Genomic DNA, 922,746 nt, shown 5'->3' on the forward strand with positions numbered 1-922,746 from the left:
GTGGATCTTGGGCTTGCCGTACTTGGTCAGGGCGATGCTGTTCATCAGATCCGGGTTGGTGTCGAGCTGGAACTCGATCTCCTCGATGATGGTATCGAGGTGCCCCTGGTGCGGAGCCGCGATGAGGCCCTGGCCGCCTCGGGTGGTGAAGGCGTAATGGAGCGCGTCGGTCGAGAGCACGATGGACTTGCCCACGTCCCGGCCGTCGAGGTGGATGATGTTCTTGGCAGGGCAACGCAGGTCCTCCACCTGGTGCGGCCAGTAGTCGCGGCCTGAGCCATCCCGGTTGTAGAGGTAGGCTTGCCCCCACAACACGGGATCGCTAAGGGTCGCCGCGAGTTTGCGCTCCTTGTCGGTTACCGCCATCAGTGCATTCCTGTCCTCAAGGCGTTGCCGAGGATGGTGCCCACCAGTTCCGTCAGGATCTGCTGCACGGCCAGGGTGTTCTTCCGGTCGTGGACAGCTTCCTGAATGTCGATGATGGCCTGGTCCAACTCCGCCCAGGCCAGGTACTGCTGCTGGGCCGCTTCCAGACGGCCGAGGGCGTTCTCTATCCGTCCCGCCGCCAGCTCGGTGCCGATTTCGACCAGGGCCTCACCGGCCTGGCGGACGGCATCGCTGTTCTCCTGAAGAATCTCTTTCATTGGTCTGCCTCCTGGTTCGCGCCGTTGGCCCACTGGTCAAGGGCGTCTACGGCGGTCTGCAGGCGCAGACCGACTCCGGTCAGGCGCTCGGCGTCCGGGTGGCCGACTTCGCGCAGCGCCTTGTTGGCCTCGGTCACGTACTCGGGTGTGTGGCGGTTGACGGTGGCCACCGCCGACTGGATCTGAGCCGGTGGCCGGTAGGTGGCGCAGCCGGTCATGATTCCGGCCAGGGCCAGTGGGATGGTCCATTCGAGGGTCTTCTTCAACATGTTGATCTCCTTTGGGTTATGGGTTTGGGGCACATGCAGAAAGATCTCTGCAAACACTTGATTTCCAACGAAATAGAAGCGTCATTGGATGTGACGCGGGATGGTCCCGCATCCACGAAAACCGGAACCGGAGACAGGCCATGACCTACGACAGAAACCGCCAGCAGGCACTCAAGGCGTACCGAGAAAAGCAGGAGAACATCACCCGGCTGATAGAGGGCATTCGCGGCAAGCTCGAAGTGGACGCGAAGCAGCCGGACATCACCTGGGCGAGCGTCGGCTCCCTCGGTCACGTCGAGGAACTGCTGCGGGAGCTGGACGAGTTCCTGTCCTGAACACACCGGGCCACCGACAAAGGAGACATCGACATGACCGAATGCACCGTGCATCAAGCCGCCGAGGCTTTCATCGGCCACCTGCGAGAATCCGGAAAGAAGGAGCGGACCCTCTACACCTACCGGAAGGACCTCGACGCGGTGGAGGCCTTCTTCGGCGCGGATCGCCAGCTCGCCGAGATCCGGCTCCCCCAGGTCGGAAAGTTCTACAAGTCCGACCTGCTGCTCAAACTCCCTGACGGCAAGGAGCGGGCCGAACGCACCGTCGCCAAGACCGTCCGGGTGTTCCGCATGATGATGGTCTGGGCCAGAGAGTCGGGGCGCATCGAGGAGCTGCCTTTGCCCAAGAGCACGCCCATGGGTCACAGCCGGGTGAAGGAGTCCAGCGATGAGCATCCGAACGGCTGACCTCGACCTGACGGGCGCGACAGAGGCGTTCTGTGCCCGCCTGTCGGCCGAAGGACGCTCCCCTGCGACCATAGCCGCATACCGCCGGGACCTCGCCCTGGTGGCCCGCGTGACCGGGGAGCTGGCCCCGGGGATCGTCTGCAGGGAGGTCACGGTCGGGCTCCTCGACCAGGTGTTTTCCGCCGGGGCGGTCACCGAGAGTGAGCGAGGCCCACGCTCGGCGGCCTCGCTCCATCGGATGAAGGCGGCGGTGAGGGCCTTTTTCGCCTGGGCCGCCGAGACGGGCGTGGTTGGTGACAACCCGGCCCGGTCCATCCGCATGCATCGGCTGCCGAGAAAGCTGCCGGTCTTCCTGACCACCGCCGAAAAGAAACGTCTGCTCAAGGAGCTCAAGGGGCGGACCGATTTCTCCACGCTGCGCGACCGCGCCATGATCGAGGTGTTGCTGGGCACGGGGATCAGGCTTGGCGAGCTGGCCGCGCTCGACATGGATGACATCGACCTCGACGCCAAGCATCTGCGGGTGCGGGCCAAGGGGAATGTGCCGCAGGTCAAGTTCATCAAGACCGACCTCCGCACATTGCTGCGCCGTTTCCTGGCCGAGCGTCGTCGACACGGCCGCCCAGAAATGGAAGCCCTGTTCCTGTCGAACCGGGACGGCAGACTCTGCCAGCGGCAGATAGCCAACCGGCTCGCCCACTGGCTGCGGAAGGCCGGGATCGAAAAGGAACTGACGCCGCACGGGCTGCGGCATACCTTCGCCACCCACCTCTACGGCGCGACCAATGACCTGCTCGTGGTGCAGCGGGCCTTGGGGCACCGGGACGTGTCCACCACCCAGATCTACACCCACCTCGTGGACGGTCAGCTCGAGGAAGCCCTCGAACGCCTTTGATCCTTCCGGACCCGACGATGGGAGCGGCCTCGGCTGCTCCTGTTTTCGTTGGGCGAGACAGTGTCGAAGACAGTGAATGACAGTGCCCGCAGAAGAACACATCCGCCGATGATGAATGATCATGACGGAGGGTCTCTACCTCCCGGGCGGATCGGGAAATTTCGATTGACCGGAATTTCTCCTTCGCTGTCTGTCGGCCGCACATGGCAATATCTGCTTGGCTTATGCGGCTCGGCTTGTGCGCACACATGCCAAGCGGATATCGGGAGCTGCAGGAGGAAGTCGAGGAGTGGAAATGATGATCGACGGCCGGTGAATGCCGATTCCGAAAGTGCAAGGAACACGTCTTATCCGCAATTCCTGGTGAAGCAGTCTGCCGTAAGTCGCCGTGTGCCGGGGTCATCGGAAAAGCCCTCCATGGTGTTATCCGCAATTCTTTCCACGTTTTTTACGGCTGGAGGTCTTACCGGACGGAGCAGCGGCGGCCTCGGCCACCTTCTCGAGCAGCGCCGCCGCCCATTCCGCCGGAGAGGTCTGGGGGCCTTGCGGCTCCTCACCCTCGCGGGCGATCTTGGTGGTCTTGAGATCCTTCATGTGGCAGCGGATCATGCGGTCGAGCTTCTCGGCGGCGTCCGTGTTCCCCTCGATCTGGGCGCGGACCAGCTTCACCGAATAGACGCCCACCAGCTCCACCTGCAGGAAGTCGCTGGACTTGTTGAACTCGAAGTCCTGGTTGAGGCGGTCGATGATCGCGTCGAACATGACCTTCTCTTCCGGCGTCAGGCAGCGGTCGGCGAAGATGCCGTGACGCAGCCGGTTCTGGTTGCCCTCGGGCGCACCAGGCCCGCGCCGGGGCGGTTCGGTCTTGCCCTCGTTGCGATGCCAGCGGTCCAGCGTCTCTTTGTCCGGTTTGTTCAGTGCCACGTGGAAATCCTGCCGAATATTGTTTTCCCAAGCCGGGATGCGGGGCGGGAGGCCGATTTAGCCTCCAAACGCGCTCCCGCTGGTTCAGGGGTTACTTACCGGAAGCGGCGGCCAACTGTCGGTCCCGGTCCTGCTTTCGTTCGGCGGCGATGATCTGGTTGACGCGGCGGGTAGTCACTCCGGCGAGGTTGGAGATCTCCTGGCTGCTGATCCCCTGCAGATGAAGGGCAAGCACCAGGTCGCGGCGTTCCTGGTAGAAGCGGCTCGGTGCCGGGACCCAGAGAATTCCGGTGTAATGCTTCTGGATCTGATCGAAGAGTTCCTCGGGCAGGACATCCTTGGCGTTGGCGTAGCGTTTCTTTTTTTTCACGTCTCAATCCTCCATTTTCTTCATCCACGGCTGCGGCACCTCCGGGTTGTAGAATCGCAGCGTGCTGGGACGCCCGGACTTCGGCCCGTGGATAATTTCAATAAAACGCTCGGTGACCTCGCCAATCTCCTGATCGCCATCGACGAAACAGACCAGGCCGTAGTCCTCGCCGCAGGGAAACCGAAACCGGCCCTGGTTCTGATAGAGGCGTGCCTCGGACCAGCCCTTGGGCAGGGCCTCCTCACGGATGGCATCGACCTTGGCGACTGCCTGGGAAGTCACCGGCTGCTTACATTTCCAAGCTTGGTTCCCGGGATAAATCCAGTCCTTTGTGGCAACTACGACAGGTTTCTCCTGGGCCTCGGGACGAAGCGCGGGTGGCCGATAGTTCTTCGTGGAAAAGGAATGCAGTACCCCCTGCAGGTTTTCCTTGCCGAACTCCCGGATGGCCAGCTCCTGCAGGGCGTTGAATCGCTGCCGCAGCGTATTCCAGGCATCCTCGGGGAGCTTTCCGGCCTTGTGCGCGGCTTGGGCGGTGACCATGCGGGAACGTAGCCAGGCAAAGTATTCAGGCGACAGACGGCGACACAGCGTGCCGTTGATCTCCCTGTCTTCAGGCCAGTCGCGGGCGTCCTCGATCTTGTGAACGTCGAGCCCGGTGGAGACATAGATGGCGGGCTGCGGTGGTTGCGGTGGTAATGATGGGGTTTCACATCCAGCCGAGGCGTCCTGCCCTCCGGCGGTGTGCTTGATCATGGTTTTCAGAAGGCTCATGGCTTCAGGCTCCAGAAATACGGGTTAATCGCTTTTTCTGTTACTTACCGGAGCAGCCCTGAAACCGTCGGTGACCATCTGCTGCGGTGGATACGTGCGGTGGCTGCGGTGGTCGTGCGGTGGAAGGTTTTCTCGTCCCACCGCAGGGGATGGTTCTTTGTTTGTTATTTGTTTTTAGATAGTTATGAAGAAAGAGAAGATAGAGTGCGGTGGTTGCGGTGGTATTTGGGGAATGTCTCTCTCGCTGGGTCGGAATTTCTCTAGCGGGGGACGCCGGGTTGGTAGGAAGAAAAAAAATTTCAGCCCATAGGGGGTGAGACCTCTGGATTGACCACCGCAACCACCGCAAAGGCCATGAAAGCTCTGTCTGGTAAGGGTTTGGCGTGCGGTGGTCATCCACCGCAAGGGACAGCGGTGTTCACCGCACCACCGCAAAAGAAAAGGACGCCCGAGAGCGTCCTGGATGATTGGGTCAGTATGGCGTGGAATCAGAGGTTGGCGTTCTTGACGATCCGGTATTCGAAGTTCTTGGTGTGGGCGTTGCGCTGCCGGTCGATGTCAAACCCGGCGTCCCGTATGACGTCCAGGTCGTTGCTGATGCGCCGACCGAGCTGGGCGGGCTTCTTGTATTCGAACTCGAGGTTGAATTCCCGGCCGACCCTGCGTAGCGCCGCGAGCAGCCGTCCCGCCGACACCGGTTCCATAGTGTTCTCGTTCTCGAACCTCACCTGATAGCGTTCGATGAACCCCACCACGTGGTTTGCCCGGTCGTCCTCGCCGTAGCGGGCCTTCTCGTCCAGTTCCACCGCGTTCCGGTAGGCATGGAAGAGCGACGCCAGCGCCGTGGCAATGGGGTTCGACTCCCGCGCCATCTCCTGGCTGGTGTCGTTGATGGAATGAATCTGCTCGATGAACAGCGGGCTTAGATCCTCGAGTCCGGTGGTCACCTCGTGTTCCTCGGACCCGGCCAGCATCATCAGGTACATCAGGCTCAGATAATCGTTGCAACGGCGCTTGCCATGGGTCGGCATGGTTCGGTGCAGCAGACGCATGACCTGTTTCTGGGCTCCGTCCCGGATCATCGCCAGAACATGACTGGTTCGCTTCATAATGGCCGAGATGATCAGGTCCCGGTTCTGCTGGATGGCGGAAATGACCTCCGATTCCAGAAAGCAGTCGCTTGCCTGGTTGGCGAGGTCGAAGTTGATGACGAAGGACCTCGACAGTATCTCCGAAAGCTCCCCGCACAGCGGCTCGATGCCGGTGGTGTTCAGCAGGCATTTGGTCCGCTCGGTGATGGTCTCGCTGTCGGTGCCGCTCTTGCGCTTCTCTTTGGCGATGCCGGTGATGCTGGTCAGCATGAAGGTGGTCAGATCCTCGGTCATCTGCTTGACCTCGATGTTGTCGAGGACGATGAGCGGGTTCTGCGAGCCATCGGTGTAGTTCGCCGCGTCGGTGGCCTTCTTGTGCTGGGGCTCGCCGTAAAGCAGCGTTGAAGTGATCTTGCTGGCGGTGGTCTTTCCCGATCCGGCCGAGCCCTCGAATCGGGTCATGGGCCGTGTCCCGGCGAAGTCGATCAGCAGGAAACAGGAGAGCCAGGAAAGGATGAGAAAGCGATCCCCCTGCGGGCAGGTCATGTTGCTCACGAGCAGATCGACCAGGAGCCGGTCCGCCTCTTCGAGGTCGGCGTCGGGCAGGAATTTCAGCGGCTTCATCTTGCGCGAGCCGTCCAGGATGATGCCGTCCTCGTTGCCGCCGTTCTTCATGATCTGAATCTCGTCCGGGGTGATCTTGGCGATCTCGTGCTCCGGATTGTTCAGGTTGAAATAGACGGTGTAGGAGGCCACATCGGTGTGCAGCCAGGAAAAATGGTCGCGCACCTGGCCACGGATCATCGCCAGGCTGGGTAGTACCTCGAAAAATGTCCGTCCGCCGTTGGAGGTCGGCACCATGCCCGTATGCTTATAGAGCATGGCCGCGTAATGGCGCTTGCGGCCCCGGTCCGGTGAATCCATCCAATAGATGGCGTTGTCGAAATACATGAACGGCTCGCCCGGCAGGGTGTGAAAGAACTGGGCACCGTTGGAGGTGAACCAGTCGTAGGCGGCCTCGGCGGCCAGGGTGTAGTCGGGAGCGCCGTTCTCCAGTTCCGTGTCGATCAACACCTCGTCAACCCGGGCGCGGCATGATCCGGGCATCGCGCCGGACATCCGCTTGGCCTTTTTCTTTTCGTTGCGGAACTCGACCTTTCGGTCCTTCTGGATGGCGCGGATTTGTTCCTTCAGGGTGGCCATGGAGACGCCACCACCGATGCGCTCCTGCACCAGCTTCAGCAGACGGGCCTGTTCCAGCGGAGACTGCTCGGAAATCTCCCCCAGGATCGGCTCGAGCAGGCGGTTGCGTTCCTCCTCTTCAGCGCCCTCGGGCAGCGAGCGCACGCCGAACTCGATGGGCGTGCTGGCCTCGGCGAGCAGACGTTCGAAATCCTCCCGGGTATGCCCGGCGGCAATGTAATCGTTGACGTCGATCTTGGCAGTGGCGAGAAGCGCCTCGACCGCCTGGACTTCCTCGGCGGGACGTCCCGCCAGCAGCTTGGCCAGCTCCTTCGCCCCCACGCTCGCCGTCAGGCCGAAGCGTTCGGTCAGCTCCTGCCGGGCCGAGTTCTGTGTCTCCGACAAGGGCAGCGTCACCAGCCGGGTGTCGATCTTGTGTTCGGCCAGGGTACGGGCGGTTTGCAGCGCCCCCTTGAGACCGGCTTGGGAGAGTTCGTTGTCCTGACAGATGTAGACGGTTTCGACGCCGCGCAGCTTGGGGATCAGGCGCTCCCAATCGGCGGCCCGGATGCGGACGGTGACCGGAGATACGGTGGGCAGGCCCAGTTGCATCAGCGCCAGGCAATCGGTCACCCCCTCGGTGATGATCACCTTGCCGGGCCTCGCCAGCAGGCAGTCCTCGTTGAACAGCAGCGCGTTGTTGATGAAGTCGGCGACGTAAGGCCGTTGGTGTTCGTCGTGAACCGGCAGTTTCTTGTATTTCCCTTGCTCCCAGCCCACGTCCGGGGTCCACGGCGTCTTGCGGCCGATCATGAACACCACCCGGCCACGGCTCCAGTAGGGAAAGACGATCCGGCGCTCGAAAAATGGCGTCAGGCCGTCCTGGCTGGTGGGACGGAAAGCGCCGGTGGCGGCGAGCTCCCGCTTGGAGAAACCGTCCTCACCCCCGGTCAGTTGGGCGACCGCGCCGGACGCGTTGTCCGCGTAGCCGATCAGGAGATCGTCGATGGTCTCCTCGCTCAGGGCGTATTTGGATTTCAGCCAGTCGAGGACCTCCGGCGACTCTTTGAGTCTGGCGTGGTAAAGCCTGGCCAGCGAGGTCAGCGCGTCCTTGACCCGCAGTTCGAAGGCGCGGTCGGCCTCCGTCTGGGCGAGACGCTCCTGGCTGAGGCCATAGCGCGACAGCGGCGGCAAGCCCGCCTTCTTGGCGAGATAGTCCCGGGCCTGACGGTGGCTGTCGGGCATCGGACCGGATTGCCCGGCGGTGACCGAGCCCGTCTGAATGAACTCAACGAGCTGCAGCACATCACCGCCGACTCCGCAGCCGAAGCAGTACCAGCCCTGCTTGTCGAGCATCACGTGCAGCGACAGACGCGACTGGCTCTGATGGTTGGGGCAGTCGCACATCAAGCGCTGGCCGGTCTCTTGGGTGATCCGTCCCGGCAGGAGTTCCCGGGCCACGTCACCGATGTCCATCTCGGTGACGAGCCGGTAATACTCCCTGACGTTATCCGTTCCGCCCATACTCATTCGGCCTCCGCGACACGGGCGAAATCGGCCTCCGCGTGCTGGGCGGCGTCCAGAAACAGGGGCAGAAAGGTCCGACGGTCATCCACCTGGCAACGCTTGGCGCAATTCTGGATGCCCCAATGGTCGCCCAGGACAATGGCGGTGCGCCGGGCGCGGGTCACCCCGGTGTAGAGCAGATTGCGGTGGTGCATGAAGGAATGCGCCTTGTGGACCACCACCACGGCGCAGGGGAATTCGGACCCCTGGGTTTTGTGGATGGTGAGCGCATAGGCGAGCTGCAGGTCCTGAAGGTCGGGCGAACCCTTTTCCATCTCCACCGGCATGCCGTCGAAGTCGATGACCAGGGTGCCGTTCGCGAGGACATCGACCACATAGCCGATGGCACCATTCATCACGTTCAGGTCGTAGTTGTTCCGGGTCTGGATGACCTTGTCGTGATTGAGAAACGGGGCGCGGCGGCCCATAGCGACCGGCGGTACCTCGGCGTTCCAGAGCTTGCGCTGGATGAGCCGCTGCAGTTCCTCGTTCAGTTCCTTGGTGCCGAGCGGCCCCTTGTGGGTCGGCGTCAGCACCTGCACGTCCTTGATGATGTCGAACCCCAGGGCGTCGAGCCGCTCCTGAAACAGCTCCAGCAGGAACGAGCGTGCCGCCATCGGATCGGTGAACTGATCCACCAGGTACCAATCCCGGCATCCGGTCACCGATGCCTCGCTGGTCTTGCGCACCTCGCCCTTGAGAACGGCGGTGCAGTTCTCCTTAAGGACGCCAGCCTGGCGAACGACCTTGTCGAGGATGACCGTGGGGATGGCGCGTGTCTGGATCAGATCTCGAAGGATGTTTCCGGGTCCCACCGGCGGAAGCTGGTTGTGGTCACCGACCAGCAGCACCGTGGTCCGTGACAGGTCGACCGCCTCGAACAGGTGCCAGGCCAGCGGCACGTCGACCATCGAAAACTCGTCGACCACCAAGACGTCGGCATCGATGGGATTCTCCTTGCTGCGCGAGAAACCCTTGCCGTCATAGCCGAGCAGACGGTGAATGGTGGTGCCGCTGCGACCGCTGACTTCCTCCAGGCGCTTGGCGGCCTTGCCGGTCGGCGCGGCGAGCACGACCTCCAGGTCGCTCTCCTCGCAGATGGTGTTGATGACCGAAATGGTGTAGCTCTTGCCCGAACCGGCTCCACCCGAAATCAGGCTGATGCTGTGCTGGAGGGCCGAGCGGACCGCGTCGAGCTGCTTCTCGTTCAGCGTTGATGCGCAGCGCCGAATCAGGGCATCGAGTTTCTTGACGGACTGGAAATGAGGATTCGGTGTTTCGGCCTGGCCGAACAACAAGGCCAGCTCCCGCTCCATGCGGACGATCTCCGGCAGAGCGACCACGAAACGTCCGCCGTGGGAATCGCAGGCAAGCGCCTGTTCTTCGATGAGCGCGTCGAGGGCGCTCTCGATGCGGACCCGGCTGTCCAGGGCATCCATGACCAGCAGCAGATTGGCCTGATCCACCAGATCCTCGTATTCGATCCAGCAGTGGCCATTGTCCAGGGCATCACGGACGCAAAACAGCATTCCGGCCCGGATACGGGGAACGTGGTCCTTTGGGGTTCCCAGCTTGCGGGCGATCTTGTCGACCTTCTTGAAGCCGAATCCCCGGATCTCCCGAATGAGGATGTACGGGTCTTCTTTCAGAATATCGAGGCAATTGCCGCCGAGTCTTTCGACCAGGGTGGTGACCTGATGATGGGTCAGGCCGAATGCCGAAAGCCAGGCCATGACGGTGTTGACGCTGCGGTTCTTCAACCATTCGTCACGCAGCCGCTTGGCTGCATCCAGGGGCAGCCGGGCTTTGAGGGCGATGCGCTCAGGGTCACTCAAAAGGGTTTCTTCAAAGGCGTCGCCGAAACTCTCGACGATCAATCTGGCCTTGGCCGGACCAATGCCCTTGATCTCCGGATGGTTGGCCAGATAGTGGATCAGCCCTTCCGGATCGAGTTCGAGGTCGTGCTCCATCCCGTCGACCTTGAACTGACGGCCGTATTTGGGATGGGTGGACCACGACCCGAGCAGGACCACAGGCTGATTTTCCCGGGCGAACAAATTGCCCGCGAACTGGACTTCCTCACCGGTCGGGGTGAGCAGTCGGCCTGCGGAGAACTTGGGTCCGGCATAGTAAACGCGCTCTATTCTTCCCCGGAGTCGCGCCGGGTTACTCTCATTTCTTTTTGGCATCTCGCGATCCTCCGGTGAAAACGTGTCAGGTACTCCTCGACAAAACGGCAGGCGGCCTGCCGGTCCGAGCAGAAGTAGACGGGGACACCGAAGTCGACGACGATGGAGGCGACCGTTCCGATCAGCGCGTGCGGGTGGGCATCGCTGCGGTAGCGGCCATCGACCAGATCGCGAAAGTTGCATTCGACAACCACACAGGCGGATTCGTAGGCGGAGAGCTTTTCCAGTTCGCGGTGGAACCGCTTTCGCCCCCGGATGACGGTGGAGACGAAATCCGTCAGGGATTTACGCTCCACCGCCACCCGTTCCTCGAGGCCAACCAGCGAGTAATCACCGGCGGGCAGCGCCTTGCGAACCGCCGAAACCTTGTCGCTATCGAAGCTGTAGGGCTCCTGTTCGCGGGTGTCGACGACAACGGTGATCCGGTCCATCATCAGAACGGGATCATGTCGTCCATCGCCGCGCCGGGAGCCCCGGCATCGTCGGCCATGACAATGCGACGGTTGAAGTAGATGTTCTCGTTTTCACCGCGAGTGCGTTTGGTCACCTCCAGCTTGATATTGAGAAGCTGCTCGAGGTGGCCCGGCAGGTCGGAGAGCTTCTGAAGCTGCAGCCCGCAGGTGTAGAGGTCCTGCTTGAGCCACTTGATGTTCTCGTTGCTGGCCATGACGTTGTTGCGCCAGAGCAGACGGCCCTTGTAGGTCGGAGCGAGAATGCGCAGGGTCCACTTGAGCATGGGGTTGCCCGAGGTCTGGGCGCGGGTCAGTTCGACCCGGTCGACATTGACCTGGTACTTGCCGTCGGGGACGGCCTCGAACTCGCGTTCCTCGACTTCGGCGGTTTCAAAGGCGTCGTCGAACTGCGCCAGGTCGAGGTTGCTGCTGGATTGGTTTTCGTAGTGTTCCATGGTCGGCTCTCCTTACTGTTGAGGTTTCGCCGCCGCACTCGCGGTCGGCTCCGGCTTCGGCCGGGCGGCACTCGCCGCAGCTCCGGTTGCCGTGTTGTTGAACGCTTTCACGAAGCTCGAAAAATCGAGGGGGATGACTTCGGGGAGTCGGCCGGTGCGGTCACCGGCGTCGTAGTTGGGACTGGGCTTGGTGCGCATCACGCGCTGCCATACCGGCTTGCCGTCCTCGCCGGTTTTCATGTCCAGGTCGCAGAACAGGATCAGGTCCACCAGACCGGTGACCAGCTTCCGCGCCTTTTCCGGCAGCGTCGGCACGATGCGGGTGTGTTTGCCGGTCCGGGTCTCAATGTCCCGCTCCTGGGAGTGGGAGATCAGGATTAGCCCGTAGGGCAGGAAGGCGAGCTTGTTGATGACGCGCTGGAACTCGTTGTTGATCAGCGCGTAGCCCTTGCCGTAGCCCAGGTCGGATTCGTGCTCGATCTTGAATTTCTTGCAGACGTAGTCCGAGCACATCTTGTAGGCGTTATCCACCGTGTCGACGACGATGGTCTTGAACTCGTGCTTGCCCTCGGCGATTTCGGCGCAAGCCTGCAAGAGGTCGTCCCAGCAGGTGATCGGGGTCTGGAACACCTCCAGGGCGTTCAGACCCGGCTCGGTCGCCAGGAACAGTGCGTCATCGGCCTTGGAGCACCAGGTGCTCTTGCCGATCTTGCTCGGGCCGTACACCAGGGCGGTGAGATCCGAGAGCGTGTGTTTGGGTTTGCTTTTGGTCTTGGGAAGCATGGCTTCGTCTCCTTATGGTTGGGATTTCAGAACACCGGAGCGGCGTCTTCACCGGCTCCGTCCCGCAGCTCTTCGTGCGGGGCGATCCGTTGGAAATGGTTTTCGATGACGTTGGGGTTGCCGCCCGAGCGGCAGAGCTGGAAGTAGGCGCAGGGCCTTCCGTACTGGAAGCAGTAGCTGGTGTTGCGGTAGAAGATGTCGCGCCGACGGGCGTCGAGCATGGCCTTGGAGAGTTCCCACAGCTCCGCCCGCAGTTCCTCGAACTGGTCGTGGGAGATGTAGAGCACCTCGCGATGAAACATGCCCGGCTCGAGGTACTTCTCCTGGAGCCGTTGCTGGAAGGTTTCGTCGTCCTCCGGCAGCTTGCGCTTGGCGCTGCTCTTGCCGGTTTTCGACTTGGCGATCAGCTCCGCCCGGCGGGTCTCGAATTCGGCTTCGGTCTCACCCTTGCCCTGACGCAACTTGGCCTTGACCAGGACGTTGTAGATGATGCCGCTGACCGTGATGCCGAGGGTCTGCTCCAGGTACCAGGCGTAGAGGATGATCTGGAAATCGGTCCACAGCCGCTCCAGGTAGCTGGCGTCGATCTGCGAGGCGGTTTTGTGTTCCAGTAGGAAATACTGGCCATCCTGACGGACGATGCCGTCCACCTTCCCGGCGAGAATGAAACTGCGCGAGGTCGCCCCGGTCGCCGGGTTGACGATGGGACCTTCGAAGGTTTTCTCGAGCGCGACGACCTCGAACTCTTCGGCCGGGTAGTGTTCCGCATAGGCGCTCATCATGGCCCGGGCGAGATGCCAGTCGGCCTGTTGATGGTCGTCCTGCGCCCGGTTCGGATAGGTCCGGTCGATGTGGTCGAGGACCTTGGCCAGATTCCGCTCGCCGTGCCAGCACTCCAGGCAGTCGTGGATGACCGAGCCGAAGGCCAGATTGGGGTCGCGCTCGAGCGGCACCAGCTCGTCGATGTAGCGCCACTTGCAGGCCATGCGGCAGTTGCGGAACAGCCGCCACATGGAATAGGTGGTGGTCATCAGCTCGCTCATACCGCCACCCCCGCTTCGGCGGCGGGCGCTGCGCGATGCTTGGAGGCACAGGCGCAACCCGACGGCTGGGTACGTTCGATCAGGACCGAGCGTTCGCCGTATTCCTTGGTGGCGAAGCCGGTGAAAATGCGGGCGAGGTCGCTGCCGACATCGGTGGAGGCGTCGATCACGCAGGTGCGTCGGGCCTTGTCCAGATTGAACCGGCTCTCCATCCGCACACGGGAACGGCCATGCAGGCTTTCGACGGCCAGCATCGCCAGCATGAAAGTGTCTTCCAGTTCCTGGGCCGGGACCGACTCGTCAAAACGGTACTTGTAGGTGTCGTGAGTCATGGTTGAACTCCTCTTTTGTTCAGGTTCTGATTTCCGAGGCCCCGGATAGCCGCACCATGCGGCACGGTGCTTACTTACCGGAGGCGGAGCCGATGCGTCGGAGATCACAGGTAGTCCGTCAGGCCAGCCTCGATGAACGCCTCCCGCAGCTTGCTCAGCCGGTCGTAGAGGGTGGTTCTAGGAATGCCCATTTCCCGGGCGATTTCGGCCATGGTGCTGTCGTGTAGGCGCACGCACAGATCCCGGAGATCCTCCGGTAGCGAGGCGATGGCCCGGTCGAGATCCATGCGGATCTCATGGGTGAGACGCTCCCTTGTCTCGCGGGGGCCGCTTCCCAGAGAGCCTTCGCTGTCCAGGAAGTCGATCCGCTCGGTGGTGTCGCCTTCGCCGTTGTCGAGGGGTTCGTTGAGTGAGGTTTGGCAGAGCCGCCAGTCCCGGCATTGGGCGAACCGGGCCTCCAAAATAGTGGAGATGTGACGTTCGACGATCCGGGCCATGAAGGTGGTCTTCTTGGCCTTGGCGGGATTGAAATGCCGCATCCGCTGCAGCAGATCGATCATCAGTTCCTGTTCGAGGTCGGGTCTGTCGTCCTCGGTGAATCCGGCCTTGCCTACGAGTTGACGTGCTTTGTGCCGAATGAGGTCGGCGGCATACTTGTCGATGCCGTCGTAAGAATTTTGTGAAACCATCGGGGCCTCCTCGGAGCGAGGAGGAGGTCCGCGTGGGTGTCGGCACGGGCCAGATCACAGGACAAAGCTGTCGCGTGGGCGAAGGGGTCGCAGGTACGCCGCCAATTGCCGTATTCGGCTCGGCGACACCCACAACAGCCTCCGCCATGCGTCCAGCTTGTTGTCCAGTGTCTAAGGGTTCAGGTCGTTACATGTTCAGGCTGCCCGTTCCTCGATGCGCATCAGAAACGGGAGACCGTGCTTGATCTCGAGCAGGCAGACTTTTCCGCTGCCCATCTGCGCGAGGTGCTCCAGTAGCGCCACGACCTCTTGCTTGAGGATGAAGTCATCTTGGTCGCGCTCGGGCCGGGGACCGCTCTGTCCAGCCAGCTTGATCTCGCGCTCGATGACCGTGTCAGGGGTGAGTTCCGGCTCGCCGTCGCGGACCGGAATGTTGGTGATGCGGCCGAAGTTGATGTCCTGCATCAACTCGATGAGTCGCCGCTTCGGTGGGGTGAGGTGTGCTTTGTTGACTTGTGCCACTGCCAGTCTCCTTGTTCGGAAGTTCTGGCACGCCCGGTGGCCAACCCTGTGCTGACCAATAAAAAACGCCGGATCGCGCCTTCATTGGGGAAGGCGCTACATCCGGCGTCGCAATGGCTACATTTGGCGTAGCGGAAATATTTTTTAGTTTTTTCTTCCTGGGTGGCCCCGGGTCACTCGTTGACTATCGGGCGGACCTCCCAAACGATCTCCTCTTCGGTCCGGTAGACCGGTTCGTTGCCGCACTTGATGGACTCCTTCAGGTGGGCGGCCAGCGGCTTGTCATACTTTTCCAGATACGTGATGGCCCGGTTCACGGCACTCCGGAAGGCGTCGCGGATGTTCTTCCGCTTGTCGTTGGATTTCCGGAGTTTGCCACCCAGACCAACCGCCTCGTTGATTGCGGCGGTGATCTGGGTCATTTCGTTCTCGAGCCGCTGGATTTCGGCATCGTTGTTTTCTGCCCGGGCTTCTTCAATTTCCCGAAGAAGCTCGTGAGCCGTCTCCCGGTATTGCTCGACGGCCTTGCGGTCGGCAACGAAGCCGGTATCACCCAACGGAACCCCCTGGGTGACCTGAAAACCTTCATCGGTCTCATTGGAGTTCAGGACCGCGTTGCAGCTATCGATGGCGAACCCGCAGACGATCTCGTAGACCGAGGTTTCCTTGTTCGGCCTTGCCAGGAGGAAATTGATGTACTCGGCCCCTTTATCAACACCCGTCACAAGCACTTCGGCGTTGCCGTTAAAGCGTGCCGCCCAGACACCCCCGCGCTTCCTGAAGTAGTTGTCCGGCTGCTTCTGCTCAACCGGAATGGCGGGGACGGAGATTACCGATCCCGATTCATAGACCGTCCTGAGTAGGCAGTCTCCCGGCAAGGTGCGTTGGCGGATGGCGGTGATGTTGCGGCCAACCATTGTGTCCATTGCATCGCAGACCTCCTTGGCGTGGCGCTTGTAAAGGTCATAGACCTTCTGGGCCACTTTTCCGGAGTTCCCATTAAGGTAGCGGAAGACCCGACTGACCTCGCTGAATCGGGCGATAAACTGGGTGATGTCGTCCTGCTCGCGTACCTGATTGGCACGCTCCAGGTACGCGGCTGTCATGATCTTGTCCTCGTCCTTGCTTCGGCTTTGGGTGAAGATGTCGGCTTTATAGGCTTCCACTGGGTCATATTGATCGGCTTTTGCCGCAATCATGGCAAAACGCCTGTCGATACACTGGGAACACGTTCCGCAATGCGTATGTTGATTGGTCATCTCCCAGGTATGGGTGCAGGTGGTCGATGCCGCGATCATGTCCTGGCATCCTGCCTTGGTGATCACCTCGATGACACCGGCCTTGGTTTTCCAGATGTAGGGATTCTCAATCGTGAACGGTTCGCCAGCCACCAGGCTGATGATTTCCTGAAAACCTCGGATCACCCTGGGGTGGGTGGTGCGTGTTGCCCGGCCGCCGACTACCTGAGCGCAGACCGGCAGATTCAAACTGATGACCCCGTTTTCGTAAAAACGGACGCTTTTCAGATTGAGCATTTTTGCGATGGTCGCCCCGATAGACACATAGAGGAAGGATCGGCTGCGCTGGGTGTACTCGTAGTTCAGCCCCTTGTTCTTGTTGACCCGGACGCCGATGTGTAGCGGGGCGTTTTCCCCAGCCTTGTCGGCAATCATCTTTTCCAGTCGCCGGTGGCGCGTGTTGAGCTTCGGTGTCGACTTGTGGGTAACAAGGACGACCTTGTGTTTTTCATTCAGAACTTCATCGATGGCTCCCGCCAGCGAGTCCAGCCCACCTGAAAACATCACTACCTGTTCCGGATAGCCGAAGAGCCGTCCGTCATCATCAAATTTCAGATATCCCTGGAATGCCTGAGCCTCTTTCAGTTTGACGAACTCGAAGTGATAGTTGTCGTCAGACAAGAAACCAAGCGTGGAGCGCAGCGCCTGGTGGATATCGTCTCCGTTCCAAAAATCTGGCTTCCGCACCGGGATGATGAAGTGCAGATCCCTGCGCCAGCCATGGCCAAAAGAATCGACGTCGTCGGCCCCTCGTGGGATGGCCTGATCGGCACTGTAAACGTAGGTGGCGATTTCGAGCAGGTCCTGGAAAGAATCAGGCACGTCCTTGCTCATCTTTTTGTGGATGTCTTCAATGCGTAGGGTGATCTTGTCCGGCCCATCCTTGCCCCAAAGGCGCAGGCGCAGATCACGGTCAGGATTTTCTTCAATCCCATCGGTCGGTGCGTTCCCACAGATGATATATCGTTTATCTTGCATCGGCTCGCGCTCCTTCTTTTAGCTCGTCCTTCATCTTTTTCAGCGCGTAAGAGGCGAAGCCATTGGAAGACTCCCTGGAGATGTCACCACCTTCTTCGTACCTGTGCTTCGAAAACCAATCTGCTGAAAACTGCTCGACGATCAGGGACGCCTCTTTACAGTGCGTGTTCAGAGCCTTCTCGAATTGTCCCATTTCATTCATGGTGGCAAAGCGCTGGCCCTCGCCCAGATGGGTAGCCAGCGTTTTTGAGAGGAAGTAGTTCATGCTCTCGTTGGTCAGCTTGGCGAAGAAAGTCCGCGACAGCTCTCCGAACTCCCGCTTTTTCCCGAGCGCTGCCAGTGCGGCCCGAACATCATCTGGCCCGGGGGCGAAGAGAGACGGCAGTTTTGGTGAGATGTGCTCTACCAGGGCTCCGACCAATGCACGCTGAGACATTTCACCGAGGTCGGATCGGCCACCGTTGGACTCCAATTTGTTATCCAGGGCCTCGGAGACTGCGGCTGCAAGATCGGGAAGAGATGTATCCTGCGGCAGGTTGACGCCGAGGGATTGGAGATGCTCGCCGAGGTTCTCCTTTTTTGCGGCAATGGCGAGTTGCGTCATCAACCAGACCGCCTCGGTGAACCCCTTATCGTTGAGCACGAAGGTGAATGCTTTATCGGCTGCCCGGATTGTTGCGTTTGCGATTTGGGACACGTCGGCACCGGCCGTGATCAGGCCGACCACCTCTTTCCATGCCCTCGACCTCGGAAGGCTTCCAAGTCTGACGTGCCCCATGTCGATCTCCTTATTTTTCGCGACCCAGCATCGTTATTCGGGCCTCCTGATGACGACGATGCTTCGGGCCTTACGAGCTTCTTTCTTCAGATAGCCTTTCCGTACCAGTTGAGCGATCTGCTCGTGGGCGCTCGCGTGGCTGATACCAAGGACTTCCGACAATTCTTTCACCGTTGGCGGCAACCCCTTTTCATCGATGATTTGGCAAATGACCCTCAGCGTGTTTGCTTGTGGGTCGGTTATTTCCGATACCTTTTTCTTTCCCATGGCGATTGCTCCGTGTCGTAGCCACTGAGCGGATTAAGCCCAATTTATGACCACAAAATATACGACCTGATGAACATCAGGTCAATCAAAAAAACAGGACTTGTCGTCTGATTCCGTCATCTTGCACGTCCCTCCGGTAGGTAACGAACGCAAGTCCGGTTCAAGCCGGATGTAACCAGATAACCGACCAGAGGCGGAGCTGAGGCGGTTGTGGGTGCCATAGAACGCGCATCCCGACCGCCGCCGTTTTCTGGCATCCACGCCATCCAGCCCCCCGGTCCAACCGGAGGTGTTCGATGTTGGATGTACAGGAAATGAATGATGGGCCAGGGACGGATGACCTTGGCAAAAACGGCAAACCCGGCCGCCTGTCGGGTGAGGCGAGGCTCCAGTCAGCCGCCTCCATTCTGGCCACGGCGATCCTGCGCCGAATGGCAAAAAACGCCTGTGTGGGCAATGAGTTAGAGGTTTTCGAAGATTCTTCCCCTGTGCTCGGAGAAGGACTTGATTCATTGCCGGAACAGAGCATTCATTCATGACAACTCGTCCGGAAACCAAAATAAGGAGTTGAAAATGAATGAGTTACAGAACGCCGCCACCGGCGGCAAGATCCAGGACCGAACCCGAAACTCAGTCCTTCGGCAGATGGCCCTGCTGCAATCCATGTCCCTGGAGCAGCTCCGGGAAAAATGGCTCGACCTCTACGGCGAAGAGCCGCCCCAGTACAAAAAGCAATTCCTCATCAAGCGGCTGGCTTATCGCATCCAGGAGCTTTTCTACGGCGGGCTGTCCGAGCAGGCCAAGGTCCATCTCCAGCAGGCCGCCAAGGAGGACCCGGTCGCCACTGTCAATCGACGCATCCCAGAAGAGCGGAAATCGAACGAGGCGATCCTGCCCGGGACCAGACTGGTGCGGGTCTGGAACGACCGTCGCTATGAGGTGATCGTCCTTGCCGATTGCTACGAATTCGAAGGTCGCACCTTCCGGTCGCTCAGCGCGGTGGCCAGGGAGATCACTGGAACGCGCTGGAACGGCAAAGTCTTTTTCGGACTGAAGAAGGTTTACGGCAGAAAAGCCGAGGGAGGTTCGGATGCTTGATAACAGCAATGTCGCGCCGGGCAAAGACAAGACCCTGCGCTGTGCCATCTACACCCGCAAGAGCCACGAGGAAGGGCTCGAACAGGAGTTCAACTCGTTGGATGCGCAACGGGAATCGGCGGAACACTATATCGAAGCCCAGAGGATGCGTGGCTGGACGGCTCTGCCGGATCGCTATGACGATGGTGGTTTCTCGGGCGGGAACATGGAGCGTCCGGGGCTACGCCGCCTGCTGGCGGATATCGACGCCGGGAAGATTGACGTGATCGTGGTCTACAAGGTCGACCGCCTGTCCCGCTCGCTGCTGGACTTCATGAAGATGATTGACCTCTTCAACGAGAAGGGTGTCAGCTTCGTCTCGGTCACCCAGCACTTCAGCACCACCGACCCCACCGGCCGGATGTTTCTCGGCATCCTGATTACCTTCGCCCAGTACGAGCGGGAGGTCATCGCCGAACGTATCCGGGACAAGGTGGCGGCAGCCAAGCGCCGGGGGAAATACTGCGGCGGCGTGCCCATCATCGGATACGACGTCGACCGGGAAAATAAGAAGCTGCTGATCAACCCCGATGAAGCCAGAACGGTGCAGTACATCTTCCGCCGATTCATCCAGATCGGCTCGGCCAAGAAGCTGGGCCAAGAGCTGAACGAACAGGGTTACCGCACCAAGGCCTGGACCACCAAGAAAGGCAAAGTGCGCGAGGGCTCCGAATGGAACACCGCCCATATCTACCGGCTGCTGAACAACCGGATCTATATCGGCGAGATCGCCCACAAGGATCGCAGCTACCCTGGTGAGCACGAAGGGATCATCGACCGGGCGACATGGGACAAGGTTAAGGCCATTCTGGAGGACAACAAACCGGTCAAGGTTTCCATGGCCAGAACCAAAATGGTCGCCCCGCTGAAAGGCGTCATCCGCTGCGGCCACTGCGGCTGCTCGATGGGACCGACCTACGCCCGCAAGAACGGCCGCCACTACACCTATTACATCTGCCAGAAAGACAGCAAGCGGACCGTGAGCCGATGCCCGCTCAAGCGGATTCCCGCCGGGGACATCGAGCAGGCGGTAATCGAGCAGTTGAGCGCCGTGTTCCGCACGCCGACGCTGGTGGCCAAGACCTACTTCGCGGCCCGGGACATCGAGCAGGTAGAGCGGGAGAGATTGTTCAAGCAGAAAGCCCAACTCGAGATGGAGCTGTCGCAGGCGCGGGAGCAGGCACTCGAACTGATGAAACCCGGCAGCGATCAGCCGGGCAAGACCGAGATGCTGACGACGGTCAATCGCCAGGCGGTCGAGCTCTCGAAACAACTGACGCACGTGAGCGAGCGCTGCAGAGCCTACCAGGGGAACAGCATCACGGAACAGGATGTGTCGGAGGCCTTCCAGAATGTCGAGGGCTTCTGGGAAGACCTTTTCCCGGTGGAGCGAAACCGGCTGATTCGCCTCCTGGTGGATAAGGTCGAGATCCGCGAGACCGGAATCGATATGGAGCTGCGCACCAACGGGCTGACAACACTCATCGCCGAGCTGGCTGGTCTGGCATGCGAAGTCACCGAACGGAGGGTAAGCCGATGAAAATGAAGCCGACCATTACTGTTGCCGACAACGGCAACCTGCAGATCCACATCCCGATGCTGATCCGGCGCATGCGCGGCCGCAAGACGGTCATCGCTCCCCAGGCCCTGGATGGAGAAATCACCGGAGCGCAGGAACCGGTGCAGTCCGCCATCCTCCAGGCATTGGGAAGGGCCTTTTCCTGGGCCGACATCCTCGAATCCGGCCAGATCAAGTCCATCAGCGAGCTTGCCCGTACCCTCGACGTCGATGGCTCGTATGTGGCCCGCATCCTCAAGCTGACGACTCTGGCCCCCGACATCGTCGAAGCCCTGATCAACGGCGAGGAACCCAATGGGCTCTCGCTGGCCAAGCTGACCCAGACCTTCCCCGAGGACTGGACCGAGCAGCGCCGCCAGTTCGGCTTCGCCACCGACTGACGACCGGACCGGAGACCACCACAGAGAGCCGACCATCAGCGTCGGCTTTTTTACTTTAGGGGGCAGGAAACCGGAGTTGACCACGCTTCTTTTCATGGCCGAAGCGGGCGATTTCGAAAAAAACGTCCGGTTGCGGCATCGAGCGATGACCTAAGACAACCGCCAAAAACGGCAACCAGCCGCAAACCCATATCAATCAAGGATGTAGCTTTCCGGACGAGCTTCGGACTTGGTCCGGAGAAAACAGAGAATTAGGGGCCAAACAGAGAAAGAAAGGCTGGAAGATGGGGAGAATCGATGGTGCGGAGAGGTGCTTTGGAAAGATGTGAAACGGGCGCAAACCCTTTAGAAACAAGGGGAAAAAGAAAACCCGTCACCCCGGAGAATGACACCAGAGAGACGGGTTTGTCTTTTGTAAATGGTGGAGGCGGCGGGAGTCGAACCCGCGTCCGAAAAGTGCCTGTTCAGACATGGTAGATTCCGGTTCCGGCTGACCACTATCGTGAAATCAGGTTCTGGTAGCCCTCCAAAACCTCGTTCCACCGGCGCACATTTCCCTCATCCTCGGAGCCCCTTACCCCGTTTTTCGTAAAGAAGGCGATGGCATTGTCGTAGTTGGCCTTGGAGATGGACTCCTTGAGCCGGATTTCGCCCTGGCGGTGCATGCGGTTGCCGATGGCCAGCATCTTTTTGAGCATTTTGGGCTTGTCGTGGTGGTTGCGGCGGTTCTTGGCAAAATAGACCAGTGCCGTGCGGTAGGATTCCAGGAAGGGTTCGACATACCCGGCAAAGAAAACCAGCTTGCGAAAGCCTTCCGAAGAGAGGTTGTAGGTGTCCGGCATGACCGGGTGGGGAACCAGGATGGCATTGTCGATTAAGGCTTTGACGGTTTTGCGGACGATATAGGCCGGGGGATGGTCCGGGTCGGGATTGAATTCCTCGCCGAACAGGTCCTGGAGGCGCCGATAGGTGTCGTGCAGGTCCGCCGCCGAAAATTGAAAGGCGTCCTTTTCCAGTATGGCCAGGGCCGTGAAGGCCGGCGGGATGAAGTGGCAGATGCTGATGTTCTTGTAGTAGTCCAGCGCATTGCGACGGTTCTCAACGATGCGGTAGGCATCCTGGCGAACCTGGCCTTTGGTTTTGTCATCCACCCGCTGGATGAATTTGCGCCGCTGGTAATGAAACAGGGCACCCTGCACGGCGGGCGGGTGACCGTCGGCAAGGGTGCCGGCGATGCACGATCCCTGGGCACAGAACAGGTTCATGGCGGCCTCGACGCGAAAGTTCAATTCCTTGCGGGAAACCAGCTCCCTTCCGCCCGACAGCAGTGCGCCGGCGACCAGGGACTGGGGCGTGACCACGGTCTGCCGGTCGATGGCGTTCATCACCCGGGCGCCGATATCCCGGCACAGACTGTTTTGCTGCTTCGAGGACAGCACGGCGCCGGTCAGCGCCTGTTCGGCCAATACGTCGCTCAGGGGCAGCGGCCGTCCGAAATTCAGGTGCACCTTGCCGTAGCGGTTTTTGAGCAGGCGTTTGGCCTTGAGCATCTGCCGGAAGTTCTCAGGCGATTTCTTGCCCCCGCTGATTTCATGCAGATAGGATCCTTCATCCGGGATGCGGTCGTAGGCGATGAACACCGGCACAAAGATCAGGTCCCGGCAGGCCCCGGCAAAATAGGCGTGCAGCAGGATGGAGAGCATGCCCAGCTGGGGATGTAGCAGCTTGCCGCTGCGGCTGCGTGTGCCTTCGATGTAGACGGCGAGGTTGAAGCCTTCCTTGAGCACCTGGAAGATATAGGCGGAAAACACCTTGGCGTAGAACACGGCGCCCTTGAAGCTCCGGCGGACAAAAAAGGCCCCCACCCGCCGGAACAGCGGCGCCATGGGCCAGAAGGCCAGGTTCTTTCCGGCAAACACATGGGGGCAGGGCATGTGGTTGTCGTAAAGGGTAAAGGAGAGCAGCAGCGAGTCCATATGGCTTTTATGGGCGGGCATGAAAACGATCGGGCCTTTACGGGCGCTTCGCTTGATGTCCGACAGCGCCTCGCTGCTGAAGCTGACCGACTCGAACAGGGTCGCCAGCAATCGCTGGGTGACCCGGTGGATGATATTGATGAAAGCGGGGCTGTAGTTGGCGGCAATCTCGTCCACATAGCCCATGGCCTCGCGATGGGCCCGGAAGGTCGTCATCTTGCGGCGTCTGGCATAGCTGCCCATGAACTGGCGCAACTCCTCAGCGGTGAGGATTTCCTGCTTGATCTCCTCCGGCGGTTTGATGGAGGGGCCGGTGATGCTTTTTCTGTGGGCGTTGATCTGGCTGAGCAGATCCCGTCGCAGCTTCAGGGCCAGGTACTCGGAGCTGCGCTCCCGGTTGTCCCTCGAGTCCAGGAACTGTTTGAGGTTGATCGGGTCGGACACCTCGATAAAGATGTTGCCCGGTTTCCTGAACAGGGTGGCCAGGCGCCGTAATTTCCCCGGTTTTTGCGGTGAACCGAAAAAAATGTCCGTCAGGGTGGGCCAGGTGGACGCCGGGTGGTTGCTGAAAAACATCAACTGCGGGATGATGCAGATGGGCCGGTCCAGGGTCCGCTGGAGGTCGACCAGGTGGCGGATGGGGTCGGTCTTGGACTTGATGAACCGGCGGTAGAAATCGCGTTTTTCCACCAGCGGCAGAAACGCCGTGGTGCCCCTGTCGATTTCGTCCCGGATGAACCCGCTGCGGTAAGGATCCCGGAACGAAAAATGGCGCAGGAAGAATCGCATCTGGGCGATGGCGATGCGCAGCATCCGGCCCACGGGCTGCCAGACCCTGACGCTGCAGTCCAGGCCCAGCCGGGGGCAGGGCAGTCCGGCCTGCATGTAACGGGTGTAATAGCACAGGAATTCGAAGTAGCTTTTGGTTTTGGAGGCGTAGACGATGACGGCGTTGTCGGGAAGCCCGCCGAGGGTCGTTTTCAGTTCCGGGTTCAGACCGATGCCTGAGAAGAGGCGGCGCAGAATGAACATGGAGAAAATGCCGGTCCGCGGGGGCAGCCAGCAGGTGAAAAGGTTTTCCGTTCCTGATGACACGTGGTGTATGAATCTGCTGAGGCGGGATGATTTATTCATGGGCGCGGTTATATCAAATCTACAGAAAAAGGCCACTGTCTAAGTGCGGGTGAAAAATGATTACTTTCGGGAACAATGATCATCCCCCTGCAGGTGCCGCCCTGAGACCCTGTATCGCGCCTGAAAACCGGGTTTTTGGGGCCAGGTCTCGGGCAGTACCGGTGGCTGCAGGCATTACCAAAGAATCCGGGAGCCGGAATTCAGCATCCGGAAGCGGGGGGCATCGGATCATTTCTTCTCATATTCTCAGGCGCAGCAGGGACATCCTGATGCTTCCGGCTTCTCATATGAAACGTCCTCGCTTTCAAGTTGCCGGGTAACGCCTGGAGCGCAACTTTGCTGACAGCGCGTTTCATCGGTGTTTAAACCGGCCGACGGCCGGGGGGCACTGAATCCGGCCTTCTGCTGCCTGGGCGATCATCGATCAGGCGGCTGCCGCCCTTTGCTTGGGCAAAACAGCGCCCGGCCCCTGGGTCAGGATCCGTTACGTTCTCCGGGCACCGGCCGCAAGAACGGTTCCAGGGGCATGCGCAGGTCCGTGTTGTCGCGAACCGGGTTGGATGTATCCGGGTGGGCCCCGTACAGGTAGCGCACGGAAAAGTTTTGTGGCACCTCGTCTTCCAGCCGGATATGGATGGTGCGGCCATCGCCGCGGGATACGGCGGCAATGGGCAGCCGCCGGCCGCCGGCGTAAACGTCGAAGCCGGTGATGTCCGACCAGGGCGTGAAGTCGGTGCCGCCGCGGTGCCGGATGGCGACCCGGATGGTCCGGTCCGACGCCCTGGTGACATCCGCCACGGCAGGGCCGCGGTGGAAGGCGGCTTTGTCCAGCAGGTAGAGGATGGTCCGGGCCGTCCGGGCACCCAGGACGGCGTAGGATGCCGGCGCCAGATGCTGGCGTCCGCGGTTCTCCAGGTCGATGGACAGGGCTGCCAGGTGGCATTCCTCGATGGTCTCCAGGGCATCCATCTGGGCATCCCGGATCCATTGGCAGGTGACGTCCCTGCCGGTGGGCCGCCTGACCAGAGGGATCATCAGAAAGGGAAGCTGGGGGCGGGACGACCCGTTTTCGATGTCGGCGCGGACCTGATCGTCCACCAGGCGTTCAAGGGCCGTCCGGTACTCCTCCCGTGACACGGTTCCCCGGGCCGCATCGGCTTCGCCCTGCATCCACACCACGTATTCCACCGCCCCGCCGGTGGTGTTGACCCCGTCTACGAACTGCCGGTAAATGCTGCCGGGCCCGGTGTCCAGCCAGAAGCCGCTGCCCCATTCCGCCTTGGCGGTCAGGCCGGTGCCGTTGACCGAATAGTCCAGCAGCCCCACGGGGATCCTCAACGCCGAGGCCAGTCGATTGCCGGCTGCAAGTGCGCCGTTGCCCGCGTTCTCGGGCGTGACCCACCGGCCGTTGCGGTGAAGCATGACCAGGGGGGAGGGGCGGTGGTCGCGCCCCGTATGGAACCACTCGCGCATGTTGGACTGGCCGATGCAGGCGACCAGCATGCCGACCCCCCATGGGTTGCGGCCTTTTTTGACCACCCACGGGGTGATGCCGCTGCGAACCTGCAGCCGGTACCATCCCCCCTGGGGGACCTGGTGCAGAATGCCGGTAAAGAGCCCGTTTTCCGGTGAACCGTCCACCACGGTCCAAGGCACCACCACCCTGTCGCTGCCGGCATCGACCACCCGGGCCTGGACCGGACCCGTTACGCCGGCATAGGTCCCGCTGACAACGATGTCCGCCTCTTTTCCCCGGCGCTGAAAGATGCGGCCCGCTTCGATATCGGTCAGGGCGAGGTCGGGCATTTCCTCGGTGGGATGGGACACGGTGCGGGCCTCCGCGTCGAAAGCCGGAACGGCGGCCGGTGGTGCCTCCGTCACTATTTCCATCCCGCTGTAGATATCCCCGCTGATCACCGTTTCTTCCGGAACCGCCGGTGCTGGCGGCGGGTGTTTGCCGTAAAAACTCAACAATTCGGCTTTTTCCAGGGTGAACACGCCCGGGTGCCGGCTGGGGTTGATCTGCAATTCCACCGAATCGTCGAACGGCAGGGGAACGATCAGGTGGCGGGTCTCCCGGTTCAACGCCCTATGGGTCCATCCGGCCCGGTCCGGCAGGGTCCTGACGGTAATCGTGCCCTGGTGGGTGGGCGGAAACGTCAGTTTGACCATCCTGAATACACCAGGGGTCGACCCGTCCACCGACGGCAGCCTGAAAAAAGCAGCCTCGCCCGAGGATCGGATCTGGAGCCCGCCGGGGGTGACGTCCAGTGCACACTGGGTCACCGGCGAGGCCTGGTCCATGGCCAGGTCCCGCGCGACCACGCCGCGCATCCGCGGGGATGCCGCGGCATAAAGGGCCTCCAGGTCCAGGTGAAGCCGATCGAGCCCGGTTTCACCGCTTTCCAGAACGACCAGGTCACTGTTGCCGGCCATGACATTCTGCCCGAAGGTGGGTTCCCGGGTCGCATCGATGATCGTCATGGCGTTAAAGGCGTGGGTGATAAACGGCAGCAGTCGATTCAGACAGTGGTCGCCGTAGACCACGGCCACCGGACCGGTGACGGCGTGGGGGCCGGCGGCAGGGCCCGCCAGCGGCGCTTTCTCGCGGGGCTGTTGGCCCAGGAGAAGGCGGTAGAGGTCATCGTCCGCAGGCGGACAGGGTGTCGTCGGGCGCGCGGCCGATGCCGGTTTGGCCGAATCCAGGGCGGCCAGGAGCTGTTCGGCGGCCGCCGCGGCGCCACCGCAGGTCCACAGCAGGGAGTGCCTGCCATAGACCTCGATGCCGCTGAGTTTGGCCTTTTTCAAGGCCGGTCCCAGCCTGACCAGCCCCGTCATGGGGTGACGCCCATGGGCGTCGAGCAGGGCCCGGTAAAACGGGTCGGGTATCCCCGGGTCCCCGGCGGCCAGATACTCCGGGTAGATGGCGGCCTTGCCGGGAACCACGGTGAACAGGAAGCGGCGTCCCGTGGCGGTGATCATTTTTTCGACGGCGTGAAGCTTCAGCAATTGCCCGTTGGCCGCCTGTCGGGCGTCTCCGGGCGGCGACGCCGCCGGGATGGGTCTACCGGGGTAGAGCCAGCCGTGAATGCCGATGTGCACGGCCGTTTCGGTGGCGGAGAACAGGTGGTAGTTCAGCCAGTTGTGAAATATTTTAAGTGATTTTCCGGCGGGAATGGACTCCCGGAACCACCCTTCGACCGCCTGGTAATAGTCCCGGTCGGCCCACATGGCGGACTCGGGGCGGGGAAAGCCCTGGCGGACGGTATTGTCCCCATTGGCGTGGAGGCGGTCCACCAGCCAGAGGCCCACCGGTGCCGTCAGCAGGATGACAAAGCATATGGAGAAAAGTTTTTTCACCGTATCGATCAAAACCGGTAGTAAATGAAAGGATTCTGGCTGCCCGAGGCCATAATGGCCATGCACCAGGGCAACAGCACCATGAACAGGACAATGCCGACCGTGGCGGCCACAAAGGGGCGCGTGTCCAGCAATGGCCCGTCATCCTGGCCTGATGACGGCAGGATCAGGGTCGTGGCCGCGAAGAGCATGAGCAGCGTGTTCTTCAGGTCCATCAGGCCGGCCACCGCGGCGGGCATGTCACGGGCGGTCAGGGTGAACATGGCCGTGAAGAACCGGGCGGCCTGGCCGGGGTCGTCGCATCGGAAAATGACCCAGCCGCAGACCACCACCAGCAGCGTCGCCAGGCGCCGCAATCCGCGCAGCCGGTTTTCGGGAATCCGGCGCAGTCCCATGATCCGTTCGATCACGAGAAACAGGCCGTGGTAGGCGCCCCAGATCACAAAGGTCCAGTTGGCGCCGTGCCAGAAACCGCACAGGAGGAAGACGACGGTCAGGTTGAGGTAGGTGCGGGCCGCCCCCTTGCGGTTGCCCCCCATCGGGATGTACAGGTAGTCCCGGAACCATCGGCTCAGGGAGATGTGCCACCGGCGCCAGAAATCAGTCAGGCTGACGGCACTGTATGGGCGGTTGAAATTTTCCAGGAAACGGAAACCGAAAAGCATGCCCAGGCCGATGGCCATGTCCGAATAGGCCGAGAAATCCAGATAGATCTGAAGGGTGTAGGCCAGGGCGCCCATCCATGCGACGGCGGTGTCCAGTTCACCGGGGGACAGGCTGAAAATGACGTCGGCGAAGCGTCCGCAGGTGTCGGCCAGGATCACCTTCTTGCACAGGCCCCAGCAGAAACGGACGGCGCCTGCATAAAACAGCGTCCAGGATTCCACCCGGCTTCCGATCTGGCCGTAAATATCCCGAAAGCGCACAATGGGGCCGGCCACCAGCTGGGGGAACAGGGCCACATACATGGAAAAATCGATCAGGCTGGCAATGGGCCGGCATCGTCCCCGGTAGACATCGATGGTGTAGCTCAGCTTCTGGAAGGTGAAAAAGGAGATGCCCACCGGCAGGGCCACCGCTTCCCACCCGGACAGGTCGATGCCCATCCGGGCCAGATATCCGGCGGTTTCGGCCACCATGAAGTTGGCATATTTAAACCAGGCCAGCAGGCCCAGGTTGACCAGCAGGGACAGGATCAGCCACCATCGTTTCCGCCGTTCACACCGGTCCATCAGGCGGCCCATGGCGTAGTCGAACACGGTGGAACCGGCCAGGAACAGGATGAATCCGGGGGCCCCGAAAAGATAGAACAGGTAGGACAGGATCAGCAGGGCCAGGTTGCGCAGGCGGTTGCCGAGCAGCACGTACTGGCCGTAGTAACCCAGGATGGCCAGCGGCAGAAAGGCGAAAAGAAAAAAAATACTCGAAAAGACCATGCGGCGATTCAGACTTCAGGGGGACTCGGGTTAAGGCGGACGGGCCGGCATGAATGCCTCGGCCGGGCGCTCAGGGCGCATCGGCGGCAGTCACCCCGCCACCGTTACGCGTCTTCGGTCGGCGCCAGCGACAGGGGGGCCTGGGCGGGCGCTTCGCTTTCCAGGCGGTCCACGTTCTGGAAGCCCCTGGGCAGTTTTTTTCCACGGCGGCCGCGCTCACCCATATACTGGGAAAGGTTGCCGCAGGTCAGTTTAAAAAACCGTTTCCCGGCAAAAATGGTCAGGGCGCCTTCTTGCGGGACCAGGCACAGATGGGCCAGCAGTTCCTTGCGTTCCCGGGCCCGCTTGGCGGGAATCTGGATGATCTTGTTGCCTTTCCCCTTGGCAATGGCCGGAAGCTTGTCCAGGGGGAAGACCAGCATGCGCCCTTCGTTGGTGACGGCCGCCAGCAGGCTGTCGGCAGTGCCCTCCAGCAGGATGGGCAGCAGCGGCCGGGCCCCCTTGGGCAGCGTAAGGATGGCCTTGCCTTTGGTGTTGCGGGTCACCAGATCTTCAAAACGGGTGATGAACCCGTAGCCGGCATCGCTGGCCATCAGCAATTGCTGATGGGGCGGGGCCATGATCACGGCGGTGAAGGTGGCGCCGGGCGGCAGGACAAAGCGGCCGGTAAGCGGCTCGCCGTACCCGCGGGCCGAAGGCAGGGTATGGGCGGACAGGCTGTAGCTCCGTCCGGTTTCGTCAACAAAAACAGCCGGCTGGTTGCTTTTGCCCCGGGCGGCGTCCAGGTAGCGGTCCCCGGGGCGGTAGACCGCCTCACGGGGATCGATCTCGTGGCCTTTGGCCGCGCGCACCCAGCCGTTGGCGGACAGGATGACGGTTACCGGTTCGACCGGGGCCAGCTGCTCTTCGGAAATGGCCTGGGCGCCTTCGCGCCGGACGATCGCCGTGCGCCGGTCGTCCCCATAGGCTTTGGCGTCCGCCCGAAGCTCTTTTTTGATCAGGGTTTTGAGCCGGGCCGGGGACCCCAGCGTTTTTTCCAGGAACTGACGCTCTTTGTCCAGTTCCTCCTGCTCGGACCGGATTTTCATCTCCTCGAGGCGGGCCAGGTGGCGCAGGCGCAATTGAAGGATGGCCTCGGCCTGGGCATCGGAAAGATTGAAGCGGTCCATCAGCACCGGCTTGGGTTTGTCCTCGCTGCGGATGATGCGGATCACTTCGTCCAGATTCAGGTAGGCCAGCAGCAATCCGTCCAGGATATGCAGGCGCTCTCTGACTTTTTCAAGTCGAAATTCCAAACGATCCCGGACGGTTTTAGTGCGAAAGGTGATCCACTCCGACAGCAGTTCGACAAGGCCTTTGACACCGGGCTTCCGGTCCAGGCCGATGATGTTCATGTTGACCCGGAAGGTTTTTTCCATTTCCGTGGTGGCGAACAGGTGGGCCATGAGCGCATCCCTGTCGACCCGGTTGGAGCGGGGAACGATCACGAGGCGGATGGGGTCTTCGTGGTCCGATTCGTCCCGAAGATCCGCCACCATGGGCAGCTTTTTCTTGTTCATCTGGCCGGCGATCTGCTCCAGCACCTTGGCCGGCGACACATGGTGGGGCAGGGCGTTGATGACGATGTCGCCGTTTTCCAGTTCATAGGTGGCCCGCATGCGGATGACGCCTTTGCCGGATCGATAGAGTGCTGCGATTTCCGATTTTGGCGTGATGATCTCGGCGCCGGAAGGGAAGTCCGGGCCCTGGATGTGGTTGCACAGGTCCTCGGTGCCGGCACCCGGATGGTCGATCAGGTGAATGCAGGCGTCGACGACTTCCCTGATGTTGTGGGGCGGTATGTCCGTGGCCATGCCCACGGCGATGCCGGTGGTGCCGTTGAGCAGGATGTTGGGAAGGCGGGCCGGCAGCACCCGCGGTTCCCTGAGCGTGCCGTCGAAGTTGGGCATCCATTGGACCGTTCCCATGCCGGTCTCGGCCAGCAGCACCTCGGAGTAGGCGGAGAGCCGGGCCTCGGTGTAGCGCATGGCGGCAAAGGATTTGGGGTCGTCGGGTGCCCCCCAGTTCCCCTGGCCGTCTACCAGCGGGTAGCGGTAGGAGAAGGGCTGGGCCATGAGCACCATGGCCTCGTAGCAGGCGGTGTCGCCGTGGGGGTGAAACTTGCCGAGTACGTCGCCCACGGTGCGGGCGGATTTTTTGTGCTTGGACGATGCCTTCAGGCCCAGTTCGCTCATGGCGTAGACGATGCGCCGCTGAACGGGTTTCAGACCGTCGCCGATGTGGGGCAGGGCCCGGTCCATGATGACGTACATGGCGTAGTCCAGATAGGCCTGCCGGGAAAACTGCTGCAGGGGCATCTGTTCGTTGCCCTCGATGTGCGGGGAGGCATGATTGCTCATATTAATTATACTTTCAATACCTTATGTATTTTTGTTTCATTGCTGCATTAAAAAAGGGGGCTGGCCGGGAAAAGCGAACCGCAGAATGCCCACTATCCAACTACGAATGTCCAATGCGGTTATCGTCTTGCGTTTTCCCTTGAATCCCTGACCCCTTCTTTAATCCACTTCGGCCAGGTCGCCGCTGTCTTCGATCCACTGGCGGCGGTCGGCGGCCCGCTTTTTGGCCAGGAGCATGTCCAGCGTTGAAAAGGCCGCCTCGTCTTCGTCCACCGTCAGTTGGACCAGACGTCGGGTGTCCGGTGCCATGGTGGTCTCCCGCAGCTGCATGGGGTTCATTTCACCCAATCCCTTGAATCGCTGGACGTTGATCCTGCCATTGGGCTTTTTCTTTTCCATGCGGCGGATAATGGCGCTTTTCTCCGCTTCGTCCAGGGCGTAATGCACCGTCTTGGCCATGTCGATGCGGTAGAGCGGGGGCATGGCCACGAACACATGGCCGGTTTTGACCAGCGGGGTGAAGTGTTGCAGAAAGAGCGCGCACAGCAGGGTGGCAATGTGCAGGCCGTCTGAATCCGCGTCGGCCAGGATGCAGATCTTGCCGTAGCGCAGCCCGTTGAGGTGCTGGGACCCCGGATCCACACCGATGGCCACGGCAATGTCGTGCACTTCTTTGGACCCCAGAATCTGGGCCGAATCGACTTCCCAGGTGTTGAGGATTTTGCCGCGAAGCGGCATCACCGCCTGGGTCTGCCGGTCCCTGGCCTGCTTGGCCGATCCGCCGGCCGAATCCCCTTCCACGAGAAACAATTCGCTTTGCCGCGCGTCCTGGCTGACGCAGTCGGCCAGTTTGCCGGGCAGGGCCGGCCCGGCGGTGACTTTTTTGCGCACGATTTTCTTTCCGGCTTTGAGCCGGTTGCGGGCACTTTCGATGGCCATTTCCGCCAGGCGCTCACCGGCTTCGGTGTGGTGGTTCAGCCACAGGCTGAATGCGTCCTTGACCACCCCGTTGACAAAGGAGGCGCACTGCCGGGAAGAGAGCCGCTCCTTGGTCTGTCCGGAAAATTGAGGGTCGGTCATCTTGGCCGACAATACATAGGCGCAGCGGTCCCAGATATCATCGGGGGCCAGTTTGATGCCCCGGGGGATCAGTTTGCGAAACTCGCAGAATTCCCGGATGGCTGCCAATAGCCCGGAACGGAAACCGTTGACGTGGGTGCCGCCCTGGGGGGTGGGGATGAGGTTGACGTAACTTTCGGTGATGGTTTCGCCGCCTTCGGGCTGCCACACCACGGCCCATGAAACCGCTTCACCGTCGCCATCCAGTTTGCCCACGAAGGGCTCGTCGGGGATCAGGTCGCAACCCTGCAGGCCATCGGCCAGGTATGCCTTCAGGCCGTCCGCGTAATGCCACTGGTCTTTTTCGCCGCTTTTTTCATCGGTAAAGGTAACCGTCAGCCCAGGACAGAGCACCGCCTTGGCCCGCAGGGTGTGGCGCAGCCTGCGGACGGAGAAACGGACCGTGTCGAAATAGGCCGGATCGGGCCAGAAACGGATGAAGGTACCGGTGTTGCGCTGGCCAACGGATCCGGTGATTTCCAGGTCCTGCTGCTTCCGGCCGTCGGCAAAGCTGATGAAATGCTTGTTGCCGTCGCGCTTGATTTCCACTTCCAGGCGGGATGAGAGGGCATTGACGACGGAGACGCCCACACCGTGAAGGCCGCCGGAGAACTGGTAGTCCTTGTTGGAAAACTTGGCCCCGGCGTGCAGCTTGAGCAGGATCACCTCCACGCCGCTGATGCCTTCTTCCGGGTGGATGTCCGTGGGCATGCCGCGGCCGTCATCGGCCGCGCTCAATGAGCCGTCGGCATGCAAAATGACGTCGATACGGCTGGCATAACCGGCAATGGCCTCGTCCACGCCATTGTCGATCACCTCCTGGGCGAGGTGGTTGGGCCGTCCGGTGTCGGTATACATGCCCGGCCGTCGGCGGACCGGGTCAAGCCCCCTGAGGACCTCCAGGGAAGCGGCGTTGTAATCCCGCTGATGGGAGCCGTTGGTGTTGAACAGATGGTCGCTTTTGATGGGAATACCTCCGGGCAACGATCGGATTGCAAAGCGACCCCATGTTTTCCCGGCGGATCAGAAAATGCCGGATGGGGCCGCTGATTGATTCATTTTCATTTCGACAGGGTCGCCCCAGGGGGAGCGCCGCCGCCAACTCTAAAATTAATTGATCCCTTTATCATGTATATCAACTAAAAAATCAATACTGTATGTGGTGGTAAAATGCGAATTCAACCGCTACGGCGGTATTGCTTCTCAACGGCCGGGAACGGCTGCCGGAGCCTTTTGCCGGGTACGGGAGACCGGATACCCCTTCAAGGGTGGGAAATATCGTCAGAGGCCGCCGAAGCTGCATCTGACGGGTCTTCAACGTCGGGCGCTTCAGCTTCGGGCGGCTTTCCCGCTTCAGGCGGCTCGCCGGCGCCTGGAGGCGCTTCCATGTCAGGCTGTTCTTCGAGTCGCGACCGGCTGAGCTCTTCGATTTCCCGGGGGGTGGGCAGGTCCTTGAGGTCTTTGAGTTCAAAGACTTCCAGGAAATGTTTGGTGGTGGCATAAATCAAGGGACGCCCGGGGATTTCCTTGCGTCCCAGCACCCGGATCAGTTTGCGCTCCATGAGCATGCGGAGGACACCGCCGCTGTCCACGCCCCGGATATGTTCGATGTCGCTGCGGATGATGGGCTGGTTGTAAGCGATGATGGCCAGGGTCTCCAACGCCGCCTTGCTCAGTCGCGGGGCGTTGGGGCGGATCAGGCGCTTGATCCATTCGTTGTAACGGCCCTGGGTGCGGAACTGATACCCGCCGGCCACCTGCTTGAGGACGAAGCCGCCATCGCGCTGTTCAAACTCGGCCATCAATGCCTCAACGGCGGCCCTGATCGAAGCGGTGTCCTCACCGTCGAGAATACCCTTCAACTGTTCCATCGTCAGCGGTGTTTCCGAGACGAAGAGCAGGCTTTCAATGATGTCTTTGAGGCGTTGAGGCATGCTTCGCTGTTCTGTGTCCATCCCTAACCATCATCCTGCGGACCGGTTGCGCGCGTTCCCGGTTTTTATCCCCGCCACCATCTGCCCGCCTACTGATAGAAAACCCGGATAATCCCCGTGGGCACGTGCTGGGCGATGCGGAGGAGGTTGAGTTTGGCCATTTCCAGGATCGCCAGGAAGGTGACGATGATGTCGGACCGTTCACGACCCTCGGCAAACAGCTCGTCGAAGGTCATGGAGGTTCTGGCTTCCAGCAGTTCCGTTAATTGGGTTATCCGTTCCTGGACCGATACACGGTTTCGTGTCAGATCGACCCGGTGTCCCGGGGTCACCTTGTCCAGAATATTCTGAAACGCGTCAATCAGCTCGAACAGGCCGATACGGATCACCTGGTCGTCTTCGACGCCGTCCAGGATATCGGTGTCCGGTTTTCGGGTAAATGTCTTTTCTCCCAGCAGGTTGCGTTCCGCCAGCTGTTCGGCCGCCGATTTGATCCGCAGGTATTCGAGCAGCGGCCTGGTAATCTCCAGGCGGGGGTCCTCTTCTTCCTCTTCACCGATCTGTGCCGGCAGGAGCATCCTGGATTTGATATGGGTAAGTGTGGATGCCATCAGGACAAAGTCACCGGCAAAGTCGATGTTCATCTGTTGCATCCATTCCAGGTATGCCAGGTATTGCTCCGTGATCCGTGAAATGGGGATGTCGTAAATGTCAACTTCCGCTTTCTTGATCAGGTGGACCAGAAGGTCCATGGGGCCTTCGAAAACATCCTGGAGTTTGACCCGATACCGATCGTCCTCCGAAGGGCCGGGCACCGCTTCCGTCACGTTGTCCATCATTTCCTGATCCTGACTGCACGGGGATCTTCATCGTCGCTGCCCAGGGCGCCGCACCGGTTGCCCGAGTGAAGCGGACCCGTGGGGCGCATGCCGCTTACAATCCATTTCCTGGGACGCATTGGAACCTCTCTTGATCGGTGCGCCGGCCGCCGCCGGGAACCGATGGTTTCGGCTACGGGTTCGTAATTTTAAACCCGTAATATTATCCATAAGAAATCATGCAATCAAGAAAAAAAGGGGCTCACGGCTGGCGGGACTGCTGGGTTTGCCTTTTTGCCAAAACGGTCCGGATGCAGCAGGCATCAGCCAGGGGGGGGATGAACCCCTTATGCCGCGCTGTTGCCGCCCGTTTTCCGATCGACTGAAATTTCAGGTTGTTTCGTCCGGATCCGTGCGACGCGCTCCCTGGCGAAGTTGAACTCATCCTCCCGGGTTCTGAGCACGCCATTGAGCTTGGCCTCCAGCACCGCCTGCAGGATTTTACTGTATATCGGGCCCGGCTTGATATCCATCTTCAGCAGGTCTTTTCCGGAAATGGTGATGGTGACATTTCGCAGCTGGGTGTGGTAATGCGAAATTCTTTTTTTGGCCATCCTGGACGTGGTGCATACCATCATATACAATATCATTTCCGTTTTGAACCCTTTGAGCAGGTTGTAGACGTCTGCATGGGTCATGCGTTTACGCCGCTCCAGCAGGGAGAGTTGTTTTTCCGTGCTGAGGCGGTTTTCACCGAACATTTTGGCATACCGCGGCGCGATGGTCAGGTGGGTGCAGATTTCGCGGGTGGCTTTCAGGCCGCAATGGCGGATCAGGGTCATGAAATGCACGGCCCAGCGCTCGTAGGTTTCATCGATAAAGAGCAGGTCGTGCCAGTCGGTCACCTTTTTTGCGGTGTCGAGCAGGGTTTTAAAATCGGTTTCAATTATCAAGTCCGGATGAATGACCCGCAAAAGGTCATAGTCCAGAAGCCTCAAAATCGTCGGTGCCGGGTTTTCTTCCTTTAGAATCAGCTTGAGTTCCGCGTAGACCCGTTTGCCGGCAAGGCGCTTGAAAAAATTCATTTTCACGGCATTGTCGATAAGGCTGGATGTGAGTTTGCCGATGGTGAAACCGAACCGTTGCTCGAATCGCAGGGCCCGGAATACCCGCGTGGGGTCTTCCACGAAACTCATGTTGTGCAGCACCCGCAACACCTTGTCCTTGATGTCCTTCTGACTGGAGAAAAAATCGATGAGTCTGCCGAAATTACCCGGGTTGAGTTGGATGGCAAGGGTGTTGATGGTGAAATCCCTGCGAAACATGTCCATTTTGATGGAGCTCATTTCAACCACCGGCAGGGATGCCGGAAACTGGTAGTATTCCATCCGCGCAGAGGCCACGTCTATTTTAAAACCATCGGGAAATATGATGACGGCCGTTCCGAATTTTTCATGGGTGTGGATCCTGGCCCCGGATTCACGGGCAAATGTCCTGGCGAATTCGATCCCGTTTCCTTCGATGACGATATCGATATCCTCATTGGAGCGATAGAGGAACAGGTCCCGGACAAATCCGCCCACGACGTAAGCATTGCAGTCAAGGCGGCTGGCCGCTTCCCCCAGCTGGCAGAGGGTGTCCAGGATGGATTTGGGGAGGCGTTCACGCATGAAATTGACCACCACCCGTGATCGTTTGTTGCTGGCGTTGCCGTTCAGCCGCGGAAATTCATGATTGGAGGGCCTGCTTTGCTGAACCAGCGTATTGAGCAGGTCCGTGCGGGTGATGACCCCCAGCACCCTTTCGTTTTCCATGACCGGCAGTATCCGCTGCTTGTTGCCGATAATCTTGTCCTGGATCTCCACGATATCGGCGTCCGGATGCACGTGGGAGATTTCCATACTCATGTATTCGCGAATCGGAATGGTATCGAGATCGTGAAACAGGGCCTTTTCGATGACCTGCCGGGTGATGTAACCGGTAAAACCGCTGTTGCCGGATCGATCCCGGCCAACGAGCAGGGCATTGATGTTGTATCGGGTCAGCAGGGCCTTGGCCTCCTTGCAGGTGGTGTCTCCCGCAGCCATGATGGCCGGCGAAGACATCAGATCCCGGGCCAGACGCCGGGGATTGATTTTTGCGTGCAGGGCCTCGAAAAGCAGTTGCTCGGTCTGGGCGATGGTTTTGCCCTTCACCGTCGCGGCGGCGGCTGACGGGTGCCCCCCTCCGCCGATCTGTCCCAGGATTTCACCTACGTCCACATCATCCGTCCGGCTTCTGGCGACCACGTACACCTTGTTCTCCATCAGCGCCAGGGCGAAAACGGCATCGATGTTTTCCATTTTTGCCATTTTCTGGACCAGGAAAGAAAAATCAGGGAAATAATTGTCCGTCGTCACGCCGGTCAGCGCGATGTCAACGCCGTTGATGGTATAGTGTCGCGACGCCTGGATCATGTCGTTGAGCAGCCCGATCTGTTCGGGATTGAATTCCCGGGTGATCATCGTGGAAATGACATTCAGATTGGCGCCCCGGGACAGCAGATAGGCTGCCGCCTTGAAATCACGTTCCGTCGTCGAGGGAAAAGAGAAAGAACCGGTGTCCTCATAGATCCCCAGGCACATGATGGTGGCTTCCTCGGCGGTGATGGGGATATTTTTTTCCCGGAGAATACCCGTCAGGATGGTGACCGTGGCCCCGGTCAACATATGACACTCCCGGTCCGCGGGAATATCGTCGTCTTTTTTCGGGTGGTGATCGTAAATATGGATTTCCAGCCCGGGATTGTCCAGAATCCGGCGCAGATCGCCGATCCGGTTTCGACGCTTGGTGTCAACCAGAACCAGTCTGGTGACCGCTGAGAAATCGAGTTCTCCCAGTTCGGCGATGTTGAACAGATACACCATGGACTGGATGAAGAAATTTCTCAGGTTTTTTTCCTGGGACCCCGGAAATACCACCCGTGCTTCGGGGTAGAGCTTCTGGGCGGCAAGCATCGACGCCATGGCATCGAAATCTGCGTTCACGTGGCTGGTGATAATGGTCAGGGGCCTATTCTCTTTTTCGTTTTTACCCGTCATCGCTTTGTATCTGTCCGAGCCTGTTTAAGAGGTGGTATCGGCTGCGCCGCCGAAGAGGGGCATTTTTCCCGGCATTGGAGATTCACCCGAAAATGAATCCCCGGCGGGCTGCCCTTTTCCCGGGGAGGAAATTTATGCCTGCATTGATCCGGCCCCCCAATCTTCCGATTGTCGACCGGCACGTTTTTTGGTGCACAGCAGAAAACAACTGAATATTACGCCGTTGGTTTCGTTTTTGCAAGCTAAGTGGGCCGGGGGTTTTCATTTTCAGCGCCGGGGGGCAGGGTCACCAATACCCCGATATTAATAAAGTTATTGTTGTAACAGGCAGTTTGTGGTAGCAAGATGACGACAAATTCAATGAATAAGACGATGAAGAAAGAGTGCACTTTAAAATACAAGACCCTCTTCGGGCCTGTTCCGTCAAGGCGCCTGGGCATCTCCCTCGGGGTGGATCTCATGCGCCACAAAACCTGCAGCCTGGATTGTGTATATTGTGAATGCGGTGCGACCACCCGCCTGACCCTGAAAAGAAGCGAATACGTTTCCGTGGATCGGGTCAAAGAGGAACTGGCGGACTACCTCTCCCGGAATAAAAAGATAGACCACATCACCTTTTCAGGCTCCGGTGAACCGACTTTGAATGAGGGCATCGGTGACGTCATTCGCTTTCTCAAATCGGACTATCCCCAGTATAAAGTGGCCCTGCTGACCAACAGCACGCTCTTCGGACGGCTTGATGTAAGGCGCCAGGTAAAGGACGCCGATGTGGTCATGGCGTCCCTGGACGCGGCGACAGAGGCCCTTTTCAAGCGGGTGAACCGCCCTCATCCCGAACTGGATCTCCACGGAATGATCAATGGCATTTCAGCATTCAGGAAAATGTATCATGGCCGGTTGCTGATGGAGATTTTCATCGTTCAGGGAAGCAATGATTCTGCCGAAGAACTGACGGCGCTGAAACGGATTCTGGGATGCATTCGCGCCGATGGGGTTCTTTTGAACACCCTTGACCGGCCGGGTACGGAAACCTGGGTTGCGCCGGTCGGGGCGAATCGGCTGAAAGATATTTCAGATTTTCTTGAAGGTGCCGAAATTGTCAGATATAAAGCTGGTCCAACTGAAATCACGGCACGGCATGACGACTTGATGGCCCGCCTGGTTTCAACGGTTCGAAGACGGCCCTATACTGCCCGGGATGTTTCACAGATCATCGGGCTTGATGTTGAAACGGTGCAGCCGGTTCTGGATCAATTGGTCGCTTCCAATCAACTGGTCACAAGACAGATGGATCGCGGTTGCTTTTACACCGTTTCTTGAGCCAGACGACGCTATCGAAATATCCGTTCATCACTTTTGTACGCCAGCGGCAACTGTTCATTCAGGGACACAGGGGGATGTTATGCCGATTTATCTGTGGGAAGGAAAAAACAGAAACAATATCGCTCAGAAAGGCGAGATGGAGGCGTCCAGTGAGGACCTGGTGCGCTCCAATCTCAACAGGCTGCGGATAACGCCGACCAAAATCAAGAAAAAACCCAAAGACCTTTTTGAAAATATCGCCTTTCTTCAGCCGAGTGTAACCCAGCGGGACGTGATATTGTTCTGTCGACAATTCTCGACAATGATCGATGCGGGGCTGCCCATCATTCAATGCATGGATATTCTGCACGCCCAGCAGGAAAATGCCACCTTCAAAAAGATGCTGAAAAGTATCAAGGAACAGGTGGAAAGCGGCTCCACGCTGGCCGACGCCCTGAAAAAATATCCCAAACAATTTGATGATCTGTTCGTGAATATGGTTGCCGCCGGCGAGGCGGGAGGTATTCTGGATACCATTTTAAGGCGGCTGTCCGCATACATGGAAAAGGCGGCCAAATTGAAAAGCCAGGTCAAAGGGGCCATGACCTACCCGATCGTAACCATGATCATCGCAGTTGCCGTCGTTGCGATCATTCTGGTGTTTGTCATCCCCGTATTCCAGGAAATGTTTGCCGACATGGGCGGCACCCTTCCGACCCCCACGCTCATCGTCGTTGCCATGAGTGAATTTGTAAAATCCAAAATCCATTGGATCATTATCGGTATTGTTATTTTTATTTTTGCATTCAAAAAATATTACAATACCGAGAAAGGCCGGAAATTCGTCGATGCCGCCGTGCTTAAACTGCCGGTATTCGGCCTGTTGATCCGCAAAGTGGCGGTCTCCAAATTTACCCGCACCATGGGAACCATGCTCTCCAGCGGCGTCGCCATCCTGGAAGCCCTGGACATCGTCGCCAAAACATCAGGCAACAAGAGCGTCGAGCGGGCCATCTACAATGTCCGCAGCGGTATTGCCGAAGGCCGTACCATGGCTGACCCGCTGGCCGAAAGCGGCGTGTTTCCCGCCATGGTGTGCCAGATGATTTCAGTTGGTGAATCCACCGGCGCCCTTGATGCCATGCTCCAGAAAATTGCGGATTTCTACGAAGAAGAGGTCGACCAGGCGGTAGAAAATTTAACGTCGCTGATCGAACCGTTCATGCTTGTTTTCTTGGGCGTGGTCATCGGCGGGCTCGTCATTTCCATGTATCTGCCTGTTTTTAAAATGGCCGGGAATCTTTAATTTTTTGGTGGTTTTTAAGGATAATCGCAAGCCATCGCAAGAAGAACCGATCGCGGAGAGGATCAGCGGCGCTTTTGACTAAGAGCACGCCGGTATATGCGTTTCACTCATAAATGTTGACATCCTGCCTTGTCTGACGTCTTGCCCAATTACCCGATCGATAGGGATACGGTTAACCGTAAGCTCAAATGGCTGATGTCCATTCGTCTGCTTTTTGCCCTGCTGCTGATGGGGTCGACGATTGCCTACCAGATCGGGAATCAGGTCTATACCTTTGAAGCACCGGTGACCTTCCTGTATGGCCTGTCGGGAACCATTCTGTTCCTGTCCGCCGTATACGGGGTTCTGCAGCCAACCGTCAAACGACACCAGCTCCTTTTCATATATGGGCAGATTACCATCGATGCATTGTGCATCAGCCTGATCGTTTTTGTGACCGGTGGATACGCCAGCGTATTCTCATTTTTATACATCGTGGTGGTCATCTATTCCAGCGTGTTTGTTTTCAGGCGCGGCAGCCTCCTGGTGGCACTGTTCTGCAGTGTTCAGTTTGCCGTACTGCTGATTTTAGAGTTAAACGGAACCATTGATCCCGCCGGTTTTGGCGGTACCATAGCCGGTGCCACCCCAACGGGCATCCAGGTGTTTCAAAAAAGTGCCATTCTGACTGCCGCATGTTTTTCCGTTGCATTTTTAAGCGGTTATCTTTCTGATCAGGAACGACGGTCCAAGGTTGAACTGGCAGCCATGGAGGCACATCTCGACCGGGTACAAAACCTGGCACAGATTGGCGAAATGGCCGCCGGACTGGCCCACGAAATCAAAAACCCGCTGGCCTCATTATCGGGCGCCATCCAGATCCTCAAAGGTGAAATGGAAAATGACAGGGACAATATGCGGTTGATGCACATTGTCCTCAGGGAAACGGACCGATTGAGCAGCCTGGTCAATAATTTTCTCACGTTTGCCAGGCCGGTTGCCGGCCAATCCCAATTTGTGAATCTGGGAGACGCCTTGAATGAGATTGTCACCCTTTTTGAGAAAGATGATTCTGTCGACCAGCGGGTCAAGACGGATCTGGACATTGCCTCGGATGCGATTATAGAAATCGACCCCCTGCAGCTTCATCAGGTGGTATGGAATCTGCTGCTCAATGCAGCGGAGTCGATTAGCGGCGAAGGCACCATTAGGATTTCCATACAAAAACATAATAATGATCGCGTCAAGGTTGAAATTGCCGACGATGGGTATGGCATGGATGCGCAAACCATCAAATCTATTTTCAATCCATTTTTTACTACCAAACCGAAAGGCTCCGGTCTTGGCCTTTCAATCGTTTACCGTATCCTGGAAACATATGATTGCCGCATGGACGTGCAGAGCAAGCCCGGCGCAGGCAGTATATTCAGCATGTATTTCAAGATGATCGATCCCGCCACCATCGCATGACAGGCCAGACCCTTCTGTTGGCTGTCTACATTAGTGTACGTTCTCGTCTGCCTGAGTTGTGCATTTTTCAATACATTTCCCCGATCGGATAGCGGATGTCCTTTCCTTTGTCATTCCCATAAATGAAGGGGTTGGCGTTTTCTCCAGCATCTCCGGTGTTCTCTCCGATAAATATTAATAATGGTACAGACGATGCATATCTGTTGCTGACATTGTTTGAAAAGACAGTGGCTCGAAAAAGGCAAAGCACCTGAAAGGGTGTGACGCAAAGCCAACGGCCTGAAACCGGAAAGAATGGAAATGGCGGCAGGGCTGCCGAGCGAACACAGCATCTTTCCAATCCGCTGTTGATCGCAAGGCGAAAAAAAATTGGGAGATGCCGAAATGAAACCTACCACGCGCTCTTTTCTGAAAGTTCTTTTTGCTTCCCTCGTATGCATTGCTGGCAGTGCAACCGTGGTGCTCAGCGCAAATGTCACCCTGCGCTGGGATGCCAATGTGCCGGCACCCGAGGGGTACCGGGTCTTCGCACGGGAAAGCAGCCAGGCCTTCAATTACTCGAATCCGATCTGGGAAGAAAACAGCACCACCTGCACGCTTATCGGTCTCACCGAAGGGGTGACCTACCATTTTGTTGTTCGCGCATTTGACGGCGACCTGGAAAGCGCCGACTCTGCGGAAGTTACCTACACGCCTGCCGTGGATGTCCCCAATCAGGCGCCCAGTGCTGACGCCGGATCGAATCAGACGGTGTATGAAAACGAACCGGTCATCCTCGATGGCTCCGCTTCAAGCGATACGGACGGAAGCGTAACCGGTTACCACTGGGTGCAGACCGCCGGTGCCGGGGTCGACATCCAGAATGACGCTGCTGCACGGACATCCTTTACTGCACCGGTCGTCGGCCTCGACGGTGACATCCTGTCCTTCAGGCTGACCGTAAGCGACAATGACGGCATGTCGTCCACCGCCAATACCCTCATCACCGTACTCAAGTCCGCAAGTACCGATATCGACGGCGACAATGTGCCTGATGTCCTGGACGTGTTCCCCAACGATCCCGCAGAATGGGCGGACAACGACGGCGACGGAACCGGTGACAACCAGGACCCGGACGATGATGATGACGGAATGACCGATGAATGGGAAATCGCCTATGGTCTGGATCCGCTCAATGATGACTCCGCGCTGGATTCGGATGGCGATGGTGTATCCAATTTCATGGAGTTCACGTCCGATACGAATCCAACGGCTGCGCCGACCAATGCCGCGCCGGATGCACCGGTGGTCGACGCCGCCATGCAGGTTGAACGGGTCGGGCTCACGCCGGTACTTGTCTCCGGGACCTATTTTGATGCTGACCACGATGATCATTTCCGGTCCCAATGGCAGATCAGCACAGAGTCCGATTTTGAGACGCTGATTCTGGATGAAACCAGCGAGACCCAACTGACCGCATACACCGTCGGCGACCTGGTGCTGGATGGTGAAACGGTCTATTACTGGCGGGTCAGGTTTGTCGACGCGCGCAACGGGTTGTCGGACTGGTCAGACACCTCCATCTTCACGACGGTCGACAGTACCGATGACGCCAATACCAATGGGATCCCGGACACTCAGGAAGTCGATGCCTCGGTCGATGTGAACGAAAACGGAATTTTCGATTACCTTGAAGACAACATCATGGCCGTCAATACGGTAGAGGGGCAATCCATAGTCGGCGTCGAGGTCGTTACCGAAAAGGTTTCCCTGATTTCGGTTAAATCGCTTCCCACCGACACGTTGGCGGACCAGTCCGTGAAAATGGGGTTCGGCCTGGTTGGTTTCAAACTGTATCTGCAACAGGGGCTCGACACCGCTACCGTCAGAATCTATTTTTCAACACCTGTGCCCGGAGATGCCAGGCTTTACAAGTATATCGCTGATACCGGATGGCAGGAATACGCCAATGCCGTTTTCGCGCCTGACGGAAAGAGTGTTGCCCTGGTCCTTGAAGATGGTGGCACGGGCGACGAGGATGGCGTAAAAAATGGTGTGATTGTCGATCCTTCAGGGATTTCCTACACGGATCCCGTATCATCCGACTCGGCATCCGTCTCGACAGGCTCGGCCTCCTCTGACGGCGGTGGCGGTGGGGGGTGTTTTATCTCTGCCGGCACCAGCGATAGGAACATGTTCGGCGCCATCGCTTCGAACGCTGCCTTGCCGGTGGTGCTGATGATATTGGCGACGGGGGGTGTTCTTGCTGCAGCATGCCGCCGGACCCCCGGCAACCTGTAGATCACCCGGCAGGTGCGCGAATGCATCTGCATGGCAACCCGCCTGAAAAATGGAATACCCTTGACGACGAAGGCCGCGTCAGGGGTGTTTCATTTTAGCCAGCCATATTCATCCGGTCAGATCAGATCCAATGCGATGGCTGCGACACGGTCGGACGCGCCGGCCCCTCCCAGCTTGTCTTTCATGCTCAGCAGCTGCTTTTTTATCTGTTCCAGCCGGGCCGGGTCGGCAACCATATCGTTTACTGTTTCCGCGATGGTTTGGGGCGAGGCGTCGTCCTGGATGAGTTCGGGCAGCACTTCTTTTCTGGCAATGAGGTTGACGATGCCGATGTGCTTGACTTTGATGAGACGTTTTCCCAGCCAGTAACTCAACGGCGAGACCTTATACACAATCACCGTTGGGACACCATAGAGGGCCGCCTCCAGAGTGACCGTTCCGGATGCCGCCACCAGTAACTGACTCTGGGTGAATACCTGAACCACTGAGCCTTTGACAATACTGATTTCATGCGGCCCGGCATATTGGCGGACAACACCCTGCAGCAGCTGTTCGTCTATGGATTCGGCGCATGAAACCACGAACCTTGCCGCCGGCAGGTCGCGTTTAATGATTCCGGCTGCTTTGAGCATGACGGGAAGCAGCGTCGTGACTTCTTTTTCCCTGGATCCGGGAATCAATCCAATGACCGGTCCTCCTGAAGGCGTTTCCGGCGGCCGGGGGGCCGTTTCCGGGACAATTCTATCCAGCAGGGGATGCCCGACAAAGGTGACGGGTACCCGGTGCTTTCGATAAAACGGTGCTTCGAACGGCAGAATCACTGCCATGTGATCGACCAGTCGTTTGATTTTTTTGACCCGGTTTTGGCGCCACGCCCATATTTGGGGGCTGATATAGTATAAAACCGGAATGTTAAGTTTTTTGGCCGCCGCGGCAACATGAAAGTTGAAGTCCGGATAATCGATCAGGATCAGCAGGTCCGGTCTGATTGTTCTCAGGGCCTTTTTTACGATGGCCATCGCTCGATAGACCGTTCCCAGTTTGGCAATTACCTCCGTGATGCCCACCACGGAAAGTGTGTTGGCGTCGACAATGAGCCGGACGCCTTTCTCGCGCATGGCGCTGCCGCCGACGCCGAAAAGCAGGGCGTCTCCGGCCCGGCGCTTGATGGCCTGGGCCAGTTTGGCACCGTGCATATCGCCCGAGGCTTCACCGGCGATGATCATGATTCGTTCGGGTGTCGTCATTTTAGATTGGATGATGGGGGTCAACACACAAGGTGCTGGCTGGTTTCCTGAATCTGCTCCATGATGGACAAGGCCGTTTTAAGTGCATCCCGGCCCATCTGCCCGGTGACATCCGGCTGCCGGCGGTTTTTGACGGCTTGCACAAACGACTTCAGTTCATCATCCAGCGCATCGCCCTTGTCAAAAGTCATTTCTTCAATGCCCATTCCGGGGATGATGCCGCCGGACTGGCTGCTGTCTGGCTGCACAATGGTAATTTTATGGTTGGCAAAGTCAATGGAAATGTAGGCATCTTTTTGGAAAAGCCTGAGTTTTCGCTCATTTTTGGCAGAAATCCGGCTGGCCGTAACATTGGCCACGGCCCCGTTGGCAAACTCCAGGCGGGCATTTGCAATATCGATATTCCCGGATATTACGGAAATGCCGGCCGCGTGGACTGATTTGATATTGGAGCGGACCAGGTTTAAGATCAGATCGATATCATGGATCATCAGATCGAGAACCACGCTCACATCGGTACAGCGTCCCTGAAAGAGGCTGAGTCGATGGGATTCGATGAACCGGGGCCGGGTGATTTTTCCTGCAAGAGCGACGACAGCCGGGTTGAACCGTTCCAGATGGCCGACCTGAATGATCAGCCCTCTGGATTCGGCAATCTCGATCAGTTCATCCGCATCTTCAAGAACGCTGGTGATCGGCTTTTCGATGAGGACATCAACGTCCTGCAGCAGAAAATCTTTGGCGATTTTAAAATGCGCCGGCGTCGGCGCCGCAATACTGATGGCATCCACTTTTCCGAAGAGTGCCTGGTGATCGTGATAATGGGCGGTCCCATTGTCACGGGCGACCTGACGCGCATGATCCCGGTCGATGTCGACGACGCCCACCAGTTCAACATCCGGCATATGGTGATATTTTTGGGCGTGGAATTTGCCCAGATAGCCAACCCCCACCACACCGATTCGTAATTTTTCCATTTGAGATTCCGTTTTTTCCCCAATAGGTTTAATCCGGCTCAGGCCACAGGCGCCCTTATTCACATACAATCGCAATCCCGTTGGCGTTGGCAAGGCCGATCATCTCCGAACGGTCAAAGACAACGGTCCTTTCGGCCTCGATGGCCAGTGCACGGACATCGCACCGGATCATTGTTTCAATGGTTTTTACGCCCACCGAGGGGACATCGAAACGAAAATCCTGATTCGGCTTGCAGACTTTGACAAGTACCGCTTCACCTTTGCCCAGCTTGCCGCCCCTCCGGATGGTTTCATCGGTGCCTTCAATGGCCTCGACGGCGAGAACGGACCCGCCCCCGACGATCACACTCTGCCCGATGTCCAGGCGGCCAATTTCACGTGCAATGGAAAACCCCAGGCGGATGTCTTTTTTTTCTGCCCGTGACGGTTTTCTTTTCGTCCAGACACCCCGACCGGCGAGCAATTCAGGCAGGAGGAGGGTCGAGGGTTCAATCTTGATGCCTTCTTTCTCAAGCCCGTCCGCAAAGGCGCGCATAATGGCATCATCGTGCGTGTGCCGCATCCCTGCTATAATCGATATGGCTTTCATATCCGGTTTTACATCGGTAAAAATCCGTGTCTTGCGGACGGCTCCCAACATGACTGCCCGGTTGACATGGTTCTGCTTAAAGAACTTGATGAGGCGTTTGACCTGCCCCAGGTGCAGCCACTGAATTTTTTCCGACAACAGGGCGAGTTCTTTGTCGGCTTCGTTGACGTAGGCCGCGGTGTATACACTGAGACCTTTTCTTTTGGCGGCTTCAGAAAAAAGCCTGGGGAACTGGCCGCTCCCCGCTATGAGTCCTATCTTTTCACCCATTGCGTTGGCATCCCCTGATGTTCTCGTCCGGCCGGGCCTGCTGGCGTCTAACGGGTCACCCCTCTGGAGGATGCTTTGATAAAGCCGATAAAGGTTTCGACTTCAGGCACCATTTCCACCTCGGCATGCACACGTTCGATGGCTTCGTTGAGGGTCAGCCCGTAACGGAAAAGTATCCGGTAGGTTTTCTTCAGTGCGGAGAGCGCCTGGTTGGAAAAACCATGGCGTTTCAGGCCAACGCGGTTAAGACCATGCAGTACGGCCCGATCTCCGGCGGCAATCACATAAGGCGGTACATCCTTGACCACGGCGGATTTGCCGCCGACAAAGGCGTAGTCGCCGACCCGGACGAACTGATGGATGGCCACCAGACCACCGACAGTGGCGTGATCGCCGATGACGATATGGCCGGCCAATGTGGTGTTGTTGGCAAGCACCACCATCTTTCCGACGCGGCAGTCGTGGGCAATATGCGTATAGGCCATCAAAAAGGATTTCTCACCCACTTCCGTGATTCCACCCCCCGTTTCGGTTCCCCGGTGAATCGTGACAAACTCCCTGATGGTAACTTCCGGCCCGATTTTTACAACGCTTTTCTCACCCCCGAACTTGAGGTCCTGGGGAATGGCACCGATGGCTGCATATTGAAAAATGCGGCATCCGGGACCGATGGTGACATGGGGGTCAATCACCACATGGGGGCCGATCCACGTTCCTTTGCCGATGGTAACATCGTCACCGATGATTGAGTAGGCGCCGATTTCAACGCCGTCGGCGACGTTTGCGCCTGGACTGAGGATTGCAGTTGGGTGTATCATTTTAGTCTCCATAAGCGGCCATCAGCTGTGCTTCGGCCACGATTTTCCCATCGACCTTGGCGACACCGGCCATTTTTACGACTTTGGATCTCAGTTTCAGCATTTCCAGCTCCAGAATCAGCTGATCTCCCGGCACGACCGGCTTCCTGAAGCGTACCTTGTCAAAGCCCATAAAGTAGATGAGCTTGCCCTGGTTTTCCGGTGGCAGGGACCGGATGACAAGCACGCCGCCGGCCTGTCCCATGGCTTCGACGATGAGGACGCCCGGCATGATGGGGGTGTCGGGAAAATGCCCCTGAAAAAAAGGCTCATTGACCGTTACATTTTTCAGGGCGGTGATTCTCTCGTTTATGACCAACTCAACCACCCGGTCCACCAGTAAAAATGGGTAGCGGTGGGGAAGGTCCTTCAAAATTGACTTGACGTCGATGATGTTTTCCATTGGGGGGGCTCCGTTTGGCTCAGCGCGACTCTGCCTTCTTTTCGAGGTCGGCGATTTTTTTCTCCAGATCGGAAATTTTTTTCTTCATTTCGGGCAGTGATGGAATGACACGTTGTACCCTCAGCCAGGTCCTGTGGGGCATGGAGGGAGTGCCTGACGAAACCACGTTTCCATCTGAAATGGGTTTTCCGACGCCGGTCATCGGTCCGACGGTAACATGATTGCCGATGCGCAAATGACCGGAAATGCCTGCCTGGCCGGCTAAAATACAATGATGCCCGATGGCGGTGCTGCCGGCGATTCCCACTTGGGCGATAATGAGACTGTCTTCCCCGATCACCACATTGTGGGCAATATGGACCAGATTGTCCGTTTTCACCCCGCGCTGAATCCAGGTTTTCCCGAAGGTCGCCCGATCGATGGCATTGCATGCGCCGATCTCGACATCATCGTCAATTTGCACAATGCCGATCTGGGGCACTTTGCAGTAGCTTCCGTCATCCGGTACAAACCCGTATCCATCACTGCCGATGACGGTTCCCGGGTGAAGGGTCACGCGGTTTCCAATCCGGCACCCGTTCATGATGGTCACATTGGGATGGATGAGGACCTGGTCGCCGATCACCACATCGTCCCCGATGAATACGCCGTTTTGAATGATCGCGTCGTCACCGATGGTCACGCGGCTGCCAATGGTTGCAAACGCACCGATAAACGCCCTTGCACCGGTGTGGACCCCGTCACCCAATGACGCCCTCGGGTCAATGCCGGGAGAAGGGGAGATCGCCGGGTGATACAACGCCACCACTTTGGCGAATGCCCGCGGCGGGTTGGCCACCCGGATCAGGTTTTTCCCCGGGACTTCGAACCCTTCGGGAACGAAAATGGCCCCGGCCTTGGTGTCGGCGATTCTATTTAGATATTTTTTGCCACCCGCAAGGGTGATCTGGTCATCATCCGCCGTCTCAAAAGAATCGACGCCCCGGATTTTTTTGCTTTTGTCGCCGATGGCCTCACCATTGGTCGCCTCGGCGAGGTCCTCGAGAGAATATTGTGTCGGCACGGTCCTTACCTGGTTTTATTGCTTCTTGGTTTTGGTGTACTGGGCATTGTATTTTTTTATCACTTGATCGGTTATATCGATGGTGCCGGGTGAGTAGAGAACCCCCCGCTTGTCCATGATCAGCAGATAGCCTCCCGATTTTCCGATCTCATCTATGATTTTAAGTGTCTCGGATTGAAGTCCGGCCATCAGTTTTTTCTGAATGCCCTGTAACTCCACCTCGTATTTCTTCTGCAGCGTCTTGATATCATTGACCTTGATCCTGAATTCACGTTCTTTCTCTTCACGCATTTCTTTGCTCATCACCAGGGCCTCACGCTCGAGGCGCTTCTTGAGCTCCTCAATTTCCGCCCCTTTCCCCTTGAGTTCGGTTTCCATTTTTTTACCCTGCTGGGTGATCTGGGCCTTTATTTCCTTTCCGGCATCTGAGTTCTCAAACAACCGTTGGAACTCGACAACGCCAATTTTGGCCACATCCGCACAAAAGCCGGAGCCGGCTGCGAAAAAGACAGCGAAAACTGTCAGGGTGATCCATTTTTTAACAGCTTGCATACATTCCCCTTTCTGCACCTTCAATTTTTTAATAATTTTGGCCGCACATTTAACATTTTATGGCGCGTTTGATCAAACGATAAAGTTCATGCGCCTCAGAAGGCCCCCCCCATGGAAAACTCCCAGTTGACCCCTGAATCTTCTCCATTGTCTTTCTCGGGATCCAGGATATGACCCCCTTCAATACGAATCGGACCGATGGGTGAATACCATCGAATGCCATATCCGGCGGCTTGGCGGAGGTTTCCGAAGTCAATCGGATCATCGGGCCCGAAAACATTTCCGGTATCGTAGAAAACGACACCGACGATGCCCAGGTCCTTGAACAGGGGGTAGGTGAGTTCAAAATTGAACTGGACGTATTTTTCGCCGCCCTCCTCCGTTTCTTCACCGTCGCTGTTGGTCCCTTTGATGTTGATGTCCTGAAAACCAAACCCCCGGACGGAATTCAATCCGCCCAGATAAAATTTTTCATAATCGGGCAATGTGTACCCCGAAATTTCACGCACATAACCCGACTCTCCGTGGAAAAAGGTTACCAACCCTTTGTAAACCGGAATATACCACCCCAGTTGGCCCACGACCTTGTGAAAGCCGATATCTCCACCGATTCCTGCATACGAGTAAGAGATGCTGTGGTCCTGTCCCTGCGTGGTGTTGAACGCGCGGTCACGTGAATCATAATTCACCCCCGTCGTGACGGCACTGGTCGCGAGGGTCCCTTCCAGTTCCCTGATATTGTCCGAGGCGTCTTCCGTGATCTCGGAAATGTCCGTGTTGTCATATCGGTAGGAGATGGATGCGCGGGTATAATCAAATATGGGGTAACTGATTCCAACGGCCCCCCCCATGCTGGTTTTGTCGTAGGTGTCATAATCCCTTTGGGTCCGATAGATGTTGATGGTGCCGGACAGCGGAATGTCGAACATCCAGGGCTCGGTGAAGCTCAGGTTGTATAAATCCGATGACCCGCCCACCTGGCCACTGAGCTTGAGAATCTGCCCGCGCCCGAAAAGGTTGCGCTGGGATATGGAACCGGTCATAAAAACGTCGTCCACCGTACTGTAACCGGCGCCGAATGTGAATGTCCCGGTGGGTTTTTCCACGACTTCGACGTTCACATTCATCTTGTCGTCGGCACTGCCTTTGGGCGTATCCACCTTGACATCCTCAAAAAAATCCAGGCGATGGAGATTCCGTACGCTTCGTTTGAGCCGGCTGCCGCTGTAAACGCCCTGCTCATGGATGCGCAGTTCTCTGCGTATGACTTTGTCACGGGTACGGGTGTTGCCGGAGATGTCGATGTTCCCAAAATAGACCTTGTCGCGCTTGGTTATGGTGTAGGTGATGTCCACCAGGTGTGTTTCCGGATGCTCACGGGTCAACGGGGATATGTCCGCATAGGCGAAGCCTGCATCGGCGTAGAGGTCGGTCAGGGCGACGATATCTTTCCTGACCGTTTCCCGGTTGAAGAAGGGCTCTTTCGCAATCTTAAGCCTCGGCATCAGGCTCGTTTTTGGCAGGATCAGTTCTCCATCCATATCGATGGTGCCCACTTTGAACCGTTCGCCCTCTTCAATCTTGAATGTGATATAGATCCACTGGTCCTCGAATTCCACCACCGGGTCGGCAACTTTGGCGTGGATAAAGCCATTGATCTGGTAGTAAGCCATGAGGCGGGCGGCGTCCTGGTTCAGATCTTCCCGGTTCAACTCCCCGGAAGACGTGATCCAGGAGAAAAACCCCTTTTCCGATGTACTGATGGTCTTCTTCAGCTTCTTGTCGGTAAAGGTGGTATTGCCCTGAAAGGCGATTCCTTTGATTTTTACTTTCTCGCCTTCTTCGATGGAAAATTCGATGTCCGCCTGGTTGTTGTCCCGTTCGTGGACGATATGGTCAATTTTTATATTGTGGTAGTTTTTCTCCTTATACATGGCCTGAAGTTGGTCAATATTGGACTTGACGGTAAAAATGTTCAGGATGGAACCTGTGCTGATACTCAAATTCTCCCGAAGCTTTTCATCATCGAAAACACGATTGCCGGTGAAGGATATTTTTCGGATGGTGGGCTTTTCCTTGACATGAAAAACGATGGCTTTGCCGCCTTCACCGGCTTCGGCCTCGACGCGGATATCCTCGAAATAGCCCATTTTATAGATATTTTTCATGTCTTTGGACACTTCGCCGGCACGCAGCACATCGCCCGCTTTTATGCGGATGACCCTTTCGATGGCATCCGCTTCGATACGCTTGTTTCCGGTGACCCGCACCTGGGTAACCAACTCGCGGCGAAACAGCTGCCTGGCCAGTTTCTCAGCCGCCTTTTGGGTGATGGTGCGCAGGTTCTGCATGCCGGTGCCCGCCTCATAAAGTGAGAACGCGGGCGTGGCGCCCACCGTTGCCACCATGCTGATATCGAGGCTGATGTTATCCCCGATGCGGGTCATACTTCCCCAGATGACATTGTCGGCGCCGGCATTGAGGCCCGTTTCCTTCAGGGCTTCGGCATCGGATGTCATGGCCGGTAACGCGGAGAGGGGCCCGTTATCGATTGCCACCGACACGGCCCCCTCTTTCTCCAGGTGTGCGATGATGGCCTTCGGTATGTCCTGTTTCAGGTAGGACAGGTCCTGGCTGGCATGAATCTCAAAGGGCAACACCAGCACACGAACCGATTCCACGGCAGCCGCAGACCGGGGCATCAGGAAAAGGGGAAAAAACAGCACCGCCAGATATCGCCTCAACATCAAACCTCCCTATCCAATAGTAGTCGCATCAAAATTTTATCCATCCTTCAATGGAATTCCCGGAGCGCCCCGTTGGCGATGGTTACCCGCCGGGATACCAGGGCGGCCAGTTCCAGGTTGTGGGTGACAACGATCAGGGACATCCCCATTTCCTGGTTCAGTTCCATCAGGAGCGTGTGGACCTGATCACTGTTTTTTCGGTCCAGGTTGCCCGTCGGTTCATCCGCCAGCAGAATGGAAGGCTTCAGCACCAGGGCCCGGGCAAGGGCCACCCGCTGCTGTTCACCCCCGGAGAGTTGACTGGCCCGATGGGAAAGGCGCTCTTTCAGGCCGACCCGGACCAGAATCGCTTCGGCGGCCTCCGCGGCCGTTTTTTTGGCCACACCCCCGATCATCGCCGGCATCATGGTGTTCTCCAAAGCGGAGAATTCGGGCAGCAGGTGGTGAAACTGGAACACGAAACCGATCGTCCGGTTTCGAAAACGGGCCAGGCGGCTGTCATCGAGCCTCAGCACATCATTTCCCGAGTATTCAAGTTTGCCGGTATCCGGGCGGTCCAGGGTCCCGAGAACATGAAGGAGGGTGGACTTGCCGATACCCGACGCCCCCACGATGCCGATGGTTTCTCCGAGGTCAAGTGTAAACGAGAGCCGGTCGAGCACCACGATGCGGTCGCCGCTGTGATTATACTTTTTGCTGATGTCAGACGCCTTGATCAGCGGTTTCTTGGGGCGCCGTTGAACACGGGGCGCCGCCGTTGCCGCCTGAGCGGTATCATTATCCATGGCGGATGGCCTCCACCGGATCAATGCCCGCTGCCTGGCGGGCCGGGTAGATGGTTGCGGCAACGCAGATAAACAGTGCGCTGAATGCGATCAACAGGACGTCCGATGGCTTCAGGTTTACCGGCAGTGCACTGATATAGTAAACGTCGGCCGGGAGTTGAATGAAAGAATACCGTTTGAGCAGGGTGCAGCCCACCACCCCTGCCGAGGTGCCCAGGGCCGTCCCCACCAGACCGATCATCAGCCCCTTGATCACAAAAATACGGCTGATGGACCGGGCCGTTGCCCCCATGGTTTTGAGAATGGCGATGTCTTTTCGTTTTTCCATGACCATCATGACCAGGGAGCCGGCAATATTGAATGCGGCCACCAGGACGATCAGGGCCAGGATGATGAACATGACGGTCTTTTCCAGCCGAAGGGCCGAAAAAAGGTTGCGGTTCATCTGTTTCCAGTCCTCGATGGTGTAACCGTTGCCCAGGATCGGTGCCAGTGCCGTGGAAATCTTTTTGGCCCGATCCATATCCTCGAGACGGATCTCTATTCCGCTGACCGACGCAGGCATTCGCAGCATTTTCTGAGCCTGTTCCAGGTCGACGAACGAAAGGGTGCCATCAAATTCATACATTCCGGATTCAAACCGGTCGACAACCTGAAATTTGACCATGGCGGGGATATGGCCGGCCGGAGAAAGCATTCCCCGCGGTGAGATGATGTAGACCGTGTCACCGCGAATCACGCCCAGATTGGCTGCCAGTTCCTTGCCCAGAATGATTCCGGGCAGGGGCTTGCTTCCCCGCGGTGCATCCTTTGCGGCAGACGGCCTTGCCAGAAGGCCGGCATCCACTCCGGCGATGCCGATATCTCCGCGGGCGGCATGGATGCCTTTCAGGATGGCGCCCGCAGTCCGGGCCGACGTTCTCAGGACCACCTGGGTGGTGATATAGGCCGATGCCCGTTCTATGCCTCCGACGGATTCCAGTTTTTTCAACACCTGGTCGTAATCGGTGAAACGGCCCTGTTTCGGTGTGACCACCAGGTGCGGCCGGATGCCCATGATCCGTGATTTGAGATCGGTCTCAAATCCGGCCATGACGGCAATGACGACGATCAGTGCCATCACCCCGACGGTGACACCGGCAATGGAAAGCGCCGTGATCAGCGAGATAAATGCCCGCTTCTGGCGGGTTCTGAGGTAACGCCCGGATACAAATGTCACAAATGACATGGCATTAGCCGTGCTGATGGTGGTTGGTTCTTATCGGCGATAACCCTGGCCTGCCTTTGTTGAAAGTGGATCTTCGATTCTCGATTAAACCCCTGCCCTGGGCTTCATGTGAGGAAAAAGGATGACCTCTCTGATAGAGGGGGCATCCGTCAGCAGCATCACCAGACGGTCTATCCCAATTCCCTGGCCTGCCGTAGGCGGCATCCCGTATTCCAGGGCTTCGATGTAATCGTCATCCATGAAGTGCGCTTCACTGTCACCGGCGTTTCGATCTTCCACCTGCTGCATGAACCTTCCGCGCTGGTCGTCCGGGTCATTGAGTTCGGAGAACCCGTTGGCGATTTCCCGCCCGGCGATGAACAGTTCAAACCGTTCGGTCAGGTCCGGGTGGGTGTCACTTCTTCTGGACAGGGGCGACACTTCCGCAGGGTAGCCGGTGATAAAGGTGGGCTGGATCAGCTTGGGTTCCACAAGGGCATCGAACAGCTTGGTCAGCACTTTTCCCAGGCGGCCGGTTTTCGTGACGGTGATGCCCTGTGCGGCTGCAAATTCAAGCAGCCGGTCTTTTTCGGAAAACAAGGCCGGGTCGACGCCGCCGATCTGTTCCAGTGCATCGAACAGCGAAATTCGTTTCCATGCGCCTCCCAGCTCAATTTCATTGCCCTGGTAGGTGACGGCCGTGCCGCCGGTCACCGTTTCGGCAATTTGGGCAAACATCTTTTCGGTGAGGTCCATCAGGTCTTCATGAGTGGCGTAGGCCTGGTAAAATTCCACCATGGTAAATTCCGGGTTGTGCTGGGTGGAAACGCCTTCGTTTCTGAAATTGCGGTTGATTTCAAACACCCTTTCAAACCCGCCCACCACCAGACGTTTGAGATACAGTTCCGGTGCAATGCGCAGATACAGGTCCATGTCCAGCGCATTGTGGTGAGTCTTAAAGGGGGTGGCCTCGGCCCCGCCCGGAATCGGCTGCATCATGGGCGTCTCCACTTCCAGAAAGTCCCGGGACAGGAAAAACGTCCGCATGGCCTGAATGATCCGGCTGCGTTTGATGAAAATATCCTGAACGTCCGGGTTCATGATCAAGTCGATGTATCGCTGCCGGTATCGTTTTTCAGGATCCTTGAGCCCGTGAAATTTTTCAGGAAGGGGCCTGGTGGACTTGCAGACGAGCTCAATGGTGGTCGCCAGAATGGTCCATTCGCCGGTCTTGGTCCGGAACAGCGCGCCTTCAATTTTTACGAAATCACCGAGGTCGAGGCGTTTGAACAGGTCATAGGCCGGTTCCCCCACTTTGTCTTTGCGCACATAGGCCTGGACAACGCCGGTTCGGTCCTTGAATCGGATAAAAGCGGATTTGCCGAAACGATTGATGGCCATCATTCGTCCCGCCACGGTGAAACGGGCGGCGTCCTCTTGCTGCTCCTCCGGCAGGCGTTGAATATGTTCGATGATATCCCTGATGGTATGGCCGACGTCGATGCCGTTGGGGAACAGATTGATTCCGTCCGCCTTCAGTCCGTCGGCCTTTTCTTTTCGCTTGCTCAGCAAGTCTTTTGCATTGTCCATGGTCACTCCGATAGATGGTCGCTTCTTGTCAATTTTCGTATTGGAACGCTGTCGTCCGCTGTTGGTCGATCATCACTTCAAAAAAAGGCTGATATTGCCCCCATTTTCATCCGGCACGGGCTGACGTGTGCCATCGAAAATGGTAAACCACTTTTGCTATCTTATTTGCAGGGTTGTGTCAAGGATTGCGACCGGCACTGAACCCCCGCCGGTCGGTTTGTGAAAAGGATTGGAGGGCAATCTTCACTCCATCGTGAGGTCCATCACCCGGAAGGCATACGAGATGGCTGGAAAAAGGTAAAGACAGGGGCGGGGTTTCCCACTGTAAAACAGACGGAGACCGGCGGACCGCGCCGGAAAAGCGTCGGCAGGTCACCCCCACCCGACCGTCCTGGTGGCTGCTGAACGCCCCTGCGGATGGAATCGGGCAGGCGGCGGTGGACGACCCCCGGCCGAGGCAGGGGATCGATGGTGGATGATCGGGTGTCAGCAGCAGCCGCCCGAGTCGTCGCAGCCACACCCGCCGCTGGAACAGTGGGATCCGCATCCTGCCTGCTGCTGCGTGGCGGTCTCGCTGATGGCCACCACTTCAACTTTAAAGGTTAAAGACTGGCCGGCCAGGGGGTGGTTCAGGTCAAAGGTCACTTTTTCGTCGTCAATGCTGTCGACCCGGGCCGGTATCTGCTGTCCCTGAGGGGTGCGCAACATCAGGGTTTGTCCCACTTCGGGCTGCATCCCGTCGGGTATATCGGATTTGGGAAAATCGTGCATCTGGTCTTCATCCCGGTGTCCATAGGCTTCTTCCGGAGAAAGGGTGAAGGTTTTGGTTTCGTTGAGGGACATGCCCATGAGAGCGGACTCGAAGCCGGGGATCACATTGCCCGATCCCATCTGAACCTCCAGGGGCTGGCGGCCTTCGCTGGTATCGAATACCTCGCCATTGCTCAGCGTCCCCTTGTAATCGACGCTCACGAATAGATTGTTTTCGACTTTTTCCATTTGTTGCTCCTTTGAATGCGATAGTTAATTGAGCCCCAAGATTGCGATGAATCCGCTAAAGTCAAGGAATTATTCAGCCGCCGGACCTTACGCCCCCGTGGTTCGCGGGTTTGTACGTGGACGGTCGGGACGTTCGAGACGGGCCGTGACTTCTTGACAGTCAGCACAGTTGCTGTAAATTCAGATACCGACTCTTTTATTGCCGGAGGTGCAGCATGCGTATCGAAAAGGACTCCATGGGAGAGAAACAGATTCCCGAAGACGCCTGGTATGGCATTCATACATCCCGTTCCATGGAAAATTTCAACGTTGCCGGAGAAGTACTGCCCCTGGAAATCATTTACGCCATCGTCCGCTTGAAAGCGGCCTGTGCCACTGCCAACCAGCGGCTCGGGCTACTCGACCAGGACCGGTCCCGGGCCATTCGCAGGGCCTGCGACGCAATTCTTCTCGGGATGCACGACGACCAGTTCCCCATCGATATTTTCCAGGCCGGATCGGGCACCTCCTCCCAGATGAATGTCAACGAAGTGATTGCCAATCTGGCCGTGGTCGAACTGGGGGGGAAACCCGGGGACCGGCAGACGGTTCACCCCAACGACCATGTGAACAAAGGGCAGTCCACCAACAATGTATTTCCTTCGGCCATCCGGGTTGCCTGTCTGCTGCTGACCCAACGGCTGGATGCGGCACTGGACCGGACGATCGCATCATTGGGGGGCAAGGCGCACGAATTTGCCCATGTCCCCAAAAGCGGTCGTACCCACCTGCAGGATGCGGTGCCCATCACTCTGGGACAGACGTTTTCCGGTTACGCCCGGGCGCTGGAAAAGGCGAAACGGCGAATCACCGCTGCCGGCGCGAGCCTTCTGGAAATTGGCATCGGCGGCAACGCGGTGGGCACCGGGATCAATACCAAGCCGGCTTTTCGATCCCATATTGTGGCGGCGTTGAGCGATGCCACCGGGTTGCCCTTCGAGGTGCCGGGCAATGGCGTCGAGATCACCCAGTTCATGACCGACATGGGGCAGGTGTCTGCGGCCCTCAAGCTTCTGTCCTTGGATCTTTTAAAGATCGCCAACGACCTGCGGCTGCTGTCATCCGGACCCAACACCGGCATTGGCGAGATTCGGCTGCCGGCAGTGGAACCGGGTTCCTCCATTATGCCGGGCAAGGTCAACCCCAGCATCTGCGAGGCGGCCAACATGGCCTGTATCCAGGTGGTGGGATACGATTCCGGCGTCGCCATGGCATGCGGGCTGGGCCAGCTGGAACTCAATACCCATATGCCGCTGATCGGTGCGAACCTGGTCAAGTCCTTCAATATCCTGATTCGGACCTGCACCATGCTGGATGAACGGTGCATCCGGGGAATCGAGGCGGATGAAACGCGGTGCCGGAAAAATTTTGAAGCCAGCGCCGGCCTGGCCACCATCCTCAACCCGACATTGGGATATGATCGGGTGGCCGCGCTGGTCAAGGAAGGTCTTGCCGGCGGGAAATCATTGAAGGCCCTGGTGCTGGAAAAGAAACTGATGTCCGAACAGGATCTGGAACGTCTGCTGGCCGGAGCGTTTGGACCCGTTCCCTGATCGGTCTGGGTGCTATCCCCGAAATTTCAGGCTGACCGGCTGAATTCCATCCGGTTTTTCTGATCTACGATCTACGAGCGAAAATGGCCATATTCTTTTCCAGCATGGCGCCGGCCATGAGATCTGCCATGGCGGACCGGTAGTGGTCCAGGTCGATGCCGGGAATCATCCGGCGCTGTTGGATGTTTGCCAGAACGGCCATGTTCTGCATGCGGATGTCGGGCAGGTCTGCCCGGAAAACCGATGTGAGCGCAACGTCACGCCTGCGGCAAAGCGCTTCGATTTCCTTTTCGGTTACTTCAGCCGCTTCATTCAGCCGCACGGGAAGCGGCTGCCATGCGGTGTTGTAATAGATTAACTGGCCCCTGGTTTTCAGCATGGTGGCCGTCGCCCGAAGCGCTTCATGCCGCTCCAGCGAGATCACCAGATCCGCCCGCCCGGCAGGAATCAGCGGCGAGAACAAATTATCGCCGATGCGTATATGGGAGACAACGATACCGCCGCGCTGGGCCAGCCCGTGGGTGTCCACACTCTTCACCGCATGGCCGGCGTGATCGGCTGCCCGCAGGATGATTTCACTGATCAGGCCGATGCCCTGGCCGCCAACGCCGGTCAGATAAATGTTGAACGCCTTCATGCCGCACCCCCTTTCCCTTTTTTGCCCGCAGGGACAATGGCCCCTGACGGGCAGGTCTGGATGCAGGAGCCGTCGCCGATGCAAAGGTCGGTGTTGACGGTGACACGGCCATCGGCGTCCCGGGTGAATGTCGGGCAGCCAAAGGTTTGGACACAGGTATGGATCCGTTCGCAGACCGCTTGGTCGATCTCTACATGCTTTTGCTGAAAACCGGGCTTTCTTCTTTGCTCACGGGTGAATTTCAGCATGCAGGGATGGCGGGCGATCACCACGCTGAATTCCTCGATCCCCGTCGCCTCGGTCACCCGTTCAATCAGTTTGGCCTGCTGGTAGGTGTCCACTTCAAAAATATGTTTGACGCCCAGGCCTTCCAGTACCTGACGGACGGGAATCTTGTCGGTCGCCCGGTTGATGTTTTTCCCGCTGGCCGGATGGTCCTGGTGGCCGGTCATGGCGGTCGTTCCGTTTTCCATGAGAATCAGCGTGATGGGGTGCCGGTTGAAAATGGCATTGGTGATCCCGGGCAGGGCGGCATGGAAGAACGTCGAGTCGCCCATGAAGGCCACCACCTTGCGGCTGGTGTTGAACAGGCGCAGTCCGCTGCCCATGGCCGGCGATGCGCCCATGCACATGAGCAGTTGCCCCATTTCGTACGGCGGCAGGAACCCCAGGGTATGGCAGCCGATATCCGCCACGGTGATATCGGTTGGCGAGAGCGCTTGCTTGATGGCATGAAAGGCGCTGCGATGGCCGCACCCCGGGCACATCTGGGCCGGCCGGTGGGGCGCCGGGTCGGCTGCCGCCGCCGCAGGCTGCGGTGCCGTCATGTCCGGCCAGACGGACGACAGCACCTGTTGCACCTTGTCCGGGGTGTACTCGCCGATCCAATCCTGTGGTTCGGCCTTTCCAGAGATTATGACCTGCAGCCCTTCGTCAAAGGCGATGGCCTTGATCTGGTTCTCAAGCACGTCATCCAGCTCTTCGAGAATTTTGATCTCCTGGTGGCTGGAGAGGAACCGAATGATTTGCCGTCGGGGCAGGGGGTGGACGTAGGCCAGTTTCAGGATGTCGGGTTTCTCATCCGCCCCTTCCAGCACTTCCATCAGCGAGAGAAAGGGAAGCCCCATGGTGATGACCCCGCGTTTTGGGTTGCCGGCGTCTACCAAACGGGTCAATCCCGTGCTTTCGGCATGTTCGCGGACCCGGGCCAGTCTGGCCAGGGCCGTGCGTTTTTGTTCGATGGCCAGGGCCGTGATGGGAATGTAGGGACCATTGGCCGGATCGAACCGTGGCGTGTCGTCCGGCTTGCCCGGGTTCCAGGGGCCGAATGCCACCTTTTCTTTGGCGTGGCAGACATGGGTGGTAAGCCGCAGGATGACCGGCATGCGATGCCGTTGGGACAGGCGGGCCGCTTCGAGGTAAAATCGGTAGACCTCGGACGGATCGGCCGGCTCGAGTACCGGAGTATAGCTCATGAGCGCATAGTGGCGGTTGTCCTGCTCGTTCTGGGAGGAGTTGGCCCCAGGATCGTCCCCCAGAATGACGACCATGCCCCCGATGATGTTCATCAGGCTCAGCTGCACAAACGTATCCGCGGCCACATTCAAGCCGACACTTTTGAAAAAAACCGTGGAGAGGTGCCCGTTGACCGCGGCCCCGTAGGCCAGTTCCGTGGCCACCTTTTCGTTGGTGGAAAATTCAAAGTAAAAGGGACGATCAGGGACGGGGATGGCCTGGATGGCCGTCGCGATTTCCGGGGTGGGGGATCCCGGGTAGGCGCTGACTACCCGCGTGCCCGCCTCAACCATGGCCCGGACGATGGCCGTGTTGCCCATTACAATTTCAGAGAAAGCGTCGCGCCTGAGCAGCATGTCCCCCATTTTTTTCATGGTGCCTCTCCTGTTTTCCTGATGGATACCGGTAGCCGTTTCAAAAAAAGGGAAAGACTTTCCGGTGGATGGATGGTGAGCAGACCCGTATGAAATCTATGGCGAAGCGGCCGGTTTGTCAAACCGTGGCCGACACCCGGATTCAGCCGGTTACCGGTCTGCGGCGGACGGGCATGGTCATGCAGCGCGCGCCGCCCCCCCCGCGGGGCAGTTCCGAACCGTCCAGGGTGATGGCACACCGTCCCAGATCCTTCAACTGCCGCCTTCCCGAGATGATTTCGTCGGCCGGCAGGACGTCGAATCCGTTGTTGTTCATCTCCTCCATGGTGTGTACATTGCGGGCGTAGCCGACGACCTTGCCCGGGGCCAGGGCAAAGAAATTGGCCCCGGAATGCCACTGCTCCCGCTCCTGGATCCACAGATCGTCGACCCCGCCGCAGCATACCGGTGTCAGATCCATGCCTACCCCCCGCAGGGCCTCGATGAGGCTTTTCTCTTCCCGGATACGGGTCACGCGGCCGTTTTCAACTGTGATATGAATGGCCTGATACTTGCTGGGCTGGAGCATGAGCGGGCCGAACACCATGCAGTGGCACTGGTCCAGCAGGGTGAACACCATATCCAGATGAATGAAGGATTCCGGGCTGTGGGGCAGTTCCTGTACAAGGAGATGGCGTTCCCGGTCCCTCTGGGCCTTGAGCCTTTCGATGATAAAATCAATGCCCTGGGTCGAGGTGCGGCTGCCGTTGCCGATCACCAGGACGTCGTCCCGGGCCACGAGCACGTCACCGCCTTCGATGGTGGCGGCCGGGTCCGGATGCTTTTGCGCAAGGGGATTGACCGTGCGGGCGCTGAGCCGGGGGCAGTGATTGAAGATGGCCTCCATGATGATGGATTCACGGGACCGCACCGGCTTGGCCATCCGGCCAATGAGGATTTCGTCCGTTATCGCCATGGCGGCATCACGGGTGAAGAAAAAATTGTGAAGCGGTGGCAGGGAGTACCGTTCTCTGGAAAGAAATCGGGTCAGGTTGTCCCGCGGCTGAACCACGCCTTCGATGAACTGCCTGGCAAGCGTTTTTTCCGTAAGCGCCAGCAGGTCGTCGCAAAGGTCCAGGCATCCCTCCGCCTCACAGATGGTCATCACCAGGGACGATTTGACCGCCGGCTCCGCCAGAACCGATTCGAGCAGATCCCGGACCTGGTAAGTTTCGGTTACGGTGTCCAGCAGGTCCGCCAACTGGGCATATTCTTTCTGTGCCACCGACAGATTGAGGATGTCGCTGTACAGGGCCCGCTCCGCATTCCGGGGGGTCATATTTTCCACTTCCGGACCGGGCGTGTGCAGGACGACCCCTTCAAGTCCGCCGATTTCAGAATTGACGCCGATTTTCATATTATTCAACCCTCGCATGACGAATGGGGAGGATGTCGCATGACGAATTCCAGTAAGGGATACCTAACAGAAAAAAAGAGAAAAGAAAATGCGTGTGCCCGCTATTGGCAATGATGCGGTTTCACCGCCTTGACATCCATCGCCCCGGGAAATATTCTGACGGTTGAATCCAACAAGCTACAGACGCGTAGGAGGATCCCATGGAAAAAAAAGCCAGGGCGCACCTGATTGTCCACGGGCGGGTTCAGGGTGTCTGCTTCAGGATGGAAACCCGGAAGGCGGCAGCGGTCTTCGATGTCTGCGGATGGGTCAGAAACCAGCCTGACGGTACCGTCGAAACCGTCGTCGAAGGCGACCGAGCCGATGTGACCTCCCTGATCAACTGGTGCAGAAGCGGGCCGCCCGCCTCCAGCGTGGAAAAGGTGGACATCACCTGGCAGGAGTACCGGGGCGAGTTTGGAGAGTTCAGTATTCGATACTAACGTGACGACAATTTCCGGAGGGAGACATGGCCGTGATCACGACGCTTCAAAAAGCCGACAAATTTGAAATTGAGAAATATAAGCCGCCCAAGGATATCCGTTCCCTTTCCAAGACGCATGTGCCCTACAGCGGGTCCCCGCAAAAACATCCGCTGGAGCCGGACCAGATCATCTTGATTCCCGATCCGTATAACCCCAAAAGCCCTTACCTGGAATTCAGTAAAAACGATATCACCCATGTGGAAAAGCTGGCCAATGTGGTAAACATGGCCGGCGAGACGGTAACCATGGCCAGAATCTGGGTGAAAAAGGGCAGCCTTGCCATTCACTGCACCCCGTTTCAGGTGACGTCACTGTAGACCATTCGACGTTCGTGCTTCACCTCGGCTGAAGGCGGAATGCGCATGCTTCGGGCGTTGCAGACTCTTGGCTGCCGGATATTCCACGGATTCATCACCGCGGCGGCGGCAAGATGGTCTCCACTCTGCTGATGCGGTCGTCATTTGATGGTGTTCTGCCGGTGGCCTGATTTGCAAAAAACGGCTTGATAGGGCATTATGGCCTTTGCGGAACCGGTTTCCCGGTTCGCTTTTCGCCCAATCCACGATTTTTATCTTCGTCCGTTTCGAAGCCCTCATGGCAGGCTCGACACCCGATTGCCGGTTCAAAGGAGGTCACGTGATCGTCGTTGTTGGTGAGATTCTGATCGACATGTTCCGGGACTATCAGCGGATCGGCGGTGCCCCGTTCAACTTTGCCTTTCATCTCAAACGCCTCGGGTTTCCGGTGCGGTTTCTCACCCGTGTGGGGGATGATCGGCACGGGAGACGGATTTTGGGCATGCTGAGACAAAACGGCTTCAGCGAAGCCGACATCCAGATAGACCCGCGGCATCCCACGGGAACGGTTCACGTGGACCTGGATGAACACCGTGTTCCCCGTTTCGATATTTGTGAGAACGTTGCCTACGACCATCTGGATCTGGACATCGCCGGCCTGTCGGATGCGCACGGTGTCGAGATGATTTATTTCGGTACCCTGATCCAGCGAACCGATCACGGTTGCCGGCAGGTCCAACGGTTTCTTGACCGCCGGGAACCCGGTACCGGCTGTTTTTGCGACATCAACATGCGGCCGCCTCACGTCAATGCCCGCGCCGTGTCCGGATCCCTTTACCACGCGGATCTGCTCAAATTAAACGCGTCGGAACTGACTGCGGTTCAACAGGCCTTTGATGGCCCCGTCGCCACCGGCGAACTGATTCCCTGGCTGATGGAAAGGTTTTCGATCAGTACGCTGGCGCTCACTCGAGGCAGTCATGGCAGCAGCCTGTATCACCGCCACATGGAAATCAGCCGTCCCGCCGAGTCGACAAAAGTCATTCTTGATACGGTCGGTGCCGGTGACGGGTATGCCGCACTGCTTGCTGCCGGCCGACTCCTCGGCCGTCCCTGGGACCTGACCGTCGAGCAAGCCACCCGATTCGCCGGGCGCATATGCGGCATCCGCGGTGCGATTCCCGATGACGAGGCTTTCTACGACGATTTCCGACAGCCAATGAAGACGGATTCGTAAAAAATCCGATATCTGCGTTACGCTTCATCCCTCGTCACTGCCGAGTACGGTAAGGACGCCTCATTCCACGGGATTCGCAATCTTTGATCTCGGTTTTCCACGAACCCGCCGGGTAAATGATTTTTTTACGAGGGCATCAATGAAAGGACGTCCCCATGACCGATAAAGGACTCTGCATCCACTTGTTCAGCCTGCATGGACTGATTCGATCCAAAAACCTGGAAATGGGAAGAGATGCGGATACGGGGGGGCAGGTCAAGTATGTTATGGAACTGGGCACCAGCCTGAGCCGCAGGGCGGATGTCAGACGGGTGGACCTGTTCACGCGCCTGATTGCCGACAAACGCGTCAGTTCGGATTACAGCGAGTCCATCGAGGCCGTCAGCGACAAGTTCCGCATTGTTCGCATTCAGTGCGGGGGGCGAAAATATATGCGCAAGGAACTGCTCTGGCCCTACCTCGAAGAGTATGTGGACAAGACAATCAAGTTTATCAAGCGTCACCGGGCCATGCCGGATATCGTTCATGGGCATTATCCTGACGGGGGGTACGTCGGCATGCAACTGGCCGATATACTGGGGTTGCCATTCGTTTATACCGGCCACTCCCTTGGCCGTGCCAAGCTGGCCAGGCTCATGGACCAGGGAATGACAGAGGCGGAAATAATCCGAAAATTCAAAATCGATCGCCGAATCGATGCGGAAGAGCAAATCCTGGCGCGGGCAGACCTGGTGGTCACCAGCACCCACCATGAAATCCGGGAGCAATACGGGCTGTACCGGAATAAGGATGTTCCCCGATATCGGGTCGTGCCGCCCGGCATCGACATCGACACCTTCTACCCCTATTACCATGACAACCCCGATGATGCGCAGCAGTCAGAGAATGCGCGCTATGCCCAGGCTTCCATGCTCAAGGAATTAAACCGCTTTTTCATGAGCCCGGAAAAACCACTGATCCTGGCCTTGAGCCGGCCGGATAAACGCAAAAATATTTCCGGGCTGGTCAAGGCCTACGGCATGGACCTCGAGCTGCAGAGCATGGCCAACCTTGCCGTGTTCGCCGGCTTGCGAAAGGACATCGATGCCATGGCGGACAACGAGCGCGGGGTCCTCACCGAAATGCTGCTGGGCATGGACAAATACGACCTGTACGGGAAAATGGCCATTCCCAAAAAACACGATTTCGAGTACGAAGTGCCGGCCCTGTATCGGATCGCCGCCGAAAGAAGCGGGGTGTTCATCAACCCGGCCCTGACGGAACCGTTCGGCCTCACCCTGCTCGAGGCCTCCGCGACCGGCCTGCCCATCGTGGCCACTGACGACGGCGGCCCCAACGACATTATCCGCAACTGCGAAAACGGCCTCCTCGTGAATGTCGCCGACACGGGACAGATGTCTTCGGCCTTGCGCAAGATTATCGCGGATACGGATTTGTGGGAGCGCTATTCGAAAAACGGGGTCATGAACGTGCGCAAGCACTATACCTGGCAAAGCCATACCCGCGACTACACCGCCGCCATTAAAAAGCTGACCACCGGAAATCAGGGATCCAACCTGGCGACCGCAAAGCCCAAAAATTCCGTCGGGCGCCGCCTGATGAAGCTCAGTCATGTCCTGATTACCGATATCGACAATACGCTGATCGGTTCGGATAACACCCGGTTGGAAAAGCTGGTGCGGCTGTTGAATCGGCACCAGGACCGCATCGGCTTCGGGGTGGCCACCGGGCGGACTTCCGACTCAGCCCGGACTATTCTCGAAAAATACGGGATCCCCCATCCGGATCTCATTATCTGTTCGGTGGGCAGCGCCCTTTTCTACGGCAGGAGCCAGCAGCCCAGCCTCGGATGGGCCAGCCATATTGCCAGTCGATGGAACCGGGGAAAAATCGTCGACCTGCTCAAGGATATCGATTTCCTGGAATACCAGGAAGAAGAGACCCAGCGCAGATTCAAGGTCAGTTACTACATGGAACCGGCCAAAGACCGCCTGGCGGTCATCCATAACCGCCTGCTCCATCACCGTTGCCGGTACAACCTGATTTATTCCCATGATCGCTACCTGGATATCCTGCCCTACCGGGCTTCCAAGGGGAAGGCCATCCGCTACCTGAGCTACAAATGGGATATCCCGTTGAGGAATTTTCTGGTCTGCGGCGATTCCGGAAACGATGAAGAGATGCTGCGCGGCGAACCCCGTGCCGTGGTGGTGGCCAACTTCAGCCATGAACTGAAGGAGTTGAAGGGCAGCCGGAATGTCTATTTCGCCGACCGCGCCTGTGCCGGTGGCATCATAGAAGGATTGCAGCACTACCGTTTCATTGACGAGGCGATAGGAGGTTAAGCGATGACCCTTAAAAACAGCGTACAATTGATCGTGTATCCCGACAGTCTCGGCGGCGATCTTGCCGAGTTGCACTTCGTGCTGCGCCGCTACCTGCGTCGGGCGATCGGCGGCATTCACCTGTTGCCGTTCTACCCGTCTTCGGCGGATCGTGGATTTGCCCCGTTAACCTATGACGAGGTGGATCCGGCATTCGGTACCTGGAGGGATATCGAACTGATCGGGCGCGAATTCGACCTGATCATCGATTTCATGGTCAATCATATTTCCAGGCAATCCGCCTATTTTCAGGATTATTTCGAAAAAGGATCCGACTCGGAGTATGCCGATATGTTCCTGAGCTTCAACAAGCTGGCCCCGAACGGTGAAATCGATGCTGCGGATCTGGCCAGGGTCTATACCCGAAAACCCCGCCCGCCGTATACCATTGTGCAGCGCGCCGACGGCTCCAAGGAGAAGGTCTGGTGCACCTTTGACTATGAGCAGATCGATCTAGACTGGGATTCGCCCAAAACCCATGAAGTGATGCGCCGTTTCCTGATCCAGCTGTCGCGGACCCGCGCGAAAATGATCCGTATGGATGCCTTTGCCTATTGTACCATAAAAATCGGCACCAACTGCTTTTTTCTGGAGCCCCAGGTATGGCAGCTGCTCGAGTGGCTTCAGGATTACGTCTCTCCCTTTGACGTGGAAATTCTTCCCGAAGTTCATGAGCACTACAGTTATCACCAGAGAATTTCCGAACACGGATACTGGACCTATGATTTCTCGCTGCCCATGCTGGTGCTGCATACCCTTTATCATCACACCAGCCGGGTGCTCAAACAATGGCTGGCGATCTGCCCGAGAAGACAGGTAACCACCCTGGACACCCACGACGGGATTGGCGTGGTGGACGTGCAGGACCTGCTTTCACCTGAAGAACTCGAGCGGACCCTCGACGGCCTGGATGAAAAGGGTGCCAACACCCGCAAGATTTTTTCCGGACCCGAATTCCAGAACCTGGACATCTATCAGGTGAACTGCACCTATTATTCCGCCCTGGAATGCAACGACGATTCCTATATCGCGGCACGGGCCATTCAATTTTTCACGCCGGGGATTCCGCAGGTCTACTACGTGGGCCTGCTGGCCGGGGAAAATGACATCGAACTGGTGCAGCAGACCAAAAACGGCCGGGACATCAACCGGCATAACTTCACGTTGGACGAAATTGCCCGGGACATACAAAAACCGGTGGTGCAGCGCCTGCTGCGGCTCATGGAATTCAGGAGCCGCTACCCGGCTTTTGAGGGCCGGTTTGCCATCGAAGACGCGCCCGACGATCAGCTCCGACTCTCCTGGACGCAGCTCCCTTGCCGGGCGGTGCTTCAGATCAGTTTGCGAACCTATGCAACACGGATCACTTACTTCGATGAGGAAAAAGAATCGATGGCCGAGTTCGTGGCGTGAAATGATGCAGGCCGCGGCTTGGCAGCGGGCATCACGGGCATGTCCGGTTGCCGGCCGAAAAACCCCTCAGGCGCCGGTCGCCTTATCGCCCGTATCCGGACAGGCGCAGGCGTTCGCGTCCGGCACCTTGCGGTCTCCGGTCTTCCCCGGTTCAACGGCATCGTCGAAATCCATGTGCATGGTGACATCGCTGCCGCCGCTGACGGTCGTTTGGGCGTTGGGATAGCGTTTTTTAAAGACGTGGAGCATGGCGGTGTTTTCGCGCAGGACCGTTGCGGAAAAGGATTTGAAATGATTCTCTTTGGCGATGCGTTCCAGGTCGGCCAGCAGGTGGGATGCGATGCCCATACCCTGAAAATCCTCACGAACGACAAAGGCGACTTCTGCCTGGGTTTCGCTTTCATCCGCATAGGATCCGATGGCGATGATTTCCTGGTGGCCGCCCCTGCGCACCAGGCCGATCATGGACATGTTTTTGCGGTAGTCCACGCTGGCCCATTGCTTCTGCACCACCTCGTGGGAGAAGAGCTTCATTTTATAGAAAAAGCGGAAATAAATCGTTTTTTCCTGGAGCGAGTAAAAGAAGTTGCGGTAGGCAAATTCGTCCGACGGCAACAGCGGACGGAACTCGACCGCTTTTCCGTTTTTCAGGGTCAGGCGGTTTTTGTAGCCCTCGATGAAAATCAGGTCGTCCTGGGAGGGGGGCAGCTGATCCGAAAAGATGTAGTGCCGGGTTTTGGCGACGTCGATGAGTTCTTCCCTGAATTTGGGGTGGGCGATCTGGGCCAGCTCCATGACCCGCTGATAGATGCTCCTGCCCTGAAGCTCGGCGATGCCGTATTCGGTGACCACGAAGTTCACATCCCCCCTGGTGGTGGCCACTCCGGCCCCTTCACTCAAATGGGGAACGATCCGGGACACCTTGCCGTTTTGTGCCGTGGAGGGCATGGCGATGATTGAAAAGCCGCCTTTGGACATGGCGCTGCCCCTCAGAAAATCCACCTGGTCGCCGATACCGCTGTAGAACAGATGGCCCATGGAGTCGGAGCACACCTGTCCGGTGAGATCCACCTCCAGTGCGGAGCTGATGGAGATCAGGTTGTCGTTTCGGGCAATGACGGTGGGGTCGTTGACGAAGGCCGATGAACGGAAGTAAAACATGGGGTTGTTGTCCACATATCGGTAGAGCTTTTCCGATCCCATGCACAGCGATGCCACCACCCGGCCGGGGAGCAGGGTCTTTTTGCGGTTGGTGATCACTTTTTTCTCTAAAAGCGGCAGGACACCGTCGGTGATCAGCTGTGTGTGGATGCCCAGATCGTTCTTGTTGGTCAGTTGCTGCAGGATGGCATAGGGAAGGTGGCCGAACCCGATCTGAAGGGTCGCGCCGTCTTCCACCAGCTGGTTGACATAAAAACCGATGCGGCTGGCGATCTCAGAATTCTTGATGCTGGGCAGGGCTTCGACCAGCGGTTCCTCATACTCGACCAGGTAATCGATGTCATCGATATGGACGACACTGTCGCCCCAGGTCCTCGGCATGCGGGGGTTGACCTGGGCGATGACCATTCTGGCATTCTGCATGCCGGCGAGCGTGATGTCGATGGACACCCCGAGGCTGCAGTAGCCGTGCCTGTCAGGCGGACTGACCTGTATCAGGGCCACGTCCAGGCCGATACGCTGGTTGGCAAAGTATCGGGGGATCTGGGACAGATAGGTGGGGATGTAGTCGATCTTGCCTTCGAATGCCGCTTTTCTCATGGAGCTGCTGATGAAAAACAGCTTCAGGGAGAATCGTTTCAGAAACCGGGGATTGTCCACATAGTCGGAAAATGTCCAGGACAGCATCTGGTAAACCATGATGTCCTGCATGCTCAGATCTTCAACCATGGTCCGGATCAGGTGCTGGGGTTCACCGCATCCGGTGCCGATGAACACCCGACTCCCATTTTTTATTTTGGCGATGGCGGTTTCAGCATCCATCAGCTTGTCCGGACATACGGTTTTCAGATCCATCCTTTTCCTCCCCGATTTTTCTCAACCCATTAAACGGTAAGCGGAACCGATTTTCCACAACCCTGATAAACGGAACGCTAAAGCATGCTATTCCATCGTAAAATCCTCCCATAGTCAAGCAGACAGTTCGGGCAGTGGAATTGCCGCTGAAGTCACCCGCAACTGTGTTTCGATGGCATAGGGCCAGCCACGGCGGTACGGCCCTTCTTTCCGGTTTTCCACGGCCCGGATCCCGGGCACGGTTTCCATAAAACTGTTGACAGGATCGGGGCGGGTTCATAATTTCAGACCTCTGATGTTTGAACCCATCGTTTTTCCATGGAAAGGCAGGAAGCGAATCGTGAAAGTCATACAATATCGTCAGGAACCGGAAACCCGTTTTGACAACCAGATGGTCAAGGGCGTTGCCGGCCGGGTGGTCATCGGCAAGGCGGACGGCGCTCCCAACTTTTGCATGCGTGTCTTTGAACTGGACAAGGGCGGTTATACCCCGAAGCACCAGCATGACTGGGAACATGAGATTTTTTTCCATGCCGGTCAGGGGGAATTGTGGCAAAATGGCAGCTGGGTTCCGGTGACGCCGGGCAGTGTGGCCTTTATACCCGGCAATGAGGAACACCAGATCAGGAATTCCGGTGACGACCGGCTGACTTTTGTCTGCCTGGTGCCATCCGGTGCGCCGGAATTGTAGCATGGCCGAACCTTACCGGAACCCCTTGTCCACGGTGGACATCATTATCGAGGTGGAAGGCGGCATCGTTCTTATTCAGCGAAAGAATCCGCCTTTCGGGTGGGCCATCCCCGGCGGTTTTCTGGACTGGGGGGAAACCGTGGAGGCCTGCGCTGTCCGTGAGGCACGAGAGGAGACGGGGCTTGCGGTCCGGCTCGAGGATCTTTTATACGTTTATTCGAACCCGGATCGGGACCCGAGGCACCACACGATTACCACGGTGTTTGTGGCATCGGCCGACGGCCGGCCGGTGGCCGCGGACGATGCCAAAGATGCCGGCGTATTCACCGTCGGCCGTCTGCCTGCACCCCTGGCTTTCGACCACGGTCAGATCCTGAAAGACTATTTTCGCTATCGACGCGGCGAGGCGAAAAGGGATATCTTTCGCAGCCATTTCCGGCAGCCCGGCAGAGGTTGACCGGGCGTTCCCTGACTTGCGGCCGTTTGCGGTTCTTCTCATGCGGGAGGTGCCATGAAACCACGCCCTGCATCCATCGGAAACCGACCTTTTGCCTCCCTGGGCAAGCGCCTGGACCTGATGAAGGTTCGCCTGCCCCAAGTCCATCTCCCCGAACCGCCATCACGGCCGCTGACCCCCGCTGAAGAAAAGGCCATGTTCAAAGCTGCCATGGCCGATGTCGCGCCCCTGGACCGAAGGGGACGGACCGCACCCCGGGTGCCGGCAGCCAAAGCGCCGACGCTTCCCGCTGAAGATCCCGATGCCGACGCGAAACGTCGGCTCAAGCTGCTCGTGGAGACCGGTGAGGGCTTTGTGCTTACCCATACCGCTGAATATGTGCAAGGCGCCTGTTCGTGGGTTGCCCCCGAGGTGTTTCGCCGGTTGCATGGCGGGCATTTTTCCATCCAGGGCCATGTGGATCTGCACGGCATGGGGGTCGAAACCGCCAGGGCGGACTTTGATCGGTTCATGAAACGCTCGGTGGCATTGGGACGGCGGGCCGTGCTGGTCGTTCATGGCCGGGGGCGCTGCTCTCCGGGTCCGCCGGTACTCAAGCGAAACCTCTTCGATTGGCTGACACGGGGACACTGGAAACGCTGGGTCATTGCCTTTACCAGCGCCAGAGCCTGTGACGGGGGAACCGGGGCCACTTACGTGTTGCTGAGAAGTCACCCCCGATCCGGCAAGCGGGCTTGACGCCGATGGGGTCCGGCCGACCGACACCGGTCGTCGTGGCCTGCCGTTCCATGTCGTCTGGTGGTGAAAAGGGCTTGACTCGTATTGGCCAAAAACATACATAGTGTCCTGGCTGAACTTGACAATATAAAAATTACAATGAGTTATATGTATTTTAGGGCAACCTGAACGCCGTTGTCCCGAGGCCTGCGATGAACTTTCCCGTTTTTCCCGAAACCGTTGACTCCCTGTGGCTGGATATGCGGCTGGCCACCATGGCCGGCCATACCCCATACGGTTTGATGGCCGACAGTGCCATGGCCGTGGACGCCGGGCGCATCGTCTGGCTGGGGCCACAGGCCAGGCTTCCCGCGGATGCGGCGGCGAAAGCCCGGGCGGTGCACCACCTTGAAGGTGCCTGCGTCACGCCCGGGCTGATCGACTGCCACACTCACCTCGTTTATGCCGGCAGCCGGGCCGGGGAATTTGAAATGCGGCTGAACGGTGCCTCCTATGAAGAAATCGCCCGTGCCGGCGGCGGTATTCTCAGCACGGTCAATGCGGTGCGAAACGCTTCGGAGGCGGACCTCTTCGATCAGTCCGCCCTGCGGTTGGCGGCCATGCAGGCGGAAGGCGTCACCACCGTGGAGATCAAGTCGGGCTACGGCCTGAATACGCCAACCGAATTGAAGATGCTCCGGGTGGCCCGGCGACTGGACCAGGCATTCCCGACTTCCGTTACGGCGACTTTTCTGGGTGCCCATGCCCTTCCGCCGGAATACACGGGGCGGCCGGATGCCTATATCGATCTGGTGGTTGACGAGATGATGCCTGCTGTGGCCGCCGATGGCCTGGCCCAGGCGGTGGATGTCTTCTGCGAGCGGATTGCTTTCACCCCGGCCCAGACCGAACGGGTCCTGTCCGCGGCCCGACGGCTCAACCTCGGGGTTAAACTGCATGCCGAACAACTCAGTGACAGCAAGGGGGCCGCCATGGCTGCCCGTTTCGGTGCCCTGAGCGCAGACCACCTTGAGTATTTAGACGCGGCCGGCGCAAAGGCCATGGCCGCGGCCGGCACCGTGGCGGTGCTGTTGCCCGGTGCTTTTTATTTTCTCAAGGAGACCCGGACGCCGCCGGTGGACCTGCTGCGCCGGCAAGGCGTCGCCATGGCCCTTGCCACGGATTGCAACCCCGGCACCAGTCCCACCACGTCACCATTGCTCATGATGAATATGGGCTGTGTCTGTTTTGGCCTTACACCGGCCGAGTCCCTGGCCGGCTTTACCCGCCACGCTGCCCGTGCCCTGGGCCTCCGGGACCGGGGAACCCTCGAGGTCGGCAAACAGGCCGATTTTGTCGTCTGGAATGTCGATGAACCGGCTGAACTGGCTTACCGCATGGGCGGCAATCCTTGCCGCATGACCGTCAAGGAGGGAGCGATTGTCCGTGTGTCGTCCGACGCCACGGCGGCCGGGCGGTGAGAAGAGCGCCAACGGCCACCCGGTGCACCCCGGGGGCACGGGACAGGCATGCCGGTGATGGCATGACGGTCCCATGTGTGTTCGACCATGGGCGAGAGCACGATCGCAGGACCGGTTTACACCGTTCAGCCCGCCGGCAGGGTGCAACGCCGCCCGGGTATCCTTTTCCATCAACCTGTACCACGGGACAGACATCAACATGCGGGAACTGATTTCGATATACCTCACATTTACCGCCGTTCTGGTTGTTTACGGCGCGCAGGTCTGACCGTTTTTGGACGGCCTCGGGTATACAAAGGCCGTATTGATCTCATACGGACCCATTCTTGCCGTACTGCCGGTACGACTTTGGTTTTTCCACCGGTCGGATGCCCTGCTGTCGGAGGCCACACCGTCGCTCCAGCGGGTATTCCGTCAACCGTGGCTGGCATTTGCAGCCGATCTCACGGCCTGGACCGCAGCCGGAATCGTGATGGTTTTTATCTATTACGTTTTCTTCATCCCATACGCATCGACCGGTATCAAGGTGTTGGCCGCCTGCCTGGCCTTCGGGATGTTCAGCGGCATGCTCGGCTACCTTTCCGTCGAACGCCGCATTGTCAATCAACTCAAGGGGCAGAAAACCTTTTCACTGCCCTCGGGAAAGCTGCTGACGGTAAGCAAGAAGATTTTTGTCCTGATCGTAACGGTGGTGGGAATGATGGCCCTTTCCATTTTACTGATGGTCCTCCTGGATGTTTACTACCTGATCGGCCAGGATCTTTCCCGCCCCGACATTTACTGGGGAATCTTCAAGGAGATCGCATTCGCCCTGTTTGTTCTGCTGGGGATTTCCCTTGTCATCGTCCGCCGCTACGCCGCCAACCTGACCGAAATCCTGGATGCCCAGCTGGCTGCCATGGACGAAATCAGCCGGGGCAATCTCGAAAAACAGGTGCCGATCCTTTCCAGTGACGAATTTGCCCGGGTGGCCGAAAAAACCAACCAGATGATGGTGGGCCTGCAGGAAAGGGATTTCTGCCGATCCAGCTTCGACCAGTATGTCTCTCCTGAAATCAGCCGTAAAATCCTCAACGACGCCATCGCCCCGTCAGGGGAAATGGTCGATGTGACCATCCTGTTCTGCGATATGCGCAATTTTACCGGGTTTGCGGAACAGCGGAGCCCGCATTCGGTCGTTGAACTGATGAATCGCTATTTTACCGAGATGGAGGGGGTCATCAGCAAACATGGCGGCGTGGTGCTCCAGTTCATCGGTGACGAAATTGAGGCCGTATTCGGCGCGCCCGAATCCGACGACCGCCATCCCGACCATGCCGTATCTGCCGCATGTGCCATGCGTGCAGCGCTTCGGTCACTCAATGCGGAACGCCGGGGCAGGGGAGAACCGGAGATTCGTCACGGTATCGGGATTCACAGTGGGCATGTTCTGGCCGGCAACGTGGGCAGTTCGAAGCGCAAGACCTACAGCATGCTTGGCGATACCGTCAACCTGGCCTCAAGGCTCCAGGACCTCAACAAGAAACTGGAGACGGAAATCCTGATCAGCGGGGAGACCCGCAAACGGCTGATCGAATCGAATGCGCGGCTGAAACCGATGGGACGGCATGCGGTCAAGGGGAAAATCGAAACCGTGGATGTTTTCGCGGTGGATTAACCCCTATTTATCCTCCCATTTCAAAAGAAAAATCAAAACCGTCATTTGAACCGCTGTTTTCTCGGCAGGAAAAAACGAACCGTTGCGGCCCGGGTAAAAGGCACTTCGGACTTAAAAAGGAGACGTTGCATGACCATTCAGGCCCAAGTGAAATGGATCGATAATCTGCAATTCGTGGCCCGGGCGGGCAAGGGGCCGTCGGTGGTGATCGACACACCGGAAAGCGGTGGCGGCGCCAGTCCCATGGCGCTTATGCTCATGGGCATTGCCGGCTGCACGGCCGTCGACGTAATGACGATCTTAAAGAAAAAACGTCAGAAGGTTAACGGTTTCGAGGTCGATATCTCCGGGGAGCGCAGCGATGAATACCCGAGGCGCTACACCGCTATCGACATCACTTACGTGATTCATGGAACGGATATCAGCCCTGCCGGCGTGAGACAGGCAATCGACTTGTCGGAGAAAAAATACTGCGGCGCCATGGCCTCGATCAATGCCCGGATAACCCATTCGTACAGGATCGAACCGCCGGAATAAATCCATGCGGAAACGGCCTTGTCTTTTCGTGCCCCTTTCTGCGGCGCTCCGGACGGTGGTGAATTGGAAAAATCTATTGTCTGGCGGCCATTTGTCGTGTAATGGTGCTGGCCTTGTCCAAGAAACCCATTAACCGAAGAGGAATGCAATGATTACCCTGCTGGACTATGGGGCTGGAAATGTGCGCAGTGTGATTAACGCCGTCGAAAAGCTGGGCGAACGGGTCGTGGTCGCCGGAACCGGGCGGGACATCCTGAACGCAGAAAAGCTGCTTTTTCCAGGTGTTGGCAACTTCGGCAGCATGATGCAGATTTTGCGGCACAAGCGATTTGTCGACCCCTTGCTGGCATTTTTGAAGTCCGGACGGCCGTTTCTCGGCATCTGCGTGGGCATGCAGGCGCTGTTCGAGGGCAGTGAGGAATCTCCCGGAGAGAAGGGGCTGGGTTTTTTCCCCGGCCGGGTGAAACGCTTCGACGTTGATCGGGCTGTGCCGCATATCGGCTGGAACGGCATCAGCGTCAAGCAGCCCACCGACCTGTTTTTCGGTTTGGACGGTGACGAGAAATTCTACTTTGTCCACTCGTATCACGTGGTGGCCGATGATCCGGGTGTGGTGCTCACCACCACCGATTACGGGTACCCGTTTGTGAGCGCCGTCCAGAAGGGAAACCTGCAGGGGACCCAGTTTCATCCCGAGAAAAGTGGCGCTTCCGGATTGACGTTGCTGGAAAATTTCATCCGCAAGGATCGGGAGCTTGCCATTCCCGGCAAAAGCCCGTCGCAAACCCGCCTGGCCAAGCGCATCATCGCCTGCCTGGATGTTCGTGCCAACGAACAGGGGGATCTGGTGGTCACCAAGGGGGACCAGTACGATGTCCGGGAGGGGGGCAACGTACGCAACCTGGGCAAGCCCGTTGAGTTGGCCGGTCGCTACTTTGAAGAGGGCGCCGACGAGGTGACCTTCCTCAATATCACCGGGTTCCGGGATTTTCCATTGGAGGACATGCCCATGATGCGGGTGCTGGAAGAAACGTCCAGGAACGTTTTCGTACCGCTGACCATCGGCGGCGGCATCCGGGATTTTACCGACAAAAACGGCCGGACCTACACGGCACTGGAGGTGGCCGCCGCCTACTTCCGATCCGGAGCGGACAAGATCTCCGTCGGCAGCGATGCGGTGACCATTGCCGAAGCGTACCTGAGAGGTGGCCAAAAGACCGGTCAGAGCGCCATCGAACAGATCTCCTGCGTGTACGGCAATCAGGCCGTCGTTATTTCCATCGATCCCCGGCGCGTGTATGTCGATTCGCCGGACCAGACCACGCATCCCACCGTCGAAACGACCATCCCCGGGCCCGGGGGGCAGCGATATTGCTGGTTTCAGTGCACTGTGAAAGGGGGGCGGGAAGGGCGGGATATGGATGCCGTGACGCTGGCACGAACCTGTGAGGAACTGGGCGCCGGTGAGATCCTGCTCAATTGCATCGACCGTGACGGTACCAACACAGGCTTTGACATTGAACTGATCAACGCCGTGAAAGGGGCGGTCAGCATCCCTGTGATCGCTTCCAGCGGTGCCGGGTGCGAGGCCCATTTTGCCGAGGTGTTCGAACGGACCGATGCCGAATCCGCACTGGCCGCCGGCATCTTTCACCGGCGCGAAGTGCCCATCGCCGCCGTCAAGGCATACCTGAAGGGGAAGGTGGAGGTTCGGCTGTAGCTGATTGGCCGGGGCCACCGCTTAACCGCATTTGGAACGATCACCTGTTTTTCGCGGGCGTGGCCTGCTGCTGCAATTGCCGGGAGATGGCCGGATGCCGGTTGATGTGGGCGCGCGGGCCATGTCTGAACAATCCATCCCCATCAGGGCTGCCAGATGCGGTGACCCTGGTCGGGTGAATTGGATGGGTCACGGGACCGGTTGACAGGGCCAATGCTATCCGCCCTTTTTTTCCTGACGGATAAATACCAGCCCATCCTTGGTCCGCAACCCGCAACCCGCTATACCCTGCCCGTGTAACACCCCTCGTAATCCAGCGTGGTCAGGGGACCCCTCTTCCCATTGAAAACCGCGGCCACCACCTCTCCAATAAACAGGGAATGGTTGCCGGGCGCCAGGTGTCGGACGATGCGGCATTCCAGGCAGCCAATGCAATCGGACAGGATCGGACAACCGGTTACGCCATCGCTCCAGGCGATGGACTTGAATTTTTCCACGGGATCCGGTCCCTTGAAGCGACCCAGAAGACCCTTTTGCTCCCGGGCGAGAATGTGCAGGGCAAACCGGCCGCTTTTTTCCAGCAGTTCGTGGGAATAGCGGTTGGGGTGGACGGCCGCCATGATTAACGGCGGATCAAACGACACCTGGCTGACCCAGGAAGCGATCATGCCGTTGATGGCCTCCTCAAACCGGGTGGTCAGGACGTAAATCCCGTAGGTCATGTGGGCCATGTCATTCATGAGATGCTCTCTCATCGTTCCCCGCTTTCATTTATTGGTACAACAATTGCTTAAGAATTGTGGCTGCCTGTCGGGCCATTACGGGCTGGATCGCTTTAAAAAAAGCGAATCATGCCTCGTGGATCCAACACAATGGTCCGCTTGGGCATCTGATCGATCGGGTAATCATCATGAACGGGCATCGGCCCGAAACAGAACGGAGGTCCCAGTTATGGTAAAGCGAATTCCCCTAATCATGTTGCTGGCACTGGCAGTTTTTCTGGCCGGCGTGACATCCCTTTATGCCCAGCAGGAAATCAGATTTGGCGTGCTTGCCAAGCGGGGGGTGCCCAAGGCCTTTGAGCAATGGGGACCCACCGCCGACTACCTGTCCAAAAAACTGTCTGTCAACTGCCAGCTGGTGCCGCTGAAGTTCGTGGAAATAGAGCCCGCGCTGAAAAATGGGGAGATTCATTTTCTACTGGCCAATTCCGCGTTTTATGCCCGGTTCGAGAAAAAATACAACCTCAAAGCCGTCTGCACCATGATCAACCGTAAAAAAGGCACCGCCCTGGAAGAGTTCGGCGGCGTGTTGTTCTCCCGAAGCGGCAGTTCGATCCGGAATATTCAGGATATTAAGGGCAAGAAACTGATGTGTGTCAAATACTCGTCTTTTGGCGGCGCCCAAATGGCCTGGAGGCTCCTTCTTGAATCGGGGGTGGACCCGAAAAAAGATTGTACCGCCTTCCTTCAGGGCGGGACCCATGACAATGTTGTGCTTGCTGTAAAAAACAGGAAGGCAGACGTGGGAACCGTCCGGTCGGACACCCTGGAGCGCATGGAGGCCGAGGGCAAGATCAAGATGAGTGATTTCAGGATCATCAACCAGATAAAAGACAGCTATCCCTTTGTCCACAGCACCCGCCTCTACCCCGAGTGGCCCGTTGCAGCGTGTTCCATAACGGATCGAAAACTGGCCAAAAAAGTCGCCAAGGCGCTGATCCTCTTGAACTTTTCCCATGAGGCCATGGTCGCATCAAAGGTCTATAAATGGACCTACCCGGCAAATTATGCGGATGTGACCGAATGTCTCCGCGTCATTGATGCCAATTAACGGGTGCTGGCCGCCATTTTTTTCGATCGCGTCCGCGCGGAAACGATGCATTCGGGTTGACGTGCTGTGGCGGCGATGGGCGAACCGATCTCCTGTCGTGGTGTGCCCGATACCCTTTGAACCGGGCCTGCGCAAGCAGGCCCGGTTCCTTTCATTAAAAAGCCCATCCGGCAGGTCCGCCCCGTCCGCCCCGGGTGTCCTCCGTTGCGGCCCTCATTTTGAAGCAAAGTATAAAAAATTGCCAAATTTTGTCTCGACGCTGACAAAATTTTGTACCGGTACCGCCCTTTGGCGCCTGATGGGGGCGGGTCGTGAAATCCGAACCGACCTTTTCTTCAGGAAAATGGTCTCGGTTTTTTAGACCCAACGTCCATCGCGGGCGATCGCGGGGTCACCTGCGGCATTGTTTCCTGAATCGTTTTCGTGGCGGTGTCCGCATGGGGATGTCCGGCAGGACCTCCTGGAATTCCTCGGCAATAACAGCGTATCCGATGTCGTTGGCATGAATATTCTGGAATGCGCACATCCACGTCCACGCACAAACCAGATCCACGCTGTCCGGGATTCCATTGGGCGAACCGCCAGGACCGGATAGATCGGTATCCAGATCATAAGACATGAAAGCGCCGGCCACATCGGCGACCGGTATGCCGTAGGCGGCATAAACGGCCTCCAGTGTCAGATTAACAGCCAGCTGAAACCCTATGGTGGATTCGGCGAATTCCGGATCCACGAAGAAAGCGGCCAGGAGCGGATTGTAATAATTCATCCCCACAATCGGTACCCCGGGGGCCGCATCACGCAGTGTTTCGATGATATGGGCCAAATCCAGCGACAACTGGTCCAGGGTGTCCTGCAGGCATACTGGATCAACAACGGCTCCATCCACACACTGCAGCACATCGTTCGCCCCGATATCGATGGTGATCAGACCCGTGAACTTGCCATGGGCATGAAGGAACCTTACTGCCTGGTCAAGCTGTGATCCTTGCGGGTAATCACAACGCCCGCCGTATATGAGGGTCCCGGCGGTCTCTCCGGGACAACCCAGATTGACGTGGCGAATTTTGGCGAGGTCCATTTCCCGCCGGAGGATGCCGGCCAGTTCACTCGGGTAGCTGACATCGGATATGATGCTCTCTCCTGTCAGTGGGTCGGCCTGTACGCCGGCCGCAAGGGACGTCCCTATGGACAGGTAGTAAACCGGCGTGTTCTTGCGGGCATTTTTGGATTTTGCCAATGCCGGAAAGTTCCAGGCGCCAATCAGGAAAACCGATGAGAAAATGACAGCGGTCAATTTTCTGAACATGATCTCCTCCTTTGGTTTTTCATAAATTTATCCTGCCAGCCACCATGGTGCTGATGGAGATTTTATTGAATCGTTGCTGAGTGTTGCCATGCAAAGAAAACGGAGGGTATAAGCGGAATATATCTTTGATTGTTCAAATTGTCAAGAATCACAAAGCGTTGACAGTCCGTGTGATCTTGGCGGACTTGTTGCCGAGCAGCCGGCCTTGCAGAAAAAGAGAATAATAAATTTTTCGGGACCGTTACCGTATTCCTGGTTGGGGGGCGGCAGATGTTCACGAGGTGCCAATGAAAGACATCGTCCAGGAGTGATATTCCAACGGCGAGGTCTGCAGCAAATAGCATCCGCGACGATTAACATCGCATGCGACGGCATCAGCCGAAACACCATCAGCGTCGTCTGTGCCCTTTTTGAGGATGCTTGAAAACTGAAAAACAGGATGCGGCCCCGTGCGGCTCCTTTACTGCCGGCAACTATAATCTTGCGGTGGAGCCGTAGTCGATGGAAAGGGTCGCACCGGTTATGGGGCGAGCCTGATCAGAAGCCAGGTAGAGGATCAGGGAGGCCACCTCTTCAGGGATGATGAAACGGGCTTTTTCTCCCTGGGGGTACCGCGCGAGAAGATCCTTGAAATATCCTTCGGGGTCCCCGCCGCCATACGTATCTGCCTGGTATTGCAGCATGGGAGACATAATGTCGGAAGGGCAGACGGCATTGACGCGCACCTGATCGGGGGCCAGTTCAATGGCCAGGGCTTTGGTCAGCAAATTCACCCCGCCCTTGCTGGCACAGTAGATGGCTGCCCCCTTGTCACCGAGCACGCCGGCATCGGAGCTCAGATTGACGATGCAGCCGGTCGTTTTCTTGAGTTCCGGAATTGCACGGGAACACATGAAATACGTGCCCTTGAGGTTGACATCCATCACCCGGTCCCACTCTTTTTCAGTACTCAGGTGGCTGTCTCCCTCCACCCACACCCCTGCGGTGTTGACCAGCACATCCAGGCGGCCGAACTGCTGGACGGTTCGTGTAACCGATTTTTCGCAGTCAGACACTCGGGTTACGTCGCTGACCAAAGTCGCTATGGTGCCGGTTGTCCCTTCACGGGCCGATAATCGTTTGCGGGTTTCTTCAAGCCCCCGGACATTGATGTCCGTGAGCATGACGTGTGCCCCTTCAGACAGAAAACGCGTTGCCGTGGCCGCGCCGACACCGCCGCCGCCACCAGTAATCAGGACGACCTTCCCTTGATATGCCGGAGTTTCCATAGCATTTTCCTCTTCAATAGTACTTGTCACTGGGGCCCTTGTACTCCTGGATCGTGTTGCCGCCGTCGATTACGAACATCTGGCCGGTAATGTAGGTGGCTTCGTCTGAGGCCAGAAAGGCGATCAAATCGGCTACTTCATCCGGTGTGCCGGCGCGTCGCATGGGCGTATTTTCGGCGGCGATTTTCTCCTTTTCCGTGGACGATTCCGTAGCGATCCATCCTGGCGCGACGCTGTTGACCGTTATTCCGCAGCCGGCAACCTCGATGGCCAGCGCCCGGCTCATTCCCACCATGGCAGCCTTTGCTGCGCCGTAGGCCCCTTCACCGGGATTGCTGACCAGGGGGCCGGTGACCGAAGCGACATTGACGATACGGCCGTAGTTGTGTTTGATCATCCCCGGCAGCGCGCTATGGGTGACGTTGAAACAGGTGTTCAGGTTGCGATCGATAGTCTTGTCCCAGTCTGCCGGGCTCAGGCCACTTATTTCTGCAATCGTCTCGGGATCGCCGACCTGGGCCATGCCGGCGTTGTTCACCAGGATATCCAGACGCCCAAAGCGAGACCGAATGCGTTCGACCAGACGTTCGACCTGAGAACGGTCGGTGAGGTCGGCCACGTAGGCCCGGACCCGCTGGTTGGCCGGTTCAATGGCAGCCTGCCGCTGGTTGATGCGGTCGGTGGTGGCGGTGATGGCCACACCTGCACCGCAGGCGAACAGCAGTCGGGCGGTCGCAAAGCCGATGCCCGTTTCACTGCCGCAGCCGGTGACAAGGGCCACGCGTCCTTTAAAGCGTTTGGTGTTTACCTTCACGAAGAACTCCCCGTTGTTGGATTGATTTTTTTTCTCAATGAGAACGATTCCTGCCGGAAAGTACCGACAGTTCCTGCATACAGGCATCCCACCCCTTCACCAGACAATCGATATCCTCTTCTGTGGCCATGGGCGGAACCAGCATCATGTTGTGGAAGGGGGTAATAAGGAGCCCCCGGTTGGCCAGGAAAAGATGGGTGTAGTAAATCATGGGCCAGTCGAACGCGGCTTTGGCCTCGCTTCCGCAGGTGGGCAGCCGGGGCACGAACTGGAGCTCGGCACGGGCCCCGCAGCGGGTGACACTCCAGGGCAGATCGTACTTTTCGATTGAGGCCTCCAGGCCGTCTGCCATGCGGTTGGCACCGGCAATCATTTTTTCAAAAGCCGTTTGTGTGGCGGCGTGCTTCAGGGTGGCCCGCAGGGCATTTATCGCAAGGGCGTTGCCTGAAAGCGTTCCGCCGATGCCCATAGGATCGGACAGACCCTTGTGCCCGAATGAGGCATTGATTTTTTCGGAAATGGCAGCGGTGAAGCCATAAACCGCCACCGGGACGCCTCCTGCAATGCATTTGCCCAAGGTGACGAAATCGGGTTCAAGTCCGTGGGCGGCCGTATACCCGCCGGGTCCCGAGGACAATGTATGGGTCTCGTCAATGATCAGATAGGTACCGGTGCGGGTGCACAGCTCACGCAGTTTTGCATGGTAGCCCGGAGCGGGTAAAACCATCCCGCAGTTGGTCATGACCGGCTCGGCCAGAACACAGGCGACATCTTCGTGTGCAAGGGCCTCCTCGAGGGCATCGGGATCATTGAACTCCACGACGCGGGTCAGGGCTTCCTTGGGGATGCCCGGATTGATGTCGTATTCCGAACGGAGAGCCAGGCGGCCGTCCGGCCCAAAGTGAACCAGGGCTTCGTCGATGCTGCCATGGTAGCATTCGTTGAAAACCAGGATTTTGGGTCTGTGGGTCAGGGTCCGGCAGATGCGGATCACGTATCGGTTGGCCTCGGTGGCGGTCATGGCCACCTGCCAGTAAGGCAGGCCGAAGCGGGATTTGAGTTCACGCCCCACCCACACGGCGTCTTTCGTGGGCAGCATGGTGGTGATTCCCCGATGTATCTGCCGGGTGACCGCCTCCGCCGTCGGTGCCGGGGAGTGGCCGAACATGGCACCCGTGTCCCCGAGGCAGAAGTCGATATAGGTGTTGCCGTCCACGTCTTTTATGCGGTTTTCCGATGCATGGTCAATGAAAAGAGGGTAGGCGGTCCCCCAGTCGCCCATCCAGGGCATGGGAACGCCGTTGAGCAGAACTTCTCCGGCTTGGCGGAAAGCCGCTTTCGATCCCGGCGTGCGCTTTTCGAATCGGGCCGCTTCCCGTTGCATGAGTTCTTCCAGCTGTTGATCGCTGATGATTCTTTGAAATGTCATTTGATCCTCATCTTTGGCTATACGAAAGTTCAGTCAATATGTGTTGGTTATACGTCCGTTCAGTGGTATGTGTCAAGACAAAACCAATGTGCATGCCATCCATAGACAAGGTGTTTTGACGGGAGAAGCCATGGCCGGCAATGAAAAACGAACCCGCCTGACGCGGGTCGAGCAGAAAAAAGCGACCCGCAGGAAACTGATCCGTACCACCATCGCGATAATTGCCGCAGAGGGGCTTTCGCGCGTGACCCTCCCCAAAGTGGCCAAACAGGCCGGGCTATCGCGGGGAATATGCAATTTTCATTTCAAAACCAAGGATCAGTTGCTGCTGGAAACGTTTCAGACGGTTTACCGGGAACACGAACGTGCCTGGAAGGATGCACTGTCCGATCAGCACGTGCCCCCGGTTCGTCGGCTGAAACGTTTTATCCGGGTGCTGCTGCTTCCGCCGGTGGCCGATTTTGAGAAAGTCGCCGTCTGGCTGGCCTTCTGGGGCGAAGCGGCCAACAGGCAGACCTACCTGGATTTGTGCACGGCCATGGACAAGGCTTTTGAGAATGGCGTCGCCGCCGTCCTGGGTGAAATCGGGCCGCCTCTTGCGGGGGGAAGCGGCATGGATATGGGTGCCATTGCTGTGGCGCTTACCGGGATGATTGACGGTTTCTGGGTCCAATATCTCATCGCTCCGGGCAGACTGAGTCCCGAGCATGCCATCTCCGCCTGTTTTGCCTATCTGTCGCGTTTTTATCCGGAGTTCGGCAAGGCCGATCGTGCATAACCGTTGGATCGCGAAGGTTTTGAGGCTTCAATGGGTTACTTCGGCAGTCATGTCACGTCACGATGTAAAAAACCAATCCAGTAAAATCTCGCGCGTTTTTTCTATCAGCATGGCGGAAAACCGCTCCAGGCGTGAGGACTTGAGATTCCAGCTGTGCCAGTAGAGCTTCAGCTTGACGTAATGAGGCGGCGCGAGGTCGATGAGGGTGCCTTCTGTCAACGCTTCGTCGGCCGTGATGTCGCACATGCCGCAGGCCAGGCCTGAAACGATAAAATCGGTAAAGCGTTCCACCGCCGGGAAGTAATGGACCGTCAGTTGCTCCGGACATTGACCCAGCACGATCTCGATCAGCCTTTTATGGCTGGCATCCTTACGGTTGTATACCAATATCGGCGCCTGGCCGATGTTTTCCAGACTCAATCCTCCCGGTAGCCATTCACGGGCGAATTGGGGAGTGCCCAACAGATGGTAATTGATCGAACCGAGGTAGGCGACGCGGTGCCGAACGTCGTCGAGGTGGAATGGTCTGCACGGGAAACGGCGCGACACCGGCATGGCGGGGTAGGAATCCCAGATTGTTGTGCGGAATGGAAACCTTGCTGAAAACGTGGTCGCAATCAGCGGAATGGGGGGGCACGTTGCGGGGAAATACGCAGTAACCCCGTCCAGACTGATTAATCACCCAATGGGATCACAACGACCTTATTGTTTATTTTTTCTGCTCCATAGTCTCTCAAATCAACCACATTTGATGGGTCTGTTGCGTCATATGAACGGACAATACCGTATCTTGAGCAAATGACATTATGAAAAATTCGTTTTCATTGTCGCCACCATCATCTGTGATGACAAAATGAATTTTCAGGAATTGACGTTGTTATAGGTCTGCGTGCCGATTTTGGCACCGCTGACCACTTCCTTGCCGACCGCCATCCTATAAATAACCCGGCCTTCCCAAATATCGCCGACACCTTGTCTAAAGCTCCAGTTACCAATTGGTATTTTCATATATGGGTTGGTAATTTTATCAGAATCCGGCCCAAATTCATATGCGAAAGCAGGAAATATCAAAAGAAAACAGCTTGTAACCATAGCAATAAGTGTCTTCATTTCTCCTTCCTTCATTGGATATTATCATCATAAATTTTATTCCATAGACCGAACTTGGTTGTTCTGAAAGCCGACATGGGGGTATTCCTGATTGGGTGATGTCTTTTCAGAAGGTTTAGAAACATTCCCGTCCGCTTGCCATCGTGGGGCGGGAATTGGACGCGTCATCTCAAATGGTTGACGAAAGCCTCTTTTATAAAGGGAAAGTTTTCTTCAGGCACGCCCCAGCGCAGATAAACCTCCTCCCACCCGGAAAGGAACACTTCTTTCAAGCGTTCAATCACCTGCCGGCCGTCCGCCGTTGCAAGGCCAAAGACCGGACTGACGGACAAAGCGTTTTCCAGGGTCGCCAGCCGGCTGCCATCCTTGCCCACGCCGAGCGTCAAATTGCGCGGCATTTTCGGCCCCATGTCGGGCTGAGGAACGACATCATAAGCCGGGGACAGTCGCCACCCGAGGCCGGGCAGATAAATGAATCCGTGATTGCGTATATGGTCATCGGCGTTGTTACACAGGATGTTGAACACCATCCGCATGAAAAACTGCCTCAGATCGTCCTGGACGGCTGGGGCGGCAATGTGTTTTCGCATCTGAGCGGCGATTTCCTGGTAACTGCCAGTGGCGAGATCGTCGGTTGCCAACAAGGTTGCAGCCGAGATGAAGGGGATCGGATTGCCGGCCGAGTCACGATCAAACCGCTCGATCAGAAACACGTCCCGATTTCCCACCATCAGGGTTTTGGAATTCGGCACATCGATACCGCAGCGTGCGGCAAGCCGAAGCGTGGCGTGTTCGATCCGGCAGGTGTTCCACGCTTCACGCTCCCGTCCGAATTTGGCGATCCATCGGCGGCCTTGATGCACGGTCGGCGCTTTGGGTTGAGCGCCCCCCAATGAAGATCCCCGCAATAGAAAACGGCGATGCCGGGGCGGAAGATTCTCCCCCTTGTCAATCCGGTCCACCGCAGCGATCATGTCGCCCAGATCGAGTGTCGCGCCCTGGGGCGGATAGTTGGGCCATCCCGGATTGATGGGCGCGGGGCCTTCCTCCAGGGAGCGTCCGAAGCCAAGCGCACCGGTTCTGTCTTCGACCGGCAGGGCCGTGAGGTATTGGAATTCGCCTGGTGACTGAGGCTCGGCTGCCCTGGCAAGCAGGTGCCGCCCCCACCCATCGGGGGCCGTATCACGAATCGCTCCGAAAAGTGGTGAGGCGGGCCTGGACCGGAAGAGATTCTCTCCTAAGGGAAGCTGGACCGGGTCAATGGCGATGGCATCCCGGCGCTGCAGGTATCTTTTGCCGTACTGGAACGTGGCGTGAACTTCCCGGCGGTCTTCGATGATGGTCAAGTAGCCACAGGGCACCCACTGGCCGCCCAGATGGATAAACACATAAGCGCTGTTTTCATTTGCCATGATTGATTATCCCACAATCAGAAATCCAGATCGACTTTGCCGCGGCCAGGGCGGATACGCTGTTTTTTTTCATGGCCTTGACGGTCGATAAGATTTCCCACCGCATCGGATTCGGGGCTGGCCAGGTGATCCAGGTCGTTTTCCAGCCCGAGGGCTAAAAGCGCTGCCGCCAGAACGCCGAGACTTACCCCGGGGTCGCCGGATTCGAGCCTGCCCATCGTCTTGCGGGTCACGAACATGCGCCCGGCCATTTCCTTCATGGTCATCCCGCGCCGCTTGCGAGCCAGCTTGATCTGTTGCCCCACCTCGACCAGTTTCTGCCTCAACGACAGGGGCAATCCGTCTTTTCCAAGCGATTTATGTGTCATATAATACCCTGAAAATTGTTTAATGAGTATTAAATAACGCTTTAAGTCTATTGTCAAGCGGTCAGTCAACCATCAGATTTGGCCTGCTTCGATGATTTACCCGCCGGTGTTTTCCTGCGAGTGTGGTTAATCGGCGCAGGCAGGTTAATTTTTAGCCCGTTTCTCTTGATAAGAACGATTTCATGCCTTAGAGTGAATTATGAAATTGCCGGGCTTCAACAAACATAGAATGCCATGACTTGGTTTTGACCAGTCGACGGCCATATTTAACAATGGGGGCTCCGAGCAATTCATCAAAGGCTTCTGGGGGTATTGGCTCCATTCTTAGCCCTGGGAGCCTTTGTAATGCATTTCCAATATGGTCAGTACGTTACCACGAAAAAGGCAGAGCCCCGTTAGAGGCTCTGCCGTGAACCGCCATGTCAGCGAATTCAATTTTTACTGCCTGCTTTTCGAAGCTCTGCCGTTAAGCCAGTTCACACCGGACATTGAGGGGGATTCTATGAATTAACCATTCCGCAGTCCTGAGCCATTTCTTCTTTTCAACCATTTTCATGCTGAAACGGTAGACACTGCAGTAAATTTTGTCAGGAACAACGTTAATCGGTCCCAATTCAGACATTTTCAGACCCGCCCGATAATAAAGCTTATTGCGATTGAGACGGTATGCGAGGTTGCGTATAAGCATCAAAACGGCCTTCCTCAGACGTTTCATCTTGTTCAACCCATCACATCAATTCCCAAATCACATCCCAGGTGAGGGTCTTTGTTTTCACACTCAAAGTTGGCTTCACGGGTATCGACATGTCCTTCGCTATTGTCTTCAAAGTAATCCTGAGTTCTATTTTCGGCCATGGTGTCACCTCATTGGCTGATTGTTGTATTGGTGTTTCGTTTTGCTTAGACCCATTGTACTGCATGCAACGGTTTCGGCAATGTGAGCCGGTTGGCTGTTGGATGGTAGGTGGAATCTATCATCCCTTTGAATCAGTGTCCATCCGGAAACGTAACTTTCCGTTATCAACGATATGGCCTGGTAATTCTCGATAGTACGGTCACATCAAATCACATTCATCTGCTTGCGGCAGATGATGGAGGCCGCAGGCAAACCGGATCTCATCTGGTCGTCCAGATCCATCAGATGGCCATGTAACCAAAAACTTCCCGATCAGCCAGAGCATCAATGGTGCCACGGAACAGGCAGTACACCATAGGGTGACCTACTACACCTCCAATCGATTCCCACAAATAGACGAGGCCCACAATTGGGCCTCGCCTTCCCATGAAATTTACCTGAAATAAAGTTAGTGTACCTTCAGCAGAGTATAAAGCATTGCCCATGCCAACATCCTTGGTCGACTCTTAGCACTTGTAAATATGAGAGATATTTTCAAATGAACGCAATGCGGCACATCTGGTATGTGCCTTTTTGTTTACGCAGGATTGATACGGGTGTGTAATTTATTCGATGATTTCAAGAACAGCACGTTTTTTCATCTTGGAGGATACCGCACTTAAAATAGTCCGCATAGCCATAGCTGTTCTGCCTTGCTTGCCGATGACCTTCCCTAAATCTTCTTTGGCCACAGTGAGTTCCAAAACAATAGTATGGTCGCCTGGCACTTCCGCAACACCTACCTGCTCGGGCCTGTTTACCAATGACTTCGCAATAAGGGTAATCAGCTCTTTCATCGCCTGCTCCTTCCATTGGATATCGCAGCTACGTAATGTATGCTGCTTATGGGCATTCAACATGGCTATGCTATCTGTTGGTAATAGCATGCTGGCATAAATATTCGGGATGTCCAAATTATTAGCAGGTTCCATACCAGTATTGGAGTGGGTGTTGTGATGAAGAAAGCCCCAGCAGAAGACGGTTGTTGATTCCCGCAATCAACGGAAGACAATTTTCGGATTAAATTGAAGAGTTTTCGAAGTTTTCAAATTTACTGGAACTTTGTTTATATCCACCGGTTTTCAACGACTTTCCACCGTTGGTCGGACCTCTATTAGGGTGCGCTACGCGCTCCAATCTTATGGGTTTTTCAAGGCATGGGCAGGAAGGCTTGAATAAAATGAGGGGAGCAGCATTTCTGATTTGCTACTCCCCTCTGGGCATTTTATTCAATGCCTCCTGCACCCGGCTATCCCTTGACAGGTTGCTCCCCAGCAGAGCCTGTCTCCGTTTCACCGGGCAAACCGTATCGAATCGGATTAAAATTTCATCTTTTTCTGCTGGCTTACCACAGACAACTCATCCGTTAATCGGTTGAGCACATTTAAGATGGCGGCCAATACAAGCGCCTCCAGTTTTTGGCGGATATCTTCGGCGGTCGGATGGGATGGCATATCGACTCCTTTCCTAAAATATTTCGGATGCGGCAAGCCGCACATGTTCCGCGTTGACAGTTTTTTCATGACCCATTGCCGCGGCAACCAGGGCACCGCGAGCCAGGTGGTTGGCTTTCCTGAAGATGCCGCCCGATCCTTGGTGGATGGCCGTGATAGCATCACCTTCGAACAGCATCCGGTCGATTCCGGCAATGGTCAGATGATGCTGAAGATAGGTTTGCATCTGTTCTTTTTTGGAACCGATGAAATGGCTTTTGGCCACCACCCGCGATGCCAGGGGAAGACAACCCGGATATCGCAGGTTGTCGATCAAATGAGTTTGTCCGGCCAGTACCATGGGCAGGTAGGGTTTTGAGTCCATCTCGAACTGACACAGCGTATGCAGCTCCACGAAGACTTCCAGACGGAGCAAAGAGGCTTCATCGATGACCAGAACGACATTTTGTTTTTTCCCGTGGATCAATTCCAATACTTCTCGTTTGATTCCATCGGTCATGGCCGCACGGGAGGTCCCGGCAGGTTTCATTCCCAGTTCTCCCATGATCAGGCGGTACAGTTCCAGGATGGAACCGGACGTGGCTGTGACGTAGACCAGCTTGTACTCGGAAGGATGCAGACCGTTTACCAGATAACGGATGGCTGTGGATTTACCGGAGCCGATCTCACCGGTGATCAGATAAATCGCCCCTAACCCCAAACTGTAATCGAAACGGTTCTTCGCTGCCGCCAGTTGATCCGTTTCAAGTATATCCGTCACCGCGATATCCGCCGTGAAGGGCTCTTTCTCAAAACCGAAGAACGGCAGATACGGCGTATTCATTTCCATAGACCGCCTCCCTGATAATCCGTCTTGTGGGCCGGTTCGAGTTGGGTATTGATGTTCTTGTCCCGCTTTACCCGGCAGTTAACATGCAGATCCACGGGAACCAACAATCCGTGGGACTTCCGATTGAAAAACACCTCAGCCGTTTTCGGTTCGCTTTCGTGATACAAAATCAGCACCCGCTTGCCGATCAATACCACCGGGGCTTCGAACAGGTTGCCGTTGAGTGTGACGGTTCGATCCTTTGCGACGGTTCGGTATACGGCGGTGCGAAAGTGATCGTTCAGGTTCTTCGGTGCCGTTCGGATGCAGGCAAGGTTTTTGCTGAACCGGTTAAAGGGCGTCATGCCGGTGGCGCTGTGAATGCGTTGGTGATAGGCTGTATCGAGCCAATGGGCAAACGACTGATTCAATCGTTCCAGGGAGGAAAGATCGGCTGCAGGTAAAAATCCACCGCGAACGGTTTTGAAGAATCTCTCAATTTTGCCCTTGCCCTGGGGCTTGTACGGCCTTGCATGAATGAGGGCGATGGCCAGTGAGGCACAGGTAAATTCGAGTTTGCGGCTGCGATAGGCAGCGCCGTTGTCCACGTACAGTTTTCGCGGCAATCCTCGTTTGGAAAGTGCTTTTTCAAAAGCATCCATGAAACTGGCCAGGTTCTCCGACAGGTAGAACCCGCCGTAAACGATCAATCGGGAATGATCGTCGATAAAAGCGATCAAATAGCTTTTTCGCATTTTCTGATCGACCACCACCTTGGGTCCGTGCATCACATCGCTTTGCCAGATGTCGTTGACCAGCTCGGCTTCGTACTTTCTTCGATCCTCCGGTTTGGGGGATTGATCCATCAACCCGTGTCGGTGAAACAGCCGATAGAGGGTGGAAAGACCAAAGCTTGCAGGAACAATTGTCTGGCGTTTGAGACTTTCCAAAAGCATCGGGACTGGCGTTGCCATCTGGCTTTGTCTAGTGGCAAGGACGATGTTGACTGTTTCTTCGTCCAAGTTTCGGGATCTACCCTGATCGCCTCTTTTCCCGGGATACAGCGATTCGATACGGCCGTTGCTTTTTTGGTAACGTCGAATCCAGCGATAGATCGTATTTTCGCTGATCCGTGTTCGGCTGGAATAGGGAATGACCCATTTGCGCTCGCACTTCTCCCTCAACAGTCGCCGTTTCTCGCTTCTGGTCAGGTTCGTCGTGCCGACAAACTCGTGAATGACCCCGAACCGGAAAACAGCGACGGTCTCATCCTTTTCTTGTGTCATACAAACCTCCTTTTTTGTGTTTCCCCTAGCTTTAAACCATTTCTCACGGTACGGGGAGCGCACTGTTCGGTAGGTTTGTCGATGACGGAAAGAACTCCGGATTAGATGGTCCGACTGACAGGTGTCCGGCCCATATTCAGGAATAGGGAAAAGGCGGCAAGCAAATCGGTTCCGATCCCGAAACAGGCCAGGGCTTTTCGTTTCAGTGCGGCCAGCCAATGGCGCTGCCGGGATGTAGACAACTTCGAGTTCCATCTGCCGCTGGATAGGCGTTGCTTCAAACAATCGGAAATTGTTAAAATCGGCACCTGGAAACGATTAAAATAACCTTCGGGCTTCATTTTGATAATGCAATTACAGTCCGGGCAACGGTATCTTCGAAGCCATACGCCAAAAGCAAATCCATCAAAATAGGCGAGTACGAAACCGTGTCCCCATATTCGGGTTGAACCACACCTGGGGCATCCGCGAGGTGTTGGCCAACAAAAATTGCGTCCCTGTTCATCAATATCCTTGAGTTTTACACAAACGGAAAGTATCATCGGACCATTCTTTGTTGGGGTCGATAATACGACCCGGTTTTCTGGGGTGCTCCGGTCTGCCAACCGTCACCCCTTTTCTTTATCCATAAAAAAAGCCCCCTTGCCGGAGGCTCATCTAATTCGAAAATTCTTTTCCGTTTGTCAACGATTGTGATTATCTTGCCGGTTACTCCACCCTCGATCCCGCTAACCTACACGGTCTGCTGGGGCTTCGGAGGATTGTGCGGGTGGAATGGAGGTAGATGGTAATTCCACTGACCCTGTAGACCCTGTCTAACCCAATTGGTTACAGAGGATTTTTTAACAGTGGGTGCCCTGGTACACGGCTGTAAAGCTTGTATACTTTTCCAAACTGAGGAAGCATTATCATTGGGTGCCACAGCAGAAGAGATTCTTGAAGCCTGCGCTGTAGCGATTTCCTTAGGAGGCACTATGGGGGCCGGAGAGACCACACGAGTCGTCCAACTTTTAGAGGAGAAAGGACTCCTGGAGGAGCTAAAAAAGGATAGTTAATTTTCGTGCAGGTTACTCCAATGAATTAAAGGATTGGGTAAGGTCGGCCTAGTAGGTATGGCATAAAACAAGCCGAATATGATCAGCATAATAAGATTGAAAAAAATGAAACAGTTTTGATTTGTTACATAAATGACACTCCTGTTTCCAGTGGGTGCTTCAAAAAAGTTGATGAAGACACCATAGAAATCAAACGAATGTATGTCGATCCATCACATAGAAGAAAAGGAATTTCTTCTAAACTTCTGTCAGAACTTGAGTCTTGGGCTAAGGAGTTAAACTTTGCTATATCACTTCTTGAAACCGGGAAAGGCCAACCAGAGGCAATAGGTTTATATACAAAAGCAGGGTATAAAATTACAGAGAATTATGGGTCTTATATAGGCATTGAAAACAGTATTTGCATGAAAAAAGGTATGTATTCACGGGGTAATTTGATCGTCGAGTTATCTTCGTAACTCTCCGAAAATACAACACAAATCCAATTCCTTACAACTGCCTGAAATAATTAAAAAAATCTAGATTTTTCTTTTTGGTTGTGGTAAAGTGTTTTTCATGGCACTCAAAAGACCCTTTTCTGAACTCGATTGGCAACTGACACCGGAGCCGGTACGGCATTACATTGTCCCTAAAGCGAGCCGATTGGTGACGCAGCCACACGCATCGTACACCGCTGGGGGGAAATAAAAACCCCGCGCTTACGCAGTTCGTTGCTGGCACGGACCTGCCCATGAGCTGGCTGCTCAACGGCATAGGCCACGACAGCAGCCTCGGTCGTTTCGTCTGTGCGGTTCTTGATACTGGGTTTGCGGCGCTTTCGATCGACGAGGGCATCGATGCCGCCAGCTTCAACAGCGTTCTGGTAGCGGTTAAAGGTGTCACGGGAAAGCCCCATGATCCGGCAGGCTTTGGATTCGTTGCCAAGCTCCTCGGCCAGTTCAACAATCCGATCTTGTGTTTGATAACGGTTTTGGTACCATTCAGCATAGGAGGGTTACCTCCTATGGTTTTGATGGTTTTGGTTGGCACCTTCATCAAAACCGGTAACCCTCACTTTTTCAAGTGCGGTGTCAGATCAAATCGAAACTAATCCAGCTTACTGATAAACCTCTTGAGCTTGACTTGTTCAACCTTATCATATCCAAACCAATCCAAGGCGCCATTGTCATCATTATCGACAACCCTCACCGTGAAATTCCCTCTCGTATTTACGGAGGCGAACACCTCTGCAACCTGTTTGATGATTGGGTCTTTGATCAGGATTACCATTCGGACATCCCTGTCTATGGATCTTTCCCTTTCAAGTTCTGACAGCCGCAAAAGACCTTCAACAGTAAGCTTGCTGACATCTTCAGTACGTCGTAAATCCAGAATCTCTCTTACGTATTCCAATCCTTTCGTTTCGATTTGAAACGCCAGAACCAGTAAATGGAGTTCCTTGTCATCCAGCGAGCCTGTGACTTGTGTATACGAAAAATTGAGTTCACTGAGAATGTTCATCGTGTATGCCATCGGAATTACCCATGCCTGTGAGATTGAAGGGTCAGTGAGTACCGAAAATATCTCCAGTAAGAATGTGGAAATTTAAGCACAGCAGTTTATGCCGTGTCAATCTGGTTTGGGTGGAGGTAATTGGGCGGGGGTGCTGCTGGATTGCGTATTCCGCTCAAACTGACCAGTCATTCCGGAGGAAAGTGACCACCCGTTCCGCTTTATTGTGACCAGTTGTTCCGCTGCAAACTGTCCACCTCATCGGAGCGAAGCGACCCCGGTTTTTCCCTATCTTCCAGACTTGGTGGATTTCGTCAAGGATGTCGTATCATTCAGGATCCATCAGAAAGGAAGGTTTAAGCTATAGTGACAAGGGGTAAGAAGGGTGAAGGAGGAGAGGGAGGATAAAACAAAACGGGGTGCTGCGATTCGCAACACCCCGTTTTTAAATATTATTTGTGGTGCCGAGGGCGGGACTTGAACCCGCACGGCCGTGGGCCACTACCCCCTCAAGATAGCGTGTCTACCAGATTCCACCACCTCGGCAAGTTTACCATTTTTATTCTGACTTCGAACCGCCGTCAGACGCGCTGTCATCCGTTTGCGACGGTTGCTCAATGGGCGCCTCGACATCCGAGACCACCGATTTGGTGATCTTGCCGCCGGATATGTAGGCCAGGGTCAGGGATGTCAGCATGAATACGATGGCCGCGGCCGTCGTTGCTTTGCTTAAAAAAGTGGACGCCCCGGTGCTTCCAAATAAGGTCTGGCTGGAACCGCCGCCAAAAGCGGCTCCCATGTCCGCACCTTTTCCGGTTTGGAGCAGTACGATCATGATCAGGGCGATGCAAACGACCACATGAGTAACTATCAACAAGATGGACATTGGTTATCGTCTTTTTTTGAGTCCGTTATTCGTTGTAAAAAACCAGCTTGCTGAACGTTTCGGGGTCCAGGCTGGCTCCACCGACCAGGGCGCCATCCACATCCGGCATCTCCATGAGTGCCCGGACGTTATCCGGCTTGACACTTCCTCCGTAAAGGATGCGAACGGTGTCGGCAAACGGTTTTCCAAACAGCGTTTCGAGCAGCGACCGGATGAACTGGTGCGCCTCCTGGGCTTGTTCCCGGGTGGCGGTCTTTCCGGTACCGATGGCCCATACCGGTTCGTAGGCGATAACGATACGGGTCAGGGCTTCAGAAACAAAATCTTTTAGACCAACTCGAACCTGTTTGTCAAGCACAGAAAATGTGTCGCCGGCTTCTCGCTGCGCCTCTGATTCGCCGATACAGAAGACCGGGATGAGGTCCGCCGAAAGCGCGGCCTGGATTTTCCGATTGACGGTTTCATCGGTCTCGCCAAAAAACTGCCGCCGTTCCGAGTGACCGATGATCACATGGCTGCATCCGGCGTCCACCAGCATTTCCGATGATATCTTGCCGGTGAAGGCGCCCTGCTTTTCATAGAAAAGATCCTGCGCGCCGACTGCGATGGCACTTCCCTTGAGGGTTTGGGCCACCTGGTAAAGGGCCGTATAGGTGGGGGCGATCATGATCTCGACATCTCTGGCCGCGTCGACAAGGCGTTTCAGCTTTCCGGCGGCTTCCACGGCCTGGGTGCCGGTCTTATGCATTTTCCAATTGCCTGCAATCAATGGCGTTCGACTGCTCATCGCAATTATTCTCCTTCTGTTAGAGCTGTTTGCCGATCATGGCGGCCAAATCGACCATGCGGTTGGAGTAGCCGCTTTCGTTGTCGTACCAGGAGAGCACCTTGACCATGTCATCAACCACATAAGTGGTGGGCGCATCAACAACCGATGACAACGGGCAGCCATTGAAATCAGTGGAGACCAGCGGCAACTCACTGTAACCCAAGATGCCTTTGAGGGAACCGTCGGCCGCTTCCCGGATGGCTTCATTGACGTCCGACTTGGTGACACCCGTTTTTTCCACGTTGATCACCACATCGACAATGGAAACATTTGGGGTCGGTACACGGATGGCCAGGCCGTTGAGTTTACCCTCCAGTTCGGGGAGCACCAGGGCGACGGCTTTGGCGGCCCCGGTGGTCGTGGGAATCATGGACAGGGCCGCGGCTCTGGCCCGGCGAAGGTCTTTGTGGGGAAAGTCCAGCAGCCGCTGATCACCCGTGTAGGAATGGATGGTTGTCATGAGGCCGCTTTTGACGCCGAAGTTTTCCAGCATGACCTTGGCAACCGGTGCCAGGCAGTTGGTGGTGCACGACGCATTGGAGATGATGTGGTGCTGCTTCGGATCGTACTTGTTGGCGTTGACGCCCATGACGACGGTGATGTCCGGATCCTGGGCGGGGGCCGAGATGATCACTTTGCGGGCGCCTGCATTCAGGTGCTTGGCCGCACCGTCGCGGTCTCTGAAGAGGCCGGTACATTCGCAGACAATGTCCACCCCGAAATCGTTCCAGGCCAGTTTTTCAGGATCTTTGACGGCCGTGTAGGCGATGGATTTGCCGTCGACTTCGATGGCCCCGTTTCTGGCCTCGATATCCACATCCAGTTTGGTGTGCACCGAGTCATATTTCAGCAGGTGGGCCATGGTCGCCGCATCGGTCAGGTCATTGATGGCCACCACCTCGATCTCAGGATGGTTCATGGCGGCCCGAAATACCACGCGGCCGATCCTGCCAAAACCGTTGATGCCGATTTTTATGCTCATCTTTCCTCCTTTATGGTTGGTGCGAACCTTGAGTGGTTAGGTGTTCAAGAAACGTGTGGCGGTCTGCCCATTGGACTCCGTCAGGTGATTCGGATGGTTTTGGGGGGGCGTTGGGCGTTGGGGAAAACTCGCACAGCCGGCAATCGCCGGCCCTGGTCATCGGAAACCCGGAAAATGATCGCTGACAATCCGCTTGCCTGCATCGGGTCGCCTACCCCCTCTTGTTGCCTTTCAATATCGCGCTGGCCAGGGAGATGCTTTTTTTTCCGAACGCTTCAAGATTGGCTGCCAGTTCCGAAAGGGATTGATTTTTTCGTGCGCTTGCCGCCCGGATAAGAATGGGCAGGTTGACTCCGGATATCACCTCGATACGACCCTCCTCGAGAAACGAGTAGCTCAGGTTGGACGGCGTCCCGCCGAACATGTCCGTCAGGATGAGAACCCCGTCGTCGCTTTTCAATTGTTTCATGCTGTCGGCAATTTTTTTGCGCAACTTGTCTGCGTTTTCGTTCAGGTCGATGGACACGGCGATCATGGCCTCGGGCCGTTCGCCAAGAATGAAATCCGCCGCCTCGAGCAGTGCATCTCCGAGCCGGCAATGAGTTACCACTAAAACGCCAATCATATCTGCCTGTCTTTCATTGGTTAAATTGGGTAACGGAACCGCCTGCCGCTTTCACTTTGAAAGGGACTTGTCAATGTCGCGATGGGTCAGTTCCGTTGTTCGACCCGATGCCTGAATGTGCTCATGCAGTTGTCCGGCGATCACAACGGACCTGTGGCGCCCTCCTGTGCAACCGATGGCAATGGTGAGGTATGATTTTCCTTCGTTTTCATATTGGGGAATCAAAATATCCAGTAGATCGAAATATTTGTGTAAAAATAAACAGGTTTGGTCATTATTCAAGACAAAAGATCGAATTTTTTCCGTTTCTCCGCTCAAGGGGCGCAGTGATTCCACAAAATACGGGTTTTTTAAAAAACGGACATCCATGACGAGGTCGGCATGAACCGGCAGGCCGAATTTAAACCCAAAAGAAAGGACCTGGACCTGCATCGGTCCGTGTTGCGTGCCGGCGTCTGCTATTTTCCGGATGATCGATTTGAGTTCGTGGACATTCAGATCCGACGTGTCGATGATGTGATCCGCCTGGCGGCGCAAGGCTGCCAGCAAGGTTTTTTCTGCTTGGATCGCATCGTAAACCCCGGTTACCCCTGCCATCGGATGGCGGCGGCGGGTCTGGCTGTAACGTCTCAGCAGGGTTTTTTCATCGGCTTCGACAAAGATGATGCGAACATGAAATCCGTGGGCTTTCAATTGGTGGAGGACGGTTTCGTACCGGCGGATAAAATTGTTTTCCCGCAGATCCATGCCGAAAACCAGGCCGAGAACATGGGCAAACTTGTCCTTGGACAAATTCAGGAATTCGGGCAGCAGGGCAACCGGCATGTTGTCCACGCAGTAATGGCCGGAATCCTCGAAGGCTGCCAGGGCCGTGCTCTTTCCGGCGCCGGATCGTCCGGTGATGATGGTGATGGGTGTCGATTTCACAGCGCGGCCCTCATGTGGCTAAAGGGAGCACCGATGATGGCGGGTGAGCGGCAGCCGGCTAAAAATCGTCATCATCTTCACCGATGATGGCAATGATTTCATCGGCGCTGGTGGCCTTCATCATCATTTCCTTTAACGGCTCTTTCTTCAGCAGTCGGGAGACCCGAGCCAGCAGCTTGAGGTGAAGGTCGGTTGAATGTTCGGGGGTGATAAGCAAGAAAAAAAGATAGGTGGGGCGGCCGTCCATGGACTCGAAGTCAACGCCCTGACGGCTCAAACCAAATCCGAGGACCAGTTTCTCCAGATTTTTCAACTTGCCGTGCGGTATGCCGATGCCGCCGCCGATGCCGGTACTGCCCAGTCGTTCCCGTTCCATGAGCACCCGGACCATATCGTTGTGGTCGATGCCGGTGATGCGGGCTGCCGGGGCCACCAATTCATTCAATATGCCGATTTTATCCCTTGACTTCAGGTTTACCAGTATCGCTTCTTTTTCAAGGACATCCAATATTTTCATCGCTGCACCACCCGGTCGGGCATTTCCCCGTTGTCTGGTTCGTTGGTTATCGAGCTGTTTCCAATGGCTTCAAATCAATCTCACGCTGGGGCTCGTGGCGACCAGGCATCGGTGGGCCCGACATCACTGCAACCCGCCCTGCCCGGACATACCGGTGTCCATGCCGTCTGTTCCCTCCTATGCGCGGGGTTGGATCAATCCGTAGTTGCCGTCTTTTTGCCGGTACAAAACGTTGACCGTTTCCGTCCGTGCATTGGTGAACACCAGGAAGCTGTTATTGATCAGGTCCATCTGCATTACCGCTTCATCCACATCCATGGGTTTGTATTCGATATGCTGGACCCGTACCCGGGGCTGGCCGGACACCTCATCTCCCCCTTGATCGGATGCCCGGGAACCGGTTTTCCCTTTGGACCGGAAGGCCCGGCTTTTCTGCTTGTTCTTTTTTATCTGGACTTCAAGTTTGTCGAGCACCATGTCGATGGCTGAATACATCTCCTCGGTTTCCTCCTTGCCGTTGATGGTCAGCCTGTCTCCCATGATATTGATTTCGGCGCTATGGCGAAATTTTTCTATGGAAAGGACCACGCTGGCTTCCGCAGGACCGTTGAAATATTTTTCCATTCGGTCCAGTTTTTCTCTGACATAGGATTTGAGGGCGTCGGAGGGTTCGAGGTTTTTGAACCTGACGGATGTGTTCATGCGGGGTGCCTCCTTTTGTGAATGTCCTATCGACGGGGGCCAGCGCCCGGACTCAAGGGCGCCGCCTGCCGGTTTTTAAAAACAGGGGAGGTGAGGAACTGGGGACCGGGTACCGACGCAGCCATTAAAACTGCTTTCGCTTGCTGGAGGACAAAATGCCCATCATCTCCCGGTATTTGGCTACCGTACGACGGGCGATGTCAATGTTGTCAGCCTTGAGCATCTCGGCCATTTTACTGTCGCTGAATGGCTTTTTGGGGTTTTCCCCTTCGATGAGTTTTTTTATTTTGGCCTGTACGCTGGCTGAGGCGATATCCTCGCCATGCACCCGTTTGATTGAACTGTTGAAAAAATATTTTAGTTCATAAATGCCCTGGGGGGTGTGGGCGTATTTGTTGGTCGTGACCCGGCTTATGGTGGATTCGTGCATGCCGATATCTTCGGCAACGTCCCTGAGGACCATCGGCTTTAGATGAACCACCCCTTTTTCGAAAAAATCCCGTTGGAACTTGAGGATGCTTTCCATAACCTTGTAAATGGTTTTCTGGCGCTGGTGGATGCTGCGGATCAGCCAGGCCGCAGATCGCATTTTGTCCCGGATGTAATCCTTGGCATTGGTGCTGACTTCATTTTTGCGGGTGATGGCCTGCTTGTAAAACGGATTGACCCGAAGTTTGGGCATGCCGTCATCATTCAGAACGATGACAAAATTACCCTCGCTTTTGTACACATAAATGTCAGGGATGATATAGTGCGGGGTTTCTTCGTTGAACTGTCGTCCGGGTTTGGGCTCCAGCGCCCGGATAACACTGACGGCCGCAACGACCTCCTTGATTTTGACTTTCAGGGCCTTGCAGATGGCCTTGTAGTTTTTGTTCTCCAGATTTTTCAGGTGATCGGAGATGATATCGGTGACCAGGCTGTTTTCCAGCTTCAGCAACTGGGCCTGGAGAAGGAGGCACTCCCGCAGGTCCCTGGCGCAAATCCCCACCGGGTCAAAGGACTGCATGGTTTCCAGGACGTCCTCCACCATCTCGATGGAAATGCCGCTCTGTTCGCTGAGGGTCTCCACGGACGCCTGTAGATAGCCATCCCGGTTCAGGTTGCCGATAATCAGGCTGCCCACCTGCTTTTCGATATCGGTTGGCGAGAGCATCAACAACTGCCACAGCAGGTGATCGCTGAGCGATTCTTTGGAAGAGACGAAGGCTTCGTATTGCGGGGCTTCCCGGCTCTCGGATTCGAAATTGACTTTTCCCGGCGAGTTGTACTCGTCGATGTAATTGCTCCAGTCGATCTCATCGTTGATTTTCTCATCGATGGTGACTTCGCGGGCCTCTTCGACGGCGGGTGCAGGCGTCTCTTCAGGTTCACCTTCCTTGGACCGGTCGGGTGTTTCCTGAATTTCCTCCAGGGTGGGATTCTCTTCCAGCTCCTGCCGGATCGTGTCCACCAGTTCAAGCCGGGACAACTGCAGCAGCTTGATCGCCATCTGAAGCTGTGGCGTCATGATGAGCTGCTGAGTCAGTTTGAGTTGTTGTCTGAGTTCAATTGCCATCTTAGAGTCTGAATTCTTCTCCTAAGTAAATTCGCCGGGCGATCGTGCTTGAAGCGATCTGTTCCGGCGATCCGGATTCAATCACTCTGCCTTCGCTCAAAATAAATGCCATGTCGCATGCGCCCAGGGTTTCCCGGACATTGTGATCGGAGATCAGGATGCCGATCTTCCGGTCTTTCAAATGAGCGATGATTTTTTTAATGTCGATCACGGCCAGGGGATCGATGCCTGCAAAGGGCTCGTCCAGCAACATGAACGCCGGCTCCGTGGCCAGTGCCCGGGTAATCTCCAGGCGACGCCGTTCGCCACCGGAGAGCACCGCCGCTTTGGATTCCGCCACGTGTGCGATTCCCAACTCCGCCATGAGGCTGTCTGTGCGCTCGTGGCGTTGCCGGCGGGTCAGGGGCAGCGTTTCCAGAATCGCCAGGATATTCTGACGGACGGTCAACTTCCTGAAAATGGAAGCTTCCTGGGGCAGATACCCGACCCCTGTTCTCGCCCGGATGTGCATGGGGTATTCGGTAATGTCCATGTCATCGAGAAAGACCTGGCCGCCGTCCGGTTTGACCAACCCAACGGTCATGTAAAACGTGGTGGTTTTTCCTGCGCCGTTGGGCCCCAGCAGGCCGATGACCTGACCGCTTTCCACGTCCAGGCTGACCCGATCCACCACTTTACGGCCCCGGTAAACCTTGACCAACTCGCGAACGGAAAGGATAGCCATCAACTGTTTCCCACGGGGCAAATGGTCACGGGGCTACTCCAATCCGGATTCTTCCGGGAGGATGACGGCTTTGACGCGACCGTTGGTTCCTCCCTCTACGGTAAACCGGCCATCGTTCCGGTAGAAGGTGATGGTTTCACCGGTGATGGTATTGTCGCCGCTGGTTACCGAGGCTCCCGGTCCGGTCAGGGTCAGCATGCGCTGTGCTGTTATATATACTGCCTGCCGGGCAACGGCAAGCCTATTGTCGAATTTAATTTCCACGTTTCCGGTGGCGACCAGCTTCTCCAATGACTGGTCGGGGGAGGCATCTGCGGATTCGGATTCGCCTCCAAAAAATATTTTAAGGCTGTCGGCGTTGATCCGCGTTTCTCCCTGGCGGGCCTGGACATTCCCAATGAATTCGGCGTTGTTGTTGGCACTGTCCGATATGAGCCGGTCGGCGGTGATGTGGATCTTTTTGTCTTCCGGGGCAGCCGCTGCCTTATTGGGGGCATTGGTGCCGGCCATGACGATGCCGGGCATGGGATAAAGCAGCGCCAGGCCAAGCAGGATCGCCGGCATCATTGCGAACGGGTTTTTAAAACTGAAGATCTTCACTGATGGTTCCCTCCACACCGCCTTCAAAACGGGTGACGCTGGTATCAAGGTTCATGACCATGGTATCCGCACGCAGGGTGAACGACTCTCCGGATAAGGTCACCGGGGTTTCGGAGCGCAGATCCCTTGATTCGGGGTCGTAGTCGAGTGTTTGGCTTCGGAACCGGTACCGGCTGGTACTGGCCGATACGGCACCCGTCACTTGAATGCGGCTGGAATCCGTATGGATGGTGCCCCGATCAGCGGTCAGGTGGACGTTGTCTCCGTCCTCCATAAAAAACTCCACATCGGGACCGGCCAGCAGCATGGTTTTCTCTTTTTCGACCAGGGTTGCCGATTCCGCATCCAGGCGCCACTCCCGGATGCCGTTTTTCATGGCGGTCTGATGGATTTTACTCAACTGCATGTCTGCTTCTTTTTTCACCCGATCCAACAGCAGGTCGGGATTCCGGGTTATTCGGCGATACCCGATAAACACGATTGCAACGGCCACCAGGGTCAGCACGACGATGCTCAGCAGGGCGCGCTTGATCAGGCGTCGGTGCCTCATGGAAACAGCCTGCTGAGCAACGGTTCCCAATCTCCCCTGGCTTTGAGAATCCGTTCGCTGACTTCACGCACCGCACCCTGGCCGCCTTTTGCCCGGGTGGTTATCACGGCCGCCTGTTTTACCAGATCGTGGGCGTCACCGACGGCAATGGGCACGCCCACCCGGCGCATGATGGGCAGGTCCGGCAAATCATCTCCCACAAATGCCGTTGCTGCCGCCGCGATACCGGTTTCTTCCAAGATGTCCGCCAGTGCCGCCGCTTTGTCGCGAATGCCGTCCCGGACCAGAGTCAGCCCCAGGTTGCGGCAGCGGTGCACCAGCGCCATGGATCGCCGGCCGGTGACGATGCCCACCTGGATGCCTGCCTCCAGGAGCATGCGGATGCCCAGACCGTCCCGCACATGAAACGCCTTGGTCTCCTGGCCGGCATCGTTGTAGATTACCTCCCCCTGAGTGAGGACGCCGTCCACATCCAGAAGGATCAGTGCAATGGGTTTCAATCGGGTATCAGTCATGGGATGTTGTCGAGTCAAGTTGCTAGGGCGGCTTTAATGGCCTTCAACTGTGCCAGCAGGTCGGGCAGTTGGTCTAATCGGAGTGAGTTGGGCCCGTCGCAAAGGGCGTTGTCCGGATCTTCGTGAACTTCCAGGAAAACGCCGTCGGCGCCGGCCGCAATGGCTGCTCTTGCCAGGACCGGGGCAAACTCGCGCTGGCCGCCGGAACGGGTTCCCGCACCGCCGGGCAACTGTACACTGTGGGTGGCGTCAAAGACGACCGGACACCCCGTCTGCTGCATGATCTGGATGCCCCTGAAGTCAACCACCAGATTGTTGTATCCGAACATGACACCGCGTTCGGTGATCATGGGCCGGACCCCGGACACCGAACGAATTTTTTCGATGATGTTGGCCATGTCCCACGGGGCCAGGAACTGGCCTTTTTTCACATTCACCGGTTTGCCGGTTTTTGCCACGGCAAGGATCAGGTCGGTCTGGCGGCAGAGAAATGCCGGAATCTGGATGACATCAAGGACCTGGGCCGCCGCCTCGACTTCGTTGATCCGGTGGACATCCGACAGGACCGGGACACCCAGCGTCTCTTTGACTTTGGCCAGCACGCGCAAGCCGTCGGTTATGCCCGGCCCCCTGAATGATGTGATGGCCGTTCGGTTGGCCTTGTCGTAGGACGCCTTGAAAGTGAAGTCAATGCCGAGGCTGTCCGTGATGGATTTAAGGCGTTCGGCGATTCGAAGGGTGACGGCCTCGTCCTCGATAACGCAAGGGCCGCTGACCAGGAAAAAGGAGCTGTCAGGTTTCATTCAATCTCTTCTTTAAGGGTTTTTGGAAACATGTTTTCTTATGTATCCTCAGGTGGTTAAAAAGTCAAGGTGCGAAAAAGTTTGCCTTGATTACCGGTGGCTTAACTGGTATTGTCCTCCATTTATAAGATAGCTGAAGAACTAAAAAACAATCAATCCTGAAAGGGACGCGTCGTTGAATAAAAAAGGAAGATCGCTAAAGCCGGTCCTGTTGATCATTGTAATGCTGCTGGTCAGTATTCCTGCCGTATGGCTGGCCATTATCCGCATGGAAGGAACGCCACCCGCCCTTGATATCGAACTCAAGTCGCCTTTTATCGGCGCTTCGCGTGACGTCAGTGTTTCCGTTGAGGATGCGGGCAGCGGCGTCCGAAAAGTATGGATGAGCCTGCTGGTGGATGGCCGGGAAGTGGAAATCCTTCAGCGGACGTTTCCATCTGCCGGTTTTTTCGCCGGCGGCAAGGAAAAATCAGTGCAGGTGAAAGCAACGGTTTCCCCACAGGTCCTGGGACTTGCAGACGGGAAGGGGGTTCTGCGTGTGGTGGCCTGGGATTTTTCGTTGCGCAAATGGGGAAAGGGCAACCAAATCTACCTGGAAAAAGAGATTCAAATTGACACCAGGCCGCCGACCGTCGATCTGATCAGCCGGGCCCACAACCTCTCCCAGGGCGGCAGCGGTGTGGCGCTCTACCGGCTTTCGGAAGATTGCCCGGTCAGCGGGGTCACGGTAGGCGATCATTTTTTCCCCGGATATGGCGGTCATTTCAGCGACCCATCCCTCCACATGGCCTTTTTTGCCCTGGATTACCAGCAGGGCAGGGGAACCCGGCTGGCGGTTACGGCAGAGGATTTTGCCGGCAACCGTTCCACGACCGGACTTGTCCATCACATTAATGCCCGGTCGTTCAGAAAAGACACCATCAATTTGTCAGATAATTTTTTCAATGCCAAAATGCCTGATTTCGAGCGCTATTTTCCCGAATCAGCCAGCGGCAGCCGCGTGGACCTTTTTCTCAAAGTCAACCGGGAACTGCGGCTCAGGGACAGTGAGGCCATCTATCGGATTACATCCCGGACGGAGAAAGAGATTCTGTGGGACGGCCCCTTTCTGCGGCTGCCCCGGTCCGCCAACCGTGCCCGTTTTGCCGATCACCGGACCTATTTTTACGGCGGCAAGGTGATCGACCGGCAGGTACACATGGGGATCGACCTGGCTGCCACGGCCCAATCCCCGGTGCCGGCGGCCAACCGCGGGAAAGTGGCATTCGCCGGGGACCAGGGCATCTATGGCAACACGGTAATCCTCGACCACGGATTCGGACTGTTCACGCTGTACGCGCACCTGAGCCAGATCAATGTGGCCGAGGGGCAGATGGTCGAAAAAGCGGAAATCCTCGGCAAGACCGGCAAGACGGGACTTGCCGGTGGTGACCACCTGCACTACAGCACGCTGGTCCAGCAGACTTATGTCAACCCGGTGGAGTGGTGGGACGCCGCATGGATTCAAAACAACATCAGCGCCAAGATCAATGACGCGGGACCCCAATAGGAGCAGGCTACGGCATGGGAACCTTCAAAGTCCGGAAATCCTACCGGCAGATCAACGATAAAATCAGGTCCGGCGATGTGGTTGTCGTCACCGCCGAAGAGATGATCGATATTGTTGCCGACAACGGCCCTGAAGAGGCTGCCCGGCAGGTGGATGTTGTCACCACGGGCACCTTTGCACCCATGTGTTCGTCGGGTGCGTTCATCAATTTCGGTCACTCGACGCCGGGAACCAAGGCCAGCAAGGTCTGGATCAACAATGTGCCGGCATACGGCGGAATCGCCGCGGTGGATTGTTATATCGGGGCCACCGAACCTTGCGAGGACGACCCGTTGAACAAGGTCTATCCCGGGGAGTTTATCTACGGCGGCGGTCATGTCATCCAGGATCTGGTCGCCGGGAAAAAGATGCATTTCAAGGCCATCGGCTATGGCACGGACTGCTATCCCAACCGGGAATATGAAAAGGTCGTCGACCTTGAATCGTTGCCTCAAGCCACCTTGTGCAACCCCAGAAACGCCTACCAGAACTACAATTGTGCGGTCAATTTGACCAACAAGACGGTTTATACCTACATGGGGGCGCTGAAACCCAAAGGGGGAAACGCCAATTACTGCTCGGCCGGACAGTTGAGCCCGCTGTTCAACGATCCCTTTTACCGGACGATCGGACTGGGTACGCGGATTTTCCTTGGGGGCGGTGTCGGTTACGTGACCTGGCACGGTACCCAGCATCGGGCCGGGGTGAACCGGGCCGAAAACGGCACTCCGCTGACCCCGGCAGGTACCCTGTGGGTCATGGGGGACATGAAACAGATGCGCCCGGACTGGCTCGTCGGCGTCAGCATCCAGGGGTACGGATGCTCACTGGCGGTGGGGCTGGGCGTCCCCATCCCCATTCTCAATGAAGAAATGGCTGCATTCACAGCGGTTTCGGACGCAGAACTGTATACCCAGATCGTGGATTACGGCAGCGATTATCCCCAGGGACGGCCCAGCCAGTTGGGACAGGTCAGCTATGCGGAATTGAAAAGCGGGGTCATCACCCTGAAGGGCAGGCAGGTGCCCACCGTCCCGCTTTCCAGTATGGTCAAGGCCCGACAGATTGCCGAGACGTTGAAACAATGGATTGCATCGGGAACATTTGAATTGGGGGAACCACAATTTACCCTCCCTGCGTCCTGATGCCCGGGCGGACCCCGGCTGTAACAAGGGAACCGTGATGGCCAGGCCCCTTCGCGTTTTTATTGCCGTTCCGATTCCAGGTATGTTGGCAGCTTTTTTACAGCATATCCAGCGGCAGCTTCGGTCTCCGGAAATGGATGTCCGATGGCTGGCGGTAAAAAACATTCACCTGACCTTGAAATTCCTCGGGGATATCGACGCCCGGAGGATTCCGGCGGTGGCCGCCCGGATGGACGCGGCCGTCGGGCAGGTTCCACCGTTTCACCTGAGGGCCAGGGGGGCCGGTGTGTTTCCGAACCGGCGCCATGCGCGCGTGTTGTGGGTGGGGGTGGACGGTGATCTTGACCGCCTGGATAAGACGCAGGCGGCACTTGAATCCAGTCTGGAGGGCATTGGATTCAAGAGAGAGCCCCGGCGATTTCACCCTCACCTGACCATCGGCCGGACCCGGCGGCGGATTGACGCCCCAACCCTCGGTGCATCGCTGGCGCTTCTGGAAGATGCCGCCTCCGATTCGTTCCTGGTGGACCGACTGGGGCTGTTCAGAAGCGATCTCAAACCTGCCGGGGCCGAGTATACCCTGCTGCATTCATCGCCGCTGGCGGTTTAACAGCCGCCGGACGGTGCACGGCCACCGGCCGCCGGACAACGGTCCCGCGAGCCGAACCGTTACGACAATACCTGCCCTTCTGGCGGATACGGCCGGAGGGCACTCACTATGATTTTACACCGTTCCATCTATAGGGGAGGATTTGCATGACCATTTCACCGGACAAAGCCAAGGCCGTGGACTCTGCCATGGGACAGATCGAGCGCCAGTTCGGCAAGGGCGCCATCATGAAGCTGGGGGCACGCCCCATCGAAAACATTCCCGTGATTTCCACCGGATCCATTGAACTGGACCGGGCGCTGGGCATCGGCGGGCTTCCCCGCGGACGCGTGATCGAAATTTTCGGTCCCGAGTCGTCGGGAAAGACGACCCTGGCGCTTCACGCCGTGGCCAATGCCCAGAAACAGGGCGGCATTGCGGCGTTCATCGATGCCGAACATGCCCTGGACACGGTTTATGCCCGCAAACTGGGGGTCAATTGTGACGAACTGCTGGTCTCTCAACCCGATACCGGTGAACAGGCTCTCGAAATCGCCGACATGCTGGTGCGCAGCGGCGCCATTGACGTGATGGTCGTCGACAGTGTGGCGGCACTGGTTCCCCGGGCGGAGATCGAAGGTGAAATGGGTGACTCCCACATGGGGCTCCAGGCCCGCCTCATGTCCCAGGCGCTGAGAAAACTGACCGGAACGATCGGCAAGACCATGACCTCGGTGATTTTCATCAACCAGATCCGCATGAAGATCGGTGTCATGTTCGGCAACCCGGAGACCACCACCGGCGGTAACGCCCTGAAGTTTTATTCTTCCGTTCGGCTGGATATCCGGCGCATCGGTGCCATCAAGGACGGGCAGGACGTGGTGGGGAACCGGACCCGGGTCAAGGTGGTCAAAAATAAAATGGCTCCGCCTTTCAAGGAAGCGGAATTTGACATCATGTACGGTGAGGGCATCTCCCGGGCCGGGGACCTGCTGGACGTTGGTGTCAGTGCCGGGATTATCGATAAAAGCGGTTCCTGGTACGCATACAGCGGCGAGCGTATCGGCCAGGGGCGTGAAAATGTGAAAAAATTCTTCCAGGACAATCCCGACCTCTTCGGCACGGTGGAGGCAAAGGTGCGCGAGGCGGTGGGCCTGCTGCCGCCCGAAGCGGGCGCGGAAGTGAAAACGGAAAAGAAAGGCAAAAAATAGCCACTGACGCCACATCGGGCCAGAAGCTGGCCCGGAACCGACGACTCAGTTTCTAGGAGATGGACATGACCGGTAACGAGATCCGACAGCGATACCTCGACTATTTTCAAAAACACGGCCACCGGGTGGTCCGCAGCTCGTCCCTGATTCCCCAGGACGATCCGACGCTGCTGTTCACCAATGCGGGCATGGTACAGTTCAAACGCACGTTTCTGGGAGAGGAGAAGCGGGACTATCTTCGCGCCACCACCTCCCAGAAGTGTGTGAGGGCCGGCGGTAAGCACAACGATCTGGAGAATGTGGGCTATACGGCACGCCATCACACGTTTTTCGAGATGCTGGGCAATTTTTCGTTCGGCGACTACTTCAAGGAAAAAGCCGTGGATTTTGCGTGGGACCTGCTGACCAACGGTTACGGACTTCCGGCCGACAAATTGTGGGCATCGGTCTACCTGGACGACGACGATGCATACGACCTGTGGCACAAGCGCATCGGAATACCCGAATCACGGATGATCCGGCTGGGGGAGGAGGAGAATTTCTGGGCCATGGGCGACACCGGCCCCTGCGGCCCTTGCAGCGAGATCCATCTGGATCGGGGGGCCGAGCACGGCTGCGGCCGGCCTGATTGTGATGTGGCCTGCGACTGCGACCGGTTTCTGGAGATCTGGAACCTGGTTTTCATGCAGTTCAACCGCGATGCGTCGGGAACCATGACGCCCCTTCCCAAACCCAGCATCGATACCGGTTTGGGACTCGAGCGGATGGCCTCGATCATTCAGGATGTCAACACCAACTTCGAGACCGACCTGATCTACCCCATCATCCAGCGGGCCGAGGCGCTGGCCGAGAAACCCTACGGCCAGAGCGAGTCCGACGATGTGGCCATGAAAGTCATCGCCGACCACAGCCGGGCGGCCGCCTTTCTCATCGGCGACGGGGTGCTGCCGTCCAACGAAGGCCGGGGGTATGTGCTGCGCCGGATCATGCGGCGGGCCATCCGTTACGGGCGCAACATCGGTTTGACCAAGCCCTTTCTCCATGAAACCGCACGGGTGGTGTTTGACATCATGGCGCCGGCCTACCCCGATCTCAAAGCGGCCGCGGCCTTTATCACCAACGTCATCGAGAACGAAGAGGTTCGCTTTTCGGAAACCCTGGACAACGGGCTGCGGGTGCTCAACGACACCCTGGACGAGATTCGGGCCACGGGGGCGACCCAGGTTCCGGGAGACCTGATCTTCAAACTGTACGATACCTTCGGATTTCCCGTGGACATCGTGCGCGACGTGGTGCGGGACGAGGGCCTGACCCTGGATACCGAGGGGTTCGACACCTGCATGGACCGCCAGCGCAGGCAGTCACGCTCCAAAATCACCTTCACCGGCATCTCCGACGCGTACCGCCAATTGAGTGCGGCCGGCGAGAAACCCGAATTTGTGGGGTACGGCACCCTGGCCTGTGAAGCCCGGGTGGTGCTGGTCGTGCGGGACGGCGAGGGGGTCGATTCCGCCGATGCGGGGCAAACGGTAGAGGTGGTGACCACGGCCACGCCGTTTTATGGGGAGGCTGGCGGGCAGGTGGGCGACCACGGGACCATCACGGCGCCGGGCATGGAACTGACCGTCACCGATACCGTTAAAGATCCCACCGGCATCATCATCCACAAGGGGATTGTAGAAACCGGCCGGCTGGAAAACGGGCAGACGGTCATGCTTGCCGTGGATGGCGACCACCGTGCCGCCGTTGCCCTCAATCACACGGCCACCCATATTCTCCATGCGGCCCTCCGGCATGAACTGGGGGATCATGTCAAACAGGCCGGATCCATGGTGGCATCGGAACGGCTGCGGTTCGACTTCACCCACTTCTCCCAGATCGCCCCTGACGCCCTGGAGCGTATCGAGAACTTTGTCAACCGGCGAATCCGACAAAATGTTCCCGTGGCGGTCGAGGAGATGGACATGGACCAGGCCATGGAATCCGGTGCCACGGCCCTGTTCGAGGAAAAATACGGAGACCGGGTTCGCGTCGTCAACCTGGACACCTTCAGCCGTGAGCTTTGTGGCGGCACCCATACCAGCCGAACCGGCAATATCGGGCTGTTTAAAATCCTTTCGGAATCCAGCGTGGCTTCCGGGGTCCGGCGGATCGAAGCCCTTACGGGGACTGCCGCACTGGACCATGTTCAGGAGACCAGTCGAATTGTTCACCAGCTGGGCCACCTGGTGAAAGACAAACCCGACAGCGTGGTCAAGCGGGTCGAGTCGCTGATGACATCACTGAAAAGTCTTGAAAAAGAGACCGAGCGGTTAAAAACCCAATTGGCCGAAATTCAGGCTGACGGCAGCGGCGAAGAAGTGGTCGACATCAACGGGGTTTCCGCGATTATCCGGCAGGTCTCCGTTGAAAAACCGTCTGCCATGCGGGAACTGGCCGATCGATTCAAGGACCGCATCGGTTCGGGCATCGTGGTTTTAGGGTGCGAAACCGGCGGCAAGGCCCTGCTGATTGTCGTGGTGACCAAGGATCTCAGCCACCGTTTCCATGCGGGCAACATGATCAAAACGATCGCCAAGGTGGTGGGTGGCGGTGGCGGCGGGCGGCCCGACATGGCCCAGGCCGGCGGCACACAGCCCCAGAACCTGACGCAGGCCCTCGAAGCCGCCCGTGAACTGATCCAGAAGGGATAGACGCTGAACCTTTTTACGGGGCACCGATAAACGACACCCGCACCGGCTATTGGGCCAGGCGGGTGTTTCTTTTGGGATTGCTTGGGGGGCGGTCCAGACGGGGACTTTTGTGGCGTCGGGGCTATCCGTTTTCCTTGAGGGCCACTTCGATGACCAGTTCCCCTTTGTCAGTGATGCAGGGAATGGAAATGATGGGCAGACCCGAGGGGTAGGACACCTTGTGCTTGCCGATCACCACGCTGGGCACGCTGATGGAGGTGCCCTCGGATGGAAAATCGGTTTTGGCGTTTCCGGCGATCATATTGGCGATTTCACCGATGGCGTCCGTGCAGTCGTCGTCCAGTTCGGTCACTTCGTCGCCAATGAGTGCCGACACGAGCTGCAGGGCAATATCCTTGGACAGGTTGATGACCACGCAACCGGTCACGGTCCCCGAAAGGCCGATGATGCCGCTGATTTCATACTGCGGGACGTTGTCTTTCTTCAGGCTGGGTTTGCCCAGCTTGAAGGGAACCTCGATCATGGTGTTGAAAATTTTTTTGACCGCATTGACAAAGGGGTTGATGTATTTGACGTCCATTTTTTCCCCATAAGATGGTTGATTGGCATCGGCGCGCGATCGGTCCGGCGCCTGCTGCCGTTGGCTGATCGGCCGTACAGAGCTTTTATCGGCCGCTTTTTTCCTGACTTTACCCCGGATTGAAAAAAAAAGGCAGGCAGACGACGGGGCTGCCCGGAGCGACGATCATGCCTCGAGCACGTCGATCATGCTGAAGACCCGGCCCTGCTGGCCCGATTCGAGTTTTCCCTGCAGGTAACAGACCGCATCCAGGGTCCCTTCCGCGTATATGTCGCGGCCGTTGACGTTGTGCTGGAATTCAAACACAACGGTTTTGTCCGGCGATGTCAGCCGATACGTGTGCCATCCATGACCCGAAAGGTAGGCCTCCGGAATGTTCCACCGGTCGCGTTGAACCGTCGGGTCCCTTTCCATGGCGATGGCTTCCGTCGAAAAATCGACTCCCATGCGGTTGAAATAGGAGACCATGGCCTTGGCCGTACCGCTGGTGTCGGCCTTGCCGGCCTGGTGGCTTTCCCGGACGGAAAGGGTGTAGCCCTTGAAAAGGCCGGGGAAGGTCTCGGCGGCATGGGCCATCATGGCCTGAAACCCAACGATCTGCTTGGCCATATTGGGCGCAATGACGGCACAGGTTTTGGATTCAGCCACTGTTTCGGCCAGCTTTTTCCGATCGCCGCCGGTGGTTCCCATGACAAACGGCAGACCGCGGCTGCAGTAGAATGCGGCGTTGTCCGTGACGGCCGATGGATGGGTGAAGTCCACGCTGATGAACCGGCCGTGCACCGCGGCAAGGTCATCGATTCTCTTCTCCCGGTCGGCCGGTTTGATCAATTCGATGGCCGTGCCGGAAATGGTATGCTGGTCTGCGTCTATTTCCGGGCCGGTGAGAGAATGGGGAAGCAGGGAGACCCGGGGGTCCGCCATGGCATGGCCGGCGATGATGGATGCGACGTTTCCCGGCAGTCCGTTGATCATTATCTTTATCGGATTCAATTGACAGCTCCTTTTCCTGCGGTTTATGAAATGGCCCCGAAAACGCTATGCCGAACTCGGCGGCCTGCATGTGCGGTTCGTATGCACGAGCCCCGGGGCAGGTTCACCCCTCAACGGAAACGCGCCATTTCCAGTTATCTTAAACGGAGCGTTTTGGCAATGCGGGTCAAGCGGGGAAACCTGCTTCCATCGGCCCCACGGATGTGGTCCGCCAGCATGGCCGCGGCCGCGGGGATCCATCGTTCAAAGGCCTGTTTTTGTTTGACCCGGGACAGGAATCCGAAAGCCCCCAGCATTTGAAGGTTCCGCGTGACCGTGCAGTAGCGGTAGCCGCGAATGAAAGGGTCCGGGTCGCATTTCAATCGCCTGGCCGCCCGACCGGCGGCATAGTTCAGCAGCCGCTGCTGGAGTTCGGGATCCAGACCCGCATAGGGATCGATCAGCAGGGAGGCCAGGTCATACTGGACGGGACCGGTCCGCGCGCCCTGAAAGTCGATCAGATAGCAGCGGTCATCCCGGACCATGATGTTGCGGGATTGAAAATCCCGATGAATCAGTCCGGCGACGCCGTGGTTGACGGTGCATCGGGCCAGGCGTGCAAATTCCGCCGCCAGATCATCATAATCGACCCCCATCCCCAGGTAGCCGTTTAAGAATGCCTCCACAAAATAGCGGCACTCCTTGTCCAGGATCAGTTCGCTATCGTAGGACTCGCTCTGGCAGGTCCAGGCCGGGTCAAAGCCCCGGGCCCCTTTTTCAGTCAGGTCGAGCAGGATGTCGATGACCTTGCGGTAAACCGTCTCGATGCAACCCGTGTCCGATGCCTGCCGCACCACCTGCTGAAGGTGAACGTCGCCCAGATCTTCCAGGAAGACCAGTCCGCTGAATCCGTCGTGGACATGTATACGGGGGACGGGCAGGCCGCAGTCCCGGAGGTGCCGGCCAATTCTGACAAAGGCGTTCACCTCGCTGCCCGGCAGCGTGGGGGTGATGCCGTGGTCTGCCAGGATCATCCGGCGTCTGCCGCGGGTCAGGCGAAACCAGACCCGGTCGGACCCGTCGCCGGTCAGTCGCCGGCATTTCACGTCTGCAGACGGATCCGGATCGTCGGGGAAGGCCGATTGAAAGGCGCCGGGCGCCATGGCATCGACCACGGCCTCCCGGTAGCGCTCCGGGTTTCCCATGTCCTGCCAGTAATGACCGCAGACCACATGGGCCCGGATAGGAACGCCTTCGTCGAGCATCTGCCGGTAAACGGAAATGATATCACAGAACGTGCCATCGGGTATTTGTTCAACGACTGCGGGGTTCAGGACGTGAATACCGGTAAACGCCAGTTTGCGCTGCCCGGTATGGTCGGCCGGCGCGGCGTAGCGTTCAAACCCGGCTATACGGCTTCGGCCGTCCACCCACACCTGGTTGAAGGGCGCACGGTCATGCATGACCAGGGTCACCGGTGCACCGTGCATGCAATGGCTGCGATAAATCTTGGCCATATCGATGTCAGTGACGATATCCGCGTTGACCACCATGAACGCCTCGTCGTCCCAATAGTCGGCCAGGTGACGAATGGCACCCCCGGTACCTAAAATTTCCGGTTCCCGGCTCAAGGTCACCGGCACGCCGAAGTCGTTTTCCGCCAGATAGGATTGGATCCGATGGGCCAGGTGGTGGGCGTTGACCGCGATGCCCCGACAACCGGCCCGCTTCAGGCGGGCGATCATTCGTCCCAGCACCGGGATGCCGCCAACCGGAAACAGGGCTTTGGGTGTCGCAAGGGTGTGGGGCGCCAGCCGGGTGCCGAATCCGGCGGCCAGGATCAGCGCTTTCATGCGTTCAACAGGTTCAGGTAGGTTTGAATCACCGATTCAAAATGGGTGATGCGTTCCTCGTTTTCATGATTTTTGATGCCATTGGTGGAAAAATAGCTGATGCCGTTGGCATAGTTGACCTTGGACACCGATTCGACAAGGTCGATTTCCTTGTTTTTTACCATCTGGAGGCCCAGGTTTTGTATTTTTTTAAGTTTGTCCTTGGTGTCCAGTTTCTCCTTGCGGTTGGTCCGCAAAAAATGGAGTACCACCGCATAGGACTGGAAATAGGGCTTCAAGAAGGCAGCGAACAGCTTCAGTTTACGGTAGCCCGAGGAGGTGATCTGGTAACTGTCCGGGATGGTCGGGTGGGGCATGAGTATGGCGTCATCGATAAAGGATTTGATGGTTTTTCTCACATAATGGACCGCTGGCCGGTCCAGGTCAAAGGCGAACTCATATTTGAAGAAATCCTGAAAAAATTGATATTCATGGTGCAGATCGGCGGCGTTGAACTGGAACGCGTCTTTTTTCAGGATGGCCAGTGCGGTAAAGGCCGCGGGTACAAAATAGGATATGCAGTTGTTCTTGTAATACTCCAGGAGGGTCCTTTTGGCCGGGTTGACGGCGAAGTCGGCCTGATCGTCCGGCAGATCCTTGTCCCCCGGCGCTTTTTCCAGCAGTTTGCGAGACAGGTAGCGGTCGATGGCATATTCTATGGCCCCGTCCGGGTTGAGAATAATCGTATCCGCCAACTTGGCGTCCTGTGACGAGGCGAAGGTCAGGTAGGTGTTGACCGCCTCTATCAGTTCCTTCTGGGTGAAGCGGGTTCGGGAAATATTCAATGTGGCGGCGGCCACCAGCCCATGGGGGGTAGCCACGGTCTGCTTGTCGATGGCATTGATGATCCGCCAGCCCAGATTTCTGCAAAGGGCGTTCACCTCTTTGGTCGGCATCCGGTCCAGGGGCACAGGGCTGTCGGCCAGCAGGTCGCGGATGGAAATGGGGGTATGAAAGTTGATATAGATTTTGCCGTACCGTTTTTTCAGGAAGCGCCGGGCACGAATGACCTGGCTGAGGTTTTCAGCCTCCTTTTTTCCGCCTTCCACTTCGTGAACGTAGGCGTGCTCTTCGATAATCCGGTCGTAGCCGATGTAAACAGGAACGAATGTCATGTTCTCGCAGGCCCCGTTGCGGTAAGCATTCAGCAGGATGGAAATCAATCCCAGCTTGGGCATGAGCAGTTTGCCGGTCCGGCTTCTCCCGCCCTCGATGAAGAGCTCGATGTTGAAGCCCTCTTCCAGCAGTTTGTGGATGTACGCGGAAAAAATGCGGGAATAAAGGACCGCGCCCCTGAATGTGCGGCGCAGGAAAAAAGCCCCTCCGCCACGAAAAATCGGTCCCAGGGGCCAGAAAGAGAGGTTTTTGCCGGCGGCGATATGGGGGCAGGGCATGTTGTTATGATAGAGGATATAGGACAGGATCAGGTAGTCGATATGGCTTTTGTGGCAGGGAATCAGAACCAGCGGCCCGTTCATGGACATGGCCTTGACCTTGGCCAGCCCGGCTTTGTCGATGACCGCTCCGTCGAACATGGAGTTGATGATCCATCCCACCACCGATGACATGATGCGGATTACAGCCGGGCTGTAGCGCGCAGCAATCTCATCCAGATAGCCGTCGGCTTTTTTCCTGATCTTGGAAATAGGCTCCTGACGGGCAGCGGCATGTTTTTTGATAAACGTCTGCACCCGGTCGCTGGTAAGAATGGATTCTTTCAGTTCTTCTCCGGATTTCAGCACCGGACCGGTGATGCTCTGGCGATGGCGATTGTGCTGAAGCAGGAGCTGACGGCGCAACTGAAGGGCCTGGTGGCCGGTGGTCCTCTCGGCATGAACCGGTTGGCTGAGCCATTGCCTCAGGTTCAGGGGCTGAGAAAGCTCAACAAAAATTCTGCCCGGATAACGGATCAGGGTGACAATTTTCCTCAGTTTGCCCGGACGCTGGGACGTGCCGAAAAAGGTGTCCAGCAGGCTGGGCACTGCAGGCAGCGGTTTTTTCCCGAAGAACATCAGCTGCGGAACGAGGTAAACGGGCCGGTCGATTTTTTTTTGCATCTCGATCAGGTAGACCAGCGGGTCCGTTCTCTCTTTGACGAATCGGCGATAAAATCCCTTTTTCTCGACCAGGGTGAGCATGGCACATCCTGAATCGAGAAGGGCGCGGTGGTAGTAATCACTGCGGTAGGGATCCTTGATCCGGCGACGCTGAACCAGTTCATCCAGATAGGATAGGCAGATGCGGAATATTCGCGACAGGGGCTGCCAGAAATAAATGTCGGAATCGAAGGCCAGTTGCGGCTGCGGCAGTCGCAGTTGACGGTACCGGGTATGCGAAAAGAGAAATTCAAACCGGCTTTTGTATTTGGCCGTGTAAACGATGATCGCGTCATCGGGAATGTTTCTGACAATGTCCGACTGCTCTCCGCCCATAAAAACGCCGGTAAACAGGCGGTCGAGAAAAAATGCGGAGAGGACCCCGGTGGCGGAAGGCAAAAAACAGAAATAATGGTCGTGTGAATTTTTTAGCAGTCGGCTGATCCAATGTCTAATCTTCAGCACAATCGAAGAAATGGGGTGTTTTTTTTGATTGTTCATAATTTTAGAGCGTTAGATTCCAGAAGGGTATAAGTTGATGATAATTTGAAAAAATAACAGAAGCATGGAGCCTTTGCAACGCCATATTCGTCGGAGAAAAATATACTTGCGCTGGTCCGGCTTCTATGTTATTGCCATAGAACTTGATAGCGTCACCATTAAGTAGCTATCTAATTGAAATTCCATTAATATCCCAAGCCGAAAATCAACCGGCAAATGTCGGAGAAAACAAAGAAAAGCGTCAAGCACGCCGGACCATTGCGGCAATGCGCACATGGATCGGCCGATAAAGCCATTTTAATCGGATTAACTATAAAAAAGGTTACGAAGGAGGACGATTCTCTATGAAAACGTTAATTGGTGGAGCAGTGGCAGCAGTTCTCGGCCTGATCGGCCTGTCGGTATGGTTTGGTGAATTCCTTCAGCTTCTGGCAGGCGCGATTCCGGTGATGCTCCTGCTGGGCGGCGGGCTTGCCCTCTATCTGGGATTTGATGAACTCAAAGACACCTGGAAAAAAGATGACACTGTCGCCGACGCCGCCGATGACGACTCCGAAAAGTACAAAAAAGAGATCGATGAACTCAAAAAAGAGATCGAAACGCTGAAAACCGAAAAGTAATCCTGCCTGACCCTGAATTAGAAAACTCTGCCCCGATTGGTCGCCGACCGGTCGGGGCTTTTGTTTTGCATCCGTTTTCAGCCCACTCCCCTGCAGTCAATTCATACCGGATCCCTGTTTGACAACAATGGCTTTGCGCGCTAGCTTGAAACTGGTCCGGGCGCTTGCAGGACGGCCGGCAGCCCCGGAAGCATTACGACTGACGTCACGGTGAAACCGAATCCTCTGGTCCTGTGCGGGGGAGGCGGTAAGCATACAGGAATTAAAAAACGCGACTGTCCATCCTTCAGGGGCGGATTCGCTGAAAGCGGGATTCCATGTTTCCCAAAATAGTTGACATAGAACTGCCCATAACCATTGACGACGCAGTAACCATGCTTCTGGACGACTTGCCGCTGCTGGACCGGACGCGTCTGTCGTCAATGACTCCGGACGAGCTGGACTTGATCAATCGACTGGTCGGGCTTCATATTGCCCGGGATTTTCTTTTGTGGAGCGGCAATCACGAGTTGCTGCACGCCTGCCTGGAAGCCGCCCGCAATTCGGGTGAAGAGGCGGATCCGACGCTGGTGATCATTCGTGCCATGTGGGAAAAGCTGCAACAGACCCACGTGTTGCGATTGGTCCGATAGAAGACGATTGCCGCCACCCCGGCTGACGGCAGTTTCAATCGTAAAGACGCACGGCCCTGAAGCGATCCCGGTAGTCGGACAGCGGCTCCTCCCATCCTGCAACGATATCCGAAAGGGGGACGCCGGCTTCGATCTGGGAACGGATCTGCCGGTCTCCCAGTATCAAGTCCATGGGAAGGCGTTCGTATTCGTATTCATAAGGCGGCTGTTTGTATGCAAATCGGTCGGTGTAGGCAAGGTATATGGCCTGATAGAGGCACAGGGAAAGGGCGTAGGGCAAATAGGCCCCCGGATCGGTGACATGGATTTGAAATCCCCTGCACCGATGCCCGGCCCATTTGTTGGCGGTGGGCTCAAACTCGACGGGCCGGAGTACGGCCCCGCTTAAAAATGTCCGATCGATGGTTTTCATCAGGCGCCCGGGTTCGATGAACGGTGCACCGAAAAGTTCGAACGGCTGGGTGGTTCCCCGGCCTTCGGAAATGTTGGTCCCTTCCCATATCACCTGTCCCGGGTAGACCATGGCCGACTCCGGCGTGGGCAGGTTGGGCGAGGGAGCCACCCACGGCAGGCCGGTCCGCCTGAAGTTCATTTCTCTGGCCCATCCCTGCATACAGATTACCTCGAGATCGCAGTCGATGCCAAAATGGGTGTTGAACAACAGCCCCAACTCCCCGATGGTCAGGCCATGGCGCATGGGAATGGGGTAACGGCCGACAAATGAAGAACAGTCGGAGGCGAGCAGATTGCCTTCGACCCGAAAGCCGCCCACGGGGTTGGGGCGGTCCAGAATGATTATTTTCTTTCCGAATCGCCGTGCGGCTTCCATGCAGTGGGCCAGGGTGTAGATAAAGGTGTAAACCCGGGTGCCCACATCCTGAAGGTCAACCAGCAAGATGTCGATGGGGTCCATCATGGTTCGGGTGGGAACCCGCGTTTGTCCGTACAGGGAGAATACCGCCAGGCCGGTTGCCGGGTCCGACCGGTCAACGGATTCAATCATGTTGTCCTGCTTTTCAGCAAAAAAACCATGTTGGGGGGCATAAAGCGCCTTGAGCTGACCGGGACAATCCCGGTTTATCAGTTGGCGCGCATGAACCAGGTGGCGGTCCACCGATGCAGGATTGCACAGTAATCCCAGCCGCTGACCCTTCACCGATCGTGGACGGGCGCCTATAAAGACCTCCAACCCTGTTTTTACCGTCGCCATTCGAAAAAATCCTTATCCGAGGTTCCCCCAGCCGTACCCTGTATCTACCATATGGTGTCTTTCAGGGAAAGGTGAAAGGTCCCGAACAGCGGTAAACCCCTTGACACAACTTGAATTTAAAAATATGTAATTCCTTCCTGTTTATGTCTTTCCGATAACCGGACGCCCCATTCCGACATCTTCTGGCTTTTTTCGCCATGTGCCGGCCGGCGCTGTTCATGAACAATAAAAGGACGCATCGTCAGTTGAAACTGGAACTCAGTGGAATCGTCATCATTGTCGGCGCATACGGAAGTGGAAAAACCGAGGTGTCCATCAACCTGGCCGTTCACATGAACGCAGCGGGCACAGCGGTCCGGCTGGCGGATCTGGACCTGGTGAATCCTTATTTCAGAACCCGTGAAGCGCGCCACCTGCTGCACCGGCTGGGCATTGATCTGGTGCTGCCGCCTGCCCAATACATGCAGGCCGATCTGCCCATCCTGACCCCTGAAGTTTCCGGTATGCTTCGACATCCGTCAGGACTGACCTTGCTTGATGTGGGGGGCGATGATGTGGGCGCAACGGTTTTGGCCGCACTGGCCGATCCGCTGGCGGGCCAGTCGGTACAGGTGCTTCAGGTGATCAATCCCAATCGCCCGTATACCGATACGGTCGACGGATGCCTGAAGATCCGGCGGGAGATTGAAGCCAAGGCCAAAATGACCGTTACCGGCATCATCGGTAATGCCAACCTCATGGAAGACACCACCGAGCAGGACATCCTGGAAGGATACAATTTTTCCCGACAGGTGGCCCGGGCCGGAAACGTTCCCCTGGCGTTCATTACCTCGCCGGTGGGGCTGTTGACCCGGTTGGATAAAAAGGATATCCAGTGTCCGGTCCTGGCGCTGAAACGGCAACTGGTGCCTCCCTGGAAACAGGCAGAAACGCTGGGCGATCCGGATTAGGCCAGGTCGGCCCGGTGGGTATCGGGATCGGGCTCCGGTTGCCGCAGCCGGGTGACACGGTATTCTTGATTTTCCAGAGGAACCTAAATTTTTCGCGATAAGGAGCATCTGTCAATGGCGTATCAACACAACATCGAAAAGGATCGATGCAAGGGTTGCGGCCTGTGCATCACCGTATGCCCAAAAAATGTTCTGGAAATATCTCCCGATGTGAATGCGAAAGGCTATTTCCCTGCTTTTCAGGCGCGTCCGGAAGATTGCATCCACTGCACCATGTGCTGCATCATGTGTCCGGATGTGGCCATCACCATCACTGAAACCGAAGAACCCAGCGCCTAAGGGCGTTTAACGGAGGAGCAGCATGGCAAAGGTATTGATGAAGGGAAACGAGGCCATCGGTGAAGCAGCCATCAGGGCCGGTTGCCTGAACTACTTCGCCTACCCCATCACCCCGCAGTCCGAAGTGGCTGAATATTTAGTCCGTCGTATGCCCGAGGTGGGCGGGTCTTTTTTGCAGGGCGAGAGCGAGGTGGCCGTCGGGTATATGCTATTCGGGGCTGCCGGCGCCGGCGCCCGGGTGTTTACCACCTCGTCGAGCCCGGGCATCAGCCTCATGAGCGAAGCCATCAGCTATATTACCGCGGCCCAGTGCCCGGCCGTATTTGTGAACATCATGCGCGGCGGGCCGGGGCTGGGGGGGATACTGCCCTCCCAGGCGGACTATCTCCAGGCGACCAAGGGCATCGGTCACGGCGACTGCCGATTGCTGGTGATGGCGCCGGCCAGTGTCCAGGAAGCGGTGGAGATGGTGATGGAATCTTTTCCCCTGGCCGAGAAGTATCGCAACCCGGTGATGATCCTGGGCGACGGGCTCATCGGGCAGATGATGGAGCCGGTGGAATTTCCAGATCATCTGAAAACCGAGCCGTCCAACAAGGATGCCTGGGCGTCAAACGGCATGGACCATCGCAACAGCAGCACCCGTAACCTGGTCAAATCGCTGTTTCTGGATCCGACCCAGCTGAACGACAACAATCTTCAGCTCAAGGCCAAGTATGATCGCATGCGTGCCGAGGAAGTGCGTTACGAATCCTATAACACCGACGGCGATTACAAGGGCCTCATCGTCAGCTACGGCACCATGAGCCGGGTCTGCCGGACGGCCATCGACATGCTCAAGGCCGACGGCATCGAAGTCGCCATGCTCCGCCCCCAAACCCTTTTTCCATTTCCCGAAAAAGCCGTTGAGGATGCGGCCCTGAAACCGTCGTGTTCCCACGTGATGAGCATCGAGATGAGCATGGGGCAGATGGTGGAGGATGTAGAGCGCTGCGTCAAAGGCCGGCTGCCGGTCAGTTGGTACGGCAAATGCGGCGGCGATATTCCCACCCCGGAAGAGGTCATCGACATGGTCAAGGAACGTATCGCCTGATCGACCGGCAAACTCAGCGGATTCAGGCTTACCAGCAAGGAGTACATGTAAAATGGGAAAGACCTTTAAAAAACCAGAAGTCCTCACCGATGCCCACACCCACTACTGCCCGGGATGCACCCACGGGGTCATCCATCGCCTGGTGGCCGAGACGATCGATGAACTGGGCATCCGCGGCCGTACGGTGGGCATCGCCCCCGTGGGGTGTGCCGTTCTGGCGTACAATTACTTTGATTGCGATTTTCAGGAGGCGGCCCACGGCCGCGCACCGGCCATGGCCACCGGCATCAAGCGGGTGCGGCCCGACCTGATGGTGTTCACTTACCAGGGGGACGGCGACCTGGCCAGTATCGGGATGGGTGAGATCATCCACGCGGCCAACCGGGGCGAAAAGTTTACCACCATTTTCGTCAACAATGCCATTTACGGAATGACCGGCGGCCAGATGGCTCCGACAACCATGCCGGACCAGCGGACCTCCACCTCGCCTTTCGGCAGGAACGTCGAGGATGTGGGGATGCCCGTCAAAATGGCCGAACTTCTGGCTGCGCTGCAGACCCCGGCCTATATCACCCGCCAGACCGTCATTAAACCCAAGTATATAAATAAAGCAAAAAAGGCAATAAAACAGGCGTTTACTTATCAAATGGAGAACAAGTGCTTTAGCCTTGTCGAGGTGGTCAGCACCTGTCCCACCAATTGGGGCATGACGCCGGTAGAGGCGGTGGATTGGACTGAAAAGACCCTATTGGCATATTACCAGCCGGGGGACTACAAAGTTCCGGCATAATCGTTGACGTGCGATGCCGGATGTGACTGAAGGAGGCAGAATGCAGAGCGAAATCATGTTCGCCGGATTTGGTGGGCAGGGCATCTTGTTAATCGGGAAGGTTTTGGCCCATGCAGCCATGGAGGAAGGTTTCGAGGTGGCGTGGGTTCCTTCCTACGGGCCCGAAATGAGGGGCGGCACGGCATATTGCACCGTGGTGATCAGCGACCGTCCCATCGGTTCGCCGATCATTAAAAATCCGCTGCACCTGGTGGCCATGAACGGCCCCTCGCTTGAAAAATTTGCTCCCACGGTGAAAAAAGACGGGATTATTTTCGTCAACAGTTCGCTGATTTCCTTTGGGGCAAACCGTGAGGATGTGGATGAACTGCGGGTACCGGCAGTGGATATCGCCAAGGATCTGGGTACGGTCAAGGCCGCCAACATCGTGGCCCTTTCCGCCTTCGTGGCGCGAAGCGGCGTCGTGTCCATTGAAACCCTCAAGGATTGCATCAAAGGTGAGTTCAGCAAGAAACCCAAACTGATTCCTCTGAATATGAAGGCCGTCGACGCAGGCATAGAGGCGGCCCGGAAATAGATGCACCTTCGCCGCGGTGACGTCGCGGTGCGATGACAAACCCACACCAACGGCCGGGCCACGTGCCCGGCTGTTTCGTTCGACCAGTGGTGGACCATGAAACTGACGATTCCCGATTATATCCAATCCATTGATCCCTATGTTCCCGGCAAACCGCTGGAAGCCCTGGAACGGGAATACGGTATCAGCGATTCGGTCAAGCTGGCCTCCAATGAAAACCCCCTGGGGCCGTCTCCGAAAGCGGTGGCAGCCATCCGGGATTCCCTTGCCACGCTTCACCGCTATCCGGACGGCGCCGGTCACCGTCTGATCCGCAAGATTGCCGACGTCAACGGTGTGTCGCCGTCCAACGTGGTCATCGGCAACGGTTCGGATGACATCATCGCCCTGCTGGTGCGGGCGCTGGTCCGGCCCGGTGACCGGGTGATCGTCCCGCGTCCCTCATTTCTCATGTATGACATTACCGCCACCGCTGCCGGCGCCACGGTGGACGATGTGCCCCTGAGGGCCATGGCCATGGACCTTGACGCCATGGCCGGGCGGGTATGTGCCGACACCCGCCTGGTGTTCGTCTGCAATCCCAACAATCCCACGGGGACGGTCGTTTCCCGAAGCGATTTCCAACGTTTCATGGACCGGCTGCCCGAAGATGTGGTCGTGGTGGTGGACGAGGCCTATATCGAATTCGCCAGAAACGGCGATTGCCTGAAAACAGGGCAGCCGGCGGATCTGAACCGGCCGCTGGTGACCCTGCGGACCTTTTCAAAGGCCTATGGTCTGGCCGGCCTGCGGGTCGGGTACGGCATCATGCCGGCCGCCCTGGCGGAGGTGCTCAACCGCGTCCGGCAGCCCTTCAACGTCAATGCCGTGGCCCAGGCGGCGGCTGCTGCTGCCCTGGATGACCGTGACTTTCTCGAGCAGACGGTCAGTCTGGTTCATCGGGGACTCGACGACATGTATGCCGCATTGGACCGGCTGGGCCTTCACTATTTCAAAAGCGAGGCCAATTTTTTTCTCATCGATGTGGGGCGGTCGGCGGAAGCCGTTTTCGAGAAAATGCTGAGACAGGGTGTGATCGTCAGGTCCATGCACGCCTATGGCTTTCCTACCTTCATTCGAATCAACGTGGGCCTGGAATCCGAAAACCGGCGCTTTGTCAGGGCACTGGAATCGGTCCTTCAAGAATAGACTGTCGCTGGCGGTTTTGGACGGGAAACGGAGAATGGCGACTCAACGACTGCTGCTGATTACCATCGATGGGCCTGCCGGTGCCGGAAAGACCACGGTCAGCCGGATGCTGGCCCGGAAACTGGGATACCGCTACCTGGACACCGGGGCCCTATATCGGGCCGTCGCCTGGACCGCCCGTTCCGCCGACGTCCGGCCGGACGATGACCGGGGGCTGGGTGATGTCTGCGCCTTGCTGCACCTGCGTATCGAGGGCAGCCGGCTGGTTGCCGGCGGCGAGGATATCACCGACCGGATCCGCACGCCGGAAATCACCATGCTGGCATCGGCGGTGTCGGCCCGGCCGGTGGTGAGGCAGGCCCTGCTGGACATTCAGCGGGACATGGGGCGCGACGGCGGGCTCGTGGCCGAGGGCCGCGATATGGGAACGGTGGTGTTTCCGGATGCGGATTTCAAGTTCTTTCTCGATGCCACCGTTCGACAGCGGGCGATGCGTCGCTACCGGCAATATGGGCGTGAAAAGGGGCAGTCCCTCAGCCGGATCGAGGCGGATATCCGTCGCCGGGATGCCAACGACAGCAGCAGGGATATCGCCCCCCTGAAGGCGGCCGACGATGCGCTGACCATCGATTCGACCGCCATGACCGCCCGGCAGGTGGTCGACCTGATGATGGCGCACATGGCCGGGCGCCCTGCCTGAAAGTTCTCGCGGAATCCGCCGGTGAGGTCTGGGCGCCATGCCCCGAATGGGGGTGCGTATGGTAAAATTACTTTTTTATTGCATTTTGCCTCGCCTTTCTGTATTGTCCGTAGGCTATACTGCATGCGGTTGCATTTGCAGTAAAATAAAATGAGGCTAAGGGGGTAATCATCAGTCAATGGACAACTTTTTAGACAACGAATCAACCGAAGAAACGATCGAGAAAGACAGCGTCACCGGCGAAAGCATGGCCGAACTCATGGATCTCTATGAGGAGAGCTTCAAGCGTTTTGCCGAGGGTGAGGTGGTCAACGGAAAAATCATCTCCGTGGACAAAGACCATGTCCTGGTGGATATCGGCTACAAATCGGAAGGCCAGATCCGCATACGGGAATTCGAGGTCGATGGTGAAGTTACCGCAAAGGTGGGCGACACCGTCGAAGTCATGGTCGAATGGTGGGACGACGAGAACGAAGTGGTCGTTCTGTCCAAGGAGAAAGCAGAGAAAGTCAAGGTCTGGGACGATATCAAAACGCGTCACGAGGCCGACGACACCATCGCCGGAACGATCACCAACCGCGTCAAAGGCGGGTTTTCCGTGGACATCGGGGTTCAGGCGTTTCTGCCCGGATCCCAGGCGGATCTTCGCCCCATCCGCAACCTGGATGAAATGGTCGGCAAGGAATTCGATTTCAAAATCCTCAAATACAATCGCAAGCGCAGCAATATCGTGCTTTCCCGGCGGGTACTGCTTGAAGAAGAGCGTGAGGAAAAGCGGGCCAAAACCCTGGCCACCATCCACGAAGGAAAGGTGGTTGGCGGTATCGTCAAAAACCTCACCGAATACGGCGTGTTCGTTGACCTGGGCGGTGTGGACGGATTGTTGCACATTACCGATATCTCCTGGGGGCGGGTCAAACACCCCTCCGAACTGTTTACCGTGGGGGATGAGATCAACGTCAAGATCCTGAGCCTGGATCTCGAGCGTGAGCGTGTCTCCCTGGGCATGAAGCAGCTTACCGAAGATCCCTGGGCCAGTGCCATCGACAAGTATCCGGTGGGATCGCGCATCAGCGGGAAGGTGGTGAGCCTGACCGATTACGGTGCCTTCGTCGAACTGGAAGAGGGTATTGAAGGCTTGATTCACGTCTCTGAAATGTCCTGGACCCGCAAGGTCCGCCACCCCTCCAAGGTGGTCTCCGTGGGTGAGATCGTGGACGCACTGGTTCTGGACATCAAACCGGAAAACAGGCGCATTTCTCTGGGCATGAAGCAGGCCGCACCCAACCCCTGGGATGTGATCAGCGACAAATACCCGGTCGGCACCACCATCGAAGGGAAAATCAAGAACATCACCGATTTCGGTCTCTTCATCGGGATCGACGAAGGCATCGACGGCCTGGTCCATATCTCTGACATTTCCTGGACCAAACGAATCAAGCACCCTTCCGAGATGTTCAAGAAGGGCGATGTGATTCAGGCCATCGTTCTGGAAATCGACAAGGCGCAGGAACGCTTCTCTCTCGGCATCAAGCAGTTGCAGGCCGACCCGTGGGATACGGTTGCCGAGCGCTATGAGGTGGGCAAGGAAATCACCGGCACCGTCACCAATGTGACCGACTTCGGCGTTTTTGTCGAACTGGAAGAGGGGATCGAAGGGCTGGTGCATGTCTCCGAGATCAGCAAGGAAAAGATCAAAACCCCGGTGGGCCAGTTTGAAGTCGGCGTGGTGCTGACCGCCAAAGTCATGAATATCAACAGTGACGAGCGGCGTATCGGCCTCTCCATCAAACGGCTTGATATGGAAGATGATCAGGAACTGCTGACCGAGTACGTCAACAACATGGGACCGGTCACCTCCAGTTTCGGTGAAATCCTTCGCGAGAACCTGCAGGAAAAGCTTAACAACGACGACCAATAAAGTCGATTGTTCCATTCCATGAATGCCGGCGGTTCGCCCGAAAGGGGCCGTCGGCATTCATCGTCATGGGCCATGAGGCCTCGTTCGCACGACCGCTGCCGTCCGCAACTTCTTTTCCGATGCGCTTCTCGACGTGTTGCACCTGGTCCCGAAAAAATCCGGCCGGGGAATCCCAACTTCCCCCGGACGGCTCATGAACAAAGGAACCCGCCATGTTTTCAAGACGCCACCCCTATCTTTTCTTTTTTCTGATTTCCCTGGCGCTTTTCACCGGCCTGGTGCTTGGCGCCATGGCGCTGGCAGGATGGATGGGCAGTCGATCCGGTGATTTCAGCGGTGAAGCGGTGGGCGTCGTCGAGATTGAAGGGGCCATCGCCGATTCACGGGACATCCTCGAGCATATCCGCCAGTTCAGGGAAGATGAAGACATCAAGGCCATCGTCGTCCGGATCGATTCCCCCGGCGGGGCCGTCGGTCCATCCCAGGAGATATACCGCGAAATCCGAAAGACCGTCGACACCAAGAAGGTGGTTGCCTCCATGGGGGCCGTGGCCGCATCCGGCGGTTACTACATCGCCTGTGCGGCGGATGGCATCGTTGCGAACCCCGGAACGATCACCGGCAGTATCGGCGTGATCATGGGGTATACCAACTTCAGACAGTTGCTGGACAAGATCGGCATGGTCCCCGTGGTAATCAAGAGCGGTCCCTACAAGGACACCGGATCGCCAACCCGGGAAATGCGGGAGGACGAACGTGAACTCCTCCAGTCCATCACCAGCGGCATCCACGAACAATTCGTTACGGCCATTGCCGAAGGCAGGCGGATGGACCGCGCCCAGGTGGCCCAGGTGGCTGACGGGCGAATTTTTACCGGGGAAGATGCCAAGGCGCGGGGGCTGGTGGACCGGCTTGGTAATTTTGAAGATGCCCTTGCATGGGCCGGCCAGCTGGGCGGCATCGACGGTTCCGTCGTTCCGGTATACGCCCGTGAAGAAAAACTCTCCCTGTTGCGCTATCTGATGTCGTCATCGCTCTCGGATTTGATTTCAAAGGTGGTGCATCCCGGCATCTATGCCGAATACCGCTACCTGCCCCAAGGACGGTGACCCTGCCGGCGTGGCTGGCGGATAAAGGAATGCGTATGCGAATCATCGCTGTGGCCATGGCCAAAGGCGGCGTCGGAAAAACCACTACGGCGGTCAATCTGGCCCACGGGCTCGCCCTGGCGGGTCAGCGGGTGCTGCTGGTGGATTGCGACACCCAGGCACAGACCACCACCTTTCTCGGGGTGTCCCCCCCTTACGGGCTGTACGAGTTTATCACCGGGCATGACGGCGCCGGACAGGCGGTTTTAAAAAAAGAGGCCGTGCACGCAGCCCGCAAAAACCTGTGGGTGCTGGCCGGCGGCATCAAACTGGTGGAACTTAAAAACTGGCTGGGGGAGCAGGCCCGCGACCGGCGGCATGCCATATTGCGTCAGAGCTTGAAACCGGGAAACCAGGGGCTGGACTACCTCATTTTCGATTGCGCGCCCGGCTGGGACGTCCTCAGTGTAAACATCCTCATGGCTGCCAACGAGGTGCTGTGCCCGGTGGCCCTCCAGGGGCCGGCCCTGGAGGGGCTCAAGACCTTCTTCGGCTATCTGGTTTCCGTCCAGCAGCTGAATAAATCCCTTCGGCTCAGGTATATCCTGCCCACCATGTTTGACCGCCGCACCCGCCAGAGCCATGATATTTATCACCGGCTCAGGCGCCTGTTTCGCAAACAGATCTGCGATCCCATCTACCACAATGTGCGTTTGTGTGAGGCGCCGGTGGCCGGGCGGAGTATTTTCGAATTTGCCGGCAGCGCATCGGGCGCCCGCGATTATCGCAAACTGGCAGAAAGGTTGATCGATGACGGCATCAGACAAGAAGACCAGCCCTGATTTTTTTGACGAAACCCCTCTGGATCCGGTTTCGGTGGCAACTGGGCGCCCGGCATCCAGGTCGGTGGTTTCCAAGGCGGCGGTGCCCAAAAGAAAGGCCGGTTTCTACTTCACCGAAGCCCTGCTGGACCGGTTTACCCGAAAATTCCACCAGTTGAAGCTCGACGGCGTTCCCATCGAAAACAAATCCGATCTGGCTGAGATGGCACTTCATTTTGCACTGGACGACCTGGATCGAAAAGATGCCAGCCGGTTGCTCGAACGGTTTCTAAACCGCTGACGTCAAGGGGTCAGAACTGGCTGATATCCCCCAGTCCTTCACGGATGATTTCCGGCACGTCGTCCTCCAGGGACACCACGCTGGACGGCCTGCCCGGTACCGGTCCGCCGTCGATGACGGCATCCAGCCTCGACCCGAAATGATCGTCGATCAGGGAGGCATCCTGAAAGACCTCGCCATCCGGCATGGTGGCGCTGGTTGAAATCACGGGGTTGCCCAAAGCCTGCACCAGGGACAGGCAGATATTGTTGGCCGGTACGCGGATGCCGGCTGTTTTGCGTTTGGTGAGCATGATCTTAGGCACCAGTTTGGATCCGGGCAGAATGAACGTATACGGGCCGGGCAGCAACCGTCTCATGGTCTTGTAGGCATAGTTGGAGACCTTGGCATACTGGCTGATGTTTTTCAGGTCGGCGCAGATGAAACTGAACGGCTGGTTCTTGTGGCGCTGCTTGAGCTGGTAGATTTTTTCGATGGCCCGCTTGTTCATGATATCGCATCCGATGCCGTAATAGGTATCGGTTGGATAGGCGATCAACCCTCCTTGCTTCAATATATCCGCCACCCGGCTGATCAGCCGCTGCTGGGGATTGTCTGCGTTGATGGAAAACAGCATGGCGGTGTCAGGCTCCTGTTGATAAAAAAGAGGGCTGGGTGACGGCGGCCGGCAGCGGCCTGCAGTACCCGTTTCGACAGAACGAAGGCCTGAATCTATTACGGTCGGTCGGGGGTGTCAAGCGGACAAATAAAGATTGATAAAGCGCCCCTCATTTGTTAGTTTCACCGCTTAATCGGTTTCCGGCCCGATGCTAACGTGAGCCTCCTTTAAAGGAAATCATCGCCTGCTTGCCGAAACCTGTGCGAGGTCCGTCTATAGGGCTTTTGACGGTCCACTCACCGGACCGACCCGACTGTCGACGCATGTTACCTTAACCACCACCGCCGACCCGGCCAACTTCCACACGATGCGGAGGATCCCATGAGCAATTTGATCGCAGAGGAAGCTTTTTCCTTTGATGATGTCCTGCTGACCCCAAGCTATTCAGATATCCTTCCCAAGGATGTCGATACCCGTACCCGCCTGACCCGTGAGCTGACACTGAACATCCCCATTGTCAGTGCGGCCATGGATACGGTGACCGAAGCCCAGAGCGCCATCACCATGGCCCGCGAAGGGGGGATCGGCTTTATCCACCGCAATATGAGCGTCGAAAGCCAGGCCATGGAGGTTGACCAGGTAAAAAAATCGGAAAGCGGAATGATCGTGGACCCGCTGACCATCGGGCCCGACCGGCCCATTGAGGAGGTCATGGCATTGATGGCCCGTTACCGGATTTCCGGCGTGCCGGTCACCCGGGGCGATCAGCTGGTGGGCATCGTCACCAACCGGGACCTCCGTTTCGAGACGGACATGACCAAAAAAGTCAGCGATGTCATGACCAGCGAAAAGCTGGTGACGGTCAACGAAGGCATCAGTCTGGAAGAATCCAAGAAGATGCTTCACGCGCATCGTATCGAGAAGCTGCTGGTGGTCGACAAGACCGGGCGCCTGACCGGAATGATCACCATCAAGGATATCGAGAAAATCAAAAAATATCCCAATGCCTGCAAGGATGCCATGGGACGGCTGCGGGCGGGCGCAGCCATCGGCGTGGGCGAAGACATGATGCCCCGGGCCGAGGCCCTGGTGGCGGCCGGGGCCGATGTCATCGTGATCGATACCTCCCACGGTCATTCAGGCAACGTTATCCGGGCGGTGGAGCGCCTGAAGGGGGCGTTTCCCAGGATGCAGCTCATCGCCGGCAACGTGGGGACCGGAGAAGGCGCCCAGGCGCTTATCGATGCCGGTGTGGATGCGGTCAAGATCGGTATCGGGCCGGGTTCCATCTGCACCACGCGTATTGTGGCCGGTATCGGTGTGCCCCAGATTTCAGCGATCATGAACTGCCGCAAGGTTTCCGAGAAGACCGGAGTCCCCCTGGTTGCCGATGGCGGGATCAAGTATTCCGGGGACATCACCAAAGCCATCGGCGCCGGTGCCCACACCATCATGATCGGTGGCCTTTTCGCCGGAACGGAGGAGAGCCCCGGGGAGACGATTCTTTTCCAGGGCAGAAGCTACAAGGTCTATCGGGGCATGGGATCCCTGGAGGCGATGAAAAAAGGCAGCAAGGACCGCTACTACCAGACCGAGCAGGAGTCCGATGACAAACTGGTGCCCGAGGGCATCGTCGGCCGGGTGCCTTTTCGGGGGACCCTTTCCGCCAATATTCTCCAGCTTGTCGGCGGGCTCAAGGCCGGTATGGGGTATGTGGGGTGCCGGACAATCGAAGAACTTCGCCGGAACGCGCGCTTTGTGAGAATCAGTGCCGCCGGCATGCGTGAGAGCCATGTCCACGACGTGATCATCACCAAGGAGGCCCCCAACTACAGGGTGGACAACTAGTGACACAAGCAACTTCCAATTTCGTCCATCTCCATGTCCACACCCAGTACAGCCTGCTGGACGGGGCCATCCGGCTGGAAGACCTGCTGAAAAAAGCCAAGTCCTACGGCATGCCGGCGGTCGCCCTTACCGACCACGGCACCATGTTCGGTGCGCTGGACTTTTACCAGCAGGCCACCTCCGCCGGCATCAAGCCCATTGTGGGCTGCGAATGCTACGTGGCCCCGCGGACCCTGGCCGACAAAACCCCTCTGGACAAGCAGGGAACCCGGCACATGGTCCTGCTGGCCGAAAACCAGCAGGGATACCGCAACCTGTGCAAACTGGCCACCATCGGCCAGCTCCAGGGCTACTACTACAAGCCCCGCATCGACAAAACGGTGCTGGCAGACCATGCCGAAGGCCTCATCGCCCTGTCCGCCTGCCTCAAAGGGGACATCCCCCAGTACATACTGGCCAACCGGATGGACAAGGCCGAGGAGGCGGCCCGGTATTACCAGAGGATATTCGGTGAGGGTAATTTTTACCTGGAACTGCAGAACAACGGCATTCCGGCCCAGGAGAAAGTCAACCAGGGCCTGATCGAACTGGCCGACACGCTGTCCATCCCGCTGGTGGCCACCAACGACTGCCACTATCTCAACCGGCAGGACGCCAAGGCCCACGAGATCCTGCTGTGCATCCAGACCCAGAAGACCATCACCGATCCCGACCGGTTCATTTTCGATTCGGACCAGCTCTATTTCAAATCTTCCGAGGAGATGATCGGCTATTTCGGCGATGTTCCCGGCGCCATCGAAAATACGGTGGCCATTGCCGACCGGTGCTACATCGAGTTCGATTTCAAGACCTACCATTTTCCCCAGTTCGATGCCGAATCGGGAAAGACCGCCGACCAGCTGTTCGAGGAGCAGGTGCGCGAAGGCTATGAACGTCGCATGGCGGTGGTGCGGGAAAAGAATCCGGACCTGGACGAGGCGGTCTACCGTGAACGGCTCGACTACGAGATCAAGACCATCATCGAAATGGGATTCCCCGGGTATTTTCTCATCGTGGCCGACTTTATCGGCTACGCCAAGGAAAACGGCATTCCGGTGGGCCCCGGCCGCGGATCGGCTGCCGGCAGCCTGGTTTCCTTTGCCATGTTCATCACCGATCTGGATCCCATCGAGCATGGCCTCATCTTCGAGCGTTTTTTGAACCCGTCGCGCATCAGCATGCCTGATATCGACGTGGATTTCTGCATCCACGGCCGCGAGCGGGTCTACAATTACGTGGTCGAACGTTACGGCGGCGGCGATTACGTGGCCCAGATCATCACCTTCGGAAAAATGAAGGCCAAACTGGTGATTCGCGATGTGGGGCGTGCGCTGGGACTGCCCCTGGCGGAGGTGGACACTATCGCCAAGCTGATTCCCGACAGCCTGAAGATGACCATTGGCAAGGCCCTGAAGGAAGAGCCCAAACTGGCAGACATGGTGGCGTCGGATCCGCGCTTCGCCGAACTGATCGAAATCAGCCAGGCACTGGAAGGGCTTTCCCGGCATGCTTCCACCCATGCGGCCGGCGTGGTGATCGGTGATAAACCCCTGGTCGAGTACCTGCCCCTGTACAAGGGTAAAAAAGGGGAAGTCGTCACCCAGTTCGATGGCAAGAAGGTCGAGGATATCGGCCTGGTGAAATTCGATTTTCTGGGCCTGCGCAACCTGACCGTCATCGATCACGCGCTGAAGAGTATCGCCCACCAGGGGAAAACCGTTCCGGATCTGGCCCATCTGCCCATTGACGACCGGAAAACCTTCGACCTGCTCCAGAGCGGGGACACTACCGGGGTGTTCCAGCTGGAATCCAGCGGCATGAAAAACCTGCTGGTACGGATGCGCCCGGAGTGCTTTGACGACCTTACCGCACTGGTGGCCCTGTATCGTCCCGGTCCGCTGGACAGCGGCATGGTGGACGATTTCGTGGATCGCAAGCACGGAAAAAAGGAGGTGGCCTACCCGGTGGACGCCCTGGAACCGATCCTCAAGGAAACATACGGGGTCATCGTCTACCAGGAGCAGGTCATGCAGGTGGCAGGCGCACTGGCCGGCTATACCATGGCCGATGCGGACAGCCTGCGCAAGGCCATCGGCAAGAAGATCACAGCCCTGATGGCCAAACACCGGGAGAAGTTCATCAGCGGTGCGGTGGAAAACGGTGTGGACAAAACCATCGCCACGGAACTGTTCGACCTGATCGAAAAATTCGGCGGCTATGGATTCAATAAATCCCACAGTGCCGCCTACGCCCTGATCGCCTACCAGACGGCCTACCTCAAGGCCCATTTTCCCGTTGAATTCATGGCCGCGCTGCTGACCAGCGAAATCGACACCATCGACGGCGTCGTCAAGTTTATCAATGAGTGCCGGACCCACACCATCGAAGTGCTGCCGCCGGACATCAACGAGAGCAGCACGATGTTCACCGCCGTCGACGGCCGCATCCGTTTTGGCCTGGCGGCGGTCAAGAACGTGGGGGAAGCCGCCGTCGACCTGATTATCAAGGAGCGCGAAGAAAACGGAAAATTCACATCGCTGTTCGATTTCTGCCAGCGCGTGGACCTGACCAAGGTCAACAAACGGGTGCTGGAAAGCCTGATCCGGTGCGGTGCGCTGGATTCGACGGGGGTTTTCCGCTCCCGCCTCATGGCCGTGCTCGAAGATGCCCTGGATTTCGGCCAGCGCATTCAACGGGAAAAGAACAGTGCCCAGATGAGCCTGTTCGACACCGGCTCCGGAGACGGACCGGCCATCAATCAGCCGGTTGTGCCATCCATCGACGAATGGGACGAGCGGGAAAAGCTGCAGCAGGAAAAAGAGACGCTGGGCTTTTACGTTACCGGCCACCCGCTGGACCAGTACAAGGAAACCCTGGAAAAATTCACCAACGTCGACGCCCTGAGCCTCCGTGAAGCGGCCGACAAGAGTGCGGTCCGTATCGGCGGCACCGTCAGCAGTTCCAAGGTGATCCGCACCCGCAAGGAAGAACTCATGGGATTCGCCACGGTGGAAGACCTGAACGGCACCGTTGAAGTGGTTGTTTTCCCTTCCGTATACGCCGACTGCGCCGAGCTGCTGGCAGCGGATACGCCGGTGCTGGTGCAGGGCCAGGCCCAGGTCGAGGACAACGGCGTCAAGATTCTGGCCGATGCCATCATTCCCATGGACCAGGCCGAAGCCACCTGGACCGTGGAGGTTCGCCTGATGGTGGATCCGGCCGCTTCCGACCGGGAAACCCTGGAACGGGTTCACCGGACGTTGAAGCGGTACCCGGGGCCCTGCAAGGGGTTTGTCCACGTCTGCCTGAAGGATCAGGCCGAGGCCATCGTCTCCATGACCGAATCCCTGCGAATCCGCTACTGCGACGCCATGATTCGCGAGGTCAACGCCATTTTCGGATACGATGCCGTGCAGACCCGCTGCATCGATGCCGCCGGCGCCATGAGAAACAGTGAACTCAACGGGCGGCGGAACAATGGCCGTCACTATTCCCGAAACTGATGGGGGATTGCCGGCCCCGCTCATAATGACGATACGATTCTCTTTCCCCAAAAGGAAGAACACCGTGAAAGTACCCCTGCTGGACCTCAAAGCTCAATACCGGACCATCAAGGACCGGATCCTGGACGTCACCCACGAGATTTTCGAAAGCCAGTATTTCATCCTTGGTCCCCAGGTGGCGGCCCTGGAAAAAAAGATCGCCGGTTATTGCCACGTCGACCATGCCGTGGGGGTTTCCTCCGGGACCGACGCCCTGATCCTGTCGCTGATGGCCGCCGGCATCGGACCCGGGGATCGGGTGATCTCCACGCCGTATACTTTTTTTGCCACCGCCGGTGCCATTGCCCGGGTGGGGGCTACGCCGGTCTTTGTGGACATCGATCCGGACAGCTACAACCTTTCCTGCGACAGGCTCCAGGAGGCCGTTGGTGCCATGACCGCCCACCAGCTGAAAACGGTCAAGGCCATTATTCCCGTGCATCTGTATGGCCAGTGCGCCGACATGGACCCCATCCTGGAACTGGCCGCGGCCCACGGCTGGGTGGTCATCGAAGACGCCGCCCAGGCCATCGGCGCCGAATACAAGGGGCGACGGGCGGGCAGTATGGGAGACTACGGCTGCTTCTCGTTCTTTCCTTCCAAGAACCTGGGGGCTTTCGGTGACGGCGGCATCGTGACGGCCAGCGACCCGAAGGTCTGGGAGCAGCTTGAAATCATGAGGGTTCACGGCGCCAGCCCCAAATATTATCACCGGGTGGTGGGCGGCAATTTCCGTCTGGACGCCCTTCAGGCCGCCATCGTGGCGGTCAAACTGGAATTCCTGGACGGCTGGACGGCTGGACGGCAGGACAATGCCGCCCGCTATCGGGAGTTGTTCGCATCGGCCGGTCTGGCGGATCGGGTCGGCCTGCCGGTGGAAAGAGAGAACCGGCACATCTACAACCAATTTGTTATCCGGGTTGACACCGGTCGGGACGACCTGAAGGCCTATCTCGGCGAGCAGGGGATCGGGACCGAAGTGTACTATCCGGTGCCCCTGCATCTTCAGGCCTGTTTTTCGGGGCTGGGCCATGCCGCCGGCGATTTCCCGGTTTCCGAACGGGCGGCCAGCCAGACCCTGGCCCTTCCGATCTATCCCGAACTGACCGGCGCCCAGCAAGCCTACGTGGTGGAACAGATCGTTGCTTTTTTTAACCGTTAGGATGGTCCCGTGGCGGATGAACTCAGATTAGGCTATTCCCCCTGTCCCAACGATACCTTCATGTTCAACGCCATTGCCGGCGGTGATGTGGGGGTCGCCGGATACCGGATGACACCGGTGCTCCACGATGTGGAGACACTCAACGAAATGGCGCGAAGGGACACCCTGGAAGTCACCAAGCTTTCCTTTTACGCCTGGCTCAAGGTCAAGGAGCGCTACCGTCTGCTTGACAGCGGGGCCGCCATGGGGTTCGGCTGCGGTCCGGTGCTGATTGCCAAAAAAAACGTCAGCCGGTCGGACATCCATCGCTGCCGGGTGGTGCTGCCCGGGCAGTGGACGACGGCGCACCTGTTATTCCGGCTGTGGGCGCCGGACGCCCGCCAGCGGATGTTTACCACCTACGATCGGATTTTTGAGACCGTTGCCTCCGGGCAGGCCGACTGCGGGGTGGTCATTCACGAAAGCCGGTTCACCTTCCAGTCGGCCGGGTTTTCCCTGGTGGCGGATCTGGGAAACTGGTGGCAGGAACGGACGGGGTTGCCCATTCCGCTGGGCGGCATCGCCGCCCGGAAAAACCTGGGGGAACCGCTGATCGCCGAGGTCGACGCGGCGGTGGCCAAAAGCATCCAGCGGGCCATGGACCACCCCGCCAAGGCGCTGCCTTACATTCGGCAGCATGCCCGGGAAATGGATGAGGGCGTGCTTCAGGCGCATATCCGTACCTTCGTGAATGATTTCAGCCTCCGGCTGCCGGCCCAGGGCCATCGGGCGGTTGAGACGCTGGAATCCATGGCCCGCGATGCCGGTGCAATCTGATGGTGGGCGTCGTTTATGCCACCCGGCGCGAGGCCGGCCCCCTGCTGTCCGTGATGTCAGCCGTGCCGCATGCCCGCCGTCCGTTTCTTACGTTTCAGGGCGCCGCTGACCGTGGGACGCCATGCATCGTGGTGGTCAGCGGCATGGGCAAGGTGGCGGCAACCGCGGCGGCAGCGCATCTGGTGACGGTCCACGGGGTGGCGATGCTGGTCAGCGCCGGTCTGTGCGGCCGGTTGACCCCGGACCTGCGCTGGTCCGTCGGCGATCTCTTTCGAATCAGTACCGCCGTTGAAGGCGACTGCGATCGGTTCGGCCGGGCAGAGCCGCCCGTAAGCTGCGATGCCGGCTGGTTTGGCCGATTGGCGCCCGCCCGGCTGGTGACCTGCGACCGGCCCGTATTCGACGCCGCCCAGCGCAGCCGCTTGTCCGGAATCGGGGACCTGGTGGACATGGAGGGCGCCGCCGTGGCCCGTGTGGCCGGGCTTTACGGCATCGGGTGTGCAATGGTAAAAGGCATCAGTGACGCTGCCGATGAAAAGGGGAGGCGGGAACTGGGCCGCAACATCGATCGGGTATCGGAACGTATTGCCCGTTTCCTGGCGCCTGAATTGTCGACAACCCGAAACAGTGAATCTCATGAAATCTGAATCCACACTGCAAAATGTCCTGAACTTCACCAAAATCGAGCACACGGCGTTCAGCCTGCCGCTTATCCTTACCGGTGCCTGGATGGGCGCGGGGAACCGGTTCCCGTCCACCACCGTGATGGTGCTGGTCGTTGTTGCCGCCGTGGGCGCCCGTGTTTTCGGCATGGCCATGAACCGCGTCTTCGATCGGCATATCGACCGGTTGAATCCTCGCACCGCCGGCCGGGAACTGCCCTCGGGCAAAATGACCGTGTCCATGGCCATGGCCATCGCCTTCGGCGGACTGATGGTCTATATGTCGGCCTGCTGGATTCTCGGCGGGTGGTGCCTGATGCTGTCACCGATCCCGCTGGTGCCGCTGCTGGCCTATTCACTGCTCAAGCGGTTCACCCCCCTTTGTCATTTCGGCATCGGGCTTTGCCTGGCGCTGGCCCCGCTGGGCGCTTATGTGGCTGCCGCCGGTCACCCCGGGTTTTCCGCAGCCGTGGTTCTTTTTTCCGGGTTTGTTTTTTTCTGGCTGAGCGGCGCGGATATCGTCTATGCGCTCATGGACGTCGACAATGACCGGCTAAACGATATTCACAGCCTGCCGGCATGGCTGGGCGTCAGCGGCGCCCTGCGGGTGGCGGCGGGCATTCACCTGCTGGCCTGGTTCATTCTGGCAGGGGTCGTTCGGATCATGGGCGGCGGACCGGCCGCCTGGATGGCCCTGGCCACCGCGGCCGTCTTTCTCGGGCTGATGTACGTTCCCGCCATCCCGCTGCCCAAACGATTTTTTCCCATTTCCACCATTGCCGGCATTGCCGGTTCGGTGGCCCCCATGATCGCCTGACCGGGGAAACGAAAGGATGAGCAACATGGCCGCATCACCGGGTGCACATTTGATTCTTGGGGTCACCGGGGCTTCGGGCATGCACGCCTCGCGTCTGCTGGTGGAAAAATCCAGCTGGCCCATAGACCTGGTCACCAGTCGGTGGGGCCGGGAGGTTGCCGGCACCGAGATCGGCGGTATCGACGCCATTGAAGCGAAAGCGGCCCGGGTATTTGCACCGGACGACCTATACGCACCGCTGTCGTCCGGGTCGGTGCCGTCCGCCGGGATGGTGGTGCTGCCCTGTTCGGCGCACACCCTGGCCCAGATGGCGGCCGGTCTGGGGGACAGCCTGATCACCCGGGCGGCCCACTGCCAGATGAAAGAACGCCGGCCCCTGATCGTCTGCCTGCGCGAAGCACCGCTGACCCTGATCGACCTGGAAAATGCCCGGCGGATCGCCGCGGCCGGTGCCGTGATCATGCCCATGTGCCCACCCTTTTTCATGTTTGCCGGATCCGATCCCCAATCGGTGTCCATGGATGCCCTCCTGGAGGCCTTCGTTGATCGGGTGCTGGCCCTGGTGGGCCAGCAAGCGGCCCGCACCTGGGAGGACGTCCGTTGAGTTTTATCGACCTGCGCGACTTTCTGGCCCATCTGGAGAAAGCAGGGGACCTGGCCCGCATCCGGGTGCCCGTGGACGCCGACCAGGAGATGACCATCATCCAGCACCGGGCCATGGCGGCCGGGGGGCCGGCGCTTCTTTTTGAAAATGTGGTCGGCTCCCCTTATCGCGTGGTCACCAGTCTGTTCGGCACCCGCCGACGGACCGACCTGGCTTTCGGCGGCGATCCGGCCGCACTGGGTCAGCGGGTGCTGCGCCTCTCCAGAACCCTGATGCCGCCGAGCGTCAAAGGCATGGTCAGGGCCCGGCGCGATCTGCTGGCCCTTTCAACCGCACGCATGCGCAAGGTGGGCAACGGTCCGATCATGGACACCGTGGCCGACCCGCCCGATTTGAATCGGCTGCCGGTGCTTACCTGCTGGCCCGATGACGGCGGGCCCTTTTTCACCCTTCCGCTGGTGCACACCACCGATCCGGACAACGGGTCGGGCAATCTGGGCATCTATCGGCTGCAGCGATTCGATGGCCGCAGTACCGGCATGCACTGGCAGATCGAAAAAGGCGGCGGCTTCCACTTTCACCGGGCCTCGTCCATGAACCGGCCCCTGCCGGTGAGCGTGATTCTCGGCGGTCCGCCGTCGCTGATCGCCGCGGCCGTGACCGCGCTGCCCGAAGGGATTGACGAACGGCTGCTGGCGGCCTACATGATGAACCGGCCCCTGGACGTCATCCACCGCAGTGCCACCGGCCACCGGGTGCCTGCCCGGGCCGAATTCATTCTCGAAGGCACCGTGACCCCCGGCGACATGCAATGGGAGGGGCCTTTCGGCGATCACTTCGGCCACTACTCCCATGCGGCGGACTACCCGGTGTTCCGGGTCCGTCGGGTACTGGCACGCAAGGACGCCATTTTTCCGGCCACGGTGGTCGGCAAACCGGTTCAGGAGGATTTCTACATGGGGGAGGCCATCCAGGAGATGACCCTGCCCCTGCTGAAAATCATCCGACCGGCGGTTGCCGACCTGTGGGCTTACCCGGAAACGGGTTTTCACGCCCTGGCGGTGATGTCGGTGGACGAACGGTATCCCCGAGAGGCGCTCAAGCACACCCTGGGGATGCTGGGAGAGGGCCAGGTATCGTTGACCAAGGTGATGATCACCGTAGACCGCCGGGTGAATGTGCGGGACATGGCGGCGGTGAGCCACGCCTTGTGGCGGCACCTGGATGCACGGTCCGGTATTCACCTGCTGGCGCCCACGGCCCAGGATACCCTGGACTTCACCGGACCGGCCATGAACACCGGCAGCCGCCTGATTCTCATGGCCACCGGGGGGGATGGCCGACCCCTTCGGGGCGAACCGCCCCGGCATGTTCCCGCGCCGGCCGACCTGCATCCGCACGTGCGCGACACGGCCGCCCTCGGCCCCGCCTTTCTGATGGTTCAGGTGAAGGCGGCCTGCCGGGACATCGCGCCTCTTCGCCGGCAGCTGCGGCACCACCGGTCAGCCAGGGATTACCTGTTTCATATCATCGTCTCCGACGATGTCCCCCTGACGGATCGAACCCTCATGCTGTGGGGCTGGTTTACCCGTTTCGACCCGCTGGCGGATCTTTATCCGGCCGGTCGGACCGTTGTCGGCAACCGGCTGATTTTCGATTTTCCCATTACCATTGACGCCCGCTGGAAAACAGGGTATCCCAAGCCCGTTGAATTTGATCCGGACGTTGAAAAGCGGGTGGACCGGATGTGGAAGACGCTCGGCCTGCCTGATTGCTGAACCAGAAAAGCCCGGCCGTTCAAGGGGCGGTTGGACCGATAGGAACCCTCTGCCATGGGCAACCTGATATTTGAGCAGGCGCTGGAAAAAGGATCCCGCTGTGAGCGGCTCACGCGCGCAGAGGCTTACCGCCTGGCCGATGCGATCACTCCGGACCGGCTTCACCGGTTGGGAGCGGCGGCGCTGGAAAACCGTCAACGACGGTTTGGACGGCGGGCCACATATGTGTTCAACCTGCAGATCAACCCCTCGAACATCTGCGGCAGCGGATGCACCTTCTGCAATTACGCCGCCTCAAAAAACGCCCCCCATGCCTATGTGCTGGAAGAACCGGAAATTTTCGAGAAGGTGCAGCGCCTCGGGCCCACCGAAGCCCACATTGTCGGCGGGTTGAACCAGATCTGGAACTACCGGCGCAACCTGGAACTGGTGCGGTCCCTGCGTTCCCGGTTTGCGGGATTGCATATCAAGGCGTACACGGCCGTGGAGATCGACTATTTTGCCCAAACCGCCGGCTTGTCCACATCGACGGTGCTGGACCAGCTCAAGGAGGCCGGCATGGACGCCATGCCCGGCGGCGGCGCGGAGATCTTTTCCGATCGGCTCTACCGGCAGCACTGGAAAAACAAGACCAGCCCCGAAGGCTGGGTCCGCATTCACCAGCTGGCCCACGGCAAGGGAATCCCCACCAACGCCACCATGCTGTTCGGGTTTGGCGATACCTGGGACGAGCGCATCGAGCACCTGCTGATTCTCAGGCGGGCCCAGGACGTGTCCGGCGGTTTTGCCTGTTTTATTCCCCTGCCTTTTCAGCCGGGCAGCGGTCACTTCATCGAAGACGGCCCCACGCCGCTGGAAACCCTCGCGGTGCTGGCCATCTCGCGGCTGGTGCTGGACAATATCCCCCATTTGAAATCCTACTGGCCCATGACCGGTCTTGAAACCGGGGCGGCCGGATTGAGCTGGGGGGCCGACGACATGGACGGCACCATCAGCGAAGAGAGAATTGCCCATCTGGCCGGTGCCGCCACGCCGGTAGGCCTGGCACGGAACAAGATGGTGGACACCATCAGTACGGCCGGATTCGTCCCCGTTGAGCGGGACGGGTTGTTCTCCCCTAAAGGAGAAGGGCAATGACCGTCCCGGTGGCCATGATACCCTATACCAACATGGCCCCTTACCGGCAGCTGGGTGAACCCGAGGGGTGCCGGTTTGTGCCGATGGTTCCCAGGGCGAGCATTGCGGCGCTGCTTTCGGGGGACGTGGCCGCGGCCGCCGTGCCGGTCGGCGGACTGAACGCCCTGGACGGCGTGGTGGAAACGGTGGGACGCTTCGGCATTGCCGCCGATGGCGACGTCATGAGCGTGCTCCTTTTCTCACGCCTTCCCTTTGACGCGATGCATCGTCCACAGACCATCCGTATCACCGGAGAGACGGCCTCCAGCGTCCGGCTGCTGTATCTGCTGCTGGGGCAATGCCACGGGTTCGACAGGCTCCCTTACCTGGCCGCCGACGGCCAGGTGCCGGACGGTGAACTTCTGATCGGTGACCGGGCGCTGGTCAGGGGCCAGGCGGCCGGCGGCGCAGGATCGATTTACATCACTGATCTTTCCCGCCGGTGGCGAGACATCCACGGGCTTCCCTTTGTCTTTGCCCGCTGGGTGGTGAGAAAAGATGCCCCCGGGCCGGTCAAATCGGCCATCGCCCGCTGGCTTGACGAATTCATGGATCGCGAGGCATCCCTCGTGGAACAGGCCGTACCGGCGGCCGCCGCCGCACTCGACCTCGCTCCCGACATCGTCCGGCGCTACTTTTCCGTCATCCGCCGGTGCCTCGGCGACCGGGACATCCAAGGGCAGGAACTGTTTTTCAGGACCATCGGGCGGCTTGGCCGGTCACCCCTTTTCCGAACCGCTCCATGAGATGAACGATGCGAGAATACGACCATGACAACAGCCATGACATTGCCGGAGACATCTGAACGATACGATCGCAGGCAGGCACTGGAACTGCTTGCCGATCTGCCCATGGGAGAGTTGATGGCCCTGGCGCACCGGGAGCGGGTTCGCCGTTTTCCAGGGAAAACGGTGACCTTTGTTGTGGACACCAATCCCAATTACACCAACGTCTGTGCCACCGGATGTGCCTTTTGTGCGTTTTTCCGGCAGCCCGGGGATGCGGACGCCTATCTGCTCGACCCCCGTGAGGTGGCCCAAAGGGTGAAAATCGCCGCCGATAAAGGGGCCACCACCGTACTGCTGCAAGGCGGCCATCATCCCCGGGTCGGCCTGAAAGACTGGCAGGCCTACATCGAAGCCATTCACAGCGCCTGTCCGCAGGTGCATATCCATCCGTTCAGCCCGGCGGAAATCGCCTTCATGGCAGAGAAGACGCACTGCCCGGTTTCCGAGGTGCTTCAGGCACTCTGGGACGCCGGCATTCGCACCATCCCCGGCGGAGGGGCAGAAATTCTCACCGAATCGGTCCGCAGGGTCATCGCTCCCCGGAAAGCCGGCACGGAGCAATGGCTCGACGTTTGTGAACAGGCCCATCGTATCGGATTCAAAACCACCGCCACCATGATGTACGGTCATGTGGAGACCGACGGCGACATCATCGCGCATCTCCTCCGGTTGCGGGAACTCCAGGACCGTACCCAAGGATTCACCAGTTTTATCCCCTGGTCCTTCAAGCCGGGCCAAAGCCCCCTGGCCAGGCGGGTGAAACACCCCGTGCACCCGGCCAGATACGTGCGGATCATCGCCGTGGCCCGCCTGGTGCTGGACAATTTCCCCCACATCCAGAGTTCCTGGTTTTCAGAGAATATTCCGGCCGGGCAACTCGGGCTTCTGGCAGGCGCCGATGACTTCGGGGGCGTGCTGGTGGAAGAGCATGTGCACAGGGAGGCCGGGCACGACCGCCAGGCCACGGTGGCGAATGTGGTGACCATCATTCGCCGGGCCGGTTTCATCCCTGCAAGAAGGGACTCCCATTATCGGATTCGGGAAACCTTCGACCCGCCGGTGACGGTCGGCACCGGCGGCGGGGCCTGATTGCAGCAAATCAAACCTCGGGTTATGTGCGAGCGGCACGAAGCGGTCCGGACCGATCCGGCGAGACATTCAATCCGCGAACGATTTTTCGAACAGCGAACATCGAACGTCCAATGCCGAAGGATGTGATCGCTTCGCTCCGTCGTTTGATAAAAAACGAGTTCATTGGCTGCCGCTAGTGAAGGGTGGTTTGAACACAGATTTTTGGGCCGGCGAGAAATTTTTCCCGAGCCGCCATCTATACTGGTGGAAGGGTTCCCGGCCGGTTGCGCCTATCCGCGGAATGCTTCTTCCGCTTCCATTTCCAACATCTCCGGACAGTCCGAATAGCGCGGGGAATAGTGAAACAGGCTGTATTGCTTCACCCGGCAGGCCCGGGCCAGTCGGCCGGCCTGGCGGGCCGTGAGGTGATTTTTCCGGCGGGCGATATCCCGGTCGTTGTCGGAAAAGGCCGCCTCCACGAACAGATGGTCCGCGCCTTGGGCCAGCGCGACCATTTTTTTCATGTTTTCGGGGGTTCCTGCCGCATCGGCAATGTACGCCAGGCGCTGCCCCGGTGAAACGCGGGCGATGGCCGCTTTCAGCGCTCCCAGGGACATGCCTTCCAGAGACGGCCCGGCCGTTGCCGGTATCCTGACGATCGTGTCCGGATTGGCGCCTTCGTACAGCAGGGCCTTGAATCGGTTCAGCCAGGGGCCCGGTGGCACCCGCAGGCGATCCAGCGCCGACTTGATGATATTGATGCGAAAACGTTCGTCCAGACGGAACGCGAGGACGGGCGTTCCGTGGTCAAGGTGAACGGCCCGCACGGTCAGGGCCGGTTCCCTTAACGCAATGCCGTCAAAGGGGGACTCCCGGATGCCGCCATCGGCCAGAAAACCGGTCTGGCAGGGGTATTGGCACGAGAGGGCGCGGTCCGGATGAATTTCGGTGGCATGCAGGGTGAATCGGTTGGCGTAGCCTTCAACAAGGTTCCAGCAGTAACCGGCCAGTTTGCCCGACAGGTTGGCCAGAAATCCCCGGGGCCCGTAAAGGAAGAGATCCTTGTCCCGGCCCAGCAGTATGCGCAGCACGCGGTCAAAGCCTGCAAAATGGTCCATATGCGTGTGGGTAATGAAAATATGGCTGATTTTGAGGATGTCGCGGGGGGCCAGGGCAGTGATATCTCCCAGATCGAACAGCAGGGCCCGATGCTGGTGGCGGAAGGGGACAAACAGGGCCGGATCGTCAAAGGGGCCGTTGACCAGACGCGGAAGGAAACTCGGGCCCATGCAGCGGCTCAGGGCAGGATCTGGGCCACCTGCTTATGAATACACAGGTAGATATCCGCATCCGAGCCGAAAATGTCCACAACGGATTTATGGTTGATGAGCTTTTCTATAACGAATGCGGTGAGGTACAGGCTGACCACATTGGGTTGCTGGACCAGGTTCCGGAAAGGCGCAATCTGATAGTCCACGTCGAACTCGTCAGCATGGGAGAGGGTTTCCAGACACTGGACGAGCTGCTCTTCCAGCGCATTTTTATTGTTGGTCTCCACAAGGTGTTCTTCCACCAGCTTCATGGCAATGGGACTGGCAAACCGGGCCGGGTCCTCCCTGACCATATTGATGGCAAGCCGCCGAGCATGTTCTTTGGAAGACTCGATTCTGGACAGAATGCTGGATTCGCGGTTGCTGGGTCTAAACACTTTTGCCATGGCTGGTCACCTGTTGTTAATGGATTGGTTACGCGCTTTCTCAGTAATCTTTATAAATAAGATATTCAGGGCAATGCAAGTAAAAAAGGGGCATGTCGATTTAAAAAATCGACGCCCGCGGGGGACGGGCAGCACCGGCTGCACGCCACCGAACCGGCGTCAGGATTCCGGGGCGAGATCTTCGACCATCAGCTGGAGGCGTTTTCTCCCCTTCCAGTAATTCCACTGTGGGCGATAGGCAATTTTTTCCAACCGGTTGGATGGCATCGGGCCGCCGGTAATATTGAACTGGATGGCCGGAAGCGTGTCTCCGGTGCCGGTTCCGCACTCCAGGACCATACGGCGATGGCGGTCACCGACCGGTTTGCAGGCGTGAACCCGAACCCCGGTATCCATAAACAGGGGGTAGGGGTTGCCCTGGCCGAATGGACCGAGCCGCTCCAGGCTGGCCATCAGCGCCGGGGTGACCTGCCCGAGGGGGACCCGGGCGTCTATCGACAGCTTCGGTTCGACATCCTGATCGGTCATCATCCGGCCTACAATCGTTTCCAGCCGGTCCTTGAATGCCTTCGTGTTGGCGGATTTGAGGGACAGCCCGGCGGCCAGGGGATGCCCGCCGAAACGATCCAGGAGATCCCTGCACTGCTCGAGCGCCGCGGACAGATCGATACCGTCAATGCTGCGGCCCGATCCCTTGCTCGTGCCGTTTCGGGAACTGATGACCACGGCGGGGCGATTGAATTGCCGGACGAGCCGGGCCGCGACGATGCCCAGAATGCCCTCGTGCCAGCGGTCGCCATCGACCACCAGAACCGACCGGTCCAACCGGCCGGGAAAGGACGTCAGCCGGTCCATGATGGACTCCAGCAGTTGGTTTTCCATGGTTTGCCGCCGGCTGTTGAGCCGGCAAAGGGCTCTGGCCAGGCGGGCGGCTTTTGGCCGGCTGTCGGCCAGCAGCAGTTCGCAGGCCATCCGCGCGTGGGCCAGACGGCCGGCCGCATTGAGACGGGGCGCCAGCTTGAAGGCGATGGATTCGGCGTCGACCGGTGTGCCCGGCGAACCGCTCATGCGCATCAATGCGTCGATACCGGGCCGTGCGTGCCGGTTGATCTGTTGAAGGCCGGCTGCGGTCAGGGTCCGGTTTTCACCGATCAGGGGGACGACATCGGCGACGGTGCCCAGCGCCACCAGATCACACAGCCTTTTCAGGTTCGGCTCCCTGCGGTGTTTCCAGAAACCCGCTGTCCTCAAATGGGTTCGCAGGGCGATGACCAGGTAAAAAGCGACCCCCACACCGGCCAGGGGCGCCAGATTCGACCGGCTGTCTTCCCGTTGGGGATTGACGACGGCGAGGGCCGCATCGGGCAGTTGGATGACGGGATGATGATCGGTGACGATGGTATGGATGCCGGCTTTGCGGGCCAGGGTGATGGCCTCGCCGCTGCCGGACCCGCAGTCGGCGGTAATGATCAGGTCCGTGCCGGTGGCCATGGCCCGGGTCCTGATGAAATCGGCTCCCAGACCATAGCCGTCGGCAATCCGATGGGGGATGTAATAGCTGACCCGTGCACCGCAGCGTCTGAGAAAGGCGACCAGCAGGGCGGTGGCGGTAATGCCGTCCGCATCGTAATCGCCGTACACGAGGATTTTCTGGCCCGCTGCCAGCCCCCGGTGGATTCGACGGACGGCGGCCTCCATACCGGGCAGTTCCTGTGGCGGCGTCAGGCTGCTCAGGGACGGATTCATAAAACGGCTGGCCTCTTCACCGGATCCCACGCCGCGAATGGCCAGAAGCCTTGCAATCAATGGGCTGCAGCCGAGCTGGCGAGACAGGGTGCGAACGGTTTCCGGGCGTGGATTGTGAATCTGCCATTGTTTTTTCATAGATGGGGCATATCTTATTAATCTTGCGTGAACAAGAACGAAAGCGCGTGGCTTGTTTCGAAGCCGGCCGGCTGGCCCCACGGCAAGAACAGACCTTGTGATGGAGGTGACGCCGGCCCCTGATGAAGACCGGCATCCTGCCGGCCAGATTCGGGTTGTCAACGGGAAAGTACAGGTGATAGAGGACATTGGAAACCACGAAGCGATGCTTCCGTGTGGACCGGCGGCAGATCAGCTATGTCAAATTCATTCTGGAGGCCTATGACAACGTGGCCGTCATGTCCACCCTGGATTCCCGTGAGGCCGTGATTCAGGTCACGATCGCTCCGGGCTGCGAAACCATGGTGGACGGCATCATTCAGGGCCTGGCCGGCGAAATCGGCGTGATGCCGGTAGAAGGTGCACCGGCGGCCGGCATGTCTGGTAAACAGGCAATCCGGATGCCGGACAAAATGAAACAGGTGGAAATTGAACCGAAGGGGTCGCTATTCCAAATGAAGGAGAAACTGCTTTATATCAGTACCATCGGCTGTCAGATGAACGTTTACGACGCCAATCAGATCGCCGGTGTACTGGCACCGATGGGATATACCGGAACCGACACCATCGAATCGGCGGACATGGTGATTGTCAACACCTGCACGATTCGTGAAAAAGCCGAGCAGAAAGCCTTCAGTTTTCTCGGGCGGCTGGCCAAAATCAAATCCGCCAACCCGTCGCTGATCGTTGCGGTGGGGGGGTGCGTGGCCCAGCAGGAAGGCGATGCCATTTTAAAACGTATGCCTCACGTGGATCTGGTGTTCGGGACCCATGCCATCTTCCGGCTGCCGGAGATGGTCCGGCGTATCGAGTCGTCCCGGTGCCGCATCGTCGACGTGCGCATGTCGGACACCATTGAATTCGATGCCCCGGTGGACGGCCCGCTGACCGACGGTCAGATTTCCGCATTCGTCACCATCATGCGCGGCTGCGACAACTACTGCACCTATTGTGTGGTGCCCCACGTTCGCGGACGGGAGGCCAGCCGCCATCCGGACCGCATCCTCGAAGAGATCCGGATGCGGGTGGACCGGGGCGTGCGTGAAGTGACCCTGCTGGGGCAAAATGTCAACAGCTACGGTAACAAGGAAGGTTTATGCAGCTTTTCCGAATTGCTGGCGCGGGTGAACGGCATCGAGGACCTGGGCCGTATCCGTTTTACCACCTCGCACCCCAAGGACCTTTCCGATGAGCTGATTGACGCGTTCGGCCGTCTGGAGAAGCTTTGCCACCACATGCACCTGCCGGTTCAGTCCGGCGACGATGAAATATTGAAACGCATGAACCGCAGATACACCCGCAGCGCTTACCTCGAGAAGATCGACCGGCTCAGGGCGGTATGCCCCGACATTGCCGTGACTTCGGATTTCATCGTGGGGTTTCCCGGTGAAACGGACCGCCAGTTTCAGGCCACCCTGGACCTGATCGAAACCGTCCGCTATGACGGGGTCTTCGCCTTTATGTACTCGGATCGACCCAATGCCCCGGCCACCGCCTTTTCCGGCAAAATCGACGAACCCACCAAAAAGCGGCGCCTGCAGGCGCTCCTGGATCTTCAGGGACGCATCACACGGGAGAAGCACCAGGCCATGGTCGGGCAGATCCGCCGTATTCTGGTGGAGGGGCCCGGCCGGGAGATGGAATCCGGGGACGCGGACATGGCATCCTCCCGGGTGCAATGGACCGGCCGCTCCTCATCGAACCACATCATTCATTTTGCCGTGCCGGAGGCCCAGCGGGATAAGAAAGAACTGTTGACAGGGGCATTTGCGGATATCATGATAGAAGGTGCTTACGCCCACTCGCTGAGGGGGCGCTTGATAGACGGTCCGATAATGGCCACACCGGGAAAAGGAGAAACCAGCGTTGCTGCATAAGGTAAATATTGCGGGTCTGGCCATGGATCCGGCTTCCAACACGCCCATCATTCTTCTGAAAACCGAGGACGGGGACAAGACCCTGCCCATCTGGATCGGACTGCTGGAGGCAACCTCCATTGCCTCCGCGCTTCAGGAAATCCAGTTTGATCGCCCCATGACCCATGACCTGTTCAAAAACCTGGCCCAGGTGCTCAATGTGCATATCAGCCGGATCGACATCTGTGACCTGAAGGACAACACCTTTTTCGCAGAAATCCATTTTGAATCCGAAGAGCGTTCGTTTACCATGGATGCCCGCCCCAGCGATGCCATTGCGCTGGCACTGCGTTACCACGCCCCCATTTTCGTCGATGAACGCGTCATGGAGAAATCTAAGGTCGGCAAATCCGGAGAGGCGCTGGACGACAGCGAAGAGGGAAAGAAGTGGGCCGACTATCTCGAAAAACTGTCCCCCGAGGATTTTGGAAAGTACAAAGTCTGACCGTCCCGTAAAAAGTCCGATATCTGCGTCAGGCTTCATCCCTCGCCACTGCGGCGTTGCCTACGCAGGCCTCTTATCATTTCTCGGAATTCGCAAGCCTTGATCTCGAACTGTTTACGAAACTGTTTGAAAACCGCTTTCCCCGACTCGCGCCGGCAGGTCCTCCCGGCGCGGAATTCAATAGGTAAAACACCCGTTCTCGTATACGGTCGTCCGCTGACCGTCCGCCAGGTGTGCCACCACCCGTTTTTTTTCCGTGTTGACCAGGTCCCAGTGTAGCGCCGAGTCGTTAAACCCCAGTCGTGTTTTTTCCGCCCTGGTGAGCGACTGCACATCTCCGCTGAAGGTGTCCGCGTAGCTGGCCCCAAGGGCCACATGACAATTCCCCCAGCGGCCGCCGAAATTTTCATCGAAAAGGGTATTGGCCATGAACCGGTTGATTTTGGAAAAACGCCGATCCGTCAATGAAAATTCGCCCAGCCGGGAGGCGCCGCGGTCCATCTTCAGCTGCTTTTTGACGAACGCGGCGCCGGATTCGGATGAGACCGCCACCGCCACCCCTTTTTCAAAAGTCAGCTTCACGCCTTTGACCAGGTTCCCGCTGCGGTACGACGGCTGATCGGCAAAATACACACCGCTGGTTCCCCGCCAGTCCGGGGAGACAAACAGTTCGAAGCTGGGGATGTTGTGCCCCGAGATCCCGATCCATTGCCGCTGCTCGCCCGGGGTGATCTTCAGGTCGACGTTGGCCGACTCCACGTGGTAGTATTTCACCGACATGCTGTTCAACCAGCGTTTTATCCGGGCGGCATTCCTGAATACTTCTTTCCAGTGCACCACGGGTTCACGGCGGTTGAGGTAACAGGCGCTGACGATCTGCTTGGCGTAGTCCTCATGGGACAGGCCGGCGTGGTGGGCCAGTTCAGGGGTGGGGAGCATACACAGGGTCCAGCCGAAGAGACCGGCCTGCTCGCGTTCTTCGAGAATATCCCGCAAAAACTTTTTGGCCAGGGTGAACCGGCTGATCTTCTTGGGGTCGATGGCGCTCAAATGGGTAAGGGACGCCGGGGCGTGGAGGAAAATGGAACCATTGAGGCTGCGGTACAGTTCCGCTTCGCCGGGCGGGTCGAAAACCAGTTGGCGGCGATTGGCCAGGCCGAAGAAATTTTTTTCCATTTCCGGGGTCGGGTTCATGCGGCGTACCGGGTTCATCCCCATTTCCAGAAGCCGGCGCTCAAGAATCTCCGCCAGGCGAATCGCATCGAGGTTAAAGCGCACCAGGATCACATCCCCTTTTTTGTAGGGCCTGCTCCTGGCGGTACGGAGCCCCCACAGCAAGACCTCGGCGTATCTTTTCAGTTGCGTATCGGTGAGCATGTGATCTCCCTCGGGTTTCAGTGGTTGTCCTTTAGAAAATAGCGGTGGTATTCCGGTTCAGAGAGGTGTTTTCGCAGCAGTCCGGAAAGCAGGTCAAAAATGGATTGTCGTTCTTCGTCGGTAAGCCGCTTTCGCAGCAGGGCCATCAACTGATCGTCGGAAAATTTCTGCAGGTAGTAGATTACGGTATCCATGTCGGATTCCCGGTTGAGGCCGAACCCGATAAAGCCTTCGAATTCCTCGATAAATCGGTGCGCATGTGCTGCCATGGTGTTTCCTGCCGGTTGTGTTGAAAGATGGGCGTACAATAGTTGAAAATACCGGAGAGGTCAACTCGGGCGGAACGCCAGGACCGGCCGGCCCACGCCCGCGGGCAGCGAATGGGCCGGGCCGCATCCCTGACGGATGGCAGCGGCAGGATCGTCAATGCATCCGGCCCCGCGCCTCAGGGGATACCGCGCCAGTCGTCCGCATGCGCGCTGCAATTGCGCCTGCCATGACAAACCGCGGAATTGGGGTTGATGTCAAATGCCCTTTTGGTTTATAGAGAGGTAAATTCATTGGGCATTTATAAACCCCTCACAATCGGATCAACGGATGCGGCGGAGGCACGGGCATGAAGTGGAAGGATGACGGCAGTGGAAAAGATGTAAATCCCGATGGGAGCGATCCCTATTACGAAGATGACGGCTACGCCGCTTTCAAGGAAAAAGGGATTCAAAAAAAAGGGATTTTATCTGGTAATCCGGTTCGTTACCTCTACTGGGGATTGGGTATCGCCGTCGTTGCCGGCGTCGTACTGCTGGTGATGCTGCTGTTTTCCAACATCAACGAACCCGCAGACCTGGCACGAATCAACGAACTTGAACAGAAAATCGAGAGCCTGGAGAAGCGTCTGGAAAAAATTGACGGGGTGGATGAGAAAGTGACCCGGATCTGGGAGCAGGCCAAGTCTTTTGAGAAGTTCAAAACCCGGTTCGATCGATCGGAAGCGTCCATGTCGCTGAGAATGGACCACCTGGCCATGAGCCTGGATGCCCTGCAAAAGAAAACCGATGAAACCTTGAAGAGGGTCGACCTCATCGAAAAGGCGCCCGCACCGGTCAGCCCGCCGCCGGTCAAGCAAACAGCGGTCAAAAAACCTTCGTCGCCAAAAGTCCATACCGTGGCGGCCGGCGATACCCTTTACAACATCAGCCGGCGCTATGATCTTTCTGTGGAAGAACTGAGAGCCATCAACAAATTGAAAAAAGGGGCGGTGCTTCATGTGGGACAGACGCTCATGGTGAGTCGCCCGGGAGATTGAGAGACCTGGCCGGTTTGGCCGGTTGTCCTGCGGCGCCCTTAAACCCAGACGGAGAAACAGAACCTTCCATGAATGACTATTTTGCCCGTTTCAGCGAATCCCCCGCCAGCTTCAAGAAAAGTTTTTACATGTTGGTCGTGGCCTGGATCTGCCATCCGGTTTTCATCTATTCCATATTCTGGGCCAGGGACGCGGTTGCCGGATCGGATAAAGATATCATGAAGATGGCCATTGTCAGCATCTGCCTGTGCTTTCTGCTTTTCCTGATCAAGAAATGGGCCCGTGCCCTTGTGGTCGTTGGGAACGCCTTTATCCTCATCAACGACTTTTTTTATTTTTTTATTACTTCGCAGCATACGATTTCAACCATCCTTTGCGTGACGGTGGTGTTGTTTACCATTATGGGGACCTATTGGCTTTTCGTGAAAGACTCCCGTGATTATTTCACCCGCGTCAATCCGAAACAGGAACCGCCTGAAACCCCGGGGACGGGGACCGGGCCATCGCACCGCCGTCCATCGAAATGACAAGACATTGCCGATTGTTCCCGCCTGGCAGAGAATCGGTTTCGCCGTGCTGCGCCCGACTGCCAGTGCCGTCCGGTGGCTGATCCGAAGGCAGCCGGGAGAATTGGCTTGACAATGGAGGGCGGAAAGATTAACAGCTCATAATCGAGCATATGCTATATTGGAGGGCTCATGGGAAGACCCAGAAAAGACAGACTCGTCGCATTCAATCCTAAAATCAGCTTTTTCAAGCCACGGGGCATCCCCATGGTTGACCTTGCCGAGGTGTGCATTACTGTGGATGAACGGGAAGCACTCCGGCTTGCCGACCTGGACGGGTTGTCCCATGAAGATTCCGGGCAATGCATGGGTGTGTCGCGGGCGACTTTCGGTCGAATTCTCCACAAGGCGAGACAGACCGTCGCCGATGCGCTGATTAACGGAAAAGCCATTAAAGTCGATGGCGGTAACTACAAAATGGTTGATGAAAAACGCCAGTTCTTATGCCGAAAATGCCACCATCAGTGGGATGAACCACTGGGTACCGGTCGGCCGGAATCCTGCCCGGAGTGCGGACAGGATGACTTCCACCGTTTTCTGGGACAGTAGACGACCGAACCGGTTCGACAGCAGTTTTGGGTCGGCCGCATTCCTGAAGCATCCGGCGGGTGCCGGGGCAAGAAGCGGCTGTCAATGGGCTGGCCTGACTTGGAGATGAAACATGGTAGAAATTCAAAGCAGCATGGAAACCGCGAAACAGCAGGCCAACCCGCAGGCTCAGCGAGACGCCGAGGTCAAGGGAACGCTGGGCCGCATCAAGCATAAATTCATTATCATGAGCGGGAAGGGCGGTGTCGGTAAAACCAGCACCTCCGTAAACCTTTCCCTGGCCCTGGCCGCATTGGGCCACCAGGTGGGAATCATGGATGTGGATCTTCATGGTCCCGATGTTCCCCGGATGCTGGGACTGGCGGGCATGCTCGACCTGGGACCCAACCGGAAACTCAACCCCATGCGGTATTCGGAAAACCTGGGTGCCGTTTCCATCGAGTCCCTGACGCCAACCAAGGACGAGGCCATCATCTGGCGCGGGCCGGTCAAATTTTCCGCCATCCAGCAGTTTATCGGCGACGTGGAATGGGGGAATCTGGACTTTCTGCTCATCGACGCCCCTCCGGGAACCGGCGATGAACCATTGACGGTTGCCCAGACCATTCCCGATGCCAAAGCCATCATTGTCACCACGCCTCAGGAGGTTTCCCTGGCAGATGTCAGGAAATCCATTAATTTCTGCAAGGTTGTCAAGATGGAGATATTCGGGCTCATCGAGAACATGAGCGGATTTGCCTGTCCCCACTGTCAGTCGGTTATTGACCTGTTTGGCTCCGGGGGCGGTGAAAAAACGGCTGTTTCAGCAGGCATTCCTTTTCTGGGAAGGATTCCCTTCGACCAGAAAATGGTGGAATGCGGAGACGCCGGGGTCTCCTATCAGAAACAGCACAAAGACACCCCGGTGTCCGATGCATTCAGGGACGTGGCCCAGAAAATGGCCCTTCTGCTGAGCTAAGGCCCCCATCGATTCAACTGGCCATTCCGGCTTTTTGCACCTGTCCGGCCGCAACGCCGGCCGGACGGTCCTGCACCCCCTGTCGAGGGGGTGCTGCAACCCGCATTCGACATGGAATCCGGTGCCATCTGAACCCGAACGGTTGATGGTGCCGGAATGGCATCTTCGGTCAATCGCTTCGTTCCTTCTCCCTTCCCTTCAGTCTCCCGGATGGCCGGGACATTTTCCTCACGGCCTTGCGCCACTGCCGTTACAACGGACGGTGGCCGCTGACCACGGTGCCGGACCGGGGTCGCCAGGTGGCCCCGGAGTTGTATAACATACTTGAATAAAATGATATCACGGTCAGCCGGAAGTTGACATGGACGCGTGTTGATGCTTTAATTACCCATGTTTTCGACCGGTGATCCAAGACGTGGTCCTTGTAAACAACCGCACCCGCACATTCCGGAACCCTTTACCTTTTCCCAAAGGAATGACCCCAATGAAGACGAACATCCTTCGCTTTCTTTCGGCCATGCCGCATTTCTCATTTCTCACAAAGGATGAGCTGGACATTGTGGTGTCCAGGGCCGTCGTGGTTCGTCTGTCCAAAGGGCAGCAGGTTGCCGTCCAGGGAGAGACGCGGATCGAAAGGGTGCTGGTGGTCATGAAGGGACAGCTTTCCCTTTACCGGGACGAACAGGGGCAGCAGAAACTGACCGGATACATAAAAAAAGGAGAAGTGTTCGGAGGCATCACGGTGATGCTCAATGCGGGCATCAGCCTGCGGACGACGAAAGCGGACACCGATGTGGATGCCATCAGCATCCCGGATACCGTGATCATGGAGGCGTGCACCCGAAACAAGGCCTTTTACGAATACTTTCTGGACAATTTCAGTCACAACATATTTGATAAATCACTGGAGTCGATTACCAGGGCCGGGCAATCGCGTCTTTTTCTGTCCGGCATCGATCCGTTCACTTTTCTGCCGGAAGAAGAAATTGCCCATGCCGCCGGATCGCTCTCCCGCGTTTCGTACCCGAAGGGAACCGTCCTGTTCGTTCAGGGAAAGACCCGCGTGGGCTACCTCTACATGCTCCAATCCGGAGCTGCTGAACGCTATTACGAAGAAAACGGCGAAAAAAAGATGCGGGGGATCTTGTCCGAAGGGGATATTTACGGCGGAATTTCCATGCTCTTGAATGACGGCCTGTCCGTTCGAACCATGGAAGTGATCGAAGATTCCACCTTTTGTGTTCTGCCCAGCCAGGTGTTTTATGATATTTGCCGGAAACACAGTTCGTTTTCCGATTTTTTTTCAGACACTTTTGGAAAACGGATGCTCAGCCGATCCTATGCGGCGATCATTGCAAAAACCCTTCACCCCAAAGAAGACAGCCTCCAGTTTTTCAATCAGCCCCTGTCCCAGATCTACTCACGGAATCCGGTGTTCTGCGATGCCGATGCGAGCATCCGGGAGACCGCCATCATCATGTCGCGCCAGAAGAGCAGTTATGCATTCATCCGATCGGCAAACCCGGCGAAGGTCGGGATCGTCACCGAAAAAGATTTTTCCCGCAAGGTGATTGCTCGCGGCTATCCCATTGACAATCCGGTGGCGGATATCATGTCGGCGCCCCTGCGGTCGATATCGGAAAAAGCCCTGGTGTTCGAGGCAATGATGACCATGATGGAGGAAGATTTTCAGCATGTGGGCGTCGTGGATGGCGGCGATAACATCATTGGCATGCTGTCCACCAAGGATATACTGGCATACCAGGGACAGAGCCCGCTGTTTCTGCTTCGGGAGATTCAGATCGCATCCGGGATGGATAAAATTATCGAAAAACACGACCAGTTGGCCGGCCTGGTGCGCAGTCTGATCCACAACGGCGCCACCGCCAGAAACGTCACCCGTTTTATCACCACCGTGTCCGATTCCATTCTGAACAAGCTCATGTCCATGACCCTCGATGAAATGGGGCCGCCGCCGGTTCCGTTTGTGTTTATGATCATGGGCAGCGAAGGCCGGCAGGAGCAGACCCTGAAGACCGACCAGGACAATGCCATCGTCTATCGGGATCCTGAACCGGCCGTCGCCGAGGCGGTGGGCCGCTATTTCCGGAAATTCGGTGACATCGCCTGCACCCTTTTGAACCAGGCCGGTTATGATTTCTGCACGGGGGATGTCATGGCCAAAAACCCGCATTGGTGCCAGCCGCTGTCCAGATGGAAGACCTACTTCAGCGAATGGATTCACGCCGCCGAAGCCGAGGACCTGCTTCAGGCCAGTATCTTCTTCGATTTCCGACGGGGGTTCGGTGAAGGCTCGTTAATCGAGGAATTGCGAACGCATCTGTTCGCATCCCTCGACGGGTGGTCCGGATTTTTCCGGCACCTGACTGAAAATGCCCTTAATTTCAAACCGCCCCTCGGTTTTTTCCGCAACTTTGTGGTGGAGTCCAAGGGCCGGCATCGCAATGCCTTCGACATCAAAAGCGCCATGACCCCGATTGTCGACTTTGCCCGGGTGTTTGCACTTAAAAACGGTATTGAAGAAACCAACACACTGGAACGGCTTGACCAGCTCAGGATCAGGAAAATTATTTCTGTGAAGGAATATGAGGAAATGGAAAAAGCATACAGCTTTCTCATGCAGCTGCGGTTTGTACGGCAGATCACGGCGGTGATGGACGATAATTCAAAGCCGGACAACTACATCAATCCAAAAAAACTCACCCACATCGAACAGACCATGTTAAAGGAGATCTTCAAGCGGGTGGAGAAATTTCAGGCCAAAATGAATTTTGAATTTATCGGCATCGCCTGACCGGCGATGCCGGATTGGCGAGATCGTGCAGATCGGTGAAGACATGGCAACGGAAAAGAAAATGAGTCGAGACGAACTGGTGGCGCGGATACAAAAGCTGGAAGCCAAGAACCGGGAACTTGCCCGGGTGCTGTCCAGGCGAAACGAAGATTACGACGCCTTGTGTAAAATGACGCAGCTTGTTGCCGATAACGCTCCGGACATGATCTGGGCCAAGGATATGGACAACTGCTTCCTGTTTGCCAACCGGGCCCTGTGCGACCGGTTGCTCATGTGCAAGAGCACCGAAGCCGTGGTCGGTAAAAATGACGTATATTTTGCCGATCTTGAACGGGCCAACGGCCAGCACCACACGTTTGGTGAGGTCTGTGTAAATTCGGACGAGATCGTAAAAAAAAAGAAAAAAGCCATGCGGTTTGTGGAAGATGGCCAGGTCCGGGGGCAGTATCTTGTTCTGGACGTCCACAAGGCGCCGCTGCTGGACGAATCCGGCCGGATGGTCGGTACCGTCGGCTGCGGGCGCGACATCACGCACGAGCGGCAGATCCGCAAAGACCTGAAAAAAAGCCGGGCCAGCCAGAAACTGCTAATGGAGACCGCCTCCGACTTCGCGGTTTTTCGCCTTATGGTGAACACGTCCCGCCCACGGGGCCTGAAAGTCGTTTTTGTCAGCCCTTCGGCAAAAGATATCGCCGGCATTACCCGGCCCATGCAAACCGAACGATGGTTTCAGATTCACGCGGACGACCGCAAAGCCACGCGCTACGCCTATGTCAGGGGATTCCGCGAATTCAAATTCAATCACCGGTTCCGGATCTTCCATCCCGTTCTTGCCAGTTGGCGCTGGATGCATGTCATCGCCACCGGTGTCCGGCAGGCCCGGGAATGCTATATCAACGGCATCTTTTTCGATATCACCGAACAGATGGAAAGCAACGCGGCGCTGGCCGCCAAAGGCCGTGAACTGGAGACCCGGACGGACAACCTTTCCGAGGTGAACACGGCCCTCAAGGTGCTGCTGAAAAAACGGGATGAAGACCGCAAGGCTCTTGAGGAAAAGGTGCTGTACAACGTTAAATCCCTCATCCGCCCCTACCTGAACAAAATGAAACGCAGCGGGCTGGACGCCAAGCAGAAGGCCTATCTCGAGATAATGGAATCCAACCTCAACGAGATCGTTTCGCCGCTGAGCCGTAAGCTTTCCTACGACTACCTGGGGTTCACGCCCACCGAAATCAAGGTCGCCACCATGGTCAAACAGGGGAAAAAGGCCCGGGAGATCGCTCGCCTGCTCGGAATTTCCACCCGGACGGTTGAAGGGTATCGCTATGCCATCCGCGATCGTCTCGGCATCAAAGGTAAAAAGGTGAATCTGCGGACCTACCTGCTCACCATCCGATAGCCGGCGGGAATTGGAATGAAGACGGTGCCGGCGGCTGATGACCGGGCTCGGAGGACCGCCGGGTCCGGGGGGCGGGAATTCGAAAAAGCGGTTTTGCCGCGGCGTCTGCCCGGCCTGTGAATGGATGGCCCCTAACGAAGCATATGGAGATACCAGTAGATGAGGTCCCGGCCGAAAAACAGGTAAATGGTTGCCCCCGTTGCCAGAAAGGGGCCGAAGGGAATGGCCAGCCGCATGCCCTTTCCGGACTGGATCATGGCCCATACGCCAACGATGGTGCCGATGGCCGACGCGGCGAAAAGGGTGAACAGAATACCCTGCCAACCGACCATGGCGCCGATCATGGCCAGCAGTTTGATATCCCCGCCCCCCATGCCCTCTCTCCCGGTGATCAGCTGGTACCCCCAGGCCACGGCCAGCAGGCTTCCGCCACCGGCCAGGATGCCGATTGCGCTGGAACGCCAGGTCATGGTGGGGACAAGCAGGGCGGCCAGAAAAAAAATCGGAATCCCCGGCAGTGAAATCGAGTCCGGAATAATGCGGTGGTCAAGGTCGATAAAGGTGACCGTGATCAGCGTGGCGATAAAAGCGAAGGCCACCAGCGCATGCAGCGTGGCCCCGAATGACAGCACGCAGGCCATGGCGAAGCATCCGCCCAGAAATTCGACAAACGGGTAACGGATCGCAATGGGTGTTTTACAGTTGCGGCATTTTCCCATGAGCAGCAGATAGCTGAGGATCGGGATGTTGTCGTAAAAAGGAATCATCGTTTTGCAGCGCGGGCAGCTAGACCCCGGATGAACGATGGACAAGCCGGCAGGAATGCGGTAGATGCACACGTTCAAGAAACTGCCGATACAGGCACCAAGGATAAAAGCCACGATGTTTACGGGTAGGGAGGGTGTCATGTCAGTCCGGTTTTTGTGTTGGGCGGCAGGACCCGAGCCTGGCCGAAACCATGGGTAAAACGATGGTCGGAACTCGGTGCCCCCGCCGAAGAAACCCACTCGGGTTTTATCATCTACGGCTTCTTAAAAGAACCGGCGGGCCATTGTCAAAGAAAAATTAAGTCTTATTTTAGATCACATTTTGCTCCACGACGCTTTCAGACGGGGTCGTGGATTAACACGGTATCGATATTTCAGGAGTGATGATGGGTGAAACGGACAAGGATGACCTGATCAGCATTATCGAGGAGGAGGAGCCGGAAGCGGTTATTCCAACGATTCTTCCCATGATGCCGGTAAGGGACGTGGTTATTTTTACGGATATGCTGCTGCCGCTGTTTGTGGGGCGTGAAAAGTCGGTCAACGCCATTGAAGAATCGATCGCAAAGGACCGGTATCTGTTTGTGGCCACGCAGATCGACCCGGGAATTGAAAAGCCCAAAACCGATGAGATCTACCGGATTGGAACGGTCAGCCGGATTCTGAGAATGCTCAAGCTGCCCGACGGTCGCGTCAAAGCACTGGTCCAGGGCATCGCCAAGGCCAGGATTGTCAAGTACGTACGCAAGCGGTCCCTTTTCCGCGTGAAGATCGAAATCATCGAGGATTCGGAAGCCGGCGAGGTCGATCTGGAAGCCGAGGCGCTGATGCGCAACGTGCGGGAATACAGTGAGAAGATCCTTACCCTGCGCGGGGAGTATACCAATGAGGTGGGATCAATTCTTACCAGCATCGAGGATCCCGGCCGCCTGGCGGATCTGGTGGCTTCCAACCTCCGGCTGAAGATTGATGAGGCCCAGGCGATCATCGAAATTATCGATCCCTGCGAGCGGCTGAAAAAAGTCAACGACCTGCTGTTTCGTGAAGTTGAACTCTCTTCGATGCAGGCGAAAATTCAGTCCGAGGTGAAGGATGAAATATCCAAAAGCCAGAAAGACTATTTCCTGCGCGAGCAGGTTCGGGCCATTCATAAGGAACTGGGCGAACTGGACGAGCGCACCCAGGAAATAGAGGCGTACAAGCGCAAGATCAAGCGCGCGCGGATGAGCCGGCAAGCCAAAGACGAGGCGGAGAAACAGCTTCGCCGCCTGGAGCAGATGCATCCCGATTCGGCCGAATCATCGGTGGTCCGGACCTATCTGGACTGGATGGTGGAACTGCCCTGGAGCAAGTCGACGACCGATGTCATTGATATCAAAAAGGCCAAATCGGTCCTGGATCAGGATCACTATGGCCTGAACCGGATCAAAGACCGCATCCTTGAATATCTGAGCGTGCGCAAGCTCAATCCCAAGACCAAGGGGCCCATCCTCTGCTTCGTGGGGCCTCCGGGTGTCGGCAAAACCTCGCTGGGCCGGGCCATCGCCAACGCCATGAAACGGAAATTCGTCCGCATTTCGCTGGGGGGGATCCGGGACGAAGCCGAGATCCGCGGGCATCGCCGCACTTACATCGGTGCGCTGCCCGGTCGAATCATCCAGGGACTGAAGCAGGCCGGTTCCAACAACCCGGTGTTCATGATGGATGAAATCGACAAGCTGGGGGCCGATTTTCGGGGAGACCCCTCTTCGGCGCTCCTGGAAGCGCTGGACCCCGAGCAGAATTCCGAATTCAGCGACCACTACCTCAACCTGCACTTTGACCTGTCCCGGGTCATGTTCATCCTGACCGCCAACATCTCCGATACGATTCCCTCGGCGCTGCTGGACCGCATGGAAGTGATCAACCTGTCCGGTTATACCGAAGACGAAAAGAAAATCATCGCCAAGACCCACCTGATCCCCAGGCAGGTCAAGGAGAACGGGATCAAGCCGCGCCAGATCCGTTTCAGCGATTCGGCGATCGTCCAGGTGATCGGCGAATATACTTCCGAGGCGGGACTGCGCAACCTCGAACGTGAACTGGGAACCCTTTGCCGCAAGGTGGCCCGGCGCATTGCAGAGGGGGAAAAAGGGCCGTTTCAGGTGACCCGCCTGTCCCTGGAAAAGTATCTGGGCCCGCCCAAATATTATCCGGAGCTGGACAAGGAGCACAGCCAGGTGGGGCTTTCCACCGGCCTTGCGTGGACCCAGGTCGGGGGTGAGGTGCTCTACGTGGAAGCTTCGCTGATCAACGGCAAGGGGGATATGATTCTTACCGGACAGCTGGGCGAGATCATGCAGGAGTCGGCCAGGGCGGCATTGAGCTATGCCCGGGCCAACATCGATCTGTTCAAGGTCAAGGATGCGATCTTCGACAACCGGGACATCCACATCCACGTACCGGCGGGGGCCATCCCCAAGGACGGGCCGTCGGCCGGCATTGCCATGGCCACCGCCTTGATCTCGGCCCTCACCGAACGGCCGGTCAGCAAGGATGTGGCCATGACCGGTGAGATTACCCTGCGGGGACGGGTGCTTCCCATCGGCGGGCTGAAGGAAAAAGCCCTTGGCGCCCTCCGTGCCGGCATCCAGACGGTGATCATTCCGGAAAAAAACAAGAAGGATCTGGTCGAAATCCCGAAAAACGTCAAGCGCAAGCTCAAATTCGTTCCCGTCCAGAACATGGACGAGGTGCTGGCGATCGCCCTGGAGCCCGCAGCGAAGAGAAAAGCCCCCAAGGGCAAAAAAATGCCTGCGGGTCAGCGACGACGATGATCCTGCTGGCCATCGATACGTCCACCACCAGCTGCAGTGTGGCCCTGTTCAGCGGCGACCGGCTGCTTGCGGAATCCGTTTTCACGGCAGGGAAAACCCACTCCCGGCACCTGCTGTCCATGGTTGACCGGATTCTTCACGAGGGGGGATGCAGGGTCTCGGATGTCGATGGCATTGCCGTCACCCGGGGCCCGGGAACCTTCACCGGATTAAGGATCGGGCTGGGCACGGTAAAAGGACTCGCGGCCGCCACCCGCGCACCGGTGGTGGGGGTCAGCAGCCTGGCGGCCCTGGCCTTTCCCCTTCGACTGGTCGATGGCCCCGTGATTGCCATGATCGATGCGAGACGCGGAGAAATATACCATGCCTGCTACGATGGCGGCACTGGCAAGGCCCGGCCGGCAGCACCGGCGATATCGGTGTGTGCACCCGAAACAGCGGCTGCGGCGCTTCCCGACAATGCCGTCCTGGTCGGTTCCGGAGCCGCACTGTACCGGGATGTGTTTGAATCCCGTTGCCCGCGCATCCGCTTCGCCGATCCTGCACAGCACATTATCCGGGCCGCATCGGTGGGTTTTCTGGCCATGGCGCGCTTCAACGAACAGGATGTGGATGCCATCGAGGCCCTGGTGCCCGACTATATCCGCAAGTCCGATGCCCAGATTCAAATGCCCTCGCCGGTATGACGGATGGTCCTGCCGTCAAAGGGAAAACGGGCAAATGCAGCCCGGTCAATCGGATGTCGGGTAGCTGTTGACATGGTTGCCGGCATTGGATATAGATAACCCTTTAAAAGGGTTGAATAATGCCTTTATCCGGCTGGAGTTGGTGCCGGGGAGAATGTTATGACACAATTGAACTGGTCTGATCCGCCAAGTCAGACTGCATTTCCAGTGGCAAAGGCCGGATATCCGTTTATCTTCGCATCCGCTTTTGCCACAGCTGTTTTTGCGCTGCTCGGCGTCGGATTCATGGCCGTTCTCGGGCTTTTCGCCACCGGTTTCATCTGTTTTTTCTTCCGCGACCCGGACCGGCTGGTGCCGGCCGGCGACGGGGTGATCGTTTCGCCGGCTGACGGCAAGGTGATCAAAGTGGAACCGGTGGACCAGACGGCCTATTTCGAAGGCGCCTGCACCCGGGTCAGCGTTTTCATGTCCGTCTTTAACGTCCACGTCAACCGGGTTCCCCACGAGGGGACGATCCGGAAGGTGACCTATTACCCGGGGAAGTTTTTTTCCGCCAACCTGGACAAGGCGTCGAAAGACAATGAGCACAACGCCCTGCTGCTGGAAAGCCCTGAGGGCAGGCCGGTGGGATTCGTCCAGATTGCCGGATTGATCGCCCGCCGCATTATCTGTGCGGTCCAGCCCGGTGACGTGCTGAAGCGCGGGCAGCGATTCGGCATGATCTGTTTCGGCTCACGGCTGGACATTTACCTGCCCCCCGAGGCGGAGATTCAGGTGGCTGTCGGCGACAAGGTTCAGGCCGGCAGCAGCATTCTTGGAAAATGGTAAATGGTCGGCAGGGCTCAATGCCGCCGTCTCGAGCGTGTCGCGTCGTTCCGGTCCATGACGTTCAACCTTTCGGTGACGGAAATGATCATACAGGCCCGTTCAAAGCGGTCGCGAAAGAGGGAAACGAGCCTGTAAAACCACTATAACCGATTACCGCCGAAAACACTCAATTCCCCAATGGCATGTGCCATGGGGATCTGTTTTTCTGTCACCGGACGAAAAATAAAACCGAAACCGAGAATCGTTTAGGAGTTGCCCATTGGATAGAATACCCATGACGAGAATAGGGTACGAAAAGCTCAAAAAAGAGCTGGAAAACCTTAAATCCATCGAACGGCCCGCTGTCATCAGGGCCATTGAAGAGGCCCGTTCCCATGGCGACCTGAGTGAAAATGCCGAGTATGATGCCGCCAAAGAACGCCAGGCCTTTATCGAGGGGCGGCTCAGCGAACTGGGATACAAACTGGGAAACGCGGAAATCATCGATGTGGACAACCAGCCCAAGGACCGGGCGGTTTTTGCCTGCACGGTGGTGCTTGAAAATGTGGATACCGGAGCGGAAGTCGAATACCAGCTGGTCGGCCCCGAGGAATCCGATATCGAAAAGGGCCGTATTTCGGTTACTTCACCACTGGGCAAGGCCATTATCGGCAAAAAACCCGGAGAAGAGATCGTTCTCAACGCACCGGCCGGCAAACGCGTCTATGAACTGGTGGAAATATTGTAATCAGGAGGAATATCGTGGCACGAATCACCGTTGAAGATTGTCTGGAAAAAGTACCGAATCGCTTTAAGCTGGTTCATATGGCTGCGGCACGGGTCCGTCAGATCCGTGAGGGGTCTGAATACCTGGTCAGTTCTCCGAAAAACGAGGATATTGTCGTCGCCCTTCGTGAGATCGCCGCCGGAAAGGTGGTGACCAAAGAAGACGCCGATAACTAGTGCCATCCACAAATGGCCAATGGGTCCGATACATGCGTCGCGCTCAATATTTTATCCCGGTGAGATCAACCCTATGCCTGCGGTAAAATTTTTCGCGCGTCCTGCTCTCGACCCAATTTGCCTGCTTCCGGACAGACACTGACTAACCCCGCGAACCCCGATTGGCCGACTTGCCCAAGTACAGCTATTCATACAAAGCACTGAACAGCCTGGTCGGAAAGGCGATCCACCGTTATGGCATGATCGAGGCGGGGGACCGGATCGCGGTGGGGGTATCCGGCGGGCAGGACAGCCTGATGCTGCTGTGGTCCCTGGGGGAGCGCCGAAAGCGGGTTCCGGTAGAATACGACCTGTTTCCCATTTATGTGGATCCCGGTTTCGACGGCGGTTTTGGTGAGGCCCTGGCCAGCACCTGCCGGGAATTTGGTTTCCCACTGACCGTCGACCGGACCGACCATGGCATCGTCGCCCACAGTGCCTCCAACCGTGAGAACCCCTGTTTTCTCTGTTCACGGCTTCGGCGAAAGCGGCTTTTCGAAATTGCCGACCGCCTGGGATGCACCAAGCTGGCCCTGGGACACAACAAAGACGATGTTATTGAAACGTTCTTTTTAAATGTTTGTTATGCCGGGGAAATCAGCACCATGGTACCCCGGCAGGAGCTGTTCGACGGTCGGTTCACCGTCATTCGTCCGCTGGCGATGGTTGATGAAAAGGCCATTCGCCGCCTGGCCGGGACGCTTGCCTTTCCCCTTTTCAATAATCCCTGTCCCTCGGCCGGCACGACCAAGCGATCGGAAATCAAGGCGATGCTCGAACGGCTCTACCGGTCCAACCGCAAGATCAAGGGCAACATCTACCGGGCCATGAGTCACGTAAAAATGGAGTACCTGTTGAAATAGAAATCGTTTGCCCTGCCGCTGCCATACCGGAAGATGCCCCGGCGCCGGGGTGTCAAGGAAGACGCCGCAGCAGGCCTTCAACCCTCTGATAATGCCGGGTAGCGTGCCCTGCGGGTATTGCAGCGCATGACCCCCGCCGTCAGGTAGGCAGATCATGAAAGATGTACAGAGCGAGCGCGATCACCGCAACATCCCGATCGACAAGGTAGGTATCAAGAACCTGCGCTATCCCATTCGCGTCAAAGACCGTCGCGATGGCTCCCAGAGCACCATTGCCTCCATCAACATGTACGTGGACCTGCCCCAGGAGTACAAGGGGACTCACATGAGCCGGTTCGTGGAGATGCTTCACCTGCTGAATCCGGAAATTTCGCTGAAGAAATTTTCCGTGCTGCTGGAAACCATGAAACATAACCTGGACGCCGCATCGGCCCATATCGAGGTGCGTTTTCCGTATTTTATCGAAAAACAGGCCCCGGTCAGCCATGCCCCGGGATTGATGGACTATAACTGCCGGATCATCGGATCCAGCAATTCCAAGGACGATGTCGATCTCATTTCCGAGGTCAACGTGCCCATTACCTCGGTCTGCCCCTGTTCCAAGGAGATTTCGGACTTCGGCGCCCACAATCAGCGCGGCATCGTCCAGCTTCAGACCCGGTTTAAAAAATTCATCTGGCTGGAGGACATGATCGAACTGATCGAATCCTGCGCCTCCTGCGATGTTTTTTCGGTGCTGAAGCGCGTGGATGAGAAAAACGTCACCGAGCGGGGCTTTTCCAACCCCAAATTCGTCGAGGATGTGGTCCGGGACATATCCGAACGGCTCAATGCCGACGACAACATCACCTGGTTTTCCGTCAGCGCCGAAAACTTCGAATCCATCCACAACCACAGTGCCTATGCCCAGATCACCAAAGGGCTCGCTCCGGACAGCTGAGGACTGAGGGCTGAGGCCAGGGGACATAGGTCGGAGGTCGGAGATCTGAACTCAGAACCCGGTCATCCGACCTCCGGGCCGTCTACCTGACGCTGGTTTCTATCTTCAGCTGGTACTTGTCTATCTTGGCATGCAGGGTGGGTCTGGACATGCCCAGCAGCCGGGCCGCCTGGGACCGGTTCCCGCCGGTCAGGTTCAACGCTTCCCCCACCAGTACCCCGCCGAAATGATCCATGCAGTTCTCGAACAGGTTTTCCTGCTCCCCTTTGGACAACAGGGTGCGAATCCAGGCACGAACCTGGTCGTCGCAGGCATCCTCGCTGAGATGATGGTTTTTGGCGTCATCGACGGTTGCCTGGGTAATGTCGGCCAGGCTCAACGGGGCGCCCCGGTTGAAAATCAGCGCTTTTTGAAGGGTGTTGGACAATTCCCGGATATTGCCCGGCCAGGGGCTGGAGACCAGCATGGACATGGCCTCCCGGGTGATTCCGGGGTTCTCGATGCCCAGTTCCGAGGCATAGCGGCTCAGGAAGTAGTCCGCCAGCAGGGGGATGTCACCGGTACGTTCACGCAGCGGAGGCAGCCAGATGGTGATGACCTTGAGGCGGTAGTAGAGATCCTCCCGGAACTGGCCGTCGGCGATCAGCCGTTCCAGGTTGCGGTTGGTCGCCGCGATGATGCGCACATCCACGGGAATGGTTTCACGGCCGCCCAGCCGTTCGATGCTTTTTTCCTGGAGGAGGCGCAGCATTTTGGCCTGCAGGTTCAAGGGCATATCGCCGATTTCGTCCAGGAATACCGTCCCTCCGGTGGCCTGCTCGATCTTGCCCACCCGGCGGTGGGTGGCACCGGTGAAGGCGCCTTTTTCATAACCGAACAGTTCGCTTTCCAGGAGGGTGTCGGGGATGGCCACGCAGTTGATCACCAGGAAGGGCTTGTCCGAGCGGACGCTGTGGTGGTACAGGGCCCGCGCCACGAGTTCCTTGCCTGAACCCGATTCCCCCCGGACCAGCACGGTGGCGTCGGTGGCCGATACCCGGCCGATGGCCTTGTATACTTCCTGCATGGCCGGACTTTTGCCGATAATGACCTCTCCCTTGATCTTATCCGGAGATGCGTCCATGTCCACGGGTGACCGCATGAACCGGCCGGCCTCCAGGGCCTGGCGAATGGTGGACAGTATCTGGGGGATGTCAAAGGGTTTGATGACATAGTCGAAGGCGCCCATCTTGGTGGCTTCGATGGCCGTCTCTGTGGTGCCGAAGGCGGTCATGATGATCACCGGCAGTTTGGGTTCGATGCGGTGAATCTGTCTGTAGGCTTCCAGGCCGTTCATCCCCGGCAGGCGAACGTCCAGCAGCACCAGATCGGGAATCGCCTCGGTGATCATGCGAATGCCCGATTCTCCCGATGGGGCGGTGCGGACCCCGTACCCTTCCTCTTTCAGCAGGCGCTCGAAACTGATGCGCAGCTGGTCGTCATCATCGATAATCATTATAGTGCTCACAGGTTTCCTCCTATGATGGGAAGTACGATGGAAAAGGTCGTCCCCCGGCCTTCCACCGAGGTGAGATCGACATGCCCGCCATGCTCCCGGATGATCCGGGCCACAATGCTCAACCCCAGCCCCGTGCCTTCTTCCTTGGTGGTGTAAAATGGATCGAATACTTTTTTGACGGCGGCCGGAGGGATTCCCGGCCCGTCGTCGGTGATACTGATTTCCGCCAGCTGACGGTTCGGCGGCGAGCCCAGCACCCGTTCATGGATGTCGATGGCACCGCCGCCGGTCATGGCTTCACAGGCGTTGACCACCAGGTTGACCAGCACTTCCTTGAACTGGTCCGGGTCGGCATTGATGGCCGGCAGTTCGCTGTTCCGGTGGATGGTTGCCTTGACGTTGTATGATTGCAGCCGGTAGCAGAGCAGCTTGACGGCGGTGTCCACAACGGTTGACGGGCTCACCGCCTGCATCTTCAGCCGGGGAGGGCGTGAGAATTCCAGGAAGTTCTGTACGATGGTGTCGATGTGGTCGATCTCCTCGGAGATGACATCGAAATCCTCCTTCTGGGTGCCGGACAGCTTTAGGGAGCGGTTCAGGGAAAACAGGCGCATCTTGACCGAGGTGAACGGGTTGCGAACGCTGTGGGCCATGCCGGCCGCCAGCTTGCCCACCATGGCCATCTTTTCGGAATGCAGCAGATTCTCCCGGCTTTTCTCCAGCTCCACCTGGGTTTGGCCGACGTCCTCAATGAGCCCCCTTACGCTCTGGCTGAGCGTCTGGACCACATCACCGGAAATTTCGACCGGGTTGCTGCCGCCGGTTTCCAGAAGCAGGGCGCGCAGCGGGTTGAGAATCTGATAGACCAGCAGGTAGGCCAGCAGAATCACCAGCAGGACGTGGGTGACGATGATCGCCATGGCGATGTCACGCAGGCGGGCCGCCTCGTCCAGGGCCTCCTGTTTGGCGGTCATGATGGAATGGGTGTGTTCCCGCTTGTATTCTTCACAGGACTGGAGGATGGCGAAAAAGCGGTTGCGTACATCCTGATGAAGCTTGGTGCCGAATTTGACCTGACCGGTCTTGTAGTACTCGATGACCTTGTCTTTTTCCCGGATGTAATCGTCGTACTGGGCGGCAATCCGGGCGATGGCCTGCACCTGTGCGGGGGACTTGGTCAGGGCGCGTGCCCGAACCAGCTGTTCCCGGAACACCCGACGATAGTCCTCCAGCTGGACCAGCCAGTCCGGGTTGCCGTCCTGAAAATAATAGGAGACAAACCCCTTCTGGTTGACCAGGGCGATTTCAAGGGATTCGGCACTCTGGAACGCCACCAGGTTTTCATCGGTGATGGTGGTCAGCACGCCTTCGATACTGTAGGAATACCACACCATCACCGTCGCCCCGGATAGGGTTACCAGAAAAATGGCGGCCAGCAGCAAATAGCCGCGGTTTTTAAGACTGATTCGAGCCCACATGCCTGTTCCTTTCCTCCGGGTGCGCGGACGGCGCGTTCAACATCGTTTCAATGCGTTCCAGAAGCAGCGTTCGATAGTGATCCACCATGGCCGGATTGGCCGCGATCATGTCCAGCTGGCGCGTGTGGATTGTCAGATATCCAAGAATTTTCAATTTGTCCACCATGATGTCGGCGCCGTGCTGGTCGATGCGCGCACGAAGGGCATCCTTGGTGATGTCGGTCCGAAACCCGTGGATGTCCAGAATGGTTTTGACCAGCCGCACCCGCTTCAGCCGCCGGCTGAAATCGGCAGCGCCCCCCTTGAACTGAAAACTGACGTAGTTTTCCGTGGAACGGTCTCCCACAAGCGCCTCGGTGATGGCAAAGTGGAACCCCAGACGGGACTGCAGGCTGCAGAAGTTCTTCGATATCATAAAATAATTGCGGTTGGCCATGGTTGTTCGCACCGTGGGCAGCAGGGCCTGGTTTCGCGTGGCCTGGAACATGACCGACGCGAACCCCTTGCCGTCCACCGGCGGCGGACCTTCCCAGGGGAAAGCGGTGATACCGTCCCACAGGGCACGCATGGGAATCGAGACCACATCCGAGAGGTTCACGCAACGGTCCATGGCCGCATCCGACCTGAAGCCGTCATCCAGGTTGAGTACCCACCACTGCATGGGAATATGGGCGCGCAGCTGTTTGGACGAACGTTCGGGAAACCGGTGGGCCTTGCCGAAGCGGAACATCTCGTGGACGCTTTTTTCGTGGCAGAACCGGGTGATGTCGTGAAGGGTCCGGCAATTGGAGGCCTTGAATGCCGGGCTGTCCGGGTCCAGCAGGTTCAGGGGGGTGATCAGCCCCGCGGCCCTTTCGAGGGCGGCGAACACCGGTGTGCCCGTCATCAGCGGTGTCGCGGTCCGGCGATGGTCCATGGCCAGCAGGGATTGCACCGTTCCTGCATAGATGCGGCATCCGTCGGCGTCTACGGTGAGGCGATCCTGGCCGTCTATCCGGTCCATGGCGCCGACGGCACCGAAAAGGGCAGGGACCTTGAATTCCCGGGCCACATTGGCCAGATGGCCGGTGAGGCTGCCTTTTTCACTGACCACGGCCGCGGCCCGTGGCAGCAGGGCGGCCCACCGGGCCAGGGCGCGGTCGGTGACCAGGATGGCCCCGTCCGGGAAGGCCAGGGCATCCACCTCTTTGGTGACCCGGAATGCCGGGCCAGATGCCACCCCGGGCGAGGCGGTCATGCCGCCGTTAAACAGTGACGGCGGCAGCGCACCCGGTCTGTCGCCGGCCGCGGGCGCTGCCGGTGACCCGGCCAAGACCTGAAGGGGACGGCTCTGCAGCAAAACGATATCCCCGGCCGAATCGATGGCCCATTCCATGTCCTGGGGGGTTCCGGCATACGCTTCGACCCGAAGGGCAAGGGCGGCCAGGTCGAGGGCCTGGGCATCGGTCAGGGAGGGGGTTTCCCGATCGGATCCGGTGTCGTCCAGGCGGCACACGCCTTCTTCCGGACGACAGACGTACTTCTGCTCCTTGACGGCGATGTCCCGTCCGGTCACCGTCAGGGCCGGGGAGCGGCTCACCCGGAAACGGTCCGCTGCCCCCGTGCCGTCGACCACCGCCGTGGGCAGGCCCCAGACGGCATTGATGGTGACCGCCTGATCCCGGATATCCAGGGGGTTGACCGAATAGAGGACGCCGCCGCAGACGGCATCGACCATCTCCATGACCCCCACGCACATTTCCGTATCCTCATGGGGAAGCCCGCGGCTGAAACGATAGGCCATCACCGCCGGTGAATAGGCAGCGGCCACGATCTGTTTATAGGCTTCGACCAGGTGCTCCGGGGAAATGTTGAGCGCGCTGTGATACAGGCCGGCGAAAGATGCCCCCTGACGGTCTTCATCGAGGGCGCTGCTGCGGACGGCCAGGTGAAGCGGCGCCCCCCGGCGGGCGGACAGTTGCCGGCAGGCTTCCATGATGGCCGATTCCAGATCGCCGGGAACCGCTGCGTCCTGGATCAGCTGGCGGATTTCCGCGCTGACGGTGTAAAGGTGATGGTGCCCCTTCTCCTCTGTTCGCTGGATACGTCGCTGGATCTCGATGCCCAGATCGCTGTGATCGAGAAAATGGCGGAACGCCCGGGCGGTGACCACAAAACCGTCCGGTACCCGAATGTGCAGGCGGTTGGCCATCTCGCCAAGGGTGGCCATCTTCATGCCTGCCTCGTCGGCACGGGTTTTGTCCAGTGTCGAAAGATCGACAACCAGGGGGCCCGACCCGCCGGTCTCCCGGTGGGTACCGGTCAGGGGGGCCAGTGCCTGACGGATCTGCGCCAGGCACGGCGAAAGGGCCTTGTATTTTCCAGGCGCCAGCCTGTGCAGGTGGTTGACCATCTGATAGACCCGGGTAAAGACCCCCATGGTGCGGGAGCGAATGAATTTCATGCCGAAGGGAAGGGTGCCCTCCAGGGCCTTTTCCAGTTCGGTCATGATTTCAAGGGCCTGGTTATTGGCATTTAACAGCAGTTTGAACGCGTGGTAGCGGGATTGGAATTCAAGCTGCAGGGACCGGGCATCGTCCGGTGCCGGGTGCCTCCCGTGGGGGTTAAACCAGTTGAGAAATTGTCGCCATCGGGCCATGGTGCCTTACCGTGTATGGATGATGAGCCCTGAAAATGGGATTCCCGCGTCCTCGTGCTTATAAGATGGCACGCCGGCCTTTCCTCTCAGGGAAAGAGGCCGGCGTGGGGGGTGATGAGGATCAACGGATGGTTTCGACCATCAATGTTCCAGCTGCAGGCCCGCGCCTTCGAACAGGTACATGATGCCGAAGCCATACCACAGGGTGTAGACCACGTAGAAAATCAGCGAGAAGAGCACCACGCCAAAGCGCTCGGAAATCTTCTGACCTTCAATACCATAATAATTGTAGGCCGTCTCCACCGCCTTTTTGTTGACCATTTCGGCGATCCTGGCGGCATTGAACTTCTTTTGCTGTTTCAGGTCGAAATCCATGGCCTTGAGGGCGCTCCACCAGTTGTAGAGCACCGCCTTTTCGGCATACCCGTATTTCGAGGACACCGATGCCCCATCGTTGTCGTACATGAACTGGGCATCGTCCAGGCAGTGGCCGAGGACCCGGACCATATTGCCGGTTACCGTAAGATGGGCGCCGTCCCGGCCGACCTGCGCGCCGGCTTTCATGAACAGGGGCACCGTCTGCTGGGCCTGAACCTCGCTTTTCATGGTCAGGGTGACGGTCATCTCCGGAGACTGGATGGTCTCAACCTCCGTGCGCACCGCATCGACATAGTAGGCCGATCCCTTGGAGATGGAATTGTAAAGGTTGTCGAGGTATTCCAATCCGTTCTTGCCGTCGAACAGGGGCATGAAGATGCAGATGAAGACGGCGGTGAACAGGATCATCAGGATGATGCCGGTATAAAATTTGGATTTGATGGCAATCATGCGTGTTCTCCCTCCCCCCTGAGTTGTCCGATGTTTTTGAAAAAGGTCCCGATCACCCAGATGCCGAAGCCGGCGATAACGATGAAAAAGGCCCAGATCCCAATGGTTTCCAGGGTGGCCCCCATCCCCTTGGAGATGCTGATCACCCCCATTTCTCCCAGCTTGGCCGGCAGGGCGAAAAACCGGTTGACGAACCCCGCCAGCACAGCCATGGCGTAAAAGCCGCGGATGGTGATCTCCGGGACCACCTTGGTGACCATGGCGCCGATCTGGATGCCCAGCAGGGACCCCAGCAGCATCCCCATGGCCAGGGTGTAGAAGATGAACCCGTAGATGGCGTACTGGCTGATGGAGGCGTAGCCGGCGGTGAACACGATCTGGAAGATGTCGGTGCCCACCGTGGTCATGGAAGAGACGCCCAGCATGTAGACGAAAATCGGGAAGGTGAGAAAACCGCCGCCCACGCCCATGATGCCGGCCGCCAGGCCCACCAGACCGCCGGAAAGGACCAGGAAGACCCAGGAGATGCGCCGGCCGCCGGGGGTGAAGTCGAAGTCGAATTTGACCATCGGGGGAATGACCACCGCCTGGAGTTTTTTAGGAAGGCCGCCCAGTTCGGCCACTTCTCCCCCGCCGCCGTGGCCGCCGACGGACGCTTCACCGGCGGCGGTGGCCCGGCGGGCCTTGAGAAAATCGAGCATGGCGTAACAGCCCAGAAAACCCAGCATGAGCGCATAAATCGTGGTGATGAAGGCATCGGAAAGCACCGGGTTCAACTCGTAGAGCACCCGGTTGACCAGCCCGCCGGCCGTGGCCCCGCCGATGGCTCCGATCAGGAAGACCACGGCCAGCGGCACGGATACATTGCCCAGTTTGCGGTGGATGATGCTGCCCATGATTGCCTTGGCAAAAATGTGGAACAGGTCCGTTCCCACGGCCAGGATGCCCTTGATGCCGGCGCTCATCAGGGCCGGTGCGATGATGAACCCGCCGCCGGCGCCGATGCACCCGGTGATCAGGCCGGCGCCCAGTCCGATGAGAATGGAAACGATGAAAATTCCGTTTGAGTAAAAGGCCGGGCTGTATGCTTTCTTGCCGCCGAGGATGTCGGGGATCGTGCTGCCCAATTGGTCGGCGAACACGAGTCCCCCCATGACGATCGGCACCGTCAGCAGCAGAAGCACCAGCACCCGTTTGCGGCTGCCGAGAAGATTGCCGGCCATCTTGATTTCCCAGCGTGCATGGGCCCTGGCCCCTGCCATCATGAATCTGCCCCATTGTCTAAAGAAGTTCATATCCTCCCTCACTTTTCCGGTTGAAGTTGTGTGCAAACCCCGGCAATCGGCCAGAACGAGGCCGAAGGGTCATGGTGGTCACGCGGCGTTACCCGAGTTCCCTGGACCGCTGACGGATCCTGCCTTCGTGGATCGTTTTCTTCTTGAAGGCGTCTTCGGCCTTGTAAAGCAGTTCGTCCATGTCCATGGGTTTCATCAGGTAGTCGAAAGCCCCCATCTCCATTCCTTCAATGGCCACCTCCATGCTGGCGTGGCCGGTAAGCATGATCACTTCCATCAGCGGGTGGCGTTTTTTGATCGCCCGGAGGGTTTCGACCCCGTCCATGCCGGGCATGCGCACATCCAGGATCACGACATCGGTGTCGTGGGTCTCCAGCCAGGCCAGCGCCGCCTCCCCGCTGCCGACCCCATGAACATCCACCTGGCGGCGCTTCATGCGCTTGAGCAGGGTGCCCAGAAAATCCGATTCGTCATCCACCAGAAGCAGTTTCATTTCTGTCATCCGTGTTCTCCTGTACGGTGAACCGCCTCGTTGATTTTTTCCACCAGTTCAGACAGTTCGTGTGGTTTGGTCAAATAATCGAACGCCCCGTAACGCATACCCTCGATGGATGCCTTCTTCGAACCGTGCCCGGTGAGCATGATCACCGGCATGTCCGGGTCCATTTTTTTGAAGATCTTCAGGATTTCGATGCCGTCCATGTCCTCCAGCTTCAGGTCCAGCACGGCCACATCAAAATCGGACCGCCTGAGCAGGCGGATGCCGTCGGATCCTGAAAAGGCCTGGGTGGCGTGGATGTTCCGCTTGGCCAGCCGTTTGGACAGCACCTCGACGAACCCCTTCTCGTCGTCCACCAGGAGCAGACGAATGGGGGGCTGGCTGATGTTGTCGCGGCGGCCTGGATTCATTTTCTCCATCGTGTCCGTCCAGCATGGGTGATTGGGTCCGGAATCAATGTCCGGCAATATCAGGCGCGTCTGGCCGTGATCTCCTTGATCCGGGCATTGATAATTTTCTCTTCCTGTTGGCGTTTCCTGGCGGCGGCCTCGGACACCTTGGTGATCAGGTGGTCCATGTCGCACGGCTTCAGCAGGTAGTCGAAGGCGCCCATTTTCATGCCTTCGATGGCCGATTCCACGGTTGCATGGCCGGTGAGCATGATCACTTCCACCAGCGGCACCTTGCGTTTGATTTCCTGGAGGGCTTCGATACCGTCCATGCCAGGCATCTTCACGTCCAGGATCACCACTTCCGCCTTGCTGCCGTCCATCAGCTGCTCGAGCGCATCCCGGCCGCTGAAGGCCTGTTCCACCACAAGATCCCGTCGTGTCAGGCGCTTGGTCATCGCCTCCACAAACGGAATCTCGTCGTCCACGAGCATAATGGTTGCAATTGCCATGGTTTGTTCTCCTTTGGTTGGTGTTGATGTCTAATTGAAGGTGTCGGATGTCGCCGTTTCTTCGTTTTCAGACGTCTCGTCCGCTTTCACCGGGATGCGGATCTCGAAGGTGGTGCCCGCATCCACGGCGCTCTGGACACTGATGGCCCCTCCCATTTTGTGGATGATGCCGTAGCAGATGGAAAGCCCCAGGCCGGTGCCGCTGCCCACCGGTTTGGTCGTAAAAAAAGGATCGAAAATTCGGGCCAGAATGGCCTTGGGAATACCGGGACCATTGTCCGAAACGCCGATCAGGATCTGCCCCCCCTCCTGACGGGCGCTGATCTTAAGGATCCCGCCGGTCTTGTCCATGGCATCCAGGGCGTTGTTGATCAGGTTGAGAAATACCTGCTGAAGCTCGGAGTGGGAGGCCGAGATGGCCGGCAGCCTGGGCTCGAGGTGGGAGACCAGTTCAACGTTGCTGTATTTGGCGCGCTGGGCCGACAGGGAGATCACCTCTTCGATGAGGGGCCCGATCTCGAAATCCTCGATGCGCGAGTCGGTCTTGCGTGCGAAACTGAGCAGCTTGTGGGTAATTTCCTTGCAGCGCCTGCCCTGGGTGCGGATCTGGTCCAGGGCGCGTGCGAACTCCTGAAGGTCCGATTCGGTTTCATAGGCCCCGTCTTCCATCAGGTCCTGCAGCCAGCCGGCCTCTTCCACCATGATGGCCACCGGGTTGTTGATCTCATGGGCGATGCCGGCGGCCAGTTCGCCGACCGAAGCCAGTTTCCCGGTCTCGATCACCTGGCGGTTCATGATCTCCTTTTCCTTGTCCGAGGTGGCGATGCGGCGCACCATCTTGCCGGACATGGAGACGGCCAGGGCCACGATGGCGATGCCGCCCAGGAAGAAAAAGACCACGGCGATGGCCTGGGCCGTGCGAAGGTCGGAATAGGCATCGCTGCTGGCCTGCTTGTAAACCAGCAGCCAGTCGCCGCCTTTGAGCAGGGCGGAGACATACAGGCTTTTTACGCCCGACCCGTCCAGGCGCTCCTGTATCTCCACTTCCTTGATCCCGCGTTCCAGGGTGGCGAAATAACGGGCGTAAATCTCCGGGTCCGGCGTAAAATCGAACAGCGGTTTGGTCTGGAACCGGCCTTTGCGGTTGAGGATATAGGCAAAGCCGGTCTCCCCGATGCGGATTTTTTCGACCAGGCGGTTGAATTCGACGAAATCGATGGTGGCCCGGATGATCCATTTTTGGCCCATGCAGGTTTTTCGGACCGAGATGATAAAATGGGGGGCCCCCCGCAGGCCCAGAAACACGTCGCTGGTGTAGTATCGGCTTTCAATGGCCTGCTTGAACCACTCCGCATCGGCGTAGCGGGCTTTCTCCAGCCGGAATGGGCCGGCGTAGGCCACCTGCTGGCCCTGTTCGTCAACCACGCCCAGATCCACGAATACGGGGCCGTATGCGCGCTGTAACCGTGCCAGGTGGCTGTCGACCAGGTTTTCCTGGCCGCAGCGGTCAAAGTCGATGCTGTCCGCAAGAAAACGGATGTTCTGCAGGCGCTCCTCCAGAAAACTGTCCATGTTCTGCTTGTGCTTGAGTACCAGTTCTCCCAGGTGGGCATAAATTTTTTCGTGATGGGAGGCACTGAACTGTTTCAGGTTGATCCCGGTGACCAGGAGCATGGGCGTCAGGGAGATGGCCATGACCAGCAGCACCATATTCCGGGTGAGCGACCGGTAGTAGGGACTCAGCGGTTTCGTATCTCGATTCATAGATCTACCTGGCGTTGAGAATTGCTCGGGAGGGAAAATCGTTCCCCCCTGCTACTTATCAAGTTCAATGCCAGTTCCGGAGAATTGAGTAAAAGTTCTAAACCGCAGGTATTGTGAGAAAAACGAGATCCTGGAAAGGATCGCTGCAGTTTGTAAAAAATATTGACTGTCAGGATATTTTACATGCTGTAAAGGGGGGTGACAGGCGGCGGATAAAACGGATCGGTGGCGCCGAGATGCTGAGGAGGTGACGCATCGGGCCGCCGGTGACGGCGGCGTCGTGCCGGGGGGGGATTTGGGGGCGCTCGACAATCACTTCGCAGTTGGGATCGGTCCGGCGGGATATTCAATCGGCAGAGAAGGTCTTTTTGAGGGCAGTCAGGAAAGGGTATCCAGCGGGCTTTTGACGGCGTCGACGTCTGTTTTCATGACATGGGTGTAAATTTCGGTGGTCTTGACATCCGCGTGGCCCATGAGTTCTTGAACCACCCGGATATTGGTGCCGCTTTCAAGCAGATGGGTTGCAAAACTGTGGCGCAGGGTGTGGCAGCCGGCTTTCTTGTGGATTTTTGCGAGCGTCAGTGCCCGTTTGACCGCCTTTTGAAGGCCGGATTCCAGAACGTGATGCCGCCTTGTTTCTCCTGAGCGGGGATCCCGGGACATCTGCTTTGCGGGAAAAACATACTGCCAGGCCGTCTCTTTGGCCGCATTCGGGTATTTGCGGCCAATCGCCGCCGGAAGGTACACCCCACCAAACCCTCGTCCGAGGTCGGCCTTGTGCAAGGCAACCACCGACGACACCTGCTCCTGCAATTCCCTTTTAATGGTTTCCGGCAGAATGACCGTACGGTCCCTGCCGCCTTTGGGACTGCGAATAAAAATTCGTCCCTGCCCGAAATCCACATCTTTGATCCTGAGGCGCACACACTCCATGAGCCGGAGGCCGCAGCCATACAGCAGTTTGGCCATCAGTGCATGCTTGCCTTTCATCTGGCCAAGCAGCCCCTCGACCTCCTTCCGGGTCAGCACGGTGGGCAGGTTCCTGCGGCGTTTCGTGCGGGTAGGGGCGATTCCCGGTCCCAGGTCGATGTCGAGGACTTTCCGGTATAGAAAGACAAGGGCATTCAGGGCCTGCTTCTGGGTGGCTGCCGCCACATTCCGTTTTTCCGCCAGGAAGCTCAAAAAGCGTTCAACTTCGGTTTTTCCCATATCCCGTGGATGGGTTTTCCCACCGTAGAACTTTACGTATTGAAGAACCCAGGATGTATAGGACTGCTCGGTTTTGTATGCATAATGGTAATACCGCAGCACCTCACGCACCTGATCCATCAGGCGGGATTCCGGGTTGGGTTTGAATTTTGGCTTGCTTTCCATTGTTGCGGAACATTATAAGGTTAGGCGGAATGTTTAAGCAAAGCATAAAAATCGTTGCAATACAAGCTGTTATTTTCCGTATTTTATACAAGATAGGGTAATATGTGGACTGCGTTTCCATATATATGCACCCATAGCGCGGAAAAGATTTCCATCTATCAACACTGATAAGCTGGACCGCTCCGCGCTCCAGCTTATCGTCGCCGGCTGCTTCGCCATGGGCCTGAACGTGTCGCGCTGCGCGCTCCACTTATCAGGCCCATGGAGCCGACTGCGATTCTCGCCTCCGGCCCGAAATAAAAACCATTTCGTCCCGGAGCCTGCGAGTCTCGCGCCTCATCCGGCGACGTTGGGCTTGTATTGAATGTAAAATTATGAAGTACCCTTCAGGAGAAGAAATAAAGCTATGGGATCGTGTCCAGATGTGGGACGGTTGCAAGGCTATTGTGGTTTTTTCAAATGACTCTAAGGAATATAGCCCTGCTTTCCCTGAGAAAGAATGGTCCTATCTTGGTAGCGGCGTTATGTTCGCAACTGATAAAGCTGGCTTGATATTTTCCTCGGAGGTCGATTCATGTACAGAACTTATAGGCAGGGGTAATCCTCCAAGTGATATAGAGTGGGCTCCATTCAAAGACTCCTGTTCTGCTCAAGGAGGTGCAAAACCACCTTCAGCGGAAGAATTGAATAAATGAAATGGCCCAACAAGCCTGTTCACTCCGACCGGAAGGGGCGTGCGCCTTTGCCATTGGCCATTGCAGGAGCTTTTCAGGCTTTTTACCATTTACATCATCTGTGTTCCCCTTCCGGCAGGTGACAGGCGGCGATAAGCTGGACCGCTCCGCGCTCCAGCTTATCGTCGCCGGCTGCTTCGCCATGGGCCTGAACGTGTCGCGCTGCGCGCTCCACTTATCAGGCCCATGGAGCCGACTGCGATTCTCGCCTCCGGCCCGAAATAAAAACCATTTCGTCCCGGAGCCTGCGAGTCTCGCGCCTCATCCGGCGACGTTATACGTCAAGTAAATAGGCTATATCGGAATGTAAAAAACAATTAGGAAAAAATCATGGTAGAGATTTCATTTCTTCACTTCACCGACTTACATTGGGGTCAACATGGCCTCGGACATTTTTGGCCTACCTACAAGACCAAACTTAAAGAAGACTTAAAGAAAATGCGAGAAAAGGTTGGAAGGAACTGGGATTTTGTCTTGTTCACTGGCGACTTGGCCTTCTCTGGGCAGAGCAACGAGTATGAGACCCTAACAGAAGTTTTGCAGGAGGTTTGGGAATGGTTTAAAGAAGACGGCTCTGAGCCATTTTTCATTCCTGTTCCGGGAAACCATGATCTCAGGCGATTAGATGATGCCAATCCAGTGGCCATTAGCTTAAGCTACTGGGAGGACAAGCCCAATCTGCGGGAAGAGTTTTGGAGCAACCCAAACTCCGAGTACCGAAAAACCCTGAGAGAAGCCTTCCATGGATATACAGAGTGGTTAGGCTCAAAGCCAGTACCCATGCCGGATAACTTCCAATCCGGCATTTTACCTGGTGATTTTTCGCTATCTATCTCTTTAAACGATTTCAAGCTTGGAATCATTGGCTTAAATTCCGCTTTTCTCCAGCTCACTCAAGAGGATTTTAGAGAAAAAATAGTACTCTCTGCTAAACAAATTATTCCTATTATGGATTCTTCTCCTGATGACTGGTGTAAAAAGCATCACTTTAACATTTTTATGACCCATCATAACCCTTCATGGCTTTCGGAGTCATCCTTGCGTGAGTTCAGGGCCGAAATCTATCCTCCAGACCGATTCAACCTTCACATTTTTGGTCATCTCCATGAGGCAATGGGCATTGAACTTTCGGAGGGTGGATCCACTTCAAGGAAATTTCGGCAAGGGCCTTCACTTTTAGGGCTTGAAAAATATGGTACCAGGGACGAAATTCGAACTCATGGCTACATTGCCAACAAGATTGAAATTCAAGGCCCCTCCGGCACGGAGCGATATTGGCCGCGCATCTTGGTTAAAAAGGCCGGGGGGTACCACGGATTTGATCCAGATACAAAATTCGAAAGAGATTCTGACGATTCGGTTTCCTCAGTTTTCAAGCTTACCCAGGATGAAGAAGCCGATTTAATAGAGAATGCTATAGAGAACAATCAAAATGAGTTTCAAAACATAGCCTCCGAGGATGAAGGAATTCACTCGATTGAAGAAAATGACGATTCTTTAGAGCAGGACCTCACCGCGAAAGACGAGGAAAAATCTACTACGCTCCCACGTTTTATTTGGAAGCTACATTCCCACCATCAGGCAATCCGTCAGGCTGAGCAAGCATCTCTTGAGAAAACCTTGCTTGAGAAACGATGTGGGATAATAGTTTCAGACTGGGGTCTTGGAAAAATTGGCTTCATTGGAACTGTATTGGCGCGACTTGAAAAATCTGATCCTGTTGAGGTTTTCAAAGTCTCATGCAGCGAAACAGAAACATTGGAGCAAATGGACACTATTTTTAGGCAGCAGCTCGGTTTCTCGTTTCAAGAAACAATGAATCTCCTATCAAATTTACCGAGACCTGTTCTTTTTATGGATGATTTTTCTCCTAATTTACTTGAAGAAATTAGAGGGAAAGAGCAACCAGGGGAAACATTTTTGCAGCCCCTTCTCGATTTTTGTCCAACTCTCTTGATAATTATAGCGATGCGACAAGCTCCAAAAAATCCCCTCTATGATGTAATTCACCTACGGGCTCTAGAAATTCCAGACACAAAACTTTATGCCCAAAAGCACGACATAACAGTGGAAGAATTAAAAGATCCCAACATAATCGAAGCTTTACATATGAAATCCGATGGTCTTCCAATGCATTTGGATATGATTATTGAGCAACTTCAAGTTAGTTCTCTAAATGAGATCCTGACATTAGACGATGGGGTTTCATCATTAGACAAAGAATCAGAGCCAGTACCTATCGCGCTCCAAAAGGCTGTGAGAAGCTTGGCCGAATCTAATGACAAGTATAAAAAACGAAGTGCCAAACTCCTTCAAGTCCTAAGTTTCCTCCCCGCAGGAGAAAGCCTTTCTGCGTTGAAGCGTGTATTTCCAACACAGCCATTTTATCCACAAAATGCTGTAGACCTATTTAAATTCGATTTAGTTCAAGCTGAAAATCCCATGGAATTTACAAAAACCGAAGACCATGCATCCGACCTCTTTCGTAGCGGAATCACAGGAGAAGAGAAAAGGCTTGTTGTTCCCAGACAAGTCCGCGATTATGTTAAATCGATAACGCCAGAGGCAGATTTAATTGATATCACAAGGGCGACGCTGTTTTTAATGTTCGGTGATAATTGGCTTAGTGGGAATGCGTTACTTCAGCCCAAAAGAAAACGGACTCTTCGAGGGGTAAGAGGTCTGGGGCCAGGAAATGAGCATGCAGTTGCAGTCAGTTATCTTAGGCAGTCGATTAAAGAAAATGAACCTGCAAAAATTAGAAAATCAATTAAGCTTGCAATCAGCTTAGCATCAGCCTATGCCGATGCTTCAAAATATCGTGATTGCGCTATTGTTGCGGACGAATATTTATCAATTACCACAGGGTTGTTAACAGAAGAGGAAAATAAGCACCTCTCCATTCTATTGGCGAGGGGGCTCAGAATGACAGGAAAAAGAAATAAGGCATTGGCATTACTTGATTCAGTAATTGAGAATAATGACGAATCGATAACTAAGGATGAAAGAGCAGAAATAGAGTTATTGCGAGCTTTAATTTTAGAAAAAAATCGAGACAAGGATGGTGCCCTTGAAGCAGCTAATCGCGTACTGAATCTTGCCTCAAAAGGCTCTGGGCGACATGACCATGCACTTAGTGTGATCATTGATATAGAAACTTGTGGCAAGGAAAGGATAGAAAATCTCGCAAGACACGAAAAAGCAGCCAGGGGTAGAGGCAACTTAGTTGTTGCGAACAATATCGCATTAGACATTTATTCGGAACTAACTGATGAGGATGCCAAGAGTGCAGCTCTTGAGAGCGTTATAAAGTGTAAAAAAGATCCTTACAACAAGATCAGGGCTTTGGTAAATAAGGCAAATTTAGCAAATAAGAATGGTTCTTCCATCTCTTTGAGTATTGCGGAGAAGGCGATGCTGAGGCAAGCGTACTCTTTTCTTTTTACTCAAAGATTAGGCAACCTTTTTGATGAATGCCACAAAGTATTGTGGAAATTATTTAAAATCGAGGATAATCTGAATTATCTCTTATTAATGTTCCGTTTAAGTTCTTTTGTATGGAGACTGCAAGGAAATATCGAGACAGAGAAGACATACGCAATTCAGATACGTGAAACCGCAGAAAAGGGTCTAATTCCAAAAGCCCAAAGGAAAGTTGTGATGGCTTTTGAGTATTTTAAAAAGAGATTGGGCTTTTTCATTTCTGATGTTAATTAAATAGTCGGTCGTCTTTACGTATAACATCTATATGGCCTCCGGTTGTCAAGGAAAAAACTTCTCCCATGGATCGGAATAATCAATTTCTAAGCGAACCTCTTCCGTCTCTTTTCTCGGATCCCTTGACAAGCAATTCGTTGGTTCCGGCTTGCGTCTTCGGTCGCGAGCGTCAGCGCGTTTGGATAACGCGTCTGCACCAAACATCTATCAGGATTGACTGATTTGCCAGATGGTTCTTTGACAATCAGCGTGCCACCTTAAGGCGGCTTCAGAATATATTTCGATTCCCTTATTCCGGCGCAGTCAAAGGTATCGGCTCGTCCGACGGGCGGACGTCCAGTTAGGGTGTCACTCGGATAAGGGGCAGAACACGATCACCACCGGTCAAGCTATCCGTATGCGTGGATGGAACCGAAAGGTGCCGCCAATCAAAGCATTGAGCTTCGGGCATCGGGTCCACTCTTTTTTCGCAGTCGGGCTGCATGTCTTAAATCGAGAGACTCAGATCCGCCCGTTTGATCTCAGTTATGCGATAAGTTGACACCTTCCGGTTCCACATCTATTGATCGAAGAATCGTTTCATGTTGAACGCCTCCTTGTTTTTGAGCATAAAGTAAATGGCCCGGCCCAGCTTGTGGGTGAAGATTCCCAGAGCCTTGCCTTTATTGTATTTGTGTTCCAGTTTGGAAACGAAATACTTTGCCTGGGATGAATCCCTGAGCATGAGGATCGCGGCTTCCTTGATCGCCCATTTGAGATGGTGGTTGCCGATCTTCTTGTTGCTGTGCCCGGCCCACTTGCCGTCGGACTCTTTTACCGGCCGGATCAGCCTGGCATAGGATGAGAAATCCTGTACCCTGGGAAACCGCCTGACATCATGGACCTCGTACAGGATTACCAGGGCCAGGATCTGCCCGACACCGGGGATTGAGCGCAGCAGATATAAAGTGTGGTAATCATGCTGGCGGGCGGTTTTTTCGATATGCCATTCAAGCTTTTTAAGAATCTGATTCATGGCATCGATCATGGCCAAGTCGACTTCGATGCTCTTTCTGACAGCCGGGTCTTCAAACCTTTCGGCGACACCGCCATGGTTGTATTTGCGTGACAATTTTTTCCTGAACGCCGGCAGGTTGTACTGGGTATTGGTGTTGTTAATATGGGCTACCAGTTCGCTGCATCGTCTCGACAGATACATGCGCCGGCGCAGCAGATCCCGTGTTGCCCGCCACTTGGCCGGATAGGGATAAGCGGTGGGAAAATTGCCGCCTTTGAGTAACATGGCGAGTTTGTAAGAATCGATTTTATCGTTTTTGGTTTTGCCGCCGTGGATGGCTTTCATGTATAATGCGTGTCCAAGGACGAAATCGATTTTGTGATCGGCGCACAGATCGGCCAGCCAGTACCAGCAGAAGACACATTCAACACCGACAACAACGTCTTCGATAAACGGGAACACCAGTTCGAAAAAGAGTTCCGGGTCGGTTTTGATATTCAGGTGAACAACAATTTTTCCTTTATGGTCGAGGATGCAGACATACATTTTCCTGGCATGCAGATCGACACCGCAGTAATACTTGTGCTGTCGGTTGTAAAATTTCATGATGTGCCTCCTTTTGCTTGGGTAAGTATTTGTTAGGGGTAACAAAAGTTTACCGTTGCAAGTGAAAGGGGGCAACCCATCATCATGTTTTCTGTTCGAGAATGGGGTATTAAAAAGCTCGTCGGAGAACAGGAAATATGATGATGGGTTTACACGACAGCCCCGTTTCTTTGGGAGGCCATAACTAGTATCAATGCAATTGACGCTGACTTTGAAAAAGCTGAAAATTTTTAGTAATGCAGTAAAATTGCATTGTAAAGTAAATATTATCATGTAGCGACTCGCAACTTTTTCAAAGCAGGTCATTGCAGACGTTGATCAGGCTGCGCTACGCCCGATAACCACGGAGTCGACCGGCAATTTTGCCCCAATAACCAATCACTACGTGCCTGTTATCAAGGCAAAATCGCCGGTCACCCCGGCCCGTTAAATGCCTCAAGGTATTCCCGTGGAAATTTTGAATAATAGAGAGTTGGCCATTGCTTTTTGGTTGATTGTCATCTTTGTCTATATGCTTATCTCTAAAAAAATGGGAGAGGTAAGAAAGTCGTTTAAGAGCCTTTTATCGGCTTTTTTTGCAAGGCAGATAGTATCAGTATTATTTTTGATGCTTATCTACATGGGCTTAATTGTTTATGTGTTGTCAAAATTTGGATTGTGGAACGTTGAACAGATAAAAAACACAGTTTTTTGGTGTGTTTCAGTAGGATTTTTATCTCTTTTTAAGCTGGAGACCATTAAAAAAGATAAAAGCTTTTTTATTAATTCCGTTATCAATAATCTAAAGTTGCTCGCTGTTATTCAGTTTATCATAGGTATATACACATTTCCGCTATTGATCGAGATTACAATTACACCAGTAATAGCGGGAATCGTAGCAATGACAGCTATTACAGATTCAGATCATAAGTATATTAAGGTCAAAAGACTGCTTGATACTTTATTATCAGCTTTTGGTTTTATTGTTATTTGCTACACAATTTTCATGTTGGCTACGCATTTTGGAGAAATCGCTAAAGAGAAAACGCTATTCGATTTTGTAATTCCTCCATTGTTAACTCTTTTATACCTCCCATTCATTGGTTGAAATGGGGTCGGGCCGCGCTAACATATTATAATCAAAAGGAATGAACCTAAAACACGCTATGAAAACCGGCCTATATTGCACTTTTTGGGTGCCAAAAAGAACATTTTAGCCATGGCAAGGGCAAAACGACACTATATCCCAGGACAAATTTGGCACATTACGCACCGGTGCCACAAACGGGAATTCCTGCTCAAGTTTGCTAAAGACAAGCGACGATGGCTGCAGTGGCTTTATGAAGCAAAAAAGCGATATGGGTTAGTGATCCTTAACTATACGGTTACATCGAATCATATTCATCTTCTCGTAGCTGATGATACGGACCGCAAGACAATACCCAATTCCATCAAACTGATTGCCGGCAGAACCGGGCAGGAATACAATCAACGGAAAAATCGAAAGGGGGCGTTTTGGGAAGACCGCTATCATGCAACGGCAATCGAAAACGGTGAACACCTGCTGAAGTGTATTGTATATATCGATTTGAATATGGTTCGGGCAGGGGTTGTGAACCACCCTTCCGAATGGCCTTACAGTGGCTATAATGAAATACAAAAGCCACGAAGGAAATTTGTCCTGATTCATTACGACAGGCTCAGACAACTCATGGGTTTCGATAGTTACCAGGAAGTACGGATCAACCAAAAAAAGTGGGTTGAAGCCTGCTTGAAAGAGAAAGGGGTCGGGCTAAGCTAACTATTAAAAATTATTTGCAATTCATATAATTCTTGACCAAAAAAACGGCCCTATATTGCATTTTTTAGGGGTAAAAAAGACGATATAGACGGATGGCCAGAGCAAAACGACATTATATTCCCGGGCAAGTTTGGCATATAACCCACCGATGCCATAAGAGAGAGTTTTTGCTCAAATTCTCAAGGGATCGTAACCGGTGGCTGCAGTTGCTTTATGAAGCGAGAAATCGTTTTGGGCTGTCAGTATTGAATTATGCCGTGACGTCGAACCATATTCATCTGCTGGTATCGGATGACGCGGGGCGGAAAGTCATACCCGATTCAATCAAAATGATAGCCGGTAGAACCGCTCAGGAATACAATCGACGAAAAAAGCGAAAAGGCGCGTTTTGGGAGGACCGGTATCACGCCACTGCTGTCGAGGGCGGTGAGCATCTATTGAGGTGCCTGGTATACATTGATCTCAACATGGTTCGTGCCGGTATCGTGGGACACCCTTCAGAGTGGGGTTATTCTGGTTACAACGAAATACAGAATCCAAAACGGAAACAAGTGCTGATAAATTATCAGAAGCTCAGGGAGTTGCTTGGATTCGGAACTTATGAAGAGGTCAAGTCCGCTCATGAAAAGTGGGTTGAAAGCAGCCTGGCTAACGGTGACACTGGTCGCGAAGAAAAATGGAGCCGAAGCATAGCCGTAGGAAGTAAAGATTTTATTGACAGAATAAAGACCAAGATGGGGATTATGGCTACGGGGCGCCAGAGAAGTGAAATCGGGGGATCCTATCAACTAAGGGAGGGGCAAACTGTCTATGGTGACCATTTTGGTGCCCAAAAGAGCAATATAGGCCCTGAAAATGCCTATTTTTGGAGCTAAAACATAAAAAATACTGTAGGTTAACTTGGCCCGACCCCATTTCGCCATTTCGCACGCCCATTTCGACCCATTTCGACATTACCAGACTGGGTTTAACCAGGGCTTCCAGTGTATCGCGAGGACCATGCGCCCACTGAAGCCCGCCGTAACGGCAATAAAAATGGAAATAATACGCACCAACAGCTCAAATCAAGACTTTAAAAAAATTTGCAACCAACTTGATAAGGAACTTAATGCAAGGTATGGGCATGAACAGGCAATTTACGACGAGCATAATATAATTGAAGAAAACAAAACAGTAATCGTTGGTTATATAAATGAAATTCCAATGGCCATTGGTTGCTTCAAACAATTAGATAAAGACATTATAGAAATCAAAAGAATGTATGTTTCTACTTTACAAAGAAAAAAAGGTTTTGCATTAAAAATTCTATCAGAGCTTGAAAAGTGGGCAAAGGAACTTGGGTATTCAACAGCAGTCTTGGAAACAGGCAAAAAACAACCTGAAGCAATAAGCCTGTATAAAAAAGCCAATTATGAAGTAACTGACAATTATGGCCCTTACGTTGGTATTGAGAATAGCGTATGTATGAAGAAAATCATGTTATAACATCTATATGGCCTCCGGTTGTCAAGGAAAAAACTTCTCCCATGGATCGGAATAATCAATTTCTAAGCGAACCTCTTCCGTCTCTTTTCTCGGATTCCTTGACAAGCAATTCGTTGGTTCCGGCTTGCGTCTTCGGTCGCGAGCGTCAGCGCGTTTGGATAACGCGTCTGCACCAAACATCTATCAGGATTGACTGATTTGCCAGATGGTTCTTTGACAATCAGCGTGCCACCTTAAGGCGGCTTCAGAATATATTTCGATTCCCTTATTCCGGCGCAGTCAAAGGTATCGGCTCGTCCGACGGGCGGACGTCCAGTTAGGGTGTCACTCGGATAAGGGGCAGAACACGATCACCACCGGTCAAGCTATCCGTATGCGTGGATGGAACCGAAAGGTGCCGCCAATCAAAGCATTGAGCTTCGGGCATCGGGTCCACTCTTTTTTCGCAGTCGGGCTGCATGTCTTAAATCGAGAGACTCAGATCCGCCCGTTTGATCTCAGTTATGCGATAAGTTGACACCTTCCGGTTCCACATCTATTGATCGAAGAATCGTTTCATGTTGAACGCCTCCTTGTTTTTGAGCATAAAGTAAATGGCCCGGCCCAGCTTGTGGGTGAAGATTCCCAGAGCCTTGCCTTTATTGTATTTGTGTTCCAGTTTGGAAACGAAATACTTTGCCTGGGATGAATCCCTGAGCATGAGGATCGCGGCTTCCTTGATCGCCCATTTGAGATGGTGGTTGCCGATCTTCTTGTTGCTGTGCCCGGCCCACTTGCCGTCGGACTCTTTTACCGGCCGGATCAGCCTGGCATAGGATGAGAAATCCTGTACCCTGGGAAACCGCCTGACATCATGGACCTCGTACAGGATTACCAGGGCCAGGATCTGCCCGACACCGGGGATTGAGCGCAGCAGATATAAAGTGTGGTAATCATGCTGGCGGGCGGTTTTTTCGATATGCCATTCAAGCTTTTTAAGAATCTGATTCATGGCATCGATCATGGCCAAGTCGACTTCGATGCTCTTTCTGACAGCCGGGTCTTCAAACCTTTCGGCGACACCGCCATGGTTGTATTTGCGTGACAATTTTTTCCTGAACGCCGGCAGGTTGTACTGGGTATTGGTGTTGTTAATATGGGCTACCAGTTCGCTGCATCGTCTCGACAGATACATGCGCCGGCGCAGCAGATCCCGTGTTGCCCGCCACTTGGCCGGATAGGGATAAGCGGTGGGAAAATTGCCGCCTTTGAGTAACATGGCGAGTTTGTAAGAATCGATTTTATCGTTTTTGGTTTTGCCGCCGTGGATGGCTTTCATGTATAATGCGTGTCCAAGGACGAAATCGATTTTGTGATCGGCGCACAGATCGGCCAGCCAGTACCAGCAGAAGACACATTCAACACCGACAACAACGTCTTCGATAAACGGGAACACCAGTTCGAAAAAGAGTTCCGGGTCGGTTTTGATATTCAGGTGAACAACAATTTTTCCTTTATGGTCGAGGATGCAGACATACATTTTCCTGGCATGCAGATCGACACCGCAGTAATACTTGTGCTGTCGGTTGTAAAATTTCATGATGTGCCTCCTTTTGCTTGGGTAAGTATTTGTTAGGGGTAACAAAAGTTTACCGTTGCAAGTGAAAGGGGGCAACCCATCATCATGTTTTCTGTTCGAGAATGGGGTATTAAAAAGCTCGTCGGAGAACAGGAAATATGATGATGGGTTTACACGACAGCCCCGTTTCTTTGGGAGGCCATAACTAGTATCAAATCGCTCCACCTGACCAGATTTACCGCCTAAAATCGGCGGTAAATCTGGCAGGTGAGCTCCAATGATAAGCTGGACCGCTCCGCGCTCCAGCTTATCGTCGCCGGCTGCTTCGCCATGGGCCTGAACGTGTCGCGCTGCGCGCTCCACTTATCAGGCCCATGGAGCCGACTGCGATTCTCGCCTCCGGCCCGAAATAAAAACCATTTCGTCCCGGAGCCTGCGAGTCTCGCGGCTCATCCGGCGACGTTAGCTGAATAGAGATTGGAGGCACACCTATATGATTATACGATTAGAAAGAAAAGACGATTACACCCAAGTTGAAGAACTTACAAGAGAAGCCTTTTGGAATTTATATTTTCCTGGATGTAATGAACACTATTTATGTCACATATTACGTGGGCATAAAGATTTTATCAGTGAACTTGATTATGTAGTAGAACTTGATGGTAAAATAGTTGCTTCCATTATGTATACACACTCTTATTTGATCAATAATGATGAAGAAACAGTTCAAACTGTATCTTTTGGCCCTCTCTGTGTTCATCCCGATTATCAACGAAAAGGTATTGGCTCGGCATTAATTGAAAAGACAAAATCATTGTACGCGTTCACGGGATATTCCCGTATGAATCAAATCCAGGAAAGGTCAGGCATTATATTACGAAAGTAGGAAGCAATACATTCCACGAGAAATGGGAACGTGGGCTTTTCATTTAAACGGCAGGTCTCTTTCAGTGACAAGATCCGCTCGACCCACCGATTACCCTTTTCGCTTTGGGTTCCCAGACTGCGTTTTCGCCACAGCACACCAAAACGTAAGGCCCGCTCAGCGCGATTATTTGTAGGTTCGACGCCATGGTGATCGAGAAAGGTCCACAGACTGTCCATTTCCCGTACGATCTGACGGGCAAGTCTACCAGCATCGGTCTTGTCCTCCTCCCAAAGGGAGACGGTGAACAAGAAGAACGTATAAAAATCCGACCACTGTTTTGAGTCGGGAGGTTCTTTGGCAAACGATACCAGTTGCCTCAGCCAGGCGGCGACGATTTCTCCGAAGCGGCGAAGGTCGGGTTTCTTTCTTTCCGTCAGGGCATCGGCCTTGCGGATCAGGTGAGCCAGGCAGGTTTGGCGGTGCACCCATTTTTGGTATAGGCCGTATCCATCACTGACCAGAATGCCGTTCCAATCCTGGATTAAGTTTTCGAAGGCCTCCTTAGACCGGTGTGGGTCGATACGATAAAATGCCACCCGTTCATTTACCATGGCCCACAGCCAGTGCAGATCATTTTGCTTAAACCAGGATGTTTCGTCGATGTAGTTACACCAAAAGCGTCGGGCGATCTGGCCGATGCGTTCGTAGACTGGCAATAGCGCATTTGAGGTGCGGTCGACAATTTTCTGGATGGTTCCGGTGGCAATGGGAATGTCTAATACAGATTCGCACAACTTTTTGACATCGTTTCGGCTCATGCCCTTGATGCCGCTCAGTTCACCGATAAAGGCGGTAAAACGAGGACCGTAACCGGTGGACATCTCAGGTGGCAGCATGGCTTTGACCACGTTACCGCAGTTAGGGCAATCGCATTGCTGGAGAAGATAGTGATTGACTTGCATTTCGATTTCGGGAAGCTCAATATGTTGATGTACGTAAAACGTTTTCATCTTTTCCTGATCGAAAGCCGAATGCCCGCATGAGCAACGTTGCGGGGTCAACCAATAGCTCTCGGTCGGGTCCAGCACTTGCTGCTGGTGCGGCTTATGGCCTTTCTGACCGCCTTTAGCCTTTTTGCTCTTTTTTTGCTTTCTCTTCTTCCTCGCAAAAGGTGGATCGGAAGACGGTGGCTTGCTGGAGTTGTGAGAATTTTTCCGGGTCCGAACCTCGAGCTTCTCGAGCCGTTTTTCGTGGAGTGCAATCCGCTGTTCCATATCGAAAAGCGTCCGTTCCAGAGCCATGATGTAATGACGCACCGGCTCTGGCGTCAGTTGCCAATCGAGTTCCGAAAAAGGTCTTTTGAGTGCCATGAAAAGCACCCTATCATAGCCAAAAAGAAAAATCTAGATTTATTTTGAATTATTCCAGATGGTTAGGAACCTTGCTTTTGTGTATTGATTTCGGGGACTTGCGAAGCCAATCGGACCATCAAAGTACCCCGTGAATGCTTACAAATCATTAGTTGCAAATATGGGAGTCCCAGCAATTATTATTTACGGCGATCCACACAATTATTGTAAGCATGGCTTTAAAAACGGTATTGACTATCAAGTAAGTAATATGGATGGGGAATATCCGTTTGGATTACTCGTTCTTGAACTTCAGCCAGGATTCTTTGGAAATAAAAAGTGGAAAATTAAGCAAAGTGATGCGTTTAATTTAGATCAAGACGAGGCAAATAAATTTGATAAAAAATTTCAAAAAAAAGAAAAGAAATATCAATATAGCCAAGAACTATTTAAAATGACCATAAGAGCTTACTTAAAAAATAACAGCTAACAAAACGTTTCACCATCGCTCCACTACGTTACGCTGGACGCGCGTGATCGCGCGCCGGTGAACTTACCGATAAGCTGGACCGCTCCGCGCTCCAGCTTATCGTCGCCGGCTGCTTCGCCATGGGCCTGAACGTGTCGCGCTGCGCGCTCCACTTATCAGGCCCATGGAGCCGACTGCGATTCTCGCCTCCGGCCCGAAATTAAAACCATTTCGTTCCGGAGGCTGCGAGTCTCGCGGCTCATCCGGCGACGTTAACTGATAATCGAAATAATATGGATAAGTCGGAAGTTTTAGAAACATTTAAGATGTCGTCATCTATGAGAGGCCTAATCATTGTGGGGCTATTACTATTTGGGATAGGCCTCGTTGCCAGCATCGTCATTCCAATATTTGACAAGCGAATATTTAATATTTTGTGGATTTGGATACCAATTATAATTGGATACGTTTTCTTTTTAAAATTATTCATTACAGCCTGGAAACAACGCAATAATTACATTGCAACAAATAATGATGGTATCTCTCTTTGTTCTCCTGAATCACAATTAGAATTTATAAGATGGTCTGATATTGATCGTTTTAAAGAAAATAACATTTTTGAGAGGCTAACAGTTATTGATAGGTTTGAAAAACATATAAATGTAGAATATGAGCTTGAGAATTTGAATAAATTTTTATCCATTCTGATTGCCAATATAGCTCACCTTAAAGAAAAATACTCGTCTTTGAAAATTTTTCATAGAACAATTCATCATCATACATTCTATATTGCTTTTACCCTGTTTCTGATTCCTTTTATTGTCTACAGCATTTATTCAGGTTTATACTTACCTTTTATATTTTTTACTGGTTTATTTGTCTTTTTTGTTTACCTTGCTCTTGCAGAGTTTATTAAAATCGAAATTAAAGATGATAGAATATTGATAGTCTATCCTATTTGGAAAAAAATCATAAATATATCAGACTTAGAGAGAGTCACAATTGAGAATTTTCGGGTTGGCGGTGGCAAAGCATCCCAATGCGTTTTTTTGAAAGTATCTGATGGAAAAAAAATAAAATTGAATTCTATTAAAGAAGGAACTATTCCTTTATATCTATCGATAAATAGAGAAGTGGTACAGGGAATCAGTTAACCTATCACTTAAGCGGGACCGGGAAAAGCGGCGGCATTTTGAAAGGTCATATTTTATTTAAAATCTGAAGTCTATTGAAAATATGTCAGGGCTTGTTTCCCGGCCCCTTAGTTCAAACGATAAGCTGGACCGCTCCGCGCTCCAGCTTATCGTCGCCGGCTGCTTCGCCATGGGCCTGAACGTGTCGCGCTGCGCGCTCCACTTATCAGGCCCATGGAGCCGACTGCGATTCTCGCCTCCGGCCCGAAATAAAAACCATTTCGTCCCGGAGCCTGCGAGTCTCGCGGCTCATCCGGCGACGTTAGCACCTCATAATTACCAATGGAGGCACAAAGAATGACATCAACAGATTCTACAAAAATAAAGCCGAAAGTCCATGATCTTAGTACATTTAAACAAATCATGGAAAGTCGTTCCCATCCTCTTGACATGCTTCGAGAAGCAATAAGCAATATGATGGCTCCAGAGGTAAAGGCATCTGAACTTAAAATTCAGCATTACAGTCATCCAGAACATAATGCATCATTTATATTAAAAGATGATGGCATAGGTATGACTTATACCGAAGATACCGATAACCCTGGCAGGTTGGATCGTTTTATTGGCTTGGCATTTTCCCGTGCTGCTGGACTTGAAGCTGACTATTGGGGCTGGAAGGGACTTGGTTCAAAATTGATGCTGAATTGTAACAAATTGGTTCTCGAAACATGGACAGGAAATAATAAAGACAAGTTCATTATTCTAAATATCATCAACCCAAGAAATTCTCTACTTTCAGAACCTCCTTTGGCACCTGATTATTATCTGACACAACGTGAATCTTTACCATCAGATACAAAAGGCACAAAAATAGAAGTCTTAGGATATGATGGCGGTCAAAAAATGTACTCTATTGACGAAATAGAAAGATATTTATATTGGAATACTGCTGTTGGAATAACAAAAGAAATCAATCACAAACCAAGAATATCACTCAAGGTGAATTCAGAAGAAAAAGAATTAGAAATTGGATACAAATTCATAACACCACAATTTTTGCTGGATGGCAAAAATGATTGGCGTACTGTTGTTATTGGAGAACCAATTTCTAAATCTAATAAAGTGGTTATTGACGGTAACGACAAAGAAATAAATGTCACTTTGAAAGGAGGATTCACTCTTGATACAGGGAAGTTTGGTTTATCTCCCCATCGTTACAACACTGGTTTAAGGTTATCTGTGAAGGGAATACCGTACTTTCAATTCCCTTTCTACGAATACAAGGGAAAGAAATTCCAACAATACAAAGACTTATGTAGTTTTGTGGTTGAGTGTGACGAAATTGAGTCTAAGCTAAATCTTGACAGAAGTAATATAAGCAATCAGATGGGTGATGATCCCGCTGTAAAGGCTTTCAGGAAATTAACATCAAAATGCTTCGATGAATTTACAGAATCATCATCATATAAAGAATTTGAGAAAAATAGAAAAAAAGAAGACGAAAGGAATAAAGCTGCTGCTGTCAGGAAACGTCAATCTGCTTTAAGTAAGCCAGACCAAGAGTACGCATGTATTGAATCTAATGGAGAAATTAAGCTAATCCATAGGGTTCCAGACAAATCAGAGATGCACACATTATGTATATTCTGGAAACTTGAAGCTTTAGGTAAATTGCCATTTGAGAATTTTATTACATGGGAACATACAAAAAAGGATGGCATAGATGTAATTGCATCATTCCAAATAGATGATGAATCATCATTAGAAAATTTTGTTCCTGTTGAGTTTGAGGCAACATTTGAAAATTACATCAATCATGGACACAACCCAAAGCAAACTAAATGCATAATATGTTGGGAAATAAATAATAAAGCTGTATTGCGTAAAATCAAAGATTATCTGTTCTATTATGATGTTGATGATACTTCAATTCCAGTATACGAAATCAAGTCTTTTCCTGAAATTCGAATACATAAATATTCAGAAGTGAGCTAAGTGCTAACAAAGCAAATGCACTCGGACTGCCAAAAGCTGCGCCGCTTCGCTCTGCACCTTTTGGCAGCCGGTGATTTGCGGGTTGGGCGGGTTAAATTTTGACCTACTCACATGATACAGCGAAGAGCCAATTATAATGTAAGATCTGAAGCGCTAATCGGTGCTCGAAAGGAGTACATCTGTGTATATTTCGAAAATTAAGCTGAAAAACTTCCGAAATTTCAGTGAAAGCGAACTTGTATTTAACGATGGCGTTAATGTTATCATAGGACACAACAATTCGGGTAAAACAAACCTGTTAAAAGCTTTATCCTTGATATTTGATAATAACACTTCAAAAAAGCTAACTGTCGATGATTTTAACCAATCGATTAGCGATTTTCAAAACCCACCGCGGATAGATATTTCAGCCATTATGAAACAGTCAGAAAAGCCTGAAAACGAAAACAAAGAAGATCAGAATACTGTTTCAACCTGGCTGTTAGACATCACCCCTCCTTATGAAGCGATGCTTACTTACTCATTCTTCCTTCCTGATCAGGAATTAGAAGAATACGAAAAAGAGCTTGAAAAGTTATCCAAATCAAACCCGACTGTCAAAGACTATTGGAGGATGATCAAAAGAAAGTTTATAAGAAAATATATTTCGAGAATATACGGAGGGAGGCTTGAATTAAACAATAGAGCTGAATCGGAAAAATTGGACAGATTTGATTTTCAATTTTTAGGTCCTGTAAGGGATGTGGAAAAGACCATGTTTACAGGCAGAAATCCTATGTTGAAAGAAATTTTGGATTACTTCCTCGACGATGATATAGCAAAAAATGACAAGTTGGATGAAGATCATAAACGAGAGGAAATCGATAAAAGGGAAAACCAATTTTATAATGATTCAAAAGCAGTCATCGATTTATTAAAAAGAAGGGTGGAAGTTAATTCGATTTTAGAATATTCGAGCGACACAGGCGCTTCATTGGGAGGGAAACCAAAGTTTGAAGGCGAAATTAGTGAATCAGAATTGCTTTCCGCCCTAAAGCTCTTGATTGAAAATAAGACAGGAATAACCATCCCAGCAACCCACAATGGGCTTGGGTACAATAACTTGATTTATGTCGCCTTAGTTTTAGCAAAAATGCAGATGGATTGTTCGAGCTATGTTGGAGTTGAAAATGCAAAAGTTTTTCCTATGCTAATCATTGAAGAACCGGAAGCGCATTTACATCCTGCAATGCAATTCAAGCTTTTAAAATTCCTGAAAGAGAATATTAATCAAGAGAAGCAAGTGCGACAGCTTTTCATCACAACCCACTCAACCCATATTACGGCAGCTGTTGCCCTTGATGAGATTATATGCATGTATGTTGATGATTCTGATACCCTATGCGTTTCTTATCCGGGAAATGTTTTTGATCTGACAAAAGATGAAGATAGAAAGTCAAAAGCATATGTGGAGCGTTTTTTAGATGCAACAAAATCCGATATGCTTTTTTCAGATAAAGTAATTTTAGTTGAAGGATTGGCTGAACAGATCTTGCTTGACTGCCTTAGCGAATATGAAAACAAACCTTTGGTTGACAGGCATATTTCCGTTGTGAACATTGGCGGCAGGTATTTTGAGCATTTTTTAAAGCTTTTCAATTTTGATAAAAAAGATGTTTTCAAAAAGCATGCAATTAATAGAATGGTCGCGTGCATTGTTGATTCCGACCCCACTCGCTTAGAAGATACAAAATGGAAAAAGTGCTTTCCTTTTGAAATTAAAGAAGATGAAAAACATAAAGGAATCGCAGATAATGTTAGTTCCTTAGAGAGTGATAAATCATCCAATATCAGTATCTTCTGCAATGAAACAGGGAAAGGTAAAACATTGGAATACGATATTGCTTTTGAAAATCCAGATTGCAAACTTCTTATTACAGACAGCGTCATTCCTATGCATAGAAAAATTATAGAGCAAATAATGGATAACTATTCAACTGCAAGTTTTAAATCCTTAAAAGAGACCCCAAATGTTGATGCTGATGTTTGCAATTTGCTTGAGGAAACTGGTTGGGATGAGGATGATAAGAAAAAAGGAATTGTCGCTTATCATTACTTTAAGGCTGTATCTAATGCAAAGGGCGAACATGCAATGCAGCTTGAATATAATTTAAGGAAAAATCTGGAAAGTGATAAGCCCGTATCATTCAATATTCCAACTAATTTTAATGAAGCAATAACCTGGATAAATGGATTATCACATGATTGACTGGGATAAATGCGAAACAATTGATTCTGATTCTGAGATACCAGATATAGAAAGACATTTCCGTGTTTTTGCCGGACCAGGTGCTGGAAAAACTCATTGGCTTATAAAACATATCAAGAATGTTGTAAAACTGAAATGGGGTCGGGCCGCGCTAACATATTATAATCAAAAGGAATGAACCTAAAACACGCTATGAAAACCGGCCTATATTGCACTTTTTGGGTGCCAAAAAGAACATTTTAGCCATGGCAAGGGCAAAACGACACTATATCCCAGGACAAATTTGGCACATTACGCACCGGTGCCACAAACGGGAATTCCTGCTCAAGTTTGCTAAAGACAAGCGACGATGGCTGCAGTGGCTTTATGAAGCAAAAAAGCGATATGGGTTAGTGATCCTTAACTATACGGTTACATTGTGAAATGGGGTCGGGCCGCGCTAACATATTATAATCAAAAGGAATGAACCTAAAACACGCTATGAAAACCGGCCTATATTGCACTTTTTGGGTGCCAAAAAGAACATTTTAGCCATGGCAAGGGCAAAACGACACTATATCCCAGGACAAATTTGGCACATTACGCACCGGTGCCACAAACGGGAATTCCTGCTCAAGTTTGCTAAAGACAAGCGACGATGGCTGCAGTGGCTTTATGAAGCAAAAAAGCGATATGGGTTAGTGATCCTTAACTATACGGTTACATCGAATCATATTCATCTTCTCGTAGCTGATGATACGGACCGCAAGACAATACCCAATTCCATCAAACTGATTGCCGGCAGAACCGGGCAGGAATACAATCAACGGAAAAATCGAAAGGGGGCGTTTTGGGAAGACCGCTTGGAGAAAGGGGTCGGGCCAAGCTAACTATTAAAAAATATTTGCAATTCATATAATTCTTGACCAAAAAACGGCCCTATATTGCATTTTTTAGGGGTAAAAAAGACGATATAGACGGATGGCCAGAGCAAAACGACATTATATTCCCGGGCAAGTTTGGCATATAACCCACCGATGCCATAAGAGAGAGTTTTTGCTCAAATTCTCAAGGGATCGTAACCGGTGGCTGCAGTTGCTTTATGAAGCGAGAAATCGTTTTGGGCTGTCAGTATTGAATTATGCCGTGACGTCGAACCATATTCATCTGCTGGTATCGGATGACGCGGGGCGGAAAGTCATACCCGATTCAATCAAAATGATAGCCGGTAGAACCGCTCAGGAATACAATCGACGAAAAAAGCGAAAAGGCGCGTTTTGGGAGGACCGGTATCACGCCACTGCTGTCGAGGGCGGTGAGCATCTATTGAGGTGCCTGGTATACATTGATCTCAACATGGTTCGTGCCGGTATCGTGGGACACCCTTCAGAGTGGGGTTATTCTGGTTACAACGAAATACAGAATCCAAAACGGAAACAAGTGCTGATAAATTATCAGAAGCTCAGGGAGTTGCTTGGATTCGGAACTTATGAAGAGGTCAAGTCCGCTCATGAAAAGTGGGTTGAAAGCAGCCTGGCTAACGGTGACACTGGTCGCGAAGAAAAATGGAGCCGAAGCATAGCCGTAGGAAGTAAAGATTTTATTGACAGAATAAAGACCAAGATGGGGATTATGGCTACGGGGCGCCAGAGAAGTGAAATCGGGGGATCCTATCAACTAAGGGAGGGGCAAACTGTCTATGGTGACCATTTTGGTGCCCAAAAGAGCAATATAGGCCCTGAAAATGCCTATTTTTGGAGCTAAAACATAAAAAATACTGTAGGTTAACTTGGCCCGACCCCATTTCGACCATTTCGATGATAATACGTTCGACGTTTCGATGGCACTACTGACCATCCATCACTGGTCAGATATCAGCAGGGGATTAAGCGAAATGCTTCGAGTCACAACAGAAAAAGTCATCCTTTTTACATGGATAGGATACGGTAATGATTTCTGGCTTGAGGAATATATTCCCGAAATTTGTGGCATTGATAAAGCACTTTTCCCTACTTTAATGGAAATGGAAAAAATGATTGGACCCATTACCGTGGAAACTGTTGAGATTCCGTATAATTGTACCGATGGATTTATGTGTGCTTATTGGCGAAGACCAAAATCATATCTGGATTCAGATGTTAGGAAAGCCATATCGACATTCTCTCGGGTAAACGAATTACAAAAGAGCTTACAGAACCTTGATGCTGATCTATCTAATGGAATCTGGGATAAAAAATATGGCCATTTACTTATGAAAGAGAGCATGGACTTCGGCTATCGTGTTGTCGTTCGAAATAAGGAAATCGCCCAACAACCGAATTAACGGCGGACTGGTAAAAGCCGCTCCGCTTCGCTATGCGCCTTCCGCCAACCGGTTATGCGAAGCGTTAGATGGAGAATATAATGCAAAAACTGACAATTCAGTGGCAAAGGCTACTTAACGATAAAAACCAAACCTGTCCACGGTGTAGTGAAACCGGAGAAACAGTGAATACTGGAGTTTTAAAACTCAAAAATGCGTTGGCCGAGTTGGGTATCGAAGTTGAATTGATACAAAAAGCTATAGATTTTTCAGTATTTGAAAACAATCCTCTCCAGTCAAACAGCATATTGATCAACGGCAAACTTCTTGAGGATTGGATAGGCGGTGAAACAGGCAAAAGCAAATGCTGTGATGTTTGCGGAGACTCCGAGTGCCGGACAATATCTTTCGGTGAAAATACATTTGAATCTATCCCGGAGAATTTAATCATCAAAGCAGGTCTACTGGCAGCAGCGGAACTTATTGAAAATTGAAAAAACCATATAGCAACCGCATTAACTCGGACTGGCCATTCCGCTTCGCTCCATTGCCAGCCGTTTATGCGGAGCGTTCAGCAGCAAAACAAGAACAATTGTTAATGAACATTTTGAAGATATGCAAAATGCTTTACAGGACTATTTAAAAGATTACAAATCGAGATTTATGCATTTTTTTAAACCTGATGAGTTTATTACAGGTGAATAATATGAATATGATTTTACGGTGTTTGATTTTAATAGCCCCTTTATTATTAGTCACGGGGCATACAGCTTCTGCTTCTGAAATAACTTTTTTAACTCATGGAGTTGAGGGTGCTACTTTTCTAGATGACAACGGGTTGCTTAGAGGAAAATATAAGAATGGTAAACGGGCGTTTACAATAGAATTAGTACTAAAAATGATGTCCATGCTCAATCATCCACCGTTATTTGAAATTGTCCCATTCAAAAGGGGTTTTATGTATGTGCAGAAAAAACCTGATTATGCCCTATTCAATGTTTCCAGAAAACCCGATCGTGAAAAAATGGTACAGTGGGTTGGCCCTCTACTAGACGAAGTCACTTTCCTTTATGAACTGGCAGACACGCCAACACCGGTTCTGTCACGTGATGATGCAAGAAAAGTCGATAAAATCTGCGTTCGAATGGGGACTGCTGACTATGAGGTTTTGGTTGAAGAAAATTTTAAAAATATTTATCAAAATTCTATCGGGGCAAACTGCTTTAAGATGTTGGTTATTGGGAGGGTTAATCTCGTTTCCAGTGATAAGCATTCTTTGAATAACAAACTGAAACAGGCTGGCATCCCTGAAGATAAAATTCGCCAGACACCTGTAATTGTACATAAATCCCAAGGGTATATTGCCTTTTCAAATAATATTCCCAAAGCTGTGATAGCGCAGTGGCAAAATGCCTTGGATTCCCTGAAGCAATCAGGAGAGTATGTCCAACTGGTAGAAAAATATCTTCTTACCGAGTGACCTGTCCAACGAATAAGGATAGGTCGTGAGAGCGCGAGCGAGCCACGATCTTATCCGGTGGTTGAACAAGCCCGATATTGAATGAGGATCTATTTATAAAGGAAATAGCTTTTCCGGAAGGATGTGGGCATCACAGTTCTTTGAAAATCGAAAAAGTGTATGGACGTACTTGTGCGGCTGCCTGGAACAGGCGTAAAAATCATCGAATTTTTTCATAAAGTCGGTGATTCCTCCTGTATTTCTCGTGAACAGCAGCCCACCGATGTTGTCGGTTATCCCGGTTTTAATCGAAAACCAATAATCACCATCGGTGATTTGCAACAAGGGCACGTAAAGGCCGGACGATCGCGAAGCGGAATTTCATAAATCGCCACATGCAAAACCAATTGGACCAGAGATAGGAGCTTTTTGGCATTGGCGTGTAAAAAGCCGTAGTCTCTCACTCTGCGAAAGCCCTTGGGGAGTACATGCTGCACGAGCAGGTAAATGAAATCCTCGCCGGGTAGTTTGCGGTATTTTATGGTTTCGGTTTCACTGTCGACATACCGAAAGGTAACTTTACCACTCCTGTTGGCGGTGATGTTCCTTTCGCTGATTACCCCTTTGTACAAGTATTTGGAAAGGTATTTGATGGACAACAGTGAGTTTGTCCGGGCAGCAACCAAAATGATCCCGCAAGCGCCGGATGGCCCTTGCGTATGCGTCCCGGGTCTTTTCACTCTTGCCCTGGAGCTTGAGCATTCGTAAATGGCGCTGATACAGTTTTTCGAATCGTTTGGTTTCTTTTGGGCCCATTGTATACTCCCTTCTTGTGATAACCGTCCGGAATTGGACGATTATGGAGAGTATACAGGTTTTGAATATTTTTTTCCGCCGCGTTAGCGGCTTCGTTCAACCAATCATTCCACTGGATTTCGCAAACAGCGCGAAACCAGTGAATTCAACGTTATAACGCAGAAAAAAGAGAAACGAAATTAGGATAGATTCCTATAAATATCTTTTCGGTGTCCGATTTTTACTATCAGAATTAGGAGAACGTCTTCTTGGACCTCGTAAATGATTCGGTAATCACCAACACGAACTTTGTGAAAAGGGTTGTTCCCCTTCATTTTAGTAATATCTGGACTTGGAAGACTTTTAGCCAGAAAATTAATTTTATCGATGATGCGTTTTCGTTCTGCCTTCGGTACCTTTTTAAGTGCTTTTGCCGCAGACCTTTTGACCTCTATCCGGTGACTCAAGACTCAAGTTCCTTTTTCAACTCTTCCCAGGGGATCGGTTCACCAGGTTCAGCCTTCGCCTTCCACGCATCCTCAATATCTATCTGGTCTTCTAATTCTTGCAAGAGCTTAAGTTCCTTCATTGAAACAAGAGCGGCGATTGGCTCTCCACGGCGTGTAAGAACAAAGGACTCGTTACCGAATGCTACCCTATTGATGATATTTGAAAATTTCTTTCTGGCATCGGCGGTTGTAATTTTGTTGAGCATAATAATCACCTCAAATGTACAAAATATTTAATATGTACAAAATGTATATATGATAATCCAAAATGTCAACAACAATAATTTATAATAATATCGATCACGACTGGTTGCTGCGGATGGTCCGGGAGCGGATCGACGATGCCGCCTTTCTGAACCTGATCCGCAAGTGGTTGAAGGCAGGCATCCTGGACACGGATGGGAAGATCATCCATCCGGAATCGGGAACGCCGCAAGGCGGAATCGTCTCCCCCGTGCTGGCCAACGTCTACCTTCACTTCGGTCTGGACCTGTGGTTCGAAAAACGGGTTAAAATCAACTGTAAGGGCAATGTATTTCTCCTCCGGTACGCTGACGACTTCATTTGCGCGTTTCAATATCGAGATGATGCCGAGCGGTTTTACCACGAACTACCCAAGAGGTTGGCCGAGTTCAATCTTACAGTGGCCCCGGAAAAGACCGCAATGTTACGCTTCAGCCGCTTCCACCCGGGAATGGAAAGGCGAATCGTCTTTCTGGGATTTGAAACCTACTGGATGGAGGACAGCAGCGGTGCTGTGAAAGTAAAACAGCGAACGGCACGCAAAAAGTTCCAAAGTGCCTGCAGGCGTATCAAGGAATGGATCAAGGAGAATCGGCATCTGAAAGGGCGCGAGTTTATAAAGGCGCTGAACCGCAGGTTGCAGGGGCATTACAATTATTACAACATCCCTGGTAATCTGGGTTCGATATGGCGCTTCTATTTCTGGGCATTGGAATGTGCATTCAAATGGCTGAATCGCCGGGGAGGCAAACGCAAGAGCTTCACCTGGAAGGTATTTAACAGGGCCATTGAACTATTAGGCATCGCCAAACCGAAGATGCGGATTGTCAACCGACAACATCGCGTGTTTGCCTGAACTTACGTCTTACGCGAAAGCGAGTACAACCGAGGAACCGGATGCGGGAAAACCGCACGTCCGGGTCTGTGCGGGGGGGGGCCGGGTAACTATCGTTCCTATCGTGAGATACATAAAAAATGAATAAAAATACAATAACTACAATCTTAATTCTTGCTATTATAGTTTTTACATTCACTACTATTAAATCACAAAGCCAAAGCTTAAATATGTCCCCGGAAATAAGGTATAAAATCAAAAAGAATGCTTTTAACGCTTATTTCAAGAAAATGAATCTTAATGTGCTAGCCGAAGAAGGTGTACGTGATATTAATATAATTAAATTAAAATCTTCGATAAAAGGTTTTGCTTCTAAAAACGAAGAAGTATATGAAGTAAGAATTAAAACCATTGGCAATGAACTTAGAGCAATATTGTATGTTAACTCAAAAGATAAAGTGCATTTTGTTTCTGGTCAATGGGATTAAAATAATTTAAAAATGTATAACAAATCGATTCAGGGGATTTTTATTTACGGCTGAAAAGCGCCGTAAATAAAAACCCCTGATCTCAAACGTTATCGCGTACAATAAATGAGGAGTATATGAAAAAATACCAAATTGCTCTGTCATTTGCAGGTGAAGATCGTGACTATGTTGAGAAAGTTGCAACCATTCTTCGTGAAAAAGGTGTTAATGTTTTTTACGACAAATTTGAAGAAACGAAACTATGGGGGAAAAATCTATACACTTATCTTAGTGATATTTATCAAAACAAGGCCCTTTTTACGGTCATTTTTGTTTCGAAAGCTTACAGGGACAAAATGTGGACCAACCATGAAAGAGAAAGTGCCCAAGCAAGAGCATTTACAGAAAGTAAAGAATATATTCTTCCGGCCATGTTTGATAATACGATCGAAATCCCGGGTTTATTGAAAACGACAGGGTATATAGATTTAAATGACTTATCACCGAACGACTTTGCTATCAAAATCATTGGCAAGTTGAAAAACGAAGGGTCTATGTCAACATCTGAGACATCAAAACCGAAAACAAATTCACCAGGCTTTATCCATCCCGAAAAAGACTTAAAAAAAATAATCGCTGAAGATGAGCTGTTTGATCGATACTTTTCAACAGATGACGAAACAAAGGGATTGATAAAGAATTTCGGTATTCAATACCACCAATACAGCAAGAAAAGTGTCCAAGAAGAAATTACCCTCCACTATTCTTTTCCTTTGATGACCAGAGCTTTAACAATGCCTTCATGTCTGTATTTTTTAAAAAATGGTTTTGAGCGTTGGAGCCAGTCTTATCGATTTTTTAAGGTTAAACCCGATGATGGTATAAAAATAGGAAAAGGATATCAAATACTGGAGGAGTTCAATAAAACTCCTTGGATACTGGTTCATTACAAATATTCTGGGGCCAGCTACCCATATTTAAAATTATTTTTTCTCAGAAAACATGAAAACTATAATACTAGTAACGCTCAGTATTTAACCATACATGCTAGGCCATTTGAAAGAAATAGTACAAAAATAACTTTAGAGTATCGGCATTGTTTCAAACCCAGTATTTTGAATTATTTGTTTGATCAGCTGGATAAAATCTTTGATAAGCAAAAAACCTTTGAGAATATAAATGGCCCAAACCTTAGTCGAAATTTAAAAACGATGGCAAAAGCCATCGACAAATTTGCTTACAATATTTTTCATTTTAAAAAGCTACTGATATACGAAAGTGAGGATACCCCTTATTGGCAGGAGTACATAGGCGGAGGAGACGGCTTTATTTATTATTATCGTAAGCATTCACGGGGTACTTTGATGGTCCGATTGGCTTCGCAAGTCCCCGAAATCAATACACAAAAGCAAGGTTCCTAACCATCTGGAATAATTCAAAATAAATCTAGATTTTTCTTTTTGGCTATGATAGGGTGCTTTTCATGGCACTCAAAAGACCTTTTTCGGAACTCGATTGGCAACTGACGCCAGAGCCGGTGCGTCATTACATCATGGCTCTGGAACGGACGCTTTTCGATATGGAACAGCGGATTGCACTCCACGAAAAACGGCTCGAGAAGCTCGAGGTTCGGACCCGGAAAAATTCTCACAACTCCAGCAAGCCACCGTCTTCCGATCCACCTTTTGCGAGGAAGAAGAGAAAGCAAAAAAAGAGCAAAAAGGCTAAAGGCGGTCAGAAAGGCCATAAGCCGCACCAGCAGCAAGTGCTGGACCCGACCGAGAGCTATTGGTTGACCCCGCAACGTTGCTCATGCGGGCATTCGGCTTTCGATCAGGAAAAGATGAAAACGTTTTACGTACATCAACATATTGAGCTTCCCGAAATCGAAATGCAAGTCAATCACTATCTTCTCCAGCAATGCGATTGCCCTAACTGCGGTAACGTGGTCAAAGCCATGCTGCCACCTGAGATGTCCACCGGTTACGGTCCTCGTTTTACCGCCTTTATCGGTGAACTGAGCGGCATCAAGGGCATGAGCCGAAACGATGTCAAAAAGTTGTGCGAATCTGTATTAGACATTCCCATTGCCACCGGAACCATCCAGAAAATTGTCGACCGCACCTCAAATGCGCTATTGCCAGTCTACGAACGCATCGGCCAGATCGCCCGACGCTTTTGGTGTAACTACATCGACGAAACATCCTGGTTTAAGCAAAATGATCTGCACTGGCTGTGGGCCATGGTAAATGAACGGGTGGCATTTTATCGTATCGACCCACACCGGTCTAAGGAGGCCTTCGAAAACTTAATCCAGGATTGGAACGGCATTCTGGTCAGTGATGGATACGGCCTATACCAAAAATGGGTGCACCGCCAAACCTGCCTGGCTCACCTGATCCGCAAGGCCGATGCCCTGACGGAAAGAAAGAAACCCGACCTTCGCCGCTTCGGAGAAATCGTCGCCGCCTGGCTGAGGCAACTGGTATCGTTTGCCAAAGAACCTCCCGACTCAAAACAGTGGTCGGATTTTTATACGTTCTTCTTGTTCACCGTCTCCCTTTGGGAGGAGGACAAGACCGATGCTGGTAGACTTGCCCGTCAGATCGTACGGGAAATGGACAGTCTGTGGACCTTTCTCGATCACCATGGCGTCGAACCTACAAATAATCGCGCTGAGCGGGCCTTACGTTTTGGTGTGCTGTGGCGAAAACGCAGTCTGGGAACCCAAAGCGAAAAGGGTAATCGGTGGGTCGAGCGGATCTTGTCACTGAAAGAGACCTGCCGTTTAAATGAAAAGCCCACGTTCCCATTTCTCGTGGAATGTATTGCTTCCTACTTTCGTAATATAATGCCTGACCTTTCCTGGATTTGATTCATACGGGAATATCCCGTGAACGCGTACTTATTATCCTGATTTGGACGGGAAAATAACGCCATATATAGGGCAGAAAGTTGAAGAGAGTGAAAGGGTTGGGTATGTGCATATTCCAGAGTCACATTCTACAAAGGAAGAGGCGAAAGAGGACAATTATATTCAAGTTGAAAAAGAAGGGTACATTTCTCATATAAAAAAAATTGATGGAGATAGGATAAATGGCGGAGATCATGTTTTCATTATTTGTAAAAGCCTTGAAGATGTTGACGCGTTTCAGAAAAAATATGGTTCTCACCAAAGATGATTAAAATAGCCATAGTAGCTAACCTTCCGTTTCACTGGACAAGCTGAAGCTTGCCTGTGAACTCAGCGTTAGGGTGAAATATCATGGATAAATATACTAAACATATTATCATTGGAGTTGTAGGCAATTATTTAATCATGACTATTGCATGCATTATTTTTAGCAAACCAGGGACATCAATTATTGCAAGCAGATTTGATGCCTGTATGCTGTGTATATTTGTAGGTTGGTTTTCAGTTATCCTCAATTTGATTTTTCCAGTAGTTCTCATAACAGTTTTTTTTGGAATAGCACGTTTAAAAAAATATAAATTATCTCCTTTTTTTATATCATCTTCTATGATCTTGTATCCGATATGGATGATTATATTTCAAAAAATGTTTGGATTTTATGAAAAATCTGGAGGATTGTGGCAGCCAGTTATTATCGGTGCAGTTAGTTTTTCATTAAGCTTTTTTCTTGATAGAAAATTGATAGTAAATAATAGAAATTAATGTATATATATACTATTCTTTGCAGTTTGCATTTCAATTGGGATTGGTGCACAATTAAACTGATGATATCTTATACGAGCCAAATAAATAGTTATGCAAATCTTATGTATCGTCATCAGTTTTTTTATAGTATGTCATTTGTCATGAAAGAGGTGCTTTATGACAGGACCACCCGAGAAAAATTGTAAGCTACTCGAAGAGAACTCATTTTTAAAACAAAAAATTCAAAATTTGGAGCAATCTTTATCCGAACGCAGGGGGGTAGAGGAATTGCTTCAGCTTGAACGCGAATTGTATATAGATTTGCTCAAATATCAACCTGCTGGGATATATCGTCTTCGCGTATTTACTAGTAAGAAACTCCCCAAGAGTGCATGGAGCAGTTCGGATAACCCTCCATATATTTTAGAGTTGGTTAATGATCGCTTCTGCGAAATTTTGAGGATTAACAGAGAAATATTTAAAAACAACCCCGGTATAATAATCGATTTGATTCATCCAGAAGACAAAGCAGAATTCATACGTGAAAACGAAGAATCAAATGCCAACATGAAGCCATTTATGTGGGAGGGGCGTTTATCTATTGGGGGAAAAATCCATTGGATACATTTCGAATCACTGCCACGATTAGTCGCAAACAAAGATGTTCTCTGGACAGGAATCCTCTATGATATCACAGAACGTAAAATACAAGATCAGGAGATGAAAGAGCTTGTTTTCAAACTTCAAAAAGCCTTAGAGGAAATCAAGACATTAAGAGGTATTGTCCCCATTTGCGCCAACTGTAAAAAGATACGAGACGATAAAGGATTCTGGGATCATGTTGAGATCTATGTGGCAAAACACACCGATGCTCAATTTTCCCACGGTATTTGTCCTAGTTGCGTGAAGAGCCTCTACCCTGAATTCTCTGAAAATGAAAATGCAGAGTTATGAATAGGATTCATTCGTGTTCAATCCACACTTTATTAAGAGTATACCAATAAAAAAGCACCCTTCATAAAATAAGTACCCAAAAATTAGATTTTATGGCAGCAATTTTTTACAAGTGAACTCTTCATGGTGCATCTCCATTGGTTTTGTTTGTGAATAACGTATAGAAGGTAAAAAGGTTACAGTTTATTTTTTTGAAGGGGATCTGCAAAACCATCGACAACTTTAGTTAAATCAGTAAAGGGGGCGCCCATTTGAACCCCATTTGCCCATTTGACGGAATGAAATAAATGAAAAATTTTTTGATTAGCTTTTTTGTTCTATTTGCGTTCGTCACACCGTGTTGTGCGCAAAACCAGACTGCTGACAATTTGAAAAGCTTTGATATGGTCTGGAAAACGGTGAACGAAAGCCATTTCGACCCGACCTTTGGCGGTATTGACTGGAAGGCCATGCGCGACCGCTATCATCCCCAAATAGTATCATCCAGCGGCATTGAAGATTTCAACCGGATAACCAATAACATGCTGTTTGAACTTAGATTGTCTCATCTTCTTGTCGCCACAGAAAAAATGCTAAAGACATACATGCCGACTCTGTTTTCAGAAGGCACCGTTGGCATCGATGTGCGATGGATGCAAAACAAGGTTGTCATCACTAAAATCAACCCCGGATGTCCAGCCCAAAAGGCCGGCTTGAAAACGGGGTATGAAATTAAGGAAATCGATGGCCGGGATGTCAATGAGATAATCCAGATCGCTGAAGTACTGCCACCATACAATGTCCGTAACCGCAGAGGCGGAATTTCAAACTTCATTATCGGTCATCTCAACGGCCCGCCGAATACCTTGGTTTCCATTCGCTATGTGGATGAAAATTCTTTGTTAAAGGAAGCAGCGATTTTGCGCCAGTCAAGAGGAACAGGCAAGATCATCAGTGATGCCATGCCGCCTGTTTTTATCGAATTCGAGGCCAAAAGGTTGGAGCGCAATATAGGGTACATCTGGTTCAACCATTTTGCAGACCCTGTGGATAAAGATTTTGTTCAAGCGCTTGAGATCATGCGGGATACGTGCGGGCTCATTTTCGATTTGCGTAGCAACCCTGGAGGAAATTTTCGTGTAGTGGATACTATTATTGAACAGTTGATTACCGCAAAAACACCACTATACCGATTCCGATTCAGAGAAAAAACTGTCGAAAGAAGTTTAAATCCTTCGAAACACCCGTATGAAAAACCAGTTGTCGTGCTGATTGATGTGACCAGCATGTCATCCAGCGAACATTTTGCGGCCTGCCTGAAGGCGATTGGACGTGCAGCTATTGTCGGAGAACGAAGTCCTGGCTATCTTTTGGGGTCCAAATGGATAAAACTGCCAAATGGCCTATCGTTTATGCATTCATTTCTACAACCAATTCCCTTCGATGGACAGATTGTTGAAGGCCATGGAATAAAGCCTGATCTTGAAATCGGACTCAACCGAAATGATTTGCTGAAGGGAAGAGATAATCAGCTGGAAGCCGCCATAGAGTATATTTTGGAAGAGAACCTACAATGAGGGTTAAATCCTTCGCGACGATCTATGAATGATCTTCAACCACAACCATCAGCTTCACAAGGATTCGGGCCACTTCGTGACCCTCACCTGTGAGCTGGCGCGTTATACAAAGGAATTGAAACAGATAATTGATGACTGGTTTAGGCTGGGAAGAAAATAAGCGTATTGGTATTTATGGAAATAAAGGGCCAACTGCAATTGTTTTGCATGGAGGACCGGGGGCATCAGGGAGCGCAGCACCTGTTGCTATAGGGCTTTCTTATCACTTCAGGGTATTGGAGCCTTGGCAGCGCCGCAGCAGTGACATCCCACTAACTGTTGCTGTTCATATTTCTGATATTTACGATTTAATAAAATCTTGCTGTAGTGATGAAAAACCAATCCTTGTGGGTGAATCCTGGGGCGCAATGCTTGCGTTGGCTTATGCCGCTGAATATCCTGAAACTGTTGGGCCTATTGCACTCATCGGTTGTGGTACTTTTGACAAAAAGGCTCGCGCAGAAGGAATTAAAATACGCCAAAATAGAATTAAAGATTATATAAAAAATCACCCGGAGCATCGTTCCGATCTGAAACTTTCGATTTCCGAACAAATAATGAAATGGCACGAAATGACAGATTCATACGAGTTGGATCCAATCAAAACCGAATATCCATTAACAGAGCCATTTGATATGAAAGCGCATACTGAGACATGGAGCGATATGTTACGTTCCCAGGATGAAGGGAAATATCCTCAGGCATTTACATCAATTAAATCCCCAGTAATTATGTTGCATGGTGCTTATGACCCGCATCCTGGAAAGCTCATAAGAAATAACCTGAGACAATATATACCTCAATTAGAATATTTTGAATTTGAAAAATGTGGTCACGCCCCCTCGGTTGAAAAATATGCAAAAGATGATTTTTTCAAAGTAATGCAAAACTGGTTGATGAATATGCCTGAATAACCGAGTACCGCGGTTGTTTCAACCCCGTGAACAGGTACAAAAAAATAGGAATTGAAAAATGGGCAGAGAATGCGGCAGGATGCTATTGAAGGCCTCGGTGATAGGAATGACGGAACATCTTAGAAAGACAAACCGGCGTTCATAACGGATGTGCCCGCCGGAGACGCAAAGCACATTTCGGCAGCGCAAAGGGGAAAAATGCAGCAGATCGTCAACGTTCCGGTTGTGGCCCTCGCCAACGCCATTCGTAATCGGGAGATTTCCTCGAACGGGACATATTTTCCCTTTTGGCGGGGTGCTGGATTCTTTTCAACAAATGGGGCCAATGGCCCGCTCCGTTGATGACCTCTCTTTGCTTCTGCCTCTTATCGCCGGTCCAGACCACATCGATCCCGGTTTGGTGCCAATGCCCCTGGATGATCCCAAAGCGGTGGCATTGACCGATCTCCGCGTTGCTTTCCATTCGGACAACGGAATCATCACTCCATCACCGGAAACAGCGAAAGTGGTACGTGATGCAGCGGCAATCCTTGATGATCGGGGTTTGATCATCAACGCGGTCCGCCCGCATGGCATCGAGCAGTCCTATGATCTGATGATCGGGCTGTTATCGGCGGACGGGGGGGCGTCGATCCGAAGATTGCTGCAGGACGCCGGCACAAAGGCGCATACCCTCCCGTGGCTGGGGCTCGCAGAGCCCGCCGATGCGACCCGGTTCGATGCACTGATGTTGAAATGGTCCCGATTTCGCAGCATTATGCTGTCATTTTTTAAAGACTACGATCTGATCCTGAGCCCCGTAAATGCCTTTCCGGCCATGCTGCCTGGATCATCGGGCGCTGATTTGGAGGCGTTCAGTTATACCATGGCCTACAATATGACCGGCTGGCCGGCTGCCGTTGTACGAGGCGGCACCTCCCCGGACGGGCTTCCCGTTGGCGTGCAAATAGTTGCCCATCCGTGGCGGGAAGACGTTGCCCTGGCCGTTGCCGGATATCTTGAAAAAGCGCTTGGTGGGTTTAACCCGCCCCCGATATAGTAAAAAATCGCGGGATCACTTTCCGGGGGGGCGCACGTCGACCGAAAACTGAACAGGGGCTGCCCGGACGCCGGCCAAATGGGGCGCGATCAGGCCGCGCGACCAGTTTTACCTTGGATTTAACCGCAGGCATATGGCTGATATTCCGAGGATAAAATTTTTCGCATAACGCAGATAGGGGGTCAAATACCCTTTTATGGATAAACACTGACGACACTTCATGGTATCATGGCACCGGAAGTTGATGCCGGCACCCCGGTAACGGCATACCATTTGGCTATCGCTTCAAGGGAAGCCACTTGAAGTGCCCGGCGTCAAGCGTTCCGACAGGAAAACGGGATCCTGTGATCCTGATGACAGATGAATTTTTTGAAAACACCGTTGACAGCGATCTTTATTTCCTCCTTTGAAAAGAAAGTTGTCCATACTGCATGCGCCATGGTGAAAACGACCGATACCGGTGTGTTCACCGCTGAGGAAAACATATGTGTCACCCGACGGCACGGATCGAGCGGTCGGTGACAAGGGCCGTCGTGCCGTCGGCGAAAGGGGGCGAATGCTGGCCACCAACTGGAGCACGTGGGTTGAAATGTTTCTGGGCCTGGCGGAAATCGGGCTGCTCGTAGCCGCCGTATACCTTATCATCGCCCAGTTCACGAGAAGCCGGGCGTCCATGTACATCGAGCGCTTCAACAGCAGTGATGCGATGGAGAGTCGCGTCGCCGTGGACCGCTGGCTGGAGGCCCATGTCACGGCCAAGGCCCGCCTGGAGGAACTGGAACGGGACCCCGCGCTCCGCACCCATCTCCGGCGGTTCACGAACCTGTTCCAGGAACTCGGTGCGGCTTACCAGTTCGGTGTCGCCCATCGGAAGACGGTTCGGGTGCTGTTCGATGCACTCGTCGTCATGTACTGGGAGCGATTGCGGTTCTGGGTCGAGGATTACCGGGCCAATTCCGACCCCACGCTTTATTCGAGATTCGAATATCTCTACAACGAGATCAGGACTCGCGAACGGAAGACGCGACCCCGGCTGGACTATGTCGTCGCGTACGGTTCGCTGATGAATCCGGCCAGTCTCAGTGCCGGGCTGGGCAGGGATGCCTCGATCGATGAACTCATCCCTATAGAGGTCGTGGATTGGGAACGACGATGGACCGTGGGAGAAACCGTCAGATTGTCGGGTGCGGGCCAGACGACCACCGCCGCATTCCTCAATCTCGAGCCCTCGCCCGGCCAGCGTACGGCGGCTGCAATGATCAGGGTGTCCCGCTCCGAACTGGCGCGGCTGACCGTTCGGGAGAAGAACTACGACGCGAGGGACCTCAGGGATGCCGTCCGGCTGATTGGTGGACGGCGCGTTGGTCCGGGCGCGGCCGTATGGTGCTTTGTCGGTCGAAGGCGGCATCGCGTGATCGCCGGGGACGATGACGTCGTTGTCCTGGAAGAATACGTCAGCAAGGTCGAACAGGCGGCGGAACGGATAGACCCGACGATGATTGCCGAGCTTCGCGCCTCTGTTGCCGCAGCCGGGTTCGAGCCGGCATCAGGGCCCTACCAGTTTGCCGATCCGGACCAGCGGTCGCTGGTTTGATCAACAGGGGGTATTGAAATGAACCACCACAAGGGCGTCACCGTGCCGGAGGGCAAAAAAACCGATCGGGCTGTCAAGGAAATATCCGACAGATACGAATGGTTGCTAAACTATATTCCCGGAATGGTTTTCGTTCTCGTACGGCATTCCGACGGGACCTATATGTTTTCCTACGTCAGCGATTCATCTTTCAAACTGTTTGATTTGGACCCCCAGGCGTTAACGCGTGACTGGACCCTTTTTTTTCGTCTCATTCATCCGGATGATCAAACAAGATTTCTCGAATCGGCCAGAATATCTGCTCAGACGATTCAACCCTGCAAAGAAAAATTACGTTTTATCGTTAACGGGGAAGCGCGCTGGTATGACTACCTGTCCCGTCCGCAACGTCAGCCCAACGGTGATACGTTCTGGGATGGCATTGTTCTGGAAGGGACGGATCCTGAAGGGACAGAAGCGGTCCTGCATGAAAAGGAGGAAATGTTTCCAGGCACCTCGAAACAGGATGCCGTGGGCATTGGCCATGTCGGGCTCGACGGTTCATGGCTTCACGTCAACCAACGATTATGCGATATGTTGGGCTATTCACGAGAAGAACTGATGAACCTCACCCTTCAGGATGTCACCCATGCCGATGGCCTGACAACGGATATCGACCACGTCCGGAAGATGCTCAAGGGAGAAATACAGACCTACGCAATTGAAAAACGCTGTGTCCACAAAAAGGGAACCCCGGTCTGGACCAATCTCACGGTTTCACTGGCAGGGCATAGGAAAGGGGACGCCAGCCATTTTCTTCTGTTAGTGGAGGATATTTCAGCCCGTAAGAATTCGGAAAAGATACAAAAAAACCATCTTTACCTGCTGACCAATCTGGAACGGATCAACCGGGTTGTCAGTTCCGCGATCAATCTTGAACAAATGATGCGGGATGTGCTCGAAGCCGTATTGTCAATATTCGACTGTGACAGGGCATTTCTCCTTTTTCCTTGCGACCCGGATTCTTCCTTCTGGCGGGTGCCCATGGAACGAACCGTACCGGGATATCCGGGTGCCGAGGCTTTAAACCGGGACTTTCCCATGCAGCCATGGGTTGTTGAAATCCTCCGGGTGTTGCTCGAAACTGACGGTGTTGCGGTATTTGGCCCGCAGGAGGGAGAACCCCTTCCTCCGGAGGGATGGGACCAGTTCCACATCCAGTCCGCTATGGCAATGGCTGTGTACCCCAAGGGGGATAAACCATGGATGTTCGGGATGCACCAGTGCGCTTTCCCGCGCATCTGGTCGGAGGATGAAAAGACATTATTCCGGGAAATCGGTCGCCGGATTTCCGATTCCCTGACCACACTCCAGGCGTTTCGTAAGCTGCAGAAAAGTGAAGACCGATTCCGTACGCTGGTGGAAAACCTTCCCGGTTGCGTTTATCGCTCTGAACTCAAAAACCCCTGGCGGCTGGAGTATGTCAGCGAGTCGGTTCTTGAACTTACCGGCTATTCCCCCAGTCAGTTTACAGAGACGAACGAGATCAATTTCGGCGACCTGATCCTGGATGAAGACCTGCAGGAGGTGGGCCGTCTTGTCGAGGAAGGGGTATCGAATCGAAGCCATTACGAAAGTGAATACCGGATCCGGCATGCCTCAGGCGATGTCCGGTGGGTTTTCGAGAAGGGGCGGGCCAGTTACGATGAGGGGGACAATCCCCGCTGGCTCGACGGTGTGATTGTTGATATCACGGAGAGAAAAAATATTGAAAACCGACTGCGAAACAGCGAGGCTCGACTGAAAGAAGCGCAGAAAATGGCTAAGCTTGGCCATTGGAAATTGGATGTCAAGACCGGCGATTGCGAATGGTCGGATGAAACTTACCGAATTTTCCGGCTTGACCCTGAAACATTCAAACCACAAATAGATTCGATTATGGCACTGTCTCCCTGGCCAGGCGACCATGAACGTGACCAGGAAATTATCAAAAGAGTGACAGAGAACCGCGAGCAGGGGTCGTTTGAACAGCGGTTCCTCCGCCCTGATGGCAGCATCGGCTATTACGTCTCGATTTTTCGCGGCGTTTTCGATGACCATGACAACCTTGTCCGAATTATGGGAACCATACAGGATGTCACCGAACAAAAACGAACCAATGAGGCATTGAAGAAAAGCGAGGCCACGCTCCGCAGCATCTTTGAAAGCTCTCCGATGCTGATGGGAATCGTCGAATTAACCGCGGATGACAAAATCGTTCATATCTACGACAATCCGGCAACCGCCCGGTTTTTTAATGTTGAATCCCAAGGTGCTGGAGAAATAGCTGCCGATGAGTTAGGGGCGCCTTCAGAAGCAATCAGCGAGTGGTTGGTACACTACCGCCAGAGCCAGAACGAGGGCAAACCGGTGCGCTTCGAATACATCCATCCCGCGCCGGACGGCCCGCTCTGGCTGTCGGCAACAGTCTCGACAATCGGCCCGGGCCGCAATGGACGCACACGGTTCAGTTACGTGGCCGAGGATATCACCGAGCGTAAGCAGGGAGAGGTGAAACTGCAGGAATATGCCGAAACCCAAGAGGTGCTGCTGCGGGAGGTCAATCATCGTGTCAAGAATAATCTGGCCGTGATCATCAGTATGCTGCACAAGGAGGAGGACCTTGCAAAACTCAAGGGCCAGACCGCCCCGCTCTCTCTCCTGCACGATCTGGAGGGGCGTATCAGAGGGCTGCTTACGGTTCACAGTATGTTTTCAGCAAGTAACTGGCAGCCGTTGTTTTTGAGCCAGCTTTGCAGACAGATCATTAAAGGGAATATTGACTCGAATACCGCAGCCATAAAACTATCTGTTTCAGCGTCGGACGTGCTGGTCGACAGCAACCAGGCCCACCATCTGAGTATGGTGATCAATGAGCTGACGACAAATACCCTAAAATATGCCATCCGTAAAGGAAACCGGTCCCGTATCGATGTTGATATTAAAGATGACGCCGGCAAGGTCTTTCTGACTTTCCGGGACAATGGCCCGGGGTATCCCGAAAATATCATTAAGGGAAACTATGCCGGCGCAAGTATTGGTTTTGAGCTTGTAACCGGAATCGTGAAAAAAAGCCTGCGCGGGACCATTTCGTTCAAAAATGAAAACGGCGCTGTTATTGAAATAGGATTTGACACGATCGGAAAATAAAAGGATGCCCTATGCCCATCGATAAAACCATTAAAATCCTTGTTGCGGAGGACGACTACCTTATCAGCGAGGACATCATCCGCGGGCTGAAGATGCAGGGGTATGCCAATATCATAGAGGCGGTTGACGGTGAAGATGCCTATGAAAAGACCTGCTCTGTGCACCCCGACATTGTTCTGATGGACATAATGATGCCGAGGCTTGACGGTATCGCGGCCGCGCAGAAAATCCAGGCGTGCTGCCCCACACCCATCGTCATTCTCACCGCATACGAATCGTCGGATTTCGTTATCAAAGCCCGTGCTGCGGGCGTGTCCGCATTTTTAACCAAACCTCCCCGGCAGGATGACCTTGAACGGGCTATCGTCATCGCCATGGCCCGTCACGCGGACCTGATGGAACTGCGCAGGCTGAACCAGGCGCTTGAACTGGCATTGGTGGAAATAAAAAGATTGCAAGGGATCCTGCCGATCTGTGCCAAATGCAAAAAAATAAGGGATGACAAGGGGTATTGGCAGCAGATTGAAGCCTATATCAGCGATCATTCCGAAGCCGAGTTCAGCCATAGCATATGTCCGGATTGTGCCAGGCAGCTCTATCCTGAATTGTGTGACCAGGATCAGCGTCCAACCGACGGATCCGGTTGACATTAAAAACCGTACCACCGATTTAAACGTTGGGAATAAGCAGCATGGCGCCGGTCAACCGTTATGCCCCTGCATTGAAGATGTGAAAATCGTATTTGAAGCCCAACCAGGGGAAAACGAGATCGCTTTCCCGGAGCAGAAATTATTCAGGTTCAACTGTTCACGCGTCGTCCCTTATTCATATGAGAATTTTATGATCAAAGCCATCTTCCATGAAATTGAAGGCCACGTATGAAAGCCGTTGTGTATGAACGATATGGACCGCCCGATGTCCTTGAAGTGAGGGAGGTGGCGAAACCGGTCCCCGGGGACCATGAGGTTCTGATCAAAACCTGTGCGACAACGGTGACCTCAGGGGACTGGCGGGCGCGCAGTCTCGATGTCCCTGTCGGCTTCGGGTTCATCTCGCGTTTGGTCTTTGGCGTATCCGGACCGAGGAACCCCGTTCTTGGAACGGAGCTTGCCGGTGTCGTTGAATCAGTCGGCAAAAGGGTAAGCCAATTCAAAGCCGGTGATCCGGTTTTTGCCTTCAGCGATGCCGGTATGGGCTGTCATGCCGAGTACAAATGCATGCCTGAAGACGGGGCGGTGGCGCCAAAACCCGCCACGCTGAGCTTCGATGAAGCCGCCGCTCTGTCTTTTGGCGGCACCACGGCGTTGGATTTCTTTAAAAGAGGAAAACTCCAAAGCGGCGAAACGGTGCTCGTCAATGGCGCTTCCGGAGGGGTGGGCACCGCCGCGGTGCAGCTGGCCAGGTATTTTGGCGCCCGCGTAACCGGGGTGTGCAGTACCGCGAACCTGGCGCTGGTGAAATCGCTGGGGGCCCATCGGGTGATCGATTACACCCGGGCGGATATCACCCAGCGCGACGAAACCTATGACGTCATTATGGATACCGCCGGCACGCTGCCGTTTCCCCGGGCCAGGGGGCTGTTGCGGGAACATGGCCGCCTTCTTCTGGTTCTCGGACGTCTGCCGGACATGCTTCGAATCCCCTGGGTGTCGATGACCAGCGGCAAAAAAATCATCGCCGGGCCGGCATCCGGGCGCCGGGCGGACCTGCTCGTCCTCGCCCGGCTGGCTGAGGCGGGAAAATATAAACCGGTGGTTGACCGGCGTTATCCGTTCGAGCAGATCGTGGACGCGCACCGCTACGTCGACACCGGGCACAAGCGGGGAAATGTGATCATCACCCTGGCGCATGACGGCTGAATGACGGTGCGACGATGACCCGGAGTGATCCTCACCATCCTGACCCCTGCGAAAGGAGACCTGCCTTGTCGATCCCCCTGACCCCGATGCCCGCCTGGCTGACCGGGTGGATGGCACTTCAGGGAATTCCCCGGTGGGGTGCCGCCGGACTGCGATATTTTTCCACCCCGCTGGATTGCACAGCAAAAGGCTTTCCCCTTGCCCTTGCCTGGGTGGTCCCCATGAATCCCCGAATCATGACCCGCATCCAGAACGGGCCGGACCGGGCCTACGCCGATGAATATGCCAGGGTGAATGGCCGCATCAATGACCTGTCTGGCGCCCGGTGGCCGAAATCAAAAAAAGAGGTCGTCGATCCATTGATATGGCCTTCGGTTGACAGGGCCGTCCCGTCGGGAGAAAATCCTGATGGACGGAGACCAAAGAACTATGAAAACGACACCATAAGGAGGGATTGGAATGAATACCATGGATGCGGATCTGGTTTCCCCATGCGGGTTGTACTGCGGCGTCTGCGCCATTCATATTGCCCATCGCGACAATAATGCAAAATTGAAGCAGCGCCTGGTGGGCCTATACAAGGGCGGCGTTGCCGGCAAAGGGGTGCTGCCCAACAGTGAAACGCTTACCGTGGATGGCATCCGATGCCGAGGCTGCCTGTCGGATGACCGGTTTATGCACTGTGAGCAGTGTGCGATCAGGGACTGCACGCAGGCCAGGGGCTACACGGGATGCCATCAATGCGATGACTTTCCCTGTCCGCACGTTGAAAATTTTCCCATGGCGATCGGAAAAAAAGTCATTTTACGGGCGGTCCCTCACCGGCGGAAAGTCGGAACGGAGAAATGGGTGCGCGATGAAAAGGCCCGCTACGTGTGTCCCGACTGCGGGCATACGGTTTTCCGGGGCGCAGTACGGTGCAATCGTTGCAGCGCAGCGTTGGATCTGGACTGATTGCCTCCGGCGGAAGTACCGTTTTCTTGTCAATCATGGCCTCGACGGACGCCTGCCGGTGTGGCAGGCACGGCACGACCGACACCCGATAATCATTACCGGCCGTCAACTCCCAATGGAAAGCGAGATCACCAGTGAGCCAAAAAACACATCTGTACGTCCTGTGGACCACCGACAATCCCATTACCGCAGAAAAAATGGTGTTCATGTACACGGTCAACTCCCTGGTTCACGGGTGGTGGGAAGCCGTCACCCTGATCATCTGGGGCGCCCCCGCGAAATTGGTGGGTGAGGATGAAACCGTTCAGAAAATGGTGGCCGATGCCCTGGACGCAGGCGTTCATGTATCGGCCTGCAAGGCTTGCGCGGATCAACTGGGGGTAACGGAAAGGCTGGAAAAGCTCAACATCGAGGTCAAGTATTGGGGCATTCCGCTGACTGACATCCTGAAAAGTGACCAGGCGCTGATAACCCTGTAAACCGGCATCGTTGACGCAGCCCCCCACACGCCCCGCTGGTTCCAAAAAATCAGTGGGGAGTGGCTACAGAGAAGCGGTACCATTTCGGCGTCGCTTCACAAAGGAAGAAGGACTGACCGTCAGTTCAGTCCTTCGTATCCCATGACGGGCCTGCAGCGAGGTCCTGTTCTCATCCCCCGATGGGCCGGATCCCCGCGGCCTTGCGTATATCGGACAGGAAAGGGACGCTGTGTTCCCTGGCCCGCCGGGCTCCCTTTTGAAGGACCGACTCGATGTACGCCGGGTCAGCGATCAGTTTTTCGTATTGTCGGCGGGGTGCTTCCAAAACCGCGTTGACGGTTTCAAAAAGAATCTGTTTCATTTCACCCCACGATATCCCTTCGGCGTAGCGGCGGCGCATGGCCGCTGTGGCGTTATCATCGGCAAAGGCCCGGTAGATGCCGAACAGGCTGCTGGTGTCCGTATCCTTCGGGGCTTCCGGCGGCGAGGTGTCGGTCTTGATTTTCATGATCAGCTTGCGCAGTTTTTTTTCGGGGAGGAACAGGGGAATGGTATTGTTGTAGCTCTTGCTCATTTTTCGGCCGTCCAGACCGGTCAGCACCGCTGTATTATCGTCAACCACCGCCTCGGGCGGGACAAGCAGTTCTCCGAAGTGATGGTTGAAACGCAGGGCGATGTCCCTGGCCATTTCAAGGTGCTGGATCTGGTCGCGGCCCACCGGTACCTTGGTCGCTTTAAACATCAGGATGTCAGCCGCCATGAGGATGGGATAACTGAACAGGCCCATGGTGACCCCTTTGTCCGGGTCCCGTGTGCCCGCGGTTTCATTCTCAGCGACGACGGCCTTGTAGGCGTGGGCCCGGTTCATCAGCCCCTTGGCGGTCATACAGGTCAGAATCCATGTCAATTCGGGGATTTCGGGGATGTCGCTCTGCCGGTAAAAGATGGCGTTGTCCGTATCCAGACCCAGGGCGATCCAGGCGGCCGCCACTTCCAGGCTGCTCTGGTTGACCCGTTCCGGGTCGTGGCATTTGATCAGGCTGTGGTAATCGGCCAGGAAATAAAAGCTTCTGACTTGCCTGTCCCGGCTGGCCTCGATGGCCGGCCGGATGGCGCCCACATAATTTCCCAGGTGCGGTGTGCCGGTGGTGGTGATGCCGGTCAGTATGGTTGTTTTGGACATGAACTTTCCCCGTTCTATTGGTAAATGGTTGGTTGATTCGGCCCGGCTCGGAATCGGATTCGATTGCCGGGCAAGGGACAAAGGGGTTTATACGGCAAATATCCTCGGGAAATCAAGGGGCGGTGTTTACTTTGGAGGCGTTCGGGCCTGCCAGGAACCCCGTGCGGGAGCGCGACCGCGCGTCCACAAGCCCCCCTAAGGCGCCATGGCCTTCGCAGGACGGTCTGCTGGACGGTGAGGGGCTATTAAGAGACAACCCGCGCAGGCGCTGGCAGGATGGTCGCACTCACCGGTTGTTGTTCAGCGGACGCCGTCCACCGTGGCCGTCCCCATAGGGTGTCGGAGGTGATACCATGCGCAGAGTCACATTGCTTGCCGTCGACGCGGCGATCAACCTGATCCTGGGGGTGGTGCTGATGGCCTTTCCCGACCGGCTGGTCGCGCTGCTGGGGGTTCCGCCGGCGCCCGGCCGATTTTATCCCAGCCTGCTGGGCGGGGTTTTGTTCGGAATCGGCATTGCCCTCCTGATCGAGCGGCGCCATGGGGCAGGAAACGGCAACGGCCTGGGGCTTGCCGGAGCGGTGGCCATCAACCTTTGCGGCGGCCTGGTGCTGGGTTTTTGGCTCGTATCCGGCGCTGTGTCACTGCCCATGCGCGGGGTGCTTTTTCTGGGGGCGATCGTTCTGCTCCTGCTCGGACTCAGCATGGCGGAACTCGCAAGGGGGGGATGGCGCCGGTGATACCGGTCCGGATCGATCCAGCCGGTATTTTTCCCGATCATAAATCCCGTCACCGTTCTCCCGATTTTTTCCCGCCTGAATGCCGGTACCGGCGGAATGAACCGTTTGTCGGCATGGCGGAAATCCTTGGTGGTCAGACCGTTTATTGCCGCTGCAGCCTGGTGATCGCCTCCGTCGCCTCCGCCTCCATCGCCGGCAATTGCTCCGCCGGCAGATTTTCAGCAATTCGGGCCAGAAGTTCCGGTGCCGTCGGCTCGTTGCCCATGGCCGCCGCCATGGCCCAGAAATAGGCCTCCTGATAGTCATGCGGATCCCGTGCCAGCCGGTAGCGTAATCGGGCAAGCTTGATCTGTGCCTCCACGCTGTTGCGCTCGGCCGCACGGCGATAAGACGCGATGGCCATATCCACCTCCTGGTCGGTGCTGTTTTCGCGGGCGCACCGGTCACCCAGTTGGATCAAGTCGGTCAGTCGGCCACTTTCAACGGCGCTTGCATAAAGAAGCGCCAATTTTTTCTTTTTCTCTTCGATCTGCGGATCGAGGGCGTTGATCCGGGCCAGCCGGGTTTCAATGTCCTTCCGGGTGATCGCCTTCAAGCCAATTTCATAGGGTTGGAAGACAACGGCCTGATCCGGGGGCAGCCCCTGCAGCAGCCGGGTGTACCAGTCGGATGCCCGGGCGATGCATTGCCTGAGGTCGGCGCCTTCACTGTTTCGTTGCCTTTCATAGTGGCCGGCCAGTTTGAATTGTGCGATCCGATCTCCGGCCGCGGCCATTTTCTGGGCGAGCAGCACCCATTTTTCCGGCCACGACGCCTTTTCCTCCCCATAGAAACCATCATAGATGTCCAGCAGAGCAAGCGCGGATGGCCGGTGCCCGTTACTCGCCGCCTGCTCATACCAATGGACCGCCTTTTCCAGGATCCGCATGTCGGGTTCAAAAAGATCTTCGGCTTCGGCCTCGTCTTTGTAGACCTGGGCCAGCCTGAACTGCGCCTCTGTATCGCCGGCGACGGCGGACTCCAGGAGCGACAGCTTTTCATCGCGGTCCACCGCCCCGGCCGCTGCCGCCCAGAAAAACAGGATCGAGAAAAACACCACGACAGGCTTCATGCCAACTCCTTTTTTTTCCGTTTTCCGCTGATCCGGATCCGGCCCGTTCAGCGGGTTCCGGCAGCCGGATCAGACCCAGCAGGGTTCGTTTATGGCGCCGAGAATATCCTCGGCGAAATAACGCAGGCTGCTGTAAAATGAAAATACCTGAACGAGCTTTTTTGAGTCGAACCTGCGTACCAACCCTTCTTTTCGAAGATTGAGAAGCCTGGCATCCAGTTCCGAAATGGCGCGCTGGAGGTCCTTTTTTCCGCTCAGGGGATCGTTTTTTGCCAGCAGAACAAGGGCATTCCCGCTTTTCCGGGCCAGTTTTTTCAGCTCCGGGGACATGATGATGTCATACCCGTGATCGTCAAGGGCGTTCAATGCACGGACCATATTGCGCAGATGCTCGACCGACCGGCTGATGACGGAGACTTTCAGGGCAAAATTTTCCCTGAATTTCTTATGGTAGATCAGCGATTCATGCCGCCGGGTTTTCTGCAGCAGGGCATGGTTGTTCCAGACATCGTTGACCAGTTCCGTTACCGCGGATTCGCCAACCTGCTGCTGCCTGGAAACAAAGGCCTCCACCAGTACGCCGCATTGATGCGCACACGTTTTGGCCTGGGTTACCAGTTTGATCCTGAGCACATCCACTTTTCTTTTCGGGAAAATCAATACCGAGACGGAAAAGGCACACAGAATGCCGATGCCGATTTCCAACACCCGTGATAGTCCGAAAATAAATACATCCTGGGTCTCCAGCCCCGTCATGACCACAATGACAACCGTGATGCCGGCCATCCGGTAACGCGTTTTATAGCGTGTGAGAAAACTGCATATGCCGATGGTCACGAATAGAGCGATGCCGACAAAAACCGGCGTTTTGGGAATCACCAGGATCACCAGGACACCCAGCATGGCTCCGATAAGGGTGCCGGTGAACCGGTACAGACACATTTCCACTGAATCGGCCACATAAACCTGCATCACGATGACGGTGGAGATGACCGCCCAGTATCCGAATTCAAGCGCCAGGACCGTCGTTATCCCATAGGCCAGCAGGGCTGCCAGCGCGGTCTTGAATCCATGTGTCACATGTGTTGACGAAATGTCCATGGTGCACCTTTGAATTTAAAAGCCGGCTTTCATACTGTATCTGTGGATGGAAGGCAAGCCATGTGATAAAATAAGATCCGATGCCGAAGCGGCACCAGGGGAGCGACAACCGCCACGCCCTTTTCAGACATCCGGACAGCCAGATATGACAGAAAACAACAGGATCCGCCTCAACATCTACCTGACCGTTTTCATCGGCCTTCTTTCCCTCGGTATCGCCGGCTTCATGCTCGTCGAACGGTTTTCGCTGACGGACGCGATCTATTTTTCCATTGTAACCATGGCCACGGTGGGTTACGGGGACATCCACCCCCAGAGCGATGTGGGGAAACTTCTGGCGCTGATTCTCATCGTGGGGGGCGTGGGCACCTTTCTGGGCGTGATCGCCAGCATTACCGACCTGTTTGTCAACCGGCGGGAAGAGGCATTCAGGCGACAGAAACGCAATATGGTGACCGGACTGTTCTTCAGTGAAATGGGCAGCGAGCTGCTGAAGCGGTTCAACCGCCTGGACCCGGAAACCAAAATCCTGCAGGACATCCTCCATATTTCGCAAAAATGGCACGACGGCGATTTTGAGCGGGCCCAACGGGCAATTCAGCAGCAGCCGCTGGTCATCGACCTGAGCAGGTGTGATTTGGGTACACTGCGGGACGGTCTGGAAAAAAAAGGCGACCTGCTGTTGCGGCTGATCGAAAATCCCGTGGTCCAGGAAGATGGGAACTTTACCGAGCTGCTGCGCGCCGTCTTTCACCTTCGCGACGAACTGTTGAACCGTCCCGATCTGGTCGGATTGCCCGCATCCGACCGAAAGCATCTGGAAAATGACATGGTTCGCATCTATGGCCTGTTGATCGTTGAATGGCTGCACTACATGCGCCATCTGAAAAAACGGTACGGGTATCTTTTCTCCCTGGCCGTGCGCACCAATCCATTTGACCCGACGGCGGATGTCGTTGTCCGGGAATAAGCGTCAGGCGGCCGGGCCGCAATTCAACAGGGGACTTCATCACCGGCAGTTTTGCTGCGGGCACGGACGGCAGGGGAGATGGTAATGACCAACGGCGGTAAACCGGCGCCAAAACGGCCCCCGCGGCAGGGGAAATTCACCGAGGGCCTGCTGGACAATGCGCGCATCCTCGACGCACTGGGCATCAGGGCCGGCCAGACCATCCTGGATGCCGGCTGCGGCAACGGCTATATGGCCAAACGGTTCTGGCATGCCGTCAGCCCATCCGGAAAGGTGATTGCCCTGGACCCGGACGAATCCCTGATCAGCATTCTGAAAAAAGAAACGCAAGGGACCCAGATTGATGCCATTACCGGCGATATCACCCGGCCCACCCGGATCGATTCATCATCGATAGACCTGGTCTACCTCTCGACGGTGGTACACGTCTTTTCCAAACGGCAGATGGGGGGATTCATAACGGAAGTTGAACGCCTTTTAAAACCCGACGGGGTGCTGGCCGTCGTGAATATAGAAAAGAAAGCGACCCCATTCGGACCGCCACTGGCGTCAAGGCTGTCGCCTGAGGCGTTAAAGAAAATAATTCCCCTGTCCGCCGGCGACACCATCACGGTGGGCCGGCATTTTTACATGCAGATTTTTCATAATGGGACCCCGAACGGGAAACGATGAACGGCAGCGCCCGGTTGGGGGATGATCGACGCAGAAGGTAAGATGAACGCTGCCGGATGACCCGGCGACAGAGAGACGAAATGCCCGAACTGCCCGAAGTTCAGACCATTGTTGATATCCTCAATCATCAGGAAGTCCCCGGCAACCCGATTTCCCGTGCGTCCGTCTACTGGGCCAAAACCATTGCCGGCCGCTCCCCGGAGGATTTTTGCGAGAAGATAACGGGGTGTACCATCCGGCCCATTCGCCGGCGGGGCAAATATATCGTATTGCCTTTATCCGGGGGCCTGACCCTGCTGGTTCACCTGCGCATGACCGGACGGCTGAACTGGGTGCCGGCGGACAGCGCCCGCAACCGGCATGAGCATGTGGTCCTGGACGTGGGCCCGATGCACAGCCTGCGATTTCAGGATACCCGCAAGTTCGGACGGATGGTGCTGACCCGGTCGCCGGAGACGCTCCTGAACCGGCTGGGTCCTGAACCACTGGATCGCCGTTTTACGGCCGGATGGTTCGCCGGCACGCTGCAGACCCGGCAGCGGCAGATCAAACCGCTGCTGCTGGACCAGGGATTCCTGGCCGGTCTGGGCAACATTTATGTCGATGAAGCCCTCTGGGAGGCCGGCATTCACCCCCAGCGCATCAGCCGGTCGCTGACCCGACGGGAGGTCGGCGCCCTGCATCGGGCCATCCCCCATGTCCTGCAAAAAGGCCTCAGGAACCTGGGCACTTCCCTGGGATCGGGGCGGGCCAACTTTTATTTTCCGGGAAACGGGACCGGGCGCAACGCCGAGGAACTCAATGTCTTCCGGCGCACCGGCGCGGCCTGCCCGCGCTGCGGCAGTGTTATCGTGCGCATTCGTGTGGCCCAGCGCAGCAGCCATATCTGCCCCCGGTGCCAGAAACGGCACGTCTGACGGCCATATGGCCGTGATGGGCACTTTTTTCACGTCAGTCCAGATACTTCAACCCGACCCCATATCGGCTGGCGGTGTCGCTTTTTATTTCTTTGCGCCATTTGACTTCCGCAAGAAAAATGGATCGAAATCCGCCCTCGGCAGCCTCCGGGAACCGGACATGGGGATATCGGGTGGTACGGACCACGAGGAAACTTCCCGGTTCGAATGCCCTGCGCGTGACGACATAGGACCCGTTTTCAGAGACATTTAACATGACGCCCCTGGAATCAGCGGTGCCGCGAATGCTGGAATAGGGCCTGCATTTCACCTCGGCCTCGGTGGGAAGGCGCATCCCGCGCCGAATGCGAGTCGGCTTTCCGGCAGGTGTGGTCATCATTCCTTGAAGACCTCGCTGAATCGTCCGGTCACCTCGATATCGGCAGTCCGGTGGTTTAAGCGGTTCATCCGGGGGATGAAGACGTCCAGGCCGAAGGCGTTGACGGTCCGCAGGCCATCCGTGTCGATGGCTATTTTTCTGGAGTTGCCGGCCGCCTTGTCGAGCCTGCAGATCAGTTCACAGGCTGCGGAGGCATCGAAATCGCCTGACAACAGCAACGATAGTGACCGGATATCTTTTCTCTTCGTACAGACCCGAAAATTTTTTGCCATAATCGTTCCTCCTTTCCAGCCGGAATCACCCCACACCCTGCCGGCGGTGAAACCTCCACACCGTAGGGAGAGAAGGGCGGTCGCTGGGGGCGGCCCGCTTTCGCCGGTTCCGGGTCTACTCTTTCTCGAACACCCGGCTGGGATAGCGGATCAGCTCCTGGATCTTGGCGTCCCGGATTTTTTTGTCGTGGGCGGACTTTTTCTCGAAGGCCTGGGCCATCTTGGAGAGCAGGTCGTCGAATTTCATGGGCTTGAGCAGGTAGTCGAAGGCGCCCTGTTTCATCCCCTCGATGCTGGTCTCGACGGACGCATGGCCGGTCAGCAGCAGCACTTCCACCAGGGGCTGGATGCGTTTGATTTCCCGAAGGGTCTCGATGCCGTCCATGCCGCCGGGCATCTTGATGTCCAGCAGCACCACGTCGTACAGCTCCTCTTTTAAAACGTCGAGGGCCGCTTCACCGCTGGCCACGCCCCTGGCGTCCAGTTTGCGCTTGTTGAGCCGGTTGACGATGGTTTCCAGAAAGTCGGTCTCATCATCCACCACCAGGATCCTGAAGGTATACATGTCGGTTTCTCCTTATTTTTTCTCGGGCAGAACCACCGGAAGGTGGACGATGAATTCGGTCCCCGCCCCATCGTTGTTTTTCACGGTGATCCGGCCACCCAGTTTTTCTATGATACTGTAGCTGATGGACAATCCCAGTCCGGTCCCCCTGCCGTCGTGCTTCGTCGTGAAAAACGGATCGAAAATCTTTTTCAGGATCGCCGGGTCGATACCGGGGCCGTCGTCCTGAATGATAATCCTGATCACATCCTTGTTCAATTGGGTGGTAATGTCGATGGTGCCGTCGCTGCCGATGGCGTCGACGGCATTGTTGATCAGGTTCATGAACACCTGCTGCAACTGGGACTGGTCGCTGGCGATGACCGGCAGCCGGTCGGCAAAGTGCTTGCGGATTTCGATGTCGTTGATGCGGGCATGGTTGGCCAGGATGTCGATGGTCTGGTCCAGAACCCGGTTGACCTCCACATCGTCGAGCCGAGGCTCCATGCGGCGGGCGAATCCCAGCATGGAATGGGTGATTTTTCTGGCCCGGTCCACATGCTCCTCGATCTTGGTGATCGAGGCGGCAAACTCCCTGTAGTTGTCGCTTTGCCGGAATTCCTCTTCGGCCAGCAGGTCTTCCATCCATCCGGCTTTTTCGCCGATCACCGCCAGCGGGTTGTTGATTTCGTGGGCGATGCCCGCGGCCATCTTGCCCAGGGCCGCCAGCTTGTCCTGTTGAATCAGCTGGCTGTTCAGTTCGTTCATCTCCCGGTCGGTGGCTTCCAGGTGGCCGACCAGGGTGTGGGAAATCAGCACGATGGCCAGGAAGATGACCAGGCAGCCCGTGGCGATAATGAGAATTTCCGTATTGCGGGCCTTGACCAGCCATCCGCGCTCCTGACCCGCAATCTGGCTGATGACCAGCATCCAGTCATTGTCCTTGAGCCAGGCGCCGCCAATGTAGCGGGTGTCGGCACCGGCCTGTTTGATTTCAATGACCGTGGTCCCCTCTCCGAACCGCTGCGTATCGATCCCCGACGGTCCGAGAATGGCCCCGTCGAACCGGGGGCTGGTCTGGAAGACGCCTTCCCGGTTCACGATATAGGCATCCCCGCTGGTGCCCACCTGGGCATTTCTCACCAGCCGGTTGAAAATTTCCGAATCGATGGTTGCCCGCAGGATCCAGCAATCGTTGTTGCAGGCCCCTTTGACGGCAATGATCACGTGGGGGACCTGCCGGAAGCCCATAAACACGTTGCTGATAAATTTCCCCTGGCGCAGGACCTCGTCGAACCAGGGCTGCTGGTAGTAGTTGAGCCCCTTGAGATTGTACGGTCCCGAGTAGGCCAGCTGGTTGCCTTTGTTGTCGATGACCCCCAGATCAACCAGCCCGAGCCCATCGGCGCGCTGGTTGATCTGCCAGAACAGGCGGCTGAGGTTTTCCTGATTGCTGAGTTCATCGAAGGACTGGGTCGCCACGATCATGGCCAGGATGGTGGTCCGCTCCCGGAGGAAGACCTCCACGGCGTTGCTCTGAGAGCGGGACAGGTGATGGATCTGATCCTCGATTCGCTCGGCGTAAAGCTTGCCGAACTGATAGTAGATGGCCATGCCCAGCAGAATCAGCGGGCCAATGGACACCGCCAGCGTGATGCTGATCAGCTTCAGTCGCAGATTTTTATAAAGCAGTCGTTTCATGTCGCTTCCATGGCCAGGACCCGGTTGCGGTGCAATGAACGCAGTCCCCTACCAGGCGATGAACCGCCAGTACCCCAACACTCCCCAGATCCAAAGCACCAGCCAGGCCAGAATGGTGACAGGCAGCCCGTATTTGACGAAATCCATCACATCCAGCAGGCGTTCGCCGGTCTCCGGGTCCTTGCCCATGCCGAAGCAGATGGCGTTGTTGGGGGTGCCGACCACCAGGAAATTGGCAAAAGAGGAGGAAAATGAGGTGATCAGCCCCACTTTCCACACACTCACATTGGCCAGGGTGGCCATGGGCAGGACGATGGGGCCCAGGGCCGCCACCGTGGCGCCGTCGCTCATGAAGTTGGTCATGGTGCCGGTGAGCAGGCTGACGCCGATGACCAGGCCGTCCCCGTGGGTGAGAAAATCGGGAAGCATGCCGACGAATGTACTGGCCAGCCACAGGGCGCCGCCGGTGAATTTGAGGGCCACGCCCATGGCGCAGGCGGCGGCGTACAGACCCACCACGTCAAAAGCCACACCGTTCTGGATGTCCTCCCAGCGAAGGATGCGGCACAGAAACATGGCCATGACCGCATACAGCGTGGGGCCGCCAAGTCCTGCGTGTTCGCCGAGCAGAATCCACGCGAGGATCAGCAGCACCAGGATGACCGCCATCATGGCTTCGCGTCCGCCGAACCGCGGCATGTTCTTCACCTCGGACTTGACCACCTTGGCGGGGTTGACGTCCTTGACCATGAATTTGGGTTTGCAGCGCAGGTACATGTACAGCCCGATCACCCAGGACATGACCGGCACGAAAGGCATGCCGGTTTTCATCCATTCCAGGAAACTGATGGGCATGCCGTACTCCGCCAGGTAGCCCACCATGATGGCGTTGCGACCGCCGGCCGCCGGTGAGCCGGGACCGCCGTGGTTGGCGGCAAAACAGACCCCCAGCAGCAGGAAAATGGCCAGGGCGCGGTCTTTCTTGACACCGTACATCTTGCAGGTAACCTTGTAAACACCCATCAGTACGGGAATCAGCAGGGCCACCAGGGCATGCTCGGACAGAAACCCGGCACTCATCGCCAGCATGGGCAAAAAAACAAATGCGAAGGCTTTGGTGCTTTTTATCCGGCTGAGCAGGATCAGGCCGATGCGCTTGTCAAGCCCTGTTTTGGCCACCCCCACGGCCACGGCGAGAATGCCGAAAATGAAAAATACGGCATCCTTCATGTACGCCTTGGAGATTTCATTGACCGGCAGGATGGCGAACAGGTAGAGCATGACGCCAACCATGATGTCGGTCGCTCCCAGCGGGAGGGACTCCGTCCCCCACAGAAACGCCGCCAGGAACAGGATGCAGACCGTGATTTTGGCCATCTGGGCGACCTCATAGTCGGTCAGCAGGGGGGAGACCTGGCCGTGGGCGTCGGCCTGGGTGGGCTCCGTCCCGTCCTGTGCCGCCTGAAAGGCAGCCGGGTGCAGCTTTTTATTCACCGTATCGGCGATGGTTTTGCAGCCACGGGCGAGGGTATACCCGTTGGGATTTTCCCGTTTGACCATGTCGATCATGCCATGGGGCGGCGGCAGCAGGACCAGGGCGGTGAACACCAGTGCGGCCAGAATCAACATGACGGGCTTATATCCCGGCTGGCTTTTCCAGGTCCAGTTCCGATCCCCCACTTCATCCATGAGCATCGGGTCGTATCCGTGCTCCACTGCGGTCTGATGTGACATTCCTCCTCCTTTTGGGCAAACACGGGCATGTGCGTTGTCATCGCGCCCAACACCAGTTGAGCGCCCAGTCGGGCGCACCGGGGCGGTCAGCCTTTACGTGAGCAATGGGTGTGCCATCGTGGAAAAGATGGGGGGGGAGAATAAAATGTATAAAATTACTATAGGATACAACCTTTGTTAAATCTGCGGGGGGGCATGGCGGGCTGGGCTTTTTGTCAGCATGTTTTACAGTGTGTAAAAGGGGCGGGCTGATCGGTGCGGCGAGGGGAGGCGGAACCGGTCCGGCCGGTTCGTCCAATGCCGCTTTGTTCTGTCATTTTTTAAGATCAATCGCCGAGACTTCGACATAGATGGTTTCATTTTTTTTCAATCCCCAGTGGCTTTTATACAGGTCGGCAAACCAGGTGAAAAACTCGGCCGAATAGGCGCCTTCGACGCCGATAACCCACCACCATCCTTCTTTTAACGCCGATGAGCTTTTCCCTACCGCCGGATGACGCCGGAATCCGGAAATGTTTCGACGCTCCATGATAAGCTCTCCAAATAATTTATTTTTTTCTGAAATGTTATTCTCTTTTTCATTATGGATCTGCCACGCATATTTCTCTTTTTTATTGGGAAACCGCTGAAGGTAGGGCGCCATACCCGCTTTGGTGCTGACCGAGGGGGTCCAGAATCCAAAACAAAATTTATTCCGTTTTACGATGGAATCCGTTCCGATCTGGATATTTCCCGTGAAAAGCCCCAGCGTCTTCAGGTTTTCCGGACGCGATTCCACAAGCACAATGTATGAAATCACAATAAACGCCGCACTCAGGATCAGAACCACGAACACCCCCTGCCACCGCCGGGGATAACTTAACTTTTGTCCAAGCAGTTCAATATCCGGGTTTCGGCGTATGATTTTTTCATTTTCATTCATGCCGACTCCTGCGCCGGGCGTTTCGACGGATGGCTGCCGGGATTATGGAACTCATAATGGAAACAGCATCCGAGACCTCAGTACTCGCATGAAAGGCCACTTTCATTGGGTTTTCCATTTTCTTCAGTTGGTCTCTATGGTTTTTTCTATCTGGGCCCATAGTCGATCGCTGAGTGACATCCCTTCCCGGGCAATAAAATCCTTGAGAAATACTACAGAATTGTTTTTTGCTCTCTTTTTAAACCCTTTTTTGCCGATACGTTCTTTTTGATGGTTTTTTTGCGTATAGCCTTCCTCGGATGGTGTTCTCATGGCCCTGTCCTCCGTGGCGTTGTCGGGCGGGTGGTATCGACTGCTGAAAAAACGGTGCTTTTCAGGGTTGAAGGCAGAAGAATTTGCGTGTCGCATCCGACACGGGCAGGAAAGCGCGTGTCACTATAGAATAAGGGACAATCGGTCAGGATCAGACTAAAGCACTGAAAAATAACAACGCAGGAATTGCGCCAAACGATCAATTCAGGTCCAACGTCTTAACATTTATGTGAATGCACGAATTTGATCTCTGTCGCTGAAGGGGAACTTTTCAGGCGGGAATGATATGTTGTAATAATGATGAAATACAATGAATCGGGTGTCGATAATTCGTAACGTCCGGATTGCCGGACATCTCAGGTTTTTCCTTAAATCACCGTCCGCCTGCAGCGGGCAGTTGGTTCAAGCCCCCTTTACAGGGGGCCGAACCACATCACCATGACTGTCGAACGATGAGCGTCCGGCATCGCATGCCGATGACGCCGGCTGCGTCCTTCAATCCATATTGAGCATCTTTTTCCCCATCCGGACTCGGTTTTCCAGGTCCGCATCCTCCAGTTCGTCGGCCACCTTTTCCAGGAAGTCCGGGATTTCAATCTCTTGCGGACATTTTTCCAGGCATTCGCCGCATTGAACGCATTGGGAGGCATATCCGGGCGTTTGGCCGATGATGCCGCTCATGCGTATGGCGTACATGAATTTGGCTTCTTCCGCATTGCCGAACATATGCATCTTGTTGTACACCTCGAAACAGGATGGAATGGAGACATCCGAAGGGCAGGGCATGCAATAACCGCATCCGGTGCAGCCCACTTTCATCAGTGTTTTGTACTTCCGGCTGGCCTCGTCAACCCGTTTTATTTCATCTTCCGTCAGAGAATTCGGCAGGGCCCGGGCTGCAATGGCCATATTTTCTTCGATGTGGGCTTCCTCGTTCATTCCGGAAAGCACGACGGTGACCTCGGGGTGGTTCCACACCCAGCGAAGCGCCCATTCCACCGGTGTCCGCGTTACCGGTGCCTGTTTCCAGACGGCGTCCACATCGGGAGGCGGTGCGGGCAGCCCCAGATTGCCGCCGCGCAGCGGCTCCATGATCACCACCCCCAGATCCCTGGCCGCGGCGTATTGCAGCCCTTGCCTGCCGGCCTGGTTTTCCTCATCGAGATAATTATACTGGATCTGGCAGAATTCCCAGGGGTAGCCATCCACGATCCTTTTGAAATCGTCAAGCCTGCCGTGAAAGGAAAATCCGGCATTGACAATCCGGCCGTCGGCCTTGGCCCGGTCAAGGAAATCAGCCACGCCGAGGGTGTTCAGCCGATCCCAGGGGGCACCGGCCAGCGCGTGAAGCAGGTAATAATCGATGCGATCGGTCTGGAGTTTTTCCAGCTGGGCGTTGAGGAATGTGTCCATATCCTCCCGGCTGTGGATCATCCAGGACGGCAGTTTGGTGGCAACCCTGACCCGGTCGCGGTAGCCGTCGGCCAGGGCGCGTCCGAGGACGGTCTCGCTCTCTCCGGCATGATAGGGCCAGGCCGTGTCCAGGTAATTGACCCCCCGATCGATGGCGCTGCGGATCTGGCGAATTGCCCGGGGTTCATCAATCTGTCCTGCCTTCGTCACGGGAAGGCGCATGCAGCCGAACCCCAGAATGGAGAGTTCGTCTCCGTTTTTGGGCATTTTTCGATAAAGCATGTGACTCTCCTTTTTAATCCATTTGGGTAAAACCGTAAGTCCCGGACGTTTCCATTTCCCGGCCCCGGGCCTGGATGTCTTTACGTCCGGACCGCGCCCGGTAGACAACCATCCACCATGGCCCGGATGTCTCTGTTTTCTAAAATGGGCGTGTCATGCACAGCGGTTCCGTGCAGTCCGGCATGCACAATGGCGGCTGCCAGATCCTCGGAGGGGATGCCGATATTGGGATAGATGTGCCGCAGCACCGGGTAAAGCATACGGCTGGCGGCATACATGAGATTGGGTTCCCGGCGCGGGGTGACGGGGTAGATGTATCCGGGCCGGAAGATGTGTACGCGTGGAAATCCGACGGCCAGCAGCCCGTTTTCGGCCATTCCCTTGTAGCGTGCAAAGGCCACCCGGCTTCGCTCGGCCGGGTCGGCCCCCTGCCCGCTGAGAAAACAGAAGGCGGCCCGGGGGCTTTGTCGATACAGTTCCGAGGCAAACGCCAGCGTATAGTCGACCGTGATCCGACGGAACGTTTCGTCGGGGACCGCACCGGTGTAAGCACCCAGACAATAGAAGGCCGCATCCTGACCGATGAACGCAGCGGCAATGGCGGCAAAATCCATGAAGTCTTCATGGAACAGTTCGTGAAGCCTGGGGTGCTGGATACCGACAGTCCGGCGTCCGATGACCGTCACCCTTGCAACCACCGAATTTTCCAGACACATACGAAGGGCGCATCCACCGACCATTCCGGTGGCGCCGGTGATGATGACACGTTTTGAACGCATTGCGTTTCTCCTGTAAAGCGACTGATGCCGGGCCCGGCTCCATTGCACGTTCATCTGTATCGCGGGATTCGTACAGGGTCGAATCGGCCGCCGAATGCCCTTTTTCAGATTGCGATTCTGACCTGCTGGCCGGCGATATTGTTGATGTCCCACAAATGCCCTGGCATGTAAAATACTCCTTAATTCTCTGAAATCCAGTCCATCTGCGCCGCCATTGCCTGCCGCCACCATCTGGCGGCGGGAATGGCGCTGTTGTAAATGGTGGTTTCACCGACTACCGGCGTCGCGATGCTGACATTCATGGCGTCTGCGGCGGCGGTTACGCGTTCCATGGGTTCGTACCAGGGGTGCAGGGCCAGGTTGAAGGTGCCCCAGTGGATGGGGTGCAGGATGCTGCCGCCCAGGTCCAGATGGGCCAGGACGGTCTGCTCGGGAAACATGTGCACCTGCGACCACGACCGGTTGTACGCCCCGCATTCGATGAAGGTCATGTCAAAGGGAGCGTATTTTCTGCCGATTTGTTTGAAACCGTCGAAATAGCCGGAGTCGCCGCTGTAAAAGAGGTTGTGATAAGGCGTTCTCACCACCCAGGAGACCCAGAGCGTCCGGTTGCGGTCGGTCAGCCCGCGCCCTGAAAAATGCTGGGCCGGCGTTGCCGTAATCGTGAGGGCCTCATCGATGGAGTATGTTTTCCACCAGTCGAGTTCGACGATTTTTTCTTCCGGTACGCCCCATTTGACCAGCCGGGCGCCCACTCGCAACGGAACGATGAATCGATTCGTCCTGCCCGTTAATTGCTGCACGGAATATTTGTTGAGATGGTCGTAGTGGTCATGGGATATAATGACCGCATCCACGGTTGACACCCGGTGGATGTCCAGCGGGACGGCGCCATTGAATCGCGACGGACCGATCACCGAGACCCGTTTTTCAAACACCGGATCGGTCAGCACCCGGTACCCGTCGATATTGACCATCAGGGATGAGTGACCCAGCCAGGTGACATTCAGATGTCCGCTGCCCGGACGGGCAAAGTGGGACAGGTCCACCGGCTGTGAGGGCAATTGGAATCCCGGTGTTCCGGCATTGGCATTGGAAAAATAATCCCAGGCGCCCGACACGAAATCGGATGCGGACATCTTCATCTCCACGGACCGGCTGTTGAATGGCCTTTCGTTGGTTTGAGATGATGGTAATGCCCTGCCTGAGACCAAATTTTTTGACTGCGTTGTCGTCGGCGACATACTATGAAGCACCAGCATGATAAAAACTCCCGTGATAATCGTTATGGTGACAGTGATGGGTCTCATCGGATACCTTCTTTTGATTTGGCCTGCGAATAAACGAATGATCGATTATAATCTGGCCAAAAAAATTACAATTTGATCGCGTCCCAGGCCATGGTAAAGGCGGTTTCAAGATCGTCGCTGTTCAGGGTCCAGCCATGGCACAGTCGTGGATTGGCAAGATAGGAAAGCGGATGAAACAGGAACGCCCCCAAAAGATTGCGATCGACATTTTTGATGATCTTCTGTTCGATTCCCCGCTGAAGGACGTCGATGAGGGGAATGAAATGCTTTTCCAGGGCCTCCCTGTCCACCAGTTCACTGTAGGGGGAGTTGGAAAATTGTTCGATAAATTGATAATACGGTTTGTTGTTGGAGAGCACCTTACATTCCGCACCCGTGAGAATCGATTTTAGGAAATTTTTTATCGTTCAAAAATAACCACATAGGCGATTTAACATATTGTATTTACTGTAAAATAAAAATACCTAGACATTTCAACTAGTTGCTGGTACGTTACCCCCAATCTTGACAACAACAGTTCAAAGGAGGGGACATGCCACCGCTTGACACTGAAAGTTTGACCATCACCGAGGTCAGGCATCTGCCGATCGTCAAGGCTTATGCACAAAAAATCGGTCTGGTGGAGACCATCGACCGGATGGTCGGTTCTCAAATGGAATTGAGCCCCGGCATGGCTGTATTCGGCATGGTGCTCGACACCCTTTCGGGACGGACACCGCTTTACCGTCTGACCGAATTTTTTGAAGAAAAGGATACGGAGCTTCTCCTGGGCACCGCTATCGAACCGGAACGCTTTTGCGATACCAACTTGGGCCGGTCCATGGATCAGATTTTCGAGACCGGTACCCAGAAGGTGTTTTCTCAGATCGCGCAGAATGCATTGACAGTTTTTGCCGTCGATCCGCGACGACTGCATTTCGATACGACCTCCGTGAGTGTATTCGGCGATTACCATCTGGTTGATCCACCGTTTGAGATCACCTATGGTTACAGCAAGGACAAACGACCGGACCTCAAACAGTTTCTGGTATCGATGCTGTGTGTCGACCGCAACATCCCCATTTTGGGGACCACGACGGACGGCAACGCTTCGGACAAGACCTTGAACAACGAACTGCTGACCAATATCTCCGCATACATGGCCAGACACGGGCTTGAACCGGGCGCGTACGTCTATGTGGCCGACTCTGCATTTGTCACCGAGGACAATCTGAAGAAAGCCGACAGGCGTCAGACCTGGTTTCTGACCCGCCTGCCGGCGACCTACAAAGAGTGCGGCCGGATCATTCGTGAAGCCGTGGCCGCCGATGACTGGATCGACATCGGCCGCCTGGCCGAAGAACGCGACCGCCCCAATCGCTCAGTTGCCCGCTATCGGGCCTATGACGGCACCGTCGAGCTTTACGGAAAAACCTACCGGGCGATCGTCGTGCATTCCAGCGCGCATGACAAGCGGCGTCATAAACGCATCGATCGCATGTTGAAACAGGACCGCAAGCAGCTTGAAAAAGACTGCAAAAAGCTCGCGGACACCGTGTACTATTGTCAGGCCGATGCGCAGGTCGCGTTAGACAAACTGATTCGTCAATCCGCGTCCAGCTACCACCGGCTTCAAGCTGGTGTTGAAAAAATCCCCAAATACGGTCGCGGCCGGCCTGCGGCCGGTAAGCCCCGAAAGGTTTTGCGCTACGAATATCGCGTAACGGCGACGGTTGTGGAAGCCCCGCAAAAAGTGCAACCGCTCAGGGAAGAAGCCGGTTGCTTTGTCCTGTTGACGAATCTTTTGGACCAACAAGGCGACTGGTCCGCCCCGGAACTGCTCTCCCTTTACAAGAGCCAGATCGGCATCGAGAAGAACTTCAGCTTCCTGAAGGACCCGGCCATCGTAAACAGCATTTTTCTGAAAAAGGCCCAGCGGATCGAAGTGTTGGGCCTGGTATTGCTGATCTCCCTTTTGATCTGGCGTTTGATGGAGCGTTCCATGCGCCAGTATGTCGAGACCAATGACTGTGAGTTGCCCGGTTGGGTGCGACGCAAAACCAGAAAGCCGACCAGCTTTATGATGACGACCAAGTTCTCTTCAATCATGGTCGTTTCCATCGGGAACCACAGACAGTTGGCAAAACCATTGAAAGCTGTTCAGCTTGAGTATTTGAAAGCGCTTGGCGTCACAACTGACACATTCACAGCCCCATAAAGCGATGAAAAATAGTCGAATCGTTGCTGCTTGGGGTGCGGAATGTACGGAGCACCAGAATTTTTGCAACCCTTTTTTTAGCTCATTTTTCAGACAACACTCCCCTGTGCCGATTTTAACCGGTTTTTTTTAAGACTATGAACCGGTATGCCGATCAAAAATAAATATCTACAGCTCAGCAAAACAGGTGGTTCACCCCGTCCACTAATGTCCGATTGTGGCAATCTGGTATGACGAGATCTCCTGTTGTTTTTGGGATCAGAGCACCTTGGAGCCATTAAATTTCGGACGGAACGGGTGGGCACTCTCCAACAAGCCGTCAGTCGATCCTATTCATCAAATCGCCTGCGGCAGCTATCTGGAGCCATCCCGTCGCCGAAGCTGAGAGCATCATCTTTTTACCGCCATTGCCGGCATCCGTCCGTGATTACATTTTTAGTTTTATCCCATATACCTCCTGTATGATATATCGCCATTGACCCAAAGGTTTGTCCCTGGCAAACGCTACATTAAGTCCGCCGGCTTTACTCCACTTGTCTCGAAGATATGACCACATGGCCAGGTAATAATCAGCACGACGCTCAGGCTTGATGTGAGTACTTCTCATATCTGGCGGCAGGTAAACCTGGGATGTGCGCATCATGCACATGGCCATGCGTACAAAGCGACGGGCTATCCCGAAGTCGGCATGCTGACCGGCAGCCTCGCGGCGACTGTAATCGTCTTTTAAATCCTTGGGACCATAACGGCCAATATGGAATGCCGATTGTACGACGTAGTCTTTGAGAATATGGTTGCTCCGTTTGCTGACGTGGCTCGTTATCGAAGGTCCCTGACTGCCGCCGGATTGTTTGACTGTGGGAACGATACCCGCATACGACGCCACTTGATCCGTCGACCGTTGAACCAGAGGGTCGCCGATCTCAGCAGCAACGCCTGCAGCCAGAACGATGCCGATACCTTTAATGCTGGTTAAAAAGGCACCCTGGGTCTGGGCCAACAGCTGCGCCATCTCATTCACCAATTGATGAGCACCTTCGAACAGACAGCGGTAATGCGTCACGTGGCTGGCCAAGGAGACCTGAAGCGCGGCGGTATATTCGTCTGGTGTCTTCAGGACCTGGGATGCGTAGTTCTGAAGCCTGGCTGCAACCTGTTCGGCTTTTTTAGTTCCCCGCTTTTCTAAGTTACGGATCAGGGCACCCCGCTGACGGCGACGGATCTGCGGTGCGCTGAAACGCTCCTGCATCAGGTATAACGAGCTGTTGGAAAAAGGACGGATCCCACTTTTCTTTTCATTCAGAAAGCCGGGGAAAAGCCGGTCGACAAGGGTGTGGATCCGGTTGCGGACTTCGGTCTTCATCTTGACCAGCTTCTTGCGATGGCGCACCAGGGTTCGCAGGTTGCGATACACCCCGGTCTGTGCCGGGCAACAGTTGGCCCTGCGGTTGAGCAGCATGGTGGCGATGCCCATCAGATCCAGCCGATCAGTGCTGGCCTGCAGGTTCTCGCGCTGCTTTTTGGCATCGTGGGCATTGACGTTGGCCACCAGCCACCCTTTGGACCGAATGGTGTTGGCAAAATTCTCAGCATACGAATTGACATCTTCTCCACCGAAAAAGACATGGTCGGACTGAATGTGACGATGCCGGCAAGAACGGTTGACCTGGCCGAGCAGATACTTGACCCCGTCGACGGAATTCTTGACTGAAAATGGCTTTCGGAGCACTTCGCCGTTTCCGTTACAGAACATGACCAGGTGATCCTTTTTGGCGTAATCGATGGGCACGCATATCAGTTTTGACAGGTTGCCTGCCTTTTCGAACAGGGCAGCCAGTTCTTGACTTCGATTCGGATAGATGCTTGACTTTTTCATGGTGGGGCTCCTTTCGTGTATGTGTTTCAGCTGCCTAACGGCAGACTGATAAACCACATTACCACCGGATCACTCCGGATGGTCCTTTACACAAAGGAGCTTCACCACTTTAAATTTGAAGAATGGGCAGAAGGCGGGGGGCAGAATTTCCAATGACGGCCCGAGTTACAAAGCAGTGCAGGCTCCGCGAGCTATCCCCTGCGGGCTCGCTCGCCTCCCCTCCATCTGTCACTCGGAAACGTACCAGCTATCTGTAACGTCGTTTCTCACCAGTGGAGGCCGATTTTTGCCAGAATATGGTGCAGAAGCTGGTTATGTTTCAGTTCTTCTTTTTATTTCTTCAATATTATCTAATGCCTTAAGATATATTTTCTTCCATGCTGTATGAATTTCTGAATCGACTAAGTGGACTATAGATTTATCTAAGTATAATAGAAATAATTCAGTGCGTTTTATACGGTCATTAATATTATACACCTCTTTAATTATATCTCTTGTGTTTTCATCCAATATCGGTGTGTCAACTATTGTAGCATCAATGTATTGAAAAACAGATATTAATTCAAAAATATGGAAACGGCCGAGCGAAGATATTTTAATGATATCTTCATCAGATAGTTCGCCTTTGCTAATAGTATTTATATAACGTCTATTGATCAATGCCTGAATTGAGTCCTTTGATATGCTATAAGAAAAACCCAAGGAGGCTAAATACGACATTAAATCAGCAGCTTTTGAATATGTATTAGTTAGGCCAACGTTAGGCGTTTTAGCCAGATAACGCAATATTGACATCTTTATAAAATGTTCAGACGGGTCTTCATATTGAATATCAAATAGATTGATGAAAGGAGATCTTGTAGGATCAAATTGCATATAGTCACCAAATAAGAGCGTCGTTACTCCTTCATAATCAGGAATATAATAATTCCCTGTTCTTTGAATTTTAATAAGTATTTTTTTAGTATCGAGATGGCCACTACATAGAATCCTTTTTGTAAAATCAAGCAACCTCCTGATATTCCCATTCGATATAGCTTCTAACATTGGAATAATGCCATGATTTTTCCATGCAGCGAATTCGCATGACTCGAATATTTTAGCAACACAGGCTAAATCTAAAGTGACATTTCTACCTGATACACTCAGGGAATTCGTCAAATTAAGAGATTCCCCTTTTGCTATCTGTTTTGCATATGAGAATCGTCGCTTTAAGACAAGGGATAGGTCAGGATTCCCAACTGTAAATGTTGTTGGGGCAATGGCATCTAAAACACCACTCTCCTGAGACTTATAGTATGTGATTGGTCTAAGGCATATAAAAACTAAACTTGCCCAGTCTCGAGCAATAGCTGATGCTTTCAGAAATGCTTCTTCTTGAATTTTCCAATACCGTCTGTCTAAGTTGTCAAAGAATAGAGCTAATGATATTCTTCTACCCCTTTTTAAATGATGAAATACTTTTGTTAGAAATATGTGTCTATTCGTAGTAAATTTTTCAATATTCTCAATTTCAAACTCAGCATATTTTTGTTGATTATTAGCTAAAAATTTTCCACGAGTTGTCTTTTTCAATCGTATTAAGTCTAAATTCAATACACCTCTGACAAAATTATCATCATGAATGTCAATGTCATAATGTTCCAATAATTGTCTTTCGACTTCATCATAAACAAAATCATAAATTTCTTCGTGGGAATCTGGTCTATCAAGAAAATTAAGCTCGATTTGTATGTAGTTTTCCAGATTGTTTTTTGCTGCTACGAAACGTAAATATTTCAAAAAAGACGATTTCCCTCTGCCAACTTCTCCTAAAATAATAAATGGTTTTTCTGCTGGTAAGTTTGCGAGTTCTTGAGGCAACTTTTCAATCGTTTCAATATTATATTCCGAGATTATATCGTCTTCTCTCTTTCGCTTTTCTATTAATTCTTTCGCAAGTGTTAATATATCATTATGCGAATGTGGATTTACGTAACATGTTTCTACAAAATCTTTTGAATTCTCTGATTGCGATAGTACCTGCCACACATAATCAAGTATGTAAGATAGTTCATTCTTAAATACATTACGATCTGACACTTGAGGATAGCCTGGAATCTGAGACGATAATTTTGCAGGAGCAGGAAGTTTTAGGTTGTCAAGCAATTCTCTACTGATTGTGTTGGACGATAGCCCTTCCCTGTTAAAACATTTACAAAATCTTGAAAATTTATTCTGAATGGCTTCAAAAGACTCAAAGACAAAAACTAAACGGTTCTCTAAGGGTTGGTTCGGTACAAAAGAAAGGGTAAACAACCATTGATGTCCATTTGAAATTGCAATATATTTTGAGCCCAATGTAGCAGCATAACCGCTTGCTTGCTCTAATGCTGCTGCGGCCTCCTTACATTCCTTTGCCAATAAACCAAACTGGTAAGGCCGATCCTTATATATTCTGTTAGGTAAAAGGAAATTAACCCCAGTTTTTTTTGCCTCTATTATTAACACCGGTTTGCCTGAAATATGAAAGACATAATCTGCAAATCCAGTAGTTCGGCAATATTTTTCAGTATCAACGTCATTTTTGTCCCATTGCAGAATATCAAACAGAACTTTATCAATAATGCGAAGCCTGGTTGAAGATTCATTTTGATCTCTGATTTGCTGATTTAATTCATCAAGAACTGCTGCATATTCTGTATATGCTATATCGATAGGGAAATCAGAAATCATAATTCGTATCCTTTGTTGATAAAAATTATTTATTCAGTAGAAATCTGTCTTTCTGCAAAAATGCTATTTCCCGAAAAGAATGAAATTCTTCTTCAGATAATTGATATTTTGGCCATTCTATCATGAACCTTTGTTTAGTCAATATAATAAGATCGATTGATTTGAAGCCGCATTTTGTACCTACTATATTCCGCTTTAGCGAATTTATTAGTGAATTATTAAGTTTTCCACATAAGCACAGCCTGTCTGTTATTAATGTCGGTTAGCCCTGTCAAATGCTGTGATAAACGGGATTGTGTAATCTCTTAGGAAATTGATCGCTGATAAAGATATGTACAGGATATCCTGAAAAAATGGAGACCTTCAATTACTGTGATTACATATAAAACTTACTGATCTTTTTTCGTATCATCGAAAAGAAATGCCTTCGCAATTTTTTTAAAACCGATTACATTTCCTTTATCATCCCGCGCAATCACGCTGATTTCATAACGGTTTCATATCGGAGAAAGGGGGAACAGGGCCGTTATAGCTTCCCTTTACGGCACCACGGGTGATGATGCCGGAATTGTCATTGTCCGCGTACCGGCTTCCGTGATCGAACCCTTTTAGGTTAAGGTCGTCCAGGATGACAAGAAAGCGTTTGGCGCCTTCTGGCATACCGGTCATCCGGATCTCCGGATTCGCCTGGGAACCTTTATCGATTTGCTGCCATTAGAAACCCTTCGGGATTGCCGATCTGAACGCATCTGCTGCGTCAACTGTCATCGCGAATAAGGCACTATCGCGCAATGACATCTTCATTTTACCTGCAGGAAGTTCAATAAAGATGAACAAATGCTGACATCAATACGTTTCAGAAATGATTTTTGAGCGTATGAAAAATAAGTATCGCCAACAGGTAGTGATGTCAATTTTAATTTCCATTGGAGGTGCGCTGTGGCTGACCGATCCCCTGAGGCCACAACGATCTTTTTTTAACGATCGACGGTTGGTGATCGATGTCGCCGCCGGCCAAATACTGACGGGTATTGACGTTTCAATCAAGTCCGGGAAGGGACCCGGAAACGGCACAGGAGCCAGGGGAAGCCGTTTCCGGGCAGGGGTGGGCTGGGGTGATCAGGGCAACAGCCGTTCCAATTCAAAGAAAAGATCCTGCTCGCGGATGACGCCGGCCACCTGGCCGTCGCGAAAAACGACCATGCGGCGGCAGCGGTTGTGGACCATCGCGTAAGCGGCCTCCATGAGGTTGGCCTGTGCGTCGATGCTCGGCGGGGCAGGCGACATGAGGTCACCCACGGGTGTGGATGCCAGTTGCCGGACCTCGCGGGTGAACATGCCCGTCCAGAACATGGGGGAGTATTGCAGGCTGTCCGCCGTGGAGGGCTTGGCGGCCGACAGATAGCCGGGCATGATGCCTTCGAGAAGATCCATGATGGACAGGATGCCCTTCAGGTTGCCGGCCGTGTCGAACACCAGCAAACTGCGGTGCCCGGTTTCCATGATCCGGCTGGTGTGCATCCGGGGGGTGAACGAGCGTTTAAGTTCGGCAACCCCCTCGGCAACGGTCCGGTTCTCGTTGAGCTGGGTATATTCCGCAAGGGGAATCATGACATCCTCGACCTTTCTTTCCTCGTCCCGGTCGATGGCCATGTCCTTCTGGGCGCTGGCATCCATGATGCGCGACGCCAGCAGATCGATGTCGCAGGGTTTGGACAGGTAGTCGAAGGCCCCATGAACCAGGGCTTTCTTCGCGCTCCGGTCGGCACCGTGGCCGGTGAGCATGATCACCGGCAAGCCCGGCGAGTGTTTCTGAATTTCCTCCAGGGTCTCGTTGCCGTCCATGTCCGGCATGCGGATGTCCAGGACCACCACGTCCGGGTGCTTGTCCATCTGAGACAGGGCCTCCCGGCCGTTGGCGGCCATGAGCGTTTCGAATCCTTTCTTCTCCAGTAATTTCCGGGTGGTCTCCCGGAATTGGGCTTCATCGTCAACCATCAGTACTCTGGTTTTTTTTGTCATCTTACCTGCCTCCTTTAAGGCGAAATCACAACGGCGGTCGTTGACCGACATCGGCGTCGGTGGCCGCTTTTTCCGGATTGACCAGCCGGTTACATGGGGAGTCCTCTCGCCAGGTTGACCAGCGGTATCATCGAATAAATTACCATCACCGTGGCCCCGAAGGTGAGCCCGACGATGATGGCGGCCCTGGCCCTGGTCATTCCCAATCCGTTGACCAGACCGGTTCCGATCAGCCACCACTTCCACGGTTCGGTAAAGATAAAGGCCGACGGGATCCACGCCAGGAGCAAAACGGCACCCGAACTCAATGAAAAGACATTCCACAGGCGCGAGAACGGGTAACGCCGGCCGGTCGATGCAACCACGGCCAGATAGCCGATGCCGGCGGCAATACCCACCATCCCGATGGCGTTGATGAACAGGATGGCTCCCCGGGTCAGCGTTGCCGTGCCGGGGGCCAGCAGGGTGCCGGTGGCGGAAAACAGGAGACCCGAAATGGCCAGGATGCCTACGGCCTGCCAACTGGAAATCTGCTCGAACCGGGTCGAAAAAAAAGTGCCCGGACGAATCAGCAGGGCCGTCAGCGTATGCGCATAAAATCTGGCAGAGAGGTGTTCCATTTACCATATTCCCGTTTTGTAGAGAATGCCGATGACCAGCATGATCATCGTCAGGATGAAGTAAAACCGCCTTTCCGCCTCTTTTGAAAACCACAGCCGGCTTCCCCGTAGGATCCGTTTCGGTTCGGGAGACCGTGGTTCAACCGTTTCATTTTTCATTTGATGCCTCCTGACCGTCAGCGTTTAAAACCCGGGCAGTTCGCTGAATCCCCTGAAAATCCAGTAGGCGCCGGTCATGACCAGCAGGGTGACATTGGCCATCAACCAGACGGGCAATCCGACTCGCAGATAATCTTTGGGCTCCAGATAACCACTGGCATAGACGATGGCATTGGGCGGCGTCCCGATGATCAGGCAGTAGGCGAATGACGAGGCCATGGCGGTGGCCATGGCCATAAATGGCAGGAAGGTGGTGCCCGGGTGCACCAGGCCGGCCATGTTCAGGGCGATGGGGCCCACCGCAGCGGCGGCCGGGCCATCGGCCATGAGGTTGGTGAGGATGGCCGTCAACCCGTTGCTGGTTGCCATCAGCGGCAGGCCGGCATCCATTCCCAGCGGCGCCAGTGCGTCGATGGCGCTGCGGGCCAGCCAGTACGCCGCCCCGGTGCTGTCCAGGGTCCGGCCGAAGATGATCGCCCCGGCATAGAGCCAGACGACTCCCCAGTCCACCTTCTCCTGGTAGTCGCGCCAGTTGACGATGCCGGCCAGCAGATAGGCCACCGCGCCGGCCACGGCGATCACACCGATCCCCAGGCGTACCGGGTAGATCCCCATATTATAGAACTCTTTTTCCGTGAACCAGCCGAAAACCATGATCAGGAATATCACCAGGGCGACGATCTGCTTTCGATTCCAGGGGCCCATGCGTCCGATTTCCTTCTGAAGGTGGTTCATGGCCGGCGCCAGGGAGGTGATGGTGGGCTTGAACCGCCAGTTGACCGTCAGCCAGGTCACCGGGATCATGATGAACAGGAAGGGGAAGCAATAGGTGATCCACTGAAAATAGCCGATGTCCATGCCGAACATGTCGGCCAGATAGGTCATCATGATCACGTTTCGGGCGCCGCCCGAAGGGGCGCCGGGTCCGCCGATATTGCAGGCCATGGCGATGGCGATCATCATCATTTTACCCAGTTCGGGGTCTTCGGGGACCTCTTTGGTCAGGCTGTTCTGATAAAGGAGCATCCCGATGGGCAGGAACATGGCCGCCAGGGCATGGTCGGAAATAAAGGCCGCCAGCGGGGAGATGATGATGAAAAAAATAAGCGTGATCCATCGCACGTTGGGAACCGCCAGTTTCCTGAACATCATCAGGCACACGCGCTTGTCCACGCCGGTTTTGACGAAGGCGGCGGCAAACATGAGGCTGCCCATGATGAACCAGCAGGCGTCATCCCAGTAGAGCATGGCCACCTGTTTGCGCGACGTCACCCCGGTGAAAACCAGAATCAGTCCGATACAGAACGACACGCCGGGCAGCGGGATGCATTCGGTGAGAAAGCACAGCACCACGAACACGCCCATGGCAATAGCCACCTTGATGTGCCAGGCGCCTTTGTCGGCCCTGGCCCTGTCCGCCGCGGAGAGATTTTCATACTTCAGCCCCTCCTTGCGGAGGGTCAGGGCTGCCTGCATCAGGGACAGGTAGGCCTCGTCGCTGATCCGGGTGTCGATGAATTCGTGAGCCTGCTTAAAATTGGCCGGGTCGGCGTCAATTTTGTTCTGACCGCACCATTTGATGTCCCGCTTGAGGTAGCGGCCACGGGACAGGGCGCCCTTGTTGAGGTTGTTCTCCATAATCTGTGCCGTCAGCAGCTGCCACTGCAGGGCATCCTCACTGGAGGTGTCGAAAAGCGCCCGGGTAATGTGTTCGACCACGGCCTTCGGGCCGACGTTGTATTCGGTGCCCACATCTTTCATCCCGTAGGGCGTGGGCATCAGAAGCAGCAAAAAGAAGAGCACGACGGGGATGCTGAACATCTTCCAGTCAACGTATTTGTCGTATCCGGTGACTTTTTTTACCTTTTTAGCCATTGGAAAACCCCTTGTTAATCGCCTGCCGCCGGGCAGGCGGTTGAAAATCGCCTGAGCATGTCATCGCCTTGATCGACGAGGGGTCGACGTTAAGGGTTACGGCTTCACCCACGCCGCCGCGGCGTTGTGTCGCCGGGTCGGTTGCAACCCTGGGGTAAACATGTCGACCGCCCGTCCATCAGGCATTTTTGAGCATTTCGCGGGGAGACTTCATCAGACCGCGCATGCGCGCCACGCGGATTTTTTCTTCGATATCCACCCGCCGGTTGAAGGCGTCGGTGGCTTTTTCGATGATATCCTCCAGGTTCGCCGGTTTCATCAGGTAGTCCACTGCGCCCGATTTCAGGCCTTCAATCGCCGATTCCACCGTGGCGTGGCCCGTGAGCATGATGACCTCCACCATGGGAAACTGCCGCTTGATTTCACGCAGGGTGGCGACACCATCCATGCCCGGCATCTTGACATCCAGAATCACCACGTGCACCGGATGCGTCCGCAGCATCTCGAGGGCTTGCGCGCCGCTGGACGCCGTCAATACGTCAAAGGCTTTTCTTTCAAGCAGTTTCCGGGTCGTGGAGAGGAACCGTTCCTCATCGTCCACCAGCATCATTTTTGGTTTTTCCATGTTTGTTAACTCCTGTTAGGCCGATGTGTTGCTCTCAACCGGTTGAAATGGGCACTCAATCATGCACCAGCGTCCGACGTCGGCAGCACGATGGAAAATGTGGCGCCTTTGTCCGCGGTACTTTCCACCGCCATTTGTCCACCCATCTGCTGGACAATGCCGTAACAGACGGAAAGTCCGAGCCCTGTCCCCTTGCCCACCGGTTTGGTGGTGAAGAACGGGGAAAAAATCTTCTTTATGTTCTCCGGCGAGATACCGGTGCCGTTATCGCTCACATCGATGGTTGCCGAGCCGTTGTTTCCGGTGAAAAGGTCCAGGGTGATGGCGCCTCCGGTGCTTCCCCGCTGCTCGATAATGGCATCAATGGCGTTGTTCAGCAGGTTCAGCAATACCTGCTGGAGACGGGATGCATCGGCGAGCACCCTGATCGGCCCTTCGGGCAGACGGCCTTCCATCCGGATGCCATGCACCTCGGCCTTTTTGTGCACCATCTCCATGATTTCAGGGATGACGGTCGTAAGGTCCAGCTCCTCGGGCCGGGATTCGTTTTGACGTCCGAATTTGAGGATGGCGGCGGTGATCCTGGCGCAACGGTCGATCTGCAGTTTGATCTGGTCGATGCTGTCGGAGACCTCGTCGTCCGGCTCGCCGGGTTGGAGTTGGCCGGATTCGAGCATTTCTGCGCGAAGGGTGCGGATCAATGACAATTCCGTGCTGATGATCTGAAGCGGATTGTTGATTTCATGGGCGAACCCGGCAGCCATCTCACCTAGTTCAGCCAAACGGGATGCGCCGATGAGCTGCTGGTTCAAAAGGGCTTTTTCTGCATCGGTCTGTTCCATTTTTCGGACGATGGCCCCGGTGAGGGTAAAGGCGGCTGCAATGATGCAGCCGCCGCCGATCATACAGATGAACAGGATCGGCATGCGGGCATTTTGCAGGGCCATGAACGCGTCTGTTTCTTCCTGCCGGACCACCAGCATCCAGTTCTGGTCTTTCAGCCAGGTGGTGGCATACAGGAAGGGCTCCTGGTCTCCCTGTTGGTGGATGAACGTGTGGATTTCCTGTCCGTTCAACGGACTGGGAATCTGTTCGCGGGGCGTCTCCATCAGGTCCCCGCCGCTGCGTCGATCGGTTTGAAGGACGCCGTTCCGGTTGAGCAGGTAGGCTTCGCCGGTTTTCCCGATGCGGATCTGGCGCACCAGGGTGTTGAAACGCAGGGAATCCACCGTGGCCCGGATCACCCAGGGGTTGTCATTTTTCCGCTTGGCGACGGCGATGATAAAGTGAGGAATGTTGCGATAGCCTAAAAAGACATCGCTGATGTAGATGCCCTTTTCAATGGTCTGCCGGAACCAGGCGGTGTCCCGGTACAGTTTGCCGGTGAGATTGTAAGGGCCGTGATAGGCCACGTGGACACCGGCGGCATCGAAAATGCCCAGATCGACAAATGCGCTGGATGTGAGCTGAAGCTGCCGGAATATGGACGACAGCCGTTCCGGCTTGACCAGTTCGTCGAAACTGTTGGTGTTGACGATCAGTTCCAGATCGTTTGTACGTTCACTCAAAAAAGACTCGATCATCTGGCGGTGATCCGCTGCGATCCGCTTCATGGCGGAAATGGTGCTGTCTTCGATGGAACGGGAAAACGAATGGTTCCCAATTCCCAGGGCCAGCAGGAAAGGGATGATCGGAACCAGGATCATGATGGCCAGGATGAATCGCCTGACACTGGTATATGGAGATTTCTCCATCCGGGAATACTTTCTGTTGAGGTTGTTTTGTATAGAGCAAGGCGGATGCCAAGGTCACCTTCATTGGGCATCGCAATGAAACAGAGTATAAACGAGGTGTTACAGGTGCCCGGAGGCGCCGTTGCCTGATCCGGTCTGTCGGCATTTTTTACAGGATGTAAATGCACGCCGATACGCGCACAAAAGGGTCCTTTTTATACCTACGGGAACGCCCGGGCGCGGCATCGCCTTCGTTTCCGGGGGCTATCCGTAAAAACCTCGGCCTCCCCCTGCTGCCGCGGCGCTGAAGCCCTCAGGCGTTTGCAGCGCCCGGGCTGCCCGGGGCACCTGAAAGGATGGTTTGTATGGTTTTTTTGAGGACCTCGATGCTTTGGCCGTTTTTTTCTACCAGGCGGACATTGCCCCCGGTGAAGTCACCGATGTTCTCGGTTCCGCGAACACAGTAGAGCACCACCGGCAACTGGGGAACCCGGTCCAGAATTTTTCTGAAGATGTCGATGGGCTCCATGCCTGGAATATCCGGATCGAAAATCAGCAAATCGACCCGCTTTTGACTGTAAACCTGTTCCAGCAGCTCTTTGCCGTTTTCGACCAGTCGGACCGTGCATCCGAAAGCGTCCAGTTCACGCCTGAGGAATTCCCTGATGTGCGGATTCCGGTCGGCGATGAGGATTATATAGGCTTTGTCCATGCCGGTTCTCCCATTATTGGGACCCAATCGTTCTTCAGTTTTCCAGCGGTGCGGAAAAAATCAAAGTCATCTTTGCAGGCCGGCATCAGTTGGCGGTTACATCCAGCGTATCACTGACCCCGCTTGAGACGACCATGCCTTCGTCAACGATGAAAAAACGAAACGCAAATGCCGCATCGGACGGCATATTGAGTTTGTAGGTCCGTTTTTCCAGACCATCCTCCGTCTTCTGGATGTCTACGGGCTCACCCCACGTGGTCTCCACGGCTTCAAGCGACATGGGGTGACGCTGATAGTACCGATGGCTGATTTCATTGATTTCAACCCTATTGACCGCGCTTTGCCCGGATTCGGCTTCAAATCCGGGTTCGGGGCTGATACGGCTGGCGACGACCAAGCCGTCCCTGACGATGAATTTACGGAACCTGAAGTCCGAGTATGGGTCATGGATTTCATAAACCCGGTACTGGGTGCCGTCATCCGCGTCCTGCACGCGCATCGGCTTGCCCCATGTCTGTTCCAGGTGGGCGACCGGTGTCTGATGCCGTTCGTAAAAAGCTTTGCTCAGGTCGCTGGCGACAAAGGCGACGGTTTTCCGGTGGATCCCCGGAGGAACGGTCTTGCCGGTATCCGTGATGCCGCTGGCCAGCACCCGGCCGTCCCGGATCAGAAAATAGCGGTATTTGAGATCGAAATCGGTACTTTGAATCAGGTAGGTGCGCTTTTCGATGCCGTCGTCCAGCCGGGTAATGTCAACCGGTGCCCCCCAAACCGATTCCACGTCCTGAACCGATCGGGGATGATGCGTGTAAAAGGACCGGCTCAAGGTGTCCGAGCACCCGACAAGGGCCAAAAGAAGAACCAGGCCCGTCACTGCCATCGCATAGGATTTTTTTCTTCTCATTATCTTACCTTTCGTCTACGTGATTGAGTTTGAGGAATATATGCCACCTCACTGCTGCCGGTTGTTGACACAGTGAGGACAAGCATTCCTTCCGGCGCTTCCGGTCAGGCGATAGAAGATCCTGCCGGCGGTGACCGGGTCATGTCCAGGTACAGGTCGAACTCTCCGGCTGAATCGGAGCGCTTGATGGTAAAGCCGAGCTTTCGTCCCAATGCCAGCATGCCTTTGTTCTCTGACAGCACCGTTCCCCATATGGACCTGATCCCGCGTTCTCTGGCGATGTCGAGGCAGGTGGTGAGAAGATGGGCGCCAATCCCCCGGCCGTGCCAAGGGTCCCCCACCAGGACGGCAAATTCCGCATCCCTGAGGTTATGCTGCAGGATGACGCGGGCTGCCCCCAGCATTCTTTCAGAGTCCCCGGATTCCTGGATGGCCACGAGGGCGATCTCCCGGTCGTAGTCGATCTGGGTAAATCGGGCCAGCATGGTGTGGGAAAGCTGTTTCATAGGAGAAAAGAAGCGGTAGTAGACACTCTGGGGGGACAGCGTGTCGAACAGTCCCTGGAGTAACGGCGCGTCTTCAGGGCGGGTGGGGCGGATCAGCAGTTCTCCGGTGTCCGGAAGTTGCACCCGGGATTCATACTGTGCCGGATAGGGACTGACGGCCAGATGCAGCGGGGCAGGGCAGGATGAGGGGGTGAGAACGAACCGGGCATCCACGGCGATCGGCTGCCCCCCGTGGATCACCATCGGGTTGATGTCCAGCTCGGCAATCTGGGGAAAATCGGTGACCAGCTGAGCCAGGCGGATCAGGATTTCTTCCATCCGTTCCCGATCGGCCGGCGGAAGGTTCCGGTATCCCCTGAGCAGCCGGTCGACACGGGTGCCCTCCATGAGCCGGGAGGCCAGCAGGCGATTCAAGGGGGGCAGGGCGATGGCGCTGTCGTCGAGCAGTTCGGCCAGGACGCCTCCCATACCGAACAGAATCACCGGGCCGAAGTCCGGATCGGTTTTGGCCCCAAGGATCAATTCGCAATCCGGTTTGGCGATCATGGGTTGGACGGTCACCCCGTCAACGGCCGCGTCGGGGAAGGCCCTGCGGATGTTGTCCATCAGGTCGGCCCAGGCCGTTTCAACGGCATCACGGGTGGTAAGGTCCAGTCGCACGCCGCCGGCGTCGCTTTTGTGGGAAATGTCCCTGGAAAGAATTTTCATGGCCACGGGATACCCGAATTGCTCTGCCAGAGCGGTGGCTTCATCTGGTGAAACCGCGACCGCTGTGGGATTGACGGGGATACCATAAGTGGCCAGCAGGAATTTGGACTCCGTTTCGGAGAGCAGGTTGCGGGGCGAGGTCGTGTGGTCGTCGATAAACCGCCCGGCGGCGGCCCGATCCACCCGGATGCGGGTGGACAGGCGCGGCGGGATCTGCTGGAGGATTTCGATCCCACGGGCATGGCGGTGCAGGTTCATGAATGCGCGCACGGCCCTTTCGGGCGTATCGAAAGTGGCGATGCCGGCCTGGTTCAGGATTTCCCGGCCGATATCCACATCCATGCCGCCCAGCCACGAGGTGATGATCGGCTTGGTGGTATCGTCGCGCAGGTCGCAAAGGGTACGGGCCACGGCGGCGGGATCGGTAATCGCCTGGGGCGCCAGCATGACCAGCAGGGCCTGTACCTCCCTGGCCCGGGAGAGGATCGACACGGCTGCCGCGTATCGTTCGGAAGTGGCATCGCCCAGCATATCCACGGGGTTCCCGTGGCTCCAATGGTCGGGCAGCACAGCATCGAGCGCTTCCATGGTTTCCGGTGACAGGGCTGCCGGCTCGACCCCGTAGTCGGAAAGCGCGTCCGCAGCCATGACGCCGGGCCCTCCGGCATTGGTCACAATGGCCAGGCCCGCTCCCCGGTAGCGGCCCTTGCGAGAAAGGATTTCTGCCGCATCGAAAAGTTCCTCGAAGGTTTTCACCCGGACGATACCGGCCCGCTGGAAGGCCGCATCGTATACCGCATCTTCACCGGCCATGGCGCCGGTATGGGACGCCGCTGCCGATGCGCCGGCTCCGGTTCTGCCTGCCTTGAGGGCAATGATGGGTTTAACCCGCCCCACCGCCCGGGCCGCACTCATGAAATTGCGGTGGCGGATCAGGCTTTCCACGTACATGACAATGCTGCCCACCTTCGGGTCCGCGCCCAGAAAATCGATGATATCGCCAAAATCCACGTCCAGCATGGAGCCCAGGCTGATGAAATAACTGAAGCCGATGCGCTCTTTTACGGAAGAATCCAGGATGGCCGTGCAGATGGCACCGCTTTGCGAAACAAACGCCAGCTTGCCGTCCAGGGGCATGCGGGCGGCAAAACTGGCATTCAGTCGGGACGCGCCGCACATGATGCCCAGGCAATTGGGGCCGATAATCCGCAAACCGGTCCCTGCGGCCCGATCCCGGATTTTCGCCTCCAGCTGCCGGCCCGCATGTCCGGTTTCTTTGCCGCCGGAGGAGATGATCACGGCACCGGCCGCCCCGGCCCGGATGGCGTCGGAGATGATCGGCGGTACGGTCTGCATGGGGGTGGCGACCACGACCAGATCCACCGGTTCCCCGATACGGTTCAACGCGGGGAAGGTTTTTTTCCCCATGACCGCCGGATAGCTGGGGTTGACCGGATAGATCCGGCCTTCATAGCCGGCTTCGATCAGATTGTTCATCACCGCACGCCCCACGGATCCCGGTCGCTCGGACGCCCCCACAACAGCAATGGATTCGGGATGAAAGAGGTTGTCCAGACGGTCAATACCCATGGTTTTCCTTAATCTTTTAAAATTGACAGCGTGTATGGGGTTTTTTTTTATTCGTGAACCGCGAACCGTGAACGATCAGGTCACAATCCACACCGTATCCATGCGGCCGGCATGAACCACCTTGTTGCTGACCCGGCCCATGAAAAAATCACCGACGCTGGACAATCCCCGCCGGCCCACCACAATCGTGCCCCAGTCACCCTGCTCGCCGGCTTTGACGATGGCACCGGCACGGCTCATCACCCCGGAAATGGTTTTGGTCGAGATGTTTTGGCTATCGAATCCGGCGGCGGTCAGCACCTTGATGGCCTCTGAGAAGACGGCTGCGCTGCCGGGGATGCCGTTTTCTTTGAACAGGTCCAGGTCCGTAGACGCGCTGCCGCGAACCACGTGAACCAGCCGTGCCGTGTAGTCACCGGCGGGTCCCAGGATATCGGCTACGAATCGCACCGCCCGGGCGGCACACGGAGAACCATCCACCGCAATCAGCACCTTTTTGTTGACCGGCTTTCTGCCGGCGATGAGCACCGGAATGAAGGAGAGCTTCTCGAGCAGTTTGTTGGTCACACTGCCCACGATGATGTTTTTCAGGGCGGTGGCGCCACGGCGGCGGATCAGCACGGCATCATAGCCTTTTTGAGCCTCGATGATGATATCCCGGGCCACGCCTTTTTTGCGGTTCTGGATTTTAACCTCCACCGCCGGTTCGGCATGGCCGGCATCCACCAGCATCTGGCTGGCCCTGTCCATATACGCACGTATGTCTTTTTTCTGCTGCGCTTCCCAACTGCGCACGTGGCGGACCACCTTGACGCTTTTGGGTTCCTTTTCGAGGTCGTAATACGCGTCCGGAATACTGTTGAACACGTGAAACAGAACGATTTTCATGCCGCTGAAGGCCGCTTCTTCACCCGCATAGCGAACGGTCTGCAGGGCCCGTTCGGATCCGTCCACAGCCAGTAGAAGCCGTTTTTGCCTGGGTGCCATAGATTTTCCTCCCGTGGTCGATCGCTCGACCGTATCAATAGTTGTCGAAAAGGGTGCGCCGGTTTTCGCGGTGGTCCACCAGGTACCGCAGTTTGGCCTTTTCCCTCAGTATTTTGAGCATTTCATCGATCCGATCCCTGGAAACGTCGTAGAATCGAAGGTAGACATTCCGGTATCCCTTGGGGGCCCGTTCGTAGGTGGAAAGAATGCTGGCCATCCGGCCGCCGAATTGTCGCACCACATTGACGATTTCCATGATCGATCCGGGCGTGTCCTCCAGGACAAAGGCCAGGTGGAACCCTCTTTTTTTCAAGCCGGTAATGTACAAGGTGGCCTTGAACATGTCTGTCTGGGTGACGACCCCGCAGAGGCGATCGTCATCATCTACCACGGGGACCCCGGAAATTTTCCGTTCGAGCATGACGTCCGCCGCCTCTTCCACGGTCCAGTTCTGGTGCACCGTAATGACATTTTTTGTCATTATTTCAGATATTTTTATCTTTGAAAGCAGATATAGCAGTTCGTGTACATCCAGGCTGGTGGCATCCGAAGCGGATGCCCGCTTCAAGTCGCGGTCACTGACAATCCCGCACAGGGTATCCTTGTCGACCACAGGCAGTCGCCTGATGTGGTTTTCCTTCATCAGGCGGCTGGCCCGATGCATGGAATCATTTTTTTCAATGGAAATAACCGGTTTGCTCATCCAGTGTCTGATCAGCATGTCTTTCCTCCTTTTTTCTTCCCCGGAAATACCAGGAGCGCGGAAAAATGAATGCCTTCTTGTTGCCGCCTCAGGGCAGTTCCTTGTATGTTGACGGGATGGTGACCAGCGGTATGGGGATCCGGCGGTACAGTTTGCGTGCCGTTGAACCCACAACCACATCGGCCAGATTGCTTCGACCCTTGGTGCCGACCACCATCAACTGCGGTTTTTCAGTTTCGATGACCGCGAGCAGTTCCCGGTAGGGGATGCCGGTCTGAACCAGATACTTGCAGTTGATCGTCCCGTTGGAAATTCCTTCGAAGAGGTCTTTCATCCGCGTTTTGCGTTCCTGCTCCAGTTCGGTGATGTAATCGGGGAAAGAAAACGATTCGTAACCGGCCATGGCACGCCCAACCATGTCGATGTCCCGCTGGTTGACCACATTGACCATCACCAGTTCCGCGTCCAGCCGCGCGGCCAGCCAGCAACTGTAGCGGATGATCGATGTTGAATAGTCGGATAAATCGACAGCGGCCATGATTTTCATCGTCTGCGTCATGGGGTGCTCCTTTCTATGTCGTTGCCCAGGGCTTGGGTTGATGCATTCCCTCCATAAGAAACCGTTGAGCAATGCCTATGCCATGTTGAAACGAGGGTGGAATTGTTTAAAAAACAATAAAAAAACAAAATGTTAAGGTGTGGTTAAGCGGCGGCTGAACACCCGCTTTTACTGGTGGCTGTCGGATCTTTTACCAAGGTGTAAAAGGGGGTTGGGCTTCCGGCGGGAAGGGAGGTCGGCACGGGGTCATCTTCTGTTTATCCAAGGATGCCCGCACACCAGAATATCTGTTTTCTTGTTTTCGTGTCTATCAGTTACAGACACCGTGGGCCTCGAGCAGTGCCAGCACTCCAGGGAAATCAATGCCTAAACGTTTGACGGTGGCCAGCGTGGGAATGCCGTCGGGCGTCCAGCCTCGGCGCTTGTACACCGCGTCCTTGAGTTTCTCGTACTTCTCTTCCCGGAACTTGCGCAGCAGGGCCACCTTGTCGGCCGTTCGCATGCCGGCGATATCCACCTTGTGGATCTCGACCAACTGGGTATCGTAGCGCTCCCGGCGGGAAAGGTATTCGTCTTCGGTGACCGGCCCCACGGCCCGGTAGGGGATGTCATCGTGTTTGCGCCGGCCGAAACCCATCTTGAGGTTGAAGATCCGCTGAAAGTTGTAGACCGCCTCGCTCATGGTGATCAGGTCCTCGGGGGCTGCCTGGCGGCCGGTGACCGCCGTGAAGTAGTCGGCGTACCAGACCACGTGCTTCATGACCTTGGCCGGCTCCATGGTGTCCTTGTTGTCTTCGGGAACGATGTCGTTCCAGGGCAGTTTGCACAAGCCGCACAGGCCGAACCAGGTGCGGAACATGGGGAACCAGTGCAGCGCTTCGGCTTTTTGTTCGAAGCTGGGCATGAAGTTGTGGACCATGTCCAGAAAGATCAGCCACGCCTCGTCGTGCTGGGGCCCCTTGAGGGTCAGGCCGTAGCCGCCCTGCTGGGCCAGGGATTCCTTGGTCATGTATTCGGAGAATTCCAGCCCTTTGGCTTCCATGCCGATGTCCTGAAGCATGGCGGCATCGGCGCCGAATTGTTCGGCGAAGATGCGCTTCATGCGTCGGATGCCCTGGCCGACGATTCGGCCGAAGCCTTCTCCGCGGGCCATCTGGTGAACCAGTTCCAGGGCGTTGATCCGGTTGCCGAAGCAAAGGTCCAGGCCGCCGGTGTGGTCGGCAGTGATCAGCCCCAGTTCGAAGCACTCCATGACGAAGGCAATGCCGGTGCCCACGCTGATGGTGTCCAGCCCGTAGGCGTCGCAATAGAAATTGATTTCCAGGATGGTGAAGGGGTCGAAAATGCCCAGGTTGGATCCGCAGCCGGCAATGGTTTCGTATTCCGGTCCGTCCACGAAGACCCGGCGGCCCTGGTAGGGGCCGGTGAAGGGAATGAAATTTTTGACCCCGTGTGCGCAGGCCACGGTGCAGCCCATCCAGCAGCCGTCATAGCCCGGATCGAACAGATGCTGATAGACCTCCCGGCCGATGAGGTTGGCCCGCGGATCCTGCCCGTAGCGGTAGTTGCACACCGGCAGGCAGTCGTGGTCGTTCATGATCGGCACCAGGTGGGTGGTGCCGATGCGGGCCATCTCGTTCTGCTTGGGGTCCAGGGCCTTGATCTCCTTGGCATGGGCCCGGGCCACGGTTTTCAGGGCGGCCTTGTCCGCCGGTTTGTTGGAATCCATGGAGACCGGTCCGCAGCGGGCCACGATGGCCTTGAGGCCCTTGTCGGCGAATACCGTACCGATGCCCCCGCGCCCGGCCTGCTTGTAGCGGCTTAACCGGCGGCCGGCATCGTACCAGGAAAAATTCAGGCACCCGAGGAGGGTGTGCCGGGCGCCGGGGCCGCTGCTAACCACGGAGATGCTGCGCGGGTTGCCCTGTCCGAAATGGTCGGTCAGGGCCGCCGTCAGCGCATAACCGTCGGATGGCAGCCCCTCGGCGGCGTAGATTTCGATCCTGCCGTCGATGCCGTCGATGAAAATTACCAGATCGCCGGCCGCCTTGCCCTGGACCGACAGGGCGTCGAAACCGGAGAACTTCAGATAGGGTCCGAAATATCCGCCCACATTGGCGTCCATCACTGAGCCGGTGGTCGGGGAGATGGATGTCACGATGCTTTTGCCGGAACCCGGATAGGCCGGGGTGCCGCCCATGGGGCCGGAGGCGATGCAGACGGCGTTTTCGGGATCGTTCCAGCGGGTTTTTCCGCTGACCGCCTGCCAGAGCAGCCAGAGGTCGAAGCCTTTGCCGCCGATGAACACCTGTTTCATTTTTTCGGTTACCGGTCGGATGCCGATGGTTGGTTTCGAAAGGTCGATATGCAGGGTATGATTGGTGTAGCCTTTTTCTGGGACCGGCGGTTTATAATCGATGCCGGTGAGACGCTGCAAATTGAAGGACGTCATTATTTCCTCCTTTGAAGGGCTCGGTGTGTCGTGAGTCTCGCTCAGACGGCCGGCTACTTCAGGGCTTCGTCGCCACCGAAATCCCGGTAGGGTGAAAATCCCGCCAGAATCACATGGTCATCGTCCGTCGTCTCATGGGAGACCATGCGGGCCACGACTTCGCCGACCCCCGGCCCCAGCATGAAGCCCTGGCCGCACATGCCGGTGGCGTGCAAAAGCCCTTTGACGGCCCGATTCCAGCCAACGATGGGCGATCCGTCCGGCGTCATGGGATAGAGCCCCCGCCAGACCCTTCGCACCCGCAGGTTTTTCAGCCGCGGCAGCAGGTTGACCATCCGGGAACAGACCTGGGGAAGAAATACCGATGTTTCGCGCATGTCCGTGCCCACGATGGGCGGGTCCGGCGTGATGCAGAACACCACCTGGCCGTGCCTGTTCTGGTAAAAGTAGTAGTTCTTCGATCCCGGCGCGGGCCGCAGATCCACCACCATGGTGGTAAAAAACGGCTGCACCGGTTCGGTGATGGCCCCTTCATGGCTGTCGGGATATACGGGAATCTCCACATCGACGCTGGTGCAAAGTTCCCGGGAACGGGGCCCGGCGGCGTCCACCACCACCGGGGCGGTGTACTGGGTGTGTTCCGTGGCCACCCCGATCACCTGACCGCCGGCGGCCATGATGCGCGCTGCCTTTTCCTTGAAAAGGAAGGTCACGCCCAGGGACAGGGCCCGCCGGTAAAAGGCGTTGATGGCCAACAGCGGCGAGGCCGAGCCGTCATCCGGGGAGTCGGTGCCGCCCAGCAGGCAGTCGGGGTTGATGCCGGGCACGACGGCCATGATTTTTTCCGGGCCGTGGAAGTCGACGTTCATGCCGTATTTTTGCTGGATCGGCAAAATTTTTTTCAACGCATCGGCTTCGGTTTCGCGGTAGGCCGGAAAGGTGTATCCCCCCTTGAGCCATTCGATATTGTCCCCGTAGCGCTCCTGCCAGGTGGAGAAAACCTCGAGGGACCGGAGGCTGGTCAGGATTTTGGCCGGGTCGGAGTGGGTTGCCCGGATACCGCCGATGGCGTGCTTGTTCTGGCCCTGGCCCGGCGACGGCCGCCAGTCCAGTACCGCGGTGCGGATGCCTTTTTCTCCCAGGGCCATGGCCACCGGAACACCGATGGAGCCGGCTCCGACAACGATGACGTCGTAATCATTCATGGCTTTCCTCCCCCTCTGTTCCTCCGGCCAGGCAGCCGATGGGCACTTCCACGAACAGCGGCCGATCGACGCGGTCGGTCACTTCCTCCAGATCGATGCCCTCTTCCTGGAAGATTCGCCAGATCATGGGCCGGCAGGTCTTGGAGCCGCAGGCGCCCATCCCGGCGCGGGTAATGGCCTTCAACTGGTTCATGTCGCGCAGGCCGCCGCTGATTTTCTCGCGGATCTCACCGGCCGTCACCCGTTCGCAGCGGCAGATCACGGCTTCATCCGGCAGCGGCTCCTTTTCGTAGATGTCCGAAGGTTCGATCTGTTTTTCCTGCACCCAGATCCCCACCGCCTGCTTGGCCACGGCCTTGTCCATCTCCACCTGGACCAGCAGGGTGCGGGGGTACTTTTTCTTGACCCGCACCTTTTTGACCTGGAAGTAGCCCAGAACGGCCCCGTCTTCGTCGGTTACCGGCACCCGCTGGCCGACTTCGACCTTTTCCCGCCAGACCTCGTAGGGCAGGGTTACCGTTGGATGGTTCGGATCTTTGCGGTAATCGACAAGGGTGATCGCCAGCCCGGGGCAGACCGCCACGCAGCTGCCGCATCCCGTGCAGGCGGAGCGGTCGGTGACATAGGGCAACCCGGTGATCCTGTCGTCCACCGTTCGGACGATGCCGGCCTTGCAAACCGAGGTGCAGGGGTTGCAGGGCACTTCCTGGAAGCAGTGGAATACCGGGAAGATGCCTTCTTCCTCCGTCGGTTTTTCCCGCGCGACGGGCGGGCCCGGCTTGGCCTTCAGGATGGCGGCTTTCTCGTCCCATTCCGTGGGAATTTCCCCCACGTCAAGGCCCAGTGCGCGGGCGATTCTGAGGCCTTCGATCTTGCCGGTGAACATGGCCGCCGATGCTTCGGCGATCTCCTGGGCGTCGCCGGCGGCATACACGTCCATGCCCCACTGTGCGGCCTTGTTGTAGAATTCGTTGACCTCGGCCAGGCCCACGGCGATGAGTACCGTATCCACCTCGAAGGTCTTGTGGGTCCCGGGCGTGATCTTCCAGTCCTTGTCCAACTGGGCGATGGTCACCGATTCGACCCGGTCGCCGCCGTGGGCCGCCACCACCGTGTGGCCGGTGAAGATCGGCACGCCCAGGCGCTTGAGTTTGTCGGCATGGACCTTGTAACCGCCGACCTGGGGCAGGGCCTCCACCAGGCAGGCCACCTCGATGCCGGCCTGGATGGCGTGGTAGCCGGCGATCAGGCCCACGTTGCCCCCGCCAACGATCAACACCTTTTCCGAAGCCTTGACCAGATCCCGGTTGACCAGGGTCTGAAAGGCACCGGCACCATAGACGCCGGGCAGGGTATTGCCCGGAAAAGAGAGCATTTTTTCCCTTGCCCCTGTGGCCACCAGAAGTTTTTCAGGCTTGATCAGGCGATAGGTGCGGCCCTGTACCGCACCGACGATGCCGTCCGCGAAGATGCCCACCACCGTCGTGTCCAGCCAGACTTTTACCGAACGGTGCCGGTCGATCTGTTCGGCCAGGATCCGGCCGATCTGGAATCCGCGCGTGCCGGCATAGGAGTCGGCCACCGATCCGAAAAACTTGTGGGTCTGCAGGACCAGTTTGCCTCCCAGCCGATGTTTGTCGTCAACGATCAAGGTGTCGACCCCATGCCGGCCCAGTTCGTTGGCGGCTGCCAATCCGGCCGGTCCCCCGCCGATGACGAGAACCGCCACCGATTCGACGGCAACGTCCTTGAGCGGCGGCACCCGGTCGTCAGCCGGAAGGGTAGGCAGGCCTTCCACACTCTCCACGGTCATGCCCGGTTTGAGCGGCGTCATGCATGATTTGACCGGTGTGCCGTCGGCAAGGACCAGACACTGGGAGCATTGCCCGTTGGCGCAAAAAATGCCCTGGGGGCTGTTGTCCTTGTGGTGATGGCCGAAAATGTGGACCCCGTTGGCAATCAGGGCCGAGGAGATCATTTCGCCTTCTAAGCCTTTGAGGGGCCGACCGTTCCAGGTAAACGAGATTTCCTGCTTGGTGGGGATTTCCAGAATTGGATGCCGGGTGATGCGATGTGTTTCCATGGCGGTTGTTCCATTTTTTATTGATTGCGTTAACGGTGCGCAGGCGCGTTGGTTTGCTTGAGGGCCGCGCCACCGAGATAGGCGGCCTGCACCTTCTCGTTGCCGCTGAGTTCGGACGCCGGGCCACTGATGGTGATGGTGCCGGTTTCTATGACATAACCGCGATCGGCCACCCGCAGCGCTTTGCGTGCGTTTTGCTCGACTAGGAGGATCGAAACGCCCTGGGCATTGATTTCCTCGATAATATCGAAAATCAGTTTAACGAAAATCGGGGACAGCCCCAGAGAAGGCTCGTCCAGCAAAAGTATGCTCGGCTCGCTCATCAGGGCGCGGCCGATGGCCAGCATTTGCTGTTCACCGCCGGAAAGGGTGCCGGAGAGTTGTCTGCGACGTTTGACCAGAATCGGAAACAACTCGAAAATGCGTTCTTTGGATTTTCGGATTCTCTCCTTCTGACGTCGATGCAGATAGGCCCCCAGGTTCAGATTTTCTTCGACCGTCAGCGTTGCGAATACCCGCCGTCCCTCGGGAGAATGAGAAATGCCGCGCATCATGATCTCATGGGCCGGCATGCCGTTGAGCAGCATGGCGCCATGGTTGATCCGGCCGGATTTGGGTATATTGAGTCCGGAAATAGCCCGCAGAAGTGTGCTTTTACCGGCGCCGTTGGCGCCCAGCACGGTGACGATTTCACCTTCGTTCAAACAGAGAGAAATTCCCTTGATTGCCTCTACGGACCCGTAGGCAATCCGCAGATCTTCAATTTGCAGTAAGGCTGTCGTCATTTCTCATTTCCCGTGTGAGTGACCGTTTCGTCTTCTTCCTTGCCCAGGTAGGCTTCAATGACCAGCGGATCATTGTAGATCGCTTCCGGACGGCCTTCGGCGATCTTTCTGCCTTCGTCCACCACGGTCACCCAATCGGATATGTCCATGACCACTTTCATGTCGTGTTCGATGATCAGCAGGGTCAAATCCTCTGCAATCAGGCTTTTGAGAAAGGCGATCAGGTCATCCGTCTCCTTGTGGTTCAGGCCGCTGCTGGGCTCGTCCAGAACCAGCAGCCTCGGGTTGCTCGCCAAAGCCCGCGCGATTTCCAGCAGGCGCTGGTTACCATAAGCCACATTTTTGGCCAGTTCGTTCTTGAAGGGCGCCATGCCCACCTGGCGAAGGCGGTCTTCACTCACCGCCAGGATGCGTTCTTCCTCCTGCCGCTGGCAACGGGTTTTGAATATGGACGCCCACATACCGGATGAAGCGCGGCAATGCTGCCCGGCCATGATATTTTCCAGACAGGTCATGTCCGGAAACAGCCGGATGTTCTGAAACGTCCTGGCGATTCCCAGGGCCACGATTTCATGAGGCTTCTTTCCGTCGATGATCCGGCCATTAAAATACACGTTCCCGCCGTCCGGACGGTATATACCGGTGACCACATTGAAGACGGTTGTCTTTCCGGCACCGTTCGGGCCGATGAGGCTGCTGATTTCACCCTTATGGACCTTGATGTCCAGTTCTCCGACAGCCGTCAGCCCGCCGAATTTTTTGGTGACCTGCCTGGTTTCCAGTACAATGTCAGCTTTGTCTTTTTTCATCGCTTCCGCTCGATTCAAAGGTTACCCGTGTGAATGCGGGGCTGCCTTTTGCGATAATTTCATACCCTGCACGGCATGACCCCGGCGGGCTTTCTGAATGGCGCCTCGTTTGCGTGGCCAGATGCCCCCCGGTCGAAAGATCATCATCAGGATCATCGCCAGGCCGAATATCAGCATTCGATACATGGCAAAGGGTCGAAAAATTTCCGGGAACAGGCTGATGGCCGCCGCTCCGATCAGGACTCCCGGAATGGACCCCATGCCGCCGATGAGAACAATGCAGAAAAGCAGGCACGATTCCATGAAACTGAAACTTTCCGGTGAAACAATCATGAGTTTGGCCGCATAGATGTTGCCGGCCGCACCGGCCAGTGCCGCTCCGATCACAAACGCCAGCAATTTATAGGCACGGACATTGACGCCGGAGGCCTCGGCGGCGATTTCATCTTCTCTGATATAATTCCAGGCGCGGCCGATCCGCGAGTGCTGAAGCTGGGTCAGCCCGACGATGGTGAGCAAGACAATGATCCAGACCAGAAAGTAAAATTTCAGGGAGGTGTCGATCACCAAGAGGGGGCCGACGGCCGGAAAGTCAATGCCGAAGACGCCATTGGGGCCCCCGGTCAGATCGAATGGGTTGTTGAGCAGCGAAATTCTGATGATTTCTCCCATTCCAATGGTCACGATGCACAGATAATCCCCCTTGAGGTGAATAATCGGCGAGCAGACCAGGTAGGCGAACAAGGCGGCGGCCAGTGCACTGACCGGCAGAAGAATCAGCACGGGAACCCCGTACACGGTGTTCAGGATGGCGGTTGTATAGGCCCCGATGGCGTAAAATCCGGCGTGCCCCAGGTCGAACAGCCCGACTTCACCTAAAACCACGTTCAGGCTCAGTCCCAGCAACGCATAAATTCCGAAGAAAAAGGCGGCGTCGATGTAGTAGTCGCTGACCAAAAAGGGGTACGCCAGGAAGGCGGCGCCAAGAACCATGAAGATCTGTTTCTTTGAATACCAAGACTTTTCTGACCACTCCGGTATGTTTGATTCCATGGGTATGCCTTTGAGATGGGATTATACCTTTTCAGCGATCTTCTCTCCGAAAATACCGGTCGGACGAAAAATGAGTACAAGAATGAGAATGAGAAAGACAAATACGTCTTTCCATGCAGTGGAAATGTAAGCACTGCCCATCATTTCCAGAATGCCGAGAATCAATCCGCCGAACATGGCTCCCGGCAAATTGCCGATGCCGCCGAGGATGGTGGCTGTAAAGGCTTTGAGACCGTAATTCCATCCCATGGTGAAGTTGATCTGGCGATAGAACATCCCGACCATCACACCGGTAACGGCGCCCAGTGCGGGGCCCAGTGTAAAAACAAAGAATATCACCTTGTTGAAATTGATTCCCATGAGCGATGCCGTATCCCGGTCCATTGCCGATGCGCGCACGGCGGCGCCGAAAGTCGTTTTCTGGATGAGGAAATACAGGATTCCCATCAAGATGAAGGCACTGGTGAGAATGACCAGCTGCAGGAGGGTGATGTGGATCCCCAACAGGTGAAGGTGAAGATTGGGGACCAGACGGGCCGGATAGGCCTGGAACCGTGGCCCCCAGATGAGCATAATGGCGTTTTGGATGACGATGGAGGCCCCCAGGGCGGATACCACCGCCGGCAGGCGCCCGGATGCGTAAATGGGACGGTAGGCGACCCGTTCGACCGCCATGCCGACCAGGGCCAGGCTGAGGGCGGCCACCACGGTGGCGACGGCGATACCCCCCCACAGCCCGAACATGGAACTGATCAGGGCGGAAGCCGTCACCAGCATGGTGTACCCCAGGTAGGAGCCCAGTGCAAAAAAATCGCCGTGGGCGAAATTGATCAGCTTGAGGACCCCGTAAACCATGGAATAGCCCAGTGCGATCAACCCGTAAAAGGCGCCGATGGTCAATCCGTTGATCAATTGTTCGACAATCACTTGCATGGGTTCTCTTCTTCCGTTTGGGTTGCGGTCACGGGTCGCGTGTCTTTAATTGGTGATATAATCAAACAGCCACCGTGCCCGTCATTCCGGCGTCGGCCGGAATCCACGTTGTTGGCGGGTGCCCCCGGCTTACTGCCTGCCGGGGCAGGCTTATCGCGTCCGGCATGACGCGGCCTTGCCGGTTGCCCATTTATGAATGGGCATCATTCGTCAATCACGATCCGGCCTTTGGCATCCACCACATAGAGGTAGAAGGGCACGCCTTCACGATCCCCCTGGGCCGTGAAACCGATTTTTCCGGTAACACCCGGTACCGCATCGACCTTGTCGCGCAGGTAGTTTGCCAGTATCTTCGAATCGGTGGATCCCGAATTGTCCACGGCATGGGCGATGATATTCAGGGCATCCGCGGCGTATACCGGCCAGGGGCTGGACGGGATTTCACCGTATTTGTCCCTGTATGCCTTCAAAAATTCCTTGGCCTCGGTGGAGGGCAGATCCTGGGGCAGGGGCTCGTTGGTCATGAAGCAGCCTTTTGCGATATCCAGGCCGGCAATTTTCACGAACTCATCGTTGATGGCCGCATTGCCGCCTACAAAGGGACAGGTGACACCTATTTCACGGGCCTGGGTGACCAGCAGCGCCGCCTCGGCATAGTAGCCGGTAAAATACCACAGGTCCGGATGGACTTCCCGCAACTGGGTCAGGGGGACATGAAAATCCTTTTCGCCGGGGGTGATGGCATCGAAATAGACCACCTCGGCCTTGCCGGTCTCCAGGAGGGGGGCCAGTCCTTTGCGGGCATCTTCGGCCAGGCCCTTCCCGAACGCCGTGTTGTCGTGCATGATGGCGATTTTCCTGGCATTGAACCGCTCCCCGGCCACTTTGGCAAAAAAATTACCCTGGGCATCGTCGCGGCCACAGGTTCTGAAAAAGAAGTTGAACCCCTTCTGGGTCAGCCTCACCGCTGTTACCCCATATCCGATATTGACTTTTTTTCTCTTCTCATAGATGGACATGGCTGCTTCACAGATGGACGAACCGTAGGTCGACACCGATGCGACCACGTCCCGCTGGCCGCAGAGCTTGGTGGCCGCCATGGCACCGCTTTTTGGCTGTCCTTCGTCGTCCATCACGCGGACTTCCACCTTCCGTCCTCCCAGGATGCCGCCTTTTTCATTAATGAGGGCGGCGGCAATTTCACAAGATTGCCTGGCCATCTGACCTTCGTAGGCCCACGGTCCCGTAATCGGCCCCTGGAGGCCGATGACGACCGGTTGGGATGCCGCCAGGGCTCCCGGTGCCATCATCAACAGGAAAAAAGACAGCGCCAATCCCAGGGGTTTCATGCATTCCAAAAATTTCATTTTTCCCTCCTTCTGTTGGGGTGTCAGGGCTGCGTCATTTTTTTGTTCTCAACAATATCTGAGCAATGTCGATCGATGTACGGCAAGCACCTCCGGTACTTTCTTCCCGGTCCGATGCTGCCGGGGGCTTCACCCTTTCACGATTGTCAGTTTTCTCATCCGTGATTGCCGGTGCCCCAATCGGGAAATGGTTTAAACGATCCCGTATCAGGCACGGCAAAACTTATACCATGTCCAAAAAAATGGGTGTATGTTAGGTAATGTATCGATTTGGTGAGGTATTTTCCGGTTTGAAAAGGTCCAGAAACCAGGGGGCGGGGCCACAGGGTGTCAGGCAAGTTTACAGTCTGTAAACACAGAACGTGATGAAGGCAAGGGAGAATTGATGGCTGAGGGAAGGGAAGCCGTTACGGGGGCGGATGCCGGCCGCGAGAAAAAAAGCGTGGATGACGGATCCTCATCCACGCTTTCAAGATGTCGTCCCGCCGGGGTGAACCGCCGATGGCAGGTGGTGTCAGTCGTCGATATTACAGCGCAGCAGAGCTGTTCTGACCACTTCGAAGATATCGCCGAACCGCAGGACGCCGGTAACGGCTTCACCGCGTTTGACAATCAGTGGCTGGTGGACGCCCATGACGTAGAGATTCAGCGCCTTTTCCAGCGTGTCGTCCTCGTGGAGGAATTCCACGCTTTGGGGGGCATGCATGACCTCGGCGACGGTTTTTTTGCTGCCGCGCTGGCAGATGGTCTGCTCCGGTTCCATCCACAGGTTGAACTCCTTGACCGCTTTCATGACGAATGCGTTGGTCAGGGTGCCGGCACCACTGCCGCCAGTCATTTTCTTGTAGTTGGGTTCCAGGGCTCTGAAAATGTCGATCATGGTGACTTTGCCCAAAAATGTACCGTCCTCATCTACGACGATGGCATCCCGATGGGCATGCTGGTCGGCCTGCCGGGACGATTCCAGGGCTTGGAGGACATCGACCAGCGTGTCGGTTTTTTTTACGGCCACATAATTGGAGATGGGAATCATCAAGTCCTTTACAAAAATTTTTTTCATTGGCTTACCTCCCTCTTATCGGTAACGCGCCAGACCGGGCCGCGGGCGTCAATGGAACGCAGCCCTGCCGGCAATGGCGGCAGGGCTGGTCGGATTGATTCTTGGTGACGGTCATTCCTGTCAGCCGCCGGTCGAAATAGGCATGCCCATGATGGGCCAGAGCACTTTGACGGCAAATGCGGTGACCACCATCAGAATAATACTGGCCGGTATTCCCCAAAGGAAAAATTCTCCGGTGGTGAACTGCTTGGAGTCGTAGGCGATGGCATTGGGGGCGGCGCCCACCAGCAGGAGGAAGGGCATGCCGGCCACCACCAGGGAGGCAAACAGAATGACCTCGCCGGATACGCCCAAGTAGGGGGCAATCACCAGGGCCACCGGCAGCGAGATGGCGATGGCTGCCACGTTCATGATGAAGTTGGTCATCATCATGACGAAAAAGGCGATGCTCATCACGAAGACGAATCCGGTGGATTCCTTGAACATGGTCAGCCAGTTCACGGCCATCCATTCGGCCGCGCCGGTCTGCCAGAGACAGAAACCGATGCTCATGGCGCCGGCAAACAACAGGATGATGTTCCAGGGAATCTCTTCCAGGTCATTGATATCCAAAAGACCGGTGGCAAAGAAGAGAACGGTTGATGTGAGCAATACGGCGGTCTTATGGGGCGGTGTGAAATCGGGCATGGTGGATTTCATCACGGCCGATACGCCCAGTACCAGAATGGCGGTCCCCACGATGACCGCGGCAATTACTTCACTTCTGGAGATGCGTCCCATCTCCTCGCTCAGCCGTTTGGCCTTTTCTCTCAGCCCGGGGATGGTCTTTTTTTCCGGTTTCATGACCACCATGAAAAAGCCCCACAGGAGGAAGGTCATCAGCCAGCCGATGGGCGCCATGTAGTAGGACAGTTCGAAGAAGCCCACGGTCTTTCCGGCGACCTCGTTGAAAAAGCCCAGGGCCACGGCGCCGCGGGCCGCGCCCAGCAGGGTGACGATGGAACCGGCGCCGGCAATGTAGGCCATACCGATAAAAAGGCCCTTGCCGAATTTGGTCGGCTTGTCCCCTTCACCGTACATGGCGTAGATGGCTACCAGCAGCGGATAGATGGTGGCCGCCACTGCCGTATGCGCCATGATGTGGGTCAGGGCAGCGGTGAGGACGAAACAGCCCAGATAGATCATGCTGGTTTTTTCACCCACGATGCCCAGCATCTTGTAGGCGATCCGGCGGGTCAGTCCGGTTTTGGTAAACACCAGGCCGACCACGATGGAACCGAAGATAAACAGCACGCTCGGGTCCATGAAATCCTTGAACGCATCCTTGGCCGGGCGGATAAAGAAAAGCACCTGCAGAATGCCGATGGTCAGGCTGGTCACGCCGATGGGCACCACCTCGAAGACCCACCAGGTGGCGGCCAGCAGAAACACCGCCAACGCGCCCTTTCCTTCCGGTGAGAGGGCAAAGGCTTTTCCTTCGGGGTCGAGGGCGGCCGGCCAGGGCGGCGAATAGTAAACAATGACGAACAGAATGATACCGATGGCCATAAACAGATATTTTTTCCAGCCAAGCCCGAGTGCCGGGGTCGCTGCTGCGTCGCTACTCATTTATACTCTCCTCTATTACAGACATAATTCTTGCAGGACTCAAGTCGTTTCCAGTTATAACGCACAGGCAATAATGGCATCGCAGACAACCTCAACCGCATCGGTGAGCCTCAACACACCGACTACGTGGTCATCTTTGGTCACCAGCAGGGACTGATGGTGGCCCAGGACGAGTTGATGAATGGCCTGGCCCAGGGGGGCATCCGGTTCGATCATCTGGCTCTCTTTGGGCGTGGCCATAAAGGTCTTGACTTTAATCTGTGCTGCTTTCTGGCATATCTGATCCATCGGGTCCTGCCACAGCTTCATGGATTCGAAGATGGCTTTCTGGTATTTGCGGGTGAATCCCATGTGCATGGGCCCCGTGTCGGAGAACATGTCATCATATTTGGGTTCGAGCGCTTTCAAAATGGCGTGCATATTGACTTTGCCGACGACATGCTGGTCAGCATCAATGATCAAAATCGCCCGGTGTCGAAATTTTTCCTGGTCAAAGTCCGCATGGGACCTTTTCAAGGCTGCCACAGCATCGCTGAGGGTGGCGTCTTCCGATACCGTCGCGTATTCCGACAACGGCACCATCAGGTCTTTTACCAGTTTTGTTTTCAATATGGTCCTCCTCTCTTCGTTATTATTCGATCGGGAATCGATACCCGTTTTAATCGCCTTGAATGGGGCGGAAGGAAGTAAAATTAGGAACGCCAGCGGTTGTCTACCATAGGGGCGGGGCAAGATCAAGAGATTGGTGCCGCCGGTAATTGGTCTGCCTGCTACGCCAGGGATCTATTGCTGTGAAGGCGGATCGGCGCGCACCATTGCCCTTCCGCAAACCAGAGCAGAAAAAGGTGGTCAACAGGGAACTGGAGCGGACCAACCTGACCGATCAGATGAACAAAAGGTTGCGATTGATTTGATGTTTCATTTATGGTAGTTAGCCGATATTCCAACGAAGATAGGCTTGCCTGCCAGACGATATTTCGTCAGGTGGGCCGAACCTTCCGGCATTTCGGAGGATTGATCGAACCGTCCGTTTTTCGGTTGGTATCACAAAAATAACAACAGGGAGGCGTTCAGTGAAAAACTTCTTCGTCAAGGACTTGATGGTTCCGATTTCGGAATACGCCACCGTTCCGGAAGGGGCCACCCTCTATGAGGCGGTGCTTGCATTGGAAAAAGCGCAGGAAAAGTATCAGCAAAGCCGCTACTCCCATCGTGCCGTTTTGATTCTGGACAGCAAAAAGCGGGTTATCGGAAAACTCAGCCAGATGGACTTTCTCTGTGCCCTCGAACCCAGTGATGCCAATCTGGAACAGATCAGAAAATTCAACCAGTTCGGGTTCACCCGCAAAGCCATCGCCCTTCAGCAGGAAGAATACTTGAAAAACTCTCCTCCGATCCTGGATGTGTATTCCGCGGCGGCGAAGTTGAACGTCACGGAACTCATGCAGCAGCCCACCGAGGGGGAGTACGTGGATGAAAACACATCCGTTGACATGGCGCTGCATCAGCTGACTGCTGGCTCAAACCTGTCGTTGCTGGTGACCCGGGGCGAGGATATCGTGGGTGTATTGCGGCTGGCGGATGTGTTTGCCGCGGTCTTCCATGCCATGAAGGATTCAGAAAATAAACTATCAGACGGGGCAACAGCATGAAAGAACTTGAAAAACTTTTCGATCGGATAATCCAGCGGGTGAACATCAACCTCCGGGAGCTTGAATTTGATGTCAATCCCGTGGTGAGCCAATTGGTTCCAACCGGACAGATGACCAAGTTTTATGCCTTTTACGGGATCACCCCGCACCATCCCCTGAACCTGATCTTCAAACATTCCAACCTCTCCGGCAGTTATTTTCTGGGGCGATGCCGGGTGACCAACTCCCTGCTTTACAAAAGCGACATCCGCGGCGACGAGTTGAAAAAAAAGGGCGACCTGTTTCAATACCAGGAGTTCAATATCCCGGTGGACCAGGATGAAGAGATCCGGATCGATGACAGTTTTCTGATCAAGACCCTGGTCCACAACTTTTCCCATGATCCGGAGACCCTGGAACGATTTTTTATCCGCGATACCGTTTCCACGCACTATGCCAACATCCACGGATCGCCTTCCGACGGCTGTTACCTGGGACCGTTTTCGACGGTGGACCTGACCACCATGAGAGACTGTGTCATCGGTGCTTACGCCTATGTGCAGGCCGGTGAAATCAGCCATCTGAATGTCGATCCGGGTACCGTATGGGTGCGTAAGCCGGGCGATTTCAACTTCATGTACCGCTATCCCCTGAGCCAGCTGAACAATTACATCTACTTTGCGGCCGGCAGTCCGCCCCAGGGCATTTTCATGGATTTTGTCGAAGATCGCAAGGAAGCCTTTCAACGGGTGTTCAATGTCGTCAATATCGAAAGCCCGGTGTCGGTTCCGGCCACGGCATCACTGGACCGCTTCGCCGTGATCAAACCCAAAACGAATATAGGGGATAACGTGCTGGTGGCCCAGCGTGCTTTTCTTCAGAACTCCACCCTCGGTAAAGGGGCCAACGCCCAGGAGAACTGCTACATTATCAATTCCACGCTGGAGGGAGAAAATGTGACGGCCCACGGGGCCAAGATTATCGACGCGGATATGGGCAACCATGTTTTTGTGGGATTCAACAGCTTTTTGCGGGGACGCCCGGATGCAAGGCTGACCATTGGAAAAGAGAGCGTTGTGATGCCCCACACCATCGTCGATATCAGAAAACCGTTGACGGTGCCGCCCGGCAGCCTGGTGTGGGGGTTGGTGAGAAACCAGGACGAACTCGAAGCCAACAGCATGTCACTGAAGGACTTTTCCAAAATAAAAACCCGTTTGAGCAAAGGCAACATGCTCTTCGAGGGCAGCGGGACCAGTTTCGTCACTGCCTTCCAGGAGCGGATTCACCACATTCTGGAAGCCAACGGCGCTTTTTACGATGGCAATCTGAATCGCGGGCACGCCCAGCGAAACCAGAATATTTCCTTCAATACCATCCAGCCCTACCCGGAAGGGGACAAGGAAGGGATGTACCCGACCATCATTATCCAGCCATAAAACAGCAGGGTCCTGTCTTTCAGGACAGGACCCTGCTGTTTTTATCCGTTTTCTTCTTGATGAAATCGTTAAAAGCGTTTCCAGGCCACACCTGGCCATATATCCGAAAGGAACCGAAAAGGCGTTGGAGCGGCTTCCAGCCGCGATGCAAAGGGATGATCGCGGCTGGAAGCCGCTCCAAGTGCGCCCGTGAGCGCACGATGTCAAAGAGGTGCAAGTTCTCTTCAGGCCTATCGCTCTCCGGGCCTGTAACCGAAGGTAACTGCGTCGCCGTGAGGCGGGGTGGGAAGCAACCGGAGGTGAACGACCAGTCCGTAGGATGACGAACTCGATTCGGCCGGGCGTTGCCGGCGAGCCTGCTTGGAGAATGGCGAAGCCTCTACCCGAAGAAAGGGGACCTGCCGAGCTAAGGGGTAGCGTGTTAAAGCTGGGACAGGGGGACGTCAGGTGGTTGGAGATGGAATGGTCGGAAGGCGTCGTGGGTAAAGCGGGGAGACCTGTCTGTGGGGTGATGTGGACAGGAGTCAGAGCCTTCATAGTACTGCAGCGGCGACTGTCGTGAGAAGCGCGGAGAGCAAACCCGTGCCGAGGGAAGGGAGGCAGGAAGGTGGATGTGTGAAATCCAGTAACAGGCAATGCACAAGCTACGTGTCGCCAGTGTCCCGTCGCGGCGGGACTAAACAAGGCACAGAAACCCGAAGTTGGGTGGAAGCCTCGATCTGGACAGAGCGCATGTTGGCGGCGCTGGAAAACGGCGTCAAAGGAGGCACATGGTTCAGCCTGATCGACAAGGTTGCCCGTCAGCGAACCCTTGAAATCGCGTGGCAGAAGGTCGCCGCAAACAAGGGGTCGGCAGGTGTGGACGGCCAGAGTATCGAACGGTTTGGGTACAAGGCGTCGGCTTACCTTGAGGAATTGTCGGAGTCGTTGAAATCGGGAACCTATCGCCCCCAGCCGGTCAAGCGCGTGGAGATTCCCAAGGGACCGGGTAAGACCCGCCCACTGGGAATTCCGGTGGTCAAGGACCGCATCGTGCAGACGGCGTTGAAGTTGGTGATAGAACCGATTTTCGAAAAGGAATTCGAGGAGACGAGCTTTGGCTTCCGACCGGGGCGCGGTTGCAAGAGCGCCCTTCGAGAGGTGGACCGCCTGATTAAGAATGGCTGCACCCATGTCGTGGATGCGGACCTGGCGAGCTACTTCGACACCATTGCCCATGACCGGTTGATGGCGCTGGTGGAAACGCGCATCAGCGACGGGCGGGTTCTCGACCTGATTCACGGGTATCTCAAACAGGATATCATCAGCGAGCTCAAGCGATGGACGCCGATTGGTGGCACGCCGCAAGGTGCGGTTATCAGCCCGCTGTTGGCGAACCTGTACCTGCATCCGCTGGACCGTCTGATGCGGTCCAAAGGGTACCGCATGGTGCGTTATGCCGATGACTTTGTCGTGATGTGCCCGAGCCCGGAGACGGCTCAATCGGCGCTGGCCGTTATAAACGCCTGGGTAGCGGCAAACGGTCTGACCTTGCATCCGGACAAAACCCACGTGGGGGATTGCACGGTACCGGGGCAAGGCTTCGAGTTTCTGGGATATCGGTTCGAGGCTGGAAGACGATGGGTCCGCCGCAAAAGTTTGAACGCCTTGCGGGATCGCATTCGGACCAAGACCCGGCGCACGCGAGGAAACAGCCTCAAACACATTATTGAGGACCTGAACCCGATGCTGCGTGGGTGGTTTGGTTATTTCAAACATGCGAATTCCAATGAGTTCAAATCGGTCGATGGATTTATCCGTCGTCGGCTTCGATCGGTGCTACGGAAACAGCAGAAGCGTCCTGGAATGGGTCAATGCCGTAAAGACCATACCCGCTGGCCGAATGCTTTCTTTGCTGAGCGTGGGCTTTTCACCATGACCGAAGCCCATGCACTGGCAAGCCAATCACGATGTTGAAACCACCGACTGGAGAGCCGTGTGCGGGAGAACCGCACGCACGGTTCGGAGGGCGGGGAGGGCGACGGCCCTTCCCGACCCCTATCGAAAAACGACCCAGTTCTGATAAGTTCCTTAAACGTAACCCTTGCAAAAACTTCCCGCTTTTTCCCTAAATTTCCTTGGTGTCCGTCCAGAAAGGGTAGATTTCGGTTCCCCGATAAACGGGATCTGCGACACGCCAGGGCCGCAGCGAGTTCGACACCGGAGGCGCAGCAGCGCTACGTCTATGATTTCAAAGGACGAGAACGCCGGCTTGGGGCAAAAGAGGCCTTTTCTATTTGAAAAAATTCAACAATGCATGCAAATTGGTCATCGGGTGAGGCGGGCAGCCGGGGATGAACAGATCCACCGGCAGCAGGCTATCCAGTCCTTCGGTGATTTCCTTGCTGCCCCGGAAGGGACCGCCGGAAAGGGTGCAGCTGCCGACGGCGATCACGACCCGGGGTTCGGGGGTGGCCTCATAGGTCTGCAGCAGGGCGGTTTTCATGTTGCGTGATATGGGGCCGGTCACAACAATGCCGTCGGCATGGCGCGGTGAGGCCACGAAGTTGATGCCGAATCGGGCCAGGTCGAAAAACGGGGTGGCCAGCACGTTCAGATCCGCCTCACAGGCATTGCAGCCGGCAGCCGACACCTGGCGAAGCTGGAGGGAGCGGCCAAACAGCTTTTTAAAATGCCCCCGGGAATGGTCGGCAAGTGCAGGGATGCTGCCCGTGGTGACGAGGTGCTCCTTTTCGGCAACGGCGATGGCAAAATCCTGGGTAAAGGTGATGAACCGGCCCTTGGCGACGCGTTCGCAGGTTCCGCAGAATACGCAGCGCCCCATGTCGATGGTCATGGCCGACGGATCGATGGCCGCCTGGGGGCAGGCTGCAGCGCAGGCGGCGGCCACGTCCGGCGGCGCATGGGGATCGATTTCCGGCCGACCCCGGTAGCGGGGCAGCAGCTTGACGGTTTCCTTGGGGTAGCGGGACGTTTTGCATCCCTGTTCGAACCTGTTTTTCAGCACGTTTAACATAATGGATTTGCTCTGCCGTTAGCGATGTTATCGAAATACAGCCGTTTTGATTTAAAGATCGAACCCGCAATAGGACAGGTTGTAACTTTTGTTGTTCAGGGGGAAATCGGAAATGCCCGTGTTTCTCAGGGACATGGAAAGGCCATTCCAGTTGTGGAATGAGGGATCCTTGATTTTGTACCGGCAGATCCCGCCGGCGTCATCGGTGAGCACGCAGTGGGACAGTTCTCCACGCCAGGCTTCGTTGATGGTGACCACCAGTGAACCGGGTGCCAGCGTGGAAACGCCGGGCACGTCGATGACTTCGGTTTCCACCGGGTCGGACAGCAGGGACTCGATGATTGCCATGGACTGCATCACCTCGTCCGCCCTGACCCTGGCCCGGGCATAGACATCTCCTGAGGATTCCGCATTCTCGGGGATATCGAGCCGGTCGTAATGCTCGGTGGGAAAGCACCGCCGCCCATCGTAGGGGTTGCCGCAGGCACGCCCCGCCGGGCCCACCAGCCCCAGTTTGTCAGCATCGGACCGGCTCACGGTGCCGCAGCCTTCAAAACGGGAGCGGACGCTGGAGGTGGAGAAGAGCAGGTCGATGGTGTGCTCGACCTGGGGCTTGAGTTCACTGATGCGGTCGGTCAGGTCGCGGCGGTTGGTGTCGTCCATGGGGAAGCGGACGCCGCCCGGTCGAACCAGGCCTTTGCCGAACCGGTTGCCGCACAGCAGCAGGGACATGTTGAGAAAATCGCCGCGCATGCGGCCGCAGTAATTGGCCGGCGGCAGAAAGGCCACGTCACCGCTCAGGGCGCCCAGGTCGCCCACATGGTTGGCGATGCGCTCCAGTTCCAACCCGATGGTACGGATGAGTTTAGCACCGTCATCGGTGCGGATGCCGGAAAGGGCCTCCATGGCCTGGGCATGGCAGAGGCTGTGGCCGACCGAGGTGTCCCCGGCAATATTTTCGGCGATGAACGGCAGCCGCCCGGCATCGGCCGACAGCAGCAGATCTTCAACACCCCGGTGCTGGTAGCCCAGCTGGATCTCCAGGTTCAGCACCCGTTCGCCGATACAGTTGAAGCGAAAATGGCCCGGCTCGATCACCCCGGCATGCACCGGCCCCACGGCCACCTCGTGGATCTCATCCCCCGCCACCGAATAGTAGTCATATCTTCCGGGGATATCTTCCGCATAGTCGTTGCCGAACACATCGCCGACGCCGCGGCAATTGGCGTGGTAACGAACCATTTTCAACCACGGATGGCCTTCGGGCCGGATCCCGTACTGCTCGGCAATTTCACGTTCGAACATGTGAAAGGGGGCACACCGGGCCGTCAACGACGGGTAGACCTCCGGGGCGTCACAGGTGGCGGCCATCAGCGCGTCGGTGCGCAGTACGGCAAGGAGCCGGAGGCTGTCTCCGGTCTGGAAGCCGAAAAACTGGACCACCTTGCCGCCGCCCGCGACGATGTTTACCGCCTGGGTGGAAAAGTCGTCAAAGGAGAGGTGGGGGATGCGTTCGATGGAGACGGCTTCCCCGTTGGATATGGTTTTGAAAGTCATGGTCATTAAAATCCTCCACCGATGGCATTCACCGCATGGATTATTGTCTGGTACAAGGTGTCCGGCATCCAGAAACAGAGCACCAGGGAGGTCAGCAGCAGTGCATATTGAGGCCAGACCAGGCTGGCTTCTTCTCTGATCCGGATGGTGGCGTCAGAGGTGTCGAAGGAAATTTTCATGATGTTGTTGGCAAAACCGGCAAAGATCACGCACAGGCTGAGGATGAAAAAAGCGGCTCCCACGTGGTTGCCGGTTCGAAAGGCCCCGATGATGATCAGCAGTTCCCCGATAAAGATCCCGAAGGGGGGGAATCCTGAAATACCGGCGAACCCGCCGAAAAAGGCCACGAAGGTTTTGGGCATGCGGCCCGCAAGGTTGCCGGTCCGGGCGATGAAACGGCTGCCGAATCCCAGAAGGATGTTGCCGGAGGTGAGAAAAAGGCTGGACTTGATCAGGCTGTGGTGGATCAGGCAGATCATGGCGCCATAGGCCCCCAGTCCGCCGATGCCGGTACCGAAGGCGATGATGCCCATGTTCTCGATGCTGGAATAGGCCAGCATCCGCTTGTATTCGGTCTGCTTGAGAATAAAGGTGGCTGCCGCCATGATCGATACCAGGCCGAAAACGATCAGGATGGGGCCTGAGAAATCGGCCAGGCCGGCGGCATGCATGACCTTGTTGGTTTTGAAAATACCCAGGTAGGCGCAGTTGAGCAATACGCCGGACAGCAGCGCCGAGGCCGGGCTGGGGGCCTCGCTGTGGGCGTCGGGCAGCCAGGTGTGCATGGGTGCCAGCCCCATTTTGGTGCCGTATCCGACCAGGATGAATACAAAACCGGCCTTGAGCCACACGGGGTCCATTTTCCGGGCCACCCCGGTCATGGCGGAGAACGAGATGGGTGCGTCCACCCGGCCCACATCCATGGCCACGGTGACCAGCACCGACCCCAGAAGCGCCATGGCGATGCCCACCGAGCAGATGAGCACATATTTCCAGGTGGCTTCCAGGGAGGCCGCCGACCGGTGCGTGTAGATCAACGGTGCACTGGCCAGGGTGGTGGCCTCGATGGCGATCCACATGACCATGATATGGTCGGAAAGGGTCACCATGGTCATGGTGGATAAAAACAGCAGCATCGACCCGGTGAAAATGTTCTCCGCCCGGATGTCGGAGGCCTTGAGATACGCGATGGTGTATATGGATATCAGGAAAAAGAGCAGGGAGATCACCAGCAGGGACAGCAGGCCTTCCGGCGTAACCGCAAAATAGTCGGGATACAGGGGGGGCAGCCGCCCGGCCCAGACGATGATGGACAGGATCAGGTGAACGCTGCCGGTGAGCACCAGCAGGCGCCTTCCGATTTTAGCCGGCAGAAAAAACGCGGCGGAGCCGGTAATAAACGGTATCAGAAAAACGATTTCAAGCATGAAGAGATCACCTATTCCTTTAAGGTTCGCAAGCGTGCCGTGTCCACGTCGTCAAAGGTCTGTTTGATATTCTGCAGGATGACGGCCATGATCATGACACCGGCCAGCACATCCAGCAGGATGCCGAACTCGACAATGTGGCGGGCCCGCATGGAAAAGCTGGTGCCCACCAGGTAGATGCCGTTTTCCATCATGATGTAGCCCAGAACCATGGCAATGGCGTTGCGGCGGGCCATGAGGAGAAACATGCCGGCCCCCAGAAGGGAGATGGCTGTGGGCAGGAGAAGGGCGCTGAGGCCGCTGTAGGGGACAATGATGCGATGGCTGGCAAAGGTGGCCCCGACGACCAGCAGCAGGCCGGCCAGGATGGAGGCATGGTAGCCGACGATGGGTTCCACCTCGCGTCCGATGGCGACGCGCTTGATGGCCAGGTAGATGCATCCGGGAATGACGATGCCGCGGATGGTCAGCGTCACGATGGTGAAGACAATGCCGCCCGTGGACATCTGGTGGCCGATGAAAAGGGGCACGATGCACACCACCACGCCCTGAAATGCCATGACTTTGATCAGGCCCGGAAGGCGGCTGGACCCGAATGAAAAGAGGATCGACAGCAGTGCCAGGGACAAAATGGTATCGACCGGATGAATCATTTTAAAAACTCCAGGGTGATAACGGTTGCAAAAAAGGCCAGGGCAAAGGAGGTGAGTACAAACTTGGGCACCAGGTCCATGCGGTAGCGGGCCATGATCGATTCAACGATCCCCACCGCGACGTATACCCCCAGCACCCCTGCTGAAAATACGGCCAGATTGGCTGCCGGGTGGCCCAGTTCAAAAGGGAAGGTCAGCCGGGCGACGATGGCGGCGTAGAAGAACATTTTGAGAAAGGCGCCCATTTCGATGAAACCGAAATCCGGACCGCTGTGATCGAGTACCATGACTTCGTGGATCATGGTCAGTTCCAGATGCGTGGCCGGGTCGTCCACCGGCACGCGGGCATTTTCGGTGAGCAGGATGATGAACAAAGCGATGATGATAAACAGCATGGGGGAGCCGGCCGCCTGCCAGAAACCGAAGGGCTGGTCGCCCGAAAAGTAGGCGGCCAGGTTCAGTTCGCCGGTGAGGCGGTAAAACAGGATCAGGATCATGAACATGCTGGCCTCGCAGATAATCGGGAAATAGGCCTCCCGGGCCGCCCCCATGCCTTCGAACGGGGAGGCGGTGTCCATGGCTGCGGCGATGGTGAAAAAACGGGCCAGGCCCAGCAGGTAGAGGATGAAGATCACGTCCCCGTGGAAGGACAGCACCGGGGGGTGGCCGGCGATGGGCAGGAAAAGCAGCGCCGTGGCGGCAGCGGCTAAGGAGATCATCGGGCCCAGCTTGAAAATAAAGGTCGTGCTGGTGCTGTATACCGAGCCCTTCCGGAACAGTTTGGCGAGCGTGTAGTAGTTGATCAGCACCGGGGAGCCCTTGCGGCCGCCGAAGAACGCTTTCACCTTGAAAATGACACCGGCAAAAAACGGTGCGGTCAGCAGGGCAAAGGCCCAGAGAAGAATGGATTTAGTCATAGGTTCTTTCCATAGCAATTATGAAACATCATTGTACCTGCTCGCGGAAATTGGAAACTGGAAATTTGGTCTTCATACTCTGGCGACTTTTCTGCAAATTTCTAATTTTCCATTTCAAGTTTCCACATCCTCAAACGAAAAACAGAAGGATAACGATGGCCAGCAGGATGTAGCCGATATACAGGTGAATATCGCCATGCTGAATCCAGCGCAATTTATCGAACAGCCAAAGCACCGGCTTCACGACCATGCGGTCCAGGTGACGTTCGACAATGTCATGGACGCGGCTGTGATAGTGGGTCGCCTCCGGAAACAGGCCGCTCACCGGCGGGTGGTTTTCTTCCAGCGGGGCTGCCGGTTTGAAAAATTCCAGTATGGATGCGGCATAGGACGTCCCGGTGTACTGCATGCGCGTGGTGGGCCGGGTAAACCCGCAGCCCCAGGTACCGCTTCGTCCGATGGCCTTTCCCTGATACAGGAATCGGCGAAGTGCCAGCAGAAGCAGCAACACGGCAAGGAAGAGCGTCGCCCCCAGGGTGATGTTGGCCGACATGCGGGCAAAGGGCTCAATGGGAATGCGTCCGTACTCAAGGCCGATTGCCGCCACGGCCTTCAGGGCCATGAACATGAAGGCGCCGGGGTAAATGCCGATGACCGCACAGGCGCCGGCCAGGATGGCCATGGGCAGCAGCATGGCCAGGCCTTTTTCATCAACTTCCTGCGCTGCAGGGCTTCTGGGTTCGCCCTGAAACACAACGCCCACGACTTTGGTAAAGCAGGCCAGGGCCAACCCGCCGATAACGGCCAGGCTGACAATGGCCAGCAGGCTGAGCACGAATACGGGCGCGTCGACGGCGATGCCCCTGAAGCCTCCCAGGTAGATGAAAAACTCACTGACGAACCCGTTGAATGGCGGCAGGCCGGCAATGGCCAGGGACCCGATCAGAAAGGTCACCCCGGTTACTTTCATGTGTTTGAGCAGGCCGCCCAGCGCGTCGATGGAACGCGTGCCGGTTTTGTGCAGCACCATGCCGGCGCCCATGAAGAGCAGAGATTTGAATATGGCATGGTTGAGTACATGCAGCAGGCCGCCGGAAAATCCCAATACCGCCATGATGGGATTCTTGGTCGCCACACCGATCATGCCGATACCGATGCCGATGAGAATAATGCCGATGTTTTCGACGCTGTGGTAGGCCAGGAGGCGCTTGAGATCATGCTGGCCCAGGGCGTAAACCACCCCCAGGATGCCCGAGACCATGCCGAAAACCAGAACCATGGTTCCCAGGGCCGGTGTCTGCAGGTTCAGGATCCCGTACATTCTCAGGATCCCGTAAATGCCGGTTTTAATCATCACGCCGGACATGACGGCGGAGATGTGAGAGGGGGCCGCCGGGTGGGCGTGGGGCAGCCATACATGAAAGGGGAAGACGCCGGCTTTGGAGCCGAATCCGATAAATGCCAGAACGAAAGCCAGCAGCCCGGCGTCATGGGAGAGACCGGCCGCATCGAACCCGAAGCTGCCGGTGTGGCCATACAGGACCCCGAAGGCGGCAAATATGAACATGGCCCCCACGTGGGAAAAGACAAAATAGAGATAGCCGGCTTTCCTGTTCTCCGGCGTCTGATGATCGAAGATCACCAGGAAGAACGAGGACAGGGACATGATTTCCCAGGCCAGCAGGAAGGTGATCATGTTGGCGGCGGCCACCACCAGGGCCATGGAGGCGACCAGAAGACTGAAAAAAAAGTAGTTGGCGGCGGTGCCCAGGGCCTTTTCCGGCTGGCTCATGTAGTGGAAGCTGTATACGGCCGCCAGCAGGCAGACGGCAAAGATGGCCAGCAGGAAGAATGCGCTCAGGCCGTCAATCCGGAACGAAAGGAAGAGCGTATTGAGATAGGCAAAAGAAGCGACGGCGGCAGTTCCGTCATGCGTCAGCCGGGACAGAGCGTCGAGCATGCCCAGACAGCAGCCGATGCTGATGCCCAGGACGCCGATGGTTTTCATCAGGGTGAATTGCCGGAACGATAAAAGAGGGAGTGCGCCGCCTGCAGCAATGATCAGAATTGACAGAAAAAATAGGTTCATATGTTCTCTTTGAGTCCTCCTGACCTTGCTGCCGGGCGGTATCATGGTGCTCACGGCACCCGATAAACGGGAATCAAGGCCTTTTTTCGCAGGGTATGGAGTGGGTACGGCTAGGGTGACGATCTCAGGATAATTTTGAGAACTTATTTCAAAACCATAGGCCGAGTCAATATCGGAATTAAAGAAATTTGTATGCCGGCGGTCTGGATGTCCCTGCACGGCGGGTTTGTCCGTATTTGCCATTTGTGATAGCGTTGATGTGCTTATTGCGTTTCCTTTTCATCAAGGGGGAGACAACATGCCGGAAAAAGAAAGCCTCTTTCTCACCCTGGACGACGCCCTGGATGCCCTTTGCAATGCGCTTTTGCAATACCCCTTTCAGTTGAATCTGATTTCAGCGTTATGGCCCATGATATTTGGCGACGGGACCTATGTCATGCCGGGCGCCGGCAGTCGATCGGTCTGGGCCAAAATTCCCGGATCGCGCAAACTGATCCTATGCCGTGACGATGAAATGACCCAGCGCATCGTGGGCCGGTTGAAGCGACTGCCACCGGAACCGGAACGGCTGGCCCGCCTCTGTGCACTGGTGTTCGGGGCCAGGGTCTGCGCCGACGTCGGAACGGACCCGGATCGACCCCCGGGGCTCCGGGTGGTCACCGATATGGCGGGCTTTGTCTGCCTTCAATGCGGTCACTGCTGCCGGACGTTGAGCTTCCATGACGGGTGCACCCGTTCCGACTATTACCGATGGCTGGAACTCGGGAGAACGGATATCCTCGACTGGGTGGGTACCGTGCGACGCCACGGACACGTCGCCGCCTGCCGGATCTGGATCGTCCCGGGAACCAACCGGTATGCCCGGAAGTGTCCCTGGCTGAAAAAATTGCCCGTGCGGGATCAGTATGCCTGCACCATTCATGAGGTCAGACCCGCGATCTGCAGGCAGTATCCCGGCAGCCGCAAGCATGCGCGCATGACCGGGTGCAGGGGGGTCTGAACCGGTCGGCGATACCCCGTTGCATGACCTTGAAAAATGTCGTATGAAAACGGCGCGACCCCTAACGGATATGGAGACCGCTGACAATGACCCCAGGCGCCTTTTCGACCGCACATGTTGACCCGTCCTTTAAAACCTGCAGCAATTGCGGAAAACACTGGGGACGTTTAAAGGATTTTATTCAGGATCCGGGTATCGAACTGACCGGATACATGCCGACGTTTGACGACTTGTCGACGGGACTGTTTTTGTTCAACCATCGTTGCGGAACCACGCTGGCATGCCAGGTCGCCCTGTTTGAGCATCTTTATGACGGGCCGGTCTATCGGACCCGAAAAAAAGGCACGACCGAGTGCCCGGGTTTTTGCCAGAACCAGACCGATTTCACTCCCTGTCCGACCGAATGCAACTGTGCATTTGTCAGGGACATTCTTCTCATGCTTAAACACTGGCCCAAATTCGAGCCGCCTGAAACCCCGACGGCCGGTGCTTCCCCCGACAGTGGAGATAATCAATGACAGACGGCACCTTTGAACGCGTCCAGCACTCCGACGACCGGATGTACGGTCCCACCAAATTGCTGCTTTGCGGCTTTTCCGGCGCCGCCCAGCCCAAATTCAAGGCCGTTCTTAAAATGGCCGGCCTCGGGGATACAGAGATCCTCTGGGCCAACGAATCTCACGAGAAGACACCCCTCACCGACCTGCTGGCCCTGCCGGATGGGAACGGGGCCGGCAAGGCATCGGAGCTTCCCCGTGCCATCATCGTTTCGGGCATTACGCAAAACCAGCTTCACGGCCTGATGAACCTGTGCCGTAAAACCGGCATGCAGCAATCCTTGTGGGCGGCCTTGACGCCGACTTCAGAAACGTGGGCCCTGGCCCGATTGCTGACTGAATTGCAGGCCGAGCGAAAAGCCCTGTCCGGGCGAAGGAAAAAAAAGTAACCCGGTAACTGGCCCCCAATTAGAAATTCCCATGACTCCGCGCGGGCGGCGCACCATCGATGCGGCATACGGGTTCGCGACGTTCTCCGGCCATCATGCCCGCACGCGGCAGCCCAATCTCCGCCATCCGTTTGGTTTGACTTGTGGCCCGGGGCACCGCTGCTTATTTTTACACTTTGAACCGTAACGAAAGGATCCCGTGATGATCTCAGGTCATGCGACACCTGAAGGCACGCAAATACGTGCCGGACAGTTTGCCGGTCTGGCATTCAACCCGCTGGGGGAAACGGGGCTGCGGGTCAGCGCTGCCGGATTCGGCTGCTATCGGGTCAATGCCGGGGTGACTGCCCATGCCGAAGCGCTCGAAAAAGCCCTGACCAGCGGCATCAACATTATCGATACCAGTGCCAATTACGCCGACGGCGGCTCGGAGCGGTTGATCGGCTCGGTACTCGCCGACCTGATCGACGCGGGACGGATCGCCCGCCAACAGGTGGTGGTGGTATCCAAGGGTGGCTATCTCCAGGGGCAAAACTATGTCATGAGCCAGCAGCGCAAACAGGACGGGAATCCGTTCGAGGACCTCGTGGAATACGCAGACGGCCTGGAGCACTGCATTCACCCGGATTTTCTCGACGACCAGATTGGCCGGACCCTGGACCGGCTGGGCCTTGGCACCCTTGACGGTTACCTGCTGCACAACCCGGAGTATTACCTGGGATGGGCACACAAGAACGGAATCGACCCTGATCGGGCAAGGCGGGAATACGGCCGGCGGATCGACCGGGCGTTCAGACACCTGGAGCGGGAAGTGCACCGGGGACGGATACGGTTTTACGGCATCAGTTCCAACACCTTTCCCGCACCTGGGGATGATCCGGAATTCACGGCGCTGGATCGTGTCTGGGAGACGGCTGCCGGCATCGGCGGGGGGCATCATTTTCGAATCGTTCAACTGCCCTTCAATCTGCTGGAAGCGGGGGCGGTCCTGGAGAAGAATCAGCAGGACCACCGGTCCGTTCTGGAAATGGCCATCGAAAAGCGGCTCGGGGTGATGGTCAACCGGCCCCTGAACGCATTTACAGGCAGGCGGATGGTGCGGCTGGCCAGCGTTGATGTGCGTGCCCGGATGGACTACAAAGAGATCATTCAATGCATCAAAGACCTGGCCCTGAGTGAAACCCGGCTGTGGCGGCGCATCCTCCCCGGCCTGGCCTCCGTGCCCCCCGGACTGCGAGCCCGGATCAAGCAGCAGGGCTGCTTTGCGGAAACGCTGAAACATAACTGGCGAAGTTTCGGCGCTTACGAGCGCTGGCGTGAAGCCAGGGACGGAATTTTCCTGCCCCGCATCCAGGGGGTCATGGATTTTTTGCTTCCCCTCGCCGACAACCAGCCTGACCTTGCCGACTGGATGACATCCCACGAAAAAATCCTCGACCGTGCGCTGCGTGCCGTGGCGTCCATCTATGCCGACGACGCGGTCGCCCTGGAGAAGAAAATTTTGAATATGATCGGGACGGCCGACGCTGCATGGGCCCGCCCCGGCACCTTGAGCCAGCGCGCCATCCGGGCGCTGCTATCGACTGCCGGCGTTTCCACCGTCCTGGTCGGGATGCGCAGGCCAGCCTATGTGGCTGACGTGCTGGCCGAACTCGGGAATCCGACCGGGCAGATCGATCGAAACGCCGCATGGGAGCACCTGAGGCAAGGCGCCGAGGGGCTGTTCACCACCTGATGCAGCGCACCCGCCGGATCGGGCCGACGGGCATTATTGGTGGCGCTGCTTACAATTTGCCCTGATTCTCGCTTTTTGATACAACACCGGCACTTCCGTCAGGCGCTGACATTCTTTCAACCCGTGCGCTGGAGATTTTTCATGGATACCGAAAAACACACGATTACCATGCTGGTGGAGAATGAACCCGGAGTAACGGCCCGTGTGTCCGGCCTGTTTGCCAGCCGCGGGTATAACATTGAAACCATCTGCGGCGCACCGACCGCCAACCCGGACATGTCCCGAATTACGATCACCACCAATACGACGCCGGACCAGATGGAACAGATCATGAAGCAGGTGCGGCGGCTGGTCAATGTGATCAAGGTCAGGGATATGACCGGAGACGACGCCGTCAGACGTGAAATGGCGCTGATCTGCGTCAAGGCAATGGCCTCGCATCGATCTGAGATTCAACGTATCGTGGAAAATTTCAGGGCGCGCATCGTCGATACGGGGTTGAACCACTATATCATCGAGGTCACGGGCAGATTGGAGAAGATCGAGGCCTTGATGAGGCTGCTGGAGCCCATGGGGATTAAAAAAGTGGCCCGTTCCGGTATGCTGGCCCTCTACCGGGAACCCGGATGAACAGGGAAAGGACGCATATGCTGCCGGGTATTCCGGATTACCGTTGTATCGTTCGCGAAAGGAAGCGCCTGTAAATGGGGACCGGTGAGTTCAGAAGACGGTATGAACGCAAAAACTATAACACCGATGTCGTTTTTTCCCTGCAGGGAAAGGCCTATGCCGGCACACTCAAGGATATCAGCATGGGTGGTGCATTCGTGATGACGCTGTCGGTAAACCAGGTATACAAAGGTGATGTGATCGTCATCAGTATTCCCTATACCAGTGGCCAGAAAAATATCAAACGCCGGGCAAAGGTGCTGTGGACCAGCGGGGAAGGGTTTGCCATTGAGTTCTTCTAACTGGCGGCCATTCGTGAACGGTTTCGTTCCCTGGCGTTCGCGTTATGTTCAAGCGGCCCGGCGACCGGCAGGAGCGTTTCACGGATCTGGTTCAGCAGGCGCTTGTTTTTCTCGATGATATCCCGCGCGCTGTCCAGCGCACTGGTGACGGTCTGGTGTTTCACGTGGGGACGGTAAATGGTCAGAAACATCCCGTCGTATCCGATTTCATCGATGGCCGATGTCAATCCCTTGACACGCAGGGTCAGGTAGTCCCTCATCATTTCCGGCCGGACGTAGTGCAGCACGGAAAGCTGTTCCCACTGATGGTGGATCCTGACGGAAGCGTCCTGAATATACAGTGCGGCCTTCTGGATGGTGCCCAATTGCCGGTCATCCGGGTCGAATAAAAAGGCGCGTTCAAGGTATTTGATGTCCTTGTAGGCCTGATCCAATTCGTGCCAGGCAAGATAGAGCGTCTCGATGTCCGGGGTCAAGTCTGCCAGTATCCTGTGCCCATCGAGCGTTCCCGGTTCCGGAGGGGCGGCCGCCGGACCCGTTGTGCAGCCGGTAAATACGGCAGCCAGCAGGAGAACGCCAATCCAACCGTTTGTCCAATGGTGCCTGGGAATCATGATCCACCTTTCCAGTCTCCACGCCAACGAATACGCCAGGCGCTGGGTTATCCCCATAGCGCGGGGAGTGTGCTGCCGGATGACTCATCGGACGCCTGGGACGACATCATCCAGCCGAGCTTAAGGTAAATACGAAAATGGATAAGGCAATCGATGGGTCATCCGGTGCTTTGCCGGCACCGCCTGCGCCCGGGGACATCGCCGGGAAAGGTTTCCACGGACCCCGGCCTGTTTCTGACAGTCCGGCCGTCAGGATTTCGGCTCCGGCCGATTTCGGCAGGGGAGAGGCAGATGATCCTGCGATCGAAGGCGGGGCGTTCCCGGGTGGCATCCCGGCGGCCGGTTCATGTTGCCGTTACAGGAAAACCGACCATTGGGGGCGACCGACGGCCGTCGAAAAACGATGACGGCGCCGGTGTCCGGTTCGGCTCAGCGGTCATTGATCACCCGGCTGAGTTTGGCGCTGAATTCAACCATTTCATAGGGTTTGGCCACTACTTCACGAAAGCCATAGTGCCCGTAGTCGGCGATTACCGGGTTGTCGGTGTAGCCGCTGGAAACGATGGCTTTCACGGCCGGGTCGATCGCTATCAGGCGTTTGATGGCCGCTTCCCCGCCCATGCCGCCTTTGACCGTCAGATCAAGGATCACCGCATCGTAAGGCGTTGACCGTTCGCGGGCGGCCTGGTATTTCCTGACCGCTTCCTGGCCCGTTTCGGCAAAATCGGCTTCGTACCCCAGGTGGCGAAGCATATTGCCGGTCAGTTCACGAATCATGGCCTCATCGTCCATCACCAGGATTCGGCCCTGACCCGAAACCGGTTGTTCCTTTTTTTCCGGCATTCGATTGACGCTGTCCGGCTGGACAGTTTTGGCGGCAGCCGATGAAGCGGGAAGCAGGATGTGAAAGGTGGTGCCGCTGCCGACCCGCGAGCAGACCGTGATGTCGCCGCCATGCCTGGCAATGATGGAGTGGGAGACGGAAAGCCCAAGGCCGGCTCTTTTATCGGGGCCTTCTCCCCTGGTGGAAAAATAGGGGTCGAAGATTTTATCGATGTGCCCGGCGGGAATGCCTGTTCCCTGATCCCTGATGGCGATATCGATGTATCTGCCGTGGGAGAGGGTGCTGTTGGGACTGTCGAGGATCATGTTTTCGAAGCTGATGAAAATAGTGCCCGACGACGGCATGGATTCTGCAGCATTGACGATCAGGTTGTGGATGGCCTGGCTGATCTGTCCGCGATCGATCAGTGCGGACCAAATGCCGTTGGACGGTCCCAATTCGCAGCGGATGGGGGTTCCGCTGAGAGAAAAGGCGGCCGTATTCCTGACCACCTCGACCATGTCCGTGGGCTGTTTGGCCGGTTGACCGCCCTTTGAAAACGTGATCAACCGCCGGGTCAGGGTTTTGGCCGCCCGTGACGCCGTCAGCGCCTGCTCCAGCAGACCGGTCAATTCCGAATCGGCCGCGACCTGCTCCAGGGCCAGGGAAATGTTGCCCATGATGGCGGTCAGCAGGTTGTTGTAGTCATGAGCGACGCCACCGGAGAAGGCTGCGATGGATTCCAGGTGGCGAATTTGCATTTTCAGGTTCTGTTGGTCCGTTGGACGGTTGTCAGGGGCATTCATTGGGGAGTCCAGTTCAGGCAAAAGGTTGTTATCGTTTGGCGGAAACCGCCATCCAGTATCTGTTCAGGGCTCAAGATCGCGGCGGCCCGGGGGGTGTTCCGCAGACAAATGGATTTGCGGCGCAGGCGTGAATGCCCGATCCGGGAAAGACCGGGCCGGAAGCCAGTCTTGATAGCCGTTAACGATAATTATCGGTCAGGTGACGGGCAACTTGAGGCAACCTGGAACGCGGCGGCATCCGCTGGCCGTAAGTATTCCGGGTTCCCTGAACGCATTGTGGCCGCAGGAAATATACCAGGGAAATTAATCGGGTGACGCTGCCAGGTGATTCGCGCGGCCTGAATCGGCAAGGTCGATTCAGGCTTTCCATGACAACCCATTGCTTTTAGGAGACCTTCAGATGGACCATATACGAAAACGTGTTCTGGTTACCGGCGGTGCAGGATTCCTGGGCTCCCACTTGTGTCAGGCGCTGGTCGATGCGGGTGACGATGTCCTTTGTGTGGACAATTATTTTACCGGGCAGAAAAAGAATATTGAAAGCCTGCTTGGCCGGCCGAATTTTGAATTGCTTCGGCACGACATTACATTCCCGTTATACGTTGAAGTGGATGAAATATACAACCTGGCCTGTCCGGCGTCCCCCATTCATTATCAGTTCGATCCGGTGCAAACCACGAAAACCAGTGTCCATGGGGCCATCAATGTCCTGGGGTTGGCCAAACGCACCAAGGCCAAGATTTTTCAAGCCTCGACCAGCGAGGTGTATGGCGATCCGAAAATTCATCCTCAAACCGAGGCTTACTGGGGGCACGTCAACCCCATCGGTTTCCGGGCCTGCTATGACGAAGGCAAACGGTGCGCCGAAACCCTGTTTTTCGATTATCACCGACAGCATCGGTTGACGATCAAGGTGGCTCGGATCTTTAACACCTATGGCCCGCGGATGCATCCCAATGACGGACGGGTGGTGTCCAATTTTATCGTCCAGGCCCTCAAGGGCGAGCCGATCACCATCTACGGCGACGGCACGCAAACACGTTCGTTTTGCTTTGTCGACGACATGATCGATGCCTTTATGGCATTCATGGCCACGGCCAAAGCCGTTACCGGTCCGATGAATCTGGGCAATCCCTCCGAATTCAGCATTCTGGAGTTGGCCGAAAAAATATTGGCGCTGACCCGATCCCGGTCGAAGATCATACACGAAGCGCTTCCCAAAGATGACCCCGTCCAGCGCAAACCCGATATCTCCCTGGCGCAACGGGAGATCGACTGGCAGCCCACGGTCGGTCTGGAAGAAGGGTTGGAAAGAACCATTTTTTACTTCAAAGGATTCTTATAAAACCAAAAATGGGGGAGTCGTGAAAATTTTGGTAACTGGCAGCGCCGGATATATTGGCTCACACGCCTGTATAAAGCTTCTTGAAGATGGCCACCGAGTTGTCGGCCTCGATAATTACAGTCGTGGAAATCCCGGTGCCACCACCGCCCTGGAACGGTTTCCCGGCTTTTCATTTGTTCAGGTTGACATCAGAGACCGATCTAAGCTTTTGAATGTTTTGAAAAAAAATGAAATCGAAGCAGTTATGCACTTTGCAGCCTATGCCTACGTTGGAGAGAGTTGTCACACGCCTTTGGCATATTACAACACTAACTTGGTCGGAAGTATTTCGCTTTTGTCTGCAATTGCTGAAGCTGGAGTCACCAGAATTGTTTTTTCAAGTACTTGTGCAACCTATGGGGAGCCTCCCGCCGACTTGATCCCAATCAGTGAGACTTGTGAGCAACGCCCGATCAATCCATACGGCCGTTCTAAACTGGCATTCGAGCAGGTCCTCAAAGATTTGGCTGAATCAGATGAAGCTCCGCATGGTTTTTGTTTTGCCATCCTCAGATATTTCAACATTGCAGGTGCGGACCCTCGCGGCCGGGTAGGTGAAGACCACCAACCCGAGACACATCTGATCCCCAGATGTTTGCAGGCGGCTTTAGACGATCACCAAGTGATCACCATTTTTGGAACGGATTATCCGACAGACGATGGCACCTGCATTCGTGACTATGTCCACGTCGATGATTTGGTTGATGCACATGTGAAAGTGCTTGAATCCTTGAAACCCGGTGACGGAAAAATATTCAATATCGGTACCGGCCGCGGTTATTCGGTATTAGACGTGATCCGTGCGTGTAAAAAAATTACCGGCGTTAATTTTAGAACCAATAATGGAATCCGTCGGAAGGGGGATCCGCCGGTCTTGTATGCAGATCCAACTTGCATTCAAAAAGAAATGGGATGGAGATCCAAATATACAGGGATTGAAACGATGATAGCGGACGCCTGGAAATGGATGCTGAAAAATCCGCATGGTTATAAAGAGGATGATTAGTTTAGGCTAAAGGATTGGTATTCTGTTGCCGATATTACGAACAATACCAATTGGCCGTATTCGCACCTTAAAGGAACCCAACGATGGAAGACGTCGGTATTATCGGGGCTGAAAACCTGTTTGTCAGTTCACTGGCCCAGCAAAGCCAACTGGATGCCATATCCAGCCAGGCGTTGAGCAAAGGGATCGATTTCTACCAGAAGAAAGAATACGAAAAAGCGGCCAGGGAATTCGAAAAATCGATTAACCTGTCCCCCACTTCGTCATTTACCGCCGATACCACCAAATACCTGTCCCAGGCCTATCTCAAACTGGAAAAACCGGACAAGGCCATCGAGGCCTATAACCGGGGCATTGAACTCAACCGGGACGACGATAATCTTCGATCCGCACTGGGCAATCTATTATATGCCGAAGAGCGGTACGACGACGCCGTGGTCCAGTATCGGGAGGCCGTGCGCATCAACCCCGGATTGTCCTCCAACCACTATTCGCTGGGGCAGGGGCTGATGAAGGCGGACAAGCTTGACCAGGCGGAAACCGAATTCCGTACGGTGTTGAGATTGGAACCCCACAGTCCGCACGGGAATTTCGGGTTGGGACTGACCTTCGCCAGGCAGGGGGAATTCGACGATGCCATCGAGCAGTTCGAAACCGTTATAAAAAAACAGGGCGACTATTATGACGCCTATGCCGAAATGGGCTATGTGTATGCGGATAAGGGGGAGATCGATGAGGCGGAGGAGATCGCAGAATTTCTCGAAGACACCGATGAAGATCTGGCGGAAACCCTGAGGATGTATATCAACAAGGTCGAACCGCCGAAGATCATGTTTTCCTGGGGGTCGGCCACATTCCGTTCCAAAATGCCGATGAACACCCCATTGTCGGCCCTGGATTCCTACCTGGAAACTCCGGGGGCCTCCAAATCGTTCACCATGAAATTTCAGTTCAACAAGGAAATGGATCGCTCGTCCATCCAGAATCCGCTGAACTGGTCCATCTCCCGTGCCCAGAGCGGCAACCTGGCCAAAACCTATAATTTTGGCAATGCGATAGCCGATACGGAGATCGCGCCGCCTGCTTTTCCCGATTACGTGATTTACGATGCCAAAACGCGTTCGGCGACCATCGGCTTTACCCTCACGCAGAATGAGGCGGGCGATGGCTCCATCGATCCGCAGCATATCGTGTTTGCCTTTGCCGGAAAAGACGCCGAAGGGATGAAAATCGATCCCGACCATGATGAATATACCGGATTCAGTGGGGTGGCCTGATCATGAATACCACATTGAGGTTGACTTATTATTTCTATATTGCTAATTTTCCATCGGATTAACTATCCACTCATTGAATGGACGTTTGTTTAAACAGGGTCTTTCTATCCAAACAGCTCTCGTAAAACCGCTGCACTCGGAAACCACACCTGCTCGGCCAACAAACTTCCGCGTTGATGCCACCCCTATCCGGGAATGTCGAAGATCGTGATAGAGCCGTTCGTATCCATGTTTCTCTCACCGACCAAAGCCTTCAGGCGCTTTTCCGTCCTGCTCGCGATTTACCATTCACCGGAGGTCAGCCAACAGCAGATCGGCAAGCGAACCCACCTGAGCAGTTCCATGGTGAACAATTATATCAAACAGCTCAAAAAGGAAGGGCATGTTTGTGTGCACGGAACCAACAACCGCAACCAGAGTTATTATCTGACCGCGTCCGGTCATCGTGAACTGGTTGAATCCCTGGTTCAGTATTCGGGAGAAGTCATCCGTTTGTACGCCAATGCCAAACAGGAATTTGCCAAGCTTCTCGGCGGTTTTTACCGGGAAGGGATTCGTACGGCGGTGCTTTTCGGGGCGGCGGAGACCGCCGAAGTGGTATATGCGGCCATGAAACGGACGCCTATCAGGGTCACCGGCATCGTGGACAGCGATCCGGGAAAACAGGGGCAGGCTTTTGACCGGCACATCATCAAGCCGCCTTCCAGTTTAATCCATCTGAGTCCCGATGCGGTGATCGTGACCTCCTTCGGTCAGCAGGAAGAGATATGTCAAACCATCAAGGCGCTGGTCGGTGATTCGATACCCATAAAACGATTGTCGATGATCGGTGCTGAAGAGGAAACCAATTAGGTGCATTCAAAAAAAACATCATTGGGAACAGAACTGCCGATAGTGCCCGGCGAACCTCTTCCGTCGGGGAAACGCATGGCATCCCTTCAAATCGGAGACAGCCGCATCGGCAGGGGCAGCCCGGTCTATGTCGTCGCGGAAATAGGGATCAACCACAACGGTGATGTGAACATTGCCAAGCAGCTCATCGATGCTGCCGTTGATGCGGGATGCAATGCGGTTAAATTTCAAAAAAGGACCCCCGATGCCTGCGTCCCCCAGAAACAGAAAATGCAGCGGCGCGATACGCCGTGGGGGCGGATGACCTATATCGATTACCGGCACCGGATGGAATTCGGTACACGGGCCTACACGGAAATCGACCGTTATTGCCGGAAAAAAAAGATGGCCTGGTTTGCCTCCTGCTGGGACATGGAGTCCCTGGCGTTCATGGACCAGTTCGAAACACCCTGCTACAAGGTGGCCTCTGCCTGCCTGACGGACGATACCCTGCTCGAGGGGATGTGCAGAAAGAACAAGCCGGTGGTCCTGTCGACCGGGATGTCGACGATGGAACAGATCCGCCGGGCCGTCAACCTCCTCGATGAAAACAATCTGCTCATGGTGCATACCACCAGCAGCTACCAGTTCAATCCGGATGAGGTCAACCTCAGGGTCATCGACAGTTTCCGGCGTGAATTCGGCTGCCCCGTGGGATACTCCGGCCATGAAATCGGGTATGCACCCACCCTGGCGGCGGTGGCCATCGGCGCCGTTTTTGTCGAACGGCATATCACCCTGGATCGATCCATGTGGGGCAGCGACCACCCGATCTCACTGGACCCCGATCAGTTAAAAAACATGGTGGCGGACATCCGGATTATTGAACGGGCGATGGGCAGCGGTGTCAAGCAGGTGTATGACAGCGAGCGCATTGCTTCCGAGAAACTCAGGAATTGCCGGGTGGTGTCGGGATAAAAACCACCGCACGGTTGTATCGGCACAAACGATGAAATCACAGGGGCGCCCGGGGAGCCGGGTGCGCCCCGTCGTGAAGAAAACGGAACCATCGCGGCGCAACCGTCGGTAGGGAACCGACCCGGCGGAGCTATGCCCACACCACTATGAAAATATTGATGATCGCCATCAACGACCCGGCGGGGACGGCCATCGAATTCACCAGGGCCATCAACAGCCACACCGAGCATTCCTGCCGGTTGATCACCAAGGAGATCCGCTACAACTTCATGTTCGAAAAGGATCTGCATTTGCCCTGGCTGGACCGGGAAGGGTGGGGGGAAGTGGAACATCTTCTCAAGACGAGTGATGTTTTTCATTTCCACATGACGGCGGATGAGTATATCGAACTGGGTGATTTCCGGCCGGTGGACTTCCTGAAAGGGAAAGCGATCCTCCACCATCATCACGGCCATCCGGATTTTCGGGGCCATCCGGATAAATATCGGGGAAAATACATTCGATTGAAGCGTCGGGCTATTGTCAGTACCCCGGATCTTCTCAAGCTGCTGCCCGAAGCCTCCTGGCAGCCGAACCTTGTTCCGATAAATGACCCCGATTATCTGCCGGTCCGGGAACCCGAGGGGGGTGAAATTCAAGTCTGCCACGCACCCACCCGGAAGGATCTGAAAAACACGGCTGAATTCCTGAGCGTGATGGAAGGCCTGAAAAGAAAAAATCCGAACATCTCCTGCCGCCTCATCGAAAACACTCCCCACCGCGAGTGTTTGCGCATCAAACAGGAGTGTCAGATTCATTTTGATCATATGCAGGGGTATTACGGGGTCTCCTCATTGGAATCCCTGAGCCAGGGTAAACCGGTCATCGCGGGGTTGGATGAATGGAATCAGTCGCATATCCGGGAGGTGACGGGCGGCTCAACGCTGCCCTGGGTTATCGCCCGAGACTCTGTAGAACTCGAGCAGTCGCTGGAGCGGCTTGTTGCCGAACCGAGTCTGAGGGCGCAGGCCGGAGAGCAGAGCCGGGCCTTCATGGTTTCGTGCTGGAATGAACGGATCATGGTAAAGAGATTGGCGAATGTTTACGAAAAGATCTGATGGCCCGGACCCACCAGGAGATGTCTGATTTGAGCGTGAAACCGGAAAATATTAGCGTCGTGGCGGTTATTCCCGCCCGGGGCGGATCCAAAGGTATCCCCCGAAAGAATATCGTCGATCTTTGCGGCAAACCGTTGATCGCGTATAGCATAGAGGTGGCTCTCAAGGCGAAGACCATAGACCGGGTGGTGGTATCCACTGACGATCAGGAGATCGCATCTGTTTCAAGAGCCTGGGGCGCCGAGGTGCCATTTATACGCCCTGAAAGCCTTTCCGGAGATTGTTCGGACATGGAAGCGGTTTTCAATCATGCCCTTTCTGTTCTGGCCGAGGAGGGGTACAACCCTGATATTTTGGTCCAATTATTTCCTACGCATCCATTTCGCACCCCTCGATTGGTTGATTTTCTGGTTAATAAAACCGCTCAAGGTTATGGGACGGTGAGGACCGTGAGAGCCAGAACTGTCAGTCCTGACAGTCATTATATTATCGAAGAGAACAAAACGAAACGTTTGTTGCCAATGGTAAGTGACCAACAAACGCACTACAACGAAATCCAATTTCGGGCTTATGGTGTTTTCATCTCAACAAACCTTCGGAATCCAAATTTGCACGGATTTTATCTCCACGTGCTGACGGATCCGGTTACCTTTGTTGATATCGACGAGCCCGAGGATCTTGAATTGGCAAGAGAAATCATCAACTCCAATTATTTTGATTTCGGCCTTCCATGATAATCATTATTCCTGTTTTTCCTGAAACTGAGGTCGAACGAAACCTGTGCCTATCCCGCGCAGGGGAGAAGAGTGCCCTTTCTGATTTCATTGAGCATTTGCGCATAGGGTGTCAATCCGCTGTCGTTCTTTTCAGCGATCGGGAAGAGTATCTGTGCCCCATGTCGTTCTCGACGGTTCAAATGCATATCGTTCCCGATGCCTCCCGTTCGAACGCCAACCCTTTTCTGCCCCCGGGAAGTGTTTTCTGTTTGGAATATATCGTTCAATATCACCCTGAACTTCTATCGCATGATTTGGCCGTTGTCGATTATCGTTATCCAGGGTTGAGCGTGGACGTGATAAAACATGCCCATGAAAATTTACGTCACTCATCTGCCTCCATTCTGGCCAGCCTTTGTACGGCGGTGGATCATCCGGCCCAGTTTGATGCCTATTACCGAATTGTCGAATTCGATTACCTGGCCATATTTGATTCTGACGCCCCGCCGGACAATCGATTCGCGGCTGACGATGCCGGGGACATCGGTGATGTCGGGATTTCCCTTGATGGAGACTTCTGTTGGTCAAAACCGCTGTTTTTTGACTGGTCGGCCCGTGGAATCGAAGCTGGCGTGATCGGTTCCCGAATCTTTGTTCGATTACAGGACACGGTTCAATCGCGCTTTTTCCCAAGAGACACACTTGCCGACACGAATCTGTCCGAGGATGTTCACTTCGGTGGATGGTTCTGGTTTGAAGGACCCTGTCGCGCCCGTCGTATACTCCGCCATGAGGAGTTTAAAAACCACGCAGTGCGTAATCTGCGGGGGGCATCCTTTTTAAAAAAAATCGATCATTCTCCCGTGATATTGTTTCGAGGCGAGGCAGATACTGTAGTGGAAATTTTCGTCAGATCCGACTTGGTTACTGCTGGGACGTTGATACGGATTTGGCCGTTGAACCAAGAGCCGGCAATACCACATGCCGAAAGTCAAGAAATTCACTGGAAGGGCTTATCCGACAGGCAAGAAACGTTTCGCCTGAAAGACTCAAAATACCTGGGCGGTATGGGAAGCATCAAACTTGAAGAAAAATGCCATGCGATGCTTATCGCTTTACTTCAGCCGGTGGATCAAGGAACCGCCGATGTCGTGGAGCCTTTGGAACTTGACTTGCAATTGTGGCAGGTGGATCGGGTTACGAAGAGAAGACGAAATGCTCTTTCCGGTAAGCCCATCATGGGGAGACAAGATTTCCCCGACGTCTATCATGCTTGTAGTGCCCTGACGATTTTTAAGAATGGTAATATTCCGGAAAAGAAATCTGGATTTTCCGGCGAAAGTCTTGAACCCTTTGTTTTACATGGAGGGGCGAGTATGAAAATTGTTTCTGAATTTGATCTGATCCGGTTTCAAGCCGCTAAAATGTATGGGCAACACGACTAATGGATACAGCGGACACCGAAATTCGAAATATAACGGAACAGATGGAACGCATTCTTGATGAACTGCTCAATGAATCAACATGGGTTGAATGCGATCATTCGTTCGGGAAAATTCAATCCCAATTCATGCAATTTGTCAGCAAGGTTGACAGCGAAATCGAAATCGCCAGTGTCGTTCGAGAAATTTTCAGTGCCCCCGGGAAAACCAATGGAAATGACCGATATGTTGAAGATATTGCAAGGCAAGTTTGTCACCAGGGATATTATCGTCAGACCCGGCTATATGATCTGGCTTTTCGATTTCAGGAAATGCGGCGTCAGTACTTGCTGAAAAAGTCGGACAAGCGAATTGCCGAGGGAAATGTGCAAGGGGCCCTTGATGTTTTGGAGATGCTTTTATCGCAGAATCCGTGTGACGATGATTTTATACAACGAGTCGAAAGCCTCCACTTGCAGAGTGTTTCTAAAAGCGGAAGTCGAAAGGATCTCAACACTATAAAATGTCACGTGGATGGTCTTCGCCAACGTTTTTACATAAAGCAAAAAGCGAAAATAGATGTCACACAGCTTTTTCGACCGCATCGGCACGATGGGGTCACCTTCATTTCAAACGCTCCGAACGGGATGTGGATCGCTGCCGGATGCAATTATGTGCTGCGCTGTAGTTTCAATGGACTTGCCATTGATCGCGTTGATTTTGGCCTAAACGAGAATTGCTGCATCTGGCAGGCCCATTTTTGTCCTCGAACCGGTTGCAACTACCTGTTGGCGAGACGCGGCAAGAGTGACGCTGAAACTATAAGGTTGTTTTTGAAGGTCATTCCACCCAAGGGGTTGAAGCTTTCGCACCCGCCAGATTGGCGTTTCTTGAAAAATCCGAGAGGGCTGTCCATTTCATCTGATGGGCGAATGGCCGTCGGTGATTTGGAAAACCGGCAGGTCCATCTGTTTTCAGCGGACCATAAGCGTGTTTTTACTATCGGCTTAAATGGCGATATGCCTTTGATGCTCAGGACTCCCACAGCCACTGGTTTTGTTGGCAGGGACTGTTTGCTGATTGGTGACCAGCAGATGGCATGTGTTTACAAAATCGATCTTGTCCGCAAGAAAGTGATTTGGACTTCAGCGATACCGAACGTCAGATACCTGAAACCTTTTGTAAATATAGATAGCCAAGGTGCTATCTATGTGGCAGGAGTTCTGGAAAATCGGCTCATCAAGATCTCCCCGGATGGAGAAATCCGATACCAACTCCCCCTGCCGACATTGGCCGCCAACGGTGTCTTTGCACATGACGACAAAATCTTCGTCCATGACAGTAAATGCTACGAAATCATCTCTTATGAGGTCGCCTAGCGCGCTTGAAGGGTGGGGCGATGATTTTCGGGCAGAAAATCCCACTGCGCGACTTATCGATGACGGTGGGTAGACGGATCGAACGGGCGATTACGGGCGCTGTCGCCACATCGTAAGTATTCTACGTTGGTTCAACTTGTGCAGTTGAAAGTTTCCTGTGGGGTGAGGCCATGACCATCGTTGAGTTGCTCGCTCGTCGTATTGATTTGACCAAAAGGCAGTTGGCGGGAAAGCGAATCGGTATACAGCCGGGTGAATTCGGACGGTTCAACCGAAATCTGAAAGGCCTGCTTTCGGGATTAGATATTGTAGGCATTCATGCTGAGCAAGGGGTGTTCGACCAGGGGTTCAAACGTTTTCCTAAGTTAGCTTCACTCGCGGAAAAGATCGATGTTCTTCTCAGTTTCGAATTTCACTCGGAGACTTTCTCTGAAACAGCAATAAATGGGATCGAAAAGATTTGCCTGTTGGATGAAAAGGATCCGAAAGGGTGGGTTGCACCCGATGTACCATACCAATTTGAAGTGTTTTCCTTTCCGGAGGTGCTTGGATCAGTGGCGCCACAAACCGTTTTGCATGAATTCCATGAAGAGAAATCACCGATTCCCGTCAAAAGAGAGATTGTCGGAAAATGTTTTGCTGATTGGAAACGAATCCAATGTTCAGATTTTGTTCGTGAAGAAAAAGAATCGGCAACTGTCGATCGTGCTGTATCCACACCCAGAGCCAGCGCGATTGGCAGAGAACCGAATTGGGTCTCCTGTGTGGACCGGTCGGGGTATTTTGCCTGGCAGTGTCCACATTGCGGAGATCTGTTGAAGAGTGACAAGAGCTATCCATTACTGGATGGCCGACAGGCTCCCGAGCTTCCGGTCTTTGTTGAGTTTACCTGCTGTGTCAACTCCTTTTATGTCATTTTAGGCGGAACCCCTGTAGAAGCGCTCGGGCTTTTCTGGCCAGACGAAAATCTGATTTTCGGCAGTAACGCTGGATTGGAATTGGTTTGCAAGACAACGGTGGAGAAAGATAAGTACACCGGCTGGATCAATACCCTCAAGCGATATTGCATATTTAAATGGGATGAGGCAAGAGTGTTTGAACGAAGTGATAATAAAAAAGACCTTGCCTTGGCCATTGGGTTTGGAGATCGACCGGAACGCGGATTGCCCTATCAACTGGCTGCAATTGAATGTAGTTGCAATGACAAAAAAAACCAAAACAATCCGTTGTGGTTAACCGGCCCCTATGATGTTCTTTGTGCCTATCCGCGTTTGATCGAAGGCTTTGTGCATAGAAAATTCGCTTCACGTTCCCTGGCACGTGCCAGCACCGACCTGTTTGGTCACGTGATGCAACAGAACTTGTTTTGTTTGCGTCCACATGCGTCGACCTCTGTGAGTTCGGCGATGCAAAAAAGGATCTATCAGGCCATAAAGGCAGAGTGCTCCACCGTTCTGCAAGAACGGCTGGATAAAATATTATCTTGTTTCCCTGTAATATGGATATGGACAGATGTTACCTCTCATGACTGGTTTCACCGTGTAAAACAAATCGCACATCACATCGATGGGTTGTTGGCGCGATATCATGATGCCCATATTTTGCTTTCAGGCCCCGGCTTGTCAACTCGCCATGCGGAGAAAATTAGAGGCTTAATTGCATCGCGGCATCGGGTGACGGATACTACCACTTGGGGTTTTCCCGAACTGTTTCTTGGCTGCCACTGGTGTGATTTTTTCATCGAAGACCCCGATGGGGCCTCTCTGTGGGATATCCATGTCAATTCGATCGGCTTGGCATCGTCAGATGGCAGTTTCCTGGAAACCGGGTCGGAGAACGCTACGGATGATCGAGCCTGTAGAGCTGAATCGCATCCGGCTGTGACGGACAGGCTCGCAATGATTGATCACGGGACGGCCTTACCCCTTTGTCCCTTTCCTCCCAGAGATAAGAAGCCTTTAGCGCTGGATTATCCTTTTGACATTTTGGAAGATCACCACAGCCTGCCGTGTACGGTGGAACATCTGGATTTTCGAACGCCGATCCGGCTTTTTTGCCGGTTTGCGTTTTCGGGGCGGCATAAGCCGGATGGGGTGAGTGGCCACCATGTCCATGGCAAAAATAGCCCTAAAGATGCCATTTTTCTGGATCGTATGGATACTTTGGGCGTGGGACCGACCAGCCGATGCAATGTGGCCTGTGCGTACTGTGCTTATCCACATAGCGGCCCCAATACAAGTCATATGCCGCAGTCGATAGTTGATAAGCTTGTTACTTTGGATGGATTCGGATTGAAACGGGTCTATTTTTGTGGACATGGCGAGCCTTCATTGCATCCGAGTTTTTGGGAATTCGTTTCCGCCTACAGCCAACAAGGTGTGATAACAGAGCTCAATACCAACGGGTATGTGTTGACTCATGATATCGATCGACTGGCGGTGTCCGGCCTCAATCATATACATCTTTCCATGCATGGTGGCACCGCATCGGTATATAATCGACTTATGCGTGGTAATAATTTCGACAGGATCATTCGGGGGCTCGGCGAGCTAAAGCAGATGCAGGGCAAGTCGTCCTGTGCTCCCCCCCGGGTATCTCGGCTTATTGCCATCGGTAGCACGGATTGTATGGAAACATTGCCGGATGTGTGCCGCATTGCCAGCAGGTTTGGAATCCCCACTGTTTTTTTGCACTCCTTAGCGGAGACGACTGCCTTTGCAAAAAACAAAAGTATTTTGCATGATTTTACCCCTCACCGTCAATTTTTACTTCGATCCATTCGGTCCGCGGCGAAAAATGGAGTCGACCTTATCCCCGATTTTGCCATTTCCCATGCCCTGAAGCATGACAACGATAGCGTCGACCGTGAAGGATGCTTTACCTCCCCCGGAGCCGGTGAGACCCTGGATTGTATCGACCCTTGGACCCGAATGGAAATTCTTCAAAACGGCAAGGCGAGGACCTGCGGTTATCCCGACCCTGCCAATTTCTTCAATATTTCTGATGAGCAATTTTTATGGCAGATCTGGAACCATGACTATCTGGTCAATATTCGTCGGATGCTACTATCCGGTGACCTCGCAGCGCCATGCAGCACGTGCAATTGCCGAGGACCAATTAAAGTAAGCGAATTCCGCAAGAAAGTGGAGCGGCTTTTGCGGTTATTATAGATATCGTCTGCTAGGTTATGGCGGTTCAACCCATTGCGCATCGATGCGAGTTGATATGACATTTTCCCGGGCACTCAAGGTCAAACTCATCGGATGGTATGGATTCAATGCCACCGGAGATGATTTGATGGCCGATTGTATTCGTAGGTTGTTTCAGGATTGCGCTGATCAGCTATCGCTTCGTCTCGAGTTTGACACCGATACAAAATGCCACCTGGCGATTGTTGGGGGAGGGACTATCATCGGCTGCGATTCCGCCGACATATGGCCTCAAATTGACGCCACCCCTGCTCCGCTTGCGGTGTTTGGCCCGGGATTTCGCGATATGGGCCCGGAGGCTTGCCGTCAATGGCAGGGTACCATGAAAACGATTTTTGAGAGGGCTGTCGTTGCAGGTGTGAGAGGGCCATTAACCGTAGCAGCGTTGAGGAAGTGGGACATTACATCTTCGGCTTCGGTCATCGGGGACCCGGCAATCGGATTCAGGCCGCTTGATACGAATCGGGTTAAATACCAAGAACTGGAATCGGGTACAGGTCGTCCCCTCCTCGGAATTTGTATCCGTCATCTGAAACAACCCGGTTTTGAAGAAAGATATCTGGATGCCCCAGAAACCTATGCCCGGTTCGCCAGTTTGATACCGGAGGTGTTGAGATATTACGATGCCTGCCCCGTGTTTTTTTCATTTTGTGAAAACGAATACGATTCCGACACAATGGGTGCGCGATACCTGAGAGATTTGCTGCCGGTTAAGTATCAGCATGCTCCCATTGTTGATTTTCATGCGGATCCAATGCGAGTTGCCTCATTGATTGCCAGACTGGACTATCTCGTATGTGAACGCATGCACCCGGCTATTTTGATGTGGACCTTGGGTAAACCCTGCCTGATGATTGATTATCAATACAGCAAGGCAGCAGATTTCCTGGCCGGTATCGGCATGTCCGAATTCTGTCTTCGCAGCGACCAATTGAATGTGGATGGATACATGGCGCGGTTGGCACGGCTGGAAAGCGTTCGTCAGAAGGTGGTCAGAGAAGCCAGGGTAACATTTTCCCGACAACAATCCTTACAGCGATCCCTGGCCATGAAGGCGATTGTCGAGGCGGTCGCATATGAACGAGCAGCATATGGAAAATCCATGTAAGATCATCTGCTTTGGTGATAGCATCACCCAGGCGTGGGCCCCGCTGTTTGCCGTTAGAATGGCAGAGCGGCATCCGGATTCATCCATCGAAACCATCAATATGGGCGTCGTCAGTGATACTACCGTACAAGGATTGAAACGGTTGGATCGGGTGATTTCCGAAAGTCCCCAGGTTGTTCTGATGGCCTTTGGAATGAACGACTGGCGAAAAGGTATAGATTTGCATCGGTTCAAAGAGAATTTGTCCCGCATGGCCAAACAGCTGCTACGCAATGACATTCGCCTGCTTTTGTTGACGATCACTCCCGATAACAATCTTGAGACCGGAATCAGCGGGGCCATACCCCTTTATAACCGTGAAATTGAGAATGTCGCCAATCGTAATGGATGTCGTGTGGTGGATCTGTTTTCTGCGTTCCGTGAAAAAATCAATCCGATTTCAGAAGCGCTTTACGATGAAATTCATCCCAATTCTCTGGGGGAACAGGTTATCGTCGACGAGTTGATGGATATCGTCCCCCTGAGTCAGACAGTCATTGTCTGGACTTACAACGGTGAATATTGTTTTTGCAATTATAATTGTCCCTATTGCTATGTTACATCGGAAGTAAACACCGGACATGCTTACGATGGACAAATCAGTCGTTGGCATGATGGCTTTCGAAGGCGTTTCGGATCAAGTCCCCTGGTTTTCTATCTCGCCTTTGGGGAACCTATGGCCGGAAAAGGGTTCTATGAAATACTGGACATGATCGCGTCTGAACCCACCTGGCAGGCACACATCACCACCAATCTTTCCATGCCATTAGAACGTTTTGTGAAAACCCGGATAGTGCGAGAAGGCCGGATGCAAGTTAACGCCTCCTTCCATCCCTCGCAGACCGATGGCGATGATTTTATCAAAAAGTTGACCTTTTTAAGAGCACATGGTGTCGAACCATCAGTGATTTATGTCATGTACCCGCCTCAAATGAAGAAATTTAAGGATTTTTTTGCTATCTGCGATGCTTTGGGCTTCTTCGTTCATGTTCGCCGATTTCGGGGGGATTGGCGGGGAAACGTCTATCCCCAGAGCTATACCGAGGAAGAAAGACGATTTGTCGCCCGCTTTTGTGATCGTCTCACAGTGCGGTACATGCTCAATGACTTCGAAGATCATTCAGCCAAAACGGCCAGTCAACTTTCCTATGCTGGAGTCAACTATATGATGGTAGACGATCGAGGAGATGTCTGGCGGTCTCCCGACTTCAAGGGGGACAAGCCTATGGGGAACCTATTTGAAGAAAACTTCAAGCCCTTGTACCGCCCGGCGGCTTATGGCGGCAGCTTTTTGGGGTCGGTCAACATTGTGGCTTCCATGAGGGAAACCGGCATCTATCAGTTGGAAGGCAACCATACATGGTGTTTTGCCAAAAATGGGGGCGTTTATCGAGATGCAAAAGGCCGGATTCACTATCCGTTGATGGTGTCCGATTTTGATGACTCGAGTTTGCGAAGGCAGCTCAATTGGCCGTTCATTGACAATAACCGAGGAGGGATCCGATGAATCGTCACTCTTCTCTCCACTACGATGTGCATCTTATATGGGATGTGATCAGCGCATGCAATTACCGATGTGATTATTGTTTGGCATCCCCATCAGGGATCAGTGAGCCGCCGGAGGCGGTGGACGCCAAGCGGGTGAAACAGGTGCTGGACGCCACCGGCCGGGTGTATGAGATTAACCTGGTGGGCGGGGAACCGACACTTTTAACCAATTTCGTTGACTTGCTTCGTTTGCTAACCCGGAATCATTATCTGTTCCTCTCCACCAACCTCTCTCGTTCTAAGGTTATTGCGAGGATGATCGAGGAGGTGGATCCATCACGGATTACAGGCATTGATGCTTCGTTTCATGTCGAGGAAAGAGAAAGGAGATCGTCTTTCGAACAGTTCGCACGATCTTTTCGCATGTTACGTGAGGCCGGTTTTCCCATTACGGCGAACTACGTGGCACACCCCCGTCTCCTGAACAGAATCGAATCGGATTTTGAGCGGATTCGGGATATGGGGGTAGAACTGAAGGCAACGCCGTTTATCGGGCATTGGGAGGGAAGGGCCTATCCTGAAGGATATTCCGAAGCCCACCGGCGGATGCTGTTCGACGAAGAAGTCTACGCCGGAAAGTGGGAAGCTTCCGTGGCAACCGGGGTCAGAAACCATTACTGCAATGCCGGTTATAACGTGTTCTGGGTGGCCAGGGACGGAACGATTTCCAAATGCACATCCTTTTTAAACCATACCTATGGAAATATCTATAAGGAGATGCATCCGCCGGATACAATGATGAAGATCTGCAACGCCGTTTCCTGCAGCTGTCCGTATTATTCGGTGCTCAGTCATTATTTCGAGAAAGCAAAAAAAGAGTGCGGGTTATCATAAGGTCCTATAAACGATAATATGGCAACCTGGTAGGTGTATTTGGGGGATGCGATGAATGTAATAATTTTATGCGGGGGGATGGGGACACGTCTGAGAGAAGAAACAGAGACGAAGCCCAAACCCATGATAAACGTTGGCGGTAAACCGATCCTGTGGCATATCATGAAAATCTATAGTCATTATGGATTTAAAGACTTCGTTTTGTGCCTCGGTTACAGAGGGGAAGTTATAAAAGACTATTTTTTAAACTACGAGGCGATGAATACGGATTTCACGATCGAGCTGGACAGTGGGGTTGTGACCTCCCACAACAATCACGAAGAGACAGGCTGGCAGGTCACTCTGGCCGATACCGGAGAAAAAGCCATGACCGGTGCCAGAATAAAAAAAATTGAAAAGTATATTGACGGAGACCTGTTCATGGTCACCTACGGGGATGGTCTTGCCGATATCGATATTCAAGATTTGGTGAAATTCCACAAGTCCCACGGCAGAATCGTAACCGTTACCGGCGTGAGGCCCGCCTCGAGGTTCGGAGAATTGGAGACCAATGGAGATGAGGTTTCAAAGTTTGGTGAAAAGCCCCAGACCAAAGAAGGTCTTGTCAATGGAGGTTTTTTTATTCTCGATACAAGGGTGTTCAGCTACCTTACTGAAGAAGATGATTGCATCTTTGAAGGCAAACCCCTCGAAAGGTTGGCGGCGGATGGTGAGCTGATGGTTTACCGGCACCCGGGTTTCTGGCAATGCATGGATACCTATCGGGATCTCCAGTTATTGAACAATCTGTGGGCAGGCCGGGCAGATGACAAGGAACTCTACTTTGACCGGATATCCAAAGGTCGCGGCGCGCCATGGAAGGTCTGGGGATGAAAACGCTTTTCGGCGGCATATATGACAAAAAGAGAGTTCTTGTAACCGGACATACAGGTTTCAAGGGGTCTTGGTTATCGCTCTGGTTGAATGAGTTGGGCGCGGAAGTTACAGGCTATGCACTGCCCCCCGATACGTCCCCAAGTCATTATGAATTGCTCGGACTCCCCGTCGAATCCCTTATCGGTGATGTGCGTGATCCGGAGGCATTTGCCGGCGTTATGGAAAGACGGCAGCCCGAGATTGTTTTCCACCTGGCCGCCCAGCCATTGGTTCGAAGGTCCTATAAAATTCCAAGAGAAACCTTCGAAACAAATATTATGGGTACGGTCAATGTGCTGGAGGCATGCCGCAAGACAGCTTCTGTGACGGCCATTATCAATGTCACGAGCGACAAGTGCTATGAAAACCGGGAGTGGGCCCGGGGTTACAAAGAGAATGACGCCATGGGCGGATTTGACCCTTACAGCGCGTCTAAGGGATGTTCGGAGCTGATTACCGGGGCTTATCGCAAGTCTTTTTTTACTTCCGACTGCCCGGACGACCGACGTATTCTCCTTGCCAGTGCACGGGCCGGAAATGTGATCGGCGGTGGTGACTGGGCCGAGGATCGTTTGGTGCCGGATTTAATCAGAGCCCTGGCAAACCGGGAAAAGGCCATTATCCGCAATCCGAATGCCACCAGACCTTGGCAGCATATCCTGGAACCGCTCAGCGGTTATCTTCAACTCGGGCAGATGTTGCTGCAGGGAAACGCAGTGTACGCAGATTCCTGGAATTTAGGGCCGAAGGATGAAACCGAAGTTACCGTGGGAGAGCTTGCGGAGCGATGCAGGAATTGCTGCCCGGGCATGGACTACGAGGTACGTCAGTGCGAGAAGGCCCTTCATGAAGCGGATTCACTGAAGCTTGACTGCTCGAAAGCGAACACCAAACTTCGCTGGAAGGGCGTCTGGGATAGTTCTACAGCTGTTGATAAAACAGTGAAATGGTATGGCGATTACTACGATAAAGGCATCGTCAACAGCATGAATGATATCGCCCAGTATGTGGCCGATGCAGAAAAAGACGGCATCGAATGGGTGAAAAATTGAAATTTACGGAATGCGGCATACCGGGTGTGGTTTTCATTGAGAATAGAATTCTGGAGGATCGCCGGGGGGCTTTTGTGAAGATATTCCATCAGGAGGCTTTTCACGGGGCCGGCATTGAGGATCAATTCCAGGAGTCCTATTATTCCATTTCCCGGAAGGGCGTCATCCGGGGGATGCATTTCCAGGCGCCGCCTGCGGACCATGCAAAGCTTGTTTACGTCATTTCGGGCGCTATTGTTGATGTGGTATTGGACATCAGAAGAGGAACTCCGACATACGGACGATTCGTCGCGTTTGACATCAATGAAGACAACCGGTGCGCCGTCTATGTGCCGCGCGGATGTGCGCACGGGTTTTGCGCACTGTCCGACCATGCCGTCGTAACTTATCTGCAGACCACTATGCACGCTCCCGAACACGACTCCGGGATCCATTTTGATTCTTTCGGCATGGATTGGCCGGAAAAGGATCCGACACTTTCCGATCGCGACAGCCAATTTCCCATGTTCAAAGATTTTATATCACCTTTCGCTGATTGATCTGATCATATGAAGATACTGATTACCGGCGCCACCGGGTTTGTCGGCAAGCATCTGATACCTGAACTGCTGAAAAAGGGGTATGAGTGTGCACTGCTGGGGCGGAAAATGGGCAGACTGGTTTCGTCTTATGGCCTGAACGCCACATTGATAGAATATGAACCACAATCTTTTGCTTACGTGAAAGATGTTCGTGATTTCAACCCCCGGGCGGCAATTCACCTTGCGGGATATCTGACCAGCAATGATGACAGGGAAACGGTTGAAGGACTTTTGGAGGCGAATATCGCTTTTTCAGCCCGGTTGTGCGGTGCCCTGGAGCAAACAGACGTAGGCCTGATCATCAATACGGGGAGTTTTTCCGAGTACAGTCATGGGGATGGCTCCCTTGAACCTGCCTATTTTTACTCCGCCACCAAAACGGCGGCAAGACATCTTGTCGAATATTTTGGCGGGAAGAATGGCTGGCGGGTTGTACATGTGGTTCCCTATACGATCTACGGGCCCGGCGGCACGGGGAAAAAGGTAATGGACTACCTGATTGATTCGACCCTGTCCGAAAAACCTGTAGACATGACGGATGGGGAGCAAATTCTTGATTTTATCTACATTGATGATCTGGTCGATTTTTACTGCAAACTGCTGGAAAACCGTCATGTCATCAGGCCCGGCGTTTCCGAATACCATATCGGCACCGGAAAGGGGACCCGTATAAGGAAACTGGCTGAAATCATACAGAATGTTTCAGGTAAAAAAGCGAATGTGTCTTGGGGCAAACGGGCCTACCGCCCAAGGGATATTTTTCATGCGGTGGCGCCCATTGAAAGCGCCGTGAAGGACATTGGGTGGTTTCCGAGGGTCGATCTCAAAGAGGGTGTCGAGCGGTTGATAGATTCATTGGGTCGGGATCAAAATGGATGAGACGTTAAAACTCAGAGAAGAGATACAGGAGAAGACCCGGCGCTATTTTGAATGTGCCTTTGGCCAGGACGCGGCGCCATTCAAGCCGGGGGAGACCCGCATAAATTATGCGGGGCGGGTGTTTGATGAGGATGAACTGGTTGCCCTGGTGGACTCAGCCCTGGAGTTCTGGCTTACCCATGGCCGCTATGCCGTTCAGTTTGAAAAGGCCTTATCCGACTATTTGGGAACGCGGTGGAGCCTGCTGGTAAATTCCGGTTCGTCAGCGAACCTGCTGGCGTTCATGGCCCTGACCTCACCGCTTCTGGGGGACAGACGCATCAAACGGGGGGATGAGGTCATCACCGTGGCGGCCGGTTTTCCCACAACGATATCGCCCATTGTTCAGTTTGGCGCGGTTCCGGTGTTCATCGACATTGAGGTCGAGACGGCGAATGTCAGGGTGAACGACCTCGATCAGGCGCTCTCCCCGAAGACAAAGGCGGTGATGCTTGCCCATACCCTGGGCAATCCGTTTGACCTGAGGGCTGTCAAGGACTTCTGCGACCGCAATGGCCTGTGGCTGATTGAAGACAATTGCGATGCCCTCGGCAGCCTGTACGACGGCAGACTCACCGGGACCTGGGGGGATATCGGCACCAGCAGTTTTTATCCGGCGCACCACATAACGACGGGCGAAGGCGGCGCCGTTTATACTGACAACCCCGATCTTAAAAAAATAATGCTTTCCCTGCGCGACTGGGGCCGGGATTGCTGCTGCGGGAGCGGAGTGGACAACACGTGCGGTAGACGTTTCTCGGGACAACATGGGACGCTTCCCTACGGATACGACCATAAATATGTCTACAGTCATTTCGGCTTCAACCTCAAGGCGACGGATCTTCAGGCGTCCATTGGATGCGCACAGCTTTCCAAGCTGCCGGGCTTCATTGAGAAACGGAGGGCAAACTTTAAAATTCTTTTTGCCGGGTTGAGGGATCTCGACCCGTTCTTCATTCTGCCGGTTGCAACGAAGGAGAGCGACCCATCGTGGTTCGGGTTTTTGATGACCCTGCGGGAAGATTGCCAATTCAGCCGGAATGATATCGTTTTATTCCTTGAAAAGCATCGAATTCAGACGCGGAATCTATTTGGGGGGAATATGGTCCGTCAGCCCGCTTTCTCCGATTTGTCCGAAGGCCGCGATTACCGTGTCGTGGAAAAACTCACAAACACGGACCGTGTCATGAATGACAGCTTCTGGATCGGCCTGTATCCCGGGATGGGCCGGGAATCACTCGATTACATGATCCGTGTGATCCGGGATTTCGTACACCGGCATGGTGGAAACGGATGATTGTCGTACTGGGCGCAGGCATTGCGGGCCTTTCAGCGGCCTACCATCTCGGATTGGCCGGCCGGGAAGCGGTTGTATATGAGAAAAGCGCCCGGTGGGGCGGGCTTTGCGACAGCTTCGAAGTGGATGGATTCAGGTTTGATCACGGTATCCATCTCTCCTTTACAAAGGACGATTATGTCCGGGAATTGTTCGGCAAGAGCTCAACTTTCCATTCCCATGCCCCCCGCATCGGCAACCTCTATAAACACATCTGGATCAAACATCCTGCGCAGAACAACCTGTGCCCGCTGAGTGTCTCCGAGAAGGTCAGGGTGATTAAAGATTTCGTGGAGAACGACAACCCGCGGGATAATATCCGGGATTACGAGATGTGGCTCCGCGCCCAGTACGGCAATTATTTCGCGGAGCATTTCCCAATGGCGTATACCCGGAAATACTGGACCGTGGACGCCCGCGATCTTGAACCGTCCTGGGTCGGGGAGAAAATGTACCGTCCGGAGCTCGAAGAAGTCCTTGCCGGGGCAATGACGCCGGAAACGCCCAATACCTATTATGCGGATGAAATGCGCTATCCCGTTAAGGGCGGGTACCGGTCGTTTTTGTCGCGGATGGCAAATGGCTGCGAGATCGGACTAGACAGCAGGGCGGTTTGCATTGATCTTCGGAACAGGAAAGTACTGTTTGAGGACGGTCGGGAGGTCCATTATGAATCCTTGATATCGAGCATCCCTTTGCCGGAGCTGATCGGGTTGATTGAAGATGCCCCCGCATCCGTTGCCGAAGCCGGCGCCAAGCTGACGGCAACGTCAAGCGCCCTCGTATCATTGGGGTTGAAAGGCAACACGATTCCGCCTTATTTGTGGTTTTATATCTACGACGAGGATTTTTTACCGGCACGCTGCTCATCACCCGGGCTCAAATCTCCCCAAAATGTGCCAGCCGGATGCAGTTCTTTGCAATTTGAAATTCATTTTTCAAAACACAGGAAGTTGGACCTTACCGGGGATGACCTTGTCGATCATGTCGTTGCAAAAGGGTCGGAACTCAACATACTGGATCGGAATGCCGTAATTGCCTCGGATTGTCGATGTATCCGCTATGCGAATGTTCTGTTCGAACACTCGAGGACGAATGCGTTGAGGACAATCCATTCCTATCTCGACGAAGTGGGAATAATATATTGCGGGCGGTTTGGAAAATGGGATTATTTGTGGAGCGATCAAAGTTTGATGAGCGGTAAACAGGCAGCTTTGAATAGAGATTTTTTAGAGAGGAAGTAAAAAAAGATGCTGCTGGCAAAGGCATTGACACACTCTCTTCCGGATGTGCCAGGTTGGGATTTAAACGCTGAGGGTGCCCTGGATCTTGATTCCCTGTCGGCTCTTGGATTTCCCGGCAAGTTGGCGGTCGGCGGCGTTCACCAGCCGGGAACAACACAATGCGTCTGCATCGGTCCCGGAGGTGGGGAAAGTGGTTACCCGGGGGATCTTCTGATCGCATTCGATGATTATGAACGGTTTGCTGATTCAAGGGAAATACCTTCGGAGAAAGAGATTCTCTCTCCCGTATTGCCGGCAGAGCAATCGCTGGCGCCTTTTCGGATTGCTGCCTACCCTGAGGAAAGATACCTGTTCACCCGGGGAAATTTACCCCTGCCCTGCCCGAAATGCGGTCGGATCGTCCATGCCGTCGGCAGGGGGCCCGTATCGAGCATGTCGGAATACTTCGAGTACGAATGCTGTCACCCGTTCTATTATTTCCGGCCCTTTCGGGAGTGGGCATTTGACAAGGCCGTGTATGACCCCGCGACAAACACCCTTTTCCACCACGGGCACCGGTATGCACGGCAGGAATTTCTGGTTCGCATGTTTGAGGATTTCAGGCGGAATCTGGCGGTATGCCTTCGGGGGATTTTTCAGGGGCGTGAGACCAGAAAACAGCAACTCCCCAACGATACGATACCGGTTCTTTTCGGACGCGGCGAATTCAACCCCGGGCACATCATTTTTGAAGACCTTGCCGGTGCTTTTTTACTGTGTGAGGCCATGGATGCATCCGGCGTCGATGGGAGGCTGGATATTCTTGTCAGTGAAAAGGCCAGATGGTATGAGCCGCTTTTAAAAATTCTTCCCGGCCATCGTGTCGCGAGGGTGACAAGGACCCCATCCGATTCGGCTGATATTACGTCCTGGCTTTGTGGAAGGGGGCTTCCATTGGTAAATCCCAAGGTCCATCCCTGCTGGCCTCATACCATCAATGGATGCCGGTATCTGGAAAAAATGTGCGCACGCATCACAGGACTTTCGGGGCGAAAGATATCTGACAGCGGCAGCAACGCCATGCGGGTGGTTTTTGTGATACGAACCCACAACCGGTGCTGGGAACCCCTGTTTGAAAATGTGCAGCAGGTCATCGGGTATATCGAGAGACATTACATCCCAGCCCATTTTGTTTTGCATGCCGTGGGTACAAATGACTCAGCCTGCGAGCCTTTTCGGAATTTGGCCGCACGGCGGAAAAACGTAACACTGCTCTTCGATGCGCCACTTCTGGACGTCCTGTCCCAGTACGGTGCGGCCGACCTCTGCGTAGGCCCCATTGGGAGTGGTTTCTGGTGGGCGGGGTTGTTTGGAGTGCCGAGTGTGACGATCCATCCGGAGAACAGGCCCGATACCGTAGAACAAGGGGAATGGATTTTGCCGCCACCGAAAGGACGCTGTTCTCCCTTCCTGGCCGTGGAACTGGGCCAGAGGTGTGTTGCTGTTGAAGAAAAAAATGCGAATCGCGAAACATACGGTGCGCTTCGAGCTCCGGTGGACAAGGTGCTCCGCGCTGTGGATGAAATTTTGAGGCCTACGCTTAAGCGGACGACGCCTAACCATAACCATAATGCAGCATTGTCTGGAACTGCTATAAATTAGGGTAGGCCGATAGGCGCGGGGGCCTTTTTATAATGTTTATCAGTAATTATATATTCAATAAAATTGTTGAAAAAGGCGAGGCGATTGAAAAAGTACAAATTTGCGAAAAAGAAAAAGTACTTTGCTATTCAAAAAAAGATACCAATGAGAACGCTTTGGAACTGTATCGGAACGTAAGAGACAGAATTTCGAGTAAGTTCGGTTTCGATGAATTTAGTGAACTGTTGCCGCCTTCATTGCCGCTGATACCATGCTTTGACCTTTCAAAAGACCATAATATCCGGCCTTGGGAAATAGAAATGCTTAACCAATATCTGAGGCAGCCCAGGGTGAAACAGTTTGAAGCCGTAGAGTGTACGGCCGGGACCTATGGTGAAAGTGGAAATGGTTTGGGAGGGGCTCAGTTGTGGGGAAACCGTGGGACTGATAGTTTAAAAACGATTAGTGCTCAGGAAGACGGCAAAACAGGGCTTTTACCGTCCCCCTTACTGCGGGATCCGGTGCAAAAGCAATATCTGAATACAGGAAAACTGCTTCTGCCTTGTCCAAAATGTGGGAAAGAAACAAATTTTCTCAGTAGAGGAATTCTTACAGGAGAATATGAATTTTACGAATATTTATGTTGTGGGTTCTTCTATTATATCCAACCATACAGAAAAATAAATGAGCCCTTAAGTTCTCTGGTGGATATGGATGGGCAGCGGATCTTTATAATAAGCAAATGCTTAAAACGCAGGCCAAAAAAATTCAATCATTTGTTGAGGGCCCATTTGTACATGGAAAACCAAATTATCCATGAGCTGAATTTGAAGGTGCTGGATTGTGGAAATAAGAAAAATGCAGAGCCCGTTGAAACGGATTCCAATTATGCCGTAAAAGATACAACAACAATTGTTTTTGGGAGATACAACAATAATCCAGGACATGTAATATTTGAGGATTTGGCTGGAATCATAGAATTCTGTGAACTGCTGAAAAGGAACCAAATTGCCAGAAAAATAAGAGTGTATATGGCTAGAGATTTCTTGTGGTTTAGAAAGCTGATCTCTCTTATCCCTATGGAATTTCTTGAAAAAGTTGTCGAGTTTCCTGGTGAAATTGATTCGATGGTGAAATTTTTAAATCGTTCCAATATCAATTTCGATAATTTACTGATGCCCGAGCCCTGGGCGAAAGACAGGAATACCAGAATCAGCACCCAAAAGATACTGAATGGGCTGGCTGATTTGTCAAATGGGAGCCTGCAGGCCAGATCTGATAAAAACAGGTCTGTTATTCTTCTGCACAGGTTTAATAATCGAAAATGGGGCCCAGTCGTCGAAAATACAATAGAATACGCCAAAAAGATCAGAAGAATTCTCCCTGACATCGAAATAGTTATCCATGGAGTATTTGTGACTGCGACGGAGGAGACCAGAAGGTTGGAGGAGACAGCTGGCACATCTGAAGGGCTTAGGGTGCTGTTCAATCCGGAACTGACAGTGCTACTGGACGAAATAGCAAACTCTTCCCTGTGCGTCGGGCCCATAGGTTCAGGGTTCTGGTGGCCGAGCATTTTTAATAAGCCCTGCGTTACATTGCATCCCAGGGGAGATTATTCAAACATTCACGCATACAACTGGATTGCGTCTCCCCCAAAAGGGGTGAAACCCGGATTTTTGTATTTACTTGATCATGAAAAATTTATTTGCATTGAAGAGGAGCGCAGCATTCCGAGGAACGTGTATGATGACTTGAATGTCGATGTGGAAAGGGTTCTGGAAAGCTCATTGAATTTGTTGAAGTAAAATTGATCTGGTGGCCTCCCAAGAATGCCAAGACGTTATGAAATTTCGCTATTTCGTTTTTTTCAATTATTTTGGCCGGGAAATACTGTTATGTATCATCGAGTAGAACGTTCATTGCCCATTACCGGTGATAGGTGGGCATCTCGCAGCATATAATCATATGGTTATGGATGGCACTCTTTTGCAAAATGTAATTATGGAGAAAGAGTATGGGCAAATTCTTAAATACGATACATGATATACAGGAAAATGCCAATTTAGCGATTTTTGGCGCAGGAAGCGCCGGAATCGAATTTAAAGAATATCTTCACCAGAAAAGAAAAGATGTATCGGTATCTTTTTTCATCGATTCATACAAACACGGAGTTGTTGACGATATTGAAGTCGTTAATCCAAGAATGATCAAAACGTATCAGGAGGAATACAATTGCAGTTTGATCATCATTGCTTCATGCTTTTCCCAAGAAATTGAAAAAATTCTGAAGGATTTGGGGATTGAAAATTATCGCATTGCCAATGCAACCCTTTTAGAACTTGACGATATCCTTCCCATGTTTCCCTTCGAATCTGATCGTGAGTTGTTGTTATCCTGTTTTGCCGGCTACTTAAATCGAGATGCACAGGTTTTTGAATCGTACTACCAAAATAAGGAAAGTGGTCATAATTTAAAACAATATGAAGAGTTTATAGATTTTTCTCAAATCAACACCGCTATCGATGCAGGAACTCATTGGGGCTATCATTTGAAGAAATTCTCAAAACGGATGCCGCCGGGAAGCCGATTGTTCGGTTTTGAGCCTGATTGGCAAATCATCAAGGGAGGACCACACTGGGAATATTTGCAATCGCAACAAAATATTTCGTTGTTTCCCCTCGCCTTATGGTCGAAGCCGGAAAAGTTGGACATATACGTTGATCCAGAGCATATGGGCAGATCAATTTGCCAAAGTTCATCCGAAAAACCGACGAATGCGGAGATGGCATCATGGAAACGAATAAGTATAGATGCGACTTCCGTCGACGCTTTCGCTCAAGAGCGCAATATCGAAGGTCTTGATTTCATCAAGATGGATATCGAAGGTGCGGAAATGCAGGCATTAAAGGGAGCGCAAGAGACTATCGACCGCTACCGGCCTTCCATGGCCGTTTGTATCTATCACAAGCTTTCAGATTTTTATGACATTCCCAAATTCATCCATCAATTTGGTGGATACCACTTCAGAATCGGCCATTATCATCCAGAATTCGCAGAAACAGTTTTATATGCCATTCCGGAACGGCACAAAACAATTTAAATCCTTCCAGAGCGTCCTCAATCAATTGGATTGTGGAGAATAGTGAATAATTGTCAAATGAATTTCCCGAAGCACGAAAAAGAACACCCCAATCCATATCCGCTGGTTGCGCCCCTTCCGGATGATCTCCAGTTCGGCCTTTCGAACGTCTGCAACCTGACCTGCGTGTTCTGCGGGGAGCACCGGATCGGCCATCCCGTGAAGGTGCGCCGGTTTTCTGCGGCCATGCGGCGGATGATGATGGGGCTGATTCCCCATGTCCGGGAGGCGGCCTTTCACGAAAACTCGGAGTTCTTTCTGGACCGGGATTTCGTACCGATTCTGGAACTGTGCAGCCGCCACGGCGTTACCCTCTCCCTGAACACCAATGCCAGCCGTCTGACCGCAGGGCAGATCGACGCCCTGGAAGACTACAAGGCCCATCTCAACATCGCCATCTCCCTGGACGCGGCCCGGCCTGCCACCTACGCGAAGCTGAGGGGAGGGCGTTTCGAAAAGGTATGGGACCATGCGCAGACCCTGGTGGATATTGTGAGGCGAAAACCGGCGTATCGATCCCGGGTCTGGTGCCCCACCCACACCACCGCCGCCTTCATCATCATGGGGGAGAACCGGTCCGAGGCCATGGAATTTTTAGAGATGGTGGACGCGGCGGGGTTCGACCGGGTTTCTTTCTACAGGCTCCACGACTCGGGGGACTGGCAATGCCGCCGGGGGGAGTTCGCGTTCGATTACCAGGCCCAGGGCTCCTGGAATTTCAAGGCGGAATATAATGAACTCGTCCGTGACTTAGAAACGGAAGCCCGGAAACGTGGCATTCTCTGCTGGCTTCCGGAGCCCTATCCCCTGGTGGAGGGGAAAGCGGACGACGGACCGACGGAAATACATGCCTCCCACCATCCCGAGGCTGTTCCGGTTTTGGGAAAGGAGCCGATCTGTCTGAAACCATGGACCGGCCGTTCGGTTATCCTGGCATCCGGGGCCCTGTATCCCTGTTGCCACGCCTGGGGACCCGAGGCGGAACTGGGGAACGTTTCGGACGGCGACTTTAATGCGGCATGGAATTCCGCCAAGGCCCAGGCACTTCGAAAGGCGCTTTGGGAGCATCGTTTTCCCAGAATGTGCCGCAATGGATCCTGCCCTGTCTACCGATCTTGGCTGCTGAGGAAGGGCGGTTGAGGATACTCGGCATCCTGGATAACCGGTTCTATCTGTCGGGGGTGAATGCCTACTGGGGCAGTATGGCCCGGGCGCTGGAGAATTTGGGGCACCGGGTTCACACCCTTGTGCTGGATGACGGTTCCTGCCCTTGGAATGCCCGGTTTTTTGATGCCCTGGCCGGCCAAATCCATCGCCTCCAGACGGAGCAGGCCCTTATGCGGACGCGAGCGGAAAGCCTGTTCCAGGAGATTCAGCCCGACATCGTGATTCACCACTACTCCGATCTCGGTATGGATTTAAGCGGGCGAGCCCGCAGCAATGCCCATGGTTCCGGTTGGAAAGATGTGTATATCTGCCACAGCGACGACCCCGATCATTACAACCGGGTTGAAAACCGCAAGGCAGACCTTTCCCATGTGATCTGTGTCAGCGAGGCCTGCCGGGAGCATGTTGTAGGGACTATCGGTGTTCATCCCGAAAACACCTCCCTGGCGCGGTATTCGTTTATGCCCCCCCGTGGGGACGGCGATGTCCTGGGGCGCAAGATCTGTGTTGCGAAGGCTTCCGGAAGGATCGGAATTCTGTACGCGGGCAGGCTGGAATCATATCAGAAAAGGGCCGGGGATCTGGCGCCCTTTGCCGAATCCCTGAAGCGGCTGGGGGTTCCTTTCAGGCTTCATATCGCCGGGTCGGGATCCCTTTCGGAAGGGCTCCGCAAGCGGCTTTCTTCCCTGGTTTCCGATGAGACGGTGATATTTCACGGATACCTGGCTCCGGATCGGCTGTTTCGGCTCATGGAAAATACGGACGTGTACCTGAGCTTCTCCGAATTCGAGGGCCTTTCCACCTCCCTTGTCCAGGCGATGCATTACGGGCTGGTGCCCCTGGTGACACGCACCAACAGCGGGAGCGATTTTCTGGCGCCCGGAAAAGAGGCGCTGTTTTTCGAAGCCGGTGATACCGAAGCGGCGGCCGGCCTTCTGAAAGATCTGTTTTCTGATTGCCAACGGCGGCGGCTGATGGCGTGCCGGGCGGCGGAGAAGATCGTCCGCCATTGCAGCCCGGAAAATACCGTCCTGCAGTTTTCCGCTTTCCTCGACAGGATGGGCGGGCTTTGCCCATGACGAATCGCATCCGGCTCGGTATTGTTCGAACCCGTTATGGGCACTGGTCCTCCCGAAGCGGGTACGGACTGCTTGGTGAGTATCTTCGGAAAACCGGCTGCTTCGACATTGTGGAGTTCGTGACGGAGGATTCGCCGGCGCACCGGAGACCCGGCGCGGAGCATGCCGTCTATTCGCAGATTCCGCCCTGGTATTCTTCCGGGGACCAGGAGACCGAATGCCGGGTTCAGGCCGCGGTTTCCGAAGGCCGCCTGGATATTGTCCATTTTCTAGACGGGGAGCATGGCTATTATTTTTCGGACCGTCTTGGCCAAAGCGGCAGCTGCCGGATTGTGGCAACCTATCATCAGCCGGAGCGGATCCTTCGGCGGGGGCGTTTCCTGGGTGACGGCAGGCAGCTGGAGGCCCTGGACCGCCTGGTGATTCTCTCCGAATCCCAGCGCCCCTTTTTTCAGACATTACTCCCCGACGCCCATATCGCCTGCATTCCCCATGGGGTCGACACCGATTTCTACATCCCCCCCGGAAAACGCCCGCATGCATCGCGTCCCCTGCAATGCCTGACGGTGGGGTTCTGGCTCCGGGATTTCGAAGTGATCTCCGGTGTCGCCTCCGCTTTTTACGGTCGGGATGACATCCAGTTTACACTCGTGGGGCTGGCAGCCGGCCGGGACAACGGCGCCATCGATCCCGGCGCTTTTAACCGCCTGCTGAAACTCCCGAATACCCGACTTCTCGACCGGATCAGCGACGACGAGCTTTTAAGGCAGTATCAGGATGCCGATCTCCTGTTTCTGCCCCTCCGGGACTGCACCGCCAACAACGTCCTGCTGGAGGGCATCGCCTCCGGTCTCCCGGTCGTCACATCGGATATTCCCGGGACGCGCTATTACCTGACCGATGGGTGCGCAAGCTTCTGCCCCGCCGGGGATGTGGACGCCTTCGCTCAGGCATTGCAGGATCTGAAACAGGATGACATTAAAAGAACCCAAATGGGAGCCGCCGCCCGGGCGCTTGCCGAATCGCGCTTCCGATGGGAGAAGATCGCGGGACACTACAACGAACTTTATATGTCGATGATGGACGGAACCCCCATGGCTTCACCGGAAAGGCGCGGCCGAAAGGAAAACGGAAAACGGGCCGTGTGCACGGTGATATCCTCGGACTATCTTCACCTGGCCCTGGCCCTCTATTATTCAATCCGGGAGCACACCGTATGCGACTTCTACGCCCTGGTGGCGGACAACCACTGGTCTCCCCGCCTTGTGGAAGGCCTGGCGGACCGGCTTCCTTCAGGGTTCCATCTGCTGACCCGGCAGGACATCGCCAGTGGCGCGTTTCACCTTGCGGATGAAGACAGCCTTCGGTGGGCGTTGAAACCGACCCTCATGCGGAATCTGCTCGAAGAGAAAAACCATGATGCCGTTATCTTTGCCGACAGCGATGTCTGCTTTTTCGATGATATCGGATTCCTGTTCGATGCACTTCGAACCCGTGCCATCCTGCTGGCGCCCCATTGGCGCCCCATCGATCCGGGCCTGAATGAGGTTCAGTTCCAGTGCAACCTGCAGCACGGGCTCTACAACGGCGGCTTTGTCGGCGCCGCCAAAAGGGGTGTCGAGGCGCTTCGGTGGTGGGAGGGCGTTTGCCGCTACCGCTGTGAAAAACGGGTGGCGGAGGGTTTTTTCGTCGACCAGAAATACCTCGATTTTCTTCCCGTTTACTTCGAGGGCGTTGAGGTGTTGAAGCACAAGGGCTGCAACGTGGCCGAGTGGAATGCCGAGCAGTTGCCCCGTGTGTCCCTGGACGGCATGGCCTTTGTGGATAACTGGCCGGTGGTGTTCATCCATTTTACGGGGCTTACGATCCGGAAAATCGAACAGGGTGATGACGCGGCGCTGCTGCCCTATCTGGAGCGGTACCGCATGTATCTCGAGCGGGCGGACCGGGAGATGGCCGAAAACCGGTGGCATCTGCTCGAAGAGGAAGCCCCGGAAGGCTTACGGGAGGATTCTCCTCGTATCCTTCTCAAGGCATCCGAAGATGCTTTCGCATGGTGCGCGGTGGTCAATTTCCTTGAGCTTCCCCATTTTCTGATCCAGTGGGAGTCCCTGAAGGCGCACACCAAAACACAGCCCCGGATCCTTGTGGGCTGCGCCGATCGTGAGAGCCGAAACTTTCTGGAGGGATTGGCCGTTCCCAATTTTCACATCCTTTCCTGGGAATCGCTCCAATGCCGTCGCCTGGCCAAGCAGCGGCAGCGGCACGAGGGAGACGATACCGGATTCCGGAAAATCGCCGTCCCCTTCTTCATCCGCCACTGCTGCACCCGTTTCGCCGGGAAAAAACTTCTCTACCTCGCCAACAACGTCGTCTTCACAGCTTCCCCCGGGGCCTGGTTCTCCGCGTTGGATGCCCGGCAGGGGAACGCGGTGCTTTTTACCCGGACGGCTTCTTCCTCCGATATCGCCGGGGCGGAGCCCACGCCGATTTTCCTGTGGTTGCAGGGAGAGGACCGGCTGAAACAGATTGACCGCTGGCAGACGCGGATGATCCGAAACACGAAGAAAAATCCCTTTTCCGCGGCCGGTTTGGGGGAAGAGACGGGGCGTGGCGGAGCGGCCCTGGGGAATTCGGGTCCGGAGCAGGGCATCGTTTTCGATCCGCTTCCCGCCGTTCGTCCGCCGTCAGCCGGCGTTTCCGAACCTGTTGCCGTCTGCTACGACGAGGCTGCCTTTCTGCTCCACGACTGGGACGTTTTTCACGGCCCGGCGGCGTCCGGGACCCAATCCCCGTCGCCGATGCAAAAGCGGCTGGCCGGTCTTATGGAAACGCTCCGGCAGTGTTACCATCTTTCCCGGTCCGGGGATCTGGATCCCTTTCTGGATGAGATTTCGAAACGGGACATGGCGATGCTGGCCAGCCGGCGGGGCATTTACCTGGAGGATTTCGGGAGGCGGATCCGTGAGCCCTGGTCCGGGGCGCTGTCCAGCACCATGAACGCATACCTGCTCTACCTCATGGCGGTCCACGACCGGGAGTCGGGACGTCTGGGCAGGGCACTCAGGCTTTTTCAAGGGGTGGCCGAAACCGCCACCCTCATGCCGGATCTATACCGGAGCAAGGCCCACCACCATCTGGGCCAGATGGCCGAGGAACGCGGCGAGGCCGGTCCGGCCCTTCACCATTATGGGGAATGCCTCAATCGGATGCCGCACCACGCGGAAGCGAAACAGCGGATAATGGCCCTTACGGAAAAACATGAAATCAATTCGTGACTGCCGGCGGATACGGCCGGCCCGCAGGACCGGTGATCCGTCATGCTGAATGTATGCACGGTCAGCACGCCGGATTATGTGGACCATACACTGGCCCTCCTTTACTCCATGGCGGCCTTTCGTCCTGTCAGGCTGCACTGCCTCGTGTCGGAGCGGCGCCGGGACCTGGAAGACATCGGCCGGTCGCTTCCGGTTGAAAACGGCGAACTTGTTTTTTATGCCCTTGACGATATCTACCGGGAGACGGATTTTGAAAAACTGCCAGGGGACAGGGACCGGCTCCGGTGGACTTCGAAATCTCGCCTCATGGCGCACCTGCTCCAATCGGGCGACATCCGCTCCCTGCTGTACCTCGACAACGACATGTGCTTTTTCGATGATTTCCAGTTCCTCTTCGATGAACTGGAATCCCATTCCCTGCTGCTGACGCCCCACTGGCGGCCCCTCGATCCGGAGGTCAACGAAACGCAGTTTTTCTGCAATTTCAGGGACGGCCTTTATAATGCCGGTTTTCTGGGGGCCAGTGTAGAGGGCCTGGACGCCCTGAACTGGTGGCACCGGGCCTGCCTGCATCGCTGCGAATTCGATTATGGGAACGGCTTTTTCGTGGACCAGCGGTATCTGGACGCCTTTCCCGTTTATTTCGAAGGCGTGAAGATTCTCAAGCATTTGGGGTGCAACGTGGCCCAGTGGAACGCTGATTTTCTCTGGCGGGAGGATAAGGATGGCCGGATATGGATCAACGGGGAGTGGCCCTTGGTCTTTATCCATTTCGCAGGCGTCACCATCGATAATATCGAGAACGGCACGGACGCTGCTTTGAAACCACAGCTTGCCGCCCATCGATTCTGGATCGAAAAGGCGGTTCGACAGATTTCGGATCATCGGCGGGCATGACGCCGCTGCTCATCAACACCTATGATACGCTGGGAGGGGCAGCCATCGCGGCCTTCCGGCTTCTCAAGGGCCTGAACCGGAACGGCGTTGCTGCGAAGATGCTGGTCCAGGAGAAACTGGGGGAATATCCGAACGTCGTGACCCCGCCCCGGGGGCGTTTTCGGAACGCGATGGTGGGCCTTCGCTCCCTGATCGACCAGCAGGCGTTGCGTACCCTCTATCCAAGGCGGCGGCAGGTTCCCTACTCCATCAACTGGCTCCCCGGGAGGCATGGGCGTGTTCTCCGGAAACTGGCCCCGCAGGTGATCAACCTGCACTGGATCAACGCCGGGTTTTTGAACCTCGGGATGATAGGCCGTATAAGGCAGCCCGTTGTCTGGACGCTTCACGATATGTGGCCCTTTACCGGTGTGTGTCACTACAGCGACGGCTGCCGGAAATTCCGGGATACCTGCGGCGCATGCCCCATGTTGGAGAGCGACAGGGCGTCGGACCTGAGCCGATGGAACTGGCGCCGGAAGCGTGACAGCATCGGGAAGATGGACCTGACCATCGTGACGCCGAGTCGGTGGCTTGCCGGTCTGGCGGGGGAGAGCAGGATTCTGGGACCTGTTCCCGTCGAGGTCATTCCCAATGGCGTTGACCTTGACGTTTTCAGGCCAGCGCCCAAAACCGCCGTCAGAAAACTGCTGGGACTCGACAGGGACAAAAAGGTGGTTCTTTTCGGCGGCGCCCATGCATTGACGGATCCGAGGAAGGGGGCCCGGTTCTTGAGCCATGCCCTCGAAATCATAAAAAACCGGGCACCGGAAACGCCGCTGCAGGTGCTGGTGTTCGGTGCGGAGATCCCCGAGACAGGACTGACCTTTCATTTCGAGACCCGGTACCTGGGATTTATCCGGGACGAACGGCTGCTGGCCCAGATGTATGCCGCAGCTGATGTTTATGTGACCCCCCCCACCGAAGAAAATCTGGCCAACACCGTTATCGAGGCGCTTGCCTGCGGAACACCGACGGTAGCCTTCGACGTCGGCGGCATGGCGGAGATGGTTCTCCACGGCAAAAACGGGTATCTGGCCCGGGCTTCGGATGCAACGGACCTGGCCCGGGGAATACAATGGGCCCTTGAAAGTACGGGCCGGCTGAAAAGGCTTTCCAGGGAAGCCCGGGAAACGGCCATCCGGAATTTTGACATTCTTGAAAGCGCCAGACGCTACCACCTGCTTTTTGAAAAGTTGGCATTTGAACGGAAACGGTAAGCGTATGAGAGAGGAAACAACTAACGTGGACAACCCGAAAGTATCTGTGATCATACCGACATACAACCAGGGAAAGTACCTGGCCGCATGCCTCGATTCGGTTTTTTTTCAGGACTATGCCAATATCGAAATCATTGTCGTGAACGATGCCTCCACCGACGGGACCCGGGATATTCTGGACGCCTACCGGGCGGCCGTAATCCATGAAACCGCTTCATACGCATCCTTCTGGAATGAAGGGAGCAACGAGATCGAACGAACCGTTCATCACCGCTACCCCCAGAAGGGGCGGGAACTCAAGGTTTTTCACAACGAAACCAACCTGGGTTCCACACGCACCTACAACCGGGGGTTTGACATGTGCACGGGAGCGTACTGCACCTATGTCGCCTCGGATGATCTTCTTCACCCCGGCATGGTTTCCACCCTCGTCGAGGTGTTGGAAACGGGGAATGTCGATTTCGCCTACTCGGATATGGTGGTTTTCGACGACGCGGGGCGCATTCTGAGGGAATTCAGACTCCCGGCGTACAGTTTTAAAAAATCCTTTTGCGACTGGTACCTTTGCGGTGTTTCGAAGATTTACCGGAAAAGTCTGCACGACCGGTTCGGCTATTATGATGAAGCATTTCTGGCGAATGATCACGAATGCTACCTCCGTTTTGCCATGGGCGGGGCAAGATTCCGGCATGTCCCGAAAGTGCTCTATTCGGTTCGGGACCATCGGCAGCGGTCCGTGGACGTTCATGCGCCGTCAAGCTGGAACAGGCTTCTGGACGAATCCCGCTCCCTGGTGAAGAAGGCCCGTGATCATTTCGCCGGCAGGAGGAAGGGGTAAGACGATATGGATATTTGTCTCGTGACGGGTTCCGCGGGGCTTGTGGGGTCGGAATGCGTCCGTTTTTTTTCGGCCAAAGGAATGCAGACCGTCGGCATCGACAACAATATGCGGGCCGTTTTTTTCGGGGATGATGCCTCCGTTTCATGGAATGTGAAACGGATAGGAGAAGAAATTCCCTCCCATGTGCATCACGAAGAGGACATTCGGGACGTTTCCGCCCTGGAAAGAATTTTAGGAGAATACCAGAACGACATCAGACTGGTGATTCACGCTGCGGCGCAGCCCTCCCATGACTGGGCCGCCGGGGATCCTTCCATGGATTTTACGATCAATGCGAACGGCACCCTGAACCTGCTGGAAGCGACCCGGAAATTCTGCCCGGATGCCGTATTCATTTATACGTCCACGAACAAGGTCTATGGGGATCTGCCCAACCACCTGCCCCTGGTGGAAAAGGAAAGCCGTTTCGAGATCGATGCCGGCCATCCGTATGCGGAATACGGGATCGATGAGTCCATGGGGATCGACCAGAACAAACACAGTGTTTTCGGCGCCTCCAAACTGGCGGCCGACATCATGGTCCAGGAGTATGGCCGGTATTTCAATATGAAAACGGGCTGCTTTCGTGGAGGATGCCTGACGGGACCGGCTCACAGCGGCACCCGGCTCCACGGTTTCCTGGCATATCTCATGAAATGCGCTGTCACTGGTGCGCACTACACCATTTATGGATATAAGGGTAAGCAGGTCCGGGACAATGTTCACAGCTTCGACCTGGCCAATATGTTCTGGCACTTTTACCGGTCCCCCCGGCCGGGAGAAGTATACAATGCCGGGGGAGGGCGCCACGCGAACTGTTCGATTCTCGAAGCCATCAGGCTTTGTGAGGCGATCACCGGCCAAAAAATCCGATTTTCCTATGAGGATCAGCATCGTAACGGAGATCATATCTGGTGGATCAGCGATGTCAGGAAATTTCAAAAGGATTTCCCTGGATGGGATTACAGCTATACTTTAGAGGACATTTTGACCGATTTGTACCGGCAGTTTCGGGAACGGTATTGATTCAAACCGCGTCAAACAGGAAAACAGCGGCTGTCTCGACGGGTATGAAAATCCCCGGGCTTCCGGCAGGAAGATGGGATCAATGAAAACTGTCATGATCGTCGGAGGTGCCGGATACATAGGCTTGCATATTTCTGCGGCCGGCTGATCGCTGATGGCCATGACGTTCTGTGCGTCGACAATTTCTATAAAGGCGCCAAGGAGAACATCCGAGACCTTCTCGGACATCCGTGCTTCGAACTGATGCGGCATGATGTCACCGTTCCATTAGACAGCCCTGCATCGGACTGGCAAAGAACAAATTACAATGGGAGCCAAGTGTGTCGCTGGAAACAGGCCTGATGAAAACCATCGAATACTTTCAACGCGTTTGTTGTTAGGATATCGGGGAGCATGTTTCATCGCCAAATAATCATAGCACAAAAAAATCATGCTTTTTACCATGTACCCTCCCTGGTGGTCGCCCCCGATGGCAGTGTCCTGGCCTTTTGCGAAGAACGCTGGCGGTCGCCGTGCGACGACACCGGCGAGTGCCACATCGTCATGAAAAAAAGCCGGGATCATGGGCAGACATGGGGGGACCTGGTCCATCTGAGACGGAAGCCGGGGGCCAAATATCACATGGGATCGGCTGTGGTCGACCCGCATGATGGCCGGGTGCTGCTGATGTGCGGGGGCGGGTGGCTGCAAAGTGCCGACCATGGCGATACATGGCAGGACTGGTCGCCGGTCGTTCACGATGTGGCCGGCGCCGAAAGGGGCGCTACCCATGGCTCCGCCCCCGGCATGGTCAAAGGATATGGTGCGCACCGGGGCCGCATCCTGTGGCCGGCACGCACCATCGTATCCACGGACGGGTACAATGACCTGTCCATTCCGGACCGCCGGCAAAAATGTTACAGCATGGTGCTGTACAGCGACGACCACGGGGCCACCATCCGCAGCTCCAATTACTTTTTGCAGGGGACCGGCGAGGCCTGTCTGGCGGAACGCATGAACGGAGATCTGTATGTCAATGCCAGGGCCTACTGGGGGGACCATCAGCGCAAAACCGCCGTCAGCCATGACGGCGGCGCCCGTTTCATGGAAACGCCGCCGGACAGCCGGTTGCGGGAAATGGACCAGGGCTGCAATGCCAGCCTGCTGCGCTACCCGCCGGCGTTGTGCGGAGGGCGCGATATACTCCTGTTCGCCAACCCGGATACCACCGGTGAATACCGCGAGCATGGGGTGGTGCATGCGAGTCTGGACGGGGGCAGAACATGGCCCGTGAAAAAAGAGGTCACCCCATGGGGTGCCTGGTTTGACTACTCAGCCATGACCGTGGGCCGGGACGGGACTGTTTTACTGATGTATAAAACCACGCCCGGCATGGCCGGCATCCCTTCATCTGCGGATGGATGCTGTTCGATGGCCCTGGCCCGGTTCGATCTGGATTGGATCGGCATCATGTAGTGCCGATAACGAGCAGACAGGTATTCCGGAAAGGCCGTGCATTCATGCATGGCCTTTTTTGGTATGGCCATTGCTTAAAATAACGGCGGCCTCTGTTTATTCGGTTCCGAAAAAGGTCGTATATTGGACAGGGACAACGAAAACCACTTGGAATAATATGAATTATTGTGGTTGCGGATTCTCCGGAACAGTTTTTTCTGCCATTTTCCCGGCAACGCAATGCCGGTATGGTGACGGAAATGGTGCATTGCGGCCGGGTAAAGCCATGAACCCAATACGGGTTGAGAACAGGTTGCCATGATGGATCGACATCAGGACCGCGGGGCGGCAGTGTTGGCACGTGCCGAAACCTTGCTGCAAAATGGCAATGCGGACGCTGCCGGAGCGCTATGCAGCAGCGTGCTGAGCGAAAATCCGAAACACATCGATGCCATTCATCTGTCCGCGCGCCTGGCATATGCCGGCGGCCGCATTAAAACGGCTGTCCGGCTGCTGCGAAACGCCATTCATCTGGCTCCGCAAAACAGCACCTACGCCTGTGACCTGGGGATTGCGCTGCAGGCGGAGGGCGACATGCGAGCGGCGCTGGCCTGTTTCCGCAGGGCCATCGACAATGACCCGGACCACTGGGAAGCCCATTTCAGGTGCGGGGTGATCGAACAGGAACACGGCAATCTCGACGCCGCCGCGTCCGACTACCGGCGGGTTGTCGACATCAACCCCGGGGTGGCCGAGGCCCACAATAACCTGGGGGCCATTTACAAGGCCCGTGGTGATTGGCCGGCGGCCATCGCCTGTTTTAACGCCGCGCTGAAAATTCTCCCCGATTTCATCGAGGCGTATCACAACCTGGCGGAGGTCCATGCAAAAAAAGGCGATTGGGAGGCAGCGGCCGGACACCTGGAGAAAATCCGGGCGCTGAAGCCCGACCGTCCGGACATCCTTATCCGGATCGGTGACCTGTTCAGGGACGCCGGCAAGCTGCCGGCCGCCATGGCGCAGTATCGGCAGGCATTGACGATGGCACCGGATCTGGCGGTGGCCCATTTCAAGCTCGGTTTCTGTCTCGGTGAACGGGAGCAATACGCCCAGGCCATGGACCACTATCGGCAGGCCATTCAATTCAAGCCCGATTCTCCCGAACCGTATATCAACCTGGGGAACCTTTTCGCCAAACTGGATCAGCCGGCCGAGGCCGCCCCGTGTTATCGCAAGGCGATCCGGCTGAAGCCGCAGGCCGTCAAACCCTATTATTTTCTGGGCTGTGTGCTCAGGGATAAGGGCGATCTGCAGCAATCCCTGACGGTCACCCAAAAGGCACTGGAAATCGATCCGTCCTATGCCGAGGCACGGTTCAGCCTGGCCCTGTCGCTTCTCCTGCGCGGCGACTATGCCAGCGGATGGCGCGCCTATGAGGCGCGCATGAAATTGAAAACGAGTCACGGCGATTACCCTTATCTGGGGAAGCGGCCCTTATGGGATGGCGGCGCGTTCAGGGGAAAAACCCTGCTGGTGCAGAGCGAGCAGGGATTCGGCGATATCCTGCAATTCGTTCGTTTCCTGCCTCTGGTGAAGCGGTCGGGCGGGCGGGTCATTTTTGAAACCTACGCGCCGTTGCGCGACCTGCTGCGGTCGTTTCCGGGGGTGGACCGGCTGACCTGCACTTCAGACGGCCTGATTCCCGGCGAGGCATTCGATCTTTATGTTCCCCTGATGAGTGTTCCGGCCCGACTGGGCACCCTTGTGGATACCATTCCGGCCGACGTGCCCTACCTTTTTGCCGACCGAGAAAAAGAACGGCTGTGGCGGTCACGTATCGATCCCCATGGCCTCCGGGTCGGAATCGTGTGGACCGGAAACCCCGATTACGACAAAGACAGGGCGCGTTCCTGCCGGCTGGCCGACTTCGAAAGCGTTTCCCGTCTTCAGGGGGTTCGGCTCTTCGGACTCCAGAAAGAGGTGTCCGAGGCGGACCGGTCCCTGGCCGATACCATGGGTATGTGTCTGCTGGGAGATTCGTTCCAGGACTTTTCAGACACCGCTGCAGCGATTCACCAGCTGGACCTGGTGATTTCGGTGGACACCGCCGTGGCCCATCTGGCCGGTGCCATGGGAAAGCCCACATGGATCCTATTGCCCAAAAGCCCGGACTTTCGATGGCTGACCCAACGTACGGACAGCCCATGGTATCCCACGGCCCGGCTCTATCGACAGGACAGACAAGGTGACTGGACCGCTCTGCTGGCAAGGGTCTGCCGGGATGTTGGCCTGCTGGCGACCGCCCGTCGATAGTCACCGGTCTTTTTCAATCCCTCCATTTTCCCACCCTCGATCGGCTTGCCGGTTCCCTCCTGTTCCACCCATTCCGGTATGGTGATTGCTTTATCCGCTGGTGGAGCCGTTTGCGGGCGATACCGGGTCAATTTCGTCAATAATATGGCCAATGACGTCGGAATGATGACTTCCGGATCATTGGATCACGCACTTTTTAACCTTGATCGACAGGGGTCGGGCGTCATGCAGGGATGTGACATTCAGCATAACCTCAAACGGGCGGTCGCCTTTCATCAGGGCGGAGAGATCGAAGCGGCCAGTCAGCTCTATCTGCGGATACTGGCGATCGAACCGGACAATGCACAGGCGCTTCACCTGATGGGCGTGGCGGCGTACCAGCAGGGCCGTTGCGATGCGGCCATCAACTTGATCGAGAAGGCCATCGAACGTGACGATACCTGTGCGGATTACCACAACAACCTGGGCAACGCCTGCCTGGAGGCCGGCAGGGCAGGAGAGGCGGCCGGCCATTACCGACACGCCATCCGCCTGCAGCCCGATTATGGCGAAGCCCATTTCGGACTCGGCAATGCCTGCTATCAAAACGGGGATCACCAGGAGGCCCTCAGCAGCTACGCGACCGCCGTTGCCCTGTCTCCCGGGTTCGCCGAAGCCCACAACAACATGGGAATCGTCCTGGGCGCCTCCGGACAGACGGGCCGGGCAATATCCGCCTTCCAAAATGCCCTCTTGGCCAATCCGGTATATATGGACGCCCTGCATAACCTGGCCGATGCCCTGACGCGTTCGGGGGATTATGGGCAAGCGGTCGCCGCATACGAAAAGATATTGCAAATGGCACCGGAGTCGGCCCGGATCCATGCGGCCATGGGGAATGCCAGGCATGCTCAGAAAAATTTTTCGGAAGCCATACGCTGCTATCGCCGGGCGTTGGCCATCGCGCCCGATCTCCCATCGGCACACAACGACCTGGGAACCGTGCACATGGACCTGGGCCAGCTTGACGCCGCCCGGCGCTGCTACCGGCAATGTCTTCGGCTGCAGCCGGACCACGCCGGTGCCTGCAACAACCTCGGGATTCTCTGCAAGCTGTCGGGAAAATACGATGAGGCCGTTCGATGGTACCGGCAGGCCATCCGGCTCAAACCGGATTTTGCAGACGCCTACTACAACCTCGGCCATGTTTTCGGCCGGCAAAAACAGATTCTCCCGGCCATCTCGTGTTACCGCAAGACCCTTTCGCTCAGGCCCGACCACATCCGCGCCCATGCGTACCTCATCCGGCAGCTTCAACACGGATGTATGTGGGCGGATCTGGCCGATGCCGTGCGGCAATTGCGGTCACTGACGGACGAACCGATCGGCAAGGGGGTCAATGCCGGGGTGATGCCGTTTCTGGCCTTTTCCATCTCCGATGATCCGCGTTATAATCTGGCCGTATCCCGGTCCTGGTGCCGTCGCGCCTTCAGCCACTTTCAACCGGTCCGGGGCCCTGAACAGGACCGGACTGACGCCGGAGGGCATTCGGACGACCGGATCTGCATCGGCTACCTCTCCGGTGATTTCAAAAACCATGCAACCGCCCATCTCATGGCCAGCCTGTTCCAAACCCACGACCGGTCCGGTTTTAAAATACATGCCTATTCATACGGTATCGATGATCGCAGTGATTACCGCAGGCGGATCGAAACCGGCTGCGACCGCTTCGTCGACATCCGGGCGTTGACCCATCGGGATGCCGCGCTGAGAATCGCCCGGGACGGCGTGGACATCCTGGTGGAACTGAAAGGCCACACCGAAGGCAACCGCATGGAGATCTGCGCGTATCGGCCCGCACCGATCCAGGTGGCCTATCTGGGGTTTCCGGGATCCTCCGGTGCGGACTTCATGGACTACATGATCAGCGATGCCGTCGTGACCCCCCCCGGCCATGCCGCCTGGTTTACCGAAAAGCTGGTAATGCTTCCGCACTCCTATCAGGTCAACGACCGGCTCCAAAAAATTTCTGCGGCGCCCGTCAGCCGGCGGGATGCAGGATTGCCGGATGCCGGGTGTGTGTTTTGTTCATTCAACGAACCCTATAAGATAGAGCCGGCGCTTTTCGACGTGTGGATGTCCATCCTGCGTCAGGTTCCTGACAGTGTCATGTGGCTGCTGGAGACCGCTGATGTCACCGGCGGGGAACTCAGGGAGCGGGCCCGGAAATGCGGCATTGCATCGAATCGCCTGGTGTTTGCCCGGAAAATATCGAAAAAGCGGCACCTGGCAAGGCTCAGGCTTGCCGATCTGGCGCTCGATACGCGAACCGTCAATGGGCACACCACCACCAGCGATGCCTTGTGGGCAGGTGTACCGGTGATATCGATGCTTGGTACGCATTTTGCTTCGAGAGTGTCTGCAAGCCTGTTGCATGCGGTCGGACTTGGCGATCTGGTTGCCGAATCAACGGCCGCATACGAAACGCTGGCGGTCACCCTGGCAGCCGATCCTGAAAAATTGGGGCGGCTCAAGGGGCGTCTCGAGAAGAACCGCTTACGCATGCCGCTGTTCGATACCGGTCGCTTCACCAGAAACCTTGAACGTGCATACCGTTTCATCTGGCGCCGGCACATGTGCGGGCAGCCGCCAATCTCGTTCAATGCCGGGGATGCCGGCAGGCCCGATTGAAAACTGTGCGCCAATAATCCAAAGGAGATGCAGCCTATGAAAACCGCAGAACGCATGATCGATGAAATCCAGCCGCTGGTGGAAAATGGATGGGACGACGCCGCCATGTCGGCATACGAAAAGCTGATCGAATCTTTTCCCGGACACGCCCAGGCGCATTTTGATCTGGCGATGCTGTACCTGAAGCACCAGCACGATGACCGGGCCTTGAGCCACCTGCAGGAATCGGTGGCACTGGCGCCTGACCAGGCGGACTACCTCAAAATGCTGGCCGATTTCTACTTTACCCGAAGCGAAGAGACTGAAAAGGCTTTACAGATTTATCGGCGCCTGGTCAAAATGGATCCGCAGAATCCGGAACTGCATACCATTGCCGGGAACCTGGCGGTGGCCCTGCACCAGTTTGATTTCGCCGTTGAGTGCTATCAGTCGGTTCTCGACATGGATCCCGAAAACGCCAATGCCCGCGACAATCTCGAAAAACTGAAGGCCCATCTGCAGCAGGGGGCGCCGGTCAGGACCGCAACGGCCGAGGAAATGTATGCGCAGGCCCGCGAACTGGCCGGATCCGGTGAGCGGGATCGTGCGGTCGAGGTGCTGGAACAATTGGTTCAGGCCCATTCCGATTTTGCCCTCGGACACAATGATCTGGGTGTCCTGTACAACCAGGCCGGAGATACGGAAAAAGCGCTGTATCATTACGAGCAGGCCCGGCAGGGCGATCCCGACAACCTGACCATCAAAAAGAATCTGGCCGAGTTCTACTTTATCCAGGCCGGCGACTTCCCGGCAGCCCTTGGCATCGGGCTGGACATCCTGAAACAGGATCCGGAAGACACGGAGACCCTGATGATGGCCGGGCACATCAACTTTGCCCTTGATCGTCCCCAGGACGCCAGGTTGTTTTACTCCCGGGTCCTGGAAATCGAACCCTGGCACTTCGAAGCCAGTGAATGCATGTCCAAAATGGACGACCATCACCAATCACCGGGAACGGCAGCCGTGCTTTGACCGGATGTGAACATCCAAGGAAACCGAAACCGATTAAACCAGATGGTGGACTGCTGATGGCCATACCATTCACAAATGAAGAACAGGCCGCTCCGATATTGGCCATGGCCGTTGCATGCCATCGAAACGGTGAGTTGGGCAAGGCTGCGCAACACTATTCAGAGATCCTTGACCGCTGGCCAGACCACCCCGATGCGCTTCATCTGCTCGGGGTGGTGTCTTTTCAGCGTGGAGATGCGGATCACGCGATTTCGCTGCTCGAGCGGGCCGTGGAGATGGACGCGTCTTCCCCCGCCTTTTACAACAACCTGGGAAATGCATACCGGCAGGCCGGGCGATACGAAAAGGCCCACAGGAGCTACCTTGAAGCGCTTAAAAGGGATCGGGGTTTTATGGAAGCCTATTTCGGTCTGGGACATACCCTGATGGAAGCCGGCCAGACCGAGCAGGCCCTTCGTGCTTACGAAATGGTCGTCGACCTGAAACCCGGATTTGCGCAAGGCCATTTCTTTATGGGCAACGCGCTCAAAGCCCTGGGCGGAGTCCACCTGGAGCGCGCCGCCTCGTGTTATCGCCAGGCGATTCAGTTAAACCCGGATGATCTGCCATCCCGACGTGAACTCGGCAGTCTTTATCTCGACCAATCGCAATGGCATCGCGCCATCGCGGTTTTCGGCGAGCTGCTGGAGATCCATCCAGGTTTACCGGAAATTCTGCTGGGGATGGGACATGCTTATCTGGGTGCGGGGAAAACCGGTGAGGCCATCGCTGCCTACCGTGAAGTGATTCGGTTGCATCCGCAGGAGGCTGATGCATGGAACAACCTCGGCCTCGCCTGCCAGGAAACAGGTGATTACCAAGCGGCGGAGTCAAGCTTTTTAAAATTGATCGAAATAAACCCCGAACAGGCCGGTGCCTATGTTCATCTGGGAAACCTGTATGACCGGCTCGGCCGCTTCGAACAGGCCATTTCAGCATATGACAGCGCCCTTGCCCTTGATCCTGAAAATCACAGGATCTACAACAACAAAGGACATGTGCTTGATCGATCCGGCCGGATAAGGCAGGCGATCGACTGCTATCAGCGTGCGCTTTCGCTTAGACCGGTTTACCCGGAGTGCCTGCATAATCTGGGGATTGCCGTTTTGAGGGATGGCCATCCGGGTGACGCCATGCGTTACTTTTCGCAGGCACTGGATGCGGATCCTGAAATGCTGCGGGTGCACAACAGCATCGGAAACGCATACAAGGCGCTGGGAAAAACGGAAGACGCGATCGGCCAGTATCGCCGAGCCATAGACAAGGCGCCCGATTTTTTGGAGGCCTGGCAAAACCTGGGATGCATTTACGCGGAATCGGGACAACCGGACAAGGCGGCGGCGTGCTATGATGAAGTTCTGAAAAAGAAAGGGGATTTCGGGCTTGAAGTCAAACGTGCCATGTTGCTGCCGCTGTTTTATGAATCAAACGATGACATCATTCGTTCACGAACCGATTTTATCCGGCGGGTAGACCGGCTGCTGGAAGGTCCTCCCAATCGGCTCGAGGATCCTTACCTTCAAATCCGCAATACCAACCACAACCTTGCCTTGCATGGCTTGAACGACCGCAGCATTCGTGAGAAAATTGCCCGGTTCTACCTCAAGAGCAGCCCCGGGCTGGCTTGGAGCTCCCCGACCCTCAAAAATACCCGCCAGGCCGGGGAAAAAATAAAAATAGGGTTTTTATCCAGATACTTATATAACCACACCATTGGAAACCTATATGAGGGCGTGATTGAACATCTGCCAAGGGATAAATTTCAAGTCATCGTATTTCGAATTCCAGAGAAGCAGGATCATGTTTCCACGGCGATTGACAGAAGTGTCGACGAGGTGGTGATTCTTCCGCAGGACCTGGTCCACGCACGGGAACAAGTTGCATCCCGCATGCTGGACATTCTGTTTTTTCCGGAAATAGGGATGGATGCCTTCACCTATTTTCTGGCTTTTTCACGACTTGCGCCGATTCAGATCAAACGCGGGTTTCCGGTTACATCGGGCATCCCCAATGTAGATTATTTTATTTCATGCGCTTTTTTCGAACCCCCGGAAGCTCAGGATCACTATTCGGAGGCGCTGATTCGATTGAAGCGATCCGGGTATTGCTATCGCCGGCCGAGGATTGACACCCCCCAGGTGAACCGGGAAACCTACGGGTTGCCAAGGCGAGGCCGTCTTTACGCCTGCCTCCAGAGTATCTTCAAATTCCATCCGGAATTCGACGCCCTGCTGGGAAAGATCCTGAAAAAAGACCCCGATGGCCATCTGGTACTGCTGGGCGGGCTCCACCACAACTGGCGCAATCGCTGGCTCGGGCGTTTCAAAAAACATCACGCCGACGTTTCCGACCGTATCGTGTTTTTACCCCAGCTGGGGCGCGAGGAGTTCATCTCCATGTTCACGATCGTCGATGCCGTGCTCGATACCATTCACTTCAGCGGCGGAAACACCTCTCTGGAGTGCTTTGCCAACAACGTTCCGGTGGTCACGTGGCCCAGCCCGTTCATGCGTGGCCGGCTGACCGCCGGATTTTACGGGATGATGGGGATCGAAGACTGTATCGCCGACGATTACGACCATTACGTTGATCTGGCACTTCGGCTTGCCAATGACAAACCCTGGAAAGAAAAGATATCGCAGCTTCTTGAAACGAAATCTGCCGTGTTGTTCGACGATTTTGAATCGGTCCGGGAACTGGAGGGCCTTTTTGAGAAGCTGGTGAAACAGCACCTGGTCGGCTAAAGCGCCATTAAGGGCCGTCAGACTGCCTCTGGTCCCGGGCGGGTCATGTTATTTTTTCCAGTAATGTCCGTGCCATTCGTTCCCAGGTGAATTTTTCAAGATCCCTTCCTGCCCGGCGGCCTTTTCTACCGGCAATTTCTCTGTGATGGTAGGCGACTTCGATGGTTTCGATCAGCTCTTCAAGAGATGGCTCCTCCCATCTGGCGATCCGTTGCTGTTTGGAATTGACGACGTTGAGGGGGCGCATGCGTTGGAGTAAGAACGAATTGTTTTCGTTGATGACATCCATGTGACCACTGGTATTGGACGCGATCACCGGTTTGGCGCATGCCATGTATTCCATCATGACGAGATTGGTGCCGCCTTCGCAACGATTCGGAAATACGCCGATATCGGTCTGGGCATACAGGTTTCTCAATTGATGGTTGGGAGCGATGTCGAGGGTGATGATCCGCGTCGCATCCAGGCCGTTGTCCGTGTATAGGCGTTTCATATTCTCCTGCCAGGATGCCGTCGAGGAATAGTTGAATCGGATATGGGAAGACAGCTGCATCATACGCATCGACTCGGGCCACAGGTTGAACCAGCAGTTTACCAGAAGAATATCCCGATATTTTTCCATCAACACCTTAATCGCCTTCAGCACCAGGTCCTGGCCTTTGCGGTACTCGAATTTGCCGCCTGAGAAAATAACGTACGATTCCTTAGGTTTGAGGTCTGTGATGGGGAAAAAACGCTGAGGGTCGATGCCTTGGAGAAGGACATCGGCATTGGCGATGCCGGCTTCGGTCATCCGGTCCCGGCACCAGGTCGAACCGCCAAATACCATGTCGTATCGCTCTGAATTTGTTTTGGAATCGGCGGTGAGTTCATTTTCAAAAAACGTGTAAGCGAAATTTGAGGTGCCACGTGCTTTTTCGTAAAGGGGGTATAGATTGACATCCGTCAATGCCTGGAAAACCTTCCCCTCGAGATTGGAATTTCCGGCCGATCCGTCCGACTCGGAAAGGATGTGGATATCTCTGAGTTTGGAGAGCTCTGAAATAAGGTACTCGCTGCAAACGCCCCACCCGAAATTTTTTCCTGATTTAAGGCCCAGATACAGTTTTTCTTTCCGCTTTGAAGGGCTGATCGACATGAAGGGCTTTCTCCATTGAATTGAGCAACGCGTATGCCTCCGTCTGGAAACCGAACAGTTGAGAACTCATTTCGATGAATCCGGTTGCGCATCAAAAGGGCGACAAGCATCGCTGAATTATCGTCCGGGAAATTTAAAATCGCCAAACAATTGACAGCGAAAGTCAGGTGTAAAAACTTGCGAATCGGCGAAGATCCGCTGCTTCCAAGGGAATTTATAAAATTAAGCGTCGGGCACGAATTTTGCTGAAATAGCTGCAGTAAAAATCTCCAGGTGCCGTGGACGAACATGTATCCGAATAATAGCACAGCCATTTTCCAACACAATAACGAAATGCTGAAACGTCGGTTTCCCGATGTTTATGCCGAGATTCTCAAGGCCGGCCGGCTGCCCTTCGAAACCACCATTTTCAAGACGGCCAAAGGGCATGTCAACATCGATTGTTCAGGAACCTTCGGGCGTCTGCCGTGGTACAACACGGATGACATCCCGGGCCAAACCAGGGCGTCGATGGCGGAATGGCGCCTTGCTGGAAACGACTACCTCATCTGCCTCGGCCTGGGACTCGGCTACCAGGCGCTTATGGCGGTGGACGCCTTCCAGAAGCAACCGTCCCACGGGCGGCCCGGAATCGTGGTGTTTGAGCGGTCCCCGGCGATGTTCAGGATAGTGATGCATCTGATGGATTTACGGCGCCTTCTCTCCTACGACGGTCTTCAATTGCATGTGGGTGATGGTTTTCGCGTGGACGATGTGATCGATCGCATGGCGATGGCTCTTTTTCTGGGCAAACAGCGCGTTGTCAGTGATGCCGCCTCCCGTAAAATATTTGGCGCGCCATTTCTAAGGCTTGAGAGGGATGTCCTCCAGTGCCTCGGCGCGACCCGGGATCTATGGCATACCGTAAAAGAGCTGGGACCTGAAATTTTCACCAACACCGTACAAAATCTGCCGACCCTATTTACCGGCCAGACGCTGGGCAGCGTGAGGGGGGCACTGCGTGGTCTGCCCGCCGTATGCGTAGCCGCCGGCCCCTCTCTGGATGCAGCCATACCATGGTTAAAAGCGATTGGGAACCGGGCCGTCATCATGGCCGTCGATTCGGCCATCCCCGCACTGGTTTCAGCCGGCATCCGGCCGCACATGGTCGTTACTGCGGACGTCAGAGATATCAATATCAGAAAATTTCGCGCCTACCTGGATGACCTGCGGGATGCGATCCTGGTCTACGCCGTAGAATCGAATCCGGACAATGTCCGAATGTTTCTGGGCGCTCGAAAACTGGCCGTATCCATCAATAATCCCATCCTGAACAGATGGCTGGGGCTCAGGTGGGATCTGCAGTGCGCACTGCCCGCCATGGCTACCGTTACCCATGCCGCCGTCTTTTCCGCAATGGAACTGGGCGCCGACCCAATCGTATTTGTCGGCATGGATATGGCTTTCCCCGATGGTCAATCCCACGCCGTCGATGCCATGCATCACTACCAGCTTTCACCCGAGGCCTTTATCCCCGTGGCGGGTGTTTCGGGGCGCCCGGTCCAAACCGACCGCCCTTTGAACAATTACCGGGTGCAACTCGAACGCGTGATTACCCGTCGACATGAACAATTCATCAATACCTCATTTACAGGTGCCCGGATTGCAGGAACCACGTCAAAAAGCCTTCAAGAGGTCTGCCAAACCCTGCTGCCATGCTCCCTGGACGTCTCCTCACGATTGAACCGGATCGACTGGAAACCGGTGCGGGATTGGGGGGAAATCGCCAGGGAACTGCACCATATGCGCGACGCGCTGGAAGACTTCATCATGGCATGCGGGCAGGGGAGGGGCTTGATCAATGGTGCGGCCGGTCATGGCGATGCGGCCCCTGTTGGCCGAAGCGATACCATCGACGCGTTTATCAACCGCTTTAACGGTAAATACCGGGACATGCTGGATCTGCTTTGGGGGACGCAATTGAAGGGTTTTCGAAGGGCCGAGAGACGCAGGACCCAGGATTCTCCTCCGGTCAGCGGAACCGCTTCCCTGTGGGTCGATGGAAAACCCCTATCCGTCTGGCGCGCCTTTTTCGATTCCCATGAGAACTCGGCAGTCGCCTTTCAAACGCATCTCAAATCGATTTGCCCATTTTTTGAATATATGGATCACCATTCAAGAGAAATGTCCGCAAACTTTTCTTCACGGCCCGGGTCAACGATGAACGCATTGGATACCGCCGGATTCCTGGCCGGAATGAAAGAAGTCCAGAAGGCGGAAGCCTGCTATCTGCAACACGTTCGCAGGTGGCCGGCAGATGTAACCGCCTGGAGGGGGTTGATCGGTATGTATGTCCGTTTCAACCTGTGGAAACCGGCAGCAAAAGCCATCGATCGGGCGATGTCAACAGGGGGGGGGAAGACCGAAATCGATTCCCTGAACAGAACGGTAACCAGGCGGATCGATGCCTTGCGGGAGCAGGCCGCCGATGCGCTGTCCAAAGATGATATTGAAACGGCGCGTATGTCCCTGCTCGAGTATCTGGCTGTATTTCCCGGCGATGAGAAGGCGCTGTCTCTCAGATCGGCGATTTACAAAAAGAGCCGACGATCACGGGATTCAAGGGCATCCAACGATACCGGGATGAATTGATGTTGATGCACACTGCCGACGTGTTCGTGTCGAAGGATGAACATGAGCGGCGATCTGAATGGTGCCGGGACTGGCTGGAGGAAATGCTTTCCACCGCCCCGATTAGGCAGAGCGACCGGCCGCCCTGCGTTGCCAACAAAAAGACGGTTGCAGTGCTGCCTGGCATTACCCGCAGTCTTGGCCGTGAAACCGGACAACCGGCGACTGAAGAAAGAAAAGGATGCTCTCAACCCTATCCTGCTGCCGGCGGTTAAGCTTAAGGGGATAAATCCATATGGGTCGGAACCTTTCAAAAAAAGTCCTGATCATTCAAGAAAACGGGCACCACGCGCGCAATCGTGACTTCCGTGAGTGCTTTTCACTGAAGCGTGCCATGGAAACATTTCATGTGGGGGCCGATGTCTGGGGAAAAGGCCATGCACGTTTTTCCATTCCCTTCGAACGTATCGTCGAGGATTATGATGCCGTCATCTCACTGGAAAACTACGATGACGGCTGGCACCCGGACCTGTCCCGTGTCAGGGTGCCCACGGTCTTCTGGTGCATTGACGCCCACATGGGACCGGAGCGATATGTTGCCTTTGCAAAAAAGAACCGCTTCGATTGGGTCTTCAATGCGACAAGCTGCTTCGTGGAAGATTTCAAGGCCGCTGCGGGTGAGAGCCTGTGGCTGCCCAATGCATACGACAGTTTTTTGATTGATAGATTGGTCAGCGTCCCGAAAACCATTCCACTCGGGTTTTGTGGAAATGTCGTCAACCGCGGGGAGTGGATCGACTACCTGAAAAAGCGATACGGTCTTCGCCATGATCGCATGGTCATCGGTGCCGACATGGTCAGGGCAGTGAATTCCTATCAAACCCATTGGAATCTGAATGTATCGATCGATATCAACTACCGAACTTTTGAGACCATGGGGTGCCGTACGCTCCTGCTGACCAATTATTCCCCGGACCTGCCCCATCTATTCGATTTGGACCGGCATCTCTTGTGCTATCGAAACAAAGCCGATTTGGACCATCTCATCGGTCAGGTCGTCTCGAATCCTGAGCATTTCGAAACAATAGCAGGAAATGGATACGATCATGTCAAAGCTCATCATACCTACGTCAACCGGGCCAGGACCATACTTGAGAAGATTGAGTTGATTTCATCGACCCATAACGATGATGGCGTCAATGTTCGACAATATAAAAAAAACGATTTGCCGGCCAGGATTTTCACTGCACAATATGGAGAAGAGGTTGTCCTCTGGAGATACTTTAAAAACAAGAAAAGAGGCTTTCTGGTGGATATCGGGGCTGCTGATGGCGTTCGATATTCAAATTCGAGGTACCTCATCAAATATTATGACTGGCGTGGCATTCTGGTGGAACCTCACCCTGAATTTGTCAAAAGATTGGCCCTTTTATACGATGATCAACCGGACATCTCCATCTGTCCCTATGCGATTGCAGAGAAGGAGGAAATCCGGCCATTTTTCATGTATGGCAAAGATAAACACGCACAGGTATCTACGCTGTCTGAAAATTTCAGAGACAGGGCCATTGCCAGGCATGGCGATAAATATCTTCCGCCGATAAAAATCCAGACGAAACCAATCCGAAATGTTCTCCAGGAATTAAATTCTCCCCGAGAGATCGATTTTATGTCCGTGGACTGTGAGGGAACAGATATGCAAGTGCTTCGTTCAATGGATTGGGAAAACTATCGGGTGAAATTGGTTTGTGTGGAACACTCGATGGAGAGAGACGGCTTGACGCAGTTCATGCAGCAAAAAGGGTTCGCTTTTTTTGATGCCACGGAGGGGAACAGTTTTTTTTTCAGGACAGGTTAATCCCGTATCGGTTCACGGAGGATGGGGTGCCGGAGAAGCGTGAAGGGCGTTACAATTTCTATCGGTAGCAGGACGGAGACCGCAATTTTATCTTGCTGTGATTTAATCTCTCAATCCTGTAAAAATTACAATGACCCAAGGAGACTCGGCCTTGAAAGTCCGAATAGACCACTACCCGCACGGGGACCTGATCATCTTTCATCATTTACTCGAAACCCGTTCGTTTGATCCCCGGGAACGGCTCTATCGTTTTATCGAGCCTTTGGAAAAATGCCAGATCCCTTTTGTGCTTGGCGTTTCTCCAGCTTTGATCAATCGCACATCCGACATTCATTTTTTAAGATCACTGAAATATTGTGAGATCGCCATGATGGGATTCAGTCATGGATGGCATGATTTCTCCGCGAATTGGTATGCGATTCAAGACCATCAATCCGCTGGTGGTGAATTTGCACAGGACGATCAAACCACGGTGTTCGAAAAACTGTCTCGAGGGGTGGATATCCTTTCCGAATTCAAGGTGGATACATTTATCGCACCGTTCAATGTGTACAATCAGTTTGTGCTGGATGCGTTGAACAGGCTGGGGTTCAAGACCGTTATGGGCGGGGCGGAAACTGTTAAGTATAACATGGACAAACTGGATCATGGAGACCTGGCACTGGATTTATGCCAGCCTCCTTTTTTTAATTCCAGTAAAAACCTTCTGGCTCATGTACACGATGCGCACAAAATGAAAAAAACCATTGGTCTTCAGTGGATTTATGAAGCCTCCGCAGACCTCGATCACTGGCGGAAGATCGCAGAAACGATCCGTCAACTGAATGCCGATGCCGATGTTTTCCATGGGAAGACCAAAAATCCTGAATCGACCCGGCGCACAGAGGCTGCAGTCGGTCAAAAAATACTTCAGCCCGTAAACCTGCCCATCGCCATCGTTACCGAAACCCTGAATTATGTATCGGGGGGCGTGCGGTGTATCGTTGAAGTCCTGAACCGCCTTTCAAGAAGAGGTTACCAGGCATCCTGCTATGTCACCAACCCCGACCTGAGATGTGAATGGCTGGACACCGATTTTCCGATCCTGCCGGTATCGGAATTCCATAAATTCGATGGGATTGCCATCAGCCCCTATTCGCCGACGGCCGAGATCGTGTCGCGTTCCAATGCCGCCGGTAAATTTTACTGGGTTCATTCGTATGAACCGAAGTTTCCCGAACTGACCGGACGCGCGGACGAATGGCGCATCATGTCCGAGGCATCCTACCGGTATGACAATCTCCAGTATTTTGCCGTATCCACCTACGTCAAAATGATCCTCGATCTGATATACAGAAGAAAGGTGTTGACGCCACTGGTGCCGGGGGGGGTGGATACGTCCCTGTTCAAGCCTGATGACAAGGAAGGTGGGCAGTTGAAGGTCATGTTTCTCAGCCGTGAACACCGGTTCCGGGGTGGTCACGAGATCATTGAGGCCCTGCAGACCGTTCATGACAATGGCATAAACGTGAATGCCTATGTAATGGGTGCACCGGTTGATATGGGGGGCATCCCCCATGAATACCATCCGCCTTTGCCCCAGAAAGAATTTGCGGCCCTTTTGGGGAAGATGGATGTTTTCGTTCATGCCAGCCACTTTGAAGGACTTCCCCTGCCTCCGCTGGAAGCCATGGCGTGCGGTTGCGCCGTGATTTCCACGAACGTCGGCGCCAGCGACTACCTGCTGGATGGATTCAATGCCATCGTGGTGCCTCCCGGACGCGCGAACAGGATCGCCGATGCCGTCAAATTGCTTGCACACGACCCTGACCTGCGCAGGCGTATCCAGAAACAGGGACTTGAAACCGTCAGAAGCAGTTATACCTGGGAACACACTACCGATCGACTGCTGGAAGCGTTGACGGAAGGCATTTCGCTGAGAAATTCCAGACCTGCCCCCCCCAGGCCGGAAGCGCCCTCCGGGCCTGTCCGTCGCAGGCGAAGCACGGCAGGCGGACGCAAGCCTTGCCGGGTCAGCGCCATCGTATCGGCGTACAACTCGGAAAAATTCATTCGCGGATGCCTTGACGATCTGGAATCACAGACGATCTCGGATCAATTGGAAATTGTGGTCGTCAATAGCGGCTCGCAGCAAAATGAGGAAGACATTGTCAGGGCGTACCAGGAACGATACCCAAACATAACCTATCTGAAGACCGGGCATCGGGAACCGGTATACCAGGCGTGGAACAGGGCCATCCGGGTTGCCAAAGGCAAGTACATCACCAATGCCAACACCGATGACCGCCATCGCAGGGATGCTTTTGAAGTCATGGCAAACGTGATGGACGCCCTGCCTGAAATTGCATTGGTCTACGCAGATGTGATCATTACGGAACAGGAGAATGAGACCTTCGACCAATGCACGCCTTCAGGCAGCTACCACTGGCGGGATTTCGACAGGCAATCCCTGCTGGAAGGCAGATGTTTTATCGGTCCGCAGCCCATGTGGCGCAAATCCGTTCATGATGAGTATGGGTTCTTCGATGAATCTTACATAACCTCCGGAGACTTTGAATTCTGGTTGCGGATATCCCAGAGTCACCGGTTCCTTCACTTGCCGGTGCAGCTGGGATTGTATTTGAACTCCCCGCAGAGCATCGAACATCGCAACCGCGAATTACAGCAAAAGGAAAACCGGCGTTTATTGGCCCTTTACCGGCAGGCACACGAAGACGCGCAAATTATACGGCGTCGGTTCGGCATGTCCGCCTCCCTGGTTGAACACAGGCCCGCTGGTAATTCCATGGGCGCGGATCCGGATGAACCAATGCCGGAAAAACTCATCCAACGGGTGCAATGCCATCGGCGAAAAGAGGAGTACGACCTGGCCACGACCATATTATCCAGGGCGATTAAACAAAACCCGGGCGCCAGGATCCTGTATGATCTACTTTGTGATATTTTGCTCGACACGGAGCAGTACGATGAGGTCCTCACGGTGGTGAAGCAAAACCGGGCGGGAAAGTGGGATCGTCGTGCCTTGGAATTGAGTGCCACCGCGCTTGAAAGAGCCGGGCGATATGCGGAGGCCCGAAACGTGCTGGACAAGGCATTTTTAAACGGCCATCGATCCGCCTGCCTTTTAACGCTCAAGGGGCTCGTCGCTCACCGGGATGGCGATCCGGACGCTGCCATGGCGTGCTTCAGACAGGCCATCCATCAGGACGCGGCCTATGGTCCGGCGTATGCGAACAGTGGATTGATGCACATCGAAAACGGGGATGCCGCCCGCGGCCTGATTCTGTTGGAAAAGGCATTTTTGAAAACGCCATGCGATCTCCAGGTCCTGACCGACTATCACACGGCGGTTTCCGCGTCAGGGGACTGCCAGGCTGCGGAACCCCATTTCCGAAAGGCGTTGGGGCAGAATCCGGATCATAAGAAATTGAACTATTTTTATATCGACATCCTTATCCAACAGCAAAAATTCCAAGACGCGATGGCGCAAATTGAACGTGCGATTGCCACATTCGGTGTCGGAGACGGTATTTTGGGGCCCGCAGTTAACATCAGAAACAAGATCGGCAAATCGGACTTGAACAGGGCCCCCGAGCACCAACGTATTTCGTTGTGCATGATTGTCAAAGATGAAGAAAACAATCTGGCCGGCGCCCTTTTGAGTGCAAAAGGGATCGCTGACGAAATGATTGTCGTGGACACGGGGTCCGGCGATCATACCCGGGACATCGCGCGAATTTTCGGGGCCACCGTCTATGATTTCGTTTGGAACGGCAATTTCGCTGATGCCAGGAACCGGGCGCTTTCCATGGCCTGCGGTGATTGGATTTTCGTTCTGGATGCAGACGAACAGGTTTCGCCCAGAGACCATGAAGCGATCAAGCGGTTGGTGGGCGCCAAGGACAACCGCATGCGTTCCTTTTCATTTGCCACCCGCAACTATGTGAACGACGTGGGGGTCGAAGGGTGGCAGGCGAATGACGGCGCGTACACCGAAGAGGCGGGCACCGGGTGGTATCCCAGCACCAAGGTCAGGCTGTTTCCCAACCTGCCATCCGTTCGTTTCGAGAATGCCGTCCATGAAAAAGTGGACGAGAGCCTGGAACGTTCGGCGATAGCGGTCTTGCCGTCGGAAATACCGATCCACCACTTCGGCGACCTGGATGCCGACCGCACCGCACGAAAAAAACGGGCCTATTATCAACTCGGGAAGACGAAACTGCTAACAGAGGGAAGTCAGGATGCGTTGGTCGAACATGCTATCCAGGCGGGCGAAACCGGAGATTTTGAAAACGCCATTGCCCTGTGGTCAAAAGTATTGGCAGCCGATCCCGGGTATGCCAAAGCCTACTTTAATCTGGGATACGCTTATATCCAGCTGGGCCAGTACAGAAACGCAAGGGCTGCATCGCTGAAGGCCCTTGAAATCGATCCGGACTTGAAAGAAGCCTCCCTGAACCTGTCACTTTGCGAATTGCGGACCGGCGATGTTGAACAATCAATTCAAATTCTGGAAAGGTTCCTCCAGCGGTTTCCTGACCACCCCATGGCAATGGGCAATCTCGGGGTGGCCTATTGTACGGGCGGCCAGAAAGAAAAGGGCAAGGACTATCTTAATCGGGTGGCGCGCATGGGGTTCGACAGCCGGGAATTTGTGGCCCGGCACGCAGCGGAGATGAGGACGGCCGGAAGGTCGGATCGGGAGGCGGCGCTGCTTGCGGCTGTCGCCTGACGCTCGACCGGCAGCGGTGTTATGACGCCGGCGTGACCTGGGTGAGGCGTTGATCCGGCGCCGGCTGTCTTCCGCTTATGGGGAGGCCAGCTGGGATCTGAAGGGCCAAAATAGGATACAATCGCTCTGTCATGCATCCGTTGAAGATGTAATCGAAGCAGGGCGGGGGACGGATAAAAAACAAAAAAGGGGGCCGGCAGGCTCCCTTTTTTTGATGGAAAAAATTTTGCCGCAGCAGTTATACGGCGCGAATATTTTGAACGGCTGCTGCCGGTTGGGCGCCGGTGCCGGGAGTGCTGCGCAGGCCGGCGGCAATGTTGAGATTGATGTTGATGACAATGGCCAGCTTGTCAGGCTCAGGATAGGCCATGATATTGAAGATGCGCTTGTCGATAAAGGCACTCAGACTCAAGAGACTTTCCCGAAGTTCCTTCGGCAGTTGGTTTTTTTCATCCAGGAGTTCACCCTGAATGATGCTCCACACCCGTTGATTGTAATTCAAGGCTTCATCCAGCCTGTCTTTCCGGTCAACGTCATCCCAGTGCTCCCGACAATAGTTCAACTTCAAGGCGGCTTCGGTGAGCACACGGGCCTCGGTTTCCCGCCCGGATATGGTCTCTTTCTCGATGCTCTGATAGGCTTGCAACGGGTTAGGATACACGTGAGATAACCTCCTGTTCATAGTCAATCAAGCTTTTGGCTGTTTTGAGCGCCGCATAATACTGGCACTTCAGGATCTGATCATTCATCTGGTCAACAATCGTGAGTGAACTGGGCGCCGCCTTGATAAATTCATTCACGAATTTCCAGTAATTCTTGTGGTGCAGGGTCAGATGGTTCTCATCGATGTACATCAGCTGGACGACGAAGTATATGCGGCGGGCCGGGGAATAGGCGTCCGATTCGTTCATGATGTCCTTGTCCCTGAGGATGGGGACCTTGTTTTCAAAGAATAACTCGGTTTTGGAGGAGCCATTGGTGACGACGGCGCCGCCGATGACGATGCGTTCGCCGGGTTTCAGAGAAATTTTAAGTGCCATTTTGAAAACCGTATGTGTTTTGTGGCGTCAGCGCCTATTGCATCTGCGTGATGCGGTTGGCATCCTGGGTCAACAGGTCGCGTTTGCGGTCCAGAATCGTCTGGGCGCCATTGAGCAAGTCCAAGGTGTTGCTAATCTGCTCATCGGTGGCATCTGCCGGCAGATCCGGAATGTCGAGCCCGTCCGGGCCCGGGTCGATCGGGAGCCGGTGAACATTGATTTCCATAAGGGTAAAACCAAGATTCACCTTCTGCAGCGGATGCTCATCATTTCCCGAAGCGGACAATATGCGTTGGGCCCCGCTGTCCTCCGGCGGGAATGAGAGCCTGTCGATCTGATGTCGCAATGCGGAAAAGCTTTTCAGTATGGCCACCCGTTCTTCGCTTCCCGGGGGAAAGGGCGGGTACTGTTTCATGATTTCCGAAAGCGACGATTTCATCTGTGCAATTCGTGCACCAATGTTTTTCATCGCCTCATCGGCGGTGCGGATGCTTTTAGCCGCACTGTTCATTACCGAGTCTACCGTTTTGAGTTTCCGGAGCGCATAACCGGCAGATGCGGTTTTCAGGTTGATGCCGTCATCCTTGAAACGGTCGGCGTCGACCGTTTTGCCAGGCTTCCGGTCGGCTGCCGCGTCATGGAGGTCATGTCGAATCGGATCTTTCGATAGCGCCTGCGGTTGGCTGTTTGTTATGCCCGCTATTTTCATCATGCGCCTTCCAGTATGAAAGTAAAATCAAAAGACACGTAAACGGAAACGCCGCATAGCCTGTTCACTGCAAGGTAAACGAGGGAGAGGTTACCCCCTCCCTCGCGTTGACTATCGGTGCGTTGTTGTAAAGTCAGGATTAGAACAACCTCAAAACCGCCTGCGCTGCCTGGGATGACATGGACAGGGAGGTGGTACCCAGCTGCTGACGCGTCTGGAGCATCAGCATGTTGGCGCCTTCTTCGTTCATGTCGGCCAGGGTCAGCTGGTCGGCACCGGTGTTCAGGGTGTTGATCATGTTGTTGGTAAAATCTTCACGGATGGAGATGGTGGAGAGGCTCGATGCCAGCTTCTGCGCTTCGGTTCTAAGGGTCTTGACCGCAGAGTCGATCTCCACGATGGCGCTTTCCATACCGCCTGATGTGTCAAAGTTCGCGGCGGCGATGGTCTTGGTGGTGCTGGCCGTTCTGATTTCACCGAGCTGTGACTTGGCGTCAATACCCTGAACGGACAGTTTGTTGCTGCCATTTTCGTCAAATTCCACCTGCAGCGCATCGTTGCCGAGCAGGTTCTTGCCGCCGTATTTGGAGTCTTCAGCCAAATTTTGAACCTGACCGCGGATGGCGTCGAACTGGGTTTTCAGATCGCTGGTGTTGTCGGAGGTCTTGGCCGCAGAGGCCAGTGACTTCATCTGGTCCAGCATGTCGTACATGGACTCGATACCCGTGTTGGCCGCTTCGATGGTTTTGATGGCTTCCTTCATGCCGTCTTTTTTGGCGGACAGGTCGCGGGCCCGGTCATTGTGGTCCTTGGCTTTGAAGAAGTTGACCGGATCGTCCAGGGCCGTGTTGACTTTCTTGCCGCTGGACAATTTCTTCTGGGTGTTCTCCATCAATGACGTGGTGTTCTGCAGACTGGTCAGGTTTGCTCTCATTCCTGCGGTTAATGCGATAGCCATGGTGTTTCTCCTTTTCTAGGGTTGGGTCCGGCATTCTTGCCGTTATGTGGTTTCGCAGGCGCATCTTTTAATAAGGTATGCTCAGACCTCCCTTCAACTTTATTTGCGCCTTACAACCCTATTATCGTTCTGTATTGGTTTTACTTTAGGAAAAAAAACGAAGGATCCAGCCATGCAGATTGGGGATCGAAGTGGTTGCTTGCAAAATGCAAAAAATTGCAAAATGCAAAAAAGGCGATCGACCTGGATTTTTCTGTATTCGAACCCGATGTGTCAGGGGGGGGCAAGGGGAAAAAACGTTTGACCGGGCAGTGGTTCGCTTTGATCCGGAAATGGTAATTTTTCAGAAGGGGGCATGAAGGGGGAAAATTTATACAATCGTTAGTATTTGCAATATGCAAAATAAAGGCATGGCAAAATCCGGCTGGTGCAAAAACAGGCGGAATCGATCCGGCAGGCAACCTTGCGTCGTGATTTTTTTTTGTTTCCGGTCATACAACCGGTAAGATGGTAACCCTGCCGGCGGTCAAGATATGGTGTAATCAATCGATGGGCAGCATACATTGATCGCTGGATTTCAAGAAAGATGACTGAATCGGCCGATTCCGGCAACATAATTGCTATAAGGAAAGCATCCGATAATTCCTTTAAAATAAAAATTTCAGAAGCAGGAGGTTTCTAAGTGCAAAACTCAGCAATGATCGATGGTAACGGTTTGGCTGGTGCTGTTGAGGATTCTGCTCCATCATCAAACGGGAATGAGGCCTTTAAAGGAATTGTTGGTGAAAGCAGTCAGATGCAGGAAATTTTTAGACTGGTCGAACGGGTCGCGGACAGCGACAGCACGATACTGATAAATGGTGAGACCGGGACGGGCAAGGGCTTGATTGCCCATGCCATCCACAAGCGGTCATACCGACGCGAAGAGCCCTTCGTGTCGATCAATTGCGGTGCCATTCCGGAAAACCTGCTGGAAAGCGAACTGTTCGGCCACATCAAGGGGGCGTTTACCGGCGCCACGGCCAACAAAGTCGGCAAATTCGAGGCCGCCGACGGCGGAACCATTTTTCTTGATGAGATCGGTGATATGAGCCAGGACCTTCAGGTGAAGATTTTGAAGGTACTTGAAGAACGCTGCTTCGAGCCGGTCGGCGGCTGCAAGACAATAAAGGTCAATGTCCGGATTGTCGCCGCCACGCACCGGGATCTGGAAGAGGAAGTGCAGAAGGGCAATTTCAGGGAGGACCTGTTTTACCGCCTTTTTGTCATTCCCATCAAACTCCCGGCACTCAGAGACCGGCGGTCGGATATTCCCCATTTTGTCGCCCATTTTATGAATGGCCTCAATCGAGGGAAAAAAACACGGGTGAATGGGATCTCCGACGAAGCACTGGATGTCATGATGCGGCATGCATGGCCCGGAAATGTTAGGGAACTGGCAAATCTGATGGAACGCCTGGTGGTCATCAAAGGTGACGGGGAGATCGATATCCATGACCTGCCTCCAAAAATGAGACAGGAAACACACAATGCCTGCTTTGCGGCCCCGGAAATTACCAGCGATGGCCTCTGCCTGAATACGGCCGTCAGTGAATTCGAAAAACGCCTGATTTACCAGTCCCTGGAAAAAACCAAATGGGTGAAGAACAGAGCCGCCAAGCTGCTTCATGTCAAACGGACCACCCTCGTTGAAAAAATTAAGCGATACGAACTGCAAAAATGTGCCTGATCGGTGTCATGGGCATGAACCGGTTATTACCTGTTCATCCGGCATCATCCGGACGCCCCCTCCAGCGATCTGGAAATCGACAACTGCCCCAATCGTGAAGCGACGCGTCTGGTTCGACTGCACGAACCGGACATCCCTTTCCCGCTGAGCCACCGTTCCCGGTGATGGCAGCGCATCGCGCAATCATTGCCCAATCTGCTCTGCATCCTGATGTCAAACGGGTGACGCCGTTCCATTGGTTTGACATTTTTTCTTTCCCACCACAGTCAGCCATTAGTCTGTCCCTCACTTTATAATACGCGTATTTTTAAAAAATATAAGTAGTTATTGTTGACGTAAGTTTGTTTGCAACTGCGTTAATTCTCATGGCAACCAATTTGCAGACTCGAGAGACGTCATGGTCGAGCGAGACAGTCTATGCCGCTCCCGGTTCCCTTTTGGTTGGATGCAAAGAAACGCGATGAAAACGATTTCCGCCCTGCTGGTTGTCAACGATTCGGATCTGTGCCGACGGTTATGCGGTGTGCTCGAGAAAAACACCCGTCTGCAGTTCGAATCCTGCTCGTCTGCAAAAAAGGCGTTAGAAATTCTCCATCGTCGGCATTTTCAGATTCTGTATGCCGATTTGCATCTGGACGATATCTCCGGAGTGGAACTGACCGAACAGGTGAAGGGCCACTTTCCCGCCATGGACATCCTGGTCGGCTCGGCCGCAGGCACCGCGCAGGATGTGATTGATGCGATGCGTGCCGGCGCCTCAGAATTTATCATCGATCCTTTTGAACCGGAACTGATTGAGAACGCCTTCGGAAAGTCGGTCCGCAAATGTCTCGCGTCCTGTGATCGCGGCCCTGTCAGGCGGCACGCATCCAAAGCAATCATTACCCGGGACAAGGCGTTTCTCAATTTGCTCGGGATGGCCAGAAAAGTCGCTCCCAGCACGGCCACCATCATGGTTACGGGGGAAAGCGGAACGGGCAAGGAAATGCTGGCTGCATTCATCCACGCCAACAGCAGCCGCCGGAATGAACCTTATATGGCCATCAATTGTGCGGCTTTGCCTGAACACCTGGCGGAAAGTGAATTGTTCGGACATGAAAAAGGGGCGTTCACCGGCGCCATATCAAGAAAAATCGGCAAATTTGAAAGCGCCGGCAATGGAACGCTGGTCCTGGATGAAGTCACTGAAATGGCACTGCCGCTTCAGGCCAAGCTGCTGCGGGCCATTCAGGAACGGGAGATTATGAGGATCGGCGGCAACCGGAGTATCGAAATTGAAGCCCGGGTTGTTGCCATCAGCAACCAGAATATGAAAAAGGCGGTTTCATCCGGCAGTTTCCGGGAAGATCTTTTTTACCGGCTGAACGTCATTCCTTTGACGATTCCACCGCTTCGGGAACGGAAAAACGACATTCCCCTGCTTGCCGACTATTTTCTCAAACGCTTTTGCAGCCAGAATCAGAAGGCGATGGAAGGTATCTCCGACCGGGCCATGAGCCGGTTGGTGGCGCAACCCTGGCCGGGAAATGTTCGCGAGTTGGAAAACACCATAGAGCGCGGTGTGTTAATCGGCAGCGGGAAAGAACTCATGCCGGAGGACCTGATCCTGGATGAAACCGTTCTTCCTGCGTCCAGTCCGCCTTCTTTGGCGGCAGGTATGACCGTTCGGGAAATGGAAAAAGAGTTGATTTTCAACACGTTGGATGCCGTTAAGGAAAACCGGACCCACGCGGCGAAAATGCTGGGCATCAGTATCCGGACCCTTCGAAATAAGTTGAATGAGTATCGCGGGGAGATGGATCCGCCCGGAGCATGACAATGCCTTCATCGCCTGATTCTTCCCCATCGCCGTGCGGACCCGCGCTCCTGATGGCACACAAGGCCAACCGATGCCTCTGTGATGAAAGAAAGGCAATCGGCATCATGTGATGGTATATAAATTGCTCAGCTTGAAAATGAGACGATGAAGAGGAGCTTATCATGGACAACCATCCAGTCAATTTATTCAGCGGTACGATCGATACCTTATCCCGGTCACTGGACCTGAGGGCCCGTAAACATGAATTGATCCTCAACAATGTGGCCAATGCAGACACGCCCAATTACAAGCCGTTTGCCTTGAACGTTGAAGAAGCGCTTCAAAAGGATTCAACAGCGGCGCCTTATTCCCCCATGAAACGCACCGACGAACTGCACCTGCCGGGACGCAAGGAAGCTGATGCCTCCCCGGATGCGGTGCTGTCCGGTGCCGATGACCCGCTGCTTTTCCGCGGAGACCACAATGGCGTTGATATCGATGCCGAGATGACGGCGCTGGCCAAAAACAGCCTGCTGTACAAAGCGTCCGCCCAACTGGTTGCATCCAAACTCAGGGGATTGAAATCCGTCATTACAGGAGGACCCAAATAAAATGAATTTTCTCGACAGTCTGGCTATCAGTGCGACCGGTTTGAGCGCCCAGCGACTCAGAATGAATCTGATCTCGAGCAACATGGCCAATGTAAACACGACACGGACGGAAACCGGGGAACCCTATAAGCGCAGGGATGCCATTTTTGAAGCGGTCCAGGAAGGCGGCTTCCAGGCCGTGCTCGATGAGCAGGTCGATGAAGCGGGAGGCGGCGTCAAAGTGTCACGTATCGTCGAAGACAATAAACCCTTCGTGCAAAAATATGATCCCGGCCACCCGGATGCCGATGAAAACGGGTACATCCAGCTGCCCAATGTCAACATCGTTGAGGAGATGGTCAACATGATTTCGGCCAGCAGAAGCTTCGAGGCCAATGCAACGGCGGTTCGTGCCACCAAGGACATGGCCAGTCTCGCCCTGGAGATAGGGAAAAGCTCATGAACGATCTGACGATTTCAAAACTGCAGACTGTCCTGCCGTCGGCCAATGCTCCCGATAACAAGTCCGCCGAGGCATCGACCGCACCGTTCAGCGACTTCGTTCAACGATCCCTTGCTGACGTGAACCGGCAGATGCTGGATGCGGATGAATCCGTCGGCGATCTGGCCACCGGCAGGAATCAGGATATTCACAACACCATGATCGCCATGCAAAAAGCCGAAATCTCTTTCGAACTGGTGATGCAGGTCCGCAACAAACTGATTTCCGCTTACGATGAAATCCGGCGAATGTCCATTTAGTCAACGATTTGAGGAGCAGCGATGGCCTTTTCATTATCCACTTTGCCTCAGCAGTTAAAACTGGCTTTCAGGGGAATTTCGACCGGCAAACTGGTCGCCATGGCCATCCTGGTCGGCGGCACCATCGCCGGACTTGCATTTTTGCTCACCTGGTCCGAAACCGGTGACATGCACCCGTTGTACAGTAACCTGGCGCCCGAAGATGCTGCAGAAATCGTCGGTATGCTGAAAGACAAACAAATCCCTTACCAGCTCACCATGGATGGCACCGGGGTGCGCATCCCTTATGAAAAAATATATGAAACACGGCTGGAACTGGCCTCACAGGGATTGCCGCGCGGCACCGGGATCGGGTTCGAGGTTTTTGACGATACCAAGCTGGGCATGACCGAGTTTGTCCAGAATGTGAATTATCAGCGGGCCATTCAGGGAGAACTGAGTCGGACCATCAACACCCTGATGGAAGTGGAAAGCTCCCGGGTGCACATCGTCATGCCCGCCAGATCCCTGTTTATCGAAGAAGAAGAGGCGGCCACCGCATCCGTAATCCTCAAGTTGAGGCGCGGCAAGTATCTGAGCAAGGAGCAGATTCAGGGAATCGTCCATCTGATTTCTTCCAGTGTCTCCCGGTTGAAGCCGGAGGATGTCACCATTATAGACAACAGCGGTAAAATGCTGGCCGGATTCAAGGAGAAATCAACGGTCAGCCAGATTACGTCGAACCAGCTGGCTTTTCAGGAAAAAAAGGAGCGCCTCCTGGAAAATCGGGTCAAGACCATGCTGGAGAGTGTTCTCGGCCTGGATAAGGCCATTGTGCGCGTATCCTGCCTGCTCAACTTCACCCAGCAGGAGAAAACGGAAGAACTGTTCCTTCCGGACAACTCGGTGATCCGAAGCGAACAGGCATCCAGTTCGGTTTCAAACGATTCGGCGGCAGGCGCCGCCGGCATCCCCGGCCTCCAGGCCAACGTCGTTCCCGGCAATGCGGCCACGGCGGCAGCCGGCGGCCCCCGGAACAATCAGAAGCAGCAGTTTACCAAAAACTACGAAGTCGGGAAACTGACCAATCGACAGATCATGCCCATCGGCAGCATCCAGCGGCTGTCGGTGGCAGTGGTCGTCGATGGCACGTACCAGGAGCCTGAAGAGGGCGCCGAAGGGGAGCAGGCCCAATACGTTTCCAGAAGCACGGAAGAGATGGCCAAGCTTGAGAATATCGTCAAAAGCGCCGTTGATTTCGATGCATCGAGAGGCGATAAAATCGAAGTGGTCAATATCCCCTTTGAAGTGGCGGTGCCCTCCGAAATGCCATCTGAACCGGCGCCGGCCGGATGGATGGACGCCATCAAGACCCATCAGACATTGATCAAATATGCCGCGGCGGCGCTCTTTTTCCTCATGTCCTTCCTGATGATCATCAAGCCCCTGGCCCGATGGCTGACGTCCACGCCCATCGAGGAAATCCAGATGCTGGAGCAACTTCCGCAGACGCTCAAGGAGCTGGAGCGGCGATATGCGGAATCTGAAAAAGAGAACAGCTACACGCGTCAGATCGAAAACCTGATCAACGAAAATCGATCCGGCTCCACCCAGCTGATGAAAGCGTGGCTCAAAGAGACGTAGTGAAGGCATGCAGCGATAAGCGCCAAGCCTGAAAATTTAGGTTGCGAACCCGGAATCCAGAACCCAGAACCCGGAACCCAGACCATGGACCCCAGAAATCTCATCGGATCATTAAAAGCGGCCATTCTTGTCCATGCTTTGGGCTGGGACGTCATCTCACCGGTGATCGATCAGCTCAGCAAAGCCGAACGAAATTTGATTTTCAAACTCCAAACCAAGCTGCATTCCGTTTCTCCCGCGCTGGTTGAAAGTGTGGCCAAGGAATTCCTCGAAAAAGCGGCGCCGCCCAAACAGATCGAGAACAAGGACAAGGATCAAGGGGACGAATCCGCTGGCGACGACATCGATAACCGGCGGGAAAACAACCTCAAGGCCATACAGGCCATTCCTCCGGATTTGCTGATCCAGCTGATTCAAAATGAACATCCCCAAACCATATCCCTGATCATCGCCCATCTGCAGCCCCACATTGCCAGTGAAGTGATGGGACTTTTGCCTGATGAGTTGAAACCCGATGTGGCCTATCGTATTGCCAATCTGGATAAGGTGGCCTCCGGCATGCTGGAAGAGATTGACCACGCGTTTGAAGAAATTCTTTCCAACAAAGAGACGTCCACGACTCAAAAAGCCGGTGGCGTGCCGCGTCTGGCTGAAATCCTGAATATGATCGATGGCACTTCTGCGGAACAGATTATCGAGGACATCGAGGAAAACGATCCCGATATGGCTGAAGAGATCCGGCAGAACATGTTCATTTTCGACGACATCATTCTCGTGGATGACCGGGGGCTGCAAAAGGTGCTTCGTTCTGTAGAATCCCAGGAACTGGCGGTTGCACTTAAAGCGGCGGCAGACGAAGTCAAAGAGAAAATCTTTCGCAATATGTCCGAACGGGCGGCCGAAATACTCAAAGAGGAAATGGAAGTGTCCGGCGCTGTAAGGATCAAGGAAGTCACCGATGCGCAGCAGAAAATAACCAAAATCGTCCAGGACATGGAACGAAAGGGCGAGCTGGTCATCAGCGGACGGGGAGGGGAGGAGTTTGTTGGCTAACGCACCCAAGGACACGCAAGTCTCATCGGTTGATACGTGCGGATTATACTATTTTCCTGAAATTCCATGCGACTCGGAAAAAGGGGCTGCAGCCCCACCGGCCACCGGGCATTTCGTAAGCGGGACGCACGGCCCCGACAATGACCGCCCATCGCCGCATGAGGAGGTTCAGGATCCGGAGCAGATTCAGCATCTGGTCGAAGAAGCGTTCAACAACGGTCTCGATCAGGGCAAGGCGGCGGCGATTGCCGCCAACCGGGAAAACGTCGATCGTGCAACGGCTGCGCTCAAAGAAGCGGTGGCTGCTCTGGTGCGGGCACGGCAGCAGGACGTGGAACGCATGGAAACGGAAACGGTCCGGCTTGCCCTTGCGATTGCCAGGAGAATCATCGGTCACGAAAGCGACCAGGGTGCGGTGATCGCCCATGTGGTGAAAACGGCAATGGAGAAGGTGTCCGATCCACGTTATTTAACCTTGAAACTGAACCCTGAAGATATCGATGCCGTCAAGGCCTTTCAGCACGAATTACTGCCGGATGACGACGTCAGCGCCGATCTCCGCCTCGACGCCGATGAAAACATTCGCCGGGGAGGCTGCATTATTGAAACCAAGCTCGGCGATGTGGATGCCAGAATCGATCAACAGATAAAGATCATTGACGCATTGCTGACCGAAAACCTTCCCAAACGCCCTGCAGAAGGCTGAGACAGACACCATGTTCCTTCCATTTTCCACCGCCAAATATCATGACCTGGTCAATGGGGTGATGCCCATAAAAGCCAACGGACGCGTACAGAAGATCGTCGGGCTGGTCATCGAAGCCAGCGGTCCGGCCTCCCAGATCGGATGTGTGTGCGATATTACCACCGAAGGCGGCGTCGGCACGGTGAGTGCCGAGGTGCTGGGCTTCAAAGAAGACTCGGTGCTGCTGATGCCCCTGGAAGATATCCGCAGCCTTGGCCCCGGATGCAAGGTTACGGCGCGCAAAGAAACGGCGCATGTGGGGGTGGGAAAGGCCCTGCTTGGGCGGGTGATCGACGGATTGGGCAATCCAATCGACGGCAAAGGCCCGATCGAGGTCGATGATGCGTATCCGATATATGCCAATCCGGTGAACCCCCTGCTGAGAAACCGTATTCAGCAACCGCTGGACCTGGGGATCCGTGCCATTAACGGCCTGCTGACGGTGGGTTGCGGCCAGCGGATGGGTATTTTTGCCGGTTCCGGTGTCGGTAAAAGCGTATTGCTGGGAATGATCGCCCGCCGCACTTCCGCCGAGGTGAATGTCATCGCCCTGATCGGTGAGCGGGGCAGGGAACTCAATGAATTTATCCAGAAGGACCTTGGAGAGGAAGGGCTGAAAAAATCCGTTGTCGTTGTCGCCACCTCGGACCATCTGCCCCTGGTACGGCTGCGCGGGGGATTTATCGCCACCGCCATTGCCGAATATTTCAGGGACCAGGGCAGCCATGTCAACCTGATGATGGATTCGGTGACCCGACTGGCCATGGCCCAGCGCGAGATCGGCCTGTCTCTGGGTGAACCCCCCACGACCAAGGGGTACACCCCCTCCGTGTTTTCCATGCTTCCCAAACTGCTGGAGCGGGCCGGCACCTCATCGCACCGGGGAACCATTACCGGACTGTACACCGTCCTGGTGGAGGGCGATGACATGAACGAGCCCATCGCCGATGCGGCACGCTCCATTCTTGACGGTCACATTGTGCTTACCCGGGATCTGGCCAACCAGAACCACTACCCGGCTATCGATATCCTCAAAAGCATCAGCCGCGTGATGGAAGACATCACCGATCTGGAACACAAACATCATGCCGGCCGGATCAAGGAAGTGCTGGCCACCTTCCGCAAGGCCGAAGACCTCATCAACATCGGTGCCTATGCGGCCGGCAGCAACCCAAAGATCGACGAGGCCATCAGGATGATCGACCCGATCAATCGCTATCTCCGACAGGGAATCCACGAAGAGATGAACTTTGAGGAAAGTATCGATGTGATGAAATCCATGATGGGGTAATGACGGTCCGGTCAAACACAGCGCCCGGTTGGCCGATGGCGGAAGAGGCTGCAGGGATCGTCCCCGCCATCGACGGCAGCGCCTCCTCCCGGACCAGGAAAAAATCGCCAGCGGCGGTAAATCCTGCCGGCTCAAGGTGGCGTCAGGCAAACTGGAAATCAGCCGGATTTGGAAAAATTAAATGTCATAACGAATAGATAGGCTGGTTCGCGGCAATTGGCATTACGATTGCATTTTTTGGATCCCAACGCCGGTCCGGTCTTCCAGGACGCGACCAGGAAATACAGGGGCACATGTACACGTTCAAACTGCAAACGGTTTTAGATCATCGACAGTTTATCGAAGACAATCTGAAAAAGGAACATGCCCGGATCAGGCAGCAGGTCGTGACGGAACAGCAAAAACTGGAGTCGCTGAAGAGAAAAGAGATGGAGACACACGCCGCATTGAAGCTGGAACAGGAAAAGGGGCTTTCCAGTGCTCAGGTGGTCGCTTACCATGCTTATCTCAAACGGCTTTCAGACCATATGCGCACCCAGAAGACCGTCGTTTGCGAGAGCAGGAAAACGGAAGCCAAAAAGCAGGATGAATTGCTCGAAGCCATGAAGAAACGCCAGATTCTTGAAAAGCTGAAGGATCAGGAACACGACAGGTTCAACCAGATGGTTCTGGAAAAAGAAATGAAATTCATCGATGAAATTGCGGTCAATCAGTTTGTCCGTAAACAAATAGAAGAAAATGGAGGCGGCCAGTGATTCCATTCAGCGGGCTTTTGCAGGCCAACCCCTTTTCCGCACCCTCGGTTGGAGGAAAACCCGGCACCCCCATCGCCGCCGCAAAAGGGGGTGCCGACCATCAGGATCCGTTCGCCAGTTCCCAAGACGCTTCCGGCGCTTTTCCGCAATGGGTAAAAAAACTGGTGGATGACAATACCCTGGCAGCCCCGGATGGCGATGGCGCAGTGGATCTTGAGATGGAAAACGCGGAAGCCGATCTGTCCGCGCCCGATTCCTTGCCGGCTCCCTTTGCCGAATTAACGGAACAGCCGCCGGCTCCTGAGCATGAGTCCCGGTCCCTCGACGGGAACGGGTTGCAAGAGGGGCAGGCCATGATGCCAGCTGCCGTATCAGATGGCAACAATGGGGGGCAGGATGGCAGCCAGTCCGAAGATGAGCGTTCCCGCCAAGTCTGGCCGGCGCCTCGAGTGGACCAGGTCCTGAAAAAAGAAATACATGCCGGCGGCCACAATCAATCGGTTGTGGACCCGTCCAGAAAGCAAATGGACACCATCGGCAAACGCTCTCAACATGAAAAGGGCATGGAATCGCCGGCCAGAGACCCTTTCTCAAGTCTGGAAATGAAGGGCCAGGGGCCCATGGAAAAGGGCGCCCGGCAGGACATGCCGGTTGAAAAGACGGACCCGCAAGACGTCCTCACGGCAAGGGCGGGCAAGGAGGACGATCCATCTTCATTCAAACCGGTCGGACCGGCCCGGGAAATCGAAAAGACCAGCACTGGACAGGCGCGGCAACAGCGACCGTCAGAAAACGTCAGCCCCGGCCAGGTTGTTTCGCAGCGCCCGTCCGCCGGATTGGGAGTCGCTGAAAAAACCCTCGAGCCCGGCCCCGCACCCGGGCAGCCCCATGGGGGCAACACCCGGGCGTCTGAATCCATCTCCGGGATCGTCGCGGATGAAAAAACGGCTTCATCCGAGGATGATACGGCCAATTTTCAGGGCCGCGGGGAACGCAGGCAGACGCGGAAAATGGCCTTTGCCGAGGTCAGAGATGCCGAACTGCAAAAAAGTCCCTCCCTGGATTCCGTGAAAGGATCCGGCGCTGAACCCATCAAAACGGACACCGCTTTTCAGGACACTGCCAGGGCCGTGACCGTGGAGGCATCGACCACTGCGGGATCAACAGCCAGAAGCGGCCAGGCATCCCCATTGTCACGGCCGGAAGCATCGGGGGCCGGAACGTTTCAGAGTTCGGTGATGGATCAAATTGTCGAGAAAGCATCCCTGCATTCCATTCACGGGCGTTCCGAGGTCCGGATTCGATTAAAGCCTGATTTTTTAGGTAACGTACAGATGAATATCGCCACGGACAAAGAACAGGTGGTGGTGCGTATCACAACGGATCAGCCGGTGGTCAAGGACATCATCGAATCCCACCTGCATCACCTGAAGGCGGAACTTCAACACCAGGGGCTGACCATCGACAAATTCGAAGTGATGGTCAACTCGGATGCGGATCAGCAGCCCGGCCGCGATCCGTTTTCCCAGATGTCCAGGAACAATTCCTTCAACGATGGCCGGCGACAGGAACAGGACCAGAACCCGGAAAAGGGGAGACCCCGGGGCGGCAACGACGCCGACGATGATCCGGATGACCGGCCCGAAGGCGACGGGGTGAATTATTTCGCCTGAACCCAGGTAATGGAAGCATCGCAGTTATACCAAACGTATTCGGAGGTGACGGACAATGACGGTCATGAGTGTATCCGATGTATACAGCCAGGCCAGCACACCACAGACACAGGACAACAGCGTGATGGGAAAAGAGGATTTTCTCACCCTGCTGGTGGCCCAGTTGCAGCACCAGGACCCTTTGAATCCATCGGAGAGCACCGAATTCACGGCCCAGCTTGCCCAGTTCAGTTCCCTGGAGCAATTACAAAACATCGATGCCACGCTGAATGGATTTGAAGTCTATCAATCCACTTTGAACAACATCGAGTCATCCGGGTTCATCGGCAAGACGGTCACCGCCGCAGGCAGCATGATCGCCGTCAATGACGGCACCCCGGATCCCATCCGGTTTGATCTGGCCAATGGCGCAGAAAGTGTTTATGTCCAGGTCTACGACGGCTACGGGGATTTCGTGACCGATATCCAGGCGGGCGCCCTGCCGGCCGGTGAACAGCAGATGGCCTGGGATGGAGAGGATTCAACCGGTGCCGTCGTTGAGGATGGCATCTATACCTTTACGGTGATGGCGATGAACACCAATGGCGATGTCGTCCATTCAACCAGCTATACGACCGGTACCGTCACCGGTATCGATTACAAATCAGGTGCCACGAAACTGCTGATGAATGACCGGGAAATTCCCATCTCCTCGGTGATTCGCATCGAAGAAACGCCCAGTGAAGAAAACAGCCAAAGCTAATACCGTCAGAAAAGGAGAACAACCATGATCGGTTCATTGTATTCAGGAATTTCAGGATTGAAGGCCAACACCAGCGCCATGGCGGTCATCGGTGACAACATTGCCAATGTCGACACCACCGGATTCAAATCGTCCCGGGTCTCTTTCGCCAACATTTTCAGCTCCTCGCTCAGCCAGACCAACGTTCAGATCGGACGGGGCGTCTTCATGAACAGTGTCAACCCCCAGTGGGAATCCGGCTCCCTGGAAAACACCAACAGCGCTACGGATTTATCCGTCAATGGGTCCGGCATGTTTATCGTCGCCGACCCGAACAGTGGAACGCCCTACTATACCCGGGCCGGCAAATTCGACTGGAACAGCGAAGGGAATCTGGTCACGCCCGATGGATTCCTGGTCCAGGGGATCCCCATCGACCCTGACGGGGTGCGCGGCAGTATCGGAGACATCGTCCTTCCCAACGGCACCAGCGACCCCAACCCGACCAGCAATATCGCCTTCGGCTTGAACCTGAGCAATGATGCAGCAGTTGGCGACACCTTTACCAGTTCCATCACCACCTACGACTCATTGGGGTCGGAAGTCATCCTGGATATCGTTTTTACTCGTAATTCTCCTGGTTGGGATTGGGTTGTGAACCCCGACGTGGGCGCCTCGGCGACAACCGGTCATATCGAGTTTGATTCGGATGGGAATCTGGATCCGGCGGCCTCTTTCTACGATCCCGGCACCGGTGCCGTTTATGCCGACCCGGTCATCGACGTGACGGGCCTGGGCGGTGCGAATGATCTGGGGATCACCTGGACCTACCTGGATGCAGGCGCATCCGACGGCAGCATCACCGGTTACAGCGGCGAATCGACAAAGACCGCCCAGAGCCAGGACGGATACCCCTCGGGCAGTCTTCAGACCGTGGCCGTGGATGAGGACGGCTATTTTACCGGAATATACTCCAACGGGTCCATGATTCCGTTCGCCCAGCTCTCCCTGGCGGACTTTGCCAGCTATGCCGGCCTGGCCAAACAGGGCAGCAACCTGTATGCGGAGTCTCTGTCTTCGGGCCAGCCGCTGGTGGGACCGCCCAATACCGCCGGGCTGGGGTCGGTCGCCCCCAGCACCCTGGAAATGTCCAACGTGGACCTGGGCACGGAGTTTGTCGAGATGATCACCACCCAGCGGGCCTTCCAGGCCAATTCCAAAGTCATTACCACCAGTGACGAGATTCTGTCCGAGTTGCTGAATATCAAACGGTAGGTGACCCCCTGTTTTCCCGGTGGCTGTGGACAAAGGGCCTTTGAAGGCATTGGTTCACAGCCGCCGGACCTTTCTGAACTGTCCCGCCGGAAAATGCGGATCGGCTGTCTCTCCGGCAGCGCTCCGGCTGTCAAAGCCTTGACTCTTATCCGCCGATATTGACGCCCGGTTCGGATACCTTCCTGTGCCTTGTCCTCCAGCGCGATGCGCGCCGGTCACCCCATACGGTCCCCATGGGGCCGCTATTCCGCGATTCTGGAAATTCACCGAAGATAAAAAGCCGAGTGGCATGCAACATGCTTTCTACTCATGCAACTGAGCTGTTCAACAGGTAGTCTCGGGATTGAATAAACGATTCGGCGGAGGGTGAAGGATGTCGAAAACAGTGTTGATTGTCATCATTTCGGTAGCGGTCCTGTTCATGGGCATGGTGGGCGCAGGCTTTTTCATTCTCTGGAACAAGATTTCGCAGGTGCCGCCGGATCCGTCGACCATCGAGGAGATGCCCGTCGAGGAAGAGGAGAATACCATCGGCCCCCTGTATTCCCTGGATACCATGATTGTGAACCTGTCGGATCACGGAGGGAAACGGTATCTTCGCGTGACGATGGCCCTCGAGCTCAGCGACCCGGATGCCGTGGTCACCATCGAAAGCCGGTTGCCCCAGGTGCGGGATGCGATTCTGACGATTCTGCCCACCAAGACCTATGACGAGATCAGCACCACCGACGGTAAAATAGCCCTGCGAAACCAGGTCATCGAAAAGATCAACAGCCTGATTACCAAGGGGCGTGTGGACAACATCTATTTCACTGAATTCGTGGTTCAATAGGCAGCGATCATGGCCGACCAGATACTTTCACAGGAAGAGATCGATGCCCTGCTCACTGCAATGGACAGTGGCGAGATCGACGTTGTCGAAGAGAAGCAGGAGGTGGCGGTTGAAGTCCGCCCCTATGATCTGACCACCCAAAACATCATGCAGCGCGGTCAGTTCGATGCGCTCGAAGAGGTCTACGATAAATTCGTCAACCTGTTTCAGGCTTCCCTGTCCGGCCTTTTTCAGCGAACCATTTCGGTCAAGGTCATCTCGCGGGAAACCGTCAAATTCGGAGAGTTCATCAAGGCATTCTCGAATCCCACCGGTTTTATCATCTATGGCATGGAACCACTGATCGGATCGGCCCTCATGGCCTTCGAACCGAACCTGGTTTTCTCGCTGATCGATTGCATGTTCGGCGGTGAAGGCAAGCCCATGGAGAAAATCCGCGAGTTCACCATGCTCGAAAGACGGATGCTCAAGCGAATGGCCATGGCCGTTTTAAAGGACCTGGAAACGGCCTGGGAGTCGGCCTACAGGCTTCGGCTGGCACTGCGGAAAATTGAAACCAAACCGGAGTTCGTGTATCTGGTCAATCCCAGCGATCAGCTGATCATCGTTGTTTTTGCCATCAGCACCGAATCGTTTTCCGGAAACATTCACCTGTGCATGCCTTACCTCATGCTCGAACCGATCAAGGATCAGCTCAGTTCCAGCTTTCTGCGTGAAAAAGACCGGGCCAGTTCTTTTGGTGCTGAAATCCGAAGCCTGCTCGGACGTACCGAAGTCAATCTGGTGGCTGAGCTGGGCAGAACCGTCTATTCGGTGGAGGAAATTCTTAATTTTGAAGTGGACGACGTTCTTCGACTGAACACCGGGCCCCAGAACAACGTGGTCGTGAACATCGAACGCGTTCCCAAATACCTGGGAATGCCCGGCGTCGTGAAAGGCAGCAAGGCCGTTCAGATCACCGAAACCATCGACCCGGACCGGGGAAGGGGATGATCGATGGCCAACGCAATAAATCCTGCATCATCCGATTCCGGCGCCGGTCATCGACCGCTGAAACTGCCTACAGAACCTATGGGAGCCATTGATATGCCCGATACGACCAACAATCAACAGGCGGAAGCCACCGAGAACCTGGACCTGTTGCTGGATATCCCCCTGGAAATCACCATCGAATTGGGGCGAACGAAAATGTTGATCAATGACTTGCTTAAACTGGGCCAGGGCGCCGTCATCGAATTGCCCAAAGAAGCCGGTGATACGCTTGAAATTCTGGCCAACAACCGTCTGATTGCCAAAGGTGACGTCGTCGTGGTGAATAAAAAATACGGTGTCCGCCTCACCGAGGTGATCAGCCCCGTTGAACGACTGGAGAAACTGGGATGAATGGCATGCCGGATATGATGTCGGCCGGATTGAAAATGATTGCCTCGCTGGGCGTGGTGCTGGCCATGATCCTTTGTCTCCTGTACGGGGCCAGGAAACTCACCCGGCAGCGGACGGGGGGCGGCGGCGGACGCCGGATTGAGGTGCTGGAGAGCCATTACATGGGTGTGAAAAAGACGATCTCCCTGGTACGTGTGCCCGGAAAAGTACTGGTCTTGGGAATTACCGGGGACCGGATCAACCTGCTGGATACCCTTGATGACGACATCGTCCAGCAGCAGATCCCGGAAGACGAACCGAAATCCTTCGGACCGATCCTGTCCGACCGTCTGAAACGTATCGGCAGCGGCTTCAGGGGAAAGGGGAACGCGTGAGAACCGCACCCGACGTCCAGCCGGCGGCCCCCCGCGGCCGGAGGAATGCAGCCCTCAAGGTGGGCGTGCTGGTGCTCATCGTGATGGGTGTGGCCTTGGCGGCCGGCAGTGCATGGGGGCAGGCACCGGCACCGCTGATCAGCATCGGACTGGATCAGGAGGGAGAACAGGGTCAGGTCGCCGTCGTAATGCAGTTGTTCCTGCTCATGACGGTACTCTCCCTGGCACCGTCGATCCTGATCATGCTCACCTCCTTTACCCGCATCGCCATTGTTTTCTCACTGCTTCGGCAGGCCATGGGAACCAATCAACTGCCGCCCAACCAGGTGGTGATCGGTCTCTCGCTTTTTTTGACCTTTTACGTGATGGCCCCGGTGTGGCAGCAAGTGAATCAGGACGCCCTTCAACCGCTGATCGCCAAGGAAATCAACCAGACGCAGGCCCTGAAAAAGGCGCTGGAACCGATCCGCAACTTCATGATTTCCCAGACCCGGGAAAAGGATCTGGCACTGCTGGTAAGCATTGCCAAGATGAAGCGCCCCGCCAACGTTGGCGACGTTCCCACCACGGTGCTGATCCCGTCATTTATCATCAGCGAATTGAAGACGGCCTTTCAGATCGGATTCATGCTTTACGTGCCGTTTTTGATCATTGACATGGTGGTGGCCAGCGTTCTTTTGTCCATGGGGATGATGATGCTGCCGCCAATCATGGTATCACTGCCATTCAAACTGATGATTTTTGTGCTTGCCGACGGTTGGTTCCTGATTGTCGGATCCCTGGTAAAAAGTTTTGCCTGAAGGAGTATTTTCCCATGACCCCCGAATTCATCACCGGATTTTTCATGCAGGCTATCAAAACAGCCATCCTTCTCGCCGCCCCCATGCTCGCGGTGGGACTCATTACCGGCGTGCTGGTCAGCATGTTTCAGGCCGCCACGCAAATCAATGAAATGACCCTGGTGTTTGTGCCCAAGATGCTTGGCGTCGCTTTGGCGCTGCTATTTTTTTTCCCGTGGATGATGAAACTGATCATCGGGTTTACCCAGGATCTGTTGATCAACCTGCCCACTTACATTCGATGACCCGCGACATCCGAAAACGTGAAACGTTACGAAAATCACCGGCATAATGGATATGGCAGACGACTGGAGACCGAGGTGCCGGAAGGTTCCGGCAGTCGGCCCCTTTGCTGCCCGAACCCGCATGACCCCATGAGGCGGTAAGGATGGCGACGCTCAATATTCCCCTGGATGCATTCTACGGGGTCCTGCTGGTTTTTCTGCGGGTTGCCGCCATCGTTTTCAGTGCACCGATTCTGGATGCAGCCACGATTCCGGTTGTTTTCAAGGCCGGCCTGGCTTTTGCCGTCAGCGTCCTGATGCTGCCCGTGGTGGATGTGTTCGTTTCCACGGCGGATCTGAGCCTGATGACGTTTGTCATCGGGATTTTTTCAGAGGTGGCCATCGGTGTGACCATTGGGCTGTCGGTGAAGCTGCTTTTTACAGGCATCCAGATGGCCGGCCAGATCGTCGGTTTTCAGATGGGGGTTGCCATGGCCAATGTGGTCGATCCGGCCTCCAGCTCGCAGATTCCGATTCTGGCCCAGTTTTACAATCTGACGGCCATGCTGGTATTTCTGGCCATCAACGCCCACCACATGTTCTTTACCGCCCTGGTGGACAGTTATCGCGTCCTGCCGCCGCTGTCCCTGCACATGAATCCCCAGTTGGTGGATATGATGATGCGCCTGGCCGCCAACACGTTTGTCGTGGCCATCAAGGTGGGGGCGCCGCTGATAGCGGTGATGCTGGTGGTCAGTGTCGGCCTCGGCCTGGTGGCCAGGACCGTTCCCCAGATGCACATTTTCATCGTTGCCATGCCCTTGAAAATTTTGATCGGGCTGGTTTTCATGATGATCGTTGCCCCTTATCTGACCGCTTTTCTGATAGACCTGTTCTCATCTTATCGGGTGACTTTGTTCGACCTGATAAAAATAATGGCATTGGGAAGGTGACCGATGGCAGGTGGCTCCAGCCAGGACAAAACCGAACAGCCAACCGGGAAGAAGCTCTCGGATGCCCGCCAAAAAGGCAATGTGGCCCAGAGCCGCGAGGTCCCTTCGGTTTTGATTCTTTCGGGCAGTGTCGGTGTGCTGTTTTTTGCCGGGTCCTGGATGCTCGGCCGGCTGACCAATACCATGCGTGGTATGTATCAACAGGCCGGGACCCTGGATATGGTTCCCGAAACCATGCATACCCTGTTCTGGGATATTTTTATCAATACCGTTGTCATACTGGTTCCGCTGATGCTGGTGGTGATGACGGCGGGTGTCGTCGGCAATGTCGCCCAGTTCGGATTTCTCTTTACCGGAGAAAAACTGACTCCCAGTCTGGCCAAACTGAACCCCATCAGCGGGCTAAAGAAGTTGTTTTCCCTGCGGTCTCTGGTGGAGCTGGGAAAATCCATTATCAAACTGGTCATTATCAGCGGGGTTGCCTTCATCGTCCTCAGGCGCTACCTGGATCAGATCCCCGGCCTCATGCAGTTGAGCATCGGCAATATCCTGTCGTTTATCGGTCAGGTATCCTTCCAGATGTGTCTCTACACCTGCATGGTTCTCTTTCTCATGGCTGTTCTTGATTTTGCGTACACCAAATGGCAGCACCAGCAGGATCTGAAAATGACCAAACAGGAGGTCAAGGATGAATTCAAGCAGCGAGAGGGCGATCCGGCCGTAAAGGCCCGAATCCGGTCCGTTCAGCGTGAAATGGCACGCAAGCGGATGATGGAGGCGGTCCCCGAAGCCACCGTGGTGATTACCAACCCCACCCATCTGGCCATTGCCCTGAAATACGAAGAAGGCATGTCGGCGCCCGTCGTGGTGGCCAAGGGCGCCGGCTTTGTTGCCCGGAAAATCAAGGACATCGCCGCCGCAAACGATATCCCGCTGGTCGAAAACAAACCCCTGGCCAGGGCGATGTTCAAATCAACCGAGATCGGTGATTTCATCCCGGCGGACCTGTACCGGGCCGTCGCTGAAATTCTTGCCTATGTCTATCGGCTCAAGGGGCTCGTCAATGCATGACGCCACCGAACTCGGGATCCGACCCTGCCTGCAACTCGCCGTCGATTGGACGGCGCTCCCATCTTTTCGGGCCTTTATGCTTCCCGGGACAATAATTTGACGCTTATCCGCCACGAAGGCCTGTCCGGACCGTCAATCGGATGGGGCCAGGCGAATACAAAAAAACACAGAAATTAAAATTAGCCGTATTGTCAGGTAGTTCATTCCTATTATGCAGTTGTGTCCGATGGAACGCCCCGATAGGCATGGAATATGCTAATTTTGATTTCATCGTTTCCGCAATCAAGGAGTGGGCACACGCATCATGGAAATGGCCGAACGCAAACAATACCTCGACCGGTTCGCATTTGTTACCAACAATACCGATGTGTTGATGGGCTTTGCCGCCATGTCCATTCTTATGGTCATGGTCATTCCCATTCCGGCAATGATGCTGGATCTGTTTCTTTCTTTCAATATCACCCTGGCCCTGATCATCCTTCTGGTGGGAATGTATATCCTGAAGCCGCTGGACCTGTCCTCTTTTCCCTCGCTGCTGCTGCTGTCCACGCTGTTCCGGCTTTCCTTGAACGTGGCATCCACCCGGATGATCCTGCTTCACGGAAACGAGGGCACCCACGCCGCCGGCAAAGTGATCATGGCTTTCGGGAATTTTGTGGTCGGCGGCAACTATATCGTCGGATTTATCGTCTTTATCATCCTCGTGGTGATCAATTTCATGGTGATCACAAAGGGTGCCGGCAGGATTGCCGAAGTGGCCGCCCGTTTTACCCTGGACGCCATGCCGGGGAAACAGATGAGCATCGACGCCGACCTGAACGCCGGTCTCATCGATGAAACCCAGGCCCGGCAGCGGCGTCGGCAGATCAGCCGTGAGGCGGAGTATTACGGGGCCATGGATGGCGCCAATAAATTCGTGCGCGGTGACGCCGTTGCCGGCATCATCATTACCTTTGTCAATATCCTGGCCGGGCTGGCCATCGGTGTGTTTCAAAAGAATATGAATTTTGCCGACGCCGCTCAGACCTATACGCTGCTGACCGTGGGCGACGGGCTGGTCAGCCAGATTCCGGCGCTGATCATTTCCACGGCGGCGGGCATTGTCGTCACCCGTGCCGGTGCCGAAAAAAGCCTGGGCCTGGAAATCGGAAGCCAGCTGCTGGTTCAACCCCGTGCGTTCGTGGTCGCCGCCGTGATGCTTTTCGGTTTCGGGCTGGTTCCCGGACTGCCGACCATCCCTTTTCTCATTTTATCGGCGACATCCGGTTTGGTGGCCTACCTGATATTCCAGATCGAACGGGCCAAGCTGGAAGCGGATCGGGATCTCGCCCTTCAGCAGGAACAGAAGGCCGAAGAGAAGCCCACGGAATCGTTCAAACCCTTGCCGCCCATTGATGTACTTGCCCTTGAGGTGGGGTATGGATTGATTCCGCTGGTGGATGTGGACCAGGATGGCGAACTGCTCGAGCGCATTAAATCCATCAGGCGGCAGATTGCCCAGGAGGTCGGCATTGTGGTGCCCTCCATTCACATTCAGGACAACATGAAACTCAAGCCGGGCGCCTATTCGATTCTGTTGAAGGGAATCGAAGTGGCCAGCGGTGATTTGATGATCAATCACCTCATGGCCATGAACCCGGGGGCCGCCGATGCAAGCATCAACGGTGTCGCCACCCGGGAGCCCACCTATGGCCTGGAGGCATTCTGGATCAAACCCTCGGCCCGTGAAGATGCCAGTGCCAAGGGGTATACCGTGGTGGACCTGGCAACCATCTTGACCACGCATCTTTCCGATGTCATTCGCCGCCATGCGCATGAACTGGTGGGCCGGCAGGAAGTCCAGAAGATGCTGGATACCCTGAAGGCCAGCCATCCCAAGGTGGTGGAAGAACTGGTCCCCAATCTTATTTCGCTGGGTGGCGTGGTGCGGGTGACGCAGAATCTTCTGCTTGAACAGGTGCCGGTGCGCGACCTGCTCACCATCATGGAGACCCTTGCCGACTGGGCTCCCACCACCAAGAAGCTCGACATCCTGACCGAGCACGTGCGCCAGGCTCTGGCCCGGACAATCACCAGCTTTTACCAGGCGCCTGACGGCAATCTGCATGTGCTCACGCTGGATCAGCGGGCAGAAAAGAAAATTGCCGAATCTCTCCAGCAGACCGACCAGGGGACCTTTCTGGCCATCGACCCGGCCTATGCCAAGTCGATCATGGACGACCTGTCGGTCAAGATGGAAGATTATAAATCCCTGGGCGTTCAGCCGTTGCTGGTTTGTTCCGCCCAGATCCGGAGCCATTTCAAAAAACTGGCCGACCGGTTCATTCCCGGTTTGTCGGTCCTTTCCTATGATGAGATCGTCAGCAGCGCCAAGATACAAATAGTCGGAACCGTGGAGGCATCAGATGCAGATTAAGCGCTTTGAAGCAGGGGATATGACCGAAGCCCTTCGCATGGTCAAACGCGAATTCGGCGACGAGGCCGTGATTCTGTCGGCCAAAGAAGTCCGACCCGGCGGCTTTTTCAGTGCGTTGAGAAAAAAGAGTGTCGAAATCACGGCCGCCACGGACTATCCGGCGGAGGATGCCAGCGGCAATGATTTCTCCGGGGTGCTGTCCCGGCATCTGGATGACGAGGCGCAGACCGACCGTGTTTCCCTGTCGTCGGTACCTCGCATGTTTACCCCGTTTGCTCCGGAAGCGTCACCATCGGTTCAGGAGGCGCCGGCGGCAACGGAACCGCCCCCCGCCCGGAGCGATCGAAGCGAAACCGCCCCGGAATCGGGTATGCCTGCTAACGGATTGGCCCCCAGACCGGCAGCAGCGACCTGCTTTTCAGACGAGGGCGAGGCGTCAACGGCCCCATGGGTCCGGTCTCTGGCGCTCAGCAATCTGGTCGCGGCCCCCTTTTACCGAAACGGCACCCAGCCGACAACCATCGCGATGGTCGGACCCTCGGGTGCGGGGAAAAGTACCATGGCGGCCAAACTGGCATGGCGTTGCCGGACCGTCGAGAAAAAACGGATCGGCCTGCTCAGCCTGGATCGATTCCGGTTCGGTGCCAACGCGATGCTCGAGCGGGTTGCACGGATCATGAAGCTGCCGTTCACGGTCATCTACGACGCCGGACAGTTGCAGTCGACGCTGGACGATCTGGCCGGCGTTGACGTGGTATTGATCGACACACCCGGAATCAGCGGCATGGACGCATCCATGATGGACGATATGGGCGCCTTGATCCGGTCGGTGGGTCCCGATGAAACCCATCTGGTGGCCAGTGCAACCGTCCGGGACGAGGTATTTTTGGCCGCTGTCGATGCCTTTTCTCAGCTGGGCGTGAATCGGCTGCTCCCAACGCGCATGGACGAGGTCATCGACGACCGATCCATGTTGACGCTGCTCGAGAAAGCCCGCCTGCCGGTATCTTTTTATGCCGACGGGCCCGATCTGTTCGATGGGCTGAAGGAAACCGCAACCGGCCGGATCGCCGCCGCCCCCCGGATCAAACCGTCACATGTGTCGGTGGCCCCCTTCGGGTCCAGAAAATACGAGGCCACCTCCCGACCGGCCGCCGGCGCCGGCAACCGGGAGGCCGGCCCTTACGTGGCCAACCGGAATTCCGAACTGTTTCACCATCCGGACTGCAAGTCGGTAAAACGGATCAACGCGCAGAATATCACCGCATTCAACAGCATTGAAGAAGCCATGGACGAAGGGTTCAGGCCGTGCCGGGCATGCTGCAACATCAGCATGGTCTCAAAACCGGTGATGCCCGCCTTTGGAAACACGCGCGCAAGCGCAATCTAACTCTGGAGAACAGACGGCAATGCCTAAAATCGACAAAACCGGACAGATCATCAGCCTGAACCTGAAAAGAAAACAGAAACATGCGACCATGAAAAAGAGTGCCCCCGGTCGGTCGCCGGCCAGGGTCATCGCCATCACCAGCGGAAAGGGCGGTGTTGGAAAAACCAACATTGTCGCCAACTTGGGCTATGCCCTGTGCAAGGCGGGCAACCGGGTGCTCATCTTCGATGCCGACCTCGGCCTCGGAAACCTGGATGTGTTGCTCGGATTGACCCCCCGTTACAATCTTTCCCACGTGATCGAAGGGAAGAAAGAACTGTCGGAGATCATTGTCAGCGGACCGGGGAACCTGAAAATTCTTCCGGCATCGTCGGGAATTCAGGAACTGACCAAGCTGACCGCCGTCCAGAAATTAGAGATTTACAACAAGCTCAACGCGTTGCTTATGAATTACGATATCGTTTTAATCGATACGGCCGCCGGAATTTCATCCAACGTCCTGTATTTCAATGTGTCGGCCAACGAAATCATGGTGGTGGTCACGCCGGAGCCCACTTCCATTACCGATGCCTACGCATTGATGAAAATCCTTTCGGTCAGATATCAGGAAAAGCGTTTCCGGTTGCTCGTCAACCTGGCCAAAAACGAAAAAGAGGCGGATGAAGTGAGCCGCCAGCTCTGTCTGGTGGCTGATCGTTTTCTCGATGTGTCCATCGACTATTTCGGGCACGTGCCCGTCGACGACAATGTCAAAGCCGGGGTCCGCAAACAAAAGGTGGTTTGTGAAATGGCCCCGATGACGCGGGCCAGTCGCAATTTTGCCGAACTGGCCCACAGGCTGGCCCGATCCGAGCCCATGATCTCCAGGTCTGAAAACCGGCCCCTGATCTGGCAGGATATCATTTGAACCCAGGCTTCCCGACAACCCGGCCCATGCCTGGAAGCCTATGGTTCACAAGGGACAGGCCAGAACAGCCTGCTGAAAAATTACCATTCACCCCGTGGCCGGTGAGTGGCCCCACAGCATAACGGAAGAATTCCTAAACGCGGAGTAAAAAAACATGGATCTGGCGCAATCGCGAGAAGAAAACTTTGGAAAAGACAGCCATTTGCTGCGAAATCAAATTGTCAACGAATACCTTCCCTACGTGAAGCGTATCGTGAACCGGATTGCGGTCCATCTGCCGGCGACCATTGAAGTGGATGACCTGATCAATGTCGGAATCATCGGATTGATTCAGGCCATCGAACGATACGATCCCACCCGGGACAATAAATTTATCACCTACGCGGTATTTCGCATCAAAGGGGCTGTGTTGAGCGAACTGCGGTCACGCGATTTTCTGGGGCGGACCACACGCAGAAAGATCCGGGATCTTGAAAAGGCCTATCTGAAGCTGGAACAGAAGCTGGGGCGTGAAGTGTCGGACGAGGAACTGGCCGAAGAGATGGATATGGATCTGGAGCAGTTATACAAAGTCAAGCGGATGTCCAGCATCTCTTTTGTCAGTTTCGAAGAGATCGGCTGTACGTCGCAGCATGATACGGCGCTTGCGACCGGTTCTCTGGCCTACGGCGATGCTGATGACGCCCTGTCCCTGACCACCATGAAGGAGATCAAGTCCACCATCGCCAAAAATATCGACCTGCTGCCGGAAAAGGAAAGACTCGTCGTCTCTCTTTACTATTCTGACGAATTGACCATGAAGGAGATCGGAAAGGTCATGAACATTACCGAATCCCGTGTGTCTCAGATCCATGCCCAGGCCATCATTCACCTGAGAGGCAAGCTGCGTCGGGAAGGGTTGCTCGAGGATTGACCGCTGCCGTCGAACCCCATCGCCCATTGCCAGAATGAACCGATAAGAAAGGGGTACCATGTTAAATGCCAGTTACGAAGTGTGCGGTATCGCCGTGGTCGTATTGCTGATCGGATACTGGACCATCAAATTCCGTGCTTTCCGGAAAAAAAACAAGATCGCCGGCGTGCCGGATCCTTCGGAATCCCAATCACCGCTCAATGAACACGATATCCATCATCGGGCGCTCATGTTTCTCATGACCCAGAAAACCGACTCCATGCTGGCCGCCTTGGCCGCCACCATCGAACAGGAACGACAAAAACTGGGCGTTGCCGTCAGGAATCCGTCGGTGGACGAAGCAATCGACGCTGTTCAACCCGAGGCCATGCCTGCTCCGGCCCAACGCCAGACGCCTTATGATCAAATCCTACCGATGGTACGAAACGGAATGACCGTATCGACCATCGCCCGGCAGCTGGCCCTGCCCGAAGCCGAGATTTCCATGGTCATGCGTTTGAACGCCGCCTGACGCCGTATCGCCTGTCCTTCCCCCGACAGGAAAAAAAGACCGGTCGGGCACATGTTGCCTACCGGTTTTTTGGGTTCAATCCGTTTCAATGATGGTTTCTCTTTTATTGGGGCCTGAAAACAGGGAGATTGGAAAACCCTTGTTGTGGCACTTAGGTTGCATAAAATCCTTTTCGATATGAATTCACCCGATCCCAAAGCTCCGGAGGAAACCCCATGAGTGGTGGCATGTACCTTGCGGCAGCCGGCGCCCTGGTTCAGCAGCTGCGTTTGGAAGTCCTTTCCAACAACCTGGCCAATATCAATACCGTCGGATACAAAAGCGAGCGTTCCCTGTTTCAGATTCCGGAAGAGCCCGACCCCCAGGTTTTCGAGACCCCCATTGAGGCGGTTCAGTCCCTGTCTCCCTATGCACCGCCTTTTACGACCGAAATAGATTTCAGCCAGGGGGGGATTCGCCAGACCGGCAACGCGCTGGATCTCGCCATCAACGGCGACGGTTTTTTCTCCATTCAAACCCCCGACGGTGTCCAGTACACCCGCCAGGGAAGTTTTACGCTGGATGGAGAGGGGGTGCTGGTTACATCCGACGGGTATCCGGTTCTGGGTGAGGGCGGTGAAATCACCCTGGAAGAAGGAACGGTGGAAATCGATACGGAAGGCGCCGTGTATGTGAATGGTGATGAAGTCGGCCGCCTGCAGATCACCGACTTTCTCGATCGGGGAGGTCTGAAAAAAGCGGGTAACGGCCGGTTTATCGCTTCGGAGACGGCGGTCCCGGCAGAGCGACCGGAGCGCACCACGGTTAGCCAGGGGGTCCTGGAAGGCGCCAACGTCAACCCGGTGCGCGCCATGACCGAGATGATTGAAACATCACGGGCTTTTGAAGCTTATCAGAAAGTCATCCAGACCGCCGATGAAGCCACAGCCAAGAGCATCAACGATGTGGGTAAAACCGCATAGAATCAATTTCCTATACGCCTGTGTGTGGTCCGATTCCCTTCGCAGGCCCCATGCAATGTATCGACATCACAGGAGGCACCCATGATCAGAAGCCTATGGTCCGCAGCCACCGGAATGCAGGCCCAGACCTTGAACATCGATGTGATTTCCAACAACCTGGCCAATGTCGGCACCTCCGGGTTCAAGAAAAGCCGGGCTGATTTCCAGGATCTGCTTTACCAGACCCTCCGATCGCCGGGTGTGTCATCCTCCGCCGATACGCAGGTGCCCACAGGCATTCAGGTGGGCCACGGCGTGCGTCCCGCCGCTACCCAGAAAATGTTCACCCAGGGGGAATTCAACCACACCCAGAATCAACTGGACATGGCCATTGAAGGCGGCGGGTTTTTCCAGGTGATCCAACCCAACGGAGAAACCGGGTACACCCGGGCGGGAACCTTCAAACTGGACAGCGACGGCCGGATGGTGACCTCGGACGGGTTTCCCATGGAACCGGAAATTACCATTCCGGCCGATGCCGTATCCGTTTCCATCGGGACCGACGGAACGGTATCCGTTTTGCTGGCGGGGGACAGCCAGGCGTCGGATGTGGGCAATATCGAACTGGCCAGTTTTGTGAACCCGGCCGGACTGAAAAGCATCGGCAGGAACCTGTTCATGCCTTCGGGCGCCTCGGGAGATGCCACCACCGGGACACCGGGCGAGGACAATTTCGGTACCATTGCCCAGGGATACCTGGAAATGTCCAATGTGAGCGTGGTGGATGAAATGGTCAACATGATTGTGGCCCAGCGGGCCTATGAAACCAACAGCAAAACCATTCAGGCTTCGGATGATATGCTTCAGACCGCAACCAACCTGAGAAGATAAAAAAGATGATGACTGACGATATCCAGGGATTTCAACCCATGGACACGCTGCGCCGCTACCTGTTCTTCATCCTTGCCGCATTGCTGTCCGCGCCGGCTGCGGTATACGCCGGCACGACCGGACTTACGCTGAAAGCCGCGGTCGTTGTCGATCGCGAGGCGGTTCGCCTGTCGGATATCGCGGCCGTCACCGATGGCCCCACTACGCCGTTGAAAACGGTGGGCGACATCGTCGTGGCCAAATCCCCCCCACCCGGACAGACCCGGTTCGTGGGCGTCGACTATATTCGTATCCGTCTCAAACAGGCCGGTGTCGATACGGCCGCGATGGTTTTCAATGGTCCCCGGGATGTACGCATTACCCGGGAGGCGGCGGCATTGCCCGTCGGCCGTATCGCACGGGCGGTGGAAGCAGCGATTCGCAGCCGGATGCCCTGGAAGGATGAAGATGTCGCCATCAGCGGCATCCGCTTTGATGAAAGCATTCAACTGCCCACCGGAAAGCTTGCCTATCGACTGGTTCCCGACCGTGACGAGGATTATATGGGGCGTACGACCCTGGACCTGCATCTTTTCGTGGACGGGGAGCCGGTGCGCAGAATCAAGGTGCAGGCGACCATCGCCGTGATGGCCGACGTGGTGTCGGTGGTCCGCCCACTGGGCAAACACCAGCATATCCGGCGGGCTGATCTGGCCGTGGAACGCCGTGATCTCGCGGGGCTGCCGGCGACGGTCGTCACCCGCATCGACGATGCGCTGGGGAATCGGGTGACACGAATGGTCTATCCGAATACCGTGCTTCAATCCACCATGATTGCCCGGCCGCCGCTGGTCAAACGGGGTGATGTCGTCAAGATTGTTGCCAGAACCGGTCTCATGACCATTACCGCCACGGGCATGGTCAAACAGAAGGGCTGCAGGGGCGAGATGATTCGGGTGATGAATACGGACTCCAATCGCATCGTCATGGCCCGGGTCACCGGGCCGGGCGCCGTTGAAGTCGACTTTTAACGAGGTGTAAGATGATTCCACGATTCACCACAGATCTTTCCGGCAGCGTCCTGAAACCCCTGGCGGTCATGCTGTTATTGGGCCTCGGGCTGTCCGGATGCGCCGGGTTTCCCGGAACGGGCAGCCCCGTTCAGTCCAAGGCCCCGAGTTTCGATACGGCCGAGCAGGCGGCACGGGTGCCGGTTCCAGACAGCGCGGCATCGCCTCCATCCGATGGCTCCCTGTGGCAGGACGGTGCGCCGCTGGTCTGCCTGTTCTCCGACCAGAAAGCCAGAACCGTTGGGGATATCGTCACCATTAAAATTTCTGAATCGTCGGCCGCCACCAACAAGGCCAGCACGGCGACCGATCGCAGTTCTTCCCTGAGCGCCAGTGTGGACGCGTTCTTTAACGCCGAAAAACGGTTTCCGGCCGATCAGCCGTTCTTCAATCCCTTTTCCAAAGTGGCCGGCGGCGTGGAGAGTGAATTTCAAGGCACCGGAACCACCAGGCGCAGTGGCGATCTGGATGCCTATATCACCGCGCTGGTGACGCAGGTGCTGCCCAACGGGAATCTAATGGTCACCGGCTCGCGCGAAGTGCTGATCAACAACGAAAATCAGATCATCCAGCTCACCGGCGTGGTCAGGCCGCGTGATATCAATGCCAAGAACCAGGTGCTTTCCACCTATATTGCCGACGCCCGGATCTCCTACAGCGGATCCGGCGTGGTCAACGACCGGCAGAAACCCGGCTGGCTGACCAATATCGTGAATACGGTGTGGCCTTTTTAATCGTGAGGATCGGCGCATATATGAAAACGAGACGAACCGTATTTTGGGCGCTGTTGGCCGTTGCCGGGATGGGATGGCATAGTATGGCCGGTGCCGCCAGGCTCAAGGACATCGCCGAAATCAACGGTGTCCGCAAGAACCAGCTGGTGGGATACGGCCTTGTGGTGGGACTGGATGGGTCCGGTGACGGGAAAAAGGCCACCTTTACGGTACAATCCATGGCCTCCATGCTGGAAAAAATGGGGGTGACCGTCGACCAGAAGGATATCCAGGTGAAAAATGTCGCCGCTGTCATGGTCACGGCCACGCTGCAGCCCTTTGCCAGGCGGGGAAACCGGATGGATGTGCTGGTCAGCTCCATTGGCGACGCCAAAAACCTTCAGGGCGGAACGCTCATGATGACGCCCCTGAAGGGCGTTGACGGCCGGATATACGCCGTGGCCCAGGGGCCTGTGAACACCGGTGGATTTGGCGCCGGCGGGGCCGCATCCTCGGTGGTGAAGAACTTTCCCACCGTGGGCCGGGTGCTGTCAGGAGCCATCATCGAACGGGAGGTCCCCAATAATTTCGGCGACCGTGATCGCCTGATGTTCAGCCTGCACAACCCTGACTTTACCACCGCCGACCGGGTGGTCAACGTCATCAACGCCCAATTCCCCGAACCCCTGGCACGGGCACAGGACGCCGGGACGATCGAGATCAGGGTCCCGGATCGATACATGGGCAACACGGTTTCCCTGCTGGCCTCGCTAGGTGCGCTGGAGGTGGAGACCGACAATGACGCCAAGGTGGTGATCAATGAGCGCACCGGAACGGTCGTCATGGGTGACCAAGTCCGGATTTCAACCATTGCCATCGCGCACGGCAATTTAAGCATTGTGGTTCAGGAAAATGTCAATGTCTCCCAGCCGCTGCCTTTTTCCGAAGGACAGACGGTGGCCTCGCCGAACACCCGGATCAATGTTCAGGAAGATGGCAACCAGCTGGTGGTGGTTCCCAGAGGCGTAAGTATCGGGCAGGTGGTCAATGCGCTCAATGCCCTGGGGGTTACCCCCCGGGACCTGATTGCCATTTTCCAGGCCATCAAGGCGGCCGGCGCACTCCAGGCCGATCTGGAGGTGATCTGATGTCTGATTTAAAACCCATGGGAGCGGCGTCCACAATTTTTCAACTGCAGGCCTCCAGGGCCGACCGAACCCTTTCAACCGCCACTTCGGCCGCCCGCCGCACCGCTGATTCAGATGCCGACCTAAAAGCGGCCAGCCGGCAGTTCGAATCTCTACTGCTCAATTTTATGCTCAAGGAAATGCGGGCCACCGTTCCTGAATCCGCCTTGTTTCCCCAATCGATGGCCGATGAGATCTTTACGGGCATGCTGGATGAGCAGATCGCGGGGGAAATGGCGCAAAACGGCGGCATCGGAATTTCACGAATGATTTTCAACCAGCTCAAAGGAGAAAAATAAGGCGCCGGGGGGCACCATCCAAGGACGTTGAATCGGGGGATTAAAGCCATCGCCGCAAATGGCCGATAACACAGGCAGTGCCACCATGATCGGCGATCGTGGCGAATAAGATCAATCGGAACCAGGAGATCTTTAATGATAATTCCCCAAAAGGGCCCGCTGCAATTTCTGCCCGACCGCAGGCGGCCGGCCCATTTATCGGTGCCATGCCATCTCCGAAGGGACAATTTGCCGGCAAGTCCGCCTGGACGGGACACCGTCACTCTGACGGAAAAAGGACGCGACACCGGAAGCGCCGTGCAACAGGCGAAAATGCCCGGTGAAAATCGTGAAGACCGGGTCGCGTTTTTAAGACGCCAGATTGAAGCAGGTGCCTACCGGGTGAGCGGGAGTCGGATTGCGGCCAGCATGGTCGACGAGACCCTGGAAAATAACATGGTTCTGAAACAGATTGAAACCAATGGATGACGACAACCCAAAGGATGCCCCATGAATGTGATGATATCCACCCTGCTATCCATTTTGGACGAAGAGACGTCTTGTTACCGGGAAATGGAAAACCTGTTGGCCGATGAAGAAGAATCGATTTCTTTTTCCAGAAAGGACCGTTTCGATACGGTCCAGCTGAAAAAAGATGCCCTGCTGTTCAAACTCCAGCAGTTTGAGCAAAAAAGAAAACCCATGATTGACCGCTTGGCCGACGGATACGGAACCGGCGGACAGCCGCTTACCATAAGCCGGCTGGCCAGATATGTGGCGCCGCCATATGATGAAAGGCTGCTTGAACGTGCCGATCGCCTGCGATCGGTCATCGGCGCGGTTCAAGAGAAAAACAGGCGCAACCAGTTGCTGATCAATCACTACCTGGACCTGATAAAGGGATCGCTGAACCTCCTGACCCGCCACCTCGAAGACAACCCGGTCTATCAAAAACCGGGGACCCGTCAACCGTCGGCAGGCTACCCGTGTGGCGGCGGGCGCCTGATCTGTGGAACCGTTTGAAGTTGGATAACTAACCGGAGGGATACCCGCCATGGCCAACATGATATACGGCATGCTCAACGTTGCCCAGACCGCGCTGCTGACGCAGCAGAAAGCGTTGGACATCACGGCCAACAACATTGCCAATGTGAATACCGAAGGCTACTCCAGGCAGCGGCTCAACATGGAGCAAAACGAACCCGTTCGTTATGAGGGCGGAACCCTGAGCACCGGCGTGCGTGCCAACCGGACCATCCAGCGGATATACGACCGCTTCCTGGCCGCCCAGATGGAAGCGGCGGCGTCACAGGAGGGGCGGTGGCAGGCCCAGCAGGAGACCCTGGAAAAAGCCGAACTGATGTTCGACGATGCTTCGGGCTATGGGTTGAACGGCGCCATGAATGAATTCTGGAATTCCTGGCAGGAACTGGCCAACAATCCGTCAGGATATACGGAGCGGGCAGCGCTGCTGGCCAATTCCGAAAACCTGACCCTGGTATTCAATAAATTGTCCAGGGACCTGACCCAGGTCCAGTCGGACAGCGATGCCAGTATCAAAGGGGCGGTGGATGATATCAACACCCTGACCGGCGAAATTGCGGAACTGAACCTGAAAATTGCCGAAGTTGAAGCCGGAAACGAACACAGTGCCAACGATTTCAGGGATCAGCGCGATATGAAGCTCAAGACGCTTTCCGGTTTGATCGATGTAAACAGTTTCGAGGATGCCGACGGGTTTTTGACCGTTGTCAGCACCAACGGGCACACGCTTGTGGACCGGACCAGTTCGTGGGACCTGACCACCGGAACGAATGCCGACGGGTTTGAGGATGTTTTCTGGGAGAGCAGCAGCGGGACCCTGGACAATATCACCGATGATATTTCAACCGGAAAACTCAAGGGCTGGATAGAATCCAGGGATACGATTATTCCGGATTATCTGACCCGTCTGGACGATATGGCCGTTGCCATGGCCACCGCGGTAAACAGCCAGCACAACAGCGGCCTTGACCTCAACGGGGATGCCGGTCTGGATTTTTTCTCGCCCTTTACCGGTGCGGCGGACATTACGGTCAATGGTGCGATTGCCGGCGATACCAACCTGATTGCTGCGGCGATGAACGGTCCGACGGTTTTTGAGAACCCCCCCGGCGGCAACAGCAATGCCATTGCCATGGCAGAAATCCAGAACCAGTTGCTGATGAGCGGGAACAGTGCCACCATCGATGATTCCTACAGCGGCCTGGTCAGTGACGTGGGCCGGCTGGTTTCACAGGCCAGTGTCAATGCGGACCATCAATCCACGGTGTCGCTGCAGTTGGCCACCTACCGGGAAGAGGTGTCCGGTGTCTCCATGGATGAAGAAATGGTCAACATGGTCCAGTTCCAAAGCGCCTACACGGCGGCCGCCAAACTGGTGTCCGCCGTCGACGAAATGCTCCAGACGCTTGTCGCCATGGTATAACAATCGAATGGGAGTCCAGGATGAGAATCAGTAACCGGATTATGGCAGACCACATAAAGGCCAACCTGTCCAAACAGAGCAGCCAACTCATGAAAACGCAACTGAAGCTGGCTTCCGGAAAAGAGATCAACAAACCTTCCGACGATCCCGTAGGGATGGGCAAGGTGCTCGATTATCGAACGACATTGTCGACCATCGATCAGTACCGCGACAATATTCTGGATGCTAAAACCAGAGTGGAATTCACCGAAGCCATTCTCGATCAGGCCCAGGATATGATCCGCCAGGCCAAGAATATTGCCTCCAACCCGGATACGGAAAGCAAGGTCGCATTGGCCCAGGAAATCGATAATATCCGCGAGCAGGTGCTGGGGCTGGCCAACTCCAAATATGGAACCAATTATATCTTTTCAGGCCATGTGACCGATACGGCCCCGTTTGATACGGCTGCACCCTATGCCTACAATGGAGACAACGGCAGCCACCAGGTCATCGTGGGGGAGGGGATCACGATTCCGATCGAAACCGACGGTGAACAGATATTCATCGAGGGGGCGGACAATCTTTTCGCGGTGCTCGACAGCCTGGAATCGACCTTGCTCGCCGACCCGTTCGACCGGACGGCGGTCCAGGCCCATGTGGATCCGTTAACCCGCATTGACGATCAGATTCAGCTGGTGCGCAGCAACCTGTCTTTCGACTACCTGCGCCTGGAGAGAACCGAGACGTTCTGGTACAATATGAGCAATTCCGTCGAAACCATGCGCGCCGACGTCGAAGACGTTGATATCACCAAAACCGCTATCGACATGCAGGTCCAGCAGACGGCCTACGAAGTTCTTCTGGCGACTTCAGCAAGCGTCATTCAACCCACCCTGGTGGATTTTCTCGGATAGATCATTTCGAACGGGACATGTCAGGGCGGCGGGGAAGGGTGCCGACGACGATTTCCACGCGCCGGTTCTTGCGCCGGCCCTCCGCCGTGAGATTGTCAGCGATGGGGCGGAATTCGCCAAACCCCATGGTGGCGACCCGTTTGGGGTCGATGGCAGACTGGTCCAGCAGGAACTGTGCGACGGTGGCGGCGCGGGCGATGGACAGCTTGAGATTGGATTGGAACGGGCCGCCCCTGACGGGAACGTCGTCCGTGTGGCCGGCAATGACGATATCGCCAGCGGTTTCGCTCGTTAAAATCTGGCCGATCCGGAGGATCAAGGGCTTGAGTTCGGTCTTGATTTCGGCTTTTCCCGAGTCGAATGTGCTCTCTCCCATCATGCGGATGACGACCCGATTGTTTCCGGCTTCGATTTCGATGTCGTTTTCTATCCGTCCGTAGAGTTCATCGAAGTTTTCTTCCAGTTCCCTGCCGATAAACTCCTTTACCCGTGTGGCGATGGCTTCCTGATCAAAGTCCTTGGCGATCATTTTCAGGCCATGGCGGGGTGATTCAGAAACATTTTTTTTGCGTTGCATGCCGAACGCTTTTTCCATGGAGCCGGCCACCTGTTTATATTTCTGACGATCGATTTCGGAGAAAGAGAGCAGCAGCACGAAGAAACAGAGCAGCAGGCTCATCAGGTCGCCGAAGGTGCACATCCACATGGGGGCGCCTTTTACACATGGGGGACATTCCTGTACATCGTTACTCATCGGTCACCTGCCAGTTACTCGGGATTGCCGTTTTCAGCCTCAGCCTGCTGCCGTTCCTTGGGCGAGAGGAAAATTTTGAGGGACTCTTCCAGTACCATGGGGGACACGCCACGGTTGATGGCAATGGCGGCCTCCACGATGATGCTTTTGTTCAGGCGTTCCTGCTCGCTTCTCAATGCCAGCTTGTCGGCAATGGGCAGGGCGATCAGGTTGGCGATGACCGCACCGTAAAGGGTGGTCAGCAGGGCCACCGCCATGGACGGTCCGATGCTGGCCGGATCCGACATGGAGGAAAGCATCTGGACCAGGCCGATCAGGGTGCCGACCATGCCGAATGCCGGAGCGGAATCGCCCATCCCTTTAAAAACATTCTGGCCGGTGGCATGCCGCTGCCCCATCAGGCGAATATCCTTTTGGAGCATGTCGGCGATGAGTCCTTCGTCATAACCGTCGGACAGATATCGCAGGGCCTTGACGGAAAAGGGATCGGTCGGTGTCTCCTTCTCCAGGGCGATGAGCCCCTCTTTTTTGGCAATGCGCGTGAATTCAACCATCTCGCTGATGATGTTTTCCGGTGATTCCATTTTTGCCAGAAAGGCCTTCATGGCCACACCGATGGAGCCGATGACATCAGCCATGGTGAATTTGATGAAGGTGGCCGCCAGGGTCCCGCCGACAACGATCAACAGGCCGGGGATGTTGATGAAAACCAGCGCGCTGCCGCCGATGACAATGGAGACCAGAATCAGTGCGCTGCCGCTGACCAGGCCTATGATCGTTGCAAGATCCATTTATTCCCTCACGGACGATTTGCGTATCAGCACTTTGTCGGTGATGGTGCCGATGGTATGGTACTGTCTGAGTTTCTCGATACCGTAGTCGTCGAGTGCCGTGCCGGCCGCCATGACAAAGGCACCGGTCTTCATGCGGACGTTGGCCGCCAGCACCATGCCGGCCGTCAATTCATCCAGCGATCGTTCCTCATCCGTCTGCCTGGCAAGGTCATGCTGCCGGGCCACATTGACCTCCAGCAGCAGCGCCACCACCTGGGGTGACAGCAGGTACCCGTTGATTCGCTGCAGCCGTTCAGGGATGTCATCAAGGGCGATCTTTCCCCTGTGGATCATGTTGTCGTAAATGGATGCCGCCGATATCAGCTGCGCCCCGACGGGAATGTCATCGCCGGCCAAGCCGTCGGGAAATCCTTTGCCATTGATCTGTTCGTGGTGCATCCCCACCAGGAGGGCTGCCGGTTTCATGATTTCTATTTCACCGAGAATGCGTGCCCCCATGGCGGCGTGGGATTGGTACAGCTGCCGTTCGTCATTGATCATTTCCGTGCGGCTTTTGTTCAGGATGCCCTTGGGGATGCCTACCATGCCGATATCGTGGAGGAGGGCGGCCGTTTCGATGACCGGGATTTCGGCATCACCGACGCCGGGGTGCCGACGGGCCAGTTCGACGGCCAGTTGTGCCGTGCGCCGGCAGTGTCCGCCCAGGTCATCGTCAACCACTTCCATCAGCTGTGAGAACATGCGGATGGTCTGGACGTGGTTGGCGGTGATGATCTCGATTTTTCGGTTGAGCATCCGTTCCAGGTTGACGATGCGGACACCGATTTCGATTCTGGCGCGAAGGGCGTCCAGGTCGATGGGCTTGGTGATGTAGTCATCCACACCGCTTTCCAGGCCGCGGACGATATCCGCCTGCGAATCCTGGGCACTGATCAATATCAGATAGATGTATCCGGAATCCTGCCGGTCTCGAATTCGGCGGCACAGTTCAAGGCCGTCCAGTTCCGGCATCATCCAGTCGCTGACCACCACATCGATGGGGGTGCTGCAGATGGTTTTCCAGGCGGATTGGCCATCGGCCGCCCGATGAATCGTATGGCCCCATGCACCTGCCCGTTCACACAGAAGTTTCAGGGTTACTGGATCGTCGTCGGCTATCAGGATGTTCATGGTATGGCCGTTTCAGTTAACACGTTCGCTCTGGATGATCGTTGAAAGTTCTCTCGATCACCTGTGAATTGCCGTGCCGGTGGGGTCCCCGGCGGCATTGCCGGCAATTCCCTTTGATGTAAGTTCATATCGGCAGACCCATTTAAAACTTAAATAATGAATTTCCAGTATTTTAATCCCTTCGGGAGCACGGCGGCGAACCTTGGTCGGGACGAATCCCCGGTGGGAATTGTCTTCTTGACAAGGATGTCGCCGAACCGGTAGGAACAGACGATTCCGAAACGATTTGCCAGCCATCCGATTCCGTCCATCCGCATGCCATGAAACGCGTTGGAGAACACACAGGAGAGCCTGCCATGGAAATAGATTGCCTTTTCTGCAAAATTGCCAACGGCCAGACGGCTACCGATTTTCTTTTCGAGAACGACAAGCTGGTGGTTTTCAGGGACATCAATCCCCACGCCCCCGTGCACCTGCTGATCGTTCCCAAACGGCATATCCGCAGCATCAACGATCTGACCGAGGGGGACAATGCCATTTTGGCGGAAATGATCACCACCGCCAGACGAATGGCGAAAAAGGAGCGTGTCGACGCTTCCGGATACAAGCTGCTTTTTAATGTGGAAAAAGGGGGGGGGCAGGTGATTTTTCATCTGCACCTGCACCTGATCGGTGGATGGAAAAAATGAGGCTTTGTTCAAGGTAAGCGAAAAAGGAAATTCCGATGCAAGTTGTGGTGATCATTCCATCGCGATACGGGTCCAGTCGATTTGATGGCAAACCCCTGGCGACCATTTGCGGAAAACCGATGATCCAGTGGGTGTATCAACAGGCCACGAAGGCCGATTGTGTCGCTTCCGTACATGTGGCTACCGATGACCCAAGAATCCGGGACGCGGTCCGCGGCTTCGGCGGAAACGTCGTCATGACGTCGTCGCAGTGCCGTTCCGGTACGGATCGGGTGGCTGAAGCGGCCCAGCGGCTACGCCTGGAGATGACGGATGTCGTGGTCAACATCCAGGGTGACCAGCCGATGGTGGATCCGAGATGCTTTGACGCCGTGGTCAAGCCTTTTTACGAGGACCCGTCGATCAAGATGAGCACGCTGGCCTTTGCCATTGTGGACGAACGCGAGATTACCGATCCCAAGGATGTAAAGGTTACCTTCGACAACAACAGTGACGCCCTTTACTTCTCCAGGGCGACCATTCCTTTCGGACGGGACGGGGGGGGCGGATACGACGTCTACAAGCACCTGGGGGTCTATGCCTATACCCATGAATTCCTGAACTGCTTCCGGTCTCTTGCGCCCGGGAGGCTCGAGGAGATCGAAAAACTCGAGCAGCTTCGCGCCATGGAGCACGGGCATCGCATCCGGGTGGTTGTCACGCCCTATGATTCTCCCGAGGTTGACCTGCCCATCGATATTGCCCGTGTCGAGGAAAAGATGAGGGCCATGGGAGCGTGCGGGAAATCCGATCGAAACGCTTGAAAAAAATTAAAATATGAGGCAGTCGCGGTGCCTTCTGCTACTCAATCGTCTGCTCTTCGATGCCTGTAGAACCGGTATTGCCGGCCGGCGGGGGGGGGGAGACCGATGCAGTTGGCACGGGGGATGACGCCTGACCCGCCTGATCATTCAGTCGCTGATTCAATGCGTCAACCTGCTTGCGCATGGCGGTCAGTTTTTTCTCCACCTCGCGGATTTTCTCCTTGACCATCTCCTGAAGGCCCAGCCGCTCCAACCCCAAAGCCAGATTCATGGATTCCCGGCTCATTTTTTCCGACTCCAGCTGCCGGGATTTTTTTTCGATCGCCGCCAGTCGGCCCTGGTCCTTTTTCAAACCATCCGCCATGAGTTGAACCTGGGTCGCCAGTTCATCGTCGAACTTGTCGAAGGCGGTGTTCAGGTCCGCCATGTCCTTTTGCAGGGCGGCAATGGCGGCATCCGTTTTTTGGGTCACCGCCTTAATGGCGGACCGGTCCGCCTTGTCATCGGCGATCCGGTTGAACGCGGCGGTCGATTTCTGCAGGTTGACCTGCAGGGCGGCGGTGGCCTTTTTCAGCTCGTTGGTATTCTCCGCAAGCCGGGCGTCGAGTTTCGCCTGTTTGAGAGAAAGGTTGGAAAAACGGGACTCCAGGTCCTTGGAGAGGTTCTGGACTCCCATGGACCCGGTGTTTTGGGTGTTGATGACCCGGTTCTTGATATCCAGGTACGCCACGGCCAGGACAATCACCAGCAGGCAGGGGATCAAAACCGCCACGAGTGTAATCCGGGTGCTCAATTTCTCGATACGCAAATTTTCCGCATCCGCCATGTACATGGATTCCGGCTCCGCGTCCCCGCTGCGTATCGTGAACCGGGAGTTATCGTCTTTTTCGATCATCGTCTGCCTATTCCCATTCAATGGTGCTTGGCGGCTTGGAACTGATATCGTATACGACGCGGTTGACACCCCGCACTTCGTTGATGATCCGGTTGGAAATGTTTCCCAGAAGCTTGTGGGGAAGCCTGGCCCAGTCTGCGGTCATGGCGTCCTTGCTCGTCACCGCCCGAATGGCGACGATGTTTTCATAGGTCCTGCCGTCTCCCATGATGCCCACGCTCTTGATAGGCAGCAAAACAGCAAAAGACTGCCAGAGTTTACGGTAGTAACCGGAGGCGCGAATCTCTTCCTGAAGCACTGCATCCACTTCACGCAGCACTTCCAGACGTTTTTTGGTGATTTCGCCGATGACCCGTATGGCCAGACCCGGCCCCGGAAATGGCTGCCGCCACACCAGATCATCGTCGAGGCCCAATGTCCTGCCCAGCTTTCGCACCTCATCCTTAAACAGATACTTTAAGGGTTCCACCAGCTTGAGCTTCATTTTTTTAGGCAGGCCGCCGACATTGTGATGGGATTTAATGACCGACGTGGGGCCCCCGAAGGCTGATTGGGATTCAATGATATCCGGATAGAGGGTTCCCTGGGCCAGAAAATCGGCGTCTTTTATTTTCAGTGCTTCGGCCTCGAAAACGTCCATGAATTCCTTGCCGATGATTTTGCGTTTGCGCTCCGGGTCGGACACCTTGGACAGGGCCTTGATGAATCGCGTGGCGGACTTGACAAAACGGATATTGATTTTCAGGTGGCTTTTGAGCTTCCGCTTCAGCTGGTCGGCCTCGTTTTTTCGCAGCAGGCCGTTGTCCACGAAGATACAGGTGAGGTTTGTGCCGATGGCCCGGTGGATCAGAAGTGCGGTCACCGATGAGTCCACCCCGCCGGAGAGGCCCAGGATCACTTTCTTGTCCCCCACGGTCTCGCGGATCTGTTCGACGGTATCCCGGGCAAAGGATTTCATGGTCCACGACGGTTTACAGCCGCAGATGTCAAAGAGATAATTACGGATTATTTTGCGCCCTTTGGCGGTGTGTTCCACTTCCGGATGAAATTGAACCCCAAAGAATTTTTTACGGGTGCTGGCCATGGCGGCCACTTTGGTATTGGCGGTTGAGGCACTGATGGTAAACCCTTTGGGGAGGGTCTCGATGGAATCCCCATGGCTCATCCAGGTGACCGTTTCTTTACCGATACCGGCAAAAAGGCCTTTTTGCTGCCTGGCGGTCAGCGCGGCAAACCCGTACTCGCGTTTGCTGGCCTGTTTGACTTTGCCGCCCAGGGTATCCACCATGAAGTGCATTCCGTAACAGATGCCCAGTATCGGAATGCCCAGCTTGAAGATGCCGGCATCTACCCGGGGGCTGTTTTTTTCATAGATACTCGACGGCCCCCCGGACAGGATGATGCCTTCGGGCGACCAGGCGCGGATCTGCTCAGCCGTAACGGTCGGGGGTTCTATCTGACAGTATACGCGGCACTCGCGCACCCGACGGGCGATTAGCTGATTGAACTGGGAGCCGAAATCAATGATGACAATCATGGGTATTCTCCAGGGTAAAACGTCGCAAATATTCTATAATTCAACAATTTAAACAATTTTCGGGGTCATAACACTATCGGGTGAAAAAGGCAACCGGACGAAACGCCGGCCGTGACCCGGGATCGGGAGAAGAAATCAAGGAGGACTCCCGGGAACTGACCGGCATCCGGTCCAGGCTGTGGATAAAGGGGTGTCGGGTTGAAAAATATTGCATCAGCGACTATAACCGTTGCCGGCTCGATTTCAATGGGTTTCCCGGTGTGACGACAGGAACGCCTGACCCGGGGGCAACATGGCGGCAACAGGACCTGAATCCGGTTTCTCTGACTATGCACGAAGGCAAGTTCGACATAAGGTGGTTATTCGCGATCGTGGTGGGCGTTTTCCTGGTGCTGTCCGGCTGCGACGGGCAACTGACCCAAAACGACCTGGAAGCGCTTCAATCCCGGGGCGAATTGGTGCTGATCACCCGCAATAACTCGGCCTGCTATTACGAAGGGCCCCATGGTCCCGCCGGTTTTGAGCATGATCTGGCCAAGGCATTTGCCGATCAACTCGGTGTAACCCTTCGCATACGGATAATCGAAGAGGAAGCGGACATGATTGCCGCCCTCAGGTCCGGAGTGGGGGATATCATTGCCGCCGGCATCCCCTTTGGCGGGCAGACGGCCTCGCTGCTGTCATTGGGGCCGGGATACCTGGAGGTCGAACAACTGGTGGTCGGACGTCGCGGCGGACCGGACATCTCCAGCGAGAAAGCCCTTGAAGCCTATACCCTCTGGATGACCGGCAGCAGTGCCCGTATTGAATTCCTGGAATCATTACGCCGGACATTGCCAGGGGTGAGCTGGAAAATCCTGAACGAATACAGCGCTGAAGACTTACTCCAGATGGTCTGGAACCGATCACTGCCCCTGACGCTGGTGGACTCCAACATCATGTCCATGAACCATCATTATTATCCCGAACTGACCGTTCTGTTGTCCCTGGGATCCCCCCGGCAGCTGAAATGGGCCGCGGACCCTCGAAATCGCCAGCTCAGGCAGGCCATCAATGGGTGGTTTGACCGTCAATCCACCCGGCAAACGATCAAGGGACTGGTCAATCACTACTACAGCCATCTGGAATCCTTTGATTACGTCGATTTGGCCAGGTACCGCCGGCGGATCAAATCCCGGCTGCCCAAATACCGGGCCTACTTCGAAGCGGCGGCCGGCAAATACGACCTGGACTGGCGTCTGTTGGCGTCGCTGGCCTATCAGGAGTCCCATTGGAACCCCCGGGCAGAGAGCTATACCGGTGTGCGGGGCATCATGATGCTTACCCGCGAAACGGCGGCGGCCATGGGGGTGGAAGACCGGGTGGATGTGGAGAGCGCCATTTTTGCCGGCGCCCGTTACCTGGGGCGTCTGCATCGACAGGTCGGCGAGACGGTTCCCGAGCCAGACCGAACCCTCATGGCACTGGCAGCCTACAACATCGGATTCGGGCACCTCCAGGATGCCAGGATCCTTGCCGGTCGGCTGGGAAAGCCGGAAAACAGCTGGCATGGCGTCCGCTCGGTGCTCCCGCTGCTTCAGCAGAAAAAATATTACCGGACGCTGGCGCATCGATACGCCCGGGGTAACGAAGCCGTCATTTACGTGGATCGCATCCGGACCTACCATAAAATGCTTCAGCCGGCTCTGGACGCCATGGCGCCCGATGTGGCCGGGGAGAGCGAATCCATACTTTTTCCGGGGCTATAGGTGTCCTCCCGGGATGGGCGCCCGGCGATACGATTTGCACAACCGCAATGAATGTGGTAGTGACGGCCACCGGTTGGAGGCGGAACGGTGTTTTTAACCATTGAGGAATGTTCAGGATAATGCCAGGAACCATCGTCCAGATCTATGAGATCCAGACCCCGGATGAAGCCCGCGCCATGATCGGGCTGGGGGTGGATCACATTGGCAGCGTGGTCACGTCGCAACACCGCCGCCACGACCCGGTTCTCCGAGAAACCGTTTCGGTGGTTCGCCAGATGGGCGCTGTCAGCAGCCTGATTCCGCTGTACAAGGACCCGGAGGCCATTTTCGACACCCTGGATTATTACCGGCCGCATATCGTTCATTTTTGTGACGCGCTGAACGACAACGGCGATCATTCGGTCGACGCCGCGCTCGAACTGCAGGCGGCGGTGAGGACCCGTTTCCCGGATATTCGCATCATGCGCTCCATTCCAATCGGGCAAACGGGGGCGGCCATCGGAGAGGCGGTATTGTCGCTTGCCGGCAGGCTGGAACCGCTAAGCGATTTCTTTCTGACCGATACGGTAATCACGGGTGCGCCGGGCGCCGCCGATGCCGATCAGCCGGTAGCCGGTTTCGTCGGGATTACCGGTCTTACATGTGACTGGTCAGTGGCCGCCCGGTTGGTGGAAGTAAGCCGCATTCCGGTGGTTCTTGCCGGAGGCGTGTCACCGGAGAATGTGGCCGACGGCATCCGGCAGGTTCGTCCCTTCGGCGTGGACAGCTGCACGTGCACCAATGCCGTCGATCAGCAATGCCGCCCCATTCGTTTTCAAAAAGACCCGGCACGGGTCGGTGCATTGGTATCGGCGGCGCGCAAGGCCGACGACATCAACCAGGGCTGATTTGCCGATAGTCACATCAGCGGCCATCTCTTGACCGGGATGGCATTGCCGGCTGGATGGAAGCATACTCAGATAAAATGTAACATTCCCAAGGGAGGGGTAAACCCTATGTACGAGAGCAGTGATTTGCGAAAAGGGCTGAAAATAGAGATCGACGGCGATCCCTATGTGGTCGTCCAGTTCGAGTTTGTCAAACCGGGAAAAGGGCAGGCATTGTACAAATGCCGCCTGAAGAACATGATCAGCGGATCGCAGTTCGACAAGACCTACCGGTCCGGTGAGAAATTCAAGGAGGCCAACCTGGAAGAGGTGGAGATGGAATATCTCTACTTCGACGGGAGCGCTTACTGCTTCATGAATTCGGCCAACTATGAACAGGAGTTCCTGTCCGAAGATCAGGTGGGCGACGCCAAACCCCTGCTCAAGGAAAACACCGTCTGCAACGTCCTCATGTTCGAAAAAAAAGCCCTGGCCGTCTCTTTGCCCAATTTCGTCGAACTGACCATCACCGATGCGGAACCCTGGGCAAAAGGGGATACCGCCGCCGGTTCCACCAAGCCGGCCACCCTTGAAACCGGCCACGTGGTCCAGGTCCCCCCCTTTGTCAACGAGGGGGAGAAGATCCGCATCGATACACGAACCGGACAGTATGTGGAGCGGGTAAAGTAAGACCGGAGGTCGGAGAACCGGGAACCAATACACCGATGCTTTTTTATCGGACTTCGGGCATCAGTCCGCCATCTTCCGATGTAATACGATATCCCCATACCAGGCGGTGGCCGATTCCCCCGTATTGTCGGTGTCGCTCATCACGGCGATCCCGGAAATGCGCGGCGGGTCGGTGCCGAAGGCGCGCTCAAAGTCATCGGCAATGTTCCTCCGGGCCGTTCGCCAGCGGTCCAGGTGATCCGGTCCGCTTTCCACCACGATCAATTGCAGGCGGTCGGTATAGGGACTCGGGTGGACCGATCCGACCTCGGCCCGGTTGCCCCACACATAGGCCAGCGCCGCCTCCGGCGGCGTCTGTCCATAGAGCATTTTAATCGCCCCCGTTCTGGCCCGCTGGAAAAAGGAAAGGTGGCCCGGGTCCCGGGCAAACGTGATATATATCCGGGCTGCATAATCATCCCCCGATTTCTGTTTCACATTTCCCTTTGAAATCGTATTGCTGATTTTCCATTCCCAGGTGAGCACCGGACAGTCCGCAGGATCGAGATCCACTTTTTTCACCATGCCGGAAGCGGACGCCCTGCTGTCTGCCCGCAACACCGTTCGGCCGTTGTCTTCGACCAGCGCATAGCGGGTGTGGGAGGTTATTTTGCTGAAGGTCATCGGTTCCCAGCCTGTCAACGGGGCTCCCGGCGCCATCTGTGAAAACCGGCCCACATGGATCGCATGGTCGTCGGCCCCGCCGGCGATCCCCGCGGCCAGGACCATCGTCATCCATAGGAGCCATCGGTTCAACGCGCTATCCTCCATCATATTCCTGGTAAATGACGTGCCCGCAGGCTTTGCAATGGGATGCGTCATCTTTCCGGGCAGAGTGGTGCAGTCGATCAGGTAGAACTGGAGGGCGGCTCTGAAACCCACGTGCCCTGGCGGGTGCTGGACGGGGGGCTTCGGGTGGCGCATCTATCCATCGGCCTGGGCGGCGAGAGCCTGCACCAGGTAACGTTTGATCCGGTTGCCGTCCATCTCTTTGACCACGACCTTGTGGCCGTCGATGGTGAAGGCTTCGTCCTCCTCAGGAATTCTTCCGATTCGGTCAAGTATGTATCCGGAAAAGGTGTCATATTCCTTGGATTCGGGGATATGCATGCCGGTCTTTTCGTTGACTTCATCGATGTCAGATTTGCCGAGCACCATCCATTCTTTCGCTTTTTTGCTGATGATGTGCGGCTCCTCTTTGTCGGTCTCATCACGGATTTCGCCCACCAGTTCCTCGAGGGCGTCTTCAAGGGTGATCAGGCCGGAGACGCCGCCATATTCGTCGACGATGATGGCCATGTGGTTTTTGCGGGCCTTGAACTGGTGGAGCATGCGGTCCAGTTTTTTGTTCTCGGGAACAAAATAGGGCCGGCGCATGATGGTGCGGACATTCACCGGCGTTTCCGACGTGGCCTGGTGCATGAAGATGTCCTTGATGTTTAAAATGCCCACCACGTGGTCGATGTCGCCTTCGATCACCGGAATGCGGGTAAACCCCGATTCGGCGATGGCCTTGAAATCAAGCGGGAGGTCCGCATCCACGACGAACATGTCGGCACGGGGGGTCATGATCTCCGACGTACTGGTGTCGTCCAGTTCAAAAACGTTATGAATCATCTCCCGCTCTTCTTCCTTGATCTCCCCCTGCTCTTCCACCACCTCTACGAACGTGATCAGCTCCTCCTCGGTGGCCGAGGGCGTTTTGCTCATTTTTCCGGTGATGCGGGGAATGAAATTGAGGAACAGGATGATCGGCAAAAAAAGGACGGACATCCAGTAAATGGGGAAAATGGTCAGCTTGGCAATGATGATGTTGTTGCGGGTGGCAAAGGATTTGGGTATCACCTCGCCGAAAACCAGTATGAGGAACGTCATGACCCCGGTGGACAGACCCACGGCGTAATTGGCGGACATGCCGATGGTCAGCGACGTGGCGATGGCCGATGCCGCCACATTGACCACGTTGTTGCCGATCAGGATGGTGGTCAGCAGTTTATGGGGATCGTCCTTCATCCGTTTGATCAACTGATGGGAACGGATGTTGTCTTTGGCCAGATGCCTGGCGCGGGTCTGGCTGATGGAAAACAGGGCCGTCTCTGCGGATGAAAAAAAACCGGAAAGCAGCAGCAGGACAAAAAGCAGGAATAATTGATTCGCCATCATCCGCTGACTCCTGCCCCCGAGATGGGGTCGATCGGAGAATGGCAATGCCGGTGGTTTGAATAAGCGATACTGAAAAAGCGACTAAACGTGCAGTTGCCTGATAACCCGGAATCCGGGCCGGCTAAAAAGGGGTCGTCCAACGTTGCTGCCTTCCTCTTGAAATGGGAATTGATGTCATGCGATAGTGGCCCTTCCCCGGCAAGGGGAGGGGCGCATTTTCGGTGAGAAATCGTCAATTCTTGCCTTAAGGTTAACCGATGCGTACCACAATGGCCGAATGAGCCTAACTATAGCGTATTTTTTCAGTTTTTCAAGAAAATATGCGCATTAAATGTCATCTGCGGCAGATCACGGGTACCCGACCATGAAAAACGGCCATCCGGTCCATGATTACGTCACTGCACTCAAAAACGCCAGAAGTTTCGACGGGCAGGTGGTCTACCACCGGGAATTTGATCCCGCGGCACCGACATTCGGCAAACCGGAGAAAACCTGGCCGGTTTCGATCGGCGATCTTCTCGGATCGATGGGGATTGACCGGCTGTATGCCCACCAGGTCCAGACCATCGACCGGGTACGGGCCGGCATCCACACCGTCGCGGCCACCCGCACGGCATCCGGAAAGACCCTGACGTACGCATTGCCGGTTTTCGAAGCCGTGGTTGATGATGCATCGACCTGCGCGTTGTTCATCTACCCATTGAAGGCCCTTGCCCAGGACCAGCTCAAAGCGATCAACGGCATGTCCGCCCACCTTCCCGGCACCCTTTTCCGGGCGGACATTTACGATGGCGACACCTCGGCCTACCGGCGCAAGAAAATTCGCGACAACCCGCCCCATGTGCTGATGACCAATCCGGAGATGATTCACCTCTCCGTTTTGCCCCATCACGAACGCTGGGCCGACCTGCTCGGACGGTTGCGGTTTGTGGTGGTGGACGAAGTACACACGTACCGGGGCATGTTGGGTTCCCACATGGCCCAGGTCTTCCGCCGTCTGCAACGCATGTGCCGTCATTATGGTCAGTCGCCCACATTCGTTTTCACCTCGGCCACCGTGGCCAACCCTGAAGAACTGGCCGGACAGCTGACCGGATTGCCTGTCGAAACAGTAACGGAGAGCACCGCAGGCGCCGGACGGCGGCATTTAATCCTGATTGAGCCGGTGGACGGTCCGCTGGCGGCGACCATGACCCTGCTCAAATCGGCCCTGAATCGCGGACTTCGTACCATCGTTTACACCCAGTCCCGCAAGCTGGCAGAGCTTCTGGCCATCTGGGCAAAAAACCGGTCCGGACCGTTTGCCGATCGGATCAGTGCCTATCGGGCCGGGTTTCTCCCCGAAGAACGGCGTGAAATCGAATCCAGACTGGCCTCAGGTGAGTTGCTGGCGGTCATCACCACCAGTGCGCTGGAACTGGGGATCGACATCGGCAGCCTGGATCTCTGCCTGCTGGTGGGATATCCCGGATCGATTGTGGCCACCTGGCAGCGCGGCGGCCGGGTGGGGCGCAGCGGGCAGGAGTCGGCGGTCGTGATGGTGGCCGGAGAGGATGCCCTGGATCAGTTTTTTGTCAACAATCCGGAACAGCTGGTGATGCGGCCACCGGAAGCGGCCGTGATCAATCCCTACAACCCCGATGTCCTGTCCCGCCATCTGACCTGCGCCGCAGCCGAACTGCCCCTTGCCGTGGACGATCCCCTGCTGCAGCCGGAAGCGGTGCACGGCTGCCTCCGGCAGCTGTTGGCCGACGGCGCGCTCTATCTGAGCGCCGACGGCACCACTTGCTACTCGCCCATGAAAAATCCGCATCGGCATGTGAATCTGCGGGGGGCGGGTTCCCGTTATACCATCGTCAATGCGTCCGACAACACGCGGCTGGGTGAAATCGACGGGTTCCGGGTATTCCGTGAAACCCATCCCGGCGCCATCTATCTGCACCGGGGAAAATCTTTTCTGGTGGACGCCCTGGAGCCGGAAACCAAAAAGATCCATGTCAGACGCACCCGGGTGAATTTTCACACCCGGGTGCGGTCACACAAAGATACATTGATTCTTGATATAATGGATCAGAAGGCGGTCTACGGCACGAACATGGCGGTCGGCAGACTCCGTGTCACCGAGCAGGTCACCGGCTATGACCGCATTGAGACAAGAACCGGCAAGGTGCTTGAACGGATTCCCCTCGATCTGCCGCCCATGGTATTTGAAACCCAGGGACTCTGGTTCATCGTCCCGGCTGGGTTGACCGCCATGGCGCAGACCGCCCGCGTTCATGTCATGGGCGGGCTGCATGCCCTTGAGCATGCGGCCATCGGTGTTTTTCCACTGCTGGTGCTGGCGGACCGCAACGATCTGGGGGGCATTTCCACACCGTTTCATCCCCAGCTGGAAAGCGCCGGAATTTTTATCTACGACGGATTGCCCGGCGGCGCCGGGATATGCGCCCAGGCCTTTTCCGATGGCCCCGGGCTGCTTGATGCCACCCTGGCGGCCATATCGGGCTGTCCGTGCAAAACCGGCTGTCCCAGTTGCGTCCATTCGCCCAAATGCGGCTCGGGAAACCGACCCATCGACAAGGCGGCGGCCATGTTCTTACTCAGGGCCCTGATTTCCGGCACGACGCCACCGGCGAGACAGGTCATCCACCTGCCGATGGTTGAGGGGAACGCCGACGATGGTGATGAACCTGTTCCTGTTACCGATTCGCCCCGTGAACCCGGCAGCTACGGCGTCCTCGACATCGAGACCCAGCGGTCTGCCCGGGAGGTGGGCGGGTGGCATCACGCCGAACGGATGCGGGTGAGCTGCGTCGTTCTTTATGATTCACGCACGGACGACTATTACGAGTTCGTCGAAGGCCAGGTGCCTGCCCTGCTGGAACACATCCGGCAACTGGACAAGGTGGTCGGTTTCAACATCAAACGTTTCGATTACCGGGTGCTCTCCGCTTACACCGACCTTGATTTCAGGCGGATTCCCACCCTGGACATCCTGGAGAAGGTCAAGGCGCAACTGGGATACCGGCTATCGCTGGACCACCTGGCATCGGTCACCCTCAATACCGGCAAAACCGCAGACGGACTGGATGCTCTGAAGTGGTGGCGGGAGGGGAAGATGGCCAGAATTCTCGAATACTGCCGCTCGGACGTTGCCATTACCCGGGATTTATACCGGTTCGGTCTGGCGCATCGATACCTGCTGTTTAAAAACAAGGCCAAGCAAACCGTGAGGTTACCGGTCGACTGGTAGAAATGGCTCCATAGCGCCGTCTAAGCTTCGCCGACTGCGTTACAGGCCTCCTTAGCCTGCTTACATACTTTTGATTGGCTCCGCTTTTGCGTCGGCCGGTGCCTTGCCGGCGAAGCTGATCCAGCGTTCAGAATCCACTTTTTCCGAAATGCGTTCCGTTCACCCGGGAATCCAGGCGGCGGAAAAGGCCAGCAGAAACTGGGCGGCGTAGTACAGGGGCAGCCCCGCCGCCCGATTCAGGTGGGCGCTGACCACGAATCGCTGGCGGGCCACGAAAAGATCCGACAGGTAGAACAGGATGGCACCGGCAAAAACGGTGCCCCGTGCCGCCCACGGCAGGGTCGATACGCCGAGCATGCCGCATGCCCCGCAGACCATGATGCTGATAATCACGATATAGGCCAGCACGGGAACCGTCATGTCGCCCAGATGGGGCGCCAACCATCGCCAGGTGAAGATGGCCGACAGGAACAACAGGACCATCCCCACCGCCATGGGCGGCCCGGTGGTGCCGACCAGAAAAAAGGCGATGGCGTACATGATGTGCCCCAGAAGGAAGCTGACCAGTCCGGAAAGAAAGGCTTTCCGGGATCCGATGGCCAGGAGGACGTCGCCGCCCAGACAAAACAGCAACGCGAAGAGGACCATGCGGCCAAAGCCCGGGTGCTGAACCGGCTGGATGGTCCAGGCAACGATAAACAACAGCGACAGCGGTGTCTTGAACAGCAGGATCCTTACCGGGTTTTCCGTTTTCTCCGCCTCGATCAGCCCGAACAAAAGCGCCACTGCCAGTGCCAGAATCAAACCGACTGTCATTTTTTTCTCCTCAATGCCTTGGTAAAAAGCTTTTTCAGGCCACACATGCCCATATATCCGAAAGGAACCGAAATGGCGTAAGAGCGGCTTCCAGCCGCGGTCATTCCATTGCATCGCGGATGGAAGCCGCTCTTACGAAAAACGACCCTGTTTGGATTAACGGTTCTTCAGGCGCCAATGGAATGTGGTTTTTGCGGCCCTGTAGATAAAAATAACTTTGTTGTCATATCAGGATGTTAGCGTTTCGCTTGGTGTACATCGCATTTCCGACGGGTCTGTAAAAAAGCCGGGCCCCAGCTGAACACCAGACCGGACTGGAAGCTTGCCCTGATGGCATCGGCAGGTCATGGGGCCGCATAGGGGGTCGGGTCGGGCACCCCGGCAGCGGCAAATCCGTTTTTGCGCAGGATGCACGAATCGCATCTGGCACAGGCCAGTCCCTCTGCCGTCGGGTCATAGCAGCTGTGGGTCATGCCGTAATCCACGCCCAGGTCGGTCCCGGCCCGAATGATCTGGGCTTTGGTCATTTCGATCAGCGGCGCGTGAATGTGAAACCGCCCCTTGCCTTCCACCGCCGTTTTGGTAGCCAGGTTGGCCATGGTTTCGAAGGCCCGGATATATTCCGGACGGCAGTCGGGGTAGCCGCTGTAGTCGACGGCGTTGACACCGATGAAGATGTCCCAGGCCTCCAGCACCTCAGCCCAGGCCAGCGCATAGGAGAGGAAGATCGTGTTTCGCGCCGGTACATAGGTGACGGGGATGGCGTCGGCCATATCCGCTTCCGCCCGGGACTTGGGTACGGCGATGTCGTCGGTCAGGGCCGAGCCGCCGATCGGTTTCAGATCCACCCGGGAGACCAGATGCCGTTTGACTCCCATTGCCGCAGCCACCTTTTCGGCGGCCTGAAGCTCGAAATCATGGCGCTGGCCATAAAAAAAACTGAGGCTGTAGAGCGTGTATCCACGGTTGCGGGCCATGGCCAGCACCGTGGTGGAGTCCAGGCCCCCGCTGGACAGGACGACGGCTTTTTTATTGGGATTCATCGTTGGGGTTCCTCGGGTTGACATGTTGGGTTCACCTGGCGGTATATGAAGGCGATTCAATCGCTTACACCCCGCGTTCCCGGTCGGGCCAGATCAACCGGTGCAATTGAACCTGAAGCCTGGCCCCCAGCCGGGCGTCCAGTATCCATCGGGCCAGTCGATCCGCGGGCAAACGACCGGATACGGGCGAAAACAGAACCCGTTCCGGAGGCAGCGATGCCGGCAGGCGGGATACCATGTGTCGGGCGAAAAGGAAATCCTTTCGGTCGCCGATGACGAACTTTACCTGGTCGTTTGGGGTCAGCCGCTTCAGGTTGGCCGGATCGTTGCTGGCTTCTTCACCGCTGGAGGGGCACTTGATGTCCATGATCCGGCTGCATCGGCGGTCCACCCGGTCGATGTCCAGGGATCCGTTGGTTTCCACCAGCAAGGTGTATCCGGCTTCAAGCAGCGCACCGGCCAGGGCCGGTGTTCCCGACTGGTTCAGGGGTTCCCCGCCGGTGATTTCCACCAGGCTGCAGCCGTATTGCCGCACCCGCTCGACGACAGATGCACGGGACATGGTGCGGCCGTCGTGGAAGGCGTACCGGGTGTCGCAATAGCTGCAGCGCAGGTTGCATCCGGTCAGGCGGACGAACACGCAGGGAAGACCGGCATGTACGGATTCCCCCTGAATGCTGTAAAAGATCTCATTTACCTTGAGGTTCATGGTCGTAACGCCTATATTTATTTATACATGGCCCGCAATTCAGCGGACCATGTATACCAAGAGGCCACCGGTTAGTAAACCTCCCTTTGACGGGAAGATTCAGGATTGATCATGCCCATTTACCGTCTCGAAAATGTTATCCAGCCCTATGCCTGGGGATCGACAACCGCCATTGCCGATCTGCTCGGGCTGCCCGCCCCCTCACTTGAGCCCCAGGCGGAACTGTGGATGGGCACGCATCCCAAAGGCCCGTCTTCCGTGGTTTCGAATGCCGGCCGGATTTCGGTGCAGCAGTTGATCGAGCGAAACCCCCACGACATCCTGGGCCCCGAAACCGCCGTGCGCTTCGGCAATGCCCTGCCGTATCTGTTCAAGGTGCTGGCGGCCGCCCGGCCGCTTTCCATCCAGGCCCATCCCAGCAAGGCCCAGGCAAAAGCGGGGTTCTCAAGGGAGAATCGGGAGGGGAAGCCCCTGGATGCACCGGACCGCAACTATCGGGACGGGAACCACAAGCCGGAAATCATCTGCGCCCTGACCCCATTCTGGGGCCTGAACGGGTTCCGGAGCGCGTCGGCCGCCGTCAAGCTGCTGGCTCCCGTATGTCCCGGGGTTCTCGAGGCAGGGCTTCAGGGGATGACCGCTTCTCGGGAGCAGGGGCTGAAGCCATTTTTCACGGCCATGATGACGCTGTCTGACGGTCAGCGGCGGGCGGCTGCCCTGGAGGTGCTGGACCGGGCAGCGCCCCGGGCGGATTCATCTCCGGTTTACCGGTGGATGCTTGACCTGGCACACGCCTATCCGGCCGATATGGGCATTTTGGGTCCGGCATTGATGAACCTGGTCTGCCTGTCGCCGGGGCAGGCCATGTATCTGCCCGCCGGCCAGCTTCATGCCTACCTGGGTGGTGTGGGGATCGAGCTGATGGCCAATTCGGACAATGTGCTCAGGGGAGGCCTGACTCCCAAGCATGTGGATGTGCCCGAACTGCTCAGGGTGGTCCGTTTTGCAGAAACCCCCGTCAGGATTCTCGAGCCGGTTTCCCTGGGGCCTTGCGAATCCGGCTTCGATTGTCCGGCGGAGGAATTTTCTCTGGGGCGCATTGAGACCACCCGCGACAAGGAATACGTCTCACCTTCAACGAGAAGTGTGGAAATTCTCCTTTGCACCGCCGGCCAGGGCCGGCTCGTCCACGGCGGCCGTGGAGAAAGCCTTTCCGTGAAAAAAGGGGACAGCTTCCTGGTGCCGGCCAGCCTCGGATCCTATTCGGTTCGCGGCAGCGTTACCCTTTACCGGGCAGCGGTGCCCCTGACATCCGGGCATCAATAATTGTCAAGGTTGCGGGCAAATTCGTCGAAACCGGTTTCCAGAAGAAATTTCGAGATCAGGTCCGACAGCGAATCGGCCGTGTCCACCCGATACCGGCCGCGTTCATCTGCACCGGCTTTCTTTTTTGCGTTGGCGACCACCGCTTGGAGGGATGTCGCAGACAGTTCAATATTGACGTGAACCCTGACCATCGGGCTGTTTTCCGGCATGGTTGCACCTCGTCGATTAACGGCTGATTCTATTTAGGCGTTTCAATTTTTACGATTCGGGTAACGGGCAGGCCGCCCATATCATCTTGTTTCGACTGACTGATGCCGGCCTTCGATGAAAGATCTGAAAGCCGGGTGAAAAAGTTCTGGAAAAACTGCCCCTGGCGGTCGACGCCCATCACCATCTGGTCGATGAGTGATTTGGGCAGTTGACCGACGGCATCTTTGGTGATCCAGATTTCCCCCTTTGCGGCGACGGCGGAAAGAAGGGACGATTGGTCGGAAGCACCGCCGGGAATCATGAGTTCCATTGAGCCGGCCGGTTCCGGTGCCGACAGGTCATCCGTTCCGTGGCTGATGCCGACGTTCATGCAGATTTCGTAAGCCCACCCCATTTCCGGCTTTGATTTTTCCTGCAGGGATTGCATACGGTCGTTTAACCGCGTGGCACAGCAGATGGCGCTGAAGATCGGATTCCTTCCGGCATTTTTGGTAAACATATAGAGGAGTTCAGCCCCCTGACCGCCTGCCCGGACGCCGCCGAGGGATTTTGCCGCGCCATCGGCTTCCTCCCCGATCCGATTCATCAATTTGAAAAACACATCGGGGAGCATGCTCTCGGCGATGCGGTGAGACGCGTTCAGCCGTGCTGACAATATGCAGATGGCTTTTTTCTCGTCAGTGGATTCAACAGTCCCGGCGATGGCGTCAGGCTTCCTGTCGCCGGTCGCCATGGGATGCCAGAGATCCTTGCGGATCAGGAAGAGGGTGCCTTCTCCGGAAGCGATGCCAAAAATACGCAGGGGCGGTTCGGTGCCGGCTTCATTTCCCATGAGCATGCAGCTGTCAATCTGAAACGGGTGAACCGCTTCGGTGTCGGATGACCGGATGTCCATGTGGGCGGTGTGTTCTCCAGAGAGAAAAACGGTTCCCGAATCAAAGGTGTCCCGGGGCGTCAGGCGGCGCAGCAGAACGTATACGAATGAAAAAAAGGTCTGCCAGTCACACAGTGCGTCCCTGATGGCAGGCTTGATCAGCAGGCTGAACACATTGGCGGTGGAACCGGATTCACGTTCCCGTGCCAGGGCCCGCGAAAAGGCGTCTGCACCGCCCGGGGCGATCCAGCGAAGGCATAATTCTCTGTCTACGAAGAAAGCGGGTTCGCCGATCTGATCCGATGAAAAGGAGATCGGCCCGAAAGCCGACCCGGTTTTCAGGGACGGACGGTGCCCGGACGCGTCGGGGCCGGCGGGCGTGGATGACGCTGAAGGCGGAGCCGCTCCGGAATCCGGCTGGTCCTCAGAAATAGGCCCGGTGTGCATGTTGAATCGTTGGGCGATTTCGTCCATCGGGTGGCTGGCGGGCGCGTTTTCCTCTGACATGGTGGCTCGTTTCTGTGTGGTGATGGCCGCGTGCAGTCGGGCCCTGTTTTCCGGGTTTTTGGGAAACGAGGCCCTCGGGATCAGGTCAGATGGCACGGTGATTCAGGGAGTCCGCCACCATGCAATCTGACACCCGTTTATCGGGGAAATGGGAAAAATCGTCAAGGAAAAAAGATCCCTCCGGCGGGCCCATTTTTTCAGCGGCATTCGGCATTCCATTGACAATCAACGGCTTATCTCCTAAACCCGGACAGCGACGCATTGCCGTAAATGAAAAACCTCAACGTGCGGTCCTCGAAATGAACGAATACCAGCAGGAGCAGCTCGACGCATTGAAAATGGTCAGGCACGGACTGATGCAGCTCGGCGAGGCCCGGAGAAAAAAACTCATCGAAACGGTGGGTGACTACATGCAGTTCAGGCGGTTGGTGGATGATTTCCTGAACCGCTACTTCAATGAGATCTGTACCCGGACCTGCTACCAGAGCCGGACCAGTGCCTGTTGCGCCAGGGACAGTATCATTACCTTTTTTGCCGATACGGTGATCGACGCCCTGCACGCGACGCCGGCGCAGCTGGATCGACTGGAGACGAAACTGTGCCGGGTGAACGCGGGGCATCGTTGCGTCTATCTGGGAAGCGAAGGCTGTGTCTGGACGGTTCGGCCTGTGGTCTGCGCCATGTTTCTGTGCGACCGTGCCATGGACACCGTATTCAGACGCGCCCCCGAGGCGAAAGGTCTGTGGGCGTCCCTGCGCCGGCAGGAAAAAAAGTTCAAATGGCCGGACCGTCCGGTGCTTTTTGACGACCTGGAAAAGGTGTTCCTCGATATGGGCTGCCAGTCCACGCTCATGCACCTGAATCTGAGTCCGGGACTGCTGCGGGTCAAGAAAAATGCCGGGTTGATGTAATCCGTCCTATTGCGTCATCATCTTGCGAATCACCGCGGGCAGGATCCCGCCGTTTTCGAAATATTCCACATCCACTTCCGTATCCAGGCGGGAAATGGCCGTAAAATTGATTTCACTGCCGTCCGGTTTGACGGCCTTGACCGCCAGTTCCTTTCTGGGCGTCATGCCGGCAATCCCGGAAATGGAAAAGGTTTCCGACCCGTCCAGCCCAAGGCTCTGGGCGTTTTCCCCGTCGGCAAACACCAGCGGAAGCACGCCCATCCCCACCAGGTTGTTGCGGTGGATGCGCTCGTAAGACTGGGCGATGACCGCCCTGATGCCCAGCAGGGCGGTACCTTTGGCGGCCCAGTCCCGAGAGGACCCCGTGCCGTATTCCTTGCCTCCCAGTACAACCAACGGGGTTCCTTCGGCCTTGTAGGCCATGGCCGCGTCGTAGTTGAACATCTCCTCGCCCTCTGGAAATTTCAGGGTGAAACTGCCCTGTTTGGGCGCCACCAGCTGGTTGTTGATACGGATGTTGCCGAAAGTGCCGCGCATCATCACCTCGTGATTGCCCCGGCGGGAGCCGTATGAGTTGAAGTCCTCCTTTGGGACGCCGTTTTCAATCAGGTAGCGCCCGGCCGGATAGTCTTCGGGAATGGCGCCGGCCGGTGATATATGGTCCGTCGTGACCGTGTCCCCGAGGAGCAGAAAAGCTCGCGCACCGCTGATATCCTCCGGTTGCCGGGCGGTCAGTGAGAATCCGTCGAAGTAGGGCGGGTTCTTGATGTAGGTGGAGGCACCGTTCCAGGCGAAGGTCGTGCTCTCGGCGATGTCGAGGGCTTCCCAGAAACGGTCGCCGTCGAAGATGCGTGCATATTCTTTTTCGAAAAATGCCTGTTTGACGTGGGTCCTGACCAGTTCGTCGATCTGGTCCTGTGACGGCCACAGGTCCTCCAGGTAAATGGGCTGCCCGTTGGGGTCGATGCCCACCGGCTCCAGGGTCAGGTCGATGTCCACCCGGCCGGCCAGTGCAAAAATGACCACCAGCATGGGCGATGCCAGGAAATTGGACTTGATGTTCTGGTGGATGCGGGCTTCAAAATTGCGGTTGCCCGACAGCACGGCGGCGACATTCAGGTCGTTTTCCTTGATGGTCTTCTCGATATCGGGGTGCAGCGGGCCGCTGTTGCCGATGCAGGTGGTGCAGCCAAAGGCCGCCAGATGAAACCCCAGGGCATCGAAGTAGGGCACCAGACCGGCAGCTTCCAGATAATCCATGACCACTTTGGACCCCGGGGCCAGGGAGGTTTTTACGAAGGACGGGACTTTAAGGCCCCTTGAAACGGCATTCTTGGCGATCAGGCCGGCTCCCATGAGCACGTGGGGGTTGGAGGTGTTGGTACAGGAGGTGATGGCGGCGATCACGATGTTACCGTCGCCGATTTTCATCGGGCGGCCGTTGAATTCCATGTCGAACTGGCGCCGGGCCACCGGACGGCAACGCCTGGCACGCACTGTCTGACAACCGGATTCATCATGAAATTCAGATATATGCTTGACTTCGGCATCGCGGTCGTATTCGCATCCCAGGATGTCGGCGAAGGATTTTTTGAGTCCGGGCAGGGAGATGCGGTCCTGGGGCCTTGCCGGGCCGGCCAGGGACGGCTGCACGGTCGACAGGTCCAGTTCCACCATCTGGGAAAACTCGGGGTCCGAATCACCGGTGTAAAACATGCCGGTGGCTCTGGTATACGCCTCCACCACCCGGGCACGGTCGGTTCGGCCGGTCAGACGGAGATAGTCGATCGTTTTCTCATCGACCGGGAAAAAACCCAGTGTGGCCCCGTACTCCGGTGTCATGTTGGCGATGGTGGCCCGATCGGTGACCGACAGGCCTTTCATGCCTGAACCGAAGTACTCCACGAATTTTTCGACCACGTTGATCCGGCGCAGCATCTCGGTGATGGTGAGCACCAGGTCGGTGGCGGTGACGCCCTCTTTCAGTCTGCCGGTGAGTTTGACGCCCACCACCTCGGGGATTGACATGTAATAAGGCTGGCCCAGCATGACGGCCTCGGCTTCGATGCCGCCCACGCCCCACCCCATGACGCCGATGCCGTTGATCATGGGGGTATGGGAGTCCGTGCCCACCACGGTGTCCGGGCAGGCGACGGCATTGCCGTTTTCATCCCGGGTGATCACCACCCGGCCGAGGTTTTCCAGGTTGACCTGGTGGCAGATGCCCGAATTGGGGGGGACCACTTTGAAATTGGCAAAACTTTTCTGGGCCCACTTGAGCAGTTCGTAGCGTTCGCCGTTGCGGCTGTATTCCAGGGCCACATTTTTTTCCAGGGCGTCGTCGGTGCCGAAGCAATCCACCTGGATGGAGTGATCCACCACCAGTTCCGTGGGAACCAGAGGGTTGACCCGCGCGGGGTCTTTGCCCAGGGCGGCCACCGCATCGCGCATGGCGGCCAGGTCCACCACCGCCGGCACGCCGGTAAAGTCCTGCATGAGCACCCGTGCCGGGTGGTAGGGGATTTCCACCGGTTCCTCGTAGCGTTTTTGCCAGCGGACGATATTTGCAAGATCTTCTTCCGTGACCACGCGGCCGTCAAACTTGCGCAGCAGGTTCTCCACCAGGATCTTGATGGAGCAGGGCAATCGTTCGATGGATACCCCGGTGTCGGCGGCAAACCGGTTGAAGTCATAAAAGGTATAAGTCTTTCCATCGACGGGCAGTGACTTCGAATAATCGGTGTTTTTCATGGCAAGGTCCTTTTCGGGTTGCTTGGAACTTGAACGTGGTCGAAAGAAAAATGTGACGAATGGCCTGAAACACTTGTCTGCGAAACGGGGATCTGCTGGGAAATGATCAGATTGCCCTAAATCTAAAGAAAATCGCCGGGCAGGGCAAGAAAAAAAGGGAAGAAAAAATGGCCGTCTGAACAACCGGGCAGGAAAATGGCCGCCTTGTGGACGACGGTTTCCACCGGTAGTTGGTTTGACGCTTGACAAAAAAACTGCCATGGACCATGTGGGGGGGGCTGCGAAAGCAGCACAGGAAGGCCGATTCTAATAATCAACAGGGGGAAAAGGTTACGGATGGCCGTGAAAAAGAAACAGATTATCGAATGCGAGGTCATCGATGTGGCCTTCGGCGGCAAGGGACTGGCCAAGATCGACGGTTTTGCCGTCTTCATCGATCAGACCGTTACCGGGGATCGGGTCGCCGCCCGCATCATCCGGAAAAAACGCAACTACGCCGAGGCCGTGGTCCAGGAACTGCTGACGCCCTCGCCCCTGCGCGTGGCGCCGCCGTGTCCCTACAGCGGATTTTGCGGGGGATGCAAATGGCAGTTTATCGATTACCCGCACCAGCTGGATTTGAAACGCCGCCATGTGGCCGAATCACTGGAACACATCGCAATGCTGGGCGGAACCGCCGTTCATCCGACCCTGCCGTCGGATCATGTATTCGGCTACCGCAATAAAATGGAGTTTTCCTGCTCGGACCGCCGCTGGCTGATGCCCCACGAAATGGGAACGGACGCGGATATCAGCTTTGCCCTCGGACTGCATGTGCCCGGCACCTTCCACAAGGTGCTGGACACCCGGGCCTGTCTGTTGCAGCCGGAGGCGGGAAACCGGATACTCGATGCCGTGCGCACTTACATGCGTGCCTCTGACCGGCCGGTATACGGGCTGCGCACCCACGAAGGCTTCTGGCGGTTTCTCATGCTCCGGCATTCGGCGGCCCATGACCGGTGGATGGTCAACGTCGTCACCGCCGCGGAGGATCGTGAGGCGGTCCAGCCCCTGGCCGATCTCGTCCGGGATCAATTTCCCGAAGTGGTTTCCGTGGTCAACAACATTACCGCCAGACGCTCGGGCGTGGCCATCGGCGAGCGGGAAATCCACCTGGCCGGCGAGCCGGTCCTAACGGACCGGATCGGTGATTTTGATTTCGATATTTCGGCCAATTCTTTTTTTCAGACCAACACCCGTGGTGCACAGAGACTCTACGAAACGGTGGGGCGCTACGCTGCCCTGGAGGGTCATGAAACGGTTCTGGATCTGTACTGCGGCACCGGCACCATTGCCATCTGGCTGGCCCGTATGGCCGGTGAGGTGATCGGGCTGGAGCTGGTAGCCAGTGCCGTGGCCGATGCCCGCAAGAACTGCCGCACCAACGGCATCGACAACTGCCGGTTTATCCTCGGGGATATCAAGGATACCCTGGCGTCCATCGAAACGGTTCCGGACCTGCTGGTTATCGATCCTCCCCGCGCCGGAATGCACAAAGATGTGGTCGGGCAGGTGGTTAAAATGGCACCGGAGAAAATTGTCTATGTCTCCTGCAATCCGGCCACCCTGGCCAGGGATGTACTGGCACTCAAGGAGATCTACGACGTGGAAGCGGTGCAGCCGGTGGACATGTTCCCCCACACCTTTCATATCGAATCCGTGGCCCGGCTGGTGAAAAAAAAGGGATGAAATCGATCTTAAAAACGTCCATGGGGAAATATCGGAAGCCATCGACGATGAGTGGCGGCGAGGGGGCTGTGGATGAAATTCGGGAGGGTTGTCTGACGGCGGCGGACGGTTTGTCAGAATCGATACCTCTGGAAAAGAGTTGTTAATTTAAGTTAACTGCGTTAATGATTCTACCCGTAGCAACGGCATCCCGGAACGGATGGTGGCATTGAGGCCATTTAACTGAACCTGCAGGAGCGCACCCATGTCGACATTTCAGAAATTACGTAAAGAAGAGCGTGAAACGCGAAAAAGCCTGATCATCGATGCTGCCATGGACCTGTTCAGTCAAAAAGATTTTCACAATATCGGCATGCGGGATATTGCCAAACGGGCCGGCATATCGGCCGCCGCCATTTATCGCTATTTTCCCAGCCGTGACGACGTCTTCGTTGAGGCCCTGGTCCGCCACATGAAAGTGGTGGAGGAACTGTTTGAAAAAAGGGTTAAAGAGGGCCGCACCTCACTGGAAGAACTGGCCATGGGAAGTGTGGACTATCTGCTGGAAAATGAATCCGTATTCCAGATGATGGGCCATTTTATGATTTCCGGTCAAATCCAGCCCAAGGCGCTGGAGCGATATAACACCATGCAGCGCAATTTTCTCGACATTTTGGAAAAGGTGAACAATCAGACCGATATCGGCATGAACAACCGCCTGGTCACGCACGCCATCTATGCGTCCGTGACCGGCGTGGTCATGTCTTTCAGAAATTATCCAGGCCGATCGCCCGAGGAGATCAAACGCCACATTCATCGCCTTGTCCGTATCCTCAGCAGCGTTTTTACGACGGGCAGCATTCCCGAAAACCTCAGTCGATAGGATCGGACCGGATTTTTCCCCTCCCGCCGAAAGCTGAATCCCGGAATGATCGACATGCAGCCGGGCTCTCAGATTCGAGCTGTTTGCCAGGCAGGTGTAAATTATGCTGATCGCAAGATATGTGCTGCTGGTGTGCATGACCGCGGCAGTGATCGCCTGTTCGCCAAAAACGATCATGGTCGGTCAAATGACCGATCTGGTGGACGACGGCATGATCGCTTTCGAGCGTGACGACGATCTGCAGCTGTTAGAAAACGCCATCCCGGCCAACATCAAACTGCTGGAGGCCCTGCTGGCGAACAGCCCCGATAATCGCCGGCTGATCACCCTGCTGTCCCGGTTTTACGGAAGCTATGCATTCGGGTTTGTGGAAACCCGGCTGGAGGAGCGGTTATTCGCTGGCCCTGCCGGCAGATCACGGGGGCCGGAGACCGATCGGCTGAAAGATCAGCTGAACCGCTGCTACCTGAAGGGTGCCGGCTATGCCCTGATGGCCCTGGAAAAAAGTGTGCCGGGTGCGGCGGACGCATTCCGCCAGGTCGATACCATCGGGCCCTATCTGGAACGGCTGGGAGACCGCCAGGTGGCAGCGCTTTTCTGGTACGGATTCAACCTCGGGGCCTGGGTCAACCGCAACCTCGATTCCGTGCGGGCCGTATCCCGGGCACACCTGGCCCGTCAGGTCATGGAGCGGGTGGCAGAAATAAATCCCGTCTATCACCACGCAGGTGCCCATCTTTTCCTGATGGCCTATTTCGGTTCCCGGCCGCCCATGATGGGCGGCAGCCAGGAGAAAGCCCGCGGGCACTATCGGCGATTGAAACAGATTGCCGGCGACGCATACCTGCTGGCGGACCTTTTTTATGGCCGCTACTGTCTGCCACAGCAGCAGGCCAGGGACGCCTTTGTCGATCTGATGCAGCGGATCGTCGACCATCCAACCGGTGAGTGTGATGTTTCCCTTTACAATGCCATTGCCGGTCGCCGGGCCGCCATTTATCTTTCCGCCGTGGATTTGCTGTTTGAATGAACATCGAAATATGAGATAGATAAGACTGCGATGGGGATCTGAAGTGAATTTTCCCGACTATCCCTGAAGCACCAGCCCTTCTCCCGCTTCCGGTCCATCCATCCCCCATAGCTCGGTCATCGGAGGGGTTGCATGAAACGCGTCCTTGTTTTTTTCAGCATGATCGTCTGGCTGCTCCTGTCCTGCAGCGCATCGGTGCTTGCCGGTCCCGTTGAAATCAAAATTGCCGTGGTAATGCCCGAGGGCAGTACCTGGACCAACACCCTGCATGCCTTTGCCGATTCGGTAAAAAAAGAAACCCGTGGCGATGCGGCCATTAAAATCTATGCCGGCGGTGTCAGCGGCGACGAGGTGGATGTGCTCAGGAAGATGCGCGCCAATCGCCTCCATGCCGGCGGGTTTTCCGGGGTGGGCCTGGGGCTTGTCCTGCCGGAGATACGTGTTCTCGAAGCACCCCTGCTTTTCGACACGCCCGAAGAGATCGATTTCGTCAAAGAAGCGCTGTTCGATGATTTTTCCGCCCGATTTGACGAGAAGGGATATGTCCTGCTGGGATTTGCCGAAGCCGGCTTCGTCTACCTGTTTTCCAAACAGCGCATCGACAGCCTGGACAACCTTCAACAAACCAAAATGTGGGTGTGGAAAGGGGACCGGGTCGCAGAAAATTTCCTGGATGCCTTCGGCGTCCCGGCCTATCCTCTTCAACTGGCCGACGTCAATACCGGACTTGAGACGGGGATGATTGATTCATTTTATTCTCCGCCACTTGCATCGGTCGCCTTCCAGTGGTACGCGAGGGTCAGATACATGCTCGATTTTCCCATGGTCAACAGTACCGGTGCCCTGTTGATGACTAAACGCGCCTTCCTGCGCCTGAGCCCCGAAAATCGGGAAATCGTGCGCCGCCTGGCCAGAACCTACTGCGACAGACTGGTCGCGCTGACCCGCAGGGACAACGCCGAGGCGCTTCAGGTGCTAGGTGAGGCCGGAATTGAACTGATCCCGCCGACCCGTGAGCAGGTTGCATCGTTCAGAAAAAGCGCTGAAAAGAATTACCGGACCAGTATCCCGTCCCTATATTCGGAGGAATTGTTCGACCGGGTCCGCGGATTGATTGACGACCATCGGAAGACGGAAAAATGATCAACACCATCCGACGGCTGGACGACGCCATGGCGTCGATCGAAAAAAGCGCTGTCCTGCTGTGCTTTTCAATCCTGGTCCTTTTTATCGTCATCACCATCCTCTCCCGTAATGTTTGGCATCTCCCCTCCCATCAGCTTTTCGAAGCAGGACCCCGCCTGGTCCTCTGGCTGGCATTACTGGGCGCCTCCCTGGCGTTGAAACGGCAGCGGCATATCCGGCTGGAACTGGCGCTGCGCCACTGCAGCCCGCGCGTCCGCACGGGTGCTGGGGTTGTGTCCGGCCTTTTCGGGGCTTTGGTGATGGGCGTCCTTTTTGCCGCTTCGCTGGCCTTCGTCCAAAATGAAATCGCCATGTTCGGTGCCTGGGGGCGGCTCTCGGTTATTTTCCCGATTTTCTTCGGGATGGCGGCGTTTCGCTACCTGGCCGGCATCCTTTACCGATTGGCGCCCGAACCCACCCGGCAGGCCAGACCGATCCGATGAGCTGGCTCGGCGTCGCCATTGTTGTCATTCTGGCCATGGCCCTTCTGGAAACCCCGGTATTTACGGTGATTGCCGCGCTGTCCATCGCCTGCCTCTACCTTGTGGACCACGACTGGCTCTCGCTTCAGATGATTTTGATCGAAATGAACCGATTGGGGGCCATGCCGGTTCTGGTTGCCCTTCCGCTGTTTACCCTTGTGGGCTGCCTGCTCACCGAAACCCGCGCACCCCGGCGCATCATGAATTTCATTGAAGCGCTCCTGGGGTGGCTGCCCGGCGGACTGGCCATGGCGGCACTTTGTTCCTGCGCCTTTTTTACCGCACTGACCGGAGCCAGCGGGGTTACCATTGTGGCCATGGGCGGCCTGCTTTATCCGGTGATGCGCGGTAAAGGATACGCCGATCGATTCACCCTGGGGCTGCTGACCACCTCGGGCAGCCTGGGATTGCTCTTCCCGCCCAGCCTGGCCGTGATTTTGTATGGTGTGGTGGCCCAGACGGATATCGGGCTGATCTTCAAGGCCGCCCTGGTCCCCGGGGCCTTTCTTGTCGTGGTGCTTTGCGGCTATGCGTTTTTTATAAAGTGGCCGGACGGCCGGCCGGGCCCCCGTCCACGGATCTCTTTCAAGCGGTTGAATTCCGTTTTTTGGGAAGCCGCCTGGGACTGGCCCTTGATCGGCATTATTCTGGCCGGGGTGTATGGTGGCTTCGTCACCATTGCCGAGGTCTCCGCCGTCGTGTTGATTTACGTGGTCGTGGTGGAGTGCTTTGTTCTGAAAGAGGTTTCCTTTTTCAAGGAACTGCCGGCGATCATCGTCGAAAGTGCGGTGCTGTCCGGTGCCATTATCGTGATCCTGGGTGTCGCCCTGGGATTTACCGGTTTTCTGGTAGACCAACAGATTCCCGGCCGGATCCTTGAATCCCTGACCGCTTTCAGTGACAGCAAACTGTTTTTCCTGGCCGGATTGAACCTGTTCCTGCTGGGCGTTGGCTGCATCATGGATATTTTTTCAGCGATTGTGATCGTGGTGCCCATTATCGTGCCCATTGCCATGTCATACGGGGTGGACCCCATCCACCTGTGCATCATCTTCCTGGTGAATCTGGAAATTGGGTATTCCACCCCACCGGTGGGCATCAACCTGTTCATTTCAAGCCTGAAATTCGAAAAACCCGTGACGCTGATTTACCGGGCCTCATTTCCGTACCTGATGCTTTTGCTCGGGGTGCTTGTCGTTATTACTTATGTGCCGTGGCTGAGTTTGTTTCTGGTGCGTTAGCCCCTGATGGCATCTGCCGGATATGGGTGACATTGCCGGTATTTGCTGATATGAAGTCCATGATCGACTCCCGGCCGGGTCAGGGGTCAGGCTTCCGTCGGGGGATGCACCCGGCTGGCCTTAACATGGATGAACTCGAACATGACGGATTTCGGCCTGCACCATCATGAGCCCGCTGAGCATGGACACAGACGAAAAAATTGGTAAAAGCCGGACGCAGTTGAAAAGAGAGGCCGCCGCCCTCCAGAAACTGGGTGAAAAGCTGGTTACGCTTTCGGAGGAGCAGTTAAGCCGGATGGCGCTGCCCGATGCGTTGATGGCAGCCATCACGGTGATACGGCCCATGACATCCCGAGGCGCCCGGCGGCGTCAGCTGCAGTATATCGGCACCATCATGCGAAGCGTGGATACGGAACCCATCGAAAAGGCGCTCCTGGAAATAGAACAGGGCGACTATCGGCGGGCCAAAGCATTCCATCGTATCGAAAGCTGGCGGGACCGGCTGGTGGCCGGAGAGGATGCTGTGTTGGAAAAGATTCTGGAAACCTTCCCCGATGCGGATCGCCAGCGTCTGGGCCAGCTGGTGCGCAGTGCCCGCAGGGAGAAGAAAAAAAGCGCCCCGCCGAAATCGGCCCGCAACCTGTTTCGTTATCTGAAAGACCTGGATGCCGGCGGGTAACCATTTTTCCGCAGGGGCTAAAACGCACCCAGCTGGCAGTTGCAGATTTTGATTCCCAGGGCCTCACAGGCGTTGGACACCTCTATTTTGGCCAGGTTGAGTCGTTTGGCCACCCCCCAGGCCGCTTCACAGCTGATCCGATCCCCATCCATGGCGGCGCCGATGGCTTTTTCGAGCTCCTTCCCCACCGGTGTTGAGGCATCGACGGCTTTCCCTTTTTTGGACCCGTATCCATACAGCCCCAACTGGCACTTGCAGATCCGTTTTTCGAGCAGGTCGATGTTCATGCCCACCATTTTCGGCGGGCAGGCGTGCCTTTTGGCGATCATGTGGGCGGCCGCACAGGTGATGCGCCCATCCTTTTCCTTTTCGAGGATCTCGTCGGCAATGGCGGTATCTATTTTTCCGTCCGGATGTTTGGCTCCGTAGTGGCCGGCATCTTCATGTGCCATGTTGCACCTCGCTTGGGTTCGCGTTTCGTTAACGGTTCGGACGACGATCGGGTTGCCCCCTTGGCGGGGCCAACGGGTTATGGTTTGTTTTTCATCCCGGCCAGCACCCAGTGGGCACACCACCCGACGACAACCGGTCCGAGACCGATAACGGCGAAGGGGATGGCGGCCTGCTGCCAGGGCTGGAAATAGGCGGCACAGGCCAGCGGCCAGAGGACCGACACCACGATGGCCAGGCGAAGCGTCCAGGAAAATCTGAGGCCCGGTCGACGCAGAAGCACCCTTGGCGGTGACGGACGCGGTTTGATCATCCGGGGAACCAGAAATATTCCCAGCACGACCAGTACGATAAGCAGAATTTCCTGTATCCCTGAAAACATGGGGTCCTTTACCGGGCTGTCTTAACGGGTTGCTGGCAAGGGCAACTTCTGTAGCATAAACCCAATGGTTAGGCAATCATTGGTCAATGCCGGCGTCCAGGGAATCGTTGCCGGAAAGACCTTCGCGTTTCACGGCGGCGGGGATAAGCCAATGTCCGGTGAATGGGTTTCGCCGGTTCTTGAAGTTTTCCTGCATCGGTTCGATAGTAGTATACAGACAGGGTCCTTTTTGGAGCCCTGCCATATAAAATAAAAACGGATCAAAGGATTGGGGACATGGACATCCGGTGTACGCTGAATCTGCCCCAGCGGATCAATGAATCTGGGCGGGCCGCGACGGTGCCCCTGGCGTTGCGCGCCGGCGATGTCCTGTCGGCATCGGTACTGGATGTGGAAAAAGGCAACGATGCCCTGCTGTCTTTCGATGGGTTCAAGGCCTATGCACGTATGCCCCTGCCCATGGTCGCCGGCCAGGACGTGCAGATCCGGGTGGATCCCACAGCGGACCGCCTGCGCATGGTCATGATACCCGAAAGCGGCATGCCGACCAACGCTGAGGACGTCGACCGTCTGGAAATTCGATGGTTCGAACCGGTATCAGACACCCCCTCTCTTTTCGCCCATTCCCGTTTCCTGCTCCCCGGGAGGTCTTTCCAGGCGCGCATCACGGGGTTTGAAAAAAACGGCCGGACGCTGGTGGATTTCGGACAATTCAAAGCTTTGGCAAAAATCGACGTCCCGGTCAGCCGGGGGCAGACCATCACCCTTAAGGTGGTGAACAGTGAACATGGCGGCACCTTCACCGTGGCGCCCGACGGGCGATCGTCAGGCATCAACCCCGCGGCACCGTCAATGGCGGGCCTGGTCAGCGTCCGGGGAGAGGAGGGAGGGGCGCCTGCCAAAACCGTCGGCCCGACAGCGCCGCCAACGGTTGCCGATGCGGCGGTCGTGCGTGAACAGATTCAGTACTTGCGTCATCGGGCGGTACAACCGGAGAAGGCGGTTTCGGTACCCTTTCCGTCCGGGCTGAAAGCCGCCCTGACCCATCTCGATCAGGCCCTCCAACCGGCAAATGCGACAGGGAACCCGACGACGCTGGCGGCCAGGGTCCGGGAGTTTGTCGAAAATTCAGGCCTTTATTTTGAAAAACGACTGGAGTCGGTCATCCGCGGCCTTCAGGACGGGCCGGCGTCGAGGACGACAGGCGAATTGGCCGCGCAACCGGCCATCCGTGACGTGATGCTGAAGGATCTAAAGCCCAACCTGTTGATCCTGAAACAGTTTCTTGATTTGCAGCCCATGGACACGCCGGGGGCGGATCGGCACCTGCTGGAGACGCTGAAACAGGTGGTTCAACGGGCGGTTACCAACATCGAGCATCAACAAACCATGGCCACCGAAAAGCCTGTCGACCCGGACCTTTTTCAGGCCTTCTCCCACCTGCTGTTCCTGAGCGACACCCCCCGCAATGCCCGTCTCAAGGTGTTTTACGCCAAGAAAGCACGGGACGACGCCCAAAAGCCCCCCCGGGTTGCCCTGCTGCTGGAAATGGACACCCTTGGCACGGTTCGCAGCGATTTATGGATGGTCGGAAAGGACCTGAACATCACTTTTTTCGTTCAGGACACCGGTGCCAAGACGGCCATTGAGACCGGGTGTCACTGTATCGGTCAGAAGCTGGACAATATCTTCCATACCGTTGCCGTCAGGGTGGTGGTCAACAAGAAAAAAATTGATGAATTTGAAGACGACGATCCGGCCCCCTGCGATGGACGACTGGTGGACCTGAACATATGAACGAACAACGGAGCAAAAGGGCGGCTGCGTTAAAATATGACCAGGCCGGGAAAATGGCCCCCCGGGTGGTGGCCAAGGGCAAGGGACGCATTGCCGAGCAGATCATCCAGGTGGCAAGGGAAAACAACGTTCCCCTTCATGAGGACCCCAATCTGGCCAATGTGCTCGAAGCCATGGAACTGGAGTCTGAAATTCCAGCCGAATTATACCGCGCCGTGGCCGAAGTGCTGGTGTTTATCTATCGGCTGAACGGCAAACTCCGATCGTGAACGGTGACCGGGTATTAGTCGGGTGTCCATCCAGAAATGAGGGATTTGGGTCCAGATCAAGGCATGCGAAAAATTTAACCGCCCCGTATGGATCACGGGATGCCCCACAGGCATATCTTTGATATTCCGAGGATTAAATTTTTCGCATAACGCAGATACCGGGCAAAAAAACCATTTATGGATAGGCACTAGTCGAACAACGGCAGTTGACCGGTTGGCTCTGATGGGGATGCTTTCGGTACAGATGCCGGTTGACCGCCGGCCGGCACCTCAGGCCGGTCGTAGGTGACCGAGAACCGGCCTGGCTGTGTTTGCTCAACGGTCGCGGGCAGCGGGATCATCAGTTCGCTTTCCTGGCGGGTGATCACCGGAAATCCGTAGACCCGGTTGATGTGTTTGACCGCTTTGCCTGCCGTTTCCCGGTCTCCGATAAATTGCCGATGATTTTCGAATCGCTGGCCGATGCGCTGACGCCCCTGTTCGATGGCCCCTTTGCATTGTTCTTCTATCAGCGGCCTGAAGGCGTCGTCCGTCTCGTAGCCCACGCTGTTTCGGCCGGCGGTGGCCGCGGCGAACAGGGTGGTTCCGGTGCCCAGGAAGGGATCGAGCACCGTATCGCCCATGACGGAAAACATGGATATCAGGCGGTAGGGCAGTTCAAAGGGAAAGGCTCCGCTGCGCTGCCGCAATTGCCTGTCGCCGGTTTTCTGCCGGGTGCCCTTCAGATCCATCCATACGTCCGAGAACCACTGGTTGCGTTCCTCCCAGAAGTAGGCGCTTTGCCGGCGGTTGGCCTTCTCCGCCCGGGTATTGAACAGTCGTTTGCCGCCCTTTCGAAATATCAGGATGTGCTCGTGCTCCAGGGTCACATAGGCCCCCGGGGGCATCATGCCCGACCCCATGAATTTGTTGGGGGCATTGGTCTGCTTGCGCCACAGGATATTCGGCAGGTTGGAAAACCCAAGATCCAGCATCCGTGAAAGGATGCGGCTGTGATTGGGGTAGATGGAAAACTGGCCACCCATGGTCCGGGTGGCGTCACCGATGTTGATGCAGGCGATGCCACCGGGAACCAGCACCCGATATAGTTCCTCCCACACCCGGTCCAACTGCCGGTGCATCAGTTCAAATGCCCGCATACCGGCCTGGTTGTCCATGGCCTCCCGGGTAGCGGCCTGCCGGCAGAACAGGGGGTCCCACATCTCGATCATGGGATAGGGAGGAGAGGTCACCACCAGGTGAACGCTCCGGGTGGCGACGTCGTTCATTTTTTCAGCATCGTCAAAGTGGGTGAGATGATGGGTTACCATGGGCGTGCGTTTCCTTTTGTGGGCAGTGTCATCGCATAAACGGCGGCTTCTTTCAATCCTGACATACCATCCTGAAGATGGGGGAGCGGAAAACCGCTTTTCTCCGATCAGGGCGGCTAATTGTTCGTCCACGGCATCGCACCGTTTACCGGTTGACCATCCATGCCCTGACGGGTGGGAGAAAAAAGCTTATGAAATCATCAAAATTTTATAAAAAAGGTGTAAAAAACAGAACAAATAAGGTTTTAACCACTTGTAAACATATTTAAATTGGTTTTGATGAAATAAGCACGAATTTGCCTTGCACCTTGACTTTCCTTTTAAAATCGAAGAAATATACCCTTCGTGCCGGACTCAGGCGGCAGTGACCTATCCAGTTCGTCATTATCAGACGGTTTCCCTTAAATAAATACATGTATGGCATTTGAATGGAATCGATCCGGGGAAAGGCCGGGTGGCGGCATTATCAGAATAATTAAAGCGCAGGTCAGTTGTTTTCAGCGGAAACAGACAGCAGTTCACTTACATGCAGACCATGGAGGAAACGGAAAAATGATCAAGGTGCTTGTCAGCGATGCCCTCGGTGACGCGGGAATTCAGATCTTCGAAGAGACAGAAGGCATCGATGTGGATGTCAACACAGGGCTTTCTCCCCGGGAACTGATTGGAACCATAGGCGACTACGATGCGCTGGTCATCCGCAGCGCCACACGGGTAACCGAGGAGGTGCTCGACGCGGGGAAAAAACTGAAAGTGGTGGGGCGCGCCGGCATCGGCCTGGACAATGTGGATATCGCCGCGGCCACCAAGCGGGGCGTGGTTGTCATGAACACCCCCACGGGCAACGTGGTGACCACCGCCGAGCATGCCATTGCCATGATGATGGCCCTGACCCGCAACATTCCCCAGGGCACCCTGTCGTTGAAAGCCGGTCGCTGGGACAAGAAGAAGCTGCAGGGCAGGGAAGTGTACAATAAAATCCTGGGGGTTATCGGTTTCGGAAAAATCGGATCCATTGTGGCGGACCGGGCCAAGGGGCTTCGCATGCAGGTGGTGATCTACGATCCATTTGTCGCACCCGAACAGATTGAAAAGGCCGGTTTCGAAAGTGTGACCCTGGATGAGCTGTACCGGCGGGCCGACTATATTTCAGTTCACGTTCCCAAGCTCAAGGAGACCACCGGCCTGCTGAACAAAGCCGCCTTCGACAAGATGAAAGACGGTGTGATGATCATGAACTGCGCCCGTGGCGGCATCGTCGACGAAGATGATCTTCACGAGGCCATGAAATCCGGTCGGGTGGCCGGAGCGGCGCTGGATGTGTTCGAAGCCGAACCTCCCGGCGAGTGCCGCCTGTTCGAACTGGACCGGATCATCTGTACCCCCCACCTGGGTGCATCCACGCGGGAAGCCCAGACCAATGTTGCCGTGGCCGTGGCCCGGCAGATTATCAGCTACCTGACCAGCGGCACCGTCATCAATGCCGTCAATGTGCCCTCCGTGGCCGGGGACCTGCTGAAAAAAATCGGCCCCTATATGGAAGTGGGCGACCGGATGGGCTGCCTGCAGGCCCAGTTGGCCGATGGTCCGGTAAAGGCCCTGACCATTGAATATACCGGTGATTTCAAAGGGATGGACATGGCTCCGGTATCCACGGCGATTTTGAAGGGCCTGCTCACCCCCATGGTCAAATATGCGGTCAACTTTGTCAACGCACCGCTGGTGGCCAAGGAAATGGGCATCAAGGTCACCGAGTCCACCACCTCGGAAGCCGAAGACTACACGCATCTGATCACCCTGAAGGTAGGCACCGATGCCGGTGAAAACGTCGTGGCCGGAACGATCATCGGCCGGAGCGACATCAAAGTGGTCAAGATCAACAATTTCCGCCTGGAACTGGTGCCGGAAGGCCACATCCTGCTGATTTTCAACCATGACCGGCCCGGCGCCATCGGCGGTATCGGAACCACCCTGGGACGCCACAACATCAATATCGGCCGGATGCACGTGGGGCAGGAAAAGGACGGCGACCACAATATCATTTTCCTGCAGACCGATACGCCGGTCCCCTCCGATGTGATCGAAGAATTGCGTTCGGCGCAGATGGTCAACTCGGTGACGCCGTTGGAACTGTAATCTCTGTTTTGGCTTCGGTTACTAACCAGACGGTTTCCGGGCGCAAGATGAATAAATTTTCCTGCCGTAAGCGACGGGGGTGATACCCCCCCGTCGCTCACCCATCCCTGCCTTGTTTCGTTTTTCAGAAGATATTGCAAAAAAACAATCCGTTTAAAAAACATCAACGTTTGATGATTATTGGTGTGTCCGGTAGAATTGCATCAGATATTTTTGTAGTGGGCTATCAGTCGGTATTGCATAACAGGAAACCGGGGAAAAAGATGCCGCTCCTTTTAGAGAACCTGATCGCCATCGACCGCATGCAAACGCTTTTCGATGCTTTTTATAACGCCACAAACATCGGGGCCGCGATTATCTCGCTGGACGGCAAAATTCTGGTCAGTTCGGGGTGGCAGATCATCTGTAGAGAATTTCATCGCCGGAATCCTGAATCAGAAAAAATGTGTGTCCAGAGCGATACCCGTGTCTATAAAAAAATGATGTGCGGCAGGGGGCAGGCGGTTTATCGCTGCCCCCACGGTCTTATCGACGCAGCCATTCCGATCGTTATCAACGATCGTCACATGGGCAGCCTCTTCACCGGTCAATTCCTCTTCGAAGCCCCCGATGCAGAAACGCTTGAACGGTTTAAAAGACAGGCCTCCAAATGGGGATTTGATCGAGATGCGTACATGGCCGCCTTGTCGGCGGTTCCAATTGTTCCGGAAGATCGGGTTGAGTCAATTCTCCATTATCTGAAGCAACTTTCAGAATTGATAGGAGAAATGGGACTGGCCCATATTGAGCTCGAAGTGCGTAAGAATACCATTCTTGATACCAACGCCGCGCTTAAACGTGAAACCCGGCGGAGGTTGAGAGAAACCCAAAAATATGCCCAGATTCTTGAGGGAAATCCCATCCCCACCTTTGTCATCGATGCCGACAGCAAGATCACCCACTGGAACCGGGCCTGCGAAATGCTGACCGGCATCCCGGCAGCCGATATGATCGGCACCGGCAACCATCGTGAAGCCTTTTATGTCCGACGGCGCGAATTGATGGCCGACCTGATTGTCAGGAGGGCGGGCACCTATGATTTTTCCATGCTTTACGGAGGGAAATTTAAAGGTTCCCAATTGATAAAAAATGGTTACGAAGGTGAGGAATTCTTTCCCAAACTTGGAGAGAACGGGAAATGGCTGTTTTTTACCGCGGCCCCACTTAAAGATGACCACGGCAATGTCATCGGTGCCATCGAAACGATTCAGGACATTACCGACCGAAGACTGGCAGATCAGGCGTTGCGCACCAGCGAGGCGCGCTACCACCAGCTTTTTGAATTTGCCAATGATGCCATTTTTATTCTCAAGAACGAGTCGATTGTCGATTGCAACCGCAAAGCCCTGGACCTGTTCAAGAGTTCCCGACAGGAAATGCTTGGCTTGTCACCCCTCGATCTTTCGACCAGGACCCAGACCGACGGCGTGTTGTCAAAAGATGAAGCCAGTCGAAAATTGGAATTGCTGCTTCACGATGTTCCCCAATTTTTCGAATGGCGATTAAAGAGAAAGGATGGGTCGCAATTTGATGCGGAGGTCAGCCTGACTCGATTTTACATCACCGGCACCCCCCATGGACTGGCCATCATTCGTGATATCACCGGTCGCAAAAAAATGATCCAAGCGCTGGAGGACCGCCAACGCGCATTGGATGATAAGACAAGCTATCTTGAAAAGGTCAACCAGGCCCTGAAAGCCTCGCTTGATCATCGAGAGGTTGAAAAACGAGCGGTGGAAGAAAGTATGCTGGTTATTTTGAAACGTTTCGTCTTTCCGTATATCGAAGAACTGGGTGGATGCCAACTCAGCACGGATGCCAAAGCCTACGTGAATATCATCGAGACGAACCTGAAAGACATTGTTTCTCGATTTTCCCAAACCGTTTTTTCCAAATACCTCAATTTTACCCCCACTGAAGTTCGCATTGCCGATTTTATCCGTGGTGGCAAGAACTCCAAAGAAATTGCCCAACTGCTGGGACTGTCCCCCAGTTCAGTTCAATGGCATCGTAAAAACATCAGGGAAAAACTGGGTTTGACCAACAAAAAGGTGAACCTGTATACCTATCTGATTTCATTGGCTGAATAATTTTTCGAACCCGTCGGAAATGCGACTCTTTACGAGTGCATCCATATTAATTATCCTCGCCCTTTAAACAAAAAGGGTGTTTTTACCCCCCAATACCCCCCTTATTATTCATCGTTAAGGATTCATCTCAGGCGTCGATACCACCAACTGAATACAAAAATGAAGAATTCTGCAGCGTTTTCAAATCATTTAATCCGATCCCCAAGGAGCCTGACAAATGAAAATCAATTTACAATCCATATCTTCAAAGCTGATTCTGGGCGGCGTGACCGTTGTCCTGATTCCTTTAATCATCGTGGGTTATCTTTCCTTCTCTAAATCTGAGACAGCGCTTCAGGCGGTGTCGATGAATCAGGCCCAGGGCATTGCATCGGACCTTGCACGATTGACACAAAACATCCTTGAATCTGAAAAAAATACCGCGGCGGCCATGGCCGGTCAAAAACAGATCATGGATCTGGCCGAGTCGGTCCATGTGTCGGGACTGGAGGTCTCCAACAATCAATCCGCAACTTTTTTCAAGTCGCTGAAGCGGCAGTTTTCAAAAATGGGAAATCATTACCAAGGCGTTTATATCACTGATGCCAAAGGCCAGATTTTTACAGGTGTTCTCGAAAGTGGCGACGTTTATGAGGGCATCAACATTGCCAACCGTGATTTTTTCCAGAAGGCAAAAAACAGCAGCCAGGCAATAATCAGCGAGATGACCATCAGCAAAGCCACGGGAAAACCGATCGTGATGGCATGTTCGCCGATCAAGTCCGGTGGTGGTGCGTTTTTAGGGGTATTGGGGACGGTGATCAAAGCGGATTATTTCACCAGCCTGGTCGCCAAACGTAAAATTGGGCAGACCGGTTATGGATACATGATTGACCAGAAAGGTCTCATTCTGGCACATCCAAAAACCGAGCATGTTCTCAAACTTGATGTTTCCGGCATCGGTGAGATGGCCGAGATCAACAAAAACATGATGGCCGGTGATACCGGCGTCGAAGAATACACCTTCAAGGGAGTCAGTAAAATCGCGGGGTTCGCCCCGGTAGGTGTCAACGGCTGGTCCATCGGCGCCACCCAGGATCAGGCTGAATTCCTCGCCGCATCGTTTTCCATCCGCAATTCCAACATCGTGGTCGCCCTCCTTGCCGGCTTGATTACCGGCATCGTTGTCCTGTTTGCCGCCCGCTCCATCGTCCGCCCAGTCAATGCTGCCGTGGCCGGTCTCAAGGACATCGCCCAGGGTGAAGGTGACCTGACCATGCGACTTGAAGCTGTCAGCCGGGACGAGGTCGGCGAACTGGCCCGCTGGTTCAACGTCTTCATCGAAAAACTGCAGGGCATCATCAGGGATATTGCCGGCGGTGTGGAAACCCTCTCGTCATCCTCTACGGAGCTTTCCGCCATATCCGAACAGATGACCCAGGGCATTGAAAATGTGTCCGACAAGTCCAACACCGTATCCGCCGCATCCGAAGAGATGAGCGCCAACATGAATAATGTGGCCGCAGCCATGGAGCAAAGTACCACCAACACCAACATGGTGGCCACGGCATCCGAAGAGATGTCCGCCACCATCGACGAGATTGCCCGGAATGCAGAAAAAGCACGGGGCATCTCCGATGAGGCGGCGAACAAGGCATCCACCGCATCGACGAACATGGATCAACTGGGAACCGCGGCCAAATCCATCGGCAAGGTCATCGAGACCATCACCGATATTTCCGAACAGGTCAACCTGCTGGCCCTCAATGCCACCATTGAGGCGGCCCGTGCGGGTGAAGCCGGAAAGGGCTTTGCGGTCGTGGCCAACGAGATCAAGGAACTGGCCAAACAGACCGCCGCCGCCACCCAGGACATCAAGGGTAAGATCGAAAGCATTCAGGGGACCACGTCAACCACAGTCGCTCAGATCGCTGAAATTACCGGGGTTATTACCGATGTCAACGACGTGGTGGGCACCATCGCCACCGCGGTCGAACAGCAATCGGCAGCCACCAAAGAGATCGTCACCAATGTGGCCCAGGCGTCACAGGGGATCCAGGAGGTCAACGAAAACGTTAACCAGAGCTCTTCGGTATCCGTTGAAATTTCAAAAGATATTGCCGGTGTGAGCGTGTCCATGAATGAGATGTCCACCAGTAGCAGCCAGGTCAACCTCAGCGCCAGGGAGTTGTCCCAGCTTTCGGAGAACCTCAAACAGTTGGTAGACCAGTTCAAGATATGATTTGCTGCGAAGGCAGCGGGAACCTTGCCCGGTTCCCGCTGCCTGTTATTTTGTCCTCCACGGGGGTGTTGTCGGCCTGGCGGTCCCTGCACTACGGGGAACAAACTCCCCGGTCCCACATGTCATCTGCCCAAGTTGCCACCCAAAAGAGCGTCATCTGTCCCCAAAAAATTTATCGGTTGCTCAAGCGGAGGAACCGGGCAGCTCATTTTCATCGATGACGCTGTTTTTCAACACCCCGATCCCTTCGATTTCCACTTCAACCGTGTCGCCGTGAGTGATGGGCCCCACGCCGGAAGGGGTGCCGGTGAGGATGATGTCGCCGGGCATCAGGGTGAAATTTTTGGAAACGAAGGCGATGATCTCGGGTATTTTGAATATCATCTGGCGGGTATTGCCTTCCTGGACCGTCTTTCCGTTCAGCCGGCAGCAGATGTCCAGGTTATGCGGGTCCGGCATGTCAGCGGCCAGAACCACCCGGGGGCCGATCGGACCGAAGGTGTCGAAGGATTTACCGCGGGACCAACCGGTGCGGTCCCCGTTCTGGATGTTTCGCTGGCTGATATCGTTCATGCAGGTGTAGCCCAGAACAACGTCCATGGCCGCTTCGACGGCGACATTTTTGCAGCGGTCCCTGATGATCAGCGCCAGTTCCGCCTCGTAGTCGGTGCGCAGGGTCTTGAATCCGTATTCCCTGATGAATTTTGGGATGACGATGGGGTCTTCCGGGCCGACAAGGACATTGGGCGTCTTGGGAAAAAGCAGGGGCTCGCTGGGCACCTCATCGGTAAACCCCTTTACCTTGACCGAAACGCTTTCGGCAATGTGGGCCCGATAGTTCAGTCCCAAAGCAATCAGCTTGGTTGGGTTGATGGAGACGGTGTCACGGCTGTTTTTAATGGGTAGATTGATCATTGTTTGTGTCTTTAATAACAGATGGTAATACGTTGTTTTGAAAGGCATGGATGAGGGTTTCATCGATGGTGGCTTCGTAGCCGGTCAGGGTGGCCACCACCTGCTGGTCATCATCGAGGAAGGTGAAATCGGCAATCATCTTGCGGTGACTGAGCGTGGTTACGGTCATCACTGCCGTTACCCCCGTTGACGGGAACGACGGGCGATACTGGCGGTAGGCCCGGGCATAACTGGGCAGGCATACCTTGCCGGTCTGCTCGAAGCTCCAGAGGATGGCCATCTGAAAGGCCCCGTCCAACACCATGGGGTCCGCCATCCAGCGATCCCGGATGGGATCCTGCATCCACGCCTCGGGTTTGGGCGCGTTGGCCAGCCGGGCCGTCAGGCCGTGGTCGCTATAGTCGTCAATGGCCTTGATGGCACGCAGGTGGTCACCGTGAAAGAGGATATTCGTATAGACGCTGTCCAGATCCTTTGGATAGGCCCGGTTGCCGTTTTTGCCGTTGCCCGTGTAAACCGGCGCATCGGGCAGCCGGTCCACCAGAAGCGCCCGTGCCCGGGAATGGATTACATCCTTACCGTTTTTCACACCGTTTCTCAGTTCGACATCCACCTGCCAGGCATGGTCGGTTTTTTTGGCTTTACCGGCCATGAGGCGGACCAACTTGTGCTCCTGTTCGATACGGATGCCGCTCAGCAACCGGAAATCGTCGATGCCGTGCAACAAAAACCCGGGATTTTCCTTCAGGGCGCCGTGGCCGATCCATTCGGAGATCAGGGCAAAAGGCACCACCGGCTTGCCGCCGATGATATGGGAGGCCAGCACCGGATAGCGATGAAGGTCAAGTTCCCGGCGTTCCAGCAAGGCCAGGGGGGGGGCGGCGGGCAGGTCCGGCCGCTCGTCGGCCTCGGTGGTCAGCATGCTGCCGATGAGCACTTCCACGGGGCTGGGATCACCGTTTTGCATTTCCGCGACCATCATACGGGCGCCGGTTTCGATCGGAATCAGGCCGATCTCCATGTTATCAAAGGCTTTTTTAAGGGCCGGGGTCACCATGCCGCCGTCCCACGGCCCCCAGTTGATGGCCGTGACGCGGCATCCGGGGCGCTGCATGGATTCCACCCGGGCCATCTTGTTGAGCGCTTCGTTGGCCATGGCATAGTCGCACTGGCCAGTGTTTCCCGTGCGCGCGCTGACCGATGAAAACAGGATCATGTGGCGAAGGGATGTCGCGCCAAAGACCGCCAGCAGGTTTTTCAGGCCGTCAACCTTGGTGGCATACACCTGGCGGAACTGCTCGACGGTTTTGTCCACAATCAATCGGTCGTGAAGCACGCCGGCGCCGTGAACCAGGCCGGTGGTGGGGCCCATCTGGCTGTGAATGGCGTCAACGGCCGCCTTCAGGCTGTCCCGATCGGTCACGTCGGCGCAGTAATAAATGGCGTTGACACCGGATGCCTTGAGCGCTTCCATCGTCCGGGTGATGGCCAGGTTGGCCGTTTGCCTGCGGTATTCCGCTTCCAGCGCTCTGGGTGTCGGCGTGGTCTCGGTAAAGGCATGCCGGACGATGGCTTTTTTCATGGCCGCTTCACCGTCTGCCTCCCGAAGCCAGGCGGGTATGGCAAACGGGGGGGCCGAGCGACCGATCAGGGCCACTGATGCACCGCTGGTGCGAGCCAGGGCCAGGGCACAAGCAGCCGTTACCCCGCGTGCACCGCCGGTAACCACGACCACATCGGTATGGTCCAGCCGGATCGGTCCGTCGACGGTCTGGGTTGGAACCGGCTTCAGCGTCACGCGGCGATCCGGGTTCAACCCGATTTCCACCGGATCGTGATCGCAGACGGTCAGCAGTTCGGCAACAACCTGCCGGCAAGCCTCGTCGGGGGCCGAAAAGTCAGGCGCCAGGTCTATGGCCCGGCAGACCACCGAATCCCATTCCAGGGAGGCGGTTTTGGCCAGGCCGGCAAGGGCCCCCTGTTCCGGATCGGTAAAGGCGTTTCCCGTGAACCCGAAGGCGCCGTCCATGCCGGTGATTACGGCAAACAGCGCATCGCCGCCGGTCGATGCCTTGCGCAGTTCCGGTGCGGCATGTTTGGCCGCCAGAAACGCGCTTTCCGGATCGGTGGGGCCCCATATGATCAAGCCAGCCATACCCTCATATTGCGATGGGGTGTCCACCGCGGTGGAAGAAAGCAGGCGCGCTGCAATGCGGTTTTCCGCCAACCGGCTGACCGTGGTTTGCCCAATGGCGCGGTCGTCTGCCATGACGCCGATCCAGCGGTGCGGATCGATGTGCACGGCACGGCCGCTAGATTTGGGCGAGGCAATCATATCGATGATCTGGCGAGGGACGGTGTCTGAAGGATCGGTCTGCGGATGAGGGTCGGATGCCGGCGAATGGCCGGCGGTATCCTGCGACGGCTTCGGGGTGCCGGCGCACAGGAACGCTCCGATCTGTCCGAGGGTTTTCAGTGTGCCGACCATGTCCGGGGTGACCTGGGGCAGGTGGGGCATGCGTTCTTCCATGGCGGACAGAATCTCGACCCGCTTGATGGAATCGATGCCCAGGTCCGCCTCGATGTCCATGTCCATGCCCAGCATCTCTTCGGGATACCCGGTCAGCTCGGAAACGATGGACACCAGGGTGCGTTGAACCGTTTGTGAATCGTCGGCGGACGGTTCACCTGCCGCGGCCTGCGGGGCAGCGGCCGTGGCGCCGGCGCACAGGAACGCTCCGATCTGTCCGAGGGTTTTCAGTGTGCCGACCATGTCCGGGGTGACCTGGGGCAGGTGGGGCATGCGTTCTTCCATGGCGGACAGAATCTCGACCCGCTTGATGGAATCGATGCCCAGGTCCGCCTCGATGTCCATGTCCATGCCCAGCATCTCTTCGGGATACCCGGTCAGCTCGGAAACGATGGACACCAGGGTGCGTTGAACCGTTTGTGAATCGTCGGCGGACGGTTCACCTGCCGCGGCCTGCGGGGCAGCGGCCGTGGCGCCGGCGCTCAGGAACGCTCCGATCTGTCCGAGGGTTTTCAGTGTGCCGACCATGTCCGGGGTGACCTGGGGCAGGTGGGGCATGCGTTCTTCCATGGCGGACAGAATCTCGACCCGCTTGATGGAATCGATGCCCAGGTCCGCCTCGATGTCCATGTCCATGCCCAGCATCTCTTCGGGATACCCGGTCAGTTCGGAAACGATGGACACCAGGGTGTTGGTGATGGCCTCCGGGGCAGTGGCCGGTGTCCCATTGGGGAAGACCGGTGCCGGTGGTTGCCGGGTTTCGGGCGAATCGTCTGCTTCAGAGGCCGGAGCAGCAGGGACCGGGGCAACCGGGGGAGGGGCAACGGCGGTTGAAGGGGAGTGGCTCGCACCCTGCGCCGGTGGGGTGGCTGTCGGTTCCGTAGTCACCGCCGGCGGTTGGGCGTCCGTGGCAGCCGGTAGAGGATGACCCGGCGCGATGCCCACGAGCATCCGGGTGCTGGCCATCATTTCCTGCAGGGTTCTGCTGGCCTGTGCCTGGGTTTCCAGAAATGTCTGATGGGCACGGGCCGTCTGCTGCTGAAGGGACTGGATCGATTCCAGGCCCTTTTGGACGATGGCCAATGCCTCGTTCATATGGGTTCCGGCAGCCGGCTTGATGGGACGCTGCGGGGCAACCGTGTTGGCCGGGGGTGTTGCCGGTCTGTTTCCGTTCATGGGTTTTCGTGTGTCCGCGGTCGAGGGGGATTGAGGCCTGGCTGGTGTTGATACAGCCTTGGAGGCACGATCCACGGTCGGGGGCATGACCGTCGGCCCGGCGATGGGGGACCGCTTCTTTTTCCGGGGCGTCCGGTAGTTGGCCCCGGACAGCGGAACCACCATTTTCTGAGGCCGCGGCGCCGGAAGCGCATTTTCCCAGCGGTTGAGGTCCACGTCAACACCCAGGGCAGCCAGGTGGCCGATGGCATGGGCAAGATCCATGATGCCGGAATTTTTGCCGCAAGACCGGTCAAGGGCGATAACCGTGGCATCCCTGTCTTTGAGGATTGCCCGAACGAGCCCGGACAGCACCGCTTTGGGCCCCACCTCGACGAATGTGCGCACACCGGCGTCGTACAGGTGCTCGACGATCGGTTGAAACTGAACGGACGATGTCAGCTGCCGGCCGAGCAGCTTGGCGGCCTGTGACGGGTCGGACGGGTAGGGCACGCCCGTCACGTTGGCGTAAACCGGCGTTTTGGTGGGGGTGAACGTCGCCCCACCCACGATTCGGGAAAACGGTTTTTTAGCCCCTTCCACCAATGGGCTGTGAAACGCGGCCGCCACCGGCAGCCGGATGGCCCGGTATCCTTTTTGTGCGCATGCTGCCTCAGCCGACTCGATGGCCTCGGTCGTTCCGGACAATACCCCCTGCTCGGGGCTGTTGATGTTGGCCAGGACCACGCCGGGAATCGCTTCGACCATTGCCGCCAACCGGTCAACGGGCGCTTTTACCGCCAGCATGGAGCCCGCATCGCCGTCCTTTCCGGCATCGGCCATCATGCGGCCGCGGGTGACGCTCAGGTTCAGGAGGGTGTTCCGGTCGATCCACCCGGCAGCGTAAAGTGCCGGCAGTTCTCCGTAGCTGTGCCCGCAGGTGGCGTCCGGCCGCAGGTTGAACTCATCGAGCACCGAAAGCATGGCCAGGCTGATCGCGCCGATGGCGGGCTGGGCCACATCGGTGCGGCGAAGGTCGTCCGCCTGTTTCGAGTCGTCGGAAAACGCCGGGCGCGGAAAAATGATTTCTCCCAGGGACGGTGTCCGGTCAAACTGGCTGCTGGCCGTTTCAACGGCCTCCATGGCGCCTGGAAAGCAGCAGGCCAGGTCCCTGCCCATATGCGGATACTGGCTTCCCTGGCCGGGAAACATGAATGCGATTTTTCCGGTCGTCCGCTGTTTTGCACTATAGTAGATGCCCTGAGCGGTTAACACCGTCGATTCGCCCCCGCCGACCAGATCAATGGCCGATTGAAAGCGCTCCTGCAGGATTTTGCGGTCAAGGGTGGTGTCCACGACCATGATCAGCCGGCATGGATGGCTGGCGGAAAAACGGGTTCGCGTCTCCCTTGCGGTGCGGGAGAACTGCAGCGGGTCGACGGCCTCTTCGAAACGGGCCCCCATTTGCCGAATGCTGTCTGTGACGGTCCGGGCATCCGGACCCGAGAATGCCAGGATCTCTATCGATCCATCCCAGGCGATCTCTTTTTTATCGCTCTGGTATTCTTCGAGCACCACGTGGAAATTGCTGCCGCCAAAACCAAAGGAACTGACACCGCCGCGCCGCGGGTGGTCCTTGGTCGACAACCAGGGGCGGGGGGAGGTGTTCAGGTAAAAGGGACTGGATTCAATACCCAGTTTCGGATCGGGGTTGTCCGCCTTGATGGTGGGGGGCAGTACCTTGTTGTATAGGGAGAGTGCCGATTTGATCAGCCCGGCGGAACCGGCCGCCGCTTTGGTATGGCCGATCATCGATTTGACCGACCCCAGGGCACAGCGGTTGCCGTTGGGGTTTACCGCGCCGAACACCGTTTTCAGGGCGGTGAATTCCATTTCGTCTCCCACCCGGGTACCGGTGCCGTGGGCTTCAACCAGTTCCACCGTATCCGGTCGAATACCGGCATTGCGGTAAGCTTCCAGCAGGGCACGGGCCTGCCCCTCCGGGCGCGGCGCATAGATGCTTTGCGATTTGCCGTCGCTGGAGGAACCGATGCCGCGAATGAGGGCATAGATGCGGTCGCCGTCACGCTCGGCATCGTCGAGCCGTTTCAACACCAGAATACCGATGCCTTCCCCCAGCACCGTGCCGTCCGCATCTGCGGAAAAGGGGCGGGCGTCCCCGCTGTGGGACAACACACCGGTTTTGGAGAAGCACATGTGCATGAAAATATCATTGATCGTATCGACACCGCCGGTGACCACCATATTGCTTTTGCCGGTATGCAGTTCCATCAGTCCCAGGTGAAGGGCGCTCAGGCTGCTGGCACAGGCGGCATCCACCACGCAGTTGGTGCCGCCCAGATTCAGGCGGTTGCAGATGCGACCGGCGACCACGTTACCCAGCAGACCGGGGAAGGAATTTTCCTGCCAGGGGACATAACTGTCCGAAATGTCATCGACGATAGCCGATTTTTGCTGGTCGCTGAGGCCTTTGTCTTCGAGGGCTTTACGCCACAGGGGATGCCCCAGACGGGATCCCAGGGAAATGACCAGTTCCTGGGTGCCGGTAACGCCGAGAATCACCGAGGTGTGCTCGCGGTCAAAGTCCCGTTCGTCGCCGTAACCGGCATCGGACAACGCCATTTTGGTGGCCACCAGGCCCAGCAGCTGGGAGGTGTCCGTGGCTTCCAGGGCTGCGGGTGGAATGCCGAATTCGGTGGGGTCGAAGGACACGCTGGGAAGAAAGCCGCCACGGTTGCAATAAATGTGGTCCGGGCGTTTGGGATCGGCATCGTAATAGTCGTTCAACTGGCAGTGGGTTTCCGGCGGGGCACTGATGCAGTCGATTCCATTGAGCAGGGTCCGCCAGTAATCCTTGAGGTTTCTCGATCCGGCAAACATGCCGCCCATGCCGATGATGGCTACCGGTTGCTGGTCATATCTTTTTTCTGTGGTCATTTTTTATGTCTGGATAGGGGTTGGTGTTGTCTTTGTGGCCGTGGACGGAGCAAACAGCGATCCGCGGTCCTTTGGGGCCGTTTCAGCCAAGTAAAAAACCGAAAGCAGAATATAATTCATCATTGCATAAAATACAAGGGATTGACACGACGGGTTTGGGTTGTTAGGTAGGTATAACAACTTATTAAGGTAACCCGTTATGATTCATTACTATACCAATCGGGAATTGTCCGAGAAACTTGAGATTAATCTGGCACGCTGGAAAAGGTGGTCAAGATCTTTTCTGCCACCGGATCCGCTGGGCGGGATGCAATCGGGCTATGCCCGGCAGTATACCTTCAAAGACTTGTTAAAGGTTTTTCTGGGCGGGCATCTGATCTCTCATTTGAGATTATCTGTGCAGGACAGCCGGAAGGTGCTGGCCGATTTGGCCCCGTGGCTGAAAAAAGCGGGCTTTTTCGACATGAATGGATCGCTCGGGGCGGAATCGCAAAAAACGGAGCCCCCCCAACCCTATCGTATCTATTTTTGTCCATTACCCCGGGCAGAGACCCGAAACGGTTCGAATTTCGGCTATCTTATCCGGAGATCCGTCAGTGTTGACTCCGATGAGTCGGCGCCCGGCCACCGGGTCACGGAAAGGGTTGCAGAGACCCTGATCCATTCCGGGGCGCCGGACGGCCGGACCTTTTTAACGGATCCGAACGTGCGCATCATCAACATTTCGGCTCTGGTGGACCTGCTGGTGGACAGGCTCCACAGGAAAAACCAGTGATATCGGCTTGCGATGATGTCAGGGACCGAATCTGCGCTTCGGTGAGAGGGGTAAGGGTGTCTTTCACCGCAGACAGGTCGACGCCCTGATTTTTCAACATCCCCAGTCGGGCGATCACGGCGGCACCGTATAACAGGTTCATGGCAACGCTGACCGTTTTCCGGTTTTCCGGCCGTTCCAGAATGGATCCCCTGGCCCATTCGTTGAACGCGCCCATGGCCGGTCCACACCAGATCTGGTAATCGATGACCCGGTCCGGTTCACCGCTTTTGGCCCACAACGACGCCCGCCCCAGGTAAGAGCGGAATACGAGCGCCATTTTGTGTTTGGGATCTTTTTCGGCCCGATCCACCTGGTCCGGGTCCCGCTGGCTGAAAAACGCCCGGGTGTTTTCCCACTCATGGTCGAAGGAACATTTCAGGAACGTGTCTTCCACCAGTTTTCGCTGGCTCTCGGGCACATCATCGAAACGGTCGTAAGTCCGGTAGATATCGTACAGCTTGGATCCCCGCATGGAAAACATGGTGCCCCGCTTGAGCACCTGAACCTTGACGCCCATCTCGAACATGTCGGCCGCCGGGGCCATGATGATATCCGCCTGGCGGGATTCGGCCAGCATCTTTTTGACCATCGGGGAGGTGTCCGCTTCCACACAGGACTGATTGACGGAACCGGTAAGAATGTATGCCGCACCCATGGCAAATGCGGCGGCTGCCGATTCGGGCGTGGCGATGCCGCCGGCTAACCCCACCCGAAGGTCCATGGCATAATCGTGCGCCCGGCTCATTTCATCCCGCAGGGCTTTCATAGTGGGAAACAGGCACAGGGCGGGGCGGTTATCGGTGTGGCCGCCCGAGTCGGCTTCGGCGGTCAGGTCCTGGGCCATTGGAATCCGGCGGGCCAGTTCAGCCTGGTCGGCGGTGATGCTGCCCTGTTCCATGAGGCGTTGAAGATGTTTTTCCGCCGGCGGGGAAAAGAATTTCCGGGCGACCTCTTCGCGGGATACCTTGGCGATGATCCGGTTGGGGCAGATGATTTCGCCCTGGTCATTCCGGTGAATGCCATGGATGCGGTACTGGACCAGCGGCGTCGTCAGGTCCAGATAGGCGGATGCGGAGACCAGGCGGACGCCCCTGGCCAGGTACAGGTCCACGGTTTTTTGCTCCAGGGCCATATCATTGGGGCTATGAATCAGGTTGAATCCATAGGGGAGGCGGCCAAGGCTGGATTGAAGCCTGTCGATGGCCGATTCTATCTGTTCGATGGACAGTCCGCCGGCACCGAAAAAACCGATCATGCCGTTCTGGCCGGCAGCTTCCACCATGGCTGCCGACGTGATGCCGTTGGCCATGGCCCCGCATACATAGGCAAACCGCAACCCGTGGTCCGATTTGAAACCCGGGTCACCGAGGGATTCCAGGGCAAGGGGAGGGGCCCATCCCAGCAGTCGGCGGCTGTCGGCAGCCGGTCGTTCGATCGTTCCGAGGGTGGCGATGCCATCCTGGGCCACACCGATACGGCCGTCCATCTCCAGTACGTAAACAGGCCGTTCAAGATGGTAAACCGCTTTACAGACCGCCTGGTGGCCGGTGGCGGGCGACAGCCGGTCCGGTTTCCAGCAGCCGTGGGCGATTATCGATGGTTCCGTTTGGTTCACGAGGTATCCCCTTTTGGCCGGTCGTTTCTAATAAACTGTAATTGTTGTTGAATGCGCCTTTTAAACCAGGCCCAATTATCCGACCTGTCGGCATCTGTCAACCCGTTCGAAAAATGAACCCCGGCATCCATACGCGCATCGATCATAACAGATTGGAAAAGCTTATCTTTTTACATCGCCGGCGGCCATCTGTTCCAGTTGGTCCATCACACCGGCAACGGCAAGGCCAATGGCACGGTTGTCGGGCAGCGACCTGGCGATGGCGTCCAGGTCGCCTCTTTTTTGGGCTTGTACGAATGTTTCTTGGAAATGGAGGTCGAAAACCCAGCTGAGTTGGAGCAATTTGAAATCATTCAGGTTTTTCATGTGTTGAAATCCGGCCATCTGTTTTCGGGCAATCGCTTTGACGATGGCTTCATCCCATGCAGGGGTGTCGGGCAGATGCTGGACGATGGCCGGTTCGGGGTGCTGATCGAAACGGTAGTAGTCGGCGAACACTTTCCAGATATCCAGCTTGTCGGCATCGCGGATTAAACGCATGAAAACCAGGGATTCGGGGGGCCGGTTCCGGGGCAGGGCAGGCGCGTTGTGAAAGCGGACCGCATCGATGATCGTGTCCGTATCATCGGCAGACAGGTCCTTCAGAACGCCCGCAGCCTTCAATACATCAATGCCCAATGCCGCGTGGTTGGCCGATTGCCGGTCATTGAAGGTTCCATAACGGGTGTACTGCGCAAAGCGCCCGACATCGTGAAGCAGCCCAATGGCCTCGGCAATACGCATTTGGCCGCGGGTCAGATGGATGGCGCGGCCCAGTTGGCAGATGTTTTCACAAACCCGTGCCGTGTGGTCGATTTTCAACACCAGCGGGCTGTCTGCAGCCGCTTCGCCGGTGAGAAAGGAGCGGGCGTAGTCGGCGAACCACGATTTCAGGTGAGTCAGTTGATCGTTTCGCATAACGGAATGGCGTTATCCTCTGGGGTGGTATTTCTTATGGGCTTCGACCAACTGCCGCTGGGCCACATGGGTGTAAATCTGGGTGGTGGCGATATCCGCATGGCCCAGCATCATCTGGACGGCACGAAGGTCGGCACCGCCTTCGAGCAAATGGGTGGCAAAAGAGTGCCTTAAGCTATGGGGGGTTACCTTTTTATTTAACCCGGCCAGGCGGCCGTAGCGGCCGATCAGGTGCCAGAAACTCTGCCGGGTCATGGGGCCTCCACGGCGGGTGACAAACAGGTAAGCGCTGGAACGGTTTTTAAGCAGCAACGGCCGTGACTGGTCCACATACTTGCGGATGGCGGCCAGGGCCACCCGGCCCACGGGAACCACCCGTTCCCTGGCGCCTTTTCCGAAAACACGGACGAACCCGGCCTCCTGATTGACGCCGGTCATTTCCAGAAGGATCAGTTCGGACACCCGCAGCCCGGCCCCGTAAAGCAGTTCCAGCATGGCGGCATCCCGAAGGCCTTCGGGCCGGCCCAGGTCCGGTGTCGCCATCAACGCCTCCACATCGGCCACGGTCAGTACATCGGGCAGGTGCATGCCGGTTTTGGGCAGGTCGACCTGTAGCGTCGGATTGTTTTCGATAATCTTTTCATGGGTCAAAAACTTGAAAAAGCCCCGCAGGCTGACCAGGTGGCGCGCCCGTGAACGGGCGCTCAGTCCCCGTGCCCTCAGATGGATCAGGTAGGACAGGATCAATCCCGTGTCGATCCCGGAAACCGTGCTCGCTTTCTGTTTTTTCAAAAAACGGCCGAATTCGATCAGATCCCTGCGGTATGCGTTGATGGTTTTTTCACTCAGGCCTTTTTCCACCACCAGAAACGTCTGGTACTGCTCCATGCGCTGCCGGTAGTCCGGGTTGCAGTCCATGGTCTACACCCTGATCCGGGGGGTGAAGGGTGCGGGATCGTTGAGCACCTGGGCGCCATCGGGGCGGACCACGATCTGGTTTTCCATGCGGATTCCTCCCCAGCCGGGAATGTAGATGCCCGGTTCGACGGTAACGATCATCCCGGCTTCCAGCCGGTCGTTCTTGATCGGGCTCAGCCGGGGACGTTCATGGACCGCCAGTCCGGTACCGTGGCCCAGGCTGTGGCCGAATTTGCCGGCAAATCCGTTTCGGCTGATATGGTCCCTGGCAACCTTGTCTATCCCTGTGCCGCCGGCACCGGCCCTGATGGCGGCAATGGCCAGGTCGCGGGCCTCGACCACCGTATCGTAGACCTTCAAAAAATGGTCGTCCGGTGGGCCCATCACCACCGTTCGGGTCGTGTCCGAGCAGTATTCATCCACACGGGCGCCCCAGTCGATGAGGATGGGTTCTCCCGGTGCCAGCCTGCGGTCCGTGGGAACGGCGTGGGGCAGGGCACTGTTGGGGCCGGACGCCACGATAACGGGAAACGACAGCCCCTGGGCGCCGGCTTCGCGCATGGTTTTTTCCATGGACCAGGCCACCTGCTTTTCGGTCATGCCCGGCCGGAGGGCATCGATGGTCCGAGCGAACGCGTTTTCAGCCAGCCGCAGGGCCGCGACAGTCCGCTGGATCTCCTCCTCGGATTTGATTTGCCGCAGCGACTCCACCATGTTTTCCGTGGGCGTCAGCGCCACCTTCGGATTCATTTTGGCGAGCGCATCGGCGTAGGCTGTGTAATTTTTCTGGGAAATCCGGACGCTCTCGACGCCGAGACGCCGAATGCCCAGGCTGGCGGCGATTTCCGGCAATTCTTTTTCGAGGCCTTTGGGGTAGCAGACAACGTCGAATCCGGGCGCCTGGCTTTGGGCCTGCAATTCGTAACGGCTGTCGGTGGCCAGCACCAGATGGCGGTCGGAGATGATCAACACGCCCGCGGATTCGTCGAACTGGGTGTCCTCTCCGGTAAAACCGCTCAGGTAATAACGGTTTTCCTGGATCGATACCATCAGTGCGTCCAGTTCCTTTTCGACCAGCATCTGCCTGATCGCTGCAATGCGTTTTTCGATTGTCGAATTCAAGGATGATCCTTTCGTCAGGTGGTGACCCTGCGCAATGGATTGACAGCGTTGCCCCCTTTTTATTATGATTGAATTCTCTTTTCAACCCACGCCGTCATCTTTAATTGTGTTGGATTCGGGTGCTTTTTTACCCGAAGCGCCCCTGGAGGTCAGGATGAAGATCGATACCCATCGTCATATCGACCAGACGCTGTGCGGCCGCCCGCTGTCCGTAGAAGACGGAAGCAGTCTGGTCGAGCTGGTCACCACGGACCGGATGGCTGCCGACGACCGCGGACTGGTTCACGGCGGATTTATTTTCGGTGCCGCCGACTATGCCGCCATGATCGCTGTCAATCATCCCCATGTGGTCCTCGGGGCATCGGATGTGAAGTTTCTCAAACCGGTGCGCACGGGGGAGACGGTGGTCGCACGCGCCCGGGTCCGGGAGGTCAAAGGGAAAAAATATTGGGTCTCCGTGAGTGTGAGCAAGGATGACGAAGAGGTCTTTCAGGGAATGTTCACCTGTTTTGTATTGGACACGCATGTACTGGAATGAGGACTGAGACAACCCTATCTTCAACAGGCATTGAAAGGATTCCTGATGGCAAAGAAAATTGGTGTGCTATTGTCCGGATGCGGTGTTTTTGATGGTGCCGAAATCCACGAAGCGGTATTGACCCTTTTGTTTCTGGATCGGGCGGGGGCATCCATACGGTGCATGGCTCCGGATACGGATCAGCTGCACGTCATCAATCACTTGACCCAGCAGACCTCCGATGAACGGCGAAATGTGCTTGTGGAATCGGCCCGCATCGCCCGTGGGGAAATCGTGGACCTGAGCACGGTGGCCGCCGACGACATCGATGCGCTGATCATCCCCGGCGGGTTCGGAGCGGCCAAGAACCTGAGTGATTTTGCGGTCAACGGGCCCGGGGCCCAGGTTCATCCCCAGGTGCAGCGGCTGCTGGGCGAAATGGTGGACCGGTCCAAACCCATTGGCGCCATCTGCATCGCTCCGGCAACGGTCGTGTGCGCCCTGTCCGGGCGATCTCCCCGCGTAACCATCGGAAACGACGTCGGAACGGCTGCGGCCATCGCCTCCATGGGCGGTGAGCATGCCGACTGCGGCGTTGCGGATATCTGTGTCGATGAAAGCAACCGGATCGTTACGACACCGGCCTACATGCTCGGACCCGGCATCAAGGACGTGGCCACGGGTATTGAAAAACTGGTCGACAAGGTGCTGTCCCTGTGCTGACCCTTCCATTTTAACCGGCCAAAGAACGGGCCCCGGATTCCTTACAGATCCGGGGCCTGTCCGTGATTCGCGTGAAGATGCCTGCGGTTTTTTCAACCGTTGCGGCCAGGCCCGGGATCGCTGCCGACCGTCTCGGGATGATCGCTGACCGGGACGTCGCCGCTCCTTCCATCCGGAATGATTCACGCATTCAGATGGGTGCGGCTATCGTGAACATGGTCTTCTCACCGGCGTTATTAATCCATAGTAGATCATAATTACAACCGCCGGGCACCTGGCCCTGACCGTTGCCCTGACCGGGAAAATGAGGTAGGGTTCGAATCTGATTCAAAATCAGAATCTTGTTTGATTCAGTTCGCGGGTGCACGGCGGAAGCGACAACATATGGGGAACCTTACATGAAGACCATCATCGGAACCAGCAATCGGATTATCGAGGTGAACCTGTCAACCGGGAAGACCACCGAGTTTCAAGTGGACGACAATGACCGGCGGCGTTTTCTGGGAGGCAAGGGACTGGGCCTCAAACTGCTTTATGACCGAATGGCGCCGGGAATCGACCCGTTGGGGGAGGAAAACTACCTGGCCTTCATGATGGGTGTGCTGATGGGCACCGGCGCCCCCTGCACGGGGCGTTTCTCAGCCGTTACCAAATCCCCCCTGACCGGCATCATGGTGCATTCGTCCTGTGGCGGTCCGTTCGGGATGGCCCTGAAAACCGCCGGGTTCGACGGGTTGCTGGTCACCGGCAGGGCGCCGTCACCGGTGGTCCTTGACATTGATGAACACGGGGCACGGATCGTGGACGGGGCCCATTGCTGGGGGATGGATACCCGCGACGCCCAGGAACAGTTGAACCCGGATGGAAACGCCGGGGTTCTGGCGATCGGACCGGCCGGTGAAAACCGGGTCCCCATCGCCAACGTGACCTCCGGGCATCGTTATCTCGGGCGCGGCGGCCTGGGCGCGGTGATGGGGTCCAAGAATCTGAAAGGCGTCGTTGCCCGGGGAAAAGCGGTAAAAATCGTCCCCGCGAACATGAAACTGTTCAGCCGCGCCAAAAAACGGGCGGGCAGCTATATCAACAACAACCCGGTGACCGCCGACGATTACCGCCATTACGGCACCAGCAGCCACGTAAACTGGTGCAATGACAACGGCATTCTGCCGGTCAACAATTTCCAGGGAGGCAGCCATCCCCGGGCCGGGCAGGTGTCCGGGGAGGCCATGCGGCAGCGTTACAACGCCAGGCCCAGCACCTGTAAACCCTGTTCCATCATGTGCGGGCACAAGGGTACCCATGCGGACGGGAGCGTTCATCAGATTCCCGAATATGAAACCGTCGGCCTGCTGGGCCCCAATCTGGGTATTTTCGATCCGGATACGATCACCGGATTCAGTGACCGCTGCAATCTGTTGGGACTCGACACCATCTCCGCCGGGGCCGTTTTGGCCTGGTGCATGGAAGCCGGTCAAAAAGGCCTGATCAGTACCGGGTTGGCATTCGGATCCGATCAGGGGATCCTCCAGGCCCTGGATGACATGGCCCATCGCCGGGGGTTCGGCGACGAGATGGCCAACGGTACCCGGCGATTGTCCCAACGATACGGCGGTGCAGATTTCGCTATCCAGATCAAGGGGCTGGAGATGCCTGCCTACGACCCAAGGGGATCCTGGGGCCAGGGGCTGGCCTATGCGGTGGCCAACCGGGGCGCCTGTCATCTGTCGGCCACCACCTTTGCCCTCGAAGTGACCTTTGGTTTTCTCAATCCCTATACCGTCCGCGCCAAAGCCCGCTTCGTCAAGTTTTTTGAGAACCTGTACGCGGCGGTCAACTCCCTGCACACCTGCCAGTTTACCGCCTACGCCTATGTGCTGGAGCCCCCCATCGTGAAATACACCCCCAAATGGTTGCTCGGCCTGACGATGCAGTACCTGCCGGGAGTGGCCATCATGCTCATGGACGTCAGCATTTTTTCCAAACTCTGGCGATCGGTGACGGGACTCCGGCTGAACCAGTGGCAGATGCTCAGGGCCGGCGCGCGGATCCATGTGCTCGAGCGCATCATGAACACCGGAGAGGGCATTTCCCGGAAAGACGATATCCTGCCCAGGCGCTTTCTGGTCGAAGGGCGGGGATGCGACACCCGAAAACGAACGGTTCCCCTGCAGCCGATGCTCGATGCCTATTACCGGGTGCGGGGATATGATGCCCAGGGCATTCCCACCCCGAAAACATGCCGTGGCCTGGGTATCGACGCCAAAAGCCAAATCGCCACGGACCCGCGCATGGGCCATTTCAGGATGGTGTCACCCGGCGGCAAGCCTTTCAAACGGGCCTACCTGGCCATCATGCTCCTGGCCGTCGGGCGCGCCATCCAGGCTGCCTCCCGGGTGGATCGGGAGGTTCGGCGCGCCTTCGACACCATTCCGGACGGATTTACCTTCGCCCTGGCCGTTGCACCACAGGGCCCGGCCATGGTGGTGGGCAAAAACCGGGCAGGCCAGGTGAAATACCTGGGCGGCGACCCGGGAGAACGCTTCGTCGACCTGAGGCTGACCATTAAGAACATCGAGGCGGCGATCCTGCTTTTCACCTTTCAGGAATCCACGGTTACGGCCGTGGCCAGGGACCGGATGATCGTGGATGGGGATATCCCCGCCGCCTGCACGGTGGTTCGCATTCTGGATATGGTGGAGGTGTTTCTTCTGCCCCGGTTGCTGGCTTCACTGGCGGTAAGGCGATACCCCCGATGGCCGCCCCTGCGCAAATATGGGGGTCGGCTTCTGATATACCTGCGGACGGTTGCAGGCTTTTAAGCCATGGCCGTGAATCGCGGCGCTGTTTTTATCAAGGAGAATACGATGCAGCTACCCGGTGAATTTTCCTTTTCCTGCCCATTGAAAATCAACTGTGGCCGCCATTCACTGGCCCACCTGCCCGTCGAACTGTCCGCGGTCGGCGCCAGCGCACCACTGATACTGGCCAACCGTGACCGGGTTGGTAAAAAACGGGTCAAAACGGTGGTCGATGCATTCAAAACATCCGGATTGACGCTGGGCGTTTACGACCGGTTGAGCGGCGAACCGGACCCGGAGATGATATCCTTACTGGCGCGGATGTACCGTGACGGCGGCTGTGACAGCGTCGTTGCCGTGGGCAGCGGTTCGGTGGTGGATACGGCCAAATGCCTGAACCTGATCGTTTCGGCGGGGGACGGCGGGGATGCCGCTGGCCAGGAGAGAAACGATGCGGACCCGGGGCCGCTGCGGCCGTTGATGATGGTTGCCACGCCCGGCGGAAACGGCGACGAAGCGACAGGCTATGCCAGCGACGGCAGCCGCCGTCTGTGTTCCCGGCGGCTGATTCCAGCCGCGGCGTTTATCGACCCGGCGATGATGGACGGGCAAGACAGCCGGGAGGTCGCCGATGGGGCGCTGATTGCGCTGGTCCACGCCGTGGAGGCCTTTCTGGATGACGCTGCCGGACCGATGTGCCGCGCATATGCCCACACGGCTATCGGCCTGATAACCCAATACCTGCCCCCGGCCCTGGGAAAAACCGAGCGTAAAAAAAGCCTCTGTGCGGTGGTCAACGGACAGGTGGCCGCAGGTTGCGCGTTTTCTGCCGTATCGCCGGGGATTTGCCACACCCTGGCTCTCGGGCTGAACGAACCGGGGGGACCTCCCCGGGGATTTTTGATGGCCATGCTGCTGCCGTATCTGTTGGCAGAGGCCGGAAACACCGGTTCGGATCAAGTGGGCCAGCTGCTCTACCCCATGGTGGGCACGGACCTTTTCGCGATGACAGCGCCCGACTTGAAAACGCCGCGCACCATTGCCCTGCTGTGGGAGTTTTTCGATGGCCTCAACGCCCGTCTGGATTCGAAGATTCCAGCGTCCCTGGATCAGGCCGGATTGACGGAAGAACAGATCCAGCGTGCCCGCTCCCGGGGCGAACGCGGCCGCATCGATGATTGCCTGGAACGCATTATCGAAACCGCCCGGGCGGGTGAGGGCGTCATGACCGGATGACGCGGCCGGCCGCAGGCTGAATTTAACGACTCTCTTTCACAGGAGCTGACCATGCATTTCCCGGGCTACTACGAATTTTTCTGCCCCGTTAACACCGTCGCCGGCCACCAGGCCTTGGAAAAGATACCCCGACTGGTTCAACGGCTGGGTGCCAGGCGCCCCATGATCATCACGGACAAGGGGGTTGCTGCGGCCGGGCTGGTGGATATCGTTTCGGACGCCATCACCCCGGGCATCCACATCGGAGCCGTGGAAGACGACGTTCCCCCGGATTCCGACCTGAAAGCCGTTCACCGCCTTGCCGCTGTGTACCGGGAAAAGGGCTGTGATGCCATTGTGGCCGTGGGAGGCGGTTCGGTGATGGATACGGCCAAAGGTGTGAATATCATCGTATCTGAAGATGCCGATGACCTGATGCAGTTTTCCGGTGCCGGCAGGCTGACGCGGCCGCTGAAACCGCTGGTGGCTGTTCCGACCACCGCCGGCACCGGCTCCGAGGTTACGCTGGTGGCGGTGATTGCCGACCATGAGCGAAATTTGAAAATGCTTTTCACTTCCTATTTCCTGCTGCCCGATGCGGCCGTCCTGGATCCGCGCATGACCCTGACGCTGCCGCCGGCTGTTACGGCGGCCACGGCCATGGATGCACTGACCCATGCCATCGAGGCCTACACCTGCCTGGCCAAGAATCCGGTAAGCGATGCCCACGCCCTGATGGCCGTTGAATTGATTGGTCAAAATTTAATGAGTGTGATAAAGGAGCCGGACGATGCCGATGGCCGACTGGCGCTGGCCGTGGGGGCCAACCTTGCCGGGGTGGCTTTCTCCAATGCCATGGTCGGCATGGTCCACACGCTGGGCCATTCGGTGGGAGCGGTATGCGGTGTGCCACATGGCGCCTGCATGGCCATTTTGCTGCCCTATGGTCTGGAGTACAACATGCATAAAAACAGCCATCTGGCCGCTCAGCTGTTGCTTCCCCTGGCCGGGGTGCAGACTTATGCGCGCACCCCGGCCCATCTTCGTGCGCAGCAGCTCGTTGCTGTCATACGGCAGTTGAACCAGCGCCTTCATCAGCAGACCGGCGGGCGGCACGCCCGTTTTTTCAAGGAAATTACGGGGCCGGACGGCAACGCCAGCGTGCCGGTGGAAAAGTTGAACGACATTGCGGATAAAGCCATGGGGGACGGCTCCATTTTTTACAATCCCGAGGAAATAGACCGTGACGATCTGATCATGGTCATGTCACACGCGTGGGAGGGAACCCCGCTCGATCGAAATCTCGTCAGAAGAGGCAGCCTTCAGATCCGATGACCACCACCAACAAAGACACGTATAATCGAACCTATCCCATTTCGTGGGAACAACTGCAACGGGACGCAAGGGCGCTCTCATGGCGCCTGATTGAACTGGGTCCCTGGCAGGGCATCATTGCCATTACCCGTGGCGGGCTGGTTCCGGCCGCCATCATTGCCAGGGAACTGGATATCCGCCTGGTTGACACCGTCTGCATTGCCAGTTACGCTGGGCGGCGTCGGGGACAGATCCAGGTGCTCAAAGCCACCTCCGGGGACGGGGACGGCTGGCTGCTGATCGATGATCTGGTGGATACCGGCAAGACGGCCAGGCTGGTCCGCGAAATGATTCCCAAGGCTCATTTTGCCACCGTATACGCCAAGCCGGCCGGACGCCCCCTGGTGGACACCTTTATGACCGAGGTCAGCCAGGATACCTGGATCCTGTTCCCCTGGGATTCCGAAATTCAGTTTGCAAAACCCATTGCAGGACGAAAACAGCAGGACGTGTAGCCATGATGCCCGCTTTATGGACCAAGGAGACCGTTGCAATGCGAATCAGGGTGATCGTTTTCATCGCAGCCGTTGTGATGACGGGCTGTGTCCATCTGGACATTCAAAAAAATATCGACGCGCTGGGTCGGATAGAGCCGGGCGACACCCAGGCGGCCGTTTTTGAAACCATGGGCCCCCCCGATCTCAGAAACGATATCAACGACCGCCGCTTCGTGGTCTTTTACCAGACCAAAACCGGCAAGGCCGACGGGACAACGCCCTTGACCGCGCTGTGCACACCGATCGCTTTCGAGAACGGGAAGGTGGTCGAGGTCGGAAATGATTTGACCGATCAGTGGACCCGGGAGGAAGAAGAACGCCAACGACAGGCAGAGATTGCAGAAAAAGCCCGGCGGGAAGCGAAAATGGCCGAATTGGCCCGGCAACGGGCGGAAACCGAACGCCGGGATAAAATCGCCGCCCTCGAAAAAAAAGTGAAACCCGTACCCGTCTCCAATGCCGCGTTGAACCTGAAGTTATATCGCCAGTTAAGGGATCTGGATCCGGATAATTCCCGATACCAGAAAAAAGTGGCCTTTTACGAAGAACGGCTGGTCCGGCAAAAAAAAGCGCGGCAGGATCGCGCCGCCCGCAAGGCCAAAGAAAGGCAGCGGCGTGAATGGGAACAGGCCCGGGATACACGCAATAAGCAGCTGCGGCATTATACCGGCAACGGCACTGCCGAGATGGCCGTGCACGACATGGGCAGCGGATCCCTCTACGTATGGGTGAAAAACGTGAGCCAGCAGATTATCACCACCCACCCCGACTATTTCACCCTTTTGGACAGTGACCGCAACCCGGCCAGGTGTGAGATCAGCGACAGCCTGGACAGCGTCCTGGAGCCCGGCGGCATTTCCCACGGCAAGATTGATTTCAGCAGGGAGGTCCAGCCCGGCGAGTTGATCTTCCAGAACCGGGAATCGGGACGGATCAGCAAACTGTTTCAATAAACAGTTCCAGTCAACAGACCCTTTCCGAAAAGAAAACCGCACGGCCCCTCCACGGGATGTGCGGTTTTTACGTTTCAACGGGGCTTTATCTGTAAGCGTTTGCGGGGTTGAAGCGATCAACGTGTTGAAAACACCAAACGGCAGGCGTTTACACGGTGCCGCAGATGCAAGGCGGCGGGCATGCAGGCGCGCTGCTTGTACTTCAAAAGCCCGGCAACGGAGCAGATGCGGTACCCTGTGAACGCTTGCCGTTATTTCATCAACCCGGGCAGGAACAGGGCGATCTGGGGAAAGGGGATCATCAGCGCCACCCCCGCAACCAGAGCGACCAGCAAGGGTATGACCCCTTTGAAAATGACCTCCAGGGGGACGGTCCGCGCCACGCCGGAGACCACATAGACATTGACGCCCACCGGCGGGGTGATGACCCCGATCTGGGTGACCAGAACGATAATGACGCCGAACCACATGGGGTCGTAACCCATTGAGATGATGACCGGATAAAAGATGGGCACGGTCAGCATGATAAAGGCCAGGGCATCGATAAAACAGCCTCCCACCAGGTAGACGCCGATAATCAGGGCCATGATGAGATAAGGCGGCAGGTTGAAGCCGGTCACCCAGCTGGCCACATCGAAAGGGATCCGGGTGATGGCCAGAAAATGGCCGAAAATGGTGGCGCCGGCCACGATCACCAGGACCATGCAGGATATACGGGTGGTTTCAAAAAGTGCCTGGATGAAGCCTTTTACGGTGATGTTTCTACGCGCAGTGGCGATGATCAGGGTCCCCATGGCACCAATGGCGCCGGCTTCCGTCGGCGTGAAGATGCCGAAGAAGAGACCGCCCATGACAAGGGCAAACAGGATCAGGGTTTCCACCAGACCGGCCAGGGATGCCAGCTTCTCCTTCAAGGTGGTACGGGGTCCCCGGGGGGCTACTTCCGGCCGCAGGGTGGCCCAGACGACCACGGCCAGGATAAACAGCCCGGTGAGCATGACGCCGGGCACGATGCCGGCCATGAACAGCTTGCCGATGGACTGCTCGGTCATGATGCCGTAAATGATGAAAATGACGCTGGGCGGGATCAGGATGCCCAGGCTGCCACCGGCGGCCACGACGCCGGTGGCCAGACTGTCCTGGTAGTTGTATTTTTTCATTTCCGGCAGAGTGACGGCGGCCATGGTGGCGGCGGTGGCGTTGGTGGACCCGCAGATGGCCGAAAAACCCGTGCAGGCACCCAGCGTGGCCACGGCCATGCCGCCGGGCCAGTGGCCGATGAACGTGTAGGCCACCTTGAACAGCCGGCTGCTGATCCCCGAATGAAAGGCGATCTGGCCCATCAGGATAAACAGCGGAATGACGGTCAGGTTATAAGAACCGAAGACATCGAACAGATCTTTGGCCATTAGGTTGAGGGCCGCGTCCACGGTGACGATATAACCAAAACCGGCCACGCCCAGAAGGGCCATTAGAAAACCAACGGGCATTTTGGTAAAGATCAGGACAAACAACAAAATGAGGCCGGCGATGCCGGCCATAGTGGGACTCATCGACAATTCCTTACTGTGTTATGGCTTTGGGTATCCCTCAACGTTGGTCTAAACGGGCGTCCTGAAAGTTTTCAGCGACCATGACGCACAATGGACGTATAGCACCACACTCAGCATGGCACATCCGATGGCGATGCCGAGAACGAACGGGTGGATAGGCATCTGCAGTGTCATGGACACCTCGCCGCTGGCCTTCAGATCGCGCGAGTACAGCAGGCACTGGCGACCCAGAACGGTGAACAGCAGTGCGCAGATGCCGGCATTGATGGCTTCAACGGCATGCTGCAGCCGTTTGGGGAAACGCTGTACCAAAAAATCGACGGCGATGTGCCCGTGGTCGACGGAAGTGCGGGCCAGGGAAAAAGAAACGAAGACGGCGCCCAGCATACCCACGATTTCGTAAGTGCCGGGAATGGGGTGACGAAAAAAGCGCAATACCACATCCAGGCAGGTCAGCGCCATCATCCCCACCACAGCGGCGGCGGCAATGCCGTTGAAAAACGAGGCCAGTCGGCCAACCAGGCGTTCAATCCGATTCAATGCATCGCTCCCGATTATTTTAGGCCGTCGATAGCGCCGGTGAGCATCTGGACCGTTTTCCGTCCATCCAGATTTTTGGCGTCCGCCCCTGAAATGTAGGCGTCAATGATGGGGCGCACTTTTTCTTTCCAGCGGAGGGTTTCATCGTTGTCCATCTGCAGGATCTCGTTGCCCAGGCTGGTGGCATACGTGCGCCCTTCCTGGTCGCCCTGGTCCCATCGCTTCCCGTGAACATCGATCCACTTGCGGCTGGTCGCTTCGAAGATGTCCCGGACTTCCGGGCTCAGCTGATTCCATTTGGCCTTGTTCATCACCACAAACATGGCCGTCGTGTATCCCACACCGTTACAGTCCGTGGTGTATTTGACCACTTCTGCCTGGCGCCACCCCTTGAGCACCTCGATCGGGCCGAAGGTGCCTTCTACCACGCCCTTTTGCAGGGATTCATAAGTATCGCCCTGGGGCATGGCCACGGGAACGGCGCCCAGGGCCTCGACCACTTTGGCGCTGAGCCCGGTGGACCTGATCTTCATGTTCTGCAGGTCGGCCAGGGTGCTGACCGGTTTGCGGGTGTGCAGCAGCCCGGGGCCGTGGGCGTGCAGGTAAAGCACTTTGACGTCATCCAGTTCAGCCGGTTTGAATGTTTCGTAAAAGGCATTGGCGGTCCGGGTGGCGGCCAGGCCGCTGGGGTAGCCCAGGGGAAGGTCGAGGGCCTCCATGACCGGGAAACGCCCCCGGGTGTAGGCGAAGCAGGACATGCCGATATCCGAAATGCCCTTGACGACGCCGTCGTAGCACTGGTTGGCCTTGGTGAGGGTCCCGCCCGGAAATACGGTGATTTTGACCTTGCCGTCCGTCAGGCGTTCGATTTCCCTGGCCCATTCCATGCCTGCCAGGCACTGGCCATGGGTGGGGGGAAAAAATATGCTGTATGTCAGATGGATCGGTTTTGCCACGACGACAGCAGGAAACATGGCGGTTGTTCCAATCACGATGACGACCAGGCTCAAAACGAACAGGCGAACAGATTTCATCGGCGCTCCTTTGTATTCTGCCATAACATGACAAATTGACATTGAACATCGGGGAAATAATCGCGTATATTCATAGATCCGATGCAGAAAAGCTTAAGATCACCAGCCGGTGCACCAGCCTATGAAAATAGATAGCAACTTGATATAAAAGGCCATCGGTGTCAACCGGTTTTTGGATAAATGGCAGCCGGACCCCGTCCTGATAAAAAATCCGGCATGCCTGGAAAGGATCGTGTCCGTGGCCAAGCTCAGATTCCCCGTTACCCGGGCCGTTCGGTTTTTGCGGTCGAAACAGGTCGATTTCAAACCCTTTCTTTACAGCTATGCCGATCATGGCGGGGCCCGGCAGGCCGCTTCGGAACTGCAGGTTCCCGAAGGGCGTGTCGTCAAGACGCTGGTGATGGAAACCGGCGGTGGGGCGCCCCTGCTCGCCCTCATGCATGGTGACCGGGCGGTTTCCACGAGGCGGCTGGCCCGGTTCATCGGGTCGAAAAAGGTGGTTCCGGTAACGCCGCAAAGCGCCTTGCGGTGCACCGGCTACCAGGTGGGGGGCATCAGTCCCTTCGGCACCCGCCAGGCGTTGCCCGTCTATGTCCAGGCCACCGTGCTGAAGATGAAAACGATTTTTATCAACGGCGGAAAACGGGGCTTTCTGGTCGAGGTCGAACCGGGGGTCCTGCTGAAAACCCTTTCCGCAACTCCCGTTGACATGTCGACAACGCTGCAATGACGGCCCGGGGCAATTTTGCCATTGCATGCTGAAATCCCAAACGGGGTGACCCTGTCCATACGGGCCGTTATTCTCACGGCCCTTGCCATAAGGTCGTGGGTTGATTTATAATTGATCGAAAAACGAGGAAACGGCACCCGTCAAGGCGACTGAACCCCGTCAGGAGTACCTTCCCTTGGCCACCATCCTGCACAGAAAAGGAAACCCATGCCACGCACTGACCTGGACGATCTGGAAACCATCTGCCAACGCATCAGCCTCAATATTCCTGAAGACTGCCCGTGGCGGTGGGACAAGGAGTTCAACCTGGCGCTGACGGTGATTGACCGGAAAGATGAAATCATGGTCGAACTCCCGTTGACGCTTGAATTTTCACACAAATGGGATTTTGCCACCATCAACGATGCCGAGGCCCCCATCCGTGATTTTTTTCAGGCTGGATTCGGTGTCGTACCGGGCCAGAAAGTGTTCACCATGGATCCTTTTCAAGGCGTGGTGCTTTACGCCGCCTGGTGGCCCTGGGGTGACGATGAGCGGATTTCCCTTCGCCTGGGGCTGGTTTCGGTCTCGGGTGAAAAGATGGATAAATCCGAGGTGAAAAGCCTGATCTGCAGTTGGTTGAATCTGGAATGACGACCGGTCCCGGGTCATTTCACCCGTGAAAGGGAGGCGAGTGGCGGCAGCCGGTGCTTTTTGATCTTGTTTCGCAAGGTGGTGTGGGAAACGCCCAGGCGACCGGCGGCCTGGCGGATGCTTCTGGCCGTTTTGAGCGCATTGACGACAATCCGCCGTTCCAGTGCGTCCAGTTGGAGGGTGAGCGGACCTCCATCGTTTGCCGGTTTGGCGGTTCTGTTCCCGGAAGGTGCCGGGGCGGCCAGGTCGAAACTGAACAGGATCGATTCAACACCGATTTTCTTGGTGTCGCACAAAATGGCGGCCCGTTCGATTACGTTTTTCAGCTCGCGGACATTCCCCGGCCAGCTGTGGTGAACCAGCTTTTCCAGTGCACCGGATGAGAGGTGTTGCAGATCGCTGCCCAGCCTGCAGTTGATCTGAAAGAGAAAATGGTCCGCCAACGCCCGGATGTCTTCGGTCCGGGCATTCAAGGGCGGCAAGTGGATGGGCAGCACATTGATGCGGTAATACAGATCCTGCCTGAAGTCTCCGGATTCCACCAGCCGTTCCAGATTCCGGTTGGTGGCGGTGATAATGCGTGCATCCACTTCGATTTCCGATCGCCCCCCGATTCGCCTGACGCGCTTTTCCTGGATGGCCCGCAGGATTTTGGCCTGTGGACCCGGCGGAAGATCGGCGATTTCGTCAAGGAAAAGCGTTCCGCCGCCGGCCTGCTCGAACAGGCCGGCGCGGCCGCTTTTTTGTGCACCGGTAAAGGCGCCGCTCTCGTAGCCGAACAATTCGCTTTCCAGGAGTGCGTCGGGGATGGCAGCGCAATTGACGGGAATAAACGCACCGGTCCGGCCGCTTTCGGCATGGATTGCCCTGGCGAAAAGTTCCTTGCCGGTGCCACTTTGGCCGCGAATGGATACGATGGAGGGGGTCGGCGCGATTTTACGGGCAAAAGAAATGGCCTGTATAACCGACGGTGTGTTTCCCACAAACGCATCGAAGGAGACGTTTTCCGGCTGGGAGACTTCTTCAACCAGGGCTTTGATCTCTTTCATGTCTTTCATGATCTCAACGGCACCGATGATTCGTCCGGTCGAATCGGCAATCGGTCGGGCACTGGTGAAAAACTCGAACTGCCCGTTGTTCGTGGACACGCTGCGCCGGATGCGCGAATAGGATTTGCCCTCAAGGCAGGAAAGCAGGTGGGCGTCCATGGCCGCCAGCTGATCGATCCGCCGTCCGATCAGATCGCGATGGTGGCAGTTGAGAATGGTACGTGCCAACTGGTTGATGGTGGTAATTTTTCCTTTGGCATCGATGGAAACGATGCCGTCGCTGACATTGTCCAGCACCGTATGAAACGTATTCTGGCGGTTTTCGTTGGGCATGGTCTTGATAAAACGAATGGACTGAAGCCCGTCGAGGCCGGACAGGGTTTCGAGGATTTCCCCGGCGGTCATTTCCTGCAGCACCGGGGCGACCGCCAGGTATACATCGGCCAGTTGCTGCCTGCGTTCAACTTCCATGGAAAGGATGTTCATGGACCGGTCGGCGAGGCGTCTGGAGATATCGGCCACAATGCCGATGCGATCCAGAAACAGCAGGTTCAGCTTATACGATTGGCTTTCCATGGCGGCTCCGGTCTTCGGGGGGCTTTCACGAATTCGTCATCCGTTGGTGGACTATAGAAACTCATGGGCCCGTATGCAAGTGACAAATCGGCCACACTGATTATGGTAGGGACTGGTTCAGTGTCTATTGGTCGGGGTAACCATCGGTCTTCGTGGCTGCACAAAACCCGTGACGAAACCTTACAGGCGATGATATTCATGCGGTTTGTTATTTTTTTGCTGCTCTCGCTTTCCGGATCAGCGCTTTGTGCCGGAATCACCGCTGCTCATGATCGTGCAGACGGGCTGCTCGGTGCACTGGTGCTGGAATCACCGGTTCGGCTGTGTGGGGAGCCGGTACCCGTTGAAGACCCCCTGGTGGTGGAACGGTTCGAAAAGGAGATGCTGGTATCCATGGGCAATCGCCCCCAGGTGATCCTCTGGCTCAAGAGAACCCGGCGATACTTTCCCTTTATCGAGCAAATGATAGAAAAAAACGGTCTTCCTGGCGATATCAAGTATCTGGCTGTTGCCGAAAGCGCACTGAGGATGCATGCCGGTTCCCCGAAAGGGGCCATGGGTGTATGGCAATTGATGCCCCAGACCGCCAGGAAATACGGGCTGGTGGTTGATTCGGATTTCGACGAGCGCCGCAATCTCTATCTCAGTACGCCGGCGGCGATGGCCTACCTCAAGGATCTTTTCGAGCGCTTCGGTTCATGGAGCCTTTCCCTGGCTGCCTACAATATGGGTGAAGAAGGCCTTGAAGCGGAGATCCTGGAGCAGGGCACCACCGATTACTACCGGCTTTACCTTCCCCTGGAAACCCAGCGTTTCGTTTTTCGGATCCTGGCCATCAAACGAATTATCGAAGCCCCGCAGAAACATGGATTCACGCTTGCCAGAAGTGATTTCTATTCCCCGATACCTTCTACAGCCGTATCCATCGATGCCTTCAAGGATCTGCCCCTGCGCCTGGTCGCCGACGCGGCGGGAACCGATTTCAAAACGATCAAGGACCTGAACCCGGAACTGCGGGGACACTACCTGGCAGCCGGGACCCGTATGGTCCATATTCCCGTCGATGGGGAAAACGGATTTCAGGCTCGGCTGGCAGCCGGTATCCAGGCGGACACCACCCTGCGCAGCCAGCGTATCTACGTGGTCCAAAAAGGTGACAGCCTTTCCGGTATCGCCCAAAAATTCGATGTGCCCCTCGCCGCGCTGCTCATCTGGAATCGTATCGGAATCAAACGGGTGATCCATCCCGGCCAGCGGCTGGTTGTTTTTCCTTCGGCAGCGAAAAATGGAAACGGATTCGACACGGCGGATGGAGACGCTGACGGATGATAGAAAAAATTATAGCCAGTGGGCAGACCGGTGTTGCGGCCGCCGCCCTGGACATCGCCATCAAGCTGGGGTTGGCTTATGGCGGATGGTGCCGGGAAGGTGAACCGGCGGCGGAAAAGTATCGGCTGAAGCGGCTGCCCGGGGCCTGCGTTTCCGATGTCGTCGAAAAAGCGGTCGGCGCCGGTCACGGAACCCTGTATTTTGCCGAGGGAGAAAAGATATCCCTGCGACTGGAAGCCACCAAAAAAATCATTTTTCGCATGAACAAGCCACTGCTGGTTTTAAACCTTGCCCGTGAAATGGGTTTCACCGCGTCCCGGCGGGCGGCCGAGTGGATCACCGAAAACCGGATCAAGGTGTTGCACGTGGACGGGGAAGCGGATTCCAGGCCGGAAAGGGTGGCCAGCATACTGGAGGCGACTTTTTTTCTTGGTATGATGGAACCCGGGATAACCACGCCGTTGCAGGCGAAGAACCAACGGAATCGAAAGGTTGAGCGGGGTGTCGCCGTGGAAAGCATTGCCGAGGCGGTCGATCATCTGGAGAAGGCAATGTCTCTCAAGGACCGGGCCACCATCGCCAATATGGCTGCAGGAGAACTGGTTTCCCTGCACGGTTCGCTGGGTGAATACATCAATCGCCATTTTGATCTGTTCGCTGCCGGCAGTGTGCTTTTAACCGACTGCCGCCGGCGTTCCGGCCGGTGGGAACTGCCGGCCACCGACGCGGCCGCCGTAATTATCCGCGACCTCTGGGATCGGTTGCGAACCACTTACCGGCTGCGGGTCGTGAAATGAGCGCGAACACCGACACAACACGGGCCATGCCCTTGATTCCCCGGTCTCCCGAGACATTTCTCCGCCTCGTTCAGCAACGGCTTCATCGCCAGTCTCCGGAAGCCCTCGCGTTCAATACCAATGGCGACCTGCGGCGAATCTCCGCGGTGCTTTTCCTGCTGACCCAGGGGGCCACCGGTGAACCGTACCTGATTCTGAACAAACGCTCCCAGCAGGTTACCCAACCCGGCGACCTTTGCTGCCCGGGCGGCGGCATCTCGCCGGCACTGGATTTTTGGCTGGCCAGAGGGCTCAATCTTCCGGCAACACCGCTGGCCCGCTGGCCCCACAGAAAATGGTGGCGGCGTTACCGAAGGTCTGATTTCCGCAAGCTGGCGCTCCTGCTGGCGGCCGGTTTGCGGGAAGGGGTGGAAGAGATGCGGCTCAATCCGTTTGGGGTCCGTTTTCTGGGGCCCATGGCCGCCCAGCACCTGGTCATGTTCAAGCGTGCCATTTACCCGCTGGCCGGATGGGTGAACCGCCAGCACCGGTTTTTCCCCAACTGGGAGGTGGCCAAGATCGTCCGCATCCCTTTGTCGACGTTCTTCGAACCGGCCAATTATGCACGCTATCGCCTGTCGTTCAGGTCACCTGCGCCCGGTGAGCCGGACATGCCCTATCGGGACATGCCCTGTTTTGTCCACCGTCACCACGGCCGGGATGAGCTGCTGTGGGGGGCGACCTATCGGATCACCGAAGGGTTTTTAAAAACCATTTTCGATTTTGCCCCCCCCCCGATGGCATCGTTGCCGGTAATCCACCGCCGGTTGGACAGCCGCTACCTGAAGGGCCGGTCCCCGTCTTGATCGAGGGCCGGTCCGTTTGCACGGATCGTGGGGGCGGTTGATTTTTAAGCGGCGGTGGTGTAGAGGATCCGTTTTGAAATCCGCCAGTGCAGAAGAGGTATTGAGATGACCGCCAAAAAAGTTAACGTTCAGACCATTGGCAGATCCCGGGAGGAATCAGTGGTGCTGGTCCTGAAGCGATATGCGGACGGCTGGTCCTATGAGGTCCAGGATTTAGGCTCGGGACCGCTTCCGTTGCCCTGGCGGACAGAAACGCCGGACGGGGCCGAAGAGAAACTCAACGCCAGTTATGATCCTGAGGTCTGGACGTTAACCGTGCTCGAAGAAGGCTGAACTGCCGCCGGCTACCCGCGTCATGAATGAAAACGCCCGATGTTGAGGAAAACCAGCCATGTCCGTACGACCATTCGAACCGTTTTTCCCTAACCACGTCCTGGCCGACATTTTCCCGCCGGATCGTGCCGATCGATTTTTCGAAGCCCTCCTGGGCGACGCGTCCGAAGGCGCCTATGATATCTCTCTTGCCTTTGTCGACGGAACCGATGACCGCATCGATTTCGAATTTCAACTCAAAAAACGCCCCGGGAGATGCCTGGCCTGCAACCTGACCCACGGCCTGCCCGACGTATTCCTACGGCATCCGGTCATCGATATTGCCGGTGTCGTCAGGCGGATCGACGAACGGATATCCAACGGGAAACGATGCGGTGGGTGGGTCCTCGGCCGCACCCGGGATATCTCCAGTGCCATGCATGTAATCCCCCTGACCGTGAACCTGGTCCATGAGGCGCCGGCAGACCCCGTGTGACGCCGGTTGACGGGGTACACAGGCGGCCCCGGCGCCCGGGTCAGGCGATATCCGGCCGGACACGGCCGTTCAGAACGGCTTCCAGGGTGGCCGCCAGTTGATCAATCTGATACGGTTTCTGGATAAATCCGTCCCCGGCCATTCCCAGTGCGTCTTCTCCCAGGCCATTGAGGCTGTATCCGCTGGACAGGATCACCTTGATGTCCGGGCGGATCTTTTTCAATTGCTCCAGCACCTGGCGACCGCTCAGGTCGGGCATGATCATATCCAGCAGCACCCCTTCAATCCGGTTTTTCTCCTCTTCGAACCGGGCAATGGCCTGGTGGCCGTCAATAGCGGTGATCACCTGGTAGCCCAGATCCTGAAGAATGTCCGTCAGGGCCTTCAGGATATAGGGTTCGTCATCCACCACCAGCAGCATGCCCGAGCCGTTTCGCGGCCTGGAAGGGGCCGCAGGGGATAACCGTTCAGGCTGGCGGGATTCCGCCGGCAGGTAAATCGTGAACGTCGACCCCCGGCCCGGCTGGCTTTTTACATCGATGATGCCGCCGTGGTTTTTGATGATGCCGAATGCCGAGGCCAGGCCCAGGCCGGTTCCGCGGCCCATTTTCTTTGTGGTGAAAAAAGGCTCGAAAATCCGCTTCATGACGTCCGGTTCGATGCCCTTGCCATGATCCTGGACCATGACGGAGACAAAGGGTCCGGGCTTGATCCCGAAGGGGGTGGTGAAGTCAGCATCCAACACAACGTTGCTCGTCGACAGGATCATGGTCATCTCATCGGTCATGGCCTGCCAGGCGTTCACGTAAAGGTTGACCAGCACCTGGTCGATCTGTCCCTGATCGGCATCCACCGTCCAGATATCATTCTGATAGCGGGCCCGGATCTTGATTTCTTTTTTGGTGCGGCCGAACATGTCGGCGGTCCGCTGGACCGTATCATTCAGATTGACGGCCGTAACCTGGTACTTGCCCCCGCGGGCATATCCGAGCAGCTGGCGGGTCAGGGTGGCCCCGCTCTCCACACATTGTTCGATGGCGCGCAGGTAGTCCGACAGGGGGCTGACCGCGTCGATCTTGGCGGTGAGCAGGGAGACATTTCCCGTAATGCCCATGAGCAGGTTGTTGAAATCGTGAGCGATGCCTCCAGCCAGTGTGCCGACCGCCTCCATGCGCTGGGCATGGTTGAGTTGTCCCTGAAGGGTTTCCTTCTCCTTTTGTGCGGCGATTTTCGCCGTTACATCCCTGGCCAGCCCGCGAAAACCGGTGACGGCACCCGAGGGATGCCGCATGAGCGTCGCACTCAGTTCCAGCACTTTGGTGCGTCCCTTTCGGGTGATCACGGGATAGGTGAGGACCCTCACCGGAACGCCGGACCGTACCATTTTTTTGAAGGCCTGGATGATTTCCCTTGTGGACTGGTGTGCAGAAAAATGCCTGAAATGCATGCCGGAGAGGTCGTCGACGGCATAGCCCATGATCCGGCATGCGGCATCGTTGACAAAAACCAGGGTGCCGGTGTGGTCCATCTCAAAATAGGCCTCTTCGATGGTGTCCAGAATCGTTCGGTATTTTTCCTCGCTGACCCGAAGCTGTTTTTCAGTCGCTCTGCGCCGCTCGACCTGGGCAATCAGGCCGTCGTTGGCTTTTTGCAGTTCAAGGGTGCGCTCCTTGACCAGGGCTTCCAGCTGATTTTTGTATCGCAACAGTTCCTGTTCAGCCGTTTTCCGGTCGTGGATGTCACGCAGGGATCCGATGATGCGATAGGGTTTCCCCGACCGGGTATACAGCATCATGGCGTTCAGGGCGCAATGTCTCAACCGGCTGTCCTTATCCTGGAAGACCACTTCATGGTCGTTGATGCGCCGCTGGTCCTTGAGCGTTTTAACCATGTTCTGTCTCATTCCGGGATCGGAATTTATCTGGAGCAGCTTTTTCCCAACCAGTTCATGTCGATGGTACTGAGAGATCTTTTCAATGGACGGGCTGATTTCGATCAGGACGCCATTGAGCGAAGCTTCGTAGTAGACGTCCTGTATGTTGTTGAAAATGCCTTGATATTTTTTTTGGCTGCGCTCCACGGCCGTCTTCATCTCCGAAAACGCCTTGGCGGTTTCCTGAATCTCCTTATAGGCCGAGTGCAACTGCGGCAGGGGCGCGGACTGGCCTTTTTTCATCTGCCTGGCAGTGCGACCCAGCAGCGCAATGGGCCGGATGACCCCCCGGGCCAGGAGAAACCCCATGAAGGTGGCAAACAGGGAGATGACCATGGTGACCAGGATATTGTAAAGGCGGTTGGATTTGATGTCGCCCAGGTAATCGTCCTCCGGGAGATAAACACCGATAATCCAGGGCCACTGGGAGTCTGAAAATGGCGAGAACATGGCGTGGTACACATGGCCCTCGTGGTCGAACCGTGAAAATCGCGACCCGTCCATGACCAGCATCCCCGATGGGTCCGTCTGAATTTGTGCGGCTTCGAAGGCTTTCTGGCTGTGCGGGTCGTCCAGTTCATGGATTTTTACCAGACGGGCGATGCCGTCTGGTGACGCTTCCCTGATGCTCAATTTGTCCAGATCACCGAAGGCCACGACGTCGGCATTGCGGTTGAGCATAAATGCCTTGCCGTGCTTGCCGATCTTCAAGTTGGCAATGAATACCGACAGCTGGTCGATTTCGATATCCACTCCGACAACCCCCATGAGTTCCCCGGACGGACCGAAAAAGGGCCCGGCGATGGTGATGCCGGGCTTCTGGGAGGTGAAAAAAATATAGGGATCCGTCCAGACGATGCGGTTTTCTGCAACCGCTTTCTGATACCAGGGCCGCTTCCTCGGATCGTAGGTGTCGGAATCGCTGGTTTCCGTTTCAATCATGTTGAAAAGGGGGTCGCGGTAAACCAGTCGGACCGATTTGTCCCGGTCGGTATTCAGGATCACTTTGGTGCGAAAGCCCCCTTTGGCCCTGGCATCAAAATGGCGGACGTCATAAAAATTTCCCTGTGGCGTCCCCACATAAATGCCGGCAAAATGGGGGTTGACGGAGAGTTGCTCATGGAGATAGCGTTCCAGCGCGTGGGCCTTGCCGGACTGGCTGCCGACCACGTTGGATGCCAGCAACTGCCTGGTCAGGGCGGCAGCACCATGGGCATGGAGCAGATGGCGCTGGGACTGTTCCATGGCCAGTTCGGCGATATTCTGCATGATATCCCGGGCATGCTGGCGCAGGACGTCCTGGGATGTGAGGTAGGAAGAGGTCGTGGTGATCAGATGGGTTCCCCAGATCAGGCCCAGAAAACCGGCGATAAGCGCCCAGCGAATAGAAATTTTAATCTGCATATTGGAATTGACCGTATCGCTTCAGAAGGTTAGGGCATTTGGACAGAATTTTAGACCCCTGTTCGTCATTGTACCAGCATGGGGTTGTGTTTCAGTTTCCCTGCAATGAGAGCCTGTCCAGGATAATTTATGCGGGGCGCCTTCAGGTTTCAAGCGAAAAATCACAAAGCCGGCTTCAGGGGAGGAATAACCGTTGAAAAGCGTTTAAAAAAGAACTACATATGAACGAGGCGGTCCGTTAAAGGGAGCGCCGCTCATCGTTCGTTGAAGGGGCAGGACCGTCCCGTCTTTAAGGCACTCGATTTCGTGTTGTGGGGGAATAATGAGAAAAACGACCTTCTGTCTGCTGGTGATAGCGGTGGCTGCCGTGTGCGGCTGTTCCGGGCATCCGGCCGGAAACACCGCCGGCGTTGCGGTATTGTTCGCGGATGATCCGCATGTCTTTGACCCGGCCGTGCTGTATCGGGGAACGGTCGTCGGCCGGCTGCTCTCACGGCAATGGGGCAACGGCGTCACCCGGCTGTATATCGCCCCGGAAACCCCCTATGCAGACCTGATAGCAACCAACATGGCGATCGTGGTAAAGGCCGGCCGCATGCACCTGGTCACCCTGGGCGGGGTCGGCGAACCGGTGCCCGCTGACGCAGGCATCTGTGGATTCGTAAATACATTTTCATATCGGTGGTTTAAATTCAAACACCTGATCAATAGCGTCACGATGGCTGCCAACCGGCGGGCCATGCGCCTGCAGCATCGATCCGGTCTGGCAGGATGACCGGCGGCAACAAGGCCTGCGCTTCAGCGGGCTTCAGGGGACGGGTCCTTCTGGTTTCCGCTCCCTGGCCCCTGTTTAACCGTCCATCCCTGCCTCTGGGCGCCTTGAAAGCCTACCTGGCCGCAACCCTGCCCGGTCTGCAAATCCAGGCCAGCCACCTTTTTCTTCAGGTGGCCAACGAATTGGGATACGAGCGATACCAGGACGTCTCCCGCCGGGTCTGGCGTGCAGAAGCCGTCTTTTCGGCCCTGCAGTATCCGGATCGGGCCCACCGGGCCGAATCCCTGTACACCAGCACCCTGAAGCGCGGGCATCGTGCCCCCCGGGATTTTCAGCAGCTGGTGACGCAGGTAAAGGTGATCATCGACAGCTGGCTCAGCCGGGTCGCGTGGTCCGAACTGGACCTGGCCGGTTTTTCGATCTCTTTTTGCCAGGTCACCGCGTCGCTTTACCTGATTTCGCGAATAAAGGCGATCTGTCCGTCCCTGCCGGTGGTGGTGGGCGGGTCTTCCTTTTCGGGTGAACGCTCGGCCGATCTGCTGACCCTGTTTCCTTCCATCGATTACCTGGTGGTAGGGGAGGGGGAACGCCCTCTGGCCGGACTCTTGCGCCACCTGCTGGATCCCGGACGCCGGCCCGTGGCGGCCCTTCCGCAAGGGGTTTTCTCGTTAAAGGAAAGGGCCGGCGGGAAAGATGGATTTTCCCAGCTCAGCCGTCTGGACCGGTTGCCCGTGCCGGACTACGACGACTACTTCAGCCTGCTGAACGGTTTTGCCGCCCGGCAGCGCTTCTTTCCCACACTTCCCCTCGAGGCCTCCAGGGGATGCTGGTGGCACCGTCCGGATGTCCGGTCCCGTTTCAGGGGATGTGCGTTTTGCAACCTGAACCTTCAGTGGCAGGGATATCGCACCAAACGGCCGGACCAGGTGGTTCGGGAGGTGGACGTCCTGGTCCGGCGGCATCAGGTGCTCTCCCTGGCCTTTGCCGACAACGCCTTTCCGCCCCAGCATGCCGGAGCCGTATTCGACGGCATCCGGGACCTGGGCCGGGACCTGTCCATCTTTACCGAATTGCGGGCCAACACCCCGCCGGCGCTGCTCCACAAGATGCAGCAGGCCGGTGTGGATACGGTACAGGTGGGCATCGAGGCCCTGTCCACCTCGCTTCTGGCCAAGATGAACAAGGGGCTTCGTGCCATCGACAACCTGTGCCTGATGAAGCAGTGCGAAGCCCTGGGCATCGTCAACGCCTCCAACCTGATGCTTCACTTTCCTGGCAGCGATGACACCGAGGTCAGCCAGACCCTTCGTGCGCTTGAATTCGCGCGCTGGTACCGCCCCCTGAAACCCGTCGGCTTCTGGCTGGGCCTGGAAAGTCCGGTCTACCGGTTTGCCCGGCGGTTCCATATCCGGGCCGTGTTCAATCATCCGCATTTAAAAAAGCTTTTCCCGGAATCGGTGGCTGCACGGGTCCGGTTCATGATCCAGGGATACCGCGGCGACAAGAAACGGCAGCAGGTCCGATGGCGGTCTGTGGAAGCCGAAATGCGCCGGTGGAATAACGACTACGCCGTCATGCAGCAACAGACCGGCGGCAGACCGGCGCTGTCCCTGCGGGAGGGCCGCCGGTTTTTACTGGTCGATCAGCATTTCCCGGATCGACCCACCGCCAGGCACCGGCTCACGGGAATCTCAGCCGATCTCTACCGATACTGCCATATCCCGCGATCCCTCACCCAGGTGGCCGGAACCTTTCCCGCCCACAGCCGGGAACAGATCCGCGTGTTTTTTGAAAGTATGGTGGCCAAGCGGCTGATGTTTGCGGAAAACGATTGCTACCTCAGCCTGGCTGCACCCGCTTCGTGGAGGACGGAATCATGAAACAACTGATTCTGGCCCCCCTGCGCGGCTTTACCGATGCGGCATTCAGAAACACCTTCCAGCACCATTTCAAGGGTGTGGCCGAGGCGGTGGCGCCCTTTGTTACATCGATAAGAGGACGTCGCATCAAGGCTTCCCACCTGCTGGATCTGGTGCCAGAGGACAATCGGATCATGCCGGTGGTGCCCCAGATCCTGAGCAATCAGCCGGACGAATTCATCTGCCTGGCCAACACCCTGTTTCGACGGGGCTATCGTGAAATCAACTGGAATTTGGGGTGTCCATACCCCATGGTCGCTAAAAAAATGCGCGGTTCCGGCCTGCTGCCCCATCCGGACGAAATTGACCGCATGCTCGAAAAAACGATAGGTCAAATTGACGCCCGCCTATCTGTCAAGACCCGTCTGGGACGTTTTTCAGCGGACGAAATGGACCAATTGATCCCCGTGTTCAATCGATATCCCCTTTCGCGGGTGATCGTCCATCCGCGCACAGGTGTCCAGATGTATACGGGAGGGGTCGATCTGAAGGCTTTCGAAACCTGCCTGAACCATATCAATCATCCCGTGGTCTACAACGGGGACATCAACAGCCTTGACTTCTTTCAGGCACTGGAAGCCCGATTCCCCGACGTGTCCGGCTGGATGCTGGGCAGGGGCCTTATCGCCAACCCGTTTTTAGCGGAGATGATCCAGGGCGGATTCCGGCAGGGCCATCGCGAAATCTCCCGTTTTGCCCGGTTTCACGACGACCTGCTGGCGGAATATGGCCGGCGGTTTTCCGGCCCCGCCCATGTTCTGGACCGCATGAAGGGATTTTGGCGCTATTTTGCAGATGGGTTTGCTGATGGTCGTAAGATACTGAAACGTATACGCAAAGCAGGTTCTCTGGTGCGGTATCGCCAGGTCGTGGCCAGCGTGGTGAACGATCAGGCGCCCGTGGCGTGACAGGGGTCCGCCTCAGACGCCGTGTTCGGCGCAAATTCCGAATCGGCAGGCCCTTTTTACAAGCGATTGTGAAACGGCCCAAAATAAACTATACTGGCACATATTCCACCGGACCGCATTATACGATCATCAATTGACCTTCCGAACTGGTATGAACATGGCCGGAACCTTTTATCCGTTTCTGGAGGCCGCCGCATGGATCGAAAGAAAATCCTGATTATCGATGACGAATTGAGTATTCTGGTTCCGCTGCAATTTCTCATGGAAAAGGAAGGCTATGAGACCAAACTGGCCCAAAGCGGCAAGGAAGCCATCGAAAAAATTTCCGTGATCCGGCCCGACCTGATTCTTCTGGACATCATGCTTCCCGACCTTGACGGATATGAGATCTACCAGATGATCCGGCAGCGCGCCGAATGGGAATCCATCCGGGTCATTTTCCTGACGGCCAAAAACCGGGACGCCGACATGGCCAAGGGCCTCGCCATGGGAGCCGACGCCTACATTACCAAACCGTTTTCCAATATCGAGCTGGTCGAAAAAATCCGGGAACTGATCGGCCCGGGAAGATGATGACCCGCGGCCGTAAATGGCGTCGCCGGCGGCCATCCATGGCAGGCATTCGTTTAATGTCGGGAAAAACAACGGATCGCAAGTGATCGGATCGGGTGGGGCATGTCTTAAGCCCCATATGGAACATTCGGGTTTGCGGACGCCGGCAGAGGCCTCACACCAGGGTCATCAGGTAGTCGCGAAGCTGGATCCGCTGGTTGGTCAGTCCCAGTTTTTTACGCAGGCGGTTTCGGTGGGCCTCTATGGTTTTTGCCGATGCGTTCAGGATCTGGGCGATCTCTTTGGTCGTTTTATCTTTGCGAACCAAGTCGGCGATCTGGATTTCCGTGGGCGTCAGATCGAAAAATTTCATGGGAAGCTGTCTGAGAAAAGGGGATACGATGTTGGCAATGTTGGATTGAATGATATTCACGTAAGTGGCCTGTTTTTCATCCAGTTTGCTGTGGCTCAGTTTTTCCAGAAACGGCACTACCAGGTCCTTGACATTGGCCACGATGATATCTTCCATGTGAACCTGGTCTTCCTCTCTGTTTTTCAAGAGCACATTCAATGCAGTGTTGACCTCCTTCAATGCGGTGCTCTTGTCCTTTAATTCCTTCTCGTTTTTTTTGAGCTTTCTTTGCGCTCGTTTTCGTTCGACAATTTCACGATTGGCCCGCTCGAAGAGCTGGGCGTTCTCAATGGCTGTGGCCGACGCATCGGCCAATGCTTCAAGCAGGGTCCCGTGGGATTCATCAAAACGGCCCACCTGCTTGTCCACCAACTGTAGGGCGCCGATGACCGCACCTTTTACCCGCATGGGCACACTGATGATGGAACGCAGTTCCACCTTCATCTTGTCGGCCACCTCCCGGAAATGTCGCATATCTTCCCGTGTGTCCGGCAAAACCACGCTTTCACCATAGGAGCTGACCCATCCGGCAATGCCTTCACCCGGTTCCAGCCGCCAGTTTTTGACGATGTTGCGCTGGAAACCGGCTGCCTGCCGGCAGACGACCTCATCGGTCTCCGGGTCCTTGATCCAGATGGAACTGCCGACGACGCCGAACAGGCTGCGGATGGCCTCCAGGATGGTTGACAGCACACGATCCAGTTCAAGGCTGGAATTGATGGATAAGAACGCCCGGTTGATCAGTTCCAGCTCATCGTTTTTTTGCTTCAATTCCTCATTTTTTTGTCGCAGTTTCCGGTTTTCGGACTCCAGGCGCTTGGCATTCAACGTCTTTGTGCCTGAAGCCGGAGGAGATACGTGTTTTTTGGGTTTAGGCATACGGACCTGTGGGGTTCAATCGGAGATGCGATTGGTGACGAGTAGAAACGTAATGCTGCCGACACCTGCAAGTAGGACCATCATCGACTGGAAAAGTCAATTAAAAATCTCACCGTGGCCACTTTTTGAGCACCCTGCCCGGCAGCCGGACATCTGGTTGTGTTTGCAACCGGATTGGGTTAAGGTAACTCCGCTCAAAGATGCTTCAGACAGTGGTCAGTCGTTCTCACGTGGTAAACTTCTCACCCGACACAGGATCGAAAGGAGCAGACAGACATGAAAAAGACGTTACTGGCGGCGTTGGTGGCACTCTTGTCCACAGCAATTCTTTCATGCGGCGGAAAATACGATGACGTTGACAGGACGCTGAGCGACTATGCCGATGCCATGGAAGATTATGTCTCCCGGATGGATAAGGCGGACAACGCCGATGCCGTTGTCAAAGCCATGAACGATTATACCCGGAAAATGAAATCTCTGGCTCCCCGGCTCAAGGAAATGAACGAGAAGTTTCCCGAACTTGCCTCGGGCAAGGACTTCCCCAAAGAACTGGAAAAGATTTCCAAACGAATGGAGGACCTGAGCCAGAAAGTCCAGACGACCATGATGAAAACCATGAAATTCATGATGGACCCCGACGTGCAGAAAGCCATGACCGATCAAGCCCATGCCATGGCGCAGGTCTCCCAGTAGGATGGCACGCCCGGGCGATGGCCTGGTGGCCGGCCACCAGGCCATCGCCGACCGGCTGGTGGCCGGTCTCAGCCGGTTGACGTTCGCAGCACCCGTGACCCACACGTATAATCCGCTGATTTACGCCCGCAGTGGATATGATCGCTATGTGGCCTGTTTCGGCGGCACTGTCAGGCCCGTGGTGCTGGTGGGGATGAACCCCGGACCCTTTGGCATGGCCCAGACCGGCGTGCCCTTTGGCGACGTGGAGATGGTGACGGGCTGGATGGGCATTGAGGCCCGTGTGGCCGCACCGGCATCGCCCCACCCCAAACGGCCGATATCAGGATTCTCCTGTACGCGCCGGGAGGTCAGCGGCAGTCGGCTGTGGGGATGGGCCCGACAGCGATTCGGGACCCCGGCCGCTTTTTTTGAGCGGTTTTTTGTCGTCAATTACTGCCCGCTGGTGTTCATGGAGGCCAGCGGGCGAAACCGGACCCCGGACAAACTGCCGGCGGTTGAAAAAAAACGCCTGTTCCGGGTTTGCGACCGGGCGCTTGCGGAATCAATCGACATATTAAAACCGCAATGGGTGGTGGGAATCGGCGCCTTTGCCGAAAAACGGATTCACGCCGCCTTGAAGGGATCGAATCTGACGATCGGCAGGATGACCCACCCCAGCCCGGCCAACCCCAGGGCCAATCGGGGCTGGGCGCCGCTGGTCGAGTCCGAACTGTCGGCCATGGGAATCGATCTGCCCGGGCAGGAAGAAACAGGCGCCGGATGAATGCGGGCCTTATATTGAATTCAGGTGACGTTTCCGAACCGGAAACACGGGATTAAATCCCTCAGCCACCGGCCGACGGCTTGCAGGGCGGGGGCGCGAATCCTCCGGAACCGGAGGGTATCCCGTTGGGCCGGACGGCGCCGGCGGACATCAGTTTTTCCACATCATGGCAGTTGCACGCCGGGCAGACCGGCGGTTCGGTATCCGAGGCGAAAACCAGTTGCTCGAACTGATGGCAACATGCCTTGCATTGGTACTCGAAGATCGGCATTTTCCTGCTCCTTGTTGGTAAGGCCATTACAATAATCGTCGCACCACGCAAGTCAAGTCGAATTTCTCATCCGCTGACCAAAAAACAACATCGCGCCATGGCGGCCGTTGATCCACCATCGGAAAAAGCGGTTGACAACAAGGGTGATGGATGCCATATCCAAAGCATCCGTTCAGGCAGTAAGCAACAGGAAACGCAGAATAAGATGGATTTAACGATGATAGGGAAACGTTGGTTCTGGTGGTGGCGCACAACAGTCGGCTGTGCCTGCCGGATCCCTGTTGCATAAGACGCATCTGGCGTCAATGACAAGCAAACGGACCAACGGGCCACCATCCGGCGGTCCGTTTCTGGTTTAAATGGGCCGCGGGGAAAACCCGGGCCTTTTTTTTTCCGGCCAGGACGCGTGGTTCGGTCCCCAATCCAAAGGAGTCCAAACATGCTGGTCGTGATGGATAAAACAGCGACATCGGAACAGATCGAAAAGGTGGTCAAGGTCATTGAATCCCGTGGATGCACGGCCCGACCCATTCCCGGTGGTGATCGCGTCTCCATCGGCGTGCTGAACAACCAGGGGCCCGTGGATGCCGCCCTGTTTATCGGTTTGGCGGGGGTCAAGGATGCGGTGCCAATTACCAAGCCCTACAAACTGGTGAGCCGGGAGACGAAAACCGAGGATACCCTGATACCGGTGGGTGAGACGATCATCGGCAACGGGCACATGACGCTCATCGCCGGTCCCTGCGCCATCGAAAGTGAGGTCCAGGCCCTGGCCATTGCCGCCCATGTTAAAAAGGCCGGTGCCCACCTGTTCCGGGGCGGCGCCTTCAAGCCGCGAACCTCCCCCTATTCCTTCCAGGGACTCGGGGAGGAGGGGCTCAGGATCCTGGCCAGGGTGCGGGAGACCACCGGCCTGCCGGTGGTGACCGAGGTGATGGATTTCCAGACCTTCGACCTGGTCGAACACTATGCCGATGTGGTCCAGATCGGCACCCGCAACATGCAGAATTTCAGCCTGCTCAAACGGGCAGGGGAGTCCTACCGGCCCATTCTGCTCAAGCGGGGCATGGCCGCCACCATCGAAGAGTGGCTCATGGCCGCAGAATACATCATGGCCCGGGGCAACCACCAGGTGATCCTGTGTGAACGGGGGGTGCGTACCTTTGTTCACCACAGCCGCAACACCCTGGACCTGTCCGCCATTCCGGTGGTCAAAAAAGAGAGCCACCTGCCCATCGTGGTGGATCCCAGCCATGCCGCCGGCCGGCGGGACCAGGTGCTGCCCCTTTCCCGGGCCTCGGTGGCCGCCAACGCCCACGGCCTTATGGTAGAAGTTCACCATCAGCCGGACCAGGCCTTAAGTGATGGGGCACAGAGCCTCTATCCCGAACAATTCGCGACCCTTTGCCGGCAAGTCAAGGCCATCTTCAAGGTCTGCGGAGGAAACGAATCCTTTTAGGCCGGCGATGGCCATGGCGCTGCGCCACCGACGCGAGCGGCGTTGCATGTGGCGGATCAGGAAGCGGAACAGGAATAACGAAGTCTTTTCCAGACCCGGGGAGGTCCTTATGAAAATATGGAAAACCATCTTTTTGCTGGCTGCCGTGCTGGCGGTATCGGCATGCACCCAGGAGTCGCAGAACAAGATCGGCCGATCCATACAGAACTGGACCGGCACGGACGGTGTGCTGGAGGTCTACGCCGGCGAAAAACTGGTTCGCCGCTTCATCAACGTGGACAAGTTGTCCACGGCTTTCGGGACCTCGGACGATGAACCGCGCCCCTACCGCTTCGGCTACGGGTACATGGATGCCAACCTGAACATGGTCAAGGATCCGGGCGAGCGAAAGGTCTATTTCGAGTTCTCCGATTATGCGACCAGTTACGTCTTTTTCGAAAACCCGCGCTGATCGATCTATTTCCTGGATCCGCGCTGAACGTAGCGGGCCTTGACGCCCAGGGTGACCTTGCGCAGGCGGATGGATTTGGGTGTGATCTCCACCCGTTCGTCGTCCCGGATGAAATTGATGGCCTGCTCCAGGGTCATGGGCTTGATGGGAGCCAGGATCACGTTGTCATCCTTGCCGGACGCCCGCATGTTGGTCAATTTCTTTTCTTTGGTGGGATTGACGTTGATGTCCCGCTCCCGGTTGTGCTCGCCAATCACCATCCCCTCGTAAACCGGCTCGCCGGGCAGGACGAACAGCCGGCCCCGGGGTTCCAGGTTGTACAGGGCATAGGGCACGGCATGCCCCTGCCGGTCCGATACGATGGATCCGGTAAAGCGGCTGGGGAAATCGCCCCGGTGGGGTTCGTACCCCATGAAGTAGGAGTTCATGATGCCGGTTCCCCGGGTGTCGGTCAGGAATTCGTCACGGTAGCCGATCAGGGCACGGGAGGGGATTGAAAATTCGATGCGCACCCGGCCCGTGCCGGTGTTGGCAAGGTTCATCATTTTGCCTTTACGGACGGACAGCTTTTCGGTCACCACGCCCATGAAGGCCTCACCGCAGTCGATGAAGAGCCGTTCGATGGGCTCCTTGACGACCCCGTCCTCCTGTTTCAGGATCACTTCAGGCCGGCCGACACAAAATTCGTAGCCTTCCCGGCGCATGGTCTCGATGAGGATGGCCAGCTGAAATTCGCCGCGGCCTTTGACCACCATGGAGTCCCGGTCCCCGTTGGTCTCCACCTGGATGGCCACGTTGAGCAGGGTCTCCTTGAGCAGGCGTTCCCGGATTTTTGCCGACTGTACATATTGCCCCTCCCTGCCGCCAAGGGGGCCGTTGTTGATGGTGAACAGCATGGACACCGTGGGCGGGTCCACGGTGATGCGGGGCAGGGCGAAAGGCGCATCCTCGGTACAGATGGTGTCGCCGATGGTCACTTCGTCGATGCCGGACAGGATGGCGATTTCACCGGCGCTCACGGCAGATACCGGCGTGATGTCCATGCCTTCGTAAATTTGCAGGCGGGTGACCTTCAAGGGGCGCTGGTTGCCCCCGGCATCGATGCAGATCAGCCGATGCCGGGATTCGGCGCTGCCTCCCACCACCCGGCCCACCGCCAGCCGTCCCAGGTAATCCGAATACCCCAGGTCGGATACCAGCATCTGGAAGGGCGCTTCCGGTGAAAAACGGGGCGGCGGGATTTCCCCCACAATAGCGTCAAGCAGCAGGTGGAGATCCTCTTCCAGGTCGTCCGGTGACGTCCCGGCCACGCCGTCCCTGCCGATGGCGTATAACAGCGGGAACTCCAGCTGGTCCTCGCTGGCATCGAGATCGATGAGCAGATCATACACCTGATCCAGCACCGCCTCCGATCGGGCGTCCTTGCGGTCCACCTTGTTGATCACCACGATAATTTTCAGTTTGGACTGCAGGGCTTTCTGCAGCACGAAACGGGTCTGAGGCAACGGGCCTTCGGAGGCGTCCACCAGCAGGATGGCGCCGTCCACCATGGACAGGGCACGCTCCACTTCACCGCCGAAATCGGCATGGCCCGGCGTGTCCACGATGTTGATTTTGACGCCCCGATAAACGACGGAGCAATTTTTGGCGGCAATGGTGATGCCGCGTTCGCGTTCCAGGTCCATGCTGTCCATGACCCGTTCGTCCACCTTCTGGCCCTGGCGAAACAGGCCGCTCTGGCGGAACATGGCATCCACCAGGGTCGTTTTACCGTGGTCGACGTGGGCGATGATGGCAATGTTGCGAAGTTTTTCGTTTGATACCAAAGAAGGCATATCTGCTCGTTTCGTGAAATTGAGGTTTGCGCCCGGTTTTTTGGGACAAACGCCAATATAGCCATCCGGCCGTTCAATACAAGGCGGCCACACCGCTTTTTTTAACATTCCGTGGGGTCTTCCTGCGCAGGATCACCGACCTGCAGGTTTGTCCTGAACAGGCTGCATGGCAGGGTTACAGGGGGCTGGATGCTGATTCTGCGGAAGTCACGGCATAAAATAGCTTTATTGTAGTCACAAAATAGCCTTGACCATGCGATGCAAGGGTGAGATAAAAGAAGACGACTTCCCCAGACCGGTTCTCACCCGATTCATAAGCAACAAATTTAATAAATTAATTTCAGCGATCACCACCATGTCGACGCAAGGAAAAAGGAGGAGAGATGGCGAAGATTGAAACCGTAGGCATCGTAGGCTTCGGCGTTATGGGAGCGGCCATTGGGCTCAACGCAGCATCGTCCGGATACCGGGTCATCTACAAGGAACTGAACGAAGAACTGGTCCGCTCCATGTACGACCGATGGGTCACGGGTTCGCTTGAAAAACGGGTCGCCAAAGGAAAGATGACCCGCCAGGAGATGGACCAGATCGCCGGAATGATCTCGGGAACGGCCAGCTATGCGGACCTGGCACCCTGTGATCTGGTCATCGAGGCGGCAGTGGAAAAAATGGACCTGAAGATCCAGGTTTTTAAGGAACTGGACGCGGTGTGCCGTCCGGACGCCATACTGGTCAGCAACACCTCCACCTTTTTAATCGAACGGCTGATGGCATCGGTTTCCAATCCATCGCGCACCGCCGGTCTGCATTATTTCTTCCCTGCCAACATCAACCGGCTGGTGGAGGTGATCCGCCAGAAAGCAACCAGTGACGAGACCTTCGACCTGCTGATGGCCTTTGCGGAAAAAAACCGCAAGGTCCCCATTGCCGTGAAGGATTTTCCCGGTTTTGCCATCAATCCGGTATTCATTTCCAGCTACATGATGCTGGATTCTTTTTACGGGGATACATACAACGCCGCCACATTAGAGCATATTTCACAACGGGCGCTGGGTGTTCGTTTCGGCATCATGTGGGTTCAGAACGGATCCGGCCTGGGAACCTGCTACCACGCCGCGGTTTCTATGAACGACTACCTTGCCGACACGGATGTGGGCTATCCGGCGGTGCCGGATCAGCTCAAGGCCCAGTTCGAAAGCGGCAATCCCTGGAATCTTGAAGACGGACCGGTGGCCGGCCAAGACCTGCACGCTGACGTCAAGGATCGTCTGCTGGGATCCATTTTTACCATTTCAACCCATCTCATCGAAAAAAACGTCGTTTCCATGAAAGACCTGGAACTGGGGATCTGCACTGCACTGGCCTGGCCCAAAGGGCCTTTTGCCATGATGAACGCCATGGGTATGGAAGAAACGTCCCGTCTGGTCCGGCTCACGGTTGAAAGCGGTGAATTCAGGATGCCCGACACTTTTGCCGGCGGGACGCCGTCTCCCTGGCAACTATAGACCAGCAAGAAGCTTGGCGGCCCGCACGGGTCGATTATACAAAGGGCCCGGAAATGTTTTTCCGGGCCCTTTTTCCATCAGCATCGACAGCCGTCGTCATCCGCGCGGGAAACCGATGGTCGCTGTGGCCCGGTTTACCGGAATGAAACAGGGGGGGACAGACGGTGGCCGATCAATGCCGTTTCAACCGGCAGACCCCTTTGGGGGAATGGCTGGGAAGGGGCCTGCCGGTCTCTTCCAGGACGGTTCTGCTCACAACCGGTCGCGGACCGGAGGGCTTTTCAGATCGTATCTGCTCGCGCTGTTCAGCCATCAACAAGGGGGGATCGATGGTGCAGTGAAGGCTGATGCAGGTCCGGTTGGCCTCTTCACGAACCACCACACCGTTTATCGGAGCCGTTCGGCCACTGTCGAAGATGATTTCGCCCTGGACCGTCTGGCCGAGCGAATATATGCCCGTGCAACCCAGACCGATACCGGCTTCCGAGATATCCCTGACGGCACAGGTGACTGCGGGCCCCGGCTGGCTCTCACTGATTTTCTCGATGAAAACGGGATGTGACAGCCGGTCAAACTGCATGCGGTAATGGTCGCGTTTCTGGCCGGACGGCATTTTGGCAGTAGACGTGGATGATACCGGCGGCTTGCGGAGCGATCGGGTCAACCGATACAGGGTGATCACCGTGAGGATGGCGCTGATGGTCAGGATAACCGCCAGATAATAGCGGGCGTGGGGGGTGGCACCTGAAAACCGTGTCAGGCGAACCCACAGCGTGACCGCGAATATGGCCGGGCTGATGACCAGTGTGACGAGATTCAATTTCACCGTTAAGATCCTGTCAGAATCAATACCACGGGGATTGCCGCTGTCATACCGGGCGATCTTTTTCCAACGCCCGAGATAACCTTATGATCGGCCTTTTTTCAAAATTCTTGAGCGGATCTTATTCCCTTGCGTCGCAATTGCTGCCGGCCGGTTTTTTCAGACAGACTGATTTTGGACATCGCCAACGGGCAATTCATGACTATATTAGGCTTAACACGCACCGGGGTGTTCACATTATTCAAAAACAGGAAAACAGGGGCGCATGGCACAACAGGATTACTACGAGGTACTGGGGATCGATCGCGAAGCGGATGCCAGGACAATCAAGGAGGCCTATCGGGAACTGGCCTTTAAATACCACCCGGATCGCAATGATAAGAATCCGGAAACTGCTGAGATGATGAAACGGGTCAATGAGGCCTACGCGGTGCTCTCCAATGTTGAAAAAAGACGAGATTACGACAGCATGCGAAATCGTTTCGGCGACAATGCATACGGTCAGTTCCGAAACGCCTATACCGAGCAGGATATCTTCAACGGTTCTGACGTTCACCAGATATTCGAGGAAATGGCCCGCTCGTTCGGCCTTCGGGGTGTGGATTCCATATTCAGCGACTTTTACGGTTCAGGGTACAAGCAATTTGAATTCAAGCAGCATGGCCTTCACGGCAAAGGATTCATATACCGCGGCGGATTCGGTAAGCGACGGGGTAAAGCAATGGCGGGAGGGGCGCCTCCCGGTGTTGGCAAACTGGCCACGTATCTGCTGCAAAAGGTTACCGGGGTCAGCCTGCCGCAAGCGGGGACGGACATTCACGACACCATCCGGCTGGGCAGGGAGTTTGCCCGGACCGGCGGGCCCTATCCCTACCACCACCACCGGCGGTCAAAAAAGCTGGTGGTCAACATCCCCTCCGGGACCAGGGAGGGCCAGCAGATCCGGCTCTCCGGCATGGGGGCACCCGGCAAGAACGGCGGGCCGACCGGCGACCTCTACCTGAAGGTAAAAATAAAACAGCCGATTTTGAAAAAAGCAAAGGATTTTATTGTCTCGGTTATCGGCCGATGATAGACTGAAGGTCAGAAGCGGTCAGTGCATCGGCTGATCTCCCGTGGATGTAAAAAAAGACAGTCGTTACCATTTCCAAAGCGAAATAACGACACCTATCACTCCCCGTCGGTCCAGCATGACAAGGGGATTGCACAACGGTGGTGAACGGACCGGACAACCGCGAAAGGAGGACGTATTATGCAAATTTTGGTCACCTTTAAAAACGTAGACTCCTCTGGCTACCTGAAAACCTACCTCGAAGAAAAGCTCACGCGACTTGAAAAAATCATGCCCCATCCCGGAACTGCCGATGTGGTTTTCCAGGAAGAGAAACTGAGAAAAATCGTGGACGTCAACCTCAACGGGAAGGGATTTGAAGTCCACGCCAAGGAAGAGAGCGGCGCCTGGAATGAAGCCATTGACCTGGTGGTGGACAAAGCCAAGAAACAGTTGATCAGAAACAAGGAGAAAATCCAGTCGCATCGGGTAGACACGAGTCTTATCGGTGAACCAACCGCCTGATCCGCATATCAGGACCGCCTGATAAATTGATCCGGACTTCAGAAAGCCTCCCTGTGATACCATTCGGGGAGGCTTTTTCAGGTCAGGTGCCCGTTGCCGCCGAAAACCGTTGGCAGGCATATCCCGCAGAACCGGCTTAAACCGGTTCCCCGTGGTCAACCGCGTTTCGGCCTCAGGCGAGGGGAAGGAACCGGCGTGAACCCGATGACGAAGAATCTAACGTTCGGATTCAAGGCGCATCGACGGCTGCATACGGGTGGTCTGTGGGCGTTGTTGGCGTCAGCTTCTGATCAGGTGTTTGAGCTCGGAACGCTCGAGGTTGGCGGCATCCACCATGGTGTTGCCGCCGGCATCGATGCAGCCGGAGAGCCGGCCGGCTGCGATCCACCGGCGAACCCCTTTTTCGGTAAGATAGGTCATCCGGGCAAACGTTTTTACATCGTATGTTTGGCCGGCCGCAGCGGGTGTGTCAAAAATCGGACCGAGGTCCCCGGGTGCGTCGGCACGGGATTTCCTGGCCAGAACCGCGGGATTTTTGATTTCCTCCGGTTCGATGGCCCATTTCCCGCCGCGTTTCTCACCGCGGAGGAATCCCTTGCGCAGCATATTGGTGATGGTGGAAACCGCGATTCCCGTCATTTCAGAAAATTCACCGGTGGTCAGGGTTTTTCCATTTTCGGTCATGCAACCAACTCCTTTTGAGGTTTTACAGCCCTTTCATGTCCCAATCGCTCAGGCCATGCTTTCGGTAATCTGGCTGACCGCTTCACGGGTTGCTTCGGTATATTGCTCCAAATCTTCTTCATCCAGGGAGAGAAATGTCAGTGCCTCCGGATCCAGTTCATACCGGGCCGCATCCATGCTGCTGCCGATGCCGCTTTGCTGGGCGATGAAATTGGCGGTGTGAACGATATAGGCCAGCTGGTTGTCCCCGGAAGCACCGGGATCGTGGTGAAACCGCATGGCGCTGACATGGTTTTCCGGAAGTTTCCATTTGGTGCACAGGTCGGAGGCCAGCTCCGTGTGGTCGAATCCGAGGACCTGCTTTTCCACTTCCAGAAACGTGACGCCGGCGTTGAGTGCCTGATCCACCTGGGGCTTGCGTTCCAGGATATATTTATCCAGGGCCAGTTTGCCTGCGTCGTGGATCAGGCCGACGGAAAAGGCGTCGTTTTCCAGCGCCGGCGCGCGGTCCTTGGCGATCAGCCGTGAACACAGGGCCACGGCCAGGGAGTGCTGCCACAGGGTGCCGGATCCCATGCGATACCCTTTGAGGTGGCTTCCCAGCAGGCTGGTGGCCGATACCATGGTGATGAGCTGTTCCAGGGTCTTGTGGCCCAGAACGACGGTGGCCTGGTGGATGGAGGAAACCATTCCGGACAACCCGTAATAGGCGGAGTTGGCCACCTGCAGGACCTTGGCTGCAATGGCCTGATCCGTTTCGATCACCTCGGCGATATCCTTAAAGCCGGATCGTTCGTCGGCCATGACCTCGCGGGCCTTGTAGATGATTTTGGGCATGGGCGGCAGGTCTTTGATGCTGTTCAGGATTTTTCTTTTCAGGTCGCTGCCGTCCAGTTCGTCGGAAGATTTTTCGGCAATGGGGGTATACACCACCTTCCCCTCGGATGCATCGGGCGCAGCAGCCGGTTGCTCGGTGACGGGTTCCGGTTTTTCTCTCAGGTCCAGCGTGATTTTTGATTTGCAGCCGGGGCAGGGGAAAGAGACCTTTTTGCCGGTAGGCAGGCGGTCGTCGGGAAGCTCGAAGGCTTTATCGCAATTTTCACATTCGACTTTCATGGAACACCTTTCTCGGACACTTCAGGGGGTCTGTCAGTTCAGTGGATCAAATTTGAGTATACCGGTTTCGATTGATTTTGACCAGAATCAAATGTCGGATTGCCACAAGGCGACGGAGCAATGCCCCGTTGGTTTCTTCATCGGCAACGCCTTCAAAAACTTAATGCCGGCCCGGAAAACTTCTCCCAGGAAACCTGAAAAAACGGGCCGGAATGGCGTGGTTTTTTCGTCCGTGTTTAAAACGGCGGGCTTTTATGCTATGAGGCGTCCAGTATTTTCCCATCCTGAAACCCATTTCAAACCGGAGACGATACCGCCATGCATGTCAGCCTGATGGTTGCCATTACCGTAGACGGAAAGATCGCGCGGGACGTCGATCATTTTCCCGACTGGACCGGAAAAGCCGACAAGCGGCTTTACGTCCAGGTTACCAAAAAAGCCGGCGTGATGATCATGGGGTCGACCACCTTCGACACCATCGGGCGGGTGCTTCCCGGACGTAAAACCGTGGTCATGACGCGCAACGCCGATCGCCGGTCCGACCGGGAGGATCTGGTCTTCACCCAGGATCCTGCCGAGAAGGTTCTTGATCGCCTGGCCGGCCAGGGCTACACGGAAGCCGTGGTGGTGGGCGGCGCCAAGATCAACCATCTGTTTGCCGCCAAAGGCCTGATCGATGAACTGATCCTGACCGTTTCCCCATTGGCGTTCGGCACCGGGCTCAGCGTCTTTTCGGATGCCGTGGACCTGAAGCTTAACCTGAAAGAATTCCGGCAGCTGGACGAAAACACCCTGTGCCTGCGCTATCTGGTTGACCGCTGACACCGGATGTCCGAAGTCTGATGTCCGAGGGCCGAACTCCGACTTCCGTATTCTGACCTCAGATTCCTGGCTGCCGGTTCATGGCGTCCAGCACCCGATAAAGCCCCTGGGTGCCCAGGTTTTCCCATCCCATGGCCATGGCCGACACATAAAACTGGTGCACCAGGGCCAACCCGGGCAGCGACAGGCGCATGCGGCGGGCCTCCTCCAGTGCGATGCCCATGTCCTTGACAAAGTGTTTGACATAGAAGCCGGGGGCGAAATCCCCATCGGCAATTCTGCGCCCCAGGTTGTTGATGGACCACGAGCTGGCCGCCCCTTGTCCGATCACATCGATGACCCGGTGGGCATCCATACCGGCCCGCCGGCAGTACAGGAGCGATTCCACCACGCCGATCATGGTGCCGGCAATAAGGATCTGATTGGTCATTTTGGTATGCTGTCCGGCACCGGCCCCGCCCATCAGGCTGATGGTTTTTCCCAGGACCTCGAAAAGGGGCCTGACCGCATCGAACACCGGACGGTCGCCGCCAACCATGATCGCCAGGGTGGCTTCACGGGCCCCCACGTCCCCGCCGGAAACCGGTGCGTCCAGGGTGTTGACCCCTTTTGAGGCCCCCTCCTGGAAGATGGTCCGGGCCAGGTCAGGGCTGGAGGTGGTCATGTCCACCAGGGTATCGCCCGGCCTGGTTCCCGCCAGCACACCGTCATCCCCCAGGATCACTTCCCGGACGTCATCCGGGAAGCCGACCATGGTGAATACGATGTCACTGTCCCGGGCCACGGCCCCGGGCGTGTCGGCCCAGACGGCGCCCTTGTCCAAAAGCGTTGAGGCCTTGTCGCGGGTCCGGTTAAAAACGGTCAGGCCGTGTCCGGCCTCCAGCAGGTGGCTGCACATGGATAGGCCCATTACGCCGGTTCCGATCCATCCGATGCGTTGGCTGGTCATGAGGGTCTCCTTATGGAAAAAAGGTCATTGGATGTTGAAAATAAAAAAAGGGGCACGATTGGCAATCGTAACCCCTTTGGATCGAATTGGTCGGGACAGCAGGATTTGAACCTGCGACCCCAGCGTCCCGAACGCTGTGCTCTACCAGACTGAGCCATGTCCCGATGGATGGTGCTTGTATGTCAAGGCATGTAAAAAGTCAATAGGTTGAATATCGTTTAGGATGCCTTTTTTTTTCCGTTGAAGGGGTTGTTCAAAATGATGGTTTCATCTCTTCCCGGGCCCACGGAAACAATCTGGATCGGCACCCCGGTCAGGGACTCGATGCGCGCCAGGTATTGTCGGGCCAGATCGGGCAGGTCCTCGAATCGCCGCACCCCGCGAATATCCTCACGCCAGCCGGGCAGGGTTTCGTACACCGGCGCGCAGGCGGCCAGGTGGTTGAGGTTGGCCGGTACGTCGTCGATCTGACGGCCGTCCAGGGTATAGGCCGTGCAGACCTTCAGTTCATCCAGTTCACTGAGCACATCCAGTTTGGTGATGGCCAGGCCGGTGAGGCCGTTGAGCCGTACCGCATTGTTAAGGATGACCGTATCCAGCCAGCCGCAGCGCCGCCGCCGCCCGGTGGTGGCACCGAATTCGTCACCGGTTTTTTGAATCCGGTCCCCGATGTCGTCGAAAAGCTCGGACGGAAATGGTCCGGCGCCCACGCGGGTGGTGTAGGCCTTGACGATGCCGACCACGCCGTTGATGTCCTTGGGGCCCACGCCGCTGCCGCAGCAGGCATTGCCCGAGGCGGTGTTGGAGGAGGTGACAAAGGGGTAGGTGCCGTGATCGATGTCCAGGTGGGTGCCCTGGGCGCCTTCGAACAGGATCTGCCGGCCGGCCTTGCCGGCCTCCTGCAAGGCCACGGAAACGTTCTTGACATAGGGCCGAAGCCGGTCGGCGAATCGGGCGTACTGGCTGTAGATGGATTCGAGATCGACGGTGTCGGTCTCGAGAAATTTGTCAAGGTAAAAATTCTTTTCGGGAACGATGGATTCCAGCCGCTCCCGGAAGGCGTCCGGATCGATCAGGTCCACGAAACGGACACCGCGGCGGGTGGCCTTGTCTTCGTAGCAGGGGCCGATGCCCCGGCCGGTGGTGCCGATCTTTTTGTCGCCTTTCATTTTCTCACGGCCATGGTCCACCAGCTTGTGATAGGGCATGATGACATGGGCCCTGTCGCTGATCATGAGCATCTCCGGTCCGGCGGCAATGCCTTTGGCGGCCAGGTAATCGATTTCGCTGATCAGGACCTCCGGATCCACGACAACGCCGTTGCCGATCCCGCAGATTTTTTTCTGCAGGATGCCCGAGGGGATCAGGTGGCTGATGAATTGTTCTCCCTCAACCACCATGGTGTGGCCGGCATTGTTGCCGCCCTGAAAACGCACCACCACGTCGGCGTCGGCGGCCAGCAGATCCACGATCTTCCCTTTTCCTTCATCGCCCCATTGGGTTCCAACAATTGCGATATTTGCCACTTGATGCTCCTTCGTTGATAATGTGGACCGGAAGAGAGGGGGCACCGACGCTCCCGGCCTGTCTCACCTGCGCTTGCGCCGGTCGCGAAAAAAAGACTGCATCAACGCCCGGCAGCGGTCCCGGTAAATTCCCTGTATGATTTCGACTTGATGGTTCAACCGGATGTCCTGCCCTAAGTCGTAAAGGCTTCCAGCGGCCCCCCATTTGGGATCGAAGGCCCCGAAAACCACCGTTTTCACCCGGGCGTGGACGATAGCGCCCATACACATGGCACAAGGTTCAACCGTAACATACAAGGTTGTGCTTAACAAACGATAATTTTGTATCCGGCGGCCGGCGGCGCGCAGCACGTTGATCTCGGCGTGGGCCGTCGGATCGCAGCTGCTGACGGTCCGGTTGTGATCCCGGGCGATCACCTGGCCGTCGGCATCCACGATCACCGCGCCCACCGGGACTTCTTCCATCCGGGCGCCGGCAAGGGCCTGATCGATGGCCATCTGCATGAAGTGTTCGTGAGTCTGGTCCATGGCAGCACAGTGTATCGTTTTTTGGGCTTTGATCAATAGCTATTTGGCGGCCAACCGGGAACCATTGTTAAGGTGAAGTTCCCAAAGCCTGGATGAAACCGTAAGGGTGTGGGTCTGGTTGAAATCCCGAGATCAGGGATTGTTAGTGCCGGAAAGAAAAGGGGTACGAATGTTGTCATGCCGCAACGGGGTATGAAGCGGAACACAGATATCGGATTTTCAGGTGACCGTCCGGTTAAAGAATGTATTGACATGCTTCTCCGTTTGGCTTAAGAAGCAGTCCAACTTTGAGCGCCTGTAGCTCAGCTGGATAGAGTGCCGGACTACGAATCCGTAGGTCGCAGGTTCGAATCCTGCCAGGCGCGCCAGAATCGCAAAGGATCATAAATCCTTCAAGCCTCCAAGACACAATCTTGGGGGCTTTTTTTATGGGAGCAACATAGCGTCAATTTTGTGATCTGGCACTTGGTTTGAAACCAGGCGGGATTGGCTGGGATCGGGTGGGATGTGCCATGAAGTCGTTGGGTTGTGCGGGATTGTGTGGCGTGGAGGTGCGGATCTGTGTGATGGTCACCATGGAAAAAAAGTCCGGAAACGCGGGGAAATGGGTGCAAAAAGGTGTGAAAATAAAAATATCCAATCAAATCAATAAAAAAGGGTTTTATCGTGGAAACCGAAAGTGGGAAATGAAATCTGGGGATTTTGCTTCATGAATTTCATTCTTGCGCCTTCCTGACGTCTGATCAAGTTTGCCTGCCAAGAGAATCTTTTCCAGAACAACTGACCTGCGATTTAAAAAAATGGAAAAGACCCAGGGTAGGACGTCTTGTCCAAAGTTGAGAAGTCGGAAGAGCACCGTTAAGATTTCTTATTATCCGTCCACAATGGTGGAAGCCAGAAAAAAATCAATACAATTGACCAGGGTATTGTGTCCCTCTACTATGGGGCTATATCGGCAAAAACAGTTCAGGTTTTTTTGATATCACATTGGAAGAGTGGCACTTGCCAAAAGTCATGATGTCTAAAAGAAGTCTGATATGATCATATAATTGCAATGTGTTGGAGAGCACCAGAATTTTTGCAACCCTTTTTTTGACCCATTTTTCAGACAACACTCCCCCTGTGCCGATTTTAACCGGTTTTTTTAAAGACCATAAACCGGGATGTCGATAAAAAAACAAACCTCTCCAACTCAGCAAAACAGGTGGTTCACCCCGTCCACTAATGTCCGATTGTGGCAATCTGGTATGACGAGATCTCCTTTTGGTAATGGGATCAGAGCACCTTGGAGCCATTTAAGGTCGTACGGAACGGGTGGGCACTCTCCAACAAGCCGTCAGTCGATCCTGTTAATCAAATCGCATGCGGCAGTTATCAGGAACCATCCCGTCATGAAATCAGCCAAAAGCATGGAAATGGCGATTGATGGAATACAGAAAGATGAAAAAAAGCTCGTTGATTTATTATCAAGAGTCAATGGTGGTGTGGTAGAGATTCCTCAGCTTGACATTTCCAAAAAAAATAGGGATAGGCGCATTGATAAAATTTGCCTCTCCATATCCATTTTGAAACAAAAGTATCCATATCTTGAGATGGTTCCTTGGGCTTTATTACGTTTCATAGCGATTAGCAAATTTCGTTACGGAGTGCGCAGTATAGTGCACTTTCTGGATTTCATTCCGGGCAACCTTGATATCGAAGAGAAGCTTGAAATAGATGATTTCTTTTTGCGTACGCGTTCACGGGATATTCCCGTATGAATCAAATCCAGGAAAGGTCAGGCATTATATTACGAAAGTAGGAAGCAATACATTCCACGAGAAATGGGAACGTGGGCTTTTCATTTAAACGGCAGGTCTCTTTCAGTGACAAGATCCGCTCGACCCACCGATTACCCTTTTCGCTTTGGGTTCCCAGACTGCGTTTTCGCCACAGCACACCAAAACGTAAGGCCCGCTCAGCGCGATTATTTGTAGGTTCGACGCCATGGTGATCGAGAAAGGTCCACAGACTGTCCATTTCCCGTACGATCTGACGGGCAAGTCTACCAGCATCGGTCTTGTCCTCTTCCCAAAGGGAGACGGTGAACAAGAAGAACGTATAAAAATCCGACCACTGTTTTGAGTCGGGAGGTTCTTTGGCAAACGATACCAGTTGCCTCAGCCAGGCGGCGACGATTTCTCCGAAGCGGCGAAGGTCGGGTTTCTTTCTTTCCGTCAGGGCATCGGCCTTGCGGATCAGGTGAGCCAGGCAGGTTTGGCGGTGCACCCATTTTTGGTATAGGCCGTATCCATCACTGACCAGAATGCCGTTCCAATCCTGGATTAAGTTTTCGAAGGCCTCCTTAGACCGGTGTGGGTCGATACGATAAAATGCCACCCGTTCATTTACCATGGCCCACAGCCAGTGCAGATCATTTTGCTTAAACCAGGATGTTTCGTCGATGTAGTTACACCAAAAGCGTCGGGCGATCTGGCCGATGCGTTCGTAGACTGGCAATAGCGCATTTGAGGTGCGGTCGACAATTTTCTGGATGGTTCCGGTGGCAATGGGAATGTCTAATACAGATTCGCACAACTTTTTGACATCGTTTCGGCTCATGCCCTTGATGCCGCTCAGTTCACCGATAAAGGCGGTAAAACGAGGACCGTAACCGGTGGACATCTCAGGTGGCAGCATGGCTTTGACCACGTTACCGCAGTTAGGGCAATCGCATTGCTGGAGAAGATAGTGATTGACTTGCATTTCGATTTCGGGAAGCTCAATATGTTGATGTACGTAAAACGTTTTCATCTTTTCCTGATCGAAAGCCGAATGCCCGCATGAGCAACGTTGCGGGGTCAACCAATAGCTCTCGGTCGGGTCCAGCACTTGCTGCTGGTGCGGCTTATGGCCTTTCTGACCGCCTTTAGCCTTTTTGCTCTTTTTTTGCTTTCTCTTCTTCCTCGCAAAAGGTGGATCGGAAGACGGTGGCTTGCTGGAGTTGTGAGAATTTTTCCGGGTCCGAACCTCGAGCTTCTCGAGCCGTTTTTCGTGAAGTGCAATCCGCTGTTCCATATCGAAAAGCGTCCGTTCCAGAGCCATGATGTAATGACGCACCGGCTCTGGCGTCAGTTGCCAATCGAGTTCCGAAAAAGGTCTTTTGAGTGCCATGAAAAGCACCCTATCATAGCCAAAAAGAAAAATCTAGATTTATTTTGAATTATTCCAGATGGTTAGGGACCTTACTTTTGTGTATTGATTTCGGGGACTTGCGAAGCCAATCGGACCATCAAAGTACCCCGTGAATGCTTACCTTTTTGCCATTAAATACTGTCAATGATTTGAAGAAATCAAGTTTGTCATATCATCTAATTTCAGAGGAAGATCCAGAAGATATAGTAAAGGTATGGAATGATATTGTAGAATGCCAGACATTAATACGTTTTGAACAGGATGAGAAAGATTACTGAACGGCTATGATATAACATCTCTAATTCAGCCGACGCAAAAAGCTGCGCGGCTGATTAGCCCGTTACCACCACAAATTGTCAAAGAGCGAAGAAAGCCGGGTCAATCTCGGCTTTTTTTATTTCCAGAGGGTATTAAGCCCTTAGGACTAAGTTACTCCAATCCGATTGACTGTGGTCCAGATTTCTGGCCCTCGCGTTTGACATAGTGCCCGTTACCGGGCATGCCCCCAAGCCTTAACTATCTGAAATGGTATGATTGTGTCGATTATTCTTGACATTATCCCAAATGCCTGCTGAGTTATGCAGCATTGCTGGCCTTTTTTGATGATCTCACACGCTCATTTCTCTATACATAATTGACTCTCTGAATGGTCACCCAGAAAATTTGGGAGACACTTACCCTTCCGATACCTGCGTTGGATTTCATGTGTTTATTGGCCAGAATGTGCAGTGATTATCTATGTTATAATTGAAACTATATCAATGTATCGAAGGTTTTGCATTGTAGATTTATTAGCGTCGTTAAGTTTTGGATTATTTTTATCGACCACAACATATGGTATCAGTGATTTTGCATATTTGGCGAATAATGTGTCTGTAATTGATCCTTTTCCTGTTTTTGAGTTTGACGCAAGTTCTGTGGTAGGTTGAACTTCTCTAACTTTTTTGATTATTTGGTGCACTAAAAAGACATCAATATAACATTTCCGTATGGTACAGAAATAAGAGTTGGTATAAATGGCAAAAGGATATAGACATCTATGAACGACTCCAGCATAATATTCGATCAAACAGAGTTGGATTATTTTTTTGATCAGCTTGAGCGTGACAATCACGAGTTTGAGCAAAGAATTGGCTACAGTGATTACAAGGGAAAGACCGTTCTGGATATTGGATGCGGACACGGTGCTCTTTCTGTTTATATTGCCAGTCTGGGTGCAAAACGGGTTGTGGGAGTTGATATCAATAGGTCCCGTATAGAATTCGCCAAGAGAATTATAGAATTCAAGTATCCTGAATACAGTTCTGTAATAAATTTTGAGTGCTGTCCCCTTGTAGAAATTAGCGGGAAATTCGACATAGCAATTTCAAAGGATTCATTCGAGCATATTGAAGACCTTCCGGCAATGATGCGTGACATTGCCGCACGACTTCACGAAGGCGGCTTGTTGATAACCGGTTTCAGCCCACTATATTTCAGTCCCTTCGGCGATCATGGACGCTATACAGGGAGAAAGGGTAGAAGAATAATTCCATGGCTTCCAGCAATGCTTCCAGAGCCTCTGCTATTTCTATTATCATCGCATTTACGGAAGGTTCAGGTCCGATCAGCTGCAGACGTTTGGCTTAACAAACTTACGCCCAAGCAGTTTCGAAAAATAGTGTCTGACCAAGGCTGGGTGCCGGACATGATTGAATACAACAAAGGCGAACGGCTGGGAATGCCTCTGATGAGGTTATTGCGTCAAATACCTATTCTTGAGAAGTTCTTTACAGTAAGCATATATGCCCAGTTGCGAACTCCTCATAACCGCCAGATATAGGAATCTTGTGCATTCTTAGCATTCTGTCGAGAATAAGATTGTCATAGGAACACATAAAAGCGCAAAACAAAGGCAGCCAAGGATTCTCAAGTGGGTCGTTTCGTCAAAAGTGTATAGAGCAATCTGCAAAGTATACCGCCCAAGAATGCCTTCCCATTGACAGCTTGGATGTTACCGCGCCGATCGGCGAGATGGGCAAGGAGAAGATCGGGTTTCAGGTGTGCGGCATGCCTGGTTTTGTGCCCGATGTATAGGAACAGCAGCAGGGACCGGGGGTAAATAGGTCGGTAGCCCTAAGGGGGTCGTACCCTTTTGAAATAAAAAAGTCAGGATTGATTCGGTTTTCATCGCTTTTTGAAAAATTGTGTTGGCAACGCTGTAAATCACCGGCAGAAAAAAGCAGAGCAACGAGGTATGAGGACCGGCGCTTTTTTTACTCAGAGTGCATTTTTCTTGTCGGGCGATCCATTATCGCTGATTATATGCAGATCTCAACACGCGTAGCGCTTTTACGCTTGCTGTCCTTTTGGCTACTGCCAAAGGTGTGCCATTACGATTTTTGCTTCTCCCATCGATATCTGCACCCTTTTCAAGCAAAAGCAAGACGACTTTCGCTTGGTCTCTTGCTGCAGCCAGGTAAAGTGGTGTGCGTCCATTCTTATCGATAGGATCAACGTTTGCCCCAGATTCAAGGAGCAAGCGAGCAATTTCGGTACTGCCTAAAGCAGCTGCTATGTGAAGTGGTGTACGAGAGTCATCCCCGTTCACGGCGTTAACGTCGGCATGATGATCGAGAAGGATGCGGACGCAATCAATATGATCTTTCCACACTGCGGAGTGGAGAGGCGTATTTGCATTTTTACCCCGTTTGTTGACGTCGGCACCTTGGTCGATTGCTTCACGAAGCTTTTCAGCCATTCCCAGTTCGGCCGCAGTATTGATATCGGGGCCACCAAAGCCAAAAAGTGTAAGGCTCAAGCAAATGGTGAGGGCGGCTAATTGCCAGGATATTTTGCGCATGGGCTATTCCTTTGTTTTTAGGTTATGCACGATTCAAAACTGTCTAATCAACACAATTTTTCAATGAAGGTCAATACAATTTGATATCAATGCAGACGTTTATAGATGCAAAGCTGCGAGTATCGGTCGAAAGTTTTAACACTTTAGCGATAGTGTTGAATTATGCTTCCGTAACGAATCTCATTAAATTAAGCTTATGATGTAATGACATAAAAATTACCATATTTTGTTGTTTGTTTGATATATCGCTCTCCTCCTCCTCAAAGATCTAATTAAATCCAACCTACCAAAGTCGATATTCTGTTACAATACATCACCTTAAACCTATTCGACTTGTTGGCACGATCTCTGCTCATATAAAATTACCAAAGCCTGTTTTATCACGTTTGTTTTAAGCAGAGAGTTCGTATTTTTTACATCTAATCAAAGAGAGGTTGATATGTCTGAGAGAACAGATTCAACCAAACTTAAATTCTACTTTTTGGGTGCTGCCGTTATCATTTTTATCATAGCAGTCTTTGCCTTTATCATCTCAAAACAGCAGCGGGCAGGATCTCTCACAATTAAAATTGGTGATAACGAAGCGACGATGAATATTGATGAAAACAGGATTGATTTTATTGCTCTTATAAAAAATATGATGGAAAATGAAGAAAATAAAAGCGGCACTTTGGCAATTCTCAGAGATTCGTATGGCCTTTACAGGAAAGACAGCCTCTTGTTGTTGGATGACATAAGAAAACGAACAGGAAAAGACGATTTTTCCAAAGGCCTCAGGGAGCTGCTTTTCAATTTGACGGGCCCATTTAAACGAGAATATCATCGCTATTACAATATAGAACTGCGTGAAGTTGTAGAGGCCATAAACAAGCTGGATTATGAACATGTTGTATCAAAAAAATTCAGAGAGCTGAGTGACAATGAAGAGGGTATTTTTGAAAAGCGTCCTATTGACATTCAAATAGTATTTTCCAATTCCTATAGTATCCCCGAGGGAGAGGCTGCAATAATTAGAGGAAGAGGTTGTGATATTTTTGGAAGAGAGTGGCTGTTGCTTAACAAAGACAACCCTCTTCTTTCTCCACTTTCGGTTATCGTTGTCCACGAATTTCCTAATATCTATCCAGGCGAACAGCCTTGTATTATTATAAATACAAGTGACGCTAAAACTTTTTTAGGTGAGAATGCCGTTTGTGAAAAAAGATACAATGCCAAATTATTTCCGGTTAAAAAGGGTTACGTGGTTTCTCCAGTCAGACCACAGGCGGTTGTCAATGCTTCCGGTAAAAAGGCTTCTAAGAAAATGGTCAGTATAAAACAACATTCAATTTATTGACTGACTACATGCATGGGGCAAAAAGTGTTCGACGCTTTTTATGAAAGGAGAAAAAAATGAAATATTTTATAGTGGCATTATTTGTATTTCTCGTTTCTTCAACCGCATACGGAAATTGTACATACAACGGTGTTTCTTATCCTACAGGAACTGTTCTTGGACCGTTGGTGTGTTCGCCTGACGGCACGTGGCGGCAACGTTAAATGCCATCTCTGACTATAAACAGACAGCAAGCAGTATCAACTGCTTACTGTTGATGCGGTCCTGTGATTTCTGAAAGACGCCTACCTCATTTTTATTCAAGCAGGTTTGCCGGGGACGCCATCGCTGGTCCCAGCCTGCTGCGCAGCCACGCAATAACTGGATACGGACATGAATCGCAAGTGTGTCCGCTGCCTGGAAGAAAAGCCACGGACCAGTTGCCGGTGATCGACCGGACTATGGCGGCGGCATCCTCCCACGCGCCGCCCCTGTCTGGAGCAGGGGCGGTGTCCCTTTAACCCAGGGCTTTCCGACGGTGACCCCTCGGGCCGGTGGCTTTACCTCAAATAAATTCGACACCGAACCCGGCATTGTTCAGCCATTGAATGCTCCCTCTGCGTTTGACATTTTTCTGGCCGGAGGAAAAAGGGATGCTGAGGGTGACAATATCTTTAAGGGAAAATTGATTGACGCAGTAAGTTTCAACATAGGCACCGCCAAGGCTGACATCTTTCAGGCTGCCTGCGTACAACCGGTTCGCATGGTGAAAAACGATCTCTGCCGGATACTTTTTCCTTTCGTGAAATCGTCGGTAATCGTTGTGGGCAAGCGCGAAATCTTTTTCCATTTTTTTCCTTGTTCACTGATATGTTGGAATCAGGAAGTGTCGATCGTCGATGATTCTGTCTGCCTGACTGGAGACCCGGTTCCTTCCGTTTGATATCTCCGCCATCCGGAAATCTGGCTGCGATTCTGGTCAGCAATACGTATGCCAGAATCGATATAGCAAGTAAATCCGTTTGGTTATAATTTGGTGGAGACGTGTGCTCGATGAAATATCAGCATCTTGGGAGGATTACGCGGCCAATCATAACCTTTTTTACACAAATGTTGAGAAAAGAGAGAGAAATGAGGAAAAAGAAGGTGGCCAGAGCAGCTTTGGATGGTGACACAGAAGGGGGAATTGGCACCGGTTTTTTACGGATCCGTCCATGTTACATTCGGCACTCCCGCCAGGGCTGGACCACCAGGATCAGACCCGCCGCCAGAAAGTACATCATGCCGAGCAGGGAAAAGACCAGGGTGTAGTTGCCTCCGGTGGCATCCAGGATCTGCCCGCTCAGCCATGGGCCAAGGGGCCCGGCCACGAACCCGTATGCGGTAAAGATCAGGCCGAAGACCGCACCGAAGTGCCCCATGCCGAAACAATCGACGGCAAGCGGGCCGGAGACGGCAAACAGGGTCCCGAACGCAAAACCGATGACTGCTGCCAGCGCAGCCCACAGCCAAAGGCCCGTTGGATACGGCATGACCAGATAGGCCAGACCCGCGCAGAGAAAACTGATCGCCATGGTTCTGGATCGCCCGATCCGGTCCGAAAAATAACCACTGATCAACCGGCCGAAGCCATTCGTCAGGTTGAACGCCGTGAGCAGGACAACGGCCCTGGACAGGCTCAAGCCCCGGGCCAGGCCGAACCCGCTGGCCAGCACCAGCATGCTGGCCCCGGCGGCGCCGGCGAAGACCCAGGTGAACCAGAGGCACCAGAACTCCCGGGTTCTCAGGGCCTCCTTCACCGACCGGCTGGCATTGTCCGTCGATGCCGCGGATGCCGCTGTGGGTTGGTCGGCCGCCGGAAAACGGATCAGGGCGGAGGCGACCAGGCCGATGGAAAGCGCTGCACAACCTGCCCCCAGGGTCAACCGTTCATAGCCCCATTTGGACAAAAGGAGAGTAAAAACCGGTGAGATGGCGGCCGCCGAAAGCCCGAACGACATATTGAAAAATCCCGCGACCAGGCCCCGCCTTTCCGGATACCAGCGTTGCACCACCGTCAACCCCGGCAGGTATACAAAGGCCGACGAGGCGCCGATGGAAAAGGCCCAGATGTATACCTCGGTCATATTTCCGGCCTGGCTCAGCCAGAGGGTGCTGCCGCCTCCGGTCACGGCGCCGAAAGCAGCCAGTTTTCCCGGTCCGTATGTCTCCTGCCAGCGCCCGCACAGGTACATGAAGCAGGTCGCGCCGGCGAGAATGAAGAACACCGTTCCGCCCACCGCGCCTCCGTCGGCATTGAATGCCTGCTGCCAGTGCTGGCGAAGCATGCCGGGGAATCCGAAAATGAACGAACCCGGCCAGAAAACAGCACAGGCGCTTGCAATCAGGACGTATGATCGGGCGATTTTGGGTGGCATGCAAACTCCTGTGTCCTTGACGAATCAGCACATCCCTGCCAGGACATCTACCATCTTTCCGGGATGCTTCGCAAACCTGCCCGGCAACCCCTGTTCTAAATTGCTTTTCCTGCTTGACGCGATGACAGATCGGTAAGGTGCCATGCTGTCCTTTAAAATCAACGAATCGAGGCGCATTCGACTTTGCAGTGCACCTTGTGAAGATCTTTCTGTAAATTTTCGCTAAAACGGTTTTTCAGCCACCCGGTGGACCGCTCACTGGGCATGACTGCTGGCTTCTACTGCAAATTGATAGGTTTTAACTACCACCTGCCGATCAAACGGCTCACATTGCCCGAATTTACAGAAGTCGTATTTTGACTGTCAGGAATTCTTGGCAGCAACGACCAACCCAACGAGGTGATGTCATGGCCGAAAAAAATATACATGATTACTCTGATGACGGGAGCGACGGACACGTGGATACGCGTGAAGCCAATTTTAGTTGTGAAAATCCGGACAAGCATCTGGGATGCGACCCGGGTGTCGATGTGATGGGGTAGCCGATATGAAACGCCTTAAAAAAGTCATACTGCTGCCGCTGAGGAGTCTTGCCTATCGCCGGAACCACCTGAAACTGTACTACTGGTCTGATCAAGCCCTGTACGAACTGCGAAATGTGCACCTCATGCCCGACTTCTACTACCGCTGGCTCTTCCGATTCTCCATGCGGATGGTTCATATTGCCAGGTTCCGGCGGTTCGCCGACAAGGCGATCCATACCATTCCCTACCGCGTTCGCTTCGATGTGGCCTGATCCGACAATCTCAGTGCGCCGGAAACGCAGCAGATCATGTTTCAAGATAAAGCAGGGGCCTGCAATGGTCCCTGTTTCTTTTCAGGGTCAGCGGATGCGTTTTTACGTTGCAGGTACTTCGGATGGATAAGAATCGCCAACCCGCCGTCATTCCCGCTTCAAACCCCCGTCCCCGTTTATTTCCCCGGTTACCCTTTAATGTCCGTGCGCCGCTTCCTGACGGATAAAGGCACCTCCTGTATGGTTTTTCCGCTGTGGGCTCAAGACCCGGATTGAAACGGCCGATATCGGTTCAACCCGGACCGGCCTGGGAACCTCCGTCTTGTGCAGCATGCGGCAGCGCACGGAAGGCCGTCCGGGGGGAAAAACCCCATTGTTGACGACAACAACCGGAACAGGGAATCTCAATTTGAAGCCAATCAGCAGAGCCATTGTCCTGGCAGGCCTCATGGCCTGCTTCAGCACATTGTTTTTTTCGTCTGACGGCCTTGCGCAAGCGGTCACACCGGAAAAAACCGAAACGATCGCACAGGCCCGGTCGACCGTCCTGTTGGAAGGACGCGTGTCAGCAGCCCACCTGACCGGGGAAGCCCGGGAATACGTATACGATGCGTCATGGGAGGGAGAAAAGGGAAGCGAGCTGATATGGCAGATAAAAAATGTCTATATGGTCGGCCTCGGGCTCACCGTTCAACCCTTCAAACGCCTGGCATTCAACGCTGACGGGTGGTTCAACGTGAACGACGGCACGGGCGAAATGGACGATTACGACTGGTTCATCCGCCACGAGGACTGGACGCACTGGTCGCACAGTGCCCAGGTCGAACTCGACAAGGGCCGCATCCTGGATGTCAATGCGCAAATCACCCTCGCCGAACCGGGGGGATTCACCCTGGCCGCCATTGTCGGCTACCGGTATGACAACTGGAAATGGACGGATTATGGCGACGGGGTCTTTATCTATTCAGTCAACGGTTTTCGGGATACCGTCGGCTATCTTCCGGGCGACGAACCGGGCATTTCCTACGAGCAGACGTACCAGACGCCTTACCTCGGCATCGGCATCAGCGGGCATTTCAACCGATTGACGCTGCAGGCCAGACTGACCGGAAGCACCCTGGTCAAAAATGAAGCCGTGGATCATCACTATCACCGGGATATGGTTTTTTACGACAGTTTTGAAAACGGCGATATGATCGCCCTGGACATCAGCGGCGCCTGCCAGTTGACGGACCATTGGGGGATCCGGCTGGGATATGCCTACCAGCGGTACTGCGAGACGACGGGCGACACCCGGGTCGTTTATGGTGATGGAACCACGGAGAGATATCTCAATGAGGCGGGGGCCGAACTCGAATACCACAATGTCTCGGTGTCTTTCCTCTATTCGTTTTAATCCGCAGGGTCGTTGAACACCAGGGACGCCTCCGGGACGCGACCCTGACCGCCGTCATGCCGGGGATGTGCGGTTGACCCTTCATACCGGCCGGTTATCCATCGTTGTGCGAACCCGTTTTCATTTCCAGAATGCGGTGGAAATCTTTGTACTCGCCGACCGCCTGCTGCTGGGCCGATTCCCGAATGGTGTTGAACCGGTCGAAATGTCTGAAAACCCTGGCGACCAGGGTTGCGTCCAGCTCGTCCCTGTCGCTCATGGACTGCAGGACCGCCATGGTGCCTTTCGTGTCCATCCCCTTGCGATAGGGCCTGTCTTCCGTCAGTGCCGTGAACACGTCGGCAACGGCCATGATCCTGGCGCCGAGGGGCAGATCGTCGCCGCCGAGTCCGAAAGGATATCCGGTGCCGTTGAGCCGTTCCTGGTGCAGCGAGCCCCATTGGTTGACCGGGCGCAGCGCTTCGAAGGGTTCCAGGGCCTGGTAGGTATGATACACGTGGGCGCGCATGATGAATTGTTCATTCTCGGTCAGCCGGCCGCGTTTTTCGATGATTTCCGACGGAATGGCCAGTTTGCCGAGGTCATGAAGATAACCGGCGATTTCGATCAGCCTGCGTTCACTTCTTGAAAATCCGGTCACCCTGGCCAGTTCGACGGCCACGGCGGCGACGCCACTGGAGTGCGTGGCCGTAAACTCACTTTTGAAATCGATCAGGCGGCACAGTAGTTTTGAAAATTCTACCAGATCCTGTGCTGACAATTCCCTTGCCGGGAAGGGGACCGTTCTCTTGAGGACGGTCTCCATGGGGTCGGATGCCGCATCCAGCCAGACGTACGCCCGGTGTTTCATGGCCATCAGGGCGTCGACATGCTCGGGGACGAAGACCTCGCCGCTTCGTCTGGAAATGGACGCGCAGATGTCGCCAACCTGGGCCAGGACCGGTTCACGCCCGGAAATCAGGACCGCCACGCGATCCGCCAGGTGGAGAAGGTGGCTGCCGGCGGGCACCTGCACACCATCCTGGAAGGCGCCGCCGCCGTTTTTCCACGGGAGGTGATGAAATTTGATCAGCCCGGCGATGGATGCAAACGGCTCGAACGGCTCGAGGATAAGACAGCCGGCCATGGCGTGCTCTCCGGGCCGGGCATCCTCGAACGCCAGCAGGTCCAGCCGTTCCTGTAACGAAAAGGCGCCGATATCATGAAGCAATCCGGCAATACAGATATCGAATTTGTCTTCATCCGGCAATGCCAGCGCATCCGCCAGCCGATAGGCCCAATAGGCAACCTGCATATGGTGCTGGCCAACGGCTGCATTCATCAAATCAACGACCTTGGCGATGGACATCGCCAGATCGGCAAGGTTCACGCGAAGTCTCTGGTTAAACATGGGCCCTCAATCCGGAATCATCCGTTTCCCAAAAAGTATAGAAATGTTCCCCGGTTCCGTCAACACAAGAACCGGTGATGCCCTTCGGCGACGAGAATCTTTGCCGGAATTTTCAGTCACTATCCTGGCGACACCCTCGACCCGGCGATCCGGCATCCCGGGCGCCGGCATCAGTCAGGATGGGCAGTCCGGATATTCCATCCACTGGTAGCTTCTGCCTGCCATCAGCCGATCAACCGCCTCTCATTGCACCCATCCGCAGATGCTGTATGTTCCGTACAGATAAACGAAACAATCAATCAGCATCAAACCGGCCCGGAGGCGATGCCATGGCCGAAAATAAAACCCAGGATTACTTTGACGGCAACAGTGATGGGCACGTTGACACCCGCGAAGCCAATTTTCAGTGCGAGAACCCGGACAGGCATCTGGGCTGCGACCCGGGCATCGATGTGATGGGTTAATCGAAAGAAAGGTGCCCCCATGACAGAAGTTCTGCTGACCCTTTTCATACTTGGCTGTTACATCAACAGTTGCACCGCTGGACGGCCATCACCGGCTGCCTGTAAAAATCCAGGGCATGATCGACGGCAGCGCTTCGAATAAATGGCCAGTCGATTGATCTAAAGAGCAGGGTATCAGGCAGAGCCGCTAACGGGGCTCTGCCTTTTTGGGTTGTGGCGGACGGGTCTGCCATCCGGTGCATGTCCATGCCCCGGAGTTCGTTTCCGGGGTTCGTTTCCGGGGTGACGGAGCTTGCAAAAAGGGGCCGACGCACCCAAACCTGAGTCGCGCGCTTCCCGTTTTCACAGATGACCCAAACCTCCTGTTCTCATGGAACCGTGTCTGAACTCGATGACAAAAATCTGACCCCCTTACCGGTAAAGGAGCCCGTATGATTGACCTATTGGAAAAAATCGACAGTTTTGTCTGGGGACTCCCGACGATTGTTCTGCTGGTGGGTACGGGGGTTTTTATCACCGGGTTGCTGAAAGTGATCCAGTTCCGCCACTTTGCCTATGCCTGGAAACTGATATCCGGCAAATACGACAACCCGGAGGATGAAGGGGAGGTCACCCATTTCCAGGCCCTGTCAACGGCCCTTTCCGCCACCATCGGCACCGGTAATATTGCCGGGGTCGGAACGGCCGTGGCCATCGGGGGCCCGGGGGCCATTTTCTGGATGTGGGTCACCGCCATTTTCGGTATGGGACTCAAGTACGCGGAATGCCTTTTATCGCTGAACTTCAGAAAAGTTCATTCCGACGGCACCACCGGCGGCGGCCCCATGTACTACCTGGAACATGGCCTGGGTCAAAAATGGCTGGGGGTGACCTTTGCCGTGTTTGCCGCCATTGCTTCGTTTGGCATCGGCAACATGGTTCAGGCCAACTCCGTGGCCGAACCCCTGCTGGACACCTTCGGCGTGCCCAAACTCGTTACCGGGCTCGTCATTGCGGTGCTGTGCTTTGCCGTTATCGTGGGCGGCGTCAAACGCATTGGTGCCGTTTCAAGCAAAGTGGTTCCGGCCATGGCGGTATTTTATATCGTCGGCGCCCTGCTGGTCATTTTCTCTCACCTGGGCCAAGTGCCGGCCGCCTTTGCCCGGATCTTCCACGATGCCTTTTCCGGAACCGCTGCCACCGGCGGATTTGTCGGCGCCGGCGTGGCCCAGGCCATCCGCTTCGGTGTGGCCCGGGGGGTCTTTTCCAACGAAGCCGGCCTGGGGTCGGCACCGATTGCCCATGGGGCGGCCCAGACCCAGGAACCGGTCCGGGAAGGGCTGGTCGCCATGCTGGGGCCGTTTATCGACACCCTGGTCATCTGTACCATGACCGGCCTGGTGATCATTCTGACCGGTGCCTTCACGCTGACCGGTGCCGACGGCACCGGCCTGACCGGCGCGGTACTGACCAAAACCGCTTTTCAGAACGGAATGCCCTTTGCGGGCGGCCAGTATATCGTCACCATCGGCATCATCTTTTTTGCTTTTTCGACGGTCATCGGCTGGTCTTACTACGGGGATCGCTGTATCGACTACCTGTTCGGCCAGAAAGCGGTGCTGCCCTACCGCATCATCTACTGCCTGATCATACCGGTGGGCGCCACCATCAAGCTGTCCCTGGTCTGGACCATATCGGATATTTTCAACGCCCTCATGGCCTGGCCCAACCTGGTCGGCCTGATCTTCCTGAGTCCGGTGGTCGTTAAAATGACCAGAGAATATTTTGCCGACCCCAAACGCGTGAACCCGTTCGGCAACCACTGACATATAACAGAGCGTCCGTCCAGAAACAGGCAAACCGGCCATTTATGGATGGACACGACCGGGGATGGAAAAGTCCTGCTGTCCCACGGCGGCAGGTGGGCTTTGAAGGGGACTCCCGTTCCAACCGCTACAACGGCTACCGGGGATTTCCCGAACGGTTGACCGGCATACCGGCACCCCCCTCCGTATCCTGGAAAGATGCCGGCCTGCCCATGAAAACCCGCATCGATCCTGTTCCATAATGACGAATACTGCAGCTTCCTGAAAACAATAAGGCGCCGGGAGAGGTGAACGGGTGGCAAACACCGGCCACCCCAGTTGAATACATATTAGAAAAAAGGCAGCGCCGCCGACGGGGCGATGCCTTTTTAAGGCGGCGTCGCGGTGCATCGGGCCACCCGCGCGCCGTCAGCATCCGGTTGGTCTTCACAGGCCGGGCATCCCTGCAAGGGGCAGGGCAGCCCCAAATTTGACACCGTGATCCGGCCTGAAGTACCTTCGGGGTATGGGGGAACCGGCCGTGGGGACTGCCCACGCAGGCCGTGTCCGGGATGACCGGCGCATCGGGATGCGCCCCATTTTTTAACGTTATCCTTCCGGGAGGTGAATGTCGGCATGGGAGGCGAGCTGATGACCGGGTGGTGCGGAACCGTTCTGGATGTCAACCTGACAACCGGGTGCATCACCCGTTGCCGGCTGGACAGGGACCTGGCGCGTCTTTTTCTGGGAGGGCGCGGGCTGAATGCCTGGACCCTGTTTGACCGGGTGCCGCCGGGTGCCGATCCCCTGGGGCCTGAAAACGTGCTCTGCCTGGCCCCCGGAACCCTGACGGCAACCTTGCTGTGCCTGTCCAGCCGCCTGCATGTCTCCACCCTGTCACCCTACAGCGGCATTCTGGGGGACGGCAACGCGGGAGGGGCATTTGCCCATACCCTGAAACGGGCAGGGTACGACCAGATCGTCGTCAGCGGTCGGGCCGAGGCACCGGTTTACCTGTGGATCGAGGACGACCGGGCGGCACTGCTGCCGGCCGACGACCTGTGGGGCACCAGTGTGTGGGACGCCACGGACCGTCTGACCGATCGCCACGGCAACCGCACCAGTGTGGCCTGCATCGGCCAGGCCGGGGAAAATTTGGTGCGCCAGGCCTCCACCATGGTGGACAAATACGCCTCGGCGGCCCGCGGCAGCGGCGCCGTCTGGGGCAGCAAACGGCTGAAAGCCATCGTGGTGCACGGCAGCCGGCCGGTAACCCTTCATGACCGGGACCGGTTTGTGTCCCTTGCCCGGGCCGACCGCAAATACCTGGCCACCGATTCGGTGCAGCAGGAGGTGGCCGCCGTATACGGCTCCCATTACGGAATGACCCACTGGTTTCCGGGCTACCGCCATTTCCAATCGGAACTGCCGGCCGACGCCGTCCCCCGTGCCCTGCGTCCCGAGGCGTGGAAACAATACGAGGTGGGCCGCTCGGGCTGCCGGAGCTGTCACATCAAATGCAAGAACATCTATGAAATCCCCGGGGGACGCAGAAAAGGGGAACGCGGCGAGGCCCTCGAATACGAGGCCATTTACTGCCTGGGCACCAACTGCGGCATCGAAGATCCCGTGGCCATCATGGAAATGGAAAACCTGGCGGACCTTTACGGCATCGATGTCATCGCGCTGGGCAACACCATCGCCCTGGCCAAGGACCTGTACCACCGGGGGATCATTACCGATGCCCTCACCGACGGCCTGCCGCTGGCCTGGGAAAATGCAGACGCCCAGGTTGAATTGATACACAAAACGGTGTTGCGCCAGGGATTCGGCAACCTGATCGCCGAGGGACTCTACAGCCTGGCCAGGCACATCGGCCGCGGCGCCATGGACTATTGCTATCACGTCAAAGGGCTCAGCCGCGGCCCCCACCCGCCCGGGTTCTATGCCCTGGCCCACGCCGTTTCCAGCCGCGGGGCGGATCACCTGCGGGGACGGAGCTGGAGTGTGGGCGACAACTCGCCGGAGGAAATCCTCACCACCCTGGTCGATCGGCGCATCCTGACGGACGATCCGGTGCATTCCATCACGGCCGGCCAGCGGGCCACCGCGATCGCCGACGCCATCGGCCGGTGCAAGGGGGCCGTCAACTCGTGGGTCTGCGCGGTGCCCCTGATCTGGAAATCAGCGCTTTGGGACGGGCTGGCGGAACTGCTTGAGGCGGCCACCGGCATCGATTTCAAGCGGGAGGACATCGTCGACACGGCCGATCGCATCCAGGCCGTGGAGCGGGCCTTCAACGTCCGGCAGGGCATCACCATCGCGCACGACGGGCTGCCCCAGAAACCCGAGGTAAAAGAGAGCCCCGAAGGTGAAAAACAGCGCGAGGCCCATTTCCGCATGCTGCGTCGCTACTACCGGCGGCATGGCTATGACCCCGATACCGGCATTCCCCTGACGGAAACCCTGGAGAGACTGAAGATTCCCGATGTCGGCACCCGAATCGCCGCCGACGGTCCCTACCCACCGTGGGATGGCCCGCCGCTTTGGGATCTGGACGCCTATCCCCGTGGGGGAACGCGGGTGTAGGGCGTTGACGATGCCCCATGCACCTTATTGGTAGTTTTCACCTGCCACCATCCGATCAACCGGCTCACATTGCCTGATTCCGGCCCTGCTTTATCTTATACTCAGGTCAGACAGAACGCTGGCCCATTCAAATAAAACAATCAGAGAGGTGATATCATGAGCGAAAATAAAGTGCAGGACTACAGCGACGACAGAAACGAAGGCCACGTGGACACCCGCGAAGCCAATTTCGAGTGTGAAAACAAAGACAAGCACCTGGGTTGCGATCCGGGAATCGATGTTGCAGGCTAACTGAAAGGACGGTGCCCCATGATAGGAATTTTGTTGACGCTTTTCATCCTTGGCTACTTCATCAACAGCTGCATAGCCGGTTGGTCGTCATCAGATGCTTCCTGCAAAATTTAGGGCATGATTGACGGCAGAGCTTCGAATTAACAGGCATATATATTTGTCCGCCTGACCGGGCGGCAGTCAGGGCAGAGCCTCTAACGGGGCTCTGCCTTTTTTGGTGCGCCGGGCTCAAGTGCCCATCCCCGGAAAGTCTGATGTAGCCCTCCGGTTGCGCATTTCACCGCCCCTGTGCGCCAGGCCGTAAAGGCCCTTCGGGCCGGTTTTTTTTGCCACCAGACGCTGTCGTCCCGGAAGCGGCGAAGCGGATATGGGGGATCCGGAAAACCGGTTTCAGGTATAGCGCGCGCCAGCAGCAGCGTTTCCGCATCCTCTCAAACGGTCTTGTAGATCCCGCGCTGCACGTTCTTGATCTTGCCCTGGTTTTTCAGCCTGAAGGTGACGTTGTGAACCTTGCGCTGGTCATAACCGGTCGCCTTCATCAGGGCGGAGGTATCCATTCCCCGCGCCGATTTCAGGAGGATGTCGTAAATAATCCGTGTGGACGGGATCCGCTTGATCTGCTTCACCACGCCATCCACCACCAGTACTTTTTTCCTGGCCGGTGATCGTCTGGCCTTGATGACGGTTGACGGCGCCTCCCGGGCGGGCATTTCCATCCCGGTTGCGATGCGGTCGAGATTGCTGGAAATCTGCTGGATGCTTTTGGCGATGGACCGGAGTGATTCATTTATACCAGTTGTGTTATCTGTGGTTTCCATTTTCTGTATATGCTTTCTCGCTCTGGCGTGCAAAGCGTTATGGTGTCGTTGGGATCCTTCAGGGACCGAACCGCTTCCGGGCGCGTTCATCGGGTCAACGTGACCGGGCTGGGCCGATCGGTTTCAGGGCAGTGCCGATACCATGAAAACCGGTTGTCCGTGAATGGGCGTTATCATGTATAAATTAAGCAGCAGGACGGCACATGTCAAAGATTAAGCCTTTACAATGATTGTAGATCGGAGAAAACGACCCGATCCGGTGGGGGCCGGCCGGGATTGCCGGAAGGACGGGCGGAACTGCCTGACGCCCCAAGGCCCTGGTTCAGGTTCCGGTCGGCGGGATGGGGATGCTTTTGCCAGATCTCGGCCTTGTCATTGATCTGTTCGGACAGTTGATATATAAATATCCGTCCGTGTATGGGGTGCCTGTTGCAACCCGCGCTGCCTGCAGCGTGGATCAGCGGGCGCACCGGCGTTTAACCCGCAGCAACGATCAGGTGACATAGTGCTTGAAGAAGTCGGAAAAATTCTCAGTACACGATGGTTCGATTTCGTGGCCAACTCGATTTCTTCCATCGTGCTGCTCAGGGACCCGGTCGGCGATTGGAACTTTGCCGATTTCAAGGTCGTGTATGCCAATATAACGGCCAGGGCAATGATGCCCCGTGAGGTCGACAACAGCCTGATGGTCGGGGGTGCCGCCCGGATGAATGCCGTCACCAGCCACTGGAAGACCATTCAGCGGCGTGTCGAGGCGGGCGAGACCAGCTTCATCGGCCCGTTTCCCTACACCACGGAAAACGCGGACGGCATCACGGTCCATCTTGAATTCAACGTCATGTACGTGGGCGTGGTTCAGGGCCAGCGTGTTTTCTGGGTCACCACCCTGGACAAAACGGCCGAGGAGTACCGGCGCCGAATGGAAATCGCCGGCCACGCACCGGTAAAGACGCCCCTGGAGCGGCTGTCCGACCGGGAGCGGTCGGTCGCGGAACTCATCATCCGGGGGTTGTCCACCAAACAGATCGCGGCCGAACTGGGCGTATCCGATCGAACCGTCGACAACCATCGCGCCAACATCCGCAGGAAATTGAACCTCACCGACAGAAGCGTCTCGATCTATAACTACCTAAGCAATCCGTCCAATACCTGAGTATTTTTTGAGCATTGCCGGCAAGCCCCCAATTTAGTAGCTAAAATCATTTAAAATCTGATTCGAAATAAAACCGGCCCCGGGATGACCGGGACCGTCACCCGCGCGCTGCGCAGGGCGATGTTGGCCAGGTGCCCAAAAATGAATGACCCATGCACTGAGTCGGGGGACGGGTGAACAGGAAACAATCCATTTTCAAGACGGCCGCCCACCTGTTTGCCACCCAGGGCTACGATGCCACCTCCACCTTGCAGATTGCCAGGCAGGTCGGCGTCACCGAACCCGACGTATTCGATTGCTATGATGGCAAGGACACTCTCTTTGTCGCCATTTTCCAGGAGGCGGCCTCCAGGTATCTGGCGCGCATTGAGTCGATCGACCGATCCGGCCGGACCGCCATCCAATGCCTGGGGGCGCTGATCAGGGCCCACTTTTCCATCGTGGCCGAAGAGCCCGAACTGATGCGCATCTACCTGCGCTCCTGTCCGGCCCGGCTGGACTATCCGGGAAGTTCATGCACCATGACCCTTCGCCACACCCGGTACAAGCTCAAAGAAACGACGGAAGCCATCCTCAGAAAAGGGGCCGCTTCCGGCGAATTCGTCAAGCTGGACCTGGAGGCCGGTGCGAAGTTGCTTGTGGCCCTGTTGGACGGTCTGATGCATCAACAGGTGGAAGGGACCGATAACTCCAATCGGGTGGAACGCGCGGCGCTCGCGTTTTGCCGCAAGGCGCTGGTGTCGCGGGGATGAACTGGAAACCATGGCGTGGTGGCCTTGCCCGGGTGCCGGAAGGCCGGACGCGGTAAAGCCCCTGACAACCCGAAAGCCCCGATGCGGTTCGGACCGGCCCGGCGAGACATTCAGTCCGCGAACGATTTTATGAACATCGGACAGTGAACATCCAACATCCAACGTCCAACGTCGAATGATGTGATCGCTTCGCTCCGCCGTTTGATAAAAAAACAATCTCCCGCAGAGGCGCAGCGACCACAGAGAGCAAAGATGGATCAGGTTGATTCGTTTGATTAGTTGGTTAGTCGTATGGGTTCACTTGATATCCCCATGCAGACCGCGTCAGGGTTTTTGCTGTCTGGGGATCAGGTTTTCCCCGGCCAGATGCGCATGAATCTTCTGGGGAGTGAAGTTGATCATATTTTTAGACAGTTTGTGGAGTCGGAATCCATGCCGGGCCTGGTCATCCAGCTCCGGATACAAAAACCTGCGCATCCTGACAGAAGCCGCCAGGATCACTGTACCCGCTCCTTCAGATTTTCTTTGCTTGTGGATGCGTTTGAGGACCCGGGTTGCAAAACGGCGTCGCAACTCATCCAGATGCTGATCCCGTTTGTCATCATAGCCATGGACACCGCCACCCTGGGGAGCCGCGCCACGCCCGGTTTTGGAATCCGCGAAATTATCCCTGGCCGATTGGATATCGGCGTTTACGAGTTCTGCATGTGGTTTTAATCGGGGTCCGGACTCGATTTTGGGAAACTTCGCCGGCTCGAGTGTAAAAAAACGTGCCGACGCACGGTTCACCACTACAATCAGATTGTCGCTCATCGGGTCCCTCCTTTTTTAAGGGTACATGGGCAGGCAAATGATCGAATAACGGATCAGTGCATCCCAAACTGAGCGTTTCAAATTTTTACAGATTGAATAACCGGTTTTTACAGTTTGCCATTGTGGCTTGCTGCACTTGAAAAAATTGAAACCCGTTGGGATTGCCGATCTCACCGCATAACCGGTGTCAGCTGGCATCCCGCACAGGCGACTGCAGATAAATGCCGGCTTCCCCGGTTTTGCGGCAAGCTTGACAATCGCTCAGTTTGGAGCCTGGCAGGATGCATCAGCATTGGGATGAAATATCACCGTAACATTAATGGGCAAATGGGGATTCAGGTGTAAAATGGGTGAATGTGAATCAGCATCGACGGCAAGGCAAGCGTATACCAGTATTTCCCACCACTGTTTCAAGTTTAGTTTTAACTGATTTACACTGTCAATATCATTAAATCACGTTTTTATGGAAGCCATAACAACCGGCCTTATTAACCGGCCTGTTTTGGCCTGAAAGATTAAGATTCAGAACCACGGAACACAGCGGATACACGGAAAAATAAATTAATTGCAGTGAATTATGGCCACTCAATCCGTGAACGACTTTTCGAACCGTGAACATCGAACGTCGAATGATGTGATCGCTTCGCTCCGTCTTTGATAAAAAAATCTCTCGCAGAGCCGCAGCGCCCACAGAGAGGAACACCGGTAATGGTTGGGCTGATGCCCAAAAAATAAACGATAAAAAAAGAACCAAACATTATCCCTACAACGTTACTTATGAATTTTTAATTTGTAATTTCTCCCAAGGTCTGCCATACTACGCAACAACCCTTTAATAAAGGAGGCAGACCATGCTACCAGTCACGCGGTGCGACGAACACCTTTACCCGGTTCCAAAATTCGATCTTGGGAAAGGCGATGTTAAAGATTTTATGAATGAACTCAAAGGATTTCACGAACAGTTCTACGATTGTTTTCAACGCAGCGAATCCAGAGAGCACTTTCTAAAATTTATGGCCGGACAATTCAGCCCGCTTGAGCGTAAATCCATCGAGCCTATCGCGCTGGCCGTGAAAGATGGCAATGTCAGGGCGATGCAACGTTTTGTCAGCGATGCGCCATGGGCCGACGATAAAATATTAACCAAGTATCGTAGTTTTGTTAACGATGACCTTGGTAGTCCTGACGGTGCCTTGATCTTCGACGAAAGCAGCTTTGTTAAAAAGGGCCAGGACTCTATCGGCGTGGCCAAACAATACTGCGGAACCATCGGAAAAGTCGAAAACTGCCAGGTTGGCGTCTTCGCCGCCTACGTATCGGAAAACGGATATGCAATGGTCGACAAGCGGCTATTTCTCCCCGAAAAATGGTTCACCGACGATTACATCGAGCGCCGGAAAAAGTGCAATCTGCCTGAAGATACGGTTTTCCTGACTAAACCCCAACTGGCTGTTGAGATGCTCAGCGCTGTCAATCAAGAAAACGTCCTGCCTTTCAAGTATGTGCTTGGCGATTCCATATACGGGATCAGCCCTGATTTTATCGCCGCGGTTGAGTCCTTGCCGGACAAAACCTACCTCGTATCGGTTCCCAAAGATACACGATGCTGGCTGAAACGACCGATGACCATTACCCGATCGTATCGCTGGGGTGGGAAAACCAGGACCAAGACGCTTTTGGTCGATCCTGATAGCAAACCGTTGACCGTGGAAGAACTGGCCCGGAACATCAACGATTATTTTTGGTATCGTCGGCAGGTGTCCGAAGGCACCAAAGGACCCATCGTTTATGAGTTTACCCGTCGCCGGGTCATCCTGTCCGCTGAAGGGCTTCCTCAGAAAACCGTATGGCTGCTAATCCGACGTAGCCTTGGCGATGATCCGCAATACAGTTATTTCATCAGCAATGCGTCATCGAGCACGAGGCTGAAAACACTCGTATGGCTCAGCGGCCTGCGTTGGGCAATCGAGCAGTGTTTTGAGGAGGCCAAAACCGAGTTGGGCATGGATCACTACGAGGTGCGCAAGTTTCCTGGATGGCAGCACCACATGCTAACGTGCATGCTGGCCCATTTTTTCCTCTGGCACCTGAAAATCAGGATGGGAAAAAAAAGCGCCATCTATTACGCTGTCGCAGCTTAAGATCCTTATCAAACTCATTTTGCCAATGAAACGGCACACGCTTGAAAGCCTACTCGAACAGGTTGCTTGGATACAGGCCCGGAACCATCAGGCCTACTTGTCACATCGAAAAAGACGCATGCGTGAAATTTTCAAAGAACACTAAGTTACGTTGTAGGGTTATAATGGTTCGATTTTATAATTTTATGGTGCGTGCTGGTGTCTTGGCCAGGACTTGACCGTGGGGTCGTTCAAGGAATCGGTAAAATCTTCTCACTTCTAAGGAATTAATCAGAACTGGGTCGTTTTTCGTAGGAGCGGCTTCCAGCCGCGATGCAATGGGATGATCGCGGCTGGAAGCCGCTCCTAGTGCGCCCGTGAGCGCACGATGTCAAAGAGGTGCAAGTCCTCTTCAGGCCTATCGCTCTCCGGGCCTGTAACCGAAGGTAACTGCGTCGCCGTGAGGCGGGGTGGGAAGCAACCGGAGGTGAACGACCAGTCCGTAGGATGACGAACTCGATTCGGCCGGGCGTTGCCGGCGAGCCTGCTTGGAGAATGGCGAAGCCTCTACCCGAAGAAAGGGGACCTGCCGAGCTAAGGGGTAGCGTGTTAAAGCTGGGACAGGGGGACGTCAGGTGGTTGGAGATGGAATGGTCGGAAGGCGTCGTGGGTAAAGCGGGGAGACCTGTCTGTGGGGTGATGTGGACAGGAGTCAGAGCCTTCATAGTACTGCAGCGGCGACTGTCGTGAGAAGCGCGGAGAGCAAACCCGTGCCGAGGGAAGGGAGGCAGGAAGGTGGATGTGTGAAATCCAGTAACAGGCAATGCACAAGCTACGTGTCGCCAGTGTCCCGTCGCGGCGGGAGTAAAGATCCACACCCAGAGGGTGTGGCTTTGAAAAATCCCCCCATAGGGGGGACAAAGCCCTGCCCCCCAATAGGGGGCGGGCCGTGGGAGTTGCGCCGCCGTTATGATCCCTAATCGATCAGCTGCAACTGTTCCATTAACTGCTCTTTCTTTTCCTGGTAGCGGACATACTTGCGTATCATGTCCGCATCCAAGCCCACTGTGTCAACACAGTAACCCTTGGACCAGAAATGATTGCCCCAGTATACCTGCTTGCGTAGATGCCGGAACTGCCGGAATATCCGCATCGAGCTTTGCCCTTTCAACCGCCCCATCAATGTGGATATCGCAAGCTTGGGCGGAACCATCACAATCAAATGAACATGGTCTGGCTGCACGTTCAGTTCCACAACTTCGCAACTGGAAAACCCGCATATTGCATGAATACTGGCTTCACAGGATTCCTTTATTGCGCCGGTCAATACCCGATAGCGGTACTTCGGAACCCATACAATATGATACTGGCAATGCCATATCGTGTGTGATAACTTACGGAATCTGCTCACTGCTCCCTCCTTACGTGTCGATGTTGCGGCAACAACTCGATGTAAGGATAGCAGTGAGCGGCCTTTTCGGCCATTCCCATCCGGGACCGGCATAGCCAGTCCCCTATACCCCACCCAAAGGGCGGGGGTTTCTACAGCGATCTAATGTTGATTCCCGCAATCAACGGAAGACAATTTTCGGATTAAATTGAAGAGTTTTCGAAGTTTTCAAATTTACTGGAACTTTGTTTATATCCACCGGTTTTCAACGACTTTCCACCGTTGGTCGGACCTCTATTAGGGTGCGCTACGCGCTCCAATCTTATGGGTTTTTCAAGGCATGGGCAGGAAGGCTTGAATAAAATGAGGGGAGCAGCATTTCTGATTTGCTACTCCCCTCTGGGCATTTTATTCAATGCCTCCTGCACCCGGCTATCCCTTGACAGGTTGCTCCCCAGCAGAGCCTGTCTCCGTTTCACCGGGCAAACCGTATCGAATCGGATTAAAATTTCATCTTTTTCTGCTGGCTTACCACAGACAACTCATCCGTTAATCGGTTGAGCACATTTAAGATGGCGGCCAATACAAGCGCCTCCAGTTTTTGGCGGATATCTTCGGCGGTCGGATGGGATGGCATATCGACTCCTTTCCTAAAATATTTCGGATGCGGCAAGCCGCACATGTTCCGCGTTGACAGTTTTTTCATGACCCATTGCCGCGGCAACCAGGGCACCGCGAGCCAGGTGGTTGGCTTTCCTGAAGATGCCGCCCGATCCTTGGTGGATGGCCGTGATAGCATCACCTTCGAACAGCATCCGGTCGATTCCGGCAATGGTCAGATGATGCTGAAGATAGGTTTGCATCTGTTCTTTTTTGGAACCGATGAAATGGCTTTTGGCCACCACCCGCGATGCCAGGGGAAGACAACCCGGATATCGCAGGTTGTCGATCAAATGAGTTTGTCCGGCCAGTACCATGGGCAGGTAGGGTTTTGAGTCCATCTCGAACTGACACAGCGTATGCAGCTCCACGAAGACTTCCAGACGGAGCAAAGAGGCTTCATCGATGACCAGAACGACATTTTGTTTTTTCCCGTGGATCAATTCCAATACTTCTCGTTTGATTCCATCGGTCATGGCCGCACGGGAGGTCCCGGCAGGTTTCATTCCCAGTTCTCCCATGATCAGGCGGTACAGTTCCAGGATGGAACCGGACGTGGCTGTGACGTAGACCAGCTTGTACTCGGAAGGATGCAGACCGTTTACCAGATAACGGATGGCTGTGGATTTACCGGAGCCGATCTCACCGGTGATCAGATAAATCGCCCCTAACCCCAAACTGTAATCGAAACGGTTCTTCGCTGCCGCCAGTTGATCCGTTTCAAGTATATCCGTCACCGCGATATCCGCCGTGAAGGGCTCTTTCTCAAAACCGAAGAACGGCAGATACGGCGTATTCATTTCCATAGACCGCCTCCCTGATAATCCGTCTTGTGGGCCGGTTCGAGTTGGGTATTGATGTTCTTGTCCCGCTTTACCCGGCAGTTAACATGCAGATCCACGGGAACCAACAATCCGTGGGACTTCCGATTGAAAAACACCTCAGCCGTTTTCGGTTCGCTTTCGTGATACAAAATCAGCACCCGCTTGCCGATCAATACCACCGGGGCTTCGAACAGGTTGCCGTTGAGTGTGACGGTTCGATCCTTTGCGACGGTTCGGTATACGGCGGTGCGAAAGTGATCGTTCAGGTTCTTCGGTGCCGTTCGGATGCAGGCAAGGTTTTTGCTGAACCGGTTAAAGGGCGTCATGCCGGTGGCGCTGTGAATGCGTTGGTGATAGGCTGTATCGAGCCAATGGGCAAACGACTGATTCAATCGTTCCAGGGAGGAAAGATCGGCTGCAGGTAAAAATCCACCGCGAACGGTTTTGAAGAATCTCTCAATTTTGCCCTTGCCCTGGGGCTTGTACGGCCTTGCATGAATGAGGGCGATGGCCAGTGAGGCACAGGTAAATTCGAGTTTGCGGCTGCGATAGGCAGCGCCGTTGTCCACGTACAGTTTTCGCGGCAATCCTCGTTTGGAAAGTGCTTTTTCAAAAGCATCCATGAAACTGGCCAGGTTCTCCGACAGGTAGAACCCGCCGTAAACGATCAATCGGGAATGATCGTCGATAAAAGCGATCAAATAGCTTTTTCGCATTTTCTGATCGACCACCACCTTGGGTCCGTGCATCACATCGCTTTGCCAGATGTCGTTGACCAGCTCGGCTTCGTACTTTCTTCGATCCTCCGGTTTGGGGGATTGATCCATCAACCCGTGTCGGTGAAACAGCCGATAGAGGGTGGAAAGACCAAAGCTTGCAGGAACAATTGTCTGGCGTTTGAGACTTTCCAAAAGCATCGGGACTGGCGTTGCCATCTGGCTTTGTCTAGTGGCAAGGACGATGTTGACTGTTTCTTCGTCCAAGTTTCGGGATCTACCCTGATCGCCTCTTTTCCCGGGATACAGCGATTCGATACGGCCGTTGCTTTTTTGGTAACGTCGAATCCAGCGATAGATCGTATTTTCGCTGATCCGTGTTCGGCTGGAATAGGGAATGACCCATTTGCGCTCGCACTTCTCCCTCAACAGTCGCCGTTTCTCGCTTCTGGTCAGGTTCGTCGTGCCGACAAACTCGTGAATGACCCCGAACCGGAAAACAGCGACGGTCTCATCCTTTTCTTGTGTCATACAAACCTCCTTTTTTGTGTTTCCCCTAGCTTTAAACCATTTCTCACGGTACGGGGAGCGCACTGTTCGGTAGGTTTGTCGATGACGGAAAGAACTCCGGATTAGATGGTCCGACTGACAGGTGTCCGGCCCATATTCAGGAATAGGGAAAAGGCGGCAAGCAAATCGGTTCCGATCCCGAAACAGGCCAGGGCTTTTCGTTTCAGTGCGGCCAGCCAATGGCGCTGCCGGGATGTAGACAACTTCGAGTTCCATCTGCCGCTGGATAGGCGTTGCTTCAAACAATCGGAAATTGTTAAAATCGGCACCTGGAAACGATTAAAATAACCTTCGGGCTTCATTTTGATAATGCAATTACAGTCCGGGCAACGGTATCTTCGAAGCCATACGCCAAAAGCAAATCCATCAAAATAGGCGAGTACGAAACCGTGTCCCCATATTCGGGTTGAACCACACCTGGGGCATCCGCGAGGTGTTGGCCAACAAAAATTGCGTCCCTGTTCATCAATATCCTTGAGTTTTACACAAACGGAAAGTATCATCGGACCATTCTTTGTTGGGGTCGATAATACGACCCGGTTTTCTGGGGTGCTCCGGTCTGCCAACCGTCACCCCTTTTCTTTATCCATAAAAAAAGCCCCCTTGCCGGAGGCTCATCTAATTCGAAAATTCTTTTCCGTTTGTCAACGATTGTGATTATCTTGCCGGTTACTCCACCCTCGATCCCGCTAACCTACACTAAACAAGGCACAGAAACCCGAAGTTGGGTGGAAGCCTCGATCTGGACAGAGCGCATGTTGGCGGCGCTGGAAAACGGCGTCAAAGGAGGCACATGGTTCAGCCTGATCGACAAGGTTGCCCGTCAGCGAACCCTTGAAATCGCGTGGCAGAAGGTCGCCGCAAACAAGGGGTCGGCAGGTGTGGACGGCCAGAGTATCGAACGGTTTGGGTACAAGGCGTCGGCTTACCTTGAGGAATTGTCGGAGTCGTTGAAATCGGGAACCTATCGCCCCCAGCCGGTCAAGCGCGTGGAGATCCCCAAGGGACCGGGTAAGACCCGCCCACTGGGAATTCCGGTGGTCAAGGACCGCATCGTGCAGACGGCGTTGAAGTTGGTGATAGAACCGATTTTCGAAAAGGAATTCGAGGAGACGAGCTTTGGCTTCCGACCGGGGTGCGGTTGCAAGAGCGCCCTTCGAGAGGTGGACCGCCTGATTAAGAATGGCTGCACCCATGTCGTGGATGCGGACCTGGCGAGCTACTTCGACACCATTGCCCATGACCGGTTGATGGCGCTGGTGGAAACGCGCATCAGCGACGGGCGGGTTCTCGACCTGATTCACGGGTATCTCAAACAGGATATCATCAGCGAGCTCAAGCGATGGACGCCGATTGGTGGCACGCCGCAAGGTGCGGTTATCAGCCCGCTGTTGGCGAACCTGTACCTGCATCCGCTGGACCGTCTGATGCGGTCCAAAGGGTACCGCATGGTGCGTTATGCCGATGACTTTGTCGTGATGTGCCCGAGCCCGGAGACGGCTCAATCGGCGCTGGCCGTTATAAACGCCTGGGTAGCGGCAAACGGTCTGACCTTGCATCCGGACAAAACCCACGTGGGGGATTGCACGGTACCGGGGCAAGGCTTCGAGTTTCTGGGATATCGGTTCGAGGCTGGAAGACGATGGGTCCGCCGCAAAAGTTTGAACGCCTTGCGGGATCGCATTCGGACCAAGACCCGGCGCACGCGAGGAAACAGCCTCAAACACATTATTGAGGACCTGAACCCGATGCTGCGTGGGTGGTTTGGTTATTTCAAACATGCGAATTCCAATGAGTTCAAATCGGTCGATGGATTTATCCGTCGTCGGCTTCGATCGGTGCTACGGAAACAGCAGAAGCGTCCTGGAATGGGTCAATGCCGTAAAGACCATACCCGCTGGCCGAATGCTTTCTTTGCTGAGCGTGGGCTTTTCACCATGACCGAAGCCCATGCACTGGCAAGCCAATCACGATGTTGAAACCACCGACTGGAGAGCCGTGTGCGGGAGAACCGCACGCACGGTTCGGAGGGCGGGGAGGGCGACGGCCCTTCCCGACCCCTATCGCCTTTTCGGTTCCTTCCGGACATATGGCCATGCGTGGCCTGGAAAAGCTTTTTACCCTTACGGGAACGCTGGGGTTCAGAATGGATGGAGGAAAGGTCAAACGGAGACTTGCCCCCACTTCTTGTTCAACCGTAATCCAGCGATCAGTGTTGTGCCTCCATGCTTTTCGTTGCCGGAGGTGCCGTGGAAAGCGGCTGGATGGCATCCCGGGCCGCCGACTCGGATAGTATGGCAAAATAGAAATCCCGGCGCAACTGAACGTTCATCCAGGAATCCGATGAAACCCCGAATGCCTTGGCGAGCCGGAACGCAGTGCCTGACCTTATACCGTGCTTGCCGTTGATGATCTCATTGATGCGCTGATACCGTGGTTAAAAGATTATGCCTTTTCCCTGATCCAATTCGGCATGACCATGCGGACATTTCCTGCGAGCCGGTCAGCATCAAGACGGTAGACGACCTGTTCGATGCACCATTTCCCCAAACAACCATCGCGCCAATATCCCCTCAACGTCTCAATACCTATGCAATTCGACCAATACTTAGGCAATAATTGAGCATTGCCAGGTATGCAGGGATTTTGTAGATTGGTCCGAGCCATAAATGGTCAATTTCCGGACGGATACTTTAGAAAAACATTAAAAATCTGATTTCAGAAAAAGCCAACCCCACAAGGTCGAGGGGGCGGAAAGCCACGAGTCATGGGTCCATGGCAGTCGGGTTGCCTGATAACGCATTGGATAATTGCAGCCGGGCTTCCTGTGAAAAGGGGTTCGGCTTTTTTGGTCTGCGGCATCGTAAAAGAAAATTGGTTAAATCCATAATTTTAATCCATTAGCTTCGAGGCGGTTGACTCCCGGATTAGCATCCACTAAATTGCACTTGGCTGTTTTGTTCCACAATTCAGAACCTGAATCACGCATGCACTGAATTTGGGGTAGGGTGAACAAAAGAGAAACCATCTTCAAGACGGGCATCCGCCTGTTTGCCGCCCAGGGCTACGAAGCGCCCACCACCCTGCAGATCGCCAGGGACGTGGGGGGCACCGAACCGGCCGTATTTTACCCTTTCAAGAGCAAGACCGCTTTTTTTCTCCACCATTCTCGAACAGGCCATCAGCGTCAGTGATGAAAAATACTTGACAATGGACCGCCTTTTAATCATTCTTTATTCGCGAATCGCGAACATAGAATGGAGGTGCAATGGTACTTAAACCCCAGGATGTGTTGGTTTTGGCAAAACTTTTCGTAATCGGTGGGGATAAGTGGTCCTACGGGCGGATGGCAACCACATTGTGGATGAGTCCGTCCGAAGTCCATGCAGGTGTCAAGCGGCTCATCAAAGCGCGCTTGGCATCGGACCAGCAAAACCGCATTACCCCCAATGTACGCAACCTGGAGTCGTTTCTGCTCCATGGGCTAACTTATGTTTTTGTCCCTGATCTTGGAGAAATAACCAGAGGCATGCCGACGGGCTATGCGGGGCCGGTGTTGTCGCCATTTTTCCAGGCTGGCGAGGATTTGCCCCCGGTATGGCCGGACCCGGATGGTGAGGTTCGGGGCCAGTCATTCTCACCGCTATATAAATCTGTACCCAAAGCGGCGCGTGAAGACGAGCGGTTGTATGAACTGCTGAGCCTGATCGATGCCATCCGTGGTGGACGGGCACGGGAGTGGCAGATGGCGTATGGTGAAATTAAAAAACGGATGGGTGTGGAAGTTTGAAGTGTGAAGGGAAAAGTGTGAAGTTAAAAGTTCGAAAAACATGCCATTTTTCAAACTTCGAACTTTACCCTTCAAACTTTATCACCGCGGGCGAGATCGAAAAATACGGCACCGGTTTTATCCGTATTCGGCAATGGCTGAAAGCTTATCCGGATGTTGGGTATGAGATCAGCGAAATGGGGGACTTTTTTAGAATCGAGGTGGTTCAGGCGACCGAAAAGGACCTAAAAAATAGAGTGGGGTTGCCTGAAAAGTTGCCTGGAAAGTTGCCTGGAAAGTTGCCTGAAAAGCTGTCTGATCTGCAAAGGAGCATTGTGGCGCAGATGCAAAGCAATCCCAAAATTGCCTACGACCAGCTGGCCAAAGCAACCCAAAAATCAAGAGAGGCCATTCGAAAAAACATCGGCCGATTGAAGACGTTGGGCATTGTTAAACGCATCGGGCCGGACAAAGGTGGCCATTGGAAGGTGTTGTTGCCGGAATAGTGAAGAGGGAAGGGCGAACTGCGGGACTCACGGTAAGGCGCGAAGAACGCAAAGAAGGGCTTTTAAAATTTTATCTTAGCGGCTTGGCGTCTTTGCGTGAGATAAAAAAACGTTTTTGCGTGAGAACAACAACCAGACGATCTTTGACCCCATCTGACAAAATGCCGTGGTAGCCTCCGGGAAAAATCAAAATGGAGGGTACACCATGGAGTCAGTTGTTTCTTTTTTACAGGATGGTCGTCCGGTTAAAAAACAGGTCTTTAGAAATTTGAGTATATTCCCGATATTGTTTCCGGGAATCATCGAACCATATTACCTGACGCTGGAACAGGCCATCGACAATGAGACACTGGTGGTCACAGAAGTGGATGCGTCGGGTAATGTAAACCGGTTGAAGATCAGGAACTAATGCCGTGGGATAAAGTGCGACTTTGACGTTAATGTCTATACAATGGATTAAGAGCGGATTTGATATCTTTTATGATGTGGAACTTTGAATCGGGTGGAATGAAGTTTAAAAAGCAAGGGCGTTTCACAGTCCATCGAGAAATAAACGCAATCATTTTGACTTGGTGATAAAATGAAAATCGATCTAAAAAAAATGGACGAGTTTCTTGAAACGCACATACGGCCGCTCTGGAACGATAAAGGTATGGATTACCCTTACCGGGTAGGTGGAGGTGAAGTTTATCTGCACGATGAAGTTTTGGCCAAAGCCCAACCGTTGATGGTCCTGGAGAGAATTAAAAAGTACCCGAAGGACAGTCTGCACGGTGCGCTTAAAGCCCATGACAATTTGCTGTCTCAATTCGAGTGGAGCCGGGCCAAAGATTTCATCCTTAACACCCCGGAACAAGAGTTGAGCGAGAACGTTCTTCGACTTTTCGACGACTCCACAGATTTCCAGGAACGGCTGGACCATTTTCTGGAATGGAGCATGGTCAGCCCTTCGCCGGACAGCGAGAATAAAATGGGAATCAATCCGACTGTTTGCAGCTTTTTTTTAGCGATGCATGATCCCGTGCAATATGCTTTCTGCAAACCGATGACCTACCAGGCCTTGGCAAAACTGCTATTGGTTGACGAAGATCCGCTAAACGAACCGGTTCAGCGAATTGTTCAATGCACCGCTTTTTATAAAACGGTCCTCCGTGAACTGGAAGAAAGGTATGGGCTGAAAAATGGCAACCTTCTGGATGTCCATTCATTGGCCTATACCTTAAAAGACCTTCAATCAAATGCAGTATCCAGTCCTGATGCGAGCACCAAAGAAAAACAACTGATCGAACAAATCCGCCAAACGGACGATTACAAAGATTTCAAAAAGGTTCAGCTTGAGCCGAAAATTGATCGGGAACGCCGGGCATGGGAACTGCTCGAGAAATACCGTGGTGCCTACACGCAGGAGGCATTGAACGAAATATTCGACACTGTGGACTTAAATCCCAACAATGTCCGATGGTTTGGCTCACTGCTGGCCCACCCGAACCGGAATCTTATTTTTGGCACACCCACAGATGATTTGAATGGCTGGATCGAAAAACTTCTTTTTTCAGAATTGCCAGTTGAAAAAGCCCTGGACGATTGCCTGGGGAAGGGGAAATTCAAAGGCGCCGGAAATGGCTTGGCGACATTGCTTCTCTATTTAAAAAACCCCGATGAAAATGTTGTCTGGGTGCCCGCTACCGAGAAGGGACTTGCCTATTTGGGGCGCATTAAACCGGGTAAAGCCGTGTCGGTCGGTAAGAAGTATCTATCATTTCGTAAAGAGGCAATCGATTTTCGAAAACAGCATCAGATCGAGGATCGCGAACTGGATTGGTATCTTTCTTATATTTCCAAGCATTTTGGGGATGCGAATACACAAGATGACACTGGCACAATTCGCTATTGGACTTACGCACCGGGAAGGGATGCAACGTTCTGGGAAAGCCATTATTCCAATGGGATTATGACCATCGGTTGGGATTTCCTTGGCGATTTAACCAATATCGATGACAAAGAAACAATCCGCTCCAAGATGCAGGCCGAATACGGCGACAAAAGTTCCCACATGAATAGTGTACTGGCGTGTTATGACTTCGGTAACACAATTAAGCCGGGTGATTTTGTTTTCGCAAAAAAGGGGAAAAGCCAACTCCTTGGATACGGCATTGTTCAGTCGGATTATTATTTTGACGAGCACAGACCTGAACACAAACATGTGCGGAAGGTGAAATGGATTAAAAAGGGCGTCTGGGATACTTCCGGCAATCAGATGGCCCTTAAGACACTGACCGACATCACCAATTATCCTGATTTCGTTGACTATCTCAAGGGTGTAATCGGTCCCGTTGATCGGAATTCTGGATCTGATCGCTACGATAAAGAAAATGAACTGCAATCCATTTTTCTCAGCGACAAGAATTTTGACCGAATCCTGAGTTTGCTGGAATACAAAAAGAATGTCATCCTTCAAGGGCCTCCGGGAGTCGGCAAGACATTTATCGCCAGGCATTTAGCCTGGGCAATGCTTGGGGCTAAGGATGAGTCTCGAACCGGGATGGTTCAATTTCACCAGTCCTATGCCTATGAAGACTTCATCCAGGGTTTCCGACCAGATGAAAACGGAAATTTCATTCTGAAAAACGGTGTGTTCTTCGATTTTTGTCGTAAAGCCGGCCGTGATCGGGATAACCCATACTTTTTTGTCATCGACGAAATCAACCGTGGTAATCTGAGCAAGATCTTCGGTGAATTGATGATGCTCATCGAAGCGGACAAGCGTGACGGATACGCCCTTCCGCTAACATACGCACAGGACAGCGGCGAAACCTTTACCGTACCCTCCAATGTTCACTTGATCGGAACAATGAACACCGCCGACCGGTCCCTGGCCATGGTCGATTATGCACTCAGGCGCCGGTTTTGTTTTGTGGATCTGCAACCGGCCTTCAACTCCGATAAGTTCAATACCTTCCTTAAAGACCGGATCGGTATTCCACCGGCATTGATTGCGCGTATCAATGCCAGAATTGGAGCGTTGAATACAATCATCAGTGATGAAACCAAGAATCTGGGGCCCGGTTTCTGCATCGGGCACAGTTATTTCTGTTCCGAAAATGGAACAGGGGACCTCGATGACAACTGGTACCGGCGCATCATCGAGTATGAAATCGCTCCCTTGCTCAAGGAATACTGGTTTGACAATCCATCAAACGCGGACAAACAGATTGACCTCTTGCTGGAATAGCTGACAAGTGGAAATACCGATAAAAAATCTATATTTTCTCTTGTGCTATGCATGGGACCGGCTTGAAGAGCGTGACCTCGTAGACGTTTCCAGTGAGGATGCCAGCAGCCTGCTGAACCTTTTTTCAAGGGTGTTGACCGGTGGTTCCCTATACCTTCTTCATCGCGGCTTGGATCGCGGCTACCTTGCCATTGAGGAGGATCTTGCTGGGATTCGTGGAAAAATCGATTTTTCTACGACAATGAAACGGCAGTTGATCAGAAACGCCAAGTTGAATTGCCAGTTCGACGAGTTGAGTCATGATGTGGTTCATAACCGAATATTGAAGACCACCGTTGCGCGACTGGCCTCAAGTTCAGATGTCGACAAGACGTATCGCTCAGATCTGGCGGATATTCATCGGCGGATGTCCAATATCAAAGAGACACATCTTCGCGCAGACCTCTTCGCGCGTGTTCAGCTTCACCGCAACAATGCGCTTTATGGGTTCCTGATGAATGTGTGTGAAATGGTTTACAACTATTATCTGGCGTCTCAACGGGAGGGCGACGCCAGCTTCCGTGATTTTTTCCGGGATGAAGATAAGATGGCCATCGTGTTTGAGAATTTTGTCTGCAATTTTCTACGGACTGAATTACAGGGCAAATACCCGGGGTACCGCGTCAAGGGGGCGGAGTACATCGATTGGGATGCACAGGCGATGGGCAGCAAGGCCGCTGCGCTGCTCCCCAAGATGAAGACCGATATATCCATGGTTACCCCGAACGGCTATCTGATTATCGACACCAAATATTACCGCAACGCCTTCACAGGGCAGTTTAACGATAAGCTGCATTCGTCTAATCTGTACCAATTGTTTTCCTATTTGCGGAATACCGCCGCGAAAGGCCCGGAGTATGAAAATTGCGGGGGTATGCTTCTGTATCCGACAGTCCAGAAGGAACTCTGCCTGCGATATGAAATCCAAGGCCATCGGGTTGCAGTCAATACCATTGACCTGTCCATGGATTGGCGGAAGATCCACGATAGTCTGATTGGGATGGTGTTGGCTTTTGGTGATTTTGATTGTGAGGCGGCATGATATGGCGAAATACAATAAGTGTTTGGTACAAAAAGAAAAGTAGTAAATAGTGCAAACCATTCTGTCCAATTTTTAAGACTTTATGAAAAGATCATACTACTCAAATTCAGTCGAAGCATTTTTAAAAGATTCTGAGAGTGCTATTTTAGGGGAGTTGGCTATACGCCATGACTTTACTCTCGAGGACTTGCAGAAAAATGCTTGGATTGCCCAAATACGAATTCTGAAAAAGATTCTCAAGCCATATAATGGAGATGCTCATATCTATTTTGAATATTCGATTCCCCGGATGGGGAAGCGTGCTGATGTCATTCTCCTCATCAATGGTCTCATATTTGTCATAGAGTTCAAGGTCGGAGATATTAGCTATTCCAATCACGCCATCGAACAAGTGTTAGACTATTCTTTAGACCTGAAAAATTTCCATGAGCAGAGTCATCATAGGCGCATCATTCCTGTCGTTGTGGCAACGGAAGCTAATGCAACCAAAAATAGACATCGTGTATATGATGATCTTGTTTCTTTTCCGCTTAAAGCGAACAAGGATAACCTATTGTCGGTTCTCCTTGAGGTCACTTCTACATCAAATGAAAGCAAAATCGATGTGGCAACCTGGGAGTCATCTCTATACAAACCAACACCGACCATTATCGAAGCTGCACAGGCATTATACAAAGGTCACAGTGTTCAAGAAATATCACGTTCGGACTCTGGAGCAATTAATTTAAGCAAGACATCGGATGCCATCGATAAAATCATCAACCAGTCAAAGAAAGAAAATAAAAAATCGATTTGCTTTATAACCGGGGTGCCAGGTGCTGGAAAAACTTTGGCTGGTTTGAATATTGCCAACAAAAGGCACAAATTTGATGAAGGAGAACACGCTGTTTTCCTTTCTGGAAATGGCCCTTTAGTCCAGGTTTTACAAGAAGCGCTAGCTCGAAACGAGGTCAAGGACTCAAAAGGCAGTCAATCTCGAATAACAAAAAAGGCAGCTTTATCCAAAACAAAAGCATTTATCCAGAACATTCACCATTTCCGAGACGATGCGATTCAAAATCAAGAGCCTTCAATTGAAGCGGTCGTAATTTTCGATGAAGCCCAAAGAGCCTGGACTCTGGAACAGACCCATTCGTTTATGAGCCGGAAAAAAGGGATTCATGATTTTACAATGTCTGAGCCAGATTTTTTAATTAGCGTTCTGGATCGTCATACGGATTGGGCCGTTGTTATATGCTTGATTGGTGGCGGTCAAGAGATCAATACAGGCGAGGCCGGGTTACCAGAATGGTTTTCTGCCATTGAAAAGAAATACCGATATTGGAATGTTTTCGTATCTGACATGCTTGTTGATGAAGAATACACTGGCAATGAAGAACTCTATTCAAGAATTGAGAATTCCAAACTGAATATTCAGAAGGAACTGCATCTTTCTGTTTCGGTGCGATCGTATAGATCCGAACGGGTTTCTGAACTGGTAAAAAAAGTTTTGGACAACAAAAAAGATGATGCCAGGAGGCTGTGGGCGGAAATCCAAGAAAAATATCCGATTTGCCTTACTCGGGACATCGCAAAGGCAAAACGGTGGTTAAGAAAAAAGGCTAGGGGAAGTGAACGTATCGGAATCACAGCTTCTTCCGGGGCCTACCGTTTGAGACCCTTTGGAATTAATGTCAAAAACAGCATTGACCCTAAATATTGGTTTTTAAATGACAAGAACGATGTACGGTCTTCCTATTATCTCGAGGAAGCTGCTACTGAGTTTGATATCCAGGGTCTTGAACTGGAATGGAGTTGCGTTGCCTGGGACGCTGACTTTCGAATAAAGGGGGACCATTGGGAGTATAAAAACTTCAGGGGGACTGCTTGGCAAAATGTGAACGATGTTACCCGAAGACAATATCTCAAAAACGCCTATCGGGTATTACTAACAAGGGCCAGGCAAGGAATGATACTTTTTGTCCCAGAAGGGGATGATAGTGATAGGACAAGACCTTGTGAATACTATGATCCTACCTTTTATTATTTCAAAGAAATTGGTTTCCATGTTGTGTAAGTGCTTTGAGCCTTGCTCCGATTGTGAATAGTGTCTGAGAATCGGACCAAACTGGATTGCCGATTATCAAGTCTTAAGGAAAAAAGTAGGGGGTTTTTTGCGATTAAACCGATGCGTTCGGGGGAAAGAAGGAAAAAATCGATATGACCGGCGGAATATTCTTAATCAACAAAGACGAAACATTGGTCGAGATGACCGAGCAGGCCTATGACTCGGAAGATGTGCTTCAGGCAATGCTTGAAAAACACCCCAACCTCCTGGCCGGTGAGCAGGTCGACAGTGACAATCCCAGACGTTGGTTGCTAATATCGCGGGAAATGCACGTGCCAGGTTCCGAAGATACGCTGGGCCGCTTTTCGCTTGACCATTTGTTCCTGGATCAGGACGGTATTCCCACGCTGGTCGAGGTTAAACGCAGCAGCGATACCCGCATCCGACGGGAAGTCGTCGGACAGATGCTGGATTACGCGGCCAATGCGGTCGTCTATTGGCCGATTGAACTGGTGATGTCCAAATTTGAACAGACCTGTGAGCATAGATCAACATTGCCCGCCGATCTGTTAGCAACCTGCCTGGACCCTGCTTGCGATGAAGAAACCTTCTGGCAAAAGGTTAAAGACAACCTCAGGAATGGCAAAATCCGGTTGGTGTTTGTTGCCGACGAAATCCCTGCCGAACTCAAACGCATCATCGAGTTTTTAAACGAACAAATGGACCCGGCTGAAGTCTTGGGTATCGAGATCCGTCAGTTCACCGGAGAGGGCCTTAAGACCTTGGTACCGCGTGTCATCGGCCAGACCCAATCCGCAATTCAGAAAAAACAGGGACAATCTTACAAGAGAATCATCAACCAGCATGAATTTCTCAATAACCTGAACGACGGCGGTCTCAAAGCCTTCAATCTGATATTCGAAACCGCGAAAGAAAAGAAACTGACTGTAAAATGGGGTACTGTTGGATTTTCTTTGAATGTAAGAAAGGAGGGACTCACTATCCCTGTCCTTTACGGATACGGCCCGAATGCAGTGCATGGGCAATCCGTGATTACCAGCTTCTATGGTCAGGGGAGTATTCTGAAGAAATTGGATTGCGATGAGTCCGTGATATCGAATAAGGTTACCAACGACTTTTCTGACCTGTTTGCCATCCAAAGTGGCAATGATTTTAAATTGTCCATCGGCGACCATTTTTCTGACGATCAAGCCAGTCAACTGGCCTTATGGCTGGAGGGAATGACTGATTTCATCAGCAAAACGCCCTTGCGGTAACGGTGAATTGAACCGTGGTCGGACCAAGCAGCATGACTCATCATCGAGGTTTCAGGACAAAAATAGGCCTATAATTTGGTCTTAAAACGATGTTTTCGGGGGCGAGAAGGGCGGTTTAAGGGGATATGGACTTGTTTGAAGAACAACTTTCACCGGTTTGGAGATGACCGACAGATGACACACAATTCAATCAAAACCTGCCCCGAGTGCGGCCAGCAATTGCGGTTCCCAAAGGACGTCGGCGGGGTCCTGATGGAATGCCCGAATTGCGGAGCCCGGTTCAAACCAGACTTCAAGCTTGGCAAGCAGGTGCGTCCCAGCTCCAAAAGCGTTTTTGTCCAGATTTTTGAATTGCCGTCTACGCTCTTGCGATACCTTGGTAGATGGATCGGGATGTAGCGCCCTCCGAAGTGTGAAGTGTGAACTGCAGGTTTCACGCGAAGGCGCTAAGGCGCAAAAAACGCTGAGTCCAACAGGGTTCAGCTAAGACCTGTTCCCATAATTTAACGCTCCATAAAAATTGAACGATGGATCTTAGAAAACGATTCAACGACATCACCGTCTGGGAAAAGGGCGGCCAGCGGGCACCGCACAAACCGTTGCTGGCGTTGTATGCGCTTGGCCGGTGTTTGCGCGGGGAGGGCGGCTGGTCGCATTAGCGGATGTCGACCGGGATCTGCGCAAACTGCTTGAGGGGTTCGGGCCGACGCGAAAAAGCCATCATCCCGAATATCCCTTCTGGCGGCTGCGCCACGACGGATTGTGGGAACTGACCAACGCCGGGAAAGTGGTGTCTCGCAGGGGAAACACCGATGCCCGCAAAAGCGAATTGCTCAAGCACGATGTCCATGGCGGATTCCCGCAGGAAGTTTACGATGCCCTTCGTCGGGACTCCCGACAGAAATCGGGTCGGGCCGCGCTATGTAATTGATAATTAGCAAATTTCAGCAAAAATCAGGCCTTTTTTAGGTCTTAAACGAACACTTTTGGTGGTAAAAAAGGCGCTTTAACAAATTCCAATTGAAGAATGGATTCCTATGGCAAACGGTTCAGACGCTAACTCATCCCTTGCAGTTCTGATCGATGCAGACAATGCAAACCCCTCAATCATTGAGGGGCTGCTGGCCGAGGTCGCTAAGCTTGGACTGGCAAGTGTGAAACGAATATATGGAGATTGGACAACCCCGGATTTAGGGTCCTGGAAAGCCTCACTTTTAGAATTTTCGATTCAGCCGATACAACAATTCAGATACACAACGGGAAAGAATGCGACCGATAGTGCAATGATCATCGATGCGATGGATCTGCTGTACACAGGCAATTTTTCAGGATTCTGTCTGGTTTCCAGTGATAGCGATTTTACCCGGTTGGCATCTCGAATCCGCGAGACTGGCAGGTGGGTATACGGCTTTGGGGAGCGAAAAACGCCGCGTGCGTTTGTGACTGCCTGTGATCGATTCATATATACCGAAGTATTTGTTAACTCTAAAGATGATGTCACCGCCAAGGTTTTGAAACCACATTCAGACAAAGAACTCCGCAGCGACACCAAGCTTGTAAATCTGGTGCGCTCGGCAATCGAAGCGGCATCGGATGAGGCGGGATGGGCACAGTTGTCTCCGGTCGGGAGCTATATCAACAAAACTGCCAACGATTTCGACCCGCGAAATTACGGCTTTTCCAAGCTCAGTGAAATGATCACCGCAATAGGACTGTTTGATATTGAGCGAAGAGAGAATTGCGTCTATGTGAAGGATGCCCGCAGGAAAGCCAAGTCATGCGCCTAGTTTTTTCTTCAACTGAGACCCTTTCACCATCGAATCAAATGCAACCGAGCGATACCCGCACCTGGCATGAGGTTGTCGGCCAGATGCTCGAATGGAAATAGTTCATTTCAGGAGTTCAGAATTAGCGACTCTATGGAGATACGAATAAAAGCGGGGTCGGGCCAAGCTGAATTAGCGATTATTAATGATTCAGGACAAAAAAGAGGGTCCTGTTTTGGGATTAAACCGATTTTTTTAGGAAAAAAAAGGCCGATTTAAAAGGTACTTGACAATTCGGTTGTCAGCGATTGAAGATCGCGCCGGGGATGTCGACCAGCGGCGGGTATCGGCGCTGCGAGTTATTAGCGTCCAGATATACCCATCCGCATTACGGCGCCAGAACACTGGCCGCCGTCGGCGTTAGAAATGCGTCTGAAATCGGTGGTAAATCGTAAAAACTGAGGGCATCTGCGAGGCTTAACCCTCCAGGAGAAAGGAATCAGTAAAGGAAAGCGGGTTTTTGGTGAATATGCGAGGACAGGCGCGTGCGTTGCTCAAACAGACACTGGACGATCCAAATGCGGATTTCAGAGATGGTCAGTGGGAATGCATCGCAGCTTTGCTGGAGCGACGACGCTTGTTGGTGGTCCAGCGCACCGGCTGGGGAAAGAGCATGGTCTACTTCCTGGCCGCCCATATGCTTCGTGATCAAGGTGCCGGTGCGGCCCTGCTGATTTCCCCGCTGCTTTCCCTAATGCGCAACCAGATTCTCGCAGCCGAACGCATCGGCATTCGAGCGGCCACCATCAACTCATCCAATCGTGATGATTGGGAACAGGTCAGGCAGCAGTTGCACGACGGTCTTGTGGATATTCTGCTAATTTCCCCTGAAAGACTGGCCAACGATGATTTCCGGGAGAAAGTCCTGCTGCCGGTGGCGGATAAAGTCGGGCTGTTCGTGGTGGACGAGGCCCATTGTATCTCCGATTGGGGGCACGACTTCCGGCCGGACTACCGCCGCATCGTACGGGTGCTGCAAGCCTTGCCATCAACTATTCCAGTATTGGCCACCACGGCAACGGCCAACAATCGCGTAGTCCGTGATGTGGCCAATCAACTCGGCAACCTGCAGATCGAACGCGGACCGCTTGTACGTGAATCGTTGCGCCTTCAGAACATCTGGCTTCCCAGCCCGGTGGCCCGTATGGCCTGGCTGGCCGAGCAACTGTCGCGCATACCGGGAACTGGTATCATATACACTCTTACCATTCGGGATGCGGAACGGGTGGCCCAATGGCTCCGGCAAAACCACATTGATGCCTGGGCCTACCACTCCAACGTGGAGAGTCGTGAGGAACTGGAAACCCGTCTTCTGAACAATCAAATCAAGGCCCTTGTGGCTACTGTGGCCCTTGGGATGGGCTTCGACAAACCGGACCTGGGGTTCGTGATCCATTTTCAAAGGCCGGGTTCCGTGGTGCACTACTACCAGCAGGTGGGCCGAGCCGGACGCGCATTGGATTCAGCATTCGGGGTGCTGCTTGGCGGCTACGAGGATAAGGATATCACCGATTTTTTTATCAGGAAAGCATTCCCGCCCCAGATGCACGTCGAACGGATCCTGTCGGCCCTCAACGCGGCGGATGATGGCCTTTCCATCCCCATGCTCGAACAGCAGCTGAATCTTAAAAGAGGGGATATCTCCAAGACACTCAAATATCTTTCCGTGGAATCGCCGGCACCGGTCGTCAAACAAGGACCCCGATGGTACGCCACCCCCGTAGACTATGACATGAATATAGAGGCCATCGATCAACTGTGCAGCTTGCGTCGGGCCGAACAACAGGAAATGCTCGACTACATGCAGACCGGTGATTGTCTGATGCAATTTCTGGCCAGGGCGTTGGACGATCCCCATGCCGAGCCATGCGGCAGGTGCGTCAATTGTGTGGGAAATCCGCTATTACCCGCCGATGTTGACACCGCTCTTGCCAATGCGGCGGCCCAATTCCTGCGCCGCAGCTACCAGACCATTGAACCACGCAAACAATGGCCCGGCGGTACAGCATTTCCGGCATACGGATTTTCAGGTAGAATAGCCCGGGATCAGCTCGCCGAGGAAGGGCGGACCTTATGCCTGTGGGGTGATGCCGGCTGGGGCGAGATGGTCAAGCAGGGCAAATTTCGTGATGAGCGATTAGGTGATGATCTGGTAGAGGCTTGTGCCAAAATGATAGAAATGTGGCAGCCGCAACCTTCCCCCCAATGGCTGACCTGTGTGCCGTCATTGAGACGGGCCGGTTTGGTGCCTGATTTTGCCAGGCGTTTAGCTGGCCGATTGGGCATTCCCTTTCTGGATGTGGTGAGAAAAATCAGGGACAATCATCCCCAGAAGGAGATGCAGAACAGTTACCTCCAGGCTAACAACCTGGATGGGGTTTTTGAAATCGATGATTTGCCGCTGCCCGATGGGGCGGTATTGTTAATCGACGATCTGGTGGATTCACGCTGGACGTTTACGGTCATCGCCGCGCTGCTTAAACGCGCTGGCTGTCCGTCCGTGTTCCCCATGGCCGTGGCCATGAGTTCACCAAGGGGTTCGTAAAATATGGTTACCGACATGCAACACCTTACGGAAGACGCAAAAGCGATCCTTCTCTTATGCGGTCGTTTCAACAGCGATAAAAACACCAAGGCGGAAAAGCCGCTGAGTTTGGGAGAGTACAATCGATTGGCCGACTGGATGGTGAAGGGCAAGCTGCGGCCGGCCGATTTGCTGAAATCGCCTCCCGATACGGAGACATTGGGCGCAACAGTAAAAATCGACGCTTTGCGAATTCAGGGGCTTCTCTCACGGGGGGCTGCCATGGCCCTGGCCGTTGAAAAATGGAGCCACAGCGGCATCTGGATCGTTTGTCGCAGCGATGCACAGTATCCTTCGCGCCTGAAAAAACATTTAAAGCGCCAGGCGCCGCCGGTTTTGTTCGGCGTGGGAGATATCGGTTTGCTGAGCCCGGGTGGTCTTGCGATTGTCGGGTCGCGCAACGTGGACGACGAGGGTGAGGCCTTTACCCGCAAGGTAGCCCGAGCTTGTGTGGACGCTGACATGGCAGTGGTTTCCGGAGGTGCCCGGGGGGTGGACCAGGTGGCCATGTTATCCGCCTTGGCAGCCGGTGGCAAGGCCGTTGGCATTTTGGCGGACAGCCTGCAGAAAGCCGCACTGGCGGGAAAATACCGGCAAGCCATTCGGGAGAAACGATTGGTGTTGGTGTCTCCATTTCATCCCGGTTCCCGTTTCAATGTGGGCAACGCCATGGGGCGCAATAAGTATATTTATGCGCTTGCCGATTTTGCGCTGATCATCAGTGCGGAAATCAAAAAGGGCGGTACCTGGGCCGGCGCCACGGAAGAATTGAAACGCGAGGAACGCCGACCGGTATTTGTGCGCACAGGCAAAGGCGTGCCGCCAGGCAATCCAGCACTGCTTGAGATGGGGGCTCAACCCTTTCCCGAGCCTCCATGGAAGGGCGATGTAAAAAATTTGCTCGCGGAAGCCGAGCCACCTGTTCCAGGTGTCCGAAAACCATCGCAGCGATCTCTTTTTGGCGGTGAAAGACGATCGGCAGCGGTAGCCATGGTCAAAGAGGAACCGGCTGCCTTTAAAGAGGCCCCTGAAAAAACAGGGATATCGCCGATCGCTGCTGCAGCCGATGGCGAGTCTGAGCCAAGGCTTAGCATTTACGATGCGGCTCTGCCGGTTTTGCTGGCTGCCATGGAAAACTGGATATCCTCGGCGGATCTGGCCGGGAAACTGGATGTGCGTAAGGGACAATTGGATGACTGGCTGAAACGGGCCGTGGAAGAGGGTGTTATTGAAAAAAAGACGCGTCCGGTTCGTTTTCGTAGAAAACAGGAAACGCAATGAAGATACAAAACTATTTTTGAAGTGGGGACGCCGCACCAACACTAAGAAATGAAAAAAAAGGCCTAAAAAGAGGGGCCATATCGGGAATAGTGGTCTCACGCAAAGCCGCGAAGAATGCTAAGAAAAAGAAAATGGATACCCATCCTATAGGTTTCTTTTGTTGGATAGCCACGATGAGGTAATTGCAGGAGAATATAACATGGATTTGAATGCCGAACAGAAACGCATCGCAACATTGGAACCCAAAGGACACCAGCTACTGAAAGGTGTTGCGGGATCGGGGAAAACGTCCGTGGGGCTTTACCGGGTCCATTTTCTGTTGAACAACTATTGTTTTGGCAAAGATGACGCTATCCTCCTGGCGACTTACAATCGCACACTGATCAAATACATGGCTTATCTCTACGGGAAGATGGCGGAATCCGAGCAAGGTGAGTTGTCGACGCTTTTTGACACACCAAACAGAAAAGTCGACATCAAGACCGTTGATAGTCTGATGGTAAACCATTTCGATGCGCACGCAGCTGAACATAAAGAAAAGTTTCAACTGGGTCTGCCTCAAAACAAGAGCTATCAGATTATCAGCGAGGGGATTACAAAGCTCAAAAAAAATTTCCCGGACGTCGGTATCCTGAATCAGAAAAATACCGGGTTTCTGTTGCAGGAGATCAACTGGATAAAAGACTGCCTGTACCTTGAAGAAGAGGAATATCAAGGGGCTGATCGAAAAGGAATGGTTAAATCCCAAGCCGAAAACAAGCCGCAACGCCTTCAAAAGAATTCCCCTACCCGAAAAGCCATCTTTGAACTGATGCGGTTTTATGACCAGGCACTTCGCAAGATGGGCAAAATTTCCTTCAGCGGCATGCGCATCAGGGCGCTGGAGCAGGCACGAAAAGCGCCACAGGTCCGATACACGCATGTCATCATCGATGAGAGCCAGGACCTCACGCGCAGCCAGTTGCTGTTTTTAAAGGCAATATGCAATCAAAAAGAGTATTCGAGTTTTGTGTTTATTGCGGATACGGCCCAGAATATTTACCCGCAATCCTGGTTGGGAAGCGGTAACAGTTTTGCCAGCATCGGCTTCAGCATGCAGGGCCGAAGCCATTCACTGAGCAAAAATTATCGCACCACCACGCAAATATCGAAGGCGGCCTACAGCCTGATCGAGCATTGCGCTGAAATCGTCGAGGATGAGAATTACGTCAAACCGGCACTGATCGATAAACACGGCGTTTACCCGGTCTGCAAACAGTTTTCCGATGAGCGCTCTCAAGCCGATTATCTTGCCGCAGAGATCAAACGGTTGACTGCGGAACACGATCGAAGCGACATGGTGATTCTGGGCCGTTTTAAACGGCAGCTCGACCAGATCAAAACGATGCTGGCCCAAAAAGGAATCGCGTGCAGTGATTTTAACGACAAAGATCTGGGGTTCGACTCCGGCGATGTAAAGCTGATTACCCTGCACTCCATCAAGGGGCTCGAATTCCCCATTGTCTTTATGGTCGGGCTAAACGAGGGCGTTATCCCGTACCTGCCGGATGCCGATGAAGAAGGCCGGCATGACGATGAGGTAAAGGAAAGAAAGCTGTTTTATGTGGGAATGACACGCGCCACGGAAAAACTCTATATGCTCAGTAGCGGCAAGGGGTCACCCTTTCTCATGGATATTGCCCCTCGTTTGACGAGGATCGACAGTGGGGTAAAAATGCGGCGGTTTTACAATGTCGCCGTGGATGATTTCCGGTTCAAAGGTCGGATCACCAACATTCATGGCGCCGAAGAGAAGGTCCGGCAGTGGATCCTTGCTGAACTGGTTGAAACCTATAAATACCCGCTTGCAAACATCGCCATAGAATATCCGGTCAAGGCATTTTCCAAAACCGGGTATGTGGACATCGCCGTCCATGTGAACCGTTCGGGAAGTGACGAACCCTTTCTTTTTGTCGAGACAAAACGACGAGGCCACAGCCTGGAGGATGCGTGTGAGCAAGTTAGAAGCTATATGAACCATTGTCCCCCCTGTGAATATGCGGCCGTCACGGACGGCATGAGCCTGCGGGTGATGGGCCGTCAGGGCAATCCGGTAAATGATTTGCCCGAATTCCGTGAAATGTGGGCCCTTTCGAACAGCGTCCAGGTTTTCTTTCATCACCTGAAAAGAAGGCAGAAAGCGCAGCTCTGCTTCGATCCCAATGACCCCACCACCGTTGAAGTCGACGTCAATGGAATGTCGAAACTGTTGAAGGCCGATCAACTCGAAAAAATCCCTCTGTATGGAAGCATCGCGGCGGGGCAGCCCATTCACATGAATTCCGAGCTCGATGAAACCTTCTACCTGCCTAAAGCGTGGGTTCGGGGGGCCGACTATTTCGCGCTGAAGGTGCGGGGGGACAGCATGGTCGGCGCCGGCATCGACAATGGGGATACGGTACTGGTGAGATCGCAGCCGTCTGCGGATAATCTCGATATTGTGGTGGCCGCATTGAATGAGGACGCAACCCTCAAGCGGTTCAGTAAAATGGGGGACAATGCCATTCTTCAGGCTGAAAACCCGAATTACGACCCAATTCTGTTATCCCTTGATCAGCTCCAGATCCTTGGGATTGCAGTGGGCGTGGTCAAAAATGGTATTCACAAATGAGGATTTCTTCAAAACGTGTTCAGTCGTTTGAGAACAATAGAAATGCCAGTCGATGAATACCTGAAAAAATTTTCGCACCTCAACACCGATAAGAGCCGTCGGCGCTGGTCGGAAGCGACCTGCCATCGCGCGCCCCACAAGCCTTTTCTCCTGCTGTCTATCATGGACCTGATCGCCCAGGGACAGATCATCGAAAATTTTTTCGAGCCGTCGTTTGAACTGGTCGACACTTGGAATGGGTATTGGCAAGCCATCATGCCGATCAACAAGCATTCGACCATGGCCTATCCGTTTCCGCGCCTGCAGTCCGATGGATTCTGGCACCGTGTCGCCAATCCCGGCTATGACGCAGATGCCGATTACAACGTCAGTTCCATGGCCAGACTTCGTGAGATCTATGTCGGGGCCCGGCTGGACGATCGCCTCTTTGCCCTTTTGATGGACCCGGTAACCAGGGAACTGCTTCGATCCACCCTGATCCAGACCTATTTTTCTGCGGAGGTCCAGCCGTTTCTGGAAGACCAGGCGTTCGTCAACCTGGCCGCGTTCACCTACGCCAAGGATGTGATTGCCGGCATCAAAGAGAGCACCGAGAGCTTTGCCCAGGGGGCGCCCGAAATCCATCGGGTGCGTGACCAGGGGTTCCGGCGGGCCATCGTCAGCCTCTACGACCACCGCTGCGCATTATGCGGCATCCGTATGCGCACGCCCGAAGGGCACACCGTGGTGGAGGCCGCCCACATTGTACCCTGGAGCGAGAGCCACGACGATCTGCCCGCCAACGGCCTGTGCCTGTGCCGGTTGTGCCACTGGTCCTTCGACGAAGGCCTGATGAGTGTCGGCAGGAAATACGAGGTGCTGGTTTCCGAACGGGTGCGTATCGACAGCAATATGCCGGGGCACGTTCTTACGCTCAGGGACCGACCCATTTTCAAACCGGAGGCCGAACGCTTCTGGCCGGGACAGGAAAACCTGACCCGGCATCGGACGTCCTGTTTTGTTTAACACGTCTCACGCAAAGGCGCGAATGCGCAAAGAAGGGCGAACTGCAGGGCTCACGCGAAGCCGCAAAGGGAAGAAAGTTTGAAGTTTGAAGAGAGAAGTTTGAAATGCAGGCGGATTTACCGAGTTTGACACGTACCGTAAATTCTTGTGAGGTGCTTATGGCCAAATCAAAACCACACAAATGGACGTTTGCGGCACGGTTCCGGACGAACGCCTTCGGATGGCGGGGGTCCCGTCTGGCTTGCCAACGCATCAAGGAGGCCGTTTCCGAAATCAGGAAGGTTGTTCGAAAAGATCCGCTGCTGGGGGCTGAAGGTGCCGTCAGGTTGATGGAAAAGCTCTGGCCGGCGCTCCAGCATGTTGATTCTTCGTCCGGTGCCCTGGGTTCCGCCGTATACAAAGCGGCAGAGGAACTGGTCGACTGGGTGACCAAAGCCCCTGCTGACGAAAAGACCAGGGCGAAGTGGCTGGATCGGCTCTGGGATGCGTTCAACGATGACGGCGTCGGCTTTCTCGATGTCCTGGGTGAACGCTGGGGCGAGGTATGCGTTTCCCCTGCAGTTGCCTCCCAGTGGGCGGATGAACTGCTGCCGATCGTCAGGCGAACCTGGGAAGAATCGAAGCAGGGAAGCGCTTCCTATTTCAATGGAACGCCGGCCTGCCTTTCCTGCCTGCTGGCGGCCGGTAGATACCAGGAGCTTCTGGATTTCATCGAACGGGCCCCGCGCGTTTCATGGAGCAATCGCAAGTACGGTGTCGATGCGCTTGTCGCCATGGGAAAAAAGGGCGAATCCATCAAATATGCCAAAGCGTCATGCGGGTTCATGGACGATCCTTTCACCATCGATCGGGTGTGTGAAGATATTCTGATTTCATCGGGGCTATATGAAGAGGCATACCGGCAATACGGTCTGCGAACGAATCGGGGCGGTACGAACCTGGCGACGTTTCGAAACATCGCCAAAAAATATCCGATGATGGAAAAGACGAAAATTCTCGAGGACCTGATCGAAACGACACCCGGTGAGGAGGGCAAGTGGTTTGCAACGGCCAAATCACTGGGCATGCTGCCGCTGGCCATGGAGCTTTGCTACCGCAGCCCATGCGATCCCAGGACGCTGAATCGGGCGGCCAGGGATTTCCAGGAAAAAGAACCGAAGTTCGCACTGGGTGCGGCTTTGGCCTCGTTGCAATGGATGTCGCAGGGTTATGGATATGAAATCACCGCATCCGATGTCCTGTCAGCATACGAGTATGCCATGAAGGCCGCGGAAACGCTCGGTCGGAAAGAGCAGGTGGTCGTGGATATCAAGGAAATCATCGGCCGGGACCGATCGTCGGATAGGTTTGTCCAGGATGTGCTCGGCCGGTTTATCCGATGAATAGACCTTATTTCGAGCTTCTGGGTCGGACCGAGCTGGATAAACGCGTACCGGATTATCGTTCAAAGAACCGATCCGGACCTTCTCGAGAGCCACCCATGCCAGATTTGAAATGCATTTGAAATTTGAATATTGGGATTTGTTTGTATTTTGGTGCTTGTCATTTGGGATTTTTTTATTGCGTTTCAACTCGAATGAAAACGTACAAGTTTCATCCGTGTTCAAACCTCGTTCAACGGGGCGGCGGTGCTGACTTCGGCGTCTTGACGGATAATCTATTAGGTTATAACATGTGTGGTAACAAATAACTGTGAGGTGAAGCGATGATTGAATTGAAAGTCAGAAAAATCGGAAACTCCCTTGGGATTGTCTTGCCCAAGGAGGTACTGGCCCGGTTGAAGGTCTCTCAAGGTGAGTCTGTATATTTAACGGATTCGGAGAACGGCGGGTACCGTGTGACAGCGCTGAACAAGAATTTTGCCGACCAGATGGCCGAGGCGGAGCGGATCATGCACGAGGACCGCGACCTGCTGCATGAATTGGCCAAACGATGAACATCCGCTGGATCGAATCGGGTGTGGTACTGGCTGTGCATGATGTCCAAATCGCCGAACACGGCGGTGTTGCCGGCATCCGGGACTTCGGTTTGCTTGAAAGTGCCCTGGCACGACCGAAAAATCGTTTTGGATACACGAATGCCGATCTGTTCGATCTTGCCGCCTCCTATGGCTTTGGCATTGCCCGCAATCATCCATTTATAGACGGCAACAAGCGCACGGCCTATGTCGTCACACGACTTTTTCTTCGATTGAATGGCCTCGACTTAACTGCACCCCCAGCCGAGAGAGTCTTGATTTTTGAGCGGGTCGGGCATGGCTCGGTATCCGAGAAGGACTTGGGCGCCTGGATCAGAGCCAATGGAATTTAGACCGATGGATGAAATCAAATGATTGTCGATCAATAGCTGCAAAAAATTTTCCCGCCTCAACACCGACCGAAACCGAAAACGCTGGTCGTTGACCACCTGCCATCGCGCGCCCATGGCCCCGATTTGTTCGTATCGGCCTTCTGCGTTCAAATTCATTTACCCAATTAAAACGCGAGTTATTTAAACCTAATACAAAATTAGTCGCTAGTTTTTTGCCCAAAGGATTAAAACATGGAGTATTTGCACGGTTGTTTAGAGAGGAACGTCGAACCAGGCCTTGAGAAAAGAGGAGGGTGATCGGGGTCGGATCAAGCGGAACAAGCGATTGACAAAGATTCTGGAGAAAAATAGGTCCCTATTTTTGTTAAAACGATGTTTTCGGGTTCGAAAAGGGCGGTTTAAGGAAATATTAGGGATTGCAAACCATGAAGGCATGTTATTATGGTTAAAATCCAGAAAACTTTAAGATCCTTGATAGCTTTTTTGATCGGTTTATTGAGGAGGCAAACATTTAGCTGAATTATATATTCCGTATGTTTAGAATTCTGCTGGTATGTTAACCGGTCCATGAAAAAGAGCGGGGAATAGGATAGATGCCGGATATTGAGAATAACGAGAGAGACGTCGAACTGATAGAAGCGCACAGCTTCGATGAAGCCCTGTCAGAATGCATGGCATTGAGGAAACAAAAATATTGGTCCTTCAGGGGACAGCGCAACCGTAAATGGTTTGCCGAACCTCACAGCGGCGATATGACAACTGCAGATCTTGCTAAAAATATACGCAATTTCAAAGCCCGCAGCATGGAATTTCCCCGACCCGATTATATCGAAGACACCAACAGCAAGGAAATCAAAGAATGGCGTTGGCTTTTCTACGCGCAGCATCATCGGCTTAAAACGCAGCTTCTTGACTGGACGTCCAATCCGCTGGTGGCGCTTTACTTTGCTGTTGAAGAGATTCTCTCTCGGCCTGAAAAAGATATTAGCGGTGCCGTCTGGGCGATTCATGTGAAAGATCCCAAGAAGTTTAAATGGGAACCAGATCTGGAATCCATCAGCCCTCATAATTTAGACGACTGGATTATGATCCGGCCACCGGTCGTCACTCATCGGATCGCCAGACAGTCCGGGCTTTTTACATTTCATCCTGAAAGACAGCTTCAAGGAATGGAACCATTTTGCACCGGTGACGATGAAAAAAAATTCAAAAAAATCGAGATCGTTTCTCCGCAAAACCGCAATGACCTTGACCTTTGCAAAGCGATCAGAAAAGAGTTGGGGTTTATGAACATTCACCATGCGTCCCTGTTTCCCCATCCAGATGGCGTGGCCAATTTCATCAATGACGAGCTGCCTGCGCTTTCCCCTCCGTCTGACAGATAGGCAGTGCCAATAGTGAGGTGCGGGTATGGCCGGAAGACCGATTGATTCTGAAACGCTGGCGGCGGTGGTTGCCGGCTGCCCGAAAAACATGTTGCGGCCCAAGGCTTTTTTTGTATCATGGCATGGCGTGATGACCCTTGCTTACGAGGGGTTCAGTCAATGCGTCCTGGACTTGAAAGCCAGCTTAGAAGCCCCGTTCCCATCGATGCCGACGGAAAATGAGGGTTCTAAATGGCCGAAAACGACGCTGGGAGCGTTGAATGAGGGGCGCGTGTTGACCCTGGAGGAGCTGGAGCAGCTAAATGCCTTGTGTGCCAGGCACAACGACTGGTTTACAACAACCCAACCCATGCGTCTCACCATCGAAGCCTTAAATTATGTCCACTACGACTGTCGAAGCCTGGAGCGCATATCAACAGACGAGACAATGGCCTTGAGACAAAACACACCGCCAGAGTATGAACCGCCGGATGTTCATAGACATGCTGTTGATTCTGTCCTCAATCAGTTTACCAGGGAAAATCTGGCCAACTATATCGACAAGGTCCAGGAAGATGGGCATCGGGAGCATCACTACCGATCGGATAACCGGGGCGCATCCTTGATTTATCAATTGCCATCCGAGAGCCAATTAATCGATCGAATAAACAGGTTCACCACCGATATCGATGTTCTATTGCCAGGCTACTATGCATGGTTTCATCCCCAGAGCTACCATGTTACCATCCGGTCGCTGCAAGAAGAATGAGAATGGACGTTATCCATATTTTCGACCAATCCACTTTTCATCTTTTTGATCTCTGTTAACGAGATCAGTCGGTCACCCTGAAAGGTTATTGTCCTCAGGTCAGCCGGCGCTGCCGTGGTATCGAATCAAAAGCGGTTGAAGGGCAGGGCGGGCGAAATTGATACGCCTCACGCAAAGCCGCGAAGGACGCTAAGGAAAAGAAAATGGATACCGATGGGTGAAATAAAATGTCTGTTGATGAATACCTGGCGTTACGTTGACGGATGAATTTGCAACAAGGAAAAACTGAGATGAGCGACACCCAAGGGATAGATCAATATCTGGAACCCACCTATTTTGTGGACAGCCATTCACCGGCGGTCATCTCCTATGCCCGCGAGCGTTGCCTCGGCAAACGGACGGATGTGGAAAAGGCCATTGCCCTTTACTACGGCGTTCGGGACGACATTCGCTATGATCCCTACAGTATGGAGGACAAACCGGAGGCAGTCACAGCCAGCGCGGTGCTGAAAAGACGCGCCGGCTTCTGCGTTCCCAAAGCGGTGCTGTTGACTGCGGTGCTTCGCTCCCGGAACATTCCGGCCCGCCTTGGGTTTGCCGACGTGCGCAACCATCTGGTGACCCAACGTCTGAAAGCAATGATGGAGACCGACCTGTTCGTCTATCATGGCTATGTTGAAATCTTCCTGAACGGTCAGTGGGTGAAAGCAACCCCGGCCTTCAACCTCACGCTGTGCCTGAATTTCAACGTCAAGCCCCTGGAGTTCGACGGTGTTCACGATTCCCTGTTTCATGAATTTGACACCCGGGGCCAGCGCCACATGGAATACGTCAATGACCACGGCACATTCGCCGACTTGCCGTACGACCAGATTTATGGGGCCTTTCGACGCCATTATCCGAAAATCCTGACCCGGAATGCAGACCGCAATGCGGACGCATTCGGCCGCGAAGCCCTGGACGAGCGTTCCCGGGGAGGTGGTCGTTTTAATAACTGATTCCGGCACCGTGAAAAATGTCATTAAAAATTACGGGTTGCAGGCCAAGAAACAAACAGAACTGACGCGTTTGCCTGCCCGATCCGATGAAACGCCTGCCCGCCATGGCGACAGGTCTGCCTGGGAACGGACTTTGCATTGGTTGTTGGCCGCGGTCGATATTGCCAGGCGCCACTGCACGAACCCGTCGGCCGTCAGGTGCGCAGCACGCCAGGGGACAGACATGGCAGGGCAGAATGAACAGGTCCTGCTGAAAAGACATACGACCATAGACATCCCTGAGTGTGCGCATATTTTGTAATTTTCGGGCAGGCTTGGTATATTTTATCAGACGATCCAGTTCCACTGAATTGTGAAATCTATTTTTTTTCATTAAAGATCAAGGCGCTGTGATCCTCATGCGAACACTTGAACCGTCCCCCCTGGCCAACCGGTTTTTTCTTGCGATTGTGCTGACGGCCATCCTCTTTGCGACGGGCTGTGCCGATATGCGCGGACGTCTGGCCCGGTCGCTCCCGCTGCACGGAACCCCGGATGACGCGATTGAACGGAATGATTTTGTGGTCGCCGGCGACGGGGACGTCATTGGCCGCCTGGCGACGATGGGGCTTGAAAGGGGCGATACCCTGCCGGATATTGCGCGGCACTTCAGCCTGGGCATCAACGACATCAGCGCCGCCAATCCGGGCGTCGATATGTGGGTGCCCGGGGCCCGGGAGCGAATCCTGCTGCCCCTGAATTTCATCCTGCCCGACACCCGGCGCAACGGGATCGTGATCAACCTGGCCACCATGCGGCTCTTTTATTATCACAAAAATGGCAACCGGCTGGCCGTGTCGACCTACCCGGTCGGCGTCGGCACCGAAGAGCGGCCCACCCCCATGGGTGAAATGGTCATCACGCGCAAAAAACACCGGCCGACCTGGTATGTCCCCGCCTCGATTGCCGCAGACCATCGGAAAAAGGGCGATCCCCTGCCGTCCGAGGTGCCCCCGGGGCCGTTGAATCCATTGGGTGAATATGCGCTCTACCTGAGCGAGCCCAGTTATCTGATCCACGGTACCAATAAACCGGCCAGTATCGGTCTCAGGGCAACCAACGGCTGCATCAGGCTCTATCCGGAAGATATCGAGCGCCTTTTCGAAAAAGCCCCGGTGAAAACAGCGGTCCTTATTGTCAACCAGCCCTATCTGGTCGGCCGGCGTGACGGCGTCGTCTACCTGGAAGCGAATATGCCGTTCCAGGAATCAGGCACTGCCAACTGGAAGACGGCCTATGCAAAACTGAAACGGTTCGAGACGCAGTCGGGAATCCAGCTGGACTGGAAAAAGGTCAAGGCGGTCGTGATCGAGGCCCGCGGGATCCCCGTGCCCGTATCCGTGGATCGGGGTGGCGCTGTTACGGCTGCTGCGCAGCCCGTCAGACTCAGGCACCCGGGCCGTCTGGTCGGCCAACCGGAAATACCGGCATTCGATACGGATGCGTGGTATGTTCTGGCGGCCAGCTTGCGTGACAGGACCGATGCCCGGAGGCTGGCGGCCATTATCAACCACCAGGGGCCGCCCATTCCTGCCAGAGTGCTGTCCGAGGGCGATCGGCACCGTGTACTGGCAGGCCCCTTCGATAGCCGGCGTGCGGCCAGGGACGCCGCCAGACGCCTGAAAATCGATCTGGAACTGGACGCGGTTCCGTTTGAAAGCTGAAAACGGGTCATGTTTTTTAAAGCGCAGTGTATCATCGCGCCGACGGTTGCCTGCGCGATGATGCGCAGAACACAGGTAGACGCAAACGAGAGGAGATTTCTGATTATGAAGAAGATGATTGCAGGGCTTTGCATGATGTCTGTACTCGCGATGGGTCTCGGGGGGTGTGCGACGCAAAAAGACCTCCAGGCCGTTCAGGCCCGGGAAAAGGCGATTGCCGCGAAAGCCGATCAGGCGGCCCAGGATGCGGAGCAGGCCAGGATGGCCGCTGACGAGGCCATCGCCAAGGCGAACGCAGCCATCGAGCGTGCCGAAGCGGCTGAACAGCGAGCCATCGAAAGAGAGCGACTCGCGGCGGAAAAGGAAAAAATGGCTGAGGAAAAGGCCAGGGAAGCCGATGCGATGTTCAAGAAATCAATGAAGAAGTAAGTCGCCAGGACCCGAGGAAGCGGCCGGTCAGTACAGCCCGGCCACTTCCTTCGTATCCATCCGCAAACAGCATCTTTCGGCCCCGGCGGCGTTCCTGTTCGTCTGCCATCCTCGACATAGCGCCGCTATGCCTGCGGTGTCTTCCTCGCTCGGTCCTTGCCGGGAACCAGAATCTGCCATTTGTGGATAGATACTTTTTTAATCTGTGTGTATCGGATTTACCGGAAAGAGAACTGACGTTGCGACCCTCACGACCATCATCGACACGCGCCCGAACGCTTCGGCATGCAAGGCCGAGAGGCGCAGGCGGGGTTCTGCGCCGCGTTGCCGTCGGTATCATGCTCATCCCGATGCTTGCCGGCGGATGCAGCCACATGGATGAACGCGTCCTTTCCCGGGAGGCCAATCACCTGTTCAACCAGGGGGATTACGCGGCCGCTTTAGGTAAATACGCGCAAATCATGGAAACGCATCCCGAGGCGGCGGACCGCGTTCTCTTCGAGATGGGGGTGGTCCATGCCTATCCCCATAACGCGCACAAGGACTACCGGCAATCCCTCGAATGCTTTCAGAAAGTCGTCCGCGATTACCCGGACAGCGACTACCGGCACGACAGCCAGATGATGATCCTTCAAATTCATAACGTCGTCATCAAGGATGAAAAAATCGCTGCCCGGCAGGCCGCGCTGGACCGTTCCCGGCAGGCGCTGGAAAGCAAAACGGATGAGGTCGCCGAACTCAAGGAAACGGTTGCCGCGCTCGAAGCGAAGGTTTTCGCCGTCAGGATGGAACCGGCCGATAAGGTACTGATCGAAAAGCAGGCGCGGCAATTGACGTTGATCGCAAAGGGCGAAGTGATCAAAACATACACCATTGCCCTGGGAGGCAACCCGGTTGGCCCCAAAGAACGGGAGGGCGACAACAAGACCCCGGAGGGGATCTACTTTATCGACTCGCGAAACGGCAACAGCGGTTATCACCTGTCGCTGCATATTTCCTACCCCAACGAGCTGGACAGCATGCGGGCCAGGGACCGTGGTGTCCGTCCGGGCGGCGATATCATGATCCACGGCATTAAAAACGGTTTCTCGCCGGTCGGCACCTCCCATGCCGAAAGCGATTGGACCCAGGGGTGCATCGCGGTGACCAATCAGGAAATGGAGGAGATCTATAAGCTGGTGCCAGACGGCACGCTGGTCGAGATTACACCATAGACACTGCTGTTTTTTCCATGGGACTCACGCTAAGCCGCGAAGGCGCGAAGGTTTAGAGAAATGATGAATCGGGGTGTGCTGAATTCAGCGTCTTCTGTCAGACCAATAATTTCAGTCGTTCAGGCGAGGGCATGAACAGGACCTTTTTTTTCTTTGCGGCTTGGCGTCTTTGCGTGAGCCAAAAACAAGCGTCTTTGCGTGAAATAACATCAGCGTGAGGTGTAAATTGAAAGACATCGAGGCCATCCCATGAAAAATCCCGTGCCGCGCACCGCCGCCATCCACGATCTGTCCGGCTTTGGCCGGGCCTCCCTGACCGTCGTCATCCCCATCCTGTCCTGCATGGGCGTCCAGGTCTGCCCCCTGCCCACGGCCGTGCTGTCCACGCACACGGGCGGTTTCGAAGATTTCAGCTTCAGGGACCTGACCGCCACCATGGAAGACATTGTCGCCCACTGGCGGCAACTGGATGTGGATTTCGACGCGATTTACAGCGGTTTTCTGGGCTCGCCGCAGCAGGAGGCCATTGTGGCCGGCTTCATCGACACCTTTTCCCGCCCGGATCAGCTTGTGGTGGTCGATCCGGTCATGGGGGACAACGGCAAGCCATACAAGACCATGACGCCCGAGATAATCAGGGGCATGCGCAGCCTGATCGCCAAGGCAGATGTCATCACGCCCAATTTTACCGAGGCGGCGTTTTTGCTCGATGAACCCGTACCCCGGACCATTTCCCCGGAACGCATCAAGTCATGGATGCTGCGCCTTTCGGACAAGGGGCCCGGCAAAGTCATCATTACCAGCCTGCCGGTGCCCGAAAAGCAGAAGACCTCGGCCGTCATCGCCTGCGACCGCGAAGACGGGCGCTTCTGGAAAATCGACTGCCATTACATCCCGGCGTACTACCCGGGCACCGGCGATGCCTTCGCCAGCGTCATCGTCGGCAGCCTGCTGCAGGGCGACAGCCTGCCCATCGCGCTGGATCGGGCCGTGCAGTTCGTTTCCACGGCCATCCGCACGACCTTCGGCTACTCCTACCCCGCCCGCAACGGGGTCATCCTGGAACGCGTTCTGCCCAGCCTGAATGCGCCCGTGACCGCCAGCAGCTACGAAATCGTCGAATAGCCCCCCCCGAAGCACGGCCGGCGTGAAGAAGGGCGACCTGCGGGGCTCACGCAAAGCCGCAAAGAAGACCGTCGTGGATACAAAGCATAATTGTCCCTGATGTGATCAGCCGTTGTGCGGTCATCGATGCATGGCTGTGTCGATGTTTTAAACGCTTCGCGGCTTTGCGCCTTTGCGTGAGATAATAGAAGATCAAGGGCTCATCCGAAGCCGCAACGAAGGCCCTCTTTATCCGAACGATGCCTACGAATTGTTTTCGATCACCGAGTCGCTTACCGTGATCGGCGTGTCGCTGTGCATGGAGATGCCGTCGTAAACCGGGTACCAGGAACCGCCGATATTGTCCGTTATGCTGGAATCGTCGATGACGATGTCGCCCGTGTGGTCATTGGAGACAAAGAAGATGGCCGAGCCGTGGGCATTGACGTCGTTGTAGGCGATGCGCGAGCCGAGAACGGTCAGGGTCATCGTGTTGCCGTCATTGTAGATGGCGCCGCCGCTGCCGCCGCCCGGCGTTCCGGATTGGGCCGGATTGGCGCCGTAGCCGACGGCGCTGTTGTAGGAAAACAGGCTGTTGATGAGGGTCCATGAGACGCCGATGCTGCTGATGGCGCCGCCGTTGGATCCCAGGTTGCCGTATCCTTCGGCACCGCCGAAGGTGCAATTGACGATATAGACGGGCAGGCCTTCGTACTGGCTGAACACCCGGATGGCGCCGCCGCCCACATCGGGGCCCTCGTCGGCGCAGACATTGTTGAAAAAGCGGCAGTTGACGGCCTTGAACCGTCCCCCGCGCACCCAGATGGCCCCGCCGCCGTCATATTCGGTTTCAGCGGTGGCATTGCCGTTTACAAAGGTGAGGTTCTGCACCGTCAGTCGCGGATGGTCCTGGTTCTGGCAATGATCGGTGGTCCAGACCTGATCCTCATCGCAGGTGTTCATGTACAACAGGCGGGTCAGCCCCCCGCCGCTGAGCGACACCAGGCCGCCGCCATCGATGACGATGTCGGGGTCGGCATCGTTGAACACCCTGGCCGGTTCCGGGAGCGTTATGGTGACCGGATCGGGACCGCAGTCGAACACAATGGTTCCCCCCCGGGCCACGGCATCGATAAAGGCCTCGGCGCTGCAGCTCTCCGGCGTCCCGTCGCCGACAATCCGGTCGGGGGCGGTCACGTCTTCGAGGTTCGCTTCGGCGGGTATCGGTGCGGTCCCGTCCGGATTGCCGGCAGGCGGGCCGCCGTCCGGATTGACGGTCGGAAAATCGCCGGTCTGAGCGGAGGGCGCCTCCGTTCCGCCGCCGCCGGAGCCGCAGGCGGACATGAATATCAAAATCGCAGCCATGCACAGGGTGCCGAGGGGATGCCGTCTCAATCGTCTCAAAATGTTCTCCCGGGGGTCGGTCGTTGTCATGCGGTGCTTTCCGGTCCCTATCCCCAGCAAAGGTCAGGCCAAGGTGAACCGGAAATGCCAACGGGCGGTTTTTCTATAAGTTTCATGGTGTTCGGGATCTGACCGGTAACGGAACCAGGCGGGAAAAAGAGGCCATGGCAGACGAATGAACCGGTTTCGTAATCGGCGGATGCACTTTTTGTCACAGGCCCTGCCGGAGGCCAATGGGTTTTCCTGTCAACAGGCAGGATCGTGAACGATTCTCCCCGGGAGAAGAGATACTGGCCGGCACCGGTAAAATCGTCTTGACAGGTTACGGGCTGCCGGACGGTTAAACCAACAGAACTGACTTGTTTTCTTGACAAAAAAGGGCATCAAAGATACCTTTGACACCTTTTTTCCTGCGCTCGATCATGGACCTTCCGCCGCGATTGAAAAAGCGGCGTCGATGACAAGGAAAAAATTAATCAGGTTTCCACATCCCAAAATCAAAGCCCCCTGAAAGGAGGCGTCCTTGCTGACCGAAGAAGCCAACATTGCCGTGGTTGGGGCCGGTGCCATCGGCGGGGTAACGGCCGCATTTATCGAACAGGCCGGCTATGGCCTGGAACTCGTCTGTAAACACGCCGCCCTGGTCGATAAAATCACCGGGGAGGGCCTGAAGATCACCGGCATCCGGGGTGACCATTCGGTAAAGATGCGTGCGGTCGCGACCATCCGGGAACTGTCCGGACCCAAGGACCTGGTTTTTCTGGCCACCAAAGCCAACGATTGTGTCGCGGCGGCACAGGCCCTGATTCCCTTTTTAAAGCCCGAATCCGCGGTCGTTTCCCTTCAGAACGGCATCAGCGAACACGCCCTGGCCGACGTACTCGGAAAAGATCGGGTCATCGGCTGCGTGGTGGGGTGGGGCGCCAGCCACGATACCCCGGGCCAGCTTGAAGTGACGTCGGAAGGGGAGTTCGTCATCGGAAACCCGGACGGCCGGCCCGATGACCGCCTTGCATTCGTTCAGCAGGTGCTGAACCGGGTCAATCCGACGCGCATTTCGATCAACATCATGGGCGAGCTGTATGCCAAACTGATCATCAACGCCTGCATCAACTCCCTCGGCGTCATCGGCGGAGCCAGGCTGGGGCGCCTGTTGGCCGACAAAAGGGCCCGAACGATCTTCATCCGGCTCATCGCCGAGGACATGGCCGTTGCCCGGGCGATGAACATCCAGGTCGAACCGGCTGCCGGCGGCAAGCTGGACTACCACAGGTTCCTGCGCGACGGCATGTGTGCCGGCATCAGGCGGCACCTGATCCTTCGCCTGATCGGCTTCAAGTACCGCCGAATCAAATCCTCGAGCCTGCAGTCCATCGAAAGGGGCCGCCGGTCGGAGATCGATTTTCTCAACGGCTACGTCTGCGAGAACGGCAGAACCCATGGTGTGCCGACGCCGGTCAACGACGCCGTCAGACAAATGGTGCACGAGATCGAGGCCGGCCGCACGACGATGTCCATGGACAACCTCGACAGGCTGATGGCTGTGAAAGGCCCCTCGACAACCCCATGATAAGGCGCTCTCCCCCCACATGATCAAGAAACGATTCGACGGCTGGCTGGTACTGATCTTTATCGCCCGCATCGCCCTTTATGCGAACTTCATGGTGTACGCCGCCTGTGTGCCGGTCCTTCTGGGCAAATGGGATATGTCGGCCACCCAGGCCGGCAGCATATCGTCCGCTTTCATGTTCGGCTACGCGGCGTCCCTGTTTGTGTTTGCCTGGCTCTCGGATCGATACGGGGCCAGGCGGCTATTCCTTTTTTCCGCAGTCCTGAGCGCCCTGTCGGCAATGGGATTCGGTTTTTTCGCCCAGTCCTACCTCACCGGCCTGGTCTTGTACGGCCTTGCCGCATCGACCCAGGGCGGCCTCTACACACCGGCAATCATACTTTTCTCGGAGCGCTATGATGCCTCGAAACGCGGCGGGGCGATGGGATACCTGATTGCCAGCACCTCCATCGGATACGCGTTTTCGCTGGTCGTCTCCGGGCTGTGCCTGGCCTGGGGCGGGTACCGCGTTGCGTTCATGGTGACCGGGTGCCTGCCCGTGGTCGGTATGCTCTTCTGCTGGCTGGCCCTGAGAACGACCCCCAACCGCACCCATGCGGGTGGCAGGCGCCCGGGCGTACCGGCTATTTTCCGGCGCAATCGCAACGTGGGCCTTTTGATCGCCGGTTATACCTTCCATGGCTGGGAATTGCTGGGCATGTGGACATGGACGCCGGCTTTCTTTGCCGCAGTCATCGCCGTCTCCGGCGATGGGTTCGGTGAAACGGCCCGTTTCGGGGCCTATCTCGTGGCGTCGATGCACCTCGTGGGCGCACTGGCATCGGTGTCGATGGGCCGGCTGGCGGACCTGCTGGGCCGGCGGATCGTTCTCGTCCAGGTGGCGACGGTCGGTGCCGGATTGTCGCTGGTGATCGGTTGGTTGACCTTTTTACCCGCGGGACTGCTGGTCTTTATCGGGCTGGTTTATTATTTTTTCGCCCTCGGCGATTCACCGGTACTGTCTACCGCACTGACCGAGGCCGTGGAACCGAACTGCCTCGGATCTGTTCTGGCCATCCGGGCGCTGCTGGGTTTCGGCGCCGGCGGAATCGCTCCAATCGCATTCGGTGCGGTGCTGGATCTGACCAATGCACCGGGTACCACGCCCGATACCTGGGGGTGGGCATTCATGGTTTTAGGGTGCGGCGGCGTTGCCGCCGCCCTCTGTGCCTCTTTTTACCGTGAATCCGGCAAAATGAGGCGGCCGATCAGAAGCCAATGAACCCGCCGGGGCAATGCAGACGGTGGCCACGCTGCCGCCGGAAGCGCAGGGAAGGGAGATTTTCCGAGCCACGGTGATCCGGACCTGTTTCCCCCGGAAGCGTCCCCGATGGAAAACGCCGCAAGGATTTCCGATCCCATTAACTGGTTGACAGGTCACTAAGATTATTTATAAAATTTGTTATATTCGGTTTCCGGCAAATCCAGGGCGCTCATGGGCTAAACCATCTGCCGCTCCGCTTCCGGGGCGTGTTGCCACGACCCGCGCACAGCAAAGAGGCGAAAAAGAGACAACCTGCCCCGCTGACCTGCCACCTGCCCGCAGATCCTGCTCCTTCAGCCACCATGGCCCCAGTGCCGCCCTCACCGGCGATTCACGCGACCTTTTCATTCGACAGATCGTGTCTGCCGTCAGCAGGCCGGTCCCACGACGCATCGGTCCAACCCACCCATCGGGGCGACATGAACGACTACACCATCATTCTTGCCGACGATCATGCCATGATGCGCGAAGGCATCAGGCAGCTGATCGACACCGTTGACGGGATCAAGGTCATCGGTGAAGCCGGAGACGGGCTCAGCCTGCTGAAGCTGCTGAAAAGGAAACGACCGGACATGGTGATTCTGGATGTCAGCATGCCGGAACTGCGCGGCATTGAAGCCACCCGTGAAATCCGTTCCCTGTATCCCGACATCGATGTGCTCATTCTGAGCATGCACAAACGGGAGGCGTTTCTTTCCAATGCGCTGGCTGCCGGTGCCAGAGGCTATCTGCTGAAAGAGGATTCGGGCAATGAACTGCTTCAGGCCATCGACCGGATCCGAAAAGGCCAGACCTACCTGTCAAGAAAACTGGCCAATGAATTTCCCTCGGCGATCATCTCCATCTGCCGGGGAGAGCACCAGCCCGATGCCGAACCCCTCACCCACCGTGAACGCCAGGTGCTGAAACTGATCGCCGAAGGGAACACCGACCGTCAGATCAGCGACCGCCTGTGCATCAGCGTTCGTACGGCCCATCGACACCATGCCAACATCCGGGCCAAACTCAATCTTAAACGCACCGCGGATCTGGTGCGATATGCCATCGCACAGGGATATATCGTCAGCCATCCCTGATCCGCCCGAGGCACCGCCGCCGTGGGTAAATTTACCCATGCACGACGGAATAATTGGTCAGTTTTGCGAATTGTCCCCCCGACGCCATCTGCCGTATACGGTATCCCAGTCATCACGCCTCTCTCGAAATGTTGCGCCCTCTGAACGCACCTGTAGAAAAAAAGAGTTCTTTTCAGGGACTGAAGACGTTGCCGGACGTTCAACCAGCGGCAACCCATGCAGACAACCCGAACCGCCTGATGGGGCCATTGGGATGGCGAGCCCGATTCTTACCGACGATCATCAGGCCCTGGCACAGCGATGACGGCAGGAAACCCCCGGGAAAGCCTAACGGCCCCGGAATGCGAACCCGGCGCCAAAGGAGGAGTCCAATGCCAGCGGCTCAATCCCGATCACCGCTTATCCCCGAAACCGTTCAGACCGGTCCCGCCGGCCACCCCGACATCCCCATGGGCTGGCCGGCGATGAACAGCGTCGCCCATCGAATCCTGATCGTGGACGACGATCCCTGCATCCTGCAGGTCGTGGAAAAAATGGTGCAGCACCTGGGGTGTCGTACCACCGCCGTGGCCACGGCGAAAAAGGCCCTGCGCGTGTTAAGCGAAAGCTTCCACGATGTGGTCCTGACCGACTACGGCATGCCGTGGATGGACGGCTGCCAGCTGGCGGCACGGGTAAAAACCGCACATCCCGGCATCCGGGTCATCATCATGACCGGCCATTGTGAAGCCGAAATCACCGACCGCCTGGAACGCCCCGGCCTCGTGGACGGCCTGCTGTTGAAACCCTTCAACCTGGACGCCCTTAGAAAAAAAATAGAAACCGCCATTACGATGGAATCAAGGAGCGTAAAAATGGGTATTCGCAGGAGGTCTCTGAAAAACAAACCGGTGGGCAAGGCCACCTTGGCGGCATCATGAACACACGGGGGGGAAAGGAACTCATCCGGCGGATCGAACCGCGTATACCCACTGCGGTGCCGGTCAACTGCCGGCCATTTGCAAGCAGCCATACCGGCCGGTCATCACATGGCGTCATGCGGAACTTTTCAGGCGGCGGACTGTATATCGAAACCTGCAGAGCGGTCAGGGCGGGGACCACCCTTATCGTCCGCATCATTCACTTTCCCTGCGGATGGACAGACAGCCTTCCCGAACACGGGCCGCGGACCATCTGCCTTGCGGAAGTCAAATGGCAGAAACAACTTCCCGGCGGACCTGTCCCCCGATACGGCATCGGGCTGCGGCATTGGTGAAATGAAATGGGGGCGGGAAGCGCCGGCCGCGATGGCCGTTGACGGCCTGCCGGGGCGATTCATGCCAGCCGCCGGGGGAGGGGAGGACTGGATCAGGTCCGTTGTCGTCCGGCGCATGGCGTCCTTCCGGGGGGCCGGCCTCCGTTCCCTCCAGGGCAGCCGATTGTGATCCGGGCGAAGATGTGTTATTTTTTTCACATTGCATCGCTTCCCGCCCCTGACAGCGCGCACCGGCTTCCAACCGGACCCGCAGCCATCTCTGCCTGTTTCTGAACGTCCGTTCGCAACCCGGGAACCGTCGATCCGGCAGCCTCGGCGCCGGAGGACACCGCATATCCGCCATAACAGATACTGCCTGCAGGGCCGCTTTTCAGGACGGGGCAATCGACGAGGGTTTCAATGAGCACGCATCTACCCGATAACAGATGGCCGCAGCCGTCCCCATCGCCTGCCGGTAAATTGCAGGCCCGCATCAACAGGTTGACGCGGGAAATCGATCGGCTGAAACAATCCGAGCAGGATCTGAGGGAGAAAAGCGATTTCTTGAACACCCTTCTGGAAACCATATCCAACCCGGTTTTCTACAAGGATGTGAACGGCAGGTACACGGGCTGCAACCGGGCATTCGAAGACTTTATCGGCCGTCCGCGCACTGACATCATCGGCAAGACCGTCTACGACCTGGCACCGGAAGACAACGCCAACCGGTACCATGAAAAAGACGCGGAACTGTTCCAACGACCCGGCACGCAGCGTTACGAATGGCGGGTCAGAAGGTACGACGGGGATTTGAGAGACGTCATTTTTGAAAAGGCCGCCATCATGGATGCCGGTGACAATGTGATCGGTCTGGTGGGCGTCATTTCGGACATCACCGAACACAAAAGGGCGGAAGAGGCGCTTCAGGAACGTGAAGCGACCCTGCAGGCCATTCTCTCCGCGTCTCCGGTGGGCATCTTTCTGGCGCACAACCGCATATTGGGCTGGACCAACCAGGCCATGAACCGGATCTGGGGATATGAGGACGGTTCCCTGCTCGGCAAAAGCACCCGCATCCTCTATCCGGATGACGATGAATATGAACGTGTCGGCCATCGGTTCTATTCCGAGATCGAAAACTTTGGGCTCGCCAGCATTGAAACCCGCTGGGTGACGCGGCAAAACGAGCAGATTCACTGCTACCTTCAAGGATGCCCCCTGGATCCGGCGGACCCGACCAGGGGCGTGATCGTCGTGGCGATCGACATTACCGAGCGGAAGCGGATCGAGGAGCAGGTCAAGCAGCTCAAAGAAAAGTACGAAGACCTCTACCACAATGCACCGACGATGTACCTGTCCCTGGACCCCCGGGGAATCATTGTCGAGTGCAACAATACCATCCTGGACACCCTCGGATACGCCAGAGACGCGTTTATGGGAAGGCCCATGGCCGAGTTTCTGACCGAAACGTCCGTGGCCAAAATGAAGGAAGACTTTCGGATCCTGCTCGATAGAGGAAAACTGATGGGTGTCGATCGTCAGCTGGTTGCCAGGGACGGGCTCATCATTGATGTCATCCTGAGCGTTACCATGGAATACGATGGGCGGGGCAACCCCAAAAAATCGCGTGCGGTCTTTGAGGATATTTCCAAACGCAAACGGGCCGAGGGGCTCGTTCACAATCTGACCCAGATGCTGATGCAGGCCCAGGAGCATGAACGCAAAATGATTTCATATGAGCTTCACGACTGCATCGCACAGAACCTTTCCCTTCTGAAGATCAATTATGATACGATTTTCAGCCATCAGCCGGCCATATCAGGCCCCATGAAATCGAAAATGGAAACCCATTCCAGGCTGATCGAACAGACCATTCAAACGGTCCGCGACCTGTCCTACGGGCTGAGTCCTCCCGGTATCGATGAAATCGGAATCGTCAGCACCCTGTCCCATTACTGCGAGGAGTTTTCCAGGAAATCAGGGCTGGCCATCCAATTTTTTCCGGTGGATATGGAGGGGGTCAAACCGGATCAGAAGACAACGATCAATTTATATCGCATTGTCCAGGAGAGCCTCAACAATGCCTGGAAACATGCAGGCGCCCGTCATATCACGGTTCAACTGACTGCCGCCGCCCCCGATATCCGGTTGCAGATCGAAGACGATGGGCACGGTTTCGACGTGCCGTCACGGGAGCACGCGCTGGCGGGAGAACAGCGAATGGGGCTTCGAATCATGCGGGAGCGGACCAGCCTCCTCAACGGCAGATTAGAGATTCGGTCTGATCCGGCCCGAGGCACCCGGATTTCGGTGACATGCCCCCTGGTTGAAACCCGCGGCAGGCGCGGAAAAAGCGGGCACGAGTGCCGATGACCGCCCGGCGGCGGATCGCCGGGAATTTCATCAGGCCGCCGCATTCCAACCCAATTCCGGGCGTTTCCGGCCGGGTCAGAAAAACCTTGATAATCCCGGGAAAAAGAGGTTTCCTGACGCCTGTGATTCCTGTCTGTCACCTGTCCGGGCCAGCCAACGGAACCTGTTCAAATGACCAAAGGGCTTATCTATTCCATCGCCGCGATACTCTACGTGCTTTTCCCGCGCGATCTGGTGCCGGACTTTCTGGCCGGATGGGGCTGGATCGATGATCTGATCGTGCTGTTCCTGCTCTGGCGGTTTTACCGGGGGCAGAGGCAGTTGCGGCCGTCCGGGAGCCGCTTTGATCCAGGCCGGAAAACGGCCGACGGGCGGCAATCCCGGGCCGCCGGAACAGAGGAGCGCGGCAGCCGGGATCCCTACAGGGTGCTGGAGATCGCGCCGGGCGCCTCCAGGGAAGCGATCCGGGCCGCCTACCGCCGTCTCGCCGCCCAATACCACCCGGACAAGGTCCAGCACCTGGGCAAAGAACTCCGGGCCCTGGCCGAAAAACGATTCAGGGAAATCCAGCAGGCGTATGATCAACTGACGGGACGGTGACGCCCCCCCCGGGGAAAACGGGCGGCCGGCGTAAGTTGGCCCGGCCCAGGAAGGGAGCGGTGAACAGGGTGCCAGGATGAAAATTATCGATTCAACCGTTGTCGTCAAAAGCAAATTCGTCACCATGGTTGCGGTGGATTACGAAGACCGAAAGGGCAATCGCAAGCGCTGGCACATGGTCAGCCGGGAGGCGTCGCCCAAATGCATTACCGGCAGGATCGAGCGCCCCGATGCGGCCGTCATCGTACCGTACCACCGGCAGGCGGACAGGCTGGTGGTGATCAGGGAGTTCCGTGTCCCCGTGGGCGGCTACCAGTACGGTTTTCCTGCCGGGCTTCTGGATCCGGGCGAAGCCCTGGCTGACGCCGCCGGCAGGGAGCTGCACGAGGAGACCGGGCTGGACCTGGTGCGCGTCTACCGCCACAGCCCTGCCATTTTTTCCTCAGCGGGAATTACCGACGAGGCCGTTGCGGTGATCTATGCCGAAGTCGCGGGAACCCCGAGCGTCCACGGCAACGGGGATTCGGAGGACATCCGGGTCTTCATGATGGACCGGGACCTGTTGCGTGGCCTGCTGACGCGCACGGACATTGTTTTCGGCGCACGGGCCTGGCTGGTCATGGACGCCTACGTGCGCCTGGGCAGCGGCTATCTGACCGACAGCTGAACCCTGTAGCGCGTCCGACGCGCTGACGCTGCCGGGGCGGCAGCCGTGTCAGCGCCGCGGCCATGATCGGACGCACGGCGCCAATCCAGAGGCAATCAGGAGCCAGACGCCATGATGCTTGCCGTCGACGTCCACTACCGGAAGGACCACGCCCATGTTGCCGGCATCCTGTATGGCAGCTGGTCTTCGCCGCATCCTGTCAGGATCTGCTGCAGCGAGGTGAAAAGGGTTCGGGAATACGTGCCGGGGCAATTCTACAGGCGGGAGCTTCCCTGCATTCTCACGCTTGTCCGCGACCACGGGTTGTCGCCCGGCACGATCGTCATCGACGGGTATGTTTACCTCGACGGCGTGGCAACGCCCGGGCTGGGCAAACACCTCTACGATGCCCTGAAGGGTGCGGCCGTGGTGGTGGGCGTCGCCAAAAACAGGCTGCCCGGTGTCGGCCGCGGCCATGAAATCCTGCGCGGCGGCAGTTCCCGGCCGCTTTACGTCACGGCCGCCGGCATGAAACTGGCGCGTGCCCGGGCACACATCGTGTCCATGCACGGCAGCCACCGGATTCCAACCCTGCTCAAAGCGGCCGACCGGGCCTGCCGGCGGCGGTGACCGGCGGTCCCGGCAATCACCGCCGGCCCGCGGCGAATGCGGCCCGGGGCCGCGGGCGAAAGGCTGATGAGCGGCGGCTGTGCTTAAATGAAGCCGGGCTGGGACCGGGCTGGCTTCAAACCGCAGGCCGGGCGTTATGGACAACGGCGGGCCGGTCTCGATCACCCTCGCCAAACGGGGTTGGCTGGATGGTCGACGGCAACGGCCGATATGAAATGGAGGCGATTTCGATGCTCGAATCGACGCAACCATCGCTCCTGATCGTAGAGACACGCTCACGTTCCGACATCGTTGTGGGGGCGCCCCATCACGCCCCGGCCGGCACACCCGGTCTGCCCTGTCCCGAGCACAGCGACTCGGACGAAAATACCGGATTCATCGGCCGCCGACTGGCCGAACAGCTCGACTGCTGCGGCGTCATCGCCTGCAATGCCACCATCGACCCGAATAAACACCGGTCCAGCGACTACAGCCTGCAGATTGCGACATGGCGCCCCCGGGTGCTGGTTGAAATCCACGGTCACGGTAAGATCAGGTCGCCCTACGACGTCGAGATCTCCTGCGGCTCAGCCGAATTCACCACCTGGTCCGAGCGGCTGGCCGCCGGTATCCGCCGGAGAATCTCAGCGGACCCCGAACTGGCCGATCTGACCGTCTGCGGCCGTTTCAGCGACATCTATTTCAGGGCGACCAGGACGCTGACGATTACCGATACCCGATGGCTGGCCTACCACATCGAGCTGTCGTCACGGCTGAGAAAGCCCGTCACCGGGCGCACCGGACCGCCCACCGGGCCGGCCTACCGGTTCATCGGGTACCTGGCCGCCGCTCTGTCTGAAGAACACGGATAGATGAAAACGACCTCAAGGGGGGCTGAAGACCTTCCGTGCGAAACGCATGACGGATACGGTTCTTCGCACCCATACAGGCACCGCAAGCGTGTAATTTCAACCTCTTGAACCTTCCGATGTTCCGCGACGCGGGTGTGCACACCGGACCGTACTGTCCGTCCGGCATGCTGCATATTCCCGGCTGGCATCAAAGCACTCAGCGCAGGCCAGTTCCCATGCCGTCTGCATATCAAACGCATCGAGCCAGGGTAAAATGCGAAACGAGAGCCCAAAAGCAAACCGGGATCCCAGGGGGGCGCAGAACCTTGCGTGTTACTATGTAAGCCGAACATCCGGCGGCGTCCCCGGAAGGCGTCGCACCAGACATCCCGAAAACTGTCACAGTGGTTCCCCGGCTTTCAATATACGGGAGCGACTCGAAAGGTTTTCCTGATCGTGAATCGATTTTTTTCACTTGCTTGAATTTCGCTGATTCGGTCCATAGGTTAACCCATGGAGAGACGCCCATCGAATCAACCTTATCCAAACAGGAGGAGGGCAGATGAAAGCGGAAAAGGATCTTTTCGATATTTTTGAAAAGGACAGGAGTTATCAGTACATCATGAAACGGCTGCTGGAAGCGTCCATGGAAGAGTCCTACAACTCGATCATGATCACCGAAGCCGGGCCGGGGTATCCGATCATCTACGTCAACCCGGCATTCAGCGAACTGACCGGGTACGCTCCCCGCGAGGTGATGGGGAAATCGCCGTCGATCCTGCAGGGACCGAAAACAGACAAGGCGGTCATCGATCGGCTGGACACGGATCTTGCCCGGGGGAAGGTATTTCACGGACAGGCCATCAACTACCGCAAGGACGGGTCGGAGTTCATGATGCAGTGGAAAATCGCTCCCATCCGCAACGAAAAGGATGAGACCACCCACTACCTGGCCATCCAGAAACTCGTTTTCAAATAGGACCGGGGCCGCCCGGTGTTCCGTTTTTTCCGGTTCTCCGTTCCTGTTCCGCAACCGTTCTCCATTCGTTCTCATGGGGCAGATGGCCTGTCCCGAACCACGGACCGGCGGGATTCAGCCCGTCTCCGGGGCCAGGGCCTGTGCAAAGGTCATCCCGGCCGAGATGGCCCGGCCCTGGCGGTCCGCGTCCGGGTCGCAGGCCGCGATGGCGGCGGCCTGGATGGTGAAGGTCTCCCCGATGGCCTGCAGCGCCGCGACGACCTGCGCCACGGTCAACCCGCCGTCCGGGGCAAAGGCTTTGCTGCGGGCTTCGCCCGGTTCGACAATATCCATGTCCACGTGCACGTAGACCCGGTCCGTGTGCCGCCGGAGACGCCGGAGCGCCGGCTCGAGTCCCCGGCGAACGCCCAGTGCCTGCAGCGCGGCCGGATCCACCAGCGACGCCCCGCAGTCGGAGAAACGCGCGACCTCCCGGGCATCCAGATCCCGTGCGCCGATGTGCACCATCCGGTTTCCGGCCACCGGGATGAAACCGGGGATGGTGTCGAGCAATCCCTGCCAGCAGTCCCCGGCGGTCAGCGCCAGCGCCATGCCGTCCAGGTAGCCGCTGGTGGAGGTCTCGGGTGTGTTGAAATTCCCGTGCGCATCGAACCAGACAACGCCCAGGTCCGCCCGTTGGATGCCGGCGATGGTGCCGACGCAGTGGTTGCAGTTACCGGCAAGGACCAGCGGAAATTTTTCATCGTCAAGCGCTGCCCGGACCTGCCGGGCCAGCAGGCGATTCACGTCAAAGGCCGTTTTTACGGGGTTCATGGGGTCGGCCTCCGTCTGGAGGCACACCACTTCGACCCCGTGTCCCCCCTTCTGCAGAAGGCCGGCCATCCCCTGGTCGACGAATCGCAGCGGCCCCTTTCAGAGGCGGACGCCCCGGTGTCCCGAATCGTATGGCACCTGGATGAGTTGAATAGACATCGGTTGCCCCTCCTTTGTTATCAGGCCGGCAGCGTAAGATTGGAATTGATTCCCGGGAGCCCCATCGGTTATCCTGTTGGCGCTCCAGGCTGTCATAGCATAAAACGGCCGCGGCTGCCGGGTCGGAATTGCGTCCTTCAATCGGAGGGCAGGGCAGCCTGCCGACAGGGCCAGTGGGGCCCAAACTCAGACCGGGACACCTTTGCAAGGGGGAAACGCATCTGATGTCATCGAAGCGGGACGCGCGGCATGGCAACGGGCTGAAACGGTGCGGCATCGTTACGGGGATGCCTTCCCGGCGTTCGCGCACGGTCGGGTGCCTGCTGGGTGGCGCGGTGGGCGATGCCCTGGGCGCCCCGGTCGAATTTCTGGCCATAGAGGAGATCCGCAGGCGCTATGGCCCTGCCGGCGTGACCCGGTTCGAACCGGCCTACGGCCGCAGGGGCGCGATCACCGACGACACCCAGATGACCCTGTTTACCGCCGAAGGGTTGATCCTCTCCCGGGTGAGATCGGAATATGCCCACGGCGGTCTGGCCACACAGGCCGTCTACCACGCCTGCCTGAGGTGGCTCTTCACCCAGGACCTGCAGGGCCAGTCCGGGCTGATCAGGACCCATGGCAGCTGCGCGGTCGTCGACGGCATGCTCACCGGCCACCGGGAGCTGTTCGCACGGCGGGCGCCCGGCCAGTCCTGCCTGTCCGTCCTGCGGTCCGGCAGGATGGGCACCCTGGACCAGCCCGTCAACGACAGCAAAGGCGGCGGCGGGGTCATGCGGGTGGCGCCCGTGGGCCTGGTGTTTGCGGATGCGCAAAAAGCATTCCGGTTGGGCTGTGACGCCGCCGCCATTACCCACGGCCACCCGACCGGCTATCTGGCCGCCGGGTTTCTGTGCGCCCTGGTTTCACGCCTGACCGCCGGCGATCCGATCGATGCGGCCGTCTCCGAAGCACGCCGCATCCTGGTCACATACGAGGGCCATGACGAATGCCGCCAGGCGGTTGACCTGGCGGTTGCCCTGTCCGGCCACGGGAAGCCGTCACCGCAGGCCGTGGAAACCCTGGGGGCCGGCCGGACCGCCGGGGAGGCGCTGGCCATCGGCCTGTATGCGGCGCTGGCTGCGGGCCGGGATTTCAGGCAGGGGGTGCTGCTGGCGGTCAACCATTCCGGTGACAGCGATTCGACCGGGTCGATCGCCGGCCAGATCATGGCGACGCGATATGGCGTTGAGGTGATCCCCGATGACTGGCTGGCCGGGCTGGAGCTCAAGAATGTGATCGTTGAGGTCGCCACGGATCTGCTGGATCAGTTCACCGGACGGTAGCAGGCCGCCACCCCGTTGGAGCGGCTGCTCCGTTCAGGGGTCCATGGGGTTTTGGGCGGCAGGAAAACTGGAAGTCGGAAGCGGCAGCGGGAAGGCGCGGCGTCGGAGCGGAACTGCGGGAACATGCCCCGGTCAGGGATGGTTCCGGTCCAGGCGGCATTCCTTGAGCAGGTATTTGGATATTTTCAGATTTTTCAGGGGGACGCTGGACCACTTGCTGACCCGGACCCAGTTTTTGCGGTTTTCGTCGCCGGACCTTCTTTCCGGCGCGCAGCGCCGGTCGCGTTGCCTGAAAAAGAGCCCCTTGATGGAAAAACGCCGCCTTCGGTCCTTGCCCGTCCGTCTTTCAATGAATGATCGATTGCTTTTTGGCATTGGGGACTCCTCCGTTCATCGGATCATCGAACAGTCACACCCTGGCCGCCGTGATAATTGACGGTCCTGTTGAAATAAAATAAGCACCCCTGCCTGATTTCAAGCCGTCTCCGGCCTGAACGGGGTCGTACGCTTCATTCATGGGCCGGGGCTACCTGCCCTTGTTTTTTCGCCGATCTCCCTTCCTTTTGTCAACATCGGGGTCGAGCATGGTAGGGATCCTGCGCCTGTCTTTTCCGCTTCGCTGATCATATTCATCATAGTTGGTTGGCGTCGGGTGGTGGTCTATCCTGTCGATCATGGTGCTGTATCCTTGCTGATCCGTCCGGATTCGTTCGAATGCATTCAGAGATTCCGCTGCGCTGTTTTACCGCCGAAGGCCAACGGCCCCTAGCGGCGGCCGGCCGTCGGGCCATCATGCCCAATTGATCCAGCAAACGTCATGCCATGTTAAATAAAGGCCGGAACAGGTCTCCGGACCAGGGTGGACGGCCCCATCACCCCCCCCACCTTGTGTGTTTGCCACACGGGGGGCAATGCTTGCCGAAACGACCATATCAGCCATAACTATTGAATAGTAATCGCTAATTAAGCGAATGGCAATAATCATCGAAAGCGCATTCGTCCGTTTTTCGAGCCTGGGGGGCAGCCGAAATCGGATCGAATTGCCCACGACGTCGGGCAGGAAAGTAGGAAGAAAAGTTCTTAACTTATGGGAGAAAAAATTCAGAATCCCGTCCCGGTGGACCCGGGACGGGCCGCCATCAGGCCTCGGCAACGATCGCTTCGATCTTTTCCCAGATGAACTGGGCCACCTCCTCGGCCGAATTCGTTTCGATCACGGCCAGATCGTCGCACAGGGACGCGATTTCCGCTTCGGGGAGGTCGGTCATCTTGTTGACCAGGAAAGCGTCCACCTCTCCGCCGACCGGCAGGAGTCCGCAGGCGCCGACGGCGCCGATGAATTCGCCGTCCACGACAATGGGCACCACGATTTTCATCAGACCGGCATCGCACTCCTCGATGACCGGCCGATGCTCCTCCCTGGCCTGGTTGGCCAGGTTCATGTGGGCCACGGCACAGATGAAGGACTGGCCTTTGTCCGTTGCCTTGATGGCCGGGCACAGCCGGTTGACCCAGATTTTGTTGTCGGTGATACGGATGCCGTCGGTGTTGAAGACATTGGACTCCAGTCCCGAACGTTCGTGAATTTCGTTTTCCAGCTGGGCCCATTTTTCCAGGGGCAGAAGATCAGTCAGTTCCACGGTCACACTCCTTGGTTGGCATTCGCAGGTCAGGCATGTTGCTTAGCATTTTTTTATGCGGATTGGGAAGTGCTTTCCGCCAGCCAGGCCTCCAGCCGCCGCATTCCTTCGTCGATGGAAATCCCGGCCGTATACCCCAGGTCCCTTTTGGCCGCCGAGATGTCGAACCAGTGGGCGGTGGCCAGCTCCCGGGCCACGAAGCGGGTCATCCGGGGTTCACCGGACAGGCCGAAGGTGCGGTAGGCCCACTCCAGCAGGGCACCGATGCAATAGGCCGCCCGGGGTGAAATCGTCCGGGTCAGGGCGGGCTTGCCCCCGGCAGCCAGAATCCGGTCGACCATTTCCCACAGGCGGATGGGCGCGTCGTCGCTGATAAAGTAGACCTTTCCGGAAACGGCCGGGTTTCGGTCCATCGCCTCCATGGCCAGGACGTGGGCCCGGGCGGCGTTGTCCACGTAGATCGTGTCCACGCGGTTTTGCCCGTCACCGACCCGGCGCAGGCTGGCGGCGCGGGCGATGATCCGCGGCACCAGGTGGTTGTCCTCGGGCCCCCAGATCAGGTGGGGCCGCAGGGCGACGGTCTTCAGCTCCCGGTCGGCGGCGGCCATCACGGCCTGCTCGGCCAGGGCCTTGGTCTGCGGGTAAGGCGCATGGAACCGGGACGGGTAGGGGGCCGACTCGTCCACCCCCTGCATGTCCGAGCCGTCGAACACCACGCTGGGGCTGCTGGTGTGCACCAGCATGGGCACCCGGCAGGATCGGCAGGCGGTGATGACATGTTGGGTGCCGGTCACGTTGGTGCGGAAAAAATCGTCGGCCCGGCCCCACACCCCGGTCTTGGCGGCCACGTGAAAAACGACGTCCCGGCCCCGGGCGGCATCTTTGACGGCACCGGCATTGCCGATGTCGCCGCGCAGCTGGTCGACGCCCAGGGCCTCCAGTTCCGGGTAGGACCTCCTGGAAAGGCTGGCCACCCGGTGGCCACCGGCCACCAGCTGCCGGACGATGGCCTTGCCCAGAAAGCCGCCACCGCCGGTGACGAGGATGGATTTGGGGGGCGTGCGGGTTGTTGCATTCATAATGGGTTCTTCCGGAGTCATTATAATATCAAAAAGTTAGGGACTCACATGTTAAGTGTTAAGCAAAGGAACCAACAAGAAAAAATTTCGACTGTTTACGGACCCGTCACATTTTCTTTTCCGCCCATACGGCCAGCTTCTCCCTGAAAATCTTGGAGTTGTGGCGGATATCCACGGGAAAGGCCCGCTTGAACAGAATGGTCTCGATATCTTCGGTGATCGGGCTGGCCTTGGCCAGTGCCAGCAGTTCCTGCTGCAGTCCTTTTTTATTCCTGCCGCTGTCGCCGGGCTCCAGTTCGATACAGATCACCGGCCGCTGGCGTCCCTGGGGCCCCACGCCCACCAGGGCACTGCGGAACACCCGGGAGTGGTTGTTGAAAATGGCTTCGCAGGGAATGGTGAACATGGTTTTGTTTCCGGCGACCACCCGGTGGTTTTTTCGGCCGCAGAACCAGATGCGGTTTTTCTTGTCCATCCATCCCAGGTCGCCCATGCGGTGCCAGAAGGTGTCGCCGTCGCCAATCTTGGCCCGGGCATCGTCGTCGGGACGCTCGAAATAGCCGCGGGTGACCTGGTCTCCGCGCACGGTGATCTCCCCGATCTCGCCGTCCGCCAGGGCCAGGTCATCGGTCCAGCGGGCGATGGGCCCGTCGGTGATGCGAATGATGCGCACGTCGATGCCGGAAATCGGCCGGCCCACACACATGCCGAAACCCTGCTCGCTGAGCGACCGGGTTTCGTTGAGAATCCGCTCGCTGCCGAAGGAGCTGACCGGCATGGCCTCGGTGGCGCCGTACCCGGTATGGATCTGGGCGTCATCGGTCAGCATGGTGCAGAATTGCTCGATGTTGGCCGGCGTGGCCGGCGCGCCTGCCGAGATGACCCGCTTCAGCGTTGGCAGCCGGATGCCGTTTTCCTTGCCGTGGCGGCCCACGCGGTTGAGCAGGGCAGGGGAGGCGAACATATTGGTGACCCCGTGGTTGACGATGGCTTCGATGATCTTGTCCGGGTTGACCCGGGCCGGTTTGGTGGGGTCCATGTCCGGGATGATGGCCGTCATCCCCAGGGCCGGATCGAACAGGGCGAACAGCGGGAAGGTGGGCAGGTCGATCTCCCCCGGGGTGATGCCGAACTGGGCGCGGATGTTGCGGACCTGGGCATCGAAGACCCCGTGGGTGTAAAACACGCCCTTGGCCGGACCGGTGCTGCCGGTGGTGAAGAGGATGGCGGCGATTTCATTGGCCTGGGTGTCGGCCATGGGGTAGGGCTCCCAGTGGCTGCTGCGCACCTGCCGGAGGGTGCGCCCCCCCCAGAACCAGCGGCTGCCCACGGTGATGAAGGTGTTGACGCTTTTGAAATAGGCGGGCGCCAGGGTGCGCAGTACGTGGGCCGCGGGGATGCCGATCAGGGCGCGGGCCCGGCTCTCCTTCAGGCAGTTCAGCATGCGGGACACGCCCATGCCCGGATCCACCACCACGGGCACAGCCCCCACCTTGAACAGGGCAAACACCAGGGCAAAAAAATCCAGGCTGGGTTTGACCATCAGGATGGTGCGCACGCCGCGGCTGACGCCCGCATCGTCAAGCCCGCGGGCCAGGCAGTCCGACTCGATATCCAGCTGGCGGAAGGTGAGGTGGGTGTAGGCCGCCCGGCCTTCGGCATCCCTGCCGCACGGGCAGACCACGGCCCGCTGGTAAGGCTGGCTGCGGGCCATCCGGCGCAGGTAGGTGGCCACGTTGACGATGCTGCGGGCGGGTTTCTCCGGTTTCAATGCCATACGACGATCCCTTTTTTCCTCAATCCCTGACCGGATGGCGATCCAGAAAATCCCGGACCAGCCCGATGATCCGGTCGGGCACATCCTCCATCAGGTAGTGGCCGGCGTCGTCGAACAGGTGGTGTTCCGCTTCGGGAAAACGACGGCGCCATTCGTTGTAATAGTCCACGTCGAAGACGAAATCATGACGCCCCCACAGGATCAGCATGGGGATGCGGGCCAGGGTGGACAGCTGCCGGTCCACCCGGTCCACGATGTCGAATCCGGGGTCTCCGGGCGACAGGGGAATATCCTGTACGAAGCGCAGGGTGGCCAGGCGGTGCCGGGGGCAGTTGTAAGGCGCCAGCAGCCCCCTTCTGGCGTGCGCCGCCAGTCGTTTGCGCGGCGCCATGACGATGGCGCCGCGGGCAAACAGGTTGCCGTGGAGCACAGCGGGGCGGGCAAAGGCGCTCAGGTTGCGGACGATCCACAACCTCAGGGGAATCCGTTTGCGGCCCGGCGGGAAAAACGCGGCGGTGTTGGTGACGATGATCCGCGCCACCCGGCCGGGGTTGGCCACGGCCCAGGCCATGGCGATCATGCCGCCCCAGTCGTGGACCAGAAGGGTGACCCGTTCCAGGTGGAGATGGTCCATCAGAGCCGAAAAATCGGCCACCCGGCTGCGCAGGCGGTAATCGTACCGGTCCTCACCGGGTTTGTCCGACAGGCCGCATCCCATGTGATCCGGCGCGATGGTACGGCAGTCGGGGGAGAGGGCGCCGATGATGCGGCGAAAGAAAAACGACCAGGTCGGATTGCCGTGCACCATGACCACCGGGTCGCCCGTCCCCTGGTCGACGAAGTGATAGCGCAGCCCGTCACGGTCCAGGACATGGGACTGGAACGGGTAGTGGGGACAGTAGTCGCCGGGGTCGATCGGTCGGGTGGTATCGGGCATGGTCACGGGTTCCCTGCTGTTTCAATATCCGTAAGGGGGGTGTCGGCCGCTGGTACCAGCGACAGTTCAAAATTTTCCATTTTATAGATCGGCAGGCCGTCCACACTCAGCAGGCCGTCGGCCCGGAGGGTCGGCGAGGGCCCGTCGGTGATGCCCGTAATCAGTGCCTGGACGACCACGGTTCGGTTTTTCGGGACGATCTGACCGCGATAGGACCAGCTGTGGCGGCTGCCGGTGGCCATGCGGAACCGGTGGGACGCCGCCAGATGCGGCCAGCGCTGCAAGGCCGCCGTTTTGATCAGCTGCAGAAAGGATTCCAGGCCCAGGCTTCCCGGGCAGACCGGGTCCTGGTAGAAATGGGCCCGGAAGAACCACTCGTCCGGGTCCACCTGCTTGGTGCCGCGAATATACCCCAGGCCGTCGGGCCCGCCGTCCGGAAGGCAGGCCTCGATGCCGTCGACCATCATCAGGGCCTTGGCGGGAAGCTGCAGTCCGTCGACGGTTACGGGCGCGCCGGCCGCCGCATCCGGCGTTCGGGGGGCATCCATGGCCAGGCGGATGGCCCCGCCCGAGCGATTCGCCCAGGCCGCCATGGCCGCGACCATGGGATCGGCCTCCCCCAGGCCCTTTTGCTGATCGAGGGCCGCGGCGGAAAAGAAACCGAAGTAGGTGTCGCCGGTGTAGACCGGAAGATCGCCGGCCAGGACCTGGAAATCGAAGTTTTCGATGATCATGTCCGCCGCCTCGCTGACCTTGGTCAACCGGCAGCGCATGGTCAGGGTGCCGGTGTCGGGCGTTACCTGACGATGCAGGACCGCGCTGCCCCCCAGATTGCGAAATTTCAGGTCGCGATCGCTGCGCAGGGCCGATCCGGCATAGGCCGCCAGCCACCCGCAGGGCTGCAGGGCGATTTCCAGCAGCACGCAAAAAGGCATGACGCCGGAGCGGTCGGCGGCAAAATACCATTCATCGACCGGGATGTCGTATTGGGCGGTCACCCAGCCGCCGGCGGCCAGCACCCACGGTTCCGGTTCCGTGTGCACGACCCGGTCCATGAAGCAGTAGGGCGGGCCCGGCAGGCGGGCGATCCGTCGGTCCGCGTCGAAGATGCGGTAGCGATCCCCGAATGCGTCGGAGGGATTGCCCACGGCAAAGGCCAGGATGGACGCCCGGTCGTAAAGGGGGGCGGCCGGTGGTGCCGGCAGGCGCTCCGGGCTCTGCCAGCGGGCCTCGATCCCGTCGCGGTCGATCCCGGTCATCTGCAGGGACATGTCCTTGAAAAAGACGATGGGGCGGCCGTCGGCGAACATGTGCGCGTCGGCCACGACAAAGGGTTCCGGGCCGTAACCGATCCGGCTGATCTGGATTTCGTAGTGCACGTGGCGGGTGGCTGGTGTGACCGGGCCGCGGCACTTGAGCCGGGCGGCGTTGCCGATCACCGGCTCGTAGCAGACGCCGGGCCGGTCGGTCACCCAGCCCATGCGCTGGAGAAAGACCCGCAGGGTGTGGGCGCAGCACTCGTACATGAGGGTGCCGGGCATGACCATGTCGTCCACGAAATGACAGACCAGGAACCAGTCGTCGGGACGGATGTCCGCTTCGGCCCGGATCAGGCCCAGACCATAGCGGCCGCCCGTCGGGTCAAGATCGAGGATGCGGTGGATCAGGCGCATGCGGCCGCCGGGAAGACGCAGGGACTCGGCCAGCTCCACACCGGCGAAGGCCTCTCCGAAACAGCCGGCCAGGTCACCGCGGCGAAGGGCGTCCACCTGGTCGTCCGAATAGGATTCCCTGGCCATGGACACCGGCGGCTGCCAATTCGGGGGACACGTGCCGGCTGCCGGCTGCCTTTCGGCATCGGTCAGAATGATGCCGCCGGAATTGGCCACCTCGGCCTCGGTAAAAAAGCCGGCGCAGCCGTCGTGCATGGTGATCAGGTGTTCGCTGCCGACGTAGCCTTCGAAGCGGAAGAAAAACATCCAGGTCTCACCCTGGCGCACGAAACGGTCGATGGCGATCTCGTAGCGGATGACATCCCCGGGCCGCGGCAACCCCCGGTGGAAGACCACCACGGCGTCCAGCAGGCGGTAGGCCCGCTCTCCCTTCACCTGGTGATCGATTCCCAGGTACGAACTCAAAAACAGGTCCGCCTGGCCGGCCTCCACGCTGATGCACACCGGTACGCGGTCACCGTCCAGGTACCAGGCGCCGGGACGCACGTCGTGCTCGGTGACCACCCGGCCCGAGCCCATGGAGAGCATCTCCCCCTGAACCGAGACGATGCGGTCCACCAGCATCAGCGGTTCGTCGGGCAGGCGGACCCGCACCCGGTGGGTGTCCACCACGTCAAAGGCCGGCCCCAATACCTGGCCCACGCGACCGACGGCAAAGGCCATGCACATGTCACGGTCATAGGCGGGGGGGGCGGCCGGGGGCGCCGGCACCGGTCCGGGCGGCAGATCGCCCTGCACACGGGCGCCCGCGCCAAGCAGCCGGTTCTGAAGGTCGAAGGTGTCGGCGAAGGCCCCGGTCAGTTCCCGGGACAGCTCGAGAAACCGCTGGTGGGCGTCGGCCGTGAGTTCCATGTTCTCCCGGGCCGTCTCCAGCAAGGCTTCCATGGGCGTCGCCGCCGGTCTATGCGGCGCATGCTCCGGCGACGGCGGCCCCTGATCCGCATCCGGCGCGGCCGGCCGGTCGTCGGTTCGGCCAGGGGCGTCCGGCAAGGATTCAGCCGGAACGGGCCCGGCGGCCGTTTCCGGAAGCGCCGGACAGGGCATATGGCCGCCCACGGACACCTGCACCGCCTCTGCCTCCCGGAGGACCGGTGCGGCGCCGTCCGGCTCGACGTCCGCATACAGTGCGCCCAGGTCCATGGGCACCCGTTCGGCCGCCAGTCGGGCCAGGCATCGCAGCAGCGAGGTGATTTCATCCGCATTGCCCTGATTGGCGGCCACGGCCAGGTGGGGCTGCCCGACCAGGATGCGGTCGATCATGCGGGTGCAGGACCCCCGGGGACCGGCCTCGATGAACACGTCGATGCCATCCCTGTGGGCACGCTTAATCGTCCGCGTGAAGTCGAAACCATCAACCGCCTGTTTTTCTATTGAATCCGCAACTCGATCAGCGGTTGCCGCATAGGGGGCGGCCCAGCTGCAGCTGTACACCGTCAGCCCCGGTCTGGCCGTGGTCGGGAACCGATGCAGGCGGCGGTAGGCCTCGGCCACCGGGCGGGCGGCATCGCAGTGAACGGTCACCACGCCGTCCAGGTAAACCGCCTGGCAGCCCATGGCCGCGATGGCCCGGGCCACCGCCGTCGCCAGCCCGCCGATGACGCATTCGTCGGGCGAATTGACGATCAGCAGGCGCGCCCGGTCAATGTCGGCCAGGACCTTTCTTACCCGGTCGGCCGGTCGGTTGACCACCGCCACCCGCCAGTCCACCGGTTCATGCGCACCCAGCTTCCATGCCCGGCGCAGGGAGCGGCACGGGCCGGCAAGCCCGGTGGTGAACAGGTCGGTCTCCTGCATGCGTGCCAGCATGTCCCCCCGGTCGGCCCACACCCCCTGGGCGAACAGGCCCGCCGATTCCCCCAGGCTGTAGCCGATGACGGCATCCGCACGGATACGAAAGCGATCGAGCACACGGGTCATCAGGTCGCCGAACACCACCTGCCCGAAAATCATGTTCAGGGGATCGTCCTTGAGCCGGGAGACGGCCTCGGCCTCCCATCCCGGTTGCCACGAGTGCCGCCAGGGCATCAGGTGCCAGGGACGGAACTGGGTCTTCAATCGGGTGGTGGCCTCGTCCATGGCGTCCACGACGCCGGGAAATCCCAGGGCCAGTCCGCGGCCCATGCCCAGGTAATGGTTGCCCGATCCCGGGTAGACCATGGCGACCCGGGCGTCAGCGCCCAGGGGGCGGCCGCGGTGATACACCCGCCTGGACAGCGGATCGGCATCGCCGGCGTCGATGGCCCGCCGGGCCTCATCGAGCAATGCAGCGGGATCCTCCCCCGTCTTCAGGATCAGGGCCACGGCCAGGCGATGGGCCGACCGGGGCGGATGGGCGTGCATCCATCCGGCGGCGGCGGCCGCCGCCGGCATGTCGCCAACGGCCCGGGACAGGTAGGGGCCCAGTGCCGACAGGCGATGTGACAATTGTTGTCCATCGTTTCCGGTGACCACGACCAAACCGGCGCGACCGTCGAGGGCCGGCGTGGCCGCCGGACGCCGGGCACCCGACCGGTCACCTTCATGGGCCTGGAGCAGCACATGGCTGCAGGTGCCGTCCATGGTGATCGCGGCGCAGCAGGCCGTGCGGGGGCCCCGGTTCCGGTCCCGATACCAGGGCAGCGCCCGATCCGGCACGTGAAAGCGGTCCGGAAAACCGGAAGGGTCGGCCGGCCGGCGAAAACCGACCAGGGGCGGCAAGGTGCGATGGTGCAGGCACAAGGCGGTTTTGGCCAGGGATGCCAGGCCGTCGGCAGCACCGGTGTACCCGATGACAGGCTTGGTGGATCCCAGGGCGATGCCCCGGGACGGGTCATGGGGGCCGGGTTCGGAAAAATAGCCGCCCAGGGCGTTCAGCTCCATCGCATCCCGATGGGGAATCCCCGCGCCGTGGGCCTCCACGTAGGACACGGAACCGGCGGGAACATCGGTGCGGCGGAAACAGCGGTCCAGGCTGCGGCGGTAGGTCTCCTTGCTCACCCGCCCCCCTGACGGGTCATCCCCACCGGCGCTGCCGATGCCGCGGATCACGGCATAGATCCGGTCCCCGTCTGCGCGGGCACGGTCCAGGGGCTTGAGCACCATGGCCACCGCCCCGTCGCCGGGCAGGGTGCCGTCGGCGTCCCTGTCGAAGGGCCTGACCGCCCGGGTCCGGGAAAAGGGCGCCAGCCGGTCGATGCGCACCACATTGCGCCCTTCTGCGGCCAGGTCGACCGCGCCGACCAGCATGGTGTCCACCGCCTTTTGCTGCAGCAGGTCAACGGCAGCCCTGAGCGCCTTGATCCCCGAAGCGGAATCGCCGGCGACCACGAAACCGGGGCCGCCCAGGCGAAATTCACGGGCCATGCGGCTGGCGACGATGCCTCCCAGGGCCCCCACGACGCGCGGCGGGGTGAGGGGCGGCCCGCACGCGTCCCGCAGGCGCGCCAGCCATCGGTCCATGGCGGCCGTGTCCAGTTCCAGCCCGTGGGTCCGGTTCCAGCGGCGCACCTCGTTGAAAAGCTGCCAGCGCAGGTGGTAGTTGGTGGCTTCGAAATCGAACCCGATACCGACCACCACCCCCATGCGTTCCCGGCTCTCCCGCAGGGGCAGGCCGGCATCGGTCAGGGCACCGGCGCCTACCTTGAGGGCCAGCAGCTGCTGGGGCAAAATGGCGTTGATTTCATTGGGCGGGATCTGAAACTCCCCGATGCCGATGGAAAGGCGGTCGATATACGCCCCGCGGGGATCCAAGCCGTCGAGAAGGTCGATGTAGGCCGCATCCATCCCCTTCCAGCGGCCGGAGGGGCGGGCGGCGATGGCACTTCGACCTTGAAAAACAGCTTTTTCATATGATTTCAAATCGCCCAGCGAGCCCAGGGTCACATCCATGCCCACGACGGCCACCGGACAGGGGGGCGCTTTTACGGACAGCGCATGGCCGGAGACAGGGGGGGCCTGCACGGGCCGACGGGAGGCCTCCTGCAGGGGCCACGCTTCAAACAGGATATGGGCGTTGATGCCGCCAAAGCCGAAGGCGCTGACCGCGGCCCGCCGCGGCCGTCCGGTCGAGCGGGCCTGCCAGGGGGCCGGCCGGGTCTGCACCCGGAATGGACTGTCCGCCAATGGACTGGTTTCAGGGGGATTTTCAAAATTGATGGCCGGGGGCAGGGTCCGGTGCCGCATGGCCAGCAGGGTTTTGATCATGCCCGCCGCACCGGCGGCGGTCAGCAGGTGCCCGATCATGGATTTGACGGAACCGATGGCACAGGTTCCCGCACCTGCAGGGGCTTCCTGCCAGAGTTCTATCAGGCTTTCGATTTCCGTGGTGTCGCCGGCACGGGTGCCGGTGCCGTGGCATTCGATGTGGTCCACATCCCCAGGCTGCCAGCCGGCCGACCGGTAGGCCGCCTGCATGGCGCGGACCTGCCCCCTGCGTTCCGGGGCCAGCAGGTTGCCGCGCATGTCATTGGACAGCCCGATGCCGTGGATCACGCCGTGAACGGCGTCCCCGTGCTCGATGGCGTCGGCCAGGCGCTTCAATACCAGGATGCCCACCCCTTCGCCCACGACCAGGCCGTCCGCCCGACGGTCGAAGGGCGCGCAGCGTCCCGACGGAGACAGGGCCTGGAGCTGGCTGAACCCGGTCTGGGTGTAGAGGCATTCGGGTCGCGACACCCCTCCGGTGACGACCATGTCCGCCCGGTTGCCTGCCAGGGCGTCGCAGGCCAGCTTGACCGCATAGATGGACGACGCACAGGCCGCATCCAGGGTAAAGCTGTCCCCCCCGAACCCCAGTTCGGCGGCCAGGAGCGCCGCCGGCAGGCCGTCCACCCGGCTGGCCAGGGCCGCGATGGGCGACACGGCGGTCGAAGAGGTGCCGCCAGGGGCAAACAGGCGGTCTTCAATGGCCCTGCCCAGGGTCTGCCGGGAAAACGCCGAGGCGCCGTCCGTGGGCAGGGCGATGGCTGCCAGGATGGTGTCGACCCGCCGGGGATCCACCGCTGCGGCGGCACAGCCGCTGACAGCCCGTTTTCCGGCGGTGAGGGTCAGCTGATACAGGGGGTCCAGGCCACGGGTTATCTCCGGGTCCAGTGAGAAGGCATCCGGATCGAAGGAAAAACCGTTGATCAGGCAGGCGTGGCGCGAATAGGGACGATCCGGTGTCAGGCCGGTCCGCAGGCGGTCGGCGGGAGGGGCGATCCAGCGGCTCTCCGGCACCGGTGCCGACTGGTCGATCCCGTTGACGATGTTGTGCCAGAACGCGTCGAGGTTCAGCGCGCCGGGAAAGATCCCGTCCATTCCGACGACGGCGATAAGGGACTGTCTATGCATACCTGCAACATTTGCGATTATGGGTGAAAAGGGCTGTCCTAAGACGCGACAACCATACGATTGACTGCCTTTTTCACTTAGTTGTCAAAACATGCAAACATACAGGCTTGTCGATCATAACGCAAGAATCAGTTGTGTCGGGCCGCCTCGAAAAAGGCCACCGGAGGGCCGGGAATTGCTTTGACAGCAGCATCGGCTGCCGTTATGGTATATTCAAGGAGGTGAACCATGAAAGTCAATTTTCAGCGTATCCTCTGCGCCACCGACCTTTCCACCTATTCCAATTCAGCTGTCATTCAAGCCATCGACATGGCCAGGGAGTTTGGAGCGACCCTTTTCATCTGCCACGTGATCGACCTGCCCCTGGTCACCATGCACGGCGCGGCCTTCGTCTACCCTGAGGAGCAGATCGAGGAGATGAAGACCGGTGCCCTGGATCAGATCAAGGAGCTGGTGGCGGACAGTGCATTGAAATGGGAAGCGGTGGTGGAAACCGGCCCGGTCTCCAGCACCCTGTGCCGTCTGGCCGCCGAAAAACTGGCCGATCTGACCATCGTCTCCACCCACGGACGCACCGGAATCAAACGGCTGTTTCTCGGCTCCGTCACCGAAAGGGTGCTGCGAACCATCGGATGCCCGCTGCTGGTGGTCACGCCGCCCGAAAAAGCGGACATACCGGTGAAACAGTTCAAGGGATTCGGCTTCAAGCAGATCCTGGTGGGGTGCGATTTCTCGGCCGACTCGGGGCGGGCGGTGGAATACGGGTTCAGCCTGGCCCAGGAGTTCGAAGCCGTCATCCACCTGGTGCATGTGGTCGAGCCGTTTGTCTATCGGGATACCATGCTGCCGGATGCCACGAAAACGGAGGCGCTCACCGAGGTGGCCACCGGTTGCCGGCAGCGCCTGGAGGCCCTGGTCCCGGCCGAGGCCCACAACTGGTGCCGGATCGAAATTTCCTGCGAAGCGGGCAAACCCTTTCAGACGCTTAAAACCTACGCCGGGAGCCACGGGGTGGACCTGATCGTACTTGGCGTCAGGGGCCATTCCCTGGTGGAGACCATGCTGCTGGGGTCGACCACTGACCGGGTGATCCGGGGCGTGGCCTGCCCGGTGCTGTCCGTCTGCCCCCCCTGAGCCGGCTGGCTTACGACTGGCTTTTCTTTTTAAGCCATCGATGAACGGGTCCGTTCTGGTTTTGCCGGGCGGAGGATTCCGTCTGCCTGGCGTGGATCAGGGCCAGCATGGCCGCATGTGCGGTTTGTCTCAGTTTTTCATCCCGGATGGCCAGCAGGACCGCTTTTCGCCAATGGATCAGGGCCCCCAGCAGGATCATGATACCCAACCCGCCGATCAGCAGGACATAAAGGGCGCTCTGCAGCGATATGATACTGGCGATGGAAAAAAAGAGAACCGTGGCCGATGCGGCCCAGACGTAAGACCGTATCCGTCCGGCGAGGAAATCGTGGTGGGTGAGGGTCCAGATACAGACCCGGGCGAGGATGAATCGGGGTTTGGGTGGCTTGATTGGTTTCATGGCAGACCTCCTTTGCTTATGTCATCGTTGACGGTCCTCCTTTCTTCAAAGCCTTTTAAACAGCATTTCAAATCGGTAACGATCAAGGCGCCCTCATTTCCGGTCGGACGCTGGGCAGTGTCCGTCCGGAAACAGGCAGATTGGCCATTTATGGATGGGCACTAAGTAAATAATAGAGTCGGGGACACCGGCTGTCAATTCACAAGAGGGCACCGGTCCGTGGGCGATCAACCGGCGATGCCCTGAAATCACAACCGCCTATTTCCGGCCGGCGGGCAATCTGAAGACAAAGGGCAGTCCGATGAAGCCGGCGACGGAAAAAATAACGAAGGCCGCTTTCAGGCCGATCAAATCCCCTGCCATTCCGACGACCACCACCACGGCCGATCGGGAAAGAAACGAAATCATCATGAAGAGCCCATTGGCGGCCGAGGGGCTCGTGACGGCGTTTTCCTGAACCAGGGCCAGCATTACCGGCGTGGTAGACAACAAGGTGAACCCGTTGAGCAGCAAAAGGGCATAGGCGGCCCAGCCATCCACCCAGACGAAACCCAGCAGGGAAACCGGTGCACCGATCAGGCTCATGGCCAGCATCCGGCGCCGGCCGAACCGATCGCTCAGGCTTCCGGCCACCACGACGCCGGCGACCCCGGCGGTTTCAAAAATGGTCAGACCCGCTCCCGCCAGCCAAATATTGCCGGTATTCATGGCGATAAAGGTGGGCAGGAAGGATGCCATGCAGGCGTACATGAAGCCGCTGGTCACCAGAATCCCGGATATGGGTATGAGAATATGGCGCATGCTGCGCCAGGTCTGCATCAACGGAACCGGTGCGGCAGCGGTTTGGGTGAGCGGCATATCCCGGGTGGCCACGAAAAGCAGGCCGGAGCAGACGAAACTGACCCCCATAACCGGGTAAAACCCGTCCAGGCCCATCAGGGCAACGATTCCCACCGCCACCATCGGCCCCACCGCACGGGCCGTCTCCCCGCCGACCATGAAAAAAGACATCCCCAACCCTTTTCGGCTGCCCGACATGCGGGCCACCACCACCGGTGCCGGCACATGAAAGACGGAGGCGCTGATGCCGGCAAACACCATCAGGACCAGCAGCATGGCGTAGGTGGGCGCCACGCCGATCAGGCTCATGGGAACGGCGGTCAGCGCCGGCGCCAGGACCAGAAACCAGCGTACGCTGATGCGGTCGGCCAGTGAACCGATCCACGGATTGATCAGCGCCGGCACCTGCATGGCCGTGGAAAGCAGACCGGCCTGCGTAAGGCTCAGGGACAGTTTTTCGATCAGCAGCGGCAGCAGCGGGGCCAGGAAACCGGAATAGACATCGTGGATGAAATGGCCGACGGAAACGGCGATGACGCCCGGCAAGTTGAACCGGCCGGTCGTTGTCGGTGCCGGTTTGGCGGAGGGGGTGTCGTTCATTGGGCCTTTTGCATCATAGGGTTGACAGGGCCATGCATCGACGCAATCGATCGGCATGGTGACGGGATTGTCCCTTGCGGACCGGAAGCGGGCATGGCATCGCACAGGACCTATACCGGTTTAACGCGTTGCGGTCAACGGGACATCAAGCGGTTGCGATTTACCGGCCGGTGCGGTATTGGATATGGCCTTGCGTCACCACCACACCACTGAAAAGGAGTATGGAACCGTATGAGGGTCATTAAGATCGGCGGCGGATGCCTGAACGGGAATGGCACCATCGAAACCATCATGGCACTTCTGGCCGAGCGTGGAAAGGGCAATGTCATCGTCGTGAGCGCCCTCAAGGGCATAACCGATTTTCTTGTCGAGGGCATGAAATCGGCCCTTTCGGACGAGGCCGCCATCCCGGGCGTCATGTCCCGCTACCGGTCCCGTCACACGGACGTGGCGCGCCACCTGATCGGCAACCGGCAGGCATTGAGCCGGACCGCCAAGGTCCTGTCCCACTCCTTCAGCCAGTTGGAGCGGCTGTTCTACGGCCTCAGTTTCACCCGGGAAAGCACCCCGCGCCTGTACGACACCATCGTCAGTTTTGGCGAGCGAACCTGTGCCCAGCTGCTGGCCGCGGCCATGCAAAGCCGCGGCGTGAATGCAGTGAGCGCCATGCCCCACCGGATCGGATTGGTCACCGACGGCAAATTCGGGGATGCGACCGCCGACCTCAAGGCCAGCGCCGCCAATTTCGACGAACACCTGCGCCCGCTGGCCACAGAAGATGCCGTCGTTTTCATGCCCGGTTTTTACGGGGTGGGCCCCCGGGGCGACATCACCACTTTCGGCCGGGGCGGCAGCGATTACTCGGCGGCCGTGGCGGCCGCGGCACTGGGCGCCGAAGCGCTTGAAATATGGAAAGATGTGGACGGGTTCATGAGTGCGGACCCGCGATTTGTCCCCGAATCCCGGCTGATTCCCGAACTGTCCTACGAAGAAGCGGCCGAACTGGCCTATTTCGGTGCCACGATTCTGCACCCCCGGACCATGGAACCGGTGCGATTGAGAAAAATTCCGGTGACGATCCGCAATACCGTCAACCCGGATGCCGAGGGCACCCGCATCAGGGGCAAAAGCCCCCAGCCCGGCAGCGTGATCAAAAGCGTGGCCTTCGATACCGGCATCGGCCTGCTCAACATCTATGCCTCCGGTGTGGGCGCGCGCATGGGCATCCTGGCCCAGGTGGCCACCGCCATGACCGATGGGGGCATCAATATCCGGTCCGTGGTCACCTCCCAGACCTGCATCAGTCTGCTGCTGTCCCGCGGCGACCTGGACGCGGGGCGCCAGGCCCTCATGTCCCTGCGCCCCCGGCCATTCCGGCGCATCGAAAAGGTGACGGATGTGGCCCTGATCAGTATCGTGGGCGAGGGCCTGTCCCGCAAAAAAGGCATCGCGGCCCAATGCTTTACGGCGGTGGCCGGGTGCAGTGTGAACGTGAATATGATTGCCTTTGGTCCGTCTCGGGCAGCGCTTTACTTCCTGGTGCGCGAAAAGAACCTGAGGCGGGCCGTGGTTTCCATACACAGCACTTTTTTTTCGACGCCCCGCTGCAGTTGAACGGCTGCGCCCGCCGGCCTTCCCGACCGGTTAACCGTCCCCCTGACCGGCTTATGAGCCGTCAAGTCAGGTGAGGACAGCGTTGTTTTTGCCCGGAAAACGGTTATCTTCTTATTGTTGCACGTACCTGTCACCATGTGGTGCGGCGCAATGCAATCTGGGCCTGGCCTGGGCGCCGGACGCAAAAAACGGTCCGGACAGGCCCCCACCCATGAACGTCGACGAGGACGCAACCCGAATGTACCTTGCCCGGTTGCCGGATAAGTCCCGCGGCTGGCGATACATGGTCCGGCAGTCCTATTTCACCGGCCACTGCTATCGGAGCCGGGATCTGCTTGACCTGGGAGATGACCCCTCGCGGTTTATCGTCTATCCGGGGGGAAACGGTTTTTACATCGATACGGCGGTGGAAGAGGCCATTGCCGAGATGGGGGTGGCGGTCTCGCAGGAGGACCTGGAACCGATTTTCATGCCGTTTCTGCCTCCGCACATCCGGCGGGTAATCGACGGATTCGACCGGAAATCGCGCTCGGCGGCGCCTGCCGGCGGCTGCACCCCGGCGGACGACCTGCATCGTTTCGACCGCTACCGGCTCCATTTTTTAAAGCAGGGCCGGGTGGATTCGAGGAGCCTGGGATGCACGCCGGATCGATTCTACGCCAGCCTTCAGCACAAATCGCGGGACGAGATCGAGCACGATTTTATGGCGGCGGAACGAATTCTCGACGCCGGGGAACTGGCCAGCTATACGTACCAGATTTTCGACCTGCAGCAATACTTCACCGAACGGTTTGCGCGCAGCCACCCCGAGGGCCTCGATCAGGACCGCCTGGACCGCTGTTTCATGGACGCCCTGTGCCGCCTCAACGGCGATGAATCGTTCTGGAAGGGCAGCGACGCGGAATCCGGCCTCAGGGAACACCTGGTGCGCTACGCGGTCATGTTTTTCGACCATCCCTTTCCCTCCCGCGATCCCTTTCACGATTTTTTGCGCGATTTCATGAACCGGCATCGTATTCATCGGCCGCCTGAGAGTGTTCAGGTCAGCCTGGCTGAATCCGCCCGGCTGCTGGGGGTCAGCGTGGATGTGCTCAAGAAAATGGGTTGCCGGGCCCTGACGCGGCAGTACCGCAAACTGGCCCTGAGGCATCATCCCGACAAGGGGGGAGACCCGGAAACATTCGTCCGCCTCAGCGCGGCATATGACAAATTATTGAAAGCCAAACAAAAGAGGCGCCGGTAAGCCCACCGGCGCCTCCGGGGTGACAGGGATCCAGACGGGTCAGGGTTGCGGGGGTGCCGGAGGAGGGGTGATGCTGATTTTCTCCTCGTATGTGGACAGCAGAAACAGGGTCGCCAGGGGTTGGGTAAACAGCACGCCGATAAATACCGTTCCGCCGATCATGGTAATGGCCATGAAGATCACCACCACCACCACATGGTCGACCAGGTCTCCCCGCCGCCCCATGGCATAGCTTTCCTTTACGGCATCGACAATCCCCATGTTCCTGTCGGTCATCAGCGGCATCATGTAGATACAGCAGAAGGTGACGGCCACGACGATGAAAATGCCGGGCAGAAACAGCAGCATGAAGCCGATGGAGGTGGCCACGAATACCGCGAAACCAAATCCCAGCAAGGGCAGAAACAGGTTCATGTGGGCGAACAGGTCCTGAACCCTGGGCTCACGGCCGTTGCGCACGAGTTGCAGCAGGCTCTGGGTATAACCGGCCAGGGTAACCGGTGCCAGAATTCCCAGGGTTAAGGAACTCACGGCCACCATGACCAGGGTCATGAGAATCAGTGAGACGACGTTGCCGAGGGTCAGATTCCAGGCAGTTTCGATGTGGCGCTTAAAATCCATGGGCTCTCCTGAATGGGTAAAGGTTAACCTTACAGTTAATTAAAACAATCTTAACCATAAATAATAATTAGAAAAACGTAATTTTTGAATTGCAATTTTCCGGCTGGAAAGGCTGGTGGGATATACCGGTTTTGCACGGGTGTTGTCAACCATCAACAGGGGCCGCCCCCGGCGTGGGCCGGCGGGGCGGTGCCTGCCCCCCCCTATCGGTCCAGACGGCCGTCCAGTATGCGCCTCATCGCTTCCCGTTCGGCTTTTGCCCGGGCCAGTCTGCGCTTCAGCGGGTCCCGTTGGGCAGGCAGGGCGCCTGACAATTCCTTTTCCAGGCGATCCACCTCCTGCTGGCGACGGTACAGATCCCTGGCAATGAGTCGTAAGGACATGGCGCGCGTCCCTTTTCCATTGCGGTTGAACCGGGTTTGAAGGCAACCCTGTCACCTCTTGTCATCGGAAAAAGACAGGGTTTTGAGTACGGCAAACGGGTTGGCTTCGTCCCGGGAGGGGCAACGGCAGGGTGCCTGGTTGAGATTGGCGCCGCATTGGCTGCACAACCCCTCGCAGGTGTCACGGCAGACCGGTTTGAAGGGCAGGGCCATGATGACCTGCTGGGCAACCTCATCGGCAAGATCGACGCTGTCCCCGCTGTAGCCGATCACGTCCATCTCATCGGCCGACAGTTCGATGTCCTCCCCCGCACCGGTATCGTTCATGGATGGCTGCTGCGGTGCGGCTGTGGCGGAGAAATCGGCCGACAGGGGCAGGTCGAACCGCTCGAGGCAGCGACTGCACGGCATGCGCACCGCGGTGGTGACGGTACCGTCGATCCGGATGGTTTCACCGGCCAGCATCGCGTGAAGGCGCAGCCGGACCGGCCGGGTAAAACGGATATCCCCCTCGCTGGAAACGGCATGAAGCAGGGGAAGCAGGGCTGCCTCCACCGTTTCATCCATATCCAGTCCCCGTTCAGTGATACTGCCGATCGGAATCCGCAACATATTTTAAGACAACACGGTTAAAGCAGGTTGACGGGACGTCCCCGGCAGCGCTCCAACGCATGAAACGGCCAGGGACGTGTTTCTGTCTTCGACGATTACAACTTTTTCGCATTGGCTGCAAGATAATCGGCAACCCCCTGGGTGTCGGGGGTCATGCCGTCGTCACCCCGGTTCCAGCCGGCGGGGCAGACCTCACCGTTTTCTTCGGTGAACTGGAGGGCGTCGACCATGCGCAGCATTTCGTCCACATTCCGGCCCAGCGGCAGGTTGTTGACCACCTGGTGCTGTACCATGCCATCCCGGTCAACGAGAAAGGACGCTCTCATGGCCACGCCGACATCGGGGTGTTCGATACCATAGGCGCGGGTAATTTCGTGCTTCACGTCGGCCACCATGGGAAACCGGACCGCTCCGATACCGCCTTCGTCCACCGCCGTGGTCCGCCAGGCGAAATGGGTGAACTGGGAATCGATGGACACCCCCACCACCTCAACGCCTCGTTTTTTAAACGCCTCCATGCGCCGGTCATGGGCCAGGATTTCGGTTGGGCAGACAAAGGTAAAATCCAGGGGCCAGAAAAAAAGGACCGCATACCGACCTTTGAGGTCGGAAAATTTGAACGCCTCGACAATTTCACCGCTGGGCAATACCGCCGGGGCGGTAAAATCCGGGGCGGGCTTTCCTACAAGAACACTCATTGTTGATCTCCTTTTCGTGTAACCCGATGAGATTCATCGGTGGCGTGTTGAACTGGAACTATTCAGATAATGATTCCATATGCCTGCATGTCAAGCCGATCAACACCGGGTTCGCGTCCATCCGGAAACCGGCGGACGGGTACTCAAGGAGGGGCCATCCCGGGCGGGGCAGGCCGGAGGATAGCGCCTACGGCGGGGGCTCCCGTCGGATTCTGCCTTCTATCCGGTCGGTTATCACCTTTTGATGCCCGATGGTGTCCACCACTAACTCCCGCAGCGTCAGGCCGGTCCGGACTGCCGGCCGGTCCCGGAAAACCATGTATCCGTCTCCGCCGGCGTACAGGAAATCGGTGATGGCCACGCGATAGGTGGCCTCGGGATCAAGCGGACGGCGGTCGGGTGACAGCATGATGCGCTGCGCCCGGCCATCGGCAATCGTGAAGTGGACGCCGGAAACATGGAGAAACCCACCGTCTTCTTCCAGTCGCCGCCCCCGGGCAGACCGGTCGAGGGCCGCCTGCAGAGCCTTGCCGGGCAGGTCGATGGTGACCAGCTCGTTGGCGTAGGGCATGGCCCTGTACACGTCGGCTACGGTGATGTCACCCCTGTCGATGCTGGCCCTCAGGCTGCCGGCGTTGACCAGGGCGACCTGGGCACCGGTATGACGGCGCATGACGTCGGTGACGAAATTGCCCAGGTTGGTTTCTTCCCAGCGAATCCGCTCCCGTTCTCCGTCAAGAAAGACCGCCGCCCGGCCGATGATCCGGTTGAACCGCGCATCCATCCGGCCGGCGTAGTGATCGACGATCGCCGCGACCTCCCTGTCTGCAGGAATGTCGGCGGTCACGGGGATATAGCTGGATCGGATCAACCGGGCCTGGCCGGTGTCCGTATCCACCTGAAAGTCCAGGCGGCCGAGATAGCGCCCTTTTTCAAACGCCTGGAATATCGGAACGTTTCCTGACCTCTGGTGGGGCGACAGCAGGATCTGGTCGTGCCCGCCGATGATGGCGGCCAGCCGGGGCATGGCCCCGGCCGTGTGTCGATCGGTCTGGTGTCGGCAGTGGGAAAGCAGGATAACCGGTTCTCCGGGTGACAGCCGTCCGAGCGCATCGACGGCCGACCGGGTGGGGTCCAGTACGGCCAGACCGGCGATATTGCCGGGACTCGTGCTGGTGGTCAGGTCGCGGGTGGTGACACCGATCACCGCCAGGCGGACCCCCTGGGAAATGGGAATCCAGACATGAGGCCGTGCCAGCAGCCGGCCGGTTTCCCGGTAAACGATGTTGGCGCTGAGGAAGGGAAAGGACGCCTGTTCCTGCAATCGCAGGAAATTGTCCAGTCCGAAGTCGAATTCATGATTGCCGATGACGGCGGCGTCCACACCCATGCGGTTGAAACAGGCAAGGTCCGCTTCGCCTTTGAAGGTCGTGGACATGGGGGTGCCCTGGAGGATGTCCCCGGCGATGAGCAAAATCGTTTTGGCGCCGGCCTGTGCATTTTCCGCCCGGATGGTGTTGACCAGTGTTGCCAGACGGGCGATCCCGCCGACTTCGGTTTTTCCCCGGTCGGTGTTCACGGAAAACGGACGCAGATGTCCGTGAAGGTCATTAAAAAAAAGCACGGTAAACGCCGGGGGCGCCGCTTCATGAACAACGGGGAGGGCGGTGCAGGAAACGAGGGTCAGTATGAGCAGGGCGGCGGCGGCACGCACTGACGGTTTCATGGATGGTTCCCCTGATGTGGTGTGGCGGCTGTCAGCAGGTGGGCAGGCCGGTTGCGTCCGGTTCGGCGATGAGGGTGGGGGCCGGGCAAGGGTCTGATTTGAAACAGGTCAACTGCCATTTGTCCTGCCGGGGATCGTGACGAATGATATACATGCCCCTGTCGTCGCCGATAACCTTGAAATAACGGTGATCCGGCGCCAGCCAACGGTCCTGAACCGCGACAACCGCGATGCGGCGTTCTCCCATCGTCAGTTGCCGCGGCGTCTCTTCGCCACGGTAGCCGGCATGGCAATCGACCCGGATTTCCATCTATCTGCCGGGAACGATGATGCGGGAGTCGTCGCGTTGTTTTTTCTGCTGTTCCTCCTCCTGCATCTTCCTGATCTGCTGAACCATCTGAGCCATTTCCTGCTCCATGGCTTTAGGGAAGGCCTCGATGGCTTCGCCCAGGTTGTTGGCCGCCAGCTTGGCCTGCAGGGGAAGCGGTCCCTGGGGGGTCATGATTTGTGTGTGGCCGTAAAATACTGGCGCCCGGCCGGGATCGTCCTTCCCGTCCGCCCCCACCGGTATCATTCGCCGAATGGATGCCACCTTGAGATCGGTGATCGCGTCCTCTCTGTAAAGATTGTCAGTATCTACCTTAAAATCAAATTGTTCGTTCTGCGCCATGAATGTTCTCCATTAATTGGGGTAAATTTACTTCGGGCAAACAGCGGGACAACCGTATCTGATTTTCAAGCGGGTGTCACGGTGTTTATCAAAACATTCGCTGCGGTTGAAGTTTCAGCCCCCCCGTCCTATATTGAGTCTCGGTATGCAAATCGAAACAGACACATCGCCCCCCGGCGGAAACAACCTGAAAACCCGAATGACCGCCATTTGCGTCTCGCTGCTGGTTTCGGTGGCGTTGATGGCCGCCAAGTTTTACACCTTTCACCTGACCCAGTCCTCGGCGGTGCTGTCCGACGCCCTCGAGTCCATCATCAATGTGGTGGCGGCCGCCTTTGCCGTCGTGAGCATCTGGATGGCCGCCCAGCCGCCGGATGCCGACCATCCCTACGGGCACGGGAAAATCGAGTATTTTTCCGCCGGCTTTGAGGGGGCGCTGATCATTTTTGCCGCCATCGGGATATTCAAAACCGGGATATCGCACCTGCTCACGCCCACGCCCCTTGCCAACCTGAATGCGGGCCTGGCCATTCTTGCAGGCGCGGCCGTGATCAACCTGATGCTTGGCGTCGGGCTGGTTCGGGTGGGAAAAAGGGTTCAGTCCCTGACCCTGGTCGCCGATGGCAGGCACGTGCTCACCGACGTGTACACGTCCGGGGGGGTGGTTCTCGGCCTGCTGCTGGTTCAATGGACCGGCTGGCTCTGGCTGGATGGCGGCATTGCCTGTCTGGTGGGCATCCATATTCTGCTGACCGGGACCCGGCTGGTCCGCCAGAGTTTTTCCGGACTGATGGACGCATCCGATCCGGAACTGCTGGACACGATTTCCAGGCTGCTGGAAACCCACCGCCAGCCCTTCTGGATCGATGTGCACCAACTGAGGGCATGGCGCAGCGGCAGCTTTGTCCACATTGATCTTCACCTGGTGCTTCCGAGGGACTGTCTGCTGGACGCCGCCCATGGCGAAGCCAAGGCCCTGGAACAGCTTTTGATCCGCCACTTCGAAGGCAATGCCGGGGTGTTGGTGCACATGGACCCCTGCGACGACGCCGAATGCCCGGCATGCCGCCAGCATCGATGCGATCTGCGAACCCGGGAGCCGGTCGCGGCGCCTGCGTGGAACCGGCAAACGCTTACCGCGAACAAATCCGGCCGACCGGTCAAAGGATGACGGCCGCGGGTCAGGCACCCGCATCCATCGGCGGTGGCGGTTCCAGCGGCAGGGTAAAATAAAAGGTGGCCCCTTTTCCCGGAGCGCTTTTCACCTCCAGTTCACCGTGGTGGTACTGGATGATCTGGCGTGTGATCGAAAGCCCCAGCCCGGTCCCGGGCGGGCGGCCGCGGGCTGGATCCACAACCTGCAGAAATTTATCGAATATCTGGATCTGGTCAGCCTCGCTGATGCCGATTCCGTTATCCGTAACGGAAACAATCAGTCGGTCGTCGCCGTATTCCAGCCGGATATCGATTTCTCCCCGTTCCGGGTCACAGAATTTAACGGCATTGGAAATCAGGTTCACCATGGCCTGAATCAGCTGGTCACGATCTCCCTGGATGGGGTGCGACGTCTCCGGCAGATGGACCTGCATTCGGATCTGCCGGTCATCGACCAGCTGGCCCGTTGCGCTGACCGCCTCCTGGACCACATCCTTCAGATCCAACCGGTTAATATTCCACGGCGTTCGTCCCGATTCCAGTTTCTGAAAGTCGAGCACCTGGGTGATCAATCGGGTCAGCCGCCGGGTTTCTCGGATGATGATGCCCGAAAATTCCCGCTGGCGATCCGGGGACGTGTCCGGATAATCATGCAGGATTTCCGCCAGGGAACGGATGGCCGTCAACGGGGTCCGCAGTTCGTGGGAGACCGTTGAAATAAAATCGTCCTTCATCCGATCCAGTTCCTGGAGCCGCTGGTTGGCCGCCCGCAGTTCCGCCGTGGCCCGTTCCAGTTCATGGCTGTATACGATGGCCTGGCGGGTTTCATCCAGAATGCCCATCACCTCTTCGATTCCAAGCGGCTCCTCCTTGACCATGGACGCGACCATTACCCGGGCAGATGCCGACCCGATGGCCCCGGCCAGCATTTTCTCAATATGGTTGACCAGACCGGGGTCCCGGGTGAGGGACTGATCCCAGTCGATGCCATAGTCCATGGCGTAATTGTCCAGGGCCGCCTCGGTCCGTTCCTTCCCCAGAAACCGTTCGAGCATGGAGACCAGGTCCGGCAGGTAGGCGGTGCCCCGCCAGACGGAAGAATCATGAACCCGTCCCATGTATCGGTATACATCCACAAACATGGCCGCCTGGGTATGCTCCCTGGCCGAAGGCCGGCTGAACAGGGAGCCGGCCAGGTAACACCCCACGTTGGCCAGCATGCTCCAGAACACGGCATGGGTGATGCGGTCGAACACGTCCAGGCCGAACAGTTCGAAGGGTTTGAGAAAAGCGATGCCCAGCGGCCCGTACTCCAGAAAATCCTGGGGCATCAGCCCCGCACCGGCCAGGGAGGGGAGGAACAGGGTATAAAACCAGACCAGAAAGCCGGCCACCAGTCCCAGCAGGGCACCGGTGCGGGTGCCGCCCTTCCAGAAGATGCCGATGAGCAGGGCCGGGGCAAACTGGGCGACGGCGGCGAAAGAGACCAGGCCGATGGAAACCAGCGTGTAGTATTCTCCGGCAAAGTGGAAATAGGTATAGCCCAGAAGCAGCACCAGGATAATGCTCAATCGCCGGATGGTCAGCAGAATGCTGCTCAAGTCCTCCCGCTGGGCCAGTTTGAGCGACGGCATGTGGAGCAGAACGGGCATGACCAGATCGTTGCAGATCATGGTGGAAAGGGCCACGGTTTCCACGATGACCATTCCCGTCGCCGCCGACATCCCGCCGATGAACACAAGCAGGGTCAGGTATACCTGATGGTGGGCCATGGGCAGGGTCAGAACGAACATGTCTGCGTCATGCCCGCCGATGCCGAAGGTTAACATGCCGGCGAAGGCCACCGGCAGCACGAAAATGTTAATGGCCACCAGGTATAGCGGGAAAAGCCAGATGGCTTTGTTCAGGTGGGCTTCGTTGACATTTTCCACGACCATGACCTGGAACTGGCGCGGAAGGAAGACAATCGCCATCATGGAGAGGAAAATGTGGGCCAGCCAGCTGGAAAAGGCACCGGCGTCCGTGGGCAGGGTCATCAGCAGCCGAAGCGCCGGGGAGGCCAGGGCTTTTTGGCCAAGGTCGCCAAATCCGTTGAACATGAAAAAGGTCACAAAGGTCCCCACGGCCAGAAACGCCACCAGTTTGACAATCGATTCCAGGGCAATGGCCGCAACCAGCCCTTCATGGCGCTCGGTGGCCTCGAGATTCCGCGTGCCGAACAGCGTGGCGAATACCGCCAGAAAGAGGGCCACGTAGAAGGTGGTGTCGCTCCAGATCGAGAAACCGCCGGAATAGGACAACGGTTTTATCGATGGATATTGATGAATCATGATGAAGCTGGTGGATATGGCCTTCAGCTGCAGGGAAATATAGGGAATGATCCCCAGCACGGCGATCACCGTGACCACGCCGGCCAGCGTCATGCTTTTTCCGTAGCGTGATCCGATAAAGTCGGCGATGGAGGTAATGCGGTGGATTTTGGAAATGCGGACGATTTTTTTCAATACCAGCCACCCCAGCGTGGCCATCAGGGTGGGCCCCAGGTAGATGGTCAAAAAGGCCGGTCCCGCCGAGGCGGCTCGCCCCACGCTGCCGTAGAAGGTCCACGCGGTGCAATAGACGGCCAGCGAGAGGGCGTAAATATATGGGTTGCTGATGATGCTCCGACCGATATCGGCCCGCTTGTCACCATAATAGGCAATGCCGAACAGGACCCCGATGTAACAGAGGGACACAAAGATGACGGTTTCCGTTTCCAGCATGCAGATCCCTTTTACCAGCGATGGTCCGGAAGCTGAGTGTCCGGTTTGGCCTGGCTGATGATCAGTGTCAGAAAGATGATGGTTGACCAGGCGGCAAACAGGTATAGATAAAGCACGGGAAAACCAAGGAGTATGTCAGGCCGGTTGAACAGGGAGAGCAGGGGAAAATTGAACAGCAGCATGCCCAGCAAAAACAGCCCCACCAGACGCCTGCCGTTGATGTTTTCACGGGTCATGGCACAGTTCCTTTCGACCGAGGGGCCGCTCAATGGGAAACGTGGTTCGGGGAATGGCTTGCGTTTACCGGTAACGGTGAGGATCCATCGTATCACCGGAGGCTTATAATGTCCAGCCGGTCTGCGATGGGGAGAAACTGCGAATGGGGACGCACGGAGGCCGGGCAGACAGGGATCCGCCGCCCCCACCCGACCGCGGCGTGCTTCAGGGTCTCATCTGTCTTCCATGACGAGGCCGGCAGGCAGGGATTCGCCGAAAATGGTGTTCCGTTCTTTTTGTTTTCTGGCGGATTGCCGGGTGATGCGCGCCACCTGATCGGGAAAATCACCTGCGGCGTCCATCCACCCGGCGGCCTGACCGCTGATCGTCACAGGGATATCGCGCAGGGGGTCACCGGTTTTCCGGCACAACTGGGAGAGCATCTCCGCCACCGGCTTGGGGTTTTTCCAGGTCCGGCCGAGAATCGTTTCGACCCAGCCGCCGACTTCGGCGGGCGGGGCCACCCGGTCGATGGAGCCGTAGAGCAGGTCGCGGGCGCCGATTCGAGCCAGGGCCCACAGCAGTTGCGGCTGCGGTTTCTTGGCTTTGAACTGCCGGATCAACTGGCGCCCCAGGGTGATTTTATCATTGACGTGCAGGCGCTCCATGCTGGCCGTGGCCATCCAGATTTCAGTGAATTCCTGACGGGAGACGCGGGATCCTTTTTTTACCACCAGCGCAGGGTACAGATCCTGGAAAAACTGGCGCTGCTGGCCGGGGGTGAGACCGGCGGCCACCCGCCGCCACATGATCCACCATTCGGCGCGGACTTGAGGGGCATTGGCGTGGACGGGCCCTTTTTTGTATATTTTCCATAGCCGTTTGACCCGATGGGGGTCAAAGCCCTCTCCCATTCCCGGCCGCAGGCAAAATCCGAGCAGGTTCATCCACCGGCTTTCCGCAACCGGGGACAGGGTTCTGGCCGCCATGTCATCGAGCAGGGTGTCGGCCAGGTCCCGCAGCAGGCCGAGCGGCCAACGGTCCCGGGGGCAGTGGATCGCTTCGGCAATGTCCGATATCAGGCGGGGCAGCCGGGAGGGATCGCCATCCGGTGAAAATGCCGACAGCACCACCTGTCTGGCCGCATCGATCCGGCCGGCTTCGAACACATCGGTTTCGGCCACCGCATCGGGCGTTTCGGCGCCCCGCAACTGGAATCGCAGCTGCCATCGGTGAGAGGTGGCCCGGGACCGGCACCAGACCTCCAGGGTGCCCGCCTCGGTGTAGGTCGCCTCCAGGCCCACGGCGATTTCCGAACGGACCCCCTTGTCCCCGAACTGGATCACGGTATTCAGAGCGGGCAGGGCGGTGAGGGTGTCGTCGACGTCCACCAGGTCACCGCTGCGGTCACCGGACCGGAAACTGGAACTGAACAGGTCGATGGACACCGGCTGGTTGGCAAGAACCTTGAAGGCCCGGTCCGGCAATGCGATGGCGCTGCCTTCCTCGAGACCCCGCTCCACCAGGCACACGGCTTTCTTTTTTCCGTCCTGACCCTGATCGTTCCCGGCGGCCACCCCGATATAAAAACTGCGGGGACTGCCGCTGCCGACCCGGACGCCGATGCCGGATTTGACCATCCCGTAATAGGCGGCACCCAGGGATACGGCCAGGTCCATTTCGCGGTTATGCAGGACTGTCGCTTTCGAATCACTGGAAAACCACCGGCCCACCGCTTCCCGGACACGGTTTTGAACCACACGAGATTTCAGCGCCCCCCCGTTGAAAAGAATCAGGTCGGGGCAGGGCACGGGCTTGCCGACGGCGGCGGACACGTCCGCCCGATGGCGGTCGAGGAAACGGACCAGGTGACCGGTGACGGCGGTGTCCGCTTCATAGGGAAGGCCCCATGAGGCATTGCCGTCCGGCGTTTCCGTGTCGCTGCAGGTTCCGGAGAGCGGGAAAAACTGGTCCAGGACGATCGCTTCAATCTCACGGCGGTCGACCCGGGCGGTCAGGGTGCCGGCAATCAGGCTGGAACCGCTGCCCATCAGGGTGATCCGGCCGCTGTCGGTGATTCCGTCCAGAATTTTTTCTTTGGCCTGCCGGCATTGGTGACAAAGCGTTTTCCAGGCATCCCGGCCCATGGCTGCCGGCGATTTCCCCAAGCGGCGGGCAACGCTGCGGGCGATGGCGAAATCCATGTTATCGCCGCCCAGAATCAGGTGGTCGCCCACGGCAATGCGCTCGAAACGGGGGCTGCCGTCCACGTCCCGCAGGGAGATAAGGGTAAAGTCCGTGGTGCCGCCGCCCACGTCGCAAACCAGGATCAGCTGGCCGGGCGCGACATGATCGGGCCAGTCCGTTTCGTGCCGGATCAGCCAGCTGTAAAATGCAGCCAGGGGTTCCTCCAGCAGGATGACATCGGGGAGACCGGCCAGCCGTGCGGCTTCCAGCGTCAGGTCCCGGGCCACCTCGTCAAAGGAGGCGGGAATGGTGACGATCACCGCCTGGCGCTCCAGGTAGTCTTCCTCGGCGTCCCCCATGGCCACGTTCCAGGCTTTTCTGACATGCTTGAGGAAGGCTGCCGATGCGTGAACCGGCGACACCTTGACGACCTCCTCCCCGGCCCCCCAGGGCAGGATTCGGGCCCGGGTGTCCACCTGTTTGTTGCACAACCAGCTTTTGGCCGAAGAAACCAGGCGTGCCGGAACCTTGGCCCCGTGATCCCGGGCAAAGGCCCCCGCAAAATTTTGATCATCCCGGCTGCGCTGATCGATCGTCCACGGGGCGGCCCGGTCCTGGTCGGCGATGTCGTATTCACCGGGAATATACAAAAATGAGGGCAGGACAGGAAGCGCGGCGAATTCACCGGGACCGGTCAGTTGATGAACCGGAAATTTCCGGATGACCGGCCTGCCGCCATCGGACGCCGTCAGGTCCACAAAGGATACGGCGCTGTTGGTGGTGCCCAGATCGATGCCGACGACAAAGCGATGTTCTGAGGTCAAAAATGGACTCCTTGGTTCGTGCCCATCCATAAATGGCCAATTTGTCCGATACCTGCGTTGCGCTCAGAATTTTACCCTCGGAATATCCGCCATATGCCTGTGGGACATCCCGTGTTCCATACGGGGCGGTAAAATTTTTCCCGCGCGTTCCTGTCCCGCCTGATTTCCAGCGGGAGATCTCGGCCCTATTTGCCCATTTATGGACGAACACCAGTTCACTGGATTTCAACTTCTGCCGGCGCAATGATATTCGGGTTTTCCGTGTCGGACAACTTGGGCAGTCGAATGGCGTGCAATTGCCATCCCCGGTGGCGCAAAATGCCCGTAAAAGGGGGGTGCCCGACCACATTGCCGACCAGTTTGACGGCCTGCTGGTCGAATCCGGGGGCGATCTCGACGGTTTCGCCTTCGGACGATTTCATCACCGGTTCCGGCGACAGGTAGCGGTCCACGGTTTTTCGGCAGTTTTCATGAATGCTGCGCACGGCGGCGCCAATCTGGTCGTCTTCGTAACGGGAAAGGTCTTCCTGCAAGAAATCCATCAGCCGGCCCTGGCGTTGAAGCACGGCAAACAAATGCACGAACATGCGTTTTTCTTTGTTTTTGCGGTTTTTCGCATCCGCTTCGGATTCCCTGGTTGCGGAAGGCTCTTTCTTTTCAACCGCCGGCAAAACCGATTGGCCGGCCAGGAGTTGCGACAGGGTATTTTTCTGGAACATCCACTGCAACAGTCCGTAAAAAAAAAGAAAAACGAACATGGCGCCGTAATCGAAGAGATTCGGGGGGGTGCCCGCGCCTTCCAGTTGCCAGTAAAAGGCGGCAACGACGGCAAACAGAACCGTGGAAAAAAAACAGGACTGGACCAGGGTTCGCCCGTAAAAGGACTTGTACAGCTTAGGATGTTTCATCTTTTTCCTGCCTGTCATCGTCATGGGGTTGGGGGATCCGCCCGCAGCGCAGAGACGAACCGGGAACCGGGCGAAGCGGATCCACAGCCTGGTTTGGCCTTGTGCGGACCGACAGGTTATGGTAATCATAAAGGCAGAAATATCAAGAGACGCGATCCGGATTGACTGGTCCAGAAAAGGGCGCCGCCGGCATATGATCCACGCAATCATATCGTTAACAGCAATGGCAAACAACTACAGACATCGTTTTGATTTTGATATCGGGCACCTGGTCAAGAGTCCGTGCCGGGAGTGCATCGACCGCCATCTGTTCCCCGGCTGCATGGACAACTGTCTGCCGCTGGACAAGATCCGTACGGTACTGGCCAACAGCATTGCCTGTTCGCGGTCTTACCCGTCCACGGAATCCTACGCGATCTTTCAGGAATCCGGCGAAAAAAAATAGAACCACCTTCGCATCAAAGCAGCCCGCCTGAACCATTCTTCATAAGCAATAATATCTATAATACTAATAAGTTAAAAACTTTTACCTCAGGTTCTCGGTTAGGCCTGAACAGGGGGACGCCATGGGAGATTACCGCTTTTTTCATCAACGACAGCACCGGCGTCTGGTCGAACGCGCCCTTTATCTGGATCGCGAGGATTGTCATCTGAGACACCTGATTCGCGGCGACCGCCGAATGGCCGATTTCAGCGCTGCCGGCGGGGGCATTTTTTACGACTACTCCCGCCAGCGCGTTGACGAGGCCACCATGGCGCTTTTATTTGAACTGGCCGAGGCCGCCGCCGCCACGGATCGGTTTGCCGACATGGCCCATGGCAAAAAAGTCAACGTCACAGAAAACCGCGCCGCCCTTCACATGGCCGCCAGAAGCTTCAGCGACCATCCGGTCCGTGTGGACGGCCATGACATCAAGCCGGATCTGAAGGCGGTTCGGAATCAGATAAAAACGTTCTGCGACGCGGTGCACGGGGGCGAGATCACCGGCAGCACCGGCCGGTCCTTCCGTCATGTCGTGGTGGTGGGGATCGGCGGCAGTTACCTGGGAACGGAGTTCGTGGCCAGGGCGCTCGAAGCGTTCGCCGACCGGGACGTGTCATTGGAATTTCTGTCCAATGTGGATATTCATAACTTTGCATCGATCTGGTCGCGGGTGGACGCGGAACGGACATTGTGGGTCGTCATCTCCAAAAGTTACACCACCGCCGAAACCATGGCCAACGAAGACCTGATCCGCCGAACCATGCAAGAGCGCCGTCTGGACCCGTCCAAACACCTGGTCACCGTCACCAGCAAGGGCAGTCCGGGGGACGGGGACGCCGGCCGGGGCCTGGCGTCCTTCCACATGTTCGATTTCATCGGCGGGCGCTACAGTGTCACCTCCGCGGTCGGCGGGGTGCCGCTCGGCCTGTACCTGGGGTATGATCGATTCGAACGGTTCCTGAAAGGCGCCGAAGCGATGGACCGCCACGCCCTGGAAGCCCCTCCGGAGCAGAACCTTCCCCTGATTGCCGCCCTGCTGACCGTATGGAACACCAGTTTCCTGGGCTATCCCCAGACTGCTATCATTCCTTACGCGTCTCCCCTGTCAAGGCTGACCCCGCATGTCCAGCAGCTGAACATGGAAAGCAACGGGAAATCGGTGGATGCGCTGGGCCGGCCCCTGGCCCAACCGGCCGGTACGGTGGTCTTCGGTGAACCGGGCACCAATGCCCAGCACTCGTTCTTCCAGCTCGCCCATCAGGGGAAGGCCTTTCCCATCGACTTTATCGGCGTGCTGAACCCGCAATACCGGATGGATGAAGGCGCATTCAAGGGCGTCGGGCACCAGCAGGAGTTGTGGGCCAACCTGCTGGCCCAGGCCACGGCCCTGGCCATGGGGCAGGCCAGCGGGGATCCGGCCAGGTCCTTTTCCGGGAACCGGCCATCCTCCATCATCGTTCTGGAAAACCTGGATCCGGAAGATGTGGGCCGGCTGCTGGCATTTTACGAGGCCAGGACCATCTTCGAGGCCTTCATCTGGGGAATCAACCCCTTCGACCAGTTCGGCGTGGAACTGGGCAAGGTGACGGCCGGCGTGATTCGTGGGGAAATGGCGGCCCGCAACCAGAATCCGGAACATGACTTCGACGCGGTCGATGCCATCAACCGCCGTTATCTTCGAATGATCTTCAGCGGCAGGCTTCCCGGATGACCGTGCTCCGGTGCCGCTGTTTCCGGAACGGAAGACAGGGGACGGAGGTGTCCGCCCCCTTCGTATTAACCGGTAAACCGATAAAGCACCGATCCCCAGGTAACCCCGGCGCCGAGCCCCAGGAACATCACCGTGCTGCCGGCGCCCAGCAGGCCTTTTTCGATGGCTTCGTCCAGTGCCAGCGGAATGCTGGCCGCCGTCGTGTTTCCGTATCGCTGAATATTGTTGTAAACCCTTGAATCCGGAAGGTCCAGGGCCTTGGCGAAGGCCTGGTTGATCCTCAGGTTGGCCTGGTGCGGAATGAACAGATCCACCGCGTCCAGGTCGATTTCCGCTTTTTTCAGCGCCTCGCCGGCCACCTCGGGAAGCCGCCGGACGGCATTTTTAAAAATATTCCTGCCGTCCATGGCTGGAAAATGCAGTCCCGCTTCAAGCATCTTTTCATCCAGCCGGGGGTTTTCCCGGGATGCCGGTGCGAAGGTCATGAGACTTTCGGCCAGCGACCCGTCGGTGTGCAGGCATGACGCCAGAACCCCCGCCTTGACATCCGTTTCCATGCGCTCCAGGCAGACCGCCGCCGCCCCGTCTCCGAAAATCACGGCCACGTCGCGTCCCCGGGTTGAAATGTCCAGGCCCGTGCTGTGCACCTCGGCGCCCACCAGGAGAACGCGCTTGGCCATACTGCTTCGAATATAGGCATCGGCGGTGGCCATACCGTACAGAAAACCGGTGCACTGCTGGCGGATGTCCAGCGTGGGTGTGGCGTTGAGCCCCAGTTTATTGGCAAGCAGACATCCGGATCCGGGGAAAAATAGGTCCGGGCTCAGTGTGGCAAATATGATCAGATCAATATCTTCAGGCCCCCATCCGGCGCGATCCATGGCAATCCGTGACGCTTCCAGACCCAGGTCGGAGGCACCGACGCCACCCGATTCGGGGACCCAGTACCGCTGTTCAATACCGGTCCGCTGAAGAATCCACTCATTGGAGGTGTCCATCACCCTGGCCAGGTCGTCGTTGGTTACCAGGCGGGGCGGAACATAACGGCCGGTCCCTTTGATAACGGTTTTTTTCATGGTTGTGCTCTCCTTGGTCCAGTATTTCCCGTTTTGCGGCTGTGCGCCCAGCTGATTGACTTGCCCCGAAACATACCTTTTGATCGCAAAATGATCAAGAAATTTATCACGTTATGCTCGCACCTCGTTTCTTTCGATCTCCGTGCGCCGATAGGGAAGGGGGGCTTTCGGCCCCCCTTGGGGGCGTCGTTCCTTTTCTCCCTCAAGACAAATGAAATGTCCGGCGGCATCATGAACCGGGCAAAGATGTCCTGCGTCCGAAAATATCAGGAAACAGATAAAATCCTTAAGTTTGGTCGGCATATCGACGATAACGTAACTGAAAATTATCAGCCGCTGCGATACCCGACGACAATTGCGAGCGACTCTCCGGCGCGTCATGCAATGGGGCAGAAAAATTCAGAGTCTATTCCAACGTTGCTGCCTATGAAGGAAAAACCTAAAAATCCGTCTCCGGAAACCAAGGCACCGACCACCGCACCAAAGGCGGGGGGGGCGGGCGGAAATGGCCCCGTCGACAGTCCGGAAAGCATGAGCGCCGAAGAAATGGCGACCTTCGAGAATATCATGGGGGAAATAGAAGGCCAGGAGGCGGACAAGCTGTCCGCCGGTGCCGAAGACGATGCGGGCCTCGACGAGGATCAGCAGAAAGCCTTCGAAAGCATCATGGCCCAGATCGAGGGGGAGGCGGCCGGTGATGGCGATGCTGCAGCGCCCGCTGCCTCCCGGGAGGAACCGGAACGACCGGAAGCGACGGATGAGGATGATTTTGCCGCCGAACTGGAAAAGGTGGCCAAAGCGGCGGACACGGCCGAAGCGACCCCCTCCGCCGGCGCCGAAGACGATGCGGGCCTCGACGAGGATCAGCAGAAAGCCTTCGAAAGCATCATGGCCCAGATCGAGGGAGGGGCGGCCGGTGATGGCGATACTGCAGCGCCCGCTGCCTCCCGGGAGGAACCGGAACGACCGGAAGCGACGGATGAGGATGATTTTGCCGCCGAACTGGAAAAGGTGGCCAAAGCGGCGGACACGGCCGAAGCGACCCCCTCCGCCGGCGCCGAAGACGATGCGGGCCTCGACGAGGATCAGCAGAAAGCCTTCGAAAGCATCATGGCCCAGATCGAGGGAGGGGCGGCCGGTGATGGCGATGCTGCAGCGCCCGCTGCCTCCCGGGAGGAACCGGAACGACCGGAAGCGACGGATGAGGATGATTTTGCCGCCGAACTGGAAAAGGTGGCCAAAGCGGCGGACACGGCCGAAGCGACCCCCTCCGCCGGTGCCGCCGGTGGCGAGGGGCGTCTTGACGGGGATTTGCAGCAACCTGTTGAAGGCCAGACGGGATCCGGCGACGCCGACGACACTGACCCAGGGGCGCCGGATACGGATCCATCCGCTTCCGCTGACCTGATCGCGGGGCAGGCGACCGACGATAAGGATCCGACCGCAGCCGGCCTGGCAGATAAAGATGAAGATGAAGAATCACAGGATATCTCATCTGAAATTAAAGACATACTGAAAGAGATCACCTCGAGTGACGAGGAATCCGACCGCGGGGAAGCACCTGGCGAAGATATCGCCGTCCACCCCAAAAAAACCGCCCCCGCGGGTCAGGAGACGGCTTCTGCGATTTCCTCGTCCCCAATCAAGGAAGCGCCGGCGGGGCCATCCGAACCGGAGCCGGCAACCAAAGCCGCCTCGGCCCACCAGGGGCCGGCAAAAACACCCCCCGCACCGCGGGGAACCCGCCAGCAAAAAACCGCGCCCCTGCGGGAAGCCCCGGCATCGCACGCAGGCAGGAAAAAGAAAACCATCGCTGTTTCGGCCGCCATCCTGCTGGCGATCGCATTGGCAGGATATTATTATGGAGTCCCCAGCCGGCTGGTCGATGCAACGGATCCGTTACCGGCCCGGACTGCCGGTTCAATTTCAACAGCCGAAAACGCCGGGACAGCGCCGCCCGCTGCGCATCAGGGTCCGGCGCCCGTTGACGGCGGTCGGTCCGATGTGTCACGCCTTGAAGCCGCTGCCGGCAACATCGACCGCCTTCGCAGCGAGGTGCTCGACAAACGGGCTGAAATCGAGGAACTGCGCGCCTATTACCAGTCAGGTATCGATGCGGAAAAACAAGGTGTCGTCGATGCGGTTCGCAACACCGGCAGCCGCAAACGCACTTTAAAGGAAGCGCTGGCCGAACCGCGCATCGGTCTGGGTCTCGCGGCCATTCAGCGGCGCGAGACCTATATCCGGCGGCTGGCGGTTCCGGTCAGGGACCTTCTTCTTAACAGCGAATCACTGCTGTATCTGTCCCGCAAGGCCGGCCTGCTGGCCATGATGGCCGACAGAGCCAGCGATATCGACATCGATGGGTTTATCGCACAGGCCGATGAAATCATTGAGACACAACGCCGTGCATTGTCACAATTGAACATTGACGACGTTCCGGCGACACCGCCGTCCCTGGAAACGATCTGGCAGGATATCGCCAGACAGATACCGGCCGGCCCGGTCGCGCCCGGTAACGATCGCAGCGCCGCCGATACAGACAATGCGGCCGTCTGGAAACGAATCTGCGAAGGGGATTATTCCGAAAAACACCGGTTGACCGCGTTGTCCCCCCAGGCAGCCCGCTGCATGGCCAGATGGAAAGGCAAGGATTTGTTTCTCAATGGGGTGACCGACCTGTCGGCGGAAGCGGCCCGCGGCCTGGCCTCATGGGAAGGGGACTGGCTGGGGCTGAACGGGCTCAAGGAATTGCGGCCGGAAGCGGCGGTGCACCTGGCGCAGTGGAAAGGCAAAGGGCTCTCCCTCAATGGCCTTTCCCGTCTTTCTCCCCGGGTCGTGGCCATCTTGTCGGAATGGCAGGGAGAACAGATCGAGCTGGTCAATGTGAAGCACATGGCCCACTGGGAAAACCCCGGCACCCGGCTGTTTCTTTCCGAACAATTGACGCGCAGGCAAACCGGCTCAAGGAAGTAGACCGTGAAACTATCGCATCGATCAATCATTTGGGTCATCATTTTGCTGGTGGCGACCCTGCCCTCGACGGTGGCGGCCAAGGCCAAAGCGGAACAGCTCCGCCGGACCATGGCGGACATCGCCCTGCTCAACAGCCAGATGGCCCACCGAAAGGCGGAAGCTGCCGGCATCCGGGACGCACTGGCGGTTCGACTGGATGAAATCAAAACGGAAGCCTTGCGCGAAGTTCGGGAAAAAGGGCTCAAAACCGAAGCGGATGTATTGGCAAACCCGCGCGTCAGGTTCGATCTGATGCTGATGGCCGACGTCCAGGCCTATACCGGGCGGTATGGGCAAAAGATAGGCTACTACCGGGTGGCCTGCGACCGGCTCAGTTATCTGTACCAGCAGGCTGACGATGACCTCAAAATCATCAATACGCTTTCGGACCTGAAGATCGATGCGCTGATTTCCCAGGTGGAAAAGGTCCTCGACAGCTACCTTCCCGATGCCCAGACCATTGTCCTGAACCCGGGCACATTGAAAATCGATCCCCCTGAAAAAATCTGGAAGGCCCTTAAAAAGGGAAAATAACCGCTGGGGCCGGGCTTCAGCCGATGGACGGCATCAGGGCCCAGCGGATCACCGGGTGATCGACATCCGCAACCCGGTCGATGCAGAGGATGCCGCTGTTTTGCAGTTTAAACACCGTCCGGTCCGGATTGCCGGTGATCAGCAGGCCGGCCAACCGCTCCAGAAAGGGCAGATGCCCCACCAGCATGATGTCCTGATCCAGTCGAAGATGGTCCGCAAAACCACGGACATCATCCAGCGGTTTCATGCCGCCGGCCGGTGCCACCCCATCTTTGGGCGACAGTGCATGGGACAGGATCTCCGCCGTTTCCCGTGCCCGTTTTTTCCCGCTGTGAAGAATACGCGACACAGGCACCCGATAACCGGCCGCCACGTCGGCAATCCGCTGGGCTTCCATCTTTCCTTCGCCCGACAGGCCCTTTTCAGGATCCTCGGATGCTGCCAGGCATTTTCCGTGTTGAACGAGATAAACAGCCATATTTGTCTGCACCTTGCCTTTTTGGGGTATCTGATTTTACCAGCCGGCAGACCGGTTAAACCGCAATGCCTAAACCATCAGGTTCATCAGTTTATCGTGCAGGACCTCGTATGAGAAAAATTTTTCCCCGAGCATGTAGTTGTTGTCTACCATTTTTTTCCTGAGCGGTTCGTTCCGGAGAAGCTCCCGGGTCTGTTCGACCGCTTCATCGGTGACATAGCCGTCTATTTCAACGGCCTTGAAACCTTTGGGCTTGATATCGAAGGTGTAGATCGAATAGCGGTTGACCAGGATCGGCTTGCGAAAGTAGACGGCTTCCAGAAAGGCATTGCCGAACCCCTCGATGGTCGAGGGATACGTTATGAAATCGGCGTGATGGTATATGTCGTAAAGGGTGTAGATTTTACGGCCGTTCCGGGTTGTCCCGCGTTTGTCGTTGATGATCTTGGAGACGAACAGGGTGTTGACCTGCATGCGTTTGGAATAATCGATGATGCGCTGTTCGTAGTCGTGTCCTTCGTCTCCGGAGGCATGGGAGATGACCAGCCGGGCTTTCATTCCCAGCCGGCTGACCAGTTCGATGGCGTTTTCGATCCCCTTTCTTTTGACCACCCGGGTCGGCTGGAGAATCAGGCGTTCATCAGGCTCGAGTCCCAGCGCCTGACGGACATCGCCGGCATAGTCATCCGGCGGTAGCGGCGGATGTTTGAAGTCCATGACGTTGGGAATGATGGTGGCAGAGATACCGGTCCTGAGGGAAAGCTGATTGTCTGCCGAAGAACTGATGACCACATGGCGGATAGGCGGCAGATGCGGGGGGAAGGACATGTTTAAATAGTCCCAGACCGAATTGGTTTTGAACTGCTGGCGTTCCCAGAAAAAATCGTGGTGGTGCGCGATGGTCGGCAGCCCGGTTTCGGCGATGACTTCGGTAATGGCCAGGCCCAGGGGAATGTTAAGCGGGATGGTAAGCGAATTTTCAGGGATCAGCAGATCGATGTTGAATTTGGAAATAAAATCGTATAGCTGATTCTTAAGAAGCTCCTTTATCTCATGAATCTGCGTCGTCAGTTGACGATCCCGCACCCCGTTGGCCGAAGAACCGAAGGCCGTGTTGAAAATCGTCCGGATTTCCGGTTCCATGAAATGGGCCTTGGGGGCCAGAAAGGACTGTGACGGGTTCCGGTCCAGCTCCCCGGCGAAATAGAAACAATGAAACCGCTGATGCTCGAACACGTTGGCCCATTTTTCCGTTTCCAGCGACACCCCGTCGGTTCCGGCGAACCGGGTGGAGATGAACCCAATGTTATGAACATGGTTGAAGGGAATATACATGGCAGCACCTGCAGGGTTGAAAAAAAGAGGATTATAGAGGCAAAACGCTCAGGCAACACCTTGCCGTTAATTTAAAAAGACATCAAAAACATGAATCTGTCAACGGCTTAATACGGCATGATATCGATTCTACACCGGCTGTATGGACGGCAGGGGGGGGATGCCGCCCGGGAGCGGCTCGCCGCCGTGATGGATGCCTTTGCGCCTGAACGGCACCCCGGAGAAAAAGACCTTTTCGCCCCCACGGATGCCATCCTGATTACCTACGGCGACACCCTTTTTCGAAGCGGGGAGCGGCCCCTGAAAACCCTGAATCGCTTTTCCAGCGACTATTTCAGGGACGTGTTTTCAGGTATTCATATTCTGCCATTTTTCCCCTATTCATCAGACGATGGATTTTCGGTAACGGATTTTCATTCCGTCAGGCCCGACCTGGGCAGCTGGGCGGACATTCGGGCCATCGGCAAACGATTCAGGCTGATGGTCGATCTGGTGGCCAACCATGTGTCAGCCAAAAGCCGCTGGTTCCAGGCCTATCTGGCCGACAAAAAGGGATTTGACGACCTGGCCATCGAGGTCGATCCGTCGGCAGACCTGTCGGCGGTGATCCGACCCCGGGCCCTTCCGCTGCTGACGGCGTATACCAAAGGGTCGGGGCGCACGGTACACCTGTGGACGACCTTCAGCGCCGACCAGATCGACCTCAATTACCGCAGCATCGACGTGCTGGAAAACATGGTGCGGACGCTGCTCTTCTACGTATCCCAGGGCGCACGGATGATCCGGCTGGACGCCATTGCATACCTGTGGAAACAGATCGGAACGCCCTGCATCCACCTGCACCAGACCCACGACCTGGTCCGCCTGTTCCGCAGGGTTTTAAACCGGAAGGCTCCCGGGGTGGTTGTGGTCACCGAGACCAATGTGCCCCACGATGAAAATATCAGTTATTTCGGCGATGGTTCCGACCAGGCCCAGATGGTCTACAATTTCACCCTGCCGCCGCTCCTGCTTTATTCCCTGGCCACCGGCAAGGCCCGCGTGTTTTCCGATTGGGCGCAAACCCTGGTGACGCCATCGACCACAACGGCCTTTCTCAACTTCAGCGCTTCCCACGACGGCATCGGGGTGCGTCCCCTGGAAGGCATCCTGCCCTCGCCTGAGATTGCATGGCTGGCGGATCGAACTCGGAAAAACGGTGGCCGCGTTTCCGAAAAGCGCAACCCTGACGGCTCCAACAGCCCTTATGAGCTGAACATCACCTATCTGGATGCACTCAAAGATCCTTCCGGTGCAACCGATCCGCACCACATCCCCCGTTTCCTGGCCTCCCAGGCCGTGGTACTGGTGCTTCCCGGTGTTCCCGCGGTTTACATCCACAGCCTGCTGGGGTCAACCAACTGGACGGAGGGCATGCGGGCGACCGGGCAGGCCCGGACGATCAATCGGGCAAGGCTGCCGGTCGACGCCCTCGTTGCCGAACTGGACGATCCGCACAGCGTCCGGTCGCGAATTTTTTTCCCTTACCTGGAGATGATCCGTATCCGCTGCCGCCAGCCCGCTTTCCATCCCGGGGCGGACATGCAGATTCTGCATCTGGACGACCGGGTGTTCGCGGTCCAGCGCACGTGCCGGGAGCAGGTGCTGGTTGCGGTGACCAATTTTTCCGCCGCGTCCCTGACGGTCGGGTTGCCGACCGGTCATGGTGGCCATCGGTTCAGGGATCTTCTGAGCGGCCAACGGGTTGAGGGCCCATCGGTAACGCTCCGGGCATACCAGAGCGTGTGGCTGGCACCGTGACGGGCCATGGCGTCTTAACGGACGGGTGAAACACCGATCTGCAGGGTCACCGGCGTCATGCCCGACCCGACCCGGTTGACAAACCGCCCGGCGGATTCAACAATTAGACTGCACACCATCGTTGTTCCGACACATTTAATTTTCCATGGGGCAGTTGCAGGGGCACCATGAAGGTTGCGTTGGTCCACTACCATCTCAAAACCGGGGGCGTCACCACGGTGCTGTCGAGCCAGATCGCGGCACTTCGGAATGCATGCGAACTGATCGTCCTGACGGGAGACCGGGCGGCCGCCGGGCTGCCCTGCGAGGTGGCGGAGATCCCCGGACTGGGCTATGACAGGCCCGGCCGTTCCCAGCCGTCTCCGGACAGCGTTGCAGCGCGGATGATAAAGGTGCTGTCTGAAAAGTGGCCGGGCGGATGCGATGTGCTGCATATCCACAACCCGACACTGGCCAAAAACCGGTCATTCCTTCAGATCATAAAACGGCTGCAACAGTCCGGGATTACCCTTTTCCTTCAGATTCACGACTTCGCCGAAGACGGCCGGCCCGGCGTCTATTTCAGGGACGCCTATCCGGCGGATTGCCACTACGGCGTCATCAACGCCCGGGATGCCGGCATCCTGAAGGGGGCGGGGCTGAAGCCCCGGGGCGTCCATCTTCTTCCCAACGCGGTGGCCGGCCTGACCGCCGGCATGGACCGATCTCCGGAGCCACGGATTCTCTACCCGGTCCGCGCCATCCGTCGCAAGAACCTGGGCGAGGCCATCCTGCTGTCCATGTTTTTCAACGGCACGCAGCGCCTGGCCGTCACCCAGCCGCCCAACAGCCCGGCGGACGCGGCCAGCTACCGGGACTGGGTGGCCTGGGTGGAGAAAAACCGCCTGCACGTCGATTTCGAGGTCGGGAAAAACACCGACTTCGGCGCTCTCATGAACTCCGCCCGCTCGGTGGTCACCACCAGCATCACGGAAGGGTTCGGGCTTACCTTTCTCGAGCCCTGGACGGCGGGCAAACTGTTGTGGGGGCGGCGGATCAGGGGTATCTGTGATGATTTCGAGGCCCGCGGAATCCGGCTGGAAACCCTTTATGACCGGCTCGACGTTCCCCTGGCCTGGATCGACGGCGACGCCTTCTGCCGGGACTGGCACCAGGCCGTCGCCGGAGCGGCGGCCTGCTACGGCCACCGCATGGCTGCCGATACGGCGGATGCGGCCTTTGCCCGGATGACCCGCAACGGCCGGGTCGATTTCGGTTTGCTGAGTGAGACGTTCCAGCGCCAGGTGCTGGGCCGCCTGATCCGCGCCCCATCCGCCAGGGACGAACTGGTGGACCTAAATCCCTGCCTGGCCTGTCCCGGCGAGGTGCCCCACCCGTCAGCGATGGTTGAAGCCAACCGCCGGTTGATCCTGGCGCACTACGGCATGGAACAATACAGGCGTCGCCTCCTCTCCGTGTACGACCAGGTGGCCGGCCACAGGGTGGAACACCGCATAGACAAAGCCGTCCTGCGCGATGCGTTTTTCGATCTGGACCGCTTTTCCCTGCTCAAATGGGGCACCTATGTCCATTGAACCGGGGCGCCTGAACGCGCATATCCGCCCCTTGGCCCCGATTCCGACCGGGGTGGCCCCGGATCTGTCCGGCATGCAGCCGTTTTCAGCCGTTCTTTTTGACGTCTACGGCACTCTGATCATCAGCGGGGCAGGGGAACCCGGAGGCCATCGGAAAGCCACCGACGGTGTCGGCGACCTGCGGCCCCTGCTCAAACGCCACGGCATCGACCAGTCCCCTGAACAGCTGGTCGGCGCGCTTTATCGCACCATCCACCGGGATCATGATAATTCCCGCCGCAAGGGGATGGCGTTCCCGGAGGTGGACATTGTGCAGGTCTGGCGACGGGTGCTCGGTTCCAACGACCTGCCCCGGCTGAAAGATTTCGCCCTGGAATACGAGTTGATCGTCAACCCGGTCTACCCCATGCCGGGGTTAAGGGATCTGCTCGATGCCTGCCAGACCGGAAAGGTGCCCATGGGACTCATATCCAATGCCCAGTTTTACACGGTGTTGCTCCTCCGGCACATCCTCGGTGGCCCTCTCGAAAAACGAGGGTTTGATCCGCGACTGCTTTTTTTTTCCTGGCAGGAGGGGCATGCCAAACCGTCGGCGGTGATGTTCATGCGGGCCCGAAAAACCCTGTCGGACATGGGCATTGCCCCATCTTCTGTCCTGTACGTGGGCAACGACATGCAAAAGGACATCATTCCGGCCGGGAATGTCGGATTCAAGACCGGCCTTTTTGCCGGAGATCGACGATCCTGGCGCCCCATGGAAACGGCTGACGCCGGCAGGGGCCGTCAGCCGGACCTGGTGGTCACCGATCTCCGGCAATTGGTCCCCGGAGCCGCCAATCCTTAGACAGGAGGCCCTTATGGAAAAATATTTAAATCGGCTGCCCGCATTCGTGGACCGGATTCGCAAGATTCGCGAGATCATCATCAGCAATATCCTGCTGGTCGGGCAAATCCCCGCACCCACCTTCTCCGAGGGACGGCGGGCCAGGTGCCTGGTGGACCGCCTGGCCGATTTTCAGGTGGATGAATGCAGTATCGATGATTTCGGCAACCCCATCGGCGTGATCCGCGGCGGCTCTGCCGAAAACAGGTCCATTTTTGTCGTCGCCCATCTGGACACGTTTGCAAGCATAAAGGACGACCAGCATTACAAGGTAACCGATAGAATCATCGCCGGCAATGGCGTTTCGGACAACTCGGCCGCCGTCGGCGTCCTGGCATCCCTGCCGGAAGTTTTCAGACGCCTGGGACTGTCCTTTGAATCGGATATCGTCCTGGTGGCCCCCACGCAATCCCTGGGACGGGGAAACCTGCGGGGCATCCGCCGGTTGCTCCAGACATGGCCCACGCCGATTCGCGGCGCCATATGCCTGGAAAGCGTGGAACTGGGACGGCTCAATTACTATTCCGACGGTATGATCCGAGGCGAGATCAATTGCAGTATCGCCTCTGAAAAGCAATGGGGCCGGCACCACCAGCCCAACGCGATCATCGTCATCAACGAGGTCATCAATGCGATCCTGTCCCTGCGCCTGCCCCAGAAACCGCGGACCCAGATCGTCATCGGCAAGATCGCCGGCGGATTCAACCATGGCAAGATCGCCTATGACGCCACGCTGGGGTTCGAGATCCGAAGCGATTGCGACGAGATGGTCAAAGCCCTCTACGGCGATATCAGGGATATCGTCGATGACGTCAACAAGGCCTTCGCGGTCCATCTGAAGCTCAACCGCATCAGCAATCTGAATGCCACCCACCTGCCGTACAATCACCCGCTGGTCAAATGCGCGTCCCGCATCCTGAATCGCCTGGGCGTGGAAGCCGTGAGCGAGCCCAGTGAGACCGCCTTGTCGATTTTTCTGCACCGCAGGATTCCGGCAATCACACTGGGGCTGACCCGGGGGGACAATTTTCATCAGGACGGCGCCATGATCGAAATCGAACCCATGTTCAAGGGAATCTCACAGATACCGGCGCTGATCATGGCCATGGACAATGGGGTGTATGATGAATAAAACCTGGATCGAATCCAACACCTTTCACCATTCTGAATTTAAGGACCTCGAACGCCTGACGTCCGCCAAGCAAAGGAAAGGATTGTCCATTTCCCTTTGCCTGCCGACCCTGAACGAGGAAACGACCATCGCCAAGGAAATCGTCATCATGAAATCGGAACTCATGACGCGGTACCCGCTGATCGATGAAATTGTGGTCATCGATTCCGGTTCGACGGACCAGACCCGCCGGATTGCCCGGTCCTATGACGTGACGGTCTACAAGGCCGATGACATCCTGCCGCATCTCGAGAAGTTCAAGGGAAAAGGGGAGAACCTCTGGAAAGCCTTGTATGTGACCCGGGGCGATATCATCATTTACATCGATGCGGACATTAAAAACATTCACCATCGTTTTGCCTACGGGCTGCTGGGTCCGCTGCTGCTGTCGGACCATATTCGTTTTACCAAGGCCTTTTACGACCGGCCGATTTCCGTGGGGCGGAACAAGTGGCGCCCCACCGGAGGCGGCCGGGTGACGGAACTGGTGACCCGCCCGCTCTTTTCCATGTTCATGCCGGATCTGACCCAGTTCCTGCAGCCGCTTTCCGGCGAGTATGCCGGGTATCGCAGCATTTTCGAGGATATTCCCTTTCACATCGGCTACGGGGTGGAAACCGGCATGTTGATCGATATTCACGAGAGATGGGGCCTCGATGTGATGGCCCAGGTCGATCTTGACCGCCGGGTGCACAAAAATCAGGATACGAAGGCGCTCGGGCGCATGGCCTTCGTGATTATCAAGACGTTCATGAATCGCGTTGAAAAGCTTCAACGGCTGGACATCAAACAGGACGTCTTCGATGAGATGATCCAGTACAGCCTGGTCCGGGAAAAACTCCGTCCCGAAACCCATGTGCTGGCCCAGTACGAACGCCCGCCCATGATTCAGGTCCCTGAATACCTGGAAAAATTCCCGTCCGTCGGGGCCGGACCGTCGGGTATTCAGACGGGGGATAGGGACAAAAAATAGAACCGCCCTGATGCGTAAATCGGAAATCGTGCTTATTAATGAGCTTCTCAACGGGTTTCCGATGGTGCCGCCAGGAATCGGCATTGGCAGACGCACCTGGGCTGACATGACAGTCCGGCACCGGAACCGTCAACCATCACGCCCCTTTAACGGGCGTTTTTTATGATTGGAAAGGATGGATATGGCCGACAAGAAACCAGCCGGTTATGTCAAATCGGAAAAAGTCATCTGGTTTGTCGTGGCGTCTCTTCTGATCGGGTTTTTAAGCGGTGTGGCCTTCGGTGTCTACAAAAGCGGGTCCATCGCCGATCCCCATCAATCGGCACCCCCGGAAGGCATGGCGGATGCGCAGCGGCAGCAGACGATTGACGCGCTCAAGGCGAAGACCGAGCAGGATCCCGGGGATATCGAGGCCTGGATCGGTCTTGGCCATCAATATTTTGATGCCAACCGTCCGGACGATGCCATTGCGGCCTATGACCGGGCACTGGCCATCGACCCCCGCAATGCCAACGTCTGGACGGATCTGGGGGTCATGCACCGCAGAAACGGAAATCCGGAAAAGGCGGTGGAGGCCTTTGACCGGGCCATGGACATCGATGCCGCCCATGAAATTTCCCGATTCAACAAAGGGATCGTGCTTTTCCATGATCTCAAGGATGAAGCCGGTGCGCTGGAAGCGTGGGAATCGCTCCTGGCGATCAACCCGGATGCCACCTCGCCCGGCGGCCAGACCGTTCGCCAGCTGGTCGACCACATCAAAACGGATCACCAGGAGTAAAAATGGACAAAGCGGTCTGCAATCATTCGACCCTCGTCAGAAAGGGCAGGGTGTTTGACCTGTACGCCGAGAACATCACCCTGCCCAACGGCGTCACCACGGAGATGGAAATCATCAGGCATCCGGGCGCCGCGGCCATTGTAGCGCTCCTGGACGACCGCACGGTACTGCTCGTCCATCAATACCGGCATGCGGTCGGTGGCCCCATCTGGGAAATCCCCGCCGGGACATTGAATCCCGGAGAAGATCCGCGCCGGTGCGCCCAGCGGGAACTGGCCGAGGAGACCGGCTATTCGGCCAGCCACTTTGAACCGCTGGCGCAGATCACCCCGCTTCCTGCCTATTCTGACGAACGCATCCACCTGTTTCTGGCCACCGGCCTCGTCCGGGCGACCCAGAACCTGGATGAGGACGAACTGCTCTCGGTCCATGGCGTGCGTGTCAGCCGGGCGATCCAGATGATCTCGGACGGTAAGATACAGGATGCCAAATCCATTGCCGGGCTGCAGCTGGCCGCAGCCCGATTCCCGGGCGAGAAGGTCTGACAACGCCAGATGGAGAGACCTGCACGGCGGCGGCAGAAAATTGAAGTCCGCCTTCAAATCCGGACCGGTTGGCATGGCGGCAGCCGGACGCGGGGCCGATTGAAGGCCATCAGCGGCGGGGTCGGTCCCACCCCTTGAGCCCGCGCAGCAGGCAGAGCAGTCCCAGAAAGGACAGCCCCCCTGACACACAGCCCGTGGCAAGGATTCCGCCTTCCTGCCACACCGCGCCTCCTGTGAGCGCGCCCTGCACCCGCCCGAGGCCTGCCGTGGCAAAAAAAGCGGACATCATCGTTGCCCGCAGCCCCGGGAGCATCTCCGTGCACAGGGAGAGGCTGGTGACCAGGGTGAATTCATATATGAAAAAAAGAATGGCCAGGCCGGTCATGGCCGCCGTCAGGGATGTGTCCAGAAAAGGCAGCAGCAGATAGCTCACCACGGAAAGGGTCAGCCCGGCGATGACGGCGCGTTTTAATCCGAAACGATCGGAAAGTGCCGCGGTAACGCCTTCTCCCAACAGTTCCGCCACGCCGATGAGGCTGGTGCCCAGGCCCAGGGCAACGAGTCCCAGGCCGAAGCTTTCTTCCAGCCACGCCCCGTAAATGACAAAGAGGTTGTCGTTGGCCGCGCTGACAAAAAATGCGTATCCCAGGGCTCCCAGGGCGGGTCTGCTGGCCAACAGAACCGAATAGGCGCCCAGATAATCCATTGACGATGCTTTTTCGGCGCTGCTCTCATTCTCGTCGGGAATGATAAAAAACAGGGCCGTGGCGCCGATGCACCCCAGCGCCCCCATCACCAGGAACGGTGATCGCCACCCATACCGTTCCATGAGAAGGGCCACCACGGGAATGCCGATCAGAGTGCTGGCCGACCAGGATGTCTCCAGTATGCCGATCACCATGGCCCGCCGGTGAAAAGGAACCCGCCTGCCGGCCCAAGCCTGAACGGCAGGATCAAAAATGCTCTTGCCCAGTCCTGCCAGAAACAGGGCCACCAGAACGACGGCGTAGATGGGAAAACAGGCCGCCGCCAGCATGCCGAGTCCCAGCATGGCCATGCCGGCAACCATCATCTTGCGGTATCCCATGCGGTCGGACAGGGGGCCGACGAGAAGTCCCAGCAGGGAGGTGACCTGGTTGATGGCGATCAGGGATGTGATGGCGGCCAGGGAAACACCCAGTCCCCGGCTCAGCACCGGCGCGAAGGGGTAGGCAAACCGCCTGGCGGTATTGAGGACCAGGCGGAAAAAAGTGGTGCCGACGATGGGCAGCACCATGGATGGCGGCCGGCTGCCAGTTATCGCGCCCGTAACCGGTTTGGCGCGGGGCGTTTTCAATTCTCTGAAAACCGGGCGGCCACGATCAGGTCGATATGCTGCCGGTCGAACGCGTAGCGGGTATTGCAGTGGTGGCAGCAGATCTCGATGGGAAAGGGTCCTTTTTCCCGGATGTCCTTCAATTCGTCAATGGGCAGCAGGGTGAGCACATTCCGGATCTGATCCCGGCTGCAGTGGCAGACGAAACCGACTTCACGCCGGTCGATGAATCGTGGCGAATGGTCGCCCAGATGGTTTCGTATGAATTGTTCCGGTGCCGTTCCCCGGGCCAGGATATCGCCGATGGAGGGCAGGCCCACGACCTGTTCTTCGATCCGGCGGACCACGTCCTCATCGGCATCGGGCATGGCCTGCAGGAACAAGCCGCCCGCGGCGTCCATATTTCCCTGATTGTCGAACTTGACGCTGAGGCTGAACGACGTGGGGATCTGCTCGGAGGTAAGATAATAGTGGGCCAGGTCCTTGGCCAGACTGCCATGGGCCATCATGACCTTTCCGGTAAAGGGCTGTTTGGCATCGGCCAGCGTCCGTGTCACCGACAGGAACCCGGCGCCGAAAAAAGGTGACAGGTTGAAATCCTGCAGGGGTTTTTCAACGGGGATGGGCACCTGTTTCAAAAACCCGCGCACCTCACCCGCTGCATTGGCTTCCACGACCAGGCCCTTGACAGGGCCGGAGCAGTCCACCTGCAGGCTCAGTCGATCCCTGCCTTTCAGACCGGCACTCATCAGGCAGGCCCCCAGGTAGGCGTGTCCAAGCACCAGCGTTTCCAGAATGCCCAGCCGATGGCGTCGCCGCATTCGGTTGACCATCCGGGTGCCGTTGAGGATCGCCCCGCGGATGGTGTCGCCGGCCATCAAAAATGCGTGCAGCCGATCCGTTTCAACGTCCTTCAGGGACGACCGGCTGTTTTCAGGTTGTGTCTTTTTCATCGCTATGCGGATGGTTCTCCACGGGTCCGGGCCGGCATGGTTAACCGGGGGTCCCGGACCGGATTGATGGTTATCGGTGTTCCCGGGCCTTCGGGAACGACAACGACGTAAACAACGGCACCTTATTGCCGCCTGATTGCCTTTCGCGCGCTGTCGATACGCGTCTTCACCGTTTCCGTGTCCCGGATGCGGGACAGGTTGGCCAGCAGGCCGGACGCCTTGTCCGGTGATTCGCTGCGGCTGTCCAGCAGAAGACGGTACCAGTAGGGAATGTCGGAACCGTAACAGGACACCAGGTCCATGGCGTGCTTCCGGGCCTTGCGAAGCGTATCGCCTTTTTTCGACGGTGCGTTCCGGTTTTCCGGACCGCCGGCCGTCGCCATCGCCGCCTGGTACCGGACCAGTTCACGATCGAGCTTTCGCCGGGTAGCGATGTAGCGGGCGACAGGCTTGATCCAGAGCCTGGCGATGATATACCCAAGCAGACCGGCGAGGAAACTGGCGCCGGCGGCCACCAGCAGCGATGTGTCCATGGGTTTCCCTTTTAACCGGCGTGCCGTGATCGATAGCGATGGTATTCGACCATTCGCGCCACCGCCTTCACCGCACGTTCCGGTGTTTCGTAAAAAACGCCCTTGAGCTCGTGGCCCTTTACCCGGTAGACCGTGGCGTCTTTTTCATCGGTAAGCAGGCTCACCCCGAAAACCGGTTTGCCGTAGGTTTCCATCAGCCCGACAATCTGTTCGATATAGCTGCTTTCGAAATCGGAAAATGCGTCCACGGCATCGTCCAGGAATTCCCGTGTATAGGACGGGTCGGCGGCGCCCACCGAGTCGGCCAGGCGCTTGAGGAAAATTCGACGCCCCAGGATTCCCAGGTTGATGACCGCATCGCAGCCCTCCCATTGAAGCAGCGCCTCCATGACAGTCAAAGGGATGGACAGGTCGTTTTCCCCCACCAGGTCGATCGGGTTGGACCGGCTCCAGTAAGGCGGCAGAATCCGGTCGATGCGGGCGATCAGCTCCGGAGACAGTTCAGGCACCTCCAGATCGAACTGGCTGCACAGGTCGGCAGTAACCACCCCCCATCCGCCACCCAGTGTCATGATGGCCATGCGGTTTCCCCGGGGAAGGGGCAGGGAAGAAAAGGCGGCGGACAGGTCCAGCAGCTCCATGGGCTGGTCGACCTTGACGATGCCCGCCTGCCGGCAGACCGCATCGAACAGGCGGGCGTCGGATGCCATGGCGCCGGTATGGCTGGCGGCAGCCCGGTTTCCCGCCCGGGTCTGCCCGCCCTTGAGCAGGACAATGGGTTTTTTATGGCTCACGCGTCGGGCGCTCTCGAAAAAGCGGCGGCCCTGCTTGACGCTTTCGATGTAAAGCATCACGGTTCGGGTGAGCGCGTCCACTTCAAAACCTTCCAAGTAATCTTCGATGGTGATCATGGCTTCGTTGCCGGAGCCGGAAAAGGCACGGATGCCGAGGCCCTGCACTTCGGCAAAGGCGAGCAGCTGCGTCCCCATGTTTCCGGACTGGGCCACCACGGCGGTGGATCCGGCCAGCGGGTGGACGGACGTGCCCGTGCAGAAAAAATTGATGTGGGGGTTGCAGATCCCCATGGTGTTCGGTCCAAGGACGAGAATGCCGGCCGCCCGGGCCTCTGCGACCAGTTGTTTCTCCAGGGCCTTGCCCGCCGCACCGGTCTCCCCGAAACCCGATGTGATCAGCACCATGTTGGCGACCCCCTTGTTCTTGAGCTGGGGGATCAGGTCCATGATGCCGGCGGCAGGCACGGTAACCACCGCCAGATCCACCTCGCCGGGAATGTCGGCGACCGTCCTGAAAACCGGTTTTCCGGCGATGACGCCGCCCTTTGGGTTGACGGCATGGACCTCGCCCTTGAAACCGCCGCTGATGGCATTGCAGATCAGCATGTGCCCCCATTTGCCCATTTGGGCGGAAGCGCCGATGAAGGCCACCGACCGGGGGTAAAACAGGGCGTGGATCGCCGGTGGCGGAACCGGCGTGCCCGCCGTTGCCACGGGATCGGCCTCGGCCAGGGTAATCAGGGCGTCCACCGCCTTGAGCCGGCCAGAGGCCGTGGCGATGAGCGGATTGATGTCGATCTCGGCAATTTCGGGGAAATCCAATGCAATGGCGGAAAGTCCCATCAGCGTCTGGATCAGGCCGTCGCGATCCACGGGCTGATCCCCCCGGAAAGGCCCGATCAGCGATCGGGATCGAATGGATTCGAGCATGTCCGTCGCATCCTGGCGGGTGAGGGGGGCCAGTCGAAAAACGACATCCGACAGGGCCTCGGTAAGGATTCCGCCCAATCCGAAAAGAATCGCCGGGCCAAAGTGGGGATCACGGAAAAGTCCGGCCACGAACTCCCGTTTGCCTTGAATTTGTGGCTGGACGAGAAGCTTCGCTGCCGGGGCGGCCTGAAGGATCTGCGCCGCGGCTGCCGCGACGCCCTTTTCATCCGTCAGGTTCAGATGGACCAGCCCCCTTTCGGTTTTGTGCAGCAAATCGTCGCCGATTCCCTTGATAACCACGGGAAAGCCGAAACCGGCGGCTGCTGCGACCGCCTCGGCGGTGGTGGCAACAATGGTTTCGGCAACCACCGGCACGCCGTACTGTCCCAGGACCGACTTTGACGCTGCTTCCGTCAGAGCGGTTTTCCCGGACTGTAGGGTCTTTTTCAGTAATTCATGCAGATCCACGATGTCATCTCCTGACCGTCACCGGTTGGAAGTCCCGTATCCAGAATCGGCCCCTGAAGGGATTTGCAAAGGCCGGTACCCTTTCTACTTGAGGCTGCCGGACAAGGTCAAGGTTTAGTTCGTGCCCATCCACAAATGGTTATTCTGCCCGGGATCAAGGCGTGCGACACCTTGGAGAATGACGCCTGCTGACGGTATGCCGCAGTGACGGGGGATGAAGCGCAACACGGATATCGGTGTTTTTACGAATCCGTCAATATTGAATGGGCTGGCTGATGGCCACCGGCTGGTCGACGAAGGACTGATAGCCGAAATCATCGAAATAGACGTTCAAAGATCCGTTCCCGAAGGTGTGAAGACCCAGCGTGGCGCCCAATCCGGTCAGGGAGGGTTCGGTACTGCGAATGACGGTGTTTTCTGCCGCTGCCGAGGAGATGACGGAAACCGTTGGCAGATCGTCATTGACTGCATCCCATTGGATCAGGGTGAAATTGTCATTTTCCGCTGTCCAGGGCATCCCCTCGTCAGGCGGCCAGTTCAATTCCCCTGCGATGGGGTTGGCGCCTTTGTCACTGTCCAGCGGGTTGTCCGTCCGGGTGCCACACCCGGAATCAGTGCCATAATACGCTTTTATGAAATGATAGGCATCCTCGTAGGAACCGGTCACCGTGGCGACATCGGTTTTTCCGATCACCGAGATGTTCCCGATTTCAAAATTTCCGTTAACCTGGTCCAGCAACAGCGTTCCGCTATCCGGGTTATTGGTATTCATCAACGGATCGCCATAAACGCTGGCGGACGCACCGTTGGGTTGAAAGATACGGTCACCCGGTTCAATCGCCTCAAGGCCATTGTATTCAAATGTAAGCGACTTGGACGCCTTGAACCGGGAGAGCAGGGTAGCGTTTTGAATGTCAAAATCATCGGCCAGGATGTCTAATGTAAGGTCTATTTGCGGTGCAGGAACCGGCAGGGCAGGGGTGACGATTTGAAATGAAAGGACATAGGGCTGTCCTTGACTGCCCGTCACGTCATGTTCCATCGGGTTGGCGATATCAACAGGCGTCCAATTCACGCTACTGCCGAAAGCGACCGATAGAGAACTGCAATCTCCGGATGTGCATTCGACCACCAGTTCCAATTTCATTGTTTTGAAGTCACAGGGCAGCATCGGCAGTGACTCGATTGTGATCGAGGCGAACAGGTTAACCGGTCCACCGCTCCAATCGGCGTCGGACAAGGTGTCCGTTATTTGGGGAATTATGGTGATGTCTGAGATCTGTTTGACCGCCATCCATTGTTTGGCATCGCTGCCGGTGGACTGCCAAAGAACAATGGCTGTTTTTTTATCGTCTTCCAAAGGCTTCAATCTGTCGTATATGTTGTCGGATGGATCCCCTTTTCCGCTGCTCCGCTGAAATGACAGCCCATAGGTTTTATCGCCTCCCTCGGTCAGCCGGAAGCTGATGCCCGCATGATAGTATTCCGGCAACTCGGGCTCATACCCGATTTTGACCTGGGTGTCGAAGCGGTCGGGGTCGAATTGCACCGCATCGGTTGTCAGGGCGATCAGGCTGGCGCTGGGGATGTCTCCACCGGACGGGGTGACCCCGGTCACCCTGAGCACGTTGTTCCCTTCGAGGTCGGCAAGGTCATGGGCGCCAAGCAGGGATGGATTCCACTCGTCCAGGTCGTCGAAGGTTTCTTCAAAAACGATTCGCCGGGATTCTTTCTCTTCGGGGATCTGGACGTGGTAGACAATGTCGCGCGAGGCCCGGGTATCGCCACTGCCAACGACACCGTTGGATGTAATTTGGACAAACTTTTTCAGCCGGATCGCTTGACTGGCAGCCAGTGACAAATCGGCAAAATCCACACCGTCCGTCCGTCTGATGCCCACAAGGGTGTCCGGTTCGGCGGTTCGTTCACGGTAGGTATACGTATTTTCCAGCAATACAAAAGAACCGTTGCGCTCCGGGAACAGGTCTCCGGTACCCGCTGAGAGGCGGAGATCGCCGCCGTTTGAAAGCGTCTGGCCGGCGCTGGTTCGGGCCACCGGATACACCGGCGTATCGGCGCTGACCGTCAGCGGCAAGGACAGGCCGTTAAAGGAAATCTGCTGCCCGAGAATGGAAGCGCCGGAAAAGGTATACACGGTGCCCGCGATACTCAGGCTGCCGCCTGCCAGGGGAAATGAAACCCCGGGACTGCCGTAGATTCGTGTTTCCAGTGTGGTCGCGGCGGTGTGGTCCATGGCGGTGACAAAATAAAACGGATTGACGGAGACGGTAAAGTCCCCCCGGTTGTCCTGCAGGCGGTGGGTGACCCCGTGAAGGTTGTCGAGGGCTTCAAACTGGGCCGCTTCACCGGTTGCGTTGAGATATTGGCTGGCTGCGAACCGCAGGCCCGATTCCGCCAGATAATAGGCCTGGGCGGACCGCCCGGCGGTCGTGCGATGCAGTTGGGAAGAACTGATCATGGGGACGATGGCCGCACCCAGGGCGGCAAAGACCAGCATCGTGATGATAATGCCGATCAGCGCACTGCCGCGCGCCTGGGGATATGATCCGGAATCCGGCAGGGACGGGAATGCCGCGGCGTCTCCCATCTCACGGCAATGACGCCCCATCGGCGTGGACGGAAGCTGCCGGCCGCCTGCTTTGAAGAGACCGCAGCCCGCCCCCGCAAGAAGTATCCAGCCGATCAGCATTGCGGTCCGCTTCGGGTTGCACAGCCCGGCCAGGCTGCCCGCACCGGATCCGGCGGTTGCGATAAAACAGGAATATCGCCCACCGCTGGGCGGGGCGGCAGGCACGCTGGCGGCGCTGCCGCCGTAATTGTCGTTGTTTCTGAGGAACACCCGTGTCGTCAGGTTCATCGTCGTTCCGGCAGCCTCGGACCGGGCCAGTTTCAACGAGAATTCGATGGTTGACAGCTCGCGGATGTCCTCTCCCGCCCAATTGCTGTCGCCCTGGAAATAATTGAACGCCAATGAATCGACATGGTCGGTCAGGATGTCACCGTTGTTGTCCAGATAGGCGTCCGAGATTTCGCCGGGATCGTTGTACAGCCGGACGGTATCGCCGGCCCTGGCGATGGCCTGGCGCCGGCCGGTCGCGGAATAATAGACGATATAGGGCCTTGTGGCATTCCAGTCGTCGATATCCGTCAATTCGAGCAGTTCCCGCTGGATCCGGGTTCCCGCCAGCTGGATTTTCTCGGACAGGTCCACATTTTCACGCACGACGGCGTATCCGCTGATGGCCGACACAATTCCCATACCGGCTACCGATGCGAGTATGCCGGCAATCACCAGCGAAACGATGATCTCGATCAGCGTAAAACCGGCGTCCCGTCGAAGCGGGAGGGGAATGGAGGTTGCTGTTGCGGCTGCTTTCATCGAAATCCTCAGCGCATCATCGGGCAAACAGGGATGTCAGTGAATGGTCGCCCATGGATATCGTCACTTTCAGCAGTTTGCAATCCGTGTCGCAGGCGGCCTCTGAATTATCTTCAAATTTTATGTAGTCGTTTGCTACGACCGCGCAGGTGCCGTAAGACCCGGCCGCCACCCTGGCTTTAAAGGTGTCGAGAGGCGAGGTGGCGGTGAGCAGCAACTGCTTGTAGTCCGCATTCATGTTTTCCATGATGGCCTGCAGGGCCATGCCTTCCTGCATGGATAAGGCGGGCTCCGTGCTCCTCGATATGCTGGTTCCCATGAACTGCACCAGCATGACCGACAGGATGGCGGCAACGGTCAGGGTGATGATGATTTCGATCAGGGTGAAACCCGAGTCGTCAGGTCGAAGGGAATTCATGGGACAAACCCCGTGTTCCGGGTAATGACGATGGTTGTGGTTGCACCGGCACCGGCAGACAGCGTCAGGATCAAATCACCGGTCAGCAATTCCTTCCCCTCCGCGTCGGAGCAGGGGCGCCCGCGATCGTCAAAGGAAAGTGTTGTCGGTGTCAGCGCCAGCTGGTACCGGCTCAGGTCAACCGTCTCGGATGCTTCCCCGGGAAGTTTTCGTTTATGGCTCTCATTGTCGGGGTCGCCGTCGACAAAAAGCCAGTAGGCCTGCCCGTCGTCATCACAGTGTATCCCCCATGTTCGATCGGCGTTCATTGATCTGGACTGGGTATAGCGGATGTGAGATTTAATGACTTCGGTCTGGGCCGGAAGGTCGGTCAGGCCCACATCCCCGCGGCCGATAACCATTACGCTGATGATGCCGATGATGATCAGCACGACCAGCACCTCCAGGGTGGTGAATCCCCGCCGATCCCGAAGTTGGTATCCGCCCGGACATGAGGAAGGTTGCCCGGGATCGAGAGGTGTGAAATATTTTACCGGACGCATATCGTTGGTATTCCGAGGATAAAATTTTTCACCCAACAAGGATGGGCATTGATTGAGAAAATAAGCGCATGCCGTCTGAATATCAGATGTCAAGGCCGAATAAAACCTCAAATGAACCCCGCCGCCGGCACGCGAGGACTTTGAAACGAGGACCGGCAGGATGGACGGATCGCGCTTTTTCGCGACCCCTTAACGGCGGCAGCGATGACCGCCGGCGGGTTTTCCCCCGGGGAGACAATGGCCTGAAATGGCATCAGCCTGCCATAACATCCGCAACAAGGCGCTGATATCCTGATCTATATTGTTTTTCGTACCGTTTTGCCGTAATAGCCCTTCAGGGCCGACCGATCAATCCGTTGCCATGAGCGCCTAAAAAAAACAAGGATAAGGGCCGGATGTGAACCCATACCTTTCCGCAGCTTCTGCCAGACCGGATAACACCGTCAGCGTATCCGGCGATATGCATTTTCTTCAGGTCCGCCGTTCAACGGGACAGGCCCTGTCGGCGGTCCTGTTTTTCCTCCTCGTCCTTCTCATTGTTTACGCCCCTGGCTTTTCAGGCACCTGGATATACGATGATGCAGCCAACATTCTTGAGAATAAAAATGTTCATATGGCGCAAATCAACGCCGCATCCCTGAAAAAGACCTTTTTTCTGGAGTCGGAAAACCCGGAAAAGGCTCACAAGATCAGGCGCCCACTGGCCTATCTCAGCTTTGCACTGAACTGGTATTGGGGGAAGAACCAGGTGGTCGGATACCATGTGGTCAACTTCCTGATCCATCTGACGGCGACAACCTTTCTGTACCTTTTCATAAAAAAATCCCTGATGGTAATGCCCGGTTCCGACAACCGCCACCGTGACCGGGCCCACCTGACCGCTTTTTTATCCGCCCTCATCTGGGCAATTCATCCCGTCCAGGTGACGGCGGTGACCTATATTGTCCAGCGGATGGCCTCCATGGCCGGCATGTTCACCATCATGGGGATGTACGGGTATCTCCAGGCGCGAACCGCCGTGACACGGGCGGGCATGGCCGCAGGGTTCCTTGCATGCGGCTTCTGCGCCCTGTGTGCATTTGCATCCAAAGAAAACAGCGCCATGCTGCCGGCCTCCCTGTTTTTCTATGAGATCCTGATCCTTCGGGGGATGCCGCGTGCCGGTTTCAAAGAAATGCTGAAATGGGGCTTGCCGGCCCTGGCCATGGTGATCGTTGTCGGAATGCTGTACATCTCCCCCGGCAGCCTGTTGGACGGCTATGTGAATCGACCCTACACGCCTCTGGAAAGGGTGATGACCCAATCGCGGGTGATGTGGATCTACCTGAAGCTGCTGTTTTATCCGCTGCTTTCTGAAATGACCCTCGTTCATGATATTGACGTGTCGACCTCGTTCTGGTCGCCGTGGACAACCCCCCTGTCCATCATTCTGGTGTTCCTGGTTCTTTTTTTCTCCCTGTTCCGGCTTGCCGATCGCCATCCGTTTGCCGGGTTCGCGATCCTTTTCTTCTTCCTCAACCATGCCATCGAGGCATCCTTTATCGGACTTGAACTGATTTTCGAACACCGCAACTATATCCCTTCGATGATGCTGTTCTCCCTGCCGGTGATGCTGTTTGTCCACAGCCTGCGATATTTTGCCTACCATCGGAAACTCCAATTGCTGCTGCTCCTCGGCGGATCAGTGGTTCTGGCATCCATGGGGCATTCGACCCATGCCTACAACGGCCTGTTCCGCCACGGGCTGGTCTACTGGAAGGATAACGCCCGGAAATCGCCTGGATTGGGGGTTGTGCAAAACAACTACGCCGTTGAACTGATGAAGCGGGGCGAGTATGGCGAGGCCTTTGAACGGTTACAGCGCGCAAAGGCCTCGGGCCGGTATTTCAACCTTTCCCAGGAAGGGGTGACCGATTACAATCTGGGCCTGTATTACCAGTCGATCGAACAGGATCATGCGCGGGCCCTGGCCTGTTTTCAAAGGGCCGTTACCACTACCTTGAATTCAAAAAAAATGTGGGGGGCACTATGCAGGAGCTACCTGATCAACAACCACGTGGAAGCGGCCGTGGCGACCGTCCGGAAGGCCCTTGAAAAATGGCCGCAAGACGCCGTTTTTCTCACGATGATGAGTGAACTCCAATTGATGATGGGAAAGACCGGCACGGCGTTCGCGTACGCCCGGGAAGCCAGACGCCAACATCCCGGTTTTGAGGAACCACTGGCGATATTCGGTGAACTGTATCGTTTGAGGGGCAATTTACCGAAAGCGCGCTTTTTCTGGCAGGCCTATCACAAAAAACGCCCGGACAGTATGATCGCCGCATTGGTTCTGGTCGGATTGTACGATCAAACCGGAGACGACCGAAGGCTGGACCGTGTCGTTGCCGGTCTGATGGCGAAGAAAGGCGGTAAGCGGCTGGACCTCTGGCTGCAGGACCGTCTGGATGAGGAGAAACACCTGGACAGGGTGATCGCTATCCCGGCCCCGGACCATCTTTTTTCAGTGATTTCGTTTTCGCTGAAGCGGGCGGCCCAAAACGCGGAACACGGCCGCTGAACGGCAGCGACCGTATCCCCGCATCGAATTTTCAATGGCGATAAAAGGAATCAGGGGGACCCCGGGCGTGGAATCGTCCGCGTCTTTGATTGCCCGTCAAGCTGGGTCCCCGAATTTCCCGTTACCGTCAGCGTGATATTGTTTCCGCTGGAGACCGTGTCCAGGGTGAAATCACCGAGATTGGTCCCGATGGAATCATCAGCGTTGCTGTAGACGATCTGGCCCGGCGTATTGCCCTGAAGCAATTGTTTGGCAAAATGTTGATTCACCCGTCCGACGCCTTCACCCAGGGCCGCATCCAGGGCTTTGTCACGGGCTTCGCTTTGAAGATCAAAATATTTGGGAATGGCCACGGCGGCCAGTATTCCCAAGATGACCAGGACGGCAATTATTTCGACCAGGGTAAAACCCTTCTGGTTTCGGAGGATGTTTTCGTTTTTTCGTTCAGCAGCCATAGAACCTCGCCTCAGCAGGAGAAAAATTATAGTTTACGGAATCCGGAGCACAGTCGATGCCAAAAATATTGAAAAAGGCCTCATTGGCACTTAACTAACAGGAAAAACGGTAGATCAATATTTTTCAAACTATCCGCATCAATTTAATTTCAATAGATGACTTTGTGAAAAAAAGCAACTCCTACAATTATTGAAGGACGATGCTACAATAATTGAAGATCTTTTTTGTCTGTTCAGGTCTTGAAATCGGCAATATCGATCTGATGTTTCTTGATCCTGTGCCACAAGCTTCGCTCCTTGATGCCCAGGAGGGCAGCCGCCTTGACCTGCACCCCTCCTGATTGCCGAAGCGCATCTGCGATCATCCTGCGTTCATAATCTTTGATACGGCGATCTAAATCCACTTTTTCACCGGCGGCATCGGACAGGGTTTCATTCGTGTTAATGGTGGTGCCGGATATGGCTCCATTCCGTTTCAATGAAAAGGGCAGATGGACCGGAAGAATTTTGTCATCTGCCAGAACGGCGGCAGACTCCAGGGCATTTTTCAATTCCCTCACATTTCCAGGCCAGTCATTGGTCATCAGCAACTGCAGCGCTTCCGAAGAAATGGAAAGATCTTTTTTTCTTTGATTCAAAAATTTTTCGGCCAGCAGGGGAATGTCTTCGCGACGGTGTCTCAATGGCGGCAGCAGGATGGAGAAAACGTTAAGGCGATAAAACAGATCCTGGCGGAAAAGGCCGTTTTCGGCCATTTTTTCCAGATTGCGATTCGTTGCTGCAATGAAGCGGACGTCGACGGTAATCGGCTTGATGGCACCCACCCGTTCAATGGTGTTTTCCTCGATGGCGCGAAGGACCTTTGCCTGGGTTTCCAGCGGCATATCCCCGATTTCATCCAAAAAAAGCGTGCCCCCGTCAGCCAGTTCCAATTTCCCGGGTTTTCTTGTGTTTGCACCGGTAAAGGCGCCTTTTTCGTGGCCGAACAGCTCGCTTTCCAGCAACCCTTCCGGAATGGCCGCACAATTGATGGCGATGAAAGGATGGTCCTGCCGTTTGCTGTGCTGGTGAATACTGCGGGCGATCAGTTCCTTTCCGGTGCCGGTTTCCCCGGTCAGCAGTACCGTCGATTCCCTGGGGGCGACTTTGACAATCTGATTGAACACCCCGCGCATCACCTTGCTCTGGCCGACGATGTCCGGAAACAGCTGCCGGGCTTCCACCTTGCCGAGCAGTTCCGTAACCTGGTCGAACACCATGGCGAACCTGCCCATGTCATCGTCGGCGGAAGCGATGCGCGCCGTCGTGTGGACATTTTTAACCACGCCTAAATCTTTGGTTCTTATGACGAACCGTTTTACCGGATCGATCATGAATTTTACGATCAGGAGGCCGCAGATCAAGGTGAATGCGATCAACAGCACCCCCCACCCGAACACAGGCCATTGCGGGTCCATGGATTTGGAAAGATAAAAGGTCGTCGTATTGTAGGTGACGATGATCGACAATATGGCGATGCCGGCAAAAATGACCGGTATGAGGACGTACAGGCTGATGTTGAAACGAATATCTTTCATTACTTAACCATTTTCACAAGGTCCCACATGGGCAGATAAATGGCCAGTGCGAAGAAAAGAACCACCGCGGCCAGGCATACGGTCAATATCGGGCCAATGGAATCGGAGATCCGCTTCATGGCAAATTCGAGTTCGGCATCGTAATGGCCTGCCGCCTCGTGAAGCATTTCATCGAGGTTCCCCGATTCTTCACCGATGGCGACCATGTTGATGATGATCGGCGTAAAATACGGTGATGTGGCCAGCGGCCCTGCGATCCCGCGGCCCTCTTCCAGCCGTTCGGTGATGGTCGCGAAGGCTTTTGACAAAGCGGCATTGTTGATGGTCTGGGACAAAATAGACATGGTTTCCAGAACGGAGATGCCGCTGCTTTGCAGGATGGCAAAAATACTTGCAAACCGTGCCATGGCGGCCTTTCGCACCATCTCCCCCACCAGTGGCAGATGAAGGATCAGCCGATCCCGCCTGAATTTGCCGTTATCCGTGTTGAGGTAAATTTTGATTAAGGCCGCCATTGCGGCGACCAACAGGATCACCACCGGCCAGTAGGCGGCCAGAATCGCGTAAAATCTGATACAAATCAAGGTTGGAAGGGGCAACTGAAGACCGGACTTGAGAAAAATAGCGGCAAACTTGGGAATCACCATGGTCAGCAGGATCAGGAAGGCAACCACCAGGGAGACCATCACGATCACCGGGTATTGGAGGGCTGAACGGATATCGGAACGAATTTTATGGTCATGATCGAGGATGTAGATCAGGCGGTCCAGGACCTCGGGCAAGGCACCGCTGGTTTCGCCGGCATGGAGCATGCTGCAGTACAGGGGCGAAAAAACGGCGGGGTATTTCCTGAATCCGTCATACAGACTGCCGCCTTCACGGATATCCTGGGAAATGGATACGATGATTCGCTTCAGTTTGATGTTTTCGGTCTGGTTCTCGAGCACCTGGAGAAGCTTCAGCATGGGGACACCGGCACGGATCAGCGTCCTGAGCTGTTTCGTAAACAGGATCAGCTCGGGGATCCTGACCGGTGTGAGTTTCTCCCGCAGCTCGTTCATGAACGCCCCCATCCCCGACCGGGAGGCATCGCTAATTTTCTGGGGAATATACCCCCGGGCCACGAGGGCGCTGCTGGCACCTTCCGTGGATTCGGCGTCGATGGATCCGGAAACGGAGCTGCCGTTTTCGGTAATTGCCTGGTAATAGTATTTGGTCATGATCGTCGATCGGCCATCGTTTACATCATTACCGCAGAAACGGCTTCGTCGAGGGTGGTTTCCCCTTCGAGCACTTTCTGCATGGCATCGTCTTTCAGGGTGCGCAGGCTGCCCGATTCCCTGGCAGACCGCATGATTTCCTGGGCCGACGCCCGGCGCAGGATCATCTCCTGAACCATCTCGTCGATGACCAGGATTTCAAATATTCCGGTACGTCCTTTATACCCCTTGTCCATGCAGTTGAAGCAGCCTTTTCCCTGGACGAAATCAGCCCCCTGGACGTTGTCCAGCCCCCAGTATGAGAGCGCGGCGCGGGGCGGCTTCCAGGATCTTTTGCAATAGGGGCAGACCTTTCGCACCAATCGCTGGGCAATGGAAACCAGCATCACCGATGACACCAAAAACGGCTCGATGCCCATGTCGATAAAACGGGTAATGGCACCGGCCGCATCGTTGGTGTGGACCGTGCTGAGCACCCGGTGGCCGGTGAGGGCACTCTGAACGGCAATACCGGCGGTTTCCGAATCGCGGATCTCCCCGACCATGATGACATCCGGGTCCTGGCGCATGATGGATCGCAGCCCGCTGGCAAATGTCATCCCGGCCTTGCGGTTGAGCTGGATCTGACGGATCTTGTTGATCCGGTATTCGACCGGGTCCTCGATGGTGATGATGTTGATATCCGGCTGATTGATTTTTTTGAGTATGGAATACAAGGTGGTGCTCTTGCCGCTTCCCGTCGGCCCCGTGCTCAGGATCATGCCGTAGGGTTTGGTGATAATGGGCGCCAGTTTGCGGATATCCGCCTGGCTCATGCCCAGGTGTTCCAGCGAATAAACGCCGGCGCTGGTATCCAGCAGCCGCAGCACCATGTTTTCCCCGTATATGGTGGGGATGGTCGACGCCCGGATGTTGATCTCCTTGTTGTCCATGCGGATCGTAAAACGGCCGTCCTGGGGGATCCGGGAGAGGGAAATGTCCATGTTGGACAATATCTTCAGCCGTGAAATGATAAGAAGAATCAGTGATTTTGGGGGAGCGGGCACTTCATGCAGCTTGCCGTCCACCCGAAACCGGACCTGGACGAAGTCCTTTTCCGGCGAGATGTGGACGTCGCTGGCGCCCTCCCGGACCGCCTGGGATAAAATTGAGTTCACCAGGCGAATGACCGGCGCCTCCTCGGCCATATCGTGCAGGGAATTGACTTCCACATCCTCCGTCATGGCGGCGGATTCGGTGTCCTGGGCGCTTTCGATCTGCATTTCGCTCATGCCGTCCAGCACCCCGCCGATAGAGGAATAGGTGCCGAAAAGGCTGGATATCATGTGGTTGAGCTCCTGGTACGTGCAGATGACCGCCTCCACCTCGATGTTCGTGTACACCTCAATGGCGTCCAGCGCATTGATGTCCATGGGGTCGGTCATGGCGATTTTCAGCAGGTGGCTGGTCCTTTCAATGGGAACCAGTTGATGTTTCTGGCACATTTCCAGGGGGATGACATTGGCCAGGGTGATGTCAATGGGATAGGTCTCCGGCCGGTATTTTTCGATGACCAGCTGCCGGGAGACCAGGTTCACGATTTCCGAACTGCTGACAATCCCCTCCCGCACCAGGTATTCACCCAGTTTGATCCCACTGCGTTTGTGTTCGACAACCGCCTGCTTGAGCTCTTCTTCAGTCAGGAGGCCGCCGTCGATCAGCATTTCTCCGAGTTTCTTCTTTTCTTTCACGCATTCACCCGCTTCAATATCCTTTGCCCAGAACAGGGTCGCTAAAAAGAATGCTTTCCGATGGCCATCCGGATACGATTTCGGCGGAAACGGAAGGTTCGGCTGACAATTCCGCTTTCATGGCTTCGGCCGCGGAACGATTGAAAAAATAGCCGGAAACATAAATTCCATGTTCCATTCCGGCCTGAGGGGACCATGTCGAAATCATCCGCATCACCGGGCTTTCCTTTTTTTCAGCGGCCCTGACCCATCGGAAAGCAGCTTCCAGAGATTCGCTTTTTCCCAGCCTGATCCACCACAACGGGTATGGCCGCGGCTTATAGGGGATTTGAAATGCCGGGAAGGCGATGGTGTCTCCTGGACGAATGGCATCCGCATTACCGATGTGGGGGTTGGCTTGCAGCACGGCATTGAAATAGCGGCTGCGCAAATCCCCGTAAACCGTTTGAACCATCGATCCCAGCGTGTCGTTCTTTTTGACGCGCAATGCGCCGAGCAGTGAGGGGGGGGGCGGTAAGGGGATATCCGCCGTCCACTCCCGGACCGCCGATAAAGCGGCCTCCCCGACATTCCCCGGTGCCATTGACGCCTCGTGGCCGGCAGCCGATTCCTGAGGTGCGGGCGAAGGGATGCGGGTGCCGGCAACAACCCGCTTTTCATCGACGGGCGAAAGGGATACGTCCGGCTTTCCCGCTGTCATTGGCTGCGCGGTGTCAGCCGGCATGCCGGACGTTGAAGGGTGCTTTTCCCCCGTTTTTGCAGACGGCGGGTTGCCCTCCGGCAAGGAGAGCGACGGCAGCCAGCCCGGCGAAAACAGATGAACCGCACCCATGGCCACCGCAACGGCCAGTGCCAGCGTGACCGGGGCCCATGCCTTTCGACCCGCCCGCCTGTGCCGGACCAGTGAGCGCCCCATGCACGATCGGACCAGCCCCCAGCCGACACGGGTTCGGTTCTGGACGATCAGGGCCAGCATGCATTGGTGGCACAAGTTTATGATTTTACGGGGGAATCCGCCCGTCGCACGATAAATGGCCCGCAGGGCCAGCCAGGTGAACAACCGGGGGGGGCGGGGCTGGCCGCTGGCGCACCTGATCCGGAAATTGATCATCTCAGCGGTGTCGGCAAAACCCATCGGACCCAGAAAATGGATCAGGTTCACCCGGTCTGCCAGGTTGGCGCGACGGTCCAGGATGTCCTGAAATTCCTCCTGGGCGAACAAAACGATCTGAAGCAGTTTGTGGTCGTTGGTTTCATAGTTAAGAAATTCTCTGAGCACTTCCAGACAGAATTCCGGGAGTTTTTGACCTTCATCGATGATCAGGACGACCGTTTTGTCTTCGTGGACCCCTTTTTGAAAAAGGTGATGTTTGATCCGCTCTTTGCAATGATGCGCATCATCGCCTGAGACCTTCCTGCCGGCGATCATGGTGCAGATGCTTTCCAGAAAGGCCGCCGGGGAGGGGAATGACGGATCCAGGATCAGGTGGGATTCGATCGACCGATCCCGGGCCAACTTTTTCAGCAGCGTCCGGCACAGGGTGGTTTTCCCTGCGCCAACGGCACCGATGACGACGTTGAGCCCCCGCTTCAGCCGAAGGGCCAGTTCGAGCTTCTGCAGGCAGTCCACATGTTGCCGGGACTGGAAAAAAAAATTCGGGTCAGGGGAGTTGGCGAAGGGTTCCCGATCCAGATTGAGAATGGTGAAATAGTCCATAGCTGATGTTACCGGTAAAACCGATCTTCCTGTTTTCGTGCGGCTGTCACCGGACGAATGGGGTGCTATTGAACCGGAGCCGGCGTGCCCGCTGTCACCGGCGGCCGTCTTTTCAGGATGTGGGGCGTAATGAAGATTAAAAGCTCCTGCATCTGACGGTTACTGGATTCTCCCTTGAACAGGTATCCCAGACCGGGGACATGGCGAAGCCAGGGAAGACCGTAATCCAGGTCCCGGTCGGTCTGTTTGTTCAGCCCGCCGATGACTGTTGTCTGGCCATCAAAAAGAACCACATTGGTTTCGGCTTTTTTGGTGATCACCGTGGGGTTGCCCGAGACGGTGCGGGTAAAATCCAGCTCATCCTTGTTGGTGATGATATCCATTTTCAAGGTGTCGCCTTCGATGACATGGGGCGTCACCTCCAGCCGCAGAACGGCTTTTTTGTACTCGATCTGGACTTTGTTGTCGTCCACGGTCTGGAAGGGGACCTCGTCACCGCTTTCTATGATGGCGGTCTGGTTGTCCAGTGTGGTAATCGACGGTTTTGACAGGATATTGAGCTTGCCCTCCTCTTCGAGGGCATTGAGCTGGGCGGAAAGCAGCAGGTCGCCGGACTGAACGATCATGCCCAGCGCAAACCCGGCACCCTCCACCGAGGCACCCGATACGTCCGCGGGAAAATTCGACGCCCAGCCGGACGACGGGTCTACCGCCTCGCCGGCAGTCAGGCCGATGGCATCGCCGGCATTGGGAGTCACCCAATAATCATTGCCGGTATACAGCCCGCCCCATTGCACACCCAGTTCCCTGGCGGTTTCACTGGTGGCTTCGATGATATGCGCTTCAATCAGAACCTGGGCCGTGGGCTGGTCCAGTTCGGTGATCAATGCGATCATGCGTTCGAGATCGTTCCGGGTGGCCTGAATAATGAGCGCGTTGTTGTGTTCGTCCAGCAGCACCGATCCGAGTGGCTTCCCGTCGCCCACTTGGCTCAAAAACTTCTCCAGGTTGGTTTTTAATTTGGCGGCATCGGCGTAGTCGACGTGGATGATCTTGGTCAGCATCGGCTCCGACAGTTCCATTTCCCGTCGCTTGGACAGAATTTTCTGGTCGGCCTCCAGGCCGCGCACAATCGTTGCCTTGTCCTCCAGGGTCACGATGCGAAGCAGGTTGCCTTCCCAGGCGTAGGACAGGCCGTGCGTCTTCAGGATGCCTTCGAAAACCTGATTCCATGGAATCTTATCGACATTCAGGCTGGTGCCGCCCTTGACCGTGTCGTTGACAATGATGCTGATGCCCACGGAGCGCGCCAGCGCCCGCAGAAGCACGGCAATGTCCGCCTGGTGGATTTTGAGGGTCACCGGCTTGTCGGGCAGGGGCTTCACGGTTTCTGTTCCTACCGACCCGGCCGGGACGGATGGGGTCATGGCCTGGGGCATATCGATGATACGATGCTGCTCCGGCGGAGAAAACCCTTTCGATTCGGCAGCCCGGGCCCGCCACTGGTCGAAAACCGTCTCTTTCTGTTGAGCCTTTTGCTGAGCGCATCCGCTGAAACCGATCAACATGAATATGGATGCCAGCGCTACCGATACCCATTGGCTGCGAAAATTGGATAACATGGGGCTCCCTGGTGGTCTATCGTTTTTGTACCCGTCCGAACACTACTTTCCCATACCGGCTTCAAATTCCGTCAGTTTCAAGATAATCGTATCCGCTGCATTTCGTTTGCCGATTTCAACCTGATGCGGCTGGATGCGGCGAACGTAGTACCCCCGGCCGTCAATGGTCTCTCCCGATGCGTACTCCATACCGCCGATAATCGCCAGACGCCGGTTGCCCACCTCGAGAAATCCGGTGTATGCCAGGTCCGGCCGGCTGGCGGCCCCGGCAGGCGCACGGTCAGGATCGTTCGCCCGGCGGGTATCCGACAAAAGGGCCTCACCTTTTAAGAACGGGTCTTTTCCCCATTCTCGTTCGGCCCTGCGGATGGCAAACAATTCCCTGGCAAGTTTCGTATCCTCCTTGAAGGTTTTCACCACCTGCTGGACAAAATCACGCGTCCAGGCGTCAGATCGTATTTCGACGCCCCGTCTGCCGACCAACGCCCCGGGGTCGAAATACAGATACGCACCCAACAGCATGGTGACGGCCATCGCAGACAAAATGATTTTTTCCCTTTTAGACATGGCTATGGGCACCCGTCATTGAGAATCCGTATGCGCTGAATTGTGCAACAGTGAAACGGACAGCTTGATCCATTTGCCGTCATCGCTGTTTTTTACTTGAATGCGCTGAATCCGCTCCACGAAAGGCTGCTCGACGATGGTGTTGATCAGGGTCTGAAGGGGTGCGAACGGGCCACGAAAAATCACGTCGACAGTGAGCCGGCCGTCTCCCCTCTCATAGGCCCGGGCATCGGGGATCACCCCCTCGAGCACCACGCCGGCTGTAAGAGCCACCCTCTGAAAAAGGCTGGTCAGCCGACCGCCGTTTTTAATATCCAGCGTCTTTTTTTTCGGGGTTTTTAACCGGGTCGACGGTGCAAGGCGCACCCGTTCGATCAACTGCCCGTATACCGGTGCCAGTGTCTGCCGCAGGGCAATTTCTTCGTTCAGCAACGCGATCCGGCGGTCGTACTCCTTTATGCTGCGATGGTTCGGGTATATCACCATGAGCAGAAAGGCGAACACGCCCAGGGCACAGAGAATCACCAATATGGGGCTGCTTTGGTTTTTGGAGTCGGCCATGGCGTTCTCTTGTCGGTCCTTATTTCATCAACCCGGTCATGCCAGTTCAAAACGTATGGAGAACCGCAGCACTTGCCGGTCATCGAGGAACTGAAGGCGTTTGCTTTTTACAGCGGGTTTTTTGAACAGCGGAGACGCCTCCATGGTCAGCAGGTAACTCGCCAGGTCTGTTTCAAATCGGAGCCGGTCTCCCGTGACGATACCTTCCAGCTCCAATGTACGCGCGGGTTTCTTATTCGAATGCGTCGATGATGCATCCATATCGGCACGCAGGGCGATCAGCTGAATGTTGTCCGGAACCAGCGTGCTGACTTCTGAAATGACGGCGGAGCCATAGTAGCGACGGCTGAGTGTGGTGATGCGGTTTCGTTTCTGGTTCACCTTGGCATAAAGCGCCATGACCAGGTCCCGGGTCAGCGGAACATTGAACGCATCCCTTTTCTGGATCAACCGCTCCACTTCGGCGGCCTTGGCGGTGATGCGGTTTTCCTGCCACAGGAACCCGCATAACAAAAGGACAAGAACGCCGATACAGGCGGCGGAAATGCCGATCCTGATCTTGCGGGCCCGGTCCCTTTTTTCGCGATGACGATAGGTAAAGAGAAAGTTCGGCGTCAGGTCGTTTGAGGAAAGGGCGATGCCGATGGCAGGCACGAAGCTCTCTTTTATCGACGGGTTGGCCGGTATGGCCACTTCCCGGGTGAACGGATGCGGGTGCGGAAACGGGTTCAGAACATGGACCGGCACACCCAATTGTTCGCCGATGTGGGAAATGATGGCCGGGCTGCCTGTCACTCGGCCGGAAATGAGAAGTTCTCCCACACCCGAACGTTTGAAATGCATGCAGAAATGAGAGATCGTACGCTCCACCTGTTTGACCAGCCGTTCGACGGCCGGAAGAATGGCCTGAAAGATATCAACCGGTTTTTTCCCTTCCCCCGCCGGAGTCGCCTCAGTGGCGCCGTCGGTTTCCAGGTACCGATGGAAATCCTCATAGGCGGCGGCATCGTGTGCATCCATGTCGCCGTGGGGCAGGCTGTCCGTGTGGTCCCTGTCCGGCATCACCGGGATGTCGTCGGCCGACGGAGGCCGATAGTGGCTGGAGAGCGCGTCGATCATGCTGTGCATGCCGGCCTTGATTCCCCGTGACAGGATAAGGTCGCCGTCCGCGTAAATGGTGATGCGCGACCAGTCCCTTCCGATGAAAAGACAGCAGGTATTGTGCCCGCGGTATGGAACAACGCCGGTTCTCAGAAGGTTCTGAATGGCAAAGGGAACAATCGAAATGCCGGTAAGCGGGTAACCGGCCCTGGCAAAGAGCCGTTTCAGGGCCTGGGTTTCGGCGATGGGAATCGTAAATGTCATCACCTGGGTTTTGGTCATGCCGTTCTCGTGCACATCCCCCAGGATCCTGAAATCGAGCAGCATCTCCTTGTCGTTGAATTCGACCTCCTTGGAGAAGGTCCAGAAAACGGCATTGGGAATCTGTTTCTTGGGAAGCTTGGGAATGCGGATGTAACGGGTTTCCACTTTTGCCGACGCCACGCAGCACCAGATTTCATACCGTTTCAGTCCGGTGCAGGTCCGGGACAATATCTCCGAGAGCGATCTGGCCAGACCCGGGTTGTCGAATGCTGTGACCGGTTCGACGGAAGTGGCGGTGTAGTCTGTAAGCGTGTAGGCTTTATCCGAAATCCGGTTGATTTTGGCGATTTTGATGTCGCCGGTGCCGATTTCAACGCCGATGCCAATCGGTTTCTGGAAGGTCAGGGCGTCAAACAGTCCGGGCTTCGGAGACGCTTGGGCAGGAGGGGGGGCATTGCCTGACGGCGGCGGAGAGGGGGTATCACGGATCAGATCCAGCAGCTTTTCGGTGGAAGAGATCTCGTCCTTTCGTGCCAATGCAGTGCTCCGTATCGATTTGGCGGTTCCCGGATGAAGCGCGCGTTGCCGCCATCATCTGCCCGTCGGGCCTTTCCGGCAGAGAAGGGCAACGCGGTAGCACATTTAAAACGACCCGATGTTGAACTATTTCAACGGCATTTGTCAAGACTTAAAAACCGATGGCAATGGACTTATCATTTTTTTATTATTGGATATTTACCCGGCTGACGGGCTGTCGTGCCACTGGCGCCGGGTCAACATTCCACCGCTCGATTGATGTATTCCGATCATAAAACCATCTCCCCGGGCGCATTTGCTCTTGAAAAAAAAATCTCAGGCTTCTATTTTCATTGCTTCGGTCAGTCCCGTGCAGCCGTGCAGGTCAGTTGCAGCACCATTCAGCCGGCGAACCGGGTCCGACGAGAAACTTGTGTAATCCTTTTCCAGCAGAGCCACCGATGAAAACGCCCAACCGTTCTGTTCGACTGACCGACCACATGATGGTGATCGGGTTCACCCTGGCGGTAATCTACTGGATTCTCGACTCCTTCCTGTCCATTTTTACCACCTATGACAACTTGTTCGAACAACTGCTCGGGGTCAACCTGGACGAAGTGTGGACACGGCTGATCGTGCTGTGCCTCTTCGCCATTTTCGGGTCCCATGCCCAGTACACGATCAATGAACGCAAAAAGGCGGAAGCCACATTGGAGCGTGACGCCGCCACCCGCGAACGTTTTCAGCGGTTACTTTCACCGGATCTGGCCGAACGCGTGGTGTCGGGAGAACTGAAGGTGGAAAAAGGGGGCAAGGACCGGGTGGCAACGGTCCTTTTCGTGGACATCCGCGGGTTCACCACCATGAGTGAGAACAATAAGGCGTCGGAGGTGCTCCGCCTGCTCAACGAGTACTACGAAGTGCTGGTCGAAGTGGTATTCCGTCATGAAGGCACCGTGGATAAATTCATCGGCGATGAAATGATGGTCATCTGGGGAGCCCCCGTCGAGCACGACAACGACCCCCACCGGGCGGTGATGGCCGCCCTGGACATGCAAACGGCACTGGCCGGATTCAATCGAAAAAACATGGCCGAGGGAGGGCCGGAAATCAAAGTCGGCATCGGCATCAACACCGGCAACCTCATGGCAGGATATATCGGGTCCTCCCACACCATGAGCTATTCGGTTATCGGCGACACCGTCAACACCGCCTCCCGCCTCTGTTCTTCGGCGCTGCCGGGTCAGATTCTGGTCTCGGAAGAAACATGGGGCTTGGTTCAAGACCGGTTCGAGGCCGTACCTCTGGGAAAGGTCCGGGCCAGGGGCAAATTTAGACCGGTGAAGGCCTTTTCCGTTGTCGGCCCCAAGCCGCCTTCCGAATGATTGAGAGGCGCTTTTTCCAATCCCGAGGGGCGATGTGTCAACGTCGGGTGCAGCTTTACGCTTTGCGCCAGGTGTGCTATATATCAGCGTTTAACGGCAGTGCCGAATGAGAATAAACAGCTTATGACACGCATCGGTCTGGGATATGACATTCATCGGTTGGAACCGGGCAGAGAATTAGTGCTGGGTGGGGAAACGATCCCCTTTGACAAGGGCCTCGAGGGTCATTCCGACGCCGATGTCCTGGTGCATGCAGCCTGCGACGCCCTTCTGGGTGCAGCGGGAATGGGCGACATCGGCGACCATTTCCCCGATACCGACCCCCGCTATCGGGGCATCTACAGCATTGAACTGCTGACGTCCGTCTACCGCCGGATAAAAGCCCGCGGCTTTGCCCTGGTCAATATGGACGCCACCGTTTTTGCCCAGGCGCCCCGGCTGTCTCCCCATAAAGCACGGATGGCCCTGCGAATGGCCGACTGCATGTCCGTGGATCCCGGGACCATTAATATCAAGGCCACCACCACCGAAGGTCTCGGCGTCATTGGACGGGGTGATGGAATCGCCGCCATGTGCGTGGCCCTGCTTCAGACCACAACGCCGGCAGCCGGCAGATAACCCGTCGCGCGAGGTTTTTCAAAGATGGCCATGCGAATTTACAACACCCTGACAAAAACCAAGGAAACCTTTGAGCCGATGGTGCCCGGCCAGGTCAAGATGTATGTCTGCGGCCCCACCGTCTATGATTACTGCCACGTGGGACATGCCCGTTCGGTCGTGGTGTTTGACGTGGTCGTGCGCTACCTGCGGGCCATGGGGTATCAGGTGACCTATGTCCGCAACTTCACGGACGTGGATGACAAAATTATCAACCGGGCCGGGGAGGTGGGCATGGATGCTCGCCGGTTGGCCGAAAAGTATATCGCCGAGTTCTACCGTGATATGGACGCGCTGAATGTGATCCGCGCCGACCGGGAACCCAGGGTCACCGAGCATATCGACGACATTATCGGCATCGTGAAGACCCTGATTGACAAAAAGGCTGCCTATACCGCTGACGGCGACGTCTTTTACGCGGTGGAGACCTTTGGTGAATACGGCAAGCTGTCCGGTCGTAAACTGGCGGACATGGTGGCCGGGAGCCGCATAGAAATCAATGAAAACAAGCGCAATCCATTCGACTTCGTCCTGTGGAAAGCAGCCAAGCCGGGCGAACCGTCGTGGCCGAGTCCCTGGGGGAAAGGCCGGCCGGGATGGCATATCGAGTGTTCGGCAATGAGTTGCCGGTTTCTGGGTGAGACCTTCGATATCCACGGCGGCGGAAAGGATCTGATCTTTCCCCACCATGAAAATGAGATCGCCCAGTCCGAGGCCGCCCACGGCAAACCCTTCGCCCGCTATTGGATGCACAACGGGTTCGTGAACATCGACAACGAGAAAATGAGCAAGTCCTTGAACAATTTTCTGATGATCAGGGACATTCTGAACACCTACCATCCCGAAACCGTCCGCCTGTTCCTGCTTTCCAGCCATTACCGCAGCCCCATCGATTTTTCCGACCGCAATCTGAAAGAGTCGGAAAAGGCGCTGGACAAGGTTTACGGCCTGGTCAAACGCATCGACGAGGAAGCCGGCATCGCCGCCGGCACGTCGCCCGGCGGCGCCTACTGGCAAACCTTTTGCGAATCCATGAACGACGATTTCAACACCGCCAAAGGCGTCGGGATTCTCTTTAACCTGGTGAAGGAAGCCAATCGGATCGTGGACGGCGGCAAAGCCACCACGCCGGCCGATGGATCGCTCGCGACCCTGTCGGCCGACCTGGTCCGGATGGGCCAGGCACTCGGCATCCTCCAGCAGTCCTGGCAATCCTATTTCGAGCAGCGGAGCCGGACGCGGCTTCGGGACATGGCCATTTCAGCGGACGCCATCGACGCGCTGGTTGCCGAACGGACGGTGGCTCGCAGCGAAAAGAACTGGAAGCGGGCCGACGAGATCAGGCAGCAGCTGGAAAAAGACGGAATCATTCTCGAGGACAAGGCGGACGGGACCCGTTGGAAAGTCGCCACCTGATCGACCATGTCATCGTTTAAGCTGGTTTCCGAACATACGCCCTGCGGCGATCAACCCCAAGCCATCGATACCATTGCGGCCAGGATCCAGGAAGGCGCCCGGAGCCAGGTACTGCTGGGGGTCACCGGTTCCGGCAAAACCTTCACCATGGCCAACATCATCGCCCGGGTCAACCGGCCGGCGCTGATCCTGGCGCCCAACAAAACCCTGGCCGCCCAACTCTACAACGAATTCCGCCAGCTCTTTCCAGACAATGCGGTCGAATATTTTGTCAGCTACTACGACTACTACCAGCCCGAAGCCTACCTGCCGACCACCGACACGTATATCCAGAAAGACTCGTCCATCAATGAGTTGATCGATAAAATGCGTCATTCTGCCACGCGCAATGTGCTGTCGCGAACCGACGTGGTGGTCGTGGCCAGCGTGTCGTGCATTTTCGGCCTGGGGGCGCCGGAAGATTACCTTTCCATGCGCATCGACATCGAGGCCGGCATGGATCTGCCGCGGGAACGATTGCTCTACCAGCTGGTGTCGATCCATTACCAGCGAAACGATATGGATTTCCACCGCGGGGTTTTCCGGGTGCGTGGCGACCGCGTTGAAATCTTTCCCGCCTACGAGGAGGACAAGGCGATCCGGATCGATTATTTTGGTGATGAGATCGAGAATATCTTCGAATTCGATCCGCTCAAAGGGACCACGATGGGACACCTGGACAAGGTGACCCTGTTCCCGGCCAGCCACTACGTCACCCGCCGGGCGACCCTGGAGCGCGCCACCCGGACCATCGTCGAGGAACTCAAGGGCCGTGTCGATTTCTTTCGCGATGAAAACAAACTGATCGAAGCCCAGCGCATTGAAGAACGCACCCGCTTCGATCTGGAAATGATTCAGGAGATCGGCTACTGCAACGGTATTGAGAACTATTCCCGGCATCTGACCGGACGCTTGCCTGGCCAGCCGCCGCCGACACTGCTGGATTATTTCCCCAAGGATTTTCTCGTCTTCGTGGATGAGAGTCATATCGCCGTATCTCAGATTCGGGCCATGTACAAAGGGGACCGGTCCCGCAAGACAACCCTGGTCAACTATGGATTCCGGTTGCCGTCGGCCCTGGACAACCGGCCGCTGAAATTCGACGAATGGTCCCGGCGAATCCACCAGATCGTCTATGTGTCGGCCACACCGGCTGACTATGAACTGGCGGCCGCCGAAGGACAGGTGGTGGAGCAGATCGTTCGGCCCACCGGTCTCATCGACCCGAAAATACATGTGCGCCCTGCGCGTCACCAGGTGGATGACCTGTATGGGGAGATTCGTGACCGGCAGCAGCGCGGGGAACGGATTCTGGTGACCACCCTGACCAAACGGATGGCCGAAGACCTCACCGAGTATTATACGGATCTGGGGCTGGCCGTGCGATACCTGCATTCCGATATTTCCACCATGGAACGCATGGACATTATCCGGGACCTGCGGGTGGGCAAATTCGACGCCCTGATCGGCATCAATCTGCTGCGCGAAGGGCTGGATATTCCCGAGGTGTCCCTGGCGGCGATCCTCGATGCGGACAAGGAAGGCTTTCTGAGGTCCGCGCGCTCTCTGATCCAGACGTGCGGCCGTGCAGCCAGAAACGTCAACGGCACGGTCATCCTTTATGCCGACCGGATAACCGCTTCCATGCGGCAGGCCATCGAAGAAACCAGCCGGCGGCGGACCATTCAGCAGCGGTATAATCGAAAACACCACATCACCCCGAAAACCGTCCATAAAGCCATCACGGACATTTTCGACATGGCCTACGAACCGGCCGAGACCGAACCGGCACAGGTCGCCGAAGCGCCGGCTGCCTATGGCCCCGTCGACAATATCGAGTCCGCGATTCTTGATCTGGAAGCACAAATGCAGGCGGCGGCCAAGGAACTGGCCTTTGAACAGGCGGCCCGGATCCGGGACCGGATCAAGGCGCTGAGGAAACGGATGTTGTTTGAGTCGTAACCGTTGACAGTTCCGTAAAAAGTCCGATATCTGCCTTACGCTTGATCCCTGGTCACTGCGGCGTACCATAAGTACGCCTCATTTTTCGGGATTCGCAAACCTTGATCTCGAACTTTTTACAAAACTGCCTGAAATGTGACTTTTTACGAAGCCGTCAACCGTTGGTGACCGCCCATGGAAAAACCCTCAACCCAGCCGGATTCATCGACCCGGTTTGTCGAACTCATCAAGGGCGCCAGCGAAAGCCCCGGCGTCTATTTGATGAAGGACAGCCGCGGGAAAATCATATATGTGGGCAAAGCCATCAATCTTAAAAAACGGCTGTCGTCCTATTTCCAGCGACAGGACCAGCACAGTGCCAAGACGGCCCTGATGGTTGCGCGGGTGGCCGACATTGAAACCGTGGTGACGGCTTCCGAAAAAGAGGCCCTGATTCTTGAATCCAACCTGATCAAACGACACCGGCCACGATTCAATGTGGTCCTCAAGGACGATAAACGCTACCCCTCCATCCGCATCAACGTCAAAACCACCTATCCGAAAATCGAAATCGTCCGCCGGACACCCCGGGACGGCGCCGTGTATTTCGGACCGTTTTCTTCGGCCCTCGCCGTGCGGCAGACCGTCAAATTGATCAACAAAACCTTCCCCTTGAGAAAATGCAGCGATCGAACCCTGAGCCACCGGTCGCGACCGTGCATCCACCACCAGATGGGCCACTGTCTGGCGCCCTGCTGCCTGTCCGTGGATCCCGCCGCGTACCGCGCCATCGTCAAAGAAGTGATCCTGTTTTTAAAGGGGCGTACCCCCGAATTGATCAAGCGGGTGCGCCGGCATATGTTCAAGGCGTCCGCTGCACAGGATTTCGAAACGGCGGCGGTGCTGCGCGACCGCATGGTCGCCCTGGAAAAAACCCTGGAACGTCAGGTTACCGTAACCACCGACTTTCTGGACCGGGATGTGATCGGCACCAGTGGCAGCAGCGATTTCAGCATCCTGACGGTGATGACCCTTCGCCGCGGTTTTCTCCAGGGGGTCCGGCATTTTGAACTGACCCATGCGGCCGCCGAAAAGGGCGAACTGGTGGCCCAGTTTCTGGTGCAGTATTACCACCAGGCCCACAACATTCCCGTCGAGGTGCTGGTGCCCCGATTGCCGGAAAATTCCTCCCTGCTCGAAGAAACCTTGTCCGGATGGAAGAAACGGCGCGTGAGGATCCGACATCCCAGGCGGGGGGAAAAACGGCGCCTCCTTGAAATGGCCGAAGCCAATGCGAAAAATACGCTTCGTGAACGGATTCAGAAATCCACGGGCGAAGCCGCCGTACTCGACGCCTTGAAACGGCGCCTTCGTATGGACCGCAAGCCGTTGCGAATCGAGTGTTTTGACAATTCCAACCTGGCCGGTACGAATCCGGTGTCCGCCATGGTGGTTTTTGTCAACGGCCGCCCCCACAAAGCCGGCTACCGCAGGTACGCGATCCGAACGGTCGCTTCTCCGGATGACTACGCCAGCATGTCCGAAGTCCTGGCCAGACGATACGGAAAGATCGGCCCGGCCAACCCCGAACCCGACCTGCTGCTGGTGGACGGCGGGAAGGGGCAGGTGAACATCGCCATGGCCGTGCTGGCGCAACTGGGTTTGAGCGGGCGATTTGCCGTGGCCGGGATTGCCAAGAAAGATGCGGAGAAAAAAGAAACCGCGGATAAAATCTATCTGCCCAACCGGTCCAATCCCGTTGGTCTGGGTTCAGATGGCCGGCTGCTGCTGATGCTTCAGCAAATTCGTGACGAAGCCCATCGCTTTGCGATCACCTTTCAACGCAAACAACGCACCCGGGCGACGGTGCGATCCGCCCTGGACGCGGTTCCCGGGGTGGGCCCCAAACGGAAAGCCACGCTGCTCAAACATTTTGGAAGCATAAAAAAAATCCGGGCAGCCACTGTCCATGAACTCAGTGAACTGCCCGGTATCAATAAAAATCTGGCCGAAGCCATCAAAAGATCGTTATCTTGCGACTGATGAATTCGCCCGGTTTTTTCCCCGAGCCATCAATGCGTGTCATGTTCTTTCAGACATTCAGGCTGGGCGTTCCGATCGAGGCCGCAGCGTTTTGGAAACCGCTGGCGTAGCAACGCTGCGTCGAGGATTTTCAAAAATGCGAGAACGAAGATCCGGGCCGCAAGATGCTGTTTCCGGATGGACATCAGCCCAGTTTGGCCAGATCGTCTTTCAGCCCCTGGACGGCATCGGCCGATTTCATCAGCGCCGCCTTTTCATCATCGGTCAGGGTAATTTCGATAACCTGCTCCATACCGTTTTTCCCCAGTTTGACCGGTACGCCGATAAAGAGGTCGTTGATGCCGTATTCACCCTGGAGATAGGCGGCACAGGGCAGCACTTTTTTCTTGTCTTTCAGGATGGATTCCGCCATCTCAACGGCCGCGGAAGCCGGCGCGTAATAGGCACTGCCGGTTTTCAGCAGGCTGACAATCTCGGCGCCGCCATTGGCGGTGCGTTTCACCAGTTCATCGATGCGTTCCTTGGTCATCAGTTCGGTAATGGGAATTCCGGCCACGGTGGAGTAGCGGGGCAGGGGAACCATGGTATCGCCATGGCCGCCCAGGACGAAGGCGTGGGTATTTTCGACGGACACGTCGAGTTCCATGGCAATGAAGGCCCGGAAACGGGCGGAATCGAGCACACCAGCCATACCCAGAACCCGGTTCTTGGGAAATCCGGATGCCTCATAGGCCACGTGGCACATGGCATCCAGCGGGTTGCTGACAATAATCAGAACCGCCTCCGGAGAATGTTTGGCGATCTCCCGGGTGACGCTTTTGATGATGCCCGCGTTGGTGCTGATCAGGTCGTCCCGGCTCATCCCCGGTTTGCGGGGGATACCGGCGGTAATGATAACGATGTCGGAACCCGCCGTTTCTTCATAACCGTTGGTTCCGGTCAGTTTGGCATCATGTTTCTCGACGGGAGCGGCCTCTGTCAGGTCCAGTGCCTTGCCTTGGGGGACACCTTCGACAATGTCCACGAGCACTACATCGCAAAGCTCTTTTTCAGCCAGCCGCTGGGCAGCCGTGGCACCAACGTTTCCGGCGCCGACAACCGTAACTTTTTTGTCCATAACGTGCTCCTTTTGCAATTAAGGGGTTAGTATGCGGATTTTTTCAAACAGGGAAAAGGAGTAAGAGGAAACTTGATAGCACACCCCCGGCCAATGTCAATATGTTTGTTTTATAAATAGTTAGTTCTCAAATGTTGACAATAAAAGGGCAAACAGGATAAAACACCATTGGTGACAAAATGTTAGGTTCATTGGGAATCATTTCACGCCCAAGGGGGTGAAAAAAGAAAACGGAGTGAGCGATCCCTCCTTTTTTTCAGCAAAACGTCAACTCCGACACGCGATGGTCCGCACCACTTCTGATAGACTGTCAGCGAAGTACAGGATCGTGAATGGATATCAGCCTGCAAATTAAATCCCTGTTGAGTGAAGCCGAACTCTACCGCTCCCAGGGACTCTTTCCCGAAGCAAAAGAAAAATACATCGCAGCCTCGGCCATGATTCAGAAAATCCACCGGCTCAAAAACAAGGAAAGCCTGCTGAAGGCCATTTCGCTCAAGGTTCGATCTTTGGAAAAGAAGACCGAAAAAGTGGAAACCGGCCCCGCTTCACCGGAACTGTCTGAAAAAGGCCAGAACCTGATCAAGAACCTATTCGGTGAAAACGATCTTCAGAAGGCGGTCGCCCTGGCCCGGTTCGGGCAGTTTGAGCGGGCCATCGTCGAACTGACGGCCCTGTTGAAAGATGACGTCTACCGGGTGGATGCGGGAAAAAACATCATCCGGTGCAAGATGGCCATCGCTTCTGTGGAGGATGCCATCGACCAGTACAACCAGTGGTTTGCCGGGGACCTGTTCAGCGCCAACCAGTTGGAAGCCATCCGGACCTATCTTCAATCGGTTCTGGACCAGAAAGGCATCGACACGCCCCTGCCCATTCCGGTCGGCGAAAGGGACGAAATCGATGGCCAGGCCGATTCCGGCGGTATTGAGTTCAGCATGCCCGAACCCGAAGAGGAAATACTGGATATCACGTCCATCGGCATTACGTTTACCAATGGCGTCCAGAAAGGAAAGATGGTCGAATTCGATGTCAATTTCCAATCCGGCGACATGCTGAGCCTGATCATCTCAAAAAAGGACAGGGGCTTGATCGAAGATCTCGAAAACGGTGAAAAACTGGAGGACATCCAGTTTTACTCTCCCATTGCCATGTTCAAAGGGACGGCCACCATCGCCAACAAAACCCAAATCGATGCCGGCCCGAAACAGGGTGATTTTTGCCTCGATCTAAAAGTGACCAGCACTTGACAAGTTATGAATGCAGCGGTCTTTGACGGTGGACACCGTATTGCGGCTTAACAAGGGCTCCAGCGCTTTCTTCATTTTAACAGCTAAGGAAATTCTTTATGGCCATTTTCAACCTGAAAAAAAGGGAAATCGAATGTAAGGTCGTGTACTATGGGCCAGGTCGATGCGGAAAAACAACGAATCTCGAATATGTCTTCAAATCATACAAAAAACAGGTGACCGGAGAGATGGTCTCCATCAACACCGAGGGGGACCGGACCCTGTTTTTTGATTTTTTACCCATGGGCCTCGGGAAAATAAAGGGCTGCGACATACGGGTGCAACTCTACACCGTACCCGGCCAGGTGAAGTACAGCTCGACCCGGAAACTGGTATTGCGTGGTGTGGACGGAATCGTTTTTGTGGCGGATTCGCTGGAAGTCCGGCGGGAAAAAAATATGATCTCACTGAAAGACCTTCAGACGAACCTCAAAGAATATGGCAAAAGTATTTTCAAGGTGCCCCTGATCATCCAGTACAACAAAAGGGACCTTGCGGACGAAGGCATTCCGCTCATGTCCGTCGAACAGATGGAACGGGACCTGAACCGTCAGTTGAAGGTACCGTCTTTTCCGGGCAGTGCCGTCAAAGGCACCGGGGTGGGGGTGACACTGAAGGCGTGCCTGATGGAAACACTGAAATCGCTGCAAAAAGAATTCAAATGGGCAAAATAGAGGCCGGTCCTGGAGATGAATGAAAGCGTGGTGTTATCGGGAAGCCTGGGTTTCCTTTCGCTGGGAGATATCATCCAGCTGCTCGGTTCAAGCGGAAGTACGGGTGTTCTCCGGCTGATCAGCCGCTATGCGCCGGATCCCGGGTTTATCTATTTTATCGAGGGAAATCCGGTCAATGCCCAAAACGGGGATGCCGACGGACTCGATGCCCTCTACTCCCTTTTCGGCTGGGCGGACGGATCCTTTGAATTCACCCGGGAGGCCATACTGGCCGAAAAACGAATCACCAAAAGCCGCATGGGAATCATTTTGGAAGGGATGAAACTTCTGGATGACGGTCACACCAAAAAAGTCGGGCCGGCCGCCACTGCGGACAGGAACGCCGATATGAAGCACACCCTCCCGGCAACGGCAATTGTCAAAGGTCCCCTCGTGGATTACATGTACGTCGTCGATGAAGAGGACTTCTTCGATGGTGAGCATATCGTTGAAGAGGGAAAACACGGCAGCTGGATCTGGGTCATCCTGGAGGGCGTTGTCGACATCGTCAAGGAGGTGGCGTCGGGCACCATTCCCATTATCCGCATCGGCGACGGTTCCTTTATCGGCAGCATGGCCTCATTTCTGCTGCAGGGGCACATTCGCACCGCCACTGCCGTAGCGGTCGGCAATGTTCAGCTCGGCGTTCTGGATTCCCAGCGCCTGGCTCAGGAGTATGCCGGCATGTCACTGGAATTCAGGACCTTTCTCACCAGCCTGGACAAACGACTGAAACAGCTGACCGACCGCATCGTGGAGTATCATGATGGAAAGGTTCAGACGAACGAGATCCTGAAAGATAAAAAAGTGCTTATCCGGCAGGGAAAATCCGATGAGCAGCAGCTATACGTGGTCAAGCAGGGGCGGGCATCCGTGGTGCGGAACACCGAAAACGGTCCGGTCGTGCTGTGCCATCTTTACAAGGGCGATTTTTTTGGCAATGTACCTTTCCTGCATCTGGGACAGGAACCGGAAGGGGCCGCCATTTACAGCTCGGAAAATATCAAGATCGCCAAAATCGAAGCCGTGTCCCTGCAAAATGAATACAACCGGCTTTCGGCGACATTCAAAAATATTGTGGACAATATGGCGACCTGCATGACCGTCACCGCGGACATGGTCTGCAACGCCCGGACGGCAAAAATAGCGGCACCCAGGGATTCAAAGGTCCAGCAAGGCGGTTGAATGGCCCTATCCGTCATCGGCAACACCTGATGGAGGCGCAGTAAGCTACATTTTTGACGGGTTCGTAAAAAAGCCGGGATCTCTCCCGCTAAACGCCAAGCGGGACGGGAAGGCTCGGGAATCCCGAGGAATGCGGCCTACTGACGTGACGGTAAGCCGAAGTGACGAGGGAGGAAGCGCGACGCAGATATCGGCTTTTTTACGAATTCGGCAACACTTAGCATCGGGAGACCCCCAATGAACGAAAAAAGAAAACATTCCAGAGTGGACTCCATTTACCTGCTCAACTATGTGCATCTGGATAAAAACGATAAACAGTTGATGCAGGGAATGGGGCGCACGATCAACGTCTCCGAATCGGGGATCATGCTGGAAACCCACGTCGCATTCGGCGAGAACGATACCGTTGACGTCGTCGTGGGGCTCAAGGAAGACATGGTGACCATTCGTGGCAAGGTTATTTTTACCCGGACCGCCGAATCCGGCCGATACCAGTCCGGCATTCAGTTTCTGGTGATTGAAGACGCTTCCCTGGCTACCCTGCGCCGCTACATCGATGCCTTCAACGCCCTGTCCGCCAACGCATGATCCACAACCCCTCCGGCCGAAAAGGGCGCGCGCCCGAAGCTTTGCGGCCTGGATGAGAAAAGGAAAACAGGACATGACACATGTTGTTCGCGAAACGGATTTCCCCACTCTGAAACTGCTCCAGCGAGGCAAGGTCAGAGACATGTATGACATCGGCGATGCCTATCTGATGGTGGCCACGGACCGGATGTCCGCTTTTGATGTGGTTCTGCCCGATCCGATTCCGGACAAGGGCATCGTACTCACCCAGATATCTCTTTTCTGGTTCAACATCATGGCCCCGCTGGTGGACAACCATGTGATCACCGCTGACGTTTCCCGGTATCCCGCGTCCTGCCAACCCTATGCGGCGGATCTCGAGGGGCGCAGCATCCTCGTCAAAAAAGCCCGGCCCCTTCCGGTAGAGTGCGTGGTCCGCGGCTATATCACCGGATCCGGCTGGAAATCCTACCTCAAGGACGGCACGGTATGCGGAATCCGCCTGCCGGAAGGGCTGGTCGAATCCGACCGGCTGCCGGAACCGATCTTTACCCCCTCGACCAAAGAAGAGCTGGGTAAACATGACATCAATATTGATTTCGACGAGATGGTCAGGCGCATCGGCGCACCGCTGGCAGAACAGGTCCGCGACCTGTCACTGGCCATATATAAAAAAGGTGCCGGCATTGCGGCTGAAAAGGGGATCCTCATTGCTGACACCAAATTCGAATTCGGTATGGTAGACGATCGGTTGATCCTGATCGATGAGGTGTTGACCCCGGATTCCTCCCGGTTCTGGCCGGATGCCACCTATGCTCCGGGAGGATCTCAGAAAAGCTTCGACAAACAATATCTGCGTGACTACCTGCTGTCACTGGATTGGGATAAAACCCCCCCCGGTCCCCCGCTTCCCCAGGCGGTCATAGACAATACGCGTGCCAAATACGTTGAAGCCCTGACGCTTATTTCCGACGACCGACATGGACTATGAGATCAGCCCCGTTTCGGTCGATCAGATCGAAACGGGTGACCACACCTATAAAATCACCACCACCGCCGACGAAACCGGACTGGCGCTGTCAATCGGCGCCATTGGGCTGCTGCAGCCGCCGATACTCCTGAAAAAGGGTTGCGGCCACGTGGTGGTCGGCGGATTCCGACGGATTGCCGCGTGTGCCGCCTTGAACATGTCCGCTATTCCGGCCCGGATACTCCGGTCCGACGCGTCACCCCTCACATGCGCCCGGATCGCCATCAGCGATAATTCCTGGCAACGACCGCTGAACATCGTCGAACAATCCCGTGCCTATGCATTGGTCCGACGGTGTGCCGAAGGGTCATCAGACGGGCAGGAAATTATTGCGTCTGCCGGATTGCCCAGCAGCCATACCGCCATGGACCGGATCATGCCGGTTGCCGACATGCCGGCATCCATGCAGAACGCACTGCTCGAAGGCAGTATCGCGCTTCCCGTTGCCCTCCAGCTCATCCAATTGAACGAAGACGATGCCGGGGCACTCTGCAGCCTGTTCCGGACGCTTACCACCGGACTGAATGTCCAGCGGGAACTGGTGGACCTGATTTCCGAAATTTCTCTCCGGGACGATATTCCCATTGTCCGGTTGATGGCGCAGGATGATATTGCAGCGATCACCGGCAACGAAAACATGCCGGCGCCACAAAAGGTCGGCGAATTGAGAGGGTTGCTTAAAACCAGGCGTTATCCCGAGTTAAGCGAGGCTGAAGCGCTGTACCACCGGAATCTGAAATCCCTCAGGCTGGATCCCCGCATCCAGCTGCAGCCGCCGCGTTTTTTTGAAGGGAATACCTATCGCCTGTCATTACGCATCGATTCCCGGCAGCAGTTGAAAAGCCTGCAACCTGAATTGGATAAAATAGTCCGGCATCCCGCCCTGCTTCCCGAATAGCTATGGTGACGCCAGGGGGCACCGTTCAGTGCTCCCGGAAACGAAGTGGTGATCCGGCACGATGGCCGTTTGTCGTCTCTTCGCTTAATATACCCCCTTCCCGCGCATGCGCACGGCCTTTCCCGGTGCAGCCATCTTCTCTTCCCGCGGCAGGCCGTGGCCGGTCCGCATCATCGCCAAAGGTGAATAACCTACCGTTATAATATAATTTTATATCTGATTTGATGGACGTTCCCAAAGAACTGCACGGCGGTTAATAAAAACAGATAAAAAATATGGTTCTAAATTGATAAATTGAACAATTAATACTTGACAAATATCATGCAAGATATGTAACCTCGTATAAGAAATAAATGGAATTCATTAAATATGGGGATTAGAGAAAGAAAAGAAAGGGAACGGGAACGTCGCAGACAACAGATCATGGTTGCCGCCAAACGGGTGTTTACCGACAAAGGCTTCAGCAAGGCAACGATGGAAGACATCGCCAAAGAAGCGGAGTTGAGCCCCGGAACCCTTTATCTCTACTTCAAGAACAAGGATGAGCTCTACGCCTCCCTCTCCCTTCGAATCCTTCAATATCTCATGATCCGCCTGGAGCACGTCAATGCCGAACCGTTTACCGATGCGGCCCAGCGCCTCAACGCCCTGAAGGAGGCCATGTACGATGTCTACGAATTCGACCCGCTCATCCTTATCAACATGTTTCATATGCAATCCAGTGAAACGCTGAAAAATCTTTCTGCCGATCTCCTCAAACAGATTGAATCCCTTAGCCGGAATTCCCTGAAAGTCATGGCCAATATATTCGAAGACGGCATCCGCAGGAATATTTTTGTCGACAAGCATCCGACGGCCATTGCCGACATCCTCTGGTCACTTTTTTCAGGCATCGTGCTTTGGGAAACCAGCAAAAAAATCATCAATGGCCAGAAGGATTACTTAAAGGAAACCTTCGACACGGCCTTTGAAATTTTTTCCCGTGGAATTCTGCGTAATTAAACGGCGCACCAGCCTTTTGCTCAATCGATGACAACATTTAACGGAATCGTGAAAGGGGGGATCAAACCGGGGGAGGGAACTTCTTTCGAATGCCTTCAGCCGCACCAATCGATCACCACGCCTGGGGCGCAGGGGAAACTAGGTACCAGAAAGGCATTGAAAAGAAGCCGAGCAAAAAGCAATCCGACTGAAACTTCAACTTTAATTGGAGGAAAGTGACCCATGGCAGAAAAAGAAGTTGTCGAAACATCAGAGGCTCAAATTGCCGTACACTGGCAGGAAGAAGGATACTATTATCCGTCGACGGATTTTATCGCCCAGGCTAACATGTCGGACAAAGGCATCTACGATCGGTTCAGCCTGGACAATTTCCCCAACTGTTTCAAGGAATACGCCGATCTGCTGGATTGGTACGAATACTGGGATGAGATCCTGGATACCAGCGACGCGCCCTGCTTCAAATGGTTCAAGGGCGGCAAGATCAACGCCAGCTACAACTGTGTTGACCGTCACCTGAAAGATAACAAAAACAAGACCGCCATTCACTTCGTTCCCGAACCGCTTGAAGAAAAATACGAACACATCACCTACCAGGAACTCTATGTCCGCGTGAACGAATTCGCCGCCCTGCTCAGGGATTTTGCCGGATTGAAGCGCGGCGACCGCGTCACCCTGCATATGCCCATGGTCCCTGAACTGCCCATCACCATGCTGGCCTGCGCCCGGCTGGGCGTGATCCACTCCCAGGTGTTCGGCGGATTCAGCGGCACCGCCTGCGCCGACCGGATCGTCGACTCGGGCAGCAACGTCCTCATCACAATGGATGCCTACTACCGCAGCGGTACGCTCCTCGACCACAAGCAGAATGCCGATGTGGCAGTCGAACATGCCGCCAAGGACGGCCAGAAAGTGGACAAGGTGCTGGTCTGGCAGCGGTACGCCGGCAAGTACTCCGCTGATACACCGATGGTTGACGGGCGCGATTTCTTCGTCAATGACCTGCTCAAAAACTACTACGGCGCGCGGGTCGAACCGGAGCGCATGAACTCCGAGGATCCGCTCTTCCTCATGTACACCAGCGGGACCACCGGCAAACCCAAGGGCTGCCAGCACGGCACCGGCGGCTATCTCTCCTACGTCACCGGAACGTCCAAATACGTTCAGGATATCCATCCCGAAGACGTTTACTGGTGCATGGCCGACATCGGCTGGATCACCGGCCACTCCTATATCGTCTACGGTCCCCTGGCCAACTGCGCCTCGACGGTCATGTACGAAGGGGTGCCCACCTATCCGGATGCCGGACGCTCCTGGCGCATCGCCCAGGACCTGGATGTGAACATCTTCCACACGGCCCCCACGGCCATCCGCGCCCTGAGGAAAATCGGCCCGGACGAACCGGCCAAATACAACTACCATTTCAAGCACATGACCACCGTGGGCGAACCCATCGAGCCGGAAGTGTGGAAGTGGTACCACAAGGAAGTGGGCAAAGGTGAAGCCATCATCGTGGACACCTGGTGGCAGACGGAAACCGGCGGATTCCTGTGCAGCACCCTGCCGGCCATCACCCCCATGAAACCGGGCAGCGCCGGACCGGGCATGCCGGGAATCCATCCCATCATCTACGATGATGACGGCAATGTCGTTGCCCGGGGTGCCGGAAAAGCCGGCAACATCTGCATCCAGAACCCCTGGCCGGGCATGTTCATGACCATCTGGGGCGACCGGGAACGCTTCGTCGACACTTATTTCGCCCGCTACTGCAAGGATCCCAAAAGCACCGACTGGCGGGACTGGCCCTACCTGACCGGCGATGCCGCCGTTGAGGCCGAAGACGGCTACTTCCGGATCCTGGGCCGCATCGACGACGTCATCAACGTGTCCGGGCACCGCCTGGGAACCAAGGAGATCGAGTCGGCGGCCCTGGTCGTCCAGGAAGTCGCCGAAGCTGCCGTGGTGCCGGTCAATCACGAGATCAAGGGGAAAGAACCGGATCTGTACATAGCCCTCAAACCGGGCTTCGATGCCAGCGACGAAATGGCCAAGAAAATCTCCGACGCGATTTGCAACGAGATCGGAAAAATCGCCAAGCCGCGCAAGGTCTGGATCGTCAAGGACATGCCCAAAACCCGTTCCGGCAAAATCATGCGGCGCGTGCTGGGGGCCCTGTCCAACAACCGCGACGTGGGTGACGTCATGACCCTGGCCAACCCCGAAATCGTCGAAGAGATCAAGGAAATGGTCAAAAAATAACTTTCAAACCAAACGGTCCGGGTCGGAGGTCTCCTTCGCCCCGGACCGAAGGGGCCATGAAAGGAGGTGATGGGAGACCCTGAACGATCGGGGGAATCGATAACCTTTTTGGCGGCCGGTCAACTTCATTGACGAAAAGGCACAGGAGGAACTATTATGGGTGGAACCACGTGGGTTTATATCATGTTGGGTCTTTACATCATCTACTGTTTTTATTGGGGGCTTAAAGGGTATTTTACGGAAAAGACATCTTCCGGCTACGCCATCGCCGGACGGTCCATTCCCTTTTTCGCCTTCCTGCTGGCGGCAACGGCGGCGTCGTTTTCGGGATGGACCTTCATCGGCCATCCGGGCCTGATCTGGCGGGACGGCCTGGCCTATGCGTTTGCATCGTTTTACGTACTCACCATTCCCATCACCGGCACCTTCTTCTCCAAACGGACCTGGCTGATGGGCAAGCGCTACGGCTTCATCACGCCGGGCGACATGTACGCCTATTACTACAACTCTGAACCGCTGCGGTTCCTGGTCGTACTCACCGCGGTTCTCTACTCCATTTTTTACTCGGCCGTCCAGTTGATGGCCTCTGCGGCCCTGTTCAACGTCATCGCCGGGGTACCGGTGACCTTCGGTGCCATCTTCATGGCATTCATCGTCTGGTTCTATGTATGCACCGGCGGGTTGAAGGCCTCCACCTGGGTCGGCGTTATTCAGTTTGTACTGCTGGTGGGTGGTATCATCATCCTCGGCTTTTTCGTCATCACCGCACCGGAATTCGGCGGCTGGACCGGTTTCTCGAAAGCGGTGCATGCACTGGATGCCAAGCTTCTGGAAGTGCCCCGCGTGATCAACACGGTGGACTACCTGGGCGGCGCACCGGGTGAATCCGCATGGACGGCGGTCATGGTCCTGACGTACATGTTCGCACTGATGGGCATTCAAAGTTCGCCCGCTTTCACCATGTGGACCTTCGGCATCAAATCCCCCAAACCGCTGGCCTGGCAGCAAGCCTTCATGTCCACTTTCGTGGTCGGCTTTGCCCTGTTCTTTTTCACCGCATTCCAGGGAATGGGCGCCAAGGTGCTCGAACTGGCCGGAAACCCGGCCTTTGCCGACATCAACCAGGCGACGGTTGTACCCACACTGATGAAAAACTTTTTGCCCCCCTTCATGCTGGGCGTTGTTTTCATGGGTGCCATCGCGGCCATTCACTCCACGGCGGCCCCGTACATCGGCACCGGTGGATCCATCCTGCTGCGCGACGTTTACTGGCGCTACATCCGCAACCAGCAGGCCAGCCATGCGGAACAGATCTGGATGAACCGCGTGTTCGCCACCGTCCTCACCATCCTGGCACTGACCGTGGGCATGACATCCAAGGCGGCGCTGGTTATTCTCGGGGCGCTGGCCACGGCCTTCGGATTCGTCATGTACGTCCTGTTGCTGGGCGTGATCTGGGGCTTCAAGTTCCCGAGGGTTGGTGCCGTCCTGGGGGTACTGACCGGCATGATCGCCGTGTTCCTCACCTACAAAATCTGGCCCAACCCCCTTTCCATGCACTGCGCCTTCTGGGGTACCGCCAGTGGGCTCGTGGTTGCGTATCTCTGCAAAGGCTTCGGTATCAAGGATGACGAAGAAACGGCCAAGCGCCAGGCAGAAGTGCGCACCTTCCTCGACGATATCGATGAGCCCAGTGCATCGGGCAAGCAGTGGCGCAGCGTCATGAAGATTGCCACGCCCATCTGGTATTTCTTCGCCATCGGCCCCGCCTGCATCCTGGGCAACAAAGCCTTCTCCTTTGCCGGTTTTACACCATTGTGGTCCTGGCAGATCGCCTGGTGGATCCTGGGTATCGTGATGATGTGGGCCCTTTGCTTCAAGGCGGAAATGGCCACCACCAACGAGGTCCAGATCGAACGGGCTGAAAAGGAAACCAACATCGTCGTTAAAGAAGCCTGATGAGATCTTAATTCGAAAAGGAGGCATCAACCATGAAAAGAGAAGATCTGTGGATGATTATACTGGTCGCATTCTCCATCCTGTGGACGGCATCCTTCGGATGGGGACTGTTCGGATAGGCACAGGCAGCGGGTGACAGGTCCGGGCACCGGATGACGGTGCCCGGACACCCGGAATTGACCGGCGGCACAAGGGGGTCCGCCTCCTTGCGCCGCCATTGAAAAGCCGAAGCTTCACCTCAAAAGGACAAAGGACGGCACCATGTCACTAAAACCCAAACAGGTTACCTGCCAGTGCGGCCACACCTTCACTTCAAGCCGTGACCGCGCCTGGTGTGAGCACTGTGCCAGCGCGGTTTATTACCATGCGAAGGACAAAAACAAACACAAGCTGAACCACATTTACGTAACCGGCGTTATTGTCGCTGTCATCTCCTTTTTAACCTACGTTTTTATGGAACTCATCGCATCACCGCTGCTGTCATTGTAACGTGTCGGATTGACGGCGATGCGTTGCGGTATGGTCGGCAGCTTCGTGACCTGGCGGTCTATTTCTGCCGCGGTACCGCAACGGCCGCAATCACCTTCTGCATTCAAACATCCATCGGATGCTCCGTTCGGAGAATAACCGTCGCAAACCATTGTGTTCTTGAAATCCTGTCAAATCGTGGATATGGATTACTATGGCCAACAAAATTCTCATTGTCGATGACGAGCCGAGTATCACCGTTCCGTTGAAGTTCCTGATGGAACAGAATCAGTTCGAGGTCATGGTCGTCCACAGCGGTGAAGATGCACTGGCCGTGATTGACGAGTTCGAACCCGATCTGGTTTTACTGGATGTCATGCTGCCTGCCGTTGACGGTTTTCAGGTCTGCCAGAACGTGAAAGCGGACCCCCGCCGAAAAACCATCAAAGTGGTATTTCTTTCCGCCATGACGCGTGATCTGGATATCGCCAAGGGCAATACGCTGGGGGCGGACGCCTACATCACCAAACCTTTTTCCAATGCCGACGTGGTCAGGCAGGTCAAAGACCTTCTTTCCGGATGAGACTGAACAATAAATTCTGGCTGTTCGCGATTGTCTGCATGGCGTTCACCACCGCGATTGCACTGACCCTGGCGGTGCTTTTCTGGCGGCAGCTCAACCCGTCGGAGCAGGTCTTGCTGATACGCCTTTTCAAAGAGCAATTCTGGTACTTCTTCAGCACCGGTGTATTCCTGTTCGCGGCATTCGGGTTTACCCTGGACTGGTTTTTCCGTTTCTACATCATTCCCCTGAATCAGCTCATCGAAGAAACCCGGGTAATGAGCACCGTCAACCCCGCCCATCGCCTGAAAATTGACGGCAGCCGCGAGGTGACGGCCATTGCCGAGCTGATCAACGCCTATGGGGACCGGCATGAAGCCGCCAGGCACCTGGTTGACCAGACCGTGGAATCGGCAAAGGCAAAAACCGAAGCGGAAAAAAACATTCTGGCGACGATCATGTCCGAGCTGACCCAGGGCGTGCTGATATGTGACACGGTCGGTCGCATCTTGTTGTACAACCGCCAGGCACAGCGGGTGCTGAACAAAGTTCAACGGCCGGACGTCCCGGACCGGGACGATGACGCGGCCGGCGAGGTGCCCGATGGCTTCATCGGCTTGCACCGAAGCATCTATTCGCTGATTGACAGAAACCTGATCCAGTTTGCGCTCAAAGATATTCAACGCAAACTGGATCAGGATAAAGCAAACAAATCATCACACTTTGTCGTGGTGACCCGGAACCGGCGGCAACTCCGTGTGGAAACCCTCCCCATCATGGACGAGGATAAACGTTTTGCCGGTTTCGTTCTCATATTTTCAGACATCACCCATCAATTGGAGAATGCCGGCCGGCTGAACCAGCACTTGAAGAACATGGCCAAATCCCTTCGTTCTTCCATTGCCGCCATCCACTCCACCGTTGATCTGATGATTCGATTCCCCGATATGGCGGCCGACGAAAAAAAAGCGTTCCTCGGCATCATCTCCGATGAAACCCAGTCATTGAGCCGTCTGCTGAGAACGGAACTGACGGGGACCAGCAACTATGCCAAATCCCGCTGGCCCCTTTCTCCGATCCTGGCCACCGATTTCATTTCCACCCTCAAGGACGAGGCGCTGGCCATTGCCGATCTCACGGTCGAGGTGGCTGAATGCGATGCACGGTGCATGATCCGGGTGGACCATTTTTCCCTGGTTCTGGCCATGGAATTCGTCCTCGAATGCCTGAAAAAAGAATGCCAGGCAGATTGTGATCGTATTCGGTTGACCGCACCGGGGAATCTGGTACAGGTAGATTTGATCTGGCAGGGGAAGCCGGTAAAGATTGAAACCCTGCGCCAGTGGAATGAATGTCCGCTGGCCGGATCACAGGGCGGGTATCCGCTGACCTTGAAGGAGGTGCTGGAACATCATCATGCAGAAATCTGGCCGCATACGGAAGATCCTTCCGGAACGGAAACCTGCCTCCGGCTGTTTATCCCCATGGTGCATTCGGAAGGGGCCCCGGAAGATATCCGCAAAGTCACCCTGCTGCCCAAAGGCCGTCCGGAATTTTACGATTTTGACCTGTTCAACCAGGCCGGTCAAACCCCGGAAATGGAAAACCGGATGCTCGGTGAACTGACCTATACCGTGTTCGACACGGAAACCACGGGACTGGATCCGCGGGGTGGCGATGAAATCATCTCCATCGGCGCCATCCGCCTGGTCAACGGCCGGTTGCTGCATACGGAAACCATCAATCAGCTGGTCGATCCCCGCCGGGCGGTTCCCGCCGAATCCTTCAAATATCACGGTATCGATGACGCGATGCTCGCTGGAAAACCGCCAATCGAAAAAGCACTCTCTTTTTTGCACCGATTTGCCCAGAATACCGTCCTGGTGGCTCACAATGCCGCCTTTGACATGCGAATGCTGCAGATGAAGGAAAAAACGACCGGAATTCGATTTGAAAACCCGGTACTCGACACCATGCATCTGTCGGCGTTCCTCCACGCCTCGCACAATGATCATACCCTGGATACCATTGCCGGGCGGCTTGGCGTGGCCCTGACCCAGCGGCACGATGCCCTTGGAGATGCCATCGCCACCGGCGAGGTGTTCCTCAAAATGATCCCCCTCCTCAACGAAAAAGGGATTTATACACTTAAAGACGCCCTGACCGCCTCGCAACGGACCTACTATGCCAGACTCAAATATTAATCGATCAATTTCTAAAAAATGGTGAGAAAAACCGCCGTGATACTGAAAAAACTGTTTGTCGACGCCCATATCGCCTCGCATCCCGACACCCGACGGATGTGCCGGCGGATCGGCCTGCCCGCCGAACCTGTCGAGGACCCGGTTTCGCTGTATCAATGGATCAACAGCGCAGCCGATCCGGTCGCCCGGGGCAAGCAGGTGCTCTTCCTGACCCGCAACAAAGGCGGCTTTTTGAAACCCTGTCCGGGTACCCGTGAATACACCTGCTGCGACTACCAGATCCTCCACGTGGCCTCCTTTTGCACCATGGACTGCTCCTATTGCATTCTACAGAGCTATTTCCATCCGCCGCTGCTTCAGTTTTTCGTAAACCGTGAAGATCTGGACAGGGAACTGACCGATCTTTTCGCCCAGAAAAAGACGGTCAGCCGCGTGGGAACCGGGGAGTTTACCGACAGCCTCATATGGGAGCCCTGGACGGACCTGACCGATTACCTGGTCTCCCGTTTTGCCGCCCAGGACAAGGCGGTGCTTGAACTGAAAACCAAGACGGTCAACATTGAAGGTCTCGAGGGACTGCATCACCGCCGAAAAACCATTTTGTCCTGGTCCTTGAACACACCGGCCGTCATGAAAGTTGAAGAACGACGCACCGCCTCGCTGGAGGCACGCCTGAACGCAGCGGAACAATGCCAGAAATGGGGATATCCCCTGGCCTTTCATTTCGACCCGATGGTGATCTACAAAAATTGTGAGGACGATTACCGCCAGGTGGTCAAACAATTGTTCGCGCGCATCCGTGCTGAAAATATTGTCTGGATCAGCCTGGGAACCTTTCGCTTCATGCCAACGCTCAAACCGATGATTGCCCGGCGGTTTCCGGCGTCCAAAATTGTCTATGGTGAATTCATAACCGGTCTGGACAATAAAATGCGCTACTTCAAACCGCTTCGCATCGCCCTGTACCAGCAGATGGCGTCCTGGATTCGGGATGCGGCACCGGAAGTCACCCTCTATTTCTGCATGGAAGACCGGGACGTGTGGGAAAAAACAATGGGATTCGTGCCGCCACCGGACGGTGGCCTGGGGCGAATGCTCGACCGAAGCGCCGTTAACGTCTGTGATCTGACCCCATGAACGACCGGACCGGCCCGTTAAAAAAGGCCATCCCATACGGCGTTTGCCTGATCGTGCTGACGCTTGCCGTCCCGGTTGCCTTTTGTGAAACGGCCACCTGGGTCACTGTCCGGTGGGTGGCCGACGGGGATACCATCATTTTGCAGGACGGCCGCCATGTCCGCTACATCGGCATCGACACGCCCGAAACCGACCATGGCCACCAAGGGGCCGAACCCATGGGGGGCGAAGCCCGTTGCCTGAATCGCCGGCTGGTCCAGGGACACCAGCTCCGGCTGGTTTACGACCGTGACAAAAAGGATCGTTACGGCAGGACCCTGGCTTATGTGTATCGACGTGACGGTCGGTTCGTGAATGCCGAACTGCTGAAACGCGGATTGGCCCACGTTCTGGTCCGTTCACCGAATACCGCTAAAATGAAAGCGCTGATCGATGCCCAGCGCACGGCCATGGAAGAGGGCAGGGGAATATGGCGTTTTCTGGATAGAAGTGAGACCCCGCCCCGCCCCTGTCCGGCGAACCGGCGTTCCATGCGATTCCACGCCCCTGAGTGTCCCATGGGTAAAAAAATTTCGCCAAAAAACCGGGTATGGTTTTCCAGCCCATGGGAGGCATTCTGGTCCGGCTTCGCACCGGCGAAGGAATGCATCCCATTCCCGCCGCCGCAAGGCCCCTGAACGGCATAATCGGTCAACGGAAAAGGACGGGGGCAGCGCCGGGCCCACCCGGGCCCAAATCCTGACGTACCGGCATGCCAACCAGAAAGGGGGAGGGCCGCAGCCCTCCCCCTGTAAACAAAAATGTCTGTTTTTAAATTTTTGACGAAGCCGGCTACTCTTCCTGCTCGGCCTTGATCTGTTCGATCACTTTGTTGGCGATCTGGGCCGGCACCTCGTCGTACCGCAGGAACTCCATGGCGTACATACCGCGGCCGCCGGTCATGGACCGCAGGTCCGGTGCATAGGTCTGGAATTCGGCCAGCGGCACTTCCGCATTGATGACCTGGTTTTTCCCGGCGGAATCCATGCCGAGAACCCGTCCGCGCCGGCTGTTCATGTCACCCATAATGTCGCCCATGTATTCGTCCGGGGTGGTCACGGTAACCTTCATGATCGGTTCCAGCAGAACCGGTTTGGCCTCTTCGCAGGCTTTCTTGTAGGCCAGGGAACCGGCGACCTTGAAGGCCATTTCAGAGGAATCCACGGCGTGATAGCTGCCGAAATCCACGGTGGCGCGAAAATCCACGCAGGGGGCGCCGATGAGCGGCCCTTTCTGGCAGGCCTCCACGATGCCCTTTTCAACGGCCGGAATGTAGTTTTTGGGGATCACCCCGCCGACGATCGCATCCACGAATTCAAATCCGGAACCGCGGGGGAGGGGCTCCATGACAATCCAGCAGTCGCCGTACTGGCCGTGCCCCCCGGATTGTTTTTTATGTTTGCCCTGGACGCGGACCTTTTTCTTGATGGTTTCCCGGTAAGGAATTTTGGGCGTTTTCAGCAGGACGTCGACATTGAACTTCCGTTTGAGCTTTTCAATGGTGCTCTCGATGTGAACCTGGCCCAGCCCGGAAAGCAGGATCTCCTTGGTTTCCGCGTTTCGCTCCAGCTTCAGGGCGGTGTCCTCTTCCAGAAGCTTGGTCAGGGAAATGTATATTTTGTCCTCATCGCCGGTGGCCTTGGATTCCAGGGCAAAGGAGATCAGGGTCGGCATGGGGTCGGCGCAGGTATATCGGATCTTGTTGCCGTCGTCGCACAGCGTGTCACCGGTTTTGGTCTCCTTGAGCTTGGCCACGGCCACAATGGATCCGGGTCCGGCTTCCGTCGCCGGCTTCTGTTCTTTGCCGGCAATGGTGAGCAGCTGATTGAACCGCTCCTTGTTTTCCTTGGTCGAATTGTAAAAATTGCCGTCGCTGCCCAGCTTTCCGGAAACCACCTTGAAAATGGTCAGCCGGCCGGCATAGGGATCGGCCACGGTCTTGATCACAAATGCGGAAAAAGGCGCATCCGGATCCGCGGCCCGTTCGGTAGCCTCGTCGTTGGCCGGGTTCACCCCTTGTCTGGGTGGGCTTTCCAGGGGTGAGGGCAGACAGGTGACCATGAAATCCATGAGCAGGTCGATGCCGATGTTACCGGTGGCTGAGCCACAAAGCACGGGGGCGAAGGTGCGGGACAGGATCCCTTCCTTCAATGTGTCCCGGAGTTCCTGGTTGGTAATGGTCTCCCCTTCCAGGTAGCGTTCGATGAGTGCGTCGTCAGCCTCGGCCACATTTTCGATCAGGGTTTCCCGCTCGGTTTCCACCATGTCCTGCATGTCGGCCGGGATGTCAATCTGGGTGGCGTTGCCGCTGTCGTCGTAGCGGTATGCTTTCATCCCGACCAGGTCCACGATGCCGTTAAAATCCGCTTCGGTACCGATGGGAAGCTGAAGAATAATCGGCTTGGGCGACAGACACTGGACCGCATCCTCGACGGTGCGGCTGAAATCGGCACGCTCACGGTCCAGTTTGTTGATGAAAATGGCACAGGGCAGTCCGTATTCGGATGCGAAATCATTAACCTGCTCGGTCTGCACCTTGACGCCGTCAACGGCATCCACAAGAATGAGGGCGGTATCGGCCGCCTGCATGCACAGCTTGGCGTCCGAGATGAAGTTCTGGTCGCCGGGCGTGTCGATCAGACTGATGGTGTGTTTTTTCCAGGGCAGTTGAAAAAAGCCGCTGGAAAGACTGGCCTGCCGCTTGAGTTCTTCCGGTTCGAAATCCATCACTGTGTTGCCGTCTTCCACGCGTCCGACGCGGGTGGTCATGCCGGCCTTGTTTATCATGATTTCAGCAAGGGAGGTTTTCCCCGACCCCCCATGGGCAACCAGGGCAACATTTCTTAAGGTTTCATTCATTTGGCCCACTCAAGCTCCTCTCTCCATTGAATTTTCTGCACGGTCGGCAGATTTTGGTTTAAGCCAGCAATATTAGATCGGAGGCCGGAAAAAATCAAGTTCAAAAACCTGATTACCGGCCATGGGAATAAAATAAATTCCAGCAAATTGCGCCGGATCGGGGGCAGACGAAGGGGTTGCCGTGGAAAGCGGAATTCTCTCCGATATGCCCGGCAGGCGGGTTGTCTATTTTTCGTCCCTGTCCCCGGTGGATGGGTCACCCGATGGTTGCAGCAGGATGATGAACTCCCGGTTTCCCTTGGGACCCAGGACAGGGGAGGGGATTACCGGTCCGCAGACCATGGCCTGGCGGGAAAAGAAACGTCGCAGGTCGTCGATGATTTCAGCATGAAGGGCCGGGTCTCTGACCACGCCCCCCTTGCCGACCCGGCCTTTGCCGGCTTCGAACTGGGGTTTGATCAGGGCAAGGATGCGTCCGCCGGGCTTCAGAAACCGCACGATGGCCGGGACGACGATCTTGAGCGAAATAAACGAGGTGTCGATGGTGACCAGATCAACGGGCTCGGTGATGGTTTCCGGATTTATCTTACGGATGTTGGTCCGTTCGATGACGATCACCCGGTCATCCTGCCTCAGCGGCCAGGCCAGCTGGCCATATCCCACATCCACGGCAAATACTTTGGCGGCACCATGCTGCAGCAGGCAATCGGTAAAACCGCCGGTCGATGCGCCCACGTCGAGGCAGACCATTGCGGTGCAGTCGATATGATTGGCCGTCAAGGCCGCTTCGAGCTTCAATCCTCCGCGGCTCACGTAAGGCATGTCGTCGCCCTTCAGCGTGACCCCGGCGTCCTCGGAAAACCGGGAGCCGGGCTTGTCACAGGGCAGGTGGTTCACCAGGACCCGGCCGGCCATGATCAGGGCTTTGGCACGTTCCCGGCTCTGGCAGAGCCCCTTTTCAACGAGCAGCGCATCGATGCGTTTTTTAATGGCCATCGATTCTTCCCCCGCCATTCAGCCGACGCTGGCCCCCTTGAATTCCAGGCCCGGTGAATCTTTCATCTCGAGGGCGGCGTTGATAATGGCCGATGCATCCACCTGGTATTTACCGCGCAGCAGATCCTGGGGCCCGTGCTCGACAAATTGATCATTTATCCCCAGGCGTCTGACGGCGACGTCCTTGATGCCGGCGTCGTTGAGCAATTCGAGAATCGCGCTGCCGAAACCACCCTGAACCGTATTTTCTTCAACAGTGAGGACATACCGATGGCGGCGTGCCTGGGCGCCAATCAGTTCACGGTCCAGCGGTTTGATGAACCGGGCATTGACCACGGTGGCCTGAACATGGTGGTTTTCCGCCAGGAGGGCCGCGGCGCACACCGCTTCGCTCACCATGCTGCCCACGGCCAGGATCAACAGGTCGTCGCCATGGCTCAAGATTTCAGCCCGGCCGATGGGAATGGGGCTGAAGGCGTCGTCCAGTTCCGCCCCGGTCCCCCGTCCCCGTGGGTAGCGCAGGGCAATCGGGCCGTCGTGGGCCACGGCGGTGGCCAGCATGTGGCGCAGCTCATTTTCGTCTTTGGGGGCCATGACCACCATGTTGGGAATGGTTCGCAAAAACGAGATGTCAAACAACCCGTGATGGGTGGGGCCGTCTTCGCCGACGATCCCCCCCCGGTCAAGGGCGAAAACCACCGGCAGGTTTTCGATGCAGACGTCATGGATGATCTGATCGTAGGCGCGCTGCAAAAACGTGGAATAAATGGCCACCACCGGACGGAACCCCTCGCTGGCCATTCCGGCGGCGAAAGTGACACCGTGCTGTTCGGCAATACCGACATCGAAAAAACGGTCCGGGTAGGCCTTGGAAAAGGGCACCAGTCCGGTTCCTTCGGGCATGGCGGCGGTAACGGCGATGACCTTTTCGTTCTCTTTGGCCAGGTCAACCATCGTTTTCCCGAAAATATCGGTGTAGCTGGGAACGGTTGAGGATGATTTCCGGCAGATCCCCGTATCCACGTCAAAAGATCCCACGCCGTGAAAATAAACGGGATTCTGCTCCGCCTTTCGGTATCCCTTGCCTTTTTTGGTAATCACGTGAAGGAGGACGGGTTCATCCATTTTTTTGATATTATTGAGAATGTCAATCAAGTGGTCCAGGTTGTGCCCGTCGATGGGGCCGAAATACTCGAAATTGAAGGCCTCAAACAGCATTCCCGGCGTCACGAAGGTTTTAAAGGACTCTTCACTTCGTTTGGCCAGCTGGTACATGTTCTCGCCGATTCGGGGCAGGGATTTAAGGAATTCGCCGAACTCCTTGCGCATCACCTGGAGCCTGGAGGCGGAAAATGTCCGGCTGAGCAGGGAAGAAAGGGCGCCCACATTTTGTGAAATGGACATTTCATTGTCGTTCAGGATGACAATCAGGTCTTTGTCCTTGTGCGTGTCTCCCGTCTGGTTCAGCCCCTCGTAAGCCAGGCCTGCAGTCAGCGACCCGTCCCCGATCACCGCCACCACTTTGGACGTGTCTTTTTTCAGCCGTTTCGCACAGGCAATACCCAGACCGGCCGAAATGGATGTGCTGCTGTGCCCGGTGGTAAAGGCATCGTAAGGGCTTTCACTGCGCTTGGTAAAACCGGAAAGGCCGCCGTGGCGCCGCAGCGTGGGGAACCGGTCGCGCCGGCCGGTAAGCAGTTTATGGGCGTAGGTCTGATGGCCCACGTCCCACAGGATTTTATCCGTCGGCGTGTCGAACACATAGTGCAGGGCGATACCCAGTTCAACGGCACCCAGGCTGGACGCCAGATGCCCGCCGGAGGTGGATACGACATCGACGATGGTTTTTCGGATTTCTTTCGCCAGATCAGGCAGTTCTGATCGGCCCAATCTTTTCAGATCAGCGGGCGAGTCTATTTTTTTCAGCAGTTTTGAGGATGGGTGCAAGGTTCCGGCTCCCTGAATTTATCGGTTCCGTTCAATGACATAATGCGCGATGGCGCGAAGGGAATCCGCTTTGTTATCAAAAGTGTCCAGCGCCTTCAAGGCATTGTCGACCAGTTGCGCGGCCAGCGTCCGGGCGCCGTCAAGCCCCATCAGCGACGGGTAGGTGTTTTTCCCCCGGATCCGGTCGGTGCCGACAGCCTTGCCCAGGCGCTGCGGATCTCCGGTCACGTTGAGAAGATCATCGGCGACCTGAAAGGCCAGGCCGATATTTTGTGCATAAACGTGCAGGGCGTTCTGATGGCGACTGGAGGCGCCGCCCACCAGCGCGCCGACCCCCACTGCGGCTTCGATCAACCGTCCGGTTTTGAGGCGGTGAAGGCGTTCCAGTTCAGGTTCGGAAACCAGGGTGCCCTCAAAGGCCATATCCTGCATCTGCCCTTCAATCATGCCTCTGAAACCGACTGCCGAAGCGACACGGGCAATGGCCGTCATCCATTTGAGCCCTTCGTGCGGGGTGCGTTGGCCGCCCGTGGTCGCCAGAATTTCGAAAGCCAGGGTCAGCAGGGCATCGCCTGCCAGAATCGCCGTCGCTTCATCGAACCGGACGTGGCAGGTGGGTTTGCCGCGTCTTTTTTCATCGTCGTCCATTGCCGGCAGGTCGTCATGGATCAGCGAATAGGTGTGGATCAGCTCCAGGGCGCAGGCAAGCGGAAGGACGGACGACCGGCTGCCGCCGACGGTTTCGGCCGCCGCCACGCACAATACGGGCCGAAGCCGCTTTCCGCCGGCCATTACGGAGTAGGCCATGGCCTGTGAAATTCGCGTGGGGGGCGATAGGTCGACCAGAAAACGGCGCAGCCTTTCATCCACCTCCTGACGAACCGCCTCCAGATAGGATTTCAGATCGAACATAGGGCCGACACCTAATCCCGGGGGGCAAACGGTTGTTCTTCGGGCTGGCCCGAATCGTCAGCCATCAGCACCGTTACCCGCTTTTCGGCTTCATCCAGCGTCTCCGCGCAATACCGGGACAGCTTGATACCGGCTTCGAATTTTTCAAGGGCTTTTTCCAATGGCAGGTCCCCGGATTCGAGCGCCTTGACGATTTTTTCCAGGTCTTTGATCGATTTTTCGAAACTCGGTTTTGCCTTGGGTGACATGGGAATCCGTTTATCCTTTGTAGGGTGTTGATATTTTCCGAAGCGGCCGGATGGGGCGCCGTCTCTTATCAGTGGCCATCGGCCGCTCTGCCTTTTACGTCGACCGTCAGTCGACCCTGGCCGAGCATGATTTCGAGGCGCTGGTCCATTTTTACCTGCCTGGCACTGCGAACGATGGATTGACCGGGCAGCGTTCGGGTGATGCTGTAACCGCGCTGCAGTATGGCCATGGGGTTGAGCGCTTCGAGCATGGCTGCATTTCCTTCCGTCGCTGCCCGCCCGTCCCGAATGATCTGAATCATCCGGGCGCACATGGATACCCGGCACTGGCGGACCCGATCTTTCATCGTGGCCGCCGTTTTTCCCGGCGACAGGTTGATCAGCATATGGTGGCCGAAAGCGGCATGATCCCGTTTGCGCGCCAAAATGTCCGTGACCGTTGCCACAAGACGCATGGAATAGTCATCCAGCCGCAAGCGCATATCCTGCAGACGGCGCTGGGGATGCACGATCCGGTTCGTAAATTCTAGAACCAGTTTCTCTAATAATTCCAATTTAAAACTGATCGTTTTATAAAGTTTTTGATTAATTTCATCGAGCCCTTTTTTAAGCTTTTCTTTTGATGGCACAATGATTTCTGCAGCTGCGGACGGCGTCGGCGCCCGAAGATCGGCGACAAAATCGGCGATGGTAAAATCGGTTTCGTGACCGACGGCCGAAACGACCGGGATGCGGGAGGAAAATATGGCGCGGGCGACGCGCTCGTCGTTAAATGCGCACAGGTCTTCAATGGAACCGCCGCCACGGGCCAGAACGATGACATCCGTCTTCCCGATGGTATTGACAAGGTCAAGGGCACGAACGATCTCCTCGGGTGAACGCTCACCCTGAACGCTGGCCGGAACCACTTCCAGGGCCATATTGGGAAAACGTCTTTGTGCCACATTGATGAAATCCCGAACGGCGGCGCCGGTCGGCGATGTCACGATGGATATTTTTTTGGGCACCAGCGGCAGCGCCTGTTTATGCCCTTCGTCGAACAGCCCCTCATCCGACAGCTGTTGTTTCAATTTTTCAAAAGCGATCTGAAGGCCGCCGATGCCCTTGGGCTCCAGGTATTCCAGGATGACCTGGTAGGCCCCCCGGGGTTCGTAGACGCTGATGCGTCCCAGGCCGATGACGGACAAACCGTCTTCGGGCTTGAACTTGAGAGCGCGGGCCTGTGTACGAAACATCACGGCGCCGATCTGCGAGCGTGCGTCCTTCAAGGTGAAGTAACAATGCCCTGAAGAAGGGGTTCTGAAATTTGATATTTCTCCTGTTATCCATATGAAAGGAAACGAACCTTCAAGTAATTTCTTGATTTTTTGATTCAGCTCGGTGACTTCGTAGACATGTCGCTGGGAATTCGTGGGCGCTGGACTGATTGGCGTCATAGGGGCATTCTGAAGTTGAGGTCTGAGATTGCGTTGGAAAGGACAGTCGCTTAACGTCCGATAAGATATATTATGTAAAATTAAAGCTGGCGATCATGACCGTCCGGGGTTGTCGCCTTCACGCCGATCGAATTTTTTCAGTATGTCCCGAACAGCCGGTACCACGAAAAGATTTTCATGGGGCAACCCGGCGAGTGCCCGTGCCAGCACCATGGTCTTTTTGTGCAGGGTGATGTTTTTATCGATAATACAGTGCATTTTCCCTCTGATCAGGCAGAATCCGCTTTTGACGGGTATGCCGCTGCCGCGGAAACTCTGTTCGGAAACCGTTACGCCGAGTTTTTCCGATAAATCCTTCAGCTCCTGGTAGATCTGTTCAGGTTTCATGGCAACGATGGACTTTTAGATTGATACCCTGGTAAAAAGTCGCATTTCCGACGGGTCCGGATAGTTTTTAAAGTACCGTTCATATCAGCTTTATGCTTGAAAATAAAGCAGCCTGTGTTATATTCCACTGGTACGCAGCAAGGAATGAAAACAATTAAATTCATTAAGATACGGAGGTTTTCAATGCAGTCGATTCCAATGGAAAGAACCCAGGCACAAGTTCAGGTGAACGCCTTTGTGCGCAGCGTCTACAACTGGATGGCGATCGGTCTGGCCCTGACCGGCGCGGTGGCGTGGTTTGTGGCCCATAACGAACCGGTGCTCCGCTTTGTTTACCAGGCGCGCTGGATCTTCTTTATCGGCGAACTGGCCCTGGTTTTCATGCTGGCCGGCCGGGTGCACAAGATGAAGGCATCCACCGCCACGGGTATGTTCATGTTTTACGCAGCGCTGAACGGGGCAACCATGGCGTTCATTTTTCTGGCGTACACCATGTCATCCATCGCCTCCACATTTATGATCTGCGCCGGGACGTTTGCCGTCTGCAGTGTTTTCGGGTGGGTCACCAAACGTGACCTCACCGGTCTCGGCAGCTTCATGTTCATGGGGCTGATCGGTATCATCATCGCGTCCGTCATCAACATTTTCCTGAAAAGTCCGGCCATGCAGATGGTCATCAGTTACATCGGCGTGCTGGTCTTTACCGGCCTGACCGCCTATGACACCCAGAAACTGAAAGCCATGGCCATGTCCCAGCCGGCCGGCCTGGACGGGGCCGTGGTCAGAAAAGGCGCCATCATCGGAGCCTTGACCCTCTACCTTGATTTCATCCTGATGTTCCAGTACCTCCTGATGATTTTCGGCGGAAACCGCGATTAAAAAAAAATCCCCTGATTCAGGCCAGATGCCTGGACCAGGGGATTTTTAGGTTTCAACGCCGCTATCGGATTTTTAAGGAAGCCTTCTACCTTCTACCTTCTACCTTCTACCTTCTACCTTCTACCTTCTACCTTCTACCTTCTACCTTCTACCTTCTACCTTTTACCTTCAACCGACCTCGTCACCCGTTGCCCAGCTCCTGTTCGACCACCCTTGCAATCTGCCGGCACAAGGCGTTGGTTTCCTGCTCGGTGGGGCCTTCCACCATCACACGACATTGCGGTTGGGTGCCCGAATAGCGCACCAGCACCCGCCCCTGTTCACCGAGTTGGTTTTCAACGGTTTCGATGACCTGCATGACCGGACCGATCGTACCGATTTCCGGTTTGGCGCGCACATCCACGTTGATCAATCGCTGGGGAAACACGGTCATGACCGTGGAAAGCTCGGAAAGCGGTCTGCCCGAGGATTGCATGGCTTCCACGAGTTTCAGGGCCGCCAGCATCCCGTCACCCGTTGTATGGTGGTTTAAAAAAATCATGTGTCCGGAATCTTCACCCCCCAGGACGGCATCCGCCGCGACCATTTCCTGCATGACGTAGCGGTCGCCGACCCTGGCCTGGATGTGATCGATGCCCATTTTTTTCAGAGCGGCACCGAAACCCAGGTTGCTCATCACCGTGGTGACGACCACCGGATTGGCCAGCTGCCCCTTTTCTTTCATGTCCCGGGCACAGATCGCCATGACCTGGTCACCGGAAAGCACCGTCCCTTTTTCATCCACGGCAATCAGCCGGTCGGCGTCGCCATCGAAGGCCAGTCCCAGGGCGGCACCGTCCTTCACAACCCTCTCGGCCAGCGCCTCCGGATGCTGGGACCCGCAACCGTCGTTGATGTTGATTCCGTCCGGGCTGCAGCCCATGGTTTTCACTGAGGCGCCCAGTTCCCGGAAAAGCACCGGCGCGATATCACTGGCGGCACCATTGGAGCCGTCGACCACCAGCTTCATGCCGGCCAGTGAGATCCCGTCGGAAAGGCAGCCCCCGACAAACCGGCGATATTGGCCGCGGGCATCGTCGAGGTGATGGACGGTGCCCACCTGTCGGATGGCCGCGCTTTCAGCCAGCAGCGGCCCCGGGTTTCGGATCAGCGCCTCAATGCCGGCTTCGGCCTCGTCGGACAGTTTATACCCGTCACGCCTGAACAGTTTTATCCCATTGTCGTAATAGGGATTGTGGGAGGCGGAAATCACGATGCCGGCGTCAAATCCACGGGCCGCGGCGAGGAAGGCCACCGCCGGCGTGGGTATGACACCGGCCAGGTAGACGTCTTTTCCCATGGAACAGATACCGGCCGCCAGGGCACTGACCAGCATGTTGCCGGAGATGCGGGTATCCTGGCCGATGACGAAACGGTTGGATCCGCCCGTGGCCGTGTTTTCAAAAAATGCGGCAATGGCCCTTCCGGCTGTCAACGCGGTCTCACAATCCAGCGGGTACTGATTGGCCATGCCCCTGATGCCGTCGGTTCCGAATAAGTCTCCCACTGATGTGTCCTCTGTATTCTTTGACAGTTCCGTAAAAAGTCCGATATCTGCGTTACGCTTCATCCCTCGTCACTGCGGCGTACCATAAGTACGCCTCATTCATCGGGATTCGCAAGCCTTGATCTCGAACTTTTTACAAAACTATCTGAAATGTGACTTTTTACGAATCCGTATTCTTTAAGTGTCCGCTATCTTCTCGTGTGGACCTAACGGATCGACGGAAACAGGTCCAGCAATTTTTCGGTGACCCGGTCGACAATCTGTTGCAGCCAGTCCGTCCCCGCCCCGGTTTCATCCCCATCCAGGCTGCGGATCACCGCGATGTAATTGCCGCCAGCCGGGTCGGCCTTCTTCTGGAGGCAGGACAGAAACGGCCGGTTCACATAGGCGTCCATGCGGTCCATGCAGCTGCCGATCAGTTCCCCTGCCTGAATGCAGTTCCCGGCCAGTTCCTCTTTCTGCCGGACGAGGGAAGCGGCGGCGCTGGCGCCCATCTGCCGGAGGTACAGGTCCCTGGATGCGGCCAACTTTTCACAAAAGCCGACAAACCGCCGGACGCGTTCGGACACGGCAAGCCGCAGGGTGTCGGTCAGGCCGTCGTAAAGGGGTTGGGGAAAACGGTCTCCGACGAACAGCCGACGGACATGGGTGTACCAGGCCATCAGGGCCACCAGGTTGGCCATGTAGACGATGTTGCTGACGGCCTGCCGTTTTACGGAACGGTATATCCCGGTGGAATAGGGAACGCTCCCTCCCCTGCCCCCGCCTTCGAATACCAGACGGTCCGGTTTGAGCTGGTCCTTGCGGTACACCGATCCGGCAGCGATCACGGTGCCGTAGGCAATTCGGCAGGGCCCCACCAACCCCCCCTGCCCGCCCAGAAAAATAGGGTTCTGATTGAGCATCACCCCCCTGGGCACATCCCCCATCAGGGATGCCGTGGCCTTGTCCTGGTTGGGTGTATAATTGAAATGAATGTAGGAACTGCCCACCTCGCTGTGATTCTTCCGGCTGGTCCCGCCGGCCATGAAACAGTCGCAGAAATTGATCAGGCTGCCCAGGGTCACAAATGGAAACAGGATGGTCTGCTTCAATCCCACGGTATGGGCAATGCTGGCCTGTTCTTCGAAAATGGTGCCCTCACGGACATGGGCGCCGGAACCGGCTTGGGCGCCTTCCAGGAATACCGCTTTTTGAAAAAAGCCCCCCTTCAGCCTGACCCGGGGGCCGACCTGGCAGTCATCGATGGTAACGGGCGCCTCGCGGCCCAGTTCAGCGCCTGCACAGACCAGCGTGTTGCCGCCGAAGAGTTTGCATCCGGCGTGGATGACCACGCCGTCGCCGGAAATCCTGTCGATATCGACATCGTCGCCGATCTCCACGCTTTCAGGGGCAGGCAGTTGAACGCCTTTTTCGATCAGGGCTTGTGTGCGCATGCTTTTTTACCATAAAATTATTATAGTTATTCAAATTTCAGACAAACTGGAGGATGCCATCTTTATTTTAGATATCGTTCTGAATAGGAAATTATTTTTTCGACACTATTTAGCAATGGGGGTGTCAATTCCAACACGCTTTCAAAGATCGAATAAATGGTGTCTGATTTATATTCATGCGCAATTTCGTTCCTCAACAATCGGATATGAATAAAATCTTCTGCGCTTTCAATAATCCCTTTTTTTTCAGCACGATTTATTCTGTCCCTGACGGTTCCGGAATTTTCCAGATCCAGTACATCAAAATATCTAAACACTTTTTGTATTATGATATCGCTGAGTCTGGCAAACCTTCCGGTTAAGGCCTCAAAACTCTCCAGTTCTTCTTCTGACAAATCCGCCGATACTCCAATCTTGGCGCATTTGGTATATGAATAAGTCAACACGTCGGTTGCTTTGTTTAATTCGTCCAACTCCTTTTGCATTGATTCTTTTACATTTTTCAATTCAAGCGAACTCCCTTTTTCAATGCAACCCTGACAAACGGGTCCTTGCTATCCTTTGCAATGATCAGATCAACCTTCTGCTCTTCTATTTTTTCAAATAAAACAGCCTTGATCTTCAGTTTATCCCTGAACGTCAACCGACTGGAAAAAATCAGGAGGTCGATATCCCCGCCTTTTTGGCGGTCATCAACCCTCGATCCAAACAGGTAAATCCTGGCTTCAGGATCGAAGCGAAGAACCGCGTCAACCACAGCCGATTTTTCCTCAGGCGACAATCTCATGATTCATTTTAACAGAATTTCAATGGTTTACCAGCCAATTTTCGACAGGCTCCAATTGTATGGAAAATTTCCTGAGAAACAGTCCATTTTGACGACAATACCGGACGGCCGCATCGAAAGCCTTTTCATTTTCATCGGCCGTGCTGTTAAACGAGAGCAGAACTCCCCGGACCGGATGCTTTTTTCTCAGCTCCGATAATTGATCAAAACTGCCCCAGATGGGATACCCTTGAATTTTTTTGCCGATTTTCAGCGGGTTGTCGTCGATGAACCCCACCGGATTGATATTCAGCGCTTTGTTGTTCAGGATTTCCCGCAATAACAGTTCCCCGCCCTGCCCGGCCCCGTAAATGACCACATGATCCCCGGCCAGTGTTTTCCGTTTCATGGTTTCCGTAAACAGCCGGAACGATCCCCGGGTGCCCAGCAAAAATGCGGTCGTAAGGATCCAGTCCAGCACGAAGACGCCTTTGGAGAAATCCTGGAAGCGGAATAAAACGGTGACACCGGATATCGCGATCACCGTCGCCAGAAAGGAACTGCGGCCATACTGAAACACATCGCGGGTGCTGATGTATTGCCAGAACCCGCTATAGATTCCTGACATGTAAAAAATAATCAGCTTGACGGCGATGATTACGGGCAGCGATTTCAGGAACACCTGGAAATAATAATTGAAATCCTGACCACTGAAACGGAGCCGGTAAGCCAGATAGTATGAAAAGGCGACCAGGCCGAAGTCAAGGATGACCATCATTATCTGACGCTTGTAGGTCAACTCGAGCAGAACCGGTGTGAATTTGCGCCCGCGCAAAACGGAAAATTCCTTCTCCGGATAAACGCGCAACTGGGCCAGGTAGATTCCCATGAGGATGATGGCCAATACGACGGGGATAATCACTGCCGGGGAGGTCATGGTATCGCTGCGACTGACAAAAATTCCGGCGATGCCGGAAACCGCGCCAATCCCGTAAAGGAAAAGAACGGCGCTTTTTTCACTGAGCCCCATCAGAACCAGGCGATGGGAGGTGTGGTCCCTCCCCCCGGTGGAGGCCTTGCGGCCGCTCAGCAACCGGATCACCGTCACCAGCGTGGTGTCCAGCAGGGGCACCATCAAAATTAAAAGGGGCACCGCAAAAGCGGAAAGACGGCTTCCTGCGGCAAACCCGCCATGATGCAGGCTCAGCACCGCCATGGCAAAACCGATGACCAGGCTGCCGCAGTCTCCCATGAAGATGGACGCCGGGTTGAAATTATAAACCAGAAAGGCGCCACAGGAACCGGCGATGACCACGGCCACGAAAAAAGCAGCCGGGTCGAAACCGGCATATAATCCCGCCATGGACAAGGCGGCGACCATGGCCACACCGGCACACAGCCCGTCCATGTTATCGAGCAGGTTAAAGGCGTTGGTAATGCCCACAATCCAGACAAGGGTCACCATGGTATCCAGGGTCAGGGATACAAACCAGCCCAGCCGGAAACCCAGAAACACCACCATGCTGGCGACAATAATCTGACCGATCAGCTTGTTCTGGGGCTTGAGGCTGATAAAATCGTCGGCCAGCCCCAATAAAAAAAGAATTGCCGCCCCCATCCCGATCACGGCGGCGATGGATGGAAGGGGCGCGCCGCGTCCCGGTAGAGCGATTGCCGTCCAGAGGGTGTAAAAATCTGCGACGATGAACAGCGGCACGGCCAGTCCGATAAAAATGGCGATACCGCCGAAAAGGGCGGTGGTTTTTTTGTGCCAGCGGTCTTCCCTGGGCCTGGCCACCCACCCTTTTTTAATGGCCACAAAGCGCACGACGGGCGTCATTGCAAGGCTGATGAGAAATGCGGTCAGACCGAGGAGTAAGGAGGTTTCCATGATGAAGCATCGAGCCAATTATGAATTTTTAATTTTATATCTTTTATTGCGCCTGAAAAACAGGGTCCTTTGGGCCAGGTCAAGGGCAGTGGGCGATACCTGAAGGCAGTGAAAAAGAATCCAGGAGCCAGAATTCAGAACCCGGAAGAAGGTTTCGCGATTGGCTCATTCCTTCATTCAGAATTCATCATTAAAAATTGACAGTCTCGTTAAAAGTCGAAAATCCCTTTTTGCTGTCGTCCCCGCGAAGCCTTCCAGCCGTGTCATTCACGCGCAACCGGATTCACTTTGATTTGATGTACGCAATCACCTGAGACAGGATAAAATCCAGACTCTTGTCCGGCGCAAAGCCGGTCAGCCGCTCCAGTTTTTCCGTGCTGGGCACCCGTCGCTGCATGTCCTCGAAGTCTTTTCCAAAGGCCTCGTCATAGGGAATCAGCTGGATCGTGGATGTCGAGCCGGTCATGTCGATGATCTTGCGGGCCAGGTCCAGGATGGAAATCTCCTCGATGCCGCCGACGTTGGTCACCTGGCCGGTGGCCTTTTCGGACGCCATCAGTTTCATCAGCGCGGAGACCACATCCTTGACGTAGGTAAAGGTTCGCGTCTGGGTGCCGTCGCCGAACACGGTGATGGGCTCATTTTTTAACGCCTGGGTGACGAACCGGGGGATTACCATTCCATAGGCGCCTGTCTGCCGCGGGCCCACCGTGTTGAACAGGCGGGTAATGACCACCTCGAGCCCGTTGGTCCGGTGATGGGCCAGCGCCGTGAATTCATCCATCAATTTGGACGCGGCATAGCTCCATCGAAATTTGCTCGAGGGGCCGTAGATGATGTTGTCCGTCTCCACCAGGGGGGCGTGCAGGTGCTTTCCGTAAACTTCGGAGGTAGAGGCAATCAACACCCGCTTTTTAAATTTGTTGCACATCTCGAGGATTTTTTCAGTCCCCTGGATGTTGGTAACGATGGATTCCAGCGGTTTGTCCAGAATCGTCTGCACCCCGACGGCGGCGGCCATGTGGTAGACGACATCGCAGATACCGGTCAGTTCCAGCATCATGTCATGGTTTAATATCGTATTGATGTGGACGAAAATCCTGTTTTTATAGGCCGGATTGTCCTGAAGAAAGCGGATGTTGTCCATGGACCCGGTGGAAAGGTCGTCAATGATATAGACATCGTCACCGCGTTCAAGGTGGCTTTCCGCAAGATGGGACCCGATGAATCCGGCTCCGCCGGTAATTAAAACACGCATTTAAATCTCCCTTATTGATAAGTCCAACAACTTTCGAAACAGAAGTTTATCTCTAATATCTGAAAATATTTATGATGGCAATTTTTTATGGGCAAATTGGCAAGGACATCATATCTGATACAGCCCTTAATTAGTGTCGATCGATAAATGATGGATTTTCATAGCCGAGAAGAAGTAAAAATATTGACAGAGCTTTCAGCGGAACACTTTTTCCTGATCAATCCATTGAATTACTGTTATTTTACCAAAATCGGCTTAATCCAAGCGCACTTGTTCTGCCAGTCTGCAAAATGATGCCAAGCCGGGCCAGTTCTCAAGTGGCTGGCTTGGCCCTGGCGATGGTCAGCAAGTTCGCGGCCACAATCGACGACCAGACATAGGATTTAAACGAGTCCCATCCTTTCCAGGTACATCGGGAAAGGCCAAGACAACGCTTCAGCTTTATTACGGGTAGTTATTCCCGTGGATGAGCACTAATTAGCGAATTGATTCTTACTTTAACCATCGTTCCCGCCACATTTCCCACATTAGTAATGTCCACAGCCGGTGCTGATGATTATATAATCCGAGTTGATGTTCGCTTAAAAACCGTTGAACTAATTGGCAATCCAGCAATCCTTCGACTTTCAGGCGATCGAATGACAGATAATCATTTAAGAGTTCCTTCAACTCTTTCCTGAACCATTGGGCGATGGGGACTCCAAATCCCATTTTAGGCCGGTCAACCAGCTGTCGCGGAACATACTTGCACAACAATTCCGTTAATAGATATTTCCCTTTCCCATCTCTAATCTTTAACGACATCGGCAATTGGGAAGTGAATTCAACCACCCTGTGATCCAGCAGCGGCACTCGTACCTCAAGACTGGCAGCCATACTCGCACGGTCCACTTTGGTCAACATATCATCGGGCAAGTATGTCTGTTGATCCACCATCATTAATCGCTGGATTGTATCTATCTGTGTATACGATGAAAAAATATTTTCATAGTTACCTTGCGGCACACAGCATCCGGTTAAACTAAAAATATCGTCCTTAGACCAGATGGAAACTGTCGCCCGGTATAAATCGGGCAGCTCAGAATGACTAAGCTGATTAACCAGTTTTTGCCATTTATCAGAAAAATTCTCCACTCTCATTCGCTGCGGCAGAATGTTCCAGACCTTCTTATAAAAAGAGTGAAGTTTCGAAATGGGAATCTTTCCTATGTGATTGCCTATCCGTTTGCGGATGCTTCTTGGTAAGCAGTTTATATAACGCGCCACGGCCGCCGTCATCCAATAACGGACATAACCGGCGAATTGTTCATCCCCACCATCCCCAGACAGCGCCACCGTTACCTGTCTGCGTGTAAGCATACTGACCAAATATGTTGGGATCGATGAAGAATCGCCAAATGGCTCGTCATAAATTTCTGGTAATTGCGGAATGACCTGTAAGGCATCTTGCGATGAGGCATAAAGCTCCGTGTGGTCAGTGCCAAGATGATTGGCTATCTCTCGGGCCCAAGGCGCTTCATTGTAACCTTTTTCTTCAAAGCCGATACTAAAGGTTTTTACCGGAGACCGGTTCACTTTCTGCATCAACGCGACGACTATGGACGAATCAACGCCTCCACTGAGCAAAGCACCCAATGGGACGTCGCTAATCAGTCGGTCGGAAACCGCCTGCGTTAACAGGCGGTCAAGCCTTGAAATTGCATCATTTTCTGACATTCGATTTGAGGTTAGGACTTCACTTTCACTTCCGGGGATTTTCCACCACTGCCTTTTGGTTAACGCCTTTCCATCAAAGATAAGAAAATGTCCTGGTTCCAGCTTAAATGTATTTTCAAAAATGGTTTTTGGAGCTGGGACATATTGATAATGAAGGTATAAGTGAAACGCGTCTGGATCTGCCTGACGTTGAAATACGGGAAATGCCATTAACGATTTCAACTCCGACCCGAATATGAAAGTTCCCTCTTTAAAATAGTAATAAAGCGGTTTGATTCCCAATCGGTCACGGGCGATAAAAAACTTTTGACTGGTTTTATCCCAAATGGCAAAGGCAAACATGCCAATGAACCGATCCAAACATGCTGGGCCCCATTGTCGATAAGAATTCAGCACAACCTCAGTGTCGCTATTGCTTCTGAAAAAAAAACCTAATGTTTGTAGTTCTTTTCTTAAATCCTTAAAATTATATATTTCGCCATTAAAAACAATTGTGAAACAATGATCTGCGCTTTCCATGGGCTGATGTCCAGCAAATGAAAGATCAATAATGGAAAGTCTTCGATGACCTATGCCAATGCCATCTGATTGGCTGACCGCAACCCCGAAATCATCGGGTCCCCGACGGGACAATGATTGAACCGCAGCAGGCAGGTAATTCGACAACAATTCAAAATTTTCTTGTGAAAAAAAACCGACGATACCGCACATATTTATTCTTGTGTACTTTCAATTTTGTAAATTTCGTTATGATTTATTGTATGAGTGAAATTTTAAAGCCGCTTTTTGTATTGCAAAAAGAAATATTAAAATCGATATCAAGACGGGTGAATAGAAATATGTCTCTGTCATATTAATCGCTAACAAAGAAATTATAGCAACAAATGTTCCGCGTTCATATCCATAGCCTTCAATTATAATTAACCTTTTGAAAATAACACAAAAATATTTATAAAAGACAATAACAAATATAACCATTCCAAATAGACCGAAGTCCCCAAAAAGTGATATATAAAAATTATGTGAAGTAAGCCATGTTCCATAACTGGTAGTTGTAGAACTTCCATGGAAACCGGAACCAAATAATTTGGTCAAAAAATGACAATCATTTAATGATTCTATTCCTTGTTGCCAAAATTCTGAACGATTACTCGTAAGACGTTTTGAGAACCCATCACCTCCAATACCAAAACATTCAGCAACCGACTTTATGGTGCTGTCCGGAGAAAGAACGTATGAAGATAAAAAATAAAGGCATCCGATAAAAAAGGGGATGCATAAAAGCTTGATTAAACTTTTTAATTTAAATTTCCCCGCTAATAAATAACGAAAAAAATCAATTAGCCAAATGACAAAAATTCCAATAATAAGGCCAATAATTGCAGCACGAGACACTGTTAATGCCAGTCCGACTATCACAACAACTTTTACGACGATAGACCATTTCTGTTTCAAACCGAACAACAAAAGGGCAGAAAACACAGACAATATTGCACCGGCCATATTCGGCCCTTCGCTAAATCCCGTTCCCCGTGTTACATTAAAGCCTGGGCAATTTCGATGGTACCAAAGGACTTGATGAGGATATATCGGACCAGTCCATACCGATATGACAACACCAATTGAATAAATTAAACCAAAAGTAATCAATATGGTTGACAATGTACTGAGTTGCCCGAAGTCCATAATTCTTTGCATATAGTTGCATAACAATAGTCCACCCAAGAAGCAATAAATCAATAATTGAGAGGCATAAGCAATGCTTGAAATTTTCATTGAAGCGATTGAAATTAAAAACGTGTAAATTGCAAAGCAACATAGAATTTTAACTCCTGAAGGAAACACAGAAATATGGAAACAGTTTTTATATACCAAGATGAGCCATAAAAAAAGTCCAAAAATTCCAAGTCCCAAACTAGACTTTTCAGGAAGAAAGCTTAAAAAAGAAATAGGAATTTTAGGAAAAAAAAGCATCATTATAAAAAAAACCACAAAACCTATATGGTATAATTTCATCATTGATGGACCAGTAAAAATGTGGTCTGATTTGTGATGATTTAATCCGACTTCGGTTGGTTTTAATGCAATGGTAATAAGGGACGGCAACAAAACAGGCGCTATTTTCAAAATGATGACAATGTTTCTGATAGCCTTAAAACGGCCGTTTCTGAATAATTTCGAATGCTTTTCATTTTTTCATACAATTTGTTTTTACACGCCTGCTCATCTTGGATCAATTTTTTAAAGGTTTTCCACAAAGAGGTATCATTAGTTTCCTGTGAGTCCAGTACATAATTGAGATGACCAAATAGGTCTTTGTTTATACCTTTGGCTTTTACGCTATAAGCAATTGAAATTGTAGGGATACAACTTGACATAGCTGCAATTGTCGAATGAGTTCGGGCACCGATCATAAATCGGCATTTACCAATTACATATTTGATTTGAGATGCATTTAAAGAATCATCCATCATCTCTATACGTTTATGATAGTGTTTCAAATTTTTAAATATTGGATTCATGAAGACAGCATCATTATTATTGCTATCGTTGTCTGTAATAACATGCGGAATTAGCAGAACCGAAAAATTTGTTTCTTTAAAAATCTGATTAATAAAATGGCTCAAATCCTTTCGCAAATCGTTCCCTGCTTTTCGATATCTATTAATAACTGAACTTATATTGATTCCCAATACGCCATCACCTGGTTCTCCTGGCCAGAAATTTTCTATATCCACGGGTTCTTCCTTAAGAAGAAATGCAGGATCTGGAACCCGAATAACGTTGGTCAAACCAAATGCACTGCAAAGATACGATTCAGAAACCGATTCCCTTACCGCAATCAAACGCATCCTTTTCAAATGATCTTTTATAATTGGTACAAAATAAGGTTCAGCATCAAAGGGGCCAACCGACGCACCCCACAAAACTACCGGCTTTCCCATGTCCATTGCATGGCCATCCATTGCTAACAACGGTGTTGGCAGGCGATAATCTAAAGAATAGTTATCCCCTCCAACCGAAAAGACAGCATCAACCCCTGAAAGCATATCTCTATAAGCTCGCGGCAGTGGAAACGGCCACCCCGCTTTTTTTAATGATGGGATTGGCAATCGCTGCAGATTGACCCAGTAACGGGCAAAAGATGGAAAACCGGAAGGAACGAATCGCACACCGTCTTCATTTGCATCCGGCCACTGACCTTCGTCATAGGAAAGGCTATCACTTGGGACCAGGATCTCGACATTTTTAAACGCTCTATTTAGAAGTCCGGCGGTACTGCGAACAATGGCTTCACATCCTCGGTTGTGGAAAGATCTCTGGCCGGTCAAAAAAATTTTTTTCATCTTCTCATCTTTTAAAAAGCAAAAATAGTTTTGATGGATGTTTCAGCACGCGAAAAACCCTTGCGGACAAACGTGAAAATATCAGCGGAATGCTCAATAACAAAAATGAACGTTGGAACTCAACCATGTTTTTCCCCTTCGTCCTTTGCCAGTTTGTCTTGCTGGATCGCTGAATCTTATACCGTGTTTCGATTTGCCATCTAAATTTTTTAAAAATATTGCCGTCTGGATCGATACGCTTGTGCGGCACCCGGATGGATTTGATCTTTGCTCGAAAAAGTCTTCCTGCCAATACTGTTCGCTTATTGTGAACCCCTCCCTTCTGGCTTTGAAGAATTTTTTGTTTTGGGATTGAAAAAAGGTGACACGTATTTCTCTTTTTCCCTTTAAGTAGTATCTCCGCCAAATCCGGATGTCTAACCACCATCATCGAATAACCCTTGGGATCACGCTCATATTCAGGCAACCAGGCATCCATGAAGGAAATATCGCCAAGTTCAGCAAAAATATCGTCACAATAATTGCAAGCATTAATTTGGAAATAACCGTCAATCCATATATTGCTGATGCGGGAAAATGGGATATCCTTTCCCACGCGCCCATCGTCTGTAATTGCGCGAAATTGATAGTTACCTGCCCGGTTTGTGTTAACCTTACGCCTGTAATCGGTCAAGCATACATCCTCCGGATCCAACCCCGAGAGACGGATAAGATATTCCGTATAAAAACGGTTTGGGAGGTGACCGCAAGTCAAGCCCATAGTATAGATGACCCTGCGGCGCAAACGAGGCATTAATTCCATGGCCAAGTGCAGTCCTTTTAGAAAGCAGGGAAGACCAACGACACAATAACGTCGTTCATCTTCGCGTGAATTCATTCTGGCAACTACCTCAGACATGTCTACCGGATAATAGCGTGAACCTGCCGCATTTCTGATATCTGTCGTTTTATCAAGAATATCATATTGAAACAATCGTTCTTGATGGCCGGTTGGCCTGACGCAAATAGCCGCATCGATTATATTTTCTTTTAAAAGTGTCTCAAGCATCCACGTCGCCATTCCCCCAGATGTGCCATTATCTCGTTGACCATCGATACAGGAATATCCGACAAATGTATCGAGATACCAGCCTATTTTCTGGCATTGATATATTTCAACGGCTTTACCGAACCGCAATTTTGCCAAACGCTCCTCGCTGTTGCTTTGAGGGCCAAAAGGACAAACCTCCAAGCATACCCGGCAATGGGAGGGGCAGTCCCTAATTTGCAGAGGTACCAGATCACCATTTTCTTCCCAACCCATGTGCAGGTTCTTTGAAGGACAACAGCCAGCACAAATACCGCAACCTACACATAGCCCATTATCAACCACCTCAGATATCACCTGCTTACCCATCATTACCAATTTTCCTATATCGCAGTGTCCAACCCCGCCAGGCCTCATTGCCAAACACCCTTTTTTTTACGGCAAGGAGGTAAGCACAAAGAATAACGGTTTCACTGGCAACAGTAGCTGCCGCTGCACCATAATAAGAAAAAAGGGGGATTAGAATAATGTTGAGAAGAATGTTAACAGCCGCTGCAACGCCCATGTAACAAACTTTATGCCGCATGTGATCTTGGGTCACAAGTGTCCCCCCTACACTGGTAGCTAAAAATCTTAGAGGAACACAAACAGCAAGTACTAAAACGATTCTACCGGCTTCAGAATACACCTTGCCGAACAGAAGAGGAACTGCCCATGGAGCCAACATCAAAACAACAACCATGACAATCAAGCCAGTCGTAAGCATAACACCGCAGCCAAATCGAAAAACAGCCAAAAATTGTTGGCGATCATGCTCTGCCCAGCGATGCTGTTTGTGTAGAAGGTACTTTTGATAAACGACCCCTGGTAACATATAAACCGCCGCCATAGTTGCATAAGCCACATTATACAATCCCGCAATTTCTGGTCCGCGCATCCATTTTAATAGCAATATGTCGCTTTGGAAATAGATGAGATAAAAAATACCGGCAATAGCAAACGGCCATGCACCGGCAAAAACATCCCGAACCCGCGGCGAAGGCAGTCCTATTTGAATTTCTTTGTTGTGTCCAACGAGGTTGAAATTCGCTTTAAACATGCCCGCGATCAAAGGAGCACCGATAGCCATAATGGTTATTGCCACTCCCAAAAAACCGCCCCCAACAATATAAAGGGCGCCGCCTGAAAACATAGCCATAAGGGCCACAATTAGCCGCCCGGCCTGAGGCAACATCAACCATAGGGTTAGAGTGACATAGCGTTCTTCAAGCTGAAGTCTGGCACTGACTAGATCGACAACAGCAAACATACCAATCATAGGCGTAAGCCACCAGATCAGAGAGAAACCATTTCCGGAACGATCTATCGAAGAGTAGGTAAAAAGTAGACCACACGCAGTCAGACAAGAAATTACCACAATACGCAATGATGACTTCAACCACTCTTTCCCTGACCATCCTTTTTCCCCAAAGATTTTCAACCAAAAAGGGCCGATTCCAAAACTGGCTATGGCCCCAAGCATGGTCACAGCAACTAAAGAAGATGCCAAAATACCGTAATCAAAAGGGGTCAAGGCTCGTGCAAAAATTACTTGGGCAATAAACACAAATCCTGCACCACTGATGGTTCCAATCCAAAGAAAGGAAATACTTTTAATAGCGTTCAGAAGGACCTCTTTTTAATCTCAGGTTATCTGGAGTCAGAATAAACGGTATTTCTGTGGGCGTTTCAATTAGAGCCTCCCTACCTTAATCGAGAGCGCTGGAGTACCAACTTGTAAAAAAGAAACCTTTTAATAAATTTCATTAAGGACAATACAATCAGTCCGTTGAGCATCAGGATAGTGATGAATCCCTTTTGGTATAATTTAATATAAGTGTCAATTTCACCCTTTTCCATCTTCCACAAATTCCCGCTAAGCCCCCCATCACCATAAAGCGCTTTAAAGGCAAAGGCTAAGGGTAAGGAAATAAAAACGCCTTTATTCCCATTAAAGATGGTTTCCAGCCACAACAAATAGTCTTCCGAATGTCTTTTTTCAGGATCAAATCGCAACCCAATGGTTCTGCGAAGCATAACTGTTGAAGTCTTAAACTGGTTAGCAATCAAATTTTTTAATGGGCGTATTTTCCTGACATGCCACCCTTCATTTATTACAGGCGTCCGAATTGAAGAAAAAGTTTCTACGATCTGATGGCCGGAAATAGCAATATCCGAGTTTTTCGTCATCCATTGATATTGGATTTCAAGTTTTCGGGGGTGCCATGCATCATCCGCATCCAAAAAAGCAATGTAATCTTGCGTTGCCGCGTTCCACCCTTCATTTCTTGCAGCACTAGGCCCTTTCTGGCAGGGAAAATGGATTGTAACTATTTTCCCAGACAAAGCACTATCCATGCAAACTTTAGATAGTTTTTTTGTTTCATCAAGTGTATTGCCGTCATTTATAATTATAATTTCTGTAGGTTGAACTGTTTGATGTTCAATGGATAATAACGCTCTTCGCAATGTATATTGGCATCGAAAGCATGGGATTATAACTGAAACAGGTGCGGAATAAATTTTCATTGAATAGATTTAATCCTTCATTCAGGAATCAAAATTATTTTTCATAAAGGATTCGATGGTCTTTTACCGTTATTCATAAAAACAAAATGGGGAAAGCACTGAAGCCGTCCCCATGGTGTATGGCACCAAGTCATGAACCCGCTGATTTTAGTTTCGGTATGGTGTCCTGCCGATCATCAATTTTTCATATAACAAATCGATATCATATATTAAACGTTCGATCGAATAGTTTTTGATAACGAAATCTCTGGCTGTTGTCAATCTACAATTATCGGACAAGTAGTCACTATCAGTTATATATTTCAATGCATTTGAAAACGCAATCGAATCGTCTTTGGGACAAAGAACTCCTCGCTCACAGATTTTAAAACCAGAACCATCAGGCTGGTCCGATTCGATCCGCCCCAGCAGATCCTTTATCCCCCCCACCCCGGTGGTGACGACAGGCACCGAAGCGGCCATCGCTTCGATGATTGAAACCGGTGTCCCTTCATTCAACGAGGTCAGTGCCAGAACGTTCAAATCGGCGTATATCATGGGAATATTCTTTTCCCACCCATAAAACACCACATGATCCTTCAAACCCATCTCAAGCGAATAAAGCTCCAAAGGTCGCCTGAGTTCACCATCCCCGACAATTATAAACTTAACCTTTTTGTCCTTCGCGTTCTTTAAATAGTTCTTTGCCGCGTCGAGAAACATCTTATGATTTTTTATCGGCACCAAACGTCCTATGAGTCCGATCAGTAACGTGTCATCCGAGACTCCGATTTGATGGCGCAAAGTCCCCTTTAGCTTATTCGCTTGAACAAACGGATTCAAATCAAATCCCAAATTGATCAGAAAAATCTTGGATGAATCCGCCACCTTATATTTTTTGGAAAGCTCCCATTTCTGTGTACTGCTGATAGCGACGATTCCATCGGACACTTTTGCAAGCAACCTTTCAATGATTAAAAAAATATAGGTCTTTATCGGTGTGAAGTAGGAATCCAGCACATGCCCGTGAAATGTATGCACCATTATAATTTTCTTTTTTAAAAACATGTTGCAGATAAAGACAGCAAATCGTGAAATGGTACCCGCTTTCGACAAGTGTGAATGCACAACATCGGGTTTAAAACGGTTGATGGTAGACATGATTTTCAATAATGCCATTAAATCCTTTAACGGATTCAACTCGCGTTGAAGTTCCGGTATGGCGATTATATCGGCCATGTAAGATTGAATGATATAGCTCATATCCCCTTCGTTTGCCGAAAGGGAACCTGCAATTAACTTCGTTTCGTATTTTGTGTTACTCAAGCCTTCGGTTAAGTTTTTAACATGTATGGATGGACCACCGACATTGAGGCGTGAGATAATTCGTAGCACTCTAATTTTTTGATTATTAGGCTTTGACACTGTTTTTTTCTTCTACAGTCTGTTGGAACACATAAAAACCTATGCACTCCGTATTTGATGAAATGGCGTTATTCATTGTGCTGATTCACGCGGAAACCCGCCCGTTGGCATAGTTCGTCCCGCTTGGATTCCTCCAGATCGGCCTGGATCATCTCCTGCACGAGGCTTTCAAAGGAAATCTCCGGTTCCCATCCCAGTTTCTCTTTGGCCTTTGTCGGGTCGCCATGCAGGGTTTCGACTTCAGTGGGTCTGAAATATGTCGGATCAACGAAAACGATGGTTTTCCCGTTGGCCATGTTGATCCCCTTCTCATGGATGCCCTCCCCTTCCCATCGAATGGCAAGCCCCAACGCCTTGCCGGCCAGTTCGATAAACTCGCGAACCGAATGTTGCTCACCGGTGGCGATAACAAAATCCTCCGGGCGTTCCTGCTGGAGCATGAGCCATTGCATTTTGACGTAATCCCGGGCATGTCCCCAGTCACGAAGCGCGTTCAGGTTCCCGATATAAAGACATTCCTGAAGCCCCAGAAAAATGCGTGAAAGCGCTCTAGTAATTTTTCGGGTAACGAAGGTCTCTCCCCGTATGGGGGACTCGTGGTTGAACAGGATTCCGTTGCACGCATAGATGTTGTAGGCCTCCCGATAGTTTACGGTGATCCAGTAGGCGTAAAGCTTTGCACATGCGTATGGTGATCGGGGGTAAAAAGGCGTTTTTTCGGTCTGGGGCGTCTCCTGGACCTTCCCATATAACTCCGAGGTGGATGCCTGGTAAAACCGGGTTTTCTTTTCGAGTCCCAGCAGGCGGATTCCTTCAAGAAGACGCATCGCGCCGAGGCCATCGACATCGGCCGTGTATTCCGGCGTCTCGAAAGACACCTGGACATGGCTTTGGGCGGCAAGGTTGTATACTTCATCCGGCTGGGTCTGCTGCAAAACACGGATAAGGTTGGTGCCGTCAGTAAGATCCCCGTAATGCAGGATCATCTTTCGTCCTTTTTTGTGGGGATCTTCGTAGAGGTGGTCGATTCGGTCAGTATTGAACGACGATGCCCGGCGCTTGAGGCCGTGGACCTCGTAACCCTTTTCGAGAAGTAGTTCTGCCAGATAGGCCCCATCCTGCCCGGTAATTCCTGTGATGAGCGCGGTTTTATTTTTCATATGAGTTTTTATCCTCAATCAAGAAGTAAAAGATTTACAGCTGGTGCGCCAGCTTTTCTCATAATGTAAACATCATCAAAACATACGGTGCAGATTCCATTGCCGCTCTGGCTTCGTATTCCAATTCCTTTAAATATGTCGTCAGGAGGCTCCAAGGCGACAGGAAAATAGAATTGCAGTCCTCCTTGCCCCTCTACCTCATAATTGGCTTGTTTTAGGGATAAAACCATCGACATTGTGAACGATTGGCCCAGTATCGGGATCTCTCTTTCCAAACTCCCCCAGAAAAAATCAGATCTGAGTTCATACTCCGGAGGGGGGTCTAAAATAGCCAGCGATGAAGATATAAAATCTCGGTCCCCTCTTATTTCATAGCTGTCCAATAATAATCACCGAGGTACTTTCCGAGAAAGCTTGTTAAACGGACACTGACATCGCCATTAATGGATTGAACAGAGATAGTTGCCTTAATACCGATAATCACACTTGTCCAAAAACAGATTTGAATGGAAATAGTTCGATGAGCACTTGAAGAAAAACCTCCCAGTAAGGCATGGTTTAATCGCCAAAAGAAACCGTTAGCCAAACAAATGAGGCAAACAGATGGTACGCCATGCAAGCTTATTCAGTCAACTGGTTGCTTTGTTTCATCGAGGTCACTTTTTCAATCTGGTTTTCCGCCATCAAGCCGAGCGGTACGCCAAAGGCTTCGGCAACTGGGATCATTATGTAGCCATGCTTTTCTGTCAACTCGCTCAAGCAAAGAGTCTACGTGAAATCTGTGGCGGATTGTCCTGTTGCCTTGGAAAACTTCGTCACCTGGGGGTGAAAAAGGCCCCTAACAATTCCACGCTGTCCTATGCCAATGCCCATCGTCCCTGGCAGATGTATCGCGATCTGTTTTATCAGACGCTTGCCGTGTGCAAGATGGCTGGTCCGGGCAAACACCGGTTCCGGTTCAAAAACAAACTGCTGTCGCTGGACAGTTCGACTATCTCACTGTGTCTTTCACTTTTTCCCTGGGCCAAGTTCCGCCGGGCCAAAGAAGCCGTCAAGCTTCACCTGCCATTGGATCATGACGGGTATCTGCCGACCTATGCCTATATTTCCAACGGCAAAAAGCATGATGTCACCATCGCCCGTAAATCGCTCTGGCACCGTATTCAATCGTTGCCATGGATCGGGGATACAACGATTATCGACTATATGCGTACTGGACAGAAAATCGGATCTACTTTGCCACCCGCCTAAAGAACAACGCCGATTACACCGTGCTTGAAGAACGATAGACCCCTTTCAATCGAAATATCCTGGCCGACGAACTGATCCGGCAAATAGAGTCGTTCTTCAAGGCACTCAAACAGCACCTGAATGTGAAAACCTTTGTCGGAACCAGCGAGAACGCGCTGTATATCCAAATTTGTACAGCATTGATCGCCATGCTGCTAATCAAGTACCTGAAGTTTAAGTCCCGATTCAATTGGTCGTTGTCAAATCTGGTGGCTTTTCTCAGATGGAATCTTTTTACTTACAGGAATTTATGGGAGTGGATTGATAGACCCTTTGATGTCCTCCCCGTAAAGGCTGAGCCTGTCCAATATCTGCTTCCGTTTAAGGGAATTGGACAGCACCAATTGAAAACGGAAACCTGATCCTGAAATTTGGGTCCTTGGTAACTTAAACGATTGAAATATCAAAGAGTGATTTCAGAAATCTGATTATCTTGGACAGCTTTGACCGATAATATTCGAAGGCTTTTTAGGCTCCTCGCCGTTTCATGTGGGTAAGTCAAAATTCAACTTGCCTGAAATGAGATAAATCATAGTAATGAGGTTTCGTTTTGTTCGATAGCCTCGGGCTCTGGCCTTGGCAGCCTGGATCAGGCTATTAATTCCTTCCAGGATGCCGTTATTGATTTTAGAAGTAAACCATCGCAAGACGCCGTCCCAGTGGTTCTTGATGGTTTTAGCGGCATTGATGATCGGCTCCAAACGGCTGTGAGTCGCCCAGAAGTACCATTTCTTTAAGAAGGCTTCAGCAAACTCGAAAGGTTGTTGGTACATCTCCTGGAAATTGAGTTTGATGTGGTAAGCCCGGCTGGTTTTGAGGTTAAGTTTTTTGATCGTTAATTGTTCAAGCAGGTCGCTCTGTGACGCCTTGAGATTGGGTTGATTCTTTAACCAGATATAACGACTGCCTTTAAGCTCAGGACGGTCCTTGATCTCTTCTCGTCGAACTTGGTCAACGGCATCGTTTAGGATCTTTATTACGTGGAACTTTTCGAAGGTCAGGTGTGCTTCTGGAAACTGTTTTTCAACACCGCTGATAAATGCCAGGGACATGTCGCAACACATCTCCTCAATGGCGCCAGGATCGCCACCGTGTTCGATTAGGTCTTGTTTAAACCGTTGCACCGTTGAAGCATCCTTGCCATCAGTAGCGAACAGAACTCTGGATTCATCAAGGTCCACAAACAGGCTCACATAGTTGTGGCCGCGCCGACGGGAGGTTTCATCCACACCCAATTGCTTGACCTGGCTTTGATCAGCGTCTTTTCGGGCCTTGTCAACATAGTGGTGTAGGATACGCCATAACCGAGTATCGTGCTCGTTAACGAAGGTGGCGATGGTTTTTACCGGCATGGCTTTGGCCAGCACCATGATCATCGCTTCAAACAACAGCGTGAAGCCGCTGCCGGGTCTGGCCCAGGGGACATCGACAAGGTGGGTGCCACACTTGTCACAATCGATCCTGGCAACTCTGACGGTCAAATACGCCTCGTGCTGGAAAAAGTTCAGGTGCCGCCAGGTTTTCTCAGTGGGGTCGTAAGCCTTAAGAGCAATCTGCCCACAGGTGGGACAGGTGAAGGTGCTCCCTTTGGGGAAATCAAGGCAGATGTCCAGACGCTCCTTATCGGAGTCAAATTCCGCTGCGGACACCTGCCAGGGTGGTGCCAGACCAAGAGCAATTTGAAGGAGTTCTGTGTCTTTCATAGTGTAAATCAAATATCACTTGTACGGTAAGTCAATCAACCGGCTACCCATACGAAACAGCGAGAAACCTAAATAGTCTTCCGTTCGTCTAAGGGTTACTGTTGGACACGATTTAACCCTACAACGTAACTTAGTGTTCTTTGAAAATTTCACGCATGCGTCTTTTTCGATGTGACAAGTAGGCCCGATGGTTCCGGGCCTGTATCCAAGCAACCTGTTCGAGTAGGCTTTCAAGCGTGTGCCGTTTCATTGGCAAAATGAGTTTGATAAGGATCTTAAGCTGCGACAGCGTAATAGATGGCGCTTTTTTTTCCCATCCTGATTTTCAGGTGCCAGAGGAAAAAATGGGCCAGCATGCACGTTAGCATGTGGTGCTGCCATCCAGGAAACTTGCGCACCTCGTAGTGATCCATGCCCAACTCGGTTTTGGCCTCCTCAAAACACTGCTCGATTGCCCAACGCAGGCCGCTGAGCCATACGAGTGTTTTCAGCCTCGTGCTCGATGACGCATTGCTGATGAAATAACTGTATTGCGGATCATCGCCAAGGCTACGTCGGATTAGCAGCCATACGGTTTTCTGAGGAAGCCCTTCAGCGGACAGGATGACCCGGCGACGGGTAAACTCATAAACGATGGGTCCTTTGGTGCCTTCGGACACCTGCCGACGATACCAAAAATAATCGTTGATGTTCCGGGCCAGTTCTTCCACGGTCAACGGTTTGCTATCAGGATCGACCAAAAGCGTCTTTGTCCGGGTTTTCCCACCCCAGCGATACGATCGGGTAATGGTCATCGGTCGTTTCAGCCAGCATCGTGTATCTTTGGGAACCGATACGAGGTAGGTTTTGTCCGGCAAGGACTCAACCGCGGCGATAAAATCAGGGCTGATCCCGTATATGGAATCGCCAAGCACATACTTGAAAGGCAGGACGTTTTCTTGATTGACAGCGCTGAGCATCTCAACAGCCAGTTGGGGTTTAGTCAGGAAAACCGTATCTTCAGGCAGATTGCACTTTTTCCGGCGCTCGATGTAATCGTCGGTGAACCATTTTTCGGGGAGAAATAGCCGCTTGTCGACCATTGCATATCCGTTTTCCGATACGTAGGCGGCGAAGACGCCAACCTGGCAGTTTTCGACTTTTCCGATGGTTCCGCAGTATTGTTTGGCCACGCCGATAGAGTCCTGGCCCTTTTTAACAAAGCTGCTTTCGTCGAAGATCAAGGCACCGTCAGGACTACCAAGGTCATCGTTAACAAAACTACGATACTTGGTTAATATTTTATCGTCGGCCCATGGCGCATCGCTGACAAAACGTTGCATCGCCCTGACATTGCCATCTTTCACGGCCAGCGCGATAGGCTCGATGGATTTATGCTCAAGCGGGCTGAATTGTCCGGCCATAAATTTTAGAAAGTGCTCTCTGGATTCGCTGCGTTGAAAACAATCGTAGAACTGTTCGTGAAATCCTTTGAGTTCATTCATAAAATCTTTAACATCGCCTTTCCCAAGATCGAATTTTGGAACCGGGTAAAGGTGTTCGTCGCACCGCGTGACTGGTAGCATGGTCTGCCTCCTTTATTAAAGGGTTGTTGCGTAGTATGGCAGACCTTGGGAGAAATTACAAATTAAAAATTCATAAGTAACGTTGTAGGGTTAATATATAGAGAAGCCAGCATTGATCGAACAGGGCCATCAGTGGTCATTTAGCTTTAGAACGTCTTTGTATAATTCCAGTGTCTTTCGAACCATTTTTTCTGCCGAAAACATTTCTTTCACTCTTGTGCAGCCACAAGAACCTAAGCGAACGCGCATTTCAGGATTATTGACAAGATAGTTAATGGCGTCAGACAATGCAGTTACATTATCGGGCTGGATTGTTATTCCCGTCTGTTGGTTAATATTAACAAAGCTCGTCCCTGTTCCTAATTCAGCACAGATTACCGGTTTACCGCAACACATGGCTTCAACCTGCACCATTCCGAACGCCTCACTCCTGAGATGAGAGGGCAATACAAAAACATCACAGGCCTTGTAGTATGCATTGACCGCTTCGTCTGTCAGTTCACCCAAAAAATGGATTTTGTCGTCTAAATGATGGGTTGCAACAAGGCTTCGCAGGCGCTGTTCTTCAGGTCCGACGCCGATCAAAAGAAGTCTTGCCTTCACCTTTTCCATCGCAGGAATCAGGTAATGCAGGCCTTTGTAATGACGAAACCGGCCGACAAATAAAATCAGGGGAATGTTCCCATTTTCATTTTTAATCTTTTCTATCCTCGGGCCATCACTATTGGCTGAAAATCGCTTTACATCGATCCCCAAAGGAATGACGGTACACTTATCTTTAAAAGCGTTGAGGACCTTCGATGTTTGAATATAGTCTGGTGATGTTGCAATGATCCTGTCCGCCGCCTCCAGAAAGCGTTTTCTGAACGGCGAATAGAGCTTGCCCAGTTTATCCTGCCGGATGATGTCGCTGTGATACGTGACAACCAGCTTCTTTTTTAAATTGCTGAAAAAATATGAAAATTCAGCGGTTGGGTTAGGATGGTGGAAATGGATGATGTCCGCAGCCTGGCCTAACCGATTCAAATGGCAATAAAATGTCGGCGTCAGCGGGGCGGAGTAAAATCGTCCCAACTGAGGCGCCTTGGAGACGGTGATGCCATTATGTTTTTCTACCTGGCTACGGTGACTGGTGTTTGCCACCAGCACTTGAACATCCACCCCTTTGCCTTTCAAACCGTTTAACAGGAGATTCAGGTGACATTCGATCCCACCTTTTACAGGAGGATAATAGTCTTTATAAACATGTAGAATTTTCAAAAAGATACACCTTATGGATTATCACATTTGTCCAAAAACAGATTTGAATGGAAGTAGTTCGATGAGCACTTGAAGAAAAACCTCCCAGTAAGGCATGGTTTAATCGCCAAAAGAAACCGTTAGCCAAACAAAGGAGGCAAACAGATGGTACGCCATGCAAGCTTGTTCAGTCAACTGGTTGCTTTGTTTCATCGAGGTCACTTTTTCAATCTGGTTTTCCGCCATCAAGCCGAGCGGTACGCCAAAGGCTTCGGCAACTGGGATCATTATGTAGCCATGCTTTTCTGTCAACTCGCTCAAGCAAAGAGTCTACGTGAAATCTGTGGCGGATTGTCCTGTTGCCTTGGAAAACTTCGTCACCTGGGGGTGAAAAAGGCCCCTAACAATTCCACGCTGTCCTATGCCAATGCCCATCGTCCCTGGCAGATGTATCGCGATCTGTTTTATCAGACGCTTGCCGTGTGCAAGATGGCTGGTCCGGGCAAACACCGGTTCCGGTTCAAAAACAAACTGCTGTCGCTGGACAGTTCGACTATCTCACTGTGTCTTTCACTTTTTCCCTGGGCCAAGTTCCGCCGGGCCAAAGAAGCCGTCAAGCTTCACCTGCCATTGGATCATGACGGGTATCTGCCGACCTATGCCTATATTTCCAACGGCAAAAAGCATGATGTCACCATCGCCCGTAAATCGCTCTGGCACCGTATTCAATCGTTGCCATGGATCGGGGATACAACGATTATCGACTATATGCGTACTGGACAGAAAATCGGATCTACTTTGTCACCCGCCTAAAGAACAACGCCGATTACACCGTGCTTGAAGAACGATAGACCCCTTTCAATCGAAATATCCTGGCCGACGAACTGATCCGGCAAATAGAGTCGTTCTTCAAGGCACTCAAACAGCACCTGAATGTGAAAACCTTTGTCGGAACCAGCGAGAACGCGCTGTATATCCAAATTTGTACAGCATTGATCGCCATGCTGCTAATCAAGTACCTGAAGTTTAAGTCCCGATTCAATTGGTCGTTGTCAAATCTGGTGGCTTTTCTCAGATGGAATCTTTTTACTTACAGGAATTTATGGGAGTGGATTGATAGACCCTTTGATGTCCTCCCCGTAAAGGCTGAGCCTGTCCAATATCTGCTTCCGTTTAAGGGAATTGGACAGCACCAATTGAAAACGGAAACCTGATCCTGAAATTTGGGTCCTTGGTAACTTAAACGATTGAAATATCAAAGAGTGATTTCAGAAATCTGATTATCTTGGACAGCTTTGATGGATTATATCGAATCAAATGATTTTTCTCAAAATTAGTCAATGAACTACCCCGCCGCAAGCAACGGGGTATCGGGAGTCAGAAAAGCTCCAGTTGTTTATGCACCAATTTTTGTTTGTGTAATTGCTTATAGGGGCCGTGTTTACCATGCCTTTGGATATATTGACGGATTACATCTTCATCAGCATGTTCACCAACTGTCGATACAAAATAGCCGTCTGTCCAAAACTCGCCACCCCATAATTGCTCTTTCACAAATGAAACGGCTGAAATATCTCCCAGGCGATAATTCTTTTGATCTTCGTCACTATTTTCGTCGGACTATAGGTTGGTACAGATTGGATTAAAAAATGGACGTGATCCCCTTCTGTGCCAATTCCCAGAAACCGTATTTCAAACCGCTTGGAAATTTCTATGCAAACGTCCTTCAGGACCGCATCTACTTCATCGGTGATTACCAAACGTGGAACTATTCTATCATCAGCACGATTCAGCCAACTCAATCAGAATCCCGGCCTTTGTTCCTGATAATTATTTTACCCGAACCACGCACATTGACATCGTTTATCCCGTTTTTCTCCTTATGGATCGAAGAACCAAAAAATGTGGATGAGGTTGGTCAAATCGGTAAGACCGCTTTAACAGGATGTTGAAAAACTATTGCACTTGTCAATACGGTGTTAAAATTCATCTCAAAATGCTCACTTATCACTACCTAAACGAGGCGATTTTGGTTTTGAACAGAAGTATCCTGGTAAAACACGGTAGAAAAAGCGGAATCGGCTGAGAATTTGAGACTATTTCTCCGGACAAGCCGTCCTGACCGAGTTTATTTCAGGCATATGTTCACATTTCTCTGCTTTTACGCGCACCCCTCCGCCGGTTTTACTCCGAATTTTGTTTTCCTGCCGGTTATGCGATAACCGGCGCTGTGCGGCACCGTTCGAACAGGTCCGGCAAGCGGAGGCTTGCCGCACAGGCCTTGGATACCTTCAAAATCGTTTCTCCACTGTGGGATACAATCTTGCCGGCGATATCGATCAGCCGTCTGCGCACCGTGGAGGCATAGGAACCGATCGATAATACCGGCGCACTGACATCTTGTTTAAACGATTCGAGCAGAAAATGACCGACCAGCATCATATAGTACCAGGCTGCATTGGGAGCGAATCGTTTGAAAGGCAGTTGTTCGTGACCGAAATCCTTCAACGCCCGGTTGGCCAATTCGTCGCTGCCGCGTTCATGATAGCAGGCGACGAGCCCATTGGTGGTCAGATATTCCACCGCCCCAGCTTTTTCCAGCATACCGTCGATCGCCTGGCCTTGACCGATGTTGGTGATAATGACGGTATCAGGGCGAAAGCCGGGAAGGTAAAGCTGTTTGCTGTCATCGTGCATCAACCGACAAAAAATCGCGCGGCGGAACCGTTTCCAGTTGCCTTGCCGGCAACCGAACTCGGCATATTGCCAGGCTTTCTTCTTGCCGGATTCGAACCGTTTCCACTTGGACGAATCCCAGTTGTCCGCCATATGCTTGATGTCTTTATACACCTTGCCGCCGCAGGCATAACCGACATGAAGCGTTTCGCAAATCTCGAAGATTTTCTGGTCGAAAAACCCGCTGTCCATGCGGATGATAATCGGCACATCCCCACGGTATTCGCATCTGATTTTAAGAACCATGTGCCGGATCATATTCAGGACCGTATCGCCGTGATTGGAATGTTTGTCCCCACTACGAAACACCGCATCGACAATGAAGCGCCCCCAATTCATCTGCAGGGGTTGAAAGCCCTTTTTCTTCTTGTATGTGGGCTTCACGCCGTGCCGGCATTTTGCATCGTCATTGTCCATGACCATCGTATCGATACCCAATTCGATCACATCGGGTTGCGTAATCCGCAGACGCCAGATGAAAAGGGTCTGCAAAAGGCGGCGGAACAAAAAGACGCGCGTCCAGGCGAATGCTTTGAAAAAGCGTTTGATTTGATGAGAAGAGGCCATGTCTTCGATTGGCGTCTCAATGCTGCCGGCATAGCCTTCATCACGGGAAATCTGGTCGAAGTATGCCAGGCGCCGACTGGTTCCATCGGCAAAAAAGCAGAGAACTTGTTTGAAAAGCTCTGTAATCTCAATTCCTTTTCGGTTTTTTCGGATGGATCCGAACCAGCGGTCGAACCAGCCAAAAACTTGAATGCCGTGCATATACGCCACGAACAGGGCCAGCCCGGCTCTTCCGGTCAACCGGTCGGAAGTCGTTTCGATGCGTCGAATTTTGAGTTCATTTTGTCGGTAGTTTTTGCTATGCTTGCTCATAGAGTCCTTTACCTATTGGGTGTGTTTACGCTTGTTGTAAACTTGGCGGTTTTTAACAAGCATTATAACACGTTATCCAATTTTAAAGGACTCTTTTTTTATGAAAATCGCGTATTTTAGGCACTAATAAACTGCGCTTTCTCGCCGACTTTTTCCTTGTCTGCCCTGCGCTCATGACATTTTTCAACATCCTGTTGATGCAGAGAAATTTATGGGTTTTTTCGCGGGGAGGGGGGTGGTAGAGGTGGTCGATGTATTCAACGTTGAAAGGCACTTAGCTTTATCTATTAATCCTGCATGGACAATTCAGCATCCACCATCATCCGCGCAACATCGCACATGTCATAACTCGCCCGCCAACCAAGAAAACTATCTACCTTTGACGGTTTTGCCCGGCTTATGAGGATATCAGTAGGTCGTAGAAGTTTGTTATCATTTGAAGTATACCGTTCCCAGTCAAGGTTGAGATGCTCAAAAACTGCCTGCACAAATTCACGCAGGGCATACGTTTTGCCGGTGGCCACGATATAGTCTTCCGGTTCATCCCGTTGCAGCATCAGCCACATGGCCTTCACATATTCCGGCGCCCAGCCCCAATCTCTTGCGATATCGATATTCCCGAGTTTGAGTTCAGAACAGCGCCCGGCGGCGATGTCAACGGCAGCTTTAACAATCTTTTGGGTGACGAATCGCTTCGGCCGCAAGGGAGATTCATGGTTAAAGAGGATCCCCGAACAGGTAAAGATCCCATACGCCTCCCGGTAATTAGCCGTCTGCCAGAATGCAGCGGCTTTGGCCGCCGCATAAGGGCTGCGGGGTCGAAAAGGCGTGGTTTCCGTTGCCGCATCGCCATTGGTATTGCCGAAACATTCACTGGACGATGCATTATACAGCTTGGCCGGCAATTTCAGGAATCGCAATGCCTCCAAGAGGTTCAAGGTCCCGATGGTAATGCTTTCAAATGTTTCCATCGGTTGTTCAAATGACAGGCCCACGGATGTCTGGCCGGCCAGATTATATATCTCTTCAGGCGATATTCTGCTTAAGACCTGGATTACACTTCTGAAATCATTCAGCGTCATGGACGCTACGCTAACTTGGTCTCGAATCCCCAATTGATGAAGGTTATGGAAGGATGAGATTTGTGCGTCACGTGAAGTGCCCCAGACCTCATACCCTTTTTCTAATAACAATTTGGCCAGATACGATCCATCTTGGCCGGAAACACCTATGATCATAGCCTTTTTGTTGGAATATGCTTTTTTTTCAGTTTCCATATGGCATTTCAATCTTTTCCCTTTTTTATCATTGATAGTGCATTAAGCTCCTTTTACACATCGCTTTGAACCATACCGCATAGGGTTGGGCCAACCACCACTTTATTGGCACGCGACCATAATGCTTGCGCACCACCTGTATTGCCTCCTGATAGTGCTGTCGTCGATGGTTTTTGGTCTTGGTAAAAATATGGTCGCGATTGACCGCAACATAATCATCGAAAAACTGCAATTTTCCCAACCGCTTGTACAGCCTCCACCACAAGTCGTAATCCATCGCCATAAACAGGTCTTCGTCAAGCCCCCCCACATCTTCCCACGCTGACCGTCGAATCAGTGTTGCCGGCTGGGAAACGATGCAGCGTAAGGCCAGACGATGTTCATTGAAAGGCTCTACCCATACAGGATAGCGCTTCTCACTTTTTTTTCGGACGTTCCATGAACGACCGTAAACTGCAGGTGCCTCAGCGTGCCTTTCCAACTCTTTCACCAATTTGGATAAGCCGTTCGGCAACAGCCAATCATCACTATTCAACCAGCACACGTAACGCGCATGGCCCCTAGCGATGCCTTCATTAATTGCCGCAGCCTGCCCGTTATCGATATGGCTGCGCCAGCCATGCAGTCGATGCTCCCATTTTCGAATTACCTTTATGGAGTCATCAGACGACCCACCGTCTATCACAAATACTTCAACAGGTACGTTCTGCTTAAATATCGAGGCCAGCGCATCATCCAAGAATTCTCCTTGGTTAAAAGAAGGTACCGCGATCGTCACCAGCGAGTTCGGCATGGCTAACCAACCTCCTTGCTGAGGAAATCGGCATAGGCCATCGCGATGCCATTGCGAAGAGACGTTTGCGGTTTCCAACCCAACGCCCGCATTCTGTCAATGTTTAAAAGTTTGCGTGGCGTGCCATCCGGCTTATCTGTATCAAAAGCGACATCACCATTGAAACCTACGACATCAATTACGGACTGTGCCAATTCACCGATGGTTATATCTTCACCCGTTCCGATATTGTAGATCCCGTCAGAAATATCCAATTCCATGAGAAAAATGCAGGCATTTGCCATATCGTCAACGTATAAAAACTCACGCATCGGTTTACCGGATCCCCAAACAACCACTTCTTTATCACCTCTGATCTTGGCTTCATGCGCTTTGCGAATCAGCGCCGGTAGAACATGGCTGTTCTCCAGGTCATAATTGTCATCAGGGCCGAATAGATTGGTCGGCATAACCGAAACGTACTGGGTACCGTACTGGCGATTATAACTTTCACACATTTTAATTCCGGCAATTTTAGCGATGGCGTATGGTTCGTTAGTTTGCTCCAGCGGACCGGTCAGCAAATATTCCTCTTTGATCGGTTGGGGACAATCACGGGGATAAATGCAACTGGAACCGAGAAACAAAATTCTTTTAACGCCCGCCTGCCATGCGGCGTGAATAAGGTTCAACTCAATCATTAAATTTTGATAAATAAACTCAGCCCGATAGGTATTGTTAGCATGGATGCCGCCAACTTTGGCGGCGGAGAGAAAAATGTATCCCGGTTTTTCTGTTTTTAAGAATTCGTTAACCGCACTTTGGTCAGTAAGATCTAATTCTGCGTGAGTTCGTGTCAGCAGATTCGAATAACCTGCGGAAGACAGTTGACGACATATCGCTGACCCGACCATGCCCCGATGCCCGGCAATATATATTTTGGTTTTCTTGTCAATCATGTTTTCCCTTCTTGTCAATCCGAGTAATCCGTTTGGGAGAAGCAACGGCCTCCTCATAAAGTGCCAGAAGCGATCCAGCGCTGTGTTTCCAGTCAAACAGTGCCGACCGTTCTCGAGAAGCAGTTCGCATTCCACAACACGTTTCCGTTTGGGCAGACAAATTCAACATCGCCTGAATCCATGCGTCTGTATTTTCCGGATCGAGCAAAATGGCCGCGTTACCGGCCACCTCAGGAATGGAAGATGTGTTTGATGCAATTGTTGCTGCGCCAAACTGCATTCCCTCAAGGACAGGAAGGCCAAATCCTTCAAAAAGTGATGGGTAAAGGTTGGCGTAACAATTACGATACAACCAGATCAATTCCTCGTCCGATATATAACCCGTCATTATTACATGATCTGAAATACCCAGGTATTGAAGATGTTGTTGAAAATCTTCCATCAACCAGCCTTTTCCCCCTGCCAGCACTAATGGATAAGTTTTGCCACCACGTGTGAGATAGCGCGCGTAGGCTTCGGTCAGGAATCGCTGGTTTTTTCGGGGTTCTATAGTGCCGACATTGAGCCAAAAACCGCCCGAAACAACATTATCGAGTGCCTTTGGGCGTTTTCCTTTAGCATTGGAATCCGCAAAGCGTGAACATGGGTAAATCACACGAATGCGTTCCTTCGGAAAGTGTGGGAACAGTTTTAGATAATGCGCTCGCGTAGCCTCCGAAATAGCTACTACCCAATCGGCAGCAATCGCCGAGCGGAAGACGCCATCGAAACAACCCAACCGATTGGCCTCGGTTGTCCAAGATGAATTTATAATAAAACCCATGTCATAGAAAGTGTATATTAAACGACTTGATGTTAGCTGAACGGGGCACCAAAAGTTGTTGGAATGAATTATATCCGGTTTTCCTATAGCGGCCTCTGTGTCAAATCCCGTCCAGAATACACGCGCGGTTTCTCGCGAAAAATGCCTGGGCCCGTATCGTACGCCCCTACCCTTATAAGGTTTAAGGATAGGCATAAATATATCAAAATAAAAATCACCAAAGCTTGGAAAAAGCGAATAACGATGCTCCGGAAAAAGTTCGAGCATGGCTTTTAACAACGCATGGGCAAAATATCCGCAACCGGCTTTGGTGGGGCCTGTTTGGGAAATGTCAAAACCAATATGCATGTGCCGAATCACAGCCAATCTATGATAACCAGTTGTGCCTTTTGCATTGCTGATGATAAAGATGGGCATTGTCTATAAGAAACACTGAGACTATGGCCATAATTTAGCTTTGTCACTTAGAAACCAGATCAATCCTTTTAAGCATTATGCCCAATGTTCGCCAATCTCGTGAACCTGATAGTTTATAAGGTGATGTAGCATTTGGAACCGAGATGGAAATCTCTTGGGTCAACAACTCATTATTTAGCGGTACAGATACTTTATGGGTGCCGAAAGAATTTGCCACAATCGTTTTATTCCAACTACCGCTTAATTCAATGCTACTAAATTTGATGGATACTGGTCGGTTTTTGCTGGCACCGAAGACATTAAACTTGATTAATGCATTGCAATTTTTGGTCTCACAATCTTTAGGGATAGGTAGCGTTACCTTTGAATCTGCTTTAGACCAAACGTGATTAGTCTCTAAACCGTGCCATCCTTTTCGAAGGAGTAATGAACTCTCTTTATGAACGGAATTAAAAACTATCGGATAACAAATCTTGTCAAATAAGGTGTCTAAAACAGCCTTACGCGTCGAGTCTTCTGCGTATTCCGAACTCAGCCGGATCAATGTGAATAAATTCGAATCATCCACACTAAAATAGGGTGAATTTTTTACAGCATCGATGACACCAGATAGTTTTTCTTTCTGTTTTGTTAAACAGTCTGTCCCTAAATGACAAGGCCAGTGGTGGGAAGCCCAAAGCATGTCAAAATAAGGAAAGACAACAACATCAGTAGTCCTCTCAAGTAGCATTTTTAGTATCGTAGGGATTTTATCAGTATCGATTTCACCCCTCACCGCTATCATATCCTGTGGCCAATTCTTTTGTGCTTCTAGTAGATTCTTATCACCACCGATATTGAACGTAAAGAATCCTGTTCTTGGAGCCAGATAGTTTGCGATAAAATCATTGCCCCAAGGTAAAAAAACAACTGTTTCATCTTTTTTTATGTGTTGTCGAAGTTTCGAAACAAGATCCCTGTCAATTTCATGAAACATATTTCTCATAGAAATTCCATGTTGCCAGCTATACGATAAATTCGGTATGTTTAGTACGATCAGAACTACCAAGGTCGACAACCATAAGCCAACTCCATGTTTCCTCCGTGCGCTATCGGCCATTCGGAGCATAACCAAGAGCCAGAGAGCAAAAACGCCTAGCGCGGACCAACGGTAGGATGCTCGCATTACATTAAAACCCGGTAATCTTTTAGAAATCCATTCATTTCCGGTGGGCATGACAGCATGTTCGGCCGACATTAAAACACTTTTCTCTTTAGGATGCGTTAGTTGAAGAGACTCTGGTTTGGTAGAATTTATTTTTAACGAAGGCCCGAGTGCCATGTAGAAGCCAAACAGCGCGACCAGTAGGATACCTGTGGCAGTTTTAGTCTGCCTTCTGACGCTCTTCCAAGCGATAAGCCCAGCCAGTATTACAGGGAGTGAAAAAGTAGTGATCCATACTGTCGAATCACCAAAATAAACCGTATTGCTGCGTTTTATGCTCATGCCAATGATATCCGGCAACCAGTGAATGCCTTTGGTCGGAATTGCAAGAAAGGACAAGTCAAGGCCCCATCCCCTGAAAATATCAATTGATTGTGGATAAAAATTTGATTTGCCGATATATGAACTATAAAGAAAATACGCTATCGTAAAACTGACAATGTGAACCAAAAATGCAACTCGCAAAATGGTTTTTTGCTTTTCTGGATAAGTTATCACCGCGTATACAAATAGAATGCTCACGCCCGCTGCAAACATCATGAACGTGTAACCATCCATGAAGACCGCGATCAAGGCCGCAATAAAATAGATTGCAATTGTTGGAGGTGAAAGTTCTTCTTCAGAGTCGTTAAAAAATAATTTCAAGGCGGCTAAAAAATAGAACGGCAACAAAGCAACACCGATTGAAAACATGGTAAGATTGGCACTTCCCCAGACAATTGGCATACTCATCCAAGCTACGGCTCCGAGTAAAGAGGCCAATCTTGAAGACCCATATCGCCTGGCAATTCGATAAGCAGAGAAGAAAGCCAACAATAACCAGAGGTCGGCCATTCCAGCATAAGCATCACTGGGATGTAAGCCCATTCGAATCAGCAAACTAACCGGCCAGGCACCTGCTAATCCGAATGCCATGGCCGCGGGCTTGGGAAGCCCAAAGTCATGAGCATGAATGGAGAATACGGAGTCGTTTGCAAACGACTGTGAAAATCCCGTCGCCCACACAACATGGCCAAGAGTTGGAAGTTTTAAAAAAGGAATTGCCCCATATAAGGATAGTGCAAAAGAAAATGCGGCGATCGCAAAGAGTATCTCACAAGTATTCCAATTCTTATCTTTATTCATAAATTTTATAGACTCTTGAATTCAGCGCAATGCTTGTTTGTAAATGAAAAAAAGGGAAGGTATATTCAAGAATACGATTCTCTATTAAGCTCAAGTGACAACAAGGTACTCAGATATGGGGACCATATCCCATTTGATTGTGTTCCAAACGATCCTTGAAGATTGAACCACCTGCTGGACGATACGCATGAATTTTTTACCGATGTTTCTTGATTTGCGGCGATTGAATCGAAAGACATACTCATCCAGATAATTCTGAAGGTGTTTCGGTTCAAAACATCCCTGAAAGGTTCCTCTGATCAGTCATTTGACCAAGGTTATCACCAAGTGAACACCGCACTAGTTTTCGTGATCGTTGCTCTTGCTCTGGTTTGTTGTTTCGCGGCGGTACTGCTCTTTATCAATGATGTTATAGCTTGGCCATTTATCTGTGGCGATGGTTGCACCGGGCTCGATATTGTCGAGAATGAAGGTCTACAACGAATACCCTGAACAGTCCAAGGCGACATGTAAACGAATGCGACCCATTCGTTTTTCGATGCTTCACCGTTCAACGGCAATAGCGACAATGGTTTTGCCTTCAGCCCCGCGGCCCCGTTTACCGGATTGTTTACCGCCGAGGACAAATTCGTCAACTTCAACGCGCCCGGATAGCTTTTCACGCTCATGACGGATGTCACAACGACGGAGCTTTTGAAGCCAGGTCCAAGCGGATTGATAACTGCCAAAGCCTATCAGTTCCTTGAGGTTCACCGCGTTGATGCCGGATTTCCGGGTGGTGAACCACCACATGGCTTTGAACCAATAAATGATTGGTGTTTTGGAACTGTCCATCATGGTTCCGGCCGTTAACGAATGCTGGAGCTCGCATTGCGTGCAAATATACAGAGTGCTTGAACTCAGCCAGTACTGCTTATCGCCACATTTTTTACACACAAAGCCATCTGGCCATTTTTGCTTGAACAGATAACCGAAACAGGCTTCCGGTTTTGAAAAACGTTGATCGAATTCGATCTCAGATTTTGGGAAATCCCCGGTAATGGTAAAGTCTGTCATGGCGGCCTCTTTCTGTTGGTTATGAGGCCAGCATAACACCGGCTTGTGACAGATACGGTCACAACTGGCTTACTGGAACTTTATAGAGAGCGAAATCAAGAATTCCGGTTTGTCGACAAAGCTATCAAAAAAAAGACGAAATCCCCCGTCACCGTCATCACCCGCCCCAATATCACCGCAAGTAATAAATCTGCCTCGCCTACGATCCCCTTAAGTAAAAACAGAAGCACCAATTCCCTAACCCCCACGCCTGCGGGCGCACCAGGGGTTATCAGACCCACCAGCCATGCCAACACATAAGCCCCGCACAAAGAAAACCAAGGAGCATCGCTAATTCCAGGGCTTACGACCATCAGTTGAATTATCCCTAAAAACAACAATCCCGAGATAGCCAAAAAAACCACATATAAGCCAAACGCACGAGTAAATTGTGGCCCGATGAAACGCCAAAAAAGAGCGGCTGCGATCCCCATCACCGCTGGAAAACCAAGGGCGCCTACTTTCGTTGGGAAGTTTGTATGGATCAGCGGCAGGGTCAGTACGATGAATAGTACAGCAGTGGAGGAGATTAAAACCAGTTCCCATACAGCAGATTTTATTAGAGGGCTGGCGCGGACCCCATCCTTCATTCCAATGGCCTGTCGGCCTGCAAGATGAAAAATATTTCCGGGTACATATTTGGCGATTTGAGAAAGGCCGTACGTCCTAATCGCCCAGAGGCGAGAAGTGCCGGCGCCGAACTGTCCCAACAAATTCCGCCAGGCCAATGCGAGCATCAAGTTGGAAAGGCCATAGATTATGGCAAATCCGCCCAGCACAGACCACGCAGTTAAATTAAAACGGGCGAAATCAATATCGGTGCCGTAGTCACATAACTGAAGGGCAACGAAGATAAGTCCCAGAACAGCCAGGATACTGCCGCCCCAGTCTATACAACGTTTCAGGATTGGGTGCATGACTATTATGTCAGTGATTTGAGCGACACAGCAACATGGTCCATGGTATTGGGTTTCTCACTTCTATTACCTCGAAGTATTTCGCTACCAGTCGCACAAATCCATCCTTTGACCAGTGCTGAATATGCCCTGGTGTATTCCCCCAATCCCATAGGTATTTCCCTCGTGCTATATTGAGTCCGCGCCAGAGTGGTTCACGAGGCACACTCACAATCAGATGCCGATCAACCACTCGCTGGAGTGCCTGTAGACCGGCCTCAGGTTGTTCTAAGTGTTCGATAACTTCGCAACAGACAACAAGATCAGAGCTGTCTCTCCCTGACTCCAAATCATAAATGCTACGAATATTAAACAACGAAGCGGACAAACCACGTTTCGTTGCATTTGTACGGGCAATTTTAATGACATGGGAAGAGAAATCACATCCCCGTGTGACCAAGCCCTGCTCTCTCCAACGCAGCACCCAATAGCCCTCACCGCAACCGATTTCATGTATTTCGGTGGGGGAGACCTTGGCGACAAGTTCGGATAATGCCGATTCAAATCCTTCCATAATCATTTTTACGATCGGATTCTTCGAGCTGTATTTGTCATACGTATTACCGACGATGATCCCGTTTTCTTTGGTTCCGCCTGAAATTTTCAAATTCATGAGTGGTCCTTTAAGAAGTGAGATTTGATTCGCTCCTCTCAATACCACCGATCGATAATCGTAGAAAGTCACATTTACGATTCTCAGAATCAAGATTGTTGTTGTGAAATCGTACTGCCGTCTTGACTCGAACATCCTCGATCAATTTGCGATTCGCCGCTAATAAATCAGCAACAAAGGCGATCAATATAGTCTGGAAGCCCATTCCCATCAATAAAGCAGCCAGGATAAGCGACTGTATATGCCCCTCGCCTTCACCACCAAAGTATTTCCACAAAAAACGTAATCCGATCAGGAAACCCGCACTTGAAAGCACGGCACCGATAGTACCGAAAAAACGAAACGGTCGGTAGATGATAAAAATTCGGATGATGGTGACAATACTCCGTTTGATATATGATGGTATACTTTTCATCAACCGGGATGGGCGCAAGTCTTCATTGACCCTGATAGGGACAGAGGTGATCGCCATGTTTTTCTGTCCTGCTTGTATTATTGTTTCCAATGTATAAGTGTAGTCGTTGAAAACCATGATCCTCTGTGCAGCGGAACGGCTGATAGCTCTAAAACCGCTGGTTGCATCTGGTGTGTTTGTCTTGCTTGCCAACCGAACGACCAAACTCCCGAGCTTTTGCAGCAGTTTCTTGATCGATGAGAAATGTTCGATGGTTTCGATAGGCCTGGCACCAACAACGATGTCTGCGCTCTGCGCGAGGATGGGTGTGACCAGTGATGGAATATCGTCGGCGTTGTACTGATTATCGGCGTCTGTATTAACAATCACATCAGCTCCGAGGCACAAGCATGTATCCAATCCGGTCATAAAAGCATGCGCCAAGCCCCGGTTGTGAGTGTGACGCACCACATGGTCCACACCATTTTCCTGTGCAATGCGCACGGTGTCATCTATGCTACCGTCATCGATAACGAGCCATTCGACGATATCGAAAGGGGGAATTTTCCGCGGTAAAGCAGCCAATGCGATCGATAAAGTCCCCGCTTCATTGTAACAAGGAATCTGAATGATTAGTTTCAACATATACTCCTAATTGTCTTCTTTTTAGAAAATATCCGCATGCACACTTGTTCAAAAACAGATTTGAATGGAAGTAGTTCGATGAGCACTTGAAAAAAAGCCTCCCAGCAAGGCATGGTTTAATCGCCAAAAGAAACCGTTAGCCAAACAAAGGAGGCAAAAAGATGGTACGCTATGCAAGCTTGTTCAGTCAACTGGTTGCTTTGTTTCATCGAGGTCACTTTTTCAATCTGGTTTTCCGCCATCAAGCCGAGCGGTACGCCAAAGGCTTCGGCAGTTGGGATCATTTTGTAGCCATGCTTTTCTGTCAACTCGCTCAAGCAAAGAGATCTTTGCACAACCTATGGAAATTTAGGCATCAGATCTATCCGCCGCACCCACCGGTTGTGCCTCTAGTTCATTTTAACTCAATATATCAGTGTGTTATCGTATTTTACGCTTGCTTTTTATTGTAGCCTGTGATACATATCTTTCAATATTACAAATACTTGGAGGATATTCATGGGCTACAAATAAATGAGCAACTCCCTCGGATTCGCTGACCTGGCACTCGCAAGCTCACTCAAACATAACCGCAGCCTAAAACTGATGCACACGCTCAATGACCCCATCGAGTGGAAGCGCGTTGAACAGATCCTTATAGCTCATTATACCGTGGGCACCAGCGGTGAAGGTGCTGACGCCTATCCCCCGCTGCTTCTATTCAAATGCATGCTCCTTCAAAAATGGCTCCGGATCAACTCCGATCCCGAACTCGAAAACCAGATCAATGACCGGCTGTCGTTTAAAAAGTTTCTGGGGCTCTCCTTTGATCGGCCCTCCCCCGATCATTCCACCTTTTCCCGATTCAGATCCCGGCTGTCAAAAAATGCCATGGATCAGATCAACTCTGAAATCCTGCGCCAGTTCGAAACCAAGGGACTGACCATCAATGAAGGCATCGCCGTCAACGCCAGACTCGTAAAATCCGCCAGCAGGCCCATCAGCAAAAAAGAAATTGATGAACTCAAGAAAAAACGGGCCACACCACAAGGTAAACTCGATAAAAACGGCAAACCCAAAAAATTCTGCAGGGACCTAGATTCAAACTGGGTCATCTAAAACGATATTCCCCACTATATCCTCAAAGAACATGCCTCCGTGGACACCAACCACGGCTTCATTCTGGCAACCACCCTGTCCGAGGCTTCGGTCAACGACACCAACTATCTCGATTACTGCACCGTGTTCAACAAACATAACAAAACGCCCATCAAAAAGGTCTATGCCGATAAGGGATATGCCGGGAAACCCAACCGTGACTTTCTGGCCGGAAACAAAATTGCCGATGGCATCATGCGAAAGGACTCAACCACGGCAAAGCTCACGGATCTTGAAATCCAACGCAACAAGAAGATCTCCAAGGTTCGCTACATTGTCGAACAATACTTCGGAATCAGTCATCTGAAGGATAACGCCCAACGGGCCCGGTTCCCGTAAATCGATAAAAACCGACTGGATGGCTGGTATCGACAGGCGGCCTACAATATTCAAAAGGGGCTTAAAATCCTGAAACTGGCCACCGTGTAGGTGGATCGGTGCGCCCGGAAGATCATTTCTGGGTTAAGCACCTTGAGATCAGCCCTCAAAAGGGCTCAATGGGCGGCCTGATAGTGACATATCTCCTGATTTTGATCGTTGCGGTTGCTATCTTCTCCTCGCCGCTTTCGAAAAAATTAATCGGCCATATAAAATGAGAGGGGGATCCTGATCTTCAAACCTCTCGCGCTGTATATCCAGATTTGTACAGCATTGATCGCCATGCTGCTAATCAAGTACCTGAAGTTTAAGTCCCGATTCAATTGGTCGTTGTCAAATCTGGTGGCTTTTCTCAGATGGAATCTTTTTACTTACAGGAATTTATGGGAGTGGATTGATAGACCCTTTGATGTCCTCCCCGTAAAGGCTGAGCCTGTCCAATATCTGCTTCCGTTTAAGGGAATTGGACAGCACCAATTGAAAACGGAAACCTGATCCTGAAATTTGGGTCCTTGGTAACTTAAACGATTGAAATATCAAAGAGTGATTTCGGAAATCTGATTATCTTGGACAGCTTTGATCCGCATGAAACAATTGGATCATGAAAGCTTCCTGCCAAAATACTGCCCACCAAACAAAGAAAAAATAAAATACGAATCCAGTTTGAGCTTTCGCAACAGCTATAAAAATTTACCCAAGAATAAGGTCATGGTTCGAAAACTATAAAAAATATCGTTCCTGTCTGGAAATGCATTTTTTGTATTCATCGATAGTGACCCTATTTCAGCATTTGACTTAACAATTTTATGGATATATTATGATTCCAAAAGAATGAAGCCCACATGGTTAAAAAACCCAAAAGAATAGTCTTTTGAATCAAGCGTTGTTTAGGGAAATACTCTTGTACCACCACATGTGCATAATTAATCAACCATCGATTCGGCACCCTGCCAAACAACAACTTAAACATATCGTTTATTTCCTTGTGCACCTTCAAACACGAACCCAATGTTTTATTATCAGCGTATAGTCTGGAGCCAGCAAGTTTTTCTGAGAGATAGCCAAAATGCACACCAGCATTACCAAGTCGCAACCAATATTCATAATCCATACAATAGGTTAACGACTCATTAAACAACCCGTTTGTTTCCAGTACGCGACGACGTAAGAACAGGGCCGGCTGGCAAATGTAGCAGGTTTCTTTCAGACGCTCAAAGTCCCAAGGTTCTGTCGGATAGTTTTCGAAGGCGTTGTCATCAAGGTCGATATGGTCGGCCATGCCATAGACCACGTCAATTCTTGGGTGGGCGCTAAAGTAGGCAGCTACTGCAGCTATAGCACCGGGGTAGTAGATATCATCAGAATTCAGCCAGCCAATAATCTCCCCTTCAGTCGCGCAGATCCCTTTATTGACCGCATTAGTTTGGCCCTCATCTTTTTCTGATACCCAGCGTACCGCTGGAATAAACTGCTTAAGAATTTCAATGGTTCCATCTGTGCTACCGCCATCGTATACCACATGTTCAATTTCAGCGCCTGTTTGGCTTGCCACGCTTTGCAACGTACGCTCGATGAACTTTCCCTGATTATACGAAGGAGTAATGATGCTGAACTTCATTAACATTTTCCATCAATGCATGCAATATAAAGCTTTTTAACGCAATAAATGGCCAAAACTATTTTGAAGTTATTCAAGGTCAGGTGTTGAGATTACCGGATAGCACCGATATGAAAACACCCCAGTAATCAGAAGCCATAAGTTCAGTGTCGGAAAACAACTCTGATTGCCGGTAGCCATCCTCGACAAGTTGGTTCCGTAGTGCCTTATCGTTTACCAAGGCAATCAATGCTTGGGCGATATCCAGCGGTCTTTTTGGGTCAAAAAATACGGCCGCACTACCTGCCACCTCAGGCAACGAAGTTACGTTGCTGCATGCCACAGGCACTCCAACTGCCATAGCCTCAATGACCGGCAGACCGAAGCCTTCATATAATGAAGGAAATATCAATCCGCCGGCATTATTTAGCAATATCGAAAATTCAAAGTTGTTTAAATAGCCAGCAAAGGCAACCCTATGTGCAAGGCTGAATGCCCCAACTGCATTCTGAATAAAATCTTTTCGTGCATTTGGTGCTCCGGTAAAAACCAATTTTATATCTTGCGGCAACCCTTGGGCACATGCCATCCCGAACGCCGTAATTAACATTTCATGGTTCTTGTGCTTCCAAAAATTTGCCGGATAGAGCAAATAGCGCTGTGGAGAAACCTCCAGTCTTTTTAAAATCTCGGTATCAGCAGTTTCGGTTGAAGAAATACGCTGGGCCATTTTTGAGTGTATGGTTCTGATTTTGTTAGAAGCTAAATTACAATAGGCTATTGCGGAATTCCTCGAATAATCTGAAACCGCAACAAGCATGGTGGCTTTGCGGCATGCATTCAAGAAAGTGCTTTTTCGATAAGCTACATCTTCTGGTTCAAAAAACTGGGGGTAGCCAGCGAATTGAAGATCATGTATGGTGCAAACTGTTGGAACATTTCGATCGAAAAACGTTGGCGCCGTGAAAGGGCAAAAAAGTAGATCCGCGCCTATTTGCTGTAAAATTCGCCGCCTGCCAGCACGCTTGAGAAACCCGCTTACGATATAGGCACCTTGAGCCAATCGTCGCCTGAAAAAGCCTGGAAGCCGAGGCTTCAAGTTTGAATAAAAACCCTTGACATGGGTATGGCTGACTGCCGACCCGGGCGTCCCGAAGACCATCATTCGCCGTACGTTCTCGATGTCAAGATTAGCAAGTTCGTCGTGCGATGCCGCCTGGGTAAGCAGGATGAATTCAGCCTGAGGGGCGAGTCGGGCAAGACCGCGTATCAATTCAACCGCGAAGACTTTCGCCCCCCCATTCTCACCACCTGGGAGGATGGGGGTTATGTCGATGACGACGGTTGGCGAAGCCAAATTCGTTCCAGATTTATAATCCAGGTTATCTTTCAATGCTTGTAAAGTAATACTGACAAACCTTTGGTCATTAGTTCATCTCTTGACAGTCCAGTTTTTTTAACAGCGGCAATTAATTGTTCCTCGTTTCGAACCTCGTCCAACAATGGAGCAATCCACTCGACTTGCATTGGACAATCATATAGAGTTTTTTGTATTTCTTTGATGCCTTTTCGGTTAAGGACGTTGTCTTCGTATATCCATTCACAGGCTTCGTGAACACTAAGCGGCGCACCTTGAGGCCAGCAAGAGTTCAAGTATTCCATCATTTCGTTTTTTGACCACAATAAGTGGGCCCAATCAGGCACAAGCTTAGAAATCTTCCCTAAGTGGTGGAGATGATGCCCATAGGAACATGTCCATATTGGTTCAAAACTGATAAGCGCAACCCCTTCTCGCCTGAGTACACGATGAAATTCAGATAAGGCAATGCCAAGATTACCAATATGCTCAAACGTCGACATTGTGACAATTGCATCAAACTCATTGTCATTAAAAGACAATGATTCGGCATTCATATATGTCAACCTGCCATGACCCGTCTTTGTTTTTATTGCAAGGTCTTCACTAATATCCAGGCCGATGCCAACATAGTCTAAAACACCTAAAGCTAACGATTTTTCTAATGCATACCCATGGGGAGAAGCGCCAACATCAAGAACTCTGAGCCCTGACAAAGGTCGAATACTATTTAATGAATTGATTATTGAATGATTGTATTGGCGTATCGCGTCAAGCATCTCAGAATTCGGTTGAGTTGCATTATAGGCATCAACGGTTTTAATATAAGCAACCAATTCAGGACAGTTCTCCGAGTTTGTGGTGCGGAGGAATAAATTACGAAGTTTTGAGGTCCAAGTAATTGCTCTTGAGGATGTGTTATTCATAAGAGTACCATTAATTTTTATCGATCTCCACGCTGCCTAACCGCAGTGACAGTTTGCGTTCGTCCTCCCCTCCGAATAAATCGAAAGGCACGAAACAGGAATTGGTTCTAAGTTCCAACGATATCATTTGGCCCCGGTAGGGCGCCACATCGGCAGATAGAGAAAAGTCGGCCGCTTCAGTGATCCTCTTTGATTCAGCCAGTGTGCCGTTTATGAATAGTTGAACTTTTATTTTTCGATGGGTTGGTTGAGGGTAATGTGTGGCAGTAACCACTACCCTTTTCCCATCTTCTAAAACTGAAATCTGTTCGCGATATATCGGTCCGATCCAGTCGTCAGCATAGCGACCGGAAAAGCCTTCATCGATCACTGCAAGCCGTTCGAATAACCTTACTCCCTTTGCTGTTAACCAGCCATAGAAAAGTCGATCCCGCGCCATCCGTGGCGAGGCGATGAGGGTCGCAGAAAACTGAGCAGCAGCGGCAAGGTATCGCCGGTTGGTGAATGCGGTTTCCGCGCGACGGGCATGATGGCGAGCACGCTCGTGCAGTTGTCGATTGTGCAGCCAGTATGAAAACTCACAGCGCCATCGCAATGGCGACAACCATGTCCCCCAGTGTTTCCGACTGACCTTGATCGAAAGTTCGAGCACCTCAGCCTCGGTCCGTTGCGATGATTTGGAGTTATCGTGCATGCGATAGGTGCTGAATACCTCATCAACACAGTGAAAGGAGTAGTGCCGGCTGAAGCGGCAGAACAAATCGTAATCAAGGGCATGATGTTCATCGACATCAAGACCACCGCAACGTTCCCATACAGCGCGGTGCCAAAAAACCGACGGCTGAGGAATGGTATTGTAACCACGTTTCCAGATTGCCAAAAGGTCGAAATGGCTCACATATTCGGCGGGATGTTCGATGCCAACGTAACGCGAGCCTTCGCCGGTAAACACACACCGCCCCATAATCACATGGCAACCTCTGGCCGCATCAATCTCTACGGCAACACGATGAAGAATTCGCGGGAAATACGTATCGTCAGAATTCAGAAAAGCCATTATTTCGCCGCTGGCTCGCACAAACCCCCGATTCAGGGCATCGGCCTGGCCTGAATCCTTTTCTACAAACAATTGAAAAATCGCCGGAAATCGGCGAACAAAGTTTTCTGCTATGACTATCGAACCGTCAGTGGAGCCACCATCCTGGATGATCACCTCCAAGGATGGGTAATCCTGATCGACAATGCTCTGAAGAGTTTCTGTCAGGTATTGGGCTTGGTTAAACGAAGGTACAACAATCGATATGGTGGGCAATGGCTTCATAATTTAGCAATTGTAACATTCATTGTACACACGCTGGTAAATCGACATGGTCTGGATAGCACTGCGACGTGCAGAAAACACTGGGCGACGGCGGACCGCCGCCTCGGAAAGCGCCAATCGCAGTTCTGACTTGGTGGCGACATCAAACAAACTGGTTGCGATCTGGTCGACGTTAGTCGGATCGAAGGTGAGTGCCGCCTCTCCTGCCAGTTCCGGAAGTGAAGTCACATCAGAACACAATACAGGCTTACCAGCAATGATAGCTTCTGCCACGGGCATGCCATAACCTTCAAACAGGGACGGGAACACTAATGCCAGGCACCCTTGAAAGAGGGCCCGTATTTCAAGCGGCGAGCGAAAGCCAAGGTGCATCACCCGAGAGGATAGATTGTTGTCGCGAATCATTAACGCGGCAGGATGGTCGGCCGAAAAGGGGCGTCCTGACATCACCAATTTGATGTCAGCCGGCAGTTCTGACACGATACGCGAAAATGCATCGACCAGCCTTGCATGGTTCTTGTGCAGCCAGCAATGCGCGGGGAAAAAAAAGAATGGGGAGGACAGGTTCATCCTTTTAAGCAAATCGACCCTTGCCGACGAACTTAAAGGCTGCCATACATTGCGACTTGGAATAATCCAAACAGTGCTCATTTTCTCAAGCGGAATACCATATTGGCGATGTACATCCTGACGGGTAAATTCCGAAATACAAATGATGTGCATGGCGCGCTCAGCCGATTCGCGGTACAAACGTTCCCTTTCCGCGTATTCATCCTGAGTGAAAAACTGTGGATAGTGCAAGTGTTGCAGATCATTAATCGTCAGTACACCTGGAAAACCGATCATGTCCGGATGGGTGTAACCGGCCAATGAATGAACGATGTCGAAATCCAGTTTATTGTAGGCTGCCAGTGAACGCATCGGCGGCGTCAATACTGGGTACATGCCGAAACCTTCGGCCAGTTTATTGACCACAAATGAACGGGCAACCTCGAACTGCCTCGACAGGGGGTCGGAGTAGTGTCGCTTTATCTGAAAGCCTGAAGGTAGGTCCCATTCGGTGCAGGCGCTGCGGGGAGCGAAAATACGATAGGCATTTTTTCTGTCCAATTGGCCTATGGCAGCCACCAATTCGTAGGTGGCCTGTTCTATACCACCGGCCTTGCCTAGCTCCATCCATCGAAGATCATACAACAGTTTATACGGGCGTTGTTTTTTTATCTGTATGGCCCGTTCGACCAATGCCTGGAATTTTGGCGCCGCAGAAGCAATGGAGTTGTAGCTTTCCACCTGGTTTTTTGCGGCTTGCGCTACAGATGCTTCTTTCGGCGACTGGAGTACTGCTGTGACCCGCCGGGCAAAATCAGCAGGTGTGTCCTCAAGCCAGCAGTGCGTTCCGTTTTTTGCGCCTGTTCCTTCTGCTGCCATCGTGGTACATACAACAGGAACACGCATTGACCAGGCTTCAAAGAATTTTTGCCTCACCCCACCGCCATAGCGCATCGGTACCACATACACTGCAGCGTCCCAGAAATACGGGCGGATATCCGGTACATTCTCATGGAGTTCACACTGGGGATTCGACTGAATCGCCTCCACTATCAGTTTTGCTGGAATCATGCCCACTACCTGAAAAATTGCTTGTGGGCATTGCTGATGCACCAGCGGCCAAATTTCCTGTAAAAAAAAAAGTACCGCATCAACATTGGGTGGGTGCGATAAATGGCCGGTAAAAAGCACCACCAGTCCCGGTTTATGCTTCCAATCATTCGGCCGCGGGATATAGTAATTTGTGTCTACCGGGATGGGCGCGACATATGCTTCTGCCTTCATTCGAAAAATTCGTTGCGCGCGTTGACAGTCCAGTTCCGACACAAAGCCAACCACATCGACGTGTTCCGCTATTCTTTGCTCCTGATTAAAAACCGCCTTTATTTCTTTGGGTGCCGTGGGAGTTTCCCCTGGCAAGGGAATGACACGCTCAAGGTAATCCGAGCGTACATCATGAAAGTATACCAATCTGGCTCCACAAGCCGGCAAATAATCCAACCATGGCTCAATACCGGTTTGGATCAAAACCATGGCACCCCATTGACCATGGCTAAGGGCGCATAATAGTTGTGGGGCACAATTGGCAAGAATCGATAGTTTATCAAAAGCATCATGCGGCTGAGCTTCGATTTTAAGTAATTTTTTTAGCACCCACCAGCGCAATCGACCTGGCATGCGCCTAAACCATGGCCTAAGCTTTCCCTGAAAAGCAGAAGAAACCAGAAGCGGTACTTCAGCGGCATGGCGGGGCCAGAAATACGAACGGAAAAGAAATGCCTCGAGGTTAGCCACACCTTGTTCAGGAAAAGTGCTGTAGCAAGGGGCCAATACCGCAACATCATGATCACCGGCAAGGTAACGAAGATTGAAAAAATCAACTCCCATTTTCCCGGGGAAATAAGGCAGGTCGGTTGTGAGGACGAGAATTTTGGCCATTGTTATTTGCGATTCATCGGAACAAGTCCAGCTTTAATGCCTGTTCTGACCAACCAATTCGCACCAAGGCTGGCACGATCCGCCTCGCTGGCTTCCAGTTGGGATACCAGCTGCGCTTTATCGGCTTCAAGCTGAACAATCCGCTCCAGCTGTTTGCCCTGGGTTTCGATCACTTCAAGCCGTGCAGCGCGATCCGCCTCGCTGGCTTCCAGTTGGGATACCAGCTGCGCTTTATCGGCTTCAAGTTGAGCAATCCGCTCCAGCTGTTTGCCCTGGGTTTCGATCACTTCAAGCCGCGCAGCACGATCCGCCTCGCTGGCTTCCAGTTGGGAAATCAGCTGGGCTTTATCGGCTTCAAGTTGAGCAATCCGCTCCAGCTGTTTGCCCTGGGTTTCGATCACTTCAAGCCGCGCAGCGCGATCCACCTCGCTGGATTCCAGTTGGGATACCAGCTGCGCTTTATCGGCTTCAAGCTGAACAATCCGCTCCAGCTGTTTGCCCTGGGTTTCGATCACTTCAAACTGTGCAGCGCGATCCACCTCGCTGGCTTCCAGTTGGGAAATCAGCTGGGCTTTATCGGCTTCAAGTTGAGCAATCCGTTCCAGCTGTTTGCCCTGGGTTTCGATCACTTCAAGCCGCGCAGCGCGATCCACCTCGCTGGATTCCAGTTGGGATACCAGCTGCGCTTTATCGGCCTTTAACTGCGCCAAGGTCACTGATTCACGGGCATAAATATCCAATAGGGCAAGCGCCAACCGACCGTTGGAGCTACTTGTCAAGGCAGCTTCAATCTCTTTTGTTGAATGAGTCGAAAACGGCAATTGGCTTACCACAAAAAACATATCGTAATGGCCGAAAATCGCGTCTTCAAACTGGATATTTTCGGCACCTAACTGCTGGAACAGTCGGGTGGCCGAAAGATCGCTGAATAAATAGAGGTGTTCATCAGCTTTTAACTGCTCAAGAAAGGCGGCATCTGTTTCAATCAAATCCGTGTATTCCGTCCCTCTCTTGAACTGCGGGGTTTGGATGAGCAACAATCCTTCCGGCTTTAGTAGACGCAGGCAGTGGGACATAGTTGCAACCGGGTCGTGCAAGTGTTCCATCACATCCATCATGGCGATGACATCTAAACTGCCTGCTGGAATTTTGAGGGTTTCTACAGGGCCTACAGAAATTGGCACGTCAAAGGTTCTTTGGCCGAATTCAACAACCCAGGGACTCAATTCAATACCGGATGCATCATATCCGGCCTGCCGAAGCAGGGCGACAAAACTGCCGTGCGTACAACCAATTTCCAACGCCCTGCCAGGTGGCAAGCGATATTTTAGCAGCGTTTTTAGCCAGTGCAGGTTTCGTTCGATGAGATCTTTCCGGGCACGGACATGAATGTCATCGTAGCCATACGCCGCCTGCTGGTGCTCAAGCCAGTATTTTTTTCCATAGAAGCCTCTCTCGTCGTCGCTGACCATCAAGTGTTCAGCCGGCATGTCGTTGAGATTCACTAGTGTTTCGCAATTGTGGCATTGGCCATACATCGGGCCAAAGGGGGTAAGGTCTTCATTGCCACACCAGCAAACACGCATGATTACCACCTTGGTTTACGGATTAGGAATACCGCACCACTGCAATCTTGCCAGTCAGTTTCCATTTCCAGTAATCCGGCAAATATCTTGCGGAACGCCCCCGGGAAATTGGCGCTGTCCGACAGGAAAGAAAAAATCACATCACCTAATTCACCCCCGCCCGCCTGTTTGACGTGCCAGAGACTATCCATCAGCAGAAATATACCGCTGTTGTGTTTCGGCAGAATGGGATAGTGTTCCTCGGCCAATAGGCCGGCCCGGTTGAACTTTTTCTCCCACTCCTCCACAGATAATGGGTTCGCCAAGTGGTGGTAATCGAGAAAATCTTTTTGAAGCGTTATCCCCGCGTCGTCAAAGCCTGCCATGGAAACAAGCTTGGGCAACAGCGACCACTGGATGAAACGGTCCGTCACCACGCTGCACAACAAGGTGCCACCCGGCTTTAGGCATCGATGAATTTCGGCCAGCACTGCATTTAAACGATCCATGTGTTCTAGAGAACAGTTTGCGAAAACATGGTCGAAACTGGCATCTGGCTCGGGAACATTGTGTGCTAACACGGTGTGGACATTTCGATACACTCCACTCTTTCGCCCCAGTTCAACAATACCTGGGTTATTGTCCACACCGACCACGTCCGTGGCCTGCGGCCATATTAACCTAAAATAGCGGCCATCGCCACAGCCAAGATCAAGGATGCGACCATCGAGTTGATGATGCTGGTAAGCCGCGTATTCCCATGAGCGCCAGTGGCTCATGGAAGGAATGTGTGGATAAAGAGTGCTGACAACATCGTAGCCACTCAATATTTCCGAGGAAACCATTGTTTTTATCTGCATGTTAGTCCGAAGAATTGGTTTCAAATTCAAAATCGAACTTACCAGGCAGATCTGCTACCCCATGGTGTGTTAATTGAGAGCCTTCCCGTGCAGACCTCCACCCGATAGTGATCACGCCAGCCCTTGGTAGATGACAAATTCGTATGACGCGTGCAAACAACTCCTCATGACTTAACCTGGACATTTTTTTATAGCTTTCGGGGTCAATAGAAGCCAGGCCCAGTTCATAAGAATAGTCGCCGAGTTCCAATTTGAGTTCAACATGTTGACGACACCGAATGATTGAGCCTGCAGGCAAAAAGTCTGGAGCATTACCACCATATTCCAATGACCCTTTGCCATGCACGTTGATGCCTCGTTCATTCTGAAGAACGAGCCCGCCGAGAGGCACCGCGATGGACTTGGATAACAGAAATTCATAATAAAAAACAGCCACCTCACCTTGAGCAAAACTACTGCATGAAACGCCGGTTTCATCACAAACCGTGTAGCGAAGGCACTTGCCAGATCCATTGCCAACCTGAGGGCGTTCTAACCCACTTTGAAATGATGCGTCTTTCGGCCAAAACGTTGGTGAGCTATCCGGCGAGCAGGAATCTTGCATAGAAAGAACTGATTCCTCAACAGAACCTTTCCTATTCTCACATCCTGCAGGTTGGTGGAGCAAGTAATAATATTTGGTGGCCTCCGATGCCGGGCCTGTAAACAACTGCTTGCCTTGATCAAGAAGAATGGCACGGTCACAAAATTGTTCGACTTCCGTCATCGCATGAGAAACCAAAAATATTGCCGCTCCGGAATTTCTAAGTCGTTCAAGGACAGAATAACACTTTTGCCGGAAAAACACATCCCCCACTGCCAGAGCCTCATCAATGATGACAATCGAGGCATTGATGTGCGCCTGAACCGCAAAGGCAAGGCGCAAAAACATACCGCTGGAGAATGTTTTTACAGGTTGGTCGATGAACTCGCCAATGTCGGCGAAGTCAACGATCTGATCATACCGGGCTTCGATTTCTTTTTTGGAGAGTCCCAGAATGCGCCCATTCAAAAAAACGTTATCGCGCCCAGAAAAATCAGGATTAAAGCCACTTCCAAGTTCCAGCAGTGCGGCGATGCGGCCATTTACCGTCACGTTACCACTTGTTCGCGCCAAAGTTCCTGCTATGATTTGGAGAAGGGTACTTTTGCCGCTTCCATTACGGCCAATGATGCCGAATGTTTCGCCAAACCGCACGCCAAAAGAGACATCGTTAAGTGCCCAAAAGTCCCTGAAATATTGCCTGGGCGGCTTGCCGACCTTACTTTGCAGGCGCGGCAGGATAAATTGTTTGAGCCGGTCACGGGGTGTGTCGTAAATCTCGTATCGTTTGCTGAGATTGGAAACCTGAACAGCAAAATCTTCAGAGGACATCAGCAAATCCCTTACGTGTTTTTTGGAACCACCAGTACCCTATCCATCCCACCATAAAACTCGCGGTTATATAAATGCCCAAGCCATTCCAATCGGGAAACTGCCCGTAAAGAAGAACTTTCCTCGCCTGTTCGATAATAAAAGTGAGTGGATTTAAAAGAATAAACATATGATATTTTTGTGGTAATGCAGACATCGGATAAAACACAGGCGCCAAAAACAGCATCATTGTGGTGATGATACTGATAGTCTGGCCAACATCGCGTAAAAAAACCCCCAATGACGCAAGCAACCAGGCAAATCCCAAAGAAACCAAAATTAAAGGGGAAAAAACTATCGGGACAAAAAGGATCGTCCAGTGGAGAAAACCGTTGAGTAGAATGAACGCGCCTAAAAGAACGATTAAACTAACCATTGTATTAAACAACGCCGAACACATAGCAACTACAGGCAGTATCTCCAGTGGGAAAACAACCTTCTTTACATAGTTGACATTGCTCAGCATAAGATTGGGTGCACGATTTAGCACTTCCGAAAAAAGGGCATGGACAATAAGTCCTACAAAAAGCACCACGGCGAATTCGGTTTTGCTTTCTTCATTGCCAATCCCCCAACGCGCTTTAAAAACGACTGAAAAAACGAAAGTGTAGATGGCCAGCATGAGTATAGGATTAAACAATGACCAACTCATGCCAAGGAATGACCCCTTGTACCTTCCCACAATTTCGCGTTTAACCATTTGACTGATGAGGCCCCTGTTTTTCCAAATATCTCGAATTAGGGCTATCGGCGAGTTCGGGTTTCCTGAATGAGGAGTCATTTAAAAATCTCTAATTCATGAATTCGAAAGACCAGAATTTTTTATAGCGAAGAGGTCGATACTATTTTGGCTACTAAAAATAATATCAAGTACCGACTCATTGTAGCTTTCAAAAAAAACCCTGTGGTCGCCGAATAAAGTCGGTTCGATGATGAGGACATCCGGTATGTGGTAGGAATGGTTTTCATGGATAACCGCGTAATTGGTTACTCACCAGCTTCGCTCGAAAACACAGCGGCGAAAAGTGAAATGGCTTGGTTAATTGCCGGCACTTTCATAGAAAACTTTGCCGACCCGTATAATATGGTCAATCAAATTCGGTTGTTTGATATGGTATAAATGGAAAGATCAACGGTGTAGGGAAGCAGTAAATCATCCAACTCAAGGCTAATTTTGTTTAATAGATGTAGATTCAATCTATTTACTTTTAGCGTTAAATCAATATCAGATCCCGGTTTAAAATTTCCTTTTGCCCTCGAGCCATACAATATGACCGTTTCAATCTCTTGGGGTTGAATTCCCCGAAGCTTTGCTTCGAATAGTCAAATGATACAGTTAGAGCTGTTTTGATACCCCGTCAACTCTGCTGCGGGGTAGTTCATTTTCATCTTAGTGAGAAAATATTCGGGCTATCTTTTCAACAACTTCTTTTTTTAGTCCATGTGCATAAAAGGTCGAACTCAATCCGTGCCGGTTTTCAAAATATCCAGCCGCGTTTCCAATTGTTGAAAAAGTGAAAAATAGTCGTCCTTAACGGCCTTGCAGATTTCTTCGGCAGATTCTTTGTTAGAGGTATGCGTTGAATCCAGTGAATAATTTTTTGGTTCAACCATACCTGATACCCTAACGTTCAATTGATCATTGGCGCTAAAAGTGAAACGACCGCCCTGCCCTACTCACCGGCGCTGCCCCCCAGCAAACTCTGATTTTCGAGGAAACCTTTTCCCATACTTTCATGAGGCCCTGATTTATTTTTCAAAATTTTCAACAGGTATTGCCCATACCCGTTTTTGCCCATGGGCTTGCCGATCGTTTCGAGCTGCTCGTCGGCAATATAGCCAGACCGCCAAGCAATCTCCTCAGGACACGCAATTTTCAGTCCCTGCCGGCGCTCAAGGATTTCCGCGAACCGGGAGGCTTCCAGCAGCGAGGCGTGGGTGCCCGTATCCAGCCAGGCGTAGCCCCTTCCCATGAGTGAAACCTCGAGTTTTCCCATTTCGAGATAGCGCTGGTTGACATCGGTAATTTCCAGTTCGCCGCATGCCGATGGCTTGATGTCACGGGCGATCTCAACCACCTGATCGTCGTAAAAGTAGAGACCGGTGACGGCAAAATCCGATTTCGGGTGTTTCGGTTTTTCCTTGATACCGGTCACCGTCCCGTTTTCGTCAAAGGAAACCACGCCGTATCGTTGGGAGTCGGCCACCTGGTAGGCAAAAACCGTCGACCGGTCGATTTTATGATTGGCTGCGGTCAGATCATTGGAAAGGTCATGTCCGTGAAAAATGCTGTCCCCCAGAACCAGTGCACTGGGTTTGGAGCCGATAAAATCACTGCCAATGATAAATGCCTGGGCCAATCCCTCGGGCCGGGGGTGCACCGCATAGGAAATGTTGAGCCCCCACTAGCTGCCATCTTTCAATAACTGCTCAAACCGGAGAGTATCCTGGGTAGTCGAGATGACGAGAATGTCCCGGATGCCGGCTATTATGAGTGTGGTCAAGGGGTAATATAGATCATTGGTTTATCAAAATCGGCAGCAACTGTTTGGAAATGGCAATGGTGATGGGATACAGCCGGGTACCGCTGCCGCCAGCGAGAATGATGCCTTTGCGTTGCATGGTCTTCCTTTGTGTTCGTCCGAAAACGAGATTTCTGGAGCCAAATCAGGGCTTGTGAAAAAAACTATCGTAGACGAAATGATCAAACTGGATATCGGGCAAAATTTCCATTTCTGATCGGGGCGCCCCTATGGTCGTTGCCCGTAGCTCGTTTCAATCCAGTTCTGATAGGCAACGCTGGTGACGTTTTTCACCCATTGTGCGTTGTCCAGGTACCACTGAACAGTTTTTCGGATCCCGGTTTCAAATGTTTCCTCGGGCGCCCATCCGATCTCGTCGGTAATCTTCGATGCGTCGATGGCGTATCGCTGATCGTGCCCGGGCCGGTCCTTGACAAAGGTGATCAGGGTGTCATGGCGCCGTAGATCAGCAAAGGGCAATATGTCGTCCAGAATGGCGCACACGGTAAGGATTACCTCCAGATTGGTTTTTTCGCTGTTTCCGCCGACGTTGTATACCGCACCGGGTCGCCCCTTATCCATGACGGCCATGATCGCCCGGCAATGATCGGTCACAAAAAGCCAGTCGCGGATGTTGAGGCCGTCGCCGTATACCGGAATCGGCTTTCCCTGCAATGCATGGTGAACGACCAGGGGGATGAGTTTTTCCGGAAATTGCCAGGGCCCATAGTTGTTGGAGCAATTGGTGGTCAGCGTCGGCAGTCCGTAGGTATGATGATACGACCGAACCAGATGGTTCGACGACGCTTTGGATGCCGAATAGGGGCTGTTGGGCGAATATGGCGTCGTCTCTGAAAATGCGGGGTCATCATTTCTCAGAGAACCATAGACCTCGTCGGTGGACACATGCAGGAATCGAAATGCGGATCGTTCTTCATCAGGCAATCCCTCCCAATAGCTGCGCACCGCCTGCAATAAATTAAAAGTGCCGACCACATTGGTCTGGATAAAATCATCCGGTGTTGAAATGGATCGATCGACATGACTTTCAGCGGCAAAGTTGACAACTGCCCACGGGCGATAATCGTCGAGAAGCGCGTCAACCCGCTGCCGATCGCCGATGTCGCCCTGTATAAAAACATGACGGGGGTCTTTCGCCAATGCCTCCAGATTCTCAAGATTGCCGGCATAAGTCAATTTATCCAGGTTGACGACGATACCCTCGCCTGTCTCTAACCAGGTGTGAACGAAATTGGCACCGATGAAGCCGGCGCCACCGGTGACGAGGATGGTTGAATTGGGGTTCATGTTGGTTTAGGGTTATCCTCAATCAAAAAAAGCGGCTTGTTAAACAACCTCTGAGTTAACCGTTAATCTCCCATCGATGACCGCTTTTATTATTCAATGGTCGATCGGTTCAGTTCAGAAAACGAATTTTATCCATGGATACACCAGCGGACTGGATTGTTTTGATTGCCTCATCATAATTTCCGGAAACGGTGATGACAACGATATCATAATCCATTTGTTTGAGCCGGGTTGCTGTTTTTACAGCCAAATGAGAAAACCGTTCACCCGCCATGGACGGGTCGACAACATCAATCAGATCTAATTGGGTCCCTTCCATCGAATGGTGTGCAAGTTCACATAGCTCACCCGTACCATAAAAAATAACCCGACGGGCCCCTTCCCCCTCAAGCATGGTGAAAAACTTTTGCAGCCTGTTTTTCGCCGTCTTGTAAATCTGAAAAGAACTCAGAATATACTCGTAAGTTAACCGTGTTTTTTCCATTGCTCCGGACGGCGTCAGAATATATTTAATCCGATTACCGGGAAGTGTGGTTACCTTGCAATAGCCTTTTTTTACCAACCGCTTAATAAATGAATTCACCAACCCTAAAGAGATGTTAAGAGTGTCCGAGAAATAACGCTGGGAAGTTTCCTTTTCTTCAGCGATTATTTCTAGTAAAAGCAGTGTATTAGAACTTTTTAAATTCATTTTCCGTGGTTTTGAACATAGCTCCGCCGGGTGAATTACGAGATGGTCCCGTAAATCCCGGAGAACTCTGATGGAATAATTTGTCGGGTAGGCTTTTTGAAGCGATAATGGTTGAAGCGTTCAAATATTGAACACAAAAAAGGGAGAAGGTCAACCGTTAATCGATTTGATGGCAGGGCGATCTCATGTAACATTGGCACCGGACATGCTGTCCTTTTGAAAGTGGTGATAGATCGCCTTTCTTATAATTTCAACTACCCGTAAATACGCATTATATGAATGGTAAAAATAACTTTCTGAAATGATAAGATAAATATAGACTTTTTTTTCCGCCTTTGTGACAACTACCTAAATAAATGCCCCCCGCAGCAAGCAGCAGGGGATTACAGTGTGTGTGGATTTTTTTTGATAACAATTCCGTGGCGTTAAGCCCCGGTTTTCTTTCTATTGTCATATTTTAAGCAGTTTTGCAAAAAACCTCATTTTTCCAGTATGTTACATTCAAAAAGGATTTTTTCTACCAGTTTTGATAGATAGTCAGGAATCTAATTCGGGTCGCACTTTAAGTGGCCCGTTTTTTTATTGTGTCTCTAATAATACCTCGGTAGCTTAGTGGTTTATGATAGCTATCCCATGCTTATAAGGATTCAAAGCCGTATGGTTCGATTAGAGTGGCACATAGCCAATGGTTTTATCATTTGGCGAATGAATACATTGACCCGCAGTTTGCTAAAGGCTATACCAGATCAGTAATTTCCGAATAGGCACTTGCACGTAACCATCCGAATATATTTTGCAAAGATTTCATTATTAACTTGACAACATAAGGCCAATATGCGGCGCGACTTTGTATAACTCATCATTACAGGAGGTTATACATGCCGCGCTCGTTTCACCCATGTAATAAGCCCAGTTCCATTTCTTTTGGTTCTTCCGGTTTAAGCGTATTTTCGAACAACTGGCAGAAATTCAGGTAGAATAGGAATTCATCCAACTAAATCGTACTTTCAAGTTGAAAAAATGTGGACAATCAGGTTTCCAAAAGGTGTTCGCCAAAACATCCAGAAAAAGGAGACCTTCATGTCCACAAGCCTTTTGTAGCATGGATTCGGCCTTCGTGGCTATCGTTACATTCGTACTGAATACATTAATGGTCATGTCTACTTCACCGTGGAAATGAAACCTGAATCTCCCCCGAAAACAAAGACCTAAAAGAAAAGGGAAACCGGGGCGGAGAACGACCCCGTATCCATTCGAATTTCGGCTCAAAGTCGTGAAGCTGTTTTTGGAAGACGGCTACCCCGTTGTATTGATTGCCCAGCAGTTCGGTATCAGCCATCACAGCATTCGACGTTGGAGTAAACGTTATCGGGAGAACGGCGAGCAAGGGCTTATTGCCAAGAATCGGAAGCCCTGCGGGTTGTTACCCAAAGCATCGTTACGCTTAAAAAAGAAAATCCTGGCTATGGGGGCAGACGCATTGCCGATGTCCAGAAACGGTTTTTCCTGATCCGCACCACCCCCTCGACCGTTCAGCGGACGCTGGTTGATAAAGGGTTGAACACCCAGGTAAAAAAGAAGCCCGGAAAGAATCCCGCCAAACCGCGTTTTTTCGAACGGGCCAGACCCAACCAGATGTGGCAGAGCGACATCCTGACGTTTCGCCTGGCCGGAAAGAATGCTTACCTGATCGGTTATCTGGATGATTACAGCCGCTATGTCACCGGCCTGGGGTTTTACCGCAGCCAGACCGCCGAGAACGTGATCGAAACCTATCGTCGTGCTGTGGGCGAGTACGGTGTTCCCTAAAAGATGCTCACCGACAACGGCCGTCAGTATTCCAACTGGCGGTGCATCACCCGGTTCGAAAAAGAACTATCCACATTGAAAGAAATATATAGGTGTTGTGAAATTATTTACTCATTCTATAGCATATTACATACCACTTTGTAGCAACGCAACTTTGCAGTTTATTTAACAAATTAATATCATACAGAATATTAATACGACACCGCAACATGAAAGTGGCATTAAATTTGCTTTTTAATCCTAAATCCTTCTATTGGATATTTATTTAAAACAAAATCTTTTTTACTTTTTTAAGAGGAGAAGTTATGTAAAAAAAATTTACGCTTCTCTATATAGCTCAAGTGGCAACAAAGTAGTCAAAAATGGGGACCATATCCCATTTGATTGTGTTCCAAACGATCCTTGAAGATTGAACCACCTACTGGACGATACGCATGAATTTTTTACCGATGTTTCTTGATTTGCGGCGATTGAATCGAAAGACATACTCATCCAGATAATTCTGAAGGTGTTTCGGTTCAAAACATCCCTGAAAGGTTCCTCTGATCAGTCATTTGACCAAGGTTATCACCAAGTGAACACCGCACTAGTTTTCGTGATCGTTGCTCTTGCTCTGGTTTGTTGTTTCGCGGCGGTACTGCTCTTTATCAATGATGTTATAGCTTGGCCATTTATCTGTGGCGATGGTTGCACCGGGCTCGATATTGTCGAGAATGAAGGTCTACAACGAATACCCTGAACAGTCCAAGGCGACATGTAAACGAATGCGACCCATTCGTTTTTCGATGCTTCACCGTTCAACGGCAATAGCGACAATGGTTTTGCCTTCAGCCCCGCGGCCCCGTTTACCGGATTGTTTACCGCCGAGGACAAATTCGTCAACTTCAACGCGCCCGGATAGCTTTTCACGCTCATGACGGATGTCACAACGACGGAGCTTTTGAAGCCAGGTCCAAGCGGATTGATAACTGCCAAAGCCTATCAGTTCCTTGAGGTTCACCGCGTTGATGCCGGATTTCCGGGTGGTGAACCACCACATGGCTTTGAACCAATAAATGATTGGTGTTTTGGAACTGTCCATCATGGTTCCGGCCGTTAACGAATGCTGGAGCTCGCATTGCGTGCAAATATACAGAGTGCTTGAACTCAGCCAGTACTGCTTATCGCCACATTTTTTACACACAAAGCCATCTGGCCATTTTTGCTTGAACAGATAACCGAAACAGGCTTCCGGTTTTGAAAAACGTTGATCGAATTCGATCTCAGATTTTGGGAAATCCCCGGTAATGGTAAAGTCTGTCATGGCGGCCTCTTTCTGTTGGTTATGAGGCCAGCATAACACCGGCTTGTGACAGATACGGTCACAACTGGCTTACTGGAACTTCATAGAGAAGCTCAAATTTTTTTACATTATTAATAAACTTGGTTCAAGGCATTTTTAACGTTAAGACCAAAACATGAACAGAGAAGAAAAAAAATGAAGAGCTACAAGAAATTTCTGGTGTTTGCGCTAATCACAGATGAGCCTAAATTGCTGATATCTGTTAAATCTCGCAGGTTTTAAGACCAAGGAAAACGTTGACTTTTTACAAAAAGTATGTGTAGGTTTAAAAATGAAGGATGTTGGAAATAAATATTTTACTTTTGGGGGAAGTGTCTTTTCCGAGGCATAAAAATGATTCACAAGACGATTTCCATATTGGTTTTTTTGACCTTGGTGATGATGCTCACGACTGCAATAAATACTTCTCAAAGCTGGGGAACTGCAGATAGTTCTGACGCACCTACTCTTACATTGAATATCAAAGATGAGCCATTAAAGACTGTCTTTGAGAAATTTTCCAGGGCGACCGGTTACCAAATTTCTATTGACGAGGAATGGACGGACTTGATTGTTTCAGCATCTTTAAAAAATGCCTCACTTTATGAGAGCACAAGGAGGATTCTTACCAATCAAAATCATGCTATCATCATCAACGATATTGAAAAAAAACTTACTGTTACTATATACGACAAGCGTGTACTATCGAAAATTCAGAAGAAAGTAGGCTCAGATTTTCAACAGATTGTTGATTTTAGAGACTTGGAGGTTATACCGCCTGATAAGCCAGGAGGTCGAGGGATTACACAAAGAGAATTGGATGTCATACTGGCCCGTGAGAACAATATCGACCCGCTGGATGTGGAGGTGATACCACCCAAAAATCCAGGAGAAATAGGGGTTACGCAAAGAGAACTGGATGTCATACTGGCCCGTGAGAACAATATCGACCCGCTGGATGTGGAGGTGATACCACCCAAAAATCCAGGAGAGCGAGGTGTTACGCAGAGAGAATTGGATGCCATACTTGATAGTGGAAAGACAATCGACCCGTTGGATGTGGAGGTGATACCACCCAAAATTCCAGGAGAAAAAGGGATTACGCAAAGAGAATTAAATGCCATTTTGGCACGTGAAAACAAGATCAATCCGCTGGATCTGGAGGTAATACCACCCAAAAATCCAGGAGAGAGAGGTGTTACGCAGAGAGAATTGGACGCCATGAGGGCAAATGATAATCAGAAATGACTTTGTTCAAAGCAGAAAGGAGGCTTTGCGGTAGCTGAAAAACAGTTATCAAGTTATATTATACCTAACAATACTTATTTCGATATATCAATGTAGAAAGACCGGTGAAAAATTTAAATTTCTAACAATGGAGGACACTATCATGAGTTCAAAGAAAGTTATTGTAATTGGCCTTATCGTTTGTAGCGTAATTCTTTTTTCATCAATCAATGTCATGGCAGCAGCTAACTGGTTCTCTGCCACAGTAGATTCGTCAACTGCAGGAACAACTTTTCAATGTGAACTAACAGGTACTGAGGAAGGCGGAGGTACTAGAACGTTTACAAAAAAAACCTTTTTATTATATTCGCCGTTAAAAAATTCTATGCTTGCTGTCCTCCTTTCGGCTCAATCCATTGGATCATCTGTTAGAGTTTATGTTGATCCTGAAGTTGGTACATTCCCTACGATTTATGGTATTGGATTGCAAAGCCAGTAATGAATGTTTTCATACATTTCGATGATCCGTTGTTGCGGATTGAATCAATAAAAAAATAGAAAGAAAAATGATGGTACCGTAAAAAGTCGTTTCCATAAAAAAGAAGTGCAACACATAGCAATGGGAACATTCTTACTTCTATCACATAATGTGGTTACAAACTATTCTTCTGACTTTTTACGGTTCCATGAAAGATTGAATAAATCATCGCTGGTTCTTAATAGGGCACTTTTTGTTCTTTTGTAATGCTGTTTTACGTGTATTCGGAAAAGGTTGCCATAATTCAAAGGCAGAGTCAAATTCTGACTCTGCCTTTGACAGGGCGATCGCACGTAACATTGGCACCGGACATGCTATCCATTTGCAAGTCAATGTCATTAACTTAACCGATCGGCTTGTATTGGAGAAAATATCTTCTTGGCTTGGCTTTATGATTTCGCGGATATTTTCTTCCCGGTCTGACCGGTTCTATGGTTCTTTGAAAAACTCAACTTTCGGGGTTACGCTGAGGCTGTCACCCTGTCGCTCTTTGACAAGCCGACATATTGCAGAGCGCTTTCAATGATGGCATCAAATATGTCTGATGCAGTTTTCTCACAATAACTGCCGATTTTTCTCAACCGCTCACCTGCAAGTGTTAATATCCGGTAGAGGGCTTCAATAAAGGAAATGTCTGCCATTTCATCGCAGCAGGCATAAAACAGATCGCCAAATGTGCGATGGTCTGTCTCCATGCGGCACTGATATGCCAGGAACATGTACCGCATGAACACGATGCTGGTATGGGCAATCAATGCATCGAAGTCCCGACATTGGATCTCTTTGGCCAGTTTCAGATGCTGCTTGGCCATTTTGAAGAACACTTCGATGTCCCAGCGCTTCCCGTAAATGCGGATGATCTCTTCGTTCGCCAGTTCAATGTCTGTAGACATCAAGGCCAGCCAGTCTTTCTTACGCCGGTCTTGAACGAAGACCAGTTTGACGTCGGGTCCATCTTTCAGCGTTACGATGGCGCTGGCCTTTATCCTGGCGCGACCCCGACGCTTTTTGAGCTTCCGGTAAATGGCCATCAGGTCCATTTGATGCCCGCCGTAGCTGTAATGAATTTTTGGCGTCTTTTTCACCATACCGATGACATCGATATGATCGCATAACGTAGCGACTGTGGCCGGCATGGTAAACCAACTGTCCATGAGCAGGTATTTCGCCTGGATGCCTGCAGCCAGGATACGTTTGACCATGGTTTCCAAGTGATCGGTTGCCTTAATCGTCGCTTCTTTTCGCCGCTGCCAGGCACAGCAGCGTTTGTCCATGGATTTATAGCTTTCACAAAGTCGGTTTTTAACATCACGTGACGAAAGCAAGGCAAAATCCATCGGCAGACAACTGACACCATCGGACCAGCAGACCGTGAGCATGCGAAACCCTTTCAGGAAACGTCCGCTGCTATGGTCCCAAACCCGAGACAAGAGTTCGACCATCTTCGATCGGGAACGATCATATGGGCTGTCATCCACTATCAGCACGGACTCCCGAGATTCATTGGTCAGCCGATTGAAAAACCGTTGAAGTCGGGTACCCAAAAGCAACAACAGCCGCCTCCAGTTGGACGTACGTCCTTTGAGAAGTTCGTAGGCAGCATCTTTACCAAAGGCGAGTTCATCGTTGATCACAATGCCTCGGAAAAAGTTCTTGCCCACAAAAGGCAATGTGAAAATGGCCATTATCAAAGAACGAACACTGTGCCCGCGACGTTTTCGGATACCGCACCGATGCAAAGTGGAAGTAATCTTGAATCGGTTGAAAAAGTCGTCGATTTTACCAAGAATGCGGATGTCGGCTTGTGTTTGTGGATCAATGCTGCTATGAATCATTTGAGCCCTTTCCTTTTGATATTATTGTGTTTATTCGCAAATTCACTATAAATCAAAAGACTGGGCTCTTCAACTCTTTTCTTAAATTAATTCATAACTTTACCCTGTTTTAAATGCTTCTGCCAGCCAACCCCGAAAGTTGAGTGAAAAATATGTTGCAGATCAGCGACCAAGCGACTGATTTGCTTGGCGGTATCATGGAACAACAATGCAATCACCCCTTTGCTCTTTGAAAACGCCTGGGTGAAATTGATCTGGTATCGATACTTTGTAAAGATCCACACCCGGAGGGTGTGGCTTTGAAAAATCCCCCCATAGGGGGGACAAAGCCCTGCCCCCCAATAGAGGGCGGGCTGTGGGAGTTGCGCCGCCGGTATGGTCCCTAATCAATCAGCTGCAACTGTTCCATTAACTGCTCTTTCTTTTCCTGGTAGCGGACATACTTGCGTATCATGTCCGCATCCAAGCCAACTGTGTCAACACAGTAGCCCTTGAACCAAAAATGATTGCCCCAGTAAATCTGCTTGCGTAGATGCCGGAACTGCCGGAAAATCCGCATCGAACACTGACCTTTCAATCGCCCCATTAATGTGGATATCGCAATTTTGGGCGGAACCATCACAATCAGATGAACATGGTCCGGCTGCACGTTCAGTTCCACCACTTCGCAACTGGAAAACCCGCTTATTGCATGAATGCTGGCTTCACAGGATTCCTTTATTGCGCCGGTCAATACCCGGTAACGGTACTTCGGAACCCATACAATATGATACTGACAATGCCATATCGTGTGTGATAACTTACGGAATCTGCTCACTGCTCCCTCCTTACGTGTCGATGTTGCGGCAACAACTCGATGTAAGGATAGCAGTGAGCGGCCTTTTCGGCCATTCCCATCCGGGACCGGCGTAGCCAGTCCCCTTTACCCCACCCAAAGGGCGGGGGTTTCTACAGCGATCTAAAGCTGTTGTTTTTATCCAAACGGTCTTGGACCGGAAAGGCCATCATCCAGACCAGATTTTTGGCGAAAACTTTCGCATGAAAATCCTGATACACGGAAAGGGCTGATTTCCCGGAAAAGTTTTCCAGTTCCATCCGACACTTGATGGTCTTGTAGTCCTCTTCGATCGGCCATCTTTGATGATACAGACCATTGAATATGTCGATGGAATACTGATGCGTGTCCGTCAGCGAAGTGATCAGAACGGCGACGTTTCCATCGTTTTCAATGCGAATCAGGCGCAGCTTCAGTGGCGTCATGCCCAGTCCCATTTGTTTGCATCGAGCCACCGATGTGGCAGGAACGGCCAGGTCGATGATTTTCTCGGACAAACCGGAACGGAAAAACTTTCGCACTGCTTTCCATTTGGTGCAGGATACGCGGGCACAGAAATTGGCGTTCATGGAAAGGATTGAATTGAACAGCCACCAGGCTGGATAGCCCCTGTCGAGCAGAATCAGATCGTTTGGCATGACGTTGAGCAGATGCTGGGCTGCCAACTCGCGTTCACCGATGCTTTTGGGTTTGATGATGGCATCGACGGTGATCTTGTTAAGGACATCGAAAAGCTGTGAAACCCTGGCCATAGGAGAAGGCGCTCCCTGGCGACCGTTCCATACGCCGAAGTGCTGAGTTATATCGTCTGTCATCGGCACACGGGAGGTCGAACCATCAATGGCCAACAATCGAAAGCCAAACCATGTCCGGGGATTGAAGTGTATTTCAAAATGGTTGACCAGATGCCGGTTGAGTTCGACAAAGGCACCGAACTTGAGCTTCATTCGCGCTTTGGCCAAAGCAACTTTTGACACGACCCGCTTGGCCACATCGAAACGCCAAATGGTCTTGAAGAACTTATCGAGTTCATCCTGGTATGAGCCACGGACAAAATTGATGAGAAACACGATCAGAATGTGGAAGGGTAGTTTTCTCTGTCGAGAAAAATCTTTAGGATGCTGTCGATGACGGGCCAAAAAATCAGGCGAAGTGATAATTTGGTTAATAAATTCAATTACCTTGGCACATGTATTGGAAATCAGGTTCTGTGCCAACTTCACCAAAATTGTTGATAATTTTCGGCATGGTATGCTCCTTTCATAGAGATAACTGGCTGTTATTATTGAAAGTGAGTATACCATGTCGAGTCACCGATATCAATTATTTTTGCAATATATTTAATAAGTTAAATGCTAATTAGACGTCTTAAGTTAATTAGTGTCCATCCATAAATGGTGATTCTCAGAGCCGAGTCGCAAAAAATATGGAGCAGTAGAATCCTCGGCAGGATATTTCTCACCATCGTTACATTGAGTTGTGACTAATCAATCAAAATCGGCTTAATCCAAGCGCACTTGTTCAACCAGTTTTTAAGATGCGGAAGCGGTTAAGCTCTCAAGTGGCTGGCTTGGCCCTGGCGATGGTCAGCAAGTTCGCGGCCACAATCGACGACCAGACATAGGATTTAAACGAGTCCCATCCTTTCCAGGTACATCGGGAAAGGCCAAGACAACGCTTCAGCCAGGAAATGCCAGCTTCAATTCCGGCTCGAAAACGGCGTAACCTGCGATAAACATACTGGCTGCGGCACATGTCGGTTTCTGATAGACCTCGCTTTTTGGCAAAACAGACGTCTTTGATCTTACGCGATTTGGCCTGTTTCAAGTTCTCCTTGGATGCAAAACCGCCATCGAAGCTGGCCTTGAGGGGATAACGGCCATAGATCTGTTTTTGCCGGTCCAGCATGGGTATGGTCAGATCCGTGTCGGCTGGATTACCTTCGGTGACTACACAGTCCAGAATCAGGTTCGAAGCGCCGCCGGTCAGACAGATTTTGTGGCCAAACAGCGTATCGCGTCGATCCTTGACGATGATGTCGGTATGTGGCTCGAACACCGATACCACCTTGTCTTTGGCATCGACAGTTTCTCCATGAAGAACCCGGCGTTCGGTCTGGTGGATCACCCTACGGGTCAAGTCAACAAAATGTTCGATCTGGAAGCCAAGTGCCATGGCCAGAGGGTCTATGGTCCCACCGGTGTTGATCGCAGCGACAGCCCTGTGGGCGTACCCGACCACTTTGCGACTGGTTTTGAGCAGATCCACATAGGCGGCCTTACGCGTGATCTTGCGTTTGGCATTCATCACCGCCAGCATCCGACGTTTGGCAACACGGGTATGGTTATGGAAACCAGGAACGTTAACCCAAAAATCTTCCCGGCAGCGGTCGACCAGCCTTGTCAGCACCCGAACACCATCCCACAACAGGTTGGAGTCGGTGGGGTGATGGATGTGGGTTTCAACGCATGTGCAATCCACACGGACTTGACGACCCTTTTCAATGCTCTTTTGTTTCGCATATCCCAAAAGGTCCGTGTTGATCAGTTCCCAGGTGATGTCCGATATGGCTTTGATGTTCTTGTTCAGCGCAGATTTCTTGTATCCCTTGTCGGCGATGCCGATACGGCAAAACCAGCTCAATGCCTGCGAATCGACGATATGAAAGGCCAAGTCTTCATACGTAAAACCGAAAAGGACTTTCACAATGGCACAACGAAGCGCCTGGTCAGCACTCATGCCACCGGCACCTTTTCGATAGGCGACCAACTTGCCCTTGTTCAAATCTTGAAGAACGCGATCGCAGATGATAGGGTGCCCATCAATGATGTCACTGATGGCTGTGAGTTCTTTTGCTTGGGCGTGGTCTTTTATCTGAGGCATCAGCGGCATCTGTTTTTGCCATTTTTCGCGCATTTTGTGTTTCGCCTTTTTCTTTCTTTTGTAATGATATTGGTTGTTTGGAGACTTTCAATATACTACAACGAGAAAAATAAAGCTACAACAAAATGCGCGTTTCTTATTTATTACGGGTAGTTATTCCCGTGGATGGACACTAGGCTAATGCCCAAAGATCAAAAGATAAAAAACGGAACCAAAACAATTGCGGGTGTTGGGTGATTTTATGTGGATCATCTGGTGGTGCTGCAGGGGGTTCGGTGTTGCCCGGCGTTCCCTCTTTCAAAGCAACGCCGGGCAGCACTCAGTTAAACAACAATCCGGTTTTTGTTCGCCTCCCAGGTTTTCTTGCCGATCCCTTTGACCTTCATGATATCTTCGGCTTTTTCAAATTTACCGTTGGCTTCCCGGTACTGGACGATCCGCTCGGCGAATTTGGCACCGACCCGGTCCAGCTGCATCAGCTGTTCAACCGGAGCGGTGTTGATATTGATCTTCTCCATAGCGGATACGCAACAGGTACCGGTGAAGATGATCGCGAGTGAAATCAGAACGGTGAGAAAAAACTTTTTCTTGAACCTGGTCATTAGACCCTCCTGTGAATAAAAGATTGATGATATTGCCATGCCAGTCATGGACAAACGTGTTTGGTGATAATCACAGAGGTGAAACGGGAACAGGAGGTCAGATCTGATCAGGAGCGAAAATCCAACGAAGGTGAACCGCAGGACCGGTTGAACGTATGTTGAACGTGACGGATGGTAAAGCAGGTTCGATACCAAAAAATTAGGAGGGAACCATGCGGCCGCCTTGACTTTTTTCCGCAGATCGTGACATATAGGCAACCATTAAATTTTCTTACTAAAAATAAGGTCCGGCATTCTTTTCTGGATGGTCCCGGGGCGTGATGCCCCGCCCTTGTGTCCGGGAGTGACTGTATACAATTTTGCCCTTTTCACGAAAACGTTTATGGAAAAGTATAAAATTCTTTTTGTTGACGATGACCGGCAGATCCTTTCCATTGTTGAAGAGTATCTGGGGCGATGGGGATTCAATGTCGCCACTGAATCGAGCGGCCGGAGGGCCATCGAGATGGTTCAGAAGAACCATTTCAGTGTGGTTTTTACGGATCTGATCATGCCCGACATCAGCGGCCTGGACCTGCTGAAACAAATCAAAAGCATCGCTCCCGAAACGGAAGTCATCGTTGTTTCCGGCTATGGTACCATCGAAGCCGCCATTGAGGCGGTGAAGCTGGGAAGTTACGACTTTCTCCAGAAACCGATCAACTTCGACCGCTTTAAAATCCTGATCGATCGCATCCTGGAAAAACAGAAGCTGAAAGAAGAGAACGAACGCATTCGCACCCGGCTGAAGGAAAGATACAAATATGATGAACTGGTGGGCATGTCCCCCAAAATGCAGGACCTCTACCAGATCATCGATAAAATCAGTTTCAGCAGCCCGACCGTCCTGATCGAGGGAGAAAGCGGTACCGGAAAAGAGTTGACCGCCAACGTCATCCACAATAACAGTGATCGCAGGCAGGGCCCGTTCATCCCCTTGAATTGCGGCGCCATATCGGAAAGCCTGCTGGAAAGAGAACTTTTCGGCCATGTAAAAGGCGCTTTTACGGGTGCATCCAAAGATTCCATCGGTTTGTTCAAAGCCGCCGATGGCGGGACGATCTTTCTGGACGAGATCGGTGAGGTCTCGCCGTCGGTCCAGGTCAGCCTGCTGCGTGTACTGCAGGAAAAAAAGGTCCGCCCGGTCGGAGATACGCGGGAAACCGAAGTCGATGTGCGCGTCATTGCCGCCACCAATAAAAAACTGGATGAGGCCATCAAGCGAAAAACCTTCAGAGAAGACCTGTATTACCGGCTCAACGTCATTTCCATCACGATGCCGCCCCTGCGGGACATTCGGGAAGACATTCCCCTGCTGGTCGGCCACCTGATCAAAAAACACAACCGTGAGGGGGCCGGAACCGCGCCTGAAGTCACCCCCGATGCCATGGCCATGCTGATGGGTTACCGATGGCCGGGAAACGTCAGGCAGCTTGAAAACGTGATTGAAAGGGCCTTTGCGCTAGGCATTACCGATGTCCTTGACGTGGCTGATTTACCGGCTGATATCACTCGTCAATCAGACAAGAAGGTGGCCTCGGGTGTCGAATACAATTTAAAAACCCTGGAGATGAAAACCATCCGGCTGGCCCTTGAAAAAGCAGGCGGGAACAAGGCAGAGGCGGCCAAACTGCTGGGCATAAACACCACAACGGTCTATCGTAAAATGGCCAAATACGATATGCTGGAAACTTAGTACCCCTATTCATAAATACGATGGCATTCAATTGCCGCTGCATCCCGACTCGCTGTGTTGCTCGGCGCCCCAATAGCGCTGCTATTGTCGCTTCTCCCGCCTTGCGATCCGGGCGCCTCGGCAATCTCGGTGCGTCACCGTATTTACGAACATGGGTACTTGGACAGCCTTGACGGGTTCGTAAAAAACGTTTTCAGGCCATCCACGGCCACATAACCGGAAGAAACCGAAAGGCCGCAGGAGCGGCGTCAATCCGCGATTATCCCGGTTCATCGCGGCTGGAAGCCGCTCCTGCGAAAAAAGACCCTGTTTGGATTCACAGGTCCTTGGACCCCGAAATCGGTTTTTTTGCGAACGCGTTAATTTTTGCTGTTTCTGGACGGACATCTAATGGAAAGGGATACCTGAAATGTCTGACGGACTCGATGTAATCGTCGTTGATGACGACCCGGATGTGTGCGAGCTGGTTTCAGCGACAATCAAGCGTTTTTACACGTGGGGGAAGGTGCTTTCATTTACGGACGCCAAAGCGGCCACGTCCTATTGCCATGGCAGGGATATCGGGGTGGCCATTTTCGTGGTCGATGTCTTTCTCGGCGGTGCCAGCGGTTTTTATTTTCTGGACGCCATCGAAAAAAAATTCCCCACCGCCCATTCGGATGCCATTATTATCACCGGAAACGCCAGTGACGACATCGTCAATATGTGTGTGGCGTCGGATGTGAATCATCTCCTGGAAAAGCCGATCAGGCCCTACGCGCTGCAGCTTGCCGTTCGTGCCATTGCCGAAAAATACCTGAAGTTTGCCAAAAAGCTGTTCCAGGATCCGGACTTCGCCAAAAGCATTCCCCGGTTTTAACCGTTTCGAAGCCATCGCGCCCGGTGAGTGCCGGACGGTCACGGGTCAACCATTGTTATAGTGACCACCATTGAATTTGGCGATCTCCATCGATGACAGCATCAACGACTGGTTGACGATGGTTCGCAGGCTTTCCTGCCCCTCTAAAGAAGTGGAAATCCCACTGAGGGCGTCCTTTTCCGATGCCATCCGGTCGACCAGCGGCTGGATGTCTTTCAAGGTGGCCCCCTTTTCAATCAATTGTTGCTGATAGGCCTCCATCGTATCGATCAGGCGCTGGACCCGGTCAACGACCTGGCCCGCTGACGGCGGCGGCGCCGTTGTAAATCGCGCCGGACGAAGCTCTGAAACCGGTTGCGCTGACACCGCGCCGGCACCCCCGGTTGACGTGGAATCAACCGCCTTTCGGAAGATTGAATCAAATTCGCCTTTTTTTACGTTTGAGCGCCTGGCTGACGGGTTGCCTTCGGTGATGTTCAAAATCGTTTTGTCTGGGTCGATGCTTACCATGGGAGTCTCCCGAAAATAGATCATGTTCATTGCGCTGAAAAAAAAATTGTCGCCTGCTGCGGTCCCGACCGAGCCGACCGCTTGCGGACGGCAACATCGTTGACAGCAATAATCATGCAAACAAGAAAAAATTTGTGTCCTGCCCCCGCTTTTTTTCCCTCCAGGGCGTATACAGATGGTCACAGCTGTGTTGGTTTTTTGCAATCCCCTGCCATGTCTAAATTCAACCGACTGTAATAACAGTGTATATTTTTTATCGTGCCCGTCCTTTTCACAAACCGGCCATTGGCCGATGGGGCTTTGAGATAGGAAATTCAATCGGATCCGATTTCAACACCGCCGCGTGTCAACCCGCCATATGAGCCGCACCCTGTCCCGGCAGGGAAGGTTTTAACATCTGCATCGGCAGATTTTTCCTCCCGCGGCCAAATGCACGAAGACCATCCAATGGGAGGCGCCATCGTGCCAATCTTTGTCATCATGCAGTCAAAGGATTCGGATTAAATATTTCATCCTTTTGATTATATTATATATATAAACATCAATGAAACCGGCACAGCATTTGCTGATCAGTAGTGTCCGCCCTGAAACGAAAAAGGGTCGGAATCAGGACCCGCGACCACTTTTACCCCCCGTATGAATCACGGGAGGTCCCACAGGCATATCGTTGTATGCAGCGGATATGACGTTTGCCAAATCCGGATCAGGGCAACGGGTTCCCTTGGGGGCGGGCAGGAACAGACGCGATACCCATTACCAATCAAAGGATTGAAGGACGAATATGATGTCACCATTGAATTCGGCCATTTCGGCAATCTCGGCATTTTCGGTTAAAATGAAAGTGACCGCCAACAACGTCGCCAATGTGAATTCAGACGGCTTTAAAAAAAGCCGCACGACATTTACGGAAGGCCTGTCCGGTGGCGTCGAAGCGGAGGTCGATATCGTCGATACGCCCGGCACCGTCAAGCGGGTCGAAGAAAATGGCGGGACCCGAGACGTTGAACCATCGAACGTCGATCTTGCACAGGAATTGACCGATTCGATAGCGACCCGTTCAGGATACAAAGCCAATCTCAAGACCATCCAGACCGATGATGAAATGCGTGGCACCCTTTTGGACACGATTGGATAGCCCGGGGTCAAAAAATGTGCTTCCCGCCTTGATGAAATCCTGATCATGCCGATAACCGGTTTGAGCACAATCGACAACAGTGCGCCACACCGAAACGATTTCAGCCACCGATGAACCGCTGGCCGAGAAAGGATGATCAGGAATTTGACTTCCGAATCACGCCCCTCCTTCACAGGATTCTGGATTGCGCTGGTCCTCTTGACAAGTGCGGTGGTCTGGAACCATTCAGCCCTGGCCGCCGCCGAGCCGGATCGATTCAACGCGTTGTACGTCCCCCCCCATAAAATCACCCGGCGGACCTTCGATGAGATTGTCCATTACGCCGCCCTGACGCCGGTCAATGCCGTCGTATTGCATGTCAAAACCCCCAGGGGCAAGCTGCTGTGGCCGTCCGGCAATGCCATGGCCGTCCAGATGGGTGTCGCCGCCGGGCATTCGGGCCTTTCAAGGCATGTGGCCCGGTTAAAAAAAGACAACATCCGCACCATTGCCAAACTGGATGTGTTTGCCGATCACCAACTGGCTGCAACGATGCCGTCGCTGAGCGTCATGGATGCGTCTACGGGTTCTCCGTGGACCGACGCCAATGGCCTTCACTGGTCCAATCCAAGCGACCGCCGGGTCTGGGCGTACAACATTGCCCTGTGCAGAGAACTGGCGCGCATGGGCGTTGATGAAATCCAGTTCGACTACGTCCGTTTTCCCAGTGACGGCGATCTCTCAAGGATCCACTACCCCGGCACCCTGCCCGGTTTTTCGAAATCGGAATGCATCGCGTCCTTTCTCGAAGAAGCCTACCGTGAATTGAAACCGCTGGGGGTGAGCGTCTCCGCAGACATCTTCGGATTGACCGCCTGGAAAACCGATGACTTCGGTGTCGGGCAGGTCCTGGAGAAAATGGCCCCCCACCTGGATGTCATCTGCCCCATGTTCTATCCGTCCCACTTCCCGGCCGGATTCCTGGGCAAAAAAACACCGGGAGAATTCCCGGCAGTGATCATGGAAGCCAGCATGCGCAGCATGATGAACCGGACGGGCAAGCCGATCCGGCCCTGGATCCAAGGCTTCTGGTACCCGCCCCGGCAAATCGGCGCCCAGATCGAGGGCATTGAAAAGGCATCGGGCCAAAGCTGGTCAATCTGGAACCCGAGCGGCCGCTACGGTTTGTCCTACCAGGCCATGGCGGAGCGGTCCGGCGTGTGTCTGTCACGGCCGACCTTTTATCCGTCGGTGGCGGATCTGTTGTCAAAAGACGACCGGTCCATACGCGGGCAACGTACCGTGGTCAACTTTACCAGTTTTAAAATGGGCTACTCCATTCTCTCACTCGAAGCGTCCGAAAACGGGATCCGTTCGCGCTATTCCTCACCGGCGGCCATCGTGGCGACGATCGAAGAGAGCATCATGGATCACATTCTGAAAAAACGGGAAATCCCCTTCAGGCCCGATGCCGATCCGTATGTCAAACGCAGACTGGTCAGCGACCTGCTGTGCGCCGATCTGGGCAAAGATGCACGCCGGATGCGGCCGGAACCCATCTATATCGACTGGGCAAACGATTGTCTGTTTTCCACCTCGGGCATCCCGCAGCCCCGCCTGGACGTGTATGCGCAGGTCGCCCGCCAGCCCGTTCTCGATGACACCGCCGGCATGACCCCCCAGGAGGCCCTCGAACTCGCATCGGCCGCCGACACTATTTTCGGCGCGGCGGAAAGCGCCTTTCCATTCCAACGCTGATCCGTTGAGGGGGAGTGCCGGTGGGTTGACAAAGGGCCACGTTTCTCCTATTAAGTTAACCTTGACGTAAAGGTTAACTATTGGCGGACTCGTAAAAAGTCGAAATCACCGACCACCCGCAAAGCGGGTGGTTTGATGAAGCCCCCTCGAAGGGGGCTGAAAACCAGATCAGTAAACGTCGAGTACCGAACGTCATACATTGAGCAATGTTGTTTCTCTCGCCCGCTTCGCTCGAGGGCGCAGAGACGCAGAGGTGTAGGATTTTTGAAAAGAAACCAAATGAAGGGCAAATGTTTGGGTCCCGTTTTTTATCTTTTCTGCTGTTTCTCTCTGTGTGCTCTGCGACTCTGCGAGAGATTGTTTTTATCAAACGACCAAGCGAAGCGATCGCCGCATTCGACGTTCGATGTTCATAAAATTACCGATTGAACGTCTCGCCGGACCGGTCCGAACCGCTTCGAGTCGCTCGGGCATAGCCCGAGGTTTAATTTACTGCAATCAGTTGGTGCCCATCCGGAAATGGCCGACTTACCGGCCGACGGATGGACGCGACCTCACCCGTCAGGGTAGCCGTGAAAAAAACGACCTACGCCATATCCGACCTCTCCGCCGAACTTTCCATAACCAGCCGGGCGATCCGATTTTACGAAGAAAAAGGGCTGATCCAGCCCCTTCGCACGACGGGCAACCAGCGCAGGTATACCCGGAAAGACCGGACCCGCCTGAAACTGATCCTGAGGGGAAAACGGTTCGGTTACACCCTCGACGAGATCGCCAGAATGATCGGCCTGGCGGACGTGGACATCAACGAGATCGACCAAATCAGAAACGCATTGGCCTACGGTGACAAAAAACTGGCCGAAATCAGGCATCGCAGGAAGGAGTTGGAAGACATGGAAGCGGATATGATCAGGGTGAGGCAACGCCTGACGACCCGGCTGAAAGAGCTTGAAAAGGAAAAGAACCATGTTTGAGCATCTGCTGTCCGACCCGGCAAAGGCCTTCCGCGAGGAAGTCAGGGATCTGGTCAAATGGGTACCCCGCCAGATGATCCTGGACATGGACCAGGACCGCATCCAGTTCCCCCGGGCGTTTCTTGAGGAAGCCGGAAGGCGCAACCTCATGGGGTGCCGGTATCCGAAACAATGGGGCGGCCGGGACATGGACTGGGTAACGACGGCCATGGCCATGGAAGAGGTCGGAACCCTGGGGTATATCTTTGCCTGCGTATTCGGCGTCGGCGCCGAACTGGTCTGCGATGCCATCATCCGCCATGGCACGGACGATCAGAAGGAAAGGTACGTCAAACCCCTGCTCCGGGGGGAATTGTTTGCCGCCGAATGCCTCACCGAACCGCGGGGCGGGTCCGACTTTTTCGGCACGACCACGACGGCCGTGGAGGACGGCGACCATTTTCTGCTGAACGGACAGAAACGGTTTATCGTGGGGGCCCAGGGCGCTGATTTTTTCCTGGTGTATGCCAAAACGGCGTCCGACCGCAAACCCCATGAATCCCTCACCTGCTTTATTGTCGATCGGGATACGGGGGTGCAGACCGAATACCTCTACGGACTCATGGGCTGCCGCGGCGGCGGGGCCGGCCGGATCGTGTTCAGGGACGTTCGGGTGCCCCGGGCCAACGTGGTGGGAACCGTCAACGGCGCCTATGCGGTTTTCAATACGATGATGATCCCCGAACGACTGGGAACGGCCGCCATGACCATCGGCGCGGCCAGACCGGCACTGGATGTGGCCACGCGCTATTCCAGCCGGCGAAAAGCGTTCGGCGCCACCATCAACACCTTCCAGGGGGTCAGTTTCCAGGTCGCCGAAGCCGCCATGCTGCTGGACGCGGCACGGGCGATGGTCTACGCCACCTGCACGGCGGTGGACCGTGGCGAGCCGCCCGGGACGACCCGCCGACTGATTTCCGAGACCAAAAAGTTCGTCACCGAATCGTGCCAGCAGGTGGCCCACAATGCCATGCAGGTCATGGGCGGCATTGGCTACACCAACGTCTTTCCGGTGGAACGCATCGTGCGCGACCTCCGGCTGGCGTCCATCTGGACCGGCACCAATGAAGTGATGTCCATGATTATCGCCAACGAATGGTACCGCACCCATGCCGGGCAGGCATCGGATACCGGCGCCAGGAATTGGGAAATGGATGCGGACCAGGCGGAGGCGGTGGATGAAAAGATTTACGAATAACCCGGTGCCCATCCACAACCGGTCGGGCCGGCCATGCAGGGAGACGCGCACCTGAGATGAATATCGTCAAACTTCATCGTTTCAATGCCGGGGTGACGGCATTGGAAATGGGTTACGGCATGGTGGGGCGGCCGCTGATGAACGTGCACTGCTATCTGGTGGGCGACACGCTCATCGACAGCGGCCAGACCCGGATGGCCCGGACCGTGAAGACATTCATACGGGGCCATCGAATCCGTCGGCTTCTGCTGACCCACCATCACGAAGACCACAGCGGCAACGCGGCCCTGGTGGCCGGGGCATGCGGTGCGACCGTCCTGGGACACCCCCTGACCGCCCGCAAGATGGTCCATATCCATCCCATTTTGCCCTACCAGCACTTCATATGGGGACGGGCCCGGCGGGTGGACGTGTCCCCCCTGCCCGCGGTTGTGGAATCCGACGGGTACCGCTTTATCCCCATTCACACGCCGGGCCACAGCAGGGATCACACGGTTTACCTGGAGCCAGGCAACGGGTGGCTTTTCTGCGGCGATCTGTATCTGGGAGACCGGATCAAATTTTTCCGATCCGATGAAAAAATCGATCTGCAGATCCGCTCGCTCCGGGCTGTCCTGCGATACGATTTCGAAGCGCTCTTTTGCGGCCACAACCCGGTGCTGAACAACGGCAGGCGCCGGCTGCGCGCCAAACTGGCCTACCTCGAGGACATTGCCGGCACGGTGCGCTCGCTGATGGCGCGGGGTCTGCCGGAAAGGGAAATCATCCGGCGGCTGGATCGAAAGCAGGACCGGCTGGTGAAAACCATCACCATGGGCAACGTCAGCTTTGCCAACATGGTTCGATCCGCCATCCATGCCGCTTGACCGGGACGAAGAGGCTCTATTTGCAGTAAAAAAAATTCGGGCTCTGCCCGAGCGACCCGAAGCGCGTCGGACCGTGCCGGCGAGATATTCAACCAGCAGAAGCTTTTGTTGAACATTGAACGTCGAATGCGGAGAACACTCCACTTGGTCGTTTGATAAAAAAAACAATCTCTCGCAGAGCCGCAGAGACCACAGAGAGAGCGTTTTATATGGGCTGCGCCCAAAAAACCAAAACAGGGTTTCAATCCATTCCTCTTGATTTCGTTCCTCAAAAATCAACCCCTCTGCGTCTCTGCGTCCTCTAACGAAGTGGGCGAGAGAAAAAAACTAAAATTTGCGTTTCCGCGTCTCTGCACCCTCGAGCGAAGCCCCGCAATGCACGACAGGCTGGGCGAGAGAAAAAACATCGGTCAATGTCGGAGGGCCGGTGTTCGACGCTTATTGATCTGGTTTTCAGCCCCCTTCGAGGGGGCTTCATCCAATCACCCGTTTGCGGGTGATTGGGTGATTGACAACCGTTGTGACAAGGGGTGATGCCCAGGTCAGAAGGCGGGCGGGCGGAACAGCGGCGGCTACTTGATCCCCCGGCTGTCCTTGATCTGCTCCCACGCGTCCTGGATTTCACGAAATTTATCATGGGCGAAACGGGTGAATTCATCGGGCAGCCCCTTGGCGGCGATCTTGTCCGGGTGGTACTCCTGAACGCGCCGGCGATAGCAGCGTTTCACCTGGTCATCGGAATCATTCGGGCTGCATCCCAGCACGGCGTAGGCCTTGTCCGCTGTCGGCACATATTGCGATTTCAGCTGCTCGTAGCGCAGGGTATTGAAATTGAAAGTTTTCACGGCGGAAAGGATCAGCATTTCCTCCCCACGGGTCATCCGCCCGTCCGACACCGCCACCCGCAGCAGGATGTCGATCATGAGTTCCAGCATCTGGGGCTGATGGTGAAACTGGCCATAAAACTGACCGGCAAAATCGTCAAACGTCCCCGGGGCGTTCAGGGCCGTCCGGAAAATATTCACGGCCGCATTCCGGCTTTCCCCATCCAGCCGCAAATCGTTTTCCATGAACGCCTGAATGGAATCAACCTCCTCTTTTTTCACCCGGCCATCCGCCTGGGCCAGTTTGGCCAGCATGGAGAACGCCGCCACGAAAAAGGTCAGCTGATGATGCTCGACGGTTGACAGCCGCTGGCGGCTGCCGGCGGCGGCATCGAGTTCGGCTCCCGTATCGAAAGCGTGTCCGAATGCGGCCCCGAATATGGCCCCCAAAGGCCCGCCAAAGGCAAATCCGATGGTTCCGCCGACCAGTTTTCCCATCCATCCCATGGGCTGTTTCTCCTGTTTCGTTTCGCTGAAAGGCATCCATCCGGCGGAGGTCGATCCGCCTGGCGGCTGCGTTCTGCTCGAGGGCCTCAAATACCACAAAAGGCAAGGGTTGCCAACCACGGGATCATTTGATCCGCATGCCCGCAGGCGCCAGAAAGAGCTTGAATTGCATCCAATTAGTTTGTATTGTCAACAGTTGCTGCGTTCCAGCCAACATCTCCAATACTGTTCCACGAAAGGTTATCGCCTATGTTGACATGGTGGACCAATATGGAATCCGTCGCCGCCCTGAGCAACTGGATGCTGATGTCAACGGTTGTTTTTGCGGTGCTGACGGGAATCCTGGCGTTTCTGACCATCGGAAAATCCAAACGTCTCGTCAACCGCCTCTCAGAAGACATTCTATCCTCCCGGAAACAAATCAAATCCCTGGAAAAGACGGCTGAAGAAATCCGCAGGGAACTGCTGAAAACCCAGCAGCATCAGGACATCAATCAACTCAAACTGAAAACCAGCAACTCATCCGCCCAGGAATTGCGCCAGGAATTGCTGGATGCCAGAAAGCGCCTGGAGATCGCCGAAGCGGCCATCAAAGAGCACCAGGCCCGGGAATCAGAGGATGGTGACGGAAGCGAAACCATGCTGACCCTCGACCTGGAGCTGGAGCCCGAGGGCAGCCTTTCGGACAACCAGCGCGAACAGCTGATCGCGCTGCTCGACCCGGGGCCCAAGGGGAATGTCGACATCTTTTGCGTCATGGATGACGACGGCTCGGAACTGACGGCCAAACAGCTGGATGAAGTCCTGACGGCTGACGGCTGGAAAACCAATGGCGTTGCCCGGAGTGCCTTTTCCAATCCGCCGAAAGGCCTCCTTCTGGCGGTAAACAGCAAGGAGACGGCGCCCTCGTATGCCTCGTTCCTGCAGCGGGTGTTTTCCACCATCGGCATGGATGTTTCCGCCAGGATTGATAAAAAATACCGTGAATGGTCCCTGACCGTGATCGTGGGCTCCACTGACGGCTGATCCCCGCGCGGCAATCATCGACCGGACTGTTGACCCATCGTCGACACGACCATTAACTCCATTTTCGGGAAAGCGCCCATGACGGCTGATATCGCAACCGAGAAAAAACCCGCCGGCACGAATGCCCTCTTGTCGACCCTGACCCTGGCGTGTGCCGCGTTCACACTTTGTTTTGCCCTGCTTTCAATGATCGTCGGCAACCGGTTCGCCGCCCTCCATGAGGATTGGATGGAGACGGAAAAAGCCGCCGTCACATCAGAAGCCGCATCGATGGGGGAGATGACGCTTGCGCTGAAAACCGCCGCGAGCGAACTTGAAACCGCACGCCTGGCGCTGGACAAAGAGAAGGCAGCCGGCGGCCGACTCCGAAAGCAGCTCGCCGTTGCCATGAAGGATCTCGAATCGGCCAGGGCCAATCTGGCCAAGGCCAACCAGACCATCGACAACCTCCAGTCCGTGAAACCGGTAGAATCGACACCGCCCGCGGAAAGCGACGCGGCCGCCCCCCTGCCCGCCGCCGCCGCTTCCCCGGAAAACGCACCACCGCAAGCCCCCCCGGCTCAGCCGGCATCGCCGCCTGCCGGCGATCCCGCCGGGCTGCCGGACTCGCCCCAATCACCTGAAAACGCACCCGCTGCCACCGAACCGGAAGGCGTGGCGGCACCGCAGCCCCAGGCCGGCCTTGCCGCACCTGCTGCGGATGCACCCGTCGCTTCCGATGTCTCCAGCCCCATCACCGAAGAGGCCCTTCCGGACGTGTCCCGGGAATCGCCGGCGGCTTCACCGGCCGCGGATTGATCACCCCGGGAGGACGATCGGACAGGCAGCGGGAAGGATGGGTTCATGCACCGAAAGTGGATAACGGCAATACTGTTCATCTGCCTGCCGGCGATGCAGCCACCATCGATCGGGGCCATGACCGCGGCACAGATTGTGGCCGCCAGTTTCAATTACATGCGCGGCGATGCATCCGTCTCCACGGTGGCCATGACCATCGTTCGTCCCGGCTGGCAGCGAGAGATGGTCATGGATGCATGGACGCAGGGCCAGTCGGACAGCCTCATCCGCATTCAGCGCCCGGCCAAAGACAGGGGGAACGGCACGCTGAAAAAAGGTGCCGGGATGTGGACGTACAATCCCAAGGTGAACCGCACCATCAAACTGCCGCCGTCCATGATGTCCCAGTCCTGGATGGGATCGGATTTTTCCAACAATGATCTGGCCAAATCCGACAGCCTCCTTCACGATTACACCCACACGCTGAAAGAGACGATCGAGAAGGACGGGCACCGCGTCCACCTGATCGAATCGACACCCAAACCCGAGGCGCCTGTGGTGTGGGGCCTCCAGCGGCTGGCCATCCGCGGCGATTTCATCCTCCTGTCGCAAACCTTCTTCGACGAAGACCGCCTGCCGGTAAAAACCATGACCTGCCATGACATCCGTGAAATGAGCGACCGGCTTTTCCCCTCCCGCTGGCGGATGCAGAAAACCGGGGCCAAAGATGAATACACAGAACTGGTGTATCGTCGCCTGACCTTCAAAGCGCGCCTGTCGCCGACCATCTTCACCCTTTCATCACTGAAAACCGGGCGGAAGTAGACCGGCCATGGGAATGATGCAACACATGGCCTGGCGCAATGTGTGGCGCAACCCCCGGCGTTCCCTTTTGACCATGGGTGCCATCGCCTTTGCCTGTGTGCTCCTGATTTTCATGCTTTCCCTGCAGTTCGGCGCCTACGAAACGATGATCAACGCGTCCCTTCGCATCCGCACCGGACACCTGCAGATCCAGGCCGCCGGTTATCACGAAAAGCGGCAGATGCGCGACACGGTTGACCGCCCGGGCGAAATCAACGCCCTTTTAAACGATATCTCCGGCATCCGCGCCACCACCATGCGGGGCAACGGCTTTGCCCTGGTCTCTTCCAACGACCGCAGCGTCGGCATTTTTATTTCGGGGGTAGACCCCCTCAACGAACCCCGGGTGACGGCGATGGCCGACTGGATCCGTTCGGGCGACTGGTTCTCCGCCGCAGCCGGCCTGGAAGCCGTCCTGGGCCATCTTCTGGCCAGGCGCCTGAACGTAACCGTCGGCGATGAACTGACATTACTGGGTCAGGGCCGGGACGGATCCATCGCCGCCGGGATGGTCACGGTCCGGGGAATCTTTTCCTCGGGCATCGACGCGGTGGATCGCGACACCATGGTCATGCCGCTGACCGCGTTTCAGGACCTGTTCGCAATGGGGGAAAGCGTTCACGAAATCGTGGTCGTCGCCGCGCTTCTGGAAGACGCGGCGCCCATCCAGCAAAAGGTCCGGGCGCGACTGCCGTCCCGCGCATCCGGAGGACCGCTGCGGGTGCTGGACTGGAAGACACTCAATCCGGGCCTGATGGACAGCATCGCCATGGACCTGTCCATGGGCGTCATCATGTATGGGGTGCTGATCATCGTGGTGGCCTTCAGCATCTTCAACACCTTCCTGATGGTCATTTTTGAACGCACCCGCGAGTTCGGGGTACTCATGGCCCTGGGAACCACACCGGGCCGCCTGGTCCGGCTGGTGCTGGGTGAATCCCTGTGGATCGCACTGGTGGGGGTCGCCGCCGGGGTGGCCGCCGGAACCCTGCTCACCGGCTATTTCCAGGCGCACGGCATTGACCTGACCGGCGGGAGCGACCTGCTCGCCCAATATGGCATGTCCGGCATGATGTATCCGCGGCTCTCCATGATATCGGTATCGGCAGGCCCCCTGACGGTACTCCTGATCACCTTCCTGGCGGCCCTTTTCCCGGCCTTCAGGGTCAGCCGCCTCAAACCGGTGGCTGCAATCGCCCACGGTTGAGGGCGGAAGGAAAAACCATGCTGGCTCAGATGGCCTGGAGGAATATCTGGCGCAACCCCCGACGGACGCTGGTGGTGCTGGCGGCCATCGTCGTCGGCATCTGGAGCATGGTCGTTCTCGGTGCCCTGATGCGGGGCATGGAAACCGGCATGCTGGAAAACGGCATCCGCACCTTGACCGGCAACATTAAAATCCAGCACCGGGCCTACCGCCAGGACCCGTCGATTGCCAACAGCATCACCGCCCTGCCCCCCATCGAGGCGGTACTCTCCCGAACCCTGCCCGACGGCACGGCCTGGAGCCCGCGCATCCGCCTCGCCGCCATGGCAGCCAACGCCCGGCATGCCAAGGGGGTGACCCTGGTCGGCGTGGACCCGCAGAGGGAAAAGCGGGTGTCGTTCATCGGCACGGCGGTCGCCCGGGGACACTATCTTTCATCGACGGACACCAATCGGATTCTGATCGGTCAGGCGCTGGCCGATGACATGCAGACCCGGGTCGGCAAACGGTTGATCATCACCACGCGGGACGCAGCGGGGCAGCTGGCATCCAAGGCCTTCACCATCAAGGGAATTTTTCAGTCGGAAATGCAGGCCACGGAAAAAGCATTCGTATTTGCCCCCCTGGCGGTTATCGACCCCTTTCTGGCCATGCAGGGGCGCATCAGTGAAATATCCATCAGCCTGCCCGGCCGCCTGACCGGCAGCCGCGCCGAATCGGACCTGGCCGGGTCAATTGCCGACCGGCTGTCTGACCGGCCGCTTTCCGTCGACACCTGGGACCGTCTGCTGCCCATGCTCAAGGCATACCTCGAACTGTCGGACCAGTTCATCTGGATCTGGTTTCTGGTGACCTTCGTGGCCATGGGGTTCGGCATTGTCAACACCACCCTCATGGCCGTTTTCGAACGGATCAGGGAATTCGGGCTGCTCAAGGCCCTGGGCGTCAGGCCGGCCGGCATTCTCGCGGGGATCCTCTGCGAAACGGCCATCCTGATCGCCGCCGGCCTGATCGCCGGGAACCTGCTGGGGGCCGCCACCGTCCTGTTTCTGCAGGACGGCATCGATTTGTCGCGGTTTGCATCGGGAACTGAAATGTGGGGCATCTCCCGCATGATATTCCCGGACGTGCGGGCCCTCGACGTGGCCGTCGCCAACCTGGTGGTGTTCGTGTTGGGATTGGCGGTGAGCCTTTACCCGGCCGCCAAGGCATGCCGCATTACCCCGGTTCAGGCCCTGGCTCACCATTGAGCGACGGTGGCAGGCCCGGAAAACCACCCCATGACGGGGTGAAGGGAAAAAAGTATGGTCCGCTGCAGCAACATACGCAAATCCTACGTCCAGGGCAAAGTGACGGTGAGCGCCCTGAAAGCGGTGAACCTGACGGTCGAGGCCGGTGAATTTCTCGCCCTGGCCGGGCCCAGCGGATCGGGCAAGACCACCCTGCTCAATCTCATCGGAGGGCTGGACCTGCCCGACGCCGGAACCATCCGGGTGGACGGGACCGCCCTGAACCGCCTGACACCCGCCGGGCTGGCCCGACTGCGCCTGACGCGCATCGGTTTCATCTTTCAGGCATTCAATCTCATACCGGTGCTGACCGCGGCGGAAAATGTGGCCTATGTCATGCACCTTCAAGGAGTTGACGCCGGAACACGCCGCCGGCGGGCACTGGCCATTCTGGATGAAGTCGGACTGGGCGATATGGGAGACCGGCGACCGGCCGAACTTTCCGGCGGCCAGCAGCAGCGGGTGGCCGTGGCGCGGGCCATTGTTTCCGGTCCGGCCATTGTGCTGGCTGACGAACCCACGGCCAACCTCGATTCGGCGACCGGCGAGGCCCTGTTGACCCTGATGGAAAGGATGAACCGGGAAAAAGGGGCGACCTTTATTTTTTCCACCCATGATCAAATGGTGATGGATCACGCCCATCGGCTCGTCCATATCCGCGATGGACGGATTGAAGATGACACCAGACGACAGACCTGACGATCCGGAAACCCAATGACCCCCTTCCGGACCTTACGCAATTTTCTGCTGTCCGCCATGCTGGCGGTTGTCCTGACCCCCTGCCCGCTGGCGGCATTCGATGCCGGCATGCAGTGGGGCGGGCATCTCAAGGCCCTTGGCGACCTGCGCTGGCCTGAAGCGCATGCCTTTCCGGACGTGGATCCCCCGGCGCCCCTGACCGACGGGACCCTGGAGTTCCGGCTCACCCAATTGACATCGCTGCCGTGGGCGATCGACCTGGAAACGCACTACGAAGCCATCTGTCACGGCGGCGATGGGGTCCGCAACGCGCGTATGGTTGACCTGGCAATGCCCGGCACCCCCCTGCCCCTCCCGCTGCCGGACCCCGACCGCCTTGACCGCCGGCGGCTGATGGATCTGACCGCGACCCTGGACACGGGCAGCAGCCATATCTGTTACCACCGCCTGGACCGGCTCAACCTGACCGTGCTGCCCGATTGGGGAATGGTTCGCGTCGGCCGGCAGGCCGTTACCTGGGGCGATGGGTTTGTGTTCAATCCAATGGACCTGTTCAATCCGTTTGCGCCCACCGACATCGAACGGGACTACAAAACCGGCGACGACATGGCCCTCACCCAGGTTCTGTTCGAAAACGGCGACGACCTTCAGGCGCTGGTGGCTCCACGGCGGGATCCGGAGACCGGCGATGTCAGCAGCGACCACCAGTCCCTGGCCGTCAAGGCCCATATCCGCATCGGCGGACGCGACCTCGACCTGATGGCATCCCGGCACTACCGGGATGTTGTCGGCGGGTGGGGGCTTTCCGGTTATGCCGGCGACGCCGCCTGGCGCATCAATGCCACCTGGACCGATCTCGACCACCCTGCCGCCCGCAGGGATGACTACCTCTCGCTGGTGGCCAATGTGGATTTCTCATGGGTCTGGTGGCAGCACAACTTCTACGGCTTTGTGGAATATTATTTCAACGGCCTGGGAGACACGGACTACCCCGCCGCGCTGGCGGATCCTGCCGTCGTCGAACGGATCGATCGCGGAGAACTGTTCGTTTTAGGAAAAAACTACCTCACCGGCCAGCTCCAGGCGGAAGTGCACCCCCTGTTCAACCTGTTTTTCAATGTGATCCTCAATGCCGCCGATCCGTCGGCGGTGATGCAGGCTTGGGGCCAGTGGGACGCCGCCGAGAACCTGAGGGTTGTGGTGGGCGCCAAGCTCGCCGCGGGTGCAGACGGAACGGAATTCGGCGGGTTCGACCTGCCTGAAACCGGCATCCGCATCGGCGTCGCCGATACCGTGTATTCCAGAATTACCTTGTTCTTCTGAGCATTTACATCCATATTCGCCCATGCTATAGAAAATCGGCGGCATGGTTTGGTTCATGTTTTTAAATTCACGGCCGATAATCGAGGCAACGCCACGTTTTCAACACGGAACAGGAGAATCTGCCCATGAAAGCTGACAACCGGATATTTCTTGAAAATCTGGAATGGTTTGATGAAAGCGGCCGGGAACTGGTCCACCGCCTGCCCGAAAAAGGGTCCGGCGAAATCAAATGGGGGGCCCAGCTCACCGTAAGGGAAAGTCAGGCCGGCGTCTTTTACTACAAGGGAAAAGCCGTCGAAGCCTTTGGCCCCGGTCGCCACACCCTGAAAACCGGCAATATCCCCATCCTCACCAAGATCGCCAGCCTGCCCTGGGGAATGACCAGCCCGTTGAGGGCGGAGATGTATTTCGTCAACATGAAGGTCTTCACCAACCTGAAATGGGGAACCCGGGACCCGGTGGCCTTCAAGGATGACGAACTGGGACTGATCCGGCTGCGGGCCTTCGGGGTCTTCAACCTGCGGGTGGTCCAGCCGGTGCTGTTCATCAACACCATGGTGGGCACCCAGGGAATGTTTACGACGGAAGAGATAGAGGAATACCTCAATCGGGTAATCGTCTCCCGCTTCAACGACTACATGGGCGAAACCATCGACTCGATCCTCAACCTGCCGGCCAAATACGACGAGCTGTCCGAAGGCCTGGCCAAGCGCCTCGAAGGGGATTTCAGGCACTTCGGTCTGGGCCTGACCCACCTGTACATGAATGCCATCACGCCGCCACCGGATGTGCAGAAGGCCATCGACGACCGCAGCCGCATGGGCGTCTTCGAAGACATGAACAAGCTCATGCAGATGAAATCGGCCATGGCCATGGAAAAGGCGTCGGAAGCCGACGGCGATGGCAGTATGGGCATGGGGACCAGCCTGGGGCTGATGATGCCGGCCATGTTTGCCCAGTATTTCAATGGCGCCGGAAAAGGCCCGCAGGGCGGCGCCCCGCCCGCCCAGCAGCAGGCCACCTGCCAGGAGTGTCAATGCAGTATCCCGCTGGCAGCCAAGTTCTGCCCCATGTGCGGCCACCAGCAGCTGGTTTTCGTCCAGTGCGGCAACTGCGGCAAAAACCTGGCGCCCAATGCAAAATTCTGCTCGCGCTGCGGTCATCCCACGGAAGAAAAACCCAAACCCGTCTTTTGCGCGAAGTGCGGCGCCGAAAACCTGGCCGGGGCCAAATTCTGCACCCGGTGCGGAGAGAAATATTAATTTTCTCATCGACCATCAGTGCCCCCAGTGCGGCGCGCCGGCAGAACTCGACGAGACGGACCGTCTTTTTCAATGTGCGTTCTGCAAGGTAAAATCCTACCTCGTGGAGCAGGGATATTTCCGCTACCTGCTGCCCCATCGGGCGCCCGAAGGCCGGGACCTGGTGTATTTCCCCTACTGGCGCTTCAAGGGCATGCTCTTTTCCTGTCTGCCCGCCGGCATCCAGAACCGGTTTCTGGATGTCAGCCAGCAGGCGGCGCCATCGCCCCTTTTTCCCGCATCGGTCGGACTTCGCAGCCAGGCCATGAAACTCCGTTTTGTCAGCCCGGAGACCAAAGGATGGTTCATCAGCCCCTCCCGGCCCTTTCGCGGCGTCATGGAGACCTTTCTTGGCCGCTTCAACCGCGACACACCCGGGCCGATCCTGCACCAGGCCCATATCGGCGAGTCCGTCAGCCTGATTTACGCCCCTTTTTACGCGGACCACCGGATCATGGACGCGGTGCTGAATCAGCCGGTGTCCGGCCCCCTGGATGAGCCCTTCGAAGCCAGCCGGCTGCCCGGGGGACCGGCGGACTGGCGCATCCGTTTCATCCCGACCCTGTGCCCGAACTGCGGCTGGGACATGCAGGGGCGCCGGGATGCCCTGGTACTGCACTGCAGCAACTGCGACGCCATGTGGCGGGCGTCCCGACAGGGCATGACCCGCGTCAACGCAGCCCATATGCCGGGGCCCGAAAACGAAAACATCATCTACCTGCCCTTCTGGCGCATCAAGGCCGATATCTCCGGCATCGGCCTTGACCATTATGCGGATCTGGTCAAGGTAGCCAACCTTCCCAAAGTGATTCAGCCCGGCTGGGACCGGGTTCCCTTCCACTTCTGGGGGCCGGCCTTCAAGGTGCGCCCCCAGAGCTTTCTGCGGTTGACCCACCATATCACCCTCGCCCAGCCCCGGGACCACCTGGCGGCCCACCTGCCCAAAGGGACGACCTACCCGGTCAACCTGCCGGTGTCCGAATCCGTCGAAACCCTCAAATTGAACCTGGCCGGCATCATCCGGCCCAAACGTGCGGTGCAGGACCGCATCGCCGACATCCAGGTCAAGCCGAACCGCTACCTGCTGGTCTACCTCCCCTTTGAAGTGCGCCACCACGACCTGGTCCAGACGACGTTCAACGTTGCCGTAAATCGGAACCAGCTGGCACTGGCGAGCAATCTGTAATACTCACCCGGATGACCGCACCCAGGTGTGCCGGATGGATTTTCCCTTGAAACCGCACCCTTTTCATGTTTGAATAGTCCTGTTTTCAGACTGCCCGATGTCGACCGGTACAGGTATACAGATGACGGGGCATGTTCTCGTCCACGAATCATCTTTTCCTGATTGCTCCGTTCATCACAACCCATTGATTTCCCATTGTCAGGACGATCGCAGTGGCGTCGACCGCTTGCACGGCGCCTTCCCATAAAATGCCGGCAGTTCATGAGCCCAACCCGGACGGGGCGCCCCAAGGGGTGTTTCCTGAAACCAAAGGAGCAGAAATGGCCACACCGCTACCCAGTCAATTGCTGCGGCGATCCTTCGTAAAAACCGTCCTGCGCCGCCTCATTGCAGCCATCACCGTGGTCGGGTTGATCTACGGCCTGATTGCCGTTGTTTATGCCACCAAGACCATCTTCAAGGTCAAGATGAACTATGCGGTTGTTCTGGAACGGTTCGGCGGGATCCGCCAGGCGGTCACGGATGTGGGCTGGCACGCCCGTCTGCCCTACTTCACGCGCATCGAGCAGGAAGTGCCGCTGATGAACCAGACCCTCCAGCTGGGCGGCACCCCGGCCCCCATGCGAATCATTTCCAAGGGCAACGTGGCCCTGTGGACGTCCGGAGTTCTCACCTATCGCATCCGCAATCTGAATACGTGGGCCATCGAGAACCTGAGCCCCCTGGATTTGCTCCAGGGAGACTACGACGGCATCGTCAAGGACATCCTCCAGGCCCAGCAGGTGGACCGGTTGATCAGCGACCGTGAATCCATCAAGGAGGCGATTTTCACGGCGTTGAAGTCACGCCCCATCAATATCGGCGGCCCCACGATTGAAAAAAAATATGGGGTCGAGGTCGTCAGTTTCGTGCTCAAGGAGACCCGTTTCGGAGACAAACTCGTGGAAGCCTCCGAAGAAAAAAAGCGCCGGGAGCTGATTGCCGAAGCCGATAATTATGCAGCGGACCAGGAGGCCAGCCGGATCCGCAAGCTCTACGCCGCCTATCTGGACGGCATCCAGAACCTGCAGCATTCGCTGGGCAGGGATGACGGATCCTCGGACACGGCACTGCTTCAGTTCCTCACGCAGCAGAAATGGGCCACCGCATATGAAAAACAACAGCTAGGCCAGAACACCGTGGTCATCCAGAATACCCGTGATGACACGCCGGCAGTCACCCTCCCCGCTTTCAATGCCCCCAACCGTTCCGAGGGAGAAGAAGATGACCAGACGGCTGACTAGAGAGATCACCTACGTCCAACTGACGGAAAGCCGGATCCGGGAGATCAAGGACCTCGTGGCCGCCTGGCCTCAGGAGACCAAAGCCTTCATGCGGGCCCGCCTCAATCAATACCGGCCGCCCATGGGATTGATCAACACGGTCCTGGAGACCTTTCTCTCCTTTTTTGTAGAAGCCCCTGAAAAAACCTTCAACGTCCTCAAAGACCCGGATATCCTCACCGACTGGCAGATGCGGTTCGAGATTTCGGGCCATACCAACCCCCAGGAGGCCTGGAACAAAATCCTCGAAAAGGAGGTATCCGCCAAAGACTATCGTTACCTGATCTCTCTTCTGGACAAAGAACTGGTCGACGTCCATATCCCCGTCGAACTCTACGACCTGTTCGAGAAAGTCTATCGCGCCCACCTCCGAAAAGAGTACATTTCGGATGCCAGCGTTCCCAAAGCGTCCCTGCTCCTGTTTGTCGGCCCGTCCGGGAGCGGAAAAACGTCCACCGTCAACCAGGCCATTGACCGGATCATTTTCGGAAACGACGTATTGCCGGAAGTGGATCTTCATCAAAAAAAAGAAGAAGTGCTCGCCGGTGAACCCTTTTGGAAAACCATTGAAGAAATCGATCCGACGCTGGCCATTGAAATGTCCCGGCGAAAGAAACTGAAGTTTTACAAGCGTCTGTCCAGGATCCCCCTGTTGCGGCGAATCCTGAAAAAAAGGATCGGGCAGGGGCTGTCCAAACTCCAGGAACAGGGTATCTGGGTGGACTATGCCATGGTCACCCCCAATGATTTCCAGACCGCGCTGGCCGGTGAACCCGGCAACTATTTTAAAAAAGCCCTGGGCGACCCCCGGAAAACGTCGATCCGGCATGTCGAAGAGGCCCACAGCGCTTTCGGGAAAGCCACCGGCCGGGATTCCGGCGTTGCCCGCCAGCAACGGACCCTCGTGGACACCTCCAATATCGTTCTGGACGAAATCATCAGCGGCAAAAGGGATTGCCTGCTCATCGCCACCACGGATCAGCCCGAACGCTTCGACGGCGCCATCTACCGCCGATTTGTGGAAAAAGGCAGCATCATCAACATTTCCGATTACTGGACCAATCCGGAGAACCTCAAGGAAGTGGTGCGGCTCGAACTGCTCAGGAACGACATCCTGGTGGCGTCCGACCAGAACGAAAACGCATGCCAGTCAGCCAAATGCCTGCTGCCGAAAGACGTATCGGAGACGGTGGACAAGCTCTACGCCATTTTCAGGGAACGCACGTTGAAAGTGATCCCCTCCTACGTGCGAAAACTGGTCCATTCCATCATCCAGATCAAGGGGGATTTCAACGCCTCCTACCTGGACGATGCCATGCTGGTGAGAAAAGCCTTTGAACTGGTGGCCCAGAACTCCTACGGCGATCTTTACAAAAAAGTGGTCGGCCGCATGGATCGGGATGTCAAATGGGAAGCCTACGTGGGAAGCATCAAGGACATCTTTTCGGAGATGACCAATAATTGCCTGTATTACAATGTCAGCGAAGAAAAAGGCGTGGTGCTCAACGGCCCGCCGGGAAGCGGCAAAACCTTTCTGGTGCGCACCTGGCTGAGCGAGAACACCGAGGTTCACGACATCGCCACCAGCGCCAGCGCCCTGCAGGACCCGGCCAACCCCGTCGACGGCGCGGTGGACAACCTGGAAAAAGTATACGACATCGCCAAAATGATCGCACCGACCGTGGTTTTCTTCGATGAAGGGGATGCCCTGGCACCCAAACGCAGCGGTACCGGCGGCAATCCGTCTGACAAACTGACCAATAAATTCCTGAATCTGATCGATGGGGAAACACCGCTGCACAAAGTGTTCACCGTGCTCACCACCAACCGCCTGGATATTCTGGATCCGGCCCTGATTCGTTCCAAGCGCCTGAAGGTACAGGAGATCAAGGGCCTGCTGAAGAAAAAGGATATCGCTCAAATCGTGGAAAACGCGTTGACGGAGATTCCCCTGGCACCGGATCTGGACACGGACCGTATCGTCGAGGCGGCCAAGGGCATCTGCAATACGCCGGCGGATTACGCCGCCTTTGTCGAAAAAGCCAGGTCCCTGCGCAATACGGAGTTCGAGGTCATCCAGCGCCTCCGTCAGATTCGCCATGACCCCATAAAAGCCCGGGAAAATTTCGTCAAATTCAACTTCAAGACGCTCATGGGAATCCTGGAAGCGGCCGATCGGGAAAGCCGGCTGAAAAAAGCCGCCCGGGGTGCGCCTGAACGGTTCCTGGACAACTATGAAGCGATTTTAAAATTGCTGAAACCGATCGAAGGGCCGCAGGACTATCCCATGGTCGCCAGCCATCTCAAGTCGGCCCGGCACGAAATCTCGGAAAGTCCGACCAAAAAGGGCAAGGTGGTGCTCGATGACTTCCTGGAGGCGGAGTTGAGCCAGGAGCCTCAAGTGGGGTTCATCATCGGCGTGGGCGCCAACGACGTGACCGGCGTTCTTTTGCCCATCGCCACCAGCCTCACCTACAGCCTGTCTTCGGAAAAGGTCATGGTCACCGGCGCGGTGTCATCATCGTCTTCGGCCGGCGCCCAGATGGAAATGGCCGTCCAGATGACCCAGCAGAGCGCCCATGAAGCCCTGACCATGGTCAAAAACTACCTGCAGGACATGGACCCCAAGGTCAGCGCCGCCCGGCTGCTCGGCGAGTTCCTGGACAAGTATACCATCCACCACCAGCTGCTTTCCGCGTCCTACAGCGTGGGCGGACCGTCTGCGGGATACGCCCTGGCCATCAACACCCTGTCGGCGCTGATGCACCTCCCCGTGTACCATGACTTCGGCATCACGGGGGCGCCCTGGACCAAAGGCGTCAAACGCGGCGAGGTGGGCGGTTCGGTCATCATCGGCGGCCAGCGTAAAAAAACGGAAAAGGTGCTCATGTACCTCCGGCGCATGTACATGCCGTTAAAAAATTACATGGATCTCGAACAGGAGTTCCTGGTCAACTATTGGGACCAGGACAAGGATATTCTCGGGGTCACCCATTTCGGCGATCTGGTGCCCGAAGTGATCTGGCTGGACCCTGAGTACGAACAGGTCATTCAGGACCTGATTGCCCTCAGGATCCGATACAAAAGGGAGAAATACCAGGGGCAGCGGCCCGATGAAGCGATCAAAGCGGAGATCCTGAAAAAGAAAGAAATTCTGAAAATCCGTGCCGAAAAAGAGATTAAAAACCGCCTGATTGCCCTGCGCCGCTACCTGAGAAGCCCGGCAAAGGATCCTCACCTGTCACTGGAAGAAATATACCGCCGGCGGGAATCGCCCCTGAACCGTATGGCCGATCCGGTCAAGCGGTTGCTCCAGAAAGTGCGTTCACGAAAGAAAAAATTGACCGCTTCGTAAAAAGCTTTTTCAGGCCACCCATGGCCATATATCCCAATATCCGAAAGGAACCGAAAAGGCGTGGGAGCGGCTTCCAGCCGCGATCATCCCATTGCATCGCGGCTGGAAGCCGCTCCCACGAAAAAAGACGCGATTCTGATTGGTTCCTCACAAATCCGGTGACTGCGTTAGGCCTCATTCCTCGACACGAAAGATCCTGGCCCAAAGAACCAGGCGTTGCTTGTCCTTTGAAAAGGGGCGGTAGCCGCCTGACGGTTAATCGGGCAACCAGAATTCAGTGCCGCCGCCCCGTTGAACGAGGTCTGAACACGGATGAAACTTGTGCGTTTTCATACACGTTGAAGAGCAGTTAAAATTCCCGAATAAAAGGCCCGTCATTGGCCAGCGGGGTCCAGGCCGATCTCTCGCCCTTCGACCACCCGGCAGACGATCTGATGGAGCGCATCCGGCACGTGCGCCACCGGCCCCTTGACCGCCATGAAATCCGCCCGCATTCCCGGGGCAAGCTTGCCTCTTTCGGGCAGGCCCATGAGCAGCGCGCCGTTCCGGCTGGCGCATCGAATGGCCCCTTCCACGCTGTATCCCGCTGAGATGAAGAGCCTGAGTTCCTCCTGTACCGACGATCCGTGATGCACGCCCGGACTGCCGGCATCGGTTCCCAGGGCAAGGGTCACCCCCATTTCCCTGGCGGCATGGATCTGCGCCAGCTGGTGCTCCAGGTTCTTTCTGGACACGTCGGCAAAAGAGGGATCGCTTCGGTGTCCCTGATTTTTCAGGTAATCGCCATAGGCCTTCATGGTCACGGCCGTCGGCACCCAGACCACGCCGGTATCGGCCAGCCGGCGCATGTTTTCCTTCCCCATGAAAAACCCGTGCTCGATGCTGCTGCACCCGGCAAGAACAGCCAGCTTGACCGGTTGGTGGCCATTGGCGTGGACCATGGTGGACAGCCCCCGTTTTCTGGCTTCCGCAACCACCGCCGCCAATTCGCTCTCATCGAACTGCGGCGCAGATTCCACACCGAACTGGGTCAGACTGTTCAGGCCCGAATTGACCAATTTCAGATGGTCCCGCCGCGTATTTTCACCGAAGGCACTCTGGACCAGGGTCTTTCCGGCTTCCACCGGAATGCCGATCAGTTTGCCATATCGGCCCGGTGCGTGGCGGGCCCGGCCCGGGGATGCGACGGTAACCGTCGTCGGAGAACGCGGGTCCGCGTCCCCCTTGTACCTCAGGGTATCGCCATTGTGGTCTCCGCCGTCGCGAACGGCCAGCACGCCGCACCTCAGGTGCTGGCGAAGGTGCTTGGCAATCGTGTCACGGCGGTCCGCGTAGGTGCTGGTCAGCTGCTTGCGGCGTAAAGCCGGCGTGGTGGTGCCGGACATCACCAGATGAACATGGCTGTCGACCAACGCCGGAAACACCGTGCACGCCGAGAGATCGACAATGGTCATTCCTTGTGGCTGCGGCGTTTCGGCGTTCGAGATTCGCTGGATCCGCCCCGCGTTGACAGTAATGATCCGATTTTCGACGGCCGGCGTTCCGGTCCCGTCAACGAGCCATCCAACCCGGTAACCGATAGTCGTTGAAGTCATAGTGAACACAGGTGCCAGGATTGATGCCGATGGGTTATGGGCGATTGGATCCCGCTCCGAATACGATCTGACCGGCCTTTCGCCCCGAAATTATCAATTCTTTCCCTATAGCCGACCCGCCTTCGGACTTCAACCCCTGCCGCAGGCCAAAAGGTCAATCAAGGGGAATGTCCCCGTTTTCCAGACGGCGGACAAAGGGCAGGTCCGCCGGGGTAAACGGATAATCGGCCAGCTGGCCGGGAAATACCCACCGGACGGCCTGATGGGAGATCAGCCTGAGCGGCCTGCCATTCCACGATACCCGATAGGCCATCAGGTCGATGGAGATATGATCGTAATGATAAACGCAGGATCCGAGGAACCGGCCGACAGCGGCATCCATGGCCAGTTCCTCACGAAGTTCCCGCTTCAGGCACTGCTCCGGGGTCTCGCCGGCTTCCATTTTACCGCCGGGGAATTCCCACATGCCTGCCAGCCGGTCGTTCGGGCGTCGCTGGGCGATCAATATGGTGCCGTCGTGAATAATGATGGCGGCGGTAACCCTCAGGATGGATGTCATGGCGTTAACGGGTCGTTGGTCCAATGCGGGCTCAAGACGGCCCGCAAATCATAACCGGCCTGCAGGTCACCGGCAACCGACGCAATCATAATGCCCCGGTGCCATTGAACACACAGGCCGGCAGACTATTCATCCAGAAAAATATAACCGTCTTTATCGCGTTCCACGCGCGTGATTCCGGGATGCCTGCTCTCCAGCGCTTTCAAAATGGCATCCCGGTTCCTGACTTTACGAATCAGCCGATCCCTTTCGGTGGCCAGATCAATGGATTCCAGCGCACGCAGGATGGTGAGCTTGAGATCCTGATCGTCCCAGGGTTTTTGAATAAATTTATAAACGCCGGCGTCGTTGATCGCCTCCATCACGATTTCCACCTTGGCCTGTCCGGTGAGCATGATGCCCAGGATATGAGGGTGATCTGCTTTCACGGCCTTGAGAAATTCGAGACCGTTCATGCCGGGCATGTTATAGTCGCTGATGATCAGGCTGACTTCCCTGGCCTCCAGAATGTTGAGCGCGTCGGCGCCGCTCTCGGCTGTAAACAGGGTATACGGCTCTTTTCTCAGCGCTCGCTGGAAAGCCTTGAGCACACTGGGTTCATCGTCAACCATGAGAATCGCGTGTTGTGACATGTCTGTTCCTTTCAATGGACCGGCCGCCGGTCGGTGCGTTCAGGTATATGTATTCGGATAGCCTCTTTTTACGCCATTCGCCCCGGCGTGACAACCTGTCCGCCGGCGAATCATGGGGCGCCAGCCGCCGCTGACAGGGTCATGATAACCCCCTGCCCCTGATACCTGCCGGTCAGGGGAATCAATTCCATTTTAAATGACCGGCCATCGTTGCTGGCTCCTGAAATGGTGCATTTTTTCAATGTTGTCAAACAATTGCCCACCTGCAACCTCACATCGGCATCGAAGAATTCGTTCACGTTGCCACCCAATTGGATGGCGTGTCCGCCCCCCAATCGCCGATGAAGGGCCTTGTTGGCCATGACCACCATCATTTCCGAACTGATGCCCATGATCGGAACCGGCAGGTCATCCAGGATGGCATGCGAAACCTGGAGGGCCCGGTTCTGAAATTCCAGGTTCCGGGTACGCTCCAGAATGATGTTTTCCAGATTCTCGTTGACCCGTTTCAGTTCCTGATTCTGCTGCAACACCTGATCGTGGAGGCGCTTGTTGTCCTGTACCAGATCATACTGCTCCATCGCCTGCCGGATTTCCAGCTTGAGGTTCTGGTCATTCCACGGCTTGAGGAAAAACTTGTACAGATGGCCCTCGTTGATCGCCTCGCTGATACTGTCCACGTCTGTGTATCCGGTAAGAATGATCCGGATGGCTTCCGGGTAGGCGTCTTTGACCTTCTTTAAGAATTCGGTGCCGTTCATCTCCGGCATGCGCTGGTCCGATACCACCACATGGACTTCATTTTCGGAAAGGATTTTCAGGCCTTCTCTCCCGCTGTTACCCGTCAACACCCTGAACGTTTCTTTGCGCAGCAGTCGTTTGAGCGCGTTGAGGATATTCTGCTCATCATCGATGCATAACAATGTACGTTCTTTTTTTTCCATCTTGCTATCCCTTGTTGAAAAAGTCACAGGCCAGGGTCATTTCCTGCCTGGCCTGGGGAAACCAGGCGGCGCTCTCTTTAAGCGTCCCGGTCACGGGTCCGCGAATACCCTCAGGAATCACTCCGGGTTCGATCCGGCAGCCCGGGATGCTGTCCATTACGTTGACCAGGGTATCGGCGACGGACACCAGGCCGGCCAGGTTGTCGTCAGCGCCCCTGGCACAGGCGCCGTGATGGTTTTTAATGGACCGTCTCAAAGGTTCCGGTAACATCCACCTCCGGGCCAGGACGCTGCCGATAAGGTGATGGGGATAGGTGTCTCCGTTTTTTTCGGCTGCGGAAAATGTCATATCCCCGGATGCGGTTGCGCCAATCAGTTCGACGAACACGTCCGGGAAATGGTTGACCAGTATAATCTTGCCGATGTCATGGACCAGTCCCGCCGTGAAGGCCTCTTCCGGAAGGGCCAGCCTGGTTCGGGACGCCAGATGCCGACTGATCACGGCCACGCTGATGGAATGGGTCCAGAAGCGGGAGATATCGAACCCGTCGAAGGTGGCGCTGGTTTTCAGGCAGTCGATGACCGAAACCGTCACAACGGCATGTTGAACCGTACTGTAGCCCATCAGCGTCACGGCATGGCGCAGGCTGGCGATCCTGCTTTTAAATCCGTAAAAGGAAGAATTCACCAGGCGCAGCATCTTAAGGGCCAGGGACTGGTCTTTCTCCAGCATGCCCACCAGGTTTTCGATTGGCGTGTTCACGTCCTGGAGCATGCGGTTGATCTCCATGGCAACCGACGGCAGGGTGGGCAGGTCAGTGATGGATTCGATTTTTTTAATCATCTGTTGTCTGTTCATGGCCGATCCTCTTTTTCCGCATTCCCGGGGGACGGCATCGTGACCGCGATGGCACCGTCGATCATCCCGCGATGGCCGATGGATTGAATGCTCTGGACAGCGCCGTCACCGAGCGTCGTTCCCCGTGTGAGCAAAAGCCGGCCGTCCTGCAGCCGCAGGTCTTCCATCAGCACCATGCCTTCTTTCAGCAGGTTAAACGCCAACTGGTAGATGTTGTTTTTTCCCGGGTCACTGCCGATGCTCGCTAAAAAGTGGCGAACGATCGTCCCGTCGTACCGTTTCCCGGCACCGGCGATGATCATCCTTTCGGCAACCTCCCGCCGCATCTCCGGTCCGTCGGCAATCTCCACCGCAGACACAGCGTCATGGCTCAGGTAGCGACGGGCGGCGTAAAGCAGACGCTTCACCCCCTTTGGCCACAGATGCAGGACGGCGCAATAATCGGCGGCCACGGCCAGGATTCTGGCACCCGTCGGCAGGTCCCCGCCCATGATCCCATTGGGAAAACCCGATCCGTCGAGGTTCTCGTGGTGGGCGCCGACGATTTCACTGATGGCCTTGAGTCCTTCAACCGACGACAGTGACAACGCGGCAATCTCCGGATGCTGTCGGTAGGCATCGAACTCCTCGGCAGACATGGACCGTTCATCTTTTTCCAGAAGCGTTTCGGGCATGCCCAGCAGGCCGATATCATGAACCAGGCCGGCCATTTCCACGCGGTTCTGCGCATCCTCATCAAGTCCGGCTTCGACGGCGATCCCCCTGGCCACGTGGGCCGTCGCCTTCATATAACTGCCCAGCCCGGGGTTGCTTGACGCCACCAGCGACACCAGGAGGCGAATGGTTCCCATGAGACTCTTTTCGAGCCCGATGTTCATGTTCTGCAGCATCTTGTTCTGGTATTTCAACGCCCAGGTCCGCTCGTTGACCGTCTCTTCCAGCCGCCTGTTCAAATCGGCCAGTTTCCGGTTCTGCCGGCCGGTCAATTGTGTCAAGCGGCGGTTTTCCAGTTTCAGTTCCACCTGGTACAGGGCCTCACGGGCAAGCAAAAGGATCTCCGCATCGTTCCAGGGCTTGGACAGATATTTGTGAATGTTGCCCTGGTTGACCGCATCCACAACCGCATCCATATCGGAATAGCCTGTCAGCAAAAACCTTATGGCCCGGGGGCAGATGTCCATGGACCGCTCCAGAAAAACGGCCCCGTTCATGGCGGGCATCCGCTGGTCAGAAATGATCAGGGATACCGCTTCCCGCTCCCGTTGAAGCAGATCCAGGGCCTGCTGGCCGCCTTCGGCCGTCAGGATCCGGTATCCTTCCCGCCGGAACAGCCGTTTCAGGGCTTTGAGGATTGAGGGTTCATCATCAACCAGCAAAAGCGTGTGATCGTATTTCAGGTCCATCGAAGCTCTCCGACAGGATGATTATCCCGAAACCGGCGACGGTTCGGATGCAATGGCTGCCGATTCCGGCGATGAAAGGACCGGCAGTTGAACGATAAAGGTCGTCCCTTTGCCGACCTCGCTCTCCACGCGGATGTCCCCATGGTGTTTCATGATGATGTTGTACGCGATATTCATACCCAGCCCCGTGCCCTTACCCACATCCTTGGTGGTAAAAAAAGGATCGAAAATCTTGTTCAGTACCGCTTTGGAGATGCCGCAGCCCGTGTCACTGATGCGGATTTCCACCCGGTCGTCCACCGGCGCCGTAGCGATTTTGATTTCCCCCGATTTCTCGATGGCCTGGGCCGCGTTGACCAGGATGTTCATGAAAACCTGGTTGAGTTGCTGGGGATAGGCATGCACGAACGGTAAATCACCGAGTTCCTTTACAATGGTGGCTTTGTATTTGAGCTCGTTGTTCACCACGTTCAAGGTGGATTCGATGCCGGCGTTAATGTCCGTCTCGGTCATCCTGTCTTCGCCCGGGTGGGCAAAATGCTTCAGGTCGTCGACAATTTTCTTGATCCTGTCCGTCCCCTCCTGGCAATCGCCGATCAGTTCCCCCACGTCCTCCTGGATGAAATCGATATCCACCTCTTCTTCAACGGTCTCTACCTGTCTGATCAGATTGACGACAGGTTCGGGCAGCTGTCCGCAAGGCAATTCCTTAAGTGCCGATTTCAGCTGCTGGTAGTCCCCGATCAGTCGGTTCATGTCGCCCTGGTAGTCTCCCAGGGTCTTCAGGTTGCTGCTCACGAAACCGGTCGGGTTGTTGATTTCGTGGGCCACGCCGGCAGCCAGCTGGCCGATGGAGGCCATCTTTTCTGATTGCAGCATCTGGGCCTGGGTATGTTCCAGCCGCTCAAGCGCATTTTCAAGGGAGTGATTCTTTTTCAGCATTTCCCGGGAAATTTTGGTCAGCTTCTGGTTCAACTTTTTAATTTCTTCATTGTGCTGGTGGGCCTCGGTGATATCTCTCGAAACGAAGGTGATCTGGCGGACCTGGCCGTCTTCCTCCTTCACCGGAAGGGCGATTCGCTCCTTGATGATCTCCTTTCCATCCTCGGTGCTGAATCGGTCCAGATAAAACTGCCGCGATCCGGTCTCGAGACACGAACCGACCAGTGATGCCAACTGCCGGTTATAAAAGTCGGAATTGCCTTTTTCGCTGAGCTTGCAGCATGACAAGGCGACATGGTCGTCAAAATTGCCCTTAATGGCGTCCAGGGCCGATTTGTTCAGGGAAACCACATTCAATTCCCGGTCTACGGTAAGAATTTCTTCCGGGAGGGCGTCGAATACGATCCGAATCTTGTTGCGGCTGCTGATTAATGTTTCCTGGAGGGTCTTGTGCGTGTCCTCCAGTTGAATCACCCGCTTTCCGGTATTGAGCCTGGCTTGAAACTCACGGATGTCGTAGGGTTTGGCCACATAGTCGTCGGCGCCGGCGGCAAAGGTTTCCAGAATATCCGCTTTGCGATCTTTGGCCGTCATGATGATCACATAGGTGTAGGTATCGCCGGGGAATTCCCGAATCCGCCGGCACAACTCCAGGCCGGTCAGTTCCGGCATCATCCAGTCACTGACTACGATTCGCGGCCGTTCCTTTTCGAACAGGTCCCAGGCCTGGGCGCCTGTGGCGGCGGTCAGAACGGACTTCTCCATCTTGGTCAACACTTTCTTGAGAAGCGCCATGGAGACGGGATCATCTTCCACAATCATGATTTTCATCGTTATCCTCCAGGTACACGAATCGAAGCGGTCCAGGTTGTTAATCCGGCAGCGTGGCGAAACATACTGTCCCCTTTCACCCCGACTCAGACACCTTGTTCCAGTCCCGGATCCATCCGGGCATCCGGATCAGTGGAGCAATCCGGCCATGACGGCTTCATCCACCTGATCGGTCTCCAGGCCATCACGGGTTGCGATGGCTTTGGCCAGGGAACCGGTTTTCAGGCTGTGACGGTATATATCCTCAACCAATTTTTCCATCATCCGAAAGGCTTCAGACCCCTTGTCGATAAGTTGAACATGATATCGGCGAGGGGACAATTAACTTTAGTCTATCAAAGTGTCTGCAGTTGCGTTCGGCTGCGTTGCGTTGTGCGACAGCCCGAATGCCTCCCCGGCAGGATGTTGCACATGGGGGTTCAAAAAAGTTTCCGGGATTGGTATGTATCTGCCGGGCGTGGGCCAGGCCGTCACCACCTGAACCCGCCCCGCGCCGATGCATGCGGGAGGAATCGGTCCGAATCAGCGCCCCATGGGACCGTGCAGACCCTATCGGACACCGATGCTGGAACAGGAATGGTGCCCGTGGGGTGGCCCGAGAAAACCCCACGATCAACCCAAGGCATGGCCAAGGTACCCATATGAGGGAATTCGGATAGACCCAGAAGCGGCACTGCAGTCCGAAACCGTGACCATTGTCTGCCGGCAGACCCTGTTTACGGTGACGGTCTCGGCCCACCCTTATGGAGAATATGTGCTGACCATCACCAAACTGTGAACGCCCCGCCACCGGTCGAATCGAGGAGGACCGTGATGCACAATAAACTCGACGAATTGAATCAAAAACTATATGAAACCCGACAGGTCCTCGAATCCATGGCAATGGAGCTGCGATTCCGCGGCTGTGACGACAACCATAAACTGATCAGGCAGGCACGTGAGCTGAGCCAATGGCTTCAGCGGCGCAATGGCCAGGATTAATCTGGAGGCCTTTTGATTCGAATGATTAGACGTATACCCGGCCGGTGCTCCTGGACGGCAATGTTGCTGTCCCTGCTGATTGCCGCCGACTCCGCAACCGCCGCCGGCCTGTCCGGCATACCGACGGCAGAGGCCGGTCCCACGAGCACCGATGTCATCCTGCTGGTGTCGTACATCCTGCTGGCACTGGTGTTTTCCTTTCTCTGCAGCGTGGCTGAAGCGGTGCTGTTGAGCATTACCCCCGCTTACATCGCCGGCCTTCGCGACGGAAAGCCCAAGCTGGCCGTGCTGTTGAAACGATTGAAACAGGACAACGTGGACCAATCCCTGGCTGCCATCCTGACTTTGAACACCATTGCCCACACGGTGGGCGCCATCGGCTCGGGATCCAAGGCGACCGTGGTGTTCGGCAGCGCATGGTTCGGCCTGTTTTCCGCCTTGATGACCCTGATGATCCTGTTCCTGTCCGAAATCATACCTAAAACCATCGGTGCGGTCTATTGGCGGGCCCTGGCCAGGCCCATGGCCAGATTCGTCCGCATTCTGATCTGGACCCTGTATCCGTTAATCTGGATATCGGAAGCCCTGACCCGGCTGATTGCCCGCGGCAAAAGCGCCCACGTGTTCAATCGCGATGAGTTTCTCGCCATGGCCGGCATCGGGGAACGCGCCGGGAAAATCGATCCTCGCGAATCACGGATCATCCGCAACCTGTTCCGGTTCGGTTCCCTCTCGGCCAAAGACATCATGACGCCGCGTACCGTGATTTCAGCCCTGCCCCGGGACCTGTCGGTCAACGAGGCATTGGAAAGCGAACCCGCCGTAACCTTCACGCGTCTGCCGCTTTATGATACGGACCTGGATCACATCGACGGTTTCATTCTCAGGGGCGACCTGCTGCTCTCCAAGGCACGGGACCAGGGCGAGGTCAAACTCGACACGTTAAAACGGGCCATCGGGACCGTACCCGTCAAGATGACCCTGTCCAACCTGCTCGAATTTTTTCTCGACCAGCACCAGCACATTGCCCTGGTTATCGATGAATATGGCGGGACCAGCGGCCTGGTGACCATCGAAGATGTGGTTGAAACCTTGCTGGGAATGGAAATTGTCGACGAACTGGACCCGGTCGCGGACATGCAGGCCCTGGCGCGCCGGCAATGGGCCAGGCGGGCCAGGGCGCTGGGCCTGAGCGTCGATGCCGATGGACGCTGGCCGGATTCGGAAGGCGAGAAAAAATAACCCGTACGCGGCGCTCATTGCGCCCGCGCCGGTTCCGGACATGGCCGGTGGCCCACCGCGATGCTGTCCGAAAGAACACGATGGAAACGGCCTTGCCGGCAACCCTCAGCAAAGGATGAAACCCATATGCTCCCGGATGTTTCCGAAATGCTCCTCCCCACGGCGATCATCGACAGTGATCACGAAAAGGTAATGGCCTTCACCCGCTCTCATGCCGGTGCTGCGGCAAGCCCCAGGGATCAGGCCGTCCGGCTCTTTTACGCCGTTCGTGACGGCATCCGCTACGCCCCCTATTCCATCGATCTGACGGTGCAGGGGATGCGGGCCAGCACGGCACTGGCCACCGGCCGGGGATGGTGCGTGCCCAAGGCGGTGCTCCTGGCCGCCTGCTGCCGGGCCCTGAAGATTCCCGCCAGGCTGGGTTTTGCGGATGTCAGGAACCACCTGACCACCCAACGGCTGCGTAAACTGATGAAAACGGATATTTTTTTCTGGCATGGATACACGTCCCTGTTTATCGGGGGCAGATGGGTCAAGGCCACACCGGCATTCAACATCGAACTGTGCGAGCGGTTCCATTTGAAACCTCTCGATTTTGACGGCCGCGCCGATTCCATCTATCACCCCTTTGACCAGCTGGGCAATGCGCATATGGCGTATATCCGTCACCGGGGCGAATTTGCAGACGTCCCCCTCGATCGCATCATCGACACGCTGCAACGCAGCTATGGCCCGCTGCTGTCCCCGGCACCCGTTGACTTTTACGACGACGTCGACAGGGAAAGGCCGGCCGGGTAACCGCCGCCGGCCGGTGCACGGCTTTTTCAGCGGTCAAGGGGGCATCCTGTTGTGTTCCTGCAATTTCAACATCAGCCGCTTTTTGTGGTTTTCATTTTCACCCCATTAATGGTATATGCTCTTTTTCGACACGATACCCCATCGGATTCACAAGAATGAGAAGGAGCGCCCCATGGAAAAAGAAGCAGCCCAGGCCATGAAACTTTTTCTGGATGAATGGCAGGACACAGCGGAAAAAACCAAAGCCGTCTTTTCGCACTTAAAAGCCTATCTGGAAAAAAAGGAAGGCACCGCCTTTGACTTTATCCCCAGGCCCGGCGTAACGTATTCCCTGAGAGCGGTGCACACCAACCAGCGCAAGAAGTCGCTTTTTGTGATGGTCGACGTGATCGAAGACGCTCCCCGCTGGCTGTCGGTCTGCTTTTACGGCGAGATGATCAGCGACCCGGAAGAAAATGGCGATTTCGTCCCCGAGGGCTTGCTGGGCGAGGATGCCGTCTGCTTCGATGTGGACGCATGGGATGACCGCCTGATCGCCTACGTGAAAGCCCGCATGGATGAAGCCTGGCAGTTTGCCCGCAACGGATAGGCCCGGAACCATCGTGGGGGCATCCCCCTGAGGAGCGATATGAACCGGCATCAGCATCGGCCGCTGAAAATCCTTCATGTACTGAGCCAGCGCCCTGACGCCACCGGAAGCGGCATCTACCTCCAGGCGATGCTGCGCGAAGCGTCAGACCGCGGCCACACCAACTTTCTGTTGGCCGGCGTCCCCTCGGGCTGGTCGCAGCGTTTGGACGGCATCGACGACGACCGCTGTCGTTTCGTCACCTTCAGCAGCGATGCCATCGCCTATCCCATCGCGGGCATGAGCGACGTCATGCCCTATGAAAGCACCCGGTTCCGCGACCTTTCCCCGGACGACCTAAAAGCCTACGAGACCGCCTTTGCCCGCGGTATCCGGGCGGCGGCAGTCACCTTTCGGCCGGATCTCATCCACAGCCATCACCTGTGGATCCTCACCGCACTGGGCCGACACCTGCTTCCGGACATCCCGATGGTGACCACTTGCCACGGCACCGACCTGCGCCAGTTCCAGACCTGTCCGCACCTTCAAGGGCAGGTACTGGCCGGGTGCCGCGGTCTGGATGCCGTCATGGCACTGAGTGCTGAACAGAAGGAAGAAATCGTGCAACGCTATGGCCTGCTTCCGGAAAAAGTACATGTGATCGGCGCGGGATACGACAGCAGACGGTTTGTGCAATCCACCAAACCGGATCCGCAGCCGGTTCAGTTGATTTATGCGGGCAAGCTCTGCCGGGCCAAAGGGGTACCCTGGCTGCTGCGGGCACTGTCGACAATTGAAGCGCCGGACTGGCACCTCAACCTGGTGGGCGGGGGCAGTGGCGAGGAGCAAGCCCGATGTCTGCGGCTGGCCGAACGCCTGGGAGACCGGGTCACGGTTTATGGCGCCGTGAGCCAGCCCCGCCTGGCCGAAATCATGGCCAGGTCGCATCTTTTCGTGCTGTCATCCTTTTTCGAGGGGTTGCCGCTGGTGATGCTGGAAGCCCTGGCCAGCGGCTGCAGGGTTGTCGCCACCCGACTGCCCGGCGTAACGGCAGTCATGGACGGCCTGGACACAGACGCGATCGATCTGGTGCGCCCCCCCCGGCTGCGCAATGTCGATCAGCCCTTGCCCGAGGACGAGGGGCGGTTCCAGGCGGACCTGAAGCAGGCCCTTGTCCGTCAGATCATCGCCGCCGGCCGGCAGCCCCAAATCGACCTGCGACCTGTGGCGGAGCGGATCGCCGCTTTTTCATGGGGCGGGATCTTTGACAGGGTTCAGGCGGTCTACGACGCGGTCGGCGGATGACCGGCCCCGGGCCCGCTCAGATGCTCTCCATATCGAATTCTTCAAAACCATACCAGAAACCGGTGTTGTTCAGATGATCCAGTTCAAACTGCACCGCTTCGACGTGGTTGTCCTCGATTTCCAGAAAACGCTCAAACATGGCACGAGAATTGTCGGGCACCCGATCGATCAGTTCCCGGTAGAACCGGCTGGTTTCGATTTCCATTTCCAGTGCCCGTGAAAGCATCTGCTGCTTCAATCCCCGGGCATCCTCGCCCAGCTTCGCTTGCAGGGCGGCCGCCGCCCTGCGGATGGCCCGCTTGTCGGGAATCGTCGACGCCAGCGTCGCGGCCGTCAATTCGCCGCGCTGTTGCCATTCATCGAGCCGGCGCTCCAGGTAATCCACGTGACGCTGCTCGTCGTCGGCCAGCGCCTTAAAAATCTTTTTACCGGCGGGGTCATCGGTGCGGGCCACCGCCTCGATGTACAAATCCCTGATTCGGTTTTCGAATTCCAATGCGGACTTGATGGCTGTTTCCAGTTTCATGACGTCTCCTTTAACGGACTGGGAATCTGGCAGATCGGAATCGGCAGCATCTTGTGCCGGTTCATCCGGTTGAACCGGTTGAAGATGGCCAGGACCTCCCGCTGCCGGGGTTCCAGGGCCTGCTCGTCGCCGTTGCCGTCCATGAATGCCATGGCCCACTCCAGTTCGTCATAGCTGGCACCGATCTGGTTTTCGTCCGACCGGTTGTCACTCCACAAACCGTCTGTGGGCGCGGCCTGAATGATTTCATCGATAATGCCCATCGCTTCTGCCAGCCGGTAAACCTCCGATTTCATCAGGTCGGCGATGGGCGACAGATCCACCCCGCCGTCACCGTACTTGGTAAAAAAACCCACGCCGAAATCCTCGACCCTGTTGCCCGTGCCCGCCACCAGCATGCGGTGGTGGGTGGAAAAACCATACAGCGTCAGCATGCGCAGCCGGCTCCGGGTGTTGGCCATGGTCAAATCGTCCTGAATCGCATCGGGAAAAACGTCCTGCATGGATTTAAATGCGGGGGTCAGGTCAACCGTCACCCCTTCTGCGTTGGTGAAGCGGTCTCGAAGCCAGAGGATGTGACGGTCCGATCGCCCCACCTGATCCGGCGCCTGGTGGATCGGCATATTCAACACCTTGACCGGATGGCCGGTCATGGCACACAAGGTGGACGTCACCGCCGAGTCGATGCCGCCGGAAACGCCGACCACAAAGCCTTTCATTCCCGACTGGTCGAGATAACGGGTGAGCCATTGGACAATATGATCGATGACAGCCTGGGTTTGCATGGACCGGTTCCTTCACTGTTAAGGTTGACGGATTCGTAAAAAAGCCGATATCTGCGATAGGCGCGATGCCCGGTCCCGGAAATATTCCGGCAGGCGTCCTCCCGCCGCCCGTCAGTCCGGCAGCAGATCGTAAAAATAAATCATGGCATCGGATCGGGTGATGATACCGATGAGTCGCCCCGCTTCGACCACGGGCAGCCGGCCGACGTCGTGCCGCACCATCGTCCGGGCCGCCTGAATGGGACTTTTTCCCGGTTCGATGGTGATGACCCGGGTGCTCATAAACGCCTTGACCGGGGCCTGCAGCTGCCCCTCTTTGCGTATTTTCTTAAAATCCCGGCGGGATATGACGCCCACCAGCCGATCCCCATCCACCACCGGAAGTCCGGTGCACCCCCGCCGACGAAGCATCCGGGCCACCTCGGCCATGGAGGTGTCCGATGGCACGGTAAAAACGGGGAAGGACATCAAATCGCTGATCTGAACCGAGGACTGCTGGTTACCCTCCAGCAGATCGATGATCATCTGCCCGGCCACATCGGGGTTCACGTCGCGCAGCATGGCACTGCCGGCGCCGGGATGGCCGCCGCCGCCCATGCTTTTCATCAACTCGCCGACATCCACCGCGTCGGTGTCACTCCGGCCGATGACCATGCATCTGCACCTGCCTTTCTTTGCCTGGCTGACGAACAGGCCGAAAGCGGCATCCACATTGACGATGTCCCGGTACATCCGCACCACCAGGGCCAGATTGCCCACGTGGCCGTCGATATGGATCCGGCTGATGCTGACGGAATGGCCGTTTATTTTCATCCGGCTGGTGTTCTTCAGCATCTCGAACAGCACGTCCTTCTGCTTTTCACCGTATGCGGGCCGCAGGAATTTAGCGACCAGGGCCAGATCCGCCTTTCGGTCCAGCAGCCAGCCGGCGGCATAGGCATCTTCAGCCGTGCAGGAGGAGAATGTCAGGTTGCCGGTATCCTCGTACAGGCCGGCTAAAAACAGCGTGGCCTGAATGGGCGTGATCAGCTTGCGCATGGCTTTGAGCTGGCGCACCATCAGGGTCACCGTGGCACCGACAGCTTCCTGGCATTTCCAGTCGGCATCGATATCGCCCCCCGTGTGGTGATCCCACACCAGCACTTCCAGGTCGGTCCGTTGCCTCAACTTGGCGATGGGGCCCAACCGCGACCAGTTGGGCGTGTCCACGACGATGAGCCGGCTGACCTTGCCGGTTTCGATGTTCCAGCGATCCACGTAGTCGAAAACCTCTTTGTGAATGGACATGAAGGCCCGCACATTGGGATTGATCGTCTTGGGAACGGCGGCGACGGCTTCGGGGTATATCAGCGTAGCGGCAACCAGGGATGCAAAGGCATCGAAGTCGCTGTTCTTATGGGTGGTGATGATTTGGGTCATGGATCAATCGTCGGTCACAAGCTGCGGTCTCTTGTTGAAAAGCGTTTATTCCGGAGGATCCCAGTCCAGGGAGGCCGGAGGGGCCGTTTCCGCGGAAGGTTCGTCCAGCTGCAGCGGCACCCCGTGGCGGGCCTTGTATTCCAGGGCCAGGCGATGCTTTTCGATTTCCATGCGGCTTTCAATGCTCTTTCGGGCCAGCAGATAGCGAAGGTAGACAATCCACAGGCCGATGCCCACCACCACCGTGCCGATACCGATGAACACCCATTTGAAACGGATGACGACATCGATTCCGGTGCGCCCGAGGTAGGTGATCATGTTGGGAATGATCCAGTAGGAAATCACACCGATAAAAATCAAAAAACCGATGATAAAGATATTCATCCGGCTGATGCGGAACAGAATCGACTCCAGGCGGGATTCATAGCCCGGTTCACAGGCCGGCCTGGCGTCATCCCCCTGCAGTTCGCTGCCGTGAAAAATGGCCACATACGCCTTCACGACGAAGCCGAAGAGCAGCATGGCCCCGACGGGGATGCCGATGGCCGCCACGAACCAGGCCCTGAAGGGGAACGGATGCTCCCGGGTTTCCAGGCGGACATCGTAGTTCTCGAAAGGCCCGAAGGTTTTCTCGAAATAGTACTTGTTGAATTCACTCAGGTTTTTGCCGCTGGTTTCGTGGATGACATGGCCATTGCCATCGATGACCTGCAGCCATGATTTCCGCCCCGATTTCATGGCCGCCAGGGCGAAGATCTCCAGTTCCAGCAGGAACAGCCCGACGATAATGATGATGAAAAGGGTCTTGTGTTCCTGGATCAAATGGCTGACTTGCTTCGTCTTCACAATCGGCTTCCCTGCAAGCCCGCTCACCGTCGCGGGCTTCCATACGGTGGTGAAATAGCTGTTTTACCCGTTGCCGCCGTAAAAATGAACCGACGGACCGTGCTCTCAGATTGGCCTGTAATCTACCACAGCGGTGCTTTTGGGCACAATCTTTTTTCAAATCAAGCCAATGGGATTATTCGGTTCCCCTGTATTGACACCCACTCCCAATTGTTCGATAAGGATGCTTCATTGTCATCCGTCAACGTATGGGGAGCCTGTTACATGAAAAAAATGATCATTTCGGTCCTGGGCAAGGACCGCCCCGGCATCATCGCCGCCGTCACCCGCATTCTGTTCGAACAGGACTGCAACATTGAAAATGTCAGCCAGACGATCCTGCAAAACGAATTTTCCGGCATTTTCATCGTCAGCGTTCCCAAAGCCCTGTCCGAAAGCGACCTGCACGGCCACCTGGACGACGGGCTCTCGCCCATGGGTCTGCATGTCTTCGAGAAACCGCTCTCGGACACGGATGCGTCAACGATGGCTGCCGACAGCGAACCCTTTGTGGTGGTCACCAAAGGCCCCGACCGGAAGGGACTGGTGGCGGCCATTACCGCCATCCTGGCCGGCCATCGCGTCAATGTAACCAACCTGCAGGCCGTCTTCAAAGGCGGCGACGATCCCAATGCCAACATCATGATCTACGAGGTCGACATTCCCACCGATACCAGCCACCAGGCCCTTCGACGGGACCTGCGTGAAAAGGCATTGGAATTGTCGCTGGACCTGTCCATCCAGCACAAACTGATCTTTGAAGCCATCAATCGCGTATAAGGAACCTATGCCATGTTCAGTGAACGAGAAATTCTCTCCGTCGTGGAGATGCTCAAAAATGAAAATCTGGATGTCCGGACCGTCACACTGGGGCTCAGCCTGCTGGATTGCGCCAGCGACGACATCGGACGATTCACGGAAAATATCCATACCCGCATCACCACCGCAGCCCGGCATCTGGTGCAGACCTGCGACGAGGTGGGAGACAAGTACGGCATCCCGGTCGTCAACAAACGCATTTCAGTGAGCCCCATCGCTGTCGCCGCGGCACCCTTCGATGCCAGCCAGATGCTGGACGTGGCCACGGCCCTCAACGAAGCCGCCATCGATGCCCGTGTGGATTTTATCGGCGGATTTACCGCCCTGGTGGAAAAAGGCATGGCCAGAGGGGACCGGGCCCTGATCGAGGCCCTGCCCCAGGCACTGACCGACACCCAGCGGGTGTGTGCGTCGATCAACGTGGCTTCCACGCGGGCGGGAATCAATATGGATGCCGTCCTGCTTATGGGGCGTAAAATCAAGGAAGCGGCCGGACTGACTGCGGACCGCGATGGCCTGGCTTGTGCCAAGCTGTGCGTGTTCGCCAACATCCCCCAGGATATTCCCTTCATGGCCGGCGCCTACCTGGGGGTCGGCGAAGCCGATGCGGTGATCAACGTGGGAGTCAGCGGGCCTGGGGTGGTCAAAAGGGCCATCGACCGTGCCGTAACCGCGAATCCGGGACTTAATTTAGGGCAACTGAGCGATATCATAAAAAATACCGCCTATAAAGTAACTCGCGTCGGAGAGCTCATCGGCCGGGAGGTGGCCCAGCGGATGGGCATCGGTTTCGGTGTCGTTGACCTCTCCCTGGCCCCCACGCCCAATGTGGGGGACAGTGTGGGGGAAATTTTCCAGAGCATGGGGCTTACGGCCATTGGCGTACCGGGGAGCACGGTAGCCCTGGCCATGTTAAACGATGCGGTCAAAAAAGGCGGTGCCTTTGCCAGTTCCCATGTAGGGGGGCTGAGCGGCGCCTTCATCCCGGTGAGCGAGGACCTGAACATCTCACAGGCAGCCTCCCAGGGACACCTCTCCATCGAAAAACTGGAGGCCATGACCTGTGTCTGTTCGGTAGGGCTTGACATGGTGGCCATTCCCGGCGACACCAGCGAAGAGACCCTGGCTGCCATCATCGCCGATGAAATGGCCATCGGCGTCATCAACAAAAAAACCACCGCCACGCGGTTGATCCCCGTACCCGGAAAAAAAGCGGGGGATCACGCCTTTTTCGGCGGCCTGCTGGGTGAATCCATCATCATGCCGGTTAACAACGCCACCGGTGGCAATCCGTTCCTGATCCGCGGGGGATTGATTCCATCGCCCATACACAGTTTAGTTAATTAGGGGATTGGGCTTGGTTTGTATTTTGGTGCTAGTTATTCGGGAATTTTAATTGTTCTTCAACCTGTATGAAAACGCACAGGTTTCATCAGTGTTCAGACCTCGTTCAACGGGGCGGCGCCCCCGACCTCTGACCTCCGTTTTATTTGTACCAGGAAAACAACGCTGCGCCGACCAGTAAAAAAGCGAGGGTCATGGCGCACAGGATGGTCATTTCCGGGGTCACCGCGAGCAGCCCGGCCCCCTCGTTCATCACTTTGCGTGCCGCAGTCAACACGTGGGTCAGGGGAAAAATCTTGGCCGCCGCCTTGAGCCACGCCGGCGCGCCTTCAATGGAAAACCAGACCTCGGACAGAAACATCATGGGCCAGCAGATAAAATTGAGGATGCCGTTGGCAAACTCTTCGCTGGTCCCGCGGGAGGCAATCACCAGACCCAGGGCGGTCATGCAGACGCTGCCCGCCAGGAACACGAGGAACAGATCCAGCAAACGCCCATAGACCTTGAAATCGAGAATCAGATCGCATCCCACCCAAACCATGACCAGGGTGAACATGAGCAGGAAAATACGGGACAGCAACTGGGCGCTGAGGTATTCGAAAGCGGTCAACGGCGTTGCTTTGAGGCGTTTGAGCACGCCGTTTTTACGATAGCGCACCACCACCCACCCCACCCCGTACAGGGCGCTGAACATCATGTTCATGCCCAGCACCCCGGGAAACAGCCAGTCGATGTAGCGGATCGGAACGCCCTGAACGTCCCTTTTTTCGAACCGGTCGCCGGCAGGCGGGACCGCCAGGGCCCCCTTGAGGAGCCGCTCCGCAATCGCCCCGGAAGGCGACGCATCACTGACCCAGTAGCGCACGGGCCGGGTTCCCGCCTCGACGAGCAGGTCTATTTTATGGTGTTTGAGTTTGTCCATCCCCTGGGCGTAGGTGTCGAACCCCACCAGGGAAATGGCCTTGAAGGCAGCAAACGAATCGGGAAGGTTGTCGATCGACCCGTTGACGGCAGCCCCATGGGGGACCGGAAACACACCCACCTTGAACGGGGAGGCGTAGTCTCCCTTGAAAATCACACCAAAACCGAGGATGATCAGGAAGGGAAAAAGGAAATTCCATCCGAACGCCTCGCGATCCCTGAAAAATTCGCGGTTCCTGGCCCTGAAAACGGCCCACAATCGTTTAAAACGCATACCGGCTCCCGATTATTCCCGCAGGCTTCGCCCGGTCAGCTTCAGGAAAACATCCTCCAGGGTCGGTGTCCTGACATTGACACCACGCATATCCACCCCGCTGGACAGCAACTGTCCGACAACCGCGTTGACGTTTTCCGTACGAATCTGAACCCGCTCTCCCCGTTCCCTGACAAACCCCTGCAGGGCCGGGATCTTTTCCGGAAACCGGTCTTTGGGAACCGACACGGTGGCCCGCCTGCAATGGGTGTGGATCATATCGTGGGGGGCACCGCGGGCAATGATTCCGCCCTTGTCCATGATGGCGATGTCGTCACAGAGCTTTTCCGCCTCCTCCATATAATGCGTGGTCAGCACGATGGTGCGGCCCTGGGATTTTACCGCTTTGATGATATCCCACAGGTTGCGCCGGGCCTGGGGGTCCAGACCGGTGGAGGGTTCGTCCAGAAACACCAGTTCGGGCCGGTTCAAAAGGGCCAGCGCCAGCAGCAGGCGCTGTTTCTGTCCGCCGGAAATCTTGTCGTTGGGCTGGTCTTTGACCTCCTCCAGGTGGCACAGCCCGATCAAATGGCCGATGGTCTCGGTGTGGTCGTAAAGCCGGCTGAAGGTTTCCAGGGTTTCGGCGACCGTCAGGTACGACAGCAGGGCCGTCTGCTGGAACATGATGCCGACCTCCTGCCGGAACTGCGCCGCCCGGCGCTTGCCTTTGTAGAGAACGGTCCCGGAAGTGGGGGCAATGATGTCCTCGACAATCTCGATGAGTGTGGTCTTGCCGGCACCGTTGGGCCCCAGCAGCCCGAAACAGCTGCCTCGCCCGATGGTCTGGCTTACGCCGTCCACAGCCACCACCTGCTTGTACTGCTTGCGGATGTCAACAATCTCCAGAAGCGGGTTCACTGATCGCATCGCTTTCACGAGTCGACTCCGAAGTCAACATCGATTTGAAAGAATCTTATTTAATAAAAAGGAGTTGCAGCCGTTTGGCAGTTGACAGGCCACAAAGGTTTTTTTATAGTCCCAAGCAGCATGCAAATCAAGACGGATTATGACATGGCCGCGGGTAAGCCTGGATTGCAGTGAAGATCAGATCACGCCGACGGACAGGAAAACAGGCGCACATGGAACGTAAAACCCATTTCACCCTCAGCATCATCCTGACCGTCGGGCTCGTTATGGCCGGTACGTGCGGCTACATGTTCATCGAGGGATGGGCGTTCGATGACGCCTTTTACATGACCATCATCACCCTGGCCACCGTCGGTTACGGGGAAGTGCACCAGATCAGCGACCTCGGCCGGATCTTCACCATCATCCTCATCGTATCGGGGGTCGGCTATTTCATGTATGTGGTCGGCCTGATCGTACAATTTCTGGTCGAAGACCGTATACGCGTCATTCTCGGGAGGCGTAAATTGGACAAGCGGATCGCCAAGCTGAAGAATCACTATATCATCTGCGGGTATGGCCGAATCGGCCGCGTTCTGTCACGTTATCTGACCGAGCGATACCTGAATGTGGTCATCATCGAAAAAAATAAGGGGCGCCAGGCGACCATGAACGAAGACGGCGTCCTCTACCTGCTCGGCGAAGCCACGGATGAAAGCCTCCTGATCCGGGCAGGCATCCGGTCGGCCAAAGGGATGATCACCGCCGTGGCCACCGATGCGGACAACGTTTTTCTGACCCTGATCGCCAGACAGCTCAACCCCGACCTGTTTATCGTCGCCCGGGCCATCCAGAACACCGCCAAGCGGACCCTACAGGCGGCAGGCGCCGCCAAGGTGATTTCACCCTACGACCTTGGGGCCCGGCGAATGGCCCATGCGATCCTGCGTCCAACGGTGATCAAATTCCTCGAACTGGCCTTTACCGATGAAAGCACTGACATTATGATGGAGGAAATCCGGGTACGGCCCACCTCGCGATTGCTGAACGTGGCACTCAAGGATTCGGGTATCCGCCAGCAGCTGGACCTGATCATTCTCACCATCAAAAAAGCCGACAACACATTGATCTTCAACCCCAAAGCCGACACCCGCATAGAGACCGACGACACCCTGGTCGTGGTTGGCCAGGCCAAAAGTGTCAATCAGCTCGAACAGATGATGCACAATTAAAAAAAACGGTTGGAGAGGTAACCATGGCACCCTTTGCCCCCGCCTATCTTGAGGCCCTGAAAACCGGGATTCTGGAACGCAGGGTCAACCAGGCACGTAAGGCGCTGACCGGCTGCACCTTGTGTCCGCGCCGCTGCGGTGTGGACCGAACGGCCGGTGAAACCGGAATCTGCGATACCGGCCTGCGGGCCGTCGTGGCCTCCTATAATGCCCATTTCGGTGAAGAGGCGCCCCTGGTGGGACGCAGCGGGTCGGGCGCCATTTTTTTCACCCATTGCAACCTGCGGTGCAACTTCTGCCAGAACTATGAGATCAGCCAGCTGGGAGCGGGCCGCAAAATGGACGACGACCAGCTGGCATCAATCATGCTCGACCTTCAGCAGGCCGGATGCCACAACATCAATCTGGTCACCCCGAGCCACGTGGTGCCACAGATTCTATCGGCCGTCCATCTGGCTGCCCAGCGGGGTCTGACGCTCCCCCTGGTCTATAATTCCAGCGGCTACGATTCCGTGGAAACCTTGAAGATGCTCGATGGTATCGTCGACATCTACATGCCGGATTTCAAATTCTGGGACCCCAAAGTGGCCCTGGACACCTGCAATGCCCCCGATTACCCTGAGGTGGCCAGACTCGCATTGGTCGAAATGCAACGCCAGGTCGGGGACCTGCACATCGACCCGACCAGCGGTCTGGCCGTCAAAGGGGTTCTGGTGCGCCATCTGGTCCTGCCCGGCGGACTGGCGGGAACGGCCAACATCATGGAGTTCCTGGCCAATTCATTGTCCCGGAATACCTATGTGAACGTGATGGCGCAATATCGTCCCTGTGGCAAGGCCAGGGAAATGCCGGCACTGGCCGTGGCCCTGAGTCCCGCAGAATACGACCAGGCCGTCAGGGACACCCGGGCGTCAGGCATCTCCCGCCTGGACAAGCCCCGCCGGGTGTTCGAACTGTGGTAGAAATGGGTAAGCATTCACAGGGCACCGCATCTGCTTCGTTACCGGGCATTTGAAGGTCAGACAGGTCGTCTGCATGCCCGAGGCCTTGCATCTGCGGGCCCCTGTAAACGCTACTGTTGGGTGGTTTCAACATATTAGTCGTTCCAACGCCTTGAAAAGTTTCAAAATAATTATGTTCGACGTTTATCAAAATTATAGGAGACCCTGATATGAAACGATGTCTTGTGACCGTACTGTTGATCCTGCTGGTTGCCACAGGGTCGGTACATGCTTCCGATGCAATGCCCCGGGTGAAGCTGATCACCAGCCAGGGTGAAATAGTGCTGGAACTGGACCGGACGGCCGCTCCACGAACCGTGGACAATTTTCTGGATTACGTTGGCGCCGGTTTTTACGACGGCACCATCTTTCATCGGGTGATCTCCGGATTTATGATCCAGGGCGGTGGATTTGATGCCCAAATGAACCGCAGGCCGACCCGCCCCCCCATTCCCAACGAAGCCGATAACCGGCTGCCGAACCGGACCGGCACCATTGCCATGGCGCGGACATCAGATCCCCATTCCGCCACGGCCCAGTTCTTCATCAACGTCAAGGACAACGGTTTTCTGGATCATCGTGGCAAAACGGCCAAGGGATGGGGGTATTGTGTATTCGGCAAGGTGGTGTCAGGGATGAACGTGGTGCGAGCCATAGAAAAGGTGCCCACCACCTCCCATTCGGGCATGCGGGACGTGCCCCGGACACCCGTGCTCATCCAGCGGATGTCGGTGGTCCCTGCCACGGCGGTCAGGGGCGGCAGCGAGTAATCCTTTCACACGGCGGCGCAAAATCACCCGCCACTCGCACAGAGGAATGGGCGTACTGACGGCGCGCCGCAGTGACGAGGGATAAAGCCTAACGCAACCGTCGGCTTTCTTCCGACCCCGTCATACTTGACAACGGCCGGGGACTATTTTAGCCTGAAGATACGCCTCGATCCTTTCTGCCGGACCGCACTTACCGGCCCGTTCGGCCGGACGCAGGCCCATCACCCCGGCACCATTGCCCGGTTATCGATTGAACGTGGTGATCGGCATCTTCCACCGGCAAACAGGCGTGGGATCGCAGAATGTTAGACCAAGCACCGGAGGCCCCTTTTCCTTTCCGGCCGCTGGCGCCGAACCGTGGCCGGAATGGGGAATCTTTCCTCCTTTTTCGGGATTGGCGGAGGAAACGCTTTGCCATCATCGCTGTGGAATCCGACGGTTTCTGTATCCCACGCTTGTTTCATCTGGCCCCTGCCCCCCCATACACCCGCTGCCGGGCCTTTGCCGCCGCTGCCAGCGGGGCCACCCGCTCGTCTATGTAGTCATAGACCCGGGCCCGGGCCTTGCCTCGGGCAGGCCGCAAAATCCGCCCGAGATACTGCATCACCCGCCCACTGAACCGGATGGGGGTGGCCATGAACAGGGTGGACAGATCCGGACAGTCGAAGCCTTCTCCGATCAGTTGGCCGGTGGCAATAAGGACCTTGACCCGCCCCTGGTTGAGACGGTCCAGCACCGTTTTCCGCGCCTCGTTGTTCAGGTCCCCGGTGAGCAGTTCCGAATGGACATCAAATTTATACCGCAGGATCCCCTGAAGGGTCTCGCAGTGTTTTTTCCGATCGGAAAGCACCAGGCAGATTCCTTTGCCGGAGCGCACCTCTTTTTCCACATCCGATGCGATCAGCCGGTTGCGATCGTCATCGGCGGTCAACTCGGAAAGCATGCGCGAGTAATCATTGACCGGGTCGAAGTAGGGTTCAAAGTCAGTCGTCCGGACAACGATGTCAGCCTTTAGAATATGGCCCTTTTCTTCCAGCCCGGCCTTGTCCACTTCGTGGTGGACATCCCCGAGATGCCAGAAAATGAGTTTGGAGAGCTTGTCCCGCCGCCATGGGGTGGCCGACAGGCCCAGCATATAGTGACAGTCAAAGGCCGTCACCGCCTCGGTGAAGGTCCGACTGGGGGCCCGGTGGCATTCATCGACGACGATGTGGCCCGTGTGGGGTGCGACCTGGTCCGTGACCCGGTAAAGGGATTGAACCAGCGCCACGGTAATCCGGTCGCCGATTTTTTTCTTTCCGGCACCGATCAGGCCCACCTGGTCAGACGGGATCCCCAGAAACTGCTCGATACGCCGGATCCACTGAAAGGCCAGATCCTTGGTGTGAACCACCACAACGGCCGGTTGACGCCGCCGGGCAATCAGATGGAGTCCCATAACGGTTTTGCCGCTTCCTGTCGGGGCACTCAATGTGCCGAAATCCTTTTTCACCATTTCGGCCACCCCCACCGACTGGAATGGCTTGAGCTGGCCGTTGAAATCAAAGTCCACGGCCGGCATCAGTCGACGCCGATCATCCAGGCGATAGTCGTAGTTTTCCCGTTTGAGCAGAAGTAGCAACTGGCGGGCGTATCCGCGGGGAAGAACAATCCCGGTTTTGCCGAATCGCCGGTAAAAGCGAAGGGTCTTTTTCGTTCCCCGGTTCCAGCGGCCCATGCGTTGATTTTCAAGCCATTTGGGATTGACCATCTGAAACCGTTCCACCAGGTTGTCCAGCAGCATGGCGGGGGTGTGGTTCAATTTCAGCGAACGGTCAATGGTGATTCGCAACCGGTCCTTTTCAGGTTTCGCAGCACACAAAACGGTTTCTCGCCATATCAATGAAAGAATCGAAGGTAAACGGGAATCATGAAGGCGACAATGATCAATATGCCTGGAATCGTAAGGTAGGGGGCGTACCACGGCTTTCCGGCCATTTTGGCCTTTCTGGCTTCGCGAAGGAACCAGTTTCCCAGAAAAAGTGCCGCGACAAGAACCGGAATCGCTTTAAGCATGGACATGTCCGAACGAATGCTCCTGATCGTCTAAATTGATGAATCGGCAAGCAGCGCCATTCTCAAGGTGATATGGCGACCATCTTTCCAGGGCCAGAATTTGGCGATAATCGCACCGTTTTCAACACTTTTTTCAAAAAGGGTCTGTTCGACACGAATACTGCCGGTTCCCTCGGTGAGTTCCAAGTCCTTGGACGTCGGCACCTTGCCGCTGGGTTTTACCGGGTCGCCAAGAAAGGCGGCCAGGATGCGCGTCCATTCGGCGATATCCCTTTCGAAAAAAACCAGCTCAAAAAGGTCATCACGATCACACCGTTTTTCATGGACTTCCAGATGAACACAACAGTCCGTAATGTCTCGAAGCTTCATCGGCAAGGCCCTTTTTCTACTGGTAAGGTCCGGCTCATTTTCATCGGAAACCCGCCAAAATGGCGTCTGCACTATAGTTCACCGGCCGACATCTGTCAAAAGCATAAATGGAATTCATGTTTCGAATGAGAATAAGATCATGATTTTTTTGATGAAACGTTTCACGTGAAAACACATTGGGTGGGGGTGGGCGCGTAAAATCGGCACAATTTGTGGGCTACCCGCCAGTGGACATCAGCCGGCTGGTGATCAAACCGTGAAAGAAATGGCCATCCGGGGCCGAGAAACGCCATCCCAGGTGAACATGGCAATTGGCACAGACCCCGATCCGCCAGACGTAACCGGCAAACCAGGTGAACTCAGGCGACGAAGGTCCCAGGTAGCCGCATCCCCAGGCCTCCCGATAACAGGCAATTTCAAAAATGATGCCTTCCGGGTTGGCGAAGCTGTGCACATGGGCACCGTTAACCTCCTTGCGCTGGTCGTGGGAAGTGATTTCGTGCAGGCATTGCCTGCAGACAATCACAGGCCGGGTTGCCGCAACGGTCCGGTCTTCAGGGTCACCGACAGGTTCGCCGCCGGTCGTTTCCGGTTTGGGGTCCGGTCGAAACAGATAGACGACGGGGTGTGGCAGGAAGGAAAGCGACCCGCGGCCGTCACCTTTTGCAATCGTGCCGTTCATGGTCATCGGCCGGCCTTGTGACTCCGGGTATAAAATTCAGGAGATGCCGTCATTCCCGGGATGATGAGATATCCGGAATTTTGGTGGATATCATCGTTGGTTCGGATGCGCCCCGGCTCAACGCCAGATCACCGGGACAGAACGCATTCAGGTTGAGCAGAAGGCCAACATCAGCGGAGGGGATGCGGATCGGATGTCCCGTGCGGGTGCTGCTGAACTGGCGTGACCGGCCGGTTTGCGTGGCGGGTCGCCTAAACCGAGTCATCCGGGCAGCCCACTGGCATCCAATGCGGTGCAGCGGGCAAGGCACTCAATGGTTGACGTTGTCCACCCTCTCCTTCAGTTCCTTGCCACATCTGAAAAAAGGCAGTCGTTTGGATTTGACCAGCACGGAATCGCCGGTTTTCGGGTTGCGTCCCTTGTAGGAACCATACCGTTTTACAAAAATGCTGCCGAATCCCCTGATCTCGACACGGTCACCGTTGACCAGCGCGTTGGTCATTTCACCGAAAAAAAGATCAATCACCCGCTCCGCCTTTTCCCGGGTAAAACCGTTTTTTCTTTTCAATGCGTCGATCAGATCCCCTTTGTTCATATGCGGCCCCCTTGGTATCATGAATTATATCAGCATCGTAAAAGTTTATTATCGCCTTGTCAACGGCCAGATACGCCTGCAGCCGTTTTTATTGGGACCGCATCGCCGAAGGAAGGGGCCATGTCATCCCCCCTGCAAATCCATGGGGGTGAACTTCACCCCCACGCCGCCGGATCCGGTCCAGGCGATGACCCCCGAGACCTCCACCGGCGGATCGAGATAATGCAACGGGAATTTCAACCGAACCGATTCACCGACACTGAATTTTTTTTGGGTTTCAACAAATGCGCCGGAGCGGTTCAGATTTCTTATGAGTGCGGAATCCACATTCCCGAAATAGCTGAACTCCGAGGCGATCAGGCATTGATTGCGTGTCTCCGATCGATCATGGGCCATGACGGCATCCGAGGTCAGCCCCAGCCACCTGCCCACAGTCACCAGCCACCGTTCGATTCCCATAGCCTGCCTTTCGTCAATTGAATTGGCGTTCAACGTTACTTAGCAAGTCATGGGCCATGTCTTATAATTTTATATATTCATATAATAAACGGTTTGTTATGCCGAATCTAAGACTATGTAATGAATTACACCCGTACATTCATATCACAATGTTTGGGAAGTTTATTACTCAAAAGGCAACCCGTTTTCCGTAATCGGTGACGGGTCTCCGGAGACCGCGCGAATTGCATTCGCCAATACCGGTTTCCCGAGGCGCTGTCACCCCGGCGTCAGTGCATCAGTCCGGATTGTCGCTGAACTTTCCGTTTCAGGGCCGTTTGGAATGCAGCCGCCGTCCCATAGACAATCAGCCGCCGGGAGGCACGTGTGGCCGCCGTGTAAATGATTTCGCGGGTCAGCAGGCGGTGCCCCGCGTCGTCGGGCAGGCACAGCAGCGTATCGTTAAATTCCGAACCCTGGCTTTTGTGGACGGTCATGGCAAAAGCAAGGTCCCAGTCGGACAGGGCAGAGGCGGGAAACCACACCACCCCGCCGGCGCGTTTGAATCCAGCCCGATAGCTGCCGTCCGCCTGACGCAGCACCACCCCCACATCACCGTTGTACAGGTCGCGGGTGTAGTCGTTGCGGGTAATCATCAGCAAGGCACCATTGAACAGCCGGCTTTCGGGTGGACGGCCTGGATCGAGGATCCGGCGCAGGCCGGCGGCAATCCGGTCGTTGATCGATCGTGCGCCGGTGCGGCCGTGACGCAGAACGGTCAATATCCGACATCGGACCGCATGGTCAAAAAGCAGGGCGAGCATCTCGTTTCGTTCTTCCGCGTGGATGGCTTCCGGTGGGTCCAGCGGCCGGCCAAGCCGGTTGACGAGGTCCACGTAACTGTCAGCGGCACCTTTTTTCTGCACATACTGGTGCATGACCCAATGGTCCAGATGACGGTTCATCACATCCCCGTCTCCGGCGGACACAAAGGCCCATTGCCCGCTCTTGAGATTTAGGGCGTGGCCCATACCCACGGGGCGCAACGGCACCGAACGGCCGCTGTTGATGGCCTGTGCCAGTTTCAGCAGTTCCCCCGAAGCGCGGTAGACATTGCGCAACACCACAAAATGCCGGACGAAGGCGCCGCCGGCGTCCGGACTCATGTCTGCCAGCACCGACCCCGCCTCTACCGAAGGCAGCTGATCCTTGTCACCGAGCAGAATCAAGCGGGTATGATCCGGATCGATGGCCTGAAAAAGCCGGTCCATCATGACCACATCCACCATGGAAACTTCGTCCAGCACGACCACCTCGGCCGGAATGGAACGCCGGGCGCCGTAAAGAAAACCGCCGTTTCGACTGCGGACGACCAGGAGCTTGTGCAGGGTCGATCCACTCAATTGCCCCAGGCGCCGGTCACCGCTGTCGGGAACGGCGATGGTGGCAAGATTGGCGACCAGTGCCTCCGTCATTCGTTGCGCGGCACGTCCCGTGGGGGCGGCCAGCTTTATCCGCGAGGGGTCGGTACCGGTTCGCACCATGGCCCTGAGCAGGTTCACCAGCAGGGAGGTTTTCCCGGTTCCCGGCCCGCCTGAAACCACAAGGATGGGGACCTTCAGGGCGGCCCGGATGGCCTCGAGCTGGCAGGGGTCCCGTACGATCGGGTCGCCACCGGCCTCTTTGCGGATAACCGCCTCGTCCCGGTATAGCGAATCGATGGCCGTCACGATGGCGTCATCGGACAGCTTCCGGCCGCCCGGATGCGACAAAAAGGAAAAAAGCCGCTGCTTGAGGCGTTGTTCGTGAAAATGAAATTTCTGAAAATACAGCAACCGGTGACCGGTGGCATCGTCCAGCACCAGGGGTTTGAAGCCGCCGCCGGCCCGGTCGATCAGGGCATCGTAATCGCCATTTTCCAGACGACGCATAAATCGGGCAACCCATGCGGTCACGGCCGGATCGGCAGCTTTCAGCAGGTGCTCCCGCAACCGGTCCATGTCCAGATCCAGGCAAAGGCTGCCCTCCCCAAGGGCCGCAAACATCAGGCCCAGCATGGCGACGAGCCCCCCATCGTCAGGTTCAGGTCCGTAGCGGGCCAGGTCCCTGATGGTCATCAGGTCCAGGTCGGAAAGATCCAGGTCCGCCAACAGGGATCGCAGGGCCGTCGCACCGGTGCTTCCCGCAGCGATGCCGAAACGTCGGAGCCTGTCGATCTGGGGGTCGCTTAACCCGTTCACCATTGAATCCCCGCGATCTGTTGGTTTATGATTTCCTGGAGGCGTTCCAGAGGCAGCAGTTGTTCCGGAGGAACATGAAAGACACCATCTGCCCCCCCTGCCCCCATGCCCCGGATAAAGAGGTAAAATACCCCGCCGAAATGGCGATGGGGGTCAAAACGGTCCCCAAGCTGGTGCTTGAGCCATCTCAGAACAGCGACGGTGTACAACTGGTACTGGAGGTCGTAGCCGGCTGCGGCCATCTCTCCGGCCATGTCGTCCTGTCCATATCCTCCCGACAGCCGGTTGGATTTCCAGTCAGCGATACAATACCGGCCCTGCCATCTAAAAACCAGATCGACAAACCCACGGATCATCATCTCCCGGCAGCGGCCGGCCGACAGGGTGCACCCGGGTACCGGCGTCCCACCGGGCTCCGATGTCGCCAGGGGAAAATAGAATTCCATTTCGTGCCTCCGCCGGGACGGGGTCAGGCGTCCAAGGACCAGGGAACGGCCATCCAGGTCAATGGGCATGCGCAGGGTGGCGGCGACCATCCGTGCGATCGGCGCCGTCCAGAGCGGTTCGATCCGGTAGAGCGCCATGGCCGATCGAATGATGTTTCGGGAAGCATCGTGAGCCAGAATGTCCGTGGGCCCCGCCACCACGGTCTGAAAATCGATGTTTTCAAAAATATGGTGAAACATGGACCCCATGCGCGCGCCCCCGGGAAGCCCGTCGGACACGTCCGGGTCCGCCGGTCCGGTCGATGGGGCTGCAGCGGGTTCGTCGTCCTCGTGCCCCATCCCGTCAACGAGGCGGAAGGAAGCCGGCTGGTGGTCATGGCCGACAGGCGACCGGCGAATCCACCGGCCGATACTGGAAAAGGATTCCAGGGAGACTTTCCGGCCCCGGAAATCGTTCGTACCGGGCAGCAGTGCGCCGGTCGGCAAATTCAGTCGGGCCTTGGTTCCGTCGTCCCCGCGGCGCGTCCGCTCATGGGGCGACGGGGCCGTGCTGCCGGCGTCGTGCCACGCACCGGAGGGCAGCGCACCGGAGGCATTTTTAAATGCCTGTTCGACACTGGTTGAGACGAACCGGCAAACCGGCCCCAGCCATCCATAGTTTCGGCCGTCGGGAAAATAAGGAATGTAAAGCTTTAGCCGTGCTCGTGTAAATGCCACATAATATAGGCGTTTATTTTCATCAATATTCTCTTTTTCCGCCTGCTCCCGGCCGGTGGCCGCCGTCAGGTCGATCACCCGCCGGCACACCCTCTCGGGGCGCCCGGCATCCAGGGCGTGATATACCTGCAATCCGCTGTCATTGCGTACGGTCAATCCGCCGGCGATAAAAACCACCGGGAATTCCAGCCCCTTGCTGACATGCATGGTCAGAATCTGGACTTTGTCGCCCTCGTCTTCGATCTGGTGTATGTCGGCGTCGGGTCCGGCGCCGACGCCGGTCAGGCGAAGGCTGTCCAGCAGGGCCACCAAGCCGCCCCCGTCCAGGTTCCGGGAATACGCCGCCTCTTCCAGAAAATCGAACAGCTGCTGAAGATTGGTTTCGGTGCGCTCCCAGCCGGCATCCGTGCAGTGACGCAGTGTCAGGCCGGAGTCTTCCATCACCGACTGGAAAAGCGGCCCCCAGCGTCTGTCCCGTGCATCGGCGTGCCAGCGCTCCAGCAGTCGCAGACTGGCATGCGCCGCCGGCAGTTCGCGCCATGCTCCCAGGCCCGCCGGAGACATGTCGAAAAAAGGAGTCAGCAGGGCCATCCGAACCGTGGCGGCATGTTGGGGCGTCCAGACCGCACGGAGCACCATGCTGAGCCAATGGGCCTGGCGGCATTGAAACAGGCCGGGCTTACGGTAATAGGCAAAGGGGATCGACGATTCAACAAGCAATGGTTCGATCAGGGCAAATTCCGACTGGCTTCTCACCAGGATCGCAATATCGCCGAAATGCAGCGCCCGGTCGCGCCCCTCGCCGTCGGCAATGCGGATGCCCCCCTGCCCCACCAGATAGCGGATCTCCCGGCAAATGGTTTCAGCCAGCAGGCGCTTGGCGCTCGCATGGCTTTTGGCCGAGGTCAGGTCGATGATATTGAACGGCGGGCGCTTCGACCGGTCGCAGCCGGTCTCGCAGGGCCCCGGTTGCGAATCCGGGGAAGCGGACGGTGCGTATCCGATGTCGAAAGGGCCCCGGTTTTCCCGGGTGCCAAACCAGTCTGCCTGGCCAAACATCCGGTTGAAGACGTCCACCAGTTCCGGGGTGCTGCGCCAGTTCACCCTCAGGTCATACAGGTTGGCCCGGCCCTTGCCGGCCAGGTTGGCCATCCGCTGTCGGGCTTCCAGGTAGGTGAATACGTCGGCGCCGCGAAAAGCGTAAATGGCCTGTTTGGGGTCACCGATCAAAAACAGCCGATTGTCCGGCGCATCGTGGCCATCATGCAGGAAAAGACGGCTGAAGATTCGCCATTGCACATCGTCGGTATCCTGGAACTCATCCACGAAAGCGACCCGGTAGCGGTTGCGAATTTTCCGGATGCCGTCGTCCGCACCGGCGCCGTCCAGGAAATCAGCCACCCGGCTGAGCATGTCCTGATAGCTGAGCCACCCGTTTCGCGTTTTGGTTTCTCTGGCGTCCTTTTGCAATCGGTCCACGGAATTCAGCATCAACACGTGGGAAAGGTCGCTGAACAGCCGGATCAAGGTGTCGAGCCGATCACGGATGGCCGCCAGGTGGGGGCATTCATGCAGGTTGTCCCCGGCCTTCAACCATTTTTCAGGGACCAGCCGGTCGATGTTGCGTCTGCCGGATGAATGGCGCGCCCCAAAGGCGGCGACCACCGCCTGGAACTCAACGAGCCGGCAGGTGCCGGGTCCAACGGTTTCCAGCGCCTGTTCGAGGGGCACCACCATATCGCGAAGGATAGCGGCCCGGGACCGTTTGTTGATGTTGAGCCGTCCGTATCCGTCAGCCAGCCGGGGCGGCGTCCCCACCAGGTCTTTGAGCGCCAGTATCGTCCTTTCAGCCGCCTGCCACAGGCTGTCCACATCCAGTGTGGCCGGATCGGGAATCACCTCTTCGCGGGAGGGATCACCGGACAGCCGCTGCGCCAATGCGGTGGCGGTTTCCACAAACGCGTCGGCACCTGCTGAATAGTTGGAAAGGGCCAGCAGCGTTTCCAGGCGGTGGCCGTATCGATGCGGCCAATCCGATCGCATCGCTTCGTGCAGGAGCTTCCCCAGCAGGGGGGCGTCGTCGACCACCTCCTGCACGAACAGGCTTCCGGTTTCAAAAGGAAATTCCTTCAACAGGGTGTGACAGAAACCGTGGATGGTATAGATGGCGGCATTGTCAAACCCATCCAGGCTCTCCCCCAGCTTTTGCCGGGCCATATCGGTCAGGTCCGGATCATGGTCCAGACTCTGCTCGATTTTCTGGCGAATGCGCACTTTCAGTTCGCTGGTGGCTTTTTCGGTAAAAGTCACCAGCAGAATATTCTCCAGTCCGACGTCGGGGTCTTCTTTCAACAGGCGGACCACCAGGTTCTCGATGGTATAGGTCTTTCCCGTCCCGGCAGATGCCTCCACCAGGGCGTGCCGGGAAAGATCCAGCCGATTGATGTCCTCGATCGGATGAAATGCCGGAGACAGTGAGTCCGTCATGGTAAAAACACCCTGAAACGCCGCCGGGCCCGATCCAGAATATCCGTGGTCAGGGTCGCCCCGGCCAGTTCGGCGTGCACATCCGCCTCCTCTTGCAGGCTTTCGGCCAGAGATTGGTAAAAGGCCCTGCGCCCGGCATCGTCGATCTCATCCTGAGCGACCAATGATCGCAGGTCCCGGTTGGCAAAAATGGTTTCGAAAGGCAGCCACACCAGCGGCGAGGGGCTGAAAAAGTCGCCGGCCAGCCCGGCCAGGTAGGCTGCGGACCGCCCCCGATCAAGCGTATATGTCAGATCCAGCACGTGCGCCCGGTAAATGATATGTACGGTCATCGGCTGGGTGTCGGACCAGGGCACCGGTCCACCGCCTGCAGAGGCGGCCAACAGGGTCAGCAGGGGGCCGATCACGTACTTGTCCGGGTTCTTGGCGGTTCTGTTGGACCCGGTGGTCACCAGGCAGTGCCAGGCCTCATCGTTGCCTTGCCAGACCCATGGCAGACTCCCGCTGATCCGGACGCGCTGCGGATACATGCGGGGATCCAGGCCGGCAAGATCGATTGAAACCGGATCCAGTCGAAGCGGGGTATCGCCGGTCTCAACGAAATCATCCATGGCCGACCCGACAATCACGGCGGAAAAAAACCGCCGGGCCGAGCGCATCTGTGCCACGAAAGGGAAAAGGCATTCGCCGAGCGCCAGAACCTCCTTTTTCAATACGGACCGGTCATGCACGGCAAAGGCGCCGGACGGGGTCCTGCTCTTGCGGGTCAAATCGGCATACGCCGATTCGAATTCCGCCGCCAGTGGTGCCGGAGAAGGCTGGCTGCATGATCCATCCAGCTGGGACCTCAGCCAGGATTGCACCGGTGCCGTGCGCAGCTGATAATCGACGGGAAACCCGGACGATAGGGGTTCGTCCTCCCTTTCAGCCAGTTCGGCGGTAGGGTCGGCCTGCTCACCGATGCCCAGGTGATAGCGCCCGACCAGCGCCACCGGGTCCAGCAGAAAGCGGCGGAGCAGGCCGATGGTCAGGTCGACGGCTTCGGGGAGGGCGTCGTCCGGCGAATCGTCCGGCAGCGAAAAATCCGGATCGTACCGGGCCGCCCGCTCCATTTCCGCGGATGTGGCCTGATGCGCAAATGCATCCCACAGTCCGCTGCGGCGATAGCAGCTGAGCCGCTGGACACTGCTGTGGTTGACCACTACATCCGACCCGTCTCCAGCGGCCGGCGGCGTCAGGTAAACCGGACTGTCCGCCTTGATGGGAACCCGGCAGACCCGGAAGGATTGACCGCCCAGGACCTCCTGCTCCACGAACCGCCGCAGCTGGTGAACCACCGAGCAGGGCGCCAGGTCACGGTCCTTTTGAAGATCACGGGACACATAGCTCAGGTAAAGTTTGTGGCGCACGGATACCAGGATTTCCAGAAACAGATAACGATTGCGCTCGGCGGGGGTAATGTCGCCGATGCGCCGTTTTCTGGCCCTTAAATCCAGCAGGCTTTCGGTCACCCGTCCGGGAAAACGGCCCTCTTCCAAACCCAGTACGTAGACCAGTTTGAAGGGAATGGGGCGCATGGGCATCAGGGCGGAAACCGTCACCCCGCCGGTAAGGTAGTCCCCCTGCCCGCCGGTGATCCCGTCCAGGTGAGATCTCACAAAGGCCCACAGCGCATCGGCGGTCAACGGTCGGCCGGGCTGCACCTGTGCCAGGGTATCGTAGCGCACAAAATCGTCAAAGGCACTGACCAGGGATTGAAACACCGCCTCCTCGCCGCGCATGTCCGCTGAAATCGCAGTAAACTGATCCAGCACACGGAAAAAGGCCTCCCGCCAGGCGTGCGCCGATGCGGATGCCATCGTGAGGGCTCCGACGGCCCCGGCCAGCGCTTCCACGAAACCGCAGAATTTCTCCACAAGCCGGTCGTCGCCCGTGTTGATATCCGCAAACGGCACCAGGCCCTTAAAATGGCGGTAGGGGTCACCGGCGACGGCATCCGGGCAGGTCATGATCCGGGAAATCCGCAGGCGCTCCAACCCCTGCCGCCAGGAAAAAAGCCCCCCCGAAGGGACCGCTTCATCCGGAGCCGCCGGCGCTTCAAAATCGTGAAAAATGCCCAGCGCGTCGGCCCAGCCGATCCATACGGCCAATGCCTCCGGCCCGTAGTCCCAGCGATGCATCACACAGGGGTTTCGCAGCAGGTCGAACACCTGTTTTCGGGTAAACCGCCCCCGGGACAAGTCCATGACCGCCAGTACGGCCTGGGCAAAAACGCTTTCCGTCCGGGCACTCGAATCCACCAGGTTATAGGCAATCCGGTCGGGCCGTCGGCTGAACACCGAGTCCACCACGGGCTTGTATCGCGCCATGTCCGAAACCATCACGGCAATATCGGTCATGCACAGCTCCGGATCCGCTTCCAGGTTGTGGAGGATGCTGTGGTAGACGGTTTCCACTTCACGCCGTATGCCCGGGCAGGCCGTGATCTGCAAAGACGTATCCTGGGCCAGCGGAAATGGGGCCGAAGCCGGCCTCTCCAGGGTGAGCAGGCTGTGGCCGATGGCACCGAGAACCGTGTCCGGTTCGGGGATTTCGGAAAAGCCGGCATGAAAATCGTAATCGGTCAGCTGGCACAGCAGGCGGGTGCTTTCCCTGCCGGGCTTGCCCCAAGCGGATAAAAGGGCATGCTCGGGTTCCGCAAAAAGATCGCCTGCGGACCATTCCGCATCACTGAGTTTCAGGCCGCTGACCTTTTGCCGTCGGATCCATTTTTTTTCAAAGGGGGTTTTGATGTCTTCCCAATATTCGCGCGACGGGTTGAGGCTGTATATGTGGATGTCAAAATAGGATCTGAGCCGGGCCAGCAGCTGCAAATGAAATGGGGATATCTGAGACAGCCCGAAAAAATGAACCCGAGCAGGCCTGGGGCCGCGATCCCGGCGCCCGGCGGCATCGGAAGCGAATACCTCCCGGGCATAGTCGGCCATGGAGCGAAGCGGACGGCCGGACAACCGGCCCAGCTGGTCTTTCAGGGAATACATCTTTCGGTAAATCCATCGCTGGCAGCCTTCCATGGCATCCTCCGGCGGGTCGCCGGCCAGCCAGCCCCGGATCATGTCCGAGCGGTGATATTCATATTCCTGGAACAATCGGGTCAGTTCCTCGGCGAGCTGCCAGCATCTGATTTCGAGATCGCTGCACATCCCGCCGCCTGCCGGACAAAGGTATTGGTTGATCGGGGCCAGTTCCGGCGCCTCCCGATCCGGTGCCATGAGAATGAAAAACAGCAGTATTTTCAGGGTATCACGGTCAAGCCGATCGGATGGGGGGGCCGAAACAGGTTCCAGGGACCGGATCATCTGCCACAATCCGGTTTCCAGGTACTGGAATTCCACATTCATGAAGATGTCTGATTGGCGGGCAAGGGTGAGCTTGATCCACTTGGACAGGTTCATATTGGGAACGACCACCACCGGTGGTTCCAGAATATCTGCACCGGTGCCGCCCGGCTTCAAGTTGTCGCGCAACTTTTCCGCCAGGGGCGCCAGTTGATTGCTGAAATACAGGTCAACACCCATGGATTGTGTTTCCGGTAAGCAGATCGCCGGTTGCCGGCGACGGGGTCCATCGGGAAAAAGATTAAAGACGAACGGCAAAATAACAGCCCGGGCCATATTTTGCAATTTCATTTAAAAAGGATTGGCAGGGGGTGAAGACACCGCGTCAGATGGAGACTCAATCCTCACGCATCTCGTTGACCACCTCTTCGACGACCGCTTTGCAAAAGTCCTCGCCGACAAGATCGACCCGTCCGTTTTCCTTGTCGTATCTGATGCGGCACCCGTATTCCTGAACCATGCTGTCCGCAATTTTCGCCACCACTTCCAGATTCCGGTTTTGTTTTTTGATTTCGAAAGGTTTCATATCGACAGGCCTCCTTCCTGGAGCCCCCGTGTTGATCGATTGCCCGAAAGGGGGGCATCATGCCTGGCAATCATCAGGACGGCGCATTCAATGGAGAAATCAGCATAAGTTATGCCAGCACTGAAGAATGAACCTTTTCTAATTGATATTAATGAAAATTTAAATTTTCCAGATTCACAGTCGGTCAAAAATGAGAAGAAAGAATTACCACATTGTGGTAAACTTTTCACATATTGCCCCCATCGTGCCAGCCCCATCCCCCGGAACGGCCTTGCTCCGGGGGATGGGCGTTACCGGCGTCAGGATCCGACCGGTTGCAGGACGGCCTTTACCTGCCGGCCACCCAAATGCGGTCCCTGGTCCAGTGACCGCGGTTGGTTTTCACCTTCATCCAGTGCCCCGGCACCCAGCGGCCTTTTCGGTTGTAGTGGCCCGGATTCCATATTTTTTCATAGGTGGGCGGCACCCAGGTCTTCTTCCATTCCCAATGGCCACATCGATGCCGGGCGCCGGCATGGGAACGCGGCCCCGGTTCTGGCGGCATATAAACCACCTGCGGCGAACGTTGCGCCTGATGGGCCTGGTAGATGGCATGACCCAGTATCGCGGCCCCCACCCCGATGGCAACCCCCTCCCAGCGGTGTCTCTGTTTGGCGCCTGCCAGGGCGGGTGACGGGAGCATGGTCATTGTGAAAACGGTGATAACCAGACCGGCAAGCAGCTTTTTCGTACCCATGGTGAATCTCCTTTCGCGTTGTTTTACTCCCTTAGACACCGTAAGGGACGAAAAGTTCACCCTGAGGCACGGGACCTGTAAAAAAAACCGGCTGCAAGAGGCACCGGCGAGTCTGCCGCGAATGGGGCCGGGATGGCCGTTGAGGTCTGTCCGCAGCCCTTAATGGCTGCTGGAAATTTTGAAGATGAGGTTGCCGTTTTTATATTTGGGACCACCGACAAAAAGGCTTCCCCGGTTGAGGAGTTGGATCTGGGTCTGAAAAACGGTCCGTTTCCGCTTCATCATCTGAAGCCCGATGTCCGCCCGCTTGCCGCTGATCTTGTGAGGGGTGATTTTAAGTCGCCGGTTCCCGGGCAGGGACACCATGCCGGACTGGCCGGATTGCAGGGTCAGGCGTTCGCTGCCCAGCAGGCGATAGGAGGTGTAATTAAACATGGATTGTAATTCACCGATGTACCGCGCCAGTTGCGGATCGACGACGGTGTCCTGGCGCGCGGCGAGAATGGTCTCAACGCTGATCCGACAGCTTTCTTTGGCCATCAGGGATCCGGGTACGCCGACCCAGGAAAGCATCAATACAGCAAACACCAGCACACAGGAGTATCTAAACCGCATTTTGATCACTTTCCACGTCCGGATCTTCATTGTACCAGAGTATGGTTTGTCGCGTTTCGGGAGTTTCGAAAATCATAACAGATGACACCGATCCTGTAAAAGAGTTTATGATTGCGCTGGGTGCCGGCGATGATTTGGCCACGAACGTGGGATAGGCGAAAAAAATCAGGATGCAGGCGGTGACGGCAGCCGGAATCGCGTATTTCAATGAGGCCCGAAACGTGGAGAAACCGCCCCGGGAACGATGCTGCCGAAGGGCTTTGGTCAGCACCTGTTTCTCGAGGGCCATAAAATCCACCGCATCGGTGGCCTGTTCAATCCGGTCGTGGAAATCCTGCGAGAAAGCGACCATGGCATCCGCCTGACGCCGACATGTCCGGCAATGCTCAAGATGGGCCGCCATGCGGGCCTTTTCTGCGGCATCCAGGTCACCGTCCAGATATCGATCCAGCAGGCCGCCATCGCAGTCGTTTCCAGGTGGCTGGGTCATTTTTCGTCCTCCATCAAGGGCTGCAGGATCTCCCTGAGCCGCTTGCGCGCATTGAACAGCCGGGATCTCACCGTTCCCAGTTTGATGCCGACGGCATCGGCAATCGCTTCGTAGGAGAGGCCCTCCAGTTCCCTGAGCACGAAAACCGTTCTGGTCTGCTCCGGCAGCTTCTTCAGGGCATCGTCGATCTGCTGACGGGTCTGGGCGCCGGCCACCCGGTTTTCGGGAGAGGGCAGATCGCTTTCGAGCGCTTTCCCCTGCTGATCGTCGGTGTCGTCCGAGGTGACGTGCAACCATCTGAACCGCCGCGCCCACCGCCGTTTCCAGTTCAGGCAGCGGTTGACCGTGATGCGGTGCAGCCAGGTGGTCAATGAGGCATCCCCTCTGAAATTACCGACACTTTGATAGACCTGCAGAAAAACTTCCTGCACAATGTCCTGGCTTTCTTCGGCATCGAGGGTGATTCCAAAGGCAATGGAAAAGAGCTTCCTGCGAAAACGGCGAACCAGCAGTTGGAACGCCCATTCATCGCCCCGCTGCAGCCTTAAGACCAGTTCCTCGTCATGCACGATTCTGTTTTGTATGGTTTTAGACACCGGTCAAAGGAAAAAGTTCAGTGTTTTTAGGTTTTAAGGCAGCGGCAGGAACCTGCGTCATCCTGATCCTCGGTAGCAAGACGCACCACCGGTGAATGACAAGGGGTCGATTGTGCGTTTTTAGCAAGCCGGAAAAGAGGTTGGATAATAGATGGATTTCCAATCCCGGTCAAATGAATTTTTGGCGTCCCGCCCAGTGCAGAAAAGCACGGGTGCGCCATCACCTCCCGTGCTTTTCCGGCCTATGCCTGCTGGATCGGGTCGATTATCCCTGGGCGTTTGGATTGATGCGGATTTCCACCCTGCGGTTCATCTGCCGCCCGACCGGTGTGGCGTTGGTCGCCACCGGCCGGCTCTCGCCGAAGCCGAGTATATTGATCCGCCGGGTCTGAACACCACGCTGCACCAGCAGGTTCCTGACGCTGTTGGCACGCCGTTCGGAAAGCTGCTGGTTGTATGTTTCAGAGCCGGTGCTGTCCGTATGGCCTTCCACAAGAATGGCGGTCTGGGGATACCTGATCATGATCTGGGCGATTCGGTCCAGTTCATTATACAGGCCGGGACGGACGACATCGGAATCCAGATCGAAGCTGACATCCCCTTTAAGGGTAATGGCAAGCAGTTCCCCCTCCCTTCTGACAGCAGCCGCTTCGGAAGCGGCCAGGGCGTCACGCATTTCCGCCTCCTGCCGGTCCATCATCTGGCCGACGCCTGCCCCCGCGGCAGCGCCCACGGCAGCACCGGCCGCCGCACCGATAAGGGTTCCCTCGGTATCCCGGCCAATCGCCTGGCCCAGCACGGCACCGGCCACCGCGCCGCCGGCGGCACCGTAGGCGGCGCCCTTGCCGGTTTTGGTCTGGGGGGCGGCACAACCGCTCAATACAAACATTCCTATCATCCCGATCAGGATCATTTTTTTCATCGCCTCGAATCTCCTCCTGCACGCTATAAAAAGAGAATTTTTATGGTGTTAACCGACGTCCTTCGCATGGCATCGGGTCGATGCCCGTCTGGCGCCTGTCAGGATAGCACCGGGTGCCAGACGGGCGTCAATATAAATCAGCCGATCGTGGATGTCTAAGCTTTTTTACCGGCCGGGGCATGGATCCCGTGGACACCCCGGCCGGCTGATCCTTTCGAGATGGGCATTACCTCCGCCGCCCGTCACGATCGCCATGATGGCGTCCCTGCCTCCCCGGCGATCCCGGGCCATGCCATTTCCAGGGTTTTGAGCCGCCACGGCCATGGCGGTTTCCATAGCGGGGGGCACCCTTGTAATGGTGTCCGCGTGACCGCCAATGGTTGTGGTGAGGCCCGTGGTGGCGCTTCCATTTACCGAAATGCCTTGGGGCATGTCGGTGACCGTCCCGGTAGTTGAAGGAAAATGCCACCGGCGGCCCACCGTGATATCCGTATGCATGGTGGTTGATGAGGGCACTGCCGACAACCGCCGCCCCGACGCCAATGGCCACCCCTTCCCATCGATGTCGCTGTTTTGACCCTGCCCAGGTTGAGGCGGCCGCCAGACAAACGCTGGCAACCGCGATGCCTGCTATAGTCAATGCCTTTCCGGTTTTCATGTTCAGCCTCCTTTGCAGTGGTTTGAAACAATAGACACCACCGCCTGGAAAAAGTTCATTTATCCGGGCGAACCGTTAAATTTTCTGGTGGCAGGAGGCTTTCCGAAGGGGGTACAAAAAAAGGAGGGCAGGCCTGGATCCGGGCCTGCCCAAGGAGGAGGGTAGATGAATAGCTTCAAAATACCCATGGTTCCATACTGCACACGATTGCCCAGCTGGGTACCGGACTAAAGCTAATACCTGCGCAACCGTTATGCAACGTCTTCACGATCCAGCCGTGAAATTCGCGACCAAAACAGTTTCCAAAGCTCCGACGCGATCGTCCGGCCGGTGTATCCAACGTCTTCAGCATTCACCCATGCACCCATTTGACGGAAGCCCCCATTTCAGCGATACTGCCCGTATAGCAGGGCGCAATGGGGGCCATTTTGAAACACCGGACCGGTCATACAACCGTCTTTTTAGCGACCATCATGGCGACGATCCTGTTCTCCGGCCATGGATCGATGTGCTCCCCCGACAAACTTCCAGCCGGTCGGCAATTACCGGAAACCGATGCGGTGAAGATAGAAAGGATTGGTCCTCAACGCCCCGGTGGACAAGGCTACCAGCTCGTTTATCGGGTCAACGTCCCCATTGCCGTTTACTGGAAATTCAAAACCGATTTCGACAACGCATTTTTAATTGAAAATAAATTCATCCGCGATCACCGCTTCATTTCCCAAGCGGGCAACACCGCGATTACCGAAAACAAGTATTCCTACGGGCCGGACGTCTTTTTCAGATGGCAGACCGAGCTTTCCCCGGCGGTCCATCGGCTTGACTTTTTGCTTCTGAACCCGGAGCAGTGCCAGCAGAGATATCATTATGGATTCATCCAACTCGCTGCTGAAGGTCAATCCACCCGTGTCACCCAGGTCGCTTTCTTTGATTTTTGGGGGGCTTCATTCTGGGCGCACTATCCGTGGCAGGGGGGCATGAGAGATTTTCTGGATTACACGGCCAGGTGGGAGCAGGCCACGGCACTGCGGTTGAAGGATCGCTACGGGGGCGCCAATGACAACCCGGAATAAGTCAGCCGGTCGATGGCTGCGGCCAGCCGTGGTTCGATCCATGGTGCCCGTGCTGCTGTGGATACTCCTTCAAGCCGGCTGTGCCGTGTGGCCCACGCCGACCCGGTCCATGCATGTCGGTGCATCCGGCCCTTTAGGCGATTGCGCCGATTTTTTTGCCGGCCTTGACCGGCAGGTTGCCATGTCCGATGCGGTGAATGCCGGGTACACCCGTGTAGATCAGTATCCCTACCTGCGGACGGACCGGTTCACCGCCTCATTCCAAAACGGGGTGGAAGACAGCCGTGCCTTTTCGGCCTGGGTCGACCGCATGCAGTCCCTCGATCAATCGGCGCGCCGGATGGAAATTGCCAGCCTGCCGGCATCGATCATCGCCGTCCTATCGCCAGTGAATGGCCGGAAGGCCCTCTTCGACAAGGTCACGACCTGCGGCAGCCTGATGAAAAACGCTGATTTGTCTAATGCCGGGAGCCGGGACTGGCTGCGACAAAATGCCGCGGCCCGGGATGAATACATCCCCCTTCGACGGATTCCTGTGATTTCGCAGATCACCGATATTTTCGTATCACGGGGTGTCGCCCAATGGCATGCGGAGGCACGTGCCCGGTTTTCCGCCAGGCCGCCCGCCGCCCGGCAAGCGGTCCGTTACGCCCCGGCAGGAAAACCCGAACCCGGGCCGGTTCATCGTATCGTTGGCCATGCCAAACGCGATGCGCTGGGTATTCCCGTCTACCCCGACGACGACCGAAGGCTGCTCTTTCGCACCTATGCCCCGCTATGGGAAGTGCCGGCCCAAGGCGATTTCGACCGTATCGGCACGCCTGAGTGGACCGCTGACGGCCGCATCCATGTGGATACCGGCGTTCCGCAAACCTACACCCGCCTGTCGTTCACCCGTTTCGACAAGACCGTTTTAACCCAGCTCAACTACGTCATCTGGTTTCCCTCCCGGCCCAAAAACGGTGTGCTCGATATCTACGGCGGGGCGATCGACGGACTCAATTACCGCGTCACGCTGGATAGGGCCGGGAAACCGATCCTCTACGAAACCATGCATAACTGCGGCTGCTACTACAAGGCCTATCCCACCAGCCGCTTACGGGCCCTTGAGGCAGCGGCCTATGCCGAGCCGCCCCTGATCTTCAACGCCAGGGAAATAGATGGTTCAAAGGAATGGATGGTCGTGGCCATGGCGCCCCGGACCCACGATGTGACCCACCTCTATCCCCTGCCCCGGGGGGGGCAATCCGAAGCCGTCGCCTACCATCTGGAGGATTATGATCAATTGAACCGTCTGCCGCAGACGAACGGCAACCGCAAAAGCATGTTCAACCGATATGGCATCGTTCCGGGAAGCGAACGGCTGGAGCGGTTTATCCTCTGGCCCACCGGGGTTCTGTCGCCGGGAGCCATGCGCCAGTGGGGAAAACATGCCGTGGCCTTTGTCGGCCGGCGGCATTTTGACGATCCGTTTTACCTGGACAACATGTTCCGTCCCAATCGTATTCCCTGATGCGGTTTTAAAGCTGCTGATGGGCGGCAAGGATGAGGGCTTCGGTTTCGTCCCAGCCGATACAGGCATCCGTGATGGAAACGAACGGGTTGAGGTCTTCTTTTCGGGTTTCACCGTATACAAAGGGCTGGCTGCCCGCCTCTATATTGCTCTCCAGCATCATGCCGCAGATGGCCCGGTTGGGCTTGATATGAACGCCGTTGGTATGGCCGACCCGCTGGATCAGCAGGTGGTTGAAGACTTCTCCCTGCTTATGGTAATCCTTGCCGCTGTTTTTATGCGAGCAGTCCACGATGACGGATTTTTGCAGGGACGGATGCCGGGACAGCATATCGCAGGCCTCGCCGATGCTCACCGGATCATAGTTGGGCCGTTTGCCGCCCCGCAACACGATATGGCAGTATCGATTGCCCCGCGAAATGACCCGTGAGGTGACCCCGAAAGGATCGTTTCCGACAAAGACCTGTGAACTGGAAGCCGCCAGGAGCGCATTGATGGCCGTATCCAGGTTCCCGTCGGTCCCGTTTTTAAACCCCACCGGCATGGAAAAGGCGCTGGCCCATTCCCGATGGTTCTGGGATTCGGTGGTCCGGGCGCCGATGCAGGCCCAGGTGATCAGGCCGGAGAGGCGTTCGGCCGCCGTCTGGCTCAAGATCTCCGTTCCTGCGGCCACCCCCATCTCATTGAGATCCATCAATATTTTCCGGGCTTTGCGCAATCCCTCATCGATGTCGAAAGATTTCCTGTCGATATGGGGGTCGGAGATGAGTCCTTTGAAGCCCACGTTGGTTCTCGGTTTTTCAAAATACACCCGCATGACCAACCTAATATTTTTTTTGACCTTCTCCTGCAGACCGGCCAGCCGCTGCCCGTATTCCAGAGCCTGTCGCCTGCTGATAATGGAGCACGGCCCGGTGATGATCAGCAGTCGGCTGTCCTTGCCGTCCAGGATGTTTTTGATATCCTGCCGGCCGTCGAGAACGGTTTGGGTCGCCTTCTCCGTCATCGGGAATTCTTCGCGAAGCTGGTCCGGGGTGATGATGGAGGTTCGTTCGAGCACATTTAAGTCGTAGGTTTTTTTCATATTCGTATGGGTCATATTAGGTTTTGGGTTAAGCTGTGCTCTCCGGGAACGGTTCGCCCCCGGCAGGGGGGACGCCGGTCAATCAGAGATGCCCTGGGCCCAGAGGTGCGTTCCTACCACAATCTCATTGGCAACTCAATCGTGCCGCCGTGTCCGACCGGGGAAACCGGCAAACTGGAAAAAGCCCGCAGACCAGGCGTTTTTCCCGGTGCCACCGGCCTGGCGGCCACCCAGCAAAACAGGTCCATGGGCAAAAAACAAACAGGAAAGGGTTTACAGATTGGGTATTCCGTAAACCCCTTTTAAAATGGTGCCTAGGGCCGGAATCGAACCGGCACGTCCTTTAAGAACGAGGGATTTTAAGTCCCTTGCGTCTACCAATTCCGCCACCCAGGCAATCGGTATTTTTTCCTGCGGAATCTTTAGCTTGTGCGGTCAAGGTCTGTGAGGCAGCTAATAACGGGTATCTGGTGAAATGTCAAGAAAATGGCTCAGCAGGGCCCTGTTAGGTGAGCCTTCTTTTCCAGGCGCATGAAGTTCACCACGCCATGACAACGACAGGCCGTTGCGATCATCATCGGCCGGTGACTGTTCCTGCAGGCCGTGTCCATTGCGGCCCTGAGGTCTGCGGGGTAAATGCCGCCCACGCCGGGCAGCAGCTGATGGCTGCGGATGACGATGGGCAGGGCCTCCTCGAAATCGAGCGTCCCCAGCAGCCGAAACAGGTCCATGGGCCTGGGTTTTCCCGTATGGGTGCATATCTTTTCCGGTTCAGGGCAGTTGTCCGGGCAGATGAAATCGGCATGACTGACATAGGCCTGACCGGCTTTCCCCCGCAAGGCATTCGGCATTCGGCAGAGCCATGATGGTAAAATCTCTACCGGCTGTATTTCAAACATTGTCTGCAGGTTAAGCGTCAACCATTCATAAACGACATGAATCGGAATGGCCGGAACGATCATATCCACCGGTGGCTGATCCGCCTTGAGCCCGTGATACAGCCACTGAATGCCCTCCTCGCGGATGACATGGATGTGGGGCCCCCTGATCGTGGACGGTTTGTCGTCCACCACGGTCAGAGAGGCACCGGGTATGTGCCGGGTGATCCGCTCTACGGCAATCCGCCCGAAACGGCCGGCACCGAGAATCCAGAAACGGCTGGGCTTTTGGGACAGGTCCCTTTGATCCTTGTTATTCTGCATGGCATTTGGTAGAAAACATTTTCATTTGCAATCGGTTTGAAAGATATGATTACAGATCCACAACTGATCCTGGCCTCCCAGTCCCCCCGTCGGCGATACCTTCTTGAACAGGCCGGGTTGACCTTCGCGGTGATCCCCGGCACCTTCGATGAGGATTCGGTCCAGTTAACAGACCCTGCCGACTATGTCAAAACCCTCGCCAAGGCCAAAGCCGATGAAATTGCCGGGCAATATCCGGACAGCTGGGTCATCGGTGCGGACACGATCGTGACCATCGACCGCTCCGTTCTGGGAAAGCCCGGAACACCGGATGACGCCAGGCATATGCTGGAAAAACTGAGCGGTCAGTCCCACTGCGTATTTACCGGCTATGCCATCGTCTGCAAAAACCAGGCGGCCTGCGTCTGTGACGCAGTCAAAACCGAAGTGCAGTTCAAGAACCTCACCCCGGACGAGATCGACTGGTACGTCCAGACCGGTGAACCCTTCGACAAGGCCGGGGCCTATGCCATCCAGGGGATGGGCACCTTCCTGGTCCGGCGGATCAACGGGTCCTACACCAACGTGGTGGGCCTGCCGGTGTGCGAGGTGATCGAGGCGCTGCTGGGGATGGGCGTCGTAACCATGAACGCAGCCAACGCGAAAGGACTCACGGTGTGAAGGAAGGTCTGGACCGGATCAGAAAACGCATCGCCGACGCAGCCGTCCGCTGCGGCCGTGAACCCGAAAGTGTCCGCCTGGTGGCGGTAAGCAAGACCAGGGGTGCCGACCTCGTGGCCCGGGCCATCGATGCCGGTGCCGCCATTTTGGGTGAAAACTACATCCAGGAAGCCCGGGACAAATTCAATGCCCTGTATGACCGCCCCGTGCAGTGGCACTTCATCGGGCACCTGCAATCCAACAAGGCCAAGTACGCCGTTCGCATGTTCGACCTGATCCATTCGGTGGACTCCCTCAAGCTGGCCAGGGCGCTGGACAAAGAAGCGCGCAAGAACGACAAGGTGCAGGAGATCCTCGTCCAGGTGAACATCAGCCGTGAGGCGTCCAAATCGGGAATCGAAGAATCCGGGGCCGTTGACCTGGTCACCCGGATCAGCGGGCTGGAAAACATCCGCGTAAAGGGCTTGATGACCATGCCCCCCTTTTTCGACGCACCCGAACAGGCCCGGCCGTTTTTTCGTGAGCTGGCCCGCCTGCGCGTCCGCATCGCCGACCAGGCGATCTCCGGCGTGAGCATGGATGAACTTTCAATGGGCATGACCGGCGATTTCGAGGTGGCGATCGACGAAGGCGCCACCCTGGTTCGCATCGGCACCGCCATTTTCGGACCCCGCCAATGAAACTGCTGATCCACATCTGTTGCGGCCCCTGCAGTATCCACCCGGTCAGGGTACTGCGCGACGACCACCATGAGGTCATGGGCTTTTTCTATCGCAACAACATCCACCCCTTTACCGAGTGCCTGCGGCGGGAGGAAACGCTGAGGACCTACGCCGATTCCATCGCCCTGAAGATGATTTATCAGCCCGGTTATGAACTGGAGGCGTTTTTGCGCAACGTGGCCTTCCGCGAGGCCGAGCGCTGTACCTATTGCTACCACGACCGGTTGACCACCACGGCCAATTTCGCCAAAAAAGGCAAATTCGACGGGTTTACCACCACCCTGCTTTACAGCCGTTTCCAGAAGCATGAGCAGATCCGCGCCATCGGCGAGGCCGTGGGAAAATCGGTGGGCGTGCCCTTCTACTACCGGGATTTTCGCGACGGCTGGAAAGCCGGCATTGACGAATCCCGCCGGCTGGGCATGTATCGTCAGCAATACTGCGGCTGCATCTACAGCGAGAAAGACCGCTACTATCGCCAACCCCAAAAAAAGGCGTCTCCATCCGGTGGCAGGAAAGGAACGACGACCCCCTGATGCCATCCCGCCAGGACCGCTGACACCATGTTCGGAAATTTCATCTATTTCATCGTTGCCCTGCTGGTCTATTCCACCTACCAACCGTCGGACCAGACCAACTTCCCGCCACTGGACACGCTGGTTTATTTCGTCATCACCGTCCTGCTCTTTTTCATCGTTTCCAGGCGACAGTTCACCCGTATAGCCGGTCTGGCCGCCAACCGGCGCCACGATGAACTGGACCGGCAGTTTTCATCTGCGGTGACCCGCCAGTCCATCATGGCCGTCGCCCTGTTCGCCGTGGATATCTACGGGCTCAACCTGTCTTCTTTCTTTACCGGTTTCCGGCTGTTCGAAGCCATCCCCACCGTAGAAGCGCTGATATTCATGGCCCTGTTCGTCGGCTACCTGGCCGTTGTCTGGTTCAACGCCCATGAAGCCTACCGGCGGATCTATCAGGCGGACCTGTCCCGCAACGCCTATGTGGCCTCCAATATCGCATTCAGCGTTCCCGTGCTGCTGCCCTGGCTGCTGCTCTCCGGTATCGCCGACCTGATTCTGGCCCTGCCCTTCAACCTGCCCCGCCGGGTGCTGACCTCCCCGGAAGGCGAAACGGCTTACTTTTTTATTTTCCTGTTTGCCGTTGCCGTTCTCGGCCCGCTGATCATCCAGAAATTCTGGCGCTGCCGGCCCCTGGAAGCCGGCTATTTCCGCCGACGCATCGAAGCCCTCTGCCGGCGGGCGGATCTGAAATATGCGGATATCCTCTACTGGCCCATTTTCGGCGGCCGCATGATCACTGCCGGGGTGATGGGACTGGTGGGCCGGTTCCGCTATATCCTCGTCACCGACGCCCTGCTGCGCATCCTGACCCCCGAGGAAGTCGACGCCGTCATCGCCCATGAAGTCGGTCACGTCAAAAAGCGGCATCTGCTTTTCTACCTGTTTTTCTTTATCGGCTATATGATCATCGCCTATGCCACCTTCGATCTCATCGTCTACCTGATCATCTTTTCCGAACCGGTCTACCGTTTCGTGTTCCTGACCGGCATCAGCCGCACCACCGTCACGACCGGACTGCTCAGCATGGCCATCATTTTCAATTTCCTGGTCTATTTCCGCTTCGTCTTCGGCTATTTCATGCGCAACTTCGAGCGCCAGGCCGATGCCTTTGTATACAGCCTTTTTGAAAATGCGGTACCGCTGATTTCAACGTTTGAAAAAATCGCTGCCGTATCCGGTCATTCGGCAGACAAGCCCAACTGGCACCACTTCAGCATCCGGCAACGGGTGGATTTTCTCGAACGTTGCGAGGCCGACCGCAGCTGGGTTCGACGCCACGACCACAAGGTGCGGGCCAGCATGGCCATCTATGTGGCCGCCATGCTGGTGGTGGGCGTTGCCGGCTACCAGCTCAACTTCGGCCAGACGGGCAAGCGGCTCAATGAAAAATTCTTTGAAACGGCCATCCAGAACGAGATTCGGCGCGACAGTGAGGGCAACGCCGGCCTTTACGGCATGCTGGGGGACCTGTATTTCGGCCGCAACAGCTACGAACAGGCCGTATCGGCCTACCGCACCGCCCTGGACCTGGACCCGTCCAGCGCCATCGTGCTGAACAACTTTGCATGGCTGCTGGCCACCTGCGAAAACCCGGTCTACCGCAACCCGCAACTGGCGTTGGAACTGGCCTCCAGGGCGGCGGCGATCGAACGGTCTCCGCACGTTTTAGACACCCTGGCCGAAAGCCTTTACATCAATGGACGCGTCGCCGAAGCCATCGAGGCCGCCGAGGCCGCACTGGAAGCGGCCACATCCAACCGCGCCTACTACAACGGGCAGCTGGAAAAATTCCAGGCTGCCCGTGACAATCCCATCATTGAATAGTTATTCAGTTTCTTTGTACAAAAGGGTTATTGAGGTTCAGATCAAGGCCGCAGGGTTTTCGAAACCGGAGGCGTAGCAGCGCTACGTCGAGGATTTCAAAATTACGAGAACGCAGTCCTGGGCCGAAAGATGCCGTTTATGGCGCTACTTGATGCAGACCTTCCGCACCTCCAGCAAATCACAATGCCCCTGAAAAATCTTGTCGATGCCGTCCTGTTTCAGGGTCCTCATGCCGTCATGGATGGCCTGACCACGAATTTTTGCCATTTCGGCCTTGGTCTGGATCAGCTTTTTCATGTCGTCGGTCCCCATGAGCAGTTCATGGATCCCCATTCGTCCCCGGTAGCCGGTATTGCCACAGAGGTCGCACCCTTCGGGCTTGTACAATTGCAGGTCGTCGTTGTATTCGATGTTGAGGGTGCTCTTGAAATCCTCCTCACCGTATTCGCGGACCAGTTCGTCGTACTCCTCCCTGCTCGGGTGATATTTGCGTTTGCAGGTTTTGCAAAGGGTCCGCACCAGCCGCTGGGCCAGGATGCACAGGATGGCATCGGCAAAATTGAACGGGTCCATCCCCATGTCCAGCAGGCGGGTGATGCTTTCCGGGGCACTGTTGGTGTGCAGGGTGGAGAAAACCAGATGACCGGTCAGGGAGGCCTCGATGCCGATGGAGGTGGTCTCCTTGTCACGCATTTCACCGACCATGATCACATCCGGGTCCGCGCGCAGGAATGCCCGCATGGCCGCCGCGAAATCGAATCCGATCTTGGGCTTGACCTGCACCTGTCGAAGCCCCCGCTGGGTGATTTCCACCGGGTCTTCCGCCGTCCAGATCTTGGTTTCGGTCTTGTTGATAAAGCTCAGGGCCGAGTGCAAGGTGGTGGTTTTACCTGAACCGGTCGGGCCACAGACAAAAATCAGCCCGTAGGGCTTGGTGACGACGCTGACGAAGTTCTTGTGGTTGCGTTTGGAAAATCCCATCTTATCCAGCGGGATGGGCTCGCCGGCGGCCAGAATACGCATGACCACGTCTTCGAGGCCGCCCTGGGTGGGAATGGTGGCCACGCGCAGCTCGATGTCCTTGCCGCCGTATTTCTTGAACTTGATCTTGCCGTCCTGGGGCAGCCGACGTTCGGCGATATCCAGGTCTGACATGATTTTGATTCTGGAGACGACCGCATTTTTGTAGGAAAAAGGAATGGTCTGGTAAATGGTGCACGAACCGTCCACCCGGATTCGGACCTGGGTGTTCATTTTACCCGGATAGGGCTCGATGTGAATATCCGAGGCATTGCGGCTGTATGCATCCAGGATGATCTTGTTGACCAGCTGGACCACCGCACTGTCCTCTTCGCCAACTCCGGTCTCGGCCTCTTCGACTTCATCGGACTCCACCTGAAGCTGGGAGAGGATGTCGTCGATTTCGGCCAGCTCTTTTTCATCCTGGGTGAATAATTTTATAAAATCAAGTATATCCTGCTTAAGGCTGACGTAAAACGTTACCGGTCGTCCCGGGAACAGGGCTTTGATCTCGTCGATTTTTTTCAGGTCGTGGGGATTGTCAACGGCGATGACGACCTTGTTGTCCTCACTTTTCAGGGGGACCCAGATGTTGTTTCTCATGAAGGGGACTTTCAAACCCGCCATGAGGTCGCCGGGGATGGGATAATTTCCGTTGTATTCGATGAAGTTGGTCTTGAAGTACTTTTCCAGGGCGCTGCCGATCTCCTTTTTGGGAATCTTGAAGTCCTTCATGAGGACGGCGGAGACCGGCTCTTTGCGCTGGCCCGCATCGGCAATGGCCTTGACCAGTTCTTTCTGGGTGAGCAGGTGGTTTTCCAGCAGATAGTCGTATTTGTTGGTACGCCCGCCCCTGGCGGCGATGCGCTTCTGGTTGTACAGCGCCACTCCCATGATTTTGGACAGTTCCTGGAGGGCCCTGGCCTCGACGCTGCCGAATTCACCGTCGCCCTTCCGGTTGATCAGTTCCAGAGTGCCCATGAGATACTTCTGGTAAACGATGGGATAGGCCAGAATCTCCTTGGTCCGATACCCGGTCCGCCGGTCCCAGCTGGAATCGAACTGGAGCTCCGGGTCGATGGCCGTCAATTCCTTCTGGTCGTAGGCGTCCTTGATGTTCACCAGGGTCTGCTTCAATGCGGCGTAACCGGCAATGCTGGTCTGGGCCACGGGTATCCGGATTTCAGCCACTTCGTTGCCGGACTTGAATCGCGACACCAGTTCCCGTTTGACGCCATCCACCACATAGACGGTGATCCGGTCTGCACCGAACAGTTCGCAGATCTCGTCTTTCAGGTTGATCAGCGCCTCTCCTAAATTGTTGGCGGCATTGAGCCGATTGCCGATAGCCTGTATCCTGGCCTGGTACTGGGCTTCAGAAATGGGGGCACTGTCCGTATCATCGAGGGTCAGGGAAATTTCTGCATTGGCCATAAATCATTACCTGCGGTTGGGTGGTTTCGTTGTCCGCAAACAGGCGGAACAACCGGTGGCGCCCTGGCGATCCATCACGGACGGCCTTTCCGGCGATACTGGTGGAACAATTTTTTGCATCCGCCCCCGATGAGAAAAATTCCGATAAAATAGAAACAGAACCGGATAAAGCCGGAGGCGGCTTCGAATCTGGGAATCTGCTCGATCGTGGGCATCACCTGGGGGATGCGATAGAAAACCCCCAGCCCGGCCAGTATCAACGCAACTGCCCAGATGATTTGGGCCTGATTCACCTGTTTATCGGCCATCGATCAACCTGATAGGAGCTGAAGCGAAGTTCTCCAAAAAGACGGGCTGTTTTTGTGAACAACGCCTAAGTGGTCGTGAATAGATGATTATATACCACATCATCCAGAAAAAAAGCACCCTATTTTTAACGTAACCCCCTATGATGGCAGCGAGTTCGACCGGCACCCGCCGCCCGCCACGGGCATGTCGGAATCAGAGGGAGTAAAGGCGCTGGCCGTCGATGACGTTGACCCCCTTGGATGCCAACAGCCGGATGGCCTCCTTTTCCTGCTCGATGCGGAAAATCATCACCGCATTATCGCCGGAAGAGCGCACGAAGGCGTACATGTACTCGACATTGAGCCCCGCATCGTGAAGCATGGTCAGAATGTCGTGAAGCCCACCGGGCCGGTCCGATACCTCCACGGCGACCACGTTGGTCTTCCCCACGGTAAACCCATGGTTCTTGAGGGTATGGCGAGCCTTTTCCGTGTCGTCCACGATCAGCCGCAATACGCCGAAATCCGACGTGTCGGCAAGGGCCAGTGCACGAATGTTGACTTCTGCTTCTGTCAAAATAGCGGTCACTTCCGAAAGCCGGCCGGATTTGTTTTCCAGAAAAACGGAAATCTGTTCAACCTGCATGCGTTCCTCCACTGTATTGTCGGTCATGGGATGGGTCTACTTGAGCCTTTAGCCTAGTTTTAAACTATCAAATCCTGCGATTGTCCACAACCCGAACCGCTTTGCCCTGACTTCTTTCAATCGCTTTGGGCTCGACCAGTTTAACCCGGGCGGACACGCCCAGCATTTCCTTGATGTTCTTTGTGATGCGCCGCTCCAGTTGCTGCAGCCCCTTCACCTCGTCGGTAAAGCTTCTTTCACCGACCTCGACCATGACGGTGAGCACATCCAGGTTGTCTTCACGGTCGACCACCAGCTGGTAATGGGGCAGCACATCGTCGGTCTCCATGAGCACACTCTCGATCTGGGAGGGAAACACATTGACCCCGCGGATAATCAACATGTCATCACTGCGGCCCGTTACGCGGTTCATGCGCACGTGGGTTCGTCCGCAGATGCACGGTTCGGGATTCAAGGAAGTGATGTCCCGCGTGCGATAGCGGATCACGGGAAAGGCCTCTTTGGTGAGCGAGGTGAACACCAGCTCGCCGGTTTCACCGTAAGGCAGGGGCTCGAGGGTGTTGGGGTCAACGATTTCCGGAATAAAATGGTCCTCGAACACATGGAGCCCTTTCTTGGCTTCGTGACATTCGATGGCCACCCCCGGCCCCATCACCTCGCTGAGTCCATAGATATCGACGGCAGTCAGGTCCAGCTTGCGTTCGATCTCCGCGCGCATTTTCTCGGACCAGGGCTCGGCTCCGAAAATGCCGAACTTGAATTTAAGCGAGTTGAAGGAAACGCCCATATCTTCGGCCACTTCGGCCAGGTGCAGGGCATAGGACGGCGTGGCGGTCATGATGGTGGGTCCGAAATCCCTCATGATCACCACCTGGCGTTTGGTGTTTCCTCCCGAAACCGGAATCACCGATGCGCCCAGGCGCTCCGCACCGTAGTGTACGCCCAGACCGCCGGTAAACAGACCGTATCCGTAGGCGTTGTGAATGATGTCGCCACGACCGGCGCCGCCGGCAGCCAATGCGCGGGCCATGAGCGTGGACCAGGTCCCCACGTCCCTGAGCGTATATCCCACCACCGTCGGCTGGCCGGTGGTGCCGGAGGAAGCATGGATACGGACCACGTTGTCCATGGGTACGGCAAACATGTTGAACGGGTAGTTGTCGCGAAGGTCCTGCTTGGTGGTGAACGGTATCCGTTTCAGATCTTCCAGGCGGCTGATGTCCGCCGGGACCATCCCGGCCTCCCTGAACTTTTTCCGGTAAAAGGGAACACTGGCGTAAACGCGTTCGAGGGTGGTTTGAAGCCGCCGGAGCTGTATCGCCTCCAAGGCCTCCCGGGGCATGGTTTCGTATTCGATGTCGTGAATCATTTGCCTGTTCTCCTTCTCACCGTGATGAGGGTAAAGGAACCGTCCGGTTCAATCATACCGTTGGGGATGGTACCCTGTTCCAATAAAAAAAGGCCGGGAGGATCACCCCACAGCCTTATATCAGCAATCGGCAATGGGAATCAGGCGGTTCGCCGTGTCCACCCATGGCCTGTTTCGATTATCTGCTAAACCGGTGTCGCCGTGCCATGGATAGACCTGCTAAAACTGAAGTCACCCACGGCACCGACGCATCGGAACCGTTCACGCGATCCGTTCATGATCCATCTGACCTCGTTGTGGCAAGGATGCGAATGGACCGGGGGCAATGCCACCGGCCTGCGTTGGATAAAATAATATGGTTTGGCGTGTCAAGAAAAAACATGCCCGCGGAGCAGCGGGGGCCATCCTCCATGGCCCCGTCGCCCCATGCGGCATCATCGACATGTCAACACCCGGTTCCAACCGGCGGGTCATTCGCCACGGATCACGGAGCTGCAGGCGTTTGGCATCTCCGTGCCCCTCTTATGCCTTGAGGGAGCCCTTGAACTGCGCCTTTCGCTTTTCGATGAACGCGCGGGTCCCCTCTTTGCCGTCTTCGCTGGCCATGCAGATGGCAAAGGCATCCGCCTCGATGTGGCAGCCGGTGGCCAGATCCACATTGAGCCCGCTGTTGACCGCCTGCTTGGCGGCTCTGAGGGAGACCTTGCCCTTGGCGGCAATTGCCCGCGCCGTCTTCAGGGCTTCCTCCATCAGCGACGACTGGGGAAAAACCCGGTTGACCATACCGATCTCCATGGCTTCGGCGGCAGAAATCATCTTTCCGGTAAAAATCATTTCCTTGGCCCGGTTGCTTCCGATGAGACGGGGCAGCCGCTGGGTGCCGCCGAATCCGGGGATAATGCCCAGCGTAATTTCGGGCAGTCCGAACATGGCGTTTTCCGAAGCGTAGATAAAATCACAGGCCAGGGCCATCTCGCTGCCGCCGCCCAGGGCAAACCCGTTGACCGCGGCAATCACCGGGATGGCCAATTCCTGAATCCGGCCGATGATCAGCTGCCCTTTGCGGGCAAACATCTTGCCCTGCAGGGTGTTGAAGGTGGCCAGTTCGGTGATGTCCGCCCCGGCCACAAAAGACTTTTCACCCGCACCGGTCAGGACCAGAACACGGATATCCTCGTCAGCCACGATTTCATCCATGGCCGCTGAGAGTTCGTCCAGCAGATCACCGTTTAATGCATTCAAGGCTTTAGGACGGTTGAACGTGATGGTGGCAATGCCTTCGGCTGCTTCAAAAATGATATTTTCGTAAGCCATGATTCCCTTCTCCTCCCTTTTTCCGGTTGACGGTTCACCTGCCGCCGGCAGGGTCATCCACGTGGCGGCGATGCTTATCCTTTCTGGTCCCTCCCGGCCGACGGATACTTGAAGGCGGTGGGACCAGTCTCTTTGATATACTTTCGAATCCCGCGAATGATGCCGTCGCAAAGTGCTTCCTGGTATTTGGCACTGGTCAGGCGCTTGCACTCCCGCGGATTGGAGATAAACGATGTTTCCACGAGCAGTGCCGGCATCTGTGCCCCCAGAAGGACATAAAAGGGCGCCTGTTTGACACCCTTGCTGCGAATGTGGCTGAAACGCTGTTTCAAATGCAGGCACATCTCAGACTGGACCATCGCTGCCAGCCGACTGGATTCATTGATTTTGGCGTTTTGCATCAAATCGTTTAAAATGGACTCCAGATCGCTGATATTTTTGGCCGACGTCGCATTTTCACGGGCAGCCACCCGGATGGCATCGTCGTCCGTGGCCAGGTTCAGGAAAAAGGTTTCAATGCCATACGCCCGCTTGTCTCTCACCGCGTTGGTGTGGATGGAAACGAAGAGGTCGGCGTTCTGGGTATTGGCGATGGCGGTCCGTTCCTCCAGGGTCAGGTACCGGTCGGTGGTGCGGGTCAGGACCGCATCGCATTTGAGATCGGTTTCCACCTTGCGGGCCAGACGCTTGGCAATCTGAAGCACGATATGCTTTTCATGCACCCCTTTGAGGTAACCCGGTGCCCCGTAATCCTTGCCCCCATGCCCCGGGTCGATGACGATACGGCTCACCCCCAGTGCCAGTTGCCGGGCGATGGCACCGGGCGGCAGTTTTCCCGTGGACGGTTTCACCGGGGAGGTGGATGGCCGGGCGGCCTGCTTGGCGGCGTCCAGTCCCCATACATCCAATACGATGCGAAACGGATTCTTGAGAGAAAATATCTTATAGTTCTTGAATGACTTGATATCCACGACGATCCGGACCGATTCGCCGGTGTACTGTCCGGCGCGCGCATCGCTGAGCAGTTCATCGTTGATGGGAACAAATTTCTGGATATTTTTGCCCAACCGGCTTCTACTCAAATCGATATAGAGCCGCTGGGGTTTTTTAATCGAGGGATCCTTTTTCAGCAACCGGTGGGAAAAACGCGTCTCGCGGTCGGCGTCGATAACGATTCGTGTGTAGCTGGGGTTGGACCAGAACCGCAGCCCCTGCACGGTGACCAGGCCGGTTCGCTGAACGTCGGCATCCGGGAAGACCGCGCTTGAATCGGAATGGCTGCCGGCAATGATATCGGCCAGGGGATCGGCAGCCTTATTTTTTTTCACCTTACCGGAGGTTGCCGTTCCGACCAGTTCGGCGCCCGCTTTACCGGCGAAAGTGCTGCCGGGAAAATCCCGTTTGACACGCCTGAAATAATCCATGGCCGCATCCCGGTCCGCCTTGCGGTGAGACACGTCTGCCAGGCCCTTGTAGAGCCGGCCGATCATATAAAGCGATTCGGCCGCATGGGGGCCCCGGGTGTCGGACCGGTAGGTTTTCTGAAAGCGGTCGATACATTTTTCCCATTGATCGCGATATTTCTGTTTGGCGGCGCTGCCCTTGAGCTGGTCGTAGGCGGCATACGCCTTTTTCAGATGACCGCCGGCAGCCGTCGATGCTGATGAGGGTGCCTTTTTTCCCAATCTGGTCAGCTGAGATCGGGATTTCGGCGTGTAGCGGCTTTTGGGAAACCGCTGGATAACCCGCCGAAAGGCGTCAACCGCTTCCTGCCGGTCAGCGGGCAGGTAGGAACGTTTGTGCAGTTCCAGATACAAAAGGCCCGAATGGTAGAGTCCGGCAGCAGCCCAGGGACCGGATGGATCGAGCCGGTATACCATCTGATATTTCTCGATACAGGCCAGCCATCGGTCCCGGTATTTCTGGTGGCGAATATTTTTCTTGAGCGCCGCGTAGGCGTTCTCAGCCCGGTAAAACTGCTGCTTGGGCGTCAGCGCCCAGGCCGAGCACACCAAAGCGGCATTGATGATCAACGAGAACGCCACCAATCGAAAGGCGGCCAAAAAGAAGGGTCTGTTTTCAGATTGATGCATATTCACTGGCGTATGGGTCAGTACACAACGGATTGTGACTTGATCTGCAATTCGTTTAGCGTGTTCAGCGCTTCCAGGGGTGTCATCCGGCTCACATCCAGCATCTGGATGGCTTCCACCAGCTTTCGCTCCGCGGGACTGAACAGCCCCAGCTGCACGTGTCCGTCTTTTTTCCCGCTTCCGGCGCCGGCCTCATCCTTTTCACCCGCCGCAAGATGTTTTCCGGCTTCGATCCTGGCAAGGATTTTTTTGGAACGCCTGATCACCGGTTCGGGAATCCCGGCCAGACGGGCGACCTGAATGCCGTAACTGCGATTGGTACCCCCTTTGACCAGTTTTCTCAAGAAAATGATCTCGTCGTTCCACTCCTTGACGGCGATGTTGTAGTTTTTCACCCGGTCAAGCTGGTTCTCCAGGTCGGTCAGTTCGTGATAGTGGGTGGCAAAAAGGGTTCGGGTACCGGTTCCGTTGAGACCGTGAAGGTACTCCGCCACCGCCCAGGCGATGCTCAACCCGTCATAGGTAGAGGTGCCGCGCCCGATTTCATCCAGGATCACCAGGCTGTCTGCCGTGGCGTTGTTCACGATATTGGCGGTCTCCTGCATTTCCACCATGAAGGTGCTCTGCCCGGCAGACAGGTTGTCCAGGGCCCCCACCCGTGTGAAAATTCGGTCGGTAATGCCAATATTGGCCTGCTGGGCCGGCACAAAAGATCCCATCTGGGCCATGATGGTCATCAGCGCCACCTGGCGCAGCACGGTGGATTTTCCCGCCATGTTGGGGCCGGTAATGATGAGGACCTGATTCTCCCGGTTGTCCATAACGATGGAATTGGGCACGAAGCGCTCGCCGGTGATCAGCTGTTCCACCACCGGATGACGCCCGTCGTGTATGTCAATGACGCCGTCGGTGTTGATGTCCGGTCGATGATAGCCGTTGTTCTGGGCGACCTCGGCGAACGTGGTCAGGCAATCCACCCGGGCAACGAAGCGGGCGATCGCCTGAATACCGCCGTGGTGGGCCTTGACCTGATCCCGGAGGGCCATAAAAATATCCTGCTCCATGGCGGCCCGCTGGTCCTCGGCGCCCAGTACCCGGGATTCGAAATGTTTCAGATCGTCGGTGATGTAGCGCTCTGCGTTGACCAGGGTCTGTTTGCGCACATAGTGATCGGGAACCCGTTGGCTGTGGGCGCGCGGGACCTCGATGTAGTAGCCGAAGACCTTGTTGAAGCGTACTTTTAAGGAATTGATTCCGGTGGCGTCCCGCTCCTTGGCCTCCAGCTCCGCCAGCCACCCTTTGCCATCCCGGCTGATACGGATCAACTCGTCCAGTTCCTGATCGTATCCCGTTCGGATCATCCCCCCTTCGGTGATCGTCGGCGGGGCATCTTCGCGGATGGCGCGATCGATCAGGCCGGCCAGTTCATCGAGCGCAGCGGTATCACCGTCGTAGGCATACAAGGGGACTGAAAAACGGGAAAGGGTGTCGAAAATGCCGGCCAGGGCCTGGATGGATCCCTTCAGAGCGGTCAGATCGCGGGCGTTGCCGTGCCCCATGGAAAGCTTGCCGCCCAGTCGCTCGAGATCCCGGACGGGCTTGAGGCGCTCCCGCAGGTCCCTGCGCGCCTGCATCTGTTCGCCGGCTTCAGCCACCGCGTCAAACCGGGACTGAATGGCTTCCGGTTCCAGCAGCGGATAACGCAGCCAGTGGGCCAGCAGCCGGCCGCCCATTGCCGTGACCGTCTGGTCCAGAATGCCCAGCAGGGTCCCATGCCGGCTGCCGGTGCGGATATTTCCCGACAGTTCAAGATTCCGGCAGCTCTGGTCGTCCACCACGAGAAACTTCCCCAGAAAGTAGGTCTGGACCGCAGACAGGTGTTCAATCTTCTGGCGCTGGGTCTCACTCACATAGTGGATCAATGCGCCGGCCGCACCCACGCCGGCCTTCATGGAAGCGCATCCGAACCCTTCCAGTGAAAGCGTGTCGAATTGCTCCAGCAGCCGTTGGCGGCTGCCGGCATACTCGAAGGACCGGTCCTGCATGACGGTAACGGCATAATCGGGGGCGGCATCGAAAAAGGATGCAAAAGCGCCATCGGCCTTCAGGGATTCGGGAATCAGGATCTCACGGGGGGCAACCCGTCTGATTTCATCGATAATTGCGGCCACATCCGCCGTTTCGGTGAGACGAAAACTTCCCGTGGAAATATCCAGGCTGGCAAGACCGGTCGTCTGCTGGTGCCTGGACACGGCCAGTATGAAATTGTTGGCTTTTTCATCCAGCAGTTCATCCTCGATGATCATCCCGGGGGTCACGACCCGAACCACCTCGCGCTTGACCAGGCCCTTTGCTGCCCTGGGGTCTTCCACCTGATCGCAGATGGCCACCTTGTAGCCTTTTTCAATCAGTCGGGCGATATACCCCTGGGCAGCCCGGTAGGGCACCCCGCACATGGGAATCGGGGCATCATCATTTTTATTGCGGGAGGTCAGGGTGATTTCCAGCTCACGCGAGGCCAGCCGGGCATCTTCAAAAAACATCTCGAAGAAGTCACCCATGCGGTAGAACAGGAGAACATCCGGGTACCGCTCCTTGATGGAGAGGTATTGCTGCATCATGGGTGTCGCTTTAACAGGGGCCATTAAATCGGAAATAATTTATATCTGTTTTGGATAATGCGGCGGCGGGTGACGGAGGCGACCACCCGGGAAGGCAGGCGGATGACGGGACACGTTTTCATATTCGCCGTGGCCGACGGCACGATCCGGATCATTTCACTTCAGCAGCCACTTCCACGGGTTGACCTTCGACGGGTGTGGCCGACAGGGACTCAGCTTCACTTTGTTGAACGGACAGCTGTTTCTCCAGGGCGGTTACGGTTTCCACAAGGCTGGATTCTTTTGCCTTGAGGGTCTTGATAATTTTTGCGTCCGTAAAATGTTTGAACAGGTTGATGAAATAGGAGATCAAAATGCCTATCAGGAAAAAAGCCACAAAGAAAACGGCATTGGCCAGAAACGGTGTCTCATAATAAAAAAAGCCAAGGTTGAACATCAGCTGGCTTTCGGACATGAAAAAACCTTTGTTTTGAAAAATGACCAGCCCGACAAAGCCGAAGACGATGATCCAGAAGGCGATTTTCACCTTTTTCATTGCGTATTTCTCCTCCACTTGGTTTCCGTTGTGGGTTTGGCTGAATGTCTCGCCGGGTCTTGCGGTCCTTGTGGCCAAGGCAATGTTCCCGTCCATGAAACCCTTTGATTATCAAGCATCTCTATACTTTTCCACCCTAAAACTCAACCTTTTTTTCCTTCCAGAGGAACCAGCTCAATCTGCCCCCATGCCCCCATTTCAGGGCCTGTTACCACCACGATTCCCGACAGATCGGCAATCCGCCTGCCAAAGGCAATGGCCGGTTTGATATCCCCGGGCGAATGTATCCGGTTGCCGATGGCCGTGGCCGCGGCGTCTGCCAGGGCACAGGAACGGGCGACCACGCAGACGGCATCGGCGCTTCCGGCGGACAGGGAATGCCCCACCGTTGCCGAGGAGGTGCACAGACCGATGCCGCGGCCTGCATCCGGCAGCCGGATGCCCACTTTCATGCTCAAGGGGGAACGCCCCGCGAACAGACCGGCCACGACCGGCAAATCGGTTTTCAGGAAGACATCCCCCCCGTTTTCCACCACCACCCGCCTGCTGAAATCGAGCAGTCTACGCCCCACGTTTTCCGCCACGGCACCGGCAACGGCCGCCATGGGCCCCACCCCGGCGGCACGACCGGCACGGATCATGTCCCGAACCACGTCAGGCGCGGCCACCGGTTCATACCAGGGCGCCAGCGTGGTCGCAAAACGCGGATATTGTTTGATGTACCCTTCAATGTGCCCCCGGCATGCCAGCGTCTGTTCACGGGCGCGTGCTTCAAGCAGCCGGTCGGCCTGGATCATCAGGTCCGTCTCCTGGCAGATCACCTGAAAGGATTGCAACCCTTCCGTACCCACGAGACGGCGATAGGTCCGCTCACGATAGCTGGCCGGTGAAGGCGGTTGGTGGCCGGTTTGCTTTTTCATCAACCCGATGCGTCCTTTTTTCAGAGCTGGGTCCTGGGTCGCAGGCGTTCCGGAAACTGGTGCAAAAAATAACGATCGGTCATTCCGGCGATATAGTCACGGACGATTTCAGGGGGACTGTGATCGGCCATGTAGGACTCAGACATGTCCGCCAGAAACCGGGTAAAGATATCTGACCCGCGGTCGCCGGTTTCCAGTTCCTCCAGACGCATCTCGAAAAGCATGGTAAAAAGCCGCCGGATGGTTGCCGAATGGATCTTGCTCCTGGGGTTCATGTAGATGCGTTCCAGATTAAATTTTTTGAGAACTTTCAATGCATCGGAAATCTCCGGGCTGAACGCCACAAACTGATTATCGTGGCTGTTCTGAATGACATCGGTCACCAGACGATAGACAATGGTGCCGTTGGTGTTGCCCAGAATCCTGACGATGGATGGGGGGATATCACCGCGGTCGAGAATGCCCAGGCGGATGGCATCCTCCAGATCCCGGCCGATGTAGGCAATGGTGTCGGCCATCCGAACAACGCAGCCTTCCGTTGTCATGGGAATGAGCCGGTATTCCGGGTCGGTCTTCTTGGCCGTGACCTCCGCTTCGAAGGTGGCAAACGATTTATCGGGATCGGGTGCCAGCAGCTGGTTATGGATCTCGCCGTCATGGCAGAGAATACCGTCCAGGGTCTGCAGGCACAGGTTCCATCCCCGGCCCTTGCGCTCCAGCCGATCCAGGAATTGAATGCTCTGGACGTTGTGCAGAAAATTGCCGATACCGGCCTGCTGACATAACTCGGACAGGTAGCGCTCGCCTTCATGGCCGAATGGCGTATGGCCGATATCGTGCCCCAGCGCGACCGCCTCGATGAGGTCTTCGTTGAGCCGCAGAAACCGGCCGATGGTGCGGGCGATCTTGGAAACCAGCTGCACATGCAGCACCCGGTGGGTGATATGGTCGTTGGAAATCAGGTAAAAGACCTGAGTTTTGTCGATGTAGCGCGTGTATGCCCGGCTGTGAAGAATCCGATCGGCATCCAGCGAAAAGGCCTGCCGATATCCGGCCTCCGTATCGACGATGGGCTGGCGCCTGACTCCCGCGACACTGAAGGTCGCAGCCGGCGAAAAGATTTCCCGCTCCCTGTCGTTCAGGGATAATTTGAGACGGTCCAATACCGGCGGAATGGTGAATACATCAGATTTGTCCATCGTCGATCATTTTCTCCATTACCTGATAATAATTGATTCCAGCCGCACGGAACCCCTCTTTCCCGTATTTCATATTGGCCTCCAGCAGGATATAACGTCCCTCGTGACAGCAGATGTCCAGCCCGACATCATCCCACCCGCAGACACCGGCAGCCCGAAGGGCCAGGGAGAGGGCCGCCTCGGGCACCGAATCCAGGCTGATGCGGCCTCCCAGCGCCACATTGGTTCGAAACTCGCCGTCTCCGGCGATGCGCCAGTACGCATGGATCACCCGGCCGCCAACCACGACGACCCTGATATCCCGGTCGATGGGAAGGTACTGCTGAATGTAGGCCACGTGGCGATCATGGGTGTAGGCCTCCAGGTCAGTGTCGTTCCGGATCAGGAAGACGCCGCGTCCCATGGCCGACCCACGAGGCTCTTTGGCAATGCACGGAAAGGTGAAGTGTTTGGAAATGCTTGATTTCTGGCGGCTGCCGTAAAACACACGGGTCCGTGGATGGGGAAGACCGGCCAGCTGAAACAGGGCGCTCTGCTTGATTTTGTCCTGGACGCATTTGTAGGTATGATAGCTGGGGAACGTCAGCTTGCCGACGGAATCAAACAAATCCGCATAAAATACAGTTGGATAATATATTTTATCGGCCTCCCGAATCCACTGCGCCTCCCTTTCGCTGTAATCCGTAAAATTGGGGCGCACCCCGATGGTTCGGACATTGCGACATGACCGCAAGCGTGCCTCCAGGGCCAGAACCTGCCGTGCCACGGCTACAATCTGCCGACAATGGCCCGAACGACATCGTCAAGAGCCGCCATGAATGGTCCCCGGTTGTCCCCTGCGGCGAGGGGCGAGCCCTCATCGCAGCTCTTGACCACCTGCGGGTCGAAGGGCAGTGTCCCCAGAAAGTTCACGCCCATGGTTTCGGCGGTGAGACGACCGCCCCGGCTTTTAAACAGCTCGACGGTTTCTCCGCAGCACGGGCAGGCAAAAGGTCCCATGTTTTCCACCAGCCCCACCAGTTCCAGATTGACGGTCCGACAGAAATTGATGGACTTGCGCACATCGGCCAGGGCCACATCCTGTGGGGTGGTAACGATCAGGGCTTTGGCGCCGGTAATGGTCTGGGCGACGCTCAAGGGCTCGTCGCCGGTGCCCGGCGGGGAATCAACGACAAGGAAATCAAGAGATCCCCAGCGAACTTCGCCGATGAACTGCCGGATGATCCCCGTCTTGGCCGGCCCCCGCCAGATGACCGCCTGATCGGGGTCCGTCATCAAAGACTGCATGGAAACCACCTTCAAATGGTCTCCCACCGATTTGGGAATCACCTGCTGGTTGTCGTTGATATCCAGCAACCCGTTGAGGCCAAGCATACCGGCAATGCTGGGACCGTGAAGGTCAACGTCCAGCAGTCCCGTCGAAAAGCCCCGCCCGGCCAGCGCCACGGCCAGGTTGGTGGAAAAACTGGATTTTCCGACACCACCTTTTCCGCTCATGACGATCAGTTTGTTTTTTATTCTGGAAAGGGCATCGCCGATGTTCCGGTCCTGCGGGTCTGCTGCCCCCTGACGCCCGCATCCGCCGGCACCACACTCACCGTTTTTCGAAAATTCAGCACTCATGTTTGTTTCTTCTTTCTATTTGAAAATAGCGTCGAGCCGCTTGCCCATCCGCTGGCGATGACTTCCGGCCCAGTATATCCGCCGGCAGCTGTCGCACCGATGAAAGGCGCGGTGGCGTTGCCATACGTAGTCGGGCACCCGCCCCCTTGCCTCATCCCTGTCCAGCGGGGCAATAGCCGTGTTGCAGGCGATGCATCGGCTGAAAGGGCGGAGATCGTTTGGTTGGACGCCCAGTTCCCGCACCACCTGCATCATCTGCCGCAGGGGATCGTTGTCCCGGATAAACAGCAGGTGACGATGCTTGAACTTCTGCCTCACCGCCATGGTGCGGGTCAAGATGATACGCTGACCGTCAATGGTATTGAAAAAATCGCCGCACCGGTTTTGGTGCTGGCACAGGGTATCGAATCCGGCTGTTCGCAAGTGCCGCCCCAGTTTTCCGAGTGTGGCATCCGTCGCAAAACGCATACATCACCTCAAGATGGCGGCGGGTCCAGCTTGAACAGGCTTTCATCGAAGCGGACATTGGCTTCATACCGTTGCAGTGCAACCGACACCCGCTGCCCGGATTCAGCAGATAAATCAATCTGGGAGGGAAGAACGAATCCGTCAATGGTCTGCCGCCCGGACACCACCAGGGATCGAATCGGATGGTGATGAACGTCGAACCACACCGCTCGAACGGGATGCAAGGCCTCATCGAGGGTAATTTCCTGTCGGGTCCGGCCCCAACGATCGATCAGGGCCAGACGGGTCCGGGTGGCCCCATCATCGGGAATCAACCGGGCGGACAGGGCCGTGTCCAGGGGAATTCGCCCCACAAGCAATTCAAGCAGGTCCCCCACGGTGACATCGACCTTTATAATCCGCCGCAGGCTGCCGTTTCCGATCCGCTTTTTATGGTAGTCACGGGATGGGTAGGCGACGAGAAACAGATGATTTCCGTCGCTGCTGACGGTACCGGCCGACCCACCAAAGGGCGCAAACATGTCTATTCTCAGATGATCGGTCAATTGGCCTGCCACGGCCGCACGAAAGGATTGTTTCGGACGGTTCGGTTCGGAAAGGGTTATTTTTGCCACGCATCTGAAACCGGTCAAACCGGTATTGGCCGTCACCAGTGCGGCCTTGACCCGTTCAGCCGGTATATCCGGCTGAATTTCCGGCGGGATAAAACGTGTGCAGGCGGACGGCAGCCATGCCGCCAGGATCAGGATAACTGCAGCCGGCCCCATGGCAAGGGAAGGAAACCGGTCGGAAGACCGCCGCCAAAACGCGAAGACCGCCCGGATCATGGTGTCAACAGCCGGATTTTCTTTTCCACGGCCGCCTTGTCGGAATGTCCGTTTGCGATGGAATGACGATAGCTCTGCAGCGCCTTTTCCGTCATGCCGAGCTTGCTGTACACATCTCCCAGATGTTCTTTGACAATGGGATCGTCTGGAACCAGGCTGGCGGCGCGCTCCAGTAACGGCAACGCCTGCTCATATTCACCCCGTTTGAAAAAAACCCAGGCAAGACTGTCGGTAATATATCCGTCTCCGGGCTTCTGTTCGAGGGCTTTTCTGATCAGTTGCTCGGCTTCATCCAGATTGATCCCCATATCGGCATAGGTGTAGCCCAGATAGTTCAGGGCATTGGCGTTGGCGGGGTCAAAACGGAGGACCTGCCGCATGGCGGCGATGGAGTCGTCCTTCCGGCCCCATTTGTCATAAACCACCCCAAGGCGGAAATAGAGCCGGGAATTTATGGGATCCAGGCCAAGACCGTCTTTCAAGGCTTTTTCAGCCTTTCCGTAGGTCTCCATCTGCTCGTAAAAAGACCCCAGGTAGAGGAAGAATTCAGGATTTTGAGGATCTTTTTCGATGGTGTCCAGAAGGAAATCGACGGCCGCCTGGAGTTTGTCCATCTCCTGGTAAAGCAGGGCCGCGTGAACGGCCGCGTTCTGGAAAAACTGCGAACCCGGCGCCACTCGCTTCAACTGGGCGATGGCGGCATTCTTTTTCCCCATGCCATCCAGGGCCACGCCCGCCAGATAGTTGAGATCCGGGTTGTCCGCCCCCCCCGTGAGCATGCCCTGAATGATCGTGTCGGCAGCGTCGAATTTACGGGCATCCAGGTAGTCTCTGACCAGGACCCTCACCACGGCCTGATCGGACAGGCTCCGGGTCCCCAGGGAGGTGAAGATCTGCCGGGCGTCCTGCTTCAGCCCCTGCCGCTCGTATGCCTGCCCCAGGGCCATTTGGGCTTGAATGTTGTCGGGATCCTGCCCCAGGATGTCTGCATATGCAGCCGCGGCCTCCTGGTAATTGTGGTCGGCTTCGTGGAGCGCTCCCAGTTCAAAACGCGATTCCACCAGGTCGGGTTCGAGGGTCAGGGTTTTTTCGAAATAGGCCCTGGCCGCTTTGCGATCACCGTCGATGGCACTGATCCGGCCGAGGAAAAAATAACCGGCATAGGCGCCTGGAAAATGTTGGACCAGTTGCCCGTAGACCTGCTTTGCCTGGGGATATTGCTCCTGATCCATGTACATGCCCCCCAGTTGCAGGTAGATATTCTGCTGGGATGGATCCAGGGCGATGACCCGGGAAAAGGCCTTTATGGCCGCTTCCGGCTGGTTGAGATTCTGGTGGATCCGACCCGCCAGAATCAGCGCGTCGACATCGTCGGGATGACTGGCCAGCACGTCGTCCAGGAGCTTGAGCGCCGATGCGGTGTCTTTTTTCAACAACCAGAATCCGGCGAGTTCCCGTTTCAAATAGGCCGACTGCGGATCCAGGGCCATTGCCCGCTGCATGTTTTCGATGGCGCGATCCACATCTCCTTTTTTCAGGCTCAAATGCGCTTCCGAAAACAGGTAATAGGCATTCACCGGCCGTTTGCGCCGGTCCACCGCGGCTGTCCGATCCGAAGACCGTGACCCCATTGTCGTCAGGGCGCACCCGGCTGTAAACATAAGCAAAAACATGATTAAAAATAGCTTAACGACCGGTAATTTCATCTTATACCCTTCAACTCGCCCCCCCCGAAAGCAATCCGGCGGGCGGTCCTTTCAACCGATGACATGCAATTGAATCAGGCGGTTTGTCGCAACAGGGGGGGGCGATCAGGAAACACCTTCCGTGTAGGTTTCAAAGTCGGGAATTTCCTTTTTGAAATAATCCCTCATCTTTTTGACCACATTTTTTTCGACCTGCCGCACCCTTTCACGGGATATGCCGTATTTATCGCCAATCTCCTGAAGGGTAACCGGCGTGTCGGAAAAAATCCGTTTGTCGAATATCTCCAATTCCCGGTCGGTCATCTGGGTCCTGAATTCGGAAATTTTCTGGTTGAGCAGAGACGACATCTCTTTTTTGGCCACGGTTTCTTCGGCCGATTCTGATTCGGTGCTCATAAATTCGATCCGCTCCGTGTCAGAATCTTCTTTCAGCGGCGCATCCAGAGAGATATCCCACCCGTCCAGTCGTTGATCCATGTCCACAATTTCTCGTTCGGAAACGCCCAACCGCTGGGAAAGCAGTTTGGGTTTGGGGTCAAACCCTTCATCGATCAGTTTCTGCTTTTCTTTTTTCAACTTGAAAAAGAGTTTGCGCTGCCCCTGAGTGGTGCCGATTTTGACCAGCCGCCAGTTGTCCATGATGAACTTCAGAATATAGGCTTTGATCCAGAAGGAAGCATAATAGGAAAACTTGACATTCTTATAGGGATCAAACTTTTTCACGGCCTGCATCAGGCCGATGTTGCCCTCCTGAATCAGGTCCAGCAGGTTCTGCATCCATACCCGTTGAAATTCCAGTGCGATTTTTACCACCAACCGAAGGTTGGACGTCACCAGGCGGTAGGCTGCGTCCTGATCTCCCTGCTCCTGAACCCGCTTCCCCAGGGAAACCTCTTCCTCCCGGGTCAACAGATTGTACCTGCTGATCTCGGAAAGATAGCGCTGAAGCGGATCGTATTTGACAACGGCTTTGTCACTGGTCCGCCCGCTTGCCCGCGGGGCGGGTTTTTTCCTGGGTGCTGCCGCTGGTTTAACTTTTTTCTTTTTCATTCCAATACCCGGATTTGTCGATTTAAGCCGGTCATATCGCTGGCATTCAGTTGTTGTCAGGCCTTTTTCGTGTAGACAATTACCAGCCAGTATGTTACGGATGCCGTCTGTTCAGGCGCCTGTAGCTCAGCTGGATAGAGCAACGGACTTCTAATCCGTAGGCCGCAGGTTCGAATCCTGCCAGGCGCGCCACCCCCGATTCACCCCAGGAGGCCATCGCGCCTCCTTTTTTGTGCCTGCGGGCAAGATACCATCCGCAGGCTGTTCCAAAGTCTTTTAATATAGCATATACAAACACAATTTGAAAAACGTTAATTCGTTCGGCAAAAATCCCGAACGTCGTTTAAGTTTGGAAATTGGCCCTGTGGCAGGAATGGAAAAAGCTGAAAAATGAGGCGACAGCCAGCTGCATAAAGTGTCAGTTCTTATTCAGATGGCATGAATCGTTGCATCCTTGTTGAACTCGCCCAAGGATGCAACCCAAAAAGCGGACGGAAAGGCAGACAATGGTGTTCAATGGATCGGGTTGATTAGCCAGGCGGGTGGCGTGGATCTATTCCACGGGCCTGAGTTTAAGGATATTTTTGGCCCGTTCGATCAACTGTTCCCCTTTGAACGGTTTGACGATGTAATCCTTGACACCCATTTTTACGATCTGCATCACGTTTTCTTTGCCTGATTCGGCAGTGAGCATAATCACCGGAATATCCTTCAAATCACCCTCGGCTTTGAGTTTTCCAAGCATTTCGATGCCCGTCATCACCGGCATGGTGATATCGAGGATGATGAGATCGGGCATTTCCTTGGCCGCTATGGCCAACCCCTCCACGCCGTTTTCACCTTCATAAAGTTCACAATTATATGGTTTAAAGGCTTTTTTGACAATCATCCGAATGGTTTTACTGTCATCAACCGTAAGGATCTTGTACGCCATCTCTGACCTCCGGAATAATTTAAAATTTTGTTTCGTTAACTTTCGAATTAATAGTATCGGTTTTGTACGTTAATTCTTTAGCCAATTATAGAAAAAAATACGGGGACACACGTTCCTGCCGGCAGATGGGGCCCCGACCTTGAGCCGCTCGGCTGCCGGGCGTCTATTGAACATCAAAAAGCGCATTGATGTGCGCCATCTTCTTGCCGAAATTGTCCATCACCCCCTGAATACCGGCATTGTCCAGCCCTAATGATCGGGCAACCCGCCCATCTCCAGGATAAAACGGATCATCCACTCCCGGGCCGATCTCCATTTTGCGGCACATGGCATCGGCCAGGTGGACGACGGATGCTTCCATGAAGCATCCCTTGGCCTCCAGGGGCGCGTGGTAGAACCTGATGATACATTGTAGCGACCCGGGAAATTGCCATTTTCTGGCCACCATGGCGCCCACCTGGACATGGTCGTAACCCAGAACCTGCCGCTCCGCCTCAGGGAACGTGAGGGGCTGGGTCTTTACCCGATGCAGGATCTTTCCGGCGGCCGAACGGATATGCTGATCCAGGACCACTTTACCGATATCCCGCAGCAAGGCACCGGTGAAAATTAAACTTTTTTGTTTCAGTCCTTTTATCTGGGCCAGGTCACTGGCCATGATGGCGCCCGATACGGCGCCCTTCCAGAGTTCTCCGGCTTTCAACCCATATCCCTCGTGAGATCCGGAAAACCGCTCCGCGCAGCTGACCAGAAGAACCAGATCGACAACCTGGGACATTCCCAGATAAACGATGGCCTGTTTGGCGTCATGGATTTTACCCGGCAGGCCGTAATAGGCCGAATTTGCCAGTTTCAGAAGGTTGGCCGTCAACGCGGGCTCGTGGCGGATGATATCGGATAAATCGGACAACCCGCAATCGGGGTCATCCAGCAGGGCAATGACTTTTCCGGCAACCCCCGTCAGCGGTTTTAATTGATCGATCGCATCAATGATAGACTCAATGGTAGGCATCGTTTATGCTTTCACTTTCCCGGGTTGGCCTTCGGCGACCCCCGCCCTGTCCATCGGCGGGGCGACATGGTGGGACAGCATTTCCCGTAGCTGGCGTTTCTGCAAAGGATCGAGTTTTTTGAACCGGACGGCGTTGGTCCTGTATTTCAGGGGCTTTTTTCTGCCTTTACCGGGAGACTTGACCGGAATGGTCGCATAGGGAAGATTGTGCAGATAGATGCCCTTTTCGGCCATTAACAGATCGAGTTCGACATTTTCGGTGTTGGCGATACCGTTATAATCACAATCAAACCCGATTCCGCCAATGCTCAATTCGGTGACCTGCCCCATGGCTTCCGACTCGGATTTGTAAAGCACCATGGCAATCTCTCCGATGCTCATCTGTTCATGATTTCGCAAGGGGTTCAATTTACTTCTTAAAATGACAAATGTGCCACGGGGCATGGGATAACGCTTGTGTTTTCGACGTTCAGCCATGGAATCTCCTGCAGGTAATGGGTTTGAATGGAACAGCGTTCGGCGTTAAATATTTATGCAAATAATTTGCCAAAAATTTACCGCAACGATTCAATGGCAGGCAGGCTTGGAATGAACGCCGGCGGCAGTGCACCGGACCGTATCTTCAAGCCTGGCAGGGATATCCGGAACAGGTGATGAACAGTTGATTTCAATTGAAGCAATGAACAAAATATTGGCGCGGCCGACGTTTTTTTGATGACGGTGCCGCCGCAGCGCGGGGTGCCTTTTCAAAATGGAATCCATTGGGGATGGCCGCGGCCAGGCCTACCAGATTCGAGAGCGTTGATCGCCCGTTGCCATTGCATCCGGATGCTCCCTGAGCTTGTCATCCTGTGTGATGGGTCGCCGCTGATCCTTGATGTGCCCGTAGCTGAAATCATCATCGGTGCGCACCACATGCACCCTGGCCACCATACCAGGTTCAGGGGTGAACTGCTTTCCCTTGTAAACGACCGGCGCCTTTTCCTCGATAACGTCAAAAACGGTGCCGTCAACCACGCCCTGGAGGGCTCCCAGGTTGAGCAGCACCTGATTGCCGGTAACTTCGACCACAAAAGCCTGGAGGGGGAATTTTTCCATGATGCGGGTCATCAGCCGGCGGTTGATCTGGCTCAGGTCCTTTTGCAGGCGGGTGCCCCCCGAAAACTGATAATCAAGGAGTTCGACGGGCCGGAGATCTTTCGAAGTTAAAATTTTCAGGTTGCACAAAGGACCGGACGGCATCTGGTAAACCGATCCCTTGATCATCAACGAGGCCTGCATGGCCTGACTGAGCCGGGAAAGGATGTCATTGTCGGCCAGGGCATCGCGGTCGAGCCCCAATTCATCCATCACACCTGAAACAATCAGGTTGTCGACCACCAGCACCCGGCCCGATGCTCCCAGCTGCCGGGCCAGATAATCCTTTAGCAGGCCTGCAAAACCTGCACGCTGGGAAAGTCCACCGGACTCGGAAAGGTCGAAAAAGGCGACCCGGGTTGGCCTGGAGGTCCATGGGTCGTCGACGGGCACCTGTTCAAAACGGTTTTGCCGGTAGCGCTCGGCCACCTTCTTGACCGCTGCAGCCAACTCCTTCTGCTTCATCTGATCTTTTTGAATCATGAGCCTGCGCATGGCATTTTCAGCCAGCGCCCGGATAAAGGGATCGTGTTTATCGACGGCCTCTGCCTGGCGGTAGGTTTCCAGGGCTTTGTCCCACCGCTCTTCCTGCTCGAACGTCTGACCTTTGTTGGAGGTGGCTTCGATGTAATACGGGTCGATGCTGACGGCCTGATCGTAGAGTTCCCGCGATTTGGCGAAATCTCCGCGCTGGGCGTACAGCCGGCCCAGCTGGTTGTAGGCGACCGCTCTCTGAAACGGCGCCCCGCCAGGTTTTCTGGTGCCTTCCCGGTAGGCCGCCTCTGCACCTTTCTTATTGTTCTGCCGGTAAAGCTGATCGCCCTTGATAACATGCACGAGAGGCCGGTCTCCGGCCTGGGCCGCCACTTCCTTGGCCAGCTGGAGCGATTTTTCCGTCTGTCCCTTGTTTTTATATACCTGGGCAAGCCCCTCTTTTCCCAGGACGGCGTTGCTGCCTTTTTCTTTACTGAGTGAATAAAAGGTCTGCTCCGCTTCGTCCAGGTTCCCCTCCTGAATGGCGGCATAACCTTTGACGGTTCGGGCCTGGGCATTCCCGGGGTCGGATTTTTCGACCGTTTCGGTAATCGCACGGGCAATTTCTGGTTTTCTGCGCTGCAGGTTGCGTTCGGCCAGTCTGACCAGCATCACCTGGGTGGTTTTCCCGCCGCCCTGAAAAATATCGAGCATCGTCAACTCCGGTCCGACAATGCAGACGGTCGGCAGGATTCGCCGGGCATCAAACATGTCGCTGACCCCGGCACTGTCCAATAAAACGGGGAAAACCGTCTGCGTACGATCCTGGAAAGCGGCGACCTTCTGTTTCGAAGACCGGGTAATGGCCCACACGGTGAGGTCGGCATCCCGGTATTTGCGGGCCAGCCCGTCCAGGCTCAACAGCCCTTCAATACTGGGCCGGGAATCGGCATCGAAAAAATACAGAATCGTCATGGCCCGGCGCTTCATGCCGGAAAGCGGATAGGCCTGTCCGTTGATATCCTTCAAGGTGAACACCGGCACCCGGCTGCCGGTCTGCAGGGCGCTGTGGCCGATCCCGGGTGTCCCGCCCACGGCGATGACGGCGGCTGCCAGCAACCCGATGACCAATGGGCTGACCTTCATGACAAACCCTCCTGATGAAAAACTAGTTGATGGATACCAGCCGCACCTGCAGCGGCGTCGGACCTTCTTCACCGATCTGAATCCGGGCTTCCCATTCATAGTAATCGGGCAGGTTCAACCGGACTTCGTAACTGCCCGGCGCCAATGGGATATCCACCGGTGTGGTGCCTTTGAATGTGGAATCAATAAAAACCTGGGCACCATCAGGACTGCTGGTGACATCGAGTATGGAAGAAGCCACCGGTACTGCCGCAGGATCGGCAATGCCGGAGTCGTCTGCAGGTTTGAGGAAAAGGGAATAGCCGACGATACCGGCTGCCAGGAACAGGCCAAGGAGCACCAGAGCCGGACCGATCCTCTTTGAGCTGCCCGCTTTTTCCTGTGGGGCGGCGGTTTCCGCAAAAGGATGGGACGCCGCATCCAGGCAGCGGTTCAGGGCCGCCGCCATCGCATCGCCGGTTTGAAAACGGCCGGCCGGATCTTTGGAGAGGCTCTTCAGGATCAGGTCGGCCAGGGCACGGTTGCCAAAATTCCCGTTTTTCATCGGGTCTTCTGGTGGTTCATGGGTGATTGACCGGAAAATAGCGGCGATATTTCCACCGCCGAAGGGCCGTTTCCCCACCACCATCTCATAGGCAATCACCCCCAGGGCATACAGATCCGTCCGGCCATCGGCCTTCTGCCCCATGACCTGCTCAGGGGCCATGTACACCGGTGTGCCGAGGATGTCACCGGCCTGGGTTTGCTGGGCCGCATCGGGGTCCTCGATCCGGGCGATGCCGAAATCGGTCAGTTTGATCCGGTTGTCCGGGGTCAGGATAATGTTGGAGGGTTTGATGTCCCGGTGGGTGATGCCCCGACCGTGGGCGTATCCCAGCGCCTCGGCAACCTGGACACACAGGGCCACCGCTTCGTCTACCGGGAGGGTCTTTCCTTTGATCACCGCGTTCAGCGGCCGCCCTTCCAGATATTCCATGGCGATGTAAATGGTGTCATGGTCCTGCCCCACGTCGTATACGGTTACGATATTGGGGTGTGATATCCGGCCGATGGCCTTGGCCTCGCGCAGAAACCGGAGAACGAAGTCCTGGCTGACCACACGGTCCGATCGAAGCACCTTCAGGGCCACCATGCGGTCGATCTGCGGGTCGTGCGCCTGGTAAACCACGCCCATGGTTCCCCGGCCCAACTCTTTGACGATTTCGTAACGTCCGTATTTCATTTGATCTTCGATCGCGTTTGAAAGGGAAAAAATCGGAATGTCCGCATCAGGCGAGGGCGGACAGGACAACGGTTACGTTGTCTTTGCCACCGGCATCCTTGGCCAGTTGAATCAGCGCATCGGAGCGCTCGCGCAGCGTCCCGTCGGCAGACAGTGCTGACAGCACCGACGATTCTTCGACCATATCGGTCAGTCCGTCGCTGCACAACAGGAACAGGTCTCCGGAATGCTGCTTCCCTTTAAGGATATCCAGGGCAACGGTATCGTTGACCCCGACGGCTCTGAGAATGACGTTCCGCATGGCGTGCCGCCGGGCTTCCTCAGGGGTAATGATCCCCTGGTCCAGCTGTTCCTGAACGAGCGAGTGGTCTTTGGTCAGTTGCTTGAGGGTGTCGTTTTTCAGCCGGTAGGTTCTGGAGTCCCCCACATGCCCGATAATAAAATGTCCCTGGGAAAAAGCCAGCAATTCGGCGGTGCACCCCATTCCCTGATCATGCGGGTGGCTTCCGACGTGCTTGAGAATTTTATCGTTGGCCAGCTTGAAGGTCGTTTGCACCCGGGCAATGGTGTTCTCTTCGGACTTTCCGTCATGGCCTGCAAATACGGCTTTGGCCGTGTCCGCAAAAATCCGGCTGGCGACTTCTCCTGCCGCGGCCCCCCCCATACCGTCGGCAACCAGGCAGTAGTGGCATGCTTCGCAGACGTAAAAGACATCTTCGTTGTTGGCACGGACATTTCCGACGTCCGTAGCACCGTGGTAAGTGATCATCGGCGAGTCCTGTGGCACCTGTGTTTCACCTTTCAGATCGAATCGAGTTTCGGAAAAGCCGTCCGGGACGTTCCCGCTGCGTGCAGGCACCACTGAGGCCCTGCTGCCGGCAACACTGCTCAGACAACGGGTTCAGGCTCCGGTTCTTCAAAGTTTCCCCGCATGAACAGCGCCAGGTCCGAAGCATCGTAGGTAATGCCCAGGTGGTTTTTGAGCTTCAACAGATCGTCGTGAAGCTCCTGGGCAGTCTGGTATCGCTTGACGGTTGATTTTTCCAGACACTTCATGACGATATCGTTCAGCCCCTGGGGAATATCCGGACGCCTGGTGATAATCGGCGGGATGGTCATCTGCGGAATGGTACGAATGGCCTCAATGTCGTTGGCGAATCGATACAGACGGCTGCCCGACAGGATTTCATAAAAAACCAGTCCGAGGGCGTAGATGTCGATCTGGTGGTTCACGTCCTGCCCCATGGCCTGTTCGGGGGACAGATAGGAAAGTTTGCCCTTGATGACACCGGCCTGGGTCAAAGACGGCTCCGACGTGGCTTTGGAGATGCCAAAGTCGCTGAGTTTGACTTCGCCGTTCAGCGAGATGAGAATATTCTGCGGGCTGATATCCCGGTGGACGATGTTCAGCGGTGTGCCGGTCTTATCGTCTTTCCGGGAGTGGGAATACTGCAGGCCATTGCTGATCTTTAATACCAGAAACACCGCCATATCCACCGGCAGGCCCTTTTTCAAAAAGCCCATTATTTCCGCCAGGTTCTTTCCGTTAACATATTCCATGGCAATGAAGTAGGCATTCTGTATTTTTCCGAAATCGGCGATCTGGACCACGTTGGGATGTTGCAGGAGCGCAGCCAGTCGGGCCTCCCGGATAAACATATCGATGAAATCGCGATTGTCCGCCAGATGGGGCAGCACCTTTTTAACCGCAACCGTCTTCCTGAAACCGTCTTCCCGCAGATAATCGGCAAGATAAAGCTCCGCCATGCCGCCCTGGGCAATTTTGCGGGTCAGCAGGTAAGGCCCGATTCGGGTCATCCCCGCCATGGCTTTTTCCATGGCCATTTTTCTTTTTTTCAGGGTTCGCTCCACCAGAATCAAGGCCGCGGCAACAGCGGCCAGGCTGGCAAGCATAAACAGCACCATGTAAAGGCGGTAGGACTCGACCGCCGATGCCAGCTTCCCCCCCCCCCAGCCAATGGCCACCTTCCCTATTTTCACCCCGGAATAGGTGACGTCGTTTCTGAAAACGATGACCGGGGTCTGATCATCGTCTTTTCCCGAAACGATTTGAACGCCATTGATCGTTTCAACGGGGGCTTCCCCTTGCACCGGTTCCATCTGCCGGTTGATCTTAACCGGGTCGGAATGGGCAAGGATTTTGTCCTGATGGTCCAGTATGGCCGTGAAAAGGATTTCCGGGTTCTCCATCATTTCACGAATGGCAACGTTCAATGAGAGAATGTCGGTCGACAGAATCGGGGAACTGCTCTTGTCCGAAAGGCCGAGGGCCAGATCGATTCCCTTGTTGTAAAACGACTTTTCCGCGGTATCGATCTTCCCCTGGTAAATGAAAAACACGATCAGATTGAGGACGATCCAGACGGCCACGCCGACGGCGATATGCCGTTTGAACGGGGATCCGGACATGAATGCCTTGAGCCTGCTGGAAACGGAGTTGATGGTTGTGGTGGACAACTGCTTCATCCACATCATGGTTGTCGACGCTTTCTCACCCACGGGCATGCTCACTCTCCTTGCCATCCGGTCGATTCATTGTCGCGGCACGTCTTAGGGCTTGCGGAAAAAAAACTTCCCATTTCCGCATATCGGATTCCGCCCCTCTCTGGCCGATGCCTTACTCACAAAATCCGCGAAAGAGTTCACTGTCCCTGTGGTTTTGCTCCCTCGGATCGGCCAGGCCTGAACCCAATCCGAGCGCCAATTCTGCGAAGTTTTTTTTCCGCAAGCCCTTAATCACCGGCCAGTTTCTTGATGATGTCTGCACATCTGTGGATCATCTGCCGCCGGAGCCAGCCGAGGTCCTCACGGCGCGAAATTTCACGCAAATTGATCCCTTTGTCAATCAGCAACTGAGCGGATCCATTCTCCTTTCGCGCCGACCGGACGACCGGATACCGGTCCAGGTTGGCCTGAAGCAAAAATGAAGGATTCAGCGGCTTGTGGCTGCCACACACCGGGCAAATCAGTTCCCGGTCATCCTGCAAGCGGCCGTCAGCGTAGGCCCAGACACGAAAGCGCTCCTGCATGGCCGCCTTCAACGGCCTGACACCATGAAAATCCACGACCAGCAGAACAAATATGATCAGCAGAAAACTAATCACCGCCGATAAAAAAAACCCCGAGGTCAATCCGGCGGAGCCACCGGCATCCATTGCCAGAAAAACCGCACCTATTTTGGTGCCGGCATAGATGATGTCGGTAGAAAAGCAGACCGCACCGGTGCCATCGTCCAGGGTATGGGGCCAGAAACTGACGCCGTCCTTCAATGGTAACGCTTTTGACGGCATCCGCAACAGCTGGTCGGGATTGCTGTAGGCGATGATTTTGTTTTTGTGATCAATGATGGATACATTGACCACGCCTTTCATTCGGTGGACGTCCTGCGTCAGCCGGGTCAGGGCCTGGACATCCCGCTCAAGCAGGGGCAGCCCGGCTTGCTGGGCGCTGTTCAGGACAGTTTGAATCCCTTTGTCCCGGACCCGCTCCACCAGATTGTTTTCCTTGGCGGCAATGAACAGGTAAAAAAAAACGGCCACGACCCACCAGATGAACAGGCAGGTAAACCATCGGGTCTTTTTAATCCGTCCGGTCTTGTTTTCAGGCTTCACGTCAGCTTACCTCGGAGCTTGGAATCAGTGGGTGGTTGCGTCGGGCACGGCGATTTCAGGATCTGGAAAGGCCGGCTCGCCAAAGGGTCTGGCGGGCCAATACGCCACGGTCTGCCGCTGCTTCGAATGGAGCTAAAAGTATTATGATACCAGTGGATTGTCAAGCGACTTCTCCAGTACAGCAGCCAATTTGCGCCCCTTGCCCCGGGTAACCATCCCCACCGGCCGGGCCATTGACCAACGGCGATGGACATGGGATCGCAGGCTTTCAGATGGATCCGGGTCGGAATTGACTGCACCGGCGTCGGCTATTGAATTGTGGAGGTGGCTATGATAGGTAAGGCAAGGATATTCTTGGAAGATAGAACAGCGTGAGTCCCTTTCCACAACGACGCTGGTTCTCGCGGTTTTTCTCAGCTGACACCGGAGTTTCAACCATGGACCCGATTGGCTCACGCCCCGCACGCCTGTATGCCGGTTTCCTCTCGCTTGTCATCGGGCTCGCCGTTTTGGCGGGTTGCGCCGGACCTCGACCAGGCGCCGCCCCCCTGTTTTCCCGGCCCGACGTGTACCGTTCCGAGGAGCGCATTCTCCATCGCCTGAAACCCGGTGAGACACCAGAAATGCTTGCCGAAAAATACCTGGGTGAAGGGCAGTTGGCCTGGATGGTGGAAGACGCCAACCCCAAAGGGGCATTTCAGCCCGAGCAATTCATTGTGGTTCCCCTGGTGATCCCCAACCGTGCCGGCATCACCGCGGAAGGGTACCAGACCGTTCCCATACTGTGCTATCACCGTTTTGCCCCGTCGTGTGATTCACCGCTGTGCATGCCTGCGGACGTCTTTGAACGGCAGCTTCGGTATCTCAAGGAAAATGGCTACCGGGTGATCGGCCCTGAAGCACTGGCGGCGTTTCTGGATTATCGCCAGCCGATCCCCAAAAATGCGGTCATGATTTCCGTGGACGATGGCTATCGCTCGGTATATAATGTGGCCTACCCGATCCTAAAGAAATACGGGTTCACGGCGACCCTGTTCATTTACCTGGATTACGTGGGGGTGTCCAGCAAGGCCATTACATGGGACCAGTTGCGGGAATTGAAGCAAAATGGATTTTACATCGGCTCCCATTCAGTGGCCCACAGCGATCTTTCCAAACAGAAAAAGAACGAGGACGGCGAGGCCTACCTGGCCCGACTGAAAAAGGAAATATTCCGGTCCAAGCAGGTCATTGATGCGAAGCTCGGCCAGGACACCTTGATATTTTCCTACCCTTTCGGCCGGCGAAACCAGACGGTGGTGTCGCTGGCCCGTCAGGCCGGGTACAAAATCGCGGTGACCGTGGACCGGGGAAGCAACCCGTTTTTCGCCGATCCTTTTTTACTGAAACGCGACCAGATATTAAAGCGGGACATGAACCGTTTTGCCTCCCGTTTGAAAACGTTTAACTACTATCCACTAAAGTGAGCATGCCATGAATCGCAAACACCTATGTATCGGGTTGGGACTGCTTCTGCTGATCATGTGGGGATGTCAAACGCCCCAGGCGCCCCGGGAGAAGGACAAACAGGCCAATGCCTATATCGAACAGGCCCACGCCTATGAGGCTCAGGGGAACCTGGTGGAGGCACTGGAGCAGTACAAGCTGGCCGGTACCATCGAGCCCGATGAAACGATCATCATCGACAGCATTGAACGGCTCGAAAAAGAACTGGACCGGTTGGCTGAAACCCATTATCAGGCCGGCCTCCGTTTCAGGGACAAAGGCAAGTGGGACCTGGCCAAAAAAGAATTTTTAAAGGCGCTCCGATACCGGCCGGACCATGAAAAGGCCGCCGCCATGCTTCAACAACGCCAACCGGCGGGTGGAAAAAAGTTCATCACCCATCAAATTGCACCGGGGGAAAGCATCTCCAAACTGGCTCTCAAGTATTACGGCGATTATAAAAAATATCACCATATCGCCAATTTCAACAACATGTCAGATGCCACCCAGGTCAGGGTCGGCCAGCGAATCATGGTTCCGGCCATCGACGGTGTAACGGTTGAAGACCTGAATCGGATCAGCGCCGGCCCTTCAACATCTCCGGCCATGGTCGAAGGCGAGTACACCCTTCACCAGATCCAGCCGGGGGAAAGCCTGTCCAAAATCGCCAAGATGTATTACGGCGATGTCAAATTGTTCCATGTCATTGCCGAATATAATGGCATTGCCGACCCCACCAGCGTCAAGGTCGGACAAAAAGTGAAAGTGCCGCGGCTGGAAAGCCCGGCGGCGGCAGCCCCGGAAAAACCTTACCTGCCCGAGGCCGCCGAACCGGTCCCGGATGTCGCTTATGCGCCTGAAACCGATGAATCTGAACCCGTTGCCCCCACATCGGAACCGGCTCCTGAATCACCTGATACCCTTCAGCAGGAGGTGTCGGAGCCGGTGGACCAGGTGTCGGAATATCGGGAAACAGGCATATCCCTGTTCAATGAACAAAAATACGATGAAACCATCGTTGAATTGCAGAAGGTTCTCAGTGCCGCCCCGGACGATGCCGTGGCGATCGATTATATTTCCCGGTCATATGTCGCCCTGGGCAGAGAGCACCTCGCGGCCAATCGGATTGATGCGGCCAAGACGGCCATCACCACGGCCCTTGACTACGACGACAACTGCCGGGACTGCAATGACCTTCTGGACGCATGCCGGACGATGGAAGCCGATGCATTGAGGGCCAAGGGGGAACAGCAGTTCAACAGCAACCAATACGACAGGGCCGTCTCAACACTTGAACGCGCTCTGGCACTCGATCCGGATGATCCTTCAACCGCAGACCTGCTCTTTCAGACGAATTATCAAAAAGCCTTGATTCTTTTCAACAAACAGGACTATCTGGCGGCCAAGGCCTCCTTTGAGAAAGCGATCGCCATCAAACCGGATTGTAATGACTGCCGGCGCTATATCGAAGAAAGCATGGAAGCCTTCAAAGAGTTCCACTATAACGAGGGCATTGTTTTTTTCGGCCAGGAAAAACTGAAGCAGGCCATTGCCTCATGGGAAAAAGTCACGTCGGTCGACCCCGACTACAAGGATGTCCGGCAGAATCTGAAGAAGGCAACCCTGTTGAACGACCGGCTGGAACGGATTAAAAAAAGTACGGCGGAATGAGTCTTGAACGGACGAAAACCCCTTGACACAGATCACATCTTTGCGGCAATAGTCGACCGAATGAAAGCTTCCATCCTTGCAAGCCGCGGGAGATCTTCACCGCAGGGGGTTGACAATACCTTTGGGTTCGCTCGCCGTCGCGGTGCGAGAACTACTGCGTCACTGCCATAACAACAACCCGATAACCGACACATGCAGGTGGGTCCATATGCCCCAGATCCCGAATATCACCGTCCAGCTGGTTCACATACAGGGCTCATTGAAAGGGCAGATTCAGGATTTCTCACAATTTCCAGTTCATATCGGCCGGCACTCCTCCTGCCAGGTCCGTTTCGAAAAGGACATGACGACCATTTCCAGGCGTCACGCCCGCATTGAACGCCAGGGGAACCGGTTTCGTATCATCGACGCCAGTACCAACGGCACCTATGTCAACGGGAAGCGAATTGCCGATGTGTATCTCAGGGACGGCGATGTGATCACCTTTTCCGAAAACGGACCCAAAGCCAGCTTCCTGACCAAAATCGAAGCCGAAAAACAGCCCGTGTCCCCTGCCCCGTCGGCTCAGCCCGCACCCGCGGCACCGGTTCCGCCGCAGACGCCCAGACCGGTCCAGGTCCCTCCGGCAGCGGCACCGCCGGTCGTACCGCCGGTGGCCCCGCCATCGAGTCCCCAAGCCCCAAGTCCTGAACCCGGGCTGACCGTGGGACCGGATCTGGAAATCCCGGTGATCAGCACCAACGCACCGCTGGTCATCCAGTACGGCCCGACCCTTCAGTCATACAACCTGCTGCCGGTTTCCATCGGCACCGATCCGGCGTGTGATTTCGTGATCGCCAACACCGCACTGGCCGGGCGGCACGTCCAGATTTTCTTCAACGAGAATGACTATTACGCCAAGGATCTGACGGGAAGAAGCATGGTGTCCATCAATGGGCGACCGGTGGGAACGCAATCGGTACTGGCCCAGGGAGCTGGCACTGACCGACCAGGGGCCCAAATTCAGGTTCCTTGGTGGTGGAAGGCTGGCGGAAATACAAGATGTGGTGTCTGAGCCGTTGGACAAAACCGACGCCGACCCCAATATTCAGGGTTCGGACGCCGGTGTGCCGACTGCCGATAAAAAAGGCAAAAAATCCAATTCCCTGTTTAAGAGTTTCTTCAAATAACACCTTTCATTCTCAAAATCCCTTCTCTACGGTGACCGTCAGCTCGTTTCCCGTCATCAGGGCACCGGCATCCATGCTGGACTGGGGCCCCCAAATCGTTTGCGGTCGAGCCACCCACCCCATCTTGTATCAAACCGAACGTTACCATACCACATGTGGTATTTAGAGACTGCGCCTGAACCGGTTGCCGATAAGGCCCGAGATGCAGCTGCGGACCTGGCCTGCAGGGATGAATCGCCCTCGCGCAGTCGCGGCAGGGCCCCTCACCGGAACTCAGTCTGGATAATGTGAAGTGATTTTTTCGACCGCCTCAAGGGGAAACGATCACTTTGGTCTGGCTGGGCGCCACCTGGGCACCCGCCGGCATATTGGCGCTCATGCCGTTGTGGGCGGACATGCAGGTAAGGTGCACACAAGGCTGTCCCTGTATTTTTACCTTGGCACTTCCCTTTTTATAGGTCACCTTTCCCATGTTCATGCCCGATTTCACCCCCTTGTTAACGCCGGCCTCGTCTCCCATGGAGCGGGATATCTCCGATTTTTTGGTCACAACCGGTTTGCCGGTGAACTTGACCTTGGTGGATGTCTTTTTGGCCTGGTTGACCATACCGGTATTGGGATAGGGAACGGGCACCGGACTGGGCGCCGGCGGGGCCGGCGTCAGGCAGACGTCCGGCATGGCAAAGGTGTTGCCGCCCTGGGTTGTGGAAGCGGGGAATATGGGGGGCATCGTCACTCTCCTGGGGTTACGTATGGTAATTTCTGTGCAGGAGCCACGTCCTGAATCTATCCAAGGTGGATTTTTTCAGCTTTGACTTTGAAATCCTGATCGGATTTCATAATCGTTTTCCGGGCCTTCATATGGCTGGTCTTTTCGATCAGCGTACGCTGGCGCCCGGCCTTCAGCTGGCTGAGCTCCGAGATGGTCCGGTATACGTTTCTGGCTCTGGCCATCACCGTGTCGGCCGCCGATTCGATCTTGCGGGCAATGAACCTGACATCCCCCACGCGACCGATCATTTTTTTCCCCGCAATCCGTGTCTCCTGAAGAAACAGCTGCGCCCGCCGGGCGGTCAGGTCCAGCACCGGTGCAGCCAGAGCCATTTTCCGGGTTTTCATGGACAAGGTCGGCCCGGCACCGCCGTTGGGATCCTGAACGCCCATGTGGAGGTCATGCCTGCCGTTCAGGGCTACGCGATGGCCGTCCATACGGATATCCCGTGCAGCGTGAAACGCAATGCCGCCCCGGTCCGCTGCGAATTCAAGATTGCCCGATGGCGCATGGATCTTGACGGTACCGGTTTGGGACCGGTAGTCGACCAGAAGTTCATTTTCTCTGGTGTAGAGTTTCAGGGATTCGTCGTCAGGAGCCCCCTCGATTCGGGCAACCGACCCATCGGAGAGCCGGATCTTATCGGCCGGCTGCGGATCTTCAGGCCTGCAGGACAGAATACCGACGATGTAGGTCTCCCCGCCGGCGTCGGTCATGGTCAATACCTCATCGCCGGGCGTCATGGCCGGCCGCGGATATAAAGCCATGCGTGCGCGGCGGTCCGCCGTGTCATCCGCCCTCCGGATCCGCAGGCAGCCTTCCGGGTCGCAGGGCGCTTTGACCACTGCCGGTTCGATGGTCGGGGATATGTGGTGCAGGGGAACGATGGTTGCGGCTCGTGGCATTCGGGTTCTCCTTTTCGGTTGCTTTACACCTGCGCCTGAATGAATGCCCAGGTCGACAAAATCACGCTATCCTTGGGGCTCCGGAGGCGCCCACAGTTCTGCTTCAGCACGGTCCTTGTCCGTCGTTTCAGCCAGCTTGCGACTGGCCCCCCGCCAATTGGCCCCCCGGTCGTCGATCATGTGAAGGGTTGCCTGCAGCAGGTTGGCGTTGGACAGGTCGGCATCCTGCAAAACGGCATAGGAAAAGTCGGCATAGGGAACGGCAGCATGTTTGAAACCGGCACGGACCAGATTGGAGCGGGTGAATTCCACCCGGTCCATGCGCGCAGCGGCAAAATCCGCATCCTCAGCCATCGCGTCGGCAAAACAGGCGCACCTTAAATCGGCGGCATGAAACACCGTTTTCGTCAACAGCGCCTTGGTAAAATTGGCCGTATGGCAGTTGGCCTGTCTCAAACTGCCGCCGGAAAGGTCGGCAGCGGCAAAATTGGCCTGCTTGCAATTGGTGCGGTCCAAGACGGTATTTTTCAGGTTGCTGCCTTCAAAATCGCAGTCGGTGAAATCGCAGCCGGACAGATTCAGGCCTTCGAAGCGGCAATTTTTCATTTCGCAGGTTTTCATGATGGTGGCCGCCAGGGTCACGCGGGTAAAATCCACCGCCTCGAAATCAGCCCTCCGGATCTTGGCGTCCGTGAGGTTCATCCCGTTAAAGTCACATTGTTCCAGGTCGCAGCCATCCATAACGGCGTCTTTGAAACTGACATTGTTCAGGCAGGCCTGGGTAAAAATGGCGTCGGTGATCAGTGCTCTGGAAAAATCGGCCCCGGTAAGATCCGCACCTGTAAAATCGGCATCGTTCAGCTGGCAGCCGACGAATTTGGCATCCTGAAGCCGGGCTCCCGCAAAATCCGTGCCGGACAAGTCCATGCCGCTGAAATCGATGCCGGTGATGCGGCAATTGGTAATGGAAATGTTTTCAAGGTTTGAGCGTGAAAAACGGGCGCCGCTCAGATCCGAGTCCGCAAATACGGCATCGCTCAGGTCGCGGTAGGAGAGATCGAGGCCGGACAGGTTCGATTCGATGAATTGGCATTGCTGCAAATTGGCCGGCAGCTGCTTGACCGGCCGCAGGTCCGTGTTCTGGAACACCACCCCTTTAAAATTGGCAGTGGCGAAATCGCATCCGGCCAGTTCACATGCGATGATTTGGCTGCCGGCCATGTGGGCGGTCGTAAATCCGGCATCGGATAAATCGGTCCGGTCGAAAAGGGTCCGAATGAGCTGAGCCTTGCCGAAATCGGCTGCCGACAGGTCGCACTGGGAAAATCGGCTGTTTTCCAGGTCGGCTTCAACGAAGGATGCCGCTTTCATCACTGTCTTTGCGAATTCGCAGCCCCGGGCCGAAGCGCCGCTGAAATCGGCCCTGCGGAAAACGGAGACACCGCGCCTGAACCCCAGGATCCCGAGGCCCTTCAACTGATCGACGGCCAGCCCCGGAAGCTTGAGGTGTTCGAAGGAAACAATCGCCTGGGAGGAGTCCTTGACCGGGATGTTGTCCGAGAAAAACATCGCCCCGGTGAGCCTGGCCCGGGCAAACCTGGCCCCGCCGGCACTGGCGTTGATGATGATGGCGCCGGTGAGATCGGAACCGGAAAAGTCCGAGTCCTGTATGTCGCAATTATTGAACAGAATATCAGAAAGATGAGCATTCAAGAGCTGGATTCGCGACAGATTGCACGCGTTGAATTTGGTGCCCGGAAGTTGTGCGTCGGCCAGATGCATCCCTGCAAGGGTCTCTTCAGAGAAAAGCGCGCCCGCTATGACCTCTCCGGCCCTCAGCTGTTCGAGTAACGTATTAAAATCAGGGATTCCTTGCATTATCACCCTGCCCGGCTTCGGTTAAGTTGGGTCATCTTGAGATTGGCCTTCTCAAAGCGCGTCTGGTCGACGGTGGCATTCAGAAATTCAGCCCCGTAAAGGTTGGCATTGCGGCAATCGCAGCGTGTCAGGTCAGCCCCTTCGAAGCTGCTCTCCAGCAGGTTGGCATAGACCAGGTCCGCATTGGAAAGATCGGCTTTCTCGAAACGGGCATTTTTCAGGTCTGCGGCGCTCAGCCTGGCGGAACGCAGCCTGGCTTTGGAAAAACTGGCGCCCGCCATTCTGGCAAAAGAGAAATCAGCGTCCCTGAGATCGGCCGATTCCCAAATGGATTCTTCTGCTTTTACCTGCCTGAACGACCCGCCGTTAAACGCGCATTTTTCCGAGGCCCTCAGTTCGGTAAGGTCGGCGCCATCCATTACCACATCGGGTCCTTGCGCCGCTTCGAGCGTGGCTTCCACCAAATTCGCACCGGACAGGTTGGATTGAGCCAGATTGGCGGCCGACAGGTCAGCACCCGCCAGATCCGTATGGACCAAACTGGCGCCGGACAGATCGGCTTCAATGAAACTGGCCCCCGTGGCATCCGCCTTTTCAATTCTGGCCCGGGTCAACCGGGCACTGTCGAATACCGCATCGGTGATGGTGGCCCCGGTCATATCGATACCCGTGCAGTTGGCCATGGAAAAATCGGCGTCAGTCAAATTGGCCTTTTTGAAGCTGGCTCCCGAAAGGTCAACGTCAGCCATCACCGCGCCGGTCAGATCGGCCCCGTCGAATACGGCCCCGGAAAGATTGGCGCGGGTCATGACGGCCTCCTGCAGCATCCCGCCACTGAAATCAAGGCCGGACAGGTCCAGATCCTCAAGATTGAGGCCGGCAATATTTCCGGTATCGTTGAACCGGGCCGCAACGCTTTCCCGGGTGAGTTCGGGCGCCGGTGGATCCAATCGATCGAGCCCCAACTCCCGGAGAACCCGTTCCTCCTCCAGTTTGTCCGCCGCACTGGGCCCCTGCGGATGGTCCGGGTCCATTCCCGCTTCCTTCATGGCTTTGCAATAGGAAGCCTCGGCTTCGGCGATCAGCGTCTCGGTATCGTCACCGATTTCGGGGGCCGGCTCCTCCGGGGGCGCCGCCTCCTCCCACAAGGCCTCTTCTTCTCTCATCCTTTGATACAGCAAATTCTCATAGTAAGAGACGGGTTCAGGCGTGTGGCCGATCTGTTCAGAAGCGATCAGAATCTGCTCAACCTCTTCGAATTCCTCGGAGAGCACCCGGGTCCAACCGCGCCACACCAGCACGACCTTCTCATTGTCCATATCCACCCACAGGGTGTCCAGGTTCATCACCACTTCCGAAAACGGCTCTTTACCCGAACGGTCCGCAGCTGTGCAGTTCACAAAACAGCGCGTTTGGAGGCCGGCAAGCCGGGACCGGTAATCTTGACGCTCCCCATGGAGATTCTCGAAATAAAGCGCTTCATCACCCCGCAAGAATTGGGTCTGGAGCCCTTGGGGCGCCGCATTGAAATATCGCCAGTCCATGTCTTCCGCAAACCAGGGCCAGCGGGTTTTCAGGTACGACCCTTTGTAGGACCCCAGTTTGGATTTGCGCTGGGCCCATTCCCGATGAATCGGCCCGAACCCCGCCGGTTCCAGCCTGGAGAGCGGCGTGGCCATTTGTTCGCCGGGTTGCATGATATTCGGCAGGTACCTTCTGGTGACGGCGCCCCGGTCCTCCGTTTTGGCGTAACCCCTGCCGGTGGGATTTTCCTTGAACCCCTTGCCGCCGTAGCTGTAATCGTAGCGCAACGCCATTTTTTGAAAGGGCTCCGGGTCGGTGGCAATCGGTCCCATCCAGTAACGGTCCCCATATACGGTCAGCGAGCGAACCACATCGCCCACCTGAAAACTGACCCTGCGGGCCGGGGTCAAGGTGCCTTGGGGAGCATGGCAGTGCCCCGCAAGGCTCAGGTCAGCCAGAGGCTTGTAACAGGCGAAGTCGGTGGCATAGCGGGGGCCGCCCTGCATCTCCTCGTCGTCTTCATAATATTCATCCCCGGTGGGCAGTTGCTGTTCGGCGGAAAGCACCACCACCCCGTCAGGAACAAGGTCGAAAGTGCCTTTGACGATCAAGGTCAGCGAATGGCCCGGAAAGGGCATTCTCCCGGCCATGTATCCAAAAGTAAACGGCGTGTCGTTAATGATATCCACGGAATAGACCTATGGTTGCCTGTTGTTTTTTTTCACGCTCGCATTGGCCGCCTGGTTCAGCAAATCCGCAAACCGGACCAGGTCCGACAGGATCGGTTCGAGGATATCCGCCGGAATATAGTGCCCGTTGCCGTAGTTCATGGAACAGGCCACGTTGTCGAAACGCGCTTCGATAAATTCGCATCTCCGCTTCCACTTCCGGCGCAAAAGGTCGGCAAATTCGATCAGTTCAGCAGAAGCGGCAATTTTCTCGCCCACATCCGGGGGGGCCGTGCGCTCGGTGAAAAACCGGTCGAACCGGGCATCACCGGTATCGAAATTGGCGGTCTTGTAGATGTTGCTCAATTTCAAGTTGGGAATGTGGCGCATAAAAACGGTAACCGAAGCGCTTTCCGGCAAAACCTTGACGAAATGCCCTTTGAACTTTCCGGAATATTCGTTGAAGCTTCTCGGCGATGATCCGGGCTTCTCCTTTAATCCAAGATTTTTTGCAACTTCGGGCAGTTTTTTTTTGGCCATGAAACGGCCGACACCAAAAAAATCCATATGGCAAAAGTCTCCGAGAATAAAGGATCCTACCAGCAATGACAGAATAATGACGCACGTTGTGATTCCAGGTTTCACCGGCCTGACCCCGATCGGTGGCAAGAAAGATTGGAACAGGATGCCGCCGGAGGCGGCTTATCCAATATCCTTGATATTTTTGGCCGTAAATTTGCCCTTGACGGCCTTTACCTCGCTGGCGTTCAGGTTGATCCGTTTACCGGCCTGGATCACGATGCCGCCCGCGGCTTTGTATTCGCTGTTGGCCTTGGAATAAAAATTGAGATCGCTTCCCTGTTTGACCGTCACCTTGGTGCCCTTGGCATCGATCAGGGCGCCCTTGGCATCCAGTTTCAGTATGCCCTCTTTCCCTTTGCCGCCGGCCATTTCAATATAATCTTTGGATCCGTAAAAAAGATGCCCGTCGGACAATCTGTCCCGGTCGGCGTAGTTTTTCGTAACTTCCTTGGATTGATTAATGGTGACTTTGCCGCCGATCAACGTTTCGTGTTTTCCGCCTGCAAAAATTTCGCTTTGCAAGGCCACCGTATGGTTCTGTTTGATCCCCCCGAAAAATTCGTATGTCGCCCCGAGAATCGTATATTTGGCCTCACCGGAAATAAGATGCCGGTTATTGCTGTCGGTCTGGTATTGGATACTTTTACCCAGTTCGATAAACGAATTGTGGCTGGGTGAGGCCAACCTCATGAAGCCTGCCGCTGCATCCAGAACCACCTCATTGCCGTATTTATCCCTGATCTGGATCCCTTCGGCCTCTCTCATGAGGATTTCATTTCCGCAGGCCTGGGTAAGTTCGATATCAGGGCCGGAGGCCTTCATATGGATTTTGTTGCCGCACTCCTGTTTAATTTCGATATCGGGGCTGCTTTCGTGCAGGTAGATTTCATTGCCGTTGGCCTGCTTGATCTTGATGAACTTGTCCCCGTCCTTGTCCTCGATAACGATATCGTTGTCGTTCCAGCTGCGGATCACGCTCCTGGTCTTTTCGTCGGGCAGGACGTCGTGGGGCTGGTTGTTTCCGTTGTAGACCCGTCCGGTGATGATCGGCCGGTCCGGATCGCCCTCCTCGAAGTCGACGATCACCTCGTGGCCGATGTGCGGAATGAACATGGCCCCCCAGCCGGCCCCGGCCCACTGCTGGCTGACCCGGATCCAGCACGAACTGTTCTCGTCGTTGGCACCTTCCCGGTCCCAGATGAACTGGACCTTCACCCGGCCGTGTTCATCCGTGTAGATCTCCTCTCCGGCAGGCCCCACGACAATGGCGGGCTGGGTACCGTCAACGACCGGCTTGGCGGTCGTACGAGCCGGTCGGAAGGGCACATCCTGGGGAATACAGGTGAAACGGTTGGAATAGGTGGCCACCGATTCGGCACCGGCCAACCCCATCGGCTCCGCGGCTTCATGGGTGACGGATACCAGCACATAGGACCTCTCGTTCATATCGGACCGGTAGTAATCCTGAAGATCGAACTTGAACCCGCTTGAAAAATCCCGGCAGCGGCTTTCTCCGGTGATGGTCGTGACCTGCGCCTCCTCCTCCTGGATCCGGAAATTGGCCAGCCGGTCGCCTTCATCCCGTTTGGTATATTTTGCGGGATAGTCATAGACCTCGCGTTCACCGGAGCCCAGGGGCTGCTGGGTGGAGACATCCGTTTTCAGGTCCGCATTGGGCGCCTTGAAATTGTAGTCATTGACCGTGTATTTGGCGACGCGGATCTCCTGCACCATCTCCAGAAGGGTGATTTTGTCCTCACCGTCCAGCCCGGAATCGTCTGCCTGGTATTTTGCCTCCGCCTGGTTCGGACAGGCGTCATTCTCATTGGCAGAATCAGCGATGATCAGGGTGTGTTTTTTCTCTTCATGCTTGAAAAAATAAAATATGCCTTCCTGTTCCATCAACCGGGAAACGAAATTGAAGTCCGTTTCATGATACTGAACGCAATAATCCTTTTTCTCATAGGATCCGGACAGCTTGAGTTCATAGTCCGTGAAGCCCTGATCGTTAAAAACCTGTTCGATGATGTCCGGAATTGATTTTTTCTGGAATATTCTCGAGTCGGCGGTCCGGGTCAACATCCAGAATGCCGGCACCATGGTCGCCGTGTAGCTGGAGAATTTGGGTTTTTCCGACCCTTTTGCGGGCAGTCCGCTTTTTTGGGAAAACCTGGAAATCATGCCGTGAAAAAAGCGCTCCGTGTCGTCGTGAAGCTTGATTCTGACGGTTACCCGCTTACCGATGATTGCCTTGAAATCGATTTCATGGTCTTCGGAAAGAAGATCCAGATCGAACTCGAAAAGGCGTGATACCGCCTCTTTCCCCGAAAAGCGGGCTAGCATCAATACGTCTTCCCCCAATGGTGTGTCGATCGAAATCAATTTATTCTCTTGGGTATAGCCCATTGCGCATCTCCTTCAATATGTTTCAACAACGGCCGATGTGCCGGGGAAATCCAAATGGTGCCAGGGAGATCTATCGTGCTGCCGGCAGCGAAAATTCGTGGTCTGATTGCAATCCGCCGGGTCCGTATTTTTAGCAATAATTATTTAACTTGTCAATTTTATTGTTGTTTTGGAGGCTATTGCCTCCCTGAAGTCCCTGGTCCCATCAGACCGTCCAGGGACCCGCCAGCGGACTGGCGGTAGCGGCGACGGATTGAAAGCGCACCAGTTGAATCCGCCCCTCGTCCCTGAAGGAAACCAATGGCATCAGACCGCAGGCGACCATCTTCTCAATGGCCCGGTCACTCAGAAAGGCCTCCCCACATGGTTTGATGCCCCGCTCCCCCCTGTCGGTGAACACATGCAGGGGCAGATCGCTCACATCGCTGACGAGCCCCCGGGACCAGTCCCGGCCGTTTCGTGCAAATGTCCGACCAAAGACCAGAACCAGGGCAAAAACGGGGTTGGCCCACAGATAGTCTTCATGGTTTACGGGATCGTTCATCTCTTCAAACGCGAAGGCCTCCAGCGGATCGGTATCAGCGCCGTAAGGCCAGCGGACGATAAAACGGGGCAGCGCCAACCCGATCCAACGGGCTTCGGGCAAGGTTCGCAACACCTGCCAGGCCTGCCGGTCCGCCGGGTCCGGTTCCAGGGTCCAGTCTGACGGGTCCGGGGCCTCGAAAAGGGAAGGACAGCCGACAAAGCCGGGATCCGCCCCGCCGATAACGGCCGCACCCAGCATCTGTCCCATGGCCCCCATTCGAGCCAGCACCACGGCATCCGTTTTTGTGGGCAAGAAATGATACATCCCGGCGAGCAGGCTCCAGGATGCCTGTCCACCCTGCCGACGGAATGGCGCGGCCAGTTTATTATGCAAGGCGGTATCCCGAAGGTCCTCGCAGGCCGTTAAATCCGATGCCAGTTCGGTTTTGGTCACGTCCAGAAGGCAGACCTCCAATTTTTCGCCGGTTTCCAGGCGCCGGAGGCAATAATCCAGTCCGCGCCAGGCCGACTCGACAGCCTGAAAGTCTGGATGGTGCAAAAGTCTGCCCATTATTTCGGAGATCGTGCGGTCCACGGCGCCGACCATGGCGTCCTGCTCTTTGGCAATGTCCGGGACCAGGTGCGGGCTGACGATATCAGCCAGAAAGCGGTCCCAGTCCGTTTGCGGCCCGGTTTTGCCCGGGCCGGCAGATGCAGGCGCACTGGCATCCAGAACCTGATCGAGCAGGCCGGCATGAGTCTCGCCAGCAAAGTCCGGCTCCCGTGGCGACGAAATGGCCCCCTCGCTGCCCGTCTGCGAAGGTGTCTTGGCCTTGCCTGAAAACCGGGAGGCGATTTCGGCAAACGTTTCCGCTTTGATCACCCCCTTGCGCAAATCTTTCATCGACTTGAATAGTTGCGAACGACGATAGATCCGGTCCGGATGAAAATCATCCATTTCCGTGAAGGACAATTCCACGGGCGGCGCGCCGGAACCGGCGGCATCAAGGTTGAGGCTCACGGCCATTTTCTCCATCACTGCGTCAAGATTGTCCCGGTCCACCCGATGAATCCTGCGCCGGCCGATGTCCGGGTCCCGGCTGTCCACGCCCCGATTGGCCCGCCCGCTGAAATCGCCCAGGATGAGAATCCTGAACGATGAATCGGGCTGCGGTTTTAGACCGGTATCCTGAAGGGTGGTGGACATGGAAACGTCGATGCTGTCAAATGTGATGGGATCAGCCATAAATCCTCCTTGCATCGGGTCCAAAAGACGATTGGAAGTCAACTTAGTATCGGAACGCCCCTCCCCAATGCGCCCGTTTTTCCAATGGCTGAACCTTCGCGATCGACATGTGGTTGCAGGTTGGGTAGCTTTCCGCGATGAAGCTCGCGAGCCAGCCCCTGAAGTCCGAGATGTTGCCCTTGTAACAGCCGTAATTCGGATCGAAAAAGTAGGAGTGGCCGCTCAACCCGTGAAACAGCCCCGACGAGCGGCCCGACCGCCAGATTCCGAGGGAGTGGCCGCCGCCGTCACTGAAATAAATGCCCATGCTGTATGCCCGGCGTTTTTCATCCAGATAATCCACGAGGGCGGCCGCATTGGGCCGCGACCGATAATTGCCCTTGAGCTTGAGTCCACGAACGGCAAAGGTCACGGCCTCGTCCTTACCGGTGTCGAATTCATTCCCCGCTTTTTCGTAAAACCGCTGAAGCTTTTGCGCCTCTTGCTTGCACATCGTCTCCAATGTCTTCGACGACGCGTTCATCTCTGCCTTTTCATCGTGCATCATCGACAGCCAATAGGCGACCAGCGTCATGCAGACGCCCTGGTTGTCTGCAGGCAGATGGGAACTTTGATCGAACGTCCATATCGTTTTCATGTAATCCTCCTCTCAACTTACAGCGACGGTAAAAAACCCTTTCAAAGAGACAGCGCGAGACGATTGGCAACCACACCGCCTACGAGTCTGGCCGTTATTAAATCCAGTGCGCTATGGCCAGGCCTTCCGGTTTACCACTGTAACCAAATGCCCGGTTACCGGTTGCCCGCCTTCCTTACGCAGAAACACCGAATCCATGGTCTGCAATGTTAACCCGGCGGCCGCCAGCGCCGACCGTACATACCGGTCGGTATGGGCGTATCGCCCGTTCGCGGTCAGCTGCCATTTTTCGGTTTTAGGTTCAGCACGTTCCAGTGTAAGTGCCAATATGCCGTCCGGTTTCAAGGCACCTGCGGCAGCTTTCATCACCGGTTCGAGATCACCGAAATAGCACAAGGTGTCCGCCGACACGATCAAGTCATACTCGTTTTTCATATTATCTAAAAATTCAGTCAACTCCGCCAGGGCAAGCTCACTATACGAATTCCCTCCCTTTGCTCGTGCCAGCATGCCGGCGGACAGATCTACACCAACCAACTTGCGGGCGTAAGGTTTTAGCAACGGTCCGCACAGGCCGGTGCCGCAGCCAGCGTCGAGTATATCCAACGACGCATCCGGTACCGGAAGCACCGCGGAAAGGGCGTCGATCAGCAGTTGCGGTGCGCGGTAGTCAAGCTTTTCCAGCAAGTGCTCGTCAAAGCGGGTGGCCATTTCATCGAACGTCTTCCGGACAAAGGCATCGGGCGCTCGCCCGGGAGCATCCAGGCCCATACAGGCGGCCTGCTGGTAAAGCGCAATAGGATTCTGGGGGTCTTTTTCAAGCCACTCGTCGAAAACGCCGGCCGCCTCATCCGTGCGCCCGGCTTTTGTCAGCGTCCGGCTGAGCGCCTGCCAGGCGCCAACGTGTGCCTGATCCAGTTCAACTGCTTTGCGATAGGCCGCCAGCGCATCATCGACCTGCCCGCATTTTCGCAGGGCGTTGCCCAGGTTGTACCTGAAATTGGCAACATCCGGTGAGAGCTCGACGGCGCGATGGTAGGCATCCAATGCCTCAGCCATCGCTTTGCGGGCTGCCAGCACCACGCCCAGGTTGTTGAGGGCCGGGGCATGGTCGGGATTCAGGGCAACCGCGTTGCGATAGCAGGCCTCGGCATCGGGTAGCCGTCCCAGGCCATCCAACACATTGCCCAGGTTGTTGTGGGCATCGGCGTTGTCGGGATCGATTGCGAGGATGCGTTCGATCAACCCGGCGGCTTCCAGACTGCGCTGCTGATGATGGCAGAGCAGCCCGTAAAAGTTCAGCGTGTTGAGGTGATCCGGGGCCACGTCAAGGATACGTCGGTAGAGCAACTCGGCCGTGTCCAGATTGCTGCTCTGGTGAAGTTTGAGGGCCACGTCGAAGGTCTCTTCAACGCTCAGGGCAATGCTGCCCGTCGATGATTCCGGATGGATTCGTTTTTCGGTGGTCATCGGGATCCTGTTTCCTGGGTCAGCACCCACCTTCAGGCTGGTGCAAGGGTCACGACCAATCCGTTTACCGGTCGCCCCATCTCCTGGCGCAGAACGGCGGGGGTAATTGCCATGGGGGTCAAACATCCTTCCCGGGCGGCAAGCCGAAGGTAGCTCTCGCTGTGGACATAGCGCCCTTGGGGCAGCATGCGGTATTCGTCATTGCCTTCCGCCGGAGACAACGCGTCGCGTTCCACGGTGAAGATGAAGCGGCCATCTTTTTTCAGGACGCCGGCCGCGGCTTTGAACACCGCCTTGAGATCACCGAAATAACACAGGGTATCCGCAGAGACGACCACATCGTATTCCCTGTTGCAGCGATTGAGATATTCTGTCAGTTCGGCTTCTTCCAGGCGGTTGTAACTGCCCGTTTCGGCAGCCTGTTTGAGCATCCCGGCGGAAAGATCAATGCCGTCAAGCCGCCGGGCATAGGGTTTGATCAGGGGGCCGCACAACCCGGTGCCGCAGCCGGCATCCAGGATATCCAGGTCGCCGGCCGGCTGTATGTAGGCCTGGGACAATGCTTCGGCAACCCGGTCCGGCGCCTGGTAGCCAAGTATATTGAGGCTTTCCTCGAAACTGTCGGCAAACCGGTTGAACAGGCTTTTCACATAGTCGTCCGAAGCCCTCTCCGGGACGGCATCATCCGAACAGGCAGCCAGCAGGTGCAGGGCTTCGGGGTTTCCCGGATCTTCTTTCAGCCACTGGCGGTAATGTTTCACAGCCTCTTCTTTGCGCCCCAGGGTCATCAAGGCGATGCCCAGCATCACTTTGGAGCCGGCCTGCTCAGGATCCAGCACCATTGCCTGAAACAGATGGTCCACCGCCTCGGAGACCCGGCCCTGCTGGTAAAGCAGATTGCCCATGTTGCAGTGCAAAGGGAAAAAATCCGAACTGACCGTCAACCCCTCCCGAAACACCGCTTCGGCTTCCTCAAAATTCCCCAGGGCACGCAGCACCGTCCCCAGATTGTTGCAGGCGCCCAGATGGCCGGGGGCCAGTTCGATGGTCCGCCGGTAGCAGGCTTCGGCTTCAGTGAACCGCTCCTGCTCCTTGTAGATATTGCCCAGGTTGTTGTGGGCGTCCACATAATCCGGTGAAATCCCGAGGGCACAGGTAATCGATTGAATGGCCTCATCGGCCCGGCCGCGCTGGTAGTGCAGCACACCTAAAAAATGCAGGGCATCCGGATGGTTGGGAGCCACAGCCAGGACGTCTCGGTAGATGCCTTCCGCCTGATCGAGCTTGGATTGTTTCTGCAGGTCCATGGCCAGCCTTATGGCCTGGTCGATGGACAGGCGTCGATCAGCTGTTCCATCGCTTTGGTTCCTTTTGTTTCCGGCAGGGTCCATGGCAGCCTCAGCGTTACAACTTTGAAATGGTCAGCGCCGCCGGATCCGCACGAACGGGATCCTGAAGCGGATAATGACGAATCGTATGCCGCCGGACAAAAGCGGAACGGCTTATGCGGTTGTCCCTGCGAACCGCAACGAAAAGGCGCTCGATGTCATTTTCACGGATCATCCGCTCGGCCTGTTCCAGCCCCTTGCAGCGATAACCGTTGCAAATGGCGGCCCGCATCCATCGCGGCAGGGCACATCCCCGGTCGGTCTGATACACGCAGGCGCCGACGGCGGATCGGGTCGGGAGATGCACCGCATAGGCATAGACGATTTCAAGCGGGTCGGTGATGCGGCTGAGCGCAATGAAACGGCCTATGGCCGCCTCATCAAGGAATGCATGCTCATTGCCCTGGTGGCAGCAGGTCCCCCGACAGACGCCACACACATTCGCAGCCAGTACCGCCGGCGGCTGCAGATCGCTGGATTCCGTTTCTTGAGCACCCGTGACGGCGACGTTGCCGGCGTCGACAACTTTCAGGCTCAGATCGTAAAGAAAATTGATGTACGCCTGTTTGCGCGGCTGGGGCAGTCGGTCGATATCGACCGGATCGTCGGGGACCACGACCACGGGATAGGATTCGGGTGAACACTCCCCGACTGCCCCTGCCGCCACGCCTCGATGGGCGACCAGCGCCTTCTCGAGCAGCGCCTTCTTGCACTGCCACTGGTCACAGATCTGCCATGAGACCTGCTGGTGAAAGGTAAGCGGCTTGCCGCAGATCCGGCAACCGGCCGGCCTTCCCATGGGACCGAAGCGTATGGTGACATCATCAAGAGATGTCGTAAACAAACCCGTCTCCATCCATGGTGACCTCGACCTGTGAGATCTGTTCTCCCCGGGCCTGGCGGCTGAGCAGTTCGCGCGACATCTCCGGCAGCAGGGTGTTGGTCATGATATTGTCCGCATTGCGCGCCCCGGAGTCCACATCGGTGCACCGGCCCGCAATGGTGTCCACGACGGCGTCTTCGTATATGAATGCCACGTTGCGGTTTTCCTGCATGCGTTTGACGATGCGGTCGAGTTTGAGCCGAACGATCAGTTTCATGTTGTCGTCGGTGATCGGATAGTAGGGAACGATTTTCATGCGCCCCAGAAATGCCGGTTTGAAATGCTTGAGCAGTTCCGGTTTGACCATCTCTCCCATTCCGGCCGGATCAGGCATGGTTTCTTCGTCGGCGCACAGGTTCATGATCAGGTCGGTTCCCAGGTTGGAGGTCAGGATGATCAGGCAGTTCTTGAAGTCGATTCGCCGCCCCTCCCCGTCTTCCATGATGCCCTTGTCGAAAACCTGGAAGAACAGTTCCATGACGTCGGGGTGGGCCTTCTCGACCTCATCCAGCAAAACCACGCTGTAGGGTTTGCGGCGCACCGCCTCGGTGAGCACGCCCCCTTCGCCGTAGCCCACGTAGCCGGGGGGAGAGCCTTTGAGGCTGGAGACCGTGTGGGCCTCCTGGTATTCGCTCATGTTGATGCTGATCATGTTCTGTTCTCCGCCGTAAAGCAGTTCGGACAGGGCCAGGGCCGTCTCGGTCTTGCCCACGCCGCTGGGCCCCACGAGCATGAACACGCCCGTGGGCTTGGAGGGATCCTCGATGCCGGCATGGGCGGTCTGGATCACCTGCTCGATGGCGTCCAGTCCGTGATCCTGGCCGATGATGCGCGCTTTGAGGCGCTCGGAAAGGTTGAGCACCGTCTTGATCTCGTCGGTGAGCATGCGTCCGGTGGGGATGCCGGTCCAGCCGGAAACCACGGCGGACACGGTTTCCGAATCCACGGCGATCTGCACCAGCGGTTCCTCTGCCTGGCGTTTTTCCAGTTCGGCCTCCAGTTCCTTGAGCTGCTCCTGTCTGGCGGCGATTTCTTCTTTGGCCTCGTCACCTTTTTCCAGAAGGGCGTGGATCTCCTGATACAGGTCGCGAACCTGACCGGCCACCTCCATTTCGTTTCGCCACTTTTCCGTCAGTCTGTCCATTTCGGCCTGGGTGGCCTCCCGTTGTGCGGCCAGTTCGCCCAGACGATCTTCGTGGTCCCTGCCGATTGCCGTCTCACGGTTGAGGATCTTGATTTCCCGATCGATGTCGCCGATCTGCCGCTGGGCCTGTTCAACGGCCGGCGGGCTGGTGGTCAGCCCGATGGCCACACGTGCGCAGGCCGTGTCCAGCACGCTGACGGCCTTGTCCGGCAGCTGCCGCCCGGAAATATAGCGGCTGGAAAGGTGCACCGTGTCCGCCAGGGCGTCGTCGGTGATCATCACGTTGTGATGCTTTTCCAGAAAGGGACCGATGGCCCGCATCATCACCATGGCTTTCTCCTCATCGGGCTCCTCCACCTTGACCACCTGAAAGCGCCGGGCCATGGCCGCATCCTTTTCGAAATACTTTTTGTACTCGGCCCAGGTGGTGGCCGCGACGGTGCGCAGCTCGCCACGCGCCAGGGCCGGCTTGAGCAGGTTGGCCGCGTCGCCGGCCCCGGCCTGGCCACCGGCGCCGATGAGGGTGTGGGCCTCGTCGATGAACAGAATGATGGGAATCGGCGACGCCTTGACCTCGTTGATCACCCCTTTCAGCCGGTTTTCGAATTCCCCTTTTACGCCGGCCCCGGCCTGCAAAAGGCCAAGATCCAGGGTATGCAGGGCCACGTTCTGCAAAATGGGCGGCACGTCTCCCTCGGCAATACGCAGGGCAAAGCCCTCCACCACGGCGGTTTTTCCGACGCCGGCCTCGCCGGTAAGGATCGGGTTGTTCTGGCGCCGGCGGATCAGGATGTCCACCATCTGACGGATTTCGAAGTCGCGGCCCAGCACCGGGTCGATTTCTCCCTTTTTGGCCCGCTCGGTGAGGTTGACGGTATACTGGTCAAGGGCCTTGGTGCCGGCCGGGCCGCCCGGTTTTCCCCCTGCTGCGGGTGCAGACCCGGCGTCGGCGGCCGTGCCCACGTCCTCGCCGGACCCTTCCGTGAGATCAACGTAGCTGTCTTTGAGGGTTTCGACGGAAATCTTCTTTAGCGTGTCGGAGCTGGCGATCAGCATGCGGGAAAATTCATCGCTGTCCAGCAGGGCGAGCAGCACGTGACCGGAGCGCACCTGGGGCATCTGATACTCCACCGAGGCAAGCAGCCAGGCTTCTTTTATCATGCGCGGAATGCGCGGCGACAAGGCCGGGGTACGGGCGTTGCCCGTCTTGAAATTCTCGATGGCGCGGGTCAGGTCGGCCACCAGGTGGGCCTCGTTGATTTCGAAATGTTTGAGGATTTTCAGAAGGTCCGTGTCCGACATTTCCAGCAGTTTGATCAGGAAATGCTCAATGTCCACCTCGTAGTGAGTCTGGGAGAGGCAGAGGCCGGCGGCGGATTCCAGGGAACTGCGGCAGGTTTCGTTGAGTTTACCGATCAGGGACTTGAGATTGGATACGGCCATGGTTTTCTCCTTTAGTAGCTGGTGAACTGGTGAGCTTAGAACTTGACCAGTTTCAAATCATACTCCTGAAATGTAAAAAAGATGTCTTTTTCATAGGCATAACCCGGTGAGGAAACCCAGGTGGTCCAGCCGAGCATGGGGGCATCCGCCCCGGTGCTGCCCAACTGGCAAAGGGGCACGTCTTCTTTGCGCAGATAAATGCGGATTTCGAACTCGTATTCGATGCCCACCATATATCTGACCAGGGAAAAGATGGGGACCAGCAAATCCCCGATGGGCATCATGCGGGTAAATTTCTCTTTACCGACCGGACCGAGGTGGATCCGGAATTTGGTCTGGCTTTCCCAGACCTGGCTCCCGCAGATGGCATCGTCGCCCAGGGTGGCATTCGCTGCACCCAACTGCGTCTGGTCGGAAGGCTCGAGATCCACGATTCGTTCGATAAACTGCTCCACCCGCACCGGGGCGTCGGCGAAATAAGCCACGGCGGACTCGATGGCCACTGCCGAGGCAATTGGCCGGGAAAGCAACCCGCTGTAAAACGTCAGCGCCTCTTCCGGCAGGCCAATCATCTCCGTCAGCCCCGGCGTGCCCAGACCGGACAGGCTCAGCAGGTATCGTGAAAGCCGGTCCCGGGCACCCAGCTGGTAATTCTCCGGGAACCGGTGTTTTTTCCAGGCCAGGTAAAACAGGGTGATCAGACGGTGATGGAACAAATCCAGGAAATCGGCCAGGGTGTGGTCCTTCTCCCGATCACGGGCCAGAATCAACTGGGTGTACCATTGAGGCAGCACCCCGGATGGTCCGGTCAGTCCCAGAAAGGCCACCTCCATCGCCGGTGGCTCATCCGTCCCGCCATACCTTAAGTCGGAAATATCGCTGGGAGGAAACGAGAACCCCTTTTTGGCGCTGAATCGAACCGGTTCCTCGGAGGGCACCAACGCCACCCCCAGTTGCTTTCTGTTTTCGGAAAAGCGTTCCAGCAGGTAGACGGCCCGGTAAAAGGAGAACTCGTAAAACCGTTCAGAAAGCTGTTGGCTTAAATCAGGATCTGGTTTCCGCTTCGTGGCGGCCATATCTTTACCGCTTCCTCCTGTTGAAGGGTCTTCATAACCAACTGGGAAAATGAGTTGACGGATACATACTGGGACAAAAAACGCTCCAGGACACAGGCAAATAGAAATATGCCCGTGCCCACGTACTTGTCTTCATCGAAAGTAATCGTCACCTGGACGCCCCGGCAAAACGATCGTTTGATGCGCTTGGTAATATGCCGGCTGTTTACGGAAACAATCCCGCTGATCACCTGTTGGGTGGAAAGGGAGTTGTTAAAATCATATAGCCTTAAAATTTCCTTGAGGGCGTGCTCTCCCTTTTCAACAAGAGACATGTAATTGAGTGAGAAATGCGAAACCAACCGCCACTGCAGCGCGCTTCCGAGAAACGGGCGCCTTGTTGGTGTAGGTTTGAGCACACAGATCACTTTGGATACCGGCGCCGCCGTTTCCATGTTGAAGTCGCCACGGGCATCCCCGAACGGAAGCCTGGAGGGCAGGTCCCGATTGGTGCATGTGGCCCGCACGGTGAGAATGTCTTCCGCGGGGTCGGATGGTTTCAGGTTCAAATCTGAAAAAGAGAGAAACACATCCGTTCCCAAATCGCCTTTCTTGCCGGAAGGGCGGCGCTGGATATGCCAGAACGTCTGGGCTTCGCTGGTCTCGTCTTCAGCCAGGTGATGGCGCATGGAGTAAAATGGCCGGTACGTTTTCTGCCCCCCGGCAGATCCGGAAAGCGTCGCCGTCACCTTGTCGACGCTGTATACTTCGGTGGCTTTCTGGCGTCGAACGTCAGGTACCACCTGGTATTCGGTCTTACGATGTTCCACACGTATGGGCTCGGCAATGCGTTGAAAAAGGTTGGCGACGGGGGAGGCATTTAGCTGGAAGGTGTCCGCATTGACCACCAGGTCGGATTTTCCCAGTCGATTGAAAAAAAAGCGCACCGTCATCCGGTCTCCGGCAGCTGCGGTCTTAAGCTGATCCAGTCCGCCAAGATCAAAAAACAGGAATTTCTCCGGGAAACAAAAATATTCGAAAAGGAGCAGGTAGCCCGGAAAGGAGCGCTTGGAATAGGGAAGCATACCCTCTTTTTCAGCAAATCCCACAGGACGGATACAATTCGGCACCAACGGAATGACGACATTTTCGCCATCAGGCTTGCGGACCTCACATTCGATATGGCAGACATGGTTGAAAAGCAGCTCATACAAGTGAAACACATGCTGGTGGGGCCCGTTCAGAAAAAAACGCAAGGACTGCCAGTCGATCTTGGACAGGCTGAGTTTGTTGAAACTCTGCATGCTGATCGCTATGACTTGAACCGCCCCCTTAACCATTTTTTTCGGTTCTTCGATCTGAGCGTCAACCACCGATACTGGCCAGATCTGAACGGCCTGAGTGGTCGAAAACCGGCAGGGGGTGCCTCTCACCGGCTTGGAAAACAAGGCCGTCCCCTTGTCAATTCGATATCCGGCTTCCTGGATATTCTGTTTAACCGGATCGAACCGGACGATGGACATGGATGGAACCGGGTTGATGTAGTGGGGGTAGATAATATTGAGAAGCGATTCGGTAATCTCGGGGAAATCGTCATCAATTTTTTTGTGGATTCTACCGCTGATGAGAGCAAAAGCCTCGATCATCCGTTCCGTGTGCGGATCTTCGCACTTGTCTCCTTCAAGCAAAAGACGACCGGCAATTTTGGGATATTTCCGGGCAAACTCAGCTCCCATTTCTCGGATGAAAGTCAATTCACGTTCGTAATAGTCAAGGAGCCTGTCTTCCATAGAGCCTTTTTCAATCCATCTGATAAGAATTCAGTTTGCGGTTATACCGGAGGCGGCCGCCAATCCCGAGGGAGACGGCAGCAATGGTCGATGGGTGCAAACGCCTGATTCAAGGCACCATCGGATGGCGCCGTGACGATCGAAAACACCAATCGCCGATTACGACGTGTCAATGCTCGGTGGAAATGACAGCGGCAACGCGTTGCGGGTTGTGCGTGGTTTATCGCTTCAAAAACCGCTGCAGTTCGTCCGTGTGTTTGCATATCAGATCGACATCGCCATGCATCTCAGGCTGACACCACGTACTCTTTCCGGATTGCGTCAAAGTAAGTATCAAATGTCACCGGTTCCCGGAACGGATCCACGACCAGCATGGCGGAAATGCGAAAATTCAGATTTCGCTCCTTGTTGCTGCCGGTTTCCAGATCCACTTTTACATTCTTGAGCCGGGGTTCAAATCGTGCGATGGCCCGTTCCACATCCTTGCGGACGTTTTGCCTCATCTTCCGGCTGTCGGTGTTTTTTGCGGTAAAATCTTTCAGTCCGTAAGTTGCCACGGAATCTTCCAACTCGCGAAATCTGGGCGGCAGCACCGTAATATTGCGGCGGCTGTTGAGCAGGCTTTCAAGATCCCTGACCACAAAAGCCTTGATCTGCCGGACATCCAGGAGACGATACTGGACAGACTCACGGGTGTTTCCGGGGTCTTCATCGATGAGCCTGTCCAGTAAGGATGCCTGGGCATTTTCCATATGGTTCAGCCCTTACTTATACTCATTCTTAGCGATATCAAATTTAAACGGCATGGGATTGCCGGCGGTTCCGTCAGGCTTCTGGTCCGTGTAGGTATATTCGACTTCCGCAAAATTCAGAGAAACGTTTTCAGTCAACCGGTCTTCGCCGCCTGATCCGCCGGTGGAAACTGACGTCACCAGGACGTTCTTCATTTTGATGGTGATGTATTCCAACGGTTTCTTGCCCGCTTTTCTCACCACCAGATCAGCGGTTGGGAGCGCTTCACCGGTCGAACAGGCCCGCAACAGTCCGTTGGAGGCTTTGTCGACGTACTTCGTCACGCTGATGTCCTGAAACGATGCTTTTCCGGAACCGCCGCCGCCGCCCATGTGAAAGGTGCCGGACTGGCTCACGCCCCAGCTCCAGGCAAGCACGTCAATCTCATCTTTGTGCTTGTGGTCTTGAGATTCTCCCTTAATATCATTCGACAATTTAAGGAACATATCAACAGCCATGATCAACCTCCTTTTTAGGGTGTAACCAAACCACGGTTAGTAATAACGGTCAAAAATACGCGAACTTGCTCCGCTCTGAACTTTCGATTCCTTCCAGCCAGCACCTCCTTTCTGAAAAAGCGTTGCGAACGAGCAGGCAGGTTTATCCGCCGGCAGGGGGCGGCAGATCGGCGACCAACCGCAGGGAAACGCTGAGTTCATCCAGCTGGTAATGGGGTTTCAGGAAGGCCACAGCTCGGTAGGCCCCTGTTTTTCCGGGTATCTCGGTAACGTCCACCCGCGCTTCGCTGAGCGGGTACTTGGCCTTCATCTCCTGCCCGGCATTGGGATCACCGAGGGTGTAGTTGCTGATCCAGCGGTTGAGGAAATCCTGGGCATCGGCGCGGGTCATGAAACTGCCGATCTTATCCCGCATCATGGATTTGAGGTAGTGGGCAAACCGCGATGTGGCCATGATGTATTGGATCTGGGAGGAGAGCCGCGCATTGGCGTTGGCATCATCGGAGTCGTACACCTTGGGTTTATTGGCCGACTGGGTGCTGAAAAATGCCGCGAAGTCAGTCCCCTTGCAGTGAACCAGGGGCACGAAACCCAGATCGGCCAGTTCTTTCTCGCGCCGGTCGGTAATGGCGATTTCGGTCGGGCATTTGAGGGCCACATCGCCTTCATCGGTCTTGAAGGTATGCACGGGCAGGCCTTCCACCAGGCCGCCGCCCTCGACACCGCGGATGGCCGCGCACCAGCCGTACTTGGCGAAGGCATCCGTCATCCGGGCACCCAGGGCGTAAGCCGCATTGCCCCACAGGTATTTGCCGTGGTCGGTGCCGTCGACCTTTTCTTCGAAATCAAAGGCCTCGACCGGGATGTTGGCTTTTCCGTACGGTTGGCGCATCAGGATGTGCGGGACGCACATGGCCACGTACCTGGAATCTTCCGATTCCCGGAAAGAACGCCATTTGGCGTATTCCACGCTTTGAAAAATTTTGGACAGGTCCCGGGGGTTGCCCAGTTCGGTAAAAGAGTCCAGGTTGAACAGGCTGGATCCGGCAGCGGTACAGAACGGGGCGTGAGCCGCCGCGGCCACCTGGGACATTTTCTCCAGCAGGGCCATGTCCTGGGGGTGGTTGCCGAATTCGTAATCGCCGATCAGCGCCCCGTAGGATGCGCCGCCGAACATACCGAACTCTTCCTCGTAAATCTTTTTGAACATGGCTGACTGGTCGAACTCGCTGGCCTTTTCCATGTCCTTCAGCAGGTCTTTTTTATTGACGTTCATCACCCGGATTTTCATGCGTTCTCCGGTCTCGCTCCTGCTCACCAGATAGTGAAGCCCTCGCCAGGACCCCTCCAGCTTCTGGAATTCCTCGGCGTGCATCACTTCGTTGAGCTGATCGGATATCAGCTTGTCGATCTGGGCGATGCGGGCATTGATCATTGCTTCGGTATCTTTGGAGATGGTCATGGTCCCTTCCATGACCTGGCCCACGAATTCGCTGATCAAATCTTTGGCATAGGCTTTCTGGTTCTCCTCACGGGCCAATCGCCCTTCGTCAATGATCTGATCGAGCAGGCCCTTCTCTTCCTGGACGTCCTGGGCCCCTTCTGGCTGGGCCTGTTGTTCCTGATCTGCCATAGTATCCTCCGTCAAATCCTGGTCGCTGTGTCAAGCAGCCATTCTATAAAACGAAATCAAGTGCCGGACGGCTTGTGATGCGCCGTCGCTATTCCGATTTCTTCTCGACCCCGGCTTCTTCACCCAATTTTTCCAGGGAATCGGTGTTGGCAAGCACGTCCTGGAGCAATTCGTCCAGCTGGTCGTTGCCATCCAGTTTGGCCAGCAGGTCCGACAGCCGTTTTCGGGCCTCCACCAGCTTTCTGACCGGCGTCACCTGTTCGGCCACCCGTTCCGGATGAAAATCGTCCAGGGACTTGAAACGCAACTCCACTGCCATTTTCGAATCATCGTCGGTCAGCTTGTTATCCACGCGATAGGCCAGCCTCGGTTTCATACCGGCCAGCACCTGGTTGAAATTGTCGCGGTCGATCTCGACAAATTTGCGGTCTTTCACTTTCGGCAGCGGCTCATCGGGTTTTCCGGACAGATCGGCCAGAACCCCCACCACAAATGGAATTTCCTTCATTTCAATGGCGTCACCGATCTCTACGTCATAGGTGATCTGGACACGCGGTGATCGGACCCTGTCCAATGTGTGTTGCAAACTTTCCGGCATGGTGTTCCTCCTTTTGAATGTGGGGGCTATACGCCGACTTAAGGGTATTTCTTTTTAATAAGGATTGGCGCCGGCCCACCGATCAACGTCGGTGCTGCAGCGCCTTGGTCAAATCGATAGTGCACATTTTCTTGAAAATCTCTTCGGCCCGGTAATGGTCGTCGCTGCCCTCTTCTTCCTGGATGAGACAGCGGTACAAGGCGCCCAGTACATCGGCCACCCACACCGGTGATTCCCAGCGCTCCAGCCCCAACTCCTCCAACAGCGTGTTCAACTCTTCGGCAATGGGGCGGGCCAGGTCGGTCCGGTTGGCCTGGAGGCAGAGCTTGGCCATGAGCAGGCGGTAGCGGTTTCGTGAGCGGACACTGGAGACGCTGCACGAGGCGGCAAAGAGTATTTCCAGGGCCTTTTTTATTCCCTCGTTCTGGAGGGACGTCAGGGCGCTGTTCCATATGGCGTCCTCGTGAGGTTCGATATCGGATATCATTCCGACGACGATCTGGCCCTGCACCGATGCAGCCTTGACGACATTCGCGGATGAACCCGAGACGGGTGCCTCCGCCGCCGTTTCGGCCGTGCCGGCATCCCCTTCGTGTGCATCCGCCTCGTCCTGCGGTTCGGGATCGGGGTCAAGCTCAATTTTCTGCTTCAGCTGCTTGGCAATGAACCGCTGACAATCCTCAAGCGCCTGTTTGAATTCAGCCGTACGCGGTGCCTCGCTGCCAAACTTCTCGTCAAGCATGTTGTCAAAACGGGTGAAGGCGACGATGCACTGCTCGATCTGGCTGTTGAGGTCCGCATAAAAGGCTTTCGATGACCGGCTGGCTGCTTTTTCAAAATCTTCGATCCCCAGTTTTCCCTCGGCCATGGCCGATTCATCGGTGCCGACCTCGACGGCCTCCTGCCACTGGATCCATGCGTATCCGGCCACGGCTTCCGGATCGGTCAACGGCACCTGCTTCACGGCGAGCCACAATTTGTCGTTCATGAACTCCAGCGGACCGATCCGGTAGTCCAGGTCGTCGTCCTCGATCTCCGGATAGACGTTGTCCCAAAAGGTCTCCATCAGACCGGAAAGCAGCTCCAGCCCCGATTCCAGCCCGGGAAACCCCTCAATTTTGATGAGCGCCTCGATCAGCCAGACGGCAATCTGGATATCCTTGGTTTTTTCGGTGAGCGATTCGATGGCGATCTGTCTGACCGCCTCCCAGTCGGCTGTCTTGACCTCACGGTCCCATTCGCCGCGATCAAGATCGTCTTCCTCACGGCGGGCTTCCTTGATGGCGTCGTAGGTGGGCGTGTAACGCAGGTTCTCCCCGGCCGGATTTTCACCCTCGATGGGCGTCAGTAGTTTTTCCAGATCGATCAATGTGCCCCCCCTTTCTCGTCACCGTCTGTACCGGGAAGCGAGAAATAAACCTCTTTGATCTCCAAAATGGCGCGGTCCGTGCCGCCGACCTCATAAACATGCTGCCCGGACGCCTTGGCGAACGCCCCCCCCAGCGGCGTCCAGTCTGTCAGCCGCCCCAGGCGGATACGGTCGTCTTCGCTGGCAAAAGAGCCTGGATACAGGACCGGCAAAAAGCAGCCCATGGTAAGCCCCTCCCAGGTGGTGATGCGTCCTTTGGCCCAGATGAGGTCGATCAGGGTTTGGGGGGGGGAAACCACCAGCTCCCGGATGTTGGCGATGGGCACCCACAGGTAACGTTCATATTCGATCGCCTCAATGAAGTAGGACAGCCGGGTGTCCGTTTCCCGGAACCCGTTGAAAGGCTGACCGTTGATCGTTCCCTGAATGTCGGGCAGGCGCGCTTCGATACCGGCAAACAGTGTGGCGGCGTCATCGGCCTTGCTGTCGGCCAACAGCTCCAGGGCCAGGAAAAAATCGTCGCTGTACTCGGGAATATCAGGGAAAAATGTGGGCCGCTGTTCCATTCTGGACACAGCGAGGCGTTCTTTTTCCGCCTGGATCAGGTTCTGGTAGACGGCGGCGTTCATATCCGGCGATGCCTGCTGGGTGGCGGCGATATCCAGTTGCCGCCGGGCCTTGTCCCATTCACCGCATAGCAGCATGACCTGGAAAAGCAGGGATCTGGCCTGGGCGTCGCCGGGCGATTTTTTGATCTGGTCGACCAGCGCCGCTCTGGCGGCGTCGATCTGTGCGTCCATGATGAGTGCTTTGGGATCCATGCGTGCAGTTTCCTCACTCGTTAACTGCGGGCTCCCTTATTTTCGGGGGAACCGTCAGCCGGGTTGATGAAAGAACAGCAGGAAAAACGAGAATACCCTGGTGTAAATCTGCAATGCGAAAAGGACAGAATCGTTGGTGCTGATATCCGGGAAAAAATGAAAACTTGTTCTCATTGCGAATATAAGGTTTTTTCCAAAGGCTTTTTTACCATTTTCAATTAGAGACGTATAGGCTTTTTTTATAATTAAATCCGATCATATCGACCACAATTCGATAAAATCGTCGGCCATCAGCGGTCGTTGAAAAAAAACAATGAAAGATTTTTCCATGCTGCCACCCATGAATACCGTGCTCGGCGTTCCTGAAAAATGTCTTTTCAACGCCTGATGCCAGGCCCCCGCCAATATCAGTGGATCCTGACGTCCGCTGTGATCCAGTGGAATAATCAGTTTCTGTTCGGTCTCAAGCGTCCTGGCTTTTGCTCCGATCTCTGCCATGATCAGCTTGTGAAGCGGCTGGGCATCCCGGGTGCCCGGATCCTGAGGAATTCCCCTGAGCGATTCTTTCCACGCGGGTGCAGGTCTCTCCAGGCGCTGAAGATCGGCCTCCATCTGGCCAATGTTCTCCATCCGCCTGGCAGCTGAGTACTCCATTTTATCCCATGCAGCTGCCAGCACAAAAGGCAGCAGGTTCCAGTGTTTCTCCCAGTGGTCCAGGTGGCCCTCACCCATCAGCATCAGGGGGTACGGCCGGCCGACACCATCTCCGCTGCTCTTGCCGAGGCCGCAGACCAGGGATCCCTTTTTCATTCCCCTTGACCAGAATCGCCATGAGTAAACCCCTTTCCGGCGAACCGATTCCGGTAATCTTCCGAACCCGTTTTCCACCCATTGGGCGAACGCCCGGGCCAGAGGGGTTTGAAGGCTGATCTGAAAATAATCCCTTGCCGATGGATGTTTACCGAAGGCAGCCCACGACCATCGGTTCCGACCGATCATTTTCCCCAGCATGATGCAATTTCCTGGGGAACCCGTCCCGGTGAGGCCCGCAGCAGTCGAATCACTTTCTGGTGGCCGCTGAACTGATAACGCGGGGTTATGTATTTTATGCCCATCCGCTTGAGGGCGGACGCTGAATCGGGGAAATCGGACGGCCTGAATGTCCGCTGGCCGGTCTGAAAATCCTTCAGGAATTTAGCAAATCCTTGATATCCGCTGTAGACCCGGGTCAGCACAAGATTGCCGATTTCAATTTTAAAAATGACATCACCACAGTTTTGGGGCGACCATCGGAAGGTCTTTTTCACCGGATAATGGAGGTTGAGCAGTTTGTTCTTCTCATCACCGCATTGCAATTCCAGGGAAGTGGCATGGGGCTTGATGGCCGCATCCTTGTTGGCGTCCGTGGGATAGGCCTTGATGCTGACGCGGTATTCCGCCGCCACCGGCTTGGTCACACTTGCGCCGCGAGTCAGAAACGTCAAGAATCCCGTATCCAGATCCAGGGCGATTCCGTTGGCTTTTTTGGAATAGTAGCCCTTGCCGCGGCTTCTGCCGACAAAGGGTTCCGCTGGCCCCTTGAGAAATTTAATGGCATAGCCGTCCGAACCCATGAGCAGCTGATTCAAATTGGTACCCCGCGGCAGGTCCTGCACTTCAAGGTAGACATCCTTCTCCCACTTGCTTTGGAGATAGCATTGGGCTTCCCGGGCGGCGTACTGATGGTAAAACAGGATGGGCCCGCTGACCAGGTTCCAGAATATCGCCGTATCCTTGTTTTTCCGGCCCAGGGTCGTCTGGAGCTTTTTCTGGGCGGCCTGGGCTTTGAAAAAGGGCGATTCCCCTTCTGCAGGATCTCCTGCATAAAGATCGGAAGCCATCCTGAAGGCAATTTTCCGAGAATCGGTCATGGGCATCAGCAGGTTCAAGGCCTCCTGGTACTCGTTGAAGGCCTTGCCCGCTGCAATACGGTCTTCAAAACTGAACGCATCGGCGGCAGCCACTCCGGCACTGCTGCCCACCCGGCCTATTTTTGATGTCACTGACTGTGTGGCTTTTTTCAGGATGCCGGCGGCCGCCTTGCCCCCCTTGCTGTCGGCTTTGGCCTGGATGCGAACCTGATTGAAGCGGAACACCAGGTCCACCCAGGCCGGCCGTTTTTCCTGCTTTGCAACACCCTCAAGTTCGCGGGCCATGCTTTGCAGAAGCGCCAGGTATGGCCCTTTTTCCGACGGCAGGAGAGATCCGGCCAGTTTCCACTGCTCCCGGTCTTTCAGACGCTGGGGAGCGGCTGGGAAATCGGCGGCGAAGGCGCTCCAGGCATTGAGATGGGCGCGGGCATACCAGTTCTGGAAGTCCAGTTTCTGTGACCCGATGGCCAGCGGTTCGAACAATGCGCGCTCTATTTCTCCGAGATAGCCGTCCATCGCCGCCTGGCCTTTTACGGTAAATGCCGGGGCAACCACGATTTCATCGGATTCGGCCTCCAGGCCTGTCCAGTAGTCGGCCAGACGTATCCCGTCCACTTCACCATTGACATTCACCCAGTCCACCAGCCAGTTGAGCCGGGCACCGTCGAGGGTGAGAATATGCTTGAGCCAGGTTTGCAGATCCTTCAGCTCGTCGTTGAGAGAGGTATCCGATTCCCGCCAGAGCAGATAATACAGATACAGGTCGGAAAGCTTGCCGGATATTTCGTCGATGGTCTGCACCTCCAGCAGGGACGACGGGTACGGAGCGGCCGGCATTGCTCTGAGCGCCTCCAGGTCCGGCCCTTCCATGCGCAGTTTCAGCAGGTTGATCCGACGCGCCAGGTGCATGGCATGGTGCCCCATCACGCCGGAGGGGGTGGCCGCGCTGAATCGGGTCATCCGTACGCTCATGCGCTGGTCGAAATCCTTCAAAAAACCGGCTTTGAAGATATCGCAGTAGCGTTGCTTCAAGCCGGCTTCCACCCGGTTGCTTTCCGTAAGCCCCAACCGGGGAATCCACCAGTTTTCGTTTTGCACCTCTACCCGGCTCACGGCCTGGCGAAAACGGTCCAGCGTCAGAACATCGGTGGTGAGTTCCCCCTGGAGAACCGGCGGTTTGGAAAACTGACCGGATACGTCCCGAAGGGTCTTCAAGTTTTTCACGAAAGAAAAGCTCAGCAGGCCGCAGACGGCGATGATGACGGCCACCCAGGCCGTCAACCCGAGGCTTCTGGTCAACCGGCTCCACTCCATCGTTTTCTGGGTGGGGGCAAACAGGCCCCGATCCGCAGGCATAATGCGCGAGAAGAAATCATGCAGAAAAAGTCCCCGGTTGGTTCCCGGCAGAACCTCCTTTTCACCGATCAGCCCCATTGCATTGAGAAAATGGGAGTAAGGCGTGCCCTCCTGCCTTCCACTGGAGAAATAGATGCCCCGCAGGATCGGTGTTTCCTGGTAGGGGTTCTCCTGAAAGGCACCGCGCATGAAGGCATTCATGCCGGGTTCGAGTTTTTCGAACTCTTCCGGAAACATCAACAGGGCCGGATCGGCTTTTCTGGTTTTGGCGCCGGCCAGGTTCAGCATCAACAGCCGAAGTTCTTTCAGGCGGTCGGCCATGGAGCGGATGGTCTGCCCGAAAAACGTGTTCATGTCGGTGGACAGGGGATGGTTCAGGCGTCCCATGGCCTGCTGCAGAACCGGATCGTCAAGCTGATCGAAAAATTTGACCGCCCCCTGGATCAGGTCACACTTGGTCACCATGATGTATACGGGAAACTTGGCTCCCAGCACACGCATCAGCTCGTCAACCCGCTGGCGGATGCTTTTGCCGTCGCTTTCCAGTTTGCCGGCATCGCTCTCCATCAGTTGGTCCGCCGCCACGGCAACAACGAGTCCGTTAAGGGGCTCGCGCTTTCGGAACCTGGCCAGCATGGAGAGAAATCGTTGCCATTCGTCACGGTCCCGCCCCTGATCCACAGGAATCGCATAGCGACCGGCGGTATCGATGAGGATGGCCTGTTCGAAAAACCACCAGTCGCAGTTCCGGGTTCCGGAAATACCGGAAGCACGGGTGATCTCAGCAAAGGGCGAAGAAAGATCCGCACCTTTTATGGCCGTGGTTTTGCCGCAGCCGCTTTCACCGATGATCATATACCACGGCAGCACATACAGCGGGTTCCCGTATTTTTTCAGATGGGATTTGCGCAGGGCGTCGATGGCTTCTTTCCAGCGGGCCTGCATTTCCCGGGAACCGGCCTGTTCACCGGACGCGAGTCCCTTTATCCGTGAATCGTCCTGGGCGATGATCTGCTGAACAAATTTCTGTTCACTTTTTCGGGCCATGAGCTTTCTGATAAAAAGGACCCCAAGCAGGATGCCAGTCAGTCCAATGGCGAAAAAGATGCCCACCCACAGGGGCCATCCGATCATCAGGACCAGTCCGAAAACCAGCAGCAGCACCAGAGCGACCAGCAGCAGGAGCAGAAAGACCTTGAGTACGTTCATTATCAGTGATTTCATTTAAGGCCCCATATTGATAAGGGATTGTCCGATATTGCCGAGAATGAACCGATACACCAGGAAAAGCACACCGAAAAGCAGAACCGGCGCACCGGCACAGATCAGGGTGAAGGCGGAAAAGCGCTTCATTTTGGGTCCTGCCGCAGGCAGCTGGGTGCTCTCCGGCGCGTAGGCATCCGGAAAAAGGGTGGCCTGCTTCAGGTCCGGAAGCCCCATGGAACTGCCGGTGAGCAGCTTCAGATTCGAAATCTTGAGCTGTTCCAGCATAAAATCGTCGCCCTCGTTGCAGTATTGCCCTGTAAATCCCATGGCCAGGCAGAGGTAGTAAATCTCGCGCACATCCAGCTGATGGGGGCCGATGGCGTTCAAACGCTCGAAAAAAAGTTTTCCGGCATCGGCGGTGTTATAGTAGCGACGCTGCAGCTGTTCCCCCAGCCAGCGGTTCTTGCCCTCCCAACCGGAAGAGAGAACGGTCTCGTCGATCCAGGCAAAAACGGCAAAGCGGGCCAGATCATAGTCGGCGGACTGGAATCCGCCCTTCTGGCAGTTGGCTTCACTTTCTGCGATCAGCCTGCGGATATCCGCATCCACCTGTTCAAAAGAAGCCTGCCCTGCGGCTTCCGGCCGGATGACCAGGGCGGTGTAGGCAATCAGTTCGATGAAACAATCACTCAGGCGCATGGTTAAGTTCTCCCGACAGCCATCAGCTCAGCCTTCAGGTCTTCAGGGGCCGAATCCCAGTAAAGCGCCAGGTTGTTGCCATTTTGCACCTGGGCCCACGGATCACCATGATGGTCGATTTGAAAATAGAGGGTGTTCGCCCGCCGCGGCAGTTCCTGTGGAGGGGTCTGCAAATAGGTGAGTTTGATCCCCGGCAGTGAGCGGGCAATCAGGATCGGCAGGTATTCACGGGAACTGAATTTGGCGATCTGCTCCACGGACGCCAGCAAGGCCTGAGGATCGGACGCGGTCTCCAGTGCCAGATAGAACCGGTTGCGGCCTTCAAATATGGCCGGCGGCAGTTCGGTGGCATAGTAGGTGCCGTCAAACAAAAGAGGCATCATGTATTCGGGGCCGGCGGTGATCTCATCCAGCAGCTGGGTGATCAGGCGCTGGGCCGAGGAGAAGCAATTCCACAGATCCTGGTGCCGGTATGCGGGGACCAGTTCGGTGCCGTCGTCCAGCGCACCGGTAACGGAAATTCTTTCGGAAAACGTGGTCATTTCCCCGATCAGCTGGCGCAGCACGCCGTAGGCCGTCCAGGGATGGACCTGTCCGGCTTCGGTCAGATGGACCAGCATGGACACATAGCGATTCAAGCTTCGAAGGGCCAGCAGAAAGACCATGTCCCGGCTGCCGAATTCGGCCGTGTGGATGCCCCGGTCGCGCTTGTAGGCCTCCAGTTGCCGGCCGCGTGCGGAAATCTGATCGCGGACCTCCTTGATCAGGCGCTCCAGCGCCGGAACGGCTGCCAGATTCAGACACGGGGGGATATACTGTTCGCTCAGCACAATCGTATCGCCCTGCCGCTCCAGTCTGGCCAGGGGAATCAGCTCGTAATCCCCCAGCTGATCCGTTTCGGTTTCCCAGAAAAACTTCAACACCAGATGCAGATGCCGTATCTCGGCATTGGGACCGCTGCCGTGCTGATCCCGGACATCCTCCACCGCTTCGGTCGCCGCGAACCGGGTGGTCACGTCTTCAATCCGGCTCAAGTCCTCGACCACGGTAACGTTTTCTCCGCCAGGGCTCAATTTCTTCAATCCCAGATACACCATAAATGGCTTGCCACCGTCCTCCCAGGCACTTTCGAAGGAACGGGACTGAACCACGGCATTGTCCGGAATCACGGCATAGGTCGTGTCCTGAAAAAGGAAGGCGCCACCCGTCAGGCCGATGGACCGGTTCCCCAGGGCGGCCGACTTCACCGCCATACCGCTGACGCCCCAGAAATGGGGCGTCATTTTCTGGTGCAGCGGTTCGATCAATGCCTGGGTGTATCGATCCTGGAGCTGGAAATGCTGGGGCTGCAGAAACAGCCCCTGGTGCCAGTAAAGGGGTTTTTCCATCGGGCTATTTTCCTTCCGGCGTGGAGGTGGAAATGGTGGTGATCTGCTGCGGCCCGAGCACCAGCTCGACGCTCAAAGGAGCCGGCTTGCGCGTCTTTGTTTTCTTTATGAATCCTTTTTTCTCCGTATATTCGGGAATTTCCACCATCTTGACCATGCGGTCTTTTTCCAGGATATAGTATCCGGCCACGATGGCGACGTAGCGGGCACCATCGGCCCGGTCCAGGGTCATGTTGATGTCCTGCCCGGGCTGGATGATCATCCGCTTGGATGCGGCCGCACCGTCTCCGAAAAGGCTGCATTCGAGCAGTTTATACAACCCGTCCTGATCATTGGACAACTGGTTGAAGGTATTGGGATCGGACAACTGGTAGGCGCACAACAACAGCGTGTGCGCTTCGCCCTCGTCGAGGTTGAGTTGATCATCCGCCTTGATGTGCATGCGGATGGCCTCTTTTTCGTATGTCCACTCGGGAGGGGGGAGCTGTTTGGCGGCACATGCGGTTAGCATCAACAGCGACCCGGCAATCAATATGGAAATAAATCGTTTCACATCAGCCTCCTTATTTTCCGAATTTAGTCTGGCAGTTCTTTTCGAATTCTCTCAAAAAATCTTCCATGAAACGACCGGAACTGAACCATTTCTGGATTTTTTCGTAACGTTGTACGTATATTTCATACATTTCGGCCTTTTTCATCGGGCCGAATTTCAGCCCCCGCCCCACCTCGGCAGCCATTTTTTCCGGGTCCAGCACACCCAGCACCTGTTTGACCTTGGCATAGGCGGCCTCTTTGAAGGACTGCTGCGAAGTTAAAAAGGCGTTGCTGATCTGCCCCAGATAGGTTTCCAGGGAACTTCCCTCCCCTTCGCCTTCCAGGCGGAATCCGATCACCTGGCGGATCGTCTGCTCCGGCGAGCCCTCTCCGGTAAAGGTCATGTTGATCACGCTGATCAACTGATTGAGTGTATTGAAAATCGTGTTGAGCGATTCGGCGAGTTTTTCCAGCAGTTCACTGGAGGAGAGGTCGTCCATGGAGACCTTGCGCCCGAGCAGCAGCGAACAGACCCGGGTCAGGACGTCCTCATCGGTCTCATCGGTCATCAACGGCCGGCAGGTGTCTTGCGATCGGTCAATCAGCGCCTGCAGGGTTTCGATGCGCCTCTGGCGGTCAAACCCGGCCATCTGTCCGTCGAGATAGGCTTCCACCGAATCCGCCGAAGCATCGCCATCGGTTTCAAACCGGCTGGCAAGCGCTGAGGACATGCGGTTTATCAGATTCACATCGGTCATAGGTCGGCCTTTAGGGGTTCAGGGTTTGCGCGGCCCCATGGCTTCCAGGGACGCGCTAATCAAAACAGGGCCGTGTTTCGCAGGACCGGCTTCCGGCCGCGATGCGATGGGATGATCGGACGATCGCGGCTGGAAGCCGCTCCTGAAACCTTTCGGCTCCTTTCGAACATACGCTGAAAAAGCTTTTTACGGGCCCATCAAGCTGTCGCAATTACTCTTTTTTTACGTCCGATCGGATAATGATCGTCTGCTCCATGATCTCATCATCGTCATTTTCACGATCCGATGACCCGCCTCCGGGAACCTCGTGGGAGCGGGACTCCGGCACCCCATGGGGTGATGGCGGCAAGCCCGGCGGCGCGGCCTCCGGCGGCGGTCCCTGGTTTCCGACAGGTGCGGCTGGGCGCGGCGTTTCGATCAGGGTTGCCGCCAGATCATCATCCGCCGGAATCTCCGGGGGCGGTTCCATGGGATTCAATGCCGCCCTCCGGTCGGCCGGATTGATGATCAGGGTCGCGTCCAGGTCGTCATCCTCCCCCGCCTGCCCGAAAGCCGGCGGTTCCGGCGCACTGGACGGCGGGGATGATGCCGGTTGTTGGCCCCCCTCCCCCTGGATCAGGGTGGCCGGTGGAGGCCCGGTATTGAGAATCAGCGTTGATTCCAGATCCCCGTCAGCACCATCGAAGGATACGGGCGGTGAACCGGCAGCCTGCTGCTGAATCATCGTGGCCGCCAGGTCCTCATCTTCCCCAGCAGGCGGAGCTCCGGACGACGGCGATGGGGGAATGGACATCACCACCGTCTGCTCCATGTCATCGATGTCCGGCGGGACCGCAGGCGGTTCGGTGGCCGGCCCGGGCCGCAGTACAACCGTCTCTTCGATGTCATCCTCCCACTGAGCTTCCTGCGGCTGACCCTCAGGCGCATTGCCGCGGTTTACGACGTCAGCCGGCGGCGCTGCAGTGGATGCTGAAAAGACCACGGTCTCTTCCATATCCGCGTCCCAGTCAGCCGCTTCCGGCACCGGCACATCGGGATGCGTCATGGCAGGCGCGGCAGCCGGGGGCGGTTCACCCGATGAAGATGCATACACCACCGTTTCGTCCGCCTCCGGAAGGTCCGGCTGACCGGCCGTTACCCGGTCCGCAGCGGGTTCACCGGCAGCGGCGGCGGCTTCGGTCTTCCATTTTTCAAGGATGAGGCGCAGCACCGCGTCGATCCTGCCGGACGGTGCCGCCTTGATTTCGGCAGCGGACGCATCCTCGGCGCCGGAGAACATCTCATTCTTGATTCGCTCGCGCAACCCGTCACACGCAGCCATGAACGACGACGCCTCCCAGGCGACGCCGGTCTTCAAACCTGCGTGAACCAGCTGGAATCCGAGTCGCACCGCATCGGCCCAATACCCCTGCCAGCTCAAAGGGAGGCTGCGTTGCTCAGGCACCCAGAAGACCTGCCCGCTGCCGAATGTTCCGGCCGTATCCAGGCCGTCTATTTCCAACGATTCCACAGGGTGATCAGAGGTCAGGCCGTCGACCAGGCGGCCCACTTGAGTGAAAACGGCATCGGCCCCCTGACGGGAATTGACCAGCAGGGTCCGGAACCAGAGGGCCCCCAAAAAATGAAGACGGGGCGCCCGGGGCATGACGGGAGCGAAGGGGCTGTCCTGAAAACTGCCGATGGCATCCATGATGCGGGCCTTGAAATTCCAATATGCGGGAAGTCCCGTTCCCGGCGGGTGGAGATCCACGCCGATGCTCTCGAGGGACAGGTCAAATTCCTGTATGCCTGCAGATCCATCGGCCGGGATGAACTGGTGGCAGACCTGGGCCAGAAACGTCAGCTTAAGGTAGAGAATTTCCAGGAATTGCCGTTCCTGATCGCCAAAGAGAAATCCAGCCGGTCCACCGGCATCAACATCCGTTCCGCCTGAGATCATCGTGAGAAAATCGGCGGCACTCACGGAAGGCGACGGAAACATCATCATGTAAAACGGAAAAAAAGATAACGGTACGATGCGCTGGAGCGCCTGTGATTCAGGACCGAAGCAGGCTCCCCTGTCCGGGCATCCCCGGCAGGGCAGGTCACTCTCCTGCGGCAAACGGGCAGGCAGGTGTTTCCACTGGGCCACCAGTGCATCGGCATCCTGGACGAATTCCGGCATCTGCGCCGTTTTTTCAGGCACGTAAAACGGGGATGTGCCGGACGGGGCCGCACAGGACCGACAGTACAGAAAACGATCCAGGGAATCGGAATAGGCGGGCAGCCCTCTTTTTTTCAAAAGGGCATCGTCCCGGCAGAGCGTCAGCGCCGCCCCGCACTGCGGGCAGACCGGATGAAACCATTGTTGGGTGGTCTGGCAATAAAACAGGGACTGAAACGGCTGCAATCGGCCGTTTGCGTCTATCTGCCCCTTGAAAAAGACCGCCGGCGTGGCCGAGTCATTTTGAGTGTGGAAAACCAAGGCATTTTGCCAGGCCGCCTCCACAGCCAGGTTGGTGACCGGCACGAGAGACCCGGGTGTTTCGTATCGATCCCGCTGGAGGATCAGATGGACATCTCGAACACGGTGGCCGGCGTCGGTTTTGATGCGGCCCCGGAAGGTTCTGGAGTAAGGACTCGACCGAAAAGGGCGCTCCCGCCCACCGGTCCCGCCCCCTGAATGGAAATCAGGATCGAGCGCGAATCCGGACACAGCCGAATCAAGGCAATCGATCAAAGAGGGATAATTCTCAATTGGTTCCACGGTGGTATCCCCCATTTTTTCTCCCCGCCCTGAAAGCAGATCGTTCCGCTTGCGGGGAAATGGTGGTTTCACGTCAGCGACGCAGAGAAAAGGTCTGTCTGCGTTGGAACAGTTAGAAAAGCCCCTTGCGGGGCGTGGTCAGTCGGCCGGGAGCTTGGGTTTCTTAATTTGATAATTTGCCTATTAATTTTAAGCTTTTACAAAGTATTCAAAAATTGCTGGATTGTCAAGGCGGATTTAAAGGAGAAAATCCATTCAATTGGATAAAAAGGTGACAGAAGTGGCCATACCGCGCGCCCCAGACGTACGGCCCGCATTCGGATTCTTTGAATTTGCCGAACCCGTTGCATGAGGGACCTGCCGCCGGCCAGCCGCTCAATTGGGCTCCTTGCAGGAATCCATGGCGGAAATCGGCCTCACGGGGAGGTAAAAAGCTTGTCATTGCATGAATATATGGTTATGAACGACGCATTGTTGATAAGCCCCTAAATCAGATACGGGAGTCATTCATTGACAATTGAAATCAAACATGGCGGCAGGGCCGGGCCATCGGGCCACGGGAATTTTTTTTTCCTGTTTCTCACATGCGTTTTGCTTCTCGGCCTATATCTCAGATTGTTTATGGTGTCCGTGACTGAAATTGAGACACCATTTCGTGCAGATGCCAGACAATACACCGCTTATGCCTACAACCTTCGACTGCATGGAATCTATTCCAAGGACTTTGAATCATTAAAAGACGCTAACCATCAACCGGAACCGGACGCGTTTCGTTCTCCCGGATATCCGATTTTTCTCTATCCGTTTACCGCAACCCGGCAATTAGACCGGTTTGCCATTACTGTCTTTTATCTTCAAGCCATTTTGAGTACGGCAACCATCGCTGTTGTCTACTGCATCGGGCGGCGGGCGATCGGGCCTGTGGGCGCATCGGCCGCCGCCGCCCTGACGGCAATCAGCCCTCACCTCATCAATCTCAATGTCTACCTGTTGACCGAAACGCTTTTCACTTTTTTTCTGACCGGAGGGATTGCGTTTCTGGTTTCATCCATCAAATCGAACAGGGCCGGCCTCTGGTTGCTGTCGGGACTCACCTTGGGTTTCGCAGCACTGATCAAACCCACGCTCCAGTACTATGTTCTTTTTCTGATCGTGTTCATTCTCATCCACTCCGGATTTCAGCGCAGGATCAGAACCAGCCTCCTGGTTGGAATACCGTTCTCGATTTTATTTTCGCTCTGGCTGCTGCGCAACCTGGCGACCCTTGGCTATCTCTCCGACCCGACGCTGACCATCAACACCCTCCACCATGGCATGTACCCGCAATTCATGTACGATGGGCTGCCCCACACGTTTGGATATCCATACCGGTTCGATCCGGAGGGTAAGGCGATTGCCGGTTCCATGCAAAATGTCATCACAGCCATCGGCAACCGTTTTTGCGACCAGCCGCTGAAATATCTGGGCTGGTATCTGTCCAAACCGTTCTATTTCTTCGGCTGGGAAATGATTCAGGGCCGGGGCACGTTTATTTACCCGGTCCTGTCCTCCCCCTATCAGGCATCGCCAATGTTTGGTTTCATAGACGGTTTCATGCGTTGGGTGCACCCATTCATGGTCGGGTCGAGCATATTGGGGGCGATTCTTGTCTGGCTTCCGAAACACCGTCTGGCCATCGACCGGGAACATTTTCTACCGGCGCGTCTTCTATCTTTGACCTATGCCTATTTTATCCTGGTACACATTGCCGGGGCCCCCTTTCCGAGATATTCGATCCCCATCCGGCCGATGACCTACCTGTTGGCAATGATACCCGTTTGCCTCACCATCGCCGTTATTGAAAAAAAACGTTCCGCAACCCCGGAAAAGGGACAACCGTGACAGAATGGATGAAGCGCATATGAAAAACGCTCCTAAAACGCCGGCAACACTTTCCGTTATCATACCCTGCTTTGATGAAGGGGAAACCCTCAGCCGTTGCGTAAACCGGGTGCTTGAAATCGAGGATGAAACGCTCTCGACAGAAATCATCATCGTCGATGATCACTCGCGTGACAACAGCCTGGCTGTGGCCAGGAAGTTGGAAAAACGTCACAACGGCATCACCGTATTGAAGCACGACAGGAACAGAGGCAAAGGCGCAGCCTTGAGAACCGGGTTTGAGCGGGCCACGGGAGACTTCGTCGCCATACAGGATGCCGACCTGGAATACAATCCCATGGAACTGAAAAAACTGCTGGTTCCGCTGATCGGCAATCAGGCTGACGTGGTTATCGGGTCTCGGTTTCTATCTTCAGGCGCGCACCGCGTGCTCTATTACTGGCACTCGATCGGCAACCGCTTCCTGACCATGCTGTCCAACATGTTTACCGACCTCAACCTGACCGATATGGAGTCGTGCTACAAGGTTTTCAAAAGAGAAATCATTCAACGCGTTGACTTGAAGGAAAACCGTTTTGGATTCGAGCCCGAAATCGTGGCCAAAGTGGCCCAAATGCGGGTTCGCATCTTTGAAATCGGCATATCCTATTCCGGCAGGACCTATGAGGAAGGGAAAAAGATCGGTGTCAGAGACGGATTCCGGGCATTGTATTGCATATTGAAGTACAATGCCCATAAAGCCCCTGTTCCCATGCAGTTTCTGCTTTACATCTTTATCGGCGGATTTGCGGCACTATTCAACCTCGCATTGTTCCTGGCCATGTTCCATGCGGGCATCAATGCAACGGTTTCGGCACCGGTTGCTTTTTCGGCAGCGGCCATTGTCAACTATATATTGTGCGTGCTCATTCTGTTTAAGCACCAGGCCAAATGGAAGGCGCCATTGGAATGGCTGGCCTACGCGGGTGTTGTCGCCGGCGTCGCCTGTGTGGACCTGATGGTGACCAATTATTTACTGGGAATTCGATTATCGCCGATGATTTCAAAACTGAGTGCCACGGGTGTCGCGTTCATTTTGAATTTTCTGGGTCGGCGATTTTTTGTTTTCCCCGAGAAGCCCAGCGGTCCCTGGCGGCCTCAACGGCAATAACCGGGATGTAAAAATGAAGGTTGCCATGCTAGGTTCTTACCCGCCGCTTCGCGGCATCAGCAGTTATTGTTTTGAACTGGCGACATCCATCGCCGGCAGCGACTGCGAGGTGGAATTTCTTTCATTCAAACAGATGTATCCCGCCTTCCTGTACCCCGGCAGGGATCTCAAAGACGACGATACGTTCCCGTCCTGCCACGATCCGCACCTGCATGTAAAACGCAAAATGGCCTGGTACAACCCACTCGGATGGATTTCAGAGGGGTTGACCACCAATGCATCCATTTTACACGCACAATGGTGGAGCCTGCCCCTGGCTCCGGCTTACCTTTGTTTGTGCTGCCTGTTCAAAATCAGGCGAAAGCCGATCGTCTTTACCGTCCACAACGTAATGCCCCATGAACGATCCCCATGGTTTTACCACCTGTCACGCCTCTTGTTTTCCATGGGAGACCATTTTATCGTTCACTCGAGTCGAAACCGGAAGCAATTGGTTGATTTTTATGGAATTTCACCAGATGCCATCAGCCAGATCCCTCACGGTCCGCTCGATTTCCAGGTCAACCCCGATGCGGACAGGGAAAAGATCAGGACCGGACTGGGGTTCAAGCCCGCACACAAGGTCGTGCTGCTCTTCGGGGCCATCCGGCCCTATAAGGGAGTCGACACTGCCGTTAAGGCCTTTGCCCGGTTAAGAACGCGTATTCCGTCGGCACGCCTTCTGATAGTCGGAAAGTTGTGGCAGTCGTGGGCACCCTATGAAGAACTGATCGCGCATTGCGGCATCCCCGATCGGGTAAAAACCAGACTGGGGTATATTCCGTCCGCTGAGGTCCACCGCTACTTTTGCGCAGCCGATCTGGTCATTCTGCCCTACCATCATTTTGACAGCCAGTCCGGCGTGGGCGGTACGGCTGTTTCTTTTCGCAAGCCACTGATCGTCAGCAAAGTGGGCGGACTACCAGATCTGGTATTGGACACGGGTGCGATCATACCACCCATGGATAGTGAAGCCCTGTCAGAGGCCATTGCGCGTTGCCTTGAAAATTCCGCACGCCTATTGAAAATGGCCAATGATGCCGATAGGGTAGCCCAGACACTTTCTTGGACGACAATTGCGAAACGAACCATCAAGGTATATGAAAAACAAATCGCAAAAAGCAGGCATCGGTCTGCGCTAATCCCGACAGGAAACGCCCGTTGAGCTATTTCAAAGAAATCTTGCCCAAAATGATTCGCTATCGGCTCGCCCGGTCAGGCATCGCCAGCGCCGGTACGCCCCTTAACCTGACGTTTTCGGTGACCAATCTGTGCCAGTCTAAATGCAGGACCTGCAGCATCTGGCAGTTGTACCGCAAGCATCCGGAACGGCTGAAAACCGAACTGACCCTGAATGAAATTGAAAAGATTTTCAAATCCATGGGCCACGTTTACGTTTTCAACATCAGCGGCGGTGAACCCTTTCTCCGGTCCGACATCGCAGAAATCATCGAGCTCGCCTGCACCTATCTGACGCCCGGTATTGTGCACATCCCCACCAATGCCATTTCACCCGGACTGATCGTCAGGCGTGTCAGCAAAATCATCCGCTATCTCAAGGCCAATGCGCCCCATGTCCGTCTTACGATCAAGCCCAGCCTCGATCATATCGGCGAAAGGCACGATGCCATCAGGGGGGTCCCCGGAAATTTCGACAAAGTGATGTGGCTGTTCAACCGACTGAAAGCCTTGCAGCCCGACTATCCTCATCTTCATGTGGAATTGGGAACGGTTATCTCCCGCTGGAATGTCAACGACATTGATGAAATATCCCAATTTGTCATGAGCCTGGAAACGGACAGCTACCGCAACGAAATTGCGGAGCAGCGATCCGAAATGTTCAACCTGGACGATCCCATCACGCCAGATCCGCAGGAGTACCGCCGTGCCATCGATTTTTTTGTCGGGCAGATCAGAAAGGACATGAAAAAACGGGTGCTGTTTCAACGCATCACCAATGCATTCCGTCTGGTCTACTACCAGCTGGCCATTCGGATAATGGAACAGAAACGGCAGGTCATCCCGTGTTACGCAGGCATTTCCAATGCCCATATGACACCCTACGGCGACATCTGGGCCTGCTGCACCCTGGGCTACGACAAGCCCATGGGCAACCTGCGTGAATTCGCATATGACTTTAAACGCCTCTGGGGCAGCCAGGAGGCTGAAACAATTCGCCGATATATCAAAAAAGGAAACTGCGCCTGTCCGCTGGCCAACCAAACCTACTCGAACATTTTGATGCACCCGCCATCGCTGATACGTGCATTAAAGGAAATACTGATCGCCTGAAAGGAACACCCCCGGCACCCGTTATTTCCCTAAAGATGGCCGCCGGGGGAAAATGGATGACACATAAAGCCGCCACAGCGAGTATCCACCGCATGTTCGCCCTGATATCTGCATGCTTCGTAATCGTTATTTTGCTTGCATTCTTCTCCGGTCCGCTCCTGACGTGTATCGGCAAGGTCCCTGTTTTGGATGAACCGCCCACCGCTGCCGATGCGGTGGTTGTCCTGTATACCGGCGTTGAATATTACCCGAGGCTCATTGAAGCCGCCCGGATTTACAATGAAGGCCATGTAAAAAAGGTAGTGATCAACGGCAACCGGAAAACCGATGTGCTCAGGGGCATTGAAAAAATGGGTTTTGCCCCCAGCTGCCACTGGGCTGAAGATTATGTTCGCATTCTTGAATTGTTTGGCGTCCCACGCTCGAACATCATCACCATCAGTGCCGAAAATGTGTTTGATACGATCAGTGAAGCCAAAGCTGTGGGAAGCGCGCTGCTCGCCAGGAATATACATGCGATCATCCTTACCACCAGCAAATTCCACACCCGCCGGGCGCGGCACATATGGCAGGCCGCCTTCAAGCATGAAATTGATGTCACTGCTGTTGCAGCCAAGTCCGACCCGTACACGCCTTCCAGGTGGTGGAAAGAAGGACGCCAGATCCGCTGGGTGATGGCTGAATATGGCGCCTGGGGCTATTACTGGTGGCAGCGCATGATCAACCATACCATTGAAATGGGCAGGTGAAGGAGAAGACCGCTTGCAGATCTTAGTCACCGGGGCGACAGGTTTTATCGGAACGCATCTTGTCAGGCGTCTGCTGAGCGACGGGCATCGGGTGCGATGCCTGTCGAGGCATGTGGATGCGTCGAAGGGCATTCACGGGCATTCCAGCATTGAACATGTGAAGGCGGATATTACTGCGCCTGAGACGCTGGTCGATGCAACCAAAGGGGTTGATGTGGCATTTCATCTGGCTGCAGCCGGACATGTGTCCGCCGTTTCCGCTGAAGCCTTTGACCGTTTTTTCGAAGTCAACGTCCGGGGGACCAAAAATATAATTTCCGCCTGTGCAAAAAACGGCGTCCATCGCTTCATCCATTTCAGCAGTACGGCCGCGATGGGGTTGCCCGGGGCCGCTTTTATCAATGAGAAAACCCCCTGCAATCCGCAATCCCCCTACCAGAAAAGCAAATATTACAGTGAAATCGAAGCGCTGGAACATGGCAGGCGAACCGGTCTGGAGGTGATCGTGCTGCGCCCCTGCCTGGTATATGGTCCTGGCGGAGGAGACGAGTTCTTAAAGCTCTGCCGAATGATCAAGCGCGGTTTCTTTCCCAGAATTGGATTGGGGCCCAATTTAACCCCCATCGTTCATGTCGCTGACGTGGTGCAGGCGTCACTCAGGGCGATTCACCACGGACAGCCGGGGAAGGTTTATCTGATCGCGTCTAAAACATCCCCCCCGCTTCAAAGACTCCACCAGTTGATCATCAGGTCGCTGGCAATCAGGCGCGTCTACTTTTACGTACCGTTCTGGATTGCCTACGCATTGGCATTCCTGCTGGAAAAGGTGTCTGCGAAACGGGGCACCCCCCCATTGGTGTCAAGAAAAAATATGGTATCGGTGGTTACCGACAGAACCTTTGACATAAGCCGGGCGGAAGAAGAAATCGGCTACCACCCCGCGGTCTCCCTTGAAGACGGAATACGGGAAACGATTGGATGGTATAAGGCGAACCACCGGATTTAACGGTTGCTCACAAATCGCGTTTCAGGCGTGTATTTTTTTAAAATGAAAAATAAAGTCATTTTTATCTCTGGTTTATCCCATGTCGGCTCAACGCTGATTGATTTTACGCTGGGAACCCATCCGCGCATCATCGGCCTGGGTGAAATCTACACCGCTCTGCGTCCGGAACTCAACCGGATCAACCAGAACCTCACCTGCTCCTGCGGACAACCGGTGGACACATGTTTTTTCTGGAAAGAAGCAGCCAAACGCCTTCGCCCGGTCTTGAATGCCCCCATGGACCGGAAATATAAAATTGTTTTACAGACCTTTAATGATCTGTACGGGGATGACTATATCCTGGTGGACTCCTCCAAATCCATTGATGCCTTGAAATGTTTAACGCGAATTCCTGATTTAAACCTGAAGATCATCCACCTGCTGAGGGACGTGAGATCGTGGTCAATTTCACGGATCGATTACAGGAAACGGAAACCTGAAAACTATACATCCCGGGGATTTTACATCAACAAGTTATCCTATACGTTCGGAAAGAAAATTTTTCTGATTGGATTTTTAATTCCCTATATCACCAGGAGACCGTCCTTTTATTTTCTGTTATGGTACTTCCAGAACAAAAAAGCGATCTCCTACCTGAATGAGAACAAGCTGTCCTTTTTACAACTGGGATATGATGAATTAGGGCTGCGCCCCGGAAAAATGATTGATAATATCTTTTCGTATATCGATCAGAACGCAGATGAATGTCAATCATCTTCCGAATCGTCAAAAAGTCATGTTTTAATAGGCAATCCCAAAAAGTCAGATCCTGAAAGGCGCCGGGGTATACTTTACGACAACCGATGGATGTTCAGGAATGAATGGTTGATTTCCGCCGCTTTATTCAGACGGATAATGAAATTTAACGCTGATCAGGTGTATGGAAATATTCAAAAAGGTAATATCTGGTAGCAAGTCAGCCTTAAAGCAATTGAAATTCATACCATTCAACGTATCGAATGAGCGCCTAAATAATAATTATTAATGAATCTGGAAACTATCCATGGCCGGATTAAAAAATTCTAAAGACCGCATGAAACGTGACCGCGATTCACTCTTCACCCATTTTTTGGCAAGAACAGTTTCAATACGAATTACACCACAAATTGCTAAAACCGCAATATTTCCACTTCATGTAACACTTGCCGGTCTTTTTGTAGGACTCTTAGCGGCGTGGCAAGCCAGTCAGTCAAATTGGATAAATTTTCTAATCGCTGCAATATTTATAGAAACAGCACACATATTTGATTGCATTGACGGTGAATTGGCCCGCCTCACAAACCGTGGAAATCCTTTTGCTGCAGCTATGGATCCGATAACCGACCGAATCAAAGATATTTTTATTATTTTTGCGTCACTAATCCAGGCAGTGAATGCCTCAATTTTCGGTTGGCAGGATCAAATAATTTACAAACTGGCCTTTTTTACGGTGAGTATTTGGACCTTTTACATGTATATTGTTGACGCATTTTTAAATCCAAAGCGAAAAAAAAAGGGAACAACGAACAGAATATATATAGGTCTTTACGATTTATTCATATATGGAGCCATTTTTTTTCTTCTTTTAGATATATTTGAGTATTTCATAATTTATGTTTTTTCAATGTCTACCATTGGCGGTGTCATCCAGATTTTCAGATTACGTAAATTTTCAAAAGAATTATGATTCAATTTTAATTTAGTGCAGTTTGGTACCCTGCAATTATCTGTCGAGCACATTTTTCCCAAGAAAATTTTTTAGCCCTTTCAATTCCACTTTTAGCCAAATTTTTCCTTAAGCTTTCATCGTTAAAAATTTTATCCATTGCATTTATCATTTCATCTATATCCAACGGGTCTACAAGAATCCCTGAATTACCTGCGACCTCAGGCAGAGAACTCACTTTAGATGTGATAACAGGGACACCACATTGCATTGCTTCTAAAACAGGTAAACCAAAACCTTCATATAGTGACGGGTAGAGAAAACCAACCGCGCCGCTAATTAAAGGGGATAACATCCAATCCTTTACAAACCCAGTTAATATTACTTTATCTTTTAACATTGGGTCTGTATATATTTCATTAATCAATTTATCGATTAACCAACCTTTACGTCCGACAAGAAGTAACTTCGCTTGACTGTTTGACTTGGACAATTGAAGAAACTTTTTAAATGCTTGAACAGTGTAATTTAAATTTTTTCTCGGTTCTAAAGTTGCTATACTTAAAAAATATGGATTACCAGGAATATTCAGATATTTAAGCAGTTCAGATATTTTAAATTTATCTTTTACTGGTTTAAATTTAAAGGGGCATGCAGCTAAAGGTGTAACAAATATATGTTTTTCAGGAATATTCAAATGGTATCTGAGGTCATTTTTTGTATTTTGTGAAACAGCGAAAAACAAATCTTTATTTTTTGAAATTTTTTGAATACTTTTTAAAAAACTTCTCCTGTGAGATCTTTTAAAAAAACGGGGGACTACGAGCGGAGCCAAATCGTGGATTGTTCGGAATCTTTTAATTTTTTTTGTTTTAATAAATTCTGGTATAGGATAATATAGTGAGTGGAAGATATCAATATCTTTTGACATAGAATCATTTTTACATATTTTAAAAATTCTAGACCCAATTCTCATTATTGAAGATTTTTTTGGAAAATTTTCTAGTTTGTTGATTGACTGATAAAAGAAATTTTCTAACGATGAGTTCCTTGAGAAACAGTCAATTTTATATCCTTTATTTTCAAAATACGATTTTCCCCATTGAGTACCATGCGGATAAGTAAAAAAAGACAAATAAAAATTGACGTCTGAAAAATCTAACAAAGCCTTTGTTAATTCAGTGTTCACACGGAATAGCCCTGTCATATTTTTTCCATTTTTATTTTCAGCAAGTCCAATACCGACTGTCGAAACTTCAAGAGCAACATTAATGATAGTTTGGTTTTTATTATTAAAATATTTCATATGTTTTTTTATATTTTAATTAATTTCCCATTTCTATTCATCTTAATATTTGAAGCAAAACCCAAAAATTTTATTATAACCAATTTCTTTATTTAAAATCTGATATTTTTATACAATTTCATTGTAGATATTGAGATACTGTTCACAAATATTTTCAGGCGAAAATCGAAGCAAATTATTTTTGGTTCTCACGACTAAACTTTTAATATCTTTATCATTATTCATGAATTTATTAAGCAAATTAATTAAAGCTTCTTTATCATCAGGTGGGTATAAAAATCCATTTTTACCTTCCGAAATCAAATCGGCTATTCCTCCTGTTTTACTACCGATCACAGGGATTCCATTGCTAAATGCTTCTATGATTATTCTTCCAAACGGTTCGTTCCAAAGAGAGGGAACTACTAACAAATTTATTTTTTGAAAAAATAAATCCGCATTAATGTATCCATAAAATTGAGTATTGAGAGTATATTTCTTTTTTAATTTTTCAACATATTCTTTTTTACCGGTACCAGCAATATGAATGCGAAAACTTTTTCCCGCAATTTTCATGGCACAGTCTAAGAAAAACTCAACCCCTTTTTCTGGGGAAATTCTACCAAGATACCCAATATGTAAGTTTTTTGAACATTTCTTTAATTTTTCTTTTTGATTTTTTTTAATTGGGTTTGGAATTACAGACCGATTTTTAACGTTTTTAAAAAAGCCATGTTCTAAATGCCGATTCAAAATATATGTACTAACTCCGGTAACAGCATTTGGTATATTTGAAAAAATTTTCTTCGGTTCACTAATTAAAAAACATCGCTTACATTGATTCAAGCATCTTTTCTTTCTATACATCGTAGATAAATGACAGAGAAGATAATAATCGCGAAGTGTATGCACAATTGGAATTTCATATAATTTTGAAACCTTCCATATACAAACTGAAAATCCAGATAGATTATGGGTATGAATAATATCTGGTTTTTCAAAAGCAACAATTTCTTTTACTTTTTCATACATAAAATAGTTAAAAATATCTAACAAATGCCAACCAATTCGTAAAAATGGCTTTTTTTCCCCTTTGAAAGGGTAATAAAAGTTCCTTAAAGGAACATAATATACTTTTACACCGTTAATAAATGATTTACTTTGTTTTCTTTCATGTAAAGAAATTACGACAACATCATGTCCACTTAGGGTCAATGTTTCAGCTAATATCTGTAAACTTTGTTCCGCACCTCCTACAATATTTGGAAAGTAAAGTGTGTTTACAAATAGAACTTTCAATTATTTTAGCTCCAATTTATGTTCCGAAATGCACTACCCCGCGGCAAACCGCGAGGTATCAAAGCCCATTGTTTTTTAGCCATTTTATCGCAGCAAGCTACGGGGAATTAGACCCGAATAGAGATTTAAAGCTTGAATCAAAGTAAATTAATATTCATATTCGGGTATAAGATTACAATTATTCGGTGTTGAATAAGATATCCTCGCACTTACTAAAAACATCTTCAGGGGTTATAGAACGCAAACACTTATTATTTTTACAACTTATCTTTCCTGAATAAGGGATATAACATGGAGCGCAATTCATGGGATGTCTTATAACCTTAACTATTTGATTCTCATGCGCCCAAGGAGAATTTTTAATCTCATTGGTTGGACCGAAGATTCCTATTACGGGCGTTCCAACACCTGCTGCAATATGCATTGGCCCAGAGTCATTACTTACAAACAATTTCATTGTCGATATTAACGCTGCCGTTTCTTTAAGATTTAAAGTTCCAGCAAGATTTTTTACATAACCATCCATTTTATCAATAATTTTATTTATGTAATTTTTTTCTTCTTCTCCACCAACGATAACTATTTGTACAGAAAAATTCTTCGTTAATAAATTCCCTAGTTTTGCGAAATTTTCAGGCGGCCATCGTTTTTCTATCATATCCAAAAAAGACCCAGTGTGAAATCCAACGACATTTTTTTTATAATTTAAGCCATCATTTTTTAGCTTTTCTCTAACAGTATAAGGTAGGTTTTTTTTAAAATAGAAACAAGGCTTTATGATAAAATCAGTTATTCCAATTAATTTAAGAACACTTAAATAATTCAAAACTTCGTGTTTGTTTGAATCTGATAAAACACTTTTATGTAAAAGATAATTTACATCTTTTAATTTTCTATAGTTGTATTTAAAACCAATCCTATATTTAACTTTAGATAATGACATTAAACGTGGGAATTCGGCACTCATTGAAAAACTCAAACCTAAATCAATATTTGCATTTTTAAATATTTTAACAATATCAAAAAAAAGTTGACTTGAATTTTTTTGATTTTTATCATATTCGATAATTGTATCAAAAAGTCGGCTATCTGTGATAACTTCCTTTGTATTTCTTGGTGCTAATAAAAGTATAATGAATGAATCTGGAAAATTTATTTTCAAGTTCTCAAGAACAGGAGTAAATAATACCATATTCCCGATTCCATGGGGGAATATTACAAGAATATTTTTTGGAATTTTTTTATAAATTACCCGAGATTTCCTCGTGGGCATACAACTAAATATTTCATCTTTAAGATGAGTACCGAATCTTAAAAATTTTTCAATTAAATTTTTGTCATTTTTTTTCATTACTAATATGAGGTGTTTTTTAGAATTATAATTTTTCACTTATATTGCGTGAAATTATATTAGAAATAAAAACGAAATTGTCGCATTCGTTTATATGTCGTACTGGATTACTCAGGGTTTTATACGCTGAAGGCCTTCATTTTTGACAATATCGTTTTTTGCATAAGATCTCCGCAAATCAGTCCCAAAGATATAACATTATTGATAATTAACGCTATCCACGCTAAAAAATAAGTAAGAGCGGCTGAAATTAAAATTTTTCTTGTATTAACCTGCTAATATCTTTTTCATTTAAAATATCGTAAAATTTCATTTTTATAATTTGCCAATGTTTTACCAAAAATTTTAAAGTTTAAGTCAAATAATTCCCGATCATTTTTAAAAATATTTTTTATATAATCGACTCCATATAGATCTCTAAATCGAACCATTAAGTCAGAAAAATTCAAATTTTCATCATTACAAAAAGAACTTCCACCTCCCTCTCGTGTTTGTTTTTTAGACAATTCAATATTATTTATATTTAAATATTTTGCACAAGATGTTCGATATTTTTCATCAAAAACAAAATCGTTGTATGAAATTTTTATGCAATTTTCTCCTAAGTAACTAGTGATCCCTAAAAACTCTCTCGCATGTTTTTTCCATAAATCCTTTATTAAAAATGATACTCTTGAGCTCTCTTTGAAATGTAACAAACCGCGTCTCCTGCTAGCAAAACAATTGAAAATGTCTCTAAGGACCAATACATTATCATGTCTTCCTGAATGACCAATGTTTTTATTTACACAAAATACTTGCTCAATATCAGGGTCCTCAAAATTATAAGCCAGAAGGTGTCGTGGTAACATTTTTTTTACCATTGAATTGGGAAAGTATAGCAATGCACGATTTGATTTAAAAGGTGTCACTCCATTCATATTGAAAAACGGGTCACAATTCATTCTCACATCATTAAGAAATAAATAGGATTTTGAGCTATTATCTAAAATCCAATCTATTACTGCATGTTGACCGCTTCTCTTTAGAGAAAATATAGCAATCGATCTTTTTTGCCCAACTGATTTACTAACCAGTTTCGCCATAGTTTTATGAAATTTACTTTCTATTTTATTCATTTTCATTATACGTAATTATAAATTCTTTAATCAGGAGTTTTACAATTCTCAATCTGCGTCCTATACATAAGCATCTATCTTCATACCATTCTCTTTTTCTTTATGCTCAATTTTATATCATATAGAAAATTCTTTAAGAAATGTTTTGAACTCGGAAATAAAAAAAAGACAGATACATAAATAATTATAAAAACAATCCAGAGATAAAATAAAGCAATTAAATTTGTATTATTTTTAAAATAATTCATTGTAAATAAACAAAATGTTCCACCTGCTAAACTAGATATCATAGGTTGATAAATAGCCATCCAAATTGAATTTACTGTGATAGGACTTCCAGCACAAGCATACATAATTTGAGGTAATCGTTTTATCATTTCACTACAACTGAAAGCTACAGCAACACCTATTGTTCCCCATCTGATTCCGACTAAAAGAGCTACCATTGTTATAAATGATCCAAAAGATGCTGCCTTAAGCTGTTTTTTGCCTTGCCCCAGGGGGATAAAAATCCAACCGGTAACAACATTCAAAGTCCCAATCAAAGCCGCTGGTGCTAAAACTCTATATAGTATCACAGCGTCGTCCCACCCTGATCCCAATAATATTCCGATAATTTGATCTGCTGCTATGAAAGAAAATACAACTACCGGCATACCAACAAATGAAAGGTAGGAAATCCCTTTCAAATAGAATCGCCTAAAACGTTCAGGATCATTTTGCAGGCGGCTTAAGGCAGGCAATACGGCTACCGAAATAGGTCCATTAATTTGGGTAATAGGCATCATAAGCAATTGGTAAGCTTTTGAATATAGGCCTAAAGCGGTTGCTCCAAAAAGGGAACCTATCAATAGGTTGTCAAGATTTCTTATACAATAGATCAAAAAATTGCTAACAGTAAGGTTCCCACCAAAAACAACCATAGCCCGGATTTTTACACCTCGTTTCGGATAGTTAGGTCGCCATCTACATATAAACCAAACTAAGGCGGCGTTGACAGCTGCTTGACTTATATGCATACCGACTAAGGACCAAAAAGCAAACCCTTGTAAAGCCAAAAATATTGCGACAAGGGTGCTGAAAAATATACTGGCAATATTAATCAGCGCTAATGTGCCGAAACGCATTTGACGACGCAAAATGGCCTGATGTTGTATTGTCAAACCAGATAAAATGAATGATCCTGAAATAGCGACACTTATCCATGTCAATTGTGGTTCTTGGTAGAGCCATGCAATAATTGGAGATGACGCAATAATGATAGACATGCAAATGATACTTAAACCAACATTCAACCAAAAAAGAGTACTTACTTGGTCGTGAGTGATAACATCACGTTGAATCGTAGCCGTAGAAAATCCAGCATCTTTAAGTAAATTTGCAAAACCGATAAAAACAAGAACCATAGCAATTAGACCGAAATCCTTGGGAACAAGCAGTCTCGCAAGAATGGCGGTTGACCCTAATCGAAGAATAAAGATCATGAAATTAGCGAATACTGTAATAAGACCACCACGAATAGTTCGCCGCTTTAGATCCTTATGCGCGAATTCAGCACCAGGAAAAACTGAACATTGATCTTGGATAGAAATGTGAGGTTTTCCTAATTTCATTATTTTAGGATTATCGATAGAGTTCCACTTTTTGAAAACCCACACAAAAAAATTATTAATTATGAACAATTAGTTGAAGGGTGATTGGTAGCTCTTTTAGATTTTTTACGATTCTCTCCTATTGATGTCGCCGCTAAACTGCCGTACGCCTCTATCGCTGCTGCGTCGCTCAAACCGCATCTGGCAGATCTGCTCTGATATCAGTCCCATCATGAAAATGGTTACCGCCGCGGTAAACAGAAGTGCGCTCATATTCGTAAAGCGCCCCTCGGTTACATAAGAGTATAAGTAACGTGAACACCCCAATAAAACCATAAAAAAACTGACAGGCAAAAACACCCGTAATGGAGAATAAAGGGTACATATTTTGATAATTATCATCAAGAAACGTACACCATCTTTAACGATGCTGATGCTGCTTTTTCCCGATTTCCTTTTTTGTGTTTCGATGGGCAGATATTTCACGCTGCGTCCGTCGCGAAGCACGCCGAGGGTAATCGTGGTCGGGTATGAATAGGTATTGGGCAGCATATAAATATAACTTTTTGCGATATCGGCTTTAATCGCCCTGAATCCGGAAGTCAGGTCTTTGACTGAAAACTTGGTCACATAGGTTGCCAGCCAGTTGTAGACTTGGTTACCGATTGCGCGATTAAACGAGGCCTGCCCCCCCCGTGTTCTTTCTCCGACGACCATATCGTATTCCGGAAACAATTCAAGCATTCTGCCGATGTCTTCAGGTTTGTGCTGACCGTCACCATCGAGAAAAACAAGAATATCCCCGGTAGCTTTCCGAATCCCGGTTTTTACCGCCGCGCCATTTCCAATATTGTAAGGGTGGCTATAAACAATTGCGCCCGATTGATGGGCGACGCTGGCAGTATCGTCCGTGGAGCCATCATTGACGACCACAATTTCGAAACCCGGATGCAGGTGTTTGATTTTTGATATAACTGCTCCGATATTATCCCTTTCATTGAAAGTCGGGATTACGACAGAGACCTTGGTATCCATGTGGTTTTTACTCGATTGGGTTTACTTGGGAGTCACCGAAAAAAAATGGTCTCAAGTATTATAAATCAGTTCAAAAAAACCGTAGCCGCCATAATTTTTAACCTGTTTAGCACGTTTTTCAAGGAAAAGCCTTAACAATGCCCGTTTCTGGGGATCAAACTCATTTTCAATCCACGACTCAGACAAATCATAGCGCATCAGTAAATGGGTGATTCCCATATTCTCCAGAGAATCGCTTATCTGATCGATGCTGGCAGAAGAATGTACGGCACGTTTTAACACGTTTTTATCCGATCGTATGGGCCGGTCATAGTAATAAATTCTGTTTCCTATAAAAAGGCAGAGAACCAGCGCATCATCGGGCAGTTTTTGGTTGATATGTTTGACGATCTCATACTCTGGCCTGAATCTTGTGATGTATTGGTCTCGCCCGACCCGCCCGGATATATAACTGATCGGATCAATTTTTTGGTAAAGTCCGTAAAGGTAGTTGGCATTTATCAACAGCATGCCGGCAATAGCAGATAGGAGCGCTCCTTTTAAGAACCACCGATTCCATTTTTGGCCGGCTCGCGATCCAAAAAGGTGAAGTCTTTGAAGGCCGAACATGGAAAGAATGACCATTGGGGGAACAATCGGGCTGATCCACCTGATCCGCATATCGACCCTGAAGAAAACAAAAATCAAGTAAGCAAACGAAAAAATGGATAATATTTTAATGTCTGCCAGGTGACTGCCTGATTTGTTTAACCATGGGACCAATAAAAGCATCGGCAATATCAAAAGGAATGGATTTAACCGGCCGTCAAAATACTTGGGATCATCATCCTGCCCTTCAAAGAACACGCGCAAGGGTATCAATGATATCTGGCCAAAAGATTCCCCGTAGATCACCTTTCGTATGGCAAAATGTCCCCATTTGCCTGATTTGCGGACTTTTTTATCCAAGGTGACATCAGGTTGCCTGTTTTTTTCACCGGGTTGGTGCTGAAAAGACTGGAACCAACGATTGTACAGCGGAAAAACGGGATTGTTTGTTTGAATTGCATTTTTTACGAGCCATGGAGAAAACAGCATCAGCGAAACCAGAAAAAAAACAGAGCCAAACCCAAGCGCCCTGAATTGATTGGCCAGGCTTTTGTTGGATGCATCATTGCCGGTTCGTCTGAGGTATATAAACGGTACAGAGCAGGTTAAAAGAAAAAATACGACCATCCCATTATATTTGGTACCCAAGGCAAGTCCGCATGAAACGGCTGAAAATATTAAATATTTCCATTGATATCCCTGTTTTCTCCATTCAAGCAAAGATAACAGTGCCGCGGTGGAGAAAAAAATGAGCCCAAGGTCCACGTATACGGTCACAGACAATTTTACGATGACGGGAATGGAGAGAAAAAAAAGAGCGCCCAAAAGTCCGTAGCTTGTTTTCAGCCGGCTCCGCAGATAAAAAAAAATCAGGGACGCCGTGAGCAGCGCAAAGGAAAAATGGATATACTTGGGGGCAATGTCGTTCCCGAAAAAAAGTGGAATGGCATACAGCAGGTCGAGGTTCATCGGGTAATAGGAAAAAGGCACCGAAGGTATCTCGTATATGCCACCGTTTCTGAGCCACAGCTTGGGAACCGCCAGATGATGGGTCAGCGCGTCACGGCTGACGGGCGGGACGGTTGCCATGATGAGGATCACCAGCGTCAGGGCCGCAATCAGCAGGCAATACCCGAGCGAGACCCAGTTCTCTTTTTTACCGGCATTGATCTCCATGGCGTTGATAGTATGGTCCACCGTTTTTCAAAAATATTTTCTTAACAATTCCGCAGGAATCTGTCCAATATAAACGCGGCCGTCGATGACGAAACCGGGTGTGCCGGTCAATTTGTGTTTCATCCCGTCTTCAACATCTTTGATGAGTTTTTTCCACAGCAATTCATTGCCGAATACATTTCTGAAGGCTTCAAGATCAATATCCGCCTGTTCGGCCAGATCCTTAATTTTAACTTCCTTGGTATTTCGGGGAAGATTAAATATCAGATCATTCATTTCCCAGAATTTACCCTTTTCCGCCGCAAAAAGGGCGATTATGGAAAGATTGGCGGAGCCCGTATGGAAAGGCTGGCCGACAAGCGGATTAATGGCATGGTCCATTGGGAAATGGCGATGAACCAGCCTGATTTTACCGGAATTTTTTTCTATGATCCGGCGAAGGTAAAAATGCATTTTCCGACATTGAAAACAGCGATAGTCGGAAAATTCGACAATAACCATTTCCGGGTCTTCGGCACCAATCCACGGATGTCCGTCTTCAGTGATGCCGGTCGGTATTTTCCCCGACAAATCGGGAGGATTCATATGCCAGTAGGCTGGAAAAAATAGAACCATCAACGTGCCTGCGACGACAGACGTGAAAAAAAGCGGAAGGGCCGCCGGTTGGGCCATTAAATAACGGGTGTCCAGCGCCACTGCCTTTAGAACAGGCTCACATTGATACCTTTTGCGGATCAGCCATACGAAGTAGAGCAGCAACAGATTGACCGCATAGCTTAAAATGCACATGATGCAATAGCTGTGAATCATAAATGCGGAAATACCGGCAAGGACCATGCTGTAGGCTGAAAAGGCCAGGGAAATCAGGAAAAGAAGGGTCCAGGGGCGTTTGTTTTCAGCCTTCTCCGGCCACGCAAACACAAGCAGAACAATGAAAAATGCATACCCCAAAACACCCCAGACCGGAACGGGGACGTTGAACATGACGGCGTATGGGCTCTGGGATACCGTGTCGCAGTTAATCGCCCTCGAAATGGCGCAAAAGCTTTCGTAACCGATGTCTGTATATACCCGGTAATGGGAGACGGACAGATAAACGGAATCCATCAATCCGGTCAGCGCAATAACTGCAACCGTAAAATAATACCAGGGATAAGGCAGCCGGCGGATAGTTTTGTTTTTTTTGTTTGAATCCATAGGGTTACCGGAAGTTGCACCGAACAGGACAACGGCATGCATTGTCAGACAGGGTGTTGGGCATTATCGACAGACACGCCTGATTTTCTCTTGACGCATCCGTTCAGTTTTTAATTTACATGATTCTCTTTGTTTTTCCAGAACCGGGCCACGTCACGTAGCCTTCGATAGTCAGGGTTGCCCGGATATTGGTCAACGAGGATATCGGACTGCACCCGGGCCTCTTCAATTTTGCCGGATTTCAGCATGGCCTGGATCATATCATATCGAATCCTCCCAAAACCGGGATAAAGTTCAAGGGCATCTTGAAAATGGGCGACCGCCGTTTGATATTCGCCCTTACGAAAATGAATACTTCCGATATTGCCTTTGATATTCGCCCGGTTGAGCCTGCTTTCCCTCACATTTTGAGACGTCAGTGTCAGGCATCGATTAAAGGCCTCCAACGCTTGGTTGTATTGGGCTTCAGTAGGCTGGTCACTCCAGGCCAGGCTCAATGCAAAACGGAAATTGGCACGGTAATTCAAAGGCGCCTTGTGAACCGCATCCTCCCACAAGGTTACTTCCGTCGCCCATGCTTTGTTTCTGTGGTATGTACCGGCGCAGAAAAACACCACCAGTAGGGCCAGAGCGATCGTGATGGTGGCGGGAAGCCAATTGTTGCGATGCCGCAGTCTTTTTATCCATCCATATATTCCTGCGGAAAAGGGCAAAAATAAGAACAGGGATGGCAGGTAATTGCGATGTTCATATACAAGCTCAAGTGGCCAGATCGAAGATTCTACCGCATGGTTGACAAAGAAAAATAACGCGGCCAAGGAGACCAGGGGCATCCTCCTTGAAAAAAGCAGTGCAGCGGCGATGCTTGAAAAAACGATGAGCATCGCCGGCAGCGTCTGCCAGGGATTCCAGATAGAATCCGACAAGGCGACATCGTGGGCAATAGACAATCGCTGCGGCAGGGGAACGACGATTTGAGAAAGGTAGTGCAGAACAATCCGTGGCTGGGTCAACAGCCTTTCTTCCATGGTAAACGGACGACTGGCATATTTCCCGCGAATATAATCCAAAAAGGTGCCCTCTGCAAAAAACAAGGCCATCGACAACACCAGCACCCCCCCCACGAGGCCAACCCACGCTTGATGCTTCCTGATGAAACCGATTCGCGCCTTCTGCAACACAATCCACTCGAGCAGCAGCAAGGAGAAAGGCAACAGCACCGCATTTTCTTTGGATCCCAGCCCGAAAAGAAAACAGGCGAAGCCCATGCTGAAGAAAAGCCATCGTTTGCAGGCAACATGGGTGGTCCTGGCCTTGAGATAGCAGAGCATGCCAAGCAGGTAAAAAAGCGCCGCCATGATGGCCATTCGTTGAACGACATAGGTGACCGCCTGGGTCTGTATGGGATTGCTTGCCCACAATAAGGCGGCCAGAAGCGCTATTATGCGCCTGCCATTTTCAGCCTCTGTTTTTTTTGGTTGCCCCTGGCTGAGAATGGCGTGGCACATGAGGTAAAGCGCCCATGCGGTCGTGATATGAAGCACCATATTGACCACATGGTAGCCAAAAGGGTCCTGCTTTCCCATGTACCAGTTCAGCGCAAAGGTCAGGTTGGGCAGGGGGCGGAACAGTTTGTCCCCTCTTCCCTTATTGGCAAAAAGGGAATGGTACATGGTTTCTACAGATAACGAGTCGAGGTGCAGGGCCTGATTCCTGAGGATATTCGGCTCGTCATCAAATTGCCATTGCACGTGAAGGCTATTGGAATAAATCGTGACCAGTATGGCCGCCAGTATGGCGAGGCTGAAAGAATGGGAAATGGCCTTTTTTGGAAGAGGATTGATTTTCACATTCATTGTTGGCCTGCACATCGATGAATCGGTCAACCTCATGATGATATCATGGGCATGATAAAATAACGCGGGAAATGATGGGCGATTCGGATGGTTGAGAACAATAAACCAGGGTATTCAACTGTTGTGAATACCCAAAACGCAGGAACAAGAAAAAGGCACGTGGTCGCCCACGTGCCTTTTTTATTTTACGGATCTATCGTTATTCGGCTCTCATGAATTTGAAAGCGACATAGTCGGAGCCGTCAGCTGCGGAACCGGACCAGGTGTCCGTGTTGGCCAGACGGTAGTCGCCAGGGCAGCGTCCGCTTCCATCCTCGACCTGAATGTAAATGTTGTCAAGGTCACCGGCGATGGTACCTTCGTTGGCAGTGTTGGTGCCGAAACGGGTCAGGGTGACGGCATTTTCATTGGTCTGGTAGCTCAGATCGATTTGGGTTACATTTGCCTGTGTCGGCAGGGTGATGTGCCGGGCGATGGAAAAGTAATCGGAAAGGCCGGCTGCAATGGCATTGGCGTCGCTTTCGGCTGCAGAGCAGAACGATTTGTTACGATAGGCGATAAAGTTGGGAATGGCGATGGCGGCCAGGATACCGATGATGGCGATGACGATCATCAATTCGATCAGTGTAAAACCTTTGTTGTTCGTCTTTCTCATTTTGCTAAGCATGTGAACCCTCCTGAAAGTTGATAAATGTTGGTAAAATTAGTTCCACAATAAAATAAAAACTGTTCTTCAGCCTCCTTTTGTTGCAATTGAAGTAAGCACCCAACGTGCCAAATCCTGATTTTATTTGATTATTTTTCTATCTATCCGTAATCTATACTTTTTTATCTTATCCATGCCTTTTTTAACGCCCAACGGATTCTAATTTCGACCGATTCGGGTCAATTTTTGTTAAACCGTGCCAAAAAATGGCATTGTATATTTCAGTCTCGAACATTGGGTTGGAAACGGCCTGACCCTATTATCGCACCCTTCATTGAAAGGTTTAGTTTTTTCGAGTATATTCCACCAGGCAATACGGGTGAGAACAACCCCTCGAAGGACATCCTCGAGAGCTTTCCTTTAAAAGGATATTCCGGTCTGTTTAAACGCGTAACAAAATAGGGAACAAAAACCAGGGAGCGGGTCTGTATCTGTCGCTGAAGCGCTGCGGGAAAGGCGTATTTCTGTGTTACCGATTCATTATTCCGGCGGCACATAAATCCAATCGAAATCTCCGATAGCTAATTGGGGTTGAGTTTGTCAATGCGATATCTGAAGGATCTGAGACTCAGGCCGAGCAGGTCGGCCGCCTTGTTTTTGTTTCCGTCGGTACACTCCATGGCCTTTTCAATATAGGCCCTTTCAATTTCTTCAAGGATCGTGTCCAGCGACACGCCGCGGGACACTTCATCCAGGTCGAATCGACGGTTGCGGATCCCTTCGATCCACCGTTTCTTGTGGATCGACATGGCCAGGCTGTCCGGCAGCAGAATGTTGGTGTTGGACAGGGCCACACTTCTTTCAATCAGGTTTTCCAATTCGCGAATGTTGCCTGGAAAATCATATTTCTTAAGCAGATCAATGGCATAGGATGAAAATTTGGTGACCTGTTTTCCGAGTTCCTGGGAATATTTTTCCAGAAAATGCTGCGCCAGGGGCAACAGGTCACCCTTGCGTTCCCTCAACGGGGGAAGTTTGATTTCAATCACGTTCAGTCGGTAGAACAGGTCTTCACGGAAATTACCGGCGATGACCTCGTCCTCCAGTTTCTTGTTGGTGGCGGAGATGATCCGGATGTCCACCGACATGTCACGGGTGCCGCCCACCGGTCGAAAAACACGTTCCTGGACGGCCCTGAGCAGTTTGACCTGCATGGGAACGCTCAATTCGGCGACCTCGTCCAAAAACAGCGTTCCTTTGTGGGCAATTTCCATCAACCCCTGCTTATCTGTGCTGGCACCGGTAAAGGACCCTTTCCGATGCCCGAAGAATTCACTCTCGAGAAGCGTTTCGGGAATACCGCCACAGTTGATGGTCACAAAAGGCTCATCCGCCCGGTCGCTTTGTTCGTGTATGGCCTTGGCGATCAACTCTTTCCCCGTGCCGCTCTCACCGGTAATCAGGACACTGGACCGCGTTCTGGCCACCTGGCGGATCATTTCATAAATATGAAGCATTCGGGGGCTGTTGCCGACGATCTTTCCGAAATGGACACTCTCCTTTAATTCGTTGTCCAGGGCATGTTTTTCTTTTTCAAGGGTTTTTCGTTCCAATGCATTGGCAATGGTTTGAAGCAGTTCTTTATTTTCAAACGGTTTGGGGACATAATCGAAGGCACCCTGATTCATGGCTTCCACGGCGGTTTCGGTGGTCGCAAAAGCCGAGATCATGATCACCGTGACATGCGGATTTATCTTTTTCGATGCCTTGAGCACCTCCAGCCCCGTCATGTCCCCAAGGCGGATATCGCACAGCAACAGATCGTAATGCTCTTTTTTGACCTTGGAAAGCGCCTCTTTCCCGTTTGCGGCGCATATCACCCGATACCCCTTTTTCTCCAGCATGTATTCCAGGAGTTCGCGCATGCTCAGTTCATCGTCAACAACGAGGATGCTGTATTGCTTTTCAGCCATCAGATTGCTCCGGGTTTAATACCGATCTATTCAAGCAGATGCCCCAATCGACTCCATCGGACGCCAAAATTTTCCTTGTCCCACGACCAATAAATGATAAACGCCTTCCCTTTGACCGCCACCAGGTCGACAAATCCCCAGAACCGGCTGTCGTATGAAAAATCCCGGTTATCGCCCATCACAAAGAGCTTGCCTTGCGGCACTGTCACCGGCCCCAGATTATCCCTGGGTTGAGCCCGGGCGGCATATATTTTGGGATCTTTATAGACCCCGTGACTGTTTTGAACGCGGGAGCCGTTAACAAACAGCTTTTTATTGCGGATTTCGATGACGTCCCCGGGGATACCGATAACGCGCTTGATAAAATCTTTACTGGGATCTTCAGGGAATTCAAAAACGATAATATCGTCATGCTGCGGGTCTTTTATGGGAATGATCGATTTTTTGATAAAGGGCGCTTTGACGCCGTAGATAAACTTATTGACCAGGATGTGATCACCGATCAAAAGGGTGTCTTTCATCGACCCGGACGGGATTTTAAATGCCTGGACCACAAAGGTTCGGATGAACAGGGCCAGGATGACAGCGACAACGATCGCTTCGATATTTTCACGCAACGCCCCTTTTTTCTTGGGTGCCGCGTCGGTTTCTTCAGGCTTTTTCAAAGTGGGAGCAGGCCTTTCTTGTTGTTGAGTATGGTTTGTTTTCAGGTAAACAGATAAAGCCCCAATCGCAACAGGGCATTCGCGAACACGCCGGCGAGGATATCGTCCAGCATGATCCCCAGTCCTCCGGGTACTTTTTTATCAACCCATCGAATCGGGAAAGGCTTCAATATATCAAACACCCGGAACAATGCAAATCCCGAAAGGATGAAAACAGGGGTAAAAGGCAGGGCAAACAAGGTTACCGCCATACCGCAGATTTCATCCACCACGACCTGCTTGGGATCTTTTTGCAGCTCTATTTTTTCAGCAGCATGGGCAATCCATGTGGAGGCGACGACCAGTGCCGGCACCAGAACGAATGCCGGCTTGACGCCGGATAAAGAAATAAACCAGCACAGGGGTAGCGCCGCGAGGGAGCCAAAGGTTCCCGGTGCAATGGGGGAATACCCGATCAGGCCGCCTGTTGCCAAAAAAAGTATCGTCTTCTGTTTAATGGTCAACATGCACAGTCCATTAAAATAAAAGTTGAATGGAGACAACCTGCCGACCCCATGATCGGCGAGAAAACGATTTCATTCATCCCTTTTCACGGAAACGGGCCCGTCCTGCACGGCATGGACAACCGCATCATAGATGGCTTTCAAAGGGGCATCCTTTTCAAGGGCGACCTTCCTGCAGTCCTCGTATTCAGGGGCATATCGCTTGCGGCCGTCCGGAGCGGTGGTGCATTTGACCTGAATGTCCCCATACCCCGTCGTCACCGTGGCTATGGAACGTTTCAGGGTATGCCTGCAGGCCATGTGACAGCGAACGCCGATCGTGGTGGTTTCATTTAGAAGGCATCGGCTGATGGCGTCCTGTTTTCCGGGCAGGCACATCACTTCAACTTTTGTTCCCGGCCGGTTTTTTTTCATCATTATGGGCATATAGCTGACATCAAGCGCCCCCGTTGCAAACAGCCGTTCCATCAAATATCCGAAAATCTCCGGATTCATATCATCGATGTTGGTTTCCACCAGACACACATCCGCCCTGCCCCGCTGATCCTGCGATTCTGTTTTTTCCCCGAGGAAAACCCGCAGCAGGTTGGGCCCATCCTGACCGTCACGCTTGCCGCTTCCATAGCCGATGTGGGCGATTTCCATAGGGGGAGCCGGACCGAATGTTGCCGAAAGTGACGCAATGATTCCCGCCCCGGTGGGGGTAACCATCTCCCCGTCGGAGGAGCCGCCATAAACGGGCAGGCCTTTGAGAATTTCGAGGGTCGCCGGAGCCGGGACCGGCAGCTTGCCGTGGGCGCAATCCACAAAGCCGCTGCCCAGGGGCAAGGGCGAGGCGGAGACCGATTCTATGTTAAAATAGTCTAAACACAGGGCAGCCCCCACAATATCGACAATGCTGTCCACGGCGCCGACCTCATGGAAATGAACGTGCTCCTTTTCGCATCGGTGAATCCGTGCCTCCGCGTCGGCGATACGGCCGAAAATAGAAACGGCGAGGCGTTTGACCTTGTGGTCGAGTGAGCCGTTTTCAATCAGCTTTACGATGTCGCCATAATTTCTGGCGGGCGATGGGTCCTTTTCTATGACGGTGATCTGTTTGGCACCAATGGCGTTTCTTTTAACGTCTTCGGCAACAATTTCAACATTGCCGATCGCCAGGCCCTGTATCTTTTCCGACAGCCATTGGGAGGGCATCCCCATGTCCACGAAAGCCCCGAGGACCATATCGCCGCTGATTCCGGAAAAGCAGTCAAAATGGGCATGCATCATTCAATACCCGGGCTCTGCCATGTCGACCAAATTGCGGAATGATTGCCGGTCAACACCCGATCAGTGGCTGTTATAAAGTGTACCCGGCGCTTTTCCTGAACTTTTTTCATTCCCATAAAAGCGTTGACAAAACAGGCAATTTTCTTCATAAAAGTTTCCATTAAACGGAAGTGCGCAGCTTACTGGTGAGGCTCCCGGACTTCAAATCCGGTGTGGGGCGCTAATACCGTCCCGGGTGGGTTCGATTCCCATGCACTTCCGCCATTTTTTATCAGGCATGCAACACGCGTTTCCGGCTGCACCCGGCAGTTTCCTCGCGCTCTCCTATACTCCAGCGTCGACCATAATTCAAGGATATGATTTTATTTCAGATGGCCAAATGTTGAGCAACACGGAGCGCAGGTTGGATTTTGTTGTCGATGGCCTGAAATTATCCGGTGTACTCCATCTGCCCGAGCGTCCACCGTTGGCCGTGATCGTCGGCTGCCACGGGCTGATGGCCAACAAGAATTCCCCCAAACAGATTGAACTGGCCCGGGGCTGCCTCGCCAATGGCATGGCTTATTTCCGATTTGATCATCGGGGATGTGGCCAGAGTGACGGTGTTTTCGAAAAGGATACCACTCTGGAAAACCGCACCTCGGACCTGACGGCCGCTGTTCACGCAGTTGAAGGCCTGATGGGCAAAAAGATGCCCGTCGGCCTTTTCGGGAGCAGCTTGGGGGGGACGGTGTGCCTCACGGCCGCATCCGGGCTCTCGCCATTTGCCATCGTCACCCTTGCCGCGCCGGTTGAAAGCCGGTCCATCCGCATGCCTGAAGAGTCTCCGGAATCGTTGAAAAACGAGATCGGTGGAAAGCGGATGACGTTCAATATCGGCGGATTGATGACGGCCATCCATCACATCCTGGTCGTTCACGGCAGCAGCGATGAGACGGTTTCCGTTGAAAACGCCCGCACGATTTATCGGATGGCCGGGGAGCCCAGGAAAAAACTGATATTGAACGACGGGGATCACCGGATCAGCAACCGCACACACCAGGAAATATTCATTCAGGCAGCCTTGAAATGGTTTGTGGATTGCTGCCCGCCCCCCGCAAAATAAAAAAGCATCCCGCAGGCGATGCCTTATCTGTCTTCCATTTTTTATTAGTTAGTGCTCGTTCAGAAATAGGCAAATTGGGCCGAGATCAAGACGCGTGAAAAATTTTACCGCAGGCATATAGTTGATATTCCGAGGATAAAATTTTGAGCGCAACGCTGATATCGGACAAATTGGCCATTTATGGATGGGCGCTATTTACCGACTGATAGCGCTATGAATCAATTCTTTCTGATAAGGTGTCAGTTTTTTGGCAAAGCGGACGCCGATACCGTCTTGTTCAGTCCGGACGATGGTACCGGAGATTTTGAATGATTTTTGAAGCGACGGTACGGTAAAAATCAAGGATATTGATTGATTGGTGCGAAGCGGGGCAACCGTTTCAATAAACACGCCGCCGTTACTCAAGTTGTTGATAAAATCCTGATACACCCGATCTGACGTCGAATAATCCACCGGCAGGAAACAGGGGATTCTGGAATCCTCACGGTAATCCAACTGTTCCCACTCATTGAGCAGTGCCTCCAGCATTTTTTTCCGCTGGGGACTCAGCTTGGCTACGGCTTGAATCAAACGATCAGTCAGTTTTTTTTCATCTTCCAGAATATCGATATCACTCATAAGACACTTCCTATGAAAAAATTGTTGCGAAGATATACAGGCGGATCATTCAATTCTAAATTAGCACGAGGATAGGAATATATATAATTCATACGGGAATTTATGTCAACGATGAGAAACCGGCCACAAGGGTTCGGCGTCTTGTTTTTTATGCCGGCAATCGATGAACCCGTAAAAAGTTGCATTTCCGACGGATTCGTAAATGCTTTTTCAGGCCAAACATGACCATATGGCCAAAAGCAACCTAAAAGATGTTGGCGCGGCTTCCAGCTGCGATCATCCTATTGCTTCGCGGCTGAAAGCCGCGCCAACAAAAAAAGACCCAGTTCCGGTTAGTTCCTTAGACGCCCGAGATCAGGATTTGTGAATCCCGAGGATACCGCTACCGCGGGAGACGTAGGCATCGTACTGACTGAACGCCGCAGCGGCGGGGGATTGGAGGACAGCGCAGATAACGCCGTTTCTGTAAATTCGTCAATCACTGGTTTGGGGATATGATCTCAATGACCACCTTGCGTTGCGACCCGCTATCGGATGAGGGCGCATTACCAGGCCCAGTGGCCCCCGGTCCCATGGCAATCGTGCTGATGGTTGAGTCCATGACGCCCCGTCCGACCAGATAGGTTTTCACCATATCCGCCCGGAATTCAGACAGCTTCAGGTTGTAGGCCCGCACACCGGAACTGTCGGTATATCCCCTTAGAACTAGGGTCGCCCCCGGATTCTGAAGACAATATCGGGCGATCAATTCTAGGATGTCATAGGACTCACGGTCCAGTTTATTGGAGTTGAATCCGAAGCGAACCTCGGGGTAATCGCCAAATTTGGCTTTAATTTCCTGGAGAGAGATGCCAGCTGCGGACACGGTTTCGCCGTCAGCATCCATTGACGCGCGGGGCTGCTCCGTCCCACCTTCCGGCGCCGTACTTATTGGGGCAGGAGGCGATACGTCCGCGATTTCAGGCGTCGCTGAAGCATGGTTTTTCTGCGACGACTCCGGGGATTCCGCCTGCAGGCCGGCGACCGAACGCTCAGCGGATGGAGCAGAATGGTCAATTATTTCGCCTTTTTTATTAGGGTCATGGACGACCGCGCCGGTCCGTACAGCGTTTTCCTTTTGGATTTTTTTCGTTACAGCAATTTCGGTTTCATCGGGGGAGACACGCCCACGGTCGATCGCCGTCGTCCGCTGCTGGTTCATAATGAAGAGGGCAATCAGGCTGATCCAGATGACCAGTACCACGAAAAATGCAATCACCAGAGGGCGACTGAACTGTCTCCTCCCGTCATCAACCACTCCCGGCACGTTTTCCATCGATGCCGCGACTGCCGGTTTTTCGTCTGCCGCCTCGGGGGTGGCCATGCTTTTTTGTATGGGCGTACCATAGGGAATTTTCAGTTCCCTGGCGCACTCGCCGACGATTTTTTCATTGATCTTTCTTTTCTCTTTTACGTAGCCCGTCAGCAATGCCTGGTCACAGATGATATTGATCAGCCGGGGAAAGCCATTTGAGAATTTAAAGACCGATTTGATCGCCCCGGACGTGAAGATACTCTCAGTTGATCCGGCGACCTTGAGGCGAAACCGGATGTATTCATTCGTTTCCGATTCAGACAAGGCCGAAATGTTATAATTTATCGTGATACGCTGACGAATGGCACGGTTGCGGGGCCTGAGGATGATATCGTTGAATTCGCTCTGCCCGACGAAAAAAATATTGATCAGCTTGGTATTGAATTTTTCGATATTGGACAGCAGCCGGACCTCTTCCAGCAGTTTCTGGTTGAGATGCTGGCACTCATCGATAATGAGAAGCGTCTGTTTGTTCTGTTTGTGAACGCCGAGCAGATAGTTTTTCAGATAGATGAGAAAATCACCCTTGCTCTTGAAGCGTTTATCCATTTCAAAAGAATCGGCGACAAAGTTGAAAAAATCCATCTTTGCCAGGCCGGGGTCGGTGACCAGGGCCACAAGCACATCATCTCCCAGGCTGTCGATGAGGGCATTGAGAAGTGTTGTTTTTCCGGTCCCCACGTCACCGGTAAGCAGCAAAAACCCCTTGTTGTCAAGGATGCCGTATTTTAATACCGCCAGGGCTTCTTTGTGCTTTTCACCCAGCCACAAAAATTTCGGATCGGTGCTGATCTGAAAAGGTTTAAGGTGCAGCTTGTAAAAATCAAGATACATGGTAATTTCTTATTCAGCGTTTGTCGAGAAACGCCAGATCCTTGTTTTGGGTCAGTTTGGTGCCGATAACCAGGACCTCCACCCGGTTGCCGGCAAGCTTTCGGAAATACAACCGCCCCTTGTATGCGAAAATCACCTCGAAAACCGTTTCCCGGTTTTTTCTGCCAAAAACCTTGCGCTTGATTTGAACGATCGCGGGGTCGTCGTTGAGCTGGTGAACCACCTCTTCCGCCTTGATCTTCATCTCTTCGGTAAGCGCCACAAACCCTTCGATGGCCCTGTCATGAAAATCTGTTTTTTTATACAAGGTGCCGAACCGCTTTTTAACGACATCAACACCTTTGAGCGATTTTCGATTTTTGAGTTCATGGTCCCTTTCAAACTGCTTTATGGTTTCCCGTAAGGCATTGATCTCCTGAACCTGGTCGTCCTGCTGGGACAGGGTTTCGCTGATTTTTTCCTCCAGTGCCACCAGTTCGTCCATCATTTCGTCTTCGGTGGCGGTTGCCTTTTGGCGTTCATGATCCAGCTCCGTCTTCATCGAATTAATTTTTTCTGAAAGCAGGTCGCGCTGCGATTCAAGTCGTTCAAGCTGGACAAGGCGTTGTCGGCGCTCATCGGCCAGGCTGTCGATAATTCCCTGCCGGGCCCGCTCCTCTTCACCGATCCTTAACATGCCGCGCCGGTAAGACAGGAAAAAAACCAGCAGCGAGGCAGCGACACAGGCGAAAAGGATGCAGTTGGCAATCAGGGTATTGTGCTCGACGGTGACGTCAACGGTTTTTATCAACCCGTCATTGAGCATCCTGAAGTTCTCCCTGGCCACGTCAATGCTGCTGACCCCGCTGAAACCCGAACCCGGACCATCGTAGGCATCGGGGTACAGGTAGACGCCGTCGGCCGTTTTCACCGTTACATTGACACGCCCCCCCCAGCGGGGCAGTTTCCGGGTGGCCAGGAAGGCGTCGACGTTCTCCCGGATGACGTCCTGGAGCGTGACGCTGCCGTCGAACAGATAGCGGGTATCACCGGTATACATGGCCGCCAGTTCTTCATCGTACCGTGCACCCATGGTCTGTTCTATCTGCTGGATTGAGAAAACATAAACCAGCGGCGGTAAGAGGATGCACAGAATCAGTGTTTTAATGGGGAAATGGCGCATGGGTCTTCCTGAAAAGGGGTACCGATCGATTTTACATCTCGGACAACATCCGCTTCGCCTCATCGACACCGTCGAAGGTCGTGTCCAGTGCGAGCGCCTTTTCCAGGTAGGATTTGGCACGCTCCTTTTCACCTTTTTGAAACAAGGCGGCCCCCAGGTGGTAATTCACCGTGGCATTTTCAGGCAGCTTTTCCAGGCTGTCGGAAAATTCCTGGGCGGCATTTCCATACAGGCCTTTCTTGTAATAGATCCAGCCGAGCGTATCCATTACACTGGGGTCGTCGGGCAGCTTTTCCTTGGCAATCCTGGCGAAATTCAAGGCCTCATCGATCTGATCCTCACGGGATGACAGCAGGTAGGCCAGGTTATTGGCGGCCGGCGCAAACTGCGGATTGATTTCCAATGCGGCCCGGTAGTGCTTTTCCGACATATGATACTTTTTCTGCATATCATAGATGGTGCCCAGCAACATGTGGGGTCCGGCCTGGTCGGGATTTTTGGCCAGAATGGCATTGTATTGGTCGATGGCCTTCTGCTGTTTCTTACCGGACAGGTAGATCCTCGCCAGTGCATAGTATGGTGGCATAAAATCCGGATTGTCCGCTATGGCCCGCGAAAAGGCCTTTTCCGCAGCCTCGGTTCGCTTCTGGGCCAGGAACAGGCCTCCCTTCAGGTTGTTGATGACGGCCTGATGAACACGTGAATCACCGACTTTTTCCAACTGGTCGTCGCACGCTCTCAAGGCGATATCCAGTTCCCCTTTGGCGCCATAAACCAGGACCAGATTGGTGAATACATCCATCAGCATGGGATTGCGCGCCAGGGCGGCATTGAAGCTTTCCATGGCGCCGTCATAGTCTTTCAGCGATCGCTGCAGAAGTCCCAGCCGATAGTAGCCGGCGGGATTTTCCGGCTTTTCGGCGATGAGGGTTTTATAGGCCACTTCCGCTTCGGCGTTTTTCCCCTGGGCCATGAGCGCGTTGCCCAGCATCATCCGGGCGCGGTAATCCTTGGGGTTCAGGGCCAGGATCTCGGCACTCTCCTTCTGGGCCGTTTCGAAATCCCGTTCACGCAGGGCGATGTCTGCCAGCAGCATTTTGGCTTTCACCAGCTGGGGGTTGAGTTCGACCGATTTGACCAGGGAGGTCTTGGCCACCTGCATTTCCTCCTTGCCCAGGTGGGAAACGCCTTTCAGGTAATGGGCCCGGGAAGAGCGCGGTTCTTCCTTGATCAACTGGTCAAAGATGCCAATGGCCTCGGGGAAATCTTTATTGAAAACAGCAATTTCACCTTTCATCATCCGGGCGGGGAAAAAATTGGGCCGTTCTTCGAGCACCCGGGTCAGGTATCGTTCCGCCTCGTCCATCTGCTGGCGCTTTAAAAAGAAACCGGCCATGGTGGTCATGATATTGATGTCATCCGGCTTGACCGTCAGCGCCTTTTCATACATGCCAAGCGTCTGGTCCACGTTGCCCGACGCGTCGTAAAAGCCGGCGGCAACCATGTAAGGCTTGATTTCATCCGGACTGATCTCTATCGCCTTGAGATAGGCGCGTTCCGCCTCGTCCGGTTGTTTCATCTGAAAGAAGAAGTTGCCGAGAATGATGTACAGATCCGCATTGCCGGGATTTAATTCGATGCTCTTTTCAATCTGGGCCCGGGCCTCGTCAAAGGCCTTCCGGCCCGTGTAAAACCTTGCCAGTTCGAGCCGCGGCTTGATAGCTGCCGGGTCCAGGTGAACCGCACTCATCAATTGGGATTCGGCCTCGTCGAGTTTGCCCTGGCGTGCATATATGCGGGCCAGCCCCATGTAGGCACGACTTTGGGTGCTGTCCAGTTCGAGGATTTTTTCAAATACGGACGCGGCCTCGTAAAGGTTTTTTTCCAGGTCGTAGAGCCCGGCCATCAAAAACAGGGCCTCGATGTTGGTCGGCTCTTTGGCAAGCACCGCCTCGACTTTTTCACGGGATTCGTCCGTTTTCTTGCCCAGCATATAAAAGGTGGCCAGTTTGAGCGCCGCATCGATGTTTTCCGGGTCGAGTTTGGCCACCATGGTGTATTCCCTGAAGGCGCCCCGGGGATCCCCCAGTTTCAGGTAGGTTTCACCCAACCGTTCGTAGGCATCCACAAACTCCGGATCGATCTGTATGGCGTTGCGAAACTCCAGCTCGGCACTTTTATACTCCCCATTTTGAAAATAGGTCTCCCCTTTTTCAAAATGGGATATTTTTTTCTCTTCGTCGGATGAACACCCTGTAAGCACAAATACCGACACCATCATTACAGCCATGATTTCAGCCATGCGACGTTTCATTCAATCTCTCCCGTGATTGTATTTTTTCCAGCGCCCAGCGGCATATGAGCGAAACACCTTGGGGGCATAATACCGCATCTGGTATTCACGTAATAGCATGGATACTATATATGGTATTTGTCCAGTAAAGGTCATTTGGCCGGATTTCGTTTTACGCACTATTTTTACCATGATACCGGGCCGATCAATTCATTGAAAACGGTCGTCTGCCCCAATCCCGATCATCGGGCATGGATAGCCTCATAAAAACGCATTTTCAGGACATGACCCTATACCCACCTGAAAGGTATAGGGCAAACCGCCGACAATCGCAACCGGTTCAGTTGGGCCAGATCAATGCGCCTGCTTCAGGTGCCAGTTCCAAGCCGTCCGGATGATCGTTCGCAGGCTTGCATAGGCCGGCTTCCAGCCCAGTGCGTGTTTGATTTTCTCGGAACTGGCAACCAGAATCGCCGGGTCGCCGGGTCGCCGGGGACCGGTGACCACCGGGATCTCTTTTCCGGTTACGGACCGGGCGGCAGCGATCACTTCGTTCACCGAATACCCGTTGCTGCTCCCCAGGTTGTATGTTGCGCTGTCGGCACCCTGCATCAATGCATCCAGGGCCAGCAGGTGGGCCCTGGCCAGATCGTTGACATGCACGTAATCCCTGACGCAGGTACCATCGGTGGTGGCATAATCGGTGCCGAACACCCGGATATGGTCGATCAGGCCGCTGGCCGCCTGGAGAACGATGGGGATCAGGTGCGTTTCCGGATCGTGAAGCTCGCCGATATCGCCGGCGTCATCGGCACCGGCGGCATTGAAATAACGAAGCACCGTATGCTTGAGTCCGTATGCCGCATCGCAATCAGCCAGCAGGCGCTCCACGGCCAGCTTGGTGTTGCCATAAGGGTTGGTCGGCAGGCACGGATGGTCTTCGGTGATGGGAATCGCCGTCGGTTCGCCGTATACGGCGGCGGTGGATGAAAAAATGAACCGCCTGACATCGTGCCGTACCATGGCCTCCAGCAGGGTCAGCGTTTCGGCCAGGTTGTTGCGGTAATATACCAGCGGCTGGTTCACGGATTGGCCGACCTGGGAAAAGGCCGCAAAGTGCATGACCGCATCGAAATCGTGCCCGGCAAACAGGCGATCCAGCACTTCGGCGTCACCCAGGCTGCCCGGGACGAGTTCACCACCGGGAACCAGCTTGCGGTTGCCGGTGGACAGGTTGTCCAGTATGACGACGTCATACCGGGCCGCGAGCAGCTGGCGCACCATGTGCGAACCGATGTACCCTGCCCCGCCGACCACCAGAATGGTTCCATTTTTATTTGGCATGGCTTTGGTTTGTTGAGTTTGTTGAGTTTATTGAGTTTATTGAGTTTATTGGGTTTATTGAGTTTATTGAGTTTATTGAGTTTATTGAGTTTATTGAGTTTGTTGGGTTTGTTGGGTTTGTTGGGTTTGTTGGGTTTGTTGGGTTTGTTGGGTTTGTTGGGTTTATTGAGTTCGTTGGGTTCGTTGGGTTTATTGGGTTCGTTGGGTTCGTTGGGTTCGTTCGGCAGGCAACGGTTCGTCCTCTCGTCCTCTCGTCCTCTCGTCCCCTTGAATCCTTGAATCCTTGAATCCTTGAATCCTTGAATCCTTGAAGCCTTGAAGCCTCGAATCCTCGAATCCTCGAATCCTTGAATCCTTGAAGCCTCGAATCCTCGAATCCTCGGGCCCTCGGGCCCTCAGTTCCACTAAATGAATCGTTTCTGCCCGAGATAAATCAGTATCTCCTGGGCAGCCTCGTCGGGCGATTTGCCGGTGGTGTCCACCCGCACCTCAGGCGCCTCGGGAATCTCGTAGGGATCATCGATCCCCGTATATCCCTTGATCAGCCCGGCCCGGGCCTTGGCGTACATGCCTTTGCGGTCTCGTTTTTCACAGACATCCAGGGGCGTGGCCACGTGCACCTCGATGAACCCCCCGCAGGCTTCGATACTGGATCGGATTTCGGCCCGGGTGGCGGCGTAAGGGGCAATGGGCGCACAGATCGCCACGCCGCGATTCTTGGTGATCTCGCTGGCCACAAACCCGATGCGGCGCACATTGATATCCCGGTGCTCCTTGGAAAAAGAGAGTTCGTTGGAAAGATTCTGGCGCACGATGTCCCCGTCCAGCAGGGTGACCGGACGGTTCCCGATTTCCAGCATTTTGGCATACAGTACGCGGGCAATGGTCGATTTGCCGGCGCCGGAAAGGCCGGTGAAGAAAATGGTAAACCCCTGTTTTTTGGGCGGCGGATAGGCTTTTTTCAGTTCGCCCACCACTTCCGGAAAGGTGGCCCAGCGGGGGATTTTCCTGCCGGTCCGGATGCGTTCACGAATGTCCAGGCTGGAAAGCGAGATGGTTTCGGTGCCGTCTTCGATTTCATCCCTCGGGCAGAACTCATCTTCAAAGGGCAGATAGACCAGTTCGTCGAAGGGAACCACGGAGATTCCCAGTTCCTGTGCCGACGTTTTTACGAAGGACTGGGTTTCATCGCTGTCATAAAACGGCGCCATTCCATTTTGTCCACCCGGATCCGCGTGCCGGTGGCCGACGATAAAATGGCTGCATCCATAATTTTTTGCGATGATGCATTGAAGCAGCGCCTCCCGCGGGCCGGCCATGCGCATGGACATGGGCAGAAGGCTCATGAGTGAGGATTCCGGGGGGAAATAGCCAACCACGTGGCGGTAGCAGCGCACGCGGGTGTAATAATCGAAATCACCGGGGCCGGTCATCCCCACCCCGGGCAGCAGCAGCAGGTTGGCCCGGCTCTGGTGCATGGCCCGGATGGCCATTTCGAATTCCGGCCGATGGATGGTATTGGCCGTGTGAAAGCCGACGACGCGGTTCCACCCCAGCTTTTTGTAAAGACTGCGGACTTCCGGCGGTGTCATGCGCAGCTGCTTGAAGTCAAAATGAAGCGGCAGGCTCAGCACTTCCAGCGTGCCGCCGATGTAGTACTCGCCGGCATCCCGAAACAGGCCGGCGACCCCCGGGTGCGATCTCTCCGTGGTACCGAAAAGAAGCGTGGCCTCTTTTTCCTTGTCCGGCTTCCAGATGTCTTCCACATGCATAATGGCCAGGAGGAATCCCTCGGGGTCCCGAACCGCCACGGACTGCCCGGCCTCCAGCGGCCTGACCACCGTTTCGGAGACATCCAGGCAGATGGGAACCGGCCACATCGTCCCGTCCTGCAACTTCATGCGATCCAGGACGGACTCGTAATTGCTGCGGTTCATGAAACCGGTCAGGGGGGAAAAGGCCCCGGTGGTAAGCAGTTCAAAATCGCAGAGCTGGCGGTCATCCAGGGTGATGCTGGGAAGATCGGTGGAAACTTTTTTGAGCAATGCGGCCCGCTCCGGATCCACCAGCAAATTGACATAGTTTCCGCCGTGAAAGTACCGATCGGTTTTTTCCATTTCCGCCATAGGGCTGCACCGCCTTTTACCTGCAATCCGCTTCTAAATATGATTTCATCACCGGGGGGGGCATATCGCCGTCCCTTTTCAACTATCCTTCGATCTTCGTCTTTATATTGGTTTTTCATTAAACTATCAAGGATTTAACGGAATTTTGAATCAAATGGAAATTTCAGGGCCCATGTAAAGCCGGCACCGGTGGCCCAAAGCAGCAAATCGTGCATATCGTGAAAGCCTCTCAACGGGGCTTGGTCAGTAAATACAACACTGGCATCTGACTTGCTAAACACATCGTGCAAACTCGTTCCAAGCTCAAATGTTCCGAATCTGAATTGAACCACGCTGCATATCCCCGTTCCAGCTCACCTTCAATCAGCATGGCCGCTCCGCGTTAACGCACAACCGGCAGACATTTTTCCATAGCGCCGGTGCACAATCGTAGCCGTGGGTGTCTGATTTCAGGCACATTAATCGATCAATCCAATATGGTGGGGGCCGACATGCACAAATCACCCTTTCTCTTTTTTTTGGCGATTGTCTCTTTGCTTTTAATCGTGCCATCGGCTGTTGATGCAAGCACCCTGTACGACACCGGGAAACTGTCCATCAATGCCTGGCATGTTCATCTTTCCAGCCACACCTTTCGGTCGAACAATCCAAGCAGCGCCACCGTTAAGATCACAAGGAGCACACCCGGTTCGGAAATCCGATACGGATTTCTGATCTTCAACCGCAGGATGATCCCGTTGAAGCGATTTTTCAATGGGACAGACGTCAACTTTCAAAAGAAGATCCAATTACAGCACCGCAACCGCTTGCGCGTGTTTCTGGTCGGCTCCCCCGACGCATCGATCACCATCGGCATCCACGCTGATTCGGCCGATCCTCCAGGGATAGTGGATTTTTCAGCAACGCCTGAAACCATTACAACCGGAGCCGCCAGCACCCTCACCTGGTCCAGCGTCATGGCGGATGTCTGCATCATCGAACCGGCCATCGGGGTCGTTGATGCGAATGGCTCCCTGACGGTGTCCCCCGAATCGACGACAACTTACACACTGACGGCCAACGGATCGGGTGGCAGCGCATCATCCGAGGTTACGCTCACGGTAAAACCGCCGGCACCGACGATCGACTTGTCAGCGCTGCCAGCTGAAATCTTAAAAGGAGAATCGGCGACATTGGTTTGGCGCTCTGCCAATGCCGATTCTTGTGCCATCGAGCCGGGTATCGGCGGGGTGGATACACAGGGCTCGATCGATGTAAATCCCTCTGAGACGACCACTTATACCATTACGGCATCGGGTGACGGGGGGACGAATACGGACGGGGCTACGGTCACCGTTTACCAGCCGCCGACGATAAACGTCTCTGTATTCCCGCAGATCCTGTTTTTCGGTGAATCCGCCACCTTGTCGTGGCGCTCCGCCAATGCGGAGACCGCGACCATCGATCAGGGTGTGGGAACAGTTGAACCAAATGGTTCAACCACGGTTTTTCCCACCGGAGCCACGACCTATACCATTACGGTGTCAGGGCCCGGAGGCACGGCAAGTGCCCGGGCCCAGGTAATGGTGCAATCGGTTGTGGCCCCCCTGCCGGATGGGTCCTTCGGCCGGCAATACGAAGACCTGGTTCCATCGGATGCAACCCTCGAGGCCTATGATTCCTATCGTTTTTCGCTCATTACCGGTCTGGTTCTGGATTCGTCGGACCTACCCATTGAAGACGTGTCCGTAACCATTCACAATCATGCAGAATACGGAACCGCAACCACTGACGACCAGGGGCGCTTCACCCTGCCCGTAGAGGGTGGTTCCACCATGACGGTCGTCTATCAAAAAACTGGACTGATCACCTCTCACAGGCAGGTCTACGTTCCCTGGAACGACATTGCCATTGCCGATAGCGTCCAACTGATCGCAGAAGACACGGCGTCTACGACGGTCGCCTTCGACGGCAACCCGGATACGGTGGTGACCCACCGCAGCAAGCCGGTTGAAGACGAATTCGGAAGGCGCTCCGCCACCATGGTCTTCACCGGGGACAACCGGGCCTGGCGGGTGGATGAAAACGGCAACGATGTGCAGGAACTGTCCACCATCACCACCCGGGCTACCGAATTCGCAACACCCGAATCCATGCCGGCCAAACTGCCCCCCAACTCGGCTTACACCTATTGCGCCGAACTGAGTGTGGACGAAGCCGAGCGGGTTCGTTTCGACAAACCGGTGGTGCTTTGGGTGGAGAATTTCCTTGGATTCGATGTGGGGGAGATCGTTCCGGTAGGTTACTACGACAGGGATCGGGGAGTCTGGGTGCCTGAAGATAATGGTGTCGTTGTCAGGCTATTGGATGCCGATGGCGACGGCATCGTGGATGCGTTGGATACCAATGGCGATGATCTGCCTGACGACCTTGATGAAGATGGATCGTTCAGCGACGAAGTGAAGGGTTTGGGTGATTCTGATGCCTATCCGCCTGAGACTACATTTTGGCGGGTAACTGTTTCCCATTTTACGCCTTGGGACTGCAATTGGCCCTATGGACCGCCGGAAGACGCCATACCTCCCAATCCAGAGGGCGAGCCTGATATCGACCAACAGCTCGAGGACGACTGCAAAGGAAGCAACTGCTCATTCGTCGAGGAAAGAAGCCGAATTTTTCATGAAGACATTCCTGTCCCCGGCACGGATATGACGCTGCATTATGCCAGCAACCGGGTTAAAGGACATAAAACGATCATATCAGTACCTGCCAGCGGGCAAGCGATTCCTGACAGTCTGAAAAACATTATCGTGAAGGTTGAAATTGCCGGACGCCAGTTTAAGAAAATTCTCCCGCCTTTACCCAATCAGATAGTAAGTTTTTTATACAACCACCTGGATCATCTGAGCAGGCCGGCTAAAGGAATAACTGCCCATATCCATGTAGGATTTCTGTATAACGCAGTGTATTGGAAACCAATCGGATTCCAACGTGCATTTGCACGCGTCGGTGAAAATGCGACGCCCATTAAGGCCAGGCAAGAACTTGTTTCCTGGAGGCATAGTGAGCAAATTGTTCTTTCAAAAACAGAAGGAATTCTTGCCGAAGGGTGGACCCTATCTTCTCATCATCACGTTAATTCTTCTGGCCCATCAATAATCCATAAGGGAAATGGTTCAATCGCCAGAAATACGGTTCGGACAATCGAAACTGTCGCTGGCAATGGACAAGAAGGATTCTGTGGCGATGAAGGCATTGCGGCCGAGGCCTGTCTAAATTCTCCTTCTGATCTCATTGTGGATGCTACAGGCAACATATTTGCAGCAGATACAAAAAACAATCGAATTCGCAAAATAGATACAAACGGAATAATCACGACAGTTGCCGGAAATGGATCTGTTTATAACAGTGGAGACGGGCGCCAGGCCACTGAAACAGGACTCAACGCGCCTGTTGGGATTGCGGTCGACAGCAAAAGCAACTTGTATATCGCAGAATGGGGCAGTCCACGAATCAGAAAAGTTGATACCAGTGGAATGATCACGACTGTCGCTGGTAATGGACAAGAAGGGTTCAGTGGCGATGGCGGCATAGCCACTGAAGCGATGATTTCTGTACCCCACGACATAGCTGTTGACAATTCCGGCAACCTTTACATCGCTGACTTTTATAACCACCGAATTCGAAAGGTGGACACAAACGGGGTAATTACTACCGTGGCGGGAAATGGAAACATTGGCTACAGTGAGGGTGATAACGGACCTGCTATAGAAGCATCGATTGCATATCCCTACACGATCGAGGTTGATTCTGAAGGGAATCTGTTCATCATTGAAATGGGGCGAGGATGTATTCGTAAAGTTGATATCAGCGGAACAATAACTTCCGTTATTGGAAGTGGGTTTGGATTTTCTGGTGACGGTGGCCCGGCAACAGAAGCAAGATTTGATCATCCAACTGACATATCGTTAGATCCTGCGGGCAATTTTTATATATCCGATAGCCGCAACCACCGAATACGAATGGTGGATACCAGCGGAATCGTCACAACAATCGCCGGGAGCGGGGATTCTTTATTCAATGGCGACGGTGGTCCCGCGCTGCTTGCAGGGCTCATTTACCCATCCGGCGTTTCAATCAATAATGAAGGCGAATTACTCATCAGCAGCGCCCAGAGCAATCGCATCCGGAAAATAAGCATACTGCCGTCTTTAAAAAAACCCGCATCAGAAGGGAAAATTACCTTTGCTGAAGATGGCGGCAATGAAATTCGAATATCGAGTACGGGGCTGCACGAAGCCACAATGGACTTAGATACCGGAGTGCCGCTGCGCAATTTTGCATACGACGGCAGCGACAACCTGTTTGCCATTACCGATCAATTCGGAAACCAGACAACAATCAGTCGATATTATGACGGTACACCAGCATCAATTACCTCGCCGGACGGTCTAACGACCCAGCTTACGATCGATGCCGACAACCATCTGACCCACATTACCTATCCGGATGGAAGCGTTTACGAATTCGATTACACATATGACGGCTTGCTGACTGTCAAAACCGAACCGAACGGAAACCGGTATGAACATGTATTCGATGAAACCGGGAGATTGACAGATGCGATCGATGATGAAAATGGCCATTGGACTTACAACAGGGAAGCCCTGTCGAGCGGTGACGTCATCACCGAGGTGCTCACCGGTGAAGGCAACCTGACGACCTATACGGACCGTACCGAATCAACGGGCGCATACGCTTCGATTATCACAGATCCGACGGGTGCCCGGACACATTACAGTAGAAGTGGCGACGGGCTGACCGTGAACAAATCCCTGCCCTGCGGCATGGATCTTGGGTTTGAATATGATCTTGATTCCGAATACAAGTACAAATTTATCAAGAAAATGACCCATCGCACGCCCGCCGGGTTGGAACGGGTTACACTCAGGAGCAGGACCTATGGGGATACCGATCAGGACAGCATCCCGGACCTGATTACCGAAACCGTGGCTGTCAATGGAAGGCAGGTCTGCATTGAAAATGATGTTCTCCAATCCCGGAGGACGGTCACCACTCCTGCCGGCAGGACGGTTACGGTCAACTATGACACCGGGAACCTGTTAACCAGAAGTGTCAGGGTCCCGGATTTGTTTGACACAGAATATGACTATGATGGCAGAGGACGCTTGACCGCGATCATGACCCATACCCGCCAAACTCGTTTTACTTATGACGGCGCGGGGAATCTGGAAACCTATACCGATCCGCAAGGGTTGACGACCACATACGGCCATGATTCGCTTGGGCGGGTGACTGCCGTTTCCCGTCCGGACATGGGCGATCTGACCTTTTCCTATGATGCGAACGGCAATATGACGGTGCTCACCAACCCGTCCGCCATCAGTCATGAATTCGGGTTCAATGGCGTGAACCTGAAGGAAACCTACCAGGCCCCCATCAGCGGAAGTTACAGCTACCAGTATGACGCCGATCGCCGCCTGATACAAATCGCTTTTCCGTCGGGCAAACAGATCTTCAACATCTATGATACCGCCAGGCTGGCACAGGTCCAGACCCCGCAGGGCGATATCGATTATACCTACCTGTGCGGCACCACGATCGAATCGATAAAGAAGGGAACGGAGACTATCACCTATGGCTATGACGGCAGTCTGGTAACCGCCGAAACGGTCATCGGCACCCTGAATCAATCGTTGAACTGGACTTACGACAATGACTTCGATGTTACCGGTTTTACCTACGCCGGCGAAACGGTCGCATACGAGTATGACAATGACGGGCTGTTGACCAGAGCGGGTTCCTTTTCAATAATACGCAATGCTGACAATGGAATGCCGGAGGTAATAACCGGGGGTGCACTGGCCGTTGACCGCCACTTCAACGGTTACGGTGAGTTGGACGGCCAGCACGTGAGTGTGGGCGGGGGTACCGTTCTTCAATGGGACCTGGTCCGCGACAATGCCGGGCGGATCACCACCAAAACCGAAAGGGTTGCCGGCCTGACCAGCAGCTATGGGTATGCCTACGATCCAATGGGCCGCCTGGAAACCGTAACCAAAGACGGTAGCCTGGTGGAGAGCTACACCTATGATCTGAAGGGCACTCGTATTTCGGAAATGAACACGCTCAGGGGAATCGCCGGTCGCAATTTCAATTACTCCGATGAAGATCATTTGCTTACCGTCGGCGGCACAACCTACGAGTATGATCTTGATGGTTTCCTGACCAGCAAGACCGATGGGACTGAAATCACCGCTTATACCTATTCATTACGCGGCGAACTGCTCCATGTAGATTTGCCTGATGGACGGTTGGTATCCTACGACCATGATCCCCTTGGCCGCAGGATTGCCAAAAGTATAGACGGTAATATCGTGGAGAAGTATTTGTGGCAGGGGCTGACACGACTGCTGGCAGTTTATGACGGATCTGACAATCTGGTCCAGCAGTTCGAATATGCCGATGGCCGGTTGCCCGTTTCCATGACCCAGGCAGGAAGCATCTATTATCTGGCCTACAATCAGGTCGGTTCGCTCAAGGTCGTTACCGATGCGTCCGGCAATGTGATTAAACGCATCGATTACGATTCATTCGGCAACGTCCTCACCGATACCAACGCAGCACTGACGGTGCCTTTCGGCTTTGCCGGTGGATTGGCTGACAGGGATACCGGCCTTGTAAGATTCGGCTATCGCGATTATGATCCGGATACAGGTCGCTGGACTGCCAAAGACCCGATTGGTTTTGCCGGTGGAGATACGGATCTTTATGGGTATGTGCAAAGTAACCCGGTGAATTGGATTGATCCTTGGGGGCTAGAACGATGGCATGCACCTGACGGGTCACATACTGTTGGTAGGCCGGGGACACCCGTTCCACCAGGCGGGACTATCAGCTCTTTCATTGAGAATAATGTGGGAAGTGGGTATACGTTTGGTGAAACTCATGATGGTTGGGTTGGAGATCTTACAGAACATGGTATTCCTGACGTGATTGCGAATATACCGTCAATGCCACCTGCTTACTTATGGTCAATTTATAAGGATTTGTCAGAACTACCTATTGATGAGAGACCCCAAAATTTTCCTCTCTTTGAGATGAGGCATGATTTATGCGGAAAATAAAATTGTTTTTTCTTCTTAGTGCAACAATTCTTCTCGTTTTTCTTTCAGGGGGTTGTGGCCCTTTTGAATCTGGGGTTTTAGATAACGGTGCTTTAAACACAGGTGGGACAGACGACCCGCGACGATTAATTGAGGTAGCGTATGATAGAATGTATCGAGCAAACAGGGTTATAGGTGCAAGAAATGTATTAAAGAGAGCAATTGAAAGGTCAAAGCAGTCTAATGATTTATATGCCTTGGCTGTAAGCTACAATATGATGGGTTATACCTATATAGATAAGGAAAAAGACCCCAACACTGCTGAAAAATATTACAATAAAGCAATTAACGTAATTTCTGGTAATAATTTTTATTGTGAATTGGTACACTCTTATATTGGTTATGCGCTATCTAATAATTTAAGGGGTATTCCTGAAAATTCATGTGCTTACGAGATAAAAGCAAGAAACTTAATTGAAAAAATCAAACTTAATTATCAAAAAAAAGTTATTCTGTGTGAAGGCGGATTGGACAGTATCAATGTTGCAGAGAAAAGACTGATAGATTTAAGTAATTACTTAAACTGTGAAAAAAATGGGCCGTAGATTGGGCTGATTAACGAAGCCCGACGACCATCTAATGCTTGACGGCGTTTGAGGAAAGACCGATTTCTTCCTTAACCTCCGTTTTGTTTTTATACAATAGTCCCGATCTTTTATTGTTGAGCTTCAACACCTTTAATAAAGGTATCGACTGTTTTAAGAATTACTTTTTGTTTGGTTAGGACAAGGCGTCAATCATAAAGGGACGCTATAGATGAAGACATCTGTTATTTGTATCGCTGTAGTATTAGTTAGCTATGTTTCTTCATATTTGCATGTGGTTTATTCAGCTGACCGTATCGCTATATTGTTTGGCTACGCTGTTTCATTGGGAATATTACCATTTTTGTTTGGGGGGACTTTGGGCTGCATAGGCTTGCTTTTTACTGGACGAGGTCTGATTGAAGGTTTGAAAGTCCATTGGTGGATTCCTATTTTATGTTCCATCATTTCTTTGGTACCAATTGCATTTGTTATATGGCGTATGTCACAACCAGGTAATTAGTGTCAGGCTGGAAAGTCGAAAAAAAATGGACTAAGGGTTCGCACAAAAATAACATCGCAGAATTGGCGCTCGGATTTGGTTCAAGTTTGCTTGATCCAAAAGAGAAAAACCACAGGAATAGCGACCTATTTCGAGGATTTTGCAAATGAAATATCTGCCAAAAATGAGCAGAAGCAGAAATGCAAAAATGTTAAGTTATTTTGCGCGAACCTAAGTATAAAAAAGGACAACGGAGTCATCCATTAAAGGGCTTTTCAAATTAAAAAATTTGATTCATTCAAAGACTTTTATGGAGTTAAATTATACAAAAATAGGCGTGCAGTTCTTTTTTATTAAAATGTAAAAGTTCATATTTAATCTGGTTGAATCATCCACAATCTTTGATGGTAACGCATAATTTCCTCCCTATTTTGACGCGACTTTTAAGGAATATTATCGGTTAAAGAAAGAAATGGAAAACAACACTCCATGCAATTAATACAAAGATTTTTTTACTAATATGGAATTTTAAAGTGCTATTACTTATTCTACTTATTTTGCCTGTGCAACCTGTTTTATCAAGTGAAATTATGGAACCTGATCTGCTTGTAATATCTCCTGGAAATGAGATGATATATTTCGAAGCTGAGAATAAAAATTGGGGTCCATCTCGCCAGACCTTTTTTATTGAGCTGAATGATAAAGCTAAAAACCCAAAACAAATAGTTGAGGGACGGCGGCCATCTATTTCACCAAATGGGAATTTACTGTCTTTTTATCGCCACCCCAATGAGCTGTGGATATTGGAAATCAATAAACAGAAAAAATTTAGGATTGTTAGTGATTTCTCTGATTATCAACCTGCTGTTTGGATCTCTGATCGAAGTTTGTTATATACTGACAAAAATAATCATTTGACAAAATTTGATGTTATTTCAAAAAAAAAGAAGGATATCGGTTACGACAATGTCATTCCGTCGGCATTATCTCCCGATGAAAAACATGTCTTATGTGGAAGTTGGGACGGAAAAAAAAATATACTTATATACAATAAAAACTAATAATATAAAGCTTCTTAAAAAAAATAATTTATTTTCTATGGGGTCAAGTTTTGTATGGCGCAATGATGGAAAATCTTTTTTATACACCAGACAGACGTTTAGAAATCTTATTAAACTAAACGAGATTCCTAGTTTATTTCTTTATTCATTGGACGGAAAAGAAAAAAAACTAATAGACAAATACTCGTTTTTCGGAGGTGTTCAAATTAAGTAGATCGTAAGTTGGGCTTAGGAATGAAACTCCACATTGACCTTAAAAGTATAACAGAAATAGATTGATAAACTTCTTTCCTTCTTTAACCGCATTTTCCATTTTTAGATCAAAATATTTAGGGTTTGAGATGGCCAAGAAACAATTTTATTGTTAACTCTTAATTATTGACTCAACTTTCGGGATTCACTGAGAAGCCAATTGATCTGTTTTTGGAGATTCCCAAGGTCTTCAATGCCACATCCATAGCTACAAAGAAAAAGGCATCGAACGTTTGCTGACAATATGAACCGATAGACTTGATTCGATCTGCAGCCAATGCCAGAATCCGCAATAACGACTCAAGAAATGAAATATCTTGAATTTCCTCACAACATGCATGGAACAGATCTCCGAAACTTCGTTGGTCAATAGAAAGTCGACAGTGGTAGGACAAAAACATGTATCGTATAAACACGATACTCGTATGGCCAACCAGCGCATACAGCTTGCCCCCACAAACATAACCGACGTGAAGGGCTTCACACAGATTGAAAATCTTTTGGTCGAAAAAGCCGCTGTCCATGCGGATGATGATCGGCACATCCCACCGGTAGTGCCTTTTGATTTTGATCACCATATGCCGAATCATTTTCAACACGCTATCGCCGTGGTTGGAATGCTTGTCCCCACCACGAAACACCGCATCGACAATCAAGCGCCCCAGTTCATCTGCAGGGGCTGAAATCCCTTTTTCTTTTTGTAGGTCGGTTTGACGCCGTGGCGGCACAACGCATCGTCGTTATCCATGGCCATCGTATCCGTGTCCAATTTAAACGTTCTTCAGCCGAAGGCTGCGAAAATACCTGTCCGTGTCCGTCTGTGTTTGTCCGTGGCTAATTCATATTTGCCGATTGACAACGCCAAGTGAACGAATTAGAATACAAATAACAACAAAAGAAGATAGGTGAACGAAATGCACAAGACAGTGACGTTGCGACTTAAAGACGACGTATACAAAATCTTTTCCCAAATGGCTAAATCTGAAAATCGCTCTTTGTCCAACTTAATCGAGACGGCCGCACTAAAAAATATCCGCGAGCGGCAGTTTGTGGACGATGTTGAATTGGCTGAGATTCTCTCAAATGAAGACTTGCTTGAGCGTTTGAAGGAAGGCTCTATCGAG

General features: G+C 55.1%; 800 protein-coding genes, 6 tRNA genes, 4 pseudogenes and 2 riboswitches (2 of these 812 cut by a window edge). Of the genes and pseudogenes, 396 read left to right on the forward strand and 414 right to left on the reverse strand.

All coding sequences use genetic code 11. The annotated features are described in order from the left end of the window. The 3 genes in view from DSCA_RS01825 to DSCA_RS01835 are tightly spaced (each overlapping or abutting the next) and all read right to left on the reverse strand, a layout consistent with a single transcriptional unit that may run on beyond the window. On the reverse strand, window positions 1–366 hold the 5' portion of the coding sequence (locus tag DSCA_RS01825) for a terminase large subunit domain-containing protein (RefSeq protein ID WP_155314811.1). It extends 1,158 nt beyond the left edge of the window; the window shows 366 of its 1,524 coding nt (coding positions 1–366); the start codon lies at window positions 364–366; its stop codon lies off the left edge, out of view. Continuing rightward, complete coding sequence (locus tag DSCA_RS01830) at window positions 366–644, reverse strand: hypothetical protein (protein WP_022992990.1); 279 nt, start codon at window positions 642–644, stop codon at window positions 366–368. Before DSCA_RS01830 ends, DSCA_RS01825 begins: the two co-directional genes overlap by 1 nt. After that, window positions 641–970 (reverse strand): hypothetical protein, encoded by a 330-nt coding sequence (locus DSCA_RS01835; protein ID WP_231716354.1) that lies wholly within the window; start codon window positions 968–970, stop codon window positions 641–643. The genes DSCA_RS01830 and DSCA_RS01835 overlap by 4 nt, the downstream gene beginning before the upstream one ends. Before the next feature lie 83 nt (window positions 971–1,053). On the opposite strand from DSCA_RS01835, the gene DSCA_RS01840 reads away from it, so the two are divergent. Genes DSCA_RS01840 through DSCA_RS01850 form a run of 3 tightly spaced genes read left to right on the forward strand, consistent with a single transcriptional unit; the run spans window position 1,054 to window position 2,551 of the window. Continuing rightward, complete coding sequence (locus tag DSCA_RS01840; protein WP_155314812.1) at window positions 1,054–1,248, forward strand: hypothetical protein; 195 nt, start codon at window positions 1,054–1,056, stop codon at window positions 1,246–1,248. Window positions 1,249–1,281: 33 nt separating this feature from the next. Then, window positions 1,282–1,656 (forward strand): hypothetical protein, encoded by a 375-nt coding sequence (locus DSCA_RS01845; protein ID WP_155314813.1) that lies wholly within the window; start codon window positions 1,282–1,284, stop codon window positions 1,654–1,656. Beyond that, window positions 1,637–2,551, forward strand: coding sequence for a tyrosine-type recombinase/integrase (locus DSCA_RS01850; protein WP_155314814.1), 915 nt, complete (start codon window positions 1,637–1,639; stop codon window positions 2,549–2,551). The genes DSCA_RS01845 and DSCA_RS01850 overlap by 20 nt, the downstream gene beginning before the upstream one ends. A 423-nt stretch (window positions 2,552–2,974) precedes the next feature. Here the strand turns inward: DSCA_RS01850 and DSCA_RS01855 are convergent, their stop codons facing one another. The 15 genes from DSCA_RS01855 to DSCA_RS01925 all read right to left on the reverse strand — a co-directional run bounded on the left by DSCA_RS01855 (window position 2,975) and on the right by DSCA_RS01925 (window position 18,244). Continuing rightward, a complete protein-coding gene (locus tag DSCA_RS01855) occupies window positions 2,975–3,475 on the reverse strand; it encodes a hypothetical protein (protein ID WP_155314815.1) in 501 nt (166 codons plus the stop codon). 91 nt (window positions 3,476–3,566) lie between these two features. Further along, window positions 3,567–3,845, reverse strand: a complete 279-nt coding sequence (locus DSCA_RS01860; protein ID WP_155314816.1) for a hypothetical protein — start codon at window positions 3,843–3,845, stop codon at window positions 3,567–3,569. Between the two features lie 3 nt (window positions 3,846–3,848). Beyond that, complete coding sequence (locus tag DSCA_RS01865) at window positions 3,849–4,619, reverse strand: hypothetical protein (protein WP_155314817.1); 771 nt, start codon at window positions 4,617–4,619, stop codon at window positions 3,849–3,851. Window positions 4,620–5,107: 488 nt separating this feature from the next. Continuing rightward, window positions 5,108–8,422 carry a CHC2 zinc finger domain-containing protein gene (locus DSCA_RS01870; protein WP_155314818.1) on the reverse strand — a complete coding sequence of 1,105 codons (3,315 nt, stop codon included), beginning with the start codon at window positions 8,420–8,422 and terminating at the stop codon, window positions 5,108–5,110. Beyond that, window positions 8,419–10,647: an SF1B family DNA helicase RecD2 gene (gene recD2 / locus DSCA_RS01875; RefSeq protein WP_155314819.1), complete on the reverse strand. Its 2,229-nt coding sequence runs from the start codon at window positions 10,645–10,647 to the stop codon at window positions 8,419–8,421. The genes DSCA_RS01870 and recD2 overlap by 4 nt, the downstream gene beginning before the upstream one ends. Continuing rightward, the gene (locus DSCA_RS01880; RefSeq protein WP_013258639.1) at window positions 10,599–11,081 is read right to left on the reverse strand and encodes an ERCC4 domain-containing protein; all 483 of its coding nucleotides are present in this window, start codon (window positions 11,079–11,081) and stop codon (window positions 10,599–10,601) included. Before DSCA_RS01880 ends, recD2 begins: the two co-directional genes overlap by 49 nt. Next, a complete protein-coding gene (locus tag DSCA_RS01885) occupies window positions 11,081–11,554 on the reverse strand; it encodes a DUF669 domain-containing protein (RefSeq protein WP_155314820.1) in 474 nt (157 codons plus the stop codon). Before DSCA_RS01885 ends, DSCA_RS01880 begins: the two co-directional genes overlap by 1 nt. A 12-nt stretch (window positions 11,555–11,566) precedes the next feature. After that, window positions 11,567–12,337 carry an ATP-binding protein gene (locus tag DSCA_RS01890; protein ID WP_155314821.1) on the reverse strand — a complete coding sequence of 257 codons (771 nt, stop codon included), beginning with the start codon at window positions 12,335–12,337 and terminating at the stop codon, window positions 11,567–11,569. 26 nt (window positions 12,338–12,363) lie between these two features. After that, entirely contained in the window at window positions 12,364–13,380 is a 1,017-nt protein-coding gene (locus DSCA_RS01895; RefSeq protein ID WP_155314822.1) for a PD-(D/E)XK nuclease family protein, read from the reverse strand. Then, on the reverse strand, window positions 13,377–13,712 hold the full coding sequence (locus DSCA_RS01900; RefSeq protein ID WP_011367847.1) for a hypothetical protein: 336 nt from the start codon (window positions 13,710–13,712) through the stop codon (window positions 13,377–13,379). Before DSCA_RS01900 ends, DSCA_RS01895 begins: the two co-directional genes overlap by 4 nt. Window positions 13,713–13,816: 104 nt before the next feature. Beyond that, a complete protein-coding gene (locus DSCA_RS01905) occupies window positions 13,817–14,401 on the reverse strand; it encodes a sigma-70 family RNA polymerase sigma factor (protein ID WP_155314823.1) in 585 nt (194 codons plus the stop codon). A 195-nt stretch (window positions 14,402–14,596) separates the two neighbouring features. Then, window positions 14,597–14,923, reverse strand: coding sequence for a hypothetical protein (locus DSCA_RS01910; protein WP_028577538.1), 327 nt, complete (start codon window positions 14,921–14,923; stop codon window positions 14,597–14,599). 173 nt (window positions 14,924–15,096) lie between these two features. Beyond that, the gene (locus tag DSCA_RS01915) at window positions 15,097–17,199 is read right to left on the reverse strand and encodes a 7-cyano-7-deazaguanine synthase (protein WP_155314824.1); all 2,103 of its coding nucleotides are present in this window, start codon (window positions 17,197–17,199) and stop codon (window positions 15,097–15,099) included. Then, on the reverse strand, window positions 17,189–17,977 hold the full coding sequence (locus DSCA_RS01920) for a hypothetical protein (protein WP_028588108.1): 789 nt from the start codon (window positions 17,975–17,977) through the stop codon (window positions 17,189–17,191). The genes DSCA_RS01915 and DSCA_RS01920 overlap by 11 nt, the downstream gene beginning before the upstream one ends. Window positions 17,978–18,010: 33 nt before the next feature. Further along, window positions 18,011–18,244 (reverse strand): LexA family protein, encoded by a 234-nt coding sequence (locus tag DSCA_RS01925; RefSeq protein ID WP_009379056.1) that lies wholly within the window; start codon window positions 18,242–18,244, stop codon window positions 18,011–18,013. Window positions 18,245–18,540: 296 nt separating this feature from the next. Between DSCA_RS01925 and DSCA_RS01930 the strand changes: the two genes are divergently transcribed. The 4 genes from DSCA_RS01930 to DSCA_RS01945 are packed head-to-tail and all read left to right on the forward strand — an operon-like array spanning window position 18,541 to window position 21,340. Next, window positions 18,541–18,783: a hypothetical protein gene (locus DSCA_RS01930; RefSeq protein ID WP_155314825.1), complete on the forward strand. Its 243-nt coding sequence runs from the start codon at window positions 18,541–18,543 to the stop codon at window positions 18,781–18,783. A 34-nt stretch (window positions 18,784–18,817) separates the two neighbouring features. Further along, window positions 18,818–19,342, forward strand: coding sequence for a DUF2924 domain-containing protein (locus tag DSCA_RS01935; RefSeq protein WP_155314826.1), 525 nt, complete (start codon window positions 18,818–18,820; stop codon window positions 19,340–19,342). Then, the gene (locus tag DSCA_RS01940) at window positions 19,335–20,921 is read left to right on the forward strand and encodes a recombinase family protein (RefSeq protein WP_155314827.1); all 1,587 of its coding nucleotides are present in this window, start codon (window positions 19,335–19,337) and stop codon (window positions 20,919–20,921) included. The genes DSCA_RS01935 and DSCA_RS01940 overlap by 8 nt, the downstream gene beginning before the upstream one ends. After that, the gene (locus DSCA_RS01945; protein WP_114607973.1) at window positions 20,918–21,340 is read left to right on the forward strand and encodes a hypothetical protein; all 423 of its coding nucleotides are present in this window, start codon (window positions 20,918–20,920) and stop codon (window positions 21,338–21,340) included. The genes DSCA_RS01940 and DSCA_RS01945 overlap by 4 nt, the downstream gene beginning before the upstream one ends. Before the next feature lie 497 nt (window positions 21,341–21,837). Here the strand turns inward: DSCA_RS01945 and DSCA_RS01950 are convergent, their stop codons facing one another. The 8 genes from DSCA_RS01950 to DSCA_RS01985 all read right to left on the reverse strand — a co-directional run bounded on the left by DSCA_RS01950 (window position 21,838) and on the right by DSCA_RS01985 (window position 38,596). Further along, a complete protein-coding gene (locus DSCA_RS01950) occupies window positions 21,838–24,411 on the reverse strand; it encodes a 1-acyl-sn-glycerol-3-phosphate acyltransferase (protein ID WP_167527556.1) in 2,574 nt (857 codons plus the stop codon). A gap of 513 nt (window positions 24,412–24,924) precedes the next feature. Further along, the gene (locus DSCA_RS01955) at window positions 24,925–27,810 is read right to left on the reverse strand and encodes a sialate O-acetylesterase (protein WP_155314829.1); all 2,886 of its coding nucleotides are present in this window, start codon (window positions 27,808–27,810) and stop codon (window positions 24,925–24,927) included. 8 nt (window positions 27,811–27,818) lie between these two features. After that, the gene (locus DSCA_RS01960; RefSeq protein WP_155314830.1) at window positions 27,819–29,246 is read right to left on the reverse strand and encodes an MBOAT family O-acyltransferase; all 1,428 of its coding nucleotides are present in this window, start codon (window positions 29,244–29,246) and stop codon (window positions 27,819–27,821) included. A 104-nt stretch (window positions 29,247–29,350) separates the two neighbouring features. After that, window positions 29,351–31,645, reverse strand: coding sequence for a DNA topoisomerase IV subunit A (parC, locus tag DSCA_RS01965; RefSeq protein ID WP_155314831.1), 2,295 nt, complete (start codon window positions 31,643–31,645; stop codon window positions 29,351–29,353). 159 nt (window positions 31,646–31,804) lie between these two features. After that, entirely contained in the window at window positions 31,805–33,748 is a 1,944-nt protein-coding gene (gene parE, locus DSCA_RS01970; protein WP_269434638.1) for a DNA topoisomerase IV subunit B, read from the reverse strand. A gap of 278 nt (window positions 33,749–34,026) precedes the next feature. Further along, complete coding sequence (gene scpB, locus DSCA_RS01975) at window positions 34,027–34,719, reverse strand: SMC-Scp complex subunit ScpB (RefSeq protein WP_197904715.1); 693 nt, start codon at window positions 34,717–34,719, stop codon at window positions 34,027–34,029. A gap of 68 nt (window positions 34,720–34,787) precedes the next feature. Continuing rightward, a complete protein-coding gene (locus tag DSCA_RS01980) occupies window positions 34,788–35,537 on the reverse strand; it encodes a segregation and condensation protein A (RefSeq protein WP_155314832.1) in 750 nt (249 codons plus the stop codon). 326 nt (window positions 35,538–35,863) lie between these two features. Next, window positions 35,864–38,596, reverse strand: coding sequence for a CBS domain-containing protein (locus DSCA_RS01985; protein ID WP_155314833.1), 2,733 nt, complete (start codon window positions 38,594–38,596; stop codon window positions 35,864–35,866). 360 nt (window positions 38,597–38,956) lie between these two features. On the opposite strand from DSCA_RS01985, the gene DSCA_RS01990 reads away from it, so the two are divergent. From DSCA_RS01990 to DSCA_RS02005, 4 genes are all read left to right on the forward strand, one after another. Continuing rightward, window positions 38,957–39,916 (forward strand): radical SAM protein, encoded by a 960-nt coding sequence (locus DSCA_RS01990; RefSeq protein WP_167527557.1) that lies wholly within the window; start codon window positions 38,957–38,959, stop codon window positions 39,914–39,916. 82 nt (window positions 39,917–39,998) lie between these two features. Next, window positions 39,999–41,204 carry a type II secretion system F family protein gene (locus tag DSCA_RS01995; RefSeq protein WP_155314835.1) on the forward strand — a complete coding sequence of 402 codons (1,206 nt, stop codon included), beginning with the start codon at window positions 39,999–40,001 and terminating at the stop codon, window positions 41,202–41,204. Window positions 41,205–41,333: 129 nt separating this feature from the next. Next, complete coding sequence (locus tag DSCA_RS02000) at window positions 41,334–42,653, forward strand: two-component system sensor histidine kinase NtrB (RefSeq protein WP_155314836.1); 1,320 nt, start codon at window positions 41,334–41,336, stop codon at window positions 42,651–42,653. Window positions 42,654–42,883: 230 nt separating this feature from the next. Next, a riboswitch (cyclic di-GMP riboswitch) is annotated at window positions 42,884–42,973 on the forward strand. A 64-nt stretch (window positions 42,974–43,037) separates the two neighbouring features. Beyond that, window positions 43,038–44,933: a choice-of-anchor U domain-containing protein gene (locus DSCA_RS02005; protein WP_155314837.1), complete on the forward strand. Its 1,896-nt coding sequence runs from the start codon at window positions 43,038–43,040 to the stop codon at window positions 44,931–44,933. A 116-nt stretch (window positions 44,934–45,049) separates the two neighbouring features. Here the strand turns inward: DSCA_RS02005 and lpxB are convergent, their stop codons facing one another. From lpxB to DSCA_RS02065, 12 genes are all read right to left on the reverse strand, one after another. Then, on the reverse strand, window positions 45,050–46,180 hold the full coding sequence (lpxB, locus tag DSCA_RS02010) for a lipid-A-disaccharide synthase (protein WP_155314838.1): 1,131 nt from the start codon (window positions 46,178–46,180) through the stop codon (window positions 45,050–45,052). Window positions 46,181–46,200: 20 nt separating this feature from the next. After that, window positions 46,201–47,157, reverse strand: coding sequence for a Gfo/Idh/MocA family protein (locus DSCA_RS02015; RefSeq protein WP_155314839.1), 957 nt, complete (start codon window positions 47,155–47,157; stop codon window positions 46,201–46,203). A 55-nt stretch (window positions 47,158–47,212) separates the two neighbouring features. Beyond that, entirely contained in the window at window positions 47,213–48,016 is an 804-nt protein-coding gene (locus tag DSCA_RS02020) for an LpxI family protein (protein WP_155314840.1), read from the reverse strand. Between the two features lie 47 nt (window positions 48,017–48,063). Next, window positions 48,064–48,834: an acyl-ACP--UDP-N-acetylglucosamine O-acyltransferase gene (lpxA, locus tag DSCA_RS02025; RefSeq protein ID WP_155314841.1), complete on the reverse strand. Its 771-nt coding sequence runs from the start codon at window positions 48,832–48,834 to the stop codon at window positions 48,064–48,066. Window position 48,835: 1 nt separating this feature from the next. Continuing rightward, a complete protein-coding gene (fabZ, locus tag DSCA_RS02030) occupies window positions 48,836–49,276 on the reverse strand; it encodes a 3-hydroxyacyl-ACP dehydratase FabZ (protein WP_155314842.1) in 441 nt (146 codons plus the stop codon). A gap of 19 nt (window positions 49,277–49,295) precedes the next feature. After that, window positions 49,296–50,339, reverse strand: a complete 1,044-nt coding sequence (gene lpxD / locus DSCA_RS02035; protein ID WP_155314843.1) for a UDP-3-O-(3-hydroxymyristoyl)glucosamine N-acyltransferase — start codon at window positions 50,337–50,339, stop codon at window positions 49,296–49,298. 15 nt (window positions 50,340–50,354) lie between these two features. Continuing rightward, a complete protein-coding gene (locus DSCA_RS02040; protein WP_155314844.1) occupies window positions 50,355–50,891 on the reverse strand; it encodes an OmpH family outer membrane protein in 537 nt (178 codons plus the stop codon). 95 nt (window positions 50,892–50,986) lie between these two features. Further along, window positions 50,987–53,638: an outer membrane protein assembly factor BamA gene (gene bamA, locus DSCA_RS02045; RefSeq protein WP_155314845.1), complete on the reverse strand. Its 2,652-nt coding sequence runs from the start codon at window positions 53,636–53,638 to the stop codon at window positions 50,987–50,989. A 47-nt stretch (window positions 53,639–53,685) separates the two neighbouring features. Beyond that, window positions 53,686–54,423, reverse strand: coding sequence for an ABC transporter ATP-binding protein (locus DSCA_RS02050; RefSeq protein ID WP_155314846.1), 738 nt, complete (start codon window positions 54,421–54,423; stop codon window positions 53,686–53,688). Further along, window positions 54,416–55,651, reverse strand: coding sequence for a lipoprotein-releasing ABC transporter permease subunit (locus tag DSCA_RS02055; protein ID WP_155314847.1), 1,236 nt, complete (start codon window positions 55,649–55,651; stop codon window positions 54,416–54,418). Before DSCA_RS02055 ends, DSCA_RS02050 begins: the two co-directional genes overlap by 8 nt. A gap of 84 nt (window positions 55,652–55,735) precedes the next feature. Continuing rightward, a complete protein-coding gene (gene lysS, locus DSCA_RS02060) occupies window positions 55,736–57,220 on the reverse strand; it encodes a lysine--tRNA ligase (protein ID WP_155314848.1) in 1,485 nt (494 codons plus the stop codon). A 486-nt stretch (window positions 57,221–57,706) separates the two neighbouring features. After that, entirely contained in the window at window positions 57,707–58,219 is a 513-nt protein-coding gene (locus DSCA_RS02065) for an FKBP-type peptidyl-prolyl cis-trans isomerase (protein ID WP_155314849.1), read from the reverse strand. 215 nt (window positions 58,220–58,434) lie between these two features. Between DSCA_RS02065 and DSCA_RS02070 the strand changes: the two genes are divergently transcribed. Beyond that, entirely contained in the window at window positions 58,435–59,811 is a 1,377-nt protein-coding gene (locus DSCA_RS02070; RefSeq protein WP_155314850.1) for an aspartate ammonia-lyase, read from the forward strand. Window positions 59,812–59,875: 64 nt separating this feature from the next. Here the strand turns inward: DSCA_RS02070 and DSCA_RS02075 are convergent, their stop codons facing one another. The 3 genes from DSCA_RS02075 to DSCA_RS02085 all read right to left on the reverse strand — a co-directional run bounded on the left by DSCA_RS02075 (window position 59,876) and on the right by DSCA_RS02085 (window position 63,733). Next, complete coding sequence (locus tag DSCA_RS02075) at window positions 59,876–60,448, reverse strand: 2-oxoacid:acceptor oxidoreductase family protein (protein WP_155314851.1); 573 nt, start codon at window positions 60,446–60,448, stop codon at window positions 59,876–59,878. Next, window positions 60,445–62,337, reverse strand: coding sequence for a thiamine pyrophosphate-dependent enzyme (locus DSCA_RS02080; protein WP_155314852.1), 1,893 nt, complete (start codon window positions 62,335–62,337; stop codon window positions 60,445–60,447). Before DSCA_RS02080 ends, DSCA_RS02075 begins: the two co-directional genes overlap by 4 nt. 142 nt (window positions 62,338–62,479) lie before the next feature. Next, window positions 62,480–63,733: an arginine deiminase gene (locus DSCA_RS02085; RefSeq protein WP_197904716.1), complete on the reverse strand. Its 1,254-nt coding sequence runs from the start codon at window positions 63,731–63,733 to the stop codon at window positions 62,480–62,482. Window positions 63,734–63,933: 200 nt separating this feature from the next. Between DSCA_RS02085 and DSCA_RS02090 the strand changes: the two genes are divergently transcribed. From DSCA_RS02090 to gtfA, 5 genes are all read left to right on the forward strand, one after another. Further along, entirely contained in the window at window positions 63,934–64,215 is a 282-nt protein-coding gene (locus tag DSCA_RS02090; RefSeq protein WP_155314854.1) for an acylphosphatase, read from the forward strand. 26 nt (window positions 64,216–64,241) lie between these two features. After that, entirely contained in the window at window positions 64,242–64,574 is a 333-nt protein-coding gene (locus tag DSCA_RS02095; protein WP_155314855.1) for an inorganic pyrophosphatase Ppa, read from the forward strand. 319 nt (window positions 64,575–64,893) lie between these two features. Beyond that, window positions 64,894–65,790 carry a PfkB family carbohydrate kinase gene (locus DSCA_RS02100; RefSeq protein WP_167527558.1) on the forward strand — a complete coding sequence of 299 codons (897 nt, stop codon included), beginning with the start codon at window positions 64,894–64,896 and terminating at the stop codon, window positions 65,788–65,790. Window positions 65,791–65,945: 155 nt separating this feature from the next. Next, a complete protein-coding gene (locus tag DSCA_RS02105; RefSeq protein ID WP_155314857.1) occupies window positions 65,946–68,135 on the forward strand; it encodes an HAD-IIB family hydrolase in 2,190 nt (729 codons plus the stop codon). A 3-nt stretch (window positions 68,136–68,138) separates the two neighbouring features. Next, window positions 68,139–69,587: a sucrose phosphorylase gene (gene gtfA / locus DSCA_RS02110; protein WP_155314858.1), complete on the forward strand. Its 1,449-nt coding sequence runs from the start codon at window positions 68,139–68,141 to the stop codon at window positions 69,585–69,587. Between the two features lie 66 nt (window positions 69,588–69,653). Here gtfA and DSCA_RS02115 read toward each other — a convergent pair whose 3' ends face one another. After that, the gene (locus DSCA_RS02115; RefSeq protein WP_155314859.1) at window positions 69,654–71,603 is read right to left on the reverse strand and encodes a bifunctional acetyl-CoA hydrolase/transferase family protein/GNAT family N-acetyltransferase; all 1,950 of its coding nucleotides are present in this window, start codon (window positions 71,601–71,603) and stop codon (window positions 69,654–69,656) included. Window positions 71,604–71,943: 340 nt separating this feature from the next. Between DSCA_RS02115 and DSCA_RS02120 the strand changes: the two genes are divergently transcribed. The 7 genes from DSCA_RS02120 (at window position 71,944) to hisF (ending at window position 78,863) form a co-directional block, all read left to right on the forward strand. Further along, window positions 71,944–72,294, forward strand: a complete 351-nt coding sequence (locus DSCA_RS02120) for a cupin domain-containing protein (RefSeq protein WP_231716355.1) — start codon at window positions 71,944–71,946, stop codon at window positions 72,292–72,294. A gap of 1 nt (window position 72,295) precedes the next feature. Further along, window positions 72,296–72,751 carry an NUDIX domain-containing protein gene (locus DSCA_RS02125; RefSeq protein ID WP_155314861.1) on the forward strand — a complete coding sequence of 152 codons (456 nt, stop codon included), beginning with the start codon at window positions 72,296–72,298 and terminating at the stop codon, window positions 72,749–72,751. A gap of 54 nt (window positions 72,752–72,805) precedes the next feature. After that, the gene (locus DSCA_RS02130) at window positions 72,806–73,489 is read left to right on the forward strand and encodes a Smr/MutS family protein (protein WP_155314862.1); all 684 of its coding nucleotides are present in this window, start codon (window positions 72,806–72,808) and stop codon (window positions 73,487–73,489) included. 191 nt (window positions 73,490–73,680) lie between these two features. Then, entirely contained in the window at window positions 73,681–74,949 is a 1,269-nt protein-coding gene (gene hutI, locus DSCA_RS02135) for an imidazolonepropionase (protein ID WP_155314863.1), read from the forward strand. A gap of 274 nt (window positions 74,950–75,223) precedes the next feature. Continuing rightward, complete coding sequence (locus tag DSCA_RS02140; protein ID WP_331457143.1) at window positions 75,224–76,606, forward strand: adenylate/guanylate cyclase domain-containing protein; 1,383 nt, start codon at window positions 75,224–75,226, stop codon at window positions 76,604–76,606. A 129-nt stretch (window positions 76,607–76,735) separates the two neighbouring features. After that, on the forward strand, window positions 76,736–77,143 hold the full coding sequence (locus DSCA_RS02145; RefSeq protein ID WP_197904717.1) for an OsmC family protein: 408 nt from the start codon (window positions 76,736–76,738) through the stop codon (window positions 77,141–77,143). 148 nt (window positions 77,144–77,291) lie between these two features. Further along, on the forward strand, window positions 77,292–78,863 hold the full coding sequence (gene hisF / locus DSCA_RS02150) for an imidazole glycerol phosphate synthase subunit HisF (RefSeq protein ID WP_155314865.1): 1,572 nt from the start codon (window positions 77,292–77,294) through the stop codon (window positions 78,861–78,863). A gap of 281 nt (window positions 78,864–79,144) precedes the next feature. On the opposite strand, the gene DSCA_RS02155 is transcribed toward hisF, so the two are convergent. Then, window positions 79,145–79,618, reverse strand: coding sequence for a flavin reductase family protein (locus tag DSCA_RS02155; protein ID WP_155314866.1), 474 nt, complete (start codon window positions 79,616–79,618; stop codon window positions 79,145–79,147). Window positions 79,619–79,814: 196 nt separating this feature from the next. Between DSCA_RS02155 and DSCA_RS02160 the strand changes: the two genes are divergently transcribed. Continuing rightward, a complete protein-coding gene (locus tag DSCA_RS02160; RefSeq protein WP_167527559.1) occupies window positions 79,815–80,696 on the forward strand; it encodes a phosphate/phosphite/phosphonate ABC transporter substrate-binding protein in 882 nt (293 codons plus the stop codon). A gap of 391 nt (window positions 80,697–81,087) precedes the next feature. On the opposite strand, the gene DSCA_RS02165 is transcribed toward DSCA_RS02160, so the two are convergent. The 4 genes from DSCA_RS02165 to DSCA_RS02180 all read right to left on the reverse strand — a co-directional run bounded on the left by DSCA_RS02165 (window position 81,088) and on the right by DSCA_RS02180 (window position 85,516). Then, entirely contained in the window at window positions 81,088–82,005 is a 918-nt protein-coding gene (locus tag DSCA_RS02165; protein WP_155314868.1) for an SGNH/GDSL hydrolase family protein, read from the reverse strand. Between the two features lie 473 nt (window positions 82,006–82,478). Further along, window positions 82,479–83,273: an SDR family NAD(P)-dependent oxidoreductase gene (locus DSCA_RS02170; RefSeq protein WP_155314869.1), complete on the reverse strand. Its 795-nt coding sequence runs from the start codon at window positions 83,271–83,273 to the stop codon at window positions 82,479–82,481. A 13-nt stretch (window positions 83,274–83,286) separates the two neighbouring features. Continuing rightward, on the reverse strand, window positions 83,287–84,087 hold the full coding sequence (locus DSCA_RS02175) for an SDR family NAD(P)-dependent oxidoreductase (protein WP_197904718.1): 801 nt from the start codon (window positions 84,085–84,087) through the stop codon (window positions 83,287–83,289). A 34-nt stretch (window positions 84,088–84,121) separates the two neighbouring features. Then, complete coding sequence (locus DSCA_RS02180; protein WP_155314871.1) at window positions 84,122–85,516, reverse strand: aspartate aminotransferase family protein; 1,395 nt, start codon at window positions 85,514–85,516, stop codon at window positions 84,122–84,124. Between the two features lie 130 nt (window positions 85,517–85,646). Here DSCA_RS02180 and DSCA_RS02185 point away from each other — a divergent pair, with 130 nt between their 5' ends. Then, window positions 85,647–86,294, forward strand: coding sequence for a TetR/AcrR family transcriptional regulator (locus tag DSCA_RS02185; protein WP_167527560.1), 648 nt, complete (start codon window positions 85,647–85,649; stop codon window positions 86,292–86,294). A gap of 57 nt (window positions 86,295–86,351) precedes the next feature. Here DSCA_RS02185 and DSCA_RS02190 read toward each other — a convergent pair whose 3' ends face one another. From DSCA_RS02190 to DSCA_RS02225, 10 genes are all read right to left on the reverse strand, one after another. Further along, the gene (locus tag DSCA_RS02190) at window positions 86,352–86,849 is read right to left on the reverse strand and encodes a hypothetical protein (protein WP_155314873.1); all 498 of its coding nucleotides are present in this window, start codon (window positions 86,847–86,849) and stop codon (window positions 86,352–86,354) included. 306 nt (window positions 86,850–87,155) lie between these two features. Continuing rightward, window positions 87,156–87,404, reverse strand: a complete 249-nt coding sequence (locus DSCA_RS02195) for a hypothetical protein (protein WP_155314874.1) — start codon at window positions 87,402–87,404, stop codon at window positions 87,156–87,158. Window positions 87,405–87,568: 164 nt separating this feature from the next. Then, a complete protein-coding gene (locus DSCA_RS02200) occupies window positions 87,569–88,816 on the reverse strand; it encodes a type II toxin-antitoxin system HipA family toxin (RefSeq protein WP_155314875.1) in 1,248 nt (415 codons plus the stop codon). Window positions 88,817–88,833: 17 nt separating this feature from the next. Continuing rightward, window positions 88,834–89,184 (reverse strand): helix-turn-helix transcriptional regulator, encoded by a 351-nt coding sequence (locus DSCA_RS02205; RefSeq protein ID WP_155314876.1) that lies wholly within the window; start codon window positions 89,182–89,184, stop codon window positions 88,834–88,836. 720 nt (window positions 89,185–89,904) lie between these two features. Next, window positions 89,905–90,039 (reverse strand): hypothetical protein, encoded by a 135-nt coding sequence (locus DSCA_RS32840; protein ID WP_269434640.1) that lies wholly within the window; start codon window positions 90,037–90,039, stop codon window positions 89,905–89,907. 282 nt (window positions 90,040–90,321) lie between these two features. Beyond that, the gene (locus DSCA_RS02210; protein WP_155314877.1) at window positions 90,322–90,525 is read right to left on the reverse strand and encodes a hypothetical protein; all 204 of its coding nucleotides are present in this window, start codon (window positions 90,523–90,525) and stop codon (window positions 90,322–90,324) included. 120 nt (window positions 90,526–90,645) lie between these two features. Then, window positions 90,646–90,876, reverse strand: coding sequence for a KH domain-containing protein (locus DSCA_RS02215; protein ID WP_155314878.1), 231 nt, complete (start codon window positions 90,874–90,876; stop codon window positions 90,646–90,648). Between the two features lie 522 nt (window positions 90,877–91,398). Beyond that, the gene (locus tag DSCA_RS32845; protein WP_269434622.1) at window positions 91,399–91,533 is read right to left on the reverse strand and encodes a hypothetical protein; all 135 of its coding nucleotides are present in this window, start codon (window positions 91,531–91,533) and stop codon (window positions 91,399–91,401) included. A gap of 13 nt (window positions 91,534–91,546) precedes the next feature. Continuing rightward, window positions 91,547–92,362 (reverse strand): ExeA family protein, encoded by an 816-nt coding sequence (locus DSCA_RS02220; RefSeq protein ID WP_197904692.1) that lies wholly within the window; start codon window positions 92,360–92,362, stop codon window positions 91,547–91,549. Further along, window positions 92,353–93,627 (reverse strand): DDE-type integrase/transposase/recombinase, encoded by a 1,275-nt coding sequence (locus tag DSCA_RS02225; RefSeq protein ID WP_155314545.1) that lies wholly within the window; start codon window positions 93,625–93,627, stop codon window positions 92,353–92,355. The genes DSCA_RS02220 and DSCA_RS02225 overlap by 10 nt, the downstream gene beginning before the upstream one ends. Window positions 93,628–94,475: 848 nt before the next feature. Between DSCA_RS02225 and DSCA_RS33110 the strand changes: the two genes are divergently transcribed. Further along, window positions 94,476–94,682 carry a carboxymuconolactone decarboxylase family protein gene (locus DSCA_RS33110; RefSeq protein ID WP_197904719.1) on the forward strand — a complete coding sequence of 69 codons (207 nt, stop codon included), beginning with the start codon at window positions 94,476–94,478 and terminating at the stop codon, window positions 94,680–94,682. Between the two features lie 62 nt (window positions 94,683–94,744). Then, window positions 94,745–95,140, forward strand: coding sequence for a GNAT family N-acetyltransferase (locus DSCA_RS02235; protein WP_155314880.1), 396 nt, complete (start codon window positions 94,745–94,747; stop codon window positions 95,138–95,140). A 169-nt stretch (window positions 95,141–95,309) separates the two neighbouring features. On the opposite strand, the pseudogene DSCA_RS02240 reads toward DSCA_RS02235, so the two are convergent. The 16 genes and pseudogenes from DSCA_RS02240 to kdsA form a co-directional block, all read right to left on the reverse strand. Next, a pseudogene (locus DSCA_RS02240) lies at window positions 95,310–95,669 on the reverse strand (helix-turn-helix domain-containing protein); the annotation flags it as partial. Window positions 95,670–95,768: 99 nt separating this feature from the next. After that, window positions 95,769–96,194 carry a hypothetical protein gene (locus tag DSCA_RS02245; RefSeq protein ID WP_155314881.1) on the reverse strand — a complete coding sequence of 142 codons (426 nt, stop codon included), beginning with the start codon at window positions 96,192–96,194 and terminating at the stop codon, window positions 95,769–95,771. Window positions 96,195–96,632: 438 nt separating this feature from the next. Then, window positions 96,633–96,719: transfer RNA gene (locus DSCA_RS02250), tRNA-Leu, on the reverse strand. Window positions 96,720–96,732: 13 nt separating this feature from the next. After that, window positions 96,733–97,059 (reverse strand): preprotein translocase subunit SecG, encoded by a 327-nt coding sequence (secG, locus tag DSCA_RS02255; RefSeq protein ID WP_155314882.1) that lies wholly within the window; start codon window positions 97,057–97,059, stop codon window positions 96,733–96,735. Window positions 97,060–97,084: 25 nt separating this feature from the next. Next, window positions 97,085–97,846, reverse strand: a complete 762-nt coding sequence (tpiA, locus tag DSCA_RS02260; RefSeq protein WP_155314883.1) for a triose-phosphate isomerase — start codon at window positions 97,844–97,846, stop codon at window positions 97,085–97,087. Between the two features lie 19 nt (window positions 97,847–97,865). After that, on the reverse strand, window positions 97,866–98,870 hold the full coding sequence (gene gap / locus DSCA_RS02265) for a type I glyceraldehyde-3-phosphate dehydrogenase (protein WP_155314884.1): 1,005 nt from the start codon (window positions 98,868–98,870) through the stop codon (window positions 97,866–97,868). 211 nt (window positions 98,871–99,081) lie between these two features. Then, a complete protein-coding gene (locus tag DSCA_RS02270) occupies window positions 99,082–99,495 on the reverse strand; it encodes a PTS sugar transporter subunit IIA (RefSeq protein WP_155314885.1) in 414 nt (137 codons plus the stop codon). A 51-nt stretch (window positions 99,496–99,546) separates the two neighbouring features. After that, window positions 99,547–100,422, reverse strand: a complete 876-nt coding sequence (rapZ, locus tag DSCA_RS02275) for an RNase adapter RapZ (RefSeq protein WP_155314886.1) — start codon at window positions 100,420–100,422, stop codon at window positions 99,547–99,549. 58 nt (window positions 100,423–100,480) lie between these two features. After that, window positions 100,481–100,939: a PTS sugar transporter subunit IIA gene (locus DSCA_RS02280; RefSeq protein WP_155314887.1), complete on the reverse strand. Its 459-nt coding sequence runs from the start codon at window positions 100,937–100,939 to the stop codon at window positions 100,481–100,483. A 177-nt stretch (window positions 100,940–101,116) separates the two neighbouring features. Further along, window positions 101,117–101,641 carry a ribosome hibernation-promoting factor, HPF/YfiA family gene (gene hpf, locus DSCA_RS02285; RefSeq protein WP_155314888.1) on the reverse strand — a complete coding sequence of 175 codons (525 nt, stop codon included), beginning with the start codon at window positions 101,639–101,641 and terminating at the stop codon, window positions 101,117–101,119. 124 nt (window positions 101,642–101,765) lie between these two features. Continuing rightward, window positions 101,766–103,199, reverse strand: a complete 1,434-nt coding sequence (gene rpoN / locus DSCA_RS02290; RefSeq protein WP_155314889.1) for an RNA polymerase factor sigma-54 — start codon at window positions 103,197–103,199, stop codon at window positions 101,766–101,768. A gap of 1 nt (window position 103,200) precedes the next feature. Beyond that, on the reverse strand, window positions 103,201–103,923 hold the full coding sequence (lptB, locus tag DSCA_RS02295) for an LPS export ABC transporter ATP-binding protein (RefSeq protein WP_155314890.1): 723 nt from the start codon (window positions 103,921–103,923) through the stop codon (window positions 103,201–103,203). Between the two features lie 33 nt (window positions 103,924–103,956). Next, window positions 103,957–104,523, reverse strand: coding sequence for a lipopolysaccharide transport periplasmic protein LptA (lptA, locus tag DSCA_RS02300; protein ID WP_155314891.1), 567 nt, complete (start codon window positions 104,521–104,523; stop codon window positions 103,957–103,959). Next, on the reverse strand, window positions 104,504–105,073 hold the full coding sequence (gene lptC, locus DSCA_RS02305; protein ID WP_155314892.1) for an LPS export ABC transporter periplasmic protein LptC: 570 nt from the start codon (window positions 105,071–105,073) through the stop codon (window positions 104,504–104,506). Before lptC ends, lptA begins: the two co-directional genes overlap by 20 nt. Then, the gene (locus DSCA_RS02310; protein ID WP_155314893.1) at window positions 105,070–105,588 is read right to left on the reverse strand and encodes a KdsC family phosphatase; all 519 of its coding nucleotides are present in this window, start codon (window positions 105,586–105,588) and stop codon (window positions 105,070–105,072) included. Before DSCA_RS02310 ends, lptC begins: the two co-directional genes overlap by 4 nt. Before the next feature lie 14 nt (window positions 105,589–105,602). Further along, the gene (gene kdsA, locus DSCA_RS02315; protein WP_155314894.1) at window positions 105,603–106,391 is read right to left on the reverse strand and encodes a 3-deoxy-8-phosphooctulonate synthase; all 789 of its coding nucleotides are present in this window, start codon (window positions 106,389–106,391) and stop codon (window positions 105,603–105,605) included. A gap of 175 nt (window positions 106,392–106,566) precedes the next feature. Between kdsA and DSCA_RS32380 the strand changes: the two genes are divergently transcribed. The 5 genes from DSCA_RS32380 to alaS all read left to right on the forward strand — a co-directional run bounded on the left by DSCA_RS32380 (window position 106,567) and on the right by alaS (window position 113,617). Then, window positions 106,567–107,940 carry a M23 family metallopeptidase gene (locus DSCA_RS32380; protein ID WP_155314895.1) on the forward strand — a complete coding sequence of 458 codons (1,374 nt, stop codon included), beginning with the start codon at window positions 106,567–106,569 and terminating at the stop codon, window positions 107,938–107,940. A gap of 14 nt (window positions 107,941–107,954) precedes the next feature. Next, a complete protein-coding gene (locus DSCA_RS02325; RefSeq protein WP_155314896.1) occupies window positions 107,955–109,124 on the forward strand; it encodes a homocysteine biosynthesis protein in 1,170 nt (389 codons plus the stop codon). A 37-nt stretch (window positions 109,125–109,161) separates the two neighbouring features. Beyond that, window positions 109,162–109,734 carry an RNA 2',3'-cyclic phosphodiesterase gene (gene thpR, locus DSCA_RS02330; protein WP_155314897.1) on the forward strand — a complete coding sequence of 191 codons (573 nt, stop codon included), beginning with the start codon at window positions 109,162–109,164 and terminating at the stop codon, window positions 109,732–109,734. 146 nt (window positions 109,735–109,880) lie between these two features. Then, window positions 109,881–110,924 carry a recombinase RecA gene (gene recA, locus DSCA_RS02335; protein WP_155314898.1) on the forward strand — a complete coding sequence of 348 codons (1,044 nt, stop codon included), beginning with the start codon at window positions 109,881–109,883 and terminating at the stop codon, window positions 110,922–110,924. Between the two features lie 65 nt (window positions 110,925–110,989). Then, a complete protein-coding gene (alaS, locus tag DSCA_RS02340; RefSeq protein WP_155314899.1) occupies window positions 110,990–113,617 on the forward strand; it encodes an alanine--tRNA ligase in 2,628 nt (875 codons plus the stop codon). A 121-nt stretch (window positions 113,618–113,738) separates the two neighbouring features. Here the strand turns inward: alaS and DSCA_RS02345 are convergent, their stop codons facing one another. From DSCA_RS02345 to DSCA_RS02360, 4 genes are all read right to left on the reverse strand, one after another. Continuing rightward, window positions 113,739–114,197 carry a chemotaxis protein CheX gene (locus DSCA_RS02345; protein ID WP_155314900.1) on the reverse strand — a complete coding sequence of 153 codons (459 nt, stop codon included), beginning with the start codon at window positions 114,195–114,197 and terminating at the stop codon, window positions 113,739–113,741. A 165-nt stretch (window positions 114,198–114,362) separates the two neighbouring features. Next, window positions 114,363–115,190, reverse strand: a complete 828-nt coding sequence (dapB, locus tag DSCA_RS02350; RefSeq protein ID WP_155314901.1) for a dihydrodipicolinate reductase — start codon at window positions 115,188–115,190, stop codon at window positions 114,363–114,365. A gap of 134 nt (window positions 115,191–115,324) precedes the next feature. Then, the gene (locus DSCA_RS02355) at window positions 115,325–117,022 is read right to left on the reverse strand and encodes a sugar phosphate nucleotidyltransferase (RefSeq protein WP_155314902.1); all 1,698 of its coding nucleotides are present in this window, start codon (window positions 117,020–117,022) and stop codon (window positions 115,325–115,327) included. Then, on the reverse strand, window positions 117,019–119,658 hold the full coding sequence (locus DSCA_RS02360; RefSeq protein ID WP_155314903.1) for a 1-acyl-sn-glycerol-3-phosphate acyltransferase: 2,640 nt from the start codon (window positions 119,656–119,658) through the stop codon (window positions 117,019–117,021). Before DSCA_RS02360 ends, DSCA_RS02355 begins: the two co-directional genes overlap by 4 nt. Window positions 119,659–120,002: 344 nt before the next feature. Between DSCA_RS02360 and DSCA_RS02365 the strand changes: the two genes are divergently transcribed. Both DSCA_RS02365 and DSCA_RS02370 read left to right on the forward strand, forming a co-directional pair. After that, complete coding sequence (locus DSCA_RS02365) at window positions 120,003–120,278, forward strand: hypothetical protein (RefSeq protein ID WP_155314904.1); 276 nt, start codon at window positions 120,003–120,005, stop codon at window positions 120,276–120,278. A 317-nt stretch (window positions 120,279–120,595) separates the two neighbouring features. Beyond that, the gene (locus DSCA_RS02370) at window positions 120,596–120,910 is read left to right on the forward strand and encodes a hypothetical protein (protein WP_155314905.1); all 315 of its coding nucleotides are present in this window, start codon (window positions 120,596–120,598) and stop codon (window positions 120,908–120,910) included. A gap of 34 nt (window positions 120,911–120,944) precedes the next feature. On the opposite strand, the gene DSCA_RS02375 is transcribed toward DSCA_RS02370, so the two are convergent. Further along, complete coding sequence (locus tag DSCA_RS02375; RefSeq protein ID WP_155314906.1) at window positions 120,945–122,120, reverse strand: exo-beta-N-acetylmuramidase NamZ family protein; 1,176 nt, start codon at window positions 122,118–122,120, stop codon at window positions 120,945–120,947. A gap of 218 nt (window positions 122,121–122,338) precedes the next feature. Here DSCA_RS02375 and DSCA_RS02380 point away from each other — a divergent pair, with 218 nt between their 5' ends. The 11 genes from DSCA_RS02380 (at window position 122,339) to DSCA_RS02430 (ending at window position 131,888) form a co-directional block, all read left to right on the forward strand. After that, complete coding sequence (locus DSCA_RS02380) at window positions 122,339–123,070, forward strand: cobalamin biosynthesis protein CbiA (protein WP_231716357.1); 732 nt, start codon at window positions 122,339–122,341, stop codon at window positions 123,068–123,070. A gap of 114 nt (window positions 123,071–123,184) precedes the next feature. Beyond that, window positions 123,185–123,409 carry a 4Fe-4S dicluster domain-containing protein gene (locus DSCA_RS02385; protein WP_155314907.1) on the forward strand — a complete coding sequence of 75 codons (225 nt, stop codon included), beginning with the start codon at window positions 123,185–123,187 and terminating at the stop codon, window positions 123,407–123,409. Window positions 123,410–123,431: 22 nt separating this feature from the next. After that, on the forward strand, window positions 123,432–124,502 hold the full coding sequence (gene vorB, locus DSCA_RS02390; RefSeq protein ID WP_155314908.1) for a 3-methyl-2-oxobutanoate dehydrogenase subunit VorB: 1,071 nt from the start codon (window positions 123,432–123,434) through the stop codon (window positions 124,500–124,502). Between the two features lie 52 nt (window positions 124,503–124,554). Further along, window positions 124,555–125,292: a thiamine pyrophosphate-dependent enzyme gene (locus DSCA_RS02395; RefSeq protein ID WP_155314909.1), complete on the forward strand. Its 738-nt coding sequence runs from the start codon at window positions 124,555–124,557 to the stop codon at window positions 125,290–125,292. Between the two features lie 40 nt (window positions 125,293–125,332). After that, complete coding sequence (locus DSCA_RS02400) at window positions 125,333–125,869, forward strand: 2-oxoacid:acceptor oxidoreductase family protein (protein ID WP_155314910.1); 537 nt, start codon at window positions 125,333–125,335, stop codon at window positions 125,867–125,869. Between the two features lie 96 nt (window positions 125,870–125,965). Beyond that, window positions 125,966–127,057, forward strand: a complete 1,092-nt coding sequence (gene hisC / locus DSCA_RS02405) for a histidinol-phosphate transaminase (protein WP_155314911.1) — start codon at window positions 125,966–125,968, stop codon at window positions 127,055–127,057. Between the two features lie 34 nt (window positions 127,058–127,091). Beyond that, entirely contained in the window at window positions 127,092–127,757 is a 666-nt protein-coding gene (gene cmk, locus DSCA_RS02410; protein WP_155314912.1) for a (d)CMP kinase, read from the forward strand. 178 nt (window positions 127,758–127,935) lie between these two features. After that, the gene (locus DSCA_RS02415; protein WP_155314913.1) at window positions 127,936–129,678 is read left to right on the forward strand and encodes a 30S ribosomal protein S1; all 1,743 of its coding nucleotides are present in this window, start codon (window positions 127,936–127,938) and stop codon (window positions 129,676–129,678) included. 212 nt (window positions 129,679–129,890) lie between these two features. After that, window positions 129,891–130,787 carry a signal peptide peptidase SppA gene (sppA, locus tag DSCA_RS02420; RefSeq protein WP_155314914.1) on the forward strand — a complete coding sequence of 299 codons (897 nt, stop codon included), beginning with the start codon at window positions 129,891–129,893 and terminating at the stop codon, window positions 130,785–130,787. A gap of 35 nt (window positions 130,788–130,822) precedes the next feature. Further along, window positions 130,823–131,608, forward strand: coding sequence for a ParA family protein (locus tag DSCA_RS02425; protein ID WP_167527561.1), 786 nt, complete (start codon window positions 130,823–130,825; stop codon window positions 131,606–131,608). Beyond that, window positions 131,577–131,888 (forward strand): hypothetical protein, encoded by a 312-nt coding sequence (locus DSCA_RS02430; protein WP_155314916.1) that lies wholly within the window; start codon window positions 131,577–131,579, stop codon window positions 131,886–131,888. Before DSCA_RS02425 ends, DSCA_RS02430 begins: the two co-directional genes overlap by 32 nt. 10 nt (window positions 131,889–131,898) lie before the next feature. Here the strand turns inward: DSCA_RS02430 and DSCA_RS02435 are convergent, their stop codons facing one another. After that, on the reverse strand, window positions 131,899–132,504 hold the full coding sequence (locus DSCA_RS02435) for an L-threonylcarbamoyladenylate synthase (RefSeq protein WP_155314917.1): 606 nt from the start codon (window positions 132,502–132,504) through the stop codon (window positions 131,899–131,901). A gap of 363 nt (window positions 132,505–132,867) precedes the next feature. On the opposite strand from DSCA_RS02435, the gene guaB reads away from it, so the two are divergent. The 11 genes from guaB to mqnC all read left to right on the forward strand — a co-directional run bounded on the left by guaB (window position 132,868) and on the right by mqnC (window position 146,807). Next, complete coding sequence (gene guaB, locus DSCA_RS02440; RefSeq protein ID WP_155314918.1) at window positions 132,868–134,334, forward strand: IMP dehydrogenase; 1,467 nt, start codon at window positions 132,868–132,870, stop codon at window positions 134,332–134,334. Next, a complete protein-coding gene (dnaE, locus tag DSCA_RS02445; protein WP_155314919.1) occupies window positions 134,334–137,876 on the forward strand; it encodes a DNA polymerase III subunit alpha in 3,543 nt (1,180 codons plus the stop codon). Before guaB ends, dnaE begins: the two co-directional genes overlap by 1 nt. Before the next feature lie 64 nt (window positions 137,877–137,940). Continuing rightward, a complete protein-coding gene (locus DSCA_RS02450; RefSeq protein ID WP_174783980.1) occupies window positions 137,941–139,077 on the forward strand; it encodes a DegT/DnrJ/EryC1/StrS family aminotransferase in 1,137 nt (378 codons plus the stop codon). 9 nt (window positions 139,078–139,086) lie between these two features. Next, a complete protein-coding gene (locus DSCA_RS02455) occupies window positions 139,087–139,893 on the forward strand; it encodes a 1,4-dihydroxy-6-naphthoate synthase (protein WP_197904720.1) in 807 nt (268 codons plus the stop codon). Next, on the forward strand, window positions 139,893–140,540 hold the full coding sequence (locus tag DSCA_RS02460) for a 5'-methylthioadenosine/S-adenosylhomocysteine nucleosidase family protein (protein ID WP_155314921.1): 648 nt from the start codon (window positions 139,893–139,895) through the stop codon (window positions 140,538–140,540). The genes DSCA_RS02455 and DSCA_RS02460 overlap by 1 nt, the downstream gene beginning before the upstream one ends. After that, window positions 140,530–141,372 (forward strand): UbiA-like polyprenyltransferase, encoded by an 843-nt coding sequence (locus DSCA_RS02465; protein ID WP_167527562.1) that lies wholly within the window; start codon window positions 140,530–140,532, stop codon window positions 141,370–141,372. The genes DSCA_RS02460 and DSCA_RS02465 overlap by 11 nt, the downstream gene beginning before the upstream one ends. 25 nt (window positions 141,373–141,397) lie before the next feature. Then, a complete protein-coding gene (locus DSCA_RS02470; RefSeq protein ID WP_167527563.1) occupies window positions 141,398–141,976 on the forward strand; it encodes a UbiX family flavin prenyltransferase in 579 nt (192 codons plus the stop codon). Further along, window positions 141,973–143,754: a UbiD family decarboxylase gene (locus tag DSCA_RS02475; protein WP_167527564.1), complete on the forward strand. Its 1,782-nt coding sequence runs from the start codon at window positions 141,973–141,975 to the stop codon at window positions 143,752–143,754. The genes DSCA_RS02470 and DSCA_RS02475 overlap by 4 nt, the downstream gene beginning before the upstream one ends. 54 nt (window positions 143,755–143,808) lie before the next feature. After that, window positions 143,809–144,891 (forward strand): radical SAM protein, encoded by a 1,083-nt coding sequence (locus tag DSCA_RS02480; RefSeq protein ID WP_155314925.1) that lies wholly within the window; start codon window positions 143,809–143,811, stop codon window positions 144,889–144,891. Continuing rightward, window positions 144,888–145,676 carry an MqnA/MqnD/SBP family protein gene (locus DSCA_RS02485; RefSeq protein WP_155314926.1) on the forward strand — a complete coding sequence of 263 codons (789 nt, stop codon included), beginning with the start codon at window positions 144,888–144,890 and terminating at the stop codon, window positions 145,674–145,676. The genes DSCA_RS02480 and DSCA_RS02485 overlap by 4 nt, the downstream gene beginning before the upstream one ends. A 24-nt stretch (window positions 145,677–145,700) precedes the next feature. Then, entirely contained in the window at window positions 145,701–146,807 is a 1,107-nt protein-coding gene (gene mqnC / locus DSCA_RS02490) for a cyclic dehypoxanthinyl futalosine synthase (RefSeq protein ID WP_155314927.1), read from the forward strand. Window positions 146,808–147,079: 272 nt separating this feature from the next. Here mqnC and DSCA_RS02495 read toward each other — a convergent pair whose 3' ends face one another. The 3 genes from DSCA_RS02495 to recJ all read right to left on the reverse strand — a co-directional run bounded on the left by DSCA_RS02495 (window position 147,080) and on the right by recJ (window position 150,390). Further along, window positions 147,080–148,078: a ribonuclease Z gene (locus DSCA_RS02495; RefSeq protein WP_155314928.1), complete on the reverse strand. Its 999-nt coding sequence runs from the start codon at window positions 148,076–148,078 to the stop codon at window positions 147,080–147,082. A gap of 8 nt (window positions 148,079–148,086) precedes the next feature. Then, window positions 148,087–148,506 carry a hypothetical protein gene (locus DSCA_RS02500; protein WP_155314929.1) on the reverse strand — a complete coding sequence of 140 codons (420 nt, stop codon included), beginning with the start codon at window positions 148,504–148,506 and terminating at the stop codon, window positions 148,087–148,089. Window positions 148,507–148,665: 159 nt separating this feature from the next. Then, complete coding sequence (gene recJ / locus DSCA_RS02505; RefSeq protein ID WP_167527565.1) at window positions 148,666–150,390, reverse strand: single-stranded-DNA-specific exonuclease RecJ; 1,725 nt, start codon at window positions 150,388–150,390, stop codon at window positions 148,666–148,668. 188 nt (window positions 150,391–150,578) lie between these two features. Between recJ and miaB the strand changes: the two genes are divergently transcribed. Beyond that, a complete protein-coding gene (gene miaB / locus DSCA_RS02510; RefSeq protein ID WP_155314931.1) occupies window positions 150,579–152,306 on the forward strand; it encodes a tRNA (N6-isopentenyl adenosine(37)-C2)-methylthiotransferase MiaB in 1,728 nt (575 codons plus the stop codon). Further along, window positions 152,296–152,790, forward strand: a complete 495-nt coding sequence (locus DSCA_RS02515; protein ID WP_155314932.1) for a bifunctional nuclease family protein — start codon at window positions 152,296–152,298, stop codon at window positions 152,788–152,790. Before miaB ends, DSCA_RS02515 begins: the two co-directional genes overlap by 11 nt. Before the next feature lie 177 nt (window positions 152,791–152,967). Here DSCA_RS02515 and DSCA_RS02520 read toward each other — a convergent pair whose 3' ends face one another. Both DSCA_RS02520 and DSCA_RS02525 read right to left on the reverse strand, forming a co-directional pair. After that, entirely contained in the window at window positions 152,968–154,167 is a 1,200-nt protein-coding gene (locus tag DSCA_RS02520) for an aminopeptidase (protein ID WP_155314933.1), read from the reverse strand. Window positions 154,168–154,184: 17 nt separating this feature from the next. Beyond that, window positions 154,185–154,436, reverse strand: a complete 252-nt coding sequence (locus DSCA_RS02525; protein WP_155314934.1) for a cytoplasmic protein — start codon at window positions 154,434–154,436, stop codon at window positions 154,185–154,187. 347 nt (window positions 154,437–154,783) lie between these two features. On the opposite strand from DSCA_RS02525, the gene DSCA_RS02530 reads away from it, so the two are divergent. The 6 genes from DSCA_RS02530 (at window position 154,784) to DSCA_RS02555 (ending at window position 161,763) form a co-directional block, all read left to right on the forward strand. Next, window positions 154,784–155,473: a LysM peptidoglycan-binding domain-containing protein gene (locus tag DSCA_RS02530; RefSeq protein WP_155314935.1), complete on the forward strand. Its 690-nt coding sequence runs from the start codon at window positions 154,784–154,786 to the stop codon at window positions 155,471–155,473. A 68-nt stretch (window positions 155,474–155,541) separates the two neighbouring features. Then, window positions 155,542–156,000 carry a hypothetical protein gene (locus tag DSCA_RS02535; RefSeq protein ID WP_155314936.1) on the forward strand — a complete coding sequence of 153 codons (459 nt, stop codon included), beginning with the start codon at window positions 155,542–155,544 and terminating at the stop codon, window positions 155,998–156,000. A 171-nt stretch (window positions 156,001–156,171) separates the two neighbouring features. Then, the gene (locus tag DSCA_RS02540) at window positions 156,172–156,588 is read left to right on the forward strand and encodes a DUF134 domain-containing protein (protein WP_155314937.1); all 417 of its coding nucleotides are present in this window, start codon (window positions 156,172–156,174) and stop codon (window positions 156,586–156,588) included. A gap of 112 nt (window positions 156,589–156,700) precedes the next feature. Further along, window positions 156,701–157,546: an Mrp/NBP35 family ATP-binding protein gene (locus DSCA_RS02545; RefSeq protein ID WP_231716358.1), complete on the forward strand. Its 846-nt coding sequence runs from the start codon at window positions 156,701–156,703 to the stop codon at window positions 157,544–157,546. 484 nt (window positions 157,547–158,030) lie between these two features. Further along, complete coding sequence (locus DSCA_RS02550; protein ID WP_167527566.1) at window positions 158,031–160,361, forward strand: DUF294 nucleotidyltransferase-like domain-containing protein; 2,331 nt, start codon at window positions 158,031–158,033, stop codon at window positions 160,359–160,361. A gap of 61 nt (window positions 160,362–160,422) precedes the next feature. Further along, window positions 160,423–161,763: a LuxR C-terminal-related transcriptional regulator gene (locus tag DSCA_RS02555; protein ID WP_167527567.1), complete on the forward strand. Its 1,341-nt coding sequence runs from the start codon at window positions 160,423–160,425 to the stop codon at window positions 161,761–161,763. A gap of 131 nt (window positions 161,764–161,894) precedes the next feature. On the opposite strand, the gene DSCA_RS02560 is transcribed toward DSCA_RS02555, so the two are convergent. Continuing rightward, window positions 161,895–162,671 (reverse strand): prepilin peptidase, encoded by a 777-nt coding sequence (locus DSCA_RS02560; protein WP_155314940.1) that lies wholly within the window; start codon window positions 162,669–162,671, stop codon window positions 161,895–161,897. Between the two features lie 245 nt (window positions 162,672–162,916). Here DSCA_RS02560 and lon point away from each other — a divergent pair, with 245 nt between their 5' ends. The 7 genes from lon to folE2 all read left to right on the forward strand — a co-directional run bounded on the left by lon (window position 162,917) and on the right by folE2 (window position 169,644). Next, window positions 162,917–165,346, forward strand: a complete 2,430-nt coding sequence (gene lon, locus DSCA_RS02565) for an endopeptidase La (RefSeq protein WP_155314941.1) — start codon at window positions 162,917–162,919, stop codon at window positions 165,344–165,346. After that, on the forward strand, window positions 165,343–166,032 hold the full coding sequence (gene tsaB / locus DSCA_RS02570) for a tRNA (adenosine(37)-N6)-threonylcarbamoyltransferase complex dimerization subunit type 1 TsaB (protein ID WP_155314942.1): 690 nt from the start codon (window positions 165,343–165,345) through the stop codon (window positions 166,030–166,032). Before lon ends, tsaB begins: the two co-directional genes overlap by 4 nt. Window positions 166,033–166,191: 159 nt before the next feature. After that, the gene (locus DSCA_RS02575) at window positions 166,192–166,860 is read left to right on the forward strand and encodes a phosphatidylserine decarboxylase family protein (RefSeq protein WP_155314943.1); all 669 of its coding nucleotides are present in this window, start codon (window positions 166,192–166,194) and stop codon (window positions 166,858–166,860) included. A gap of 259 nt (window positions 166,861–167,119) precedes the next feature. Beyond that, window positions 167,120–167,587 (forward strand): transcription elongation factor GreA, encoded by a 468-nt coding sequence (gene greA / locus DSCA_RS02580; RefSeq protein ID WP_155314944.1) that lies wholly within the window; start codon window positions 167,120–167,122, stop codon window positions 167,585–167,587. A gap of 14 nt (window positions 167,588–167,601) precedes the next feature. Beyond that, window positions 167,602–167,802 (forward strand): DNA-directed RNA polymerase subunit omega, encoded by a 201-nt coding sequence (rpoZ, locus tag DSCA_RS02585; protein WP_155314945.1) that lies wholly within the window; start codon window positions 167,602–167,604, stop codon window positions 167,800–167,802. Window positions 167,803–167,963: 161 nt separating this feature from the next. Further along, the gene (locus DSCA_RS02590; protein WP_231716360.1) at window positions 167,964–168,704 is read left to right on the forward strand and encodes a tRNA lysidine(34) synthetase; all 741 of its coding nucleotides are present in this window, start codon (window positions 167,964–167,966) and stop codon (window positions 168,702–168,704) included. A 154-nt stretch (window positions 168,705–168,858) separates the two neighbouring features. After that, window positions 168,859–169,644, forward strand: coding sequence for a GTP cyclohydrolase FolE2 (gene folE2 / locus DSCA_RS02595; RefSeq protein ID WP_155314946.1), 786 nt, complete (start codon window positions 168,859–168,861; stop codon window positions 169,642–169,644). An 82-nt stretch (window positions 169,645–169,726) separates the two neighbouring features. Here the strand turns inward: folE2 and DSCA_RS02600 are convergent, their stop codons facing one another. The 10 genes from DSCA_RS02600 to DSCA_RS02645 all read right to left on the reverse strand — a co-directional run bounded on the left by DSCA_RS02600 (window position 169,727) and on the right by DSCA_RS02645 (window position 181,919). Continuing rightward, window positions 169,727–171,151 (reverse strand): sigma-54-dependent transcriptional regulator, encoded by a 1,425-nt coding sequence (locus tag DSCA_RS02600; RefSeq protein WP_155314947.1) that lies wholly within the window; start codon window positions 171,149–171,151, stop codon window positions 169,727–169,729. Then, complete coding sequence (locus tag DSCA_RS02605; protein ID WP_155314948.1) at window positions 171,148–172,620, reverse strand: ATP-binding protein; 1,473 nt, start codon at window positions 172,618–172,620, stop codon at window positions 171,148–171,150. The genes DSCA_RS02600 and DSCA_RS02605 overlap by 4 nt, the downstream gene beginning before the upstream one ends. After that, the gene (locus DSCA_RS02610; protein WP_155314949.1) at window positions 172,598–175,258 is read right to left on the reverse strand and encodes a PEP/pyruvate-binding domain-containing protein; all 2,661 of its coding nucleotides are present in this window, start codon (window positions 175,256–175,258) and stop codon (window positions 172,598–172,600) included. Before DSCA_RS02610 ends, DSCA_RS02605 begins: the two co-directional genes overlap by 23 nt. Before the next feature lie 141 nt (window positions 175,259–175,399). Beyond that, complete coding sequence (locus tag DSCA_RS02615) at window positions 175,400–176,086, reverse strand: hypothetical protein (protein ID WP_155314950.1); 687 nt, start codon at window positions 176,084–176,086, stop codon at window positions 175,400–175,402. Further along, entirely contained in the window at window positions 176,083–177,381 is a 1,299-nt protein-coding gene (locus DSCA_RS02620; protein WP_155314951.1) for a sulfite exporter TauE/SafE family protein, read from the reverse strand. Before DSCA_RS02620 ends, DSCA_RS02615 begins: the two co-directional genes overlap by 4 nt. Window positions 177,382–177,469: 88 nt before the next feature. Beyond that, entirely contained in the window at window positions 177,470–177,883 is a 414-nt protein-coding gene (locus DSCA_RS02625) for a response regulator (RefSeq protein WP_174783981.1), read from the reverse strand. Beyond that, a complete protein-coding gene (locus tag DSCA_RS02630) occupies window positions 177,880–178,290 on the reverse strand; it encodes a response regulator (RefSeq protein ID WP_155314952.1) in 411 nt (136 codons plus the stop codon). The genes DSCA_RS02625 and DSCA_RS02630 overlap by 4 nt, the downstream gene beginning before the upstream one ends. Before the next feature lie 59 nt (window positions 178,291–178,349). Next, window positions 178,350–178,781: a response regulator gene (locus tag DSCA_RS02635; protein ID WP_155314953.1), complete on the reverse strand. Its 432-nt coding sequence runs from the start codon at window positions 178,779–178,781 to the stop codon at window positions 178,350–178,352. A 30-nt stretch (window positions 178,782–178,811) separates the two neighbouring features. Further along, the gene (locus DSCA_RS02640) at window positions 178,812–180,545 is read right to left on the reverse strand and encodes a sensor histidine kinase (protein WP_155314954.1); all 1,734 of its coding nucleotides are present in this window, start codon (window positions 180,543–180,545) and stop codon (window positions 178,812–178,814) included. Between the two features lie 378 nt (window positions 180,546–180,923). Then, complete coding sequence (locus DSCA_RS02645) at window positions 180,924–181,919, reverse strand: integron integrase (protein ID WP_155314955.1); 996 nt, start codon at window positions 181,917–181,919, stop codon at window positions 180,924–180,926. A 374-nt stretch (window positions 181,920–182,293) separates the two neighbouring features. Between DSCA_RS02645 and DSCA_RS02650 the strand changes: the two genes are divergently transcribed. Together DSCA_RS02650 and DSCA_RS02655 are read left to right on the forward strand one after the other, a co-directional pair. Further along, complete coding sequence (locus DSCA_RS02650) at window positions 182,294–182,614, forward strand: hypothetical protein (RefSeq protein ID WP_155314956.1); 321 nt, start codon at window positions 182,294–182,296, stop codon at window positions 182,612–182,614. 369 nt (window positions 182,615–182,983) lie between these two features. Continuing rightward, window positions 182,984–186,370 carry a metallophosphoesterase gene (locus DSCA_RS02655; RefSeq protein WP_155314957.1) on the forward strand — a complete coding sequence of 1,129 codons (3,387 nt, stop codon included), beginning with the start codon at window positions 182,984–182,986 and terminating at the stop codon, window positions 186,368–186,370. Window positions 186,371–186,929: 559 nt separating this feature from the next. On the opposite strand, the gene DSCA_RS02660 is transcribed toward DSCA_RS02655, so the two are convergent. Further along, window positions 186,930–187,973, reverse strand: a complete 1,044-nt coding sequence (locus tag DSCA_RS02660) for an IS110 family RNA-guided transposase (protein ID WP_155314958.1) — start codon at window positions 187,971–187,973, stop codon at window positions 186,930–186,932. Between the two features lie 430 nt (window positions 187,974–188,403). Between DSCA_RS02660 and DSCA_RS02665 the strand changes: the two genes are divergently transcribed. The 4 genes from DSCA_RS02665 (at window position 188,404) to DSCA_RS02680 (ending at window position 191,238) form a co-directional block, all read left to right on the forward strand. Beyond that, on the forward strand, window positions 188,404–189,060 hold the full coding sequence (locus DSCA_RS02665) for a hypothetical protein (protein ID WP_155314959.1): 657 nt from the start codon (window positions 188,404–188,406) through the stop codon (window positions 189,058–189,060). A 111-nt stretch (window positions 189,061–189,171) separates the two neighbouring features. Next, window positions 189,172–189,753: an REP-associated tyrosine transposase gene (locus tag DSCA_RS02670; protein ID WP_231716361.1), complete on the forward strand. Its 582-nt coding sequence runs from the start codon at window positions 189,172–189,174 to the stop codon at window positions 189,751–189,753. Between the two features lie 92 nt (window positions 189,754–189,845). Next, window positions 189,846–190,628 carry a transposase gene (locus DSCA_RS02675; RefSeq protein WP_155314960.1) on the forward strand — a complete coding sequence of 261 codons (783 nt, stop codon included), beginning with the start codon at window positions 189,846–189,848 and terminating at the stop codon, window positions 190,626–190,628. Between the two features lie 124 nt (window positions 190,629–190,752). After that, a complete protein-coding gene (locus DSCA_RS02680) occupies window positions 190,753–191,238 on the forward strand; it encodes a GNAT family N-acetyltransferase (RefSeq protein ID WP_197904721.1) in 486 nt (161 codons plus the stop codon). Between the two features lie 535 nt (window positions 191,239–191,773). Here DSCA_RS02680 and DSCA_RS02685 read toward each other — a convergent pair. After that, window positions 191,774–192,817 carry an IS110 family RNA-guided transposase gene (locus DSCA_RS02685; RefSeq protein ID WP_155314958.1) on the reverse strand — a complete coding sequence of 348 codons (1,044 nt, stop codon included), beginning with the start codon at window positions 192,815–192,817 and terminating at the stop codon, window positions 191,774–191,776. A gap of 472 nt (window positions 192,818–193,289) precedes the next feature. Here DSCA_RS02685 and DSCA_RS02690 point away from each other — a divergent pair, with 472 nt between their 5' ends. After that, a complete protein-coding gene (locus tag DSCA_RS02690; RefSeq protein ID WP_197904722.1) occupies window positions 193,290–193,682 on the forward strand; it encodes a GNAT family N-acetyltransferase in 393 nt (130 codons plus the stop codon). On the opposite strand, the gene tnpC (DSCA_RS02695) is transcribed toward DSCA_RS02690, so the two are convergent. Then, the gene (gene tnpC, locus DSCA_RS02695) at window positions 193,643–195,034 is read right to left on the reverse strand and encodes an IS66 family transposase (protein ID WP_155314961.1); all 1,392 of its coding nucleotides are present in this window, start codon (window positions 195,032–195,034) and stop codon (window positions 193,643–193,645) included. The two genes, DSCA_RS02690 and tnpC (DSCA_RS02695), sit on opposite strands and share 40 nt — an antisense overlap. A 130-nt stretch (window positions 195,035–195,164) precedes the next feature. Between tnpC (DSCA_RS02695) and DSCA_RS02700 the strand changes: the two genes are divergently transcribed. The 11 genes from DSCA_RS02700 to DSCA_RS31915 all read left to right on the forward strand — a co-directional run bounded on the left by DSCA_RS02700 (window position 195,165) and on the right by DSCA_RS31915 (window position 204,985). After that, the gene (locus tag DSCA_RS02700; protein WP_197904723.1) at window positions 195,165–195,503 is read left to right on the forward strand and encodes a hypothetical protein; all 339 of its coding nucleotides are present in this window, start codon (window positions 195,165–195,167) and stop codon (window positions 195,501–195,503) included. A gap of 272 nt (window positions 195,504–195,775) precedes the next feature. Continuing rightward, a complete protein-coding gene (locus DSCA_RS02705) occupies window positions 195,776–196,636 on the forward strand; it encodes a hypothetical protein (RefSeq protein ID WP_155314962.1) in 861 nt (286 codons plus the stop codon). 336 nt (window positions 196,637–196,972) lie between these two features. Continuing rightward, window positions 196,973–198,610 (forward strand): ATP-binding protein, encoded by a 1,638-nt coding sequence (locus DSCA_RS02710; protein WP_155314963.1) that lies wholly within the window; start codon window positions 196,973–196,975, stop codon window positions 198,608–198,610. A 181-nt stretch (window positions 198,611–198,791) separates the two neighbouring features. Then, complete coding sequence (locus tag DSCA_RS02715; RefSeq protein ID WP_155314964.1) at window positions 198,792–200,858, forward strand: ATP-dependent nuclease; 2,067 nt, start codon at window positions 198,792–198,794, stop codon at window positions 200,856–200,858. Then, window positions 200,851–201,036, forward strand: a complete 186-nt coding sequence (locus DSCA_RS02720) for a hypothetical protein (protein WP_155314965.1) — start codon at window positions 200,851–200,853, stop codon at window positions 201,034–201,036. Before DSCA_RS02715 ends, DSCA_RS02720 begins: the two co-directional genes overlap by 8 nt. 355 nt (window positions 201,037–201,391) lie before the next feature. Then, window positions 201,392–201,727, forward strand: a complete 336-nt coding sequence (locus DSCA_RS02730; protein ID WP_231716362.1) for a transposase — start codon at window positions 201,392–201,394, stop codon at window positions 201,725–201,727. 91 nt (window positions 201,728–201,818) lie between these two features. After that, the gene (locus DSCA_RS02735) at window positions 201,819–202,601 is read left to right on the forward strand and encodes a transposase (protein WP_155314960.1); all 783 of its coding nucleotides are present in this window, start codon (window positions 201,819–201,821) and stop codon (window positions 202,599–202,601) included. Between the two features lie 25 nt (window positions 202,602–202,626). Then, on the forward strand, window positions 202,627–203,160 hold the full coding sequence (locus tag DSCA_RS02740; RefSeq protein WP_331457144.1) for a methyltransferase domain-containing protein: 534 nt from the start codon (window positions 202,627–202,629) through the stop codon (window positions 203,158–203,160). A gap of 80 nt (window positions 203,161–203,240) precedes the next feature. Then, entirely contained in the window at window positions 203,241–203,633 is a 393-nt protein-coding gene (locus tag DSCA_RS02745) for a DUF2703 domain-containing protein (RefSeq protein WP_155314967.1), read from the forward strand. 212 nt (window positions 203,634–203,845) lie between these two features. Beyond that, a complete protein-coding gene (locus DSCA_RS02750; RefSeq protein WP_167527568.1) occupies window positions 203,846–204,619 on the forward strand; it encodes a substrate-binding periplasmic protein in 774 nt (257 codons plus the stop codon). A gap of 159 nt (window positions 204,620–204,778) precedes the next feature. Beyond that, window positions 204,779–204,985: a hypothetical protein gene (locus tag DSCA_RS31915; RefSeq protein WP_167527530.1), complete on the forward strand. Its 207-nt coding sequence runs from the start codon at window positions 204,779–204,781 to the stop codon at window positions 204,983–204,985. On the opposite strand, the pseudogene DSCA_RS02755 reads toward DSCA_RS31915, so the two are convergent. From DSCA_RS02755 to DSCA_RS02770, 4 genes and pseudogenes are all read right to left on the reverse strand, one after another. After that, a pseudogene (locus DSCA_RS02755) lies at window positions 204,892–205,260 on the reverse strand (transposase); the annotation flags it as partial. The gene DSCA_RS31915 and the pseudogene DSCA_RS02755 overlap by 94 nt on opposite strands. Beyond that, window positions 205,178–205,414 (reverse strand): phage integrase N-terminal SAM-like domain-containing protein, encoded by a 237-nt coding sequence (locus DSCA_RS02760; RefSeq protein ID WP_155314970.1) that lies wholly within the window; start codon window positions 205,412–205,414, stop codon window positions 205,178–205,180. The pseudogene DSCA_RS02755 and the gene DSCA_RS02760, both read right to left, overlap by 83 nt. Before the next feature lie 179 nt (window positions 205,415–205,593). Further along, complete coding sequence (locus DSCA_RS33115) at window positions 205,594–205,860, reverse strand: type II toxin-antitoxin system RelE family toxin (protein ID WP_155314971.1); 267 nt, start codon at window positions 205,858–205,860, stop codon at window positions 205,594–205,596. Beyond that, entirely contained in the window at window positions 205,857–206,108 is a 252-nt protein-coding gene (locus tag DSCA_RS02770; RefSeq protein WP_155314972.1) for a type II toxin-antitoxin system Phd/YefM family antitoxin, read from the reverse strand. The genes DSCA_RS33115 and DSCA_RS02770 overlap by 4 nt, the downstream gene beginning before the upstream one ends. A 62-nt stretch (window positions 206,109–206,170) precedes the next feature. Between DSCA_RS02770 and DSCA_RS02775 the strand changes: the two genes are divergently transcribed. From DSCA_RS02775 to DSCA_RS02850, 16 genes are all read left to right on the forward strand, one after another. Continuing rightward, window positions 206,171–207,001 (forward strand): reverse transcriptase domain-containing protein, encoded by an 831-nt coding sequence (locus tag DSCA_RS02775; protein WP_155314973.1) that lies wholly within the window; start codon window positions 206,171–206,173, stop codon window positions 206,999–207,001. Between the two features lie 119 nt (window positions 207,002–207,120). Then, on the forward strand, window positions 207,121–207,468 hold the full coding sequence (locus tag DSCA_RS02780) for a hypothetical protein (RefSeq protein ID WP_155314974.1): 348 nt from the start codon (window positions 207,121–207,123) through the stop codon (window positions 207,466–207,468). A gap of 116 nt (window positions 207,469–207,584) precedes the next feature. Beyond that, window positions 207,585–208,868: a toll/interleukin-1 receptor domain-containing protein gene (locus DSCA_RS02785; RefSeq protein WP_155314975.1), complete on the forward strand. Its 1,284-nt coding sequence runs from the start codon at window positions 207,585–207,587 to the stop codon at window positions 208,866–208,868. A gap of 62 nt (window positions 208,869–208,930) precedes the next feature. Then, window positions 208,931–210,322: an IS66 family transposase gene (gene tnpC / locus DSCA_RS02790; RefSeq protein ID WP_155314961.1), complete on the forward strand. Its 1,392-nt coding sequence runs from the start codon at window positions 208,931–208,933 to the stop codon at window positions 210,320–210,322. A gap of 106 nt (window positions 210,323–210,428) precedes the next feature. Then, window positions 210,429–210,629 (forward strand): hypothetical protein, encoded by a 201-nt coding sequence (locus DSCA_RS02795; protein WP_155314976.1) that lies wholly within the window; start codon window positions 210,429–210,431, stop codon window positions 210,627–210,629. A gap of 83 nt (window positions 210,630–210,712) precedes the next feature. Beyond that, window positions 210,713–211,123, forward strand: a complete 411-nt coding sequence (locus DSCA_RS02800) for a hypothetical protein (RefSeq protein WP_155314977.1) — start codon at window positions 210,713–210,715, stop codon at window positions 211,121–211,123. Window positions 211,124–211,282: 159 nt separating this feature from the next. After that, window positions 211,283–212,059 carry a hypothetical protein gene (locus DSCA_RS02805; protein WP_155314978.1) on the forward strand — a complete coding sequence of 259 codons (777 nt, stop codon included), beginning with the start codon at window positions 211,283–211,285 and terminating at the stop codon, window positions 212,057–212,059. Between the two features lie 287 nt (window positions 212,060–212,346). Beyond that, window positions 212,347–213,615 (forward strand): S41 family peptidase, encoded by a 1,269-nt coding sequence (locus DSCA_RS02810; protein ID WP_155314979.1) that lies wholly within the window; start codon window positions 212,347–212,349, stop codon window positions 213,613–213,615. 131 nt (window positions 213,616–213,746) lie between these two features. Then, on the forward strand, window positions 213,747–214,568 hold the full coding sequence (locus DSCA_RS02815; RefSeq protein ID WP_231716583.1) for an alpha/beta fold hydrolase: 822 nt from the start codon (window positions 213,747–213,749) through the stop codon (window positions 214,566–214,568). Window positions 214,569–214,716: 148 nt separating this feature from the next. Next, window positions 214,717–215,607, forward strand: coding sequence for an amidase family protein (locus DSCA_RS02820; RefSeq protein WP_155314981.1), 891 nt, complete (start codon window positions 214,717–214,719; stop codon window positions 215,605–215,607). Window positions 215,608–216,094: 487 nt separating this feature from the next. Continuing rightward, the gene (locus DSCA_RS02825; RefSeq protein ID WP_155314982.1) at window positions 216,095–217,201 is read left to right on the forward strand and encodes a gamma-glutamylcyclotransferase family protein; all 1,107 of its coding nucleotides are present in this window, start codon (window positions 216,095–216,097) and stop codon (window positions 217,199–217,201) included. A 480-nt stretch (window positions 217,202–217,681) separates the two neighbouring features. Beyond that, window positions 217,682–220,369, forward strand: coding sequence for a PAS domain S-box protein (locus DSCA_RS02830; RefSeq protein WP_231716584.1), 2,688 nt, complete (start codon window positions 217,682–217,684; stop codon window positions 220,367–220,369). A gap of 11 nt (window positions 220,370–220,380) precedes the next feature. Further along, window positions 220,381–221,016: an ANTAR domain-containing response regulator gene (locus DSCA_RS02835; RefSeq protein WP_155314984.1), complete on the forward strand. Its 636-nt coding sequence runs from the start codon at window positions 220,381–220,383 to the stop codon at window positions 221,014–221,016. Window positions 221,017–221,247: 231 nt separating this feature from the next. Then, window positions 221,248–222,228 (forward strand): NAD(P)-dependent alcohol dehydrogenase, encoded by a 981-nt coding sequence (locus DSCA_RS02840; protein WP_155314985.1) that lies wholly within the window; start codon window positions 221,248–221,250, stop codon window positions 222,226–222,228. A 459-nt stretch (window positions 222,229–222,687) separates the two neighbouring features. Continuing rightward, complete coding sequence (locus tag DSCA_RS02845) at window positions 222,688–223,182, forward strand: DUF3795 domain-containing protein (RefSeq protein WP_155314986.1); 495 nt, start codon at window positions 222,688–222,690, stop codon at window positions 223,180–223,182. A gap of 134 nt (window positions 223,183–223,316) precedes the next feature. After that, entirely contained in the window at window positions 223,317–223,661 is a 345-nt protein-coding gene (locus DSCA_RS02850) for a DsrE family protein (RefSeq protein WP_155314987.1), read from the forward strand. A gap of 169 nt (window positions 223,662–223,830) precedes the next feature. On the opposite strand, the gene DSCA_RS02855 is transcribed toward DSCA_RS02850, so the two are convergent. After that, window positions 223,831–224,844: a tryptophan--tRNA ligase gene (locus tag DSCA_RS02855; protein WP_155314988.1), complete on the reverse strand. Its 1,014-nt coding sequence runs from the start codon at window positions 224,842–224,844 to the stop codon at window positions 223,831–223,833. A gap of 353 nt (window positions 224,845–225,197) precedes the next feature. On the opposite strand from DSCA_RS02855, the gene DSCA_RS02860 reads away from it, so the two are divergent. Next, window positions 225,198–225,584, forward strand: coding sequence for a hypothetical protein (locus DSCA_RS02860; protein WP_155314989.1), 387 nt, complete (start codon window positions 225,198–225,200; stop codon window positions 225,582–225,584). A 142-nt stretch (window positions 225,585–225,726) separates the two neighbouring features. On the opposite strand, the gene DSCA_RS02865 is transcribed toward DSCA_RS02860, so the two are convergent. Next, window positions 225,727–226,695, reverse strand: coding sequence for an SEL1-like repeat protein (locus DSCA_RS02865; protein ID WP_155314990.1), 969 nt, complete (start codon window positions 226,693–226,695; stop codon window positions 225,727–225,729). 69 nt (window positions 226,696–226,764) lie between these two features. Next, complete coding sequence (locus tag DSCA_RS02870) at window positions 226,765–227,796, reverse strand: FUSC family protein (protein WP_155314991.1); 1,032 nt, start codon at window positions 227,794–227,796, stop codon at window positions 226,765–226,767. A gap of 145 nt (window positions 227,797–227,941) precedes the next feature. Between DSCA_RS02870 and DSCA_RS02875 the strand changes: the two genes are divergently transcribed. The 3 genes from DSCA_RS02875 (at window position 227,942) to mutM (ending at window position 230,355) form a co-directional block, all read left to right on the forward strand. Continuing rightward, window positions 227,942–228,766, forward strand: coding sequence for a potassium channel family protein (locus DSCA_RS02875; RefSeq protein ID WP_167527570.1), 825 nt, complete (start codon window positions 227,942–227,944; stop codon window positions 228,764–228,766). Between the two features lie 84 nt (window positions 228,767–228,850). Further along, window positions 228,851–229,438 (forward strand): class I SAM-dependent methyltransferase, encoded by a 588-nt coding sequence (locus DSCA_RS02880; protein ID WP_155314993.1) that lies wholly within the window; start codon window positions 228,851–228,853, stop codon window positions 229,436–229,438. 56 nt (window positions 229,439–229,494) lie between these two features. After that, complete coding sequence (mutM, locus tag DSCA_RS02885) at window positions 229,495–230,355, forward strand: bifunctional DNA-formamidopyrimidine glycosylase/DNA-(apurinic or apyrimidinic site) lyase (protein ID WP_155314994.1); 861 nt, start codon at window positions 229,495–229,497, stop codon at window positions 230,353–230,355. Window positions 230,356–230,389: 34 nt separating this feature from the next. Here mutM and DSCA_RS02890 read toward each other — a convergent pair whose 3' ends face one another. The 11 genes from DSCA_RS02890 to DSCA_RS02940 form a co-directional block, all read right to left on the reverse strand. Next, complete coding sequence (locus DSCA_RS02890; RefSeq protein ID WP_155314995.1) at window positions 230,390–230,734, reverse strand: hypothetical protein; 345 nt, start codon at window positions 230,732–230,734, stop codon at window positions 230,390–230,392. Beyond that, complete coding sequence (locus tag DSCA_RS02895) at window positions 230,731–231,006, reverse strand: hypothetical protein (protein WP_155314996.1); 276 nt, start codon at window positions 231,004–231,006, stop codon at window positions 230,731–230,733. Before DSCA_RS02895 ends, DSCA_RS02890 begins: the two co-directional genes overlap by 4 nt. A 115-nt stretch (window positions 231,007–231,121) precedes the next feature. After that, window positions 231,122–231,571 carry a response regulator gene (locus DSCA_RS02900; RefSeq protein ID WP_155314997.1) on the reverse strand — a complete coding sequence of 150 codons (450 nt, stop codon included), beginning with the start codon at window positions 231,569–231,571 and terminating at the stop codon, window positions 231,122–231,124. A gap of 12 nt (window positions 231,572–231,583) precedes the next feature. Beyond that, window positions 231,584–233,251, reverse strand: coding sequence for a sensor histidine kinase (locus tag DSCA_RS02905; protein WP_155314998.1), 1,668 nt, complete (start codon window positions 233,249–233,251; stop codon window positions 231,584–231,586). 48 nt (window positions 233,252–233,299) lie between these two features. Beyond that, window positions 233,300–234,985, reverse strand: coding sequence for an SLC13 family permease (locus tag DSCA_RS02910; protein WP_155314999.1), 1,686 nt, complete (start codon window positions 234,983–234,985; stop codon window positions 233,300–233,302). 313 nt (window positions 234,986–235,298) lie between these two features. Continuing rightward, window positions 235,299–235,907, reverse strand: coding sequence for a hypothetical protein (locus DSCA_RS02915; RefSeq protein WP_155315000.1), 609 nt, complete (start codon window positions 235,905–235,907; stop codon window positions 235,299–235,301). 123 nt (window positions 235,908–236,030) lie between these two features. Further along, window positions 236,031–236,219: a hypothetical protein gene (locus DSCA_RS02920; protein WP_155315001.1), complete on the reverse strand. Its 189-nt coding sequence runs from the start codon at window positions 236,217–236,219 to the stop codon at window positions 236,031–236,033. A 495-nt stretch (window positions 236,220–236,714) separates the two neighbouring features. Continuing rightward, on the reverse strand, window positions 236,715–237,914 hold the full coding sequence (locus DSCA_RS02925; protein ID WP_155315002.1) for an aldo/keto reductase: 1,200 nt from the start codon (window positions 237,912–237,914) through the stop codon (window positions 236,715–236,717). Between the two features lie 80 nt (window positions 237,915–237,994). Then, window positions 237,995–238,693: an NAD-dependent epimerase/dehydratase family protein gene (locus DSCA_RS02930; RefSeq protein ID WP_155315003.1), complete on the reverse strand. Its 699-nt coding sequence runs from the start codon at window positions 238,691–238,693 to the stop codon at window positions 237,995–237,997. A gap of 179 nt (window positions 238,694–238,872) precedes the next feature. Then, on the reverse strand, window positions 238,873–239,832 hold the full coding sequence (locus tag DSCA_RS02935; RefSeq protein WP_167527571.1) for an MBL fold metallo-hydrolase: 960 nt from the start codon (window positions 239,830–239,832) through the stop codon (window positions 238,873–238,875). A 236-nt stretch (window positions 239,833–240,068) separates the two neighbouring features. Next, a complete protein-coding gene (locus DSCA_RS02940; RefSeq protein WP_155315005.1) occupies window positions 240,069–240,362 on the reverse strand; it encodes a hypothetical protein in 294 nt (97 codons plus the stop codon). Between the two features lie 173 nt (window positions 240,363–240,535). Here DSCA_RS02940 and DSCA_RS02945 point away from each other — a divergent pair, with 173 nt between their 5' ends. Next, window positions 240,536–242,200 carry an IS1634 family transposase gene (locus DSCA_RS02945; protein ID WP_155315006.1) on the forward strand — a complete coding sequence of 555 codons (1,665 nt, stop codon included), beginning with the start codon at window positions 240,536–240,538 and terminating at the stop codon, window positions 242,198–242,200. Window positions 242,201–242,627: 427 nt separating this feature from the next. Here DSCA_RS02945 and DSCA_RS02950 read toward each other — a convergent pair whose 3' ends face one another. From DSCA_RS02950 to DSCA_RS03070, 26 genes are all read right to left on the reverse strand, one after another. Further along, window positions 242,628–244,076 (reverse strand): IS110 family transposase, encoded by a 1,449-nt coding sequence (locus DSCA_RS02950; protein WP_155315007.1) that lies wholly within the window; start codon window positions 244,074–244,076, stop codon window positions 242,628–242,630. Window positions 244,077–244,388: 312 nt separating this feature from the next. Continuing rightward, window positions 244,389–246,791: a hypothetical protein gene (locus DSCA_RS02955; RefSeq protein ID WP_155315008.1), complete on the reverse strand. Its 2,403-nt coding sequence runs from the start codon at window positions 246,789–246,791 to the stop codon at window positions 244,389–244,391. Window positions 246,792–247,277: 486 nt separating this feature from the next. Beyond that, window positions 247,278–247,460 carry a hypothetical protein gene (locus tag DSCA_RS02960; protein WP_155315009.1) on the reverse strand — a complete coding sequence of 61 codons (183 nt, stop codon included), beginning with the start codon at window positions 247,458–247,460 and terminating at the stop codon, window positions 247,278–247,280. 450 nt (window positions 247,461–247,910) lie between these two features. Next, window positions 247,911–248,813 carry a CBS domain-containing protein gene (locus tag DSCA_RS02965; RefSeq protein ID WP_155315010.1) on the reverse strand — a complete coding sequence of 301 codons (903 nt, stop codon included), beginning with the start codon at window positions 248,811–248,813 and terminating at the stop codon, window positions 247,911–247,913. Window positions 248,814–248,902: 89 nt separating this feature from the next. Further along, window positions 248,903–249,433, reverse strand: coding sequence for a hypothetical protein (locus DSCA_RS02970; RefSeq protein WP_155315011.1), 531 nt, complete (start codon window positions 249,431–249,433; stop codon window positions 248,903–248,905). Beyond that, window positions 249,434–249,592: a hypothetical protein gene (locus tag DSCA_RS02975; protein ID WP_155315012.1), complete on the reverse strand. Its 159-nt coding sequence runs from the start codon at window positions 249,590–249,592 to the stop codon at window positions 249,434–249,436. It abuts the gene before it with no gap. A 24-nt stretch (window positions 249,593–249,616) separates the two neighbouring features. Beyond that, the gene (locus DSCA_RS02980) at window positions 249,617–251,467 is read right to left on the reverse strand and encodes an SLC13 family permease (RefSeq protein ID WP_155315013.1); all 1,851 of its coding nucleotides are present in this window, start codon (window positions 251,465–251,467) and stop codon (window positions 249,617–249,619) included. 178 nt (window positions 251,468–251,645) lie between these two features. Beyond that, window positions 251,646–252,092: a response regulator gene (locus DSCA_RS02985; protein ID WP_155315014.1), complete on the reverse strand. Its 447-nt coding sequence runs from the start codon at window positions 252,090–252,092 to the stop codon at window positions 251,646–251,648. Window positions 252,093–252,151: 59 nt separating this feature from the next. Then, the gene (locus DSCA_RS02990) at window positions 252,152–253,846 is read right to left on the reverse strand and encodes a sensor histidine kinase (RefSeq protein ID WP_155315015.1); all 1,695 of its coding nucleotides are present in this window, start codon (window positions 253,844–253,846) and stop codon (window positions 252,152–252,154) included. 292 nt (window positions 253,847–254,138) lie between these two features. After that, window positions 254,139–254,537: a response regulator gene (locus tag DSCA_RS02995; RefSeq protein ID WP_155315016.1), complete on the reverse strand. Its 399-nt coding sequence runs from the start codon at window positions 254,535–254,537 to the stop codon at window positions 254,139–254,141. Between the two features lie 85 nt (window positions 254,538–254,622). Then, a complete protein-coding gene (locus tag DSCA_RS03000; protein WP_155315017.1) occupies window positions 254,623–255,441 on the reverse strand; it encodes a hypothetical protein in 819 nt (272 codons plus the stop codon). A 104-nt stretch (window positions 255,442–255,545) separates the two neighbouring features. After that, on the reverse strand, window positions 255,546–258,245 hold the full coding sequence (locus DSCA_RS03005; protein ID WP_155315018.1) for a bifunctional acetate--CoA ligase family protein/GNAT family N-acetyltransferase: 2,700 nt from the start codon (window positions 258,243–258,245) through the stop codon (window positions 255,546–255,548). A gap of 75 nt (window positions 258,246–258,320) precedes the next feature. Beyond that, entirely contained in the window at window positions 258,321–259,232 is a 912-nt protein-coding gene (locus DSCA_RS03010; RefSeq protein ID WP_155315019.1) for a universal stress protein, read from the reverse strand. Between the two features lie 34 nt (window positions 259,233–259,266). After that, a complete protein-coding gene (locus tag DSCA_RS03015; protein WP_155315020.1) occupies window positions 259,267–259,953 on the reverse strand; it encodes a CBS and ACT domain-containing protein in 687 nt (228 codons plus the stop codon). A 70-nt stretch (window positions 259,954–260,023) separates the two neighbouring features. After that, the gene (locus DSCA_RS03020; RefSeq protein ID WP_155315021.1) at window positions 260,024–260,494 is read right to left on the reverse strand and encodes a universal stress protein; all 471 of its coding nucleotides are present in this window, start codon (window positions 260,492–260,494) and stop codon (window positions 260,024–260,026) included. Between the two features lie 310 nt (window positions 260,495–260,804). Continuing rightward, window positions 260,805–262,946: an aldehyde ferredoxin oxidoreductase family protein gene (locus tag DSCA_RS03025; RefSeq protein WP_155315022.1), complete on the reverse strand. Its 2,142-nt coding sequence runs from the start codon at window positions 262,944–262,946 to the stop codon at window positions 260,805–260,807. 53 nt (window positions 262,947–262,999) lie between these two features. Beyond that, on the reverse strand, window positions 263,000–264,151 hold the full coding sequence (locus tag DSCA_RS03030; protein ID WP_155315023.1) for an NAD(P)/FAD-dependent oxidoreductase: 1,152 nt from the start codon (window positions 264,149–264,151) through the stop codon (window positions 263,000–263,002). Beyond that, entirely contained in the window at window positions 264,144–266,234 is a 2,091-nt protein-coding gene (locus DSCA_RS03035; protein WP_155315024.1) for an FAD-dependent oxidoreductase, read from the reverse strand. Before DSCA_RS03035 ends, DSCA_RS03030 begins: the two co-directional genes overlap by 8 nt. Window positions 266,235–266,263: 29 nt before the next feature. Further along, entirely contained in the window at window positions 266,264–267,019 is a 756-nt protein-coding gene (locus DSCA_RS03040; RefSeq protein ID WP_155315025.1) for an ABC transporter ATP-binding protein, read from the reverse strand. Next, entirely contained in the window at window positions 267,016–267,828 is an 813-nt protein-coding gene (locus tag DSCA_RS32230) for an ABC transporter ATP-binding protein (protein WP_197904724.1), read from the reverse strand. The genes DSCA_RS03040 and DSCA_RS32230 overlap by 4 nt, the downstream gene beginning before the upstream one ends. A 21-nt stretch (window positions 267,829–267,849) precedes the next feature. After that, window positions 267,850–268,881, reverse strand: coding sequence for a branched-chain amino acid ABC transporter permease (locus DSCA_RS32235; protein ID WP_197904725.1), 1,032 nt, complete (start codon window positions 268,879–268,881; stop codon window positions 267,850–267,852). 21 nt (window positions 268,882–268,902) lie between these two features. Further along, entirely contained in the window at window positions 268,903–269,814 is a 912-nt protein-coding gene (locus DSCA_RS03050; RefSeq protein WP_155315026.1) for a branched-chain amino acid ABC transporter permease, read from the reverse strand. A 203-nt stretch (window positions 269,815–270,017) separates the two neighbouring features. Further along, window positions 270,018–271,181: a branched-chain amino acid ABC transporter substrate-binding protein gene (locus DSCA_RS03055; RefSeq protein ID WP_197904726.1), complete on the reverse strand. Its 1,164-nt coding sequence runs from the start codon at window positions 271,179–271,181 to the stop codon at window positions 270,018–270,020. Between the two features lie 514 nt (window positions 271,182–271,695). Continuing rightward, complete coding sequence (locus DSCA_RS03060) at window positions 271,696–272,241, reverse strand: CBS domain-containing protein (protein WP_155315027.1); 546 nt, start codon at window positions 272,239–272,241, stop codon at window positions 271,696–271,698. A gap of 120 nt (window positions 272,242–272,361) precedes the next feature. After that, the gene (locus DSCA_RS03065; protein ID WP_155315028.1) at window positions 272,362–273,849 is read right to left on the reverse strand and encodes an SLC13 family permease; all 1,488 of its coding nucleotides are present in this window, start codon (window positions 273,847–273,849) and stop codon (window positions 272,362–272,364) included. A 54-nt stretch (window positions 273,850–273,903) separates the two neighbouring features. After that, window positions 273,904–274,458 carry a CBS domain-containing protein gene (locus DSCA_RS03070; RefSeq protein WP_155315029.1) on the reverse strand — a complete coding sequence of 185 codons (555 nt, stop codon included), beginning with the start codon at window positions 274,456–274,458 and terminating at the stop codon, window positions 273,904–273,906. A gap of 464 nt (window positions 274,459–274,922) precedes the next feature. On the opposite strand from DSCA_RS03070, the gene DSCA_RS03075 reads away from it, so the two are divergent. The 3 genes from DSCA_RS03075 (at window position 274,923) to ltrA (DSCA_RS03085) (ending at window position 278,875) form a co-directional block, all read left to right on the forward strand. After that, window positions 274,923–275,501 carry a CBS domain-containing protein gene (locus DSCA_RS03075; RefSeq protein ID WP_155315030.1) on the forward strand — a complete coding sequence of 193 codons (579 nt, stop codon included), beginning with the start codon at window positions 274,923–274,925 and terminating at the stop codon, window positions 275,499–275,501. Next, on the forward strand, window positions 275,498–276,919 hold the full coding sequence (locus DSCA_RS03080) for a transferase (RefSeq protein ID WP_155315031.1): 1,422 nt from the start codon (window positions 275,498–275,500) through the stop codon (window positions 276,917–276,919). The genes DSCA_RS03075 and DSCA_RS03080 overlap by 4 nt, the downstream gene beginning before the upstream one ends. A 705-nt stretch (window positions 276,920–277,624) precedes the next feature. Then, entirely contained in the window at window positions 277,625–278,875 is a 1,251-nt protein-coding gene (gene ltrA, locus DSCA_RS03085) for a group II intron reverse transcriptase/maturase (RefSeq protein ID WP_197904613.1), read from the forward strand. Between the two features lie 316 nt (window positions 278,876–279,191). Here ltrA (DSCA_RS03085) and nuoB read toward each other — a convergent pair whose 3' ends face one another. The 6 genes from nuoB to DSCA_RS03115 all read right to left on the reverse strand — a co-directional run bounded on the left by nuoB (window position 279,192) and on the right by DSCA_RS03115 (window position 286,578). Further along, window positions 279,192–279,935, reverse strand: a complete 744-nt coding sequence (nuoB, locus tag DSCA_RS03090) for an NADH-quinone oxidoreductase subunit NuoB (RefSeq protein ID WP_155315032.1) — start codon at window positions 279,933–279,935, stop codon at window positions 279,192–279,194. 51 nt (window positions 279,936–279,986) lie between these two features. Continuing rightward, a complete protein-coding gene (locus tag DSCA_RS03095) occupies window positions 279,987–281,498 on the reverse strand; it encodes a hydrogenase large subunit (protein ID WP_155315033.1) in 1,512 nt (503 codons plus the stop codon). Further along, window positions 281,498–282,919, reverse strand: a complete 1,422-nt coding sequence (locus DSCA_RS03100) for a proton-conducting transporter transmembrane domain-containing protein (RefSeq protein WP_155315034.1) — start codon at window positions 282,917–282,919, stop codon at window positions 281,498–281,500. Before DSCA_RS03100 ends, DSCA_RS03095 begins: the two co-directional genes overlap by 1 nt. Before the next feature lie 11 nt (window positions 282,920–282,930). After that, a complete protein-coding gene (locus DSCA_RS03105) occupies window positions 282,931–283,572 on the reverse strand; it encodes an NADH-quinone oxidoreductase subunit K (protein ID WP_155315035.1) in 642 nt (213 codons plus the stop codon). After that, window positions 283,569–284,489: a respiratory chain complex I subunit 1 family protein gene (locus tag DSCA_RS03110; RefSeq protein ID WP_155315036.1), complete on the reverse strand. Its 921-nt coding sequence runs from the start codon at window positions 284,487–284,489 to the stop codon at window positions 283,569–283,571. Before DSCA_RS03110 ends, DSCA_RS03105 begins: the two co-directional genes overlap by 4 nt. A 130-nt stretch (window positions 284,490–284,619) precedes the next feature. Further along, entirely contained in the window at window positions 284,620–286,578 is a 1,959-nt protein-coding gene (locus DSCA_RS03115; RefSeq protein ID WP_155315037.1) for a proton-conducting transporter transmembrane domain-containing protein, read from the reverse strand. A gap of 298 nt (window positions 286,579–286,876) precedes the next feature. Between DSCA_RS03115 and DSCA_RS03120 the strand changes: the two genes are divergently transcribed. The 6 genes from DSCA_RS03120 to DSCA_RS03145 all read left to right on the forward strand — a co-directional run bounded on the left by DSCA_RS03120 (window position 286,877) and on the right by DSCA_RS03145 (window position 291,230). Beyond that, complete coding sequence (locus tag DSCA_RS03120) at window positions 286,877–287,578, forward strand: YkgJ family cysteine cluster protein (RefSeq protein ID WP_155315038.1); 702 nt, start codon at window positions 286,877–286,879, stop codon at window positions 287,576–287,578. Window positions 287,579–287,664: 86 nt separating this feature from the next. Next, entirely contained in the window at window positions 287,665–288,096 is a 432-nt protein-coding gene (locus tag DSCA_RS03125; RefSeq protein WP_155315039.1) for a hypothetical protein, read from the forward strand. Next, window positions 288,093–288,524, forward strand: coding sequence for a DUF3783 domain-containing protein (locus DSCA_RS03130; protein ID WP_155315040.1), 432 nt, complete (start codon window positions 288,093–288,095; stop codon window positions 288,522–288,524). The genes DSCA_RS03125 and DSCA_RS03130 overlap by 4 nt, the downstream gene beginning before the upstream one ends. Window positions 288,525–288,726: 202 nt before the next feature. Continuing rightward, the gene (locus DSCA_RS03135; RefSeq protein WP_155315041.1) at window positions 288,727–290,259 is read left to right on the forward strand and encodes an aldo/keto reductase; all 1,533 of its coding nucleotides are present in this window, start codon (window positions 288,727–288,729) and stop codon (window positions 290,257–290,259) included. Between the two features lie 141 nt (window positions 290,260–290,400). After that, window positions 290,401–290,889 carry an acetolactate synthase small subunit gene (gene ilvN, locus DSCA_RS03140; protein ID WP_155315042.1) on the forward strand — a complete coding sequence of 163 codons (489 nt, stop codon included), beginning with the start codon at window positions 290,401–290,403 and terminating at the stop codon, window positions 290,887–290,889. 74 nt (window positions 290,890–290,963) lie between these two features. Then, a complete protein-coding gene (locus DSCA_RS03145; protein WP_155315043.1) occupies window positions 290,964–291,230 on the forward strand; it encodes a PilZ domain-containing protein in 267 nt (88 codons plus the stop codon). On the opposite strand, the gene DSCA_RS03150 is transcribed toward DSCA_RS03145, so the two are convergent. Both DSCA_RS03150 and DSCA_RS03155 read right to left on the reverse strand, forming a co-directional pair. Continuing rightward, window positions 291,227–291,844 carry a hypothetical protein gene (locus DSCA_RS03150; protein WP_155315044.1) on the reverse strand — a complete coding sequence of 206 codons (618 nt, stop codon included), beginning with the start codon at window positions 291,842–291,844 and terminating at the stop codon, window positions 291,227–291,229. The genes DSCA_RS03145 and DSCA_RS03150 overlap by 4 nt on opposite strands. Before the next feature lie 429 nt (window positions 291,845–292,273). Further along, window positions 292,274–293,473, reverse strand: a complete 1,200-nt coding sequence (locus DSCA_RS03155) for a hybrid sensor histidine kinase/response regulator (RefSeq protein ID WP_155315045.1) — start codon at window positions 293,471–293,473, stop codon at window positions 292,274–292,276. Window positions 293,474–293,873: 400 nt separating this feature from the next. Between DSCA_RS03155 and DSCA_RS03160 the strand changes: the two genes are divergently transcribed. From DSCA_RS03160 to DSCA_RS03300, 29 genes are all read left to right on the forward strand, one after another. Next, window positions 293,874–294,818 carry a UDP-glucuronic acid decarboxylase family protein gene (locus tag DSCA_RS03160; RefSeq protein WP_197904727.1) on the forward strand — a complete coding sequence of 315 codons (945 nt, stop codon included), beginning with the start codon at window positions 293,874–293,876 and terminating at the stop codon, window positions 294,816–294,818. 19 nt (window positions 294,819–294,837) lie between these two features. Continuing rightward, window positions 294,838–295,863 carry a UDP-glucose 4-epimerase GalE gene (gene galE, locus DSCA_RS03165; RefSeq protein WP_197904728.1) on the forward strand — a complete coding sequence of 342 codons (1,026 nt, stop codon included), beginning with the start codon at window positions 294,838–294,840 and terminating at the stop codon, window positions 295,861–295,863. Window positions 295,864–295,946: 83 nt separating this feature from the next. After that, window positions 295,947–297,140, forward strand: a complete 1,194-nt coding sequence (locus DSCA_RS03170; RefSeq protein WP_155315047.1) for a tetratricopeptide repeat protein — start codon at window positions 295,947–295,949, stop codon at window positions 297,138–297,140. Between the two features lie 207 nt (window positions 297,141–297,347). Further along, the gene (locus DSCA_RS03175; protein ID WP_167527572.1) at window positions 297,348–297,992 is read left to right on the forward strand and encodes a MarR family winged helix-turn-helix transcriptional regulator; all 645 of its coding nucleotides are present in this window, start codon (window positions 297,348–297,350) and stop codon (window positions 297,990–297,992) included. Between the two features lie 75 nt (window positions 297,993–298,067). Further along, window positions 298,068–298,949 carry an N-acetylneuraminate synthase family protein gene (locus DSCA_RS03180; RefSeq protein ID WP_155315049.1) on the forward strand — a complete coding sequence of 294 codons (882 nt, stop codon included), beginning with the start codon at window positions 298,068–298,070 and terminating at the stop codon, window positions 298,947–298,949. Window positions 298,950–299,107: 158 nt separating this feature from the next. Beyond that, window positions 299,108–300,046: a glycosyltransferase gene (locus DSCA_RS03185; protein ID WP_197904729.1), complete on the forward strand. Its 939-nt coding sequence runs from the start codon at window positions 299,108–299,110 to the stop codon at window positions 300,044–300,046. 35 nt (window positions 300,047–300,081) lie between these two features. Then, window positions 300,082–300,780, forward strand: a complete 699-nt coding sequence (locus DSCA_RS03190) for an acylneuraminate cytidylyltransferase family protein (protein WP_231716585.1) — start codon at window positions 300,082–300,084, stop codon at window positions 300,778–300,780. Then, window positions 300,777–302,207 carry a hypothetical protein gene (locus DSCA_RS03195; protein WP_155315051.1) on the forward strand — a complete coding sequence of 477 codons (1,431 nt, stop codon included), beginning with the start codon at window positions 300,777–300,779 and terminating at the stop codon, window positions 302,205–302,207. The genes DSCA_RS03190 and DSCA_RS03195 overlap by 4 nt, the downstream gene beginning before the upstream one ends. Window positions 302,208–302,248: 41 nt before the next feature. Next, complete coding sequence (locus DSCA_RS03200; RefSeq protein WP_155315052.1) at window positions 302,249–303,562, forward strand: NHL repeat-containing protein; 1,314 nt, start codon at window positions 302,249–302,251, stop codon at window positions 303,560–303,562. Window positions 303,563–303,732: 170 nt separating this feature from the next. Then, on the forward strand, window positions 303,733–306,732 hold the full coding sequence (locus DSCA_RS03205) for a radical SAM/SPASM domain-containing protein (protein WP_155315053.1): 3,000 nt from the start codon (window positions 303,733–303,735) through the stop codon (window positions 306,730–306,732). Between the two features lie 55 nt (window positions 306,733–306,787). Next, the gene (locus DSCA_RS03210) at window positions 306,788–307,879 is read left to right on the forward strand and encodes a polysaccharide pyruvyl transferase family protein (RefSeq protein ID WP_167527573.1); all 1,092 of its coding nucleotides are present in this window, start codon (window positions 306,788–306,790) and stop codon (window positions 307,877–307,879) included. Beyond that, window positions 307,848–309,425 carry a GDSL-type esterase/lipase family protein gene (locus tag DSCA_RS03215; protein ID WP_155315055.1) on the forward strand — a complete coding sequence of 526 codons (1,578 nt, stop codon included), beginning with the start codon at window positions 307,848–307,850 and terminating at the stop codon, window positions 309,423–309,425. Before DSCA_RS03210 ends, DSCA_RS03215 begins: the two co-directional genes overlap by 32 nt. Then, the gene (locus DSCA_RS03220) at window positions 309,422–310,300 is read left to right on the forward strand and encodes a radical SAM protein (protein ID WP_155315056.1); all 879 of its coding nucleotides are present in this window, start codon (window positions 309,422–309,424) and stop codon (window positions 310,298–310,300) included. The genes DSCA_RS03215 and DSCA_RS03220 overlap by 4 nt, the downstream gene beginning before the upstream one ends. Before the next feature lie 51 nt (window positions 310,301–310,351). Beyond that, a complete protein-coding gene (gene rfbF / locus DSCA_RS03225; protein WP_155315057.1) occupies window positions 310,352–311,173 on the forward strand; it encodes a glucose-1-phosphate cytidylyltransferase in 822 nt (273 codons plus the stop codon). Further along, on the forward strand, window positions 311,170–312,267 hold the full coding sequence (rfbG, locus tag DSCA_RS03230) for a CDP-glucose 4,6-dehydratase (protein ID WP_155315058.1): 1,098 nt from the start codon (window positions 311,170–311,172) through the stop codon (window positions 312,265–312,267). Before rfbF ends, rfbG begins: the two co-directional genes overlap by 4 nt. After that, on the forward strand, window positions 312,264–312,806 hold the full coding sequence (gene rfbC / locus DSCA_RS03235; protein ID WP_197904731.1) for a dTDP-4-dehydrorhamnose 3,5-epimerase: 543 nt from the start codon (window positions 312,264–312,266) through the stop codon (window positions 312,804–312,806). The genes rfbG and rfbC overlap by 4 nt, the downstream gene beginning before the upstream one ends. Window positions 312,807–312,815: 9 nt before the next feature. Further along, complete coding sequence (locus DSCA_RS03240; RefSeq protein ID WP_155315060.1) at window positions 312,816–313,727, forward strand: NAD-dependent epimerase/dehydratase family protein; 912 nt, start codon at window positions 312,816–312,818, stop codon at window positions 313,725–313,727. After that, window positions 313,720–315,063 (forward strand): lipopolysaccharide biosynthesis protein RfbH, encoded by a 1,344-nt coding sequence (rfbH, locus tag DSCA_RS03245; RefSeq protein ID WP_155315061.1) that lies wholly within the window; start codon window positions 313,720–313,722, stop codon window positions 315,061–315,063. The genes DSCA_RS03240 and rfbH overlap by 8 nt, the downstream gene beginning before the upstream one ends. Further along, the gene (locus tag DSCA_RS03250; RefSeq protein WP_155315062.1) at window positions 315,060–316,346 is read left to right on the forward strand and encodes a protoporphyrinogen/coproporphyrinogen oxidase; all 1,287 of its coding nucleotides are present in this window, start codon (window positions 315,060–315,062) and stop codon (window positions 316,344–316,346) included. The genes rfbH and DSCA_RS03250 overlap by 4 nt, the downstream gene beginning before the upstream one ends. Window positions 316,347–316,352: 6 nt before the next feature. Further along, on the forward strand, window positions 316,353–317,987 hold the full coding sequence (locus DSCA_RS03255; protein ID WP_155315063.1) for a hypothetical protein: 1,635 nt from the start codon (window positions 316,353–316,355) through the stop codon (window positions 317,985–317,987). Between the two features lie 32 nt (window positions 317,988–318,019). Then, window positions 318,020–319,774: a hypothetical protein gene (locus DSCA_RS03260; protein ID WP_155315064.1), complete on the forward strand. Its 1,755-nt coding sequence runs from the start codon at window positions 318,020–318,022 to the stop codon at window positions 319,772–319,774. A 209-nt stretch (window positions 319,775–319,983) separates the two neighbouring features. After that, a complete protein-coding gene (locus DSCA_RS03265) occupies window positions 319,984–321,069 on the forward strand; it encodes an FkbM family methyltransferase (RefSeq protein ID WP_155315065.1) in 1,086 nt (361 codons plus the stop codon). A 57-nt stretch (window positions 321,070–321,126) separates the two neighbouring features. After that, window positions 321,127–322,248, forward strand: a complete 1,122-nt coding sequence (locus tag DSCA_RS03270) for a radical SAM/SPASM domain-containing protein (protein WP_155315066.1) — start codon at window positions 321,127–321,129, stop codon at window positions 322,246–322,248. After that, complete coding sequence (locus DSCA_RS03275) at window positions 322,245–323,354, forward strand: glycosyltransferase family 4 protein (RefSeq protein ID WP_167527574.1); 1,110 nt, start codon at window positions 322,245–322,247, stop codon at window positions 323,352–323,354. The genes DSCA_RS03270 and DSCA_RS03275 overlap by 4 nt, the downstream gene beginning before the upstream one ends. Next, complete coding sequence (locus tag DSCA_RS03280) at window positions 323,351–326,632, forward strand: glycosyltransferase family 4 protein (protein ID WP_155315068.1); 3,282 nt, start codon at window positions 323,351–323,353, stop codon at window positions 326,630–326,632. Before DSCA_RS03275 ends, DSCA_RS03280 begins: the two co-directional genes overlap by 4 nt. Before the next feature lie 42 nt (window positions 326,633–326,674). Further along, window positions 326,675–327,529, forward strand: coding sequence for a hypothetical protein (locus tag DSCA_RS03285; RefSeq protein WP_155315069.1), 855 nt, complete (start codon window positions 326,675–326,677; stop codon window positions 327,527–327,529). Then, the gene (locus tag DSCA_RS03290; protein WP_155315070.1) at window positions 327,526–328,788 is read left to right on the forward strand and encodes a glycosyltransferase family 4 protein; all 1,263 of its coding nucleotides are present in this window, start codon (window positions 327,526–327,528) and stop codon (window positions 328,786–328,788) included. The genes DSCA_RS03285 and DSCA_RS03290 overlap by 4 nt, the downstream gene beginning before the upstream one ends. 25 nt (window positions 328,789–328,813) lie before the next feature. Further along, complete coding sequence (locus DSCA_RS03295) at window positions 328,814–329,626, forward strand: glycosyltransferase family 2 protein (protein ID WP_155315071.1); 813 nt, start codon at window positions 328,814–328,816, stop codon at window positions 329,624–329,626. Between the two features lie 6 nt (window positions 329,627–329,632). After that, on the forward strand, window positions 329,633–330,694 hold the full coding sequence (locus tag DSCA_RS03300; RefSeq protein ID WP_155315072.1) for an NAD-dependent epimerase/dehydratase family protein: 1,062 nt from the start codon (window positions 329,633–329,635) through the stop codon (window positions 330,692–330,694). Here DSCA_RS03300 and DSCA_RS03305 read toward each other — a convergent pair. Beyond that, window positions 330,644–330,946, reverse strand: a complete 303-nt coding sequence (locus tag DSCA_RS03305; RefSeq protein WP_155315073.1) for a hypothetical protein — start codon at window positions 330,944–330,946, stop codon at window positions 330,644–330,646. The genes DSCA_RS03300 and DSCA_RS03305 overlap by 51 nt on opposite strands. A gap of 141 nt (window positions 330,947–331,087) precedes the next feature. Here DSCA_RS03305 and DSCA_RS03310 point away from each other — a divergent pair, with 141 nt between their 5' ends. The 5 genes from DSCA_RS03310 to DSCA_RS03330 all read left to right on the forward strand — a co-directional run bounded on the left by DSCA_RS03310 (window position 331,088) and on the right by DSCA_RS03330 (window position 340,905). After that, on the forward strand, window positions 331,088–332,149 hold the full coding sequence (locus DSCA_RS03310) for a sialidase family protein (protein WP_155315074.1): 1,062 nt from the start codon (window positions 331,088–331,090) through the stop codon (window positions 332,147–332,149). 297 nt (window positions 332,150–332,446) lie between these two features. Then, entirely contained in the window at window positions 332,447–334,441 is a 1,995-nt protein-coding gene (locus tag DSCA_RS03315) for a tetratricopeptide repeat protein (protein WP_155315075.1), read from the forward strand. 225 nt (window positions 334,442–334,666) lie between these two features. Beyond that, window positions 334,667–337,111 (forward strand): tetratricopeptide repeat protein, encoded by a 2,445-nt coding sequence (locus DSCA_RS03320; RefSeq protein ID WP_167527576.1) that lies wholly within the window; start codon window positions 334,667–334,669, stop codon window positions 337,109–337,111. Window positions 337,112–337,147: 36 nt separating this feature from the next. Next, on the forward strand, window positions 337,148–338,122 hold the full coding sequence (locus DSCA_RS03325; protein WP_167527577.1) for a tetratricopeptide repeat protein: 975 nt from the start codon (window positions 337,148–337,150) through the stop codon (window positions 338,120–338,122). A 56-nt stretch (window positions 338,123–338,178) separates the two neighbouring features. Further along, a complete protein-coding gene (locus DSCA_RS03330) occupies window positions 338,179–340,905 on the forward strand; it encodes a tetratricopeptide repeat protein (protein ID WP_167527578.1) in 2,727 nt (908 codons plus the stop codon). A gap of 43 nt (window positions 340,906–340,948) precedes the next feature. Here DSCA_RS03330 and DSCA_RS03335 read toward each other — a convergent pair whose 3' ends face one another. Next, the gene (locus DSCA_RS03335; protein WP_155315079.1) at window positions 340,949–342,043 is read right to left on the reverse strand and encodes a glycosyltransferase family 4 protein; all 1,095 of its coding nucleotides are present in this window, start codon (window positions 342,041–342,043) and stop codon (window positions 340,949–340,951) included. Window positions 342,044–342,376: 333 nt separating this feature from the next. On the opposite strand from DSCA_RS03335, the gene DSCA_RS03340 reads away from it, so the two are divergent. From DSCA_RS03340 to DSCA_RS03355, 4 genes are all read left to right on the forward strand, one after another. Then, window positions 342,377–344,674, forward strand: a complete 2,298-nt coding sequence (locus DSCA_RS03340; protein ID WP_167527579.1) for a 6-hydroxymethylpterin diphosphokinase MptE-like protein — start codon at window positions 342,377–342,379, stop codon at window positions 344,672–344,674. Beyond that, window positions 344,674–344,928 carry a hypothetical protein gene (locus DSCA_RS03345; RefSeq protein WP_155315081.1) on the forward strand — a complete coding sequence of 85 codons (255 nt, stop codon included), beginning with the start codon at window positions 344,674–344,676 and terminating at the stop codon, window positions 344,926–344,928. Before DSCA_RS03340 ends, DSCA_RS03345 begins: the two co-directional genes overlap by 1 nt. Window positions 344,929–345,230: 302 nt before the next feature. Beyond that, window positions 345,231–346,511, forward strand: a complete 1,281-nt coding sequence (locus DSCA_RS03350; protein ID WP_167527580.1) for an FkbM family methyltransferase — start codon at window positions 345,231–345,233, stop codon at window positions 346,509–346,511. A 151-nt stretch (window positions 346,512–346,662) separates the two neighbouring features. Further along, window positions 346,663–351,243: a glycosyltransferase gene (locus tag DSCA_RS03355; RefSeq protein ID WP_167527581.1), complete on the forward strand. Its 4,581-nt coding sequence runs from the start codon at window positions 346,663–346,665 to the stop codon at window positions 351,241–351,243. Window positions 351,244–351,481: 238 nt separating this feature from the next. Here DSCA_RS03355 and flaF read toward each other — a convergent pair whose 3' ends face one another. The 4 genes from flaF to DSCA_RS03375 form a co-directional block, all read right to left on the reverse strand. Further along, window positions 351,482–351,904: a flagellar biosynthesis regulator FlaF gene (flaF, locus tag DSCA_RS03360; RefSeq protein WP_197904733.1), complete on the reverse strand. Its 423-nt coding sequence runs from the start codon at window positions 351,902–351,904 to the stop codon at window positions 351,482–351,484. Next, window positions 351,894–352,283 (reverse strand): flagellar biosynthesis repressor FlbT, encoded by a 390-nt coding sequence (locus DSCA_RS03365; RefSeq protein ID WP_155315085.1) that lies wholly within the window; start codon window positions 352,281–352,283, stop codon window positions 351,894–351,896. The genes flaF and DSCA_RS03365 overlap by 11 nt, the downstream gene beginning before the upstream one ends. Before the next feature lie 34 nt (window positions 352,284–352,317). After that, a complete protein-coding gene (locus DSCA_RS03370; protein WP_155315086.1) occupies window positions 352,318–352,995 on the reverse strand; it encodes a hypothetical protein in 678 nt (225 codons plus the stop codon). Between the two features lie 136 nt (window positions 352,996–353,131). Next, a complete protein-coding gene (locus DSCA_RS03375) occupies window positions 353,132–353,950 on the reverse strand; it encodes a flagellin (RefSeq protein ID WP_155315087.1) in 819 nt (272 codons plus the stop codon). A gap of 697 nt (window positions 353,951–354,647) precedes the next feature. Here DSCA_RS03375 and DSCA_RS03380 point away from each other — a divergent pair. From DSCA_RS03380 to flgL, 36 genes are all read left to right on the forward strand, one after another. Continuing rightward, window positions 354,648–355,679: a sigma-54 interaction domain-containing protein gene (locus tag DSCA_RS03380; RefSeq protein WP_197904812.1), complete on the forward strand. Its 1,032-nt coding sequence runs from the start codon at window positions 354,648–354,650 to the stop codon at window positions 355,677–355,679. 460 nt (window positions 355,680–356,139) lie between these two features. Then, entirely contained in the window at window positions 356,140–357,495 is a 1,356-nt protein-coding gene (locus DSCA_RS03385; RefSeq protein ID WP_167527583.1) for a sigma-54-dependent transcriptional regulator, read from the forward strand. Between the two features lie 164 nt (window positions 357,496–357,659). Then, entirely contained in the window at window positions 357,660–358,088 is a 429-nt protein-coding gene (flgB, locus tag DSCA_RS03390) for a flagellar basal body rod protein FlgB (protein WP_155315090.1), read from the forward strand. Between the two features lies 1 nt (window position 358,089). After that, window positions 358,090–358,530 (forward strand): flagellar basal body rod protein FlgC, encoded by a 441-nt coding sequence (flgC, locus tag DSCA_RS03395; RefSeq protein ID WP_155315091.1) that lies wholly within the window; start codon window positions 358,090–358,092, stop codon window positions 358,528–358,530. Then, on the forward strand, window positions 358,527–358,829 hold the full coding sequence (gene fliE, locus DSCA_RS03400; RefSeq protein ID WP_155315092.1) for a flagellar hook-basal body complex protein FliE: 303 nt from the start codon (window positions 358,527–358,529) through the stop codon (window positions 358,827–358,829). The genes flgC and fliE overlap by 4 nt, the downstream gene beginning before the upstream one ends. A gap of 21 nt (window positions 358,830–358,850) precedes the next feature. Next, the gene (fliF, locus tag DSCA_RS03405; RefSeq protein WP_155315093.1) at window positions 358,851–360,452 is read left to right on the forward strand and encodes a flagellar basal-body MS-ring/collar protein FliF; all 1,602 of its coding nucleotides are present in this window, start codon (window positions 358,851–358,853) and stop codon (window positions 360,450–360,452) included. A gap of 84 nt (window positions 360,453–360,536) precedes the next feature. Next, window positions 360,537–361,505: a flagellar motor switch protein FliG gene (gene fliG / locus DSCA_RS03410; RefSeq protein WP_155315094.1), complete on the forward strand. Its 969-nt coding sequence runs from the start codon at window positions 360,537–360,539 to the stop codon at window positions 361,503–361,505. Continuing rightward, the gene (locus tag DSCA_RS03415) at window positions 361,498–362,211 is read left to right on the forward strand and encodes a FliH/SctL family protein (RefSeq protein WP_167527584.1); all 714 of its coding nucleotides are present in this window, start codon (window positions 361,498–361,500) and stop codon (window positions 362,209–362,211) included. Before fliG ends, DSCA_RS03415 begins: the two co-directional genes overlap by 8 nt. Window positions 362,212–362,221: 10 nt before the next feature. Beyond that, window positions 362,222–363,541: a flagellar protein export ATPase FliI gene (fliI, locus tag DSCA_RS03420; RefSeq protein WP_155315096.1), complete on the forward strand. Its 1,320-nt coding sequence runs from the start codon at window positions 362,222–362,224 to the stop codon at window positions 363,539–363,541. Between the two features lie 293 nt (window positions 363,542–363,834). Beyond that, a complete protein-coding gene (gene fliJ, locus DSCA_RS03425) occupies window positions 363,835–364,296 on the forward strand; it encodes a flagellar export protein FliJ (RefSeq protein WP_155315097.1) in 462 nt (153 codons plus the stop codon). Continuing rightward, window positions 364,293–365,969 (forward strand): flagellar hook-length control protein FliK, encoded by a 1,677-nt coding sequence (locus DSCA_RS03430; protein WP_155315098.1) that lies wholly within the window; start codon window positions 364,293–364,295, stop codon window positions 365,967–365,969. The genes fliJ and DSCA_RS03430 overlap by 4 nt, the downstream gene beginning before the upstream one ends. A gap of 55 nt (window positions 365,970–366,024) precedes the next feature. Further along, the gene (locus DSCA_RS03435; RefSeq protein WP_155315099.1) at window positions 366,025–366,711 is read left to right on the forward strand and encodes a flagellar hook assembly protein FlgD; all 687 of its coding nucleotides are present in this window, start codon (window positions 366,025–366,027) and stop codon (window positions 366,709–366,711) included. A gap of 24 nt (window positions 366,712–366,735) precedes the next feature. Beyond that, window positions 366,736–367,965: a flagellar hook protein FlgE gene (locus tag DSCA_RS03440; RefSeq protein ID WP_155315100.1), complete on the forward strand. Its 1,230-nt coding sequence runs from the start codon at window positions 366,736–366,738 to the stop codon at window positions 367,963–367,965. 373 nt (window positions 367,966–368,338) lie between these two features. Beyond that, window positions 368,339–368,797, forward strand: coding sequence for a flagellar basal body-associated FliL family protein (locus DSCA_RS03445; protein ID WP_155315101.1), 459 nt, complete (start codon window positions 368,339–368,341; stop codon window positions 368,795–368,797). A 9-nt stretch (window positions 368,798–368,806) separates the two neighbouring features. Next, window positions 368,807–369,790, forward strand: coding sequence for a flagellar motor switch protein FliM (gene fliM, locus DSCA_RS03450; RefSeq protein ID WP_155315102.1), 984 nt, complete (start codon window positions 368,807–368,809; stop codon window positions 369,788–369,790). 93 nt (window positions 369,791–369,883) lie between these two features. After that, window positions 369,884–370,180 (forward strand): flagellar motor switch protein FliN, encoded by a 297-nt coding sequence (fliN, locus tag DSCA_RS03455; protein WP_231716363.1) that lies wholly within the window; start codon window positions 369,884–369,886, stop codon window positions 370,178–370,180. Further along, the gene (gene fliO / locus DSCA_RS03460; RefSeq protein ID WP_155315104.1) at window positions 370,177–370,554 is read left to right on the forward strand and encodes a flagellar biosynthetic protein FliO; all 378 of its coding nucleotides are present in this window, start codon (window positions 370,177–370,179) and stop codon (window positions 370,552–370,554) included. The genes fliN and fliO overlap by 4 nt, the downstream gene beginning before the upstream one ends. Continuing rightward, window positions 370,551–371,354, forward strand: coding sequence for a flagellar type III secretion system pore protein FliP (fliP, locus tag DSCA_RS03465; protein WP_231716364.1), 804 nt, complete (start codon window positions 370,551–370,553; stop codon window positions 371,352–371,354). The genes fliO and fliP overlap by 4 nt, the downstream gene beginning before the upstream one ends. A gap of 14 nt (window positions 371,355–371,368) precedes the next feature. After that, complete coding sequence (gene fliQ, locus DSCA_RS03470) at window positions 371,369–371,638, forward strand: flagellar biosynthesis protein FliQ (protein WP_155315105.1); 270 nt, start codon at window positions 371,369–371,371, stop codon at window positions 371,636–371,638. A gap of 143 nt (window positions 371,639–371,781) precedes the next feature. Further along, window positions 371,782–372,570, forward strand: coding sequence for a flagellar biosynthetic protein FliR (fliR, locus tag DSCA_RS03475; protein ID WP_155315106.1), 789 nt, complete (start codon window positions 371,782–371,784; stop codon window positions 372,568–372,570). 3 nt (window positions 372,571–372,573) lie between these two features. After that, entirely contained in the window at window positions 372,574–373,641 is a 1,068-nt protein-coding gene (gene flhB, locus DSCA_RS03480) for a flagellar biosynthesis protein FlhB (protein WP_155315107.1), read from the forward strand. Between the two features lie 304 nt (window positions 373,642–373,945). Further along, window positions 373,946–376,057 (forward strand): flagellar biosynthesis protein FlhA, encoded by a 2,112-nt coding sequence (flhA, locus tag DSCA_RS03485; protein WP_231716365.1) that lies wholly within the window; start codon window positions 373,946–373,948, stop codon window positions 376,055–376,057. Next, window positions 376,047–377,447: an Ada metal-binding domain-containing protein gene (locus tag DSCA_RS03490; RefSeq protein WP_155315108.1), complete on the forward strand. Its 1,401-nt coding sequence runs from the start codon at window positions 376,047–376,049 to the stop codon at window positions 377,445–377,447. The genes flhA and DSCA_RS03490 overlap by 11 nt, the downstream gene beginning before the upstream one ends. Window positions 377,448–377,466: 19 nt before the next feature. Further along, a complete protein-coding gene (locus DSCA_RS03495) occupies window positions 377,467–378,354 on the forward strand; it encodes a MinD/ParA family protein (RefSeq protein ID WP_155315109.1) in 888 nt (295 codons plus the stop codon). A 154-nt stretch (window positions 378,355–378,508) separates the two neighbouring features. Further along, entirely contained in the window at window positions 378,509–379,267 is a 759-nt protein-coding gene (locus DSCA_RS03500; protein ID WP_155315110.1) for a FliA/WhiG family RNA polymerase sigma factor, read from the forward strand. A gap of 58 nt (window positions 379,268–379,325) precedes the next feature. Then, window positions 379,326–379,778 carry a DUF2802 domain-containing protein gene (locus tag DSCA_RS03505; protein WP_155315111.1) on the forward strand — a complete coding sequence of 151 codons (453 nt, stop codon included), beginning with the start codon at window positions 379,326–379,328 and terminating at the stop codon, window positions 379,776–379,778. Window positions 379,779–379,993: 215 nt separating this feature from the next. Next, complete coding sequence (gene flgF / locus DSCA_RS03510) at window positions 379,994–380,740, forward strand: flagellar basal-body rod protein FlgF (protein WP_155315112.1); 747 nt, start codon at window positions 379,994–379,996, stop codon at window positions 380,738–380,740. An 81-nt stretch (window positions 380,741–380,821) separates the two neighbouring features. After that, window positions 380,822–381,610: a flagellar basal-body rod protein FlgG gene (gene flgG / locus DSCA_RS03515; protein WP_155315113.1), complete on the forward strand. Its 789-nt coding sequence runs from the start codon at window positions 380,822–380,824 to the stop codon at window positions 381,608–381,610. A gap of 5 nt (window positions 381,611–381,615) precedes the next feature. Then, window positions 381,616–382,620 (forward strand): flagellar basal body P-ring formation chaperone FlgA, encoded by a 1,005-nt coding sequence (gene flgA, locus DSCA_RS03520; RefSeq protein WP_155315114.1) that lies wholly within the window; start codon window positions 381,616–381,618, stop codon window positions 382,618–382,620. A gap of 11 nt (window positions 382,621–382,631) precedes the next feature. After that, window positions 382,632–383,393, forward strand: coding sequence for a flagellar basal body L-ring protein FlgH (locus DSCA_RS03525; protein ID WP_155315115.1), 762 nt, complete (start codon window positions 382,632–382,634; stop codon window positions 383,391–383,393). 20 nt (window positions 383,394–383,413) lie between these two features. Further along, on the forward strand, window positions 383,414–384,520 hold the full coding sequence (locus DSCA_RS03530; RefSeq protein WP_155315116.1) for a flagellar basal body P-ring protein FlgI: 1,107 nt from the start codon (window positions 383,414–383,416) through the stop codon (window positions 384,518–384,520). Beyond that, the gene (locus tag DSCA_RS03535; protein WP_155315117.1) at window positions 384,520–384,858 is read left to right on the forward strand and encodes a rod-binding protein; all 339 of its coding nucleotides are present in this window, start codon (window positions 384,520–384,522) and stop codon (window positions 384,856–384,858) included. The genes DSCA_RS03530 and DSCA_RS03535 overlap by 1 nt, the downstream gene beginning before the upstream one ends. Window positions 384,859–384,993: 135 nt before the next feature. After that, window positions 384,994–385,326 (forward strand): flagellar biosynthesis anti-sigma factor FlgM, encoded by a 333-nt coding sequence (locus tag DSCA_RS32850; RefSeq protein WP_155315118.1) that lies wholly within the window; start codon window positions 384,994–384,996, stop codon window positions 385,324–385,326. A 21-nt stretch (window positions 385,327–385,347) separates the two neighbouring features. Next, a complete protein-coding gene (locus tag DSCA_RS03545; RefSeq protein ID WP_155315119.1) occupies window positions 385,348–385,860 on the forward strand; it encodes a flagellar protein FlgN in 513 nt (170 codons plus the stop codon). Between the two features lie 31 nt (window positions 385,861–385,891). Further along, complete coding sequence (gene flgK, locus DSCA_RS03550; protein WP_155315120.1) at window positions 385,892–387,304, forward strand: flagellar hook-associated protein FlgK; 1,413 nt, start codon at window positions 385,892–385,894, stop codon at window positions 387,302–387,304. A gap of 20 nt (window positions 387,305–387,324) precedes the next feature. Beyond that, window positions 387,325–388,200 (forward strand): flagellar hook-associated protein FlgL, encoded by an 876-nt coding sequence (gene flgL, locus DSCA_RS03555; protein WP_155315121.1) that lies wholly within the window; start codon window positions 387,325–387,327, stop codon window positions 388,198–388,200. Window position 388,201: 1 nt separating this feature from the next. Here the strand turns inward: flgL and DSCA_RS03560 are convergent, their stop codons facing one another. From DSCA_RS03560 to DSCA_RS03570, 3 genes are read right to left on the reverse strand one after another with little or no spacing between them, the layout of a single operon-like run. Beyond that, window positions 388,202–388,954 carry a flagellar motor protein MotB gene (locus tag DSCA_RS03560; RefSeq protein ID WP_155315122.1) on the reverse strand — a complete coding sequence of 251 codons (753 nt, stop codon included), beginning with the start codon at window positions 388,952–388,954 and terminating at the stop codon, window positions 388,202–388,204. Window positions 388,955–388,968: 14 nt separating this feature from the next. Continuing rightward, entirely contained in the window at window positions 388,969–389,745 is a 777-nt protein-coding gene (locus DSCA_RS03565; protein WP_155315123.1) for a MotA/TolQ/ExbB proton channel family protein, read from the reverse strand. Continuing rightward, window positions 389,746–390,918: a response regulator gene (locus tag DSCA_RS03570; RefSeq protein ID WP_155315124.1), complete on the reverse strand. Its 1,173-nt coding sequence runs from the start codon at window positions 390,916–390,918 to the stop codon at window positions 389,746–389,748. 356 nt (window positions 390,919–391,274) lie between these two features. Between DSCA_RS03570 and DSCA_RS03575 the strand changes: the two genes are divergently transcribed. Continuing rightward, window positions 391,275–391,607 (forward strand): histidine triad nucleotide-binding protein, encoded by a 333-nt coding sequence (locus tag DSCA_RS03575; protein ID WP_155315125.1) that lies wholly within the window; start codon window positions 391,275–391,277, stop codon window positions 391,605–391,607. A 35-nt stretch (window positions 391,608–391,642) separates the two neighbouring features. After that, the gene (gene kdsB, locus DSCA_RS03580) at window positions 391,643–392,410 is read left to right on the forward strand and encodes a 3-deoxy-manno-octulosonate cytidylyltransferase (RefSeq protein ID WP_155315126.1); all 768 of its coding nucleotides are present in this window, start codon (window positions 391,643–391,645) and stop codon (window positions 392,408–392,410) included. A gap of 37 nt (window positions 392,411–392,447) precedes the next feature. Here the strand turns inward: kdsB and DSCA_RS03585 are convergent, their stop codons facing one another. Continuing rightward, on the reverse strand, window positions 392,448–393,305 hold the full coding sequence (locus DSCA_RS03585) for a hypothetical protein (RefSeq protein ID WP_155315127.1): 858 nt from the start codon (window positions 393,303–393,305) through the stop codon (window positions 392,448–392,450). Between the two features lie 7 nt (window positions 393,306–393,312). Further along, a complete protein-coding gene (guaA, locus tag DSCA_RS03590; RefSeq protein WP_155315128.1) occupies window positions 393,313–394,842 on the reverse strand; it encodes a glutamine-hydrolyzing GMP synthase in 1,530 nt (509 codons plus the stop codon). Window positions 394,843–394,922: 80 nt separating this feature from the next. Between guaA and mltF the strand changes: the two genes are divergently transcribed. From mltF to efp, 3 genes are all read left to right on the forward strand, one after another. Beyond that, a complete protein-coding gene (gene mltF, locus DSCA_RS03595; RefSeq protein WP_155315129.1) occupies window positions 394,923–396,590 on the forward strand; it encodes a membrane-bound lytic murein transglycosylase MltF in 1,668 nt (555 codons plus the stop codon). 119 nt (window positions 396,591–396,709) lie between these two features. Continuing rightward, on the forward strand, window positions 396,710–397,477 hold the full coding sequence (locus DSCA_RS03600; protein ID WP_167527585.1) for a phosphoribosylanthranilate isomerase: 768 nt from the start codon (window positions 396,710–396,712) through the stop codon (window positions 397,475–397,477). A 108-nt stretch (window positions 397,478–397,585) separates the two neighbouring features. Then, a complete protein-coding gene (gene efp, locus DSCA_RS03605) occupies window positions 397,586–398,146 on the forward strand; it encodes an elongation factor P (RefSeq protein WP_155315131.1) in 561 nt (186 codons plus the stop codon). A gap of 60 nt (window positions 398,147–398,206) precedes the next feature. Here efp and DSCA_RS03610 read toward each other — a convergent pair whose 3' ends face one another. Together DSCA_RS03610 and DSCA_RS03615 are read right to left on the reverse strand one after the other, a co-directional pair. After that, window positions 398,207–398,941, reverse strand: coding sequence for a DUF3047 domain-containing protein (locus DSCA_RS03610; protein ID WP_167527586.1), 735 nt, complete (start codon window positions 398,939–398,941; stop codon window positions 398,207–398,209). 168 nt (window positions 398,942–399,109) lie between these two features. Then, on the reverse strand, window positions 399,110–400,348 hold the full coding sequence (locus tag DSCA_RS03615; protein ID WP_231716367.1) for a hemolysin family protein: 1,239 nt from the start codon (window positions 400,346–400,348) through the stop codon (window positions 399,110–399,112). A gap of 364 nt (window positions 400,349–400,712) precedes the next feature. Here DSCA_RS03615 and DSCA_RS03620 point away from each other — a divergent pair, with 364 nt between their 5' ends. Next, the gene (locus DSCA_RS03620) at window positions 400,713–403,601 is read left to right on the forward strand and encodes a DEAD/DEAH box helicase (protein ID WP_155315133.1); all 2,889 of its coding nucleotides are present in this window, start codon (window positions 400,713–400,715) and stop codon (window positions 403,599–403,601) included. Window positions 403,602–403,760: 159 nt separating this feature from the next. Here DSCA_RS03620 and DSCA_RS03625 read toward each other — a convergent pair whose 3' ends face one another. The 3 genes from DSCA_RS03625 to DSCA_RS03635 all read right to left on the reverse strand — a co-directional run bounded on the left by DSCA_RS03625 (window position 403,761) and on the right by DSCA_RS03635 (window position 406,169). Continuing rightward, window positions 403,761–404,417 carry a lysoplasmalogenase gene (locus DSCA_RS03625; RefSeq protein ID WP_155315134.1) on the reverse strand — a complete coding sequence of 219 codons (657 nt, stop codon included), beginning with the start codon at window positions 404,415–404,417 and terminating at the stop codon, window positions 403,761–403,763. 344 nt (window positions 404,418–404,761) lie between these two features. Further along, complete coding sequence (queC, locus tag DSCA_RS03630) at window positions 404,762–405,460, reverse strand: 7-cyano-7-deazaguanine synthase QueC (RefSeq protein ID WP_155315135.1); 699 nt, start codon at window positions 405,458–405,460, stop codon at window positions 404,762–404,764. Window positions 405,461–405,524: 64 nt separating this feature from the next. Next, complete coding sequence (locus tag DSCA_RS03635; protein ID WP_155315136.1) at window positions 405,525–406,169, reverse strand: radical SAM protein; 645 nt, start codon at window positions 406,167–406,169, stop codon at window positions 405,525–405,527. A 111-nt stretch (window positions 406,170–406,280) separates the two neighbouring features. Here DSCA_RS03635 and manA point away from each other — a divergent pair, with 111 nt between their 5' ends. After that, complete coding sequence (gene manA, locus DSCA_RS03640) at window positions 406,281–407,495, forward strand: mannose-6-phosphate isomerase, class I (RefSeq protein WP_155315137.1); 1,215 nt, start codon at window positions 406,281–406,283, stop codon at window positions 407,493–407,495. Here manA and DSCA_RS03645 read toward each other — a convergent pair. Together DSCA_RS03645 and DSCA_RS03650 are read right to left on the reverse strand one after the other, a co-directional pair. Continuing rightward, window positions 407,489–407,704, reverse strand: coding sequence for a hypothetical protein (locus DSCA_RS03645; protein WP_155315138.1), 216 nt, complete (start codon window positions 407,702–407,704; stop codon window positions 407,489–407,491). The two genes, manA and DSCA_RS03645, sit on opposite strands and share 7 nt — an antisense overlap. 29 nt (window positions 407,705–407,733) lie before the next feature. Then, window positions 407,734–409,086: a hypothetical protein gene (locus DSCA_RS03650; protein ID WP_155315139.1), complete on the reverse strand. Its 1,353-nt coding sequence runs from the start codon at window positions 409,084–409,086 to the stop codon at window positions 407,734–407,736. 299 nt (window positions 409,087–409,385) lie between these two features. On the opposite strand from DSCA_RS03650, the gene DSCA_RS03655 reads away from it, so the two are divergent. Beyond that, entirely contained in the window at window positions 409,386–409,997 is a 612-nt protein-coding gene (locus DSCA_RS03655; RefSeq protein ID WP_155315140.1) for a hypothetical protein, read from the forward strand. Between the two features lie 6 nt (window positions 409,998–410,003). Here DSCA_RS03655 and acnA read toward each other — a convergent pair whose 3' ends face one another. Next, a complete protein-coding gene (gene acnA / locus DSCA_RS03660; protein ID WP_155315141.1) occupies window positions 410,004–412,748 on the reverse strand; it encodes an aconitate hydratase AcnA in 2,745 nt (914 codons plus the stop codon). 336 nt (window positions 412,749–413,084) lie between these two features. On the opposite strand from acnA, the gene rlmD reads away from it, so the two are divergent. From rlmD to yjgA, 7 genes are all read left to right on the forward strand, one after another. After that, a complete protein-coding gene (gene rlmD / locus DSCA_RS03665) occupies window positions 413,085–414,476 on the forward strand; it encodes a 23S rRNA (uracil(1939)-C(5))-methyltransferase RlmD (protein ID WP_155315142.1) in 1,392 nt (463 codons plus the stop codon). Window positions 414,477–414,720: 244 nt separating this feature from the next. Beyond that, window positions 414,721–415,338 carry a TetR/AcrR family transcriptional regulator gene (locus DSCA_RS03670; protein WP_155315143.1) on the forward strand — a complete coding sequence of 206 codons (618 nt, stop codon included), beginning with the start codon at window positions 414,721–414,723 and terminating at the stop codon, window positions 415,336–415,338. A gap of 103 nt (window positions 415,339–415,441) precedes the next feature. Beyond that, window positions 415,442–416,368 carry a TRAP transporter TatT component family protein gene (locus DSCA_RS03675; RefSeq protein WP_155315144.1) on the forward strand — a complete coding sequence of 309 codons (927 nt, stop codon included), beginning with the start codon at window positions 415,442–415,444 and terminating at the stop codon, window positions 416,366–416,368. Window positions 416,369–416,500: 132 nt separating this feature from the next. After that, window positions 416,501–417,511, forward strand: a complete 1,011-nt coding sequence (locus tag DSCA_RS03680; protein ID WP_155315145.1) for a TRAP transporter substrate-binding protein — start codon at window positions 416,501–416,503, stop codon at window positions 417,509–417,511. Next, window positions 417,508–417,996 (forward strand): TRAP transporter small permease subunit, encoded by a 489-nt coding sequence (locus DSCA_RS03685; RefSeq protein ID WP_155315146.1) that lies wholly within the window; start codon window positions 417,508–417,510, stop codon window positions 417,994–417,996. The genes DSCA_RS03680 and DSCA_RS03685 overlap by 4 nt, the downstream gene beginning before the upstream one ends. Then, window positions 417,993–419,276 carry a TRAP transporter large permease gene (locus tag DSCA_RS03690; RefSeq protein ID WP_155315147.1) on the forward strand — a complete coding sequence of 428 codons (1,284 nt, stop codon included), beginning with the start codon at window positions 417,993–417,995 and terminating at the stop codon, window positions 419,274–419,276. Before DSCA_RS03685 ends, DSCA_RS03690 begins: the two co-directional genes overlap by 4 nt. Before the next feature lie 181 nt (window positions 419,277–419,457). Continuing rightward, window positions 419,458–419,955 (forward strand): ribosome biogenesis factor YjgA, encoded by a 498-nt coding sequence (gene yjgA, locus DSCA_RS03695; protein WP_167527587.1) that lies wholly within the window; start codon window positions 419,458–419,460, stop codon window positions 419,953–419,955. 17 nt (window positions 419,956–419,972) lie between these two features. Here yjgA and DSCA_RS03700 read toward each other — a convergent pair whose 3' ends face one another. Continuing rightward, window positions 419,973–420,407 carry a hypothetical protein gene (locus DSCA_RS03700; protein ID WP_155315149.1) on the reverse strand — a complete coding sequence of 145 codons (435 nt, stop codon included), beginning with the start codon at window positions 420,405–420,407 and terminating at the stop codon, window positions 419,973–419,975. Window positions 420,408–420,484: 77 nt separating this feature from the next. Continuing rightward, window positions 420,485–420,787: a hypothetical protein gene (locus tag DSCA_RS03705; RefSeq protein WP_155315150.1), complete on the reverse strand. Its 303-nt coding sequence runs from the start codon at window positions 420,785–420,787 to the stop codon at window positions 420,485–420,487. A 276-nt stretch (window positions 420,788–421,063) separates the two neighbouring features. On the opposite strand from DSCA_RS03705, the gene DSCA_RS03710 reads away from it, so the two are divergent. Next, complete coding sequence (locus DSCA_RS03710) at window positions 421,064–422,584, forward strand: hypothetical protein (RefSeq protein WP_155315151.1); 1,521 nt, start codon at window positions 421,064–421,066, stop codon at window positions 422,582–422,584. Beyond that, complete coding sequence (locus DSCA_RS03715; protein WP_155315152.1) at window positions 422,581–422,853, forward strand: EscU/YscU/HrcU family type III secretion system export apparatus switch protein; 273 nt, start codon at window positions 422,581–422,583, stop codon at window positions 422,851–422,853. Before DSCA_RS03710 ends, DSCA_RS03715 begins: the two co-directional genes overlap by 4 nt. A gap of 188 nt (window positions 422,854–423,041) precedes the next feature. Here DSCA_RS03715 and DSCA_RS03720 read toward each other — a convergent pair whose 3' ends face one another. After that, on the reverse strand, window positions 423,042–424,163 hold the full coding sequence (locus DSCA_RS03720) for a DNA-methyltransferase (RefSeq protein WP_155315153.1): 1,122 nt from the start codon (window positions 424,161–424,163) through the stop codon (window positions 423,042–423,044). A 555-nt stretch (window positions 424,164–424,718) separates the two neighbouring features. Between DSCA_RS03720 and serA the strand changes: the two genes are divergently transcribed. The 3 genes from serA (at window position 424,719) to DSCA_RS03735 (ending at window position 430,649) form a co-directional block, all read left to right on the forward strand. Then, on the forward strand, window positions 424,719–426,299 hold the full coding sequence (serA, locus tag DSCA_RS03725) for a phosphoglycerate dehydrogenase (RefSeq protein WP_155320297.1): 1,581 nt from the start codon (window positions 424,719–424,721) through the stop codon (window positions 426,297–426,299). A gap of 263 nt (window positions 426,300–426,562) precedes the next feature. Further along, window positions 426,563–428,428 carry a PocR ligand-binding domain-containing protein gene (locus DSCA_RS03730; protein ID WP_167527588.1) on the forward strand — a complete coding sequence of 622 codons (1,866 nt, stop codon included), beginning with the start codon at window positions 426,563–426,565 and terminating at the stop codon, window positions 428,426–428,428. A 217-nt stretch (window positions 428,429–428,645) separates the two neighbouring features. Then, complete coding sequence (locus DSCA_RS03735) at window positions 428,646–430,649, forward strand: methyl-accepting chemotaxis protein (protein ID WP_231716368.1); 2,004 nt, start codon at window positions 428,646–428,648, stop codon at window positions 430,647–430,649. Between the two features lie 183 nt (window positions 430,650–430,832). On the opposite strand, the gene DSCA_RS03740 is transcribed toward DSCA_RS03735, so the two are convergent. After that, window positions 430,833–431,564 (reverse strand): fumarylacetoacetate hydrolase family protein, encoded by a 732-nt coding sequence (locus tag DSCA_RS03740; RefSeq protein ID WP_155315155.1) that lies wholly within the window; start codon window positions 431,562–431,564, stop codon window positions 430,833–430,835. Further along, a complete protein-coding gene (locus DSCA_RS03745; RefSeq protein WP_155315156.1) occupies window positions 431,545–438,207 on the reverse strand; it encodes a type I polyketide synthase in 6,663 nt (2,220 codons plus the stop codon). Before DSCA_RS03745 ends, DSCA_RS03740 begins: the two co-directional genes overlap by 20 nt. Window positions 438,208–438,406: 199 nt before the next feature. Between DSCA_RS03745 and DSCA_RS03750 the strand changes: the two genes are divergently transcribed. Then, window positions 438,407–438,982, forward strand: coding sequence for a hypothetical protein (locus DSCA_RS03750; protein WP_155315157.1), 576 nt, complete (start codon window positions 438,407–438,409; stop codon window positions 438,980–438,982). Here DSCA_RS03750 and DSCA_RS03755 read toward each other — a convergent pair. The 4 genes from DSCA_RS03755 to DSCA_RS03770 form a co-directional block, all read right to left on the reverse strand. Then, window positions 438,924–440,639, reverse strand: a complete 1,716-nt coding sequence (locus DSCA_RS03755; RefSeq protein WP_231716369.1) for a PfaD family polyunsaturated fatty acid/polyketide biosynthesis protein — start codon at window positions 440,637–440,639, stop codon at window positions 438,924–438,926. The genes DSCA_RS03750 and DSCA_RS03755 overlap by 59 nt on opposite strands. Window positions 440,640–440,801: 162 nt before the next feature. Then, window positions 440,802–441,596, reverse strand: a complete 795-nt coding sequence (locus DSCA_RS03760; protein ID WP_155315158.1) for an HD domain-containing protein — start codon at window positions 441,594–441,596, stop codon at window positions 440,802–440,804. A 12-nt stretch (window positions 441,597–441,608) separates the two neighbouring features. Next, window positions 441,609–442,514, reverse strand: a complete 906-nt coding sequence (gene xerD, locus DSCA_RS03765) for a site-specific tyrosine recombinase XerD (protein ID WP_155315159.1) — start codon at window positions 442,512–442,514, stop codon at window positions 441,609–441,611. Window positions 442,515–442,517: 3 nt separating this feature from the next. Beyond that, window positions 442,518–443,636, reverse strand: a complete 1,119-nt coding sequence (locus DSCA_RS03770) for a M24 family metallopeptidase (protein ID WP_155315160.1) — start codon at window positions 443,634–443,636, stop codon at window positions 442,518–442,520. A gap of 154 nt (window positions 443,637–443,790) precedes the next feature. On the opposite strand from DSCA_RS03770, the gene DSCA_RS03775 reads away from it, so the two are divergent. From DSCA_RS03775 to DSCA_RS03805, 7 genes are all read left to right on the forward strand, one after another. After that, entirely contained in the window at window positions 443,791–444,174 is a 384-nt protein-coding gene (locus DSCA_RS03775) for a thioesterase, FlK family (RefSeq protein ID WP_155315161.1), read from the forward strand. A gap of 45 nt (window positions 444,175–444,219) precedes the next feature. Beyond that, entirely contained in the window at window positions 444,220–444,876 is a 657-nt protein-coding gene (gene elbB, locus DSCA_RS03780; protein ID WP_155315162.1) for an isoprenoid biosynthesis glyoxalase ElbB, read from the forward strand. Between the two features lie 398 nt (window positions 444,877–445,274). Then, window positions 445,275–447,695 carry an aldehyde ferredoxin oxidoreductase family protein gene (locus tag DSCA_RS03785; protein ID WP_155315163.1) on the forward strand — a complete coding sequence of 807 codons (2,421 nt, stop codon included), beginning with the start codon at window positions 445,275–445,277 and terminating at the stop codon, window positions 447,693–447,695. A gap of 45 nt (window positions 447,696–447,740) precedes the next feature. Continuing rightward, a complete protein-coding gene (locus tag DSCA_RS03790; RefSeq protein ID WP_167527589.1) occupies window positions 447,741–448,910 on the forward strand; it encodes an iron-containing alcohol dehydrogenase in 1,170 nt (389 codons plus the stop codon). Between the two features lie 51 nt (window positions 448,911–448,961). Further along, window positions 448,962–450,224 (forward strand): iron-containing alcohol dehydrogenase, encoded by a 1,263-nt coding sequence (locus DSCA_RS03795; RefSeq protein ID WP_155315165.1) that lies wholly within the window; start codon window positions 448,962–448,964, stop codon window positions 450,222–450,224. Then, the gene (gene gpt, locus DSCA_RS03800) at window positions 450,221–450,718 is read left to right on the forward strand and encodes a xanthine phosphoribosyltransferase (protein ID WP_155315166.1); all 498 of its coding nucleotides are present in this window, start codon (window positions 450,221–450,223) and stop codon (window positions 450,716–450,718) included. Before DSCA_RS03795 ends, gpt begins: the two co-directional genes overlap by 4 nt. A gap of 38 nt (window positions 450,719–450,756) precedes the next feature. Next, on the forward strand, window positions 450,757–451,713 hold the full coding sequence (locus DSCA_RS03805) for a DUF3192 domain-containing protein (protein ID WP_167527590.1): 957 nt from the start codon (window positions 450,757–450,759) through the stop codon (window positions 451,711–451,713). 251 nt (window positions 451,714–451,964) lie between these two features. On the opposite strand, the gene DSCA_RS03810 is transcribed toward DSCA_RS03805, so the two are convergent. From DSCA_RS03810 to DSCA_RS03820, 3 genes are read right to left on the reverse strand one after another with little or no spacing between them, the layout of a single operon-like run. Beyond that, window positions 451,965–453,266 (reverse strand): TRAP transporter large permease, encoded by a 1,302-nt coding sequence (locus DSCA_RS03810; protein WP_155315168.1) that lies wholly within the window; start codon window positions 453,264–453,266, stop codon window positions 451,965–451,967. Window positions 453,267–453,314: 48 nt separating this feature from the next. Beyond that, complete coding sequence (locus tag DSCA_RS03815) at window positions 453,315–453,806, reverse strand: TRAP transporter small permease (RefSeq protein WP_155315169.1); 492 nt, start codon at window positions 453,804–453,806, stop codon at window positions 453,315–453,317. A 14-nt stretch (window positions 453,807–453,820) separates the two neighbouring features. Then, the gene (locus tag DSCA_RS03820; RefSeq protein ID WP_155315170.1) at window positions 453,821–454,840 is read right to left on the reverse strand and encodes a TRAP transporter substrate-binding protein; all 1,020 of its coding nucleotides are present in this window, start codon (window positions 454,838–454,840) and stop codon (window positions 453,821–453,823) included. Window positions 454,841–455,078: 238 nt separating this feature from the next. Here DSCA_RS03820 and DSCA_RS03825 point away from each other — a divergent pair, with 238 nt between their 5' ends. Then, entirely contained in the window at window positions 455,079–455,570 is a 492-nt protein-coding gene (locus DSCA_RS03825) for a YbaK/EbsC family protein (RefSeq protein WP_155315171.1), read from the forward strand. Between the two features lie 207 nt (window positions 455,571–455,777). Beyond that, window positions 455,778–456,203: a hypothetical protein gene (locus DSCA_RS03830; protein WP_155315172.1), complete on the forward strand. Its 426-nt coding sequence runs from the start codon at window positions 455,778–455,780 to the stop codon at window positions 456,201–456,203. Window positions 456,204–456,217: 14 nt separating this feature from the next. Here DSCA_RS03830 and DSCA_RS03835 read toward each other — a convergent pair whose 3' ends face one another. Continuing rightward, entirely contained in the window at window positions 456,218–457,828 is a 1,611-nt protein-coding gene (locus DSCA_RS03835) for a sigma 54-interacting transcriptional regulator (protein ID WP_155315173.1), read from the reverse strand. A gap of 198 nt (window positions 457,829–458,026) precedes the next feature. On the opposite strand from DSCA_RS03835, the gene DSCA_RS03840 reads away from it, so the two are divergent. The 5 genes from DSCA_RS03840 to DSCA_RS03860 all read left to right on the forward strand — a co-directional run bounded on the left by DSCA_RS03840 (window position 458,027) and on the right by DSCA_RS03860 (window position 461,607). Continuing rightward, on the forward strand, window positions 458,027–459,157 hold the full coding sequence (locus DSCA_RS03840) for a lytic transglycosylase domain-containing protein (RefSeq protein WP_167527591.1): 1,131 nt from the start codon (window positions 458,027–458,029) through the stop codon (window positions 459,155–459,157). After that, window positions 459,154–459,954 carry a YpsA SLOG family protein gene (locus tag DSCA_RS03845; RefSeq protein ID WP_155315175.1) on the forward strand — a complete coding sequence of 267 codons (801 nt, stop codon included), beginning with the start codon at window positions 459,154–459,156 and terminating at the stop codon, window positions 459,952–459,954. Before DSCA_RS03840 ends, DSCA_RS03845 begins: the two co-directional genes overlap by 4 nt. Continuing rightward, window positions 459,951–460,799: an NUDIX hydrolase gene (locus DSCA_RS03850; RefSeq protein ID WP_155315176.1), complete on the forward strand. Its 849-nt coding sequence runs from the start codon at window positions 459,951–459,953 to the stop codon at window positions 460,797–460,799. The genes DSCA_RS03845 and DSCA_RS03850 overlap by 4 nt, the downstream gene beginning before the upstream one ends. A 105-nt stretch (window positions 460,800–460,904) precedes the next feature. Then, window positions 460,905–461,132, forward strand: coding sequence for a hypothetical protein (locus tag DSCA_RS03855; RefSeq protein WP_155315177.1), 228 nt, complete (start codon window positions 460,905–460,907; stop codon window positions 461,130–461,132). A 58-nt stretch (window positions 461,133–461,190) separates the two neighbouring features. Next, window positions 461,191–461,607 (forward strand): pancreas/duodenum homeobox protein 1, encoded by a 417-nt coding sequence (locus DSCA_RS03860; protein ID WP_155315178.1) that lies wholly within the window; start codon window positions 461,191–461,193, stop codon window positions 461,605–461,607. Between the two features lie 40 nt (window positions 461,608–461,647). Here the strand turns inward: DSCA_RS03860 and DSCA_RS03865 are convergent, their stop codons facing one another. Continuing rightward, on the reverse strand, window positions 461,648–464,944 hold the full coding sequence (locus DSCA_RS03865; protein WP_155315179.1) for a PAS domain S-box protein: 3,297 nt from the start codon (window positions 464,942–464,944) through the stop codon (window positions 461,648–461,650). A gap of 322 nt (window positions 464,945–465,266) precedes the next feature. Here DSCA_RS03865 and DSCA_RS03870 point away from each other — a divergent pair, with 322 nt between their 5' ends. The 4 genes from DSCA_RS03870 to DSCA_RS03885 all read left to right on the forward strand — a co-directional run bounded on the left by DSCA_RS03870 (window position 465,267) and on the right by DSCA_RS03885 (window position 469,119). Then, window positions 465,267–465,719 (forward strand): hypothetical protein, encoded by a 453-nt coding sequence (locus tag DSCA_RS03870; RefSeq protein ID WP_155315180.1) that lies wholly within the window; start codon window positions 465,267–465,269, stop codon window positions 465,717–465,719. After that, window positions 465,716–467,599, forward strand: coding sequence for a RiPP maturation radical SAM C-methyltransferase (locus tag DSCA_RS03875; protein WP_155315181.1), 1,884 nt, complete (start codon window positions 465,716–465,718; stop codon window positions 467,597–467,599). Before DSCA_RS03870 ends, DSCA_RS03875 begins: the two co-directional genes overlap by 4 nt. Then, complete coding sequence (locus DSCA_RS03880) at window positions 467,596–468,546, forward strand: tRNA dihydrouridine synthase (RefSeq protein WP_155315182.1); 951 nt, start codon at window positions 467,596–467,598, stop codon at window positions 468,544–468,546. Before DSCA_RS03875 ends, DSCA_RS03880 begins: the two co-directional genes overlap by 4 nt. A gap of 195 nt (window positions 468,547–468,741) precedes the next feature. Next, on the forward strand, window positions 468,742–469,119 hold the full coding sequence (locus tag DSCA_RS03885; protein ID WP_155315183.1) for a response regulator transcription factor: 378 nt from the start codon (window positions 468,742–468,744) through the stop codon (window positions 469,117–469,119). Between the two features lie 154 nt (window positions 469,120–469,273). Here DSCA_RS03885 and DSCA_RS03890 read toward each other — a convergent pair whose 3' ends face one another. Then, entirely contained in the window at window positions 469,274–470,338 is a 1,065-nt protein-coding gene (locus tag DSCA_RS03890) for a GAF domain-containing protein (RefSeq protein WP_167527592.1), read from the reverse strand. 327 nt (window positions 470,339–470,665) lie between these two features. Between DSCA_RS03890 and DSCA_RS03895 the strand changes: the two genes are divergently transcribed. Continuing rightward, entirely contained in the window at window positions 470,666–471,082 is a 417-nt protein-coding gene (locus DSCA_RS03895; protein WP_155315185.1) for a hypothetical protein, read from the forward strand. A gap of 1 nt (window position 471,083) precedes the next feature. Further along, window positions 471,084–471,848 (forward strand): uracil-DNA glycosylase family protein, encoded by a 765-nt coding sequence (locus DSCA_RS03900; RefSeq protein ID WP_155315186.1) that lies wholly within the window; start codon window positions 471,084–471,086, stop codon window positions 471,846–471,848. A gap of 61 nt (window positions 471,849–471,909) precedes the next feature. On the opposite strand, the gene DSCA_RS03905 is transcribed toward DSCA_RS03900, so the two are convergent. Next, window positions 471,910–472,119, reverse strand: coding sequence for an FmdB family zinc ribbon protein (locus DSCA_RS03905; protein ID WP_155315187.1), 210 nt, complete (start codon window positions 472,117–472,119; stop codon window positions 471,910–471,912). A 439-nt stretch (window positions 472,120–472,558) separates the two neighbouring features. On the opposite strand from DSCA_RS03905, the gene aroF reads away from it, so the two are divergent. After that, a complete protein-coding gene (gene aroF, locus DSCA_RS03910) occupies window positions 472,559–473,578 on the forward strand; it encodes a 3-deoxy-7-phosphoheptulonate synthase (protein WP_155315188.1) in 1,020 nt (339 codons plus the stop codon). Window positions 473,579–473,687: 109 nt separating this feature from the next. Then, on the forward strand, window positions 473,688–474,029 hold the full coding sequence (locus tag DSCA_RS03915; protein WP_155315189.1) for a hypothetical protein: 342 nt from the start codon (window positions 473,688–473,690) through the stop codon (window positions 474,027–474,029). Between the two features lie 5 nt (window positions 474,030–474,034). Here the strand turns inward: DSCA_RS03915 and typA are convergent, their stop codons facing one another. Beyond that, window positions 474,035–475,864: a translational GTPase TypA gene (gene typA, locus DSCA_RS03920; RefSeq protein ID WP_155315190.1), complete on the reverse strand. Its 1,830-nt coding sequence runs from the start codon at window positions 475,862–475,864 to the stop codon at window positions 474,035–474,037. A 383-nt stretch (window positions 475,865–476,247) separates the two neighbouring features. On the opposite strand from typA, the gene DSCA_RS03925 reads away from it, so the two are divergent. Next, entirely contained in the window at window positions 476,248–477,369 is a 1,122-nt protein-coding gene (locus tag DSCA_RS03925; protein WP_155315191.1) for a 3-hydroxyacyl-CoA dehydrogenase family protein, read from the forward strand. A gap of 172 nt (window positions 477,370–477,541) precedes the next feature. Here DSCA_RS03925 and DSCA_RS03930 read toward each other — a convergent pair whose 3' ends face one another. Further along, window positions 477,542–478,195, reverse strand: a complete 654-nt coding sequence (locus tag DSCA_RS03930) for a PilZ domain-containing protein (RefSeq protein WP_155315192.1) — start codon at window positions 478,193–478,195, stop codon at window positions 477,542–477,544. A 262-nt stretch (window positions 478,196–478,457) separates the two neighbouring features. Between DSCA_RS03930 and DSCA_RS03935 the strand changes: the two genes are divergently transcribed. Together DSCA_RS03935 and hpf (DSCA_RS03940) are read left to right on the forward strand one after the other, a co-directional pair. Continuing rightward, window positions 478,458–479,264, forward strand: coding sequence for a DnaJ domain-containing protein (locus tag DSCA_RS03935; RefSeq protein ID WP_155315193.1), 807 nt, complete (start codon window positions 478,458–478,460; stop codon window positions 479,262–479,264). A 180-nt stretch (window positions 479,265–479,444) separates the two neighbouring features. Beyond that, window positions 479,445–479,768: a ribosome hibernation-promoting factor, HPF/YfiA family gene (gene hpf / locus DSCA_RS03940; RefSeq protein WP_155315194.1), complete on the forward strand. Its 324-nt coding sequence runs from the start codon at window positions 479,445–479,447 to the stop codon at window positions 479,766–479,768. 279 nt (window positions 479,769–480,047) lie between these two features. Here hpf (DSCA_RS03940) and DSCA_RS03945 read toward each other — a convergent pair whose 3' ends face one another. Together DSCA_RS03945 and DSCA_RS03950 are read right to left on the reverse strand one after the other, a co-directional pair. Next, complete coding sequence (locus tag DSCA_RS03945) at window positions 480,048–480,452, reverse strand: helix-turn-helix domain-containing protein (RefSeq protein WP_155315195.1); 405 nt, start codon at window positions 480,450–480,452, stop codon at window positions 480,048–480,050. 48 nt (window positions 480,453–480,500) lie between these two features. After that, window positions 480,501–481,568 (reverse strand): HDOD domain-containing protein, encoded by a 1,068-nt coding sequence (locus DSCA_RS03950; protein ID WP_155315196.1) that lies wholly within the window; start codon window positions 481,566–481,568, stop codon window positions 480,501–480,503. 318 nt (window positions 481,569–481,886) lie between these two features. Between DSCA_RS03950 and DSCA_RS03955 the strand changes: the two genes are divergently transcribed. Beyond that, on the forward strand, window positions 481,887–482,390 hold the full coding sequence (locus DSCA_RS03955) for a dihydrofolate reductase family protein (protein WP_155315197.1): 504 nt from the start codon (window positions 481,887–481,889) through the stop codon (window positions 482,388–482,390). 58 nt (window positions 482,391–482,448) lie between these two features. On the opposite strand, the gene DSCA_RS03960 is transcribed toward DSCA_RS03955, so the two are convergent. From DSCA_RS03960 to tadA, 4 genes are all read right to left on the reverse strand, one after another. After that, a complete protein-coding gene (locus tag DSCA_RS03960; RefSeq protein WP_155315198.1) occupies window positions 482,449–483,339 on the reverse strand; it encodes an NAD(P)-dependent oxidoreductase in 891 nt (296 codons plus the stop codon). An 87-nt stretch (window positions 483,340–483,426) separates the two neighbouring features. Continuing rightward, window positions 483,427–483,503, reverse strand: a tRNA-Pro gene (locus DSCA_RS03965). A 54-nt stretch (window positions 483,504–483,557) separates the two neighbouring features. Then, entirely contained in the window at window positions 483,558–484,865 is a 1,308-nt protein-coding gene (locus DSCA_RS03970) for an adenylosuccinate synthase (RefSeq protein WP_155315199.1), read from the reverse strand. A gap of 63 nt (window positions 484,866–484,928) precedes the next feature. Further along, on the reverse strand, window positions 484,929–485,393 hold the full coding sequence (tadA, locus tag DSCA_RS03975) for a tRNA adenosine(34) deaminase TadA (protein ID WP_155315200.1): 465 nt from the start codon (window positions 485,391–485,393) through the stop codon (window positions 484,929–484,931). 291 nt (window positions 485,394–485,684) lie between these two features. On the opposite strand from tadA, the gene DSCA_RS03980 reads away from it, so the two are divergent. The 3 genes from DSCA_RS03980 to DSCA_RS03990 all read left to right on the forward strand — a co-directional run bounded on the left by DSCA_RS03980 (window position 485,685) and on the right by DSCA_RS03990 (window position 487,153). Next, window positions 485,685–485,761: transfer RNA gene (locus DSCA_RS03980), tRNA-Arg, on the forward strand. Window positions 485,762–485,905: 144 nt separating this feature from the next. Next, complete coding sequence (locus DSCA_RS03985) at window positions 485,906–486,106, forward strand: hypothetical protein (RefSeq protein WP_155315201.1); 201 nt, start codon at window positions 485,906–485,908, stop codon at window positions 486,104–486,106. Between the two features lie 678 nt (window positions 486,107–486,784). Continuing rightward, window positions 486,785–487,153, forward strand: coding sequence for a hypothetical protein (locus tag DSCA_RS03990; protein WP_155315202.1), 369 nt, complete (start codon window positions 486,785–486,787; stop codon window positions 487,151–487,153). 1 nt (window position 487,154) lies between these two features. On the opposite strand, the gene tnpC (DSCA_RS03995) is transcribed toward DSCA_RS03990, so the two are convergent. Then, window positions 487,155–488,546, reverse strand: coding sequence for an IS66 family transposase (gene tnpC / locus DSCA_RS03995; protein ID WP_155314961.1), 1,392 nt, complete (start codon window positions 488,544–488,546; stop codon window positions 487,155–487,157). A gap of 1,060 nt (window positions 488,547–489,606) precedes the next feature. On the opposite strand from tnpC (DSCA_RS03995), the gene DSCA_RS04000 reads away from it, so the two are divergent. Beyond that, window positions 489,607–490,389 (forward strand): class I SAM-dependent methyltransferase, encoded by a 783-nt coding sequence (locus DSCA_RS04000; RefSeq protein ID WP_155315203.1) that lies wholly within the window; start codon window positions 489,607–489,609, stop codon window positions 490,387–490,389. A gap of 468 nt (window positions 490,390–490,857) precedes the next feature. Here DSCA_RS04000 and DSCA_RS04005 read toward each other — a convergent pair whose 3' ends face one another. Then, on the reverse strand, window positions 490,858–491,409 hold the full coding sequence (locus tag DSCA_RS04005) for an ankyrin repeat domain-containing protein (protein ID WP_155315204.1): 552 nt from the start codon (window positions 491,407–491,409) through the stop codon (window positions 490,858–490,860). 439 nt (window positions 491,410–491,848) lie between these two features. Here DSCA_RS04005 and DSCA_RS04010 point away from each other — a divergent pair, with 439 nt between their 5' ends. Both DSCA_RS04010 and DSCA_RS33425 read left to right on the forward strand, forming a co-directional pair. Further along, complete coding sequence (locus DSCA_RS04010) at window positions 491,849–492,745, forward strand: hypothetical protein (protein WP_155315205.1); 897 nt, start codon at window positions 491,849–491,851, stop codon at window positions 492,743–492,745. A 385-nt stretch (window positions 492,746–493,130) separates the two neighbouring features. Continuing rightward, window positions 493,131–493,667, forward strand: coding sequence for a hypothetical protein (locus DSCA_RS33425; RefSeq protein ID WP_231716370.1), 537 nt, complete (start codon window positions 493,131–493,133; stop codon window positions 493,665–493,667). A gap of 274 nt (window positions 493,668–493,941) precedes the next feature. Here the strand turns inward: DSCA_RS33425 and DSCA_RS04020 are convergent, their stop codons facing one another. Continuing rightward, complete coding sequence (locus tag DSCA_RS04020; RefSeq protein WP_155315207.1) at window positions 493,942–495,141, reverse strand: MFS transporter; 1,200 nt, start codon at window positions 495,139–495,141, stop codon at window positions 493,942–493,944. A gap of 407 nt (window positions 495,142–495,548) precedes the next feature. Here DSCA_RS04020 and DSCA_RS32855 point away from each other — a divergent pair, with 407 nt between their 5' ends. The 3 genes from DSCA_RS32855 to DSCA_RS04030 all read left to right on the forward strand — a co-directional run bounded on the left by DSCA_RS32855 (window position 495,549) and on the right by DSCA_RS04030 (window position 497,333). Next, window positions 495,549–495,683, forward strand: a complete 135-nt coding sequence (locus DSCA_RS32855) for a hypothetical protein (protein WP_269434642.1) — start codon at window positions 495,549–495,551, stop codon at window positions 495,681–495,683. A gap of 5 nt (window positions 495,684–495,688) precedes the next feature. Then, complete coding sequence (locus DSCA_RS04025) at window positions 495,689–495,937, forward strand: hypothetical protein (protein WP_155315208.1); 249 nt, start codon at window positions 495,689–495,691, stop codon at window positions 495,935–495,937. A 409-nt stretch (window positions 495,938–496,346) separates the two neighbouring features. Next, on the forward strand, window positions 496,347–497,333 hold the full coding sequence (locus tag DSCA_RS04030; protein WP_167527593.1) for an omptin family outer membrane protease: 987 nt from the start codon (window positions 496,347–496,349) through the stop codon (window positions 497,331–497,333). Between the two features lie 94 nt (window positions 497,334–497,427). Here DSCA_RS04030 and DSCA_RS04035 read toward each other — a convergent pair whose 3' ends face one another. Beyond that, window positions 497,428–498,723, reverse strand: a complete 1,296-nt coding sequence (locus DSCA_RS04035; RefSeq protein WP_155315210.1) for an HD-GYP domain-containing protein — start codon at window positions 498,721–498,723, stop codon at window positions 497,428–497,430. Window positions 498,724–499,052: 329 nt separating this feature from the next. On the opposite strand from DSCA_RS04035, the gene DSCA_RS32860 reads away from it, so the two are divergent. From DSCA_RS32860 to DSCA_RS32865, 5 genes are all read left to right on the forward strand, one after another. After that, window positions 499,053–499,187, forward strand: coding sequence for a hypothetical protein (locus tag DSCA_RS32860; RefSeq protein ID WP_269434643.1), 135 nt, complete (start codon window positions 499,053–499,055; stop codon window positions 499,185–499,187). Window positions 499,188–499,618: 431 nt separating this feature from the next. After that, complete coding sequence (locus DSCA_RS04040; RefSeq protein WP_155315211.1) at window positions 499,619–500,992, forward strand: alanine/glycine:cation symporter family protein; 1,374 nt, start codon at window positions 499,619–499,621, stop codon at window positions 500,990–500,992. A gap of 44 nt (window positions 500,993–501,036) precedes the next feature. Beyond that, a complete protein-coding gene (locus tag DSCA_RS04045; protein ID WP_155315212.1) occupies window positions 501,037–501,234 on the forward strand; it encodes a hypothetical protein in 198 nt (65 codons plus the stop codon). A 373-nt stretch (window positions 501,235–501,607) separates the two neighbouring features. After that, on the forward strand, window positions 501,608–503,560 hold the full coding sequence (locus DSCA_RS04050) for an aldehyde ferredoxin oxidoreductase family protein (protein ID WP_231716371.1): 1,953 nt from the start codon (window positions 501,608–501,610) through the stop codon (window positions 503,558–503,560). Between the two features lie 156 nt (window positions 503,561–503,716). Next, complete coding sequence (locus DSCA_RS32865; protein ID WP_269434644.1) at window positions 503,717–503,851, forward strand: hypothetical protein; 135 nt, start codon at window positions 503,717–503,719, stop codon at window positions 503,849–503,851. A 431-nt stretch (window positions 503,852–504,282) separates the two neighbouring features. Here the strand turns inward: DSCA_RS32865 and DSCA_RS04055 are convergent, their stop codons facing one another. Further along, window positions 504,283–504,669 (reverse strand): hypothetical protein, encoded by a 387-nt coding sequence (locus tag DSCA_RS04055; RefSeq protein ID WP_155315213.1) that lies wholly within the window; start codon window positions 504,667–504,669, stop codon window positions 504,283–504,285. 505 nt (window positions 504,670–505,174) lie between these two features. Between DSCA_RS04055 and DSCA_RS04060 the strand changes: the two genes are divergently transcribed. Next, window positions 505,175–505,822 carry a LuxR C-terminal-related transcriptional regulator gene (locus DSCA_RS04060; protein WP_155315214.1) on the forward strand — a complete coding sequence of 216 codons (648 nt, stop codon included), beginning with the start codon at window positions 505,175–505,177 and terminating at the stop codon, window positions 505,820–505,822. 173 nt (window positions 505,823–505,995) lie between these two features. Then, a complete protein-coding gene (locus DSCA_RS04065) occupies window positions 505,996–506,574 on the forward strand; it encodes a TetR/AcrR family transcriptional regulator (protein WP_155315215.1) in 579 nt (192 codons plus the stop codon). Window positions 506,575–506,898: 324 nt separating this feature from the next. On the opposite strand, the gene DSCA_RS04070 is transcribed toward DSCA_RS04065, so the two are convergent. Beyond that, on the reverse strand, window positions 506,899–507,387 hold the full coding sequence (locus DSCA_RS04070) for a host attachment protein (protein ID WP_155315216.1): 489 nt from the start codon (window positions 507,385–507,387) through the stop codon (window positions 506,899–506,901). Between the two features lie 851 nt (window positions 507,388–508,238). Here DSCA_RS04070 and DSCA_RS04075 point away from each other — a divergent pair. Then, a complete protein-coding gene (locus DSCA_RS04075) occupies window positions 508,239–509,528 on the forward strand; it encodes an IS701 family transposase (RefSeq protein ID WP_155315217.1) in 1,290 nt (429 codons plus the stop codon). A 955-nt stretch (window positions 509,529–510,483) separates the two neighbouring features. On the opposite strand, the gene tnpA (DSCA_RS04080) is transcribed toward DSCA_RS04075, so the two are convergent. The 4 genes from tnpA (DSCA_RS04080) to DSCA_RS04090 all read right to left on the reverse strand — a co-directional run bounded on the left by tnpA (DSCA_RS04080) (window position 510,484) and on the right by DSCA_RS04090 (window position 513,628). Then, complete coding sequence (gene tnpA, locus DSCA_RS04080; protein ID WP_155315218.1) at window positions 510,484–510,918, reverse strand: IS200/IS605 family transposase; 435 nt, start codon at window positions 510,916–510,918, stop codon at window positions 510,484–510,486. A 481-nt stretch (window positions 510,919–511,399) separates the two neighbouring features. After that, entirely contained in the window at window positions 511,400–511,534 is a 135-nt protein-coding gene (locus tag DSCA_RS32870; protein ID WP_269434622.1) for a hypothetical protein, read from the reverse strand. A 13-nt stretch (window positions 511,535–511,547) separates the two neighbouring features. Next, the gene (locus DSCA_RS04085; RefSeq protein ID WP_197904692.1) at window positions 511,548–512,363 is read right to left on the reverse strand and encodes an ExeA family protein; all 816 of its coding nucleotides are present in this window, start codon (window positions 512,361–512,363) and stop codon (window positions 511,548–511,550) included. Continuing rightward, window positions 512,354–513,628, reverse strand: coding sequence for a DDE-type integrase/transposase/recombinase (locus DSCA_RS04090; RefSeq protein ID WP_155314545.1), 1,275 nt, complete (start codon window positions 513,626–513,628; stop codon window positions 512,354–512,356). The genes DSCA_RS04085 and DSCA_RS04090 overlap by 10 nt, the downstream gene beginning before the upstream one ends. Window positions 513,629–514,395: 767 nt before the next feature. Here DSCA_RS04090 and ltrA (DSCA_RS04095) point away from each other — a divergent pair. Then, window positions 514,396–515,646, forward strand: coding sequence for a group II intron reverse transcriptase/maturase (gene ltrA / locus DSCA_RS04095; RefSeq protein WP_197904735.1), 1,251 nt, complete (start codon window positions 514,396–514,398; stop codon window positions 515,644–515,646). Window positions 515,647–515,876: 230 nt separating this feature from the next. Here the strand turns inward: ltrA (DSCA_RS04095) and DSCA_RS32875 are convergent, their stop codons facing one another. After that, window positions 515,877–515,999, reverse strand: coding sequence for a hypothetical protein (locus tag DSCA_RS32875; RefSeq protein WP_269434645.1), 123 nt, complete (start codon window positions 515,997–515,999; stop codon window positions 515,877–515,879). Window positions 516,000–516,384: 385 nt separating this feature from the next. Next, window positions 516,385–516,462: riboswitch (cyclic di-GMP riboswitch) on the forward strand. A 213-nt stretch (window positions 516,463–516,675) separates the two neighbouring features. Here DSCA_RS32875 and DSCA_RS04100 point away from each other — a divergent pair. From DSCA_RS04100 to DSCA_RS04135, 8 genes are all read left to right on the forward strand, one after another. After that, window positions 516,676–516,861 (forward strand): helix-turn-helix domain-containing protein, encoded by a 186-nt coding sequence (locus DSCA_RS04100; protein ID WP_167527594.1) that lies wholly within the window; start codon window positions 516,676–516,678, stop codon window positions 516,859–516,861. A gap of 74 nt (window positions 516,862–516,935) precedes the next feature. Next, complete coding sequence (locus DSCA_RS04105) at window positions 516,936–517,457, forward strand: hypothetical protein (protein WP_155315220.1); 522 nt, start codon at window positions 516,936–516,938, stop codon at window positions 517,455–517,457. Window positions 517,458–517,474: 17 nt separating this feature from the next. After that, complete coding sequence (locus DSCA_RS04110; protein ID WP_155315221.1) at window positions 517,475–517,942, forward strand: winged helix-turn-helix transcriptional regulator; 468 nt, start codon at window positions 517,475–517,477, stop codon at window positions 517,940–517,942. A 205-nt stretch (window positions 517,943–518,147) separates the two neighbouring features. After that, window positions 518,148–518,351, forward strand: a complete 204-nt coding sequence (locus DSCA_RS04115) for an ARPP-1 family domain-containing protein (protein ID WP_155315222.1) — start codon at window positions 518,148–518,150, stop codon at window positions 518,349–518,351. 171 nt (window positions 518,352–518,522) lie between these two features. Next, window positions 518,523–521,174: an AAA family ATPase gene (locus DSCA_RS04120; RefSeq protein WP_155315223.1), complete on the forward strand. Its 2,652-nt coding sequence runs from the start codon at window positions 518,523–518,525 to the stop codon at window positions 521,172–521,174. 7 nt (window positions 521,175–521,181) lie between these two features. Beyond that, entirely contained in the window at window positions 521,182–522,255 is a 1,074-nt protein-coding gene (mcrC, locus tag DSCA_RS04125) for a 5-methylcytosine-specific restriction endonuclease system specificity protein McrC (protein ID WP_155315224.1), read from the forward strand. Window positions 522,256–522,337: 82 nt separating this feature from the next. Beyond that, a complete protein-coding gene (locus tag DSCA_RS04130; RefSeq protein WP_155315225.1) occupies window positions 522,338–524,311 on the forward strand; it encodes a DUF2075 domain-containing protein in 1,974 nt (657 codons plus the stop codon). A gap of 143 nt (window positions 524,312–524,454) precedes the next feature. Beyond that, on the forward strand, window positions 524,455–525,579 hold the full coding sequence (locus tag DSCA_RS04135; RefSeq protein WP_155315226.1) for a PDDEXK family nuclease: 1,125 nt from the start codon (window positions 524,455–524,457) through the stop codon (window positions 525,577–525,579). Window positions 525,580–526,234: 655 nt separating this feature from the next. On the opposite strand, the gene DSCA_RS04140 is transcribed toward DSCA_RS04135, so the two are convergent. Next, window positions 526,235–526,429 carry a hypothetical protein gene (locus DSCA_RS04140; protein ID WP_155315227.1) on the reverse strand — a complete coding sequence of 65 codons (195 nt, stop codon included), beginning with the start codon at window positions 526,427–526,429 and terminating at the stop codon, window positions 526,235–526,237. Between the two features lie 187 nt (window positions 526,430–526,616). Here DSCA_RS04140 and DSCA_RS04145 point away from each other — a divergent pair, with 187 nt between their 5' ends. The 11 genes from DSCA_RS04145 to DSCA_RS04195 all read left to right on the forward strand — a co-directional run bounded on the left by DSCA_RS04145 (window position 526,617) and on the right by DSCA_RS04195 (window position 540,366). Continuing rightward, window positions 526,617–527,366 carry an NYN domain-containing protein gene (locus DSCA_RS04145; RefSeq protein WP_155315228.1) on the forward strand — a complete coding sequence of 250 codons (750 nt, stop codon included), beginning with the start codon at window positions 526,617–526,619 and terminating at the stop codon, window positions 527,364–527,366. Between the two features lie 508 nt (window positions 527,367–527,874). Further along, window positions 527,875–529,950 carry a RecQ family ATP-dependent DNA helicase gene (locus DSCA_RS04150; RefSeq protein ID WP_155320302.1) on the forward strand — a complete coding sequence of 692 codons (2,076 nt, stop codon included), beginning with the start codon at window positions 527,875–527,877 and terminating at the stop codon, window positions 529,948–529,950. 15 nt (window positions 529,951–529,965) lie between these two features. Next, on the forward strand, window positions 529,966–531,270 hold the full coding sequence (locus DSCA_RS04155; protein ID WP_155315229.1) for a DNA-processing protein DprA: 1,305 nt from the start codon (window positions 529,966–529,968) through the stop codon (window positions 531,268–531,270). A 199-nt stretch (window positions 531,271–531,469) separates the two neighbouring features. Then, on the forward strand, window positions 531,470–533,920 hold the full coding sequence (lexA, locus tag DSCA_RS04160) for a transcriptional repressor LexA (RefSeq protein WP_155315230.1): 2,451 nt from the start codon (window positions 531,470–531,472) through the stop codon (window positions 533,918–533,920). 42 nt (window positions 533,921–533,962) lie between these two features. Continuing rightward, window positions 533,963–534,925 carry an HNH endonuclease gene (locus DSCA_RS04165; RefSeq protein WP_155315231.1) on the forward strand — a complete coding sequence of 321 codons (963 nt, stop codon included), beginning with the start codon at window positions 533,963–533,965 and terminating at the stop codon, window positions 534,923–534,925. Window positions 534,926–535,083: 158 nt separating this feature from the next. Beyond that, a complete protein-coding gene (locus DSCA_RS04170) occupies window positions 535,084–536,307 on the forward strand; it encodes a hypothetical protein (protein ID WP_155315232.1) in 1,224 nt (407 codons plus the stop codon). A 323-nt stretch (window positions 536,308–536,630) separates the two neighbouring features. After that, complete coding sequence (locus DSCA_RS04175; protein ID WP_155315233.1) at window positions 536,631–536,861, forward strand: AbrB/MazE/SpoVT family DNA-binding domain-containing protein; 231 nt, start codon at window positions 536,631–536,633, stop codon at window positions 536,859–536,861. Then, on the forward strand, window positions 536,858–537,235 hold the full coding sequence (locus DSCA_RS04180) for a type II toxin-antitoxin system death-on-curing family toxin (RefSeq protein WP_155315234.1): 378 nt from the start codon (window positions 536,858–536,860) through the stop codon (window positions 537,233–537,235). The genes DSCA_RS04175 and DSCA_RS04180 overlap by 4 nt, the downstream gene beginning before the upstream one ends. 593 nt (window positions 537,236–537,828) lie before the next feature. Then, window positions 537,829–538,620: an FRG domain-containing protein gene (locus DSCA_RS04185; protein ID WP_155315235.1), complete on the forward strand. Its 792-nt coding sequence runs from the start codon at window positions 537,829–537,831 to the stop codon at window positions 538,618–538,620. 25 nt (window positions 538,621–538,645) lie between these two features. Beyond that, window positions 538,646–539,368 (forward strand): hypothetical protein, encoded by a 723-nt coding sequence (locus DSCA_RS04190; RefSeq protein WP_155315236.1) that lies wholly within the window; start codon window positions 538,646–538,648, stop codon window positions 539,366–539,368. A 290-nt stretch (window positions 539,369–539,658) separates the two neighbouring features. Then, window positions 539,659–540,366 (forward strand): transglutaminase-like domain-containing protein, encoded by a 708-nt coding sequence (locus DSCA_RS04195; RefSeq protein ID WP_155315237.1) that lies wholly within the window; start codon window positions 539,659–539,661, stop codon window positions 540,364–540,366. On the opposite strand, the gene DSCA_RS04200 is transcribed toward DSCA_RS04195, so the two are convergent. Further along, window positions 540,356–540,739, reverse strand: a complete 384-nt coding sequence (locus tag DSCA_RS04200; protein WP_155315238.1) for a hypothetical protein — start codon at window positions 540,737–540,739, stop codon at window positions 540,356–540,358. The genes DSCA_RS04195 and DSCA_RS04200 overlap by 11 nt on opposite strands. 25 nt (window positions 540,740–540,764) lie before the next feature. On the opposite strand from DSCA_RS04200, the gene DSCA_RS04205 reads away from it, so the two are divergent. From DSCA_RS04205 to DSCA_RS04220, 4 genes are all read left to right on the forward strand, one after another. Beyond that, the gene (locus DSCA_RS04205) at window positions 540,765–542,069 is read left to right on the forward strand and encodes a L,D-transpeptidase family protein (protein ID WP_155315239.1); all 1,305 of its coding nucleotides are present in this window, start codon (window positions 540,765–540,767) and stop codon (window positions 542,067–542,069) included. Between the two features lie 9 nt (window positions 542,070–542,078). Then, a complete protein-coding gene (locus DSCA_RS04210; RefSeq protein WP_197904736.1) occupies window positions 542,079–542,498 on the forward strand; it encodes an Lpp/OprI family alanine-zipper lipoprotein in 420 nt (139 codons plus the stop codon). A gap of 374 nt (window positions 542,499–542,872) precedes the next feature. After that, window positions 542,873–543,712 (forward strand): L,D-transpeptidase family protein, encoded by an 840-nt coding sequence (locus tag DSCA_RS04215; RefSeq protein ID WP_197904737.1) that lies wholly within the window; start codon window positions 542,873–542,875, stop codon window positions 543,710–543,712. 249 nt (window positions 543,713–543,961) lie between these two features. Then, window positions 543,962–544,837: a pyridoxamine kinase gene (locus tag DSCA_RS04220; protein WP_155315240.1), complete on the forward strand. Its 876-nt coding sequence runs from the start codon at window positions 543,962–543,964 to the stop codon at window positions 544,835–544,837. Window positions 544,838–545,080: 243 nt separating this feature from the next. Here the strand turns inward: DSCA_RS04220 and DSCA_RS04225 are convergent, their stop codons facing one another. Next, window positions 545,081–546,250 (reverse strand): hypothetical protein, encoded by a 1,170-nt coding sequence (locus DSCA_RS04225; protein WP_155315241.1) that lies wholly within the window; start codon window positions 546,248–546,250, stop codon window positions 545,081–545,083. 493 nt (window positions 546,251–546,743) lie between these two features. Here DSCA_RS04225 and DSCA_RS04230 point away from each other — a divergent pair, with 493 nt between their 5' ends. The 11 genes from DSCA_RS04230 (at window position 546,744) to DSCA_RS04280 (ending at window position 557,461) form a co-directional block, all read left to right on the forward strand. Then, window positions 546,744–547,790 (forward strand): ketopantoate reductase family protein, encoded by a 1,047-nt coding sequence (locus DSCA_RS04230; RefSeq protein WP_155315242.1) that lies wholly within the window; start codon window positions 546,744–546,746, stop codon window positions 547,788–547,790. Between the two features lie 19 nt (window positions 547,791–547,809). Next, window positions 547,810–549,051, forward strand: coding sequence for an MFS transporter (locus DSCA_RS04235; protein ID WP_155315243.1), 1,242 nt, complete (start codon window positions 547,810–547,812; stop codon window positions 549,049–549,051). 461 nt (window positions 549,052–549,512) lie between these two features. Continuing rightward, window positions 549,513–550,169 carry a response regulator gene (locus tag DSCA_RS04240; RefSeq protein ID WP_155315244.1) on the forward strand — a complete coding sequence of 219 codons (657 nt, stop codon included), beginning with the start codon at window positions 549,513–549,515 and terminating at the stop codon, window positions 550,167–550,169. Between the two features lie 371 nt (window positions 550,170–550,540). Next, entirely contained in the window at window positions 550,541–551,089 is a 549-nt protein-coding gene (locus tag DSCA_RS04245) for a response regulator (protein ID WP_167527595.1), read from the forward strand. Continuing rightward, window positions 551,086–551,424, forward strand: a complete 339-nt coding sequence (locus DSCA_RS04250) for a PilZ domain-containing protein (RefSeq protein WP_155315246.1) — start codon at window positions 551,086–551,088, stop codon at window positions 551,422–551,424. The genes DSCA_RS04245 and DSCA_RS04250 overlap by 4 nt, the downstream gene beginning before the upstream one ends. Before the next feature lie 399 nt (window positions 551,425–551,823). Continuing rightward, the gene (locus DSCA_RS04255) at window positions 551,824–553,776 is read left to right on the forward strand and encodes a PAS domain-containing sensor histidine kinase (protein WP_155315247.1); all 1,953 of its coding nucleotides are present in this window, start codon (window positions 551,824–551,826) and stop codon (window positions 553,774–553,776) included. Window positions 553,777–553,947: 171 nt separating this feature from the next. Further along, window positions 553,948–554,376 (forward strand): DnaJ domain-containing protein, encoded by a 429-nt coding sequence (locus DSCA_RS04260; protein ID WP_155320305.1) that lies wholly within the window; start codon window positions 553,948–553,950, stop codon window positions 554,374–554,376. A 76-nt stretch (window positions 554,377–554,452) separates the two neighbouring features. Further along, window positions 554,453–555,043 carry an NUDIX hydrolase gene (locus DSCA_RS04265; RefSeq protein WP_231716372.1) on the forward strand — a complete coding sequence of 197 codons (591 nt, stop codon included), beginning with the start codon at window positions 554,453–554,455 and terminating at the stop codon, window positions 555,041–555,043. Window positions 555,044–555,154: 111 nt separating this feature from the next. Next, window positions 555,155–555,652, forward strand: a complete 498-nt coding sequence (locus tag DSCA_RS04270) for an endonuclease V (protein WP_155315248.1) — start codon at window positions 555,155–555,157, stop codon at window positions 555,650–555,652. A gap of 230 nt (window positions 555,653–555,882) precedes the next feature. Continuing rightward, window positions 555,883–556,503 carry a hypothetical protein gene (locus tag DSCA_RS04275; protein WP_155315249.1) on the forward strand — a complete coding sequence of 207 codons (621 nt, stop codon included), beginning with the start codon at window positions 555,883–555,885 and terminating at the stop codon, window positions 556,501–556,503. A gap of 541 nt (window positions 556,504–557,044) precedes the next feature. Continuing rightward, entirely contained in the window at window positions 557,045–557,461 is a 417-nt protein-coding gene (locus DSCA_RS04280; RefSeq protein ID WP_197904738.1) for a PAS domain-containing protein, read from the forward strand. Between the two features lie 114 nt (window positions 557,462–557,575). On the opposite strand, the gene DSCA_RS04285 is transcribed toward DSCA_RS04280, so the two are convergent. After that, window positions 557,576–558,274: an arginase family protein gene (locus DSCA_RS04285; protein WP_167527596.1), complete on the reverse strand. Its 699-nt coding sequence runs from the start codon at window positions 558,272–558,274 to the stop codon at window positions 557,576–557,578. A gap of 383 nt (window positions 558,275–558,657) precedes the next feature. Between DSCA_RS04285 and DSCA_RS04290 the strand changes: the two genes are divergently transcribed. Then, entirely contained in the window at window positions 558,658–559,758 is a 1,101-nt protein-coding gene (locus DSCA_RS04290) for an ADP-ribosylglycohydrolase family protein (protein WP_231716373.1), read from the forward strand. A gap of 132 nt (window positions 559,759–559,890) precedes the next feature. On the opposite strand, the gene DSCA_RS04295 is transcribed toward DSCA_RS04290, so the two are convergent. The 6 genes from DSCA_RS04295 to DSCA_RS04320 form a co-directional block, all read right to left on the reverse strand. Next, window positions 559,891–560,133 carry a hypothetical protein gene (locus DSCA_RS04295; RefSeq protein WP_155315251.1) on the reverse strand — a complete coding sequence of 81 codons (243 nt, stop codon included), beginning with the start codon at window positions 560,131–560,133 and terminating at the stop codon, window positions 559,891–559,893. 764 nt (window positions 560,134–560,897) lie between these two features. Further along, entirely contained in the window at window positions 560,898–561,398 is a 501-nt protein-coding gene (locus DSCA_RS04300) for a PocR ligand-binding domain-containing protein (RefSeq protein ID WP_167527597.1), read from the reverse strand. Window positions 561,399–561,451: 53 nt separating this feature from the next. Next, window positions 561,452–562,477 (reverse strand): NAD-dependent epimerase/dehydratase family protein, encoded by a 1,026-nt coding sequence (locus DSCA_RS04305; protein ID WP_155315253.1) that lies wholly within the window; start codon window positions 562,475–562,477, stop codon window positions 561,452–561,454. Between the two features lie 106 nt (window positions 562,478–562,583). Next, entirely contained in the window at window positions 562,584–564,254 is a 1,671-nt protein-coding gene (locus DSCA_RS04310; RefSeq protein WP_155315254.1) for a fatty acid CoA ligase family protein, read from the reverse strand. Between the two features lie 19 nt (window positions 564,255–564,273). Further along, the gene (locus tag DSCA_RS04315; RefSeq protein ID WP_155315255.1) at window positions 564,274–565,191 is read right to left on the reverse strand and encodes an alpha/beta fold hydrolase; all 918 of its coding nucleotides are present in this window, start codon (window positions 565,189–565,191) and stop codon (window positions 564,274–564,276) included. A gap of 2 nt (window positions 565,192–565,193) precedes the next feature. Beyond that, entirely contained in the window at window positions 565,194–572,234 is a 7,041-nt protein-coding gene (locus DSCA_RS04320) for a beta-ketoacyl synthase N-terminal-like domain-containing protein (protein WP_155315256.1), read from the reverse strand. A 228-nt stretch (window positions 572,235–572,462) separates the two neighbouring features. Between DSCA_RS04320 and DSCA_RS04325 the strand changes: the two genes are divergently transcribed. Continuing rightward, a complete protein-coding gene (locus DSCA_RS04325; protein ID WP_155315257.1) occupies window positions 572,463–573,368 on the forward strand; it encodes a universal stress protein in 906 nt (301 codons plus the stop codon). 10 nt (window positions 573,369–573,378) lie between these two features. Here the strand turns inward: DSCA_RS04325 and DSCA_RS04330 are convergent, their stop codons facing one another. Together DSCA_RS04330 and DSCA_RS04335 are read right to left on the reverse strand one after the other, a co-directional pair. Further along, on the reverse strand, window positions 573,379–573,768 hold the full coding sequence (locus tag DSCA_RS04330; RefSeq protein ID WP_155315258.1) for a hypothetical protein: 390 nt from the start codon (window positions 573,766–573,768) through the stop codon (window positions 573,379–573,381). Between the two features lie 258 nt (window positions 573,769–574,026). Next, the gene (locus tag DSCA_RS04335) at window positions 574,027–575,208 is read right to left on the reverse strand and encodes an MFS transporter (RefSeq protein WP_155315259.1); all 1,182 of its coding nucleotides are present in this window, start codon (window positions 575,206–575,208) and stop codon (window positions 574,027–574,029) included. 231 nt (window positions 575,209–575,439) lie between these two features. On the opposite strand from DSCA_RS04335, the gene DSCA_RS04340 reads away from it, so the two are divergent. Both DSCA_RS04340 and DSCA_RS04345 read left to right on the forward strand, forming a co-directional pair. Next, a complete protein-coding gene (locus DSCA_RS04340; protein ID WP_155315260.1) occupies window positions 575,440–576,822 on the forward strand; it encodes an aspartate kinase in 1,383 nt (460 codons plus the stop codon). Between the two features lie 211 nt (window positions 576,823–577,033). Further along, a complete protein-coding gene (locus tag DSCA_RS04345) occupies window positions 577,034–578,065 on the forward strand; it encodes a DnaJ domain-containing protein (RefSeq protein ID WP_155315261.1) in 1,032 nt (343 codons plus the stop codon). A gap of 39 nt (window positions 578,066–578,104) precedes the next feature. On the opposite strand, the gene DSCA_RS04350 is transcribed toward DSCA_RS04345, so the two are convergent. From DSCA_RS04350 to DSCA_RS04380, 7 genes are all read right to left on the reverse strand, one after another. Beyond that, complete coding sequence (locus tag DSCA_RS04350; protein WP_155315262.1) at window positions 578,105–578,686, reverse strand: hypothetical protein; 582 nt, start codon at window positions 578,684–578,686, stop codon at window positions 578,105–578,107. Window positions 578,687–578,889: 203 nt separating this feature from the next. After that, the gene (locus tag DSCA_RS04355) at window positions 578,890–579,069 is read right to left on the reverse strand and encodes a hypothetical protein (RefSeq protein ID WP_155315263.1); all 180 of its coding nucleotides are present in this window, start codon (window positions 579,067–579,069) and stop codon (window positions 578,890–578,892) included. 51 nt (window positions 579,070–579,120) lie between these two features. After that, window positions 579,121–579,636 (reverse strand): YceD family protein, encoded by a 516-nt coding sequence (locus DSCA_RS04360; RefSeq protein WP_167527598.1) that lies wholly within the window; start codon window positions 579,634–579,636, stop codon window positions 579,121–579,123. A 140-nt stretch (window positions 579,637–579,776) separates the two neighbouring features. Continuing rightward, window positions 579,777–580,379 carry a peroxiredoxin gene (locus tag DSCA_RS04365; protein WP_155315265.1) on the reverse strand — a complete coding sequence of 201 codons (603 nt, stop codon included), beginning with the start codon at window positions 580,377–580,379 and terminating at the stop codon, window positions 579,777–579,779. Between the two features lie 187 nt (window positions 580,380–580,566). Then, entirely contained in the window at window positions 580,567–582,105 is a 1,539-nt protein-coding gene (locus DSCA_RS04370) for a bifunctional metallophosphatase/5'-nucleotidase (protein WP_155315266.1), read from the reverse strand. A 31-nt stretch (window positions 582,106–582,136) separates the two neighbouring features. Continuing rightward, entirely contained in the window at window positions 582,137–582,415 is a 279-nt protein-coding gene (locus DSCA_RS04375; protein ID WP_155315267.1) for a hypothetical protein, read from the reverse strand. Next, window positions 582,416–582,775: a cytoplasmic protein gene (locus DSCA_RS04380; RefSeq protein ID WP_155315268.1), complete on the reverse strand. Its 360-nt coding sequence runs from the start codon at window positions 582,773–582,775 to the stop codon at window positions 582,416–582,418. A 145-nt stretch (window positions 582,776–582,920) separates the two neighbouring features. On the opposite strand from DSCA_RS04380, the gene DSCA_RS04385 reads away from it, so the two are divergent. After that, window positions 582,921–583,946, forward strand: a complete 1,026-nt coding sequence (locus DSCA_RS04385; RefSeq protein WP_197904739.1) for a cation diffusion facilitator family transporter — start codon at window positions 582,921–582,923, stop codon at window positions 583,944–583,946. 10 nt (window positions 583,947–583,956) lie between these two features. Here DSCA_RS04385 and DSCA_RS04390 read toward each other — a convergent pair whose 3' ends face one another. The 4 genes from DSCA_RS04390 to DSCA_RS04405 form a co-directional block, all read right to left on the reverse strand. Beyond that, window positions 583,957–586,692, reverse strand: a complete 2,736-nt coding sequence (locus tag DSCA_RS04390; protein WP_155315269.1) for a sensor histidine kinase — start codon at window positions 586,690–586,692, stop codon at window positions 583,957–583,959. A gap of 11 nt (window positions 586,693–586,703) precedes the next feature. Then, window positions 586,704–586,928 carry a hypothetical protein gene (locus DSCA_RS04395; RefSeq protein ID WP_155315270.1) on the reverse strand — a complete coding sequence of 75 codons (225 nt, stop codon included), beginning with the start codon at window positions 586,926–586,928 and terminating at the stop codon, window positions 586,704–586,706. A gap of 213 nt (window positions 586,929–587,141) precedes the next feature. Next, window positions 587,142–589,919, reverse strand: a complete 2,778-nt coding sequence (locus DSCA_RS04400) for a hsp70 family protein (RefSeq protein WP_231716374.1) — start codon at window positions 589,917–589,919, stop codon at window positions 587,142–587,144. Window positions 589,920–590,134: 215 nt separating this feature from the next. Further along, window positions 590,135–590,827, reverse strand: coding sequence for a DUF2760 domain-containing protein (locus DSCA_RS04405; RefSeq protein ID WP_167527599.1), 693 nt, complete (start codon window positions 590,825–590,827; stop codon window positions 590,135–590,137). A gap of 223 nt (window positions 590,828–591,050) precedes the next feature. Here DSCA_RS04405 and DSCA_RS04410 point away from each other — a divergent pair, with 223 nt between their 5' ends. Then, window positions 591,051–591,272, forward strand: a complete 222-nt coding sequence (locus tag DSCA_RS04410) for a hypothetical protein (RefSeq protein WP_155315273.1) — start codon at window positions 591,051–591,053, stop codon at window positions 591,270–591,272. A 121-nt stretch (window positions 591,273–591,393) separates the two neighbouring features. Next, window positions 591,394–593,022: a glucose-6-phosphate isomerase gene (pgi, locus tag DSCA_RS04415; protein ID WP_155315274.1), complete on the forward strand. Its 1,629-nt coding sequence runs from the start codon at window positions 591,394–591,396 to the stop codon at window positions 593,020–593,022. Between the two features lie 65 nt (window positions 593,023–593,087). On the opposite strand, the gene DSCA_RS04420 is transcribed toward pgi, so the two are convergent. Continuing rightward, complete coding sequence (locus tag DSCA_RS04420) at window positions 593,088–594,098, reverse strand: 3-oxoacyl-ACP synthase III family protein (protein WP_155315275.1); 1,011 nt, start codon at window positions 594,096–594,098, stop codon at window positions 593,088–593,090. 531 nt (window positions 594,099–594,629) lie between these two features. Here DSCA_RS04420 and DSCA_RS04425 point away from each other — a divergent pair. Further along, complete coding sequence (locus DSCA_RS04425; RefSeq protein ID WP_155315276.1) at window positions 594,630–597,074, forward strand: hypothetical protein; 2,445 nt, start codon at window positions 594,630–594,632, stop codon at window positions 597,072–597,074. 3 nt (window positions 597,075–597,077) lie between these two features. Next, on the forward strand, window positions 597,078–597,647 hold the full coding sequence (locus tag DSCA_RS04430) for a hypothetical protein (RefSeq protein ID WP_155315277.1): 570 nt from the start codon (window positions 597,078–597,080) through the stop codon (window positions 597,645–597,647). Window positions 597,648–597,663: 16 nt separating this feature from the next. Here DSCA_RS04430 and sixA read toward each other — a convergent pair whose 3' ends face one another. Together sixA and DSCA_RS04440 are read right to left on the reverse strand one after the other, a co-directional pair. Then, entirely contained in the window at window positions 597,664–598,125 is a 462-nt protein-coding gene (sixA, locus tag DSCA_RS04435) for a phosphohistidine phosphatase SixA (protein WP_155315278.1), read from the reverse strand. A gap of 69 nt (window positions 598,126–598,194) precedes the next feature. After that, the gene (locus DSCA_RS04440) at window positions 598,195–599,460 is read right to left on the reverse strand and encodes a glycosyltransferase family 4 protein (RefSeq protein WP_155315279.1); all 1,266 of its coding nucleotides are present in this window, start codon (window positions 599,458–599,460) and stop codon (window positions 598,195–598,197) included. A gap of 117 nt (window positions 599,461–599,577) precedes the next feature. Between DSCA_RS04440 and DSCA_RS04445 the strand changes: the two genes are divergently transcribed. From DSCA_RS04445 to DSCA_RS04475, 7 genes are all read left to right on the forward strand, one after another. After that, entirely contained in the window at window positions 599,578–601,260 is a 1,683-nt protein-coding gene (locus tag DSCA_RS04445) for an alpha-amylase family glycosyl hydrolase (RefSeq protein ID WP_155315280.1), read from the forward strand. A gap of 167 nt (window positions 601,261–601,427) precedes the next feature. After that, entirely contained in the window at window positions 601,428–602,834 is a 1,407-nt protein-coding gene (locus DSCA_RS04450) for a glycosyltransferase family protein (RefSeq protein ID WP_155315281.1), read from the forward strand. Further along, window positions 602,824–603,678, forward strand: coding sequence for an HAD family hydrolase (locus DSCA_RS04455; protein WP_167527600.1), 855 nt, complete (start codon window positions 602,824–602,826; stop codon window positions 603,676–603,678). Before DSCA_RS04450 ends, DSCA_RS04455 begins: the two co-directional genes overlap by 11 nt. 13 nt (window positions 603,679–603,691) lie before the next feature. Further along, window positions 603,692–604,849, forward strand: coding sequence for a peptidase dimerization domain-containing protein (locus tag DSCA_RS04460; protein WP_167527601.1), 1,158 nt, complete (start codon window positions 603,692–603,694; stop codon window positions 604,847–604,849). Beyond that, window positions 604,839–605,861, forward strand: a complete 1,023-nt coding sequence (locus DSCA_RS04465) for a glucosyl-3-phosphoglycerate synthase (RefSeq protein ID WP_231716375.1) — start codon at window positions 604,839–604,841, stop codon at window positions 605,859–605,861. Before DSCA_RS04460 ends, DSCA_RS04465 begins: the two co-directional genes overlap by 11 nt. A gap of 181 nt (window positions 605,862–606,042) precedes the next feature. Continuing rightward, window positions 606,043–606,642, forward strand: coding sequence for a tetratricopeptide repeat protein (locus DSCA_RS04470; protein ID WP_167527602.1), 600 nt, complete (start codon window positions 606,043–606,045; stop codon window positions 606,640–606,642). 2 nt (window positions 606,643–606,644) lie between these two features. Then, a complete protein-coding gene (locus DSCA_RS04475) occupies window positions 606,645–607,187 on the forward strand; it encodes an NUDIX hydrolase (protein WP_155315285.1) in 543 nt (180 codons plus the stop codon). 109 nt (window positions 607,188–607,296) lie between these two features. Here the strand turns inward: DSCA_RS04475 and DSCA_RS04480 are convergent, their stop codons facing one another. The 7 genes from DSCA_RS04480 to DSCA_RS04510 all read right to left on the reverse strand — a co-directional run bounded on the left by DSCA_RS04480 (window position 607,297) and on the right by DSCA_RS04510 (window position 616,540). After that, a complete protein-coding gene (locus DSCA_RS04480; RefSeq protein ID WP_155315286.1) occupies window positions 607,297–608,523 on the reverse strand; it encodes an MFS transporter in 1,227 nt (408 codons plus the stop codon). Next, window positions 608,520–609,455 carry an Hsp33 family molecular chaperone HslO gene (locus DSCA_RS04485; protein WP_155315287.1) on the reverse strand — a complete coding sequence of 312 codons (936 nt, stop codon included), beginning with the start codon at window positions 609,453–609,455 and terminating at the stop codon, window positions 608,520–608,522. The genes DSCA_RS04480 and DSCA_RS04485 overlap by 4 nt, the downstream gene beginning before the upstream one ends. 122 nt (window positions 609,456–609,577) lie before the next feature. Beyond that, window positions 609,578–609,988: a hypothetical protein gene (locus tag DSCA_RS04490; RefSeq protein WP_155315288.1), complete on the reverse strand. Its 411-nt coding sequence runs from the start codon at window positions 609,986–609,988 to the stop codon at window positions 609,578–609,580. Between the two features lie 11 nt (window positions 609,989–609,999). Further along, window positions 610,000–612,180 carry an acetate--CoA ligase family protein gene (locus DSCA_RS04495; RefSeq protein WP_155315289.1) on the reverse strand — a complete coding sequence of 727 codons (2,181 nt, stop codon included), beginning with the start codon at window positions 612,178–612,180 and terminating at the stop codon, window positions 610,000–610,002. A 253-nt stretch (window positions 612,181–612,433) separates the two neighbouring features. Then, on the reverse strand, window positions 612,434–615,580 hold the full coding sequence (locus tag DSCA_RS04500) for a PulJ/GspJ family protein (protein WP_155315290.1): 3,147 nt from the start codon (window positions 615,578–615,580) through the stop codon (window positions 612,434–612,436). 16 nt (window positions 615,581–615,596) lie between these two features. Beyond that, window positions 615,597–615,998 carry a PulJ/GspJ family protein gene (locus DSCA_RS04505; protein WP_155315291.1) on the reverse strand — a complete coding sequence of 134 codons (402 nt, stop codon included), beginning with the start codon at window positions 615,996–615,998 and terminating at the stop codon, window positions 615,597–615,599. Further along, window positions 615,995–616,540, reverse strand: coding sequence for a prepilin-type N-terminal cleavage/methylation domain-containing protein (locus tag DSCA_RS04510; protein ID WP_155315292.1), 546 nt, complete (start codon window positions 616,538–616,540; stop codon window positions 615,995–615,997). Before DSCA_RS04510 ends, DSCA_RS04505 begins: the two co-directional genes overlap by 4 nt. Before the next feature lie 397 nt (window positions 616,541–616,937). Here DSCA_RS04510 and DSCA_RS04515 point away from each other — a divergent pair, with 397 nt between their 5' ends. Continuing rightward, window positions 616,938–619,100 (forward strand): tetratricopeptide repeat protein, encoded by a 2,163-nt coding sequence (locus DSCA_RS04515; protein WP_155315293.1) that lies wholly within the window; start codon window positions 616,938–616,940, stop codon window positions 619,098–619,100. Window positions 619,101–619,150: 50 nt separating this feature from the next. Here DSCA_RS04515 and DSCA_RS04520 read toward each other — a convergent pair whose 3' ends face one another. From DSCA_RS04520 to DSCA_RS04560, 9 genes are all read right to left on the reverse strand, one after another. After that, on the reverse strand, window positions 619,151–619,555 hold the full coding sequence (locus tag DSCA_RS04520; protein WP_155315294.1) for a type IV pilin protein: 405 nt from the start codon (window positions 619,553–619,555) through the stop codon (window positions 619,151–619,153). Window positions 619,556–619,788: 233 nt separating this feature from the next. Further along, the gene (locus tag DSCA_RS04525) at window positions 619,789–621,132 is read right to left on the reverse strand and encodes a sigma-54 interaction domain-containing protein (RefSeq protein WP_155315295.1); all 1,344 of its coding nucleotides are present in this window, start codon (window positions 621,130–621,132) and stop codon (window positions 619,789–619,791) included. Next, entirely contained in the window at window positions 621,132–622,352 is a 1,221-nt protein-coding gene (locus tag DSCA_RS04530) for a type II secretion system F family protein (protein WP_155315296.1), read from the reverse strand. The genes DSCA_RS04525 and DSCA_RS04530 overlap by 1 nt, the downstream gene beginning before the upstream one ends. 20 nt (window positions 622,353–622,372) lie before the next feature. Next, the gene (locus tag DSCA_RS04535; protein ID WP_155315297.1) at window positions 622,373–624,082 is read right to left on the reverse strand and encodes a GspE/PulE family protein; all 1,710 of its coding nucleotides are present in this window, start codon (window positions 624,080–624,082) and stop codon (window positions 622,373–622,375) included. Window positions 624,083–624,095: 13 nt separating this feature from the next. Beyond that, window positions 624,096–625,799 (reverse strand): AAA family ATPase, encoded by a 1,704-nt coding sequence (locus tag DSCA_RS04540; protein ID WP_155315298.1) that lies wholly within the window; start codon window positions 625,797–625,799, stop codon window positions 624,096–624,098. A gap of 65 nt (window positions 625,800–625,864) precedes the next feature. Next, entirely contained in the window at window positions 625,865–627,421 is a 1,557-nt protein-coding gene (gene pilQ, locus DSCA_RS04545) for a type IV pilus secretin PilQ (protein ID WP_155315299.1), read from the reverse strand. Between the two features lie 42 nt (window positions 627,422–627,463). After that, a complete protein-coding gene (locus tag DSCA_RS04550; RefSeq protein WP_155315300.1) occupies window positions 627,464–627,988 on the reverse strand; it encodes a hypothetical protein in 525 nt (174 codons plus the stop codon). A gap of 15 nt (window positions 627,989–628,003) precedes the next feature. After that, window positions 628,004–628,549 (reverse strand): type IV pilus inner membrane component PilO, encoded by a 546-nt coding sequence (locus tag DSCA_RS04555; protein WP_155315301.1) that lies wholly within the window; start codon window positions 628,547–628,549, stop codon window positions 628,004–628,006. Between the two features lie 36 nt (window positions 628,550–628,585). Beyond that, window positions 628,586–630,451, reverse strand: coding sequence for a hypothetical protein (locus DSCA_RS04560; RefSeq protein ID WP_155315302.1), 1,866 nt, complete (start codon window positions 630,449–630,451; stop codon window positions 628,586–628,588). Between the two features lie 440 nt (window positions 630,452–630,891). Between DSCA_RS04560 and DSCA_RS04565 the strand changes: the two genes are divergently transcribed. From DSCA_RS04565 to uvrC, 5 genes are all read left to right on the forward strand, one after another. Beyond that, window positions 630,892–631,815 carry an adenylate/guanylate cyclase domain-containing protein gene (locus tag DSCA_RS04565; protein ID WP_155315303.1) on the forward strand — a complete coding sequence of 308 codons (924 nt, stop codon included), beginning with the start codon at window positions 630,892–630,894 and terminating at the stop codon, window positions 631,813–631,815. A gap of 123 nt (window positions 631,816–631,938) precedes the next feature. After that, complete coding sequence (gene ispF, locus DSCA_RS04570; RefSeq protein WP_155315304.1) at window positions 631,939–632,433, forward strand: 2-C-methyl-D-erythritol 2,4-cyclodiphosphate synthase; 495 nt, start codon at window positions 631,939–631,941, stop codon at window positions 632,431–632,433. Between the two features lie 24 nt (window positions 632,434–632,457). Continuing rightward, complete coding sequence (cysS, locus tag DSCA_RS04575; protein WP_155315305.1) at window positions 632,458–633,888, forward strand: cysteine--tRNA ligase; 1,431 nt, start codon at window positions 632,458–632,460, stop codon at window positions 633,886–633,888. 6 nt (window positions 633,889–633,894) lie between these two features. Continuing rightward, entirely contained in the window at window positions 633,895–635,889 is a 1,995-nt protein-coding gene (gene uvrB / locus DSCA_RS04580; RefSeq protein WP_155315306.1) for an excinuclease ABC subunit UvrB, read from the forward strand. Between the two features lie 174 nt (window positions 635,890–636,063). After that, on the forward strand, window positions 636,064–637,911 hold the full coding sequence (uvrC, locus tag DSCA_RS04585; protein ID WP_155315307.1) for an excinuclease ABC subunit UvrC: 1,848 nt from the start codon (window positions 636,064–636,066) through the stop codon (window positions 637,909–637,911). A gap of 184 nt (window positions 637,912–638,095) precedes the next feature. Here the strand turns inward: uvrC and mdh are convergent, their stop codons facing one another. Then, window positions 638,096–639,028 carry a malate dehydrogenase gene (mdh, locus tag DSCA_RS04590; RefSeq protein WP_155315308.1) on the reverse strand — a complete coding sequence of 311 codons (933 nt, stop codon included), beginning with the start codon at window positions 639,026–639,028 and terminating at the stop codon, window positions 638,096–638,098. A 332-nt stretch (window positions 639,029–639,360) separates the two neighbouring features. Between mdh and DSCA_RS04595 the strand changes: the two genes are divergently transcribed. The 14 genes from DSCA_RS04595 (at window position 639,361) to DSCA_RS04660 (ending at window position 654,975) form a co-directional block, all read left to right on the forward strand. Beyond that, a complete protein-coding gene (locus tag DSCA_RS04595; protein ID WP_155315309.1) occupies window positions 639,361–640,278 on the forward strand; it encodes a hypothetical protein in 918 nt (305 codons plus the stop codon). A 98-nt stretch (window positions 640,279–640,376) separates the two neighbouring features. After that, the gene (locus DSCA_RS04600) at window positions 640,377–640,991 is read left to right on the forward strand and encodes a GTP-binding protein (RefSeq protein WP_155315310.1); all 615 of its coding nucleotides are present in this window, start codon (window positions 640,377–640,379) and stop codon (window positions 640,989–640,991) included. A 15-nt stretch (window positions 640,992–641,006) separates the two neighbouring features. Beyond that, the gene (locus tag DSCA_RS04605; protein WP_155315311.1) at window positions 641,007–642,215 is read left to right on the forward strand and encodes a cyclic nucleotide-binding domain-containing protein; all 1,209 of its coding nucleotides are present in this window, start codon (window positions 641,007–641,009) and stop codon (window positions 642,213–642,215) included. 237 nt (window positions 642,216–642,452) lie between these two features. Next, window positions 642,453–642,803, forward strand: coding sequence for a PilZ domain-containing protein (locus DSCA_RS04610; RefSeq protein ID WP_155315312.1), 351 nt, complete (start codon window positions 642,453–642,455; stop codon window positions 642,801–642,803). Window positions 642,804–642,876: 73 nt separating this feature from the next. Then, window positions 642,877–643,773: a phosphoribosylaminoimidazolesuccinocarboxamide synthase gene (locus tag DSCA_RS04615; RefSeq protein ID WP_155315313.1), complete on the forward strand. Its 897-nt coding sequence runs from the start codon at window positions 642,877–642,879 to the stop codon at window positions 643,771–643,773. Next, a complete protein-coding gene (locus DSCA_RS04620) occupies window positions 643,763–644,710 on the forward strand; it encodes a ParB/RepB/Spo0J family partition protein (protein WP_155315314.1) in 948 nt (315 codons plus the stop codon). Before DSCA_RS04615 ends, DSCA_RS04620 begins: the two co-directional genes overlap by 11 nt. A 369-nt stretch (window positions 644,711–645,079) precedes the next feature. Beyond that, window positions 645,080–645,712, forward strand: a complete 633-nt coding sequence (locus DSCA_RS04625) for a TetR/AcrR family transcriptional regulator (protein WP_155315315.1) — start codon at window positions 645,080–645,082, stop codon at window positions 645,710–645,712. A 222-nt stretch (window positions 645,713–645,934) separates the two neighbouring features. After that, window positions 645,935–647,968 (forward strand): acetate--CoA ligase, encoded by a 2,034-nt coding sequence (gene acs, locus DSCA_RS04630; RefSeq protein ID WP_155315316.1) that lies wholly within the window; start codon window positions 645,935–645,937, stop codon window positions 647,966–647,968. A 156-nt stretch (window positions 647,969–648,124) separates the two neighbouring features. Next, window positions 648,125–649,927 (forward strand): sodium:solute symporter family protein, encoded by a 1,803-nt coding sequence (locus DSCA_RS04635; protein ID WP_155315317.1) that lies wholly within the window; start codon window positions 648,125–648,127, stop codon window positions 649,925–649,927. Window positions 649,928–650,188: 261 nt separating this feature from the next. Beyond that, entirely contained in the window at window positions 650,189–650,416 is a 228-nt protein-coding gene (locus DSCA_RS04640; RefSeq protein ID WP_155315318.1) for a hypothetical protein, read from the forward strand. A gap of 193 nt (window positions 650,417–650,609) precedes the next feature. After that, window positions 650,610–650,978, forward strand: coding sequence for a response regulator transcription factor (locus tag DSCA_RS04645; RefSeq protein ID WP_155315319.1), 369 nt, complete (start codon window positions 650,610–650,612; stop codon window positions 650,976–650,978). Beyond that, a complete protein-coding gene (locus DSCA_RS04650; RefSeq protein WP_155315320.1) occupies window positions 650,975–653,161 on the forward strand; it encodes a 3'-5' exonuclease in 2,187 nt (728 codons plus the stop codon). The genes DSCA_RS04645 and DSCA_RS04650 overlap by 4 nt, the downstream gene beginning before the upstream one ends. A 36-nt stretch (window positions 653,162–653,197) precedes the next feature. Next, entirely contained in the window at window positions 653,198–654,298 is a 1,101-nt protein-coding gene (locus DSCA_RS04655; RefSeq protein ID WP_231716376.1) for an SPL family radical SAM protein, read from the forward strand. Beyond that, window positions 654,295–654,975, forward strand: coding sequence for a thermonuclease family protein (locus DSCA_RS04660; protein WP_155315322.1), 681 nt, complete (start codon window positions 654,295–654,297; stop codon window positions 654,973–654,975). Before DSCA_RS04655 ends, DSCA_RS04660 begins: the two co-directional genes overlap by 4 nt. Window positions 654,976–655,129: 154 nt before the next feature. On the opposite strand, the gene fusA is transcribed toward DSCA_RS04660, so the two are convergent. The 7 genes from fusA to DSCA_RS04695 all read right to left on the reverse strand — a co-directional run bounded on the left by fusA (window position 655,130) and on the right by DSCA_RS04695 (window position 663,122). Beyond that, window positions 655,130–657,196 carry an elongation factor G gene (gene fusA / locus DSCA_RS04665; RefSeq protein WP_231716377.1) on the reverse strand — a complete coding sequence of 689 codons (2,067 nt, stop codon included), beginning with the start codon at window positions 657,194–657,196 and terminating at the stop codon, window positions 655,130–655,132. A 225-nt stretch (window positions 657,197–657,421) separates the two neighbouring features. Next, a complete protein-coding gene (locus tag DSCA_RS04670) occupies window positions 657,422–658,192 on the reverse strand; it encodes a TlyA family RNA methyltransferase (protein ID WP_231716378.1) in 771 nt (256 codons plus the stop codon). 18 nt (window positions 658,193–658,210) lie between these two features. Then, window positions 658,211–660,139 (reverse strand): 1-deoxy-D-xylulose-5-phosphate synthase, encoded by a 1,929-nt coding sequence (dxs, locus tag DSCA_RS04675; RefSeq protein ID WP_155315325.1) that lies wholly within the window; start codon window positions 660,137–660,139, stop codon window positions 658,211–658,213. A gap of 18 nt (window positions 660,140–660,157) precedes the next feature. Next, window positions 660,158–661,051, reverse strand: coding sequence for a polyprenyl synthetase family protein (locus DSCA_RS04680; protein ID WP_155315326.1), 894 nt, complete (start codon window positions 661,049–661,051; stop codon window positions 660,158–660,160). Between the two features lie 11 nt (window positions 661,052–661,062). Then, a complete protein-coding gene (gene xseB / locus DSCA_RS04685) occupies window positions 661,063–661,299 on the reverse strand; it encodes an exodeoxyribonuclease VII small subunit (RefSeq protein ID WP_155315327.1) in 237 nt (78 codons plus the stop codon). Window positions 661,300–661,367: 68 nt separating this feature from the next. Further along, window positions 661,368–662,735 carry an exodeoxyribonuclease VII large subunit gene (gene xseA, locus DSCA_RS04690; protein ID WP_155315328.1) on the reverse strand — a complete coding sequence of 456 codons (1,368 nt, stop codon included), beginning with the start codon at window positions 662,733–662,735 and terminating at the stop codon, window positions 661,368–661,370. A 93-nt stretch (window positions 662,736–662,828) separates the two neighbouring features. Continuing rightward, window positions 662,829–663,122, reverse strand: a complete 294-nt coding sequence (locus tag DSCA_RS04695) for a hypothetical protein (protein ID WP_155315329.1) — start codon at window positions 663,120–663,122, stop codon at window positions 662,829–662,831. Window positions 663,123–663,305: 183 nt separating this feature from the next. On the opposite strand from DSCA_RS04695, the gene DSCA_RS04700 reads away from it, so the two are divergent. Further along, complete coding sequence (locus tag DSCA_RS04700) at window positions 663,306–664,001, forward strand: Bax inhibitor-1/YccA family protein (protein WP_155315330.1); 696 nt, start codon at window positions 663,306–663,308, stop codon at window positions 663,999–664,001. 181 nt (window positions 664,002–664,182) lie between these two features. On the opposite strand, the gene glmM is transcribed toward DSCA_RS04700, so the two are convergent. The 15 genes from glmM to DSCA_RS04775 all read right to left on the reverse strand — a co-directional run bounded on the left by glmM (window position 664,183) and on the right by DSCA_RS04775 (window position 682,503). Next, window positions 664,183–665,547 carry a phosphoglucosamine mutase gene (gene glmM, locus DSCA_RS04705; protein ID WP_155315331.1) on the reverse strand — a complete coding sequence of 455 codons (1,365 nt, stop codon included), beginning with the start codon at window positions 665,545–665,547 and terminating at the stop codon, window positions 664,183–664,185. Window positions 665,548–665,753: 206 nt separating this feature from the next. Next, window positions 665,754–666,983: a protein GlmU gene (locus DSCA_RS04710; RefSeq protein ID WP_155315332.1), complete on the reverse strand. Its 1,230-nt coding sequence runs from the start codon at window positions 666,981–666,983 to the stop codon at window positions 665,754–665,756. Between the two features lie 62 nt (window positions 666,984–667,045). After that, the gene (locus DSCA_RS04715) at window positions 667,046–667,489 is read right to left on the reverse strand and encodes a hypothetical protein (protein ID WP_197904740.1); all 444 of its coding nucleotides are present in this window, start codon (window positions 667,487–667,489) and stop codon (window positions 667,046–667,048) included. After that, window positions 667,486–667,740: a nucleotidyltransferase domain-containing protein gene (locus DSCA_RS04720; RefSeq protein WP_197904741.1), complete on the reverse strand. Its 255-nt coding sequence runs from the start codon at window positions 667,738–667,740 to the stop codon at window positions 667,486–667,488. The genes DSCA_RS04715 and DSCA_RS04720 overlap by 4 nt, the downstream gene beginning before the upstream one ends. Window positions 667,741–667,789: 49 nt before the next feature. Continuing rightward, window positions 667,790–669,640, reverse strand: coding sequence for a glycosyl transferase (locus DSCA_RS04725; protein WP_155315334.1), 1,851 nt, complete (start codon window positions 669,638–669,640; stop codon window positions 667,790–667,792). A gap of 283 nt (window positions 669,641–669,923) precedes the next feature. Continuing rightward, window positions 669,924–670,898 carry a GDP-mannose 4,6-dehydratase gene (locus DSCA_RS04730; RefSeq protein ID WP_155315335.1) on the reverse strand — a complete coding sequence of 325 codons (975 nt, stop codon included), beginning with the start codon at window positions 670,896–670,898 and terminating at the stop codon, window positions 669,924–669,926. Between the two features lie 492 nt (window positions 670,899–671,390). Then, window positions 671,391–673,325 (reverse strand): asparagine synthase (glutamine-hydrolyzing), encoded by a 1,935-nt coding sequence (asnB, locus tag DSCA_RS04735; protein ID WP_155315336.1) that lies wholly within the window; start codon window positions 673,323–673,325, stop codon window positions 671,391–671,393. 36 nt (window positions 673,326–673,361) lie between these two features. Next, complete coding sequence (locus DSCA_RS04740) at window positions 673,362–674,741, reverse strand: O-antigen ligase family protein (RefSeq protein WP_155315337.1); 1,380 nt, start codon at window positions 674,739–674,741, stop codon at window positions 673,362–673,364. Then, on the reverse strand, window positions 674,738–675,961 hold the full coding sequence (locus DSCA_RS04745) for a polysaccharide pyruvyl transferase family protein (RefSeq protein ID WP_155315338.1): 1,224 nt from the start codon (window positions 675,959–675,961) through the stop codon (window positions 674,738–674,740). Before DSCA_RS04745 ends, DSCA_RS04740 begins: the two co-directional genes overlap by 4 nt. A 4-nt stretch (window positions 675,962–675,965) precedes the next feature. Continuing rightward, the gene (locus DSCA_RS04750) at window positions 675,966–677,360 is read right to left on the reverse strand and encodes a Coenzyme F420 hydrogenase/dehydrogenase, beta subunit C-terminal domain (RefSeq protein ID WP_167527603.1); all 1,395 of its coding nucleotides are present in this window, start codon (window positions 677,358–677,360) and stop codon (window positions 675,966–675,968) included. Next, the gene (locus DSCA_RS04755; RefSeq protein ID WP_331457183.1) at window positions 677,350–678,654 is read right to left on the reverse strand and encodes an oligosaccharide flippase family protein; all 1,305 of its coding nucleotides are present in this window, start codon (window positions 678,652–678,654) and stop codon (window positions 677,350–677,352) included. The genes DSCA_RS04750 and DSCA_RS04755 overlap by 11 nt, the downstream gene beginning before the upstream one ends. A gap of 77 nt (window positions 678,655–678,731) precedes the next feature. Next, the gene (locus tag DSCA_RS04760) at window positions 678,732–679,556 is read right to left on the reverse strand and encodes a glycosyltransferase family 2 protein (protein ID WP_155315341.1); all 825 of its coding nucleotides are present in this window, start codon (window positions 679,554–679,556) and stop codon (window positions 678,732–678,734) included. 147 nt (window positions 679,557–679,703) lie between these two features. Next, window positions 679,704–680,960 carry a glycosyltransferase gene (locus DSCA_RS04765; protein ID WP_155315342.1) on the reverse strand — a complete coding sequence of 419 codons (1,257 nt, stop codon included), beginning with the start codon at window positions 680,958–680,960 and terminating at the stop codon, window positions 679,704–679,706. Between the two features lie 68 nt (window positions 680,961–681,028). Further along, a complete protein-coding gene (gene gmd, locus DSCA_RS04770; RefSeq protein WP_155315343.1) occupies window positions 681,029–682,120 on the reverse strand; it encodes a GDP-mannose 4,6-dehydratase in 1,092 nt (363 codons plus the stop codon). 14 nt (window positions 682,121–682,134) lie between these two features. Continuing rightward, window positions 682,135–682,503, reverse strand: coding sequence for a hypothetical protein (locus DSCA_RS04775; RefSeq protein WP_155315344.1), 369 nt, complete (start codon window positions 682,501–682,503; stop codon window positions 682,135–682,137). Window positions 682,504–682,723: 220 nt separating this feature from the next. On the opposite strand from DSCA_RS04775, the gene DSCA_RS32395 reads away from it, so the two are divergent. Next, entirely contained in the window at window positions 682,724–683,371 is a 648-nt protein-coding gene (locus DSCA_RS32395; protein WP_155315345.1) for a DUF4372 domain-containing protein, read from the forward strand. 524 nt (window positions 683,372–683,895) lie between these two features. Here DSCA_RS32395 and DSCA_RS04785 read toward each other — a convergent pair. From DSCA_RS04785 to DSCA_RS04795, 3 genes are all read right to left on the reverse strand, one after another. Beyond that, window positions 683,896–685,113, reverse strand: coding sequence for an ISL3 family transposase (locus tag DSCA_RS04785; RefSeq protein WP_155315346.1), 1,218 nt, complete (start codon window positions 685,111–685,113; stop codon window positions 683,896–683,898). A 275-nt stretch (window positions 685,114–685,388) separates the two neighbouring features. Then, a complete protein-coding gene (locus DSCA_RS04790; protein WP_155315347.1) occupies window positions 685,389–686,678 on the reverse strand; it encodes an IS701 family transposase in 1,290 nt (429 codons plus the stop codon). A gap of 129 nt (window positions 686,679–686,807) precedes the next feature. Continuing rightward, window positions 686,808–687,938: a glycosyltransferase gene (locus tag DSCA_RS04795; protein ID WP_167527604.1), complete on the reverse strand. Its 1,131-nt coding sequence runs from the start codon at window positions 687,936–687,938 to the stop codon at window positions 686,808–686,810. 144 nt (window positions 687,939–688,082) lie between these two features. Between DSCA_RS04795 and DSCA_RS32400 the strand changes: the two genes are divergently transcribed. Further along, on the forward strand, window positions 688,083–688,730 hold the full coding sequence (locus DSCA_RS32400; RefSeq protein WP_155315349.1) for a DUF4372 domain-containing protein: 648 nt from the start codon (window positions 688,083–688,085) through the stop codon (window positions 688,728–688,730). A 564-nt stretch (window positions 688,731–689,294) separates the two neighbouring features. Here DSCA_RS32400 and DSCA_RS32880 read toward each other — a convergent pair. Both DSCA_RS32880 and DSCA_RS33125 read right to left on the reverse strand, forming a co-directional pair. Then, the gene (locus DSCA_RS32880; RefSeq protein WP_197904742.1) at window positions 689,295–689,471 is read right to left on the reverse strand and encodes a transposase; all 177 of its coding nucleotides are present in this window, start codon (window positions 689,469–689,471) and stop codon (window positions 689,295–689,297) included. Continuing rightward, the gene (locus tag DSCA_RS33125; protein WP_407924270.1) at window positions 689,468–689,647 is read right to left on the reverse strand and encodes a transposase; all 180 of its coding nucleotides are present in this window, start codon (window positions 689,645–689,647) and stop codon (window positions 689,468–689,470) included. The genes DSCA_RS32880 and DSCA_RS33125 overlap by 4 nt, the downstream gene beginning before the upstream one ends. Here DSCA_RS33125 and DSCA_RS32410 point away from each other — a divergent pair. After that, window positions 689,567–689,869 carry a hypothetical protein gene (locus DSCA_RS32410; protein ID WP_231716591.1) on the forward strand — a complete coding sequence of 101 codons (303 nt, stop codon included), beginning with the start codon at window positions 689,567–689,569 and terminating at the stop codon, window positions 689,867–689,869. The genes DSCA_RS33125 and DSCA_RS32410 overlap by 81 nt on opposite strands. A 259-nt stretch (window positions 689,870–690,128) precedes the next feature. On the opposite strand, the gene DSCA_RS04810 is transcribed toward DSCA_RS32410, so the two are convergent. From DSCA_RS04810 to DSCA_RS32415, 11 genes are all read right to left on the reverse strand, one after another. Next, window positions 690,129–691,532: an IS1380 family transposase gene (locus DSCA_RS04810; RefSeq protein ID WP_155315350.1), complete on the reverse strand. Its 1,404-nt coding sequence runs from the start codon at window positions 691,530–691,532 to the stop codon at window positions 690,129–690,131. A gap of 287 nt (window positions 691,533–691,819) precedes the next feature. Beyond that, window positions 691,820–692,809 (reverse strand): GDP-mannose 4,6-dehydratase, encoded by a 990-nt coding sequence (locus DSCA_RS04815; RefSeq protein WP_155315351.1) that lies wholly within the window; start codon window positions 692,807–692,809, stop codon window positions 691,820–691,822. A 28-nt stretch (window positions 692,810–692,837) separates the two neighbouring features. Further along, the gene (locus tag DSCA_RS04820) at window positions 692,838–693,602 is read right to left on the reverse strand and encodes a glycosyltransferase family 2 protein (protein WP_155315352.1); all 765 of its coding nucleotides are present in this window, start codon (window positions 693,600–693,602) and stop codon (window positions 692,838–692,840) included. Window positions 693,603–693,604: 2 nt separating this feature from the next. Continuing rightward, window positions 693,605–694,540, reverse strand: a complete 936-nt coding sequence (gene fcl, locus DSCA_RS04825; protein ID WP_167527605.1) for a GDP-L-fucose synthase — start codon at window positions 694,538–694,540, stop codon at window positions 693,605–693,607. Continuing rightward, complete coding sequence (locus tag DSCA_RS04830) at window positions 694,533–695,780, reverse strand: glycosyltransferase family 4 protein (RefSeq protein WP_197904744.1); 1,248 nt, start codon at window positions 695,778–695,780, stop codon at window positions 694,533–694,535. The genes fcl and DSCA_RS04830 overlap by 8 nt, the downstream gene beginning before the upstream one ends. Window positions 695,781–695,823: 43 nt before the next feature. Further along, complete coding sequence (locus tag DSCA_RS04835; RefSeq protein ID WP_155315353.1) at window positions 695,824–698,109, reverse strand: hypothetical protein; 2,286 nt, start codon at window positions 698,107–698,109, stop codon at window positions 695,824–695,826. Window positions 698,110–698,652: 543 nt separating this feature from the next. Then, a complete protein-coding gene (locus tag DSCA_RS04840) occupies window positions 698,653–699,165 on the reverse strand; it encodes an IS1595 family transposase (RefSeq protein ID WP_155315354.1) in 513 nt (170 codons plus the stop codon). 95 nt (window positions 699,166–699,260) lie between these two features. Then, window positions 699,261–700,121 (reverse strand): hypothetical protein, encoded by an 861-nt coding sequence (locus tag DSCA_RS04845; protein WP_155315355.1) that lies wholly within the window; start codon window positions 700,119–700,121, stop codon window positions 699,261–699,263. A 10-nt stretch (window positions 700,122–700,131) separates the two neighbouring features. Continuing rightward, window positions 700,132–700,773 (reverse strand): class I SAM-dependent methyltransferase, encoded by a 642-nt coding sequence (locus DSCA_RS04850; RefSeq protein WP_197904745.1) that lies wholly within the window; start codon window positions 700,771–700,773, stop codon window positions 700,132–700,134. Window positions 700,774–700,783: 10 nt separating this feature from the next. After that, on the reverse strand, window positions 700,784–701,812 hold the full coding sequence (locus DSCA_RS04855) for a glycosyltransferase family 2 protein (protein ID WP_197904746.1): 1,029 nt from the start codon (window positions 701,810–701,812) through the stop codon (window positions 700,784–700,786). Between the two features lie 116 nt (window positions 701,813–701,928). Beyond that, on the reverse strand, window positions 701,929–702,129 hold the full coding sequence (locus DSCA_RS32415; RefSeq protein ID WP_231716592.1) for a hypothetical protein: 201 nt from the start codon (window positions 702,127–702,129) through the stop codon (window positions 701,929–701,931). On the opposite strand from DSCA_RS32415, the gene DSCA_RS32420 reads away from it, so the two are divergent. From DSCA_RS32420 to DSCA_RS04875, 4 genes are all read left to right on the forward strand, one after another. Beyond that, a complete protein-coding gene (locus tag DSCA_RS32420; protein WP_231716586.1) occupies window positions 702,040–702,264 on the forward strand; it encodes a DUF4372 domain-containing protein in 225 nt (74 codons plus the stop codon). The two genes, DSCA_RS32415 and DSCA_RS32420, sit on opposite strands and share 90 nt — an antisense overlap. A gap of 133 nt (window positions 702,265–702,397) precedes the next feature. Then, window positions 702,398–702,910, forward strand: a complete 513-nt coding sequence (locus DSCA_RS04865; RefSeq protein WP_167527606.1) for a transposase — start codon at window positions 702,398–702,400, stop codon at window positions 702,908–702,910. A gap of 18 nt (window positions 702,911–702,928) precedes the next feature. Further along, a complete protein-coding gene (locus DSCA_RS04870; RefSeq protein ID WP_269434704.1) occupies window positions 702,929–703,288 on the forward strand; it encodes a transposase in 360 nt (119 codons plus the stop codon). A gap of 98 nt (window positions 703,289–703,386) precedes the next feature. Beyond that, entirely contained in the window at window positions 703,387–703,545 is a 159-nt protein-coding gene (locus DSCA_RS04875; protein ID WP_155315358.1) for a hypothetical protein, read from the forward strand. A 560-nt stretch (window positions 703,546–704,105) separates the two neighbouring features. On the opposite strand, the gene DSCA_RS04880 is transcribed toward DSCA_RS04875, so the two are convergent. From DSCA_RS04880 to DSCA_RS04920, 9 genes are all read right to left on the reverse strand, one after another. After that, on the reverse strand, window positions 704,106–704,945 hold the full coding sequence (locus DSCA_RS04880; protein ID WP_155315359.1) for a glycosyltransferase family 2 protein: 840 nt from the start codon (window positions 704,943–704,945) through the stop codon (window positions 704,106–704,108). A 79-nt stretch (window positions 704,946–705,024) separates the two neighbouring features. Then, window positions 705,025–706,281, reverse strand: coding sequence for a glycosyltransferase family 4 protein (locus DSCA_RS04885; RefSeq protein WP_155315360.1), 1,257 nt, complete (start codon window positions 706,279–706,281; stop codon window positions 705,025–705,027). A 32-nt stretch (window positions 706,282–706,313) separates the two neighbouring features. Next, the gene (locus DSCA_RS04890) at window positions 706,314–707,207 is read right to left on the reverse strand and encodes a class I SAM-dependent methyltransferase (protein WP_155315361.1); all 894 of its coding nucleotides are present in this window, start codon (window positions 707,205–707,207) and stop codon (window positions 706,314–706,316) included. Between the two features lie 10 nt (window positions 707,208–707,217). After that, complete coding sequence (locus tag DSCA_RS04895) at window positions 707,218–708,528, reverse strand: glycosyltransferase family 2 protein (RefSeq protein ID WP_155315362.1); 1,311 nt, start codon at window positions 708,526–708,528, stop codon at window positions 707,218–707,220. 3 nt (window positions 708,529–708,531) lie between these two features. After that, the gene (locus DSCA_RS04900; protein WP_155315363.1) at window positions 708,532–711,015 is read right to left on the reverse strand and encodes a glycosyltransferase; all 2,484 of its coding nucleotides are present in this window, start codon (window positions 711,013–711,015) and stop codon (window positions 708,532–708,534) included. A 2-nt stretch (window positions 711,016–711,017) separates the two neighbouring features. After that, window positions 711,018–712,601 carry a methyltransferase domain-containing protein gene (locus tag DSCA_RS04905; RefSeq protein WP_155315364.1) on the reverse strand — a complete coding sequence of 528 codons (1,584 nt, stop codon included), beginning with the start codon at window positions 712,599–712,601 and terminating at the stop codon, window positions 711,018–711,020. Window positions 712,602–712,603: 2 nt separating this feature from the next. Next, window positions 712,604–713,440 carry a class I SAM-dependent methyltransferase gene (locus DSCA_RS04910; protein ID WP_155315365.1) on the reverse strand — a complete coding sequence of 279 codons (837 nt, stop codon included), beginning with the start codon at window positions 713,438–713,440 and terminating at the stop codon, window positions 712,604–712,606. Between the two features lies 1 nt (window position 713,441). Then, window positions 713,442–714,854 carry an ABC transporter ATP-binding protein gene (locus DSCA_RS04915; RefSeq protein ID WP_155315366.1) on the reverse strand — a complete coding sequence of 471 codons (1,413 nt, stop codon included), beginning with the start codon at window positions 714,852–714,854 and terminating at the stop codon, window positions 713,442–713,444. After that, window positions 714,844–715,593 (reverse strand): ABC transporter permease, encoded by a 750-nt coding sequence (locus DSCA_RS04920; protein ID WP_231716379.1) that lies wholly within the window; start codon window positions 715,591–715,593, stop codon window positions 714,844–714,846. Before DSCA_RS04920 ends, DSCA_RS04915 begins: the two co-directional genes overlap by 11 nt. 267 nt (window positions 715,594–715,860) lie before the next feature. Between DSCA_RS04920 and DSCA_RS32250 the strand changes: the two genes are divergently transcribed. Further along, window positions 715,861–716,013: a hypothetical protein gene (locus DSCA_RS32250; protein WP_197904855.1), complete on the forward strand. Its 153-nt coding sequence runs from the start codon at window positions 715,861–715,863 to the stop codon at window positions 716,011–716,013. Here DSCA_RS32250 and DSCA_RS33130 read toward each other — a convergent pair. From DSCA_RS33130 to DSCA_RS04945, 6 genes are all read right to left on the reverse strand, one after another. Continuing rightward, window positions 715,986–716,162, reverse strand: a complete 177-nt coding sequence (locus DSCA_RS33130) for a nucleotidyltransferase domain-containing protein (RefSeq protein WP_197904747.1) — start codon at window positions 716,160–716,162, stop codon at window positions 715,986–715,988. The two genes, DSCA_RS32250 and DSCA_RS33130, sit on opposite strands and share 28 nt — an antisense overlap. Window positions 716,163–716,354: 192 nt before the next feature. Beyond that, the gene (locus DSCA_RS04930; RefSeq protein ID WP_155315368.1) at window positions 716,355–716,507 is read right to left on the reverse strand and encodes a hypothetical protein; all 153 of its coding nucleotides are present in this window, start codon (window positions 716,505–716,507) and stop codon (window positions 716,355–716,357) included. A 59-nt stretch (window positions 716,508–716,566) separates the two neighbouring features. Next, a complete protein-coding gene (locus DSCA_RS04935; protein WP_456236720.1) occupies window positions 716,567–717,253 on the reverse strand; it encodes a sugar phosphate nucleotidyltransferase in 687 nt (228 codons plus the stop codon). A gap of 157 nt (window positions 717,254–717,410) precedes the next feature. Beyond that, the gene (locus tag DSCA_RS33430) at window positions 717,411–717,515 is read right to left on the reverse strand and encodes a sugar phosphate nucleotidyltransferase (protein WP_456236721.1); all 105 of its coding nucleotides are present in this window, start codon (window positions 717,513–717,515) and stop codon (window positions 717,411–717,413) included. Window positions 717,516–717,643: 128 nt separating this feature from the next. Further along, entirely contained in the window at window positions 717,644–718,723 is a 1,080-nt protein-coding gene (rfbB, locus tag DSCA_RS04940) for a dTDP-glucose 4,6-dehydratase (RefSeq protein ID WP_155315369.1), read from the reverse strand. Window positions 718,724–718,832: 109 nt separating this feature from the next. After that, window positions 718,833–719,414, reverse strand: a complete 582-nt coding sequence (locus tag DSCA_RS04945; RefSeq protein ID WP_155315370.1) for a winged helix-turn-helix transcriptional regulator — start codon at window positions 719,412–719,414, stop codon at window positions 718,833–718,835. 1,183 nt (window positions 719,415–720,597) lie between these two features. Here DSCA_RS04945 and DSCA_RS04950 point away from each other — a divergent pair. Continuing rightward, window positions 720,598–720,924 carry a helix-turn-helix domain-containing protein gene (locus DSCA_RS04950; protein ID WP_155315371.1) on the forward strand — a complete coding sequence of 109 codons (327 nt, stop codon included), beginning with the start codon at window positions 720,598–720,600 and terminating at the stop codon, window positions 720,922–720,924. 47 nt (window positions 720,925–720,971) lie between these two features. After that, on the forward strand, window positions 720,972–721,223 hold the full coding sequence (locus DSCA_RS04955; protein WP_155315372.1) for a DDE-type integrase/transposase/recombinase: 252 nt from the start codon (window positions 720,972–720,974) through the stop codon (window positions 721,221–721,223). A 790-nt stretch (window positions 721,224–722,013) separates the two neighbouring features. Here the strand turns inward: DSCA_RS04955 and DSCA_RS04960 are convergent. Further along, the gene (locus DSCA_RS04960; protein ID WP_155315354.1) at window positions 722,014–722,526 is read right to left on the reverse strand and encodes an IS1595 family transposase; all 513 of its coding nucleotides are present in this window, start codon (window positions 722,524–722,526) and stop codon (window positions 722,014–722,016) included. A gap of 372 nt (window positions 722,527–722,898) precedes the next feature. Here DSCA_RS04960 and DSCA_RS04965 point away from each other — a divergent pair, with 372 nt between their 5' ends. Then, window positions 722,899–723,792 (forward strand): hypothetical protein, encoded by an 894-nt coding sequence (locus tag DSCA_RS04965; protein ID WP_155315373.1) that lies wholly within the window; start codon window positions 722,899–722,901, stop codon window positions 723,790–723,792. Window positions 723,793–723,934: 142 nt separating this feature from the next. Continuing rightward, window positions 723,935–724,270: a hypothetical protein gene (locus DSCA_RS04970; RefSeq protein WP_155315374.1), complete on the forward strand. Its 336-nt coding sequence runs from the start codon at window positions 723,935–723,937 to the stop codon at window positions 724,268–724,270. Window positions 724,271–724,770: 500 nt separating this feature from the next. Here DSCA_RS04970 and DSCA_RS04975 read toward each other — a convergent pair whose 3' ends face one another. The 5 genes from DSCA_RS04975 to DSCA_RS04995 all read right to left on the reverse strand — a co-directional run bounded on the left by DSCA_RS04975 (window position 724,771) and on the right by DSCA_RS04995 (window position 730,464). After that, a complete protein-coding gene (locus tag DSCA_RS04975) occupies window positions 724,771–726,129 on the reverse strand; it encodes an IS4 family transposase (protein ID WP_407924271.1) in 1,359 nt (452 codons plus the stop codon). Window positions 726,130–726,526: 397 nt separating this feature from the next. Continuing rightward, window positions 726,527–726,961, reverse strand: a complete 435-nt coding sequence (gene tnpA, locus DSCA_RS04980) for an IS200/IS605 family transposase (protein WP_155315375.1) — start codon at window positions 726,959–726,961, stop codon at window positions 726,527–726,529. 131 nt (window positions 726,962–727,092) lie between these two features. Beyond that, the gene (locus DSCA_RS04985; protein ID WP_167527609.1) at window positions 727,093–728,196 is read right to left on the reverse strand and encodes an IS4 family transposase; all 1,104 of its coding nucleotides are present in this window, start codon (window positions 728,194–728,196) and stop codon (window positions 727,093–727,095) included. A 340-nt stretch (window positions 728,197–728,536) separates the two neighbouring features. Next, window positions 728,537–729,895 (reverse strand): ISNCY family transposase, encoded by a 1,359-nt coding sequence (locus tag DSCA_RS04990; protein WP_155315377.1) that lies wholly within the window; start codon window positions 729,893–729,895, stop codon window positions 728,537–728,539. A 290-nt stretch (window positions 729,896–730,185) separates the two neighbouring features. After that, the gene (locus DSCA_RS04995) at window positions 730,186–730,464 is read right to left on the reverse strand and encodes a ComEA family DNA-binding protein (protein WP_155315378.1); all 279 of its coding nucleotides are present in this window, start codon (window positions 730,462–730,464) and stop codon (window positions 730,186–730,188) included. 382 nt (window positions 730,465–730,846) lie between these two features. On the opposite strand from DSCA_RS04995, the gene DSCA_RS05000 reads away from it, so the two are divergent. Both DSCA_RS05000 and DSCA_RS05005 read left to right on the forward strand, forming a co-directional pair. Next, entirely contained in the window at window positions 730,847–732,199 is a 1,353-nt protein-coding gene (locus tag DSCA_RS05000; protein WP_167527610.1) for a sigma-54-dependent transcriptional regulator, read from the forward strand. Between the two features lie 409 nt (window positions 732,200–732,608). Continuing rightward, window positions 732,609–733,058 carry a response regulator gene (locus DSCA_RS05005; RefSeq protein ID WP_155315380.1) on the forward strand — a complete coding sequence of 150 codons (450 nt, stop codon included), beginning with the start codon at window positions 732,609–732,611 and terminating at the stop codon, window positions 733,056–733,058. A gap of 45 nt (window positions 733,059–733,103) precedes the next feature. On the opposite strand, the gene DSCA_RS05010 is transcribed toward DSCA_RS05005, so the two are convergent. Next, window positions 733,104–733,886, reverse strand: coding sequence for a hypothetical protein (locus tag DSCA_RS05010; RefSeq protein ID WP_155315381.1), 783 nt, complete (start codon window positions 733,884–733,886; stop codon window positions 733,104–733,106). Window positions 733,887–734,352: 466 nt separating this feature from the next. On the opposite strand from DSCA_RS05010, the gene DSCA_RS05015 reads away from it, so the two are divergent. From DSCA_RS05015 to DSCA_RS05035, 5 genes are all read left to right on the forward strand, one after another. Continuing rightward, a complete protein-coding gene (locus tag DSCA_RS05015) occupies window positions 734,353–734,703 on the forward strand; it encodes a flagellar basal body rod C-terminal domain-containing protein (RefSeq protein ID WP_269434705.1) in 351 nt (116 codons plus the stop codon). Between the two features lie 144 nt (window positions 734,704–734,847). Next, on the forward strand, window positions 734,848–736,440 hold the full coding sequence (locus DSCA_RS05020; protein ID WP_167527611.1) for a putative glycoside hydrolase: 1,593 nt from the start codon (window positions 734,848–734,850) through the stop codon (window positions 736,438–736,440). Window positions 736,441–737,012: 572 nt separating this feature from the next. Continuing rightward, window positions 737,013–737,414, forward strand: a complete 402-nt coding sequence (locus DSCA_RS32885) for a MerR family transcriptional regulator (protein WP_269434646.1) — start codon at window positions 737,013–737,015, stop codon at window positions 737,412–737,414. Further along, the gene (locus tag DSCA_RS05030; protein WP_155315385.1) at window positions 737,407–738,651 is read left to right on the forward strand and encodes an acyl-CoA dehydrogenase family protein; all 1,245 of its coding nucleotides are present in this window, start codon (window positions 737,407–737,409) and stop codon (window positions 738,649–738,651) included. The genes DSCA_RS32885 and DSCA_RS05030 overlap by 8 nt, the downstream gene beginning before the upstream one ends. Before the next feature lie 56 nt (window positions 738,652–738,707). Then, window positions 738,708–739,517 (forward strand): MBL fold metallo-hydrolase, encoded by an 810-nt coding sequence (locus DSCA_RS05035; protein ID WP_155315386.1) that lies wholly within the window; start codon window positions 738,708–738,710, stop codon window positions 739,515–739,517. A 572-nt stretch (window positions 739,518–740,089) separates the two neighbouring features. Here DSCA_RS05035 and djlA read toward each other — a convergent pair. Continuing rightward, entirely contained in the window at window positions 740,090–740,848 is a 759-nt protein-coding gene (gene djlA, locus DSCA_RS05040; protein WP_155315387.1) for a co-chaperone DjlA, read from the reverse strand. Between the two features lie 270 nt (window positions 740,849–741,118). Here djlA and DSCA_RS05045 point away from each other — a divergent pair, with 270 nt between their 5' ends. The 11 genes from DSCA_RS05045 to DSCA_RS05095 all read left to right on the forward strand — a co-directional run bounded on the left by DSCA_RS05045 (window position 741,119) and on the right by DSCA_RS05095 (window position 755,197). Continuing rightward, complete coding sequence (locus DSCA_RS05045; RefSeq protein WP_155315388.1) at window positions 741,119–741,874, forward strand: BAR domain-containing protein; 756 nt, start codon at window positions 741,119–741,121, stop codon at window positions 741,872–741,874. A 78-nt stretch (window positions 741,875–741,952) separates the two neighbouring features. Beyond that, window positions 741,953–742,672 (forward strand): hypothetical protein, encoded by a 720-nt coding sequence (locus DSCA_RS05050; RefSeq protein WP_155315389.1) that lies wholly within the window; start codon window positions 741,953–741,955, stop codon window positions 742,670–742,672. Between the two features lie 45 nt (window positions 742,673–742,717). Continuing rightward, a complete protein-coding gene (locus DSCA_RS05055; protein ID WP_155315390.1) occupies window positions 742,718–743,476 on the forward strand; it encodes an outer membrane lipoprotein-sorting protein in 759 nt (252 codons plus the stop codon). A gap of 7 nt (window positions 743,477–743,483) precedes the next feature. Then, window positions 743,484–744,722 (forward strand): ABC transporter permease, encoded by a 1,239-nt coding sequence (locus tag DSCA_RS05060; RefSeq protein ID WP_155315391.1) that lies wholly within the window; start codon window positions 743,484–743,486, stop codon window positions 744,720–744,722. Window positions 744,723–744,739: 17 nt separating this feature from the next. Next, window positions 744,740–745,972 (forward strand): ABC transporter permease, encoded by a 1,233-nt coding sequence (locus DSCA_RS05065; protein ID WP_155315392.1) that lies wholly within the window; start codon window positions 744,740–744,742, stop codon window positions 745,970–745,972. 54 nt (window positions 745,973–746,026) lie between these two features. Next, complete coding sequence (locus tag DSCA_RS05070) at window positions 746,027–746,710, forward strand: ABC transporter ATP-binding protein (protein WP_155315393.1); 684 nt, start codon at window positions 746,027–746,029, stop codon at window positions 746,708–746,710. Between the two features lie 15 nt (window positions 746,711–746,725). Next, complete coding sequence (locus DSCA_RS05075) at window positions 746,726–748,033, forward strand: hypothetical protein (RefSeq protein ID WP_155315394.1); 1,308 nt, start codon at window positions 746,726–746,728, stop codon at window positions 748,031–748,033. Between the two features lie 125 nt (window positions 748,034–748,158). Continuing rightward, window positions 748,159–749,295 carry an SPFH domain-containing protein gene (locus DSCA_RS05080; RefSeq protein ID WP_155315395.1) on the forward strand — a complete coding sequence of 379 codons (1,137 nt, stop codon included), beginning with the start codon at window positions 748,159–748,161 and terminating at the stop codon, window positions 749,293–749,295. 103 nt (window positions 749,296–749,398) lie between these two features. Continuing rightward, window positions 749,399–750,520, forward strand: a complete 1,122-nt coding sequence (locus tag DSCA_RS05085) for a hypothetical protein (protein WP_155315396.1) — start codon at window positions 749,399–749,401, stop codon at window positions 750,518–750,520. Window positions 750,521–750,840: 320 nt separating this feature from the next. Then, complete coding sequence (locus DSCA_RS05090; protein WP_155315397.1) at window positions 750,841–751,803, forward strand: SPFH domain-containing protein; 963 nt, start codon at window positions 750,841–750,843, stop codon at window positions 751,801–751,803. After that, window positions 751,784–755,197, forward strand: a complete 3,414-nt coding sequence (locus DSCA_RS05095) for an AAA family ATPase (RefSeq protein ID WP_155315398.1) — start codon at window positions 751,784–751,786, stop codon at window positions 755,195–755,197. The genes DSCA_RS05090 and DSCA_RS05095 overlap by 20 nt, the downstream gene beginning before the upstream one ends. Window positions 755,198–755,571: 374 nt before the next feature. On the opposite strand, the gene DSCA_RS05100 is transcribed toward DSCA_RS05095, so the two are convergent. The 8 genes from DSCA_RS05100 to DSCA_RS05135 form a co-directional block, all read right to left on the reverse strand. Then, on the reverse strand, window positions 755,572–756,651 hold the full coding sequence (locus DSCA_RS05100; RefSeq protein WP_167527612.1) for an amidohydrolase family protein: 1,080 nt from the start codon (window positions 756,649–756,651) through the stop codon (window positions 755,572–755,574). A gap of 295 nt (window positions 756,652–756,946) precedes the next feature. Further along, window positions 756,947–757,375 carry a (deoxy)nucleoside triphosphate pyrophosphohydrolase gene (locus DSCA_RS05105; RefSeq protein ID WP_197904748.1) on the reverse strand — a complete coding sequence of 143 codons (429 nt, stop codon included), beginning with the start codon at window positions 757,373–757,375 and terminating at the stop codon, window positions 756,947–756,949. Window positions 757,376–757,476: 101 nt separating this feature from the next. Further along, window positions 757,477–757,983, reverse strand: coding sequence for a response regulator (locus tag DSCA_RS05110; RefSeq protein ID WP_155315400.1), 507 nt, complete (start codon window positions 757,981–757,983; stop codon window positions 757,477–757,479). A gap of 110 nt (window positions 757,984–758,093) precedes the next feature. Continuing rightward, window positions 758,094–758,927 (reverse strand): response regulator, encoded by an 834-nt coding sequence (locus DSCA_RS05115; protein ID WP_155315401.1) that lies wholly within the window; start codon window positions 758,925–758,927, stop codon window positions 758,094–758,096. Window positions 758,928–758,931: 4 nt separating this feature from the next. Beyond that, entirely contained in the window at window positions 758,932–759,786 is an 855-nt protein-coding gene (locus tag DSCA_RS05120; RefSeq protein ID WP_155315402.1) for an HDOD domain-containing protein, read from the reverse strand. Continuing rightward, window positions 759,783–761,189, reverse strand: coding sequence for an HD domain-containing phosphohydrolase (locus DSCA_RS05125; protein WP_155315403.1), 1,407 nt, complete (start codon window positions 761,187–761,189; stop codon window positions 759,783–759,785). Before DSCA_RS05125 ends, DSCA_RS05120 begins: the two co-directional genes overlap by 4 nt. A gap of 21 nt (window positions 761,190–761,210) precedes the next feature. Further along, window positions 761,211–762,962 (reverse strand): response regulator, encoded by a 1,752-nt coding sequence (locus DSCA_RS05130; protein ID WP_155315404.1) that lies wholly within the window; start codon window positions 762,960–762,962, stop codon window positions 761,211–761,213. 129 nt (window positions 762,963–763,091) lie between these two features. Continuing rightward, window positions 763,092–763,226 (reverse strand): HDOD domain-containing protein, encoded by a 135-nt coding sequence (locus DSCA_RS05135; RefSeq protein ID WP_155315405.1) that lies wholly within the window; start codon window positions 763,224–763,226, stop codon window positions 763,092–763,094. 549 nt (window positions 763,227–763,775) lie between these two features. Here DSCA_RS05135 and DSCA_RS05140 point away from each other — a divergent pair. The 5 genes from DSCA_RS05140 to DSCA_RS05160 all read left to right on the forward strand — a co-directional run bounded on the left by DSCA_RS05140 (window position 763,776) and on the right by DSCA_RS05160 (window position 767,856). Then, window positions 763,776–763,943 carry a hypothetical protein gene (locus DSCA_RS05140; protein ID WP_155315406.1) on the forward strand — a complete coding sequence of 56 codons (168 nt, stop codon included), beginning with the start codon at window positions 763,776–763,778 and terminating at the stop codon, window positions 763,941–763,943. A 21-nt stretch (window positions 763,944–763,964) separates the two neighbouring features. Beyond that, window positions 763,965–765,185, forward strand: coding sequence for a CNNM domain-containing protein (locus DSCA_RS05145; RefSeq protein ID WP_231716382.1), 1,221 nt, complete (start codon window positions 763,965–763,967; stop codon window positions 765,183–765,185). Window positions 765,186–765,311: 126 nt separating this feature from the next. Continuing rightward, on the forward strand, window positions 765,312–765,983 hold the full coding sequence (locus DSCA_RS05150) for a transglutaminase-like domain-containing protein (protein ID WP_155315407.1): 672 nt from the start codon (window positions 765,312–765,314) through the stop codon (window positions 765,981–765,983). 172 nt (window positions 765,984–766,155) lie between these two features. Continuing rightward, window positions 766,156–766,572, forward strand: a complete 417-nt coding sequence (locus DSCA_RS05155; RefSeq protein WP_155315408.1) for a hypothetical protein — start codon at window positions 766,156–766,158, stop codon at window positions 766,570–766,572. A 39-nt stretch (window positions 766,573–766,611) separates the two neighbouring features. Beyond that, window positions 766,612–767,856: a glycosyltransferase family 4 protein gene (locus DSCA_RS05160; protein ID WP_155315409.1), complete on the forward strand. Its 1,245-nt coding sequence runs from the start codon at window positions 766,612–766,614 to the stop codon at window positions 767,854–767,856. A gap of 16 nt (window positions 767,857–767,872) precedes the next feature. Here the strand turns inward: DSCA_RS05160 and DSCA_RS05165 are convergent, their stop codons facing one another. The 4 genes from DSCA_RS05165 to DSCA_RS05180 form a co-directional block, all read right to left on the reverse strand. Then, complete coding sequence (locus DSCA_RS05165; protein ID WP_155315410.1) at window positions 767,873–768,382, reverse strand: rubrerythrin; 510 nt, start codon at window positions 768,380–768,382, stop codon at window positions 767,873–767,875. Beyond that, complete coding sequence (gene nadE / locus DSCA_RS05170; protein ID WP_155315411.1) at window positions 768,379–769,167, reverse strand: NAD(+) synthase; 789 nt, start codon at window positions 769,165–769,167, stop codon at window positions 768,379–768,381. The genes DSCA_RS05165 and nadE overlap by 4 nt, the downstream gene beginning before the upstream one ends. A 111-nt stretch (window positions 769,168–769,278) precedes the next feature. Further along, complete coding sequence (locus DSCA_RS05175; protein ID WP_155315412.1) at window positions 769,279–770,586, reverse strand: CBS domain-containing protein; 1,308 nt, start codon at window positions 770,584–770,586, stop codon at window positions 769,279–769,281. A gap of 45 nt (window positions 770,587–770,631) precedes the next feature. Beyond that, a complete protein-coding gene (locus DSCA_RS05180) occupies window positions 770,632–771,432 on the reverse strand; it encodes a hypothetical protein (protein WP_155315413.1) in 801 nt (266 codons plus the stop codon). 264 nt (window positions 771,433–771,696) lie between these two features. On the opposite strand from DSCA_RS05180, the gene DSCA_RS05185 reads away from it, so the two are divergent. Then, on the forward strand, window positions 771,697–772,251 hold the full coding sequence (locus DSCA_RS05185; protein WP_155315414.1) for a glycine cleavage system protein R: 555 nt from the start codon (window positions 771,697–771,699) through the stop codon (window positions 772,249–772,251). Between the two features lie 12 nt (window positions 772,252–772,263). Next, window positions 772,264–773,637 carry a PFL family protein gene (locus DSCA_RS05190; protein ID WP_155315415.1) on the forward strand — a complete coding sequence of 458 codons (1,374 nt, stop codon included), beginning with the start codon at window positions 772,264–772,266 and terminating at the stop codon, window positions 773,635–773,637. 139 nt (window positions 773,638–773,776) lie between these two features. On the opposite strand, the gene DSCA_RS05195 is transcribed toward DSCA_RS05190, so the two are convergent. Together DSCA_RS05195 and DSCA_RS05200 are read right to left on the reverse strand one after the other, a co-directional pair. After that, complete coding sequence (locus tag DSCA_RS05195; RefSeq protein ID WP_155315416.1) at window positions 773,777–774,829, reverse strand: ABC transporter permease; 1,053 nt, start codon at window positions 774,827–774,829, stop codon at window positions 773,777–773,779. 12 nt (window positions 774,830–774,841) lie between these two features. Further along, window positions 774,842–775,735 carry an ABC transporter ATP-binding protein gene (locus DSCA_RS05200; protein ID WP_155320319.1) on the reverse strand — a complete coding sequence of 298 codons (894 nt, stop codon included), beginning with the start codon at window positions 775,733–775,735 and terminating at the stop codon, window positions 774,842–774,844. Window positions 775,736–775,947: 212 nt separating this feature from the next. Between DSCA_RS05200 and DSCA_RS05205 the strand changes: the two genes are divergently transcribed. From DSCA_RS05205 to DSCA_RS05215, 3 genes are all read left to right on the forward strand, one after another. Continuing rightward, window positions 775,948–776,946, forward strand: a complete 999-nt coding sequence (locus tag DSCA_RS05205; RefSeq protein WP_155315417.1) for a potassium channel family protein — start codon at window positions 775,948–775,950, stop codon at window positions 776,944–776,946. Between the two features lie 23 nt (window positions 776,947–776,969). Further along, window positions 776,970–777,908, forward strand: coding sequence for a radical SAM protein (locus tag DSCA_RS05210; RefSeq protein WP_155315418.1), 939 nt, complete (start codon window positions 776,970–776,972; stop codon window positions 777,906–777,908). 209 nt (window positions 777,909–778,117) lie between these two features. Further along, a complete protein-coding gene (locus DSCA_RS05215) occupies window positions 778,118–778,717 on the forward strand; it encodes a peptidylprolyl isomerase (protein ID WP_331457146.1) in 600 nt (199 codons plus the stop codon). A gap of 460 nt (window positions 778,718–779,177) precedes the next feature. Here DSCA_RS05215 and DSCA_RS05220 read toward each other — a convergent pair whose 3' ends face one another. The 16 genes from DSCA_RS05220 to DSCA_RS05295 all read right to left on the reverse strand — a co-directional run bounded on the left by DSCA_RS05220 (window position 779,178) and on the right by DSCA_RS05295 (window position 796,461). Next, window positions 779,178–780,548: a DEAD/DEAH box helicase gene (locus DSCA_RS05220; RefSeq protein WP_231716383.1), complete on the reverse strand. Its 1,371-nt coding sequence runs from the start codon at window positions 780,546–780,548 to the stop codon at window positions 779,178–779,180. Window positions 780,549–780,595: 47 nt separating this feature from the next. After that, window positions 780,596–780,778, reverse strand: coding sequence for a hypothetical protein (locus tag DSCA_RS05225; protein ID WP_155315419.1), 183 nt, complete (start codon window positions 780,776–780,778; stop codon window positions 780,596–780,598). A 24-nt stretch (window positions 780,779–780,802) separates the two neighbouring features. Beyond that, the gene (locus DSCA_RS05230) at window positions 780,803–781,141 is read right to left on the reverse strand and encodes a hypothetical protein (RefSeq protein WP_155315420.1); all 339 of its coding nucleotides are present in this window, start codon (window positions 781,139–781,141) and stop codon (window positions 780,803–780,805) included. Window positions 781,142–781,358: 217 nt separating this feature from the next. Then, window positions 781,359–781,829: a cereblon family protein gene (locus tag DSCA_RS05235; protein ID WP_155315421.1), complete on the reverse strand. Its 471-nt coding sequence runs from the start codon at window positions 781,827–781,829 to the stop codon at window positions 781,359–781,361. A gap of 304 nt (window positions 781,830–782,133) precedes the next feature. After that, a complete protein-coding gene (locus DSCA_RS05240; RefSeq protein WP_155315422.1) occupies window positions 782,134–782,418 on the reverse strand; it encodes an HU family DNA-binding protein in 285 nt (94 codons plus the stop codon). A gap of 123 nt (window positions 782,419–782,541) precedes the next feature. Then, a complete protein-coding gene (locus DSCA_RS05245) occupies window positions 782,542–782,877 on the reverse strand; it encodes a PilZ domain-containing protein (protein WP_155315423.1) in 336 nt (111 codons plus the stop codon). Between the two features lie 269 nt (window positions 782,878–783,146). Continuing rightward, complete coding sequence (gene recD, locus DSCA_RS05250; RefSeq protein WP_155315424.1) at window positions 783,147–785,099, reverse strand: exodeoxyribonuclease V subunit alpha; 1,953 nt, start codon at window positions 785,097–785,099, stop codon at window positions 783,147–783,149. Beyond that, window positions 785,093–788,746: a UvrD-helicase domain-containing protein gene (locus DSCA_RS05255; protein ID WP_155315425.1), complete on the reverse strand. Its 3,654-nt coding sequence runs from the start codon at window positions 788,744–788,746 to the stop codon at window positions 785,093–785,095. Before DSCA_RS05255 ends, recD begins: the two co-directional genes overlap by 7 nt. After that, window positions 788,743–792,324, reverse strand: a complete 3,582-nt coding sequence (locus tag DSCA_RS05260) for an exodeoxyribonuclease V subunit gamma (RefSeq protein WP_167527613.1) — start codon at window positions 792,322–792,324, stop codon at window positions 788,743–788,745. Before DSCA_RS05260 ends, DSCA_RS05255 begins: the two co-directional genes overlap by 4 nt. 157 nt (window positions 792,325–792,481) lie before the next feature. Further along, window positions 792,482–792,670 carry a hypothetical protein gene (locus DSCA_RS05265; protein WP_155315427.1) on the reverse strand — a complete coding sequence of 63 codons (189 nt, stop codon included), beginning with the start codon at window positions 792,668–792,670 and terminating at the stop codon, window positions 792,482–792,484. 328 nt (window positions 792,671–792,998) lie between these two features. Next, complete coding sequence (locus DSCA_RS05270; RefSeq protein WP_155315428.1) at window positions 792,999–793,406, reverse strand: hypothetical protein; 408 nt, start codon at window positions 793,404–793,406, stop codon at window positions 792,999–793,001. A 159-nt stretch (window positions 793,407–793,565) separates the two neighbouring features. After that, window positions 793,566–794,021 (reverse strand): hypothetical protein, encoded by a 456-nt coding sequence (locus tag DSCA_RS05275; protein ID WP_155315429.1) that lies wholly within the window; start codon window positions 794,019–794,021, stop codon window positions 793,566–793,568. After that, window positions 794,011–794,511 carry an anti-sigma factor family protein gene (locus DSCA_RS05280; RefSeq protein WP_155315430.1) on the reverse strand — a complete coding sequence of 167 codons (501 nt, stop codon included), beginning with the start codon at window positions 794,509–794,511 and terminating at the stop codon, window positions 794,011–794,013. Before DSCA_RS05280 ends, DSCA_RS05275 begins: the two co-directional genes overlap by 11 nt. After that, window positions 794,508–795,080, reverse strand: a complete 573-nt coding sequence (locus tag DSCA_RS05285) for a sigma-70 family RNA polymerase sigma factor (RefSeq protein WP_167527614.1) — start codon at window positions 795,078–795,080, stop codon at window positions 794,508–794,510. Before DSCA_RS05285 ends, DSCA_RS05280 begins: the two co-directional genes overlap by 4 nt. 292 nt (window positions 795,081–795,372) lie before the next feature. Next, complete coding sequence (locus DSCA_RS05290) at window positions 795,373–796,029, reverse strand: OmpA family protein (RefSeq protein ID WP_155315432.1); 657 nt, start codon at window positions 796,027–796,029, stop codon at window positions 795,373–795,375. 165 nt (window positions 796,030–796,194) lie between these two features. Continuing rightward, window positions 796,195–796,461 (reverse strand): hypothetical protein, encoded by a 267-nt coding sequence (locus DSCA_RS05295; protein ID WP_155315433.1) that lies wholly within the window; start codon window positions 796,459–796,461, stop codon window positions 796,195–796,197. A gap of 642 nt (window positions 796,462–797,103) precedes the next feature. On the opposite strand from DSCA_RS05295, the gene DSCA_RS05300 reads away from it, so the two are divergent. Next, window positions 797,104–797,760 carry a hypothetical protein gene (locus DSCA_RS05300; RefSeq protein WP_155315434.1) on the forward strand — a complete coding sequence of 219 codons (657 nt, stop codon included), beginning with the start codon at window positions 797,104–797,106 and terminating at the stop codon, window positions 797,758–797,760. After that, window positions 797,744–799,273, forward strand: coding sequence for a hypothetical protein (locus DSCA_RS05305; RefSeq protein WP_155315435.1), 1,530 nt, complete (start codon window positions 797,744–797,746; stop codon window positions 799,271–799,273). Before DSCA_RS05300 ends, DSCA_RS05305 begins: the two co-directional genes overlap by 17 nt. 7 nt (window positions 799,274–799,280) lie before the next feature. Here DSCA_RS05305 and DSCA_RS05310 read toward each other — a convergent pair whose 3' ends face one another. From DSCA_RS05310 to DSCA_RS05320, 3 genes are all read right to left on the reverse strand, one after another. Next, window positions 799,281–800,357, reverse strand: coding sequence for a 3-deoxy-7-phosphoheptulonate synthase (locus DSCA_RS05310; protein ID WP_155315436.1), 1,077 nt, complete (start codon window positions 800,355–800,357; stop codon window positions 799,281–799,283). Between the two features lie 308 nt (window positions 800,358–800,665). Beyond that, window positions 800,666–800,753: transfer RNA gene (locus DSCA_RS05315), tRNA-Leu, on the reverse strand. 95 nt (window positions 800,754–800,848) lie between these two features. Continuing rightward, window positions 800,849–801,559, reverse strand: coding sequence for a potassium transporter (locus tag DSCA_RS05320; RefSeq protein ID WP_155315437.1), 711 nt, complete (start codon window positions 801,557–801,559; stop codon window positions 800,849–800,851). Between the two features lie 45 nt (window positions 801,560–801,604). Between DSCA_RS05320 and DSCA_RS05325 the strand changes: the two genes are divergently transcribed. The 4 genes from DSCA_RS05325 to DSCA_RS05340 are packed head-to-tail and all read left to right on the forward strand — an operon-like array spanning window position 801,605 to window position 805,346. Then, window positions 801,605–802,219: a Maf family protein gene (locus DSCA_RS05325; protein ID WP_155315438.1), complete on the forward strand. Its 615-nt coding sequence runs from the start codon at window positions 801,605–801,607 to the stop codon at window positions 802,217–802,219. Next, on the forward strand, window positions 802,216–802,899 hold the full coding sequence (locus DSCA_RS05330; protein WP_155315439.1) for a YggS family pyridoxal phosphate-dependent enzyme: 684 nt from the start codon (window positions 802,216–802,218) through the stop codon (window positions 802,897–802,899). The genes DSCA_RS05325 and DSCA_RS05330 overlap by 4 nt, the downstream gene beginning before the upstream one ends. After that, entirely contained in the window at window positions 802,896–803,477 is a 582-nt protein-coding gene (locus tag DSCA_RS05335) for an epoxyqueuosine reductase QueH (RefSeq protein WP_155315440.1), read from the forward strand. The genes DSCA_RS05330 and DSCA_RS05335 overlap by 4 nt, the downstream gene beginning before the upstream one ends. 27 nt (window positions 803,478–803,504) lie before the next feature. Further along, window positions 803,505–805,346 (forward strand): M48 family metallopeptidase, encoded by a 1,842-nt coding sequence (locus DSCA_RS05340; protein ID WP_155315441.1) that lies wholly within the window; start codon window positions 803,505–803,507, stop codon window positions 805,344–805,346. 144 nt (window positions 805,347–805,490) lie between these two features. Here the strand turns inward: DSCA_RS05340 and DSCA_RS05345 are convergent, their stop codons facing one another. The 16 genes and pseudogenes from DSCA_RS05345 to DSCA_RS05420 form a co-directional block, all read right to left on the reverse strand. Further along, the gene (locus DSCA_RS05345) at window positions 805,491–807,800 is read right to left on the reverse strand and encodes a GspE/PulE family protein (protein WP_155315442.1); all 2,310 of its coding nucleotides are present in this window, start codon (window positions 807,798–807,800) and stop codon (window positions 805,491–805,493) included. A gap of 74 nt (window positions 807,801–807,874) precedes the next feature. Beyond that, window positions 807,875–808,108: a hypothetical protein gene (locus DSCA_RS05350; RefSeq protein WP_155315443.1), complete on the reverse strand. Its 234-nt coding sequence runs from the start codon at window positions 808,106–808,108 to the stop codon at window positions 807,875–807,877. Between the two features lie 193 nt (window positions 808,109–808,301). Next, window positions 808,302–808,760 (reverse strand): ACT domain-containing protein, encoded by a 459-nt coding sequence (locus tag DSCA_RS05355; RefSeq protein ID WP_331457147.1) that lies wholly within the window; start codon window positions 808,758–808,760, stop codon window positions 808,302–808,304. Window positions 808,761–808,800: 40 nt separating this feature from the next. Then, window positions 808,801–810,126 (reverse strand): annotated as a pseudogene (locus DSCA_RS05360) (phenylacetate--CoA ligase family protein); the annotation flags it as partial. Between the two features lie 498 nt (window positions 810,127–810,624). Continuing rightward, window positions 810,625–811,416, reverse strand: coding sequence for an enoyl-CoA hydratase/isomerase family protein (locus tag DSCA_RS05365; RefSeq protein WP_155315445.1), 792 nt, complete (start codon window positions 811,414–811,416; stop codon window positions 810,625–810,627). 74 nt (window positions 811,417–811,490) lie between these two features. Then, a complete protein-coding gene (locus DSCA_RS05370) occupies window positions 811,491–813,449 on the reverse strand; it encodes an N-acetylmuramoyl-L-alanine amidase (RefSeq protein WP_167527615.1) in 1,959 nt (652 codons plus the stop codon). Window positions 813,450–813,526: 77 nt separating this feature from the next. Next, window positions 813,527–816,130, reverse strand: coding sequence for a DNA mismatch repair protein MutS (gene mutS / locus DSCA_RS05375; protein ID WP_331457148.1), 2,604 nt, complete (start codon window positions 816,128–816,130; stop codon window positions 813,527–813,529). A 151-nt stretch (window positions 816,131–816,281) separates the two neighbouring features. Then, the gene (locus DSCA_RS05380) at window positions 816,282–816,665 is read right to left on the reverse strand and encodes a hypothetical protein (protein ID WP_155315448.1); all 384 of its coding nucleotides are present in this window, start codon (window positions 816,663–816,665) and stop codon (window positions 816,282–816,284) included. Window positions 816,666–816,808: 143 nt separating this feature from the next. Next, window positions 816,809–817,585: a UPF0280 family protein gene (locus tag DSCA_RS05385; protein ID WP_231716384.1), complete on the reverse strand. Its 777-nt coding sequence runs from the start codon at window positions 817,583–817,585 to the stop codon at window positions 816,809–816,811. Between the two features lie 20 nt (window positions 817,586–817,605). After that, window positions 817,606–818,784 (reverse strand): deoxyguanosinetriphosphate triphosphohydrolase family protein, encoded by a 1,179-nt coding sequence (locus DSCA_RS05390; protein WP_155315449.1) that lies wholly within the window; start codon window positions 818,782–818,784, stop codon window positions 817,606–817,608. Beyond that, window positions 818,771–819,550: an ATP-grasp domain-containing protein gene (locus DSCA_RS05395; protein WP_155315450.1), complete on the reverse strand. Its 780-nt coding sequence runs from the start codon at window positions 819,548–819,550 to the stop codon at window positions 818,771–818,773. Before DSCA_RS05395 ends, DSCA_RS05390 begins: the two co-directional genes overlap by 14 nt. Window positions 819,551–819,552: 2 nt before the next feature. Next, complete coding sequence (locus tag DSCA_RS05400; protein ID WP_155315451.1) at window positions 819,553–820,407, reverse strand: Mrp/NBP35 family ATP-binding protein; 855 nt, start codon at window positions 820,405–820,407, stop codon at window positions 819,553–819,555. Window positions 820,408–820,422: 15 nt separating this feature from the next. Further along, window positions 820,423–820,875, reverse strand: coding sequence for a Mut7-C RNAse domain-containing protein (locus DSCA_RS05405; protein ID WP_155315452.1), 453 nt, complete (start codon window positions 820,873–820,875; stop codon window positions 820,423–820,425). Window positions 820,876–820,883: 8 nt separating this feature from the next. Next, window positions 820,884–821,702, reverse strand: a complete 819-nt coding sequence (locus DSCA_RS05410; protein ID WP_155315453.1) for a hypothetical protein — start codon at window positions 821,700–821,702, stop codon at window positions 820,884–820,886. Further along, complete coding sequence (locus DSCA_RS05415; RefSeq protein ID WP_167527616.1) at window positions 821,699–823,300, reverse strand: tetratricopeptide repeat protein; 1,602 nt, start codon at window positions 823,298–823,300, stop codon at window positions 821,699–821,701. The genes DSCA_RS05410 and DSCA_RS05415 overlap by 4 nt, the downstream gene beginning before the upstream one ends. Before the next feature lie 213 nt (window positions 823,301–823,513). Next, window positions 823,514–824,458, reverse strand: a complete 945-nt coding sequence (locus DSCA_RS05420; protein ID WP_155315455.1) for a sigma-70 family RNA polymerase sigma factor — start codon at window positions 824,456–824,458, stop codon at window positions 823,514–823,516. 115 nt (window positions 824,459–824,573) lie between these two features. Between DSCA_RS05420 and DSCA_RS05425 the strand changes: the two genes are divergently transcribed. After that, window positions 824,574–824,650: transfer RNA gene (locus DSCA_RS05425), tRNA-Arg, on the forward strand. A 361-nt stretch (window positions 824,651–825,011) separates the two neighbouring features. Here DSCA_RS05425 and DSCA_RS05430 read toward each other — a convergent pair. The 3 genes from DSCA_RS05430 to DSCA_RS05440 form a co-directional block, all read right to left on the reverse strand. Then, entirely contained in the window at window positions 825,012–825,392 is a 381-nt protein-coding gene (locus DSCA_RS05430) for a response regulator (protein ID WP_155315456.1), read from the reverse strand. A gap of 163 nt (window positions 825,393–825,555) precedes the next feature. Continuing rightward, complete coding sequence (locus DSCA_RS05435) at window positions 825,556–826,404, reverse strand: HDOD domain-containing protein (RefSeq protein WP_155315457.1); 849 nt, start codon at window positions 826,402–826,404, stop codon at window positions 825,556–825,558. A 3-nt stretch (window positions 826,405–826,407) separates the two neighbouring features. Further along, window positions 826,408–826,881, reverse strand: coding sequence for a hypothetical protein (locus DSCA_RS05440; RefSeq protein ID WP_155315458.1), 474 nt, complete (start codon window positions 826,879–826,881; stop codon window positions 826,408–826,410). 27 nt (window positions 826,882–826,908) lie between these two features. Here DSCA_RS05440 and DSCA_RS05445 point away from each other — a divergent pair, with 27 nt between their 5' ends. Next, window positions 826,909–827,058: a hypothetical protein gene (locus DSCA_RS05445; protein ID WP_155315459.1), complete on the forward strand. Its 150-nt coding sequence runs from the start codon at window positions 826,909–826,911 to the stop codon at window positions 827,056–827,058. 129 nt (window positions 827,059–827,187) lie between these two features. Here the strand turns inward: DSCA_RS05445 and DSCA_RS05450 are convergent, their stop codons facing one another. The 5 genes from DSCA_RS05450 to DSCA_RS05470 form a co-directional block, all read right to left on the reverse strand. Continuing rightward, on the reverse strand, window positions 827,188–829,161 hold the full coding sequence (locus DSCA_RS05450; protein ID WP_167527617.1) for a tetratricopeptide repeat protein: 1,974 nt from the start codon (window positions 829,159–829,161) through the stop codon (window positions 827,188–827,190). Window positions 829,162–829,183: 22 nt separating this feature from the next. Then, window positions 829,184–830,383, reverse strand: coding sequence for a serine/threonine protein kinase (locus DSCA_RS05455; RefSeq protein WP_155315461.1), 1,200 nt, complete (start codon window positions 830,381–830,383; stop codon window positions 829,184–829,186). Between the two features lie 46 nt (window positions 830,384–830,429). Continuing rightward, complete coding sequence (locus tag DSCA_RS05460) at window positions 830,430–831,152, reverse strand: Stp1/IreP family PP2C-type Ser/Thr phosphatase (protein ID WP_155315462.1); 723 nt, start codon at window positions 831,150–831,152, stop codon at window positions 830,430–830,432. 119 nt (window positions 831,153–831,271) lie between these two features. Further along, window positions 831,272–832,909, reverse strand: coding sequence for a serine/threonine protein kinase (locus DSCA_RS05465; RefSeq protein ID WP_167527618.1), 1,638 nt, complete (start codon window positions 832,907–832,909; stop codon window positions 831,272–831,274). Window positions 832,910–833,136: 227 nt separating this feature from the next. Beyond that, entirely contained in the window at window positions 833,137–834,015 is an 879-nt protein-coding gene (locus tag DSCA_RS05470) for a hypothetical protein (protein WP_155315464.1), read from the reverse strand. A gap of 437 nt (window positions 834,016–834,452) precedes the next feature. Between DSCA_RS05470 and DSCA_RS05475 the strand changes: the two genes are divergently transcribed. From DSCA_RS05475 to DSCA_RS05485, 3 genes are all read left to right on the forward strand, one after another. Further along, window positions 834,453–835,481 carry a polysaccharide deacetylase family protein gene (locus DSCA_RS05475; protein WP_155315465.1) on the forward strand — a complete coding sequence of 343 codons (1,029 nt, stop codon included), beginning with the start codon at window positions 834,453–834,455 and terminating at the stop codon, window positions 835,479–835,481. Between the two features lie 7 nt (window positions 835,482–835,488). Continuing rightward, window positions 835,489–837,171: a LysM peptidoglycan-binding domain-containing protein gene (locus tag DSCA_RS05480; RefSeq protein ID WP_155315466.1), complete on the forward strand. Its 1,683-nt coding sequence runs from the start codon at window positions 835,489–835,491 to the stop codon at window positions 837,169–837,171. Between the two features lie 208 nt (window positions 837,172–837,379). Beyond that, window positions 837,380–838,225 carry an FHA domain-containing protein gene (locus DSCA_RS05485; RefSeq protein WP_155315467.1) on the forward strand — a complete coding sequence of 282 codons (846 nt, stop codon included), beginning with the start codon at window positions 837,380–837,382 and terminating at the stop codon, window positions 838,223–838,225. A 425-nt stretch (window positions 838,226–838,650) separates the two neighbouring features. Here DSCA_RS05485 and DSCA_RS05490 read toward each other — a convergent pair whose 3' ends face one another. From DSCA_RS05490 to DSCA_RS05620, 27 genes are all read right to left on the reverse strand, one after another. Next, window positions 838,651–839,070: a DUF4150 domain-containing protein gene (locus tag DSCA_RS05490; protein ID WP_155315468.1), complete on the reverse strand. Its 420-nt coding sequence runs from the start codon at window positions 839,068–839,070 to the stop codon at window positions 838,651–838,653. Between the two features lie 56 nt (window positions 839,071–839,126). Continuing rightward, on the reverse strand, window positions 839,127–840,017 hold the full coding sequence (locus DSCA_RS05495) for a DUF3540 domain-containing protein (protein WP_155315469.1): 891 nt from the start codon (window positions 840,015–840,017) through the stop codon (window positions 839,127–839,129). A gap of 66 nt (window positions 840,018–840,083) precedes the next feature. Continuing rightward, on the reverse strand, window positions 840,084–841,895 hold the full coding sequence (locus tag DSCA_RS05500; RefSeq protein WP_155315470.1) for a pentapeptide repeat-containing protein: 1,812 nt from the start codon (window positions 841,893–841,895) through the stop codon (window positions 840,084–840,086). Window positions 841,896–841,897: 2 nt separating this feature from the next. After that, window positions 841,898–844,108 carry a DUF2169 family type VI secretion system accessory protein gene (locus tag DSCA_RS05505; protein ID WP_155315471.1) on the reverse strand — a complete coding sequence of 737 codons (2,211 nt, stop codon included), beginning with the start codon at window positions 844,106–844,108 and terminating at the stop codon, window positions 841,898–841,900. A gap of 9 nt (window positions 844,109–844,117) precedes the next feature. Next, window positions 844,118–844,654 carry a hypothetical protein gene (locus DSCA_RS05510; protein ID WP_155315472.1) on the reverse strand — a complete coding sequence of 179 codons (537 nt, stop codon included), beginning with the start codon at window positions 844,652–844,654 and terminating at the stop codon, window positions 844,118–844,120. Between the two features lie 135 nt (window positions 844,655–844,789). Further along, window positions 844,790–847,075 carry a type VI secretion system Vgr family protein gene (locus DSCA_RS05515; protein ID WP_155315473.1) on the reverse strand — a complete coding sequence of 762 codons (2,286 nt, stop codon included), beginning with the start codon at window positions 847,073–847,075 and terminating at the stop codon, window positions 844,790–844,792. 205 nt (window positions 847,076–847,280) lie between these two features. Further along, a complete protein-coding gene (locus tag DSCA_RS05520) occupies window positions 847,281–848,846 on the reverse strand; it encodes a type VI secretion system contractile sheath domain-containing protein (protein WP_167527619.1) in 1,566 nt (521 codons plus the stop codon). Window positions 848,847–848,889: 43 nt separating this feature from the next. After that, a complete protein-coding gene (locus DSCA_RS05525; RefSeq protein ID WP_155315475.1) occupies window positions 848,890–849,483 on the reverse strand; it encodes a hypothetical protein in 594 nt (197 codons plus the stop codon). Between the two features lie 111 nt (window positions 849,484–849,594). Then, entirely contained in the window at window positions 849,595–850,953 is a 1,359-nt protein-coding gene (locus tag DSCA_RS05530) for a tetratricopeptide repeat protein (RefSeq protein WP_167527620.1), read from the reverse strand. 32 nt (window positions 850,954–850,985) lie between these two features. Further along, window positions 850,986–852,344 carry a tetratricopeptide repeat protein gene (locus DSCA_RS05535; protein ID WP_155315477.1) on the reverse strand — a complete coding sequence of 453 codons (1,359 nt, stop codon included), beginning with the start codon at window positions 852,342–852,344 and terminating at the stop codon, window positions 850,986–850,988. 13 nt (window positions 852,345–852,357) lie between these two features. Further along, entirely contained in the window at window positions 852,358–853,185 is an 828-nt protein-coding gene (locus DSCA_RS05540) for a hypothetical protein (RefSeq protein ID WP_155315478.1), read from the reverse strand. After that, window positions 853,166–855,811 (reverse strand): type VI secretion system ATPase TssH, encoded by a 2,646-nt coding sequence (gene tssH / locus DSCA_RS05545; RefSeq protein WP_155315479.1) that lies wholly within the window; start codon window positions 855,809–855,811, stop codon window positions 853,166–853,168. Before tssH ends, DSCA_RS05540 begins: the two co-directional genes overlap by 20 nt. A gap of 35 nt (window positions 855,812–855,846) precedes the next feature. After that, on the reverse strand, window positions 855,847–856,887 hold the full coding sequence (gene tssG / locus DSCA_RS05550) for a type VI secretion system baseplate subunit TssG (protein ID WP_155315480.1): 1,041 nt from the start codon (window positions 856,885–856,887) through the stop codon (window positions 855,847–855,849). Then, window positions 856,851–858,656, reverse strand: coding sequence for a type VI secretion system baseplate subunit TssF (gene tssF, locus DSCA_RS05555; RefSeq protein WP_155315481.1), 1,806 nt, complete (start codon window positions 858,654–858,656; stop codon window positions 856,851–856,853). Before tssF ends, tssG begins: the two co-directional genes overlap by 37 nt. Window positions 858,657–858,943: 287 nt before the next feature. Beyond that, a complete protein-coding gene (gene tssE / locus DSCA_RS05560; protein WP_155315482.1) occupies window positions 858,944–859,408 on the reverse strand; it encodes a type VI secretion system baseplate subunit TssE in 465 nt (154 codons plus the stop codon). A 12-nt stretch (window positions 859,409–859,420) separates the two neighbouring features. Further along, entirely contained in the window at window positions 859,421–859,906 is a 486-nt protein-coding gene (locus DSCA_RS05565) for an Hcp family type VI secretion system effector (protein ID WP_155315483.1), read from the reverse strand. A gap of 142 nt (window positions 859,907–860,048) precedes the next feature. Continuing rightward, window positions 860,049–861,539, reverse strand: a complete 1,491-nt coding sequence (gene tssC, locus DSCA_RS05570) for a type VI secretion system contractile sheath large subunit (RefSeq protein ID WP_155315484.1) — start codon at window positions 861,537–861,539, stop codon at window positions 860,049–860,051. 88 nt (window positions 861,540–861,627) lie between these two features. Beyond that, on the reverse strand, window positions 861,628–862,137 hold the full coding sequence (gene tssB / locus DSCA_RS05575) for a type VI secretion system contractile sheath small subunit (RefSeq protein ID WP_155315485.1): 510 nt from the start codon (window positions 862,135–862,137) through the stop codon (window positions 861,628–861,630). Between the two features lie 82 nt (window positions 862,138–862,219). After that, on the reverse strand, window positions 862,220–863,506 hold the full coding sequence (tssA, locus tag DSCA_RS05580) for a type VI secretion system protein TssA (protein ID WP_155315486.1): 1,287 nt from the start codon (window positions 863,504–863,506) through the stop codon (window positions 862,220–862,222). Then, window positions 863,503–864,327, reverse strand: coding sequence for a type VI secretion system accessory protein TagJ (locus tag DSCA_RS05585; protein ID WP_155315487.1), 825 nt, complete (start codon window positions 864,325–864,327; stop codon window positions 863,503–863,505). Before DSCA_RS05585 ends, tssA begins: the two co-directional genes overlap by 4 nt. 255 nt (window positions 864,328–864,582) lie before the next feature. Next, window positions 864,583–865,338, reverse strand: coding sequence for a type VI secretion system-associated protein TagF (gene tagF / locus DSCA_RS05590; RefSeq protein WP_155315488.1), 756 nt, complete (start codon window positions 865,336–865,338; stop codon window positions 864,583–864,585). Further along, window positions 865,323–868,817 (reverse strand): type VI secretion protein IcmF/TssM N-terminal domain-containing protein, encoded by a 3,495-nt coding sequence (locus DSCA_RS05595; protein ID WP_155315489.1) that lies wholly within the window; start codon window positions 868,815–868,817, stop codon window positions 865,323–865,325. Before DSCA_RS05595 ends, tagF begins: the two co-directional genes overlap by 16 nt. Continuing rightward, entirely contained in the window at window positions 868,818–869,498 is a 681-nt protein-coding gene (locus tag DSCA_RS05600; RefSeq protein ID WP_155315490.1) for a DotU family type IV/VI secretion system protein, read from the reverse strand. 2 nt (window positions 869,499–869,500) lie between these two features. Continuing rightward, window positions 869,501–870,886 (reverse strand): type VI secretion system baseplate subunit TssK, encoded by a 1,386-nt coding sequence (gene tssK / locus DSCA_RS05605; RefSeq protein WP_155315491.1) that lies wholly within the window; start codon window positions 870,884–870,886, stop codon window positions 869,501–869,503. A gap of 4 nt (window positions 870,887–870,890) precedes the next feature. Further along, window positions 870,891–871,439, reverse strand: coding sequence for a type VI secretion system lipoprotein TssJ (gene tssJ, locus DSCA_RS05610; protein WP_155315492.1), 549 nt, complete (start codon window positions 871,437–871,439; stop codon window positions 870,891–870,893). A 10-nt stretch (window positions 871,440–871,449) separates the two neighbouring features. Beyond that, a complete protein-coding gene (locus DSCA_RS05615; protein WP_155315493.1) occupies window positions 871,450–872,178 on the reverse strand; it encodes a hypothetical protein in 729 nt (242 codons plus the stop codon). A 211-nt stretch (window positions 872,179–872,389) separates the two neighbouring features. Continuing rightward, window positions 872,390–874,939 carry a hypothetical protein gene (locus tag DSCA_RS05620; RefSeq protein WP_155315494.1) on the reverse strand — a complete coding sequence of 850 codons (2,550 nt, stop codon included), beginning with the start codon at window positions 874,937–874,939 and terminating at the stop codon, window positions 872,390–872,392. Window positions 874,940–875,554: 615 nt separating this feature from the next. On the opposite strand from DSCA_RS05620, the gene DSCA_RS05625 reads away from it, so the two are divergent. From DSCA_RS05625 to DSCA_RS05660, 8 genes are all read left to right on the forward strand, one after another. Next, window positions 875,555–876,805, forward strand: coding sequence for an ArnT family glycosyltransferase (locus DSCA_RS05625; protein WP_167527621.1), 1,251 nt, complete (start codon window positions 875,555–875,557; stop codon window positions 876,803–876,805). A gap of 19 nt (window positions 876,806–876,824) precedes the next feature. Then, window positions 876,825–877,955: a bifunctional glycosyltransferase family 2/GtrA family protein gene (locus DSCA_RS05630; protein ID WP_155315496.1), complete on the forward strand. Its 1,131-nt coding sequence runs from the start codon at window positions 876,825–876,827 to the stop codon at window positions 877,953–877,955. A gap of 25 nt (window positions 877,956–877,980) precedes the next feature. Continuing rightward, window positions 877,981–879,159, forward strand: coding sequence for a glycosyltransferase family 4 protein (locus DSCA_RS05635; protein ID WP_231716385.1), 1,179 nt, complete (start codon window positions 877,981–877,983; stop codon window positions 879,157–879,159). Next, window positions 879,156–880,286, forward strand: a complete 1,131-nt coding sequence (locus DSCA_RS05640) for a radical SAM/SPASM domain-containing protein (RefSeq protein WP_155315498.1) — start codon at window positions 879,156–879,158, stop codon at window positions 880,284–880,286. The genes DSCA_RS05635 and DSCA_RS05640 overlap by 4 nt, the downstream gene beginning before the upstream one ends. Before the next feature lie 56 nt (window positions 880,287–880,342). Continuing rightward, window positions 880,343–881,035, forward strand: a complete 693-nt coding sequence (locus DSCA_RS05645; RefSeq protein ID WP_167527622.1) for a YdcF family protein — start codon at window positions 880,343–880,345, stop codon at window positions 881,033–881,035. Between the two features lie 13 nt (window positions 881,036–881,048). Next, window positions 881,049–882,041, forward strand: a complete 993-nt coding sequence (locus DSCA_RS05650) for an NAD-dependent epimerase/dehydratase family protein (protein ID WP_167527623.1) — start codon at window positions 881,049–881,051, stop codon at window positions 882,039–882,041. Window positions 882,042–882,083: 42 nt separating this feature from the next. Continuing rightward, complete coding sequence (locus tag DSCA_RS05655) at window positions 882,084–882,992, forward strand: hypothetical protein (RefSeq protein WP_155315501.1); 909 nt, start codon at window positions 882,084–882,086, stop codon at window positions 882,990–882,992. A gap of 91 nt (window positions 882,993–883,083) precedes the next feature. Further along, window positions 883,084–883,746, forward strand: coding sequence for a CDP-alcohol phosphatidyltransferase family protein (locus tag DSCA_RS05660; protein WP_155315502.1), 663 nt, complete (start codon window positions 883,084–883,086; stop codon window positions 883,744–883,746). 7 nt (window positions 883,747–883,753) lie between these two features. Here the strand turns inward: DSCA_RS05660 and DSCA_RS05665 are convergent, their stop codons facing one another. The 15 genes from DSCA_RS05665 to DSCA_RS05735 all read right to left on the reverse strand — a co-directional run bounded on the left by DSCA_RS05665 (window position 883,754) and on the right by DSCA_RS05735 (window position 901,430). Next, complete coding sequence (locus tag DSCA_RS05665; RefSeq protein ID WP_155315503.1) at window positions 883,754–885,031, reverse strand: glycosyltransferase family 4 protein; 1,278 nt, start codon at window positions 885,029–885,031, stop codon at window positions 883,754–883,756. Between the two features lie 108 nt (window positions 885,032–885,139). Then, on the reverse strand, window positions 885,140–886,309 hold the full coding sequence (locus DSCA_RS05670) for a glycosyltransferase family 4 protein (RefSeq protein ID WP_155315504.1): 1,170 nt from the start codon (window positions 886,307–886,309) through the stop codon (window positions 885,140–885,142). Between the two features lie 178 nt (window positions 886,310–886,487). Continuing rightward, entirely contained in the window at window positions 886,488–887,699 is a 1,212-nt protein-coding gene (locus DSCA_RS05675) for a glycosyltransferase family 9 protein (RefSeq protein ID WP_155315505.1), read from the reverse strand. 248 nt (window positions 887,700–887,947) lie between these two features. Continuing rightward, window positions 887,948–888,778, reverse strand: coding sequence for a hypothetical protein (locus tag DSCA_RS05680; protein WP_155315506.1), 831 nt, complete (start codon window positions 888,776–888,778; stop codon window positions 887,948–887,950). An 80-nt stretch (window positions 888,779–888,858) separates the two neighbouring features. Then, window positions 888,859–890,391 (reverse strand): lipopolysaccharide biosynthesis protein, encoded by a 1,533-nt coding sequence (locus DSCA_RS05685; RefSeq protein WP_155315507.1) that lies wholly within the window; start codon window positions 890,389–890,391, stop codon window positions 888,859–888,861. A 105-nt stretch (window positions 890,392–890,496) separates the two neighbouring features. Then, window positions 890,497–891,405 carry a glycosyltransferase family 2 protein gene (locus tag DSCA_RS05690; protein ID WP_155315508.1) on the reverse strand — a complete coding sequence of 303 codons (909 nt, stop codon included), beginning with the start codon at window positions 891,403–891,405 and terminating at the stop codon, window positions 890,497–890,499. A gap of 51 nt (window positions 891,406–891,456) precedes the next feature. Beyond that, window positions 891,457–893,190 (reverse strand): ArnT family glycosyltransferase, encoded by a 1,734-nt coding sequence (locus tag DSCA_RS05695; protein ID WP_155315509.1) that lies wholly within the window; start codon window positions 893,188–893,190, stop codon window positions 891,457–891,459. A gap of 6 nt (window positions 893,191–893,196) precedes the next feature. Further along, entirely contained in the window at window positions 893,197–894,408 is a 1,212-nt protein-coding gene (locus tag DSCA_RS05700) for a vitamin K epoxide reductase/DsbA family protein (protein ID WP_155315510.1), read from the reverse strand. A gap of 68 nt (window positions 894,409–894,476) precedes the next feature. After that, window positions 894,477–896,222 (reverse strand): tetratricopeptide repeat protein, encoded by a 1,746-nt coding sequence (locus DSCA_RS05705; RefSeq protein ID WP_167527625.1) that lies wholly within the window; start codon window positions 896,220–896,222, stop codon window positions 894,477–894,479. Between the two features lie 199 nt (window positions 896,223–896,421). Further along, entirely contained in the window at window positions 896,422–896,889 is a 468-nt protein-coding gene (locus DSCA_RS32890; protein WP_269434647.1) for a type II secretion system protein, read from the reverse strand. 560 nt (window positions 896,890–897,449) lie between these two features. Continuing rightward, the gene (locus DSCA_RS05715; protein WP_155315512.1) at window positions 897,450–898,841 is read right to left on the reverse strand and encodes a sigma-54-dependent transcriptional regulator; all 1,392 of its coding nucleotides are present in this window, start codon (window positions 898,839–898,841) and stop codon (window positions 897,450–897,452) included. A 26-nt stretch (window positions 898,842–898,867) separates the two neighbouring features. Further along, window positions 898,868–899,506, reverse strand: coding sequence for a signal peptidase I (gene lepB / locus DSCA_RS05720; protein WP_155315513.1), 639 nt, complete (start codon window positions 899,504–899,506; stop codon window positions 898,868–898,870). Window positions 899,507–899,547: 41 nt separating this feature from the next. Continuing rightward, the gene (locus DSCA_RS05725) at window positions 899,548–900,012 is read right to left on the reverse strand and encodes a phosphatidylglycerophosphatase A family protein (RefSeq protein WP_155315514.1); all 465 of its coding nucleotides are present in this window, start codon (window positions 900,010–900,012) and stop codon (window positions 899,548–899,550) included. A 69-nt stretch (window positions 900,013–900,081) separates the two neighbouring features. Then, window positions 900,082–901,281 (reverse strand): nickel pincer cofactor biosynthesis protein LarC, encoded by a 1,200-nt coding sequence (gene larC, locus DSCA_RS05730; protein WP_231716386.1) that lies wholly within the window; start codon window positions 901,279–901,281, stop codon window positions 900,082–900,084. Continuing rightward, complete coding sequence (locus tag DSCA_RS05735) at window positions 901,278–901,430, reverse strand: hypothetical protein (RefSeq protein ID WP_155315515.1); 153 nt, start codon at window positions 901,428–901,430, stop codon at window positions 901,278–901,280. Before DSCA_RS05735 ends, larC begins: the two co-directional genes overlap by 4 nt. Before the next feature lie 17 nt (window positions 901,431–901,447). On the opposite strand from DSCA_RS05735, the gene DSCA_RS05740 reads away from it, so the two are divergent. Both DSCA_RS05740 and DSCA_RS05745 read left to right on the forward strand, forming a co-directional pair. Continuing rightward, window positions 901,448–901,545 (forward strand) — tRNA-Sec (locus tag DSCA_RS05740). Window positions 901,546–901,684: 139 nt separating this feature from the next. After that, window positions 901,685–902,386, forward strand: a complete 702-nt coding sequence (locus DSCA_RS05745) for an alpha/beta hydrolase (RefSeq protein ID WP_167527626.1) — start codon at window positions 901,685–901,687, stop codon at window positions 902,384–902,386. A gap of 195 nt (window positions 902,387–902,581) precedes the next feature. On the opposite strand, the gene DSCA_RS05750 is transcribed toward DSCA_RS05745, so the two are convergent. The 6 genes from DSCA_RS05750 to DSCA_RS05775 all read right to left on the reverse strand — a co-directional run bounded on the left by DSCA_RS05750 (window position 902,582) and on the right by DSCA_RS05775 (window position 912,108). Then, entirely contained in the window at window positions 902,582–903,004 is a 423-nt protein-coding gene (locus DSCA_RS05750; protein ID WP_155315517.1) for a PilZ domain-containing protein, read from the reverse strand. A gap of 478 nt (window positions 903,005–903,482) precedes the next feature. Beyond that, a complete protein-coding gene (locus tag DSCA_RS05755) occupies window positions 903,483–905,192 on the reverse strand; it encodes an AAA family ATPase (RefSeq protein WP_155315518.1) in 1,710 nt (569 codons plus the stop codon). A gap of 13 nt (window positions 905,193–905,205) precedes the next feature. Continuing rightward, entirely contained in the window at window positions 905,206–906,354 is a 1,149-nt protein-coding gene (locus DSCA_RS05760; protein WP_155315519.1) for a hypothetical protein, read from the reverse strand. 31 nt (window positions 906,355–906,385) lie between these two features. Then, a complete protein-coding gene (locus tag DSCA_RS05765) occupies window positions 906,386–908,668 on the reverse strand; it encodes a tetratricopeptide repeat protein (protein ID WP_155315520.1) in 2,283 nt (760 codons plus the stop codon). Between the two features lie 333 nt (window positions 908,669–909,001). Beyond that, window positions 909,002–909,991 (reverse strand): UDP-glucose 4-epimerase GalE, encoded by a 990-nt coding sequence (gene galE, locus DSCA_RS05770; RefSeq protein WP_155315521.1) that lies wholly within the window; start codon window positions 909,989–909,991, stop codon window positions 909,002–909,004. A gap of 404 nt (window positions 909,992–910,395) precedes the next feature. Further along, a complete protein-coding gene (locus DSCA_RS05775) occupies window positions 910,396–912,108 on the reverse strand; it encodes a bifunctional sulfate adenylyltransferase/adenylylsulfate kinase (RefSeq protein WP_331457149.1) in 1,713 nt (570 codons plus the stop codon). Window positions 912,109–912,608: 500 nt separating this feature from the next. On the opposite strand from DSCA_RS05775, the gene DSCA_RS05780 reads away from it, so the two are divergent. From DSCA_RS05780 to DSCA_RS05795, 4 genes are all read left to right on the forward strand, one after another. Next, the gene (locus tag DSCA_RS05780; RefSeq protein ID WP_167527627.1) at window positions 912,609–919,244 is read left to right on the forward strand and encodes an NHL domain-containing protein; all 6,636 of its coding nucleotides are present in this window, start codon (window positions 912,609–912,611) and stop codon (window positions 919,242–919,244) included. Further along, window positions 919,232–919,828, forward strand: coding sequence for a hypothetical protein (locus tag DSCA_RS05785; RefSeq protein ID WP_155315524.1), 597 nt, complete (start codon window positions 919,232–919,234; stop codon window positions 919,826–919,828). The genes DSCA_RS05780 and DSCA_RS05785 overlap by 13 nt, the downstream gene beginning before the upstream one ends. 211 nt (window positions 919,829–920,039) lie before the next feature. After that, window positions 920,040–920,330: a hypothetical protein gene (locus tag DSCA_RS05790; RefSeq protein ID WP_155315525.1), complete on the forward strand. Its 291-nt coding sequence runs from the start codon at window positions 920,040–920,042 to the stop codon at window positions 920,328–920,330. Between the two features lie 512 nt (window positions 920,331–920,842). After that, entirely contained in the window at window positions 920,843–921,370 is a 528-nt protein-coding gene (locus DSCA_RS05795) for a hypothetical protein (protein ID WP_155315526.1), read from the forward strand. Between the two features lie 683 nt (window positions 921,371–922,053). Here the strand turns inward: DSCA_RS05795 and DSCA_RS32440 are convergent. Further along, window positions 922,054–922,391, reverse strand: a pseudogene (locus tag DSCA_RS32440) (transposase); the annotation flags it as partial. 145 nt (window positions 922,392–922,536) lie between these two features. Here DSCA_RS32440 and DSCA_RS05805 point away from each other — a divergent pair. Continuing rightward, a protein-coding gene (locus tag DSCA_RS05805) for a ribbon-helix-helix protein, CopG family (RefSeq protein ID WP_155315528.1) crosses the window boundary here: on the forward strand, window positions 922,537–922,746 show its 5' portion. The gene runs 33 nt beyond the window's last position; the window shows 210 of its 243 coding nt (coding positions 1–210); the start codon lies at window positions 922,537–922,539; its stop codon lies beyond the right edge, outside the window.

The organism is Desulfosarcina alkanivorans (assembly GCF_009688945.1).
Classification (GTDB): domain Bacteria; phylum Desulfobacterota; class Desulfobacteria; order Desulfobacterales; family Desulfosarcinaceae; genus Desulfosarcina; species Desulfosarcina alkanivorans.

Bases quoted from the DNA above. Each gene is read 5' to 3' on its own strand.
- DSCA_RS01830 (WP_022992990.1), bottom strand. From the start codon at position 644: ATGAAAGAGATTCTTCAGGAGAACAGCGATGCCGTCCGCCAGGCCGGT.
- DSCA_RS01840 (WP_155314812.1), top strand. From the start codon at position 1,054: ATGACCTACGACAGAAACCGCCAGCAGGCACTCAAGGCGTACCGAGAA.
- DSCA_RS01845 (WP_155314813.1), top strand. From the start codon at position 1,282: ATGACCGAATGCACCGTGCATCAAGCCGCCGAGGCTTTCATCGGCCAC.
- DSCA_RS01850 (WP_155314814.1), top strand. From the start codon at position 1,637: ATGAGCATCCGAACGGCTGACCTCGACCTGACGGGCGCGACAGAGGCG.
- DSCA_RS01865 (WP_155314817.1), bottom strand. From the start codon at position 4,619: ATGAGCCTTCTGAAAACCATGATCAAGCACACCGCCGGAGGGCAGGAC.
- DSCA_RS01870 (WP_155314818.1), bottom strand. From the start codon at position 8,422: ATGAGTATGGGCGGAACGGATAACGTCAGGGAGTATTACCGGCTCGTC.
- recD2 (WP_155314819.1), bottom strand. From the start codon at position 10,647: ATGCCAAAAAGAAATGAGAGTAACCCGGCGCGACTCCGGGGAAGAATA.
- DSCA_RS01880 (WP_013258639.1), bottom strand. From the start codon at position 11,081: ATGATGGACCGGATCACCGTTGTCGTCGACACCCGCGAACAGGAGCCC.
- DSCA_RS01885 (WP_155314820.1), bottom strand. From the start codon at position 11,554: ATGGAACACTACGAAAACCAATCCAGCAGCAACCTCGACCTGGCGCAG.
- DSCA_RS01890 (WP_155314821.1), bottom strand. From the start codon at position 12,337: ATGCTTCCCAAGACCAAAAGCAAACCCAAACACACGCTCTCGGATCTC.
- DSCA_RS01895 (WP_155314822.1), bottom strand. From the start codon at position 13,380: ATGAGCGAGCTGATGACCACCACCTATTCCATGTGGCGGCTGTTCCGC.
- DSCA_RS01900 (WP_011367847.1), bottom strand. From the start codon at position 13,712: ATGACTCACGACACCTACAAGTACCGTTTTGACGAGTCGGTCCCGGCC.
- DSCA_RS01905 (WP_155314823.1), bottom strand. From the start codon at position 14,401: ATGGTTTCACAAAATTCTTACGACGGCATCGACAAGTATGCCGCCGAC.
- DSCA_RS01915 (WP_155314824.1), bottom strand. From the start codon at position 17,199: ATGCAAGATAAACGATATATCATCTGTGGGAACGCACCGACCGATGGG.
- DSCA_RS01920 (WP_028588108.1), bottom strand. From the start codon at position 17,977: ATGGGGCACGTCAGACTTGGAAGCCTTCCGAGGTCGAGGGCATGGAAA.
- DSCA_RS01925 (WP_009379056.1), bottom strand. From the start codon at position 18,244: ATGGGAAAGAAAAAGGTATCGGAAATAACCGACCCACAAGCAAACACG.
- DSCA_RS01930 (WP_155314825.1), top strand. From the start codon at position 18,541: ATGTTGGATGTACAGGAAATGAATGATGGGCCAGGGACGGATGACCTT.
- DSCA_RS01935 (WP_155314826.1), top strand. From the start codon at position 18,818: ATGAATGAGTTACAGAACGCCGCCACCGGCGGCAAGATCCAGGACCGA.
- DSCA_RS01940 (WP_155314827.1), top strand. From the start codon at position 19,335: ATGCTTGATAACAGCAATGTCGCGCCGGGCAAAGACAAGACCCTGCGC.
- DSCA_RS01945 (WP_114607973.1), top strand. From the start codon at position 20,918: ATGAAAATGAAGCCGACCATTACTGTTGCCGACAACGGCAACCTGCAG.
- DSCA_RS01960 (WP_155314830.1), bottom strand. From the start codon at position 29,246: ATGGTCTTTTCGAGTATTTTTTTTCTTTTCGCCTTTCTGCCGCTGGCC.
- parC (WP_155314831.1), bottom strand. From the start codon at position 31,645: ATGAGCAATCATGCCTCCCCGCACATCGAGGGCAACGAACAGATGCCC.
- scpB (WP_197904715.1), bottom strand. From the start codon at position 34,719: ATGGACACAGAACAGCGAAGCATGCCTCAACGCCTCAAAGACATCATT.
- DSCA_RS01980 (WP_155314832.1), bottom strand. From the start codon at position 35,537: ATGATGGACAACGTGACGGAAGCGGTGCCCGGCCCTTCGGAGGACGAT.
- DSCA_RS01985 (WP_155314833.1), bottom strand. From the start codon at position 38,596: ATGACGGGTAAAAACGAAAAAGAGAATAGGCCCCTGACCATTATCACC.
- DSCA_RS01990 (WP_167527557.1), top strand. From the start codon at position 38,957: ATGAATAAGACGATGAAGAAAGAGTGCACTTTAAAATACAAGACCCTC.
- DSCA_RS01995 (WP_155314835.1), top strand. From the start codon at position 39,999: ATGCCGATTTATCTGTGGGAAGGAAAAAACAGAAACAATATCGCTCAG.
- DSCA_RS02005 (WP_155314837.1), top strand. From the start codon at position 43,038: ATGAAACCTACCACGCGCTCTTTTCTGAAAGTTCTTTTTGCTTCCCTC.
- lpxB (WP_155314838.1), bottom strand. From the start codon at position 46,180: ATGACGACACCCGAACGAATCATGATCATCGCCGGTGAAGCCTCGGGC.
- DSCA_RS02015 (WP_155314839.1), bottom strand. From the start codon at position 47,157: ATGGAAAAATTACGAATCGGTGTGGTGGGGGTTGGCTATCTGGGCAAA.
- DSCA_RS02020 (WP_155314840.1), bottom strand. From the start codon at position 48,016: ATGGGTGAAAAGATAGGACTCATAGCGGGGAGCGGCCAGTTCCCCAGG.
- lpxA (WP_155314841.1), bottom strand. From the start codon at position 48,834: ATGATACACCCAACTGCAATCCTCAGTCCAGGCGCAAACGTCGCCGAC.
- fabZ (WP_155314842.1), bottom strand. From the start codon at position 49,276: ATGGAAAACATCATCGACGTCAAGTCAATTTTGAAGGACCTTCCCCAC.
- DSCA_RS02040 (WP_155314844.1), bottom strand. From the start codon at position 50,891: ATGCAAGCTGTTAAAAAATGGATCACCCTGACAGTTTTCGCTGTCTTT.
- bamA (WP_155314845.1), bottom strand. From the start codon at position 53,638: ATGTTGAGGCGATATCTGGCGGTGCTGTTTTTTCCCCTTTTCCTGATG.
- DSCA_RS02050 (WP_155314846.1), bottom strand. From the start codon at position 54,423: ATGGATAATGATACCGCTCAGGCGGCAACGGCGGCGCCCCGTGTTCAA.
- DSCA_RS02055 (WP_155314847.1), bottom strand. From the start codon at position 55,651: ATGTCATTTGTGACATTTGTATCCGGGCGTTACCTCAGAACCCGCCAG.
- lysS (WP_155314848.1), bottom strand. From the start codon at position 57,220: ATGGACAATGCAAAAGACTTGCTGAGCAAGCGAAAAGAAAAGGCCGAC.
- DSCA_RS02065 (WP_155314849.1), bottom strand. From the start codon at position 58,219: ATGGAAAAAGTCGAAAACAATCTATTCGTGAGCGTCGATTACAAGGGG.
- DSCA_RS02070 (WP_155314850.1), top strand. From the start codon at position 58,435: ATGCGTATCGAAAAGGACTCCATGGGAGAGAAACAGATTCCCGAAGAC.
- DSCA_RS02075 (WP_155314851.1), bottom strand. From the start codon at position 60,448: ATGAAGGCGTTCAACATTTATCTGACCGGCGTTGGCGGCCAGGGCATC.
- DSCA_RS02080 (WP_155314852.1), bottom strand. From the start codon at position 62,337: ATGAAAAAAATGGGGGACATGCTGCTCAGGCGCGACGCTTTCTCTGAA.
- DSCA_RS02085 (WP_197904716.1), bottom strand. From the start codon at position 63,733: ATGAAAATCGGCGTCAATTCTGAAATCGGCGGACTTGAAGGGGTCGTC.
- DSCA_RS02090 (WP_155314854.1), top strand. From the start codon at position 63,934: ATGGAAAAAAAAGCCAGGGCGCACCTGATTGTCCACGGGCGGGTTCAG.
- DSCA_RS02095 (WP_155314855.1), top strand. From the start codon at position 64,242: ATGGCCGTGATCACGACGCTTCAAAAAGCCGACAAATTTGAAATTGAG.
- DSCA_RS02105 (WP_155314857.1), top strand. From the start codon at position 65,946: ATGACCGATAAAGGACTCTGCATCCACTTGTTCAGCCTGCATGGACTG.
- gtfA (WP_155314858.1), top strand. From the start codon at position 68,139: ATGACCCTTAAAAACAGCGTACAATTGATCGTGTATCCCGACAGTCTC.
- DSCA_RS02115 (WP_155314859.1), bottom strand. From the start codon at position 71,603: ATGGATCTGAAAACCGTATGTCCGGACAAGCTGATGGATGCTGAAACC.
- DSCA_RS02125 (WP_155314861.1), top strand. From the start codon at position 72,296: ATGGCCGAACCTTACCGGAACCCCTTGTCCACGGTGGACATCATTATC.
- DSCA_RS02130 (WP_155314862.1), top strand. From the start codon at position 72,806: ATGAAACCACGCCCTGCATCCATCGGAAACCGACCTTTTGCCTCCCTG.
- hutI (WP_155314863.1), top strand. From the start codon at position 73,681: ATGAACTTTCCCGTTTTTCCCGAAACCGTTGACTCCCTGTGGCTGGAT.
- DSCA_RS02145 (WP_197904717.1), top strand. From the start codon at position 76,736: ATGACCATTCAGGCCCAAGTGAAATGGATCGATAATCTGCAATTCGTG.
- hisF (WP_155314865.1), top strand. From the start codon at position 77,292: ATGATTACCCTGCTGGACTATGGGGCTGGAAATGTGCGCAGTGTGATT.
- DSCA_RS02155 (WP_155314866.1), bottom strand. From the start codon at position 79,618: ATGAGAGAGCATCTCATGAATGACATGGCCCACATGACCTACGGGATT.
- DSCA_RS02160 (WP_167527559.1), top strand. From the start codon at position 79,815: ATGGTAAAGCGAATTCCCCTAATCATGTTGCTGGCACTGGCAGTTTTT.
- DSCA_RS02165 (WP_155314868.1), bottom strand. From the start codon at position 82,005: ATGTTCAGAAAATTGACCGCTGTCATTTTCTCATCGGTTTTCCTGATT.
- DSCA_RS02170 (WP_155314869.1), bottom strand. From the start codon at position 83,273: ATGGAAACTCCGGCATATCAAGGGAAGGTCGTCCTGATTACTGGTGGC.
- DSCA_RS02180 (WP_155314871.1), bottom strand. From the start codon at position 85,516: ATGACATTTCAAAGAATCATCAGCGATCAACAGCTGGAAGAACTCATG.
- DSCA_RS02185 (WP_167527560.1), top strand. From the start codon at position 85,647: ATGGCCGGCAATGAAAAACGAACCCGCCTGACGCGGGTCGAGCAGAAA.
- DSCA_RS02190 (WP_155314873.1), bottom strand. From the start codon at position 86,849: ATGCCGGTGTCGCGCCGTTTCCCGTGCAGACCATTCCACCTCGACGAC.
- DSCA_RS02195 (WP_155314874.1), bottom strand. From the start codon at position 87,404: ATGAAGACACTTATTGCTATGGTTACAAGCTGTTTTCTTTTGATATTT.
- DSCA_RS02200 (WP_155314875.1), bottom strand. From the start codon at position 88,816: ATGGCAAATGAAAACAGCGCTTATGTGTTTATCCATCTGGGCGGCCAG.
- DSCA_RS02205 (WP_155314876.1), bottom strand. From the start codon at position 89,184: ATGACACATAAATCGCTTGGAAAAGACGGATTGCCCCTGTCGTTGAGG.
- DSCA_RS32840 (WP_269434640.1), bottom strand. From the start codon at position 90,039: ATGGCCGAAAATAGAACTCAGGATTACTTTGAAGACAATAGCGAAGGA.
- DSCA_RS02210 (WP_155314877.1), bottom strand. From the start codon at position 90,525: ATGGGCAATGCTTTATACTCTGCTGAAGGTACACTAACTTTATTTCAG.
- DSCA_RS02215 (WP_155314878.1), bottom strand. From the start codon at position 90,876: ATGAAAGAGCTGATTACCCTTATTGCGAAGTCATTGGTAAACAGGCCC.
- DSCA_RS32845 (WP_269434622.1), bottom strand. From the start codon at position 91,533: ATGCCATCCCATCCGACCGCCGAAGATATCCGCCAAAAACTGGAGGCG.
- DSCA_RS02220 (WP_197904692.1), bottom strand. From the start codon at position 92,362: ATGGAAATGAATACGCCGTATCTGCCGTTCTTCGGTTTTGAGAAAGAG.
- DSCA_RS02225 (WP_155314545.1), bottom strand. From the start codon at position 93,627: ATGACACAAGAAAAGGATGAGACCGTCGCTGTTTTCCGGTTCGGGGTC.
- DSCA_RS02245 (WP_155314881.1), bottom strand. From the start codon at position 96,194: ATGGCATACACGATGAACATTCTCAGTGAACTCAATTTTTCGTATACA.
- secG (WP_155314882.1), bottom strand. From the start codon at position 97,059: ATGTCCATCTTGTTGATAGTTACTCATGTGGTCGTTTGCATCGCCCTG.
- tpiA (WP_155314883.1), bottom strand. From the start codon at position 97,846: ATGAGCAGTCGAACGCCATTGATTGCAGGCAATTGGAAAATGCATAAG.
- gap (WP_155314884.1), bottom strand. From the start codon at position 98,870: ATGAGCATAAAAATCGGCATCAACGGTTTTGGCAGGATCGGCCGCGTG.
- DSCA_RS02270 (WP_155314885.1), bottom strand. From the start codon at position 99,495: ATGATTGGCGTTTTAGTGGTAACTCATTGCCGGCTCGGAGATGCACTG.
- DSCA_RS02280 (WP_155314887.1), bottom strand. From the start codon at position 100,939: ATGAAAATATTGGATGTCCTTGAAAAAGAAGCGATACTGGTAAACCTG.
- hpf (WP_155314888.1), bottom strand. From the start codon at position 101,641: ATGAACACATCCGTCAGGTTCAAAAACCTCGAACCCTCCGACGCCCTC.
- rpoN (WP_155314889.1), bottom strand. From the start codon at position 103,199: ATGGCAATTGAACTCAGACAACAACTCAAACTGACTCAGCAGCTCATC.
- lptB (WP_155314890.1), bottom strand. From the start codon at position 103,923: ATGGCTATCCTTTCCGTTCGCGAGTTGGTCAAGGTTTACCGGGGCCGT.
- lptC (WP_155314892.1), bottom strand. From the start codon at position 105,073: ATGAGGCACCGACGCCTGATCAAGCGCGCCCTGCTGAGCATCGTCGTG.
- DSCA_RS02310 (WP_155314893.1), bottom strand. From the start codon at position 105,588: ATGACTGATACCCGATTGAAACCCATTGCACTGATCCTTCTGGATGTG.
- kdsA (WP_155314894.1), bottom strand. From the start codon at position 106,391: ATGAAACCTGACAGCTCCTTTTTCCTGGTCAGCGGCCCTTGCGTTATC.
- DSCA_RS02325 (WP_155314896.1), top strand. From the start codon at position 107,955: ATGGGAACCTTCAAAGTCCGGAAATCCTACCGGCAGATCAACGATAAA.
- thpR (WP_155314897.1), top strand. From the start codon at position 109,162: ATGGCCAGGCCCCTTCGCGTTTTTATTGCCGTTCCGATTCCAGGTATG.
- recA (WP_155314898.1), top strand. From the start codon at position 109,881: ATGACCATTTCACCGGACAAAGCCAAGGCCGTGGACTCTGCCATGGGA.
- alaS (WP_155314899.1), top strand. From the start codon at position 110,990: ATGACCGGTAACGAGATCCGACAGCGATACCTCGACTATTTTCAAAAA.
- DSCA_RS02345 (WP_155314900.1), bottom strand. From the start codon at position 114,197: ATGGACGTCAAATACATCAACCCCTTTGTCAATGCGGTCAAAAAAATT.
- DSCA_RS02355 (WP_155314902.1), bottom strand. From the start codon at position 117,022: ATGAAAGCGCTGATCCTGGCCGCCGGATTCGGCACCCGGCTGGCGCCC.
- DSCA_RS02360 (WP_155314903.1), bottom strand. From the start codon at position 119,658: ATGAACAATCAAAAAAAACACCCCATTTCTTCGATTGTGCTGAAGATT.
- DSCA_RS02365 (WP_155314904.1), top strand. From the start codon at position 120,003: ATGAAAACGTTAATTGGTGGAGCAGTGGCAGCAGTTCTCGGCCTGATC.
- DSCA_RS02370 (WP_155314905.1), top strand. From the start codon at position 120,596: ATGTTTCCCAAAATAGTTGACATAGAACTGCCCATAACCATTGACGAC.
- DSCA_RS02375 (WP_155314906.1), bottom strand. From the start codon at position 122,120: ATGGCGACGGTAAAAACAGGGTTGGAGGTCTTTATAGGCGCCCGTCCA.
- DSCA_RS02380 (WP_231716357.1), top strand. From the start codon at position 122,339: ATGAACAATAAAAGGACGCATCGTCAGTTGAAACTGGAACTCAGTGGA.
- DSCA_RS02385 (WP_155314907.1), top strand. From the start codon at position 123,185: ATGGCGTATCAACACAACATCGAAAAGGATCGATGCAAGGGTTGCGGC.
- vorB (WP_155314908.1), top strand. From the start codon at position 123,432: ATGGCAAAGGTATTGATGAAGGGAAACGAGGCCATCGGTGAAGCAGCC.
- DSCA_RS02395 (WP_155314909.1), top strand. From the start codon at position 124,555: ATGGGAAAGACCTTTAAAAAACCAGAAGTCCTCACCGATGCCCACACC.
- DSCA_RS02400 (WP_155314910.1), top strand. From the start codon at position 125,333: ATGCAGAGCGAAATCATGTTCGCCGGATTTGGTGGGCAGGGCATCTTG.
- hisC (WP_155314911.1), top strand. From the start codon at position 125,966: ATGAAACTGACGATTCCCGATTATATCCAATCCATTGATCCCTATGTT.
- cmk (WP_155314912.1), top strand. From the start codon at position 127,092: ATGGCGACTCAACGACTGCTGCTGATTACCATCGATGGGCCTGCCGGT.
- DSCA_RS02415 (WP_155314913.1), top strand. From the start codon at position 127,936: ATGGACAACTTTTTAGACAACGAATCAACCGAAGAAACGATCGAGAAA.
- sppA (WP_155314914.1), top strand. From the start codon at position 129,891: ATGTTTTCAAGACGCCACCCCTATCTTTTCTTTTTTCTGATTTCCCTG.
- DSCA_RS02425 (WP_167527561.1), top strand. From the start codon at position 130,823: ATGCGAATCATCGCTGTGGCCATGGCCAAAGGCGGCGTCGGAAAAACC.
- DSCA_RS02430 (WP_155314916.1), top strand. From the start codon at position 131,577: ATGACGGCATCAGACAAGAAGACCAGCCCTGATTTTTTTGACGAAACC.
- DSCA_RS02435 (WP_155314917.1), bottom strand. From the start codon at position 132,504: ATGCTGTTTTCCATCAACGCAGACAATCCCCAGCAGCGGCTGATCAGC.
- guaB (WP_155314918.1), top strand. From the start codon at position 132,868: ATGAGCAATTTGATCGCAGAGGAAGCTTTTTCCTTTGATGATGTCCTG.
- DSCA_RS02460 (WP_155314921.1), top strand. From the start codon at position 139,893: ATGGTGGGCGTCGTTTATGCCACCCGGCGCGAGGCCGGCCCCCTGCTG.
- DSCA_RS02465 (WP_167527562.1), top strand. From the start codon at position 140,530: ATGAAATCTGAATCCACACTGCAAAATGTCCTGAACTTCACCAAAATC.
- DSCA_RS02470 (WP_167527563.1), top strand. From the start codon at position 141,398: ATGGCCGCATCACCGGGTGCACATTTGATTCTTGGGGTCACCGGGGCT.
- DSCA_RS02480 (WP_155314925.1), top strand. From the start codon at position 143,809: ATGGGCAACCTGATATTTGAGCAGGCGCTGGAAAAAGGATCCCGCTGT.
- DSCA_RS02485 (WP_155314926.1), top strand. From the start codon at position 144,888: ATGACCGTCCCGGTGGCCATGATACCCTATACCAACATGGCCCCTTAC.
- mqnC (WP_155314927.1), top strand. From the start codon at position 145,701: ATGACAACAGCCATGACATTGCCGGAGACATCTGAACGATACGATCGC.
- DSCA_RS02495 (WP_155314928.1), bottom strand. From the start codon at position 148,078: ATGGGCCCGAGTTTCCTTCCGCGTCTGGTCAACGGCCCCTTTGACGAT.
- DSCA_RS02500 (WP_155314929.1), bottom strand. From the start codon at position 148,506: ATGGCAAAAGTGTTTAGACCCAGCAACCGCGAATCCAGCATTCTGTCC.
- recJ (WP_167527565.1), bottom strand. From the start codon at position 150,390: ATGAAAAAACAATGGCAGATTCACAATCCACGCCCGGAAACCGTTCGC.
- DSCA_RS02520 (WP_155314933.1), bottom strand. From the start codon at position 154,167: ATGCTCACCGATACGCAACTGAAAAGATACGCCGAGGTCTTGCTGTGG.
- DSCA_RS02525 (WP_155314934.1), bottom strand. From the start codon at position 154,436: ATGGCAGCACATGCGCACCGATTTATCGAGGAATTCGAAGGCTTTATC.
- DSCA_RS02530 (WP_155314935.1), top strand. From the start codon at position 154,784: ATGAAGTGGAAGGATGACGGCAGTGGAAAAGATGTAAATCCCGATGGG.
- DSCA_RS02535 (WP_155314936.1), top strand. From the start codon at position 155,542: ATGAATGACTATTTTGCCCGTTTCAGCGAATCCCCCGCCAGCTTCAAG.
- DSCA_RS02540 (WP_155314937.1), top strand. From the start codon at position 156,172: ATGGGAAGACCCAGAAAAGACAGACTCGTCGCATTCAATCCTAAAATC.
- DSCA_RS02545 (WP_231716358.1), top strand. From the start codon at position 156,701: ATGGTAGAAATTCAAAGCAGCATGGAAACCGCGAAACAGCAGGCCAAC.
- DSCA_RS02550 (WP_167527566.1), top strand. From the start codon at position 158,031: ATGAAGACGAACATCCTTCGCTTTCTTTCGGCCATGCCGCATTTCTCA.
- DSCA_RS02555 (WP_167527567.1), top strand. From the start codon at position 160,423: ATGAGTCGAGACGAACTGGTGGCGCGGATACAAAAGCTGGAAGCCAAG.
- DSCA_RS02560 (WP_155314940.1), bottom strand. From the start codon at position 162,671: ATGACACCCTCCCTACCCGTAAACATCGTGGCTTTTATCCTTGGTGCC.
- lon (WP_155314941.1), top strand. From the start codon at position 162,917: ATGGGTGAAACGGACAAGGATGACCTGATCAGCATTATCGAGGAGGAG.
- tsaB (WP_155314942.1), top strand. From the start codon at position 165,343: ATGATCCTGCTGGCCATCGATACGTCCACCACCAGCTGCAGTGTGGCC.
- DSCA_RS02575 (WP_155314943.1), top strand. From the start codon at position 166,192: ATGACACAATTGAACTGGTCTGATCCGCCAAGTCAGACTGCATTTCCA.
- folE2 (WP_155314946.1), top strand. From the start codon at position 168,859: ATGAAAGATGTACAGAGCGAGCGCGATCACCGCAACATCCCGATCGAC.
- DSCA_RS02605 (WP_155314948.1), bottom strand. From the start codon at position 172,620: ATGTGGGCTCGAATCAGTCTTAAAAACCGCGGCTATTTGCTGCTGGCC.
- DSCA_RS02610 (WP_155314949.1), bottom strand. From the start codon at position 175,258: ATGGCCCGATGGCGACAATTTCTCAACTGGTTTAACCCCCACGGGAGG.
- DSCA_RS02615 (WP_155314950.1), bottom strand. From the start codon at position 176,086: ATGATTGCCATCAAATCCAAATTTTATACCGGCATCATCCTGATGATC.
- DSCA_RS02620 (WP_155314951.1), bottom strand. From the start codon at position 177,381: ATGAACTTCTTTAGACAATGGGGCAGATTCATGATGGCAGGGGCCAGG.
- DSCA_RS02625 (WP_174783981.1), bottom strand. From the start codon at position 177,883: ATGACAGAAATGAAACTGCTTCTGGTGGATGACGAATCGGATTTTCTG.
- DSCA_RS02630 (WP_155314952.1), bottom strand. From the start codon at position 178,290: ATGAATCCAGGCCGCCGCGACAACATCAGCCAGCCCCCCATTCGTCTG.
- DSCA_RS02635 (WP_155314953.1), bottom strand. From the start codon at position 178,781: ATGGCAATTGCAACCATTATGCTCGTGGACGACGAGATTCCGTTTGTG.
- DSCA_RS02640 (WP_155314954.1), bottom strand. From the start codon at position 180,545: ATGAATCGAGATACGAAACCGCTGAGTCCCTACTACCGGTCGCTCACC.
- DSCA_RS02645 (WP_155314955.1), bottom strand. From the start codon at position 181,919: ATGGAAAGCAAGCCAAAATTCAAACCCAACCCGGAATCCCGCCTGATG.
- DSCA_RS02650 (WP_155314956.1), top strand. From the start codon at position 182,294: ATGAAGTACCCTTCAGGAGAAGAAATAAAGCTATGGGATCGTGTCCAG.
- DSCA_RS02655 (WP_155314957.1), top strand. From the start codon at position 182,984: ATGGTAGAGATTTCATTTCTTCACTTCACCGACTTACATTGGGGTCAA.
- DSCA_RS02660 (WP_155314958.1), bottom strand. From the start codon at position 187,973: ATGAAATTTTACAACCGACAGCACAAGTATTACTGCGGTGTCGATCTG.
- DSCA_RS02665 (WP_155314959.1), top strand. From the start codon at position 188,404: ATGCCTCAAGGTATTCCCGTGGAAATTTTGAATAATAGAGAGTTGGCC.
- DSCA_RS02670 (WP_231716361.1), top strand. From the start codon at position 189,172: ATGGCAAGGGCAAAACGACACTATATCCCAGGACAAATTTGGCACATT.
- DSCA_RS02675 (WP_155314960.1), top strand. From the start codon at position 189,846: ATGGCCAGAGCAAAACGACATTATATTCCCGGGCAAGTTTGGCATATA.
- DSCA_RS02680 (WP_197904721.1), top strand. From the start codon at position 190,753: ATGCGCCCACTGAAGCCCGCCGTAACGGCAATAAAAATGGAAATAATA.
- DSCA_RS02685 (WP_155314958.1), bottom strand. From the start codon at position 192,817: ATGAAATTTTACAACCGACAGCACAAGTATTACTGCGGTGTCGATCTG.
- DSCA_RS02690 (WP_197904722.1), top strand. From the start codon at position 193,290: ATGATTATACGATTAGAAAGAAAAGACGATTACACCCAAGTTGAAGAA.
- tnpC (WP_155314961.1), bottom strand. From the start codon at position 195,034: ATGGCACTCAAAAGACCTTTTTCGGAACTCGATTGGCAACTGACGCCA.
- DSCA_RS02705 (WP_155314962.1), top strand. From the start codon at position 195,776: ATGGATAAGTCGGAAGTTTTAGAAACATTTAAGATGTCGTCATCTATG.
- DSCA_RS02710 (WP_155314963.1), top strand. From the start codon at position 196,973: ATGACATCAACAGATTCTACAAAAATAAAGCCGAAAGTCCATGATCTT.
- DSCA_RS02720 (WP_155314965.1), top strand. From the start codon at position 200,851: ATGATTGACTGGGATAAATGCGAAACAATTGATTCTGATTCTGAGATA.
- DSCA_RS02730 (WP_231716362.1), top strand. From the start codon at position 201,392: ATGGCAAGGGCAAAACGACACTATATCCCAGGACAAATTTGGCACATT.
- DSCA_RS02735 (WP_155314960.1), top strand. From the start codon at position 201,819: ATGGCCAGAGCAAAACGACATTATATTCCCGGGCAAGTTTGGCATATA.
- DSCA_RS02745 (WP_155314967.1), top strand. From the start codon at position 203,241: ATGCAAAAACTGACAATTCAGTGGCAAAGGCTACTTAACGATAAAAAC.
- DSCA_RS02750 (WP_167527568.1), top strand. From the start codon at position 203,846: ATGAATATGATTTTACGGTGTTTGATTTTAATAGCCCCTTTATTATTA.
- DSCA_RS31915 (WP_167527530.1), top strand. From the start codon at position 204,779: ATGGACGTACTTGTGCGGCTGCCTGGAACAGGCGTAAAAATCATCGAA.
- DSCA_RS02760 (WP_155314970.1), bottom strand. From the start codon at position 205,414: ATGGGCCCAAAAGAAACCAAACGATTCGAAAAACTGTATCAGCGCCAT.
- DSCA_RS02770 (WP_155314972.1), bottom strand. From the start codon at position 206,108: ATGCTCAACAAAATTACAACCGCCGATGCCAGAAAGAAATTTTCAAAT.
- DSCA_RS02775 (WP_155314973.1), top strand. From the start codon at position 206,171: ATGTCAACAACAATAATTTATAATAATATCGATCACGACTGGTTGCTG.
- DSCA_RS02780 (WP_155314974.1), top strand. From the start codon at position 207,121: ATGAATAAAAATACAATAACTACAATCTTAATTCTTGCTATTATAGTT.
- DSCA_RS02785 (WP_155314975.1), top strand. From the start codon at position 207,585: ATGAAAAAATACCAAATTGCTCTGTCATTTGCAGGTGAAGATCGTGAC.
- tnpC (WP_155314961.1), top strand. From the start codon at position 208,931: ATGGCACTCAAAAGACCTTTTTCGGAACTCGATTGGCAACTGACGCCA.
- DSCA_RS02800 (WP_155314977.1), top strand. From the start codon at position 210,713: ATGGATAAATATACTAAACATATTATCATTGGAGTTGTAGGCAATTAT.
- DSCA_RS02805 (WP_155314978.1), top strand. From the start codon at position 211,283: ATGACAGGACCACCCGAGAAAAATTGTAAGCTACTCGAAGAGAACTCA.
- DSCA_RS02810 (WP_155314979.1), top strand. From the start codon at position 212,347: ATGAAAAATTTTTTGATTAGCTTTTTTGTTCTATTTGCGTTCGTCACA.
- DSCA_RS02815 (WP_231716583.1), top strand. From the start codon at position 213,747: ATGACTGGTTTAGGCTGGGAAGAAAATAAGCGTATTGGTATTTATGGA.
- DSCA_RS02820 (WP_155314981.1), top strand. From the start codon at position 214,717: ATGTGCCCGCCGGAGACGCAAAGCACATTTCGGCAGCGCAAAGGGGAA.
- DSCA_RS02830 (WP_231716584.1), top strand. From the start codon at position 217,682: ATGTTTCCAGGCACCTCGAAACAGGATGCCGTGGGCATTGGCCATGTC.
- DSCA_RS02835 (WP_155314984.1), top strand. From the start codon at position 220,381: ATGCCCATCGATAAAACCATTAAAATCCTTGTTGCGGAGGACGACTAC.
- DSCA_RS02840 (WP_155314985.1), top strand. From the start codon at position 221,248: ATGAAAGCCGTTGTGTATGAACGATATGGACCGCCCGATGTCCTTGAA.
- DSCA_RS02845 (WP_155314986.1), top strand. From the start codon at position 222,688: ATGAATACCATGGATGCGGATCTGGTTTCCCCATGCGGGTTGTACTGC.
- DSCA_RS02855 (WP_155314988.1), bottom strand. From the start codon at position 224,844: ATGTCCAAAACAACCATACTGACCGGCATCACCACCACCGGCACACCG.
- DSCA_RS02860 (WP_155314989.1), top strand. From the start codon at position 225,198: ATGCGCAGAGTCACATTGCTTGCCGTCGACGCGGCGATCAACCTGATC.
- DSCA_RS02865 (WP_155314990.1), bottom strand. From the start codon at position 226,695: ATGAAGCCTGTCGTGGTGTTTTTCTCGATCCTGTTTTTCTGGGCGGCA.
- DSCA_RS02870 (WP_155314991.1), bottom strand. From the start codon at position 227,796: ATGGACATTTCGTCAACACATGTGACACATGGATTCAAGACCGCGCTG.
- DSCA_RS02875 (WP_167527570.1), top strand. From the start codon at position 227,942: ATGACAGAAAACAACAGGATCCGCCTCAACATCTACCTGACCGTTTTC.
- DSCA_RS02880 (WP_155314993.1), top strand. From the start codon at position 228,851: ATGACCAACGGCGGTAAACCGGCGCCAAAACGGCCCCCGCGGCAGGGG.
- mutM (WP_155314994.1), top strand. From the start codon at position 229,495: ATGACCCGGCGACAGAGAGACGAAATGCCCGAACTGCCCGAAGTTCAG.
- DSCA_RS02890 (WP_155314995.1), bottom strand. From the start codon at position 230,734: ATGATGACCACACCTGCCGGAAAGCCGACTCGCATTCGGCGCGGGATG.
- DSCA_RS02895 (WP_155314996.1), bottom strand. From the start codon at position 231,006: ATGGCAAAAAATTTTCGGGTCTGTACGAAGAGAAAAGATATCCGGTCA.
- DSCA_RS02900 (WP_155314997.1), bottom strand. From the start codon at position 231,571: ATGTATACCTTCAGGATCCTGGTGGTGGATGATGAGACCGACTTTCTG.
- DSCA_RS02905 (WP_155314998.1), bottom strand. From the start codon at position 233,251: ATGAAACGACTGCTTTATAAAAATCTGCGACTGAAGCTGATCAGCATC.
- DSCA_RS02910 (WP_155314999.1), bottom strand. From the start codon at position 234,985: ATGTCACATCAGACCGCAGTGGAGCACGGATACGACCCGATGCTCATG.
- DSCA_RS02915 (WP_155315000.1), bottom strand. From the start codon at position 235,907: ATGAATGAAAATGAAAAAATCATACGCCGAAACCCGGATATTGAACTG.
- DSCA_RS02920 (WP_155315001.1), bottom strand. From the start codon at position 236,219: ATGAGAACACCATCCGAGGAAGGCTATACGCAAAAAAACCATCAAAAA.
- DSCA_RS02925 (WP_155315002.1), bottom strand. From the start codon at position 237,914: ATGCTTTATCGAAAAATGCCCAAAAACGGAGACGAACTCTCCATTCTG.
- DSCA_RS02930 (WP_155315003.1), bottom strand. From the start codon at position 238,693: ATGCGTTCAAAACGTGTCATCATCACCGGCGCCACCGGAATGGTCGGT.
- DSCA_RS02935 (WP_167527571.1), bottom strand. From the start codon at position 239,832: ATGTCCGCATCCGATTTCGTGTCGGGCGCCTGGGATTATTTTTCCAAT.
- DSCA_RS02945 (WP_155315006.1), top strand. From the start codon at position 240,536: ATGCCACCGCTTGACACTGAAAGTTTGACCATCACCGAGGTCAGGCAT.
- DSCA_RS02950 (WP_155315007.1), bottom strand. From the start codon at position 244,076: ATGAAAAAGTCAAGCATCTATCCGAATCGAAGTCAAGAACTGGCTGCC.
- DSCA_RS02955 (WP_155315008.1), bottom strand. From the start codon at position 246,791: ATGATTTCTGATTTCCCTATCGATATAGCATATACAGAATATGCAGCA.
- DSCA_RS02960 (WP_155315009.1), bottom strand. From the start codon at position 247,460: ATGACCGGTATGCCAGAAGGCGCCAAACGCTTTCTTGTCATCCTGGAC.
- DSCA_RS02965 (WP_155315010.1), bottom strand. From the start codon at position 248,813: ATGACAAAAAAAACCAGAGTACTGATGGTTGACGATGAAGCCCAATTC.
- DSCA_RS02970 (WP_155315011.1), bottom strand. From the start codon at position 249,433: ATGGAACACCTCTCTGCCAGATTTTATGCGCATACGCTGACGGCCCTG.
- DSCA_RS02975 (WP_155315012.1), bottom strand. From the start codon at position 249,592: ATGAAAAATGAAACGGTTGAACCACGGTCTCCCGAACCGAAACGGATC.
- DSCA_RS02980 (WP_155315013.1), bottom strand. From the start codon at position 251,467: ATGGCTAAAAAGGTAAAAAAAGTCACCGGATACGACAAATACGTTGAC.
- DSCA_RS02985 (WP_155315014.1), bottom strand. From the start codon at position 252,092: ATGGAAAAACCAAAAATGATGCTGGTGGACGATGAGGAACGGTTCCTC.
- DSCA_RS02990 (WP_155315015.1), bottom strand. From the start codon at position 253,846: ATGGAGAAATCTCCATATACCAGTGTCAGGCGATTCATCCTGGCCATC.
- DSCA_RS02995 (WP_155315016.1), bottom strand. From the start codon at position 254,537: ATGGACAAAGCCTATATAATCCTCATCGCCGACCGGAATCCGCACATC.
- DSCA_RS03000 (WP_155315017.1), bottom strand. From the start codon at position 255,441: ATGAGAAGAAAAAAATCCTATGCGATGGCAGTGACGGGCCTGGTTCTT.
- DSCA_RS03005 (WP_155315018.1), bottom strand. From the start codon at position 258,245: ATGGGTATTGACCGTCTGGACAACCTCTTTCATCCCGAATCCATTGCT.
- DSCA_RS03010 (WP_155315019.1), bottom strand. From the start codon at position 259,232: ATGGCACCCAGGCAAAAACGGCTTCTACTGGCTGTGGACGGATCCGAA.
- DSCA_RS03015 (WP_155315020.1), bottom strand. From the start codon at position 259,953: ATGCTGATCAGACACTGGATGAGCAAACCGGTTATTTCCATTGAAAAA.
- DSCA_RS03020 (WP_155315021.1), bottom strand. From the start codon at position 260,494: ATGACGCAGACGATGAAAATCATGGCCGCTGTCGATTTATCCGACTAT.
- DSCA_RS03025 (WP_155315022.1), bottom strand. From the start codon at position 262,946: ATGACGTCCTTCAATTTGCAGCGTCTCACCGGCATCGATTATAAACCG.
- DSCA_RS03030 (WP_155315023.1), bottom strand. From the start codon at position 264,151: ATGAATGATTACGACGTCATCGTTGTCGGAGCCGGCTCCATCGGTGTT.
- DSCA_RS03035 (WP_155315024.1), bottom strand. From the start codon at position 266,234: ATGGAAACACATCGCATCACCCGGCATCCAATTCTGGAAATCCCCACC.
- DSCA_RS03040 (WP_155315025.1), bottom strand. From the start codon at position 267,019: ATGACGACAGCCTTACTGCAAATTGAAGATCTGCGGATTGCCTACGGG.
- DSCA_RS32230 (WP_197904724.1), bottom strand. From the start codon at position 267,828: ATGAAAAAAGACAAAGCTGACATTGTACTGGAAACCAGGCAGGTCACC.
- DSCA_RS32235 (WP_197904725.1), bottom strand. From the start codon at position 268,881: ATGGAATCAAACATACCGGAGTGGTCAGAAAAGTCTTGGTATTCAAAG.
- DSCA_RS03050 (WP_155315026.1), bottom strand. From the start codon at position 269,814: ATGCAAGTGATTGTCGAACAATTGATCAACGGATTGACCATCGGCGCC.
- DSCA_RS03055 (WP_197904726.1), bottom strand. From the start codon at position 271,181: ATGAAATTTTTGGAATGCATGAAACCCCTGGGATTGGCGCTGTCTTTT.
- DSCA_RS03060 (WP_155315027.1), bottom strand. From the start codon at position 272,241: ATGAAAAAAATTTTTGTAAAGGACTTGATGATTCCCATCTCCAATTAT.
- DSCA_RS03065 (WP_155315028.1), bottom strand. From the start codon at position 273,849: ATGAGTAGCGACGCAGCAGCGACCCCGGCACTCGGGCTTGGCTGGAAA.
- DSCA_RS03080 (WP_155315031.1), top strand. From the start codon at position 275,498: ATGAAAGAACTTGAAAAACTTTTCGATCGGATAATCCAGCGGGTGAAC.
- nuoB (WP_155315032.1), bottom strand. From the start codon at position 279,935: ATGTTAAACGTGCTGAAAAACAGGTTCGAACAGGGATGCAAAACGTCC.
- DSCA_RS03095 (WP_155315033.1), bottom strand. From the start codon at position 281,498: ATGACCATGACTTTCAAAACCATATCCAACGGGGAAGCCGTCTCCATC.
- DSCA_RS03100 (WP_155315034.1), bottom strand. From the start codon at position 282,919: ATGCTTGAAATCGTTTTTCTGATACCGTTTATTACCGGCTCCGCCGCG.
- DSCA_RS03105 (WP_155315035.1), bottom strand. From the start codon at position 283,572: ATGATTCATCCGGTCGATACCATTTTGTCCCTGGCACTGCTGTCGATC.
- DSCA_RS03110 (WP_155315036.1), bottom strand. From the start codon at position 284,489: ATGACTAAATCCATTCTTCTCTGGGCCTTTGCCCTGCTGACCGCACCG.
- DSCA_RS03115 (WP_155315037.1), bottom strand. From the start codon at position 286,578: ATGAACCTATTTTTTCTGTCAATTCTGATCATTGCTGCAGGCGGCGCA.
- DSCA_RS03120 (WP_155315038.1), top strand. From the start codon at position 286,877: ATGCCGGAAAAAGAAAGCCTCTTTCTCACCCTGGACGACGCCCTGGAT.
- DSCA_RS03125 (WP_155315039.1), top strand. From the start codon at position 287,665: ATGACCCCAGGCGCCTTTTCGACCGCACATGTTGACCCGTCCTTTAAA.
- DSCA_RS03130 (WP_155315040.1), top strand. From the start codon at position 288,093: ATGACAGACGGCACCTTTGAACGCGTCCAGCACTCCGACGACCGGATG.
- DSCA_RS03135 (WP_155315041.1), top strand. From the start codon at position 288,727: ATGATCTCAGGTCATGCGACACCTGAAGGCACGCAAATACGTGCCGGA.
- ilvN (WP_155315042.1), top strand. From the start codon at position 290,401: ATGGATACCGAAAAACACACGATTACCATGCTGGTGGAGAATGAACCC.
- DSCA_RS03145 (WP_155315043.1), top strand. From the start codon at position 290,964: ATGGGGACCGGTGAGTTCAGAAGACGGTATGAACGCAAAAACTATAAC.
- DSCA_RS03150 (WP_155315044.1), bottom strand. From the start codon at position 291,844: ATGATTCCCAGGCACCATTGGACAAACGGTTGGATTGGCGTTCTCCTG.
- DSCA_RS03155 (WP_155315045.1), bottom strand. From the start codon at position 293,473: ATGAATGCCCCTGACAACCGTCCAACGGACCAACAGAACCTGAAAATG.
- DSCA_RS03160 (WP_197904727.1), top strand. From the start codon at position 293,874: ATGGACCATATACGAAAACGTGTTCTGGTTACCGGCGGTGCAGGATTC.
- DSCA_RS03170 (WP_155315047.1), top strand. From the start codon at position 295,947: ATGGAAGACGTCGGTATTATCGGGGCTGAAAACCTGTTTGTCAGTTCA.
- DSCA_RS03180 (WP_155315049.1), top strand. From the start codon at position 298,068: ATGGCATCCCTTCAAATCGGAGACAGCCGCATCGGCAGGGGCAGCCCG.
- DSCA_RS03185 (WP_197904729.1), top strand. From the start codon at position 299,108: ATGATCGCCATCAACGACCCGGCGGGGACGGCCATCGAATTCACCAGG.
- DSCA_RS03195 (WP_155315051.1), top strand. From the start codon at position 300,777: ATGATAATCATTATTCCTGTTTTTCCTGAAACTGAGGTCGAACGAAAC.
- DSCA_RS03200 (WP_155315052.1), top strand. From the start codon at position 302,249: ATGGAACGCATTCTTGATGAACTGCTCAATGAATCAACATGGGTTGAA.
- DSCA_RS03205 (WP_155315053.1), top strand. From the start codon at position 303,733: ATGACCATCGTTGAGTTGCTCGCTCGTCGTATTGATTTGACCAAAAGG.
- DSCA_RS03210 (WP_167527573.1), top strand. From the start codon at position 306,788: ATGACATTTTCCCGGGCACTCAAGGTCAAACTCATCGGATGGTATGGA.
- DSCA_RS03215 (WP_155315055.1), top strand. From the start codon at position 307,848: ATGAACGAGCAGCATATGGAAAATCCATGTAAGATCATCTGCTTTGGT.
- DSCA_RS03220 (WP_155315056.1), top strand. From the start codon at position 309,422: ATGAATCGTCACTCTTCTCTCCACTACGATGTGCATCTTATATGGGAT.
- rfbF (WP_155315057.1), top strand. From the start codon at position 310,352: ATGAATGTAATAATTTTATGCGGGGGGATGGGGACACGTCTGAGAGAA.
- rfbG (WP_155315058.1), top strand. From the start codon at position 311,170: ATGAAAACGCTTTTCGGCGGCATATATGACAAAAAGAGAGTTCTTGTA.
- DSCA_RS03240 (WP_155315060.1), top strand. From the start codon at position 312,816: ATGAAGATACTGATTACCGGCGCCACCGGGTTTGTCGGCAAGCATCTG.
- rfbH (WP_155315061.1), top strand. From the start codon at position 313,720: ATGGATGAGACGTTAAAACTCAGAGAAGAGATACAGGAGAAGACCCGG.
- DSCA_RS03250 (WP_155315062.1), top strand. From the start codon at position 315,060: ATGATTGTCGTACTGGGCGCAGGCATTGCGGGCCTTTCAGCGGCCTAC.
- DSCA_RS03255 (WP_155315063.1), top strand. From the start codon at position 316,353: ATGCTGCTGGCAAAGGCATTGACACACTCTCTTCCGGATGTGCCAGGT.
- DSCA_RS03260 (WP_155315064.1), top strand. From the start codon at position 318,020: ATGTTTATCAGTAATTATATATTCAATAAAATTGTTGAAAAAGGCGAG.
- DSCA_RS03265 (WP_155315065.1), top strand. From the start codon at position 319,984: ATGGGCAAATTCTTAAATACGATACATGATATACAGGAAAATGCCAAT.
- DSCA_RS03270 (WP_155315066.1), top strand. From the start codon at position 321,127: ATGAATTTCCCGAAGCACGAAAAAGAACACCCCAATCCATATCCGCTG.
- DSCA_RS03280 (WP_155315068.1), top strand. From the start codon at position 323,351: ATGACGAATCGCATCCGGCTCGGTATTGTTCGAACCCGTTATGGGCAC.
- DSCA_RS03285 (WP_155315069.1), top strand. From the start codon at position 326,675: ATGCTGAATGTATGCACGGTCAGCACGCCGGATTATGTGGACCATACA.
- DSCA_RS03290 (WP_155315070.1), top strand. From the start codon at position 327,526: ATGACGCCGCTGCTCATCAACACCTATGATACGCTGGGAGGGGCAGCC.
- DSCA_RS03300 (WP_155315072.1), top strand. From the start codon at position 329,633: ATGGATATTTGTCTCGTGACGGGTTCCGCGGGGCTTGTGGGGTCGGAA.
- DSCA_RS03305 (WP_155315073.1), bottom strand. From the start codon at position 330,946: ATGCCGCATCAGTTCGAAGCACGGATGTCCGAGAAGGTCTCGGATGTT.
- DSCA_RS03310 (WP_155315074.1), top strand. From the start codon at position 331,088: ATGTTTCATCGCCAAATAATCATAGCACAAAAAAATCATGCTTTTTAC.
- DSCA_RS03315 (WP_155315075.1), top strand. From the start codon at position 332,447: ATGATGGATCGACATCAGGACCGCGGGGCGGCAGTGTTGGCACGTGCC.
- DSCA_RS03320 (WP_167527576.1), top strand. From the start codon at position 334,667: ATGCAGGGATGTGACATTCAGCATAACCTCAAACGGGCGGTCGCCTTT.
- DSCA_RS03325 (WP_167527577.1), top strand. From the start codon at position 337,148: ATGAAAACCGCAGAACGCATGATCGATGAAATCCAGCCGCTGGTGGAA.
- DSCA_RS03330 (WP_167527578.1), top strand. From the start codon at position 338,179: ATGGCCATACCATTCACAAATGAAGAACAGGCCGCTCCGATATTGGCC.
- DSCA_RS03335 (WP_155315079.1), bottom strand. From the start codon at position 342,043: ATGTCGATCAGCCCTTCAAAGCGGAAAGAAAAACTGTATCTGGGCCTT.
- DSCA_RS03340 (WP_167527579.1), top strand. From the start codon at position 342,377: ATGCTGAAACGTCGGTTTCCCGATGTTTATGCCGAGATTCTCAAGGCC.
- DSCA_RS03345 (WP_155315081.1), top strand. From the start codon at position 344,674: ATGTTGATGCACACTGCCGACGTGTTCGTGTCGAAGGATGAACATGAG.
- DSCA_RS03350 (WP_167527580.1), top strand. From the start codon at position 345,231: ATGGGACCGGAGCGATATGTTGCCTTTGCAAAAAAGAACCGCTTCGAT.
- DSCA_RS03365 (WP_155315085.1), bottom strand. From the start codon at position 352,283: ATGGCACTTAAAATTTCTCTGAAACCCGGCGAACGCATCGTCATCGGC.
- DSCA_RS03370 (WP_155315086.1), bottom strand. From the start codon at position 352,995: ATGATGAAAATAGCGGGCATAACAAACAGCCAACCGCAGGCGCTATCG.
- DSCA_RS03375 (WP_155315087.1), bottom strand. From the start codon at position 353,950: ATGGCTATCGCATTAACCGCAGGAATGAGAGCAAACCTGACCAGTCTG.
- DSCA_RS03380 (WP_197904812.1), top strand. From the start codon at position 354,648: ATGATCGATGGTAACGGTTTGGCTGGTGCTGTTGAGGATTCTGCTCCA.
- DSCA_RS03385 (WP_167527583.1), top strand. From the start codon at position 356,140: ATGAAAACGATTTCCGCCCTGCTGGTTGTCAACGATTCGGATCTGTGC.
- flgB (WP_155315090.1), top strand. From the start codon at position 357,660: ATGGACAACCATCCAGTCAATTTATTCAGCGGTACGATCGATACCTTA.
- flgC (WP_155315091.1), top strand. From the start codon at position 358,090: ATGAATTTTCTCGACAGTCTGGCTATCAGTGCGACCGGTTTGAGCGCC.
- fliE (WP_155315092.1), top strand. From the start codon at position 358,527: ATGAACGATCTGACGATTTCAAAACTGCAGACTGTCCTGCCGTCGGCC.
- fliF (WP_155315093.1), top strand. From the start codon at position 358,851: ATGGCCTTTTCATTATCCACTTTGCCTCAGCAGTTAAAACTGGCTTTC.
- fliG (WP_155315094.1), top strand. From the start codon at position 360,537: ATGGACCCCAGAAATCTCATCGGATCATTAAAAGCGGCCATTCTTGTC.
- fliI (WP_155315096.1), top strand. From the start codon at position 362,222: ATGTTCCTTCCATTTTCCACCGCCAAATATCATGACCTGGTCAATGGG.
- fliJ (WP_155315097.1), top strand. From the start codon at position 363,835: ATGTACACGTTCAAACTGCAAACGGTTTTAGATCATCGACAGTTTATC.
- DSCA_RS03435 (WP_155315099.1), top strand. From the start codon at position 366,025: ATGACGGTCATGAGTGTATCCGATGTATACAGCCAGGCCAGCACACCA.
- DSCA_RS03440 (WP_155315100.1), top strand. From the start codon at position 366,736: ATGATCGGTTCATTGTATTCAGGAATTTCAGGATTGAAGGCCAACACC.
- DSCA_RS03445 (WP_155315101.1), top strand. From the start codon at position 368,339: ATGTCGAAAACAGTGTTGATTGTCATCATTTCGGTAGCGGTCCTGTTC.
- fliM (WP_155315102.1), top strand. From the start codon at position 368,807: ATGGCCGACCAGATACTTTCACAGGAAGAGATCGATGCCCTGCTCACT.
- fliN (WP_231716363.1), top strand. From the start codon at position 369,884: ATGCCCGATACGACCAACAATCAACAGGCGGAAGCCACCGAGAACCTG.
- fliO (WP_155315104.1), top strand. From the start codon at position 370,177: ATGAATGGCATGCCGGATATGATGTCGGCCGGATTGAAAATGATTGCC.
- fliQ (WP_155315105.1), top strand. From the start codon at position 371,369: ATGACCCCCGAATTCATCACCGGATTTTTCATGCAGGCTATCAAAACA.
- fliR (WP_155315106.1), top strand. From the start codon at position 371,782: ATGGCGACGCTCAATATTCCCCTGGATGCATTCTACGGGGTCCTGCTG.
- flhB (WP_155315107.1), top strand. From the start codon at position 372,574: ATGGCAGGTGGCTCCAGCCAGGACAAAACCGAACAGCCAACCGGGAAG.
- flhA (WP_231716365.1), top strand. From the start codon at position 373,946: ATGGAAATGGCCGAACGCAAACAATACCTCGACCGGTTCGCATTTGTT.
- DSCA_RS03490 (WP_155315108.1), top strand. From the start codon at position 376,047: ATGCAGATTAAGCGCTTTGAAGCAGGGGATATGACCGAAGCCCTTCGC.
- DSCA_RS03495 (WP_155315109.1), top strand. From the start codon at position 377,467: ATGCCTAAAATCGACAAAACCGGACAGATCATCAGCCTGAACCTGAAA.
- DSCA_RS03500 (WP_155315110.1), top strand. From the start codon at position 378,509: ATGGATCTGGCGCAATCGCGAGAAGAAAACTTTGGAAAAGACAGCCAT.
- DSCA_RS03505 (WP_155315111.1), top strand. From the start codon at position 379,326: ATGTTAAATGCCAGTTACGAAGTGTGCGGTATCGCCGTGGTCGTATTG.
- flgF (WP_155315112.1), top strand. From the start codon at position 379,994: ATGAGTGGTGGCATGTACCTTGCGGCAGCCGGCGCCCTGGTTCAGCAG.
- flgG (WP_155315113.1), top strand. From the start codon at position 380,822: ATGATCAGAAGCCTATGGTCCGCAGCCACCGGAATGCAGGCCCAGACC.
- flgA (WP_155315114.1), top strand. From the start codon at position 381,616: ATGATGACTGACGATATCCAGGGATTTCAACCCATGGACACGCTGCGC.
- DSCA_RS03525 (WP_155315115.1), top strand. From the start codon at position 382,632: ATGATTCCACGATTCACCACAGATCTTTCCGGCAGCGTCCTGAAACCC.
- DSCA_RS03530 (WP_155315116.1), top strand. From the start codon at position 383,414: ATGAAAACGAGACGAACCGTATTTTGGGCGCTGTTGGCCGTTGCCGGG.
- DSCA_RS03535 (WP_155315117.1), top strand. From the start codon at position 384,520: ATGTCTGATTTAAAACCCATGGGAGCGGCGTCCACAATTTTTCAACTG.
- DSCA_RS32850 (WP_155315118.1), top strand. From the start codon at position 384,994: ATGATAATTCCCCAAAAGGGCCCGCTGCAATTTCTGCCCGACCGCAGG.
- DSCA_RS03545 (WP_155315119.1), top strand. From the start codon at position 385,348: ATGAATGTGATGATATCCACCCTGCTATCCATTTTGGACGAAGAGACG.
- flgK (WP_155315120.1), top strand. From the start codon at position 385,892: ATGGCCAACATGATATACGGCATGCTCAACGTTGCCCAGACCGCGCTG.
- flgL (WP_155315121.1), top strand. From the start codon at position 387,325: ATGAGAATCAGTAACCGGATTATGGCAGACCACATAAAGGCCAACCTG.
- DSCA_RS03560 (WP_155315122.1), bottom strand. From the start codon at position 388,954: ATGAGTAACGATGTACAGGAATGTCCCCCATGTGTAAAAGGCGCCCCC.
- DSCA_RS03565 (WP_155315123.1), bottom strand. From the start codon at position 389,745: ATGGATCTTGCAACGATCATAGGCCTGGTCAGCGGCAGCGCACTGATT.
- DSCA_RS03570 (WP_155315124.1), bottom strand. From the start codon at position 390,918: ATGAACATCCTGATAGCCGACGACGATCCAGTAACCCTGAAACTTCTG.
- DSCA_RS03575 (WP_155315125.1), top strand. From the start codon at position 391,275: ATGGAAATAGATTGCCTTTTCTGCAAAATTGCCAACGGCCAGACGGCT.
- kdsB (WP_155315126.1), top strand. From the start codon at position 391,643: ATGCAAGTTGTGGTGATCATTCCATCGCGATACGGGTCCAGTCGATTT.
- DSCA_RS03585 (WP_155315127.1), bottom strand. From the start codon at position 393,305: ATGATCGAAAAAGACGATAACTCCCGGTTCACGATACGCAGCGGGGAC.
- guaA (WP_155315128.1), bottom strand. From the start codon at position 394,842: ATGATTGTCATCATTGATTTCGGCTCCCAGTTCAATCAGCTAATCGCC.
- DSCA_RS03600 (WP_167527585.1), top strand. From the start codon at position 396,710: ATGCCAGGAACCATCGTCCAGATCTATGAGATCCAGACCCCGGATGAA.
- efp (WP_155315131.1), top strand. From the start codon at position 397,586: ATGTACGAGAGCAGTGATTTGCGAAAAGGGCTGAAAATAGAGATCGAC.
- DSCA_RS03615 (WP_231716367.1), bottom strand. From the start codon at position 400,348: ATGATGGCGAATCAATTATTCCTGCTTTTTGTCCTGCTGCTGCTTTCC.
- DSCA_RS03620 (WP_155315133.1), top strand. From the start codon at position 400,713: ATGAAAAACGGCCATCCGGTCCATGATTACGTCACTGCACTCAAAAAC.
- DSCA_RS03625 (WP_155315134.1), bottom strand. From the start codon at position 404,417: ATGACAGTCGGTTTGATTCTGGCACTGGCAGTGGCGCTTTTGTTCGGG.
- queC (WP_155315135.1), bottom strand. From the start codon at position 405,460: ATGAATCCCAATAAAAAAGCCGTCGTCCTGTCCAGCGGGGGCCTGGAC.
- DSCA_RS03635 (WP_155315136.1), bottom strand. From the start codon at position 406,169: ATGAACCTCAAGGTAAATGAGATCTTTTACAGCATTCAGGGGGAATCC.
- manA (WP_155315137.1), top strand. From the start codon at position 406,281: ATGCCCATTTACCGTCTCGAAAATGTTATCCAGCCCTATGCCTGGGGA.
- DSCA_RS03645 (WP_155315138.1), bottom strand. From the start codon at position 407,704: ATGCCGGAAAACAGCCCGATGGTCAGGGTTCACGTCAATATTGAACTG.
- DSCA_RS03650 (WP_155315139.1), bottom strand. From the start codon at position 409,086: ATGTCAGAGGAAAACGCGCCCGCCAGCCACCCGATGGACGAAATCGCC.
- DSCA_RS03655 (WP_155315140.1), top strand. From the start codon at position 409,386: ATGAACGAATACCAGCAGGAGCAGCTCGACGCATTGAAAATGGTCAGG.
- acnA (WP_155315141.1), bottom strand. From the start codon at position 412,748: ATGAAAAACACCGATTATTCGAAGTCACTGCCCGTCGATGGAAAGACT.
- rlmD (WP_155315142.1), top strand. From the start codon at position 413,085: ATGGCCGTGAAAAAGAAACAGATTATCGAATGCGAGGTCATCGATGTG.
- DSCA_RS03670 (WP_155315143.1), top strand. From the start codon at position 414,721: ATGTCGACATTTCAGAAATTACGTAAAGAAGAGCGTGAAACGCGAAAA.
- DSCA_RS03675 (WP_155315144.1), top strand. From the start codon at position 415,442: ATGCTGATCGCAAGATATGTGCTGCTGGTGTGCATGACCGCGGCAGTG.
- DSCA_RS03680 (WP_155315145.1), top strand. From the start codon at position 416,501: ATGAAACGCGTCCTTGTTTTTTTCAGCATGATCGTCTGGCTGCTCCTG.
- DSCA_RS03685 (WP_155315146.1), top strand. From the start codon at position 417,508: ATGATCAACACCATCCGACGGCTGGACGACGCCATGGCGTCGATCGAA.
- DSCA_RS03690 (WP_155315147.1), top strand. From the start codon at position 417,993: ATGAGCTGGCTCGGCGTCGCCATTGTTGTCATTCTGGCCATGGCCCTT.
- yjgA (WP_167527587.1), top strand. From the start codon at position 419,458: ATGGACACAGACGAAAAAATTGGTAAAAGCCGGACGCAGTTGAAAAGA.
- DSCA_RS03700 (WP_155315149.1), bottom strand. From the start codon at position 420,407: ATGGCACATGAAGATGCCGGCCACTACGGAGCCAAACATCCGGACGGA.
- DSCA_RS03705 (WP_155315150.1), bottom strand. From the start codon at position 420,787: ATGTTTTCAGGGATACAGGAAATTCTGCTTATCGTACTGGTCGTGCTG.
- DSCA_RS03710 (WP_155315151.1), top strand. From the start codon at position 421,064: ATGGACATCCGGTGTACGCTGAATCTGCCCCAGCGGATCAATGAATCT.
- DSCA_RS03715 (WP_155315152.1), top strand. From the start codon at position 422,581: ATGAACGAACAACGGAGCAAAAGGGCGGCTGCGTTAAAATATGACCAG.
- DSCA_RS03720 (WP_155315153.1), bottom strand. From the start codon at position 424,163: ATGGTAACCCATCATCTCACCCACTTTGACGATGCTGAAAAAATGAAC.
- DSCA_RS03730 (WP_167527588.1), top strand. From the start codon at position 426,563: ATGCCGCTCCTTTTAGAGAACCTGATCGCCATCGACCGCATGCAAACG.
- DSCA_RS03735 (WP_231716368.1), top strand. From the start codon at position 428,646: ATGAAAATCAATTTACAATCCATATCTTCAAAGCTGATTCTGGGCGGC.
- DSCA_RS03740 (WP_155315155.1), bottom strand. From the start codon at position 431,564: ATGATCAATCTACCCATTAAAAACAGCCGTGACACCGTCTCCATCAAC.
- DSCA_RS03745 (WP_155315156.1), bottom strand. From the start codon at position 438,207: ATGACCACAGAAAAAAGATATGACCAGCAACCGGTAGCCATCATCGGC.
- DSCA_RS03750 (WP_155315157.1), top strand. From the start codon at position 438,407: ATGATTCATTACTATACCAATCGGGAATTGTCCGAGAAACTTGAGATT.
- DSCA_RS03760 (WP_155315158.1), bottom strand. From the start codon at position 441,596: ATGCGAAACGATCAACTGACTCACCTGAAATCGTGGTTCGCCGACTAC.
- xerD (WP_155315159.1), bottom strand. From the start codon at position 442,514: ATGGACTGCAACCCGGACTACCGGCAGCGCATGGAGCAGTACCAGACG.
- DSCA_RS03775 (WP_155315161.1), top strand. From the start codon at position 443,791: ATGAAGATCGATACCCATCGTCATATCGACCAGACGCTGTGCGGCCGC.
- elbB (WP_155315162.1), top strand. From the start codon at position 444,220: ATGGCAAAGAAAATTGGTGTGCTATTGTCCGGATGCGGTGTTTTTGAT.
- DSCA_RS03785 (WP_155315163.1), top strand. From the start codon at position 445,275: ATGAAGACCATCATCGGAACCAGCAATCGGATTATCGAGGTGAACCTG.
- DSCA_RS03790 (WP_167527589.1), top strand. From the start codon at position 447,741: ATGCAGCTACCCGGTGAATTTTCCTTTTCCTGCCCATTGAAAATCAAC.
- DSCA_RS03795 (WP_155315165.1), top strand. From the start codon at position 448,962: ATGCATTTCCCGGGCTACTACGAATTTTTCTGCCCCGTTAACACCGTC.
- gpt (WP_155315166.1), top strand. From the start codon at position 450,221: ATGACCACCACCAACAAAGACACGTATAATCGAACCTATCCCATTTCG.
- DSCA_RS03805 (WP_167527590.1), top strand. From the start codon at position 450,757: ATGCGAATCAGGGTGATCGTTTTCATCGCAGCCGTTGTGATGACGGGC.
- DSCA_RS03810 (WP_155315168.1), bottom strand. From the start codon at position 453,266: ATGAGTCCCACTATGGCCGGCATCGCCGGCCTCATTTTGTTGTTTGTC.
- DSCA_RS03820 (WP_155315170.1), bottom strand. From the start codon at position 454,840: ATGAAATCTGTTCGCCTGTTCGTTTTGAGCCTGGTCGTCATCGTGATT.
- DSCA_RS03830 (WP_155315172.1), top strand. From the start codon at position 455,778: ATGCCACGCACTGACCTGGACGATCTGGAAACCATCTGCCAACGCATC.
- DSCA_RS03835 (WP_155315173.1), bottom strand. From the start codon at position 457,828: ATGGAAAGCCAATCGTATAAGCTGAACCTGCTGTTTCTGGATCGCATC.
- DSCA_RS03840 (WP_167527591.1), top strand. From the start codon at position 458,027: ATGCGGTTTGTTATTTTTTTGCTGCTCTCGCTTTCCGGATCAGCGCTT.
- DSCA_RS03845 (WP_155315175.1), top strand. From the start codon at position 459,154: ATGATAGAAAAAATTATAGCCAGTGGGCAGACCGGTGTTGCGGCCGCC.
- DSCA_RS03850 (WP_155315176.1), top strand. From the start codon at position 459,951: ATGAGCGCGAACACCGACACAACACGGGCCATGCCCTTGATTCCCCGG.
- DSCA_RS03855 (WP_155315177.1), top strand. From the start codon at position 460,905: ATGACCGCCAAAAAAGTTAACGTTCAGACCATTGGCAGATCCCGGGAG.
- DSCA_RS03860 (WP_155315178.1), top strand. From the start codon at position 461,191: ATGTCCGTACGACCATTCGAACCGTTTTTCCCTAACCACGTCCTGGCC.
- DSCA_RS03865 (WP_155315179.1), bottom strand. From the start codon at position 464,944: ATGCAGATTAAAATTTCTATTCGCTGGGCGCTTATCGCCGGTTTTCTG.
- DSCA_RS03870 (WP_155315180.1), top strand. From the start codon at position 465,267: ATGAGAAAAACGACCTTCTGTCTGCTGGTGATAGCGGTGGCTGCCGTG.
- DSCA_RS03875 (WP_155315181.1), top strand. From the start codon at position 465,716: ATGACCGGCGGCAACAAGGCCTGCGCTTCAGCGGGCTTCAGGGGACGG.
- DSCA_RS03880 (WP_155315182.1), top strand. From the start codon at position 467,596: ATGAAACAACTGATTCTGGCCCCCCTGCGCGGCTTTACCGATGCGGCA.
- DSCA_RS03885 (WP_155315183.1), top strand. From the start codon at position 468,742: ATGGATCGAAAGAAAATCCTGATTATCGATGACGAATTGAGTATTCTG.
- DSCA_RS03895 (WP_155315185.1), top strand. From the start codon at position 470,666: ATGAAAAAGACGTTACTGGCGGCGTTGGTGGCACTCTTGTCCACAGCA.
- DSCA_RS03900 (WP_155315186.1), top strand. From the start codon at position 471,084: ATGGCACGCCCGGGCGATGGCCTGGTGGCCGGCCACCAGGCCATCGCC.
- DSCA_RS03905 (WP_155315187.1), bottom strand. From the start codon at position 472,119: ATGCCGATCTTCGAGTACCAATGCAAGGCATGTTGCCATCAGTTCGAG.
- aroF (WP_155315188.1), top strand. From the start codon at position 472,559: ATGCTGGTCGTGATGGATAAAACAGCGACATCGGAACAGATCGAAAAG.
- DSCA_RS03915 (WP_155315189.1), top strand. From the start codon at position 473,688: ATGAAAATATGGAAAACCATCTTTTTGCTGGCTGCCGTGCTGGCGGTA.
- typA (WP_155315190.1), bottom strand. From the start codon at position 475,864: ATGCCTTCTTTGGTATCAAACGAAAAACTTCGCAACATTGCCATCATC.
- DSCA_RS03925 (WP_155315191.1), top strand. From the start codon at position 476,248: ATGGCGAAGATTGAAACCGTAGGCATCGTAGGCTTCGGCGTTATGGGA.
- DSCA_RS03935 (WP_155315193.1), top strand. From the start codon at position 478,458: ATGGCACAACAGGATTACTACGAGGTACTGGGGATCGATCGCGAAGCG.
- hpf (WP_155315194.1), top strand. From the start codon at position 479,445: ATGCAAATTTTGGTCACCTTTAAAAACGTAGACTCCTCTGGCTACCTG.
- DSCA_RS03945 (WP_155315195.1), bottom strand. From the start codon at position 480,452: ATGACCGAAAATGGAAAAACCCTGACCACCGGTGAATTTTCTGAAATG.
- DSCA_RS03950 (WP_155315196.1), bottom strand. From the start codon at position 481,568: ATGAAAGTCGAATGTGAAAATTGCGATAAAGCCTTCGAGCTTCCCGAC.
- DSCA_RS03955 (WP_155315197.1), top strand. From the start codon at position 481,887: ATGCATGTCAGCCTGATGGTTGCCATTACCGTAGACGGAAAGATCGCG.
- DSCA_RS03960 (WP_155315198.1), bottom strand. From the start codon at position 483,339: ATGACCAGCCAACGCATCGGATGGATCGGAACCGGCGTAATGGGCCTA.
- tadA (WP_155315200.1), bottom strand. From the start codon at position 485,393: ATGGACCAGACTCACGAACACTTCATGCAGATGGCCATCGATCAGGCC.
- DSCA_RS03985 (WP_155315201.1), top strand. From the start codon at position 485,906: ATGAAGTCGTTGGGTTGTGCGGGATTGTGTGGCGTGGAGGTGCGGATC.
- DSCA_RS03990 (WP_155315202.1), top strand. From the start codon at position 486,785: ATGAAATCAGCCAAAAGCATGGAAATGGCGATTGATGGAATACAGAAA.
- tnpC (WP_155314961.1), bottom strand. From the start codon at position 488,546: ATGGCACTCAAAAGACCTTTTTCGGAACTCGATTGGCAACTGACGCCA.
- DSCA_RS04000 (WP_155315203.1), top strand. From the start codon at position 489,607: ATGAACGACTCCAGCATAATATTCGATCAAACAGAGTTGGATTATTTT.
- DSCA_RS04005 (WP_155315204.1), bottom strand. From the start codon at position 491,409: ATGCGCAAAATATCCTGGCAATTAGCCGCCCTCACCATTTGCTTGAGC.
- DSCA_RS04010 (WP_155315205.1), top strand. From the start codon at position 491,849: ATGTCTGAGAGAACAGATTCAACCAAACTTAAATTCTACTTTTTGGGT.
- DSCA_RS04020 (WP_155315207.1), bottom strand. From the start codon at position 495,141: ATGCCACCCAAAATCGCCCGATCATACGTCCTGATTGCAAGCGCCTGT.
- DSCA_RS32855 (WP_269434642.1), top strand. From the start codon at position 495,549: ATGGCCGAAAAAAATATACATGATTACTCTGATGACGGGAGCGACGGA.
- DSCA_RS04025 (WP_155315208.1), top strand. From the start codon at position 495,689: ATGAAACGCCTTAAAAAAGTCATACTGCTGCCGCTGAGGAGTCTTGCC.
- DSCA_RS04035 (WP_155315210.1), bottom strand. From the start codon at position 498,723: ATGTTTAACCAGAGACTTCGCGTGAACCTTGCCGATCTGGCGATGTCC.
- DSCA_RS32860 (WP_269434643.1), top strand. From the start codon at position 499,053: ATGGCCGAAAATAAAACCCAGGATTACTTTGACGGCAACAGTGATGGG.
- DSCA_RS04040 (WP_155315211.1), top strand. From the start codon at position 499,619: ATGATTGACCTATTGGAAAAAATCGACAGTTTTGTCTGGGGACTCCCG.
- DSCA_RS04045 (WP_155315212.1), top strand. From the start codon at position 501,037: ATGGATGGACACGACCGGGGATGGAAAAGTCCTGCTGTCCCACGGCGG.
- DSCA_RS04050 (WP_231716371.1), top strand. From the start codon at position 501,608: ATGGGAGGCGAGCTGATGACCGGGTGGTGCGGAACCGTTCTGGATGTC.
- DSCA_RS32865 (WP_269434644.1), top strand. From the start codon at position 503,717: ATGAGCGAAAATAAAGTGCAGGACTACAGCGACGACAGAAACGAAGGC.
- DSCA_RS04055 (WP_155315213.1), bottom strand. From the start codon at position 504,669: ATGGAAACCACAGATAACACAACTGGTATAAATGAATCACTCCGGTCC.
- DSCA_RS04070 (WP_155315216.1), bottom strand. From the start codon at position 507,387: ATGAGCGACAATCTGATTGTAGTGGTGAACCGTGCGTCGGCACGTTTT.
- DSCA_RS04075 (WP_155315217.1), top strand. From the start codon at position 508,239: ATGCTACCAGTCACGCGGTGCGACGAACACCTTTACCCGGTTCCAAAA.
- DSCA_RS32870 (WP_269434622.1), bottom strand. From the start codon at position 511,534: ATGCCATCCCATCCGACCGCCGAAGATATCCGCCAAAAACTGGAGGCG.
- DSCA_RS04085 (WP_197904692.1), bottom strand. From the start codon at position 512,363: ATGGAAATGAATACGCCGTATCTGCCGTTCTTCGGTTTTGAGAAAGAG.
- DSCA_RS04090 (WP_155314545.1), bottom strand. From the start codon at position 513,628: ATGACACAAGAAAAGGATGAGACCGTCGCTGTTTTCCGGTTCGGGGTC.
- DSCA_RS32875 (WP_269434645.1), bottom strand. From the start codon at position 515,999: ATGAACGTTCAGTTGCGCCGGGATTTCTATTTTGCCATACTATCCGAG.
- DSCA_RS04105 (WP_155315220.1), top strand. From the start codon at position 516,936: ATGGTACTTAAACCCCAGGATGTGTTGGTTTTGGCAAAACTTTTCGTA.
- DSCA_RS04115 (WP_155315222.1), top strand. From the start codon at position 518,148: ATGGAGTCAGTTGTTTCTTTTTTACAGGATGGTCGTCCGGTTAAAAAA.
- DSCA_RS04120 (WP_155315223.1), top strand. From the start codon at position 518,523: ATGAAAATCGATCTAAAAAAAATGGACGAGTTTCTTGAAACGCACATA.
- DSCA_RS04130 (WP_155315225.1), top strand. From the start codon at position 522,338: ATGAAAAGATCATACTACTCAAATTCAGTCGAAGCATTTTTAAAAGAT.
- DSCA_RS04135 (WP_155315226.1), top strand. From the start codon at position 524,455: ATGACCGGCGGAATATTCTTAATCAACAAAGACGAAACATTGGTCGAG.
- DSCA_RS04140 (WP_155315227.1), bottom strand. From the start codon at position 526,429: ATGGACATCGTGCTTGAGCAATTCGCTTTTGCGGGCATCGGTGTTTCC.
- DSCA_RS04145 (WP_155315228.1), top strand. From the start codon at position 526,617: ATGGCAAACGGTTCAGACGCTAACTCATCCCTTGCAGTTCTGATCGAT.
- DSCA_RS04150 (WP_155320302.1), top strand. From the start codon at position 527,875: ATGCGAGGACAGGCGCGTGCGTTGCTCAAACAGACACTGGACGATCCA.
- DSCA_RS04155 (WP_155315229.1), top strand. From the start codon at position 529,966: ATGCAACACCTTACGGAAGACGCAAAAGCGATCCTTCTCTTATGCGGT.
- lexA (WP_155315230.1), top strand. From the start codon at position 531,470: ATGGATTTGAATGCCGAACAGAAACGCATCGCAACATTGGAACCCAAA.
- DSCA_RS04165 (WP_155315231.1), top strand. From the start codon at position 533,963: ATGCCAGTCGATGAATACCTGAAAAAATTTTCGCACCTCAACACCGAT.
- DSCA_RS04170 (WP_155315232.1), top strand. From the start codon at position 535,084: ATGGCCAAATCAAAACCACACAAATGGACGTTTGCGGCACGGTTCCGG.
- DSCA_RS04175 (WP_155315233.1), top strand. From the start codon at position 536,631: ATGATTGAATTGAAAGTCAGAAAAATCGGAAACTCCCTTGGGATTGTC.
- DSCA_RS04180 (WP_155315234.1), top strand. From the start codon at position 536,858: ATGAACATCCGCTGGATCGAATCGGGTGTGGTACTGGCTGTGCATGAT.
- DSCA_RS04185 (WP_155315235.1), top strand. From the start codon at position 537,829: ATGCCGGATATTGAGAATAACGAGAGAGACGTCGAACTGATAGAAGCG.
- DSCA_RS04190 (WP_155315236.1), top strand. From the start codon at position 538,646: ATGGCCGGAAGACCGATTGATTCTGAAACGCTGGCGGCGGTGGTTGCC.
- DSCA_RS04195 (WP_155315237.1), top strand. From the start codon at position 539,659: ATGAGCGACACCCAAGGGATAGATCAATATCTGGAACCCACCTATTTT.
- DSCA_RS04200 (WP_155315238.1), bottom strand. From the start codon at position 540,739: ATGAAAAAAAATAGATTTCACAATTCAGTGGAACTGGATCGTCTGATA.
- DSCA_RS04205 (WP_155315239.1), top strand. From the start codon at position 540,765: ATGCGAACACTTGAACCGTCCCCCCTGGCCAACCGGTTTTTTCTTGCG.
- DSCA_RS04210 (WP_197904736.1), top strand. From the start codon at position 542,079: ATGTTTTTTAAAGCGCAGTGTATCATCGCGCCGACGGTTGCCTGCGCG.
- DSCA_RS04215 (WP_197904737.1), top strand. From the start codon at position 542,873: ATGGATGAACGCGTCCTTTCCCGGGAGGCCAATCACCTGTTCAACCAG.
- DSCA_RS04220 (WP_155315240.1), top strand. From the start codon at position 543,962: ATGAAAAATCCCGTGCCGCGCACCGCCGCCATCCACGATCTGTCCGGC.
- DSCA_RS04225 (WP_155315241.1), bottom strand. From the start codon at position 546,250: ATGACAACGACCGACCCCCGGGAGAACATTTTGAGACGATTGAGACGG.
- DSCA_RS04235 (WP_155315243.1), top strand. From the start codon at position 547,810: ATGATCAAGAAACGATTCGACGGCTGGCTGGTACTGATCTTTATCGCC.
- DSCA_RS04240 (WP_155315244.1), top strand. From the start codon at position 549,513: ATGAACGACTACACCATCATTCTTGCCGACGATCATGCCATGATGCGC.
- DSCA_RS04245 (WP_167527595.1), top strand. From the start codon at position 550,541: ATGCCAGCGGCTCAATCCCGATCACCGCTTATCCCCGAAACCGTTCAG.
- DSCA_RS04250 (WP_155315246.1), top strand. From the start codon at position 551,086: ATGAACACACGGGGGGGAAAGGAACTCATCCGGCGGATCGAACCGCGT.
- DSCA_RS04255 (WP_155315247.1), top strand. From the start codon at position 551,824: ATGAGCACGCATCTACCCGATAACAGATGGCCGCAGCCGTCCCCATCG.
- DSCA_RS04260 (WP_155320305.1), top strand. From the start codon at position 553,948: ATGACCAAAGGGCTTATCTATTCCATCGCCGCGATACTCTACGTGCTT.
- DSCA_RS04265 (WP_231716372.1), top strand. From the start codon at position 554,453: ATGAAAATTATCGATTCAACCGTTGTCGTCAAAAGCAAATTCGTCACC.
- DSCA_RS04270 (WP_155315248.1), top strand. From the start codon at position 555,155: ATGATGCTTGCCGTCGACGTCCACTACCGGAAGGACCACGCCCATGTT.
- DSCA_RS04275 (WP_155315249.1), top strand. From the start codon at position 555,883: ATGCTCGAATCGACGCAACCATCGCTCCTGATCGTAGAGACACGCTCA.
- DSCA_RS04280 (WP_197904738.1), top strand. From the start codon at position 557,045: ATGAAAGCGGAAAAGGATCTTTTCGATATTTTTGAAAAGGACAGGAGT.
- DSCA_RS04285 (WP_167527596.1), bottom strand. From the start codon at position 558,274: ATGAACCCCGTAAAAACGGCCTTTGACGTGAATCGCCTGCTGGCCCGG.
- DSCA_RS04290 (WP_231716373.1), top strand. From the start codon at position 558,658: ATGTCATCGAAGCGGGACGCGCGGCATGGCAACGGGCTGAAACGGTGC.
- DSCA_RS04295 (WP_155315251.1), bottom strand. From the start codon at position 560,133: ATGCCAAAAAGCAATCGATCATTCATTGAAAGACGGACGGGCAAGGAC.
- DSCA_RS04305 (WP_155315253.1), bottom strand. From the start codon at position 562,477: ATGAATGCAACAACCCGCACGCCCCCCAAATCCATCCTCGTCACCGGC.
- DSCA_RS04310 (WP_155315254.1), bottom strand. From the start codon at position 564,254: ATGGCATTGAAACCGGAGAAACCCGCCCGCAGCATCGTCAACGTGGCC.
- DSCA_RS04315 (WP_155315255.1), bottom strand. From the start codon at position 565,191: ATGCCCGATACCACCCGACCGATCGACCCCGGCGACTACTGTCCCCAC.
- DSCA_RS04320 (WP_155315256.1), bottom strand. From the start codon at position 572,234: ATGCATAGACAGTCCCTTATCGCCGTCGTCGGAATGGACGGGATCTTT.
- DSCA_RS04325 (WP_155315257.1), top strand. From the start codon at position 572,463: ATGAAAGTCAATTTTCAGCGTATCCTCTGCGCCACCGACCTTTCCACC.
- DSCA_RS04330 (WP_155315258.1), bottom strand. From the start codon at position 573,768: ATGAAACCAATCAAGCCACCCAAACCCCGATTCATCCTCGCCCGGGTC.
- DSCA_RS04335 (WP_155315259.1), bottom strand. From the start codon at position 575,208: ATGAACGACACCCCCTCCGCCAAACCGGCACCGACAACGACCGGCCGG.
- DSCA_RS04340 (WP_155315260.1), top strand. From the start codon at position 575,440: ATGAGGGTCATTAAGATCGGCGGCGGATGCCTGAACGGGAATGGCACC.
- DSCA_RS04345 (WP_155315261.1), top strand. From the start codon at position 577,034: ATGAACGTCGACGAGGACGCAACCCGAATGTACCTTGCCCGGTTGCCG.
- DSCA_RS04350 (WP_155315262.1), bottom strand. From the start codon at position 578,686: ATGGATTTTAAGCGCCACATCGAAACTGCCTGGAATCTGACCCTCGGC.
- DSCA_RS04355 (WP_155315263.1), bottom strand. From the start codon at position 579,069: ATGTCCTTACGACTCATTGCCAGGGATCTGTACCGTCGCCAGCAGGAG.
- DSCA_RS04360 (WP_167527598.1), bottom strand. From the start codon at position 579,636: ATGGATGAAACGGTGGAGGCAGCCCTGCTTCCCCTGCTTCATGCCGTT.
- DSCA_RS04365 (WP_155315265.1), bottom strand. From the start codon at position 580,379: ATGAGTGTTCTTGTAGGAAAGCCCGCCCCGGATTTTACCGCCCCGGCG.
- DSCA_RS04370 (WP_155315266.1), bottom strand. From the start codon at position 582,105: ATGAAACCGTCAGTGCGTGCCGCCGCCGCCCTGCTCATACTGACCCTC.
- DSCA_RS04375 (WP_155315267.1), bottom strand. From the start codon at position 582,415: ATGGAAATCCGGGTCGATTGCCATGCCGGCTACCGTGGCGAAGAGACG.
- DSCA_RS04380 (WP_155315268.1), bottom strand. From the start codon at position 582,775: ATGGCGCAGAACGAACAATTTGATTTTAAGGTAGATACTGACAATCTT.
- DSCA_RS04385 (WP_197904739.1), top strand. From the start codon at position 582,921: ATGCAAATCGAAACAGACACATCGCCCCCCGGCGGAAACAACCTGAAA.
- DSCA_RS04390 (WP_155315269.1), bottom strand. From the start codon at position 586,692: ATGCTGGAAACGGAAACCGTCATCTTTGTGTCCCTCTGTTACATCGGG.
- DSCA_RS04395 (WP_155315270.1), bottom strand. From the start codon at position 586,928: ATGACCCGTGAAAACATCAACGGCAGGCGTCTGGTGGGGCTGTTTTTG.
- DSCA_RS04405 (WP_167527599.1), bottom strand. From the start codon at position 590,827: ATGAAACATCCTAAGCTGTACAAGTCCTTTTACGGGCGAACCCTGGTC.
- DSCA_RS04410 (WP_155315273.1), top strand. From the start codon at position 591,051: ATGGCAAACAACTACAGACATCGTTTTGATTTTGATATCGGGCACCTG.
- pgi (WP_155315274.1), top strand. From the start codon at position 591,394: ATGGGAGATTACCGCTTTTTTCATCAACGACAGCACCGGCGTCTGGTC.
- DSCA_RS04420 (WP_155315275.1), bottom strand. From the start codon at position 594,098: ATGAAAAAAACCGTTATCAAAGGGACCGGCCGTTATGTTCCGCCCCGC.
- DSCA_RS04425 (WP_155315276.1), top strand. From the start codon at position 594,630: ATGAGCGCCGAAGAAATGGCGACCTTCGAGAATATCATGGGGGAAATA.
- sixA (WP_155315278.1), bottom strand. From the start codon at position 598,125: ATGGCTGTTTATCTCGTTCAACACGGAAAATGCCTGGCAGCATCCGAG.
- DSCA_RS04440 (WP_155315279.1), bottom strand. From the start codon at position 599,460: ATGTATATTCCCTTCAACCATGTTCATAACATTGGGTTCATCTCCACC.
- DSCA_RS04445 (WP_155315280.1), top strand. From the start codon at position 599,578: ATGATATCGATTCTACACCGGCTGTATGGACGGCAGGGGGGGGATGCC.
- DSCA_RS04450 (WP_155315281.1), top strand. From the start codon at position 601,428: ATGAAGGTTGCGTTGGTCCACTACCATCTCAAAACCGGGGGCGTCACC.
- DSCA_RS04455 (WP_167527600.1), top strand. From the start codon at position 602,824: ATGTCCATTGAACCGGGGCGCCTGAACGCGCATATCCGCCCCTTGGCC.
- DSCA_RS04460 (WP_167527601.1), top strand. From the start codon at position 603,692: ATGGAAAAATATTTAAATCGGCTGCCCGCATTCGTGGACCGGATTCGC.
- DSCA_RS04465 (WP_231716375.1), top strand. From the start codon at position 604,839: ATGATGAATAAAACCTGGATCGAATCCAACACCTTTCACCATTCTGAA.
- DSCA_RS04470 (WP_167527602.1), top strand. From the start codon at position 606,043: ATGGCCGACAAGAAACCAGCCGGTTATGTCAAATCGGAAAAAGTCATC.
- DSCA_RS04475 (WP_155315285.1), top strand. From the start codon at position 606,645: ATGGACAAAGCGGTCTGCAATCATTCGACCCTCGTCAGAAAGGGCAGG.
- DSCA_RS04485 (WP_155315287.1), bottom strand. From the start codon at position 609,455: ATGAAAAAGACACAACCTGAAAACAGCCGGTCGTCCCTGAAGGACGTT.
- DSCA_RS04490 (WP_155315288.1), bottom strand. From the start codon at position 609,988: ATGGACACATCGCTGCTGGTGGCCGCCGGCGCCAGTTTCCTCGCCGGT.
- DSCA_RS04500 (WP_155315290.1), bottom strand. From the start codon at position 615,580: ATGAAAGCAGCCGCAACAGCAACCTCCATTCCCCTCCCGCTTCGACGG.
- DSCA_RS04505 (WP_155315291.1), bottom strand. From the start codon at position 615,998: ATGAATTCCCTTCGACCTGACGACTCGGGTTTCACCCTGATCGAAATC.
- DSCA_RS04510 (WP_155315292.1), bottom strand. From the start codon at position 616,540: ATGCGTCCGGTAAAATATTTCACACCTCTCGATCCCGGGCAACCTTCC.
- DSCA_RS04520 (WP_155315294.1), bottom strand. From the start codon at position 619,555: ATGGCTGCTGAACGAAAAAACGAAAACATCCTCCGAAACCAGAAGGGT.
- DSCA_RS04525 (WP_155315295.1), bottom strand. From the start codon at position 621,132: ATGAAAGATATTCGTTTCAACATCAGCCTGTACGTCCTCATACCGGTC.
- DSCA_RS04530 (WP_155315296.1), bottom strand. From the start codon at position 622,352: ATGACCAAATACTATTACCAGGCAATTACCGAAAACGGCAGCTCCGTT.
- DSCA_RS04540 (WP_155315298.1), bottom strand. From the start codon at position 625,799: ATGGACTATTTCACCATTCTCAATCTGGATCGGGAACCCTTCGCCAAC.
- pilQ (WP_155315299.1), bottom strand. From the start codon at position 627,421: ATGTTATCCAATTTTCGCAGCCAATGGGTATCGGTAGCGCTGGCATCC.
- DSCA_RS04550 (WP_155315300.1), bottom strand. From the start codon at position 627,988: ATGTCTAAAAGGGAAAAAATCATTTTGTCTGCGATGGCCGTCACCATG.
- DSCA_RS04555 (WP_155315301.1), bottom strand. From the start codon at position 628,549: ATGGCCGACTCCAAAAACCAAAGCAGCCCCATATTGGTGATTCTCTGT.
- DSCA_RS04565 (WP_155315303.1), top strand. From the start codon at position 630,892: ATGAAAACGCCCAACCGTTCTGTTCGACTGACCGACCACATGATGGTG.
- ispF (WP_155315304.1), top strand. From the start codon at position 631,939: ATGACACGCATCGGTCTGGGATATGACATTCATCGGTTGGAACCGGGC.
- cysS (WP_155315305.1), top strand. From the start codon at position 632,458: ATGGCCATGCGAATTTACAACACCCTGACAAAAACCAAGGAAACCTTT.
- uvrB (WP_155315306.1), top strand. From the start codon at position 633,895: ATGTCATCGTTTAAGCTGGTTTCCGAACATACGCCCTGCGGCGATCAA.
- uvrC (WP_155315307.1), top strand. From the start codon at position 636,064: ATGGAAAAACCCTCAACCCAGCCGGATTCATCGACCCGGTTTGTCGAA.
- mdh (WP_155315308.1), bottom strand. From the start codon at position 639,028: ATGGACAAAAAAGTTACGGTTGTCGGCGCCGGAAACGTTGGTGCCACG.
- DSCA_RS04595 (WP_155315309.1), top strand. From the start codon at position 639,361: ATGGATATCAGCCTGCAAATTAAATCCCTGTTGAGTGAAGCCGAACTC.
- DSCA_RS04600 (WP_155315310.1), top strand. From the start codon at position 640,377: ATGGCCATTTTCAACCTGAAAAAAAGGGAAATCGAATGTAAGGTCGTG.
- DSCA_RS04605 (WP_155315311.1), top strand. From the start codon at position 641,007: ATGAATGAAAGCGTGGTGTTATCGGGAAGCCTGGGTTTCCTTTCGCTG.
- DSCA_RS04610 (WP_155315312.1), top strand. From the start codon at position 642,453: ATGAACGAAAAAAGAAAACATTCCAGAGTGGACTCCATTTACCTGCTC.
- DSCA_RS04615 (WP_155315313.1), top strand. From the start codon at position 642,877: ATGACACATGTTGTTCGCGAAACGGATTTCCCCACTCTGAAACTGCTC.
- DSCA_RS04620 (WP_155315314.1), top strand. From the start codon at position 643,763: ATGGACTATGAGATCAGCCCCGTTTCGGTCGATCAGATCGAAACGGGT.
- DSCA_RS04625 (WP_155315315.1), top strand. From the start codon at position 645,080: ATGGGGATTAGAGAAAGAAAAGAAAGGGAACGGGAACGTCGCAGACAA.
- acs (WP_155315316.1), top strand. From the start codon at position 645,935: ATGGCAGAAAAAGAAGTTGTCGAAACATCAGAGGCTCAAATTGCCGTA.
- DSCA_RS04635 (WP_155315317.1), top strand. From the start codon at position 648,125: ATGGGTGGAACCACGTGGGTTTATATCATGTTGGGTCTTTACATCATC.
- DSCA_RS04640 (WP_155315318.1), top strand. From the start codon at position 650,189: ATGTCACTAAAACCCAAACAGGTTACCTGCCAGTGCGGCCACACCTTC.
- DSCA_RS04645 (WP_155315319.1), top strand. From the start codon at position 650,610: ATGGCCAACAAAATTCTCATTGTCGATGACGAGCCGAGTATCACCGTT.
- DSCA_RS04650 (WP_155315320.1), top strand. From the start codon at position 650,975: ATGAGACTGAACAATAAATTCTGGCTGTTCGCGATTGTCTGCATGGCG.
- DSCA_RS04660 (WP_155315322.1), top strand. From the start codon at position 654,295: ATGAACGACCGGACCGGCCCGTTAAAAAAGGCCATCCCATACGGCGTT.
- fusA (WP_231716377.1), bottom strand. From the start codon at position 657,196: ATGAATGAAACCTTAAGAAATGTTGCCCTGGTTGCCCATGGGGGGTCG.
- DSCA_RS04670 (WP_231716378.1), bottom strand. From the start codon at position 658,192: ATGGCCATTAAAAAACGCATCGATGCGCTGCTCGTTGAAAAGGGGCTC.
- DSCA_RS04680 (WP_155315326.1), bottom strand. From the start codon at position 661,051: ATGTTCGATCTGAAATCCTATCTGGAGGCGGTTCGTCAGGAGGTGGAT.
- xseB (WP_155315327.1), bottom strand. From the start codon at position 661,299: ATGTCACCCAAGGCAAAACCGAGTTTCGAAAAATCGATCAAAGACCTG.
- xseA (WP_155315328.1), bottom strand. From the start codon at position 662,735: ATGACGCCAATCAGTCCAGCGCCCACGAATTCCCAGCGACATGTCTAC.
- DSCA_RS04695 (WP_155315329.1), bottom strand. From the start codon at position 663,122: ATGAAACCTGAACAGATCTACCAGGAGCTGAAGGATTTATCGGAAAAA.
- DSCA_RS04700 (WP_155315330.1), top strand. From the start codon at position 663,306: ATGCAGTCGATTCCAATGGAAAGAACCCAGGCACAAGTTCAGGTGAAC.
- DSCA_RS04710 (WP_155315332.1), bottom strand. From the start codon at position 666,983: ATGCGCACACAAGCCCTGATCGAAAAAGGCGTTCAACTGCCTGCCCCT.
- DSCA_RS04725 (WP_155315334.1), bottom strand. From the start codon at position 669,640: ATGGAAACCTCCTTACTCCTCGGTCTGACCGCATTTCTCATCAGCCTT.
- DSCA_RS04730 (WP_155315335.1), bottom strand. From the start codon at position 670,898: ATGCGTGTTTTAATTACCGGCGGAGCCGGATTCATCGGGTCCCATCTT.
- asnB (WP_155315336.1), bottom strand. From the start codon at position 673,325: ATGTGCGGTATCGTCGGTTTTTTTTCACAAGAAAATTTTGAATTGTTG.
- DSCA_RS04745 (WP_155315338.1), bottom strand. From the start codon at position 675,961: ATGAAAAAAATTTTTTTGACCGGCCAGAGATCTTTCCACAACCGAGGA.
- DSCA_RS04750 (WP_167527603.1), bottom strand. From the start codon at position 677,360: ATGATGGGTAAGCAGGTGATATCTGAGGTGGTTGATAATGGGCTATGT.
- DSCA_RS04760 (WP_155315341.1), bottom strand. From the start codon at position 679,556: ATGAAAATTTATTCCGCACCTGTTTCAGTTATAATCCCATGCTTTCGA.
- gmd (WP_155315343.1), bottom strand. From the start codon at position 682,120: ATGAAAAATAAAACCGCGCTCATCACAGGAATTACCGGGCAGGATGGG.
- DSCA_RS32395 (WP_155315345.1), top strand. From the start codon at position 682,724: ATGGTACGCCATGCAAGCTTATTCAGTCAACTGGTTGCTTTGTTTCAT.
- DSCA_RS04785 (WP_155315346.1), bottom strand. From the start codon at position 685,113: ATGAAAGACACAGAACTCCTTCAAATTGCTCTTGGTCTGGCACCACCC.
- DSCA_RS04790 (WP_155315347.1), bottom strand. From the start codon at position 686,678: ATGCTACCAGTCACGCGGTGCGACGAACACCTTTACCCGGTTCCAAAA.
- DSCA_RS32400 (WP_155315349.1), top strand. From the start codon at position 688,083: ATGGTACGCCATGCAAGCTTGTTCAGTCAACTGGTTGCTTTGTTTCAT.
- DSCA_RS32410 (WP_231716591.1), top strand. From the start codon at position 689,567: ATGGACGTGATCCCCTTCTGTGCCAATTCCCAGAAACCGTATTTCAAA.
- DSCA_RS04810 (WP_155315350.1), bottom strand. From the start codon at position 691,532: ATGAGCAAGCATAGCAAAAACTACCGACAAAATGAACTCAAAATTCGA.
- DSCA_RS04815 (WP_155315351.1), bottom strand. From the start codon at position 692,809: ATGGAAACTGAAAAAAAAGCATATTCCAACAAAAAGGCTATGATCATA.
- DSCA_RS04820 (WP_155315352.1), bottom strand. From the start codon at position 693,602: ATGCCGAACTCGCTGGTGACGATCGCGGTACCTTCTTTTAACCAAGGA.
- fcl (WP_167527605.1), bottom strand. From the start codon at position 694,540: ATGATTGACAAGAAAACCAAAATATATATTGCCGGGCATCGGGGCATG.
- DSCA_RS04830 (WP_197904744.1), bottom strand. From the start codon at position 695,780: ATGCCCATCTTTATCATCAGCAATGCAAAAGGCACAACTGGTTATCAT.
- DSCA_RS04835 (WP_155315353.1), bottom strand. From the start codon at position 698,109: ATGAATAAAGATAAGAATTGGAATACTTGTGAGATACTCTTTGCGATC.
- DSCA_RS04840 (WP_155315354.1), bottom strand. From the start codon at position 699,165: ATGACAGACTTTACCATTACCGGGGATTTCCCAAAATCTGAGATCGAA.
- DSCA_RS04845 (WP_155315355.1), bottom strand. From the start codon at position 700,121: ATGCACCCAATCCTGAAACGTTGTATAGACTGGGGCGGCAGTATCCTG.
- DSCA_RS04850 (WP_197904745.1), bottom strand. From the start codon at position 700,773: ATGAATTTGAAAATTTCAGGCGGAACCAAAGAAAACGGGATCATCGTC.
- DSCA_RS04855 (WP_197904746.1), bottom strand. From the start codon at position 701,812: ATGTTGAAACTAATCATTCAGATTCCTTGTTACAATGAAGCGGGGACT.
- DSCA_RS04865 (WP_167527606.1), top strand. From the start codon at position 702,398: ATGCACACGCTCAATGACCCCATCGAGTGGAAGCGCGTTGAACAGATC.
- DSCA_RS04880 (WP_155315359.1), bottom strand. From the start codon at position 704,945: ATGAAGTTCAGCATCATTACTCCTTCGTATAATCAGGGAAAGTTCATC.
- DSCA_RS04890 (WP_155315361.1), bottom strand. From the start codon at position 707,207: ATGAATAACACATCCTCAAGAGCAATTACTTGGACCTCAAAACTTCGT.
- DSCA_RS04895 (WP_155315362.1), bottom strand. From the start codon at position 708,528: ATGAAGCCATTGCCCACCATATCGATTGTTGTACCTTCGTTTAACCAA.
- DSCA_RS04900 (WP_155315363.1), bottom strand. From the start codon at position 711,015: ATGGCCAAAATTCTCGTCCTCACAACCGACCTGCCTTATTTCCCCGGG.
- DSCA_RS04905 (WP_155315364.1), bottom strand. From the start codon at position 712,601: ATGCGTGTTTGCTGGTGTGGCAATGAAGACCTTACCCCCTTTGGCCCG.
- DSCA_RS04910 (WP_155315365.1), bottom strand. From the start codon at position 713,440: ATGCAGATAAAAACAATGGTTTCCTCGGAAATATTGAGTGGCTACGAT.
- DSCA_RS04915 (WP_155315366.1), bottom strand. From the start codon at position 714,854: ATGTCCTCTGAAGATTTTGCTGTTCAGGTTTCCAATCTCAGCAAACGA.
- DSCA_RS04920 (WP_231716379.1), bottom strand. From the start codon at position 715,593: ATGGTTAAACGCGAAATTGTGGGAAGGTACAAGGGGTCATTCCTTGGC.
- DSCA_RS32250 (WP_197904855.1), top strand. From the start codon at position 715,861: ATGGATAACCGCGTAATTGGTTACTCACCAGCTTCGCTCGAAAACACA.
- DSCA_RS04930 (WP_155315368.1), bottom strand. From the start codon at position 716,507: ATGGTTGAACCAAAAAATTATTCACTGGATTCAACGCATACCTCTAAC.
- DSCA_RS33430 (WP_456236721.1), bottom strand. From the start codon at position 717,515: ATGCAACGCAAAGGCATCATTCTCGCTGGCGGCAGCGGTACCCGGCTG.
- rfbB (WP_155315369.1), bottom strand. From the start codon at position 718,723: ATGAACCCCAATTCAACCATCCTCGTCACCGGTGGCGCCGGCTTCATC.
- DSCA_RS04945 (WP_155315370.1), bottom strand. From the start codon at position 719,414: ATGAATTTAAAAAGTTCTAATACACTGCTTTTACTAGAAATAATCGCT.
- DSCA_RS04960 (WP_155315354.1), bottom strand. From the start codon at position 722,526: ATGACAGACTTTACCATTACCGGGGATTTCCCAAAATCTGAGATCGAA.
- DSCA_RS04965 (WP_155315373.1), top strand. From the start codon at position 722,899: ATGATTCACAAGACGATTTCCATATTGGTTTTTTTGACCTTGGTGATG.
- DSCA_RS04970 (WP_155315374.1), top strand. From the start codon at position 723,935: ATGAGTTCAAAGAAAGTTATTGTAATTGGCCTTATCGTTTGTAGCGTA.
- DSCA_RS04990 (WP_155315377.1), bottom strand. From the start codon at position 729,895: ATGCGCGAAAAATGGCAAAAACAGATGCCGCTGATGCCTCAGATAAAA.
- DSCA_RS04995 (WP_155315378.1), bottom strand. From the start codon at position 730,464: ATGACCAGGTTCAAGAAAAAGTTTTTTCTCACCGTTCTGATTTCACTC.
- DSCA_RS05000 (WP_167527610.1), top strand. From the start codon at position 730,847: ATGGAAAAGTATAAAATTCTTTTTGTTGACGATGACCGGCAGATCCTT.
- DSCA_RS05005 (WP_155315380.1), top strand. From the start codon at position 732,609: ATGTCTGACGGACTCGATGTAATCGTCGTTGATGACGACCCGGATGTG.
- DSCA_RS05015 (WP_269434705.1), top strand. From the start codon at position 734,353: ATGTCACCATTGAATTCGGCCATTTCGGCAATCTCGGCATTTTCGGTT.
- DSCA_RS05030 (WP_155315385.1), top strand. From the start codon at position 737,407: ATGTTTGAGCATCTGCTGTCCGACCCGGCAAAGGCCTTCCGCGAGGAA.
- DSCA_RS05035 (WP_155315386.1), top strand. From the start codon at position 738,708: ATGAATATCGTCAAACTTCATCGTTTCAATGCCGGGGTGACGGCATTG.
- djlA (WP_155315387.1), bottom strand. From the start codon at position 740,848: ATGGGATGGATGGGAAAACTGGTCGGCGGAACCATCGGATTTGCCTTT.
- DSCA_RS05045 (WP_155315388.1), top strand. From the start codon at position 741,119: ATGGAATCCGTCGCCGCCCTGAGCAACTGGATGCTGATGTCAACGGTT.
- DSCA_RS05050 (WP_155315389.1), top strand. From the start codon at position 741,953: ATGACGGCTGATATCGCAACCGAGAAAAAACCCGCCGGCACGAATGCC.
- DSCA_RS05055 (WP_155315390.1), top strand. From the start codon at position 742,718: ATGCACCGAAAGTGGATAACGGCAATACTGTTCATCTGCCTGCCGGCG.
- DSCA_RS05060 (WP_155315391.1), top strand. From the start codon at position 743,484: ATGGGAATGATGCAACACATGGCCTGGCGCAATGTGTGGCGCAACCCC.
- DSCA_RS05065 (WP_155315392.1), top strand. From the start codon at position 744,740: ATGCTGGCTCAGATGGCCTGGAGGAATATCTGGCGCAACCCCCGACGG.
- DSCA_RS05070 (WP_155315393.1), top strand. From the start codon at position 746,027: ATGGTCCGCTGCAGCAACATACGCAAATCCTACGTCCAGGGCAAAGTG.
- DSCA_RS05075 (WP_155315394.1), top strand. From the start codon at position 746,726: ATGACCCCCTTCCGGACCTTACGCAATTTTCTGCTGTCCGCCATGCTG.
- DSCA_RS05080 (WP_155315395.1), top strand. From the start codon at position 748,159: ATGAAAGCTGACAACCGGATATTTCTTGAAAATCTGGAATGGTTTGAT.
- DSCA_RS05090 (WP_155315397.1), top strand. From the start codon at position 750,841: ATGGCCACACCGCTACCCAGTCAATTGCTGCGGCGATCCTTCGTAAAA.
- DSCA_RS05095 (WP_155315398.1), top strand. From the start codon at position 751,784: ATGACCAGACGGCTGACTAGAGAGATCACCTACGTCCAACTGACGGAA.
- DSCA_RS05100 (WP_167527612.1), bottom strand. From the start codon at position 756,651: ATGACCATTGTCGATCTCTCGGCGTGCACGGTGTTTCCGGCGTTGGTC.
- DSCA_RS05110 (WP_155315400.1), bottom strand. From the start codon at position 757,983: ATGTCACAACACGCGATTCTCATGGTTGACGATGAACCCAGTGTGCTC.
- DSCA_RS05115 (WP_155315401.1), bottom strand. From the start codon at position 758,927: ATGGAAAAAAAAGAACGTACATTGTTATGCATCGATGATGAGCAGAAT.
- DSCA_RS05120 (WP_155315402.1), bottom strand. From the start codon at position 759,786: ATGAACAGACAACAGATGATTAAAAAAATCGAATCCATCACTGACCTG.
- DSCA_RS05125 (WP_155315403.1), bottom strand. From the start codon at position 761,189: ATGGACCTGAAATACGATCACACGCTTTTGCTGGTTGATGATGAACCC.
- DSCA_RS05130 (WP_155315404.1), bottom strand. From the start codon at position 762,962: ATGAAAATCATGATTGTGGAAGATGATCCCGTCTCCATGGCGCTTCTC.
- DSCA_RS05135 (WP_155315405.1), bottom strand. From the start codon at position 763,226: ATGATGGAAAAATTGGTTGAGGATATATACCGTCACAGCCTGAAAACC.
- DSCA_RS05140 (WP_155315406.1), top strand. From the start codon at position 763,776: ATGCACAATAAACTCGACGAATTGAATCAAAAACTATATGAAACCCGA.
- DSCA_RS05145 (WP_231716382.1), top strand. From the start codon at position 763,965: ATGATTAGACGTATACCCGGCCGGTGCTCCTGGACGGCAATGTTGCTG.
- DSCA_RS05150 (WP_155315407.1), top strand. From the start codon at position 765,312: ATGCTCCCGGATGTTTCCGAAATGCTCCTCCCCACGGCGATCATCGAC.
- DSCA_RS05155 (WP_155315408.1), top strand. From the start codon at position 766,156: ATGGAAAAAGAAGCAGCCCAGGCCATGAAACTTTTTCTGGATGAATGG.
- DSCA_RS05160 (WP_155315409.1), top strand. From the start codon at position 766,612: ATGAACCGGCATCAGCATCGGCCGCTGAAAATCCTTCATGTACTGAGC.
- DSCA_RS05165 (WP_155315410.1), bottom strand. From the start codon at position 768,382: ATGAAACTGGAAACAGCCATCAAGTCCGCATTGGAATTCGAAAACCGA.
- nadE (WP_155315411.1), bottom strand. From the start codon at position 769,167: ATGCAAACCCAGGCTGTCATCGATCATATTGTCCAATGGCTCACCCGT.
- DSCA_RS05175 (WP_155315412.1), bottom strand. From the start codon at position 770,586: ATGACCCAAATCATCACCACCCATAAGAACAGCGACTTCGATGCCTTT.
- DSCA_RS05185 (WP_155315414.1), top strand. From the start codon at position 771,697: ATGAAAAAAATGATCATTTCGGTCCTGGGCAAGGACCGCCCCGGCATC.
- DSCA_RS05190 (WP_155315415.1), top strand. From the start codon at position 772,264: ATGTTCAGTGAACGAGAAATTCTCTCCGTCGTGGAGATGCTCAAAAAT.
- DSCA_RS05195 (WP_155315416.1), bottom strand. From the start codon at position 774,829: ATGCGTTTTAAACGATTGTGGGCCGTTTTCAGGGCCAGGAACCGCGAA.
- DSCA_RS05200 (WP_155320319.1), bottom strand. From the start codon at position 775,735: ATGCGATCAGTGAACCCGCTTCTGGAGATTGTTGACATCCGCAAGCAG.
- DSCA_RS05205 (WP_155315417.1), top strand. From the start codon at position 775,948: ATGGAACGTAAAACCCATTTCACCCTCAGCATCATCCTGACCGTCGGG.
- DSCA_RS05210 (WP_155315418.1), top strand. From the start codon at position 776,970: ATGGCACCCTTTGCCCCCGCCTATCTTGAGGCCCTGAAAACCGGGATT.
- DSCA_RS05215 (WP_331457146.1), top strand. From the start codon at position 778,118: ATGAAACGATGTCTTGTGACCGTACTGTTGATCCTGCTGGTTGCCACA.
- DSCA_RS05225 (WP_155315419.1), bottom strand. From the start codon at position 780,778: ATGTCCATGCTTAAAGCGATTCCGGTTCTTGTCGCGGCACTTTTTCTG.
- DSCA_RS05230 (WP_155315420.1), bottom strand. From the start codon at position 781,141: ATGAAGCTTCGAGACATTACGGACTGTTGTGTTCATCTGGAAGTCCAT.
- DSCA_RS05235 (WP_155315421.1), bottom strand. From the start codon at position 781,829: ATGACCATGAACGGCACGATTGCAAAAGGTGACGGCCGCGGGTCGCTT.
- DSCA_RS05240 (WP_155315422.1), bottom strand. From the start codon at position 782,418: ATGAACAAAGGGGATCTGATCGACGCATTGAAAAGAAAAAACGGTTTT.
- DSCA_RS05245 (WP_155315423.1), bottom strand. From the start codon at position 782,877: ATGGGAATCGAACGGTGGCTGGTGACTGTGGGCAGGTGGCTGGGGCTG.
- recD (WP_155315424.1), bottom strand. From the start codon at position 785,099: ATGGTGAACGGGTTAAGCGACCCCCAGATCGACAGGCTCCGACGTTTC.
- DSCA_RS05255 (WP_155315425.1), bottom strand. From the start codon at position 788,746: ATGACGGACTCACTGTCTCCGGCATTTCATCCGATCGAGGACATCAAT.
- DSCA_RS05260 (WP_167527613.1), bottom strand. From the start codon at position 792,324: ATGGGTGTTGACCTGTATTTCAGCAATCAACTGGCGCCCCTGGCGGAA.
- DSCA_RS05265 (WP_155315427.1), bottom strand. From the start codon at position 792,670: ATGAAACCTTTCGAAATCAAAAAACAAAACCGGAATCTGGAAGTGGTG.
- DSCA_RS05270 (WP_155315428.1), bottom strand. From the start codon at position 793,406: ATGGGTACGAAAAAGCTGCTTGCCGGTCTGGTTATCACCGTTTTCACA.
- DSCA_RS05275 (WP_155315429.1), bottom strand. From the start codon at position 794,021: ATGCGGTTTAGATACTCCTGTGTGCTGGTGTTTGCTGTATTGATGCTT.
- DSCA_RS05280 (WP_155315430.1), bottom strand. From the start codon at position 794,511: ATGACCCAGCCACCTGGAAACGACTGCGATGGCGGCCTGCTGGATCGA.
- DSCA_RS05290 (WP_155315432.1), bottom strand. From the start codon at position 796,029: ATGAAAAAAATGATCCTGATCGGGATGATAGGAATGTTTGTATTGAGC.
- DSCA_RS05295 (WP_155315433.1), bottom strand. From the start codon at position 796,461: ATGCCCCAAGGCATTTCGGTAAATGGAAGCGCCACCACGGGCCTCACC.
- DSCA_RS05300 (WP_155315434.1), top strand. From the start codon at position 797,104: ATGGGGGCCATTTTGAAACACCGGACCGGTCATACAACCGTCTTTTTA.
- DSCA_RS05305 (WP_155315435.1), top strand. From the start codon at position 797,744: ATGACAACCCGGAATAAGTCAGCCGGTCGATGGCTGCGGCCAGCCGTG.
- DSCA_RS05310 (WP_155315436.1), bottom strand. From the start codon at position 800,357: ATGAAAAAAACCTACGACTTAAATGTGCTCGAACGAACCTCCATCATC.
- DSCA_RS05320 (WP_155315437.1), bottom strand. From the start codon at position 801,559: ATGCAGAATAACAAGGATCAAAGGGACCTGTCCCAAAAGCCCAGCCGT.
- DSCA_RS05325 (WP_155315438.1), top strand. From the start codon at position 801,605: ATGATTACAGATCCACAACTGATCCTGGCCTCCCAGTCCCCCCGTCGG.
- DSCA_RS05335 (WP_155315440.1), top strand. From the start codon at position 802,896: ATGAAACTGCTGATCCACATCTGTTGCGGCCCCTGCAGTATCCACCCG.
- DSCA_RS05340 (WP_155315441.1), top strand. From the start codon at position 803,505: ATGTTCGGAAATTTCATCTATTTCATCGTTGCCCTGCTGGTCTATTCC.
- DSCA_RS05345 (WP_155315442.1), bottom strand. From the start codon at position 807,800: ATGGCCAATGCAGAAATTTCCCTGACCCTCGATGATACGGACAGTGCC.
- DSCA_RS05350 (WP_155315443.1), bottom strand. From the start codon at position 808,108: ATGGCCGATAAACAGGTGAATCAGGCCCAAATCATCTGGGCAGTTGCG.
- DSCA_RS05355 (WP_331457147.1), bottom strand. From the start codon at position 808,760: ATGACCGACAATACAGTGGAGGAACGCATGCAGGTTGAACAGATTTCC.
- DSCA_RS05365 (WP_155315445.1), bottom strand. From the start codon at position 811,416: ATGGCTTACGAAAATATCATTTTTGAAGCAGCCGAAGGCATTGCCACC.
- mutS (WP_331457148.1), bottom strand. From the start codon at position 816,130: ATGATGCAGCAATACCTCTCCATCAAGGAGCGGTACCCGGATGTTCTC.
- DSCA_RS05380 (WP_155315448.1), bottom strand. From the start codon at position 816,665: ATGAAAAAGGTGAAAATCGCCTTCTGGATCATCGTCTTCGGCTTTGTC.
- DSCA_RS05385 (WP_231716384.1), bottom strand. From the start codon at position 817,585: ATGAAAAAGCAAACCGGCCACCAACCGCCTTCACCGGCCAGCTATCGT.
- DSCA_RS05390 (WP_155315449.1), bottom strand. From the start codon at position 818,784: ATGGACAAATCTGATGTATTCACCATTCCGCCGGTATTGGACCGTCTC.
- DSCA_RS05400 (WP_155315451.1), bottom strand. From the start codon at position 820,407: ATGAGTGCTGAATTTTCGAAAAACGGTGAGTGTGGTGCCGGCGGATGC.
- DSCA_RS05405 (WP_155315452.1), bottom strand. From the start codon at position 820,875: ATGCGTTTTGCGACGGATGCCACACTCGGAAAACTGGGGCGGCACTTG.
- DSCA_RS05410 (WP_155315453.1), bottom strand. From the start codon at position 821,702: ATGATCCGGGCGGTCTTCGCGTTTTGGCGGCGGTCTTCCGACCGGTTT.
- DSCA_RS05420 (WP_155315455.1), bottom strand. From the start codon at position 824,458: ATGAAAAAGAAAAAAGTTAAACCAGCGGCAGCACCCAGGAAAAAACCC.
- DSCA_RS05430 (WP_155315456.1), bottom strand. From the start codon at position 825,392: ATGGCGTACAAGATCCTTACGGTTGATGACAGTAAAACCATTCGGATG.
- DSCA_RS05435 (WP_155315457.1), bottom strand. From the start codon at position 826,404: ATGCCTACCATTGAGTCTATCATTGATGCGATCGATCAATTAAAACCG.
- DSCA_RS05440 (WP_155315458.1), bottom strand. From the start codon at position 826,881: ATGGCTGAACGTCGAAAACACAAGCGTTATCCCATGCCCCGTGGCACA.
- DSCA_RS05445 (WP_155315459.1), top strand. From the start codon at position 826,909: ATGGAACAGCGTTCGGCGTTAAATATTTATGCAAATAATTTGCCAAAA.
- DSCA_RS05450 (WP_167527617.1), bottom strand. From the start codon at position 829,161: ATGAAGGTCAGCCCATTGGTCATCGGGTTGCTGGCAGCCGCCGTCATC.
- DSCA_RS05455 (WP_155315461.1), bottom strand. From the start codon at position 830,383: ATGAAATACGGACGTTACGAAATCGTCAAAGAGTTGGGCCGGGGAACC.
- DSCA_RS05460 (WP_155315462.1), bottom strand. From the start codon at position 831,152: ATGATCACTTACCACGGTGCTACGGACGTCGGAAATGTCCGTGCCAAC.
- DSCA_RS05465 (WP_167527618.1), bottom strand. From the start codon at position 832,909: ATGCCCGTGGGTGAGAAAGCGTCGACAACCATGATGTGGATGAAGCAG.
- DSCA_RS05475 (WP_155315465.1), top strand. From the start codon at position 834,453: ATGGACCCGATTGGCTCACGCCCCGCACGCCTGTATGCCGGTTTCCTC.
- DSCA_RS05480 (WP_155315466.1), top strand. From the start codon at position 835,489: ATGAATCGCAAACACCTATGTATCGGGTTGGGACTGCTTCTGCTGATC.
- DSCA_RS05485 (WP_155315467.1), top strand. From the start codon at position 837,380: ATGCCCCAGATCCCGAATATCACCGTCCAGCTGGTTCACATACAGGGC.
- DSCA_RS05490 (WP_155315468.1), bottom strand. From the start codon at position 839,070: ATGCCCCCCATATTCCCCGCTTCCACAACCCAGGGCGGCAACACCTTT.
- DSCA_RS05495 (WP_155315469.1), bottom strand. From the start codon at position 840,017: ATGCCACGAGCCGCAACCATCGTTCCCCTGCACCACATATCCCCGACC.
- DSCA_RS05500 (WP_155315470.1), bottom strand. From the start codon at position 841,895: ATGCAAGGAATCCCTGATTTTAATACGTTACTCGAACAGCTGAGGGCC.
- DSCA_RS05510 (WP_155315472.1), bottom strand. From the start codon at position 844,654: ATGGATTTTTTTGGTGTCGGCCGTTTCATGGCCAAAAAAAAACTGCCC.
- DSCA_RS05515 (WP_155315473.1), bottom strand. From the start codon at position 847,075: ATGGGCTATACCCAAGAGAATAAATTGATTTCGATCGACACACCATTG.
- DSCA_RS05520 (WP_167527619.1), bottom strand. From the start codon at position 848,846: ATGGCTGATCCCATCACATTTGACAGCATCGACGTTTCCATGTCCACC.
- DSCA_RS05525 (WP_155315475.1), bottom strand. From the start codon at position 849,483: ATGAAAACGATATGGACGTTCGATCAAAGTTCCCATCTGCCTGCAGAC.
- DSCA_RS05530 (WP_167527620.1), bottom strand. From the start codon at position 850,953: ATGACCACCGAAAAACGAATCCATCCGGAATCATCGACGGGCAGCATT.
- DSCA_RS05535 (WP_155315477.1), bottom strand. From the start codon at position 852,344: ATGGACCCTGCCGGAAACAAAAGGAACCAAAGCGATGGAACAGCTGAT.
- tssH (WP_155315479.1), bottom strand. From the start codon at position 855,811: ATGGCCGTATCCAATCTCAAGTCCCTGATCGGTAAACTCAACGAAACC.
- tssG (WP_155315480.1), bottom strand. From the start codon at position 856,887: ATGGCCGCCACGAAGCGGAAACCAGATCCTGATTTAAGCCAACAGCTT.
- tssF (WP_155315481.1), bottom strand. From the start codon at position 858,656: ATGGAAGACAGGCTCCTTGACTATTACGAACGTGAATTGACTTTCATC.
- tssE (WP_155315482.1), bottom strand. From the start codon at position 859,408: ATGGAAAATGCCCAGGCATCCTTACTGGACAGGCTCATCGATGAAGAC.
- DSCA_RS05565 (WP_155315483.1), bottom strand. From the start codon at position 859,906: ATGGCTGTTGATATGTTCCTTAAATTGTCGAATGATATTAAGGGAGAA.
- tssC (WP_155315484.1), bottom strand. From the start codon at position 861,539: ATGGCAGATCAGGAACAACAGGCCCAGCCAGAAGGGGCCCAGGACGTC.
- tssB (WP_155315485.1), bottom strand. From the start codon at position 862,137: ATGCCGGAAAGTTTGCAACACACATTGGACAGGGTCCGATCACCGCGT.
- DSCA_RS05585 (WP_155315487.1), bottom strand. From the start codon at position 864,327: ATGGATCCCAAAGCACTCATCATGGACGCACAGATCGACGCCGCCAGA.
- tagF (WP_155315488.1), bottom strand. From the start codon at position 865,338: ATGCTGGGGAAAATGATCGGTCGGAACCGATGGTCGTGGGCTGCCTTC.
- DSCA_RS05595 (WP_155315489.1), bottom strand. From the start codon at position 868,817: ATGAAATCACTGATAATGAACGTACTCAAGGTCTTTCTGCTCCTGCTG.
- DSCA_RS05600 (WP_155315490.1), bottom strand. From the start codon at position 869,498: ATGCGCCTGAGTGATTGTTTCATCGAACTGATTGCCTACACCGCCCTG.
- tssK (WP_155315491.1), bottom strand. From the start codon at position 870,886: ATGGAAAAACCCCTTTACTGGCACCAGGGGCTGTTTCTGCAGCCCCAG.
- DSCA_RS05615 (WP_155315493.1), bottom strand. From the start codon at position 872,178: ATGACCGATGTGAATCTGATAAACCGCATGTCCTCAGCGCTTGCCAGC.
- DSCA_RS05620 (WP_155315494.1), bottom strand. From the start codon at position 874,939: ATGGGGGATACCACCGTGGAACCAATTGAGAATTATCCCTCTTTGATC.
- DSCA_RS05630 (WP_155315496.1), top strand. From the start codon at position 876,825: ATGAAAAACGCTCCTAAAACGCCGGCAACACTTTCCGTTATCATACCC.
- DSCA_RS05635 (WP_231716385.1), top strand. From the start codon at position 877,981: ATGCTAGGTTCTTACCCGCCGCTTCGCGGCATCAGCAGTTATTGTTTT.
- DSCA_RS05645 (WP_167527622.1), top strand. From the start codon at position 880,343: ATGACACATAAAGCCGCCACAGCGAGTATCCACCGCATGTTCGCCCTG.
- DSCA_RS05655 (WP_155315501.1), top strand. From the start codon at position 882,084: ATGAAAAATAAAGTCATTTTTATCTCTGGTTTATCCCATGTCGGCTCA.
- DSCA_RS05660 (WP_155315502.1), top strand. From the start codon at position 883,084: ATGGCCGGATTAAAAAATTCTAAAGACCGCATGAAACGTGACCGCGAT.
- DSCA_RS05665 (WP_155315503.1), bottom strand. From the start codon at position 885,031: ATGAAATATTTTAATAATAAAAACCAAACTATCATTAATGTTGCTCTT.
- DSCA_RS05680 (WP_155315506.1), bottom strand. From the start codon at position 888,778: ATGAATAAAATAGAAAGTAAATTTCATAAAACTATGGCGAAACTGGTT.
- DSCA_RS05685 (WP_155315507.1), bottom strand. From the start codon at position 890,391: ATGAAATTAGGAAAACCTCACATTTCTATCCAAGATCAATGTTCAGTT.
- DSCA_RS05690 (WP_155315508.1), bottom strand. From the start codon at position 891,405: ATGGATACCAAGGTCTCTGTCGTAATCCCGACTTTCAATGAAAGGGAT.
- DSCA_RS05700 (WP_155315510.1), bottom strand. From the start codon at position 894,408: ATGCATGCCGTTGTCCTGTTCGGTGCAACTTCCGGTAACCCTATGGAT.
- DSCA_RS05705 (WP_167527625.1), bottom strand. From the start codon at position 896,222: ATGAATGTGAAAATCAATCCTCTTCCAAAAAAGGCCATTTCCCATTCT.
- DSCA_RS32890 (WP_269434647.1), bottom strand. From the start codon at position 896,889: ATGCTTAGCAAAATGAGAAAGACGAACAACAAAGGTTTTACACTGATC.
- DSCA_RS05715 (WP_155315512.1), bottom strand. From the start codon at position 898,841: ATGGCTGAAAAGCAATACAGCATCCTCGTTGTTGACGATGAACTGAGC.
- DSCA_RS05725 (WP_155315514.1), bottom strand. From the start codon at position 900,012: ATGTTGACCATTAAACAGAAGACGATACTTTTTTTGGCAACAGGCGGC.
- larC (WP_231716386.1), bottom strand. From the start codon at position 901,281: ATGATGCATGCCCATTTTGACTGCTTTTCCGGAATCAGCGGCGATATG.
- DSCA_RS05735 (WP_155315515.1), bottom strand. From the start codon at position 901,430: ATGAAGAAAATTGCCTGTTTTGTCAACGCTTTTATGGGAATGAAAAAA.
- DSCA_RS05750 (WP_155315517.1), bottom strand. From the start codon at position 903,004: ATGAGTGATATCGATATTCTGGAAGATGAAAAAAAACTGACTGATCGT.
- DSCA_RS05755 (WP_155315518.1), bottom strand. From the start codon at position 905,192: ATGTATCTTGATTTTTACAAGCTGCACCTTAAACCTTTTCAGATCAGC.
- DSCA_RS05760 (WP_155315519.1), bottom strand. From the start codon at position 906,354: ATGCGCCATTTCCCCATTAAAACACTGATTCTGTGCATCCTCTTACCG.
- DSCA_RS05765 (WP_155315520.1), bottom strand. From the start codon at position 908,668: ATGAAACGTCGCATGGCTGAAATCATGGCTGTAATGATGGTGTCGGTA.
- galE (WP_155315521.1), bottom strand. From the start codon at position 909,991: ATGCCAAATAAAAATGGAACCATTCTGGTGGTCGGCGGGGCAGGGTAC.
- DSCA_RS05775 (WP_331457149.1), bottom strand. From the start codon at position 912,108: ATGGAAAAAACCGATCGGTACTTTCACGGCGGAAACTATGTCAATTTG.
- DSCA_RS05780 (WP_167527627.1), top strand. From the start codon at position 912,609: ATGCACAAATCACCCTTTCTCTTTTTTTTGGCGATTGTCTCTTTGCTT.
- DSCA_RS05785 (WP_155315524.1), top strand. From the start codon at position 919,232: ATGCGGAAAATAAAATTGTTTTTTCTTCTTAGTGCAACAATTCTTCTC.
- DSCA_RS05790 (WP_155315525.1), top strand. From the start codon at position 920,040: ATGAAGACATCTGTTATTTGTATCGCTGTAGTATTAGTTAGCTATGTT.